Below are 871,370 nucleotides of genomic sequence, written 5' to 3'. Positions count from 1 at the left end.
CGGCATCAACGTCGGCGCCCGCCCCGGCGGCGGCGACCCGGGGGGCACGGTCTTCGAGAACACCGCTGACGTCTCCATCCCGGACAACGGCGCGGCGGTCACCTCCTCGGTCACCGTCACCGGCCGCACCGGCAACGCCCCGAGCACCCTCAAGGTCGGCGTGGACATCATCCACACCTGGCGCGGCGACCTCGTCGTCGACCTGGTCGCCCCGGACGGATCGGTCTACAACCTGAAGCCGTTCAGCGGCTCCGACTCCGCCGACAACGTCCAGGCCACCTACACCGTCAACGCCTCGTCCGAGGTCGCCAACGGCACCTGGAAGCTCCGCGTCCAGGACAAGGCCGCCTGGGACACCGGCTACATCAACAGCTTCAAGCTCACCTTCTGAGCCTGGAGGCGAAGTGACACAAGGAACGTGACTCAAGGAAGCTGCCCGGGGGCCGAGCCCCCGGGCAGCTTTCGCGTTCAGCGGGCGACGGAAAGGGCGAACGGCCTCGGTCCGTGCCGGCGGAACAGGTGCGGGACGAGCAGGACCAGTGCCTCGGTCGCGCGGGCCGTGGTGATGTCACCCAGGTCCTCGATTCCACTCCGGCCGCCGGCCGAGGTCGGCGAGCAGGCGGCCCACGGCCGCCTTGGCATCCTCGTCGTCGCCCGAGAGGAACGCCGTCGGCGGGGTGGACAGGCTGCCCGGGTCGGTCATGACCGTGAACAGCATGGTGTTGAGCGTCTTGACGACGCACGTACGGGGCAGTGCCTGCTGGAGCAGCTCGGCGAGGCTGCTCTCCGGGTAGCACAGTCCCCCCGGCAGTCCGTCCGCGCCGCGCTTGGTGGCGTTGGAGACGTCGACGAGGATCGTGCCGTCCAACTCCTCCCGCAGGGCGGTGAGCCGCTGCAGTGTGGTGTTCGCCGCCCAACTCGCCTCCGTCGGCCACGAGGTGACCGTCGGATCCCGCAACCCCACCGCCACAGCGGCCCGGCGGTGTCGCTGGAGTATCTGCGCGACACTCTGCTGGCCGCCCGTGCCTGCCACCCTGGGCAGCTGGTCCATGTCGCAGCCGGGCGGACGGATGCCTTCTGGCAGTACAGCCGGGTCCGCTCCGGGCTGGTGCCGGGCGCCCTGCTGGTCTCGGAGGCGGGCGGGAGGGTGAGCGACACCCGCGGACGCCCGTGGACCCCCACCGGGTCGCAGATCCACCACTCGCCCTTGGGCAGGACACCGGTGTCCAGCTCGTCCTCGACGGGCGGCACGGTGCCGGGCACCGTGCCGCCCCAGAAGCCGCCTCAGCGCATCAGCACGCCCGCGCCCTCCCCCGTCGCCTCCGTGGGCAGCGCCACCAGCCCCAGGTCGGCGCTGGCCGCGAGCAGCGGATGGGCCGGCAGGATGCGCACCGTATAGCCGAACGGGCCAGTGCGGTCCAGCGAGAGCGGGCCCTCGTAGACCCAGCGGCCCTCCAGGTCGGGGCCGCCCGCGGGCTTGAGCGGGAAGGTCTGGGCGTCGGCGATCGCGTCGTCGGAGTCGACGCGGCCGGACACCGCCTGCACCTCCACATCGTCCGGCTGGAGTTCGCCGAGTGCGACCCGCACCCGCAGCGCCAGCGTGGAGCCCAGCTCCGCCGTTCCCCCGGCCGCCGACTGCTCCAGCGCCTCCACATGGTCGACGGCCACGTGCGGCCAGCTCACCCGCACCCGGCCCTTCCAGGACGCCAACTCCCGTGCCGTGTCGGCGTTCAGGGACCGGTGGGCCCGGGCGGCCGGGGCGTAAAGACGCTCCACGTACTCCCGGACCATGCGGCCCGCGAGCACCTTCGGGCCGAGGGTGGTCAGCGTGCGCCGAACCATCTCGATCCAGCGCTGCGGCAGCCCGCTCGCGCCCCGGTCGTAGAAGCGGGGCGCCACCCGGTTCTCGATCAGCTCGTACAGCGCGCCCGCCTCCAGCTCGTCACGCCGGTCGTCGTCCGTCGCCGAGCCGTCGGCCGTCGGGATCGCCCAGCCGAAGTCCGGCTCGAACCACTCGTCCCACCAGCCGTCCAGGACGGACAGATTGAGGCAGCCGTTGAGCGCGGCCTTCATTCCGCTCGTGCCGCACGCCTCCAGCGGCCGCAGCGGATTGTTCAGCCAGACGTCGCAGCCCGGGTAGAGCTTCTGCGCCATCGCCATCCCGTAGTCGGGCAGGAAGACGATCCGGTGGCGCACCCGCGGATCGTCGGCGAACCGCACCAGCTCCTGCACCAGCCGCTTGCCGCCGTCGTCCGCCGGATGCGCCTTGCCCGCGACGACGATCTGCACCGGCCTGGTCGGATGCAGCAGCAGCTCCATCAGCCGATCGCGGTCGCGCAGCATGAGCGTGAGCCGTTTGTACGAGGGGACCCGGCGGGCGAAGCCGATGGTGAGGACGTCGGGGTCGAGCACTCCGTCGACCCAGCCCAGTTCGGCCGCTCCGGCGCCCCGCTGGCGCCAGGAGGCCCGCAGCCTCTCCCGTACCTCCAGGACCAGCTGTTCACGAAGCTCACGGCGCAGCTCCCAGATGTCGGCGTCCGGGATGTCCGCGACGGCGTCCCAGCGCTGGGAGCCGCCGACGGACAGGGCGTCCTCCGCGCGGCTGGTGCCGATCTGGCGCACGCCGAGCCGGAACACCTCGGGCGCCACCCAGGTAGGCGCGTGCACGCCGTTGGTGACGGACGTGATGGGCACCTCCTCGGCGTCGAAGCCGGGCCACAGCCCGGCGAACATGCCGCGGCTGACTGCCCCGTGCAGTGTGGAGACGCCGTTGGCGCGCTGGGCGAGCCGCAGGCCCATCACTGCCATGTTGAAGAGGTTGGGCTCGCCGCCCGGATAGGTCTCCATGCCGAGCTGGAGCACCTTCTCGACCGGGACTCCGGGCAGCTCTCCGCGCTCCCCGAAGTGGCGGGCGACGAGCTCGCGGTCGAAGCGGTCGATCCCGGCGGGCACGGGTGTGTGGGTGGTGAACACGGTCCCGGCGCGCACGGCTTCGAGCGCGGCGTCGAAGTCGAGGTCCTGGCCGCCGCGCTCTTGTAGTCGCCCAGTTCGCGATGCGCTCCAGGATCGAGGAGTTGCGCGGTCTCGTTGCGGGAACACCGGCGCGGGATGTCGGCGAGGCGTTGCATCGGCACGGCCTGCACGTCTCGATGCCCAGCAGCATCTCCTGGAGAAGCCGGTGCTCGCTGCCGCCGCCGTAGAGCCGGTCGGTGACATCGCGCTCGCCGTGGCCGTTCTCCTCGACGTCCGAGTCGAGCATCAGCAGCGGTACGCGGCCGACCCGCGCCATCCAGATGTGCGCGCGCAGCGAGCGCCCGCCGGGCAGCGCGAGGGACACCAGGCAGGGTGTCCCGTCGGGCTCCCGCAGCAGGCTGACGGGCAGTTCGTTGGGGTCGAGCAGCGGATAGTGCTCCTGCTGCCAGCCGTCCCGGGACAGCGACTGGCGGAAGTAGCCGTGGCGGTAGAGCAGCCCGACGCCGATCAGCGGCACGCCGAGGTCGCTCGCGGCCTTGAGATGGTCGCCGGCCAGGATGCCCAGGCCGCCGGAGTACTGGGGCAGTGCGGCGGTGACACCGAACTCGGGCGAGAAGTAGGCGACCGCTGCGGGGAATCCGGCGCCCTCGGGGTCATGGTCCCCCAGGGCGCCACTGTGTGCCTGGTACCACCTGCGACCGTGCAGGTAGTCGTCCAGGTCGTCGGCGACGGCGGCGAGTCTGCGCAGAAAGCGCCGGTCCCCGGCCAGCTCCGCCAGCCGGGTGGCGGACACCGATCCGAGGAGTCGTACGGGATCGCCACCCGCTGCCTGCCAGCCGTCGGGGTCGACGGCCTGGAAGAGGTCACGGGTCTCGGTGTGCCAGGACCAGCGCAGATTGCGCGCCAGTTCACTGAGCGGAAGAAGTGGTTCGGGCAGGACGGGGCGGACGGTGAATCGACGAATGGCCTTCACGGGTTCCACCTTCGCAGGGGAGGTACGCATCCGAGGGGACGCACGACGGTGTGCGTCCTTTTCCGTCCCGACAGACGGTAGTGGTACCCCGCCCTCCTCAACCACGGCGCGCGCCGGGCCCACGGGCGGGCGCCGGTGCATTCAGCACGTCGAAGGGGCGTTCAGCGCGGCTAGGCCGTCTCTGACAAATAGCGCCGTCCGCCCGCAGGGCGGGGTGCGCGGCGTCCGATGCGTGCAATCGCAAGGCGGAGGACCATCCTTGTACTGGACGTACTTGGATGACTCCGACAACGCAGCGAGTGGGCGTGCCGGACGCCGCGCGCCAGGCGAGATTTGTCAGAGACGGCCTAGCGCACCGCCGGGTCGTAGGGAGAGCCCTGGTTGACGGTCCCCGGGTCGAAGGCCCCGGTGGCCGCGTACCGGGCGGCGATCTCGGCGAGTTCCCGCTTCGGGATCACCTCGTCGATGTCGGTGAAGCCGCCGGGGGCGCGCTCGTGGGCGAGGTTGATGACGACCTCGGGTCCGAGGCGGCGGTTCGCCTGCTGGAGTTCGGTCATCGCAGGCCTGCGTTCGGCCTCGTACGCGGCCAGCGCGCGGGCCGGGTCGGGGTGCAGGGCCATGGCGTGGCCGAGCGCGCGGGCGTCGACGATGGACTGGGTCGCGCCGTTGGAGCCGATCGGGTACATGGCGTGGGCCGCGTCGCCGGTCAGCGTCGTACGGCCGACGGACCAGCGCTCCAGCGGATCGCGGTCCACCATCGGGTACTCGAAGGCGCCTTCGGCGGCCCGGAGCACCTGGGGGACGCTGACGCCGTCGAAGTCCCAGCCCTCGTAGTGGTGCAGGAACTTCTCGACCGGGACCTCCCGGTTCCAGTCTCCGCGCGTAGCGTCGCCGGTGGAGTCGGCGGGCATCGCGAGCGCCCAGTTGACCAGCACCTCGCCGCTGTCCCTGTCGGGCTCGGTCATCGGGTAGACCACGGCCTTCTGGCGGTCGTCTCCCGCGATGAACATGAAGGTGCCGATCTGGTGGGCGGGCATCCACGAGACCCCGCGCCAGACGAGCACGCCGTTCCACGGCGGCTCGCCCTCGCCCGGGTTGAGCGCGGCGCGCACCGTGGAGCGGATGCCGTCGGCGCCGATGAGGACGTCGGGTTCGAGGGACGCCCTGCCGCGCCGGGCGCCGTCGCGGTGTTCGAGCTGGACCCGGGGGCGGCCGTCGGCGAGCGGTTCGAGGCCGGTTACCTTGACGCCGCCGACGAGCGCGCCGGGCCCGAGCCGGGCGCGAACCGCGTCGGCGAGCGCGCGCTGGAGTTCGCCGCGCTGGATGGAGAGCTGGGGCCAGTGGTAGCCGGCGCCGAGGCCGCGCGGCTCGCGGGAGATGAGGCCGCCGCTTCGGTGGTAGTAACGCAGCTCACGGGTGCGTACGGAGCACTCCTCCAGCCGGTCGAGCAGCCCGAGCGCGTCGAGTTCGCGCACCGCGTTGGGCATGATGTTCAGCCCGGCGCCGACCGGGCGCAGCTCGCGGACCGTCTCGACGACGGTGATCCGCTCGAATCCGGCGGTGTGCAGGGCGAGTGCCGCGGTGAGCCCGGCGATTCCTCCGCCGGCGATCATGATGTGGGTCATGGGGACCTCCAGGGACGGTCAGACGACGGGGGTGCGCGGCCGCTCGATCGAACGGCGTACGAGGGTCTCGTTGTCCCGGGTCAGATCGAGCACGGAGCGGAGCAGCTCGATGGGGGCGCCGCCGCTGCCCACCTCGTACAGCCGCACCTCCTCGCCGTACGCCTTGCGGGCGATGGTCATGTGGCGGGCCCGGAAGGTCTTGAGGATGCGCAGCACGCGGGCGAGGGAGACCGCGGACGCGGCGAGCTGCGGCGGCAGCCGGTGGGCCGCCTCCCAGCTGATGGCGGCCGAGAGCTTGGAGACGGCGGAGGTACCGCCCTTGTGTTCGGCGTAGTGGTCGCGCCAGGAGGGGAGGCTGTAGCGCACCGAGTCGTCGAGGAAGGCGTCGTAGGCGGGGTTGCTGCGGTCGGACTGCCACAGGGTCAGATCGACCAGCCAGAGCGGCACCTGGGCGGCGGCCGGGCCGAGGTAGTCGGTGCCCGCGACGTCGATCTCCTCGAAGTAGGAGCGCATCCGGGTCGCGAAGAAGACGGGCGAGACATTGGCGACGGTGAAGTCGATGGAGTCGACCATGGACTGCACATGCTGGGCGGTGCGGTCGAGCGCGAGGGCGAAGCCCGGTTCGTAGGGCTCCCTGCGGGCGAGTTCCGCGCAGGTGTCGAGCGCCGCCACCAGGCTGGGGAAGACCATCCGGACCGCGTCCTGGAGATTGCTCTCCATGATGTCGCCGGTGTACATCCGCTGCCGCGCGCCGAGCGGGTTCCAGGTCGTGTAGTGGTGCACGGTGTCGCGCGGCACCATGTCGGTGCGCCGGCCCAGCTCTTCGAGCACCGGAAGGACGTCGGGCACCGCCGCGACGGGCTCGACGCCGTGCCGTTTGAGCGATCCGAGCAGGATGCCGAGGTCGCGCATGGCCGCGAGCGCGTCGGTGACGCCGAGCGCGGCAACCCGTTCGGGCTCGGGCACCAGGGTGCGCAGGGCGACGGTGAGCGCGGGCACATCGGCGTCGGCGTTCATCGCGGGCAGCGCCGCGAGCAGCGCGTCGGCGCCGAGCGGGTCGGCCGCGCGTATCTCGGCTATCCGGTAGCGCGGATCGCAGCGCGACTGGAGACCGGGCGCGACAAGGTCGTACAGGGTCAACGGAATGCCCCCCTCGGGCAACGTCGGTTCAGTGGGTGGGATGCGGCGCAGTTGCTCGCGTCACGCGCTCACCGGACGCTTTCGCCGCCTGCGTACGCCTGCGCGGTACGCACTCGCCGCATACGGTCACTCCACGGCACCGCCCACAGGGTCCCGGCGCGGTGGCGCCGGGGCGGGCCGGGGCAGCCGCAGTCGTACGCAGAGCAGGGCGGCCAGTGCGGCGAAGGCGGCGCCGGCCAGCAGCGCGGAGCGGAAGCCGGAGGTCTGGGCGGCGGCCGAAGGGCCGCCCCCGGCGGTGGCCACGGCCACCAGGACGGCGAGCCCGAGCACCGAGCCGAACTGCTGGCTGGTGTTGACGAGTCCGGAGGCGAGGCCGGTCTCCTCGGGCGCGGCCTCGGCGGTGGCGGCCACATTAGTGGTGACCATGACCAGCGGCAGGGCGACGCCGAGGACCAGGCTGGGTGCCAGGACCGTCGTTGCGAAGGTTCCGTCGGCGGACAGGGCGAGCGCCAGCCACACCATGCCCGCGACGAGGAGCCCGAAGCCGGCGGTCATGGTGGCCCTGAGCCCGATCCGGACGATGAGACGGCCGGTCCCCGGGGCGACGGCGACCACCACCAGTGACAGCGGCAGCAGTCCGAGTCCGCCGGTCAGCGGGGACTGTTCGAGAACGCTCTGCAGATACAGGCTGACCAGGAAGAACATGGGGAACAGCGCCATCTGGGCCAGTGCGCTGAGGATGTTGGCGTCCCGCAGCGCGGGCCGTCGCAGCACGGCGGGCGGCACCAGCGGGCTCGGGAGCCTCGACTCCAGTACGGCGAAGGCCGCGAGCAGCGCGAGGCCCGCACCGCCGGCGGAGAGGGTCCGGGTGCTGGTCCACCCGGACTCGCCCGCGCCGACGAGTGCGTACGCCACCAGCCCGAGGCCGCCGGTGGCCGTGAGTGCTCCGCCCAGGTCGAAGCCGGGCTGTGCGCTGCGCGTCCCCCCGTTGAGAACGCGCAGTGCGAGCAGTCCCATGACCAGAGCGAGGAGCACATTGAGCCAGAACGTGGAGCGCCAGCCGAGCAGATCGGTGAGCACTCCTCCGAGCACGGTGCCGAGCACCCCGCCCAGTCCGCCCATCGCGGCGAAGGCCCCGAGCGCCTTGTGCCGTCCGGGCCCGTCCGGGAACAGGTTGAGCAGCAGTGCGAACGCCGCGGCGGCGGCGAAGGCGGCGCCCACGCCCTGCACGGACCGCGCGGCGATCAGGGCGCCCGGCGTCCCGGCGAGCCCGCCCGCCGCGGATGCGGCGGCCAGCAGTCCCAGACCGCCGAGGTAGAGCAGCCGGTGGCCGAGGAGATCGGCCAGGCGCCCGCCGAGCAGCAGCAGTCCGCCGAAGGCGATGAGGTAGGCGTTGGCCACCCAGGACAGTCCGGCCGAGCCGGAGCCGAGGTCGTCGCCGACCGACGGCAGCGCGACATTGATGATGGCCGTGTCCATGATCAGCAGCAGCTGGGTGGAGGCGAGCAGCGCGAGCGCGGCGCCCGGACGGGCCGAGGTCACTGGCCCGTCCTCGGGTCCTGTCCGGCCGATCCTGCCGGGCTCGCGTGCCCTGGCACGCACGCTCGCTGATCCGGCCTGATCGACCGGAAAGGACCCAGGTCCTCGCCCAGGCCGTATCCCTCGAGACAGGCCTGGGCCAGCTCCTCGCAGCTCTCCGCGCCGCCCGCCCACGTCTGCATGGTCAGATAGACGTGCGGGGCGCCGTGGTAGAAGCGCTCGTACTGCTCATGGCGTCCGGCGAACTCCGAACCGAGCGCGTCCCACACCAGCTTGAGCAGCTTGACCCGGTCCTCGGCCGGGGTGCCGGGCACGCGCAGATACTTCCTCACGACCGGCCCGAGCCGCGGGTGCAGCAGATCCCCGCCGGAGGCCGGGAGCTGGATGATGCCGCCGCCGGCGAGCAGTTTGATCTCCTGGACGGCGCGCGGGTAGATCTCCCCGGCCATGATGCGCTGGGCGTAGGAGATCTCCCGGCCGGGCATGACGCCGCCGCGGCCGCCGTCGACCTGCTCATGGCCGGCCTCGGCCGCCAGTACGAACGCCTTGGCCTGGGCGACCATGCCGAGCAGCCGCCCGACCGACTGGGTGACGGCCGGGAGTTGGGAGGTGTTGTTGGCACGAGTCAGCAGGATGGCGAGGCCGGTGAGGAATTCGAGCTTGGTCCAGAAGCGGGTGGCCGCCTGGTGGCTGAAGTTGAGGTAGGCGGGCGTCCCCCACCACATCGCCGCGGTGGCCTCGGCATTGCGGTAGGTCAGCACCCGCTCCCACGGTACGAAGACCTCGTCGCAGACCAGCAGCGCGTCGTTCTCGTCGAAGCGCGACGAGAGCGGGTTGTCGAAGACGCTGCGGGCCCCCGCCTCGTACGACGTACGCGAGACGAGGGTCAGGCCCGGTGTGCCGACGGGCACCGAGAAGCACAGCGCGTGCTCCACGTCCTCGGGCGCCAGTGGCTCGATCGTGCCGACGAGCACCTCGTCGGCGAAGACGGCCCCGGTGCCGATCATCTTGGCGCCGCTCACCACGATCCCGTCGTCCTTCTCGGCGACGACCCGCACGACCAGGTCGTCCTCCCCCTCGCCGGACTGCGGGTTGGTGATGGTGAAGGCCGCGTACAGATCGCCTTCGGCGAGCCTGCGGTGGTAGGCGAGGGCGTTGTCGGCGCCGTCGAAGGAGTCGGTGGTGAAGACCTCGGGCAGAGCGGCGAAACCCGCTGCTCCGCCTGCCATGTAGTCGGGCGTACGCCCGAGGAAGCCGAAGCTCGACTCGGTCCACACCTTGTAGGCGTGCCGCCGCGCGACCAGGTCCTCGTAGGAGCGCGGCACGGCGAAGGCGCGGTGGACGCCGCCGGAGGTGAGGACCGGGCTGTGCTCGGAGTCGTGCGCCAGGTCGTACAGGTGCGCGACCGATGCCGCGGTATTGCGGAAGGCGGCATGGCGGGTGACGTCCCTGACCCGTTCGCCGTCGAGCCACACCTCACGCCCGTCACACAGCGATGCGAGGTATTCCTGGCCGGACCTGGTCAACGTCTCTCCTCGAACGGAACGTCCCCCGACACAGCCGAGCCTCGCTCCAGCCAGGGACACTGGGCAATGAACGACCGTCCAGCGGTGATTAAGAACCGGCCAGTCATGCAGCTGAGGGGCTTTTCGATCGGTACTCTCCCGGCGTCATTCCGTACCACTTGCGGAAGGCCAGGTGAAAACCGACCGAGCTCTGGTAGCCGACCCGCTCCGGTACGGCCGACTGGGGCAGCGAGGTCTCGCCGAGCAGCCGGGCCGCCTCCTGCATCCGCCGCCCCGTCAGATGCCGGGCGGGCGCCTCGCCGACCAGCTCGCGGAAGGCCGCCGTGAACGCCGATCGGGACATGCCGACCTCGCGGGCGAGCGACTCGATGGTCCAGGGCTCGGCGAACCGGGTCGCGATGATGACCATGGCCCGGCTGATACCGGGATGGCGCAGAACCGGCAGCGCGGAGGGATTGCGGGCCAGTTCGCGCAGCAGCGGCCGCAGTGCGAGCACCAGCGCCATCTCGAAGGCCCGCAGCGTGATCAGCCGGTCGCCGGGGCCGACCGGGCGGTCGGTGGCGGCGAGCAGCCGCAGCGTGTCGCGCAGCAGCGGCTCCCTGTCCACCTGGGAGTGGTCCAGCACCAGCGCCCAGGGCAGCGCCGTGTAGAGGTGGGTGGCCACGGAGGCGTCGTAGTGCAGCCCGGCGCAGAGCAGTCGGCTCTCGGGCCCGTCGCCCTCGATCCTGATCTCACCGGAGGTACCCGGCGCACGCTCGGGCAGTACGGTGCCGAGCGCGACGCCCCGCCGCTCCGGCCGGTCGGAGAGCCGGTGCGCGGTGCCGGTGGGAAAGACGGCGAGGTCGCCCTCGTGCAGTTCGAGCGGGGTCTGGCCCTCGGCCGTGATCCAGCAGCCCCCCTCGGTGATGAAGTGCAGTACGGCGCAGCTCTGTTCCGCGTCGCCCTCGATGGCCCAGGGGGCGCTGACATGCCAGCGGCTGTCGAAGACCCCCGTCAGACGTAAGGGTTTGAGCAGCTCGCTGAGGAGGTCGTCCCCTCCGCGCTTCGTCGGTTCCGTCTCCGTCGGTTCCATTGGACGATCCTTCAACCCCCGCCCCGGTTTGTTAATTGATCGGCCGAAGCCGCCGAAGCGAGCCTGGAAGAGCCGTTCACGGCAGCAGCCACACCCTATCGAAGGGCTCTTCAGACTTATGTCCGATCACATTCCGATGCGCGTAGCGGTCGTGGGGGCGACCGGGTTCCAGGGAGGTGCGACCGCCCGTCTGCTGGCCGAGCGGAAGCACCGCGTGCGCACACTGAGCCGCAAGCCCGAGGCCGATCGTCCGGAGCTGACCGGCGTTTCCGTCGCGAGCGGCGACCTCGGGCGGTACGAGGACGTACGCCAGCTCTTCGAAGGGGCCACGCACGCGGCGGTGGTGATGCCGCTGGTGTACCAGGCCGAGAAGGTCATGCGGTACGCCCAGCACATAGCGAAGGCGGCCCGCGAGGCCAGGGTGGGGCGGCTGGTCTACAACGCCAACACCCGTGTCCCCGACCGGAGCACGAATGTGGTGGCCTTCGAGACGCGCAGGCTCGCCGAGACGGTCTTCCGCGAGGGCCTCGCCCACAGCGGTGTGGAGCTGGTGGTCGTACGCCCGCCGGTCTATCTGGACAACCTCTTCAGCCCGTGGAACGGCCCGGCCCTGGTGAACGAGGGTGTGCTCGCCTACCCGCTGCCCCCCGACGTCCCAACGGCGTGGATCTCGCACCGGGACCTGGCGGAGGCGGTCTACGCGGCGCTCACGGTGGACGGTGTGGCGGGCCGTACCTTCGACATCGGCGGCGCGCAGACGCTCACGGGCGCCGAGCTCGCGACGGCCTTCGGGCAGGGCCTCGGGCGCTCGGTCCGCTATGTGCCCCTGGAGCCGGGCGTCTTCGAGCAGGGGCTCGCCCAGATCCTGGGCGAGGAGTCGGCCGCCGGAGTGTCGGGGATCTACCACTACATGGCTACGGGCCTGGAGCCCGGCCTGATGGCGGGCGACGCGGGCGAGTCGGCACAGGCGCTGTCGCTGAAGCCGGCGCCGGTGGACGAGTGGGTGGCACGGCAGCCGTGGCAGATGTGGTCGGGGGAGCAGTCATGAGCGCGCGGAGGCGAGAGCCGAGCTGGGGAGCGTAGCCGAGCGGAGGCTCGGTGCTGTGAGGTGGTGCAGGGCGCGGGCCCCGACGCGAGTGGCGTCGGGGCCCGCGCCCGATTACGTACGCCACGTCTTGTGCAGTCACCCACGTCCTAGCAGTGCTGCACACCCCGGGGGCAACCCCCGGACCCCCGGCACGAACCCCACGGCCGCAACCCGGACCCGGCCGCGTGCCCGATTACGTACGCCACGTCTTGTGCAGTCACCTACGTCCTAGTAGTTAACACTCCACCGGATTGCCCACCCGAAGACCGTGGGAAGGCTCACCCGGTACGCATGCCACCGCACCCCTTCTCGACATTCTTTCCGCCCACCCGAGTGAACGCGGACAGGAGCGGCCATGCCCGCAGCCCGCCAGTCGTCGACTGAGCAGCTACAAAGAACCAGCAAACCTCGCATAAATGCCCAACGTGCTCAATCCGCCCTGCCCGCACCACCCTCAGGTGATCCCATGATCGGTCGTATCCCCGTCCTGGACGTCCGTCCCCAAGTCGACTGCGGGAGGAGGCCCGCAAAAGCGGTGACGGGTGAGACCTTCCAGGTCACCGCCACCGTCTTCCGGGAAGGGCATGACGCGGTCGCCGCCAATGTCGTCCTTCGCGATCCGACCGGACGCCCCGGCCCCTGGACTCCCATGCGCGAACTGGCCCCCGGCAGCGACCGCTGGGGCGCCGACGTCACCCCGGACGCCGAGGGGCGCTGGACCTACGCCGTCGAGGCGTGGAGCGACCCCGTCGCCACCTGGCGGCACACCGCCCGGATCAAGATCCCCGCCGGTATCGACACCGCGCTGGTGCTGGCCGAGGGCGCCGAGCTGTACGAGCGCGCCGCCGCCGGGGTCCCCAAGCGCGACGGCCGCGAGGCCGTGCTCGGCGCCGTCGACGCCCTGCGCGACGAGGAGCGCCCGGCCGCCACCCGGCTCGCCGCGGCGCTCGCCCCCGATGCCACCGCCGCGCTCGACCGTCACCCACTGCGCGAACTGGTCACCGCTTCCCGCCCGTTGGCCCTGATCGTCGAGCGCAGGCGCGCCCTGTTCGGCTCCTGGTACGAGCTCTTCCCGCGCTCCGAGGGCGCGATCGTCAAGGAGGGTGCGCCGCCCGTCTCCGGCACCTTCCGCACCGCCGCCGAGCGGCTGCCCGCCGTCGCCGCGATGGGCTTCGACGTCGTCTATCTGCCGCCCGTCCACCCCATCGGCACCACCTACCGCAAGGGCCCGAACAACACCCTCTCCCCCGGCGCCCACGATGTCGGCGTCCCCTGGGCCATCGGCTCCCCCGACGGCGGCCATGACGCGCTCCACCCCGACCTCGGCACGTTCGAGGACTTCGACCACTTCGTCGAGGCGGCCCGCGAGCTGCGCATGGAGGTCGCGCTGGACTTCGCGCTCCAGTGCTCGCCCGACCACCCCTGGGTGGAGAAGCACCCCGAGTGGTTCCATCACCGCGCCGACGGCACGATCGCGTACGCCGAGAATCCGCCGAAGAAGTACCAGGACATCTACCCGATCGCCTTCGAGGCGGACATGCGCGGTCTGGTCAACGAGACCGTGCGCGTGCTGCGCTTCTGGATGGACCACGGTGTACGGATCTTCCGCGTGGACAACCCGCACACCAAGCCCGTCGTCTTCTGGGAGAAGGTGATCGCGGACATCAACCGCGGCGACCCGGACGTGATGTTCCTGGCCGAGGCGTTCACCCGGCCGGCGATGATGCACACCCTCGCCGCGATCGGCTTTCAGCAGTCGTACACGTACTTCACCTGGCGCAACACCAAGCAAGAGCTCACCGAGTACCTCACCGAGCTCTCCGGCGAAACCGCCTCGTACATGCGTCCCAATTTCTTCGTGAACACCCCCGACATCCTGCACGCCTATCTCCAGCACGGCGGGCGCCCGGCCTTCGAGGTGCGGGCGGTGCTGGCCGCGACGATGTCGCCGTCCTGGGGCGTGTACGCGGGATACGAACTGTGCGAGAACGTTCCCCTGAGGGATGGCAGCGAGGAGTATCTGGACTCCGAGAAGTACCAACTGCGGCCGCGAGACTGGGAGTCGGCGGAGCGCGAGGGCCGCACCATCACACCCCTGATCACCGCTCTCAACCGGATCAGGCGCCGGCACCCCGCCCTGCAGCAGCTGCGGGACATCCACTTCCACCCGACCGACAACGAGGCGGTGATCGCGTACTCGAAAACCGCCGAGGGCGCTTCGGGTTCGAACACCGTGCTCGTGGTCGCCAACCTCGACCCCCACCACACCCAGGAGGCCACGGTCTCGTTGGACATGCCGCACCTCGGCCTCGACTGGCACGAGAGCGCACCGGTGCGCGACGAGCTCACCGGCGAGACCTATCACTGGGGCAGAGCCACCTATGTGCGCCTAGAGCCGGGCGTCACGCCCGCGCACATCGTTGCTCTGCGACCGTCCCCGCCGATCGGAGGGTCACCCACATCATGATCGTCAATGAGCCCGTCCACGACCTGTTCGAGGACACGCCCGCCAAGGACCGCGACCCCGACTGGTTCAAGCGGGCCGTCTTCTACGAAGTCCTGGTGCGATCGTTCCAGGACAGCAACGGCGACGGCATCGGCGACCTCAAGGGCATCACCGCCAAACTGGACTATCTGCAGTGGCTGGGGGTCGACTGCCTCTGGCTCCCGCCTTTCTTCAAGTCCCCTCTGCGGGACGGCGGTTACGACGTCTCCGACTACACCGCGGTACTCCCCGACTTCGGCGACCTCGCCGACTTCGTGGAGTTCGTCGACGCCGCGCACCAGCGCGGCATGCGCGTCATCATCGACTTCGTCATGAACCACACCAGCGACCAGCACCCGTGGTTCCAGGAGTCCCGCAGCGATCCCGACGGGCCCTACGGCGACTACTACGTCTGGGCGGATGACGACAAGCAGTTCCAGGACGCCCGGATCATCTTCGTCGACACCGAGACGTCCAACTGGACCTTCGACCCGGTGCGCAAGAAGTACTACTGGCACCGCTTCTTCTCCCACCAGCCCGATCTCAATTACGAGAACCCTGCGGTGCAGGAGGAGATCATCTCGGCCCTGCGCTTCTGGCTGGACCTGGGCATCGACGGATTCCGTCTCGACGCCGTGCCGTATCTGTACCAGCAGGAGGGCACCAACTGCGAGAACCTCCCCGCCACCCACTCCTTCCTCAAGCGGGTGCGCAAGGAGATCGACGCCCATTACCCGGACACCGTGCTGCTGGCGGAGGCCAACCAGTGGCCCGAGGACGTCGTCGACTACTTCGGCGACTTCCCGGCCGGCGGCGACGAGTGCCACATGGCCTTCCATTTCCCGGTGATGCCCCGGATCTTCATGGCGGTACGGCGCGAGTCCCGCTACCCCGTCTCGGAAATCCTGTCCAAGACCCCGGCGATCCCGAAGAACTGCCAGTGGGGCATCTTCCTGCGCAACCACGACGAGCTGACCCTCGAAATGGTCACGGACGAAGAGCGCGACTACATGTACGCGGAGTACGCCAAGGATCCGCGGATGCGCGCCAACATCGGCATCCGGCGCAGGCTCGCCCCCCTGCTCGACAACGACCGCAATCAGATCGAGCTGTTCACGGCACTGCTGCTCTCGCTGCCCGGATCGCCGATCCTGTACTACGGCGACGAGATCGGGATGGGCGACAACATCTGGCTGGGCGACCGCGACGCCGTACGGACGCCGATGCAGTGGACCCCCGACCGGAACGCGGGCTTCTCCTCCTGCGACCCCGGCCGGCTCTATCTGCCCACCATCATGGATCCGGTCTACGGCTACCAGGTCACCAATGTCGAGGCGGCGATGGCCTCACCGTCCTCGCTGCTGCACTGGACCCGCCGGATGATCGAGATCCGCAAGCAGAACCGCGCCTTCGGCCTCGGCTCATACACCGAACTGCCCTCGTCGAACCCGGCCGTGCTCGCCTTCACCCGCGAGTACAAGGACGATCTCGTGCTCTGCGTGCACAACTTCTCCCGGTTCGCGCAGCCCACCGAGCTCGATCTGCGGGCGTTCGGCGGACGGCACCCGGTGGAGCTGATCGGCGGCGTGCGCTTCCCGGCCATCGGCCAGTGGCCCTATCTGCTGACTCTCGCAGGCCACGGCTTCTACTGGTTCCGGCTGCGCAAAGAAGCAGCCACCGCCTGACGCACAGGTAACGAGAGGTGCCTCCCGCGGGGCGGTTTCCCCCGCCCCGCACTGGGCACTCTCCCCCTCATCCCCGCGCGCCGCCGGACAGCCACTGCTGTAATCCGGGACACTCTGCGCATACAGCGCCATTGGAGTGCATCTCGGGGAAAGGACGCGATGCCATGTCGGAGGCTGCATCCACCCGGACTCCCGTCGCTCTTCTCCCGTCCCTCGCGCCCCTGCTGCTCGCCTGGCTGCCAAGACAGCGCTGGTTCGCCGGCAAGGGCCATCCGCTCACCGGCTTCTCGCTCGTCTCCGCGACCGAGCTGCTGCCACTGGACTCAAAGACCGGTCCGGGGCTGCTGCATCTGCTCGTACGCGTCCAGCAGACCGGCCTTCCCGCCCTCTCCTCGCAGGACTGCTACCAACTCCTCCTCGGTGTGCGCCGGACGCTGCCACCGCAACTCGCGCCCGCGCTGATCGGCCATCTGACCGAGGGTCCGCTCGCCGGGCGGACGCTCTACGAGGGCCTGCACGACCCACGCCTGGCCGAGCTGATCCTGGAGCGGCTGCGCACGCCCGGCGCGCTCGGGCCGCTGCGCTTCGACCGCTTCGAGGCGGCCGGGGTGATCCCCGGCGGGCTCACCGCGCGCCCCCTGGAGGCCGAGCAGTCCAACTCCTCGCTGGTGTACGGCGACGCGTACATCCTCAAGCTCTTCCGCCGGGTCCACCCCGGCTCCAACCCCGATCTGGAGCTGCCGCTCGCGCTCGCCCGCGCCGGCTGCGGCCGGGTGCCCGCGCCCGTCGCCTGGTACGAAGCCACCGCGCCCGAGCCGTACACCCTGGGCGTGCTGCAGCCGTTCCTGCACGGCTCGCGCGACGGCTGGCTGCTCGCGCTCGAATCGCTGGCCGACGGAGGGGCCTTCACGAAGGAGGCCCGCGCGCTCGGCCGGGTCACCGCCGAGGTGCACACGGCCCTGGCGAAGGAGCTGCCCACCGTGATGCTGCGCCGGCCGCAGGCCGAGCATCTGGCGCAGGCGATGACGGCACGTCTGGACGCGGCCGCGCAGGCCGTGCCCGCGCTGCTGCCGTACGTTCCGCGGCTGCGTGCCGCCTTCGACGCGATCGCCGCGCTGGGCAGGCGCGGTTGCGCCTGGCGGGCCCAGCGCGTCCACGGCGACCTCCATCTCGGGCAGACCCTGCGGGGCGGCGGCTCCCACGGCGACGGCCACTGGTCGGTCATCGACTTCGAGGGCGAGCCCGCACGCCCGCTCGGCGAGCGCCGCAGGCCGCAGCCCACGGTGATAGATGTCGCGGGCATGCTGCGCTCGTTCGACTACGCGGCCCGCACCCACCGCCCGTGGAACCCGAACTGGGCGGATGGCTGCCGTGCCGCCTACTGCGAGGGCTACGCCGAGACGGCGGGCGCCGATCCCCGTACCGAACCCGAGCTGCTGCGCGCCTACGAGACGGACAAGGCCGTGTACGAGGTCGTCTACGAGGCCCGCCACCGCCCCGACTGGCTTCCGGTGCCGATGGCGGCGATCGACCGCCTGGCCGCCACCAACTGAATTTCCGCCAAGGAGGCAGACCCCGTGACCGCCCGACCCCCGTCCCGCAATTCCTCCGACTCCCACAGCCCCCGGCAGGCGGCCGACGCCGGGCCCCGCAAGAACACGGACGCGCCACGGCCGCGGGCGGGCGGCAGCCACGGCGTCCGGCCCGCGCAGCCGCTCATGGACGGGGACCGGGAGCGGCTGCTGACCGGCTCCCACCACGATCCGCACTCCCTGCTGGGGGCGCACTTGATGCGGGGCGGTGTCGAGCTGCGGGTGCTGCGTCCCTTCGCTCAGTCGGTGACCGTGCTCGCCAAGGGGCTGCGGGCGGAACTGCACGAGGACGGTGACGGCTTCTTCTCGGGTCTGCTGCCATTGCGCACCGTCCCGGAGTACCAGCTGCTCGTCGTATACGACGGGACCGCGATGGAGGTGCAGGACCCGTACCGCTTCCTGCCCGCGCTCGGCGATCTCGACCTGCATCTGATCGGCGAGGGGCGGCACGAGGAGCTGTGGAAGGCGCTCGGGGCGCACCCCATGGCGCACCAGCAGGTGACGGGCACCCGGTTCACGGTGTGGGCGCCCAATGCCCGCGGGGTGCGGGTCGTCGGCGACTTCAACTACTGGGACGGCACCGGGTATCCGATGCGCTCGCTGGGCTCCTCGGGCGTGTGGGAGCTGTTCCTGCCCGGCGTCGGCGAGGGCGCGCTCTACAAGTTCGACATCACCCGCCCGGACGGCTCGCACACCCTGCGGGCCGACCCGATGGCGCGGCGCACCGAGGTGCCGCCCGCCACCGCGTCGATCGTGACCGAGTCCCACCATGTGTGGCACGACGAGGAGTGGATGGCGCACCGCGCCGACCGGCCGGTGCACGAGGCGCCGTTCTCCGCCTACGAGGTGCATCTCGCCTCCTGGCGGCCCGGCCTCACCTACCGCCAGCTCGCCGTCCAACTCCCCGCGTACGTCAAGGACTTGGGCTTCACCCATGTGGAGCTGATGCCGGTCGCCGAGCATCCCTTCGGCGGCTCCTGGGGCTATCAGGTCACCGGCTTCTACGCCCCGACCGCCCGAATGGGCACCCCCGACGACTTCCGCCATCTGGTGGACGCCCTGCACCGGGCCGGGATCGGCGTGCTGGTCGACTGGGTGCCCGCGCACTTCCCCAAGGACGACTGGGCGCTGGCGGAATTCGACGGCCGATCGCTGTACGAGCACGACGACCCGGCCCGTGCCGCGCACCCCGACTGGGGCACCCTCGAATTCGACTACGGCCGCAAGGAGGTACGCAACTTCCTGGTCGCCAACGCCACGTACTGGTGCGAGGAGTTCCACATCGACGGGCTGCGGGTCGACGCGGTCGCCTCGATGCTCTACCTCGACTACTCGCGCGAGCACGGCGAATGGTCGCCGAATGAGCACGGCGGCCGGGAGAACCTGGACGCGGTCGCCTTCCTGCAGGAGATGAACGCCACGGTCTACCGGCGCTGCCCCGGTGTCGTCACCATCGCCGAGGAGTCCACGGCCTGGGACGGCGTCACCCGCTCCACCCACCATGTGGGCCCGGGCGGTTTCGGCGGCCTCGGCTTCGGCCTGAAGTGGAACATGGGCTGGATGCACGATTCGCTGGGCTATGTCTCGCACGAGCCGGTGCACCGCAAGTTCCACCACAACGAGATGACGTTCTCGATGGTGTACGCGTACAGCGAGAACTATGTCCTGCCGATCTCGCACGACGAGGTGGTCCACGGCAAACAGGCGCTGGTCAGCAAGATGCCCGGCGACTGGTGGCAGCAGCGCGCCAACCACCGCGCGTATCTGGGCTTCATGTGGGCGCATCCCGGCAAGCAACTCCTCTTCATGGGCCAGGAGTTCGCCCAGGGTGCGGAGTGGTCGGAGGGCCACGGCCCCGACTGGTGGCTGCTGGATCCCTCCTACGCCGCGGAGGCGGACCACCGCGGCGTACGGGACCTCGTGCGCGACCTGAACACGGTCTACGCCGCCACCCCCGCGCTGTGGCAGCAGGACACGGACCCCGTCGGCTTCGCCTGGGTGGACGGCGACGCCGCCGAGGACAATGTCTTCGCCTTTCTGCGCTTCGACGCCACGGGCGCGCCGCTGCTCGCCGTGAGCCACTTCTCCCCGGTGGTACGCCACGAGTACCGCCTCGGTGTGCCGGAGGCGGTCCAGGCGTGGACCGAGGTACTCAACACGGACGCGGTCCGCTACGGCGGCGGCGATGTGCTCAACCCGGACCCGCTGAAGCCGGAGTCGGTCCCCTCGCACGGCCGGCCGACGAGCATCCAGCTGACGCTGCCGCCGCTGGCTACGGTGTGGCTGCGGCCGGTCTGATGATCCCGAGCCGCTGGGTGGCCCGGGTGAGCGCCACATAGAGGTCGTTGGCGCTCATCCGGTCGGGGTCGACGACGAGGACCGTGTCGAATTCGAGGCCCTTCGCCTGGCGCGGGTCGATGAGAACCACGGGCAGGGACAGATCCAGCGGTCCGTCGTTCTCTTCCAGTCCCGCGAGTTCGGCGTGCAGCTCGCGCGGGGCGATCACCGCGAGCCGGCCCTCCTCCGGGGCTTCCTCGGCGGCGATCCAGGCCACCTCGCCGAGCGGCACGGTCCGCTCCCAGGGCCCCATACCCGTCGAGCGGATGGAACGGGGCGGCTCGAAACCGGGGTCGGTGGCCCGCCGCCGCTGCGACGCGTACTCCATGATCTCGGCGGGCGTACGGTAGTTGACGCCGAGCCGGGCCAGCTGCCAGCGGTCCTGGACGTAAGGGGCGAGGATCTCCTGCCAGGATTCGCATCCGGCCGGGTCACCGGTCTGTGCCGGGTCGCCGACCAGTGTCATCGAGCGGGTCGGACTGCGCCGCATCAACAGCCGCCAGGCCATTGCCGACAGCTCCTGCGCCTCGTCGACGATGATGTGTCCGAAGGCCCAGGTCCGGTCGGCGGCGGCACGCTCGGCGGCGCTGCGGTGGTCGGCCTCCTCCTGCCGCTCGGCCATGCGCTCGGCGTCGATGATGTCGTGTGCGGCAAGGACCTCGGACGCGTCCTCGTCGATCTCCTGCTTGTCCTCGAACTCGTAGGTACGGGAGGCGTACGAGACGTCGAGAACGCCCTGCGCGTAGGCGATCTGCCGGGCCCGCTCGGCCTCGGCGGCGGCCAGGGCCGCCGAGTTGTCCTCACCGAGCAGCTCTGCGGCCTCGTCGAGGAGCGGCACGTCGGCCGCGGTCCATCCGCCGCCGGTGCGCCGGATCAACTCGGCGTCGTCTTCCGGCAGATGCGTGGGATGCGCGAGGTAGTCCGCGAGGAACTGCTGCGGGGTGAGCGGGGGCCACAGCGACGCGATGGCGGCATGCACCTCGGCGCTGGCGGCGATGGCCTTGCCGAGCTGGGCGATGTCGTCGGGGCCGAGGAAGTTCGGACCGCCGTACGGGTCGGCGCCGATCCGGTCGGCGAGCTGGGTGGTCAGGTCGTCGATGATCCGGAAGACGAAGTGCGGGCGGGCCAGATTGTGCGGCAGGCCACTCTCGCGGGCCTTGTGCCGGGCCTCGACGGCGATGTCCCAGGCGAGCAGCAGATCCCCGTCGTCGTGCCGGATGACCACGGGGGCGTCCTTCTCGGGCACCTCCTGCCGGTCCCGTACGGCCTCGGCCAGGGCGCCGGCCATGTCCGCGCGGCCCTTGACGGCCGCCGCGGCGGGGCTGTCCGTGCCCGTGACGGAGACGCCCGGAAACAGCTCGCCGACCGTCGCCAGCAGCACGCCCGTCTCACCGAGCGAGGGCAGCACCTCGCCGATATAGCCCAGGAAGGCCGGGTTGGGCCCGACGATCAGCACGGCACGCTTGGCCAGCTGCTCCCGGTTCGCGTACAGCAGATACGCGGCCCGGTGCAGCGCGACCGCGGTCTTCCCGGTGCCGGGCCCGCCCTCGACGACGAGAACTCCGCGGTGCGGGGCGCGGATGATGTGGTCCTGCTCGGCCTGGATCGTCGACACGATGTCGCCCATCCGACCGGTACGGGCACTGTTCAGCGCGGCGAGCAACACCTCGTCGGCGTCGTGCGACTCGTATCCGGTGCGGGTGGTGTCGGCGAGATCCATGATCTCGTCGTGCAGCGCGGTGACGGTTCGGCCCTGGGTGGTGATGTGCCTGCGGCGGCGCAGCCCCATCGGCTCATATCCGGTCGCGAGATAAAACGGCCGCGCGACGCGAGCCCTCCAGTCGATGAGCAACGGAGTGCGCTCCGCGTCGTCGCGCCGGATTCCCGTACGCCCGATGTGGTACGTCACTCCGTCGCGCCGGTCGATGCGCCCGAAACAGAGCCCGGTGTCGGCGGCATTCAGCGCGGAGAGCGTGGCGGAGTACTCGGCCACGCCGACATCGCGCTCCACCAGCGCCTGCCGATCGGTGCTGACCTGCGCGATCGTGGCGTTCATGGCGGCTTCGGCCTCGGCCCTGAGCTGGGCGAGCCGCTCGTGGGCGAGGGAGACGAATTGTTGTTCCTGCCGCAATTCCTCGCTTGACAATTCAGCTCCTGACGCGATACAGTGCCTTTATTGAGCTTCTCCGTGCTATTCAAAGTACGCGAACACGGAAACACTTAATATACGCAGAGAATGACCCCGGTCGTCAATTCGGTTCCGGGGTATTTTTCTGCCCATGGACATACCGGGTAGCACGAGGGAAGCGGTCGCCCTGCTGCGTGAGCACGGCGCCGAGGGGATGGAACATCCGGGCGGGACACTGCTCGCCCACCTGGACCGGGTCCGGCAGCGCCTGTCGGAGTGGGGTGCGCGGCCTGAACTGCAGCTGGCCGGCCTGTGCCACGCGTTCTACGGCACGAACGGCTTCGCGAACGCCCTGCTGCCGCTGGACCGGCGTTCGGAGCTCGCGGCGGTGATCGGCACGGAGGCGGAGGAGCTCGTGTACTTCTACGCGAGCTGCGACCGCGAGGTGTCGTACGGGACGCTCGCGGACGAGGACGCGGCCTTCCGGGACCGCTTCGCGGGCGGGACGTATACGCCGCCGCTGGGCCGACGGCAGGACTTCGCCGAACTGACGGCGGCCAACGAACTCGACCTGGCGCGGGTGAACGACACGTTCCGGGCGGAGTGGAGCGGGGAGCTGCTGGGGCTGTTCACCAGGTGGCGCCCGCTGCTGAGCGGGGCGGCGTGGCAGGACGTGCGCGATCTGCTGGTGTTGCGGGACGAGGAGGGCACCGTCGCTGAAGGACCGCCAACTTCCGGTGCACGCAGGGGTATTGACGGGAGTCGACCGCCGGTTTGAGAATGACATGTCATTCCGCCGAGGGAGGGTGCGACCGTGCCCAGGGGTGTTGTCGACAAGCGCGACGCGATACTGCGCGCGGCGGGAAAGGTGTTCGCCGAGCGCGGCTACCACGCGACCGGCATCTCCGACATCGCCCAGGAGCTCGGGGCCGGACACGGCACGTTCTACCGGTACTTCAAGAACAAGGAGGACATCGCGCGCAGCGTTGTGTCGCGCGCACTGGGCCAGGTGATGGACGCCCTCTCCGACGAGGATCCCGGCTCCTGCGAGACACTGCCGCAGTACAGACAACAGGTCAGGCGCATCGGCCACAAGCTGTTCGACCTCGTCGCCGCGGAACCCGCGCTGTGCCACATCCTGTTCTACGACGCCATCACCATCGACCGGGCCGAGCCGGATCTGGCCGGCCGGGCCATGGAAGCGGCGGCGGAGTACACCGCCGCCTTCATCCGTAACGGACAGGACCGCGGCTTCCTGCGCCGAGACGTGGACGCGCAGGTGGTCGGGCTCGCGGTCAACGGAATGATCGTGACCGGGGCGGTGCGGCTCCTGCACGCACAGGACCCCGATGCCATGCGGGAGCCGTGGATTGGCACGGTGGAGACACTCATGTTTGACGGCCTCGGCTCCCCCTGAGACGCAGGACCGCAGGACCGCTCAACTTCTTCTGCCTACTTCTGCACTGCTTCTGCCTTCAGAACGGAATGACGTGTCATTCCGGAGAGGAGAGCACGATGGTTCAGGTCGATGTCTTCTGGTCCTACGGAATCGGCGCGAGCTTCGCGACCGCCGCCACGCATCAACTCAGGAGCAGGACCGGCTCCGCGCGTCACGCCGGCCCGTGGTCGGACCCGTACTTGATGGCGACCGTCCTGTACTGCGCGGTGCTGTTCGCGCCCAGCGGTGCGTGGCTGCTGTGGGGCTTCCCGGACTGGGAGACGATGCAGGCCGCGGACGGGCACGGTTCGCTGCCCGCCTGGCTGGTCGCCCTGTTCGCCGCGACGAACGTCAGCCAGGGCGTGCTCGGTTACTGGGTCGCGGCGCGCCTCATCGCCTCCGGCCGGGCATACGCGGCCTTCCTCCAGGCCGGGGTCGGATACACCGGCATGTTCTTCATCCTCGTCCACGGGTGGGACGGCCGCGGGTACCAGCGATTCTTCTCCGCCGACCGGGAGACGTTCGCAACCTGGCCGACGCAACCAGGCCCTGGGGAAGCTCTGTCGCGCATGGGCGACTGGCTGACCTCGCCGGTCGCGCTGACGCTCTACGGGATGGGAATCGTGCTGGTTCCGGTGATGCTGTCCCTGATGGTCCACTGGCTCCGGTCCGGCCAGCGCCAGGCCACCGCACCGGTGACGGGCCGGCTCCGCATCCTCGGCACCGTACTGGGAGCGGTCTTCGGCCTGGCACTCGGCACAGCGGTGGGCGCCTCCGTCCTTGTCCACCTGCTGGGTTGGTGGCTCGGCGTCCCGGTCGCCGTCGCCCTCGCCGCACTGCTGGTGGTACGCCGGGGCGCCGCGGCCGACCGCCTCTTCACGCTGCTCGCGCTCCCGCCGAGCGGAAGGGCGGGCCTGGAGCCTGTCCGGTGAGGAGCCCCAGCGGCAGAACTGGTCGGATGTCAGCCGGCTTTCTGCCGTGCCACCACCCGGACGCGCTCGTCGAGTTGCCGCACGACCCGGCTGTTCGGCTGGGCCCGAACAGCCTTTCGTAGCGTGGCGAAATGCTCGTCCCCCCGCGCCGTGGACAGCGCCGTGTAGTCGTCGAGGAACCTGTCCCACGTTGCGCATGCGGCTTCGATGTGCCCGAATTCCCACTGCTGGGAAGCGAGAACGCCGTTCGCGTGAACTCGACCCTGACGCTCGTTCGCGGGCCGGGCCCGATTGGACTGATGCATGGCTTGGATCGATCCGGGAAGGTCTCCCAACTCGTACAGGACATGGGAGACGTGGAACTGATAGGCAGCCTGGTCGTAGCCGCCCACCGCGTCGTTGCGGCCGTCCGCCTTGGCCAAGGCCGTCTCGGTTTCGCGCAGGCGACTGAACGCTTGGCGCCGGTCCTTCACCATCGCCGCACCGTGGGCCTGCTGACCCCGGAGAAATGCAGTCAGCCTCGGGCCGGCGGCAGGTGCCGCTTCCGCCGCGGAATCCGCGTACTCCAGCGCCTTCGGCCCGTACCCGAGATTCGAGGCTTGGAGAGCCATGCCCCTCAGGGTGCGGCAGTAAGTGACGTGATCCCGTGCGTCTTTCGCAAGGTCGAGGGCCTGAACGAAATACTTCTGCCCAAGGCCGTGCGCCCGCTCGTACATGGCCATCCACCCCGTGAGATACACGAAGTCGGCGGCAGCGGCGAGCATGTCGTCACGCACTTTCAGCGTGGCATCGGCGTCCATCCACGACAGGACGGTGTTCGCGAGGAACGCAGCCGCCATCGGCCGCGCATGGCCACCGCCGAGGTCGTCGAGAATCGCCGCGATGTGGTCGGTCATCTTCTGGACCGTCGCGACTTCACCAGGTCCGATCCGGACCGTACGCCCGGCCTTGATGTCTTCGTCGGAGGCATCGAGCCGGTCACCCACGTCGGAGAACCGCGGCACCATCATCGCCGCCGAATACAGCCCGGCCGAGAGCACGCCGCGTCGTGATGGGTCCATATCGCCCCTTACGAGATCGGCCAGATTGGCGACGTTGTCCGTGGTGTGGCCAGGGAATCCGGCTTCTGCGCAGGTGATCGGCCGCCGGATCCGGCGGGAGAGCGCTTCGACGACGACCGGCCGGGCGGCCTCCTTCGGGAGCGCGCCCTTGAGCCAGTACGTCACAGTGCTGGCCCCGTAGTTCAGGGTGAGGCCCGCCTCCGCACCGGCACGGTTCACTGCTCGCGCGAGCTGCCCATTTCCCCAGTCGGCCTCAGCCATCAAGGCGGCGAGGGCCGTGTTCGGCGTGCGTCCCATTCCAGCTCCCCTGGCATTCAACGCATTCAACGGACTTACCAGCATGGACCGTTCTCTCGTTCGGTGTACCCCCGTTGAATGACTACCAGCCACCCAGAGTCATCGGTCAACCACACCACGCTCCCCCACCCCTGCGAGGAGTCCTCCTTGACCCGCCGCGCCCGCATCGTCGTACCCGGTGATCCATCCGCCGTCGCCTTCGCCCGCGCCCGCGTCATCACCCACGTCCGTACGTGGGGAGTACCGCTGGACGAAGAGCTGCGGGAGAGCGTGAAGTTGGTCGCCTCGGAGCTGATCACGAATGCCGTCGTGCACGGCGGCGGGTTCGCCACGGTCGGGCTGTACTACGCCGACGGCCGTCTCCTCCTTGTCGTTCACGACGGCAACGCGGACGAGCCCAGACGCGAGTGCGCGACCGGTGACGACGAGGCCGGCCGGGGTCTGGCCCTGGTGGAGTTACTCGCCGCACGCAACGGCTGGGAGCCCACCGCCAACGGCAAAAAGGTGTGGGCCGAGTTCGACGTGCCCACCGAAGCGCTCCGCCCCCTCCCCACCCAGTTTCCAGCGTCACCACCACGGAAGGTGAACAACGATGACGACTACCGCCGTAGCACCCTGGGGGCTCACCCGTATGAAGCCCTTCCCGGCCTCCACCGTTCTCCCGTGCGCCGCGATCGTCCTTGACCCGGACGCGCAGACAGGCCAGTGGATCACCGAGGACGGAGACAGCGTGCCGATGCTGGACCGGCACAAGCGGTCGGAGACCTCGAAGGAGACCTCGACGAGGACGAGCCTTGACGGCAACTCCGACCAGGGCAGTGACCAGTCCGGAGACTCCGACTGATGCCGGGCGGCAACTCGCCTGTGCTCGTCGTGACCCGTCTGGACGACGTCACCGCCGACACAGTTATCAGCGAACTGAACCGGCGCAAGCAGCCCGTGGTCCGTCTCGACCCCGGCAACTTTCCAGACAGCGTCACCATGACCACAGCAATCGACTCCTGCGGGCTGTCGGGCCTTCTACGCACGGCCACCCGGGCCATGGAGATCGGCGGCGTGCGGTCGGTGTACTGGCGTCGCCCCGGCATGTACGCCGCCCCCTACGGCATCGAAGGGCAGGATGGCCGCTGGTGCGCTGAAGAGGCCCGGTACGGGCTCGGCGGGATTCTGGGCGCTCTGCCGGGTGCGCACTATGTGAATCACCCCTGGCGCAACCGGGATGCCGAGTACAAGCCCGCACAGCTCGCGGCGGCCGCACGCTGCGGGCTGAGCGTGCCGCCGACCCTCATCACCAACGACCCTGACCGGGCACGCCGGTTCGCCGACGCGCATGGTCCCGTGATCTACAAGCCGTTAAGGGAAACCGACTACCTCGATGAGACCGGCCACGCGCTCACCGTTTGGATCGACGAGGTGAGCGCCGAGAGCATCGGCGACGGCGTAGCGCACACAGCGCATCTGTTCCAGCAGCGCGTGAACAAGGTCGCCGACATCCGGATGACGGTCGTCGGCCGGCGCCTGTTCCCCGTTCGCATCGACGGCTCGCCCGGCGTGGACTGGCGACGTCACTACGAAGCTCTCACGTACAAGCTGGATGATGCTCCCCCGGACGTGGCCAAGGGCGTACGCGCCTACCTCGACGCCTTCGGTCTGACATTCGGCGCTTTCGATTTCGGGCTGGACGCGGAAGGCCGATGGTGGTTCTACGAGTGCAACCCCAACGGCCAATGGGCATGGTTCCCCGACTCCATCACCCATCGGATCACCGCTGCCATCGCCGACCAGCTCCACAACCCCCCAGGTGCCGAAACATGACAACGACCGCCGCCGCCCTTCGCCGCGAACTCGCAGCCACCCTCGCCGAACGCGGCCACCTCACCGACCCCGCATGGCGTGCCGCCGTCGAGAGCACGCCCCGGGAACTCTTCCTGGGCCCCTCGTTCTACCGGCCCTCCGGCGCCCAGTGGGAGCCCGTACACCGCGACCCGCTCGGCGTCGACGATTGGCTGCGCCTGGTCTACTCCGACACCACATGGGTCACGCAGGTCGACGGCATCGACGCCGCTGACGCGCCCGGCCCGCTGGCGGGGCGGCCGACCTCGTCCAGCACGCTGCCGTCCCTCGTCGTGCGGATGCTCGAACTCGCGGGCCTGCGCGACGGCGACAAGGTCCTGGAGATCGGCACCGGTACCGGCTACTCCACCGTGATCCTTTGCCACCGGATGGGGGAACGGCTGGTGTTCTCCGTCGAATACGATCCCGGACTCGCGGCGCTGGCCGCCCACCGCATCCACGACGCCGGTTTCTCTCCCACCCTCGTCAACGGCGATGGCCTCCAAGGGCACAAGGACGGCGCGGACTACGACGCCATCGTGGCCACATGCTCGGTGCGCAGCATCCCCCGCTCGTGGCTGTGGCAACTCCGCGACGGCGGCACCATCACCACCACCATCAGCGGATGGATGCTCGCGTCCGGCCTGATCCGACTCACCATGGACGATGACGGCGCCGCGACGGGACGCTTCACCGGCGAAACCATCGGCTATATGCTCGCCCGCCCGCACGAGCGGCCGCCCAGGCCGCAACTCGTCCTGCACCCCGGCACCACCCGTGCCACCCTCGTCGACCCGGCCCTCATCGAGAACTGGACCGGACACTTCCTCGCCCAGCTCGCCGCCCCGTCCGCTGAACTCGTCTCCATCGGAGACAGCGTGATCCTCGTGGACGTGGCCACTGGTTCCCAGTCATGGACGGAACCGGCGGGAGACGGCTGGACCGTGCACCAACACGGGCCGCTGCGCCTGTGGGACCAGGTGGAAGACGTGCTGACGACATGGCAGGAGGCAGGTGCACCCGATCAGTCCGCCTTCGGCATGACCGTCACGGACGACACACAAACCGTTTGGCTGGGCGAGCCCTCCGGATTGTCGTGGCAACTCCCCATCTGACACCTGGGGGAATGGCGCTGATCACCGCGTCTGGCACGACCGGCACCACCCTCCGGCAGTCGCCCGGGCCTCGTCGATCAGGCGCGCGATCCGCGGATCGGCTCTGCGCCGCGCGCTGTGCCCCCGGCCGAGGGTGGCGTAAGGGCCGTCGCGGTCCTACGCGCGGCTTCCGGCGCCCTGGTCCGTGGCGCGTTGCGCGATCCTCGGCTCCCACCCAGCCTCCGTCTTCTCGATCACCGCGGGGACCAGTCCGTAGGGCTCGGGAGTGACCCGCGCGGTGAAGTCCACCAGCTCGATGCGGTGCGGAACCAGCTCCAGCAGGGCGAAGTCGCCGCCGGTCGGCCCGTCCGGGAAGAACCGGAGGCCGAGTTCGTCGTCCCACAGTTCGAGGCACCTCGCCCGGTCGTCGACCAGCCGCGCCCGCCCGTAGAGCGTGACGTACGAGAGCGCGGCACGGTCCTCGATCGCGTAGCCGACCTCGGGTGCGCCTGCGATATCGGCGACCTTGCGTGAGCGCGGGCTGGTGCCGATCCACACCGTCGCGTCGTCGTCGACGGCGAGGTGCTGCGTCAGGCGCACGTGCGGGCGCCCCGCGTCGTCGGCGCTGGCGAGAAAGCCGTAGGGGTTCCTCCTGGCCGTGGCCACCGCGAGCGCGAGCAGATCGGTGGGCTGCTGAGTCTCGGGCTGCTGCGCTGTGGTCATCGAAGCGGTCCTCTCCGTTGCCGGCGTTGCCGTCTTATCCATGAGGCCATTCTAGAACCAGCGCTCTAGAACGCGTCAACCCATAGAATGCCCACATGGGACGAAAGCCGAAGTTCGCCGACGAGGACTTCCTCGACGCCGCGATGCGGATCGCCGCTGAGCGGGGTGCCGCGTCGGTGACCATGTCGGCGGTGGCCGAGAGTGCCGGTGCGCCAGTCGGCTCCGTGTACCACCGTTTCGCCTCCCGGGACCTGCTCCTGGCGCGGCTGTGGCTGCGCGCCGTCCGACGATTCCAGGCCGTCTTCCTCGACGCGATGTCCGCCGACGACATCGACGAGGCGGCCGAGGGGGCGGTGCTCCAGGCACTGGCCTGGGTCCGGGAGCGCCCGGACGAAGCCCGCGTTCTACTGCTCCACCGCCGCGAGGACCTGGTCGCGCGGTGGCCCGACGAACTGGGGCCGGAGCTGTCGACTCTCAACGACGGCGCGGCGCGGGCCCTTCGCGCCCACGCCCGGAAGCGGTACGGACACGAGTCCGGTGAGGCGCTCGAGCGGGTGACGTTCGCGCTGGTCGACGTCGTTTACGCCGCTGTGCACCGGCATCTGCTGGCGGGCGCGGCACCCCCGCCGTCGATCGACCCGCTGGCGATCGCGGCCTGCCGTTCAGTGTTCGCCGTTCCCGGCAAGCCCGCGCCCTGAGCAGCCGGGGCCGGATGACTGAGTCCTGGAGTTCGCCGAACTAGTGAGGCTGGATCACGTCCTCCAGCTCCTGGAGCAGCCGGCGCTTGGGACGGGCGCCCACCATCGACTTCACCGTTTCGCCCTCGCGGAACACCATCAGCGTCGGCATCGACAGCACGGCGTACCGCGTCGTGATCTCCGGGTTGGTGTCCACATCGAGCTGGACCACCTTGAGCCTGTCGGCCTCCTCGCTCGCCAAGGCGCTGAGCACCGGAGCGAGTTGGCGGCACGGGCCGCACCAGTCGGCCGTGAACTCCACCAGGACCGGGCGGTCGGCCCTGAGGACCTCGTCGTCGAAATCGGCGTCCGTCACTTCGGCGACGCCTGCTGCGTGGATCATTCGTGTTCCCCTCCGTCGGTCACATGGGTCAGCTCGCACAGCGGCTCGGGCCCGCCCGGCAGCTCCGCCTCGGCGCGGGCAAGCTGGGCGCCGACCTGGGCGCGTACCGACCTGAGTTGCTCGATGAGCGTGTCCAGCTCGCCGAGCTTGGCGCGGTAGACGGCGATCGAGGCGGGACAGGAGTCCCCGGCCGGGTGCCCGGCGCGCAGGCACTCGACGAACGGCCGCGTCTCCTCCAGGTCGAACCCGAAGTCCTGCAGGGTCCGGATCTGCTGGAGCAGTCGCAGGTCGTCCTCGTCGTACGTCCGGTAGCCGTTCACCGCGCGCCGGGCGGGCAGGAGCCCGCGGGACTCGTAGTAGCGCAGGGTGCGGGTGGTGGTTCCGGCCCGTTCCGCGAGCTCGCCGATTCGCATGTCCCCGACGGTATTCCTTGACCTCGGCGTCAAGGCAAGGTGGTGAGACGGATCTTGGACTGCTTGTGCTTGAGTTGCTCCCAGTCGTCCATGAAGCGGGCGGCGAAACCATGGCTCTCGGCCAGCTCGATCAGCGTTCCGGTGCGGTAGTAGAAGTCCTCGCGCAGGACATGGTGTTCCTTGCCTTCGGTTCGGTTGAAGGTGAAGTCGAAGAACGCGTCCGGTGCCATCACACGGCCCACATGCGCCAGACACTCGTCGATGACCTCGATCGGGGAGTGCGAGAACACGCTGTGCGCGTGCACCACCGTGAAGTGCCCCGAGGGCAGGGTGGCCATCCGCAGATCGCGGACGAGGCTCAGGTGGGGGAGCTTGTCCTGGAGACCGCGCTGCGCCAGCGTGTCTCCGGCGGCCAGCAGGATGTCGGGGGAGATGTCGATGCCGTGATAGTGGCCGGTGTCCAGGTGGTCGATGAAGCGCCAGCCGGCGCGCAGGTTGCCGCAGCCGATTTCCAGCATCCGGTCGCTGGGCGTGAGACCGTGCCGTACCAGGTAGTCGAACTGCATCTGGCCGAGCGCGAGCCATCTCTCGTACGAGGCGCTGCCGACCGCGGCCGCCGGACTTCTGGCGGCGTCGGCCTTCATCACGGCTCTGTAGTAGGCCACATGGTCGCGACTGGTCAGCCGCAGCTTCCAGTCGCGGCCCAGTCGGCGCAGGTAGGGCCAGATGCGGTCGGGACGGCGCGCGGCATAACGGATCTTATGGGCAAGGCGGGCGCGATTGGTGCGAGTGCGCTCGGGGCCGCCGCTTGCCTGGGTCATCGTGATGCCTCCTTCTCCGGCTGCGGGCCGACGAGGGTGGGCGGCAGGTGGACACGGTAGGTTTCCCGGCCGCGTACATGAGGCAGGGCCGTGGCCCGCCAGGTGCGCGCGTACGGCGGTGGAGCGTTGCCGCCCGCCACGACGACGGCCACCGGCATGTGGTGTGCGGCGGCCTCGATGCCGCCGGGCGTGATGCTGGCGTCATGGCCGCCGGGCTGGCGGGAGGTGCATCCCGCGTAATAGGCGATGGGGACGGCATCCTGGCCGCTGACCATGCAGGGCGGGCGCACGCCCAGCCGGTGCAGCCCGGCGGCGATCGCCGAGTAGTGCGCACGCAGGGAGTGGTTGACCTCCAGCATGTGGCGGAGCACTCCGTACTGGACCGCGAGGTGGCCGGTCAGGGCCAGGGCGAGGACTCCGGCGCCGACCGGCCGCAGTGATGGCCGGACGCCGGTGACCAGGAAGACGGCCAGGAAGACGAGGCATTCCGCCACCGGCAGCGATAGGAGCGCGTAGGCGGGAAGGAGAAAGCGCGGCGCGGCGTAGTCGATGAGGAAGAGGTACGGCACCGCGAGCGATGCGGCAGTGCAGGTCGCCAGCAGAGCGGCTGCGCCTCGGTGTGTGCGGGAGCCCGCCCACGAGCCCGAACTCCAGGGTGCGCGGGAGACCCGGTCCGCGCGGAACGCCGATGCGATGCCCGCGACCGTGAGCACCGGCAGCGCGAACCACCATGCCGCCGCCGCCGGATGCTTCCAGGGCACGTCGCACGGGCGGCACAGCGAACGCCCGTCCAGCGCCCGCACCTGGTCGTCCACAGCCATGTGCCAGCCCAGGCCGCCCTGGATCTCGCTCGCCCGGTGGAGCCGTGCGCCCAGACCGCCGTAGTGCGCGTACGCCTCGACGACCCAGGGCACTGCCCCGACCAGGAGCCCGATCGTGACCGCGGCGAACACCGCCGGACGGCGCCACCCCGGAACGAGCAGGGCCGCAGCGCCCAGCGGGAGCGTCAGCCACAGCCCGTCGGAAGGGCGCATGAGCACCACGACGGCTACGGCGGACCCGACACCGATCACCGCCCTGCGTTCCCCGGGACGGGCCACGGCTCGAAGGAACCAGCCGACGGCGGCCAGGGCCCCGAGCGCGCACCACAGATTGGGCATGGCCTGGGGGCCGTAGAACAGGGTGATCCACAGGAAGGAGAACACCGCGCCCGCGCAGCCGAGCACAGCGACGGGCACCAGCCTGCGCCAGATCCACAGGCAGGCGAACAGTCCGCAGCCGGACAGTAGGGCCAGATAGACCCGGATCGCGGTGGTGGAGGCGGTCAGGGAAGCCACCGGAGCGACGAGGTAGGAGATCCCCCTCGCTCGGGGCGCGCTGAAGTACGCGGGCGGGGCATTGCCTCCGACCTGGCTGACGTAGACGGTCTCGTCCCAGCCGAGCCCGGAGCCGGGTACCACCAGGATCAGCTGAGCGACGGTGAAAGCCACCGCGACGGTCAGCAGCCACGGGAGCGGACGGCCCCCTGTCGTCCATCGAGGGCGCCCCCGTACGGGGGCAGACACCGGGTGCAGCGCCAGGCGTTCTTGCATGATGAGTCCTCGCCGAGAGCCCCCGGGCGGGGAGGGGACTGGTACGCCGGTAACACTGCGGCGGGGGTGGGGAGCGGGCAACCGGGGAGGCCATTCGGCCTAGGGGCGAGTCTGTGAACTTGTCAGCCCGACGTGGTCCGTGCAGGCTCGGCCGACGGCGCCACCCTGCCGCGATGAGTTCAGGCCGGGTCGCGGGTCTGTCCTGGTGAGCGTCGTAGGACGTCGTACGACGCTGCCCAGCGCGAGACACCACGGAGGACACCATGACGACCACGCCCGGCAACGCGAGCGGCGACCTCCCCGGCAAGCCGCCGGTCGTCGACCTGTCCACCTGGCAGGCGGCGCGCGAGGAGCTGCTGGTCCGCGAGAAGGCGCACACCCACGAGGGCGACGCGATCGCCGCGGCCCGGCGGCGGCTGCCGATGGTCGAGTTCGACGGCACGGTCGAGGTCACCGGCGTTGACGGGCCGGTCCCGTTCCTCGACCTGTTCCAGGGTCGCGACGAGCTCGTGGTCTACAAGCACATGTGGTACGACGGCGCGCCGCACCAGGGGCAGTGCGAGGGCTGCACCACCACGGCCTGGCACGCGAAGGACGCCGTCTACCTCAACGCCCGGGGCGTCTCGTTCGCCGTCCTGACCACGGGCCCGTGGGACGAGGTGGCCTCCTACGTCGAGTTCATGGGCTACACCCAGCCCTGGTACTCGGTGCGCGGTGTGGACGAGCCGGTCGGCGGCAGCATGGGCTACCTCACCTGCTTCCTTCGCGACGGCGATCGCGTGTTCCTCACCTACTCCACGACGGGCCGTGGCAACGAGCCGGTCAACGGGTCCTTCGGCCTGCTCGACATGACGCCCTACGGCCGCGGCGAGGCGTGGGAGGACAACCCCGAGGGCTGGCCCGTGATCGGCGATGTCCGCGAGGGGTACCCGTCCGAGGGCCGCCAGGCCTGCTGGTACTGGCGCTCGGACGCGGACGGGAACGCCACCTGGGGCCCGACCAGCCGGCCCGTGCCGCAGTGGACCCGCCCCGGCGCGACCCCCGTGGAGACCCTCGGCCGGCACGGCGACCACCACTGACGCGCCTTCGCCGACGGCGTCGGCAAAGGTGTTAGGTGCCGGGCGGAACCTCCGGACGATGCGAACGGCCCCCGCGCGCTCGATCGGTCGGCGGTTCGCCCGGACATCCCGGGTTCGGGCGGCCCGCAGAGCATCCGCGACTCGGCGGCGACCGCGGACCTGCCCCTGAGCGAGCCGGACCGCGCGGCCCTGGACGCCGCGGGCGGCGGTTCCCGTAACTCACCGGATGGACAGCTTCCGGTCGGGGACCGGGCCCGGCCCCTCCCACCAGGCAGGCGTTCCAACTGGCCTCTACATTCAGGAAGTTAAGGATGCGCAGCCATTGACGGCCGCAGTGTCTACATCTACAAAACTCTCTGAGAGCGCTCTCACCGACCCGTGGCACCACCCTCCCGGAGGTGTTCCTTGAGCACGAGCCGCATCAGACGCACCCCCCTGCTCACCGTCGTCGTCGCCCTGGCCGTCGCCCTCGCCGGCTTCATCGCCGTCACCGGCGCCGGGCAGGCGCGCGGCGACGTACCCCCCACGCCCGGCTGGAACCTCCAGTGGAGCGACGACTTCAACGGCGCCAACCGCACCCTGCCCTCGGCCGCCAACTGGCAGATCGACCTCGGCCACGCCTACCCCGGCGGGCCCGGCAACTGGGGCACCGGAGAGATCCAGAACTACACCGACAACCCCGACAACCTTTCCCTCGACGGCAGCGGCAACCTGCGCATCACGCCACTGCGCGACGGCGCGGGCAACTGGACCTCCGGCCGTATCGAGACCAAGCGCGCCGACTTCAAGGCACCCGCCGGCGGCACCCTGCGCATCGAGAGCCGTATCCAGATGCCCAATGTCACCGGGCAGGCCGCACTCGGCTACTGGCCCGCGTTCTGGGCGCTGGGCTCCCCCTACCGCGGCAACTACTGGAACTGGCCCTCCATCGGCGAGTTCGACATCATGGAGAACGTCAACGGCATCAACTCCGTCTGGGGCGTGCTCCACTGCGGCGTCAACCCCGGCGGCCCCTGCAACGAGACCAGCGGCATCGCCAACAACCGCGCCTGCCCCGGGGCCAGTTGCCAGTCCGCCTTCCACACCTACCGCTTCGAGTGGGACCGCGCCGTCTCCCCCAATGAGCTGCGCTGGTACGTGGACGACCAGCTCTTCCACAGCGTCGCCGAGAACCGCGTGGACGCCGGGACCTGGGCGAACATGACCAGCCACGCGGGCTACTTCATCCTGCTGAACCTCGCGATCGGCGGCGCCTTCCCGGACGCGCTCGCGGGCAAGACCCCCACCGCCGCGACCGTCCCCGGCCGCCCGATGCTCGTCGACTACGTCGCCGTGTGGACCAAGGGCGCCTCGGACCCGAGCACCCCGCCCACCACCCCGCCACCCACCACCCCGCCGCCGTCCGGCTCCTCGCAGCTGTATCTGCGTACGGGAGGCGGCGCGGGCGATCCGGCGGCATCGGCCGCGACGGTGAGCCTGGCATCGGCGGGCGGCGCCAACTACGACGGCACCCCGCACAATCCGCAGGTCTTCACCTCGACCGGGATCACCCGCAGACACAACGGCGGCGCGACCCAGTTCGACCTCTTCGTCGACGCGAGCTCCACGGTCGCCAACGGCCAGCAGGTCAGGGTGAGTTACGACCGTACGAGCGACGGCACCTGGGACCGGACGGAGACGTACAACTACTTCGCCACGGATCCCCTCCCGGGCTATGAGCACTACACCCAGGCCAGAGGCCTCAAGTCGGCCACCGGAGCGCTCGGCGACCTGGCGGGCGGAACGGTGCGGATCGAGGTCTGGAGCGCGATCGGCAACGGCGCCAGCACGCTCGGTGTCGGCAACCAGTCCGTCGTACGCATCCCCTTCGACTGACCGATAAGGAGGACCCGACCATGCTCCGCCGACTGCTCGCGAGCACCGCCGCCGTGATCTTCCTGGTCACGGCGGGATGGGTGACCGCGAGAGGTACCGAAGCAGCGGCCCCTGATGCCGCCCCGAGCCACACAGGGCACGCAGTTCAGTCAGCACACACCGGTCACTCAGGGCACGCGTACACCTTCACCGCCGAGCAGTCAGCCGCGATCGTCGCCCAGGCGGCGGCCCCGGTGCGCGGCAGCGAATTCCGCGCGGACTGCTTCTCCAGCCACCGGCAGGGCGACGACCCGATCGTCTTCCCCGGCCAGGCGGGCCGCTCGCACATCCACGAGTTCTACGGGAACCACACGGCAGGCGCGTCCTCGACGCTCCAGTCGCTGGCCGCCGGCACCACCAACTGCACCCCCGCCGTGGACCTCTCCTCGTACTGGACCCCCACCCTCTACAAGAACGGAGCCCCCGTGGCCCCCGAGCGGGTCACCGTCTACTACCAGGGCATCACCGACCACACCCGGGCCGTGTCCCATCCGCGCGGTCTGCGGTACGTCGTCGGCAACGCCCTGGCCACGTCCCCCGACCAGAACCCGGCCGCGCGCTGGAGTTGCGTGGGCCGCCCGGAATCCAGCCGAGAGTTCATCAACTGCCCGCCCGGCACCAAGCTGGAGAACTATCTGGACTTCCCCACCTGCTGGGACGGGAAGAACCTGGACAGCGCCAACCACCGGGACCATATGGCGTACGCGGTGGGGCAGACCTGTCCCGCCTCGCACCCCGTGGTCGTACCGCGCCTCGAGCTGCTGATCACCTGGCCGGTCAACGGCGGCGGTCTGACGCTCGCCGGCACGAGGAACGGCGTCAATGTCACCGATCAGCCCGGCTACACCTTCCACGGCGACTTCTTCAACGCCTGGGACGACGGTGAGCTGAAGCGCCGGGTGGCCAACTGCATTGTCGCGGGGTACATCTGCGGGACGGACGGCAATCCGATCCAGCAATGACCGCACCCTGGCCGCGCCGCTCACGTCAGCCGGAAAAGCGGCGGACGTAGCGGCGCTGCCAGGGGGTTTCCACGGCGCGGGGATCGTAGTTCCGTCGTACGAAGTCCACCGCCGCCTCGGCCGGAACCCCGTCGAGAACGGCGATACATGCGAGCGCGGTACCGGTGCGCCCCCGACCGCCACCGCAGGCGATCTCGACGCGTTCGTCCGCGGCACGCTCCCACGCCTCGGCGAGGACCGCACGGGCATCGGCCCGGCTGCTGGGCAGCCGGAAGTCCGGCCAGCGCAACCACCGGGCTTCCCAGGGGACTTGGGGAGGCGGCTTCCCGAGCAGATAGACGCCGTACGCGGGCAGCGGCCCGTCAGGCAGGGGATGGCGAAGGCCGCGCCCCCGGACGAGCCGCCCGGAGGGAAGCCGCAGAACACCGGGGCCGGCCGGGTGCCAGGTCTGGGGCGCGGGATCGGGCACGTGCGCCTGCTCGGGATCAGTCACCTGCTCACCGTATGCGCTGCCGCCCGGGGCCGGCCGGGGCTGCCAAAAAGCCGGGACCGGGCGCCCCATGCGCGCCGGTCCCGGCTCGTGTCAGGCCCTCAACGACCTCAGACCTTCACCGGCACCCCGTCCTCCTCGCGCGGCTCCGGCACCTCCGCTTCGCCGGCCTGACCGTGGGTGTCGTCGTCGAGCAGGGTCTTCTCGTCGAACGGGATCCGCCCGGCCAGCACCTCGTCGACCCGCGACGTGTCGATCTCCTTCGTCCAGGTCCCGACCAGCACCGTCGCCACCGCATTGCCCGCGAAGTTGGTCAGGGCGCGTGCCTCGCTCATGAAGCGGTCGATGCCGACGATCAGGCCGACGCCGTCGACCAGTTCGGGACGGTGCGACTGCAGGCCGCCGGCCAGCGTCGCCAGGCCCGCGCCGGTGACACCCGCCGCACCCTTGGAGGCGACGAAGAGGAAGAGCAGCAGCGCGATCTGCTCCCCGATCGACATGGGGTTGCCCATCGCGTCGGCGATGAAGAGCGAGGCCATGGTCATGTAGATCATGGTGCCGTCGAGGTTGAAGGAGTAGCCGGTCGGAACGGTGATGCCGACCACCGGCTTGCTGACGCCCAGGTGCTCCATCTTCGCGATGAGCCGCGGGAGGGCGGACTCGGACGAGGAGGTGGACAGGATCAGCAGGAACTCACGGCCCAGGTACCTGAAGAGCGTGAAGATATTGAGGCCCGCGACGATGCGCAGCAGCGTGCCGAGCACGATGAAGACGAACAGGAAGCAGGTCACATAGAAGCCGAGCATCAGCACGGCGAGGCTCTTGAGCGCGTCCAGACCGGCCGACCCGGTGACCGCGGCGATCGCGCCGAACGCGCCGATCGGCGCGGCCCACATCACCATGGCGAGGATGCGGAAGACGAGGCGCTGGATGTGCTCGACACCGCGCAGCACCGGCTGACCGGCCGAGCCCATCGCCTGCAGGGCGAAGCCGGCGAGCAGCGCGACGAGCAGGGTCTGCAGCACCTCGCCCTCGGTGAAGGCGGAGACGATCGTGGTCGGGATGATCCCGAGCAGGAATTCCGTCGTGTCCTTGGCCTCCGCCGAGACCTGGCCCTGGCCCGCGTCCTTGACCGCGTCGGTCAGGGCGAGGCCCTCACCGGGCTGAAGGATGTTGCCGACGACCAGTCCGATGCCGAGCGCGACCATCGACATGGCGAGGAAGTAGCCGAGCGCGATGCCACCGACGGCGCCGACCTTGGCGGCCTTGCGTACCGAGCCGATGCCCAGCACGATCGTGCAGAAGATGATCGGCGAGATCATCATCTTGATCAGGTTCACGAAGCCGGTGCCGAGCGGCTTGAGCTCGACTGCGAACTCAGGGGCTGCCAGGCCCACGGCGATGCCCAGCACCACCGCGATGATCACGGCGATATAGAGATAGTGCGTACGGTCCCGCCTGACGGCTCCTGTAGCCACGGGGTCCTCCTTGTTCGAAATTCATCCATGTCCCTATGGATGCCGTGACTATCGCCCACCCTGTGACCCCGGTCACCCTTACGTTCGTTTCGTTCACGCGATTTCGGCCAGGCAGACTTGGTCCATGCGCATACCCCGTCCTCGCAGCCTCGCCGGCCAGCTCTTCGCCATGCAGGTCGTGCTGGTGGCCGCGATCGTGGCGGGCTGCGCGCTCTTCACGTACATCACCGACCGCTCCCAGGCGGAGGAGACCGCACGCCGGCAGTCCAGGGCCACCGCGACCGCCGTCGCGCGCTCGCCCTCGGTGGTCGCCGCGGCGCGCTCCGCGCATCCCACGGAGCAGCTCCAGCCGTACGCCGAACGGCTGCGCCGTGACGCGGGCGTCAACTTCGTGGTGATCATGGCTCCGGACGGCACCCGCTGGACGCACCCGGAGCCGGGCCAGATCGGGAAGACGTATCTGGGGAGCATCGACGAGGCACTGAAGGGCAAGATCTACAGCGAGAAGCACCTGGGCACGCTCGGTCCTTCCGTACGGACGGTCGCGCCCGTCTACGACAACGGGAAGATCACGGGCCTCGTCAGTGCGGGCATCACCATCGAGAAGATCAGCGAGCAGGTGAGCAAGCAGGTCGCCGCGCTGCTCGGGGTAGCGGGCGCGGCGCTCGCGCTGGGCGGCCTCGGTACGTACGTGATCAACGCGAGGCTGCGGCGGCATACTCACGGCATGAACGCGGCCGAACTGAGCCGGATGCACGACTACCACGAGGCCGCGCTGCACGCCGTGCGCGAGGGCCTGGTGATGCTCGACGGCCGGAGGCGGATCGCCCTGGTGAACGACGGGGCCCGGGAACTCCTCGGGCTCGACGAGGACGTGGTCGGCCGGCCGGTGGACAGCCTCGGCCTGCCCGCCCCGCTCACCGGCGCGCTGCTGTCGGCCGAGCCGCGGGTCGACGAGGTCCATCTGACCGCGGACCGGGTCATCGTCGTGAACACCAGCCCGGTCGTCGGGGGCGAGCAGCGCGGGACGGTGGTCACGCTGCGGGACCACACCGAACTCCAGGCGCTCTCGGGCGAGTTGGACTCCGAGCGGGGCTTCACACAGGCGCTGCGCTCGCAGGCGCACGAGGCGGCCAACCGCCTGCATACGGTCGTCTCGCTCATCGAACTCGGCCGCGCGGACGAGGCGGTCGAGTTCGCCACGGCGGAACTCGAGCTCGCGCAGGCCCTGACCGACCGCGTCGTCGGCTCGGTCGGCGAACCGGTGCTGGCCGCGCTGCTGCTGGGCAAGGCGGCGCAGGCCAACGAGCGGGGCGTGGAGCTGGTGCTCGCGGAGGACAGCCGTATCGACGACGGCCTACTGCCGCCGTCGCTCCCGGCGCGCGACCTGGTGACGATCCTGGGCAATCTGATCGACAACGCGGTGGACGCGGCGTCGGAGGCGGCGGGTACGCGGTCGCTGCGTGCCCGGGTCACGGTCACGGCCCGCGCGGAGTGCGACGAACTGCTGCTGCGGGTCGCCGACACGGGCGCGGGAGTCGACCCGGCGGACGCGGACGAGGTCTTCCGCCGCGGCTGGTCCACGCACGGCGCGGGCCGCGGTCTGGGCCTCGCCCTGGTCAAGCAGGCGGCACACCGCAGCCGCGGTGCGGTGCGGCTGGCGGAGGGACCGGACGGCGGCGCGGAGTTCACCGTACGCCTGCCGCTGAGACCTGCGGAGGTACGCGCATGAGCGAGGGTGCGCCTGCGGCGGGCCTTGTCCCCACCCCGCCCTCCCCCAGAGCTTGGCCTGGGAGGTACCCCCATCCCGAACTGGGGGCAAGCCCCCAGACCCCGGCGCCCGCTTCGCGGCGCGAACTGGGGGGCTCCGCCCCCGGGCCCCTGTATGCGACCTTCGGCCGCATGTCCTCAAACGCCGGACGGGCTGGATTCCCGCCGGTCGGCCCGAGTCCTCGTGCCGACCGGCGGGAAATTTCAGCCCCGCCGGCGTTTGAGGCGCGGGGTCTGGGGCGGGGCCCCAGTTCGGGATGGGGGTACCTCCCAGGCGAAGCTCTGGGGGAGGGCGGGGTGGGGAACAAGCCCCGCGCAGCGGCACCCGCACCGCCGACGCCCGCGCCGCTCCGCCCCGGCGCGCCTCGCCCCCTGGGGGTCGTCGCATGACCACCGCCCCCATCCGCGTCCTCGTCGTCGAAGACGACCCCGTCGCCGCCGACGCGCACGCCCTCTACGTCGGCCGCGTCACCGGGTTCGCCGTCGCCGGGGTCGCGCACTCCCGGTCCGAGGCCGTTCGCGTCCTGGAGCGGACCGCCGTCGATCTGCTGCTGCTCGACCTGTATCTGCCCGACGGGCACGGGCTCCATCTCGTACGGTCCCTGCGCGCCGCCGGCCACTCCGCCGACGTCATAGCCGTCACCTCCGCCCGTGACCTCACGATCGTGCGCGAAGGAGTGTCCCTCGGGGTCGTCCAGTACGTCCTGAAGCCCTTCACCTTCGCCACCCTCCGCGACAGGCTCACCCGGTACGCCGAGTTCCGTGCCGCGGCCGGGGAGGCCAGCGGCCAGGACGAGGTGGACCGGGCGCTCGGCGCGCTGCGCGCGCCCCAGGCCGGCGGGCTCCCCAAGGGCCTCAGCGCGCCCACGCTCGCCGCGGTCACCCGTACGCTGCGCGATTCCGCCGCAGGACTCACCGCCACCGAAGCGGGCACGGCGGTCGGCATCTCACGGATCACCGCGCGCCGCTATCTGGAGCATCTGGTCACCGAGGGCCGGGCCGCGCGCAGCCCGCAGTACGGACAGATCGGGCGTCCCGAGCTGCAGTACCGATGGATCACTTCCGGCCGCTGAACCGGTGTGCCCTGCACGGGGATTGACCCTGCTGACGGGCCGGACCTACGGTCACCGGGCAGCCCCCGTGGCTTCGAGGAGGTCGTGCCCGTGCGCCCCACCGCCCCACTCGCCCTCGTCCCGTTAGCCGCTGTCGTCGCAGCCTCACTCACGGCCTGCGGCGGCAGTTCCGGCAGCGACCCGGACACCATCAAGGTCGCCTACAATCGTTCCACCGACAACAAGGTCCGCTTCAAGGACACCTTCCTCGAGTCGGTGAAGAAGCAGTTCGAGAAGGACCACCCGGGCAAGAAGGTCAAGCTCGTCCCGATCCAGGCCCCGGACAACGACTACGCCACCAAGGCGCAGCAGATGATGCGCTCCCCCAAGACCGCGCCGGATCTGGTCTACGAGGACACCTTCCGCATCAACTCCGACATCAAGGCCGGGTACTTGAAGCCGCTGGACGACTACCTCCCGAAATGGAACCAGTGGAGCCAGTTCGTCGAGACGGCGAAGTCCGCGGCCAAGGCGGAGGACGGCAGGACGTACGGCATCCCGGACGGCACCGACACCCGCGGCCTCTGGTTCAACAAGGAGATCTTCGCGAAGGCCGGTCTGCCCGCCGACTGGCAGCCGAAGAACTGGGCGGAGATCCTGACCGCCGCCCGCACGGTCAAGCAGAAGGTCCCGGGCGTCATCCCGCTCAACGTCTACACCGGCAAGGGCCCCGGCGAGGCCGCGGTGATGCAGGGCTTCGAGATGCTGCTGTACGGCACCGGCGCCGACCCGCTGTACGACCCGTCCGCCAAGAAGTGGGTCGCGGGCGGCAAGGGTTTCCGCGACGCACTCGGCTTCGTACGCACGGTGTACGGGGAGAAGCTCGGCCCGGACGTCTCCGACGCCCTCGACCCCAACATCGGCACGCGGGTGGCGACGGAACTGCTCCCGGAGGGCAGGCTGGCGATCGACCTCGACGGTTCCTGGATGGGCCAGCACTGGCTCGCATCGGGCGCCAAGCCGTGGCCCCAGTGGGACAAGAAGCTGGGCCAGGCGCCGATGCCGACGCAGAACGGGCAGGCGCCGGGCCAGGTGTCCATGTCGGGCGGCTGGAGCTGGGCGATCCCGCAGAAGGCCAAGAACCCCGATCTGGCCTGGGAGTTCATCACGGCCATGCAGACCCCGGCGAACGCGGTCCAGTGGACGATCGTCGACGCGCAGATCGCCGTACGCAAGGATGTCGCCGCCGACGCCCGCTATCTGAAGTCCATGCCGGGCATCGACTTCTTCACCTCTCTCGTGCAGTACACCCACTACCGTCCGGCGCTGCCCGTCTATCCGCAGGTCTCGACGGCGATCGGCGAGGCGATGGAGAAGGTGACGACGGGTGACGCATCGGCGGCGGACGCGGCGAAGGAGTACGACGAGCAGCTGAAGACCATCGTCGACGGCGCGGTCACCACCAAGTGAGCAGCGTGCGAAGGGGGTTGTGGCGGTGGGTGCCGATCGCCCCCGCCACAATCCTGCTGCTGCTCTTCCTGGCGGGACCGATCGGCTACTGCGTCTGGATCGCGTTCACCGACACCCAGCTGACGGGCGCGTCGGGCTCCGACTTCGTCGGCATGGACAACTTCCGCCGGGCCTTTTCCGACGCCGGTTTCCGCAATGCCGTCTGGCTCACCCTCGTCTTCACCTTCGTCTCGGCGATCGTCGGCCAGAACACCCTGGGGCTGGCCCTCGCGGGTCTCATGCGTACGGCCTCCCGTCCCGTCCGTACCCTCACGGGCACCTTGGTGATCACCGCCTGGGTGCTGCCGGAGATCGTCGCGGCATTCTTGCTGTACACCTTCTTCCGCCGCGAGGGGACCCTGAACGCCCTGCTCGACTGGCTCCATCTGCCGTCCCAGAACTGGCTGTTCACGCTGCCGATCCTGGCGGTGTCGTTCGCGAACGTCTGGCGCGGCACCGCGTTCTCGATGCTGATCTACTCCGCCGCGCTGGCCGAGATCCCCCGCGACATCACGGAGGCTGCGGAGGTCGACGGAGCGAGCGGCCCGCGCCGCGTCTGGCACATCACGCTGCCGATGATCCGCCGTTCGATCGGCACCAATCTGATGCTGAACACGCTCTCCACGCTGTCGGTGTTCGGGCTGATCTGGGCGATGACGCGCGGCGGCCCGGGCAATCGCAGCCAGACACTGCCGGTGTTCATGTACGACCAGGCGTTCCAGAAGAGCCTGATCGGCTACGGCACGGCGGTGGCACTGCTGCTTCTGCTGGTGGGCTCGCTCTTCTCGGTCGTCTATCTGCGGCTGATGCGGGTGGAGGTCTGATGCGCCGGGCCACGCGCGCCCGGCTCGCCGCGGACGGCGCGCTGCTGGGGACGGCCGCGGCCTTCGCGCTGCCGCTGGTGTGGCTGGTGCTCTCCTCGGTGGACGCGGAGGCGGACCTGCGGGTGCGGGCGCCCTCGTCGTTCACCGCGGACAACTTCGACGCGGTGCTCACCGACGAGATCACCTTCACGCCGATGCTCAACAGCCTGCTGCTGTGCGGGGGTGCGACGCTGCTGACGGTGGTGTGCGCCGCGCTCGCCGCGTATCCGCTCTCGCGACACCGCTCGCGCTTCAGCCGCCCGTATCTGCTGACGATCCTGTTCACGACGTGTCTGCCGATCACGGCGGTCATGGTCCCGGTCTACGGCCTGTTCGTACAGGTCAATCTGATCGACACGATGTACGGCACCGGTCTCTTCCTCGCCACCTCCCAACTGCCCTTCTCCATCTGGCTGATGAAGAACTTCATGGACGCCGTCCCGGTGGCCCTGGAGGAGGCGGCGTGGACGGACGGCGCGTCGTACCTGCAGACTCTGACCCGGGTCGTACTGCCCCTGATGGGCCCGGGCCTGACCGTGGTGACGATCTACACCTTCATCCAGCTCTGGGGAAACTTCTTCGTACCGTTCATGCTGATCCTGTCCCCCGAGCAGATGCCCGCGTCCGTCTCGATCTTCACATTCTTCGGCAACTACGGTTCAGTGATCTACGGCCAGCTCGCGGCCTTCTCGATCCTGTACTCGGCGCCGGTGCTGGTGCTGTACGTACTGATCGCCCGCAGGCTGGGCGGCGGGTTCGCACTGGGCGGGGCGGTCAAGGGGTGAGTGGCCGCCCCGTATCGTCACGTGACGTTACCAAGTGGTAACGATCAGCTCGGACGTTCCTACGACAAGTGGCTCTGGGTGAACGCACCGTAGTCGCCGCCCCCTCCGGCCCCCTAGCGTGTCGGCGTGCACCACAACCCGTCCCCGCCCTTCGACGCCCCCGCCGCGCGCCGGCTGCGCGAAGCCCTCGGCATGGCCCCCGGCCATGTCGCCTACGGCCTTCGCGCCCAGTACGGGATCCATGTCTCGCCCGACGTCGTGGTCCAGTGGGAGCGGGGGCTCGCCAGCCCCGGCACGCGCGAACTGACCGCGCTCGCGGGGGTGTTGTGGTGCGCGCCGCACGATCTGCTCACCGAGGCGACCACCCTGCGCGAGCACCGGATGGCGCGCAGCCTCGCCCCGGAGGAACTCGCGCGTCTCGTCGGCATGGATGTGGGCTCGTATCTGCGGATGGAGGACTCGGGCCGCTGGCGCGGCAACGAGCGCCAGACCGCGGCGCTCTCCGAGGTACTCGACCTCGGCCCCCGCGAACTCCTCACGGCGACCGGCCGGGACGTGGACCTCGCGGAACTGCTGCGGGACGCGGTGAAGGCGCGCTGGCAGGCGTACGTACGCCCGGTGGGCAAGATGCTGCCGATGCGGCGGGAGCAGCTTGAGGGCGTGCTCGAGGAACTGCACTCCGCATACCAGTCCCGGATGGTGGCGACGCTCGCGTGGGGCGCGACGACGGTGGACACGGGGGAGCCGGGACGGGACTTCCTGGACCGGATAGTGGACCACTTCTGGGACTTGGCGCGGGTGTAGTCGCCTGCGGCGGGCTTTGCCCCCACCCGCCCCTTCCCGAACTGGGCAAGCCCCCAGACCCCGGACGGGGCTTCGCCCCGGACCCCGTATGCGACCTTCGGCCGCATGTCCTCAAACGCCGGACGGGCTGAATGTGCGGCCCTGCCGCACATTTCAGCCCCTTGGGGGTCCCCCCGGACGAAGTCTGGGGGAGTTTGAGGCGCGGGGGTCCGGGGGCAGCGCCCCCGGTTACGGGAAGGGGCGGGGTGGGGGCAAAGCCCGCCGCAGGCGCACCCCCCGCCCGGCAGCGTGGGAAGGCTGACGGCCCGTCGCATCACGGAACGAGCCCAAGCGCCAGGGATGCGACATCCGTTCTTCGGACTCCAGCAGTGGAGGATTCCCTCATTACCCGCGAGTCCCGTCGTGATGACGATATCGGGGGCGCGCACCGGATGTTACGCGCGTCGACCCAGACACCATGCCCTGGGAAACGCCCAAGGCAGTCCGTCATCACAGGAGGCCTCATCCTCATGAGCACGCGAAGAACTCACCGAGCCCTCGCGGGCCTGGCCTGTGCCACCCTCGCATTAGTCGCCCTGCCGGTCACCACCGCTCAGGCGTCGGCCGCGAGCAGCGTCGCAGCGCCGTCCCCCTCCACCTCCCTCTCCACTGCCGAGAAGATCCAGGACGCCCTGGCCCGGAAGACCGCGGCCTCGCTGGGCGACGCGCCCTGGAGTGCGCAGCTGCGTACCGCCTCTCTTCGCTCCACGACAGTCGACCTGCTCGAACTGAGCCGACGGGCCGGCGCACCCGCCGGCCGGCGCATGGAGAGCGCCGTCGCCGAAGCCAACAAGGATCTTGCCGCGGCCAAGGGCCTGGGCGCGGGCACCGGCTCGCTGCTCCGTATCAGGCTCGCCGACCCCTCGATGCGCGCCGGCCTCACGAAGGGCGTGAAGCCGCTGGTGGCGGCCGCCGCACAGGACGACGACCGCGCGTCGGTCACCGCCTACGACGGCGCCGGCCGCCGGCACAGGCTCGATGCGAACAGGACGCCGGACCGGCCCGTGTATCTCATCGACATCGATACGTCCAAGGCTCTCGCGGCCGGCCTGGACATCCTCGACCGGGAACTGGCGAAGGCGGGCCTGGCCGTCCCGGCCCTGCAGAAGCCCATCGCGCAGGGCACGTCCGGGGCAGCCGCGAGCGGTGTCTGGACGACGAAGATCACGTCCATCGGCGTGGCCGACGACCAGGAGCCGTGGTTCAAGGGCGGGGCCGAGACGTACGCCATCGTCACCGGCTGGGGACAGGACGGCGTCCCGCGCGTCGACACGGTGCAGATGCCGTATCTCGACGACGACGGGAAGACGTACTACCCGAACCAGGTCCTCGTGAAGTGGTTCAACTACAAGTACAACCTCGCCGACGTGGTCCTGATGGAGGACGACGGCGACACGAACTACAAGGCTCTGGCCCAGGCCATCGCGACCGCGCTGCTGACCCTCACCGACCAGGGCGTCTACGCGCCCCTGGTGGACGCGGTACTCGCGGCCATTCCGGACTCCTGGTACACGGACGACCCGGACTATGTGGACTCCTGGTACTCCCTGGCCAGGCAGGACCAGGGCCGCCGCAACGGCGCCTCCGGCAATGGCTGGATGACCGTCGAGCCGTATTTCGTCGAACAGTTCTGACGGCGTATCCCCTTCCGTCACGCCGAAGCTACTAGCCGGTAGCTGGAACGCATCATTCCGTCCACCGTCAGCCGCGATCATGCCGAGGCCCTGGCGCTTCCGCGCCCGGATCCGGACCCCTCAGGAGTGAACCCCCCATGCACGCACGCAGATGGACCACCCGGGCGGCGGTGACGGTCGCCGCGCTTGCCCTCACCTCGTCCGTGACCGCCACAGCGAACGCCGCGACCCCCACCCTCACCTCGCAGCAGACGAGCACCAGCCGTCCGTTCCTCGCCGACGTCGACTACGCGACCTGGCAGCGCGACGTCTCCGCAGTCGTCGCCACGGCCCGCCCCTACATCGAGCAGCGCACTGCCGGTGCCTCGGGACAGCGCCTCGCGATGGTCCTGGACATCGACAACTCCTCGCTGGAGACCGACTTCCACTACTTCTGGGAGTACCCGACCCCCGCGATCAAGCCGGTGCTCGACCTGGTCCGTTACGCCGACTCCCGCGGCGTGGACATCTTCTTCGTCACGGCCCGCCCCGGCATCATCTACTCGCTCACCTCGTACAACCTCAAGAAGGTCGGCTACCCGGTCGACGGCCTGTACGTACGCGATCTGCCCGACCTGTTCGGCGAGGTCAGCGCGTACAAGACCGAGAAGCGGGCGGAGATCGAGGCCAAGGGCTACACGATCATCGCCAATGTCGGCAACAAGCCCGGCGACCTGGTCGGCGGTCACGCCGAGCGGACCTTCAAGCTGCCGGACTACGACGGCAAGCTGTCCTGACCCACAAGACCGTCAGACACGTCCGCCGACCGTGCTCCAACCGCGGTCGGCGGACGGCCCGTTCACCGGTTCAGAAGACCGACTCCGCCTCGTACATACGGTTCTGTGGCACGGTCTTCAGCTGGGTGACCGCCTCCGCCAGCGGCACCGTCACCACGTCCGTGCCGCGAAGCGCCGTCATCATGCCGAACTCACCGCTGTGCACGGCCTCCACCGCGTGCCAGCCGAAGCGCGTCGCGAGCACCCTGTCGTACGCGGTGGGCGTGCCGCCGCGCTGCACATGCCCGAGGATGACCGGCTTGGCCTCCTTGCCGAGCCGGCGCTCCAGCTCCGCCGCGAGACGGTTGCCGATGCCCTGGAAGCGCTCATGGCCGTACTGGTCGATCGCGCCCTTCTCGTACGCCATCGAGCCCTCGGCCGGGTGCGCGCCCTCCGCGACGCAGATCACCGCGAACTTCTTGCCGCGCGAGAAACGCTCCTCGACCATCTTCACAATGTCCTCGACCTGGAAGTGCCGCTCCGGCAGACAGATGCCGTGCGCGCCGCCCGCCATGCCGGACTCCAGCGCGATCCAGCCCGCGTGCCGTCCCATCACCTCGACGACCATCACGCGCTGGTGCGACTCGGCGGTGGTCTTCAGCCGGTCGATGGCCTCGGTGGCGACCGTGACGGCGGTGTCGAAGCCGAAGGTGCGGTCGGTGGAGGAGATGTCGTTGTCGATGGTCTTGGGCACTCCGACGACGGGCATGCCCGCCTCGGCGAGCATCCGGGACGCGGTGAGCGTGCCCTCGCCGCCGATCGCGATGAGCGCGTCGATGCCGTACTGCTTCGCCAACTCCGCGGCGTTCTCGGCGGCTTCACGCAGCCGGCCGCGCTCCAGGCGGGCGGAGCCGAGGATCGTGCCGCCGCGGGCGAGGATGCCGCTGACGGCGTTGAGGTCGAGCGGGCGGTAGTGACCGTCGAGGAGACCCTTGAACCCGTCCTCGAAACCGATGACTTCATCGCCGTGGCCGGTCAGAGCACGGTGCACAACCGACCGGATCACTGCGTTCAGGCCCGGGCAGTCGCCGCCTGCGGTGAGCACTCCGATACGCATTGTGCTGTGTCTCCTGCTCGTCAGTGATGCATGTGAGCCCAGGTTCGATTGTTCCACGCGCGCCGGGAACCCCGCGCTCCCAGGGCCTGTCGTTCGGATCTTGCCGGGTTCGGCCTGATCCAAACGACAGGCCCTAGCCACTGAGCCGCATGGCACTCGGACCCCGCTCGCGAGCCCGTCGACCGACCCTTGCCCGGCGGGCGCCCTACCTACCGCCGGAGGTATTGTCAAGAGGGCAAGGCCGCCCTGTGCGGCTTTTTTGTAGGTACCACCTTTCGTACGTCTCATACGCGACAGCATGGACGGGAGAGCACGCGTGACGCGCAGCGTGTACGTGACCGGGATCGACCGCTCGGACGGCCGGCAGGTCGTGGAGCTGGGAGTCATGGAGCTCCTGACCCGCCAGGTGGACCGGGTGGGCGTCTTCCGCCCCTTGCTGCACGACCGCCCGGACCGCCTCTTCGACCTCCTGCGCGCCCGTTACCGGCTCTCGCAGGACCCCGCGTCCGTCTACGGAATGGACTACCACGAGGCCTCCGCGCTGCAGGCCGAGAAGGGCACCGACGAGCTGGTCTCCCGGCTCGTCGAGCGCTTCCACCAGGTGGCACGCGCCTACGAGGTCGTGCTCGTCCTCGGCACGGACTACGCGGGCACCCAGCTCCCCGACGAGCTGGCGCTCAATGCCCGGCTCGCGAACGAGTTCGGCGCCTCGGTGATCCCGGTCGTCGGCGGCAAGGGCCAGACCGCCGAGTTGGTACGGGCCGAGACCCGCAATGCCTACCGCGCGTACGAGGCCCTGGGCTGCGATGTCCTCGCCATGGTCGTCAACAGGGTCCGGCCCGATGAGCGCGAGTCCATAGCCGAGCGGCTGGCGGCCCGCCTCCCCGTTCCCTGTTACGCCCTTCCCGACGAGCCGGCGCTCGCGGCCCCCACGGTCGCCCAGATCACCCACGCGCTCGGCGCCACCGTCCTCCTCGGCGACGACTCCGGTCTGGCCAGGGACGCACTCGACTTCGTCTTCGGCGGTGCGATGCTGCCGAACTTCCTGAGGGCCCTGACCCCCGGCTGCATGGTGGTCACGCCCGGCGACCGCGCCGATCTGGTGGTGGGCGCGCTGGCCGCGCACTCGGCGGGCACCCCGCCCATCGCGGGCATACTGCTGACGCTGAACGAGCGGCCGAGCGAGGAGATCCTCACGCTGGCCAACCGGCTCGCGCCCGGCACCCCCGTCGTCCTGGTGCCCGGCATGAGCTTCCCGACCGCGGCCGAACTGTTCGGCCTCGAAGGCAAGTTGAACGCCTCCACGCCCCGCAAGACCGAAACCGCGCTCGGCCTCTTCGAGCGACATGTCGACACCGGCGATCTCCTGGCCCGTATATCGGTGGCCCGCAGTGGCCGCGTCACCCCGATGATGTTCGAGCACGACCTCCTGGAGCAGGCCCGCGCCGACCGCCGCCGTGTCGTCCTGCCCGAGGGCACCGAGGACCGGGTCCTGCGCGCCGCCGATGTCCTCGTGCGCAGGGACGTCTGCGACCTGACTCTCCTCGGCGACACCGAGGTCATCCGCAAGAAGGCCGCCGACCTGGGCATCGACCTGAGCACCACCCAGCTGATCGACCCGGCCACCTCCGAGCTGCGCCAGAGCTTCGCCGAGCGGTACGCGCAGCTGAGGGCCCACAAGGGCATGACGGTGGACCTGGCGTACGACGCGGTGGCGGACGTGAACTACTTCGGCACGCTGATGGTCGAGGAGGGTCTGGCCGACGGCATGGTGTCGGGTTCCGTGCACTCCACGGCAGCGACGATCCGCCCCGCCTTCGAGATCATCAAGACAAAGCCGGACGCCTCGATCGTCTCGTCCGTCTTCTTCATGTGCCTGGCCGACAGGGTTCTGGTCTACGGCGACTGCGCGGTCAACCCGGACCCGGACGCCGAGCAGCTCGCGGACATCGCGATCCAGTCGGCGGTGACGGCGGCCCGCTTCGGCGTGGAGCCGCGGATCGCGATGCTCTCGTACTCCACGGGCACCTCCGGGTCGGGCGCGGACGTCGACAAGGTGCGCGAGGCGACCAAGCTGGTGCGCGAGTCGCGTCCGGATCTGCGGATCGAGGGACCGATCCAGTACGACGCGGCCGTCGAGCCGTCCGTCGCGGCGACGAAGCTGCCGGAGTCCGAGGTGGCGGGCCGGGCGACGGTGCTGATCTTCCCTGACCTCAACACGGGCAACAACACCTACAAGGCCGTGCAGCGCTCGGCCGGCGCCGTGGCCGTCGGCCCTGTGCTGCAGGGCCTGCGCAAGCCGGTGAACGATCTGTCGCGCGGCGCGCTCGTCAGCGACATCGTGAACACGGTCGCCATCACCGCCATCCAGTCCCAGGGTCAGGAGCTCCCGGCATGACCGCCACCCGCATTCTCGTCCTCAACTCCGGCTCCTCGTCGGTGAAGTACCAGCTGCTCGACATGCGGGACAGCTCGCGCCTGGCGGTCGGGCTCGTCGAGCGGATCGGCGAGGAGACCTCGCGACTGGTGCACACCCCGCTCGGCGGCGGCGCCGGGAGGCGCGAGCGCAGCGGCCCGATCGCCGACCACGACACGGCGCTGAAGGCGGTCGCCGACGAGCTGGCACAGGACGGGCTCGGCCTGGACTCCCCCGAGCTGGCGGCGATCGGTCACCGGGTCGTCCACGGCGGACTGAAGTTCACCGCGCCGACCGTGATCACCGACGAGGTGATGGCGGAGATCGAGCGGCTGGTCCCGGTGGCACCGCTGCACAACCCAGCCAACATCACGGGAATCCGTACCGCCCAGGCGCTGCGACCGGACCTGCCGCAGGTCGCGGTCTTCGACACCGCCTTCCACACGACGATGCCGGAGTCGGCGGCCCGCTACGCGATCGACGTGGAGACGGCGGACGCCCACCGGATCCGCCGCTACGGCTTCCACGGCACCTCGCACGCGTATGTCTCGCGCAGGACGGCGGCGCTGCTGGGCAAGGACCCCTCCGAGGTGAACGTCATCGTGCTGCACCTGGGCAACGGCGCGTCCGCCTCGGCGGTGGCGGGCGGGCGGTGCGTGGACACCTCGATGGGGCTGACACCGCTGGAGGGCCTGGTGATGGGCACCCGCTCCGGTGACATTGACCCCGCGGTTACGTTCCACCTCAAGCGGGTCGCGGGAATGTCGATGGACGACATCGACGAACTGCTCAACAAGAGAAGCGGTTTGGTGGGTCTGTGCGGCGACAACGACATGCGGGAGATCCGCCGCCGGATCGAGGAGGGCGACGAGCGCGCTCGGCTCGCCTTCGACATCTACATTCACCGACTGAAGAAGTACATAGGCGCCTATTACGCGGTACTCGGCCGGGTGGACGCGATCGCGTTCACGGCCGGGGTCGGCGAGAACGCGGCGCCGGTGCGCGAGGCTGCCGTCGCGGGTCTGGAGGAGCTGGGACTCGTACTGGACGCCGAGCTGAACGCCGCCCGCTCGGACGAGGCACGAATTATTTCGGCGCCGTATGCCCGAGTTGTGGTGGCTGTGGTCCCGACCGATGAGGAGCTGGAGATCGCCCGGCAGACATTTGCACTGGTCACAGGCGTTTCCGCCGAGGGCAACGCCTGAGCGGAACACCGCCCATTTGTACATTCCACCAGACGGAATATTCCGCATCGAAACAAACCGATAGGATCCGCCTTATGCGCCGTTCCAAAATCGTTTGCACACTGGGCCCCGCCGTCGACTCCTACGAGCAGCTGAAAGCGCTCATCGAGGCCGGCATGAACGTGGCCCGTTTCAACATGAGCCACGGGACCCACGCTGAGCACGAGGAGCGGTACCACCGCGTGCGCAAGGCGTCCGAGGACACCGGCCGGGCGGTGGGCGTGCTCGCCGACCTCCAGGGCCCCAAGATCCGTCTGGAAACCTTCGCCGAGGGGCCGGTCGAACTGGTCCGCGGCGACGAATTCACCATCACCACCGAGGATGTCGCCGGCGACAAGTCGATCTGCGGCACCACGTACAAGGGCCTGCCGGGCGATGTGTCCAAGGGCGACCAGATCCTGATCAACGACGGCAACGTCGAGCTGCGGGTCGTCGAGGTCGCGGCCCCCCAGGTCAAGACGATCGTCGTCGAGGGCGGCGTCATCTCCGACCACAAGGGCATCAACCTGCCCGGCGCGGCGGTCAACGTCCCCGCGCTCTCGGAGAAGGACGTCGAGGACCTGCGCTTCGCGCTCCGTATGGGCTGCGACCTGGTGGCGCTGTCCTTCGTACGGGACGCGAGCGACGTCAAGGACGTCCACAAGGTGATGGACGAGGAGGGCCGCCGGGTCCCGGTCATCGCCAAGGTGGAGAAGCCGCAGGCCGTCGAGAACATGGCGGACGTCGTGATGGCGTTCGACGGCGTGATGGTGGCGCGCGGCGACCTGGCCGTCGAGTACCCGCTCGAGCGGGTCCCGATGGTGCAGAAGCGCCTCATCGAACTGTGCCGCCGCAACGCCAAGCCGGTGATCGTGGCGACCCAGATGATGGAGTCGATGATCACCAACTCCCGCCCGACGCGCGCCGAGGCGTCCGACGTCGCGAACGCGATCCTGGACGGGGCGGACGCGGTCATGCTGTCGGCCGAGTCCTCGGTCGGCGCGTACCCGATCGAGACGGTCAAGACGATGTCGAAGATCGTCGTCGCGGCGGAGGAAGAGCTCCTGTCGAAGGGCCTCCAGCCCCTGGTCCCGGGCAAGAAGCCCCGTACCCAGGGCGGTTCGGTGGCCCGTGCGGCCTGCGAGATCGCGGACTTCCTGGGCGCCAAGTCCCTGGTGGCCTTCACCCAGTCCGGCGACACGGCCCGCCGGCTGTCCCGCTACCGCGCGGAGCAGCAGATCCTGGCCTTCACAACGGACGCCTCGACGCGCAACCAGCTGACGCTGAGCTGGGGCGTGGAGTCCTTCCTGGCACCGTTCGTGGAGACGACGGACGCGATGGTCGACCTGGTGGACGCGGAACTGCTGAAGCTCCAGCGGTACAACGAGGGCGACATCATGATCATCACGGCGGGGTCGCCGCCGGGGGTACCGGGGACGACGAACATGGTGCGGGTGCACCACTTGGGCGGGGTGGACGCGAAGTAGTCGCACGCGCCTGCAGAGTTGGCGAGGGCGGTACCCCGGATTGGCCGGGGTACCGCCCTCGGGCTTTGCCAACGGGCGGGGCTGGTCGGCCTCACCCGAGCAGGGGGTACTCGACTCTCCGGCCCTCAGGCGACGACCACCCGGGTGCCGTCGAAGTTCGCGACGATCTCCAGCCGGCCCCCGAGTGCAGCGACGTAGGCGGCGATCGTTCCGACTTCCGCCGCCTTTGTGTTCCCTCGTTCGATCGCCGACACCCGCTCCTGTCGCACGTGCATCCGAGCCGCTACCTCGCTCTGCGTGAGGCCGAGTTGCTTCCGCATCTCGGCCAGCCGGTGCGCGCGAGCTTCAGCCACCATGCGCTGAGCTCCGGCAGCGATCGCATCGAGGTCCTCGGCGTCGAAGACCTCACGCTTGACGTCGTCCCAGGAGTGGAAGGTGGTCATTCCTGTGCCTCCTTCTGCCGCCGGCGAGCTCGTCGGCAAGCAGGCCGTACTCCCTCTCGGATTACGGCTCACAATGGTTCAGGCGCCCTGCCGCTCACGCCTTGGCGTCGTCCCCGTCGTCGGGCACCACCGAGACGATCACAGCGGTGGGCGGCGGCGGCTCCGGCGTGTACACGTACGTGACGCTCAGGCCGGGCAGAGATTCACGCGGTTCGGTCCGCGTCACCCAGATCTCGGTGCCGCCTTTCACGACACCGACCATACGTCCGAGGCGCGGAGTCACTTCCAGCTCCGCCCGCAACTCATGCACCACGTCGGCGGCACGCCCACCCATCTGCTCGACGCGTTTGCGGGCCGTGCCGGTGAACTCGGCGATGACGTGCTGCTCTTCCTCCCCGGTCAACGCTCCCCCTGTCCCCTGCTCTCCTTGAGACCGAGCGCGAGCTCAATTCCTTCGGCGAGCGCTTCGTCGAATCCGGGGGAGCAACGTGTCAGGACGTGCCCTCGGTAGGAGGCGATGATCTCCGACACCTCATGCAGATCGGTGTACTCCACACGCTCCAAGGTGGCCGCCAGCTCGGCCTCCATGCGCGCAAGATCACCCGGAAACCCCAGCCCGGCGGCGAGAGCCGCTCGGACCTCGCCGAGGGTCCGCATGGGGGGAGGCTCGACCGGCGCGGTGGGCAGTATGGGCTGCGTGGTCATACGGCTTCCTCCTGTACCAGACCGGCGGTGGCTGGTGCCCGCCCGTGCGCGGGGTAATCGGCCGCCCAGTACCCGCAAAATACACCGAATCCAAGCAGGCATGGGGGCGCTGCGCGCATAGGGCACCCGGAAGTGATCGCCACCGTCGGCTCGGCACTCCGCCCCACCCACTCAGTGTGGGTGTGATTACGGATCTCCACGCTCGCGCCGGTCGCGCCCGAAAAGTCGCCCCGGCCCCTGGCCTCCTGCCGCTGCCTGGCGAGCGCCGTGCTCGGCCGCGACCTCGGCCCGCAGCCCGGCCGGCCGGCCGGCCGGCCGCCGCAGGATGCGTGGCATGTGCCGGGCCGAGTCCTCACCGCCGGTGAAGCCCGCGCGGTAGCTCTCGCTCATTGCCGCTGGTGGGCACTCCGTTGCGCGATTCATGTCACCAGCGTGCAGCGTCGCGGTTACTGTCGGCTACGTACGGAAACGAACGCCGCGAGGCGTGAGCTTGGGGGTGACCGCCGCGTGGTCAACATCCGCGACCTGGATCCCAGCGCATCACCGCTGGACTACTACGGCTCCGAACTGCGCCGCCTGAGAGAGGACGCCGGGCTGAAGCAGGGCGAGCTGGGCGTCAGCGTCTTCTGTACGGCGTCACTCATCGGCCAGATCGAGACGGCGAGGAAGGTGCCGACGCGGGACTTCTCGGAGCGCGTTGACGCGGCGCTGGGGACGGGCGGGGTGTTCTCACGGCTGGTGGGGTTGGTGTTGCGGAGCCAGTTGCCGAGCTGGTTCCAGGCGTATGCGGAAATGGAGGCGCGGGCGGCGTACATCTCCACGTTCCAGGCGCAGTTGGTGTACGGGCTGCTGCAGACGCCCGACTATGCGCGTGCGGTGCTTCAGGCTGGATGGTCGGACCGGCTCGATGAGGCGGTCGCCGCGAGGATGGAGCGCCAGCGCATCTTGAGCCGGGAGCGCCCGCCGCTGGTCTGGGTGGTGCTGGACGAAGCGGTGCTGCACCGGCCGTTCGGCGGCCGCGACATCATGCGGAATCAACTCCTCCATCTGTTGAGTTTCCGGGACCGGCGTGAGGTCCGTATCCAGGTGCTCCCCTTCCATGCGGGTCAACACCCGGCGACGGTTGGGTCGTTCACCGTCCTGAGGTTCGAAGGGGACCCGGATATCGTCTACGCAGAGAGCTATGGCTCGGCTCATGTGACCGCCAACCCGGAGACAGTCAGGGACTGTGCGCACCGTTACGATCACTTGCAGGCTGCGGCCCTCTCGGTGGAGGACTCGGCGACGCTGATCGCCTGCGTACGGGAGGAACGTTATGGGGACCAACCAGAACCTGACAGGCGTGCTGTGGCGCAAGTCCAGCTATAGCGGAGGCACCGGCGGCGACTGCGTGGAGTGCACCCCGCTCGGCGCCGCCGCCTGGCGCAAGTCGTCGTACAGCGGAGGGACCGGCGGCGAGTGCATCGAGGTCGCCGCACAGCCCTGCCGTATCGCCGTCCGCGACTCCAAGAACCCCGACGGCCCCGCCTTCACCGTCACCCCCGCCGCCTTCGCAGCCTTCGTCACGGCGGCCGCCGAGGGCGACCCGCGCGCCCCCGGTCGACCGGCGAACGACGGCGACCCGCACCCTTGGCACTAGGGTGCGGGCCGCAAAGCCGGGCGTAGCCATCACCCGTTCCGCTCGACCGTGAGGCACGAAGAAACCCCGCCAGGGATTACCTGGCGGGGTTTCGACTTCATCGATCTGTCGAGATCACTGTTCGTTCAAGGCAGCTCGCAGGTAGGCGATCAGATCACCGGTCGGCACCTCGACCCAGTCGGCCCCGGGCACCCCGACGCGAACGACCTCATAGCGCTCCCCGTCCAGCTCGTGCACCAGGACCTGACGGCTCGCCCCGTCGAACAGATCCACCCGCAAGCGGACGGCACCGTGCGAGATCGTCGGGAAAATGTGCCGCAGTACCTCGTCCGCATGGAGGCGACGCAGAAGGCTCCGTTGTCTCCGGTGGAAGTCGGACGACAGGAGATCGGACCACTGCGAGGAGGTAGGCTCGCCGCTTTCGAGCGCCCTGGCGAATTCGTCGAGCTCCAGGAACGTGAATCTCGCCGCCAACTCGTCGAACGGCACACCTTCCCGCCATGCGGCAACCGCCTCCACCAGCAGCCCGAAATCGTCCGTCGAGCCGATCTCCCAGGTGAATCCGGGAATGTCCCAGGTGAACCCGGGAATATGGACACGCACCCGGAACAGGCGCTCCTCGGTTGCGGGATCGACCGACACGAGACCCCTTGCCGTCTCGACAATGATGGCGTCGGCGGTCGAGGGCGCCGGCCAGATTTCACCTCCCCGCAGCGTCGCCGCCTCTTTCATCGCCGATACAAGGCCGCCCGAAGCGGCCACGTCCGGATACGGGTCTTTCCGATGGGTGTTCATATTCGACTTCCTCAGCAGTGGCAGGATCCGAGGATCGAAGGCTTCAAGGGGTCAAGATCTCCCTTCAGTACCGATAGATCCGGCATATCTGTCGAGGGATTCAGCCGCATAGCTCCATCCGGCCCCGAAGGAGAGTAGAACTTGATCGAACTCCACGGGCGCTGACCGTTGACAAGAGCCCTCGCGATCATGGCCATCTCGTAGTCCGTGGCGTGTCCAGCCTCGCCGGCCCTCAGGCCGCGCTGGGCTGCCGCCATGAAGCCTCCAAGCTCGTTCAGTCCCGTCATGTTGACGTGGAGCGTCACCTTCGGGTCGGCGATGGCCATTTCCGCCATCCGTGCGAAGTTTTTCGCGGACGCCTCGGACAGGGTGGTGAACTTGTTCTCGGGAAGCTTTGCCCACTCGTCGAGTTTGCCCTTGTTCTGCCACCCCAGGGCCAGCTTGCAGTTGTGCACGAGGACCGGAGTGGCGCCCGCCAGCACGAAGAACGTGTGCAAGTCGTCGACCGTGAGGTCGTAGACCGTGCGCGGAGCCAGGCCGGAGCGGTCGTGGAGGGCGGTCACCGCGCGGACGGAGCCTTCCGGAGTGCGCAGGCGGTCGCCGACGCGCAGGTCGGAGACCAGCGTCCATCCGCGGTCCATCACGTAGAACTTGTGGCCGACGGTACTGGAGAGCTTCCCCCCGCCGGCGACGGTGATGTCCACCAGCCGCTGGGTGTCGTGCTTGAAGGTGTCGGTGACCTGCCGGACCCGCATCTGGCCGGAAGCCGGATCCGTGGCCTTGACGAGGTCCCCCACGCCCACCTGGCTGATGGGCCGGTGTGAGCCGTCCGCCATCAGGACCCGGGTGGTGCCGGGGAAACTGTTCACCTTGCAGGCGGTATACAGGTCTTCATAGGCGTTGACGGTGGCGTTGAGTTTGGCGAGGGTCCCGGGATCCAGGTCGAGGACCTGGAGGGCCTTGAACGCATCGCGTACCCCGACGCCGGTCTTCATGGCAGCGTCCAGGGCCCGGAGGCCTTCGAAGACCTTGCCGAGCGCCTTGCCGGGGATGAAGTTGCTCGCGGCCCAGGCGCAGCCGCTGACGCTGCCGTGCCAGCAGTCGACGAAGTCCTGGACCAGGACCGCCTTGATTACCTGGTAGGCGAGGGTCTGCTGGATGAGTTCCAGCTTGGAGAAGTAGCGGGTGACGTCCTTCTTCAGGCCGGGGATGCGCTTGCTCTCGATGAGCAGCGTGTCCCGCTTGGGGCAGACGCCGCCGCTGGCCGTCGTATCGGGGTTGGCGCAGAGGAAGAAGTCGACCACCGCGCTGAAGGTGACCGTGAACGTGGTGGTGCAGCCTTCGAAGCCGATCGTGATCAAGCAGGGGTCGTGCTGCTTGGCGTCGGTGATCTCGATGCTGTCCTCGTCGACGACGTACCACGTGCCGCCGACTCCGGTTCCCGCACCGGTCGAGACCTGCTTGTTCGCGGCGTTGCGTGCGGCTTCCTCGGCTGCCTTCTGTGCCTCCTCGGCGTACTTCAGCGCGTCCTTGGCCGCCTGTTCGGCCTCTGTGGCGGCTGCGTCGGCACGTGTCGCGGCTGCGCGTGCGTCCTTGGCGGACTGCTCCGCCGCGGCTGCGGCGTCACGGGCGGCCTGAGCGTCGAGGGCGGCCTGGTCGGCGGAGGTGCGTGCGTCCTTGGCGTAGCCTTCGGCGCGACCTGCCGACTTGTCGGCGGCGTCGGCGTCTTCGGTGGCCTTGCGGTCGTATTCGATGGTGCGGGCCAGTGACGCCGAGGCCTTTGAGGCGGCTGCGGCGGCGTCGGCCGCGTAGCCGAGGGCCTCCTTGGAGTAGCCGCGGGCGGTGGCCGCATGGCCAGCGGCGTTGGCCGCGTACTGGTAGGCGATCTTCGCGTCGCCCGTTGCCTGGTCGGCGAGGTTCTTGGCCGCGGCGGCCTCGGCCTGCGCGTTCTTGGCGTGGGCGTCGGCGACGGCCTTCTGCTGGTCGGCGATGGACTTGGATGCCTGCCCGGTCAGCACGACCAGGCTCGCGGCCGAGTCCGTGGTGACGTACGGGGAGCCGAGCTGGATCGCGTCGTTCGCCGGCTTGGCGACCTGCGCGGCGGCGTTGCCCGCGTCGACCGCGGCCTGCGCGGTGACGTAGGCAAAGCCCGCGGCCTTCGCCGAGGCGGCCAGGGCCTTGCCGGCCTCCTTGAATGCCTCGTCCGCCTGGGACTTGGCGGTCTTGGCCAGCTTCTCTGCTTCGTCGGCCAGCTTGACGGCCGCCTTGGCCTCTTCGGAGGCGTGCTCGGACGCCTCGATGGCGTCGGCAGCGGCACTGGTCGCGGTCCGCACCGCGGCATCGGCCTTCAGCTTGGCGGCCTGAGCGGCGTCCGCGTTCGCCCGGGACCGCTTGGCGGCCGCCTCGGCACGGGTGGCTGCGGCGTCCGCGTCCGCGGCTGCCTGGGTGGCGGCGTTGGCCTCGGACCGGGCCCGGCCAGCCGCTGCTTCGGCGTCGTCCGCATGCGCGGCAGCCGCGTTCGCGGCCGCCCTGGACTCCTGGGCGTTGCTGTCGGACTCATGGGCCTCGGCGTACGCCTCCTTGGCGTCCGCCTTGGCGCGGGCTGCGTCCGCCTTCTGCGCGGCGTCCCACGCGTCGGCGTTGAGATCACGGGCGTTGTCGCGTGCCTTGACCGCGCCGTTCTTCTTCTCAACCGCGGTCGCTTCGGCGGCTTCGGCCTTTTCCTTGGCGTCCTTGGCGTTCGTCGCCTCGGCCTGGGCGTTCTGCTTGTGCTGGGCCGCCTCGGCCTGCTTGGCGGCGGCGGTCTCCTTCTCCGCCTTCGCCGTGGCCTCTTCGGCCTCGGCGGCGAGCCGCTTGGCGTGCGCGTCGGCGGCAGCCGCCTTGGCGTCTGCCTCAGCCTTCACCGTTTCGGCGAGCTTGGCCTCCGCGGTTTCCTTGTCCTTCTTCGCGTTGTCGCGGTGGATCTTCGCCGCATCGGCCGCGGCCTTCGCCTGCAACTCGGCGGTGTGCGCGGCTTCCTTGCGGAACTCCGCGTTGACCTGCGCGGCCTGAGCCAGCGCACGCTGCGCGATCGTGTCGCTGTCACCGGCGGACGCCCGCGTCGCGGCCTCCGCCGTCTCACCCGCCTTCACCATCGCCGTCAGCGCCGCCACGATGCCCTTGGTGACCTGCGCCTTCTGCTGACCCACCAGCAGACCACGGCCCCGCGGCGCACCAGCCGCGTCCGCGGTGGCGTACGCGGCCTTCTCGGCGGCATCCGATGTGGCGCCCGACTTCTTGGCGTTCTCCAACTGCGCCTTGATCGCAGCGAGCTGCTTCTTCGCCGCGGCCTGGGTGTCGGCTATGCCCTTCTTCGCCTTGTCGAACTGGGCCTTGTCCGGGTACGACAGGGTGTCCGTGCCCTTGTGGCCGGACGGCTTGATCAGGAACTTCTGCCCACTGGCGTCCTTGCAGTCCCACAGCCGCGCGTCCGTGCTCTTGGTGAACGCACTCAGGTCCAGGCACTTTCCCGTGGACAGGCTCTTCAGGGGCGAGGCGGCACGGACGTCGCCCTTCCACGACTGCCCGTTGGACTTGTAGCAGTCCGAGATCTGGATCTTCGTGCCATTGGCCGACGCGTTCCCGGCCACATCCAGGCACTTGAACGAGCCGACGTTGCGGAGGTGGAGGTCGTCCTCGCTGCCCTCGATCGTCCACTGCTGGGCGGCGCCGCCGTTGCAGGTATAGATCTGGACCGGCGTGCCGTTGGTCTTGGCACCGCCCGCGACGTCCAGGCAGTTGCCCTTGGCGCCCGGCACCTCGATCGTCACATAGCTGTCACCGATCCAGCCCACACCGCCCGCTGCCCAGTGGTCCTGCCAGCGGGCGAGGTGGTCGGCGACCCAGGAGTGCCCCAGCAGGTCGCCCAGCGACTTCGCACCTGTGGCGAGGGACTTCGTGGCGTCCTTGTTGGCGTTCAGGATCTGGTTGCGCTGCACCTGCTGGGAGGCGACCTCCCGCTGCCACTCCCCGGCGGCAGTGTCGGCAATCCCACCCAGCGCCTTGTTCGGGTCGATCGGGTCACGCCATGCGCACGATGCGAACCTGGTCTTCAGGTCCTCGACCGCGATGCGGTACTCCGCCGTGCCCGGTTGCGGGGCGGTGCGGGGGAAGCCGCCGGAGGCGAGGAAGATACGGGCGTTGTCCGCACCCATCGGCTCCAGGGACGAACCCGACAGATACCCGAACGCGTTCCGCTCATCGAGTGCACGGTCCCACCCGGGCAGGTTCGGGTCGGGGTCCTTGCCGTACAGCGGTGCGCCGAGATCCTTGACGGCCTTGACCGTCTGCTCGTCGGCCTTGGGGGTGGGGTCCTCGTAGAAGTCGAAGTCGCTCTTCCAGTACCGGTCGGCGACCCACTTCGTCAGACCGGTCTGGTGATAGAAGGTGCCCCTGTCATCCCCCGTTCCGCCCGGAGGTTCGTGGAAGTCCGCTATGGGAGGCCTCTCCAGCCCCTCAAGCGGCTTCTTCCAGGTGTTCCAGAGGGCGTTGAGGCTGTCCATTTCCTTGGACGCCGCGTCCCGGTCCTTGTCGTACGCCTCGGCGAGCGGGGTCTTCTCCCAGTGCTCCCGGTTGGCCAGCGCGTGCAGCTTGTCCTGCGGTTGGTTGAGGCCGTCCTGCGCGATGGCCGCCATGGACGGCCCGCCCAGGCGCAGCACATCGGCCATCAGGCACTGGTCCTGCCGCAACTGCTCGGCGGCCGTGTCCTCGAACCAGTCGTCGGAGTCGCCCGCCGGCTCAGTGCGTTGTCCGGTGTCACGGGCGAGCAGGTCGGGCTGGACGGCCAGGCCACCGAGGACGGCCAGGGTGGCGACGGACGTGATGACGGGGGTGAATATTGCGGATCTTCGTGATCTGGATTTGAACAACCCTGGTCTGGGGCGCAAGACGGCATTCCTTCACAGCGAAATGAGGGCAGGCGGGGGTACCCGTCCGAAGAGTGGGCGGCAATGCGCGCGGATCAGCCCGCGGTCACGGCGCGGGGACCGGGGCAGCAGAAGGCGCCGATACTGAGGCGGCGTGCGCAGTGAGCCGATATGGCGGCATGACGGTCCATCCCTCCCCGTGGCGGCACTGTCCCCCCGGCCGCCGATGACGTGCGCGCGTCATGGCAGAGCGGTCAAGGTCCACCACGCGCGCGGCGATCACCATAGGCACAGGTCAACGCCTTTGAGCAAGAGGTGACTTCAGCGTCCGGAGCTCATGACGCGAGGCACTTCCAGGAGTCCTCTCGATCCGGCATGCGTAAATTCCGTGGTCACGACGGGGGTTACCTGTGTGGCTGCTGTGAAGATAGAGTGGAGGTAACGATGCTTATCGGCCTGAAAGTTGACCGATAAGCAACCCATCCACGGCAGAGGGACGCGTGGCCCAGGCTGCACGCCGGGGTCGCCGGTCTGCGTGCCGCGGGGATGCCTCCGCATACGCGTATCCGGCCCAAAGCCTCGACCTCGGACCGGAAGGGATGTCGGGCAGCGAAGATCCCCGACCATCGCGACTTCGAGACCAAGAGCGAGTCGGGAGGGCGATGGTGACCCGGTGCCTTGCGCCAGCCTGGGTGGCCGACCAGGTTCACGACGCATCGCCGGCGGACCTGAACGAAGACATCGCCGAGCTGCTCGTCGACTCGGCTCACCCCAAGGCGCAAGCATGCTATGAGAGTTGGGGAGTCAACGGACCTCAACGCCTGGCAGCGTCACGGGGTACGTAGCAGTGGGTTGACGCCGGGGGCGCTGGACAGGACCTGGCGCAGCGCAAGCACACTCAGGCCGAACATGAGGACGCCCAGGGGGACATGGAGCGCCGGCTTGTGCGCGATGCCGAGGACCACCTGCACCGAGGCGAGGGCGAGGAAGCCGGACGCGTACAGGATGGGGCGGGGCGAGCCGCCACCCGGCCGCCACGCCAGGATCGCGGCGAGCACGTACAGCATCGACGCGCCGTACATCACGCGCGCTCCGACGCTGTGCAGCACCTCCCCGTGGGACGAGGACAGCAGTAGTCCGGCGGTGACCGCCTGGAGGAGGAGGGCCAAGGTCTGCAAGGCGATCGCGACGTGCAGGAACGTGAATCTGCCCGGTGCTGTCGTCGTCTGTACGGCCATGATGTGGTCCCCCTCTTCTGCCTCGCGGCGGTGGATCGGCGGTGTCTCGGCGGTCCGACGACGCAGGCCCGCGAAATGTCAGGCGAGGCGCCGGCCTCACAATCCGGTGCCGTGTTTCGTCGAAGGGGCGAGAGCGGAAGCGGACGAGAAGTACCAGGAGCGGTCGTGACCATGAGCACCCCATCCGAGCCAGAGCACGACCAGCCCGAGTCAGGGCACGACCGGTCCGAGTCAGGGCACGACCGGTCCGAGTCAGGGCACGACCGGTCCGAGCCGGACCTGCGCGCGATCGTCGGCGAGCGGCGCCAGCTGATCAATCTCGCCTACCGGCTGCTCGGTTCGCTGACCGAGGCCGAGGACGCCGTGCAGGAGACCTACACCCGCTGGTACGCGATGTCGTCGCAGCAGCAGGAGGCCATCGCATCGCCCGGCGCCTGGCTGACGACGGTGGCCAGCCGCGTATGCCTGGACGTGCTCGGCTCGGCGCGGGCCCGGCGCGAGCGCTACGTCGGCACATGGATACCCGAGCCGCTGCCCGACCGTACGGAGTGGATCAGCGGTCGGGCGGTCGGCGGCAGGGCCGAGCCGGCCGACCCCGCCGACCGGATCACCCTGGACGAGTCGGTAAACATGGCCTTCCTCGTCGTACTGGAGTCGATGACTCCGGCCGAACGCGTGGCGTTCATCCTGCACGACGTCTTCCGCTACCCCTTCGCCGAGGTCGCCGAGATGATCGGCCGGACGCCTGCGGCCTGCCGCCAGCTGGCGTCCTCCGGCCGTCGGCGCATCCGCGCCGCGCCGACCCCGGCGGCTCCGGCAGCCGGGCAGGCCGGTCTGGTACGGCATTTCAAGGAGGCCTGGGAGTCCAGGGACATCGAGGCCCTCATTGGTCTCCTCGACCCCGACGCCACGATGACCGCCGATGGCGGCGGCTTGGTCGGCACCGTCCTGCGCCCGGTCGAGGGCGGCAAGACCATCGCCCAGTACCTGATCCACATCGCCGACATAGCCCCTGGACTGACGCTCTTGGAGCGGACGGTCAATGGCCGGCCCGGCCTGGTTGCCCAGCACACCGGCGTCCCCGTGACCGTGGCCGCGTTCGACATCACCCGCGGCCGCATCAGCCGTATCTGGGCGGTCCGCAACCCGGAGAAGCTCCGTGCGTGGACCGCGAGCGGACAGATCTGATCCGGTCCACACCCGGAACGATGCCGCCGGGCGGTTCGACAGCCCTCCGCTCTGGCATCCGGCCGCAGGCCGGCGCGGTGCGGACCGCTTCCGATGACACGGACATTCTGCGGCTGCTGTCCGGAGCGGAGTTCCTTGCCGATCTGTTCGAGCTCGTGAGGTCGGGACGGTTCAAGTACAAGGGCATGGGAACCCTCCCTCACCCGGACGCCGACGGAACCTACCCCGCCAAGCTCATCTTCCGTGGCGAAGGCCTGACGATGGTGCTGAAGCCGGGTGGCGAGTGGCAGACGCTGCTCGAAGCAGGCGCGGGCATGGACCTGAGAATCCGCATGCTGTGAGCGACAGGAGCACGGAGAAATGGAAGAGATCGAGGCTCTGTTTGCCTCGCTGGCAGAGGCACCGGTCTGTGACATCCAGGTTCCTGGCTTCATTGACCGGGATGGCACCTATCCGCGCTTTGTTCCCATGGCCGACACGGCGTACCTCGTGCGGGAAAGCGACTTCGTGCGGATGGAGGTACTCCACTCCGACGATCAACTGAACGTCCAGCTGGTCGAGGCCCCGGGAGCCCCGAAGGCACTGGAAGGGGAGGACGAAGAGTTCGCCATGAGTTCCTACGGGGAGCTCTTCCTCGGCGACGACTACTCGTCATTCCGCATCACGAAGATCCGCTATGCGCTCAGCAACGGGTCCGATCCGTCCGCGGGAAGGATCAGGTGCGCCGAGTTGGAGTTCGAGAATTCGCTGCGTCTCTTCGCTGATCCCGGATATTTCTTCGGGATCCGCCTCCAGGGTGCCGGCGCATACGAACGCTGGCTGAACTTCAGCCGCACTGCCGAAAGCCCATTCGGTCCGATCCAGGAGTTCATCTGGTCACCGCGATCGACAGAGTAGAGCTCGGTCTGTATCCCTAACGGGGTACCAAACCAGCCTGTGGTCCGCACCGTTCAGTCGGTGCGGACCATAGCTCGTACCGATCCGAGCGGCTTTGGTTACGACTGTGGGCCGCACCCCTCGCAAGAGGTGCGGCCCACAGTCTTTTCCGCGGCTCCCGGAAAGTCAGTTGGCGTTGCCACCGGTGAAGTAGCTGTGCAGGCCCGGCACCGTCAGCGTCCCGCCGAACTGGCCCGCCTGCGTCACCTTCACGTTGGTGAAAAAGGCGAACGGCACATTCAGCGGAGGAGGCGTCTGCGGGCTGAACGTGATCGGGATGAGGCCGAAGAGGTTGCCCTTCAGCTCCTCCGTGTACATCGTCACCGTGCCGTCGCTGATCGTCGACGTGGAGCCCTTGCCCGCCTCGACATGCCCGGTCGTGCCGTTCGGGCCGACCACCAGCTGGTGGAGGTCCTTGATGTCGACGCCCGAAGCCGTGAACTTCAGCACCTTCTTGACCTTGCCGCTGCCCGTCTTGACCTCGACGATGCCCTTGTAGTCCAGGCCTTTCAGGGTGAGCAGCGAGCTCTCGAGAATCCAGGGGTCGTCCGGGAGCAGCGGGATGCCCTGCTCCAAATCCGCGGCGGCGAGTGCCTTCGGGTCGGCGGTCGGACACGGGAAGCGCGGCTTGGCGCCGTCCGGGATGTCCTCGTCCTTCTTGGGGTCGAGGCCCTTGACCGCGTCGTCCAGCTCCTCGGTCGTCGCTCCGGCCTTGTCCGCCGCTTCCTTGATGGCGTCCTTGGCCGTGTCCGCCGCGTCGTCCACCTTCTCGACGGGGTTGGTGGACGGCTTCTCGGACGGCTCGGTGGTCGGATTCGTCGAAGACGTCGGCTCGTCGGCGGGCGCGGCTGTCGCCGGGGCGCTCGGCGTCGCGGTGGCCGTGGGCTCCGGGTCGGGGCCGTCGAGCAGGTCCTTGATCGCGTCGCCGACACCCAGCGGGTCCAGCGGGTTCGTCGTCTTGGTCTCGCTCGGCGTAGGCGTGGGAGTCGGAGTCGGAGCTGTCGCGCCCGTCTTCGCGTCCGGGGACTCAGAAGCGGAGGGGGTCGTCTCCGGCGTCGGCTCGTCGGCGGGCTTGTCGCCCGTCGGCTCACTGGCGCTCGGGGCGGGCTTCTCCGACGGCGACTCGGAAGGCTCCGCCGACTCCGACGGCTTGGGCGACTCGGACTCCGCCGGCTCGTCCGAGCGAGTCACGCACGGACCCGGAGCGAAGGGGATGTCCTTGTCGTCGGCGAGTGCCAGCTTGGGGGTGAGGCCCATGCCGAGAAAGACGGCGGTGGGCATCGCTGCCAGGGCTATCGCCTTACCGGCCGGCATCTGGAGCTTGGTCAGCAGGGGCTTACGGGGAGCCGCGTGCCGCGGCCCCTTTCTGGCCTGCGTCCCATCGCTCCCAGCCGTGCTCAGCGGTGTGACATCACCCGGCACTGTTCCTCCCGCCGTTGACTTCGATGTTGGTCTCGTGCGCGCCCACGCCGTAGTCGTCCAACTGCTGCTCCGCTACGGGTGCTTCGGCGGGGTCGGGCGCGGGCGTCGACGCCTTCTCGACCGGAGCCGACTCCGCGACGGGCTTCCCCGGTACCCACGAGAGCGAGAGGGCGCCGCCGATGAGGGAGAACAGGAAGCCGACGAAGAAGCCACCCATGTTGGCGATCGGGATGGAGACCAGCGCCAGCAGAATCGTTGCGACGCCCGCGAAGACCCGGACGATGGAGTGAAACCACATCGTGAGGCCCAGCGTCATCAGCAGTACGCCGATGATCAGTGCGCCGGCGCCCGCGGTGGTCTGCATCGCGAGCGTCATGTGACCGAGCTTGAAGGTCGCGTACGGGAAGTAGGCGATGGGGATTCCGCCGAACAGGGTGAACAGACCCGCCCAGAAGGGCCGCTGGCCCCGCCAGGTACGAAAACCCCGCCGGATGGCGCGGATGCGGTGCTCGTCCCGCCCCGGTGACACTGCAGACTCGGCGCTCATGGAAAACAGCTCCCTGGAACTGGCATTGCTGTGTGAAGAGTTGGGCGGGCGGGCGAAGCTGTGAAGGCTTTGCTCGCCCGCCCGGACGGGATGACCGTCAGTAGCACTCGACTCCGGCGCCGGAGCCCCGCTTCAGACCCATGTGCAGACCGCTCAGCTCGAACGTGCCGGCAGTGGTCGCCCAGGCCGTCTGCTCGACTTTGGTCAGCTCAGCCCGTTCGGCTTGCTGGGCGAAGCCGTTCGGCAGGACGGTCTTGTCCTTGACTGCGGGGCCCTTGCCACCACGGCCCCCGTCGGTGTCCTTGGCCGCGACGCCGATGTCGATGTTGGTGAACTTGGCCTTGCCCGCGCCCAGATCGGACACATCCAGGTAGAGCTTGTCGGCCTTGACCGGCGTGCCCTTGTCACCGGCCGTGAGCCTCATCGTGATCTTGCCGAGGAACGGCACATCGGTGACGACCGACTGGCACATGTCGGTGATCTCGGCGTTCTGGAAGGACGAGACCGCGACGGGGTGCGCGACCTTCTCGTCGCCCTTCAGGTCCTTGTACCCCATGTCAACGCCGCCGTACTGGGCGAATCCATGGCCGTCAAGGTATCCGGCGGTGACCTTGAACTCCTGGCCGGACACAGCGAACGACGCGGCGAGCGCCCCCTGTGCCAAGCTGACGCCTATCGCGGCCGTTGCGGCCACGCTGGGCACCATGACGAGGGCGAACCGCTTCCATCTGGTTCCGCCCCGAGTCATTGACTCCATGACTTTCCTCCTTCTCGGACGTACATCTCCGGTCCGGACCGTCAGGCCCGTTTGGGAGTGGGAGAAGTGCTACGTCCTCGGTAAGGAGAGCGCCTGTACTTTCAGGCGCGAGCTGCGTCCGAAACACCGGCGATCACCCCCGAGCGACAACCACTGGTCGCGCCTGACTGATCACGCACAACCTGCTGGACAGGCCCTGCCGTTCGGCAGGAACCCCCCTGTCCACGACAGGCGCCACTGCCGCCTGTCGACCCGGTGGGGACCCAAAGTTCCGCGGCGCGACTGGGGGCCGGGCTGGTGCGGTATTGGACCGAGCGTGGCCGATCGTTGTCCATTCCCGGCCGCGACACAAGGGGGTTCGTTACCCGCTAGTAACGGCCCGATAACCACGCAACGACCGGCTGATGCCGTCCGGCCACACAGGGTGCAGCCAGGGGGTGAGCCAGAGGGGGAGATAGCCGCCAATAAGCGGACAGAACAAGTGGGTTGATTTACTGGGAGTAACAGCTCGTCCATTTACCAAGTTTTGGTAAAGCGCAGCCGTGTTTTGTCACTGTGTCGCCAAAACGGCGACGGCGCCTCGTCAGCGCCGTCGCCGCAAAAACCGTCAGACCTGGCGGAACAGCGCGTACCGCGCAGGCGTTTCAAACATGGCTCAGAACAGCACTCGCGCGAGCGCCGAACGCGCCGCCGTCACCCGCGGATCATCCGGCCCGACGACCTCAAAGAGCTCAAGAAGCCGGACCCGCACCGCGTCCCGGTCCTCGCCCGCCGTGCGGCGCACCGTCTCGACCAGCCTGCCGAACGCGTCCTCGACATGGCCGCCGACCAGATCCAGGTCGGCCGCGGCGATCTGCGCGGTCACGTCGGCCGGGTTCTCGGCCGCGTCCTGGCGGACCTTCTGCTGGTCCATGTCCTGCACGCGGCGGAGCAGTTCGGCCTGGGCGAGGCCCAGCTTGGCCTCGGTGTTGCCGGGGTCGTCGGTCAGCACGTTCTTGTACGCCTGGACCGCGCCGCCGAAGTCGCCCGCGTCCAGCGCCTGGACGGCCGCTTCCAGCACGGCGTCGTACGGACCCTGCGGCACCGCGGCGGGGGCGGCCGACTCGTCCGGGGAGGCGTCGGTGTCGACCGTGATGCCCGTCAGGCCGAAGCGCTCCTCGGCGACCTGGATGAGCTGGTCCAGCGTCTGGCGGATCTGCGTCTCGGGGGCCGCGCCCTGGAAGAGCGGCAGCGCCTGGCCGGCCACCACCGCGAAGACCGCGGGGATGCCCTGGATCCCGAACTGCTGCATCAGCATCTGGTTGGCGTCGACGTCGATCTTGGCGAGGACGAACCGGCCGCTGTACTCCTGGGCCAGCCGCTCCAGCAGCGGGCTGAGCTGCTTGCACGGCTCGCACCACTCGGCCCAGAAGTCGATGACGACCGGGACTTCGGTGGAACGCTGGAGGACGTCGCGCTCGAAGCCCGCCTCATCGACGTCGATCACCAGGCTGGAGGGGGATTCGGCACCGCCGCCGCCCTGACGGGCGGACTCGGCACGGGCCTGCTCCGCCTTCGCCTTGGCCTCACCGGCCGCCTTCACCGCGGCGAGGTCGACGACGCCGCTCATGGACATGTTCCTAGGCTGCATGAGTACATCCTCCCCCTCCGCGCGCGCATGTGAAAAACGTTCCTGAAGATCGGCGCGGGTCCCCACTCGCGCCCGTGGTTGTCGCTCGAGCCGGTCAAGGCTTTCGCTACGAGCCGTAGCGTATCTGCACCAGCCCTCCGGCGTGTGAGAAACCTCCGGTGAACTGCCTCACAGCAGATTGCTTACTCGCCGGTATGGTCGCCGTCATGTGCAGCCACACCCGCCCCAAAACCGTACGTACAGGTCGTACGGGACGCCCCCGCAGTGCCGAGGCCGACGCCGCGATCCTCGACGCGACCCGCGCGGCGCTGGTCGAACTGGGCTGGTCGAAACTGACGATGGGCGATGTGGCCAACCGCGCGGGGGTCGCGAAGACAACGCTCTACCGCCGCTGGACCAACAAGAACGAACTCGTCGTCGATGCCGTCGCAGAACTCTTCGACGAGCTCGAACTCCCCGATCTCGGCAGCCTGATGGCCGATGTGGAGGGCGTGGTGCTGCAGTTCGCCGCGCTGCTCGCGCGGCCCGAGGCCAAGACCGCGCTGATGGCGGTGGTCGCGGAGTCGACGCGGGACGACGCGCTGCGCGGCCGTATCCGCTCGGCGATCGTCGACCGCCAGAAGCGGCTGGTGCTGGAGGGCAGAGCGCGCGCCCAGGCCCGTGGCGAGCTGCCGTACGAGGAGGACGCACAGGCGGCGTCCCGCAGCGCCGACCTGATCTTCGATGTGATCGCGGGCGCGGTGGTGCACCGGGCGCTGGTCAGCGCAGAGCCGGTGGACGAGGAGTGGGCACGCAGCTTCGCGCTGCTGCTGGTGTCGGGACTGGCCTCGCTCCAGAGCTGAGGCCGGGGGGCGGGACGTCCCGCCCCCCGTCTACGTGCGGTCAGAAGCCGGGCGGCTCCGTGTTCAGAAGCCGGGCGGCTCCGTGTACGTCCCCCACTCGTCCCGCAGCGCGTCGCAGATCTCGCCGAGCGTGGCTTCCGCGCGGACCGCGTCCAGCATCGGCGCGATCATGTTGGAGCCGTCCCGGGCGGCGGTCAGCATCGCCTGAAGCGCGGACTGTACGCGTGCGTCGTCACGGCCGGCCTTGCGGCCCGCCAGTACCCGTACCTGCTCGCGCTCGACCTCGTGGCTGACCCGCAGGATCTCCAGGTCGCCGGTGACCGAGCCGTGGTGGACATTGACGCCCACGACCCGCTTGTCGCCCTTCTCCAGGGCCTGCTGGTACTGGAAGGCCGACTCGGCGATCTCGCCGGTGAACCAGCCGTCCTCGATGCCGCGCAGGATGCCGGAGGTGATGGGACCGATGGGGTGCTGACCGTCCGGGTGTGCCCGGCGGCCGCGCTCCTTGATCTGGTCGAAGATCTTCTCGGCGTCCGCCTCGATGCGGTCGGTCAGCTGCTCGACGTACCAGGAACCGCCCAGCGGGTCCGCCACATTGGCGACGCCGGTCTCCTCCATCAGCACCTGCTGCGTACGCAGGGCGATCTCCGCGGCCTGCTCGCTGGGCAGGGCGAGGGTCTCGTCCAGGGCGTTGGTGTGCAGGGAGTTGGTCCCGCCGAGGACCGCGGACAGAGCCTCGACCGCCGTCCGTACGACGTTGTTGTACGGCTGCTGGGCGGTCAGCGAGACGCCCGCGGTCTGGGTGTGGAAGCGCAGCCACTGCGCCTTGTCGGTCGTGGCGCCGTACACGTCCTTCATCCAGCGCGCCCAGATCCTGCGCGCCGCGCGGAACTTGGCGATCTCCTCGAAGAAGTCGAGGTGTGCGTCGAAGAAGAAGGAGAGCCCGGGCGCGAAGGTGTCGACGTCCAGGCCGCGGCTCAGGCCCAGTTCGACGTAGCCGAAGCCGTCGGCGAGCGTGTACGCGAGCTCCTGCGCGGCCGTCGCGCCCGCCTCGCGGATGTGGTAGCCGGAGACCGAGAGCGGCTTGTACGCGGGGATGCCCTGCGCGCAGTGCTCCATCAGGTCGCCGATGAGGCGCAGATGCGGCTCGGGCTGGAAGAGCCACTCCTTCTGCGCGATGTACTCCTTGAAGATGTCCGTCTGGAGCGTGCCGTTGAGGACGCCCGGGTCGATGCCCTGTCGCTCCGCCGCGACCAGGTACATGCAGAAGACGGGGACGGCGGGTCCCGAGATCGTCATCGAGGTGGTGACGTCGCCGAGCGGGATGTCCTTGAACAGGACCTCCATGTCGGCGGCGGAGTCGATGGCCACGCCGCAGTGGCCGACCTCGCCGAGCGAGCGCGGGTCGTCGGAGTCGCGGCCCATCAGGGTCGGCATGTCGAAGGCGACGGAGAGCCCGCCGCCGCCGTTGGCCAGGATCATCTTGTAGCGCTCGTTCGTCTGCGCGGCATTGCCGAAGCCGGCGAACTGGCGGATGGTCCACGTGCGGCCGCGGTAGCCGGTCGGGTACAGGCCCCGGGTGAAGGGGTACTCCCCCGGCCAGCCGATCCGCTCGAAGCCTTCGTAGGTGTCTCCGGGCCGGGGCCCGTAGACCGGCTCGACCGGGTCGCCGGAGAGCGTGGTGAAATCGGCGTCCCGCGTGCGGGCCTTGTCGTAACGGGCCTGCCAGCGTCGGCGGCCTTCCTCGATGGCGTCAGCGTCCATGCTTTCAATTTACTAGGACGTCCTAGTAAATGTCGATGCAAGACCGCCGCGAGCCTCGCTCGGGGCGGTCCGGGGGTCTTACGCCTTCGCGATCGCGGGGGCGTCCGCCAGCAGCGGACGGACCTCGCGGGTGATCTTCGGCTCGACAAAGAAGGAGGCCACAGGGATGCAGCCTGCAGCCAGCACCCACCCCAGCTTGCCGAGCGGCCACTTCGCCTTGGAGCCGAGATCGAAGGCGAAGATGACGTAGATGATGAACAGCACACCGTGGATCTGGGAGATCAACATGGTGTCGCCGACTTCGAACCCGTACTTCAGGATGATCGCCACGGTGAAGACCAGCAGCCAGACGGCGGTGACATACGCCATCACCCGGTAACGGGAGAGCACATTCGACTTCATGGCAATGAGCGTAACCGGACGCAACGGGCGATCTTCGCCGGGGGTTGGGACCCTACTTCTCGTCGAAGTCGTGCGCCGAGACCCGCAGCGGGCGCAGCATCGCGAAGATCTCCCCGCACTCCTCGTCGTCGTACACACCGAGCCCGAAGTCCATCGCCATCAGATCGCGGGTGGCCGCTTCGACGACCTCGCGGCCCTTGTCGGTGATGGAGGCGAGGGTGCCGCGGCCGTCGTTCGGGTTCGGCCGCTTGTCGACCAGACCTGATCTGACCAACCGGTCCACCGTGTTCGTGACCGAGGTCGGGTGGACCATCAGGCGCTCGCCGATCTTGGACATCGGCAGCTCACCGGCCTTGGAGAAGGTGAGCAGCACGAGTGCCTCGTAGCGCGCGAAGGTCAATTCGTAGGGCTTGACGACGGCGTCGACCTCGGCGAGCAGGATCTGGTGCGCGCGCATGATCGAGGTGATCGCGCCCATCGAGGGTACGGGGCCCCATCGCTGCTGCCAGAGCTCGTCGGCTCGCGCGATGGGGTCGAAGGGAAGGCTGAGCGGCTTGGGCACGGCACCGACCCTACCGACTGGTCATATGGCGGTCAGCCCCGTCTCGCTCCTCGGTCCTGCGGGCCTCGGCGACCAGGAGGAGACAGCACAGCGTGCCGATCACCCCGGCGCCCGTGACGACGGCGCTCACGGAGAAGAACTCCGCGGCGAGCCCGGCCAGGGCCATGCCCACGCCCTGGATCGTCATCAGCCCGGCGGTGAGCAGCGTCATGGCCCGGCCGCGCAGTTCCTCGGGGATCTCCTCGACGATCCACCGGTCGAGACCGAGGGTGTACGCGGATCCGGCGCCGCAGAGCGTCAGGGCGAGCAGGGCCCAGCCGAGGCCGGGGGTGAGGGCGTAGACGGTCAGCGGCAGGAGGGTGGTGGCGGCGAGCGGCAGGACGATACGGGAACGGGCGCGGGGGCCGAGGGCGGAACCGGCGTACAGCTCACCCGTGATCGTGCCCACGGGCAGCGCGCACATGAGAAGGCCGAGGCCGGCCGAGCCGATGCCGATCTCGTCGGCGTACGGGGCGGCGAGGGCTTCGGGGGCGACGCTGAACATCGGCGGTGCCCAGAAGAGCAGCATCAGCACGCGCAGCCGGCGGTCGGCGAAGACCTGCCGCGCGCCGGACAGCGACGAGCGCAGGAGGGCACCGCTGTCGCCGTCGCGGGCGGGGCGCCGCACGGTGCCGAAGCGGAGCAGCAGCGCGGAACCGAGGAATGTCGCGACGGTGACGGCGAGGGCGCCACGGGGCGACACGACGGCGAGCAGCAGCCCGCCGAGGCCGAAGCCGGTGAGCACGGCGCTCTGCGACACGATGCGCAGCACGGAACGGCCGAGTACGAAGAGATCGCCGTCACCCAGGATGTCGGCGAGGGTCGCCATACGGGTGCCGTTGAACACGGGTGAGACGGCGGCGATGAGGCAGCGCAGCGCGAGCAGTACGGCGACGGGCGTCACGGGCAGCACCATGGCGGCGGCGCAAGCGGCACAGAGGAGATCGCACACGACGAGGACGCGTCGTGCGGGGTACTTGTCGGCGACCCCCGCGAGCAGGGTCCCGCCGAGGAGGTAGGGCAGAAACCCGAGCGCAAAGGTGAGCGCGCTGAGGAGGGGCGAGGCGGTGAGCCGGTAGACGAGGACAGTCAGCGCGATCTCGCAGACGACGACGCCGAGGAGCGACATGAGATGCGCGGCGAAGACGGCCCGGAACTCGCGCACCTGGAAGACGGCGCGGTAGTTGGGGGCGCCTGGGACGCGGGTTCGCCCCGAACTCCCGCTGCGCGGGGCCTGCTTGGCCCGCGCGACAGCGCCGCGGACGCCCGAACTCCCGATAGGCGGTGGGCTCCCGGCCTCCGGCCCGGCGGGTTCGGTGACCGTCCCGGCCTGCGGCGGGACAGCGCCGCGGGCGCCCGGGCGGCCGCGAGATCCGGGTATCCCGCCGTCCTGCGCGGCTGCGCGTCCCGGTGCGGGCGCACCAGCCGCAGAGGGGCCGCCGCCATCGCCGGGCAACCCGGCACCACAACCCGCCGACTCGGGTGCCCCAACCTCGGGCGCGGCAGAGCGTCCTGCTCCGGACGCCCCGACCCCCGGCGCGGCAGAGCCGCCGCCGACGGGTGCCGCAGCGCGGCCCGGTCCGGGCATCCTGGTCTCGGTGAGGCCACATCCCCCCGGGACGCCGGCACCACCCGGTCCGGGCGAGCCGGGTTCACCGCCGGGCAACCCGGCGGCACCGCCCGTCGGCGCGGCAGAGCGGCCGCCGCTGGGCGCAGCAGCGGGTCCCGGCGCGGGCGCCGTCACCCCCGGCGCGGCGGAGCCGCCGCCAGTTGGTGTGGCAGCGGGTCCCGGCGCGGTGGCGTCGACGCCAGTTGGTATGGCAGCGCGTCCCGGCTTGGTGGAGTCGACGCCGCTGGGGGACGGGGACTCGGCCCCGGGTTCGGGAAGGGGCGGGGCAGGGGAAAGAGACCGGCTCGTGGCACCGGTGCCCAGTTCTTCTGGCATGGGGCACAGCCTGCCGACGCACTCCGCCCCCGCCCTAGACTTTCGGCTGCAGCCGAATCTTCCGGCAGGGAGGGGAGAGAACCATGCCGTCCTACATGCACTTCGGCGAAGCCGACCTGCTGCGGATCCGGTTCGCCATATCTCCCCTGTGGGAGACCCAGGACGCCGTCCGCACCCTCAAGCGGCCCGCGCGGCACGGGTATCACCTTCCCTGGCTGCGCCGGATCCGGCAGGCCGCCGAAGGGCTCGATCTCACCCCACTGTGGTTGCTGATGCCCTGGCGCGGGCACAGTCCGGACTTTCTCGGGCCGCCCCCGATCGGGCCCGCCGCGTCCTTCGAGGAGGAGATCGCCGCCGTACGCGGCGCGGATCCCGAGGCCGCGAGAGAGGACCTGGCGCGGTCCCTCTCCTGCACGCCGGGCGCCACGGAGAGTCCGCAGGCGCGGGCACTGCTCGACGATCCCGGGCGGGCGATCCACACGCTCGCCGACACCATGGAGCAGGCCTGGCACGCGCTCGTCGAGCCGGAGTGGCCGCGCCTGCGGGCGCTGCTGGAAGCCGATGTGGCCTTCCATACGCGGCGGCTGGCGCAGGGCGGCATCGAGGGACTGTTCGCCGATCTCCACCCGCGGCTGCGGTGGGCCGACGGGACGCTGACCCTCGCCACGCCCTTCGACCATGTACGCGTCCTCGACGGCCAGGGCCTCATGCTGATGCCCAGCGTTTTCTGCTGGCCCGACGTCGTGACCGGCTTCGAGCCGCCCTGGCAGCCGACGCTCGCCTATCCGGCCCGTGGCATCGGCGCCCTGTGGGCCGGACCTGCGGGTCCGGCCCCTCAGGCGCTGGCGCATCTGCTCGGCGACAGGCGCGCGGCCGTACTCCTCGCGCTCGACGAGCCCGCCGGGACGAGTACGCTCGCGCAGCTCCTCGGCCTCGCGCCGTCTTCCGTGTCGGCGCATCTGTCCGTACTGCGTGACGCGGGTCTGCTGACCTCACGCCGCGCCGGACATCAGGTGCTGTACGAGCGGACACCGCTGGGCATCGCGCTGGCGGTGTCGCAGCCGGGCGCGCCCTGACGGCGGGGCTCGGCCGGAGCGAGGCCTCAGGAGGTCTCAGGCGGACAGGTGGCGCTCCACCGTCTCGACCTTGGAGGTGAGGCCGTCGGTGACGCCCTGTCTGATGTCCGCCTTGAGGACGACGGAGACGCGCGGGGCCCGGGCTTCGACCGCGGCGACGGCCCGTTTGACGACGTCCATCACCTCGTCCCACTCGCCCTCGATCGAGGTGAACATCGCGTCCGTGCGGTTGGGCAGACCCGACTCGCGGACGACCCGGACGGCGTCGGCGACGTACTCGCCGACGTCCTCACCGACGCCGAGCGGAGTGACGGAGAAGGCGACGATCACGCGTTCACCTTGCCCTCGCGGCGGGCGCGGGCGGCGATGACCTCGTCGTCGGCCGCGCGCTTGAGCCTGCGCTCGGCGACGAAGCCGCCGAAGGGCAGGACGGAGAGTACGAAGTAGAGGGCCGCGGTCCCCAGGTTCCACTTGGTGCGGTTCCAGGCGTCCAGCCAGAAGAGCACGTACAGGATGAAGAGCACGCCGTGGATCGCGCCCATGACCGGGACCGCGTTGAACTCCGTGGTGCGCTTGAGCACCGAGCAGACGAGCAGGAGGAGGAAGGACACGGCTTCCGGAGCGGAGACCAGACGGAGGCGGTGGAGGGAGGAGGCGGTCTTGATGTCCACGGGGGCACCTTCGGTGGGAGAGGGTCCCTGACGGGCAGGGCTCTTGTGAACGCGTGCACAAGCTTCGGTCCATTGTTGCAGCTCCGTTCTGCCGTCCTTTGTCAGGGTGCATATCCTCCTCAAGGACCCTGTTCGCGCCGGGTAGCGCCCGATAACGTCACCCCGTGGCAACGTTCCGACTCCAAGGCAGCAAGGTGCTCGCCGTCGACATGACAGGCGACGCCGTCAAAGCGAAGAACGGCTCGATGGTCGCCTACGACGGCCAGATGGCGTTCAAAAAGATGTCCGGCGGCGGTGAGGGCATCCGCGGGATGGTCACCCGCCGCCTCACCGGCGAGCAGATGGTGATGATGGAAGTGAAGGGGCAGGGCACCTGCTTCTTCGCCGACCGCGCCTCCGAGATCAACCTGGTGAACCTGCACGGCGACAAGCTCTATGTCGAGGCGAGCAATCTGCTCTGCACCGACGCCGGGCTGCGCACCGGGACCACCTTCACCGGGCTGCGCGGCGGCGCCACGGGCAACGGCCTGTTCACTACCACCGTCGAGGGCAACGGCCAGGCGGCGATCATGTCGGACGGCCCGGCCGTGGTGCTGCGGGTGACGCCCCAGTACCCGCTCTCCGTCGACCCCGGCGCGTACATCGCGCACCAGGGCAACCTGCGGCAGGACTTCCAGTCCGGCGTGACCTTCCGGACCCTCCTGGGCGAGGGCGGCGGCGAGGCCTTCCAGATCCGCTTCGAGGGCGACGGTCTGGTGTACGTGCAGCCGAGCGAGCGGAACACCATCGGAGGGGACGTCTGATGCCGTTCCGCGAAGTCAATTCGAAAATGGTCGAGGCGACACTCGTCCCGGGCCAGAAGATGTTCAGCCAGCGCGGCGCGATGCTCGCCTACCGGGGCGAGGTCTCCTTCACGCCGAACATGCAGGGCGGCCAGGGCGGCCTGGCCTCGATGATCGGACGGCGGGTCGCCAACGAGGCGACGCCGCTGATGACCGTCGAGGGCAACGGCACCGTGATGTTCGGTCACGGCGGCCATCACATCCAGGTGATCCAGCTGACCGGCGACACCCTGTACGTCGAGGCGGACCGGCTGCTCGCGTTCGACGGGACACTGCAGCAGGGCACGATGTTCATGGGCTCGCAGGGCGGGGTCATGGGCATGGTGCGCGGGCAGGTCACCGGGCAGGGCCTTTTCACCACGACCCTCAAGGGGCACGGCGCGGTCGCCGTCATGGCCCACGGCGGGGTGATCGAGCTGCCGATCACGCCGGGCCGGGCGGTGCATGTGGACCCGCAGGCGTATGTCGCGCACCACGGCGACGTACGCAACAAACTCTCCACCGCGCTGGGCTGGCGCGACATGGTGGGGCGCGGCTCGGGCGAGGCCTTCCAGCTGGAGCTGAGCGGCAGTGGCGCGGTGTATGTACAGGCCTCGGAGGAGAAGCTGTGACCGGTCCCGTGGTCTTCGACCCCATGACGCTGCCGAGCGACGACAACGTCAACGCGTACACCTTCTGCGTGGAGCTCAAGGGCAGTCAGTGGTTCCTGCAGAAGGGGAAGATGATCGCCTATTACGGGCGCATCGACTTCAACGGCATCGGCCACGGCCGGCTCGACCGGCTGCTGCGGACCTCCTTCCACTCGCCGCTGCACGCCGCCGACTGGGTGGTGGCGGAGGGCAGCGGCAAGATGCTGCTCGCCGACCGTGCCTTCGACGTCAATTCCTTCGACCTGGACAACGGGAACCTGACGATCCGCTCCGGGAATCTGCTCGCCTACCAGCCGACGCTGGCGCTGAAGCAGTCGATCGTGCCGGGCTTCCTCACCCTGATCGGTACGGGGAAGTTCGTGGCCGCGTCGAACGGTCCCGTGGTCTTCATGGAGCCGCCGATCCGGGTGGATCCGCAGGCGCTGGTGGGCTGGGCGGACTGTCCGTCCCCCTGCCACCACTACGACCACGGCTATATGACCGGCCTGATGGGCGGTCTGCGGGCGATGACGGGGATCGGCGGGGCGTCCGGTGAGGAGCACCAGTTCGAGTTCGTCGGCGCCGGGACGGTGCTGCTGCAGTCGACCGAGGTGCTGATGGCCGAGACGGCGACCGGGGCGGTGCCCGCGCAGGCGGGAGTTCCCGGCGGCCACGCCGGAGCCGGAGCCCCAGGTCAACAAGGGGCCACCCCGCGTCTCCCCGGTCAGTTGGGGGACCTCCAGCGGCGCTTCGGCCTGTGAGCGGTAGTCTGCGGAGTGTGACGTCGAACGCCTGCACCCTTCTACGTGCGTGCCATGTGCCTGCCGGGTGCCGGGCGTCACACCCCCCGACTTCGTCCGCATTTCAACTTCTTAGGTAGAATCCATATATGGAGACCGAGACGGCCACCCGCTGGCTGACCGATGACGAGCAGTGCACCTGGCGCACTCACCTGGACGTCAGCAGGCTGCTGATGCACCAGCTCGAGAAGGACCTCCAGCCGTTCGGCCTGACCAACAACGACTACGAGATCCTGGTCAACCTCTCCGAGTCGGCCGACCGGCGCATGCGCATGAGCGACCTGGCCGCGGCCACGCTGCAGTCCAAGAGCCGGCTCTCGCACCAGATCACCCGCATGGAGAACGCCGGTCTCGTCCGCAGGGAGAACTGCGAGTCGGACCGGCGCGGGCTGTACGCGGTGCTGACCGAGCAGGGCACCCAGACCATGGAGAAGGTCGCGCCGCACCATGTCGCGTCCGTACGCAAGCACTTCATCGATCTGCTGAGCCCGCAGGCCCTCGCGGAGCTTCGGGATTCGCTGTCACCGGTGGCCGAGCACCTGCGCGGGCGCCGGGGCAAGCCGTAACCGCCTGACGGACGTCAGACGGCGGGGCGGGGGGCCGTGTCCGAAGTACGGCTCCGCCCGCCCCCGGCCCCGTTCCCCTACTCCGTCAGGCTCGCCACCAGCTCGTCGGCCGCCCGGTACGGGTCCAGTTCACCCGCCACGATCCGCTGGGCCAGCGCCCCAAGCCGACGGTCGCCGTGCAGATCGGCGATGCGTGTCCGCAGCGCCGTCACCGCGATCGCCTCCACCTCGCCCGCCGCCCGGCGCGCCCGGCGCTCGGTGAGGACGCCGTGTTCCTCCATCCACGCGCGGTGCTTCTCCAGCGCCTCGACCACCTCGTCGATGCCCTCGCCCCGCGCCGCGACCGTCTTCACGATCGGCGGCCGCCAGTCGCCGGGACCCCGCGCCTCGCCGAGGCCCAGCATGTGGTTCAGCTCGCGGGCCGTCGCGTCCGCGCCGTCCCGGTCGGCCTTGTTGACGACGTACACATCGCCGATCTCGAGGATGCCCGCCTTCGCGGCCTGGATGCCGTCGCCCATCCCGGGGGCGAGCAGGACCACCGAGGTGTCGGCCTGGGAGGCGATCTCCACCTCCGACTGGCCGACGCCGACCGTCTCGACGAGGATCACGTCGCAGCCCGCCGCGTCCAGGACACGGATCGCCTGCGGGGCGGCCCAGGCGAGGCCGCCCAGGTGCCCGCGCGTGGCCATCGAGCGGATGTAGACGCCCGGGTCGGACGCGTGCTCCGACATCCGGACCCGGTCGCCGAGCAGCGCCCCGCCCGAGAAGGGCGAGGACGGGTCGACGGCCAGGACTCCGACCCGCTTCCCGGCCCGCCGGTACGCAGACACCAGCCCCGAGGTCGAGGTGGATTTGCCGACGCCGGGCGAGCCCGTCAGGCCCACCACGTACGCACTCCCGGCAAGCGGGGCCAGCGCCGCCATCACCTCTCGCAGTTGCGGGGACGCCCCCTCGACGAGTGAGATCAGCCGGGCCACGGCCCGCGGCCGGCCCTCCCTCGCCTGGGCAACCAGTTGGGGGACGTCCACCATGTGATCGCTCCTTGCTTACGTGGCTTACTTGCCGTTGCCCGGGACGCGGACGATCAGCGCGTCACCCTGTCCGCCGCCACCGCACAGCGCGGCCGCACCCACGCCGCCGCCCCGGCGCTTGAGCTCCAGCGCCAGGTGGAGGACCACCCGCGCGCCGGACATGCCGATGGGGTGGCCGAGTGCGATCGCACCGCCGTTGACATTCACCTTTTCCGGGGATACCCCGAGGTCCTTCATTGACTGCACGGCGACCGCGGCGAATGCCTCGTTGATCTCGATGAGGTCGAGGTCCTCGACGCCGATGCCCTCCTTGCGCAGCGCGTGCTGAATGGCGTTGGACGGCTGCGACTGGAGGGAGTTGTCGGGCCCGGCGACGTTGCCGTGGGCGCCGATCTCCGCGATCCACTCCAGGCCCAGCTCCTCTGCCTTGGCCTTGCTCATCACCACGACCGCCGCGGCGCCGTCGGAGATCTGCGAGGACGTACCGGCGGTGATGGTGCCGTCCTTGGCGAAGGCGGGACGCAGCTTGCCCAGCGACTCGGCCGTGGTGTCGGCGCGGATGCCCTCGTCCTTGCTGAAGACGACGGGCTCGCCCTTGCGCTGCGGGATCTCGACGGGCGTGATCTCCGCCTCGAAGATGCCGTTCTTCTGCGCGGCCGCCGCCCGCTGGTGGGAGAGCGCCGCGATCTCGTCCTGCTCGGGGCGGGCGATGCCGAGCCGGGTGTTGTGCTTCTCCGTGGACTCGCCCATGGCGACGTTCTCGAAGGCGTCGGTGAGGCCGTCGTACGCCATCGAGTCGAGCATCTCGATCGCGCCGTACTTGAAGCCCTCGCGGGACTTCGGCAGCAGATGCGGCGCGTTGGTCATGGACTCCTGGCCGCCGGCGACGACGATGTCGAACTCGCCGGCGCGGATCAGCTGGTCGGCCAGCGCGATGGCGTCGAGGCCGGACAGACAGACCTTGTTGACGGTGAGCGCGGGCACGTTCATCGGGATGCCCGCCTTGACGGCGGCCTGGCGGGCGGGGATCTGCCCGGCCCCTGCCTGCAGGACCTGGCCCATGATCACGTACTGCACCTGATCACCGCCGATGCCGGCCCGGTCCAGCGCCGCCTTGATGGCGAAGCCACCGAGATCGGCGCCGGAGAAGGACTTGAGCGAGCCGAGCAGGCGTCCCATGGGCGTACGGGCGCCCGCGACGATCACTGAGGTGGTACCGGTCGTTCCTGACATGAGGCACGATCCCCTTCCAGCGCGAAGCTGAGGAGTGAACGAGGGTTTACTTCAAATGTACTGAGCGGTACTGCCCAGGTCACCGGGCGGCGAGTGTGATCGCGCGCACGTTGCGTAACCACGTCCGGGGCGCTGCACTGGGGGAATGCTGACGCGAATCGACCACATCGGGATCGCCTGTTTCGACCTCGACAAGACTGTCGAGTTCTACCGGGCCACTTACGGCTTCGAGGTGTTCCACACCGAGGTCAACGAAGAGCAGGGCGTGCGCGAGGCCATGCTCAAGATCAACGAGACGTCCGACGGCGGCGCCTCCTACCTCCAGCTCCTGGAGCCCACCCGCGAGGACTCCGCTGTCGGAAAGTGGCTGGCCAAGAACGGTGAGGGGGTCCATCACATCGCCTTCGGCACCGCCGACGTCGACGGCGACGCGCAGTCCGTCCGCGACAAGGGCGTGCGAGTTCTCTACGACGAGCCGCGTATCGGCTCCATGGGCTCTCGTATCACTTTTCTCCACCCCAAGGACTGCCACGGCGTTCTCACCGAACTCGTCACCTCTGCAACGGAGCACTGACCTGAGGATTCCCGGCCCGGTAGAGTGGGCGATTCCGGGCCGGGCCGGGTCGGGGCCGCGCCGCGTCCCCACCGTTGATCTGTCACCATTCCCCGGGGGGCCGTTCGCCGGCGAACGGTGCTCGTACGGAGACAGTTGCGACCAGGGGACGGATGGGACCGCGCAGTGCGGGGCTACGAACGCCAGGAGAGCCACCGAGCTGACGACGACCACCTTTCGCGGTTCGAAGCCGAGATGGACCGGCTGAAGACCGAGCGGGAGAAGGCCGTCCAGCACGCCGAGGACCTCGGCTACCAGGTCGAGGTGTTGCGCGCCAAGCTCCATGAGGCTCGGCGCTCTCTCGCGTCCCGTCCTGCCTACGACAGCGCCGACATCGGCTACCAGGCGGAGCAGCTGCTCCGTAACGCCCAGATCCAGGCCGACCAGCTGCGCACCGACGCCGAGCGCGAACTGCGCGAGGCCCGCGCCCAGACCCAGCGCATCCTCCAGGAGCACGCCGAGCACCAGGCCCGTCTCCAGGCCGAGCTGCACTCCGAGGCGAACCAGCGCCGCCAGCGCCTGGACCAGGAGCTGGCCGAGCGCCGCCAGACCGTCGAGGCGCACGTCAACGAGAACGTCGCCTGGGCCGAGCAGCTGCGCGCCCGTACCGAGTCCCAGGCCCGCCGGCTGCTCGAGGAGTCCCGCGCCGAGGCCGAGCAGGCGCTTGCCGCGGCCCGCGGCGAGGCCACCCGGGTCGCCGAGGAGGCCCGCCGGCGGCTCGGCTCCGAGGCCGAGGCGGCCAGGTCCGAAGCGGAAGCGATCCTTCTGCGCGCCCGCAAGGACGCCGAGCGGCTGCTGAACGCCGCGTCGAACCAGGCTCACGAAGCCACCAGCCACGCCGAACAGCTGCGCTCCTCCACCACCGCCGAGTCCGACCAGGCCCGCCAGCAGGCCGCCGAGCTGAGCCGCACCGCCGAACAGCGGATCCAGGAGGCCGAGGACAAGCTGCGCGAGGCCCGCGCGGAGTCCGAGAAGCTGCTGGCCGAGGCCAAGGAGTCGGCGGCCAAGCAGCTGACGTCCGCCGAGTCCGTCAACGAGCAGCGCACCCGTACCGCCAAGGCGGAGATCGCCCGGCTGGTCGGCGAGGCCACCACGGACGCGGAGGCGCTCAAGGCGGAGGCCGAGCAGGCACTCGCGGACGCCCGCGCCGAGGCCGAGAAGCTGGTCGCCGCCGCGGCGGAGAGTGCCAAGACGGTCGCGGCCGAGGACTCGGCCGCCCAGCTCGCCAAGGCGGCCCGTACCGCCGAGGAGGTCTTGACCAAGGCCTCCGAGGAGGCGAAAGCCACCACGCGCGCGGCGGGCGAAGAGGCCGAGCGGATCCGCCGCGAGGCCGAGGCCGAGGCGGACCGGCTGCGTGGCGAGGCGGCCGAGCAGGCCGATCAGCTCAAGGGCGCGGCCAAGGACGACACCAAGGAGTACCGGGCCAAGACCGTTGAGCTGCAGGAGGAGGCGCGCAGGCTGCGCGGCGAGGCCGAGCAGCTGCGCGCCGAGGCGATCGCCGAGGGCGAGCGGATCCGCGGCGAGGCCCGCCGCAAGGCCGTCCAGCAGATCGAGGAGGCGGCCAGCACCGCCGAGGAGCTGCTGACCAAGGCACGGGCCGACGCCGACGAGATGCGTTCGGCCGCGACCAACGACAGCCAGCGGGTGCGTACCGAGGCGATCGAGCGCGCCACCACCCTGCGCAAGCAGGCCGAGGAGACGCTGGAGCGCACCCGCGCCGAGGCCGAGCGGATCCGCGGCGAGGCCGAGGAGCAGGCGGAGAGCGTCAAGTCCGCGGCCGAGCAGGCCGGGGCGGAGCTGCGTGAGGAGGCGGAGCGCGCGGTCGTGGCCCGCCAGGCCGAGGCCGCGCAGGAGCTGACCCGGCTGCACGCCGAGGCGGAGTCCCGCCTCGCCGCTGCCGAGGAGGGCCTGGCCGAGTCCCGCGGCGAGAGCGAGCGGATCCGGCGCGAGGCCGCCGAGGAGACCGAGCGGCTGCGTACGGAAGCGGCCGAGCGGATCCGTACGCTCCAGGCGCAGGCCGAGCAGGAGGCCGAACGACTGCGCACGGAGGCCGCTTCGGATGCTTCGGCCACCCGCGCCGAGGCCGAGAACATCGCAGTACGGCTGCGCAGCGAGGCCGCCAACGAGGCCGAGCGGCTCAAGAACGAGGCGCAGGAGAGCGCCGACCGGCTGCGCGCCGAGGCCGCGGCCGCCGCGGACCGGATCGGTGTCGAGGCCGCCGAAGCGCTGGCCGCGGCCCAGGAGGAGGCGAACCGCCGCCGCCGGGAGGCCGAGGAGACCCTCGACTCCGCGCGCGGCGAGGCGAATCAGGAGCGCGAACTCGCCCGCGAGCAGAGCGAGGAGCTCCTCGCCTCGGCCCGTAAGCGGGTCGAGGAGGCCCAGACCGAGGCGCACCGCCTCGTCGAGGAGGCCGACCGCCGCGCCACCGAGATGGTCGGCGCGGCCGAGCAGACCGCCCAGCAGGTACGTGACTCCGTCAACGGCCTCCACGAGCAGGCCGAGCAGGAGATCGCCGGGCTGCGTTCGGCGGCCGAGCACGCGGCCGACCGCACCAGGACCGAGGCGCAGGAGGAGGCGGACCGGGTCCGCGCCGACGCGTACGCCGAGCGGGAGCGGGCCACCGAGGACGCGGGCCGGCTGCGGGCGAGGGCCCAGGAGGAGACCGAGGCTGCCAACGCGCTCGCCGAGCGGACCGTTTCGGACGCGATCACCGAGTCGGACCGGCTGCGTGCCGACACCGCCGAGTACGCGCAGCGGATGCGTACGGAGGCGTCGGACGCCGTGGCATCGGCCGAGCAGGACGCCTCGCGCTCCCGCGCCGAGGCCCGCGAGGACGCCAACCGCATCCGCTCCGACGCCGCCGCCCAGGCCGACCTGCTCATCGGCGAGGCGACGAGCGAGAGCGAGCGGCTGCGTACGGAAGCGGCCGAGGCGCTGTCCGGCGCACAGGCGGCCGCGGCCCGGCTGCGCAGTGAGGCCGAGCAGGTCAGGACGCAGTCCGAGGCCGAGGCCGAGCGGCTGCACGCCGGCATCCGGGCCGACGGCGAGCAGATCCTGGACGAGGCCCGCGAGGCGGCCGACAAGCGCCGCTCCGACGCAGCGGCCCAGGCGGACCAGCTGATCGGCGAGGCGACCGGGGAGGCGGAGCGGCTGCGTGCCGAGGCCGCCGACACGGTGGGCTCCGCGCAGCAGGCCGCCGAGCGCATCAAGTCCGAGGCCCAGAAGGTCAAGGCGGAGGCCGAGGCGGCGGCGGAGCAGATGCGCGCCGAGGCCCGCGAGGAGGCCGACCGTACGCTCGACGAGGCTCGGGTGGCCGCGGCCAAGCGCCGCGCGGACGCCGCCGAGCAGGCCGACCAGCTCATCAACAAGGCCCAGGAGGAGGCGCTGCGCGCGGCCACCGAGGCCGAGGAGCAGGCCGACACGATGGTGGGCGCGGCACGCAAGGAGGCCGATCGGCTGGTCGCCGAGGCGACCGTCGAGGGCAACACCCTGGTGGAGCGGGCCCGTACGGACGCGGACGAGCTGCTCGTCGGCGCGCGCCGGGACGCAACCGCCATAAGGGAGCGCGGCGAGGAGCTGCGGACCCGGGTCGAGGCCGAGATCGAGGAGCTGCACGAGCGCGCCCGCCGGGAGACCTCCGAGCAGACGAAGACGGCCGCCGAGCGCGTCGACCAGCTGGTGAAGGCGGCGACCAAGCAGCAGGCGGAGGCCGAGGCGAAGGCCAAGGAGCTGGTGGCCGACGCCAATTCGGAGGCGAGCAAGGTCCGCATCGCCGCGGTCAAGAAGGCCGAGGGCCTGCTCAAGGAGGCGGGCCTGAAGAAGGCCGAGCTGATCCGCGAGGCGGAGCGGGTCAAGGCGGAGGCCGACGCCGAGGCCGACCGTCTGGTGGGCGACGGCAAGCGGGAGCTCGATGTGCTGGTCCGCCGGCGCGAGGACATTCAGGCAGAGATTTCCCGTGTTCAGGACGTTCTTGAGGCGCTGGAGTCTTTCGAGGCGCCGTCCGGGGGTAGCAAGGAGGGCGGCGGCGTGAAGGCGGGTGCGACAGCGGGGGTCACACGTTCGAGTGGCAAGCCTTCCGAGACCTAGCCACTCAAAAGGCTGGACATTCTCCAGATCAAACGGGCATCCGCTCGATGACACGCCGCTTTGACCCCTAGGATTCCCCCTAACACCTCACCGGTCTCATTCGACAGGAACCCCATGAGCGACACTTCCTCCCCCTTCGGCTTCGAGCTCGTGCGGCGTGGTTACGACCGCGGTCAGGTGGATGACCGCATTACCAAGCTCGTCGCCGACCGTGATAGTGCTCTCGCCCGAATCACCTCTCTGGAAAAGCGCATCGAGGAACTCCACCTCGAGACGCAGAACGCCCAGGCCCAGGTCAGCGACGCGGAGCCGTCGTACGCCGGTCTCGGTGCGCGCGTCGAGAAGATCCTCCGCCTCGCCGAGGAGGAGGCGAAGGACCTGCGCGAGGAGGCCCGTCGCGCGGCCGAGCAGCACCGCGAGCTCGCCGAGTCCGCCGCCCAGCAGGTGCGCAACGACGCCGAGTCGTTCGCCGCCGAGCGCAAGGCCAAGGCGGAGGACGAGGGCGTCCGTATCGTCGAGAAGGCGAAGAGCGACGCCTCTACGCTGCGTGGTGAAGCGCAGAAGGACGCGCAGTCCAAGCGCGAAGAGGCGGACGCGCTGTTCGAGGAGACCCGCGCCAAGGCCGCCCAGGCCGCCGCGGACTTCGAGACGAACCTCGCCAAGCGCCGCGAGCAGTCCGAGCGCGACCTGGCGTCGCGTCAGGCCAAGGCCGAGAAGCGCCTGGCGGAGATCGAGCACCGCGCCGAGCAGCTGCGTCTGGAGGCCGAGAAGCTGCGTACGGACGCGGAGCGCCGGGCCCGTCAGACGGTGGAGACCGCGCAGCGCCAGGCCGAGGACATCGTGGCCGACGCGAACGCCAAGGCCGACCGGATCCGCAGCGAATCGGAGCGCGAGCTGGCGGCGCTCACCAACCGCCGCGACTCGATCAACGCGCAGCTGACCAACGTCCGCGAGATGCTGGCCACGCTGACCGGTGCGGCCGTCGCGGCGACCACCGCTCCCGCCGACGACGAGCCGATCTCCCGCGGCGTCCCGGCGCAGCAGTCCCGCTGAGTCCGGCACAGCCTCTCCGCGGTACGTCTCCGAGTGCCCGGCGCCGATGCGGCGCCGGGCACTCGCGCGTACCCGCAATTGGGGTGGCGCGGGCCACCCCGCACCCTTAGCGTGGCCGCATGATTGAGCTCGAGGGCCTCACCAAGCGCTTCGGCAGTCTGACCGCGGTCGATCATCTCTCCTTCACGGTCCGGCCGGGCATGGTGACCGGCTTCCTCGGCCCGAACGGCGCGGGCAAGTCGACGACGATGCGGATGATGCTCGACCTCGACAACCCGACCAGTGGCACGGTCAGGATCGACGGCAAGCACTACCGCGATCTCCAGGAGCCGCTCAAGTACATCGGCGCCCTGCTGGACGCCAAGGCGATGCACGGCGGCCGCAGCGCGTACAACAACCTGCTCTGTCTTGCCCAGTCGAACCGCATCCCCGCCTCCCGTGTCTCCGAGGTCCTGGACACGGTCGGGCTGACGCCGGTGGCGAAGAAGAAGTCCAAGGGCTTCTCGCTCGGTATGGGCCAGCGGCTGGGAATCGCCTCCGCGCTGCTCGGCGATCCGGAGATCTTGATGTTCGACGAGCCGGTCAATGGCCTGGATCCCGAAGGAATTCACTGGATCCGCAATCTGATGAAGACTCTTGCATCAGAAGGACGCACAATCTTCGTCTCCTCGCATCTGATGAGCGAAATGGCACTGACCGCGGACCACTTGATCGTGATCGGGCAGGGGCGACTTCTGGCCGACACCTCGATGGCCGATTTCATCCACCAGAACTCCCGGAGTTATGTACGGCTTCGCTCCCCGCAGCAGGAGCGGCTGCGCGATCTGCTGCACACGTCGGGATTCGTCGCCGTCGAATCGGGCCACGGCGTGCTGGAGGTCGACGGCGCCACCACCGAGCAGCTGGGTGAGCTGGCCGCCCGGCACCAGGTGGTGCTGCATGAGCTGAGCGCTCAACGTGCCTCGCTGGAGGAGGCGTTCATGCAGATGACGGCGGGTTCGGTGGAGTACCACGCGCATTCGACGCACGAGGCGCCGCCACCGGCCGAGCCACCGGGTCCCCAGTGGGGCCAGAGCTACCAGAGCAGCAAGGGAGCATGACCCATGGCCTCGGTACCCGCGGTCCTCCAGTCCGAGTGGACCAAGATCCGTACGGTCTCCTCGACCACCTGGACCCTGGTGAGCGCGCTCGTCGTCACGGTCGCGATGGGCGCGGCGCTCAGCGCGCTGCTCAGGTCGACCTTCGACGACCTCTCCCGCGAGGAGCAACTCACCTTCGACCCGACGTTCATCAGCTTCTCCGGGATGATCCTGGGGCAGCTGGCGATGGTGGTCTTCGGGGTGCTCGTGGTCGGCACGGAGTACAGCTCCGGAATGATCCGCACCTCGCTGGCCGCCGTGCCGCAGCGCGCCAGCTTCCTCTTCAGCAAGATCACGGTGGCGACGGCGCTGGCGCTGGTGGTCGGTCTGGCGACGAGCTTTCTCTCGTTCTTCCTGGGGCAGGCGCTGCTGGGCGATCACCGTACGACGATCGGCGCGGAGCATGTCCTGCGCGCGGTCGTCGGCGGCGGGCTGTACATGGGTCTGATCGCGCTGTTCTCGATGGGCGTGGCGACGATGCTGCGCAGCTCGATGCTCTCGCTGGGCATCCTGATGCCGTTCTTCTTCCTGGTCTCGCAGATCCTCGCGTCCGTACCGAAGGCGAAGACGGTGGCCCAGTACTTCCCCGACCAGGCCGGCTCCAAGATCATGCAGGTGGTCCCGGACGCGCTGGACAGCGACAAGGCGCCGTACGGGCCGTGGGGCGGACTGGGGATCATGGTTCTGTGGGTGATCGCCGCGCTGCTCGGCGGTTATCTGGTGCTCAAGAAGCGGGATGCGTAGAGGGCGCCCCGCCCCGGTGCCGCTCGTCGAGCCCCTGAGCTATCCGGGCCGACCGGCCACCGCACCCTCGCTGCTCATCGGCGGCGAGCTGCTGCCGCTGCATGTCCGCCGGATGCGGCTCGGCGACTGGTACGTCGAGCGGCAGGCGCGGCAAGAGAGCCTGGACGAGGCGCTCTTGGGCCTCGGCCGGGCGGTGACGGGTCACCGTCACCCCGTCATCGCGGTCGGCTCCAACGCATCGCCGGAACAGGTCCGGCACAAGCTCACCCGCCTCGGCGTCCCGGCGACCCTGCCGATGGTGCCCGTGCGCGTGCGCGGCCTCGTTGTCGGATGCTCGGGACACATCAGCTCGCCCGGCTATGTCGCGAGGGCGCCGTACGCGGACCCGGACGGGGACACGGTCCTCGTCGTCTCTTGGCTGGATTCCGCTCAACTGGAGGCCATCGACAGCACGGAACTCGCCAACTACCGGCGGGCGATACTGCCGGGTGACGTCTTCGAGATGACGATGCCCTCCGGCGAGCGGCTGGGCGGCGCGTACATCTACTTCAGTGCGCACGGCGTCCTCGCGGACCCGGACGGCATGCCCCGCCCGGGCGGTGGTGATCAGTCCGAGCTGCTCGCGGCCCTGCTCGCGGCCTCGCCCCGGCTGCGTGAGCTGCTGGGACCCGATCCTGCGGCCTGGGTGAGGAAGGCGGGCGCGGACCGGGCGCTGCGGGAAGAAGGTACGCGGATCTTCGGCGACGAGGGCTGGGTGCTGCCGCAGACGGACTTTCTGCCGTACCTCGACGACGGCGCCGAGCTCCGGCTCTACGACGATCTGCCGCCGCTCGGCGACTCCCTCCCGCCGAGACCGTAGCGTTACGGCTTGGCCGGAACCGTCAAGGCCCGGATATCCTCCTAACTCTTACGGGGGCGTACGGCCGGACGGCCTCTGCCCCGACGACCCGAAAGTCGATGGGGCTGCAGAATGATCGAGGCAGTCGGCCTGACCAAGCGCTACGGCGCCAAGACGGCCGTGTACAACCTTTCCTTCCAGGTGCGGCCCGGTGCCGTCACCGGGTTCCTCGGCCCCAACGGCGCGGGCAAGTCGACCACCATGCGGATGATCCTCGGGCTCGACCAGCCCACCGAGGGCAAGGTGACCATCGGCGGCCGCCCCTTCAGACAGCTGCCGAACGCGCCGCGCCAGGTCGGCGCCCTGCTCGACGCCAAGGCCGTCCACGGCGGCCGCAGCGCGCGCAACCACCTGCTCTCGCTGGCGCAGCTCTCCGGCATCCCGGCCCGCCGGGTCGACGAGGTGCTCGGGGTCGTCGGTCTCCAGGAGGTCGCCAAGAAGCGCTCCAAGGGCTTCTCGCTCGGCATGGGCCAGCGGCTCGGCATCGCGGCCGCGCTGCTGGGCGACCCGCAGGTCCTGCTCTTCGACGAGCCGGTCAACGGCCTGGACCCGGAGGGCATCCTCTGGGTCCGCAATCTCATGAAGCAGCTCGCCTCCGAAGGCCGTACGGTCTTCGTCTCCTCGCACCTGATGAGCGAAATGGCGCTCACCGCCGACCACTTGATCGTGATCGGGCGCGGACAGCTGCTCTCCGACATGAGCGTCAAGGACTTCATCTCGCACAACTCCGCCGACTTCGCCCGGGTGCGTACGCCGCAGACCGAGCCGCAGCAGCGCGAGAAGCTCTCGGCCGCGCTCACCGAGGCGGGCGGACAGGTCATGCCGGAGCCGGACGGCGCGCTGCGCGTGACCGGACTGCCGCTGCCGCAGATCAGCGATCTCGCGCACTCCGCGGACGTGCGGCTGTGGGAGCTGTCGCCGCACCAGGCCTCGCTGGAAGAGGCGTACATGCGGATGACGCAGGGCGCGGTCGACTACCGCTCGACGGCCGACCAGAAGTCCGGCCTGATGCAGCAGCAGCCGGTCGGGTACGCCCCGCCGATGCCGCAGATCCCCGAGGTGCCTCAGCAGGGCTGGTACGCCCCGCCGCCGCCCCAGCCGGGACAGAACCCCTACGCCGCCGCGCCCGTGGCTCCCGGCGGTGCGCCCGCGCCTGCCGCCCCGCCCGTGATGCCCCCGGCCGCCGCCCCCGCCCCCGCCGACCTGACCAAGCCCGAGGACGCCCGATGAGCACCCCGTACCAGCAGCAGGCGACGTACCAGCAGCACGGCGCGCCCGCCGGGACATACTCCTCGCCGATCCCCGTGCGCAGTGCCCACCTCGGCGACGCCCTCGCCTCCGAGTGGACCAAGATCCGTTCCGTACGCTCCACGATGTGGACGCTCGGCGTCATGATCGTGCTGATGATCGGGCTCGGCGTGCTGGCCGCGGTGGCCGCCTCCGCCTCGGAGGCCGATCTCGGCGACCAGTCGCCCCTCTTCCTCGGCTTCTACGGTGTCCTGCTCGGCTCCATCTGCGTGGTCACGCTGGGCGTGCTGACCATCGCGTCCGAGTTCGGCACCGGCATGATCCGTACGACGCTGACGGCGTGCCCGGGTCGCGCGCGGGTGCTCGCCGCCAAGGCGCTCGTCTTCTTCGTGCTCGTCTTCACCCTGACCACGGTGCTCGCCGGGCTCGTCGGCGCGCTGCAGAACAGCATCGTGACCACCGGCCGTGAGTCGACCGGCGAGGAGTGGTTCCGCGCGACGGTGGGCGTGGGCCTGTTCGTCGCCGTCCTCGGGCTGCTGGCCCTCGCCATCGGCACGATCATCCGGCACTCGGCCGGCGCGATCACGATCATGATCGGCGTGATGCTGCTGCCGCTGGTGGCCGCCATGTTCATGTTCTCGGAAGCGCTCAAGGACGTACAGCGGGCTCTGCTGGACTACGCGATCCCGAGCCTGCTCATCGCGTTCTACAGCGAGGCCGCGCTCACCGACACGGGCCCCACCGGCTGGACCCCGCTGTGGATCCTGATCGGGGTGACGGCGGTGGCGATGGCCGGCGCCTTCTTCTCGCTCCAGAAGCGCGACGTCTGACCGCTCGGGCCGCTCGGGCGTCCGCCTGCTCCGGCGCCCGACCACTCCGGCGTCCGACTGCTCTTCAGTATCTGGGCGCGTTACGGGACCGCTGCACCCGCGTGGTGCGGCGGTCCTTCGCGTTCCAGCACGCCTTGTGCCAGTGCCGCCGGTCCTCCACGCCGCCGCCGTGTTCCGGCCAGGCGACCACATGCGGCACCCCCGAGGGGATCTCCTGGTCGCAGCCCGGGCAGCGATACCTCTTGCCCGCGGCACTTGCGCCCGCGACATGGCGGACCGCCCAGTCCTCGCCCTGCCAGGACTCGCTCCGGCCGAAGCCGCCGTACCTCTCGCCCGGCTCGCTGGCATGCTCGGTCGGCTTCTCGCCGCCTCGGGGGCGGTTGCGGCGCGGGGACACGTGACACCTCACGGGGCAAGTCCGGACAGTTCCCCTCCAGCCTACGGGCCGCTGTCAGGGGTACACGTAACGCACGGCGTGAGACCGGGACACCCACAGGGGGCAGTTACCGGAAAATCGCAACAACTTCACGATTGGCCGTGCCTTTGGCACGTGTCAGACGTTGTTGCCGGTAGGGGGAGTGACGCGTCGGCCGCAAGGAGGCAATAGGCGATGCGCGTGGGAACTTTTGTACTGGCTGCCCAATTCCCGGGCCAGGGGCAGGGGGAGGCTCTGCACCGAGCGGTGCGGTCCGCCGAGGTCGCGGAGGAGTCCGGGCTCGATTCGGTCTGGCTCGCCGAGCACCATTTCGTGCCGTACGGCGTCTGTCCGTCGGCTGTGACGCTCGCCGCCCTGCTGCTCGGCCGTACCAGGCGGATCCGCGTCGGCACGGCCGTGAGCGTGCTGCCGAACGCCCATCCCGTGGCGCTGGGCGAGCAGGCGGCGCTGCTGCATCTCACCAGCGGAGGCAGGTTCTCGCTCGGCGTGGGCCGCGGCGGCCCCTGGGTCGATCTGGAGGTCTTCGGCACGGGTCTCGCCGCGTACGAGAGGGACTTTCCCGAATCCCTGGACCTGCTGCTGCGCTGGCTGCGCGAACCCCGCGTCGCGGCGCGCGGGGAACGATTCACCTTCCGTGAAGTCCCGGTCGTACCAAGGCCGGACGAGCTGATCGGCGGCCCCGCCCAGGGCCCCGAGGTGATCGTCGCCTGCACGTCCCCGAAGAGCGTGAAGCTCGCCGCCGAGCACGGACTGCCGATGCTGCTCGGGATGCACTGCGACGACGGGGAGAAGGCGGACATGGTGGCACTCTGGCGTACGCACGCGCTCGCCGCAGGACATCCGCCCGAGGAGGTCCGCAACGCCGGACATGTGTCGGCCGGAGTGGTCCAGATCGACGACCGCACGGCCGAGGCCACGGAGACTCTGGTCAAGACGATGCCCGGCTGGCTCAAGCAGGGCCTGGACGCCCATGTGACGGTCGACGGGCGCCCCCGCGCCATGCGGGACCCCGTGGCATACACGGAACTGCTGTGCGGGCTGCACCCGGTGGGCCCGCCCCGGCTCGCCGCGGACCGGATCGCGGCCACCGCGGAACGCACCGGGATCACCCGCTTCGCCCTGCTCGCCGAGGGCTCCGGCGACCTCGCCGCCACCGAGGAGAACGTGCGGCGGCTCGGCACGGAAGTGCTGCCTCTGCTCGGCTGACCGGCGCTTCGCCACCGCACGGGAGGTGCTGCCGCTCCGACATCTGTAGCACCTCCCGCGATGCGGAGCGGCAGCAAAAGACGTCAGCAGTCGCGCAGTTCGGGCGACTGGTTGAGCAACTGGCCCCGTATGGAAGTGAAGCGGGCAAGCCGCTCGTCGACCGAGGAGTCCAGCGGGAACACCGCGACGCGGTGGCAGTTCTGGAATGCGAGGCGCACCCCGAAGTGCCGTTGGAGCGCACCGCGAATGGCGTCACTCGCGAGCGCACGCAGCAGCTGACCACGTGCCTGCTCGTCCGGCGGCGGCGTCTGGTTGTCGGCGAAGTCGCCGCCGTCCACCTTCAGCTGAGCCACCAGAGAACTGATCATCTCCCATGCGAAGGGCAGGGAGGTCCGGACGCAGTCGACGAATGCAGCTTCGTCGACCTCGCCTCGCTCGGCCTGTTCCAACAGCGCCGGTGAGACGTCGAGCGACATGGGTTCTCCTCTCGCGACCCCGGTGAACGGGGTCTTACGGGCAGGGAAGGAGGACGACGGACAACGACGTCGTACGAACGACGCACGACGACGCAGAGTGCATGACCGACAACCTCCCGCTTACACGGTAAGTGCGCCGTCCGGAGGGCACCAGGAGATTGGGAGCACAACCGGCCAATACCGAACAGGGCGAAAAGGGGCAGGCAGCGCGAACGGCCTCGCACGAGGGTGGCGGTGGGCTACGGGTGGGAGAATCGCGCGCACCGGTCCGCGTCGAGTAGCGTTGCCGACCATGCGTCTTGTCATCGCCCGCTGCTCCGTGGATTACGCGGGCCGGCTCACCGCCCACCTGCCCTCCGCTCCCCGTCTGATCCTGGTCAAGGCCGACGGCAGCGTCTCGATCCACGCGGACGACAGGGCGTACAAACCCCTGAACTGGATGTCCCCTCCCTGCACACTCAAGGAGGGTGACGACAGCGTCTGGACCGTCATCAACAAAGCGGGCGAGAAACTGATCATCACGATGGAGGAAATCCTCCATGACTCCTCGCACGAACTGGGCGTGGACCCCGGCCTGATCAAGGACGGCGTGGAAGCGCATCTGCAGGAACTGCTCGCGGACCGGATCGAAACACTGGGCGAGGGCTACAGCCTGATCCGGCGCGAATACCCCACAGCCATCGGCCCGGTGGACATCCTGTGCCGCGACTCGGACGGCGGGACAGTGGCCGTCGAGATCAAGCGGCGCGGCGAGATCGACGGGGTCGAACAGCTCACGCGCTATCTGGAACTGCTGAACCGGGACCCGCATCTGGCGCCGGTGAAAGGCCTGTTCGCGGCGCAGGAGATCAAGCCGCAGGCGCGGGTGCTGGCGACGGACCGCGGAATCGGGTGCGTGGTGCTGGACTACAACGCGCTGCGGGGCATCGAGGACGACAAGCTGCGGCTGTTCTGAGGCCGCCTGAGCCTGTGGCACGAGTACGGCCCCGGACGGCGAGGCGGTCCGGGGCCGTGGTGTGTGGTGACGCGGTCAGATGACGGGTGCGCTGCCGGAGTCCGAGGGGGCGGCGCTGCTGGTCATCGGGGTGCTGGCCGAGCTTCCCTCTCCGCCGCCCGCCGGGGGCGGGGACGAGGACGGCGGCGGTGAGCTGGCAGGCGGCGTGGTCGTCGGAGTCGGGGTCGGCGAAGACGACGAGGGGGGCGAAGTCGGCTTGGTCGTCGAGGACTTCGTCGGCGTCGGCGGCTTGCCCGATGTCGAAGGTCTCCCGCCCGGCGTCGACGCGTTCGACGACGGCCGCCCTTCCGGCGTCGCCGCGTCGCCCGTCGACGAACTCGCCCCCGGCGTCACCGGGTCCGGGTTCTTCGGGTCGTCCGCGGGCCCGCCGCCCGGGCTGTTGGTCGAGCCGTCCGCGGGCACGTCCGCGTCCAGGCCGTCGCTGCCGTCGTCCTCGTTCGCGGACTGGCCGTTCCTGACCTTGTTGCTCGGCGGGTCCTGCTGGTCAGAGGTCGCCCCGAGCGTCACCACCGTGCCGAGCACCGCGGCGAGCAGTGCGCCCGCGCCCGCGGCGACCAGGTTGCGCCGTGCGCCGCCGAAGACGGCACGGCGGCGGCTCGGCTTCACGCCGCCCCCGGCCGGCGTCTGCCGTGCCAGCAGCGTCGCGGGCTCCTCGTCCTCCTTCGGCGCTCCCACGGCTCCCGGGCCGGGTCCGATGCCGCGGCCCAGCGGCAGCACGGGCGCCAGTACGCCTCCGGGCGGCGACGCCGACTGCTCGGAACGCGCGGCCGGTACCTCCTCGCCCGCCGGGGTACGTGCCGCGACGACGGGCCCGCCCGAGCGGTCCTCGACGAGCGCGAGCGCCCTGCGTCCCGCGACGGTTCCGCGCTTGTCGGAGAGCGCGCCGCGCATGCCGATGGAGGTCTCCAGCTCGGCACGCGCCCGGTCCAGGTTTCCGGTGCACAGCGCGAGAACGCCCAGCTCGTGGTGGAAGTACGCCTCTTCGGCCACCTCCCCCGCGATACGGGCCGCTTCGGAGCCGGCCCGCAGGGCCCGCTCCCAGGCGCTCCAGTGCAGGCCCGCCGCGAAGGCCGGCGCCGCGCTGCGGGCGAGCAGGACGGCCGCGCTGGGATGTCCGGCCTCAAGGCCCGGCACCAGCATGCCGAGCGCGGCGAGAACGGCGTCCGCCTCGGCCACAGCCCGCTCGGGGGTGACGGACGGGTGCCCGGCCCACCAGGCGTAGTGCTGGGCGGCGGTGTGGGCATGGGCGGTCGCCTCGTCGGCGTAGCCCTTCTCCGTCAGCTGCGCCATCACACCGGCCGCGAGCCGGTAGCGCGTACCGACCGGGGAGAGCAGGCCGCAGCTCATCAGCTCGCCGAGCGCGGCGTCCGCGTGGGTGTCGCCCACGAGCGCCGGCAGATGCGCCTGGTGCGGTACCTCGCCGCCGAGCGCGACCGCGAAGCGCAGGGTCTCGCGGGCGGACTCGCTCAGCCGGGAGGCGAGCAGGGCAGCCGGCGCGGCCCCCTCCCCCAGCGTCGGCAGCGGTACCTCGACTTCCTGGACGCCGTCGAAGGGCGTGTAGTCGTCGAGGGTCTCCGGGTCGGTGCGCAGGCTGTCGCACTGCCGCAGCAGCGCGCCCGCCTGGACGAAGCGCAGCGGCAGGCCCTCGGACTCGAACCAGAGGTCGCCCGCCCAGTTCGACTCGTCCTCGGTGAGCGGCCGCTCCACGGTGCGCTGAAGCAGCTCCAGCGAGGCGCTTCGGCCCAGTCCGGCGAGGAAGACCTCTTCGAGGTGCGAGTCGGCCGCGGGTGCGGCGACATCGGGTGTGGCCGCGACCAGGAAGGCGCACTCGGGCGCGGCGTCGAGCAGCTCGCCGAGGGCGGCGCCGCCGAACTCCAGGTCGTCGAGGACGACGATCGCGCCGATGTCCTTGACGTGTTCGAGCAGCGCGGCGCGGTCGGGCCGGTACAGCGGAGCGCTGTGGACGGCGGCGAAGAGCTCGTGGAGCAGTTCGGTGGGGGTGCGGTGGTGGCCGCTGAGGCGTACGACTCCGTCGGGCGCGAGGTTCGCGCAGTCCTCGGCGACGATGTCGAGCAGGGCGCTGCGCCCGGAGCCCGCGGGTCCGGTGAGCCGGACCGAGCGGCCGTGGCCGAGCAGCCGTACCAGCCGCTCGCGCTCCTCGCCGCGCTCGAGCAGCGGCAGCCGCGGTGCGGGAGGCCCGGCCGGTACGGGCGGCTGCGCCGCGCGCTGCCGCTCGGTGCGCTCGGCCTCGCTGTGCCGGCCCGGCCGGGTGGGCAGCTGCCCCGGCGGGCAGGGCTCTATCTCGCTGCCGTCGACGGGGTTGACGGTGAGCAGGAAGTCGCCCGCCACGAGCTGGAAGGTGCGCGCGGGCGCCGACGCCGACTTCTTGAAGTCCGGGGCGCCGGTGTCGCGCGGGGGCCGGGCCTGGCCCGCGCCATCGCCGAAACTGTCGTTGTCCATGGTCCAAGCCCCCCAGATGCGCTTCGCTGAGCTTCGTCCCCGCCGATGTTGTTCGAGTTCCGGTGGCGGAGTCGCGTGCGGATTGTCCCTCCGGCCTTTCTGCACGCCCCGCTGTCGCTTCGGTCCGGTGCCCGCCGCTGGGTCTTTCAATTCGCCGGGCGACCGAACCTTAGACCTTCGCTCAGTATCTACAAAGGGGCGGGGTACTGCCCCGTCCGCGACGTCACAGTCTCATGAGGATTGCGAGCGTCGCACGGTTCACACCCGGGGGAGCGATTCGGCCGCGATGCCGCCTTCGATGGCAAGAATCCGGTGCAGCCGGGTGGCGACCAGCAGTCGCTGCATCTGAGGCGGTACGCCGCGCAGCACCAGCCGGCGACCGCACCGGCCGGCTCTGCGGTGCGCGCCCATGATGACTCCCAGTCCGGTGGCGTCCCAGGAGTCGAGGTCGGTCAGGTCGAGCACCAGGTCGCCGTCTCCGTCGTCGACGGCCGAGTGCAGGACCGTACGGGCGTCCGCCGCGCTGCGGACGTCGAGGCGGCCCCCGACGACCAGCTCGGCGTGGTCGCCCCTGATGTGCATATGCGCTCCCCGTGAGTGCGTCAGTGCCCTGTGATCTCTTCTGGTTTGCTCTGCTGGTTCGCTCTTCAAGTTCTGCAACAACTGACTCCCGCATGGGCGCAGCAGTTGCGCTTTGTAAGCGAACCGATACCGAATTCACCCCTCGGGGTGATACCAAACCGGTCGATGAGGGTCAGTGCTTGTAGAAGCCCTGCCCGCTCTTGCGTCCGATGTCACCGGCGTCCACCATCCGGCGCATCAGCTCCGGCGGGGCGAACTTCTCGTCCTGGGACTCGGTGTAGATGTTGCTCGTGGCGTGCAGCAGGATGTCCACGCCCGTCAGGTCGGCGGTGGCGAGCGGCCCCATGGCGTGGCCGAAGCCCAGCTTGCAGGCGATGTCGATGTCCTCGGCGGACGCGACGCCCGATTCGTACAGCTTCGCGGCCTCGACGATCAGCGCCGAGATGAGGCGGGTGGTGACAAACCCGGCGACGTCGCGGTTGACGACGATGCAGGTCTTGCCGACGGACTCGGCGAACTCCCGCGTGGTGGCGAGGGTTTCGTCGCTCGTCTTGTAGCCGCGCACCAGCTCGCACAGCTGCATCATGGGGACGGGCGAGAAGAAGTGCGCGCCGACTACACGGTCCGGACGCTCCGTCACCGCGGCGATCTTCGTGATCGGGATGGCGGAGGTGTTGGAGGCGAGGACGGTGTCCTCCCGTACGAGCTTGTCGAGCGTACGGAAGATCTCGTGCTTGACCTCGAGCTTCTCGAAGACCGCCTCGACGACGATGTCCGCGTCGGCGGCGCCGTCCAGATCGGTGGTCGTGGTGATGCGCGCCAAGGCCGCTTCGGCGTCGGCCGCTTCGAGCTTGCCCTTGGAGACGAACTTGTCGTACGAGGCCTTGATGCCGTCCGTGCCACGGGTCAGAGCCGCGTCGGTGACATCACGCAGCACGACCTCCCAGCCCGCCTGGGCCGAGACCTGCGCGATGCCGGACCCCATGAGTCCGGCCCCGATGACGGCGAGCTTCCTGGCCACTGCGGCACCCCTTAACACCCGTTTACATTTCTGCTCTCCGGCGGAGGTTAGCGCTCGTGAGGTGCCCTGTGGCGGTGAAGAGATGCGCGTCACGTCTCGGATGACGGACATCACACCGGTACGGCCCATCAGGCGGCCCGTACCGCGTAATTGAGCGCTTCATGAGCCACTTCGCCCGGCTTGCGGCCGCGGCGTAGGCTCGGCCTCATGGTCAATCTCACGCGCATCTACACCCGCACCGGCGACCAGGGCACGACCGCCCTGGGCGATATGAGCCGCACCGCCAAGACCGATCTGCGGATCGCCGCGTACGCCGACGCCAATGAGGCCAATGCCGTCCTCGGCACGGCCGTCGCGCTGGGGCAGCTGCCGGAAGAGCTTGTGAAGGTCCTCGTCCGCGTGCAGAACGACTTGTTCGACGTGGGTGCGGATCTGTCGACACCGGTGGTCGAGGAGCCGGAGTACCCGCCGCTGCGGGTCGAGCAGTTCTACATCGACCGTCTCGAGGCGGACTGCGACCGCTTCAACGAGCAGCTGGAGAAGCTGCGCAGTTTCATCCTGCCGGGCGGTACGCCGGGGGCGGCCCTGCTGCACCAGGCCTGCACGGTCGTACGGCGCGCGGAGCGCTCGACATGGGCGGCGCTGGAGGTGCACGGCGACATCATGAACCCGCTGACGGCCACCTATCTCAACCGGCTTTCCGACCTCCTGTTCATCCTCGCGAGGACCGCGAACAAGGAGGTCGGGGACGTGCTCTGGGTGCCGGGCGGCGAGCGCTAGCGGTCGACCCGGACCGGTTCGCGCTCGGGCTCGGAGTCCGCCGGGGCCTTCTTCGGCCAGATCGTGTACGCGAGAGCGATCAGGCCGTGGATCCCGGCGGCCCGCAGGGCCGCGAACTGCGAGGAGCTGAGCGAACCGGTCCGGCTCGCGTCGCCGACGTACCAGATCGCGATCTGCAGCAGAGCGACGGCGACCGCGGCGGCCAGCACGGTCCGCAGCCACAGCTTCCCCTCGTGCTTGGCCCGGGCCACTCCGTAGCGCGGCGGCTTCGGCGGCAGCGGGGCGCCCGCGAAGCGGTGGGCGACGTGCCCGTCGATCCACTTGATCGTGTAGTGGCCGTACGCGACGGTGTAGCCGATGTACAGCGCGGCGAGCCCGTGCTTGAAGTCCGGCTCGGCGCCGTTCTTCAGGTCGATCGCCGTCACGACGAGCAGGACGACCTCCAGCAGCGGCTCCAGGAGCAGCAGGCCCGCGCCCAGCCGCGGCATCTTCAGCAGATAGCGCGTGGCGAGTCCCGCTGCCAGCAGGACCCAGAAGCCGACCTCACAGATCACGATCAGCGTGACGATCACGGCACTCTCCTTTCGGTTCCCCTAGGGGGTGTCCGGCGGATCCAGCCTGATCCGCCGGACACCCCCTAAGCCTCCCGCCCGCCGGGCCGTCGATCGTCGTCGCCAGTGACGAGGTGGCACTGCATCCTTCGATGTACCGGGCCATCACCCCGGACGTGGAGGCCCGCGGGCAGTCCGCCGTGTTTGATGGGTGCGTGACCGCTCCGACCCGCCCGCACCGCGACGACGTGCTCATCGCCGTGGCCGGATTCCTCGGCGGCCTGGTGCTCTACGCGCTGGGACTGGACACCCGCAGTGGACACGGCGTCGATCCGCGGTGGCTCCTGCTGCTGCCGCTGGCGGTGATGAGCGGGGCGGAGCTGCTGCGCCGGACCATGCCGAACACCGCGCTGGCCATCGGCTGCGCGGCGATGCTCGCCGACCAGTTCACCGACGGGAATGTCGCGACCATCGCGATGTTCACGGATCTGGTCTACGCGGCCGTGCTGTACGGCAAGCCCGCAGCCGCACGCCGTATCCCCGCCGTGTCCATGGTGGCCACGGCCGCCGTGACGGTCACCGCGCTCGTCGTCTTCCAGGACGCGCAGGCCGTTCTGCTGGGCCTGGTCTTCGCGGTGATCACTGTGGCCCCGGCCTGGACGGGCGTGAGCGTACGCACCCATCGCGACGCCGCAGAGGCCGCGCAGCTGCGCGCCGAGCAGACGGCCCTGCTCGCCGAGATCGACCGCACCCAGGCGGTGACCGCCGAGCGCGCCCGGATGGCCCGCGAGCTGCACGACATGGTCGCCAACCATCTCTCGGCGATCGCGATCCACTCCACCGCCGCGCTCTCCCTCGACGATCCGAAGACCTCGCGAGAGGCACTGGGGGTGATTCGCGAGAACAGCGTCGACGGGCTCGCGGAGATGCGCCGGCTGATCGGACTGCTGCGGGACAGCGGGGGCGGTACGGCTACGGCGGCCGCCCCGACACTGGCCGGTGTGGACGCGCTGCTCGGCCAGGCGGGCACCAACGGGGCCGCCAGCGGTCTGGAGTTCGGGCTCGACGACGCCCGCGAGGCGGGCCTCGCGCTTCCGGCGCCGGTCGAGCTTGCGGCGTACCGCATCATCCAGGAGTCGCTGACGAACGCCCTCAAGCACGCGTCGCCGGGCCGGGTCAGGGTCGCTCTGGCCCAGCACGAGGGGACGCTGACGGTGCAGGTGACCAGCCCGTTCGGCGACCGGCCCGGGCCACGGGCGCCCGGCTCGGGGGCCGGTCTGGTCGGGATGAAGGAGCGAGTGGCGCTGCTGGGCGGACAGTTCGAGTCGGGACCGGTGACCGACGGGGACGGCAACGGCAAGATCTGGCGGGTGCGGGCCGAACTGCCCGTCGACGAAGGGAACGGCAGGGCATGACGATCCGGGTACTGGTCGCGGAGGACCAGAGCGCCGTACGCGCCGGTCTGGTCCTCATCCTGCGCAGCGCACCGGACATCGAGGTCGTGGGCGAGGCGGCGGACGGCGAGGAAGCGGTGCGGCTGGCCCGCGAACTGTGTCCGGATCTGGTGCTGATGGACATTCAGATGCCGCGTCTGGACGGGGTGTCGGCCACCCGGCAGGTGGTCTCGGAGCAGCTCGCCGACGTACTCGTACTGACCACCTTCGATCTGGACGAGTACGTCTTCGGGGCGCTGCGAGCGGGCGCCGCGGGCTTTCTGCTGAAGAACACCGACGCGGCGGATCTGCTGCAGGCGGTACGCACGGTGGCGCGCGGCGAGGGTCTGATCGCGCCCGCCGTCACGCGCCGTCTGATCGCGGAGTTCGCCGCACCGACGCCCGTACGCAGACCGGACGCGCCCGACCCCGCGGTGCTCAACGCGCTCACCCGGCGCGAGCGCGAGGTGCTGTCGTGCGTCGGCCAGGGCTTGTCGAACGCCGAGATCGCCGTATGTCTCGACATGGCGGAGGCGACGGTGAAGACCCATATGAGCAGGCTGCTGGGCAAGCTGGAGCTGCGCAGCAGGGTCCAAGCGGCAGTCCTGGCACAGGAGTTGGGTATCTGACTTTCCCTTCTCCCCCCCTCACACCTATGGTCTGGACCTATTGACGATTGGTCCAGACCTTCCTAGTCTCACCGCACACACACTGCGTTGAGCCACGCAGGGTGCGCAGTGCACGGACCATCCCCCGAACGTCCCGGACCTCCTCGAGGAGCACCCGTGAACACGCAACCCCCACTGCACAGAACCAGATTCAGAGTCAGATCCAGAGCCGTCGCGGCACTGACCGCGCTGCTCCTCCCCCTGGCCGCCATGGTCGGCCTCGCAGCGCCCGCCGAAGCCGCCACATCCGCCACGGCCACCTACACCAAGGTCCAGGACTGGGGCACGGGCTTCGAGGGCAAGTGGACGGTGAAGAACACCGGCACCACCTCCCTCAGCTCCTGGACCGTCGAGTGGGACTACCCCTCGGGGACCGTCGTCACCTCCGCCTGGGACGCCGACGTCACCAGCTCCGGCACCCACTGGACCGGCAAGAACAAGAGCTGGAACGGCACGCTGGCCCCCGGCGCCTCGGTCTCCTTCGGCTTCAACGGCAGCGGCTCCGGCGCCCCCTCGGGCTGCAAGCTCAACGGCGCGTCGTGCGACGGCGGCAGCGTCCCCGGCGACAACCCGCCCTCCGCCCCCGGCACCCCGTCCGCGAGCAACATCACCGACACCTCGGTGGCGCTGAGCTGGACCGCCGCCACCGACGACAACGGCATCAAGAACTACGACGTACTGCGCGACGGCGCCCGGATCGCGACGGTGACCGGCACGACGTACACGAACACCGGCCTCAGCGCCGGCACCGACTACTCGTACACCGTCCAGGCACGTGACACCGCCGACCAGACAGGACCGGTCAGCGGAGCCCGCGCGGTGCGCACCACCGGCGGTGGCGGCGACCCGGGGCCCGGCTCCACGGTCAAGCTGGGCTACTTCACCGAGTGGGGCGTCTACGGGCGCAACTACCACGTGAAGAACCTGGACACCTCCGGCTCCGCGTCGAAGATCACCCACATCAACTACGCCTTCGGCAATGTGACCGGCGGCCGCTGCGCCATCGGTGACTCCTACGCCGACTACGACAAGGCGTACACCGCCGACCAGTCCGTCGACGGCGTCGCCGACACCTGGGACCAGCCCCTGCGCGGCAACTTCAACCAGCTGCGCAAGCTCAAGGCGAAGTACCCGCACATCAAGGTGCTCTGGTCGTTCGGCGGCTGGACCTGGTCCGGCGGCTTCGGCCAGGCCGCGGCAAACCCGGCGGCCTTCGCGCAGTCCTGCTACGACCTGGTGGAGGACCCGCGCTGGGCCGATGTCTTCGACGGCATCGACCTGGACTGGGAGTACCCGAACGCCTGCGGCCTGTCCTGCGACACCAGCGGCGCCGCCGCCTTCAAGAACCTGATGCAGGCGATGCGCGCCAAGTTCGGTGCGAACAACCTGGTCACCGCGGCCGTCACCGCCGACGCCTCGTCCGGCGGCAAGATCGACGCGGCCGACTACGGCGGCGCGGCGCAGTACGTCGACTGGTACAACGTGATGACGTACGACTTCTTCGGCGCATGGGCCGCTCAGGGCCCGACCGCCCCGCACTCCCCGCTCACCTCGTACCCCGGCATCCCGCAGGCGGGATTCAACTCCGCCGAGGCGATCGCCAAGTTCAAGGCGAAGGGCGTGCCGTCCGCCAAGCTGCTGCTGGGCATCGGCTTCTACGGACGCGGCTGGACCGGAGTCACCCAGGCGACGCCTGGCGGCACCGCGACAGGGCCCGCTCCCGGCACGTACGAGCAGGGCATCGAGGACTACAAGGTCCTCAAGAACACCTGCCCGTCGACCGGCACCATCGCGGGTACGGCGTACGCCAAGTGCGGCAGCAACTGGTGGAGTTACGACACCCCCGCCACGGTCACCTCGAAGATGAGCTGGGCGAAGGGGCAGGGCCTGGGAGGCGCGTTCTTCTGGGAGTTCAGCGGTGACACGACGAACGGGGAGCTCGTCGGCGCGATCAACAGCGGTCTGAACTGACGCTGCGCACAGCGAAGCCCGGGAGACTCGATCTCCCGGGCTTCGTCACACTCTCAGGCGACATTCACCCTCCCCCAGACTTCGTCCGGGGGGACCCCCAACCAACGAGACAGCCTATTTAAGCCACATTGACTCTCCCCCAGACTTCGTCCGGGGGGACCCCCAACCAACGAGACAGCCTATTTAAGCCACATTGACTCGTTGGCCGGGCGGGGCCGCCTCCAGCCAGGCGAGGAAACCGGTCAGCGCGTCCTCGCTCATCGCCAGCTCCAGCCGCGTCCCGCGGTGGACACAGCCCAGCACGGTCGCGTCGGAGAGCAGCGCCAGCTCCTCCTCGCCCTCGGGCGTACGCCGGGTCACGACCTCGATGGCGGAGCGCTCGAGGACACGGCGGGGACGGGGAGCGTACGAGAAGACCCGGAACCACATGATCCGGTCACCGCTGTAGCGGGCGACGCCGTACACCCACCCCTTGCCGGAGAGGTCCGTCTCCTCCGGGACGTTCCAGCGCAGACTGCAGTCGAAGGTGCCGCCGGAACGCTGGATCAGCCGTCGGCGCAGTCCGAAGACGAACAGCCCGATCCCCACCAGTGTGACGACGACCAGGGCGCTCACAAGCAGAGCGAGGAACATGTCCACCGACCTCCTCGCATCGTCCCGTAACGGATTCCCACGTGCACCTGCACCTGCATCGCCTCAGCCGCGGCCCGGTCTGGAGGAATCCAGCCCGGGCCGCGGCTGAGGGCTACGACTGTCGGCGGGGTGCTCAGCGCACCGCCACCGCACGCAGCCGGACATCGGCGCGCCGCTCGGCGGCGTCGTCCTCGTCCGACTTGGCGCGCTCCAGCGCACGCTCGGCGCGCCGGGCGTCGATCTCGTCCGCCAGCTCGGCGATCTCCGCCAGCAGCGACAGCTTGTTGTCGGCGAACGAGATGAAACCGCCGTGCACAGCGGCGACGACAGTTCCGCCCTCGCTCGTACGGATGGTCACCGGGCCCGACTCCAGCACACCGAGAAGCGGCTGGTGACCGGGCATGACGCCGATGTCGCCGGACGTGGTGCGCGCGACGACCAGGGTGGCCTCGCCGGACCAGACCTGCCGGTCCGCGGCGACCAGCTCGACGTGCAGCTCAGCAGCCAAGGTTGGCTCCTCGGGTCACCACCCGGCGGTTCTGCCGGGTGTTGGGTCATAAGTCTAATAGCGCTCCGGGCGCCAGAACGACGGCGCCCGCCCCGGGCCCTTCGGCCAGGGGTCCGGGGGTTGTCCCCCGGGAGATGCAGCATGGGCGAGAAGAGGGGGGCGGGACGCACCCGCCCCCCTCCACGAGTCAGCAGACTCAGGAGACGCCGAGCTCCTTGGCGTTGGCCTTGAGGTCCTCAATGCCACCGCACATGAAGAACGCCTGCTCGGGGAAGTGGTCGTACTCACCGTCGCAGATCGAGTTGAACGCGGCGATCGACTCCTCGAGCGGAACGTCCGAACCGTCCACGCCGGTGAACTGCTTCGCCACGTGGGTGTTCTGCGACAGGAAGCGCTCGACGCGACGGGCACGGTGGACAACGAGCTTGTCCTCCTCGCCCAGCTCGTCGATACCGAGGATCGCGATGATGTCCTGGAGGTCCTTGTACTTCTGCAGGATTCCCTTGACGCGCGTGGCGGCGTCGTAGTGGTCCTGCGCGATGTAGCGCGGGTCCAGGATCCGGGAGGTGGAGTCCAGCGGGTCCACGGCCGGGTAGATGCCCTTCTCGGAGATCGGACGGGAGAGAACCGTCGTCGCGTCGAGGTGGGCGAAGGTGGTGGCCGGGGCCGGGTCGGTCAGGTCGTCCGCGGGGACGTAGATCGCCTGCATCGAGGTGATCGAGTGACCACGCGTCGAGGTGATGCGCTCCTGCAGCAGACCCATCTCGTCGGCCAGGTTCGGCTGGTAACCCACCGCGGACGGCATACGGCCGAGCAGGGTGGACACCTCGGAGCCGGCCTGGGTGTACCGGAAGATGTTGTCGATGAAGAAGAGCACGTCCTGCTTCTGCACATCGCGGAAGTACTCCGCCATGGTCAGACCGGCAAGCGCGACGCGAAGACGGGTGCCCGGGGGCTCGTCCATCTGACCGAAGACAAGCGCCGTCTTGTCGATGACGCCGGACTCGGTCATCTCCTCGATGAGGTCGTTGCCCTCACGGGTACGCTCACCGACCCCCGCGAACACCGACACACCGTCGTGGTTGTTGGCGACGCGGTAGATCATTTCCTGGATCAGAACGGTCTTGCCGACACCGGCACCACCGAACAGACCGATCTTTCCACCCTTGACGTACGGGGTGAGAAGGTCGATGACCTTGACGCCCGTCTCGAACATCTCGGTCTTCGACTCGAGCTGGTCGAAGTTCGGGGCCTTGCGGTGGATCGGCCAGCGCTCGGTGATCTCGACCGTGGACGGGTCCACGTTCAGGACCTCACCGAGGGTGTTGAACACCTTGCCCTTGGTGATGTCACCGACCGGGACGGAGATGCCCGCGCCGGTGTTGGTCACCGCGGCCTGGCGGACCAGACCGTCGGTGGGCTGCATCGAGATCGCGCGGACCACGCCCTCGCCGAGGTGCTGGGCAACCTCGAGCGTCAGCGTCTTCAGGGCGCCGTCGAGCGCCGGGTCGGCCACCTCGACGGTGAGCGCGTTGTAGATCTCCGGCATCGCGTCGACGGGGAACTCCACGTCGACGACCGGGCCGATGACCCGGGCGACGCGGCCCGTGGCGGCGGCCGTCTCAACAGTGGTCGTCATTACTTGTCACTCCCCGCGGTCGCGTCGGCCAGGGCGTTGGCGCCACCGACGATCTCGCTGATTTCCTGGGTGATTTCGGCCTGGCGGGCCGCGTTGGCAAGCCGGGAGAGGCTCTTGATGAGCTCCCCGGCGTTGTCGGTCGCCGACTTCATCGCGCGGCGGGTGGCAGCGTGCTTGGAAGCAGCGGCCTGGAGCAGCGCGTTGTAGATCCGGCTCTCGACGTACCGCGGCAGCAGGGCGTCGAGGACGTCCTCCGCCGACGGCTCGAAGTCGAACAGGGGCAGGATCTCGCCCTTGGTACCCGCCTCCTCGGCCGCCTTCTCGAGGCTGAGGGGCAGCAGCCGGTTCTGCACCGGCGTCTGCGTCAGCATCGAGATGAACTCGGTGAAGACGATGTGGAGCTCGTCCACGCCGCCCTCGGCCGTGTCCAGCTGGACGGCCTCGATCAGCGGCCCCGCGACGTTCTTGGCGTCCGCGTAGGTCGGGTTGTCCGTGAAGCCGGTCCACGACTCCGTGACCTTGCGCTCACGGAAGCCGTAGTACGAGACACCCTTGCGGCCGACGATGTACGTGTCGACCTCCTTGCCCTCGCCGCGGAGCCGCTCGGTGAGCTGCTCCGCCGCCTTGATGGCGTTGGCGGAGTAGCCGCCGGCCAGACCGCGGTCGCTCGTGACGAGCAGGATCGCGGCGCGGACCGGAGCCTCCGCCTCGGTGGTGAGGGGGTGCTTCGTGTTCGACCCGGTCGCCACCGCGGTCACCGCGCGGGTGAGCTCGGTCGCGTACGGCGTGGAGGCCGCCACGTGGCGCTGCGCCTTGACGATGCGCGAGGCGGCGATCATCTCCATCGCCTTGGTGATCTTCTTGGTCGCGGTGACGGATTTGATGCGACGCTTGTAGACCCGGAGCTGGGCTCCCATGAGTCAGGTCCCTTCCGTCGTCACTTGGCCGTGCTGACCGGCGCGTCTTCGCCGAGAAGCTTGCCGTCCGAGGTCTCGAACTGACGCTTGAAGGCGGCGATCGCGTCACCGATGGACTGCAGGGTGTCGTCCGACATCTTGGCGCCCTCGGCGATGCTGGTCAGCAGCTCCTTGCGCTCACGGCGCAGGTGCTCGAGCAGCTCGCTCTCGAAGCGGCGGATGTCCTGGACCGGGACGTCGTCCATCTTGCCGGTGGTACCGGCCCAGACGGAGACAACCTGCTCCTCGATCGGCATGGGCTGGTACTGAGGCTGCTTGAGCAGCTCGACCATGCGCTTGCCGCGCTCCATCTGCGCCTTGGAGGCCGCGTCCAGGTCGGAACCGAAGGCGGCGAACGCCTCCAGCTCGCGGTACTGGGCGAGGTCCACACGCAGACGGCCGGAAACCTGGCGCATCGCCTTGTGCTGGGCGGAGCCACCGACACGGGAGACCGAGATACCGACGTTCAGGGCCGGACGCTGGCCGGCGTTGAACAGGTCGGACTCCAGGAAGCACTGGCCGTCGGTGATGGAGATGACGTTGGTCGGGATGAACGCCGACACGTCGTTCGCCTTGGTCTCGACGATCGGCAGACCCGTCATCGAACCGGCGCCCATGTCGTCGGAGAGCTTGGCGCAGCGCTCCAGCAGACGCGAGTGCAGGTAGAAGACGTCGCCCGGGTAGGCCTCGCGGCCCGGCGGGCGGCGCAGCAGCAGCGACACGGCGCGGTAGGCGTCGGCCTGCTTCGACAGGTCGTCGAAGATGATCAGGACGTGCTTGCCCTGGTACATCCAGTGCTGGCCGATGGCCGAGCCGGTGTACGGCGCGAGGTACTTGAAGCCGGCCGGGTCGGACGCCGGAGCCGCGACGATCGTCGTGTACTCGAGGGCGCCTGCCTCCTCCAGCGCACCGCGCACGGACGCGATGGTGGAGCCCTTCTGGCCGATGGCGACGTAGATGCAGCGGACCTGCTTCTTCGGGTCGCCCGAGCGCCAGTTGTCGCGCTGGTTGATGATCGTGTCGACGGCCAGAGCGGTCTTGCCGGTCTGACGGTCACCAATGATCAGCTGACGCTGGCCGCGGCCGATCGGCACCATGGCGTCGACAGCCTTGTAGCCGGTCTGCATCGGCTCGTGCACCGACTTACGGACCATGACGCCAGGGGCCTGCAGCTCGAGGGCGCGGCGTCCGTCGGTCTCGATCTCGCCGAGGCCGTCGATCGGGGTGCCGAGCGGGTCGACGACGCGACCCAGGTAGCCCTCGCCTACTGCGACGGACAGGACCTCGCCGGTGCGGGTGACCGGCTGGCCTTCCTCGATACCGCTGAACTCGCCGAGAACGACGCAGCCGATCTCGCGCTCCTCGAGGTTGAGGGCGAGACCGAGGGTGCCGTCCTCGAACTTCAGCAGCTCGTTCGCCATGGCCGAGGGAAGACCCTCGACCTTCGCGATGCCGTCGCCGGCAAGGCTGACTGTGCCGACCTCCTCGCGCGAGGCCGCGTCCGGCTTGTACGCCTGGACAAAGTTCTCCAGCGCGTCCCGGATCTCCTCCGGCCGGATCGTGAGCTCCGCCATCTGGGTTCCCTGCTCTCCTTGTTGGGCCCGAAGTTTCTTAGGGGGTCTGGGGGCGACCCCCAGGAATCTTCTGCAATCTCTGCACGGCCCAACCGGGCCGCTCGTACTGCTTGTTCAGTTACTGGCTTGGTCAGCCGGCCATACGGCGGGCTGCCTCGTCGAGACGCTCCGCGATGCTGCCGTTGATGATCTCGCCACCGACACGCACCGAGATCCCGCCGAGGACCTCGGGGTCCACGTCGAGGTTCAGGTGCATCTGGCGGCCGTAGATCCGCGCAAGACCGGCGCCGAGGCGCTGCTTCTGCTCGTCGGTCAGCGGCACCGCCGAGGTGACTACGGCGACCATCCGGTCCCGGCGCGCCGCGGCGAGCTTGGACAGGGACTCGAGTCCCGCTTCCAGGCTACGTCCCCGGGGCTGGGTGACAAGACGGACGACCAGACGCTCGGTGACCGGGTTGGCCTTGCCGCCGAGCAGGCTGCGCAGCAGCTCACCCTTGGCGGAGGCCGGTGCCGACTTGTCGGTCAGCGCGGACCGCAGGTCCTTGGCGGAGTCGATGATCCGGCCGAACCGGAACAGCTCGTCCTCGACATCGTCGAGCGCGTCGGCCCGCTGGGCCACGGTGAGCTCGGCGGAGGCCGCCAGCTCCTCGACCGAGTCGACCAGGTCACGCGACCGCGACCAGCGGGAACGCACCATGCCGGAGATCAGGTCGACGGTCTCGCCGCCCACCTGACCGCGCAGCAGGCGTCCCGCCAGCTCGGCCTTGGCCTCGCCGGCCTGCGCCGGGTCGGTCAGGACCCGACGCAGCGACACCTCACGGTTGAGCAGCGCGGTGACGGCGGCCAGCTCCTCGGCGAGCTTTGCCACGTCGACCGACGTGTTGTCGGTCAGCGCGTCAAGGGACTCGCGTGCGGTAGCCAGTGCCTCGCGGCTCGCTCCGTTCATCGCCCGGCCTCTGCCTTCGAAGCGCTGTCCTCGAGTGCGTCGAGGAAGCGGTCGATGGTGCGGCTCTGCCGGGCGTGGTCCTCGAGGGACTCACCGACGAGCTTGCCGGCCAGTTCGGTGGCGAGCTTGCCTACGTCCTGGCGCAGCGCCGCGGCAGCGGCCTTGCGGTCGGCCTCGATCTGGGTGTGACCGGCAGCGATGATCTCCTCACGCTGCCGCTGGCCTTCCGCCTTCATCTCCTGGATGATCGCGGCACCCTGCTCGGTGGCCTCCTGGCGCATCCGGGCTGCCTCGTGGCGGGCCTCGGCGAGCTGAGCCTTGTACTGCTCGAGCACGCTTTCGGCTTCGACCTTGGCCGCAGCGGCCTGCTCGATGCCACCTTCGATGGCTTCTCGGCGCTGCTCCAGAACCTTGTTGATGTTCGGGAGGAGCTTCTTGGCGAGGAAACCGAAGACGATGACGAAGGCGATCAGGCCGATGACGAGCTCGGGCCACGGCGGAATGAGGGGATTCTCCTTCTCACCCTCTTGCGCCAGGAAAACCAGAGCGGTGTTCACATCAGTGCCTTTCGTCGAAAGGGACGGTCGTCTTGTCGTTCGTCTTAGTAGACGAACGGCATGACGAGGCCGATGAGGGCCAGCGCCTCACAGAAGGCGAAGCCGAGGATCTGGTTGGCGCGGATCAGGCCGGCGGCCTCGGGCTGACGGGCCAGGGCCTGGGTGCCGTTACCGAAGATGATGCCGATACCGACGCCGGGGCCGATGGCCGCAAGACCGTAACCGACGGAGCCGAGGTCACCAGTAACAGCAGCGAGGGTCTGGGACATGCCAGTTCTTCCTTCTCTTTACGGACCGGTGGGGGTTGGCCACCGGACGAATATGGGGTCGATGAGCGGGACTCAGTGGTGCTCTGCGAGCGCGCCCTGGATGTAGCTGCAGGTCAGGAGCACGAACACGTAGGCCTGGACGGCCTGGATGAAGAGCTCGAAGGCCGTCATGATGATGACCATCACGAACGAGACACCTGAGTACGCGATGCCGATGCCGTTCAGCATGTACCAGCTGGCGATCGTGAAGAGCAGCAGCAGCGTGTGACCCGCGAACATGTTCGCGAAGAGTCGTACGGCGTGAGTGAACGGGCGGACCAGCAGGTTCGAGAAGAACTCGATGGTCATGGAAAGCGGCAGCACCGGGCCGAGCGTCTTGTCGTAGCCCGTCACGTTCTTGAAGAAGCCGACAAAGCCGTGCCGCTTGAACGTCAGCGAGACCCAGGTGACGTAGACGATCAGCGCCAGGACCATCGGGTACGCGATGATCGACGTCACCGGGAACGAGGCGATCGGGATGATCGACCAGAGGTTCATCATCCAGATGAAGAAGAACAGCGAGACCGCGAGCGGGACGTACTTCTCGCCGTCCTTCTTGCCGATCGTCTCGTAGACGATGCCGCGCCGTACGAAGTCGTAACCGGCCTCGGCGACCATCTGCAGCTTGTCCGGGACCATCTTCGGCTTGCGGAAAGCGACCCAGAAGAAGCCCACCACGATGATGGAACCGAGCAGGGCGAGCAGCATCGGCTTGTTGAAGTAGAAGCCGTTGCCGTCGGCGTCGCCCAAGAGCGGCTCGAAGAGGAATGAATGCAGGCCCGGAGCATCGAAGCCACACCCGTCAAAAAGGTGGCAGTCGGTCTCGAAGGCGAGCACCGTCGTCGGGTCAGCACTCACCGCGGGCTCCTTCAGCGTGGCGCATAGGTACGGCAACCTCGTTGTGTCGGCGCGGCGCGCAGCCGCTGATCGGCACTGGACAGGTGTTACGGATGTGGGGGCGGCTGGCAGGCATGGAGCCTCGCGCTTGTGCAGGCGTCAGCTCAGATGCCCGCGCCCGCAGTGCCGCAGTTGGCACCGGACGATAGCAGGATCGCGAACGCGCACTTATACCGGCCCTACCCCTCACGACTTCGACCCCTTGTTCTCGGGCTTCTCGCTCGAGGAGGGGTCGGGTTCGACGTAAAGCAGCTTGGCCTTCATGTGCGCACGGGTCTGAGCGGCGATCCATACCAGGGTCGCCGCGACCAGCGTGATGGCGAAGGCCTTGGGGTTGAACAGCGTGGTGTTCTTGAACGCGGCGACAAAGATGAACAGCAGCAGAATCTGCGCCGCATAGAGCATGAGACCCATGCCCTGGAACAGGTGCGGAAGAGACTTGGCTGTCCGTTCGAGGACCACCAGTCCGATCCCCATGAAGAGGATCACAATCACCGTCGCGACAACGGCGCCCACAGCTCCCTTGCCGCCCGCCACCACACCGCTGATCACGGCGGCGAGAACGCCGGCGCCGGCGGTGGGCAGGGCAACTTGAAGGAGTGTTCGGGCGTCATTGGACCGCATGGCGGCAGCTCCGCTGGTGGTGGGGGCATGAGTGTCGTCATGGACGAGCGTAGGCCCGGAGCGAGAGTGAACCTCGCGCCAATGGGCCGTCGCACTACGGCCCTTCGGCTCTGTCGCCGGGTTTCGTGAACGGTATCACAAACTATTTGATGAGGTCTTTACCTAGAGGTGTGCCGACCATCACACATGAGAGGGACCCCGCGCGTGTGTGCAAGACAAGGCGCCTTTATGTCTGGTATTGGGCGCCCATGTGGTGACTCGCGTCAGCCGCGCGTCCCGGCCTTCCTCCGGTCCGGGAGGCGCGAACGGGCGCCGATGGCAGTCGCTCCATTGACGCCGTTGACGCCCGCCGCGACGGGCGCGCATTCCTCGGGCTCTTCCTGCGGAGCCTCCGCCGCGAGCGCGGGCAGCGCGGCCTGCTCGGGCCGCACCGCACGGCGCCGGTAGCGGGGCGGCACGAAGGCCTCCGCCCAGCGCGGGGCGCGCGGGGTGAAGCGCGGCAGCAGCAGAAGCACCAGCCCCACCGCGCTGAGCGCGACGATGAGCAGGACGATCCACATCGACGCCGAGTGCACGGAGTACGCGACCACGCCGAAGGCGATCAGCGCCGACCAGAAGTACATGATCAGGACAGCGCGGCTGTGCGAATGTCCGATCTCCAGGAGCCGGTGGTGAAGATGGCCACGGTCGGCGGCGAAGGGCGACTGCCCGTTCCATGTACGCCGCACGATCGCGAGCAGCAGGTCGGCGACCGGGATCGCGATGATGGTCAGCGGCAGCAGCAGCGGGATGAAGACCGGCAGTGCGGCGTGCGTGGCCTGGCGGGTGCTGCCCTCGAAGATCTTCAGGGCGTCGGGGTCCACCTGGCCGGTCACCGAGATCGCGGCCGCGGCGAGCACCAGCCCGATCAGCATCGAGCCCGAGTCGCCCATGAAGATCCGCGCGGGGTGCATGTTGTGCGGCAGGAAGCCGAGGCACATGCCCATCAGGATCGCGGTGAACAGGGTCGCGGGGGCGGCGGCCTCGATGCCGTAGCTGAACCAGATCCGGTACGCGTACAGGAAGAAGGCCGCGGCGGCGATGCAGACCATGCCGGCGGCGAGACCGTCGAGGCCGTCCACGAAGTTCACCGCGTTGATGGTGATCACGACGAGGGCGACGGTCAGCAGCGTGCCCTGCCAACTGGTCAGCGCGACGACGCCGACGCCGGGCACGGGGATCCACAGGATCGTCAGACCCTGGATCACCATCACACCCGCGGCGATCATCTGGCCGCCGAGCTTGATCAGGGCGTCGATCTCGAACTTGTCGTCCAGAACGCCGATGATCCAGATCAGGGCCGCGCCGGACAGCAGCGCACGCGGTTCGTTGGACAGCTCGAAGACGCTGTTCAGATTCTGCAGATGGTCGGCGACCAGCAGTCCCGCGCACAGACCGAAGAACATGGCGATACCGCCGAGTCGCGGTGTCGGCTCTCGGTGTACGTCTCGGGCACGGATCTGCGGCATCGCGCCGGACGCGATGGCGAACTTCCGCACCGGACCGGTCAGCAGATAGGTCACCGCAGCCGTGACACAGAGCGTCAGCAGGTAATCACGCACGGGCTGCCCCACAGGAATCGCTGGCCATCTCAGCCACACACCCTAGCTCTGGTAGCCACATGCTTGAGGACATACGGGCGACGGCGACGGTTCCACGGCTCGCGGCTACCACTGATAAGGCGGAAATCCACCGGCCAGCGCACGTACTTCCGCACGGACCGATCGCGCCCCTTCTCCCTCTTCACTCATCGCTGCCGTGAACAGCGCGGCAATGTGGGCCATCTCGGCCTCGCCCATGCCCTGCGTCGTGACCGCCGCGGTGCCCAGACGGATGCCGCGTCCGTCGCCGTACGGCAGTGCGCAGGTGTCCAGGACCAGTCCGGCCGCGGCGAGACGGCCGCGGGCCGTCTTGCCGTCCACGCCCAGTGGGGCCGGATCCGCGCTGATCAGATGGGTGTCGGTGCCACCGGTCAGGACCGCGAAGCCCTCAGCGGCGAGCCCGTCGGCGAGCACGCGCGCGTTGGCGACCACCTGGTGGGCGTACGCGCTGAACGCGGGGGTCGACGCCTCGCCGAAGGCGACGGCCTTGGCGGCGATCGTGTGCATCTGGGCGCCGCCCTGCGTGAAGGGGAACACCGCGCGGTCGATGCGCTCGGCCAGCTCGGCCCCGCACAGGATCATTCCGCCGCGCGGCCCGCGCAGCACCTTGTGCGTGGTGGCGCACACCACATCGGCGTACGGGACGGGGCTGGGGGCCGCGCCGCCCGCGATGAGGCCCATCGGATGGGCGGCGTCGGCGATCAGATACGCGCCCACCTCGTCGGCGATCTCGCGGAAGGCGGCGTAGTCGGGGTGCCGGGGATACGAGATCGAGCCGCAGACGATGGCCTTGGGCCTGTGGTGCCGCGCCAGGGTGCGGACCTGCTCGTAGTCGATGAGCCCGGTGTCGGCGTCGATGCCGTATCCGACGAAGTCGAACCAGCGGCCGGAGAAGTTGGCGGGCGAGCCGTGGGTGAGATGGCCGCCGTACGAAAGGCCCATGGCCAGGACCGTGTCGCCGGGCTTGAGCAGCGCCGCGTATGCGGCGAGGACGGCGGAAGAGCCGGAGTGCGACTGGACGTTGGCGTGCTGTGCGCCGAACAGGGCCATGGCGCGCTCGACGGCGATCCGCTCGGCGGCGTCGACGAGTTCACAGCCGCCGTGGTGGCGGGCGCCCGGGTAGCCCTCGGCGTACTTGTTGGCGAGCGGGGAGCCGAGGGCGGCGAGGACCGCGGGTGAGGTGAAGTTCTCCGCGGCGATGAGCTGAAGGCTGTCGCTCTGCCTGCCCAGTTCCCCCAGGATCACCTCGGCGATCTGGGGATCCTGACGGCGCAGGGCCTCGAAGTCCGCGCCGTGGTGGGTGAGGTGGGCGGCGTCTGGTGCAGCGGTGACCGACATCTTGGGCTCCGGGCCTCGCGTGGTGTGGCGGCCCCTCCAATGTAGGCCGGGCCCCGCTGCCGCGCCCGCCTAGGTCCTGTCCGGTCGATCAGGCCGGATCAGTGAGCGGGGTCTGGTGCGTGCAGCTGCAAGGCGGAAGAAGGAGCCGACGCGGAGCGTCGGCGACTGACGACAACGCGGCAGATGTGCGTGCCAGGGCACGCGAGCCCGGCAAGATCGGCCGGACAGGACCTAAAGGAGGCCCGGGCTCAGCGGCGCGCCGGAACCCCCGTCAGCGCCGTCACCACCGGATCCAGCGCCTGCTGGATCTCGTCGCCGATCGACCGGAAGAAGGTGATCGGCGCACCGTACGGGTCGTACACCTCGTCCGCGTCCGGGCTCGGCGCCAGCAGCCAGCCGCGCAGCGCCGCCGCTGCCCTGACCAGGGCACGGGCGCGCTCGACGACGCCCTCGTGCGGGTCCGGCAGCGTTGTCGGATCTATCGCGCGCACGAGTCGCGTGAACTCCTTGAGCGTGAAGGTGCGCAGGCCCGCCGAGTGGCCCATCGAGATCACCTGGGCCCGGTGGTCCCTGGTCGCCGTGAGGACCAGGTCCGCGCGGATCACATGCTCGTCGAGCAGCTCGCGGCCCACGAACCCGGTCGCGTCCGCGCCGAAGTCGGCGAGGACGATCTCCGCGTTGGCCTCCATCGGGGCGCCCTCGTGGCCCCAGGTGCCCGCGCTCTCCACGATCAGGCCGCCCGTGAGCGGGTCGCCGAGGCGGACGCTCAGGGCATGGCGGGTCAGCCGCTCGGTGATCGGCGAGCGGCAGACGTTGCCGGTGCTGACGTGGAGGATGCGGAAAGTTGAGTTGGTGCCGAAGGATTCCGCTATGCCACGCCCCTCAGGGGCGGTCAACTGGCCACCTCGAGGTCGGGTACGACTTTGCGCAGCTCGTCCGGCGAGAGCGCTCCCTCACGCAGCAGCAACGGGAACTTGCCCGTGACATCGACGATGGAGGACGGAACGATGCCCGGGGTCGGGCCGCCGTCCAGGTAGACCGAGACCGAGTCGCCGAGCATCTCCTGCGCGGCGTCACAGTCCTCCGGCGCCGGGTGCCCGGTCAGGTTGGCGCTGGAGACGGCCATCGGGCCGACCTCGGTGAGCAGTTCGATGGCGACGGGGTGCAGCGGCATACGGATCGCGACGGTGCCGCGGGTGTCGCCCAGGTCCCACTGGAGCGAGGGCTGGTGCTTGGCGACAAGGGTCAGCGCGCCCGGCCAGAACGCGTCGACGAGCTCCCAGGCCTGCTCGGAGAAGTCGGTGACAAGGCCGTGCAGGGTGTTCGGCGAGCCGATGAGGACAGGGGTGGGCATATTGCGGCCGCGCCCCTTGGCCTCCAGCAGGTCGGCGACGGCCTCGGAGCTGAAGGCGTCCGCACCGATCCCGTACACGGTGTCGGTGGGCAGCACGACCAGCTCACCGCGGCGGACGGCCGATGCGGCTTCACGCAGACCGGTGATGCGATCCGTCGCGTCGTTGCAGTCGTATCGCCGAGCCATCAGCGGGCCTCCTCGTACACATGCGTGGTCACGTGCTTCGTCATGGCGTTGCCTTGCGCGCGGTCGCGAAGCGCGGCCGCTTGTTCAGATCAGGGTGGTCGGCGGCATCCGCCCAGCCGGCCTCTTCACTGAAGATCCACGGCACCTGGCCGCCCTGCGTGTCCGCGTGCTCGACGACGACGAGGCCGCCGGGACGCAGCAGCCGGTGCGCGGTGCGCTCGATGCCGCGAATGGTGTCGAGGCCGTCCTCGCCGGAGAACAGGGCCATGTCCGGGTCGTGATCGCGGGCCTCGGGGGCGACATACTCCCACTCCGTGAGCGGGATGTACGGCGGATTGGAGATGACCAGGTCCACCTGCCCGTCCAGCTCCGGCAGGGCGCTCAGCGCGTCGCCCTGGTGGATGGTGACGCGCGTGCCCTCGGCGTTCTTGCGCGTCCACTGCAGCGCGTCCTCGGACAGCTCCACGCCGTGCACGCGCGAGCGCGGCACCTCCTGCGCCATGGCCAGCGCGATCGCGCCCGATCCCGTACACAGGTCGACGATGAGCGGCTCGACGACGTCCATGGCCCGTACGGCGTCTATGGCCCAGCCGACGACCGATTCGGTCTCCGGGCGCGGCACGAAGACGCCGGGTCCGACCTGCAGCTCCAGATAGCGGAAGAAGGCGCGTCCGGTGATGTGCTGAAGCGGCTCGCGGGCCTCGCGGCGGGCGACGGCCTCCCAGTAGCGGGCGTCGAAGTCACCGTCCGGGACGTTGTGCAGCTCTCCCCGCTTCACACTGTGGACGAAGGCGGCGAGCTCCTCCGCGTCGAAGCGCGGTGAGGGCACGCCGGCGTCGGCCAGCCGCTGGGTGGCCTGGGCCACCTCGGCAAGCAGCAGACTTCGGGGGCTTGGGGGTCGCCCCCCAAAATGTTGCTGCACGCTGGTCCTCCGGGCTGGTGCTGTCTGCTGGACTTACTGGGCGGCGGCGAGCTTGGCGGCGGAGTCGGCGTCGACGCAGGCCTGGATCACCGCGTCGAGATCCCCGTCGAGGACCTGGTCCAAGTTGTACGCCTTGAAGCCGACCCGGTGGTCCGAGATGCGGTTTTCCGGGAAGTTGTACGTACGGATCTTCTCGGAGCGGTCAACTGTGCGGACCTGGCTGCGGCGGACGTTCGACGCTTCCTGCTCGGCCGCCTCCTGGGCCGCGGCCAGCAGCCGCGAACGCAGGATACGCATGGCCTGCTCCTTGTTCTGGAGCTGGCTCTTCTCGTTCTGGCAGGAGGCGACGACGCCGGTGGGCAGGTGCGTGATGCGCACCGCGGAGTCGGTGGTGTTGACGGACTGGCCGCCCGGCCCGGAGGAGCGGTACACATCGATACGGAGATCATTGGCGTGGATCTCGACGTCGATCTCCTCCGCCTCGGGCGTGACCAGCACACCGGCCGCGGAGGTGTGGATACGGCCCTGGGACTCGGTGGAGGGCACCCGCTGCACGCGGTGCACCCCGCCCTCGTACTTCAGCCGCGCCCAGACGCCCTGCCCGGGCTCGGTGGCGCCGTTTCCGCCCTTGGTCTTCACCGCGACCTGGACGTCCTTGTAGCCGCCCAGCTCGGACTCGGTCGCGTCGATGATCTCGGTCTTCCAACCGACGCGCTCCGCGTAGCGCAGATACATCCGCAGCAGATCACCGGCGAACAGGGCGGACTCGTCGCCGCCCGCGCCCGCCTTGACCTCGAGGATGACGTCCTTGTCGTCGCTGGGGTCGCGCGGTACGAGCAGCAGCCGCAGCTTCTCGGTGAGTTCCTCGCGCTGCTTCTCCAGCACCTTGACCTCGGCGGCGAACTCCGGGTCGTCGGCGGCGAGTTCACGCGCGGTCCCGATGTCGTCCCCGGTCTGCTTCCAGGAGCGGTACGTGCCCACGATGGGGGTCAGCTCGGCGTAGCGCTTGTTGAGCTTGCGCGCGTTCGCCTGGTCCGCGTGGACCGAGGGATCGGCGAGCTTCTTCTCGAGATCGGCGTGTTCGCCGATCAGTTCCTCGACCGCCTCGAACATCGGGGGCTCCTGGTCTTTCGTACGCGAAGGGGGCTGCTCAGAACGGACAAAGCGCCGGCCTCGGCCACCCCGGTCAGGGGCGGCCGAGGGCCGGCGCAGTGGCTCGCTACTTCTTGGCGGAGCCGGCAGCCTTGCCGAAGCGGGCCTCGAAGCGGGCCACACGGCCACCGGTGTCGAGGATCTTCTGCTTGCCCGTGTAGAACGGGTGGCACTCGGAGCAGACCTCGGCACGAATGCTGCCGCTGCCGATGGTGCTGCGAGTGGTGAACGACGCGCCACAGGTACAGCTGACCTGGGTCTCGACGTACTCGGGGTGGATGTCGCGCTTCAAGGTGTCTCCTAGTTTCGGGAGGGCACCGGGTCGCACGCGCGGATTGCTCGTACGTGAACCGGGGCCGACGTACCAGTCTGCCAGGACCGGCCGTAACTCCCAAAACCGGGGTCCGGCCGGAACTATTCCCCCTGGGGGTGACCCCCGGGTAGCGGCCGGGCTACCGGTTCTTGACGACGGTGCCCGCGTCGCCCTTGTCTCCCGCCGAATCCTTGACCGCGGAGGCCGGAATCGGCCTGTCCTGCTTGATCGCCGTCCAGACCTGCTGGGCGGCGGCCTTGATCGGCACCACACGGTTGGGGTCGGCCGGGTCGTACTCCACCGGCATCGTGATCATGTGTACGTCCTTGGCGCCGAGGCCGCTGAGCCCCCGGGCGAAGTCCATCAGCTCATTGACCGAGTCGAGCTCGGAGTCGGGAGTGATCGCCTTGGTGGCGGTGTCGGCGACATCGAAAAGCCTCTTGGGGTTGCTGAAGACACCGACGTGCTTGACCTGGTCGATGAACGCCTTCATGAAGGCCTGCTGCAGCTGTATTCGGCCAAGGTCGCTGCCGTCGCCGACGCTCTTGCGGGTGCGTACGAGACCGAGCGACTGCTCCCCGTTGAGCTTGTGCGTGCCGGGCTCGAGGTCGAGGTGGCTCTTGGAGTCGTCGATCGCCTTGGTGGTGGTGATCTCCACACCGCCCAGTTTGTCGATGAGCTTCTTGAAACCGGTGAAGTCGACCTCGATGTAGTGGTCCATGCGGATGCCGGACATCTTCTCGACGGTCTTGACCGCACACGCGGGGCCACCGACCTCGTACGCGGTGTTGAACATCGCCCGTTTCTCAGCGGCGGCGGGCTTGCCCTTCTCGTCCGTGCACTGAGGCCGGTCGACGAGGGTGTCACGCGGGACGGAGACGACGCTGGCCTTCTTGTGACCCTGGTAGACGTGCACGACCATCGCGGTGTCCGAGCGCGCGGCGCCTTCGTCCACGCCGTACTCGGCGTTGGCACCGGAGCGCGAGTCGGAGCCCAGGACCAGGATGTCCATGGAGCCGTTGTCGATGTTCTTGGGGCGGTCGGTGCCGAGAGCGGCGTTGATGTCGACGCCCTGGAGATTGCCGTTGAGCTTGAAGTAGAGGTAACCGAGGCCCGACCCGCCGACCAGCACCAGTCCCGCGACGGACCACCCCGCGACGGTCAGTGCCCGGTGGCGTGCGGTGGGCTGTTTACGGCGCTTGCCGCGGCTGCGTATTCGGCTGCCGCTGCTGCTCTGGTCGGCCATGTTCCCCTCGGCTCTCGATGGTCCCGCTACCCCCTGCCGTGGTGTTTCAGGCGCGGTGTCGGCACTGGTTCAGACGGTGAAGCACCAAGAAGGGTTGCACAGGGGTCTGAGAAGCCCCTGAGAAACGCCTGGTGCCCACCGCGACTGCGCGGTGGGCACCATTCGGCGTGTGCGCTGGGCTTTAGCCGAAGAGGTTGTACGCCTGCCAGCCGGTGCCGAAGGCGACACGTGTGGCGAAGATCCCACCGGTGGGCTTGCCGTTGCCCGGGTAGAGCCACAGCTTGCCCGCGGTGTCACGGACGAACAGGTCGGCGTTTCCGTCGCTGTTCACGTCGCCGGTGGTGACCAGCGCGTTGAAGGAGCTGCCGAAGGTACCGACGAGACGGCGGGCCGCGAACGTGCCGGTGGCCTTGCCGGTACCCGTGTACAGGTAGGTGGCGCCGCCGGCGCCGCGGGCCAGGATGTCGGCCCTGCCGTCGCCGGTGAAGTCACCGTGGCCGCGGACGATGCCGTACTGCCCCCAGCCGGCGCCGATCAGGACCGGCGCGGCGAAGGCGCCGGTGCCCTTGCCCGGGTAGAGGTAGGCGTTGCCGGAGGAGTTGACCGTCATCATGTCCGGCAGATCGTCGCCGGTCAGGTCGCCGGGGACCAGGATCTGCTTGTGCGCTCCCCAGCCCTTGGCGATGAGCTTCGGCGCCAGGTCCGGGTCGTAGGCCCAGTAGACGTCACCGTTCGACAGCCGGTAGAGCAGGTCCTGGTAGTCGTCGCGGTTGAGGTCGGCCTGGACCATCAGGGTCACGCCGCCGAAGTAGCCGTGGTTGTACTGGCGGGTGAGCGAGGTGACCTTCGAGGTCCAGCCGAAGAGCGTGCTGTCGGAGGCGCGACGGGCCAGCAGGTCGGCCGTGTGGTCGCCGCTCCAGTTGGCGTCGTTGACGCGGGCCCGGATCGGGGCCGAGTACGTGCTGACCTTGGCGTAGACGCCGTACTTGCCGACGGCCGAGCAGTTCTGGTCGCCCCAGGAGACCAGGCCGACGAGCTTGCCGCCGGCCACCAGCGGGCCGCCGGAGTCACCGTTGCAGGTGGTCTCGCTGGTGCTGTCGTCGCCGGTCGGCGCGGCTCCGGCGCAGATCATGTGGCCGACGATGTAGGACGAGCCGTAGGCGGTCTGGCAGGCGGAGTTGGAGTTGATGTCCGCGTCGGCGACCTTCAGCGTCTGCGAGGCGCTGTTGGTCACGGTGGAGCTGGTACGGCCCCAGCCGTACACCTTGGCGTCCGTGCCCGGCGTGTACAGCGCGGTGTCCGTGTTCTGCATGATCGGCAGCGGCTTCACGGAGACCGGCGAGGTCAGCGTGAGCACGGCAACGTCGTTGTCAATGGTGGCCGCGCTGTACGCCGGGTGGTTCCACTGGCGGTAGGCGCCCCGCAGGACACCGCCGTGGAAGTCCCAGGTGCCGTCGGACAGCTCGGTGGGCAGCTGGTCGGTACCGGTGATGACCGTGCCGGTCTCGTACCACTTGATGCCCTTGACGCAGTGCGCGGCGGTGGCGACCTTCGTCGGGGCGACGACGACGCCGCCGCAGAAGTAGCCGTTGCCCAGGCTGTCCGCGAAGTGGAGCTGAGCCATCCACGGCGCCGCCGAGATGGTCGTCGTCGAACCACCGATGATGCGGGCGCTCGGAGCCGACGTCGTCTCGGACGTCGACGAGGAGGAGGGCTGCTGCACGAGAGTGCGCTTGCTGGCCTTGTCGGCCTTCATCGCCTCGATCGTGCGGCTGCGCAGTTCCTGCTGCGACAGCGGGTCGATCTGCTGCCGGGAGCCCAGCTGGGGGCCCTCGGTCTCGGCGGCCTGGGAGCCGGACATGGCCAGGCCCGTACCGACGAGTGCCGCCACGACTGCGGCGACGGCCGGTACCGCGATTCTGATGCGGCGCTTGTGACGACCACCACGGGTGCGTATCTGCACTCGGTAACCCCTCGGGTTGAACCGGCAGAGCGCACACGGCCCCACCGGTAGACAAACGGGCGCGGTGGGGCAAACGAACAACAGGGCAGCCCGGACCCGAGGCCCCCCGGCCTCTCTCGGTGCTGCGGCGGATTCCCCCCCACCGGTAACCAGCGCATGATACGCACGTCAACTGAGCGTTGACCAGCGGCTGATGGGGCTCGGGAGAAAACGAGACCGCCCCGTCACCTGGGTGACGGGGCGGTCTGTTGAACGAAGGACGACGTCAGTCGCTGCCGTTGCCGGCGGACGGGGTCGTCTTCTGGATCTGCAGCAGGAACTCGGCGTTCGACTTCGTCTGCTTCATCTTGTCGAGCAGCAGCTCGATCGCCTGCTGCTGGTCGAGCGCGTGCAGCACGCGGCGCAGCTTCCAGGTGATGGCGAGCTCGTCGCTGCCGAGCAGGATCTCTTCCTTACGGGTGCTGGACGCGTCCACGTCCACCGCCGGGAAGATGCGCTTGTCCGAGAGCTTCCGGTCGAGCTTGAGCTCCATGTTGCCGGTGCCCTTGAACTCCTCGAAGATCACCTCGTCCATACGCGAGCCGGTGTCGACCAGCGCGGTGGCCAGGATGGTCAGCGAGCCGCCGTCCTCGATGTTGCGCGCGGCACCGAAGAAGCGCTTCGGCGGGTAGAGCGCGGTCGAGTCGACACCACCGGACAGGATGCGTCCGGAGGCGGGGGCCGCGAGGTTGTACGCACGGCCCAGGCGGGTGATCGAGTCCAGCAGGACGACCACGTCGTGGCCCAGCTCGACGAGACGCTTGGCGCGCTCGATGGCCAGCTCGGCGACGGTGGTGTGGTCCTCGGCCGGGCGGTCGAAGGTCGAGGAGATGACCTCGCCCTTCACCGACCGCTGCATGTCGGTGACCTCTTCCGGACGCTCGTCGACGAGGACGACCATCAGGTGGCACTCGGGGCTGTTGACCGTGATCGCGTTGGCGATCGCCTGCAGGATCATGGTCTTGCCGGTCTTCGGCGGGGCCACGATCAGGCCTCGCTGGCCCTTTCCGATCGGCGCGACGAGGTCGATGATCCGGGTCGTCAGCACACCCGGGTCGGTCTCGAGGCGCAGCCGGTCCTGCGGGTAGAGAGGGGTCAGCTTCTGGAACTCCGGGCGGCCGCGGCCGGATTCGGGCGCCATGCCGTTGACGGAGTCGAGGCGGACCAGCGCGTTGAACTTCTCGCGGCGCTCGCCTTCCTTGGGCTGACGGACGGCACCGGTGACGTGGTCACCCTTGCGCAGACCGTTCTTGCGGACCTGGGCGAGCGAGACGTACACGTCGTTCGGTCCGGGCAGGTAGCCCGACGTACGAATGAACGCGTAGTTGTCGAGGATGTCCAGGATGCCCGCGACAGGGATCAGGACGTCATCCTCGGAGACCGGCACCTCGCTCGCGAAGTCTTCGCGGCCACGACGGCCACGACGGTCGCGGTAGCGGCCACGGCGTCCGCGCCGGCCGCCCTCGAAGTCGTCGTCCTCGTCGACACGCGGGCCTGCGCCCTGGCCGCCCTGCTGGCCGCCCTGGCGCTGCTGGCGCTGGCCGCCCTGCTGCTCGTCGCCCTTGCCGCGCTGGCGGTCGCGCTGACGGTCACGCCCGCGCTCGCCCCCGCGCTCACCACGCTCGCCGCGCTGGCGGTCCTGGCGGTCGCGGCGGCCCTCGGCGCCGTCCTGCGCGGACACGGCGGTGGCAGCCTCGGCCTTGGCCTCGGGCTCCGCCTCGGTCCGTACGTCCTTGACGTCGACAGCCGTCTCGGTCTTGGCCTCGGCCTTGGTCTCCGGGCTGCCCGCCTGCGCGGTGGCCCGACGACGGCGGCGCTCACCGGCCGGCTGGTCGTCGCTGGCCGGCTGGCCCGGAATGTCGATCTGCTGCTGGGCGACGGCCTTCTCGGCCTTCTCGGCCTTCTCAGCGGCGGCGGCATCGCCGGTGCGGGCCTTGGAGGTGGCACGGCGCTTCGGCTTGGTCTCGGCCTCGCCGGTACCCGCCTCGGCGCTCTTCGGCGCGGAGCTGCCGGCCTGCGCCTCCTTGATGACCTCGATCAGCTGGCTCTTACGCATGCGCGCGGTGCCCCTGATGCCGAGGCCGGACGCGACCTGCTGCAGCTCGGCCAGGACCATGCCCTCGAGGCCGGTGCCGGAGCGGCGGCGCCGTGAGGTGGTGCCAGAGGCAGCACCTGCGGCGGGCGCGGTGGTGTCGACGTTGTTGTCGGCAGTCACGCCCATCAGATCGGTGGTGTCGCTCACGAAGGGTCCTTCCCTGGAGCGGACGTCGGCCTTCTGGCTCGGCGACCGGTTGTGCTGTCCGACAGCGGTTGCGTATCGCGAACCGATGCCGGGGCGGTGGTCCCGCCGGATAGAACGGCGGAAAGAGATTCAGTGCAAGGTCCGGCCCGAGGTCCCCCTGCTCGGCCCACTCCTGGAAAAGCGAGGGTTTCGTGCCGGTTCCGGAGCGTGCTCGAAACTGCTCAGGCAGGCTGCTCAGGCAGTTGGGGAGGCTCCCGGAAGAATGTTGGTCCCGAAGGGGGACACGAAGCTCCGCGCCACAAAGACGTCAGGTGCAGACTTGAGGTTAACACTACCGGCTCCAACAAACATTCCCCCTCTCCCTCACCGGCAATCTCGTGTCACTGCGGGGCGAGCGGCAGAACACTCGCGCCCGCGGCGTCGAAGGTGAGCCGGTTGGCCGCCCACCCCTCGCCCGCCAGCCGTGCGACCTTGTCGGCCACACCGTCCTCGGTCAGCGCAAGGACCGTGGGGCCCGCGCCGGAGATGACTGCAGGGACGCCGTCGGCCCGCAGTCGGTTGACAAGGTCGACGCTCTGCGGCATCGCCGGGGCCCGGTATTCCTGGTGGAGCCGGTCCTCCGTGGCGGGCAGCAGCAGCTCAGGACGCCTGGTCAGCGCCTCCACCAGCAGGGCGGCTCGGCCCGCGTTGGCGGCGGCGTCCACATGGGGGACGGTACGCGGCAGCAGCCCGCGTGCGGTCTCCGTCAGCACGGGCTTGCTGGGCACGAAAACCACCGGAACGACGGAATCGGACGGGTCCATCCTGATGGCGCGCGCCGCTCCCCCGTCGGTCCATGCAAGCGTGAATCCGCCGAGCAGACACGCGGCGACATTGTCGGGGTGTCCCTCGATCTCGGTGGCGAGCTCGAGCAGTGCCGCGTCGTCGAGCTTGGCGTCGCCCCCTATGGTCACCGCGCGGGCGGCGACGATGCCGGCGCAGATGGCCGCCGACGACGAGCCCAGACCGCGCCCGTGCGGGATGCGGTTGGCACAGACGACCTCGAGGCCGCGCGGCTGCCCGCCGAGCAGGTCGAAGGCCGTACGCAGGGAGCGTACGAGCAGATGACTCTCATCGCGGGGCAGCGTCGATGCGCCTTCGCCCGCGATGTCGATGTGCAGACCGGAGTCCGCGACCCGTACGACGACGTCGTCGTACAGCCCCAGGGACAGGCCGAGGGCGTCGAAGCCCGGGCCGAGATTGGCGCTGGTGGCGGGGACGCGCACTCGGACGGCGGCGGCGCGGAACGCTGGACCGGCCATCGCTCGATGACACTCCTTGGTTCTGGCTACGAGATTTTTTCGAGATCTGCGAACAATGCGAACAAGACGTACGAACACCCGTGGGCCTCAATGGCAACAACACCGCGGCATATGCGGCGGGGCGGGTTCGGTACAGCGTATCGAAGGAAGGTTCAGTGGCGACATAGGGCGCACAGGAGGCGCACGATGCGTGTCGCAGGCCTCCTGTGCCCCTACGTACGCCGATGTCCGGCTTGCCTTGCTTTCCCCCGGGGCTTTCGCGCACCTCCGGGAGGGCGGGTTTACGCCATCCCGTCGGAGTGCGGGTTTACGCCAGTCCCAGCCGCTGGGCGGCGGCAGCCGCGTCGACCGGCACGGTGACCGGCTGGGGCGCTCCGGCGACGGCCCAGTCGGGGTCCTTGAGGCCATTGCCGGTGACGGTGCAGACGATTTTCTGGCCCGGGTCGACCTTGCCCTGCTCGGCCGCCTTGAGCAGACCGGCAACGGACGCGGCGGACGCGGGCTCGACGAAGACGCCCTCCTGCGAGGCCAACAGCCGGTAGGCACGCAGGATCTCACGGTCCGTCACCTCGTCGATGAAACCGCCCGACTCATCGCGCGCGGCGAGCGCCTGCTGCCACGAGGCGGGGTTGCCGATCCGGATCGCTGTGGCGATCGTCGAGGGGTCCTTGACCACTTCGCCGCGCACGATCGGGGCCGAGCCGGAGGCCTGGAAGCCCCACATTCGGGGAGTGTGCGTGGACATCTTGTCCGCGGCGTACTCCTTGTACCCCTTCCAGTACGCCGTGATGTTGCCGGCGTTGCCGACGGGCAGCACATGAATGTCGGGGGCGTCACCGAGCGCGTCGACGATTTCGAACGAGGCGGTCTTCTGGCCCTCGATACGGAACGGATTGACCGAATTGACCAGCGCCACCGGGTAGTTGTCGGACAGAGCGCGAGCGAGATTCAGGCAGTCGTCGAAGTTTCCGTCGACCTGAAGGATGCGCGAGCCGTACACCAGCGCCTGGCCCATCTTGCCCAGCGCGATCTTGCCCTGCGGCACGAGGACCGCGCAGACCATTCCCGCCCGTACGGCATAGGCGGCGGCCGAGGCCGACGTGTTGCCGGTGGAGGCGCAGATGACCGCCTGCGCGCCCTCCTCCTTGGCCTTGGTGATGGCCATGGTCATGCCGCGGTCCTTGAAGGACCCGGTGGGGTTGGCGCCCTCGACCTTGAGATGCACCTCGCAGCCCGTGCGCTCGGAGAGGACATTCGCCGGGACGAGCGGCGTACCACCCTCGCCGAGCGTGACGACCGGCGTCGTGTCCGTCACCGGGAGTCGGTCCCGGTACTCCTCGATGATGCCGCGCCACTGGTGGGTGCCGTTGGTCGTCATGGGTCCCTTACTCCCCTTCAACACGCATGATGCTGGCGACACCGCGCACGGTGTCGAGCTTGCGCAGCGCCTCGACGGTCCCGGAAAGGGCGGCGTCGGGCGCGCGGTGGGTGACGACGACGAGGGATGCCTCGCCGTCCTTGCCCTGCTGACGGACCGTGTCGATGGACACGCCGTGCTCGGCGAAGACCGTCGCCACCTGGGCGAGCACGCCCGGCTTGTCGGCCACGTCGAGACTGATGTGGTACCGCGTCACCACGTCGCCCATGGGGCTCACGGGCAGCTGGGTGTACGCGGACTCGCCCGGCCCGGTGGACTCGGCGAGCCTGTTGCGGCATACGGCGACGAGGTCGCCGAGTACCGCGGACGCGGTGGGCGAGCCGCCCGCGCCGGGACCGTAGAACATCAGCTGCCCGGCGGCTTCGGCCTCGACGAAGACGGCGTTGTACGCCTCGCGGACGGAGGCGAGCGGGTGGCTGAGCGGGATCATCGCGGGGTGCACGCGGGCCGTGACGGACTGCCCGTCGGCCGCGCGCTCGCAGATGGCGAGGAGCTTGACGGTGCAGCCCATGCGCTTGGCGGAGGCGATGTCGGCGGCGCTGACGTCGGTCAGGCCCTCGCGGTAGACGTCGTCGAGGCGTACGCGGGTGTGGAAGGCGATCCCGGCGAGGATGGCGGCCTTGGCGGCGGCGTCGAAGCCCTCGACGTCGGCGGTCGGGTCGGCTTCGGCGTATCCGAGGGCGGTGGCCTCGTCCAGGGCCTCGGAGTACCCGGCCCCGGAGCTGTCCATCTTGTCGAGGATGAAGTTCGTCGTGCCGTTGACGATTCCGAGCACCCGGTTGACCTTGTCGCCGGCCAGGGACTCGCGCAGCGGCCTGATCAGCGGAATCGCACCGGCGACCGCGGCCTCGAAGTAGAGGTCCTTGCCGTGCTCCTCGGCGGCGGCGTAGAGCGTCGTGCCGTCCTCGGCGAGCAGCGCCTTGTTGGCGGAGACGACGGAAGCGCCGTGCTCGAAGGCGGTGGTGATGAGCGTGCGGGCGGGCTCGATACCGCCGATGACCTCGATGACGACGTCGATGTCGCCGCGTTTGACGAGGGCGGTCGCATCCGTGGTGATGAGGCCCGGGTCGATGCCTTCCCGCACCTTGGAGGGGCGGCGGACGGCGACACCGGCGAGCTCGACGGGGGCGCCGATACGGGCCGCGAGGTCTTCGGCGTGCGTCGTCATGATGCGCGCCACCTCTGAGCCGACCACTCCACAGCCCAGCAGCGCCACCTTCAGCGGACGCGTACGCATCATCCGACCTCGCTTCTCATTACTTCTACGGTGTGGACCAGTCTCACTCACCGGACGGAAGTTTCTATCCTCCGTCCGGCATGCGAGACATCTATCTCAACTATCCGACGTCAAGACGCAGGAGATCTTCCTCCGTCTCACGCCGTACGATCACCCGCGCCTCGCCGTCCGTGACGGCGACGACGGGCGGGCGCAGCGCGTGGTTGTAGTTGCTGGCCATCGAGCGGCAGTACGCGCCGGTCGCGGGCACGGCGATCAGATCACCCGGGGCGAGGTCGGCGGGCAGGAACGCGTCCTTGACCACGATGTCGCCGCTCTCGCAGTGCTTGCCGACCACACGGGCGAGCATCGGCCCGGCGGTGGATGTCCGCGACACCAGGGCCACGCTGTACTCGGCGTCGTACAGCGCGGTGCGGATGTTGTCGGACATGCCGCCGTCGACGCTGACGTAGGTACGCAGACCCTCGAGCGGCTTGATGGTGCCGACCTCGTACAGGGTGAAGGCGGTGGGCCCGACGATCGCGCGGCCCGGCTCGACGGAGATCCGGGGCGTACGCAGCCTGGCGGCCTCACACTCACGAGTGACGATCTCGTTGAGCGCCTTGGCGATGTCGTGCGGCTCGCGCGGGTCGTCGTCGGAGGTGTACGCGATGCCGAGACCGCCGCCGAGGTCGATCTCGGGCAGCTCGATGCCGTGCTCGTCGCGGATCTCGGCGAGGAGGCGGACGACGCGGTGGGCGGCGACCTCGAAGCCGGAGGTGTCGAAGATCTGCGAGCCGATGTGGGAGTGGATGCCGATGAGCTCGATGCCGTCGAGCCTGAGGGCGCGGCGAACGGCCTCGGCGGCCTGGCCGCCCGCGAGCGGGATGCCGAACTTCTGGTCCTCGTGCGCGGTGGCGATGAATTCGTGGGTGTGCGCTTCCACTCCCACCGTCACCCGGATCTGCACGCGCTGGCGGGTGCCGAGCCGCTGGGCGGTGTGGGCGACGCGGACGATCTCCTGGAAGGAGTCGACGACGATGCGCCCGACGCCGGCCTCGACGGCCCGGTCGATCTCTTCCTGGGACTTGTTGTTGCCGTGGAAGGCGATGCGGTCGGCGGGCATGCCGGCGTCGAGAGCGGTGGTGAGCTCGCCCCCGGAACACACGTCCAGGTTGAGCCCCTCCTCCTTGAGCCACCGCACAACCGCCCGTGACAGGAAGGCCTTCCCCGCGTAGAAGACGTCGGCGTCCTTGCCGAAGGCGTCGGCCCAGGCGCGGCAGCGGGCGCGGAAGTCGGCCTCGTCGAGGAAGTAGGCGGGGGTCCCGAACTCCTCGGCGAGCCGCGTCACTTCCATGCCGCCGACGGTGACGACGCCGTCGTCGTTGCGGCCGACCGTGCGGGCCCAGACCTTCTCGTCGAGGACATTGAGGTCGGTGGGCGGGGCGGTGTAGTGACCTTCGGGCAGGACGTCTGCGTGGCGGGGCCCGGCGGGGTGTGCGGAACGGCTCATTCTTCTCTCACAGGTAGTCAGGGGCGCTGATGCCGAGCAGGGACAGGCCACCGGCGAGCACCGTCCCGGCGGCTTCGGCGAGCGCGAGCCGGGAACGGTGGGCGGCCATGGGTTTCTCGTCGCCGAACGGCAGGACGTTGTGCTGGAAGGCGAGAAAGGCGTCGGCGGTGCTCTCCAGATGCCGGGCGAGCCGATCGGGCGCGCGGAGGCGTGCGGCGGAGGCGAGGACGGCGGGGTGGTCGCCGATGGCGGTGGTGAGGGCGGGGGCGTCGACGTGCTGCTGCGGGTCGCCGGCGAACCCGAGCTCTTCGGCGTTGCGGGTGAGGGCCCTCGTACGGGAGTGGGCGTACCGGACCCGGAAGAGCGGATTGCGCTCGTGCTGCACGAGGAGGTCGGTACCCGCCTGCGGCCGGTCGTGCGCGGCGCCCGAGAGCAGGGCCCAACGGGCGGCATCGGGACCGAGCCGCTCGAGAAGGTCCTGCGCGGGGGCGGGCACGACATGCAGGGCTTCGGGGTCGCCGTGCGTGACGTCGGCGCCCTGGGTGCGCAGGAGCTCCAGGACGGTCTCGGCCCAGACGCGGGCGCGGAGCTCGTCGGCGGTCTGGAGGCGTACGGAGAGGTCGGCGGCCCAGTCCCCGTGCCCGTAGGTGAGGCCCCGCTCCAGCACCTGCCGTACGAGGGCCTGCTGGACGCCCGCGTCGAGGGTGAAGTTCAGGAACCCCGGGCCGGTGATCTCAACGCGGGCGATCCCCGGGCTGTGGGCGATCCGCCTCCGCAGCTCCTCGGCAATGGCGCGCGGTTGCTGCCGGGCAGGCCCGGCGAGCCGCAGGGCGACATTGGTGGCGTAGTCCCCGCATCCACCGGGCCGGGGCCGCTCGACACTGACGCTCTCGGGCACGGGCGCATGCAGCACACCGTCCTCCACCGCGCGGCACACGGCGTGCAGCACGGTACGAGAGAGCTCGGCGGGGGTCACGGGACAAGCGTATGGGAGGGAGGGGGGGCCTTCGCGAACCGGTTTCGCGATGCGGTCAGCCCCGTGCGCTTTCCGCCCGCCCGGCGCCATGCCTGCCGTCGACGGACGGCGGGCCCTCCCGATGCATCAACTGCCGTACGAGCCGGACCAGCTCGGCAGGCTCGAAGGGCTTGGCGAGAAAGGCGTCGACACCGGCGGCGAGGCCGCTCTCCACCTCGTACTGCGTGCACGCACTGATGATCGCGACGGGCAGATGACGGGTCCGCGGATCATCCCGCAGCCGCGCGGCGGTCCGCAGCCCGTCGAGGCGGGGCATGACCACATCGAGGGTGACGACATCGGGACGGACGCGATGCACGACCTCCAGGCACTCGGCACCATCGGCCGCGGTCACGACCTCGAAGCCCTCCAGCTCGAGATTGACCCTGATCAACTGCCGGATGACCCGGTTGTCGTCGACAACGAGCACACGGCCGGACGCCCCTGACACAACTCGAGAGTAGGTCTGTGGGCAGGGCCGCGTCCGGGTTTTGCCGACTTCTACCCCGCGAGGGCGACCTTTCGGACTCCGGGAGGTCGGCCCGGGGGGCCCGAAATACCTGTCCACGGGGACCGTGTGGGAGCTGGTAGGGTTCTACCCGTCGCCGCCGAAACGCGGCGGAACGCCCCCGTAGCTCAGGGGATAGAGCAACGGCCTCCGGAGCCGTGTGCGCAGGTTCGAATCCTGCCGGGGGCACTCGCCAAGCAGCCAGCAAGAATCGCGCGCTGAGCTGGGCGGATGCCGTTGAGGGAGGGCGGGAGTCAGTCTTACTGACTCCCGCCCTCCCTCGTTGTGTCTCACTGTTCGCGACACATCCACGACACGCTCCCGATTGCAGCTGCCGCCAATCCACGAGCGCAAGCACCACCTCTCAGCCCGCACGCACTCGATAGATCATCAACGGCGTTGCGGTGGGCGAACCGCTGGACCGGCGCGTGACACGAGCACCGCACCGCGCAGATGTCAGGAGCGAGCGCCAGCTGTCCCGACGCTGTGACGTGGGATCAAGCTGACTCTGTGGGCGGGCCCCAGTGCAGAAGGTCTGGTCACCTTAGCCGCCCCATTAGGCCAAACGGGTGACACGCGAGGTGCCAAAGTCGCCATTCGGGACCACTATCGGATTGAGGGGTGAGAGTGATTTAAGAATTGATGGATCGGAAGTCGGCGAGGGAGGGCTCCTAATGACTCTGTGGGCAAGCTTCTTGATCAAGATCATGCCGTGGAAAATACCGTTGCAGCAAGGTGAAATATTAGAGTTCCCGGAGACGGATCAATCCGATATGGCAGGCCTTGAGCCCCTCGCATGCTGCCTGCTTCGCACTTATACTTCGTGGCGCGTAAGGTCAGTCCAACACATAGAACTTACGAGTGCGCAGTGGTCGGAACGCAGCCGCACTATTGATGTCCAAGCGCTTACCGACATAGCGAGAATGCAACATGACCCTGCCACTGCCGACTTGCGCAGAGAACTTAATAGTCAGTTCGGATCAGATGTGGATCAGTGGCCTGATTCGAAAACGCTAATTCTACCCATCGCTTCATTCCCCAAGGAGCCCCTGCTTGATTTTCAGATTACAGTTGACGATCAACCAGCCTACCGGATTTCCCGCAAAGAAACCGCGAGACTTAAAGCCAAGTATATGGCCTATCTCGCCAAGCAAGCCCACCTCTTGGACGACAAAGAAAGGATCCTGGAGGAGGACTCTGATCTCAGTTTCTTGCTGTCTGCGATTTTCGCCTTCAGGCCGACCACCTGGCACGGAATGCGCAAATGGAACTTTTTCAAAGCCCCACTCTGGACATATCTCAAGAGAGCCATTCCCGGCAAAGTGCTAAATCGCGATAGATACGCGACATGGAAGGAAATCCAAAAGGACATAAAGGAAATCGTCAAGAGGCAAGTAGTTAGCACCCATAAGAGCGCCACACAAAACCCCATACTGGCACTGCCCGACCTTCTTGCTGCTCAACCACAGTTGCCCACGAATCGAATACACAGAATCCTTAGCGATCTCAAGAATCTGCTGGATGCAGCAGAGCGAGTCGCTGGTGCAGATCCGGAGAGCGAGGAGACCAGAGCAGCACGAAAGTTGCTGTCGACCTATTCCTCTTATGGCTGGCGATGGGAAGCGATTACCGTTTGTCGCGTACCACTGAACAAGCCCTTCATAATCAAAGTGAAGGAAAAGCGGAGCATCTATTTCGACGCACCGAAGCGCGATGACATTCGGGCTCTCTATAGGTGGCCACGTGATCTATTTTTCCCGAGAGCCCGACACCACCTCTCTTTTCACGATGCTGGCTCGAATTATGTACATATCAGCGCACCCGACAATAGCGTACGGCCAGTCAAGCTAAGGTGCCGCGCGTTCAATGACACATGGAAGAAGCTCCCGACCGCACGGAAGGTGAACGGCTCAGCCGACGATGAGCTGAAGAGTGCCGAGTACTACTCACGTTACGACTCCTCAGAGAGCCGAGACGAAAGGATTTGGGTTGAGTGTCGCCTATCGCAGACGGTTTTCCGATCCATGCTCCATTGGGGAATAATCGCGATCACCATTTCTGCAATATGGCTCCTTCTCTATTTGGTGTACGCGAAAAACTATTCGCTTGGCAGTAAGGACGTGGCCACAATTCTCATACCAGCGACTTTCGCCGCTACCCTGCTGCTCGCAGCAGATGCAAGCACACTGGGTAGGCGCGTTAAGCGTCTCAAGCAGCTTTTGCTGCTTGCCGCACTTGTTACCCTGTGGTGCGTGACTCTCACTCTCTACATAAAAGGTCACATTTCAATAGATGAAGCGCAAGTAATCTGGCGTTTCTAGGGGATCCTGTCCGTGCACTGAGCCGAGCCTGATTGAACTCCACTCGGCTATCTGATTCCAGATCCCACTCCGCTGGAAGGGGTGAAGGGCGGTCCAGGCCTTCCCGGACCGCCCTTGACTCACGTGCGGCCCTTCATTACACCCCGTCGCCATCTTCCACTAGCGACTTCGCGATCTTCTCGTTGGCGGCTTTCTCGTGTCCATCGATGCAGCCGTGGTAGCGCCGGTGGATCACTTCCGGCGAATTACCAACTCGACGAGCCACCTCGGCGATCGGGACCCCCGCGTTCAGCCATCGCGTGATGCACGCGTGTCGCAAGATCGTATGGGCGCCCTGCCAATGGCGACTCGGCTCGCTCCGGAGGCAGGGCGTACCTCCGTGCCTCCTCCCACGCGCGCCAGTACGTGGACGAGCCGACCACTCCCCCGCGCTCGTTCCCGAACACCCGCCCCTCCTTGGCGGTCCCGAACTCCTTCAGATGCACCTGAAGGATGGTGACCAACACGGGAGGGATGGGGACTGGCCGGTCCGTGGCTGCCTCACGTGCCTTCAGTCCCCTGCGGTCGTGTCGCTCCCCGGAGTCCGTCCATTGCTTGCCAGAGACGGGGCGCGTCTCCCGCAGCGTCAGTGTTCCCCAACCCGTCTCCGGCAGGTGACAGTCAGACAGCCGCAGTCCGACCGCCTCGGCGGGCCTGAGCCCTGCGTAGTAGAGCACCGCGTAGAACGCCACTAGTCGCCGCCCACGGTTGCGGTCCCATGACCCGACGTACGAGACCGCGGTGAGCAACTGCCGCCCCTGTACGGCGTTCACGAGGACACGCCGGTCCACTACGTCGACGGAGCCCACACGCTTCTTGCGGGTACGCTGAAGCGGGTTCTCCGGGAGCTCCCCGACGTCCACGGCGTGTTCGAGCGCGGTGTTCAGGGCACGGCGCCGCCGCTTGCACGTCTCGCCTGCCGCGCGGATGCCATCGAGCCGGTAGCTGAGGCGATACTGGACATCTTCGAACACCTCCGTGTCGGTCAGGTCGACGACCGGCCGGTCCGATGTCGTCAGCCAGTCGTAGGCGGCCTTCAACTCCGCCGGCGCTTCCTTCCCCGCATTCGCAGGCACGATGCCCCACCGGAAGGCGAGCCGGAGATCCGTGTCCTCGGGGACGCCCGCTCCTCGCTGCACCATGGCGAGCGCTACGGCAGCAAGCCCGTCCGCCATGCTCTCGCGCGACTTCGCTGCGCTGGTGCGCCACCGCCCGGCGACGTACTTCCGGCAGAACTCGAACCACCGCAACGGCGGCTTGGCCTGAGCAGCTTCGGCCGCCGCACGGACTTCGGACTCAGGAAGGCCCGAGGCGACCTCGAACGCGTCGCCGCGCCTCATGGCTTGCCACAGCTCCGAGCGTCGACTCTCGGCGAGCGCGGACGTGGCGAAGGTGTCGCCGTGTACGCGCCCGGCAACCACCCAACGCAGGCGGTAGGGGCGGGACTTCCGGCCTGTCTTCGAGACCTTCCATAGACGGAGGTCGAGGGAGTACCCCGGCCGGGCCGACCCTCGAGGGCGCCCGGTCGGAGTCTCGTCTTTCGTGCTCACGCAGCGTCCTCCCGCTCCGTCAGCCATCGCTCGTATTCGGATCGGCGGATCCGCACGTCACCGTTCGGCAGCTTGATCGAGCGGGGCGCCTTACCAAGTTGGCGCCACCTGTAGAAGGTCGAAGGGGCAACCTTGAGATTGGCTATGACCTCGGCAATGGTCAGCTTCTCGTCCATCGCGCGGACGCTCATAGCGCCCCCCTCTCAGCTTCGTTCGAGCCGGACAGCCCGGACAGTCCCGGTTCTGACTGTCCGGTTCGTTTTCCCAGGTCAGGTGAGTCAACCGGACAGTCGGACAGCTGGGACACCTCCTGGATGGCCTGTGTCCGGGTGTCGGTGTCCGGGTAGTACCGGCCGCCCGCGTCTTTGGCGAGCTGTCCGTCTGCGGCCATGCGCGAGCAGGTGCGGCGCACGGTGTCCGCGTCGGCGTCCGGCAGGGCTTCGGCGATGTCCTTGGGCTTGGCTCCGGGGTTGGAGCGGACGTGGCGCAGGATGGCTGCGCGGGTGTCGCTCACGGTGTGGTCCGAGACGGGCCCGTCGAGCAAGTGCCAGGCGCCGGAGGCGTCTTGGAACTGGAGCGCGTATTCGGCTTCGTTCACGTCGCGTCCGGTGACGTGGAGGATGCCGTCGGCCTGCCCGCGGGCCCGCTTGAGTACGAGCGTCGCGTCGGCCGCACCTGCGATGCCGTTGGTGCCAGAGACCTCGGTGAGGAAGTCCTCGGAGGCCATCTTGCGGACGTGGTGGACCAGGACGACGGCGATGCCGTAGTGGTCCGCGAGCCGCTTGGCGTAGCCGACGGCGACGTAGTCCGCGTCGTAGGCGGACACGCCTTGCGGTGCTTGTCCGCGCATTTTGGCGAACACGTCGATGACGACCATGCGTGCGTCCGGGTTGCGCTCCAGCCATGCGGCGATGGCCTCGCTTCCGCCCTGGGGGAAGGGCGGGCACTCGGTCACCAGGGTCAGACCGGCCGGTGCTTTCTGTCCGCCCAGCAGCTTGCCCATGCGGGTCTGAAGACGGCGCGGAGTGTCCTCCAGCGCGAGGTAGAGAACCGGGCCGCCCTGGACGGGTACCGAGTCGAACGCCATGCCCCCGGCGGCGACCGCGAGGCCAAGTCCCAGGGAGAGCCAGGACTTGCCAACCTTGGGCGGTCCGGCGAGCAGGCTGACGCCTTCGGCGAGGATGCCGGGGACGGCCCATTTCGGCTCCGGGAAGTGCGCGGCCATGAGCTGGTCCGCAGTCCACGAGGTCCGGGGCCGCTCCCGCTTCACGGGTGCTGCGGCGGGGGTCTGCAGGTCGCTGGGAACGGAGTAGAGGTGCAGCGGGGGAATCGGGTTGGTACTCATGCCGCGACCGTCCGGGGGCGCTTGGCTCCGGCCCGCAGGCCGGAGGCGATGGTGCGCCGGGCTTCACGCTCGCTCTGCCCGGTCTGGAGCGCGGCGGCGGTGAGCCACTCGGTGACCTCGGCCTCCCCGAGTGCTCCCCCGGCGACCAACTGCCCGAGGGCGACCGCGGCGATGTAGAGCGCGGTGTTGCGCTCGCCTTCCTGGGCGCGGGTGACCCGCTCCAACTCCCCGTTGATCGCTGCCCGCAGCCACTTGCCGCACCGGTCGGAAGCGAGCGTGACCATAACGGGCTTTTGCGGCGGCAGCGGCGCCGGGCGCAGCAACTCCAGCAGCCAGCCCGGCAACGGCTGCACCGGAGCCTCGTCAACAACCGTGTAGGGACGGCCGCCGAAGCTGCTGCCCGCGGCGACGACGAGTCCGCCGACGGCTCGGGTGTCCACCTTCCAGCCGAGCCCTGTGCTGCTGTCGCCGGTGGTGTTGCGCAGTTCCTCACCCTCAGGGGCGGCGAAGTACAGGTGCGTCCCGCCACTCCACGTCCGGACGGTGTAGGTGGTGCTGGGGTAAGGCTGTCCGTGCTGGTCGCACAGCACCTTCAGTACGTCGGCGCCGTTGGCGACGCCGTGGGCAGCCCAATCGGCCGGCGGGGTGTCGTCGGGGGTCTTGGGCATGTCCAGGTCGACGACGACCAGCCGGGACGGGCCGGTGGCGATGCCGATGTTGTACGGCGCATGAGCCCAGCACCGGGCGATGCGCTCGGGGTCGGTCGTGGCGCGCTCGGCCCAATCACGGATTGCCGGGCGCTTGTCGCCCGGGATGAGGGGGAAGACGTGCCAGCCGCGGGCGGCGACATCCTGCGCGGCCTGGTGCAGCGCGGAGCGTTCGGGTTGAGGCATCCTGGGGATCTCCTGTTCTGTCTTTGGACGGAGCGGGGAGAACCGCGGCGGCGGGCGACCTTGCTGGGGAGTCCCGCCGCCGCGGCGTTGCTACTGGTTCTCAGCCCATTGGGCGTACTGCTGGCGCACGTAGCCGCGCGGGTCGGCGATGCCCTCGGCGCGGTCGATGTCGAGCAGGTGGCGGGCCGCTTCGGTGGCGGCCTCGCATGCGTCGCCGAACCCCTCTCCGGCCTGGTCCCCGAGGGCGATGCGGTCCAGTACCGCGGCCTTGCGAAGCCAGAACTCCCGCCCGAGCAGGGCACCGGTCGGACGCCCGACGGCGTGGTACGCGGTCCACCCGATCTCGATGGAGATGCACGGCGCGGTGGCGTATGCGGTTTCCGGGCTCGGCCACGGGCTCAGCTTCGGGTCGGCGTCGACGTACGGGCGGGCGGCTTTGCCGTTGCGGCGGATGAGACCGGCCGCGAGCATGTCTTCATACGGGATGCCGGTGCAGGGACGCGTTTCCTCAGTCCCCTCGGGCGTGAACCAGAGGCTCGTTCCTTCACCGCCGCAGACGGTGCAGTCTTCATGGCTGGCGCGGTGGTCGGCGGTGACGTACAGCCGGTCCATGTCCGTGTGCCGGGACGGCAGGCGACGCACGGAACCGGTGTCGAAGAGGCCGTTCAGCGCGGTCGTGATGCGGTCGGTGTCGGCGGGGTCGCAGATGATGCGGAGTTCGAACACGTTTCTCTCCAGTTCGGTGAACGGGTTACGCGGCGTCGAGGGTGGGTTGCTGCCAGGGCGGCAGGGCGTTGATGACGCGCTCGCGCCAGGCGAGGGCGTAGGGAAGGCAGTTGGCGCAGTTCTTGTGTGGGTGGCCAGGCAGCGGGGGCCGGTAGCGGGCGTGGGAGCTCCAGGCCGCAGAGTCGGCGGAGGCGAGCAGGTGGCCGACTCTGGCCAGACCGAGGGTCTTGAAACCGAACCCGTGCAGCTTGAGGCCGTGGGCGGCCATGGCGGTGACGATGGCCGCGCCCTCGCGGGTGGACTGCAGGCGGCAGACCGAGCCCAGGCCCACGGTCGGCTCGCGCTTCAGGTCGACCCCGGCCTTCTCATACAGCTCCAGGCAGTGCTCATACTCCGGGACCTTGCGGCCTTGTAGAACGGGGATTATTCGCAACTCTGGGGCCAGGGAGCGCAGTTCGAGGAAGTTGGCGACGGTTCGGCGCTGGTGCTCGTCGACATTCAGATGCGTGCCGACGAAGCGCTGCCCTTTGACGGTGCCGCCGTGGATGATGAGGTCCTCACACATCCAGTCCTGCGGGGCGGCCCAGTCGAACGGGCCGACGTGCTCCCATATGCGGCGCAGGTCGCCGATGTACTGGCGCGGGGTACGCGTCCAGCGGCCATGGCGCTGGAGCTCCGAGAAGCCGCCGGAGTCCACCGCGTAGGGGCCGAGCGCTTCGGGCAGGGTGCGCGCTACCGCGAAGTGCTCCGACTTCAAGAACAGCGGCCTGTGGGTGAGGCGGACCCAGTGTCGTTTGTGGGTGGTCAGGTAGAACCTCACCGCGCCTCCTGCTCTTCGCAGCCACTCGGGAGCTGCGGGAGCCCAGCTTTGGTGAGCGCGGCAGGGTCGAAGCCGGGCAGCGCTGCGCGGGTGATGAGCGCGGTGGCGAGGGCTTCGGCGTAGGCGGCACCGGAGCGGGCCACCTCGATCTGCGCTCCGGCGCGCAGCGCTTCCACCCGCTCGAGGTGCGCGTGCTCCTCACGCCGCTCGATGGTGCGCCGCTCGTACGCGACGCTCTCGCGGCGGTCGGTGCGCCAGTAGCGGGCCGCGAGCCCGTAGGCGATGGCGGTGGCGAGGACCCAGAGCAGCAGCGGCAGGGAGATGCCGTCGGCGTATCCGGCGACCCCGGCGAGGGCGAGCCCTCCGGAGGCGGCGAACGCGGTTCCGGCGATGGTGCTGTCTCCGGCGCGGCCGACTGAGGCGCAGGCGCCCGCGGCCGCCGCGCCGGTGGCCAGCACGGTCATCAACGCGGCGTTGCCGACGGAGTGTTCGGCCCCATTCGCGTTCCAAATCCGGGCCAGGATCAGCACGGTGGAGGTGGCGAGCGCAGGGCCAGCTTTGGGCGCGATGACCGCGAGCCAGTGGCGGGCGACGATGGGTTCGTTCACGGTCGCTCCTCTACAGGTCGCCGACGGCACTGATGAACGCCGTGGCCAGTTGGTTGATGGGTCCGGCGGCGCCGGTGGAGGCGAGGAAGAAGCCGAACATCGCGGCGACGAACGCGGCTCCGTAGCCGAGGGTCTTGGAGCGGAGCAGGAAGAACAGGACCAGTCCGAACAGGGCCACGAGCGAGACGGTGACGGCCATGCGCGGAACCTCCTTTCGGGATGTTGGGCGGGGTGGTCAGCGGGTGCCTTCGCGGTAGATCCGCTGGGCGCGGTTGAAGAGCCAGCGGCCGATGCGTATGCGGCGGCCGGTGGCCTTGCAGCGGCGGCAGTCCTTGCCGCGCTTGAGCTGTCCCTTGCGGTCGGTCTTCATCTGGAAGCCCCAGCCGTTGCACTTGCGGCAGCGGCCGAAGGGGCTGCCCGCGCACATCGCCGCATAACAGAGCGTGACGACGAGTAGGCAGGCGATAGCAGCAGCGATGGGGGTCATCAGGGCCCTCCCAGGCCGGTTTTGAGGGTTTGTGCTGGTGGGGTGCTATGCGCTAGATCGCTGGTGGGGTGCGGTTTGGGGTGCTAGCGGGGGTGCTACCGGTAGCAGGTCACCTTGCTACCGGTAGCGGCCCTGTGGGGTTAGGCGGCGCCCCGGTTTTCGTCACGCTCCGCGATTGCCTTGGTGAGGTCGGCGCGGACGATGCCGCGCCTCGTGGTGCGGTCCCCGTCGTCCGTCATTCCGGCGACACCGGTGGTCTTGATGCCGTGCGGCTTGAGCGCGGAGGTGACGTTCTCGCCCTTCCAGCCGCCGTAGACCTCCGGCCGCAGCTCCGCGAGGCGGGCTGCGATCCGCTCGTTCCACACCCGCTCCTCGCTCACCGGGACGACCGCGGCGACGTCGGCGAGCAGGTCATACGACGGGCCCTTGACCGCATCGGTGTCCTGTCCGAGCGCGATGCCGGACAGGGTGCCTGCCGCCTTGCGCAGCGCCAGGGCGCGCTGGGCAATCCTCTCGGTGTCGGAGGTGTCCAGGTAGGCGGCGCGGACCACAACCGGCAGGGTGGTCGCGCCTGCGAGGTAGCCGTTACCGGCGTCGATCTCGGGCCGGAACTGGGTGGCGCGCACCCCGTTCTTGTAGGAGCTGGTGCCGAGGATCATGTCGTTCTCGATCTGGCCTGCGACTTTGAGGCAGTACCGGATGGACACGTTGCCGCTGATCCCGGTCGGCAGCGAGTCCTTGTCCGGCCGCTGGGTGGCCAGGATCAGCATCACACCGAGCGCGCGGCCGAGCTTGATGATGAACTCGGCATCCTCGCCTGACTGCTTGCCGTACTTGGCGTGGGCGAACAGGTTCTGGCACTCGTCGAACACGGCCAGCAGCGGCCACAGCTTCAGCGAGCGCTTGTCGGCGATCTGCCGGGTGATGCGCTTGTCCGGGCAAAGGTCCCGCGGCAGCATCTTGATCGCCTTGGCGCGGCGCATGACTTCCTCGCGCAGCACCTTGAGGGAGTCGGCCGCGTACTTGATCGACTCGTCGTCGATGCCGGAGACGAACCTGTGCGAGACGCATTCGAGGGCGTCCAGGTCACCGGTGCCCTTGTTCTCGTGCAGCCACAGTTCAACCGACGGGTCAAGGGCCGCCCCGCAGGCCAGCACCCGCACGGCGCTGGTCTTGCCCTGGCCGGGCAGCGAGCCGACCAGCACGTTGTGCTGGATCATCGGCACCGACTGGTCACGTCCGCGCGGGTCGATGCCGAACGGGTTGCGCTTGAAGATGTCGTGCCGCTTGGCCTCGGCGAGCTGCCACTTGACCTTGCCGGTCTTGGACAGGTCCCGGTCCCCGACCCACAGGATGAGTCGTCCCTCGTGCTCGTTCGGGTCAGCATCCACCCACACGCAGCCCAGCGGGCGACGCAGCCCGGAAGCGAGTCGGGCGCGCCGGTCGGCGACGTCCGCGACGGTGACCCCGAGCGGCAGGTCGATGTCGGCGCGCCAGCCCGGCCCTTCGCGGGTGATCGGAGCGGCGAACTTGATCCCGTCCAGTCCCTTGGCGACCGCGGAAGCGATCTGCCCGATGCCGATGGATGCCATCGCCTTGACCACAATGTCGCTGGTCAGCTTCTGCACCTCGGTCTTGATGACCGCCCGCATCGCCAGCGGCGCATCGGCCGGCGCACCCAGCACGCCCAAACCGAGCACGCCCACCGCAGTGGCAATGACCTGCGTCAACGGCTCCGCGCCGAAGACCAGGAACAGGCCCATCCCCAGGCCGAACAGGGCCCCCAGGATGGTGAGGAGCATGCGCAGGCGCACTCGGCGATCCCGCTGCTTGGACAGCTTGAGATACAGCTCGGAGTTCTCGCGCCGTGCCTCGGCCTGGCGCAGCGGCTCGCCCTCGGCATCCACGGCCCAACGACCCACCCGTCCGAGCCCGTTGGCCAGGCCGCGCGGGGAGCGCCAGATCAGCTTCGGCACGTACAAGACCGGCACCCGCACCGCATGGAACGCGACCGTGTGCCAGGCATGCCCGGCCAGCCACTTCACTCCGTCCTTGAACTCCGCAACCGACTTCATCCACACCGGGATAACGTCGAGGCGCTTCGAGCCTTTGATCCGGTCGAGCAGACCCGGACCCGACACAGTCGGCTCGGCGCGGTCCACCAGGGTCGGGCGGGAGTCGTCCGACTGCTCGGGGTCCCAGTCGGCCGACTCGGTCGGCTGCGAGTTGGCACCCGGGTCGGGCGACCGGCCGGACTCGGAGTCGGCCGACTCCGTACGGGCCGACCGCGCCTTGTCCAGGTCGACTACCTCGCCCGGGGAATCGACGTCCATCTCGGCTTCCAGCCGGTTGAACAGTTCGTTCTCGTCATCGGGGTGATTCACTGAACTTCCTTCCAGAGGTGAGGGATGACGGGCCCAGCCGACGCTGTGAGAGGTGAGCGGTCGGGCCCTGTCGTGCACTTACGGCGGTGCGCTGTTCCTCGGGATAAGCGCAGGTGACGCACATGCCGAGCGAGGTCGGAATGCAGTACCCGGCATCGGTCCGGCAGGCGGGGCACCAGCGGCGCGCGGCCATAGCTCGGTCGAGCGCAGCCAGCTTGGCGGGCGTCATCGGCCGGACCGGTTTGGCCCGGTCGATGCGGTACAGGTAGGCGACCAGCGCGCCCGACTTGCGGCCCCGACAGCGGCGCATCACCTGCGCGGCGACCGGCTGCCCGCCCGGCCGTAACCCGCGGGCCCGGAGCTGGCGCCGGGTGGCGTAGCCGTCGGGGGCAAAGCGCCATGGGTAGGTCGGTATCCCGTAGGTGGTGCCGTTCGGGTCGTAGCACTTGCCGAACGTCGGCGACATCAGGCAACCGCCTCATCCGACTCGTCACCCTCGACGGGGTGCAGGCGCCTGCCGTTGGCCCGCTCGCTCAGCAACGCGTCCCGCAGGATGCGGGAGTTGGCTGCCGAGCAGTGCAGCGTCGTGCGGATCGCCTCGGCATTGATCGCGTCGTCGGCCCAATCGGCGGTGGCTTCGCGTGCCTCGGCCAGCAGCTCTGCCGGGGTCCGCTGCGGCTTGGCCGTCGGGGGCTTCCGGGTGCGCCTGCGAGGCTCGGGCGTCTCGTCATTCGGCGGTACGGGCGGCTTGGGTACTTTGGGGCCGACAGGCGGTTGTTCCTCGCTCGCCGGGCTCAGCTCCCCGAGCTTGAGCAGCACCCGCTCCGGACGCGGGGTCTTGGAGCGCCAGCGCCGTCCGTGGCGCTCGCGCAGCTCGGCACGAGCGAGCTGCCGCTCACGCTCCCGCCCGAGCGCGTCGGAGTAGGAGGTGACTTCCCACAGCGTCATCCGGCGCCACAGCGCGAACGTGGACAACGGCGCGAGCAGCCAGCGGGCGCGGCGGATCTTCTCCATCCGCCGTCCGGTAACCGCGCCGATCCGTGCGGCATAGACGTGCGCGGCGACCTCAGAGAGGACCACCCACAGCAGCGGCATCGTGCCGTGGGCCAGCTTCGCCGACAGCGAGTGCCCGGCCGCGACGTTCAGCCAGCACGTCACCCCGGTCAGCGCCCACGGCACGAACCGCACCCAGCCCAACGGCATGTCCGTGCGGATCAGCAGCAGGAACGCAGCGGTGAACACCGGGATCGCCACGTCGATGCCGACCGGCAGCATCCACGGGGAAGCGAACCCCCAGCGGGCCCCGGCAGTCGAGACAGCTTCGAAGGAGGAAGCCAGCCCCAGACCACCGACTCCGGCGGCGAGCACGGCGACCGCGCCCAGCAGCCACAGCTCCGGCTGGGTCAGCGGCGGCACCGCGGGCCGCGTCTCGGTTGCGGTGCTCATGCCGCCACCCCGGTCCGGCGCGACTGCCGACGGCGGACCCTGGCCCCGGCGAGCGGGGTGACGTTGAACAGCTCCGGGGCGAACGCCTCGATCGCCTCGGCGGCGACCTGGCTCACCCGGTCGGGAAGATCAGGGTTGTCGGCGAGGATGTCGCGGGCCGCGTCCAGACGGGCCGCCCGCTCCATCTCGCTCTCGCCCTCAACCCCGAGCCACAGCTCAACCGGGGTGCCAAGGGCCAGTTCGACGAAATCCGTTTCGCTGACGACCTCATGGCCGCCGATGTACATACGCATAGGGCTCTCCTGAGTCGGAGGAACAGGGAGAACCGGGGCGGCAGGCGACCTTGCTGGGGAGTCCTGCCGCCGCGGCAGGGTCTTGCGTGAGGGTTCGTGCATCCGGCAGCGGCACGTTCGGCCGCTGAGCCGTTGGTTTCGAGCAGTGCACGGCCCAGTGATCCGTGCGGGCCGCCTTTTCAGTGGAGGCGGTGGCCATATGGAGTTCTCAAAGATCAGTCGCTTCCGTCGAGTCCGTTTCACGGGACCCTCCAGGCGATGCAGTACCTGTATTACAGGTACTGCATGAGCGTGGCGTCAAGTAGAACGGCGGAACTTCTCGGGCCTGCGCCGGAACTTCTTGGCGCACCATCAGAATCGGTGCAGGTGGGGGGCGTTGGTCACCCCACCCGTGGACAGCTCAGGTTGATCTGGCTACCGTCAAGAGCTCCCAAGACGTCCCATCGGGGGTGGAGATGTCCAACGAGCGTTTGCGATCAGCTCTCTTGGCCCAGGGCATGACCGTGCAGGATCTGGCTGACGCCATCGAGGTCAACCCGAAGACGGTCGAACGCTGGATCACGCAAGGCAAGGTCCCGTACCGACGGCACCAGTACGCCACTGCCTCACTGCTCAAGGTCGACGTGACGACCCTGTGGGACGACTCCCGAGCCGTCGACAGCGCAACGGACCTGAGCAAAGCCGAGATCGTCACCGTCTACCCACATCGGCACACGGTGCCGCCCGGCCTCTGGCGCGGCATCTACGGGCGGGCCGAAAGGCACATCGACGTTCTCGTGTATGCCGGTCTGTGGCTGTCCGAAGACCCGCAGTTCATCGACCTCTTGAAGTCGAAGGTTCAGGGAAACGCGCAAGTTCGCATCCTTCTTGGCGATCCGGGCTGTGCCGCGGTTCAACAACGTGGCATAGACGAGGGGCACAAGATCATGGATGGCAAGATTCGCAACGCGCTCATGAACTACCGGCCGCTCTTCACGAGCCACCCGGACATCGGCTTTCGGCTGCATGATGCGACCCTCTACAACTCGTTGTTCCGGGCGGACGACGAGATGCTGGTGAATACCCACGTCTACGGCATCGGCGCGTTCATGGCTCCCGTGCTCCACCTGCGGCGGCTCCCTGGGGGAGGGCTCTTCGACACGTACGCGAATAGCATCGAGCAGACCTGGGGAGGCGCGCGCCAGGTCAGTGACCACGACATCACGGGAGTCTGAGCATGGGACGCATCGATTACCTCCACGACCCCGACGCCCCGCCGGCCAACTCCGTTGTGCCGTCCGTCGTGGCGTTCGTGCAGAACGATGCGGGGCAGGTCCTGATGATCCAGCGGTCAGACAACGGCCGGTGGGCGCTTCCCGGTGGCGGCCACGATGTGGGCGAGTCAATCAGCGACACCGTGGTGCGCGAGGTCTGGGAAGAGACCGGCATCAAGGCCGAGGTCATTGACATGTCCGGGATCTACACCGACCCCGGCCACGTGATGCTGTACGACGATGGCGAGGCCCGGCAGCAGTTCAGCATCTGTTTCCGCGCCCGGCCGATCGGCGGCGAGGTCCGAACGAGCAATGAGACGACACGGGTCCGCTGGGTCGACCCAGCGGACCTGTCGGAGTATGACGTTCACCCGACCATGCGACTCCGGATCGAGCACGCCATGGATCGGACGCGGACGGCGCCCTACATCGGTTGACGGTCAGCGTTTGGTGAGTCGTTCGAGTACACGTGCTGTGCTCGCCAGGATCTCCGGCTCGGCGCGGCGGATGAACGTGCCAATCAGGCTGTCTGGCCCGTAGCGCCCGGCGATCTCGTTTACGCGATCCACTGGATTTGTCGGGGTGCCATCTGGCGTGGTGTTCATGTCGCAGTAGCAGAGCGCGTCGTTGAGGTGAGGATGCTCGCGAGGGAACTCGCTTTCCAACTCCTCGCGCAGACCGCGCGCTTCCGCTTCCATCCACGCGCATGAGTGATGCGCCACCAGGCGTACGACCCGCTCGTCTGCTCCAGCGACGTCGCGCAGGTAGCGGGCTCCGTCGAGCGGGTGAAAACCGGTTTTGGCGAGGTCTGGCGAATAGCCGATGTCATGCAGCACCGCGGCCGCCTCCATCAATTCGGCGTCCGCGCCCAGGATCGGGGCAATCGTTCGCGCCCGCTCCGCGACACCCACCGAGTGCTTCCACCTGCGCGGCAGCGATTCAGCGAGCAGCGATTCAGCGAGAGGGTAAGCCCACTCAATCAGTCCGGTGGTGCTCAAAGTTCGGAACGCTCCTCTCCGCTCGGCAGGGTCCGCACCTTCCGAACTTTGCCCTGCCCGCCCTCTGACAGCAGCCCGGCCGCTTCCAGCTTGTCCAGAGCCTTGCTCACGGTCGGGCGCGACACTCCAAACCTCGCGCTCAACACAGACGCACTCGGGAACTCCGCCCCCACCTCCAAGCCGTCAGCTCTGATCAAGTCGGCAATCCTCTCGTCCAGAGGTCGGCGGTCCCGGCCTTCCCTCACCACTTGCCACCTGCCGCCGGGCCGCGACTCTGCGAACCCGTCCTTCTGAAGGGCTGCGAAGGTCCGGAGAGCGACGCCACGAGACACGCCATGCTCGCGCATTAGCTCCGCTGCTGACGGGAGTTCCGTCATCCCCGGATCAGCCTCAATCTGTGCCTTCACTGCGTCAGCGATCTTCAAGAAGGTCCCCCGAGGGCTGGCCTCCTGCGACACGCGCTCTCCCTCCCGTAGTGCCATCGACCCGTTAAGGCTCCCACGCTCACCGTTCACGTAGTGGTGTCCCAGCTGTCCGACTGTCCGGTTAAGCCTATGACCTGCGAAAATGAACGGGACAGTACAAAGTGCGCCTGTCCGGGCTGTCCGGCTACAGACGGCTGCGACGCGCAGATAGGACCATGCCTCGACCCGGATGGTTGCGCACCAGTTCACTCGGCAGTCGGTGCGTGCCACCATGGCCACATGGCAGACGAAGCCCCCGGACAGATCGAGAAGCCCCTCCTGTGGGTAGGGGTCGACGAGCAGCCTGTACTGGCAGCGAACCAGTTCGTCGGCCAGATCGATCGCGATGGCATCTTCCTCACCTTCGGCTCCGTTACTCCGCCGTTCCTCTTCGCGGAGAATGCGGACCAGCTGCGCACACAGGCAGAGGCCATCAGCTACGTCCCCGTGCGGCCACTCGTTCGCCTCGCGGTCTCCCGTAAGTATCTGGATGAGCTGATCATGACACTCAAGCAGACTGCAGAAAACTACGACCGTCAGCAGGGAGCCCAGGCGTGAACAGCACCACTATTGACTTGGTACCACAGACCACTGTGTCCACTGCCTATCGGTCAATCAAGGTTGCCACGGGCGCGGTGGCGACCAACGCCGGTAACCGTTTGGTCATCGGAATCCCTGAGTCGCAGCTCTACTACTGGACTAGCGCCTGGCAGGCGAACGAGCAGGCTGCTGCTGGTGAACTGGAGCGGGGAGAAGGCAGGCACTTCACCGACGCCGAGGAAGCGATCCGCTGGCTGCTGTCCGAAGAGGACTAGATGCCTGAGCTAGATATCCCACCCAGATTCAAGAAGGTCTTGAGTAAGAAACCACGAGCGATGCAGGACGCCGTCGCCAAGTGCCTTGACCGCCTCGCACAAGACCCATCGCACCCTGGCTTGCAGGTCCACCCCATACACGGGAGCGACGGTGTATGGGAAGCGTACGTAGACAAGGCGAATCGCATCACCTTCAAGCGACTCGGCCCTGTCATCCAGCTGCGGAACAACTGCAACCACGAAATCATCAAGCGCTCACCGTAGTGGCGGAATATCCAGAGCCCAGTGTGACGGCGTTCGAAGGTGTCCCAGCTGTCCGAGTGTCCGGTTAAGCCCGTGACCTGCGAAAATGAACCGGATAGTACAAAGTGTACGTGTCCGGGCTGTCCGGGCTGTCCGGCTACAGACGGCTGCAACACCCGCGGGTGTTGCAGCCCGTCGGCGAAGCCGACCCTGGAAGTCGTAGGAGCCGGAGGCGACTTCCTTCTCAAAGTGCCGCACCACTCCGCACCACTTAAGCACCACTCACTGCGGTCAACGACGGTCAACGTCGGTGAGTCCGAGCGCCGGAATTCACCATCATCTGAGGACGTCTGTGCAGGTCAGGCCCACTTGATCGCAACATCATTCTCAGGATTCCCAAGCTCAGGGTCCTCGCGTCGTCAGTACGGCCTAGGGATCTCGTGTGCGTCCAGCGCAGCGAGTAGCACGTCAGCAGCGCGTCGAGGTCGGCCAAGAGGAGGCCGGCGATTTCGCGTGCCGCGTCCACGTCGCCCTGGTCGAAGGCTTCCACCACCTCAGCGAATCGCCGCGAAGGATGGAGAGCCAGTCGCCCTGGATCACGTGGTGCGCCTGCCCGGCCGCCGAGGTCAGTCGGCTTCCTGCACGGCGTCCCGGCAGCGCTGCACCGCTTCTTTCAGGAGGGCCTCGGTCCGTTCCCGCCGTCCCGCCGCTGAGCAAGCATGCCCGGCAGACTCGCGAACGCCGAGGAGCTTCACGCCCCGGCTGGCCACCCGCCTCGTGCACCTTGATCGGCTGGTTCCCAGACGAGTACGCTGACGGGCCGTTACTGTGTGTTGTGCAGCAGAGACGGTCGGCTAAACGCCGATGGCTGGGGCTGCACTCCGGGACGTGGGGGTGGCCGGGTTGGATAGCTCCATAGCCGTGGCGGCTGGTGTTCCGCCCATCCATTTCGGAGTGCACGAACTCCGCACCGGAAGCGCGGACGGGGCGCGAGCAGACTTCGAGAAGATGCTCGCTCAGCTCGCCAGCGCCACCAACCCGAACGTTCGCATGATCGCGGCCAACCCAGGCGACTGGGGAATCGACGCCTTCGCTGGCGATCTCGGGGGTGCCATCACGGTCTGGCAGTCCAAGTACTTCATGCCTATTACCACGACTAACCAGTCGCAGCAGATCCGAGAGTCACTAGCCAACGGGCTGAAGGCAGCGGCGGCCAACGATCACACCATCGCGATCTGGATCCTGTGTATCCCCTCCAGCATGGACGGCCCGGCAGCGAACTGGTGGGACGGTTGGAAGAAGAAGCAGGAGAAGGCGCACAACATCATCATCGAGCTGTGGGACGAGACCACGCTCGTGAAGAAGCTCCAAAGTCCCGAGGGCGACCAGGTGCGCCGCTCCTACTACGAGCCCTTCACACCGGCTCCCGCCGCACCCGCCCAGGAGCCGCTTCGGCTGGTCTTGGACGTGGAGGATGACAAGGCGTCAGCGCTCAACTCGGCTCTGTTCGTGCGGCAGATGACGGAGGCCGGCCACGTCGAGCTGGACTCCGCCAAACGGCAGTTCTTCAACGCCGATCTGGTGGCACGAGAGATCGCGCACAAGGCGGTACCTGCCGAGGTTGCGGCGCTCAGCTCCGCTGATGCCACCTTGCATGGCGTGTGGGAGATGCAGTTCAACGAGTGCTCTGCCGAGGATGCCATCAGGGCTCTTCACGGGCGGGTCTGGCGTGAGGTGCGCAGCGAGCACGACAAGCTGCCGAAGCTGCTGCGCCTGGAGTTGGTGCACAGCTGGGGGTTGGTCCACAGGCTGGTCGACAACCGTCGGGCCGGCTGGGTCAGGCATTGGCGGCAGATCGCAAGCGGTCATCCTGACGGCTGAGATCTCACGACTGCCGGTCCCGCTAGACAACTGAGGAGGAGCATGCCGTGGAAGCACACCGGCCGGTGGTGATGCCGGAGGATGAGATGCCTTTCCGGCTCGCTCAACTGCTTCTGCTCCTCGATGCGGTTGCCGGGCAGGACGCGAACGGTGCGAGCTTGGAGCGCATCGGCTATTACGACTTCCTGTCCGCGAACCCTTTCCTCGTGGTCCCGTCCGAGGGCCGGGAGGCGAGTCTCCTTCGGCTTGCCGGGTTCGACCCGCAGGTCTTGGCCTACGCCTCTTCGTCGCAGCGGTTCACCAGCCGTCGGGAGCGCATCCAGCACGACCTCGCGCTCCTGGTCGCCTATGGGTGCTGCCAGGTACACAACCACAAGGGCTCCCTCGCCTACTCGATCACGGTGGCTGGGCATGAACTCGGCGGACAGTTCACAGCCACCTACGCCACCTCGTTCAGTACTGCGGCCGGCATCGTCGTGCGACGGCTCCGAAGGCTGAGCGACAGGGGCCTGCGGGAGCAGACCGCGCGGTGGCTTCGGCCGGACGGGCACGGCGGTCCTGCAGCCGCCCTCATGAGCGTCCTGGGCCCGGGCCCCCGTGTGTCGGCAACGTCTTGGGAAGGATGACCACCATGGAGCCGCTTCCCGGCATTCGGATCCGGCGTCTACGGCTGACCGGGATCGACCGGTCGTATGACGTCGACTTCACGATCGAGCAGCAGGTACGGAACCTGTCTGTGATCGCCGGGGCGTTCAGCTCGGGCAAGACTGCGGTGCTGGAGTTCATCTCGTACGGGCTCGGCGCCAAGCGGCACCCCCGTCATCATGAGGTACTGCGAAAGGTCCGCTCCTGCCTCTTGGAGGTCGAGCTTTCCGGCGAACCCCATGTGATCGAGCGGTCCGTCGGCGAGCCCTCGAAGGTCGCCTTCGTACGTCGCGGAACTCTTGACAGTAAGCCGGTGTCCCGGGCCGAGAGCAGGCCGGTCGATCCGCCCGGAGCTCAGGAGAGCCTGTCGACCCTCCTGCTGAGCCACTGCAAGCTCGAAGGCGTCCAGCTTCGGGAAGCCCCCACCAGCCGCGAATCCCGCACGGACCCGCTCAGCTTCCGTGACCTGATGTGGCTGGCGTTCCTGCCCAACGAACGCGTCGCGGACAAGAATTTCCTCTTCGAGAACGACTACATGCGCAAGCACAAGCTGCGGCAGGTGGTCGACGTTGTCTTCGGCGTCCACGACGACCGTGCCGTCGAGCTCGGCCAACGCATCCGGGAACTCGGCGGCCGGCTCAACCATGCCAAGGCCGAACTCGCAGCCGCGCGTGCCTTCCTCCAGGAACAAGCCCCCACCACACTGAGCGATGCCCTCTCCCCCCTCGTCTACGAGCGGGAACTGGCCGACATCGCAACTCAGCTCCAGGACCTGGACGAAGCGGCTCACGCGGGAACGGACTTCGCGGCCCGGCTGCGCCGTGAACATCAGCGGGCGGCCCAGATCTCCCGCCGGGCGGCAGCCGTGCTGCGGGACTGCGAGACGCAGCTCGCGCGGCTGATGCCGCTGCGCGCTCAGTACGCGGACGACCTCCTCAAGCTCGGCATGCTGGGGGAGGCCCAGCAGCTCTTCGACCCCCTAAGCGTCACCGCATGCCCGGCCTGCCTGAACCGCCTGCCAGCTCCCCCGACCGCCGCCGACGGGCGCTGTAGCCTGTGCAGCCACGACCTGACCGACGCAGACGAGGTGCTGACTTTGGGTGCCGCCGACGCCGGCAGCCATGCGGAGGGCAACCGAGTGGACGTCGCGGCCGAGATCCGGTCCACCAAGGCCCGCCTCAAAGAGATCACCACCTACATCGATGACTTGGACGTCTCACTGGCCGCGCTCAAGCTCCAGGCCGAAGACGCGGCGATTCTTGAGGAGCAGGCCGCTGCCGCGGTGGATGAGGCCACCTCGCCCGCAGTATCGCCGTTCCTCGCCGCGCGCGACGACCTCCACCGCAGGCGCGAGCAGGTACTGCGCCTCCTCGACCAGGCCGAAAACACCGTGAAACTCCAGGAAGGACTCGACAGACGAGCCGCCACGGTGGAACGCCACGAAGCCCAGATCGCCCGTCTGAAAGACGAACTCGGGCAGCTCGGGGACGCCACCGACGACCGCGACCGGATCATCGCCCAGGTCAGCAGCCGCTACGGTGACCTCCTCCGGAAGTGGCGCTACCCAAAGGTCAGTCAGCCTTTCATCAAGCCTGACCTCACGCCATTCGTACGCGGTGAGCCCTACCAGGAAGCGTCCTCTGGCGCCCGCACGCTGCTGACCCTGGCCTGGCAACTGGCCGTCTTCGAAATCGCCGTCGAAAGCGGCGCCGCACACCCTGGCTTCCTCATGATCGACAGTCCGCAGAAGAACCTCGGCCACGGTGGCACCCTTGATGCGGTGATCGCTGATGCCGTCGCCATCGACGACTTCTACCACCACCTCTCTGTCTGGCTCTCAGACCGAGGTGCCAAAGCGCAGCTCATCGTCGTCGACAACAGCCCACCGCTCCTCACGGAAGGCAACGTGGTGGCCCGCTACAGCCGAAACGAGGATCAGCCTCCCTACGGGCTGATCGAGGACGAGACAAGCGCAGAAGGGGAAGAGGCCAGTCAGTAGAACTTCACGGAACTGCATCGGGACAGTGGGCGGTAGGGCCTGACCTGAGACATGTCCCTCATGGTTCGCGCCATGCGATCTGCTTGACCTCAGGCACCGATGATCGGAGTCCTTTCGGTACTGCCGCACAATTCTCACGCGATCTCGACGGTCGCTTCGTCCCACCTCGCATAGCTGTCGGCCGCTCTTCCGAGTGAGTGACGAGTGAGATTTCAGCCCTCCACGGCGACGAGAACGAAAAGCGCAGGTCAAAGTACCCCCTCGCATGTCGACCACGCGTGCCCTCCGGAGCCGCGTACACACAAAGCCCGTGAGTGTCCCAGCTGTCCGACTGTCCGGTTATGCCTGTGACCTGCGGAAATGAACCGGACAGCTCCATGTGCAGCTGTCCGGGCTGTCCGGTCACAGACGGCTGTAACACCCCGGGGTGTTACAGCCGTCGGCGAAGCCGACCTCTCAATGGGCGTTGGAGTCGGAGGCGACTTCCGATGCCTTTGCCTCCCCCGGCGCTCCTTGCGACACGGCTCCACGACACCTGTGCCTCCGGGCACTTGTGTCTGGCTCCGCCGCAGGTCAGAGGGACCGACCACACTGACCGCTGTAAATCACCCACTGGATCCGTTGCGCTTGCTTCGAATATTGCGGATACTTCGATAAGTAAGGCAGCGTCTAACGCGACCAAGAGACCACTACGACAGCACCAACCGCCACCATGACAGCGGGCCCCGTCGCCGCGCCAACGACCACGGGGCTTATCGCCGTCTCGCCAGCCCGCCACCGCGCCAACGGCGGCGGACTATCCCTGGCGCCCGTCCACCGCATTTAGGGGCGCGCACATGACCAAGACTGACATTCGCCCGGTGAAACTCCCGGACGACAAGCAGAAGACTGCAAACCATGCCCTCACCAGGGTCCGGGCCTACCTGGCAGAGCACCAGGAGGCCTCCCAGATCCATGTCACCGTTCAAGACGGAGGCGATCGTGAGCCCCTGGCCCTCCCTCGCGAGGCTGTAGAGCTCCTCGCATCGCTCCTAGCGCACCTTGGCGCCGGCCGGGCCGTGTCCATCGTTCCGTCCGACGCCGAGCTCACCACTCAGCAAGCCGCCGACATGCTCAACGTGTCCCGCCCCTTCCTCATCGGTCTCTTGGACGCCGGAGAGATCGAGTACCGGACCGTTGGCTCACACCGCCGAATCACCGCGTCGTCCCTGCTGGAGTACCAGCGCAAGGACGACCACCGTCGCCGACAGGTAGCTGATGAGCTCACCAGGCTCGGCCAGGAGATGGGAATGATCTAGGTCATGGCTTTCGTCGCCGTCTACGACGCCAATGTCTTGTATCCGAGCACCTTGCGTGACGTTCTCATTCGCGTGGCGCTAGCCAGGATGGTGCAGGCGAAGTGGACGGACCAGATCCTCGATGAGACCTTCCGCAATCTGAAGAAGAACCGGCCTGACCTGGATCCGAAGAACTTAGACCGGACGCGGGAGCTCATGTCTGGCGCGATCCCAGACGTGCTGGTCAAGGGATACGAACCGCTGATCGACATACTCGATCTACCGGATCCCGACGACCGGCACGTCCTGGCCGCTGCCATCAGAGCAAAGGCACAGGTGATCGTCACGTCCAACCTGAAGGACTTCCCCGCCGACAAGTTGTCTACGTGGGATGTACAGGCCGTCCATCCAGACGCCTTCATCGAGGCGCAGGTCGACCTCTCTCCCAGGCGGGTGTATGGAGTGCTCACGCAGATAGCGGACACATGGGATCACCCGCCAAACGCGGTGGTCGCCGATGTGATCGACTCCTTGGAGCAGGAAGGTCTAGTGGCGTCAGTAGCGGCACTGAGAGCCTTGACCTAACGCCTTCTGACGCCGCGCCCCAGCCGGATCACGCTGGGGCGCGGCGCATCCGGGTATCCGCAAGCCTTCCAGTCTCGGCGCAGCGCGACACACTTCCGACACACTCTGTGTCGCCGCGCGCCCCGTATCTGGCTCCGCCTCAGGTCAGAGGGGGCACGGGGATGCAAGCAGACACCCACTCCGGAGCCGTGTGCGCAGGTTCGAATCCTGCCGGGGGCACTTCATCCGGGCCAGCGTGATCAGACCGCTGACCTGCGGAAGTGCCAGACTTCAAGAGCCGGACCCAGTCCCACTGGGTCCGGCTCTTTGTCATTGCAGAGCACTGATCGGGATAGAGCTGGTCGTCAACCCGAGCGGCGCCCTAACAATCGCCGCCGCGGGACACCAGGAAGGTGTCCTGGCTGTTGCGCGGAGAGCCCCTGGTCGACAACGATCAGCTGGACGAGGCCGAGACGACGTCGCCCACGGCGGCCAGCCACACCACAGAACGAGCCCGCCGAGGACTCCTACAACCCGCCTTTCCGATCGAGCCTGTCGGTTGAGCATCGCGACCGAGCGACGTCGCTTCGGATCGAGCTGAATAGAGAACCGCTTGTTCGACATGGAACTTCCATCGGGGTGGGCTGCAGCCGAGCTGGGTGAGTTACTCCGAGAGCCCCTGCGCAATGGGCACTCGGCAAGCCGTGCGAAGGGATGCGACGGAATTCGCACCTTAAAACTGACTGCTGTCACTCTCGACTACTTCACTGAAGAAAACACGAAGGTCACCTCGGCAGATCCCTTACGCGTGAAGGATCTCTGGCTGGAACCCGGTGACATCCTTGTCCAGCGATCGAACACACCCGAACTCATTGGAACGTCGGCCCTGTACAACGGCCCCAGAAACTGGGCAATCTACCCAGACCTCTTAGTTCGTGTGAGGGTCAATTCCTGCCTCACGCCCAATTTCGCAGCTCTCATGCTGCGCAGCAGGAAGGTACGCGACTACCTGAAGGCAAACGCGAAGGGGCTGGTGGGCTCGATGCCAAAAATTGACCATTCAGCCATTGCGGGCATCAGGCTACCGGTGCCTCCCAAAGCTGAGCAGCATCGCATCGTCGCGGCCCTCGAAGGCCACCTGTCTCACCTAGACATGGCCGCGCTGGCGCTGGAATCCGCGCGGTTGAAGGTAATCGCGTTCCGCAAGTCCACACTTCTGTCGTTCGTACCCGAGCGCGTGCCCGAGTCATGGGAAATGAGCACCGTCGGCGAGGCCGGCACCGTCGAGCTCGGTCGGCAACGCCACCCTGACCGGCACCACGGCACGGACATGCACCCATACCTGCGCGTCGCCAACGTCTTCGAGGACCGCATCGACACCTCGGACGTCATGGAGATGGACTTCTCTGGGATTTTCGAGAGATATCGACTGCAACCTGGTGACGTTCTCCTCAACGAAGGGCAGAGCCCGCACCTGGTGGGTCGGCCCGCCCTCTACAGGGGAACTCCACCGAATGTTGCATTTACCAATAGCCTTCTGCGTTTCCGGTCGCGTCCCGACGTGCTGCCGGAATGGGCACTCATAGTGTTTCGCCACCACCTGCACGCTCGGCGATTTATGCGCGAGGCACACAGCAGTACCAGCATCGCCCATCTCTCGGCACAGCGCTTAAGGTCTGTCGAGTTTCCCATCCCGCCAGTGGAGGACCAGAAGCGGCTAATAGCGGCATTCCGGAAGCTGGTGCGCGACGCCGATGCCATGGACCGCACGCTGGAACGCACCATCGCGCAGGCAAAGCGTCTCCGGAGTCTGGTACTGGACCAGGCCTTCAGCGCCCAGCTCGTTCCCCAGGACCCGGCTGAGGAACCCGCATCCGTTCTCCTGGACCGTATTCGCGCCGCGCGGGAATCACAGGGCCGTAGCAAAGCCAGGCCTATACAACGCCCCCGTCTGCAGGCATCTGCGCCACCACCCCTATCGGCCGCAACATCCCTCCCCGTCAACGCCGTTCAGCTGGAGTTCGAGCTGTGATCCCCGCGACCTCGTACCAGACGGGCTCCAAGAGCGACGCAGTAGTCGCCAAGCTCTGGAGCTACTGCAATGTCCTCACCGACCACGGCCTGTCCACCATCGAGTACGTCGAACAGCTCACGTATCTACTCTTCCTCAAGATGGCCGACGAGATCGCCAGGAACAAGCCCCACCTCGTCGTACCCGCCGCATACAGCTGGCAGTCCCTCGCCGCTAAGACGGGCCCGGAACTCGAAGCCCATTACCGCAAGATCCTGACCGAGCTTGGCAAGGACCCCAGCACCACCCTTGGAACGATCTTCGCCAACTCCCGGCTCCGCATCACAGAGCCAACCCTCCTCGAAAGACTTATTGTCAACCTGATCGGCAAGGAGGATTGGACGGTCCACAGCATGAAGGAGGTCTACGAAGGTCTACTCGCCAATGCCGCCGAGGACACCAGGACAAGCGCCGGTCAATACTTCACCCCACGGGCCCTCATTGGCGCCATCGTCGACGTGATGCAGCCACAGCCGGGCGACACCATCACTGACCCTATTTGCGGCACCGGCGGTTTTCTCGTCGCCTCGCACGGTTACCTCCGGAAGCACCATATGCTGGACCTATTCCATGATCGGCGCAACGCCCTTGGGTCGGGCCAGATCTGGGGCACCGCGCCGACCGTCGGCACGGCCCGCTTCGCTGCCATGAACATGTTGTTGCACGGCATGGGTAGTCTCCACGGCCTCCCTCTCGTCGCCGCGGGCGACGCACTCGCCACGAAGCCCGGCCGGCAGGCGTCACTCGTCCTCACCAACCCGCCCTTCGGCCGGAAGTCCGCGATGACCATCGCTGGTTCGGACGGCAAAGCCGAGCGAGAGCGCATCTCCTACGCGCGGGGCGACTTCTGTGCCGCCACAGCAAACAGGCACCTCAACTTTCTTCAACACACCATGTCGCTTTTGGAGGTGAACGGTCGTGCCGCAGTCGTTCTCCCGGACAGCGCACTGTTCGAGGGCGGGGCGGGCGAGAAGGTACGCCGTCGCCTCCTTGACGAGTTCAGCCTTCACACAATCCTCCGTCTACCTGCCGGGATCTTCCATGCGGGTGGGGTCAGGGCAAACGTCTTGTTCTTCGAGAGGAAGCCCGCTCGCGCAGGGGACGAGCCCAGCACCTCAATGCTCTGGGTCTACGACTTCCGCACGGGCAAGCACTTCACGCCCAAACAGCGTCGCCCGCTGCACCGCGGAGACCTGAGGGAGTTCGTAGAGGCGTATTTGCCGGGCAAGTCCCGTACAGAGCGGGTGGAGACCGAGCGCTTCAAGTGCTTCGGCTACGACGATCTCATCGCTCGCGATCGGGTAAACCTCGACATCACCTGGACGACGGACCCGGCGCTCGACGGCCCCGCCGGCCTCCTGCCGCCAGAGATGATCGCCCGAGAGATCGTCGAAGACCTCCAGGCAGCGCTGAACAGGTTTACTGCTGTCGCCGAGGCTCTCGGTAGCGGGATCTCGCCCTACACCGATGCATTCAAGCCACCGGACATTGGCTGAGTCGCCGCAACTCCCCTGCGGGTTCGGGATGTTGCCCAGTGGAAAGCAGTCGCCTAGGCTGCTCAGCAGAACGAACACCACGCTGCGACCGGGCTCTGTCCGGCGTGGCACTTCCTATGGCCGTCCCCCAGGGATCTGGGGTCGGCCATAGCTGTTTCAGTAGCAGGGGGCGGCTCTTGTACGTGTGTTACTTAGACGAATCCGGCACCGGTCAGGTCCTCAACCCCGCTGTTGCCGACTCGGTTCCTGTCATGGCGATCGGCGGATTCACCGTCCCAGAGGCCCAGATCAAGGCCCTCGCGTGGGACTTCATCGCGCTCAAGAAGCGGTTCAGGCCGGAGCTGCGCAAGCTGCCCACACTGAGCCAGGTCGTCCATCACGAGATCAAGGGCGAGACGATCCGCAAGTGCTTTCGTCGGCCGGGCCGCAACCAGCGTCGCATGGCGCATGGATTCCTCGACCATCTCCTGAACATCCTTGAGCAACGGGACTGCACAGTCATGGCGCGCCTCTGGGTGAAGCAGGACGGTGTCGTCAATGACGCCGTGGCCATGTACGCATCCTCGGTCACCGCGCTCTGTGCGAACTTCGAGCACTATCTCGCCGAGCGTTCCGGCAGCGGCATCGCTGTCCTCGACAGCCGCAACCCGTCCGACAACATGGGCAATGTGCACTGTGTGACTACCCAGAAGTTCGGGAGGGGTGGGGATCGCATGCCCCACCTGCCCGAGTCCCCGGTCTTCGGCCACAGCAACACCCACCTGGGCCTGCAGATTGCCGACCTTCTGGTGTCCGCGATTCTGGCTCCCGCCGCAGCAGTGACGTACGCCGGCGACTTGACCGCGAATGTCCACTGCCACCCAGGCTTTCACGACGTTCGCGATCGGCACTGCCCGCGGCTGGGCAAGCTCCAGCACCGCTATCTGTCCCCCGCGGGCAAGTGGACCGGTGGAATCGTCGTGTCGGACGCCCGAGGACATCAGTCGGCAGGCAAGCTGCTCGCCCCCGCGGTACCAGTGAGCGTGACGCCTCTCGGTTTCCCCCAGCAGACATCGGCGCGGGATCTGGCCGCTGTCGCCTCGTCGCCCGACTCACAGCCGCTCGCCCCGTAGCTGCATTGGTACGTCAGTCAACCTGCCCCACGAATCGGACAGGTTCTCCCAGGACCGCGGCCGCGCCCTCCAGGTCGGCCAGGCGCGCTGCGAGAGTGGCTTCCGCCAGCCGAGGAGGCAGCGCGGTGCTGAACTTCAAACCTTTCAGAGCGTGTTCGTGTACGGCGGGCAGGCACAGCCGTTCCGCTGCGTCATGCACGATCTGCTTCCACAGTTGGGGCGTCAGGTCTTCGCGCAGCCGGATCCAGCAGTCGTTGATGCGCTGCCCCGGGTCGACCGCGCTCGCCAGTGTCGCTGCAAGGGTGGCGTTGGCGCGGTGACCGGCCCACGTCCACCAGCGCAGGTCGTTGTCAGGGCGGCGCAGAATGACAGTGCCCCCGGGGTGCACGCCCTCCATGAACCGCTCACGGGCTTCCGCCAGGCAGCCGACCGCCCGCCCCGTGAGCTTGACCTGCGGGTCTGTACCCAGCAGCACCTCACGTGCTGCCCGTGTCAGCTCGTAGGACGTGGCGCGGACGAATCCCAGGCCGCCCCACTTCGCCTTGCCTCCCCCGTCAACCGGCTCAACGAAGCACCGTCGCCGACGCCAGTCGATGTAAGTGACCTGCCAGCTGCGGCCCGCGAGCAGCAGCCGACGCGGCCCATCCACTTCCTCCGTCAGCAGGCTGGGGTCCGTCTTGCCGATCTCGGTCAGCCCGTGGAGCACGGTGAATTCGGGTGCGACCGTGAACACCGCGGTGAGGTTCATGAAATGCCGGTGCCCAAAGCGCCGTTCGGCCTCGGGGCCGATGAACAGCATTCCGCCGTCATGGTCGAGATACCCCTCCTCCACCAAGTACCGCACGATGGGTTCGGCGGGCTGTGCGAAGGGACCGAGGCCGGCCCACCACTCCTGCCAAAGGTGGTCACCGACCTGGTTCTCCTGCAGACACAGTGCGAGCACCTGCTGAGCGACGATGTGTCGCGGCTCGGGAGGCGCCACCACCGGCTCGACCCAGCCACGGGACCACTGCAGCAGCAATGCGGCCGCGGCCAGCAGCCCATCCTCACTAAGCGCCAGGAAGAGGCAGTTACGGGCGGCTCCGGCGCGGCGTCCGGTGCGTCCGAGCCGCTGGAGGAAGGAGGCAACGGTGGCAGGAGCATCGAGCTGGATGACCCTGTCCAGGTCTCCCACGTCGATTCCGAGTTCCAGCGTGCTGGTCGAGACGATGACACAATCGCGTGCCTCTGCGAACGCCTCTTCCGCCCTCCTGCGCTCGTCGACGGCAAGAGAGGCATGCGACAGAAAGGTCGTCACACCCTTGGCACGCAGCTTCTCACCCAACTCCTCGACGAGCCGACGCGATTCACAGAAGACGAGCCGCTTTTCTCCACGGTGAAGAGCGGCGATCACATGTGCCGCATTGTCGACCGAGCCCACATAGTCGAGCTGGATGTCTCCGGGCGGAGTGGCCCCTTGTTCGAGCTGCGGCTGCGCAAGGTGCGGGGCGACAACCCGCGCAGGCCGCTTCCCTGCGCCCGAGCCCTGCAGCCATTGGAGCAGATGCTCCGGATTCCCCACCGTCGCCGACAGCCCCACCCGCTGTACGGGATGTCCCACGACCTTCTGCACCCTCTCGAGTACGGCCAGCAGATGCCAGCCGCGGTCATCGCCGGCGAAGGCATGTACCTCGTCCACAACGATGGCCTGCACCCCGCCGAAGAAGGCACGATGGTCGACATTCGAGCTGACCAGCATTGCTTCCAGCGACTCAGGCGTGGTCAGGAGTACGTCGGGCCGCCCTATAAGGATCTTCTTGCGCCCCGAAGCATTGACGTCGCCGTGCCACAGGGCAGCGCTGCGCCCGAGCCACGCCGTGTACGTCTCCAGCCTGGGAAGCAAGTTGTTGAGCAGCGCCTTGAGCGGGCACACGTACAGCACCGAGGTACCGCTCCAGCGCTCCGCCGCCATTTTCGACAGCAGCGGGAACGAAGCCGCCTCTGTCTTTCCGCCGGCCGTCGGCGCCAGCAGTACCGCGTCCTCACCCGCGAGCAGTGGGGCGATCGCTTCTTCCTGCAGCGGCCGCAGCCCTGGCCAGCCCAGCGTGTTGACGATGTGGTGGAGAAGCACCGGGTCTAGGTCGTCGATACCGCTCACGGCAGGTCCAGCTCGATCTCGTCGGCGCTCGCCGCCGCATTGCGCTCGACTTCGTTCAGTTCCGCGCTGGAGACAGTGAGTGCATAGTGCTGCCGCGGATCGAAGTCGTCGAACTCGTCGACACGGTCGAGGACGTCAGCAACGAGCTTGCGCAGGAACAGCCGGGGCGCGATGCCCACCTTCCCGCCCAGCCCGCCGGTGACCGCGGTGGCGAGTTCTCCGATGTATGCGTCGTCCGCCCGCCCTGTGATCCGGTCCGGGTGCTTGGCCGCGCCGGCGTACAGGTCGCGCACACTGCGTCCAAGTTCGCCGAGTAGCTGCAAGTCGAAGCCTGCAAGCCTCAGTTGCACTGCTCTCGGCGAGTCGAAACGTGGATCGGTCGTGAAGTCGGTCGACAACCGCTGAGCAAGTGGTGGCAGCCGTTGTACGCCCTGCTGCCCGTCGTAGAAAGCGGGCGTACCCGTGATGACGAGGAAGAGCCCAGGAAAGCGTCCGGCATCGATCTCATCGAGGAGCTGCCGCAGCGCGTTGAGCCCTTTCTCCCGCACGTCGCCGCGCACCCGCTGCAGAGTCTCGGTCTCATCCAGTACGAGCAACAGTCCGGGATGGCCGCAGTCCCGCAGCACGGTCAGCAGCCCTTGCAGGAAGCCGAGTGCGGCGAAGTGATCCAGGTCGCCGCGTACGCCGGCGGAGCGCCTTGCGGAGGCAGCGACCGACTTCTGTCCTCCCAGCCAGGCAATCAGAGCCTCGGCGGTGGCACCGTCTCCTGCGGCGAGCGCCTGTCGGTAGCCGCGCAGGGCTGCCGAGAAGGCAGGTGTCGTCCGGGCGACATCTGCAAGCCTGCGTTCCATCAGTTCGTCGACGGCTTTCGCCAGCTCTTCGGTGTCGTCCTCGTCCACGTCTCCCGCGTCGAGGACTTCCTCCTCCAGGGTGTAGAACCAGGAATCGACGATGGCGCGCAGGGCACTCGGCTGATGAGTGGCGGTCGTCAGCTGCTCGATGAGCCGTCGGTAGACCGTTTCCAGGCGGTGCAGCGGTGTCTGGGTCTCGGAGATCTGCACTTCTGCGGAAGCAAGGCCCGCCCGCTTGGCCCGCTCGGCCAGCCAGCGGGCGAAGAAGGTCTTGCCTGAGCCGTACTCACCTCGGATCGCGTGAAAGGCGGCCCCGCCGCGTGCGACGGTTACGAGGTCGTCGTCGAGGGCCTCCGTGAACTTGTCCAGTCCGACCGCGAAGAGGTCGAGTCCGGACTGTGGCACCGTGCCGCGCCGCAGCGCGTCGACGACTTCTCGGCGGCGTACGGCACTGACCTCGGAGGACATGGTCATGCGGACTTCTCCAGTTGGAACTGTGCACGCAGGAGTCGCACATCGAGCTTGACGGTATGCCCGGAGTCGATGAAACCGAGCACGGGATAGCCCTCGACATTCAGCAGTCGCTGCAGCGTGGCAATGAAGCCGTCGATGTTGCGCTTGACTCGTCCGGTCGCCGAGATGGCAGCTGCGAGGGCCGCGGGCGACATGGTCTCGCCCGCTTCGGCAAGCGCATCGATGACGGAGGCAACGACCTTCGCCTCGGGCGCCCTGCGTACGTACTCCTTCTGCGCGAGGTACACATTGCTGGCGACCACCTTGGAGCCGAGCGTGGCAGGTTCCTGCGCGACTTCGGTCTCGGCGAAGAGCCCTTCGCCTACCGGCTGGGGTCGCTTTCGGGAGGGCTTGGCCTTGATTGCGGGCTCAGAGATTCCCGTCTCGGTCGCCCCTGCTTCCATGGCCCGGGGCTCTGCCCACCACGAAGGCGTAGCAAGCTCCCGCGGGAGCACCTGCCACTCCTTCGGCAGCGAGTCCAGTTCAGGGAGCAGCACCAGTAGGGGCACCGTCACTTCGGCCAGTGACGCACCGCCGTGGTAGCCGGCCTTGCGGGGCGTGTAACGGATGTCTTCCCGCCATGGAGCGGTGATCATCCCGCCTCCTTCGAGCACACGGGGCCCGGACAGCTCGATCTCCCCATCGCTCGCGGCGCCCGTGCGCCAGCGGGAGGACTCCGCCCCGGTGGCCCGGGTCGGCCCGCTGTTCACACCGCGTTCCAGAACATGCCCGTGATCGGCAACCAACAGCACCGGGCGTCCGTATCCCTTGGCCGCAGCGAGGAGTTCACGCAGGAAGGAGACGTCCTTGATCCGCCACTGGGTACGTTCGCCCTGCTGCCCGTGGTCCAGCGCGTCGTCGATGGTATTGAGCACGACTCCGACCACGGCATGCGAAGCGAGTGCCGTGACCAGCTCCTCCGTGAGCCTGTGTCCGGAGGGTCCGCCGATCGATGCCTTGTGGAACAGCACTCCCTCGCCTCTGCGCTGCTTCCAGTACTCGGCGAAGCCCGCAGCTTCGGTGGACTGCCCCCCCATGACCGCCCCACCGGTGAGCAGCGAGGCTCGACTGATCCTGGTCACCGAGGGCAGCATGGATACGGCGGCCAGCCGCTGTGCTTGCATCCCGCCAGGCGGCTTGCGTACAGCCTCGATCCAGCCTTCGCGTTCGGCCTCTTCGCCGATCTGTACGGCCGCCGCACTGCTCATGCCATCGAGGAGCAGAATCAGGGGGGCCGCCGCGTCGCTGTCCAACTCAACCGCGACCTCGGTCAGCACGTTCTCCACCAGCAGACAGCCGCCCGGGTTCTGCGCTGCCGCTGAACGGGTCCACGCCGCCAGCCGTACCGCGAACTGCTCGTCGAGAAGGTCCCTGCGCGCTCGCGCGGCTTCGTGCAGCGCCCGGTAGGCCTGGTCGGCCACAGGATCGCCGACCGGATCGCCCGACCACAGCACATTCAGCGCCCGGTCCACCCAGCCCCACTCGGCCAGATGAGCACGGACCCCGGACGCCACCGATTCCACCTGAGGCTGCGGTGTCGCCAACCAGCGCGCGACGCGAACGGCCATCGCGGCGACAGCGATCCGGTCACCATGCAGTGCGGCCAGAGCGTGGCCGCGCAATTCGGCCAGCGCCACCTCGGCCTTGTCGGGCGAGCACCCCACCTCGGCTGTCACATCACGCAGTTGAGCAGTAAAGCTCGACAACAGGAAACGGCTCGTACGAAGCGCGTCTGTCAGCCCCGCTTGGGCAGCTAGCCGATCCGCCCGGTCTATGACGGAGAACACCCGCTGCCTGGCGGTGTCGTTCTGCTGCGCCTCGCCGATCCAGCGGGTGAGCGTGCCGGCCACGACGTCACTGAATGCCAGCACGTCGGCTCGGCGTACCTGGCCGAAGAGTCCGCCAACGGCGAGCACCGTGTCCGGACCAGTCGCCGGATCGGCCATAGCCGAGCCGAGCAGTCCGCGCGCCATGGCGTCGTTTCCGCGTCCGGCCTCGACCAGCGACATCAGTACGGGCACGGCCGCGCCCGCCGTCTCACCCAGCCAGTGCTTGAGTTCGTCACGCTCCTGGGCAGCCAGCTCGATGAAGCGGGCTGGTCCGGCCGGCGAACGCGACCAGGCGAGCAGGGTGTCAGCGTCGATGGCGACGTCCGCCGACCTCTCGCGCGTCCCGGTCCGTGCGAGGCCCAGCCGCGCGACAAGGAGTGCTCGCATGGCCGAGTCCCGGGTGAGTACGGAGCCGGTGCGCTGCCAGCCGCCGTCGTGCGGCTCGGCGTCCAGGAGCGCCTCGAGCAGCCAGGTCTCCCGGTACATCCGTGGGTCGAGTTCCTTGGCCCCGAAGCGCTGCTTCACGATCTCGGCGTTCTCGACCGTGAGCATGCGCCGTTTCACGGCATGCCCACGCACATCCCAGCCGAGCTGCTCGTCGCCGATGCCGGTGGTCACGACCAGGACATCGCCCTCGCGTGCCTCGTCGGCGAGGTGCTGCTGCCAGGCGTCCACGATGCCGAGCACGGACGTCTGGTCGGTGACGTGGACGCGCCGCGGCTCCCCGCCGATCTTCGCGGTGAACACTTCGGCAGCGGTGGCCGGGTACCGGCCGTGGACCAGCATCAGCCGCCGGTCGCGCAGCCCCGCAGCGTACGTGTCGAGCAGCGCCTCGATGGTGAGACGGTTGACCTGCGGCACGGCAGTGGTCATCAGTGGCCGGCCTCCTCGTCCTTCACCACGTTGTCGTCCGCGGTCACCGGTCGCCAGGCGATCTCGATCCGTACTCCGGGATGCGCAGCAACGTACGAGCGGATTTCGTCCTGGACATCGGCGATGGCCGATGCCAGGGCGGACTCGACGCGAGTGGGCTGCTGCGTGTCCAGGACATGCGGGGCGGTCGGCCCCGGAGATGGCGTGACCGTGCGCCGGGCCGGCTCGTCCTGCTCGAGGTCCAGCTGCGGCGGCACCCCGGACTGCACGACGGGACGGCCGTGCCGGGTCAGGCTGATGTCGTCCGGTCCTGGCGCGGGCGGCTCCGGGGTCGGGTGGGCGATGTTCGCGAGCCGGGCTGCCTCCGTGACCAGGGCGACCGATTGGTCCTGCAGTCGGCTGAGCACCGGTACGAGCGACCTGGCCTGCTCGTGGTCGTTGACGGTGTCGCGCAGTGTGGCGACCAAACGCTCGGCTCTGTCCCCCACCCCGTCGCCGCGCTCGGCAAAGCTGCGCACGCTCTTCAGAAGCGACCAGTTGGTGTTGTCGAGCGCGTCCAGCACCTCGGGCGCCTGCTTGATCGCCGCCCCCAGCTCCTGGTCGGTCACGTCGTAGGAGGCAGCTGCCAGCTCCTTCACGAGCGAGGTCGCGTCCTTGGTGCTGGAAAGCCTGGCCAGCAGGTCGGCGGCGGCCCGCATCGACCGCATCCGGTCCGCTTCCGCCCCGGCGAGCCCCAGATCGGCGGCGTGCTTCTCCAGAGAGCGCCGTACCCCGCCCACAGCCTGCTGGTGCGCGTCCACGACTCGACGACATTGGGACTCGAGCGCCGCGACGTTCCGGGCGAAAAGCACCGGCTGCGCAGACACACCGAAAACCGCCCCGGCACGCACTCGAGCGGCCGTGAACTCCTCCTCGCTGGGCAGCTCCACCGCCCGCAGCCCGTATCCACTGCCGATCCGCTCCAGCTCGGGGGCAGGTACTGGCGAGGTCTGGTAGACCCACGTCCGGTCGTCCAGCAGCGCATAGGTCGCAATGATCAGGCTGGTGATGTTCTTCTCCAGCCCGGTGAAGCCCAGATCTGCGATCCAGCGCCTGATGTCCTCGACAGAGAGTTCCGTGCCAGCCTTGGCGTCAGCAGCCTTCTGATTGATCTTCAAGCGCCAGTCGCTGAGGAGGTTGAGCGGGCCGTCGTGCACCTCCCCGAGCCCGAGCGGATGCACAATCTTCTTGACGACGGCCAGGTGATGCCCGTCGACGACAACCCGTCGCGACCCGTCCACCATCGCCTTCCCGATCCACTCCAGCGCCGTCTTCAACTCCCGTGCGGTGACGGCCTTCCGCGTCAGACCGGGGTCGAAGTCGGGGTGCTTGGGATGCAGAGCCGCGAACATCCCGTCCGCCAGAGCGTAGAGGTTCTGCTCGAAGCTCAGCCCTGCCTGCGGCTTGGGCCTGGAGTAGGCAGGCTCAAGCGACCACACATGCTGATTGTCCGGCACCTCCGCGCCGACACTGCCCGGATCTGGCTTGCTGATTCCGTACAACTGCTGCAGCACGGCTGCCAATTGGGAGGTGAGATTCTCGCTCTGCGCCTTGAGCTGATGCCGAATCTGCACCCGTTCGTCCGCCGACTTGGTGGCGGTGTGGTCGTCGAGCCGGTCCCGCTCCAGCAAGTAGTTGATCTTCAGCAGTCGTCCAAGCTGATTCGCCTTCTGCTCGGAGAAGAAGTCGGGCAACCAGATCACGGTGCGCGCATACTTCCCCTCCTGCTTCATCCTCTCGATGCGGCGTACGTCATCGCTCGGGAAGTGCTTGTCGTCAAAGGGGTAGTCGAGGACGAACCTGATGTTCCCGCCCATCTGCGGCTTGAACTGCTCGTCGGGCAGATGAGGGTCACAGACGTTGCCGAAGACGAACTCGGCCGTGCGCTTCGTCCCCCGCCATACGACGTCCCGCTCGCTCACGAACGCCTGGGCATCGCCGATCCCGAACTCCGACCACAGCTGGTCCTTGACCCACTGCCGGCGCTTGCCGAGGTTGTCCTCGCTGCTCACCTCGTCAAGGAGCGGCTCGATGTCAAGATCGGACAAGTGCAGATGGAAGACGGGGTCCGCGCTGCCTTCGCTGCGCAACTCACCGAATTCGCCCTGCAGTTCCTTCAGCCGCTTGACCGCCACCGATCCGGCCGACCCCAGCCGTACCTTGATGGACCCGTGGTTCAAGGCGGCCAGCCGCTCACCGGTGAGCCGGGCCAGGGCGGGCACGTTCGGTGCGAGCGCGGAGAGCAGCAGCGTCTTGATCAGCCGCTCGTCGCCCTTGAAGAGCGGACTGTCCGCGGACCCGTACTTCTCGATGAGATGGGCCACCACCCGGTCGTGGAAGCGCTTGGCGGTCTCGGCCTCTTTGCGCAGCCGGGCGGTGAACGCCTCACCCGTGCCATCCAGGATGACGTCCCACAGATCGCCTAGCGGGATCAGCTCACCGAGCTTCAGATCGTCCCGGCGCCGCCGCAGTGTCTCTTCCACCAGCTTGAGACCGGTGCGCTCACGCTGCAGCGCACCCGACAGCTCCACCAGCACATTCAGGAAGGCGGGCGAGAGCGGATAGAGGTCCCGGAAGTCGTCCCAGCTGGCTTCGGTACGCCCGTGGGCGTCCAGGAGCACCTGCCGTACCTCGTCCTTGGACGACTCGACCGCGGCGAACGCCGTCTCCCGCGCGGCTTCCATGCCCGGCTTCGGTGCAAGCACACGATGCTTGATGATCTCGATGAGGTTGCTGTCCTCGAGATCGACGACATCGATACGGCCCGCGAGGTACTCGACCTGCTGCTCCAGGTTCTGCACCTCTGCGCCGGCGACATCGGAGCCGATCAGCTGGGACAGATCCCGCTGCCGCGAGATGAAGGAAATAATCGGCACCGGCCGGTCGCTGTCCCCGGACTCGATCAGCTTGACCAGCTTCTGCACCTGGTCGCGTACGAAATCCTGCTCACCCATGTGCGCCTGCAGCCACAGGATCAGCTCGTCGAGGAAGAGCACGATGCCGTCGTAGCCGAGCGACTTGGCGTGCCGGGAGACGACGGAGAGCCCGTTCTCCAGCGGCACGAAGGCGTCCTTGTCACCGCGCGCTCCGGTGGCGTACGAGGCCATGGGCCCGGAGAGCAGCGCAGAGACCAGCGCATCACGATGCGGGTCGCCAGCGGGCGCTGCAAAGGCACGGTCGAGATCGGCGGGAGTCCAGGCGCCCGGGGCGGGCGCGTTCTCCGCGCCATCGAGCCCACTGGTGTCGAGGTCCTCGTCGTCGTCGATCGCGACCACCGCACCGCTCGGCGCGACGGCGACACCCCCGGCCCCCAGCCACTGGACGAACTTCCCGTCGTCGGCCAGGAATTCCCGCTGGTTGCGCGCGTCCGCGATGGCGGCGTCCGCCCGGTACACGGCGGGCGTCGGCTGGTCCGGGTGCAACTTCCGTACAGTCGCGACGTACCCGCCGAGCAGCGCCGAGTCCAGGTCTGCCGCGCCGACGAGGTGGTACGGCACCATCAGGAACTTCTTCTGCCGCAGCCAGTCGTCGTGCTGGGCGATGACCTCCTGAAGGCGCGGCTTGCGGCGGGCCGCAGGGTGATTGTTGAGCACCGCGTGCAGGACGGTGAGGAAGTGGCTCTTACCGGCGCCGAACGATCCGTGGAGATACGCAGCGTGCGAGCTACCGGTCCTGACAGCCGCACCGACCAGCCCGAGCGACCGCTTGAACGCCTCCTGGAGCTGATCCGTGACGACGTACTCTCCCACGCGGGCGTCAGTCTCGGTGAAGCCCCCGGAGAGCTCCACCTTGAAATCGCCGGCATGGACGTCTTCCTTGATGTCGATGACATCCCGCAGGAAGAGCTCGCTGGTGGGCATCGGGGCTCTCGTTCCCTCAGTCGGCTGCATTCGGAGTACGCGGCAAGTGCGCGATGTCCAATCTTGCCAGCCCAGACGGGGCTCCGACCCGGCCTAACGGTTATCCATGTAACCCTGCCATCACACTCGGCCACCATCCCAGACTTGATCGTCGCAGAGCGCGACGATGACTGTCGCCCGCTGACTGTTCGCACTCGGCGGCGCCTGCTCAGGGAGCGGTCGCCTCACTGAGAACGGCTCCACCTCCACCCGGCCCTCTTGTCCGCCCGCGTCCCCGCACCTGACACTCACGGTGCGCGGGGCGCACCGGAAGACCTCAAGGGGGATGGTCGCATGGTTGCCAGGGACGCATTCGAACCCGTCGGGACTCTGCTCCACGATCGATTACTGACCATGGTCAACAGCCAGTCGGTGTTGGACACTCTGCCCCACATCGACCGCCAATACGGCGGGCTGGTCCTGACCGGAGTCGACGCCCCGGTCCGCTGCCGGGAAATCAGAAACGCCTTCCCAGATCTCGTCGTCGCCATGGACCACGAAAGCCACGTGTACGCGGCCGCCACCGCGGACGCCCCCTTCGGTATCCGCACGCGTAACGGTTTCCAAAGCGTGAGCGGCTCCGAGCTCAGCGAAGTCCTCGAAGGCCAACTGCTCAACAAGACGTCTTTCGCGGTAACGCCGACCTGTTTTATCCACCACGACGACGAAGGGGACCAGGTAATCCGGGCAGTCGTGTCCCGCGCCAACGCGCTGGACCGGACTGACACCGTCGTCCTCCTACCTGTCAGCTACAAGTGGCTGCAGTCGGCATCCCTGCCTCGTCTCGCAGCCCAGATCTGGACGAGCCGCCACCCGGTGGCCCTCATCATGCAGTCCGACCGCGACCCGCTCATTCATCGAGGAGTTGTCGAGGGTCTACGGCAGTTGTGCCGCTCTTGCCCCGGCCTCCTGGTCTGGCGCACCGACCTGGCCGCCTTCGACGCCATGGTCCACGGCGCGCTCGGCGCCGCGGTGGGGGCGACAGCGGGCCTCCGTCATGGCGTGGACCCCCTTCGTACCGGCGGCGGGGGCAGCTGGAAGCCGTTCACCAGTGTGCTCGCCGGGCGACTTCTGAGGTACGTCCGTGTCGCGACCCTCCAGGACTGGTTCGCCCACAGTGAGCCCTGGACGTGCAACTGCCCCGTCTGCCAGGGAGCGACGCTGACCCGCTTCACCGACAAGCCGTCTGACACGATCGCGGCCGCACAGCACAGCGCCCGCGAACTCTACGCACTTCACCAGGAGCTGACCGCCACGGTCCCCGGCGGGGATCGCCTCGAGTGGTGGCGTCAGCTGCTGGACGACGCTTTCGCCTACCACCGCGACCTTGCCCTGCAGGCGGAGATGGAGATCGCGGTTCCTTCTGTGCTGCGAGCCTGGAGGCAGGCAAGCCCGCTACCGCTGCCCCGCAGTCACGAGCGGCCCGGGCCCAGCTGACGCCAGGCCTGCTCGTGCAGGAGCCACTGCGCCGCCGAATGTCTCTGCGGACGAAAGCGGGCAGGCTTCATGAGCCATCGAAGTCCCTGTCTCCCGTCCAGCGCTACACCGACCCCGTAGAAGCGGGCTTTGAGCAACAGCAGATCGAAATCGGCATCCTCCCCGGGCACCGCTTCCGGAATCACGGCGCCCCGAGCACAGAAGGGCCCGAACTGTGAGGCGAGGCCGACCACTTCATCCCCCACATGCCCGTGTAGGAGCACCAATTCCACCCGTGCCACTGGCGCCACCCGCCTGACAACCACGTCGCGCGCCTCGTCCAGATCCACCACGCCCCGGGGCGCCTCGCGCAAGGCACGCAGGTCGTACGTGTCGAACGCGCGTAGCGGCACCGGAATACCCACTGGAAGCTCATACAGCAGCCTCAGGAGGGACCGGCTGTCGACGGCGCCGAGCCCCACCTCCGACCGACGACGGGCCTCGTCCTCCATTACGGTCACGCTCGCCATCACCTGCCGCCGCCGCAGCCGCAAGCCCACCAGCGCATCCTCGGCGAGCAGCAATCCCATGTCCTCACAGTCCCCGGCCGGTGCACAGGCTCTGTGGTCTATCAGGGATACCGCCGCGCCGCCCCTCGCATGCCTGGATACACCCCTCGCGTCACTGGCATCGGTACCATGTCGGCCCTCTCAGACGGCCATGACCTGGACGTCGTACTGCGGAATCCACTTGTCACGCGTGATGAGGGTCATACCTTCGGTCTGGGCCTGGGCAACCAGTATCCGGTCGAACGGATCCCGGTGATGGGCAGGCAGCCTGCCCGCCCGCACTCCGTGCCCCGCGGTGATCGGCAGCGAGGTGAACTGGCTGTCCCGCACCCGTTCTGCCAGATCTGCCGGCCCCTCGAGCTTTCCGAGGGACTGCTTGATCGCGATCTCCCACGGAGTGACCGCGCTGACGTACACCCCGGGCTCGGTGTCCAGCAGGTCCTTGATCTCCCCGGAGAGCTCTGGGGAGTCGTCGAGCCACCAGAGGACCACGTGGGTATCGAGCAGAAGTCGCATCAGCGCATCCCAAAAGCATCGGCGATGTCGTCGGGCAGCTCATCGAAGTCCTCGGGGATATGGATCTGCCCCTTGAGCGAGCCACGCCCCGTCCGCTTCACCTTGGGCCGCAGCGGCACGACCTTGGCGACCGGCTCCCCCGCCTTGCTGATCACCACCTCCTCGCCGGTGGCCACCTGTTCCAGGATGCGGGAGAAGTGGGTCTTGGCCTCGTGCACGTTGTACTGCCGAGCTTCTTCCACGGCTGCCTCACAGGGCGGATCGACGGGTGGACTAAGTACTGGACTAACCCTACTCCTGGCAGTGCATCCGTGCATCAGACCTGCTCCGCCCCGGCCACGAGCACCTCGGCCCAGACTGTCTTGCCGACCGGCCGCCCGGCCACACCCCACGCGAGCGTGAGCGCCTCGACGAGCATCAGCCCGCGGCCCGCTTCGGCGTCGCCGGGCGGGGCCGCGACCTCGCCCCGGGAGGGCGGCTGCTTCTCTGTCCGGGTGTCGGTGACTTCGATCCGGATGACCTGCGCGCCGCCGAGCATGAGCCGCAGCTCGAAGTCCCGGCCGGGCACGCGGCCGTGCGTGGCCGCGTTGGCGGCGAGTTCGGCCACGACCGTGGCGACGGCGTCGGAGGGCTCACAGCCGTAGGGGATTCCCCAGGCATCGAGCTGCTGGACAGCGAGGCGACGGGCGAGCCTCGCGCCTCGTCGGGTGGCGGAGAGTCGCTGGGTGAACTCACGGGTGGGGGTGGCGATTTCAGCATTCACGTAACAGAGCGTGGTCGAGCGACTCTACTCTGAACAGGAGCGACGTCGGTACGGAGCGTGATCTGTCCGGGCACGGTGACAGCCTGTCCGGGTCGCCGGGCGTGTCACAGAGCACGCGGACGCCGTTGGGTACGGAGCACGTCGGAGGTGGCAGGGCAATGACGACCGGGGCAGGGCAGTCGGGGAGCGGAACGGAAGAGCAGGACTGGGAGGAGGGCTCCTCGGACGTCCTCAAGACCGTCGGCAAACAGCTCAAGCTGTGGCGGGAGCGTGCCGGGCTGAAACAGGCCGAGTTGGGCCAGGCGATCGGGTACGGGGAGGAGCAGGTCTCGTCGGTCGAGCGGGGGCGGCGGGCTCCGAAGCCGGAGTTTCTGGACACGGCGGACGAGGTGTTGGGGGCGGGCGGGATTCTGGCGGCGTTCAAGGAGGACGTGGAGCGGGCTCGGTACCCGAAGAAGGTCCGGGATCTGGCGAGGTTGGAGGCGGACGCCGTGGAGTTGGGCGCGTACGCAAGCACCGTCGCCCACGGGCTCTTGCAGACCGAGGACTACGCCAGGGCCCTGTACCGAATGCACCGGCCAACGCTGGACGAGGACACCATCGAGCGGAACGTGGCCGCGCGCATGGCCAGGCAAGTGATCTTCGATCGTCGGCTAGTGCTGTGACCGGGAAGGTTTGCCGGGTTCACGACCCCAGAGGGCTTGCGTCGCGGGTCGGCGCCAAAATGCGGTGTCCTCGGGACGTGGTGTCCGTTACCGTCCGCCGGATGACTCTTTCTCACGACGTGTCAGGGGACGGTCCTGCCCTGGTGCTGCTGCATTCCTCGGTGTGTGACCGGCGCATGTGGGACCCGCAATGGCCGGTGCTGGTCGACGCCGGGTACCGGGTGGTCCGGTGCGACTTCCGGGGGTTCGGCGACTCCCCGGTGGCGGACCGCCCGTACGGCGACGCCGGAGACGTCACGGACCTCCTGGAGCACCTGGGCATCGAGCAAGCCGCACTGGTCGGGGCCTCGTACGGCGGACAGGTAGCCCTGGAGGTGGCTGCTACCCGTCCGCACGCGGTCACGGCCCTGGTGCTGCTCGGCTCCGCGATGCCCGGGCATGTGCCCGGTCCAGCGCTGCGGTCCTTCGCCGAACGGGAGGACGCGCTGTTCGAGGCCGGCGACCTCGCGGGGGCCGTCGAGCTGAACGTGGAGACGTGGCTGGGTCCGGAGGCCGGTGACGAGACCCGGGAGCGGGTCCGCCGGATGCAGCGGCACGCGTTCGAGGTGCAGTCAGCGGCAAAGGAGGAGTTCACTCCGGCCGAGGCGCAGGTCGACCTCTCGCAGATCAAGGCACCCTGTTTGGCCGTGTCGGGCGCGCACGACCTGGCGGACTTCCGCGAGATCGCCGCCCGTCTGCCGGAGCGGATCCCCGGCGCCCGCCACCTGGAACTGCCGTGGGCCGGCCACCTGCCGGGCCTGGAACGGCCCGGCGCAGTCGCCGACCTGCTGACGCAGTTCCTCCGCGAGACAGTCCCCGGCACCTGAAGGCGCCACGGCCAAGCAAGCCGTCAGGCGGCAGCGAACAGGGGCCCGCCGCCCCAGCGGATGGCCTTCTTTTTGTGGATCACATCACGGACGGTGTCCTGGTCGGCCTGGACCAGCTGAGCGATCACCAGCACGCGGTCCGCCGGCCGAGGCCAGCAGCATCATCGCCCGCCGGTGGCGGACCGGGCTCGTGCTGTCCCGGCGCACGATGCGTTGTAACTGCCGGCCCTCCTGGTCGGTCCTCTCCGGACCTTGACCGGCTCTGCCATCGCAGCTTCCGAGCAACCCGGTGAACCTGTGCGGTCACAGCACTAGCGCCGTTTTTGAGCTTTGTGCAGGAAGAGGCGGCGCTGCGACGCTCGGTCGGTGGCACAGTGGTGCTGCGCGGACAGCTCGAACGACTATTGGAGGTCGGGCAGTTGTGAAATGTCGAGATCCAGGTGATGCCAACTAGGCGCGAGGACCATGCTGGCCTGGGTGGCTCGTTCCGACTGATCGATCCCCAGAACGGAACGAAAGTGGGTCACGTGGAGATCCAGCAGTTCAGCCGCGTGATCGCCGACCGGAATGATGTCCGCCGCTTGGAAGCCCTTTATGGGATCATCCGGGCGCAGGCTCTCACGCCACGGGAGTCACTGGCGTTCCTCGAGAAAGTGTGGGGAGAGACATGACCACCGAGCCCTCTGCCGACAGTGCCGCCGAACTGGAGTGGTTCAAAAGCAGTTACAGCACCAGCGAAGGCCCTGATTGCCTCGAGGTCGCTTCCTCCCCAGGCACGGTGCGCGTACGGGACTCGAAGGACCGACAGGGTCCGCAGCTCGCCTTCGGCTCGACGGAATGGACCGCCTTCATCGCATACGCAGCCGAGCGCGCCTGAGGCAAGGTGGCGGCTCCGATCCGGTCGGGGCCGCAACCACCTCCGTTACTCCGCGTCGAGCGCCGCCTGCTCAGCCGCTCCCTTCTTCGGCGCGGCCGCCTTCCGGCCCCGCGTCTTCTTCTCCGGCCGCCAAGCCCGCAAGTCCGCCTCGCTCACCTGGTGCTTGGCGCACAGCTCCTCGAAGTACGCCTGGTACTCGTCGGCTGGCACGCCTTCCCACTCCTCGTCGTACTCACCATGCCACTGCCGCACCCACGGCATGATCTCCAGCAGCCCGGCCAGCAGCGGCTTGATACGGTCCGTGCCCCAACCAGCCTGCTTCGTACGGTCGTCGACCAGGTTGAACAGGGCCTGCGCCTGATCCTTGTGGTCCCAGCCAGCCCAGCCGAGAAGGATGGTCGAGTCCGCATCGGGGCTCGCCTCCAGGTAGGAGATAAACCGCTCCTTGGGCACGTCAAGCTTCCCGCGATGCGACCAGTAAGAAGCCTTCTGAAAGTCCGTCGATTTATACTTTGGGGGCACACCAATGTTCAGATGCCTCCCACTACGATCCTCTTCCCGCTGCTTTTCCCAAACTTCCTCCCACTGCTCACGGTTGCGCAGACCCATGTCCTTGTACCGCATAGCTCCTAGGTATGGGACGTGCTCGTCAGCGACGATCTCGACCAGCACATCAGCAAGTGGCAGATCAGGCTTTCCCATGTGGTCGGCTGCATAGAGCTGCGCAACGGAATTGAAGTCGGCGTCACCGCGCAGGGCGTCGGCAAGCTGGCTGGCAGTCAGTGCCTGTGGCTGCTTGACGCCATCTCGGAGTCCGTACCAAATACTAGGGTCCTCGATCCGATTAAGCAGCCAGATCCGCAGCGCCGTCTTCTCCTTCTTCTCCCACGACTCGGACGCCCAGCGCCGCTTGTATTCGGGGCGCTCGACGAGAGCGATGTCCTTGCGGCGCTCGATGGCATCGATTCGGGCCTGAACGACCGACTTGTAGCCATCCGGCCAGCCACTGGGGACTGCGGTTACGGGCGTATGTCCATGGTGACTGAACCACCGAGTGCGCACCCCACGAGCGGCAACAGAACGAGCTAGGAGGATTTCAAATGCCCGCTCTCCAGGATTAATTTCCGGAAGTGAACTGAGATCGAAATTCACAAGCGTCTCAGCCTCATCCGCACCGAAAAAGCCGTAGGAGGCGTAAACTTGCCAATCCAGCTCCTCCTGCAGGGCAATCATTTTCCCAGCTGTCCGCAAGTAGACTTCCCGTGCAGCATCAATTTCGCGACGTGTTGGCACGGAACTGTGCACGCAGACAGCATGCGGATCGCACTGACTAAGCTCCTGAGCGAGAGCATCAATAGCGCGGCCGAGTGCGGGAATTTCACTCGGGAGTGGAAGCTCCCGGAGCTTCGTTCCTGTAAATTCCCAATTCCACGACCAAGGTTGATCCGGCATTCCACTAGCCGCCGTCACATTCCCCTTACTGTGACTCACTTGCTTGAGCCAAAAGCACGTCACGGAGGAATTTAGCAGCCCAAGGAGCTCAAGGTGCGAGTCCTCGCTCGCCCCTTCCGGAAGTTTAATTACAGGCGCGGACTGTTTAAAGACCTTTCCCCCTCGATCCAACACGAAGTGATTATGTGTCGCAACGAAGGAGAAGGCAATTCCGAGCGGGATGGAGTACCTCTCAGGATGCCAGCGACTCCACTCGAACCACGTAAGGCCAATCTCCTCATGGGTTCCACCAGGCTCACGGCGTTCACGCAAGAGAGAGCGATGCCGCCAGAGCGAACGAGCAACGGCGATGTCTCCGTCGTCTGCGACCAGCCGGTCACTGTACGGGAAGAGGGCCTCAGTGGACGCTCTCAGTTTCCAGTCTCGGATCACCTGGCCTTCCACCAGAGGCACAACGTGGTGGCGAGGTACGCCAGACCGCTTCCAGTCCCCGACGCCTGCAAAGTATGAATCGTCACTTCCGGTATGGGCTGTTCGCCCAATCAAACGGACTCTGTCCCCGAGCTTCGATGAAGATGCCTCCGAAAGGAAGGAAAATACCTCACTAACACCCCCACCACTGAGCGACCACGGATGACTCCCGAAGCTCGAACGCTCCAAGTCATGGACACTAACCCAGTCAGATTCAATACCTGGCCGACTAATACCAGCCTCAATATCCACCCACGCCAAGCCACCCGCCGGATCGCCGTCTTGAGCGGGAACTCCGCGAATACCAAGTACAGCCCTCACGGGTGCATCGGGCCGACTGAATCGATTCCTCCCGATCAGAATCACTGTCGGCGTACTATGCCCAGGAATATCCGCTACCGACGAATCGATAACAGAGGTGACGTCAAGCGCTGGAAGATATTCTTCGATAAGCTTCTTGCCGAATTCACGCTTCATGAAGGAGTTGGCGGTAATTTGTCCAGTGAAACCACCCCTCTGCGCATCCCCTGCCCCCCTAATGGCTAGCTCAAAAATCCGCTGAGCGAAAGGAACCGAGAGAGCATACTGGCTAGCGCAGGCAGAATACGCGGCTCGATAGTTATCGCTCTCCCGCTTATCCTTCACCGTAATATAGGGCGGATTCCCAACAACCACGTGATACGATCCCCGCCCGAGCAAATTCACCCGTGCCGCGAACTCCCCTACATCCTCTGTCGCGTACTGGAAAGTCTCCCCGTCCCTGTCCCCCTCCTCCGCGAACAGCGTGTCCAGGTCGGTCTGGATTCCCGCTGCGCCTCGTCCGTGCAACAGCGAGTCCCCCACCGCCACATTGATCGGGAACGACGGCGCCTCCGCCAGCCGCCCCGCCCCCGCAGACCGCATCGCTGCAACAAGCAGCCGGAAGCGCGCAATTGACGCCGCGAATGGGTTCTTATCGCACCCGTGCACCGCGTCCAGCGCCCGCCGGACGATCACCCAGTCATCCGTCCCCGGCTCAGCCACCCGCCACTTCTCCACCAGCCTCGCGAAGATCCCCAGCAAGAAGTGCCCAGATCCGCACGCCGGGTCGATCGTCCGCAACCCGCCCTCCGGGTGCAACCCGAACTCCTCGATCGCTGGCTCCAGCGTCAAATCAAGGATGAACTCCTCCACGAACTCTGGCGTCTGCAGCAGCGCATACGTCTTCCGCGCGTGCTCGCTCAGGTCCTGGTACAGGTCGCCGAGGAACCTGGTGTCCCACTCCGCGTCCGTGAAGTCGTAGAGGATCTCGCCGTCCGCACCCCGCCGCCGCCAGAACGCCAACAGCTCACTCGCCGCCTCGTAGCTGGGCGTCAGCTCCCACAGCGGATTGTGGGCACGGGCGAAGAGCCCCGCAGCCGTTTCATTCGCGTCCGCCAGGTGCTGGAAGGCCTCGACCAGCCAGTCCCGGTTGTTGAGGTGCGGCTTCTCTCGGAAGAACGCCTCGTGCCGCTCCTCCGCATCCCGCAGCCGCTCCCCCGGCCCCGCCAGGAACGGCCACTCGATGAGCCCGTTGTCCTCGCAGAACCGCACGAAGACGCACCCCAGCACCCACGCCGCCGCGGCCTGGATAACGCGCTCGTCGCGCCACGCCCCGTACGTCGCCGCGGTCCGCTTGCTCTCCCGGGCTCGGGCGTACTCGACCTCCAGTCGAGTGCGAAACTCCTCGACGGACTCGCTGCGCTCCCGCAGGTCATTCTCCAGGGCGGTGACCTGCTTCTTCAGATCCTTGAGCAGCCCAGCCCTGTCCACGCCCGCACCCGCGACTGTCGTCACTCTTCGTATCCCTCCGCACCGCAGCGCCATCCGCCACGAACCCGACGGCTCGACCCTCAATCCTGCCAGCCCGGCCGGGCCTTCACCCCTCACGGGCACAAATAGGTCCGCCCGGCCCTGAGCCAAGTCTCAGATCATGCTCAATCCGCTTGCTGGGGCACCGTCCTGGACGAGAGCATCCAGGGTCCTTTGGACGCGACGGGGAGACGACGTGGGGCTCATCTTCACTCCGATCTACGACCTGATCGAAAGCGGCGTCAGCACAAAGTGGTTGAGCGCCGGCCTGCAGCTTGGGGCATCGATCGTCATCATTTCTTTGATGCTCGGACTCATGCGAGCAGCTGCAGTCAAAGCCTGGGGGTATGCCTCACAACTACCCGCGCGAAGCCACACAGTCGACCGTGATCGCAAGCATGCCGAGCAGCTCGGCCTCGACACGAGCGACGTCAACTGGCGCAAGACCTTTCCTCTCAACCTGTTTGCACCGGAAAGCAGGACGCCGCGCAATGCCTTCCATTATCTGCGAGCCCGGCGTCTAATTGCCTTCACGAAGGTGGAATCCCTGCGGCGCCTTGCAGGTGCTGAACATCTGATAGACGTCTCCTTTGAACGGCTACTGAGTACCCTGTTGACCTTGGCTCGTCCGCGCTACTCGGCAACGCTCTCACTGCTGCCGCTGTACGCCTACGCATGGGATCGTTCGCCTCGCGCCGATTGGGACAAGTTCATCACTTTCGTGTCTGGACTGGTCGAACAGAAGGCCTTCCTCCCTCTGAGTCTTGCGCTGGTCGGCCTCGTCGTCGTAGCCAGCCCCTCGCCCCTCCTGGATCGCATTCGCGCCCGCGATGAGGCAGCGAAGGAGACAAATAAGCTGCTCACGGAGCTCAACGGACTCCTCGGAGAGTTCCGCATGGCCTATGCGGATTGGGTGGACATCATGGAATCCAGCCGCCATGAATATTTCAGGCGCCTTGCATCCGACTCAACGCAGTCGACATGGACCTGGACTCCACACGACGGCCCGAACCAGAAGCATTTCTGGCCGAATCAGATAAATGACAGGCTCGGCGGCGCTGCAGCCAGACGACTTGAAGCAGCTGGAACACGAGTGACCGAACACATGGAAACTATTCGAGACAAGGGACTCTCTCCTGTCGCCCACAGAATCCTCAGCCCTGTCTGGTCATCTTTCAGAATGTCCACGCTGGACAACCCAATGTCTCACTGGACCCGCGAAATCGGGATGCACTACCCACTCCAGCCCGATAACATATCGCGCGAACTCAAGGAAAAGGTCATCCGCCTATCCCGGCAAGTGGAGTTGACAGAGACGGAGAGTTCAGTAGCAACGGCCCTGAAGCTCGACTGGGAGCTCACGCGCACCATGTACCACTTCGATGATCGGCTGCGTGACGCGTATCTGCTCCAGAAGCGCCTCGATCGCGTCGCTACATTTCTCAACAAGCGCCTCTACGGCACAACGTGGAGTCGTCTGCTCTCCGTCGCCAAGAGTTGACCGAGGAACCGACCGCAGCCTACTGCGATGCCCCAGCCTCGCCACCGCGGAGCACGTCCAGGAACAAGGTATCCAGGTGCGTGCGCTCGCCGTCACCCCCGATGCACTCAACAGTCCTCCCATCCAGGTGCGGGAGCTGACTCCGGGTCTCCACCGGGCTCAGTAGCCACAGGCCGTGCGGGGCATCTGCAGGGCGGCGAGCAGCACCCTGGAGTTTCACCAGAAGGTCCCTCCCGCCCTCGTCCCAGTAGCGGGCGACCAGGCCCGCGTCATAAAGGAAGAGGACCGTACGCGGAGCAGAAGCGCGCGCCAGGAGGCGGGACTCGACGCGGCCCCAGACGGTTCGTACGTACGTGGCGAGCCCCTTGGAAATCTGGCCGCTCGCGGAGTAGCGCGCGTCGACGCCGAGCACCTTGTCCCACGGCTGGTTCTTCTCTTCGGCCAACGCCCGGAATTCGGCAAGGAATTCGCTGTTCAAGTCCACGCGGGTGACCGGATACGCCGCGGCGACCGTCTCTGCCACGCCCGGCAGTCGCGTGCCGCGAACGGTCAGGGCCAGGAAGCCGCCGCGCCGGACGGAGGCGTCGAGCCTTGCCTTGATGGTGGAGTGCGGGTCCTGGGCAGCGGGGCGAGTACCCGGGGGCGGCGCCATGAAGCTGGTGCCGTCGCCGGTCGAGGTCCAGGAGGCCGCGGCTTCCACCGCGGGTGGGAGGAACTTACCCTGCTTCTCGTCGAATTCGAGCGTGAAGCGGGCCTCTCGCAGCGCCTCCTCCAGCTCGACATGCGTAGGCTCCGCGCCTCCCGCCAGCAAGGCGAGATCCGGGAAGCGTGCGCGGAGGCGATTGTTCAGTTCCCGGGGGGTGATGCCGTGCTCCCGGCGCACCCCGGCGCCTGCCTGCGAGATACGCAGCGCCCGGTCCAGGGTCAGGTCACTGGGATACAGCTCCAGTCGCGGGCTCGCCTCGGCTGTCGGCGCGACCGAGGCCGCGAGCGCGACCAGGCGGGTGTCGGCCAAAGGGGCAAGGCCGTCCGGGGCCGGGACGGTGCGCAGTTCGCGTACGACAGCGGCCCTGCCCGGAAGAGGCTCCTCATAGGCCAGACGCTCCGCCTGCTTGCCCAAAGCCGCGGCGTAGTCGGCCAGTTCACGCGGGGTGGGATCGGCGGTGCCGGGCAGCGACTCCGCGGCAATCAGGACGGCATCTTCCCGGCGGTGCCAGGCGAGGCGCGGTTCGTGCTGTTCCTCGCCCTCGGTCTCGCTCGCCCAGGTCTCCGCCTCGATCGCGGCCCGTACTACGGCGAGTGCCTTGGCGAGGACACGCTCCTCGGAGTCGTTGCCGGCGCCGTGCCGTATCCGCAGCTCAACGGCGAGTTCCCGGGCGGTCATCACACGGCCCGCGGCTTCGACGATGTCGACGAGGGTCTGCCGTACGGTCGTGAGCCAGTCGGTCTCGTGCCATTCCTTGATGGCGGTGCGGTGGTGGCGGGAGACCGGTGGCTGCTGGATGCCGATCCGCTGGGCGACACGCTTCTGCACCGGCCAGGGGCCGAGCGGTGAGAGCCCTCCGTCCTCCGGCGGCAGGCCCAGGGTCAACCGGACCACATCGGTACGGTGTGATCCCTTGCGTCCGGAGGCAGGGTCCAGCAGCGCGGCCATTTCGTCGATCGCTAGGACCCCGCCCGAGTCCGCCGTCGGCGTCTCCGAATCGGGCTGCACTCGCTGGGGGGCCGGTGCGGCGGGACGCTTGAGCGCCGCGGCCCACTGCTTGCGGCGCCGGTTGAGCTCCTTGCGCACGAGGGCGCCCGCGCCCCTCGCCTTGGAGATGATGTACGGCTGGATCTCGAGCAGGCCACCGACTGTGGTGGCGCCGAGGCCGTTGGCGACCGAGATGGCACGCGGAGAGAGGCCGGCGGCGTCGAGCGAGGTGTCCAGGTCGGCGACTTCGGCGGCCGCGTCGCGGGTGTCGTCCACCGACTCGGAAACGGTGTCGACCGTGGCGGGGGTGGTGGCGGGCTTGCCGGCGTCAGCGGCCCGGAAGATCTCGTACCAGGCATCGCGCATCTGGCGCAGAGTGTCGAAGCGGCGCTCGGTGTCCTCGTGAAGTGCGCGCTCGAAGAAGGCTGTCAGTCCATCGCTCAGTGCGGGTTCGAACAGCTCCGTGGCAACGGACAGCTTGGCCTGCTCGCTGGCGACCGGATCGGACTGGCCGCCACCCCACAGAGGGCGCTCGCCGCTGGCCATCTCGTGCAGGGTGACGGCGGCGGCATAGCGTTCGGCGTGGTCGTCGTAGTGCGCGCGGCGGACCGAGCCCAGGAAGGGATCGAGGTAGCCGCGGGTGCCGGCCTTGATGTCCCGGTCGGAGGCGTCGGCGAGCGAAAAGTCGAAGAGCATCAGCTGCCAGATACGGTCGCTGCGCTTGTACAGGCCGAGGTTGTCCGGCTTGAGGTCGCGATGGCGCACGCCCTTGGCCGCAAGCTGGTCGAGCGCGTTGAACAGATCGCTACCGTACCGCTCCAGCTCGTGGTAGGAGAGCTTGCCCTCGCCGCGCAGCCGGGCGCCAAGGGTGCGCTCGCCCGCGTACTCCAGCTCGAGCAGGGTGCGTCCCGCCACCTCGCGAGGGCCGCCCTTGAGCTGCACGACAGTGCCGCCGCCGACCTGTTCCAGAGCTTGGGCCTCGGCGCGCAGCCGCTCCGCCTTCTCCTGGTCGAGGGCGACCTTGAAGACCCGTTCCTCGGTGTGCGAATCGCCGTCCTCGTCCTCGACCATGCGCTCGACCAGCAGAGCGCGGGCAGTGGCGCCGGTACCCAGGACCCGTCGTACGGACCATTCGCCGTCGAGGGACTGACCGGGGAGGGCGGACAGCGGATCGAGCTCGCTGACGGATGCCGGCTCGGGGGCCGCGTTCTCCTCCTCGGCCCGGTCCAGGAGGTCGATGAACCGGTCGACGGTGCCGAGGCGGTCGTCGGGTTCGGGACGGGTGGCCTGGTGGATCAGCTTGTCGAGTTCCTCGGAAACCCCGTCGACGACCGCGAATAGGCGCAGGCCGGAATCGGTGCGGAGGCGCTCGCGCAGGGCGCTGCGCTGGGCGGCCGGGGGCTGCCCGGTGAGGATCAGATAGGAGACCGCGCCCAGGCCGAAGACGTCGAGGTCGACCGGATCCGCGTAGGGCTGCTCTGTCTCGGGGGCGAGGTAGACCTGAGCGGCGTCCTCGATGAGGCCGGTGTCGAGAGTCGCGTTGCCGAGGGAGCGCAGCAAAGTCGCGTTCGTGTCGAAGTCGCGGGCCGCCGTCTGCCAGTCGGTGATGCGCAGTTCCGGACGGGAGCCGTCCGGGCGGGCCGACACGTAGACGGAACGGGCGGCGAGGGCGCGATGGAAGAGCGAGCGATTGTGGGCGTATCGGACGGCTTCGGCGAGCTGGCGCACCAGATCGAGGCGCATCTCGGGAGTGAGACGGCCACCGTGGGTGGCCAGGTACTGGTCGAGCCGCAGATCCGTTTCGCGGTGGCGGAACAGGATTGCCGGGCCCGCTTCGTGTTCGCGGATCTCGACAGCGGCGGCGATTCCGCGGTGGGTAATGCCTTGCAGTACCTGGTACTCGCGCTGGGCTGCGCGCCCGGTCTGCTTCTTTGCGGCGTCGGTGGCCTGCTGACCGACCAGGTAGATGCGTACCCGGCCCTCCTCGTGGACCAGTCCATCGACCCGCTTGGCCAGCCGGTCCTCCCAGGACTGACCGGCGTCCAGTGGATGTGCCTGCATCCGCCAGGCGTCGCCGAACTTCAGATGGGCCGTCGACTGTCCGATACCTATGGCCTTGAGTAGCTTCGGCAGCTGGTTACGGGAGAACTCGGGGGTAATCCGGCGCTCCGGCCGGTCCGGAGGGAGCCCCAGGAAGTCCTGCCAGATACGCGCCAGTCCGCTCGCACCGTCGTCCCGGCCGAAGACACGGACCCGCTGAATGTCGTCGAGGTGACTCTCCAGGTCCGTCGCCGAGAGGAAGACGGCCGGTTCGATGCGGGGCAGTGCGCGGTCGTTCAGGCGCAGCTTGCGGGCAGCCCACTGGAGCTGGCTCTTGAGATCCTTCGCCTTGGCGTCGTTGAAGTGCAGCGGGTTGCTGATGGTTCGCGTCCGGTCGGGGCCGTGGAAATTCCAGGTCGATCCGGAGTTCTCCAGCCTGCCCGGGTGGCTCTTGATCTCGACGAGGTAGAGCCCTGCGGGTACCGCGATCAGGAGGTCGCACTCGTTGATTCGGCCGGACTGCGCGGTGAAGGAGAAGGTCGCCCAGGCACGGTAGGGCTCGGCGGGCGGCATCAGACGGCGGATGTGGTCGAGGGCGTCTTGCTCCCAGGCGTATGGGGAGGGGCGCTCCTGGTTCCACTGGTTCTCGGGCCTGGGCGGCGGTCCGGGCTTGGGGGCCGAGGACGTTCCTGCTGCCGTCACGGTCCGACCTCCGCGGTGTCCATCGCCTGCTCCGAGTGCAAAATCCCTGGTCGACCTTACCGTGCAGAGAATCCTCCATGTCCTGGAATGCCTGCGCGGATTCCTTGGCGCATTCCCACTCCCTCGCCTCGAGTTCGCGCTAGCGTTCGCTTGTTGTCGCGGCCCGCCAGGCTTCCGCTTCCCGGACATGCCTCCACCCGCACGAGATTTCGCGTGCCATGGGGGAAGTTCTTGCCGTCGTATCTGCTCCGGGAGTCTGTGTCCGCGCTGGTCGAAGAGATCAGGCGGCAACCGGGGATGGTTCATCGCCCGCTGACCGAACGCCTGATCCAGGCGTACAAGCAAGGCCACAAGCAGAAGAAGGAACCTGCGGCTTCCTGGGTCGAGGCGTGGGAGAACAGCCTGCCCGTCGTGATCACCGCACTCGGCGACCGTGGGCTCGGCCAGGTCGAGGTAATCATCGAGTTCGGCCTGCCGCACACCGATGCGGATGTGGATGTGCTGCTGGCCGGCGTGCATCCCGGAAGCGGCGAGCCCTCGTACGTACTGGTCGAACTGAAGCAGCAGCGCACCGCCTCGGTACACCCGGAACGCTCGGTGGCCGTCGACCTCGGGTACGAGAAGTGGAAACTGCATCCGGTCCGGCAGGTTCAGAAGTACTGCCAGTACTTGATGGAGAGCAAGGCTGTCCTGCGCGGAAGGCCGGAGCGGGTCGTCGGGGCTGTCCTCATGCACAACGCGCACGACGAGGACGTACACGAACTCTTCGAGCTTCCAGCGAGCGACCACGGCAGGCTGTACACCATGGACCGGCTCGAGCCCTTCCGGAAGCTGCTTGGTGCCCGTCTGGCGCCGAAGCCCGGCGGAGAAGCGGCACAGGCGCTCATCGATTCCGCAGAGTACGAGCCACCCAAGATCACGGATGTGAACCTGACGGCGCGGATGGGGAAGCCCGAGCGTTTCCACCTTCTCGATGAGCAGGAGATGGCGCACCAGGACGTCCACGAGGCGGTGCAGCGTGTCCGGGACGGCGGTTCCAAGGAAGTCATCATCGTCCGTGGCGGGCCGGGCAGCGGCAAGAGTGCCATCGCTCTGGAGCTGCGACGCACGCTCGAGCTGGCCGGCTGGGACGTCATTCATGCTTCAGGGGCGAAAGCGCTCACTCTGACCCTGCGCGAGACTTACGCGCGCGACGCGCCACGTGGCCAGAAGGGCAAGCTCGACAAGGAAGCAACCAGGCTGTTCACGTATTTCAACCAGCTGAAGAAGCTGCCACCGGACAGTTGCGACGTGGTGATCTGCGACGAAGCGCACCGCATTCGCCGCCACTCCATCGACCGGTACACACCGAAGGAGGAACGGGAGAATCCGCGTCCGCAGGCTGACGAGATCATCGAGGCCGCGCGGGTTCCCGTCTTTCTGCTCGACGACTGGCAGTCGCTGCGGCCTGAAGAAGTCGGAACTGCCGAGCACCTCGCGAAGCGGGCGGAGGCGCTCGGCCACAAGTACACCGTCATCGACCTCGGCGGAATGTTCCGTGCTCAGGGAAGCGCCTACTTCCGTGACTGGGTGCTCAAGCTGCTGAGCGTCGATACGCACACGCCTCAGGCTTGGGTGCCCGATGGGCGCATGCAGGTCCAGCTGGCGGAGTCGCCGCAAGAGATGGAGTCCTTCCTCGAGGAGCGCAGGCTGGAGGGCGCCAGCACGCGCATGGTGGCAGGCTTCTGCTGGCCCTGGAGCGCTCCGGACGATGAGGGCAATCTGGTCCAGGACGTGGACATTGAAGGCTGGCAACGCCCGTGGAACGTCAAGGCCGGATACGCGGTACCCGACGCACCGGACGCCGACTTCTGGGCCACGGATCCCCGGGGCACCGGCCAGATCGGTTGCGTTTACACAGCCCAGACCTTCGAGTTCGACTGGGTAGGTGTGATCATCGGCCCTGATCTGGTCTGGGAGGACGACAGGTTCACCGTGCAGCGGCCCGCAACCTGTGATCCGGAGCTTCGCAAGAAGAGCATCGATCAGGCCGACATCGTGCGATGCATTCGCAATGCGTATCACGTGCTGCTGACCCGCGGCATCATGGGCGTCGTTCTCTACGCGACGGACAAGGACACGCGAGACGCCCTGCGCGGGTATGTCATCAACTCGGTAACCCATCCGCTGCCGAGGCCGATGCGGAAGATCCTCAAACAGTGATGTCGTGATCCCGCCAGAGGGCGACGGTTCCCCTTCGATAGCATCTGAGGAATCGTCAATGCGGCCCGCCGGGCTTCCGTTTCAGGACATGCCCCCACCCGCACGCGCTGCTTCGTGCTGCCTGGGGGCATTCCTTGCTGTTCCGCGACTCCGCCGCTGCGGTTGCCGCCCGCCACCTCGAGGGATCGCTGGCTCTGCATCTGACCGAACAGTTCGTCCGCGCTCATGGGTACAGGCCAGGCCCCTCCGAGGTGCGTTCGTGGGAGCGCAGCATCCCGGCACTGACCGACGCGTTGCTCGATGCCGGGCTCGATCAGGTCGAAGTACTCCTTGAGTACGGGCTGCCGCTAACCAGCAAGCGTGCTGATGCGGTACTGGCCGGCGTCCATCCCCGGACGCAGAAACCGTCGTACGTGGTTGTGGAGCTCAAGCAGTGGAGTGAGGCGCACCCCGACGAGGATGAGCCTCTTCTGTGCCGCATCGATGGGTACCCCAGACTGAACCCCGTTGAGCAGGTACGCGGCTACTGCGACTATCTGGTCGCGTTCAACGGAGCTCTGGCACGGAACCCGAGGCAGATCTCAGGTGTTGCGTATCTGCATAACGCGACAGAGTTCGGCGTCGTCGGACTGAACGAGGTCGAGCAGACCGAGCGCGGGCGGATGTTCACCGCTGACCGGCGGGGAGCGTTCCTTGCGTATCTACAAGCGAAACTGGCCCCCGTACCCGGTGCTGACGCGGCCGACGAGTTGCTCACCGCAAAGGTTCAGCCCTCGAAGCAGTTGATGAGTGTTGCGGCTCAGGAGATTCGAGAGCGCGAACAGTTCACACTTCTCGATGAGCAGCGGGTCGCGTACGAGATTGTCCTGAAGGCCGTCCAGCGGGCTCACGAGTCGAACCACAAGGAAGTCGTGGTTGTCAGCGGCGGCCCTGGAACGGGCAAGAGCGTCATTGCACTGTCCCTGCTGGGCGACCTGTACCGGCGTGGTATCCCAGCTCTGCACGCTACCGGCTCACAGTCGTTCACCAAGACCATGCGCAAGGTCACGGGCGTCCGAAAGCCCGAGGTGCGGGAGCTCTTCAAGTACTTCAACAGCTTCGTTACAGCGAAGCGCAACAGTCTGGATGTACTGGTCTGCGATGAGGCTCACCGCATCCGCGAAACCTCCGCAAGTCGCTTCACGCCGGCCACACAGCGCACCGGGAAGCGGCAGATCGAGGAACTGATCGATGTCGCTCGGGTGCCGGTGTTCCTTCTGGACCAGCACCAGGTTGTACGCCCGGGTGAGATGGGCACCGTGGAGGACATCAAGGCTGCGGCGGCGGACAAGGGCCTGGGCTGCCGTGTGGTGGAGCTGGACAGCCAGTTCCGGTGCGGTGGCAGCGACGCCTACCTTCGGTGGGTCTTGCGCCTGCTGGGGCTTGAGGACGGCGGCCCGGTGGAGTGGGAGCCGGATGGCCGGATGCAACTGGAGATCGTCGAATCACCTCAGGAGTTGGAGGCGGTTCTGCAGGAACGCCAGTCAATGGGGTATCGGGCCCGGATATCTGCGGGCTTCTGCTGGAAGTGGTCGGAAGCGAAGCAGGGAAAGCCGCTGCCGACGGACGTACGGATCGGCGACTGGGCCCGACCGTGGAACATCAAGGGCGAGCGATCCGTGATGGGTGCTCCACCTTCGGCCCTTTGGGCTACCGACCCGGCCGGATTCGGCCAGATTGGTTGCGTCTACACGGCACAGGGCTTCGAGTACGACTGGAGCGGAGTGATCCTCGGCCCCGACCTGGTGTGGCGGGACTGCCGATGGGTCATAGACCGCACGGCTTCCAAAGATCCGGCACTGACCAAGAAGATCCCGTCACATCTCGATGTGGCACGTCTGATCCGCAACACATACAAAGTGCTGTTGACACGCGGCATGGTGGGCACAGTCATCTACTCGACCGACCCGGAGACACGAGCCAAACTACGCACCCTCGTGCGGGTAGCGGGGCGATCAGTCGCCCATGCTGAGATTCATTGAGCCCTAGGTCAGAAAACGCTGGTCGGCTCCTGTCCGCCTCGCCGTAACCACGCGCGAAGGTGGAGGATGGGGGTGAGCGAGTGAAGGAGGCCCGTCATGAAAACCGGAGCCTCGGAATCGGATTACGACACCTGGCTGTACTCGCACACCCCCTCGCAGGCCGAGGGCGAGCGTGACGAACCAGGCGAGCGCAGTGCCGTGGAAGTGCACCCGGACGTGCCAAGGACCGAGCCGTCGCAGGCCGAGGGTGAGCGGGTGGAGGACGTTCCGACCGCGTGACCGCCGCGCCGGGAGTGGCCACTGGGTCGCTCCCGGCTGCCCGGGGGTCTGCCGGTGACTGTCGGCTCAGGCGTTGGGGCGCTTGCCGTGGTTGGCCTTCTTCTTCTTGCGGGCGCGGCGCTTATTGCCTCGTTTTGCCATGGCGCGTATCTCCCTCATCCAGGACTTTCCCTGCCTTCGCCAGCATATTTCGGGGTGCTGCGACCGGCCACGCGACGCACGCTGGACTCATGGCCCCGCACGTGTGGAGGTGAGTCCATGAAGCTCCGCAAGGTGTCACCCGGGTGGGGGGAGCCCCTCCAGCCGCCGCCCGGCTACTTCGGGTCCGAAGGCGGCGTGCCCGATGAGGCGCGGCGGCGTCTGATCCTCGACTGGGCGGTGAATCAGCGGATCGCGAGCGGATGGCGGGTGGAGTCCCGCTCCGAGACTCAGGCGGTTCTGGTCCGCGGTGAGCCGGTGAACCATGTGCTGCACGCCATCCTCACCCTCGTCACCTGTTTTCTGTGGGGCATTGTGTGGGTCGTTCTCGTCGCGACGAACAGGGTCGAGCGGGTCGCGCTCACGGTGGATGCGCAAGGGAACGTCGTCGCCGTGCATGCTCCTCTCTCCTAGGGCGGACGGTCCTCCCGCTGGACCCCGAGCGGGGTCGACCCCCGGACGTGATACTGGAAGCAACCCTCGCCGTGCTCCCCAAGAGCCCGACGGAAGGTGCTGCCAATGACCGCATCGGCGATTCCCCGCGGGCCGGGCGCCACGGCCTGGGCACCCGAGACGGTGACGGCTGACCCGTACAACGCGCAGACGCCCTCGGCCGCGCTGGCCGAGCCGGTCACACCCGTCGGTGCCTTCTTCGTACGCGATCACTTCGGCGTGCCGCGCACGACACCCGGGCGGTGGCGGCTGCGGCTCGGCGGCACCGTGGCCGCGCCCTTCGACATCGGCTACGACGAGCTGCTGGCGATGCCGCGCCGGGAGCTCGACGTCGTACTGGAATGCGCGGGCAATGGCCGCAGCCTGATGATGCCCCGCCCGCCCGGTCTGCCCTGGGGCCAACGGGCGGTCGGCTGCGCGCGTTTCGCGGGCGTGCCGTTCCGTCTCATCGCCGCCCGGGCGCGCATCCAGCCGACGGCCCTCGAAGTCGTCTTCGCCGGAGCCGACTCCGGCACCGTGCACGGCCGCCGGACCGCCTTCGAGCGCAGCCTCCCGCTCGCCGTGGCCCTCCACCCGGACACGCTCCTCGCCACGCACATGAACGGCGAGCCGCTGGCGCCCGAGCACGGGGCGCCGGTGCGCCTGGTGGTCCCCGGCCGGTACGCGGTCGCCGATGTGAAGTGGCTGGTCGGGGCGCGGGCCGTCACGGAGCCCTTCACCGGCGTCTTCCAGGCCGAGGAGTACGTCTACGTGGCGTCGCGAGGCACCCCCGACGGGCCCGTGACCACCCTGAGGGTCAAGTCGCTGATCACCTCGCCCGAGCCCGACTCGGCCGTACGCCGCGGTCATGAGACAGCCGTACGGGGCCGCGCCTGGTCCGGCGGCGGGGTGCCGGTGCGGCGGGTCCAGGTGCGAGCCGCGTACGAGGACGAAGAGGGATACACCGACGGGGGCTGGCGGGACGCCGTGCTCGGAGCGCCGGCCGGGGCGTACGCCTGGAGGGAATGGTCCTGCCCGTGGACGCCCGCGCGGCCCGGGCGGTACCGGCTGCTCGCCCGCGCAACAGACGAGCACGGCCACGTCCAGCCGTCCCGGGCGCCGTGGAACGCCCACGGGTACGGCTGCAACCCCGTCGCATCCGTCGAGCTGGTCGTCGTATGAGCGCCCCCGGGCAGTGAGCAGAGGTGACGGTATGAGCGCTATCGAGATCATGACCACCGCGTCGCTCGGTGACAGCAGCTATCTCCTCGTCAGCGGCGACGAGGCGGCGCTGGTCGACCCCCAGCGGGACAGCTGGGGACTGATGGAGTCCTGTACGTCCAGGGGGGTGCGCATCCGGTACGTCCTGGAGACGCACGTGCACAACGACTACGTCTCCGGTGCGCTGGAGGTCCGCGCGGCGACCGGCGCCACTGTGGCGGGGCCCGCCCGTGCGCCGTACGCGTTTGATCATCTGCCGCTGGCCGAGGACGACGAGATCGTCGTCGGTGGCGCGACCGTGCGGGCGATGGAGACGCCCGGGCACACGGCGGAGCACACCTCGTACCTCGTGTTCGACGACCCTCGCCTGGCGCCGACGGCCGTCTTCACCGGAGGCAGCCTGCTCGTCGGCAGCGCGGGCCGTACCGACCTCTCCGGTGACGACCGTACGGAGGAGCTGGCCAGGGCGCAGTTCCGTTCGCTGAGGCGGCTTTCGCTGCTGCCGGACGCCACCCGCGTGCTGCCGACGCACGGAGCGGGCAGCTCCTGCGCGGCCGGACCGGTGTCCGGGAGCCGGACGACCACCGTGGGCGCCGAGCGGCGCAGCAACCCGACGCTGGCCATCCAGAACGAGCAGAAGTTCGTCGTCGAGCGGCTGTCGGGGCTGCCGCCGTATCCCGCGTACTACCGCTATATGGCCCCGATCAACCGGGCCGGTCCCGAGGTGCTCGGTGGGCGGCCCGAGCTACGGCCGCTCACGCCGGGCATGGTGGAGGGGCTGGTCGGGGGCGGTGTGCAGCTCGTCGACGGCCGCGACCGCAGAAGCTTCGCCGCGGCCCATCTGCCCGGGTCCCTCTGCGACGAGCTCGACGACCGCTTCGCGAGCCTGGTCGGCGAGGTCGTTCCGTTCGGCGCACGCCTGGCGCTGGTGCTGCCGGAGCCGGAGGAGGAGGCGGCCGACGAGGCGATGATGCAGCTGCTGCGGATCGGATACGAGAACGTCGCGGGATATCTGGCGGGTGGCGTGGACGCCTGGCAGGCCGCCGGCCGCCCGGTGCGCTCCTTCCGTACCGCGGATGTGGCCGAACTGGCGGGACACATCGCCGAACGGCGGGTGCTCGACGTACGGCCGGACCGCCCCGAGGGCGGAATCCCGGGCACGCTCGCCGTGCCCCTCGCCGAACTGCCGCGGCGGCTCGGTGAGATGCCGAGGGACGGCGAGATCTGGACGGTCTGCGGGAGCGGCCGCCGGGCGACCATCGCGGCGAGTCTGCTCGACCGGGTCGGCATCCCCGTGACGGCGGTGATCAGCGGCGGGGTGGGGGACCTGACGCCACAGGCCTGAGAGCAGGGAGAGCACGGAGAGAAGGGAGAAGACCATGGGCAGCAGCGGCTACGCCCACCCCGAGACACTGGTGGACACCGAGTGGCTGGCCGCCCACCTCGACGACGGGACGGTGCGCGTCATCGAGGTGGACGAGGACACTTCGGCATACGAGCAGGGCCATATTCCCGGCGCCGTCGGCTGGAACTGGGCCAGGGACCTGCACGCCGCCGTCGGCCGCGACTATGTGGACCGCGAAGCGCTCGGGCAGCTCCTTGGCAGGGCCGGGGTGGAGGACGACACCACCGTGGTGCTGTACGGGGGCAACAACAACTGGTTCGCGGCGTACGCCTACTGGATCCTGCGGCTGCGCGGCTTCAACAGAGTGAAGCTGCTCGACGGCGGCCGCAAGAAGTGGGAGCTGGAGGCCCGCGAGCTGACCCAGGAGGTCATGGACCGCCCGCGCACCGGCTTCGCGGTAACGGGGCAGGAGAACCCGCAGTTCCGCGCCCTTCGCGCCGAAGTGCTGGACAGCCTGGGGAGTTCCGCCCGCATGGTCGACGTACGCTCCCCGGAGGAGTACCGGGGCGAGAAGCTGGCGCCTGTGCATCTGCCGCAGGAGCAGGCGCAGGTCCCCGGCCACATACCCGGCGCGGCCAACGTTCCCTGGGCGCAGGCGGCCAACGACGACGGGACGTTCAAGTCGGCCGACGAGCTGAAGGAGCTGTACGCGCGCCAGGGCATCACGTCCGACCGCGAGATCATCGCCTACTGCCGTATCGGAGAGCGCTCCTCGCACACGTGGTTCGCGCTCCACGAACTGCTCGGCTACCCGGACGTCAAGAACTACGACGGCTCCTGGACCGAGTACGGCTCGCTGGTGCGCGCTCCCGTCGAGATGGGATGACGCCTCTGGCGCGTACGCGGGGTTAGGTCCTGTCCGGTCGATCAGGCCGGATCAGTGAGCGGGGTCTGGTGCGTGCAGCTGCAGGCCGGAGGATGGGGGTCCCCCCGCCGAAGGCAGGGGGAGAGCCCACGCGGAGCGTTGGCGACTGACGCAACGCGGCGTGGGGGCACCTCCCGTGCCCGAAGGGCTACGGGGGAGTGCGTGCCAGGGCACGCGAGCCCGGCAAGATCGGCCGGACAGGACCTTAACCGAAGCGGCCCTCCACATAGTCCGCCGTCCGCGGGTCCGAGGGTGCGGAGAACATCGCGGGCGTGGGGCCGTGTTCGACGATCACGCCCGGGGTGCCCTGTTCGGCGAGGAAGAAGGCGCACTGGTCGGAGACGCGCGCCGCCTGCTGCATGTTGTGGGTGACGATCACGATGGTGACCTCGTGGACCAGCTCGCGGATGGTCTCCTCGATGCGGCGGGTGGAGGTGGGGTCGAGCGCCGAGCAGGGCTCGTCCATCAGGAGCACCTTGGGGCGGATCGCCAACGAGCGGGCGATGCACAGGCGTTGCTGCTGGCCGCCGGAGAGTGCGCCGCCGGGCTGGCGCAGCCGGGTGCGGACCTCCTTCCACAGGCCTGCCTTGGTCAGGCACTCCTCGACGAGGTCGTCCTTGGCGCCGCCGCCGAGGCGGACGCCGGTGAGTTTCAGCCCCGCGGTGACGTTGTCGTAGATCGACATAGCCGGGAAGGGATTCGGCTTCTGGAACACCATGCCGACCCGGCGGCGCGCCTCGGTCAGGCGTTGGCCGGCCGCGTAGATGTCCTGGCCGTCGACCAGCACCTCGCCCGCCAGTGAGGCGGACGGGACGAGTTCGTGCATGCGGTTGAGGATGCGCAGGAAGGTCGACTTGCCGCACCCGGAGGGGCCGATGAGGGCCGTGACCAGGCTCGTCGGCATGGTCAGCGACACGCGGTCGAGGACTTTGTGGTCGCTGAACCAGGCCGAGATCCGGCGGGCCTCAAGGGTCGCCCCCGTCGCGCTGGTCGCTCCGGTCGTTCCGGTGCTTCCGGCGCTTCCGGCGCTTCCGGCGCTCCCGAAGCCGTCGACCGGCGCCGGAAGCGGGAGGGTGGTCTCGGTCTGGGTGGTCTGGTCGCTCACGGCACGTCCTTGTTCGGCGGAGACTCGATCACGGAAGCTCGATCACAGAGGGTTCGATCGCAGAAGGCGCGATCACAGCAGGTTGGGGAGGAGCAGCGCGGCCTGGTCGGCGACGGCCAGGCCGAGGGCGCCGAGCAGTGGCACGCCCACCACCCAGGTGTGCCGCCGGCCCCAGCGGGCGTGCGCCCAGGCGACGGCCGCGGCCGCCAGCACCAGCCCCTGGCCCCACAGCACGAGCGGCAGCCAGGCCGTCTGCTGCACAGCCATCGGCTTCTCGTCCTCCGGCAGAGCGCCGGACGGAACGGCGGGCGCCGGCGCGGGCTGTACGTCCGAGACCAGGTCCGCGTCCACCCGCAGAATGCCGCGGGGCATGAACCGCGTGCCGTCGGCGGTGATGAGAGTGAGGCGGCCCCGGCCCCCGGTGACGGCCGGTGGCTGGGGGTCGCCCTCCCGGCGCGGGCCGATCACCCTGTACGTGTGCTTCCCCTGGCCCGTCGTCACGGTGAACCTGTCCCCGGCTGTCAGGTCCTCCAGGCGCCGGAAGGGCCCCCCGTAGGTCGCCTGGCGGCCCATGATGACGCTGACTCCGGCCTGGCCGGGCAGGGTGGTGTCCCGGCGGTGGCCCGCCCCGCGGGCCAGGTCCTGCGCCGTGGTTCCCTCGCGGACGACTTCGCGCAGCTGGAGTACGGGGACGTCGAGGAGAGCGACCGCAGCGCCGTGTCCCGGCGCCAGGCCGCCGCCCGAGGACCGGCCGATGGGCGCGACGCCATTGGCCAGTTCGGAGCGGAAGCCGGCGTAGTCGACCTGTCGGTCGCGGGCGTGCCGGAGGTCGCCTACGAGAGTGACGTCGACGACGAATCCGAGCAGCAGCGCGGCGAGGATGCTCAACGCCGCGCTGACGACGCGCAGCCGGGGCCCGGCGGCCGGACGGCCGGACGGCGCGGGGCCGCCGGGTGATGTGCCGCGGACGGGAGCGCCGTCCGCGGTCACGGCGTCGGCCGGCGCAACCGGTGCCGTCATCCGATCCTCCGTGACACTGAGGTGGCGTAACCCCAGGCGTATCCGGGGCGCTTGGCCGTGATGGTGACGGTGAGCAGGTGGCCGCGGTCGGCCCTGGTCGGGTAGTACGTCACGCGGGTCGCACCGGTGATCGTCCGCCCGTCGCGCTTCCAGGTGTAGCTGTACGTGGTGGCCGCGGGGGTCCAGGTCCCCGGCCTGGCGGTCTGCCGGTAGCCCACCCTGGCGGTGCCGGTGATCGAGGGCCTCGTCACGTTCTTCAGCGCCGGGCCCGCAGCCACGGTCACGGCCGGGCTGGTCGAGGTGGTGCTGCCGGTGCTGTTGGCCGCGATCGCCCGGCAGGCGGTCTTGTGGTTGTAGTCGGCGGCGACCAGGGGGCGGGTGCGCGCGATGGCACCACTGATCACTGCGCCGTCGCGGAGCCAGAGGTACTTGATCGACGTCGCGCCGCTGAAGGCCACGGTGCAGGTGGCCGTATAGCCGACCTTGAGGGTGCCGGTCACCTTCGCCGGTGTGACGACTGCCGGGGGCTTGATCTTGACCGTGTACGACAGAGCCGCGGAGGCCGAAGAGCCGTACACCGCCGGGTCGGACGGTGTGAACTCCGCCTTCAGCGCGTGGGTGCCGACCGCCAGAGCGGTGGTGGACAGGGTGGCCACTCCCGCGGACACCGCGACGGGGGTGCCGAGTTGGGCCGCCCCGTCCAGGAAACGTACCGAACCGGCCACCTCGGCCGGGGCCACCGTCGCCGTCAGCTTCACGGCTGTGCCCTGGACGACCGGGCTCACCGGAGCCGTCGCGAGGGTGGTCGTGGTCGCGGCGGCGGGAGCGGTGCTCTGGTAGGCGGTGTTGGACGTGAACCACATGGGGGCGGTGAAATCGCCGTACGTCGTCGAACCGAAGGCGGCCCGGCAGGTCAGCGTGAAGTCGTAGCGCCCCTGCAGCGTGGTGAAGCCCGCCGTACTGGCGTAGTCCCGCATCGTCTGCGTCAGCGGCACCACGATGCCGCCGCCCGCGGTGGTCGTGTAGGCACTGAGCGGCGAGTTGCTCACCACGATCTGGCCCTCGGCCGGGAATCCCGAACCGGCCACGGAGACAATGAGGTTGGTGGCCTCGGCGGGGCAAGGCCCGGCGGTGGTCAGCGTGACCCCGCTGGTGTCCGTACCGGTGGCAGGGGTCACCTCCATCGAGCCGAGGACATCGGCCCTGGCTCCGGTCGTGCCGAGCGCGAGCGCTCCGGCGGCGAGGAGGGATGCGAGAGCTACCGACAGCGGTCGGCGTGCGGTGGAGAACTTCATGGTCGGCCTCCGCCTCAGACGTTCGGGGTGTCGGTGACGGGGAACTCCTCGCGCCGGCGGCTGCGCCGCACGACCGTGATGCCCGTCGCCACGAGGAGGGCCGAAGCCACGCCGGCCATCGCGATGTCGGTGCCGGTGGCCGCCAGGGATCCCTTGCCGCCGCCCGAACCGCCGCCGCTGACATCGGTGGAGATGCCCTGGGAGCCGCCGCCCGGGGTCGCGGTGTCCGTCGGGGCGGCGGGGTCGGTCGGCAGCGTCGTGTCGGTGGGCGACGCGGTGTCGGTCGGCAGCGTCGTGTCGGTGGGCGACGCGGTGTCCGTCGGAGACGCGGTGTCGGTCGGCGAGGCGGTCCCCGTGGGCGACGGGGAGGCGGTGCCGGTGGGCGCCGAGGAGGACGGCGTGGCCGTCGGCCCGGCGGGGTCGGTGTTGCGGTACGCGGTGTTGGAGGTGAACCAGATCGGCGCGGTGAAGTCGCCGAGGCTGGTGCCGTTGAAGGCGGTGCGGCAGGTCACCGTGAAGTCGTAGCGGCCCTGCAGCGTGGTGAACCCCGCCGTACTGGCGTAGTCACGCATCGTCTGCGTCAGCGGCACCACGATGCCGCCGCCCGAGGTGGTCGTGTAGGCACTGAGCGGCGAGTTGCTCACCACGTTCTGGCCCTCGGCCGGGAAGCCCGAGCCCTTCACCGCGACGATGAGGTTCGTGGCCGCGTCCGGGCACGCCTTCGACGTGGTCAGCGAAATCCCGCTGGTGTCCGTGCCGGTGGCCGGGGACACCTCCGCCGAACCGACGACCTCGGCGTGCGCGGCGGTCGCGGTGAGCACCCCGGCCGCGCCGGACGCCGCGATCAGCGATCCGAGCAGGACGGCGGCCGGCCGGGATATCAAGGTGCGGGACTTGGTTGTGATGGACACGGTGTTCTCTCCCTGTGACTGATGGTTCAAGAGGTATGGATGGTGGTGATGTTCAGTCGCCCGGCTCGGGCTCGGCGGCGCGCGCCCGGCGTCCCCGCACCCAGTGAGCCGCACCCATGAGGAGTGCCAGCAGGGCGGCGGCGAAACCGGTCACCGACCAGGCGACGAGCGAGGTGTCGGAGTCCTGGGCGGCGGCTTCCGTCGCGGCGGGCGCACCCGCGGGTGCGGCGGACCCGTTCGCGGGCACGGAAGGCGCCCCCGCCCCCGCCCCGGCGCCCGCCGCGCTCCCTGTTTCAGCGCCCGTACCGCCCCCCGACACGGTCGGCGGTACGGGCTGCTCTGATTGCCCCGGCGCCTTGGCGTCCGGAGCCTTGACCGCGACCCGCGTACCGTCCCGGTACGCGTCTTTCGCGGTGAACCGCAGGGACCCCGTGAAGTCCCGCAGACTCGTCAGGTCGAATGCGCCCTTGAGGCAGCTGACCGTGAAGGTGTAGGTGCCGCGCAGTGCGGTGAAGCCGGCCGTACTGGCGTAGTCCCGCATCGTGTACGTGAGCGGGATCGACAGGCCGCCGCCGGGCACCTTCGGATAGGTCGCGAGCGGGGCGTTGCCGACGACGATCTGGCCTTCGCGGGGGAATCCCGCTCCGGTGACGCGGGCGATGACGTTGGCGGTCTTCGCGGGGCAGGGCGCGGCGGAACTGAGCGTGATGGGCTGGGCGTCGCTCCCCCGCGCAGGGCTGACCGCGAGTCCTCCGGACTCCGCCGCCCGGGCGTCGGCAGGTGCGCCCGCGACAACCGCTCCGGCGGTGAGCAGGATCGCCGCGAGGCCGACGGCCTGCTTCGACCTGGCCGCGGCAGGGCGCGGCTCCGGTGCGCTCGTGCCCGCGCCGCGCCGCCGACGCCTGCGTACGAGCAGGAGCGTCAAGGCTCCGGCGGCGACCAGCAGCAGAGCCAGCAGCGCCCACGGCAAGGCCCAGAAGTCCTCGACCCGCGTGACCCGTGGCAGCACACGGTGCTTGATGTCGCCGCGTACGGGCCTGGGGTCGACGGTGACCGTGGTGGTGTCGCGCATGGCCGGGAGGACGCCCGTGGCCGAAGCCGTGATCTTCACGGCGGCGCCGGGCAGCAGCTCGGGGATGTCACGAGGGGCAGCCACCTTCGTACCGCCGCCGAACAGATCGCGTACGCGCACCGCTTGACGGGCTGCCAGCCGGACATTGCCGGTGTTGCGCACGGTGTACGTGACGGTCGCGGATCCGGTGCCGAAGGGGTTGGCCGTGCCGTGGTAGGCCGTGTGCAGGCCCTCGACGGTGAGACGGGGCTTGAGCTCCCCTGCAACCCGCAGGTAGATCCGCGCGCCGACCCGCTGGTCGACCGCGACCTTGCTGCCCTTCTTGTCGGTGCGTACCGCCGAGAGCGAGGCAACGATGCCGCCGGTGTGGTCCCCGGGGGTCACCTTCTGCGGGACGGTCAGGGTGAAGGGCACGATGACGTGGGACCGGCCGGGCACGCTCAGCACGTTCTTGCCGAGCTTCACCCAGGAGCCCACGTCGGTGGGCTTGTGGTTCGCCGCGAACAGGTCGAAGCCGCCGTCGGCGGTGGTGAAGGCGTCGCCGGCGTACACGCGCAGGGTGAGCGGCTTCTTGCCGTAGTTGTGGACGGCGATGTGGTCCTTGACGACGGCGCCGGGGGTCGCCCCGTACGAGAAGTGGGGCCGCGCGTCGGGCTTCTTCGCGGCCGACGGCTGGACACCGAAGGTCGTACGCCCCTGTCCGCCGTCGCCGGGCCGGGTGGCCGGAACCGGGGCGGCGGCCGACGCGGCTCCGGCTGCGGCCGGGAGGACGGCGAGAAGGCATGCGGCCAGGACGGCGGCGATGCGGCGGGCTGAGGTCGTGATCATGTCGGGTCGTCCGTTCGGGCGCGGGACGGGTGGAGCGGGGTGGGTGGGCGGCCGGGGCGGGCATCGCTGCCCGCCCCGGCCCGGGGCGGCTTACCTGGGGGGCAGTGCCGCCGCCCCGTGACCATCCGGGTGGGTCAGATGGCCGTCAGGGTGAGCGTGGCGGTGTAGGTGCCGGCCACGGTCGAGGTGGGCGCGTTGAGAGCCAGGTCCGCCCCGACGTGGGCGGTGCCCAGGCCGGTTCCGTTGGCGAGGGAACGGGAGGACTTGAGTCCGGCCGTGCCCGCGTCCGCGGGGGCGACACCGTTGGCGGCCGCGACGGCAGCACCCGGCGTGACGGTCTGGGACGCGCCCTTGTCGATCAGCTTCGGCGTCCAGCCGAGGTTCTGACCGTTGATCAGGTGCGTACCGCCGTCCGAGAAGTCGGTCAGCTGGCCGCTGACGGACCAGCCCGGGTTACCGGCACGGGTGTCGGTGAGCGTGACCGGGTTGATCGCGCCCGTGGTGGACAGCAGGTCACCGTTGGCGTTGAGCACCGGGGAAGGCAGGGTGACATGCGGGTTGTCGACGCTGATGACGAGCGCACCGGCTTCGACGGTGGTGGTGATGTCCTGCGAGGCGGTGACACCGGCGAAGGCGCCGATCACGTACGGAACGGCACCGGAGTCGGAGCCGAGGTACGCGGCCGGGTTCGTCGGGACGAAGACCGCCGAGAAGGTGTGGTCACCCGCGCCCAGGCTGCTGGTGGTGTAGGCGGCCTGACCGGCGGCGACCGGCACCGTGGCCAGCGTGGTGGTGGTGCCGCCCACGGTGTCCTGGAACTTCACGGAACCGGCGGCCGAGGCGGGCGCCACCGTGGCCGACATGCTGACCGGGCTGTACTGGGCCGCGGTGCCGGCCGGCGAGACGGCCAGCGCGGTCGTGGTCGCGGTCGCCGGAGCGGTGTTGACCGTGTAAGCGACTGCGGCGGACGCGGACGCGTTGTAGGCGGTGCTGCTCGGCGTGAAGGCGGCCGTCAGCGAGTGGCTGCCCGCGCCCAGGCTGCTCGTGGTGAGCGCGGCCTGGCCGCCGGAGACGTTCACCGGGTTGCCCAGCGCGGCGCCGTTGTCCTTGAACTGCACGGTGCCCGCGGCGCCGGCCGGGCCGACGGTCGCGGTCAGCGTCACGGGAGTACCTGCGGTGACCGGGCTGGCCGGGGACACCGCGAGGGAGGTGGTGGTGTCGGTCTTCACGGCCGGGTCGGTGTTCTGGTACGCCGTGTTGGACGTGAACCAGACCGCCGCCGGGAAGTCACCGAGGCTGGTGCCGTTGAAGGCTGTCCGGCAGGTGACCTGGAAGCTGTACTTGCCGGTCAGGTTGGTGAAGCCCGCCGTGTTGGCGTAGTCACGCATCGTCTGGGAGAGCGGGATGATGAGCCCGCCGTCCGCCGTCGATCCGTAGGTGCTGATCGGCGAGTTGCCGACCACGTTCTGGCCGCCGGCCGGGAAGCCCGAACCGGTCACCGAGACAATGACGTTGGTGGCGTTGGCCGGGCAGGGGCCGGACGTGGTCAGCGTCATGCTGGAGACGTCGGAGCCGGTCGCCGGGGTGATCACTGCGGTGCCGATGTCGGCGGCGTGCGCCGACGGAGCCAGGATCAGGCCGCCTGCAAGCACGGCGACCAGGCTCGCGAGACCGCCCGCCAGGGTTCGCGAGAGGGTGTTCTTCCACACAGTCGTGCTCTCCTTCTTTGAAGGATTCGAAAGTGGCGAAAGCGATGAATCAGGCATGGGGGGTTGAGTAACTACGCAGGTGCTGCGGCTGCGTCAGGGGGTCTGCTTGCTGGTGTCGCCGCAGTTCGCGTTGGTCGCGAAGCCGTAGGTGTTGATCACGGTCGGCTGCTGGCAGATCAGAGCGTTCGAGCCGACGAAGACGGTGCTCCACGGCGCCGTCCCGATCTTGCTGGTCGGGATGACGTTGTAGACGTCGCGCTTCACACCGAAGTTGCTGTTGAGGGTGTTCGGCGCGAGGTTGTCGATGGTGCCGAGGATCGCGCGGCCGCGGAGGTCGGCGATGGTCTGCGTCGCCTGCGAGTTGTACTGCGCGATGGAGAACGGGACGATCGACTTGTCGTCGAGGACACGGCCGTCGTGCTCCTGGACGGGGGCGCCGGCCTTGGTGTCCTTGATGCAGGGGTAGACGCCGGCGACCACGTCGGCGTCGGTGATCCCCATCGTGGACTCCCAGAAGCTACGGGTGCCCGAGCCCGCCTGCGGCAGGTACACCGTGAGGCTGAAGTTGGGAGCGGTGCCCACGTAGTTGGGGTCGCAGTGGTAGATGGCCTTGAGGTCGGCCAGGGAGAGCTTGCGCGGCACCGTGCTGGTGGGCGTGATCGAGTAGCTCACCGCGTCCACGGCGAACGGGACATAGGTCAGTCCCGGGTTCGCGGCGCCCAGGTTCAGGCTGGACGAGCGGGAGAAGTCCAGACAGCCGTTGGCCGCCTGCAGGGAGTTCAGCAGGGCGGTGCGTCCGGCGCTCGACCCGTTCGGGCGGTTGACGGTGCAGCCCGGGGTGGTGGCGGGGTCCTTGGTGGTGATCTGGGCCGAGCCGGTGGCGTCGTACGAGCCGATGACCTTCTGGCCGCCGACGGTGATGGCGTTGGCCAGGCCGTTCATCACGTCCTGCGTGGTGTCGGAGCCGACACCGGAGAGCTGGCGGTAGGGCGGCGGCCCGGAGGGGTCGGCGACGGCCTGGCTGGCGCAGACGGTGCCGGTGAGGAGACCGGTGATGCCGACAGCGGCGAGGGCTATCTTCCTCTTGTTCACGTGCGTTACCTCTCGGATAGGCTTGCGCCGGGTGGTGCCCGGCGCGGCGTTCAGACAGTTCGTTGGCGCGGACCTGTCGATGATTCGAGTCCGGGCATCACCTCCCTTCGCTGCCGGGCTTGTTGGCCCCGGCGCGCCAGGCCGACAGACCTGCCGACAGCCGCGGCAGCACCCTCGGCAGGAGGGGGCCGCTGACCGCGGCGGCGAGCCCGACGATGAGCGCGATCAGGAGGGCGTAGCGCACAGCGCCGAGCGCCCAGGCCGGAGTGCGGATGATCGGTTCGTCGGAGGCGGCGGCTGCCGCGGCGGACGGCGATCCGGTCGGCTTCGTGGTCGCGTTCGGGGACGCCTTGGTACCGGCCGGACTCGGCCGGCCGGCGGCCTGGCCGCCGCCACCGCCGCTCGCGTCACCCCCGCCACCGCCTGCGGTGCCGCCCCCGGACGAGCCCGTGCCGGCGCCGCCGGTGTCACCTCCGGGGCCGGAAGTCGACGGCGAGGTGCCGGCCCGGGACGCGATGGCGTCGGCGGCGGCACGCGCCACGGCACGCACGCTCCCCGGCAGCGGGGCGTACCCCTCCGGGAGGGTTCCGGCCGACACTCCTGGCCGCTGCCCGTTGCCCACCGCGTACTTCAGGAAGGCCGCGTAGTCCTGGCCCTCCTTCTTGGTCAGCTGTTCGGGCACGGTCGCGGCGTAGGTGAGCAGGGTGAGCGGGTAGGCGTTCGCAGCCTTCGTGGTCGGGTTCGGGCTCACAACTCCCGTGACCCCGCTGGGCTTCATCGCCGCCTGGCCCGCGAGCAGACCGGCGGTGTCGGGGCCCACGAACCGGCCCGCGGCGTTCTGGAGCTTCGCGGTCACCAGCCCGTAGCGGGCGGCCGTCGCGGTGTCGGTCAGGGCGAGGACGGCGCGCTTGCCGGCGGTCTGCGGCGGGGTCTTCTTGTAGCCGGGCGGCGTACTGGTGTTGTCCCAGCTCGCGCGGGCCAGGGTGTCGCCGCGGGCGGCGGCGCGGGCGGCGGTGTGCATGTCGGAGGCGTACGGATGCTTGTCCTGGATGCACAGCGGCGGCTGGCCCGGGTTGTTCGGGAACTCCTGGCAGAACGGGTCGCTCTTCGGGAACTCGTTCCTCGGCAGTTCGACGTTCCGGTAGCGCGGGTTGACCTTCATCCCGGAGAAGTCCCGACTGCCGTACCGCCCCTGATTGTCGGCGGTGCCGCTCAGGAACTCCCGGGCGGCCGGGTCCTTGTCCAACCAGCTCCACAGCTCCCACGCCGCGTCCGAGATCGCCTCGGGTACGAGCACGTCGCCGAGGCTGCCGCGGAATTCGAGGTCCTTGTAATCCGGGTTGTACTTGATGAACTCCGGGTCGCGGGCCAGGTTGAACGGATTCTCGGCGGTGCTCGGCGCGAGGCGCGAATTGCCGTCCTGGTACGACTCGGTGAGCAGCTTGGCGACCAGCCTTGGGGTGAGATTGAGTCCGGTCAGCCGTGTTCCGTTGCGCGCCGTGACCGCACCCGGTGCGTTGAAACCGGCCTGGCTCTCGACGAAGAAGCCGATGGTCAGCCCGGACAGCGTCATGGGCGCATAGACGGGACGCCGGCCGGACGGCACCTGGCCGGCGGTGGCAGGGCGACCGAGGAAGACCAGTCCGGGCTTGCCGGAGACCAGCTTGGCCCGGGCGGTGTCGTCGGTCACCTGGGCGAAGCCGTAGATCGTCTTGCTCGCCGACTGGCACAGGGCGGGCTGCCAGCGGGCGATGGCCTCGGCGGCGATCTCGTGGCCGAGGGTGCTGCGCTCGTCGGCGCCGATCGGGCAGAAACTGCCCATCGGCTCGAACCCGAGCGGCACGACGAGCCGGTGCTTCCAGTTGCTCGCGGTGAGCGGCGAGGACTGCAGGAGCCCGCTCGGCTGGGAGTGGTACGAGCTGCCGTCCACCTCGCTCTCGCCGCGCGGCACGATGACCAGCCAGCAGGGCCGGCCGGCCGTCGCGTTCGAGGCACCGGCCGCCACCTCGCCGCAGCCCAGACCGGGCGCCTCCAGGGCCGTCTGGGCCTCGAAGTACACCTCGCCCTTGCCGTCGGGGCCGCTGCGGGCGTAAGGGGTCTCGTTCGTGGTGCTCACGTCGTAGAACTCGTTCCAGTTCCCCTTCGTGATCACATCGCCGGTCGCCGACTTGAACGGGACGTACGAGATACCGGTGCTGGTGGGCGGCGGGAGCGTCTGGTCCGGGTCCTTCAGTCCGCCGTAGGTCAGCTGCCGGGTGTTGGTGTACGCACCGGCGGTGCCGGCCGTGTCCTGCGCGGACGAGCCGCCGAACTGGCACTTGTCGGGGCTGTCCCCCCAGCACTGCATGATCTGGAGGTAGTTGGCCGCGTACGTGGTGTCCGAGACCGTGGGTGCGCCGCCCTTCCAGGAGACCTTCACCACCTGGTTGACCAGGTTCCGGGTCTGGCTGACGGTCACCTTCAGGTTCGCGTACGGACCCCGTCCGGAGACGGTCACCGCGGACCTCTGGTCGGCGGCGTCGGCCGGCCGGGAAGGCATGGTCACGGCGACGGCACAGATCACCGCGGTGAGCAGGACGAGCGCGACGACGGACGTCGTCCGCAGGAAGCGGCGGAGCGCTGCGATCATGACGTACTCCGCTTCAGGCGCCTGTTCAGCAGCGGAGGTCCGACCGTCACCACGACCAGCAGCACGCCCGCCACCACCATCAGCGCGGTCCGCATGCCGCCCCCGATGCTCGTGGCCGTCGTGACGGGGACGGCGAACGCATCACCGCTGCCGCCGCCGGCCGCGCCGCCGTTGGCCCCGACGACCTGCCCCGTGTCCGGGTCGATCGTGGCCCCGGGGCCCGCGGATGTGCCGCCTGCGCCGGTTGCCGTGCCGGCCGACGACCCGGCCGTTCCCTTGCCGCCCGCGCCCGATGCCGACCCGCCGGGGCCGCCTCCGCCGGAGCCCGTGGTGCCCTGGGCGGACCCGGACGAACCGCCGGTGGATCCCGAGCCGTTGCCGTTGCCGTTGCCGTTGCCGTTGACGGTGGTCGGGGTCTTGGCGCCGCCCGTGCCCGTCGCGCACTGGGCCGCGCCCTTCTTGTCACAGGCGGGCGGATAAGGGGCCGTCTTGGCCAGGGTGTTGCTGCCGTCGCTGGAGAAGGTGGGGTTGTGGCAGTCCTTGATGTTGATCTTCTCGACGTCGACGCCGGGGATCCTGCGGACCTGCTTCAGCCCGGCCTGCACGAGGTTGATCGGCAGCGGCGAGTAGCCGAGGTTGTCCACGTGCTGCTGCCCCTGGCAGAGGAAGTAGTACGCGAAGGCGCCGAGGGTCTTGCCCTTCTGGGTGTTGAAGTTCGACTCCAGTGCGGTCGGGACGACCATGTAGCTGTAGCTGGAGAGCGGATAGGCGCGCGCGTCCCGGTCGTTGTAGACGTCGTCGAGGATCTGCGTCAGATAGCCCGGCGATGAGCTGTTCTCGTTGATCCGGGCCTTGGTGAGGGCGACCGCGACGTTCTTCGCGGTCGGCTCTGTGTAGTACCCGGCCGCGTTGAGCACCTTCGCCACCGGGAACCCGGTCGTGTACACCGCGTACGAGTACTCGACATAGGTGATCGTGCCGACGTTGCCGCCCTGGGCGACATAGCCGGACACACCGTTCGAGCCGGACTGGCCGACGAAGCCGCTGCCCGGTACGAGCGGGTAGTTGGACGTCGCGCCGCAGGGCGCGGGTCGGCCCGCCCGGCGGCAGTAGGCGTCCCACAGCGAGGTGTACTGCTTGCTCATCCAGGTGGTGAACTGCGCGGTGGTGCCCGAGCCGTCGGAGCGCACCACCGGGACGACCCTGCGGGCGGGCAGTGCCCCGGCCAGCGCGGGGTTGTCGGCCTTGATCGCCGGGTCGTTCCAGGTCTTGATCTGCCCGGTGAAGATCTTGGCGATGACCTCTCCGGACAGCCGGAGGTTGGTCACCCGCTTGTTGCCGATCGTGAGGTTGTACATGAACGAGGTGCCGCCGGCGACGATCGGCATGTAGGCGTACTTGCGGGAGGGCGGCGGGTCGACGACGCCCGAGTCCTTGATGCCGTACGGGATCTCCGAGACGCCGTAGTCGACGGTGCCGTTGCGGAACTGGTTGCGGCCGTCGGAGGACCCGGTGCCGTTGTAGTTCACCGTCATGCCGTACTGCTTGACGTTGGCCCGCCACTGGTCGAGCGCGTTCTGGCTCCAGGTGGATCCGGCACCCGAGATCGGGACGTACGACGCCGCGGCGGCGGGCTCGGCACCCGGCAGCGCGACGCCGAACAGGAGGACGGCCAAGCAGGCGAGGGCGGTCACGGCTCTGAGGCGGAGGCGTGCGGACTTTGCCGGAGGCGATCCGGGCATGGCAGGTGACTCCTGGTCGGTGTCGTCGGTACAGGGCGGTGCGGAATCCGCGGGGCGGGGTGGGAGCCGTGCGGGGCTCGACGGGTCTCAGCCGGAGGGGCTGCCTGGGCCACCGGGCCGGGCGTCCGGCTCGGGGTTCGGCAAACCCCCGGCCACCGCGGCCGCTTGCGGCACGAGCCGGGCGCGCTTGCCCATGCGCTCGGCGTCGCGGCGGGACGCGACCACGCGCCGGTGCTGCTGGCTACGGGTCAGCGCACCGGGACCGCGTCCGCCGACCACCCGGGCCACGATGAACAGCAGCAGCACGAGAGCCATCAGCAGGGCTGCGGAGCCGAACCCGCGGGCGATCATGCTGGGCTGGGGCGATCTCACCAACTCGAAGGTCGCGAGCGGCAGTGAGACCTGCGGACGGGTCAGCGGATTGAGGTTCAGGTCGGCTGCGAAGCCGGAGGTGAGCAGCACCGGCGAGGTTTCGCCGATCCCGCGCGCGGTGCCCAGGATCACCGCGGTGGTGAGCCCGGAGCGTGCCGTGGGCAGCACCACGGTCCAGACCGTGCGCCACTGGCTCGCACCCAGGGCGTAGGACGCCTCGCGCAGCGAGCCCGGCACCAGCCGGATGACCACGTCGGAGGCGCGGATGATGATGGGCAGCATCATCACGCTGAGCGCCAGCGCGGCGGCGGACCCGGATTTGTCGACGCCGAGGATGAGGATCACCGTGGCGTAGATGAACAGGCCCGCCACGATGGACGGCAGCGCGGTCATCGCCTCGACGATCGTGCGTACGAACCGGGCGTACCGGCCCGGCACTTCGTTGAGGAACACCGCGCACGCAAGCCCGAGCGGCACGGTGATCGCCAGCGAGATGGCGATCTGCTCCAGCGTGCCGACGATCGCGTGCAGGACGCCGCCGTCGGTGAGCGGCTGCAGCGGGCCGGTGCGCGACATGTCCTCGGTGAAGAAGTTGAGGTGCACCAGAGCGGACTTGCCGCGCCACAGGGTGTACGCGACCACCAGGACCAGCGACGCGAGCAGCAGCGTGGCGAGGCTCTGCCACAGCACCGCCGCGACCTTGTCCCGTACTGCCACGCTGTTCTCGTCGAAGGAGACGAGCACGGCGTAGACGCCGAGGAAGAGCACATAGGCGACGACCACGAAGCCCAGGATCGAGTCGAACGGCGCGATCCAGGTGAACAGGAGTGCCGTCAGCGCGAGGGCGCCCACCGCGGCGCCCGCGAGCGCGAGCAGATCCGTGGCATGCACCGACGAGGTGTTGCGGCGCACTTCCGGGGATTCGTCCGGCCCTTCGGCGCCGGGCCGCACCGTCTGCGCCGGCCGTTCCTTGAGGAGTTCGGTCATCTCAGGCCTCCGTCCCGCTGCCCGAGCGGCTGCGGGCCGCGATCGAGGACGCTATGAAGTTCACGACAAGGGTCATCAGGAACAGGGCGAGTCCCGCGGCCATCAGCGCCGACATGCCGAAGGCGCTCGCGGATCCGTAGCGCAGTGCGATCAGCGACGAGACCGAGTTGGAGCCGTTCTGAAGGATGTGCGGCTGTACGACGAAGACCGGCGAGATGATCATGTAGATGGCGATCGTCTCGCCCAGGGCGCGGCCCAGGCCGAGCATGGTGCCGCCGATCACGCCGCCCCAGCCGAACGGCAGCACGACCGAGCGGATCATCCCCCACCGGGTCGCCCCGAGCGCGAAGGCGCCCTCGCGCTCTCCCGGAGGCGCCTGCGAGAAGGTCTCTCGCATCACCGAGCAGGCGATCGGCGTGACCATGAGCGCCACGACGATGCCCGCGATGAAGGTGGAGGACGTGTAGACGGTCATCGTCTCCAGCGGGTCGCGCGGATCGCTCCCGTCGACCTTGAAGAGAGGTATCCAGGAGAAGTACGTGGCGAGCCAGCGGGAGAGCCCCACCACATGCGCCTGCAGGAAGAAGGCGCCCCACAGCCCGTACACCACACTCGGCACGGCGGCCATGAGGTCCACGAGAGAGATGAACGTCCGCTTCAGACGCCGCGGTGCGTACTCCGAGATGTACAGCGCGGTGCCGAGCGCCAGCGGCACCGCGAAGCTGATCGCCACCAGGCCGATGAGCACGGTGCCGGTGATCACCGCCGCGATCCCGAAGCGGTGGGCATCCGGCTCCCACGCGGAGGTGGTGAGGAACGAGCCCTTGGCGACATCGAGCGCCTGCAGGGCGCGATAGCTGAGAAAGACGCCGACCAGCAGCATGATGGCCAGCACGATGGCCCCGCTGCCGCGAGCCGCACCGCGGAAGAGCCGGTCCGCCGGCTCACCCCTGCCCCGCACGACACGCGGCGCGTCCACGGGATCCGGTTCGGCCTCCGGGCGTCCGAGCATCGCTACGGTCATCGCGCACCCGCCCCGGCCCGGACGCCGGTGTGCGGCCGGGCGTGGCCTTCGTCTTCCTGCTCTGCTCGCGTAGATCTGGACCGCTGAGGTCCGCGCGGAGGCAGAGCGCGCGGCCGGGGCCGGTTCGTGACCCCGACGGCCAGTTGGGCCACGGGGACAGCGACCAGGAACTGGCTGAGGTTGTACTGACACTCCCGCTGGCGCAGATAACGCCGGCCGGACACCGCCACGGCCCGCCCCTCGATCTCCAGGCGCCAGGTCCAGCTGCCCGCCGCATCCGGCATGGTCAGCAGCACACGGGCCGCCGCCACCTTCTCCCGGAGGAGAGCGACCGCTGCCTGGCACTCCGCGAGGCCGCCGAACGCCTGGGCGCTGCGTCCGAGTTCACGGTTGTTCGCGCCGACCAGGCGCCACCCGACCGGCTTCTCCTCCCCGTCCGGTCTCTGCTGTGATGCGCGCACTACGTACAAGAACCGCGGCCGAACCATCAAAACCACCCCCAGCCATCCATGCGTTTCCGCCACAGGCCGAAACCCCCACCCCCAGCGCACTGACAGTCGCTGGTTTGTGTGCGGCTTGTGCGCACCACGAGGTGAAGGCCGAACGGAGGGAAAATGAATGGGAAGCTCAGGGGAACTCAAGGTAATCGTGATCAAGTCCGTGGTGACGCTGCGCGGCCCCGCCGAAGCTGTGCGGCACCCGTCCCCGGGACATGACGAAGGCCCCCGGACGTGTCGTGTCCAGGGGCCCGCGGTCCGCCTCTCGGTCAGTCCTCGCCCTCCAGGTCGCCCTCCGTCTCCAGGAAGGCCTGGCGCAGCGCGGCGAGCACCGACGGATCGGGCTTGGCCCACATGCCGCGCGACTCGGCCTCCAGGAGGCGTTCCGCGATGCCGTGCAGGGCCCAGGGGTTGGCCTGCTGGAGGAACTCCCGGTTCACCGGGTCGAGGACGTAGGTCTCCGTGAGCTTGTCGTACATCCAGTCGGCGATCACGCCCGTCGTCGCGTCGTAGCCGAACAGGTAGTCCACCGTCGCGGCGAGTTCGAAGGCGCCCTTGTAGCCGTGGCGGCGCATCGCCTCGATCCACTTGGGGTTGACGACGCGGGAGCGGAAGACGCGGGAGGTCTCCTCGACCAGGGTGCGGGTGCGGACCGTCTCGGGGCGGGTGGAGTCGCCGATGTACGCCTCGGGGGCCGTGCCGCGCAGGGCACGCACGGTGGCGACCATGCCGCCGTGGTACTGGAAGTAGTCGTCGGAGTCCGCGATGTCGTGCTCACGGGTGTCCGTGTTCTTCGCCGCGACGGTGATGCGTTTGTACGCGGTCTCCATCTCGGCGCGGGCCGGGCGGCCGTCGAGTTCGCGGCCGTAGGCGTAGCCGCCCCAGACCGTGTAGACCTCGGCGAGGTCGGCGTCGGTGCGCCAGTCGCGGGAGTCGATCAGCTGGAGGAGACCCGCGCCGTAGGTGCCCGGGCGGGAGCCGAAGATACGGGTCGTGGCGCGGCGTTCGTCGCCGTGGTCCGCCAGGTCGGCCTGGGTGTGGGCGCGGACGAAGTTCTGGTCGGCGGGCTCGTCGAGGGACGCGGCCAGGCGGACCGCGTCGTCGAGCAGGCCGATCGTGTGCGGGAAGGCGTCGCGGAAGAAGCCGGATATGCGCAGCGTGACGTCGATGCGGGGGCGGCCGAGCTCGGCGAGCGGGATGGGCTCCAGACCCGTGACGCGGCGCGAGGCGTCGTCCCAGACCGGGCGGATACCGAGCAGGGCGAGCGCCTCCGCGACATCGTCGCCGCTGGTGCGCATCGCGCTCGTGCCCCACAGGGACAGGCCGACCGACGGCGGCCAGTCGCCGTTGTCGGTGCGGTAGCGCTCCAGCAGCGAGTCCGCGAGGGCTTGGCCCGTCTCCCACGCGAGGCGGGAGGGGACCGCCTTCGGGTCCACCGAGTAGAAGTTGCGCCCCGTCGGCAGGACGTTGACCAGGCCGCGCAGCGGGGAGCCGGAGGGGCCCGCCGGGACGAAGCCGCCGTTCAACGCGTGGACGGCATGATCGAGTTCGGCGGTGGTGCCGGCGAGGCGGGGGACGACCTCGCGGGAGGCGAAGTCCAGGATGGCCGCGACCTCGGGGCCGTGCCCGGCGGGGACCGCATCGGGGTCCCACCCGGCGTCCTCCATCGCCTGCACCAGCTCGCGCGCCTTCTCCTCGGCCGCGTCCGCCGTCGTGCGGGTGGCCGCCGACTCGTCCAGGCCCAGCGCCTCCCGCAGGCCCGGCAGCGACGACGTCCCGCCCCAGATCTGGCGCGCCCGGAGGATCGCGAGAACCAGGTTGACGCGGTCGGCGCCCGCGGGCGGGGAGCCCAGGACATGGAGGCCGTCGCGGATCTGGGCGTCCTTGACCTCGCACAGCCAGCCGTCGACATGGAGCAGGAAGTCGTCGAAGCCGTCGTCGTCCGGGCGGTCTTCGAGGCCGAGGTCGTGGTCGAGCCTGGCCGCCTGGATGAGGGTCCAGATCTGGGCGCGGATGGCGGGGAGTTTGGCCGGGTCCATGGAGGAGATCGCGGCGTATTCGTCGAGGAGCTGTTCCAGACGCGCGATGTCGCCGTAGGAGTCGGCGCGTGCCATCGGCGGGACGAGGTGGTCGACGAGTGTGGCGTGGACGCGGCGCTTGGCCTGCGTGCCCTCGCCCGGGTCGTTGACCAGGAAGGGATAGATCAGCGGGAGGTCGCCGAGCGCGGCGTCGGGTCCGCAGGCGGCGGACAGGCCGGCGTTCTTGCCGGGCAGCCACTCCAGGTTGCCGTGCTTGCCGAGGTGGATCATCGCGTCGGCGCCGAAGCCGCCGTCGTCGGCGGACGCGGCGATCCAGCGGTACGCGGCCAGGTAGTGGTGCGAGGGCGGCAGATCGGGGTCGTGGTAGATCGCGATCGGGTTCTCGCCGAAGCCCCGCGGGGGCTGGATGAGGATGAGGAGGTTCTGGTGGCGCAGGGCCGCGAGGACGATGTCGCCCTCGGGATTACGGCTGCGGTCGAGGAACATCTCCCCGGGCGGCGGGCCCCAGTGCTGCTCGACGGCCGAGCGCAGTACCTGCGGCAGCGTCGCGTACCAGCGCTTGTAGTCGGCCGCCGGGATACGGACCGGATTGCGCGCCAACTGCTCCTCGGTCAGCCAGTCCTGGTCGTGGCCGCCCGCCTCGATCAGGGCGTAGATCAGCTCGTCGCCGTCGCCGGAGGCGAGGCCGGAGGCGAGGCCGGGTACGGGCTCCGTACCGAAGTCGTAGCCCTCCGCCCGCAGTCGGCGCAGGAGGGCCACCGCGGACGCGGGGGTGTCCAGGCCGACCGCGTTGCCGATCCGCGAGTGCTTCGTCGGGTACGCGGAGAGCACGAGCGCGAGGCGCTTGTCGGCGGCGGGGATGTGCCGCAGGCGCGCATGGCGTACGGCGATTCCGGCGACCCGTGCGGCCCGCTCGGGGTCGGCCTCGTAGGCCGGAAGGCCGTCCGCGTCGATCTCCTTGAAGGAGAACGGCACGGTGATCAGGCGGCCGTCGAACTCGGGGACCGCGATCTGGCTGGCCGCGTCCAGGGGCGAGACGCCCTCGTCGCTCTCCTCCCACGTGCTGCGCGAACCGGTCAGGCACAGCGCCTGGAGGATCGGCACGTCCAGGCCGCTCAGGGCGCCCGCGTCCCACGACTCGTCGTCGCCGCCCGCCGATGCCTCGGCGGGCCGGGTGCCGCCCGCCGCGAGGACGGTGGTGACGATGGCGTCGGCCGCGCCGAGCGCGTCGATCAGCTCGGCTTCCGGGGCGCGCAGGGAGGCGACGTACAGCGGGAGGGGACGGCCGCCCGCGTCCTCGATCGCCGTGCACAGGGCGTCGACGAAGGCGGTGTTGCCGCTCATGTGGTGGGCGCGGTAGTAGAGCACGGCCACGGTCGGGCCGTCGGTCTCCCGCGCGGTGCGCTCCAGCGGGCCCCATGTCGGTGCGGGGGCAGGTGACTCGAAGCCGTGGCCGGTGAGGAGCACCGTGTCGCAGAGGAAGCGGGCCAGCTGCTCCAGGTTGGCGGGGCCGCCGTGGGCCAGGTAGGCGTGGGCCTCGGCGGCGATGCCGACGGGGACGGTGGACGCCTCCATCAGCTGGGCGTCGGGGGCCTGTTCACCGGTGAGGACGACGACCGGGAGCCCCGCCTCGTGCAGCAGGTCGAGCCCGTCCTGCCAGGCGCGTACGCCACCGAGGAGCCGTACGACGACCAGGTCCACGCCGTCCAGCAGGGCGGGCAGCTCGCTGAGGTCGAGCCGCGCGGGGTTGGCGAACCGGTACGCGACCGGGCCTCCGGCCGCGCGGGCACTGAGCAGATCGGTGTCGGAGGTCGACAGCAGCAGAAGCATGCGTGCGCAGGCCTTCCTCGGGGTGTCCGCGCCCCGGGCGGTGTGGACGGCAGGAGTTCCTGGCTCACCCGGTGTGGACCGGGCTCACAGTGGCGGGACCGCGCCGGATTCGCACCGGGCTTCCTCCATGTCGCCGTCGCAGGCGATGACGGGCCGGCCGGCCCGTCGCCTGAGCATAGTAGGGCTCGGGAGGCGGCCGGGCGGCGTGCGGAGGATGTGATGATCGGCGCAGGTGGGCGGGAGTGAGGTGGCAAGGTCGGTGGGTATGCTCGCCGCCATGCCGACCGCCCCAGGCCCCCGCGACGCCGGGGCGATACCCCCGAGCCGTGACCGTGGTGACGCCTGCCCCGGCACGCTGCGCCTCCACGCGGCGGACGACGGTGCGCTGGCCCGGGTACGGATTCCGGCGGGCACGCTGACCACCGGCCAGGCGCTGGCGCTGTGGGATGCGGCACAGCGGCTCGGCGACGGTTCGCTGCACCTCACCTCGCGCGGCAATGTACAGCTGCGCGGCCTCGGCGACGACTGCGGCGGGGAGCTGGCCGATGTGCTCGGCGCGGCGGGTCTGCTGCCCTCGCCCCGGCACGAGCGGGTGCGCAATGTCGTCGCCTCCCCGCTCTCCGGGCTCGACGGGCGAGGCGAGGCCGATGTGCGGCCCTGGGCACGGGAGTTGGACCGGCTGCTGTGCGGGAGCGAGGCGGCGACCGGGCTGTCGGGGCGTTTTCTGTTCGCGCTCGACGACGGCCGCGGGGATGTGGCGGCGCTGGGTGCGGACGTGACCGTGCAGGCGGCCGGCAGCACGGATGCGGTGCTCCGGCTGGGTTCCGACGACGCAGGTGTGTCGGTACGCGGTGAAGACGCGCCGCGTGCCGCGCTGCTGGCCGCCGAGGCTTTCCTGGATGCCGCGCGGGACAGCGGCACCCGCTGCTGGCGGGTGAGTGAACTGTCCGGCAGCACCGCCGAGTTGACGACTTCGGTGGCCTCGCGCCTGGCGGCGGACGGGATCAGCGGCACGCTTGTCGCGGTGCCTCTCACGACGGTCGGCGACCCGCCCCCGCCGGGCGCGGTCGCGGGTCCCGACGGGCGTACCACCGCACTGTCCGTCGTCGCGCCGCTCGGCGTGCTCACCGCCGCCCAGTGGCACGAACTGGCCACCGTGGCCGAGCACGACGGCAACGGCGAGCTGCGGCTGACCCCTTGGCGCGGCGTGATCCTCCCCGGGGTGGAGGCCGCCGCCGCCCTCGAATCGGCCGGGCTCATCACCTCCCCCGCCTCCCCCTGGCTCGGAGTCGGCGCGTGCGTCGGCCGGCCCGGCTGCGCCAAGTCCCTCGCCGACGTGCGGGCGGACGCGGCGAAGGCGCTCGGCGCAGGTCCTTCGAGCCTGCCCGTGTACTGGTCGGGCTGCGAACGCCGTTGCGGCCATCCGCACGGCGACTGGGTGGACGTCGTCGCGACCGCCGACGGCTACGACGTCCGCGTACACGGGGACGAGCCGTGCACCGGCATGCCCCCTTCCGAACTCGCCGCCATCGTGGCGGCTGCGCGCACGAGCGCCGTGACGCGTTGACGAAATGAGCGAGAGCACAGTGTTCGACTACGAGAAGGACGGCGCGGCGATCTACCGCCAGTCCTTTGCCACCATCCGCGCGGAAGCGGATCTCGCGGGGCTGCCCGCCGATGTCAGCCAGGTCGCGGTCCGGATGATCCACGCCTGCGGCATGGTCGACCTGGTACGCGATCTCTCGTTCACCGCGGACGTGGTGGCCCGCGCCCGCGAGGCCCTGCGCGGCGGGGCGCCGATTCTGTGCGATGTCGCCATGGTCGCCAGCGGGGTGACCCGTAAGCGGCTGCCCGCCGGAAACGACGTGGTGTGCACCCTGTCCGACCCGTCGGTCCCCGGCCTCGCGGCGAAGCTCGGAACCACCCGTAGCGCCGCGGCACTTGAGTTGTGGCGCGAGCGGATGGAGGGCGCGGTGGTGGCCGTCGGCAATGCGCCGACCGCGCTCTTCCGGCTGCTGGAGATGATCGAGGAAGGCGCCCCGCGCCCGGCCGCGGTCATCGGGGTGCCGGTCGGTTTCATCGGCGCGGCCGAGTCCAAGGACGCGCTCGCCGAACACCCCTCGGGTCTTGAGCACTTGGTGGTACGGGGACGCCGCGGCGGCAGCGCCATGGCCGCGGCAGCGCTCAACGCGATCGCGAGCGAGGAAGAGTGAGCAACGTCAACGCCACAGGCCGGCTGTACGGAGTGGGGCTCGGGCCCGGCGATCCGTCCCTGATGACCGTGCGTGCCGTCGAAGTAATCGCCGAGGCCGATGTGGTCGCGTACCACAGCGCCCGGCACGGCCGGTCCATCGCGCGTTCCATCGCGGCGAAGCATCTGCGCGCCGACCACATCGAGGAGGCGCTGGTCTACCCCGTCACCACGGAGACAACCGACCATCCCGGCGGCTACCGGGGCGCGATGGAGGAGTTCTACACCGAGGCCGCCGCCCGGCTGGCCGCGCATCTCGACGCGGGCCGCACGGTCGCCGTGCTCGCGGAGGGCGATCCGCTCTTCTACGGCTCGTACATGCACATGCACAAGCGCCTCGCGGACCGCTATCCCACCGAGGTGATACCCGGGGTGACCTCGGTGAGCGCCGCGGCCGCACGGCTCGGAACACCGCTGGCCGAGGGCGAGGAGGTGCTGACGATCCTGCCCGGCACGCTGCCCGAGGAGGAGCTGACCGCGCGTCTCGCCTCCACGGACTGCGCGGTCGTGATGAAGCTCGGCCGCACCTTCCCCACCGTACGGCGGGCGATCGAGCGCTCCGGGCGGCTGGACGAGGCCCGCTATGTCGAGCGCGCCACCATGGCCGGTGAGCGCACGGGCCACCTGGCGGACGTGGAGGCCGAGTCGGTGCCGTACTTCTCGGTCGCCGTGCTGCCGAGCCGTATCGACGCGCCCGCGGTGGTACGGGAGCTGGGCGAGGTCGTCGTGGTCGGCACCGGTCCCGCGGGGCCGCTGTGGCTCACGCCCGAGACGCGTGGGGCGCTGGCCGCCGCGGACGATCTGGTCGGCTACACCACCTATCTGGACCGGGTGCCGGTGCGCCCGGGCCAGCTGCGGCACGGCTCCGACAACAAGGTGGAGGCCGAGCGCGCCGAGTTCGCCCTCGATCTGGCCCGGCGCGGCAGGCGGGTGGCTGTCGTGTCCGGCGGCGACCCGGGTGTCTTCGCGATGGCCACCGCCGTGCTGGAGGCGGCGTCGCAGGACGCCTACAAGGACGTGCCGGTGCGGGTGCTGCCGGGGCTGACCGCCGCCAACGCGGCCGCGGCCCGCGCGGGCGCCCCCCTCGGCCACGACTACGCGACCCTCTCGCTCTCCGACCGGCTCAAGCCCTGGGAGGTCATCGCGGAACGGCTGCGCGCCGCCGCGGCGGCCGATCTGGTGCTCGCGCTCTACAACCCCGGCTCGCGCAGCCGGACCTGGCAGGTCGGCAAGGCCCGTGACCTGCTGCTCGAACACCGCTCCGCGGACACTCCGGTGGTGCTCGGCCGCGATGTCGGCGGGGCGCAGGAGAGCGTACGGATCGTGCGTCTCGGCGATCTCGATCCGGCCGAGGTGGACATGCGGACGATCCTGATCGTCGGCTCCTCGCAGACGCGGGTCGTACGGCGCGGAGACGGCGAGGAGATCGTCTGGACGCCGCGCCGCTATCCCGAGAGCCCCCAGGCGGAGAGCTGAGCCAGCCACGCGGCGGCCTCGTCCGGTGAGGCCGCCACTGGGACGCCCTCGGGGGCCGGGGGCCGCCGGACCACCACGACCGGCAGCCCCACCTCACGGGCGGCGGTGAGCTTGGGTGCGGTGGCGGCCCCTCCGCTGTCCTTGGTGACCAGGACGTCGATGCGGTGCCGGCGCAGCAGATCGCGCTCACCGTCGAGGGTGAAGGGGCCGCGGTCGAGCAGCACCTCCATGCGCGGCGGGTACGGAGGCTCCGGGGCGTCCACGGAACGCATGAGGAACCACAGGTTGTCCAGGTGGGCGAAGGCGGCGAGACCCATCCGGCCCGTCGTCAGGAACACCCTGCGGCCGAGCGCCGGGAGCGCCGCCGCGGCCTGCTCCAGGGAGTCGGCCGGGTGCCAGTCGTCGCCGTCGGCCGCGACCCAGCCGGGCCTGCGCAGGGCCAGCAGGGGAACATGGGCCTCTGCGGCGGCGGACGCCGCGTTGAAACTGATCGTCCCGGCGAAAGGATGGGTGGCGTCGATGAGCGCGTCCACCTCGTGCTCGCGCAGCCACTGGGCCAGGCCCCCGGCTCCGCCGAACCCGCCGATACGGACGTCGCCCGCGGGAAGCCTCGGCGTGGCGACGCGGCCGGCCAGCGAGGTGGTGGTCCGGACGGTGGTGTGGAGCTGTTCCGCGAGCTGCCGTGCCTCGGTCGTCCCGCCGAGGATCAGTACGTGCATCGGGTCGTGGTCCGTTCATGAGTGAGGCGAAGGGCGGGCGCAGCGCCCAACTGAAGCACACCGGGCTGCGGCACGGCTGGACCACCGGCGCGTGTGCGACCGCGGCCACCACGGCCGCGTACACGTCGCTGCTGACCGGCGACTTTCCCGATCCTGTGACGATCACGCTGCCCAAGGGGCAGACGCCGTCCTTCGCGCTCGCGGCGGAGTCGCTGGCGGACGGGCGGGCCATGGCGGGCATCGTCAAGGACGCGGGCGACGACCCGGACGTCACACACGGCGCGCTGATCCGCGCGACGGTACGGGTGCTGCCACGCGGTTCCGGGGTGGTCTTCGCGGCCGGGCCGGGCGTCGGGACGGTCACCCGGCCCGGGCTGCCGCTCGACGTCGGCGAGCCCGCGATCAACCCCGTGCCGCGGCAGATGATGCGCGAGCATGTGGCGCTCGTCGCCGGACGCTACGGCGGGACCGGCGACGTCGAGATCACGGTCTCCGTCGACAACGGCGAGGAGATCGCCCGCTCGACCTGGAACCCCCGGCTCGGGATTCTCGGCGGTCTGTCCATCCTCGGAACGACCGGCATCGTCGTGCCGTACTCCTGCTCGGCGTGGATCGACTCGATCCGGCGCGGGGTGGACGTGGCCCGGGCGGCGGGGCGCACGCATGTCGCGGGCTGCACGGGGTCGACGTCCGAGAAGACGGTCGTCGCGGAGTACGGCCTGCCGGAGGACGCGCTGCTGGACATGGGGGACTTCGCGGGCGCGGTACTGAAGTACGTGCGGCGGCACCCGGTCGACCGGCTGACCATCTGCGGCGGATTCGCCAAACTGTCGAAGCTGGCGGCGGGTCATCTGGACCTGCACTCGGCGCGCTCGCAGGTCGACAAGGGCTTCCTGGCGGACCTGGCCCGGGCGGGCGGCGCGGACGAGTCCCTGGCGGCAGCCGTCTCCACGGCGAACACGGGCCTGGCGGCACTCCAGTTGTGCACGGCGGCGGGCGTCCCACTGGGCGACCTGGTGGCGGTGGCGGCGCGGGACGAGGCGTGGGGGGTGCTGCGGGGGGCGCCGGTGGTGGTGGACGTGATCTGCATCGACCGCGCGGGGGTGGTGGTCGGCCGCAGCGGCCCGCGCTAGCCGGTCCCTGCGGGGCTCTTTCCCGAACCGGGGCTCCGCCCCCGTGCGCTGCACTAGGTGTGGTTAGCGTCTGACCTGCGGAAACGGGCAGTTTTCGAGGTAGCGCGGGGTCCCCCTGGGCGCCTGATATCGAGACCGGACCGTTACCGTTCCAGGGTCGGGTGTGGCTCAGTGCTCGCGCTCACGCGCGCGCCCCCGACTGCGGCCCTTGCTGCCACGGTCGGGGGCGCCTAAACGGGGTGCCTAGCGGCGTAGGTCCCGGTCCTCTTCCAGCTTCCGCAGAGCCGCGCCCAGCGTCGGCCGGAAGCCCGGACAGGGCCGCTCCAGGGGCAGCGTCCAGGCATGCCAGCACGACAGACACCGCCGCACCGTGGGGTGCTCCGGGTCGCGCTCTACGCTGCCGCCGCACTGCGGACACTGCCCCATGACGACTCCCTACGCCGTGACGTCGAACTCGCCCAGCCTGGCACCGCTCAGGAAGTCGGTCCACTCAACCGCCGTGAACTCGACGGTGTCACCTGTCGCGGAATTCCGGACCGCCACCCTGCCGGGAACGTTCGTCGCGACCTCCACACAGCGGGGGTCGCTGTTGTTGTATTTGCACGCCGTGGACGTTCGGAATGCAAACTCTGCGTCCATGGTGAATTCCTTCCCTCTGAGTGCGGGGAATCGGTCCCCGCGCCGGGTTGCGCCCCCACCTGCCGTTGGTCGGCAGGCAGTTGGGGGCACTGACCCGTACCGGACGGGGGCGACCGGTACGGGGGTATTCGTTGCGGCCCTTACGCGGATTCGGCCGCCATCGCGTTTGGTGCCTTCTTGCTGGGGGGCGCCTGGGCGCCTACTGGTCGCGCGAATCCCGGTAGGTGCGCCATAGGCGTCGACCGGCGTCACAGCCGTTATCGGCCTTATGGGCAGTAGTGCAGCCCTGCGCAGCTCTGGGCGTGCTCCAGCCATGCCCTGTACGCCTGTTGCGTGGCGCTCTCTGCTGACATGAGCGCGGTCGCGATTCGCCCAGTCCGGGTCACAGCGTCACCTCCGCGGCCTGTCGCTGCGCCTTGCAGGGCGGACATGAGCAGGGCGGGAAACCGAATCCCGCATCGGACGGATTGCCGGGGGGACACAGGTGCTTTGTCTTGCCCTGAACTTCCGTCCGGGCGCCTGTCTCGCTATTGACCCGATACACAGTGATCGTGATGGTGGCCACCGATCACGCGCCCTTTCCAGATGCCGCATGTCGCCAGTCCTCGCCCAGCGAGGCGAGCACGTACGGCCGGACCAGGACGAGCGGCCGTTCCCAGGGGGCAGGCGGGAACCACTGGGCGCGAGGCTCCGGCAGGATCGGCACGTCTGGGGCGCGCCTCGCTCGATGCCTGCGGGCTGCGACCAGTCGGGCACCGCATACGTCAGGGGACGGCTGGGCGGCAGCCTGGGGCACGTGGGCCCTGTGCCTGCCGGACGGTCCGATCAGTACCGCTGTCACCCAATCGAGTAGGCGGCGGATATTCTCTGTCACGTCGTCGCTCCTTCGAAGCGTCGGCCACGCCCCAGGACCGTTAGCGCGGTCGCTGGGGTACTTGCGTCGGACCACGCTGCCGCCCCTTGGAGAACTGCACCACGGCAGAACTGCCGCATTGATGCGGCATGTTGGCGGCACGCGGTAGCCTGACCAGGGCAGATAGCATCCCGGACGGGAGAGCGGCATGGCGGGCAAGCGGCAGCGTCTAGCACAGCGCCGGAAGGCGTGCGGCCACACGCAAGAGCAATTCGCGGATGCCCTGAAAGTGGATCGCACCACGGTGCAACGCTGGGAGCGTGGGGAGGTTGACCCCCAACCGCATCAGCGCCCGAGAATGGCAAGGGTCCTGCAACTCACGTCCAGAGAATTGGACGAATTGCTAGCCTCCGATGTACCCCCGCCGGTACTGGATGATTCCTGGATTTCGCATGGCTCCCCTGTCGAAGATGACGAAATGGACGCCTGGGAGTTGGCGCGACGAGTACAGGCGAGCGACGTCGGGTCAGAAACCCTCGCTCGCCTAGAGCGCGCCTTTGATGAGTTGGCCACGGCCTACCCGGCTTCTCCGCCACAGGAACTCTTGAAGCGCGTAAGGCGCCACTCAGCCTATGTCGTGCGCCTACTCGATGCGAAAAAGACGCTAGCTGAACATCGGCGTTTGCTGGTCGTTGGTGGTTGGCTGTCGCTGCTAGGCGCGACGCTCCATATCGACTTGAAACAATCCGATGCCGCAACGGCCAGGCTACGAGCGGCCGCAACTCTCGCCCAGCAGGCGGAACATAGAGAGATTGAGGCGTGGTGCTTTGAAACCGACGCGTGGCGCGTGCTGACAGATGGTGACTACGTGCGCGCACTCGAACTCTCGGAAATTGCCCAGGACGTTGCGCCTGCCGGAACCTCCGCTCTGATTCAAGCAACTGCCCAGGAGGGACGCGCGCGGGCGAGGCTTGGCCACGGCAAAGAAACGTATGCAGCAATCGAGCGGGTAAAGAAAATGGCTGCCTCGCTCGGTACGTCGGAGCGCCCCACCGAACACCATTACCAGTACGACCCTGCAAAGGCACTCGCCTACACAGCAACTACCCTCGCGTGGCTGGGCGATGCTGCGGCAGAACCCTACGCACGCGAGATTATCGCGCGCCTCAGTCCATCCAATGACATCACCAAATGGCCGCGCCGAGTAGCGTCGGCCAATATCGATCTGTCGCTAGTTCTCCTGGCGGACAACCGCCTAGACGAAGCTTGCGCCTCCGTACAGAAAGCCATACTCAGCGGCCGCGTGGTTCCGTCGAACCACTGGCGAGCATTGGAAGTCGTCAAGGCCGTAGAGGCGAAACAACTACCGGAAGCGTCCGACCTGCGCGAGGCATACGAAGATTTACCCCACAAGATCAGCACGTCTTCCGCGAACGCGCCGGACTGAAGATCAGCCACGAGCCGCGCCCAGTCGCCACGCGCCTTGTTCGCGTACCGGGAAGCGGACCGGTCATTGTCCATGTAGGGCGCGCCCGTGATCACGATGCTGTGGCGCGCGGTAGTTCTCTCATTGTCGGCGTGCTGCTCCGAAGCACCCCCTCCGCGGCGCGAAGCTGCCGCGCCCGGGGGTGTGGGGGCGTCGGCCCCCGCGAGCCCTCCCCTCCTGAGGGGGGCTGGGGCCTCGCCCCCAGTTTCGGGACGGGGGTACCTCCCACGGCCGCCAGACCGTAGGGGGAGGGCAAGGGCTGGGGAGAAACCCCCCTCACGCCACCGGCGCACCCGGCACCGGCGCGCACGGCTCATGCCTCTCCCGGTCACGCGAGTACAAATGGCTGTCGCGGAACTGCGACGCCCCCAGCGTCCGGCCCACCATGATCACCGCCGTCCGCAGGACCCCCGCCGACTTCACCTGGTCCGCGATGTCCGCGAGCGTGCCGCGCAGGATCAGTTCGTCGGGGCGGCTCGCCATCGCGACCACCGCCGCGGGGCAGTCGGAGCCGTAGTGCGGCTCCAGTTCCTCGACCACCCGGTCCACGTACCGCGCGGCCAGGTGCAGCACGATCAGCGCGCCGCTGCGGCCGAGCGTCGCCAGGTCCTCGCCCTCGGGCATGGCCGTCGCGCGGTTGGCGATCCGGGTGAGGATGACGGTCTGGCCGACGGTCGGGACGGTCAGCTCCCGCTTCAGCGCGGCCGCGGCAGCGGCGAAGGCCGGAACGCCCGGCACGACCTCGTACGGCACCCCCGCCGCGTCCAGGCGGCGCATCTGTTCGGCGACCGCGCTGAAGACGGACGGGTCGCCGGAGTGCAGCCGGGCCACGTCGAGACCCGCCTCGTGGGAGCGGATCAACTCGGCCGTGATCTCGTCCAGGTTGAGCTGGGCCGTGTCCACCAGGCGTGCGTCCGGCGGGCATTCGTCGAGCAGTTCGCGCGGGACGAGGCTGCCCGCGTACAGGCAGACCTGGCAGGAGGCGAGCCTACGGGCGCCGCGCACCGTGATCAGGTCGGCGGCGCCGGGGCCGGCGCCGATGAAGTACACGGTCATCGTTGTTCTCCTGATTTGGTGACGGACCACTGGGTGACCGGCATCGCCTGCCGCCAGCCGGTGAAGCCGCCCACGGGGACGGCGTGCGCCACCGCGAGGCGTACCAGCTCGCCGCCGTGGCGGCGGTGCCGGTCGGCGAGCAGCGCCTCGGACTCCAGGGTGACCGTGTTGGCGACGAGGCGCCCGCCCGCGGGCAGCGCCTCCCAGCAGGCTTCGAGCAGCCCGGGCACGGTCAGCCCGCCGCCCACGAACACCGCGTCCGGTGTGGGGAGTTGGGCGAGCGCCTCGGGCGCGGCTCCGGTGACGACGCGCAGCCCGGGCACACCGAGCCGCTCGGCGTTGAGGGCGATGCGGGCGGCGCGTACCGGGTCGCGTTCGACGGTGACGGCCCGGCACGAGCGGTGCGTACGCATCCACTCGACCGCGATGGAGCCGGAGCCGCCGCCGATGTCCCACAGCAGCTCGCCCGGCGCGGGCGCGAGCGCGCCGAGCGTCGCGGCGCGCACATGGCGTTTGGTGAGCTGGCCGTCGTGTTCGTACGCGGCGTCCGGCAGTCCCGGTACGGCGCCGAGCCGCAGACTGCCGGGCGCGCGGCGGCAGTCGACGGCGATGACGTTCAGCGGGTCGCCGGGCGGGCGGTCCCATGTCTCCGCCGTGCCCTCGGTCTGCTCTTCGCGCTCCCCGCCGAGCTGTTCGAGGACCCGCATCCGGCTCGGCCCGAAGCCCCGCTCGCGCAGGAAGTCAGCGACCTCGCCCGGCGTCGCGGCCCCGGCGCTGAGGACGAGCAGCCGCCGCCCGTCGTACAGGGCCGCGCCGAGCCGCGCGGTGGGCCTGCCGACGAGCGTGACGACCTCCGTGTCCTCCAGCAGCCAGCCGAGGCGTGCGCAGGCGTACGACACGGACGAGGGGTGCGGCAGGACGCGCGGGACGCCGGGGCCGAGCGCTTCGGTCAGTGCCCGGCCGATGCCGTAGAACATGGGGTCGCCGCTCGCGAGCACCGCGACGCGACGTCCGGCGTGGGCCGCGAGCAGCCCGGGCACGGCGGGCCGCAGCGGCGACGGCCAGGCCACCCGCTCGCCCGCACAGGCGGGTGGCAGGAGTTCCAGCTGCCGCGGTCCCCCGATGACGACCTCGGCGTCCAGCAGGGCACGCTGCGAGGCGGCGGGGAGTCCGTCCCAGCCGTCGGCTCCGATCCCGACGACGGTGACGGCCGGTGCGGTGGGGGAAACGGGACTCACGGACGGACACCTCGGGTACGGGGAGAGCTCGAAGGCGCACTCTACTGGGCGGGCGTTTGCGCACGTAGCGGGGCCGGAGGGGCCGCGAAGGCCAGGCGGCGGTGGGCGCGGCGGAGCATCCTGCGGGCCATGGGCGGGTGGAGGCGGCGGATCACCGCGAAGTAGAGCCTGCCGCGCCAGTTGTGGGTCTTGACGACGGTGGTGAGCGTGACCTTGTCGTCGGCTATCAGGACCGAGGCGCGGAAGTCGAGGTGGCCGGCGTCCTCGCCGAGCAGCAGCTCGTTCGGGGCGCTCGCCCTGATCTCGAACGGGAGGACATCGCGCCAGGCGTGCGGGTCGCGGGGCATGCCCGGGTCCAGGGGGATCGCGCACGCGTCCGCGAAGTCCGGGACGGGAAGGGCCTGATGGGCCAGTTCGGCCCCGGCCGGGACGGCCGTCGCCTTCGGCCGGTCCCGGACGAGGCTGTGCAGGAAACGAGCCCGACGGGACCAGCGGTGGGGCCGGGTCAGGGTCCCGGGCGTGGCGGCGCGCTCGATGTTGTCGAGGAGCTCTTCGATCATGGTGTCGTGCAGGGGGCGGATCACCAGGGTCCACAGCAGCCGGGACTTGAGGCCCTGTTGCTGTACGAGGACATGGCGGACCCGGCAGCTGCCCGAGTCCACGGGCTCTGTCGTGAGGGCGTGGAAGCCGTTGGAGGGCGGGGTGAAGTCGAAGCGGATACTGCGGCCGGGTTCGTACGCGCCGACCGAGTAGCGGACGAAACCGTGACCGCCGTCCGCGCCGACGCCCAGGGGGCGATCGAAACGGATGGGCGGCCAGACGGGGCTGGGACTGAGCGGGTCGTCCGGGGACGAGATGCGGTCGAGCAGGGCGCCGACCACCTCCGCCGGGGCTGCGACCTGTCGTTCGTGAACGTTCCGCACTGTGCGCATCACGACCTCCATACGGTGGCGTATGTTTCACCATACGGTAGCGTATGGACATGGCGCAGGCACGCAAGAAACTCACGGCACACGACTGGGCCGACGCGGCGCTCGCCGCCATCGGAGAACGCGGGCTCGCCGCCGTCGCCGTGGAGCCGCTCGCCGCGCGGCTCGGCACGACCAAGGGCAGCTTCTACTGGCACTTCGCCAACCGGGACGCGCTGATCGCGGCGGCGCTGGGGCGGTGGGAGGAGATCCACACCGAGCAGATCATCACCGAGATGGAGACCGAGCCGGACCCGGAGCGGCGGCTGCGCAGGCTCCTCACGAAGGCGATCGCGACGGCGGCGGAGGATCCCCTGGAGGTGTCGCTGCTCGCCACGGCCGATCATCCGCAGGTGGCGGCCGCGATCGAGCGGGTGACGAAGCGGCGCGTGGGGTATGTGGCGCACCTCTTCGAGGAGTTGGGCTTCGAGCCTGAGAAAGCGCGGCGGCGGGGGCTGCTCGCGTACTCGAGCTATCTGGGCCACACGCAGCTGAGCCACGCGGTGCCGCAGGCGCTGCCGGCGGGGGTGGAGCGGGCTGTGTACCTGGAGTCGGTGATGGACACGCTGCTCCGACGCGGGTAGCCCGGGCATTTCAAGCCCGTCCGGCGATTGAGGACATGCGGCCGAAGGCCGCACACGGGGTCCGGGGCGGAGCCCCGGTTCGGGATGGGGGTACCTCCCACGGCCGCCAGGCCGTAGGGGGAGGGCGGGGTGGGGAGCAAGCCCGCCGCAGGCGCACCGTCAGGCCGAGGCGTGCTTCCTCGGGGTCGTCTTCTTCGGCGTGGACTTCTTCGCCGCCGCCGCCGTCTTCTTCGTGGCCGCCGCTGACTTCGTCGACTTCGCGCTCGTCGTCTTCTTCGCGGCCGTCTTCTTCGCCGCCTCCGTCGTCGACTTCTTCGCACCCGCCGCCTTTGGCGCGCCCGCCGCCCGCTTGCGCCCCTTGATCGGCGTAACCTCGGCGCCCTCCCCGTCGGCTTCGCCGCCCTCCCCGCCCGCCCCGCGCGCCTCCTGCGCCGCCCGTACGCTGCTCTCCAGCGCCGCCATCAGGTCGATGACCTGGCCGCCGCCCTCCGCCGGGGCCGCCTCGGGGAGCACCCCGCCCTCCACCTTCGCGGTGATCAGCTGTTCCATCGCCGCCCGGTAGTCGTCGTGCAGGGACGACAGCTCGACCTCGCCGAGCGTGTTCATCAGCGCGTCGGCCAGGTCGAGTTCGGCCTCCCGGACCTTCACGTCGGTCTCCGGGGCCACGCCCTCCGGCGTGCGGATCTCGTCCGGCCAGAGCAGCCCGTGCATGGCGATCACGTCGTCGACGACCCGCAGCATGCCGAGCCGCTCACGTCCGCGCAGGGCGAACTTGGCGAGAGCGACCTTCTGGCTGCGCCTGAGCGCCTCCCGCAGCAGTGTGTACGGCTTGGTGGCGGGGACGCCGTTCGCCGACAGGTAGTACGCCGCGTCCATCTGGAGCGGATCGATCGACGAAGCGGGCACGAACGCGACGATCTCGATCGTCTTCGCCGTGTGCAGCGGGAGCACCGCCAGGTCCTCGTCCGTGATCGGGATGAGCGATCCGTCCGCGTCCTCGTATCCCTTGCCGATCTCCGAGGGCGGCACTTCCTTCTCCTCCAGCTCGCAGACCTTGCGGTAGCGGATCCGGCCGCCGTCGGCGGTGTGGATCTGGCGGAAGGAGATGGAGTGGTTCTCGGTGGCGTTCATCAGCTTGATCGGGATGCTGACCAGACCGAAGGAGATCGCACCGTTCCATATGGATCGCACGTTTGATCCCTTTCATCCGAAATTTCGGGATTCGTGGGATTCTCATCGTATGACGCCGATCACGGAGGTGGAGGGGCGGCGCCTCGCGCTCACCAACCTGGAGAAGGTCCTCCACCCCGCCACCGGGACCACCAAGGGCGAGATCCTGCACTACTACGCCACCACGGCCGGTGCGATCCTGACCCATCTGCACAACCGGCCGCTGTCCTTCCTCCGGTATCCCGACGGCCCGGACGGCCAGCTGTTCTTCACCAAGAACCCGCCGCCCGGTACACCGTCCTGGGTACGGACGGTCGCGGTGCCGCGTTCCGAGGACAAGCACGCGCACCAGGTCGTCGTCGACGATCTGGCGTCGCTGATCTGGGCGGCGAACCTGGTGGTGGAGTTCCATACGCCCCAGTGGCAGGCGGACGAGCCGGGGATCGCCGACCGCATGGTCTTCGACCTGGACCCGGGCACCCCGGCGACGATCGTCGAGTGCTGCGCCGTGGCCCTCTGGCTGCGGGAGCGGCTGGCGGCGGACGGCCTGCTCGCGTACGCAAAGACCTCGGGCTCCAAGGGGCTGCATGTCCTCGTACCCCTGGAGCCGACCCCCTCGGAGAAGGTCTCGGCGTACGCGAAGAGCCTGGCCGTCGAGGGCGAGGCCGAGCTGCCGGGGCTGATCCTGCACCGGATGACGCGTTCCCTGCGGCCCGGCAAGGTCTTCGTGGACCACAGCCAGAACTCCGCCAAGAAGACCACCGCAACCCCGTACACGCTGCGCGCCCGCACCGAGCCGACCGTGTCCGCGCCCGTCACCTGGGAGGAGGTCGAGGCGCACGAGAACCTCGTCTTCCGGATCGGCGACATCGGGCCACGGCTGGAGCGGTACGGGGATCTGCTCGGCCCGCTCATCAATCTCAACCGCGCCAGGCCCCTGCCATGAGCGTGCCGCGCCCGCCGCTGAGGGTCGCGCTCGCCGAATCGGTGAGCGCACTGCCGCGCGGGCAGGGCCTCGCGTACGAGCCGAAGTTCGACGGCCACCGGATGGTGATCTTCCGGGTCGGCGGCACGGTGCTGCTGCAGGCCCGGTCGGGGCGGATCGTCACGGCCGCGTTCCCCGATCTCGCGGACGCGGCGCAGCAGTTGCCGGAGGGCACGGTGCTGGACGGCGAGGTGGTCGTGTGGAAGGACGGCCGTACCGACTTCGCCTCCGTACAGAAGCGCGCCGCCGCCACACCGGGGCGGGCTCCCGCTCTCGCAGGCAGGCTGCCCGCCTCGTACGCCGCCTTCGATCTGCTGGCCGAGGGCGGCGAGGACCTGCGGCTGTCGGCGTACGAGAAGAGGCGCGCGCGGCTGGTCGCGCTGCTCGGCCCGCTCGGGCCGCCGCTCCAGCCCGTACCGATGACGCTGGACGCCGACGAGGCGGCGACCTGGTTCGAGACGCTGCCCGAGATCGGCGTCGAGGGACTGGTGGTCAAACGGCTGGACCAGACGTACAAGAGCGGCACGCGCGCGTGGCGCAAGCTTCGGCACACCTCCGCGCGCGATGCGGCGGTCGTCGGCTTCACCGGGCCTCGGACGCGGCCCGCCGCGCTGATCCTCGTACTGCCGGACGACGACACCCCCGTCGTCTCCAGCCCGCTGAGCCCGGCGCTGCGGGCGCGGGCCGCGGCCGCGCTCACCTCGCTGACCAGTGCGAACACAGGCACCGCGACAGCGCTCGGCGTGGGCGAGGTCGAGTACCGGCGGGTCGAGTCAGGCCTGACGGCGGAGGTGGAGCAGGGCACGACGCGGCACACGGTCACCACAGTGCTGCGACTGCGGCTGCCCGAGGATCATGATTAATCAAGTTTGACTAGCGCAGAGGCAGGGGATATCCCTTCACGTAGTCAAGTTTGAGGAGACAGCGTGACCCTTGTGCCCGACACCGGATACACCCCCACCGCCGAAGAGCTCGCGAGCATCCAGGACTGGTTCGCGGCGTACGACGCGCACAGCGCCAAGCGCGAGGTCGAGCGCATGGCGGACCTCGCCGTCTTCCCGCTCAACCTGGTCAGCGACGACTCGGCGGGCAACGGCGCCTCGGCCCAGTGGGACCGGCGGCAGTTCATCGAGACGATGAGCCAGGTGATGGGCGACGGCAGCGACGACATCGCCTTCGAGTCGACGCGTACGCCCGTCTTCCTCTCCCCCGCCATGGCCGTCGTCTTCACCGACTCGACGATGACCATCGACGGCCGCACCCAGCAGCTGCGCTACGCCGACGTGCTGATCAGGCGCGACGGACAGTGGGCGTTCCAGACCATGCTGCAGAGCGGCTGGGGGGACAACCTCCGCTGACACCCCCTGGCTATGCCCGGAGCCAGGTGCGGCGGTCCCGTGCCGTCGCGTACAGCGCCTCGATGTCCGCCGGCTTGAGGACGCCGCCGAGCCTGGCCAGTGCGGGCACTTCGTCGTCGCGGATGATCCGTATGTCGGGCGGCACGGGCAGCACGTCGAGCCGCGCCGCCCCGACCACGGCGAGCACCGGGCGCACCGCCGCCGCCAGCGCGAGGGTGGCGCGCTCGGCCCGGCGGCGGGTCAGCCGCAGCAGCGGCGCCGGCCCGCCGCGGCCGGCCCGCACCATCGGGTCGGCGATCCGCACCTTCAGCCGGCGGGCCGCCAGGGTGTGCACGGCCAGCAGTCCGCCCGGGCCGACGGCCAGATGGTCGATACGGTCGGCGCCCGGCAGCGGCACCGAGTGCAGGATCCGCCAGCCCGCGCCCTCCAGCCGGTCGAGCGCTTCGCCGAGCAGCTGCTCGGCGGCGATCTGGACGCGCCGCGGGTCCTGCCGGAAGCGGCGGGCGGCTCCCGCGGGCAGCGAGTCGAGCTCGACCAGGAGCCCTTCGCCGGGCCGGTTGGGGGCCAGGTCGTCGTCCGGGTGGAGGGACAGCCGGGCAAGGTCGGCGGAGGTGGGAACGGGCGGCGGTCCGATGCTGACGTCGCCGGTCAGATAGGGGGCGAGCGCAGACAGCACATCCGCGCGGTGGCGCTCTGAGACCAGACTGACCCGGCCGCTGTCCCTGTCGTACCAGGCGACGTTGCGGCCGTCCGGGAGGCTGACGTACAGCCGGTCCCGGCCCTGCCTGCGTGCGGGTGTCACGCGAAGTCTCGTCATGCCACCACCCCTCGACCATGGGAACAGCCCGGGGGCCTTCGGGGCAATATCCACGCGATGCCGAGCGGTGGTGCACACTCTCCCCAAGCGCAAGGTTCTTGGGAGGGGGCAAGCGTGTTCGGGGGGATCCACGAGGTCGACTGGGCAGCACTGGGGCACGCCTACGGTCCGGCGGACGATGTTCCGCAGATGCTGTACGCACTGGCGTCGGCGGACCCGGACGACCGCGAGACGGCGCTCGACAGCATGTACGGAGCGGTGCACCACCAGGGCGATGTGTACGACTCGACGCTCGCCTGCATTCCCTTCCTCCTCGAACTCGTGGCGAATCCGGCGGTGCAGGACCGCGGCGGCATCGTCGAGTTGCTGACCAGCATCGGCGGCATCGATCTGGACGACGACGAACTGGATCCGGAGGACGAGGAGTTCGAGTACGCCGCCAACTACGCGATGGCCGCATCCGCCGTGACCGCCGGCGCGGACGTCTTCCTCGCGCTGCTCGACGCCGAGGACCGCGGGCTGCGGCTCGCCGCTCCGCTCGCCCTCGCGACCCTGCACAGCGATCCCGGGCTGGTGCTCACCCTGCTGCGGGAGCGGCTCGGCGCGGAGCCCGACGAGGAGGTGCGCTTCGCCTGCGCCGAGGCCGGGGGCCGGATAGCGCTGCGGCACGGCCGGCTCGCCCCCGAAGTGGTGGAGTGGCTTCTGGGGCTGACCCGGGTGCCGTCCGCCCCGGGGCTGCGGCTGGCCGCGCTCGCGCAGCTCGCCCGCTGCGCGCCGGACGCTCTGCCCGCCGATGTGGTGCCGGGGGTGACGGCGCTGCTGCGTGAGCTGCGTGCCGAGCCGGTGACCGCGTCCCCCCTCGCCGAGCCCGTGCCCGAACGGCCGCCCGCGCCGACCCTGCTGGGGCGGCTGCGCGAGGCCCACGACGCGGACACCGTGGGCCGTGGCACACCCTGGACTGCGGATCTGCTGCGGACGCTGCACTCCGGTCTCGGCGATCGCGTGGACGACCGGATCGCCCTGCTCGTCGACCAGTTGTGCAGCCCCGACTGGGGGCAGCGGATCGATGCCGTACGGATGAGCAGCGGGCTGCTGGGGACCTGGCGCGGTGCCTACGGAGAGCTGGTCGGCCTGATCGGTGAGCAGCTCGCCGACCCGGAGAAACGTCTCGCCGACGCGGCCGCCGACACCCTCGGGGAGCTGTTCTGCCTGGCCGCGCCCGCCGCCGACGCGCTGGCCGACCGGGTGGCCGCCGACCCCGAGGCCTGGGTGCGTCACTGGCAGGGCGGGCCACCCTCGCTCGGCGCCGCGGTCTCGGCGCTGGCGCGGGCGGGCGACCGGCGGGCCGTGCCGGTGCTGGCGCGGACGCTGGACCTTCCCGAGCCGCCGCACGACCTGGGCCATGCGCTGGACCATCTGGGCGCGGCGGCGGCGCCGCTGGCACCTGCGCTGCGGCGCAGGCTCGGCGAGATCGACCTGGACGAGCGGCTCTTCGACCGGGCCGGGCCACTGTTGTACGGGCTGACGGCGCTGCGGGCCGCCGAGGCGGCGCCCGAGGTGCTGCGGGTGCTGCGGGGCGCGCCCGACTACCGCAGGGAGTGGGTCGCCGAGTCGGCGCTGCGGGCGCTGACCGCCTTCGGTCCCGCCGCGGCGGACGCGATACCGGACCTGCGGGCGCTGCTGCGCTCGGTCGGCGTCGGCTCCGGCTTCTCGGCGTCGCTCGCGGCGAGGACGGCGGGCGCGCTGTGGGCGGTCGAGGGTGATGCCGGCGCCGTACTGCCCGTGCTGTGTGCCGCGCTGTCCGAGGCGGACTCCGGAGGACGGCGCTCGGCGGCAACGGCGCTCGGCGCGCTGGGCCCGGCGGGCGAGAAGGCCGCGCCGGCGCTGCGTGAACTGCTGGGGGCGGCCGAGCCGTGGACCCGGGTGGACGCGGCGATCGCGCTGTGGCGGGTGACGGGCGACTCCGGGCGGGCATGGCCGGTGCTGCTCACGTCCTGGGAGCAACTGCCCACCACCCGGGCCGCGATCGCCCAGTGCCTGACCGAAATGTCAGTCGAGGGGGCCGAGCGCATTCTGCGCGAGGAGCTCCATTCCGTACGACGTCACAATGCGATCGACGGCTGCTACGGCAGTCATGACATCTTTACCGACGAGAAGCTGCTGGCCCTGTGCCGGCGGGCGTTGACGAGGGAGAGACCAAGAGCATGATCATCTTTGGCAGCAGGGGCTACCTCTACCAGCTGGCGATACTCACGCTGGTGTGCGGGCACTGCGGCAATCCGTCCGCGCACACGCTGAGGAAGTACGTCACCAAGTTCACGCTGTTCTTCATCCCGCTGTTCCCGTTCTCGACGAAGTTCTCGACGCAGTGCACCTTCTGCGGCATGGAGCAGCGGATCACCAAGGAGCAGGCGGAGCAGCTTCAGGCGCAGGCCGCGGGCATTCAGCCGCAGGCGCAGGGGTACGGGCAGCCGCAGCAGCAGCCCGGTCAGCAGCCGTACCAGCACTGACGGGCCCCGGGGGGAGGCCGGCCGGGCGCCGGCCCTCTCGGTGAAGCATCATCTGAAGACCCGTACCTCGGGCCACGCCCGGCAAGGAGAATCTTGAGCCCGAGCTCGAACCGCCTGTTGTACGCCGTGCTGCTCACGGCGTCCGCAGCCGTACTCCTTGCCGGCTGCGGCGACGAGGGACGGATGAAGAGCGCGGGCCCGACTCCCACGGCGGTCGGTCCCGTACGGCTGTGGCCGGATCTGCCGCCCGTCACCGCGCCGCCCAACGACTACGGCGAGACGGACACCGAGCGCGTCCCCGGCATCAAGGTGCCGGGTGACGACGTCCGCGCACTCGACGCCGTCACCGTCGTGCGGGCCGAGGCCGGCGCCCACCCCGATGAGGTCACCGGCGCCGACGGCCTCTACCAGGAGACCGTCCGGCAGCTCGGCACGTGCGAGGAGAAGCCGAAGTCCTGCCCGGTGCTCGCGCCGTACTACCGCGATCTGACCGGCGACGGCCACGAGGAGCTGATCGTCGGCATCAAGATGCCCGAGCAGCAGACGGCGGTGCGTGTCTACATGCCCGACAAGGGCGGTCTGACCCGCGTCATGTCCACCTCCGACCAGGTCGTCAGCGTGGATCTGGCGGGCCGGGACCTGATCATGCGGTCCGTCTCGGCGGGCATCCCCGGATACGAGTACCGCACCGCCTGGTCCTGGGACGAACCGCAGCACGCCATGCTGCCCACCCGTGACGAGATCGTCCGCGTCAAGTCCTCACGCTCCCACGCGCCCGAGCGCTCGGTGGCCCCGCAGTGACACGGCCACGGCTGCCCCGGCTCCCCCGCTGGACCGCGACCCTCACCTGGAAGGCCGCGGTCTTCATCACCGTGATGTGCTGCGCGCTGGCCGCGATGCTCGGCGCGCTGGTGCACGCATCGGTGACCCGGCAGATGGTGGACCAGGCCCGGGAGAAGGCGCTGGCCCGGCTGGTCGAGGTCACCCGTGCATACGAGTCGGGCGAGCCCGTGCCCCGGTTCGGGGGCGTGGACCCGCCGGGGCTGCCGCACTCGCTGCGCGCCCTCGCCGTCGGCGGGAAGCGCGGCACGATGGTCGAGAGCTACCGGGGCCGCCCCACCATGTGGGCGGCCGGCCCGGCCGACGGGCGGGCGATCGCCGTCCGCGTCGACTACACCACCAGCGCGAACACGATCACCGGCCTGGACCGGGCGATCGTCGGCTCCTCGGTGCTGGCCATCGGGGCGACGCTGCTGGTGGGCGCGTTCGCCGTCACCAGGATCACGCGCCGCCTCCATCTGACGGCGCAGGTCGCGCGGAAGATCAGCGCGGGCGACCTGGACGCGCGCGTCAACGACCCGCGCACCAAGGACCCTTCGCGCCCCCAGGACGAGGTCGCGACCGTCTCCGGCGCGCTGGACACCATGGCCTCGTCCCTGCAGGGCAAGCTGCTGAGCGAGCAGCGGTTCACGGCCGACGTGGCGCACGAGTTGCGTACGCCGCTGACCGGACTGACCGCCGCGGCCGAGCTGTTGCCCGAGGGCCGTCCGACAGAGCTGGTGCGGGACCGGGTGCGGGCGATGCGCTCGCTGACCGAGGATCTGCTGGAGATCTCCCGTCTCGACGCGGGCAGCGAGACGATGGACCTGGACGTGCACGAGCTCGCGTATCTGGCCGAGCGGGTGGTGCGGGCCTCGGCCACGGACACCGAGATACGGGTCCTGCGCGACGCGACCGTGGAGACCGACAAGCGCCGGCTGGAACGGGTGCTCGGCAATCTGGTCGCCAACGCCCACAAGCACGGGAAGCCGCCGGTTGTACTGACCGTGGACGGCACTGTCGTGACGGTCGCCGACGACGGCACGGGCTATCCGGAATATCTCCTCGATCACGGGCCGCAGCGCTTCCGTACGGACGGCGGCAGCAAGGGCCACGGGCTCGGACTGACCATCGCGGCCGGCCAGTCGGCGGTGATCGGCGCCGAGCTGCGCTTCTGGAACGCCCCCGGAGGCGGCGCGGTGGCCCGGCTGACGCTGCCGGAGTACGCAGGGCTCGTGGACGGTACGGACGACGGGGCCGACAACGCGGCGGAGCACGGCCGGACGGGCTGACTTCGGCCCGCCCGGCACCTGAGGAACCGGGTCCGGGACCGAGCCCCGGCTACGTTGCGAGGCATGACCGCAACGACGACGAGGCCGGCGGACGCTCCCCCGCCCGACCTGCGCCTCCCCAAGCGGCGGGGCGTCGAGCTCTCGCTCCTCGTCTGCGCCGTCCTCATCTCCGTCTACGGCTACATCGACGTGGGCCTGACGAAGAACAACGCCGTCCCGCCCGATGCCGCGGGCTACGGAGCGGGCCTCGGCGTCCTGGCCCTGCTCGCCCATCTCGCCGTACGCCTGTGCGCCCCCTACGCCGATCCGCTGCTGCTGCCCATCGCGGTCCTGCTCAACGGCATCGGCCTGGTGCTCATCTACCGCCTCGACCTGGACACTCCCGGCGAGGTCGCCGCGCCCGCCCAGCTGATCTGGTCCACCGTCGGCGTCGGCCTGTTCATCGCCGCCGTCGTCCTGCTGCGCGACCACCGGGTGCTGCAGCGGTACGCCTATCTCTCGGTCGCCGCGGCCCTGGTCCTGATGATCGTGCCGATCCTCTTCCCCGCCGTGAACGGCGCCAAGATCTGGATCCGGATCGGCGGACTGTCCTTCCAGCCGGGCGAGTTCGCCAAGATCCTCCTCGCCGTCTTCTTCGCCGCGTATCTCGCCGCCAACCGCAACGCCCTGGCCTACACCGGCCGCCGGATCTGGCGGCTCCAGCTCCCCACCGGCCGCGTGCTCGGCCCGATCGTCGCGATCTGGCTGCTCAGCGTCGTCGTCCTGGTCCTCGAACGGGACCTCGGCACCTCGCTGCTCTTCTTCGGACTCTTTGTGATCATGCTGTACGTGGCGACGGGACGGACCGGCTGGATCGCCGTGGGCCTACTGCTCGCCGGGGCGGGCGCGTTCGCCGTCGGCTCGCTCGAACCGCACGTCAACAGCCGGGTCACGGACTGGCTCGACCCCTTCGCCTCCATCCAGGCCGGCCAGGGCCCAGGCCAGCTCGCCCAGTCGCTCTTCGCCTTCGCCGCGGGCGGGATGCTCGGCGAAGGCCTCGGACTCGGGCACTCCGTCCTCATCGGCTTCGCCGCCAAGTCGGACTTCATCCTGGCCACCGCGGGCGAGGAGCTCGGCCTGGTCGGCCTGACCGCGATCTTCCTGCTGTACGGGCTTCTGGTGGCCCGCGGCTACCGCGCCGGACTGGCCCTGCGCGACCCCTTCGGCCGGCTGCTCGCCGTCGGCCTCGCCTCGATCATCGCCCTCCAGGTCTTCGTGATCGCGGGCGGAGTGATGGGCCTGATCCCGCTCACCGGTATGGCGATGCCCTTTCTGGCCCAGGGCGGTTCGTCCGTCGTCACCAACTGGATCATCGTGGCGCTGCTCATCACCGTCAGCGACTCGGCCCGCGCACCGCACCCCGAAGCGCCCGAGCCGGGCGCACTCGCCCCGCTCCCGAAGCGGGACCCGGCCCTGGACCTGGAGGACGAACGGTGATCCGCTACATCCGGCGGGCCGCCGTCCTGTGCCTGCTGCTTCTGGCCGCGCTGCTCGTCAACGCCGCCCGGGTGCAGATCCTCGAGGCCACCTCGCTCGACAAGAACCCGGCCAACCGGCGTGTGGCGATCGCCCGTTACGACGATCCTCGCGGGGACATCCTGGTCGGCGGCCGGCCCGTCACCGGCTCCAGGGACTCCGGCCAGCAGCTGCGCTTCGAGCGCACCTACACCCAAGGCCCGCTGTACGCGCCCGTGACGGGCTACTCCTCGCAGACCTACGGCACCAGCCTGCTGGAGAACGCCGAGGACGGCATCCTCTCCGGCTCGGCCCCGATGCTCGCGCCACTGCCCTTCTGGAACGACATCAGCCGCGGCGAATCGCCCGGCGGCAGGGTCGTCACCACCATCAAGCCCTCCCTGCAGCGGGCCGCGTTCGACGGCCTGGGCGGACGGCGGGGCGCGGTCGCCGCGATCGAGCCGTCGACCGGGAAGATCCTGGCGCTGGTCAGCAGCCCGTCGTACGACCCCGCAGAGCTCTCGGGCACCGGGCCCCCGGTCAAGTCCGCGTGGGCGAGGCTCAATGCGTCGGGCCATCAGCCGATGCTCAACCGGGCCATCCGGCAGACCTATCCGCCCGGCTCCGCCTTCAAGATCGTGACGGCGGCGGCGGCGCTGGACTCGGGCGTGGTCGGCGATGTCGACGAGCCGAGCGGCGCACCCGATCCGTATGTCCTGCCCGGGACCCGCACCACGCTCCCCAACGCGGCGAGGGGCTGCGGCGATGCCTCCCTCGCGTATGCCATCCAGTGGTCCTGCAACACCGTGATGGCGCATATCGGGGTCCAGGTCGGGCTGGCCGGAATGCTGGACACGGCAGGCAGGTTCGGCTTCAACGACGCGTCGCTGAGGATTCCCTCGGCCGTCGCCACATCCAATTTCGACCGCCGGATGAGCGTCGACCAGGTGGCGCTCTCCTCGATCGGGCAGTTCGACACCACGGCCACTCCGCTTCAGATGGCGATGGTCTCGGCGGCGGTCGCCAACGGCGGGGATCTCAAACGCCCCTATCTCGTGGACCGGGTGACCCGCTCGAACGGCCACACGCTCGCGCAGAACACCCCGGTCTCGTACCGCCAGGCGATGAGCCCGGCGACGGCCCAGCAGCTCCAGGAGCTGATGATCAGGGCGGTCGAGGAGGGCACCGGCGAGAACGCCGCGATCGAAGGGGCGAGGGTGGGCGGCAAGACGGGCACGGCACAGCACGGGCTCGACAACTCCGCCACGCCGTACGCCTGGTTCATCTCCTGGGCCCAGGCGCAGGACGCGATCCGCCCGGCGGTCGCTGTGGCGGTGGTGGTCGAGGACGCGTCCGAAGTACGCGGCGAGATCAGCGGCGGGGGCAGCGCGGCGCCGATCGCCCGGGCGGTGATGGAGGCGGCGCTGAGAGACTGACCGGATGGTGGTGGAACAGGCGCTGGAGCGGATCGGGCGGCTCGATCCCGGGCTGAGCGCGTTTGTCGAGGTCTGGCCCGAGCGGGCGCTCGCGCACCGTGCGGATCACCGACTCCCCCTGTCCGGTGTGCCGTTCGCGGTGAAAGGGCTCTTTGGGATCCGCTCGTACGCGGCCCGGCGGCTGATGGCGGCGGGCGCGGTCCCGGTCGGCTCGACGTCGGTGCCGGGCCCCGGCACGTACTGGCAGACGTGGGGTCTCGGCGCCCACGGCCCCACACGCAACCCGTGGCGCGCGGACCGTACGCCGGGCGGTTCGTCTGCGGGTTCGGCGGTGGCCGTCGCGGCGGGGATGGTGCCGCTGGCCACGGGAAGCGACGGGGCGGGTTCGGTACGGATCCCGGCGGCGTGGTGCGGGGTGTTCGGCCTGAAGACGACGAACGGGCTGCTGCCGTCCCCAGACCGGACGGGCCTGGCGTCGGCGGGTGTGCTGACCCGCTCGGCGGCGGACGCGCGGGCCTATCTGAGGTGTGTCCTGGACGGCTATGAGACGGTCCGGGTGCCCCTGCCGCTCCGGGCGCGCTGGTCACCTGACCTGGGGTACGCCGAGACCGACCCGGAGGTGGAGTCGGTCGCCCGGTCGGCGGTGGACCGGCTGGCGTCGGCAGGTGTCGTACGCGTCGACAGGCGGCCCTTCACCCTGCTCGACCCGAAGGACGCATGGCAGTCGACCCGGCGCGGGGAGCCCGCGACCGCCGCTGACGTGCGGGCGGAGAACGACCGCCGCCTGGCCGGACTGTTCGCGGACACGGAGCTGCTCCTCACCCCGGCGACCCCGAACCGCCCACACGGCCACGACGGCCCGGGCGAGCTCTACTCCACAGCCCTGACCTGGGCGTTCAACTTGAGCGGCCATCCGGCGGCCAGCATCCCGGCAGGCTTCACGAGCGACGGCTGTCCGGTGGGCCTGCAACTGGTGACGGCCCGCGGCACGGACATCTCGCTCCTCGAAATGGCGGTCGCGGCGGAGAGACACACAATTTCGTCGACGGCCACTGCCCGGTGAACGGGGTCGCGGGCGCGGCGGACGGCTTCGTGTGCCGTAGGCAGCCTGGCCGTGCAGGTTGGGGCAGCGGCCGCACTACCCCGTGCAGGCGCAGCGCCATTGCGCGGCTTGCTTCGCAGCAGGGACCGGGCCGTGGTCGTCCTGACCACCCATTATTCGAAGTTGCGGACGCTTCTGCGCACGAGGGGGTGGGAGGAGGCGGCCAGGCGGCGCATGGCGTCGGGGTCATCGTGCAGCGCCATGACCCAGTCGAGCTGGGAGCAGTGGCCGCGCAGGTCGAAGTCGACGTAGATGCCTGCCCGCTGTTCCTCGGTGAGGTCGGGGCGCGTGGCGACCACGAAGCGGACGTTCTCGTCGGGGTCCTGGGCGAGGAGGGGTCCGGAGTGGATGTTTGGCGGCGGCCTGAGGTCGCGCGAAGACAACACCCAAGTCAATGCCTGCTTAGACACATCCAAGATCGCTGGTCAGCGGCTCCGGTGAAGGCTTGAACATGCTCACCGGTAGGCCGGGTGCTCCCGGTGGTTCGTATCGTGAGGGCCGAGTCCCCTGATGGATGGACTCGGGAAAGCGGGATCGCATGTACAGACTGCGGAAGGGCAAACCGCCTGGCTCGACTCGCCGGAACAACCGATAGCGGCCCTGGCCTGACGCCGCTTCAAGACGCCCTGCTCGCGCCCCCGCCAGCAGGGAAGGGGGCCCCGTGCCCCCGTAGTAGTCCCGGTCGTCCGTTGCCCCCGCGGCGGATGGCCGGGGCTCTGCCGCGACTGCGCGGCTCACTCAGACAACTGAGACCGGACCGGCCTTGAGCCTGGACAGTATGAGGGGCGGTCCGGTCGGAGAGCCCGACCAACCCGCAACATCAATTCCAGGCTCACGCCGCCAGGACCGAGCCGACGCAAGCTCCACGACCAGTGCTACCGCAGGACCCACGAGCCGTCGCCCCCTACGACTCCACGAGTTCAACCTCAGTAACCCCAGTATTGGCTGCTACGCATTGCTATGATCGCAGAGGGATTTTCCCCTCAACTGGTGCACTTGAGTCGCATAAAGCGCAGCGGACCACCAGTACAACGCCGCCCCCCAGATAGCTAGCGCCCATCCGAATATTCGAGCATAGTCGGCGAGAAAATCTTCGCCGTCCGCGAAGAGGAGCAAAGGGAAGGCGTACATTAGATTAAATGTAGCCGCCTTCCCAATGAAATTCACCCGGAGCGGACCGTATCCAATTCTCCGCAGGGTGGCAATATTGAATGCCATAAATATGTCTCGCGCAAGAAGCAGCAGCAAGAACCACCAAGGGATGATGTCCCGCAGCAGCAGTGCCAGAAGCGTTGATACCGTATAGAGCCTATCTGCGGCCGGGTCCAAGATTTGCCCGAGGCGAGTTACCTGATTCCACCTGCGGGCCAGCTTGCCATCAAGGTAATCGGTTCCGCCGCTTACCACCAGAAGGGAAATGGCCCAACCATCAAGGCTTGGATTTCCAAAGTACGGCTGAAGCGCGAGCCAGAGGAATATGGGAACTCCAGCGACGCGTAGGGCACTCAGCGCATTAGGTATCGTCAGCACCTTATTAAAACCATCGCGCTTCACTGCTTCACTACCCTTGCCTCCAATGTTCGCACATAGACCGGCGATCTTACCAGGGGCGTTACAGGCCACCTCGCTTGGATCTTTTATAAATAATTCGAGTGCCAATCCGACGGTCATGGCGGCGCGCGGTGGGATCAAAGTGGCACATGTCGTGCAATTTTGCATATTGGCTATTAATCTATACGATACTTTAAACGCTTGCGAAGTGTGATCACCCCTTGTTAGCGTGACGCCGCGTTGCTTGACCAGCAATGCTTCGACTCTTTCAGGAGAGTGCGCTACATGGAATTTGCTAGAGGGGGGACTTCATGAAGATGAAGCGAATAACGTTGGCTCTATCGGCAACCGCACTGGCCTCTGTTGCGCTATTTTCGACCTCAGGCAGTGCATTTGCTGCACAGGCTGAGGTCACGTCGGCTGCAAGCGCAGCGCAGACCAAGGTGACGTGGAAGAACGCGGCAACGGGCCTCTGGCTCGGCATGGACACCGGCCTCTTCGGCACCGGAACCAAGGTGGTTACGGACAATCGGAACGTTGGCGGTTGGTACGAGACCAAGAACTCTGACGGCTCCTTCACTCTCAGGTGGGCCGGGTACAGCCAGGGAGACAAGTGCCTGGACAGCGATAGCGATGGCAACGTGTATGGCATCGGCTGCAACGGTGGCAAAAACCAGAAGTGGCACGAAGTCAAGTATTCCTCTGGCTGGCGCCTGACGAACAAGGCCACCGGCCGGGTCCTGGATAGCAACTCCAGCGGTTCCGTCTACACAAGTACCGACCAGGGCAACTTTTACCAGCGGTGGGTTTAACCGCTAGGGGCTCAAGTTATTTCGTGAATGGCCGTCGGCTTTGCTGGCGGCCATTCACGAGGGCTGTTACTGAGGTTGAACTCGTGGAGTCGTAGGGGGCGACGGCTCGTGACGCCGGAGCACCTCATCCGACGCATCCGCCGAGGCTTACGGCACATCCAGTCCCACGGCGACCTCATAGACGGCTGCCTCGCCGAAACCGCCTTGACCACCAACCCTGACGGCAGACGACACCACGAGTTCAACCTCAGTAGCTGTTCCAAGCCTCCTGCGCGCCCTGTGCGATCGCCTCTTCGACCTCCGAGACCCGGGCCTGCTCCTCCACGGCGAAGCGTTCGCGGTCGAGCTGTTCGGCGATCTCCTCGTCCTGGGACATCAGAAGGTCGAGGTTGGCGTCACCCAGCTCGAAGACGCCCATGTCCAGATAGGCCTGCTGCAGCCGCTCGCCCCACAGCCCGATGTCCTTGACGCACGGAACGATCCGGCTGAACAGCAGCTTGCGGAACAGCTGCAGGTATTCCGACTGCTCGGAGAGCTCGGCAGCCTCCTGCTTGGGGATGCCGAAGTTCTCCAGCACCTCCACCCCGCTGAGCCGGTCGCGCATCAGATAGCAGCCCTCGATCACGAACTCCTCGCGCTCGCGCAGCTCCGCGTCACTGAGCTCCTTGTAGTAGTCCCGCAGCGCCATCCGCCCGAACGCGACATGGCGGGCCTCGTCCTGCATGACGTACGCGAGGATCTGCTTGGGCAGCGGCTTGTCGGTGGTGTCCCGCAGCAGGCCGAACGCCGCCAGCGCGAGGCCTTCGATGAGGACCTGCATGCCCAGATACGGCATGTCCCAGCGGGAGTCGCGCAGGGTGTCGCCGAGCAGTCCCTGGAGGTTGTCGTTGACCGGGTAGAGCATCCCGATCTTCTCGTGCAGGAACCGGCCGTAGATCTCGGCGTGCCGGGCCTCGTCCATGGTCTGGGTGGCCGAGTAGAACTTCGCGTCCAGATCGGGGACCGACTCGACGATCCGCGCGGCGCACACCATCGCGCCCTGCTCGCCGTGCAGGAACTGGCTGAACTGCCAGGACGTGTAGTGCTTGCGCAGCTCACCCTTGTCCTTCTCGGTCATCTTCGCCCAGTGGCGTGAGCCGTAGAGGGTGAGGGCCTCGTCGGGGGTGCCGAGCGGGTCGCAGGGATCGACCTCCAGGTCCCAGTCGATGCGCTTGGCGCCGTCCCACTGCTTGTCCTTGCCCTTCTGATAGAGCGCGAGGAGCCGGTCGCGGCCGTCCTCGTACTCCCAGCTGAAGCGGGCGGCGCCGGAGGCCGGGACCTGCCAGTGGAGGGTTTCGGGGGCGTTTGTGTAGCGGTCGTACGTCGACACCGGCGACTCCTTCGCCTCATATCCCGTATACCGAAGGCCACTTGGCAGGCTCACACGTTGGTAGACGAAGAGTCAACAAGTCGTACGCAAGGGATTGACGGGCTTACTGACAGGGAGTCTCATAATGGCCATGACGACAGTGCCCGAACAGGACATCCGGCTGCTCCGCGACGCACTCGGCCCGCTCCGCGACCGCGAACAGGTCGCCGAGCGCCTGCTCGAGTCCTCCGCCAAGCACTCCTTCGACCCCGACAAGGAACTCGACTGGGACGCCCCGGTCGAGGAGGGCAAGTGGTTCTGGCCACCGGAGCTGCTCTCCCTCTACGACACCCCGCTGTGGCACAAGATGTCCGAGAAGCAGCGCTTCGACCTGGCCCGGCACGAGTCCGCGGCACTCGCCTCGCTCGGCATCTGGTTCGAGATCATCCTGATGCAGCTGCTGGTGCGGCACATCTACGACAAGCCCGTGACCAGCAACCACGTGCGCTACGCGCTCACCGAGATCGCCGACGAGTGCCGGCACTCGATGATGTTCGCCAGGATGATCCAGAAGGGCGGGACACCGGCGTATCCCCCACCGCGGATCTACCACAATCTGGGGCGCGTCCTGAAGACGATCTCGACCACGCCCGGTTCCTTCGCGGCGACACTGCTCGGCGAGGAGATCCTCGACTGGATGCAGCGGCTGACCTTCCCCGACGAGCGCGTCCAGACCCTGACGCGCGGGGTGACCCGAATCCACGTGGTGGAGGAGGCGCGCCATGTCCGGTACGCCCGCGAGGAGTTGCGCCGCCAGATGGTGACCGCGCCGCGCTGGGAGCAGGAGTTCACCCGGCTCAGCTGCGGGGAGGCGGCGCGGGTCTTCTCCATCTGCTTCGTGAATCCGCAGGTGTACACGAACATCGGCCTCGACCGGCGCGAGGCGGTCGCCCAGGTCCGCGCGAGCGGACACCGGCGAGAGGTGATGCAGTCGGGCGCGAAGCGGCTGACGGACTTCCTCGACGACATCGGCGTCCTGCGGGGGCCGGGGCGGCGGCTGTGGAAGCGCTCAGGACTCCTCGCCTGATCCCGCACAGGGCATACGCTGCGAGCATGACCAGTCCCGCTCCAGCGACCCGTGCCTACCGGCGGCTCAGCGTCGAGGAGCGCCGCAGACAGCTCCTCGCGGCCGCGCTCACCCTCTTCGCGCACCAGCCGCCGGACGAGATATCCCTCGACGACGTGGCCGAGGCGGCGGGGGTCTCGCGGCCCCTCGTCTACCGCTACTTCCCCGGCGGCAAGCAGCAGTTGTACGAAACGGCGCTGCGGTCCGCCGCGGACCAGCTGGAACTGTGCTTCACGGAGCCGCCCACGGGCCCGCCGACCGAGCGGGTCGCCCGGGTGCTTGACCGCTATCTCGTCTTCGTCGACGAGCACGACGCCGGATTCAGCGCGCTGCTGCGCGGCGGAAGCGTCGCCGAGACGTCCCGTACGAGCGCGATCGTCGACGAGGTGCGGCGGGCCGCGGCCGAACAGATCCTCGTCCACATCGGCGCGGACCGGCCGGGACCACGGCTGCGGATGATGGTGCGCACCTGGATCGCGGCGGTCGAGGCGGCGTCCCTGATCTGGCTGGACGAGGGGAAGCAGCCGTCGACGGCCGAGCTGCGGGACTGGCTGCTGGACCACCTCATCGCGCTGCTCGCGGCGACGGCGGCGACGGATCCGCAGACGGCGGAGGCGCTCGCGGAACTCGTGGCACTGGAGACGCCGTCGGGGGCGGTGGGGAAGCTGGCGGGGCGGGTGGGGGTGGTCATGGGCGAGGCGGGGGGTTCGCGGTAGGGGGTGCGGGTGCCGCTGCGCGGGGTTTGTTCCCCACCCCGCCCCTTCCCGTAACTGGGGGCAAGCCCCCAGACCCCCCACGGGGCTTCGCCCCGGACCCCGTATGCGACCTTCGGCCGCATGTCCTCAAACGCCGGACGGGCTGAAGTTCAGCCCCTCCGGCGTTTGAGGCGCGGGGAGGTTGGGGGTCCCCCCGGACGGAGTCTGGGGGAGGGCGGGTAGGGGAACAGGCCCGCCGCAGGCGCAACCCCTGCCCCGCGAAACGTCACAGCTCGTGGCCCAGCCCCGGGCCCCCCGGAACCTCCACCCACCCCGTGTCCACCACCCCCGCAAACGCCCCCGGCGCCAGCGGCTCCGCATCCACCAGCAGTGGACCCACCAGATCCGCCGGCACCGTCGCATGCGGAAGCGCCGCGGCCAGATGCGCCGCAGCCAGCGACGCGACGCCCAGTTCCGGCATCGTGCCGATCTTCACCGCGAGGCCCGCGGACTCCGCCACCGCCGCGACCTGACGCGCCCGGTGGAGCCCGCCGACCTTGAGGATCTTGATGTTGAGGACATCCGCGGCGCCACGGCGGACGATCTCCAGCGCGTCGTGCGGCGACTGCATGCTCTCGTCGGCCATCACCCGCACCCCGCCACCGCCACGCAGCGCCGCCATACCGGTCAAGTCCCAGCGTGGCAGGGGCTGTTCGACCAGATCGAGGCCCGCGTCGGCGAGCCGGGCCACGGTCCTGGCGGCCGTGCCGGGGTCGTAGCCCTCGTTGGCGTCGAGGGACAGTTCGACGGAGTCGGGCACGGACTCGCGTACGGACCGGACCAGTCCCACATCCAGATCCGGGTCCTCGCCGCCCTTGACCTTGATGTGGGTGAAGCCCTTCGCCGCGTACGCGGTCGCCTCCTCCACCATCTCCTCGACGGTGCCGAGTCCGACGACCCAGGTGGTGGGGACGCGCGGGCGCACGCAGCCACCCAGCAGCAGATGGACGGGCCAGCCCGCCGCCCGCGCCGCGAGGTCGTGCAGCGCGATGTCCAGGGCCGCCTTGGCGAGATGCTGGCCGCGGATCGCGGCGTCCATCGCGGTGTGCGCTCCGGCCAGATCGCGCGGGTCGCGGCCGATGAGTGCGGGGGCGGCGTGTTCGGTGAGGGCGGCCTCGAGACCGGCGAGGGTCTCTCCGGTGTAGGCGGTCATGGGGGACGCCTCGCCGAAGCCGGACTCGCCGTCGGCGGTGCGTACTTCGACGACCAGGCTGATCAGTTCGGGGCTGGTTCCGCTGCTGATGACGAAGGGGCGCCGGTACGGTGCCCTGACGACGCGCGTGTGGACCGAGGCGATCTTCAAGCACGGCTCCTTCGAGTTACGGCCCGGACCGTAAGGGAGCGGGCGCGTGTGGGGGGGGGTGGCCAGGGGTGTCGTTTGGATCAGGCCGGGTCAGTGAGCGGCCCGCCGCGGAGCGGCTGATGTCACTGTGGTGCGTGCGATCGCAGGCCGGAGGATGGGGGTCCCCCCGCCGAAGGCAGGGGGAGAGCCGACGCGGAGCGTCGGCGACTGACGACAACGCAGTGAGCGTGCGTGCCAGGGCACGCGAGCCCGGCAAGATCCGAACGACACCCCCTAAAGGCGTACCCGGTAGACGATCGGCGGGCGGCCGGTCTGGCCTTCCTGGCGGCTGCCCGTCGGCACGGCGACCCCCGCCCGCTCCAGGCGCTTGAGGATGCGGCGGGCCGTGCGCTGCTGGACGTCGAGGTGTTCGGCGACGCGGAGGGCGGTGATGCCCTCGTCAGCGTCCTGCGCGGCCAGTTCGCGCAGCCGGTCGAGTGTTGTGGCGTTCAGTCCGACACGGCGGGCGAGCATGACCGTGCTCTCCGGGCCGGGGACCGCCGTCCCGGAGGACCGTTCCGCGTCGATCACGATGTCGACGTCGTCGGTCATCGAGACGACCCCGGCGACCGGGCCCACCGAGCGGGCCCGGTTGACCGCGCGCCTGGCGAGCGATTCGGCCTCCGCGGCGGTGCGGCCGAGTCCGAAGCCGACGTGCGCGGCGCCGTGCCGGGCGGCGAGATCGCTGAGGAAGGGCAGGCGGGTGAACTTCTCGCTGACCTCCTCCAGCACGCCCCGGGTGGTGACGACCAGCCGCTCCCCGTGGGGCAGATCGGCGAGGCTGCCGCCCAGTACCCGCAGGTCGGCGGCGAGTTCGCTGTCGGCGGCCGGGAGGTCGACGATGCCGAGCGCGACCTGGGCGTCTCCGCTGTGCGCGCCCGCGGTGGCGAGGACGAGGGCCTGGAGCGTGGAACGTATGGAGTGCCGGGAGGGTGCCAGCCGTACGGCGTGCATCTCGTGGTCGAGCAGGTGGAAGGCCGAGCCGAGGCAGGTCAGGGCGACCCTGGTCTGTTTCTTGTCGCGGGCGGTGAGATGGAACTCCGCCAGGTCCTGCGAAGTCAGCCCGGGCCGGTAGGGCAGTACATGCACATGCTCGGTGGGCAGCTTGGCCTCGGTGAGCGTCTCCATGACCTCGCTGCGGCGCAGCGTGTCGATGGAGATCCGGGAGACGTCGTGGCCCAGCCGGAGCAGTTCGACGAGCGCCCGCAGCAGGGTCGCGCCGTTGTACGGGACATACATGGCGGGCCGGTCCAGCAGACCGGCGGCCGTCGCGAGGGTGTGCGGCACGACGCCGGTGAACAGCAGCGCGTCCACGTCGGCCTGCGCCCGCGCGACCACGTCGAGGGTCTCGTCCTCGTGGCGGTACGGGAGCGGCACAAGACGGTCGGCCCCGGACGAGCCGCCGACCGCGACCACCTTGGGCACAAGGTCCTCGGGACCGATCACGCCGACCGTGAGAGCCATCGGCCGGTCTCCGTTCTTCTGGAGTGGTTCTGCGGTACTTCTGGACGGGGTTGACGCCCGGCAACCGCGGTTCTAATTTCGGCCCAGGCCATAACCGCATGCTTGCGGAGAGGATAGTGCCCCGATGCCCGAACGGGAAATGCCACTGCCCACAGTTCTCGACGCCCGCGGCCGCACCTTCGGCGAGGAGGAACGGGCAGCGGTTCTGCGCGTGCTGGACTCCACCGTCCTGTGCAGCGCCTTCGGCAGTGAAGCACGCTCCCTCGAAGCCGAGATGAGCGGGATGTACTCCCGCGCGCACACGGTTGCCTGCAGTTCGGGGACGGCCGCGCTGCATCTGGCGGTCGCCGCGGCCGGGGTCGGCCCGGGCGACGAGGTCGTCACCACCCCGATCTCGGACTTCGGCACGGTCGCGCCCGTACTGGCGCAGGGGGCACAGGTGGTGTTCGCCGACGTACGCGCCGAGGACGGCAACCTCGACCCCGCAGCGGTCGAAGCCGCCGTCACGCCGCGCACCAAGGCCGTCATCGCCGTGCATCTCTTCGGCAGCGCGGCGGACATCGACACGCTGCGCGCGGTGTGCGACCGGCACGGACTCGTACTGATCGAGGACTGCGCCCAGGCCTGGCTCGGCGAGGACGCCGACGGCCGGCTGCTCGGCACCGTGGGAGACATCGCCTGCTTCAGCCTTCAGCAGTACAAGCACATCACCGCGGGCGACGGCGGCCTCGCGCTCACCGACGACCCGGCACTCGCCCGCCATATGCGGCTGTTCATGGACAAGGGCTGGGACCGCGCCGAGGGCCGCATCCACCGGGAGCCCGGCCTCAACTACCGGATGCCCGAGCTCGTCGCGGCGGTCGCCCGCGCCCAGCTCACAAAGGTCGCGGACGTCGTACGCGTACGGCGGGAGCGCGCGGAACAGCTGGCCGCGGCGATCGCCGGGATCCCGGGCGTCGAAATGCCCACGCGCCGCGCGGGGCACGCCTGGTGGGTGGTGCCGCTGCTGGTCGACGACAACGCCCGCTGGGCCAAGAACCTCCAGGCCGCGGGCATTCCCGCACTGCCCGGCTATCTGGAGCGCCCGCTGTACGCCAACCCGGCACTGCCCGGATATCCACCGGGCCTTTGTCCCCGTGCGGAGCGGCTGATCGACCGTACGCTGCTGGTGCTCCAGTGGAACGAGGGGTACTCGGAGGACGACGTGGACCGGATCGCCCGTGCCCTGGCCGACGGGGAAGACCGATGAGCGCGTACGAGTGGCTGCGTCCGTCCGCCGAGGAGTTCATCGGCTGGGACGTGGACGTGCTGTACGGGCCGTGGCTTCGGCACCACCGCGACATCGGGCTCCCGGAGGTCCGCGAGCGATTGGGCCGTTCGCCCGTAGCCTGTGCGCTGGCCCTGTCGACGCGCGGCCCGCTCTTCGACGACGGCGAAGGCAACGCCGAGACGGTGCGCGACCTCGCCGACTGCCCGGAGCTGCTTCCGGTCGGCACTATCGACGTACGGGACGCGCTGACCGCGGAGGACCGGCTGGACGAACTGGCCGCGGCCGGAGTGCGGTTCCTGCGGCTGTTCACGATCGAGCAGATGGCCGAGCCCGGCTTCCCCGGCTACCGCCGGGTCGTCTCGCTCGCCCTGGAACGCGGCCTGACACTCCTCCACGACGGCGACCCCCGCCGCTTCGGCCCGCCACTCATGGGCCTCGGCGCCGATGTCCTTTTCCTCGACCTGCACGCCTATCTGCTGGCCGACTTCCTGCTGATGGCCCGCGAGGAGCCCGGATTCCGGGCCACCACCCGGATGCTGTCGGGACCCGACTCCATCGAGCGCGTGGTGGAGACGGTGGGCCCCCGCCATCTCGTCTTCGGCTCGCGCACCCCGTTCATGGACATCTCGCCGCAGACGCTGCGGCTGCGGTACGCGGACATCACGGACGACGACCGCGCCGCGATCTCTACGAAGAACGTCGAGGAGCTGCTGGCCTGATGCCGATCATCGATGTGCACGCCCATGTGGGCCGCTGGCAGTTCCACCTCACCGCCGGTGACGCGGAGAACAATCTGCGGCAGATGGACCGCTACGGCATCGACCTGCAACTGGTCTCCGCGTCGGAGGCGGTCGTGTACGACGCGGTCGGCGGCAACGCGGCACTGAGCAAGGTGCTCGCGCAGCAGCCCCGGCTGTACGGATACGCCGTGGTGAACCCCAACCGGCCCGAGGAGAGCGCGGCGGATCTGCGGCGCTGCCTGGACTCGGGGCGGTTCGTCGGGGCGAAGATCCACACGCACTATCCGGGGCAGCTGCCCGGGGCGCGGGCGATGACGGAGGCGTTCGACGTGGTCGCGGAGGCGGGCGTACCGCTGCTGCTGCACACCTGGGGCGACGAGGTCACCCTCCTGCCGGAACTCCTGGCGTCCCGCCCGGGCCTGCGCGTGATCATGGGCCACGCGGGCGGCGACGCGTGGCGCGAGGCGGCGCATGCGGCCGCGTCCTGCGACCGCCTCTACCTGGAGCACTGCCGCACGGCGACGGACGCGGGCCGCATCGCCTACGCAAGGGAGGCGGGGGTCCCGGTCGAACGCCTGCTCTTCGGCACGGACGCGACGCTGATCGATCCGTGCGTGGCGTTGGGGGTGGTGCGGGATGCGGGGTTTACTCCGGAGGAGTTGGAGAGGGTGCTGTGGGGGAACGCGGTGCGGTTGTTCGGGTTGCCTGCGGCGCTTTCCCCTACCCGCCCCTTCCCGTAACTGGGGCTCCGCCCCAGACCCCTGCCAGCTTCGCGGCGCGAACTGGGGGCTTCGCCCCCTGGACCCCCGTACGCCCTTCGGGCGTGTCCTCAAGCGCCGGACGGGCTGGATGTGCGGCCCTGCCGCACATCTCAGTCTCGCCGGCGATTGAGGCGCGGGGTCTGGGGCGGAGCCCCAGTTCGGGAAGGGGCGGGTAGGGGAACAGGCCCGCCGCAGGCGCACCGCCCACCCCGGACGCCCGCGCCTAGTCGGGCTCCTTCGCCAGCCCCTCCAGGCACCGCACCACCGCATCCCGCTCCCCCACCGGGAGTTCGGGTCCGTACGGATCGTGAGCGGCATGCTCAGGGATCAACCCCTCCCACACCCCCGCCCACAGCATCCGCTGCACATACCCCTCGATCGGATCCCGGAACGTCGCCTCCGCGAAGCGGTCCAGCCGACCCGACGCCCGCACAAACGCCCCGTAGTCCCCCGCGTTCCATGCGTCCAGCACCGCCCCCGTCAGCGACACCCTCGCCGCCGCGATGCCCACCAGTGCCGCGTCCGCGCCCCACATCAGGGACGGGCCGAACATCCGGTCCTCGCCGGTGATGGCGAGCTTCCCGCTCGACCGCGCCGCGCGGATCGCGTCCTGGCAGGCCATCGCGCGGTCCAGCGTGGCGAGTTTGACCCCGGCGGCCGACGGCAGGGCAAGCAGCCGGCGGATGAGGTCGGGCGGGTATGGGTAGCCGCCCGCCTCGCCGTGGAGGAAGAAGCCGAGCACCGGCAGCCCGCTCGCCTCGGCGACCCGCTCGTGGAGACGTACCGCCTCCCCCTCCCCGGCCGGCCGGGAGGCGAACTGCGCCAGCGGGTAGACCATGACCGCGTCCGCGCCGAGGTCGGCCGCCTGGACCGCCATCGCGACGGTGGCGTCCCAGGCTTCCCGCAAGTTGCTCGCGCGGGCCGATCGTGGCACCCCCGCACCTGCCACGATCGGCCCTTGGACCGCCTCCCGCCAGGTGCGCAGCACCTGAAGGCGGTCGGACTCGGAGAGGTGGAGGCCGCGGCCGGTGTGCGCCCAGACGGCCACACCGCCGATCCGCTCGGCCGCGATCCGCTCCGCGTACCCGCGCAGTGCGCCGAAGTCCACCACCCCGCCGGGGTCCATGGGCGTGGCCACCGCGGGCAGTACGGTGCCGCGCAGCCGCCGCACCAGGTCCTCCGTCGCGGAGGTGGGCGTCGCGGTCATGGGCGATCTCTCCCGTCTGTTGCGGTCGTTGGCGACACGCTAGCCTTTACGGTCCGGACCGTAAAGGAGCGTCCCATGCGTCTCGGCCTGTACGTCAATCTCTACGCGGACGCGGCAGACCGGCCGCGTCTGGCCGATGCCGTGGAGCAGGTGCGGCTGGCCGAGGAGGCCGGATTCGACTGGGTGGTGCTCGGCGAGCGGCATCTGCACCGGCCCGGCTATCACGAGGCGCTCACCTCATTGGCGTATCTCGCCGCGCACACCGAGCGGATCGGCCTCGCCACGGCCGGGCTGATCGCGCCGGTCTACCAGCCGGTATGGCTCGCCGAGACCCTCGCGCACATCGACGTGCTGTCGGGCGGGCGGCTGACGGCCGGTTTCGTACTGGGCTACCGGCCGGAGGAGTTCACGCTGTTCGGCACCCTGCCGCGCGAGCGCGTGTCCCGTTTCGAGGAGTGCCTGGAGCTGGTCACCCGGCTGTGGACCGAGGACAAGGTCACCCATCACGGCCGCTGGACCTCGGTGGAGGATGCCTTTCTCTCGCCGCGCCCGGTGCAGTCCCCACGGCCCCGGATCTGGAACGGCGGCCGGGTCTCCGCGGCCCTGGAGCGCACGGCCCGGACGTGCGACGGCTGGACGACCTCCTTCAACGAGCTCGACTCCGAACTGCCCCGAAAGATCGAGGAGTACCGCTCCTTCCCGCGCGGCGCCGCGAGTCTGGGCGCCGAGGTCATCGTCTGCCGCGAGGGCTGTGCCGCCGCCACCTCGCAGCAGGCCCGGGCCGCGCTGGAGGCCCCGCTGCGCGGTCTGTACGACGCATACGGCGACTGGAAGCGCACCTCGGCCGACGCGGCCCGCTACGCCCAGCAGTGGGACGACATCGAGGCGCGCTCGGTGATCGGTTCGGTCGACGGGTGCGTCGAGCGGCTGGAGGCGTACGGCGAGATGGGCGCCGACGGGGTGGTGCTGCGCATCCAGCCGCCCGGCATGCCGCAGGCGGACGCCCTGAGCGCCATCGAGACGTTCGGCACAAAGGTGCTGCCCCGGCTGGGCGGCTGAACCTCAGGACTTGAGGCCGCTGGTGGCGATGGAGTCGGTCAGATAGCGCTGCAGCAGCCCGAAGACGAGCAGGCAGGGAACCACCGTGATGGTCGCCCCCGCCATGATCTGGTTGATCGCGACGTCCTCGCCCGCGAGCGTGGCAAGGCCGACGGTGAGCGTGCGCATCTGTGTGGACTGGCCGATGACGAGCGGCCACAGGAAGTCGTTCCAGTGCCAGAGAAAGACGAAGACGCCCAGCGTGGCGAGGATCGGCCGGATCAGCGGGATGACGATGGTGGTGTAGATACGCCATTCGGAGGCACCGTCGATCTTCGCGGCCTCGAAGAGCTCGTCGGGCAGCTGGTACATGAACTGCCGCATCAGGAACACGGCCTGGGAGTTGGCCAGGGTCGGGACGATCAGGCCCCAGTAGGTGTCCACACCGCCCATCTTCGAGACGAGGATGTAGTACGGGATGAGGGTCGCCTGGAAGGGCACCATCAAGGTCGCCAGGAACGCCCAGAAGAGCACCTCGCGCCCGGGAAACCGCTTCTTGGCGAAGGCGTATCCGGCCATCGAGGAGAACAGCAGGATGAGCACGACCGAAACGAGCGAGTAGATCAGTGAGTTGAGCGCCCAGCGCGTGATGTCCGCGCCCACCAGGACGTCGGAGAAGTTCTGCCAGGTCGCCCGGGTGATGTCGAAGGCCCCGGGCAGCGTCTGGCCACCGGGCGGGGCGAAGGCGACCAGCACCATGACCGCGAAGGGTGTGACGGTCACGAAAGCGACCAGGATCAGCAGTACGGGCAGTCTCAGCCGGCCTCCCATCAGTCCACCTCTCTGCCGATGAGCCGGCGCTGGATGAGCGAGAAGACCAGGACGACGAGGAAGAGCATCAGGCCGACCGCGCTGGCGTAGCCGAAGTCGAAGTACTTGAAGCCGGAGTCGTAGAGGAAGTAGACGAGCGAATAGCTGGCCCTGACGGGTCCGCCGGCCGTCATCACGTACATCGCGTCGAAGACCTGGAAGGCCTGGATCGCCTCGATGACGAGGACGAAGAAGAGCACGGGCCGCAGCATCGGCAGGGTGACGAAGCGGAAGCGCTGCCAGGCGCTCGCGCCGTCGACGGTGGCGGCCTCGGTGACCTCGCGCGGGATGGACTGGAGTCCGGCGAGAAGGATCAGCATGGTGTAGCCGAAGCCCTTCCAGGCGGAGGTGGCCGCGATGGAGGGCAGGACGAGCGACTCGTCGCCGAGGAAGTCGACCGGGCCGAGGGAGAGCGCGCCGAGTGCGGCGTTCAGCAGCCCGTCGTCGACCTCGTAGATCCACTTCCAGATGACGGCGGCCAGCACGATGCTGGTGACGTACGGCAGGAAGAAGACGCCGCGGAAGAAGCCCCGCAGCCAGATGGTGCGATGCAGCAGGACGGCCGTGCCGAGGGCGAGCAGCACCGTCATGGGGACGTAGACGGCGGTGTAGAAGGCGGTGACGCCCAGGCTCTCCCAGAACAGGTTGTCGCCGAACAGCCGCGTGTAGTTCTCGGCCCCGATGAACTGCCATTCGCCGCTCAGCCGGTAGTCGGTGAGCGAGAGGAAGCCCGCGCCCAGGGTCGGTCCGAAACGGAAGACGATGAACAGCACCAGCATCGGGGCGACGAACGCGAGGCCCACCAGGGCCTCGCGCCGCCGCCCCTGACGCCGGCCAGGCCGGCGCGCGGCGGCCTCGTGCGTCGCCGTCTTGCGCGTGGCCGACCCGTCCGGGGCTGTCCCGTCCGGGTCTGTCTCGTCCGGGACCGCCTCGTCTGTGACTGCCTCGCTCAACGCTGTCGCGCCAGCAGGTCGTCGGCGGCCTTGGCCGCGTCGTCCAGCGCGTCCTTGGGACTCTTCTTGCCCAGCAGCGCCGCCTGGATCTCCGGTGCGAGCAGGCCCATCAGCTGGCGTGCGGCGGGATTGGGCTCACCGGGACAGACGTCGGACAGTGCGGCCTGGTACTGCTTCGCGTACGGAGAGGCGTTCGGCACGCTGACGTCCGTACGGGGCGAGAAGTAACCGCTGGCCTTTCCGAGGGACTTGATCTGCTCCGGCGCTGTCATGAAGGCGAGGAACTTCTCCGCGCCCTCCGTGTTCTTGGACTTGGCGTTGACGCTGAGCGCGCCGGGGATGCCGAAGGCGACCTCCCGGGCGGGGCCCTTGAGCGGTGCGCCGACGACGACGTTCTCGTTGCCCCAGGTCTTGGCGGCCAGTTCCGCGTCGGCGAGGACGACGGAGAAGCCCATGGCGGCCTGCTGCTTGCCCAGTGCCTGGTCGGCCAGCAGGTTGGTGTTCGTCATCGACGACTTGGGGACCGAGCCCGCCTTGTAGAGGTCGGTGAGGAAGGTGAGCGCCTCGACGCCCTCGGGGCTGTTGAAGGCGACCTTCTTGCCGTCCTTGGCGAAGACGGTGCCGCCCGCCTGCCACAGCAGCGGATAGAAGTTGAGGTTCAGCGAGGCCTCGTTGCTGGCGGAGTAGTCGAGGAGGGCCACGCCCTTCTGCTTGAGCTTGGGGGCCGCGGCTTTGATCTCCTCCCAGGTGGCGGGCGGTGCAGTGATACCGGCCTGGGTCAGCAGCTTCTTGTTGTAGATGGTGGTCGTGATGGTCTGGTAGATCGGCGCGCCGTAGATCTTGCCGTCCTGCTTCATCGCGTCCATCGTCGCGGGCAGGAACTTTCCGGCGCTGTCCTTGAGCGCCCCGTCCACCGGCCTGATGGCGCCGTTGGCGGAGAACTGGGGAATCTGGTCCGGTGTCAGCAGGACGACGTCCGGGCCCTTTCCGCCGCCGAACGCGGTGGCGATCTTCTGGTCGCGGTTGTCCCACGGCTGCTGCTCGATGGTGAGCGAGGTGCCCGGTGCCGCCTTCTCGAAGGCCTTCTCGATGCCGTCCCAATAGGCCGCACTGGCCTTCGGGTCGGCGATCACCGGATACATCCAGACGGTGACCTTCTTCGAGTCCGAGCCCGTGTCGCCGTCCCCGCATGCGGAGAGCGAGGCGGCGAGCATGAACAGTGCGAGAGGTGCGGTGGCGCGCTTGAAGCCTGTCTTCATGGGGGCCTCCGGAAGGCCTGATGAGAAGGGAGCACGGAGCCCGGCTGTTTCGGCCTGGGCCGAAACTAGTCGCGGGGGATTTGACCTGTCAATGAGTCAGTAACGGGGAACCACCCGGAACAGCTCGGGTCCACGGTTCAAAGAGAAGCTGCCGTCACTGTGGACACACAGCCGCCTGTGCACGAAGCCCACCACGAGCGCCGGTTCATCGTCCTCCGCGTAGGGATCGACCCGGTAGATCAATGCGTTGTCCACGCTCACGTACAGCCTTTCCCGGGAGATCACGATGGACCCCGCCGCGCTTCTGCTGCCCAACCTGTACTGACGCACCACCTGTTGACTGCCGAGATCGACCGCGAAGAGCGTGTGACCGGCGAGGCCCCACAGCCTGTTGTCGGGGCCGATCGCCACGGCGCTGACCGACCGCTCCGTGGGGACGGGCTCCAACTCCCAGAGTTTTTCGCCCGCTTGCATGTCCCAGGCGAACACCGCGCCCGACTCCCGGGTGTACTCGGTGGTGCTGAGCCCTCCGGTGATCGACGCCCCTCCGTAGACCACACCCTCGTGCGCGGTCAGACAGAACACGGACTGGTCCTCGACCACATGCCGGACGAACCGGTAGGTCCCGGCCGCCGGATCGTGGATCGCGAGTCCGCCGCCGAGCCGGTCGCCCTCGGGGACCGTGCCCACGACGATCTTCCCGTCGGCCTCCACCAGGCATTTGGCACGCATCTGCAGATGCGGCGCGAGGTTGAGGACCGGTTCGGGGTTGACGGGCGTGCCGGGCGGGCCGCCCGGCGAGTATTCGGGGCTGTTCCAGGGCCGGTCGGGCCAGTAGCGGTAGAGCCTGGCCTCGGGATAGAGACCGAGCCATACGGAACCGTCGGAGGCGGGCAGGATGCACTCCGTCTGTCCGAAACGGTGGAATTCCGTGGCGCCGGTAGCCGTGTTCACCGAGGCCAGACCGCCGTTGAGGAAGCCCCCCGCATAAAGGGTCTCGCCGTCGCCCGCGGCGAGCGCGAGGATCTCGATCGGGCTCTTGGTGATCCCCGTGTCCGTGATCGCGTACGCGCCGGTGGCCGGGTTGTAGCGGAACATCTCGCCGCGCGAGAGCGTGCCCACGACGCTGGGGCCCGGCCAGTCGTCGAGCAGCAGCTCGGCCCAGCCGAAGGAGCGGACGCTCTGCATCTTGCCGGTGAAGGTGAGACCGGTGCTGCTGAGCTGCCGGGTGGCCGGGTCGTAGCGGTGCAGTTCGCCGTACTGGACGAGATGGATACCGCCGCCGGGGTCGGGCGGGGCGACCGTCAGGCCGTGTGCGCCGGGGATCTCGTCGGTCCAGGCGCGGGCCTGCAGGTCGTAGACGAAGAGCGGTCCCGGCAGGTCGGAGCCGATGCGGGCGTACAGCCGTCCGTCGTGGGCGTCCAGGTCGTAGACGGCTCTTCCCTCGGCGGAGTCCAGGCTCGGGGGCATAGGGAGTTCGGTGACGGACCCGGTCGCCGGGTCCAGTTCGGCGATGTGGGCGGCCGCGTACGAACCGGAGTAGACCTTGCCGCCGGCACAGGCGATGCTCCGTACGTACGTCTGGCCCGCGACGACCTGCCCGAAGTCGGTGTACTCCTTGGCCGCCGGGTCGAAGCGGAACACCTTTCCCCCGGGGAAGGTGCCGCCCCAGATCGCGCCGTCCTCGTCGCAGGCCAGCGACCAGACGAAGGACTCCCCGTCGAGCGGCTGTCCGAGATCCTCGGCCTCGTCTCCCGCGCCGGGCCGCCAGCGGTACAGATGGGCGTTGCTGTACGTCCCCGCGTAGACGCCGTCGGGCGCGGCGGTGAGGGCCCAGGCGCCGTCCGCGTCGGCGAGCGGCGCGCTGACCAGCTGTTCGCCGGTGGCCGGGGCGACGGCGGTGAGACAGGCGGGCCTGCCCGTGGACACATTCCACAGGGCCGGTCTGCCGCCGGGTCCCGGTGCGACCGTGCCGCCCAGAAGCAGGACGTCGGCGAGCGGTACACCCAGCGGTTCGGGTTCACGCATCAGCGTCTCCCGGGCCGGCGCGGTCTCACAGGAGTAACACCTCCGGCCCAAAGGGGGGTTATGGCAGTAGCCGAAAGTGATACGCCACTGCTCCTGAGGCGTCAACGGTGCCTGCCGGGCGGGCCCCGTGCTGCACTCCAACGGGTGCATGCCACGCCGCGGCGCGCCCGGTGACGGCGGCGGACGGGCCCTGCGTGAGACTGGCCCGTGTGAGAAGCGAGAACACCCCCTTCGAGGGCGGGCCGCTGGACGGGCGCGTCCTGCCGGTGCTGGTCGGGCCGACCGGCCATCCCCCGAAGTGGTACAAGGTCCCTGTCCCGAACGACGACGGCACGCCGCCGACCGTGTACGCCTACCGGCGCGTCCCCTCCGGCTACACCAAGCGGCTCGGCCTGCAGCGCGGCTGGAAGTACGAGTACGCACCGGGGGGCGTCGAGCGGCGCACACTCAAGTGGCCCTGGTCGAAGCCGAACGGCGCGCCATAAGATCACTGGACTGTCCGTCAGGGGGGATGCTCGCCATGGAGCCGCTTCAGCAGGACGATCCGCGCCAGATCGGCCCCTACACCGCGCTGGCGCGCTTCGGGGAGTCGGCGGTCTGCGTCCGCTATGTCGCGTACGGGCCGGACGGCGCGGTCTCGGTCGTCTCCGTGGCCAGGCCCGAACTCGCCGCGCTTACCGCCTTCCGAACCCGCTTCCGCTCGGAGACACGCAGGACGGAACGGCTCGCCGGCGGCTGGGTGGCGCCCATCGAGTCCCGTACGGACGGGGATCCGCTGTGGACGGCGAGCCCCTACGTCCCGGCGCTGAGCCTGCGTGAGGCGATCGCCCTCGGCGGTCCGCTGCCGGAGCGGGCGCTGCGGACCCTGGGCGCGGGGCTGGCGGAAACCCTGTCGCGGGTGCACGCGGGCGGGGCGGTGCTGCACGGCCTCGCGCCCGACACCGTGCTGCTCGCGGCGGACGGGCCGCGGCTGACAGCCTTCGGCGCGCTGGGCGCGGCGGTCGTCGCCGAGGCGCATCCGGACGGGCAACTGACCGTCCGGCTCGGCTATCTGACCCCGGAACAGGCGGCCGGTTCGAAGCCCGGACCGGCCTCCGACATCTTCGTACTCGGACTGCTGCTGGCATACGCGGCGACGGGCACGACCCCGCTGGGCGACGCGGACCTGATCGCACACGCCGAGCCGGAACTGGACGGCGTGCCCGCTGAGCTGCGTCCACTGGTGGCGAGCTGCCTGGAAAAGCTCCCGGAGGACCGCCCGTCGGCGGGCACGGTGGCGGCGGAACTGGCCCTGGAGGGCGCGGCGGCTCTGGCCCGGGACGGCTGGCTTCCGCCGGGCCTGGTCCAAGCGGTGGAGTCGCAGGCGGCGGAGGTCGAGTCCCTGCGGTCGGGGGGTGAGCCGGCGCAGGCGGGCCCCGGTCCGACGGATGCGATCCCCCAGCAGCATGCGGGCGGGAGCCAGGGCCCGGTGGGCGCACCCGAGGGCGGACAGCTCGTCACCGGCGGCGACACCCTTGTCGTCCGTGGGCGGGGGGTCGACCGGGCGACGGCTGCCCTGGGGGTGCCCAGTGCCCGGACCACTCCGGTCGCGCCAGTCGCTCCGGTTGCTCCGGTCGCGCCTCCGGCCGCCCGGGCCCTGACCGCCGTACCCCTGCCGGTGCCCGCACCGGCACTGCCACTCGTGTCCCCGCCACCGCCCGCCGCGCCCGATCGGCGTGCGCTGCTCTTCGGGATCGCCGCCGGGGTCGCCGGTATCGCGCTCGGCGGCGCCAGTGTCTACGCCCTCGGTGACGATGCGTCAAAGTCCGTCCCCAAACCGGCCCCCACACCCCCGCGCACCCGCGTTGCCGGAGTGCCGCCCGAGCCCGTATGGCGTTACGAGCACCCCGGCAAGGAGGACGACGCGCCGCCGAACGCCACCGTCGCGGGCGACCGGGTGCTGGTCCTGACCGGCGGTGACCAGGCCGTCGGCGTGGATGTGCGCACCGGACGCCGGCTCTGGCAGATCGCGGAGGCCGCCTCGCCCTCCCGTGCCGTAGCCGTGGACGCCGAGCTCTGCTTCGTCGACGGCGAGTCGGAGTTCCTCTGGATCTCCGTACGGGACGGCCGGATCAAGCACCGGGTCGCCAAGACCACCCTCCTGGGCCCCGGCGAGACCCTGACCGTCGGGAGCGTCACGGGCTGGGACGGCAGCACGCTCTGGATGACCGGGCACATCAAGAAAGGCGCCGCGACCACCGCGCACTTCCTCGCGTACGACCTGGTCGCACGCACCTGGCAGTGGCGCACGCAGATCACCAAGGGGCAGCCGCCCGCGATCCCGCGGTACGACCTGATCGCCGTCCGCCCCGCCGACATCGTCGTACGTCAGGACGCGGCGTCGCTGACCCCCGTACAACGCAAGGCGTCCAAGGGCGCGTCCGTGCTTCTCACGTTCGACCGCAAGACGGGCAGGCAGCGGCAGACGCTCGCGCTCCCGGGCATCGGGCCCACCGCGGCCCTGACCGGCGATGCGGCGGAGAAGGTCTTCGCCGCGTCGGCGGGCGAGCTGCACGCGTACTCCAGCAGCGGCGGGAAGCGGCTGTGGCGGCTGGCCGCGGCCGCCCTCGCGCCGGGTGAGACCGGGGTCTTCCCCTTCGGGAAGGGGGTCCTGCGGGGCTCGGCGCTCTATGTCGCCAACCGCCACCAGGAGGTGTGCGCCGTCGACACGGCGACGGGCCGCGCCCTGTGGCGGCGCTCCACCGAGGCGCCGGTCTGGGGCAGCGTCCCGGCGACCGCGCTCAGCGCTGGCGGCGGCACGGTGCTCGCGGGCGACGGCGTGCAACTCACCGCGTTCGCCGGGCGCGACGGCAGGCGGCTGTGGAAGTTTCAGGAGGCGGGTGCGGGCGACGTCCCGGGCGGCCCGCGCTATGTGCCGCTGCAGGGCGGCGGCCGGATGCTCGTCGTCCAGCGGGAGCGGACCTTCTACGCGCTGCCGGTGGACTGACACGCCGGAGGTAGGCCGCACTCCCTCTCGACGAGTGACCGCGTTGCGCTGAATCGACCACCCGCCGGGCGCTCCCGGTTGCGCGCTCGCACGATGGGGCGCACGGCCCACCCCACAGCCGGAGGTGACGAGATGTCAGGCAGCGTGCTCCGATCCGTCTGTACTGCGGCGCTGGCAGCCGCGACCGCTCTCGCGGCGGTGCCCGCTGCGGCCGAGCCCGCCGCCGATCCGACGGCGAACCTCACCCGGGTGCTGACACAGCTTCAGACCCTGTACCGGCAGGCGGAGGCGGCCGGTGAGAGGTACAACGCGACGGAGGAGGAGCTCACCGGGCAGCGGGCCGAGACGGGGCGGCTCGGCCGCGAGCTCGCCAAGGCCCGCAGTGCCCTCAGCGCGAGCAGGGGCGAGGCGGGACGGCTGGCACGCCTGCAGTACCAGGGCCAGTCCGAGCTCTCCTCGTATCTCCAGCTCCTCCTCGCCCGGAACCCGCGCGAGGCTCTCGACCAGGACCATCTCATCGAGCGCGCGGCCCTTGGACGGCTGGCGACAACCGCCAGGCTGGAGACGGGAGCACGGCGGGCCGCGGGACTTGAGGCCGCGTCCCGCAAGGCCCTCGGCAAGGAGCAGACCCTCGCGGCGCGGCAGAAGAAGGCGAGCGACGCTGCGACGGCGAGGCTGAAAGCCGTCGAGGCGATGCTGGCCGCGCTCTCGCCCGAGCAGATCGCCGGGCTGGCCGCGCTCGAACAGTCCGGCACCGACAAGGCACAGGAGGAGCTGATCGCCTCGGGCGCGCTCGCGGGCGACCGCACGCCCACCGAGGAGGGCGAGGAAGCCCTGCGGTACGCGCTCGAGCAGATCGGCAAGCCGTACCTCTGGGGTACCGAGGGACCGGAGTCGTACGACTGCTCGGGGCTGACCTCCCAAGCCTGGGCGACGGCGGGCCGCGAGATCCCGCGGACGAGCCAGGAGCAGTGGGAGGAGCTTCCCAAGATCCCGCTGCGCTCACTGCGCCCCGGCGATCTGGTGGTCTACTTCCCCGAGGCCACCCATGTGGCGATCTATCTGGGCGGCGGCATGGTGGTCCACGCCCCGCGCCCCGGAGCCACCGTCAAGGTCTCCCCCCTCGCGGCGAATCCGCTGCTCGGTGCCGTGCGCCCGGACCCGGACGGCAGCCCGCTCAGTTCGTACACCCCGCCGCGGCTCCCGGACGGAGCCACGGCGGGACCGGACACCGGCTACTCGGGGGCGGAGCCGCCGGACGAGGCCGCGGAGACTTCGGCGAGGTAGGCGTTCGCCTTCTCCAGCTCGTAGAAGAAGTTCTCGAAGTCGGCCGGGTCGTTGAAGCCGTTCGCGAACCGGTTGGCGACCGGCTGCAGCTGACCGCCCGCGCCGATCAGGTTGAGTACATGCTCGGGCGGGACGCCGAGCATCGCGTTCGTCCACTTGGTGACGTGCTGAGCCGTGTCCCAGTAGCGGTCGAACGTGGACTGCATCCACTCCTCGTCGAACGGCCTGTCGCCGTGCCCGGTGATCGAGGCGAGATACGAAGCGGCACACTTGGACGCCGAGTTGGAGCCCTGTCCGGTGATCGGGTCGTTGGCGACGACGACGTCCGCGACACCCAGGACCAGGCCGCCGCCGGGGAGCCGGCCGATCGGCAGGCGGACGGTGGGGGCGTAGCGCCCGGCGAGGGTGGCGCCCGGGTCGGTCAGCTCGACCTTGGTGGCACGCGCGTACTCCCAGGGCGTGAACTTCTCCATCAGCTCAAGCGTCAGGGAGAGGTGCTCGGCGGGGTCCTTGACGCCCTGGAACACGTCGAGCGGGCCGCCCGGGATGCCTTCCCAGAAGAGGATGTCGGCGCGGCCGGTGGTGGTGAAGGTCGGCATCACGAAGAGCTCGCCGACACCGGGGACGAGGTTGCAGCGGACCGCGTCGTAGTCGGGGTGCTCGGGGCGCGGGCCCAGGCCGTGGACGTAGGAGACGGCGAGCGCGCGCTGCGGGGTGTCGAACGGGGAGCGCGAGGCGTCGCGGCCGAACATCGAGACCAGTTCGCCCTTGCCCGCCGAGACCAGCACCAGGTCGTACGTACGGGAGAAGTAGTCCAGGTCGGAGACGGCGGCGCCGTGGATGACCAGCTGGCCGCCGCGCTGGGCGAAGGTCTCCATCCAGCCGGCCATCTTCACGCGCTGGTCGACGGACTGGGCGTAGCCGTCGAGCGTGCCGACCCAGTCGACGGCGCGCGAGGCGTCGGGGGCGGCGACGGAGACGCCGAGTCCCTCGATGCGCGGGGCCTGGGACTCCCAGAAGTTGATGCCGAGATCCCGCTCGTGCTGGAGCGCGGTGTCGAACATGCACTGCGTGGACATGACCCGGCCGGACCGGATCTCGTCCGCCGTGCGGTTGGACATCACGGTGACGTCGTAGCCCTGGGACTGGAGCCCGAGCGCGAGCTGGAGACCGGACTGGCCGGCTCCGACGATGAGTATCTTCCGCATGGCGGGGGTTCTCCGTTGTGTAGCTAGTCGGGGACGGCTTCGAGGGCGTGGGCGACCAGCGTCAGCAGCGACTCGACCACCGTGATCCGGCTGCGCGCGTCCATGATCACTACGGGTACGTGGGGCGGCACCGTCAGCGCCTCCCGCACGTCCTCGGCCTCGAACCGCTCCGTGCCCTCGAAGTGGTTGACGGCGACGACGTACGGCAGAGCGCTGCTCTCGAAGTAGTCGAGCGCCGGGAAGCAGTCCGGCAGCCTGCGGGTGTCGGCCAGCACGACCGCGCCGATCGCGCCGCGCACCAGGTCGTCCCACATGAACCAGAAGCGCTGCTGTCCCGGTGTGCCGAAGACGTACAGCACCAGATCGTCGTCGAGCGTGATCCGGCCGAAGTCCATGGCGACGGTGGTGGTGAGCTTGTCGGGCGTCGCGGTGAGGTCGTCGCTCTCCTCGCTCGCCTGCGTCATCAGCGCCTCGGTCTTGAGCGGCGTGATCTCGGAGACGGCTCCGACGAAGGTCGTCTTGCCCACCCCGAAACCGCCCGCGACGACGATCTTGGTCGCGGTGGGGGCACGGGTGGGGTCCAACTGCCAGGCCTGCACCTCCTCTTCGGGCTGCCGCTCGGGCGGGGCCGGCACAGTGCCAGGGGCGTGCGCGCCGGATGCGAGCGTGTCAGAGGCGGCGGAGTCCACTCAGCACCCTTTCCAGCAGCGCGCGGTCGGGCTGGCCGGAGCCGTGCCCGGTCCCGAACACGCGGATCCTTCCCTGATCGGCCAGATCACTGAGCAGCACCCGGACCACACCCAGCGGCATTTTCAGCAGCGCCGATATCTCGGCGACGGTACGCATACGACGGCACAGCTCGACGATGGCCCGCAGCTCGGGCATGACGCGCGAGGAGCCCTTGGGGAGCTCCCGGCGCTCGGCCGGTGCTTCGAGCGCAGCCACGAAGGTCTCCACGAGCAGCACATGACCGAAGCGGGTGCGGCCGCCGGTGAGTGAGTAGGGGCGGACCCGGGCGGGGCGGCGGCCTTCGCCGCGCACGGGGAGCCTGCGGGCCGGTTCGGCGGCGGACGTCACTGGGCGCTCTCCTCCATCGATGTGCGCAGCTCGCTGCGGAGTTCGGGGGTGAGGACGTGTCCGGCGCGGCCGACGAAGAGCGCCATGTGGTACGCGACGACGGACATGTCGCAGTCGGGCGTGGCGTGCACGCCGAGCAGTGAGCCGTCACTGATCGACATCACGAAGACGCTGCCCTCCTCCATCGCGACCATCGTCTGCTTGACGGCGCCGCCTTCCATCAGCCGTGCCGCGCCGATGGTGAGGCTGCCTATGCCGGAGACGATCGTGGCGAGGTCGGCGCTGGAGCCCTTGGGTCCTTCCGGGCGCTCGGTGGTGGCCGCCGCGGCGTTGCGGGCGGGGTCGGAGGAGAGCAGCAGCAGCCCGTCGGACGAGACGACGGCTACCGAGCGCACCCCTGGCACCTCCTCCACGAGATTGCTCAGCAACCAGTGCAGATTGCGGGCTTCACTGCTCAGGCCGAATGTCCCGGTCGCAGTCAACTGCGTGCCTCCTCGACTGTGTCCCCCGCTTCTTCTGTTGTTGTACGTGCGCCAGTTGCAGGTGTGCCCTCTGTCTGCTGTGTGATCTCCGCCTCGGCGTCGCGGCGGCCTGAGTCGGCGCCCTGCTGGAAGCCGCCGAGGCGGCGGCGCAGGGCATCGGCGTCGATACCGCCGGTGCGCCCGGTGGGTGCGGCGGCGGGCTTGACGATCTTGGGGGTGCGCTTGGGGAGGCCCTTGTCGGTGACGCGTTCCCGGGCGGGATGCGTGGGCTCGGACTCCACGGCCTCGGGGTCGGCGGCCTCGGGCTCTGGTGCGACCTCCGGCTCCGACTGCGGGTCCGGCAGGCGCATCGAGAATGTCGCTTCATCGATGCCGTCGGCCTCGTCCACCCCGTCGGCCTTGTCGCCGTCCGAGTCGCCGTCCGCCGTTCGCTCGTGCGCGTCCGGCTCCGCCTCGCGGATCGCCTGCTCGGCGGCTGCCACCAGGGGGTCGATACGCCGCGAACTGCCGGGCAGAGCATTGGAGTTGGCCTCCGCAACCGATCCGGGCAGCTTCAGTGCGGGCGCGGATCCGGCCATGGTCACCGTGGGCGACGCGGGCGCCGGCGGACCCGCCGGAAGCAGCCCCTGCGACAGCACGACAACAGCGGCGATCCCGCCGCCCTTCTGCTCGCGCAGCTGGACCCGTACGCCATGACGCGCCGCCAGGAGCGCGGCCACCCGCAGCCCGAGCCCCTCGCCGTCCCGGCCCGTCGGCGCCTGGTACGCCTGCGGGTCCGCAAGGCGGGCATTGAGCTCGGCGATCCGCCCGGCGGTCATCCCTATGCCGCTGTCCTGTACGGAGAGCATCACCTCGCCGCTCTCCAGCAGCCAGCCCGACAGCTCGACCTGGGCGTCCGGCGGCGAGAAGGAGGTGGCGTTCTCCAGGAGTTCGGCGACCAGATGGCTGAGGTCGTCGGCGGCGAATCCGGCGACCTGGGCGTGCGGCGGCAGCGACTGGATGACAACCCGCTCGTACCGCTCGATCTCGCTGACGGCCGCGCGCAGTACGTCGACGAGCGGGACGGGTCCGGGATGCCCGTGGCTGTGCTCGGAGCCCGCGAGGACCAGCAGGTTCTCGCTGTGGCGGCGCATGACGGTCGCCATGTGGTCGAGCTTGAAGAGGGTCGCGAGCCGCTCGGGGTCCTGCTCGCGCTCCTCCAGCTTCTCGATGACGCCGAGCTGACGCTCGACGAGGCCGAGGGTGCGCAGGGAGAGGTTGACGAAGGTGTGCTGGACGGTGTGCCGCAGGCGTTCGAGCTCGGCGGTCAGCAGGTCGGTCTGCTCCTTGAGCTCGGCGCGGCCCGTGGCGAGCTCGGCGGCGAGCGTGTCGCGGGCCCCGGCCAGGTCGCCGCGGTCGCTGTCGAGGCGTTCGGCGCGTACCCCGAGGTCCCACACCTTGCCGTGCAGGGTGTTCAGGGAACGTACGACCTGCGCGAACTCGTCGTTGCGCCCGGTGAAGCGGACCGGCTTCTCGACCTCGGGGGCGGCGGCGAGGCGGGCCGCGCCGATCCGCAGGACGGCGAGCGGGCGGGTGAGCGTACGGGCCACGGCTGCCGAGACTCCGATGGCGACGATCACCAGGCCGCCGAGGAGCGCGACCCGGATCTCCAATGCGGTGACATCGTCGTCGCGCAGCTGCTCGAAGCGCTCGATCCGCTCGGCGGCGAGCGTCGACTCGACGCCGCGCATCTGCTCGATACGGGCGGTGAGCGAGGTTTCGAGCTTCTCGCGGTTGGACTTGCGGTCGGCCTTCGAGAGCTCGGGCTGGTCGGTCAGCCGGGCGAGGTAGATCTCGGCGGTCTTGACCTCGGCCCCGGTGACGGTGGCGGCCAGCGAGTCGCGGGCGTCCTTTCCGGCGGCCCGGTCGAAGTCGGCGAGCGCGGCGAGTTCACGCATCCGGGACTGCTGGGCGGCGGCGCTCAGGGCGTTGCGCGCGGGGGCCGCGGCGTCGTCGTCGTCGCCCTCCACGGGCAGTCCCGTGACCGGGTCGAAGCTCGGGCTGCTCTGCTTGCCGGGCAGCGCCAGCGCGGCCAGCAGCAGCCCGCGGGTCGCGGAGGCCTGCTCGACGGCGAGAGCCAGCTCGGCGGGGGCCCGGGTGCCGTGGGCCGCGCGCGGCGGGGTCTTCTCGGCAAGCTCGTCGCCCAGAGCGTGCAGACTCGCGACGACGGCCGTGTACGCCCTGTGGGCATCCATCGCCGTGCCCTTGCCGGTCAGCGCGGTGCGGCGGACGGAGGGGACGACGGACAGATCGCGGCCCAGGTCGGCGTGGTCGTCGGGGATGCTGGCGCGGATCTCGTCGATCTGCCGGTCGACGCGGGCGCTCAGACCTGCGGAGACCGCGCGCCGGGCGGCCTTGTCGCCCTTCTGGTCCGCGCGGCCCGCGGCGATGTACGCGGTGACCTCGTCGCGTTCGTCGGCGAGCGAGTGGGCGAGGGTGACGGCCTGGCGGTCGAGTCCGGCGAGGGTGACCAGGCGCTGGGACTCGGTCAGTTCGGCGGAGGTGGCGAGGATGCCGGGGGTGCCCGCGGCGACCACCACGATCGTGACGGCGGCGACGCCGGCGACGAGGCGGTTGCGCACGCGCTTGGCGCGACCGCGCTCGGCGGGCTCGGGCGAGGGGTCCTGCGTCCGGGACGGCCGCTTGTTCTGCACCGGTGCTCGCAATCTTGCTTGACTCGTCCACCCATGAAGCAGAGATGACGACCGGTCACACGTGAGAGCCCCCACCCCTGGTACGGCCTACGACCATTCCAGCGCCTTTGGGAGGGAGGCGCGCATCGGCCGCTCCGCCACCCGAAGGAGTGAACATCACCGAGGAGTTGACGAACAACTCGCCCCGGCCACGGATACGGCGGCGCGCGGGGCCGGGCTGGATCTTCCGGCCGGGCTTTGGCAGGATGCGCGCCCGCAGCTTCCCCAGGCCGCGCCGCCGCGTGTCCGGGACCCTTCTGACCTGCTGATACGAGCCATTTGCGGTGTCGTGCGGGCATCGTGAAGGAGTCATGCAGACTGGGGTCATGCGTATCGAACTGGCTAGCGCACCCGGCACCCCCGAGCGGCTCAACGAGGACTGGGCGTCAGTGGCCCTGCCTGCCTCGGGCCAGGGCGGAACGATCGTGGTGCTGGACGGTGTGACGCCTCCGGCGGGCGACGACGGATGTGTGCACGGTGTGCCGTGGTTCACCGCCAGGCTCGGCGGCGCGCTGATCGAACTGTCCGGTTCACGGCGGGATATGACCCTGGCCGAAATCCTCTCCGAGGCAATCCGGCGCACCGCCGACTCCCACAGCGACACCTGTGACCTTTCTCACGTGCGTACGCCTCAGGCGACGGTGGTCCTGGTGCGCTGGGGCGGCCCGGCGGACGCCGTGGAGCATCTGGTCCTCTCCGACTCGACGCTGCTGCTGGAGTCGCCGAACGGGGAGGTCCGCCCGGTGCTGGACGACCGCATCGACCGCCTGCCCCGCGAACTGCTGCGCGCACACGCCACGGCGGACGCACTGCGCAACGCGGAGGGCGGCTTCTTCACGGCGGCGGCGGACCCGGCGGTGTCGGCGCGCGCGGTGACGGGCGCGACGCCCCGGTCCGAGGTCCGCGCCGTGGCGGCGCTCACCGATGGGGCCTCACGGTGGGTCGACATGTTCGGCGAGGGCGACTGGGCCGGCTGCATGGCCCTGCTCCGCAAGGAGGGCCCGCAGGGCCTGATCGACCGGGTCAGGTCGATGGAGACGTCGGCACAGGAGCGGGGTGAGGTGATCCGCTGGAAGCTCCGCGACGACGCGACGGCGGTCTTCGCGGAGCTCTGACGTGTGCGGGATTTCAGCCCGTCCGGCGTTTGAGGACATGCGACCGAAGGTCGCATTCGGGGTCTGGGGCGGAGCCCCAGTGCGGCACGGGACGGGTCGGGGCTGTATCGATGTGCGGCTCCGCCGCGTGGGCCCGCCGCAGGCGGACCGCTCAGCTCCCCGCGCGCGCATTCAGCTGATGCAGCAGCCGCGCCAGCTCCGCGACCTCCCCCCGGTCCCACCCCGCCAGCTTGCTCATGTACCGGTCCCGCCTCGCGTCCCTCACCCGGCGGAATCGGAACAGACCTTCTTCGGTGAGCCGGACGAGTGAGGCCCGACCGTCCGCCGGATCCGGTTCGCGGGTCACCAGGCCGAGCTCGTCCAGCGCCCGCAGCTGACGGCTCATCGTCGCCTTGCCGACGCCGAAGTACGCCGCGAGTTCGGTCGCCCTCTCCTGCCCGGCCTCCTCCAGCCGTACCAGCAGTCCATACGCGGCGGGCTCCAGCTCGGGGTGGACCTCGCGGGCCATCTCGCCCGAGGACGCCCGGGCCCGGCGCAGAAAGACCGCCAACTCCCTTTCCAGAGCAAGGAATTCGCGGTCCACGCCATTCCCGCCCTTCGCGTCCGTTTCACTCCCCGTACCGCTTTCGTGCACGTCAGCACCCCTCGCGCGCTTTCCGGATTCTGAAAGTTTCTTCCGGCGCTTCCCATCGCCGCAGCTCGGCCAGTATTTCGCAGGCGTAGACCAACGGCGTCCCCCTGCCCCCCTTCCACTAGGGGTTCTACGTGCCTAGCTTCATTGCTGACATGTCCACACCACATGGTCCCCGCCATGGATTTCCGCCACGGCATGTCGACAGATCGCCAGATCCCCCACCGAGGTCTTCGGAGGCACGCTATGCCCGTGCACAGATCCCGAACGACCGGCCGGTCGCATCTCGCGGCAGCCGGCACCCTCCTCGCAGTACTGTCCCTGCTCCTCACACTCCCCGGCGCGGCCAATGCCGCCGACCTACCCCCGCGCGGCTCCGCCCACCTGGGCATGGGCGTCATCGCCCACGACGGCCAGGGAGGACTCCCCCGTGACACCCGGGTGGTGCAGACGGAAGGCGTCGACGTCTCCAGTCACCAGGGCAACGTCGACTGGCCCCGCCTGTGGAACAGCGGTGTGAAGTGGGCCTACGTCAAGGCCACCGAGGGCACGTACTACAAGAACCCGTACTTCGGACAGCAGTACACCGGCTCGTACAACGTCGGGATGATCCGCGGCGCGTACCACTTCGCCACCCCCGACACCGCCACCGGCGCCGCGCAGGCCGACTACTTCGTGAACAACGGCGGCGGCTGGTCCCGCGACGGCAGGACCCTGCCGGGCGCGCTCGACATCGAATGGAACCCGTACGGCGCCGCCTGCTTCGGCAAGACGCAGTCCGGGATGGTCACCTGGATCCGCGACTTCCTGAGCCGGTACAAGGCCCGCACCGGGCGCGACGCGGTGATCTACACCGCGACCAGCTGGTGGACCCAGTGCACCGGCAACTACAGCGGCTTCGGCGCGAGCAACCCGCTGTGGATCGCGCGCTACAACACCACGCCCGGCACGCTCCCGGCCGGCTGGGTCTACCAGACGATGTGGCAGTACACCTCGTCAGGACCAATCGTCGGCGACCACGACAAGTTCAACGGAGCGCTGGACCGCGTGGTGGCTCTCGCGAACGGCTGAGCAGAGCGTGACAGCCCGTCCCGCGCACTTGCGCGACCCGTGGGTCACGACCAGTGCGCAGGGCGGGTCAGCCCGGGCGGCAGCCTGGTCGCCGCGTCGCCCTTCGCCGCGTTGAGCTGCGGCTGGGTGACAAAGAAGCTCCCCGTCAGATCCGCGCCCGCCAGGTCCGCGTCCCGCAGATCCGCCCCGATGAGGTCCGCGAGACGCAGATCGGCACCCGTGAGGTCGGCCGCGATGAGATACGCGCCCCGCAGATTCGCGCCCCTGAGGTCGGCGCCACGGAGCTTCGCCCCGATCAGGTCGGCCCCTCGGCGGTCCTTCTTCCTGCGTCCGGCTTCGGCCCGCACCAGTTCGCTCGTACGGAGCAGCAGCACGTTCACGTCCTGCCGGTGCGCCGCCACATCGAGCTTTTCCAGCGCCTCGGGGGCAAGACCGGTCAGGCGCTCGGTCTCCTCCAGCAGCCGGCGGATCTCGCCGTGCAGCGCGCGGGCCGGCCGCAGCTTCAGCGCCTCGGTCAGGTACCAGAGCAGTTCGTGCAGCTGCCGTACAACGGGGAACACCGCGAACATCTGCCGCGCGGTGTCCGGCGCCTGCCGCCAGTCCGTGCCGCCGAAGGTGACCTGGGAGACCTGCTGCCCGGCGCCGAAGCAGTCGTAGACCGTGCAGCCGGGAAAGCCGCTCTGCCGCAGCCGGGTGTGGATGCCGCAGCGGAAGTCCGTGCGCAGATTTGGGCAGGGCTTTCCGGCGTCCTTGTTGATCGCGAAGTCCGCCGACCTGGCGAACGGCAGCGCGGCACAGCACAGCCCGAAGCAGCTCCCGCAGTCGGCCTGCAGGGGGTTTTCCATGCGGTCCATTGTGAACGACCGCGAAGGACCCCCGGCGCACGGGCGCCGGGGGTCCGTCGCTCATCGGGGCCGGGGCCTGAGCCTCAGCCGCACAGACCCGCGGGGCGTTCGCGGGTGACCAGGTCGGTCCAGCCCGTCGTGCCGTCGATCCAGATCACCTGGCGGCCGGTGACCGCGGCCGGGGAGATCTGTTCGCCGCGGTTGCAGGAGACCCGCTCCTGGCGCGATCCGTCGGTGGCCAGCTGCCAGAGTTTCGGCAGTGACTCGTTGCGCAGCGCCGTGTCGGGCAGTGCGCTGTTCACGGTGACCGCGTCGTCCGAGGCTGTGAGGTCGAACGGCATCAGCGCGGACGGCTTGTACTCGGAGCTGATGTCCACCGTGTCCTTGCCGTCCAGGCCCGAGCGGCGGATCCCCATCTGGCCCTGGTCGTTCAGGTTCTCGTCCACCAGCCAGAAGGCGTGCGTCGCATTGATGCCGGTCTGGCCGAGGATCTGCGGTTCGCCGAGCTGCTCCGCGAGGGCGGCCTTGCCGGTCTTGAGGTCGAAGACCTCGACGCCCAGCTTGTAGTCCTCGGGGGTCGGATACAGCTTGGCGTAGGCGAGCCTGCCGTTCTTGATCGCCGGGAGGGCGGTCAGGATCTCGAAGCCGCCGCCGTCGACGAAGGCGGGCTCACGGTCGCCGGGGCGCAGAAAGCCGACGTGCCGGTCGCCGAAGATGCCGAAGCTCTCGAAGACGACGACGCCGTTCTCGACGCGCAGGCCACCGATGTCGGTGGACGAGGTGTACAGCTTCTTGATCGGTCCGCCCGTCAGGGGGCGGGAGAGGATGTCGAGGCTGGTCGTCCCGTACGCCGCCCAGACGACCGTCTTGCCGTCGGTCGCCGGATAGACGTGGTAGCGGCCGTCGTTGGGGCTGATCAGCTTCGGGGCGCCCTTGCCGTCCGTACGGCCCGCGTACACGGAGTACGGCTCCGAGCCGTCGTCGTTGGACTGCGAGGCGGTCCACCAGCCGCCGCCCGCCTGGGCTCCGGTGCCCGCGGTGTTGACCTTGCCGAGCAGCTGGTCGGAGTCGACGCCGAGCGCATCCTCCCAGCCCGGGACGATGCCGTGGGCGTTGAACGAGCGCTTCACGGCGGTGAGCTGCTTCGCGGTGACGCCGAGGTCCTTGGCGGCGGCGAGCACCGCGTTGCGGCCGTCGGTGAAGCCGTCGAGCGGCGTCATGTACTCGGACAGCGCCTTGTACACGATGCTGTCGGCGAGCTGTCCGCCCACGTCCTGACGCAGGTCCCACAGCGCGCCGGAGAAGACGGTGGAGTTGAGGTGCACCCCGCCGCTGTCGGTGCCGTAGGTGACGCCGAGGAAGTTCTTCGAGGTGGTCGCGCCGTCGTTGAGGTCGCGGAAGGCACAGGCCCGCGGCTTCGTCGTACGGCACAGGTCCTCGCCGACGAGTCCGGCGTCCGGGTCGTCCATGGAGACTCCGGACGCTGCGGTGTCGATCGCGTTGCCGAAGTAGTCGGCGAGCGCCTCGTTCATCGCGCCGGACTGTCCGGCGTAGACGAGGTTGGCGGTGTTCTCGACGACGCCGTGCGTCATCTCGTGGCCCACCACGTCGAGGTCGGCGGAGAGCGGCTTGTAGTCCTCGTCGCCGCTGCCGTAGACCATCTTCTGGCCGTCCCAGAAGGCATTGACGTACGGCGTGCCGAACTCGGTCACGCCGACCAGGGAGTTGATCGTCATGCCCCGGCCGTCGAGGCTGTCGCGGCCGTGGTTCTGCTTGTAGTAGTCGTAGACCTTCCCGGCCGCCCAGTGCGCGTCGACCGCGCCGGACTCAGTGGCGTCCTTGCCGAATTCCCTCTCCGCGTGGCTGAATTCCTTCAGCCCGCCGGGCCAGGTTCCCGCCACCTCGCTGACATCGCGGTCGCGGGCGTCCCAGGTGGTGAGGGTGTTCTTGGTGGAGCCCGCCATCCGCGTGGAGTCGATCATCAGGTACTTGTTCGCGGCGGTGTCGAGCTGGAGGTCGAGGTCGACCTTGGCCTTGTCGAGCTTGACGCCGCTGCCCTTGATGGCGGCGGCCGGGTCGGCCTCGGCCGCGCGGACGCCCGCCGGGGCCGCCTTCGCGGTGGCGCCGGACGCGGCGGTCCCCTTTGCGGTCAGCGTCTTGATGCCGCTGAACTGCAGCACCGGGTAGCCGGCGCGGGCGTCGATGTAGACCTGCTGGAGCACCGGTTCGCCGGTGGTGGGGTTCGTGCCGCGTACGGTCACGTGGTGGGCGAGGATGCCCTCGCCGCGCGGGATCACCACGAGGCCGCCCGCGCTGCCGGTGAGGGCCGCCGCCTTCGCGGACTTGGCGCCCTTGCCGCGTATCGCGTCGGCCTTGCTGAGCGTCTTGCCGCCGAGGCGTGCGGCGGTCGCGGCGACCGCGCGGCGTACCGCGGTGTCCTTGGTGACGCTCGCCTTGGTGCCGGTCTTCAGACCGGTGAAGTACTTGCCGGAGGTGCCGGTGACGACGCGCTTGCCGCCCTTGGACTCCATCCGTACGACGTACTGGCCGCCGAACACCGGTATGCCGTGGTGCTTCTGCTGAAGCCGCACGGTCTCTTCCGCGCCATTTTTGACGGTCCCCATCGGCGCGAGGTCGCGCCGCGCGTCGGCGATCTTGTAGCGGCTCTCCTTGGCGGCGAGATGGCCGCGGGCCGCGTCCGCCGGGCTTGCCTTGGCGTCCGCCGTCTCCCTGATTCCGTCGACGAGCGACGGGGTGGCCGTCTCCGCCCCCGGAAGGACATCGGCGGGCGGTGCGGTGGCCGGCGGGGCGGCCGCCTGGGCCGGTACCGCCGTCAGCAGCAGCCCGGCCGCGCCGAGCAGTGCCGCGAGACCGGTCCCCCTGGAAATACCCGATCTCTGTGTGCTTGTCCTGGCCTTGCGCACAGTACGTACCCCTCCCACGTGCTGGTCAAGCCGTAAAGGTGGTCATGGCCATGCAACCTGCGGGACGCCAACCGATCAATGTGGCCAGCATGTTGACAAGTGGACACGCACACTTGTGTGGCCCGTGAAGAGGGAGTGAGAATCCGACGCATGAGCGAGGGGGAACTGCACACCCTCGGCCTGGGGGAGGCCGAGGAACGCATCTACGAGGCACTGCTCAAGGAACGGGCCACCGGGGCCGAGGAGTTGGCACGCCTGCTGGGCCTGCCACGCGACCGCCTCGACCGGGCGCTCGGCCATCTGGTCGAGCACGGCCTCGCGCTGCCGGCGGACGGCGACGCGCTGCCGCATCCGGCGGCGCCGGACGCCGCGATCCGTACGCTCATCCATCGCCGCCAGGCCGAACTGCACTTACGGTCGGCCGAGCTGGAACGATTACGGATGACCGCGGACCGGCTGGCGGGCCGCCTGATGTCGGGGGCGACCGGCGCACCCGAGCGTGGCATCGAGGTGGTGACGGGTCCGCGGGCGATCGGCGAACGGGCGGAGTATCTGCTCGCCACGGCAGAGCGGGAGGTCGCCATCCTGGACCGCTCGCCGTACGGGAAGGGGTCACGCGGGGACGGCAGTTCACGCGCACCGGCACTGGACATCGAGGGGCTACTGGACCGCGGGGTGGAGGTGCGGACCGTCCTGGACCGGGACGGGCTCGCCCGTCCCGGCCGGATGGGCTCGGTGACCGGCCTCGTCGAACAGGGCCTGCGGGCACGGGTCGCGGCGGCGGTGCCCACCGAACTGATCACCGTGGACCGGCGGATCACCCTGCTTCCGCCGGCCGACCGGGCCGACCCGAGGGCATCCGCGCTGGTGATCGGCGACGCGTTGCTGCGCAATGCGCTGATGCCGCTGTTCGAGACGGTGTGGGACCGGGCCACGCCGCTCGGCGGTTCGGGCGGGGCATGCGACGACGGGGCCCTCGCGAAGGCCCAGAAGGAGCTGCTGGGCCTGCTCGCCTCGGGCCTCAAGGACGAGGCGATCGCCCGCCGCATGGGCGTCCATGTGCACACGGCGCGCAGAAGGATCAGCCGTCTGCTGGAGACGCTCGGCGCCGAGACCCGCTTCCAGGCCGGGGCGCAGGCGACCTTGCGGGGCTGGCTGGACTGACGGCCGCAAACAGGCAAGATGGCCGGATGAAGTGGATCGCTCCGGGGCTTCGCCCGAAGAGGCTGCTGAGGTGGCCCGCTATAGCCCTGCTCGCCGCCACGACGGCGTGCGGCGGTCCGGTTTCGGCCGCGCCCGACGCGGGGGACGAGTCCCCCTTGCCGCCACCGCCCGCGCCACAGTCCTCGGCGACTGCTTTCGCGGGCCTGTCGTCGGCCGGCGTACTGCTCGACAAGGACGGCCAGCATTTCTGTTCCGCGAGCGTCGTCGACAGCCCCAAGGGCAATGTCATCGCCACCGCCGCGCACTGTGTCTTCGAGTACGGCAGCTATATGGAGAACGTCACCTTCGCCCCCAGCTTCAGCGGCCCGGGTGCGGGCAAGGCGCCGTACGGACGGTGGAAGGTCCGCGCCATCCAGGTGGACGCCCGCTGGCGCGCCGACGCCGAGGACTCCGACACCGTGGACTACGCCTTCCTGACGCTGGAGCCGGACGCCAAGGGCCGCAATGTCCAGAACGTCGTGGGCGGGACGCCCGTCGACTGGACGGCGGTGCCGGCCCGCCGGGTCACGGTCGTCGGCTACCCCAACCCCGACCACAATCCGGACAACCGCCCGATCGCCTGCACCACCGACACCGAGCCGGATCCCGAACTGGCCGGATCCGTACGGATGGACTGCTCCGGTTTCTGGGACGGCACGAGCGGCGGTCCCTGGCTCGCGGGCTACCGGGACCCGAAGCATCCGGGCCGCCTCATCGGGGTGACCAGCGGCGGCGACACGGACAGTGTGTCGACGGCGGTGCGCTTCAACGCGAACGCTCGCAAGCTGTACGACAAGGCCGCGAAGCAGTAGCGCAGAGCCCCGGGTGGAGGCCGTCAGCCTTCCATCCGGGGCTCGTCGATCGTGCTCAGGCCGCGGCCTCCACCGGCACATCCGCCGGTGAGAGCGCGATCTCCAGCACCTGGAGCACATCCGTGACCGGGTGCACATCCAGCTTCTCGAGGACCTCCGCCGGGACGTCGTCCAGGTCCGCCTCGTTCCGCTTGGGGATCACGACCGTCGTGATGCCGGCCCGATGGGCGGCGAGCAGCTTCTGCTTCAGACCGCCGATCGGCAGGACCCGCCCGGTCAGCGACACCTCACCCGTCATCGCCACATCCGTACGCACCAGGCGGCCGGACAGCAGCGACGCGAGCGCCGTCGTCATCGTGATGCCCGCGCTCGGGCCGTCCTTGGGGACCGCGCCCGCCGGGAAGTGGATGTGCATGCCCCGGTCCTTGAGGTCGGCGACCGGAAGCTCCAGCTCCGCGCCGTGCGAGCGCAGGAAGCTCAGCGCAATCTGCGCGGACTCCTTCATCACGTCGCCGAGCTGTCCGGTCAGCGTCAGCCCCGCCGCGCCCGTCTCCGGGTCGGCGAGAGAGGCCTCGACGAACAGGACGTCGCCGCCCGCGCCGGTGACGGCGAGGCCGGTGGCCACGCCCGGCACGGCCGTACGGCGCTCGGCCGGGTCCTGCGCGGACTCGGGCACATGGTGCGGCCGCCCGATCAGGCCGCGCAGCTGCTCGGCGCCGATCGTGAACGGCAGCTCCTGGTCGCCCAGTTCGTGCTGGGCCGCCACCTTGCGCAGCAGCCGGGCAACCGAACGCTCCAGGTTCCGTACGCCCGCCTCACGGGTGTACTCGCCCGCGAGCTTGCGCAGCGCCGACTCCTCGATGATCACCTCGCCGGGCTCCAGGCCCGCCCGCTCCAGCTGGCGCGGCAGCAGGTGGTCCCGGGCGATGACGACCTTCTCGTCCTCGGTGTAGCCGTCGAGCCTGACCAGCTCCATCCGGTCGAGCAGGGCCTCGGGGATCGCCTCCCGCACATTGGCCGTGGCCAGGAAGACGACATCGCTCAGGTCGAGTTCGACCTCCAGGTAGTGGTCGCGGAAGGTGTGGTTCTGCGCCGGGTCCAGGACTTCGAGCAGGGCGGCCGCGGGGTCGCCGCGGAAGTCCGAGCCGACCTTGTCGATCTCGTCGAGGAGGACGACCGGGTTCATCGAACCGGCCTCCTTGATCGCCCGGACGATCCGGCCGGGCAGGGCGCCGACGTAGGTGCGCCGGTGGCCGCGGATCTCCGCCTCGTCCCGTACGCCGCCGAGCGCGACCCGTACGAACTTGCGTCCCATGGCATGCGCCACGGACTCGCCGAGGGAGGTCTTTCCCACGCCGGGCGGGCCGACGAGCGCCAGAACCGCGCCCCCGCGCCGCCCGCCGACCACGCCCAGCCCCCGGTCGGCGCGCCGCTTGCGCACCGCCAGGTACTCGGTGATCCGTTCCTTCACGTCCTGCAGACCCGAGTGCTCGGCGTCCAGGATCGTCTTGGCGCCCTGGATGTCGTACTCGTCCTCGGTTCTTTCGTTCCAGGGCAGTTCGAGGACGGTGTCGAGCCAGGTGCGGATCCAGGAACCCTCGGGGCTCTGGTCACTGGAACGCTCCAGCTTCTCGACCTCCTTGAGGGCGGCATCGCGCACCTTCTCGGGGAGGTCGGCGGCCTCGACACGGGCCCGGTAGTCGTCGGACTCGTCCTCGCCGTCCTCACCGTTGAGCTCGCGCAACTCCTTGCGTACGGCTTCGAGCTGGCGGCGGAGCAGGAACTCGCGCTGCTGCTTGTCGACGCCTTCCTGGACGTCCTTGGCGATCGACTCGGCGACGTCCTGCTCGGCGAGGTGCTCGCGCAGCTGCTGGGTGGCGAGCTTGAGGCGGGCCACCGGCTCGGCGGTCTCCAGGAGTTCGATCTTCTGGGCGGTGGTCAGGAAGGGTGAGTAGCCGGAGTTGTCGGCGAGCTGCGAGACGTCGTCGATCTGCTGGACGCGGTCGACGACCTGCCAGGCGCCGCGCTTCTTCAGCCAGTCGGTGGCAAGTGCCTTGTACTCCTTGACCAGCTCGGTGACCGAGCCGGGCAGCGGGTCGGGCAGGGTCTCCTCGACGCGCGAGCCCTCGACCCAGAGCGCGGCGCCCGGTCCCGTGGTCCCCGCGCCGATCTTCACCCGGCCGCGGCCGCGGATGAGCGCGCCGGGGTCGCCGTCCGAGAGCCGGCCGACCTGCTCGACGGTCCCGAGCACGCCGGTCGCTGTGTACGTCCCGTCGACGCGTGGAACAAGCAACACGGTCGGCTTGCTTGCACCACTGGAACGCGCGGCGGCCTGAGCGGCCTCCACCGCGGCTCGTACATCGTTGTCGGACAGGTCGAGCGGCACCACCATTCCGGGCAGCACGACCTCGTCGTCGAGCGGCAGCACGGGCAGGGTGAGCGGTGTGGACGTCGAAGCCATGATCTCCCCTTAGGCAGTCAAGTTGAGCTGTATGGACTCAATGCATGAAGCCGCGGAGTTGTTCCCCCGGGGGCGTTCGCTCTGAGCGATCAGGCATGGCGCAATTTCCCAGGGGCCAGCCGACTGATCGGCCACACTGCAGCGACAGGCCGATGACATGTGCTCGTGCGATACGGACGGCAGGTGGGCGCGTGCGAGGAACGAGGCAGGGCCGGTGCGGGGCGGCGGGAATGCTGCTGGGTGTCCTGCTGGCGGCGGGGTGCGCGTCGGGCGAGGGCGGGGACGGGGGCGCTGATTCAACCCGCGCGGAGCCCTCTGCTCCCACGACGCCCGCCCCCACGACACCCGCCGCCGCGCGGCCGCTCGTCCACGTGACCGTCACCGGTGGCATCGCCGGCGTACGCAATGACCTTCTCGTCCGGGACGACGGCACCTACACCACGTCCACGAAGACCGGCCCCAAGGGCTCCGGCAGGATGACGCCCGCCGAGCTGGCAGAACTGCGGCGGGCTCTGGACAAGGCGGACTTCGCGCGGCTTCCCAGCGAGGCCACCGGCAGTCCCGTCGCGGACGGGTTCACCTACCGGATCACGTACGCCGGCCATACCGTCACCACGGACGAGACGACGCGGCTACCCGCCCTGCGGGACGTATTCGCCGCGCTCCCCGACGACTGACCGGCGCACCCGCGCACTCCCCCGCGACCATCGGCGTACGGCGGGCCAGCAGGCGATACCGGCCAGCAGCGCGAGCGGGTGGCCCCAGTTGGTGAGCGGGTCCGCGAAGGCCAGCAGGTCCTGGACCTGCATCAGGACGACGAAGCCGAGCAGCGTCCCGCGCTGGATGGGGCCGAGCAGTCCGGCGAGGGCGCCGATGCTCGCCATCAGGCCGAAGCTGATGCCGTAGTCGAGGCGGTGCAGCGACGTGGCGGGCAGATGCCCGGCCATGACGGAGACCGCCACGGGTATCTCGGTGGCCAGGGTCGCCCCGACATGGCCCAGCAGGAACACCCCCGCGGTGCGCCGGCCGCCGATGCGGCGCTCCAGCGCGGTGAGGGTGAAAAGGAAAGCGACGGCGTACGGGGACGCCAGGCCCCCCGCGACCCAGAGGGCGCTCGCTCCCAGAACAAGGAGCGGAGTGTGGGCCAAATGGGCGACATCGGTACTGGATCCATGGAGCAGCAGGGAGACGGTTGCCGGGTCGCCGTACTCCACGAAGAGCGAGGTGGCGATCAGGACGAGCGCGTAGCCGAAGGTGAACGGCGTGCCGGTCGGCGTGGGCAGCAGCCGCAGCGCGCGGCGCCACAGGGGCCGTGGCAGACCGGGGGCGGGCGCGGGCGTCGGGGCCGGCGGGGGCGCGAGTGCGGGTGCCGCCGCCCGCATCACCGTGCGCTGGGCCGGGATGCCGCCCAGCAGCTCCTGGCCCGTCGCCGGGTCGCGCGTTGAAAGCTGGTCCACGCGTGAGGCCCCTCTCGTTCAAGCCCGAACGAACCCCCACCCAACGCGATCACCATGACCCCCGTCTATGACCTGCGCCACACGAGGCAACCTTCACGCCACCTCGGACGTCGTGTGCACGCCACACTGCGCCAACCAGCTGTGAGTCCACTGTGGATCAGCTGTGAACCGACCGGGAAGCGACTATGGCACCGCCGGAGCCGCACCGGCCGAAACCATTTGTCCCGCTCGCCCCATCCCTGCACCATGGCCACCTGTACGCGTCCGCACCGTCGCCAGGAGGTCACCGCCATGCCGCTTCATGCCGACGCACCCGTCACCCTCGACCGCCGTGAGGGGCCCCACGGGGAGGTCGTCCTGAGGCAGCGCGGCGGGCACCACGAGATCATCGCCAACGGGTGCTTCCTCATGGACACCTCCGACGGCCGCTCCGAGCGTCTTCTCGTCGACGCCGCCTACGACGCGCTGGCCACAGGCCGTACCGCTCCCACCCTCCTCATCGGCGGACTCGGCGTCGGCTTCTCCCTGGCGCGCGCCGCGGCCAACCCCCACTGGCGGCGTATCGCCGTCGTCGAGCGCGAGCAGGCGATCATCGACTGGCACCGTTCGGGACCGCTCGCACGGATCTCCGGCGACGCGCTCGCCGACCCCCGCAGCGTGATCCTTCACACGGACCTCGTCACCCATTTGGGCACGACCACGGACCGCTACGACGCACTTTGTCTGGACATCGACAATGGGCCGGACTGGACCGTCACGGACGACAACGGAAGTCTCTACTCACCGGCCGGACTCGCCGCCTGCCAGGGGCGGTTGGAGCCCGGCGGCGTGCTCGCCGTCTGGTCCGCCAAGCCCTCCCCCGCATTTGAGGACGCGTTGCGGAATGCCGGATTCACCGGGGTAAGAACCGAAGAGATCCGGGTTGCCCGGGGAGTACCCGACGTGGTCCATCTCGCTGTTCGCCCTGCGTAGCCGGGATGCCTTCAATGCCCTTACGCTGCTGACCTACACACGGGGATCTACACCGGCATGCAGCTCGCGAGAACGCGTACAGGGGCGGGGCCATGGAGCAGACACACACCACGCACAACGGCGTCGCGGCCACACCCGGCGCCCAGCGCCGCGTGCTGGTCGTCGAGGACGACTCGACGATCGTCGATGCCATCGCCGCCCGTCTGCGGGCCGAGGGCTTCCTCGTCCAGACGGCCGTGGACGGGCCGGCCGCCGTCGACGCGGCCGAGGCCTGGCAGCCCGACCTGATGGTGCTCGACGTGATGCTGCCGGGCTTCGACGGCCTGGAGGTCTGCCGCCGGGTCCAGGCCCAGCGCCCGGTCCCCGTGCTGATGCTCACGGCGCGCGACGACGAGACGGACATGCTCGTCGGCCTCGGTGTCGGCGCCGACGACTACATGACCAAGCCGTTCTCGATGCGGGAGCTCGCGGCACGCGTGCATGTGCTGCTGCGCCGCGTCGAGCGCGCCGCACTCGCCGCCGTGACTCCGCGCAGCGGCATCCTGCGCCTCGGCGAGCTGGAGATCGACCACGCCCAGCGCCGGGTCCGGGTGCGCAGCGAGGACGTGCATCTCACGCCGACCGAGTTCGACCTGCTGGTCTGCCTGGCGAACACCCCCCGCGCCGTCCTCTCCCGCGAGCAGCTGCTCGCCGAGGTGTGGGACTGGGCCGACGCGTCCGGCACCCGGACCGTCGACAGCCACATCAAGGCCCTGCGCCGCAAGATCGGCGCCGAGCGCATCCGCACGGTCCACGGCGTCGGCTACGCGCTGGAGACGCCGGCGCCATGAGCGCCATGAGACGGCGGCGGCCCTGGGACGGGCTGCCCGCTCGCCAGGGCTGGCGGAACTGGCTGCGTTCGGTCTCCATCTCGATCTCGATCAAGACCAAGCTGGGCACGCTCGTCGTCGTCTCGGTCTTCATCACCACCGGCCTGCTGCTGGTCGCCCTGCGCACCGAGACCGAGCTGCGCTTCATCACCGTCTTCTCGGTGATCGCCACGCTGCTGATCACCCAGTTCGTGGCGCACGGCCTGACCGCCCCGCTGGACGAGATGAACACCGTGGCCAAGGGCATATCGCACGGTGACTACACCCGCCGCGTGCGCGGCGCGGACCGCCGCGACGAGCTCGGCGACCTCGCGTCCACGATCAATCGCATGGCGGACGACCTGGAGGCCGTGGACCAGCACCGCAAGGAGCTGGTGGCCAACGTCTCGCACGAGCTGCGCACCCCGATCGCCGCGCTGCGCGCCGTGCTGGAGAACGTCGTCGACGGGGTCTCGGCCGCCGACCCGGAGACGATGCGCACGGCACTGAAGCAGACGGAGCGCCTGGGCCGTCTGGTCGAGACGCTGCTGGATCTGTCCCGGCTCGACAACGGCGTCGTACCGCTGCGGGCCCGCCGTTTCGAGGTGTGGCCCTACCTGTCCGGGGTGCTGAAGGAGGCCAATCTGGCCGCTGCCCAGCGCGGTCTGACCTCGGGGTCCGGCCACCACACCCGTACCGACGTCCATCTGCACCTGGATGTGTCGCCGCCGGAGCTGACCGCGCACGCGGACGCGGAGCGGCTCCACCAGGTGGTGGCCAATCTGATCGACAACGCGGTCAAGCACTCGCCGCCGCACGGCCGTGTGACCGTACGGGCCCGGCGCGGCCCGCTGCCGGAGTCCCTCGACCTGGAAGTGGTCGACGAGGGTCCCGGCATCCCGGAGCAGGAGCGCCACCGGGTCTTCGAGCGGTTCAACCGGGGCACTGTCACCGCCCCGCACGGCAAGGGCAGCGACGGCGGTACGGGCCTGGGCCTCGCGATCGCGCGCTGGGCCGTCGATCTGCACGGCGGACGCATCGGGGTGGCCGAATCGTCCCGTGGCTGCCGCATTCTCGTGACCCTTCCGGGGATCCCCTCGGCACGCGGTTGACGTAGGGTTCGAACCGGAAGCGCGCATTCTGCGTGTACGTGGTGAGAGCGCGGCCGAAATGCGGCCAGTACGCCCTCCTGGGTGCGAGGCAGTGGGTCGCAGCCGCGGTGAGTCGTACCCGCGAAAAACGGAACCGAGCTTGTTTCCCGCCATTCCTTGCCCCGAAACCCGCCGATCGGTGTGACTTGCGCGACGATGACCCGCCCGGCCTGCACCTCTCGGCCAGGGAGGCGTAGCCTTTATTTCCGCTGTCCATCACCTTGTGAAGCGGAAGAGGGCGGTTGCCGCCGTGTCGTCTCAGTCCCCCAGTAACTCGAGCATCTCGACCGACCAAGGCGGGCAGGGTAAGAACCCTGCCGCCGCGTTCGGCCCCAATGAGTGGCTCGTCGACGAGATCTACCAGCAGTACCTCCAGGACCCGAATTCGGTCGACCGTGCCTGGTGGGACTTCTTCGCCGACTACAAGCCGGGCGGCGCGGGTGCTGCCGCCGCAGGGGCGAAGCCGGTCGACGGGGCTCCTGCCGCGGATGCCCCGGCCGCCGCGCAGTCCGGCGCCGTAGCCGCGGGGGCTACGGGTGCCACCGCAGCGGTCCCGGCTGCGGCCCCCGCCCCGGAGGCCCCGAAGCCCGTAGCCGCACCGGCGCAGGCCGCGCCCGCCGCACCGGCGCAGCCCGCGGCTCAGGCCCCTGCCGCCCCCGCTGCGGCGAAGCCCGCCGCGGCTCCCGCCGCCCCCAAGCCGGCGGCCGCTGCCGACAAGGCGGCCGAGCCCGCTCCGGCAGGCCCCGACTACGTGCCCCTGCGCGGCCCCGCCGCCGCCGTCGCGAAGAACATGAACGCCTCGCTGGAAGTGCCCACGGCCACGTCCGTGCGCGCCGTTCCGGTGAAGCTGCTCTTCGACAACCGCATCGTCATCAACAACCACCTCAAGCGCGCCCGCGGCGGGAAGGTCTCCTTCACGCACCTCATCGGGTACGCCATGGTGCAGGCCATCAAGGCCATGCCGTCGATGAACTGGTCGTTCGCGGAGAAGGACGGCAAGCCGACCCTCGTCAAGCCGGAGCACGTCAACTTCGGCCTGGCCATCGACCTGGTGAAGCCCAACGGCGACCGCCAGCTGGTCGTCGCGGGCATCAAGCAGGCCGAGACGCTGAACTTCTTCGAGTTCTGGCAGGCCTACGAGGACATCGTCCGGCGCGCCCGCAACAACAAGCTGACGATGGACGACTTCACCGGCGTCACCGTCTCGCTGACCAACCCCGGCGGGCTCGGCACCGTCCACTCCGTGCCGCGTCTGATGCCCGGACAGTCGGTCATCATGGGCGTCGGCTCGATGGACTACCCGGCGGAGTTCCAGGGCACCTCCCAGGACACCCTGAACAAGCTGGGCATCGCCAAGGTGATGACCCTCACCAGCACGTACGACCACCGGGTCATCCAGGGCGCCGCCTCCGGCGAGTTCCTGCGGATCGTCGCCAATCTCCTCCTCGGCGAGGACGGCTTCTACGACGACATCTTCGAGGCGCTGCGCATCCCCTACGAGCCGGTCCGCTGGCTCAAGGACATCGACGCCAGCCACGACGACGACGTCACCAAGGCGGCGCGCGTCTTCGAGCTGATCCACTCCTACCGGGTCCGCGGCCATGTCATGGCCGACACCGACCCGCTGGAGTACCGCCAGCGCAAGCACCCCGACCTGGACATCACCGAGCACGGCCTCACGCTGTGGGACCTGGAGCGCGAGTTCGCCGTCGGCGGCTTCTCCGGAAAGTCCCTGATGAAGCTGCGCGACGTGCTGGGCGTGCTGCGCGACTCGTACTGCCGCACCACCGGCATCGAGTTCATGCACATCCAGGACCCGAAGCAGCGCAAGTGGATCCAGGACCGGGTCGAGCGCGGGCACACCAAGCCCGAGCGCGAGGAGCAGCTGCGGATCCTGCGCCGTCTGAACGCCGCCGAGGCCTTCGAGACCTTCCTGCAGACCAAGTACGTCGGCCAGAAGCGGTTCTCGCTGGAGGGCGGCGAGTCCGTCATTCCGCTGCTCGACGCGGTCATCGACTCGGCCGCCGAGTCGCGGCTGGACGAGGTCGTCATCGGCATGGCCCACCGCGGCCGCCTGAACGTCCTCGCGAACATCGTCGGCAAGTCGTACGCGCAGATCTTCCGGGAGTTCGAGGGCAACCTCGACCCGAAGTCGATGCACGGCTCCGGCGACGTGAAGTACCACCTGGGCGCCGAGGGCACCTTCACCGGTCTCGACGGCGAGCAGATCAAGGTCTCGCTGGTCGCCAACCCCTCGCACCTGGAGGCGGTCGACCCGGTTCTCGAGGGTGTCGCCCGCGCCAAGCAGGACGTCATCAACAAGGGCGGCACGGACTTCACGGTCCTGCCCGTCGCCCTGCACGGTGACGCGGCCTTCGCCGGCCAGGGTGTCGTCGCCGAGACCCTGAACATGTCGCAGCTGCGCGGCTACCGCACCGGCGGCACGGTCCACATCGTCATCAACAACCAGGTCGGCTTCACCGCCGCCCCGGAGTCCTCGCGTTCGTCCATGTACGCGACCGACGTGGCCCGCATGATCGAGGCGCCGATCTTCCATGTGAACGGCGACGACCCGGAGGCCGTGGTCCGCGTGGCGCGGCTCGCCTTCGAGTTCCGCCAGACGTTCAACAAGGACGTCGTGATCGACCTCATCTGCTACCGCCGCCGCGGTCACAACGAGGGCGACAACCCGCAGTTCACCAACCCGCAGATGTACAACCTGATCGACAAGAAGCGCTCGGTGCGCAAGCTCTACACCGAGTCGCTCATCGGTCGCGGCGACATCACGCTCGAAGAGGCAGAGCAGGCGCTCCAGGACTTCCAGGGCCAGCTGGAGAAGGTCTTCGCGGAGGTCCGCGAGGCCACCAGCCAGCCGACCCCGGCGCATGTCCCGGACGCGCAGGCCGAGTTCCCGGTGGCTGTCACCACCGCGGTCTCCCAGGAGATCGTGAAGCGGATCGCCGAGTCCCAGGTCAACATCCCCGACCGGATCACCGTCCACCCGCGTCTGATGCCGCAGATGCAGCGCCGTGCGGCCTCGGTCGAGGACGGCACGATCGACTGGGGCATGGGCGAGACGCTCGCCATCGGCTCGCTGCTGATGGAGGGCACCACGGTCCGGCTGTCCGGCCAGGACACCCGCCGTGGCACGTTCGGCCAGCGCCACGCGGTGCTGGTGGACCAGGAGACCGGCGAGGACTACACCCCGCTGCTGTACCTCTCCGAGGACCAGGCCCGCTACAACGTCTACGACTCGCTGCTCAGCGAGTACGCGGCGATGGGCTTCGAGTACGGCTACTCGCTGGCCCGCCCGGACGCACTGGTCATGTGGGAGGCCCAGTTCGGTGACTTCGTCAACGGCGCGCAGACCGTCGTGGACGAGTTCATCTCCTCGGCCGAGCAGAAGTGGGGCCAGACCTCCGGCGTCACGCTGCTGCTGCCGCACGGCTACGAGGGCCAGGGCCCGGACCACAGCTCCGCCCGTCCTGAGCGCTTCCTGCAGATGTGCGCGCAGAACAACATGACGGTCGCCATGCCGACCCTGCCGTCGAACTACTTCCACCTGCTGCGCTGGCAGGTCCACAACCCGCACCACAAGCCGCTGATCGTCTTCACCCCGAAGTCGATGCTGCGTCTGAAGGCCGCGGCGTCGAAGGCGGAGGAGTTCATCAACGGCGGCTTCCGCCCGGTGATCGGCGATGACACGGTGGACCCGAACGCGGTCCGCAAGGTCGTCTTCTGCACCGGCAAGGTCTACTACGACCTGGAGGCCGAGCGGGTCAAGCGCGGCAACACGGACACCGCGATCATCCGTCTCGAGCGGCTTTACCCGCTGCCGGGTGCCGAGCTCCAGGCGGAGATCGCCAAGTTCCCGAACGCCGAGAAGTACCTGTGGGCCCAGGAGGAGCCGGCGAACCAGGGTGCGTGGCCGTTCATCGCGCTGAACCTGATCGACCACCTCGACCTGGCGGTCGGCGCGGACATTCCGCACGGCGAACGCCTGCGCCGTATCTCGCGTCCGCACGGCTCGTCCCCGGCGGTCGGTTCGGCCAAGCGTCACCAGGCCGAGCAGCAGCAGCTGCTCAACGAGGTCTTCGAGGCCTGACCGGCCGCCCGACCGACTGCCGACCCGTACGAACCGGAGGGCCCTGTCCCGCGCACACCGCGCGGGACAGGGCCCTCCGGGCTGTCAGGGGCCGGCTTCCAGCCGGTCGATCTCCTGCCGGACGAGACTCGCGGTCTGCGTGCGCGAGGCGCCCGCGGCCGACAGCAGGGACAGCACTGCCCGGTGTTCCTCCAGGGCTCGCCCGGGACCCGCCGTCCGTTCCAGGCGGGTCGCCCGCATCCACTGGGCGGCCGTCGCCCGCTCCAGCAGCTCGCCCGCGCCCGGCTGCGCCGCGGCGCGGCGGTAGTGGGCAGCGGCGTCCAGGAGCTTGGGGTGCGAGGCGGTGCGCTGGGCGAGCAGGGCCGAGGCGAGGGCGCGGTACCACCAGGCGTACGCGGCCAGTTCGGGATCGCCTGCCGCCCGGGCCGTGGCTCCCAGAGCCCAGTCCGCCTCGTGCAGGTCGGCGACGGTCTCGTCGGCACGGAAGCGTTCGATGTAGGCGTGGCCCAGCAGGGCACGGCGGCGCGGGAGTTCCGGATCGGCCGCCGGCGTCTGCTCGATCGCGCCGCGCAGTGCCCGTACGGCCGCGTGGATGTCGGCCGACGCGTCCTTGTCCACACCGCGCTCGGTCAGCTGCCTGCCGAGCGAGGTCAGGACCACGGCACGGCCCGGGTCGTTCCACGGCAGCAGCGGCACCGCCTCGGTCCAGGCCGCGATCGCCGAGTCGCGGTGCGCCCAGCCTCCCGTCGACGCGTACCGCTGCTCCAGGACGCGGGCCATCCGCAGCAGGATGTCGGCCAGGGCGTCCTCGTCCTTGCCGACATGCTGGCGTGCCTGGTCCAGGGCCTGAAGGATGCGCAGCCTGTCGTCGTCGTCCGGGGTCTCGTGGGCGAATTCGATGGCGTCGGCGTAGTCCAGCCAGGCGCGGCAGAGCTGCGTCTCGGGGACCGCTTCCCAGTCGAGTCCGTCGATGCCCGCGTGCAGGTCCTCGTCGGCGCGCTCGGCGTAGGCACGGGAGGCGATCCGGTCCTGCTCGTCGGCGGCCCTGGCGATGGGGCCCTCGCCTCGGTAGTGCCGGGCCAGCTCCAGCAGCAGCCCGCCCTCGACGAGCAGCGCGGACTCGGGGCGCTCGTCGTCCAGCAGCAGTTGTACGACGTCCAGCGCGGTCTGTGTGGTCTGGGTGAACCAGTCCTCGGGCCGGACCGGGCCGCGCAGTCCGTACGGGGCGCCGGTCACGGCGAGCCGCCGCAGTACCCGGATCCTGGCGGCCGCCGCTGCCTCCCTGAGTCCGGGGACGTCGTCGAACCGGGGTCGGCTGTCGGTCAGTTCGGCAAGCCCGGCATCCGCGGTCGACAGCAGGACCGATGCCACCAGCCGCACATCGTCGGCTCCGGCCGCCGCCTGCAGCCGTACCCACTCCGGCATCAGCAGGGTGCTCAGCCGGCCCGACTCCACCTCGTCGGCCATCGCTTCGAGCACCTGCGCCAGCGTCAGATACGCCTGCGGCGTGCCGGTGAGCGCGTTCTGGGCGGCGTCCAGGGCCTCGCGCAGGTCCTCGGGCAGCGGCCGCACCAGCCAGCGCCGCAGCAGGGCATCGGCCAGCTCCCCGTAGAGCACGGCCCGTTCGGCGGTGCGCCGTTCGGCCTGGGTGGCCGAGCCGAGCAGCCTGATCGCCTCGTCGAGGTCGCGTACGGTGCCGTACTCGCCGAAGTGCGCGAGACAGGCGCGGGCCTGCGCCCGCAGACCCGCCGGGCCGTCCTTGGGCAGGCCGCCGGGGGGCGCGGCGGGTTCGGGGACGCCGAGCCGCCGCAGCACCTGCGCGGACACCTGGGCGAAGGCCCACTGGCTGCGGCTGCCGGGGCCGCCGGGCGCGGCCGGGCGCGGGTCCACCGAACCGGCGAGGAAGGCGGCGGCCATGGCCGGGAAGTTGCGCACCGTGCGCCCGTAGCGGTTCTCGACGTACTCGGAGCAGTGCTTGAGCACCAACGCCGCGCTGCTCGCACCCAGTTGGCCGAGCAGCTCCTCGCGGACCCCGTCCAGAAAGACGTACGCGGGCCCGCCCTCCTGCTCGGCCGGCCCGTCCTCGTCCCGCCGCAGCAGGCCGCTGAGCAGCACTTCCGCGAGCACATCGGGGCCGCCGCGGACGAGCATGGCGCGCTGGACGAGCTGCATCACGGGCAGCACCAGCGGGACCGCCGACAGATAGACGGCGAGCTGGGCGGCCGCGGGCGAGGCGTTCCTGCGGAAGGCCCGGACGCGCTGGGCGGGTTCGATGTGCCGGGCGGTGCGGGACCGGATCGCGGCGGGTCCGTGGCGGGCGCGCACCAGCGCGGCGGCGGCGTCGAGCGACTGACCGGTCGCGCCCGCCACCAGCCTGGACCAGGCGTCGAACGAGGAGCGGCGCAGTGCGAGCACCGGCACCGGTATGCCCCGGTCGAGGTCCGCCGGTCCGGGCTGTTTCGGGGTGAACTCCAGCCGTCCCGCAGGTCCTTCGCGCCGTCGCAGCAGCCCTGGCCGCGCGGGCAGGTGCGTACGCCCCCACATCCGCTGCGGCAGCGGCTGTACCACCGCGACCGGCGCGGTCGACGCCCAGGTGTACAGCAGCCGCTGCATCCGGCCGCTGCGCCACATGGGACCGGCGCAGTCGCTGAGGACCAGGGTCAGCTGGCGGCCGGTCGGGTCGCCGAGCTGGGCGGGCGTGGGCGCGTCCTCGCGCAGGCGGTGGACGGCGACTTCGCGGAACGCCCCGGCGCGTTCGCAGACCTGCCGCAGTTCCTCGAGTGCCCTCTCCCACACGACGTTCGACGAGGAGACGTCCATCACGAGGGCGAGGCGCGCCTCCCGCCGCCGGGCCGTGCGCAGCACCGGCACCACGAGGCCGGTGTCGGCGGCGCGGTCGGCCGTTGCGACCTCGTCGAGATCGCGGCGGACCGGGCGCATGGGCGGGCGGTAGCGCTGCAGGGGCCGCAGCGCGCGCTGGAGTGCCGGGGCGTCGGGCAGCGCGGCGGCGGCCGGCACCGGAACCCTGCGCATACCGGCGGGCGATACGCCTGTTGGTACGCCCTCCGTCTGCGCCGGGCCGTACAGGTCGATGCGGGGGCCCGGCGGCGGTCCCGCCCGGAACGGGGAGGGTGCGGGCGGCTGCGCCGCCTCCACCGGCGGACGGTCCACCGGCCGTGTCCCGGACTCGCCCTCGGATATCGCGCCCCGCGGCCTGGACGGGGCGGGCGGCACATGCCGGGACAGCCACAGCGCGTCCGCCAACTCCTCGGCCGTCGGCTTCAGTTCCGCCTCGCGCAGCCGGGCGACCAGCGCGGTCAGCGCCGCGGGAGGCGGAAGGGCAGGCGGAACGGGAGCGGGAGGCGGAACAGCCGCGTTCATTCGGTCACCGCTGCCGGGTGTCGAGGGGACGGATCAGCAGCTCGGCGATCTCCTCACGCCGCCCCGATTCCGCCCGTACCGCCTGCTGTGTGAGGTAGATGGCGTTGAGCAGCTGGTCGGTGGGCCGCAGCTCACCGTCGCCGTCCTCCCGGGTGAACTGCCCGATCAGGTCGAGGTTCAGCTCGTCCGCCCCGGCACCGAAGTGGGCCTGCACCATCGCGGCGAGCCGCTCGTCGCGCGGCGGGTCCAGGTGCAGATGGATACAGCGGCGCAACAGCGGCGCGGGGAAGTCGCGCTCGCCGTTGCTGGTCATCACGACGAAGGGGAAGGCGTGACAGCGCACCCTGCCGTCCCTGACGGGCACCCGGCGGCCGTCGTCGGTGAGCACCCGCACCTCGTCTTGCCCCGGCCGGTCGGCCATCCGCTCCAGCTCCGGAAGGGCGAACTCCCCTTCCTCCACCACATTCAGCAGGTCGTTGGGCAGATCGATGTCGCTCTTGTCGAGCTCGTCGATGAGCAGCACCCGGGGCCGCTCGGCGGGCAGCAGCGCGGTGCCCAGCGGCCCGAGCCTGATGTACCGGCCGATGTCGTCGGATCCCCGCTCGGCCCCGCGCCCGGCGAGCTGTGCGTCCTGGAGCCTGCCGATGGCGTCGTAGGTGTACAGGCCGTCCTTCAGCTCGGTGCGGCTGACGATGGGCCACTGGAGGACCCGGCCGAGCCCGAGTTCGTACGCGACCGAGTGCGCGAGCGTGGACTTGCCGGAGCCGGGCTCACCCGTGACCAGCAGCGGACGCCTCAAGTACAGGGCGGCGTTGATGAGTTCGAGCGCCTCGGCGTCCTGGGCGGGCGGGGCTCCCACGCGCGCGCCGAGCCGCCGGGTCGACGAACTGTCGATCGGCGGCGCCGGGTCGGGCAGCGGCACCCCGGAAAAGGCACGCCACGGGGGCGGCGGTGGTAGGTGGCGGATCCGGCCGGGATCCGGTGCGCCGACGCCTCGGTAGATCAGCCAGTCGTCCATCGCTCGCTCCTCATAGGCGGCCGGTGGGACCCGTGGCGGACCACGGGGGGTATGTACCCACCCCCCGGACTGCTGATACTGGAATTTCCGGGGGACGCCCCCCGGACCCCCGGCAGGAAATGCAGGTCAGCCACGCCGCCCGGCGAGGACACTGCGCGGCGAACCCGTGGCGCCCCGACGCGGCTCCTCATGGCGAGTCCACCGGTCCGGAGTCGTCGGCGGGCAGAGGGCGGCTCGGGTCGTCGTAGAGCATGGCCACGCCTTCCGCCCAGTGCCTGCTGTTCCTCGATCCGCTGATGTCGTCCCTGATACGGCGAAGCCGGTCGGGAAGCTCAATCGCCCCCGCGCTCTGGGCGAGCAGCTGGGCCGCACCCTGCTGCATCTCCTCGCAGAACTCCGTACAACTGAGGTCGGGATGGCCGTCCGTGTGCCACAGCGCGATGCCGTGCCCGGCCTGCAGCGCCATCCCGATGGCCCGCCGTCCGACGCCGCTGCCTGCGGGTCGGCACAGGACGGGCACCGTGGACGCCGGCATCTCCTCGAAGTGCCGCGGGCGCGGGACCTGCCGCTGCGGCGGCGTACGGGCTGCCGTGAGCACTTCGGCCGTCAGCGTCCCCTCCCAGCGGCGCTGCCAGACGGCGTCCGGTTTCCCTCGTCTCGTGAGATCGCGCAGCACCACCATCCGCCGTACTCCCACATACGCCGGATGGTGCAGCCGGGCCATCTCGGTGAGCTGCCAGCGGTGCACGGCGGTGTCGAAATGATCGACGGGCAGGGCGACTTCGAGGGGAGCCGGGGCACCGGGCGAGTCCACGGAGGCGAAGACCTCCTCCAGCGGACCGCGCAGCCGCTGCACGATCTGCTCGGGCGGGACGCCGTCGCCGGTCTGCTCCTCGTGCAGCGGCTCGTTCACGTCCTGGCCGTCGTCGACACGGATCCGCCAGTAGAAGCGCGCGGGGCGGGCGTCGCAGACCGGTTCCAGCTCGACGATGACGACGGCGGCCCCGTCGCCGGGCCGCGGATAGCGGACGACGATCCGGTCCTGCCCGTCGGCCGTGCGCTGATGGACGAGTCCGGGCGGCAGCGTCGCCTGGGTGACCACGGTGTGCACGATGCGGGGCACGTCCTGCAGCCGCCGGGCCACCCAGTCGGCGAGCGCGACGGGATCACCGCCGCGGCTGCGCTCGTACTCGACGACCAGCTGGAGGTAGTGGAGCGCGGCGATGGCGGCGACGGGCTGCCCCGCCTCGTACAGCAGGCCGTGTCCGTCGCGCCAGATGCGCGGCAGCAGCTGGCCGGGCGGCGCGGCGACGCCGCCGCGGGCCTTCTTGGCGAGCTCGACGACGGGACGGATGGCGGCCGGCGGGTGCACGCCCGAGAGCAGAGCCAGCGCCTCGCGCCGGTCGCGGGGGCTCCACTGGTCGCCGCTGGTGTGCACACCGGCGCCCGGGAGCTGGTGCTGGCGCTCGATCCAATTGTGGCCGGTGACCTTCGGGGACTGGCCGTGCCAGCGGTCGTGGGCAGCCATGAGGGTCTGGTACGCGGGGCCGAAGCGGCGCAGTGCGGTGGCGGCGATGGCCATGCCGCCGTCCCGGCCACTGCGCCGGGACTTGAGGATGCCGACGACGGCGCCGGTGTGGGCGTCGAGCACCGGTGATCCGGAACCGCCCTTGGGGAACTCGGCCTCCGGCCGGAAGCGCATCCCGTAGTCGTCGTCGAAACCGTTGATCCTGGCACCGGCCTTCCAGCGCACGGCCCGCCGGACCTGGCGCACGGGGTCGTCCTCGGGCCGGTAGCCCTGCACGATCCCGCGGCCGCCCGGGTAGTCGGTGCGGTCGGTGAGCCAGACGCACTCGTGCTCGACGCACTCGTCGACGAGGCGTACGAGGGCGAGGTCCTGCTCCACGGGCACGCGCTGCTCTGCGCGCGGTTCACCGTCGAGCAGCCACGAGGCGAGCCGGGCATCCAGCGGCTCGCCGTCGTTCACCTCGCTGCCGCAGAGGCGGAAGGTCATGGCCGGGTCGCCCTTGAGGTGGGGCGCGAGTACGTGGGCGCAGGTCAGGACCCAGCCGGGAGCGACGAAGAAGCCGCTGCCCCACATGGGGGAGTCGTCCTGACGGTGCGAGAAGTGGACGGTGGCCGCGCGGGTCAGAGCGTCTATGACGGAGTCGGAGTCGGGATCGCTCATGCCGGGTCTGCGGGGGCCTGAGCCGAGGGCCGGTCGGTCTCCTGGTCGGTCGGCTGGTCCTTGAGCTGCCAGGTGAGGGTGACCTGGACAGACGCCTTGGCCTCCCCCGCCGCCAGTACGGCGAGGGCGACGCCGGACTTGGCGGTGAGCTCGACGCCGAAGGTGACGCTCGCCTCGTCCGGCTGGGCGGCGGCCGCCGCATCGAGGACGGAGGCGCCGACCTGGGTGATCAGCTGCTGGAGCTGCTGGACCTTGGCGGTGGCGTTCTCGACGAAGCCGACGTCCTCGTCGTCCTCGCCGTATCCGCCGCCGGGAGTGGACAGCCGGGCGAGCACGACGGCTCCCCCGGGAAGTTCGATCTGCTGGACGCGTCCGGTCACGGTTCCCCCCGTCGTTGCACGGCCAACTCATCCCAGTGTCACCGCACTTGGGTGCTGTGCGAATGGCGACGACGTTACTGGCCCGGGCGGTTGCAGGGGAGAGACGGAAGTCGCCGTAATCTGAGGAGGTAGACCCCGTCCGTACCAGGAGCATGTCTTGTACTTCACCGATCGCGGCATCGAGGAGCTGGAGAAGCGGCGCGGCGAGGAGGAGATCACTTTCGAGTGGCTCGCCGAGCAGCTGCGCACGTTCGTCGACCTCAACCCGGACTTCGAGGTCCCGGTGGAACGGCTGGCCACGTGGCTGGCGCGGCTGGACGACGAGGACGAGGACGAGGACGAGTAAGGGGCTGCGGCGCGGGCCGCGGTTTCGGGATGGGGGTACCTCCCACGGCCGCCAGGCCGTGGGGGGAGGACGGGACTGGGCCCCTATCCCCGACGCCCCCGCACCCGGTCGTACACCAGCCCCAGCGCCCCGTGCACGATCAGCACCGCCCCCGCCACCGCCCAGCCTCCGCTCCGCCGCCGTACCCCCCGCGCCACCATCGGCACTCCCGCCGCCAGCTGCGCCGCGCTCAGCAGCCGGGCCGCCGGGCCGCGCAGCCACGGTCCGAGCGGACCCTCCTCGACCGCGTCGAGCTCCGCCCGTACCGCATCGCGCCAGCCCGACCACTCCACCGGCTCCGCGCCCAGCGCGCGGGCGGCCGACCGCAGCCGGTCGGCCGGTTCCCCGGGGGCCAGGCCCGCGGGCAGGGCCAGTCCGGACCGCGCCAGGACCGCGATCAGGCCGAGCAGCCTGGCTGGCCCGTCCGACTCCGGGTCGGGCAGCGTGAGCGGTTCCATCGCCTGCAGATCCAGTACGGGATCGAGCCCGAGGCGAGCCGCGAAGGTCCGCATCGCCTCGTCCTCGCCGACCGGCGTACCGTCCGCGAGCCAGACGTATCCGACGGGCCTGCGGAAACCGGACGCGAGGGTGAATCCGCTCCGGTCGCCGTCCCACCACAGTGCGAGCACCGGCCAGTTCGTGCCGACGGCGACGGCCGAGGCCCAGGGCGCCGAGCACCCGGTCGACCGGTTCGCCGCCGTCCAGCCAGGGCTTTCCCTCGGGGACGAGCACGCTCCACTTCTCACCGGCCGGTGCGAGCAGTTGCTGTTCGCGCAGCAGATGGGCGGGGTGCCGTACGGCAGCCGGCTCGGCCCGGCAGAGGAGCAGCGCGCCCACGGATGTCGCGTTCATGGCTCATACGCTAGGCCAATTTGCCCCCGTACAACCGTTATGCGCTCCCCCACGTGCCCGCCACCACGCTTGACATCCCCCATTCGCGATATATCGTATCTACCAAGAGACGCGATATGTTGCGTCAAGCCCGCCCCAGGGAGGTCAGCACCATGGCAGAGTCGACGTGGGAAGTCGCTGAGCCGAAGAAGCTCACCTTCGACGACCCCGTGACGGCACTCAACGTGCGCATAGTCAACGGAACGGTCAACGTCGTGGGCGCGGACGAAGGTTCCGCCCGCCTCGAGGTCTCCGAGATCGAGGGCCCCCCGCTGATCGTGACCCAACAGGGCTCCACGCTGACCGTGGCGTACGAGGACCTGCCCTGGAAGGGCTTCCTCAAGTGGCTCGACCGCAAGGGCTGGCACCGCAGCGCGGTCGTCTCCCTCGCCGTGCCGACCGGTTCGGCGGTCGAGGTCGGCGTGGTCGGCGCGGCGGCCTTCGTATCCGGCATCCAGGGCACGACGGCAGTACGCGGCGTCAGCGGCGACACCACACTCGTCGGCCTCTCCGGCGCGGTCCGCGCCGACACCGTCTCCGGGAATCTGGAGGCCCAGTCCGTCACCGGCGATCTGCGCTACAACTCCGTGTCCGGCGATCTGACCGTGATCGAGGGCGCCGGAACCTCCGTACGGGCCGAATCGGTCAGCGGCGACATGGTCATCGACCTCGACCCCGTGGGCAGGCCCACCGACATCCGGCTGACCACCGTCTCCGGCGAGGTCGCGATCCGGCTCCCGCACCCCGCGGACGCGCGCGTCGAGGCGAACACCGCGAGCGGAGCGGTCTCCAACGCCTTCGACGATCTGCGGGTCAGCGGCCAGTGGGGCGCGAAGAAGATCACCGGGAGACTGGGCGCGGGCACGGGGACGCTCAAGGCGACGACCGTGTCCGGCTCGATCGCCCTGCTGCGCCGGCCGTCCGCGGAGGACGAACCGCACGACGCAGCCCCCACCGGAAAGGTGCTCTGACATGGCGCCCGTCTTCGCTCATGGCCGTCTGCGCCTGTATCTGCTGAAGCTCCTGGACGAGGCCCCCCGCCACGGCTACGAGGTGATCCGGCTGCTGGAGGAGCGCTTCCAGGGCCTGTACGCGCCTTCGGCGGGAACGGTGTACCCGCGCCTGGCCAAGCTGGAGGCCGAGGGCCTGGTCACCCATGCCACCGAGGGCGGACGCAAGGTCTACTCGATCACCGAGGCGGGCCGGGAGGAACTGGCCGGACGCAGCGGCGAGTTGGCCGACCTCGAACTGGAGATCCGCGAGTCGGTCTCCGAGCTGGCAGCGGAGATCCGCGACGACGTGCGCGGCGCGGCGGGCAAGCTGCGCAGCGAGATGCGCGCGGCGGCGTCCGAGACACGGACGACGTCCGGCGGGGCGGAGACGGACTGGGGCGACAAGGAGTCGTGGCGCGCGGCGAAGGAAGAGCTGCGCAAGGCGAAGCAGGAGTGGAAGGAGCAGGCGCGGCGGGCGAAGGACGAGTCGCGCCGGGCGCGCGAGGACGCCCAGCAGGCACGCCGCCAGGCGAAGGAGGCGCAGGAAACGGCCCGCCGGGAGATGCAGCGCATCGCCAAGCAGGTCCAGGACCAGGTGCAGGACCACTTCGCCCGGGGCGACTGGCCGACGGGTGTACGGGAGGGCCTTTCGGAGCTGAGCACGCAGCTGGGCGGCCTGGCGCGGGGCACGGCGTGGCCCCCCTACGTCAAGCCGGACCCGGCGGAAGAGCCCCCGGAATGGGCGAAGGACCCGGCCGACTCGGACAACCCGGCCCGGGACCTTGACCGCCTTCTGGACCGCTTCCGCGACGACATCCGCGACGCGGCGAGGGACCAGGGAGTCACACCCACCCAACTGGCGGAGGCCCGCCGCCACTTGTCCACGGCGGCGTCCCACATCGGCGCACTGCTGCGGAACCCGGAGGCGTAGCCGCGGCGCGGGGGTCCGGGGCGCGGGTCCTCGCCGGGCCGCGGGGTCCGGCGTGCGGCCGGGCCCGGGGGCCACGAACGCGGTTCCGCCACGGCGCGAAGCTGCCGCCGGGGGTGTGGGGGCGTCAGCCCCCACGTCAACACCCCCCGGGGGCCTGGGGGCGAAGCCCCCGGTTTCGGGAAGGGGCGGGGTGGGGGAAACATCCCGACCCGCACCGCGAACGCCCGCACCTGCAGGCTGCGCCGCGAAGCTGCCGCCCGGGGGCTGGCGGGCGAAGCCCCCCACCGTTCCCGTCAGGGTTTCGGGAAGGGGCGGGGTGGGGGAGAGAGGCTGTCGCACGGCTCCGGCCCGGTGAAGGTCAAGAGTGCTTCTTGGGCGTGTGATTGATGAGCTTGTTGAGGTTGTGTACCGTGCCGAGGAGCTTGATCTCGGCGTCCACCGCCTGGCGGCCGCGGTAGTTGAGGTGTCGTCCGAAGCGTTGGAAGATCTGGGCGAATCCCGGCTCGACCAGGGCACTGCGTTGACGGTACTGGGCCCGTCCTGTTGGGGTGGCGAGGCGGGCCGCCATGTCCTGCTGGCCGGCAGGGGCCTGCTGACGTTTCGCGGGAAAGCCTGCCTGGTCGGCATCGCTGGTGACCGAGACCAGTAGCGGGAGGTCGGCGAGGGCCTCGAAGGACGCGGCGGAAGCGTACCCACTGTCGGCGAGCCAGAGTTGGATGTCGCCGGGGAGCCGTGCGGCCTGGTGATTGTGCTGGGTCTTCTTCACCATCAAAACGAGGGCCGTCCTGTCCGAGGGATTGTCGTGCGCTTCGATAGCCAGCAAGAATTGACGGCGGGCGCACACGATCTGGATGTTGTATCCCTGTAGGTAGCCGCCGCGTTTGCCGGGAATCAGCCGGGAGTCGGGATCGCTCAGGCAGGCACGGGACTCCGGGGAGGGGGCCGGTCGGGGTGTGCGGGCCCGCTCCAGCCAGGCCCGCATCTTCACCAGTCGCGTTCGCTGGCGAACGAGGACGGTCTTTTGCTCCATCGGGACCGGCGGCCGTCCGTTCGCTCCACGACGTCCTGCCGCCCGGTCCTCTCGGACGCGGAGCTCGTACTTCTTCAGCTTCTCCTGGTGAGCCTCGGTTTCGGCAGCCAGGCGCTTCTCCGCGCGGGCCACCATCCGCTCGGCGGCTTCGACCTTGATCCGGATCTCGGTGGGTGAAGGCATAGCCCGTTCATGCAGTCTGTCCCTGGCCAAGTGGGCCCGGGTGAGCCGGTCGCACAGCCGGGACAGGCGAGGCCAGTTGTCGCACGCGTCCTCGCCATCGCCCTGTGCTGCCGAGCCATCGGCCTCGACGCTCAGCGCGTGGTCGACTACATCCTCCATCAGCGCGTGGATCTCTTTCTCGCACTGGGAGATGGTCTCCTCCAGGCGCTGGAGCCGCTGGTTGGCGTCGCGTGAGGCGTTCGCCTCCATCGGTGAGCCGTCCACGGCCACTGCCGAAAGATCGACCAGGCCACGTCGGCCGCACAGCGACAACACCTGCACGAACAGCGAGTTCAAGGCGGCACGGTGGCGTCGTACGAACCGCGCGACGGTGGAGTGGTCCACTCGGCGGTTCGCGGTGATGATTCGGCAGCCCACGTCGTCCCAGCAAGCCTGCTCGATGCGACGGGAGGAACGCACTCCCTTGCTGTAGCAGTACAGGAGCAACGCAATCAGGCTCGCGGGAGGGTAGGCCACCCCGCCCCGCCCGTCGTCACGGTAGCTGTTCTCGAACGCCGATAGGTCAAGTAGCTCGACGACGTCGAGAACCTTCCAGCACAGGTGCTCGGGCGGCAGCCACTCCCGGACATCCCGCGGCATCTCAAGATCACATTCACGGTCGCACGACAAGAAGTTCCGCCCCACCAGCCAAGATTCCGACGCTTCCCTAATCCTCGGAACCGAACAACGAATCGCTCTTGACCTTCACCGGGCCGGAGCCGTGCGACAGCCTCGAGACAACCCCGCCCGCGGCGCGAAACTGCCGCTCCAGGTGTGGGGCGCCAGCCCCACATGTACCTGCCCAGGGGGCCTGGGGGGGTGTCCCCCCAGTTCGGGAAAGGGCGGAGTGGGGGACAAACCCCCCGTTGACAACCTCCCGCCGTACCGTGGTCCCGTGATCGATTTCCGTACGTCCGCACCCGTGACCGGCAGCCTCGATGTCCAGTGGCACGCCGGCTGGCCCTCTCCGAAGCACGACCCGGCTTCCGAGATACAGGTGCATGCCTACTCCGAACACACCGTGATCCTTCGGCAGAACAAGTCCGTGCACTTCGAAGCCCCGTTCCTCTTCCTGCTGTTCGGGAACGAACGGGCGCTGCTGCTGGACACCGGCGCGACCCCGGACCCCGTCTACTTCCCCCTGCGCGCCACTGTCGACGCGCTGATCGAGCAGTGGCTGACCCGCCATCCCCGCGCGCGGTACGGACTGGTGGTCGCCCACACACACGGCCACAGCGACCACATCGCGGGCGACCCCCAGTTCGCGGACCGGCCGCACACCGAAGTCGTCGGGCCGTCGCTCGGCGAGGTACGGGAGTTCTTCGGGCTGACGGACTGGCCGGACGGCCGTGCCGAGCTGGACCTCGGCGGGCGGGTGCTCGATCTGGTGCCCGGGCCCGGGCACCAGGAGGCCGCCGTCGTCTTCCACGACCGGCACACCGGGCTGCTGCTCACCGGCGACTCGCTCTACCCCGGCCGACTGTATGTCCAGGACACGGAGGTGTTCGCCGCCACCGTCGACCGGCTGCTCGCCTTCTGCGAGACCACCCCGGTCACCCATGTCCTGGGCTGCCACATAGAGATGACGACAACCCCGGACAAGGACTACCCCCGCGGCACCACGCACCAGCCGGACGAGCCTCCGCTCCAGCTGACGACCGCGCATCTGCGACGGCTGCGCGACGCCCTCGCCGAACGCAGGACCCACAGCGGGGACTTCATCGTGGTGTACCGGGACTGACGGTGACCGTGATCCGCGCGCCGGGCAGCGCCCGCACCCGCACCGTGCACGCCCTGCCCGCCGGCACCGTCGGGTCGTCCGTCCAGGCCGGGCCGTCCAGGGCGATACGCCAGCCCGACGCGCTCGGCGGCAGCGAGATCTCCGTCGCGCCCCGCCGCCAGTGCGCCCGGTACTCCAGGCGGTACGTCCCGGACCCCTGGTCGTACGTATCGGCCGCGACCCGCCCCGCGACGGCCGCCGCGTAGGGCGCCGCGGTCTGCTCCTTGTTCGTGCGGAAGAGACCGCGCTCGTCGACGGCGCAGTAGCCGCCGCCGTAGCACCAGACATAGCCCGCCCAGCCTGAGCTGTAGCGGCTCAGGGATGCCAGCGCCTCACGGTAGAAACGGCCCATGTTCGGAAGGGAGTTGTTGAGGGGACCCCACTCTCCCACCACGACCGGGATCCGCTGCTCCTTCGGGTAGGCGGTCACGGCCGCCTCGTACGACTCGATCCAGCCTGCCGAGGGGTCATAGTCCGCGCCCGCCTCCATCGCGGTGTTGTAGAAGTGCGGTGCGTAGACGACCTTGGGGTCCTTGATCCTGCCGAGGCCGGTCGGGAGGCCCTCGCCCACGATCGGGGTCGGTTCGACGAAGACCCAGTTGCCGTCGTCGGCCGAACGGACGGCGTCGGCAAGGCGGTTGTACATCGGCGTGAGCTGATCGCGCTCGATGCGGCGGGCCGCGGCGGGGAGGTCCTCGCCCGCGCGCAGCTCACCCATCGGCTCGTTGATCAGGTCGTAGCCGAGAACGGCCGGGTGGTGCTCGAAGCGGTCGGCGATGACCCGCCACATCCGTGCCTGGGCACGGCGCAGGTCCTCGTCCTCGTAAAGGTGGGTGAAGGCGCGCTGCACGGCCGGTTCGAAGTACTCGGAGAACCAGTCGTCCGGATGCGGGGTGAAGGGCAGACCGTCGGTCCGGGTGGCCCATTCCGGGATTCCGCGATGCCCGAAGGCCGGGCCGAACACGTCCTGGTGGGAATCGATCAGCACTTGGATGTCGTATGTCTCGGCCCAGTCCAGAATCCGCTCGATCTTGCGGAGATACGCGGCGCTGTACTGGCCGCGCCGGGGCTCCAGGTCGTCCCAGAAGACCAGCAGACGGGCGAAGTTGAAGCCCTGGGCGCGCATGTCGCGGAAGTGCTTCTCGGTGATGGCGGACAGCGCCCGGTCGCCGCGGTTCGTCTTGTCCTCGACGTTCCAGCCGCGCAGGGTGAGGGTCCGGCCGCGGTCGTCGGTCAGACGGGGGATGCCGGCCGGGTCAGAGGGGGTGGCGGCGGAGGCCGGAGCCACCGCCGCCAGAACCAGAAGGAGACAGCAGCCGATCAGTACCGGGATCGTTCGGCGCGTAGGCATGGGACGGATCCCATCAGCGCACCTGACGGTCCATCAAGAGGGCCTCAGCACGATCTTTCCGAAGAGGTCGCCCGCGGCCATCTTCTCGAAGCCCTCCCGGGCCCGGTCCAGCGGCAGGACCTCGTCGATCACGGGACGTACGCCCGTTGCCCCGCAGAAGGAGAGGAGATCCTCCAGCTCGTCCTTGGTTCCCATCGTCGAGCCGACGACCTTGAGCTCCAGGAAGAAGATCCGGGTCAGTTCGGCGTGCGAGGGGCGGTCGCCGCTGGTCGCGCCGGAGATCACCAGCGTGCCGCCGGGCCGCAGCGACTTGACCGAGTGCGACCAGGTGGCGGCGCCGACGGTCTCGATGACGGCGTCCACGCGCCGCGGCAGCCGTGCGCCGGGCTCATAGGCCTCCTCCGCGCCGAGCTCGACGGCCCGCTTGCGCTTGGCCTCGTCGCGGCTGGTCGCGTACACCCGCAGTCCGGCGGCCTTGCCGAGGACGATCGCGGCGGTGGCGACGCCACCGCCCGCGCCCTGGACGAGGACCGAGTCACCGGGGCGCACCCCGGCGTTGGTGAAGAGCATGCGGTACGCGGTGAGCCAGGCGGTCGGCAGACAGGCGGCCTGTTCGAAACTGAGCTCCTTGGGCTTGGGCAGCAGGTTCCAGGTGGGGACGGAGACCTGTTCCGCGAAGGTGCCCTGGTAACGCTCGGTGAGGATGGAGCGCGGCTCGTCGGGCCCGACGCCGTGGCCGCTCTGGCCGATGACGGAGTGGAGGACCACCTCGTTGCCGTTCTCGTCGATGCCCGCGGCGTCGCAGCCGAGGATCATCGGGAGCTTGTCCTCGGCGAGGCCCACTCCCCGCAGCGACCAGAGGTCGTGGTGGTTGAGCGAGGCGGCCTTGACGGTGACGGTGCTCCAGCCCGGCCGGATCTCGGGGGCCGGGCGTTCACCCAGCTCCAGGCCGTTGAGCGGGGCGTCACGGTCGATGCGGGCTGCGTAGGCGGCGAACATGACCATGACGATAGGACGGCGGCCGGACGCGACGGAACCACGCAGAGGTGTGACACGCGCCGCGTCCCGCGCGCCGACGGCGGGCGATCCACCTGTTCGGCGCAAACTCGCACAGATTTTTCCGCTACACGGCCGTACGGGCCGTGCCGCACCCCCTCAGGAGTGCCGCACGGCCCGTACGGATGCATCGGCGGCGCGCTGTCGCGCCCCGCAACAGTGCCCGGGTCAGCGCCTCGCGACGCCCTCCGCGCGCGCAGCCGCCGCCACCGCCGCGGTGACCGCCGGGGCCACCCGCTCGTCGAAGGGGGACGGGATCACATAGTCGGCCGCCAGTGCGTCGCCCACCACGTCCGCCAGCGCGTTCGCCGCGGCGATCTTCATGCCCTCGGTGATCCGGGAGGCCCGGACCTGGAGCGCGCCCGCGAAGATCCCGGGGAAGGCCAGGACGTTGTTGATCTGGTTCGGGTAGTCGCTGCGGCCCGTCGCCACGACGGCCGCGTACTTGTGCGCGACGTCGGGGTGGACCTCGGGGTTCGGGTTGGCCATCGCGAAGACGAAGGCACCCGGCGCCATCGACGCGACCGCCTCCTCCGGGACCGTACCGCCGGAGACGCCGATGAAGACGTCCGCCCCGGCCAGCGCTGTCTCCAGGGAGCCCGAGAGACCGGCCTTGTTCGTGATCTCCGCGAGCTCGCGCTTCACGGACGTCAGGTCGTCGCGGTCCTGGCTCACGATGCCCTTGCGGTCGGCCACGGCCACGTCGCCGATGCCCGCCTCCAGCAGGAACTTCGCGATGGCCACACCCGCGGCGCCTGCGCCGGAGATGACCGCGCGCAGGTCACCCAGACCGCGTCCGGTCAGTTTCGCGGCGTTGCGCAGCGCGGCGAGGGTCACCACGGCCGTGCCGTGCTGGTCGTCGTGGAAGACCGGGATGTCGACCCGCTCCTGCAGCCTGCGCTCGATCTCGAAGCAGCGCGGCGCCGAGATGTCCTCGAGGTTCACTCCGCCGAACGAGGGCGCGAGCCGGACCACGGTCTCGATGATCTCGTCCGTGTCGGTCGTGGCGAGCGCGATCGGAACCGCGTCGACCCCGCCGAACTGCTTGAAGAGGATGGCTTTCCCCTCCATCACCGGAAGCGACGCCTCCGGCCCGATGTCGCCGAGACCGAGCACCGCTGTGCCGTCCGTCACAACTGCGACGACCTGCGACTTCCAGGTGTAGTCGTGGACGAGCTCCGGATGCTCGGCAATCGCGCTGCACACCTTGGCGACCCCGGGTGTGTACGCGAGGGACAGGTCGTCCTTGTCTCGCACCGGCACCGTGGCCTGGATGGCCATCTTGCCGCCGCGGTGCAGCGCGAAGGCCGGATCGAAGGGCTCCTCGGGAGCACCCTCCGCACCGTCTTCGCTGTCGCTGCGAGGATTGACGATCTCCGCTGCCATTTTGTTGACCCCTTAAGTCTTCATCAGTTGAGGGTGGCCACTCCTGGTTGAGGAGGGGTGGGCGGGCACCGCGTAAGTGCCCCGCCTCGGCGGTTGGCCCGCCCGGCGGGGGAGGTACGTACGCGCGGGCGCGCCGCACACGCGCCCTGAGCCCCGGATGAGGGGTGTAAGCGTCCTTCTTACCCGACCGACGGCCCCGGCGACGAGTCGATATCAGCTTGCTGACAGGACTCATTGCCGCATGTCAGGACACGTCAGCTACGCACCCGGAGACCGGTGCGAAGCACCGGTCGGGCCGCAGATTTTCCGGCCGGAAGAAGGTATCTCAGTGAAAGGTCCGGCCTTGATGTACCGGCCTCGTGAGCTTCGGGGGTGTCCCGTTACCCGATTTTGACATGCCTGGCCCCCTGGTTGGGCTAGTCCGAATGGCAAGATGCCGAAAACACTCAAGGTCGCGACACTCGAAGATGAGTGGAACGACTCAAAATGTCCTAAATGGCAGCACCTCATCCGCCGGAGGATCACGACCATGACCGCAAGCAACACCTGTCGTACGACCGCTACCAGGGCCCGGATCGCCGCGGTCGGCGCGATCGCGGTCGCCGGGTCACTGATGCTCACCGCCTGTGGTGACCAGACGGCCGAGGGCTCCAAGGAGACCAAGGGCACAACGGCGAGCAGTGCAGCGCTCTTCGACAAGCTGCCCCAGAAGTACCAGGACTCGAAGGTGATCAAGGTCGGCACCGACGCCGCCTACGCGCCCATGGAGTTCGAGGAGGGCGGCAAGATCGTCGGTATCGACCCCGACATCGCCGCCGCTCTCGGCAAGGAGCTGGGCGTCTCGTTCCAGTTCACCAACGGCACCTTCGACGGCCTGATCTCGTCGCTGAACACCGGTCGCCAGGACCTCGTCATGTCCGCCATGAGCGACACCAAGGCCCGCCAGCAGGGTCTGGACGACACGGGCAAGAAGGTCGGCGAGGGCGTCGACTTCGTCGACTACTTCACCTCCGGTGTCTCGCTCCTGGTCAAGAAGGGCAACCCGGAGAACATCCAGTCGCTCGTCGACCTGTGCGGCAAGAAGGTGGCCGTCCAGCGCGGCACGACGTACGAGAACACCTTCAAGACCCAGGCCGCCAAGTGCACCAAGGACGGCAAGGGCAAGCTCACCATCGAGGCGTTCGACACCGACGCCGAGGCCCAGACCCGCGTGAAGTCCGGCGGCGCGGTCGCCGACCTCAACGACTACCCGGTCTCCGCGTACATCGCGAAGACCGCGGGCGGCGGCAACGACTTCGAGGTCGCGGGCAACCAGACCGAGGCCGGCCCGTTCGGCATCGCCGTCGACAAGGACAACGCCCAGCTGCGCGACGCGCTCAAGGAAGCCCTGAACGCGATCATCAAGAACGGCGAGTACACCAAGATCCTGGAAAAGTGGGACGTCAAGAACAGCGCCGTCACCGAGGCGACCATCAACGCCGGCAAGTAATCCTGGCGTCCGTCTCAAAGCGTTCCACTGAAGGGCAGTCACTGTGACTGACAAGTTCGACAAGACGCCCGCCGACGAGCCACCCAAGGACTCGGCGGTCGTCAAGGTTGCATCCCACCCTGAGCAGATCAAGGCCATCCCGGTACGGCACTGGGGCCGCTGGATCAGCGGCGTCGTCGTCCTGGCGCTGCTGGCCCTGCTGGTCTATTCGTTCTCGCAGGGTGACGTCAACTGGGACACCGTCGGGGACTTCATCTTCGACGACCGGATCGTCACCGGCATGTGGCACACGCTGCTGATCAGCGTGCTGTCGATGCTCATCGGCCTGGTGCTGGGTGTCGTCTTCGCCGTCATGCGGCTTTCGAAGAACCCGGTGACCGGTGCGGTGGCCTGGCTGTACATCTGGTTCTTCCGCGGCACTCCGGTGTTCGTGCAGCTGCTGCTGTGGTTCAACCTCGCGCTGATCTTCCCCGTCCTGAACCTCGGGTTCTACAAGGACGAGATGGTCGACGTGATGACCCCGTTCGTCGTGGCCCTGCTGGGCCTGGGGCTGAACGAGGGCGCGTACATGGCCGAGATCGTCCGGGCCGGCATCCAGTCGGTCGACGAGGGCCAGACCGAGGCCTCGCACGCCCTGGGCATGTCCAGCAGCAAGACCATGCGGCGGATCGTTCTTCCGCAGGCGATGCGGGTGATCGTGCCGCCGACCGGCAACGAGTTCATCAACCTGCTCAAGACCTCCTCGCTGGTGTCCGCTGTGCAGTACACCGAGCTGCTGCGCGCGGCGCAGAACATCGGCTCCACGTCCTTCGCGGTCATGGAGATGCTGCTCGTGGCTTCGGTCTGGTACCTGGCTCTGACCAGCGTGTTCAGCGTCGGCCAGTACTATGTGGAGCGGTATTACGCACGTGGTTCGCTGCGCCAGCTGCCGCTCACGCCGTGGCAGAAGGCCAAGAAGAACCTGTTCCTCCGCAGCAGCCCCAGGGGGGTGTGACATGACCGCCATGGTGAAGGCCGAGGGCGTACACAAGTCGTACGGTCTGGCCCACGTCCTCAAGGGCATCGATCTGGAGGTCGCTCCGCAGGAGGTGTTCTGCCTGGTCGGCCCGTCCGGCTCCGGCAAGTCCACGTTCCTGCGGTGCATCAACCACCTGGAGCAGATCAACGCCGGCCGGCTCTCGGTCGACGGCCAGCTGGTGGGGTACCGGCAGAAGGGCGAAAAGCTCTACGAGCTCAAGGACAGCGAGGTCGCGTCCCAGCGCCGGGACATCGGCATGGTCTTCCAGCGCTTCAACCTCTTCCCGCACATGACCGCGCTCGCCAACGTCATGGAGGCGCCGATACAGGTCAAGGGCGAGTCCAAGGCCGTGGCCCGTGCGCGTGCCGAGCGTCTGCTCGACCGCGTGGGCCTGGGCGACAAGGGCAAGCACTACCCGACCCAGCTCTCAGGCGGTCAGCAGCAGCGTGTCGCCATCGCTCGTGCGCTGGCGATGGAGCCGAAGCTGATGCTCTTCGACGAGCCCACCTCGGCGCTCGACCCTGAGCTGGTGGGCGAGGTCCTCGACGTGATGCGCGGCCTCGCCGAGGAAGGCATGACGATGATCGTCGTCACGCACGAGATGGGCTTCGCGCGTGAGGTCGGCGATGCGCTGGTGTTCATGGACGACGGCGTCGTGGTCGAGTCCGGCCACCCCCGCGACGTCCTGAACAACCCTCAGCACGACCGCACCAAGGCCTTCCTCTCGAAGGTCCTTTGAGCAGCCACTTAAGCAGCACGGAAAGGGCGGTACGGACCTGGTGTCCGTACCGCCCTTTCCGCTGTGCCGTGTCGCTGACAGCCGGGCTACTTCACGGCCAGCAGCAGCGTGTCGGAGGGCGAGGCCCAAACGGCCCGGGCCTCCCCGAATCCGGCGTTCCGCAGCGTCTCGGCGTGCCAGCGTATGGAGGGCATCTCCCCGTCGGCGTGCTCGCCGTAGATCTCGTAGCGCTCGGCGGTCGGTCCGGCGAGCACGGGGTCCTTGGCGGCCAGTGCCCACCACTCGGACCAGTCGAGCGCGCCCGCGTCCCTGGCCCGGTCCATCTGGGCGTGGCGCTGGGCGCGTTCGGCGGCGTTGATGCGGGGGGTGTCGCGGTCGATCATGTGGTCGGCGTTCATGAGGACTCCGCCTTCGCGCACGAGCCCGGCGATCTGTCCGTAGAGCGTGGCCAGCGGTCCGCTGCGCAGCCAGTGCAGGGCGGTGGCGGTGAGGACCGCGTCGTACGAGTCGTACGGCAGCTCGGTCACCCAGTCGGGGTCCTTGAGATCGGCCGTCACGAAGGCGACCCGCTCGTCGCCCTCGAAGTAGCCCCGGGCGATGGTCAACAGAGCGGGGTCCAGATCGACCCCGGTACTTGTGGCCTTCGGGAACCGGCGCAAGAGCCGGTCCGTGATACTTCCCGTACCGCACGCGAGGTCCAGCACCCGGGGCTCGGGTCCCACCAGCGCCTCGACCATGTCGAGCATCACCCGGAACCGCTCCTCGCGATCGGGCATGTACCACTCCTGCTGCCGGTCCCAGCTCTGCTGCCAGGCCCGCCAGTCTGCTCCCGTCATCGTCTCCGACACCGGAACCCCCCCCCCGTCCGTAATACCCTCGAAGCTATAGCAGCTGTTACGCCGACCCTAGACCGCCACGGTAAGGACTACAAGTGGAACTGGCCCATTACTCGGACTATGCCGTGCGCCTGGTCAACACCGAGGAGCCGGCCCGCAACAAGGACTCCCTCACCTCGGTCGAGGCCGTCCGGGATCTCTTCGGCGTTTCCGCCCAGGCCGCGCGGCGCGCCACCGACGCGGACGTCACCCGTTTCCGGTCCGTACGGGCAAGGCTGCGCGCGGTCTTCACCGCGGCCGACGCGGGCGACGAGACCCAGGCGGTCGACCTGCTCAACTCATTGCTGCTCGAGTTCCCGGTCAACCCGCAGATCTCCGGCCACGACTACCGGGACGAGGACGGCCGGCCCAAGTGGCACATGCACCTGGCCGAGCATCCGTCCAACGCGACAGCGGGGTACGCCGCGATCGCCGCGATGGGGCTCGCGTTCCATCTGACCGAGTACGGAGTCGACCGGCTCGGCCTGTGCCAGGCAGCGCCGTGCCGCAACGCCTATCTGGACACCTCGACCAACCGCTCCCGACGCTACTGCTCGGACCGCTGCGCGACGCGCGCCAACGTGGCCGCCTACCGCGCCCGCAAGCGCCTCGAGACGGAACGGTCGGACAGCACCGGCCTCACCGCCGAGAACGCCCACGCGGCGACCCCGCGCACGGATCGCTGATCCCGCGCGAGCGGCCGGTACCTGCCGCGTACCCGCCCCAGGAGGAGCTCATGGGGCACCGTGCCGAACAGCCGGCTGTCCCCCTCCGCCCCCGGATTGTCACCGAGCACCCACCAGCCGTCCTCGCGCCGCTCGACGAGCCGCTTGACGATGAGCAGGTCCTGCTGGAGCGGATGACGCAGCACGGCAACGTCGCCGGACCGCACCTCCGCGCCGTAGTGCACCAGCAGTTGATCCCCGTGCTTGAGCGTCGGGTACATGGAAGGACCTGTCACCTCGGCGACCCCGAACGGCACTTTCGGCTCCCGCCCCTGATCGGTCATCCGCCACCTCCGAGTCCCACGGTATGTTCGCCCACCAGTCCCATACTGACCCTGGACTTTTGTCCTAAGCCCTAGGGGGCACTCGCGAAAACACGTCTCTCACGGAGTAATGTCCCACCTGAGAAGACGATCACGAGGAAGGACAGCTCAATGCTCTCCCGCCTGTTTGCCCCGAAGGTGAAGGTCAGCGCCCACTGCGACCTGCCTTGCGGTGTCTACGACCCGGCCCAGGCCCGTATCGAGGCCGAGTCGGTCAAGGCCGTCCAGGAGAAGTTCCAGGCCAACGAGGACCCGCACTTCCGGGCCCGCGCCACGGTCATCAAGGAGCAGCGCGCGGAGCTCGCCAAGCACCACGTCTCGGTGCTGTGGAGCGACTACTTCAAGCCGCCGCACTTCGAGAAGTACCCCGAGCTGCACCAGCTGGTCAACGACGCCCTCAAGGCGCTGTCGGCCGCGAAGGCATCGACGGACCCGGCGACCGGCCAGAAGGCGCTGGACTACATCGCCCAGATCGACAAGATCTTCTGGGAGACCAAGAAGGCCTGATCTTTGCCTAGGCCGCCTGACCTGCGCTTTCGTGGGTCGAATCGCCTACCGGTCCGCACCCGGTCCGCAGGCCGCCGATAACGGCGTCCATGACGGATCGGGTGCGGTCTTCTTCCCCCGGCCACAGGTGCGCGTAGATAGGCAGGGTGATGACCGCGGACGCATGGCCGAGGACCATCTGGACCTGCTTGACGCTCGCCCCGCCCGCGATGAGGGCGGAGGCGTAGACGTGCCCCAGATCGTGGGTCACCATGTGCGGCAGCGCGACGGGCTTGCGGCCCTCACGCTCGGCCGCCTCGTTCTCCGCCGCCTGGAGCGCGCGACGGGCGCAGTTCCATTCGGTCTTCCAGCGACGGTAGTTGAGGGGTTTGCCCTCCTCCATGGTGAACAGCCACTCTTTCGAGGGCCGTGCAGCGAGATGCGCGAGGAGCGCGTCCGTGACAACCTCTCCGACCGGAACCGTGCGCCGGGACTTGCCGGTCTTCGGCGGACCGATCAGGCCCGATTGGAGACGCTGGCGCTCGACGCGGATGGTGCCGTTCTTGAAGTCGACGTCCGAGACCTGCAGGCCGAGCAACTCGCCTATACACAAGCCTGATCCGGCCAGTACGACGATCGCGGCGCGGATGTACGGCGGCATGACACCGGCCATCGCATTGACCTGCGCGACGGTCGGCGGAGTGATCTCCTCGTCCGGCATGGACGGGAGCGTGATCCGCTTGCAGGGGCTTGCGGCCATGACCTGGTCCTCGACCGCGGCCATCATGACGCGGACGAGGACGTCGTAAACGTTGCGCACGCTGCCGGGCCCGAGCTGCTCGGACAACTTCTTGAAGGGCGGCTGGATATGGGTCCGCCGCAGGGACGCCATCGCGTAGGAGCCGAGCGCGGGTATCAGGTGCACCCGCAGAGCGTTGTCGGTGATCCGGGTGCCCGCCTCACCGGCGATCTGCTCACCCTCCCACTTCGTCGCGTACTTCTCGAAGGAGATCCTTCCGGCGCGCGGATCGACATACAGGCCGGTGACCATGCTGGTCGTGACCTGGTCGAGCCACCGCTGGGCGTCGACCTTACGGTCGAAGTGACGGGCATGCTCCTTGCCGTCGAGGTCGCGGTAGCGGGCCCGCCATTTGCCATTGAGGCGCTTTTACGTGTGCTACGCGGACCCGCTACCTGCTTTTTCGCAGGTCAGCAGATATTTTGGGTTCCGCTGGTGTCCGTGGTCGTGCGGGGGATTCCATGGGTGTTGCCATCGATACTGCCGTCAGGCTCGGCCGCGGGCGACGCCTGGCCGTCGGCCTCGATGGACGCGGTCAGCCTGACGAGGTACTTCAGGCCCACGGCGGTGACAGGCGGCGGTGCGGCGCGGCGGAAATGGTTCCGCCCGTCCCGTTACTAGCGGGACGGGCGGGAACTCCTAGCTCAGGGAGTTGAGAGCCTCTCTCACTTCCTCCTCCCGATAACCGCTCCGCAGGAACAGTTCCTCAGGGCCCAGTGACACACACACAGCCTCGAGCATGCGGCGCCACTTCGCCATGTCCTCAGAAGCGGCCACAATTTCGATCATTGACGACGCGAAGACCGGCTCCTCGCCGCTTCCGGAAGCCAGGCGGAACCGGACACCAACCGTGGTCTCCCCGATTTCTCCACGGGCCCGACGGAGGTTGCGCAGCAGGTCGCTCGCATCCGTGCGCGTGCAATCCTGGGACTCGATGACCTGGTCCGAAACGTTAGGCAACTCCTTGGCCACTTGGAAGACCACTCCGAACCGCTCCGGGCTCATTTCCACAAGCACACTGGAATCGTTGGCACTGGGATTCGTGGAATCACTCGAGTTCATTGTCGAAGTACTGCTTTCCGTTCTTAGGCGTGAACACCGTACCTCCCGTCGTGCCCGGGTTCTCGATGACCACGGCCCCCTTGTCCGGGTCCCAGTACCCCACACGTCCTCTCTTGAGGTACCTGACCTGTACATTGGGAACCTCACCTGTTATCACCCCGTCCACGTACTCGGGCATGGCCTTGGGGGCGACCCCTCGCACGTAGTGTGATCCGTCACCGGCCGCCGCCCGCTGCGCCGCGTGGTTGGCGATATTCACCGCTTCCGGTTCGCACGGTGTCGAATTGTGAACGAGGACCGGCGTCTCGCCCGCCAGCACATAGTACGTGTGTGTGCCGGAAGGGCGTCACCTGCATTTCGCTGGTCAACAAATTCCGGCCCGTCCGTGGATGTGCGTGGAAGTGCCCTGTCGTACGCCCGTGTTGCCGTCGGCGTTGCCGTCAGACGACCCAGGAGCCCCGCCGGAATGTCCTTCCGACGGGGCTCCTCAGTGTTCTTGGGTCTCGCGCCCTGGATAGGTTACGGACTTATCGCTCCCCGCCCTTATACCTCATCTCCGCCGACCGAGAGCAATGCACTCTCAATTGCATCACGAAGATACGACCGCGCGTTTCCTGCGTCAGCCTTCCCAAGCAGGATCGAGAGGAATTCAGAATCCGGGTAGCCATTCACCCCTTCATCTTTCATGGCCCCCACTTGCGACCAAATAGCGATCATCATCTCGTTGCAGGCTCGGGCTTGCCGTAGTCCGTCCGAACTCTCCTCGGAGAAAATAAAGCGTGCCGAGATCCCCAGCCGATGCCCAAAGAGCAGCAGGAATGCCTCTTTGGACTCCGATTCCAGGATCGCAAGGACTTGCTCTCGAATGTTCATTGATCCATGTCCCAGAAATCCTCGTCCGTCATCCGCCGACCGCCACCATAGGACTCACGGGGCAATGAATCGACATCGTATCCACGTGACCGCAGAACCGCGACCCTGGTGTTTCCATTCATGATCGTTCCGTCCGGCTTGACGATCAGTGGTTCATGCGCTCCCGGCCGCAAGGAGAAGGCGATGTCGTCTGTATCTTGCTTGTGCCAGAAGTCCAATGAACTCTTATCCAGCGAACTGTCTGGGTGCAGTGACTTCAGCGGGGGATCACACGGACCTGAATTGTGAACGAGTACCGGAGTCTTACCCGCCAGCACATAGTACGTGTGCTACGCGACCCCTCTCTATCTGCGTATTCCCAGATCAGCAGCCGTTTCGGGTTCCGCTGGTGTCCGTGGTTGTGCGGGGGAATCCGTGGGTGTTGCCGTCGCTACTGCCGTCAGGAGCGACGGGGCTCATGGTGGCGCTGCCGCTGGTGTGGGGTGTCGGCGCAGGGGACTTTACTGCCAGGCCCCGGGCTCGGCACGGAGTATGGCTCGGGCGGTCTGCTCGTAGTGCTGGTGGCCGGTCTGGGCGCAGTGTTCGGCGATCCAGCGCGTCAGCTCATCCGGAGTGTGCAGGGTGCCGGATGTGGCACCGCAGTTGCTTTCCTCGCCGGTGACGCAGACCGCCGTGAAGGCCGGCAGAGCCATGGGGTCGGGGATGGTGGTCACGTGGTACTCGCGGAAGCGGTAGCGCCCCCGTGCGGAGTCGCGGACCGGTGCGTCGGTGTCCGCAGAGTCAGGCACCCTCGTCCGCCTCTTCCTCTTCCGGGTCCGGGAGGCACTGCCCGCGCGAGTCGGCAACCCGGAGCGCGTCCGCCAGTGCCTCGGTCAACCGGCAAGCCAGCCAGCGGTATTCGGTGGCCGACAGGCTCTTCGCGCCGGGGGCCGTGGCGTCGCGGGCGTACTCCAGCAGCTCCTTGCCCATGCCCAGCTGTACCGACTCGATGTTGTCGGCGAGGGTGGAGAGGTAGCCGTGGCCGTCGGTGCTGAGGTAGCAGGGCCTTCCCTCGGGGGTGGTCCACGGCAGCAGGCGCGGGCCTGTCAGTCCTGCTGCCGCGTCGTGGAGATCCCTGCGGCGCATGCGGTCCGCGTCGCTCCTGGGCTGGTTCACCGTGTACCCCCGGGCCTGGTCGCTGATTGGGACACGAAGACCGTAGGTACTGATGAGCCGTCACTCCACGTATGCGTCACGACAGTTAGTGGCACACGGTGCGGAAAGTGTTGCGTTGCGTGACAGTTAGCCGACGACGCCCAGGTGGTCGGCCATCTCGCGCATGTCGGCGGTGAGGGTGCGCTTGCGCTTCTTGAGGATCTCCTGCATCGTCTCGGCGGCCATCCGCTGGTGCCGCAGCCATTCCGGGGAGGCATGGCGGACGCCTGCCAGTTCATCCATGGCCGTTGTCAGGTCGCCGGTGCGGGCGTGGGCTCGGGCCACATCGAGGCGGTGGCGGTTCCAGTTGTCGTCACTGGGCCTGCCGGTGTGCTTCCACGCCTTGGGGGACATGGCGTCCTCGCTGGACTTGCGGACGACGGTGCGGGCGTCCCCCAGGACCATGGCGTCCTCGACGCCTTTCATGCCGACGGTGAGCGGTCCGAAGGTGGTCCAGTGGCGGAAGAACGATCCGGTGTGTTCCCGGCCCACGGCGGCTGCGGCGGTGGTGGCCACCCGGTGATAGTGGCGGGCTTCCTGGGGGCGGTTGTTGCGGCCGGCGGCTGCGGCGGCGCGCAGGGCGAGCCATCCCCACGCCGCACACTCGTCCGGGGTGGCGCGCGAAAGCCGGGGTTCGATCACGTCGGCGGTCCGGGCGGCGAGTTGTTCGGCCTCGTCCAGGCGGCCCTGGCGCAGCAGCAGCCAGCACATGCCGATGACGCCGGAGGCCGCGGTGAGAGTGTCCCTGGTGCGGCGGGCGTCGGTGATCGCGTGGGACAGGGCGGTGTAGGCGAGGTCGTACTGCCGTACCTGGGTCAGGTAGCGGCCGGCCAACTGCATCGCCTCGGCGCGGGCCAAGAGGGCCTGGTGGTGTTCTTCGCCGTGGTCGAAGTGGGCCACCGCCGTGTCGGCGTCGCGCAGGAGCGCGGGCAGCTGGGAGGCGACGCTCTTGTAGCTGTCGGAGTGGTAGAGCACCGCTCCGTCGTGGACGGTGCGGCGGAAGCGCCGCAGGTTCGGCTCTTCCTCGGCCCTCTCGCCGTCCGGCTCGGCAAGGCCCACGGGTGGGGTGAGGGCGGCACGGAGCTGGATCAGGTTGACCCGGTTCGGGTCTTCTCCTCGTCCCACGGGTTGTGGGGCGTCCGGGGCCAGCAGGGTCGCCGTGGTCACGCCCAGTGCGCGGGCGAGGCTGAAGCAGAGTCTGCAGCGGCTGCGGGACTGGTGGTGCCCGCGGCGGACGGCGGGCCAGTGGAGTTCGACCGCGTGGTGCCGCCGAGTGGCAACCTGCAGGTCGCGGGCAAGCAGTTCTGGCTGGGCCCGGCCCGGTCGGGACTGACGGTGACGTTCTGGGCCGACACGCAGGTGATCCATCTGCTGATCGCGGGGGCTCGGGTGAAGACGGTGCGCTCGCACCTGTCCGTGGCCGATCTGGCGGTGCTGGCAGCCCGCGGTGGGCGTGCGGCTGGGCCGTCGCCGCTGCCGGCCGATGACGCAGCTGCGTTCGAGGTGGACCGGGTGGTCAACAACAGCGGGCTGGTGTCCCTGGGCGGCACCAGGTGCTGGCGGCCGAGGTCCTGGGCGGGCGCCCGGTCGGCATCCGGATCGACGAGGGGACGCTGTCGTTCTTCGACCCGCAGTCCCGGGAGCTGCTGCGGGTGCGGCCCAACCCGTTGGGCGTCGAGGAGGTCCGGCGCCTGCGAGGAATCCGGCCGGCAGGTCCGCCGCCACGACCACGCGTCGAGCCGGTCCGGGTCCAGCGACGGATCAGCACCCACGGAACGATCATGGTCTGTCGGCAGGTCGTCTCGCTCGGCCGGACATACGCGGGGCAGACCGTGACCGTGCACGTGGCGGAGTCGACGATCACGGTCGAGCTGGAGGGAGGGGTCCGGGTCATCCAGCGGACCACCAGCGTCCCGGTCCGCAACGTGAAAGCGAACAAGCCCCGCGAAGTGTCCGATGTTGTCTAGGCCCACCGTCAAGCATCACCTGGGATCAAAACGTCGGGCATCAAGTGGGACTAGACACAGAGTGGCCACTGATCGAGTGATGGCTGAGCCGAAGCACGCTAGTTGTCACATAGGCAGGCTTGCTGTCGCTGTGGCCGAGGCTGCATGCGTTGGACTTGACCAGCTGAACACCGATGCCACCGAAGCTGGTTGAGGCAGCCAGGGGTTGTCAGTGGCTGGTGACAGGATCACCGGCATGGTTTCCGTACGTACTACTCCGCCGCGGCCCGTGGACGTGACCGCGGTCTTTCCCGAGCTGGCGCCGTTGGCACGTCCTGCGATTCGGCTGCACCCTCGTCCCGGGTCGCCTTCGGTCGGGGAGAGCTCGGTCGGGGGGCCGTTGCTGTGGCCGGCTGAGGAGCCATGGCCGCACTGCGAAGCCTCGCACCTGCACCGTGACAGTGGGTTCCGCCAGTCGCCGGCCGAAGTGCGGCTCATAAGGCGCATGCGGGCCCGGTGGCACGGTGATCACGATGGTCCTGGGATAACGCCCGAGGAGGAGGCGATCAAGGAACGGAACGCCGCGAGGCTCGCGGAGCGCCTCGACGCCGGCCCTCCGTTGCCCGCGGACTGCCCGGTCCCCATGCTGCCCGTGGTCCAGCTGTATCTGCGCGACATACCCCTGTTGCGGCCGCCCGGACAGGACGATCTGCTCCAGGTTCTGTGGTGTCCCTACGACCACGATCCGAATTGGAAGCCGTCGACCGCGCTGTTCTGGCGGTCCGCCGCCGAGGTCGTCGACATCCTCGCCACACCGCCCGAGCCGTACGAGGTGAACTATGAGGGCTATGTGCCGGAACCGTGCGTGCTGGCACCGGAAGCGATCACCGAGTACCCCGCCAGCCTCGATCTGAGCCCGCAGATGCTGCTGATGGTGGAGGACTGGAGCAGATGGCAGGCAGCCGGTGCCGACGTGGACAGCTCCTACGCGGACTGTCCGCGGGACTTCTATGACGTCCATCTGGCTGACGCGCCCGGCTGGAAGGTCGGTGGCTGGCCTCCGTGGGGCCGCACCGATCCCAACCCCCGATACTGCACTGTCTGTGATGTACAGATGGTCCCGCTGCTGACCATCGCCTCCTTCGAATGGGACGGCGGTGAGGGACACAGCTGGGCGCCTTGCGAAGAACAGGCCGCCGCCTACGCCGCCAACACCGTCGGTCATTGCTGTGGCCAGGACCCCTCGCAGCCGACCAAGGTCGAAGTCGGCAGCACCGACAACATGCAGATCTATGTCTGCCCGACCTCTCCCGAGCATCCGCACACCGACCTGATCCAATGAGCTGTCGAGCCTGTCACACACCCTCCGTAGTCGGTGGAAGAAGTGCCGCCGCGTCAGGGTGTGCGACAAGCCGTTTGCCTCACGGCGGCGGGACCCGCAACGCACGAGGCTCCTGTGCCGTTGGGGGAGGTGTTCGAAGTCTCAACCCGTCGGCACAGGAGCCTCGTTGGTTTCCCATCCTGCCGCACTCGACCTGCCGCACGCGCTGGTTGAGTGGGTCACCATGCTCATCGTCACCCGTGAGGGTGACCGCCGCTGCAAGCTCCCACCGCACCAGCGCGCGCTGGTCGCCTTGGTGTACCTGCGCAAGCACGACACCCTCGCGCAGATCGCCGCCGGCTTCGGCATCTCGGTGGGCACCGCCCACGCCTACACCCACACCGTGGTCGACCTGCTCGCGGTGCGGGCACCTGGCCTGCTCAAAGTCCTGCGTGAAGCCGACCCGGACTTCGTCCTGCTCGACGGCACCCTCGCCGCATGCGACCGCCTCGGCGACGGCCGGGCGGACTACTCCGCCAAGCACCGCCGCCACGGCGTGAACGTCCAGGTGGTCACCGATCTGACCGGACGCCTGCTATGGATCTCGCCCGCTCTGCCGGGCCGGACCCATGACCTGACCGCGGCCCGCACCCACCGGATCATCCGGTTCTGCGAACGCCAAGGCGTCCCGATCCTTGCCGACCGCGCCTACATCGGCGCCGGACCGTGGGTCACCACACCGGTCAGACGCCCACCCGGTCGCGACCTGTCACCAACCCAGCGCACCGTCAACCGCGCGCTCTCGGCAGTACGGGCACCGGTCGAACGGGGCGTGGCCCGCCTGAAGTCCTGGCGGATCTTCCACCACGCGCGCTGTAGCCCGAATCGAATGTCGTCAATCGCCGCTGCCGTCCTCACCCTAGAGCGGCAACGCTGAAATAGCTCTCTGAACAGCTCACCCGCTGACCGAGCACGGACAGCCCCCGCCACCCCGGAACGTGCGTTTCAGTGTCGATGCCTTCGCTTTGGGCCGGCGTCGGGCATGGCGCAGACGCTCGGTGCCATCGCGCGTGGGCGCCGCACCATGCTCGGCGAACAGTCCACTGACGTTGCCGTCACCCGTTGCCGTCAACGGCCTGCCAGGCACAAGAAAATCAATCTCTCTCCACCCGCTCAAGAATGAGGTCGATTTCAGATTCGATCTCTTGATCCGCCGTTAGGTGAATATGAGAACCTTCATGAACACCTTGCTGAGCAAGGGTCAATAGGTGACGTGCCAGTGAAGTCAATCCGGCGCGATTCGCCTTGATGACCACCTCCGTCGATCCGACCGTCAATTCGATCTCAAAATCATCGTCCCAGACGAAGCGCAGACCTTCCCCTGCCCGGCACTCTGGAACATCGATCACATGATCCATCGCTACTATCACTTTCTGTGGAGACACAGCGGGAGGCCGTTGAGGTCTCGTTCGACGGCCCCCCACCTGCCGGTTCTATTCGAGATAGATGTGTCGATTTTCGACAACCATCGACTTGCCGGGCTTTCTTGGATTCGGCGCCATTCGCTCAAAGTTCATGTGAGGACCACCGCCGTGCTGTCCTGTGATATCCGATTCACCCATCCTGGCAATGCGCGTGCCATCCTTTGACACATACCTTCCACTGCCCTTCACGGGCTCGGAATAGCCGGGCCCAACCCACCTCTCCGCCGCGTCGAGAGCTTCATTCGTTGGCACTCGGGTTCCATCCACCGGATGACCGTCGTCATCGAATTTCCGGTAAGAGGTCCAGGGCCCGCAGTTTGCATTGTGTACCAGGACCGGCGTAGCCCCCGCCAGCACATAGTACGTGTGAAGGTCTTCAACTGTGAGGTTGTACGTGCGCGCGTGCTTGGCGAACGGGCGGTTGTTTGTCACGGTGACGGTGGTGCCATCGTCCGTCAGGAGTGTGGCGCTCGGGTGGAGTTGACCGGCTTCGACCCACCGCTTCTCGGAGGGGGACCAGAAGGGGTGCTCATGCGTGGCGATGAGCTTCTGGGGCCCGTCCTCGGTCGCGATCGTCAGTTCATTGAAGTGCTTGTCGTCTTCGGTGCGAATCAGGCGTGAGACCTTGCGACTGCCGGACTTTCCCGTCCCAGGATCGGTCGCGAGGACTTCGTCTCCGACCTCAATGTCTTCAATGTCCTTCGTGGAACCATCAGCCATGAGGACGTCAGTGCCGGCGAGGAAACACTTGTTACAGCCGAGTCGTCCCGTCCTGAGACCTTCGACCGCGAGGACGATATCTGTCACAAGGTGATAGGCGGCTTCGACGGCACCACGAATTTTGGCGTCCCTATTGCACTCACTCGCGTGCTCAACGCAGTACAAGGCCGCGACGCGTTTGGCGCCTGCTACATCCCCCGTCTCCTCCAGATAGTCGGCAGCCTTCTCGCAGCCGAGGCGGCCGTAGCAGAGCACGCCTCCGCTGCCGTCCTCGGCGCCGTTGACCGTGGGTTGCCAGTACTCGCCGGATTGATTCGGCTGCCTACCAGTGGTGTCCCAGCGCTTGAGCAGCTTCTTCGGTTCGTTGGTGTCTGGGGTGTTCTGGTCGACCCATTCATCAACTACTTTCTGCTGACGCTCCGCATCGTGGTCGACTCCGCCGTTCTGCGGGGATGCCGGATCGTCCTCCGCGTTGTAGTCGCCGTATGTGCCATTGCTTCCGGCGCAGTAGTTGGGATAGCAACTCTCCAGACCGCTGGGGTCAGAGGCGGTTGTGGGGTTGTTGTTGGCGTAGCTGTAGCCGTTCAGGCTTTGGGGCTGCTCAAGACTGAGGAGGGGATCGACGGAAATGAATTGCCCGATCGAGGGGTCGTATTCTCGGGCGCCTATATGCGTGAAGCCGGTGGTGGGGTCGATGTCGCCGCCGACGAAGCCCTTCTGACCTGGCCAGAACGCCGGAGCTGTGCCACGGGCGCCGCCGTAGGGCATCGACTTGCGGCGGTTTGCAGCAAGCGTCGTGGCGCTGATCGACAGCTGGTTGGTGTTGTGGTGGTCGGCTACCAGCAGCCGGACCTTGCCATCGCTGCTGGTGCGCACCGCGGAACCCCCGGGCACGCTGTAGTAGCGGGTGCCGGCCACGGTCTGGGTGGACTTGTTCAGGACCAGTTCCTGGCCGCCCGGCAGGTACAGGGTGGTCGCGTTCGGGTCGCGGCGGAGGAGGCGGGTGCCTTCGGCGTCGTAGAGGAACTTGGTGGTGGCGCCGGAGAGGGTGGAGGTGGCCAGTTTGCCTTCGTCGTTCCAGGTGAGGGTCTGGGCGGCGCCGGTGGAGGGGGTTTTGGTGAGCTGGTTGCCGGTGTTGTCGTAGGTGTAGTTGGTGGTGCCGGTGGTCCCGCCCGTGGCGGTGACGGAGCGCACGCCGTGGGCCTGGGCGGCGCCTGTGGTGGTGGGGTAGGTGTGGGTGCGGGTGGTGTCCGCGGTAATGGGCCCGGCCTTGTGCTGGGTTTCGCTCGCGCGCTGCCCGGTGTCGGTGAAGGTCCAGCTGGTCCAGTACGGATCGACGGAGCCCAGCGCGGGGGTTCCGGTGCCGTCGACGGGCTTGGTGGTGCAGCCGTCGCCGGTGGTCCAGGCTTCGGACAACCGTCGTGCCCAGTCGTAGCTGAAGCACTGGTCGTCGAGGATGGTGCCGTCGTTCTGGGCGTCGCGGATGCGAGTGATGTTCCCCGCCGGGTCGTAGCTGTACTGGATGTTCGACAGGGTCGCCGGGCCGGTGCTCTCCCGGTCCACGATGGAGCGATCCGGTCGGCGGGTCACCGCGTCGTAGGTGTTGGTCTGGATGACCTGGGCGCCGCTGTTGCCCAAAGATGCCTGGGCCAGCTCCCCGAACGGGGTGTAGCCGGCGCCGCGCAAGTACACCTGAGACAGCGTGCCGTCGACGATCGCCAGCTGGTCCTGTGCCCCGTAGTGAGCGGTGACGGTCTCGGCGGGCAGTGCGGTGGTGCCGTTGCTGTTGCCGGTGCTGTAGGTCGTGGTCAGCGGCAGGCCGTTCACCGCCGTCGAGGTGCCGGCCAGCGTGTAGGTGCCGGCGAGCTTCTCCTCCCCGACCACCGATGGCACGCTCACCCTCGTGCCGGTGACCTCCCCGGCACTGTCGTAGCCGGTGGCCTCGGTGGTGTAGGCGGGGTTGGGGGAGACGGTGGTGTCGTAGCGCACCGAGGTGGCGGGCAGGCCCTTACCGCCGGGTGCGGTGTCGTAAGTCCATTCGGCGAGCTTGGTGCCGGTGACCGAGTCCTTGCGCAGGCTGGTGGTGCGGCCGAGCACATCGTAGGTGGTGGCCAGCGTGACACCCCTGGCGTCGGTGCTGGTCTGCACGCGCCCGTCAGTGCCATAGCCGGTGATGGTGGTGCCCGCGTCCGGGTCAGTGCTCTGGATCTTCCGGCCGCGCAGGTCGTACGTGTAGGTCCAGGCGTTGCGCCCGGAGGTGTCTGTGACCTTGTTCAGATTCCCGGCCGCATCATAGGACCGGGTGGTCTTCTCGTACTCGGTGGCCGCATCGCCGATCAGGGGCGTGCGGTCCTTGTAATCCCGCTGCTCGACCAGTCGGCCGCGCACATCGCTCACGCCCAGGGTGGCGGTACCGCCGATGGGCGGCACGCTGGCACTCCAGGTGGCGCCGTAGGTGTTGGTGGTGCGCCACTTCTCGACGTTGAGGGACAGGGTGATCGCAGCGGTAGGGCGGCTGCGGCCGTCGTACTCGGTGAGCGAAGCGCTGGGGACCTGGTTGTCGGTCACCACCAGCGCGGTGGTCGAGGCGGCGCTCGCGTTGTAGAAGGGAGCGTTGGTGCGGTACGCGCGGCCGTGATCGTCGTAGAAGGTGTCAATGACGACACGACCAACCGTGCCGATGGCGTCGCTCTGCGACTGGCGCGCGCGCAGCAACGAGTCATAGAGAGCGATCCCGGTGCCCCAGGTGCCGTTCTCGTACAGGGTCTTGGTAGTGACAGCGGTCGGAGCGGTCGACGAGAGGGTGTAGGTGATCTCAACATTGGGGCTCAGCGTGGTGGCCCGCCCGGCCCGCCAACCCTTGACCAGGCGGCCGGCCGCGTCATACGCGGTGGTGGTGGTGCGGCCGTTGGCCTCGTCAGTGGCCTTCAGGATCAGACCGCGCAGACCGTCGAACTCGCTGCTCGTCGCGTAGCCCTTGGGGTTGGTGACGGTGACCTTGGTGGGCTGTGCGCCGCTGGTGGGAACGTAGTCGGTGGTGGTGGTCTGGCCGTCCTGGCCCTTGACGGTCTTGACCCGGCCGAGGGTGTCGTAAGTCCTCTGGGCGGTGGTCTCCCACACCAGGGCCCCGCCGGTATCCGTCTTGGCAGCCTGCTCGGTCTTGGTCTCGTTCGCCTGCCCGACCTTCGGCGCGGTTCCGACGGCCTGCAGATCGTAGGAGGTGCGGGCGGAGCCGGTGACAGCGGTGGTGGCATACGCGCCAGAGCACGGCTCGTGGTTGGTCGTGGTGACCTGGGAGGGATAGCCGATCAGCCAGTTGGCGGTGTCGGGGGTGACATATGAGGTGCGGGCGCACTTCGCTTCGACCGTGCCGGCGCCGTCGTCGCCTTCGGAAGTGAGTAGCCCGTAGGTGGCGTCGTATCCGCGGGTGGTGGTCAGGGTCCGCCAGGTGGTGCCGTCATCCTGCAACGTGGCGGCGGCCTCGGTGGCAGTGCCGGAGTAGTGGGCCGTCCTGGCCGGCAGTGCCGGGCCGGGATCGTTGGGCTTGTCGGGGTCGGTTATGCCGGTCACCGTCTGGGTGGCGGTGGCGCCGGACTGCCAGGGAGTGAAAGTCGCCTTCGCGACGACCTTGCCGCCGGTGCCGTCCTTGTCGAAGGTGCGCGACTGTGCCGCGCGCCCGGAGAAGTCGTCTCGGTCGGGGATCCCGTTAATGGTAGGGACGGGGCGGGCAGAGCCATCGGCCATCGTGTCGCCGGCCATGCCCGTGAAGTACGCCGTCTCAGACTTGGTGCGGTTCGTGGCCCCGACAAAGGTGCGCACGGTGCCATAGCCCCGGAACTCGGACCAGGTGCGGTGCTTGTCCAGCGTGAACTCGCCGGTGTCGCGCCGCCACTTCGGGCCGTCGGCGTACTCATACGAGGTGATCTTGGAAGCGGAGCCGGTGCCGAACGTGGTGTCGTCCTCCACGACCTGCGTCACCAGGTACTTGTGGAAGAAGTCCTTGACCGGGTCCACCGCGCCCTCGGGTGTCCACCAGGATGGATAGCACCGCTTGGCGTTGGTGTCCGGGGCGGGCAGGTTGCTGGTGGTGCACTCGGCGGCGCTGTAGGTGACCAGCGTCTGGCCGCCGGTCTCATTGGTGATCTCGGTGAGGCGCTTCTTGTTCAGCGGCGGTCGGCCCTCCGCCGCATCCACCCGATTCGCCCGCAGCTCACCGGTGAACGTCGTCTTGGGGAGTGCGATGTCGGCGAGTGCCCCGGCCTTCGCTGTGCGCTGGATTGACTCAAGCCACATCGACGGCGAGGAGGTGTCCCCGGTGGCCGGGAAGGACTGGACCAGATTCCACGTGTCGACAGGCTGCATCGTGGTGCCGACCAGCGAGTACGTGTTGATCGAGCTCAGCCGCTTGCGGGACCAGAACACCGGCCCCGTCTGCAGGCACTGGGTGCTGCTGGTGCAGTTCAGGTCGACGGGGGTGTCGGGCCAACTGGTGGCGTGGGCCTCGTCGAAGGTGCAGTCGGACAGGCAACGGTCGATGGAGGTAAAAGCGACCCGGCCGGCCGGGTTCGCCGTGCTGTAGACGGCGCCTGCTCGCAGCCCGTAGTCGATCTTGGTGAGGTAGCCGCCGCGATCGTAGGGTTGCGAGGCGTCGATCTTGTTGTTCTGCGCGTAGTAGCCGCCCTCCTTCGCGTAGTACAGCGCCATCGCGTTGCCGTGCGGATCAACGACGTAGTCGAGGTTCCACCGCCAGCCCTGGATCTCGGCCGAGGAGGCGAAGTCTGCGGCGTGGCCCTGCTCGCCGGCGTGGTTGCCGTAGACCGGAACGGTGAACACCGAGTTCGTCTCGGCGTTGCCACTGGCCCAGCCGGGCAGCCGGTTCTTGCCGAAGAAGTACTGGGTGCCGGTCTGCGTGGTGACCTTGAAGTACTCGCGGTCCGCATCCCCTGAGTTGTTGGCCGCCGTGTCGTAGAGGCGCTCCACCCGCGAGCCGTCATCGCCGGACAGCCTGCCGGTGTTGCCATTGGCGTCCCAGACGACCTGGTTGGAGGAGCCGTTGAGCGACAGGGTGGCGTTGTCCGACTTCCAGCACAGGTCACCGACCTTCTCGGTGTTGTTGCCACCCTGCTTGTCGTTCTCACACGAGGCGTACGTCCGTTCGACGTAGCCGGTGGAGAACTCCCAGCCCTCACCTACCCATGTCGACTGGTTGTTGGTGGACGCGGTACGACCATCCACGGTGGAGGAGTTGTAGTTCAGCGCCACCTTCGGCGCCAGACCACCCGGGGCAGAAGGGACACTGAGCGGCACATTCCAGGCGAAGCCGCCGGAGTTGCCGCCCGCCGACCACGACCCGGACGGCGCCAGCGAGGTCGCTGCGAACGAACCCTCGCCGCCGCTCGCCCCGGCGGTCGCCGCGAGCAGCACCGGCGCACCGGCGGAGGCTGTGCGGGTGGACGTCCCGGCCGCCGCGGGCAGCGGAGCAGTACCGCTCAGGGTGTGGCGCTTGATGTCGTTGGTGGTGGCCAGCGCAGTCGCTGTGCGGCAGGCCGGCTTGTCGGGGGTGGTCAGGGCGCAGCCGGGCAGGGTGGCCAAGTGCAGGCGGGAGGACCAGCCGGCGCCGTAGGCGTCGCGAATGCTGGAGTAGTCGACCTCGATGCGGGCACCGCTCGCACCGCGCTCGCCGTCGGTGCGCTGGACCTGCAGGAGCAGCCCCTCAACCCCGGCGCGCTGCGCGGCCGTGCGGTCGAGTAGTTTCACTCCGAGTTTTGTTGGGGCGGTGCCCGCGAGGGTCTTACCGACCGAAGCGCCGACCTTGACGGGCAGGCTCCCGGCGCGCTGCTTGCCTCCGGCGGTGGCGGCGGCTGTCGTCAGGTCCACTTCGGTGCGGCCGGGCTGGGGCCAGGTCACCGGGGCCGGCTTCCAGGGTTTGGACGACGGCGTCACCGGCCGCTTGCGCGGGGCGAGGTCGGTGCCCTCGACCGAGGTGGTCTTGGGTATGGCCCGTACCTGGTAGTCGCCTACGGCCGCCCAGACCGGCGCGGTTAGCAGAGACACCATCAGCGCGGCGGAGGTCGCCCCCACCACCGACGTCCGCGCACTGCCCCGCTGAGAACGGCGTGTTCTTCGACGAGAAAACGGCACGGCGAACGCCCGGCGCAACGACATGTATCCCCACCCCAACAAGATCAATCGCGAATAGCTTGCACATCTAAGCGAGGCGGGAGAGATCCCCGCAAGGGTTTGAGGCAACAGATTCATCTGGCCGAGCCCGTCGGCGGCCAAACGCTTCGAAATGCACGTCAGACGTCACCAGTTGAGCTGATGACCCTTGTCTGGCTCCACTCTGAATTGGGAGCCTTCGATTCCGCATATCCAGTTTCGGTGCGCCGTACGGAATCCAAGAGGTGTCGCATAATCTGCGCAGTTCAAGCTCGCCTTCAGGGCGACCCACGAGAGGTCCCGATGGAACACCGCAGATTCTGGGCCAGTGGCCTCAGACGCCCAATAGCCACCGCGATGGCTCTGGGCATTCCCCTGGCCGCGGCCACCGCGCTCGCCCTCCCCACCGCCGCCGCGAGCGATGGCACATCGAACTCGACTCCGCCCATTGCAAGTTCGGAGCTGAAGGCGTTCAAGCTGGCCGCCGAGTCGGGGCAGCGCGTGGAGATTATGGAGCAGCGAGAGGAGAGCCGGGAGGTCTTCGCCAACCCGGACGGCACCACAACGCGCCGCCAGTACGCCACCCCCGTCTGGACCCGGTACGAGCGCCACTGGCAGGAGGCTGACGACACGCTGGTCCGCCACCCCGATGGCACGGTGGGCCCGGCCGCGCCGGTCTTCGGCATCACCTTCTCCGGAGGCGGCAGCGCCCCCATGGCCGCCATGGCCAAGAACGACATCAAATTTGCGCTGAGTTGGCCCACCGCGCTGCCGGAGCCGACCCTGGCGGGCAACACCGCGACCTACAAGTCGGTGCTACCAGACGTTGACTTGAAGCTGATCGCAGAAGTAGACGGCTTCGCCCAGCACCTGATCATCCACACCCCACAGGCGGCCGCCAACCCCGCGCTGAAGAGAATCCAACTCGGCGTCACCGCACAGGGGGTGAGCCTGGACGACGACGCCGGGGACAACCTCCTCGCCAAGGACGCGGCGGGCAACGTCATCTTCAGCGCGCCGAAGCCCAAGATGTGGGAACAGCCCCCAACCCAGGCTGACGGCACCGGTGCCAGCGCTGCGTCGTCCCCGGCCGGGGCGCGGTTCGCCGACGCCGTGGACGGGGAGGCCCCGGCGTCGGCAACGGTGGCCGCCGACGTCACCGGGAACACTCTCACCCTGACGCCCGATGCCGAACTGCTGGCCGGCGCCGACCAGTTCCCGCTCATCGTCGACCCGATCTTCTCCGGCGGCTCTCGGGAGAAGTGGGCGGTGGTCTACTCCGCCGAACCATCCGGGACCTTCCCGAACGGCTCGGGCTGGAACTCCTCCAACCCCGCCGATGAGCCGCGGGTCGGCAACAACGGCGACGGCCGCACCCGGTCGTTCTTCCAGATGAACACCGGCGGCCTGGGTGGTGCTGACATCCTCGACGCCACCTTCGCGGTGCGCGAGACCCACTCCTGGGGCTGCAGCGCCTCCGACGCCGGACCCACCGAACTGTGGAGCACCAACTCCCTGACCACCACGCCCTCCTGGAACACCAACAACAGCTGGTGGACCACGAAACTCGACGCCGACTCCTTCGCCGGCGGCAACGCGACCTACTGTCCGGGTGTGCTGGGCCACGACTTCAAGAGCGCCGCGCTGACCAGCGCCGTCCAGCAGGCCGCCGATGGCGGCTGGAGCAACCTGACGCTGGGACTGCGTGCCGCCGACACCCACGAGGGCAGCGTCAACAGCTTCAAGCGCTTCGAGAACGACCCCGTCCTGGAGGTCACCTACAACTTCCTTCCCACTGTGGCCAACCAGGCCGCCTATGAGGGAAGTTGGGTGCCCAGTGCCGAGGAGAACAAGCTGGTGCCCTGCGGCGGCATCATCGGCAACAGCGGCATGGCGCTGACCGCCAAGCTCACGGACAAGGACGGCGGCACCATCACCCCGCAGTTCTCGGTCACCAACACCACCACCGGCGCCGCCGTACCCGTCACCAACGGCGCCGCCGTCTCCAGCGGCAAGACCGCCACCGCCAGCGTCTCCGCCGCGAACCTCGTGTCCGGCAGCTACAAGTGGAAGGTACGCGCCAAGGACGGCGAGACCACCTACAGCCCCTACACCGCAGATTGCGCCTTCAACGTCGACCGCCAAGGCCCTACCGCCAAGGTCACCATCACTCACACCGACGGCACTCCCGTCGGCGATCCCACCGTGAAGTACCCGGCCCGCAAGACGGTCCGCTTCAAGGTCTCCAACCCCGCCACCGACCTGGCCGGGTTCTGCTGGGCCGCCGACCACCCCATTTCCGTCTCCAGTGAGCGCTGCCACGCGGCCAACTGGGTCCCAGTCGCCTCCGGCGCCACCACTGCCACCATCGATGTCATCCCCACCGGCTACCCCAACACCGCGCTGCACGTCCTGGCCTACGACAAAGCCGGCAACCACTCCCCGCTTGACAACGGCGTTGAGACCACGATTCTGGCCACCACCAAGGCGGACTTCGTCTACGCAGCCGGGCAGAACCCCGCCACCGGCCTCGCCCGAAAGGACCTGCACGGCGACCTCACCGGCGACGGCTACCCTGACCTGTTCGCCACCGACAGCAACAAGCAACTCCTGCTATACGCCGGCGACGGTACCGGCGCCATCGCAGCCGCGCAGATGGTCGGGACCGGCGGTTGGGACTACGCCCTGGTCGCCCATGGCGGCGACCTCGCCGGCTTCGCCAGCACTACCGCCGCACCGGACGGCTACGAGGACACCATCGCCCGGCTGCGCGACGGCAAACTCTATCTTTACCCCGGCAATGGCCTGGGCACCCCTTGGAGCTGGTCCCGCACCGAACTCGTCCACGCCGACCTCAACAGCGGCACCGACTGGCGCCGCACCCGCCAGATCCTCACTCCCGGTGACATCGACAAGAACAACACCGCAGGTCACGCTGGCGGCAACGACCTGATCACCATCGAATGCACCACCGACATCGGCGCCAACAGCTACTGCGCCAACGCCGAACTGTGGCTCTACACCGGCAATACCCTCGCCGACGGCACCACCGACCAGACCGAACCCTTCGACCTCACCAACCGCACCAAGATCGGCAGCGCGGGCTGGCAGAACCTCAACGTCCTCGCCGTCGGCGACCAGAACGACGACGGCATCATGGACATCGTCACCCGAGACCCCGCCGCCTCAACCCTGTACCTCTACCCCGGGAAGATCACCAGCGGTGTCTACGCCCTCACCACCCGCACCAGCTACGCAGGCCAGGGCTGGAACCTCACCAACCGCCCCCGGCTGGCCTCCGCGGGCAACGCCCAAGGCGCCGTGACCATCAACACCTACACCGACCCCGACGATCCCACCAACCCGGTCACTTACCGCCAGTTCCAGCCCAAGACCGGCGAACACTACGGCGACATCTGGGCCACCACCGACGCCGACCCCAACCTCGTAGTCAACTACGTCACCGCCAGCGGAACCGCCGCGACCACCACCTGCCCCACCGGCTGCCTCCTCTTCTACCCCGGAGGACCCACCACCCACCGCAGCCCCACCCTCGTAGGCGCCGCAAGCTGGAGCACCAACATCACCGCAATCCACTGACCCACCCCGAGACCAACACGCCACGCTGCCCCGATCAGGGCAGCGTGGCGAGCGCGGGTCACGACGGCGTTGCCCATGTGTCGTGCTTCGGAAGTCGACCATTCCGCACGCAGTCCGCAGGACACCCGCTCGTGACCGTCGCAGCCCGTCGCCAGCAGTCGCTAAAAAGCCAGGTCAGCGCCCCACAGCAATGATCGCTGCAGGTCGCCGACCCGCCCCGTTACTTGGAGACCAAGAAGGCCTGATCTCCCGGTCACGTCTTTCGCGTAGGCATATCGCGTACGTACGACAGCACCCGTCATCCGCGCGGAGCCGGGTGCTGTCGGCGTTATGCCGCACCCTCTTCCGCGGACCCGGTCCGCCGGCTGTGCAGGACCACCATGCCGAGCACCACCGCGGCCAGCAACGCCAGGGCGAGCAGGGCGGGAAGCAGGACGACGAGCGCGCCCGCGGCCAGGCAGGCGAGGCCGCCGATGATGAAGACGAGGGACCGTCGGCCGCCGACGCGCAGCAGGATCGCCGCCGCCGCCAGCAGGAAGACGCCGACGCCGCCGGTCAGCGCCCACGCCACTACGCCGTGCAGCGGCTCGGACAGGTCGTAGTGCTCACTGTCGGCGACCTGGTGGAGCACCTTCTTCATGCCGAGCGCGGTGAGCACGATGCCCCCGACGAGCGGCAGGTGCAGGAAGGTGTACGCATCCCGTGCCAGGCGGGTGCGGTCGTCACCCTCCAAAGCGGTCAGGCGCTCTTCGGCCGGCTCGCTGATCTGGCGGAAGTACAGGCGCCACAGCCCGGCGACGACCAGCAGGCCCGCTGCGGCCCCGGCCAGCACCGGTGTGGAGATGGGGAGGCCTGACACCCCCACCCCGATCGCGACGATCGACTCGCCCAGCGCGATGATGACGATCAGCCCGTGCCGTTCGGCGAAGTGGCCCGGCGAGGCGACCCGCCAGCCCGAGGAGCCGGTGATGTAGATGCCGCCGTAGTCGATGACGACCGCACCGAGCCAGATGAGCACCTGTGTCAGGCCGGTGAAGGCGCTGCCGACCAGGAGCAGGACGAACGGCGGTGCCACCGACAGCAGCGCGGTACGGCGCAGCGTGGCATGGAGCGCCTCGTCGCCGGGGCTGGAGATCCAGTACGTGACGAGGTGCAGGACGCGGACCGCGCCGTAGCAGAGGACGAACACGAGCGGTGCGTACAGGCCGCCGGGCAGGTCGTCGTAGACCTCCGGCACGGTGACCGAGACGACCAGCACCACCGCCATCACGGCGACCAGCACGGCGAACATCGCCCCGGAGTCTGCGCGGACGACATTGCCCAGCCAGGCGAAACAGCACCAGCACCACCACAGCAGGGCGAGCACAACTCCCCCGCCGAGCAGCCGAAGCAGGGAGGGGTCCGCCGCCATCAGTGCCGTGACCTGCGTGATCGCGTACACGAACACCAAGTCGAAGAACAGCTCGGCAGGCGTCACCCGGTGACCGCCCTCCGTGGCGATCAACCCGGAACGCTCTCTACCTGTCGGCACGGCCTCTCCCCCTACGGCGCCCATCCCTGGGTCGGCTGATTCCGCGCGGAACAATACAGACGATGCGGGGTCCGCAACCGTTCATTACTCGTCCAGTGCCTGCCGGATGTTGGCCCTCACCGCGTCCAGATCCCGGCGCACCGCCTCGTACTTCGCCTTGTTCCGCTCGACATCGGCACGCTGTATCTCCGCGCGAGCCTCCCACCACACCCGCACCGTGTCGTGCTTCCGCTTGCACTCGACATCGGCCGTCGCCGTCGCCAGCTCCCGCTCCGTCCGGGTCGTATTGCCACCGCTGCCCCGCTGCCAGGCCTTGTCCTCGTACGCCTTGTCCGGGTTCTGGTACCGACCGAGCCCCCTGTCCACGACGCACTGGGACCAGGTGTCCCAGGCCTGGCGTATCCGTCCGTTCCTGGGTTCCGTCCCGGTCAGGCTGTGTTCGCGTCCGGAGACGTAGGACCACATGCGCATGGAGTCCTTGACGCCGCCGATCAGTTGCTTGTCCGCCTCGCCGGAGCAGCCGTTCTCCGGGACCTTGCGGCCGTGGATCGTGGCCGCGCCGCCGCTGCCCGGGCCGTGGACGACTCCGTACTCCTCCTCTGTCATCACACGGCCCTTGGGCTTCCACTCCCTGCTCTTCTTCGGATCCCAGCCGTATCCCCAGCGGCGGGCGTCATCGAGGTCGAGCATTCCGAAAGGACCCGAGGAGACCAACACCGACATGACCGCCGGCCCGCGCTGCGGGTCTTTCGGGTCCAGCGGGAAGCCGGCGTGCCCGAAACCCACCATGCAGCGCTGCACCAAGCGGTGCCGTGCCTGGGTGAAGCGCTCGTACTCCTTGCTGCTCAACTGATAGCGGTCCAGGGGCAGTGGGGGTATGTCCGCCTCAGTTGCCGAGAAGGGCACCTTGGCTTCCCGCCCGGAGACGAGCCCGCAGCCGGTCAGCAAGAAGGCCAGCGAGAAGGTCGGCAAGACGAGCCAGACACGTGCGAGCGCACGCCGTAAGAGCAGCGAATGCAGCGACTCAAAATCGGTCATGAGGCAATGATGCAGGCCGCCACCGACACGCGCTCGGGCCTGTGGAAAACCTCAGCGGGCTCTGACGCCGCCCCATGATTGCGGCCACCGGCGAGCAGGTGTCAGGCCGCGGGCGCGTGCGGCAGAGGGCGCTTGTGCCGCAGCAGCCACTGCCGGTATGCGGCCGCGCGCAGCGCCGCCTCCCGGTAGGCGGCCGCCAGTTCCGCGTACACCGCCTCGTGCAGCTCCTCGCAGGCTCCGGGTCTTCGGAACAGCAGCAGCCGGACGGCGAGCGGGTCGCCCCGCAGCGGACGGATCGCCATGTCCTCGCGCGGGCCCGAGGTCGGCTGGCAGGGTGCCACCGCCTCGCCGATCGCGATCAGGGACGCCGCCGTGTGGTAATCGCCGTGCAGAACGGGCGGGTTGAGCCCCGCCGCTCGCAGGACGCGGCGCAGGCCGTCCCACTCGCCGTCCACCGTCGGGTCGACCATCCAGCGGTCCTCGGCCAGATCGGCGAGTTCCACGACGGGCGCGGCGGCGGCCGGATGGTCGCGGGACATGGAGATGAACTGCGGCTCGCGCTCGACCAGTACGCGTGAGGTCAGGGCGTCCGGGACCAGGAGGGGGCATCCCTCCACCTCGTGCACGAAGGCGACGTCGAGCTGGCCCGCCGCGACCATCCTGAGCAGGGCGTTCGCGGAAACATCCACATGCAGCGAGATGTCGGTGGCGGGCAGCCGCTGCCGCAGTCGGCGCAGCCAGTCGGCAAGCACCCGGCTGGCGGTGGAGCCGATGCGCAGCCTGGGGCCGCCTGCCCGGGCGGCCGACGCCTTGGCCTCGACGACGAGTGCGGCCATTTCGGCCAGCAGCGGGCGGGCACGGCTCAGGACGGACCGGCCGAGCGGGGTCGGTCGGCAGCCGGTGCGTTCACGCGAGAAGAGCTCCGCGCCCAGGGAGTTCTCGATCCGCCGCAGCTGGGTGGTCAAGGACGGCTGGCTGACGCCCAGTTGCCGGGCGGCTTTGTGCAGGCTGCCGGTGTCCGCTATGGCGCACAGCGCACGGAGGTGCCTCACCTCGAGCTCCATGACCAGAGGGTAAAGCCAGCCCCAACAGTCACACCAGACACCGTAGTTGGGGCACAAGGGACTGACCGGAACATGGTGATGCGCTCGTGTTATCGGCCATTGGCATCATCCGCGAGAGGGACGGGCTCCCCGAAACTCTGCCGTACCGAACCCCATCCGCCGGGGTTCACCGGACACGTAGGAGCCCCCCACATGCGTCACCAGAGAACGTTACTCTCCGCCGCACTCGGCCTCGGTCTCGCCGCCGCGCTGAGCGCGGTGCCCGCCACCGCCGCCACGAACACAGGCACGTCGGCCAACTCCCCTGAGGCCGCCGCCGCCCAGCCCTACGCCGCCTACGAAGGGTCCGCCGAGGACGCCAAGGCGACCAAGGCCTTCTTCGACGCCGTCGTGAAGTCGGTCGCCGAGAAGCGCGCCGCGAACCCCGGCGCGCAGGCCGTGACCGTCATCTACAGCGCAGGCAACGCCCCGAGCTTCCGCAGCCAGATATCCCGGAGCACCCAGATCTGGAACAGCTCGGTCAGCAATGTGAAGCTCCAGGAAGGCAGCAATCCCGACTTCCGGTACTACGAGGGCAACGACTCCCGCGGCTCGTACGCGAGCACCGACGGCCACGGCAGCGGCTACATCTTCCTCGACTACCGGCAGAACCAGCAGTACAACTCCACCCGCGTCACGGCCCACGAGACCGGGCACGTGCTGGGCCTGCCGGACCACTACTCGGGCCCGTGCAGCGAGCTGATGTCGGGCGGCGGCCCCGGCACCTCCTGCCAGAACGCCTACCCGAACGCGCAGGAGCGCTCCCGCGTGAACCAGCTGTGGGCGAACGGCCTGGCAGCGGCGCTCGCCCGCGTCTCCTGACCGGATCTCCACGAACGCCGGGGGCGCCCCTCCACGAAAGTGAGGGGCGCCCCTCCGCCGCTTCGCGCTTAGGGTGGTTGCATGACGAGCCCGAGTGAGCGTCCCGAGACGCTGTACGAGGCCGTGGGCGGCATGGACGCCCTCCGACGGCTGAGCAACACCTTCTACGAGGCGGTTCTCGCCGATCCGCTGCTCGCCCCCGTCTTCGCCGACTTCACGCCCACCCATATCGAGCATGTCGCCGTCTGGCTCGCCGAGATCTTCGACGGCCCGGCCCGCTTCACCGCCGAACTGGGCGGACACCAGACTCTGCTCCGGGCCCACCTCGGGCTTTCGATCACCGAGGAGCAGCGACTGCGCTGGATGGAGCTGATGACCGCGGCGGTGGAGAAGGAGCTCCCGGACGACGAGCTGCTGCGCCGCCGGGTGATGGAGTACTTCGACTGGGGTACGAAGATCGCCCGGTCGGTCTCGGCCGACCCGGCGGGCACGGACCTCGGCGATCCGGGCCCGACCCCGCGCTGGGGCTGGACCGGCCTGCGCTGAGGCCGCAACCGTACGGCTGTCGCCGTACGGCCATCACCGTGTGGTCGTCACCGATGGCCGTCCCGCATGACCGTCACCGTATGGCGTCAGGCACCCACCGGCGTTCGCACCACGAACTCCGCGCCGGGCGGCAGCTGCCTGCGTATCCGGCTGAGCGCATCACCGAAGTCGCCCCCGGCGACACCGGATTCGTACGCCGCCCCGCCGTAGTGCAGGGTCAGATTGAGGTCCGCACGGTCGAGCGGCCCGCCGCCGTGCGATGGCTCGCCGAGCGTCAGCAGACAGCTGAGCGTGGCTTGTTCGACCCTCCCGTCCGACTGCACGGGCAGCGGCATGTCCCACTCCAGTACGCAGGAGGACAGCACCCCGTCCGCGCCCACCGGCTCCAGAGCGGCGAAGGTCTCCCCTGCGTACTCAACACCCTTGATACGCGTGCGCAGTTGGCGCCCGCTCGCGGCGATCGTGACCGCTTCCGCGCCCGTGCGGTCGCGGTACCAGCCCGCCCACACTTCCGTCGACTCCGATGACATGGCGCGGACTGTAGCGGTACGCACCCCTCCGCTGAACAGGCGGGATGCCTCAAGCGGTCCCGACCGGGGCGCCGGGCTCGTCGCCCGCCTCACCGCCGGGCTCGTCGGTGTGCTCCGTGTCCCGCTGTCCGCCTCGCTGCTCACCCCGCTGCCCGCCCGGATGCTCTCCCTCGGTGTCGACGGACTGAGGGCATTCGGGATTGTGGCAGGGGCCCGGCCCCCAGAGGGGGACGAAGGTCCCGAGAGTCTTGTGCCGCTTCACGACCGTGACGACAGGCTGTCCGCACGCCGGGCACACATGCTCGGCCCCCGGGTCATGAAGGATCTCACGTCCTTTGCTGCCCATGCCTCCAGGATATGGCGGTTTGGGCTGCCCCGACAGCTCAGCGCGTACGCCGGGTGACGAACTCCGCCAGGGCCAGGAGATCGCCCGCCGCCGCCAGATCCGGGACCGCGCGGGCGAGCTCGTGGACGGCCCGAGCCATCCGGTCCGCCGCCCGCAGCTGTGCCCAGTCACGGCCGCCCGCCCTGTCCACGGCGTCCGCGGCCCGGCGCACCGCCGCGGCGTTCATGGGGCGGCGGTAGAGCTCGGCAAGTTCCGCCCCGGCCGGGGTGCCCGAGGTAAGGGCGGCGACCACCGGCAGGGACTTCTTGTGGGCGGCCAGATCGGCGCCGACGGGTTTGCCCGTACGCTCCGGGTCGCCCCAGATCCCGATCAGATCGTCGATGAGCTGGAAGGCGAGCCCGGCCTCCCGGCCGAAGGCGTCCAGGGCAGTGGTCTCCTCCTCGCCCGCTCCCGCGTACAGGGCGCCGACCGCGCAGGCGCAGCCCAGCAGCGCACCGGTCTTGGCCGTCGCCATGGCGAGGCACTCGTCGAGCGAGACCTCCTGCGGGGCACGTTCCTCGAAGGCGCGGTCCGCCTGCTGCCCCGCGCACAGCTCGATCACACAGGCCGCGAGCCGCTCCGACGCGGCGCCGGCCGCGGGATGCCGGTCCTCGGCGAGCAGTCGCAGCGCGAGGGCGAGCATGGCGTCGCCCGCGATGATCGCGTCCGGAATGCCGAAGACGGTCCAGGCGGTGGGGCGGTGCCTACGGGTGGGGTCCTCGTCGATGACGTCGTCGTGGAGCAGCGTGAAGTTGTGCGCCAGCTCGACGGCGGCCGCCGCCCGCACCGCGTGCTGCGGGTCCCCGCCCAGTGCCCGGGCCGCAGCCAGCACGAGCGCGGGCCTGATGGCCCTGCCCGCCGAGCCTGCGGCCGGGGTGCCGTCCGCGTGCTCCCAGCCGAAGTGGTACATCGCGACACGGCGCATGGATCCGGGCAGCGACTCCACAGTGGTGCGCAGTTGGGGATCGACGGCTGCACGGGTGCGTTCGAGGAGGGCGACGGCCTCACCGGCCTCGACGGTGTCGGACATGGTCAACCGGGCAGTCCTTTCCAGGCGTTGGACCAAGTGCTCAGGGAACGGGGGCCGGGGGGGCGCGGGTGCGGTACCGCGCCCCCGGCCGGCCCGGTCACCGCCAGCGGCTCACCTCGACGTTCTCCAGGACACCGAGCGCGTCCGGCACCAGCACGGCCGCCGAGTAGTAGGCCGTCACGAGGTACGAGATGATCGCCTGCTCGTCGATGCCCATGAAGCGGACGGAGAGGCTGGGCTCGATCTCGTCGGGGATCCCGCTCTGCTGGAGGCCGATGACGCCCTGGTCGGCCTCGCCCGTACGCATGCAGATGATCGAGGTGGTCCTGGCCTCGGTGACCGGGATCTTGTTGCAGGGGAAGATCGGAACACCGCGCCAGGCGGGCACATGCTGCCCCGCGACCTCCACGCTGTCGGGGACCAGTCCACGCCTGTTGCACTCGCGCCCGAAGGCGGCGATGGCCCGCGGATGGGCGAGGAACAGCTTCGAACCGCGCCGCCTCGAAAGCAGTTCGTCCATGTCGTCGGGGCTGGGCACCCCGTCGTGCGGCTGCAGCCGCTGGCCGTAGTCGCAGTTGTTCAGCAGGCCGAACTCGCGATTGTTGACCAGCTCGTGCTCCTGGCGCTCGCGCAGCGCCTCGACCGTGAGCCGCAACTGCTGCTCGGTCTGGTTCATCGGCTGGTTGTAGAGGTCGGCGACCCGGCTGTGGACCTTCAGCACGGTCTGGGCGACGCTCAGTTCGTACTCGCGCGGCGCCGCGTCGTAGTCGACATAGGTGTGCGGGACGACGGCTTCGCCGACATGGCCCGCGGACAGGTCGATCGCCGCCTCGCCGTACTTGTTGGTGCGCTGGTGCGGAAGGGACGCCTGCCCGTCCAGATGCGCACGCAGCGAACCCGCGCGCTCCGCGAGGTTCAGCACATCGGCCCGGGTGAGCACCAGCGCCGTGCACGCGGTGGCGGCTCGTGCGGTGTACTCCCAGGGGGCGTCCCCGTCGAGCAGCGCGTGGTCGCCGAAGTACGAGCCGTCGGCGAGGACTCCGAGCACCGTCTCGTCGCCGTACGGACCGGTGCCGATCTGCTCCACCCGGCCGTGGGCCAGCAGAAAGATCCGGTCCGCGGCCGAACCGGAGGCGGCGAGCACCTCACCGGCCGCGAACTCCCGCTGCTCGCAGCGGTTCGCCAGCTCGGTGAAGACCGCCTCGTCGTCGAACTCCCGCAGGGCGGGCAATTCGGCAAGTTCGGCGGGGATGACCGCCACCCGGTCGCCCGTCTGCACGAACGTCACACGCCCGTCGCCGACCGAGTAGCTCAGGCGGCGGTTCACGCGGTAGGTGCCGCCCTGTACCTGCACCCACGGCAGCATGCGCAGCAGCCACCGGGAGGTGATCTCCTGCATCTGCGGAGCGGACTTCGTGGTTGTCGCAAGGTTCCGCGCAGCGGCCGTACCAAGACTCTGCTGCTTCGGCGTCTGCTGTTCGCGGACTTCGTCGCCGACAGAACCAACCGAGCCAACCGACATGGGACTCCCTCTCGATCACGGGTCTGACCTGCGTCCGCAAGCCTTCCAGCACGGAGAGTCCTCGCACCATTACACAAATGGATGGGACTAGTTCGACCTCGGCGGGGCAGGTAGGCCGACCGCCCGCTGGCCTGATCTGTTCGCACCCCCGTACCAACATATGGTCATTCCAAGGGAGTTGGTAGTAAAAGCGCGGTACGGCACATTTGACGCGCACCCCCTCACCTCCCCAAGGAGCCAGCCATGTCCCCACCCATGCCCGCGAGCAGTTTCCTCGACGCACTGCGCGGCGAGGGGCTGACAGTCGTCGAGGTCGGCGAATGGCGCACACACAACCGCAACCACAAGGGCCCTTGGGGCCCGGTGCACGGCGTGATGATCCACCACACCGTCACCCAAGGCACCGCGAACACCGTCCGTATCTGCAAAGACGGCTTCGAGGCGCTGCCGGGGCCGCTGTGCCACGGAGTCATCACCAAGGACGGCACGGTCCATCTCGTCGGCTACGGCCGCGCCAACCACGCCGGGCTCGGTGACGACGATGTCCTGAACGCCGTCATCGCGGAGAAGGCGCTGCCCCCCGACAACGAGGCGAACACGGACGGAAACCGCCATTTCTACGGATTCGAGTGCGAGAACCTCGGCGACGGCAAGGATCCCTGGCCCGAGGTCCAGCTGGAGGCGATCGAGCGGGCGGCCGCGGCGGTCTGCCGCCACCACGGCTGGACAGCCCGCTCGGTGATCGGCCACCTCGAATGGCAGCCGGGAAAGGTCGACCCCCGGGGCTTCACGATGGACGCCATGCGCGCACGCATCCATGACCGTCTGAAGTGACAATGGGTGCGTGACCAGGGAAGCGCTCGATCTCACCACCGCCCTGCAGCCGCGACTGCCGTCGCCGCTGCAGCCGGTCGAGGACGAGCGCTTCACCCGGCACGGGATACGTCTGCTGCTCAAACGGGACGATCTGATCCACCCGGACCTCCCGGGCAACAAGTGGCGCAAACTCTCCCGCAACCTTCAGGCGGCAGCGGGCCGCCCGCTGCTGACCTTCGGGGGCGCCTACTCCAACCATCTGCGGGCGACCGCGGCCGCGGGCCGCCTGCTGGGCTTCGGGACGACCGGCATCGTCCGCGGCGACGAACTGGCCTCGCGCCCCCTGAACCCTTCCCTGGCCCGGTGCGCGGCTGACGGCATGCGGCTGGTGTTCGTCTCGCGCTCGCTGTACCGCCGTAAGTCCGAGCCGGACGGGCTGGCGGCGATCCTGGACCTGGCCCGGGCATCGAGCGCCGACGGGGCCGGGATACCGCGGGACGTCTACGTCGTACCCGAAGGCGGGAGCAACGCACTGGCCGCCCGTGGCTGCGCCGACCTCGGCCGGGAGCTGGACTGCGTCGCGGATGTCGTCACCGTCGCCTGCGGCACGGGCGGGACCCTGGCGGGGCTCGCCGCCGGTCTCGCACCCGGCCGGCGTGCCATCGGCTTTCCCGTCCTGGAGGGCGGCTTCCTCACCGACGCGATATCCCGCCTCCAGCACGAAGCCTTCGGCGACCGCGCGGGCGACTGGTCCCTCGACGAGCGCTTCACCTTCGGCGGGTACGCCCGCACCACGCCCGAACTCATGGCGTTCGCGGACGACTTCGAAGCCCGTCACGACCTTCCTGTGGAGCGCGTCTACGTCGCCAAGATGCTCTACGGCCTCACCACGCTGGCCGCCGAGGGCGCCTTCCCGCCCGGCACCACGATCGCCGCGGTGATCACCGGTCAGGACTCCTCGCGATAGGCCGCCGCCTCCTCCAGGTCCAGTCGGCGCAGCAGCGTACGCATCATCTCGTCGTCGATCCGCCGCTGGTCGCGCAGCTGTACGAAGACCTCGCGCTCGGCGTCGATCATCTCCCTCGACAGACGCCGGTAGGTGTCGTCCGCGGACTCGCCGGTCAGCTCGTTCACGGCGCCCAGCCGCTCCCAGACGGCGTTCCGGCGCCGCTCCAGCACGGTGAGCAGCCGGTCCGCGAGCGGCTGCGGCAGCGCGTTGCGCTCGTCCGCCAGCAGCTCTTCCAGCCGCCGCTCTGCCGCCTGCGAGGCCTCGCTCTGGGCCTGCGCCTCGGCCAGCGTCTCGGCGTACGCGTCGCGCCCCGGCAGCTTCAGTGCCCTGATCAGCGGCGGCAGCGTGAGCCCCTGGATCACGAGCGTGCCGATGACGGTCGTGAAGGTGAGGAACAGCACCAGGTTCCGCGCCGGGAACGGTTCGTCGTCCGCCGTCGCCAGCGGGATCGAGAAGGCGATCGCGAGCGAGACGACGCCGCGCATCCCGGCCCAGCCCACGATCACCGGCGCGGTCCAGTTGGTGTCCGGTTCGCGCTCCCTGATGCGTTTCGACAGGCCGCGCGGCAGGAAGGTCGCCGGGAAGACCCAGACGAACCGCACCACCACCACGGCCGCGAAGACGCCGGCCGCGTACCAGAGGGTTTCGCCGACGCCGTACCCGCCCAGGCCCTCGATCACGTACGGCAACTGCAGCCCGATCAGCGCGAAGACGGACGACTCCAGGATGAACGCGACCATCTTCCAGACAGCCTCCTCCTGCAGCCGGGTCGCGAAGTCGACCTGCCAGGCGCGGTGCCCGAGATACAGCGCGACGACGACCACGGCGAGCACTCCGGACGCCCCGACCCACTCGGCCGCCGCGTAGGCGACGAACGGGATGAGCAGCGAGAGCGTATTCTGCAGGAGCGCTTCCTTCAGATGCGTACGCAGCCAGTGGATCGGCACCATCAGCACCAGGCCGACGGCGACCCCGCCGAGTGACGCCAGCGCGAACTCCGCGATGCCGCCTCCCCAGCTCGCGCCCTCGCCGACGGCCGCGGCGAGCGCCACCTTGTACGCGGTGATCGCGGTCGCGTCGTTCACCAGGGATTCGCCCTGCAGGATCGTCGTGATCCGGTTCGGCAGGCCCAGCCGCCGGGCGATCGCGGTCGCGGCGACGGCGTCCGGCGGCGCGACGACCGCGCCCAGCACCAGGGCTGCCGTGAGTGGCAGATCCGGCACCAGAAGGTAGGCGAGGTAACCGACAGCGACGGTCGCGAAGAGGACATAACCGACGGAGAGCATCGCGACGGGCCGCGCGTTCGCCCGCAGATCGAGATACGAGCTGTCGACCGCCGCCGTGTACAGCAGCGGCGGCAGGATCAGCGGGAGCACGATGTGCGGGTCGAGCGTGTAGTCGGGCACCCCGGGCACATAGGCGGCCAGCAGCCCGGCCGTCACCAGCAGCAGGGGCGCGGGAACCGGTGTCCTTCGGGCCGCCCCGGCGATCGCGGCACTCACCGCGATCAGCGCGATCAGTGGCAATGCGTCCATCTCGCCGATCCCCTGTCCGTACGTATGTCCGTAACCCGCGTCGTAATCTGGCAATCATGAGCGAGTGTCCGCACGTAGCCGAACTGCCCCGTCCCCAGCCGGCCCCGCAGAGCGAGACCTGTGTGGAGTGTCAGGCGACCGGCAGCCATCCCGTGCAGCTGCGCATCTGCCTGGTGTGCGGGCATGTGGGGTGCTGCGACTCGTCGCCCCACCGGCATGCGAGCGGGCACTTCAGACAGACGGGGCATCCGATTATGCAGAGCCTGGAGGCGGGTGCTCCCTGGCGATGGTGTTCTGTCGACGGTTCGATCGTCTGACGCGTGGGTACGTCAACCCTCCGCCGGTTCCTCGCAATTGGACCGCGCAGACCTCTAGCCACTGTGCGTACTCATGTGCTTACCATGAGTGACAGCTATCGACTGGGGGTCCCGGCGACAGGGCACCATGGATCGCGATAGCGTCGCCGGGCCACTACCGGCTACGTACGAAACGTAGCGACGGCTTCGGGATCTCCCCTCCCGTAGCCCCGTTTGAGCTTGTGCCACCTTGGAGGTGAGGGTGTCCCAGATCGCAGGCGAGCCCGGGACTCAGGACTTCGTGGAAGTCCGGCTGCCCGCTGCGGGTGCCTACCTGTCCGTGCTGCGTACGGCCACGGCCGGTCTCGCGGCGCGCTTGGACTTCACCCTCGACGAGATCGAGGATCTTCGGATCGCGGTCGACGAGGCGTGCGCGATCCTGCTCCAGCAGGCCGTTCCCGGTTCCGTCCTCAGCTGCGTGTTCCGGCTCGTCGACGACTCGCTCGAGGTCACGGTCTCGGCACCGACGACCGACGGGCGCGCGCCGGAGCGTGACACCTTCGCCTGGACGGTGCTCTCCGCACTGGCGGGCAAGGTCGACTCATCGGTCGCCGACGACCGTACGGTCACCATCAGCCTGTACAAACAGCGCGGCGCGGGACCCGGTCCGGCGTGAGGGACGGGGACGGTCCGGTGCGGAAGGAGCCACCCGCGGTGACGGGCTTCCCGGAGCAGCAGGCGCGGCCGCACCCGGAGGACGGGCTGGACGGCCAGACGGCCGCGGCGGAGCAGGCGCAGGCGCAGGCAGGGCAGGCGGACCGTATGAGCGAGCACGTGAACGAGCAGCAGCACCACGATCCACATGACCGCAGCGGGGCGCGGGCGATGTTCATCGAGCTGCGCAAGCTGCCCGACGGCTCACCGGAGCGGGCGGAGCTGCGCAACCAGCTGGTGCGGATGCATCTGCCGCTGGTCGAGCACCTGGCCCGGCGCTTCCGCAATCGTGGCGAGCCGCTGGACGATCTGACGCAGGTCGCGACGATCGGCCTGATCAAGTCGGTGGACCGGTTCGACCCGGAGCGCGGTGTCGAGTTCTCGACGTACGCGACCCCGACGGTGGTCGGCGAGATCAAGCGCCACTTCCGCGACAAGGGGTGGGCGGTGCGGGTGCCGCGTCGCCTCCAGGAACTGCGGCTCGCCCTGACGACGGCGACGGCGGAACTGTCCCAGCAGCACGGCCGCTCCCCCACGGTCCACGAACTGGCCGAACGCCTGGGCATCTCGGAGGAGGAGGTCCTGGAGGGCCTGGAGTCCGCGAACGCGTACTCCACGCTGTCCCTGGACGTCCCCGACACGGACGACGAGTCCCCGGCGGTGGCGGACACGCTCGGCGCGGAGGACGAGGCGCTGGAGGGCGTGGAGTACCGGGAGTCGCTCAAGCCGCTGCTGGAGGACCTCCCGCCGCGGGAAAAGCGGATCCTGCTGCTGCGGTTCTTCGGCAACATGACCCAGTCGCAGATCGCGCAGGAGGTGGGCATCTCCCAGATGCACGTCTCGCGCCTCCTGGCCAGAACGCTGGCCCAGCTCCGGGAGAAGCTCCTGGTGGAGGAGTAAGGCCCCGCGGTAGCGGGCCCGGGCCCGCTACCGCTGCGCGTCCCCCGCACTGCCGCGGATTCCCAGGGCCTGGGCCGTCGTCGGGTTCACCAGCAGGACCAGGCCCGTCACCGCCATCGCCGCCAGCACCATGCCCACCGGGATCAGCGCGCCCGACGAGCGCAGCAGCGTCCAGGCCGGGATCAGGGCCATCAGGTGCGTGATGATCGCCGGGCCCCGGCTCCAGCTGCGTGCGCGCAGCAGCCCCCTCGTCGCGATCAGTGGAATCGCGCCGAGTGCGACAAGCGTCACCCCGCCCATCTCCGCCTGCGAGGGACTGTCCGGCCGGCCGAGCAGCCCCAGTACGAGCATGTAGACGCCGCCGGCGACCAGTACCAGCCCTTCCAGGCCGGACACCGCGGCCGCGGCGGTCAGACGGGCGGGGCGGGGGGTCTGCTCAGTGCTCATTCCAGCAGGGTAGCGGCCGTGCGCAGCCCTGGGCTGGGCCAGGTGCACACCACTGGGTACGCTGCTGCGCATGCGCGCACTTCTCGTGGTCAATCCGGCAGCAACCACCACCAGTGCCCGCACTCGTGACGTACTCATCCATGCCCTCGCCAGCGAGATGAAGCTGGAAGCGGTCACCACGGAGTACCGCGGACACGCCCGCGACCTCGGCCGCCGGGCCGCCGACTCCGACGACATAGAGCTCGTCGTCGCCCTCGGCGGCGACGGCACCGTCAACGAGGTCGTCAACGGCCTGCTGCACAACGGCCCCGATCCCGACCACCTCCCCCGTCTCGCCGTCGTCCCGGGAGGCTCGACGAATGTCTTCGCGCGCGCCCTCGGGCTGCCGAACGACGCCGTGGAGGCGACCGGCGCGATTCTGGACGCTCTCCGTGATCAGACGGAGCGCACCGTCGGCCTCGGGCTCGCGGCCGGCACCCCGGGCACGGAGGACGAGGGCGTCCCGGCCCGCTGGTTCACCTTCTGCGCCGGACTCGGTTTCGACGCGAGCGTCATCGGCAGGGTCGAACAGCAGCGGGAGCGCGGCAAGCGGTCCACGCACGCCCTCTATATGCGCCAGGTGGTACGCCAGTTTCTGGACGAGCCCCACCGCCGCCAGGGCCCGATCACTCTCGAGCGCCCCGGCGAGGACCCGGTCAGCAATCTCGTGCTGTCCATAATCTGCAACACCACCCCCTGGACCTACCTGGGCAATCGCCCGGTGTACGCCTCGCCGGAGGCCTCCTTCGACACGGCCCTGGACGTCGTCGCGCTGACCAAGCTGTCGACTCCCGCCGTGGCTCGTTATGCGACCCAGCTGCTCACATCCACCCCCGAGCGCGGACCACGCGGTAAGCACGCGGTCACTCTTCACGACCTGACGGACTTCACCTTGCATTCAAAGGTCCCGCTCCCGTTCCAGATGGACGGTGACCACCTGGGACTGCGCACCAGCGTGACGTTCACAGGCGTACGCCGTGCACTGCGTGTGATTGTGTGAGCGGAAGGGCCGGAAGTCCTTTATCTCGAACGTACGGACTGGGCTCCACCCCATAGAAGTACGGCTGTGACCTAGTCGACACCGAGGAATCAAAAAAAAGTTTCCGGAAGGGGTTGTATCCGCCGCCGAGGTTTGCGAATCTCTACATGGCGATCGGGACGGCCCGCAACATCGGCCCCACAGACCGCCAGAACCCCTCCTCAGAACTTCAGGACCACGCCAGTGCAACTGGCAGTCGGCCCTTCCCTTGCGGGGGGATTCGTGAAAGCGTTCACATTCACAAGCAACCTGCATGTAATACCAAGGAGAGGTAGCAGCCATGGACTGGCGTCACAACGCCGTTTGCCGCGAGGAAGACCCCGAGCTCTTCTTCCCCATCGGCAACACTGGTCCTGCGCTGCTGCAGATCGAGGAAGCCAAGGCCGTCTGCCGTCGCTGCCCCGTCATGGAGCAGTGCCTGCAGTGGGCGCTCGAGTCCGGCCAGGACTCCGGCGTCTGGGGTGGCCTCAGCGAGGACGAGCGCCGCGCTATGAAGCGCCGTGCCGCTCGCAACCGGGCGCGTAACGCCAGCGCCTGAAGCCCCTGATACGAGCCTGAGCTCTGGCGGCGCGTACAGAGAGTACGCACTCACCGCCCCCGAGCCGCAGCGCGCAGTGCCCCCGATGCGCATCGCAATCGCAGCGTGAGCAAACACAAGCTTCGAGCCCCGGACCGTTCCACGGTCCGGGGCTCATCGCTTATTTGTCGCCCTGGACCGGGATGTCGAGCACGACCCGCGTGCCCCGCCCCGGCTCCGGCACCCGCACCATGTCGAAGCCGCCGCCCAACTCCCCTTCCACCAGGGTCCGTACGATCTGCAGGCCGAGATTCCCGGCCCGCTGGGCGTCGAAGCCCTCGGGCAGTCCGCAGCCGTCGTCCTGCACAGTGATCAGCAGCCGACCCTCGGTGCGCTGGTCACTGCGTACGGCCGCGACCTCGACCGAGCCGTGTTCCCCCTGCGCGAAGGCGTGTTCCAGGGCGTTCTGCAGCACCTCTGTCAGGACCATCGACAGCGGGGTCGCGACCTCGGCGTCCAGAATGCCGAAGCGGCCCGTACGGCGGCAGGCGACCTTGCCCGGGGAGATCTCGGCGACCATCGCGATGACCCGGTCGGCGATCTCGTCGAACTCGACGCGCTCGTCCAGGTTCTGGGAGAGCGTCTCGTGCACGATCGCGATCGAACCGACGCGCCGCACCGCCTCGTTGAGCGCTTCGCGGCCACGGACGGAATCCATCCGCCGAGCCTGGAGCCGCAGCAGCGCGGCCACCGTCTGAAGGTTGTTCTTCACCCGGTGGTGGATTTCCCGGATGGTGGCGTCCTTGGTGATCAACTCGCGCTCGCGGCGGCGCAGTTCGGTGACGTCACGCAGCAGTACGAGCGAACCGATGTGGGTGCCCTTGGGCTTGAGCGGGATGGTACGCAGCTGGATGACGCCGTCGTTGCCCTCGACCTCGGTCTCGCGGGGCGCGTAACCGCTGACGAGTTTGACCAGGGCCTCGTCGACCGGGCCGCGGGAGGGGGCGAGTTCGGCGGTGGTCTGGCCGAGGTGGTGTCCGACGAGGTCGGAGGCGAGGCCGAGGCGGTGGTACGCGGAGAGGCCGTTGGGGCTCGCGTACTGGACGACGCCGTCGGCGTCGAGGCGGATCAGCCCGTCGCCGACGCGCGGGGACGCGTCCATGTCGACCTGCTGGCCGGGGAAGGGGAAGGAGCCCGCGGCGATCATCTGGGCGAGGTCGGACGCGGACTGGAGGTAGGTGAGCTCCAGCCGGGACGGGGTCCGCACCGTCAGCAGATTCGTGTTGCGGGCGATGACTCCGAGGACGCGGCCCTCTCGGCGTACGGGGATGGACTCGACCCGTACCGGAACCTCCTCGCGCCACTCCGGGTCGCCCTCGCGCACGATCCGCCCCTCGTCGAGCGCGGCGTCGAGCAGCGGGCGCCGGCCGCGGGGAACGAGATGGCCGACCATGTCGTCCTGATAGGAGGTGGGGCCGGTGTTCGGCCGCATCTGGGCCACGGAGACATAGCGGGTGCCGTCGAGGGTGGGGACCCACAGGACGAGGTCGGCGAAGGAGAGGTCGGAGAGCAGCTGCCACTCCGAGACCAGCAGATGGAGCCACTCGAGGTCGGATTCACTCAGGGCTGTGTGCTGGCGTACGAGGTCGTTCATGGAGGGCACAACTGCGAGCGTACCTGCGGGGTGAACCGGTCGGGCTGCCCGCCCGTGCCGCAGGATGGGACGAGAACTATGCTCTGCAAATGGATGGACAGTGAAGAATGGTCTAGTCCACAATGAATCAAGCTGTACGACTCCGGAGGGCGACCCCCGGATCCTGATACCTCCGCCCTCCCCGCACAGGAGGGTGGACCGAGGTCCACGGCGCTCTCTGCCCTGACTGCGCCGAGACCTCCACCCGGCCGCGCGGGACCGCACACCTGCCGGCCGGAGCGACTCCGGGCTGCGGTGCCGGACGGGTTGAGGGTCCCGTCAGGCGCCGCGGCCCGCGGGTTTCAGTGCGTCTCCGTCACCTTGGCCAGCGCCCTCGGCGCGTCCGGATCCTGGCCCCGGGCGATCGTCACCTCGTACGCCAGCAGTTGCAGCGGCAGGATCTCCAGAATCGGCTGGAGCTCCTCCGGGACGCCCTCCGTCGGCAGGACGAAGCCCGCAGAGGCCGCCTCAGCCTGGGGAGCCGGGCCCACCACCACGAGGTCCGCGCCGCGGCCGCGGAGGCGGTCCAGGACCGGCTGGAGCGCCTCGCCGCCCTTGCCGTCGGTGACCACCGCGATGACCGGGGAGATGTTGTCCACCATCGCCAGCGGACCGTGCAGCAGGTCCGCGCCGGAGTACGAGAGCGCCGGGATGTAGCTCGTCTCCATCAGCTTCAGCGCGGCCTCCTTCGCCGTGGGGTAGCCGTAACCCCGCGACGTGATCACCATCCGCTCGGCGAAGCGGTAGCGGGAGGCCAGGTGCCGTACCTCGTCCTGGCGGGCAAGGACCTGCGAGGCCAGGTCGGGAAGGACCTTCGCCGCCGCGCCGTCACCGCCCCGCAGACCCTCCACGAACAGATAGAGCGCGAGCAGCGACGCCGTGTACGTCTTCGTGGCCGGAAGCGCCTTCTCGGGACCGGCCAGGATGTCGATGTGGAACTCGGAGACCGCCACCAGCGGGGAGTTGGGGTTGTTCGTGACCGCGAGCGTGATCGCGCCCCCCTCGCGCGCCGCCTTCGTCGAGGCGACCAGGTCCGGCGAGCCTCCGGACTGGCTGACCGTGATGACCAGAACGTCCGTCAGGTCGGGCCGCGCGCCGTACGCCGTCGTCGTGGACATGGAGGTCAGCCCGCACGGCAGACCGAGCCGGATCTCGAGCAGATACTTCGCGTACAGCGCGGCGTTGTCGGACGTGCCGCGCGCGGTGAGCAGCACGAAGCGCGGGCCCCGCGCCGCGATCGCCGCCGCCACCTCGCGGATCCTCGGCGCGCCCTGCTCCAGGATGCGGCGCAGCACCATCGGCTGCTCCGCCATCTCACCGGCCATGATCCCGCCCGGCTTTCCGGACATGCGAGGTGCCTCCATGTGGCATTCCCTGTGCCGGGACGGACAGGCCGGCCCGGTACCGCGCGGTTCGCGTCGGTCAGGCTCCGGCGCCCTTGCCGGTGATGACCTCCGCGGCGGCCCGTCCGCAGACGCGGGCGGCGCCATGGGTCGCGATGTGCAGGGCCCCCCTCGGCTCGGCCCGGTCCAGCCCCATCTCGACCACGACCGTGTCGGGACGGGCCGCGATTAGGGCGTCCAGGGCGTCCGCCATCCAGGGGTGGCGGTGAACGTCGCGCACTACAGCGACGATCCTACGGTCACCCGCGGCACCCAGCACCTGTGCCACCAGGGGCGACACATCGGTCGCGGCGGCATAGGTGTCGGTCGTCGTGCCCGGCAGGATCGCGGCCAGCTCGGCCGCCACGCCCCAGGGAGTCTCGTCCCCCACGGCGATGTTCGCGACGGGGGTGAGAGCCACGACGTACGGGGCGCTCGTGAGGGGTGTGAACGGCTCCGCCGCCCTCACCCGCAGGGCCCGCCGCGCGGCGACCAGACCGATGTCCGTCAGTCCGGTGTCGGCCAGTCCGGTGTCGGTGCCGGGCGCGGTCCCTCCCCCTGGCTTCGCCGGGGGGACCCCCACCTCCGAAGCCGCGCCCGGCTCCGCTGCGGCCCCCCTGGCCCGTCGCGTCCAGTCGGCGAGCGCGCGCACCCGCGCGGCCGCGTCGGCCAGTCGCTCCTCGGGCAGTTCGCCGTCCCGTACCGCCGTGACCAGCGCGTCGCGCAGTCGCAGTACGGTCTCCTCGTCGGACAGGCCGCCGCCGACGCAGATCGCGTCGGCACCCGCGGCGATCGCGAGGACGGAGCCGCGCTCGATGCCGTACACCGCCGAGATGGCCTGCATCTCCATGCCGTCGGTGACGATCAGGCCCTGGTAGCCCAGCTCTTCGCGCAGCAGACCGGTGAGGATCTGCGGGCTCAGTGTCGCCGGGCGATCAGGGTCGAGCGCGGGAAGCAGGATATGCGCGCTCATCACCGCTTTGGAACCCGCCGCGATCGCCGCGCGGAAAGGCACCAGCTCACGGGCGTGCAGCGTGTCGAGATCGACATCGATCCGGGGCAGCGCGTGGTGGGAGTCCACGTTGGTGTCGCCGTGTCCGGGGAAGTGCTTGGTGCAGGCGGCGACTCCGGCGGCCTGGAGACCTTCGATGTACGCGACGGTGTGGCGGGCGGCGAGCGCGGTGTCGGCGCCGAAGGACCGTACACCGATGACCGGATTGTCCGGGTTCGAGTTGATGTCCGCGGACGGCGCCCAGTTGAGGTCGACCCCGCATTCGGCCAGCCTGCGGCCCAGTTCGCGGGCGACGGCCCGGGTGAGGTCCGTGTCGTCCACCGTGCCCAGCGCGTAGTTGCCGGGGAAGGAGGAGCCGGTGCGTACCTCCAGGCGGGTGACGTCTCCGCCCTCCTCGTCGATCGCGACGAGCACGTCGTCCCGCTCGGCCCTCAACTGTGCGGTGAGGCGGGCCAGTTGATCCGGGAAGAGGATATTACGGCCGAACAGGCCGACGGCCGAGAGGCCTTCGCCGATCCGGCGCAGCAGCCAGTCGGGGGCGGTGGTTCCGACGAAACCCGGCTGGAGGACGGCGAGGGCGTCGCGCGTCAGGGTGTCTGTGCGTACGAGAGTTGTCATGGGGACGGCGTCATCCCTTCACTGCGCCGGCCGTCAGACCCGCGGCCATTTTGCGCTGGACGAGGAGGAAGAGGATCACGATGGGGATGGCCATCATCGTGGCGCCCGCCATCATCGGGGCGTACTCGGTGCCGTTCTTGGTGGTGAAGTTGCCCAGCCACACGGTGGCGGTCTGGTTCTGCTGGCTCATCAGCATCAGTGCGTACAGGTACTCGTTCCACGCCTGGATGAAGCCGTACACCGAGGTGGCCACCATGCCCGGGGCGAGCAGCGGGAAGACCACGCGGACGAAGGCGCCGGTGCGGGTGCAGCCGTCGACCATCGCCGCCTCCTCGAGCTCCTTGGGGATGTTGACGATGAATCCGCGCAGCGTCCACACGGTGAAGGGCAGGATGAAGGTCAGGTACGTGATGATCAGGCCCGTGAGCCTGTCGTACTGACCGAGGTCGTTCAGCAGCAGGAAGACCGGGATGATCATGGCGACCAGCGGGATCATCTGAACCGCGAGGATGCCGACGATCACGATCTTGCGGCCGCGGAAGGCGAAGCGGGATATCGCGAGCGCGGCGAGCATGCCGACCGCGATGCCGATGACGACCACGACGAGCGAGACGGTCAGGCTGCGTCCGACCGGTCCCCAGAAGTCGGCGATGTCCAGGGCGCGACGGAAGTTGTCCGTCGTGAAGACGTTGGGGAAGAAGTGCGGATCGGGGTCGATCGCGTCCTTGGCGGGCTTGAACGCCGTGTTCAGCATCCAGTAGACCGGAAAGCCCGCGGTGACGAAGACGAGGAGGCCGAGCAGATTCCAGCCGAGCCGGCTCTTCCTGGGACGGCGGGTGGCGGCAGGGGCCGCGGCGGTCGAAGTCACTCCACCTCTCCGATCTTGAGCATCTGGCGCATGTAGACCGCGACCACACCGAGCAGCAGGATCACCGTGACGAGCGCGATCGCCGAGCCGGTTCCGTAGTCGTTGACGACGAACGCCTTGTCGTACGAGTACGTGGTGAGCAGCTGGAACTCCGCCTCGGGATGGCCGTTGCGCATCACGAAGACCTGCGGGAACACGCCCATGTCCCAGATCACCGAGAGCGTCGTCAGCATCACGATGATGGGCTTGAGGATCGGCAGGGTGACGAAGCGGAAGACGCCCCAGGCACCCGCGCCGTCGAGCCGGGCGGCCTCTTCGAGCTCCTTGGGCACCTGCGTGAGGCCGGCGCTGAGCGTGATCACGACGAAGGGCACGGCGCCCCAGACCACCAGCAGGATGATCACGGCGAGGCCCTGGGGGCCGCTGGCGAACCAGTTGTGGCCGATCATGTCGACCCCAGGCAGCCGGGAGAGCAGCCAGTTGAGGACGCCGTAGTCGGCGTCGAAAAGCCATTTGAAGATCGCGGTGGCGACGATGATGGGCATGCCCCAGCTCGCCACCAGCGCGATGTTGATCAGGGTCTTCACCCAGCCGGAGACACGCTGCAGCAGCAGGGCGACCAGCATGCCGATGACCATGGTCAGGACCACGGCGCTGAAGGCGAAGACGGCGGTCCGTACGACGACCGTCCAGAACTCGCTGTCCCCGAGGATCTTGGTGAAGTTGCCGAAGCCGACCGACTCCGGGTCCTTGAAGCCCCACAGCTGGGGCTGGCCGAACTTCTGGAAGGAGAGGGTGACCAGCCGTACCAGCGGATAGCCGAGGACGAGCAGCAGGATGAGCAGGCAGGGCGCGAGCAGCAGCCAGGGCACTCCCGTCCCGCCTCTGGTCCGCTTTCTGCCGGGCTTCGCGGGGGTGGCTGCGCCGGTCCCCGGTGGTGGCGACGGCCGCGTCGGCGGCGCCGTGGCGGTGGTTGTCTCTGCGGCACTCATCCCGTGCTCCTCAGCAGTCCCTCTCCCGGTACGAAAGGCAGGGCCCCGTCGCGGTGACGGGGCCCTGCCCACAGGTCACTTGGTGTTGATGACCTTGTCGATCGCGGCGTCCGCGGCCTTCGCGGCGTCAGCGACAGACTTCTTGCCGGTGCCGATCTCCTGCAGCATGGTCTTGAGGGTCTGGGCCTTCTCGACCTGACCCCAGCCCGGTGCCATGGGGACGAACCAGTTGGACTCGGCGGCGGTGGCCGGGACCACCGTCTTCGGGTCGTTCTTCAGGGTCGCGAGGTCCGTCTTGTTGTTGGGCAGGTTGCCCTTGGCGAGCAGACCCTTCTGGCCCTGGGCGCCGGTGAAGGCGTTGATCCACTCGGCCGCGACGTCCTGCGCCTTGGACTTGACCGGGACGGCCAGGTCGGAGCCGCCGAGGAAGACCGGGAGGGCCTTGCCGTTCGGGCCGGGCATCACGAAGTTCTCGATCTTGTCGGCGAGCTTGCCAACCTTGTCGTTCTCCGGGGCGGCGGCGGTGCCACCCTCCCAGGCCGCGCTGAAGATGGTCGCGGACTTGCCCTGGCCGAAGACGACCGGACGGTCGGCCTCGTCCTTCGTCTTGTCGCCGTGCATGTACTTGTCGAGGATCGACTTGTACTCATTGAGGCCCTTGAGGGACTCGGGCGAGGAGAGGTTGGCCTTCCACTTGTCGCCGTCCTTCTTGGCGATGGAGCCACCGGCGTCGTACACGAAGGACATCGCGGCGTACCAGTCGGGCGACGGCTGGTACCAGGCGCTGAACTTGTCGCCCTTCTTCTCCTGGATCTTGTCCAGGGCGGCGGTGAGCTCCGCGTACGTCTTGGGGGCGGCCTTCACGCCGGCCTCGGCGGCGATGTCCTTGCGCCAGGTGCCGACTCGGCCACCGGCGTAGTACGGCACGCCGTAGGTCTTGCCCTCGTACGTGACGGACTCCTTCAGGCCGTCCAGCCACGCGTCCGACTGCTCGAACTTCTTCGGGTCGACCTCGGCGAAGGCGCCCTTGGTCATGTAGCCGAGCATCTCGGTGTTGCCCATCTCGACCACGTCCGGAGCCTTGTCCGTGGCGAGTACGGCGTCGAGCTTGGCGTTCTTGTCCGGCCAGCCGTAGTACTCGTGCTTGATCTTGATGCCCGGGTGCTTCTTGACGACCGCCGCGTCGGCGGCCTTCACCAGATCGGGCCAGTTGTTCTGCGCGTCGACCGTGAGCCAGACGGTCAGTTCCTTGGCGTCGCCGCCGCCGGCCTTGTCCCCGCCCTTGTCCGAATCGCCACAGGCCGCCAGACCGATCATCATGCCCGCGACGCCTACCGCCGCGATGAGCTTGCGCTTCACGTCACCCTCCTCAGGGATGCCTGCAACCCCCCGCCCACCGCGAAGACATACGACGAGTACTGCTCGTGGGGCTGGGACCTGGTCTTTAATGGTTTAGACCAGTACCCGGAGCTTGGCCTAGACCTTTAGGGGTGTCAAGGGTGTATAAGAAGGGCTGTCGCGTCCGTTATCGGACCGACACCTGAGGGCAGGCGAGGACCCGTGACCGTGCCCGTGCCACCATGTGAGCCGCAACAGACGGAGGAGCCGGTGACGGCAGCAGCACAGGAGTCGGGAAGGCGGGCCATGGCCACGGACGGGGGCGGCACCGAAGCCGAGGGCGGGGCAGTGGCCCGTACCGCGCGCGTGCCCAAGTACTACCGGCTCAAGCGCCACTTGCTCGACATGACCGAAACGCTTCCGCCCGGCACGCCCGTGCCGCCGGAGCGCACACTCGCGGCCGAGTTCGACACCTCGCGCACCACGGTGCGCCAGGCGCTTCAGGAACTGGTCGTCGAGGGCCGACTGGAGCGCATCCAGGGCAAGGGCACCTTCGTGGCCAAGCCCAAGGTCTCGCAGGCCCTCCAGCTCACCTCGTACACCGAGGACATGCGGGCCCAGGGCCTCGAGCCCACCTCGCAGCTGCTGGACATCGGCTATGTCACGGCCGACGACACGCTGGCCGGACTGCTGGACATCTCGACCGGCGGGCGGGTGCTGAGGATCGAGCGGCTGAGGCTCGCGAGCGGCGAGCCGATGGCGATCGAGACGACGCACCTTTCGGCCAAGCGCTTCCCGGCACTGCGCCGCAGCCTGGTGAAGTACACCTCGCTCTACACGGCGCTGGCGGAGGTGTACGACGTCCGTCTGGCCGAGGCCGAGGAGACGATCGAGACCTCGCTCGCCACGCCGCGCGAGGCGGGGCTTCTCGGCACGGACGTGGGCCTGCCGATGCTGATGCTCTCGCGCCACTCGCTGGACGCGCAGGGCGAGCCGGTGGAGTGGGTGCGCTCGGTGTACCGGGGGGACCGGTACAAGTTCGTGGCGAGGCTCCAGCGGCCACAGGACTGACACTCGGCCAGCCGGGTTTGCCGGGGGTCCGGGGGTTGTCCCCCGGGAGACTGCAGCGTGGCGAGGCTCCAGCGGCCACTGGACTGACACTCGGCCAGCCGGGTTTGCCGGGGGTCCGGGGGTTGTCCCCCGGGAGACTGCAGCGTGGCGAGGCTCCAGCGGCCACAGGACTGACACGGCGGCCACCCGGGTTTGCCGGGTGCGCTCGGATCGGACGGACCGTCAGCAGGCCGGACCTCACCACGGGGTTCGGCCTGCTGACGAGACGTTGGCGCCAAGTCGTTGCCGTACCGATATGCGGACGGGGGGTGACGCTGGTCAGAACCCTCCCCTAGATTTCCTGCGCATTACAACTGGTGATACGTGAGGGGACGGAACCGCCGTATGTCAGATGTGACGGAAGTGACGGACGAGAAACAACCAGTGATCACGCCGGTGCGCGTGATCGTCGCCCTCTGCCTCTTCGCGCCGTTCGTCGCGATGCTCTGGGTCGGCTCGTACGCGAAGACCGAGCCGACGTTCATCGGCATCCCGTTCTTCTACTGGTACCAGATGCTCTGGGTGCTCATCTCCACCGCGCTCACCGTGGTCGCCTACAAGCTGTGGCAGCGCGACCAGCGCGCCCGCAAGGGGGGTGCGTCGAAGTGAACGACGGCGTGAACGGCGTCGCACTCGGCGTCTTCATCTTCTTCTTCCTGGCCGTCACGGTCATGGGCTTCCTGGCCTCGCGCTGGCGCAGGGCCGAGAGCGACAGCCTCGACGAATGGGGCCTGGGCGGCCGGTCGTTCGGCACCTGGGTCACCTGGTTCCTGCTCGGCGGCGACCTCTACACGGCGTACACATTCGTCGCCGTCCCCGCGGCGATCTACGCGGCCGGCGCGGCGGGCTTCTTCGCCGTCCCGTACACGATTCTGGTCTACCCGCTGATCTTCACCTTCCTGCCCCGGCTGTGGTCGGTCTCGCACAAGCACGGATACGTCACCACCTCGGACTTCGTCCGCGGACGCTGGGGCTCGAAGGGCCTGTCGCTGGCGGTCGCCGTCACCGGCATCCTGGCGACGATGCCGTACATCGCGCTCCAGCTGGTCGGCATCCAGGCCGTACTGGACGTGATGGGCGTCGGCGGCGGCGAGACGACGAACTGGTTCGTCAAGGACCTGCCGCTGCTGATCGCCTTCGGTGTGCTCGCGGCATACACGTACTCCTCCGGGCTGCGGGCCCCCGCGCTGATCGCCTTCGTCAAGGACACGCTGATCTACATCGTCATCGCGGTGGCGATCATCTACATCCCGATCAAGCTCGGCGGCTTCGACGAGATCTTCGCCAAGGCGGGCGACGCGCTGGCGCAGATCAACCCGGCGACGGACAAGCCACGGGGCGCGCTGGCACCGGCGGAGGCGGGCCAGTGGGGTTACGCCACGCTGGCACTCGGGTCCGCCCTGGCGCTGTTCATGTATCCGCACTCGATCACGGCGACGCTCTCCTCGCGCAGCCGTGACGTGATCCGGCGCAACACCACGATTCTGCCGCTGTATTCACTGATGCTGGGTCTGCTGGCGCTGCTCGGCTTCATGGCGATCGCGGCGGGCGTGAAGGTGAAGAACGGTCAGCTGGCCATCCCGCAGCTGTTCGAGAATATGTTCCCCGACTGGTTCGCCGGTGTCGCCTTCGCGGCGATCGGCATCGGGGCGCTGGTGCCGGCGGCGATCATGTCGATCGCGGCGGCGAATCTGTTCACGCGGAACATCTACAAGGACTTCATCAAGCCGGACGCGACCCCCGCGCAGGAGACCCAGGTCTCCAAGCTGGTGTCCCTCCTGGTGAAGGTCGGCGCGCTGGCCTTCGTCCTGACGATGGACAAGACGGTGGCCATCAACTTCCAGCTTCTGGGCGGCATCTGGATCCTCCAGACCTTCCCCTCGCTGGTCGGTGGCCTGTTCACCCGCTGGTTCCACCGCTGGGCACTGCTGGCGGGCTGGGCGGCCGGCATGATCTACGGCACGGCGGCGGCGTACGGAGTGGCCAGCCCGACGCAGAAGCACTTCGGAGGCTCGTCGGCGGAGATTCCCGGCTTCGGCGAGATCGGGTACATCGGTCTGACGGCGTTCGTGCTGAATGTGGTGGTGACGGTGGTGCTGACGTTCGTACTGCGGGCGTTGAAGGCGCCGGAGGGCGTCGACGAGACGTCGCCGTCGGACTACACGGCGGACGCGGGGGATCCGGACGTGAAGGCGGAACTGCCGTCGGCGACGGCGGGCGCGGGTCACTGACGGTCTGACGTGGCGCGAGGGCCGCCGTGTCCCCTGGCGGGGGGGGCGTGGCGGCCCTTTGGCTGTGCGGGACCGCGCCTCAAACGCCGGCGGGGCTGATTTCCGCCGGTCGGCCCGAACATTCAGGCCGACCGGCGGAACTTCAGCCCGTCCGGCGTTTGAGGACATGCGGCCGAAGGTCGCATACGGGTCCGGGGCGGAGCCCCGTCGGGGTCTGGGGGCTTGCCCCCAGTTCGGGATGGGGGTACCTCCCACGGCCGCCAGGCCGTAGGGGGAGGGCGGGGTGGGGAACAAGCCCGCCGCAGGCGCACCCCGCACCCCGTAGCCGCCCCGACACAACATGTGGTGGGTGCGGCAACTCCCCGCCCCCACATGTATGCTCATGCTCGCTGTCGCCGCAGGGGAATCCGGTGCGAATCCGGAACTGTCCCGCAACGGTGTGATGTGGTGCGCTTTGTTGCACCCCACTAGTCCGAAGACCTGCCGACGGTGCATCCGGCTCGACCGAACCGGGTGCCGACACGTCCGGGCCTCGCGGTTGGGCCGGTGGACGCGGTGAGCCGTCCCCTGACGCGCGCCCGTGACCCCTCCCCCCGCCGGCCCAGAGCCGAGCGAGGGAGAGCACCACGTGACCATCGCGCCAGCCGATCCGGCTTCAGGCATCTCCGAGCAGGTGGCCGACGGCCCCGGGACCGCGCTTCTGCGGACCCTGACGGGTCTCACCGCCGATCTGCCCGACACCGACCCCGGTCGTGTCGCCGCCGCCGCGCTGCGCGGCCGGCACGCCGGTTCGGACGCGGCGGAACTCCGGAGCCTGGCCACCGACGCGGCCGCGGGGCTGATCTCCGAGGACCCTGCCTACTCCCGGCTCGCTGCCCGCCTGCTGACCCGTCATATCGCCGACGAGGCAGCCGGACAGGGCGCGGTCTCCTTCTCCGCCTCGGTCGCGGTCGGCCACCGCGAGGGCCTGATCGCCGACCGCACGGCCGAGTTCGTGGCGCTGCACGCCGCCCGGCTGGACGCGCTGATCGACCGGGACGCGGACGACCGCTTCGGCTATTTCGGTCTGCGCACCCTCTACAGCCGCTATCTGCTGCGGCATCCGATCACCCGTCAGGTGATCGAGACCCCGCAGTACTTCATGCTGCGCGTCGCCTCGGGCCTCGCGGAGGACAACAGCACCCGCGCCCTGGACGAGGTCGCCGCCCTCTACCGGCTGATGAGCAGGCTCGACTACCTCCCCTCCTCGCCCACGCTCTTCAACTCCGGGACCCGTCACCCGCAGATGTCGTCCTGCTATCTGCTGGACTCCCCGCTGGACGAGCTGGACTCGATCTACGACCGCTACCACCAGGTCGCCCGCCTGTCCAAGCACGCGGGCGGCATCGGTCTCTCGTACTCCCGTATCCGCGCCCGCGGTTCGCTGATCCGCGGCACCAACGGGCACTCCAACGGCATCGTGCCGTTCCTGAAGACCCTCGACGCCTCGGTCGCCGCCGTGAACCAGGGCGGCCGGCGCAAGGGCGCGGCCGCGATCTATCTGGAGACCTGGCACGCGGACATCGAGGAGTTCCTGGAGCTGCGCGACAACACCGGTGAGGACGCGCGGCGTACACACAACCTCAACCTCGCGCACTGGATCCCGGACGAGTTCATGCGCCGCGTCGAGGCCGACGCCGACTGGTCGCTGTTCTCGCCCGCCGATGTGCCCGAGCTGGTCGACCTGTGGGGCGAGGAGTTCGACGCCGCGTACCGCAAGGCGGAGGCCGAGGGCCTGGCCCGCAAGGCAATCCCGGCGCGCGAGCTGTACGGCCGGATGATGCGTACGCTCGCCCAGACCGGCAACGGCTGGATGACCTTCAAGGACGCCTCCAACCGCACCGCCAACCAGACCGCCGAGCCCGGCCGGGTCGTGCACAGCTCCAACCTGTGCACCGAGATCCTCGAAGTCACGGACGACGGCGAGACGGCCGTGTGCAACCTCGGCTCGGTCAACCTGGGTTCGTTCGTCGCGGGCGACGGCATCGACTGGGAGCGCCTGGACGAGACCGTCCGTACCGCCGTGACCTTCCTCGACCGGGTCGTCGACATCAACTTCTACCCGACCGAGCAGGCAGGCCGTTCCAACGCCAGGTGGCGTCCGGTCGGCCTGGGCGCGATGGGGCTTCAGGACGTCTTCTTCAAGCTGCGCCTGCCCTTCGACTCCCCCGAGGCGAAGGCGCTCTCCACGAAGATCGCCGAGCGGATCATGCTCGCCGCGTACGAGGCGTCCTGCTCGCTCGCCGAGCGCAACGGCCCACTGCCCGCCTGGTCCGAGACCCGCGCGGCCCGTGGCGTGCTGCACCCCGACCACTACGACGTCGAGCTCAACTGGCCCGAGCGCTGGGACGCCCTGCGCGCACGGGTGGCGAAGAGCGGCATGCGCAATTCGCTCCTCCTCGCGATCGCGCCGACCGCCACCATCGCCTCGATCGCGGGCGTGTACGAGTGCATCGAGCCCCAGGTCTCCAACCTGTTCAAGCGCGAGACGCTCAGCGGTGAGTTCCTCCAGGTCAACGCCTATCTCGTGGAGGAGCTGAAGCAGCTGGGCGTATGGGACGCGCAGACCCGCGAGGCGCTGCGCGAGTCCAGCGGCTCGGTGCAGGGCTTCAACTGGATCCCCGCCGACGTCCGCGCGTTGTACCGCACGGCGTGGGAGATCCCGCAGCGCGGCCTGATCGACATGGCCGCCGCCCGCACTCCGTTCCTGGACCAGTCGCAGTCGCTGAACCTGTTCCTGGAGACGCCGACCATCGGGAAGCTCAGCTCGATGTACGCGTACGCCTGGAAGCAGGGCCTGAAGACGACGTACTACCTGCGCTCACGCCCGGCGACCCGGATCGCCCGCGCCGCCCAGTCGCAGGCGACCATTCCCGTGCAGCAGGCAGCCGCGCCCGACGACGACGCGATCGCCTGCTCCCTCGAAAACCCCGAGTCCTGCGAGGCCTGCCAGTAATGAGTACAACCGAGAACAAGAACCTCCTCGACCCGGGCTTCGAGCTGACCCTGCGTCCGATGCGCTACCCGGACTTCTACGAGCGCTACCGCGACGCGATCAAGAACACCTGGACCGTCGAGGAGGTCGACCTCCACTCCGACGTCGCCGACCTCGCCAAGCTCACGCCGGGCGAACAGCACATGATCGGCCGGCTGGTCGCGTTCTTCGCGACCGGCGACTCGATCGTCTCCAACAACCTGGTGCTGACGCTCTACAAGCACATCAACTCCCCCGAGGCACGGCTCTACTTGAGCCGTCAGCTTTTCGAGGAGGCCGTGCACGTCCAGTTCTATCTGACGCTGCTCGACACCTACCTCCCCGATCCGGATGACCGCGCGGCCGCGTTCGACGCGGTGGAGGAGATCCCGTCCATCCGCGAGAAGGCCCAGTTCTGCTTCAAGTGGATGGACTCGGTCGAGAAGATCGACCGGCTGGAGACGAAGGCCGACCGGCGGCGCTTCCTGCTGAATCTGATCTGCTTCGCGGCCTGCATCGAGGGGCTGTTCTTCTACGGCGCGTTCGCGTACGTCTACTGGTTCCGCTCCCGCGGCCTGCTGCACGGCCTGGCCACCGGCACCAACTGGGTCTTCCGCGACGAGACCATGCACATGAACTTCGCCTTCGAGGTCGTGGACACGGTCCGCAAGGAGGAGCCCGAGCTCTTCGACGACGAACTCCAGCAGCAGGTCACCGACATGCTGAGGGAGGCCGTCGAGGCGGAGCTGCAGTTCGGCCGCGATCTGTGCGGCGACGGTCTGCCCGGCATGAACACCGAGTCGATGCGTGAATACCTGCAGTGCGTCGCCGACCAGCGGCTCACCCGGCTCGGCTTCGCCCCGGTGTACGGCTCGGAGAATCCGTTCTCCTTCATGGAGCTGCAGGGCGTCCAGGAGCTGACGAACTTCTTTGAGCGCCGTCCGTCCGCGTACCAGGTGGCGGTGGAGGGCTCGGTCGGCTTCGACGACGACTTCTAGGCCTCACTCGAGACCTCACAGATCTCTCCCGTCACGGGGGGACGGGAGAACCGGCCGGGCGGATGCAGGGGTGCATCCGCCCGGCCTCGTCGTTGTTCGTACCGACAAAAGTAAAGGCAAGGAGGTTGCCCACTCCTTGCCACTTTCAACATATAGCGCACAGGGGGCCTTGCGGCAAGACCCGGGTCGTGGCGCAGAATCGTCAGCCGAAGCCAGGACCTGCGGAAATCAGGGATTCGCGAAGTACGTGTGCTTTGTCGAATCGAATGGGGGATTTTCATGATTGACGTGATCATTGCCGGCGGTGGACCGACCGGCTTGATGCTGGCCTGCGAGTTGCGGCTGCACGGTGTGCACGCGCTCGTGCTGGAGAAGGAGACGGAGCCGACCAGGTTTGTCCGTGCGCTCGGTCTGCACGCGCGCAGCGTCGAGGTGATGGACCAGCGCGGTCTGCTGGAGCGGTTCCTCGCGGTCGGCCAGCAGTACCCGGTCGGTGGTTTCTACGCCGGTATCCCGAAGCCGTCGCCGGAGCGGCTGGACACCGCACATCCGTACGTCCTCGGCATCCCGCAGACCATCACCGACCGCCTGCTGACCGAGCACGCCACCGAAGTCGGCGTCGATATCCGGCGCGGCTGCGAGCTGGTCGGGCTGAGCCAGGACGACGACGGGGTGACCGCTGAGCTGGCCGACGGCACCCAGCTGCGCTCGCGCTACCTCGTCGGCTGCGACGGCGGCCGCAGTACGGTTCGCAAGCTGCTCGGCGTCGGCTTCCCCGGTGAGCCCACCAGGGTCGAGACGCTGCTGGGCGAGATGGAGGTGGCCGTACCGCCGGAGACGGTGGCCGCCGTGGTGGCCGAAGTCCGCAAGACCCAGCTCCGGTTCGGCGTCGGACCCTTCGGGGGCGGGGTGTACCGCGTCGTCGTACCGGCCGAAGGGCTGGCCGAGGACCGCTCGGTCCCGCCGACCCTCGAGGAGGTGAAGAAGCAGCTGCGGGTGTTCGCGGGTACCGACTTCGGCGTGCACTCGCCGCGCTGGCTCTCCCGCTTCGGCGACGCCACCCGGCAGGCCGAGCGCTACCGGGTCGGCCGGGTGCTGCTGGCGGGCGACGCGGCGCACATCCACCCGCCGGCCGGCGGGCAGGGGCTCAACCTCGGCATCCAGGACGCGTTCAACCTCGGCTGGAAACTGGCCGCCGAGGTGGGCGGCTGGGCGCCGGAGGGGCTGCTGGACAGCTACCAGACCGAACGGCATCCGGTGGCCGCCGACGTGCTGGACAACACCCGCGCGATGATGCTGCTGATGTCCCCGGAGCCGGGTCCCCGGTCAGTGCGCCGGCTGGTGTCGGAACTGATGGACTTCGAGGACGTGAACCGGTACCTGACCGAGAAGATCACCGCGATCGGGGTCCGCTACGACTTCGGTGAGGGCCATGAACTGCTCGGCCGGCGCCTGCGGGACGTGAAGCTGAAGCAGGGTCGCCTCTACGAGCTGATGCACGGCGGCCGCGGGTTGCTGCTCGACCAGACCGGCCGGCTCTCGGTGGAGGGCTGGGCGGACCGGGTCGACCACGTCGTCGACCTCAGCGAGGAACTGGACGTGCCCGCTGTGCTGTTGCGGCCGGACGGCCACGTGGCGTGGGTCGGTGACGATCAGCAGGATCTGCTCGGCCGGCTGCCCAAGTGGTTCGGCGCACCATCGGCTTGACGGCCCACGGACCGCTACTCCGCATTGCAGGGGGCCTTCACCGCTGCCGCGTCCCGGCGGGAGACGGGTGTGGACTTCGGGCTCACGATCGTCCTCGACGGGACCGGCGTGCGCACCGGCGTACGGACCGGAGCACTGGTCGAGGAACGACGCCGGGACTCTCGCAGCTCGGCCTGAAGCAACCTGGCCCGGCGTACGTCCTCCCGGCCCAGTTCCGCCTCGCGCAGCTGGCGGTCGACGATCCGCTCCCTGACGTTTCCCATCAGTGCGGGAAGGAGGACGAGCCCGAGGAGGGCGATGATGAAGAGGTACTCGAGGAATGTGTTCATGCCGTCCACTGTCGTCCTCGTGCGCCAAGAAAGTCAGTGGCAGGACTGTCATGAATCATCGAATTACTGCCACAATGGTCCCATGCTGAAAAACGTGGCCGCCGTCCTCCTGGAGGACGTGCATCCCTTCGAGCTCGGGGTCGTCAGCGAGATCTTCGGCCTCGACCGCAGCGACGACGGACTGCCCGTGTACGACTTCGCGGCGGTCTCCGCCGCGGGCCCCGTCCTGCACACGCATGCCGGATTCACCATCAGCACTCCCTACGGCCTCGAACGGCTGGAGGACGCTGATCTCATCGCCGTGCCCACCGGCGGTTCCTACCCGACCCGCGAGTATCCCCAGGAGTTGCTCGACGCGCTGCGCCGCGCCGTCGACCGCGGTGCGCGCGTGCTGAGCGTGTGCACGGGCGCTTTCGTCCTCGGTGCCGCCGGGCTGCTCGACGGCCGCCGCTGCACCACCCACTGGCGGCACGCCCGTGCCCTGGCCGAGCGCTATCCGCGGGCCCTCGTCGACCCCGATGTGCTGTACGTCGACGAGGGGCCGGTGATCACCTCGGCCGGCACCGCGGCGGCGATCGACGCCTGCCTCCATGTCGTACGCCAGGAGCACGGCCCCGAGACCGCCAACAGCATCGCCCGCCGCATGGTGGTGCCGCCGCACCGCGACGGCGGCCAGGCGCAGTACATCGACCGCCCGCTGCCCCGCACTTCGTGCGACACGGTCGGCGAGGTGCTGGCGTGGATGGAGCGGCATCTGGACGTCGAGCTGACCGTCGAGCAGCTCGCCGCCCGGGCCCATATGTCGCCGCGTACCTTCGCCCGCCGCTTCCAGCAGGAGACGGGCACCACTCCCTACCGCTGGCTGCTGCGCCAACGGGTGCTGCTGTCACAGGAGTTGCTGGAGACGACGGACGAGACGGTGGACGCGATCGCCGGCAGCGCCGGCTTCGGCAATGCGGCCGCCCTGCGCCACCACTTCCTGCGTACGCTCGGCACCACGCCGCACGCCTACCGCCGCACCTTCCGGGGCCCGCTGCACGGCGTCGCGTGACGCACCGCCCCGGCAGGCGCCCCCCGGAAGGGGATCAGTTGTTGGGGACGGTCTCGTAGCGCGGCGTGCCCTCTTCCATCTGGCGCAGCGCGTCCTTGCGGTCCCGCTTGGAGAGCCGGTCGATGTACAGGTAGCCGTACAGATGGTCCGTCTCGTGCTGGAGGCAGCGGGCGAAGTAGCCCGTGCCGCGCACCTTGATCGGGTTGCCTTCGGCGTCCTGGCCGCGCACCACCGCGTAGTCGGGGCGGGCCAGCGAGGCGTAGGCCGTCGGGACGGAGAGGCAGCCCTCGTTGGAATCGTCGAGAACGCGCAGCTCCGGCGGCAGCTCCTCCAGCACCGGGTTGCAGACAACACCGGTGTGACGTGCGCCGTCGTCGTCGGGGCAGTCGTACACGAAGACCTTGAGGTCGACGCCGATCTGGTTGGCGGCAAGGCCCACGCCCTCCGCCGCCTTCTGGCTGGCGAACATGTCGTCGATCAGAGCCGCGAGCTTGTCGTCGAACTCGGTGACGTCCTTGCACTCCTTGTGGAGCACGGGGTTGCCGACGACCGTGATCGGGCGGGCCGTGCCGCGCTCGCGGTACGCCAGCTCGCGCTCCTCGCAGTTCTCCGTGTCGACGACGAAGCCGTCGTTCACCTGCTCGTCCGTCTGCTGCTGCGCCATGGCCGCTTCTGCGCCTTCCTGGGAACCCGAATCGATCCCGTACAGCCTACGGCCCGCGGTCAGCAGACTTCTTCGAGATCCCGCCACTCACGAGTGCCCGGGCTGTCGGCGACCCAGCCGTCCAGCAGGCCCCGGACCAGTCCGGCGGGGGCGGCGATCCCGCACTCGCGCTCCGGCGACCACAGATCGCCCGCGGTGCGGTGGCCCAGCGGTCCCGGGTGGCCCGGCTCGCTGTGGTCGTGCGGGTCCAGGTGCTCGCCCTCGCCCTCGGCGCTGGGCATCCGGCTCTCGGAGCAGGCCCGGCACAGCAGCCGCACGGAGGAGGACCAGTCCTCGGCGGCGAAGCCCGCGTCGGAGGCGAGCTGCTCCAGGGCGTCCCGGTCGGCCTCGGTCGCGGCTTCCAGCAGCACCACCCAGGTGGGGACGGGAGAGGGCGCCCAGAGCTCGATCTCGTCGAACACGGGGTACGAAGGCCCGGCGGTGGTGGTCCGCTCGCCGTGCGGCACGCCGTCGTGCAGGACGACCTCGCCCCAGCGCCGCCCGGAGGACGGCAGCGGGATCGAGAGCACTTCTATCCGTGCCGGATCGAGCCTGCGGCCCCACACCACCTCGGCCTCGCCCTCGGGCGACAGCCGTACGGCGGCGCTGCCGAGCTCCATGCCGACCGGCTCGCCGTTCGCCGCGGCAGCGCCGGGCACCTTGAGTCCGTAGGCCTGCCAGGCGCGGCGGGCCAGCGGCCAGTCCTGCAGGGCGGTGGCGGCGATGCCGACGTTCCACCAGTCGGGGGCGCCGGTCTCCTTGTCCAGCAGCGCGACGGCCCGCAGGCCGGCGGCGCGGGCCTGCTCCCAGTCGTGCCGGAACTTGTGCAGAAGTGCAAGGTTGAACCAGGACTCCGAGAGCCAGGGCTCCAGGTCCGCCGCCCTTGTGAGCAGCGCGCCCGCGTCCTCGTACCGGCCGTCGCCGATCAGCGTGAACGCGCGGTCGGTGGCCTGCCGCCACGAGGCGGAGGGCCGATGCCGTACCTTCCCGAAGATCCTCACGATTCCCGCCTGCCGGTCGCTCGGGTCACTGCCCCCGGACACGTGTTTTGTGCCTTCCTTCGCATCCAACCATGCCGAGCTGGAGGCTCGCTCATTACCCATGGGTTACCCAGGCGGCACCGGGGCCAGACCGCCTCGGGCGAGGACTCTGGCGAGCGATTCGACGACCTCTGGCTGGTAGTCCCGCCCTGTGCCCAGACGCAGCTGTTCGAGTGCGCCGAGCACTCCGCCCGCTGTTCGTCCGCTTCCCCCGGTCAGATCGTCGTATGCGTTGACGGCGCGGACAATCCGGGCGGGCAGCGGCTGTTCGCGGTACGGATCGGCCTGCAGCTCCACGACGACGGCGACGGCGGGCGGGACCCCGGTCTGGCGCACGACCGCACCCCCCAGCAGGGCTATCCGCCGCTGCTCGGCGACAGGCAGCAGGGCGGTGGCCCCCTCCGGAACGGGGTCCACGAGCGAGAGCTGCCCGATGTCGTGCATCAGGGCCGCGTACTCCAGAACGGTCAGCTCGGAGCCCGAGAGCCCCAGCTCGCGCCCGACGGCGGTGGAGAGCGCCGCCACCCTGCGGGCATGGCCCGGCCGGGTGTATCCGGCGATCTCGGTCGACCGGGCGAGGGAGGCGATGGTCTGCCGGTAGGTGGTGCGCACGGCCGCGTACCGGCGGAAGGACAGCTGCGTCAGCAGCAGCGGCACACAGAACACGGGCAGCGCCCAGAGCCCTGCGACGGCCACGGAGAGCGCCATCACGGCTCCGGTCGCGCAGACGGCCGAACCGATGCCGAGGAGAGCTCTGAGCTCCTCACGCAGCAGCGGTGTGTACGGGATGGGGGCACCGGCACCTCCCATGCGCTTGGCACTATGGGGGAGGGTGCGCGCGTGCAGCATCGCGGCGGCCAGTACGGCGTCGCACAGGGCGGTCAGCAGGAGCAGGACGACAAGGAACAGCGGGTAGTACGCCCCGTGTCCGACCCAGCGCTCCAACTCGCCGGAGTTGTACAGCGGCTGGAAGCAGGCGGCGGCGAAGGAGACGGTCAGCACCCGCCGCGCCACATGATCGAGTGCGGGCCCGCTCCCCCGCGCCACATGAGGCACGGCACCGGCGAGCGCGGCCGCGACGACGACGCAGACGACTTGCAGTACGCCGTGCGTCGTGGGCTGCCCTGCGCACTCTCCCAGGAGCGCGTACGCGAGGGCTCCGGCGGCGCCGAGGGGCGCTGGTTCGCGCTCCCCGGGCAGGGCTCCCCAGCGGGCCAGCTCCCCGACGGCGATGAACGCCCCGAAGGCCAGGGCGTTTGCGGGCTGCTCGAGCCCCTTCCACAGGGTCAGGGCGAGTGCCCCACCGGTGAGCAGGGCGGCGGCGACGTACACCCCGCGAACGGCGACCCCGGCCGTGGGGCTCACCCCGGTCCGCCCGGCGCACCGTCGCGGCCCGCGAGCGGCCCACGGACCGGCAACCGGACAGGCTGCGGCTGCGGCTCAGGCTGTGGCGGGACGTTTCCGCACGCCGCCTGCGCGACCGGCTCGTCCGCCGTCACCGAGGTCTCCCAGCCGTGCCGCGCGAGCGCCCGCACCAGCGCCTGCACCATCTGCGGGTCGAACTGCGTCCCCGCGCACCGCTTCAGCTCCTCGAGCGCCGCGTCCACCGGCCGCGCCCGGCTGTACGAACGCGTCGAGGTCATCGCGTCGAAGGCGTCCGCGACCGCAACCACCCGGGCGAACTCAGGGATCTGCCGCCCCACCAGACCGTACGGATATCCGCTGCCGTCCAGCCGCTCGTGGTGGTGCAGGATCGCCGCCCGCGCCTCCCCCAGGAATCCGATCCCGCGCACCATCTCGTGCCCGTACTCCGGATGCAGCTCGATCACCCGCCGCTCCTGCGGCGTCAACGGACCGTCCTTGCGCAGCACCCGCGTCGGCACCCCGAGCTTGCCCACGTCGTGCAGGATCCCGGCGAACCTGAGCACCTCCAGGCGCCCTTCGTCCATGCTCAGTTCGCGCGCGATCAGCACGGACGCGCGCCCCACCCGCTCGCTGTGCCCGCGGGTGTACCTGTCCTTGATGTCGACGGCCTGCACCAGCGCCCGGATCGTCGCCTGATGCGCGGCCAGCTCGTGGTGGTACTGCACGAAGATCCAGCAGGAGATGTACATCGGCAGCAGGACGAGGAGCGCGGACAGCGGCCCGTACGGACTGCGCCACAGCACCGCCATCATCAGCCCGGCCAGCCCGTGCACGAGGTGCGGCGCCAGTGAGCGCAGCAGCGGCCCGCGCCAGGCGCTGCGTACGGGCAGCCGTTCCGCGGTGGCGAGGATGCCGCCGTCGAGCGCGGTCAGCACCAGACAGAAGGCGAGGGCTCCGGCCGCGGCCGGCAGCAGCGCATACGGAAAGTCCGGTACGCGCGGCGTCCGCCCGCCGCCGAGCAGCAGATACGCCTGCGCCGCGCCCCAGGTCGCGAGCGAGAGCCGGGCGGCACGCCAGATCCGCCGTACACCCGCGGGCCGCTGGTCCACCCGCCCCAGCAGCGCGCCGGGCACGGCGACGAGCGCGGCCGCGGGGGGCGTCAGCACAAAGGCCGCGGCGAGCAGCACGGGGAAGAAGGACCCTGCGCCGACCGGCACCCGGTCGCCGGGGCAGCGGCAGCGGGCGGGCATCTCGCACACCGCGTACAGACCGGCCAGCAGCAGCGCGCTCCAGGGCACCGAGGCGCCGGGCCGCACGGCGGGCAGCAGCGGCAGCGCGCATGCCGCAGCGCAGAGCACGACGCCGAGAATGTACGCACGTGCCGCCGTCGGTATGGCCGTCACCGCCCAGCCCCCTCCTCAAATCGAGCGCCAGGCTAGCGAGTTGAGGGGTGAGCGGCGGGCGGATGCGCTCTGTTCGCACCCACGGGTGACACGTGGGTGAACATACGAGCAGGGTGCGCCGCGAGAATCGCGGCGCACCCTGCACACATGTACGAGTTTGTTTGTCGGCTACTCCTGGGCGAGACCCGGGAGGTCCGCGCCGGCGACCGTCACATCGTGGTCGGGCACGGCCTGCCCCGAGCGGATGAGATCGATGCGCCCCATGACCTTGGCCCGCAGATCGCTGGGCACGTCGTCATGTCCGCAGCAACGCTTGACCAGCTTCTTCACGGCCTGCTCGAGACCGTACTTCTCCAGGCACGGCGAGCACTCCTCGAAGTGCACCTCGAACTTCGTGCAGTCGCTCTCGGACATCTCACGGTCGAGAAACTCGTAGAGATGGTCCAGGACCTCTGAGCAGTCCGTCTCGTGCGGCTCTCCGCAGCTCATGAGCCCGAGCCTTTCGCGTTGTTCGACTCCCCCGCACCGGCGGGTACGAGTCCGCGCTCGCGCGCGTAATCCTCAAGCATGCCGCGCAGTTGACGGCGGCCCCGGTGCAGGCGGGACATCACCGTCCCGATCGGTGTTCCCATGATGTCCGCGATCTCCTTGTACGCAAAGCCCTCTACGTCGGCGAGATAGACCGCGATACGGAACTCCTCGGGAATGGCCTGCAGCGCTGCCTTGACGTCCGAGTCCGGCAGGTGGTCGAGAGCCTGCGACTCGGCGGAGCGCAGCCCGGTCGACATGTGCGACTCGGCGCGCGCGAGCTGCCAGTCCTCGATCTCCTCGGCGCCACTGCGCTGGGGCTCGCGCTGCTTCTTGCGGTACGAGTTGATAAAGGTGTTCGTGAGGATCCGGTACATCCACGCCTTGAGGTTCGTGCCCTCGCGGAACTGGTGGAAGGATCCGTACGCCTTGGCATACGTCTCCTGCACGAGATCCTCGGCATCAGCCGGATTCCGCGTCATACGCAGCGCGGCAGAGTACATCTGGTCCAGGAAGCCGAGAGCGTCCCGCTCGAAACGGGCATTGCGCTCGGCAGTCGTCTCCTCGGACTGCCCCGCCTGGCCGTCGTCGGTCCCTGCGTCGGTCCCAGTGACCGGACCCACCTCCTCCAACGCTGTGGCGAGACCGAATGCGGACCCGCTCGACTCGGAGGATAGACGACGATCCGCTCCGCCCGCCGCCCGACGAGGGGCGGTCTTGGCCGCGGAAAGCACCGTCCACTCCAGGTCAGCGGTGTTCGAGCGGCTCGGGCAGATGGTCGAACCCATGCTGTGGACTCCCTACTCCGTGCGCTGTGACTGACGTCCCGACAACCGCCTCAACAGTGTGTGCGCGCGCATCATTCCCGGAGCCCGCGGACCCAGTCCCGCACCGCCTCCGTGATCACCCGCAGCGTCTCACTCTCGGTGATCCCGGCCCGCTTGGGGACGGCGAAGCCGTGATCTCCGAAGGGGACTTCCACGAGCTCGTACGTCCCCTCGGGGAACTCCGCGGGCTTCCCGAAGGGATCGTTGCCGCCCTGTACGACGAGGGTGGGCACGCCTGCGCCGAGCAGCTCGTCGGCGCGGGACTTCTCGGGACGGCCCGGCGGATGCAACGGAAGCTCAGCGCGAGCACGCCGACGGCCCCGAGCTCGACCGCGGTCCGGCAGGCGACACGGGCCCCGGCACTGCGCCCTCCGGCGACGACGGGCAGCCCGGACTTCGCCAGTACGGGCCAGATGCCGCGCCATCCGGCGTCGAGCGTCTTCGGCGCGGGGGCGACCTTCTTCCCGGCCACCCGCCAGGGCTGCTCCACCAGCGCGACGGTGACCCCGTCCGCGGTCAGGCCCCGGGCGACGGCCTGCAGATCCCGCGCCTCGATCCCGCCCCCGGCACCGTGCCCGAGCCCCAGCACCAGCCGGGCCCGCCCGGCGGCATGCCAGGTGACACGCGCCTCACCGGCGTCCGTCTCCACGCTCTCGATCCGACTCACGCTTCCATCCTGCCGCGCGAAGGGTGCGACGCGGCTGCGCCGCGACGGGGTGCCGTCAGAACAGCGTCTCCACCTCGGGCGCCGCCAGCTCCTCCAGCAGCTCCGGCCCGTTGTTGCGCACATTGCTCACCGCGGTCGTCACCGCGTATGCCCGCATCAGCCCCTCCGGCGGCGGTTCCAGCATCCCGCGCAGTTCGTCCAGGTCCGTCCGTGAGGGGTCCAGCCACGCGTCCCACCGGTCCGCTGTCAGCATCAGCGGCATCCGCGGGTGGATGTCGGAGAGCGACCGGGGGCCCTGTGCCGGGGCCACCCCCAGCGGGCCCTTCTCCGCCTCCGTCGTGATCACCGAGCACGTCACCCACCACGCAAGCGGATGTTCGTCCGGCAGCGTCCGGTCCCGCCAGAACTCATACAGCCCCGCCATCGCGAACACCGAGCCGTCCGCCGGCGTCACGAAGTACGGCTGCTTGCGCGCGCGCTTCTTCTTGCCCTCGACCTCGAGCTCCCGCTCGCCCGCCCCGGTCACCCACTCGAAATAGCCGTCCGCGGGCAGGATGCAGCGCCGCGAGACGAAGGGCTTGCGGAAGGACGGCTTCTCGTGGATCGTCTCGGCCCGCGCGTTGATCATCCGTGCCGCGCCCTCGGGTGACTTGGCCCACGACGGCACGAGCCCCCACTTCAGCGCCCGCAGCTGGCGAACCGGACGCCGGTCCGGGGCGTCTTTCACAGGGCGCTCGAGAATCGCGTAGACGTCCTTCGTGGGGGCCACATTCCAGTCGGGCGCCAGCGTCTCCTCGGGATCCCACTTCTCGACCTCGAAGAGTCCTGAGAGATCCTCGGGCCTACGACTCGCTGCATACCGTCCGCACATGAGTGCCAGACTGCCACTCCTGCCCGCCGCCCGAGGAGCCGCCCGAGAAATGGCCATCACACAGTCCGCCACCGATCTCTGGGACCGCATCTTCGGCTCTCAGCCCGCCCCCGACGAATGGCTCGTCCTCGTCGCGGGCGTCATCGCTCTCGGCGCCGTCGCACCCCACCCGATATGGCGGATCTCGCGCAACGCCATCACCATCGCCCACGAGGGCGGCCACGGCCTCGTCGCGCTGCTCACCGGCCGCCGGCTCGACGGCATCCGGCTGCACTCCGACACCAGCGGCCTCACGGTCAGCCGCGGCAAGCCCAGTGGTCTCGGCATGATCCTTACGGCGGCCGCGGGCTACACCGCGCCGCCGCTCCTGGGCCTCGGCGGCGCCTGGCTGCTCGCCGCGCACCACATCACGCTGCTTCTCTGGCTGGCCACCGCCCTGCTCATCGCGATGCTCGTGATGATCCGCAACGCGTACGGCGCGCTCACCGTGATCCTCACAGGCGCCGCCTTCCTCCTTGTCTCCTGGCTGACAGAACCCGAGGTACAGGCCGCCTTCGCCTACACCGCCGTCTGGTTCCTGCTGCTCGGAGGCGTACGACCGGCCTTCGAGCTCCAGTCCAAGCGGCGCCACGGCGGGGCCCCGGACTCGGACGCCGATCAGCTGTCCCGGCTGACCCATGTACCGGCCGCGATGTGGCTGTTCCTGTTCCATGCCGTGTCACTGTGTTCACTGATCGGCGGCGGCCGCTGGCTGCTGGGCCTTTGAATACCCGCGGTCCGGTGGGCGGACGCGCCGGGAAACCTGACCGGCCGAGCCCTCTATCACTCCCCGGTTACGCCCCGATTTCGCCACTTTTGATCAAGATCCTGGTCTTCGCGGAACCACTAAAGTGATGGCCATGACCGAAAGCTCCGTGCACCCCGCCCTGTGGCCCGCCCCCTACGCGACCGGAGCCGTCGAAGCGACGGTGACCGTGCCCGGGTCCAAGTCGGTCACCAACCGGGCCCTGGTGCTGGCGGCCCTGGCCGCCGAACCCGGCTGGCTGCGCCGCCCGCTGCGCTCCCGCGACAGCCTCCTGATGGCGGAGGCCCTGCGCGCGCTGGGCGTCGGCATCGAGGAGACGGTGTCCTCCAGCTCCACCGTCGCGGGCAGTCACGACGGCGAGGGCGAGGCCTGGCGCGTCATTCCCGCCGGTCTGCACGGCCCCGCCACGATCGACGTCGGCAACGCCGGTACGGTGATGCGCTTCCTGCCCCCCGTCGCCGCGCTGGCCGACGGCGCGGTCCGCTTCGACGGCGACCCCCGTTCCTACGAGCGCCCGCTGAACGGCGTGATCGACGCGCTGCGCGTCCTCGGCGCCCGGATCGACGACGACGGCCGCGGCTCGCTCCCGATGACCGTGTTCGGCAGCGGCGCGCTGGACGGCGGCCCGGTGGAGATCGACGCCTCCTCGTCCTCGCAGTTCGTCAGCGCCCTTCTGCTGTCCGCACCGCGCTTCAACCAGGGCGTGGAGGTACGCCACATCGGCGGCACCCTCCCCTCCATGCCGCACATCCGGATGACCGTCGACATGCTCCGCGCGGTCGGCGCCCAGGTCGACGAGCCCGAGACCGGCGGCGAGCCCAATGTCTGGCGGGTCTCCCCCTCCGCCCTGCTCGGCCGCGATCTGACGGTCGAGCCGGATCTGTCCAACGCCCAGCCGTTCCTCGCCGCCGCGCTGATCACCGGCGGCCGGGTCACCATCCCCGACTGGCCCGAGCGCACCACCCAGCCCGGTGACGCACTGCGCCGGATCTTCACCGAGATGGGCGGTTCCTGCGAACTGACCGAGTCCGGTCTGACGTTCACCGGCACGGGCCGTATTCACGGCATCGACGTCGATCTCGGCGAGGTCGGCGAACTGACCCCGGGCATCGCGGCGGTCGCGGCGCTCGCCGACTCCCCCTCCACGCTGCGCGGCGTGGCACATCTGCGCCTCCACGAGACGGACCGCCTCGCGGCCCTGACCAAGGAGATCAACGAGCTCGGCGGCGATGTCACCGAGACCGAGGACGGGCTGCACATCCGCCCGCGCCCGCTGCACGGCGGCGTTTTCCATACGTACCACGACCACCGCATGGCCACGGCGGGCTCGATCATCGGCCTTGCCGTCGAGGGCGTACAGATCGAGAACGTGGCGACAACCGCCAAGACCCTGCCCGACTTCCCGCGGATGTGGGCCGGAATGCTCGGGGCCTGACGACAGATGCGCCGCTACGGCAAGCACACCGACGAGGACGACATCCGCTCCCGCCCCAACCGCAAGGGCAACCGGCCACGTTCCAACATCCGCCCCAAGCACGAGGACGCAGTCGAGGGCATGGTCCTGACCGTCGACCGTGGCCGGCTCACCTGTCTCGTCGAGGACCGCGTGGTGATGGCCATGAAGGCCCGCGAACTGGGCCGCAAGGCCGCGGTGGTGGGCGACCGTGTCGGCATCGTCGGCGATCTGTCCGGCGAGAAGGACACCCTCGCGCGCATCGTGCGCATCGAGGAGCGCAAGTCGGTGCTGCGCAGGACCGCCGACGACGACGATCCGTACGAGCGCGTGGTCGTCGCCAACGCCGACCAACTGGCAATCGTGACGGCGCTGGCCGACCCGGAACCGCGCCCGCGGCTGATCGACCGCTGCATCGTCGCGGCGTACGACGGCGGGCTCACCCCGCTCCTCGTCCTGACCAAGTCGGATCTGGCCTCGCCCGACGAACTGCTGGAGAAGTACGGCGCGCTGGGCGTCCCCCATATCGTCACCACGCGCGACGAGTTCGTGGACGGCGCCGCGGCCGACCGGGTCTACGAGCACCTTCGGGGCAGGACCACGGTGTTCGTCGGCCACTCCGGCGTCGGCAAGACGACCCTGGTCAACGCCCTTGTCCCGAAGGACCGTCGACGAAGCACGGGCGTTGTCAACGCGGTCACGGGCCGCGGCCGGCACACCACCACATCGGCGCTGGCCCTGCCGCTCTCGGGCAAGGAGGGCGGCTGGGTGATCGACACCCCCGGCGTGCGCTCCTTCGGTCTGCACCATGTCGATCCGTCCCGCGTGATCCTCGCCTTCCCCGATCTCGTACCGGGTACGGAGGGCTGTCCGCGGGCATGCAGTCATGACGAGCCGGACTGCGCGCTGGACGAGTGGGTCGCCGAGGGGCACGCGGATCCGGCGCGGCTCTATTCACTGCGGCGTCTGCTGGCCACCAGGGAACGACGCGAGGGGGACTGACTCCCGCACGTTTGCGGCCCGCGGCAGTTGGTAAGTGCATAATCGCACCAAGTCCGACGAAGCAGTCACCGACTGATGCGGGAGGCACAGACCATGGCGTGGCTGCTGGTGGTGGTCGCCGGAATCCTGGAGACGGGGTTCGCGGTCTGCCTCAAACTCTCGCACGGCTTCACCAGGCTGTGGCCGACCATCGCGTTCGCCGCCTTCGCGCTGGGAAGCTTCGGTCTGCTGACGCTCGCCCTGAGGAAACTCGACGTCGGTCCCGCGTACGCGGTGTGGACGGGCATCGGCGCGGCGGGCACCGCGATCTACGGAATGGTCTTCCTCGGCGACCTGGTGTCCACCCTCAAGATCGTCTCGATCTCGCTGGTGATCGTCGGCGTCATCGGTCTCCAGCTGTCGGGCTCGTCGCACTGACGGGCCCACTGACCCACTCGCCGACGGCCCCGCCCACGGCCGTGCGCACCAGCTGCCCGACCCCTTCGCCGACGGGCGCGACCACATGGGCGAGCGCGAGCCGCGCCGCCAGCTCGCAGCGGCGCGCCACATCGGCCGACTCCTCCTTCGTACGCCCCTCGGACAGCCCTTGTTCCAGAGCGGCCACCGAGCGGTCCCGTACCGCCGCGACCAGCTCCGCCGGGGACGGCGGCCCCGCGTCGGCGCGGCGCTGGGCGGGCACCCCGGACAGCACCGCACCGCGCCGGGCCGGCCTCGGCGCGGGCAGCCGCTCACCCCAGCAGGCGGTGAGCAGGGCCCGCAGCAGTGGCCTCGCGCGCGCCTCGGCGACGGTCCACTCGGCGACCGAGACCAGCCGGTCCGCGGCCCCGGTCCGCTCGGCCAGCAGCCGCTCCACGCCATGGAGATATGCGTCGGCCTCGCGCCGCACCATGGCGCGGGCGAGACCGTCCTTGCTGCCGAACTCGTTGTAGAGGGTCTGCCGCGAGACCCCGGCGGCGGAGGCGACATCGACCATCCGCACCCCTGACCAGGGCAGATCGGCGAGCGCCGCGAGAGCGGCGTTCAGCAAGGACTCGCGCGCTGTAGGCATCGTCGCCTCCCCGGCCGTACGGCTCTGCGGCCGTGCGCCTCTGAGGCCGTGCGGCACTGCGCTCAGAGTTGACGCGCGGCCATCCACTGTCAAGAGCCATGCCGGACAGGGGCCCGGAAGCCGGGCGGGACAGGGCCCAGGACCGCCCTCTTGCGCCCGGATAGAGTGACGACCATGCCCGACTACCACGACGATCTGCGTCTTGCCCATGTCCTCGCGGACGCCGCCGACGCCGCCACGATGGACCGGTTCAAGGCTCTGGACCTGAAGGTCGAGACCAAGCCGGACATGACGCCGGTGAGCGAGGCCGACAAGGCGGCGGAGGAGCTGATCCGCGGACAGCTCCAGCGGGCGCGGCCGCGTGACGCGATCCTCGGCGAGGAGTACGGCATCGAGGGCACGGGCCCGCGGCGCTGGGTGATCGACCCGATCGACGGCACCAAGAACTATGTGCGCGGAGTGCCGGTCTGGGCGACGCTGATCTCGCTTATGGTGCAGGGCGAGGGCGGCTACCAGCCCGTCGTGGGCGTGGTGTCGGCCCCGGCGCTCGGCCGCCGCTGGTGGGCGGCGCAGGGCGGCGGCGCGTACACCGGGCGCAGTCTGAGCTCGGCGAGCCGGCTGCGGGTCTCCAACGTCGGCCGGATCCGGGACGCCTCGTTCGCGTACTCCTCGCTGAGCGGCTGGGAGGAGCAGGGGCGGCTCGACGGCTTCCTCGATCTGACCCGGGCCTGCTGGCGCACACGCGGGTATGGCGACTTCTGGCCGTACATGATGGTCGCCGAGGGTTCGGTGGACATTTGTGCCGAGCCGGAGCTGTCACTCTGGGACATGGCGGCCACAGCTATCGTCGTCCAGGAGGCGGGCGGATCCTTCAGCGGTCTGGACGGACGCCCTGGTCCGCACAGTGGCAACGCCGCCGCGTCCAACGGTCTGCTCCACGAAGAGCTGCTGGGATATCTCAACCAGCGCTACTGACAGTCAACAGACAGCCACTGGCGGGCGTCTACACCCTTTTCCGCCCGTGCGCGCCCCCTTGCTGCCCCGCCCCAGGGCTGCGACTCTGAGAGTCCCCCCACTTGTGAACTTGTGAATCGGTTCCCGAACGACCGATCCACCAAGGAGGTGGCTCCATTCATGCTCGTCCGTGACGCCATGAGCACGGTGGTCCTCACCATCGGCCCCGCACACACACTCCGCCAGGCGGCCCGCCTGATGGCCGCGCGCCGCGTCGGCGCCTCCGTCGTCCTCGACAGCGACGCGGGCGGCCTCGGCATTCTGACCGAGCGCGACATCCTGAACTCGGTGGGTGCGGGGCAGGACCCCGACCTGGAGCTCGCCGGCACCCACACCACCACCGACGTCGTCTTCGCCGCGCCGTCATGGACCCTGGAGGAGGCCGCGGAGGCCATGACACACGGCGGCTTCCGGCATCTGATCGTGCTCGACAACGACGGACCTGTCGGCATCGTCTCCGTACGCGACATCATCCGCTGCTGGGCACCGGCACGGCGCCACCCGGCAACGCTCGCCGGATAGACCGGGGGGCCGGATCCCCGGGCTGGGATCCGGTCCTCGTCAGGTGGTTCGGGCGCGTGGTTCAGGCCCACTCGTTTGGACTTTGTCCAGATCAAGCAAGTGTCCAAAGTCACACCCGTTCGGGAACTGGGTCGTGCCGCTGTTAGGCTGGTCCTTATGAGTGACCTGTTGGAACGACTTCGCGGACGTGGCTGGCGCATGACGGCGCAGCGGCGTGTCGTGGCTGAGGTCCTCGACGGCGAACATGTCCACCTGACGGCCGACGAGGTACATGCGCGCGCCGTGACGAGGCTGCCCGAGATCTCCCGGGCGACGGTGTACAACACCCTGGGCGAGCTGGTCAGCCTCGGCGAGATCCTCGAGGTCTCGACGGACCGCCGCGCCAAGCGGTACGACCCGAACGCGCACCGCCCGCACCAGCACCTGGTCTGTGCCCAGTGCGGCGCGATCCGTGACGTCCACCCCGCGGGCAACCCGCTGGCGGACCTCCCGGACTCGGAGCGCTTCGGCTTCACGGTCTCGGACGTCGAGGTGACGTACCGGGGCACGTGCCCGAACTGCGCGTCGGCCTGACGCCGAGGTTTCCCGATAGCCCGGCACCACCCGATAGCCCGGCACCAAGAGGTGCCGGGCTTTCGCTTGCCCTTCCGGCACAAGACGAAGGCCCGGATCCTGATGGATCCGGGCCTTCGTCTTCAGTAGCGGGGACAGGATTTGAACCTGCGACCTCTGGGTTATGAGCCCAGCGAGCTACCGAGCTGCTCCACCCCGCGTCGATGAATGCAACACTACGTCACCCCGCCGACCAGCGCAAATCGATATTCGTCTCTACATCCGTCGCTACGCCGTGAGCTCTTGGTGGAGCGCGTCGCGCAGCCGTGCCGCACGCTCCGCCACCTCGGCGGGACCCAGTTCGACGGCACGTGCGCACCATCGCTGCCCCTCGGTCAGCTCGCCCCTGCGGGCCGCAAGGAGGGCCAGGCGCAGCGCTGCCCGGCCGTGCCCCGCGCGGGCCGCACGGGCCCACCACAGGGCCGCCTCGCGCTCATTGCCCTCGCGGGCCAGGAGCAGCCCGAGGTTGAAAGCGCCGTTGCGGCTGCCCGCCTCGGCGGCTTCCCGGTACCAGCGTGCGGCATCCGCCATGTCTCCGCGAGTCGCGGCGAGCATTCCCACCCGTACCTGGGCACGACGGTGCCCCTGCTCGGCGGCACGCTCGTACCACTCCTCGCACTCGCTCTTCTCCGCCATCGGCTCGCCCAGCGCGGGCGGGCCCGGCGGCGGCTGGCGGGAGTCGAGCACAGTGGCGAGCCGGAACGCGGCCTCGGCGCTGCCGCCACCCGCCGCGCAGCGCAGATGCCGCTCGGCGGCCTGCTCGTCGCCGTCTCTGAGCAGCGCGATACCGACCTGGAGGGCTGCCTCGGTGTGCCCGGCGGCCGCTGCCCGCTCGTACCAGGACAGGGCCGTACGGTCGTCGTCCCGGCCGACGTAGAGGATGCCCAGGTTGAAGGCGGCGTCGACGCTTCCCGCCTCGGCGGCCTTGGAGAACCAGGGCTCGGCGCCGGTCGCGTCCCCGGCCTGCAGCAGCAGTACGGCGAGTGCGTTGGCGGCCTCGCGGTGACCCGCGTAGGCGGCGCGGCGGTACCACTGCTCGGCCTGCGACGTACGGTCCTGGGCAGCGCAGAGCAGCCCCAGGTTGTACGCGCCGTTGACGTCACCCGCGTCCATGGCGGCGCGGTACCAGCGCTCGGCGGTCTGCTGCTCACCGCGGGCGGCGTGCAGCGCGCCGAGGGCGTTGGCGGCATTGCCGTCACCGTCCTGCGCGGCGCGCAGCCACCAGACGGCGGCACTCTCCTCGTCACCGGCGTCGCGCAGCAGGAATCCGAGCGCGCAGGCGGCGCGGGCCTCACCGTCCTTGGCGGAGGTGAGGTACCAGCGACCGGCCTCCTTGAGTTCGCCGCGCTTCTCCAGGATCGCGCCGAGGTGCAGCGCGGCCCGCCGGTGCCCACGCGCGGCGGCCTGCTGGTACCACTGAGCGGCCTCGTCGAGTACGGAGAGCTCGCCGCCCTCGCCCCCGGCGACGGGCGCGGGGACAGCGGATGCCGGGGCACCCGCAGCGGGACCGCCTGCGCCGCCGCCGGCTCCCGACGTGGCCGACGTACCCGATACCGCGCCGGCAGCCGGGGCCGCGTCCCCGCCGCCCGCACGACCCTGCGCCTGCACACGCGCCGCGTTCTCCGTGCGCCCCAGAACCAGGCCCACGTCCCCGCCCGCGCGTGCCTCTTCCGCCGCCCGGCGCTCCAGCGCGCGGGCAAGCCGGTAGGCCGCCTCACGGTGTCCCTGCTCAGCCGCAGCACGCAGCCAGCGCTCCGCGCCCACGTCGCTGCGGTGCTCCAGCAGGTCGGCGAGGGCGTACGCCCCCAGCGCATGCCCCTGCTCGGCGGACTGGCGCAGCCAGTACTCCGCGGCCGGCTCGTCGCCTCGCTCGCGGAAGTGGCGCCCCAGTGCATGCGCCGCGGCCGCGGAACCGGCGACGGCGGCGATACGCCACCATCCGGCCGCCTCGTCGGCGTACCCGCGCTGGTGGAGCAGGACACCCAGGTTGTTGGCGGCGGCGCGGTCGCCCTCGGCGGTCGCGGCACGCAGGTACGGCTCGGCGCCGTCGAGGTCGCCACGGCGCAGCAGCAGCGCGCCGAGCACACTCATCGACGCGGTGTCGCCGCTTTCGGCCGCGCGCCGGTGCCGTGCCTCGGCCCCGGCGGTCTCCACCGAGTCGGCACTTCCACCACCGCCGGCACCTTCAACGTTGTCAGCGGCTACGGCAGAACTGGTCGCATCCGCCACGTCTCCGGCATGCCGCTGCACAAACCGCCCTGTCTCCAACAGAGTTGCCCTGTCCCCCATAAATTCCATCGTCGCACCACCTGCAACCCGCGTACACCTGGTATACCGCAGCCAGTGAGGTCACTTCAGCGTTTTGTCGACATGCCCACAGAGAGATAAGTCAAACACGCCGAACCTCAACTCGCGCCACGCGGCACACAGTTCTCACCGGCAGCACATACGCACGAAGAGGGCCCGGATCCTCAAAGGATCCGGGCCCTCTTCATTTTCAGTAGCGGGGACAGGATTTGAACCTGCGACCTCTGGGTTATGAGCCCAGCGAGCTACCGAGCTGCTCCACCCCGCGCCGTTGTGTTGCAACCGTACCACGGCGCGGGATGGTGCCTGCTCAGCCGCCTTCAGCCACGGTCAGCCACCCTTGGACGGGGTGGCCGTCGGGCTGGGCTTGGACTGCGCCTCGGAGAGCCTGCGCAGCGCGTCGTCAAGAGCCTCCTGGGCCTTGCCGTACGCCTCCCAGTCCTTCGGGTCCTTCGACAGCGCCGCCTCGGCGTCCTGATGCGCCTTCAGGGCATCCGCGATGGCAGCCTTCGTCGCCGCGTCACCGGTCGCCGGTGGCTTGGTGCCCGGTGGCGGTGTCGTCGTCGGCGGCGGCTGCTCGGTGCCGACCTGTCCGAAGGCCGCGTCAAGCGCTTCGGAGAGGCTGTCCTTGAAGACCGGCTTGCCTCCGCCGTAGGCGGCGGCCACCTTCTTCAGCAGCGGGTAGTTCGCGCTGCCGCCGCGTGCGTACACCGGCTCGATGTAGAGGAACCCGCCGTCGAGCGGCACCGTGAGCAGGTTGCCGTACTCGATGTCCGAGTCGGTGCCTCTGAGGTTTCTCACGAACTCGGCGACGTCGTCATTGCCGTTGAGCTCACTCTGCACCTGTTGTGGACCTTGCACGGTCTCGGTGACTCTCAACAGCCTTATCGTGCCGTACTTGTCGCTGTTGGCATCGGCGTCGACCGCCATGAACGCGCCCAGGTTGGGGCGCCCGGCCGGCGTGAACGTCGTCGTCAGCGAGAACTTCTGCGTCTGGTCGCCGGGCATCTTCAGGCTCAGGTAGTACGGCGGGACGGCGCTGGTGTCCTTGTTCGTCGGGTCGTCCGGCACCTGCCAGGCGTCCGAGCCACTGTAGAACTGCTCGGGCTCGGTGACGTGGTACCGGGTGAGCAGCTCGCGCTGCACCTTGAACATGTCCTGCGGGTACCGCAGATGGGCCTTGAGCGAGGGCGAGATCTCGTCCTTCGCCTTCACCGTGCCAGGGAACGCCTTCATCCAGGTCTTGAGCACCGGGTCCTGGGTGTCCCACTGGTACAGGTTGACCGTGCCGTCGTACGCGTCGACGGTCGCCTTCACCGAGTTGCGGATGTAGTTGACCTGGTTCTGCTGGGCGACGACCGCGCGCTGATTGGTGGTCAGCGAGTCGGCGGTGGTCTCGCCCAGCGTCGTACGCGAGGCGTAGGGGTAGCCGTTGGTCGTGGTGTACGCGTCGACGATCCACTGGATCCGGCCGTCGACGACCGCCGGATAGGCGTCGCCGTCGATGGTCAGCCAGGGGGCGACCGCCTCGACGCGCTCCTTGGGCGTGCGGTTGTACAGAATCCGCGAGCCCTCGCCGACGGCTCCCGAGTACAGGATCTGCGGCTCGCTGAAGGCGACGGCGTACGCCGCGCGGTTGAGCGGGTTGGAGAGGTTGACCCCGCTCTTGCCCTTGTAGCTCGTGTACTTGGTGGGCCCGACGCTCGCCTCGTAGTCGAGCTCCTTCTGCGGGCCGCCGACGATGGAGTACTGCTCCGTCTTCTCGCCGTAGTAGATCCGCTGCTCGTACTTGCCGAGCTGACCGCCGGTGGGCATTCCGGCCTCGGTGAAGTCGGGCGAGCCGACGGTGCCCTTGTCCGGGTCCGTGATGGTGTTCGTGCCCTTGGCCGCGATCGCGCCGTAGCCATGGGTGTAGGTGAAGTGGTCGTTGATCCAGTTGCGCTTCTGGATGCCCTTGATGTTGAGCTCGCGCAGACCGATGACCGTGTCCTGCGGCTTGCCGTCGGGGCCGGTATAGCGGTCCACGTCGAGGGTCGCGGGGAACTGGTAGTACTTGCGCTCCTGTTGGAGCTGCTGGAAGGCGGGTGAGACCACGTTCGAGTCGACAAGTCGGTAACTCGCCGCCGAAGGTGCGGCAGCGCGCTGCTGGGCCTTCCGCTTGGGGTCACCCTTGCCGGAGTAGTCCTCGGGGTTGGCCTTGTCGATGCCGTACGCGTGACGCGTGGCCTCGATGTTCTTCTTGATGTACGGGCTTTCCTTGGCCTGCTCGTTCGGCTGGACCTGGAACTTCTGCACGATCGCCGGGTAGAGGCCGCCGATGAGGATCGCGGACAGGACCATCAGCCCGAAGCCGATCACCGGGAGCTGCCAGGTGCGGCGCCACAGCGTCGCGAAGAACAGCAGAGCGCAGATGACGGCGATGCAGAACAGGATCGTCTTCGCCGGGAGGTAGGCGTTGGCGTCGACGTACCGCAGGCCCGTCCAGTTGCCGGTGGCCTTGAAGTCGCTGGACTTCACCGCGAGGCCGTACCGGTCGAGCCAGTAAGCCACGGCCTTGAGTGAGACGAAGACGCCGAGCAGCACCGAGAGATGCCCGGTCGCCGCGCCGGTCGCCCGCGCGCCGGGGCTGGTGATGCGCAGCCCGCCGTACAGGTAGTGCGTCAGGGCGGCGGCGATCAGCGAGAGCACGGCGGCCGCGAAGCCGAAGCCGAGCAGGAACCGGTACCAGGGCAGATCGAACGCGTAGAACGACACGTCCATGTGGAACTGCGGGTCCTTCTGGCCGAAGGGCACGCCATTGACCCACATCAGCCAGGTGCGCCACTGACCGGTGGCGGAGGCTCCGGAGATCAGCCCGACGAGAGCGGTGATCCCGAGGAGCACCCACTTCTTGTACGGCGCGATGCCCATCCGGTAGCGGTCGAGGCTCTGCTGCTCCAGCGACATCGCGCTCAGCGGCGGGCGCAGCCGGTGAGCGAGCCAGATGTTGACGCCGACGGCCGCGGCCATCAGCAGCCCGAAGACGGCGAACAGTCCGACCTTGGTCCACAGGGTGGTGGTGAAGACGGAGGAGTAGTGCACCGATCGGTACCAGAGCCAGTCGGTCCAGAACCCGGCGAACATGACGAACGCCATGGCCAGAACGGCCAGGACGCCCAGCGTCATGAGCAGGGTGCGGACCCGCCGGGACGGCCGGCCCACTCTGATCCGTGGCCCTGTCGGGCCTCCGCCGCGGTCCGGCATCTGGAAAGCCAACGTGCGCACCTCGAAGTTCGCGGTCGTGTGAAACGGGCCCCGCGATCGTAGAGCCCACTACTGCAACTTACTGAGGCTTTACCTAGTTCCCGTCTTGGGGCCGGAAGGAGGCAGGATATTGGCCATGCCCAACGTTTCCCCCTCCGGCCCCCCGATGGCCGCCAGCCCGCTGACCCACGCCGTGCTCGAAATCGACGAGTACGCGTCCGGCCTCGGCTGGGACCAGCCGGCCAGGCTCTTCGCGCTCGTCGACACCGCACATCTGCGCTCCCACGAACCGGGCCTCGCGGCCCAGCTCGGTCTCGACGCCGACGAAGCGGCCGCGCCGCTCACCCCGATCGAGCAGGACGAGATCCCGGCCGGCACCCCGCTGGACGAGTTCCTCGCAACGATCGCCTGGCCGGACGCGGTGGCGGGCTGCGCGCTGACGGTGGAGCGCCAGATGCTCCCGCCCTCGGCCGAGTCCTCGGTCCCGGCCGGCCTCGACGACAAGGCCCTCACCAAGTGGGTCTCGTCCCACCCCGACCGCCAGGAGGTCCGCATGACGGTCGGGGTCCTACGCGACGGCACCCGCGAATCAGCGCTGCGCCTGCGCGAAAAGGACTCCTCTAAGGAGGTCCTGACGGGCTCCGCCCTGGTCCCGGGCCTGGCGGAGGCACTCGCGGCGACGTTCGAGGCGTAATCAGCTCTGCGACACCGCCGTACCGGGTCCCGTGGCCCGAATACGGCGGTGTCTCCAGTTGCGCCGCGGGTCGGCGGCGGCACAAGCAAGCGGGCGCAGGCCGGGCGCGGACGCATACGACCGAGGCGCAGTCCGGGAAGCCCGGCATCAGCCTCCCGGGGGCCTGGGGGCACCCCCCAGTTTCGGGAAGGGGCGGGCCTGGGGAACAATCCCCCGCTCAGCCCGTCAGGGGCCACAAACCCAGCCATCGCGCGAAGCGACCGAGCGCAGTCCGAGCGCGGGCTCATGCACCGTGGCGCAGTCCGGTGGCAGCCCCAGCATCAGCTGGCACAGACGCGGCGCGAAGCCGCCGCGATCAGGATCCGGGGCGCAGCCCCCTGGCGGCACCACCCCGGGGGCCTGGGGGCACCCCCCAGTTTCGGGAAGGGGCGGGCCTGGGGAACAAACCCCCGCTCAGCCCGCCGCGCAGCCCACCAACCCCGCCGTGTCCCCCGACCGAATCTTCTCCAGCGACTTCGTCGCATCGGCGATCGTGTTGACCTTCACCAGCGTCAGCCCGTCCGGAATGTCCGACACCGCCGCCGCGCAGTTGTCGCTCGGCGTCAGGAAATACTGCGCCCCCGCGTTCCGCGCCCCCACCAGCTTCATCTCGATCCCCCCGATCGGACCGACCTTCCCCTTGTCGTCGATCGTCCCGGTGCCCGCCACGAACTTCCCGCCCGTCAGGTCCGCCGGTGTCAGCTTGTCGACGATCCCGAGGGCGAACATCAGCCCCGCACTGGGCCCCCCGACATCCGCCAGGTTGATGTCGATGCTGAACGGAAACGTGTGGTCGGTACCCGCCTGGATGCCGACGATCGCCCGGTCGTCCTTGTCCGCCTTGACCGTGGTGATCGTGACCTTCTCCGTGGCGTCCGGCTCCTTGCCCGCCTTCTCCGCCGCGGCCGCCTCCTTCGCGGGCACGATCGTGAAGACCACGTCCTGGCCGGGCTTGTGCTTCACGACCAGCTTCGCGACGTCGCCCGGCTCCTTCACCGCCGTACCGTCCACCGCGCGGATCACATCCCCCGCGTGCAGCCGGTTCTCCGAAGGCGTGTTCTTGAGGACCGTGGAGACCACGACCCGTGACTTCACCGGGATCTTCAGCTGCTGGAGCGCCGCGACCTTGGCGCTCTCCTGCGACTGGGAGAACTCCTCGGCGTTCTCCTGTGTCGACTGCTCCTCGGTCTTCCCGTCCGGGTAGAGCGTGTCGTGCGGCACCACCACGTTGTCGTGGGCCAGCCAGCCGTACACCGCCTCGACGAGGTTCATCTTGTAGTCCGCGCCGGTGACCCTGACCGTCGTCATATTGAGATGGCCACTCGTCGAGTACGTCTTGCGGCCGGAGATCTGCAGGACCGGCTCGCCACCGGCCGCGCCGAGCGTGTTGACCGTCGGCCCGGGCGACATCTCCGAATACGGCACTGTAATGAACACCCCGGCGCAGAGCAGCGCGATGAAAATCAGGGTGGAAGCGAGCATCGTCGCGGTGCGGCGTGGCATGGAACGACAGTACGGGACGGGCCTGTCAGTGCACCGCCGGGGCCAGTCCGTACGTGGCAACTTGGCAACTGCGTACGGTCAGCGGCCGGGTCCCCCAGGTCACGCGGCGTCAGGCGGCGTCTGTACCGGAGCCCGCTCTCTCCATCGCATCGCGGAACCGCGCATATCCGGCAAGCTCGGCAACATCCCCCGACGTCCGGTTACGTGAAGCCCAGCTTCCCCATATCGCAGCACCCACGGCAGCGAAAAACGGAATCAGCAGCCAAGCGAGTGCCGCCATCGCGACCCCCTTACCCCATGAACGTACGCAACTGAGTGATCAGCAGATTAGTGTCTGCGAGTTCAACACTCGTGGCAGGGGGGTGGTTACGCAAATCAGGCGCTTGGTAACTCTCCGGGGTTCAGCCGATCGCACCTCAGCAGGCGCCGACCCACTCCTCCGTGCCGTCGGAGAACTTCTGGTGCTTCCAGATCGGCACCTCGTGCTTGAGGTCGTCGATCAGCTTCCGGCACGCCTCGAAGGCCTCTCCCCGATGCGGGCACGACACGGCGACGACGACCGCCAGATCGCCGACCGCCAGTTCACCCACACGATGGACCGCGGCAAGCGCCCGTACGGGAAACTCCGCCGTCACCTTCTCGGCGATACGGCGCATCTCGGCCTCCGCCGTGGGATGACAGGAGTACCCCAGAGTGTCCACATCCGCGCCGCCGTCGTGATTGCGCACGGTGCCGACGAAGAGCGCGATGCCACCGGCCGCGTCGTCGCCGACGGCCGCGAAGACCTCGTCGACGGAGAGCGGGGTGTCGCGAATCTCGAGCAGGCGGATGGGGTCCTGGGCCGCCTGTTCACCGGGGTGGTCGTACCTGCTTGCCATGCCGTCCATCGTGCCGTACGCCACTGACATCGCGAAATAGCCCATTCGACCGGCCGGGGAGGCACTGCCTTGGAGCCTCCTACATACGGCGCCTGGCCTTGCGCGCACGCCGCACCAGCGCGGCCGTACCGAGCAGCGCCACCGTCGCACCCGCGGCGCCGGCCGCGGTCGCGTCCTTGCGGCCGAGGCGGCGGCCCGCGACCGTGTGGCGGCCCTCCACCTCCTCCAGCAGCGCAGCCAGGACCTCCTCGTTGGTCCACTGAGGACGCCAGCCCGCATCGTGGAGCCGGCTCACACTGACCACCCAGGGGTGCATCGTGTACGCCAGATCCCCGGCCGGAGACGGGGTGAGGCCGATCCGGTGGAGCCGAGCCGCAGCGCCCAGGGCGACCGCCGAGGGCAGCTCCATCCGGCGGATGCCGCTGAGCTCCTCGACCTCCTCCTGTTCGAGCCAGCCGTCGCAGCCGACCGCGAGCTCGCCGTCGACCTTCTCCAACGCGGCGTACTCCAGGGCGGTCACCAGGTCCTCGACATGGCAGAACTGCCAGGTGGGACGGGATCCGGCGACCACAAGGAGGCGCGGCGACTCGAAGTAGCGGGTCAGCGCGGTGTCAGTACCGCCCACCAGGACGGCGGGTCTTACCACCGTGACGTTCAGACCGGGGTGGGCGCGCGGCGCACGGCGGCCCAGGCGTTCGATCTCCAGCAGGTCACCGACGCCCGTGGCTTCGGCGGTGGCGCGCAGCTCCGCATCCTCCGAGAGGGGGATGTCGTTCTCGGGCAGCGCCCCGTAGACCATTGCTGAGGTACACAGGACGACCCGGTGGACGCCCGCCGCCGCGGCGGCGGTCAGCACCGTCTGTGTACCGCGCACGTTGTATGCCGAGCGGGCGGCCGGGTCGGTCTCCAGGTCGAGGTCGAGCGCCAGGTGCACGACCACGTCCGCGCCCCGCAGCTTCTCGGCGATGGCCGGGTCACGTACGTCGAGAATGTGCCACTGCGCCTCGGAGACCTCGCCCCGGCGCTCGTCGATCGCGATGACCTGTTTGATCTCGTCGGACCCCACAAGGCGCCGGGTGAGCAGGTCACCGACGCCCGTGGCGGCACCGGTGATCGCGACCACGGGGCCACGGCCGGCCGACCCGCGGCCCGGGGCCGAGGTCTGGGTTGAGTGGTTTCGCGCTGCGCGAACCTGCGGATCTGGGGAACTCACCAGGCGTCTCCAGCGGTTGTCTTCAGTACGTGAGCGAATGAACGCGTACGTACCAGGTGGCGTCCATCCTGCCGCAGGCCAAAGGTCGGCGGAGCACTGAGCCCATATGCGACCCGCATGTCTACGCTGGGTGTGTAGTCGGGCAGCCGCCGCCGGCAGGAAGCCGGCGGCCCTACGAGCCGAGGAAACCCGTGAGTGACACCCCATTCGGATTCGGCCTTCCGCCGGAGGAGCCGGAGAACGGCGACGAGGGCAAGAAGAAGGATCCCGCCGGAGGTGGCCAGGGCTCCGGCGGGCCTTCGCCTGCCAATCCTTTCGGTTTCGGCTTTGGCGACGGCGCGGACAATCCGTTCGCCGCGATGTTCGGCTCCCTGAACCCGAACGACCTGGGTGCGGCCTTCCAGCAGCTCGGCCAGATGCTGAGCTACGAGGGCGGTCCCGTGAACTGGGACATGGCCAAGCAGATCGCGCGCCAGACGGTCTCCCAGGGCACGCCGGACGGCACCAAGGACCAGAGCATCGGCCCGGCCGAGCGCACCGCGGTCGAGGAGGCCGTGCGCCTCGCCGACCTGTGGCTGGACGGAGCGACCTCGCTTCCCTCCGGCGCCAGCTCGGCCGTGGCATGGAGCCGCGCCGAGTGGGTCGAGGCGACCCTCCCTGCGTGGCAGCAGCTCGTCGACCCGGTCGCCGAGCGCGTCGGCCTGGCCATGGGCGATGTGCTGCCTGAGGAGATGCAGGCCATGGCAGGCCCGCTGATCGGCATGATGCGCTCCATGGGCGGCGCGATGTTCGGCCAGCAGATCGGGCAGGCCGTGGGCGTGCTGGCGGGCGAAGTGGTCGGCTCGACCGACATCGGTCTGCCGCTCGGCCCGGCCGGCAAGGCCGCGCTCCTGCCGCTGAACGTCGAGGCGCTCGGCAAGGACCTCGGGGTGCCCAAGGAGGAGGTGCGGCTGTATCTCGCGCTGCGCGAGGCCGCCCACCAGCGGCTCTTCGCGCATGTGCCGTGGCTGCGCTCGCATCTGTTCGGCGCGGTCGAGGCGTACGCGCGCGGGATCAAGGTCGACACGTCCAAGCTGGAGGACGTGGTCGGCCAGTTCGACCCGCAGAATCCCGAGCAGCTCCAGGAAGCTCTCCAGCAGGGCATGTTCCAGCCGGAGGACACCCCCGAGCAGAAGGCGTCGCTGGCCCGTCTGGAGACCGCGCTCGCGCTCGTCGAGGGCTGGGTGGACGCGGTGGTCCACGAGGCCGCATCGACGCGTCTGACCTCCGCGGACGCCCTGCGCGAGACGCTGCGCAGGCGACGGGCATCAGGCGGTCCCGCCGAGCAGACGTTCGCGACGCTGATCGGCCTTCAGCTGCGTCCGCGGCGGCTGCGCGACGCCTCGCGGCTATGGGCATCGCTCACCGACGCCCGGGGCGTGGACGGGCGTGACGGCCTGTGGGCGCACCCGGACATGCTGCCGACGGCAAGCGATCTCGACGACCCCGACGGCTTCGTCCACCGTGAGCAGCTCGACTTCTCCGAGCTGGACAAGATGCTCGGCGAAGCCGCGGGCGGCAGCAAGCCGAGTCTCGACAAGGACCTCGGCAAGGACGACGACGAGGGCGACAAGGACAAGTGAGCCTGCACGACGACGCGGTCCTCGTACTGAAGAGCTACGAGGAGCAGGAGGAGCTGCGCCGGCTCTATCTGGACCATCTGGCGGCGCATCCCGACGGAATGTGGAAGGCCTGCGGCGCGGGGCATGTCACGGCGAGCGCTCTGGTCGTCGACCCCGAGCGCGGGCGGGTGCTGCTGACCCTGCACAAGAAGCTGGGCATGTGGCTCCAGATGGGCGGCCACTGCGAGCCGGACGACACGACGCTGGCGGCCGCCGCGCTGCGCGAGGCCACGGAGGAGTCGGGGATCAGCGGCCTGACGCTGCTGCCCGGCGGCCCCGTACGGCTTGACCGGCATCCGATTCCGGCCCCCTGCCACTGGCATCTCGATGTGCAGTACGCGGCGCTGGCTCCGTCCGGAGCGGTCGAGGAGATCAGCGAAGAGTCTCTGGATCTGCGCTGGTTCGCGTACGACGAGGTGGCGGAAGTGGCCGACAAGTCGGTCGTACGACTGCTTGAGATGACGCGCGCGGCTCTGTAGCGAGCCACGGGTGCGCAGCGACGCGTAAGGGGCGGCCTCCCCGGAGGCCGCCCCTTACCTGTGCCCTGTGCGTCAGCTCCAGGCGTTGTTCTGGTTCTGGGCGTGGGCGCCTTGCTGGCCCACGCCGTACTGCGCACGCAGGCCCTGTCCGATCTCCGCGCTCTGCGGCGGCATGACCTCACTGGGCTGCACCAGCGCGAAGCCCTGGCCCAGGAAGCTCAGTTCCCAGCCCTCGCCGGTGTTGCCACGCCTGCGCCGTACACCGGAGGAGTGCGTCTGCGCCTGCATCTGCACCCGCAGCGCGGACGACCAGGCGACGATCGCATCGGCGTCGACATTGACGTACTTGTCGGGCGTCACCTGCATCATCAGCGGCTGGCCGGAGGTCATCAGCGCGACCTTGCCCCGGCCGGAGATATTGAGCTGGTACTTCCCGGAGCCGGAAATCCCGTACTGGCTGTCCACCGCGATGACTTCGGTGTGCAGCGTGGAGTCGAGCGCCAGGACATAGGCACTGTCGACCGTCATGCCCTCCTGGTCGACGTCCACGACATGGACGTACTGCGCGAGGTTGGCGAAGTAGACGGTGCCCTGCCCGGAACAGCGCATCAGATCCAGGCCCTCGCCGGTGTTGGCGCGGGCACGGCGCTGATTGCTCGTCTGGTACTCGCCGTCGAAGTCGACAAGGCCCTGGTACGCGACCATGGCGCCCTTGCGGGCGAGGACGTCGTCGTGGCCGGTGAGCGCGACCCGCAGGAGCTGCGGGTTCTGCACGACGTACCGGTCCTGGGACTGCTGTTCCGTGTTGCTGAAAAGCGGACTCTGCATGGTGTGTTCTCGCTCCCCCTCAGTTCCGGATCCGCAGGCGGTCGGTACTGTCCTCGCTCGGCTGTACGACGACGATGCCCTGGCCCGAGAAGGCCATCTGGTACGCCTCTCCGCTGCCCCGCCCGATCAGCGAGGAAGCCTTGAAGCTGCGCTTGCCCTTCACCTTCAGGTTCGGGGACCAGGCGACAAGGGCGTCCGGGTCGACATAGGTCTCGTCCTCGCCGCGGCCGCAGTCGACGACGATCGGCGTGCCGCGCGACGTGAGGGCCACCCAGCCGGTGCCCGCCACCTCGACGTTCCACAGGCCCTGGCCGGCGAACTTGGCCAGGCCCTTGACCCGCTCGACGCCCCACTGGAGATGCGCGTCGAATGCAAGCAGGTTGGTGCCGTTGACCGAGAGCGAGTCGTTGTTGAGGTTGATGACGACGACATCCGCGCCGTAGTCGGCGAGGTAGAGCAGTCCGTCGCCGGAGCACTTCATGATGGGCGCGCCCTCGCCGGTCACCCACTGGGAGGCGATCTGGCGGACGGCGGGCGGGTTCGGCTCGTACTGCACGAAGCCTTCGTAGGCGACCATCGAGCCGGTGCGCGCGTACAGGTCCTGGCCGCTGGACATGGCGACCTTGAGCATGGCGCGGCCGTGGTTCTCCATCCGGGCCGCCATCGGTGTCGGGGCGAAGCCCGCGAGTTGCTGGTTCATTTCTTCGGGCTCCCTCAGACCTCGTACGGCTGGACGACGATGAAGTTGCCGGGGGCGCCCCGGAACTGGAGGTTGACGGTCTCTCCGCTGTGTCCCGGGTACGCGTTGCGGCGAAGCCGGACCTGGCTGGAGAGGATCACCTGGGACGCTGCCGACCAGGCGACGACCGCGTTGCAGTCGGCGAAAGTCGTCGGCGTGACCGGGAGGACCACGGGGACACCCTGGGTCTTCACGACGACCGTGCCGGTGCCCTGGAACATCATCGTGAACAGCGCGCCGCCGGGTATGCCATGGCCCTCGATCCTGCGGACTTCGTGCTGCAGGGACTCGTCGAAGGCGAGGACGTTCTCGGCGGAGACGCAAATGCCGTCGCCCTGCAGCTCGATGGAGTGCAGATGCGCGCCGTCCTCGGCGAGGAAGACCTGGCCGCGGCCGCTGCAACGCATCAGCTGCATCTCCTGGCCGGTGGCGTTGCCGACGATGCGGCCGGCGAAACCGGCGCCCTTGTAGCTGAAGTCGACCTTGCCCTGGTACATCACCATGCTGCCCTGACGGGCCAGCACGGGCATGCCCCCCATGGTCAGATCGACCCGCATGAGCTGCTGGTTCTGCGGAGTCCAGCGCTGGCCGGTGGCGGTCTCGCGGTACGGCTGGAGGGCGGCCTGGAGACCGGCCCCTGGCTGCGGGACGCCCTGGGGAACGCCCTGCGGAACCCCTTGCGGGATGCCCGGAGGCTGCTGCCCGTACGGGGACGGCGCCTGCTGTCCGTACGGCGAGGGCGCGCCAGGCGGGACCTGGCCGGGCACCTGTCCCGGCATCTGTCCCGGGACCTGGCCGTACTGCGGCTGCTGGGGCGGCTGTCCGTACGGAGCCGGCGCGGGCGGCGGCACAGTGCCCGCGGGCGGGCTCATCGGGGCCGCAATGGTGGGCGCGGCGTGCATCTGCGGGTTCGGCTGAGGGGCCGGGGCAGGTGCCGGGGCCGCAGGGGCGCCGAACGAGGGCGCGGGCTGCGGGGCCTGAGGCGCCTGCGGTGCGGCCGGTGCGCCGAACGCCGGAGGCGCGGTGGCCTGCGGGGGCGGCGCGAACGACGGCGCGGCGCCCTGGGGCTGCTGCGCGGCCGGCTGCTCCTCGGCGACCTCGCCGCCGAAGTTCTTGAGCAGTGCGTCGAGTCCGCCGTCGAAACCCTGGCCGATGGCGGCGAAGCGCCAGACGTCCTTCAGATAGAAGTCGCCCAGCATCACCGCGCGCTCGGTGGTGAACTCCGAGCCGGTGAAGGCGTACCTGACGACCTCCTCGCCACCCGCGACGATACGGATGTACCCGGGGCCCACCTGCGACATCTGTCCGGCGCCGTCGATCGTCGCGGTGAAGGAGAGCCGGTGGATGTTCGCCGGAATGCGGTCCAGAGTGACCCGGAATGACTCGGTGTCACCGGACTGCGCGCCAAGCAGCTGGATGGACTCCTCGGGTGACTTCGGCTGGTTGAAGAAGATGAAGTACTGGTCGTCCGAAAGCTGCTCGTTGGCGTCGAGTCCGAAGCAGCTGATGTCGAAGGTCAGCCCAGGAGCGGCGATCTGCACACCTACGTACAGATCCGTTCCCGGCGTGAGATCACTGATCTTGGCCTTGTGGCCGCGTTGGAATTCCCTGGCCATGCGTAACGACCGTCCCCCATCCCGAAATGTGAATCCGTCGCGCCAGGCTAACGGCTCAGTACGACATTGAGCCAAGCCGGTACAGATTCGGTACAGGACGGCCGACGGTCACTCTCCGCGTGCGGCCGGCAGGTGCGGCAGACGGTCGGCCGCGACGACGCCCTCGAGATAGCCTCGCGCGCGCTCGGTGCGCGGATACGCCTCAAGGAGTCGCCAGAAGCGCGGCCCATGTCCGGGCACGAGGAGATGAGCCAGTTCATGGACGAGCACATAGTCGACGACGTACTCGGGCATCCCCTGCAGGCGGTGCGACAGGCGGATACTGCCCTCCGCCGGGGTGCAGGAGCCCCAGCGGGTGTTCTGGTTCGTCACCCATCGCACGGATGTCGGTCTTGCGCGTCCGTCGAAGTACTGGGCGGACAAACGCTCGGCGCGCTCGGCCAGTTCACTGTCGCCGAGGATGCGCTTGCTCTCCTGAGCGGCGAGCTTGTCCAGCATCACGGTGACCCAGCGCCGCTCCTCCGCCTCGGACATCCGGGCAGGAATGAGGACAATGGTGCGGTCACCCTCGCGGTAGGCCGAGACCGTTCTGCTGCGCCGGGTGCTCCTTCGGACCTCGACCGCACTCGTCCCCGATCCGCGGAGCGGTCGGCTTTTCGTGCTGCGCTGTGGGGTCTCCCCAGCGAAGCGAGGGGACGGGTCGACGGACACGCCCCGACGTTACCCGCTGTCAGTGGGGGAAGTCCCGCCTCCGGGACGGTTCGAGCTTGATCCACTCCATGGCTGCACCATTTGAACGACTAATACCCCATGCCTGTGGATAACTTTTCACAGCCCTGGACGCGGCCGTGCATTCTGACAACAGATCAGCGGAGAGATCCGACAAGACTTCAACGGGGAAGTGGGAACGGGGGACGTGGAAATGCATCCGATGGTGAAGCCTGCCCTGAAGAGGGCATGGCGGGAGCGGCAAACGGTGCAGTTCGGGACAATGCCCGCGCATGCGGTGATGGTCGGCCCCGTGGACACGGCGACGGGAGCCCTGCTCGAGCTCTTCGACGGGACGCGGGGGCTGCCGCTGCTGCGTCAGGAGGCCCGGGAGATGGGGCTGCCGGAAGGACAAGTGGACGCGCTGGTGAAGCGGTTGACATCGGCCGGACTGCTCGACGATCCGTCGGCCGGCGGGCCCGCGGCCGACGCGTTACGGAAACGGACGGGCGCGTTCGACCGGCTGCGCCCCGATCTGGCATCGCTGTCCGTGGTCGATCCGGAACCGGGCGGCGGGATACGGCGCCTGGCGGCCCGGCGCGCGATGCGCGTCCAGGTCCGGGGCGCGGGCCGAGTGGGTGCGACGGTCGCCGCGGTGCTGTCGGCCTCGGGGGTGGGCCGGGTCGAAGTGCTCGACGGCGGGTGCACGGAGCCATGGGACGTGGCGCCCGGCGGGCTGCCGGCGGAGGCGATCGGTGAGCGGCGGGAGGCAGCGGCCCGGCAGCTGGTGCGGCGGACCGCGCCCGACCGCCCGCCACGCCCGGCCGAGTACACGACGGCTCCGGGCTGCGGTGAGCCAGGTCTCTCTCTGGTCGTGGTGGCCCCACGGGACGGTCTGGCGGCCTACGCACCCGACCCGGCCGGCGCCGCGGACTGGATCGTCGGCGGAACACCCCATATGTATGCGGGAGTTGTCGAAGCAACCGGCGTGGTCGGCCCGCTGGTGCTGCCCGGTGGCACGGCGTGCGCGAGCTGCCTGGAGCTGGACGGCGTGGAGCGGGATCCGGGCAGGGCGAGGCTGCTCGCGCAGTGGCGGTCGGGCCGCCGCCGCGCGCTACCGGCCTGCGATGTCGCCCTGGCCACGGCCGTTGCGGGGACGACGGCGGCGCACGCGCTGTCCTTTCTCGACGGGGAGCTGCCCGCGAGCACGGGAGCGCGCTGGGAGGTTTCGCTGCCGCTGCTGGAGTGGCGCTCGGAGGCAATCACGCCGCATCTTCACTGTGCCTGCGGAGCGAGAGGGAAGAGTGAGGGGGGACACACCTCAGAGTTCGGGTCGCCGCACGAGACAATGGCCGGGTAACGGCCGTCAACGGAGCAATGCCGTAAGGCACACGCGGCACGGCTGTCTGGGATTTGGAGGGGCACATGTCTGATCTTCCCCGGAAAGCGGTCACCCGGACCGCCAAGCTGGCCGCGCTGCCACTGGGCTTCGCCGGGCGGGCCACTTGGGGGCTGGGAAAGCGGATCGGCGGGAAGTCCGCGGAGATCGTGGCCAGGGAACTGCAACAGCGCACGGCGGAGCAGCTGTTCAAGGTGCTCGGCGAGCTGAAAGGCGGTGCGATGAAGTTCGGGCAGGCCATGTCCGTCTTCGAGTCCGCCCTTCCCGAGGAGGTCGCGGGTCCCTACCGCGCGGCCCTCACCAAGCTCCAGGACGCCGCGCCCCCGATGCCGACGCGTACGGTCCACGCGGTCCTCGCCGAGCGGCTGGGCGAGGACTGGCGGGAGCTGTTCCTGAACTTCGAGGACAAGCCGTCGGCCGCCGCGTCCATCGGCCAGGTGCACCGGGCGGTGTGGCACGACGGGCGTGAGGTCGCGGTGAAGGTGCAGTACCCGGGGGCGGGGGACGCGTTGCTGTCCGATCTGACGCAGCTCAGCCGCTTCGCCCGGCTGCTCGGGCCGCTGATCCCGGGCATGGACATCAAGCCTCTGATCTCAGAACTCCGCGACCGGGTCTCGGAGGAGCTGGACTACGAGCTGGAGGCGCAGGCGCAGCGGGAGCACGCCGCCGAGTTCGCCGACGATCCCGATGTGGTGGTGCCGGATGTGGTGCACCAGAGCGATCAGGTGCTGGTGACGGAGTGGATCGACGGGATCCCGCTGGCGGAGGTGATCGCCGACGGCACCGAGGAGCAGCGGAACCGCGCGGGGCAGCTGCTGGCCCGCTTCCTCTTCTCCGGCCCGGCGCGCACGGGACTGCTGCACGCCGATCCGCACCCCGGGAACTTCCGGCTTCTTCCGGAGAAGGACGGCAAGGGCTGGCGCCTCGGCGTGCTGGACTTCGGCACGGTGGACCGGCTGCCCGGCGGGCTGCCGCAGACCATCGGCGACTGTCTGCGGATGACGCTGGAGGGCGAGGCCGAGGCGGTCTACGAGCTGCTGCGCGAGGCGGGCTTCGTCAAGGAGTCGATAGAGCTGGACCCGGACGCGGTGCTCGAGTATCTGCTGCCGATCATCGAGCCCGCCGAGGTCGGGGAGTTCACGTTCAGCCGCAGCTGGATGCGCAACCAGGCGGCCCGCATCGCCGATATCCGTTCCCCCGCGCATCAGCTGGGCAAGCAGCTCAATCTGCCGCCCTCGTATCTGCTGATACACCGGGTGACGCTGAGCACGATCGGGGTGCTGTGCCAGCTGAACGCGGCGGTGCGGCTGCGGGACGAACTCGAGTCGTGGCTGCCCGGCTTCCTGCCGGAGGACGAGGAGGACGGCGCGGCTGTCGAGGCGCGGGCGTGAACGATCGCCGCCGGGCGCACCGCCATCGTTGCTCCGGCGGCACCGCGTCAGGCGGCGTTCACCACCAGGCGGAGTCGAGTCTGCCCTCGATCGCCCTGATGTTGGCGCGTGCGCAGTCGTCGCAGAAGTAGTGACGGGTGCCGTTCTCCACGGAGCAGGTCCAGGTCGGCGGTGGTCCCTCGGCGACGGTGCCGCAGTGGGAACACACGATGCTCTCGGCACCCGCCTGCGCAGGGTGAGGAGTCTGCTGCTGGTCCACCTCGTGACGATAACCCCGTAACGGACGTGCCGCAGGGACAACGCACCGCGGGGCCCGGTCCGTTCGGACCGGGCCCCGCGGGTTCAGTGCCTACGTGGCGGAGCGCTTGCGCGATCAGTGCATGACGGCCATGGCCAGCGCGCGGCGGGCACGCAGCGAGGCGCGCTCGGCGCGGCGCTGCATCCGCCGGGCGGCGACCAGGCGCACGGCCTGGCTTTCGGCCTCGGCCTCGCGCAGGCGCTCGTGCATATGCGCACGGGCCATGGCTTCTGGGATGAGTTGCATCTCACGGGTCCTGTTCTGACGCGAGGCGTTCGCGCCGGTGGTGGTGACGTCTGGGGTGGCCGAGCCGGACGGCTCGCTCGTGGAAGGGGTCATGGGGGCCAGCTTCTGGGGATCGTGCGTGATGGGGCGGTCGATGGTTCCGATGACGGTCATGCCGCGACCGGGTTCTTGCGCGGGCGGCCACGCGGCCGCTTGCGGGCCACGACCACGCCCTGGACGAAGAGCTCTCCGCCCCAGACGCCCCACGGCTCACGCCGCTCCTTGGCGCCGGCGAGGCAGGCCTCCATCAGCGGGCAGGTGCGGCAGAGGGACTTGGCGTACTCGACGTCGGCCGGGGACTCGGCGAAGAAGACCTCCGGGTCGTAAGCACGGCAGGGGACGGGTACGCCGAGGTTCTCGATGGCGTCGTCGAGCGCGGAGAGCGCGGTGAGCGGAGTCAAGGTGGAGTCCTCCGTGAGGGCGGGCGGGGGGATCGTCTCGGAAGGCGGTACGGACGGGGCGTGCGCTTCGAGTTGCACGGTGGTGTCTTCCTCGTCTGGTCGGTTCCGGCCTGTTGGCCGGGTGTCGGCTGGTACCGGGTGCTGCTTGTCCCGAGGCCCCTTCGCTCTGTGCTCCCCGTTCGGGGAAAACAGAAGGGCCGCGGATCCCGGGTGGGGTTCCGCGGCCCTGAAGGCGCCGGCCTGATCTGGATCAGGCTGGATCACTCCAGGGTTCGAGCCCACGGAAGGCCCACATCGTGTGGTGCTGCGTCGTCTGCTTCTGGGTTTCGGCACTGGCCGCCGCAATGGCATAGGCCTTGGCCTCTGCCGCTGCTACTCCTGCTTCCAGTGCCTTGGTCGGTCGCTCATTGCGCTCCAGGACGGGGAGGCCGCCCAGGCCGGACACCGGAAGCACGGCGGAGAAGCCGGACAGACCGGTGCCGTTGAACGCCGCGGAGAAGCCGAGCGTGCAGGCGGAGACGACCGAGCGATCGGTCACTTTGGTGCTGGTGAAGCGGGTCTTGGTGCTGATCACTGGAATCGCCTCCTCTCGGCGTCTAGAGGACCGGCCGGGGCCGATCGCGCGTATTCGGATAAGTACAGCACGAGGACAGGGCTTCAGAGAAGTCGCTGTTCCCGTGGTTAAGAACCTATGGGGCTGGCTGGGGCCTGCGCAAACTATTTTCTCGACGAGTTTGTATCAGTCCTCCTCGTCGCCCTCTCCAACTTCCTGACCTGCGCAGATGACCAGCACATCGGCTCCAAAGCGCTCAAGTTTGCGTCCACCGACGCCGGAGATCTGGGCCAACTCCCCCTCGCTGCCCGGCACGGCCTCGGCGATCGCCATCAGCGTCTTGTCGGTGAACACGCAGTACGCGGGCTGGCCCAGCTCCTTCGCCTGCTCCGAGCGCCACTCCCGAAGTCGCTCGTACAGCGCCTCGTCCATGTCGGAGGGGCAGTCCTCACAGCGCATCAGCTTCATCTCGCCGGCGTCGGTGAGCGTCTTGCCGCAGACACGGCACAACACGGGTCCGCGCCGCTTGCGCCGGCCCGCGCCGCGCTCGATGCCGCCTCCACCGCCCGCGCCACGGGCGCCCGGGGCGACCGACCCCGGACGCATCCCGTTGAGGAAGCGCGTGGGGCGGCGGGAGGCGCGGCCGCCGGGGGAACGCGACAGCGCCCAGGACAGCGAGAGATGGAGCCGGGCCCGGGTCACGCCGACATAGAGGAGCCGGCGCTCCTCCTCGACCTGTTCGTCGGTCTTGGCGTAGGTGATCGGCATCATGCCCTCGGTGAGGCCGACCAGGAACACGGCGTCCCACTCCAGGCCCTTCGCCGAGTGGAGCGAGGCGAGGGTGACGCCCTGGACGGTGGGGGCGTGCTGGGCGGCGGCGCGTTCGTCGAGCTCGGCCACCAGATCGGAGAGGGTCGCCTCCGGTTTGACCCGCACATAGTCCTCGGCGAGGCGGACCAGCGCGGCCAGGGACTCCCAGCGGTCGCGCACGGCGCCCGATCCGGCGGGCGGCTCGGTGGTCCAGCCCTTCGTGGAGAGCACGGCCCGGACCTGGGACGGCAGGTCCCCGGCATCGTCGAGCAGGGCGTCGTTGCCTCCGGCGCGGGCGGCTCCGCGCAGGGCGATGCCCGCCTCCCTGACTTCCTGGCGTTCGAAGAAGCGCTCGGCGCCACGCAGCTGGTAGGGGACCCCGGCATCCGCCAGGGCCTGTTCGTAGACCTCCGACTGGGCGTTGACGCGGTAGAGCACGGCGATCTCTCCGGCCGGGACGCCCGCGGCGATCAGGTCGCGGATACGGCGGGCGGTGCCCTCGGCCTCGGCCGGTTCGTCCGCGTACTCGGAGTAGGCGGGTTCGGGGCCTGCCTCGCGCTGGGAGATCAGTTCGAGGCGGTGCTCGGCGGCGCGGCCGTGGGCCTGGCTCAGCAGACCATTGGCGAGATGGACGACCTGTGGCGTGGAGCGGTAGTCGCGGACGAGCTTGACGACGGTCGCGCCGGGGTGGCGGGTGCGGAAGTTCAGCAGATGGTCCGGGGTCGCGCCGGTGAAGGAGTAGATCGTCTGGCTGGCGTCGCCGACGACGCAGAGGCTGTCCCGGTCGCCCAGCCACAGATCGAGCAGTCGCTGCTGGAGCGGGCTGACGTCCTGGTACTCGTCCACCACGAAGTGCTGGTACTGGCTGCGGATCTGGTCGGCGATGTCGTGCCGGTCCTGGAGGATGCCGACCGCGAGGAGCAGGACATCCTCGAAGTCGATCACCGAGCGGTCGCGCTTGAGCTGCTCGTACATCGCGTAGATCTGACTGATCTCAGCAGTGTCGCGAGGGGCGTCGCGATGCGATTTGGCGACCTCGGCCGGGTAGTCGGCGGGGACGGTCTGGGTGACCTTGGCCCACTCGATCTCGCTCGTCACATCCCGCAGCTCATTGCGGTCGAGCCGGATACGGCAGCGCGCGGCGGACTCGGCGACCAGTTGGATCTTGCGCTCGAGCAGCCGGGGCAGCTCACCGCCGACCGCCTTCGGCCAGAAGTACTGGAGCTGGCGCAGCGCGGCGGAGTGGAAGGTGCGCGCCTGCACACCGCCCGCGCCGAGCTGGCGCAACCGCCCGCGCATCTCGCCCGCGGCGCGGTTGGTGAAGGTGACGGCCAGCACACTGGCGGGCTGGAGTATGCCGGCGCGCACGCCGTACGCGATGCGGTGCGTGATCGCGCGTGTCTTGCCCGTGCCGGCGCCTGCCAGCACACACACCGGACCGTGCAGGGCCGTCGCCACTTCGCGCTGCTCGGGGTCGAGCCCGTCGAGCACCGCGTCCGCCGACTCGGGGACCTGCGGGAAAAGGGAGGAGTGCGTTGCTGCTGTCACACCGCCATGCTGCCAGGTCGTACGAGGCTGCCGTGGCCGTTGTCCACAGGGGGCCCTGGGCAGTCGTACTAATGCGGGAATGGTGGACAGATCGCGTACGTTCAAGTACCCGGTGCGAAGACGCATCGAGCCAAAGGGACCGGACTGCGAGACAGAGGAGCGCGAGAGACGATGCAGGGCACTGTGACGATGTACAGCACCACGTGGTGCGGCTACTGCCGTCGGCTGAAGAGCCAGATGGACCGCGAGGGCATCGCGTACACCGAGATCAACATCGAGCAGGACCCGCAGTCCGCGGCCTTTGTCGAGAAGGCCAACGGGGGCAATCAGACCGTCCCGACCGTGCTCTTCTCGGACGGTTCGACGCTGACCAACCCCTCGCTGGCGCAGGTCAAGCAGAAGATCGGCGTCTGAGCCGCACGGTCTCTCAGCCGACATCACCGGGCTTGGGCAACGGCTTTCCGTACCAGAGCTCGATCAGGCGGGCCGCAATCGAGATCCCGTAGGGAGGCAGCACTTCCCCGGACTCGAAGGCGGCCCGCAGGTCGTCCCGGGAGAACCAGCGCGCCTCGTGGATCTCCTCGCCGTCCACGTTGATCTCCGCGGACGTGGCCCGCGCCACGAAGCCGAGCATCAGGCTGGAGGGGAAGGGCCAGGGCTGGCTGGCGATGTACTCGACGTCGCCGACCGTGACACCTGCCTCCTCGAAGACCTCCCGGCGCACCGACTGCTCGATCGACTCGCCCGGTTCGACGAAGCCCGCGAGCGTGGAGAAGCGTCCCTCCGGCCAGTGGACCTGGCGGCCCAGCAGCGCGCGGTCCTGCTCGTCGGTGACGAGCATGATCACGGCAGGGTCGGTACGGGGGTAGTGCTCGGCGCCGCAGGCTTGGCAGCGGCGGATGTGGCCCGCGGCCGCGATGACCGTGCGCTCGCCGCAGCGTGAGCAGAAGCGGTGCAGCCGCTGCCAGTTCTCCAGCGCGACGGCGTGCACCAGCAGCCCCGCGTCGCGCGGAGACAGCAGCAGTCCGGCCTCGCGCAGTCCCGCGGGACGGGCCGACTGGTCCATACGCCCGGGAAGGGCGTCCTTCTGGAGCGCGAAGTAGCGCACGCCCTCCTCGTCCGTACCCAGGAAGTAGCGGTGGGTCTCGGTGACCGGGGCCTCGAAGGCCGGGGTCATCACCAATTCCGTACGGCCGTCGGGGGTGTCGTCGATCAGCGCCTGGCCGCCACAGACCACGAAGACCCGGGTCGTGGGGTGGCTCCAGGCCGCCGCGAGCCATGCCTCGTCGAGGCGGTGGTGCGCCTCGCGGTCGATGCCGGTCGGCGCGGTGAGAACGATCGGGCGGTCCGCGGTGGCGTAGCTGTTGGTGCTCACGGTATTTCCAACTCCCCCGGGTGGATTGGGTGTCGTGTCAGCAGAGTTCAGCGCAGGGCTTGGGCGAGGTCGCCCCACAGATGGGCGGTCGTCTCGACGCCCTTGACGAGCAGGTCCAGTTCGACCTTCTCGTTGGGGGCGTGCCAGCCGTCGGACGGTACGGAGATGCCGAGGAACAACACCGGGGCCGCGAGGACGTCCTGCAGGTCCGCGGCGGGTCCCGAGCCGCCCTCGCGCGTGAAGCGGATCTTCTGCCCGTCGAAGGCGCGGCTCATGGCCCGTACAACCGACTGCAGGGCGGGGTGGTCCAGCGGGGTCAGACAGGGGCGGGTCGAGGCGCCGAAGCGGATCTCGTGGCGGATCCCGGCCGGGACGCGATCCGCGACCCATGCGTCGACGGTCTTCTCGATGATGTCCGGATCCTGTCCCGCGACAAGCCGGAACGTGAGCTTCAGTTGCGCCGACGACGGGATGATCGTCTTGCCGCCGGGGCCCTGGTAGCCGCCGCCGATGCCGTTGAGCTCGGCGGTCGGGCGGGCCCAGACGCGTTCCAGGGTCGTGTATCCGGCCTCGCCCAGCGTGCCGTGCGACTTGGCGCTTTTCAGCCAGGACGCCTCGTCGAAGGGCAGCTCGGCGAGCAGTTCGCGCTCGGCGCCGGTGAGCGGCGCGATGCCGTCGTAGAAGCCGGGGATCGTCACCTGCTCGTCGGCGTCGTGCAGCGCCGCGACGAGGCGGGCGGCGACGGTGGCCGGGTTCGGGACCGCGCCGCCGAAGGAGCCGGAGTGGATGTCCTGGTCCGGTCCGTACAAATCGATCTCGCAGTCCACGAGCCCGCGCATGCCGGTGCAGACGGTGGGGGTCGTCTCGGACCACATACCGGTGTCCGAGACGATCACGGCGTCGGAGGCGAGGCGGTCGGCGTTGGCCTCGACGAGTGCGCGGAAGTTGGGCGAACCCGACTCCTCCTCGCCCTCGATGAGCAGCTTGAGGTTGACCGCGGGGGCGGTACGGCCGGTGGCGGCGAGATGGGCCCGTACACCCAGGGTGTGGAAGAACACCTGGCCCTTGTCGTCGGCCGCGCCCCGCCCGTACATCCGGCCGTCGGCGATCAGCGGCTCGAACGGGTCGGTGTGCCAGCCGTCCTCGCGGGCGGCGGGCTGGACGTCGTGGTGGCCGTAGACGAGCACGGTCGGCGCGTCCGCGTCGCCGGAGGGCCACTCGGCGAAGACCGCGGGTGCGCCGGGCGTGGGCCAGACCTCGCTGACCGGGAAGCCGGTCTCCTTGAGCTTGCCCGCGAGCCAGTCGGCGCTGCGCCGTACGTCCGCGGCGTGATCGGGCTGGGCCGACACGGACGGGATACGCAGCCAGTCGGCGAGATCGTCGAGGAAGGCGGCGCGGTGCTGCTCGATGTACGTACGGACGGCACTGTCCGGGGTGTCGCTCATGCAGGTGAGCCTAACGGGCCTCCGCTGCTGTCTCGTCGGCCGTCTCGCCCAGCAGGATGCGCTCAAGATCGGCCCGGCCGGGGAGGGCGGTGGGGCGCGCGATGTCGCCGCTGCGGACGTAGACGAAGGCTGCTTTGACGGCTTCCGGGGGGAGGTCGTGCTGCTCGGCCCAGGCGAGGCGGTAGATGGCGAGCTGCAGCGGGTCCGCGGTGCGCGTGCGGCTGGTCTTCCAGTCGACGATCTCGTACGTGCCGTCCTCGTCGTCGCGGTAGACGGCGTCGATACGGCCCCGGATCACGCGGCCCGCGAGCGTGATCTGGAACGGAGACTCCACGCGGTAGGGGGTGCGGCGGGCGTACGGGGTGCGCTCGAAGGCCTCCTTCAGCGCGGTCAGGTCGCGCTCGTCCACGATCTCGGGGTCGTCGGCCTCGCCCCCGGGGAGCTCGTCCGGGCCGAGCATCGGCAGCGGCAGCTCCTCGAACCGGGACTCCACCCAGGCGTGGAACCGGGTGCCCCGGCGGGCGGCAGGCTGCGGGGGGCGGGGCATGGGGCGGGCCAGCTCATGGGCGAAGCCGTCGGGGTCTGCGGCGAGGCGCATGAGCTGGGAGGCGGACAGGGAGGGCGGCAGGGGTACGTCGCGGACGGTGGCGCGGGTGCGGCGGAGCTCCCCGGTGAGGGCGGTGAGGTCGCGGTCCCAGGAGGCGATGGTGCGGATGTCCTCGGGGGTTGCCCCCACACCCCCGGGAACGCCGGTCTCGCGACGCAAGGACGGCTCGCTGCGCTGGTGCGGCAGGTCCGCCGACGGGGCGGCCTGTTCCCACTCCGGCTCCGGGGCGTCCTCGTCCCAGGGCGGTTCGTCGTCCCACAGCGGCTCGTCGTCGCGGGGCTCCGGCTCCTGTGGCTTCGGCTCCTGTGGCTCGGCCGGGAGCAGCGTCAGCGCGTCCAGATGCGACAGCACCGTGTCCGCCGCCTCACGGCGGCGGGACAGCGACGTCGGGTCCAGAGGAAGCGGCCAGGCATGGTCGTTCGCCGACTCCCGCAGGGACGGGTTCTCCGCGCCCTGTTCCGGTTCGTCCGCCCAGATCTCGATCTCGCCGAAGCCTGCCGCGCAGTGGTCGTACAGCGCCTGAAGGAACGCCGACGGGCCCCGTCGGCGTTTCTGGGTCGGCCCCCACCAGTGGCCCGAGCCCAGGAGCAGGGAGCGGGGGCGCGTGAAGGTGACGTAGCCCAGGCGTAGTTCCTCCGTGTGCTGGTGGTCCTTCATGGCGTCCTTGAATGCCTTGAGGCCCCTCGCGTCCCAGGACGGCACGTCGGGAAGCGTGCCCGCGTCGCCGCGCAGTGCGTGCGGCAGGACCTTGGACTGGGAGGTCCAGGCCTCGCGCGCCTGGTCGTTCGGGAAGTGTTTGGCGACCAGGCCGGGGACCGCCACGATGTCCCACTCCAGACCCTTGGACTTGTGGGCCGTCAGGACCTTGACGGTGTTCTCGCCGCCCGGCAGGGCGTTGTCGAGGCCCTTCTCGTACTGCGCGGCCGTGCGCAGGAAAGCGAGGAAGGCCAGCAGCGAAGCCTCCCCGTCCAGCGCCGCGAAACCGGCGGCCGTGTCCAGGAAGTTGGCGAGCGTCTCGCGGCGGCGAGCGGCCAGGGCGTGCGGGGACGCCGAGAGTTCGACCTCCAGGCCGGTGGTGCCAAGGACGCGGTGCAGGACGTCCATCAGTGGGTCGGCCAGCGAGCGGCGCAGATCGCGCAGTTCCGCGGCGAGGCGGGCGAAACGGACCCGGGCCTGAGCCGAGAAGGGAAGGTCGTCGTCCGCCCCGCCGGCCGACTCCAGGAAGGTGTCCAGCGCGTCGGCGAGCGAGATGACCTCGGCCGGATCCGTGCCCTCGACGGCCGCGGCCAGCCGTTCGTCCGGGTCCGTGCCGTCGGCCCGGGTGCGGTGGACGAGCAGCCGGGCCCGGCGGCCAAGGAGGGCCAGGTCGCGCGGGCCGATCCGCCAGCGCGGACCGGTGAGCAGTCGTACGAGTGAGGCATTGGCCCCCGGGTCCTGGAGGACTTCGCACACCGCGACCAGGTCGGCGACCTCGGGGAGGTGCAGCAGTCCGGACAGGCCGACGACCTCCACCGGGATGTCCCTGGCGACCAGCGCTCCCTGGATCTGCGGAAAGTCACCCGCCGTTCGGCACAGGACCGCGATCTCGCCGGGCTCCTTGCCCGTACGCACCAGGTGGGCGATCGAGTCGGCCAGCCATTCGATCTCCTGCGCGTGGGTGTCGAGGAGGGCGATGTGTACGGATCCGTCGCGCTCGGCGCCGGGCGCGGGGCGCAGCGCCTCCACGCCCGCGTGCATGGCGCGCAGGGGCTCCGCCAGGCCGTTGGCGAGGTGCAGCAGCCGGCCACCGCTGCGGCGGTTCTCGCTGAGCGAGAACCGCGTGGCCGGGCTGCCGTCGGCGTGAGCGAAGTGCGCGGGGAAGTCGTCGAGGTTGGCCACGGAGGCTCCGCGCCAGCCGTAGATGGCCTGGCAGGGATCGCCGACCGCGGTCACGGCATGACCGGTGCCCTGGCCGAACAGGCCGGACAGCAGCAGCCGTTGAGCCACCGAAGTGTCCTGATACTCGTCGAGCAGAACGACCCGGAACTCGTCCCGCAGGATCGTCCCGACCTCGGGCCTGGTCAGCGCGAGCTCGGCGGAGAGCGCGATCTGGTCGCCGAAGTCGAGGAGGTCGCGGGCGCGTTTGGCCTCGCGGTAACGGACGGTCAGATCGAGCAGCTCACGGCGGGCCGCCGCGGCCTCCGGGACCTTGCGCAGTTCGGCGTTGCTGAGCCGGGCGCTCTGAAGGGTGCGCAGCAGTTCCACGTCGTACGCGGCGAGCATCCCGGGGCGTACTAGATGCTCCGCCAGCTCCCCGTCGAGCGCCAGCAGGTCGCTGACCAGGGACGGAAAGGACTTGGTCAGCGAGGGGTAGGGCCCGGGCGCTTCGCGCAGCACGCGCGCGGCGAGCTGATAGCGGGTCGCGTCGGCGAGCAGCCGGGCACTCGGCTCCAGACCTATCCGCAGCCCGTGGTCGGTCAGGAGCTGCCCGGCGAAAGCGTGGTACGTGGAGATGCGCGGCTCGCCCGGCGGGTTGTCCGGGTCGATGACGTCGGGGTCCGTCACTCCGGCTCGTACGAGCGCGGTGCGGACACGCTCGGCGAGTTCGCCCGCCGCCTTGTTGGTGAAGGTGAGACCGAGCACCTGCTCCGGGGCGACCTGGCCGGTCCCCACGAGCCACACCACCCGCGCGGCCATGACCGTCGTCTTCCCCGACCCGGCTCCGGCCACGATGACCTGCGGGGCAGGCGGCGCGGTGATGCAGGCCGTCTGCTCCGGGGTGAAGGGGATGCCAAGGAGCTCCTTGAGCTGCTCGGGGTCGTTGATGCGTGCGGTCACCTCAGTGAGGCTAATGGGGACCACTGACAGCGACGGCCCCCATCGGCCTCGACCGCGTCAGACTCCCGCGGCGGTACCGGAGCGGAAGCCTGCCGCGGTTGAGGCGGAGAGCGCGCCGGCGGCGGCCGAGCCCAGGTTGTCCACGTCCACCACCTGGTCCGGTGGCGGGGCCACCGCCTTGACCGGCTTGTTGTAGTCCGAAAACGTCAGCGCCCCGGGCTCGGCGCCGCCCGTCCTGACGACCTTGAGCAGATACGGAGCGCCCTCCTTGGCGACGTACATGGTGAGCGTTTCGCCGCCCGGCTTCTTCTTCACCAGGGTCGCCACCGGCTTGCCGCCGACCACCGCGTCGGGCCCTTTGGTCATGCCTCGGAGCTCCGATGTGTCCTTGCCCAAGTCGGCGATCATCGCCTTGAGGTCGCAGACGCCTGCCACGCTGGTGGAGGCGCCCTGCGGCACCTTCATCCAGCGGCCCTTCAGCAGGTCGGTGATGCCGTCGGCCTGCGCACCGACCGAAGCCGTCCAGAACTTCTCGTCGCCCTTGATGTACATGACCTTGCCGACCTGGCGAAGCTCGGCGTTGCCGCCCTTCATCCCGATCTTGCCGGTGCAGGAACCCTTGCTGTCCACCGCGAAGTCGACGGTCAGCAGCTCGCCGTCGCCCGTGACCTTGCCCGCGATCCGCATGGACCGCGCGGACTTGGTGGCCGCGACCGTCTTGGCGGCGATCTGGTCGGCGCTGAGGCCGCCGAACGGGTTGTCCGAAGCCTTCGTGGCCGCGGCGTCCGCGGCCTCGATCTTCTCGGTGCCGCTTTGAGCCTTGAGCTCGTCGCCGGTGGAGCAGCCCGCCAATCCGGCGGCCGCGGCCGCCCAGACCACCGCGATGACCAGGAACTTCCGCTTGGCCGCCATGTACTTCTCCTCGCAGTTCACGTGGTCCGCCGCAGCGGCCTTCGTGACCCGCGTCACAGCGCCGCTCACTCCACTATCTGGCGACCCTCCGGCTGTGCGCTGCATGACGCGCGGAAGGCGCAGTGGGTGCAGTGCTGCCCGGCGGTCGGCGTGAAGCGCTCGTCGAGGACGCGGCCCGCGGCGGTGGCGAGCAGCTCACCGACCCACTCCCCCGCCAGCGGCTCCTGCGCCTGGATCTTGGGCAGGTCCTCACCGCCCTCCTTCTTCGCGGCGGCCTGTCGCAGCTGTACGAGCTCGGCGCCGCCCGGCTCGGGGCGGCGGCCGCCGAAGGCTTCGTCGAGCGCGCCCTCACGCACGGCGAGCTGGTAGACGGCGAGTTGGGGGTGGCGGGCGACCTCGTCGCGGGTGGGGGTCTGCTTGCCGGTCTTGAAGTCGACGACGTACGCGCGTCCTTCGGCATCCTGCTCGACGCGGTCCATGGAGCCCCGGATGCGTACCTCGTACGCTCCGGCCTCCAGGGTGACGTCGAAGCCGTGCTCGGTGGCGGCGGGAGTGCGGCCACCACGGTCCATGACGTGCCACCGCAGGAAGCGTTCGAGCGCCACGCGCGCGTGCTCCTTCTCCTGCTGCGACTTCCATGGGGCGTCGAAAACGAGCGCGTTCCAGACCGAGTCGAGGCGTTCCATGAGGACGGCGAGGTCGGCGGGGGTCTGTCCGGAGGCGACCTCGTCGGCCAGTACGTGCACGACATTGCCGAAGCCCTGGGCCGCTGTGGCCGGGGTGTCCGCCTTCACCTCGCGGCCCAGGAACCATTGCAGGGCACAGGTGTTGGCGAGCTGGTCCAGTGCGCTGCCGGAGAGGGTGAGGGGCTCGTTCCGGTCGCGCAGGGGCAGCCGGCTGTGGGTCGGCTCGTACAGGCCCCACCAGCGGAAGGGGTGGGCTGCGGGCACGAGCGGCTGACCCTCGTCGTCGGTGAGCGCGGCGAGGCGGGCGAGGCGGCGGGCGGCGGCGTCGCGCAGCGCAGGACTCGCCTGCGGGTCCACAGTGGTGGCGCGCAGTTCGGCGACGAGCGCGGCGACGGCAAGGGGGCGGCGGGGGCGGCCGGTGATGTCCTTCGGCTCGACACCGAGTTCGGTGAGGAAACGGGAGGGCTGATCGCCGTCGTCGGCCGGTGCCTTGACGGCGGTGACGACGAGGCGTTCGCGGGCGCGGGTGGCCGCTACGTAGAAGAGCCTTCTCTCCTCGGCGAGCAGGGCGCCGGGGGTGAGCGGCTCGGCGAGCCCGTCGCGGCCGATGCGGTCGGCCTCCAGGAGCGAGCCGCGGCGGCGGAGGTCGGGCCACAGGCCCTCCTGTACGCCCGCCACGACGACAAGGCTCCATTCGAGGCCCTTGGAACGGTGGGCGGTCATCAGGCGTACGGCGTCGGAACGCACCTCTCTCTTGGAGAGGGTGTCGGCGGCGATGTCCTGGGCGTCGATCTCCTCGAGGAAGTTCAGGGCGCCGCGGCCGCCGGTGCGCTCTTCGGCGCGGGCGGCAGTGTCGAAGAGCGCGCAGACGGCGTCCAGGTCGCGGTCGGCATTGCGGCCGACCGCGCCGCCGCGGAGGGCCGCGCGTTCCAGACGCTGCGGCCAGGGGGTGCCGGCCCACAGCTCCCACAGCGCCTCCTCGGCGGTGCCGCCACCTTCGAGGAGCTCGCGCGCCTTGCGCAGGAGCGCGCCGAGCCGCTGGGCGCCGCGGGCGTACGCGGGGTCGTGGGCGACGAGACGCTCGGGCTCGGCAAGGGCGCGGGCGAGGAGTTCGTCGGAGGGCGGGGGGATTTTGTTGCCGCCGGCGCGCTCTTCGTCACGCAGCGCGCGGCCGAGGCGGCGGAGGTCGGCGGTGTCCATGCCGCCGAGGGGCGAGGCGAGGAGGTCGAGGGCGGTCTCGGTACGGAGCCAGGAGGTGGCGGGGGCGGTCCCCTGGGCGGGGCCACCGGGGTCGCCCGGCTCCGCGCCGGCTTCGCGGGGCGCCTCGGGTTCGGTCTCGCGCTGCTCGGCGCCTTCCGCGTCCGTGCGGGTCGCATTCGGCCCGTCCACCGCCACCGCCGCCGCGCCCGTGCCCGCCACTGCGAGCCCCTCTGCGTCCGCAACGCCGTGCGCCTGCCGGGCCGCAGTCGGCCCGTCCGCAGCGGCCGACGCACCCCGGCCCGGGTCCGTCTCGGCCGAAGGGCCCGCCGCCGCGACCGCCTCGATCGGCGAACCCGCAGTCGGCGCAGTCGGCGCGCCGTCCGCGCCGCCCCGTCCCATCGCCGCCTCCGCCACCGCGCGCAACGCCGTCAGCAGTGGCGCGACCGCCGGTTCGTGGCGGAGAGGGACGTCGTCGCCGTCTATGTCCAGGGGGACGCCCGCCGACGTCAGGGCGCGTCGGACCGAGGGGATCGTGCGGCCGCCCGCGCGGACCAGGACCGCCATGTCACCCCATGGGACGCCCTCCTCCAGGTGGGCCCGGCGCAGGATGTCCGCGATGTTGTCGAGTTCCGTGGAGGCTGTCGGGTAGGTGTACGTCTCGATGCGGCCGCCCTCGCGGACGGCGCCCAGTTCCCGGTGCGCCCGGACCTTCTCCGACGGGAGGCGGGGCAGCGGCATCCTGCGCGTCAGCAGGCGGGTCGCGTCCAGCAGTTTCGATCCGCTGCGGCGGGACGTCGTCAGCACCGCCGCGCCCGCCGGGCTGCCGTCCGCGTGCGGGAAAGCGTCCGGGAAGTCGAGGATGCCGTTCACGTCCGCGCCGCGGAAGGCGTAGATCGACTGGTCCGGGTCGCCGAAGGCGACCAGCGTGCGGCCCCTGCCGGCCAGCGCCTGGAGCAGCCGGACCTGGGCCGGGTCGGTGTCCTGGTACTCGTCCACGAACACCGCGTCGTAGGGGAACCCGTACGGCAGGCGCTCCGCCAGCAGGACCGCCCGGTGCACCAGTTCCGCGTAGTCGAGGACCCCCTGCATGTCCAGAACGTCCAGATACTCGGCGAGGAACGACGCGGCCGCCCCCCAGTCGGGGCGGCCGGTGCGGGCCGCGAAGCGGGCCAGGGAATCGGGTCCGAGGCCCAGTTCACGGCTCCGGGCGAGCACCGCGCGTACCTCGTCGGCGAAGCCGCGCGTGGTCAGACATGCGCGCAGCTCGTCGGGCCACTCGTTGCGCGCCAGCCCGTCCGCCTCCAGGTCGATCTGGCCCGCCAGGAGTTCGCGTACGGCGACGTCCTGCTCGGGACCGGACAGCAGCCGCAGCGGTTCGGAGAAAAGATCGGCGTCCTGGTGCGCGCGGACCAGTGCGTAACAGAAAGAGTGGAAGGTCGTCGCCTGCGGCCCCTTCGTGCCGCCGAGTCGCAGCGCCATCCGGTCGCGCAGTTCCACTGCCGCCTTGCGGCTGAAGGTGAGCACCAGGATCCGTTCCGGATCCGCGCCCTTGGCCACGCGCGCGGCGACCGCCTCGACCAGCGTCGTGGTCTTGCCGGTACCGGGACCTGCCAGAACCAGCAACGGACCGTGATCGTGGTCAACCACAGCGCGTTGCGTTGCGTCCAGGAGAGGGGGATCCACCGGGCCCGGCGGGGTACGCACCAGTCGGTACGCGCCGGGGGTCCCACGCCGTACCTGGTGCTGGTACGGCGTACGCCCGGTGGTGGAGGAGGAGCTCACGTGGATCGCCGGTCCTGGTGGGTGTGCTGGTGGTGATGGAGCGGTTCGCGCCGCGCGCTGACGACGCTACGCCAGCGCTTGGCGGGAACGCAGTGAGTCCGTCGCGTACCGCCTGTAGTCCCGGTACTCCGTACGGTCCTCCGATTCCCCGTGCCGCCCCCGATTGGCGGAAGCTGTCATATGTGAGCGCTGTCGCCGGCACCCTCGTCGCCGTCCCATCGCGCGCGCTTCATGTCGAGGCGCGGCACATGGCTGTCGGCGCTTCGTGCGGCCTCGCGCAGGGGCGTCCCCTCGCTGCGGTAGTGCGCCAGGGCGCTGAGCTCATGGCCGGGCAGCAGCGTGCCGTCCGAGCGCACGACGCGCCACCAGGGCGCCCCGCCCCCGTACAGCGCCATGACCCGGCCGACCTGCCTCGGGCCGCCCTCTTCGAGCCATTCGGCGATGTCGCCGTAGGTCATCACGCGGCCGGGCGGGATGAGCTCGGCGACCTCGATCACCCGCTCCGCGTACTCCGGCAGCTCTTCCATCCGGCCCATCCTGCCGCACGCCACCGACAACGCCCCGCGCCGCGGGCACCGCGCGGGCGGTCGGCTCCGGGAGGCAAAGGGGCGTATCTCGCGCACCTCCCGTCCCCGCGATGCACCCTGATGCCCCCCTCTGTCGTCCGGTCGTGCCACCATCATGCGGGCGGTGACTGGTGATACGAGATCAAGAAGAGACCGAGACGGCGAGGGAGCAGGGCGTGCAGCCTCCGAAGGTGGCAAGCACCCCTGAGGCCGAGTCGTACCCGGACGCGCCCGTTCCGCAGCCGGATACGAGCGACGAGGCGGCGGCTGGTGCCAGTGCCGGGAAAGCGTCCGACGCCGCCGCGGACCAGACAGCCACAGAGAAGGCAGCCGCAGAGGCGGAAGCCGACGGGAGGGCCGAGCAGTCGCCGGACGCGGCCGAGGTGACCGACGTCGCCGGCGTCGACCGCGTCTCCGGGGACGAGCCGCTGCTGGCCGCCCGCGTCCACCGGCCCTCCGATCTGATGCGCCTGCTCATCGGCATCCTCGCCATCGCGATCGTCCTCGCCGTGGCCGCCTTCGCCCAGGGCACCACGACAGGCCTCGCACAGGACATCGACAAAGGCACCGACCAGGCCCCCGACCTGTTCGTCAAGATCGCCGGTCTGGTGTCCAGCATCGCCGTACTGCTCGTCCCGGTCGCCTTCGCCATCGAACGGCTGATCAAACGCGACGGTCTGCGGATCGCCGACGGCGTACTGGCCGCCGTGCTCGCGCACGGAGCCACTCTCGCCACCGATCTCTGGGTCGCCAGGGCCGCGCCCGGCACCCTCCAGGAAGCCCTCACACAGGCACAGACCGGCGGCGGGCTGACCGATCCCGTTCACGGATATCTCGCGCCGGTCATCGCCTACATGACGGCCGTCGGAATGTCCCGAAGACCGCGATGGCGGGTGGTCCTGTGGGTGGTGCTGCTGCTCGACGCCTTCGCGATGCTGGTCGCCGGGTACACCACACCGTTCTCGATCATCCTCACAATCCTGCTCGGCTGGACCGTGGCGTACGGAACGCTCTACGCCGTCGGCTCGCCGAACGTACGCCCCACCGGCCAGACCCTGCTGGCCGGTCTGCGCCATGTCGGTTTCCGCCCGGTCACCGCCATGCGGGCCGAGGACATCCCGGACAGCGCCGACCAGGGCGACCGCGGCCGCCGCTACCTGGTCACGCTGGAGGAGGGCTCGCCGCTCGATGTCACCGTCGTCGACCGCGAGCAGCAGGCCCAGGGCTTCTTCTACCGCGTGTGGCGGCGCCTCACGCTGCGCTCCATCACCACCCGCCGCTCCATCCAGTCGCTGCGCCAGGCGCTGGAGCAGGAGGCACTGCTCGCGTACGCGGCGATCGCGGCCGGAGCCAACGCCCCGAAGCTGATCGCCACCTCCGAGCTCGGCCCGGACGCCGTGATGCTGGTCTACGAGCACCTGGGCGGCCGTTCCCTCGACTCCATGGACGACGACGAGGTCACCGACGACGTGGTGCGCGGGGCCTGGCGACAGGTGAAGGCGCTCCAGTCGAGGCGTATCGCGCACCGGCGGCTGACCGGCGACGCGATTCTGGTGGATCGTTCCGGCAAGGTGATTCTCACGGATCTGCGCGGCGGCGAGATCGCGGCGAGCGACGTGGTGCTGCGCATGGACATCGCGCAGCTGCTCACCACCATCGGCCTGCGCGTCGGTGCCGAGCGTGCGGTGGCCACCGCGGTCGAAGTGCTCGGCCCGGACCAGGTCGCCGACTGCCTGCCGCTGCTCCAGCCCATCGCGCTCAGCCGCTCGACCCGGGCGACGCTGCGCAGGCTCGCGCGTGAGCGGTCCCAGCGGGAGCGGGAGGCCGTCCTCGATGCGTCGGCCGCCGCCAAGCGGGCCCGTACGGAAGAGGCGCACGCCGACCCCAAGGTCGTACGCAAGACGGAACGCGCCGAGAAGCAGGCCGACAAGAGGGCCATGGACGTGGCCATGGACGAGGCGCGCGAGGAGGATCTGCTCTCCCAGATCCGCGCCCAGATGCTGCTGATCAGGCCGCAGGCGCCGGTCGAACCGGTCCGTCTGGAACGGATCAGGCCGCGCACGCTCGTCAGCTTCATCGCGGGCGCAGTCGCCGCGTACTTCCTGCTCTCGCAGCTCGCGGGCATCGACTTCGGCACGGTCTTCGGCCAGGCCCACTGGGGCTGGGTGGCGGCCGCTGTCGCGTTCTCCGCGCTCAGCTACTTCGCCGCGGCGATGAGCCTGCTGGGCTTCGTTCCCGAGCGGGTGGGATTCCTGCGGACCGTCGTCGCCCAGGTCGCCGGGTCCTTCGTCAAGATCGTCGCCCCGGCGGCGGTCGGCGGTGTCGCGCTGAACACCCGCTTCCTGCAGCGCTCTGGAGTACGCCCCGGGCTCGCTGTGGCCAGTGTCGGCGCCTCCCAGCTCTTCGGGCTCGGCGCGCACGTCATGCTGCTGCTCGCTTTCGGCTATCTGACCGGTACGGAGCGGACCGCATCGTTCACCCCGTCCAGGACCGTGATCGCGGGGCTGCTGACGGTCGCGGTGCTGGTGCTGGTGGTGACCGCGATCCCGTTCCTGCGGAAGTTCGTCTCGACGCGGCTGCGTTCGCTGTTCGCCGGGGTCGTGCCGCGCATGCTCGACGTACTGCAGCGGCCCATGAAGCTGATCACCGGCATCGGCGGGATGCTGCTGCTGACCGGTCTTTTCGTGATGTGTCTGGACGCGTCGATCCGTGCCTTCGACAACGGCAACCAGCCGCTGAGCTACGCCAGCATCGCCGTGGTGTTCCTCGCGGGCAACGCGCTGGGGTCGGCGGCGCCGACGCCGGGCGGTGTGGGTGCGGTGGAGGGTGCGCTGACCTTCGGTCTGATCGTGGCGGGGGTGCCGAAGGAGGTGGCAGCGCCGGCGGTGCTGCTGTACCGGATGATGACGCTGTGGCTGCCGGTGCTGCCGGGGTGGTTCGCGTTCAACCACCTGACGCGCAAGGGCGCGCTGTAGGCGGTGCCGGGGGGATTGTTCCCCGCGCCGCCCATCCCGAACTGGGGGCTCCGCCCGCAAGCCCCCGTACGGCCTTCGGCCGCATGTCCTCAATCGCCGGACAGGCTCCCATGGAGCCTGTCCGGCGATTGAGGACAAAACGCCAACCACCCGCATGGACCGTCGTCGCGGGCGCAGCCCGCACCCGCGGAGCACGATGGGAGCATGCCCCGTTCCTCCGTCGTCCGCGCCGCCGCCACCAGCGCCTGTGCCGCCGTGCTGCTGGCCTCCGCCGGGTGTTCCGACGACGGCGGCAAGGGCAAGGAGACGGACCAGGACCGGGCGAAGGAGCTCGCCTCCCAGGAGCTGGACTGGCAGGCGTGCCCGGCCCCCTCGGACGCGGAGGGCGGCGGCACCGCGCCGTCGCCGCTGCCCGGCGGCACGGTCTGGGAGTGCGCCTTCATGGACGCCCCGCTCGACTACGCCAAGCCGGGCGGCGACACCGTCGAGCTCGCTCTCATACGCGCCAGGGCCCGCGACCAGTCCAAGCGCATCGGCTCCCTGATATTCAACTTCGGCGGACCCGGAGGCTCCGGGGTCGCCGGTCTGCCGCCCGCCGCGGCGGACTACGCAGCCCTGCACACCCGTTACGACCTGGTGAGCTTCGACCCACGCGGGGTCGGCCGCAGCGCCGCGGTGGAGTGCAAGGACGACAAGCAGCTCGACGCGTACTACCAGCAGGATTCGACGCCCGACGACAGCGCCGAGGAGAAGACCTTCACCGAGGGTCTGAAGTCCTTCGCAGCGGCCTGCGAGAAGAACTCCGGGGACCAACTGCCCTACGTCGGAACCGTCAACGCCGCCCGCGACCTGGACCTGATGCGCCAAGTCCTCGGCGACGACAAGCTCTACTACTTCGGCATTTCGTACGGCACCGAACTGGGCGGCGTCTACGCCCACTTGTATCCCACCAAGGTCGGCCGGGCGGTCTTCGACGCCGTCGTGGACCCCACCAAGAACTCCGAAGAGGGCTCCCTGGGCCAGGCGAAGGGCTTCCAGCTGGCCCTCGACAACTTCGCCCAGGACTGCGTGAACCGCGGCGACAAGTGCCTGCTGCCCGGCTCCACCGCGAAGGAGGTCGAGGCCTGGATCATCGCCCTCCTCGACGAGCTCGAGAAGAAGCCGATCCCCGCCAGCGGCGACCGGATGCTGACCCAGAGCCAGGCCACCAGCGGCATCGCGCAGGCCCTGTACTCCAAGGAGTACTGGCAGTACCTGGAGCAGGGTCTCGACGAGGCCGACGGCGGCAACGGCGGGCTGCTGCTCGCACTCGCCGACTCGCTGAACGGGCGTGGCGAGAACGGCCACTACAGCAATATCCAGGCGGCGAACGCGGCCATCAACTGCGTCGACTTCAAGGACCGCTGGACCCTGGAGCAGACGAAGGCGAAGCTCCCCGAGTTCCGCCAGGCGTCCCCCGTCTTCGGCGACTACCTCGGCTGGGGTCTGATGGGCTGCACCGCGTGGCCGCTGCCGGGCACCTGGGACACACCCGATGTGTCGGCCCCCGGCGCACCGCCCATCCTCGTCATCGGCAACACCGGGGATCCGGCGACCCCTTACGAGGGGGCGAAGGCGATGGCCGACGCCCTCGGCAAGGGGGTCGGCATCGAGCTCACCTACCGGGGTCAGGGACACGGCGCGTACAACGGCGGCAGTGCGTGCGTGCAGCGGGCGGTGAACTCGTACCTCCTGGAGGGCAAGGTGCCTGCCGCGGGCACGGTGTGTCAGTAGCCCGACCTAGGATGTCGAAATAATCTTCGAAGCGCGGGGGCACGTATGACGATTCGGGTACGGGCGGGGGCCCTGGCCGTGAGCGCGCTGCTGGTGGCCGGTCTGGCCGTCGGCTGTGACAGCGGTCAGGACAAGGCGGGTGACGACGGCAAGAACACGGCCGCGCCCTCCGCCTCGCAGAACTCCCCTGGCAAGGCGGCTCCGAGCGAGCCGGTTCTGCCCGCCGCGCTCACCGGTCAGAAGCTCGACTGGAAGCGCTGCGAGGCACCAGTGAAGGCCTCGGGCAGCAATGCGAAGAGACCGGGCGGACAGTGGCAGTGTGCCCGGCTCAAAGCCCCCCTCGACTACAGCAAGCCCACGGGCGAGACGATAGGGATCGCCCTGATCCGCTCGAAGGCCGAGGACGGGTCCAAGCGGATCGGTTCACTCCTGTTCAACTTCGGCGGTCCCGGCGGCTCGGGTGTCGGCGCGCTGCCCGGCGCGGCCGGTCAGTTCAAGAAGCTGCACAGCCGCTACGACCTGGTCAGCTTCGATCCGCGCGGTGTCGCCGAGAGCGCCGAGGTGACCTGCCGGGGTGACAGGGAGATCGAGGCCGCGCACCGGCTGGACTTCACCCCCGACACCCCCGCGGAGGAGAAGGCGTACATCGACGACTCCGTGGCCTTCGGCGCCGGCTGCGCCAAGAAGTCCGGCCGGGTGCTGCCGCATGTCGGCACCACCAACGCCGCCCGCGACATGGATCTGATACGCCAGGTCCTCGGCGACGCCAAGCTGCACTACCTCGGCTTCTCCTACGGCACCGAACTGGGCGGCGTCTACGCCCACTTGTTCCCCAGGAACGTCGGACGCCTCGTGCTGGACGCCGTGGTCGATCCCACCGCCGGCTACGCCGGGCACTCGCGCGGCCAGGCGCTGGGCTTCCAACGCGCCCTGGAGAACTACTTCAAGAGCCGGGACATCAGCGCAAAGGACGGCACCGAGCGGGTCGTGAAGCTCCTCGACAGGCTGGACCGCAAGCCACTGCCCACCGACGAGGGGCGCACGCTCACCCAGAGCCTGGCGCTCACGGGGATCGTCCTTCCGCTGTACTCGAAGGACAGCTGGCCCTACCTCACCCAGGCGCTGGACGAGGCCGAGAACGGCGACGGCACGCGTCTGCTGATCATGGCGGAGGCGTACTACAGCCGTGACCGGACGGGCCACTACAGCACCCAGGACCACTCCCAGCGCGCCATATCGTGCGCGGACACCAAGGGCCGGGTAACGGCCGCCGAAGTCAGGTCCCGTCATCTCGCCGAGTTCACGAAGGTGTCGCCGGTCTTCGGCCCCTATCTGGCCTGGGACCTTGCGGGCTGGTGCGCCAACTGGCCGGTCCCCGGGGAGTCCGACACGCCCGACGTGGCCGCCCTCGGCGCGGCGCCGATCCTGGTCGTCGGCACCACCGGCGATCCGGCGACTCCGTACGAGGGCGCGAAGAAGATGGCGGACGAGCTCGGTACGGGCGTCGGAGTGCTGCTCACCAATAAGGGCGAGGGCCATGGCGCCTACGGAAACGGGGCCTGCGTGACGGAGACGGTGGACGCGTATCTGCTGGACGGCAAGGTCCCGGCGAACGGCAAGACCTGCTCGTAGTGGCGCAGCGAAAAGGCCCCGGACCAGCGCTGCGGTCCGGGGCCCTGCACACATCCGCGTCAGTAGATCGGCGAGTCAGGCCACTTGCAGCCCGACGGGTATCGCCGGGTGTGGGCGGCGATGACGGCCCGATGGCCGGCTGGAATGGTGGCCGATCCGTCGGCTGCTGCCCTGCGGCAGGCACGGCAGCGGTTGGGGGTGAAGCCGCTGGTTTTGCTGTTCGACCGGTTGCGCGGGCCGGTCGGCACCGTCGCAACGCCGGGGGTGTTCTGGCGGGGGCTGCGGCTGGTGGCCTGGGACGGCACCTGCATGGAGGTTGCCGACAGCCCGCAGAACGTGGCGTGGTTCCGTCGGCATGCGGCCCGCACCACGCGTCCGGCGGGCTTTCCGCAGGTGCGGTTGACCGCGTTGGTCGAGTGCGGCACCCGCGCGCTGATCGACGCGGTCTTCGGGGCGCAGCAGTACACCGAGCTGCCGCAGGCCTGGTGTCTGCTGGCGTCCTTGCGGCCCGGGATGCTGCTGCTGGCCGACCGCGGCTATGACGGCTTCGAAGCGCTGAGGGAGGCCGCCGCCACCGGAGCCGACCTGTTGTGGCGGGTGCCGGCCGGACGCCTGCTGCCGGTGATCCACCCGCTGCCCGACGGCACCCACCTCACCTGGATCACCGACCGCCGCTCCGCTGACCGGCTGGCGAAAGTGTGCGGATGCGTCCAGCGTGTACGGACTGGCCCTCCTGCGACCGCGGGCACCGCATGGAGCATCTGCTCAGCGAGGACCCGGGCGGCGCTGCGAGCGACGAGGGTGCCGAGCAGGGTTGCGCTGGACGTTGCAGAGGAGTGAACGGACCGGCCACTCAGCTCGTAAGTGAGGGGGAGACACGCGTCATGACGAGAAATGGGCTCCTCCGGTTTGCGGCTGGGCGGCCAACTGGTGCCCTGTACAGCGAAGTTGTTCGCGCACTTGCTCCCGGCAGCCCTTGCAGGGTGACCACCGGAATGCCGGTTTCCCCCAGGCGAATGGACAGGAATTGAATACGCCTGATCAGGCGCGCACATTCTCAGGTGAAATCCCCATAGCGAGAGCAACACTCTCCGCATTCCCTGCCCCGGCCCCCACTTCTCAACGTGCGAGTTCTTGCGCTGTGGAGCTCGGGGCGTGAGAGGGGGCGCAGAAGGGGGCGCACACAAAACTTCGCCCGTCGATGTTTCTCGTATTTTGCTCATGCAGATTGAAGGCCTCTGCTAGCATGCCCGCCCTTGACTGGAGAGGTCGGCAGGACAGCTCCGGCCGTCGGTCACGCCTTGGCCCGCAAGGGGAGCTCCTCGCGAGACATCGGTGCCGGTGATGGAGTTCGAGGCCGAACGCGCGACCGGGATCGTCACTCTCCAGCTCGGGTGCGCTGCAGATTGGACCCCAACTTCCCCTACTGGTGGCGATTTGATGCCATCCGAACAGTGCCACTCGACTCTTTCCCGCCAGCATGGTGTTAACTGGTCCTCGGTCTGAACCTTGGCGGGTCCAGGCCCATTCACCAGGGACCCAGAGGCTCCGCCTCTGGGTCCCTGGCCATTTATTTAGATACTGGCAAGTACGAGTTACCGGCCGTTCATGCGGGCGATTTCCAGTCGCCACAAACCTCGATACATGAACATTTCCTTATGCAATTGAACGCACTTACCTTCAGCTGTCGAAATCCCGATCACTGCGGCGTGTGATCCACGTCACTCCCTGCTTCCTGGAAGGATTTTTCCCTCACGGAAGGGAATTCCGATGCTCGGTCAATGATGACTGGGATTAACGCCACCAACGGGGTACCGTGCTGCGCATCGAGCCGTCCCATCAGCCTCACGGCCTCAACGCCTGGAGTGTGGATCGGGAGGGCGCTGGACCCGCCACTCATTGTTGTCTATACCAATAGGAGGTTCGGACCGAATGGCAACCGCCGTCTCTAACGGCGTTGTCGAGCCGGCCCGCCACACGGCGGTGCAGGCTGACTATGCCCAACCGGGGCTGATGCACCGTCATATCAAGTGCACTGGAGTCGCAGTCGCACCTGTGCCGCTGCTGTCGGCCGTCACCAGGAGCCCCAAGCCGCTGCTCCCATCTGTCGGCATCAGCGAACCACGAGCTTTCCCCATACCTGCCGCCCCTGCGGTCTTCGTACCTTCAGACATCGCGCCCGATGCCCCACAAGTCGCCCCTGGCTGCTGCGGCATGAGGAGTCACGCCAGTATTCGGAGGCAAGACTGATGGCGCCCCCCAAGATCGACGCGCCCAGCCCGGCGCAAGTCCTCAATGGCGAACAGCAGATGCCCCGGGAAAGTTTCCTCGAGCTCCTCCCACCCGCGCTGTTGTCCACCCTCTACGTCGTCGGCCGCGGTCCCGAGGCCCGCATCACCCCGACGCGTCTCTTCCCCAAGCAGGCCCTCCTGCCATTAGGGCCCAATGACACGACGGTCTTCATCATCCTCGGCGGGTGCGTCGTCCAGGAACGGTTTCCGTTCACGGCGAAGATCGCTCGCTTTCGCGGAGCCGGACAATTCGTAGGGGAAGGCAAGCTCCTCGACCCTCGATCTTCCGTCACCACAAGGTGCCTGAGCGACACATGGGTCCTGCCCTGCGCCGCCCGGCGAATGAACGCCCTCTTCGGCCAGTACCCCGAGGCGCGCCATGCCCTGCTGTGCAGCCTCGAAGCACGCAACCGCAGCGACGAAGAGATTTACAGCACCGTCAGCCGTACACCTCTGGAACGCGTGAGTGCACTCTTGCTCCACCTGGCTCGCGTCACCGGCACTACCGACGGAGACGGCCACACCATCATCACCGGGCCACGACAGAAGGATCTTGCCGAGGCTCTGGTGCTCGGTCAGTCCACTGTCGAGAACGCCGTCGCCAAGCTACGCCGGCGCGGCGTCATCGACAGCAGGTACCGGACCCTCGTGGTGATCGACATGGATCGCCTCGAACACCTCGTCAGAATGCCTCCAGCCAGCCGGCCGACGGCACAGCCGTGACTCATGCTCCGGGGCGCCATCACGTGTCCCTCGCGCCTGCGCACCCGAAGACTTCCCTGCCCCTTTGCACAGCACGGCACGGCCCGCAGCAGTGCACGTTCCCCCTGGATGGAACAACCACCATGTCCCTCAACCCGACGACGACTGCTCTGACCACCCTCGCGGACGGACCCAGCGTCCTTCCCGTCCTCATCCCCGCACTCGTCGGCGCTGCCATCGTCACGATGGCCATACTCACCTACCGTCGGCACCAAAAGGAGCGAAGCATCGACAAGGCCAGCGAAGACCTGGACGCCACCGAGATCTACCTGAAGGAGATGCTGGAGAAGCTGTGCGAGAACGCACAGCAGCCGTGCAGCTCCGAAGATGTCTCCTACTTGCGAAAAAGGCGCCATCTGATCGACGAATCTGCCAGCCAGTGGGACGTGATCCGCTCTCAACTCGCAGAAGTCGTCCGCCGCATCGACGTCTACCTCGGCAAGGCAATCCCAGAGGCAGCTGCCGTCGCCGACAAGTACCTCCGCAGCACCAAGAGAGCATCAATTCCGGCCGAATACGACATCGGCACGCTGCTCAAGCGGGCGATGGAGCAAGAGTCGGCTCGCGTTGACCTCAAGACAGCAATCGCCACAGCGCAACAGACAATCCGGGCCCGCCGCAAAGGCTAGCCACAGTGAGGGGCTGTAGGGGGCTCTGTGCAGCCCCCCGGGCGCCCCGGCATGAGTGTCTAGCTGAGTGACAACGCCGACGAACAGGGGCGGACAACCGCGCACGTCTGCTGACCATCGCAGCGAGCAGCGGCGGAGCTGACCTGTAGGGCTGCCCAGGCACTGGGGAAACCGACGCCAGCCCTGCGCGAAGTCCGGGCCGTCTCTGGGCCGTGCGAAGGTGCCGGTCGACCAACAACGACAGAAGCCCACAGCATCTGAACTGGTCAGAGCCGTGGGCTTCTTCTGTCCCGCGAGTCAACGGGAGGGCTGGTCAGTAGATCGGCTTGTCCGGCTCGATCTGGTTGACCCAGCCGATCACGCCGCCGCCGACGTGCACCGCGTCCGCGAAGCCCGCGGACTTGAGCACGGCGAGGACTTCCGCACTGCGGACACCCGTCTTGCAGTGCAGGACGATGCGCCTGTCCTGAGGCAGATCCTGCAGAGCGGTGCCCATCAGGAACTCGTTCTTCGGGATCAGCCTGGCGCCGGGGATCGAGACGATCTCGTACTCGTTGATCTCACGGACATCGATGATGTCGATGCTCTCGCCTTCGTCGATCCACTCCTTGAGCTGCTTGGGAGTGATCGTCGAACCGGCCGCCGCCTCCTGGGCCTCTTCGGACACGACGCCGCAGAAGGCCTCGTAGTCGATGAGCTCGGTGACGGTGGGGTTCTCGCCGCAGACCGCGCAGTCCGGGTCCTTGCGGACCTTGACCTGGCGGTACTGCATCTCCAGGGCGTCGTAGATCATCAGTCGGCCGACCAGCGGCTCACCGATGCCCGCGAGCAGCTTGATGGCCTCGTTGACCTGGATGGAGCCGATGGACGCGCAGAGCACGCCCAGCACGCCGCCCTCGGCGCAGCTGGGGACCATGCCCGGCGGCGGGGGCTCGGGGTAGAGGCAGCGGTAGCAGGGACCGTGCTCGGACCAGAAGACGGAGGCCTGTCCGTCGAAGCGGTAGATCGAGCCCCAGACGTACGGCTTGTTCAGGAGCACGCACGCGTCGTTGACCAGGTAGCGCGTCGCGAAATTGTCCGTGCCGTCGACGATCAGGTCGTACTGGCTGAAGATGTCCATCACGTTCTCGGCCTCGAGCCGCTCTTCGTGCAGGACCACGTTCACGTACGGGTTGATGCCGAGCACCGAGTCCTTGGCGGACTGGGCCTTGGAGCGGCCGATGTCGGCCTGGCTGTGGATGATCTGGCGCTGCAGGTTCGACTCGTCGACCTCGTCGAACTCCACGATGCCGAGCGTGCCGACACCGGCCGCGGCGAGGTACATCAGGGCCGGCGAACCCAGGCCGCCTGCGCCCACACACAGCACCTTGGCGTTCTTCAGCCGCTTCTGCCCGTCCATCCCGACATCGGGGATGATCAGGTGGCGGGAGTACCTGCGGACCTCGTCGACGGTGAGCTCAGCAGCTGGCTCGACCAGGGGTGGCAGCGACACGGGGACTCCGTTGCGTCGATAAGTCAGTACGGTTGTTCTCCCCGTAACACTGCCACGGCCCTCCTCATTCCGAGACACCCGGTCCGATCCGCGAGACGATTTCGTCCCAGTAGCCGGGCAGTGCCTCGAATGGACTGTTTTGCCCCCACTGGTCCGTGCGGTCGGTGAAGAAGATCGTCCCGGCACCCTGCCAGCGGGCGATTCGGGTGGCCTCCTCCAAGTGGGTGCGCGGCACCCCGTGCACGAAGTGCACAAAGCGCTCCGGCGGATGGTCCGCCGTCCACTCCGCCACCTGTGACCAGCGGTAATCCGTCCATGGCCCGGAGAAGGTGACCAGTTGGTCGGCGGCCTCCGCGTAGCCCGGGTACGGATGCGAGCCGTGCCCGAGGACGAGATGGCCGCCGTCGAGAACGGCCTCCAGCGTCGCCGTCGTGCGCCGCACCTCCTGCAGATCGGCGCGGTCCGTGGGGCAGCGGTCCAGCAGGAAGCCGTCGACCCGGTACCACTCGAGATAGAGGTGCGCCTCGGAGACGAGATGGCCGAAGGAGCGCGAGCCGTGGGCCATGTCGAGATGGCCCAGAACTCGCACGCCCGCATTGCGCAGCTTGCCCACGGCCTCCAGGCAGTGCGGATCGGGGCGGGCCCCGGGACCGCCGTCGACATTGAGGACGACCCAGTGCAGGGGCGTTCCCGGGCGGGTCAGTTCGGCCCATTCGACCGGGGCGAGCAGCGGGTGGGCATAGCCGGGGATGCCGAAGCCGAGTCTCTCCGCGCCGGTCGCGGAGAGCTTGGTGCCCGTGGTGGTCAGATGCGGCATGCCGCCTCCATCCAGATGTCGGCGAGGGACTCTTCGAGGTTGATGCGGGGGCGCCAGCCGAGGCGGTCGCGGGCGGTGCGCACATCCGCCTGCTGCCAGCTGCCGCAGCCGTCGGGGTAGGGGGCCGGGTTCGCGGAGAGCTGCTCCAGCACGGATTCGGAGCGGGGGGCTCCGATGGAGGGGCGGCCGGGGCTCGCGTCGAGTTCGTGCAGCGCGCCCGCGTAGCCCGCGACCCGGGCCAGGACGGCGGCCGCGTCGCGCAGTCGCACAGCACGTCCCGTACCGATGTTGACCACGCCCTGCGCGGCGGAGAGCGAGGCGGCGTGCACGGCGCGCGCCACGTCCCGCACGTCGACGAAGTCGCGCTGCACGCCGAGGCCGCTGAGCTTCAGCTCACCGTCCCCGGACTGCATCGCGCGGCGCATCGCCTCGGCGAGACGGCCGAGCGGTGAGCCGGCCGGGGTGCCGGGGCCGACGGGCGAGAAGACCCGCAGCACGACGGCGTCCAGGCCCGCGCCGAGTACCAGCTCGGTGGCGGCGAGCTTGCTGACGCCGTACGGACCGCCCGGGCGCGGAATCGCATCCTCCGCGGTCGACGAACCCTGCTGGGACGGACCGTACTCGGAGGCGCAGCCGAGCTGAACAAGCCGGGCGCCACAGCCGCTGCGGCGCAGGGCCTCGCAGACGGTGGCGACGGCGACGGTGTTGTGCCGGGTCAGCTCGCGGGCGCCGCCGCGGGTGGCGCCGGCACAGTTGATGACGACGCCCGGGTGGACGGCGCCCAGGAAACGGGTGAGCGCGCCCGGGCTGCCTCCGGCCAGGTCGAAGCGTACGTCGGCGTCATCACCCCGCCCGAGCGCGGTCAGGTGCACGGCGGGGTCGGCGAGCAGCCGGTCGGCGACGAAGCGGCCGAGGAATCCATTGGCACCGAGCAGGAGCACCCTCATCGCGCGGCCCCTGTGTGCCGACGGGCCTCTGTTGGGGGTTGGGGCGTCATGTCGCTTTCTCCTTAGGGGTGTTGCTGTCGGTGCGGAAGGGGTGCCGGATCCCGTGGCGACACGGGTGCCGGATGCGCCCGCGATGTCGGCTCCGCGGGGTGTCAGACGGTGTGCGCCGAGGCTCGGGACAGGGCAGCGGTGGCATGGGCCAGCAGGCCGAGCGCCGCGGCCGAGCAGGCGATGGCCGGTAAGGCACCGGCGCCCCAGGCGCCGACGGCCGCCTCGACGGGACTCGCCAGGACCTCGAAGCCGGGCAGGCGTCCGGCCAGCAGGAGGGCGGGGGCGAGGGCCTCGGCACCGCAGGCGACGGCGAGTCCCGCGGACGCGGACGCCGGGTAGCCGTGGACGATCAGCAGCCTGGCCAGGAAGAGCAGGGCGCCGAGGGCGACGGCGGGGACGAGGGCCTGATGGGGAAATAACAGGCCGGCCAGGACGAGGAGCGTGCCGAGGGCAGCGACGTACAGGGCGACGATTCCCAGCAGCAGCGGACGCATCCCTGACGCGAACTCCTCCAGGCCCCGGCTGCCGTCCAGCCTGCGCCGTGCCTGTACGGAGAAGAGGCGGGCACACCCGGCCGCGGGGGCGACGGCGAGGGCGAGCCCGACGAGTGGGGCGGCGCTCATGGGCAGCGGGCCGTCCGGGCCCCCGGCGACGATCTCGTCGAGGAGGCCTTCTCCGTACGCCGCGTATGCCAGCAGCCAGAACGTCCACAGGCGTACGGCAGGGACCGTGCGCCCCTCGGCGCGCAGGGGTCCTCGCCGCAGACACAGCGTGAGTGCGACGGCGACGCCGATCGCACCCGCGGCCGCGGCGGCGATTGGGGCACCGCCGTCCATCGCCTCCGTAACGGCGACGGCGAGGGCGCAGACGGCGCCTGGCAGGAGTGTGAGGAGTGCGCGCCCGGCGGCTCGGGGGCGGCGTCCGGCGCGCGCCTGGGCCGCGCGCGCCGGACGGCCGACGGAATCCGCCGACTCCGCTCCCCGCGGCACGCGGGCGTACAACTCCTCGGCGAGCGAGAAGACGTCCCGGTGGCGGAAGCGGGCGGCGGTCCGGTCGGTGATGCCGTGGGCTTCGAGACCCGCGGCGATCTCCAAGGGGTCGACGGCGCGCTCGCACAGCTCCCGGTGGCGGTGCATCAGCGCCTTGACGGGGTCGGCGGGGCCGCGGCGGGGGGCAGGGGGCTTGCGGGTTTTCGCCGGCTCGTCATCCCGGACGTCGGCGAGGTGGGCGTCGCCACGGCTGTCCCGCGCGTCGTCGCCGACGGGCGGCCATGCCCCGTCGAGAGCGGAGGGCTTCTTGGAGAGCCGGTCGGAGGGCCCGCTGCCGGTGCCTTCGATGGTCCCGATCGTCCGTGAGCTGCCGGACCTTCCGGCGCTCGGATCGGCGCCGGGGGCGCCCACGTGTTCTCCTGTGCCCCGAGCGCCCCCCGCGCTCTCAGTGATCCGCGACGTACTCATGCGCGCGCCTCCTTCGGGGTCACGGCCGCGCCGACCAGGCCGCCGCCCCGGTCCTGGTTGTCCGCCCAGCGCGGGGTGCGGCCGCTGGACGCGGCGCCGCCGCCCGTCCAGTGGCCCGGGACATGCGCCTCGGCGGGGTGGGCGAAGGGCAGCGGCTCGCCGTCCTCGTCGACGGCTTCTCGCTTCACCGGGGAGTGCGAGATCAGCTCCAGGTAAATGCCGCGAAATGCCGTCAGGTTCTGCTCGATCGTGAACAGTTCGAGTGCGCGGGCGCGTGCGGCGGCGCCCAGCCGTTCCCGGCGCTCCGTGTCGCGCAGCAGCGCGAGGCACGCGTCCGCGAGCGCCCGCGGGTTGCGCGGGGGCACGACCAGACCCGTACCGCCGATGACTTCGACGACCGCGCCGACGTCCGTCGACACCGTCGCACGGGCGCAGAACATCGCCTCGACAAGGCTGATCGGGAAGCCCTCGACGACGCTGGACAGGATGACCACGCCGCCGGACGCGTAGGCGTCGGCGAGTTCGGGGGCCTCGGGCCCGCCGATCTCCTCGAACGAGACGGGGTTGTCGCCCACGGCGTGCGCGTCGGCGGCCTCGTCGGGGAAGAGCTGGGCGGCCAGCGCCTTGCAGTGGGCGAGATACGTCGCGGCCTCGGGCCCGTGCACCGGCGCCCCGAACATCCGCAGCCGCGCCTGCGGCTCCTCCTTGCGCACCTCGGCGAAGGCGTGGAGCAGCGCGATGAGGTCCTTGGCGGGCTCGAACCTGCCGACCCACACCAGGGTGTGCCCGTCACCGCTGTCGTCGCCGTCGCCGACCGCGGCGAACCGATCCGCCTCCATGCCCGGGTAGACGGTCCGCAGCTTGGCGCGATCGGCGCCGCACTTCTCCTGCCAGCGCCTGGCGTGCGTGTTGCCGGGGGTGATGACGGAGGCCTGGGCGTACACCTCGGCCGCCAGTCGGCCCTGGAAGGCGGCGAGCAGGGCGCGTACGGGTGCGGTCAGCTCGCCCTCGCTCGCGGCCAGATAGTGCGCGCGCAGCTGAACGCCGTACTCCGTGACCAGCAGCGGAACCCCGAAGAAGCGTTTGGCCAGCAGGCCGGACAGCGCTGCGGATCCGCCGGACGCGGCATGGCAGAGATCGACGGCTCCGAGCCCGTCGTCGCCGTACCAGTCAAGAGAGAGCGGGCGCAGGGCGCGCTCCAGCTGGTCGGCGAAGGCGAGGTAGTCCGGGACGGTGGCGGCGTGCACGGTGCGGCGCGCGCCCGGGGCGCGGCAGGCGGATTCGAGGGCGCGAACGGCCAGTTCGGAGCGGAGCGCGGCGTAGAGGCCGCCGCGTTCGCGGGCGAGTTCGGCGAGGCCGTAGAGGCCGTCCGCGAAGCCTTCGCCCGGTCCGCAGACGGCCGCGGCGAGCTCCGCGAAGTGGCCGACGAAGCGCCGTCGTTCGCGTCTGCCGTATGTGTGCCCGTCGTCCTCGGGCGCCCAGAGCGGGGCGGTGCGCACGCGCTGCACCTGCGCCGGGAGCTGGATCCAGCCGTGGTCTTCCTGCTGTGCGCTGCGGCTCAGCGCGTAGATGTCGAACTCGTGCTGCGCCAGCCCGCGCACAAGCCTGTCGCACCACAGCCTGGATTCACCCGTCGCATACGGATAACCACCGTCCGTAAGCAGTCCGATCCGCACGAGCACACCCCCGATCTCCCTTGTGGGCGGCCGCCGTTGGTCCGGCGACTCGCAGCGTGACGACGTTAAGCCGGTACGACGGTGGCGCGACGGACGGTTGTCCATCGCGCCACCGGAAGGGGTGAATGCACGTAACTTTCGCGTGCCGGTTGCGTTCTGTCGCGCTACGGTGCGGTTTCAGTGATCAACCCAGCCGCCTCTGCCGACGCGCCGGGTGCGGGGGGTTGAGACACCCGTCCCACACGGCGGACTCAACTGCCGGGGTACACCCAGGGGTTGGGCCTGCACTTGATGCCGTTGATGTCGAGGGACTTGGTCTGCTGCTGCATCACCGGCGCGAGCGCTCCCGGCGTACGGCAGTTCACATGGTCGTGTCCGAGCCGGTGCCCGACCTCGTGATTGATGAGCATCTGACGGTACGTGAGCATCGCCTGGGGGCCGTACGTCTCGGATCCCTGGGCCCAGCGGTACGCGTTGATCATCACGCGTTGGGTCTGCGCGGAATCGCAGGAGACATTGCCCTCGGCCGTATCCAGCCCGGATTTGTCGCACCACTCGTGCGTGGTGCCGGGACTGGCGAGCGTGATGACGAATTCGGGATCGCCGGAGGATATCCGCTCGAAGGTCATCGCCCCGCCGTGCGCCCAGCTGCGGTCGTCGTTCAGGGTTTCCTGGACCGCCTTGGCGAAGAGCGCTCCGTCGAGTCCGAGGCCTTGTTCGACATCCACCCGGTAGCGGATCTTGCGGCCCTTGCCGGGCGCCTTGTCGAAGCCGGGGACGGCCTCGAACTTTCCGCTCGCCTTCAGCTTGGGGGCGAGCGCGAACCGTGAGGCCATCAGTTGCCGGTACGAGGGCGGGGCCGCGGGAGCGGCGGCACCGCCCTTCTGCGGGGCCTGCCGGTTCTCGGAACGGGAGGCCGGGCTCTCGGCGCCGCCGCGGTCCTGGTCCGCGGACTGGGCGCTGGAGTGGCCGTGATTGTCGGCCGCCACCTGGCCGGCCACGACGACGGCGAGCACCGTGGTCACCGCGGCGGCGGCGATCCCGGTGAAGGTGCGCCCCTTGCCGCCCTTGGCGGGCCGCTCCTGGGGCGCGCCGTCATCGTCCGCGCCGTCCATGTACGCATCGAAGGCCGGGTCGGGCTCGACGTCCCATGTGGTTGTGGATACGTACGGATCGTCCTGCGGCCCCCTGCCCTGGGGCTGGTCGAAGGCCTCGACGAACTCCCGTCGCGGGCCCGGTATTCGCGCCCCGCCGGCCACCGTACGAGGCGGCGGTTGCGGCGTCTGCACCCGCTGCCCGCCCGGGGCACCCTGCCAGTTCTGGTACTGCTGCGGTACGCCCCAGCCACCGCCCGGCTCGTGCTGCTCGGGGTGTCCGCCCCTGGCCTGCGCTATGCCGTAACCGGAAGGCGTGTGCTGCTCGGCACCCGGCGCGGCGGGGCGGCCGCGCCGCCCGCCTGCTCGATCGGTCCCTATACCGGATGTGCTGTCCGAATCGGAGCCCTTGGGTGCGGGGCCCTTGCGACTATGTCGTCCCACGCCCCGAATCAGCTCCCACCGCAGTCGTCGAGCAGCTCCCGGATGGCCAGGGCGACCGTTTCCGGGTACTCCATCATGGCGACGTGCCCCGCGTCCGGGAGTGTCAGCAGCCGGGAGTCCCGGAAAGCCGCCGCCGCTTTGCGCGCCATACGGTACGCCACGAGCTGGTCGCGTCCTCCGTACACCAGGAGCGTCGGCGCGAGCACCCGCTCCGCCTGCCGCCACAGTCCGTGCTGACCGCCCAGGGTGTACGCGTCGACGATCCCGCGCGCCGAGCGGGCCATGGCGTCCCAGAAGTACGGGAGCTGTATGCGCCGCTCCATCTCTTCCACAGCATTGCGCAGCGCCTCGTCGGTGACCCGCGTGGGGTCGCCGTAACACAGTTCGAGCACGCCTCTTGTGCGCTGTTCGGCCGACCAGTCCTTGGTGATCTTGGTGAAGAGCGAGACCACACCGGGCAGTGCCAGCAGCGCGGTGGGCACGGCCGAGCGCTGGACGCGCAGCTCGGGAAGGGCGGGCGAGATCAAGGTGAGCGTGCGCACCAGATCGGGTCTGACGGCAGCGACTCTGGTGGAGACCGCGCCGCCCAGCGAGTTGCCGATCAGATGCACGGGCCCGTGCCCCGCGGCGTCCAGAAAACGGATCACGGCCCGGGCGTGTCCCGTGAGCGAGTAGTTGCCGTCGTCCGGCGGCGGGGAGTCCCCGAAACCGGGCAGATCCAGCGCCTCTCCGTCCACGACATCCTCGAGCAGGGGCATCATCGCGGACCAGTTGAGCGAGGAACCGCCCAGGCCGTGCACGTACAGCGCGTGCGGCAGCCCGGAGCGCGCCGGGGGACGCGATCTGACGTTGAGCGTCAGACCGGGCAGCGTTACGCAGCGAAGCTCCTCCCCCTCGGCGACCCGTACGGCCGCGACCTTGGGGGCCACGGCAGCGGTCGCGGCGCGGACTCCCGGCAGCTCGGTCGAAGACATGCGGCAATGTTACGAGACGATCACACCGTGGTTCGTGTGTTCGGCATCACACATCGCATAGCGCCGCGAATCAGTAGCTCCTACGCTCGTAGGAAAGGCGCTCTCCATGGAAAGCGGTGCCGCATGCCTGTCGATCCCACCGACCCGGAAACTTTCGAAGAAGACGACCAGGCCGCCGCACTCGACGAGGAGGTCCCCGAGGCCGATGCGGCGGAACAGCTCAAAGACCTGCAATCCGAGCAGGACGACCAGGTCAGCCCCAATGGGCTGGACTCGGCGAACGTGGCCGACGCCGTGGAACAGGCCCGGGTGGTGGCTCTCGACGAGGACGACTACCGGTGACCTGCCCCTGATTGCCCCCGAGTAGGGAGCTACCGCGACTGTCCGGTCCGTGAAATTCTGCGCTCGCAGCACGCACAGCCGGGTTACCCAAAAGTACGATGGCGGCGCTGCGCACAGCGCGCACGGAACGATTTTGGGAGGCGGCGTGACAGCCATCGAGCAGACAGAGGCAGCGCGCCCACGGGGCACACGCCTGCCACGCCGAGCCCGCAGGAACCAGCTTCTGGGCGCTGCCCAGGAGGTTTTCGTGGCCCAGGGATACCACTCGGCCGCCATGGACGACATCGCCGAACGGGCAGGCGTCAGCAAGCCGGTGCTCTACCAGCACTTCCCGGGCAAGCTCGAGCTCTATCTCGCGCTGCTCGACCAGCACTGCGAGTCGCTACTGCTCGCGGTCCGTACGGCGCTCGCGTCGACGACCGACAACAAGCTGCGCGTCGCCGCCACCATGGACGCCTATTTCGCGTACGTAGAGGACGAGGGTGGTGCCTTCCGGCTGGTCTTCGAGTCCGACCTGACCAACGAGCCCGCCGTGCGCGAGCGCGTGGACCGGGTCTCGCTCCAGTGCGCCGAGGCGATCTCGGACGTGATCGCCGAGGACACGGGCCTGTCCAAGGAGGAGTCCATGCTGCTGGCCGTGGGCCTCGGCGGGGTCTCGCAGGTGGTGGCCAGGTACTGGCTCTCCAGCGCCTCCGCCATTCCGCGCGATACGGCCGTACAGCTGCTGACCTCGCTTGCGTGGCGGGGCATCGCCGGCTTCCCGCTGCACGGCACCGACCAGCACACAGGGCACGGCACCGACCAGCAGGGAGACTGACCGGCCGGTGTTCGCTCCTGGCGTTCACCGGGGACGTCTGCCGGGTCCGTTCGCCGGGCTAGTGTGTGCTGCGTACAGCGCGGCTGACCGCGCAACGCACTGACCGTTCGGAGGGACATAGCCGTGGAGGTCAAGATCGGCGTGCAGCACGCGCCCCGGGAGATCGTTCTGGAGAGCGGGCAGTCCGCCGAGGAGGTCGAGCGCGCGGTGGGCGACGCTCTGGCCGGCAAGGCGCAGCTGCTCAGCCTCTCGGACGACAAGGGCCGCAAGGTCCTGGTGCCGGCCGACCGGATCGCGTACGTCGAGATCGGCGAGCCGGCGGTACGGCGCGTTGGCTTCGGCGCGCTGTAGGGCGCCGAGACGTCACTGAAGCAGTACTACTGAAGCAGCACGAAGAGGGCCCGGCGGGAATTCCCGGCCGGGCCCTCTTCCGCTGCTCAGCGAGGGTTGTAGTCCACGAGGGCCGGGTAGTACGGGCTACGACCGATTTGCCCGCACCGGCATCCGTGAGGTGATCAGCAGTGCTGCTGGAAGCGCTCGGTTCAGTCCTGCTCGGACTCGCCCTCGCCTGGGCCGCTGTCCGGCAGCTGCCGGACCGTCTCCCGTCGCGCCGCGTGGTGCTCACCTCAGGTCCGCTCGGAGCCCTGTTCGGCGCGTATGTGACGCATGCGGCGCTCGGTCCGGGACACACCCTGGCGGTGCTGGCGGGCGCGGTGGCCGTCGGAGCCGTACTGCTCTCGCTGCTGATCAGGCCGTCGACGGGCCGGCTGCGCCGGGCGTTCCCTTTCTGAGGCCGCCCGAAGCGGCTTCCGCGAAGCCCGAGGAGCCGCGGAAGCCGCCGAAAGCTCCGGAGTCGACCGAGTCGCCCAAATCCCCGGAGTCCTCCGAGCCGAGCGAGGCGCGCAAGCCGCCCGAGTCGACCGAGAGTTAGGTCCTGTCCGGTCGATCAGGCCGGATCAGCGAGCGGGGTCTGGCGTGGTGCATCGCAAGGCGGAGGAAGGAGCCCACGCGGAGCGTAGGCGACTGACGACAACGCAGCGAGGTGCCCTGCCAGGGCACGCGAGCCCGGCAAGATCGGCCGGACAGGGCCTAAGCCGCCAGCCCCAGGGCCGCCATGCGCTTGGTGTGCGCCTCGGTGATCCGGGAGAACATCCGGCCCACCTCCGCGAGGTCGAAGCCGCCCGCCACACCGCCCACGAGCATCGTGGAGAGCGCGTCGCGGTCCGCCACCACCCGCTGCGCCTGCGAGAGCGCCTCGCCCATCAGCCTGCGCGCCCACAGCGCGAGGCGTCCGCCGACGCGCGGCTCGGCCTCGATCGCGGCGCGCACCTTCTCGACCGCGAAGTTGCCGTGGCCCGTGTCGTCGAGCACGGCGAGCACCAGCCCGCGGGTGTCGGTGTCCAGGCGGGCCGCGACCTCGCGGTAGAAGTCGCTGGCGATCGAGTCGCCGACGTACGCCTTGACCAGGCCCTCGAGCCAGTCGGACGGCGCGGTCTGGCGGTGGAAGTCGTCCAGGGCCTGGGCGAAGGGCTCCATCGCGGCGGTCGGCTCGGCGTCGATGGCGGTGAGCCGGTCGCGCAGCTGCTCGAAGTGGTGGAACTCCGCGGAGGCCATCTTCGCCAGCTCCGCCTTGTCGCCGAGCGTAGGTGCGAGCTTGGCGTCCTCGGCGAGCCGCTCGAAGGCCGCCAGCTCGCCGTACGCGAGCGCGCCCAGCAGATCCACGACGGCGGCGCGGTACTGGGGGTCGGCGGACGCCGTTGCCCAGTCCTGGGCGGCGATTCCGGTGGGTTCAGTGGCGTTGTCAGGCGTCTCCATGAAGCGCACAATAGCCCGCTCACCGCAGGGCGGAAGGGCCTGGTCAGCCTCGCCCGTAGTGAGGTTCCTACGAATTCGCCCAACACACATGCGCGATTCCGGGGTACAGTGGTAATGCGCCTGTCGAGCGTTCTAGCTACTCGACGGGCGATCGCATGTATGACTGGGGGACTTGTTCCCCAGAGTCCCTTGAGGATGCCCGGTCGGTGGCACGATCGGCTCCGAACCGACCGCCCTCCGCGCGGACCGTGCGCACAGTTGCGTACGACCGCAGATGAGGGGCCCCCTCAGCGGCATGACGCTCGAGCGACGGCAGTGGTCCCGCGCCATCCGGCCAACCCACGGCCGGCCCAGTACCCAGGTGCGGTACGACCCCCATCGTTCGCCTCGTGCCGCGTCTCACAGAAGAGGCAGCACCCTGACTACGACTTTCCGGGATCTTGGGATCCTCCCCGAGACCGCCGAGGCCCTTGAGGCCGTCGGCATCATGTCCCCCTTCCCCATCCAGGAGATGACGCTCCCCGTTGCCCTCACAGGCACCGATGTCATCGGCCAGGCCAAGACCGGCACGGGCAAGACCCTCGGTTTCGGTCTGCCGCTGCTTGAGCGCGTCACCGTCCCCGCGGACGTCGAGGCCGGCCGGGCGAAGCCCGAGCAGCTGACCGACGCCCCGCAGGCTCTGGTGGTCGTCCCGACCCGCGAGCTGTGCACGCAGGTCACCAATGACCTGCTGACCGCCGGCAAGGTGCGTAACGTCCGCGTGCTCGCCATCTACGGCGGCCGTGCGTACGAACCCCAGGTCGAGGCGCTCAGGAAGGGCGTCGACGTGATCGTCGGCACCCCGGGCCGGCTGCTCGACCTGGCCGGCCAGAAGAAGCTCGACCTCTCGCATGTGCGCGCACTCGTCCTCGACGAGGCCGACGAGATGCTCGATCTGGGCTTCCTGCCCGACGTCGAGAAGATCATCCAGCTGCTGCCGCCCAAGCGCCAGACGATGCTGTTCTCGGCGACCATGCCGGGTGCGGTCATCGGCCTCGCCCGCCGCTACATGACGCAGCCCACACACATCCGCGCGACCTCGCCGGACGACGAGGGCGCGACCGTCGCGAACACCGCGCAGTACGTGTACCGCGCGCACTCCATGGACAAGCCGGAGATGGTCTCCCGCATACTGCAGGCCGACGGCCGCGGGCTCGCGATGATCTTCTGCCGCACCAAGCGCACGGCGGCCGACATCGCCGAGCAGCTGCAGACCCGTGGCTTCGCCTCCGGCGCGGTCCACGGCGACCTCGGCCAGGGCGCGCGCGAGCAGGCGCTGCGTGCCTTCCGCAACGGCAAGGTGGACGTCCTCGTCTGCACCGATGTCGCCGCTCGTGGCATCGACGTCGAGGGTGTGACGCATGTCATCAACTACCAGTCGCCCGAGGACGAGAAGACCTACCTCCACCGCATCGGCCGCACCGGCCGCGCGGGGGCCAAGGGCATCGCGATCACGCTGGTCGACTGGGACGACATCCCGCGCTGGCAGCTGATCAACAAGGCGCTGGACCTCGGCCTCAGCGACCCGGTCGAGACGTACTCCACGTCGCCGCACCTGTTCGAGGAGCTGAGCATCCCGGCGGGCACGAAGGGCGTCCTGCCGCGCGCAGAGCGCACCCGCGCCGGTCTTGGGGCGGAAGAGGTCGAGGACCTGGGCGAGACGGGCGGCCGCGGCCGCAAGTCCGCGCATGCCACCGAGGAGCGTGCACCGCGCGCGCCGCGCACTCCGCGACAGCGCCGCCGTACGCGCGGCGGCTCCACGCCGGAGACGGCGGAGCCGACGACCGAGGTGACGACCGAAACCACGGACGCCCCCGCGGAGCCCCGCACTCCGCGGCGCCGCCGCCGCACCCGGGTGGGAGCGGCGACGACGGCCGTGGACACGGTCGAGGCGACCGACACGGTGGTCGAGGTCGAGGCCAAGCCGCGTCGCCGCACCCGCGCCGCCAAGCCGGTCGAGGTCGAGATCACGCCCGAGGTCGAAGCCGAGGCCGAGCCGAAGCCCCGCCGCCGGACGCGTGCCGCCAAGGCCGTCGAGGTCGAGATCACGCCCGAGGTCGAGGTGGAGACCAAGCCCCGCCGCCGCGTCCGCGCCGTCAAGCCGGTCGAGGCCGAGGTCGACTTCCAGATCGCACCCCCCACCGAGCCGGAAACCAAGCCCCGCCGCCGCGTCCGCGCCGTCAAGCCGGTCGAGGCCGTCGCGACGGCCGAGGCTCCGGACGCCCCCGAGGCGGTCGCGAAGCCCCGCCGCCGTACGCGCACGGTGAAGGCAGCCCAGCCCGAGAGCTGATGCACCAACCCGACGGCCCGGTCCCCTGTGCGGGGGCCGGGCCGTCGGCGTATGAGAGCGCGGTCCGGGGCGGAGCCCCTGTCGAGGGCGGGGCCCCGTTAGCCTCGTCGCATGAGCCGGCCGCCCACCTTCACCCCGCCCCCCTGTGCCCTTCGCCGCGACCTCCCCACCGCGCGCGGCACGTTCGCCGTGCTCGACGCGCGTCCGAGCGGTCAGCCCCACAAGGGCACCGCCCTCCTCCTGCCCGGGTACACCGGGAGCAAGGAGGACTTCATCGCGTTGCTCGAGCCCCTCACCATGGCCGGTTACCGCGCTGTCGCCGTCGACGGGCGCGGGCAGTACGAGACCGATGGCCCCGAGGACCAACAGGCCTACGCCCAGGCCGAGTTGGCCCGCGACGTGCTTGCCCAGGCCGAGGCGGTCCAGGACGGCCCGGTCCATCTCCTCGGGCACTCGCTCGGCGGACAGATCGCCCGCGCCGCCGTCCTGATCGCCCCCGCCCCCTTCCGCACCCTGACCCTCGTCTCCTCCGGGCCCGCACAGATCTCGCCGGCCCAGCAGCAGAAGGTGAAGATGCTCAGCGACGCGCTCGCGGTGCTGAGCATGGACGAGGTGTGGCAGGCGATGAAGGCGCTCGACCCGCCCGAGGACGCGGACACCGACCCCACCAACGGCGAGGACCTGCGCCGACGCTGGCTGCGGCACAACCCGTCCCAGTTGATCGCCACCGGCCGCGCCCTGACCGTGGAGCCCGACCGGGTCGACGCGCTCGCCGCCGTACAGATGCCCAAGCATGTGGTGTCGGGCGAGCGCGACGACACCTGGCCGGTACCGCTGCTGGACGAGATGGCACGGCGCCTGGACGCCCGCCGGACGGTCATCGCCGGGGCCGAGCACTCACCGAACACCGGCCGTCCCGCCGAGACGGCAGCGGCCCTGGTGTCGTTCTGGGATCAGTACTGAGCCTGCAGGTGCTGCCAGAACCCGTCCCGCAGTGCCCGTCTCAGCACCGCATGCCCCCGGAGCGAGCGCTGCAGGACCCGCTCCGCCTCGATGAGCAGGTCCTGGTCCACCGGCCCGGGCAGATAGGGATGGCCGGGCAGCAGCTCCGCCATCGGCTCCCGCCCCCGCTCCGCCAGCCATGTCGCCGCGATCTGCGCCCCCACGAAGCGCACCTCGTCGCGTGACGGCGGCGGAGCGCCCTCGTTCTCGTACGTCGTGACTGGGCGGCGGGTGATGTAGGGACGGCAGAAGTCGAGGTCGAACGTCCGCTGGCTGTCGACCTCCCACAGCAGCGGTTCGGCCTGATTGCGTCCGTCCCCCGCCTCGATGCCCCACAGATGGACCCGTGCCCCGTACCCCTGCGCCGCCTCGACCGCCGAGACCAGGTCCTCGTCGCCACCCACGAGGGCCGCGTCGCTGATCGCGCGGTGCCGGGCGAGTGACTCCAGGTCCGTACGGATGAGTGAGTCGACGCCCTTCTGCTGGTTGTTCGCGTTGAGATTGCCCAGGCGCACCTTGACGTCCGGCAGCTCGGCGATGGACTGCTGCTCGGAGGTGTGGATACGGCGGCGTGCGCCGTCGTACCAGTACACCCGCAGCAGTCTGCTGTCCGCGAAGATCGTGCGGGCCTTGTCGATGAAGGCCTCGATCAGCCCCTCGGCGTCCAGATCGAAGGAGCGCCGGTCCTCGGTGCCCGCCACAAGCAACCCGGCCGCAGCATAGACGTAACCGGCGTCCACGAAGATGGCATGGGTCGAAGGCGTCTTGGCGACCTCGGCGAGCATGCGATGGAGCAGCTCGTTGGTGCGCTCCAGGCGGGCGCTGATCTCGTTGATCTCTGCATCGTTCATACGAGGCTCATTCTCCGTGGCCCCGCCTCTACCTGCCAGTAGTTAGGCATCCAAAAAATTTCCTTAGCGTAGGGAATGTTTGCAGGGTGCATACCGTTGAACCACTACAGAACACCGACGGGGAACCGTCGCCATCAGTTCTCCAGCAGGAGGATCAGACGAAGGGAGAAGCCTTGCGCTTCGAAATCATGCGACTCAACGACGTCGACGGCACCGCCGTGGACACCACCGTTGTAGACGCCGCCTCCGTCAACCGGATCGTGCAGCAGGCCGCTTCGATCGGCCAGCGCATCTACATCCGACCCGCCGAAACCACGGCCTCGTAACGCTTCATGACGTTGTGATGTGACGCACCGCGCCCCCGTACGGATCTCCGTACGGGGGCGCACTGTGTTGTTGCGGCAGCTCAGGAGCTCTGGATCACCTGGGTGATGCCGTTGATGATCTGCTGCACGGCGATCGCGGACAGCATCATGCCCGCGAGCCGGGTCACCAGCACCACGCCGCCGTCCTTGATCAGCCGGATGATCAGCAGCGAGTAGCGCATGGTCAGCCAGAGCACCACATGCATCGCGACGATCGCGGCCCACACGGACACCTGCTGGGCGGCGCCGTCGGCGTGCTGCACGGCCAGAATCACCGAGACGATCGCGCCGGGCCCGGCGAGCAGCGGCATGCCCAGCGGTACGAGGGCGACATTGACGTCCTTCGTCTGCTGGGGCTCGTCCGTCTTGCCGGTCAGCAGGTCGAGCGCGATGAGCAGCAGGAGCAGACCGCCCGCGATCATCAGCGCGGGCACTGAGACATGCAGATAGTCCAGGATCTGCTGGCCCAGGATGCCGAAGACGGTGATCACACCGAAGGCGACCGCGACGGCCTGCCAGGCCATGCGGCGCTGCACCTTGGCGGGCCGGCCGGAGGTCAGCGCGAGGAAGATCGGAGTGATCCCGGGGGGATCCATGATGACAAATAGAGTCAGGAAGAGAGAGCCGAAAATGGCAGCGTCGAACACAGTGAGGGCCTAGCGAGAAGAGGAACGGAGGGAGGGCGAAGAGGCTACGCGGGACGTCCGCCCGTGCCCGGCACCGGGAACGCGCCCGTCGCGCGGCGCGTGATCTCGCCGTAGATCTCCGGGTCGGTGGTGAACTCCCCGAGCCGGCACGTCTTGCGGCTGCCGTGGTAGTCGCTGGATCCGGTGCCCAGGAGGCCGAGGTCGGCGGCCAGTGAGCGCAGCCGGGCGCGCGCCGCCTCGTCATGGTCGATGTGATCGATCTCAATGCCGTCGAGACCAGCCGCTGCCAGTTCCGCTATGGCGCTCTCGGGCACGGTGCGGCCGCGCTTGACGGCGAGCGGGTGCGCGAACACGGTGACGCCGCCGGCGGCCTTGACCAGCCGGATCGCGGTGAAGGGGTCCAGCTCGTGCTTGGTGATGTGCGCACGGCCGCCGTCGGCGATCCACTCCGTGGTGAACGCGTCGGAGACGGTGGGCACGACGCCGAGCTCGACCAGCGCGGACGCGATGTGCGGGCGGCCGACCGAGCCTTCTCCGGCGATACGGGCGACCTGCGACCACTCGACGGGGACACCCAGCTCCTGGAGCTTGGCCACCATCGCCTGGGCGCGCGGCACCCGGTCGTCCCGTACGAGCTCACGCTCGCGCAGCAGGTCCGGCTCGTCGGCGTCGAAGAGATACGCCAGCAGATGCAGGCTCACCCCGTCGATGCGGCAGGAGAGTTCGGCGCCGGTGACCAGGGTCATGCCCTCGGGGAGCGCGGCGATCGCCTCGGCGTGGCCGCGGGTGGTGTCGTGGTCGGTGAGCGCGACGACGTCCAGTCCGGCAGCTGCGGCGTTGCGTACCAGTTCGGCCGGGGTGTCCGTGCCGTCCGATGCCGTGGAGTGGGTGTGCAGATCGATGCGCACGACGCGTGACTCCAGGGACGGGAGGCGGACAAGGGACGGTCAAGTGTATCGGGGATTCGAACAACCCCCCTCAGCCCCGGTTCACGACAGCAGGCGGGGCGACAGCGCCCCGCAGGGCAGTAGTTCCACCTCCGCGCCCGCGTCCCGCAGATCCGTCAGCACCAGCTCGTCGTACATGAGCAGCCCGGACTGCTCGGGCCAGACGATCGCCCACAGCCACAGCCCGCGCGCCTCGCCGGCGAACACCGCGCGATCGTCGGGCGCATCGGCGACATGCCACAGCGGGGTGGGGCGGCCGGCGGCGAGGACCTTGGCCTGTGACGGCTTGTCGACGCAGATGTGCGGGCCGGGGTCGGGGCCGTCCATCCCCGCGTAGCGCGCTCCGAGGCCGACGCCCAGTTCCTCGGCGACCAGCAGGAGTTCACCTATGCCGCCGAGTGGGCCGGGGCCCGAACAGGCCACCGCGGTCGCGCGGCCTCCGCTGCGGTCGTCGCCCGCGTAGGCGACACCGGTGAACAGCCAGCCGACGGGCAGCGGCCAGGGCATCCAGACAGGGACTTTCGCGCGGTGCACGACGACACCGAGGGCCTCGACGCTGGGCGGGATCACCGGCTGCAGCGGATGCACGGCGCCGTGCACGTCGCACTGCCAGGAGTCGGCAAAGAGACCGGGCGCCCTGACCCGGCCACCGCACTTCGGGCAACTGGGTTCGCCCCTCATAGCGCCCCACGGTCCTCCCCGGCCGTCGTCGCGTCAAGGACGATCACCCGTCCGGCGTGTGCCCTCGTCAGCTTTCGGCAGTCCGGAGTTCAGTCCAGAGTGACGGACCTGCGCAGCGGATCGCGCAGGTCCGTGCCGTGGGTCAGCCAGCGCTCCTGGAGCTCCTGCGCGCCGTGCACCCGCTTCCAGGCCGCCTCGTTCGACGTCATCGGCAGCAGCGGAAGAAAGCGCACCGGGTCCATCGGTGCATCCAGTTCCAGATCCTCGACAAGACCGCCCGGCTCCGCGACGAGCACCGAGCTGAACGGCGCGGACGGCCACAGCGGATCGCCGACGTCCAGCGAGGCGCCGGGCGCCACCACCACGCCCTCGACCTGCGGTGACGCGGCGAGCACGGCGAGAGGGCGCAGCACCTTGCCGGTGTCGGCGAGCCCGCCCCGTACGGAAAGGACCAGCTCCGCGCGCGGCCCCTTCACCGGGTCGGCAAGGGCTGCCGTGGGGTCCGTCATCGGGTGCGCGGACATGCCAAGAGTGGCGTAGCGAACGATGTCCCCGTCGCCGTCGTGGTCCAGGAACCGCAGCACCTCGATACGGTCCGTACCGAGGAAGGTCACCGCGGCGCGCGCGTCCGGTTCGCCAAGTGCCGTGCGCAGCCTGGCTTCGACCAGAGCAAGAACATCTTCCATGTCGCGAGCATAAAGCGCGTATGGAACGGGCAAAGCAAGGGATTGACCCTCTGTCGGCTGATAGTCTTGGCCGCTGGTCGGGACGGCACGCTGATGGGGGCACCCCCAGGCGGAGCTCTGGGGGAGTTGCTCTTCAGTCCCGACGACACGTCATCCCCTACGGGGGACCGGCCGGAGGAGGTGGGGTCTGCGGTGGATCGAAGTCGACCGTGCAGTACCAACCGCTCTTCCGCTCGACACCTCTCCTAGGTGATCTGAGGCCTTCCCGCACGGGGCCCGCGGCTTTTCGCACGACGGAAGAGCACTTCGTTTTTGCCTGTCTGTAGCGAACGCCGTCACCGCGAATCCCGCGGTGCCGCCCGCTTTGCGGACGTATGCATCACGTCCCCATTCCGGGCTGTGCCACGCCACTCGCCGACGGCCTCTCCGTGAAGGAGCCCGCCATGTCGATGATCCGTGACCTGCGCGCAGCGGTGCGCCCGGCCCTGCGCAAGAGCAGCACCCCGTACAACACGTACGACACCACCCGCGACCCGTCCGCCTCCAGCGCCGTCGTCGACTGCGCGGTCTACCGCGACGGGAAGCGGCTGGACACCGACGTCTGCCAGACGCCGCACGAGGCGATGCTGCGGGTGCGCGAGGCCGGCGGCTTCGCGTGGATCGGGCTGCATGAGCCGACGGAAGCCGAATTCGCGGGTATCGCGGCGGAGTTCGGGCTGCACCCGCTGGCCGTCGAGGACGCGGTTCACGCCCATCAGCGGCCCAAGCTGGAGCGCTACGACGACACGCTGTTCACCGTCTTCAAGACGATCCACTACGTCGACCACGCCGAGCTCACGGCGACGAGCGAGGTCGTCGAGACCGGTGAGGTGATGTGCTTCACCGGCCGGGACTTCGTCATCACGGTGCGGCACGGCGGCAAGGGCTCGCTGCGGGCGCTGCGGCACGGGCTGCAGAAGGACACCGAACTGCTCGCCAAAGGGCCTTCGGCGGTGCTGCACGCCATCGCGGACCATGTCGTCGACGGCTACATCGCGGTGGCCGCGGCGGTGCAGGACGACATCGACGAGGTCGAGATCGATGTCTTCTCGGCGCCCGCGAAAGGCAGCCCGCGGGGCAGCGACGCGGGCCGGATCTACCAGCTCAAGCGTGAGGTGCTGGAGTTCAAGCGGGCCGTGTCCCCGCTGCTGCGGCCGATGCAGCTGCTGAGCGAGCGGCCGATGCGGCTGGTCGACCCCGACATCCAGAAGTACTTCCGCGATGTCGCCGACCACCTCGCCCGGGTACAGGAAGAGGTCATCGGCTTCGACGAGCTGCTCAACTCCATCCTCCAGGCCAATCTGGCGCAGGCGACGGTCGCGCAGAACGAGGACATGCGCAAGATCACCTCCTGGGCGGCGATCATCGCCGTGCCGACGGCCGTCTGCGGCGTGTACGGCATGAACTTCGACCACATGCCGGAGCTGCACTGGAAGTACGGCTACCCCATGGTGCTCACCGGCATCATCGGGCTCTGCCTCGCGATCCACCGCACCCTCAAGCGCAACGGCTGGCTGTAGATAGGCTGCCCGCATGACAGAAAAGCTGCTCGGCCAGGCGCTCGTCGAGGAGGCCACGAAGAAGTCCGGCCTCATCTGGGTGCGCGGCGGGGGTCCCACGAGGGCCCTGTGGCACGTCTGGCACGAGGGCGCCGCGCATGTCGTGGGCGACGGGCCCGGCGAGCAGCCCCTGCCGCAGCTGGCGAACGGCGCGACGGCCGAGGTCACGGTCCGCAGCAAGGACAAGGGCGGCCGGCTGATCGCCTGGACGGCGACGGTGAACGAACTGGAGCCGCACTCCGAGGCCTGGGAGTCGGCCGTCGCCGAACTGAAGGGCAAGCGGCTGAACGCGCCGGACGCCGAGCAGATGACGGAGCGCTGGGCACGTGAGTGCCGGGTGCTGCGCCTGGAGCCGCAGGACGCGAACACCGACTTCCCGCCCGACTCGGGAGCGGCGGCCCCGCTGCCGACGACGGCGACGACGCGCCTTCCTGTGCCTGCGGGGCTGCCGCGGCTGCTCATGAAGCGCAAGCGGAAGAGCGGCTAGCCAGTCACCGCGCCCTGGGGGGTGTCCGGCGGATCAGGCTGGGCTCGCGACGCCTTGCGACTCCGTCTCCGGCGTTGTCGTCGGTCGGCATGGCTCCGCCATGCCTCCCTCCTCCGTCTTGGATCCGAAGCCGCATGACGCCGCTCCCTGATCCAGCCTGATCCGCCGGACAACCCCTAGTCGCTCGTCTTCGGGAGCTTCTGGCCGTAGTCGACCGTCTCGTCCTTCGACGGCGCCGCCAGCGCGAAGTCCTTGTCCCAGTCCCCCAGCGTCAGCACACCCGCCCCGCCCGCCCGCGCGAACTGCAGCGGATACGGCTTGCCCTCCAGCGAGACGTCGAGCGTGCCGCCCGTGCCCTCGCCCGCCATGACCTTGATCGTGCGGACGCCGCCCACCTGCGTACGGTCGCCCTTGCTGAGATCGCCCTGCATCCCGAGCAGGCCCTCCAGCAGCACATCCATGTCCGTGAAGCCGCGGAACTGCTTGTACGCCGGGTCCCCCTTCGGGACCTTCACGTACTTGTCGTTGAGCTTGCCCGCCGCCTGGGAGTCCGACGTACCCGGCTTCTCGTCGCCCTCGCCGTCCACGTGGGTCCAGAAGCCCGCGTCGGCCTTGAGGTAGAGCGCGTCCCCGATCCGCAGCAGCTCGAAGGTGTTGTCCTTCGAGGTGACCGAGCCGGTGCCGCCGTCGTGCTTGAGGCGCATGTTGAGCTTGTACGTGCCGCCCTTGCTGACCAGCGTCCCGGAGAGCCGTACCGACGTGGCCGCGTCCGCCGTCGCGCGTGCCTTCGTCTCGATCTCGGCCGCGGACAGCTTGGCGATGCCGTTGGTCCCTGCGTCCGGGTCCTCGCCGCACGCCGTGAGTACCGCGGTCAGCACGGCGCAGAGCGCCACGGAGAGCGCGGCCCGGCGGGCCCGGAGAACCGGAGGGAGGGGAGTCACAAGCGCACTGCCTCTCATCTGCTTGTCGTGGTGGCAGGTCGCAGCGTACCCGTGCCGGGGGCATCGATCGGAAGGGTCCCGTCCGGACGTCCAGCCAGGGCGGCGCGGAACGGTACGGGCTAGCCTGAAGCCCTCAAACAGCGGTATTCGCGGGCAAAAAAGGAGGTGCGGAGCATGGCAGCGGGCGCCCCTCGGATCTTTGTCTCCCACCTCGCCGGTGTGCCTGTGTTCGACCCCCACGGAGACCAGGTGGGACGTGTGCGCGACCTGGTCGCGATGCTGCGCGTGGGCCGCCGCCCGCCGCGCCTGCTCGGCATGGTCGTCGAAGTGCTCAGCCGCCGCCGGATCTTCCTCCCGATGACCCGGGTAACCGGCGTGGAGTCGGGCCAGGTCATCACCACCGGCGTACTGAACATGCGCCGTTTCGAGCAGCGCCCCACCGAGCGGCTGGTGCTCGGCGAACTGCTGGACCGGCGCGTACGGATCGTGGACACCGGCGAGGAGGTGGCCGTCCTCGACGTCTCGATCCAGCAGTTGCCCGCCCGCCGCGACTGGGAGATCGACAAGGTCTTCGTGCGCAAGGGAAAGCCCGGGGCGCTGCGCCGCAAGGGCGAGACGCTGACCGTCGAGTGGTCGGCCGTGACCGGCTTCTCGCTGGAGGAGAACGGGCAGGGCGCCGAGAGCCTGCTGGCGACCTTTGAGCAGTTGCGCCCCGCCGACCTCGCCAATGTGCTGCACCACCTGTCGCCGAAGCGCCGTGCCGAGGTCGCCGCCGCGCTCGACGACGATCGGCTCGCGGACGTCCTGGAGGAACTGCCCGACGACGACCAGGTGGAGATCCTCGGAAAGCTCAAGGAGGAGCGCGCCGCGGACGTCCTGGAGGCGATGGACCCCGACGATGCGGCCGACCTGCTCTCGGAGCTCCCCGAGGAGGACAAGGAGCGGCTGCTCGCGCTGATGCGGCCGGACGACGCCGCCGATGTGCGGCGCCTGCTGTCGTACGAGGAGCGGACGGCGGGCGGTCTGATGACCACCGAGCCGATCGTGCTGCGGCCGGACGCGACGGTCGCGGACGCGCTGGCGCGCGTACGCCAGCAGGACCTCTCCCCCGCGCTCGCCGCGCAGGTGTACGTGTGCAGGCCGCCCGACGAGACGCCGACCGGCAAGTACCTGGGCACGGTGCATTTCCAGCGGCTGCTCAGGGACCCGCCGTTCACACTGGTCAGCTCGATCGTGGACAGCGATCTGCCACCGCTCGCGCCGGACACCCCGCTGCCCGAGGTGACCAGCTATCTCGCGGCGTACAACATGGTGGCGGCGCCCGTCGTCGACGAGGGCGGATCGCTGCTGGGGGCCGTGACCGTCGACGACGTACTCGACCATCTGCTGCCGGAGGACTGGCGGGAGACAGACTTCGAGGAGTCCGCCCACGAGGAGTCCGCCCGGGACGAGTCCGCCCGCGAGGAGTCCGCACATGGGTAGCGGCAGCGAGCACGGGACGGGTGAGCGCGGCGAGCAGAAGGAGCGGACGCTCGCCGGGGCGAGTGCCCTGCCCCGTCACCGCATACGGCTCGACCAGCCGCGCGCGCCGCGGCGCAGGCTGCTGCCGCAGTACGACCCCGAGGCCTTCGGCAGGTTCTCCGAGCGGTTCGCCCGCTTCCTGGGGACGGGGCGGTTCATCGTCTGGATGACGGTGATCATCATCGTGTGGCTCCTCTGGAACGTCTTCGCGCCCAAGGGTCTGCGCTTCGACGAGTTCCCGTTCATCTTTCTGACGCTGATGCTGTCGCTTCAGGCGTCCTACGCGGCCCCGCTGATCCTGCTGGCGCAGAACCGGCAGGACGACCGGGACCGGGTCACGTACGAGCAGGACCGCAAGCAGGGCGAGCGCTCCATCGCGGACACGGAGTATCTGACGCGGGAGATCGCCGCGCTCCGGATGGGTCTCGGCGAGGTCGCGACCCGGGACTGGATCCGCTCCGAATTCCAGGATCTGATGAAGGAGATGGACGAGCGGCGGCTATTCCCGTACGAGCGCCAAGACCGGAGTGACGAAGGCGACCGCTAGGGCTTACCGGGGGTGGCACCCCGCGCCGTACCATCGTCCGTATGGCTACACAAGACGCGGTGCTTGAAGCACTGGCGACGGTGAACGACCCCGAGATCCACCGCCCGATCACCGACCTCGGCATGGTCAAATCGGTCGAGATCGGGGCGGACGGCGCGGTCGCCGTCACGGTGTATCTCACCGTCTCCGGCTGCCCGATGCGCGAGACGATCACCCAGAATGTGACCGACGCCGTCGCGCGCGTCGAGGGCGTCACGCGCGTCGACGTGACGCTGGACGTGATGGGCGACGAGCAGCGGCGCGAGCTGGCGGCCTCGCTGCGCGGCGGCACCGCCGAGCGCGAGGTGCCGTTCGCCAAGCCGGGCTCGCTGACCAGGGTGTACGCGGTGGCCTCGGGCAAGGGCGGCGTCGGCAAGTCCTCCGTGACCGTGAACCTGGCGGCGGCCATGGCGGCCGACGGGCTGAAGGTCGGCGTCGTGGACGCGGACATCTACGGGCACAGCGTGCCGCGCATGCTCGGCGTGGACGGCCGTCCCACCCAGGTCGAGAACATGATCATGCCGCCGTCCGCGAACGGCGTGAAGGTCATCTCGATCGGGATGTTCACCCCGGGCAACGCCCCGGTGGTCTGGCGCGGCCCGATGCTGCACCGCGCGCTCCAGCAGTTCCTCGCGGACGTGTACTGGGGCGACCTGGACGTGCTGCTTCTCGACCTGCCGCCGGGCACCGGCGACATCGCGATCTCCGTGGCGCAGCTGGTGCCGAACGCCGAGATCCTGGTGGTCACGACCCCGCAGCAGGCCGCGGCCGAGGTGGCCGAGCGGGCCGGCTCGATCGCCGTACAGACCCACCAGAAGATCGTCGGCGTCGTCGAGAACATGTCGGGCATGCCGTGCCCGCACTGCGACGAGATCGTCGACGTCTTCGGCTCGGGCGGCGGCCGTCGGGTCGCCGAGGGGCTCACGAAGACGACCGGCGCGAATGTGCCGGTGCTGGGCTCGATCCCGATCGACGTCCGGCTGCGCGAGGGCGGCGACGAGGGCAAGCCGGTCGTCCTGACCGACCCGGGCTCCCCTGCGGGCGCGGCACTGCGGGCGATCGCGGACAAGCTGGGCGGCCGGGCGCGCGGGCTGTCGGGCATGTCGCTGGGCATCACGCCGCGCAACAAGTTCTGAGGCGACTTTCCGGCCTTCCGGGTCCGGGGGACAGCGCCCCCGGACCCCCGACTCCGGTCAGGCGTACGCGCCCAGGTCCTTGACCACGGAGAAGGCCAGCCCGTACGCGCTCATCCCCCGCCCGTACGCACCGATGTGCACGCCCGCCCGCGTCGATCCCGCCAGCACCCAGCCGAACTCCGACTCGCGGTAGTGGAAGGACGTCGGCACACCGTCCACCGGCAGCGAGAGCACCGACCAGGCCGGTCCGTGCAGATCGTCGGCCAGCTCGAACGCGGTTTCCGTCTGCTGCTCCAGCCAGTCGTCGCGCAGCGAGTGGTCCATCTGGGCGGGCCAGGTGTGGGCCAGCAGTCCCGAGCCGGCCAGCCAGGCCGCCGAGGAGACCGAGGTGGCGTCCAGGACACCCGTGCCGTCACCGCTGCCGCGCACCGGGCTCGCTACGACGGTGATGACCGCCGCGAACCGCTCCCTCTCCGCGCCGCCGGCCTCCGACCGTATCGACGGCTCGTCGCCGTGGCCGATCGCGCCGTGCTGGACCGTGCCGTCCGCCGCGGCGCCGACCTGCATCAGCCAGCGCGGACCGGTGAAGGCCTCGTCGAGGCCGTACCAGGGGAACAACGCCCGCAGGTATCCGTCGACCGCGCGCCGGGCCGGCGTCCCCGCGGGTGCCGCCGCGAGCGGGCGCTGCCCGCCGGGGGCAGGGGAATCGCTGACTGTGCCTTGCGCCGCCAGCCGACTTGTCGTCTCCATCTACCCGGCCGCCTCCTCTGTGTCCGAGGCCCGGAGCGGACCCGCCCCCCTCGGGCGTCCTCACTGCCGGACAGATGGAGAATAGCCACCCTGTCCCGGCTCGCAGGGATTGACGGTACTCAGGTGGCGTCTGCGTCGAAGGGCGGGCGCTCGTCCTGATCGAGCTTTTCGCGCTTCTTGAGCAGGTCGGGGGTGCCGGGCGAGCCGTTGACGGCGGCAGGGACCGAGGTGCTGGATTCGTTGCTGTTCACCGCGTCCGCGACCTCGTTCATCTCCTTCTTGAGGTCGAAGCTGCTGCGGAGGTCCTTGAGTTCCTTCAGGTCCTCGTTCTCGTTCAGCTGCTTGCGGATGTACGCCTTCGGGTTGAGGTCCTCGAACTCGAAGTCCTTGAACTCCGGCCCCAGTTCGCTGCGGATGTCCTGCTTCGCGCTCTCGGAGAACTCGCGGATCTTCCGGATGAAGCGGGTGACGTCCTGGATGACTTTCGGCAGCTTGTCCGGGCCGAAGATGAGCACGGCGAGCACCACGAGCGCCGCCAGCTCCAGTGCGCCTATGTCATTGAACACCCTGCTGCTCCTCGTGTTCTGTGCGGCCCGCAGGTCGGATGGGGTCCGGGCCCGATCCACGGTACCCGCCCGAACTGTCCGCGCGGTACCTTCCCGCGGCCCGTGCCAGGCCCTGTGCCGCGGGCGTTTCGCTGTACGTCATGTGCCGGACGCAGAGCCGAGTGTGAGGGTCAGCGTCCGTTCACGCCCACCGCGGACCAGGGTCAGTTCGAGGCGGTCGCCGGGGCGGTGGGAGCGGATCTTCACTATCAGTTCCTCGCCGCTGTGGACGCGCTGGCCGTCGACCTTGGTGATGACGTCGCCCGGCTTGATACCGGCCTTGGCGCTGGGGCCCTTGGGGGAGACGGACGGGGTGCCGTCCTTGCTCTTCTCGCCGACCCGCGCGCCGTCGCCGGTGTACTTCATGTCGAGGCTGACGCCGATCACCGGATGGGTCGCCCTGCCGGTGTTGATCAGTTCCTCGGCGACGCGCTTGCCCTGATTGATGGGGATGGCGAAGCCGAGTCCGATGGAGCCCGCCTGGCCGCCCTCGGGGCCCGAGCCGGTGTCGGCGGCACGGATGGCGCTGTTGATGCCGATGACACGGGCCTTGGTGTCCACCAGCGGTCCGCCCGAATTGCCGGGGTTTATCGGGGCGTCGGTCTGGAGCGCGTCGACATAGCTGACATCGCTGCCGTCGCCCTTCTCGCCGCCCGCCGTGATGGGGCGCTCCTTGGCGCTGATGATGCCGGAGGTCACGGTGTTCTGGAGGTCGAAGGGCGCGCCGATGGCCACGACCGGGTCGCCGACCTGGACGCTGTCGGAGTTGCCGAGGGGCAGCGGCTTGAGGTGGGAGACACCGGTGACCTTGACGACTGCGAGGTCGTAGCCGCTGTCCTTGCCGACGAGGGTCGCCTTGGCGGTCTCGCCGCCGCTGAACGTGACGGAGATCTCTCCGGCGGAGCCTGCCGGGTCCACGACATGGTTGTTGGTCAGGATGTGGCCCTGCTGGTCGAGTACGAAGCCGGTGCCGGTGCCCTGTGCGCCGCTGCCGCTGACATGGAGGGTGACGACGCTCGGCAGCGCGCTGGCGGCGATGCCCGCGACGCTGTCGGGCGCGCGGTGGCCGTTGTCCTTGGACGCCTGCGGGAGTTCGATGTCGGTGATGCCGCCGTTGCGTTCGATGTACGCGCCGATGCCGCCGCCGATCCCGCCGGCGACCAGCGCCAGCAGGACGGCTCCGACGAGCAGCGATCCACGGCGCTTCTTCCTGGCGGGCTCGCCGACGTGGGTCAGCGGCCGGCCGGGGGTGCTCCACGGGTCGTACTGCAGCCAGAGCGAGGGCCCCGGCTGAGCCGGGACCAGGGGCTGCGGGTGCGCATGCGGCTGGGGCTGCGGCGGCGGGGCGTATCCGCCGCCCGACGCCGGTGCCGGGCCGTTCGGCGCGCTGTACTGCGGCGGAATGGCCGTGCCGTGTGCCGGCGTCGGCACCGGCCGCTGTACGGGCGGTGCGGGGGCCCAGGGGCCCGGCCCGCCGTACGGCGGGGTGCTGTACTCGTCGGGCTCGTGCAGCGGCTTGGGCCTGGACGGCGGAGCACTGGACGGCGGAGAAGTCGGCGACGGAGAAGTGGGCGGAAGCTCCGCTGTGACCTCGGTGTCCGGTACCTCCTCGGGCGCGGCCACCAGAGCTGGTTCAGGAACCGTCACCGGCTCCTGAATCTGCGCCTCGGGGTGGTTCGCACGTCCCGCGCTGGGCCGACTCCACCACTTCGCCTTGGGTCCGGTGGGCTTCCCGTCGTCCATGCTCTCCCCGCAAACTGCCGACCACTGCGCGCCCCAGTGGGGCACCCCTCAGAGGATTCAACCAGGTTTGCGAATCTCCGCGCAGGTCGCGGTCAGTGGCGGGGTGAGCGGGGCGCAGCAGGATGCGCCGGAGCAGCGATATGTGGGGGAACGGGTGTGGCCGTGGGGGTGGGACCGGGCGCGGTGGCGAACTGGAACGCCGAGCCCGTGGGACGTATCAGCGGGGGCCCGGAGAGCGAGGTGTCCGTCAGCATCGGTGCGGAGAAGGCGTGGTTGTGCGGCGCGGCCGGGGCCAGCAGGCTGGGCTGCGCGGCGACGGCCGGCCGACTGTCGGGTCTGCCAAGGCTGTTGCCGCCCCCGCTGCGGCGCTCGGTCTCCGTGGTCCTGATGCCGGTCACCCCGGAACCCGAACCGGTGGCCGTACGCAGTGGCGTGACGTTGTTCCCCGAGCCCTCGCCTCGGGGGCCTGCCTGGAGTGGAGCGTCCAGCGGCACGGCCCCGCCGAGGGCGATCGCCGCGAACGAGACGGCGCTCGCGGCCGCGAAAGCGAACCTGCGTCCGCGCCAGGGCGAGCGCTCCGCTTCCGAACGCCTGACGTCATGGATCCGGAAGCCGCCGGACCTGCCGGGAAGCACGGACGCGTGCGGCCCCTCGGGGACGTACCCGAAGGTCTGGGTGCGGGAGTCGCGGGCTTGTCCCGACGAGGGGTTCAGCGCTCCGAATACGGAGTCGGCGATCCGCCCCCCGTCGAAAGGACCCCCCCGGTCGTCGTCACCTCCGGGGCCGGCGGGCAGCCCTTGGAGCCGCGCGAGCAGCCCCTCGGAGGGCGGCGGCGGCGCGGTGTGCGCGAAGACGTTCTTCAGGCGGCGCTGGGCATCGGCCTCGGCCTTGCACTTGGGACAGGTCGCCAGATGGGCCAGGACCCGGTCCCGTACGTCGTGTTTCAGCTCGCCGTCGACAAGCGCGGCAAGCCGGTCCCCCAGATGCTGCTCCGCGGGGGTGGGGCTTGAGCCAGTCACGCCGGTCCGCCCTCCCCTGCCAGGCTCACCGCGGCCGTCAGCGTGCGCTGCTGCTCCGCACGGGCCTCCGGGGAACGGTGCTGCAGGGCCTTGCGCAGATGGGACCGGCCGCGGTGGATGCGGCTGCGGACGGTGCCGAGCTTGACGCCGAGGGTCGCGGCGATCTCCTCGTACGACAGCCCCTCGATGTCACAGAGGACCACGGCGGCGCGGAACTCCGGGGCGAGGGTGTCCAGCGCCTGCTGCACATCGGCGTCGAAGTGGGTGTCGTTGAAGACCTGCTGCGGGGACGGCTCACGGCTGGGAAGCCGCTCGGCCGCGTCGTCGCCGAGCGCGTCGAAGCGGATGCGCTGCTTGCGGCGGACCATGTCCAGGAACAGGTTCGTGGTGATCCGGTGCAGCCAGCCCTCGAAGGTGCCGGGGGTGTACGTCGACAAGGAGCGGAAGACGCGGACGAAGACTTCCTGAGTGAGGTCCTCGGCGTCGTGCTGGTTGCCCGTCAGTCGGTAAGCGAGACGGTAGACCCGGCCGCTGTGCGTGCTGACGATCTCCTCCCAGGAGGGAGGGGTCCACGCCTGCGATTCCGCATCCGATGCGAACGTCGCGGTTGGTGCGGAGTCGTGGGTGCGGGACTGGTCAGCAATGTCGGTCACGGATCTCGGCTCACCCGACGACCTGAGGAAGCGCCTCAGCACTCCTCTCCGATCCGCAGGTGCAGCCGCACCTCCCCTGTCGGCTCTGGTGGTGTCCAGCGGAGCCCCTACCATAGCCACCTCGCCCGTTAGCTCCGGATAAGAATCTTTACGCGAATTTGGGTGCTGCTTCCGGTCTTGATCCATGCGCTTACCCCCGTCCTTCATAACGCCTGGTCCCATCTGCGGGTTCCCGGGCGCAGCGGATACAGTCAGCGTCGCGCCAACTACGGGGACAGGAGAGGGTCATTACCGCCAACCGGCAGACGAGCTGGGCGTTCGCCGACGCCTTTGTCGCCGAGGACGACGCGCTGCGCTGGGCCCGTGACCGGTCCCGGGAGTCAGGGCTCCCCTCGGTGTCACCAGGCACGGGTGCCGCGCTGCGACTGCTGGCTGCCACGGCTGACGCGAAAGCGGTGGCCGAAATCGGTACGGGGACGGGTGTCTCCGGGATCTATCTGCTGCAGGGCATGCGGCCCGACGGCGTACTGACCACGGTGGACCCCGAGCCGGACCGTCAGCAGTTCGCCAAGCAGGCGTTCCGCGCGGCGGGCTTCGCGGGGAACCGGGCCCGGTTCATCCCGGGCCGGGCGCTGGACGTCCTTCCGCGCCTGGCCGACGGCGGGTACGACCTCGTGTTCTGCGACGGCGACCGGATGGAGTCGCTGGACTATCTCGCTGAATCGTTGCGCCTGCTGCGACCTGGCGGTCTGGTCTGCTTCGAGGGCGTCTTCTCGGAGGGCCGCACGGTCGACTCGGCGGCTCAGCCGGCGGAGGTGCTGCGCGTACGGGAACTGCTGCGGACGGTCCGCGAGAGCCAGGAGCTGCTGCCGTCCCTGCTTCCGGTGGGCGACGGCCTCCTCTGCGCGGTCCGGCGCGGCTGACGCACGGCCGGAGCTCCGCCCCGAAAACCGCATGGCCCCGGGAAACAGCATTGCCCCGGCACCTCAGTGCCGGGGCAATGAAAAGTGTGGGCGCTTCCGCGTCAGCCGACGACCTTCTTCAGGGCGTCGCCGAGGGCATCGGCTTCGTCCGGAGTCAGCTCGACAACAAGCCGACCGCCGCCTTCGAGCGGAACGCGCATGACGATGCCCCGCCCCTCCTTGGTCACCTCGAGCGGGCCGTCGCCCGTCCGCGGCTTCATGGCCGCCATGCTCGTTCCCCTTCCTGAAACCAGCTCATCGCAGCCGACAACCCAGGTGTCACCGGCATCGAACACATTGCTTCCAGGTCATTATCCCGCATGGCGGGACCCGATGACCAACATCGGTCGGCATCGCTTGCGCAACGCGCTCTCTCAAAACCACTCAATTCGGCGATCCGCCTGCGATACTTCGCCGCCGCGCACCGGACCGGGCCCGAAGATTGTTTGACGCAGGTCACATGTTCGGTCCCGGCGATCTCCGCCATGCTGGGCCTGAACACTCGCCGAAGATGCCTGAACAACGCTGTTTGAGCCGCAAAGGGGACCCTGCCATGGCCGACTCCGTGCTGTACGAGGTGAGCGACGGACTCGCGACGATCACGATCAACCGGCCCGAGGCCATGAACGCGATGAACACCGAGGCCAAAGTCGCCCTCCGGGACGCGGCCCAGGAAGCCGCCGCGGACCCCGCCGTACGGGCGGTACTGCTCACCGCGGCCGGGCGCGCCTTCTGTGTGGGCCAGGACCTCAAGGAGCACATCGGGACCCTCGCCGCCGCCCGCGAAGCGGGCAGCGGCGATGTCATGACCACCGTGCGCGAGCACTACAACCCCATCGTGCGAGCCCTGACCGAGATGCCGAAGCCGGTCGTGGCCGGGGTCAACGGCGTCGCCGCGGGCGCGGGCCTCGGCTTCGCACTCGCCGCGGACTACCGGGTCGTCGCCGACACCGCCAAATTCACGACGTCCTTCGCGGGTGTCGCGCTGACTGCGGACTCCGCGGTGTCCTGGACGCTGCCCCGGCTGATCGGCCAGAGCCGCGCCGCCGACCTGCTGCTCTTCCCGCGGTCGTTCTCCGCGCGCGAGGCGTACGAGTGGGGCATCGCGAACAAGCTGGTCCCCGCCGACGACCTGGCCGCCGAGGCGGCCGCCGTGGCCCGTGCCCTCGCCGAGGGGCCGACCGTGGCGTACGCGGCGCTCAAGGAGTCCCTGGCCTTCGGCGCGGGCCACACGCTCGGCGAAACGCTCGAGAAGGAGGACGAGCTCCAGACGCGGGCGGGCGCCTCGGAGGACCACGCGATCGCGGTCCAGGCGTTCATCGGCAAGGAGAAGCCGAAGTACCTCGGCCGCTAGCAAGCTAGGACGCCAGGGAGGCGGCTCCGCGGGCGACGCAGTCGCTCAGATGGTCGTCGACGAGGCCGCATGCCTGCATCAGGGCGTACGCGGTGGTCGGCCCGATGAAGCGCAGACCACGTTTCTTCAGGGCCTTCGCCAGCGCCGTGGACTCGTCGGTGACCGCGGGCACGTCGGCGATCGTGCGCGGAGCCGGCCGCTTCGCCGCATCCGGGGCGTGCGACCAGATCAGCGTGTCCAGCTCGCCGGCCGGCCAGTCGGCGAGCACACGCGCGTTGGCGAGGGTCGCCTCGACCTTGGCGCGATTGCGGATGATCCCGGGGTCGGCGAGCAGTCGCTCCTTGTCGGCATCGGTGAACGCCGCAACGGATGCGATCTTGAAGTCGTCGAAGGCGGTACGGAAGCTGTCGCGGCGGCGCAGAATGGTGATCCAGGACAGGCCCGACTGGAACGCCTCCAGGCAGAGCCGTTCGAACAGCGCGTCGTCACCGTGGACCGGGCGGCCCCACTCCTCGTCGTGGTACGTGACGTACTCGTCGGCGGACAGGCCCCAGGGGCAGCGCAGCTTCCCGTCGGGCCCGGGGACGGCGCCGCCCGTCACTGCTCGGGCTCCTCGCCGGGCTTGGTGAACAGGTCGCGCCTGCCCCCCGCGGTGGCCTGCGCACCGGCCAGCGCGGACTCCAGTTCGGCGATGCGCGCGTCCCGCTCGGCGAGCTCCGCGCCGAGGCGGCCCAGCACATCGTCCACATCGGCCATCCGGTAGCCACGGGGGGCGACCGGCAGCCGCAGCGCGTCGACGTCGGCCCGGCCGACGGGGCGGGAGACCGGCAGCGGATCCACGAGCTGCTCGGGCGCCACCTCCGGCAGAGCCGCCCTGTCGCCGCCGCCGACCACGGCGAGTGTGACCGCGGCGACGACCACGACCATCGCGATCAGCAAGAACAAGAACACGAGCGACCCTCTCCCCGGAGCGGAAACTGTCCGGTGCTGATCGTGCCACGACCCTCTGACAGTTAGGGTCGCAGGCGGACGACCTGAGGAGGAAACCGCTGATGCTGCGGCTGGGACGGCGCGAATTCGACGTGCACGAGCCGGTGATCATGGCGATCGTGAACCGTACGCCTGACTCCTTCTACGACCAGGGCGCGACGTTCCGCGACGAGCCCGCGCTCGCCCGCGTCGAGCAGGCCGTGGCGGAGGGCGCCGCCATCATCGACATCGGTGGTGTGAAGGCCGGTCCCGGCGAGGAGGTCACCGCCGAGGAGGAGGCGCGGCGGACGGTCGGCTTCGTGGCCGAGGTCCGCAGGCGGCACCCGGACATCGTGATCAGCGTCGACACCTGGCGGCACGAGGTGGGCGAGGCGGTCTGCGAGGCCGGCGCGGATCTGCTCAACGACGCGTGGGGCGGCGTCGACCCGAAGCTGGCGGAGGTGGCCGCACGGTACGGCGTCGGCCTGGTGTGCACCCACGCGGGCGGCGCGGAGCCGCGGACGCGGCCGCACCGGATCGCGTACGACGACGTGGTCGCCGACATTCTGCGGGTGACGCTGTCGCTGGCCGAGCGGGCCGTGGGGCTGGGGGTGCGCCGGGACGGGATCATGATCGATCCAGGGCACGACTTCGGGAAGAACACACGCCATTCGCTGGAGGCGACACGGCGGCTCGGGGAGCTCGTCGAGACGGGATGGCCAGTGCTGGTCTCGCTCTCGAACAAGGACTTCGTCGGCGAGACGCTCGACAAGCCGGTGAAGGAGCGCGTAATCGGGACGCTGGCGACGACGGCGGTGTCGGCATGGCTGGGGGCGCAGGTGTACCGGGTGCACGAGGTGGCGGAGACGCGGCAGGTGCTGGACATGGTGTCGACGATCGCGGGGCACAGGGGGCCGGCGGTGGCGAGGCGGGGGCTGGCGTAAGGGGGGCGGTGCGGGTGCGGGGCGCCTGCGGCGGGCTTGTTCCCCACCCCGCCCTCCCCCTACGGCCTGGCGGCCGTGGGAGGTACCCCCATCCCGAACTGGGGGCAAGCCCCCAGACCCCCGTACGCGCTTCGCGCGTGTCCTCAAACGCCGGACGGGCTGACATGTGCGGCCCAGCCGCACATGTCAGCCCCGTGGGGGTCCCCCCGGACGAAGTCTGGGGGAGTTTGAGGCGCGGGGTCCGGGGCAGCGCCCCCGCCTAGCGGCCCGTCTCCTTCGTCACCATCGAGACCGCCTCCTCCACGTCGTCCGTGACATGGAACAGCAGCAGATCGTGCTCCGACGCCTTCCCCTGCGCCACCACCGTGTTCCGCAGCCAGTCCACCAGGCCGCTCCAGTACTCCGTGCCGAACAGCACGATCGGGAAGCGCGTCACCTTCCGCGTCTGGACCAGGGTGAGCGCCTCGAACAGTTCGTCCAGCGTGCCGAGGCCGCCCGGCAGGACCACGAAGCCCTGCGCGTACTTCACGAACATCGTCTTGCGGACGAAGAAGTAGCGGAAGTTCACGCCGATGTCGACGTGCTGGTTGAGCCCCTGCTCGAAGGGGAGCTCGATGCCCAGGCCGACCGAGATGCCCTCCGCCTCCCGCGCGCCCTTGTTCGCCGCCTCCATCGCGCCCGGGCCGCCGCCCGTGATCACCGCGAAGCCGGCGTCGACGAGGGCCTTGCCGATGCGGACACCCGTCTCGTACTCGGGGGTTCCCGGCGCCGTGCGGGCCGAGCCGAAGACGCTGATCGCGCTGGGCAGTTCGGCGAGCGCGCCGAAGCCCTCAACGAACTCCGACTGGATGCGCATGACCCGCCAGGGGTCGGTGTGCACCCACTCGGAGTCGCCCTCGGTGTCCAGCAGCCGCTGGTCGGTGGTGCCGGGCTGGACCTGCTGCCTGCGGCGCAGCACCGGTCCCAGTCGCTGTTCCGCCAGCGCCCGCAAACCCTCGGGTCCCTCGGGGTTGCCCATGACCTGCTCCCTCCGCCGAACATCAATGCTTTGGCTCAGGGTAGGTCGGCGAACGTTACGACATGTGAAATCAGGGCTGTCCGGCAGTGAGCCAGTCACGGAGCCGGGTCTCGCAGTGCGTGATCTTCTCGACGGCGACATGCTCGTCCCGCTTGTGGGCGAAGAGCGCGTCGCCCGGCCCGTAGTTGACCGCGGGCACCCCCAGCCCGCTGAAACGTGAGACGTCCGTCCAGCCGAACTTGGGCTGCGCGCTGCCGCCGACGGCCTCCATGAACGCGGCCGCGGCCGGGTGCGAGAGCCCCGGCAGCGCTCCGCCCGAGTGGTCGTCCACCACGAACTCCTCGACGCCGCAGTCCGCGAAGACCTCGTGGACGTGCGCCAGGGCCTGCTCCTCGGTGAGGTCGGGCGCGTAGCGGTAGTTGACCACGACGGTGCACTCGTCGGGGATGACGTTGCTGGCGACGCCGCCCTCGATCCGTACGGCGTTGAGCCCCTCGCGGTACTCGAGGCCGTCGATCACCGGCCGCCTCGGCTCGTACGCGGCGAGGCGGGCCAGGATCGGGGCCGCGGCGTGAATGGCATTGGACCCCATCCAGCTGCGCGCGGAGTGTGCCCGCTCCCCCGTCGTACGGAGAAAGACCCGCAGCGTGCCCTGGCAGCCGCCCTCGACCTGGGCGTCGGAGGGCTCCAGGAGGACCGCGAAGTCACCCTCCAGCCAGTCGGGGTGGGCTTCGGCCACATGACCCAGCCCGTTGAGGTGTGCGGCGACCTCTTCGTTGTCGTAGAAGACGAAGGTGAGATCGCGGTTGGGCTCGGGGACGGTCGCGGCGATACGCAGCTGGAGCGCGACGCCCGACTTCATGTCGCTCGTGCCGCAGCCCCAGAGCACGCCGTTCTCGTCCAGCCGGGAGGGCACGTTGTCCGCGATCGGGACGGTGTCGATGTGGCCGGCGAGGATGACCCGCTCGGTGTGCCCGAGGTAGGTGCGGGCGACGACGTTGTTCCCGTGCCGGTCGACGGTGAGGTGCGGCAGTTCGCGCAATGCCTCCTCGATCGCGTCGGCCAGGGGCTTCTCGGTGCCGCTGACCGACGGGAAGTCGACGAGTGCGGCGGTGAGCGCCGGGGCATCAAGAGTGAGGTCAAGCACGGTGTCGGGCATGGCTCCGACCTTAACGCGGGCTCCAGTACGGTGGGCAGGTGTCCGAGACCGCCTCCCCAGTCCGGCGCGGCCGCCTCCTGCGTATCGCGGCCGCGTTCGTCGTGCTGCTGGCCCTGATCGGCTACGTCGTCGTGCAGTACGTCACCGGCGGCGGCGCTCCGCGCTGCACGGTCCGGGCGCCCCAGGGCGAGGACGGCGGCCCCCGGTACGAACTCAGCGCCGAGCAGGCCGCGAACGCCGCGACGATCTCCGCGGTCGGCACCACCCGCGGCATGCCGGAGCGTGCGGTCACCATCGCGCTCGCGACGGCTCTCCAGGAGTCGGGTCTGCGCAACCTCGGGCACGGCGACCGGGACTCGCTGGGCCTCTTCCAGCAGCGCCCCTCGAAGGGCTGGGGCACGGCCGCCCAGATCCTCGACCCCGTCTACTCCGCCGGGAAGTTCTACGAGCATCTCGCCGAGGTCCCCGGCTATTCGCGGCTCCCGCTGACGGTCGCCGCGCAGCGCGTCCAGCGCAGTGGTTTCCCGCAGGCGTACGCGAAGCACGAGCCCGATGCGACGCTGCTGGCCGCGGCCCTGACCGGTCGCGCGGGCGGGGCGCTGACCTGCGAGTCGCGTGAGCGCGACACCGCGGGCGACCCGGGGAAGGTCCGGGCCGAGCTGGTGCGGGCGTTCGGTCCCGAGGTGCTGCCGAAGGCACGGGCCTCCGGCCGGACGGGAGCGCCCGGCCCGCGCGAGGTGTCCGTACCGGTGCCGTCGACGGCCGGGACGTACGGCGGCGGGGCCACCCAGCGGGGCTGGGAGCTGGCGCACTGGGCGGTGGCGCGGGCGAACGGGCTGCGCATCGAGGAGGTCTCGTACCGGGGCCGGGTGTGGAGCGCGCGGAATTCCGAGAAGGGCTGGCATTCCGCCGGCAAGAACACGCCGTCGGAGAAGTCCGCGGCGGATTCCGGTACCGCCGACGTACGAATTCGCCTCGCACGCTGATCCGGACACTCCCCCGAACGAGGCACTCCACTCAACTCGGGACGAGAACACTCGCGGCTGTTCGGCTCGCATACGACCGATCCCCCAATTCCCCTGCAAACAACGGGAAGTGACGGTTCGGCAGACGGTTGCGCAATGGAATGTTTGCCCGTCTTTATCCGAAGCCGATAATGCGACGCATTGCAAACTCTTTACCTCGGGGCACCGCAACTTCTCCCGCCCTTCCGGCGGTTGTCACTGCGTCCGAACCACAGTCCTTCTCGCCTCTAGGAGCATCATGTCCCTCCCCCTGACCCGTCGGATCGCCCGTGCCGCGCTGATCGTCGCGGCGGGAGCTGCCCCCGTGGTCGGTGCGGCCGGCTCCGCAGGCGCCGTGGAACTTCCGCAGGCCCCGGTGGGCGGCCTGACCGCGCTCGACACGGACGGCGTCGGCGACACGGTCGACGGTGCGTCGCAGAAGACCACCGACCTGGCGGGCAAGACCGGCGGCAGTGCGGTCAAGAAGGCCGTTCCGACCGCGGGCAAGGCCGTCGACAAGGCCGGCAAGACCGTCGGAACGACCGGCGAGTCGGCGCCCGCCGCCGCCCAGGAGGTGGCCGGTGACACCGCGGGCAGCGCCGGCGAGGTCGTGGGCGGCACCGCCGGCACCGCGACGCAGTCGCTCGGCGGCCTCCCCGTCGGCAGCGGCCTGCCCGTCGGCGGCGACCTCCCCGTCGGCGGCGATCTTCCCGTCGGCGACGGCCTGCCCACCGAGCAGCTGCCCGTGCAGTCCCCGCTCGGCTAGTCCGTACACACCGAAGGGGCCTCGGGATCTGTGCTCCCGGGGCCCCTTCGCGCGTTCTCTGCCGGACTCAGCCCAGGCGCTTGACCGCGGCCTCGACACGCTCGTCGGTCGCCGTGAAGGCCACCCGTACGAAATGCTCACCGGCCGTCCCGTAGAAGTCGCCCGGCGCCACCAGAATGCCGAGCTCCGCCAGGTGCGCCACCGTGTCCCAGCACGGCTCGTCGCGCGTCGCCCACAGATAGAGGCTGGCCTCGCTGTGCTCGATCCGGAAGCCGTGCCCCTCCAGCGCGGTGCGCAGAGCGGTACGCCGGGCCGCGTACCGCGCCCGCTGCTCGCTGACATGGACGTCGTCGCCGAGCGCCACGACCGTGGCGGCCTGCACCGGCGCGGGCGTCATCATGCCGCCGTGCTTGCGGATCTGCAGCAGCTCGCCCAGCACCCTCTCGTCACCGGCGATGAAGGCCGCGCGATAGCCCGCCAGGTTGGAGCGCTTGGAGAGCGAGTGGACGGCGACGACACCCTCGTACGTACCGCCGCAGACATCCGGGTGCAGCACCGAGACCGGTTCCGCCTCCCAGCCCAGCTCCAGATAGCACTCGTCGCTGAAGACCAGCACGCCGTGCTCGCGCGCCCACGCGACGATGCGGGTCAGCTCGTCCTTGGCCAGCACGCGGCCGGTCGGGTTGGAGGGCGAGTTGAGCCAGAGCAGCTTGAGTCCGGCGGGGTCGAGCTCGGTCGGGTCGTCGTAGACGACGGCCTCCGCGCGGGCCAGCCGCGCGCCGACCTCGTACGTCGGATACGCGAGCCGCGGGTGGGCGATCCTGTCGCCCGGGCCGAGACCCAGCTGGGTCGGCAGCCAGGCCACCAGCTCCTTGGAGCCGACGACGGGCAGGACGTTCGTGTGCGCGACGTCGACCGCGCCGAGGCGCCGCTCGACCCAGCCGGTGAGCGCGTTCCGCAGCTCGACCGTGCCCCACACCGTCGGATAGCCGGGCGAGTCGGCCGCCGCGACCAGGGCCTTTTGGATCAGGTCCGGGACGGAGTCGACCGGCGTGCCGACGGAGAGGTCCACGATGCCGTCGGGGTGGGCGGCGGCCGTCGCCTTGTACGGCTCGAGCTTGTCCCAGGGGAAGACGGGAAGGCGCGAAGAGACTGCGGACACGGGCTTCTCTTTCTGTCTTTCCGGGGTGAACGCTTCGGTCCCGTACGGACGACGAAGCCGTACGGGACCGGGGAGAGCACCTGCCGCGAGTCCTACTGGTTCTGCGGCGGAAGTGCGGCGATGAAGGGGTGGTCGCGCTCGATGAGGCCGAGCTTGGAGGCACCACCGGGCGAACCGAGATCGTCGAAGAACTCGACGTTCGCCTTGTAGTAGTCCTTCCACTCCTCGGGGGTGTCGTCCTCGTAGAAGATCGCCTCGACCGGGCAGACCGGCTCACAAGCACCACAGTCGACGCATTCGTCCGGGTGGATGTACAAGGACCGGGAGCCCTCGTAGATGCAGTCGACGGGGCACTCCTCGATGCACGCCTTGTCCTTGACGTCGACACAAGGCTGCGCGATGACGTAGGTCACGCTGTCGTTCCTCCTCGGTAGGGCTGGCATTGCGCGGGAGCGCGGCGTCGTCGATGCCCGCCCCTAGTATCTCCGTTCCTGGGGACGATCCGAACAGGAGGGGCGCGCAGACCTGTGGAATTCACCGGCGGCGGACGGCTCGAGGTCCGTATTACACCTGCTGACGTGGGCAAACGTGTATCAGTCCGGCGCCTGACCGATACTGACAGCGAGCTGACGAAGTTCACCGACACGGTTGGCGTTCTCACATCCTGGAAGCAGGGTGTGCTGCTGATCACACGAAGGACCGGAGAGACCGTCCGTATCGCGGAATCGTCCCTGGTCGCGGGCAAGGTCGTCCCTGCCGCGCCGGCTCGGCGGCGGGGTCCCGCGTCGGATTTCGAGGAACTCGCGCGGGTCACGGCGCGCGCCTGGCAGCCGGTGGAGAGCGAACGGCTGGGCGAGTGGGAGCTGCGGGCGTCGTCCGGCTTCACCCGGCGGGCCAACTCGGTGCTGCCGCTCGGCGACCCGGGGCTGCCCCTCGACGAGGCACTGGCGCATGTGCGTGCCTGGTACGAGCGCCGGAGACTGCCCGCGTACATACAGACCGCGACCGGCGCGGCGGGCACCCAGGAGGAGCTCTGCGCGCAGCTGGAGGCGCGCGACTGGAGGCGCGAGGTGTCGGCGGAGGTGCGGATCGGGGGCCTGGCGCCCATCGGCGACCTGGACGCGGAGGTGGAGCGGGTGCGGCTCGCGCGCTCCGTCGACGAGGCATGGCTGCAGCGCTACCAGCGGTTCGGTGTGCCCGGGCCACATGTGCTTCACGTCCTGGAAAGCGGCCCTTCTGTGTGGTTCGCAACCGTGCCCGGCGAGGGTGAGGTGCCTGCGGCCATCGGGCGGTGTGTGGTCGACGGACGCTGGGCGGGCTTCATGGCTGTGGAGGTGGATCCGGCGTACCGGCGTCAGCGCCTGGCCACCACGGTGATGACCGCGCTGGCGCGGCGCGCGCTGGAGGAGGGCGCGTCGGCCGCGTGGCTGCAGGTGGAGGCCGACAACGACGGGGCGCGTGCGCTGTACGAGGGGATGGGCTTCGCGACCCATCACCGCTATCACCACTTCCGGCCCGCGTAGGCGGGTACGAAACGCGTATGCACGACGAATCCCCCGACATGCCCGCCGACCGGTCCGCCGACCGGCGGCAGCAGTTCGCCGAGGAGGCCCGCTCCGAGCGGCCCGACCTCGCGGCGCTGTGCCTGCTCGTGGGCGCGGTGGCGGACCCGGCCGTGGACGACTCCGCCCTGGACGCGGCCCAGATCGAACTGGACCGGCTGGCCGGACTGCTCCCCTTCGGTCTCTCCGCTCCCCGCGCCTGGGCGGCGGCGCTGGCCGACCTCCTCGGCGGACGCCTCGGCTTCAAGGGCTCACCCGGTGACTATCAGCGCCTGGAGTCCTCCCTCCTGCACGAGGTCCTGCGGCGCCGCCGGGGCCTGCCCATCCTGCTGTCGGTGGTCTGGATCGAGGTCGCCCGCCGTGCGGGGGCGCCGGTGTACGGGGTGGCCCTGCCCGGCCACTTCGTGGTCGGCTTCGGCGACCCGGCCGCCACGGACGAGCAGGTCCTCGTGGACCCCTTCGCGGGCGGCCGGCCACTGACGGGATCGGACGCGGAACTACTGGTCGCGGGCGCGACGGGCGCGCCGCTCGACCCGTCGATGCTGACGGCGGCGGATCCGCTGGACGTGGTGCTGCGCATCCTCAACAACATCCGCGCCTGGGCGACAACCCGCCCGGAACGCTCGGACGTCGCCCTGTGGGCGGTCGACCTGTCCCTGCTGCTGCCCTCACATCCGGCGCGGCTGCGCTACGAACGGGCGCAACTGCTCGTGGAGCGAGGTGAGTTCGTGACGGGAGCGGCGGAGATGGACGCGTACGCGGAGGTGGTGGCAGCGGTCGATCCGGGGACAGCGGAGGCGATCAGACGAAAGGCGCGGGTGGCGCGGGCGATGCTGAACTGAGTCCCCGCCCCTAACTGACGGCGCCGGCCGCCTTGACCGCGGTGACGAAGGACGTCCAGGCGGCCGGGCCGAAGACGACGGCCGGGCCGTGGGGGTTCTTGCTGTCGCGGACGGGGATGTGGGTGGGGTGGGCGTCGTTCACTTCGAGGCAGCTGCCCTCACTCGCGCCGCTGTAGCTGGACTTGCGCCACAGCGACGGCACCGCAGCATCCGGGATGACGTGCTCACTGTGATTCACGCTCGTACTCCTCTGCAACGGACCTGATCAGGGCCAGCGACTCATGGTGCGACAGCGCGTCGCCCAAAGCGAGATCGTAGGCAGCCATGCCCTGTTGCACCACCGATGGAAGGTCCCAGACCTTGCCTGTATTCCAGCCCTCCACGTACACGATCGGCGGCAGGTCCTCGAACCACATCAGCGAGACCATGCTCTCCATCAGCGCGTGGGCACCCGCTCCGAATGGCAGTACGTGAACACGGACACGGCGTCGCTCGCCCAACTTCACGATATGCCACAACTGTTCAGCCATGGTGCCCGGACCACCGACGGGGCGCCGGAACACCGCCTCGTCCAACAGCGCCCACACAACGGGTGACCTTGGGTTCTCAAGGATGTGGGCGCGACCCAGGCGCGTGACGAGCGCCTTGTCACACTCCTCATCCGTCTTCAGCGGGAAGCCCGACTGGAACACCGCGCGTGCATAGCCCTCGGTCTGCAGGATGCCCGGCACGAGGGCAGTCGCGTATTCCCGAATCAACGACGCCTGCTGCTCCATCTCCTTCGCGGCCTCGAAGTGTTCGGCCACCTTCCGGCCGTCCAGCGTCGGCAGAAACCGTTCGAAGATCCCGCCCGTCCCCAGCACCTGATCAAGCCGCCGCGCGTCGTCCGTCGACGGTCTGCGCCTGCCCGCCTCGATGTGCGCGATGTGGGTGCGGGACATGATCGCCCGCTGGCTCAGCTCCTCCTGGGTGAGCCCAGCCGCTTCGCGCCGGGAGCGCAGCTCCTCGCCGTACCTCTCGCGCGACTGCGGGTTGTCCTCGATCGCCATGCCCAACTCCCCCGCGTGCATTGTCCGGTGTCACGTGCGAACCCCTACCGAGCGTAGCCATCGCGACCTCATTCTGTGAGCAGTTCCGCACACAGAGCGAGAGGCCCGCCCATGCCCGACACCCCCCACGCCCCCGGCGCATTCGTCGCCCACACCGGCACCGACGTCTACGGCCCCGGCAAGGTCCTGGCCGCAGACGGCGAACACCGGCGCGTCAGATTCGTCCACTTCGTCGCGACGATCCGCGCGCACGACCTGCGCGCCGCCTCGCCCGACGAGACCGCGCAGGTGACGCAGTGGCTGCGGCAGAAGCAGAAGCAGCACGGGGGCCAGTGGTGATGACCCTGCGCGTCTCGCGCGACGGCGGGCGTACGTGGGGACCTGCAGTCACCATCCGGCCCAAGCGGGGGACCGTGCCGATCGAGTCCGCGGTGCGCTGTCCGCCGTGCGCCTGCCCGCGGTGCGCTCACTCGAAGTGACGGGTCCCGGCGGCTTACAGCCAGCCCTTCTCCCGCGTCAGCGAGAGGTCGGCGACGGCGCGGACCGTGCCGTAGCTCTTGTTCACATTCTCGAAGCTCACCACCGGAGTTGTGCGGGTGGGAGCGGCTGTCGTCGTCATGTGTTCAGACTGGCCGCCGGACCGGGTCCGCCGTCAGTGTCGTCGGTCGTGACTCCGGGATGACAGATGTCATGGGCACCACCATGATCCGGACCGCGCCCCGGCTCTGATCCCGACCGTGATGCCCACTGTGACAAGAGCCCCCGCCCGGGTCCGGGCAGGGGCTCTTTTCAGCGAAGAAGCGGCCGGCAGCTAGCTCGGGTTGAGCTCGATGACCGTGGTGCGCTCCTCGGGCGTCTTGCCGCGCAGCGCCGTGCCCATGGCCTGCGCGACATCGTCGGCGGAGACCTGGTGCTTCTTGCCGTCGCCCTTGGTGATCATGACGCCGTCGAAGACGCCGTCCAGGAGCTCGTCGATCGCCTTCTTGTCGTAGACCTCGACGAGCTTGCCGTCGATCGCCTTCATGGAAAGGATCTTCGGCAGCGACCTGGCGGGGCCGAACTGGATCTGCTTACCGCCCGCCTTGATCGTGATCAGGCCGGACATCGCGGGCTCCGCGAAGGCCTTCATCGCCCGGTCGAGCTCCGACTGCCTTATCGTCGGCTCGCGGGTGGCGACGGGCAGCTCCACGAGGTTCGGCCTGCCCGTCTCGACCTGGGCGCGGTACGCGTCCTTGACCGAGAGCATGGAGCGTCCGACGTCCAGCGCCTTGCCCGACTTGCCCGGTACGGCCACGGCCTTGCCCGGCTCGAACCTGATCGTGCCCTCGGTGGCCGAGCCCGAGACGCCCGCGAGGTCGGTGAGCGCGACGCTCAGCTTCTCCTCGTCGACCAGGATCACCGGCTCGGCGACGCGCTCGCCGCCGAAGAGGGAGCCGATCACCGAGACCGGGTTGTAGTCGCTGCCCGCGGCGTTGCGCACGGTGGCCTGGCTGTCCAGCGAGAGCCCGGCCTTGTCCGGGGCGAGCTGCTCCTTCTTGCCGCCGACCGAGAGCTGCAGCGGGGTGGCTGCGCGCTTGCCGAGAGCGGCGTCGAGCTTGCCGACGGCGTCCTCCTTGGTGCCGCCGCCGATGTCGACACCCAGGACCGTGGTGCTCTTCGGTACGTCGGAGTGGTTCATCAGCAGGCCCGCGCCGTACGCAATGCCGAGCAGGACAAACACTCCCACGCCGGCGAGCACGAGCTTGGAGCGGCCCTTCTTTGCGGGCGCGGTACGGGGGGCCGGGGCGGGCCGGGCCGCGGCGGGCGCGGGAACGGGCGCCACCGGGCCGGCGGGGGTACCGCTCGTACCGGCCGGGAACTCGGGCGCGGAGAAACCGGCGTCGGGGTCCTGCGGGCCTGGGCCGCCGATGATCGGGGTCGCGAGCGGGTTCGGTCCGGTGCCGGGTCCGGTCGCGGGTCCGACACCGGCGCCGGGGAACGGCGGGAAGGGCGAGCGGTGCTCCGGGGGGACCACAGGGATCCCGCTGGTGAGCGTGTCGCCGGAGACATGCCCAACGGGGGGCTCGGAGGCCGGCCCTGCGGGCTTCTGCGGGGTCAGCACGGCGGTGTCGTCGGACATCAGAGGTGCGCCGGAGCCAGGTCCGCCGGGGCCGGGTGCGCCCGGGCCCTGCCCGGGAATGCCGTGGCCGGGGCCCTGAGGCGCGCCCTGGCCGCCAGTACGCGGACGGATCGGCATGCTGCCCTTGACCGGGCCCCCGGTCGGGCCGCTCGGCGGCCGTACACCCGGCGGAGGCGTGCTGCCTCCAGGAGCCCCGGGAGCTCCAGGGGCGAAGCCGTTCGTACCCGCGGGCGGCGCGTCGGCGTTCGCCGCCAGGTCGCTGAGCGCGCTGCGCGGGCGCGGCGCGGGCGTCTCGGGACCGGGGCCGGAACCGGGAGGGGCCTGACCCGGGCCGGGCGGACGCCCGCCGGACTGCTGCCCGTCGGAGAAGTACGGAAGCCCCGCCCCGGGACCACCGCCGTTCGCAGCCGCGCCGGACCCGCCGGACGCACCGGCCGGACCCGCGGGCGCGGCGGAAGCGGACGACTGGGCGCCCGACACCGAAAGCCCCGCCCCGTTCGTACTCGACGACGAGGACTTCCGTGGCGCGAACCAGTCGCTCGCCGGGGCCTTCTCCTCGGCCCCCGGCTCCGCAACCGCGGCGTCCTGCGCCACGTCCGGCCGGGGCGTGCTGCCCGTGCGCTCGCTGTCCTGGCCACCGGTTGCGGCCGCGTGGGCGTCGGCCTCCGCCTCGCTCATCGGCGTACGCATGACGACCGGCGGGATCGGCCGCGAACCCGGGATGTTGATCCGGATGCGGGTGGTCAGCGTGGTCTCGGTCCTGGGCTCGTCCGGCTGCGGCTCGGCGGGCGCGGCGGCGGTCTCGTCCGGAGCGTCCTGCGTGGGATGCAGCGACGGATACTGGCGGGATCCGTACGGCGGTGTTCCCGAGGGGTACGCGGCTCCACCGCGCCCCTGGGGGCCGGAGGACGAACTGTCAGTTTCACGACTCAAAGCAGGTTCTCCCGGTTGGCTCCACCGCCCGTTTCTTACAAGTGCGTGCTCTGCTGCGGGCGGCTCGGCGGCGCGCACCACCATACTGGCCGCCGCCGACAGACACCCCGGGACTGTGGAAAGCGACATTCCGCCGACCGTACGGGCATGGTCAGTTCAGTGCCTTCCCACCCCCTGGGGGCGACCCACCATAGGGGCCCGTCGCGCGGCGTGTGCGTCGGGGGTCCCGCCCGAGGTGAGAGCGGTGTGCGGCACATTGGCCCCGGACCGGCACACAACCGTGGAAGAGGTACCTCGCGTTGCCGTTACTTGCCAAGTCGGCCGGGGTCGCCGCCCGGTTGCGCGAGCCGCGGCATGGTGGCGCACATCACAGCGATCGCCATTCCGCCGAGCATGAAGACGAGCGGCCCCACGCCGGCGCCGAACATGCCGTCGCCCTCCGGGCGGCCGATGCTCAGCGCCACGATCGCCAGCAGCCAGCCGATGGCGGGGGCCAGCACGCCGAGCTGGGTGCCGGTCAGCAGCAGCGCGCCGTAGAACAGCCCGGTGGTGGCGAGCAGCGCGAGCACCAACCCGGCCGGGAACCAGGCCCCTTGGACCAGTGAGCCCGCGATGCCCACGAGCGCGCCGAACACCGCGAGAGAGAGATAACCGGCGATCCGGCCGCCGCTGACGCTCATGCCGCCACTCCCGCGAAGAGATCGTGCTCACGCTCTCCGGGTGGCGCGCCCGGCTCGCCCTGCACCAACTGGTAGTACTCCGTCACGAAGATCGGTTGCCCCAGATCGTTGGAGAGTGCGAAGAAGGGGCCGTCCACGGCGATTTGGGAGGCATGGGCGCGCATGGCCGCCGCCTTCCTTTTCGCGTACGGAGTGCCGTCGATCTCCGCGGTGATCTCGGAGTCGTCGACCACACCCGGAATGTCGTCGATCTCCGCGATGCCCGGGAAGTCCACTCCGGCGGCGCGTAGTCGCGCGAAGCCTTCCGCTGCCACCGAGCGCGGTACCCGGTTCCAGTAGATCTTGGCGATGGAGTACGCGTCGCCGAGGTCGGGTCGGAAGGCGGGATCGGCGGCCAGCTCGGCGGCGCGCATCGCGACCCGATGGGCCTGGATGTGGTCGGGATGCCCGTAACCGCCGTTGGGGTCGTACGTCACCAGGACCTGGGGCCGCACCGAACGGATGATCTCGACGAGATACGGAGCGGCCTCGTCCACGCCGGTGTTCCAGAACGCTTCCGCGCGATGGTTCTGCGGGAGGCCCATCATCCCTGAGTCCCGGAAACGGCCGGGCCCGCCCAGGAAGCGGTGGTCGGTGACGCCCAGCTCCTTCATCGCGGCGGCCAGTTCGCCGATGCGATGCGGCCCGAGGCGGTCGTCCCGGTCGGGCGCGAGGTGGGCGAGGTCCGGCGGAATGACCTCGCCCTCCTCCCCGAGGGTGCAGGTCACCAGCGTGACCTGGGCGTCGTCGGCCGCGTACTTGGCCATCGTCGCGCCATTGTTGATCGACTCGTCGTCCGGGTGCGCGTGCACCAGCAGCAGACGGCGGGCGGGAAGATCCTTCATACGGGACAGCCTACGAGGCCGGACAGCCCCCGCGACCGGGCCGCGGCTCTAGAACTTGATGCCCCCGATCATCCCGGCCACATTCGTGGTCAGTTCGTTGATGGTGGGGGCGATGGACGAGCTTGCGAGATAGAACCCGAGCAACACGCAGACCGCCGCATGCCCACCCTTCAGCCCGGACTTCCGGACCAGCAGGAAGACGACGATCGCCAGCAGCACCACCGCCGAAATCGAGAGTGCCACGGCGGTTCACCTCCACAGATATTCGGTCGGGACGGGCAGGTTGCATGTGCCAGGGGGTTCTATACCCACCTTGCGCTACGGATCATAACTATCCGTTCCCACGCATCGATCGGTGCACAGCAGCACATGGGGGCGCACGAACGCTAGGTTCGGTCGCATGACGACGAAGCCGCAGCTCTCCTTCCCGCGTCAGTACGCCAGGACCCAGCGCTTCACTCTCGGCGCCCCGCGCTCCTTCAGGGTGTCGCCGGACGGCTCCCGGGTGGTGTTCCTCCGGTCGCCCTCCGGGACCGACCGGACCGGCAGGCTCTGGGTGCTGGATCTCGACGGCGAGGCACGCAGGCCCCAGGAGCGGCTCGCCGCCGATCCGCAGGCGCTGCTCGGCGGGGCGAAGGAGAAGCTCTCGGCCGAGGAGCGGGCCCGGCGGGAGCGCAGCCGCGAGGGTTCGGCGGGCATCGTCGGCTACGCGGTGGACCAGGCGGTCGAGTTGGCGGCATTCACCCTTTCCGGGCGGCTGTACGCGGCGGAGCTGCGGGCCGGGACCGCCCGCGAACTGCCCGTGCCCGGGCCGGTGATCGACCCCCGGCCCTCCCCCGACGGCCGGCACATCGCCTATGTGGCTCATGGCGCGCTGCGGCTGACCGGCGCGGAGGGCGAGGGGGACAGGGCGCTGGCCGAGCCGGAGGACGAGCACACCACGTACGGCCTGGCGGAGTTCATCGCGGCCGAGGAGATGGACCGCTCGCGGGGCTTTTGGTGGGCGCCCGAGTCGGACCGCCTGCTGGTCGCGCGCGTGGACGAACGGGACGTACGGCGCTGGTGGATCTCCGACCCCGCCCATCCGGACCGGGAACCGGAGCAGGTGCGGTATCCGGCGGCGGGCACGCCCAATGCCGAGGTGCGGTTGTTCCTGCTCACGCTGGACGGGGAGCGTACGGAGGTGAGCTGGGACCGGTCGCGCTATCCGTATCTGGCCCGGGTGCACTGGTCGGCGGCGGGCGCTCCGCTGCTGCTCGTCCAGGCGCGCGACCAGCGGACCCAGCTGTATTTGGCGGTGGACCCGGAGACGGGCAAAACCCGCACGGTGCATGTCGACGAGGACGCGGTGTGGCTGGATCTGTTCCCCGGGGTGCCGGCCTGGGCGCCGGACGGGCGCCTGGTGCGGATCGCGGACGAGGGCGGCGCGAGGGTGCTCGCGGTCGGCGACCGGACGCTGACGGGGGCGCAGCTGCAGCTGCGCGCTGTGCTCGACATCGGCGAGAACGATGTTCTGGTGTCCGCGGCCGCGGGCGAGGAGGCCGCGGATCCGGAGATCGGCGAGATCCATGTGTACAGGGTCAACGAGCTGGGGATCGAGCGCGTCTCGGAAGGGGCCGGGGTGCACTCGGCCGTACGGTCCGGCGGGGTGACGGTACTGGCCTCCTCACGCACGGAGGTGAGCGGCACGTCCGTGCAGGTGCTGCGGGACGGCAAACCGGTCGCCACGGTGGCCTCGTACGCAGAGCAGCCCGTGCTGTCCGCGCGGGTGCGGCTGGTGGAGGGCGGGCGGCGGCGGATTCCCTGCGCGGTGCTGCTGCCGACCGGCTACCGGGAGGCGGACGGGCTGCTGCCCGTACTGATGGATCCGTACGGCGGACCCCACGGCCAGCGTGTGTACGCGGCGCACAATCCCTATCTCACCTCCCAGTGGTTCGCCGACCAGGGCTTCGCGGTGATCGTCGCGGACGGCCGGGGGTCTCCCGGGCGCTCGCCCGGCTGGGAGAAGGCGATCAAGGACAACTTCCCGCTGACCCTCGACGACCAGATCGAGGCCTTGCACTCGCTCGCCGGGGCGTTCCCGCTCGACCTGGACCGCGTCTCGATCCGCGGCTGGTCGTACGGCGGCTACCTGGCGGCCCTCGCGGTACTGCGCCGCCCCGACGTCTTCCACGCGGCGGTGGCGGGGGCGCCGGTGACGGACCTCCGGCTGTACGACACGCACTACACCGAGCGCTATCTCGGCGATCCGGCGGAGCAGCCGGAGGTGTACGCGGCGAACTCCCTTGTCACGGACCACGGGTTGACGGCGTCGGAGAACCCGGCGAGGCCGCTGATGATCATTCACGGTCTGGCGGACGACAATGTGGTGGTGGCGCATACGTTGCGGTTGTCGTCGGCGTTGCTGGCGGCGGGGAGGGCGCATGAGGTGCTGCCGCTGAGCGGGGTGACGCATATGACTCCGCAGGAACAGATCGCGGAGAACCGGCTTCTGCTGGAGGTGGAGTTCCTGAAGCGCGCGCTGGGTCTGCGGTAGGCGGTGCCGCTGCGCGCGGCTTGTTCCCCACCCCGACCTCCCCCAGACTCCGTCCGGGGGGACCCCCACGAGGCTGAAATGTGCGGCTGGGCCGCACCTTCAGCCCGTCCGGCGTTTGAGGACACGCGCGGAGCGCGTACGGGGGTCCGGGGGCTTGCCCCCAGTTCGGGATGGGGGTACCTCCCACGGCCGCCAGGCCGTAGGGGGAGGGCGGGGTGGGGGAAACAACCCCCGCTACCACCCCGGCGGTGGCGAGCTCGGCGGCGGCGGCCCGAATACCCCCGCCGACCCAACCTGCCGCGCACCCGCCACCCCCTCCCCCCGCCGCCCCAGCGCAACCAGCAGCGTCAAGCCCGCCGCCACCTCGAACAGCCAGGACAGCACCAGCAGTTGATCCCGCGTCGGCAGGTCGCCGAGCCGGGTGAAGAGGTCGTTCCGTACCGCGATGTCAACACCCCGACCGCCCGTGCCGAGCACGAGCGCCCCCGCCACCAGGCCCAGCGGCCGCGAGTGGACCGCGTGGAAGAGCGCTCCGATCGCCGCGACCAGCGCGAGCGCCACGGTCACCGCCGTCAGCCAGCCCGGTGGTGTCCCGAGCAGCGGCATCAGGACCGTGTCGCTGCCGGTGAAGCGGTCGAGCGAGCGCGATCCGCCGATCTCCCCCGCCGTGTAGACCTCCCAGGCCGCCAGGACCGCCGCCGCCGTGCCGAGGAGCAGAAAGGCGAGCACGGACACCCCCTGCGTGGGCCTGGTCGGCGTCCGTTCGTGGGCCGCCAGGGGGCCATGCGCGGTGTACGGGTCGTACGCAGCGGGCGCCCGCCGTCCCGCCGCGGCGGTGATGATCAGCCCCAGGCCGAGCCCCAGTGCGGCGAAGGCGCAGTACAGCGCCCTGGTGCGCAGCTCGTCGGTAGCCCGCTGCCCCATCCAGGAGGAGCTGAGCACCCACAGCCCGGGGAGCCGGACGGCGAGGGTGACCACTCCGGCCGCCACCAGCGCGGCAGCCGCGACGGGTGAGCGCAGAGCGGCGACGGCCACGGTGACGTACACCGCGAGCAGCACCAGATCCTCGAGGGTGGTCGTCATCGGGGCGGAGGCGCTGACGCCGCCCGCGTTCCCGGTCCAGAAGCGCCACAGGTCGAGCGGGTCATCGACGGTGGTGAGATCGCGGGCGATCCACACACCGACGAGGATCGCGAGGGCGGCGCACAGCACGGTGCCGGTGATCCGGGCCCCCCGCGTAAAAGTCACAGTGCGATGTTGCATCGCTGCACTGCGCTGAACAAGGGCCCGCACGGCGCGGGCGACCGGCCGGAGCTACATGGCGAGCCCCAGCCGGTCTACGGCACCCGCACGGCCGTACGTTGTTCAGCGTGGCGCGTTCGTATATCGGTGTTGCGACAGTCAAGTTGCCTGCATGTTAACGAATTTGATGGGCATTTATTGAGCTATGTCGCCCACCTCGACCGACTGTCAAGCACGTCGCCACCTCGATCTGCACAACGTTCGCTCAAGAACCGCACCGACATCATGCCTTTCGCCTCCTGGCTCTTGACTGGCACTGACAACGATTGCCACAGTCCGCTCAACCAACAGCGTTTTCCGACCTCTTGACGGTACGTCAGTACGTCAGTCATGAACCGCGAGTCATGAATTGCGGGGGCGAGCAGAAACGTGACGATTCCATCCCGTGGCGAGTTAGCCGATCAGGCCACCGATCCGGCCACCGCGGCCGATCCGCTCCCTGCCGCCCTGACCAAGCGGGAGCAGACCCTGGTCGGCCGGTCTCCCGGCCAGCTGGCATGGCGGCGCTTCAGACGTGACCGTACCGGCGTACTCGCCGCGTACATCGTGCTGATCTTCTTCGTCGTCGCGGCTCTCGCGCCGGTGATCGGCTGGCTGTACGGAAAGGATCCGTACACCACCTATGGCCTCGACCGACCCGAACTGCTCGATCCGATCACCAGCTATCCGGTGAAACCGAATGGCGGCATCGACGGTGAATTCTGGTTCGGAATCGAACCGAGGCTGGGCCGCGATGTCCTCATGCAGCTGGTGTACGGAATCCGCACCTCGCTGCTGATCGGTCTTGCCGCGACCCTTCTCTCCACCGTCACCGGAATCCTCGTCGGAGTGACCGCCGGCTATATGGGCGGCCGTACCGACTACTTCCTGGGCCGGTTCATCGATCTGCTGCTCTCCTTCCCGCAGCAGCTCTTCTTCGTGGCCTTCATGCCGGTGGTGACCGCGCTGTTCGTCAGCCCGCAGAAGGAGACCCCGACCTACTTCCGGGTCACCGCGCTGGTCCTCGTGCTCTGGCTGCTGGGCTGGATGACGCTCGCGCGGCTGCTGAGAGCCCAGGTACTGAGCCTGCGCGAACGGGAGTTCATCGAAGCGGCCAAGGTCACCGGGGCCCCGCCCTGGCGCATCATCCGCAAGGAGCTGCTGCCGAATGTGACGACACCGATCCTGGTGCAGTCCACGCTGATGCTGCCCAACTTCGTGACCCTGGAGGCCGGTCTCTCCTTCCTCGGCGTGGGCCTGGTGGAGCCGACGCCCGACTGGGGCCGGATGTTCGCCAAGGGCGCCGACTTCTACGAGGGCGACATCACCTACATGTTCTTCCCCGGCATCGCGATGGTGATCTTCGTGGTCGCCTTCAACCTGCTCGGGGACTCGGTCCGGGACGCCATCGACCCGAAGACCAAGCACTGACGTCCATCCCCGGGCACGTCACAAGGCACAGCGCAAAGCACGTCGTAAGGCACTGAGTGTTCCGTCCGACGAGGCAGGTGCATGGAGACCATGACGTCCACCATTCAGCGAAGAGTGCGGATCTCGGCCCTTTCGGTCGCCGCCGGAGCACTTGTGCTGTCCGCGTGCAGCAGCGGCGGCGGGGGTGACAGCAAGGACAAACAGTCCAAGGAACCCGAGCTCAAGCAGCAGACCATCAGCATCGGCACCGCCCAGGACTCCACCGGGCCCGCCCCGGACCTTCCGGGCGCCAAGCCGGGCGGCACGGTCTCCGTGCTCCAGCGTGACGCCTTCGAGCATCTGGACCCCGGCCAGATCTATGTCAGCGACGAGCTGATCATGCAGACGCTGTTCAATCGCACGCTCACCACCTACAAGATCGACGACAAGACCGGGAAGGTGACACTGGTCGGCGACCTCGCCACGGACACCGGCACGTCGTCCGACGGCGGCAAGACCTGGACATACACCCTCAAGGACGGGCTGAAGTTCGAGGACGGCACGCCGATCACCTCGAAGGACATACGGCACGGCGTGGAGCGGTTGTACGCCAAGTACCAGGTCAGCGGGCCGACTTATCTGCAGCAGTGGCTCTCGGGATCCGGGCAGACCTTCCGGAAGGCGCTGCCGGACGGCCCGTACAAGGGCAAGCATCTGCCCGACAGCGTGCTGGCCACGCCGGACGAGAAGACCGTCGTCTTCCACTTCGGTCAGCCGCGGGCCGAAGTGCCCTTCGCGGTCGCCATGCCGAACATCACCGCGGTGCCTGCTGCCAAGGACACCCAGGAGAAGTACGACAAGGCGCCGGTGGCCTCGGGCCCGTACAAGATCCAGAACTTCAAGCCCGACAAGAGCATCGAGTTCGTCAGGAACACCAACTGGGACCCGAAGACGGACGCCGTACGCCATCAGTACGCGGACAAGTTCTCGGTCACCTTCGGGCACCAGTGGGTGGACTCCACCCGTCGGCTCGTCGCCGGGCAGGGCGCCGACAAGACGGGCATGACCTTCACCAACGCGGTCGACCCGTCGCTGATCTCCACGGTGCTGGGGAACAAGGAGGCGATGGCGAGGTCGTTCACCAAGACCCAGCCCTACGTGGACGTCGTCAGCTTCAACATGGACCGGCTCAAGGACAAGCGGGTACGTCAAGCGCTGGTCTGGGCCTGGCCGTCCGGGCAGGTGCTCCAGCAGTACGGCGGCGTGAAGGCCGGCGAGGTGGCGGGCGGCCTGGTCGGCCCGACCCTCAAGGGCTACCAGCCCTTCGATCCGTACGAGAAGAAGAAGCACCCGGCGGGCAACCCGGAGAAGGCCAAGGCGCTGCTGAAGGAGGCCGGCCAGGAGGGCAGGACGATCGTCTACGCCTACGCCAACACCGGTCCCGCCCAGAACGCCGCGGTGGTCGTGGAGCGGGCGCTGGAGAAGGCCGGATTCCAGGTGGAGAAGAAGGAGATCGACTCCACCACGTACTACACACAGATCGGCAAGGTGAAGAACCAGTTCGACGCCTACCGCTCCTCGTGGGGCGCCGACTGGCCTTCCGCCTCGACGGTCGTGCCGCCGCTGTACGACGGCAAGAACATCTACGACGACTCGGCGAACTACTCGCACCTCAACGCCCCGGCCATCAACGCCGACATCGCCAAGGCAGAGAAGATCGGCGACATCGACCAGGCCGGCAATGAGTGGATCAAGATCAGCCAGAAGATTCTCACCGAGGAGGTGCCGCAGGTGCCGATCTTCTACAACCGGCTGTTCACGCTGTGGGGCTCGGGCCTCGGCGGGGTGAAGTTCCACGAGCCGTACGGGGCCGTGGACCCCACCGCCGTCTTCGTCAAGTAACCCACCGGAAAACCGGATCGGCTCCCCGCCCGCTCCTGGGGCGGGGGCCGGTCCCTCTCACCGGAAGCCCGCGAAGCCATGCTGAGATTCCTCGTCCGCCGCACGCTCGGTGCCCTCGTCATCCTTCTGGTGATCAGCGCGGTCACCTTCTTTCTCTTCTTCGCGCTGCCCGCCGAGCCTGCCCGGCTGGCCTGCGGCAAGAACTGCGACCCCGCCGCGCTCGCGCTGATCAACAGCAACCTCGGCCTCGACAAGCCGGTTCCGGTGCAGTACTGGGACTTCATGGTGGGGATCTTCGCGGGCCGCGACTTCTCCGTCGGGCACTGCGACGCGCCCTGCTTCGGCTACTCGTTCGTCAATCAGGAATCGGTGTGGGGCACGATCCTCGACCGCTTCCCCACCACGCTGTCGCTGGCCTTCGGCGGCGCGGCCGTCTTCCTCACCGTCGGCGTGGGTATCGGTCTGCTGGCCGCCGCGCGCCGCGGCACCTGGGTCGACAAGTTCTTCAGCTCGCTGTCGCTGCTCGGCTCGTCACTGCAGATCTACTTCGTCGGCGTGCTCTGTCTGGCGCTGTTCGTCTCCAACCTGGGCTGGCTGGACCAGCCCGAGTACCGCCCGATCACCGAGGATCCGGCCGGGTGGTTCACCGGGATGATCCTGCCCTGGCTGGTGCTCTCCATGATCTTCGTCGCCAACTACAGCCGGCTGGCACGGTCGTTGATGGTCGAACAGTTGCAGGAGGAGCATGTCCGGGCGGCCCGCGCGAAGGGGCTCGCCGGCCGGACGGTGTTCTTCCGGTACGCCATGCGGGGCGCGGTCGCCCCGGTGCTGACCATCTTCGGGATGGACCTCGGCTCGCTGCTGGGCGGCGCGATGATCACCGAGGTCACCTTCACGCTGCACGGCATCGGCCGGCTGGCCGTGCAGTCCGTCCAGCTCACCGATCTGCCCATGCTGATGGGCGTGATGCTGGTGAGCGCGGCGGCCATCGTCTTCTTCAACATCGTCGTGGACGCCGTCTACGCCCTGCTCGATCCGCGTGTGCGGCTGGCATAGGAGTCTTGAGTGACCACGCTGACCAAGACCGATCAGCCGGCATCCCCGGCGGCCGGCGGTCCTTTTCTCTCCGTACGCGATCTGCACGTCCACTTCTCCACGGAGGACGGCATCGTCAAGGCGGTCGACGGGATCTCGTTCGATCTGGAACGAGGCAAGACGCTCGGCATCGTCGGTGAGTCCGGCTCCGGGAAGTCCGTCACCAATCTCTCCATCCTCGGTCTGCACGACCCCAAGTTCACCGAGACCTGGGGCGAGATCGTGCTGGACGGCGAGGAGTTGACCGGAGCCGGGGAACGGACGCTGGAGCGGCTGCGCGGCAACAAGGCGGCGATGATCTTCCAGGACTCGCTCACCGCGCTCTCGCCGTACTACACGATCGGACGGCAGGTCTCGGAGCCGTTCCGCAAGCACACGGGGGCCTCCAAGCGGGAGGCGTGGGCCCGGGCGGTTCAGATGCTGGAGAAGGTCGGCATTCCGCAGGCAAAACTGCGGGCGCACGACTATCCGCACCAGTTCAGCGGTGGCATGCGGCAGCGGGCGATGATCGCGATGTCGCTGGTGTGCGATCCGGAGCTGCTGATCGCCGACGAACCGACGACGGCGCTGGACGTCACCGTGCAGGCGCAGATTCTGGATCTGCTGCGCGATCTCCAGCAGGAGTTCGGCTCGGCGATCATCCTCATCACGCACGACCTGGGCGTGGTCGCGAATGTCGCCGACGATCTGCTGGTGATGTACGCCGGGCGGGCGGTCGAGCGGGGTTCGGTACGGGAGATTCTGCGCGATCCCCAGCACCCGTACACCTGGGGCCTGCTGGGGTCGATGCCCCGGCTCGGCTCGGACGTCTCGGAGCTGCTGACGCCGATCCCGGGGGCGCCGCCGAGTCTGCTCGCGCCGCCGTCGGGCTGTCCGTTCCATCCGCGCTGCGGCTACCCGTCGATGGTCCGCCGGACACCCCCTAGGTGCGAGGAGGAACGGCCCGAGCTGCCCCCGGGACGAGGCTCCGCCTGCCATCTGACGGACGAGCAGAAGCGAACGGTCTTCATCGAGCAGATCAAGCCCCGGCTGGGATAGGGAGAGACGCGACATGGCGCACGAAGCCACCATCCCGGCCCCGCGTGACCGGGCGCCCGCGGGCGGCGACGTCCTGATGACGGCGCAGGGCCTGACCAAGCACTTCCCGATCCTCGGCGGGTTTCCGTTCAAGCGGCGGATCGGGTCGGTACAGGCGGTCGACGGCATCGACCTGACCCTGTACGAGGGCGAGAGCTTCGGGCTCGTCGGCGAGTCGGGGTGCGGCAAGTCGACGACGGGCCGTCTGCTGACCCGTCTCCTCGAGCCGACCGCCGGGAAGATCACCTACCGGGGCCAGGACATCAGTCACGCGGACCGCAGACAGCTGGCACCGGTCCGCCCCGAGATCCAGATGATCTTCCAGGATCCGTACTCCTCGCTGAACCCCCGCCAGACGGTCGGCAAGATCATCTCCGGCCCCATGGAGATCAACGACATCCGGCCGCGGGGCGGCCGCGAGAACAGGGTGCGCGAGCTGCTGGAGATCGTCGGCCTCAATCCCGAGCACTACAACCGCTTCCCGCACGAATTCTCCGGCGGTCAGCGCCAGCGGATCGGCGTCGCGCGGGCGCTGGCGCTGGAGCCGAAGCTGATCGTGGCGGACGAGCCGGTGTCCGCGCTCGATGTCTCCATCCAGGCGCAGGTGGTCAATCTGCTTCAGGAACTCCAGCGGGAGCTGGGGATCACGTTCCTGTTCATTGCCCACGACCTGGCGGTGGTACGGCACTTCTCGCAGCGGGTCGCGGTGATGTACCTGGGCAAGGTGGTCGAGGTGGGCGACCGCGAGTCGATCTACTACCGCCCCCGCCATCCGTACACCCATGCGCTGCTGTCGGCGGTCCCGGAGGCGGCACTGACGGACGAGGCGGAGGCGCGTGCGCACGAGCGGATCCGGCTGGCGGGTGACGTCCCGTCACCGATCGAACCTCCGTCGGGCTGCCGGTTCCGTACGCGCTGCTGGAAGGCTCAGCCGCAGTGCGCGGCCGAGGAGCCGCCGCTGGTGCGGATCGAGGGGAACCACGACGGCCATCTGACAGCCTGCCACTTCCCGGAGGACCCGACGCGGGAACGGGAGGAGGAGGTCATCCTCGACCCGGCGCTGCGCGCGGCGGAGGACCTGGCCGACGACTGAGCGGCGCCCGCCCGCCGTAGGGCTGCCCGGCATTGCCGTACGGCGGCCGCCGGCCCGCGGCGGTGTGGCCGCGTCGCCTTGCCGTACCGAGGCCGCCGGCCCGCCTCACTCCCCGCCCAGCTCTTCCTCCCCCGGCACGACGCGTTTCTCCTCCGCGAAGTGGCATGCCGACGCATGCTTCGCCGGCCCCTCCTGGAGCCGGAACACCGCGGGTACCTCCAGCAGCGGCACCTCCAGCTCGCATCTCTCCTGCGCCTTCCAGCAGCGCGTACGGAACCGGCAGCCCGAGGGGATGTTGGCCGGTGACGGGACGTCGCCGTACAGGATGATCCGCTCGCGGTGCTCGCGCGCCTCCGGGTCCGGCACCGGGACCGCGGACAGCAGCGCCTGCGTGTAGGGGTGGGTCGGATGGTCGTAGATCTCCTCGTCCCTGCCGATCTCCACCACCCGCCCCAGATACATCACGCCGACCCGGTCCGAGATGTGCCGCACGATCGACAGGTCGTGCGCGATGAAGACATAGCTCAGGCTGAACTCGGTCTGCAGACTGTCCAGCAGGTTGATCACCTGCGCCTGGACGGACACGTCGAGCGCCGAGACGGGCTCGTCGGCCACGATGATCTCCGGCTGGAGGGCCAGGCCGCGTGCGATGCCGATGCGCTGGCGCTGGCCGCCGCTGAACTGGTGCGGATAGCGGTTGATGTACTCGGGGTTGAGTCCGACGACGTCGAGCAGGTCCTGGACCTTGCGCCGCCGGTCGCCCTTCGGCGCCACCTCGGGATGGATCTCGTACGGCTCACCGATGATGTCCCCGACCGTCATCCGCGGATTGAGGGAGGTGTACGGATCCTGGAAGATCATCTGGATGTTCCGCCGGACCGCCTTCAGGGCGCGGCCGGACAGCTTGGTGACGTCCTCGCCCTTGTAGCGGATCGTCCCTGCCGTCGGCTCCTCCAGATGCACCAGCATCTTGGCGAGCGTGGACTTTCCGCAGCCCGACTCACCCACGATGCCGAGCGTTTCGCCCGCCACCAGGTCGAGGTCGACGCCGTCCACCGCCTTGACCGCGCCCACCTGCTTCTTGAAGAGGATGCCCTGGGTGAGCGGATAGTGCTTGACCAGGTCGCGGACCTCGAGGATCGCCTCAGCCATTGAGCTGCTCCTGCCAGAAGTGGCAGGCGCTCCTGCGGGTCTCGGACACCTCGTACAGCGGCGGCTCGTCGGTCCGGCACACGTCGCGGGCCAGCGGACAGCGCGGATTGAAGGCGCAGCCGGGCGGGATCCTCATCAGGTTCGGCGGCAGGCCCTTGATCGCGTACAGCTGCTCGCCCTTCTGGTCCAGGCGCGGGATCGAGTCGAGCAGCCCCCTGGTGTACGGATGGGCGGGGGCCTTGTAGATGTCGTGGACCGGGGCGGTCTCGACGATCCGTCCCGCGTACATCACCGCGATCTTGTCCGCGACGTCCGCGACGACACCGAGGTCGTGGGTGATCAGGATGAGCCCCATGTTGAGCTCGCTCTGGAGCGTGGCCAGCAGATCCATCACCTGTGCCTGGACGGTGACGTCCAGCGCGGTCGTCGGCTCGTCCGCGATGATCAGCGAGGGCTCCAGCGCGAGCGCCATGGCGATCATGATGCGCTGGCGCATACCGCCGCTGAACTGGTGCGGATACTGCCCCACCCGCTCCCTGGCCGCGGGGATGCCCACCCGCTCCATCAGCTCGACCGCCTTGGCGCGCGCGTCCCTCCTCGACATCCCGCGATGGACGGTGAACATCTCGCCGAGCTGGTCACCCACGCTCAGCACCGGGTTCAGGGACGAGAGCGCGTCCTGGAAGATCATGGCCATCCCGGCCCCGCGGATCTTGCGACGCTCGTCCTCCTTGAGCTTCAGCAGATCCTGTCCCTGGAAGAGGACCTCGCCGCCGGTGATCTTCCCCGGGGGCATGTCCAGGATGCCCATGACCGCCTGTGCGGTGACGGATTTTCCGGAGCCCGACTCGCCCAGCACGGCAAGGGTCTCCCCCTCGTCCACCGTGTAGCCGACGCCGTTGACGGCCTTGGCCACCCCGTCCTGAGTACGGAACTCCACGTGTAGATCGCGCACTTCGAGCAACATGGCGGGCTCCTCAGCGCAGCTTGGGATCGAGGGCGTCGCGCACCGCGTCGCCGAGCATGATGAACGCGAGCACGGTGATCGCCAGCGCGCCGGCCGGCCAGAGCAGCATGTGCGGGGCGTTGCGGATGTACGGCGATGCGGAGGAGATGTCGATGCCCCAGGACACGGTCGGCGGCTTGAGGCCGACACCGAGGAACGACAGGGTCGCCTCCAGGGAGATGTAGGTGCCGAGCGCGATGGTCGCCACGACGATCACGGGAGCGACGGCGTTGGGGCCGATGTGCCGCAGCAGCATGCGGGAGTTGGACGCGCCGAGCGCCCGCGCCGCCTGGACGTAGTCGTTCTGCTTCGCGGTGATGACCGAGCCGCGCGCGATACGGGAGAGCTGGGGCCAGCCGAGCAGCACTATGAAGCCGACGACCGGCCAGATGGTGGAGCTGGAGACGACGGACAGGAAGACCAGACCGCCCAGGATCACCGGGATGCCGAAGAAGATGTCGGTGAGCCGCGACACGACCCCGTCCCGTGCCCCGCCGTAGAAGCCGGCGATACCGCCCAGGACGGAACCGATCATCGCGACACCGACGGTGGCGCAGACGCCGACCGTGACCGAAGCCCGGGCGCCGTAGACCGTACGCGTGTACACGTCACAGCCCTGCCCGTTGAAGCCGAAGGGATGACCTGGCTGGGAACCCTGCTGGGCCTTGGCGAGGTCGCAGTGGAGTGGACTCTGCGTCGTGATCAGCGAAGGCCAGATGGAGATGATCACCAGGAAGACGATGATCAGGCTGGAGATGATGAAGATCGGGTTGGTCCGCAGATCGCGCCAGGCGTCGGACCACAGACTGCGGGGCTTCTCGGCGGGCCCGGTGCCCATCGGGCCGCCGGGAGTCTTCTCCAGCGTCTCACCCTCGGTGGTCGCGAGGTCCATCGTGCCACCCGCGCCGGTGCCTGCCATGGCCCCGCCGTTGGAGTACGGCTGCTTCGGCTCAGGCATACCGGATCCTCGGGTCGAGTACGGCGTACAGGAGGTCGACCAGCAGATTCGCCACCAGGAAGATGATGACGAGCACGGTCACAAAGCCGACGACGGTCTGGGTGTTCTGGCGCACGATGCCCTGGTAGAGCTGGTAGCCGACGCCGTGGATGTTGAAGATGCGCTCGGTGACGATCGCGCCGCCCATCAGGGCGCCCACATCGGCGCCGATGAAGGTGACCACCGGGATCAGCGAGTTGCGCAGCAGATGGCGGCGGACGACCCGCCCTCTGGGGAGCCCCTTGGCTTTCGCGGTTCGGACGTAGTCGGAGCGGGCGTTCTCGGCGATCGAGGTCCGGGTCAGCCGGGTGACGTAGGCGAGCGAGACCGAGGCGAGCACAAGTCCGGGGATCAGCAGCTCGTTGAGCGGCGCCTCCGGTGAGACGGCGGGCTTGATGACGCCCCACTCGACGCCCAGCAGCAGTTGGAGGACAAGACCCATGACAAAGGTCGGGATCGAGATGACCACCAGAGTCAGCAGCAGCACGCCGGTGTCGACGGGACGGCCGCGCTTCAGACCGGTGATCACACCCAGGGTGATACCGATGACGATCTCGAAGAAGATCGCGACGAGGGTGAGCCGGATGGTGACCGGGAAGGCCTCGGCCATCAGCTCGGTGACCTCCTGGCCGTTGAACGCGGTGCCGAAGTCGCCGGTGAAGACATTGCCCATGTACGTCAGGTACTGCTGCCACACCGGCTTATCGAGGCCGAACTCCTTGCGCAGCTGTGCGGCCGTCGCCGGGTCGCACTGCCGGTCGCCGCAGAGGCCCGCGATGGGGTCGCCCATGACGTTCACCATGAGGAAGATCAGCAGCGTGGTGCCGAAGAAGACCGGAATCATCTGCAGCAGACGCCGGATCACATAACGTCCCATGAGGGCTCCGGGGGTCGTGGGAAGGGGGACGGCCCGGCGCGCAGGGGACGCCGGGCCGGTTTCCTTCCGCCGTCAGCTGACCTTGATCTCGTTGTAGACGGGCAGGCTGAAGGGGGTCAGCGCGACATTGGAGACACGTTCCGAGTAGCCGGCGCTGCCGTTCTGGTACCAGAGCGGGATGGCGGCCATCTGGTCGCGTACGACCTCCTCGGCCTGCTGGAAGGTCTCGACAGCCTTGGCCGTGTCGGTCTCGGCGTTGGCCTGGTCGACGAGCTTGTCGAACTCCGCGTTGGTCCACAGGCCGTCGTTGGACGAGGCGTTGGTGTAGTAGAGCGGCTGCAGGAAGTTCTGGATCAGCGGGTAGTCCATCTGCCAGCCGGCCCGGAACGGACCGGGCATCTTGTGCTGCCCGATCTGGTTGCGGAAGTCGGCGAAGGTGCCGATGGGGTTGCCGACGCAGGCCTGGTCGTTGCCCAGTGCGTTGTTGATGCTGTTGCAGAGGGCGTCGACCCACTCCTTGTGCGAGCCGGTGTCCGCGTTGTACGAGACCTTCAGCTGGCCGCCCGGGATGCCGCCTCCCTCCGTGACCAGCTTCTTGGCCTCGGTGGGGTTGTACTCACAGGCCGTACCGCACAGGGTCTCGCTGAAGCCGCCGTCCGCGCCGAGCACGGGCGAGGTCCAGTCCTTCGCGGGCGTACGCGTCTTCTGGAAGATCGTGTCGGTGATCTGCTGACGGTTGATCGCCATGGACAGGCCCGTGCGGACCTTGGCGGCGTTCGGGGTGTCCCAGGCCTTGTCGTAATACGGGAAGGCGATGGTCTGGATGATGCCGGCGGGGGTGTTGATGTACCGGTCTCCGAGGTCCGCCTGAACATTCTTGAGCTGCGAGGCCGGCACATCGTCGACGAGGTCGAGGTTGCCGGCGGTCAGGTCAGTGTAGGCGGTGTTGTTGTCGGTGTAGACGATCAGGTCGATGCCGCCGTTCTGCGCCTTGTCGGTGCCCGGGTAGTCGTCCCACTTGCGCATGGACAGCTGCGAGCCCTTGGCGTACGACGCGACGGTGTACGGGCCGTTGCCGATGGGCTTGGAAAGCCAGGCGTCGTGGTTGTCGAAGAACGCCTGGGGCAGTGGCGAGAAGGCGGAGTAGCCGAGGGTGTCGGGGAACGTGGAGAACTTCTGGTTCAGCTTGACCGTGAAGGTCTGGTCGTTGACGACCTTGAGCCCGGAGAGCGTCTGGGCGGTGGCCTGCCCCGTATCCGGGTGGACCTGGGCATAGCCGTCGATGTAGCCGAAGAAGTAGGCGTTCTTCTGGTTGTTCTTGAGCTGGGCGCCGTAGTTCCAGGCGTCCACGAAGGACTTGGCCGTGACCTTCTCGCCGTTGCTGAAGGTCCAGCCGTCCTTGACGGTGATCGTGAAGTTGACGGAGTCCGTGGTGACGATCTTCTCGGCGAGCATGTCCTCGGCCGCGCCGGTCTTCGCGTTGTACCGCTTGAGTCCGCGGAAGAGCATGTCGAGGACCTTGCCGCCCTGCACCTCGTTGGTGTTCGCGGGCTCCAGCGGGTTCTGCGGATCACCCCAGGAGGACTTCACGATCCCGTCGGCGCCACCGCCGCCGCTGTCGCTGCCGCCGCCGCAGGCCGTCGCCGCGAGGGCGACAGCCACCGCGCATACGGCGAATCTGGCGTGCGTGGCTCCACGCATGGAGTGCCTCCCGAGTCCTGAGCCTTACTTAGGACCGAATATCACTCCAGATACGACTTAACGCACTTTCAGGGCATCCAGGTGGATGGTGACGCTGCCGGGCGAGTGACCTCCCGCGTGTCGACGGCGTACGCATGACTTCTCGGCCCGTACGCAACGAAGGGCGCCCGGACCGCATGGTCCGGGCGCCCTTCGTTCATGCACAGCGCACTACGCCGCGTGGACGACGTCCTTCTCCTCGGCGAAGTGGCACGCGGACTCGTGTGCCGCCGGGGTGTCGGCGCCCTTGAAGCGCTCGGGGATCGCCAGCAGCGGGACGTCCGTGGAGCACTTCTCCTCGGCCTTCCAGCAACGGGTGCGGAAGCGGCAGCCGGACGGCGGGTTCGCGGGCGAGGGCACATCACCGACGAGGATGATCCGCTCGCGGCCCTCACGGGCGGCCGGGTCGGGAACCGGGACCGCCGACAGCAGCGCCTGGGTGTAGGGGTGCGTCGGGTGGTCGTAGATCTGCGTGTCCGTACCGATCTCGGCCATCTTGCCGAGGTACATCACGCCGACCCGGTCCGAGATGTGCCGGACGATCGACAGGTCGTGGGCGATGAAGAGGTAGGAGAGGTTGAACTCGTCCTGCAGCTTCTCCATCAGGTTGATGACCTGCGCCTGGACCGAGACGTCCAGGGCCGAGACCGGCTCGTCGCAGATGATGATCTCCGGGTTGAGCGCGAGGCCGCGGGCGATGCCGATGCGCTGGCGCTGGCCGCCGGAGAACTGGTGCGGGTACCGGTTGATGTACTCCGGGTTGAGACCCACGACGTCCAGGAGCTCCTGGACCTTGCGGCGGCGGTCACCCTTGGGCGCCACCTCCGGGTGGATGTCGAAGGGCTCCCCGATGATGTCGCCGACCGTCATGCGCGGGTTCAGCGAGGTGTACGGGTCCTGGAACACCATCTGGATATTGCGGCGTACGGCCTTCAGCGCGCGGCCGGACAGCCTGGTGATGTCCTGGCCCTTGTAGAAGACCTCGCCGGCGGTCGCCCGCTCCAGCGTCATCAGCAGCTTGGCGACCGTGGACTTGCCACAGCCGGACTCGCCGACGATGCCGAGCGTCTCACCCTGGTAGAGATCGAAGGAGATCCCGTCCACGGCCTTGACCGCACCCACGTTCTTCTTGAACAGGATGCCCTGGGTCAGCGGGAAGTGCTTGACCAGGTTACGGACCTGAAGGATCGGCTCACCCTGCGAAACGGGCGCCTCGATGGCGGCGACCGCCTCGGCCTCGGTGGCGGCATCGACCGTCTCGACGTCGGTGACGTTCGGGGTGGCGTCCATGGGCTCGTCGGACTTGTTGAGCTCAGCCATGGATCGTCTCCTTCCAGAAGTGGCACGCGCTGCCGCGGCCGACCAGTTCCGTGCCGTCCTGCTCGGAGACCGGAAGCAGTGCCGGGATCTCGGAGCGGCAGATGTCCTCCGCCATGGTGCAGCGCGGGTTGAACGCACAACCGGACGGTACGCGCAGCAGGTTGGGCGGCAGACCCTTGATGGCGAAGAGCTCCTTGCCCTTCTGGTCCAGGCGCGGGATGGAGTCGAGAAGGCCGCGGGTGTACGGGTGCGCGGGGCGCTTGTAGAGCTCGTGCACCGGGGCGGTCTCGACGATCCGGCCCGCGTACATGACCGCGATCTTGTCCGCGACGTCGGCGACCACGCCGAGGTCGTGGGTGATCAGGATCAGACCCATGTTGTACTCGCGCTGGAGTTCCGCGAGCAGGTCCATGACCTGAGCCTGGACCGTCACGTCGAGAGCCGTGGTGGGCTCGTCGGCGATGATCAGGTCCGGCTCCAGGGCCAGCGCCATGGCGATCATGATGCGCTGGCGCATACCGCCGGAGAACTGGTGGGCATAGTCGTTGACCCGGGCCGCGGCGGCCGGGATCTTGACCCTGTCCATCAGCTCGATGGCCTTGGCCTTGGCCTCCTTCTTGGACAGGCCCTCGTGGACCCGGAACATCTCGGCGAGCTGATAGCCCACGGTGAGGACCGGGTTCAGCGAGGAGAGCGCGTCCTGGAAGATCATGGCGATCTTGCGGCCACGGATCTGCCGACGCTCCTCGTAGGACATCTTGAGCATGTCCTGGCCGCGGAAGAAGATCTCTCCCTGCGGGATCCTGCCGGGCGGCATGTCGAGGATGCCCATGATCGCCTGCGCGGTCACGGACTTGCCGGAGCCGGACTCGCCGAGCACGGCGAGCGTCTCACCGGCGTTCACGCTGTAGTTGACGCCGTTGACCGCCTTGGCCACACCGTCACGGGTGTGGAACTCCACATGCAGGTCACGGACTTCGAGGAGCGAGCCCTCGTAGTCGTTGCCGTCGCGCGGGGCGGGGACAGACGCGGTCTTGTCAATGATGGTCATGTCGTACGCCCTCCTCAGCGCAGCTTGGGGTCGAGGGCGTTGCGGACGGCTTCGCCGAGCATGATGAACGCCAGAACGGTGATGCTCAGCATGATCGAGGGGTACAGCAGAATGTGCTGCGCCGTCCGGATCTGCTGGACACCGGTGGAAACGTCTACGCCCCAGGAAACGATGGGCGAGGAGAGGCCAAGACCCAGGTACGACAGGGTCGCCTCGGCCGAGATGTAGCCGCCGAGGGAGATGGTCGCGACGACGATCACCGGGGCCATGGCGTTCGGCAGGATGTGCCGGAACATGATCCGCGTGGTGCCGGCGCCGAGGGCCTTTGCGGCCTGGACGTAGTCGGCCTGCTTGATGGTGATCACCGCGCCGCGCATGACGCGGGTGATCTGGGTCCAGCCGAGGAACGCCAGGGCGAAGACGACCACCCAGATGGTGCGTTCGGTGAAGGACTGCAGCACGACCATGGCACCGAGCAGGAACGGAATACCGAAGAAGATGTCGGTGACCCGGGAGAGGATCGCGTCGACGATGCCGCCGAAGTAGCCGGCGATCATGCCCATGATGCCGCCGACGATCGTAACGATGAGGGTGACGGAGATGCCGACGATGACCGAGGCACGGGTGCCGTGGATCAGGCGGGCGTACACGGAGCGGCCCTGGCCGTCATAGCCGAGCCACCCCTCCGAGCCGACGCTGCCCAGTTCCGGCTTGCCGAGGTAGTGGTGCACCAGGTCGCCGACTGTGGGCGAGGCGCTGGTGAACCAGCTCGGGAAGGCCGTGATGACCAGCAGGAAGAAGATCAGAACTGCCGCGACCAGGAAGTAGGGGTTACGGCGCAGATCCGCCCAGGCGTCCCCCCACAGGCTGCGTGCCTTCTCGGGCTTCTGGGGCGCGGGGGCGGCGGCGGAGGGCGGCGCGATGGCGTCTTCGTTCGCGACAGCCGCGGTCTTGGTCACGTCAGGCATAACGGATCCTCGGGTCCAGGACCGCGTACAGCAGGTCGATGAGCAGGCTGGTGACGAGGTAGACGAGCACCAGGATGGTGACGAGGCCGACCAGGGTGGTGCCCTCACGTCGGCTGATCGACTCGTAGATGACGCCGCCGATGCCCTTGACGTTGAAGATGCCTTCGGTGACGACCGCACCGCCCATCAGGGCGCCGATGTCGGTGCCGAGGAAGGTGACGACGGGGATCATCGAGTTGCGCATCAGGTGGACACCGATGATCCGCCTCTTGGGCAGACCCTTGGCCACGGCAGTGCGCATGTAGTCGGCGCGCAGGTTCTCCGCCATCGAGGTGCGGGTGAGCCGGGCGACGTAGGCGAGCGAGAGGCCGCCGAGCACGATGGCCGGCGCGATCAGCTCGGACCACTTCTGCTCGTTGCTCACGTTCGGCGATATCCAGCCCAGCTCGAAGGCGAAGACCAACTTGATGATGAAGCCGAGGACGAAGACCGGAATCGAGATGATCAGCAGCGTGAAGATCAGGATCCCGTTGTCGGCGAGGCGGCCGGCACGCAGACCGGCGATGACGCCGAGGCCGATGCCGAAGATGAGCTCGAAGGCGAAAGCCAGCGCCGCGAGTTGCAGGGTGATGGGGAACGCGTCGCCCAGCACCTCGGTGACCGGCCGCCCGTTGCGGATCTGGTTACCGAAGTCGAAGTGCAGGACGATATTGGTCATGTAGTTCCAGTACTGCTCCCAGATTGGGAGATCCAGCCCCAGTTCGTGTCTCTTCGCGGCGAGAGTCGCCGGGTCGACGCCCTTGTCGCCGAACAGCCCCGCCACGGGGTCGCCCGGGAGGCTGTAGACCATGAAGAAAATGAGAAAGGTTGTCCCGAGAAAGACCGGGATCATCTGGAGCAGTCGTCGTGCGACATAGCGCCCCATCATGCCTCCGTTGAGATGTGACAGCAGCAGCCGACGAGCCCTCCCACGGCATTCGCACCCCAGTGGGTAAACGAATGCCGTGGAAGGGCCCCCCAGCCGCTGCGTAAGAGCCAGGTGTGGGACTGAGCTGTCGTCAGCCCTGCACCGGCCTGCGGACTACGCTTGGGCGATTACTTCTTGACCTCGACGCCGGTCAGGATCGGGTCACCGTCCTGGCCGTACTTCACGCCGGAGACCTTCTCCGAGTAGCCCGCGTTGACCTTGTAGTACCAGAGCGGGATCGACGGCATGTAGTTGACCAGGTCCTTCTCGATGGCCTGGAACTGCTTCACCGAGTCGTCGAGCGTCGCGGCGCCGTCAGCGGCCGCGATCTTGGCGTCGAGCGCCTTGTTCGAGAAGTCGCCCTGGTTGCCCGCCGCGCCCGTACGGAACAGGTCGCTGATGAAGTTGGAGTTGACGGGGTAGTCAAGCACCCAGCCGGAGCGGTAGATCGACTTGACCTGCTTGCTCTTACGAGCGGTCAGGTCGGCCTGGAAGTCCGGCTTGCTGTCACCGGTGCACTTGACGCCGGTCGCCTGGGTGATGCTGTTGCAGACCGCGTCGACCCACTCCTTGTGGCCGCCGTCCGCGTTGAACTGGATGAAGATCTCGTTCTTCGGGACGCCGCCGCCGGCCTTGATGAGCTCCTTGGCCTTGGCGGGGTCGAACTTGGTGACGTCGCCCGCGGCGTTGTCCTGGTAGCCCACGACGCCCTTGGCGACCCAGCCGGTGGCCGGCTCGCGGGTACCCTGCAGCACCGTCTTGGTGATGGTGTTGCGGTCGATGGCCATGGACAGACCCTGAACGACCTTCGGGTCGACCGCCTTCGGCTTCTTCCACTGGTCCGCGTAGAACGCGATGGCCAGCGTCTGGATCGCCGAGTACGCCTGGTCGACGGCGCGGTCGCCGAGGTCCTGGCGGTAGACCGGGAGGTCCTTCGGGCCGATCTGACGCAGGACGTCCACGTTGCCGGACTTCAGGTCCTCGTAGGCGGCCTCGAGGGTGGTGTAGTTCTTGAAGACCACACCGCCGTTCTTCGCCTTGTTCGGACCCTTGTAGGCGTCGTAGCGGACGATCTTGATCTGCTTCTTGTGGTCCCAGCTCTCGAACTTGTAGGGACCGTTGCCGACCGGCTTCTCGCCCGCGGCCTTGGGGTCCTTGAAGAAGGACGCCGGCAGCGGCGCGAAGACGATGTAGGCAAGCTTGTGACCGAACGCCGGGACCGCGGTCTTGAGCTCGATGGTGAAGGTGCTGTCGTCGACGACCTTCAGGCCTTCCATGGCCTGGGCGGTCGGCTTGGCGCCTTCCTTCTCCGGGTGCAGGGCGTCGAAGCCCTTGATGTCCGCGAACCAGGAAGACAGGCCCTGGGCGTTGGTGATGTTGGCGTTCCAGTTCCACGCGTCCACGTAGGACTTGGCGGTCACCGGGGTGCCGTCGTGGAAGGTCCAGCCCTTCTTGAGCTTGACGGTCCACGTCTTGGAGTCGGTGGTCTCCACCGACTCGGCGTTGATCATCTCCAGCGAGCCGTCATCCTTGTAGTCGACCAGAGTCGAGAACAGGCCGGCCATGACCGCGGAGCCGTTGGACTCCATCGTGTCACCGGTGTGCAGGAGCTTCTCCGGCTCACCCAGCTCGATCGAGAAGATCCCGTTCGGGTCAACTCCACCCTTGGCGCTGGAACCACTGTCCTTGTCTCCGCCACCACAGGCGGTTACTGCCAGGGCGACGACTATTGCACCCGCTACCCACTTGGCGCTGTTGGCACCGCGCATGGGTTCCTCCTCATGAGTCCACTTGTCACTACAAGAGGGGCACGTTCTACGCGCGCTGACACCCCTGACAGCGTGAACGTCAAGTGCCCCGAGTGTGCTCGTGAGTCGGCACTCCCCACAGCGCCTGACCCGTTGACCCGAGCTCAATGGAGCCAACTATTGAGTACGCCCCGGCCATTAACCACACTTTATGGGTCTCGTTTTGACAACATCGCCGAACCCCGAGTGCCCGAAATCCGGACAAACTGAGCACAGACAGACACACGCGAAACGGACCCTTAACACACGTTCCGGTGATCAGCGTCCGATATCCGGACGATCGAGCCGGAAAATGGAGTTGACGAACGACTCGGCCCCCTCTCTGTTGCCGAGGGGGCCGAGTCGTTTGTGACGAAGCGTCAGTTGCGCTTGGCGCGCGAGGCCGTGCGGCCGCGCTCCTTCTGGTCCAGGACGACCTTGCGAATGCGTACGGTCTCCGGGGTCACCTCGATGCACTCGTCCTCGCGGCAGAACTCCAGGGACTGCTCCAGCGACAGCTTCCGGGCCGGCACCACGTTCTCGGTGGTGTCCGCGGAGGCGGCACGCATGTTGGTGAGCTTCTTCTCCTTGGTGATGTTCACGTCCATGTCGTCGGCACGGGAGTTCTCGCCGACGATCATGCCCTCGTAGACCTCGGTACCGGCCTCGGTGAAGATGACACCGCGCTCCTGGAGGTTGACCATGGCGAACGGCGTCACCGAACCGGAGCGGTCCGCCACCAGCGAACCGTTGTGACGGGTGCGCAGCTCGCCGAACCACGCCTCGTGGCCCTCGAAGATGGAGTGCGCGATGCCGGTGCCGCGGGTCTGGGTCAGGAACTCCGTACGGAAGCCGATCAGGCCGCGCGAGGGGACGATCCACTCCATGCGGATCCAGCCCGAGCCGTGGTTGGTCATCGTCTCCATACGGCCCTTGCGGGTCGCCATCAGCTGCGTGATGGCACCGAGGTGCTCCTCCGGAGAGTCGATGGTCATGCGCTCGATCGGCTCGTGAATCTTGCCGTTGATCTCCTTGGTGACCACCTCGGGCTTGCCGACGGTCAGCTCGAAGCCCTCACGGCGCATCTGCTCGACCAGGATGGCGAGCGCGAGCTCACCACGGCCCTGGACCTCCCAGGCGTCGGGGCGCTCGGTGTCCAGGACGCGGAGCGAGACGTTACCGATGAGCTCCCTGTCCAGGCGGTCCTTCACCTGGCGGGCGGTGACCTTGTGGCCCTTGCCGCCCTTGCCGACCAGCGGCGAGGTGTTCGTACCGATGGTCATGGAAATGGCGGGCTCGTCGACCGTGATCAGCGGGAGCGCGATCGGGTTCTCGGGGTCGGCCAGAGTCTCGCCGATCATGATGTCCGGGAATCCGGCGACCGCGCAGATGTCGCCCGGGCCCGCCTTCTCGGCCGGCTTACGGGTGAGCGCCTCGGTCATCATCAGCTCGGTGATGCGGACATTGGACTTCGTGCCGTCACGCTTGATCCACGTGACGGTCTGGCCCTTGCGCAGTTCGCCCTGCTCGACGCGGCACAGCGCGATACGGCCGAGGAAGTTGTCGGCGTCCAGGTTGGTGACATGGGCCTGGAGCGGCGCGGCCTCGTCGTACTCGGGAGCCGGGACGTGCTCCAGGATGGCGTTGAAGAACGGCTGCAGGCTGTCACTGTCGGCCGGGACGGTGCCGTCCTCCGGCTTGGTCAGCGAGGCGACGCCGTCACGGGCGCAGGCGTAGACGATCGGGAACTCGATCTGCTCCTCGTCGGCGTCCAGGTCCAGGAACAGGTCGTAGGTCTCGTTGACGACCTCGTCGATCCGCGAGTCCGGGCGGTCCGTCTTGTTGATGCAGAGGATGACGGGCATCCGTGCCTGCAGCGCCTTGCGGAGCACGAAGCGGGTCTGCGGAAGCGGGCCCTCGGAGGCGTCGACGAGCAGGACGACCGCGTCGACCATCGACAGACCGCGCTCCACCTCGCCGCCGAAGTCGGCGTGGCCAGGGGTGTCGATGATGTTGATCGTGATCGGGGCCCCGCCGGCCTTGGGGTGGTACTTCACGGCGGTGTTCTTCGCCAGGATCGTGATGCCCTTCTCACGCTCCAGGTCGTTCGAGTCCATCATGCGGTCGTCGAGGTGCTCGGCATCGTGCGCGGCGAAGGCGCCGGCCTGCTTCAGCATGGCGTCGACCAGGGTGGTCTTGCCGTGGTCGACGTGGGCGACGATGGCAACGTTACGGATGTCGTGGCGCGTGGGCATGCTGGCTGGGGCTTCTCTCGATCGTGGGATCAGGCGTTTGATGGTCGTAGCCTCGTCCGCCCGCCGGGCGGACACGCCTCGGCTGGTCCCATGGTACGGGGCCGCCGCGCCGGGGGCTTCCCGGGCCGATCGGGAGAAGGTTCCTGCGTCAGTCGGAGCTCTGTGGGGAGCGGTGAAACCGGGATCTGAAAGCCTGGGTCAAGGGTGAGACGATCCTGCCCGCCGGCGGCGCCGGCGGGCAAGGAAATTGAGCCAGTTCTGAGGTTGTGGGCCGCTGCTTCCCGCTACGTCTTGATGTTCTTCACTTCTTGTTCTTGGGGGCCCCGGCCGTCGGCATCTTGAATCCGATGTCCTGGTAGCGGGGAGCGGCGAAGCCGAAGGCCCCGGCGTTGGCCACCAGGGGCCTGGCCGCGACCAGCTCGGGCCGCTGATAGAGCGGAATGGATCCGGCCGCCGCCCAGATCCGGGCGTCGGCCCTGCGCATCAGGTCACGGGCCGTGACCTCGTCCAGCTCGGCGGCCGCCTGGTCGAAGAGCTGGTCGACGTAGTCGGAGCCGACCCGGGTGTAGTTCTGCTCCACCAGCAGCGAGCCGTCGGTGGCGGGCTCGGGCTTGGCGTAGATCGGGCGGGCGTCGGTCGCCGGGTAGGCGGTGGCGGGCCAGGAGTACAGCGCCATGTCGTAGTCGCCCGAGGCGATGTGGTCCTTGAAGTAGCTGTCGTCGGAGACCTTGGTGATCTCGGTGTGCACGCCGATGCGGTCCAGCATCCGCGCGATCTTGTCTCCGACCGTGCGCAGCGCCTCGGAGCCGGGGCCGGAGGGGAGGACGAAGCGCAGGTTGAGCGGCTTGCCGTTCTTGCCGACGGTGGTGCCTGCGCGGGCGGGGGCTGCGGTACCGCGCGGGGCGTACGCCCCGGCTACCGCGCCCTTCCCCTCCTGGGCGCCCGTCCTTGCCCCGGCGGCGTCGTCGTCCCGTGGCTCGGCCTGGCGCTGCACCGCCATGCCCCGGTCGGCAGCGGCGGGGGCGAGGATGTGCGTACCGGTCGAGCCGCTCTCGGCGCCGTGACCGGCGCCGGCGGGCTTGTCGTCGCCGATGATGTACAGCCCCTCGTTCGACGCGACGTCCTCTTCCTTCTTCTTCGCGGCCGCTTCGTTGGCGGCTTCCTTGGGCGCCTGGTTGGGCCCGGCCTTGGGTGAGGCCTTGAGTGAGGCCTCACCGGGGGCCGCGCTGGCTGGGGGCTTCTTCCGGTCGGTTTCGTCCTCGCCGCCCGCCTTGGCCGGGGCGGGCTTCATACGAGCCCCCGCGGGCGTCCAGCCGGCGTCGGCCAGCAGTGCCTGCGCCTCCGCGGTGTTCTGGTCACCGAGGGCGCCGCTGTTGTCGCTGTACGCCCGCTGCCCGGCCAGCGCCAGATGGCTCCCGGGCGGGGTGGCGGGCAGGCCGAGCGGGGTCAGCACGGCCTCGGCCAGCTCCTCGCGGTCCAGAGCGCGGGCCACGGCCCGGCGTACCCGGTCGTCGGCGAGCGGTCCGGACTCGCCGTTCAGCGCGAGCTGGGTGTAGGCGGGCTCCAGCGACTTGCGTACGACATAGCCGCGCAGGGCCTTCTGTTCTGTGGCGTACTCACTGATCGCCTCGGCGGTCTGCTCGCGGGCCAGCCGGGCGGCCTCGGCCTGCTGCTTGTTCGAGCCGTTGGCCTGTGCCCAGGACTTGAGCGCAGCGGACGGGGTGACGGCGGCGCCGGGCCCCTGGCTGAGCTGCTGGCCGGCCGCGCCCTTGCTCTTCCGGGCCTGGGCGATGCGGTCCGCCGTGGCGCGGTCGATCTCGGCGAGATCGATGCTGCCGGCGGCGAGCGCCGCGGCGCGCTTGTCGCGCGGCACTGCGGTCAGCACCAGCTGCTCCAGCTTGGCCCGAGACCCCCACCAGCGCGGGTTGCGCACGAGCGTGGCCGTGCCCGCCTTGGGGTCGAGGCCCTTCAGCCGGAAGGGGCCGGCCGTCGTCTCGAGTGCCGCGCGTGCGCCGTCGTTGAAGGAGGCCGGGGTCCCGGTCACTTCCTTGGGGTAGAGCGGTGTGAAGAGGGACTTCCAGTCCGCGTACGGCTTCTTGAAGGTGATCTTGACTTCGAGGTCGTCAGCGCCTCGTTCGATCTTCTCGATCCGCTCGTAGCCCGCGTTGCGGGCCGTCCAGAACGCCGAGTTCTTGCCGCTCAGCGCGCGCCACTGCGAGACGAAGTCGGCCGCGCCGATCTCCCGGCCGTCGCTCCACACCGCCTGCTGGTTGAGCTTGTAGAGGACGACCTGCTTGGGCTCGCGCTTGACGATTTTCGCGGACTCGACGAAGTCGGGATTGCGCTGCGGCCGTCCGCGCCGGTCGAGGGTGAACAGGGCGGGGAGCACGGCACCGGCGATACGGGTCGTGGCGGCGTCCGCGTCGGCCTGGAAGGTGTTGAGCGTGGTGGGCATCGCGTCGATGGCCCAGCGCAGCGTGCCGCCCTCGGCGATCAGGTCACGCCCGGCGGGCGCGATGTCCTGGGCCGCGGCCCTGGCCTCGTCCGTATCGCCGGAGCCGCAGCCCGACAGGACGGGCAGAGCGAGCACCCCACTGGTGAGAAGCGCGACGGAACGGAGCGTCCGGGAGCATGTCCTCCCGCGTGGCGCGTCGACCTCGGGCATGGCTTGTACCTCATCGTCCTGTTTTGCGGAATTTAGGGATGATCACACCGATTCCCGTCCACTGAAGTGGACGAAGCCGGGCAGTCGGTGGCGACACGACGCGGGTCGGCTCAAGGTCACCCGTGCGGCCCAAAGGAGAATCGGACACGGCGCCACCAAAGGGGACAAAATGAGGGGAGTGAGGTTCGAACCACATGGGGCGCGCTGACAGCGCATGCGCCGGGAATCCCTGTACGTCCCCTTCACAAGCGGGGATGTGACGCGCGACACTCGCAGGCGCATGAACGAAGCCACCGCACCCTGCGGAAGTGAGGGCGAGTCATGTCCCAGCAGGAAGATCTGACGGCGATCCGGCAGCGCCTCGACGAGCTCGTCCAGCGTGTGGGCGATCTGGAACGGACCGTCGATCAGCTGCGTGGCGCCGGCCCGGCCGCGCCCGCCGAGTCGAAGACACCGGAGCGCCCCGAGCTGGTCACCATCCCCGACGTGCCGTACAACCACGCCCTGTGGACGGACTCGGACGACGAGGGCCTGGGCGTCCAGGACCGGCACGCCCCCTAGGAGATCTCGTTGGCCACAGGCACTGAACCACCACAAGTCAATACAGGCGTGCACGGCGCGACGCGCGCCGCCATCAGCCCGCGACATCTGCGGAGCGACCGCTGGTGGCTGGCGCCCGCGCTGACCGCCGGCGGGCTGCTCGCCTTCATCGTCTACTCGACCTGGCGCGCGTTCGCCAACGCCGACTACTACGCGGCGCCGTACGTCTCGCCGTTCTACTCCCCCTGTCTGGCGGAGAACTGCGAGACGATGCGGGGCGGCCCCAACTGGGAGATCTTCGGCAGCTGGTGGGGCCTGTCCCCCGCGCTGCTGATCCTGATCTTCCCGCTGGGCTTCCGGCTGACCTGCTACTACTACCGCAAGGCCTACTACCGGGGCTTCTGGGCCTCACCACCGGCCTGCGCGGTCGCCGAACCGCACAAGAAGTACACCGGCGAGACCCGCTTCCCGCTCATCCTGCAGAACATCCACCGGTACTTCTTCTACGCGGCGGTGCCGGTCGCCGGAATCCTCACGTACGACACCGTGCTCGCCTTCCGCGACGAGCACTACGCGTGGGGACACATGGGTCTGGGCACGGTCGTCCTCCTGATCAACATCGTGCTGATCTGGGCGTACACCGTCTCGTGCCACTCCTGTCGGCACATCATCGGCGGCCGGCTGAAGCACTTCTCAAAACACCCGGTGCGCTATCGCCTCTGGGGCTGGGTCGGCAGGCTCAACGAACGGCACGCGCTCCTCGCGTGGGCATCGCTGATCAGCGTCGCGCTTGCCGACTTCTACGTCTATCTCGTCGCGTCCGGTGCCTTCGACGATCCGAGGTTCTTCTGATGGGTGGGGCGTTCTGACATGACGCAACTCGAACGGCAGCAGTGGGACGTCGTGGTGGTGGGCGCGGGCGGCGCGGGCCTGCGCGCCGCCATCGAGGCACGCGAGCGGGGCGCCCGCACGGCGGTGATCTGCAAGTCCCTCTTCGGCAAGGCCCACACCGTGATGGCCGAGGGCGGTATCGCCGCCTCCATGGGCAATGTGAACGCCGGGGACAACTGGCAGGTGCACTTCCGCGACACCATGCGCGGCGGCAAGTTCCTCAACCAGTGGCGGATGGCGGAGCTGCACGCGAGCGAGGCGCCCGACCGGGTGTGGGAGCTGGAGACCTGGGGCGCGCTCTTCGACCGCACGGCCGACGGAAAGATCTCCCAGCGCAACTTCGGCGGGCACGAGTACCCGCGCCTCGCGCACGTCGGCGACCGGACGGGCCTTGAGCTGATCCGTACCCTCCAGCAGAAGATCGTCTCGCTGCAGCAGGAGGACAAGGCCGAATTCGGGGACTACGAAGCCCGGTTGAAGGTCTTCCAGGAGTGCACGGTCACCCGCGTCCTCAAGGACGGCGACCGCGTGAGCGGCACCTTCTGCTACGAGCGGGAGTCCGGGCGCTTCTTCGTCCTCGAGGCCCCTGCGGTGGTGCTCGCCACCGGCGGGATCGGCAAGTCCTTCAAGGTGACGTCGAACTCCTGGGAGTACACCGGCGACGGGCACGCGCTGGCGCTGCTCGCGGGCGCTCCGCTGCTCAACATGGAGTTCGTGCAGTTCCATCCGACCGGGATGGTCTGGCCGCCGTCGGTGAAGGGCATCCTCGTCACCGAGTCGGTGCGCGGCGACGGCGGGGTGCTGCGCAACTCCGAGGGCAAGCGGTTCATGTTCGACTACGTGCCCGACGTCTTCAAGGAGAAGTACGCGCAGTCGGAGGAGGAGGGCGACCGCTGGTACGAGGACCCGGACAACAACCGCCGTCCTCCTGAGCTGCTGCCGCGCGACGAGGTGGCCCGTGCCATCAACTCCGAGGTGAAGGCGGGCCGCGGCTCCCCGCACGGCGGCGTGTTCCTGGATGTCTCCACCCGGATGCCGGCCGAGGTCATCAGGCGCCGACTGCCGTCGATGTACCACCAGTTCAAGGAGCTGGCGGATGTCGACATCACGGCGGAGGCCATGGAGGTCGGGCCGACCTGCCACTACGTGATGGGCGGCATCGCCGTCGAGTCCGACACCGCTGCGGCGGTCGGGGTGCCCGGCCTGTTCGCGGCGGGCGAGGTCGCGGGCGGGATGCACGGCTCCAACCGGCTCGGCGGCAATTCGCTGTCCGACCTGCTGGTCTTCGGCCGGCGGGCGGGGCTCCACGCGGCAGGGTACGCCGAGGGGCTCGGCGTCCGCCCGGCCGTCGACGAGGCCCAGATCGACGCCGCGGCGGCGGAGGCGCTGCGTCCGTTCAGCGCCGAAGGCCCCGACGAGGGCGCACAGCCGGAGAATCCGTACACCCTCCACCAGGAACTCCAGCAGACGATGAACGACCTGGTCGGCATCATCCGGCGCGAGGCGGAGATGGCGCAGGCGCTGGACAAGCTGGCGGATCTGCGCGTACGGGCGCGGCGCGCCGGGGTCGAGGGCCACCGGCAGTTCAACCCCGGCTGGCACCTCTCGCTCGACCTGCGGAACATGCTGCTGGTCAGCGAGTGCATCGCGCGGGCTGCACTGGAGAGAACCGAGAGCCGCGGCGGGCACACCCGCGAGGACTGCCCGGCCATGGAGCGCGAGTGGCGGCGGATCAATCTGCTGTGCCAACTCGTCGACCCCACCGGCGGGCTCGCGGCCACCGATCCGGTGAGCGGCCAGATCGCGCTCGTACACAAGACGACCGAGCCCATCCGTCCCGACCTGCTTGCCCTCTTCGAGAAGGAGGAGCTGGTCAAGTACCTCGCCGAAGAGGAGCTCTACGAGTGAGCAGCTACACAGCGGCCTTCAAGGTCTGGCGGGGCGACCAGGACGGCGGGGGTCTTGAGGACTTCGCCGTCGAGGTGAACGACGGCGAGGTCGTCCTCGACATCATCCACCGCCTCCAGGCCACCCAGGCCTCCGATCTCGCCGTCCGCTGGAACTGCAAGGCGGGCAAGTGCGGTTCGTGCAGCGCGGAGATCAACGGGCGGCCACGGCTGATGTGCATGACGCGCATGTCGGTCTTCTCGCGCGAGGAGACGATCACGGTGACGCCGCTGCGGGCGTTCCCGGTGGTGCGGGACCTGGTGACGGATGTGTCCTTCAACTACGCGAAGGCACGGGAGATCCCCTCCTTCGTGCCGCCGGCGGGGGTGAAGGCCGGTGAGTACCGCATGCAGCAGATGGACGTGGACCGCTCGCAGGAGTTCCGCAAGTGCATCGAGTGCTTCCTGTGCCAGGACACCTGCCATGTGGTGCGCGACCACGAGGAGAACAAGACGGCGTTCGCCGGTCCGCGCTTTCTGATGCGGGTGGCGGAGCTGGACATGCACCCGCTGGACGGGGCGGCCGAGACGGGCCTGGACCGCAAGAAGACTGCCCAGGACGAGCACGGGCTGGGCTACTGCAACATCACGAAGTGCTGTACGGAGGTGTGCCCCGAGGGCATCAAGATCACCGACAACGCGCTGATCCCGCTGAAGGAGCGGGCGGTGGACCGGAAGTACGACCCGCTGGTGTGGCTGGGCAACAAGATCACGCGGCGCGGGGCGGCTGACTAGCCCGTCTCCGGTCGCGGAGGCCCATCGGGCGACATAGCCTCCCAAATGTGACGCGAATAGCCGCCCGGGCGCTCCTGGCCGTGCTGGTGGCGGCGTGGTGGCTGCTGGTGCCCGCCGCTCGCTGCGCGCTCGCCGACCATCCGGTCGGCCTGTCCGGCGAGGGCCGGAGCACCGGGGCCGGGACGTGGACAGCGGATCTGGTGCTGCCCATCGCGCTCGGCGCCGCGGCCGGTGCGATCGCCGTGTACAGCTCCGCCAAGCGCCGGAGACGCACCGCGACGCGCACCACACCCCAGGGCGGCCAGGAGGGCTGGGGCCCGCCTCGGCAGGCACGCGAGAAGCCGCCGGCCGAAGTCGACGCCGAGACCAGCCGGACGCGCTGGTGGCCCTGGCCACGTCGGCGCAGGCGCAGGACCGGATGACGGTGAGGCTCTGTCAGAACATGCTCAGCAGCTGTTCGACCGTGGGCTCCGCCGTCGAGTCTCCGTCGGGCAGGGCGAGTTCGAACCAGACCGTCTTGCCGCGCGGCGTCCGGCGCGAGCCCCAGGCCGCGCTCAGCAGCCCGACCAACTGCAGTCCGCGGCCGCCCTCGTCGGTGTCGCGTGCCCGGCGCCGTCGCGGCTGCACGAGGCCCGCGTCCCACACCTCGCAGACAAGGGTGCGGTCACGCAGCAGCCGCAGCCGTATCTCGTCCTCGCCGTACCGCAGCGCGTTGGTGACCAGTTCGCTCACCAGCAGCTCGACCGTGTCCACGAGCGCCTCGAGGCCCCAGGTGACCAGCTGGGCGCGGGCCAGCTCCCGGGCCCGGCCGACCGAGCGGGGCTCGCGAGGCAGCCGCCAGTCGCCGACGGCGTCGACGGGCAGGCCCTGGATCCGGGCCATCAGCAGCGCGATGTCGTCCTCGCCGTGCCGGGTGTCGAGCGTGTTCAGCACATGGTCACAGACGTCTTCGAGGGGGCGTACCGGATCGGTGAGCGCGGCGCGGAAGGCGCGCAGCCCCTCGTCGAGGGGGTGGTCGCGGGATTCGACGAGCCCGTCGGTGTAGAGGGCGAGGAGCGCGTCCTCAGCGAGCTCGACCTCGACCTCCTCGAAGGGCTCGCCGCCCACGCCGAGCGGCATCCCCGGCGGCACGTCGAGCAGAAGCGCCTCCTCGCCCGGTTCGACGAGGACGGGCGGCAGATGGCCGGCGTTGGCGAAGGTGCAGCGCCGGGTGACCGGGTCGTAGACGGCGTAGACGCAGGTCGCGAGATAGACCTCGGAGAGGTCGGCGTCGCGGGACTTGTGGGCCACGCGCGAGGCCTGCTGGGCGCCGCTGGGGGTGCCGAGCCCGCGGGCGATCTCGTCGAGCGCGGACAGCACCTCGGCCGGCTCCAGGTCGAGCAGCGCCAAGGTCCGTACGGCCGTGCGCAGTTCACCCATGGCGACCGCGGCCCGCAGTCCGCGGCCCATCACGTCGCCCACGACCAGGGCGGTGCGGTGGCCGGGCAGTTCGATGACGTCGAACCAGTCGCCGCCGACCTCGGTGGCCGTGTTGCCCGGGAGATAGCGGCACGCGATGTCCAGGCCCGCGGCCTCGGGGTCGCCGGGCGGCAGGAGGCTGCGCTGGAGGATCAGTGCCCGCTCGTGCTCCCTGCGATAGAGCCGTGCGTTGTCCATACAGACCGCGGCCCGGGCGGCGAGTTCGACGGCGAGCGCCATGTCCCGTTCCCCGAAAGGCTCGCTCCCCTTCGTACGGGAGAACTGCACCAGGCCTACGACGGTGTCGTGCGCGACCATCGGAACGGCGAGGGTGGACTGCACGAGGCTGCCGTCCTCGCCCGGGATCGACTGGACGCGGGCGGCGCGCAGGGCCCTGGCGCAGGGCGAGTTGAAGGCATAGCGGTGGACCGCGCCGACGGCGATGGGGACGCTGCCCTCCGGGCTGCAGCCCGGGGTGGCCAACAGCGGCGCGTCGGACACGGCGCTGGCGAAGGCGACCCGGCGCAACTCGGCGCTCCCGCCGCCGTATCCCTCGGAGTGCGGGGACCCCCATGTGCCGGGAGGAGCCTCGTCCCCGCTCAGGAGTCCTTGGCACAGGTCGACGGAGGCGAGGTCGCAGAAGCCGGGGACGGCAACGTCGAGCAGTTCGCGGGCCGTGGTCTCCAGGTCGAGGGAGTTGCCGATGCGGGCGCTCGCCTCGTTGAGGAGGGCGAGATTGCGGCGGGCGTTCGCGGCCTCGCGGGCGGCGATATGACGGCGCGTGACATCGGTGCCGATCCCGGCGACTCCGATCGGGCGCCCCGATCCGCTGTGCACTCGGTAGAGGTTGATCGACCAGTGCCTGCGGTCCGAACTGCCGGGCGCCGCGCCGACGATCTGGAGGTCGATGGCGGATTCGCCGGTCTCCAGCACCCGGCGCAGCGAGGCGGTCATCCGGTCGGCCTCGGCGCGGGAGAGATAGTCGTGGACGGTGCGTCCGCGGTGATCGTCGGAGGTGCCTCCGAAGACGGTCGCGAAGCGCTGGTTGGTGCGCTGCACGGTGAGATCCGTACCGAACAGGAGGAACCCAAACGGAGATTGGCCGAAAATCGCCTGCGAAGCCGCAAGATCGGTCTCGATCCGGCGCAGTGCGCGGACGTCGACGACGATACAGAGCGCAGCCCTGTCGCCGCTCTCCGTCTCACTCGGCATCACATAGACCTCGGCGATGCCGTGCGCGCCCCCCGCCCCCGGCATCCGGAACGGGACGAGGCCCGTCCACTCCTTGCCGTCGAGTATCTCGGCCACGTGCCGGTGGCCGCGCGGGCGCAGCTCGGCGGGCATGAAGACCTCGACCGGGTCCTTTCCCCTGACCTCGTCCGCGGTGATGCCGAAGAGATCAATCGCACGCCGACTCCACTGGTCGACCAGCCCGTCGGGGCCGATCGAGAAAGAAGCGACCTTGATGTAGTCATAGATCGAGCCAGGCGGGCTGCTCTGCCACATGACAGTGCTCGCCGTCTCAGGTATCTCGCTCACGCGACCGTCCCCTCCAGCTCACCGCACCGGACCGGCCATGACCGCAGTATTCAGCACTACGGGCCAGACCGGCACGGCGTTCACGATCACAGCACGGTCTCGTTCATTTTCGGCCTACTCCCGGCCAGGTCGGAACCGTGCGTGGCGTGATCGTCGTCCCCCCACTCTTCTAACCAGTCAGCGGGAGCTCGAACCACACCGTCTTGCCCGTTCTCCCGCGCCTGGTGCCCCACCTACGAGCGGAACAAGCCACCAGCTGAAGTCCGCGTCCGCCCTCGTCGTCGGGCAGTGCGCTGCGCTCGGTGGGCGGATCCGGAAGGGGATCGGAGACTTCGACCAGCAGCGACGGGGAGGAGTCGCCCGGTTCGGGCCCGACCATGCGGACCCCGATGGGGCCCGATGCGTACCGCAGGGAATTGGTCACCAGCTCGCTGACCAGCAGGACGGTCACATCGCCGACGACCGAATCAAGTTCCCAGGCCCGCAGGGTGTCGCGCACGGCGTGCCGGGCGGCGCGCACGGAGTCGGGCTCCGCAGGGAAGGTCCATTCGACGCACTGACCCTCGGTGTCGATCACGCCGCTCACTTCCCCAGACCGGCAGCAGCCCAACAGACCCACGTCCTATTTCGGGGGGTTAATCAGCACATACCCGATATTTGGTGGGAGGTATCCCGGTCGGTACGGCAAGCGGCGGACCGTGGTACGAACGGCGTAGGCCTCAGTCGCGGGCGCCGTCCCGCTCGCTTCCGCGCGGCTCGCTTCCACTCAGCTCGCCCGCGCGCAGGCGCCGTGCAGCCTCGGCCACGGCGGGCCGGTCCGGGTCGAGCCAGTCGACGGCATCGGTCTCATGGGGGGCGAGCCAGCGCAGCTCGTCATGGTCCTCCAGCGGCCGGGGCTCCCCGGAGAGCAGCCGGGCGGTCCAGACCTGGAGGACATAGCCGGGCTTGAGCGGCCACTCGCCGGGGATCCGCTCCACCGGCTGGGTCTCGACGCCCAGCTCCTCACGCAGCTCGCGCACCAGCGCCTGCTGGGGGCTCTCCCCCGGCTCCAGTTTGCCGCCGGGCAGTTCCCAGCGACCGGCGAGCTCCTCGGGTGCGCTGCGGCGTGCGGCCAGCAGCCGCCCCTTGTCGCACACGGCGCCGGCCACCACAACACGATCCTTCATGCGCCGGAGCGTACTGGGCTCCGGCGGTTACCGGGCTAGTGCGTCGTCTGGCCTATGCGCTCGACCCAGTAGAGCTGCTTGTGTCCGCGGCCGTCGAGGGTGTCCGCGATCTCCTGGGCCTCGTCCCGGGTCGCGTACTGTCCCACGCGGTAGCGATTGCCGTTGTCGTCCTGCCGAATGACGAGCCAGGGGAGCACAGCGGGGCTGTCGTTCATCGCGCCCCTCCCCGGGCCGGCCTGCAGGTCTGTAAGGATCGCCAGGAAACCGCAATACGCATATGCCCGAGCCTACGCCTGACCTTTACTCAGCGGATACGGATTTACACAAAGAGACATGAAAGAGGGCGCACCCGGCTGGATACGCCCCCTGCTGGCCGATTCCGGGCCCTCACTGAGCCCCGGCCATGCCCCGCATCATGCCCCGCGACCGGCATCGTCGGCACCGGCACCGGCATCAGCACCGGACCGGCCGCCGAGCCACGGACCCCTCAGTCACTTCACCGGAAGGTGGTACGCGATCCGGTAGCGGTCCGCCGGGACGACGAGGTCCGCCGTCTCGACCGCACGCCCCGACGCGTAGTACGTCCGCTCGACGACCATCACCACATGGCCCGGTACGCCGCCGAGTGCCAGGAGCTCCTCCGCAAGCCCCGGCCGGGCGCCGACCTCCTCGGCCACGTTGTCCACGACGACATCGATGGCGGCCATGCGCTCGACGACTCCGCAGCCGCCGAGCGGGCCCTCCTCGGGCAGCATCACCGGTGTGCGGCCGGTGACTTCGAGCGGCTCCCAGGAGGTGGAGAGCATCATCGCCTCGCCCGCGTCGCGGAACACATAGCGTGTACGCATCACCCGGTCGCCGAGCGGGATGCCGAGGCGGGCGGCGATCTCCGGGCTCGCACCCTCCTGTTCGCTGCTGGACTCCCAGGTGCCCCGGATCCCCTCCTCGGCCTGTTCCTGACGAAAGGGGTTGGCTCCGGACGGCGGGCGGTAGCCGGAGCGGGCGATCCGGCGAGGGACCGGCCGTTCGCGGACATAGGTGCCGGAGCCCGAGCGGCCCTCGACCAGCCCCTCCGCCATCAGGACCTTGCGCGCCTCCAGGGCGACGGTGTCCGAGACTCCGTACTCCTCGCGGATACGGGCCTGCGAGGGAAGCCGGGTGTGCGGCGGCAGCGAGCCGTTGACGATCTTCTGGCGAAGGTCGCTCGCAACGCGCAGATAGGCGGGCTGCTCACCGAATGTCACTGGCCACTCCCAACGGGTTGACAGACAGCAACAGCCTGGCAACCGTCAGTTGATGCCGCAAGCATGGGCCAAAGTTTCACTCGAAGTGATGAGTTGGGTTTAGGCGGGCGCTTGCCGCAGGCGTGAACGTCAATTCTGCGCCCACCCTTGACCTCAATGGTCCAGACCAATACGTTCCTGACCATGCGTCGAAACTGCCGAAGATCCCTTGCCAGGGCGGCCGTTGCCGCCTGCTCCCTCTCCCTGCTCGCCGCCCTCGCGCCCAGCGCCTGGGCCCACGGGAACCACCACGAGCCGTACAAGCGCGTCGGCTACTTCACCCAATGGGGCGTCTATGGCCGGGACTTCCAGGTCAAGGACATGGACACCAGCGGCCAGGCCGCCAAGCTCACCCACATCAACTACGCCTTCGGCAATGTGAGTTCCAACGGCACATGCTTCACCGGCAACGTCCCCGGCGAGGCGGACGCCTGGGCCGACTACGCCCGCCCGCTGGACGCCGCCCACTCGGTGGACGGTGTCGCCGACAGCGCGGAGCAGCCGCTCGCGGGCAACTTCAACCAGCTGCGCGAGCTCAAGGCCAAGCATCCCGGCCTCAAAGTGCTGATCTCGTTGGGCGGCTGGAGCTGGTCCACCCACTTCTCCGACGCGGCCCGCACTCCCGCCTCCCGCAAGGCGTTCGTCTCCTCCTGCATCGACCTCTACATCAAGGGCAATCTGCCCGTCGATGGAGCACGCGGCGGAGCCGGCGCCGCGGCCGGGCTCTTCGACGGCGTCGACCTCGACTGGGAGTGGCCCGGCTCGGCGGGCGATACGGACACCGTCTACCGGCCGGAGGACAAGCAGAACTTCACGGCCCTCGTGCACGAATTCCGTACCCAGCTCGACGCGTACGCGACCTCGCGGCGCGGCAAGCGCAAGCACTACGAGCTGTCCGCCTTCGTGCCGACCGCGCCCGCCAAGATCGACGCCGGGTTCGAAGTACGCAAGATCATGTGCGACCTGGACTTCGTGAACCTCCAGGGTTACGACTTCCATGTCTCGGGCGAGAAGACGACCGCTCAGCAGTCCGCGCTGTACGCACGCGGCGACTTCAGCGTCGACCAGACCGTCCGCGAGTGGCTGCGCCGGGGCGCGCCCGCCCGCAAGCTGGTGATGGGCATGCCCTTCTACGGTCAGGGCTGGACGGGGGTGACCGGCGGCGGCGACGGCCTCGGCCAGCCGGCGACGGCGCCCGCGCCGGCGACCTGGGCGGCGGGCTACGAGGACTACAAGGCTCTCAAGAAGCTCGCCGAATCGGGCACGTACACCCTCCACCGGGACCGGCGGAACGGGCACGCGTGGCTCTTCGACGGCACCACCCTGTGGACGTACGACGATCCGCAGGTGCTGCGCGCCAAGACCTCGTACATCCGTGAACGGGGCCTGGGCGGGGCGATGTTCTGGTCGCTGGACGGAGACACCGCGGACGGCGAGCTGATGACCGCCGTCGACCGCGGGCTCTCACGCCGCTAGGCCGTGTTTTAGAACTAGCGCCGTCCGCCCGCAGGGCGGGGCTCACGGCGGCTGGTGCGTGCAATCGCAAGGCGGAGGATCGTCCTCGTACTGGACGTACTTGGATGACTCCGACAACGCAGCGAGTGTGCGTGCCAGGCGTCGCGGGCCAGGCGGGAGTTCTAAAACACGGCCTAGTCCGGACGAGTCCGGTGCCTGGGCGGCCGTCGGCGGCTCAGGCGCCGGACTACTGCGCCGACGGCGTGCTCGCGGACCCGGCCCGCAGCGAGCCGGTGAGCTTACCGTCGACCGCGGCGTAGGAGCAGGTCACCGTGTGGTCGCCCAGGCGCCAGCTCTGCTTGCTCGGCATGTAGTAGTACATCGACGCGTTGTCGGGCACGGCCGAAGGGTCCGACACGTAGGCATCGTTCAGCTCGGTACAGCGCTTCTCGGCGATCGGCTCGACCGCGTCCTCCCCGGGCCAGGCCCCGGACTGCTCCAGCCTGAACGAGCCGGTCACCTCGCCGTCGTGCGGCTTGGCGCAGTCGACGACCCTGACGCTCGCGGTCTCCTGCTCCAGCTCGGTGCCGGGGACGTTGAAGCAGTCCCCCTTGCGCAGATCGAGCGTGCTGCGGGACCGGGCGGCCTCGTTGACGCCGTCCTTGAAACCGTCGAGGGCGTCGCTGATCCCCCCGGTGAGGAGACCTGCCAGCACCAGCGCGGTACTGATCCCGGAGAGGATGCTGCCCGCGATGGCCATGCCCTTGCCGCGGTGGCCGTTCCGCTTGATCTGGGAGAGGGCGATCAGGCCCAAGATCAGGCCGAGCGGAGGTATGCAGCACACGATCCCGACGACGAGGGATGTGATGGCGAGCCCGTTCACGGGGGGATTCGGGGGTCTGGCGGGGGCGTAGGGGGGCGGGGGGTACATGGCCACGGGTGGGGCTCCTCATCCGGGTCTCACGGTGTGGTGCGAATGGGCGCGGATCTTATGCGACGGGCGCGGGTCGGGGGGCGGGGGGTTGGGGTGCGCACGGGTGGGCCGCTGCGCGGGGCCTGTTCCCCACCCCGCCCCTTCCCGAACTGGGGGCTGCGCCCCCAGACCCCGGGCTCCAGCGGCTCCGCCGCGGAGACGAGACCCCGGTCCGGGGCGCCCTGGACCCCAGGGGAGGGCGACGTGGGTGCTGACGCCCCCACACCCCTGGTGCTCCGGCGGCTTCGCCGCGGAGCGAAAGACGGGGGCCCGCACCCCTTCGGTGGCTTCGCGCCGCCGCTGGGCGCTGGTGGCTGCTCCCCGGTGGGTGGTCTCGCGGGCGAACCCCCGCACACCGCAGCCCGTCCGGCGGGGAGGGGCGGTGCAGGGTCGTCCCCACAGGCGATTGGCGGCCAACACCGGGTGACCAATCCAACGGCCCGTTTGCCGCCGACGCCGAGGAGTCGAGCCCGGAGGCGACCCGGAACCCGCACCCCGCGGCCGCCCGCGCAACGAACCCCAAGGCCCGCACCCCGCACCCCAAGGCCCGGGCCACGGACCCCCGCGCCAACCCCCGCAACGCGAAAGGGGCGGTCGCCCTCGCGGCCGCCCCTCCCGGCTATCCGGTGATCAGAACTGCAGCGCCCACACGTCGATCTTGCCGACGTCGTACGCCGCGTTGTCGCTCACCCGCAGCTTCCACGTACCGTTCGCGACCTCCGACGACGCGTTCACCGTGTACGTCGTGATCACGTTGTCCGAGCTGCCGCCCGCACCGTACGCCTTGAGGTTGTAGACCGAACCGTCCGGCGCGATCAGGTCGATGCGCAGGTCGCCGATGTACGTGTGCTTGATGTCCACCGGCACGCTCAGGCTCGCCGGCGCGTTGCCGGTGACTCCGCTGACCGTGACCGGCGACTCCACCGTGGAGAAGTCGCTGATCGTGTAGTCCGCGGTGTTCTCGAACTTCGGCCCCGGCGGCTGCGTCGAGCCGCCGCCCACGTACAGCAGGCGGTTCGGCGAGCCCGTGCCCGGGTTGCCCACAACTCCGGTCGTCGCGGCCGTGGTCAGCGCCGAGGAGACCTGCGCCGGGGTCGCCGTCTTGTTCGCCGCGAGGTACAGCGCGGCCGCGCCGGTGACGTGCGGGGTCGCCATCGACGTGCCGGAGATCGTGTTCGTCGCCGTGTCGCTGGAGTTCCAGGCCGACGTGATCGACGAGCCCGGAGCGAAGATGTCCAGGATGCTGCCGTAGTTGGAGAAGCTGGAGCGCGCGTCCGAGCTGGTCGTGGAGCCGACCGTGATGGCCTCGGCCACGCGCGCGGGCGAGTAGTTGGACGCGTTGGCACCGTCGTTGCCCGCGGCGACCGCGTACGTGATGCCGGAGGCGATGGAGTTGCGTACCGCCGTGTCGAGCGCGGGGTCGACCCCGCCGCCGAGGCTCATGTTGGCGACGGCCGGCTTGACGGCGTTCTGCGTCACCCAGTCGATGCCCGCGACGACCTGCTCGGTCGTGCCCGAGCCGGAGTTGTCGAGCACTCGGACGCCGACGATCTTGGCCTTCTTGGCCACGCCGTAGGTCGAGCCGGCGACGGTCCCGGCCACATGAGTGCCGTGGCCGTGGCCGTCCTGCGCGGTGTTGTCGTTGTCGATGGCGTCATAGCCGTACGACGCCCGGCCGCCGAAGTTGCTGTGGGTGATCCGTACACCGGTGTCGATGATGTACGCGGTCACCCCCTCGCCCGCGGTGTCCGGGTAGGTGTAGCTCTGGTTGAGGGGAAGGGCCTTCTGGTCGATCCGGTCCAGGCCCCAGGAAGGCGGGTTCGGCTGTGTGCCGGTCGCCTTGAAGACGCGGTTCTGCACGACGGAGGCGACGGCCGGGTCGGCGGCGAACTTCTTGGCCTGCGCCTCGGAGAGCTGGACGGAGTACCCGTTCAGCGCCGCTTCGTACGTCTTCCTGATCTTCGCGCCGTACTCCGCCGCGAGCGCCTTGCCGGCCTTGGAGCCGGCGTCGGGCGCCGATTCGTCGAGCGTGACGATGTAGCTGCCCGCGATCACTCCGGGCGCGCCGGCGTTCTGGATGACGCCTACGGGAGCCGACTCGGCCGCGGTGGCCGTGAGGGCTGATGCCACGCCCAACGAGAGCGCGGCGGCGGCTATGACGCCGCCCGTGGCGAGTCTTCGACGCGAATTACGCATCACAGACATGTGAGGGGTCCTCCTCATTGGTGGTGCGCTACTGTGGGGGAAATCGACAGGTGCATGACAAGGTGTGACGACTGAATTTCCCCTGCCCTTGTCTCGCCTGCCGAGCCAAAGGTTGACCGATCCATAGGAATCACACAAGGGTCCGGGACGGTGCGTAACACTGCGCCACACAACTGCCATGCTGGCGACCCATGAGCTCGTACATCTGCCCCGGCTGCGGCACCCGCTCCCCCGTCGAGACGGCCAACTGGCGCTGCCCGAACTGCCACAGCCCCTGGGACCTCGACTTCACCTCATCGGCGATCAGCCTCAAGTCCCTGCCCACCAGGGTGAATTCACTGTGGCGCTACGAGGAGGCACTGCCGCTCGCCGCACCGGCCGTTTCGCTCGGCGAGGGCCGCACCCCGCTGGTCGCACTCACCGACGCGGTCTCCGCCAAGCTCGACTTCCTGATGCCCACGCTCTCCTTCAAGGACCGGGGCGCGGTGATGCTGGCCGAGCTGGCCCGCCGTCTCGCACCCCGCCGGGTCATCGCCGACAGCAGCGGCAACGCGGGCACCGCGATCGCCGCGTACTGCGCACGCGCCGGTCTGGACTGCACGGTGTACGTCCCCGAGGACACCTCCGCCAAGAAGGTCGAGCAGATCCGGGCGCACGGCGCGCACCTCGAACTCGTCCCCGGTGACCGCGAGTCCACGGCGGAGGCGGCCCGCGCGGCAGCGGATGAACCCGGCACCTTCTACGCGAGCCACGTCTACAACCCGTACTTCCTGCACGGCACGAAGACGTACGTCTACGAGCTGTGGGAGGACCTCGGCGGCACGCTCCCGGACGCGATCGTCGTCCCCGTCGGCAACGGCACACTGCTGCTGGGCGCCGACCTCGCCATCGGCGAACTCCACGCACACGGCCTGATCACCGAGCGTCCCGCCCTCATCGCCGTCCAGGCCGAGGCCGTCTCCCCCCTGGCCGCCGCCTTCCAGGCCGGAGCCGACACGCTGCTCGACGAGCCCGCGCCGCTCGCGCCGACGCTCGCCGAAGGCATCGCGATCCCCCGCCCGCCGCGGGCGAGGCAGATCCTGCGGGCCGTCCGCGCGTCCGGCGGCACGTTCCTCACGGTCACGGAGGACCAGATCCGGGCTGCGCAGCTGGACCTCGCCGCCCGCGGACTGTTCGTCGAGTCCACGGGCGTCGCGTGCTGGGCGGCCGCGGGCGCCTGGAGCGAGGGCACGGCCGTCGTCCCTCTCTGCGGCGCGGGCCTGAAGACGGGACTCGCGCCTCAGTCGGTCCAGTAGGTGTCGTGCTTGATGAAGAACTCCGCCTGCCGCTCGGGCGACCACTCGGTCGCGACCTCGGCGACCTTCTCGAAGTACTCCTCGCGCGGAGCGCCCGGCGTGAAGAGCAGCAGCATCGAGGCGAGCGCGTCGGAGTCGTTGCGGAAGGCGTGCAGTCCGCCCTGGGGCACGTAGAGGAAGTCGCCCGCGGTGGCGTCGATCCAGCTCTCGCCGTTGTAGAGCCGTACCGTCCCCTCAATGATGAAGAACGACTCCGAGATCGACTTGTGGAAGTGCGTCTTCGGGCCGCCCGCCCGGGGCGCCATGTCCATCCGGTAGAGCCCGAACTCCCCGCCCGTGGAGGCGGCGGTGGCCAGGTAGTGCGTCGTGCTCCCGGTGCGCGAGCGCAGATCCGGTTCGGTGGCGACGGGCCGGAACTGCGCACTGATCTCGCCCTTGCCCTCGGTGTATTTCGGGTCGGGGTACGACATGTCCCTCTCCTCCTCCTCAAGCCCCCGCCTGGGGACCGGATCAGCTTAGGGAGCCATGGGGTTGGATGAGGGCGTGAGTGTTCTCGATGTCGCCCGACAGCTGCCCGCCGTCCCCGTCCTGCGTGACCTGTGCCGCTCGATCGCCATGCTGGACGCGATCCTCAGCCCCGAGTGGGAGGACCGGTTCTACTCCTTCAACGCGCAATGGTCCTCGTCCGAGGAGATGGCCTCGATGCGGAACGGCTCGGGCGACGAGTACGCCATCGTCTTCTCGCCCGCCGGCGCGTTCGTCCGGGGCTTCGCCCATGAGTCCCAGATGAGCCCGTACGCCTCCGACGGACCATGGCCCGGAGTGCTGGACGATGTCCCGGAGGTCTTCCGCGCCTGCGTCCAGGAACCCGCGTTCACCGACGAGGACGGAATGCCCGTCGCGACGGCCTGCCTGTGGCGCGAGCCCGCCGACGACGTCTGGCGGACGGGGACGATCGACTTCCCGGAGGACTACGAATATGGGGACGGCGCCGGGGAGTTGTTCGCGATACTGACGGCCGGGACCCCTTCGGCCTACCAGGAGTTCGCCGAGGACTACTACGGGGTGCCGGTCGACCTGGCTGCCGTACGCCATGTGTACGCGCTGCGCCCGCTGACCCCCGAGGTGGTCGCGGCACTCAATCCCCAACTCACGACGGCCGAACCCGGCAAGGACATCGTCTCGATCGGCTACCCGCGGCAGTCCTGACGAGCGCGCCTGTCAAAGCCGTTCGATGATGGTCGCGTTGGCCATTCCTCCGGCCTCGCACATCGTCTGCAGTCCGTACCGCCCGCCCCGGTCCTCCAGGTTGTGCAGCAGCGTCGTCATGACGCGCGCCCCACTGCCGCCGAGCGGATGCCCGATCGCGATCGCGCCGCCGCGCACATTCAGCCTGTCCGCCGCCACACCGGTCTCCCGCTGCCAGGCCAGCACGACCGAGGCGAAGGCCTCGTTCACCTCGAACACGTCGATGTCACCGATCCCCAGCCCGGCCCTGGCAAGCACCTTCCCGGTCGCCGGCATGATCGCCGTCAGCATCAGCAGCGGATCGTCACCGACCACGGCGAAGGAGTGGAAGCGGGCCCGCGGGCGCAGCCCCAGCCGCTCCGCCACATCCGCGCCCATGATCAGCAGCGCCGCCGCACCGTCGTTGACGGGTGAGCTGTTGCCCGCGGTGATCTGCCAGCCGATCTCGGGGAACCGCCGCTCCATGGCCGGGTCGTAGTACGCCGGCTTGAGCCCGCCCAGCACCTGGGCCGAGGTTTCCGGCCGTACGGACTCGTCCCGCTGCCCGGTCCAGGCGACCTCGCGGTCGAACTCCCCGCGCTCCCACGCGCCCGCGGCCCTGCGGTGCGACTGAAGCGCGAAGGCGTCCAGTTCCTCCCGGGAGATCTTCCAGCGGGCAGCGATCAGTTCCGCGCTGATCCCCTGCCCGACCAGACCTCCGGGATACCTCTCGCTCAGCCTCGGCCCGAAGGGGTCGCTGCCGGGGAGCAGGTTGGACGCCATCGGCACCCGGGACATCGACTCCACGCCGCACGCGATCGCGATGTCGTACGCCCCGCTGATCACCCCCTGCGCCGCGATGTGCGCGGCCTGCTGGGACGAACCGCACTGCCGGTCCACGGTCACGCCCGGCACGCTCTCGGGGAACCCGGCGGCCAGCACGGCATTGCGGGTGATGTTGAACGACTGGTCCCCGACCTGTGTGACGCAGCCGCCGATGACGTCGTCGACGAGTGCGGGATCGATCCCGGCCCGCTCCATCAGCGCCACGAGACTGCGGGCCAGCAGGTCCACGGGGAGCTCGTCGTGCAGCGCCCCTCCCGCCTTGCCCTTGCCGACCGGCGTACGAACCGCCTCGACGATCACCGCGTCCCGCACCACGACAGCCTCCCCAAGCGCTACGAGTTTGAAATTCAAACCCTGCTGACCCCAAGCCTGCTCCGGCAGAGGTCGGTTGTCAATTCCAACCGAGGAGGCCCGGTGCGGGCATCAGCGGCCGCGCAGGGCGCCCGCCGTACTGCCCGTGCGCTCGCGCAGCAGGATCCGCAGCGTGTTCGCGTGCTCGTAGCCGACCTTGCCGGCGATGGACTCCAGGGAGAGGTCGGTGGTCCGCAGCAGGTGCGAGGCCTGCTCGACGCGCAGGTCCTGGACGAATCGCACGGGAGAGGTGCCCAGTACGCGGCGCACGGTCCGCTGAAGAGTGCGCTCACTGACGCCGAGCGAGCGCGCCGCGTCGACGACGCTGACCGGCTCGTCCAGATGCTGCCTGGCCCAGCGCTCGAAGGCGGCGACAAGCGGATCACTCTGGGCCAGCGCGCTCGGAATGGTGTACGCGGACTGCGAGGGGCGCTTGTCGACGACAAGGTAGCGGGCGACGAGGTCGGCCAGGGCCGGACTGCTCATCCGTACGATCGCCAGCGCCAGGTCGACGTGCCCGAAGGCCGCTCCCGCCGTCGTCACCCCGTCCGACGTGGTCACCATCCTGGTCTCGTCGATCGTCACAGCCGGGTAGCGCTGACGGAAGACCGGCGCCAGCCACCAGCTCGTCGTCGCCTTCCGGCCGTCGAGCACGCCCGACTCGGCCAGCAGGAAGGTTCCCGTACAGGCCGAGGCGAGGGGGGTGCCGCGCTCACGGGTCTCGGCGACCAGGTCCCGTAGCGCCGCCGACGCGGGGCCGGAGACATGCGCGAGCAGGTCGTCCGGCCGCCGCTCGGCGAGCGCCGGCACCAGGAGGAGGTCGGCGCGCTTGGCCTCGACGGCGGGTTGGGTGGTGACGATGTGCCCCGCGCCGGTGCGCACACGGCGGCGGAAACCGATGGTCGTGACCTGCCAGGCGGGCGGCGGGTGGGGAATCTCGCCGCGCATGGCGTTCGCACCTGCGAGCACGTCGAGGATCGCCGAGAGTCCGGAGTCGAAGACGCCGTCGTACACCAGCACCGATACATCCATGACGGAAACCGTATCCGATGCGTCGCTTACGACACTGGGAAGGCGGGAGTGACCGACCTACGTTTGATGGTGTCCCCGACGACGAGGACACCGAAGCCGACCTACGGAGTGACTCACGATGAACATCGGCCTGCTGGCCCGCATCGAGGCCAAGCCCGAGTACGCCGACAAGGTGGAGGCGCTGCTGCGGGACGCGCTCCAGCTCGCCCGCGAGGAGGAGCACACGGTCACCTGGTTCGCCTTCCGGGAGAGCGCCACGACCTTCGGCGTCTTCGACACCTTCGAGAACGAGGAGGGACGGAACGGTCATTTGCAGGGCCGGATCGCGGCGGCACTGATGGAGGCGGCGGGGACGATGCTGAGTTCCGCCCCCGACATCCGTCCTGTGGACCTGCTCGCGGTCAAGCTTCCCTGAACAGCCCGTACACCCGGTCCGGAGGGCCACCATCCGCCTGTCCGCCGTGCGTCGGCGCCGGGGCGAGACCGCCCCGGCGCCAAACACGTTCCATCCCCCGAGACCCCCCGAGACCCCCCGAGATTCCCTGAGGAGACGTCATCATGACGCGGCTCACGAGCAGGCCCGCCACGGGCGACACCAGCGCGACTCGCTCGCGCACCCACACCTGGGAGCCGCCGAGGAACCTCGCGGAGGCCGGCAACCGCTCCGGCCTGGAGCTCCTCCGTCTCATCCTGGACGGCGAGGTCCCGCAGGCCCCGTTCAGCAGCACAGCGGGATTCCGGCTCGTGGAGGCCACCGAGGGCCGCGCGGTCTTCGAGGGCGAGCCCGGACATCATCTGCTGAACCCGATGGGCACCGTTCACGGCGGTTTCCTTGCCACACTGCTCGACTCGGCGCTCGGCAGCGCGGTGATGGCAACCCTCCCGGCGGGGCGCGGCTACTCCACCATCCAGCTGGGAGTGAACCTGGTCCGCCCGGTGTACGCGGACACCCAGCCGCTGCGCTGCGAAGGCACCGTCATCCACACCGGCCGCACGACCGCGACGGGTGACCGGCAGAGACGACGGCAAGCTGTACGCCCACGGCACGACGACCTGCGCGGTCTTCGCGTTGCACGGCGGCGCCTGAGGCCGGAGGATCCAGCCCATGGACCGGACGACAGTCGTCAACCTCAAGGGCCACCGGAACGACCCCGAGTACGCGGACGTGGTCTACGTGGGCCGCGCGATGCACCGCGGCGGCTGGCACCTCGACGCCTCTCCCCTGGCCAGCCCCTTCCGCCCGGGCCCGGACGGCACCCGCGAGGAGGTCGTCGAGAAGTACCGCGCGTATCTGCTCTCGCACCCCGACCTGCTGGCCCGGCTCCCCGCCCTGCGCGGCCACCGCCTGGGCTGCTGGTGCGTCCCGGAACGCTGCCACGCGGAGGTGCTGGCGGAACTGGCCGATGCGACGGAGCCGGGCGGCTGTCACTGACTGAGCGGGGCCCGGGTTCGCGTTCTGGTGCGGGGGTCACCGGGGTGGGATATTTAGGGCAGAAGCTCACACAGGAGGCGAAATGTCCACCATCAAGGAGAGCGTAGACATCGCCCGCCCACCCGAGGATGTCTACTCCTACGTGACTGACCCCTCCCACCTCACCGAGTGGCAGGAAAGCGCCGTATCCGTCCAGCCACTCGGCGACGCCCCGATGGGCGTGGGGTCCCGGATGGTCGTGACCCGGCGCCTCGGGCGCCGGACGTTCCCGATGACCATGGAGGTGACCGAGTTCGACCCTCCCCGAAGCTGGCACATGCACGGTGTTGACGGGCCCGTCAGGGGCGACGTCCACGGCACGATCGAGCCCCTCGGCGACGGCGACCGGTCACGCCTCACACTCGACCTCGACTTCGAGGCCCACGGGATGGGCAGGCTGCTGGTGCCGCTGGTCGTGCGTCCGCAGGCACGGAAGGAGGTGCCGAAGAACGAGCAGACGCTCAAGGGCCTGCTCGAAAGCGGAGCCGCGTAGGGCCTCAGTGGCCTCCACGGACCCACGGACATGACAAAGGGGGCGGGGCGCCACGGCCCCGCCCCCTTCGCGCCGCATCCCAACAGAACGCAGCCTCACGCGGCACCCGCACCGGCGTCCGCCGAGTCGGGATCGATCAGCTCGCGCTCCGACAAGTAGGCCCAAAAAGTGACACCTCGTCAGAATTCCCAGCACCATCCCAGCCCGGGAAACAGCAAGGGGCCCACTCCCGGAGGAGCAGACCCCTTCTGACCTGCACGTTTGCCACGTCAGCAACGTGGTGTTGTTTCATCCGCTCAGACGTTGAAGCGGAACTCCACCACGTCGCCGTCCTGCATCACGTAGTCCTTGCCTTCCATCCGCGCCTTGCCCTTCGCGCGGGCCTCCGCCACCGAGCCCGTCTCCACCAAGTCGGCGAAGGAGATCACCTCGGCCTTGATGAAGCCCTTCTGGAAGTCGGTGTGGATCACACCGGCCGCCTCGGGAGCCGTCGCGCCCTTCTTGATCGTCCAGGCGCGGGTCTCCTTCGGGCCCGCCGTCAGATACGTCTGGAGGCCCAGGGTGTCGAAGCCGACACGGCCCAGCGTCGCCAGGCCCGGCTCTTCCTGGCCCATCGACTGGAGCAGTTCCAGCGCCTCGTCGTCATCGAGCTCGATCAGCTCGGACTCGATCTTGGCGTTCAGGAAGATCGCCTCGGCCGGGGCGACCAGTGCGCGCTGCTCGTTCTTGAAGTCCTCGTCGACCAGCTCGTCCTCGTCGACGTTGAAGACGTAGAGGAAGGGCTTGGTGGTCAGCAGGTGCAGCTCGTGCAGCAGGCGGCCCCTCTCCGTGCCGGCGGTGATGCCCGCGGCGAAGAGCGTGGTGCCGGCCTCGAGGATCTTCTGCGCCTCCTCGACCGCGGCCAGGACCGCAACCTTGTCCTTCTGGAGGCGGGACTCCTTCGTCAGGCGCGGCAGCGCCTTCTCGACCGACTGGAGGTCCGCCAGGATCAGCTCGGTGTTGATCGTCTCGATGTCGTCCTTGGGCGAGACCTTGCCGTCGACGTGGACGACGTTCTCGTCCTTGAAGGCGCGGATGACCTGGCAGATCGCGTCGGACTCACGGATGTTCGCGAGGAACTTGTTGCCCAGGCCCTCGCCCTCGCTCGCGCCGCGCACGATGCCTGCGATGTCGACGAAGTCCACCGTCGCCGGGAGGATCCGCTGGGAGCCGAAGATCTCGGCCAGCGTGGCGAGGCGGGCGTCCGGGACGCCGACGACGCCGACGTTCGGCTCGATCGTGGCGAACGGGTAGTTGGCCGCCAGCACGTCGTTCTTGGTCAGGGCGTTGAACAGGGTCGACTTGCCGACATTCGGCAGGCCGACGATTCCGATCGAGAGCGACACGTTGGCGACTTCCTGGAGTGAGGACTGGCTGTTGGCCTAGGGAGTGTCCGCACAGTATCGCCGTCCGCCCCAAGGGCGGGGACCGCGGCGTCCGGTGCGTGCGATCGCAAGGCGCCGGTGCGCCCTCGTAGCGGAGCTACTTGGGCGTATCGGCAACGCAGCGAGCGTGCGTGCGGCGTCGCGGTCCAGGCGAGACTTTGCGGACACGACCGACCCGGAGGTGGGCCGATCCCCCAGTTTACGGGCGGGTGGGGCCGGGCAGCGACGGTGGCCGGGAGTCGAACTCAACGCCAAGGTCACCCAAAGGGCGTGTCTCATGCCTGATTCCTCCCTGGATGCGACCTACGTTGTTCGGGTGGAGCAGCACAGGACAAGTCACCCTCGGGGCCGACAGCGACCGCAGCCCCCTCTTTCCCCCCAGAGCCCCCTCGCCCCGCAGGGCGCGCTGGCCGATGGCCCCGCCGTGTACCGGGTCGCCGCCCGGCCCGCGCGGACCGCGCCCCCCGTCGTGCTCGCCCTGCGCAGACTGCCCAATCCCCGGCTGACCGGCATCGGCGGCGGGCTCTTCGGGGCCGCGGTGATGTTTGTGCTCGGCTGCCTGGACGAGCTGCTGTTCGGCGGCGCCGCGGTGGTGTACGGGCTGCTGTTCCTGCCGGTCAGCGCGCTGACCGCGCTGTGGGTGCGGGACGCCGACCTGGTCACCGCGCCGATCAGCGTCCCGATCGCCTTCGCGGTCGGGGTCGTGCCGATCTCCGGCGGGACCGGGGGCATCGGCGGGCAGACGATGGCGGTGATCACCTCGCTCGCCGTGCACGCCGGATGGCTGTACGGCGGGACGCTGGTCGCCGGCCTCATCACGTGCGTACGGAAGGTACGGATGATGAGCCGCCGCCGGCGCAACAACCGCCCCGGGGGCCCGCCCCGCCGCCGCTGATTTACACCTTGGCCGGCGGAGGGCGGCCCGTGCAGCCCCGGGCTCCGCCGCTACCCTCCGGCCGCCGCCATCGCCGCGCCCACGATGCCCGCGTTGTTCTGCAGTTCCGCCGGGACGATCTCCGCCCTGATCCCCTTGATCAGCGGCACGAACTTGTCCGCCTTGCGGCTCACCCCGCCGCCGATGATGAACAGCTCCGGCGAGAACAGCATCTCCACATGCTCCAGATACTTCTGCACCCGGTGCGCCCAGTGGTGCCAGCTCAGGCCCTCGTCGTCCTTGGCCTTCGTCGACGCGTGCTTCTCCGCGTCGTGGCCGTGCAGCTCCAGGTGGCCCAGCTCGGTGTTGGGGACCAGCCGGCCGTCGATGAAGACCGCGCTGCCGATGCCCGTACCGAACGTCAGCAGCATCACCGTGCCCTTGCGGCCGCGTCCCGCGCCGAAGGTCATCTCCGCGATGCCCGCCGCGTCGGCGTCATTGAGGATCGTCACCGGAAGGCCGCCGAGTCGGTCGCCCAGCAGCTTGGCGGCGTCGACGTCGACCCAGCCCTTGTCGACGTTGGCCGCGGTGCGGGTGACTCCGCTCGTGACGACGCCGGGGAAAGTGATGCCGACCGGGCCCGACCAGCCGAATTGGCTCACCACCTCGGCGACGCCGCCCGCCACCGCGTCGGGTGTCGACGGGTGTGGGGTCAGAACTTTGTGGCGCTCCTGCGCCAGGTTGCCGCGCTCAAGGTCCACAGGTGCGCCCTTGATGCCGGATCCGCCGATGTCCACTCCGAACACGTTCATGGACACAACGTTACGGGCAGCCGCTGACAGTCACTCCCCGGACGCCTGCCCGGACGGCCGGCCCGACAGTTCCGCCGCCTCCGCGCGCAGGTCCCTGCGCAGCTCCTTCGGCAGCGAGAAGGTGATCGACTCCTCCGCCGCCTTGACGATCTCTACATCCTCGAAGCCGCGCTGCGACAGCCACTCCAGGACTCCCTCGACCAGCACCTCGGGCACCGAGGCACCGGAGGTGAGGCCGACCGTGGAGACGCCCTCCAGCCAGGCCTCGTCGATCTCGTCGGCGAAGTCCACCAGATGGGCGGCGCGCGCGCCCGCGCCCAGCGCCACCTCGACCAGCCGGACGGAGTTCGAGGAGTTCTTGGAGCCGACCACGATGACCAGGTCCGCCTCCGCGCCCATCTGCTTGACGGCGATCTGGCGGTTCTGCGTGGCGTAGCAGATGTCGTCGCTCGGCGGCGAGATCAGCTGCGGGAACTTCGTCTTGAGGGCGTCCACCGTCTCCATCGTCTCGTCGACCGAGAGCGTGGTCTGGGAGAGCCAGACGACCTTCGACTCGTCCCGTACGGAGACGTTCGCGACGTCCTCGGGGCCGTCCACGAGCGTGATGTGCTCGGGCGCCTCGCCGGAGGTGCCGATGACTTCCTCGTGGCCGTCGTGGCCGATCAGCAGGATGTCGTAGTCCTCGTTGGCGAAGCGGACGGCTTCCTTGTGGACCTTGGTCACCAGCGGGCAGGTCGCGTCGATGGTCGCGAGCCCGCGCTGCGCCGCCTCGTCGTGGACGACCGGCGCCACACCGTGCGCGGAGAACATGACGATCGACCCCTCGGGGACCTCCGCCGTCTCCTCGACGAAGATCGCGCCCTTCTTCTCCAGGGTCTGTACGACGTACTTGTTGTGGACGATCTCGTGGCGGACGTAGATCGGCGACCCGTACTGCTCAAGGGCCTTCTCGACGGCGATCACGGCACGGTCCACGCCCGCGCAGTAGCCACGGGGAGCGGCGAGCAGGACGCGTCGGGCGGGAGTCGTAGCAGTCATGCCCACCATCGTAAGGCCGCGTCGACGAGGCAAGAGATCACCCTCCGCGGGAAGACCGGGCCTGGGGCGGCGGCGTTGTCGTACGCGGCCGATACGCTCGCCCGTATGGCTCTCAACACGTCCGCGGAAGCTCCTCTGCCGGTCGGCGAGGTGTCACGGCTCATCGGCGGGTGGATCGACCGGCTCGGCGCGGTCTGGGTGGAAGGGCAGATCACCCAGCTGTCGCGGCGGCCGGGCGCCGGCGTCGTCTTCATGACGCTGCGCGATCCCTCGTACGACATCTCGGTGGGCGTCACCTGCTTCCGGCAGGTCTTCGACGCGGTCGCCGACGTGGTGTCGGAGGGTGCGCGCGTCGTGGTGTACGCCAAGCCGGAGTGGTACGCGCCGCGGGGGCAGCTGTCGCTGCGTGCCGTGGAGATAAGGCCGGTCGGGATCGGTGAACTGCTGGCGCGCCTTGAGCAGTTGAAGCGGACCCTGGGCGCGGAGGGGCTGTTCGCCCTCGATCGCAAGAAGGCACTGCCGTTCCTGCCGCACCGGGTGGGTCTGGTGTGCGGTCGGGCGTCCGCGGCCGAGCGCGACGTACTGGAGGTGGCGCGGCGCAGATGGCCCGCCGTCCGTTTCGAGGTGCGCAATGTCGCGGTGCAGGGTGTGCACGCGGTGGCCCAGGTCGTCCAGGCGGTCAAGGAGCTGGACGAGCTCCGGGACGTGGACGTGATCATCGTGGCGCGGGGCGGCGGCAGCGTGGAGGATCTGCTGCCGTTCTCGGACGAGCAGCTGGTGCGGGCGGTGTCCGAGTGCCGCACACCGGTGGTGTCGGCGATCGGGCACGAGCCGGACTCGCCGCTGCTGGACCTGGTGGCGGACCTGCGTGCGTCCACGCCGACGGACGCGGCGAAGAAGGTCGTCCCGGACGTGGGCGAGGAGATGGACCGGGTGCGGCAGCTCCGCGACCGCGCGCTGCGCACGGTGCGGGGGCTGATCGACCGCGAGGAGCGCGGTCTCGCCCATGCGCTGGCCCGTCCGTCGATGGAGCATCCGCACCGGATGGTGGACCAGCGCGAGGACGAGGTCGACGCCCTGGTCGCGCGCAGCCGCCGGGTGCTGGGGCATCTCCTGGACCGCGCGGACTCGGAGCTGGCGCACACCCGGGCGCGGGTGCTCTCGCTGTCCCCCGCGGCGACGCTGGAGCGGGGGTACGCGGTGCTGCAGCGCGCGGACGGCGCGGTGGTCCGCTCGCCGGAGGAGGTCACGGCGGGCGACGAGCTGAGGGCGCGGGTCGCCGAGGGCGAGTTCGCGGTACGGGTGTCCGAGTGAGTACGAACGGGGCGAATAGGGTGGGCGGCATGGCAGCCAAGACGGAAGAGAGCACGCTCGGCTACGAGCAGGCGCGGGACGAGCTGATCGAGGTCGTACGCCGCCTGGAGGCGGGTGGCACGACGCTCGAGGAGTCGCTGGCGCTGTGGGAGCGCGGCGAGGAGCTGGCGAAGGTCTGCCGCCACTGGCTGGAGGGCGCCCGCGCGCGCCTCGACGCGGCACTGTCCGAGGGCGAGGACCAGAGCGCGGCGGCCGGCGACACCGAGGACTGAGCAGGCGGCGGCGATCTCGGCGCCGGAGGCACGCTGCCGTCGACGGGGGGCCGCCCGGACCGGTCTGCGCTGTGAGTCGGGTCACTGTCGGGCTGTAGTTGAAATTTAATCTACTGGGGCGCGGTTACACCCGCCGTAAACATCTGCACGCCCCGGAAGGCTCACCCCCATGACGCTCGCCCTTGACTTCGCCGCCCAGGACCTCCTGTTCCGCGATGCCCGCACCGCCAACACGTTCACCGACGAGCCGGTGACCGAGGAGCAGGTCCAGGCGATCTACGACCTCGTGAAGTACGGCCCGACCGCGTTCAACCAGAGCCCGCTGCGCGTCGTCCTCGTCCGCTCCGAGGAGGCCCGCGAGCGTCTGGTGCAGCACATGGCCGAGGGCAACCGGGCGAAGACCGCGTCCGCCCCGCTGGTCGCGATCCTGGCCGCCGACAACGAGTTCCACGAGGAGCTTCCGGCCCTGTTCCCGCACTTCCCGCAGGCCAAGGACATGTTCTACGCGGAGCGCCCGGTCCGCGAGCAGGCCGCCGGCTTCAACGCCGCACTGCAGGCCGCGTACTTCATCGTCGGCGTCCGCGCTGCGGGTCTGGCCGCAGGCCCGATGACCGGCTTCGACTTCGCGGGCGTCCAGAAGGAGTTCCTGGACGGTGACCACACCCCGCTGATGATCGTCAACATCGGCAGGCCGGGGGAGGACGCCTCGCACCCGCGCTCGCCGCGCCTGGCGTACGACGAGGTCGTCACCACCGTCTGAGCCGCCGCACGAAAGGGCCGCGGCACCCGGTTCCGGGTGCGGCGGCCTTTGCCGTATGTCGTCAGGTCTTCTTGGACTCCAGCGCGGCGGCGAAGTGTGCCAGCTGCTCGTAGGACGCCGTGCCCGTCACCACCGTCGTCGAGCCCTTGTCCTCGCGCACCAGCGCGTCGTACTTCGGGCCCTCCCAGCGCTGCCACGTCACGCCCGCGATCTGCTGGGTGCGGCCCGTCTTGGTGGCCTGCTGGCTGACCTGCGGGATGTACTTCCCGGCGGGGGCAGTGGACTGCTCCACGGCGACGTACTGGCCGTCCGGGTCCAGGAAGCCGAGGTGCCAGGCATTGCCGTCGGCCCCCTTGTACGAGACCGAGGTCGGCTTCCACTCCTTGGCCAGGCCCTCCGGGGCCGCCACCGGATACGGCGCCGCGCGCCGTGCCGTCAGCAGCTCGACGCGGTAGTCGACCGCCTTGACCGGGTCCGCCTTCTCGTCGTGCGGAATGAATACATAGATCACTGCGACGACGGCGCCGATCACCGCCATCGACAGCACCATGTCGCGCACCGTCTGTCTGCCTCGCATACCTGCCACGCCCCCATCGTCGCATCAAGGGTGCGTGCTCAAACGTGGCCCCCTCTGCTCAATTTGTCGACGTACAGATAGAGTCGCATCACCCTCTTTTCCGGCCGTCGTCGTACAGAAAGGTGCGCTCCGATGACCGAGCATTCTCTCCCGTCCCAGCTCGAGGTCTCCCCCGAGGCCCCCGACCGCAACCTCGCCCTTGAGCTCGTCCGGGTCACCGAGGCCGCCGCCATGGCCGCGGGCCGGTGGGTCGGCCGCGGCGACAAGAACGGCGCGGACGGCGCGGCAGTCCGTGCGATGCGGACCCTTGTCGCCACCGTTTCGATGAACGGCGTCGTCGTCATCGGCGAGGGCGAGAAGGACGAAGCCCCGATGCTGTACAACGGCGAGCGGGTCGGCGACGGGACCGGCGCCGAGGTCGACATCGCCGTTGACCCGATCGACGGCACCACGCTCAACGCCAAGGGCATGCCGAACGCCATCGCCGTCCTGGCCGCCGCCGACCGCGGCACCATGTTCGACCCGTCCGCGGTCTTCTACATGGACAAGCTGGTCACCGGCCCCGAGGCCGCCGACTTCGTCGACATCAACGCCCCCGTCTCGGTCAACATCCGCCGGGTCGCCAAGGCCAAGAACTCCTCGCCCGAGGACGTCACCGTCGTCATCCTGGACCGCCCCCGCCACGAGGGCATCGTCAAGGAGATCCGCGAGACCGGCGCGCGCATCAAGTTCATCTCGGACGGCGATGTCGCGGGCTCGGTCATGGCCGTACGCGAAGGCACGGGCGTCGACATGCTGATGGGCATCGGCGGTACGCCCGAGGGCATCATCTCCGCCTGCGCCATAAAGTGTCTCGGCGGCACGATCCAGGGCAAGCTCTGGCCCAAGGACGACGCCGAGCGGCAGCGCGCGCTCGACGCCGGTCATGACCTGGACCGGGTGCTGCACACGAACGACCTGGTCAGCGGCGAGAACGTGTTCTTCGTCGCCACCGGCATCACGGACGGCGAGTTGCTGCGCGGCGTGCACTACCGCGCGGAGACCGCCACGACGTCCTCGCTCGTGATGCGCTCCAAGTCCGGCACGATCCGGCAGATCGACTCGACGCACCGGCTGTCCAAGCTGCGCGCGTACAGCGCGATCGACTTCGACCGCGCGAAGTAGTACGCGCGGCAGCGGGAAGGGGCGCCCCATGTGCGGTGGGGCGCCCCTTCCCGTAGGTGCGCGTCTCCGGCGGTGTCGCCCGGATCAGGCCGCCGACGCGGGCTTCTTGACCTCGGCCTCGCGCCGCCTGCGCCGGGCCAGCACCACACGGCGCTCGGCGGCCGTCAGCCCGCCCCACACTCCGTACGGCTCGGGCTGGAGCAGCGCGTGCTCCCGGCACTCGACCATCACCGGACAGCGGGCGCAGACCCGCTTCGCAGCCTCCTCGCGCGACAGCCGCGCGGCCGTCGGCTCCTTCGACGGGGCGAAGAACAGTCCGGCCTCGTCCCGGCGGCACACCGCCTCCGCGTGCCAGGGTCCGGCCTGATCTTCCCGAGCGGGAATCCGCTGGGGCGGAAGGGCGGCCACCTGCAAGGACTGATGCGGCAGTTGCAGCACGGTCTACTCCTGACGACGGCTTCGCGAGCGAGAGACGATGCAGCACTCCCTACCCGCTGTGCGCACTCCTATTCACTGAGTGGCACTGAGGTCCGGGGTACGGAATTGCGGGACGGGCGCTCGCGGCCAAAAAGCGCTCCGGGGCGGAGCCGTCAGCCGAGGTGTTTGCGCAGGCGGTCATGGAGATCGGCGATGAACCGGCCCCGCTTGGGCTTGGCTTCGACATTGCCGAAAACCGAATACCCGTTGACGACGACGACCGGGGCCTCGGGGTCGGCGGCCTCCAGGGTGAGGACGTCGAAGTTGCCGAAGAATCCGGTGCCGCTGCCGCGCAGCGAGATGTTCTCGGGGACGCGGATCTCGACATTGCCGAAAATGGCGGTCGCGTTGATCACGGTCAGCCGCTGCCCGAACAGCGCCTCGGTGAGATCGATTTCGATACTGCCGAAGAGCGAGAAGGCGTTGGTCCGGCGGCCGACGCGCCAGCGGCCCTTGCGGGTGGAGCTGGAGAAGACGGCGACCAGATTCTCGGCCGGTCCGGCGGGCTCGTCGGGCCCGTAGGCGTACGCGGGCGAATCGGGGCGCTTACGGGTCGCGGGCAAGTCCCGGACGAGCGGCTCCAGTTCGCCGAGAGTCTTGGCGCGGTAGACGGCGTCGATCCGCTCGGAGTGCTCCTCGGCGTCCAGCCGGCCCTCGGCCAGGGCATCCCTGAGGATGTCCGCGATCCGGTCGCGGTCGGCATCGGAGGCACGGATGGCGTCGCCGGGATCGGCGGGGGCGACGGGCTTCTGGGAGTGCTTGTCGAGGTCCACGGATTCAGCGTAGCGAAACGCGATAGATCGCGACTAGGGGATGTCTTTTGGATCAGGCCGGATCAGGGAGCGGGGTCTGGTGCGTGCAGCTGCGAGGCGGAGGAGGGAGCCGACGCGGAGCGTCGGCGACTGACGCAACGCGGCATGGGGGCACCTCCCGTGCCCGAAGGGCTACGGGGGAGTGCGTGCCAGGGCACGCGAGCCCGGCAAGATCCGAAAGACATCCCCTCAGGCCTGTCCGGGGTCGGGCGCTCCGACTGCCACCGGGGCTCCGGCCCGGACCACGGACAGGCCCGTTGCGGTTCGGAGGGCGCGGCAGGGCCCCGGGTGAGCCTTACCTCACAGACCGCGGCAGCGAACCGCGTTCTACGCTGGAGGGCGCGCTGCCAATGGAGGCCGCGTCGCTGTCTGCCGAGTGAGGAATGGCCGTAATGCCAGAGTTTGCGTACTCCGATCTGCTCCCGCTGGGAGAGGACGCCACGCCGTACCGGCTCGTGACCGCCGAGGGAGTCTCCACCTTCGAGGCCGACGGCCGTACGTTCCTCAAGGTCGAGCCTGAGGCGCTGCGCAAGCTCGCCGCCGAGGCCATGCACGACATCTCGCACTACCTGCGGCCCGCCCACCTCGCGCAGCTGCGCCGCATCGTCGACGACCCGGAGGCCTCCTCCAACGACAAGTTCGTCGCGCTCGACCTGCTCAAGAACGCCAACATCGCCGCCGCGGGCGTGCTCCCGATGTGCCAGGACACCGGCACGGCGATCGTGATGGGCAAGCGCGGGCAGAACGTCCTGACGCAGGGCGGCGACGAGGGAGCCCTCTCCCACGGCATCTACGACGCGTACACCAAGCTCAACCTGCGCTACTCGCAGATGGCTCCGCTCACCATGTGGGAGGAGAAGAACACCGGCTCCAACCTCCCCGCCCAGATCGAGCTGTACGCCACCGACGGCGGCGCGTACAAGTTCCTCTTCATGGCAAAGGGTGGCGGTTCCGCCAACAAGTCCTTCCTCTACCAGGAGACCAAGGCGGTCCTGAACGAGGCCTCCATGATGAAGTTCCTGGAGGAGAAGATCCGCTCGCTCGGCACCGCCGCGTGCCCGCCGTACCACCTGGCCGTCGTCGTCGGCGGTACGAGCGCCGAGTTCGCCCTGAAGACCGCGAAGTACGCCTCCGCGCACTACCTCGACGAGCTGCCCGCCGAGGGCTCCCCCACCGGCCACGGCTTCCGCGACAAGGAGCTGGAGGAGAAGGTCTTCGAGCTCACCCAGAAGATCGGCATCGGCGCGCAGTTCGGCGGCAAGTACTTCTGTCACGACGTGCGCGTGGTCCGGCTGCCGCGGCACGGTGCCTCGCTGCCCGTCGCGATCGCCGTCTCCTGTTCGGCCGACCGCCAGGCCACCGCGAAGATCACCGCGGAGGGCGTGTTCCTGGAGCAGCTGGAGACCGACCCGGCGCGCTTCCTCCCCGACACGACGGACGAGCACCTCGACGAGGCGGGGGACGTCGTGAAGATCGACCTCAACCGGCCGATGGACGAGGTGCTCGCCGAGCTCACCAAGTACCCGGTCAAGACCCGGCTCTCGCTGACCGGCCCGCTGGTCGTGGCGCGCGACATCGCGCACGCCAAGATCAAGGAACGCCTCGACGCGGGCGAGGAGATGCCGCAGTACCTGAAGGACCACCCCGTCTACTACGCCGGTCCCGCGAAGACGCCCGAGGGCTACGCGTCCGGCTCCTTCGGGCCGACGACGGCGGGTCGTATGGACTCCTACGTCGAGCAGTTCCAGGCGGCGGGCGGCTCGAAGGTCATGCTCGCCAAGGGCAACCGCTCGCAGCAGGTCACGGACGCGTGCGGGGCGCACGGCGGCTTCTACCTCGGCTCGATCGGCGGGCCCGCGGCGCGGCTGGCGCAGGACTGCATCAAAAAGGTCGAGGTCGTGGAGTACGAGGAGCTGGGTATGGAGGCGGTGTGGAGGATCGAGGTGGAGGACTTCCCGGCGTTCATCGTGGTGGACGACAAGGGGAACGACTTCTTCACTGAGCCCGCGCCGGCGCCGACGTTCACGTCGATCCCGGTACGGGGTCCGGGGCTGCGGTAACGCCTGCGGCGGGCCTCGTCCCCTACCCCGCCCTTTCCCGAACTGGGGGCAAGCCCCCAGACCCCTGCGCCCGCTTCGCGGCGCGAACTGGGGGGCTCCGCCCCCGGACCCCCGAATGCGACCTTCGGCCGCATGTCCTCAAACGCCGGACGGGCTGAAATGTGCGGCCCTGCCGCACATCCAGCCCGCCGGCGTTTGAGGCGTGGTCCCGGACACGAAATTCAGCCCCGCGGGGTCCCCCCGGACGAAGTCTGGGGGCGATTGAGGCGCGGGGGTCCGGGGGCAGCGACCCCGGTTAGCCGAAGCGCTGGTTCGGGCCGCCCGTGCACGGCTGCAACCGCACCGCATCCCACGCCGCCGCCACCGTCAGGCACAGGCCCGTCGCCGACGCCGGACGGACCGTCCCGCCCGTGCGGACGAACTGCTGGTTCGCGCCGCCGTGGCAGTTCCACACGATCGCCGCCGTACCGGCCGTATAGCTGCCGCCCGGCACGTCCAGGCACCGGTCCTGCGTCAGCTCCGTGTGCAGCGACCTGCGCGCCTCGTCGTACCACCACCCCTGGTTGCGCCCGCCGTGGCAGTCCCAGCCCGCGACGCCGGTCCCGTTGCGGCTCACCGCACCCGCGACGTCCACGCACGAGCCCGTCGCCTCGTTCCTCAGGGGCCTGTACGCGTCGTCCCACGCCCCCGCGTACAGCGCGGGCTTTCCGCTGGATGCGGCGTCCGCGCAACTCGCCTCGCGCAGACCCGAGTTGTAGAGCTGGGTCAGGCAGGACGCGAAGGCCGCGTGCCCGCGCACATTGGGGTGGAAGGACTGACGGACCGAATTGGAGTCCGGCGGGAAGGGGTTGGACAGGTCGATGTACAGTCCGCGCGCCCAGGTGTCCTCCATGCACACCTCATGGCCGTGGAAGAGCCGGGAGTTGTCCAGGTAGACCGCCCCGGTGGACTGCGCCACCCTGCGCATGCCGCGTTCGAAGGCGGGGACGGCCGTGTTGCGGCCCCAGACGGTGTCGGAGTCGTAGCCCATGCCGCCACAGATCAGCTTGCCGGGGAAGCCGGGGTTGTCGCGGAAGTCCGGGCCGATGGGGCTCGGGTAGCCCATGACGACCAGTTTGTAATCGCCGTCGGCGTAGCCGGCGTCGTGCATCACGGTGCGCAGGTCGCGCACCGTCTGCTCGACCTTGGGGACGAGGCCGTCGACCCGGGCCTGCCAGCCGGGGGCGTACTTCGGCTCGCAGGGGCCCTGGATCAGCACATAGCGCGTGACGCAGTCGGTCATCACGGGGCCGAACTGCAGGTCGTCGTTGGCCCCGGCCACCAACAGCACCATCTTGATGCGGGTGTTGCGCGCCTTGATCGCGAGGTTGTCACTCTGGACCAGTTCGTCGGCGTACTGCTTCGAGCCGCCGATCCTGATGTTGCCCGTGTACGCACCGGAGCAGGAGACGTTGTACGTGACGTCCGCCGCGATGCCCGTACGGTGGATGGCCGCGTCGGGGGAACGGTGGCACCAGTTGTCGGGGCCGTTGGTGCCGGGTTCGTACGTGCCGACGCCCTCGCCGGAGATCTCGCTGTCGCCGAGCGAGATCAGGCCGGTCTTGCGCTCGGCGGGCGGGCGTTCGGCGGGGCTGCCGTAGAGCTTGACGGCCTCGGCCGCGCGGATGGACTCGAGCTCGGGCGGGAGCGGTAAGGACGAGGCCACGCGCGTCTCGTCGGCAGCGGCCTGGGCGGTGGTGGTCATTCCGCCAAGTCCGGCCGCCAGTGCGGCCGCGGCCGCGACCATACAGCGAAGTCTTCGTCTCGTGCGCCTCATTGCGCCTCCCCGGTTTGTCGTTGACTGGGGTATTTACTGGCCGGTAGCGCAGATGGGAATAGGCGGAACAAGACAAGTGCTCATCTTTTCGGGAGGTACGAGAGAGATGCCTGACGCGAACCAGTACCGGATCGAGCACGACTCCATGGGTGAGGTGCGGGTCCCCGCGCACGCCAAGTGGCGGGCCCAGACCCAGCGGGCCGTGGAGAACTTCCCCGTCTCCGGCCAGCGCCTGGAGCGGGCCCATATCGAGGCCCTGGCCCGGATCAAGGCGGCCGCCGCCCTGGTCAACGCCGAACTGGGCGTGCTCGACAAGGACATCGCGGGCGCCGTCGCCGACGCCGCCGCCGAGGTCGCGGACGGCCGCTGGGACGAGCACTTCCCGGTGGACGTCTTCCAGACCGGATCCGGCACGTCCTCGAACATGAACGCCAACGAGGTCATCGCGACGCTCGCCACCGAGCGTCTCGGCCGCGAGGTCCACCCCAACGACCACGTGAACGCCTCCCAGTCGTCCAACGACGTCTTCCCCTCCTCCATCCACATCGCCGCGACGGCGGCCGTGACGCGGGATCTCATCCCGGCGCTGGATCATCTGGCGGCCTCCCTGGAGCGCAAGTCCGCCGAGTTCTCGGACGTCGTCAAGTCGGGCCGTACGCATCTGATGGACGCCACTCCGGTCACGCTGGGCCAGGAGTTCGGCGGCTACGCCGCGCAGATCCGCTACGGCGTGGAACGGCTCGAGTCCGCGCTGCCCCGCCTCGCCGAACTCCCCCTGGGCGGTACGGCGGTGGGCACCGGGATCAACACCCCGCCCGGCTTCTCGGCCGAGGTCATCGCCGAGGTCGCCCGCGCCACCGGGCTGCCGCTGACCGAGGCCCGCAACCACTTCGAGGCGCAGGGCGCGCGTGACGCGCTCGTCGAGACCTCGGGCCAGCTGCGTACCGTCGCCGTCTCGCTCACCAAGATCTCCAACGATCTGCGCTGGATGGCGAGCGGCCCGCGCACCGGACTGGCCGAGATCAACCTCCCCGACCTGCAGCCCGGGTCGTCGATCATGCCCGGCAAGGTCAACCCGGTGATCCCCGAGGCCGTGCTGATGGTCGCGGCCCAGGTCACGGGCAATGACACGACCGTCGCCACCGCCGGCGCCGCCGGGAACTTCGAGCTGAACGTGATGCTCCCGGTGATCGCCAAGAATCTGCTGGAGTCGGTCAGGCTGCTTGCCAACGCTTCCCGGCTGCTGGCGGACCGTACCGTCGACGGCATCACGGCCAATGTCGAGCGGGCCAAGGAGTACGCCGAGTCCTCGCCGTCGGTCGTCACCCCGCTCAACAAGTACATCGGATACGAGGAGGCGGCCAAGGTCGCCAAGAAGTCACTGGCCGAACGCAAGACGATCCGCGAGGTCGTCCTGGAGTCCGGCTATGTGGAGCGTGGAGCGCTGACCGTCGAGCAGCTCGACGAGGCCCTCGACGTGCTGCGTATGACGTATCCGTGACATGACAGCCGTGACCTGGGTCGCAGCAGAACCCCGGCCGTCCTCCTAGGATCTGCTCATGACAGGCATTGAACGCATCGCACGCTGGACGCCCGGGGACCACATCCTCTGGCGCTATCGCGGCCATGCCCCGGACCTGTCGGGCGCCGCCGTCCACATCTGCCGCCCCGTGACCGTCGTGGAGGACACCGAGGAGCTGCTGGCCGTGTGGATGGCGCCCGGCACGGAGTGCGTGAAGCCGGTGCTCGCCGACGGCACGCCGGTCCACCAGGAGCCCCTCGCCACCCGCTACACCGCTCCGCGCACCGTCACCCGCGCCCGCTGGTCCGGCGCGGGCGTGCTGAAGCTGGCGCGGCCCGGGGAGCCGTGGTCGGTGTGGCTCTTCTGGGACCGCGGCTGGCGCTTTCGCAACTGGTACGTCAACCTCGAAGAGCGACGCACGCGTTGGGCGGGCGGTGTCGACTCCGAGGACCACTTCCTGGACATCTCGGTCCACCCGGACCGCAGCTGGCGCTGGCACGACGAGGACGAGTTCGGCCAGGCCCAGCTCGTCGGCCTGATGGACGCGGAGAAGGCGGCGCGGGTGCGGGAGGCGGGCGAGGCGGCCGTGGAGGTCATCAGGGCCTGGGGAGCGCCGTTCCCGGACGGCTGGGAGCACTGGCGGCCCGATCCTTCCTGGCGGGTTCCCGAGCTGCCCGCGGACTGGGACCGGACCCCGGCCAGGCTCGCCTCCGGAGGCCTCACAACACGCCCGTCGGGATGAGAAAGAGGAAACCTGCCTGAAACACTGCGTTGCTAGCTTTTTGATCATCCAGCCGACGGGGGTTCTGCTGTGGCATGGGACGAGTGGGAGCAGCTGAAGGCCAGGGCGGCCGAGCAGGGCACCGCACAGATGCAGCTCAACCAGCTCGACGACGGCAGCGGCGGCAGAGGCGGGCCCGGCACCGGTCAACAGGACGCCACTCTCCAGGTCAACCAGAAGTCGCTCGCGGCCATCGGGGACGAGGCGTTCAAACTCTTCGGCCGACTGGAGAAGGACGCCAAGCACGCCGACGCCGCCAGTGCGTCGGCGGCCGGTTCCATGCGGGAGGACTTCTCCATAGGCGCCGCGCTGGCACATGTGGTCGAGAAGTGGGGCTCCCAGTCTCGCAGCGTCCTGGACGCGTGCGCGCACATCTCGAACCACCTCGAGTACTCGCAGAAGGCCCATCGCAACGATGACGAGCGCGTCCTGAGCGCCATCAGCAGCATCGCCAAGCTGGACGACGGCTTCGACGACAGGGACCGGCGACGATGAGACTCGACGCGCTGCGCTTCGGCAGCTTCGCCAAACTCGGTGAGGCCGTCACGCACTGGACCGGATGATCGCCAAGCTCGAGAGCCTCAAGAGCGATGCCGACAAGCAGCTCCGGGGGCGGGCCGAGAAGGCCGACTGGTCCGGCTACAACGCCACAGTCACCCGCGAGTTCATCGGCAAGACGGCGCTGGAGTTCGCCGACGCCGTCACGCAGGCAACCTCCATCCGCAACGTGCTTCGGGACACCCGCGATGAGTTGGTCGGCCATCAGAAGCAGCTCAACGAGGCCATCGAGCGCGGCCTGAAGAAGAACCTCACAGTGACGTCCACCGACAGCGGCTTCACGGTCACGATGAACATCCATCCCGACCGCGCGGCCAGGGGCACCACGGTGCCCGAGCACACGCCCGAAGACGCGGAGAAGCTCTGCTCGGAGGTCGAGCGCATCCTGAAGGCGGCGAGCGAGAGCGACGACACCGCGGCCGACGTTCTGATCGCGCTCGTCGACCAGACGGACGAGGGTTTCGCCAAGGGGAAGCCGTACGGGGACCGGGACCAGGCGGCCGAGGCGATGAAGGACGCGAAGGACGCGGCCGCCATCTACGCCAAGGGCTCGGATGCGACGAACACCGAGCTGGCCCGGCTGAACACCTACCTGAAGAACGGAAAGAACGATCCACTGTTCGCGGAGACGTTCGCGACAAAGGTCGGCGCGGAAAAGGGGATGAACCTGTATGCCGCGCTCGCGAACGACAGCCAGTTCTATGTGCACCCGCGTTCCCGCCAGGGCTTGTCGGACGAGCAGAAGGAGCGAATGAAGCTTCTGGGCGCGCTGGAGACCGAACTGGGGAACACGTTCGCAACGGCGACCCAGTCGGACAGCAAGGGCATGGACACCTGGAAGAAGGAAATGATCGCGGCCGGCGGCAAGGACGTCGGCACCCCGGGTCAGCACCCCGTGTACGGCTTCCAGGTCATGAGCAACCTGATGCGCCACGGCACGTACGAGCAGGACTTCCTGACCGACTACGGCCGGGAGCTCATTGCCTACGAGAAGGAGAACACGAAGGACGAATACGGCGGCCTGCAGCGCAGAGTGAGCCGCGAGGACGTCCTGCCGTGGGACCGCTCGGGCGGCTATGAGCACCTGCACTTCGGCGCCGACAACGACGGCGGCCGGGACCCGATGACGGGCTTCATGGAGGCCCTCGGCCACAACGCCGAAGCATCCACCGAGTTCCTCGGCTCGGACAGCAACTTCGACTACCTCACCGAGGGCCGCGCATGGCCGGAGGACCACGCCACCCAGAAGGCGAACGGGATCGCGGGCTACGACTCGCTGGGCCACGCACTGGAATCGGCGACGAAGGGAGCGGCCTACGACGCCCACCCTCCGCAGCTGCACCGCGACGCCGACACGGCGGCGGTCGCCGAGAAGGTCGTGGAGCGCTACGGACAGGACCCCGAGTACAAGGGCGACAAGCAGACGGGGCTGAGCGGGGCGGAGCTGCTGGCGAAGCAGGAGGGGATAGGCGACAGTCTCGGGCGGATCGGGGCGGCGTACATCGACGACATCAACTGGGGGCTCAACGGGGGCGCCGACAAATCGCTGTACGCGCTCGACAACGGAGGGCGCGCCAACCTCGATGAACGAGCGCACTTCGACCGGGATGCGCTGACGCCGTTCCTGAGCACGCTCGGACAGGACCCCGACGCCTACGCGGACCTGGGCACGGCCGAGCAGGCGTATACGACGTCGATGATTGAGAAGTACCCGCCGACAATGAAAGACGGGGTTCTGGACTCCGTCGACACGGAAACCGCGCTCAGGACCGGGGCAGAGGTGCAGGGGATCCTCGACACCTCACGTGCCGAGGAGATCAAGGCGGACGGTGCGGCGGCCGACGAGAAGTACAACAAGGCCATCGACGCGCGCATCGAACGGGACAAGATGATCGCGGGGCTGGCCACCGGTGGGATGTTCTCGCTCGTGCCCACCCCCGGGGCCGGCGCCGCAGCGACAGTCATCCCGATCGTGGCCGACGGTGCCGAGGGGATCACCGGCGGCCTGATTGAGGCCAACCTGGACAAGTACGCGGAGTCGCAGCACCGGGACAACGCCGGCAAGTACCACGGCGAGGCGAAGGGAGTGTTCGAGCGGGGCTACGAGGCATCCTGGCAGCCTGCCTACTCCCTGCTGGAGCGCGCCGACGCCTCGTCCGACTGGCCTGATAAGGACTACCGCGTTCTGCAGGAGACTCTGATGCGTGCACAAGACGTCGGCTACGGCGCGGGTAGCGGCAACGAAGAGAAGCTCGGCCAACTGCCGACGCCGGGGTGAGGAAGTCCGAATGACAGCAGCAATCCGCAGGCACCGAGGCGTCCACACCTCGGCCCTGTTGGCTCTCTCGCTGACGCTGGGCGGCTGCTCCGGCTCGGAGACGGAGCGAGCGACGCCTTCCCCTTCGCCCCAGGCGCTGCCGCCTTCGAAGGTCTGCGGTGGGCTCCTCAGCGGTACTGGCGGCAAGGCACTCGTCGAGCTCAGGGGCGCCGAGCAATTTGTCGACGTCGAGCAGTCCAACATGGCTGAGTTGACGCCTTCCGCAGCGGCGCGGCAGCTGAGGACGGCGGGGGCGTCGGCGCCCGGGGGCAAGCGCAGGTATCTGTGCCTAGCCAGGACCGATGATCAGTTCAAGGATGGTAACTTCAACATCTCCGTCGCCTGGGAGCGGCTGAAGCCCGGCGACGACAAGCGCGGGAGCAGCAAGCCCGGGAGCAGCAACCGACGGCTCGGATTCGACCTCGCCCCAAGGACCGGTAAGCCCGGTTACGTCCCGTACGCAAACGCCTCCGCGGCATCGGCCTTCGCCTTCTTCGCCTGCCCAACCGGGGACGGCAAAAAGGGCGGCGTCGTCCTCGCGATCGATCTGATGAGCCTCTGGTTGGCGCCCCTCGGCAGGGAGGACCGGGCTCCCGAGCGGCTCGTCCGCGTCATCCATCCCGTCGCGGTGAAACTGGCGCAGGAGATGGGCTGCCTCGCCGAGAGCAGGCTCCCCGTGAATCTGGGCGAGCTGACCCCCCTCCCGGCGGACAACTGACCGCCGCTTCCGGCGCGCGACGTCAATGTGCGCATGTGAAGTGGCTGGTTCCGGTACGGGAACACCCCCCGGCACATGCGACCTCGTGAGACTCTTGATGCGCCCCCTGGGGGCAAACGTAGGATCGTCGTCCGCAAGGCTGCGCCGTTTCGGCAACCGTTGAGCGCAGCACACGACCTGACCGTAAGTCATCACGAGGCAGTGCCGAGGGGGTGGAGCTGTGCCGGATGCCCGCCATCTTGTCGACGCCGCCCGCAGAGCGGTTGTTTCGCCCGGGGGCTCGGGGGTTATCCCCCGAGGTAGCACAGCACCGCCCCACGAGGTGATCGCATCGCACAACCGGCCCGGACGGACGGAACCCCACGAGTGACGGAGCAGCCCACCTCCCACGAAGGCCGGCAGCCCCTGGCTGCCCGGCCGCACGAACGCACCCGGCCGCGGTCGGAGGCGCCCGGCCCATCGGCCGTGCCCTCGCCCGCCGGTCCCCCGCAGGACCTGGCGGGGACGGCACGCCGCGAAGGCGACCGGCTGCGTTTCGTGGGGGCGGCGACGCGCCGCATCGCACGCGGGATAGATCTGGACGAGATCGTCCTCGGGCTGTGCAGGGCGACCGTGCCGACCTTCTCCGACGCGATCCTCGTCTATCTCCGCGACCCGCTGCCGGTGGGCGACGAGCGGCCCGTTTCGCCGTTCGTGCTGCGCCTGCGCCGTACCGACAGGCTGCGTTTAGCCGGTGAGGACGCCGATCTCGGTGCCGCTGTGCCGATCCCGGTCCTGGACCCGCAGACCGACCTCTCGCCGACCGCAGAGCTGTGCGAGGTGCGGTCCGGCGGTGCGCTCTCCGAGGTGCTGCGCGGGGTGCGGCCGGTCTTCGGCGACTCCGCGGCGGCCCGGGCCGCGCTGCCCGAGCTGCTGGGCGACGGCCGTACGGTGCCCAGCGGTCATCGCGCGATACTGGCCCCGCTCCGCGGCAGGCGCCGGGTGATCGGCGCCGCCGTCTTCCTGCGCCGTCCCGACCGGCCCGCCTTCGAGCCCAACGACCTTCTGGTCGCGGCCCAGTTGGCGACCCACACCGCACTCGGCATCGACAAGGCGGTGCTGTACGGACGGGAGGCGTACATCGCCGACGAGCTGCAGCGCACGATGCTGCCGGACTCGCTGCCCCAGCCGACCGGTGTCCGGCTCGCCTCGCGCTATCTGCCGGCCGCAGAGACGGCCCGCGTCGGCGGCGACTGGTACGACGCGATCCCGCTGCCCGGCAGCCGGGTGGCGCTGGTCGTCGGCGATGTCATGGGCCACTCCATGACCTCGGCCGCGATCATGGGCCAGCTGCGGACCACCGCACAGACCCTCGCCGGGCTCGACCTGCCGCCGCAGGAGGTTCTGCACCACCTCGACGAGCAGGCCCAGCGGCTGGGCACCGACCGGATGGCGACCTGCCTGTACGCCGTCTACGACCCCGTCGCACACCGCATCACCATTGCCAACGCCGGCCACCCGCCGCCCATCCTGCTGCACCTGGGCGGGCGGGCCGAGGTGCTGCGCGTACCGCCGGGAGCGCCCATCGGCGTGGGCGGGGTGGACTTCGAGGCCGTGGAGCTGGACGCCCCGGCCGGCGCGACCCTGCTGCTGTACACCGACGGTCTGGTCGAGTCCCGGCTGCGCGACGTGTGGACGGGGATCGAGCAGCTGCGGGAGCGTCTTGCCGCCACCGCCCAGCTGACCGGGCCCGACCACTCGCCGCCGCTGGAGGCCCTGTGCGACGACGTGCTCGACATGCTCGGCCCGGGTGACCGCGACGACGACATCGCGCTGCTCGCGGCCCGCTTCGACGGGATCGCGCCAAGTGATGTCGCGTACTGGTTCCTGGAGCCGGAGGACGCCGCCCCGGGCCGCGCCCGCCGCCTCGCCCGCAGGGCGCTGGCCCGCTGGGGCCTGGAGGAGCTGAGCGATTCGGTGGAGCTGCTGGTCAGCGAGGTGGTGACCAATGCCGTGCGGTATGCGGAGCGACCGGTGACGCTGCGGCTGTTGCGTACGGACGTACTGCGCTGCGAGGTCGGCGACGACTCCCCGCAGCTGCCCAGACAGCGGCGGGCACGCGACACCGACGAGGGCGGTCGCGGACTGTTTCTGGTGAACCGGCTGGCCAGACGGTGGGGGGCCACCCGCCTGTCGACCGGCAAGGTCGTCTGGTTCGAGCTGCCTACCCGTACGTAGCCAATTTCTGGACCCTGTCCAAGGTTGCCCCCGTCGCAGCTGCGGAGTTGACTGGAGCACACGGCCGAAGCGACCACAGTCCCTTTTATGGATGGGAGGACGCTCGTGACCGAGACAACCCCCAAGACTCCGTACACGACGAGCAACTCCGGCATCCCGGTGGAGAGCGACGAGCACTCGCTCACCATCACCGCCGACGGCCCGATCCTGCTCCAGGACCACTACCTCATCGAGAAGATGGCCCAGTTCAACCGGGAACGGGTCCCCGAGCGGGTGGTCCACGCCAAGGGCGCGGGAGCGTACGGGATCTTCGAAGTAACCAATGACGTGAGCCAGTTCACCAAGGCCGACCTGTTCCAGCCGGGCAGGCGCACCGAGATGCTGGCCCGATTCTCGACGGTCGCGGGTGAGCAGGGCTCCCCGGACACCTGGCGCGACCCCCGCGGCTTCGCCCTCAAGTTCTACACGGAGCACGGCAATTACGATCTGGTCGGCAACAACACGCCGATCTTCTTCGTACGCGACCCGCAGAAGTTCCAGGACTTCATCCGCTCGCAGAAACGCCGCCCGGACAGCGGGCTGCGCGACAACGACATGCAGTGGGACTTCTGGACGCTGTCCCCCGAGTCCGCGCACATGGTGACGTGGCTGATGGGTGACCGCGGCATCCCCAAGAACTACCGCCACATGAACGGCTACAGCTCGCACACCTATCTGTGGGTCAACGGCGGCGGCGAGAAGTTCTGGGTGAAGTACCACGTGAAGACCGACCAGGGCGTCGACTTCCTCACCCAGGCGGAGGCCGACGATCTGGCCGGCCGTGACGGGGACGTCCACCGCCGCGATCTGTACGACGCGATCGCGTCCGGCAACGCCCCGAGCTGGACCATGAACGTCCAGGTCATGCCCTTCGAGGATGCCCCGGACTACCGCTTCAACCCCTTCGACCTGACCAAGGTGTGGCCGCACGGCGACTACCCCCTGATCGAGGTCGGCCGGATGACGCTCAACAAGAACCCGGAGAACTATTTCGTCCATATCGAGCAGGCCGCCTTCGAGCCCTCGAACCTGGTGCCCGGCATCGGCCCGTCGCCGGACAAGATGCTGCTCGGCCGTCTCTTCTCGTACCCGGACACCCACCGGTACCGCATCGGCCCGAACTACAACCAGCTGCCGCCCAACAGGGCACGCTCGCAGGTGAATTCGTACGCCAAGGACGGCCCCATGCGGTACGACGCCGCGAACACCGCGCGGCCGTACGCCCCGAACTCCTACGGCGGCCCGACGGCCGACGTGGGGAACTTCGGCGAGCCGGCCGGCTGGGCGACGAAGGCCGGCGAGATGGTGCGCGAGGCGTACACGCTGCACCGCGAGGACGACGACTGGGGCCAGCCGGGCACCATGGTCCGCCAGGTGCTCGACGACGCGGCCCGTGACCGGCTGGTGTCGAACGTCAGCGGGCATCTGCTCGCCGGCGTCTCCAGGCCGGTTGTGGACCGGGCGCTGCAGTACTGGCGCACCATCGACAAGGAGCTGGGCGACCGTATCGCCAGCAAGGTGAACGGCGGCTGAGCCCGCACCGCACATGACAGTGCCCGCGGATCGGACGATCCGCGGGCACTGTCGGGCGCCAACAGCTACGGCCTGATGACGGGATTGGCGTTCGGCCCGCCGGAGTCGCCGTCACCGGGATCGGTGGGCGTAATGATGGTCGGCGTGTCCGTCGGTGTCTGGGTCGGCTCGTCCGTCGGTGTCTTGGTGGGCTTTTCCGTCGGTGTCTTGGTCGGCTTCTTCGTCGGAGTCTTGGTCGGCCCCTTGGACGGAGTCTGCGAAGGCGTCTGGGACGGGGTGTCGGTCGGCGTCGGGTCCGGGTCCGCCGTCGCGCCCTCCTCGACCTCCAGGTCGAACTCGGCGGCAGCGGCCTCGTCGTCGAGCGCGCCCGTCGTGTACTGCTGCCAGATCTTCGCCGGGACACCGCCACCGTTGGCGCGGCCCTCGTTGACGGTGTCGGTCAGCGTGACCTGCCCGCCCTTGGGGTCCTCGCCGAACAGGGCGACAGCGGTGACCAGTTCGGGGGTGTAGCCCACGAACCAGGCCGAGCGGTTGTTCTCCGAGGTACCGGTCTTGCCCGCCGCCTGGTAGTCGCCGGCCGCGTTGGTGCCCGAGCCGGACTTCACGACGCCCGTCATGGCTGCGGTCGTGGTGTCCGCCGCCTCGCGGCTGATGGCCTGGTCGCCGTGGCCTTCCGGCTTGTCCAGAGTGCCGTCGCGGACCTGATGCTCGGCGGACTTCACAATGGCCGGCGCCACCTTCTTGCCATGGTTGTCGAAGGTCGCGTACACCCCGGCCATGTCCCAGGTGGATGCGCCCATCGTGCCGAGCGACATCGCCGGCTGCTCCGGCCAGCCCTTGCCTTCCTTCATGCCCATGGCGAGCGCGGTCTTCTTCGCCTTGGCCGGGGTGACGTCCACGATCATCTGCGCGAATACGGAGTTGATCGAGCTGTTCGTCGCCCGCTGGACGCTGACCATGCCGTAGTCCCGGTCGTCCTCGTTCTCCGGGGCGAAGGGGACGTCACTGCCCTCGACGGGCCGCTTGCTCGTGCCGTCGTACTTGGTGTTGAGGCCGATCTTCAGGCCGTCCTGGGTCTCGGCACCGTTCTCCAGGGCGGAGGCGAGGACGACGGGCTTGAAGGTCGATGCGGGCTGGTAGTCGCGGCGGGTGGCGTTGGACAGCCAGTGCTCGGTGGCGCCTTTGCCGCCGTAGAGCGCGACGACATGACCGGTCTTCGGGTCGACCGAGGTCGCGCCCGCCTGGACGGTCGCGTCACGCTCGTCCTTCTCGCGTTCGAGCCTGGTTTCGAGCTGCTTGTCGACCGCCTTGACCAGGGCCTTCTGGCGCTTCTCGTCGATGTTGAGGGTGATCGTCCAGCCGCCGGCCTTGATCTCCTCCTCGCTGATGCCCCGCCGCTCCAGCTCGGCGTTGGCCGCATCGACGAGGTAGCCGAGCTGGCCCCCCATGCCGGGGGCGGCTCTGGGGACCTTGGGCACGGGGAACTTCAGGCCCGTGCGCTTGCCGGAGTCGAGCCAGTCCTCCTCGACCATGTTGTCGAGTACGTAGTTCCAGCGCTCTTTGACCAGGTTCTTGCCGGTGTCCGAGGCGACGGCCCAGTCGTACTGGCTGGGAGCCTGGAGGAGAGCCGCGAGATAGGCGCCCTCGGCGACGTTCAGGTCCTTGGCGTCCTTGCGGTAGTACGCCTGGGCCGCGGCCTGGATTCCGTACGCGTTGCGGCCGTAGTAGCTGGTGTTGATGTACCCGGCCAGGATCTCCTTCTTGCCCTTCTTCTGGTCCACCTTGAGGGAGATGACCAGTTCCTTGAGCTTGCGGGTGACCGTCTGATCCTGGTTCAGGTAGTAGTTCTTGACGTACTGCTGGGTGATGGTCGAGCCACCCTGCTTGCCCTTGCCCGTGAGGGTGTTCATCAGGCCGCGTGCGGTGCCCTTGAAGTCGACTCCGGAGTCGTTGTAGAAGCTCTTGTTCTCGGCCGCGACGAAAGCGTCCTGAACGTCCTTGGGGATCTTGTCGAGCTCGACGATCTCGCGGTTGATCTTGCCGGTGCGGGTGAGGATCTTGCCGTTGCTGAACTTGTAGACGTTGCTCTGCATCTCGGCCTGGGCGTTGGCCGAGGGCACGGGAACCATCAGATAGATCACGAAGAACGCGCCCATCACCAGCAGGCAGAGGCCGAAGAAGGTGCCCAGCAGCTTCCTCCAGGTGAAGAAGCGCCGTATGCCGGTGGGCTTGGCTTTCTTCGCCCGGCGCGCGCCGCGCTGCCGGGCCTGCCGCTCTTCCGCTCGGCCCATCGCTTCGTTGCTCCAGTCGTCGTTTTCTGTGGTCTCGTGGCCGGAACCGGCCCGGAATCAGCTCAGAAAGCTAACACCGCTCGTACAGACAAAGGGCAACCGATCCGGTCTTTTCCGGACGTGAGAATCAGCACCCCGTCTCATGGAACCGACTCATGAGAGGTGCGCAGGGTTGCGATGCCTGTTAAAGTGATATCACTATGCTAAGGCGTCGACGGAGGTCGCCGACGTCACAAACGGGGAGCGAACATGCCTGCCACCAGCACTTCGACCGTGGACGACCTGCCGCAGATGCCGACGCCACAGGTTCGTGAAATTCCGGCGCACAGCATCGGCGGGGGACTCGCCCTGCTGCTGGGGCTGCTCGGCCTCGGCGGCGGAGTGGCACTCATCGTGATAGGCGCCTCCGCCGACGCGGCCGGCACGAAGGCGGCCCTGATAGTCCTCGGGATCGTGATCGCGCTCGCCGCGTTCTTCGCGATGTGCGGACTGAACACGGTCGCGCCGGGCGAGGCGCGGGTGGTCCAGCTCTTCGGGCGCTACCGGGGCACGATCCGTACGGACGGACTGCGCTGGGTCAACCCGCTCACCTCGCGGACCAAGATCTCGACGCGGGTGCGGAACCACGAGACCGCCGTCCTGAAGGTCAACGACGCGTACGGCAACCCGATCGAACTCGCCGCGGTCGTGGTGTGGAAGGTCGAGGACACCGCGCAGGCGCTGTTCGAGGTCGACGACTTCCTGGAGTTCGTCTCGACGCAGACCGAGGCGGCCGTACGGCACATCGCCATCGAGTACCCCTACGACGCGCACGACGAGGACGGCCTGTCGCTGCGCGGCAACGCGGAAGAGATCACGGAGAAGCTGGCCATCGAGCTGCACGCGCGCGTGGAGGCGGCGGGCGTCCACATCATCGAGTCCCGCTTCACGCACCTCGCGTACGCGCCGGAGATCGCGTCCGCGATGCTGCAGCGCCAGCAGGCGGGCGCGGTGGTCGCGGCACGGCGGCAGATCGTGGACGGCGCGGTCGGCATGGTCGAGGCGGCGCTGGCCAGGCTCCAGGAGCGGGACATCGTGGAACTCGACGCGGAACGGAAGGCGGCGATGGTGTCGAATCTGATGGTGGTGCTGTGCGGTGACCGTGCGCCCCAGCCGGTCCTCAATACGGGCACGCTCTACCAGTGACGCCGCCGCCCGAACGCAAGCAGGTGCTGCTGCGGCTCGACCCGGCGGTGTACGAGGCGCTGGCGCGGTGGGCCTCGGACGAGCTGCGCAGCGCGAACGCGCAGATCGAGTTCGTGCTGCGCCGCGCCCTGTCGGACGCGGGCCGCCTGCCGGGCGGCGTCGGGCCACTCCCGCGACGGGGCCGCCCGCCGGCGGCGGGGCCGCGGGACGACGCGGAGTAGCTCCCGCCCGCCGGGCGGCGCAGGTCCGCTTTCTTCGCCCCACCCAGCCCCTTCCCATGACCGGGGGCAAGCCAGACCCCCCGTACGCCTTCGGTCGTGTCCTCGAAATGCCGGACGGGCTGGATGTGCGGCCGCGCCGCACATCCAGCACCAAGGGACCGGCGGGATCAGATCCCGCCGAACTCCTTCATCACCCGCCTGGCCTGGGCGAAGAGCATGCCCACGTTCACCGACTTGCGGCACACCGCGACCACGACGACGTCCTGGCTCTCGTTCATGCGGATGAACAGATGGGTCAAGTTGTCGCTGTTCACGAGGATTTCCTGGAAGTAGTGCTGATCGGTATTGACGCCCCTGCGTTCCTTGAAGACGTCCTCGATCATCACCACCGTGCGCCCCTGGAACAGGTCCAGCGTCGCTCCGGCGAGCAGGTCAAGCACCTCCGGCGGATGACTGTCGACGGTCTCGTACGACAGGAGCATGCCGGTCGCCAGGTCGACGACACCGGCCGCCAGACAGTCGGGCGTCTCGGACCTCATGGCCTTCACCAGGGCCATGACTTGGTCCGAGAACCCCTGGGCCATGCGCTTCGTCGCCATGCGCGTTACTTCCCTCCGGACAGGATGGCTCCGATGCGGTTCAGCATCGGCTGGGATTCGAGGTGGAGCCGTTCGACGTCGAGGCCTTCGTCACCGAGCACCACCATCAGGGCGGTGTCACCCACCGCGTAGACGGCCGCACAGCCCCGGTTTCCGTAGGCGACCGTGCGCCGCAGGGATCCGCGGCCGGTCGCCGCTGCCGTACGCCGGGCAAGACCGAGGCCGGCCGCGGCGAGCGCGGCGAGGCCGTTCGGTTCGATGGCGTCCTCTGTGTCGGCCGCGATGAGCAGCCCGTCGACGGCCACCACCGCCGTATCGGTAATTCCTGGTATCTGGTCGCGGAGTCCCTTCATTTCCCCGGCCAGAGCATTATGATCCATTCACTGAACCCTCTCGCACATGTGCTTGATTTCCCCGGCCCTTCAGGAGTCCGCGACCCCGGAATTCGCTGTCCGGGTACGACTTCGAAATCGGAAGAGCCCTTTCCAGCTCGTCGCGGAAACGTCCGCGGCGAGAGTCTTCTCCGTGATCCCGCTGGCCCCGGGGGTGCGGCGGGGCAGCTCCCCGGCCGTGTCCCCAACATCCGGGGCGACGGCCGGACGCCGCGGCACCGGAGCCTGCGTCGCCCACACGCGCGGAACGCCGGTCCCCGCACTGCGCGTGACCCGCTCCAGCAGCCCCTCGGCGAGCATCCGGGAGATCTCCACGGTCACGTGGTAGACGCCTCGGCCGATCATGAAGGCGATGTCCCGCGGGGTGCGCCTGCCGTCGGCGAGATAGAGGATCTCCTTCCTGTGGGGCGCCAGGTCCTCGGCCGGGCCGTCGACGCCGCGGCGGACGACGACCCGCTCCCGGTCGGGCAGGACCGCGTGGGGCATCGCGGCGAGAGCGGCGAGTTTCCTGCCCGCATCGTCGAGCAGCCGCAGCGGGTCCTCACCCGGGCCGACCGGGACCAGCGGGCCGCTCTCGGGATCGGCGAGGCAGTCGCCCATGTCTCCCGCGAGGACGGCGAAGACCGCGTCCTGCAGGGCCATCGCGGATACGACCTGGAGTTCGGCGGCGCCGATGTGCCCGCGCGCCACCAGTTCGGCGACGGGCCTGCGCGAGTCCCTGCCCACCGGGACCAACGCGGCCCAGTCCGCCTCGCTGACCCGGCCGGAGCGCAGCAGCAGCGTCTCGATTCCGGGGGCTCCGGGGCTCTCGACCGCGACCACGCCGCCCTGCCGGAGATGGAACACGCCGCCCGGCCGGCCGCACACCCGCAGGACCATGGTCGATCCGGCCGCGCGGCACTGGGCCAGCGCGAGAGAGAGCATGCCCTGTCCGGCGCGGTGAAGGGATTCGCGAATGTCCGGCATCACTCCCCCTTGGCAGCCGCGCCCATCGATTCAGCGCCCATGAATTTCAGGGCACACGAATTTCAGGACACATGAATTTCGCACTGGTGCCTGACATATGACACCGAGGGGGTATGTGTATCAGCCGCGGAGGCGCATCTTCCGCCAGTCATGCAATATGACCGAAGCTGCAATGTCCCCGCCGGTCAAAGACCGTCGTCGATCAGAAAACCGACCGCCTACTTAAGAGTCAGCTCCGCCTCGGGCCCCGGCGGAGAGCACCCGGACCGGAAGCACCGCCATCGCCTCCCGCAGTGCCTGCGCGAACTCCACGAACTCTCCTTGGCGTGCCGCACCCGCGCGCATCGCCAGGGCGATCCGTCGCGCGGGAGCCGGCTCCGCGAAGTACCCCGTCTGCAGCCGCCCGCCCCGGCCGGTCTCGACGTCGACCGCCGTACGCGGCAGCAGCGTCACGCCGAGCCCGCCCGCGACCAGCTGCACGAGGGTCGACAGGCCCGCGGCGGTCGTGGTCACCGGAGCACCCTCGGTGCGTCCGGCCTCACGGCAGATGTCGAGGGCCTGGTCGCGCAGGCAGTGCCCCTCGTCGAGCAGCAGCAGATGCAGCTCGCGCAGTGCCTCGCGCGGGATGTCCTGCCGCCCGCCCAGCCAGTGGTCATCGGGAGTGACCAGCACAAAGTCCTCGTCGAACAGCGGCAGTTCGGTCACTCCGGGCACCCCGAGCGGCACGGCGAGCAGCAGCAGATCGAGCCGCCCGGCCCCGAGCCCCTCCAGCAGCGAGGAGGTCTGTTCCTCGTGGACCTGGAGATCGAGGTCGGGGTAGCGGTCGTGCACGAGCCGCAGCACATTCGGCAGAAGATAGGGAGCGACGGTCGGGATCACACCGAGCCTGAGGACTCCGGTGAAGGGGGCGCGTACCGCCTCGGCCTCCTCCATCAGCTCACCGACCGCCTCCAGCACCGCCTTGGCGCGCACCGCGAGCCGCTCCCCGGCCGGGGACAGCAGCACCCTGCGGGTCGTACGCTCCAGCAGCTGGACACCCAGTGCCACCTCCAGGGCGGACACGGCCCCCGAGAGTGCGGGCTGACTCATCCCGATTGCTGCCGCGGCGTCCCGGAAGTGCAGATGCTCCGCCACGGCCGCGAAGGCGCGCAGCTGCGCGAGACTCGGCTGTTTGAGCCTTTTCGCCGTACGCACTGACACCCACTGATAACTAGCCCCGATCGCGATGACCGAGTCTAGCGACTTCCGCGAATAAGTGGAGGGTCGCCTTCGAGTGATAGATCACCACTTATCAGTACACGTAATTTACAATGACCGCCATGGCGAGAATCACGGCGTGACCTGCACCGATACCGCTCACGCGGGCGATCGGGCAGGCCGGGGGAGGGGGTACGACGTGATACCTGTCGGCTCGTACGGTCGGCTGTCAGAGGACAAGGCCCTGAAATCACGCACCACCAGCCGGAAGGAAGGGGAGCAGGTAGCCGACCAGCTCAAGAGGAACGAGCAGTTCGCGACCAAGTCGGGTTGGACCATCGTCCGCGAGTACAACGACAACAACACCCCAGCCTCCGACCCGCTGATAGTCCGGCCAGAGTTCGAACAGATGCTGAAGGACCTGGCGAGCGGTGCCATTCGTGGCATCGTTTTCACACACGCCGACCGCCTCGCGCGTCTTGAGTTCGACGCGGCGCGTATCAATCGCCTCTACCTCATCAACCCGAAGCTCGTCGGCCGCGCCGTCGACGGCGGTACCGATCTGTCCACGATCGAGGGCCGCAGCATGTTCATGGTGCAGGCCACTATGGGCGGTGTGGAGGTCGCGAACACCAAGCGCCGAGTCAGCGGGACGAACAAGGCCAACGCCGAGCGAGGCCGGATGCACGGAGCCCCCCGACCCTTCGGGTGGGCAAGTGACCGCAAGACCCTGCATGACAAAGAGGCGGCGGTCCTGCGCGCAGGCATCCTGGCGGTACCCGGGGGCAAGACAGTTGGCCAGATCCGCAAGGAGTGGATCGCCCTCGGCTACAAACCGAAGGTGACGAAGCGACGCAGGAATGACGGCAGTAACGAGTACAGCCTCCAGCACTCCACTGTTGAGGCGCGATTGGTCAACCCTCGAGTCTGCGGCTTTCAAACCTACTTGCCACAGGCGGAGCGTCGCGGGAGCAAGAAGCCGTGGATGCCCGACCACGTCGTCTACAAGAGCGGCAAGCCCGTACCTGGTGACTGGGAAATCATCTTCTCGCCCGAAGAGTGGGCGGCCTGCGCCGAAGAGATTGAAAGGCGCAAGAACGCTCGCAAGGGAGGGGGCGACAAGCCGCACGACACCAGCCAGAAGTACCTCCTGAGCGGGATCGCCCGGTGCGGCTTGTGCTCGTTCCCCATGAACTCCAACTGGTATCCCAGGGGTACCAGTTCATACGTGAAGTATGGCTACAGGTACGCCTGCCTCACCAACCTCGGCGGTTGCGGAGGCATCACCCGCGTCGGTCCGCCCATCGAAGACCTCGTAACTGCCGTCTACCTCGACGAGGTACGACGCAGCCTCGGCGTCGGCAATGCGCCCGAAAAGATCGACGAGACGCAGAACGATGAGCGACTCGCAGAGATCGCTCAGGAGATGAACGAGGTCAACGAACGCCGCAGAGCGAAGCGCATCTCCATGACCCAGACCCTCGACCTGATCGAGGAGCTGGAGGAGGAACGCGACAAGCTCACTCGTGAGCGCCGCAAGCTCCTGGCATCCAGAGTGCAGCGCCAGGACGCCTCGCAAGACCTTCTGCGGGACTGGTCGGATTACAGCATTCCGGAGAAGAAGCACTGGCTGAGGCAAAGCATCCGGGCTGTCCTCATCCATCCGGCTGGGCGAGGAAAGAGGTTCGACCCCGAGCTCATCGAAATCGTTTGGGCAGGGTGACTAAAGCCCCTCCCGGGGAGCGAGGAGGTCTTCCTATTCGCCACGCCACACCGGGCAATGCGCCGAACTTCGGGGGTCGAACCGGATGGAACCTCCTCGATCTTGCCCGAGGCACACGATAAGCAACATCGATCAATCAGAGCCGCTTGGCCTATTTCCGTGATCAATAGCCTCCGTGACAGGGTGGGCCCCAGTCCAACCCCCCACGTAAGTCCCTTTTGAGGCTTACGTCGCTTCAAGGAGTTCAATGCTCACCGTCGGTGACCAGTTTCCCGAGTTCGACCTCATGGCCTGCGTGTCCCTGGAGACGGGCAAGGAGTTTGAGCGCATCGATCGCGATTGGCTGAAGCGCAATCGCGACGAAAAAGGTTGGTTGGTGGCCTTCGCGTGGCCCAAGGACTTCACCTTCGTCTGCCCCACCGAGATCGCGGCCTTCGGCAAGCTGAACGACGAGTTCGCCGACCGTGACGCCCAGATCCTCGGCTTCTCCGGCGACTCCGAGTTCGTCCACCACGCCTGGCGCAAGGACCACGCCGACCTGCGTGACCTGCCCTTCCCGATGATGGCCGACTCCAGGCACGAGCTGATGCGCGACCTCGGCATCGAGGGCGAGGACGGCTTCGCGCAGCGCGCCGTCTTCATCGTCGACCCGAACAACGAGATCCAGTTCACGATGGTGACCGCCGGCTCCGTCGGCCGTAACCCCAAGGAGGTCCTGCGGGTGCTGGACGCCCTGCAGACCGACGAGCTGTGCCCGTGCAACTGGACCAAGGGCGAGAACACCCTCGACCCGGTCGCGCTCCTGTCGGGCGAGTGATTGAGATGTCCCTCGACACCCTCAAGTCCGCGGTCCCGGACTACGCCAAGGACCTGAAGCTGAACCTCGGTTCGGTCATCGGCAACAGTGAGCTGCCTCAGCAGCAGCTCTGGGGCACCGTCCTGGCCTGCGCGATCGCCTCGCGCTCCTCGAAGGTGCTGCGCGAGCTGGAGCCCGAGGCCATGGCCAACCTCTCCCCCGAGGCGTACACCGCCGCCAAGTCGGCCGCCGCCGTCATGGCGATGAACAACGTCTTCTACCGGACCCGGCATCTGCTGTCGGACCCGGAGTACGGGACGCTTCGCGCGGGTCTGCGGATGAACGTCATCGGCAACCCGGGTGTGGAGAAGGTCGACTTCGAGCTGTGGTCGCTCGCCGTCTCCGCGATCAACGGCTGCGGTCAGTGCCTCGACTCGCACGAGCAGGTGCTCCGTAAGGCCGGTGTGGACCGCGAGACGATCCAGGAGGCCTTCAAGATCGCCGCGGTGATCCAGGCGGTCGGTACGACCCTGGACGCGGAAGCCGTCCTGGCCGAATAAGGCCGATGTACGAAGGCACCTGCGCCCGGCTTCGAGCCGGGCGCAGGCGCCTTTGTCGTAACGACCGCTATGGCACGAGGAGTTGGCCCGCCGCCAGCGCCGAGGCCACCGTGCCTCCGGCCACCACGGCCGAGGCCGCGAACAGCGGAACCCTCCGCGTCCAGGTGCGCAGGGCCGGGGATCGGGAGACGCGGTCCAGCAGCGCGTCACGGCCGCGCAGCACGATCAGGCCGACGCCGGTGAGCGTCAGGGCCATACCGGCGCCGAAGGCGGCGACCATCGCCAGGGCGATGCCGACCTTGCCGGTGAGCAGCCCGGTCAGCAGCACCAGGAAGGCGGACGGCGAGGGCAGCAGTCCGCCGGATGCACCGAGGAGGACGAGACCTCGCCAGGTGAGCAGGGAGGCCGCGTCCGGGATCTCATGGCTGTGACCGTGGTCGTGACCGTGCCCGTGCCCGTGGTGGTGGTCGTGCCCGTGGTGGTGGTCGTGCCCGTGGTCGTGATGGTGCTTGCGTCGGCGCACATGCTTCCGCAGCAGGCTCACCCCCACCCCCGCCACCACCAGCGCCGCGATCAGCTGCAGCCACCCCGTCACGGCCGCCATGTCCGGCGTGCCCTTCGCCGCCAGCCACCAGCCGACGGCCAGGACCGCGACCGAGAGCGTGTGCATCACGGCGACGATGCCGCCCAGCCACACCGCGTCGCGCGGTCTGCCACCGGCGCCCACCAGGTACCCGGCGGCCAGCGACTTTCCGTGCCCGGGCGCGCAGGCGTGCAGCGCGCCCACGGCCGCCGAGAGGAGCAGCGCCACCGGGAGGGCCGGTCCGCGGTCCAGGAGCGACGCCAGGTCGGTGGTCCAACCGCCGTCGGACGCGGATGAGTTGCTCCCTCCTCCCGCCGATGTGAGGGAGAGTTCCCGCGTGGGCTCCTTCGCCGTGTGCAGTCCCCCGCCGCCCAGATCCGTCACGGAGAGCGTGCGGTACGCGGGGTCGATGTCCGTCAGCGCCGTGACCGTCAGGGTGATCCTGTCCACCGGCCGCGGACAGGCGAAGTGGAGCTTCGTCCCCTCCGCACTCTCGACACGGCATGGGCTGCCGTCCTGGCGTACGACGATGTGCGAGCGCAGATAGCCCGTCACATCGCCGCCGGAGTCCTTCGTCAGGACGGCGACATCGTCCTTCTGCGCGGACCAGGCCGCGTCCACGGCCGAGCCCTTCGCCTCGACCCGGACGACGGGCGGTGTGCCGAAGGGGTGCGCCTGGGCCGTCCCCGCGCTGCCGAAGAGCAGCGCGGGGACGGCGGCCAGGACGAGCAGCACCCCGGTGCGGAGTGATCGCACAGTGGTGCTTCCCCTCAGTCCCTGCGTGCGGCCAGCGCGTGGACCGTGCCGTCGTCCGTCAGGGCGACGATCCAGTCACCGCTCACGGCCAGGGCGGAGGCCACACCCGCACCGAGGTTGTACGACGCGATCTGCTTGCCGTCGGCCCGGTCCAGGACGAGCAGTCGCCCGTCCCACGTCCCCACGTACACAAGGGACTCCGTCACCAGCGGGTGTATCGTCGGAGAGCCGTCGCCCACCGAACAGCCCATGGCCAGGCGCCACTTGTCGTCCAGCGGGCTCTCCCCCGGCAGATAGCCGGACTTGGACTCCCACACCGGGTTCGACGGGTCGGCCGCGCTCGTGTCATAGGCGCGTACGACACCGTCGCGGCCCGCGACATAGGCGGTCGCGCCCCACACGGCCGGGCTGGTGATCGCGGCGGGACCCGGCTCGCAGACGCTGCGGCCGCCCAGCTTGGACTCCCAGGTCACCGCGCCCGTCTTCGGGTCGTGGCCACGGGTGCCGGAAGCCGTGTTCGTCACCAGCTTCGCCGCGCCGCCCGAGGCCGTCGGGTCGGTCAGGACGGGCGACGAGTGGCTGTCGATGCCGCCCGCGGTGTCCTTCGCCCACAGCTGCTTGCAGCTCGCGAGGTCCATGGCGATGACGCTGTTGCTCGACATGGAGTGCAGATAGGCGGTGTTGGAGCCGGGCTCGCGGATTGCCGTGCTGTGAGCCTGGCCCCAGGAGAACGCTGCCCCGAACCCGCCGGGCAGCAGCCCGCCGGTCTCGGCGTCCCGGCAGCGGATCATGCTCGCGTCCTGGTAGACGGCGACCGTACGGTCGTCCCCGCCCGTGAGTCCGAAGACGCTGACCGGTCCGCCCGCGCGGCCGTAACGGCGCACGGTGTCGCCGTGAGCCTCCTCGCGGTCGATCGACTGCCAGGCGATACCGCCGTCCTCGGTGTCGAGCGCGTAGACGCGTCCGACACCGGTCGTCAGATACACCTTGCCGTCGTGGAGAGTCGGCGCCGACTCGGCGTCGCCGTCCAGGTACGTACGCCAGACCTCACGCCCGGAGGCGATGTCGTAGGCGAGCATCATGCTGTGCGGCGAGTCGAAGGCGCGGGACGAGACGATCAGCTTGCCGTCCGCGATCACCGAGCCGTTGAGGTTGAACTGCTCTCCGGTGTGCCGGGCCCACTTGAGGTCGAGCCTCGCGCCCGGCTCGTCGCCGCTCGCGGACCGCCCGGCCTCGTTGCCGCCCTGCCGCAGCCAGTCCTGCCCGGTCTTCGGCTTCGCGAGCTCAACGTCGCGTACGACCTCGAAGGTGTTCCTCACCTCCGGGAACTTCTTGCCCTGCGTGTCGTAGGCGACCGTCTCGGCGGTGTACGTGCCCGGCCGCAGCCCGGTCACCTTGCCGCTCGCCCGGGTCCAGGCGCCGCGTGCGTCGGGGCAGAGCTCGGGCTCGCCACCGGGAGGGGTGTAGCAGTTCTCGATGCCGGGCCGCGCCGCTCCCTTTCCGAAGCGCACAGTCGTGTACGTCACCACATTGCCGCGGCTGTTGCGTACGGTCAGCGACGCCTTCGCGGGCGTGCGGCCGTCGTCCTCCGCGTACACCTCGACGGGGACACCGGCCCTCGCCCCGTGCACGCTGTTCTGCGCCGGGCTGACCAGCGCGGAGTCGTCGTCGATGTCGAACTGCCGGTGGATTCCGGTCACATGGCCGGTGTCCTCGTTACGATATGTGCGCGGATTGTCCGTGATGCCGCTGAAGTCGAGGACTTTGTAGTCGGGGTGGGCGCCGTCGATGCCGTACGTGCCCTGGTTGTTGATCTCGACGGACCGCTTGAAGGCGCCGCGCCGGAACTCGGCCTGCTGGTTGTGGCCTGCCGCGACCATCCGTACGTCGTACTTGGCCAGCTCGTCGATGGTCGGCTGCATGCCCGCGCCGGGGCCCCACTGGGTGAACAGCGAGCGGTGCGCGAAGACGAACACCTGCTTGCCGACCGCGTGCCGGGCGAGGTCCCTGCGCAGCCACTCCAGCTGCGGCTTCAGCCCGCTCGCGTCGTAGTTGTCCTCGAGTACGACGATGTGGCGGCCGTTGCGGTCGAAGCTGTACCACTCGGGGGCGAGGTTGCGGCGGTAGTACTCGAGGCTGCCTGCGTAGCCCTTGGAGGTGGCTGTGCCGCCGAAGTCGTGGTTGCCCATCACGGGGTAGAAGGGGTGGCCGAGCCGCCCCTGTTCCAGTCCCTTGCTGAACATGTCGTAGCCGCCCTGCCGTCGCGGCTCTTCCGCATAGTCCGTGACGGTCAGGTCTCCGGTCGCGATCTGCATCGTCGCGCCGTCGACCTCGGACATCGCCTGCACCTGGCCGGTCCACTGCGGCAGTGCCGTGCGGGCCTCGGCGTCGGTGCGGTTGCCGACCTCGGGGTCGGAGTTCATGACCCACTTCTCGGTGGGGTTCGACGCATTGCGGTCGGGTACGAGCGCGAAGTCGATGCCCGTACCGCCGGTCTCGGAGACCTTGTGGAAGAACTGCGGGATGTAGTCCTTGCGCAGGGCCGGAGTGTAACCGTCGGGCGAGACGATGCTGACGAGGTCGGTCTCGCGCCGGGCCGGGTCGGTCTGAAGGGTGTACGAGCCGTCCGCGCGGGTCGTTGCCCAGGCAGCTCCGTCCGTGACATCGACGCCGGGCATGGGCCGCTCGCCCCTGTCCCGCACGCCGTTGCCGTTGCCGTCCTTGAAAACGGTGCCCTCGACGGTGACGGGGGCCGGTGCCGTGTCGTCGGCGAAGGCCGCCTGGGGCGCGAGGAAGGACAGGGCGACGGCGCCCGCGGTCGCCAGCTTGAACCGGCGCCGGGTGCGACCCAGCGCGCGTACCAGGGACGGCAGCCGCCAGGCGGCGAGCAGCAGCACGACACCGGCGGCCGTGACGAGCGCGACGGTGAGCCAGGGGAACGTCGGCAGCGCGTGCGCGCCCCTGGCGTCGACGAGCGGCGTGGCGGCGGAGGCGTCGACCGCTGTGCCGTCGAACTCGACGACAACCTGCGTCAGTCCGCCCTTCTCGATCAGCGCGCTCAGGTCGAGTGCGTCGACGTGGCAGCTCCAGGCCAGCTCGATCACCACACCGCCGGGCACACCACCGTCGTCGCCGGGAACGCCCGCGCCGGTGGCGGGGCAGCCGGCCGGCAGCATCGTGGATGCCCAGGCGCCGGCCCCCGCGGGGGACACCAGGTCGCGGTGCACGATGAGGCGGCCGCTGGTGACGTTGTCGCCGGTGGCGACGACGAGTTCGGCATGCTCGCGGGAGACATGCGCAAGCGCGGGCTGGGCGCCGATGCCCAGCACGAGGAACAGCAGCGCGAGACAGAGCCCCGCTGCTGTGCGTATGTGTTTCATGGCAGCGGACGCTAGCCACCGCTGTTCGGTTTCCGGTCAGTAATGAACGACTTTCACCAGGCTGTTCGGAAGAGTTCAGCGCACGGTTCACCGTTTGTGCGGTCAGTTGCGCATTACGCACCAGACACGGAGCCGACACCGGCTCGCGATGATGCTCTCGACACCGGACCACCAGGAGTTGCACCATGTCCGCCGCGGCAGTCGAGCACCACTGCTAGGTCCTGTCCGGTCGATCAGGCCGGATCAGTGAGCGGCCCGCCGCGGAGCGGCTGATGTCACTGTGGTGCGTGCGATCGCAGGCCGGAGGATGGGGGCCCCCGCCGAAGGCAGGGGGAGAGCCGACGCGGAGCGTCGGCGACTGACGCAACGCGGCATGGGGGCACCTCCCGTGCCCGAAGGGCTACGGGGGAGTGCGTGCCAGGGCACGCGAACCCTGCAAGATCCGAACGACAGGCCCTAGGCCTCCTGCGCCCCCGGAGTGACCGGCACCGGAGTAGGCGCGGCCTCGATCGCCGTCCCGTCGTGCGGCGGCTGCGCGGCCCGCAGCGCCTGCTCCTTGCTGTACGCGCGCAGGTAGCCGACGACCGTGTTGGTCACCGCCACCAGCGGCACCGCCACCACAGCGCCGCCGATGCCCGCGGTCAGGCCGCCCGCCGCGACCGCGAGGACGACGGCGAGAGGATGAACCCGCACCGCGCGGCCCAGGATGAACGGCTGCAGCACATGGCCTTCGATCTGCTGCACGGCCAGGACGACGATCAGCACCATCAGCGCGGTGAACACGCCCTGGGTGACGAGCGCGACGACGACCGCCAGCGCGCCCGAGACGACCGCGCCGACGAGCGGGATGAAGGCGAACAGGAAGATGAACACGGCCAGCGGGACGGCCATCGGGACATCGAGGAAGTAGATGCCGAGACCGATGAAGATCGCGTCGATCAGCGCCACCAGCACCGTGCCGCGCACATAGGCGGTCAGTGTGCGCCAGGCCCGCGGACCGGCTCCGGCGACACCCTCGCGGGCCTGTGCCGGGACCAGCTTGAGCACCCACTGCCAGATGCGCTTGCCGTCGTACAGCAGGAAGAGCGTGGAGAACATCGCCAGCAGCATTCCGGTGAGGATCTCCACCATCACCGTCACACCCTGCAGACCGGCCGAGGTGATCTCCTCGGTGTTGGTCCCGATCGTGTCGCTGAGGTTCTTGGCTATGTCGTTGATCTGCTGCTCGGTGACATGGAAGGGGCTGTCGAGCAGCCAGCGCTTGAGCTCCTCGATACCGTCCCTGACCCGGTCGGAGAGATCGTCGAGGTTGTCCATGACCTGCCAGACCACGAACCAGCCGACCAGGCCCATGACGACGAAGCCGGCGATCGCGGTGACGGCGGTGGCCAGGCCGCTCGGCAGGCCCAGTCTCTTCAGCCGGGCCACGGTGGGCTGGAGCAGCGCGGTGACGAGCAGCGCGGCGACGAAGGCGAGGACGACCAGTTGCACGGCGCTGATGACGCGGATCAACACCCAGAGCGTGCCTGCCAGTACGAGCAGCCGCCAGCCGGCCTCGGCGGCGACGCGGATGCCCCAGGGGATGGCCGCGACGGGATCGGGCCTCGCGGCTATGGCGGGGGCGTACGAGGGCGGTGGCGGGACGCTTCCCGCAGCCGACGGCACGGCGTCGGGCACGACAACGTCAGGCACGACGACATCGGGCACGTCGTCCTTGGCCGCCTCGGTGCGCCGCTCCTCCAGGTGCTCGCCGATCCGGGTCAGAGAGGCGCCCATACCGGCAAGCCATCCTGGCAGTCTTGACATGATCTTCCCTCTTCCCCCCACCACTCCCCCCGGAGCTTTTCGAACCCGACGGTACACGCACGAAGCCCCCCACCGTATGACGGTGAGGGGCTCCGCGAAGTTGAGCGGCGGCCGGATCTAGTACCAGTGGTTGGCCTGCCAGAACGACCACGCGCCACAGGGGCTGTCGTAGCGTTCGTTCATGTAGTTCAGGCCCCACTTGATCTGGGTGGCCGGGTTGGTCTGCCAGTCGTCGCCGGCCGAGGACATCTTCGAGCCGGGCAGTGCCTGGACGAGACCGTAGGCGCCGGAAGAGGGGTTCTGCGCCTGGTAGTTCCAGGTGGATTCGTGGTCCACGATATTGCTGAAGCACTGGAACTGGTCACTGGGGACCATCTGCCGTGCGATTGCCTGGACCTCGGCGACGGAGTAGGAGCTCTTCGCGGAGAAGCTCGACGCGTCGCGCACGGAGTCGCGGCTGGCGCGCGCGGCCTTCTCCTCGGCCTCGCGCTCCGCCTGCTCCTCGGCGGCTTCCTTCTTCGCCTTGGCGGTCTTGGCGGCCTGGATGCGGGCGGCTTCCTCGGCAGACTTCTTCGCGGCCGCGTCGGCGGCAGCGGCCTGTGCGTCGGCCTGCTGCGTCAGGGACGAGACCTGAATCTGTGCCTGCTGACCCACAGGTATGTCTGCGAGGAGAGTCGCGTCGGCTGCCGTTGCCTCGAGGTTGTCGCCCGAGGGCTGGGCATTGCCCGACGCAACGCCCACGACGGCGCCGACGGTGGTGACCGCAGTGGCAGATGCCACGGCGAATCCCCGGACCGAGATCCGGCTCACACGGTGTCCTTCCAGCAACGCCCGCATAGGTGACCTCGCGAGCGCAATCGTGCCCCTGGCGCTGGCCTCCCCTTGCTTGGGTCACGGGAGGCGCGGGCCCGGTGGGCAACCCCCTTCCGGGAGAAGCCGCATGATGCTCGCGGGCGGCATACGACGGCAGATCTTGAGTTGTGTGGTGCGGTGCACCTGGTGGTGCTGGTGTGCCGTATGCGGGGCCTGACGGAAGCAAGACTCTGCCGGAAGCCGACACCGCAAGGCAATTCTTCGTTGCGTGTGAAAGGTCACACGCCGTTTGGGTCAGGGGTTTTACGGAAACCGGCGGACAGCACGACGCCGCCCGGCTACGCTCTTGCGCTTTGCGGGGCGGCGCCAACTGCCGTACTGCCCTAACCACTTGCATTCCGTACTAGATGTGGCCTTCCTCCAGCATTTCGGTCACAAGCGCGGCAATCTGGGAGCGCTCTGAGCGGGTGAGAGTGACATGCGCGAAGAGCGGATGGCCCTTCAACTTCTCGACGACGGCGACTACTCCGTCATATCGGCCTACGCGCAGATTGTCCCGTTGTGCCACGTCATGCGTGAGAACAACCCGGGAATTGGCCCCGATACGGGACAGAACAGTCAGCAGGACGTTCCGTTCCAGGGACTGGGCCTCGTCGACGATGACGAACGCGTCGTGCAGCGAGCGGCCCCGGATGTGGGTGAGCGGCAGGACCTCGAGCATGCCGCGCCCCAGCACCTCCTCGATGACCTCTCGGCCCGCCACGGCCGAGAGCGTGTCGAAGACGGCCTGCGCCCAGGGGCTCATCTTCTCGGCCTCGGAGCCCGGCAGATAGCCGAGCTCCTGCCCGCCCACGGCGTACAACGGCCGGAAGACCATCACCTTCTGATGCTGCCTGCGCTCCAGGACCGCCTCGAGACCGGCGCACAGGGCCAGCGCCGACTTTCCGGTGCCGGCCCGGCCGCCCAGCGAGACGATACCGACGTCCGGGTCGAGGAGCAGATCGAGTGCGATGCGCTGCTCGGCGCTGCGGCCGTGGATGCCGAAGGCCTCCCGGTCGCCGCGCACCAGCCGCACATTGCCCTCGGCCGAGACCCGGCCCAGCGCCTTGCCCCGCTCGGACTGCAGGACGAGACCCGTGTGGACGGGCAGTTCGGCCGCCTCGGGGACGTACAGCGTCTCCTCTCCGTACAGCAGGTCCACCTGTTCGGCGGAGAGCGGCAGTTCCGACATACCGGTCCAGCCGGAGTCGGTGATGGCGAGCTCGGCGCGGTACTCCTCGGCGAGCAGGCCGACGGACGAGGCCTTGATACGCAGGGGCAGATCCTTGGAGACGACCGTGACGTCGTACCCCTCGGCCTGGAGGTTGCGTGCCACCGCCAGGATCCGTGAGTCGTTGTCCCCCAATCGGAAGCCGGCCGGAAGGACGCCGGGATCGGAGTGGTTGAGCTCGACACGGAGCGTGCCTCCGAGGTCGCCCATGGGGATGGGGGCGTCGAGACGTCCGTACCGGATCCGGTAGTCGTCCAGCAGGCGCAGCGCCTGGCGGGCGAAGTAACCGAGTTCCGGATGGTGCCTCTTGGCCTCCAGCTCTGTGATGACCACGATCGGGAGCACCACTTCATGCTCGTCGAAGCGGGTCAGAGCATTCGGGTCGGCCAGCAGGACGCTGGTGTCGAGAACATAGGTGCGCCTGTCGGGCATGCGGCGCTTTGTGCTGGTCACCACGGAAGGACGTACCCCCTCGGATCAGGTCGGGGTGCGACTGCGACGGCGTCGCGGGGGGATGGGGCCGGGCTCGGGCGCCGATGCGCGGGCCGAGCACCGGCCCTCCCCGTCGTCCGTACAGGTGCTGCACGGTCGTCCTGGTGCAAAGGGCCTCCCGGGTGAGCGGACTCCATGCCACTCACTCTGGAAGGGATATTCCCTCGAACATGCGCAGCCATGCCATGGCATATGACGGCGCAAGGATGAACAGGGGGTAACAGCACTCACCCGGGTGTACGTGAGCCGCGGGAATCCCGTCAGGATCCGTAGCGGCGGTGACGCGCCGCGTAGTCGCGCAGCGCGCGCAGGAAGTCGACCTTGCGGAAGGCCGGCCAGAAGACTTCGCAGAAGTAGTACTCGGAGTGGGCGCTCTGCCAGAGCATGAATCCGGACAGACGCTGCTCGCCGCTGGTGCGGATGACCAGGTCGGGGTCGGGCTGGCCGCGGGTGTAGAGGTGCTCGGAGATGTGCTCGACGTCGACGATCTCGGCGAGCTCCTCGAAGCTCGTGCCCTTGCTGGCGTGCTCCAGCAGGAGGGAGCGGACGGCGTCCGCGATCTCCTGGCGGCCTCCGTAGCCGACGGCGACGTTCACGAGTATGCCGTCGATGCCTACGGTCGCCTGCTCGGCTTCCTTCAGTACGGACTGGGTGCGGGCGGGCAGCAGGTCGAGCGTGCCCACGTGGTGGACACGCCAGCGGCCGTCGGCGGCCAGGCCGCGGACCGTGTCCTCGATGATGCCGAGCAGCGGGATCAGCTCGTCCTCGGGCCGGTCGAAGTTGTCCGTGGACAGCATCCACAGCGTGACGACCTCGACATCGGTCTCGTGGCACCAGCCGAGGAACTCGGAGATCTTGTCGGCCCCGGCCTTGTGGCCCTGCGCGGCGGTGCCGCCGGACGCCTTGGCCCAGCGACGGTTGCCGTCGAGGATGACGCCGATGTGCTTGGGCACCTGGGCGTGGTCGAGGCGGCCTTCCACCCGGCGTGCGTAGAGCCCGTACACCAGGTCGCGCAAGTTCACTGAGTTCACCTCTCGGTTCTGTCGGGCGCACCGGCCCTTTGTCGGGTCCGGGGGCTCCGCGGCGCCGGCCGCTGATGTCTCAGTCCCCGGGAGATGCAGCACAGTCCCTGACCCCCGTGTGCGGCAGTCCCCGAAGCCGCCACAGTACTGCGCACGGGCCACGGCGGCCCAGCCCGGTCTGTCACAAGTCCGTGATAAGGAGGGATGCGTGACTGATTCCCCTTTCTACCGAGCCGCCGCGGACCGCTACGAGTCGATGGAGTACCGGCGCAGTGGCCGCTCCGGGCTCAAGCTCCCCGCGATCTCCCTCGGTCTTTGGCACAACTTCGGCGACGACCGTTCCCTGGACTCGCAGCGTGCGATTCTGCGCCGCGCCTTCGACCTGGGTGTGACGCATTTCGACCTGGCGAACAACTACGGACCGCCGCCCGGTTCGGCCGAGCTGAACTTCGGCAAGATCTTCGCACAGGATTTCTCTGCATATCGCGATGAACTAGTCATTTCGACCAAAGCGGGCTATCTGATGCACCCCGGACCCTACGGCGAGTGGGGTTCGCGGAAGTACCTGCTGTCCTCCCTCGACGCCTCCCTGAAGCGAATGGGTCTGGACTACGTCGACATCTTCTACTCCCACCGCTTCGACCCGGACACTCCGCTCGAGGAGACGATGGGCGCGCTGGCCTCCGCCGTGCAGCAGGGCAAGGCGCTGTACGCGGGCGTGTCCTCGTACAACGCGGAGCAGACCGCCGATGCCGCCGGCCTGCTGAAGGAGATGGGCGTCCCGGCCCTCATCCACCAGCCCTCGTACTCCATGATCAACCGCTGGATCGAGGACGACGGCCTGCTCGACACGCTGGAGAACGCGGGCATGGGCTGCATCTCCTTCGTGCCGCTCGCACAGGGGCTGCTCACCGGCAAGTACCTGGGGGGCATCCCGGAGGGCTCGCGGGCCACGCAGGGCAAGTCCCTGGACCCGAACCTGCTCTCCGACGAGGTCACCCGGCGGCTGCGCGGCCTGAACGACATCGCCGCGTCGCGCGGTCAGTCACTCGCCCAGCTGGCGCTGTCCTGGGTGCTGCGGGACCCGCGGATGACGTCGGCGCTGATCGGCGCCTCCAGCGTGCAGCAGCTGGAGGAGAATGTCGCGGCACTGGCCGGACAGCCGCTGAGCGCCGAGGAGTTGAAGGAGATCGACACCTTCGCCGTGGACACCGCGGGCACCAACATCTGGGCCGGACGGAGCTGAGGGAGCGCCGGGAAGGCGGAGGGGAACATAAAACGGGCCGGTCCGTGGGGGGGATACGGACCGGCCCGAGGGGGGGTTTCCACCATAACCCTTCGTAAGCGGTGCCGAGTGCCACGCCATGCCGTAATCACGCTCCGGATATCCGGGCGCGGTGGGGGATCCTAGGCCCGGGCCCGGAAGCGGCGGCCTGCGGGCCCCGCGCCCGCCCCGGGGCCGTACCCCCCAAGAGGGACCCGGCCGCGGGCGCGCCGTTGACGCCGCAGGTCCTACGTCCCGTCAGACAGCCTGCTCCTTGGCCTTCCCGGCGAGGATCTGTCCCATGAAGGCGTCGCCCCACTCCCCCAGAGGCAGCAGTGCGGTGTTGAGCGCCTTGCCCAGTTCGGTGAGGGAGTACTCCACCCGTGGCGGAACCTCGCGGTACACCTCGCGATGCACCACACCGTCCGCCTCCAGCTCGCGCAGCTGCTGGATCAGCATCTTCTCGCTGACACCGCTCACCTGGCGCTTGAGCTCCCCGAAGCGGTACGTCCCGTCGTGCAGCGCCCACAGGATGAGTGCTTTCCACTTTCCGCCGACGACGTCCACGGCGGCATCGAGCCCGCAGCTGTAGGACGTCTTCACCCTGCCCACGCCAACTCCTCGGATCCGTCCAATACTTACCGATTCGCCGGTACAGCACTTCACGGGAGTCAGGGGCCCGCCTTTTTCCTCGTCGCACGGGGCAAGGCGGACAGGTAGTGGCCTATATGGCTCCTAGAGTCGTCCGCATGACGACACACAGAGTGACGTGGACCGAGGCCTGTGCCCGTCGCCTGGAGCGACAGGGACTGGCCGCACCTGCCCGAAGCTCTCCCGCGGGGATCGCCGCCGCCATGCTCGGGGCGCATGCCCAGGTGCTGTCCGCCGCCGAGCTGTCGCTCGCGCTGCGGCTGGACGGCGGCGCGACCCTGGCCGATGTGCGCGAGGCGCTGTGGGGCGAGGGCAGCCTGGTGAAGACGTACGGGCCGCGCGGCACCGTTCATCTGCTGGCCGCGGCCGATCTTCCGCTGTGGACCGGGGCGCTGTCCGCGATTCCGGCCGGTCCGAATCCGATGCCCGCGGATGTACGGATGACGGCCGAGCAGACCGAGCAGGTCGTCGCGGCCATCGGGGACGCACTCGCCGGCGCCGAGCTGACGATCGACGAACTGACCGAGGCGATCGTCGCGCGCACCGGCTCCTGGGCCGGCGACCGGGTGATGGACGCCTTCCAGGACAAGTGGCCGCGCTGGCGTCAGGTCATGCACAAGGCCGGGCAGCGCGGGGTGCTCCGCTTCGCGCCCAACCGCGGCCGCAAGGCGACCTACACCAGTCCCGGCGTCGTCCCCATGGACGGGCCTGCCGCCTCGGCCGCCCTCGTGGACCGCTATCTGCGCGCCTACGGGCCCGCGACGCCGGCGCACTTCGCGAAGTGGCTGGCCGCGCCGAAGGCCTGGGCCGACGGCCTGTTCACCTCCCTCGCGGACAAGGGACGGATCGAGGAGGTCGTGTTCGAGGGCAGCCCGGCGTGGGTGGCCTCGGGCGACACCGGGTTCCCCGACGAGCGTCCCCGGGGCGTGCGGCTGCTGCCGTACTTCGACGCGTACACCATCGCCTCGCAGCCTCGCGAGCTGCTCTTCCCCGGTGTCGCGTACGAGCGGGCACTGGCGGGCGGACAGGCTGGGAACTTCCCGGTGGTGCTCGTCGACGGGACCGTCGCCTGCGTCTGGCACCAGCGCAGATCCGGGCGGCGGATCGCCGTGACGGTGGAACCGGTCGGGAACGCGCTCAAGACCGCCGCGCGCCGCCGGGAGCTGGAGCAGCAGGCCGAGCGGGTCGGCGAAATCCTTCAGGGGCGGGCCGAGTTGACGGTGGGCAGGGTCACGGTCGGCCCTCATGCCTGAGGCGCCGGTGCCGGGCTTGGCGACGCCGTCACGACAGGGCGTGTCCGGTGGTGCTGTCGACATGCCCGGGGATCTCGCCCTCGTGCCGGTCGCCCGTCGTGCTCGTACCGGAGGGCTCGAACATCAGGATCGAGCCGCCGGGCGACGAGGGTTTGTGCTCGGTGCCCTTCGGGACGACGAAGGTGTCGCCCTTGCGGAGTTCGACGGTTGACTCGGTGCCGTCGGCGGCACGCAGGGCGACGTCGAAGCGCCCGTCCAGTACGAGGAAGAACTCGTCGGTGTCCTCATGGACGTGCCAGACGTGCTCTCCGGCGGTGTGGGCGATCCGTACGTCGTAGTCGTTCATCCGGGCGACGATGCGAGGGCTGTAGACCTCGTCGAAGGAGGCCAGGGCTTCGGTGAGATTGACCGGCTTGTAGTCCATACGGTCGATACTGCGCGGCGAATGCCCCGTTGTCTTGCACATATACGCCGGGCCGGTTCTACGGCATCGCCGCCAGGGCTCCTAGCAGTACCCCCGCCAGCGCGCCCACGATCATGAACGGCCCGAAGGGGATCGCGGTCTTACGGCTCGCGCGGCGCAGGGCCATCAGCCCGAGCCCGTACAACGAACCCAGCAGAAAGCCCGCGAAGGCTCCGGCGAAGAGGATCGCCCAGCCGTACCAGCCGAGAACGACGCCGAGTGAGAGGGAGAGCTTGACGTCGCCGAAGCCCATGCCGTTCGGGTGGATCAGGAAGAGCACGAAGTAGGCGGCACCGAGGACGAGCCCGCCGAGCAGCGCCGTGGGCCAGGAGCCGCCGTCGCCGGGGAGCAGTGCGGCGAGCCCGAGGAGGGCCGCGGCCGCGGCGGCGAGCGGGAGGGTCAGCTGGTCGGGCAGGCGGTGGACGGCGCGGTCGACGAGGGCAAGCAGTACGGCACAGGGCGTGAGCAGCAGCCAGACGGCCAGCTCGGGGCGGGGCCCGGTGGCGGCTGCGAGGGCGGCGCACACGAAAGCGGTGATGAGCGGGACGAGCGGCTGGGGGCGGGGGGCGGGCGCGCCTTCGGCTTTCGCTGTGCCTGGTGCCGTACGAGCCGGAACGGCCGTGGCGCAGGCCACGCATCGCGCCCCGCCGATCCATCCCCGCGCGGGCCCGGTGAACGGGTGCCCCTCGGCGCAGGCGTCGCGCCACGCCTCCTCCGGCTCGACGGAGAGCCGGTACACGGCGCGCGGCAGGAGCAGCCCGGCGCCCGCGCCCCACAGGGCGGCGACGGCGATCAGCGTGGCGTACACGGCAGCGAGCATAGGCCGGGATCCGCAGCCGGTCATGGGCCCTGGGGCCCCACTCCTGCCGATCCGGGGCCCACAGGGGTGTGCCGGGCGCTACGGTCTCGGACTATGAGTGGACGGCGTCAATGGCGGGGCGGCACAGGGACGTTGACCGTGGCCGGGCACAACAGCGGTGTCCCGGTGGAGATCGCGGCGACGTACGGGCCGCGGCGGCGCGGGTTGCTGGGGCGGGACGGGATCGCGGGCGCGATCCTGCTGACACCGTGCAACAGCGTGCACACCTTCCGGATGCGCTTCACCATCGATGTGGCCTACCTGGACAAGGAGTTGAGGGTCGTCGAGGTCCACACCATGAAGCCGGGACGGCTCGGCCTGCCGCGCCTTCGGGCACGTCATGTGCTGGAAGCGGAGGCCGGGGCGATGGCGGGATGGGGCCTGGTCCCGGGTGTGCTGGTGACGGTCAACTGAGCTTCGCCACCTGGGCGGTGAGCAGGACGCGCGGGATCTGCGGTGTCGCCGGGCCCTCCAGGTTCGCGGTGTAGTACGTCGCGAGCGTGCCGCCGCACCGTACGACCTGGAAGACCAGGGGCACGGGATCGCCCTCGAAATCACCGGTGACCTGATAGGCGAACGCGTCGTCGCCGACCTCGGCGACGGGCAGCGCCTTCACACTCCTGTACGTGGAAGGACCCTCGCCGCCGCTCGCCGTGAAGCCGCCCTTGCAGGCCTCGACGGCGGTACGCAGTCGGCTGAGCACTGTCGCGGCGCCCTGCGCCCCGTGGGCGCTGAGGAACTCGGAGACCGCGGGCCGGTCGTCCTTGGCGCCGGTGAGCTGACGATAGGCCGAGGCCTGGGCGAGGGGTTCCGGCTTGCCGTTGATGACGGCGGTGAGGGGGGCGCACTCGGGCTTGTCGGCGCTTTCACCCTGGGACGGCGGGGCGCCCAGGGGGCCGACGTTGAAGCCGGGAGCGTCCCCCTTGGCGAGGATGGCCTGCTCCAACTCGGCCTTGGAGAGGTCCTTTGGGGAAGTGGCGGGGGTCGGCGAGCCGGGTGCTTCCGGAGTGGGGTCCTGGGTGGCGGGCGTCGCGGCGGCGGTCTCCCTCTTCGGCTGCGGCGGCTTTCCGGCAGTGTCGTCGCCGCCGCCGCAGCCGGCCGTGAGCCCCACGGCGAGGGCAAGCGCCGCTGCCGCAACTGCCGTGCGCCGCTGCGTCATCCGTGCCCACCTCGTCCGTTGTCGGGGTCCGGTCGCCGCACGCTAACAGCGGTGTCCGCGACCCCGCATGGGCCCACGGACCCAAAGGCCCCTGCTAGGGCCTGCGGCTCGGCGCGCCTCGGAGTCCGGGCCAGCGATCGAGCATGGCGCGCCGCATGTCCGCGCCGAGCCGCCCGAGGCCGCCCAGTCGTTCTGTGCCGCCGTCCATCCCGGCCACCACCCCCAGCCGGTGCACCAGCCGCTCCCGCGCGCTCACCGTCCCCCACTCCCAGTCCTCGTCCATGACCCGGGCCAACTGGTCGACGGTCCCGCGCTCCGCGCGCTGAACCAGCGCGTCGCCCCGGATCAGCCACCCGGCACAGGCGTCGACGAGCTCACCCTCGACATCCGTACCTGTCGCCTCCCGCCAGGTCGTGCGGTAGGCCGCCTCGGCCTGCGCGAGCAGCGGTTCGGGGGCGGCGGTCACGCACCAGCAGGTGGGGAAGCCGATCCGCAGATAGGCCAGTTCCATCAGCGCATTGCCGAGGCAGGCCTGCTCGAAGTCGATGAAGCGAACGCCGTCCTCGGTGTGCAGGTCATTGCCCGGGCACGGGTCGCCGTGCAGCAGGGCGGGCGGCCCGTCCCATTCGGCGAGCCTGCCCAGGAGTCGGCCCAGCTCGTCCTCGACACCGTCCGGGATGGGGACCCCGAGCGCGTCGGCGAATCCCAGAAACGACACGATGTCCTTCGCGTCCGGCCCGGCCCACGACGGCAGCTCCGCGCCGCCCCCGCCCACGCCCGCCGCATGCAGCCGGGCGAGCGCTGTCGCGTACTGGACCTCCCAGCCCGCGCGCGGGGGCCTGTGCTCCACGTCCTCCAGCACCAGTACGCGCCCGTCGGCGTCCACGCCCAACAGCCGTGGCACAACGGGTGGTTGGACCGCTGTAGCAAGCCGCAGCGCGGCAACCTCGCGCGCGTAGCGCTCATCTGCCCCCGCGCCCGCGACGAGCTGCTTGACGACGACGGTGCCCGCGTCGACGTCGACGCGCCACACCGCGGACCGCGGGCTGCTCTCCAGCAGCCGGGCGCGTCGCGGCACGCCCAGTTCGTCCCGAAGCCGTGCGCCGAGAGGCACGCTCATGTCTGCTCCCCCGTCTCCGCGTCCGTTTCCGCGTCCGATTCCGCGTCCGTTTCCCCGTCCGCCTCGCTGCCCGCAGAACCGTCCGGGACGGCGGCCGTGAAGGCATCGGTCACCGGGAACTCGATGCGCTCCTCGCGCAGGATCTCCGGCAGCACGGTCACCCGGGCTTCCGGCAGATCCGGCACCGGCTCCTCGACGGCGTCGACGACGTACGGGTCCTCGTGCTCGTCCGGTTCGTACAGCCTGGCCCGCGTCCTCAGCCCGTCGGCGGTCACCGCCCAGTACGCGCTCGGCGGGAACGCCTCGGCCGGGTACAGCACCGTCGTCCCCGCCCGCGCCGCCAACCGGCGCGCCAGCTCCGCCTCATGGAGGATCCCGCCCGTGCCCTCGGCGACGTACACATCGAGCAGGAGGCCGAGCCCTCCGGCGGGCAGCCGGGTGTAGGCGCACAGCACGGGGGCGTCCCAGTTCCGCGCCTCCGGGTCCGCGTCCGCGTCGGCCACATCGACCTCCCCGGGTGCGACGCCCACGGCTCCGGCGAGCGCGGCGACAAGCACGTCGGGCTCCAGCAGGCCCACGCTGAACAGGTCACCCGCCACGGGTGCGTCACGTCGCAGATCTTCTTCGGTCATACGGGCGTCTCGGCCCGGAACGGATCAATCACCACGGCTGCTTCCCCCGAGGGACACGTCGACGCTCTCGACGCCGGCCTCCTCGCCGGCGTACAGCTCCCGCCAGCGCCGCTCGTCGGCCACATTCCCGATCCTGATGCCGAACGTCCAGGTCGGGTCGAAGAAGAGCGTGTGGTGTCCCTCGAAGTCGAGGGCGAGACACTTGAGGTGGTCCGCGACCTGATACGCCCGCAGCTGCACGCAGCGCAGAGTGTCTCTGCCGTCGCCGAAGAGCTGTTCGCCGTACGAGGCGACGACGACCTCGTCCTCGGCCTCCGCGAGCAAGTCGACATCGTCCCAGCCGACCTGAGGCACGCGCGCGACGGCCAGGTGGTCGTACTGCCCTGCCGATCGGAACCTCAGCAGTCCGCTGTCCAGCCTCAGCCAGACGACCAGGGGCTGCGGCCGGAACTCGGGGACGTCCCCGTCCCTGTCGATCCAGCCCGGGACGAGGACGTCATACACCTGGTGGTCCCTGAGCGCCTCATCGACCGTGCCCCAGCCACCCATTGCCCACACGCCTTTCGTTCCGCCGAAGCCCGCTCGCCCCAGGCCGCCGAGGACCCGACCGCCAGATCCCGACCGCACGGGATCGCCCTAACCTGCCTTCGGCGGCACCTTCTTGGTGATCTGGATCGCCGTGTCGAGCCCGGTTCCGCTCTCGAGCGCCGTCCAGAAGTCGCCGTTCTCCCGGAGGACGATGGTCACGCCCTTGCCACGGTAGATCATTCCCTCGGGCTCGCCCTTCTTCAACGTGCCCTTTCCGACCAGTTCGAAGGTGCCGTCCTTGATGGCCTTCTGAATGTCCTGGCGGAACCGCGGACCGTCCTCCTTCAGCTTCTTGTACGTAGTGCCCAGGGCGTCCTCGATGAGCTTCTTGTGGCGCTGGAAGTGGCTCCTGAACTTGCTCGGATCGCCTTCGCCCACCGTGGGATTCCTGGCGGCGGCGACCTCGTCCGCCGACAGGCAGTCGCCGTCGTTGTTGTGCACGAGGGCGCTCTCGGCGCCGATGCCGACGTAGTAGGTGTGGATACCGTCGACCGTCAGGTCGTGGGTGGTCTGCCGCTGGGTGTAGCGGGAAACCGCGGCGACCTTCAGAGTCCGGCCGGACGGCATTCGCAGCCCGTCGCCCGGCACGATCTCTCCGGCGTCCGCCCAGCGGCCCCGGCCGGTCAGCCAGAAGGGGTGGGTGTCCGTCGCGGTCAGCACGGCGGGACCGCCGCTCGTCGTCACCTTGAGGCGGGTGAAGTCCTTGTCGTCGTACGTCGTGATGGTGTCGGTCACCCGGCGTACCGTGGTCCGCCCGCCGACCGGGTCGGTGACGGTGACCTTCGTGCCGACGGACACGGTCTCGATCGGGATCCGCCGGCCGTCGGCAAGAAGGACGGGAGTGCCGGGCGGGAAACTGTGGACGGGACACGAGGTCGGCTTGTCCTTGTCCTTGTCCTTCGGTTTGTCCTTCTTCTCCGCGTCGAGCTTCCTCTTGGCGTCGGCGAGCTTCTTCTCCGCCTCGCTCACCCGCTTGCGGTTCTTGATGAGCCCCGTGAGCCCGTCGTACAGATCCCCACCGTGCTTCTTGAGCTTCCTGACGAGCTCGACGGCCTTCTTCCACTTCCAGGGCGCCCCGTACTTCGCGGCCAGCTTCCCGACGGCGCCGCCGATCAGGCTGAGCAGCACATTGACGAGCGTCTCGGTGCAGGCGCCCATGTCGCCCTTGGTGATGCAGTCGAGCGCATCGGTGATCCCGAGCTCATCGGCAAGAATCTTCGCGAGCTCCTTGGCGGCCTCGATGGCCTTGTCCTGATCGGACTTCTCGGCGGCCTGCGCGTCCTGGAGCTCTTTGAGGGCCTTTTCGTAGTCGATCTGGGACTGCGGCTTCTGGCCGGCGCCGGGATCGTCGTCAGAGCCGTCGGAGCCGTCGGTTCCGTCCTCGGCTGCGGGCTGGTCGTCGGCGGCCTGCGGGTCTCCCCCGCCATTACCGCCACAACTGCCGCCGACCGCCTGGCAGATCTTGTTCCCGATGGCCTTGCCCGCCTCGGGCACACCACCGGTTGCCACCAGCGCGCCAACGATGGCGATCACCACCACGACCAGACCGATGTACTCCACCGCGGTCTGCCCCGACTGCGACTTCCGCAGCCCGAGTGCCCTGGCATCGGTGCGCGGCAACAGCGCACGCATCCGCCGGCGAAGCTGACGCACTACCCCCATACGCGACATGCACACGACGCTATGGCGCGGTGCATCCGCAGTCGTGGGTCCCAGGACCCAAAGTCGGGCTCACCTCGGCCCGACACATGAAGTAGGCCCCGCTGCAAGGTGATTGCGGCGGAGCCCACTGAGCTTGTACGGAGGAACAGCCCCGGATTCTAGGAGGCCGTGCCTCGCGGGAAGGAGACCTCCACACGCCGGTTCTTCCGTCGGTTCTCCTCGGAGTTGTTCTCGGCGATCGGGAACTGTTCGCCATATCCCCGGATCTCGTAGCTGATGCCTACAGCGGCGAGTTCCTGCGAGAGCACACCGTGCACCGCGGCGGCGCGCTGCTTGGACAGCGCATCACCGTGCTCGGCCGAGCCCAGGTCGTCCGTGAAGCCGAACACCCGTACCTTCTTGGCGTTCTGCTTCTTGATCTCCTCGGCAATCTCCTTGATACGGGCATTGGCATCGCTGCTCAGCTTTGCGCTGTCCTTACCGAAGAGGACCTCGGCCTGCAGGCTGAACCTGACCTCGGAATTCGAGTCCTCGCGCTGTTCATTGCCCGCCTCATCGCCGACGACCTGCTTGATCTCCAGAACCTTGGCAGCGGCGAGCGTGGCACCGTCGACCATCTTGAGGTCGGGGTCGCTGACGTCGATCTTCCCCTCGTACACGGAAGTCGCTTTGGGGCGCGGTCCGTCGTCGGCTCCCGCCGACGGAACGGCAACAACGGTCAGAGCAAGGACAATGGAGCCGATGAACACGGCCCGGCCACGCAGGAATCCAGTACTGACTCGCATGCGTCACTCGCTTCCGAGCCGGAGCGTCACGGACTGGAAGGTCGGCAGCGAAAACGTCATCTGGTTCACGGTCTCAGGGGGCGCCGGGAACTGCATGAAGACCGGAGTCGACGACTTGGCCTTGACGCTGCTGACTGTGGTGACCAGCGGCCGGTTTTCCGTGTCACGCAGGACGTAGTAGCGCTTCTTCTCCTTGGCATCCACCAGGGTGGCTCCGGCCAATGAGCCACCGCCGACCGCCGAATTGACCTCGAGTTCGGAACCGGACCAGTCGGATGTGTGGTTGAAGTTGTTGTCCGTGGTGTTCCGCATGTTCCCCTGGACCGTCACAAACCCGCCTGCGTCTCGGACGGCGGCGGTGATGTCCAGCTCCATCCCGTCTTCCCCCTTGAGCGTCGTCAGGACCTTGCCCGGTCCTGGGTTCGCGCTTCCGGGATTCCCCTTGTCACCCTGATCGACCGCGCCCCCGTTGTCAGGAGTAGACGACTGGCCGGCATTGGAGGTCTTGTCAGGTTTGTCACCGTCGCTGCCGCACGCGGCCAGCGTGAAGGCCAGCGCCACCGCCGCGGTGACGGCCGCCGCCGCCCTGCGCGCCCCTGAGATCTGCCGCATGCTCATGACTGCAATTCCTCTGATTAGTTGTCACTCGGTCAGTTCGGGTCGATCAGACGGACGGTGAAGAGATCAGCCAGGTCCGGCACGCTACCGAGGTCGTCCGGATCGATCAACGAGCCCAGGCCGTCGCAATCCAGCTTCGCTCCGCTGAGCGAACATTTCGGCACGACAACGCCCCTGGCCTTTGCCTCGCCCTTCTCGTCCGCCGTACCCGGGATCACCGAATCACCGATGGTTTTCTTTGTTTCGACTCCGACCGTGAAACCCCAGTACTCCCCGTAGTACGGCCGGCAACTGGTCCTGTCCGAGTCATTCTTCTGCGCGTACTCATCGGCGGCTTGACACGCCGCGCCGGGACCGAACCCGCGTCCGAGAATGAGGTCCGCCCAGTCGTCGGGCAGCTTCGGCCCGAGCAGTTCTTCGACGATCTGATCCCGCGCATCCCGGGCTGCGGCCAGCGCGGCGGCGTCGGCAGCACCCTGGGCGCCATTTCGCTGGTCGGCGGACTCCCCGACCACGAAATACGCAAACGCGAGGAAGAGCAGGCCCGCCACCACCGTGATGTAGATGGGGAAGGCCTGCCCTGCCTCGCGCTGTCTGCTGTGCAATCCGACGATCAGCCCGACTTGCCGGACGTGCCGATCACGTCCTTGATCTTGTTGCCGATCTCCTTGCCGATGTCCCCCTTCATGGTCACCACGATCGCGATGATCGCGATGACCGCCACCAGCATGCCGATGTATTCGACCGAGGTCTGACCCTTGTCGGCCCTGCGGTTCATCCGCTCGATCGCCGTGTTCTTCCAACCGCTCACACGCAGCTGCGTCGCAACTGCCGCCTTGAGCGCGATGTCCTTCGACATGATGTTCCCCTCCGGGTCCGGCCGGCCGCAGACCGGCCGGTTCGCACGTCTCTTGTGTGCCTTCCGCGTAACCGGCTTCCTCCTGGCCGGTGCCGCTTTCGACGCGAGAAACGTACGACGGACGGATGGTTCCCGCAGAGGGTCCCAGGGCCCAATCCGAGGCCCAAAGAGAGGGATGGGCCTGTCCGTTCCGACTGTGGGCCCGGCGGCCCGCATCGCACATCGCCGTACCGTCAGCCATGGCCGGCCGCCCCCCTCGGCATGCCGCCACCGCTGTGACCATGTGCTGTGCCGAGCCATACCGCGATGGCTTCGCTCCGGCTGGTGCTGTGCAACTTGGCGAAGATGCGGTTGATGTGGTTCTTGACCGTCTTCTCGCTGATGAAGCAGGTGGCGGCGATCTGCTGATTGGTCATGCCCGACGCGATCAGATCCATCACCTCCACCTCCCGCGAGCTAAGGCCAAACTCCGTCCTGGACCCCACGCGTTGAGTCGGCCCCTGTGGGGCTGCCGCCTGTCGCGCCTCCAAGGACTGTCCCACATCTAGTTGCATACGCGAAGCGTCGTGCCGCGGCTGCAATGAGTTTGATACATAGGAGCCCATCTGGTACCCGAAGTTGGACGTCTGGCGTGGATCGGTTTGCGATGCGGAACCATGTGCAGTCGCACCCTGATGCCCCAGCCCTCCCGCAAGCTGCTGAGGCCCGGCCGGCGCGCGCTCGCCCCGCACATGGGCGAGCAGCGCGTTGGCGGCGGTGACTGTGAAGTGGGCCCGGCCCTGCCTGATGTCCCGTACCGCGTCGACGAGTTGGTCCGCTGTGAACTCTCCGTGGACCAGGTAGCCGCCCGCGCCCAGGCGCAGCGCCTCGTGCACGATCTCGCTCTCCCGGCTGTACGTCAGCATCATCACCGGGGCGATCCGCACCAGATGCGGAAGCGCGGAGATGCCGTCGACGCCCGGCATCCTGACATCGAGCAGAACGACGTCAGGACGGTGTTGCTGGGCGGCCTCACAGGCCTCGCGTCCGTCTGCTGCCTCGGCGACGACCGCGATGTCCTCGCGGCCGGAGAGCAGCGCATGGAGCCCGGCCCGTACGACGGGGTTGTCGTCGGCGACCACGACCCGGAGCGGTGTCGGCGTCACCGGAGCGGGGAGGGCGGGGAGCCCTCCGGATGCCGCGGCCGGCGGGGGAAGCGGTACCTGGGCAGGTGTGTGCTCGGAGCGGATGGGTGTGCTGTGCGACGACGTGTGCTGGGACACGTGCGACGACGGCAGTTGCTGTCCTGGTGTGTACGACGAATCGTCCGGCATGATGCGGCCTCCTTTCAGTGGGTGGGGGGAATGGCATCGGTGGGGACTGGCTCGTGCGTCAGCGGCGGGTGTGCGTCGGCGGGCAAGCCACTGCGCAGCAGGGCGTTGACGGGGATTTCGAGGCGGACTTCGGTTCCCTTGGTCGCCCGTCCGCGTCCGATGCGGATCCGGGCGCCGATTCCGGCAGCGCGCTCGACCATGCCGACGAGTCCGAAGTGGCCCGCCTTTCTGAGGTCGTCGAGCGACGTGCCCGGCGGCAGACCGCGCCCGTCGTCGTAGACGCTGATGCGCAGCGCTCCGTCGACGACACCCACGGACACGTCGATGTAGGTGGGGCGGGCATGGCGGTGGGCGTTCTCCATCGCCTCGGACGCGATGGTCAGTAGGTGCCGCGCGACGGCGTGCGGTACTGCGGGTACGGGCAGTTCGCCGAGGGTGTGCCAGGTGGCCCCCATCCCGGTCCGCCGGGCGAAGTCCTCGGTACGGGCGGCGAGTTCCGCGGCCACGTCGACGCCCGCGGCTTCGATATCGGTCTGGCGGCGCAGGTCAGAGAGCAGTTCACGGGATTCGGCGGCCGCGCGGCGAGCGGATCTGGCTACCACTTCCGCCTGGTGCCTGACGGTGAGTGGGTCCATGCGGTCGGCGGAGGAGGCCAGACCGTCCGCGGCCATCGCCACACCGTGCAGGGTCTTGGCGACGGAGTCGTGCATCTCACGTGCCAGACGCGCACGTTCACCCTGGACGGCCTCGGTCACCGCGAGCCGCGAGCGTACCTCGCTGAGTGCCTGCGTCGCCGTACCGAAGCGGAGCATCAGCTGGCGCAGGCTGACCCCGACGGCACCCAGCACGGCACACAGGCCGGGCAGAAGTGTGGACCCGGCGATGGAGACCTGGAGCTCGGTATTGGCGGCGTAGGCGGCGAAGATGATCAGGATGGTCAGTGAGGCGAAGACGCCTGCGCCTCGCCATCCGTAGACCAGGCCGGCCAGTAGCGGCGTACAGATGGTGACGTAGCTCAGGGGGCTGGCAGGGGTGGCGGTGATCAGCAGCAGAGCGCCGAAGAAGGCGTCGATGCCTAACAGCCAGGGATGCCGCAGCAGCAGCGGGCCGAAGCGCTCCCAGTCGCGGAAGAGTACGTACGAGCCCATGAAGGTGGCCAGGATCGCGATGCCGATGAGAATGGTCGGCCAGCCGGATGCCGCGCCCACGACGGCGAAGGGGGTGGCCAGTGCGATCATCGCCAGCCGGAATCCGAAGACCTGGCGGCACATGGCCTGGAGCGCGCTCAGCTGAATCCTGAGCGCGGGCTCGGCGGGAAGGTCATCGCCGGAGGCGACGCCGAGCAGGCCGTGCGCCGTCATGGCGCCGGCCGGTCCGGTCGACATCTGGTGCAGTGCCATGGAACTCTCCCCCTTCCCCGGTATCCCCTGCTCATCCGCCGAGGCTCATGCCCGAACCGAGGAACATGCCTGCCCCGATGAGCAGGATGGTGGCCGGGACCATGAGCATGGTCACGATGCCCGTTGCCTGAGGTACAGCTTTGGATGCCCGGCGGCGGGCATTCTGAGCATCCGTACGGCGCATGTCGTTGGCGATGGCTATCAGGGTGTCGACGATGGGCGCACCGAGTTCCTCGCCCTGCTGCAGGGCGGTGACGAACTGGGCGACCTGCTCGGACGCGTTGCGCTTGCGCAGCTGCTCGAAGGCGTCGCGGCGGCTCATCCCCATGTCCATCTGGCGGAGCGTGATCTTGAGCTCGTCGGCCCAGGGGCCCCGGTAGCGCTCAGCCACCCGGTCGAGGGCCTGGCGGAAGCCGAGACCCGCGGAGACGACGACCGCCAGCACGTCGAGGAAGTCCGGCAGCGTTCGTTCGATGGCGGCCTTGCGCGCGCGGGTGGCCGCCCAGATCCCCACCTCCGCCCACCAGATGCCGAACGCCACGAACAGCAGGGCGAGGAAGGGGTGCGCGTTGATGAGCAGGGCGAACGCCCCGAGGGCGCCGATGAAGCCGTAGACCGCGCGGCGGGCGGCGTAGCGGTCCACGGTCAGGCCACCGGGGTTGCCCGCCATGTCGAGCCGCGTGCGCAGCTTGTTGACTCGCTTGGGGCCCATCATGCGCAGCACCGCGGGCGCGTAGCGCATGCCGAGGCGGTCGATGCCGCTGCCCACGGCGCTGGTGCGGGTGGAGCCCACTTCGAGGGCGAGTGCCAGGTCCGAGGGCAGTTTGGCGTCGGCTCGGTAGAGCCTGATCCCGTACAACATGCCGGTGACGGACAGTCCGGCGGCGAGTGCGAGCAGCAGTTCCATGACGTCCCTCAGACTTCGATCTTGGCCAGTCGGCGGACGAGGGCGAAGCCGACGAGGTAGAGCCCGAGGGCGATCAGGACGACCGCCTGCCCCAGGGTATTTCCGGTGATCTTGTCCAGTGCGCCGTCCCACACGCTGTCCATGAGCATCAGCATCGCCAGGCCCATCCCGGGGACGATGTACGCGGTCAGCGTCACCTGCGACAGCTGGGTTCTGACCTCGCGGCGGGTCTCCTTGCGCTCTTCGAGCGTCTCCGTGAGGTTGCGCAGGGAGCTGACGATGGCGCCGCCGGAGCGGTTCGACAGGACGAGGGTGGTGACGAGGACGACCAGTTCGCGGGAGGGCAGCCGGTCCGCCAGCTCGCCGAGAGCGTCGTCGATGGAGTGCCCGAGGGCGAGGGCGTTGGCGACCTTGGCCAGCTCGTCTCCCGCCGGCTCTTCCAGCTCCTCGGCGGCCAGACTGATCGCCATCCGCAGGGCGAGTCCGGCCTGAGTGGCGTTCGCGATGATGCGGGAGAGTTCGGGCAGCTGGTTGATGAATTTCTCGATGCGCTTCTGGCGCTGCCAGTTGAGGAACGCGAACGCGGACCAGAGCGCGATCACTCCCGCGATAGGGCCGAAGAAGGAGGCCAGTACCGAGCTGGCGAGGAGCCAGAAGCCGGCAACGGCGGCGACCATGTAGACGAAGAACTCACCAGCAGTGAGATCAAGACCGGTGGCGGCGAGACGTAGCTCGATCTTCTTGCCGAAGCGGGTCTGTTTGAGTCTGCGGTCGACGCCCCTGAAGCGCCGTCGCCGCCCCGGAGTGGTGATCTGCTGCGTCGATGACAGGCGATGCTCGAGCGCCGCGCGCTGGGCCTTGCCCGAGGCGTAGGTATGGACGCCCGCGATCAGGAGCGCGCTGAAGAGCAGGGTGGCGCCGATCGTCAGCTGATCCAGTCGATTCATTTCCTGGCACCTACTCGCTACTTGGCTTCTCTGGAGGCGAGTTGTTCGTCGGACCGTGCGATACCGAAGGCTTGCGGGACGGGCTGGCCGGTCATGTAGAAGCGGTCGGCGACCCGGCGGGGCAGCGGGTAGTACTCGAACTGCCCGTAGATCTTGCCGTCGGCTCCCATCGGCCGGGACAGGAAGCGGCACACAGAGACGATCTTGAACGGCTCCCGCCCGTGCGAGTCGAGGACGGCGATCTCGGTGATCTTCCTGGAACCGTCGGCATGGCGGGTGAGCTGCACGATGACATCGACGGCGGAGTTGATCTGGTCCTGCAGGGCCGCGAAGGGGACCTCCACCTCGGACATCGAGGCAAGGGTCTGCAGTCGCATCAGCGCGTCCTCGGCGCTGTTGGCGTGGACGGTGGCGAGTGAACCGTCGTGACCGGTAGACATTGCCTGGAGCATGTCAAGCGTTTCACCGCCACGGACCTCACCGACGATGATGCGGTCCGGCCGCATGCGCAGCGAGTTGCGTACCAGGTCGCGAATGGTGATCCGTCCCTTGCCCTCGACGTTCGGAGGACGGGACTCCAGCCGGATCACATGCGACTGCTGCAGTTGCAGCTCGGCCGAGTCCTCGATGGTGATCACGCGCTCGCCTTCCGGGATCAGTCCGGAGAGGGCGTTGAGCAGGGTCGTCTTTCCGGTGCCGGTGGCGCCGGACACGATGATGTTCATCTTGGACCGCACCAGCGCCGAGAGCAGATAGAGCATGGGCTCGTCGAGCGATTCCAGGCCGATCAGCTCGCGCAGCGTGAACGCCCGGGGAAAGCGGCGGATGGTGAGAATGGCGCCCGTCAGCGACAGCGGAGGAATGATCACGTTGACGCGCTCGCCGCTGGGGAGCCGGGCGTCGACCATCGGATTCGACTCGTCCACCCGGCGGTTGACCGTGGAGACGATGCGCTCGATGGTCTGCATCAACTGGTCGTTCGAGGCAAAGCGCATCGGCAGTTGCTCGACCCGGCCGCCGCGCTCCACGAAGATCTGGTCCGGGCCGTTGACCATGATCTCGGAGACGGACGCATCCTCCAGCAGAGGTTCGAGGATGCCGAGCCCGAGCGCTTCGTCGACGACGCGCCGGATCAGCTGGGCGCGCTCAACGGTGGAGAGGACGGGGCCTTCCCGGCTGATGATGTGGCCCAGTACGCGCTCCAGGCGGACGCGGCGCTCCACCGCGGCCAGCGCCGACATCTCCGCGAGGTCGATCTCCTGAAGCAGCTTCGCCCGGTAGGTCGCGACGAGATGACCGTCTTCACGGTTCCCGCCGTTCTCCTCGGGGGCGCCTCGGCGCTCCAGAAGGCTCATCGGTTCTCCAACTCTTTCGCTCGGCCGGCCTATTCGTCGGTGCGCGGCATGGTGGACGTACGCTTCACCGGGTCGAAGCTGAACCCGGGGATGACCGAGGGGATGCCGACGGTGGCCGTCGCCTTGGCGTCATCGGCAGAACCGCTCATGTCGACCCGCGTGCCCGGCTTGATGAGATCGCTGACGGCTGCCTCACCGGCCGCCTTGCCGGCGGCATCGTCGTTGCTCTGCGAACTGATACGGGCCGCTGTGCGAGCGGCCGTGCCCGCCTGCTGCATTGCGTAGGCGGCCAGGCCGAACTGGACCAGGCAGATCCCGATGAGAATCAGGATCGGCAGGAATCCGATGTACTCGACCGCTGTCGCGCCCTTGTCGTCTCTGCGCCTGGTCATCGGTTCAGTCCTCCTCCAGCGGCGAACTGGCCTTGCCGGTCACCGTGCCGAACGAGTAGTCGGTCAGGCCGGGTATGAGGACGGGCACCTTCACACCGACGCTCGCCCGCATCGACCTGTGCCCAAGGTCCACGATGCAGCCGGCGCTGAAGTCGTAGTCCGGATCGGCCACTCCCAGGCGTGCGCCCTCCTGGCACCGCACGTCCTGATCCGGCCGCAGGTAGGACACGGCCGCGTCGTGTGCGGCCCGGTCGGCACCGTTGCCCGCAAGGGTGTAGGCGTAACCGAAGAGCACGGCCTGCCAGAGCAACACACAGGTCAGGAGAATGATCGGCAGCATGCCGACGAACTCGACCGCGATCTGGCCCCTGTCCCGCTCGCCGTCCCGACGGCAGAAGAGCTTCCGTCTCTGTCTCATCCCCCTGCCCCCCACGTCCCGTCCTTCGGAGTTTCGCCCCGTGTGCGGCGTCCGAAGGCGAATGACCCCCGGTCGTTCGCGGTGCGTCCGCCCTTGCTCCTGGTCCTGCCCTCGTTCTCCGCGGTTGTCACCAGGCCGAGCTCTCCGGCCAGGCCCCACAGCGCCTGCTTGACGGTGCTCTTGGCCTCCAGGTCCTGCATGCGCCCGGCGTCGACAGCGCCCTGGAGCTCCTTGAAGTTCGACGGGACGGCGATCCGCGCCACCCGGGTGCCGGTGATCCGCTCGATCAGAGGTGGCTGGATTTCCGTATTGCGCATGTGGCGGTTGACCACGGTGACCGTCTCCTCGGCCTTGCGGATCTGCAGCCGGTCCCAGAGCCGGACCATTCGTTTGGCCCCGCGCACTGCCACCACATCCGGGGTGGTCACCAGAACTGCCCTTTCCGCCATTTCGATGGCGGTGGCGTTGGCGCTGCTCATCTGCGAACCACAGTCGATAACCACGACCTGGTAGCGCTGGCGCAGTGCGCTGACGACCTGCCGCGCCACCCGGTCCGTGACCTCCTCACCGCGCTCTCCCTCGCCCGGAGCGAGCAGCAGACCGAGGCCGCTTTCATGATGGAAGACCACGTCCTGGAGCACCCGGGGCGAGATGTCCTGGATACCCGCGAGATCCACGATCGAGCGTCGGAACTGCACGTCCAGATACGAGGCGATGTCACCCGCCTGCAGATCCATGTCCACCAGCGCCGTGTGCCGGCCGGAGGCCTGTGCGGCCAGGGCCAGTTGGACCGCGGTCAGCGTGGTGCCCACGCCGCCTTTGCCACCCGCGACAGCCACGACCGTGCCGCCGGGACCGGAGAAGACCTCCGTGCCCTGGCCGAGGTGGCGACGCACTCCGACGGACCAGCCGGCCGCCGCCTGGACCCGGGTGACCAGCTCCTCGTAACTCAGTGGCAGTCCGATCAGACCCCGCGCACCCGAGTCCATGGCGGCCGAGAACAGCCCGGGGCTGGCGTCGGAGGTGATGAGTACGACGCCGACCGCCGGGAAGCGCAGGGCCACTTCCCGGATGACCTCGAGCGCCGGTACCGGTCCGATCCGCTCGTGGACCAGGACGACTTCAGGCAGCTCATCGATCGACTCTCCGGCCAGCCGGGCCAGGGTGTCGAGGAGCGTGGTCGAGTCGCCCACCGGGCTGGCCGGCTCCGCGTCGGGGAGCTGGCTGAGCAGGGTGGTGATGGACCGTGCCGCGTCGGCGTCGCCGACCGCCGGGATGATTCGCGTGGTCATGCAACCCTCACTTGTTCTTGTCTTCGTCGAGGGTGTAGGTGCTGTCCCCCGGGCGCAGCGTGGTGGGGCTGGAGTTGCCGAGGAGGGCCAGCCGGACGTGCTCGGCGAAGGACTCCGCGTAGGCGAGGCGCTGGGCGTCCGTGGTGTTGAGGGCGAAGGTGATGGGCACGGCCTGACTGAGTCCGCTGCCCCGGTCGTTCTTGTCCGGTTGCAGCGCGGTGATCCGGCCGACGTCGATGACCTTGGCGTTGGGCACGATGATGCGCGACTGGTCCGTCTCGCCCTCTTTCTTGCCGGCGAAGGTGGCGAAGATATTGACCAGAGAGCCAGGTGTGATCTTTCCTGCCACACCCGTGGCCGCGTCGATCATGATGGCGATCTCCTGCTCGCCATTGCCGACCGCGGGCTTCTTCACCATCATGTCGTCCTGCAGCAGCGAGCCTTTCTTGAGCTGCGTGACGGCGATCTTTCCCCTGACCACGGACAGATCGGTGACGGCATTCTGAGACAGCCAGCGCTTGGGCATCGAAATCTTCTCGAACTGCGCCGGATCCAGGGCCGTGTAAGGCGCCACATCGGTCTTGATCCGGTACGCCGCTACCTCGGGCCCCACCTTGGAATTCACGTCACTGATGACGGACAGAACACCGGCGAACACACCGAAGGCGCAGAGAACCGACAGGAGCAGAAGTATGACGCCACGGCGCTGACGTGAATTCATGGGCGGGACAACCTCGTTCAGGAGCGTTGAGGAGCGGACAGAGTCGGAACTGTGCACGTACCTGAGCTGCTGCGGCTGGGCCGGTGAGGTGGAACCTCCGGGGAGCGGCCCGAAGGCCGGTTACGAACCCTGACGCATCGGGGCCCCGTGGTTCAGGACACCGGTCGTGTGCGTTTGGTTCTCGGGCGGGGCGAGCGGTGCGGAGCAGAAGCCGCAGCGATCACCGATGAGTTCTCTTCCGCACCAGGTGCACACCTCTCTCCGTACGGACGAAACCAGCTGGTAGAGCACGGAGATATCAGGCAGATAGGCACCGAATTCGACCAGTCTGGACGTGCCCCACCAGCGGGGGGAATCGACAGGAAGCGCAGTTTCCTCCAGGCCCTGCACCTGCCAGGCGGGAGCGAGTGTCGAGCTCACCCACTCGCTCGCCAACTGCCCTTTCGCAACCAGCAGTTGCGTGCGGAACTCGGGACCGGCGAGCTCACCGGAGCCAATTTTGATCAGTTGAGGATTCGGGTTCGCCAGCACACCGAACTGGGAACCGGGGACCCAGGACTTGGCGTGGGACTTCAGGCTCACCGGAACGCGGTCCAGCCTGGTCACGGAGTTCAGCAGCGCGCCCGCGTAGATGTAATGGGAGAGCAGCCGGGCGGCGGAGGCCACCACGCCCGCGCTGAAGTCGCAGATCGACAACTGCCGTAACTGGCGCACGAGTACAGCCACACCCAGCGGTGGCAGATCCAGCTTCAGACAGGCGATCCGGTCGCTCTCCAGGACCGACCGGACTGTGTGCAGTCGACGCTCGTGGGCCAAGGGGATGGTCGAGGGATACAACGCGATCACATAGCCGTGCTGCTCCAGCAGGACGCTCATGTCGGCGAGCGCGGCGTCCAGGGGCTGGGCGTCGGGCGAGTGGAGCAGTGCCGCGGTGGGGGTCTGGTGGTCGGTGGGCGGCAGCACCAGATCGGCGCTGGTGACAGCTATCGCGGTGGGCACGCTGGTTCCCCGTTCAGCCCCGGACGCCGGGGGCCCGGCGACCGCAGATACCTACTGCTCCGTGCTTCTGCCCCAGCACTTTATCCACGTCCTACGAGGCAGAGAACACCTTTGAGATCTCTGGGCCACAACTCGCACACGCTCCGCACAGGCGAAACCGGGCGAAGGCGTCAGAGGTTAACTCTCGTTTCAGGGCAGTGAATTCGCCAGGGCCCTGGTCCGCTTTGGGTCCGCGATGGGTCTCCGGGCCCAAGCCAGCCCGGTGCCCCCCTTCGTACGCTCCACTTCCGATTCCTTGTACGAGAGGCACGGCCACCGAGGGGGACGGCGGATGAGCCGGACAAGAGGACGCAGGGCGCGGAACCCGGCACGCGACAGGGGCACCACAGCCGTTGAGTACATCGGAGTGCTGGTTGTGCTCATCGCCGTCATCGCCGCGGTGACGACGCTGGGCGTGGGCCGGATGATCGGCGAGAAGATCATCTGCGTGATCTCCGGCGGCCCGTGCGGCACAGGCGAATACCCCCGCGCCACCCCCAAAACCGACGCCGACTACGAACCCCCTCTCTGCCAGATCTCCTCCCTCACCGACAAGGCCGGCGCCAAGGCCAAAGTCCTCTTCATCGAATGGGGCGAGGAATACGGCTTCCAGCAGCAGACCTTCAAGGCCAACTCCGACGTCAACGGCGACGGTGCCGTCGACGACCGTGACCAGCGGGTCATGATGACCTTCACCGATGCCGCGTCCGTCGCCCTCAAGAAGGACTGGAAGCCCGGGGCCAAGGTCGGCAGGTTCGGCTCCGACAAGGTCGAGCTCGGGGCCGGGATCAAGGTCACCAATGGGGACACCTGGGTCTTCGACAGTGAGGCGGACGCCGCGGCCTTCCGGGACGATCTGGAGTCGCTCAAGACGTACGAGCTCGCCAACCGGCAGGCCAACTCCCAGGGCGGCGGGCTCGGCAGCGGCATCCTCTACCTCTTCGGCAAGGGGCCCCTGGCCGAGGAGGAGAAGCTGCGCAAGCGCATCGAGGAGAAGCTCGGCAACCGCCACATCAGTTACGGCAAGGTCGCCCTCGAAACCTCCGCCGCGGGCGGGCTGAAGATTTCCGCCGGGGACGAGAAGAAGCTGAGCGCCGCCCTCGGCGGCTCGTTCAAGTTCACGCCCGAGGCGACGTGGACCGACAACGACTTCAACGGCACCAAGTCGTACACATACAGCGCGTCGATCGAGTACGGGACCAAGGTCGGGTACGAGGCCGGGCCGCTGAGCGGAGAGGCGTCCGCGTCGACCACGCAGACCGGGACCATCACCGTCACCCATGACAAGAAGACCGGCAAGCTGGTGCGTATCGACATGACCCGGACCGTCGAGAAGGGTTCGACCAAGGACGGGGTCAAGGTGGGGGGCGACAACGGCAAGTCCGGCAAGGACAAGCGCGGCGGCAACGCCGGAGCGAAGGGCGGCGATGCGGACACCGGGATCGAGGTCGTCACCAACTCGCTCGCCTTCCCGCCGGAGCCCGAGGGCGATGCCGGGCGGAAGATCGCGCAGGACTGGCTGGACGGAAGCGGGCAGTACGGCGCGCCCTTCGCCTACATGTTCAACGACCACGCTCCGACCCGGCGGCCGGGTGCCGACGACCCCTTCGGGCAGCTGCTCTTCGACGAGGGGCTGTCCAGCAGGACGACCTACACCGGAAAGACCGAGGCGGCCGAGTACGGCTTCGAGCTGAACCTGGGGCTGAGCCTCGGTTTCTCGGTGTCCACCGAGAAGAAGGAGGAGACCCTCAATGCCGCCGAGTTCCTGGGCGCACCCCATGGGAATGGCCGCAACTATGTGCCGTACAGCTACTGCGCGAACTGACCGGCCGAGGGGCGAGGGAGGACACACGGTGAAGAGGAAGACCAGGGGGTGTCCGGTGGATCAGGCTGGATCAGGGAGCGGCGTCATGCGGCTTCGGATCCAAGGCGGAGGAGGGAGGCATGGCGGAGCCATGCCGACCGACGACAACGCAGGAGACGGAGTCGCAGGGCGTCGCGAGCCCAGCCAGATCCGCAGGACACCCCCCAGGGCCGGCGCGTGGGTGACAGCGGCGGCCCTGCTGGCCGCCGGATGCGGTACGGACACGGTCGGCCAGGCACCCGAAGGGTGGGGCACCCTGCGCACGCCCGCCGTCACCGTCGCCCATCCGCCCGCCTTCGTACCGCAGAGCGACGCACAGCGCAGCAAGCACAACGCGGCCGCGGCGACCCTCACCGCGGGCGGCAGGGCCGTCGGCATGATCACCGTTCAGCTGGACTTCACCGAGGCCGACTCCGCCGAGGAGGCCGCGATCGCCGCGGAGGCGGGCATCGCGCTCGGTTCGAAGCTCCAGGGGCAGCGGGAGATCCGGGTCAAAGGGCCGAAGGGCGAGGAGGAGGCCCGCCGCGTCGACTTCGAGTTCACGCAGCAGGGGGCACGGATCAGGGGTGTGATCGTGGCCGGTCTGGACGCGCGGGACACGGCGTACGCGGTACGGATCGACGCGGCCGAAGGGCGGCTCGCGGACGGCGATCTGAAGCGGATCATCGACTCGATCACGGTCATGAAGCGATGACGCGGTACGGCTACCAGGGGGCGCACCCCGAGCGGCGGGGTGCGGCGCTGCTCGCGCTCGTACGAGCCTGGGCGATCGGTGTCGTCGTCCTCCTGTTCAGCGAGTATCTGCAGGCCACACTCGTCTACGAGCATCTGGCGACGGGACCGCGCATGGAGAGTTTCGGCGGTCGGCTGCTGCTGATCCATCTGCCGAACGCGGTGTGCATCGCGCTGGCCGCCTGGGCTGCGGCGCGGATCCACCGTGAGCCGTTCCGGGAGTCGCTGCCCGGGCATCTGACGGCGGCTTTCGCGGTGCCGGTCGTGGCGCAGGCGCTCAACATGGCTGTGCAGTGGCGGGAGTTGGCGGCGGAGGGGGTGCTGCTGTCCAACGCGGTGCTGGTGGTGGGGTGCGTTGCGGGGTATGCCGCGGACCGGCTGCAGGACGAGACCTGAGCGCGTGGCCGTGCGGCACGGGCGTGTGTATACGAATCGCTGCCACAGGTCTTGACAACCCGATTGGTCTGGACCAGCTTGGACGCCCAGCGGTGGCCACCGTTCCGTAACCCCCTCCACACCCCCAACTCCCCCACCGGAGGCAGCAAGTGGACCGCACCTCACGCTCTCGGAGACGCCCCTCCCGAAGATGGCTCGGCACAGTGCTCGCACTCGCTGTCGGGACCGGTCTCACCCTCATGGGCATCACGGGAACCGCGCAGGCCGCCGACGTCAATGTCGCCAAGAACGCCGGCTTCGAGTCCGGGCTCGCCAACTGGACCTGTTCCGCGGGCAGCGGGAGCAATGTCTCCTCGCCCGTCCACGGTGGCGCCTCCGCGCTCAAGGGGACTCCGGCCGGGCAGGACAACGCCAGGTGCACCCAGACCGTGGCGGTGAAGCCCAGCTCGACGTACACGCTCAGCGCGTGGGTGCAAGGCGGCTACACCTACCTCGGCGCGAGCGGGACCGGCACCACGGACGTCTCCACCTGGACGCCGGACTCGGCCGGCTGGAAGCAGTTGTCCACCACCTTCACCACCGGCGCGAACACGACCTCCGTGACGGTCTACACGCACGGCTGGTACGGGCAGGCCCCCTACTACGCCGACGATGTGAGCGTCTTCGGCCCGGACGGCGGCGGTGGCGGCGACCCCGATCCCGTCGTGCCCGCACCCCCGGCCGGCCTCGCGGCGGGCTCCGTGACCTCGTCCTCCGTGGCCCTGTCCTGGAACACGGTGACGGGCGCGACGGGTTACAACCTCTACCAGAACGGCGCCAAGGTGCAGTCGGTCAGCGGCGCCTCGGCGACAGCGACGGGGCTGACTGCCTCCACCTCGTACCAGTTCCAGGTGACCGCGACCAACGCGGCCGGTGAGTCCACGAAGTCCGCAGCGGTGACCGGCACCACCTCCGCATCGGGCGGCGGCGGGGGCGGCACGGTGCCCAAGCACGCGGTGACCGGCTACTGGCAGAACTTCAACAACGGCGCCACCGTCCAGAAGATCAGCGATGTGCCCGCCAACTACGACATCATCGCGGTCTCCTTCGCCGACGCGACCGGCACACCCGGCGGTGTCACCTTCAACCTCGACTCGGCCGGGCTCGGCGGCTACACCGTCGACCAGTTCAAGGCCGACATCAAGGCCAAGCAGGCGGCCGGCAAGTCCGTGATCATCTCCATCGGCGGCCAGAACGGCACCGTCACCATCAACGACTCCGCCTCGGCGACGAACTTCGCCAACTCCGTCTACTCGATGATGCAGACGTACGGCTTCGACGGCGTCGACATCGACCTGGAGAACGGCCTCAACTCCACCTATATGACCCAGGCGCTCAGGTCCCTCTCCTCGAAGGCGGGCTCCAAGCTCGTCATCACGATGGCGCCCCAGACCATCGACATGCAGTCGACGTCGAACGAGTACTTCAAGACGGCGCTCAACATCAAGGACATCCTGACCGTCGTCAACATGCAGTACTACAACAGCGGTTCGATGCTGGGCTGCGACGGCAAGGTCTACTCGCAGGGCTCGGTCGACTTCCTCACCGCGCTCGCCTGCATCCAGCTGGAGGGCGGCCTCACCCCGGCCCAGGTCGGGCTCGGTCTGCCCGCTTCGACCAGCGGCGCGGGCAGCGGCTACGTGTCGCCGACGATCGTGAACAACGCGCTGGACTGCCTCGCCCGGGGCACGAACTGCGGATCGTTCAAGCCGTCGAAGACCTATCCGTCGCTGCGCGGTGCGATGACCTGGTCCACCAACTGGGACGCGAAGTCCGGCAACGCCTGGTCGAACGCGGTCGGCCCGCACGTGCACGGCCTCCCGTAACTCACACCCCATCGGACAGCAGCGCCGCCGCTCCCCCGGTGGCGCTGCTGTGCGTTGTTGTACGTTGCGTCCGTGAACGCGACGGGGGACGTATCGGGTATCAGCCGCCGCACCGTGCTGCGCGGCTCGCTGGGAGTGCTGGGCCTGGCGGGCGCGGCCGGCCTCGCGGGCGCGTGCACCGCCGAGGAGGAGGACGGGCCGAAGAAGCGGGACGCGGCCTGGACCTTCGACGGCAGCGTCTACGGCGGGCTCACGGTCGACGGCGGCACGGTCTATGTCCCCACCGTCGGACCCGATCTGCTGTACGCCCTGGACGCCAGGACGGGCGACACCCGCTGGAGCGCGAAGGGCGGCACCTCGACCGGCACCGAACCCGACATGGTCGCGGTGGCGGCCGGCACGGTCTTCCGGGTCAGTCAGGACGGGCTTGTCCACGCCTACCGCGCCTCCGACGGCAAGCGGCTGTGGCGAGCCGGGCCGCTGGTGGAGGAGGGCGAGCCCGACCGCCCGTTCGTGCTTGGAAGTGTGCTCTGCGTACAGCTGCGCGCGCGGACCGACGACGGCCGGGTGCTGGAGCCGGGAGTGCTGTGCGGCATCGACACGGCAAGCGGCCGGGTCCTGTGGCGTACGGACATGTCCTGGCTCTTCACGCCCGACCCGAAGCGCGGCGTTCTCTTCCGGAGCACACCGGACGGCGTGGCGGCCTGCGATCCCGCGGCCGGCTGCACGCGCACGCCGCCGCCGACGGCCGCCGGACATGGACGGCGACGACGGCCCCGTACGCGCGGGACGAGGTCGTTCCGTACGGCGGCACGATCCTGCTCTCGTCCGGCGACAGCTACCGCGGCGAAGACGGCAGGCGGGAGTGGGACAACCGCCCCGGCTATGTCCTCGCCCACTCCGCTCGGACGGGCAGGGCACTGTGGCGCCAGAACCGCGAACAGCCGTCGTGGACACCGCCAGTCCCGGCCGGGCGCCTCGCCCTCGTCGGCCATGACACCGCCTGGTGGGCGTACGACATCGCCACCGGTGAGCCGCGGTGGCGGCTCGCGTGCGACGGGGCGCTGGCGGACGATCCGGTGATGCGGGACGGAATGCTGTACGGCCCGAACACCGAGGGCGTCCGGGCCGTACGCCTCTAGGTCCTGCCTCAGAAGAACTCCGCCCACGGCTGGTCGGCGATCTGCTTGATACACAGCACCAGAAAGAGCAGTCCGGCGACGACCAGCATGGCATTGCTCAGGATGCCGTTGCGCCATTGACTGGGCGTGCGGCCGGAGTTGAGCAGCCAGACCAGGGTCAGCGCCAGGAACGGCATGAAGGCCGCGCCCAGCACTCCGTAGATGATCACGAGCCGGAACGGCTGGCCCTGGAAGAGCAGGATCATCGGCGGGAACGTCAGCCACAGCAGATACGCCCGGAACGGGACCGACCTCTCGCGCTTGCCCGCGGCCACGGCCTCGCCGCTGAGCTCGGTGTCCTCGGCGCCCACCGCCCTGTCCCTGCGGTAGCGCTCGACGAAGTCCGCGAACATCAGGCTGACGCCGTGCCAGACCCCGATCAGCGAGGTGAAGGACGTGGCGAAGAAGCCGACCAGGAAGAGCTTGGCGGTGGCGCCGCCGTACTCCGCCTCCAGGATGTCGCTGAGCTGGATGAGCCCCTTGTCGCCGCTCGCGATGGCGACGTCCGCCGAGTGCAGCATCTCGGCTCCGACGAACAGCATCGCGACGACGAAGATGCCGGTGGTGAGGTACGCGACACGGTTGTCGAGCCGCATCACCTTCATCCAGCCGGTGTTGGTCCAGCCCTTGGCGTTGACCCAGTAGCCGTACGCCGCGAGGGTGATGGTGCCGCCGACACCGCCGATCAGGCCGAGGGTGTTGAGGATCGAGTCCTTCTCGTCGGGCAGGACGGGCAGGAGTCCCGCGAAGGCGTCGCCGAGGTTCGGGGTGACCCGGATCGCCAGATAGACGGTTACCACGAACATCACGCCGACGAGGACGGTCATGACCTTCTCGAAGACGTCGTACTTGTTGAACCAGACGAAGACCAGACCGATCACCCCGGTCAGCATCGCCCACCACTTGAGGCCCATGACGTCGGGGAAGAGCGCCTGGAGCGGGAGGCCGCTGGACGACATCGCGGCAGCTCCGTAGACGAAGCCCCAGACGACGACATAGACGACGAAGAACCAGGTGGTCCAGCGGCCGAGGCTGGCCCAGCCGTCGAAGAGCGTGCGGCCGGTGGACAGATGCCAGCGGCCGGCCGCCTCGGCGAGGGAGATCTTGACGACGCAGCCGATCACGGCGGCCCACAGGAGGGTGTAGCCGAAGTTGCTGCCCGCGATGAGCGTCGCGACGAGGTCGCCCGCGCCGACTCCGGTGGCAGCGACCACGATTCCGGGACCGATGTACTTCCAACTCGACTTGCGCGGAAGGGAGATGGACTCGTCGGTCGTATTGCGCTCGGTGGTGCCCGCCATGTGCGTGGCCGCCTTCCCACTCGTCCCAGGATTGTGACTGAGGTCACCAAAGCGGGGTGCGGGAGATCGCGCAAGAGGGTCTTTGCGCCTGCCGCGGGTGCAACGAACGTCCCCCTGCTGCCCCGTGCCGCTACCGCGAACCCGCCGCACGGGTGTGCAAGATGAACGGTGCCCACGCGCCCTGGCCGAGCTCGCCACCCCACTCGTTTGGCCGAAGTTCACCCCTTGACCGGGTCATGCCAGGGCCTCACCATGTGCGCACACACCCGCACGACATGCGTCGCAACTGATCAACCCCCCACCTCCACACCCAGGAGACAGCATGCGACTTCGCATCCGCGGCAAGAGGGCCGCGGCCCTCGCCGCCCTGCTGGCAGTGGCACTTGCCGCGCCACTCACCGCGAACGGCACCGCCACCGCATCGGCGCCGCCCCCCGTCTCGACGGACGAGGACATCCGCCAGTACGAAATCGACATCCACGCCGACAAGGTCACCCGCACAGCGCTCGCCAGGACGGGCGTGACCATCGACGACTCCGACGGCCATGTGGTCATCGTCTCCGCCGACCCGACGGAGGCCGCGAAGCTCAAGTCCCTCGGCTACAAGCTGCGGGACGTGGGCAAGGTCCCCGACCGCCGCGACGGGACGGCCGTCCGTCCGATGGACTTCCCCGGGGCCGACTCCAAGTACCACAACTACGCCGAGATGAGCACCGAGCTCAACCAGCGCGTCGCGCAGTATCCGTCGATCATGAGCAGGCGCGTCATCGGCAAGTCGTACCAGGGCAGGGACATCGTCGCCATCAAGATCAGCGACAATGTCGGCACCGACGAAGCCGAGCCCGAAGTGCTCTTCACGCACCATCAGCACGCGCGCGAGCACCTCACCGTCGAGATGGCGCTGTATCTGGTACGCGAACTCGGCGCGGGCTACGGCAGCGACTCGCGGATCACCAACGCCGTCAACGGCCGCGAGATCTGGATCGTGCCCGACCTCAACCCGGACGGCGGCGAGTACGACATCGCCACCGGCTCGTACCGCAGCTGGCGCAAGAACCGCCAGCCCAACTCCGGTTCCTCGTACGTCGGTACGGACCTCAACCGCAACTGGGCCTACAAGTGGGGCTGCTGCGGCGGTTCCTCCGGCAGCAAGTCGTCCGACACCTACCGTGGCTCGGCCGCCGAGTCGGCGCCCGAGGTCAAGGTCGTCTCCGATTTCGTACGCAGCCGGATCGTCGGCGGCAAGCAGCAGATCAAGGCCGGCATCGACTTCCACACGTACAGCGAGCTGGTGCTCTGGCCGTACGGCTACACCTACAGCGACACCGGCCCCGGGCTCACCCAGGACGACCGGGACGCGCACGCCGCCGTCGGCAAGAAGATGGCCGCGAGCAACGGCTACACGCCCGAGCAGTCCAGCGATCTGTACATCACGGACGGCACGATCGACGACTGGCTGTGGGGCAGCCAGAAGATCTTCAGCTACACGTTCGAGATGTATCCGTCCTCGGGCGGCGGCGGCTTCTACCCGCCCGACGAGGTGATCGAACGCGAGACGAGCCGCAACCGGGACGCGGTGCTCCAGCTGCTGGAGAACTCCGACTGCATGTACCGCTCGATCGGCAAGGAGCAGCAGTACTGCACGAGTTGATACGCGACTAGGGCGTGTTTGAGAAGTAGCGCCGTCCGCCCGCAGGGCGGGCCCCGCGGCGTCTGGTGCGTGCAATCGCAAGGCGGAGGATCGCCCTCGTACTGGACGTACTTGGGCGACTCCGACAACACCGCGAGTGCGCGTGCCAGGCGTCGCGGGGCAGGCGGGACTTCTCAAACGCGCCCTAGGGGCGCCCCGGGGAGTCCGGGGCGCCCTTTCGTGCACGACCTAAAGCGCCAGACTGAGCGCGGCCGCGACCGCGAAGCCCGTGACCGACAGGACCGACTCCAGGACGGTCCAGGACTTCAGCGTGTCCCGCTCCGAGATCCCGAAGTACTTCGCCACGATCCAGAAGCCCCCGTCGTTGACGTGCGAGGCGAAGATCGAACCAGCCGAGATCGCCATGATGACCAGCGCCAGGAAGGCCTGCGAGTGGTGGCCGTTCTCGACCAGGGGCAGCACGATGCCTGCCGTGGTGACGATCGCGACCGTCGCCGAACCCTGCGCGACGCGCAGCACCAGTGCGATGAGATAGGCGAGCACGATGACGGGCAGGCCGATGTCGTTGAAGGTGTCGGAGAGCGCCTGGGCGACGCCGCTGGCCTTCAGTACGGCTCCGAAGACGCCGCCCGCGCCGACGACGAGCAGGATGTTGCCGACGGGCTTGAGCGAGGAGGTCGACACGGTCCCCAGGGACTTGCGGGACCAGCCGCGGCGCAGGCCCAGCAGGTAGTACGCCATCAGCAGCGCGATCGTCAGGGCGACGAAGGGGCTGCCGAAGAACTCGACGACCGAGCGCGCGGTCGACGGATCCAGCGCGATGGACGAGAAGGTGGCGGCGAGGATCAGGACCAGCGGCGTACCGATGATGGTGAGGACCGTGCCGAAAGAGACCGGGCGCTCCTGCGGAGTTCGGCCCGCGGCCCTCTGCTCGGCGGCGACGGCGGCCTTCGCTTCCTCCCCGGCCTCGACCATGTCCTGCGGGACCTCGACGAAGAGGCGGTTGCCGATCCAGGCGGCGTACCCCCAGGCGGCGAGGACCGCCGGGAGGCCGACGACTGTGCCCATCAGGATGACCCAGCCGAGCGAGACATGGAGCAGACCGGCGGCGGCGACCGGGCCGGGGTGCGGCGGCAGGAAGGCGTGGGCCATCGACAGACCGGCCAGCAGGGGCATCGCGTACAACAGGATGGACCTGCCGGAGCGCTTGGCTGCCGCGTAGACGATCGGCGCGAGAACGAAGACGCCGACGTCGAAGAAGACGGGTATACCGAAGATCAGGCCCGTGAGGCCCATGGCGAGCGGGGCGCGCTTCTCGCCGAAGAGATGCAGCAGACGGGAGCTCAGCACCTCGGCGCCGCCGGACACTTCGAGTATCGCGCCGAGCATGGTGCCGAGACCGATGATGATCGCGACGTGTCCGAGGATGCCGCCCATGCCGGACTCGATGACCGAGACGGCGGCGGACTTCTGGACGGTGCCGAAGAGTTCGGTGACGGAGAGTCCCGCGGCGAGGCCGACGGCTATGGAGACGGCGAGCAGCGCGACGAACGGCTGCAGCCTGACCTTGATGATGAGGAAGAGGAGCAGCGCGATACCGAGGGCGGCGACGGTCAGCAGACCGGCGGTGCCGTCGATGAGGAGGAGGAGTCCTCCGGTGTGGGGCGGGGGTGGTGGGGGTGCGTCAGCCGCGATGAGCATGGGGAGTTCTCCTGTTTTCGGCAAGGGAGGACCGCGGGACGGCGCTTCGGGGAAGTGCGCCGCCCCGTGCTGTGCGGTGTGCTTCAAGGTCAGCCGAGGACGGCCAGGGCGTCGATCTCGATGAGGAGGCCTGCGGGCAGGCCGACGTACACCGTCGTACGGGCGGAGGCGGGGGCCTTGAGGCCCTGCTCCTCGAAGTACGCGTTGTAGATCTCGTTCATCTCGGCGAAGTGGGCCGTGTCCGTGAGGTAGACGCGCATCATCATCACGTCGTCCCAGCTCGCGCCGCCCTCTTCGAGGACCGCCTTGACGTTGGCGAGGGTCTGGAGGGTCTGCTCACGCAGGGTGGGGCCCGCGGGGGTGGGGGCCTGCCCGTCGACGGCGGGCAGGAAGCCGACCTGCCCGGCGACCTGGAGGATGTTGCCCTTCTTGACGCCGTGGGAGAACTTCGCGGGCGGGGCGGTGTGGGTGGCGGGGGTGATCGCGGTCTTCTCGTTCATGGAGCCTCCTTGGGTGGGACGGTATGTGAGTCGGGCACAGCACCTGAGTACTCCCGGCTGATGGCGTCGGCGGTGCGGCGCACCAGCGGGAGAAGGGTGAGCAGTTCCTCGGCGGTGACGACGACATTCGGCGCCGAGACCGACATGGCAGCGACAACACGCCCGTCCGCGCCTCGAATGGGGGCCCCGATGCAGTTGATGGACTCCTCGTGGCCGCCGAGGTCGCAGGCCCATCCCTGTTCGCGTACGGCGGCGAGCTCCTTGAGGAACGCGGCGGCGTTCGGGATCGAACGGGACGTGTACATGGGGTAGTCGAGCTTGTCCGCGAGGGAGCGCCGCTCGGGCTCGGGAAGGTCGGCGAGGAGGAGTTTCGCCACCGCGGCGACGGTGATCGCGACGGGCTTGCCGATCCGCGAGTACATCCGGACGGGATAGCGGCTCTCGACCTTGTCGATGTAGAGGACCTCGCTCTCCTCGTACACGGCGAGGTGGACGGTGTGCCCGATCTGCTCGTTGAGGGAGACGAGATGGGGGTGGGCGATCTCGCGTACGTCGAGGTTCTCGACGGCTTCCTGGGCGAGGGCGAAGAGGCGGGCGCCAAGGCGGTAGCGCTGGTCCTGCTGGCGGTAGACGAGTCCGTGCTCGTGGAGCGTACGCAGCAGCCGCAGGGCGGTGGACTTGTGCACGCCGAGGCGTTCGGCGACCTGTCCGAGGTCGGCGGGTCCCTGGGCGAGCAAGGGGAGGATGCTCAGCGCGCGGTCGACGGTCTGGCTCATGGGATACGTACCTCCTGCGGGTCCTGCGGTCCCTGCTCCGCGGCCGCGGTCCAGCCGGGGCCGAGTCGCAGTCTCCCCCAGTCACGGTCGTCGAGTGCGACAAGCCGGTCGGCGTACGCCCGCGAGGGCGGGGTGGCGAGGTCCCCGGCGACGGTGAGGGTGGCGGCGGCCATGAGATGCCCGTGCCGCAGCCGGTCGCGAACGGGGAGCCCGCGGAGGGTGGCGGAGAGAAAGCCGGCGGCGAAGGCGTCGCCGGCGCCGACGTGCGCGACGACGTCGACGCGGGGCGCGGGCGATTTTTCAGCCCGTCCGGCGTTTGAGGACATGCGGCCGAAGGTCGCATGCGGGGTCTGGGGGCATGCCCCCAGTTCGGGGAGGGGCGGGGCGGGGAAAGGCTCAGCGCAGCGGCCATACGCCACCGCGCCCTCCCCGCCCCGCTTCACCACGACCACCTCCGGCTCCGGCAGCGCCTCCCGGATCGCGTCCGCGCCCCGCACCCCCCAGGCCGCCTCCGCCTCGTCCTCGCCGACGAAGACGATGTCCGCGCCCCGCGCCATTTCGAGCAGCACGCACGCACCAGCGTGCGTGTCCCACAGGCCGGGACGGTAGTTGACGTCGAACGAGACCATCGGACGCCCCGCGCGCCGCGCCGTCAGGTCACGCATCAGCGCCAGGCAGTCCGCCGACAGCGCCGCCGTGATCCCGGACAGATGCAGGATCCGCCCCGCCCTCACGTCCTCGTACCGCACGGTCGACGGCGACATCGCGGACGCCGCGGACCCCGCCCGGTAGTAGAGGACTTCGTGCGCGTGGGACGCGCGGTCGCCCGCCGTACGGAAGTAGACCCCCGTCGGCCGCAGCGGATCCCGCTGCACCGCCGACGTGTCGACGCCGTACGACGCCATCGCAGCGACCAGGTACTCGCCGAAGCCGTCCGCGCCCACCCGGCCGACCCACTTCGCGCTGTGGCCCGACGCCGCGAGACCGCACGCCACATTGGACTCGGCCCCGCCGATGCCCCGTACGAAGGACGGCACATCGGCGAGGCGGCCCGGCGCCGTGGGCAGAAACGTGACCATGGACTCGCCGAGGCAGACGATGTCCACGGGGCCGGGGGCCACCGAGCCGGGGGCCGCGGGTCCGGGCACGTCGGGGGTCACGATCCCTCAGACTCCTCATGAGTTGGTCGCCGGGCACACCATTGACCGCCCGTTGGCTCGGATGTTAGACAGCCGTAAGCGAGACGCGCAATGACCGTTGCATATACTGCAACCATCTCCCAGGGAGGGCCCATGGCAGACGGCACCACAGTGGGACGACTCGCCGACGAACCCGTCGACCACCGCTTCAAGGCACTCCCCCCGGACGCGGAAACCGCCCACCTCACCGTCGGCGCCCTCGCCGCCGAGCGCCGCAACCTCTTCACCGGCGGCTTCACCACCCCCGTCCTCGCCCTCTCCGCCGAGTCCGTCGAGCACAACCTCGCTCTCCTGGAGACCTACTCCGAGCGCCACGGTCTCGCCTTCGCCCCGCACGGCAAGACCTCCATGTCCCCCCAGCTCTTCGACCGCCAGCTCGCTTACGGCGCCTGGGGCATCACCGCCGCCGTCCCCCACCAGGCCCGCGTCTACCGCGCCTACGGCATCCAGCGGATCTTCCTCGCCAATGAGGTCGTCGACCCGGCCGGCCTGCGCTGGCTCGCCCACGAGCTGGACGCCGACCCCGGTTTCCGCTTCATCTGTTACGTCGACTCCGTACGCGGCGTGGAGCTGATGGACGAGGCGCTCCAGGGCATCTCCCGCCCCCTGGACGTCGTCGTCGAACTCGGCGCCGGCGAGGGCGCCCGCACCGGAGCGCGTACGGAAGCGGACTGCGCCGCCGTCGCCGATGCCGTGGCCGCCGCGCGGACCCTGCGCCTCGTCGGAGTCGCGGGCTACGAGGGCGAGGTCCCCCAGGCCGATGACGACCGCGTACACGCCTGGCTGCGCCGTCTCACCGCCCTCGCCGCCGACTTCGACAAGGCCGGCCGCTTCGACGGAGCCGACGAGATCGTCGTCAGCGCGGGCGGCAGCGCCTGGTTCGACGCGGTCGCCGACGTCTTCGCGCAGATCCCCGAACTCTCGCTTCCTGTACTGAAGTTGCTCCGCTCGGGTGCGTACGTCTCGCACGACGACGGCCACTACCGCCATCTCACCCCCTTCAACCGCGTCCCCGAGGAGGGCGCCCTCCAGCCCGCCTTCCGCCTCTGGGCCCAGGTCGTCTCCCGCCCGACACCCGAGCAGGCCTTCGTCAACGCGGGCAAGCGGGACGCCGCGTACGACCTCGACCTCCCCGAGGCCCAGGTCGTCCGTGACTCCCGCACCGGCGAGATCCGCCCGGCAGCCGGTATCACCGTGAGCGGCCTGTCCGACCAGCACGGCTGGCTGCGCACCACCCCGGAGGCGGACCTGGAGGTCGGCGACTGGGTCGGCATGGGCCTGTCCCACCCGTGCACGAGCTTCGACAAGTGGCAGCTCATCCCGCTGGTCGAGGCCGACGGCACGGTCACCGACTACATCCGCACCTTCTTCTGAGAGGCCGGTCCATGGACCTCGCCATCCGCGGCGTCCGGGTCATCGACGGCTCCGGCGGACCCTCGTACCGCGCCGATGTGGGCCTGGACGGCGGACGTATCGGTGCCATACGCCGCGAGGGCGACCGGGCCCTGTCCGCCGCGCGCACCTTCGACGCGCACGGACTCGCCCTGTCCCCCGGCTTCATCGACATGCACGCGCACAGCGATCTCGCCCTGCTGCGCGACCCGGCGCACGAGGCGAAGGCCGCGCAGGGCGTCACCCTCGAAGTCCTCGGCCAGGACGGACTCTCGTACGCCCCCGTCGACAACGCGACGCTCACCGAGGTCCGCAAGGCCATCACCGGCTGGAACGGCGGTGCGCCCGGGGACACCTCCGTCGACTTCGACTGGCGTACGGTCGGCGAGTATCTGGACCGCCTGGACCGGGGCGTCGCGGTCAACGCCGCGTATCTCGTCCCGCAGGGCACGGTCCGGATGTACGCGGTGGGCTGGGACGACCGCCCGGCGACCCCCACCGAGCTGGCCCGTATGAAGCAGCTCGTCGCCGAGGGCCTCGAACAGGGCGCGGTCGGCATGTCCTCCGGCCTGACCTACACGCCCGGCATGTACGCGGGCGGGGCCGAACTGACCGAGCTGTGCCGGGTGGTGGCGCGCTACGACGGCTACTACTGCCCGCACCACCGCTCGTACGGCGCCGGGGCGCTTCAGGCCTACGAGGAGATGGTCGACCTCGCCCGCGAGGCCGGCTGCGCCCTCCATCTCGCGCACGCCACCATGAACTTCCGGGTGAACAAGGGCAAGGCGCCCGATCTGCTCGCCCTGCTCGACAAGGCCCTGGACGCCGGAGCCGACATCAGCCTCGACACCTACCCCTACACCCCCGGCAGCACCACGCTCGCCGCGATGCTGCCGAGCTGGGCGGGCGAGGGCGGCCCCGAGGCGGTCCTGGCCCGCCTCCAGGACGACGAGAGCGCCGAGAGGATCCGCCACGACCTGGAGGAGACCGGCTCGGACGGCTGCCACGGTGTGCCCATCGAGTGGGACACCATAGAGATCTCCGGCGTGAGCGACCCGGGGCTCGCGAGCCGTGTCGGCAAGACCGTCCAGGAGTCGGCCGAGGCCCGAGACGAGGCCCCCTGGGCCACCGCCCGCCGTCTCCTGATCGACGACCGTCTCGGGTCGACGATCCTCCAGCACGTCGGCCACGAGGAGAACGTCCGGCAGATCATGCGCCACCGCGTCCACACCGGCGGCAGCGACGGCATCCTGCAGGGCCACAAGCCGCACCCGCGGGCGTACGGCACCTTCCCGCAGTATCTCGGCCGGTACGCACGGGAGTTGGGCATCCTCTCCCTGGAGGAGACCGTCGCCCACCTCACCTCCCGCCCGGCCGCCCGCCTGCGCCTGCCGGACCGCGGCCTGGTCCGCGAGGGCTACCGGGCCGACCTGGTGCTTTTCGACCCGGACACGGTCGCCGCGGGCTCGACCTTCGAAGCCCCTCGTACGCTGCCGGTCGGCATCCCGTATGTGCTGATCGACGGCCGGTTCGTGATCGAGGACGGCTCGCGCACGGACGTACTGGCGGGCCGGTCGGTGCGCAGGACGCCCGCCTGAGCCTCAGGGCCTGTCGTTCGGATCTTGCCGGGTTCGCGTGCCCTGGCACGCACGCTCGCTGATCCGGCCTGATCCAAACGACAGGGCCTAGTGCTGGATTCCTCAAAGGAAGTACACATAGCGGCGGCGTAAACGCCTGGTGGGCGGTGCGGGTCTGCCCCAGATCCAGGGTCGGGCGCGGGCGTTGAGCTGGGCCGTGGCCACTTCGGTGGCGTGGGTGATGTGGTCGCGGTCGCCGAAGGAGCGTCCGGCCAGGGCGGTCTTGCGGAAGATGCGCCACCAGCCCTCTTGAAGGTTGAGCCAGCAGGCGCCGACTGGGATGAACACATGCCTGATGCGGGGATGTTCCTCGAGCCAGGTTCGGGTGGACACGCTGTTGTGGGAGGACAGATTGTCGGTGATCACGTAGATGTCCCCGACGGGGTTGGCGTCCTCGACCAACTGAAGGAACTGCTGGTAGAAGGCACTGTTACGGGAGGTGGCCGTCATCGTGACCTCGTGGCCGTCCCGGACGCGTAAGGCGCCGTAGACCCAGGTTTTCTCCGGTCCGCGGGAGTAGTCGAGCTCGTTTTTGATGCGGTGTCCGTCCGGCGACCAGCCCGGTGCCGGCGGGAAGGTGCGTGGGATCACCGGGCCGAGTTCGTCGGCGCAGACCACCGTCGCGCCGTCGGGAGGGCTGGTGTAGAGCTCGACGATCCGCGTCCTTTTCCCTCGAAGTCCACATCTCTCGAGCGGGTCCACGAGCGCGTGCGCCGCCAGCGCACCCCCTCGGCCAGCAGGATCCGACGTACCTGGGAGCGGCTGACCTCGATGCCCAGGTCCCGGGCCGTGGCGGCCAGCGCGTCCAAAGTCCACTCCGAGGGCCCCAACTCGTCCGCGGCCCACATCTCGTTCGACGGCTGCACCTCCAGCCGACCCGGCGGCGTCAGCCTGACCAGGCCGATGATCCTCGAGCGCTCGGCCTCGGTGATCCTTCGCTTGCGTCCCTGCCCGCCCAGATCCTCCAGTCCCTCCAGCCCGCAGCGGTTGAAGCGGTGCAGCCAGCGGCGCACCGTCTTCTGACCGCACCGCAGCTCGTCGGCTATCTGCGGGACCAGCCAGCCGCCCCAGCTCAGCTCCACCATCCGGCAGCGCTCCACCACAACCTTCGGCGCCTTTCTGGCCGACGCCAGGCGGTGGACCACCGCTTTCTCACCCTCGTCACGGCCCGGCCGTGCCCTCAGCACCACTACCCAGCACCCGCCCCCGAGCACCTGCAACTGCCCCGCTACCAGCAGCTATACCCACCGAAAGAGGAATCCAGCACTAGCTGACGCCGTGCGGGCGGAACTGGATGCTGATGCGCGGCCCCACCGAGCGCGCCGTCTTCGGCACGGCATGCTCCCAGGTCCGCTGGCAGGACCCGCCCATCACGATCAGATCGCCGTGCCCGAGCGGCCTGCGCAGGGGGAGCCGGTCGCCGCTGCGCGGCCGGAGCACCAGATCGCGCGGGGCGCCGACGGACACAATGGCGACCATGGTGTCCTCGCGGGAGCCGCGTCCATGGGTGTCCCCGTGCCAGGCGACGCTGTCACGGCCGTCGCGGTAGTAGCAGAGCCCGGCAGTAGCGAACGGTTCGCCGAGCTCCGGTCCGTAGTGCGCGCCGAGCGCCACGCGGGCCTCGTCCAGCACGGGGTGCGGGAGCCGGTCGCCTTCGGCGTAGTGGGCGAGCAGCCGCGGCACGTCCACCACATGCTCGTACATCTGCCGCCGCTCGGCCCGCCACGGCACCGAGGAGACGAGCTCCTCGAAGAGGGCGTCCGCCCCGCCGAGCCAGCCGGGCAGCAGATCGATCCATGCCCCGTCACCGAGCACGGTCCGCCGGACGTCCTTCAGCGGACCGAGACGTATCTCGTCGGTCTGGTCGAAGAGCGAACCCTGGAGATGTGCTGCCATACCTCCAGGGTAGCCCTCCATTCGAACATACGAACGGATTATGTGGGCAGACGTCGAGGACGGGGCCTATGGCTTGGGCAGCACGCAGCCCGCCCGGCCCAGGTCGATCTTGTTGTCGAGCCCGACGCAGGGGACTATCCCGTACGTCTCCTGGCCGTAGTTGATCCCCTCACGCACCGTGACCTGGCCGTTCTCGTCGACCTCACACGGGTTGTTGTCGGTGCAGCGCTGGCCGTCCTCGTTGCCGGTGTTGTTGACGGCGACGACCTTGCCGGTGGCGTTGTCGACGACCGGCGAGCCCGAGGTGCCGCCGATGGTGTTGCAGCTGGAGGTGTAGCGGACCGAGTCCTTCCAGGTCCACTCACCCTCTTTGAGGCGGTAGGCGAAGCCGTCGATGTTGCAGCTGTAGATCCGCTTCCAGTAGCCGGAGACGACCTTGATGGCCGTGCCCTGCACCGGGTGCGCGGCGTTCAGTTCGAGCGCCTTGATGCCGTACCGGCTCTCTATCTGCTGGTACGTGCTGGTGAGTTGGTACAGCGAGATGTCGGTGTCCGTCATCGTCGCGTACGCGATCTTGCTCGCCCGCAGCGTGCCGACTCTGCTGCCCGCGGAGTTGAGCAGTCCGAAGCTGCGGTTGGACCGCTGATCGACGATGACCTCGCCCGCGGCCGGGAAGCCGCTCTCTATGCAGTGCCCGTTGGAGAGCACGAGGGCGGGGTCGTCGGGCTCCGACGCCGGCATCCGCACCACCGATCCGGAGCAGTTGCTCAGCGCCACCGTCCCGGCGAAGTCGACCGCTTTGGCGGTGACATGGGCCGCGGGCCGGGCTGATGCGACGGTCGTGCCGGCCGGTGCCGTGTCCGCGGTGGTGACCGCGATCGCGGGCGCCGCGCCCGCCCCGAGGAGTGCCAGGGCCAGGAACGTGCCGACGAGAGGCTTCTTCATGTGGGGGTCCCCTCTTGCGACTTCTGTGACCGAAGTGGGTCTTCGGTTTGTCATGCGCATTGTTAGGGGATCCGGGTCGGCCGACAAGGGACGGTTTCCGGTCAGGTGCCGTCCATGGCGATGACTTTGACATTTCATCCGTTACCGGCCATGCGTTACGGCGTTGAAACCGTGACGGCCGCAGGCCCTGCGGCCGAGCTCTCATCTTGCAAGGAGAACTGATGTCGCGTATCGCGAAGGCAGCCGCTGTTGTCGCCGGCACGGGTGCGATCCTGGCCGGCGGTGCCGGTATGGCCGCCGCTGACGCCGGAGCACTCGGCGCCGCCACCAACTCCCCCGGTATCGCTTCGGGCAACGCCGTCCAGGCGCCCGTCCACGTCCCGGTCAACGTGTGCAGCAACACGGTGGACGTCGTCGGGCTGCTCAACCCGGCCTTCGGCGGCCTGTGCGCGATCGGCTGAACACCGCCCCACAGCACTGCGGCCTCCCCCTTGTCGAAAGGGGGAGGCCGCGGTCGTACGCCGTCGCCCGGCCGGTCCCGTCAGCGGCGCAGCCGGCTCACCGGCAGCAGGATGTGCGCCGCGCTGGTGAGGGTGTCCTCGTCGCCGAGGAAGGCCTGAAGCATCTCCTCGGTGACGGGCCGGCCCGGGACCGCCTCGGGCCAGGGGCGGCTGGCCACCATGAAGTGCGCGTGGCCGCGCTGCTCGGCGGCGGCGAGCCACTCCTGCGGGGCGCGGCACTGGGCCGACAGATAGGGCATGTTGAGAACGGCGTACCCGCCCTGGACAAGCAGCCGGATGGGGGAGTTGTTCGCCTGCGTGGCGTCGTGCACGCTCCCGCCAGGTGTGAGCCCGAGCTCGTCGATCACGGCGAGGAGCGCCGACTCGCCCGCCTCGGCACCTTCTTTGCCGTCGCCGAGGGAGTAGGCGATCAGATAGGGCATGTCGTGGCCCTCTTCGGGATTCCCGGTCCACGCAAGCAGGGAAAGGGTGCCCAAATGGCCGCGCTGGACGGTGTTCTGGGAAGGGGAAGCAGTGGTCATGGACCGGCACCCTAATGCCCTGCCGACCAGGGGAAGTCAGCCGTTCACCTGGATGGCGGAGCCGGAGCTCCAGGTGCCGCATCGTGCGGCGGGAGCGAAACTCACCGGTACGTGCGACGGGGTCGAAAGACCGTTCCCCCTGTCCCCCCATGCCCTGCTCCGGCAGTGACTTCGCCCGCGGGCGCGCGTTGGCGGTCGTATGGCAAGGACCAACACCTCTGCCCGATGGCAGCGCGTCCAGACGCTCTCAGCCCCGAGCCCGGCGAGTCCGCCCGCCGGGACCAGCCCCATCTACGAACAGCTCGCCCGGGAGTGGGCCGCGGCCGGCCGCACCCTGCCGGGCAGGCCCGACGTGGAGTGGACCCGCCTCTCCCGCTATCCCCCGCCGGGGGGCGAAGCCGACCTTCTCCCCGGCCCCCCGCCGCGCCGGGGCTGGCTCCACGAGCCGCACCCGGCTTCCAACAGCTTTGCCACACAAGGCAGTTCGGCCCACTAGCGGGTGATCCCCGGAGCCAGGGTTTCTCCTCCGGACGGGACTCGTTACCCATATCGACGACGGCGAGAAACGCCGTCGGAGAAAGGGATGCGAAGAGATGAAGTACTTGAGGGTTGCTGCGATCGTTGCCGGCTCCGTAGCGGCGATGGGGGCCGCGTCTCCCGCGATGGCCGCGACGACGCCGTCCATGCCTCCCATGAGCCTCAACGGTGGTCTTGCCCAGGCCCTCAGCCAGACGCCGCTGCTGGACGGAGGCGGGTCCGTGGTGAGCGATGTCGCCGACACCGCAGCGGGTGTGAACGGGGTCAAGGGCGACGCCCCGCAGCAGGCCATGAAGACGGCCGGCGAGCTCACTCCCATGCTGGGCGGCGTCGAACTGGGCGGCTGAACCGCCCGTCTGTGGCTGTGTGTTCAGGTGGGGGTGCGACCGTCGGCGGCCGCACCCCCTCCCGCCGTTCTCACTGTTCCCGGCCGGAACCGCACAAGGGTGGCGCCACCGGTTCGGACCGATGGCGCCACCCTTGTGCGTGGAGCGAGGTCAGCCGTTCGCGCAGATGTTGCCGAAGGCCGGGTTAAGCAGGCCGATCGCGTCGATCGTGTTCCCGCAGACGGTGGCCGGCACGTGCACCGGGGCCTGGAGCGCGTTGCCCGACAGCACGCCCGGCGAGCCCGAGGTGACACCCTCCGCACCGGCGTCGGCGAACGCGGCGCCGGCCGCGGAACCAGCGGCGAGACCTGCGGTGGCCAGGATCAGGGCGGCCTTCTTGGCAGTCTTCATGGGAAATAGCACCTTCTGTTCGATGTTCTGCCCAACATTAGGGCTCACTCAAATCGAAACGGATTACCCATAGAGATGACACGGCCGACACCAGCGATGCCCCTGTTCGGCCCAATATCCCTACGAGCACGCAACATGGGGCCAATGGAGTGAACCGGAAGAACCAATTCTCAAAGGTGCTAGTTGTCCAGGGAGCTCCACTGGCGGGCATCCACGAGACTTAAGGACAGAACATGCTCAAGAAGGTTATGGCGACCGCGGCGGTCACCCTCTCCGTGGCGGCCGCGGGCGCGGCGATGGCTCCGCAGGCTATGGCCATCGGGAACGACACCGGCACGACGTCGGAAAGCGGCACCAACTCCTCGCAGGTCTACGGCAACGCGGAGACCTGGGGGGACATGAGCCCGCAGATGGGCCTCGTCCAGGGCTCGCTCAACAAGCCCTGCGTCGGCCTGCCGGCCAAGGCCGACGTCGGCTCGCTCGTCGGCGTCGTCCCGGTCTCCGTGCAGGACATCCCGATCCTGTCGAGCCCGCAGACCCAGCAGTGCACCGAGAACTCGACCCAGGCCAAGGGCGACGAGTCGCTCTCCCACATCCTCGACGACATCTCGGCCCTGTCCGGCAACGGCTCCGCCGACAGCTGACACTCGCCCCTCGGGGCATGAGCCAGCAAGCAAGACCCCGGCACCTCTTGCAGGTTGCCGGGGTCTTCGCTGTCTGTACCGGTCCTGTCGGTACGGGTCCTGCTCAGCTGGTCCAGAAGTCCCACCAGCGGGTCAGGACGAGCATCCCGATGATGCCGATCCAGAGCACCGGCGGCAGCCAGTGGAACTCCAGCAGTCCCTTGCGCAGCCCCTCCGGCACCTTGATGATCCGGTGCTCGATGTTGTGCAGCGTGACGTAGCAGAACATCACGATGGTGGCGATCCAGGCCAGCGAGCACCACAGGCACAGCGCGTTGATCTCGTACAGCGACTGATACTGCAGCCAGGCACAAAAGCCCACCCCGAACAGACACCCGGCATTGAGACCCAGCCAGTACCAGCGCCGGTAACGCGCCCCCGCCAGCAGCGCCACACCGATCGCGATCACCATCGAATACGCCACAAGCCCCAACATCGGATTCGGGAACCCGAACGCCGACGCCTGCTCGCTCTTCATGATGTTCCCGCAGGACACCACCGGATTCAGACTGCACCCCGGCGTGAAACCCGGATCCTCCAGCAGCTTGAACTTGTCGATCGTGATCACCCACGACGCCAGCAGACCCGCCGCACCCGTGATCACCAGAAGCCAGGAGAAGGCACGACTGCCGCCGATCGTGCCCTCGTGAGTCCTTCGCCTTCTCCGCCGCCCGACGAACACCGGTCCGTCCTCTGTCATTGTCATGTAGTTTTCACCGCTTCGATTGCGTGCTGGACGCCCTCATTGTGCCCCAATTCGAGATTGCTCCGATCGCCGAGAATTCATTCGGCAAACGGGTGAATACGGGTCCGGACGGCTCTCCTGAGGTGATGGAATGGCCGTGCAGACCGTGCATGGGATCTGCTCCGGTTGCAGGCCTCCAGCCGGCGACGCATTGCGTCGTGGGGCAGTCGTGTCTCCTGTTGGCATGGCGCAGCCGGGTGCCCGCGACGATCTGCTCCCGTCGGCGGAGGGCCTTCTGACAGGCCCTCCGCCGATATTGCATTCCGGACCGCATATCAAATCGTTGCGACATTCGGGTGAATGCACGGAACCAAACCCGTCGGGCGCAGTTGATCAGTCTGCTCCACGATCGATCGATCAAAGCGAAAAGGGACGAAAAGTGATCAAGAAGATTCTGGCGACTGCGGCCGTCACCGCTTCGATGGTGGGCGTCGGTGCCTCGATGGCTCCTCAGGCCATGGCCATCGGCAACGACGGGGGCACCACGTCGACCAGCGGCGAAGGCGCCTCGCAGGAGTTCGGCAACTCCGTCACCAACGGCGACATGAGCCCGCAGATGGGCCTCGCCCAGGGCTCGCTCAACAAGCCCTGCGTCGGCCTGCCGGCCAAGGCCGACGTCGGCTCGCTCGTCGGCGTCGTCCCGATCTCCGCACAGGACATCCCGATCCTGTCGAGCCCGCAGACCCAGCAGTGCACCGAGAACGCCACCCAGGCCAAGGGCGACGAGGCCCTGTCCCACATCCTCGACGACATCTCGGCCCTGTCCGGCAACGGCTCCACCGGCGTCTGACACTCGCTGCGACACGTGCACCCCCCGGGCATCGAGCGTTCGGGGGGTGCGCCTCTTTCAGGGCGTCAAATGTTCCGGTGAATGAGAAAATGACGCCCCGCGAAGCGGCAAGAGCCTTATCGCAAAGAAACTACTCGGCAGTTTAATAAACTGCCCGCGAGGCATCCGAGTGACTTCTCGAACTGGCGGCCATATTGAGGTTTCTTTGCGGGAATCCAATCGTTACCAGTCCATGCGGCGGTGCCCATGAACAGGAAACTGGCAGCGCAACGCGCGAAGGTCGCGCCTGCGTACGGGCACCACTGCTGAAAGGATCACACAGATGAAGCACAAGAAGGCTGCAGCCGTCGTGGCGGGCGTCATCATGGCCATGGGCGGCGCCGCCCCCGCCATGGCGGACGCGGGTGCGGAGGGCGCCGCCGTCGGTTCCCCCGGCGTCCTGTCCGGCAACGTGATTCAGGTTCCGATTCACGTCCCCCTGATCGCCTGCGGCAACACGGCCACGCTGATCGGCCTGCTCAACCCGGCCATGGCCAACACCTGCGCCATCGACTGACATTCAGCACCGAGCGGCCCCGAGGAGCGCGAGAGCTCACCTCGGGGCCGCCTTTGCGTGCGGGCCGGCCGTGAGTGCGGCTGGCCGATTACGGCCCTAGCCAGCCGTTCCGCCGGTACCTACCATTCAGGTCGATCCGGCTCTTCGAGAAGTGCCAAGAAATGTTTGAAGAGTTGACATGTCCATGGTTAGCCATGGCCTGTTCCGGGATGAACCCCTCACATTTCCCCGATGGGAGAATCATGTCCCGTGCACTTTTCGCGGGCGGCGCGACAGCGGCAATTCTTGCTTCGCTGCTGGCTGCTCAGAACGCTTCCGCGGTCAACCACACGCCCCCTGACAAAATCACGATCGACATCGCAACGGTCAATGGATCGGGCTGTCGCCCGGGGTCCGCCGCGGTGGCCGTGTCCGAGGACAACACCGCCTTCACCGTGACATACAGCGAGTACCTCGCGAAAGTGGGCGTGGGCGCGAACCCGACCGACTTCCGCAAGAACTGCCAGCTCAACCTGGTCGTCCATGTCCCGCAGGGCTTCACGTACGCGGTGGCAAGCGCCGACTACCGGGGCTTCGCGAGCCTCCAGTCCGGTGCCACGGCAATGCAGAAAGCCTCGTACTACTTCCAGGGCTCGCCGGATACGGCGGCCAGAAATCACCCCTTCAAGGGGCCACTTGACGACAACTGGCAGGCATCGGACTCCACGGAATGGGGTCAGTTGGTGTGGGCACCGTGCGGAGTGAAGCGCAACTTCAACATCAACACCGAAGTGCGTGTGAACGCCGGGACATCGGACCCCAAGAAAACGACCAGTTTCATGACGATGGACTCGACGGACGGTGACATCAACACCGTCTACCGGCTCGCCTGGAAGGAATGCGAGGAGTCCTGAGCAGGCTCTCTGCCCCGGCCGCTGTCTTTGCGGTGGCCGGGGCCGCGGGGGTCGCTCGGTGTCCCGGACGACTGGTTGCGTGCAATCTGGCGTGCAATCTCCTTGCGACAACACCGAGATGGGCGTGAGAACTGGGCGTTGGGGCGCACGTGACGCTCTATGGTGGATGCCATGTCCGCCCCTGAGCTGATCCGCATCGTCTCCCGTGACTCGCCGATGGCGCTCGCCCAAGTGGAGCGTGTGCGGACCGAACTGGCCGCGCTCCACCCCTGCATCGTCACCGAGGTCGTCCCGGTCAAGACCACCGGGGACAAATGGATGGGCGATCTGGCTCTGGTCGAGGGGAAGGGCGCTTTCACCAAGGAGGTCGACGCCGCGTTGCTCGCCGGCGAGGCCGACCTCGCAGTGCATTGCGTCAAGGACGTCCCCGCCGACCGGCCGCTGCCCGCAGGCACGACGTTCGCCGCCTTTCTCAAGCGTGACGACATCCGCGACGCCCTCATTCACCCGGCGGGGCTCACGCTCGATCAGCTTCCGGCCGGGACCCGGATCGGCACCTCCTCCGTACGCCGCATCGCGCAACTCGCCGCCTCCCACCCGCAGCTCGAGTGCGTACCGATGCGCGGCAACGCCAACCGCCGCCTGGACAAACTCGCCGCGGGCGAAGCCGACGCGCTGCTCCTGGCGGTCTCCGGCCTGGAGCGCATCGGCCGCACCGATGTCATCACCGAGACTCTGTCGACCGAGGCCATGTGCCCCCCGATCGGTGCGGGCGTCCTGGCCCTCCAGTGTCGCGAAGGCGACCAGGACCTGATCCACACGGTCAGCGGCCTCGGCGACCCGGACACGCACCGAGAAGTGACAGCGGAGCGCATGCTGCTCCACGTGCTGCAGGGCCACTGCAACAGCCCGATCGCCGGATTCGCCACCGCTGAGGGCAGTGGCGACCTTTCGCTGCGGGCGTGTGTGTTCGCCCCCGACGGGAAGAGGGTCCTGAACGCCCACGAGTGGGCGGGCCCGCTCGACCCCGCGACCCTGGGAACGTCGGTCGCCGTTGCACTGCTCCGTCAAGGGGCACGCGAACTGATCGACTCCATCGCTCACTGACCGGCTCGCGCAGAGCGCCCTCTTGCAGAGTCTCGCCGAGCTCAAGACCGTCGCCGGGCACGGCCAGTGGACGCCGACCTCTTCGTTGTCGTAGCGGAGAGGAAGACGGCAGCGCTGGGGTCGAGTACGGCAACTCTCGCCGCCTGAAGGGGGGATTCGCATCCCTACGCCGTAGGGGGTGCCGCTAAGAGAGTTGAGCCGAGATCGCGGAAGTGATCGTCCGGGGCGGGCTCCGGCGACCGGGGCCGCGCAGGGCGGAGCCGGTGTCGTCGGCAAGGTGACGAGGACAACACCGGCCCGTCCGCTCGCCGCTCTCGTAACGCAATCCGCAGGTGCAGGCACCGTGCCGGTGGCCCTTTCGAAGGGAAGCGGGCGCTCCCACCGGCCGATGCAACAAAAGCGGACATTCGTGCCACGCCCCGGTGGCCGTAAACACCAAGCGATCAGCTTTACGCGCCCGTAAGCTCACGGGCATGCAGGTGATCCAGTCGACGAAGCTCGCAAACGTCTGTTACGAAATCCGGGGTCCGGTCCTCGAGGAGGCGATGCGGCTTGAGGCAGCAGGTCATCGCATCCTCAAGCTCAACACCGGCAACCCCGCAGCCTTCGGTTTCGAGTGCCCGCCCGAGATCCTGGAGGACATCCTCCGCAATCTCGGCGACGCGCACGGCTACGGCGACGCGAAGGGCCTGCTGTCCGCACGCCGCGCGGTGATGCAGCACTACCAGACCAAGGGCATCGACCTCGACGTCGAGGACATCTACCTCGGCAACGGCGCCTCCGAGCTGATCCAGATGTCGATGCAGGCGCTGCTCGACGACGGCGACGAGGTGCTCGTACCTGCCCCGGACTATCCGCTGTGGACCGCGTGCGTGTCGCTCGCGGGCGGCACCGCCGTGCACTACCGCTGCGACGAGCAGGCCGACTGGATGCCCGATCTCGCGGACATCGAGCGGAAGATCACCGACCGCACCAAGGCGATCGTGATCATCAACCCGAACAACCCCACGGGCGCGGTGTACAGCGAGGAGATGCTCCGCGGCCTCACCGAGATCGCCCGCCGGCACAACCTGATCGTCTGCTCCGACGAGATCTACGACAAGATCCTCTACGACGGCGCCACGCACACGCCGACCGCCGCGATCGCGCCGGACCTGATGGTCCTGACCTTCAACGGGCTGTCGAAGAACTACCGGGTCGCCGGGTACCGCTCCGGCTGGATGGCCGTCTGCGGCCCGAAGGCGCATGCCGCCTCGTACATCGAGGGCCTGACCATCCTCGCCAATATGCGCCTGTGCGCGAACATGCCCTCGCAGCACGCGGTCGCCACCGCGCTGGGCGGCCGGCAGTCGATCGAGGACCTCGTCCTGCCGGGCGGGCGGATCCTGGAGCAGCGGGACGTCGCGTACGACCTGCTCACCCAGATCCCGGGCGTGACCTGCGTCAAGCCGAAGGGTGCGCTGTATCTGTTCCCGCGGCTCGACCCCAAGGTCTACAAAGTCAAGGACGACCGCCAGATGGTGCTCGACCTGCTGCGCGCCGAAAAGATCATGGTCGTGCACGGTACGGGCTTCAACTGGCCGGAGCCCGATCACTTCCGGATCGTGACGCTGCCCGCGGCGAAGGAGCTGGCGGACGCGGTGACGCGGATCGGGACGTTCCTGGACGGATACAGCCAGCCCTGAGGTATCTCGCCCGATTGCCGGATCCAGCTCAACTTTAGACGGAATCCAAGCTAGGATGGTCTCCTGACGACCCACGCAGGAGGCCATCCCATGTACGAGCCGATCCGCACCAAGTCGGTCCATCGCATGCAGGCCGACGCGCAGGCCGACTACCCGCACCGCAGTCGCGAGGAAGAGCTGGACATCCAGCTCGCGGGCCACCTGTCCGCGCTCCTCGCCGTGACCGACGAACTGGGCCTCGACGAGGCCGCCGAGCGCATCGCCGAGCAGGTCGCCCGGCTGCGCGGCGCGCCGCCCGCCCGCCACGCCGGCCTCAGCGCCGCCGACACCGGCGTCCTCCACCGCCGCGCCCACGACATCGCGGGCCGCGCCCTCGTCGTCGCGGCATCCCGCGCCGACACCGCCGCCGCGATCCTCGCGGCCGAGCGGATGGACGTGCACTCCGCCGCCCTCGCACCGGCAGGCGCCCACTGACGGCCCCGGTCCGCGTGCCGAGGAGGCGCACGGACCGGGTGCCACCTATGTCACCGCCACCTGCGTCACCGCGATCCACGCCACGAATCCCGGCGCGGCGGCTGTGACCGCGTGCCGCTGACCTCTGGTCGCCGCAACCATCAATTGAGGAACCCGGACGGCGACCAGCCAGGTCCGCGAGAGCGGCGCCGGTTTAGGGCCTGTCGTTCGGATCTTGCCGGGTTCGCGTGGCCTGGCACGCACTCCCCCGTAGCCCTTCGGGCACGGGAGGTGCCCCCATGCCGCGTTGCGTCAGTCGCCGACGCTCCGCGTCGGCTCTCCCCCTGCCTTCGGCGGGGGGACCCCATCCTCCGGCCTGCGATCGCACGCACCACAGTGACATCAGCCGCTCCGCGGCGGGCCGCTCACTGATCCGGCCTGATCCAAACGACAGGCCCTAGGCGCAAAAAAACAGGTCCGGCCCCCGGAGCCGTGAGGGGGCTCCGGGGGCCGGGGACGCGGCGGGTCGTTTGACCCCACAGGTCAGGGCGGATGTCAGGCAGGCCCGCCGCGACGTTTCCTCAGGTGGACGCCGAGCACTCAGCCGAGACGCGAGACCAGCGCGCGGTACTCGTCCCACAGCTCCTTCGGCGCGTGGTCACCGAAGGTGTTGAGGTGCTCGGGGATCAGCGCCGCCTCCTCGCGCCAGACGTCCTTGTCGACCTTGAGCAGGAAGTCCAGGTCCGCCTCGGGCAGATCAAGGCCGTCCGTGTCGAGCGCCTCACGCGTCGGCAGGATGCCGATAGGCGTCTCGACGCCCTCGGCCTTGCCCGCCAGGCGCTCCACGATCCACTTCAGGACGCGGCCGTTCTCGCCGAAGCCGGGCCAGACGAACTTGCCCTCGTCGTTCTTGCGGAACCAGTTCACGTAGTAGATCTTCGGCAGCTTGGACGCGTCCGCGTTCTTGCCGACCTTGAGCCAGTGGCCCATGTAGTCGCCCATGTTGTAGCCGCAGAACGGCAGCATCGCGAACGGGTCGCGGCGCAGCTCGCCGACCTTGCCCTCGGCGGCGGCGGTCTTCTCGGAGGCGACGTTCGCACCGAGGAAGACACCGTGCTGCCAGTCGAAGGACTCGGTCACCAGCGGGACAGCGCTGGCGCGGCGGCCGCCGAAGAGGATCGCCGAGATCGGCACACCCTTCGGGTCCTCCCACTCCGGCGCGATGATCGGGCACTGCCCGGCCGGGACGGTGAAGCGGGCGTTGGGGTGGGCGGCCGGGGTCTCGGACTGGGGCGTCCAGTCGTTGCCCTTCCAGTCGGTGAGGTGCGCGGGCAGCTCTTCAGTCATGCCCTCCCACCACACGTCGCCGTCGTCGGTCAGTGCGACGTTGGTGAAGACGGAGTTGCCCCACATGGTCTTCATGGCGTTGGCGTTGGTGTGCTCACCGGTGCCGGGCGCGACGCCGAAGAAGCCCGCCTCGGGGTTGATCGCGTACAGCCGGCCGTCCTCGCCGAAGCGCATCCAGGCGATGTCGTCGCCGATGGTCTCCACGGTCCAGCCGGAGATCGTGGGCTCCAGCATGGCGAGGTTGGTCTTGCCGCAGGCGCTCGGGAAGGCCGCGGTGACGTACTTGGGCTCACCCTGCGGCGGGGTGAGCTTGAGGATCAGCATGTGCTCGGCGAGCCAGCCCTCGTCGCGCGCCATGACGGAGGCGATGCGCAGCGCGTAGCACTTCTTGCCGAGCAGGGCGTTGCCGCCGTAGCCCGAGCCGTACGACCAGATCTCGCGCGTCTCGGGGAAGTGCGAGATGTACTTGGTGGAGTTGCAGGGCCAGGGGACGTCCTGCTCGCCCTCGGCGAGGGGCGCGCCCAGCGTGTGCACGGCCTTGACGAAGAAGCCGTCGGAGCCGAGCTCGTCGAGGACGGGCTGTCCCATGCGGGTCATCGTGCGCATGGAGACGGCGACGTACGCGGAGTCGGTGATCTCGACGCCTATCGCGGAGAGGTCGGAGCCGAGCGGGCCCATGCAGAACGGCACCACGTACATCGTCCGGCCGCGCATCGAGCCGCGGAAGATGCCCTTCTCACCGGCGAAGATCTCCTTCATCTCCGCGGGAGCCTTCCAGTGGTTCGTCGGGCCCGCGTCCTCCTCCTTCTCGGAGCAGATGAAGGTGCGGTCCTCGACGCGCGCGACGTCGGTCGGGTCGGACGCGGCGTAGTAGGAGTTCGGGCGCTTGATCGGGTCCAGCTTCTTGAAGGTGCCCTTGGCGACGAGCTCCTCGCACAGGCGCTCGTACTCGGCCTCGGATCCGTCACACCAGACGACGCTGTCCGGCTGCGTGATTGCTGCGATCTCGTCGACCCAGGAGATGAGCTCCTGGTGGTTGCTGGGGACGGTGCTGGGAGCCGCGATGTCGCGCGCCACGATCGCTCCTAAGTGAGGGATATGAAGGTTGATGCCCCGTGGGGGCTGCGACCCGGATGCTTCGGTCCCTTGCTCTTCTGGCGCTCATCCGGTGCCGACCGCACTCATCTGATCATCGGTGCCCTGTGCGCATATGTCCAGAGGACCTCTCACGTGAGCATCGCCACTCGCAATCCCGCCACCCCCCGCCGAGCGTTTAGGCCATGGCGGTGTGAGGCTTGTAACGAGGCCCGCAGACGGCCTCGTTACCTACGGTTGCGTAGGTAACATCCACGCCATGACCTCTGCCGTGCCGGAAGCGACCGACATAGAGCCCACACCGCACAAACCGCGGCTGCGCGGCTGGCTGCACGCCGGGATGTTTCCCGCCGTCCTGGTCGCCGGGCTCGTGCTCACGGCGCTGGCCGACACCACCAAGGCCCGGGTCGCCTGCGCGATCTACGTCTTCACCGCGTGCCTGCTCTTCGGGGTGAGCGCGCTCTACCACCGCGGCAACTGGGGCCCGCGCGGCGAGGCCGTACTGCGCCGCCTCGACCACGCCAATATCTTCCTGATCATCGCGGGCACGTACACGCCGCTGACGATGCTCCTGCTCCCCGCTTCCACCGGCCGGACGCTGCTGTGGGCGGTCTGGGCGGCGGCCGTGGCGGGCATCACCTTCCGGGTCTTCTGGGTGGGTGCCCCGCGCTGGCTCTACACCCCCTGCTACATCGCGATGGGCTGGGCGGCCGTCTTCTTCCTGCCCGACTTCATGCGCGCCGGCGGGATCGCGGTGCTTGTCCTGGTGATCGTCGGCGGGCTGCTCTACAGCGCGGGCGGCGTGATCTACGGAATGAAGCGGCCGAACCCCTCCCCCCGGTGGTTCGGCTTCCACGAGGTCTTCCACTCCTTCACGCTCGCGGCTTTCGTCGTGCACTACGTGGGGATCTCGCTGGTGGCGTACCAGCACTCCTGACGCGCTCGGCACCTCCTTCGCCGAACGGCCCGTGGCACCCGCCACGGGCCGTTCGGCGTTTCCGCACCCGACGCCGCGTTGACATCATGATCGCGCTGCTGGACCGGGCGCTGACGACGATCCAGGGCGGGCTGCGGCTCTGACCGGGGGTGTTCCCCTACCCCGCCCCTTCCCTGAACTGGGGCTCCGCCCCAGACCCGTTCGGGGGCTCCGCCCCAGACCCCCGCGCCTCAAACGCCGGCGAGGCTGGATGTGCGGCGTTTGAGGACATGCGGCCGAAGGTCGCACACGGGGAGGTTGGGGGTCCCCCCGGACGGAGTCTGGGGGGAGGGCGGGTAGGGGACAAGGCCCGCCGCAGGCGCCTACCGCACCGCGCCCCCGTCGGCCTCAGCGGCCGCCGAGCTGCCCGGCAAGCTCAGCCGGGTCCGTCGTGGGCATCCGGCACGCGAAATTCCGGCAGACGTACGCCGCCGGGCCGCCGTCCACCAGGTGGCGCTCCCGCAGCAACGGGAACTCCTCACTGTCCTGTTCGCCCACCGCGACCACCGCGCCGGGAGCCTGCGCCAGCAGCGCCGTACGGTGCAACTCCCGCGTCGCCGCGTCGCCTTGGGGCCCGACCACGGCCACCTCACGCGGCCCGTCGAGCAGCGCCTCCGCGACCGCCAGCCCCCAGCCGATGAAGCGCGGCGCCCGCGGGCCGAGCGCCTTCACCACACCCAACGCGCCCTCCGCAGCCGTGCGATGAGCCTCCGAGCCGGTGTGCGCCGCATACGAAAGCAGGGCACCGGCCGCCGCCGTCCAGCCCGACGGGGTCGCGTTGTCCGTCGGATCCTGCGGACGGCGGATCAACGGCTCGGCATCATGAGCCGTGTCGTACAACGCCCCGCCCTCCGCCACGAACTGGTCGATGACGATGTCCAGCAGGAAGCCCGCGAACTCCAGCCACACCCCCTCCCCGGTCACACCCGCGAGCGCCAGGAAGCCCTCGGCGACATCCGCGTAGTCCTCAAGCACCCCGGCGTGCGCGCCGGGCCGGCCGTCCTTGGACGTACGGGCCAGCCGCGCGCCGTTGTCCATGTGCAGCCGCACCAACAGATCGGCGGCCTCGGTGGCCCGCTCGACGAGATCCGGACGCTCGAAGTACGCACCCACCTCGGCGAGCGCCGCGATCGCCAGACCGTTCCACGCGGCGACCACCTTGTCGTCCCGCCCCGGACGCGCCCGCAGCGCCCGCGCTGCGAGCAGCCGCTCCTTGACCGACGGATCCACCTCGCCGTCCGGGAGTTGCAGGACCGACGCGCCCTCCTCGAAGGTCCCCTCCTCCGTCACCCCGAACAGCTCGACGGCCCGCTGCCCGTCATTCTCGCCCAGCACCTCACGCAGCTGCTGGGGCGTCCACACATAGAACGCGCCCTCGACATGCCTGCCCGTGCCGTCATCGCTGTCCGCGTCCAGCGCCGAGGCGAACCCGCCCTCGGCCGTACGCAGCTCCCGCACCATGAAGTCCGCGGTCTCCAGCGCCACCCGCCGGGCCAGCTCCGAACCGGTCGCCCGCCACAGATGCGCGTACACCCGGCACAGCAGGGCGTTGTCGTAGAGCATCTTCTCGAAGTGCGGCACCACCCACTCACGGTCCACCGAATACCGCGCAAAACCCCCGCCGAGCTGGTCGTAGATCCCACCGCGGGCCATCGCCGCACAGGTCTCGGCGGCCATCTGCAGCGCCCCGTCGGACCCGGTCCGGGCGTAGTGGCGCAGCAGGAACTCCACAGCCATGGACGGCGGGAACTTGGGCGCGCCGCCGAAGCCGCCGCTCCGCTCGTCGTACTCACGGGTAAGCCCGAGCAGCGCCTGCGCCAGCTCCTCCTCACCGGGCACACCCTCCCCGCCGTACGCGAGCGAACGCCCGGCCAGATCCCGGACGATCTTCCCGGCGACCTCACCGACCTCGTCGCGCCGCTCGGCCCAGGCGGCGGCGACGCCTTCGAGGATCTGCCGGAAGGAGGCCATGCCGTGCCGCGGCTCGGGCGGGAAGTACGTACCGAAGTAGAAGGGCTCACCGTCCGCGGTGAGGAAGACGGTCATGGGCCAGCCGCCCTGCCCGGTGGCGGCCTGCACGGCCTCCATGTAGACGGCGTCGACGTCGGGGCGCTCCTCGCGGTCGACCTTGACCGGGACGAAGTGCTCGTTCACATACGCCGCGGTCTCGTCGTCCTCGAAGGACTCGTGAGCCATGACATGACACCAGTGGCAGCTCGAGTAGCCGACGCTCAGCAGCACCGGCACCCCGCGCTTGCGCGCCTCCTCGAAGGCCTCGCCCGACCACGGCCACCAGTCGACCGGGTTGTCGGCGTGTTGCAAGAGGTAGGGGGAAGTCTCATGGGCGAGGCGGTTCGGCATGTACTCATCCTCTCTCAGGTGAGGATGATCGTCAGAGTCTCTCGCGCTGACGCGCCGTACGCAGGACACTTGTCGCCGGAACGGAACCGGAACCCGAGACGGGCCGGAACCGGTACCGGAACGGAACCGGAGCTTCGGAGGGGGACGCATATGCGGGACAGCCATCGGGCGGAAGCCGAGCGGCTGTTGGTACGCGCCGTCGAGGAAGAGGTACGGCGTTCGGGAGGGCGGGCGGACTCCTCCGTGCTGCTGGCACGCGCGCGGGCCGCCCTGGACGGTATGGCGGCGAACGCGGACGAGGAGTACGCCGCGTACCAGCAGGCGCTGGCCGAGGCGGAGGCCGGGCAGCAGCCGCTGGCCGAGCGGTTCAGTCGGCGCAATGTGTCGACTCCCTTGCTGGTGACGGCCGTTGCGGCGATCGCGGCGATCGGCGCGGATGTCGCGCTGGGCACGGCCACGGGTACCGCTCTCGGGGCCGGGGCAGTCGTCGCCGTCGCCGGGGCGGCGACGACCGTCGCCAAGGTGACCGCGTCGCACTGGCCGGCCGCGCACCGCAGGGCCGGTGCGCTCGGGCAGCCGGGCGGGGCCGAGCAGCTGCGGCTGCAGTGGCTGACGGCCCTGGAGGTACGGGGCATCCGCCCTTTCCTGGACCAGCAGCGGATGCTGGCCTCCTCCACCCGTACCGCGACGAAGAAGCCCGCCGTGGCGCCCCAGCTGCGGGGCGCGGACCGCAGCGCGGCGGCACGCAGGCGGTCCGTGCTGGAGCAGTCCTTCGGGCATCTGCCGGAGCTCGGTGGGGGTACCTCCCAGGCCGGAGGCTCTGGGGGAGGGCCGTTCGCGGGCCGCCGGGAGGCGATGACTCAGATCACGCAGTGGGTGCACGCGGCCCGCGCCTCGACGGAGACGAAGCCGACGGTCGTGGTGCTCTACGGCGATGCGGGTTCGGGGCGTACGACTCTGGCCGTGCGGGCCGCGCACCATCTCAAGGACCAGTTCCGGGGCGCGTGCGTCGTCGATCTGCGGGGCGACAGCGCCGATCCGCTGTCCACGCGGGACGCGCTGCTGCATCTGCTGAACCGGCTGGGCGCGCCGCGCGAGCAGTTGCTGTTCCGTGAGCGGTCCTCGGCGGAGCAGCAGGTGCGGCGGCTGAGCGAGTTGTATCACCAGCACCTGACGGGCCTGCCGGTGACGGTGGTGCTGGACGACGCGAGCGATGCGGCGCAGGTGCGCACGCTGGTGCCGGAGCGTTCGGACAGTCTGGTGCTGGTGACCGCGCGCAGGCCGCTCGACCTGGCGGACGACATTCCGGCGTGGGTGCACCAGCTGCCGGTCGATGCGCTGGATCCGGCGGGCGCGGAGGAGCTGCTGCGGGCGTCGGCCGAGGAGGCTTCGTCCGGTCCGTACGACGCTCAATCGGCGGACGCAGTACGGGAGTTGTGCGGCGGTCTGCCGCTGGCGCTGCGTATCGCGGGCTCCTCGCTCGGCCCCCGGACCGCGCATCAGCTCGCGGCGGACCTGGGCGCCTACGGTCCCGTGGATCCGGTCGAGCGTGCGCTGTGGCTGCGCTACACCGATCAGTCCGAGCAGGCGCGGCGGCTGCTGCGCCGGCTCGCGCTGGCCGGACGGGCCTCGCTGGGCGCGGCAGCGGCGGCCGCGCTGCTGGCCACGGACGAGCAGGAGGCGCAGCGGCTGCTGTCGGACCTCGCGAGGACGGGCCTGATCGACCATGTGCGGGCCAGCCGTTACCGGCTGCACGATGCCGTACGGTCCTTCGCCCAGGCCAGGCTTCTCGACGAGGAGGAGGCCAAGGAGCGGGCGGCCGCACAGGAGCGGCTGATCCAGAACTACGCGGACCTGGCCGGGGCCGTGATCCGCATGGTGGACGGCAAGATGTCCACGCGGGCGGGCCAGTTCGGGGCGCACGGCTTCGCCTCGCTGGACGCGGCGCTGCGCTGGCTGGACGACGAGTCGAGCTTCATCACCTCGGCGCTGCGGCACGCGGAGGGCGTGAACCAGCAGACGGTGCTGGGTCTGCTGGGCGCGCTGTGCGACTACTGCCTGCTGCGCGGCGACCTGTACCGCCTCGGCGAGATCAGTGAGCTCTCGCAGGCGGTGGACCAGGGGCTGCTGGAGCGCTCCGTACGCTGGCGTACCGGCATCGCGGCCCGTCAGCTCGGCGAGCTCGACAAGGCCCGTACGACCCTCTCGTCCGTCGTGGGCCTCTACCGGGAGGCGCAGAACGACTCGGGTACGGCCCTCGCGCTCTGCTCGCTCGGCATCACCCTGCACCACCAGGGCAATCTCACCGAGGCCGCGGCGAAGCTGCACGAGGCGATCGAGCTGCAGTCGTCCGACGAGCAGGCCGAGGACCGGGCGTGGTCGCTGCACGCGCTGGCCGCAGTCGAGCGCGACCGGGCCAATCTCGCGGAGGCGCTGACCCTGCTGGCGACGGCGCTGACCCTGCACCGGGAGGGCGAGTCGCTCCACGGCGAGGCCTGGACGCATTTCCAGCTGGGACAGGTGTGCCTGCGCATGGGCGACGTCCCGCGCGCCGAGTCGGAGCTGCGTACGGCGCTGGATCTGTACGGCCGCACCCGTGACGGCCGCGGTGAGGCGTGGGCGCTGACCCAGCTGGCCAGGGCGCGTCTGGTGGACGGCGACCCGGCCCCCGCGGTGGATCAGCTGCGCCAGGCGCTCTCCCGGCACCGGGACAACGAGGACGCGCGCGGTGAGGCGTGGACGCTGTACTACCTCGGCCAGGCGCTGGAGGAGGGCGGCGACCGCGACCAGGCGGTACGGGAGCTGGAGCGGGCCCGGACGATGTTCTCGCGGATGCGTGACGTCTACGGTCTGGCCTGCGCCCGCCACCACTCGGGCCGCGTCACCCGCGACCAGCGCGCGGCCCAGACCGGCAACCTCCGTAACTCCGGCTTCGCCCGCCAGCTCCTGGTCGACGCCCGCGCCGACTTCCACCGCATCGGGGTGGCTCACGGCGAGGCGTGGACCTGCCTGGAACTGGCGCTGATCGACGCGGGCAACAACCGCGCGGCGCAGGCGCTGGCGCTGTGCGACGAGGCGACGGAGCTGTTCGCCTCGTACCAGGACGACCGCGGCTCGGACTGGGCACGCTTCCTGCGCTGCACGCTGCTGCCGTTCGCGTCGCCGGGCGGCATAGAGGTCGGCACGGTGGTGGCCCAGGAGGAGCTGGCTCAGCTGATGGGTACGTCGCATTCCTCGCGCGACGGCAAGCTGGAGGACTGCGCGGAGGCGCTGGCGGTGATGCTGGAGCGCGGCGTCCACCTGGAGGACGGCTGGCAGGCCTGGCACCTGGGAATGGTTCCGAACCGCCACGCGCGCGAGGTGATGGGCGTCCCGGTCACGGCGTCGACGTAGCCGTCAAACGCCGGGCAGGCTGAGTTTTCAGCCTGCCCGGCGTTTGAGGACATGCGGCCGAAGGTCGCATACGGGGTCTGGGGGCTTGCCCCCAGTTCGGGAAGAGGCGGGTCGGGGACAAGGCCCGCCGCAGGCGTCACGTCACCCCCGCCCCCTCACGGCCTCACGCCGCCGCAGGGCCCGACGTCCCCCGGGATTCCTTGGACGCCCCGTCCCCCTTCGGATCCGGCGCCTCCTCGAAGTTGACCTTCCCCATGTGCCGGTTCATCGACTTCATCAGCAGCCACACCCCCACGGCCAGCGCCGCGAAGACAAGAAAGCCCAGGACACCGGGCGTGACCTTGTTGTCGTCGACCTCCTTGGCCAGAGGGACGAGATGCGTCAGTGCGAGGTTTGCGCTTGCGCTCATATCAGTCATTCTCGCGGATGCCCGCGAAGAGGTCGTCCTCGGGGAGGGAGGTATCGACCAGAGACTTCGCCAGCTCGTACTCCTCGGTCGGCCAGACCTTCTTCTGGATGTCCATCGGAACCCGGAACCAGCCGCCGTCGGGGTCGATCTGCGTCGCGTGCGCGATCAGCGCCTTGTCGCGGATCTCGAAGAAGTCCGCGCACGGTACGTACGTGGTCAGCGTGCGCTCGGCGCGCTGGAACTCCTTCCAGCGCTCCAGCCACTCCCCGTACGGCGACTCCATGCCGCGCTCCAGCAGCGCCTCGTGCAGCGCGACCGTGCGCGGCCGGTTGAAGCCCTGGTTGTAGTAGAGCTTCTGCGGCTGCCAGACGGGCCCGAACTCGGACTCGGGGAACTTCTCCGCGTCCCCCGCGCCGTCGAAGGCGACCATCGAGATCTTGTGGGTCATGATGTGGTCGGGGTGGGGGTACCCGCCGTTCTCGTCGTAGGTCGTGATGACCTGCGGGCGGTAGGAACGGATGGACCTCACCAGTCGCCCGGCGGCCACGTCGACGTCCTCGAGGGCGAAACAGCCCTCGGGAAGCGGCGGCAGCGGGTCGCCCTCGGGCAGGCCGGAGTCGACGAAGCCGAGCCATTCCTGGCTCACCCCGAGGATCTCGCGCGCCTCGTCCATCTCCTTCTTGCGCACTTCGTGGATGTGCTCCTCGATGTACGCGTCCCCCTGGAGCTTGGGATTGAGGATGGAGCCACGCTCGCCTCCCGTGCAGGTCACGACCAGCACGTCCACCCCCTCGGACACATACTTGGCCATCGTGGCCGCGCCCTTGCTCGACTCGTCGTCGGGGTGGGCGTGAACGGCCATCAGTCGCAGCTGCTCAGTCAAGACTCGATCCTCAATGATTCGTCGCGTACGGCGGCTTCTATAGTGACCGAATCGGGGGACGGAAAATTCCGGCAGCCCCATCCCGAGCCCAGCCCGAGAGGAATTGTCATGGCCGCGGTGCGCGAGCAGCTTCCGGAGGGCCGCTACGGCCGCTCGGCTGACGACCGTGCCGACCGCAAGCTCAAGATCGTGGGCGCGGGCCTTGGCGTCGCACTGCTCGGGATCATCGGCTGGTTCGGATACGACTACATCGCCGGACAGAAGATCAGCGCCGAAGTGATCAAGTTCAGCGTCACGTCCGACACCGAGGTGCAGGTGCACCTGGAAGTACGCAAGAACGCGGACGCCACCGGCACCTGCACGCTGCGTTCCCGCTCCGAGGACGGCAGCGAGGTGGGACGCCTGGATGTCGCTGTTGGCCAGGGCAGGACGCGTATCGACGAGGTCGTCAAGGTGCGCACGACGGCGCGCGGGACCAGCGCCGAGCTGGTGCAGTGCACCGCCCGCTGACAGCGGATCCCCTGCCTGATCGCCTGGCGGGTCTCGCTCGCTGACCTGCGGTGATGTAATTCTGATGGCTTTCGTCCTCCCCCTTGGGCCTCGGAATTGTTAGGCTCGTGGTTTCGCCCATCCATGGAGGCACATCCTTCTGGGTAGGGCGATGCTTTGTATTCCCAGTACCTACGAGGAGCACCTGTGACCCAGACCAGCGAGAACGTCACCTGGCTCACCCAGGAGGCGTACAACCAGCTCAGGGCCGAGCTGGAGTACCTGTCTGGTCCCGCGCGCACGGAGATCGCCGCCAAGATCGCGGCTGCGCGTGAGGAGGGCGACCTGCGGGAGAACGGCGGGTACCACGCGGCCAAGGAGGAGCAGGGCAAGCAGGAGCTCCGTGTGCGCCAGCTGACCCAGCTCCTGGAGAACGCGAAGGTCGGCGAGGCGCCGACCGCCGAGGGCGTCGTTGCGCCCGGCATGGTCGTGACGATCGCCTTCGACGGTGACGAGGACGACACCGAGACCTTCCTGCTCGCTTCGCGCGAGTACGCCTCCGACGCCATCGCGACGTACTCCCCGCAGTCGCCGCTGGGCAGCGGCGTGAACGGCAAGAAGGTCGGCGAGTTCGCCGAGTACGAGCTGCCGAACGGCAAGGCGGCCTCGGTCAAGGTCCTGGCAGCCAGGCCGTACAGCGCCTGAGCCCGCCACTGGACAGCACGGCAAAAGGGCCGGACCGCACATCGCGGTCCGGCCCTCCGCTGTATGCATGATCAGGCAGTCGCCGAGCGGTACTTGCGGACCGCCAAAGTCCGGAAGACCACAATGATCAGGATCGACCAGATGAGCGAGGCCCAGACCGCGTGCTGCATGGGCCAGGCATCCGATACCGGATAGTTGGGCGGCAGGTTGCCGAAGAGCGCCCGACATGCCTGGACGGTGGCGCTGAACGGGTTCCAGTTGGCGAGGGTCTGCAGGAACGCCGGCATGTTCTCGGACGGCACAAAGGCGTTCGAGATGAACGTCAGCGGGAACAGCCAGATCAGACCGCCGGAGGTGGCCGCCTCGGGAGTTCGTACGGAAAGGCCGATCAGCGCGCCGATCCAGGAGAATGCATACCCGAGGAGCAGCAACAGGCCGAAGCCGGCGAGCACTTTGCCGAAGTTCTCGTGGGTGCGCCAGCCGACGAGGACAGCGACGATCGCAAGCACCACAAGCGTCAATGCCGTCTGGACCAGGTCGGCCAGCGTGCGCCCGGTGAGAACCGCGCCGCGGGCCATCGGGAGCGACCGGAAGCGATCGATGAGGCCCTTGTGCATGTCGTCGGCGATGCCGGCACCGGCGCCCGCCGTCGCGAATGTGACGGTTTGGGCAAAGATGCCGGCCATCAAGAACTCGCGGTAGCCGGCGGCGCTGAGTCCGGAACCGGGCACGCTGATCGATCCGCCGAAGACGTAGCTGAACAGCACCACGAACATGATCGGCTGGATCATTCCGAAGATGATCATCTCCGGGATCCGGGTCATCCGGATCAGATTGCGCTTGGCGACGACGAGCGAGTCGTTGATCGACTGGACGACGCCGCCGCGCGGCTTGGGTGCCGCGAGCCTCACGGCGTCCGTTGCGGTGGTCACTTCACGGACTCCTTCCGGGACTTCCTGGCCTTCGCGTCCTTGGGATCCTTGGCGTCCTTGGCGTCCTTGGCGCCCTGCGACTGCCCGTTCTCCTCGTCCTGGAGCTCGGCGGCATGGCCGGTCAGGGATATGAAGACGTCGTCGAGGGTGGGGCGGCGCAGACCGATGTCGTCGATCTCGACGCCCCGGGTGTCCAGTTCACGGATGACCTCGGCGAGCAGCTTGGCGCCGCCGGTGACCGGGACGGTGAGCTTGCGGGTGTGCTCGGCGATGGCGACCTCGCCCTTGCCGAAGCCCAGCAGCACCTCGCGGGCCGGGGTGATCTGGTCCGGGTGCTGCACGACGACCTCGACGCGCTCGCCGCCCGTCTGGGCCTTGAGCTGGTCGGCAGTGCCGCGGGCGATGACCTTGCCGTGGTCGATGACGCAGATGTCGTGGGCGAGGTGGTCGGCTTCTTCGAGGTACTGGGTGGTGAGCAGCAGTGTCGTACCGCCGCCGACCAGTTCTTCGATGACCTCCCACAGCTGCATCCGGTTGCGCGGGTCGAGTCCGGTGGTCGGCTCGTCCATGAACATCACGGGCGGGGAGACGACCAGCGCGGCGGCGAGGTCGAGCCGCCGGCGCATGCCGCCGGAGTACGTCTTGGCGGGACGGTCGGCGGCGTCCGCGAGGTTGAAGCGGTCGAGCAGTTCGCCCGCCCGCACCTTCGCGTCACGTGCGCTCATCTGGTAGAGCTGGCCGACCATCTGGAGGTTCTCGCGGCCGGTCAAGTACTCGTCGACCGCGGCGAACTGGCCGGAGAGGCCGATGCAGCGGCGGACTTCGTTCGGGTGCTTCAGGACGTCCATACCGGCGACGACCGCCTTGCCGCTGTCGGGCTGCAGCAGGGTGGTCAGTACGCGCACGGCTGTGGTCTTGCCGGCTCCGTTGGGGCCGAGAAGACCCAGAACCGTGCCCTCCGGGACGTCGAGGTCGACGCCGTCCAGAGCCCTTACATCGCCGAAGGTCTTCACCAGGCCTTCGGCGTAGATGGCGCCTGGCATGTGGGTTCTCCCAAGGTGGCAGGTGGGTGGGTCACTTCTTGTGAAGAGGTGCGTAGAAAGAAGGGGCGCGTAGCGATACGACGAGATGTGGGCGTGTGTGGGATGTCCCGCACCTGGCGGGAGCATGGCAAGACCTTCACCGTAACGCGATACATCGCGACACTCAAGACTGTCGCGAGTGCGCGTGCAGAGAAAGTCCAAAGGGCCTGTCAGCGCCGCGTCAGGCTGTGTCAGCTTGCGCCGACCGCCGGCGCCGGAGGCCACGAGAGCGCCCTCACGGGCTCAGCTCATGACCGTGTAACCCGCGTCGCGCAGCGTCGCCGCCACCAGTTCGCAGTGCTCAGGACCCTTCGTCTCCAGCTGCAACTCCACCTCCGCCTCCGTGAGTCCGAGCCGCGGATCGGTCCTTACGTGACTCACATCAAGGACGTTAGCGTCGACCACTGACAACGAGCCCAGCAGTGCGGCGAGCGCACCAGGCCGGTCCGTCAGCCGCAGCCTCAGCGACAGATAGCGGCCGGCTGCCGCCATTCCGTGCCGCAGGATGCGCTGCATCAGCAGCGGGTCCACATTGCCGCCCGACAGCAGGGCGACGACCGGACCCTTGAACGACCGCGGGTCGCTCAGCAGCGCCGCCACCGGACTCGCCCCGGCGGGCTCGACCACCAGCTTCGCCCGCTCGAGGCAGAGCAGCAGGGCACTGGAGAGCTCGTCCTCGGAGACCGTACGGACCTCGTCGATGAGATCGCCAATGATTTTGAACGGAACATCTCCGGGGCAGCCCACCTTGATCCCGTCCGCCATCGTCGACGGTGCGTCGATCGACACGGGATGCCCGGCGGCGAGCGAGGGCGGATACGCGGCCGCGCCCTCCGCCTGCACGCCGATCAGCTTCACATCGGGCCGCACCGCCTTCACCGCGACCGCGATACCGGCTGCGAGCCCGCCGCCGCCGATGCCGACGACGATCGACCGCACCTCGGGGCACTGCTCCAGGATTTCGAGGCCGACGGTGCCCTGCCCGGCGATGATGTCCGGGTGGTCGAAGGGGTGGATGAACACAGCGCCCGTCTCGTGCGCGTACTCCTGCGCGGCGGCCAGGGTCTCGTCGATGACCTGACCGTGCAGCCGCACCTCGGCGCCGTACTCCCGCGTCGCCGCGACCTTCGGCAGCGGCGCCCCCATCGGCATGAACACGGTGGAGCGCACTCCGAGCAGCGAGGATGCCAGTGCCACCCCCTGCGCGTGATTGCCGGCGGAGGCCGCGACGACTCCCGCGGCCCGCTCCACCGGCGAGAGCCCGGAGATCCGTACGTACGCGCCGCGCAGCTTGAAGGACCCCGTCCGCTGGAGGTTCTCGCACTTGAGATGAACGGGCGCGCCCACCAGCTGCGACAGATGCCTGCTGCCCTCCATCGCGGTCATCCTGGCGACCCCGGCGAGCATCTTCTGAGCCCCCCGGATGTCGTCGAGGATGACGGGGCGAAAGGTGCCAGACGTACTGAAGCTCATGACGTCAAGCATCGCAGCTCACCGGGCCGACGGCTGTCCCGATACCGGGCTTCCCCACTGGTTTGCGCAGCCCTGGTACACACCGGGTTTTTGCCGCGTACTCTGTCCCCCACCAACCGACCGCCGCACGAGAGAGCCCCCCTAGCCATGCCCACTTCTCAGGACATGACGACCCATCTCGACCCCGGCCTCCTCGATGCCCTCCAGCACCAGGTCGCCGTCTTCGCACGCCGCGCGGAACAGACCCGGCTCGGCGGAGTCGGCCAGGTCCGCAACTCCATGGACCGTGCCGCGTATCTGCTGCTCAACCGGCTCGACAAGGAAGGCCCGATGGGCGTCAAGGCGCTGGCCGCGGGGATGGGCATCGACTCCTCGACCGTCACCCGCCAGGTCGCGCCGCTCGTCGACACCGGGCTGGTCAAGCGCACCTCGCACCCCGAGGACGGCCGCGCCGTCGTGCTCCAGCTGTCCCCGCGGGGCCAGGCCAGGCTCGAAGAGGTCCGCTCCTCGCGGCGCGAGCTGATGGCACAGGTGACGGACGGCTGGACGGAGACGGAGCGCGAATCGTTCTGCACTCTGCTCACTCGATTCAACACCGCTCTCTCCGCCCGCCAGGCCGGTCTGCCGCCCGTGGACACGGAGACGTCGCCGACCTCTTGACCCCGGCGCCTGATCTGCTCCTATATGAGGACGTGAGCGAGCGGCAGACGGGACAAGGGCGTCGCCGTGCCCGGGAGTTCGAGGCGTTCGTCGCGGGCGCGGCGCCACGGCTGCTGCATGCCGCGACCCTGCTCACCGCCGAGCCCCCGGGCGCCAATCCGCACGCCGAGCAGCTGCTGACCGCCGCGCTCGCCCATACGTACGCGCAATGGGACCGGCTGCGCGGCGAGGATCCGTACGACCGCACCCGCCAGGAACTCGCCGCCCGCTTCGCCCGCAGCGCCTGGCGCCACCACCGGGTGCGCGGCGGGGTGCTGGAACGTCTCACCCCGCAGGAGCGCCTGATTCTGGTGCTGCGTCTTTACGAGGGTGTGGCGGAGGAACAGACTGCAGCGCTGATCGGGCTCCCGGTGGAACGCGTCCGCGCGATCTTCACGCGCGCGGTGCGGAGGATGTGCGCGAGTCCTCCCACGCCGCCGCCGCACACCCAGGTCCAGGCGGCGTCATGAGCGGCCGGGAGCGCAAGGAGACCGAGGTCCGACGGATGCTGGAGACCCCTCATCCGCCGGTCCCGGCCGATCTCGCCGCCCGCGCCGCGGAGCACGGCACCCGGCTGCTGCGCCGCCATCGGGCACTGCGCCGTGCGCTGTGGCTGCTGCTGGTGGCCGCGGCGATCGCGTTCGCCCTCTGGGCGACGGTGGCGCAGCCGTGGGTGGTGGCGCCGTCGGACACGACGCCCCCGCTGGAGGGCTGGTAGGCCGCCCCTTCTCTGCCCTGACCTGCCGGAGCGGCTCGGATCTATCCTGGAAAAAGCGGCGTACAGACCGATCCCAGGAGGTCGTCATGACCAGGAAAGTCGCCGATTGCCGCAGGTTCCCGAGCGTGATGGACTGCTCGCTCACCATCTCCGGTGAGGAAGAGGAAGTCGTACGGGCAGCAGCCGAGCACGCGGTCTCCGTCCATGGACACGTGGACAGCCTGGAGCTGCGCTCGGAGATCCGTGAATCGCTCGAGGACGAGAAGGTCACCGCGTGACGCCCGGCGCCCGGCGCCTGATACATGACGTCCTCTGACGTGCTCGCCGGGCGGGCCGATGCTCAGCCCGCCCGGCGATGGTGACCGTTGGGGTCAGCCCAGCGCCTGCTGAAGATCCGCCAGCAGATCGTCGGCCGACTCGATGCCCACCGAAACCCGCACCAGGTCCGCCGGGACCTCCAGTGCGGAGCCCGCCACCGAGGCGTGCGTCATCCGTCCTGGGTGCTCGATCAGCGACTCGACGCCGCCCAGCGACTCGCCGAGCGTGAACAGCTTGGCGCGGTTGCAGACCTCGACCGCCGCCTCCTCGCCGCCCTGGACCCGGAAGGAGACCATGCCGCCGAAGTGCTTCATCTGCTTGGCGGCGGTCTCGTGGCCCGGGTGTTCCGGCAGGCCCGGGTAGAGGACCTGGGTGACCTTGGGGTGGCTGGTGAGCATCTCGGCGACCCGGGTGGCGTTCTCGCTGTGCCGGTCCATCCGGACGGGCAGCGTCTTGATGCCGCGCAGCACCAGCCATGCGTCGAACGGGCCCGCGACGGCGCCCATCGCGTTCTGGTGGTACGCCAGTTCCTCGCCCACGGCCGCGTCCGCCGCGATCAGCGCGCCGCCGACGACGTCCGAGTGCCCGCCCATGTACTTGGTCAGCGAGTGCACGACGATGTCCGCGCCGAGCGAGATCGGCTGCTGGAGATAGGGGCTCGCGAAGGTGTTGTCCACGACGAGCCGCGCGCCCGCGCCCCGCGCGATCTCGGCGACCGCCTCGATGTCGGTGATGCCGAGGAGCGGGTTGGACGGGGTCTCGACCCAGATCACCTTGGTCTTGGGGGTGACTGCCGCCCGTACCGCCGCCGGGTCGGAGGTGTTGGCCACCGACCACTCGACGCCCCACCGGGAGACGACCTTGGCGAAGAGCCGGAAGGTGCCCCCGTACGCGTCGTTCGGGATCACCACATGGTCGCCCGGTTCCAGCAGCGTACGCAGCAGGCAGTCCTCCGCCGCGAGTCCGGACGCGAAGGCGAGCCCGCGCCGGCCGCCCTCCAGCGCCGCGAGGTTCTCCTCCAGCGCGGTACGCGTCGGGTTGGCGCTGCGGCTGTACTCGTAGCCGCCGCGCAGTCCTCCCACACCGTCCTGCTTGTAGGTGGACACCTGGTAGATGGGCGGGACGACCGCGCCCGTCAGCGGGTCTGCCGTGTTGCCCGCGTGGATGGCGAGAGTCTCGAAGCTGTGCAAACTGTGCTGGTCGCTCATGAGCCCCGAGCGTAGTCGCGCCGGAGCGACTGCGCGGCCCGGCCCCGAACGCTGTCCGGTACCCACCGCCCCGATGACGGCGCGGCGCCGTCCGGGACAATGGGCTCATGGAGATTCTCTGGTTCCTGATCGCGCTGTGCATGCTGACCGCGGTCATCGGTCCCCTCGTGCTGCGCCGGCGCTCCGGCATCCGGCAGGTCGCCCCCGGCTCGCCCGACGCCGCCGACCCGGACACGTACGGATTCGTACGCCAGGAGGAGCTGGACATCCGTCTCCCGGGACCGGACCAGGACCTCCTCGACGTACTCGAAGTCGTCCAGCGCACCCAGGACTGGCGGGCGGCATCCCAGCTGCTCGCCGGCACCCCGAAGGAGGGCGAGGTCCGCTGGCAGCGCGTGCAGGCCTTCGCCGGGGCCGCCTCCGTGGAGCTCCAGCAGCAGCCCGGCGTCGGCGGCGCGTGGCTGCGCGCCTGGCGCCTCGACTCCCCCAAGGACGCGGGCGGAGCGCAGGTGCACGCCGAGTTCCTGGTGCAGCAGGCGTGGCGTTCGTCGACCGCGGGCACGGACGACTTCCGGATCATCCTGGAGGAAGCCCGTACGGTCTGCGGCGAGGCGGCCCTGCTCTCACCGGGCGACCCCGTTCCGTACATCGTCGAACTCGCCGTCGGCCGCGGACTCGGCTACTCCCACGAGCAGTTCGACCAGGTGTGGGCGAAGGTCATCGACCGCGCGCCCGAGCACATGGGAGCGCATCTGGCCGCGCTGCACTACTGGTGCGAGAAGTGGCACGGCTCCCGCGAGGACGCGGACCACTTCGCGACGACGGCCGCGGCCCGCGCCCCGCAGGGGTCGCTGCTGGCGGCGCTGCCGCTGTTCGCGGTGTACGAGCACCTGCCCGAGGTCAATCTGGTGCAGAGCTTCTACCGGAGCGAGGTCGTCAACAAGGCGATGGAGGGCGCGCTCTTCGCGGTGCACGCTGCCCGTCCCGACGACCCGATGCTCGCGCACGTACGGCACCTGCTCGTCCTCTTCCTCGTACGGTCGGAGAGGTGGGCGGAGGCGATGAACCAGCTGGTGCACGTCGACGGCCACATCGGCGCACTGCCGTGGACGCTGAGCGGGGACCCGGCGGCGGACTACACGGTGTACCGGAACCTGGCGGTGGCGGGTTACGAGGCCAACGGCGGGAGCCCGGCAACGCTGCCGCACTGACCGGGTGGGTGTGCCCGTGGGGTGCGCAGCGCCGGGAATTCCGGCGCCGCACCAATCGTTCTCACCGGTGTCGCCACCTCAAGGAGAGCCCGCATGTTCCTGTCACGCCGCACCCCCGAGCTCCCCACCCCCGACCAGGCCCTCCGCGGCCGCCCGGAGCCCGAATTCTCCGTCCCCGCCCGCCACACGGTCCTGGGCAACCCGCTACTCGGGCCGTACCCCGAGGGCCTTGAGACCGCGGACTTCGGCCTGGGCTGTTTCTGGGGCGCGGAGCGCAAGTTCTGGCAGACGGAGGGCGTCTGGACGACGCTGGTCGGCTACCAGGGCGGCCACACCCCGAACCCCACCTACGACGAGGCCTGCTCGGGCATGACGGGCCACACCGAGGCGGTGCGCGTCGTCTTCGACCCGAAGGTCGTCTCGTACGAGTCGCTGCTGAAGCTGTTCTGGGAGTCCCACGACCCGACGCAGGGCTTCCGCCAGGGCAATGACGTGGGCACGCAGTACCGCTCGGCGATCTACACTCACTCGGCCGCCCATGCCGAGACGGCGGCGTCGTCGCGCGAGGCGTACCAGCGAGTCCTGACGGGCTCGGGGTACGGCACGATCACGACGGAACTGCTGCCGGCGGAGGGCCGCCCGTTCTACCCGGCCGAGGCATATCACCAGCAGTACTTGGACAAGAACCCGGCGGGCTACTGCGGGATCGGCGGGACTGGGGTTTCTTGCCCGATCGGCGTCGCAAAGGCTGATGGGTGAGCTCCGACTTCACCCCCGAGCTGTTGGCGGGGCTGTGGCAGGAACGGCGGCCGTCGGGTCCGCTCATCGCCCACACGTTCCGCAGTACGTACTGCGACCGGTGGGTGCGCTTCCACAGCCTCCCCGAATCGAAGCGCTACCCGGAGTCCGAGGACGAGTACGCGATCGTGCTCGACCGGTACAACACGATCCTCGACGAACTGTTCGCGGGCACGGACGTGTTCGTGGTGACCATGGACTGGTCGTACACGCCGACCGGGCCCGCCGGCCACCCGTCACCACGAAAGAGCCCGGCTGCACAGCCAGCACACCGACTGGCTCTCCAGCCACCCAGCGGGGCTCTGACACCAGCAGCAGGAAGGCCGACGCCACCACAGCGCATCCGGCAAGGTGGGCGGTCCGCAGGCTCGGACAGGTCATGACGCTCGGACGCCGGGACCGACCAGGGCCGCTCAACGCACCGGGAAGCCGCAGGAGTAGCCCTGCTCCTTGAGCCAGGGGAGGATCCGGCGCAGGGCCTCGACGGTCTGGGAACGGTCGCCGCCCGCGTCGTGGAAGAGGAGCGTCGGCCCATGGGGCAGCTCCCGCTCGACGGTGGCGACGATGGCGTCCGTGCCCGGTCGTTCGAAGTCCTTGGTGTCCACGTTCCAGCCCAGCGGGCGCATCCCCCGGGAAGCCGCGAGCTTACGGCTGTGAGGGGTGAAGGCCCCGCCGGGCGCCCGGTAGTACATCGGCCGTACACCTCCGGACGCCTCGGTGATCATGCGTTCGGCGTCGCGTATCTGCTGCGACTGGTAGGCCTGGGACTTCTTGTCCATGGTGGTGTCGTGCGACACCGAGTGGTTGCACAGCCGGTGCCCGGCCGCGACCACCTTCTTCACGAGGTCCGGGTGGGCCTGCGCCTGCCTCCCCACCATGCAGAACGTGGCCTTCACCCCGTACTCCCGCAGCACGTCCAGCACTTGAGGGGTCCACACCGGGTCGGGGCCGTCGTCGATGGTGATGTTGACGCCACGCGTCCCCTTGTCCGAGGCGTGCGCGATGGTCACCGCGACCTGCTTGACGTCACTTCCCGGAGTCGCCGACGCGGCCGCCTTGGGCGACGAGCCGCCCACGGTACCGGCCTGCGCCGTCCACACCGAGGCACCGGTGGTGAGCACCGTCACCCCGAGCGCCGCCCCGATCAGCTTGCCGTACCAGCCCCGCCCGCCACCGTGCCGTGCCATGTCCGTCCCGCTTTCGCCCAGTCCCTCGCCGATCCCCGGTCACTTTGCGACCACCTGGCAGGACGAGGGGCGGCGGCCACGGGATGCGTCCGTTACCGATCACGGACAATCTCGGGGGAGTTCACGGACAACTCGGCCGGCAGCGGCCAGAACCGGTCCGGTTGGCCCGATCCCAGGGCGGCGGCCACGGTGCGGGCTGTCGTTCCACTGACCAGCAGTACTTGGCCAAGAACCCTGCGGGCTACTGCGGGACCGGCTGGACGGGCGTCAAGCCAAGTACCCCGTTCGACACGAGCGGGGGGCGTCCTGTCCGACCGGCATCGCCCCTGCGCCGGAAGCCACTGAGGGATGGTCGCCGACAGCGGGCCGGGAATTCAGTTGCCTCGCGTCACCCCAAGCTGGCTAGATTCTCCGCATGGCGGACATTCAGGGCTCATACGATGATCTGTTCACTGCCGTGCCCGGCGCGCTGGCGGCATTGCTGGACGAGGGAGACACCGGTGGCTCGGTGGCCGTCTTCGTGGACGGCCGGCCGGTGGTGGACGTCTGGGGCGGATTCACCGACACAGACCGTACGATCCCGTGGCAGCGCGACACGATCGTCAACGTCTGGTCCGTCACCAAGACGATGACCGCGCTGTGCGCGCTGGTTCTCGCCGACCGTGGCGAACTCGACCTGGCCGCGCCGGTCGCCCGGTACTGGCCGGAGTTCGCCGCGGCGGGCAAAGAGAAGGTGCTGGTACGCCACCTGCTCGCGCACACAGCTGGCTTGCCCGACTGGGACGGGCCGGTGGCGGAGCTGTACGACTGGACGTCCGCCACGGCACGACTGGCTGCGCAAGCCCCGCAATGGGAGCCGGGCAGCGAGGCCGGATACCACTCGCTCACCCAGGGATTCCTCGTGGGCGAGGTCGTACGCCGCATCACCGGCCGGACTCTGGGCGCGTTCTTCGCCGACGAGGTTGCCGGCCCGCTGGGCGCGGACTTCCACATCGGCCTGCCCGCCGAGCACGACCACCGGGTGGCGCTCACGATCCCGCCACAGTCCCGGGACGACGGCTACGCCGCGAGTGCCCCCGCCGGCGGCGCGACTCCCGCCGGGACCCCGATACGGGTCCACGACGGGAACAGCGTGGCCTGGCGCCGTGCGCAAATCCCTGCGGCGAACGGTCTCGGCAACGCCCGCTCGGTCGCCCTCGTCCAGTCCGTGATGGCCTGTGGAGGAACGGTGCGGGGGGCGCGGCTGCTGTCGCAGGCGGGTTGTGACCGTGCCCGGGAGGAGCAGTTCCACGGCGATGACCGCGTCCTGGGCATGCCGATGCGCTGGGGTATGGGCTACGGACTGTTCGGCAACACCTATGGGTGGGGCGGTTGGGGCGGCTCACTGGTCATGATCGATCCTGACGCCCGTATGGCAGTGGCGTATGTGACACATCAGATGCGCGAACCCGCGGACGACAATCGGGGACTGGCGATCGTCACGGCCGCGTATGACGGGCTCAGTGGTCTGCGCGCCTGATCCAACGGTCACATGGCAGCACAGGCTCGGCGGGACGGGGGTCTCCTGCCCGATCGGCGTGGCGAAGGCGGACAGCTGACTCGACAGATGAGAACGACGTCGTACCGGTTGCGGCGAGCCCCATGGGGTATCGCCATCGACCTGACCGCCGAGGTGAGCCTGACCCCGGAACCACCGGTAGGTGGCGAACTGGTCGGCGACCGGGTGTGGCTCGACCTCGCCCCCGTCCTCAATCATCCGCCCTCCGACCGCTCGGGCTTGCGGATCACCGGGGATGAAGCGGCTTGGTTGCGGCGTGGCGTGGCCTTGGCCGCAGGCTCCATCGCGGCCCAGAACCCGTCATTGCACACCACGGTCACAGTCCAACGAGTCCTGTTTCCCCTCACGGACTTTCAGCCTGAGGGCCTCGCCGCAGCGGTACTTGAGTGGACCGAGAAGGAGTTCGGCCTGACTTCCTACCCTGTGGAAGCAGAGTTCGATCAGCGCGCCAATCGGTACGTCTACACCTGGTAGTCGAGGGCCATCAGCCCAGGTAGGACCGGTCCCCGTCTTCCAGGAAGTGCTGGATGCGCAGTCGCTGCGTGTGGTGCATGGGGAGACCGGCGAGTTCCTGGTTCCCCGCACGATCTCGCACCGGTCTGCCACCGACCTCTTCGTCCCGTACCACCGGGGGACAGTCGTTGAGGTCACAGGGGCTGATCCCCCGGCAGGCAGGCGTGTATCCCGAGCCGCTACGCGCCAGGAGCCCGGTACTGGACTTGCTCGGCTTTGCGCAGGGCATCCATTGTTTCATCAACGGTCAGGAGCACTGTCGTCTCAAACGACCTAAGCGCGCCGCCTCCCCCGATCGCCAGCGCAACCGCGGCCATGGACACGTTGTCGGGGGCCTCCCACAGGTTGTAGCCGTCGTGCGTACCGAAGGCATACCAGAAGCCATGGAGCTTCCCGCCGACGGACTCGATGTACGACTGAGCGGCCTGCGCGCGGTCCTCGGGACGGACGATCAGCCTCGCCCAAGTCTCCGGCGTGTAGCTGAACCTCGATAGATAGAGCGGCATCATGTCTCCCTTTAGCTCCATCAAGGGATGCCCCCGCGGGAGGGAAACGCGCCCGATGCGGCCCGCGTATCCCCCGAACGGCCGCGGACGAAGACCGGTACGGCCACCAGCCGTCGCGTGAGCGACCCACCCGGGCGGTGTGGAGAGCGCCGTGCTCACGACCGCTGCTTCGACGTGCGCAGCGACGGCAGCTGGCCGCTGATCGCTTTGGCTTGCGGCGCCTCGCCTGCGCCGGCTGACCCCCTGGTGCGCTCTTGCGCCACCTGACGGTCAGTCACCGTCAAAGGCTGGACGTTGCTCCACTGCGAAAGGCATGCGCGGGAGGTGGCCGGATGTTGGGCTCACCAAACCCGTCGTGCTTGTTCGCACCGGACACGGCGACGGCGAGCGGGATGCCCTGGGCATCGGACACCACGTGCAGCTTGCTGCCCTTCTTGCCGCGATCGACCGGGTTCGGCCCGGTCAGCGATCCCCCCTTTTGGCGCGAACGGAGGCCGCGTCGACGATCTCCGAGGTCCAGTCCACCTCGCCCAGGGCCCCGAGTTCGTCCAGCACCGCCCGGTGCAGCCGACGCCACAGGCCGGCCTCGGTCCGTACCGTGAAGCGGCGATGCGCGGTGGCGGGCGACGTGCCGAACGTCGGCGGCAACGGGGCGGCCAGCTCCCAGAGTTCATCAGGAACCAGACGCTTCGATAGATCAGCACCCACGACCGGCATCATGCCGCACGAACATCAAGTCACGTGAGACAACCTCTAAGCCTTGATTGGTGCGGCCGACCTGGCGGCCTGCTCGATCTTCGCGCAGTAGGCTGCACGGGCTTCCTCGTCGATCTGCTTCTCGAGTTCGGCGCGCAACCCGGTCCGGCCGTCGAGGCCCTCGCGCAGGATATCGGCGTGCCCGGCATGCCGGATGGACTCGCCGAGGACATGGACCATGATGGCGAACAGGTTCGTGTCGGCATAAGGCTCCGGCCACCACGGCACGTGGCCGGGGGCGTCGAGGGGAAGCTCGTTGATCGTCGCGTCCGAGTGTTCCCACGTGCGCCGGTAGAACCCGATGATCTGATCGCGGGTCTCGTCCTCGGTCGCCCACAGATCGCTGCCGTTGGAGTCCTGCCACCGGGGCAGCGGTTCCGGGGAAGGGCGGTCGAAGACCTCGCCGAAGTACCTGGCCTCGACGGTGGCCACGTGTTTGACCAGGCCGAGGAGGTTGGTCCCGGTCGCTGTCAAAGGTCGGCGGGCGTCGTATTCGGACAAGCCGTCGAGTTTCCAGAGCAGCGCCTTGCGGTCCCGCCGCAGTCTCCCGTGCAGGTTGTCTTTCGCGAATTCATCGATCATGCGGCACGAGCCTGCCATGGGCTGCTCGCGGTCTCAAGATCCCGTACGTGGTCCGCAACGACTGGCAGAGCCGAGGCCTGGCCATGGCCGCCGCCCTGACCTGCTACAAGAAGCTCGCGAAACTTGCCACGTGAGACACCCTCCAAGCCTCGACCTCTCGGGCAGCGGGCCGATCTTCGAGGCCGAATGCACGTCGTGCGGGGACTCGTCGGGGGGGCGGACGAGAAGGATATTCCGGAGATCTGGTGTCTGCGGCACGCGGGCCGGACCGGGCACACAGGATTCCGCGGGATCACTACTGCGTTCTTCCGGGCGGCTCTCCTCTCTCCGGAGAGGGTGAGCCAGCCACTCTCTCGAACGCCCCAAACGCTTAGTCCTGGGTCAGGCGGGGCCGACTGTCCCGCCGATCCTGCCAGGCACGGCTAGCGTGGGACGGGACAGACCGCGCGATCGGGAGGACGGGATGGCGGCACCACCGAAGCACGCCCTGGCGAAGTGGGAGAAATTGCGGGCTTTTGCCCTGGGGCTGCCCGGTGCCGGCGAGGAATTCCCGTGGGGCGACACCGTCGTCAAGGTCAACAAGAAGATCTTCGTCTTTCTGGGAGTGAACGACGGCAGCTATCCGCTGGGTGTCGGTGTCAAGCTCAAGGACGAGGCGATGCACGCCCATGCCCTGTCCTGCCCGGGTGCGGAGCCGTCAGGCTATGGGCTGGGGAAGGCGGGCTGGGTGCAGATCCCGCTCGCCGTGAAGGGTGCACCGTCGGCGGAGGTGCTCTTCGACTGGGTCGAGGAGAGCTACCGCACCATCGCCACGAAGAAGCTGATCGCCGAACTCGACGCCCGCTGATCGTGGCTCCCCCGGGCCCTGACCTGTCGCTTTGCGTGAACGGCGTACTCCCGACGGCACCCGACCGGCCACGCGGTTCTACTGGGACCGGAGTTCACCGTCGACCGAGGAGCGGATCAGCATGGCTGTTGTGTTGTCGTTGCGCTGGGCCGGTGTCACGCCCGAGCAGTACAACGCGGTTCGTGACGAGGTGCGCTGGGAAGAGAATGCGCCGGACGGGGCCGTCCTGCACGTGGCCTGGTTCGAAGGGGGCGGGTTGCACGTGACCGACGTATGGAACAGCCAAGGGGAATTCGAGCGCTTCTTCGCCGAGCAGCTCGCACCCGCTGTCCAGAAAGCCGGCATCGCAGGGCAGCCCGACACCCGGTTCACGCCGCTCCACCGGCGCTTCGTGGCGCCCGGCGTCAGCGGTTCGGCCTGAGGGCTTCCCTTAACGAATGGTCTGGATTCGCGCGGTCGCGGTCGCCACAGCCACCGGTCTGTCGTCAGGGCCGATGAGCTCACCGGCGAGAAAGCACACGTCCTTGCCGCGCTGCACAATCCGTCCCCGCCCCGTCAGCCGTCCGGGGCGGGCGGGGCGGAGGAACTGAACATGCAGATCGAGCGTCGGCGCGAACTGGTTCTCCGGCAACGTCGCGACCAGCGCCGGACCCAGAGTGTCATCGAGCATCGCGGCCAAGAACCCGCCCTGGATCACGCCGACGGGGTTCGCGAACTGATCGCCCGCCTGGAATGCCACCTCGATAGTCCCCTGTTCCGGATCCACCCCCACCAGCTCCCAGCCGAGAAGCACCGCCGCAGGGGGCGGTGGGACCCGGCCTGCCTGCACGTCCCAGAACAACCCACGCCTTTGCGTATCCATCTCCATGCGCCACATTGAACAGGCCGCCACTGACAGCCTCGTGAGGCGACTCTTGCGCGCCTGCACGACGCCTCGCGCCTGGGCCGGATCGACGGCACCTCGGTCGACGGCTGGGCTCGCAGCCGGAACCCGCGCCCCGCGCCTTCGTACGGCTCGGCGACGGGCGGACGCCGGCTCCTCGCCGTTAGGGTTTGCGCCGTGGGGATCAGTGAACAGGCGGAGAGCGTCCGGAGTGACGCAGGCGAGCGGGACGCATCACCCTGGTGGCGCGTCCCGCTCGTCGCGCGCGTGCCGGTCGTCGCACGGGTTCCGGCTGTCGCGATCGCAGTCGTCGTGCCGCTCTACGCCCTGTGGGCGTTCTGGCTCGCCACCGGCGGTGGCGATCTGGCCGCGCAGCTCGCCTGGGCCAGCTTCATGGAACGGCATCCCGCCTCCGCGTACAACCTCTCCTGGTACGGCGGCACCCACACCGCCAACTACAGCCTCCTCGCTCCCCCGCTGATGGCCGTCTTCGGCGTACGCGCCGTGTCCGTGGCCGCCGGGCTTGCCGGGACCTGGGTGCTGGCCCGTCTGTTCGTACGCAGCGGAGTGCCGCGGCCGGTCTGGCCCGCCGTTCTCGGGGCGGTGGCGCTCTGGTCCAACGTCGCCTCCGGTCGTACGACCTTCGCGCTGGGCGTCGCGATCGGGCTGCTCGCGCTGCTGTACGTACACAGGACCGCCGTTGCAGCGCTGTGCACGGCGCTGGCGGCCATGGCCAGTCCCGTCGCGGGGCTGTTCCTGGTGGTGGCGGGGGCGGCGTATCTGCTGGACCGGCAGTGGCGCAGGGCCGCCGCGCTCGTGCTGCCGCCGTTCGTCGTGGTGGGTGTGGTGACGCTGCTCTTCCCCTTCCAGGGCGAGCAGCCCATGGCGACCGGCAAGTTGTGGATGCCGCTGGCCGCGTCGGCCGCGGTCGCCGTCGCCGCGCCGCGCGGGCGCGAGTGGCGGGTGGTGAGGTACGGGGCCGCCGTGTACGGCCTCGGCGTCGTCCTGACCTATCTCATCGCCTCGCCGATCGGCACGAACGTCGAGCGTCTCGTCGGTCTCGTCGGACCGCCGGTGCTCCTCGCGGCGGTACTCGCGGGCGGGCTCCTCAGGTTCCTGCGCGCCGTTCTCGCGGCCGCCCTCGCCCTCAACACGTACTGGCTGATCGACAAGACCAACGACGACCTGGTGGTCTCCAACGACGTGCCCGCGTGGGCGGCGCACACCGACGGTGTCGTACGCGAATTGCAGAGGCTGGGCGCCGGCCGCACCCGAGTGGAGGTCGTCCCCGCCCGCAATCACCGCGAGGCGTCCCTCCTCGCCCCGCACATCAATATGGCGCGCGGCTGGAACCGCCAGCTCGATGTGGAGCGCGGGCGGCTGTTCTACGACGGGTCGCTGACCCCGGCGACGTACCGCCAGTGGCTCGACCGGTGGGCGGTCGGCCTGGTCGTGCTGCACCACGGGCGTCCCGACGGGCCCGCGGAGGCCGAGGCGGCGATCGTCAGGAGCGGGCCGGGCTGGCTGGAGCGGGTGTGGCAGGACGAGGGCTGGTCGGTCTACCGGGTGCGGGACGCGGTTCCGCTCGTGTCCTCCCCGGCGACGGTGGTGCGCGGCGACGACGCGGAGCTGGTGGTACGGATGCCGGCGGCCGGGTCGGTGAGGGTGCGGGTGGCGTACTCCCCGTGGCTGCGGGCGCGGGGGGCGTGCCTGCGGCAGGAGGGCGAGTGGACGCGGCTTACGGTGCCACGGGCCGGTGAGTACCGGCTTGACTCGCCCTACCGCGTGTCGCGCTCGGCCGACTCGGACTGCTGAACGCGGTGGTCAGCCCACCGCAGCCTGTTCCCTCCTGAGCCGGTCCGCGGTGACCGACGCGTCGTACCCCGGAGCCACGCCCTCGACCAGGACCACGTCGCCCGCCATGTGCCGGGTGCGCAGCGGCACAAGCTCCTGATACGCCTCGGATTCGTACCAGCCGCGCGCCTCGTCCATCCCCGGGAAGCCGATGATGACGAGAGCGCCCGGCCACTCACCCTCGCGGACTTCGACGCTCGCGCCGTGGACGAGGAAACGGCCGCCGAAGGGGTCGAGCGTGGACTGGATCCGCTCCATGTAGACGAAGATCTCGTCGTCGAGGTCGGCGGAAGGAAGCAGATGACCGATGGCGTAGGCGTTCATGATGTCCTCCTGGTGCGTGCTGATTTCGGCTGTCCTCGATCCTGCCGGGGACACGGAACAGTGTCGATTACGCCTGAGGTAATCAGCGGGAGCCCGCCGGCCCGCGGTCAGAGTTTGGCCTGGAAGACCGCGGCCGTCCGCTCGCGCCGGTAGCCGAGCTGCTCGTTGACCGCCAGCATCGGCCCGTTGTCGTCGGCGACGCTCGTCGCGATCTCCCGTACGCCGGGCTGCGCGAGGCTCACCGCCCCCAGCATGTGCCGCTTGACCGCACGGCCGAGTCCGCGGCCCCGGTGATCCGGGGTGACCACCGTGTCGTACTGGACGGCGCGTTCGTCCGACGGGTCGCGCAGGACCAGTTCGGTGTACGCGGCGACACTGTCACCGCTCGCCGCGTGGAGCACCGCCGAGGAAAGGATCACCCCGCCCCGGTCCAGGATCACCTGCGCCGCCGCCCGCACGCTGTCGGCGTCCCACGTGGGCACCTGCTCGTCCATGTCGCCGCTCGGGGCGTCCTCCATGGCGTTGTGCGCCGCGGCGAACGCTTCCGCGTGGGTGTCGGGCACGACGCCCGGCCACTGGGCGTACGCATAGCCCTCGGGGAGCTCCGCCGGCCGCGGGTGTGCTTCGAGCGCGTCGCGCACATTCTGTACGTACCACCCCAGCGGCAGCACGTTCTCGAAGCCGAGCCCCGTCGCGAACTTCTCGCCCGCGCCGCCGAGTTCGAGCATCGTGGAGACCGAGGTCCGCCCATCGGCGGTGAGTTCGGCGCGCACGGCCTGCCAGAGCGCGGCGCCGACGCCGCGGCGTCTGGCACGCGGGTGGACGGCGAGCACGTCGAGGAAGGCAGTGTGCCGGTTGCCCTCGTCGGTGAACAGCAGCAGCGAGGCCACACCGTCGTACGCGCCGTCCGGCGCCGTGGCCGCGAGACGGACGGTACGCCCGTGCACCGATGACCGGCTGAGCTTCCCCTCGGTCTCGACCCGCCCGGGCGCGGGAACCGCGGCCGGTAGGTCGTGGCGGTGGGCAGCGGTGACCACGTCGTGCCAGGCGTCGACGGCGGTCGCGCGCGGCGGGACGGCGAGAGGGGTGATCGTCATAGCCGGGACGGTACGGGCCGGCCGGAGTGCGCGCAGGCCAATTTCGACGTCCTTGGCGGCGTACGAAGGCGGCGGCACCCCCGGAGGTGCCGCCGCCTTCGTACGCGTCAATGGGTCAGACGGCGGAGCCGGCCTTCCACGCGCTCCAGCTCATGTTCCAGCCGTTGAGGCCGTTGTCGGGCGAGATGGTCTTGTCCTGGGAGTTCTTCACGACGACGACATCGCCGACGATCGAGTTGTTGAACAGCCAGGCGGCGGGCTGGTTGGGGTCGCCCGCGCCCTTGACGTCGTTCAGGCCGACACAGCCGTGGCTGGTGTTGGCGCTGCCGAAGATCGAGTCGGCGCCCCAGTAGTTGCCGTGGATGAAGGTGCCCGACGTGGACAGCCGCATCGCGTGCGGCACGTCCTTGATGTCGTACTCGCCCTTGCCGTCCTTCTTCTTGAAGCCGACCGTCGAGCCGTCCATCCGGGTCTCCTTGAACTTCTCGGAGATCACCATCTGACCGTTGTAGGTCGGGTTGTCGGGGGCACCGGCGGAGATCGGGATCGTCTTGATCGTCTTGCCGTCCTGAGTCACCGTCATCGTCTTCGACGAGGCGTCGACGGTCGAGACCTGGTTCCGGCCGATCTTGAAGGTGACGGTCTTCTGCTGGACGCCGAAGACGCCGTTCGCGCCCTCGACGCCGTCCAGGTTCAGCTTGAGGGTGACGGTCGAGCCCTCCTGCCAGTACTGGTCGGGGCGGAAGTCGAGACGCTGCCCGTTGAACCAGTGGCCGACGACCTCCTGGCCGCTGCTCGACGTCACCTTGATCCCGGACTGGACGGCCTTCTTGTTGGTGATCGCCTTGTTGAAGTTGACGGACACCGGCATACCGACGCCGACGGTGGAACCGTCCTCGGGCGTGAAGTTGCCGATGAAGCTGTTGTCGGGCGAGACCGTGGTGAAGGAGGAGTTCTCGTGTGCCTCCAGGCCGGCTGCATCCTTGGCCGAGGCGGTGATCTTGTACGTGGTGGAGCGGTCGAGCTGCTCGTCCGGCTTCCAGCTCTTGCCGTCGGCGGCCAGCGTGCCCTTGACGCTCTTGCCGTCGGCGGTGGTCATCGTGACCTGGGTGAGGGTGCCCTCGCTGACGGTGACCTTGGCGGCGTTGTTGATGCTCGCGTTGGTCGCGCCGTTCTTGGGCGAGATGACTATTCGGGCCTTAGAAGCGTCCTTCGCAGCGGCCTCGTCGACCTGAGCCTGCGATTTCTTCGAGCCGTCGGCGCCGCCCTTGTCCCCGTCGCCGCTGCAGCCGGATATCACCAGCACGCCGCCGAGCACCGCGGACGCGGCCATGAGGGCCCTGCGCCGCTTGCTGTCCGTCATCACACGCTTCTCCATCGTCGCCGATTCCCCTGACCAACTGCTGAAACACTCATTCCGGGCCACCCGGTTCCACATCCGGCGGGGATGTGGCATACACCACTCGCCGACTCTCACCGACGCGGCGGTTGCCCCGCCGCTCGCAGTACGGCACGAAAACGGCCGGGCTCGGGTTCACCTACCCGGCGGTCCAGGACGTGATTCGCCGGCCGCGGAGGTTACGGCCGCGCGCCGTCAGGGCTCTCGTCGCTCTCGTCCTCGTCGTAGTCCCCATCTTCCTCGTCGAGGTCCCACTCCTTTGCATCGGGGTCGTACTCGATCTGCTCACTGCTCCAGGATGCCTGCGCGAGATCGACCCCCGGAACCTCGCTGACCAGGTCGAAGGGATCCACGAGATACGCGATGGCCTCGGCCTCGTCCTCGCGCACCGCCGAGCGTGCGTGCGCACGCTCCTCGTCCGGCATGAACTCGTCGGCCGCGATGCGCTCGAGCGCCGCGCCGGTCAGCGCCTCGGCCTCGGCGATCTCCAGCACCAATTCCACCCGCAGCCGCACATAACGTGATGTCTCAGAAGAGGTCATACGACGGAGGGTAGAGCGCCCGGTCACCCGGCTTTCCCACGACCCGCTGCTTTCACTAGCATCAGCGCACCGGCCAATTCTTGGATGCCTCAAGGGGGATCGAGTCCGTGTCCGTCGCGCGTCGACCGCTTCTTACCGCCACTGCCGCAGGGACTCTGCTGTGCGCGCTGTGGTTCGTCCCCTCGGCGAATGCCACGGCCGAGACGGAAGCGGTGCCCAGACAGCAGACCGGCGCGCAGGCCTCGTCACAGGGGCTGGCTCTCGCCGACACGGGCACGGTGGACACCACGCCGTATCTGATCGGCGGCACGGCGTTCCTGGGCATCGGCGTGGGCTTCGTGACGTACTCGGTGCGCCGCCCTCAGTCGTCGACGGGGCTGCGATGAGCCACGCCGACGACTGATTTACCGGTGCCAGGGCGTCCTGCTGCGGTTCGCCCGCGAAACCACCCACCGGACAGCAACCACCAACGCCCCCTGGCCCACGTTCACGACGAACCCGGTGACTTAGGCCAGCGGGCCCGTCACGGGCTCGACGGCCGCGATGAGCTTTCCGTCCCGTACGAACGCGTCCGCCGCCTCCAGGTCGGGCGCGAGGAAACGGTCCGGGCCCGGGCCCTCGACGCCCGCGGCGCGCAGGGCTCCGATCGCGGCCTGCGAGGCGGGCGCGGGGGTCAGATGGCGCCGCAGCTCGATGGCGCGGGTCGCGGCATAGAGCTCCACCGCGAGGATCCGGTTCAGGTTGCCGACGGCCGTACGGAGCTTGCGCGCGGCGGACCAGCCCATCGAGACGTGGTCCTCCTGCATCGCCGACGAGGGGATCGAGTCGGCGGAGGCCGGTACGGCGAGCCGCTTCATCTCGCTGACCAGGGCGGCCTGGGTGTACTGGGCGATCATCAGGCCCGAGTCCACCCCGGCGTCGTCGGCGAGGAACGGCGGCAGGCCGTGCGAGCGGTTCTTGTCGAGCAGCCGGTCCGTACGCCGCTCCGCGATCGATCCGAGATCCGCGGCGGCGATGGCCAGGAAGTCCAGGACGTACGCCACGGGGGCGCCGTGGAAGTTTCCGTTGGACTCCACGCGGCCGTCGGGCAGGACGACCGGGTTGTCGACGGCCGAGGCGAGCTCGCGGTCGGCGACCAGGCGGGCGTGGGCAAGGGTGTCGCGTCCGGCGCCCGCGACCTGCGGGGCGCAGCGCACCGAGTACGCGTCCTGGACGCGGGGGGCCTCTTCCTCCTGGAAGTGGCCGACGAGCCCGGAGCCCTTGAGTACGGCGCTCATGTTCGCCGCGGCGACGCCCTGGCCCGGGTGCGGGCGGATGGCGTGCAGCTCGGGGGCGAGGACCTTGTCGGTGCCGAGCAGCGCCTCCAGCGACAGCGCGGCGGTGATGTCGGCGGTGACATAGAGGCGCTGGAGGTCGGCGAGGGCCATGACCAGCATGCCGAGCATGCCGTCGGTGCCGTTCAGGAGGGCCAGGCCCTCCTTCTCGCGGAGCACGACGGGCGCGATGCCGTGCTCGGCGAGCAGCTCGCCCGCGGGCCTGACGGTGCCGTCGGGGCCCTCGGCGTCGCCCTCGCCCATGAGGGTCAGCGCGCAGTGGGACAGCGGCGCGAGGTCGCCGGAGCAGCCGAGGGAGCCGTACTCGTGGACGACGGGCGTGATCCCGGCGTTCAGTACGTCGGCCATGGTCTGGGCGACCTCGGGGCGTACGCCGGTGTGGCCGGAGGCCACGGTCTTCAGGCGCAGGAACATCAGCGCGCGGACGACCTCGCGCTCGACGCGCGGGCCCATGCCCGCGGCGTGCGAGCGGACGATGTTGCGCTGGAGCTGGGCGCGGAGCTCGGGGCTGATGTGCCGGCTGGCGAGTGCGCCGAATCCGGTGGACACCCCGTAGACGGGCTCGGGCTTGGCGGCGAGGGCGTCCACGATTCCGCGGGCGGCGGCGAGGGCGGTGACGGCCTCCTCGGAGAGCTCGATACGGGCGCCCTCGCGGGCCACGGCGATGACGTCTTCGGCGGTGGTACCGGACGTCCCCACCACGACTGTGTGCATATCCATATTCAGCAGCGTACGGATTGAATCGGAACCTGTCACTAGTGGCGGCAGGGTTGACCCCTTACGCGCTGACGGGTGCCCGCCAGTCGGGCTCAGGGGTGTGCGGCGGGTCAGCCTGGCCCGCCGCACACCCCCTAGGTGTATTGATCACGAGCGTTGTTAACAGTGGTGGGTCTTGATCATGGCGAAGACCTCCGGTGTGGTGGAGGTGTCTAGGCTCCACACCACGCACGGAGGTCTTCGTGTCCCACCGTAATGCCCGGCTGACTGTCTTCGGGAGGCGGCTGCTGGTCGAACGTGTCCTGGCTGGCAGTCCGGTTGCTCATGTGGCGGCCGAGATGGGTGTCTCGCGGCCGACCGCTCACAAGTGGATGCGTCGGTGGCGGACGGAGGGCGAGGCGGGTCTGCACGACCGCTCCAGCCGGCCGCATACGACCCCGCACCGCACAGCGCCCGAGGTGGAGGCCCGTGTCTGTGAGCTGCGGCAGGCCCGCAAGCTGGGCCCGGCCCGCATCGGCCCCATCATCGGGCTACCCGCCTCTACCGTGCACCGCATCCTGACCCGGCACGGCTTGCACCGGCTGGCCTGGCTGGACCGGCCGACCGGCGAGCCGATCCGCCGCTACGAGCGGGCCCGGCCGGGTGAGCTGGTCCATGTCGACATCAAGAAGCTCGGCAACATCCCCGACGGCGGAGGGTGGCGCACGGTCGGCAGGGCAGCCGGCGACCGCAACCGGCAGGCCGCCACCGACCAGCGCAAGAGCTGCAAGCCGGTGATCGGCTACAGCTACATCCACTCCGCCGTCGACGACCACTCCCGCCTCGCCTACAGCGAGGTCCTGGCCGACGAGCGCAAGGAGACCGCCGTGGCCTTCTGGCAGCGGGCCCACGCCTTCTTCACCGGCCACGGCATCACCGTCGAACGGGTGCTGACCGACAACGGCTCCTGCTACAAGTCGTTTCTCTGGCGGGACACCCTGTCCGCAGCAGGGATCGCGCACAAGCGCATCCGGCCCTACCGGCCGCAGACCAATGGCAAGGTCGAACGCTTCAACCGCACCCTGCTCGACGAATGGGCCTACCTGCGGCCCTACACCAGCAACACCGAACGGACCGCAGCCCTGGCAGACTTCCTCCACACCTACAACCACCACCGCTGCCACACCGCACTCGAAGGCAAGCCACCCATCAGCCGCGTAAACAACCCTGCAGGCCAATACACCTAGGGCTCGCTCCAGGGTTCCTGGGCGTCCTCGGGCCTGGCGGCCCGGAACGTGCGGCGCTCATGCTTGGAGCGGGGCGGGGAGTCCGCGAGGCGCAGCACCGTGCCGTCGCGGCCCGCGACCACGGGTTTCGGGGAACGGGCCGCCTTCGCGCGGTACTGGGCCGCGTCCGCGAGCCGGAACAGACGGCGGGCCGAGCGCACCTGCCCGATCGGGTCGCCGGTGGACGCGACCCCGCAGGCGACGCCCTCACCCATCTCCAACTCGCCCGCCCGTACGCAGAGTTCGTCGGCGGCATGGACCACCTCGTCCGCCGTCGGGCCGACCGAGAGCAGACAGAACTCGTCCCCGCCGAGACGGGCCGCCAGCGCGCCGGGGAGCATCGCCCCGCACAGCGAGAGAACCGAGCCGAAGCGTTCGAGCAGCCGGTCGCCGACGGCGTGGCCGTGGGTGTCATTCACCTGCTTGAGGCCGTTGAGGTCGCACACCACCAGGCTGACGACCGAGCCGTCCACCCGGTGGCGCTCCAGCGCCTCGTCAAGCCTTATGTCGACGGCGCGGCGGTTGGCGAGACCGGTCAGGGGGTCCGTGAAGGCCAGCGTGCGGACCTCTTCCAGCCGCTCCGTCTGGGCGATCCCGGCCGCCACCACGGAGGCGATCACGGTCGCGAAGTCCGCGTCGTCCCGGTCGAAGACGGGCCGGCCGGCCGCGCGTGCCACATACAGCTCCCCCCATGCCCGCCCGTGCAGCACGATGGGCGCGACCACACAGCAGCCGCGCCCCCGCCTGCGAAGCGCGGCCACGCGCTGATGGGAGTAGCCGATCTCGCCGGCAACCGGGCCGTCGACGGTCTCCACCCAGGCGTCGGGCTCGCCACCGCCGGCCCACTGCTCGTGCAGAAACTCCGTGATCTCCGGGAAGCGGTTGACCGGATACGTCTCGGACTCGGGGAACTCCTCCTCCCCGGCGGCGCGTTCGCCGGCGTTCACGAGCACCTTGAGACGTCCGAGCTCGCGCTCCCACACGGACAGCGCCGCGAAGGAGCCGGAGAGCGCGTCGCACGCGCCGAGCGCCGCTGCACGCCAGGACTCGCGCGGGGTGCGCGCGGATGCCATTGCCTGCGCCAGCGCCACTACGGCTCGCAGCCGCCGATCCTCAGCCATTATCCCAGCTTAGGGCTGGTCTGCCAGATGTGATCAGTTGACGTTACCCGGGTCCCTGCGAGCCCTGCCGCGGGTCACTCGCCGGGCCACTGCGGCTTCCGCTTCTCGTTGAAGGCGGCAACGCCCTCGGCCCGGTCCCCGGAGAAGGCCACCGAGCGCCAGGCCGCGTCCTCGACCTCGAGACCGGCCCGCAGATCGAGACCCTGCCCGAGCCTCATCGCGCGCTTGGCGGCGCGCAGCCCGACGGGAGAGTTCGCGGCGATCTGGGCGGCGAGCTCCAGCGCGCCGGTCCTGGCATCGTCCACGAGCTGGTCGACGAGCCCCAACTGGCGGGCCTCCGCGGCCTCCACGCGGCGTGCCGTATAGACCAGCTCGGCGGCCCGCGCGGCCCCGACGCGGCGCGGGAGCAGCTGCGTCCCGCCGCCGCCGGGGATGACACCGACGGACACCTCGGGCAGCCCCACGACGGCGGTGCTGTCGGCGACGATCAGATCGCAGGCCAGCGCCAGCTCGAACCCGCCGCCGAGCGCGAATCCGTGCACGGCGGCGACGGTGGGCATGGGCAGCTCGAGCACCCCGGTGTAGGCGGCCCGCGCGGTCGGCCGCTGCCGCACCAACTCGGCGTCGGAGAAGGAGTTCCGCTCCTTCAGATCGGCGCCGACGCAGAAGGCGCGCTCATGGGTGGAGCTGAGCACGGTGACCCGTACGTCCCGGTCGGCACCGAGGGCGTCGCAGGCGGCGGCGATGGAACGGGCCATCTCGGTGGAGACGGCGTTCATGGCCTTGGGCCGGTCGAGTACGAGCTCGGCGACGTGCTCGTACCTGCGGACGACGACGAATTCCCCGAAGCGCTGCTCGGACTCGGACATGAGGGCACCCTCCCGGTGAACGATGGTTAACCGGATCATAGGGGGGAGGGGGCGCCTGCGGCGGGCCTGTCCCCTACCCGCCCTCCCCCAGACTCCGTCCGGGGGGACCCCCACGGGGCTGGATATGCGGCTCGGCCGCACATCCAGCCCGTCCGGCGTTTGAGGACACGCCCGAAGGGCGTACGGGGCTTGGGGGCGAAGCCCCCAGTTCGGGAAGGGGCGGGGTGGGGGAACACACACCCCCCCGCTCAGACCTCAGCCGCCGCGACGCGACATGAGCCACGGCTCCACCACGCCAAGCCCCCGCACCGGCCGCTGCCACATCGGCTGCAGTGCGAAGCGGTACGAGGGGGGCTCCTCGCCCTCCTTCTCCGCCGCGGCCGCTTCCTCCGCCGCCTCCGCCTCGGACACCGGCGCGTCCCCCGTGCGCACGAGCTCCTCCGCGAACGCGCCGTCCACCAGCACCGCGTCCTTCGGCGCTATCGAGGTCAGGCGGCTCGCCAGGTTCACGGTCGTACCGAAGACGTCGCCCATCCGCGTCGTCACCGTCCCGAAGGCGATGCCGACCCGCAGCGCGGGCATCGACTCGTCGTCCGTCATCGTCTCTATCAACCGCAGCGCGATCTCCGCCGCCGTGCCCGCGTCGTCCGCCGCGTACAGGACCTCGTCGCCGAGCGTCTTGATCAGGCGGCCGCCGTGGGCGGCGACCAGATCGGCGCAGGTGGTCTCGAACGCCTCGACGAGTTCCCCGAGTTCCTCCTCCTCGAGGCGCCGGGTGAGGCGGGTGAAGCCCACCAGGTCCGCGAAGCCGACCGCGAGACGGCGGTCCACCATCTCCTCGTCGTCCGCCGCCTGGACCACGCGCCCGGTCGCCGCGGCGAGCTGGCGGCGCCAGACGTAGACGAGGAACTCCTCCAGCTCGGGCAGAAGCAGTTCGACCAGGGGGTACGTGACTTCCGTACGGGTCATTCCGGGCTCGGGCGGCTCGGTCAGGCCCTCCAGGAAGGAATCGATCTGCCATTCCGCCAACCGGGCGGTGGTCTGGCCGGTCGAGCGGGCCACCTGGACCGCCATCGGCTCGCTGAGCAGGCCCGCCTCGACGAGACCGGCGAGCCGTCGCAGGGCCAGTACGTCCGCCTCGGTCAGGGCCTTGGCCTGGCCGATGTCGGCGAAGCCCATGGCCCGCCAGAAGCGGGAGGCAAGCTCCATGGAGACTCCGGCCGTGCGGGCGGCCTGAAACGGCGTGTAGCGCCGGTCCGCGCCAAGGATCAGCTGTTCCAGCCGGATCGCGAGGGGGTCGTCGGTCGGCTCCACGGTGTGATCGACCTCGTGGTGCGGCGGATGCACCGCGGCCGACCCGGATGCCGTGCCCGGAGGCGAGGACGCGCCGGAGGGCGACGATGACGAATTCGAGGACGCGCCGGAAGAGGAGCCCTCCGGCGGCTGCGCGCCCGCGCCGGAAGTGGTGTCGTCGACGGTCACCAGCCGCCTCCTGCCCGTTCCCTGCGCACTGCCCTGCCGATCTGTCGCTCGATCGCCTCAACGATACGGCAGGTGTGCCCTAGCTCACGTCCCGGCCGCCCAGCCGGTTCATCCGGCCGGCCGCAGGTGCACGATGTCGCCCGCACTGATCGCCTGCCGCCCCCCGCCCTCCGTGGACAGCACCAGCCGCCCGTCGCCGTCGATCGCGACCGCCTCGCCGATCACCGAGCGTTCGCCGGGCAGCTCGGCCCGTACGCTCCGTCCCAGCGTCGCGCAGCCCGCCGCGTACGCCTCCTGGAGCCCCGAGAGGCCCGGGTCGCCGCCCGCCGCGCGCCAGTCGCCGTACCACTGCTCCAGCGAGCGCAGCACGGCCCGCAGCAGCGGGTCACGGTCGGTGGAGATCGCGTTCGCGAGGGCCAGGGAGCCCGCCTCCGGGACCGGCAGCTCCTCGGCACGCAGGGTGACATTGAGGCCGATACCGATGACGACAGCGTCGTCGCCCGACCGCTCGGCGAGGATCCCGCCGGTCTTGCGCTCCTCACCGTCGATCTTTACCAGCAGGTCATTGGGCCATTTGAGGTACATGTCCACCCCGGCGGCGCGGGCGAGACCCGCCGCGGACGCCACCCCGGCGAGCAGCGGCAGCCAGCCCCAGCGCTCGACCGGGATGTCCGCTCCGGGCTTCAGCAGTACGGAGACGAACAGCCCGGACCGCGGGGGCGCCGACCAGGTGCGGTCCAGGCGTCCCCGCCCGGCCGTCTGCACCTCGGCGACGAGCACGGCCCCCTCCTCCAGGGACGCGGCTCTGGCCGCCAGGTCGGAGTTGGTGGACCCGGTCTCGGGCACGATGTCGAAAGAGGTCCACAGCCCGCCCGGCTGCAGCAGCGAGTGGCGCAGCGCGGCTTCGTTCAGCGGCGGCCGGTCGAGGTCGGACCAGCGGCTCCGGGGCGCATTCTCAGGCGTCATGCAAGCCAGGTTAGGTGTGGTAAACGACGCACTGCCGAACGGTATGCGCGCCGATACGCTACGAGTCAGTAGCCACCGACCCCGTGACCAGCCAGGGAGCCGCATCCCGATGTCCGAGCCGGAACAGATCGACATTCACACCACCGCAGGAAAGCTGGCGGATCTGCAGCGCCGTGTTGACGAGGCGACGCATGCCGGTTCCGCGCGCGCGGTGGAGAAGCAGCACGCCAAGGGCAAGTTGACCGCCCGTGAGCGCGTCGATCTGCTGTTGGACGAGGGTTCGTTCGTCGAGCTGGACGAGTTCGCCCGGCACCGTTCCACGGACTTCGGCATGGAGCAGAACCGCCCCTACGGCGACGGTGTGGTCACCGGCTACGGCACGGTCGACGGCCGCCCGGTGGCGGTCTTCTCGCAGGACTTCACGGTCCTCGGCGGGTCCCTGGGCGAGGTCTTCGGCCAGAAGATCATGAAGGTGATGGACTTCGCGCTGAAGACGGGCTGCCCCGTCGTCGGCATCAACGACTCCGGCGGCGCCCGTATCCAGGAGGGCGTCATGGCCCTCGGCATGTACGGCGAGATCTTCCGCCGCAACACCCATGCCTCCGGCGTGATCCCGCAGATCTCGCTGATCGTCGGACCGTGCGCGGGCGGCGCCGTCTACTCCCCCGCGATCACCGACTTCACGGTGATGGTCGACCAGACCTCGCACATGTTCATCACCGGCCCCGATGTCATCAAGACAGTCACCGGTGAGGACGTCGGCTTCGAGGAGCTGGGCGGAGCCCGTACGCACAACACCACCTCCGGTGTCGCGCACCACATGGCGGGCGACGAGAAGGACGCCGTCGAGTACGTCAAGTCGCTGCTGTCGTACCTGCCGTCGAACAACCTCTCCGAGGCACCGGCCTTCCCCGAGGAGGCCGACCTGGAGACGACCGACGAGGACCGCGAGCTCGACACCCTCATCCCCGACTCCGCGAACCAGCCGTACGACATGCACACGGCCATCGAGCATGTGCTGGACGACGGCGAATTCCTGGAGACGCAGGCGCTGTTCGCGCCGAACATCGTCACCGGCTTCGGCCGCGTCGAGGGCTACCCGGTCGGCATCGTCGCCAACCAGCCGATGCAGTACGCGGGCTGCCTGGACATCAACGCCTCCGAGAAGGCCGCGCGCTTCGTGCGCACCTGCGACGCCTTCAACGTCCCCGTGCTGACCTTCGTCGACGTGCCCGGCTTCCTGCCCGGCGTCGACCAGGAGTACGGCGGCATCATCCGCCGCGGCGCGAAGCTGATCTACGCCTACGCGGAGGCGACGGTCCCGCTGATCACGGTGATCACGCGCAAGGCCTTCGGCGGCGCGTACGACGTCATGGGCTCCAAGCACCTGGGCGCCGACCTCAACCTGGCCTGGCCGACCGCGCAGATCGCGGTCATGGGCGCACAGGGCGCGGTGAACATCCTGCACCGCCGCACCATCGCGGGCGCGGAGGACGTCGAGGCGACCCGCGCGGCGCTGATCCAGGACTACGAGGACACGCTCCTCAACCCGTACACCGCGGCGGAGCGCGGCTACGTGGACGCGGTGATCATGCCGTCGGACACGCGCTCGCAGATCGTGAAGGGCCTGCGTCAGCTGCGTACGAAGCGGGAAAGCCTGCCGCCGAAGAAGCACGGCAACATCCCCCTCTAGGAAGGGACCTGACGATGATCAAGGTCGTACGAGGAAATCCCACCCCGGAGGAACTGGCCGCCGCACTTGCGGTGGTTCAGGCACGCGCCGCGGCGACGGCCGCGGCGGTGGAGGGCGCGCCACTCCTGCCGGAACAGTGGTCGGACCCGGCGCGGATCGCCCGCACGCGAAGGCCGCTGCCGGGCCCGCGGGCGTGGGCCCGCAGCCACTGGCCGGTCTGAGCCCGCGTCCCGGTCGCCGGACGGGCTGACATGTCAGCCCGTCCGGCGACCGAGAGCATGAGCCCCTGACGGAACAGCAGCCACGTAGTCCTCGCGACACCGGAAATTGGCCCGTTGGCGGCCCGCCGGTTGAGTACCCGTACTCAGGCGCCGCCCGGCTCCCCGCAGCAGGATCGAAGACATGCTGTGGTCCGACCCGGAGAACGAGCCTCCGAAAGAGCTGCGCGAGACGCAGGCGATGATGCGCCGCGCGGGCCTCCTGCTGGCCCTCGCGATGGTGGTGGCGATGTTCGTGGTCGGGCTGCACTGACCGCCGCCTACGATGACCCCATGACCGCTCAGCGCCCCCGTCTCGTCCTCGGCTCCGCCTCGCCCGCGCGCCTCAATCTGCTGCGCCAGGCCGGACTCGCCCCCGAAGTGATCGTCAGCGGCGTCGACGAGGACGCGCTGAGCGCACCGACCCCGGCCGAGATGGCCCTGGTACTCGCCGAGGCGAAGGCGGCCGCCGTGGCCGCGCGCCCGGAGGCCTCCGGCGCGCTCGTCATCGGCTGCGACTCGGTCCTCGAACTCGACGGCGAGGCCCTGGGCAAGCCGGCCGACGCGGAGGACGCGACCGCCCGCTGGAAGCGCATGCGCGGCCGCTCCGGCATCCTGCAGACCGGCCACTGCGTGACGGACACGGCGACCGGCCGCAGCGCGTCGGCGACCGCCTCGACGACCGTGCGCTTCGGCGAGCCGACGGACGCCGAGATCGCCGCGTACGTCGCGAGCGGCGAACCGCTGCACGTGGCGGGCGCGTTCACGCTGGACGGCCGCTCGGCGCCGTTCATCGACTCCATCGACGGCGACCACGGCAACGTGATCGGGCTCTCGCTGCCGCTGCTGCGCACACTGCTGGCCGAGCTCGGCTTCTCGATCACGGATCTGTGGACGGACTGAAGCACCCCAGCCCCGGGGCGGGTTGACGTCAGTCGAGCGTCAGAATCACGTCAGACTCGACACCGGCTCGGGGCCCGGTGAGGGCGGGCTCGGGCCCGCCTCACGACCGGCTCGGATCCCGCTCAGGCAGGTGCGGCGCCGTTCGTCGGAGCGGGTTCGTTGCGGGTCTCTTCCTTCTGTGGCTTCCCGCCATTTCCATACGCCAGCAGCACCAGGACGATCAGTGCGAGCACGACCATCATGAACGCGAACGCGTCCCAGCCGACGAGACCCACCGTGAGCGCGCCCAGCACGCCGTGCGTGATCGCGCACGAGATCAGCAGGATCCGGGCCCCGCGCCCCGGGGCCCGGTCGCGCAGGCCGGTCAGCAGCAGGACCACACCGCAGGCGGCGAGGTAGAGGCCGAAGACGGCGCCCATCACCCACGTGCCCGTGACCATCGCGTCCGGGTCCAGGTCGGCGAGCGACATGCTCTGCTTCTCGAGGAACGTGGCGAGGATCCCGTTGATCACCACGATGCCGATGGCCTCCACCAGCAGAACAAGCGCGGCCACCACGGCCACCGGTCTGCGCGCCACGGCGCCCCCAACCCTCTGTTACCGGAAGTACGTACGACATCGCGAACGCTACTAACGGGTAAAGGGCAGGACAAGGGGCGCGGCACGCTCGGTCTCACAGCAAAGAATCATTGGGCCATTCGTAGGGACTCGACAAAGAAACGCGCCCGGCCGCTGGCGCCCAGAACAGAGACCTGTGCCACACCACGGGGTTACTGTGCGAGGAAGGAACCCGTCGTACCTTGGTGCGACAAGGGATTTCGCGACTTGCGCGAGCCTCGAATCACGCTCCGTGTGGCATAGCTCACCATTGGGGACGGGTCGAAGGACGGTGTGCGGCTTCCCTAAACTCAGCTTGTTTCAAGGAGGGAGCCATCGTGCGCAAGGTGCTCATCGCCAACCGTGGCGAAATCGCTGTCCGCGTTGCCCGTGCCTGCCGGGACGCCGGGATCGCGAGCGTAGCCGTCTACGCCGATCCGGACCGGGACGCATTGCATGTCCGCGCGGCCGACGAGGCGTTCGCCCTGGGCGGTGACACCCCGGCCGCCAGCTACCTGGACATGGCAAAGGTGCTCCAGGCCGCGAAGGACTCGGGAGCGGACGCCATCCACCCCGGATACGGCTTCCTCTCGGAGAACGCGGACTTCGCGCAGGCCGTGCTGGACGCCGGTCTGACCTGGATCGGTCCGCCGCCGCAGGCGATCCGCGATCTGGGTGACAAGGTCGCCGCTCGTCATATCGCCCAGCGCGCCGGCGCGCCGCTGGTCGCCGGTACGCCCGACCCGGTCTCCGGCGCCGACGAGGTCGTCGCCTTCGCCCGGGAGAACGGGCTGCCGATCGCGATCAAGGCGGCGTTCGGCGGTGGCGGCCGCGGTCTGAAGGTCGCCCGCACCCTCGAAGAGGTGCCGGAGCTGTACGACTCCGCGGTACGCGAGGCCGTCGCCGCCTTCGGGCGCGGCGAGTGCTTCGTCGAGCGCTACCTGGACAAGCCGCGGCACGTCGAGACCCAGTGCCTGGCCGACAGCCACGGCAATGTCGTCGTCGTCTCCACGCGTGACTGCTCGCTCCAGCGCCGCCACCAGAAGCTGGTCGAGGAGGCGCCCGCGCCCTTCCTCTCCGAGGCGCAGAACGCCGAGCTGTACGCCGCGTCCAAGGCCATCCTCAAGGAGGCCGGTTACGTCGGCGCGGGCACCGTCGAGTTCCTCGTCGGTGTCGACGGCACGATCTCCTTCCTGGAGGTCAACACCCGTCTCCAGGTGGAACACCCGGTCACCGAAGAGGTCACCGGCATCGACCTGGTCCGCGAGATGTTCCGTATCGCCGACGGCGAGGAGCTCGGCTACGGCGACCCGGCGGTGCGCGGTCACTCCTTCGAGTTCCGCATCAACGGCGAGGACCCGGGCCGGGGCTTCCTCCCGGCCCCCGGCACGGTGACCACCTTCGCGCCGCCGTCCGGTCCGGGTGTGCGCCTCGACGCGGGCGTCGAGACCGGTTCGGTGATCGGCCCCGCCTGGGACTCGCTGCTGGCCAAGCTGATCGTCACCGGCGCGACGCGCGAGCAGGCGCTGCAGCGTGCGGCGCGGGCGCTGGAGGAGTTCAACGTCGAGGGCATGGCCACCGCCATCCCCTTCCACCGCGCGGTCGTCACCGACCCGGCGTTCACCGCGGACCCCTTCCGGGTCCACACCCGGTGGATCGAGACGGAGTTCGTCAACGAGATCAAGCCCTTCGCGGCGCCCAGCGACGCGGACACCGAGGACGAGCCGGGCCGCGAGACGGTCATCGTCGAGGTCGGCGGCAAGCGCCTGGAGGTCTCGCTGCCGTCCTCGCTGGGCATGACACTGGCCCGCACCGGCCTGGCAGCGGGCGCCAAGCCCAAGCGCCGCGCCGCGAAGAAGTCAGCCTCGGCGGCTTCGGGTGACACCCTTGCCTCTCCGATGCAGGGCACGATCGTCAAGATCGCGGTCGAGGAGGGCCAGGAGGTCAACGAGGGCGACCTCGTCGTCGTCCTGGAGGCGATGAAGATGGAGCAGCCGCTGAACGCGCACCGCTCCGGCACGATCAAGGGCCTGTCGGCCGAGGTCGGCGCGTCGATCTCGTCGGGTGCGATGATCTGCGAGATCAAGGACTGACGTCCGGTCGATTGTCTACGAGTGTGGGGCCTGCCCGGTACGACGACGGGCAGGCCCCACGCGTATGCATCCTGGACACTGAACGCCGGGGGCGGACTCAGGGAGGACGACGCGATGGCGACCAGTACGGCAGTCGGCTCGCCGCGGCCGATGCGGGCGGACGCGCGCCGCAACTACGAACGGCTGCTGACCGAAGCGCGCGCCGTCTTCGCCGAGTACGGCACCGACGCCTCGCTCGAAGAGATCGCGCGGCGGTCGGGCGTGGGCATCGGCACGCTGTACCGGCACTTCCCCAGCCGCCACGCGATGATGAGCGCGGTCTTCCAGGAGGCGCTGGCCGCACTGCTGGAGCGCTCGGGCGAACTGGCCTCGGCGGAGCAGCCCTGCGGGGCGCTGGTGGAGTGGCTGCGCGCCCTCATCACCCATGCGGGTGAGTACCGCGGGCTGGCCCGAGCGCTCATGTCGGCCTCGCACGACGAGACTTCGGCACTGTCGGCATGCAGCGTGCCGCTCCGCGAGGCGGGCGAACGGCTGCTGATCCGGGCGCAGGAGAGCGGGGCGGTGCGGGCGGATGTCTCGATCGGCGACCTGATGCAGCTGACGAACGCGATCGCACTGGCGGCGGAAGAGGAGCCGGGGGACGCGGAGTTGGCGGACAGACTGCTGATGCTGACGCTGCGGGGGTTGAAGGGGGAGGGCGGGGCGTAGGGGCCGCTGCGCGGGGCCTTTCCCCTCCCCGCCCCTTCCCTCAACCGGGGCAAGCCCCGGACCCCGGGATCGGCAGCTTCGCGCCGAAGGAACCACACCGGTCACGGACCTCCGCGGTGCGCGGCGGTGCCGCAGCGGGCGGGCCTGAGCGGTCCGGGGCGCCGTGATCCGGGCTTGCGGTGCGGTGTGCCCGGCGCCGTGGCATGCGGGGTCCGGTGGCTCGGGCTCAGGCGGTCCGTGGCGCGGGGCCCGCCATGGGGTGCGGGTCCGGCGGTCCGGCGTGCGCCGGTGACGTGTGGTGCGGGTTCCCACCGACGGGCTGCGGTGCGCGGCGGTTCGCCCGCGAGACCACCCACCGGGCACCCACCACCAACGCCCCCTGGCCCACGGCACCCACGGACCCGGTACAAGCGCCGTCGGGCTCGACTCCTCGGCGTCGGTGGCGATGACGGGTTCGTAAGGGCACCCGGTGTTGGCCGCCAATCGGGGGTTCGCCCGCGAAACCACCCACGGGACAGCAACCACCAACGCCCGCTGGGGCCCACGCCCACCACGACCGCTGGAAACGCGGGGACGACCCTGGACCGCCCCTCCCCATCGGGAAGGTAGGGGCACGCGGGCCCACCGGTGTTGGTACCGCAGCGCGAAGCTGCCGCAGGCGCGGGTGCGAGGGGCGCCAGCCCCTGCGGTCTTTCTCCGCGGCCAAGCCGCCGAGGCGACGCTACCTCTCCGCGGCGAAGCCGCTGGAGTCTCGGGGCGTGGGGGCGTCAGCCCCCACCAACCCTCCCCCCAGGGGTCTGGGGCGAAGCCCCAGTTACGGGATGGGGGTACCTCCCACGGCCGCCAGGCCGTAGGGGGAGGGCGGGGTGGGGGAACAAGCCCCCGCGCAAACTACCGCCGGCGCAGATCCGCCACCCTCGCCGCCCTCTCCCCCGGAGGTTCCGACGTCAGGGCGTTGCGCAGCTGAGGGCCCGGGCCCGCCCCGCCGCGGGTGCGGCGTTGGGACGGGAGCGGGACGTCGCGGCGGGACTGGCGGCCCGGCGCGGCCGTGTCCGACGGCGCGCCCGAGCCCGCCACCGCGATCTGGACGCCCTGGTCCGCCAGCGCCTGGAGTTCCGTCGCCGCCCGGTCGTCGTGCGTCGGCGGCTCGTCCGTGACCAGCCGCGTGATCACATCCGTCGGCACCGTCTGGAACATCGTGTCGGTGCCCAGCTTGGTGTGGTCCGCGAGGACCACGACCTCCGCCGCGGCCTGGACGAGCGCCCGGTCGACGCTCGCCGAGAGCATGTTGGACGTGGACAGCCCGCGCTCGGCCGTCAGCCCGCTCCCCGAGAGGAACGCCCGGGACACCCGCAGGCCCTGCAGGGACTGCTCCGCCCCGCTGCCCACCAGCGCGTAGTTGGAGCCACGCAGCGTCCCGCCGGTCATGACGACTTCGACCCGGTTGGCATGGGCCAGCGCCTGGGCGACGAGCAGGGAGTTGGTGACGACGGTCAGTCCGGGGACGCGCGCGAGCCGGCGGGCCAGCTCCTGCGTCGTCGTCCCCGCTCCGACCACGATCGCCTCGCCTTCTTCGACGAGGCCCGCGGCGAGATCGGCGATGGCCGTCTTCTCCGCGGTCGCGGACAGGGATTTCTGCGGAAAGCCGGACTCCCGCGTAAAACCGCCCGGCAGTACCGCACCGCCGTGACGGCGGTCGAGGAGTCCTTCTGCCTCCAGAGCCCGCACGTCCCGCCGTACGGTCACTTCGGAGGTCTGGACGACGCGGGCGAGCTCACGGAGCGACACGGCTCCGTTGGCGCGCACCATTTCGAGGATCAATTGGCGACGTTCTGCAGCGAACACGAAACTGACAGTAACCTGACCGACCGATACTTTTCAGCACTATGCGCCGAATAACAGAAGTTGCGCACAGACGGGACCGCCAAGTGGTATGGGTGGCCCGGGAGTTGATCGGTTGCCGCGCGGAGTGCCCGGGGTTCGTCGGGTTTGCGCCCGCATCACCCTTCGCCGGTCGCCTTACGGGTGTGCAACTGCCGTGCCACCTCGGCGATCGACCCCGACAGAGAGGGGTACACGGTGAAAGCGTTTGCGATCTGTTCCACCGTCAGATTGTTGTCGACCGCGATCGAGATGGGATGGATCAGTTCGCTGGCGCGCGGTGAGACGACCACGCCGCCGACCACGATGCCCGTGCCCGGGCGGCAGAAGATCTTGACGAAGCCGTCCCGGATGCCCTGCATCTTCGCGCGCGGGTTGCGCAGCAGCGGCAGCTTGACGACGCGCGCGTCGATGATGCCGCCGTCGACGTCCGCCTGGCTGTAGCCGACGGTCGCGATCTCCGGGTCGGTGAAGACGTTGGACGAGACGGTCTTGAGGTTCAGCGGCTGCACCGCGTCGCCCAGGAAGTGGTACATCGCGATACGGCCCTGCATGGCCGCCACGGAGGCGAGTGCGAAGACCCCGGTGACGTCACCGGCCGCATACACGCCGGGAGCGCTCGTACGGGAGACCTTGTCGGTCCAGATGTGGCCCGAGTCCCTGAGCCGGACGCCGGCCTCCTCCAGGCCCATTCCCGCGGAGTTGGGGATCGCGCCGACCGCCATCAGGCAGTGCGAGCCGGAGATGACGCGGCCGTCGGAGAGCGTGACCTCGACCCGGTCGCCGACGCGCTTGGCGGACTCGGCGCGGGAGCGGGCCATGACGTTCATGCCGCGGCGGCGGAAGACGTCCTCCAGGACCGCGGCGGCGTCCGGGTCCTCGCCCGGCAGCACGCGGTCGCGGGAGGAGACGAGGGTGACCCGGGAGCCGAGCGCCTGGTACGCGCCGGCGAACTCGGCGCCGGTGACGCCGGAGCCGACCACGATGAGCTCGTCGGGGAGCTCGGTGAGGTCGTACACCTGGGTCCAGTTCAGAATGCGCTCCCCGTCGGGGAGCGCATCGGGGATCTCGCGCGGGTGGCCGCCGGTCGCGAGCAGCACGGCGTCGGCGGTCAGCGTCTCCTCGGTGCCGTCCGCGGCGGTCACGACCACCGTGCGGGAGCCGTCCATCGCCTGCCGGCCCACCAGCCGGCCGCGGCCGCGCATCACCCGGGCGCCTGCCCGGGTGACGGAGGCGGTGATGTCGTGGGACTGGGCGAGCGCGAGCCGCTTCACCCGTCGGTTGACCTTGCCGAGGTCGACGCCGACGATCCGGGCGGACTGCTCCATCGGCGGGGTGTCGTCGGCCACGATGATGCCCAGCTCCTCGTGCGAGGAGTCGAAGGTCGTCATCACCTCGGCCGTGGCGATCAGGGTCTTGGAAGGTACGCAGTCGGTCAGCACAGAAGCCCCGCCGAGGCCGTCGCAGTCGACGACGGTCACCTCCGCGCCGAGCTGGGCGCCCACCAGGGCCGCCTCGTATCCGCCGGGTCCGCCGCCGATGATCACGATCCGGGTCACTGGGGTTACGCCTCGCGCTCTCGTTCGTTCTGCCGGGGTTCGGGGGGTGGCCCCTTTGGACTGCAGTACGTCCTCCATTGTCCCGCACGGTTCAAGTGCCCTCGCCCCGGGTCCCTTCATCGGGGAACCGCAACCACCCGCGCCCCTCCCGTACCCTCGATCCCATGTCGCTCTACGCCGCGTACGCCGGCAACCTCGACGCGCGGCTGATGTCCCGCCGCGCCCCGCACTCCCCGCTGCGCGGCACCGGCTGGCTCAACGGCTGGCGGCTGACCTTCGGCGGGGAGCAGATGGGCTGGGAGGGGGCACTGGCCACGATCGTGGAGGCGCCGCGCTCCCAGGTCTTCGTCGCGTTGTACGACATCGCCCCGATGGACGAGGACTCGATGGACCGCTGGGAGGGTGTCGGCCTGGACATCTACCGGCGCATGCGGGTCCGGGTGGACACCCTGGACGGCGAGGAGCCGGCCTGGGTGTACGTGCTGAACGGATACGAGGGCGGGCTGCCGTCAGCGCGGTACCTGGGCGAACTGGCCGACGCGGCGGACTCGGCGGGCGCTCCGCACGACTATGTGATGGAGCTGCGGAAGCGGCCTTGCTGATGCGTTTACCGTCGCGTTCGTGGGAAACGACAAGGCAACGATCCGAAGACCGTGCGCTGCGTCATCTACGCGCGTAGGAAATGAGCGGCTACCCTCGTCGGCGTGAACGCATCTGTGAATCCGGACCTCAACGGCGTTAGCGCCGACCCCCACGCCGCAGCCGACGCCGCCGCCGCGCGCCTGCGCGAGCTGACCGGCGCCGAGACGCATGACGTAGCCCTGGTGATGGGCTCCGGCTGGGCACCGGCCGCCGACGCGCTCGGTACGCCCGAGGCCGAGTTCCCGGTCACCGAACTGCCAGGCTTCCCGCCGCCGGCGGTCGAGGGCCACGGCGGCACGGTCCGCTCGTACCGCATCGGCGTGAAGCGCGTGCTGGTCTTCCTGGGCCGTACGCACTTCTACGAGGGCCGTGGCGTGGCCGCGGTCTCGCACGGGGTGCGCACCGCGGTGGCCGCGGGCTGCAAGACCGTCGTGCTGACGAACGGCTGCGGCGGTCTGCGCGAGGGCATGCGCCCCGGGCAGCCGGTGCTGATCAGCGACCACATCAACCTGACGGCGGCGTCGCCGATCATCGGCGCGAACTTCGTGGACCTGACGGACCTGTACTCGCCGCGGCTGCGGGCGCTGTGCAAGGAGATCGACGCGTCGCTGGAGGAGGGCGTGTACGTCCAGTTCCCCGGCCCGCACTACGAGACGCCGGCCGAGATCAACATGGTCCGCGTCATGGGCGGCGACCTGGTCGGCATGTCAACGGTCCTCGAGGCGATCGCGGCGCGCGAGGCGGGCGCGGAGGTGCTCGGCATCTCCCTGGTCACGAACCTGGCGGCGGGGCTTACGGGCGAGCCGCTGAACCACGAGGAAGTGCTGCAGGCGGGCCGGGATTCGGCGGCGCGGATGGGCGAGCTGCTGACGCGGGTGCTGGACCGGATCTGACGGTCCGGCTCCAGCGGGGGCTTTGGGGTGCGGGGTCGGGGGTGCGCCGGTGCCGCGCGGTGCGGGTCTTGGCGTCCGTTGCGCGGGCCCGCCGCACGGCGCGGGTTCCGGGTCGCGTGTTGGCCGCCAATCGGGGGTTCGCCCGCGAAACCACCCACCGGAGAGCAACCACCAACGCCCCCTGGCCACGCTCACCACGGACGCTGGAAACGCGGGGACGACCCTGCACCGCCCCTCCCCACCGGACGGGCTGTGGTGCGCGGCAGTTCGCCCGCGAAGCCACCCGCCGGGCAGCAACCACCAACACCCGCTGGCCCACGCTCACCACGACCGCTGGAAACGCGGGAACGGCCGGAGGCTCCGCGGCGGAGCCGCCGGAGCATCGGGGGTGTGGGGGCGCAGCCCCCGCGAAACCCCCTCCTCCCAGGGGTCCGGGGCGCAGCCCCGGTTCGGGAAGGGGGTACCTCCCACGGCCGCCAGGCCGTAGGGGGAGGGCGGGGTGGGGGAACAAGCCCCCCGCCGCGCCACGGCACCCCGAAACGCCCAACGCTCCGAGGCGAAGCCACCGGAGCGCCAGGTATCCGGGCGCGGGCCCCACGCCGGGGCAGATCGGCCGGGGCCCCGGGGCGCAGCCCCCACGCCGCGGAGCCGCACATCGATACAGCCGGGCACGGGCGGGGCGGGGAACTAGCCATGCATCCGCCCCACCTCGCCCCGCACACGCGGACGTCCGTCCAGAATGGCCGGGCGACCAAACCACACGAGAGGCGGACCAACCGTGCAGCAGGACCTCATCGCGCGGGCCAGCGCGTGGCTGGCGGAGGACCCGGACAGTGAGACCCGGGACGAGCTCCGCAAGCTCATCGAGGCGAAGGATGTCGACGAGCTCGCCGCGCGGTTCGGCGGCACGCTGGAGTTCGGGACGGCCGGGCTGCGCGGCGAGCTCGGGGCCGGGCCCATGCGGATGAACCGGGCCGTGGTGATCCGGGCGGCCGCCGGGCTCGCCGCGTATCTCAGGGCGAAGGGCCAGGGCGACGGCCTTGTCGTCATCGGGTACGACGCCCGGTACAAGTCCGTCGACTTCGCGCGCGACACCGCCGCGGTGATGGTCGGCGCCGGGCTCCGCGCCGCCGTGCTGCCGCGCCCGCTGCCGACCCCCGTGCTCGCGTTCGCCATAAGGAAGCTCGGCGCGGTGGCCGGGGTCGAGGTCACCGCCAGCCACAATCCGCCGCGCGACAACGGCTACAAGGTCTACCTCGGCGACGGCTCGCAGATCGTGCCGCCCGCCGACGCCGAGATCGCCGCGGAGATCGCCGCGGTGGCGAGTCTGGACGACGTGCCGCGCGCCGAGAGCGGCTGGGAAACCCTCGGTGACGAGGTCCTGGACGCCTATCTGGAGCGTACGGACGCGGTCCTTACCACCGGCTCCCCCCGCACCGCCCGCGTCGTCTACACGGCCATGCACGGCGTCGGCAAGGACGTGCTGACCGCCGCCTTCGCCCGTGCCGGATTCGCCGAGCCCGTCCTCGTACAGGAGCAGGCCGAGCCCGATCCGGCGTTCCCGACGGTCTCGTTCCCCAACCCGGAGGAGCCGGGGGCGATGGATCTCGCCTTCGAGACCGCCCGCCGGGTCCGGCCCGACATCGTCATCGCCAACGACCCCGACGCGGACCGGTGCGCCGTCGCCGTCCCGGACGGTGGGGACTGGAAGATGCTCCGCGGCGACGAGGTCGGCGCGCTGCTGGCGGAACACCTCGTCCACAAGGGCGCACGGGGCACGTTCGCCGAGTCGATCGTTTCCTCGTCCCTGCTGGGCCGGATCGCCGACGCGGCGGGGCTGCCGTACGAGGAGACGCTGACCGGCTTCAAGTGGATCGCCCGTGTCGAGGGTCTGCGTTATGGCTACGAGGAGGCGCTCGGCTACTGCGTCGACCCCGAGGGCGTACGCGACAAGGACGGCATCACCGCCGCGCTGCTCGTCGCCGAGCTGGCCTCCGAGCTGAAGGAGCAGGGCCGCACGCTCACCGATCTGCTCGACGACCTCGCCGTCGCGCACGGGCTGCACGGCACCGACCAGTTGTCCGTGCGGGTCGAGGATCTGAGCATCATCGCGAACGCCATGCGCAGGCTGCGCGAGCAGCCGCCGACGGTGCTCGCCGGGCTGCGGATCGTCTCGGCCGAGGACCTGAACCGGGGAACGGCCACGCTGCCGCCGACGGACGGCCTGCGCTACTACCTGGACGGCGAGTTCAAGGCGCGGGTCATCGTCCGCCCGAGCGGCACGGAGCCCAAGCTCAAGTGCTACCTGGAGGTCGTGGTCCCGGTCGCGGAGGCGAGCGAGCTCCGGAGCGCGCGCGAGCGGGCCGCCGAGGTCCTGGACGCGATCAAGCGGGATCTGGCGGAGGCCGCCGGCATCTGACCCCGGGACGCTGACCCGTGGGCATCAGTGCCACGGTCCCGTCAGGGTTTCGGAAAGGGACGGGGCGGGGGCCCAACAGCCCGCGCCCCGGACCGGCACAGCCGGCGCGTCAGCCCGTCGCCAGCAGGATGACCAGCAGCACCGCACCCGCCACCGCGGGCGCCGCGATCTCGTACGCCCAGCGGACCTGCGGCTCGCCCTTGGCACCCGGCTTGCCCGCATTGCGCTCCATGAGCTCCCGCAGATCCGCCATCGCCCGGTCCGCCGCGGGCATCAGCGGCGAGGAGTGGGTGGAGTCGGCGCCTGTGGGCATCCGGCCGCGCGTGGCGCCGTTCGCGGGCGAGAGCGGGCGTCGCGCGGCCCTCTTGCGCGCCCGCAACGAGACGGGGATGGCCCAGAGCTGGTACTTCGCACCCTGCTGGGTGACGACCTCGCTGGAGTACGCGGCCCGCACATCCGCGACGGCCGCCCACGGAATCGTGATCGTCCGGAAGGGGTTCCTGACCCGCATCCGGTCGTCGTTCGCGAAGACCGCGGGCCGCAGCGTGAAGGCGACCACCAGGGGGACGGCGAACAGCGCCCCGGCGAGGGCCGCCCACGGCGTGCGCCCCTCGCCCCGTACGACCGCGTCTCCGGCGAGCCAGCCGATGAGCGCGAGCAGCAGCACTCCCCCGGCCATCCCGGCGGGCGACCGGAAGACCCGGTCGGCGTAGGTGGGCTCGGTGGGCTGCTGGGGACTCGTCATGGCTCCGATTCTGCCGTACGTCCCCGCCCGGCCGATCAGGTCCACCCCACGCCAGGTCCAGTCCGGTCGATCAGGCCGGATCAGTAAGCGGGGTCTGGTGCGTGCAGCTGCAAGGCGGAGGATGGAGCCCACGCGGAGCGTCGGCGACTGACGCAACGCAGCGTGGGGGCACCTCCCGTGCCCGAAGGGCTACGGGGGAGTGCGTGCCAGGGCACGCGAGCCCGGCAAGATCGGCCGGACAGGGCCTGGGGGACAAGCCCTCGACCCCTCCCCCTGTACAGGCCGCTACGCGCGTAGATATGCTCATCTGGTGACCATGCCCACCATCCCCACCGCATTCGCTGACGTGACCGCGTCCGACAGCACACTGCGGCGCTTCCTCCACGGTCTGCCCGGCGTCGACGCCGTCGGCCTGGAGGCCCGCGCCGCAGGGCTCGGTACGCGTTCGATCAAGACCACGGCCAAGGCGTACGCCATCGATCTGGCCATCTCGATGATCGACCTGACGACGCTCGAAGGCGCGGACACCCCGGGCAAGGTCCGGGCGCTCGCCGCCAAGGCCGTCCACCCCGACCCGACCGACCGCACCACTCCCTCGACCGCCGCGGTCTGTGTCTACCCCGACATGGCCGCGATCGCCGCCGAGGCCCTCAAGGGCTCCGGCGTCAAGGTCGCCTCCGTCGCCACCGCCTTCCCGGCCGGCCGCGCCGCGCTCGACGTGAAGCTCGCGGACACCCGCGATGCCGTCGCCGCCGGGGCCGACGAGATCGACATGGTGATCGACCGCGGCGCCTTCCTCTCGGGCCGCTATCTCAAGGTCTTCGAGGAGATCCGCGCCGTGAAGGAGGCCGCGGGCCCGGCCCGGCTGAAGGTCATCTTCGAGAACGGCGAGCTCTCCACGTACGACAACATCCGCCGCGCCTCCTGGCTCGGCATGATCGCCGGCGCGGACTTCATCAAGACCTCGACCGGCAAGGTCGCGGTCAACGCCACCCCCGCCAACACGCTGCTCATGCTGGAGGCGGTGCGCGACTACCGCGCGCAGACCGGCATCCAGGTCGGCGTGAAGCCCGCGGGCGGCATCCGCACCAGCAAGGACGCGATCAAGTTCCTGGTCCTGGTCAACGAGACCGTGGGTGCAGACTGGCTGCATAACCACTGGTTCCGCTTCGGCGCGTCGAGCCTGCTCAACGACCTGCTCCTGCAGCGTCAGAAGCTCGCCACCGGCCGTTACTCCGGCCCCGACTACGTGACGGTGGACTGATCACCATGGCAACTGCACCCGCATCCGTTTTTGAATACGCGCCCGCACCCGAGTCGCGGTCGATCGTCGACATCGCACCGTCGTACGGCCTGTTCATCGACGGCGAATTCACCGAATCCGCCGACGGCAAGGTCTTCAAGACCGTCTCCCCCTCCACCGAGGAGGTCCTCGCCGAGGTCGCCCAGGCCGGCGCCGAGGACGTGGACCGTGCCGTGAAGGCGGCCCGCAAGGCGTTCGAGAAGTGGTCGGCGCTGCCCGGCCAGGAGCGTGCCAAGTACCTCTTCCGTATCGCGCGGATCATCCAGGAGCGCTCGCGCGAGCTCGCCGTCCTGGAGACCCTCGACAACGGCAAGCCGATCAAGGAGACCCGCGACGCGGACCTCCCCCTGGTCGCGGCGCACTTCTTCTACTACGCGGGCTGGGCCGACAAGCTCGACCACGCCGGCTACGGCGCGAACCCGAGGCCCCTCGGCGTCGCGGGCCAGGTCATCCCCTGGAACTTCCCGCTGCTGATGCTCGCCTGGAAGATCGCCCCGGCGCTCGCCACCGGCAACACCGTGGTGCTGAAGCCCGCCGAGACGACCCCCCTCTCCGCCCTCTTCTTCGCGGACATCTGCCGCCAGGCGGGCCTGCCCAAGGGCGTCGTCAACATCCTTCCGGGATATGGCGAGACCGGCGCCTCGCTCGTCGAGCACCCCGACGTCAACAAGGTCGCCTTCACCGGCTCGACCGCCGTCGGCAAGGAGATCGCGCGTTCCATCGCCGGTACGGACAAGAAGGTCACCCTCGAACTGGGCGGCAAGGGCGCGAACATCGTCTTCGACGACGCACCCATCGACCAGGCCGTCGAGGGCATCGTCTCCGGCATCTTCTTCAACCAGGGCCAGGTCTGCTGCGCGGGCTCCCGCCTGCTGGTCCAGGAGTCGATCGAGGACGAGGTGCTCGACTCCCTCAAGCGCCGGCTCTCGACGCTGCGCCTGGGCGACCCGATGGACAAGAACACCGACATCGGTGCGATCAACTCCGCGGAGCAGCTGGCCCGTATCAAGGCCCTGACCGAGACGGGCGAGGCGGAGGGCGCCGAGCGCTGGTCCGCCCCGTGCGAGCTGCCGAGCTCCGGCTACTGGTTCGCGCCGACCCTGTTCACGAACGTCACGCAGGCGCACCGGATCGCGCGCGACGAGATCTTCGGCCCGGTCCTGTCCGTGCTGACGTTCCGTACGCCCGACGAGGCGGTCGCCAAGGCCAACAACAGCCAGTACGGCCTGTCGGCGGGCATCTGGACGGAGAAGGGCTCCCGCATCCTCGCGGTCGCGAGCAAGCTCCGGGCCGGTGTCGTGTGGGCCAACACGTTCAACAAGTTCGACCCGACCTCGCCCTTCGGCGGCTACAAGGAGTCGGGCTTCGGCCGCGAGGGCGGCCGTCATGGTCTGGAGGCCTACCTCGATGTCTGAAGCGACTCGTCTTGGCGTCTTCAAGACCTACAAGCTGTACGTCGGGGGCAAGTTCCCCCGCTCCGAGAGCGGCCGGGTGTACGAGGTGACCGACTCCAAAGGCAAGTGGCTGGCCAACGCCCCCCTCTCCTCCCGCAAGGACGCGCGTGACGCGGTCGTCGCGGCCCGCAAGGCCTTCGGCGGCTGGTCGGGCGCGACCGCGTACAACCGCGGCCAGATCCTCTACCGCATCGCCGAGATGCTGGAGGGCCGCAGGGACCAGTTCGTACGCGAAGTGGCGGACGCGGAGGGCCTGTCCAAGTCGAAGGCCGCGGCCGTCGTGGACGCGGCGATCGACCGCTGGGTCTGGTACGCGGGCTGGACCGACAAGATCGGCCAGATCGTGGGCGGGGCGAACCCGGTCGCGGGCCCGTACTTCAACCTCTCCAGCCCCGAGCCGACCGGCGTCGTGACGATCCTCGCGCCGCAGGAGTCGTCGTTCCTGGGGCTGGTCTCGGTGCTCGCCCCGGTGATCGCGACGGGCAACACGGCGATCGTGATCGCTTCGGAGAAGTCCCCGCTCCCGGCGCTCTCGCTCGGCGAGGTGCTGGCCACGTCCGACCTCCCCGGAGGCGTGGTCAACGTCCTCTCGGGGCGGACCGCGGAGATCGCGACGCCGCTGGCCTCGCACCAGGACGTCAACGCCATCGACCTCACCGGTGCCGATGACGTACTGGCGAAGGAGCTGGAGATCGCGGCGGCGGACAACCTCAAGCGCGTCCTTCGTCCACAGCCTGTGGATTTCTCGGCCGACCCCGGCACGCACCGCCTGACCGCCTTCCTGGAGACGAAGACGGTCTGGCATCCGACGGGCTCCCTCGGCGCGTCCGGCTCGGCGTACTGACCGGTCCGGCCCCATGGCCGAGCCCCCTGCCGTCCCGTCCGGCGGCAGGGGGCTCTTTCATGCCCGGCTCAGGCCGCTCAGGCCCGGCTCAGGCCCCGCTCAAAAGGGCAGCATCGCGGAGGCGCCGCCCACCACCGGCAGGTCCTCCAGAGCCTGGCCCTCGGTCAAATGGCCCGTCGCCGTCGTAGTGCCGACCGGCTTGAAGTCGGCGACCTGGGTGGCGACGCCGTTGTTCAACGGGTCGACGCCGGTCTTGGCCAGCGGGTTGAGCGGAAGGCTCTTGAGCTGCCCGACACCGGCCACCGAGTTGGTGACCACGCCGGCCGGACCCTGTCCCGCGTCGAGCATGTCGAGGCCCACGGGTGCCGTCGGCGCGGCATGCGCGGCGGCCTCACCCGCACCGAGGGCCGCGGCCACCGCCGCGGCGGTCAGACCCGCACGCAGCAAGGTGCGCCGCCGGGACTGGGGAGCTGTGTGACGTGCCATGGGATTCCTGACTGAGTGGGTAATCGGACGAGCACGCAGCGTAGTTGAGGTGTGATGCTCAATACCAACGCCCGCCCCGAGGGGTCCCCTTCACGGGTCAATGCCTCACACTGGTGTCCCGTGACCTCTTCCCCCATGCCCACTCGTGTCGTGCTGCTCTCGGGTCCCTCCGGGTCCGGAAAGTCCTCCCTCGCCGCCCGTACCGGCCTGCCGGTCCTGCGCCTGGACGACTTCTACAAGGAGGGCGACGACCCGACGCTCCCGCTGGTCGCGGGCAGTTCGGACATCGACTGGGACTCCCCGGCGTCGTGGGACGCGGACGCGGCGGTGGCGGCGGTCGCGGAGCTGTGCCGTACGGGACGTACGACAGTGCCCGTGTACGACATCGCCACCAGCTCGCGCGTCGATGTGGAGGCGTTCGCGATCGACCGCACGCCGTTGTTCGTGGCGGAGGGGATCTTCGCGGCGGACATCGTCGGGCACTGCCAGGAACTGGGCGTACTGGCGGACGCGCTGTGCCTGCGCGGCCGCCCGTCGACGACGTTCCGCCGGCGGCTGGCACGGGATCTGCGAGAGGGCCGCAAGTCGGTGGGCTTCCTGCTGCGCCGCGGCTGGCGCCTGATGCGTGCGGAACGGGGCATCGTGGCCCGCCAGACGGAACTGGGCGCGTACCCCTGCGGCAAGGCCGAGGCCCTCGGCCGCCTCGCGGCCGCGGCGGCGGGCCGCCACCGCCGGACGCCTGCGGCGCGCACGATGGCGTGACGGCTTCCCCACCCGCCCGCCCGTGAATGTGGGGGTGCGGGGTACCCCCACACCCCTGCGGTTCGCGGCAGCTTCGCGCCGCGCCCGGCGCCGGTACGGAAGTCCCGCGCCGCGCGCCTGCGGGGACGTACGGAAGCCCGGGCCCCCGCGCTGGGCGGGAGCTCAGCGCGCTCCCCGAACCAGCAGGAAAGAGGCCCTGCCCGTCGCGGCCAACGGCATCTGCGCGCAGCGCCGGCCGCAGCGGGCGTCCACCGTGAACCGCCCGTATTGACCGCAAGCGGCCATTGAGCAACCCCCACCCCGAGCAACCACCTCCGCGAAAGCGGCGCCGGTTTAGGCGCAAGGCACAGCGCAAAACGCGGCGGGGCCGGACAAGACCCCCCGGCCTGTCCGGTCCCGCTCTGTATCCCCCGTGGCCCCCGTTGGTCCCCCGTGACCCCCGTGGTCCCCCGTTCCCGCCGTCTCCCCCGAAACGGCGGCCCCGTTCCCCCCGTTGCCCTCAGGCCACCAGCTCGCCGAAGGACTCTTCCTCGTCACGGCCGAAGCTGAGGACCTCGTCCTCGCGCAGCCGGCGGAGCGACCGCCAGATGCTCGACTTCACCGTGCCGACACTGATGTCCAGGATTTCCGCGATCTCCGGGTCGGTGCGGCCCTCGTAGTAGCGAAGGACCAGCATCGTCCGCTGGAGTTCGGGCAGCCTGGCCAGCGCCTGCCAGAGCACCGCGCGCAGTTCCGTACCCCGCATCGCGTCGGTGTCGCTAGCCGTCTCCGGCAGCTCCTCCGTCGGGTACTCGTTGAGCTTGCGCCGGCGCCACGCGCTGATGTGCAGGTTGGTCATCGTGCGGCGCAGATATCCCCCGACCGCCGCCTTGTCGCTGATCCTGTCCCAGGCCCGGTACGTCGAGAAGAGGGCGCTCTGCAGCAGATCCTCCGCCTCGAACCGGTCCCCGGTCAGGTGGTACGCGGTCGCGTACAGAGAGGCGCGGCGTTCCTGCACGTAGGCGGTGAACTCCGCCTCCGACAGGCTCGTCCGCTCCCCCGCGGCCTCTCCGTACGCCGTACCGCTTGCCCCCACGTTCGCGTCAACGACCGTCATGTACGACGGCTTGTGCTGACGCCCGGCGCTGCGAACGCACCCCCGTCCGTTCACCGCGCCGGACTTCTCGGTACTCCTCACGACGTCGTGGAGACGCGTGACAACTGCGCTTGAGTTGGTGCTGTGCAGTGCGTTCATCTCGCGCCCCCCGTCGAGTGGCTGTTTCCGTCCGTGTGCCAAAAAGACTGCCCGGGCAGTTTCATGGCGCTGTCCGTCGACTGTCACAGGCCTGTCACAGGGCCCGGCGGAGCCTCGTTGATCAGCGGTCCGGGTCCGGTCGGGACCCCCTCGCGAACCGCGGAACAAAGCGCTCGAAACGCCTCTCACAAGGGGAGGAGTCGTGTGAGAGCGCTCCAGCAGTCGAACTCCGGCTCCCCCATGGGACAGAATGACCTCCGTGCCTTTCCTGTTGCTGATCGAGGACGACGACGCCATCCGCACGGCCCTCGAACTCTCGCTGTCACGCCAGGGCCACCGAGTGGCCACCGCGGCGACGGGCGAGGACGGCCTGAAACTGCTGCGCGAGCAGCGGCCGGACCTGATCGTGCTGGATGTGATGCTGCCCGGGATCGACGGTTTCGAGGTGTGCCGGCGCATCCGGCGCACCGACCAGCTGCCGATCATTCTGCTGACCGCACGCAGCGACGACATCGATGTGGTCGTGGGTCTTGAGTCGGGCGCGGACGACTATGTCGTCAAGCCCGTGCAGGGCCGTGTGCTGGACGCCCGGATCCGTGCCGTACTGCGGCGCGGTGAGCGGGAGTCCACCGATTCGGCGAGCTTCGGCTCGCTGGTGATCGACCGATCCGCGATGACGGTCACCAAGAACGGCGAGGATCTGCAGCTCACGCCGACCGAGCTGCGGCTGCTCCTCGAACTGAGCCGCAGGCCCGGGCAGGCGCTGTCGCGGCAGCAGCTGCTGCGGCTGGTGTGGGAGCACGACTACCTCGGCGACTCACGACTGGTGGACGCGTGTGTGCAGCGGCTGCGGGCGAAGGTGGAGGACGTACCGTCCTCGCCGACCCTGATCCGTACGGTGCGCGGTGTGGGTTACCGGCTGGACGTTCCCCAGTGAGAGACGCGCACGTCATGACCCCCGTGAACGGAAGCACTCGGTGAGCGGTGCCGCAAAGCGCGCGATACTCGCCGGACTTCGCTGGACGAGCCTTCGGCTCCGTCTCGTCGTCGTCTTCGCCCTGGTCGCGCTGACCGCCGCCGTGTCCGCCTCGGGCATCGCGTACTGGCTCAACCGGGAAGCCGTGCTGACCCGTACGCAGGACTCGGCGCTCGGCGACTTCCGCCAGGGGATGCAGAACCGGGCCGCCGCGCTGCCGCTGCGGCCCACCCAGAGCGAACTGCAGAAGACCGCCGAGCAGATGGCCGGAGGCAACTCCGGCTACAACGTGCTGCTCATCGGCGAGCGCGACAAGGGCAAGCCGATCGTCGGCGCCTCCAACCCGGACAACTTCACGCTCGACGACGTCCCGGCCAAGCTGCAGGAGGCCGTCAACGAGCGGCAGGGCGTCGGCGCGGGCAACTCCGTCCCGTACCACCTCTACTGGCAGCGCACCCAGCGCCGCGGCAAGCCCTATCTGGTCGGCGGCACGCGGATCATCGGCGGCGGCCCGACCGGCTACGTGTTCAAGTCGCTGGACCAGGAGCGCCAGGACCTCAACTCCCTCGCCTGGTCGCTGGGGATCGCCACCGCGCTGGCCCTGGTCGGCTCGGCGCTGCTGGCGCAGGCAGCCGCGACCACCGTCCTCAAGCCGGTGCACCGGCTGGGCGAGGCGGCCCGCAGGCTCGGCGAGGGCAAGCTCGACACCCGGCTGCGGGTCTCGGGCACCGACGAACTCGCCGAGCTGGCAAGGACGTTCAACAAGACGGCCGAGTCGCTGGAGAAGAAGGTCGCGGACATGAGCGCGCGGGAGGAGTCCAGCCGCCGCTTCGTCGCCGACATGTCGCACGAACTGCGCACCCCGCTGACCGCGCTCACGGCCGTCACCGAGGTGCTGGAGGACGAGGCCGACAGCCTCGACCCGATGATCGCGCCCGCCGTGAACCTGGTGGTCAGCGAGACCCGGCGGCTCGGTGACCTCGTCGAGAACCTGATGGAGGTCACCCGCTTCGACGCGGGCACGGCCAGGCTCGTCCTGGACACGGTCGACGTCGCCGACCAGGTGACCGCCTGCATCGACGCGCGCGCCTGGCTGGACGCGGTTGACCTGGACGCCGAGCGCGGGATCATGGCGCGGCTCGATCCGCGCAGGCTCGATGTGATCCTGGCGAATCTGATCGGCAACGCACTCAAGCACGGCGGTTCGCCGGTACGGGTGTCGGTGCGGCCGGTCGACCACGAGTTGCTGATCGAGGTACGGGACCACGGGCCGGGCATTCCCGAGGACGTACTGCCGCATGTCTTCGACCGCTTCTACAAGGCGAGCGCTTCGCGGCCGCGCTCCGAGGGCAGTGGGCTCGGCCTGTCGATCGCGATGGAGAACGCCCACATCCACGGCGGCGACATCACCGCGGCCAATTCGGCGGACGGCGACGGCGCGGTGTTCGTGCTGCGGCTGCCGCGCGACGCCTCGTCGCTGACCGACGGCGACGAGCACGGCGACACGGACGCGGACCTGGACCCCGCGGACGACCGGGGAGAGGAAGGCGCGCAGTGACACCCGTGAAGGGCCGTACCCGGCGCACGGCAGCGGCACTCGCCGTACTCATGGGCGTGGCCGTCCTCGGCGGCTGCGGGATCCGGCCCACCCAGGTGCCCGTCGACGCCGGTCCCGCGCCCTCGCGGGTGCCCTGCGAGGTGACCGGGGAGAACATCACGCCCCAGGCGCAGCCGCAGGGCGTCCCTGTCCGCGTCTACCTGGTCTGCGCCTCCCAGTTGGCGTCCGTGGACCGTACGGCTCCGATGTCCGACGCGAAGGCGGGCGACAGCCGTCTTCGGGCCGCCCAGGCGCTCCTCGACGAGCTCGAGAAGGAGCCTTCGGCGCCGGAGCACGAGGCGGGCTTCGCCACGTACGTACGAGGACCCCTCACTCTGAGCGGCGCGCGCAAGGGAGATCCGGCGGGGACGCTGCGGCTGAGCCGCCAGCCGGAGGATCTGCCGACGGCGGCGCTCGCTCAGATCGTGTGCACCTTCGCGGAGAGCCGGGCGGCGGCGACGGACGGTTCGGTGCTGCTGGGCGGGCCCGGGGATTACGCGCCCCGCGGGTACCAGTGCTCGGCCGGAACCAAGGAGCGGCCGGAGGAGGCCGTACCGACGCTCGGCGCGCTGCCCTCGGCGTCGTAGCCAGGTCCTGTCCGGTCGATCAGGCCGGATCAGGGAGCGGGGTCTGGCGTGGTGCTTCGCAGGCCGGAGGATGGGGGTCCCCCCGCCGAAGGCAGGGGGAGAGCCCACGCGGAGCGTCGGCGACTACGACAACGGTGGGGGTACCTCCCGTGCCCGAAGGGCTACGGGGGAGAGGTGCCGTGCCAGGGCACGCGAGCCCGGCAAGATCGACCGGACAGGACCTGGTCCTCCCGGGCGTCCCCCCGGCGTCCCGCGGAGCTTCCTCTTCGAGGCGGGCGGAACCGATTCGCGGGAAGCGTGCGTCTTGGGGGGCGTGCAGCGTCAAGGTTCGGCAGGCAGTGCCGCCATCCACTTCCGCGCGGCGGGGGTCATCCTCCTCCTCGCGCATCTGCTGCTCGTTTCCTGGCTGATGCTGCGCCCCCTCGATGTGGTGTGGGTGACGGCCGCGAATCTCGAGCCGCTCGCCGGTATAAAGGCGGATCTCGCGCTGGGCCCGGTGGAGGCCGCGCGCAGGATCGGCGAAGGTCTGCTGCTGCTCGCGCCCCTCGGCGTGCTGCTGCCCATGGCGGGCGGCAAGCTCGCCGTCTCCCCGCTGGCCTCGCTGACCCGTACGGTCGCGGCCGGGGCCCTGCTGTCGCTCGGCATCGAGCTGCTGCAGACCGGGGTCCCCGGTCGGGTGCTCGACGTGGACTCGCTGCTGCTGAACACGGCCGGGGTGGCCCTGGCCCATCTGGCCGTCGTGCCCGCGGGCCGGGCCCGGCTGCGCCGCAGGCACGGGCGGACGTCCGCGGCGGGGTCCTCCCGGCGGCAGCGCGGGGCCATGCTGCGGGATGACGCGTCTCAGGGGGCGACCCCGACGATTCCCAGGGTCGGGATCGCCCCGTAGAGCGACGCTTTGACCCCCCTCGCGGAGCCACCATGGATGCATCGGGAGCACGACAGAGATGCTCCCCGGAAGGTTCTCGAAGGAGCCCACCATGGCCGCACTTGTCCGCCCCCGAGACGGACGCATGATCGGCGGAGTGTGCGCAGCGCTGGCACGGCGCTTCGGCACCTCTGCGACGACGATGCGTGTGATCTTTGTTGTCTCGTGTCTGCTGCCCGGACCGCAGTTTCTGATCTACCTGGCGCTCTGGGCGCTGCTGCCCTCGGAGAAGACCGCCAGTACGGCCTGGTAGTACGCATCCGGCCGGACCGGCCGTCTCAGCCGGCGAGCACCTGGGCGACCTTCGCCAGCTGCTTGTCGGCGACCTCCTGAGGGACCCGCGGCTCAGTACGCCGCGCCAGGTCGAGCGCCATGAAACGCGCCACGGTCGCGCCCTTGCGCACAACGACCAGATGGATCGGGACCCGGGCGCCGTCGCCCGACCCCACAGTGGTCCAGCTGACGGTCTCGTCGGCGCCACTGACGGTGAAGGCCGCGGTCTTCACCTCGCGGTAGTCGCCACTGCGGCCGTCGAGGGTCGCGCTGAAACCCTCGCCGCAGCCCGCGACCGCCGACGTGAGCGACCGCATCAGTTCTCCTGCCGCCGCCTCGCTGTACGAACTGAGCGAGGCGGACACCGCGAGGCCGAGGCTCTTCAGGGAGCCGAGCCCCCGGTTGACGGTGTCCCGCGCCTGCGGGCTCGGCCTGTCGCCCATGGCGTCGGCGAGCGGCTGGCACGTGTGCTTGTCGGCGGCGGGCTGTCCGGAGGGCGCGAGCGCGCTCTTCCCCGGGGACACCTGGAAGCCGGCCAGATCGCCGGTGGCCAGCGCGGCCCGCTCCAACTGGGGCCCGCTGAGCGGCTCGGACGTGTCGGCACCGCCCTTGGCGGTATCGGGGCTGCGGCCCTTCTGCGTACCGGCAGGGCTGCTCGTGTCCTTGGCGGGCTGCTTGCCGTCGTCACTCGTACAGGCCGTGGCCAGCAGGAGCGCGGGGACGGTGACAAGTGCGGTCAGTCCTGCGGTCTTCACGCGCATGGCGGCGATCCTGGCACACGGAAGTGGGGCGCACACCCGGTTCGGGTGTGCGCCCCACTTCCGTGTACGGAGCCGTACGGAGTCTGCGGAGCGCGTCAGCCGCCGAGACCGGGCAGAGCGCCGGTCGGCAGGCCGCTGGTCGGCAGAGCGCCGGTGGGCAGACCGCCGGTGGCCGTGCCGACCGGCAGGCCGCCGAGCAGGCCGCCGACCGGGTCGGCCGCGTCGGCGTTGGGCAGCACCTTGGTGGCCGCCCCCTGGACGGTGCCCGGCAGCGTGCTCGCGCCGCCCGCCAGCGACTCCGGAGCACCGGCCGGAAGCTGCGTCAGAGCCTCCTGGACGGGCGCGACGCTGGTGACGGTGTCCAGCGGGAGGGCGGAGTCGGGGAGCGCGGGCGCGGCGGTTGCGGTGCCGGCGGCGGCAGCGGCGAAGGCGGCGCCGAGAGCGGCGACACCGAGAGTCTTGGCAGCAGACTGCTTCATCAGGGATGAGTCCTTGGGACGGGGATATCGAGCGGCTCTGCAAGCTAGCCAGCCGTACTCTGCGCCCGCAAACACCACGAAGCGGCCGGGTGTTGACGGTCCCGGCCGCTTCGGAGTACTCGCGCTCAGTCCTCGACGGGGAAAGAGTCGCTGGTCGTGGCGGTTTGCCGGAACAGCCATTCGGATTTCAACTCGGCGTAACCCGGCTTGATGACGTCGTTGATCATCGCCAGTCGTTCATCGAAAGGAATGAACGCCGACTTCATCGCATTGACGGTGAACCACTGCATGTCGTCGAGCGAGTATCCGAAAGTGTCGGTCAGCAGCTCGAATTCCCGGCTCATGCTGGTGCCGCTCATCAGCCGGTTGTCGGTATTGACCGTGGCCCTGAAGTGGAGTTTGCGCAGCAGTCCGATGGGGTGCTCGGCATATGAAGTGGCCGCGCCGGTCTGCAGATTGGAGGTCGGGCAGAGCTCCAGCGGGATGCGCTTGTCCCGTACGTATGCGGCGAGCCGGCCCAGCTTCACGGCGCCGTCGTCGGACACCTCGATGTCGTCGATGATCCGCACACCGTGCCCGAGCCGGTCGGCGCCGCACCACTGGAGCGCCTGCCAGATGGACGGCAGTCCGAAGGCCTCGCCGGCATGGATCGTGAAGTGGTTGTTCTCCCGCTTCAGGTACTCGAAGGCGTCGAGGTGACGGGTGGGCGGGAAACCCGCCTCGGCGCCCGCGATGTCGAAGCCGACGACGCCCATGTCACGGTAACTGTTGGCGAGTTCGGCGATCTCCAGGGCGCGGGCGGCGTGCCGCATCGCGGTCAGCAGGGCGCCGACGCGGATACGGTGACCGCTCGCGCGGGCGCGCCGCTCCCCCTCGCGGAAGCCCTCGTTGACGGCCTCGACGACCTCTTCGAGGGCGAGCCCGGCTTCCAGGTGCTGCTCGGGGGCGTAGCGCACCTCGGCATAGACGACGCCGTCCTCAGCGAGATCCTCCGCGCATTCGGCGGCGACGCGGAACAGGGCGTCACGGGTCTGCATGACGGCGCAGGTGTGCGCGAACGTCTCCAGATAGCGCTCCAGGGAGCCGGAGTCGGCGGCCTCGTGGAACCAGATGCCGAGCTTGTCGGGCTCGGTCTCGGGAAGCGCTTCATAGCCCGTCTCGCGGGCGAGTTCGATGATCGTGCCCGGACGAAGCCCGCCGTCGAGGTGATCGTGGAGGAGCACCTTCGGAGCGCGGCGGATCTGGTCCGCGTTGGGCGTGTTGAGGGTCTGGCTCGTCATCTGCGCACTCTAGCCCCTACGCGCGTAGAGAGCGCCGCGTCGATACGTAACAGTGACCGTGCGTACGGGTGGAGTACACCTGTCCTTCTGAGACTGTTCTGCCATGGCAGACCACGCACTGCCCCTGTGGTGGGGGCGTCCGGAAGGCGCGGCGGCAGCGACGGTGGCAAGGGGAGCGCGAGTGAGCCGGACGCCGCCGAGTGCGCGGCTGGGCAGGCCGGCGGGCGGGCGCGCGTTCGGCACGGACTCGGCGGTGGGCGGGGTGGTGCTGCTCCTCCCCGACGGCGAACCGGAGTCGGTACGCCGGCCCTCACCGCTGTCGTACGCGGCGGCGCTGCCGCTGGGCCGCACGCTGGCCCGCGCGGGCCGCACGGACGGCCTGGCGGTGCACGCGGTCCACTACCGCTGCCGCGGCTGGAACGGCCCGGAGGCGCGCCTGGCGGCGGACGCGACATGGGCGGTGGACGAGGTGGTACGGCGCTACGGCGACGTCCCCGTCTGCCTCGCGGGCCACGGCATGGGCGGCCGGGCGGCCCTCCGGGCGGCGGACCACCCGGCGGTCAACTCGGTGCTGGCAATGGCACCGTGGCTGCCGGAGGACGATGTGGCGGCCACGCCGGAGCCGGTGAAACAGCTGGTGGGCCGCCAGGTGATGATCGTGCACGGCACGAACGACGCGCGTACGGACCCGGAGCTCTCCTACCGCCTGGCGGAACGCGCGAAGAAGACGAACCGCGACACGTGCCGCTTCGAGGTCCACTCGGACGGCCATGCGCTGCGCCAGCACCATGAGGAAGTCCTGGCGCTGGCGGCGGATTTCGTCCTCGGCGCCCTGTTCACCCGCACCTTCGCCCGCCCAGTGGCCGACGCCCTCGCGGCCCCGCCGCCCCTGGGCCTCCGCATGCCGCTGGCGGCAGGCTTCGGCCGCTCACTGCGCAGCTGATCCGGACTCCTGCCGCCCGCGCGGGCGGGCTCGCGCCCGGGGCGTTTCGGGCCGGGGGTGCCCCCGTACCGCCGTATTCCAAGGGGAGGGTGGGTGGGGGGAAACAACCACCCGGACGTCAGTCCGGCAGCAGATGGCCCCGGCGGGACAGCAGGAACCTCTTGAACGCCGCCACCGGTGCCGTGTCCACGTGGCCGTCCAGCCAGGCCACGCCGATTTCACGGGCCGCCCGCGGGGACGTCACCGTCAGTTCGACCACTCCCGGGCGGGCCACCGCCGGAGGTGGGAGCAGGGCCACGCCCAGGCCCGCCGCGACCAGGCCGCGCAGGGTTTCGGCCTCTTCGCCCTCGAAGGCGACGCGCGGGGTGAAGCCCGCCTCCGCGCACAGGTCGTCGGTGATGCGCCGCAGGCCGTAGCCCGGCTCCAGGGTGACGAAGGTTTCGTCGGCCGCTTCGGCCAGGCGGATCCGCTTGCGGGCGGCCAGGCGGTGGTCGTCCGGGACCACCAGCCGCAGGCGCTGCTCGTCGAGGCGGCGGGACACCAGGTCCGGTGCGTCCGGGACCGGTGAGGTCAGGCACAGGTCGAGCTCCCCGGCCCGCAGGCGCTCGATCATCGCCTCGCCGTAGTTCTGGACGAGGGTGAAGCGGATACGCGGGTGGTCGGCCCTGAAGGCCCGGATCAGGCCGGGCACGGTCTCGGAACCCATCGTGTGGAGGAAGCCGAAGGCCACCTTCCCGGACGCCGGATCCGCGTCCGCCTGGACCGACTCCGCCGCCCGTTCCACCTCCGCGAGCGCGCGCTCCACGGACGTGAGGAAGGTCCGGCCCGCCGGCGTCAGCGAGACGGTGCGGCCCTTGCGGGCGAACAGCACGACCCCCAGGTCCTGTTCGAGGCGCACGATCGCCCGCGAGAGCGTCGACTGCGGCACCCCCATCTCCTGCGCGGCACGCGTCACATGCTCGTGCCGGGCCACCCCGGCGAAGTACGCCAGCCGGGGAGCGAGCAGCAACGCGATGTCTTCTTCGTAACTACTCGGTGACAGCCGCGCCTGTGAGCTGGGTTGATGCGCCATGGGAACGATTATCGCCATTCCGTGCATTGGACGCATGAAATATCGCGGCTTACGTTCGATGCATGTCTCCCGCAAGTACCAAGGCGTCCACCATCACCGTGGACGCCCGCACCGACGACCGCCTGACGCCCTCCTCCCCCGGCTACCGCCGCATGAGCTTCGCGCTCTTCGCCGCCGGAGTGGCCACGTTCGCCCTCCTCTACTCCACGCAGGCGCTGCTGCCCGCCGTCTCCGCCTCCTTCGGCGTGAGCGCGAGCGCAGCCAGCTGGACGGTCTCCGCCGCGACGGGCGCGCTGGCCCTGTGCGTACTGCCGATGAGCGCACTCTCCGAGCGCTTCGGGCGGCGCTGCGTGATGACCGCCTCGCTCGCGGTCGCCGTCGTGGTCGGGCTGCTCGTGCCGTTCGCGCCGAGCCTGGAGTGGCTGGTGGCGCTGCGCGCCGTGCAGGGCGCGGCGCTCGCGGGTCTGCCGGCCTCGGCGATGGCGTATCTGGCGGAGGAGGTACGCCCCAAGGCACTGGTCGCCGCGATCGGCCTGTTCGTCGCGGGCAACAGCATCGGCGGCATGAGCGGCCGGATCGTCACCGGCTGGGTGGCTCAGGTCTGGGGCTGGCGCGCGGCGCTCGCCGCGGTCGGCCTGATGGCGGTGGTGTGCGCGCTGGTCTTCCGCGCGCTGCTCCCCAAGGCCCGTCATTTCACGCCCGGTTCGCTCAACCCGAAGGCGCTCGCGAAGACCGTCCGCGGCCATCTCGCCGACCCGCTGCTGCTGCGGCTGTACGCGATCGGCGCGCTGTTCATGACCGTCTTCGGCGCGGTCTACACGGTGATCGGCTACCGGCTGGTCGAGGCGCCGTTCGGTCTCCCGCAGGGCGTCATCGGCTCGATCTTCCTGGTCTACCTCGTCGGTACGGTGTCGTCCGCCGCCGCGGGCACGCTGGTCGGCCGCATGGGCCGCCGCGGCGCGCTGTATCTCGCGGTCACCACCACCGCCGCGGGCCTGCTGCTGTCGCTGGCGGACTCGCTGCCCGCCGTACTGCTGGGCCTGGTCCTGATCACCGCGGGCTTCTTCGCGGGCCACGCGGTCGCCTCGTCCGAGGTGAGCCGTACGGCGAAGACGGGCCGTGCCCAGGCCTCCGCGCTCTACCAGTCCGCGTACTACCTGGGCAGCAGCGCGGGCGGCACGCTCGGCGCGATCGCCTTCCACTCCGGCGGCTGGGCGGGCACGGTCCTGCTCGGTCTGCTCGCGGTGCTCGGCGTCGTGTCGATCACGCTGTACGGGACCCGGGTGGCCCGCGCCGAGCACCGGCTGGTCCTCGCCACGTCCCGCCGCTGAGCCCGGTGCTCCCCCGGCACGCCCCCGGCGCCGACATGCACTGAGATTCCATAGAGAATCCGTACAACTCCAACTCCCCGACGCGTGTCAAACCGACAGACGGCGAAGGGGAGTTGGTGGCTGTGACGAACACTAACGGGAGACGCGCGGGGATAGCGCTCGGACTGACCGGGCTCGTGGTCCCGCTGACGATGGCACTCGGCAGCGCGCCCGCGCACGCGGCCTCGTGCACGACGTCCACGGGCCCGTACCAGAGGCAGGTGGAGAAGTTCCTGGGCCGCCCGGTGGACGGAAAGCAGTCCGCGGCCGACTGCAAGGCGATCCAGACCTTCCAGGGCTGGCACGGCATCAAGCCGGCCATCGGCTACGCGGGCGTGATCACCTGGCGCACCATGAACACGATCCTCCAGCAGCGGGCGGCCGGAAAGACGCCCAACAAGGCGGGCAAGTGCCCCGTCAACAAGGGCCGTATCGCGTGCGTGGACCTCACGCGCCAGCTGACCTGGATCCAGGACGGCGCCAAGCTGAAGTACGGCCCGGTGCCGGTGCGTACGGGCAAGGACGGCACCGAGACGCGGACCGGCGCCAAGAAGATCTACTGGCGGAGCATCAACCACTGGTCGACGCTCTACAACGTACGGATGCCGTATTCGCAGTTCTTCGACCGCGGACAGGCATTCCACTCCACCACGAAGTCCATGTACAACCCGCCGGGCTCGGGCGGTTGTGTGAACATGCGGCCCGCGGACGCGAAGGCATACTGGAACCTGCTGAGAAACGGCGACGACGTCTACGTCTACGGGCGCAAGCCCGGAACCTGACCCCCACTGTCAGTCCCCTCCTGTAGGTTCCGAAGGGCTGGTGCCGATGGGCGACAGGGGTGGACCCGATGAGTGATCTGGCAACGACGAAGGATCTCGATTCCCGGCTTGAGCAGTACCGGCGCGAGCTGACGGGCTACTGCTATCGCATGCTGGGCTCCGCCTTCGAGGCGGAGGACGCCGTCCAGGACACGATGGTCCGGGCCTGGCGCAATTTCGAGAAGTTCGAGGGGCGCTCGTCCCTGCGCTCCTGGCTCTACCGCATCGCGACGAACGTCTGTCTGGACATGCTCAACGCCGGCAACCGCCGGGCCCGCCCGATGGATCTCACGGCCCCCACCCCGGTGGCCCAGGCACAGCTCACCTCCCGCCCGGAGATCACCTGGCTGGAGCCGGTGCCCGACGGGCGGGTGCTGCCGTCGGTCGCCGACCCGGCCGAGACGGCGGTGGAGCGGGAGACGATCCGGCTGGCGTTCGTCGCGGCGTTGCAGCATCTGCCGCCCAAGCAGCGGGCGGTGCTGATCCTGCGCGAGGTGCTGGCCTGGAAGGCGAGCGAGGTGGCGGAGCTGCTGTCCACCTCGGTCGCCTCCGTCAACAGCGCACTGCAGCGGGCGCGGGCCACGCTCGCCGAGTCGGAGCCCGCCACGACGGACGCTGCCGACCCGCTCGACGAGGAGCAGCAGAAGCTCCTCGACCGCTATGTCGCGGCCTTCGAGGGGTACGACATGAAGGCGCTGACGGCGCTGCTCCACGAAGACGCGACCATGTCCATGCCGCCCTACGACCTGTGGCTGCGCGGTCACGACGACATCGTGGGCTGGATGCTCGGTGTCGGCGAGGTCTGCCGGGGCTCGAAGCTGGTCCCGACCGTGGCCAACGGCTCCCCGGCTTTCGCGCACTACCACCCGAGCCAGAGCGGCGAGGGGTACGAGCCGTGGGCGCTCATCGTCCTGGAGATCAGGAACGGCATGATCGGCGGGATGGACTTCTTCCTGGACACCAAGCGCTGGTTCCCGCTGTTCGAGCTGCCGCCTCTGCTGGACAAGGAGGGCGCGCCCACGGGCGGGGCGACGGGCGGGGCGACAGGTTAGCCCGCGGTCAGGCGACGGCCTCGCCGAAGCCCACCAGATCAAGGAGCGCCCGCAGCTCGGGCCGGGCGTCGCGCAGCCGGATCCGGCACCCCTGGCGCCGGGCGGTGAGCTGCAGCCGGGCGAGAGCGTTCACGGCGGCAAGGTCGGCGTGGGTGAGTTCGCCGACGTCACAGATCACCTCGGTGGCATCGCCGTGGATGAGCCGCACGGCCAACTCCTCGCACAGGCGCGGCACATCGGCCGGTGACACTCTCCCGGCGATGCGCACGACGACGGGCTGCGTGGCGTCCACACCGAAGGGACTGTCCCTGCGGCCGGAACTCATCGCGATACCCGGTCTGCGCCCATGACCCACCTTCCCGTCCCTGGCAGGGGCGGATATGCCCTGCTCTGTGGACCGCCCGGCGGTGCGAATCTCATCGGCTCGTCGCCTTCCGGCGCGAAAACGGGACCGGTGGCTCGCGCCGCCGGTCCCGTTCCCGTACTCGTTCCCGTACTGACAATGCGTCAGGCGATACGGTCCAGCACGATCGGGTTCGCGGTGAACTCCGTGCCCGCCGGGGCGATGTCGTACGCCGACTTCAGCGAGTCCAGCGCGTAGTCGAACTTCGCAGGGGTGTCCGTGTGCAGGGTCATCAGCGGCTGCCCCGCCGTCACCTGCTCGCCCGGCTTGGCGTGCAGCTCCACGCCCGCGCCCGCCTGCACCGGGTCCTCCTTGCGCGCGCGGCCCGCGCCCAGGCGCCAGGCGGCGATGCCGACGCCGTACGCGTCGAGGCGGGTGAGCACACCGGAGGCGGGTGCGGTCACCACATGCTGCTCGCGGGCGACCGGGAGCGTGGCGTCGGGGTCGCCGCCCTGGGCCGCGATCATGCGGCGCCAGACGTCCATCGCGGAGCCGTCGGCGAGGGCCTCGGCCGGGTCCGCGTCCTTGATGCCGGCCGCTTCCAGCATTTCGCGGGCCAGCGCCAGCGTCAGCTCGACGACATCGGCGGGGCCGCCGCCCGCCAGGACCTCGACGGACTCGCGCACCTCCAGGGCGTTGCCCGCGGTGAGGCCGAGCGGGGTGGACATGTCGGTGAGCAGAGCGACGGTCCTGACTCCGCTGTCGGTGCCCAGCGCGACCATGGTGGAGGCCAGTTCGCGGGCGTCCTCGATGGTCTTCATGAAGGCGCCGGTGCCGACCTTGACGTCCAGGACCAGGGAGCCGGTGCCCTCGGCGATCTTCTTGGACATGATCGAGGAGGCGATCAGCGGGATGGCCTCGACGGTGCCGGTGACATCGCGCAGCGCGTAGAGCTTCTTGTCCGCGGGGGCCAGGCCGTCGCCCGCCGCGCAGATCACCGCGCCGGTGGTGTCCAGGACGTGCAGCATCTCCTCGTTGGAGAGCAGTGCGCGCCAGCCGGGGATGGACTCCAGCTTGTCGAGGGTGCCGCCGGTGTGGCCGAGGCCGCGGCCGGACAGCTGCGGTACGGCGGCGCCGCACGCGGCGACGAGGGGCGCGAGCGGCAGCGTGATCTTGTCGCCGACGCCGCCGGTGGAGTGCTTGTCGGCGGTGGGGCGGGAGAGCGCGTCGAAGTTCATGCGCTCGCCGGAGGCGATCATTGCGGCGGTCCAGCGGGCGATCTCCGTACGGTTCATGCCGTTCAGGAGGATCGCCATCGCCAGCGCCGACATCTGCTCGTCGGCGACCTCACCGCGCGTGTAGGCGTCGATGACCCAGTCGATCTGCTCGGGGCTCAGCTCGCCCCGGTCCCGCTTGGTGCGGATGACGGAGATGACGTCCATGGAATTCCTCCAGAGTGGCTCAGAGTCGCTCTACGCGCATAGAGAAAGCGTAGGGGAACGGCCCTTCCGCTGGAGCGGAAGGGCCGTCGTGTACTAGCCGAGATGCCCGGGGCCGAAGGCCTGCGGAAGCATCTCGGAGAGCGGGAGTACCCCTGCCGGGGTCTCCACCAGCAGCTCGGGGCCGCCGAATTCGTACAGCAGCTGACGGCACCTGCCGCACGGCACCAGGATCTCGCCCCGGCCGTCCACGCAGGTGAAGTGGGTCAGCCGGCCGCCGCCGGTGGCCTGGAGCTGGGAGACCAGGCCGCACTCCGCGCACAGGCTGAGCCCGTACGAGGCGTTCTCGACGTTGCAGCCGATCACCGTGCGGCCGTCGTCGACGCGCGCGGCCACGCCGACCGGGAAGGTCGAATAGGGGGCGTACGCATGCAACATCGCCTCGCGCGCCAGCTCGCGCAGCGCGTCCCAGTCGAACTCCCGGTCGGCGTCTTTCACTTGCCCTGACCCCTCTTGTACGGCAGGCCGTCGGCCTTGGGCATTCGCAGCCGCTGCGCGGACAGCGCCAGGACCAGCAGCGTGGTGACATACGGCGCGGCGTCCACGAACTGGCTGGGCAGCGCGTCGGTCAGTGCGTACCAGGCGTACAGGCCCGCGGCGACGAAGAGGCAGATCGCGGCCTGCCAGTGCTTGCTCTTGTACAGCTGCCAGGCGAAGGCCAGCACGAGCAGGATCGCCAGCAGCAGAAGCATGGCGTGGACGTTCTCGGCGCCGCCGCGCAGCTTGAGGCTGTCGGTGAAGCCGAAGAGTCCGGCGCCCAGCGCCGTGCCACCGGGCATCCAGTTGCCGAAGATCATCGCGGCGAGACCGATGTAACCGCGGCCGCCGGTCTGGCCCTCCTGGTAGATGCCGGTGGAGACGATGGCGAGGAAGGCGCCGCCGAGTCCGGCCAGGCCACCGGAGACGAGGACGGCGATGTACTTGTACTTGTAGACGTTGACGCCGAGGGACTCGGCGGCGACGGGGTTCTCACCGCAGGACCGCAGCCGCAGGCCGAAGGCCGTGCGCCACAGCACCCACCAGGTCCCGGGGACCAGCAGCAGCGCCACGACGGTCAGCAGCGACAGGTTGGTCACCAGACCGCCGAGCGCACCGGCCAGGTCGGAGATGAAGAACCAGTGCCTGGCCTGCAGGTCCGCCAGCCAGTCCGAGAGTCCCGGAATGGTGATGTCGTAGATCTGGTCGATGCGGGGGGACTGCTTGGAGGAGCCGCCCTCGGCCTCGCCGAAGGTGAAGTTCGACAGATAGCGGGTGACGCCGACGGCCAGGATGTTCACGGCCACACCGGAGACGATGTGGTTGACGTTGAACGTGACCGTCATGACCGCGTGCAGCAGACCGCCGAGCGCGCCGCCGACGATGCCCAGCAGGACACCGGTCCAGGGGCCCCACTGGTAGCCCGCCCAGGCGCCGAACCAGGTGCCGAGGATCATCATGCCCTCGAGGCCGATGTTGACCACACCCGCGCGCTCGGCCCACAGACCGCCGAGTCCGGCGAGGCCGATCGGCACGGCCAGTTGGAGGGCTCCGGCCACCTGGCCGACGGAGGTGAGGTCGTTGGCACCACTGATCACCCGGACCAGCGAGAACAGCGCGAGGCCGCCCGCGATGATCAGAAGGATCACGGGCAGGGACAGCTTGCGGCGTCCGCCGCCCTTCTTGGGCGCGGTGGACACCATCGAGACGCTGCTCGTGGACTCGCTCATGCCGCGACCTCCTCACTCTTCTTGGCCTGCGCGGCAAGCTCCTCGCCGACCTTCTGCTGCTGTCGGCGAAGCCCGTACTGGCGCACGATCTCGTAGGACACGACGACCGCGATCACGATCAGGCCCTGCATGATCGTGGCGATCTCCTTCTCGTAGCCGTGCTGGTCCAGCTCGGCCGAGGCCTTGTCCAGGAACGAGAGGAGCAGTGCGGCGAAGAAGATGCCGATCGGGTTGTTGCGCCCGAGCAGGGCGATGGTGATGCCCGTGAAGCCGACACCGACCGGGAAGCTCAGGCTGTAGGTGTGGGTGTCGCCCAGCAGCAGCGGCAGACCGGCAAGTCCGGCGACCGCGCCGGAGATCAGCATGGCGGTGAGGATCATCTTCTTGGCGTCGACGCCGCTCGCCTGGGCGGCGGACTCGCTGGCGCCGGTGGCGCGCAGGTCGAAGCCGAAGCGGGTGCGGTTGAGCACGAACCAGTAGACGATGCCCAGCGCGAAGGCGACGAAGGTGAAGCCGTAGATGGTTCCGCCGTCGACGTCCACGCCCGGGAACCAGCCGGACTCGGGAATCTCGCCCGTGGTCAGGTCGTTGGAACCGGGCAGCTGCACACCGAGGTTGGCGGGCAGGATCATCCAGGCGATCAGGCTGGTGGCGATCGCGTTCAGCATGATCGTGGAGACGACCTCGCTGACCCCGCGGGTGGTCTTCAGGACACCCGCGATACCGGCCCAGATGGCTCCGACGCCCATGGCGACGAGCACGATCAGCAGGATGTGGATCGGGCCCGGCAGATCGACGTTGGCACCGACGACGGCGGCGAGCATCACCGCGAGGCGGTACTGGCCGTCCACACCGATGTTGAACAGGTTCATCCGGAAGCCGATGGCGACGGCGAGTGCGGCCAGGTAGTACGTACCGGTCGTATTGACGATGTTGACCTGTACGTCGGTGAACTGGGCCGTGTCGTACATGATTTGGTACGGCTCGATCGGATCACGGTCCGAGACGAGCAGCACCACCGAGGTCAGCGCGAAGGCCACGACCAGCGCGAGCGCCGGGCCGGCGATGCCCAGCAGCAGCCGGTCCTTGTCGAACTTCTTCATCGGCCCTCACCGTTCTCAGGCTGCTCGGGTGCTTCGAGGTGGCCGGTGGCAGCTCCGGTCATGGCCGAGCCCAGCTCCTCCGGGGTGATCGTGGCGGGGTCGGCGTCCGCGACCAGCCGGCCCCGGTACATCACCCGCAGGGTGTCGGAGAGCCCGATGAGCTCGTCCAGGTCGGCGGAGATCAGCAGCACCGCGAGGCCCTCGCGGCGCGCCTCGCGGATCTGGTCCCAGATCGCCGCCTGCGCGCCGACGTCCACGCCACGGGTGGGGTGCGCGGCGATCAGCAGCTTGGGGTTGTGGCTCATCTCGCGGCCGACGATCAGCTTCTGCTGGTTGCCGCCGGAGAGGGAGGCAGCGGTGACCTCGATGCCGGGGGTGCGCACGTCGTACTCGCGCACGATCCGCTCGGTGTCCTTGCGGGCCCCCTTGAGGTCGAGCAGGCCCCGCTTGCTGTTGGGCTCCTCGGTGACATGGCCGAGGATGCGGTTCTCCCAGAGCGAGGACTCCAGGAGCAGACCGTGCCGGTGGCGGTCCTCGGGGATGTAGCCGATGCCGCCCTCGCGGCGCTTGCGGGTCGGCGCGTGCGAGATGTCGTCGGTGTCGAGCGTGATGACACCGCCGTCGGGGATGCGCATCCCGATCAGGGTCTCGATGAGCTCGGTCTGACCGTTGCCCTCGACACCGGCGACACCCAGCACCTCGCCCTTGTGAATGGTGAAGTTGATGCCCGCGAGGACCTCGCGGACGACACCGTCGGGGTCGGTCACAGTCAGCTTCAGGTCGGAGACCTGCAGCATCGGCACGTCCGTCACCGTCGACTCACGGGTCTCCGGCGAGGGCAGCTCACTGCCGACCATCAGCTCGGCGAGCTGCTTCGTGGTGGTGGTGTGCGGGTCGGCAGTGCCGACCGTCGTACCGCGGCGGATGACCGTGATCTCGTCGGCGACCCGCAGGACCTCGCCGAGCTTGTGCGAGATGAAGATGACCGTGAGGCCCTCGGCCTTGAGGTCGCGCAGGTTGTCGAAGAGCGCGTCGACCTCCTGAGGGACGAGCACGGCGGTGGGCTCGTCGAGGATCAGGGTGTGGACGCCGCGGTAGAGGACCTTGAGGATCTCCACGCGCTGGCGGTCGGCGACACCGAGGTTCTCGACCAGGGCGTCGGGGCGCACGTTCAGGCCGTACGCCTCCGAGATCTCCTGGATCTTCTTACGGGCACGGGCACCGATGCCGTAGAGCTTCTCGCCGCCGAGAACCACGTTCTCCAGGACGGTGAGGTTGTCGGCCAGCATGAAGTGCTGGTGGACCATGCCGATGCCGCGCGCGATGGCGTCGGCCGGGCTGTGGAATGTGACCTGGTCGCCGTCGATGGTGATGGTGCCCTCGTCCGGCTTCTGCATGCCGTAGAGGATCTTCATCAGGGTCGACTTGCCGGCACCGTTCTCACCGACGAGGGCGTGCACAGTGCCCTTGCGGACGGTGATGTCGATGTCGTGGTTGGCGACGACGCCGGGGAAGCGCTTGGTGATGCCGCGCAGTTCTACGACGGCAGGAGGGCTGGACGCGTTGATGACGCACTCTCCTTGGCGGGAAAGGAGCCTGGAGGGCAGGCGGGACAGGCTGCGGAAATACGGGCAGGGGGCGGGGCGAAGTTATCGCGTCCCAGCAAGCTCTACGCGCGTAGCACAGCCGAATAACAAAAACCGATGGCCAGAACCCGGGCCGGGGCCCGGAGGGGCGGCTGTGTGCCGCCGTCTCCGGACCCGTATGCCTTCTGTCCTGGCGCGCCCGACTACGGAGCGGTCTTGACCGTGATCGTGCCGTCGGTGATGGCGGCCTTGGCCTTGTCCACCGCTGCGGTCACGTCGGTCATCTTGGTGTAGGCCGGGTTGGAGGCGGCCAGGCCGACACCGTTCTTGGCGAGGCCGTAGCGGATCTCACCGGTCTGCGGCTTGCCGTCCTCGACCGACTTGATCAGGTTGAAGACCGCGCCCGAGACATCCTTGGTCACCGAGGTGAGGATGGATGCCTTGTAGGCCGCGAGGCCCTTCTGGTTGTACTGGTCGGAGTCGACACCGATGGCCCACTTCCCGGCCTTCGACGCGGCCTCGATCGAGCCCGAGCCCGCCAGACCGGCGGCGGCGTAGATCACGTCGGCGCCCGCGTCGATCTGGCCCTGCGCGGCGGCCTTGCCCAGGTCGGGCTTGGAGAAGCCACCGAAGTCCGGCGGCTGCGTCAGGTACTGGACCTTGACGGTGACGTTCTTCTTGGTGTCCTTGACGCCCTGGACGTAGCCCGCCTCGAACTTCTTGATCAGCGGGGTCTCGACGCCGCCGATGAAGCCGACGATGTTCGACTTGGTCACCTTGGCGGCGGCGACGCCGGCCAGGTAGGACCCCTGCTCCTCGTTGAAGACCAGGTTGGCGATGTTCTTGCCGGTCTTGGAGGTGTCGTCGATGAGGCCGAAGGTGGTGTTCGGGAACTTCGGCGCGACCTGGGCGATGGCGGGGGCGTACGCGAAGCCGACACCGATCACCGGGTTGTTGCCGGCGCGAGCCAGCGACGTGAGGCGCGAGACCTTGTCCGGGTCACCCTCACCCTCGGTGGGCTCCGCCTCGGTGCCGTCGACCTTGAGGTCCTTCTCGGCCTTCGCCAGGCCGGCGTAGGCGGCGTCGTTGAACGACTGGTCGCCGCGGCCGCCGATGTCGTATGCGATGGCGACCTTGCCGCCGTTGTCCGAGCTGGAGTCGGAAGACGAATTGCCGCCACATGCGGTGGCGGACAGCGCGAGAGCCGCGGACGCGATGCCCACGGTGGCGATCCTGGTGATCCGGCGCACTGAGGGGCTCCTTAAAACCTGACCGAAAGCGCCAGTTCCGGCGCTGGTTTCGCGGCGATCGTAACGCGCGTAGATGTCAGTTAAAGCCCTGTTCATGAGTCGTTATCGTATCGTCGCGAACAGGCCATCAGCTTTGCGCGCAGTAGCGGCTCGAGAACGCAAGGTACACCCGCCGGGCCCGCCGCTCGGCCCTGTTACACGGCAGGGTGGCTTATTTCCAGGAAACCACTCGTGTGGGCGGCGGACCAGAGGAGCAGGCACACGAGATGCCGACGCGGAGCGTCGGCGACTGACGACAACGCAGCGAGCGTGCGTGCCAGGGCACGCGAACCCGGCAAGATCCGAACGACAGGCCCTAGACGCGCTCGGCGTCCAGCAGCGCGGCCGCGGTGAAGAGCTCGACACCGACCTGGATCGCGTGCTCGTCGGCGTCGAAGTCACCCCGGTGCAGATCACGGCGCGTCGTGTCGCCGGGCGTGCGCACGCCCAGCCGTGCCATCGCGCCCGGGACGTGCTCCAGGTACCAGGAGAAGTCCTCGCCGCCCAGGCTCTGTTCCGTGTCCTCGATCGCGCCTGATCCACGGCGCGCGGTCTGTGCGTCGCGCAGCAGCTCGGTCACGGCCGGGTCGTTGACCACCGGCGGGACTCCGCGGATGTAGTTGATCTGCGACTTGGCCCGGTGCAGCGTGGCGATCTCGTCGATGGCGGCGTGCACCAGGTCGGGGGCGGCGCGCCAGCCCGGCAGATCCAGGCAGCGCACCGTTCCGGACAGTTCGGCGTGCTGCGGGATGACGTTGCAGGCGTGGCCCGACTCGATACGGCCCCAGGTGAGGGCGAGCCCGGAGCGGGCGTCGACGCGGCGGGCGAGCAGGGCGGGGACGTCGGTGACGATCCTGGCCGCGGCCGTGACCAGGTCGGTGGTCAGATGCGGGCGGGCGGTGTGGCCGCCGGGGCCGTCGAGTGTGACCTCCAGACGGTCGCAGGCGGAGGTGATGGGTCCGGGCCGCAGCCCGATGACGCCCGCGTCGACCCGGGGGTCGCAGTGAACCGCGATGATCTTGCCGACGCCGTCCAGCACACCGGACTCCATGGCGTCGGGCGCGCCGCCCGGCAGGACTTCCTCGGCGGGCTGGAAGATCAGCCGGACGGGCTGGGGCAGCAGCCCCAGCCGGTCGAGCTCGGCCAGCACGAGCCCGGCGCCGAGGACCGTGGCGGTGTGCACGTCGTGCCCGCAGGCGTGCGCCCGGCCGGGGACGGTGGAACGGTAGGGCACCTCTGTCTTGGTGTCCGGGATGGGAAGCGCGTCGATGTCCGCACGGATGGCGAAGAGGGGACGTACCCCGTCCCAGCTGCCGATGTCACAGATGAGCCCGGTTCCGATGGAGAGCACGCGCGGCTTCAGCCCCGCCTGCTCCAGGCGCGCCTTGAGCGCCGCCGTGGTGCGGAACTCCTGGTTGCCAAGCTCCGGGTGCATGTGCAGGTCGCGGCGGAAGGCGATGAGCTCGTCGCGCAGCCGCTCGGAGAGCGTGCCTGGCAGTGCGGCTTCCCCGGGCTGGTCGGCCTCGGACTCGCGGGACATCAGTTGGTTCACCTGTTGAAGAGTAGGCCCAGACAGGGGTCAACTGACCACTGATCAACAAAAGTTCAACCCGATAGGGGAAGGAAAGATGGCCGCGAGGTGCATAGTTGCACGCTCGTGTGGGTAAGCTCACTCCTCTTCTCTACCGTAGCGCGAGTGGGCGAGCGCGCCTCTTATGCAGGGGCCGGCAGCCGCTGGACGTCGCGGGCCGTCCCCGTGACTCCAGCCAGAAATCCCTGGGCCCGCGGGGATGCGCTGTCTCTGAGCCACTCCGGGGCGATGTCGCAGACGGCCACCTGGACGCCCGTACCCACCAGGGCGAGCGGCAGGGTGTGCACGACCGTGGACGGAAAGCTGAGGACCGTACGGCCGATCGGGCCACGGCGGGCGATCAGCTCCAGCGGCAGGTCCGGGCGGACGATCTCCAGGCCGGTCTCGACGGCGAGGCGGTGGAGCTTGTCCGAGCTCTCCCGGCGGTGGGCGAAATAGCGGGTGGCGCCGTGCGTACGGGCCAGGGCGGCAACCGCCTCGACATACTGGTCAAGGTCCACGACCCCCGTCTCCACCAGGGACGTGCCCACCAGGTCCGCGCCCCGGGTGATCTTGGGCGGGCCGAAGCGGGAGCGGGTCCACGCGAAGCGGTTCGCAGTGACGGTGATCCCGGGCGGCGGCTCGACCGGCATCGAGGTGAAGACCTCGACCTGGCGGCTGCGGGAGGGCGTGAGCCTGCGGCGGGCCAGAAAGGTGACGGGCGCGAGGACGAGTTCGCGCGGGCCCCGCCTGCCGCGCCGGTGCCAGCGCACCAGCTTCTCGCCGCGCGCGAGCTGCGCGACGAACTCCATCGTTGCTGTGCCGTCGTCGACGATGGTCAGATCCCTGCTGCCGGTCATGGTCAACAGGAGCTGTACGTAGCGCGAGAACGGGTCACCTATGACGATGCGCTCGGCCCGGTGGAGCATCGGGGCCAGCTCCCGCACCGTCTTCAGCGGGGCCTTCGTCCCGCCGCGCGCCTCCTGCCAGCGCACCGTGAAGCCCTCGTCGCGGGCCAGCTCCGCCATCCGGCGCAGCTGGCCCCGCGACATGGGGTCGGTGGGCGACAGGACGACCACCGTGAGTTCGGCAACCGGCAGGCGTGCCGCCGCTGCCGGTCCGGCCGGCTGTGACGGGACCCGGTCCAGCGTCGCACCGGGCCTGGAGTGGGCCCACTCCAGGACGTTCAGGAGCTGGACCGGACTCTCGACGAAAGCGAGATTCACTGAAGTTCACCTCGTGATGCCGGGACGGCCCGAGCGCCACTGCGACCGGGGGTCCGGGGGTTGCCCCCCGGGGAGACACAGCACTGAAATTCACCGCGTGATGCCGGGACTGCCCGAGCGCCGCTGCGACCGGGGGTCCGGGGGATACTCCCCGGGGAGACGGAGCACTGACATTCACCGCGTGATGCCGGCTGGGCCGGCCCGGCCTGCCTGTGCGGCCGGGGGTCCGGGAAGGGCTTCCCGGGGTGAGACAGCACGGCGGCCGGGCCCGTCAGACCGCGGCCGGCTCGCGGTCGTCGGCCTCGGCGACGACGCCCGCGACGCGGCGCAGCTTCTTCATCGGGGCGAGCTCGGAGTCGTAGACCTTCTTGACGCCGTCGCCGAGCGCTGTCTCGATGGTGCGGATGTCGCGGACCAGGCGCTGCAGGCCGCCCGGCTCGACGGAGGCCGCCTGGTCGGAGCCCCACATGGCGCGGTCGAGGGTGATGTGGCGCTCGACGAACGCGGCGCCGAGCGCGACCGCGGCGAGCGTGGTCTGCAGGCCCGTCTCGTGGCCGGAGTAGCCGATCGGGACGTTCGGGTACTCGCCCTGGAGGGTGTTGATGACGCGGAGGTTGAGCTCCTCGGCCTTGGCCGGGTACGTCGAAGTGGCGTGGCAGAGCAGGATGTTGTCGCTGCCGAGCACCTCCACGGCGTGACGGATCTGCTTCGGCGTCGACATGCCGGTGGAGAGGATGACCGTCTTGCCGGTGGCGCGCAGGGCGCGCAGCAGCTCGTCGTCGGTGAGCGAGGCGGAGGCCACCTTGTGCGCGGGGACGTCGAACTTCTCCAGGAAGGCGACTGCCTCGGTGTCCCACGGGGAGGCGAACCAGTCGATGCCGCGCTTCTTGCAGTGCGCGTCGATCTGCCGGTACTCGTCCTCGCCGAACTCGACACGGTGGCGGTAGTCGATGTACGTCATCCGGCCCCACGGGGTGTCGCGCTCGATGTCCCACTGGTCGCGCGGGGTGCAGATCTCCGGGGTGCGCTTCTGGAACTTGACCGCGTCGCAGCCGGCGTCGGCGGCGGCATCGATGAGCGCAAAGGCGTTGTTCAGGTCGCCGTTGTGGTTGATGCCGATCTCACCGGTGACATAGACGGGGTGGCCGGGACCGGCGGTCTTGGTGCCGAGGGTGCGCAGGCGGGACGGGCTCATGGGGGTCGTTCCTTACTTCTCGGGGGAGTTGTGGGACGTGGCAGGGGTTGCGGGGGTGTTCTCAGGGGTGTTGAGCGTCGGGCCGAGGAGCCAGGAGGCGATCTCGCGGATCGCCCCCTCGCCGCCACGCGTGGAAGTGACGGCGCGCGCCGCGGCACGTACGGAGCCGTGCGCACTCGCGACGGCCACGGGCCAGCCGACGAGGTGGAAGCACGGAAGATCGTTGACGTCGTTGCCGACGTAGAGCACCCGGTCGGGGGCGATGCCCCGCTCCTCGCACCACTGCTTCAGCGCGAGGTCCTTGCGGTCGATGCCGTGCAGGACCGGGATGTCGAGCTTGCGGCCGCGTGCGGCGACGACCGGGTTCTGCTCGGTCGACAGGATCAGCAGTTCCAGGCCAGCCCTGCGCAGATGCGCGATGCCGAGGCCGTCGCCGCGGTGCACGGCGACCGTCTCGTGGCCGTCCGCGTCGATCCAGACGCGGTCGTCGGTCTGGGTGCCGTCGAAGTCCAGGACGACGGCGTCGACGTCCTCGCGCGTGGGCTGCGCGGGCGTGTCGAGGAGCGGCGCGAGCGCGCGGGCCCGGGACAGGTCGTGCGGGTCGTCGACTTCGAGGACCCGCGCGGGGTCGGTGCGCACGAGCGCGGTGCGGCCGAAGAAGCGGTGCCCGGCCTCCCGGAAGCCGGTGGCGGACATCGCGTACGCGGCCCCGGTCTCCAGGAAGTCCTGCGGCCGGTCCTGGCGGCGGGGCCGGAAGGACGCGTCGTGGTTGACGCCGTATCCGCGGGCCGCGGCGGTGTCGACGAGCACCGCGGTGGAGCCGCCGACGCGCTGGGCGCCGATGACCGCCGGGCCGCCGTCGCTTTCGTCCTCGCGCCAGACGAAGCCGTGGAAGGGGGCCACGGTGACCGCGCTGTCCGCGCCGCCTTCGATGACCGCGGACGCGACGCCCTCGACGTCCTCGCGGGTGAGGAAGGGGCTGGTGCACTGGACGAGCAGGACCACGTCCACGGGCGCGCCGTGCATCGCCTCGTGGGCGTCCATCGCGTGCAGCACCGCGGCCTCGCTGGTGGCGGTGTCCCCGGCGATCGCGGCGGGACGCAGCACCACTTCGGCTCCCGCGGCGCGTGCCGCTGCCGCGATGTCCGCGTCGTCCGTGGAGACCACCACATCGGTGACCAGGCGGGCGGCGAGGCTCTCGCGCACGGCTCGTGCGACGAGCGGTACACCGGCCACGGGGGCCAGGTTCTTGGCCGGTACGCCCTTGGAGCCGCCCCGGGCGGGAATCACGGCGAGAACGGTCATCGGTGCTCCTGAGTACGGAAGTGGAGAGGTGGCGCCGGCGCGGGCGGGCGTCACAGTTCGCCCATCCGGCGGATGACAGGGGCGACGCGCTGCACGCCGTGGCGGTACGCGCCGCGCGCCGCGTTGCGTACGGCCTCGCGCACCACGCGCCTCAGTCCGCTGGTCTGCGCCTTCGGGGCCGCGCCCGGCAGGGGGGTGCCGTCGGGGGCCAGGTGGTGGCGGGCGAGGATGCCGGGCAGATAGCCGGGCGCGGTGGCGGGGGTGTAGTACGGCGCGATCGGCGCGAGCTCCGGCCCCTCAAGGAGTTCGGCGACGCGCTTGCGGGCCGCGTCGAAGGCGGTGTCGTACGCACCGTCGGCGGCGACGCCCTGCCGCGCCAGCCAGTCCTGGTCGGGGACCGGACGGTGGCCGCCGTCCAGCTCGTCCCAGGAGGCCAGCAGCCCGGAGCCGAGGAAGTGGTGGTTGCCGAGCGCCTCGCGCACGCCCAGGTCGCTGAGGACCGCGGTGGGCACGCCCCGGTGCAGGGACTCCAGCGCGGCCGTCGAGGAGACCGTCACCAGCAGGTCGGTACGGTCGAGCACCTCGCCCATGTGCCCGTACACGAGCCGGAAGTTGGGCGGCAGTCCGCCGGGCAGCTTGTCGGCGAGCTTCTGGTAGGGCAGCTCTTCGAGGTGTGTGGTGTGCTCGCCCGGCTTGGAGCGCAGCTTCAGCAGCACCTCGCGGTGCGGGTGGAGCCTGGCGTGCTCGACGAGCCGGCGCAGCAGATAGGTGCGGTCGGCGCGGGACTCGGGCACGGAGGGCTGGGCCGCGAAGACGACGGTGTCGCGGCCGTCCTCGGGCTCGTAGGGCGCGCCGCCGAGGAAGGGCAGCGCGGCCTCGGTGACGGACGAGGCATCGGCGCCCACGCCCTCGTACACCGCGCGGAATCGGTCCGCGTCGTGCCGGGAGTTGGCGAGGACGACATCCGCGCCGTGCCGCAGCAGCAGGCCGTCGGCGAGCTTTTCGTATACGACTCCGACGTAGCCGGTGACGACGACGGGCCGCTCGGTCAGACGCAGTGCGGCCATTCCGTGGAGCATCGCCTGCACGGCACCGCCGACGAGGGCGAGCACGACCACGTCGTACCCCTCGTCACGTATCGCCCGCAGGAACTCGTTCCTGGTGACCTCGCGCAGCTCGTCGGCGCTCACGTTGACCTCGGCGAGCTGGCGGGCCGTGGGAGTGGCCCGGCCGCGCAGCAGAAAGCCGCTCAGCTCGATGGGGTTCGTCGCGTCGTCCGGGGCGATACGGCGCGCGGTGAGCGCGCCCCATTTCCACCGGGTGTCGGAGTCGGCGAGCACGGCGACCCGTACGGCCTCGCTGGTACTTGATGGCACGTCGAGGACGTTAGAAAGGCATTCCGTTTGACGGCCCAACTGGACCGCAACAGATGGTTAACAGCGTGTCGACGGTTGGCGAAAATGCCAGGGAATCAGGCTGGTTAACCATTCCGCCATTCTTCGTTCACCCATCATCTCTCCCAGGGACAGGGCGAATGCCGGGTGGCGACCTAACCTCACGCGGGTGGTTAAGCTCTCCGTCATCGTGCCGTTCTACAACGTGCAGACATACGCGCCCGACACACTCAGAAGTCTCCAGGCGAACGCCCGCGAGGACTTCGAATTCCTGCTGGTCGACGACTGTTCGACGGACGGGACACCGGAGATCCTCGAGCGCGCGGAGCGTGAGGTTCCGGGCGCTCGGCTGATCAGACATGAACAGAACGGCGGGCTCGCCACCGCGCGCAACACCGGCCTCGACGCCGCGAGCGGGGAGTACCTCACCTTCCTGGACGGCGACGACTGGCTGGCGCCCGGCCACTACGAGACGCTGCTCACGGCCATCGAGGAGCTGGGCTGCGACTTCGTCCGCACCGACCACGTGCAGTGCACGGCAAGGGCTCGCACGGTCCATCGTGTCCCGGTCGGCCGGCGCGGCGAGGTGTTGCGGCCGCGTGACGTGATCCTGCCCGCGGACCGCTCCACCGGCGTCGACTATCCGATGGCATGGGCGGGGATGTACCACCGGCGGCTCGCCGAGCGCGGGCTGCTGCACTTCACCGACGGACTGCGCACCGCCGAGGACCGGCCGTGGATCTGGCGGCTGCACCGCGAGGCGGAAACTTTCGCCGCGATCAGCCACTTGGGGATCTTCTACCGACGCGGCGTTGCATCATCCCTGACACAAATCGGTGACATTCGGCAGCTCGATTTCATCCGCGCATTCGACCAGGTGCTCGAAGAAACGGCGAAGGATCACGATTCCGCTCGCCTTCTTCCAAAAGCCGTGCGAACGTACTGTGCCGTTATTTCCCACCACCTGGGATCAGTTGAGAGGTTCGAACCCGCAGTGGCGCGGAAATTGCGTGCGATGAGCGCGGCGGCACTGAAACGGATGCCGCAGGACATTTTGAAGGAAGCGCTCGACTCGATGGACTCCGAGCGCGCGTCCAGGCTGCGCAGGCTGCGCCGCCGCCCCTCTCTCTCGGCGGAGGCCGCGGCCTGATGCGTACGACCCAGATCTTCTACGCGTCCTCCCTGTACGGGGCCGCAACGCTCGCCGCGGCGATCGACAGCGGCGCCTTCGCCACCGCCGACCGGCGCCTGCTCCTGGTCGCCAACAACGCCACGACGCCCGAGACTTCGCCCCCGCTCGACGCGATGCCCGGCTTCGAGCAGCTGCGGGGCCGCTTCGACGGGGTGCTGTCCTGGAACGAGGCCATCGCCCCCTTCCATCCGGGAGGCTGGTCCCCGCGCCTGGACGACATCCCGATGTGGGAGCGGTATCTGCGGATGCTGTGGGACCTCGGCGACGACAGCATCGAGCTGGCGGTCGAGTCCATCCAGGTCACCCCGGCGCTCGCGATCGCGCAGCTCTTCCCGGACGCCAAGCTGGACGTGTACGCGGACGGGCTCATGAGCTACGGCCCCACCCGCAACAAGATCGACCCGCTGGTCGGCGAGCGGGTGCGCACGCTGTTCCACCTGGACCTCGTACCGGGTCTGAAGCCGCTGCTGCTCGCGGAGTTCGGCGCCGAGCCGAAGGTCGTGCCGACCGAGGCCTTCGTCAAGGTCGTCGCCGAACTCGCCGACACCGTGACCGACCTGGCACCCGTCGATGGCGACGGTCCGGCACTGCTGCTCGGCCAGTACCTCGCCGCGCTCGGCATCATCACGCACGAGGAGGAAGAGGCCCTCCATGTGCGGATGGTGCGGGGCGCGGTCGCGCTCGGCCACCGGCGGATCGTATTCAAACCGCACCCCACAGCGCCGGCGTCCTGGACGCGCGCGCTGGAGCGCGAGGCCGAGGCACTGGAGGCGGAACTGACCGTCCTGGACCGGCCGATCATCGCGGAAGCGCTCTACCGTCAGCTGCGGCCCGCCCTGGTGGCGGGCTGCTTCTCGACCGCGCTCTTCACGGCGAGCACCTTCTACGGCATCCCCGTCGCCCGGATCGGCACGGAGCCGCTGCTCGACCGGCTCACGCCGTACCAGAACAGCAACCGGATCCCGGTGACGCTCGTCGACGCACTGGTCCCGGACCTGGCGCTCGGCGAGTCCGGCACGCCCAAGGAGGCGGACGACACGCTGAAGGGCCTGGTCACCTCGGTCGGCTACGCGATGCAGCCGCAGCTGCGGCCGGATCTGCGGGAGGCGGCGGTGGCGCATCTCGGCCGCCACCTGGACTCGCGCACGATGCGCTACTTCAAGCGGCGCAGGCTGACGGTGCTGGGCCTGCCGGGCGGGATCCCGGTCCCGCGTCACGCGGCGGTCCGGCGTGTGGTGCGCAGGGCGCGCCGCCTGAAGCGGGTGGCGCTGGGCTGAGTTTTCAGCCCGTCCGGCGTTTGAGGACTGGGGGTCTGGGGGCGAAGCCCCCAGTTCCCGCAGGCGTCACCTCCGCAGCACCGCTCCCACCCCCCCCACCACCGCCGCCAGCCCCACCTCGAACCCCTCCGCGTGGCCGCGGAAAATCTCCTCCCCCGCCGCCGCCGCGAGCGGATACTCCGCGAGCCGCTCGGCGCGCGCCGCAAGGTCGTACCCCTCCGCGCCCGTCGCCGGGTCCGGCCCCATCGACTGTTCCTCGATGACGTAGCCGATCGTGTAGCTGTACGCGGTGAGCCACGCCCGCGCCGCCGCGCCCGGCGTGAAGCCCGCCTCCGTGAGCAGGCGCAGATGCGCCTCCATCGGCGCGGCGTAGCTCGTGTCCGTGAAGTGCGTACCGCTGTAGACCTTCGCGCCGTCCCGGTAGCGCAGCAGATGCTCCCGCAGCCCCCGCATCGCCGCGGCGAGGACCTCCGGCCAGTCGCCCCGCGGCTCCGACGGCGCGAGGTCCGCCGCCATCCGCCGCACCATCTCCGTGGCCATCTCGTCGAGCAGCGCCTGCTTGTCCTTGAAGTGCCAGTACAGCGCGGGCGCCTTGACGTCGAGCTCCTTGGCGATCGCGCGCAGCGTCAGTCCTTCGAGGCCCACTTCGTTGAGCAGGCGAAGGGCGGCCCGCGCCACCCGGGTCCGGTCGAGTCGTTCAGCAGCCACCTTGACAACTTAACAGCGTTAAGCTCATCCTTCCAATCATGGAACTTAACAGCGTTAAGGAAACGGACGTACTGGTCGTGGGGGCCGGACCCACCGGGCTCGCCCTCGCCTGCGATCTGACCCGCCGCGGCGTGCGCGCCCTCGTCGTCGAGCAGTCGGACGCCCTCTTCCCCGGCTCCCGCGGCAAGGGCATCCAGCCCCGCACCATGGAGGTCCTCGACGACCTGGGCGTGGTGGACGCGGTCCTCGTGTCGGGCGGGGCGGCCCCGGTCGGGATGGTCTGGCAGAACGGCACCCGGCAGGGCGAGCACGACATGTTCGAGCGCCCCGGGCCCACGGATTCCGCGCCGTACGGAGAGCCCTGGCTGCTCCCGCAGTGGCGCACCCAGCAGATCCTGCACGCCCGGCTGACCGAGCTCGGCGGCAGCGTCGCCTTCGGCACCACGCTGACGCGGATCACCCAGGACGAGCACGGCGTGAGCGCGCAGCTGTCGACCGGGACGGTGCGCGCCGCCTACGCGGTCGCGGCCGACGGCGGCCGCTCCACGGTGCGCCGGGCGCTGGGCATCGCGATGACCGGCGAGGACGTCGACCCGGCGCCGATGCTGGTCGCCGATGTCCGCATCCCCACCCTGGACCGGCTCAACTGGCACGTCTTCCCCGGCGACGGCGCGGGCTATCTCGCCCTCTGCCCGCTGCCGGGGACGGACGACTTCCAGCTGGTGGGCCAGTGCACCGACGGCGAGCCGGACATCTCGCCCGCGGGCGTACGGGCCCTGGTCGCCGGCCGCACCCATCTGACCGCCGACGAGGTCACCGAGATCCTGTGGGCATCGGACTTCCGGCCGCGCGCGGCGATGGCCGAGCGCTTTTGTGAAGGGCGGGTGTTCCTGGCGGGCGATGCGGCCCACGTCCACTCCCCCGCCGGCGGGCAGGGCCTCAACACCAGCGTCCAGGACGCGTACAACCTAGGCTGGAAGCTCGGCCAGGTACTGCGCCACGGCGCGCCCGGGTCACTGCTCGACACCTACGAGCAGGAACGGCTCCCCGTCGCCGCGCAGATGCTCGGCCTGTCGACCCGTATCCACCGGGGCGAGGAGCAGCGCGGCGCGGCCACGATGCAGCTGGGCCTCGGCTACCGCGGCGGCCCGCTCGCCTCCGGCTCGGCGGGCGCACTGGAGGCGGGAGACCGCGCCCCGGACGGCCCGCTGCCCGGCGGGCAGCGGCTCTTCGACCTCTTCCGCGGCCCGCACTTCACCCTGCTCGCGGTCGGCACGGACGCCGAACTGCCCCTGCTGGAGGGCGAGTTGGTGCATATACACCGCATCGAGGCGTACGAGCCGTACGGCAAGGGCCTCTTCCTCGTACGCCCGGACGGCCATGTCGGCTGGGCGGGCGAGGACACGACCGGCCTGAACGACTACCTCGCGAAGGTCAAGCGCTGCTGAGCGAGAGCTTCACCGCGAAGCCCAGGAAGAGCGCGCCGGCTGCCGACGTCGCCCCCGCCGACAGCCGCTTGCGGCGGCGGAAGGCGGGCGCAAGATGGGTGCCGGTGAAGATCAGCAGGGTCAGATAGAGGAAGCTGGCCAGCTGCGCGAACGCGCCGAGCACGACGAAGGACAGCGCCGGATAGGCGTATCCGGGATCGACGAACTGCACGAAGAAGGCGATGAAGAAGAGGATCGCCTTGGGATTGAACAGGCTGATCACCAGCGCCTTGCGGAACGGCCGCTCAGCGGCGGGCGCATCGGCGGGTGCCGACTGCTCGGCCGTCAGCTCCCGGCGGCTGCGCCACATCGACCACGCGGCGCGCAGCATCCCGAACGCCAGCCAGGTCAGATAGCCGGCGCCCGCGAACTTCACGATCCCGAAGAGCAGAGCATTGCCCTGAAGCAGCGAGGCGACGCCCGCCGCGGACAGCACCATCAGCACGGTGTCGCCGCACCACACACCGGCGGCGGCCTTGTAGCCCGTACGCACGCCACGGCGCGCGGCGACCGAGAGCACGTACAGCGAGTTCGGCCCCGGCAGCAGAACGAGCAGGACGAGGCCTGCGAGATAGGTCGGCAGGTCGGTAACACCCAACATGAGGCGGAGTGTCGCACATGGGTACGACACTCCGCCTCTGTGTTCCGTATCGCGGAATGGATCAGCAGCAGATGCGTGCACCGAACATGGCGGCTCCTGTCGCGAGGAGAACCACGACCAGGCGGGCAGTCCAGTTGTCCTTCTCGATGGCCTTCCGGATCGTCCGCCAGAACTCCCCTGCCATAACGCCTCCTTGGCATCGTGCGGGCTTCGACGCCCGATGACCAGTCGGCTCACTTTCCGCTGCGCCACGGCGGCCGGAAACGTCACACTCCCGGGGAAGCTCAGAACGCGTCGGTCGGGACGTACGTCCCCCACACCGCGCGCAGTGCGTCGCACACCTCGCCCACCGTCGCCCGCGCCTTCAGCGCGTCCTTCATCGGGTACAGCACGTTGTCCGTGCCCTCGGCGGCCTTGCTCAGCTCCGCGAGCGCCGCGTCGACGGCTGCCTGATCGCGCTCGGCCCGCAGCCTCGACAGGCGCTCCGCCTGCTGTGCCTCGATCGCCGGGTCGACCCGCAGCGGCTCGTACGGCTCCTCCGCGTCCAGCGTGTAGCGGTTGACGCCGACCACGACCCGCTCGCCGCTGTCGGTCTGCTGCGCGATGCGGTACGCGCTGCGCTCGATCTCGTTCTTCTGGAAGCCGTGCTCGATCGCGCTGACCGCGCCGCCCAGGTCCTCGACCCGCCGCATCAGCGCCAGCGCCGCCTCCTCGACGTCGTCCGTCATCTTCTCGACGACGTACGAACCCGCGAAGGGGTCCACGGTCGCGGTCACATCGGTCTCGTACGCAAGGACCTGCTGCGTCCGCAGGGCGAGCCTGGCCGACTTGTCCGTCGGCAGGGCGATCGCCTCGTCGAAGGAGTTGGTGTGCAGCGACTGGGTGCCGCCCAGCACCGCGGCGAGACCCTGGACGGCGACCCGCACCAGGTTCACCTCGGGCTGCTGCGCGGTCAGCTGCACCCCGGCCGTCTGGGTGTGGAAGCGCAGCATCAGCGACTTGGGGTCCTTCGCGCCGAACTCCTCACGCATCACCCGGGCCCAAATGCGGCGCGCGGCACGGAACTTGGCGACCTCCTCCAGGATCGTCGTACGGGCGACGAAGAAGAAGGACAGGCGCGGCGCGAAGTCGTCGACGTCCATGCCGGCCGCGACCGCCGTACGCACGTACTCGATGCCGTCCGCGAGCGTGAAGGCGATCTCCTGCGCGGGCGAGGCCCCGGCCTCCGCCATGTGGTAGCCGGAGATGGAGATGGTGTTCCACTTCGGGATCTCGGCCCTGCAGTACTTGAAGATGTCGGCGATCAGCCGCAGCGAGGGCTTGGGCGGGAAGATGTAGGTGCCGCGGGCGATGTACTCCTTGAGCACATCGTTCTGGATCGTGCCGGTGAGCCTGTCCGCGGGCACGCCCTGCTCCTCGCCGACGAGCTGGTAGAGCAGCAGGAGCAGCGCCGCGGGGGCGTTGATCGTCATCGACGTGGAGACCTTGTCGAGCGGGATCCCGCCGAACAGGACGCGCATGTCGTCGATCGAGTCGATGGCGACGCCGACCTTGCCGACCTCGCCGTGGGCGAGCGGCGCATCGCTGTCGTGCCCCATCTGGGTCGGCAGGTCGAAGGCGACCGAGAGGCCCATGGTGCCGTGGGCGATGAGCTCCTTGTAGCGGGCGTTGGACTCGACGGCGGTGCCGAAGCCCGCGTACTGGCGCATCGTCCACGGACGGCCGGTGTACATCGACGGATACACACCGCGGGTGAAGGGGTACGAGCCGGGCTCGCCCAGTTTCTCGGCCGGGTCCCACCCCTGAAGAGCCTCCGGCCCGTAGACCGGTTCGATGGGCAGTCCCGACTCGGACTCGCGCGCCATGTCTGTGCCTCCGCTGAAGCTACTCGCTGGTAATCAACCTCGCGACGGACTGTAGCGGCGGCTCCCCGACGGATGGAGAGCCCTGCGCTGGGACCTAGGGCCTGTCGTTCGGATCTTGCCGGGCTCGCGTGCCCTGGTGCGCACGCACCAGACCCCGCTCACTGATCCGGCCTGATCCGAACGACAGGCCCTGGCTCACAACCCTCCGCACGGCTTTCTCCCCATCATGCGCGGGATTGCGCAACCGAGCAGGCCGGGAATCTGTCTCATGAGGCACAGCAGATACAGGGGGGCGACATGCTTCGGAACATCGTCATACGCAGATCACTCGCCGCGGCCGCGGTGCTCGCCGTGACCGCGGGCTGCACGGCCCAGGCAGCGACCGGCCGCCCGGCCGACTCGAAGGCGGGGAGCACGGCGTCCGCGCAGCCGCCGTCTTCTTCGGATCCGGCCACGCCGTCGGCGAAGCCGAGTGAGAAGCCCGGAGAGAATCCGAGTGAGAATCCGAGTGAGTCCGCTGCCCCGAAGCCCAAGGTGCTGATGGCGAGCGGCACCAAGAGCGAGCAGGTGCGTGAACTGCAGGCCCGGCTGGCACAGATCGGCTGGTTCGACGACACCCCGACCGGCACCTACGGTCCGGTTACGGTCGCCTCGGTCAAGGGCTTCCAGGGCAAGCGGGGGCTGCCGACGACAGGTGACACGGACACCGTGACCTGGCAGCGGCTGCTCGGTATGACGAAGGAGCCGACGCGCGACGAGCTGGCGGGCAGGACGGTCAACAAGCCGTCGGCGAAGCTGGATCCGCGCTGTATGACGGGCCGGGTGATCTGCGTCAGCAAGACCACCCGCACTCTCTCCTGGGTGGTCAACGGCAAGGTGCGGTCGACGATGGACGTGCGCTTCGGCTCGCAGTACACGCCGACCCGCGAGGGCGTCTTCAGCGTGTTCCACAAGTCGCGGGATCACGTCTCGACGATCTACCACACGTCCATGCCGTACGCGATGTTCTTCAGCGGCGGTCAAGCGGTGCACTACTCCGCGGACTTCGCGGCCCGTGGCTACAACGGCGCGTCGCACGGATGCGTCAATGTCCGGGACAAGGGAGCGATCGCCTCGCTCTTCAACCAGGTCAACAACGGCGACAAGGTCGTCATCTACTGGTGAGTCGAGAAGGTCGGCCGTTAGGGGCGCGGGCGGGACCGGGGGAACGTGTCCCGCCCGCGCCATTTGCGCCGAGTCGTAGGTACGGGGGGAACCCCGGCTCTGGCGCAGCCGATGACCAGTCGGCTCACTTTCTACTGCGTCACAGGCTCGAAAAACGTCACACCTGGTGGGTCCGAAACTCGATCCCGGCAATGAAGCGCAGGTCAGAGCGCGAACAGCGTGGTGCTGGGCGAAGGCGAGGGAACACTTTCGGACGGCAGGGGCGTCCAGGCGACGGGCGGCACGGACGCGCTGCCCGACTGGCTGCCGCCGGAGAACTTCCCGGCGCCACCGTCACTGTCTTGGCTGTCACCGCTGCCGCTGTCACTGCCGCTCTCGCCGCTGCCGTCCCCGCTGCCCTGGGTGTCGCCAGCCAGCAGTTGGTCGCAGAAGCGCTCGATACGACCCGCGCCCTTGGCCGCGGCCTCCAGCCGCCGCTTGATGTCCGGAGCGATATGGCCGCTGCGGTAGTCGCGGCAGGCGTCCGCCGTCTTGCGGTACCACTCCTCGCGCTGCTGACGGGACTTGTCCTCGTCCCCGCGCTGCTGGCCCGAGTTGCCGTCGGTGCCGCCGACAGCGGGGTCCGGAGTTCCGGTCCCGTCGCTCGGCGAGGGCGAGAGGGGCGCGCTCGGCGATCCCGAGGTGTACGGAGGAGCCACTGCTCCCCCGCCGGTGGGCGAGTCGGAGACCAGCGGCTCGGGGGTCGCGGCCGCCGAGACGGAGGAGGCGGGCAGCGGATCGCCACTGAAGGGGCTGGGCAGGAGGCCGGTCGTCGCGGCGACGGCGGCGCCGCCGAGCGCGCAGCCGGCGACAGCGGCGACCAGTCCGAAGCGCACCGGGCGGCCGAAGCGCGGGCGGCGCGCAGGGCGCCGATGCGAAGGAGCCAGCCGTACGGCGCCGACGGCTTCCCCGGCGGGCGCCGCGGCGTCCGCCCTGGCCTTGCGGAAGGCGGCCAAGGCGGCGGCCTCACCGGGCATTTCGCCGTCACCGGCGTAGTCGACAGACTCGTTCCGGCCCGCCTCGTACAGCGCGCGGGAGAGTCGTGCGGCCTGGATGCGGGCGTGCTCGTCCGAGGCCTCGACCGGCTCGCCGCGCAGCATCCGCTCCGCCGCTTCCCTGTCAAGCCACTCGAACTGCTCGTCGGCCATCACATGTCCTTCTGCGTCCGCAGGCGTGAATGCGTCACACCGGCGGGCGCCGACGCGCCCGGCCGGGGCCCGCGCTGCGGCGGTACTCCGTTCAGATCCGCGCCACGCTCTTCGGGAGCCGAACCGTTCGAGCCGTTCGAATTATTCGGAGCATCCCGACTGTCCGTATCATCCTGACTGTCCATGAAGTCCGCATAGTCCGCGGCATCCGCGCCCAGCAGTTCGGCGAGGCGCTTCAGCCCGCGGTGCGCTGCCGTCCGTACGGCTCCGGGCCGCTTGCCCAGCGTCTTGGCCGCGCTCTTCGCGTCAAGACCGACGACGACGCGCAGTACGACGGCTTCGGCCTGATCCTGCGGCAGCTGGGCGATGAGCGCCATGGTGCTGCCGGTTGCGAGCGCCTCCATGGCCTCGTCCGCGGTGTCCGACTCGGCGGGCTTGCCCGTCAGTTCGGTCTCGTCACCGCCCACGGCGGGGCGGCGGCCTCGCATGCGTATGTGGTCGAGGGCCCGGTTACGGGCGATCCGTGCGGCCCAGCCGCGAAAACGGTCGGCGTCGCCGCTGAACCGGTCGAGGTCGCGAGCTATCTGGAGCCATGCCTCGGAGGCGACGTCCTCGGCGTCGGGATCGCCGACCAAGGTGCGTACATACCCGAGCAGCCGCGGATGCACAGCGCGGTACACAGTCCGGAAGGCGTCTTCGTTCCCGGCCTGCGCCGCGAGCACCGCGGCGGTCAACTCCGCGTCGTCCCCCAGCACTACCCCATACCCTGTCCTGAATCGCAGCTGGTCACCACTGCCGCGCCACCCTGCGCGAATCAGCACGCTACGTGCTTGCACCCGGCCGCGTCCACATTTTGTACAACCAGCAACATCATGCTGCCACAGCGGGGTGTGACAGAAAACGCACGCTCGGCGCTGAGAGAAGTACGGGGCCGCTCTGCGGCCCCGGCGAACGACGACCGGGGCCTCTCCTGTGGGGGGTGGCGGCCCCGGTCGTCCTTGCATCTACCCGGTCAGCGGGGTCGGGCCGCCGTTATGTCCCGGCCGTCGAGACCAGCCGCTCGCCTGTTGCCCTGCTTCCCCGGCTTCTCCGGCTTCTTGGACGGCTTCGTCTCCGCGGACTTCCCTTTCGCGGGCTTTCCGTCCGGGCGGCCGTCCGCAGGGTTCGGCCGGATGTCGGACATCTCACCCTGCAACAGCCGCTCGCAGTAGGCCCGTACGAACTCCGGCCCGCCCGCGGCCGCTTCCAGCCGGGCCATGGCCGCGCCCCGGGGCGAAACGGCCGCCAGATACACACGGCAGTGCGCGGCTGTGTCCCGCGCCGAGCCCGGACGTGCAGGGGGAGTCGCGTCCGGGGACGGCCGCGTGGGTCGCGCCGGGCTCTCCGGTGCTCCTGTCCCGCGCCGTTCGCGGGCCCGTTCTTCCTCGGGCCCCGGTTCCGCGGGCGCGCTCCGTACCGGCTTCGGCCCCGCGCCGCCCCCGAACGGCGACGGGATCGCACCCTTCCCGGCCGCGACCGCAACTCCGCCCACCGCGGCCGCCGCGGCAATGCCCGCCACCAGCGCCCTGAAGACCCGCACCCGGTGCCGCTCACCGGCCGTCCGCCAGTCGTCCCGGCTCCGCCGCCACCGCACCCGCGCCGTGAACAGGCCCGCCTCGCGCGCCTCCCGGAAGGCCTGGAGCGCCCGCTCCTCGGCACCGGTATCGAGCATGCCGGGTCTGCGCGCCGCCCCGAGCAGCCTTTCGAGCTCAGGTGTGCGCGGGTCCTGCGGTTCGGGTTTCATCTCTCATCCTTCGGCGTACGCCCTGGCCAGTAGCTCCGCCAGTCCCTTCAGTCCCCGGTGCGCCGCAGTGCGTACGGCGCCGGGGCGCTTGCCCAGTACCCGTGCCGCCGCCGGCCCGTCGAGTCCGACGACCACACGCAGCAGTACGGCTTCCGCCTGCTCGCGCGGCAGCCGGCCGATCAGCGCGAGAGCACGCTCGGTGGAAAGCGTTTCGAGCGCCGCGGCGGCCGTGTCCTGTCCGCCCGGAAGGTCCAGCACGTCCCGGTCGAGTAAAGAGGTACGCGGACGCCGCTTCTGCCTGCGCAGATGATCCAGGGCGCGGTGCCGGGCAATCGTCGCAGTCCAGCCCCGGAACCCCGCACCGTCCCCCCGGAAACGACCGAGGTCGCGGGCGATCTCCAGCCACGCCTCGGCCGCCACGTCCTCGGCATCGTCGCCGACAAGCCCTCGGACGTACCCGATCAGCCCCGGCTGCACCAGCCGGTACGCAACGGCGAAGGCGTCCTCGTCCCCCTGCTGCGCCCGCTCGACGGCAGCTCCGAGTTCCGCGTCGTACGCCCCCACACTTCCCTCTCCGCACCGGCGCCTCTTGGCACATGCCCCTACTTCTCTGCGTACGGAGACCGAGAAACGTCACCGTCCACAGGCGGCCCTCGAGTCGACGGTCCTGCGCGCCCGCCCGTGCAGCAAAAGATAGAGGCGCTGAACGGATTCTTCAGGGCCGCCCAGTTCGAAGCGGTTGACGACCTTGCCGAGCGGATTCCACACCCGTCCGTCGGGCATCCGGACGCCCGCCGGCTGCCCGAACAACTCCCGCTGCGCGGCGCCGAGGTCGACCCACTCCGCCCCGGCCCGCCGGACGATCACCTCTCCCGTGTACGCCCCGAGTCCCTGGAGCAGCCCGGCGACCTGCCCGATGTCCGGTCGGCCGCGGCGTACCCCGTCCACCATGAAGTCGACGAGCCGCAGGCTGGCGACGGAGTAGTCGAGCGGCAGCCTGCTGCGCTGCGTGAGGCGGTCGACGACCCCGGCGACGTACGCGCGCATGTCGGCAGCGCTGGGCAGCACTCCAAAGTCCGTATCCATGTATGACCAAGCGCCAGGTCGGCGCAGAACATCACGGTGTACGGAAGTGACGGTTCTCACACACGAGTTCGAGCCGCGCGTACAGCCGTCGTCACGCTTCGGCCGCCGTCGACGCGCTCGGCCTCAGCCGATGCTTGCGGGAAGCTCGATATCCCCGTCGAAGACGCCCCGGATCTCCTCCGTCACGTCCTGGCTGTAGGTGATGTCCTGCCCCCCGTAAGGAATCAGGAACCCGAACCGGAACCGGTGGGATTCGACTCGGTACGTCGCCGGGTCGAGGATCAGCGTCTCCTCCACCCGGGACAGGGTGAGTTGGTCCTCGGTCGCCGCAACCCCGGCCTTCTGGAGTTGCTTCAGGGTCGGCTTCAGCTCGCGCATCGCCTTCTGCGACAACTTCCGCGACCCGGAGCGGACTTGGAGCTTGACCTTGCCTCCGGCCTTGGCCAGCGTGACGTCGTCGCCCGATTCCTGAACGTATGTCCTGAACTCCGCCAGGGCTGCGACGGGGTCTTCCACCTTGTTCTGCATGTCGGGATCGGAGGCGGGCCCGCGCTTCCACGCGTCGGCGCCTTCCTTGACGTACGCCGTCCCGTCGATCACGAAGATCTCTTCAGGCTTACGTTTCCCCTTGCTGAGGACGGACCCTGAGGAATGCAGGCTTGAGGGAGCTGAGGGGTCCTGGGTCCGCTCTGCCGTGGCCTTGTACGAAGCGGAGCTCGCCTGCCCCTGAAAGACAAGATCCTCGCTTCCCTTCACGGCGAACGTCCAGCCGCCCTCGGCCGCCATCGCCTGTTCCGCCCGGTCGAGGAACTCCTCTGGAGTGACGGGCTTCGCAGGCTCCGTCTTCTTCACTTCGGGGCTCTGTGACGCGGCGGAGTCGACGGACGCCGTCGGTTGCTCTTCAGCAGAGCAACCGATCAACGCGACGGAAAGCGGGAAGACCAGGGCGGCAAATCTGCGGTTCACCCTCATCAGCCGATGGCGATGCGCGGGTGCGCGCCGGGCTGGATCCAGCCCATGATCCGGTCCATGGTCGAGCGCGGCACCGATACGCAGCCCGCGGTCGCCCCCTTGCCGTTGACATGCAGGAAGATCCCGGCACCGCGGCCGGGCGTGGCGGGCCAGCGGTTGAAGTTGATGACCAGGGCCTTGGCGTACTGGGTCGGGTAGTTGATGAGGTGCTCACTGCCGCGGTCACCGGTCTCGGTGAGCGGGAAGTCGGCTCCGGCCGCGGTGTGCATCTGGTTGTAGAACTTCGACTCGGGGTCCTGCACCCACCAGTGGCTGTCGTTGACCCGGGTGTACGGCATGCTCGTGCCGCTGGACTCGACCCCGAAGCCCTCGGTGATGGTGTACGTGCCCGAGGGCGTGGTGTACGTGCTCTGCCTGCGTGTTGCGCCGTCGACGACGCCGTTCGAGCCGACCCGGCCGCTGTCGGAGATGACGGACTTCCAGCCGGACGACCCCTTGGCCCATGCGGTCACGGTGGCGTACGACCCGCTGGCCTTCACGGTGATGACCTGGGTGGCATTGCCCACGTCGACACGCACGGGAAAGTTCGGCGCGTGGGCCGTCGGGGCCGCCTGAGCAGTCCCCGTACCGCCGTTCCCGGTGGCGCTGGAGCCGCTGGCCGCCGGCTTCGCGCTGTCGGACGGCTTCGCGGAGGCGGAGGCGGAGTTCGAGGGGGAAGCAGACGCCGAAGCGGAGGCGGAACCGCTCGGCGAGGCGGACGAGGCGGGCGCGTCCGACGTCACGCTGGTGGAGGTGGCCGCGGCGGCGTCGGCGGCCGGGGCGTCCTGGCCCTGGTGCCCGCAAGCCGTGGCCAGGAATATCGCGCCGGTGGCAGCCAGAGCGGCGGAGAAGTTACGGGACGAGGGCAGCACGAAGTAACCCTTCAGGGTGATGGGCAGGACGCGACGGCCGGATCGGCACGGCGAAGTATGGCCGGTTTATATCAGGTCGACGCCGGAACGCGAACTGGCGGACCATTCCGACGAATCGCCCTGGAGGCCTCGTCGTCCGGGGCGGCCGGGCACGTCACGGCGGCCCCGTGCCCCCCTCCGTGCCGGTGACCCCGGGTCGTTCGTGATCAACCCTGCCAAGTCACCCATGATCACTGCGCGTCGCTTCGGTCCTCGTAACTCTGGAACCAGTGCGTATCGAAGTACCGAGCGGTCGAAAAGGGATGCGAGCGTTCGGTGAGCATGCGGAAGACGACCTCGGCGGTCGAGCCGCCCAACCGGCGCCAGGAGTCCGGGATGTCCGCCGTCGCGAAGATCGGCCAGTGGTCCGGGTCGTCACCCTCGGTGAGCAGGAAGAACTGGTCCGCCTGCTCGGACGAACCCCCGTACGGATCACTCAGCGTGTAGCCCGGTTCAGATACGTACGGGAATGATCGGCGTCGCACCCGGCAGCTGATCCAGATACGCCTGGATGTCCCCGGGGTCGGATGTCGCGACCATCGCCGCGCCGATCTGCAGTGCGGTGAGCGCGACCAGCCCGTCGACAGGATCGGGCCGCTTCTTGGCAGGCAAGTCCGCCCGCCCGATCAGCTCGCCCACCCGCCGCCATTCCGTATCCGTGTAGCAGCACACCACCGCACAATCCTTGAGCGCTCTGGCGAGATGAGCCCGCGCAGCCCCGCCCCGCCAAGCTTGCGCAACCACAGGGGCCGGCACCACCGGGAGCCCGTTCCGGCTGAACGCCCGGTGCCTGGCGAGAGCGGGCCCGGGCCTTTTGTCGGCGAGAGCGATGAGCATCCCGGCGTCGTAGACGACGTCACCGAGAGCGTCAAGGTCAGGACAGGTAGGACAGCCCAGGTTCACGCCGCGGCCCCGCGTCGGCGCGCGGCGGACGCGGCACGGGCCGCAGCGATCTCGGCCTCGATACGGGCCAGCTCCTCCGCATCGACATCACCGTCGAGCGGCCAGGGCAGGGTCTCCGCCTCCGCCTCCGCCTCCGCGATCGCGGCATCGATGTCGGCGAATGACTCCGCTATCCGCGCCAGCCGGGCAGCCTCCTTGCGACCCGCCATGACCAGGAACGCAGAGACGTCGAGGCCATTCTCGGCGGCGACCGCCCTGATGCGCTCGGCATCCTCGGGGTCGAGGCTGATCGAAATCCGAGTCTTCGCCATACGGTGACAGTATCACGACGTATTACGCCGACGCACCCGGGCGCGCTGACAGCGATCAGCTTCCCATCGCGCCGACGACCATTCCTCGCGAACCGTCATGAATGCTCTGCATCTCGCACCACACGGTCTTGCTGCCGGTCCCCTGCTCCACGCCCCACCGCAGGGTCACGGCATCGAGCAGAGCGATGCCGCGGCCGGTCTCGTCGTCGGCGGCGGCGGCCTTGCGCAGGAGAGGCAGGACCCGGGGGTCGGGGTCGGTGACCTCCAGCCGCGTACGGCCCTGCTCACAGACCACACGGACGGTCACGGGGACGCCCTCCCCGAGATGGCGGACGACGTTCGTGATCAGTTCGCTGGCGCACAGCTGGAGGTCGGCGCACGGCCCGCCCATGTACGCACGCAGGGCCCGGCGGACCTCGGGCACGTCCTTCGGTGTGGCGAGCAGTTCCAGGGTGAGCGGTGGTCGCATCACGCAACTCCCTTGCGCAGGGCGGCGACCAGGGCGCGCGCGGTGGCCAGGTTGCAGTTGCCCAGCGCGATGAGGGGCGGGGTGCGGTAGCTGGCCGCGACGGTCGGCAGATCGACGCCGAGGGACGGCAGCGTGATGCCGTGGGCGGCGAGGGCGGCCCGCAACTCCTCGGCGCAGTCCTGAACGTCAGGGTGGTCGTGCATGGGGGTCACACCTTCCAGTGCGCTCTGTGACGAACTGCTCACACCCTGACGCGGTGCCGCGTACCGTGAAAGAGGTTCGGGCTCCCCGCCCTGAACTGCGCGTTTGCTTATGCCGGTTGGCATCGGCGCGGGAATGACCGGGACTCGGGCGGACACGCGGGGAAACGGGCGGTAACGGCACCAAGGGCGGTGAACGATGGGGCAGCGCAAGGACATCGACGGCTCGGCGAGCGTCCCCACCTTCTACGGCAAGGAGTTGCGCTGGAAACGGGAGGAGGCGGGGCTCACCCTCACGCAGCTGGTCGAGGGCAGCTTCTACGGCCCCAGCCACCTCAGCGAGATCGAGCGGGGCGAACGCCGCATGCCGGCGGAACTGGCCGAGCACGTGGACAAGGTGCTCGGCACGGACGGCTTCTTCAGGCGCTGCTGCGAGGACGTACGCAAGGCGAAGAGGCGAGGTCACGCCAGCTACTTCGAGCGCGTGCTGGAGGCGGAGAAGCACGCGGAAACGATCGAGGAGTGGTGCCCGACGCTGATTCCGGGCCTGCTGCAGACGGACGCGTACGCACGGGCGGTGGTGCGGTCGGCGCACCCGCTGGCTCCGGACGACGAGGTGGAGGAGAAGGTCAGTGCCCGCATGGCCCGGGCCCGGCTCTTCGAGGGCGACCACAGGACCCCGGAGTACTGGGCGATCCTTCCCGAGTCGCTGTTGCGTCAGCCGATCCTCCCGCCGGTGCAGGCGGCCGAACAGCTGGAGCGGATCGCGGCATTGGCGAAGGGCCGCCGGATCGTTCCACAGATCCTTCCGTGGAACCGTGCACCGCATCCCCTCATGCTCGGCACCGCCATGATCATGACCTTCCCGGATGCCCCGCCCCTGGTCTACACAGAGGCTCAGTACAGCGGGGACACCCTCGACGATCCGGCTCTCGTGAAGCAGTACCGCAAGGCATACGATCGGCTCAGGGCCGCCGCGCTGCCACCTGAGGCGTCCCTCGCCCGGATCGAGCAAGCGGCTGAGGATGACCGAAATGGCAAGCAACGGGATTGACTTGAGCACCGCTGTCTGGCGCAAGAGCAGTTACAGCAACGGCGACGGCGGAAACTGCGTGGAGGTCGCCGAGGCGTTCCCCGGCGCGGCCGCCTGGCGCAAGAGCAGCCACAGCAACGGCAGCGGTGGAGACTGCGTCGAGGTGTGCGACGCCCACACAGGCGTCGTCCCCGTCCGCGACTCCAAGCTCCCCCACGGCCCGGTCCTCACGATCACCGCCCCGGCCTGGACGTCGTTCGTCGCCTCCCTCAAGTCGGCCGCCACCGCGTGACACAGCCTTGCGGCGTCGAACTCTTCGACGCCGACCGGCTCCGCCTGGTCGAGGCCCCGCCGACCCGGCTGTCGCCGGAGGACCGTCGGGCCATGGACGACGCCTGGGACGCGGCGGTCCGGGCCAACCCGGCCCTGTTCGACGGGCCGGTGGCGGCGTGCACGGACTTGGAACGGGAGGGGCCACAGGGCCTCGCCCTGACCTGGGTACGGGCGACCTACCGGCTCTACGCCCTGCGCAGGGTGCCCGGCGCGAGTGTGCGCCTGCCGTCCTTGTTCGTGGCCGTCGCGCAGCCGGCGGACGACGGGCGTCTGCTGGTGGGGCGGATGGCGCCCTGGACGACCTCGCCCGGCCGCTGGCAGCTCCCGGGCGGCTCGGTGGAACCCCCGCCGGACGGTGAACCTCTCGACGTGGCCGCGCTCCGCAGCCACGCCGCCCGGGAGTTGACCGAGGAGACCGGCATCGGCATCTCCGCCGACGACCTCACCCGGTGGCAGGTCACCCGGGGCGCGAACGGCAGCGTCGGCGTCCTGTTCCAGGCCCCGCCCCGCCCGGTGTCATGGCTGCACGAGCGGTACGCGGCCCTCACGTCCTCCGAACGTGCCCTCGGCCGCGACCCGGAACTTGACCGGATCGCCCTCGTCCGCTCCCCCGCCGACCTGGCCGGCCTCACCGGCCCGCACGTGGACTACTTGGAGCCGGTCCTCCTGCGCCACGATCAGTTCTGGTTCACCGGCCAGACTGCCGCCGGATCGCAGCGTGCCGGGCAGGCCAGGAGATAGACCTCGTTGGCGAGGAACAGTACATAGCTGTCGCTGCCGAGGGTGTCGGGCTGCTCCGGCAGGCCGGGGCTGACGTCGAACTCCCAGCCTTCCGGCACCTGGCAGACGAACAACAGCTCGGCGCCGCACGCGCACCTGTAGTGCTCGGGGAACTGTGCCCAGGACGGCGGGGGTCGTCCGGGCGCCCACGGCCGGAAGGGTCAGTACCAGCATGAGCAGCGCAACGGCGTACAGACCTGCTGCGCACACTCCGCGCAGCCATAACCGAACATGACCGGTCGCAGACGCCGGCGTCTGACGGCGCATTCGCAATGACATACCAGGTCGGACTCTCCCCCGGACTCAAGTCAAGTAGTCAACCAGCGCCGCACGGGCCCCGGAGGACAGCCGCTCCGTGTCCAGTTCGCTCAAGGTGAGCCGCAGGGTCTCTTCGCGCATCACCGGGACTGCCGCAACCAGGAGGTCTTCGCTGCCGAACAGCGGCTCCACGACCTGGAAGTACCCTGCGCCGCTCACTGATTCGTTGGAGCTCCGCAGGACCGTCTCCACGAAGTCGAAACTCCTGGCCAGGAGGTCGTCGTCACGATTCTTCTCCGTGAGCGCCGGGCTCAGCAGACCCCGGAAGACAGCCGACAGGAAGTCATAGAGGTCAAACCATTCCATACTGCCCGATACAGCCTGGCCAGCGGGCGCCCCGGCTGCGGCCTCGATGATGCGCCGAGACTCCGGAACCATACGCAGCAGCAGACCTGGAATCTCTCGCCTGCCCAATTCCGGCATTCCACACCTCTCAATGTGAACGAAAGTAACTGAGACTAGTGGATGCACTCAGGCAGGGGCTCTCGCGCGGCCTGCGCCACGCGAGAGCCCAAATCGAGACCAGAGGAGCCTAGACTACCTGCGCACTCCGCAAAACACTGTCCGCCAATTCTTGCGCCCTCAGGTCAGAATCATGCGAGAGGGAGGCGCGCAGCCTCTCCGCCACGCGATCACCGAGCGCGCGAGACTGGCTAGCGAGATCGCGGGCTGCCGCGGGCCGACTTTGCCATCCACCGACAGCATCGCTCAATTACTGCGCATGCCATAATGGCAGGGTGATCGATCCAGCAAGCATTAACTTGCCTCAGTTCCTTGCCAATTGGCACGGCCCTGCCAATGTGCCACCTGGCACTCTGCCCGCTGAGTGCGACTGGCTGCCCGAATCTCTCAAGGAGTGGCACAGCCTCTCGGCTCAATGGTCAACGCCTCTCATGGGCATGAAGAGAATGCTCGCACCCGAGGAGGTGAAAGCAGAGGACGGCAAAGCCGTCTTCATGGAGGATGCAACAGGCGATTGGCGATGGGCCTTCGACACAGAGAATCCGAACATCACGTACGACGCGGAGGTCTACGAGGAATGGGAGCGGACCACAGAAAGCCTCCCCCAGCTCATCGTGCACAGCGCCGTGCAGGAGGCCGTGTTCCGCGCAAGAGCACAGTACTGGTGCACCCAACTCGAAGAGCAACTGTTGGGCGATGTCCTGGCGCCTCTCGAAGAAGTCGCGTTCGGCGATTGGAGATGGCCTGCTCCAGGCTATCGCATATTCATGAGTGAAAACGTAGTGGCAGATGTCGTGCCGACTCGCGGACGCACGACTCAAGAAGACCGCGCAGGTTTTGTACAGGTACAAGCGGCAAGCCCAGATCCCCGGCACCTCTCCTACCTCGACGAGATTCCCGGCGCCCAATGGAGAAAGTCAACCTCCTAAGGGCCATTAAAATGAGTTGGCCCCGGCGACACCAGTCGCCGGGGCCAACACGGGTCACACTAGAAGGCGTTGCCCTCGAATTCTCTGGTCACGAATTCTCCGGCTCGCTGGAAGGTGACTTTGAGCTTTGAACCTTCTGGCAGCATGTCGGGAAGACTACGTGCGCATACATCGCAAATGTAGTCCCCGCTGATGAACAAGTGCGCGTCGTCGACACCCCAGTTGCGCATCAAGCCAGCTGTCTGCGCCTCCAGGTGATGCTCGAAGCCCTTCGTCACGCCCGGCGGGAGATTGTTCGCCATATCCGGGTGCATGTTCCGGAACCCCGTTGACAGGGGGTACGGAGCATTCTGACCCTGCGCATAGAGAGCACCGTTCATGTTGCCCGGTCGCTCGAACTTCTCCTTCGCGCGGTGGGCCATCGCAACGCCGTCGCAGTCGCTCGGAACCCCAGCGTTGTGGACAAGGACCGGAGCCCCGCCCACCAGCACGAAGTACGTGTGCTGGCCGTCGACAGTGAGGTTGTAGACCCGCTGGGTGCGGTGGGTGTCGTCGATCGCGGTGATCTGGACCCAGGTGCCGGCCGCGGTCTGCAGCCACATGCCCGGTTCGAGGTCACCGGCCTCGGCCCAGCGGCCGTAGTCGGGCAGCCAGTACGGGTGCCCGGCCGTGGAGGTGATCTTGCTGGGCTTGGCCTTGCCGTTCTTGCCGTCGGGGTCGACGGTCAGGGTGACCAGGTGCTTGTCACCCTTGTGGTTGCGGGTGTTAGTGATCTGGCGGGCCTGGAGGTTGCCGGTCTCCGGGTCGGAGGCCAGAACGTACTCGCCCTCCTTGAGGTCCTCGATGTTCTTCGCGGACCCGTCGGCCATCACCACCTTGGTGCCGGGGACGAAGCTGTTCTTCTTCGCACCCTTCTTACAGGCCTTCTTGCCGCCCGCCCCCTTCTTGCCCTTGGCGTGCTTCGGCTTCGCCTTCGACGCCTTCGACGCCTTCGACGCCTTGGCCGCCTTGGCGCCGCTGGCCGCCTTCTTGCCGCTCTTGACCGCGTCCGCGGCCTTCGCGCCCTTCTTCGCCCACTTCGCCGCGGTGACCGCGGCTCCCGCACCCGGAATCGCCGCCGCCATCGACAGCGCCGCGTCCGTGTAATTGCCCTCGGCCGCGTACCAGATGCCGTTCGCGACGTCCGCCGCCTCGCCGATGACCGGCACCATGCCCGCCACATCGAGCGCGGCGTGGCCGACGTCCGAGAGCGAGATGTCGATGCCGAACAGGTGGCCGTCCAGCTCCACGAAGGAGATGGGGTTGCCGCCGGCGAAGGCGTAGCGGTTGCCGGTGTACGGGTCGGTCGCCAGGGACATGTCGTCCAGGGCGCCGCCGTACATGTCGCGCGTCAGGAACCGGTTCAGACCCGGGCTGTAGTTGCGGAAGCCCATGTCGTACGTACCGGAGCCGTCGTCGTACCGGTGCGCGTTGTACCGGTAGTCGTTGTACTGCTCCTTGTCCGGGTTCGCCGCATCGGGCTTGTCCGCACCTGTGAACTGCGCGTCGTCGTCCGAGCCGTAGGCCGTGTAGCCGTAGGTGGCCCGTGTGTTGCCGTCCTCCTTCGTGATCGCCTCGACATCACCCTTGGGGTGGTAGAGGAACTGCGAGTACTCGTGCGGACCGGTGTCCTTGTGCTTGATCTGGGTCAGCTTCTGACCCCACGGCGAGTACTGGTAGGACTTGGTCGCCTTGCCGGCGACCTCCTCCCGCAGCACCTTGGACTCCATGCCCAGGTAGGTGAAGGCCGTGGTCTTCCCGTTGGTCCCGGACGTGGTCTCCTGCGCCGTGCGGTCGAAGGCGTCGTACACGTACGACGTCGTCTTGGCCGACGCACCCGTACCCGCCGTGTGCTTGGCGATCCGGTCGAAACCGTCGTACGAGTACTTCTCCTGCACGGACCCGTTCGACGAGACCGTGTCCAGACGACCAAGCGGGTCGTAGTTGTACGTCGACGCGACACCGCCCGCGGCCGTCTTCAGCAGACGGTTGCGGTCGTACGTCGACGTCGACGTGGTCCCGCCCGACTTCTGCTCGACGATGTTGGAGTTGCCGTCGTAGACGTACTCCTCCGTGCCCGCACCACTACCGGTCTTGGTGACCTTCGAGATGCGGTCCTGCGGGTCATAGTCGAACGTCGAGACGGTGTCCAGATACGCCGCCGTGTTGTCGGCGTTCATCAGCTTCGCCGTGTCCTTGGAGCGGTTCCCGTTCGGGTCGTACTCCAGGTCGTGCGAGGCGACGACGGTGCCGCTGCTCTTCTTCTCCACCTGCGACTTGACCGCACCGTTGAGCCAGTACGCGTAGTCGACGGCGTTCCCGTTCGGCTTCGTCTGCTTGAGCGGCTGGCCGCGGTCGGTGTAGCTGAGGGTGGTGATCTGCTGGTTGCCCGCCGTCGGCGTGTCCGCGTTCGTGATCTTGTTGATCATGTCGCGGACGTCGTACTCCGCCTTCGACCACGTCACGTCGTGCGTGGTCTCCAGCGGGTTGCCGTTGACGTCATAGGTCAGCGAGGTCGTGTTCTTGACCGTGCTGCCCAGCTTCTCCTCGACCTTCGACAGCTGGTTCAGCTCGTCGTAGGCCATCGCGTACGCGTCCGCCTTCGCGCCCGGCGAGAGGTCCTTGACCTCCGACAGCAGCCCGTTGGCGTCGTACTTGTAGGTGAAGTCCTTCTTCTCGTTGTCGGTCTCGCCCGTGTTGGCGCGCACCAGCTTGATGCCGTCAGCGACAACTGTGCCGTTGGCGGCGTCGGTGAGGGTGACCTTCTGGCTGCCCGACTCGGTGAAGGAGTACGAACCCAGCGAGACCCACGTGCCGGAGCCCGTGGACTGGTTGACGGTCCGGGTGGTCTCCCCGGTCGAGTGGGTGATCTTGAACGGGGCGTCCGTGGCCGCGCCGGTCACGTCACCGTGCCGGGCGAAGACCTCGTACGTACCGTCCTGCGGGATGTTCAGCTGCCAGGTGAAGGACTCCGTGCCGGTGCCCTTGGCGTTGGTGCGGACGTCGTAGCCCCACTGGCCGAGCGCCTGGGAAGCGTCCCAGTTGCCCTGCGTGGCCGTGTTGTGGATGTCCGTCGAGTCGACGACCACGACCTGCTTGCCGACCGGAACACCGTCGTCCGAGCGGGCCTTCTGGTTGCCGGACGGGTAGAAGTCCCACGTCATCGTCCGCTGCGACGAGCCACCGGCCGAGGTCAGCGTGTTCTTTGTCTGCTGACCCAGCGTGTTGTAGTCGTACGCCGTGGTGATGTCGAAGGCGTCCTTGGCCGACTTGGTCCAGCCGTTGTCGTAGTACTCGTAGTCGGTGTCGTTACGGACCGTCTGGCCCTGCGACGGCGGCGCGGAGACCTTGGACAGCTGGCCGACCGTGTCGTAGAAGTAGTGCGTCCGGTCCGGGCTGGCGTAGTTGGCGTCGCCCTGCTTGAACGGAGACAGCGTCTCCTTGACCCGGTTCAGCTCGTCATACACGGTCTCCGAGGTGAAGTCCGTGGCATCCGAGGTCGTCTCGACACCGCGCGGGCTGATCGTCTTGGTCTTGTTGCCGACCTCGTCGTACTCGAACTTGGTCGTCCGGTACGTGATGACGCCCGAGCCGTCCTTCGAGTACGGGACCTTGACCTCCTTGGTCAGGCCACGCCGGTCGAAGCTGGTCTCGGAGGTGTTGCCCTCGGCGTCCGTCGCCTTGTCGGTGCGGCCGTCGAGGTCGTAGTGGACGGTGGTGAACTTGTCCGCCGCGTCCGTCGTCTTCACGACCCGGTTGTTCAGGTCGTAGTCGTACTTCGACGTGAAGTCGGACGAGTCGGGGGTGGCGTTCTTCTTCGGGTCGACGACCGTGATCAGGTTGCCGACGCTGTCGTAGGTGCTGGAGACCTTGTCGCCCCTGGCGTTGACCACCGAGACGGGCCGGTAGATCTCGTCCAAGGTGTACGTGGTCGTGTAGTCGCCGACCGTCGGCGTCAGGTTGCCCTTCGGCTCGGTGACGGTCTTGACGTTGCCGACCTTGTCGTACGTGGTGGTCGTGCGCCGCTCCGGGTCGGTCGCCTCGTCCTTCGGGGCGAGGGAGTCGGTGACCTGGTCCGCCGCGTCGTACACGGAGGAGGTCTCGGCGCCGTTCGGCCCGAACGCCTTCAGCGTGTTGTTGTTGGCGTCGTAGACCGGAGCCGGCGTGGTGATGTAGACACCGGCGGCCTGGTCCTTGGGCTGCTTCTGATCCAGCGGACGGCCGAAGTAGTCGTAGTTCTGGGTGACCTTGGCGCCCTTGGCGTTGACGACCTCCTTGGTGTTGCCGCGGTCGTCGTAGACGAAGGTCGTGGGGTTGTTCAGCGCGTCCTTGATCGTCGCCGGGTACCCGTGCGGGCCGTAGTCCGCGTAGGTGGTGGCGTGGCCGTTCGCGTCGGTGTCCGTCAGGGGCTGGCCGTAGGCGTCGTACGTGGTGATCGACTGGTAGTCGCCCGCCGTCGCCGAGGCGACACCCTCCGGGTCCGTGACCGAGGTCTGGTTACCGAAGGAGTCGTAGCCGAACTCCCAGACGTTGCCCAGCGGGCTGGTCTTCCGCCACAGGTCGGCGGAGTAGCCGTCGAGACGGGTCTGGTACTCGAACTTGGTCGCGCCGGCCGGGTACTTGGCCGGGTCGCAGTAGTCGGTCTGGTTGAACGTCGACCACGACTTGGTGGTCTCCGGGTCCCACTGGCGCAGCGGGTAGCCGGTCTTGGAGTCGTAGCAGGACGCGGCCTTGGCCCCGTTCGCCGCCTCCATGTAGGTGACGTTGTTGTCCGCGTCCCAGGACATCTTGGTGGTCTGGGACTTGGCGTCGGTGATCTGGACCGGACGGAAGAAGTCGTCCGTCACATGGTCGGTGGCGCGGCTCTCGGCGTCCGTCACCTTGGTGTCGGTGAAGTTGGTGTTCGCCGTGTTCGCCTTGTACGCGAAGCCGGTGGTGAAGGCCAGACGGTCGGTGATCGTCTTGGTCCACCAGTGGTACTTCGGGTCGTCGCCGGTCTGCGGGGCGTAGTACGCGAACTGCGTGTTGTTGCCGCGCGGGTCGGTGGCCTTGACCAGCTTGACGTTCTTGTTCCCCTGCGTGGCGTCGTAGGTGAACTTGAACACCTTGGGCTGGGAGGACGTCTCGCCGTCCCCGATCTGCCCGAGCAGGCCCTTGTCGGTGTAGTAGAAGGAGATCTTGCGGCCCGAGATGTCCGACATGGACTTCACGTGGTCGTAGATCTTGGAGTTGGTCAGGTTGGTGCCGGAGACCTTGGCGCCCGAGTCGTTGATGTACTCGTAGGTCGCGTCACCCTTGCCGTAGTAGTCGATCGTGAGCGACTGACGGCCGGCCGGGTCGGTGATGTACTTGAGGAACTTGGTCGGCTTGTTGTTGGACTTGCGCTCCTCGTACGTGTACGTCTGCGTGTTGCCGTCGTTGTCGACGGCAGACGTCATGTAGCCGTCGCAGCCGAACAGGAACCGGGTGCCGTCCGGGCGCGTGAGCGTCCAGGCGTCCGGGACCGGGTCCTTGGTCGGCTTGCAGTCCAGGCCGGCCTTCATCGTCAGCTTGTAGTGGACACCGGCCGGTGCCTTCCACACGCTGTTCGTGGCGTCCCAGCGGAAGACGTGCGTGGTGCCGTCGCCGTCCGGGAGACGGATCTCGGTGGGGTTCGGCTTGGGGTGGAACTCCAGAGGCGCGCCCAGGCGCGTCGGTCCGGAGATCTGAGCCGACCAGCCGTGGCCGAGGACCGTGTCCGAGGTGTCGAGCGAGTTGTACGCGACGCGGGCGAAGGTGTTGACTCCGCGGCCCGGGTTGTTGACGGCGTTGTACGACCACACGCTGTTGCCGGACGCCAGATTGTTCATGACCGTCGAGCCGGCGCCGGTGTTCTTGCCGGTGTAGTCGTAGAACTTCTCCAGACCCAGCGTGTTGGACGTGGGGTCCTCGACCGTGACGTTCTGCTTCAGCGGCGGGATGGCGCCGGTCCCGGCGGACAGCCAGGTCCCGTCGGCGACCTTCTTGACGTCCCAGCCGAGCACGTAGTCCAGGCGCTTGTTGCCCTCATCGGAGTTGATGGGGGTCTTGACCTGCGCCTGAATCGTCGCCGACTTGCCCGGCAGCAGCGCCGGGATGGCCGTCGACAGCTGGTTGCCGCCGGTGGTCACGTCCGTGCCGTCGGGGAGCTTCCAGGTGTACGACAGCTGCCGCTCTCCGGCGGCCCACGCCGTGGCCGTGGTGTTGGTGACGGTGAACTCGACCGTGTACTGCGAGTTCGGCGTCATCCGGGCCGGAGTGGTCGGCGCGTAGTACGTGTCCTCCGTGGTGGAGTCGACGTAGATGACCTGCATGTACGGGCGCAGCTGGGGGTCGGAGGCCTCCGACGACAGGAACAGGGTGCGTTCCTGCGGGCCGGTGGTGGTCTCGTCCTTCAGCTTGACGGCTACGCCCTTGTTGTTGGCGGGTGTCTTGACCCAGGACTGCATCAGTCCGGTGGCGTCCCACCAGTGGCGGCCGACCTCGTCGGTGATCTGCGGGACGGTGTCGGCGACGGTGGCGGACATGTCGCCGCCCGGCGTGGTCCACGGCGTGGTGGCGTTGGCGTTGTTCCAGGTGGCCTGGGTCTCGGTGAAGTCCCGGGTCAGCGAGTGGAGTTCGTAGATCGCACCGTTGGTGGTGCTGGTGGTCTCCGCTCCCCACATGTACATCTTGTTCTCCAGCACCGTGGCGGTGGTGGGGATCGAGCTGGTGGGGAACTTCACCACGGCGCGGGTCTTGCCGTACGTGGGCGAGTTGTTGCCGACGCTCAGCCAGGTCTGGCCCACGCCGAGGGACTGGATCGCGTCCTGGTTGGTGGTGGGCTGCTGCGAGGAGAGCGTGGTGTCCGTCTGACCGCTCTGGATGATCTTCATCGTCCGGCCGGCCTTGGGGATACCCACCACCCGGGTCGGAGAGCCGAGCAGCTCGCCGCCCTGGGTCTTGACCGCGAGCTGGTAGAAGTACGACTTGCCGATCTCACTGGAGCTGGAGTCCGGGGTCGGCACCGCGGTGGTGTCCGTGTAGCTCGTGGCCGTGGATGCGATCGGGGCGATCAGCGTGGCCGCGGACGGAGTGAAGACCTGCTGCGTGGAGCGGTGCAGCTGGTACTCGACGATCGCGTCGTTCGCCGCGCCGCTGGTGTTCACATAGGCGGGCCAGGACAGCTCGGGTCCGGTGGAGTGCACCACGGTCGGCGAGTTCAGCGCGGTGCCGACCTTGCCGTAGGTCACCGTCAGGCGCGGAATGGACGAGGTCTCGCCGCCGTAGTCGCCGTCCCCCGCCTCGTAGCGCGGACCACCGGTCAGCGTCCCGGCCAGTGTGTCGTCCTTGGCCTGCAGCACAAACCCGTGGTTGGGATTGACCCCGGACACCCAGCGCTGGACCGTGTCGGTGACCGGGAAGTCATGCCACTGGTTGTACTTGCCGACCGGCTTGATGATCTGCGCCGGGTTCACCAGCCGGACCGAGTCCGCCAGCGTCCGCGTCGTCGCACTGCCGGTGTCGCCCAGGACGACCTTGCCGGTGTTGCCCTTGACGAAGCTGTACTCAGCGGCATCCAGGGTCTTCCAGACCCCGCCCGTCCCGGTCTGGTTGACCGTGTAATTCTTCGTGCCACCGTTGTAGTTCACGGTGTACGGGGCGGCCGTGGCCGCGTCCGAGGCCGCCGGGTAGTGCACGTCCACCCGGTAGGTATCGGTCTCCGCGACCTGCGGCTGCCAGGAGTACGTCTCACCGGTCAGCGCGTTCTTGTTGTACGCGAAGTCGTCGTACGTCGCGGCGCCACCGGTCGTGGTGCCACCGGGCCACTCGCCGACCGCCGCCGTACCCACCGCCCCGTCGTCGATCATGACGGTCGTCGCGGACAGCTCACCCACCAGCGCACTGGTGTTGGACCAGGTCGCCGTCGACTCGTCCCACGCACCCGTCGCCCGGTGCGCCTCCAGCGTCACCGCGTTGCCGTTCGTGGTGTGCGCCTGGTCGTAGTACATGCTCAGCCGCGCCGCATCGACCTTCACACCCGCCGGGACCTCACTCAGCGGGAACTTGATCAGCGAGCGGGCGATACCGGTGTCCGTCTTGCCGGCCGACAGCTTCCAGGTGGTGTTGAAGTTCACCGACGGCTGATCCGAGAGGACCATCGTGTCCTGCGAGGTGGCCGCGTTCGGCGCGACGGTGATCGTCGGGTCGATCACCACCGGGTACTGACGCTCCTTCGCCGCCAGCCACTTCGCGTCCGGCGCGAGGGTCAGCTTCCAGTTCTTCCCGTCCCGGGTGAGCTTCTGGGAGACCTTCGTGGAGTACGTACCGCCCGTCGGCGACAGCGCGTCCTTCTTGGCGTCCGTCATGTACGGAGCCGGGATCACCAGGACCGGAGTGCCCGGCGCCTCGCCGTAGAAGGCGACCGAGCCGTCCTTGCGCGCCTTCGGCGTCAGTCCCTCGGTGTTCAGGGTGAACGTGAACGACACCGGACCGGCCGGGCGCTTAGCCAGGACGATGTTCTCCTTCACCTGTCCCCGGCCGACCTTGTACTGCAGATCGGCGCCCGAAACAGCGCCCTTGTACGTGACCGTGTCACCGTCGGCCTGCGGCTTGAGGGTGTTCCCGGCCGCGCCCGTGAGGCCCAGGCTGATGGCCCCGCCGCCCGCGGACTCGAAACGCAGCAGCTTGCCCGGATCAGAACCGAACCAGCTCCGGCCGGTGTTGGCCGTGTTTGCGAAGTCGAAGCCCTTCGCCGTCGTCGACCGCACCGCGGTGTCGATCGGCTTCCACGACTTCCCGGACTTGTACGAGACCGGAACGGCCGACAGCTCCGCCTCCACCCGGCCGTCCGACAGCTCGAAGAACCGCGCCTGCGATGTGCGCCGCTCGGTCAGCTCCTTGACCCGCTTGGCCTTCGGAAGCTTCTTGCCCTTCGGCAGCTTCTGGCGGCTGGGTATCTCCAGCTTCCCCCCGACCGGCGGCTCGTCCGCCTCCTCGTCGTCGTCGGAGAACCAGCCCTTGACGGTGTCGACGATCCCCTTGCCGCCGTCATCCGACGACGACACAGGGGCCGCATAAGCGACCTGCGGCAGCAGCGTTCCCGCCACCGCCGACACCACCAGACAGGAGATATATCTCCCGTACGGAACTTTCACCTTCTATGCCCTTTCGCCTCGGCGAGCCAATTCGCCGCATGCGAAATGGGCACGCCGAATGAGCCGACCCGGAGGTTTCCGGTCGGCGTGACTCATTTGCTCCACGAACCGCGAATTGCCAGTTCACGGACGTGGCGGCGTGATTTCTAGTCACTGGAGTGACGCCCAGTCAACCCCCTGGACAATCGGGACAGTTGCCCCCCGAAAAGAGCGTCGATTCGCCCGTTTCTTCCGTTCGCTCGCGCCGGGCGGGCCGCGTCGTGTATAAACGCCCGGTTCCGAAGAGAATCAATTCATGGAAAGCCGGTGCCTCATGCCATCCACGGAATCGCCTGAATCCGCCGAGTCCACTGAGTCCACTGAATCAACTGAAGCCGCGAGCCTGGCGGAAGCCGGAAAGGGCGGCGGCCCGGACCGGCGCGGACTGGCCATCGCCGCCGTGGCGCTGCTCGCATGCGGCGGGCTCATCGGGTACGGCTTCCTCAACACCGACGAGAAGCCCAAGCCGCGCGCCGTCCCGACCGCGGAGGTGACTTACGAGGTGACCGGACGGGGCACGGCCGAGCTCTCGTACCTCGCGCGCAGCGAGTCGGGCAAGGCGACCGTGGAGAAGCGCGTTGCGCTGCCCTGGAAGAAGACGGTCCAGGTACCGCTCGGCAAGGCGCCGACCATCGGCCTCGTTCTGGACGAGAAGGGCGGCCAGGCCAGCTGCACCCTCGCCATCCGCGGCAAGCACGTACAACTCGCCACCGCGTCGGGCAGCTACGGACGGGCAACCTGCACCGGTCAACTGCCGGCCGGGCAGAACTGACCCCCGGGCTCGCCCTCGATCCGGCGCCTCAGCGCTTGACGCGCGCCCGTCGCGAGACGACCGCGCGCAGCACACGCTGGCCCTCGATCGAGACATCCAGCGCCTGGCGCAGCCCGACGCCGCCTTGTGCGTCGGCCAGGATCTCCAGGATCTGGATCTGGCGGCGCAGTTCGCCGGCGACGAGCGGCCCCGCTCCGTCCGGCTCGCCCTCGCGGCAGCGCGTGAGTACGTCGACGACATCGGCAGCGGCGGGTTCGTCGGCGCCCGAGCCCGCGTCGAAGCGGTTGTGGAGTTCGAGCGCGGCGACGGAGCAGTCGTCCGCCCATTCCCGCAGGGGGTCCGCCTCCCACTCCGAGGGAGCGGCGCCCAGCATCTGACGTACGAGGGCTGCGGCTTCGTCCTCGACGGTGGCGCTCTCCATGGTCGCTCTGGCCTCGGCGAGCCGTCCCGACCAGTCCTCCTCGCCTTCCACCAGACCGGCCCAGAGCGGACGCAGCGCGTCGGCCTCGGATGCGAGCACGGGCAGACAGCGGTCCAGGCAGGCGAGTCCGCTCGCGGCCAGGCCTCGCTCATCCGCCTGTGCGATCAGTTCCCTCAGGCTCTTGGACGCCACGGACGCCTCCCATCGCGGACGCAGTACTTCCTCTTACTGCGCCCCGTGGCTCGAATGCGTCACTGCGTCGGCCGGGAATACCCATTCCTTCCAGGAATCGGAAGAAAGGTCCCCCGGTTCAGCCGCGGGCCGCTTGGCGAAAAGTACTCCCTCGGGCACCCCGGCCGCCACCGTCTCGGCGACCCGATCCGGAACACTTTCGCGTGCCGAGCACCCACATATGCGCCACAACTCTGTTACATTCTGGCCACCTGGAACTCGGCCTGCAGAGGGCCCTGTTGGGACCGCGGCGACCCAAGACTGGTGTGAGCCCGCACACCCCCGGGCGGGCTCACACCGCGGCCTCCTTCGAGACCTGCTCCGCCCTGAGCGCCGCCTTGACGTACTGCATGCGAGTCAGCCTGCGGACGACGACGATCGCCAGCACGGCGGCCGCGATGTCGAGGATTCCCGCCAGGATCAAGGCGTCCGCGCCCGCGCTGAAGGCGTCCGGAGTGTCAGCCGAGTCAATTTGGCTGTCCGCGACCGGATTGATCAGATTCGTGGCGAGCCACGCGGTCCACCAGACGTTGACGACGGTGTGCGGCTCCTGCTTCCCCGTTCCGTACGGGTCGCGCCGGCTCGCCGCCCAGATGTCGACGGTGATCGCGCGCGGGATGTAGAGATTCCCGAACGGGACGAACCAGCCGCCGGTCGCCCACCCCGCGCCGCGCCGCTGGAGATCCGGCGCGAAGACACCTGCGCTGTTCCGGGCCCGCTGGAACCAGACGAGGAAGACGAACAGGGTGGCGAGCTGCGCGATCCCCTGAGTGACTCCCGCGGTGTCCATCAGCGACGTGGCCCGCTCCAGGTCCGCGTCGGAGTAGGCCGTGGCCGTCAGGTTCCCCAGACCGAACGCGGCCACGACGGAGAAGAGGTCGGTCGCGATGACGAGGCAGAGCAGCGCCACGACGGCGTACGAGATGCCCACCGGAGAACGCAGAAGACCCCCGGCCCGCGGCCCGGGCGGTGTGATGTCGACCGTACCGACCGAGCAGGCCTGGCAGAGTCCTTCGGCGGTCGCCGCCGCGCCGGTCCGGCATTTCGAGCACAGCATGGCCGAGCGGCCCCCCACGGGTGAGAAGACGCCCCTCCCCAGAGACGTCACGGAGACCGGGCCGTACGGCGCGCGGTCGCCCGCGGACGATATGCCTCAGCGGCTGATGCCGTCCACCACGAATCCCCAGTTCAGCCCAGCTTCCGCGCCGGCTCCTGCACCGCTGCCATTGCATGGCCCGGACGCCGAGACCCGGCGGGCGCCCGGCCGCCCCTCAGCCCAGCTTCCGCGCCAGTTCCTGGAACTGCTGCCAGCTCCGCCCCGGCTTCCGCGGGTCCCACAGTTTCTGGGACGTCGCCCGCAGCGGCATCGCGATGCCGCGGGCCACCTGTTCCTGGGTCTGGGAGTTGGCGAGGTCGCACCAGACCGCGAAGCGGCCGCCCAGGATCTGGGACGAGTACTTACGGGGCACCGGCTGGGTGCCGCGGATCACGAACGGGGTCCACTGCTCGTAGATCCGGCGGCCCGTCGGATAGACGAAGGTCTGCGGCTGGCCGAGCACGTAGTACAGGTACTCGTCGTTGACGTTGACCAGCCGCCGGCCTTCGCGCAGGTACTCCAGCGGCGGCCGGGCCCCGATCTCCTTGCCCGTCCAGTACTCGACCTCGAGGTCCTTGTCCGCCCTGACCACGCCGCCGCGGAAGAAGCCGTCGTTCCACGCCTTGGGCTTCTTGCCCAGGGGGCGCACCACCGCCGCGCGGTCGTTCACCCAGGCCGTCGCCAGGTCCTGAACCCGTGCCTGCGGGCCGTACTGCTGGCGGGCGAGTGCCGCCAGCTGCGGGAAGGACGCCTCCGGGTTCCGCCGGACCAGCGCCTGGTACTCGTCTCCGCCGAGATGCCAGTACGCGCCGGGAAACAGCTCCGCGTACTCCTTCAGCAGCTCGTCCACGATCTCGGCCGACGCGGGCTGTCCGATGTCGATCGCCCCGCGCACCGGCCTGCCCGCGGCGTCCCGCAGCTGGAGCTGGGGATGGGCGGCGAGCACTGCGCCGAGGTGTCCCGGGGAGTCGATCTCCGGGATGACCGTGATGTGCAGCCGCGCGGCCAGGTCGATGATCCGGCGGACCTCGGCCTTGGTCAGGTGCCGGCTCGAGACGATCTCGGGGTGCGAGTCCGACTCGATGCGGAAGCCCTGGTCGTCGGAGAAGTGCAGGCCGAGCTGGTTGAGCTTGAGGTCGGCCATCTCGCGCAGCCGGGCCTCGATCCAGGCGGCGGAGAAGTGCTTGCGCGCGATGTCGACCATCAGGCCGCGCTGCGGCCGGTCGGGCCGGTCGCGTACGACGCCCTCCGGCATCGCGCCGCCCGATTTCACCGCCTGCTTGAGGGTCCGGGTCCCGTAGAAGACACCCGCCTCGTCGGGTCCGGTGATTCTGACCCGGCCGCCGCTGGTGAGGGCCGTGTACGACTCTCGCGCGCCCCCGGCCCCGAGCGCCAGCTCGACATCGCCGGCGCGGGCGGCGACCGCGCCGCGGTAGCCGAGCTTCAGCTCGCCGGCGAGCAGCCGCGCCTCGTCGGCGAGCGCCTCGCTGCCCTTGGCGACGACGACCCCGCCGCCGGGCCCCGGCCGCCAGCCCGGCCCGCGCGCCGCCTCGTGCGTGCGTACGGCGGGGATGGTGGCGGGCGCCCGGGAGAGGGGGTAGGTCCTGGAGGGTGTCGGTGTCGGTTTAGGTGACGGGCTCACGGCGGCGGGGGCCTTGGTTCCGCCCCGCGTCTGGCCGGCCGTCGTGGGCGGCTCGTCGCTCGAGCAGCCGGTCAGCGTCATCGAGAAGGCCGCTGCCGCGGCGAGGAAGGCGCCCGTGAACCTGGCACACCCAGAGTGCCGTACCACCCGGATACCTCCAATATCTGGCGCAACTACCGCGAACCACCCCCACCATCGTCCATCACACGAGTCGAAACTCTCCCGTCCGGGTGAAAATCGCGCATCCGTCGGACAGCTTCCGGCAGCCACGGATAGCGTTACGACTCATCCACCCCACACTTCCCAGCCGTCCTGCTGTCCCCTTCGAGGAGCCCACGCTGTCCAGCGAATCCCACGCCGGCCTCCCGAAGCGACCGCCGACACTCCACCACACCCAGCATGCGCTCGCCTCTTCGGCCATACCGGCCACGCTCTCGCCCCGGCTTCCCGGCCAGCGCGGCGGCGAACCCGGTCTCGAGCGCTTCAACACCGCAGCCGCCGACGCGGCCGAAGCGGCCCTTCTCGCCTGCTGCGGCAGCCACCGCTGGGCCCAGCGGCTGGTCGCCCACCGCCCCTACCCCGATGTCGACGCCCTCCTCGCCGCCGCCGACGAGGCCAGCTACGACCTCTCGCAGGCCGACCTCTCCGAGGCCCTCGCCGTCGAGTCCTCCGCCGGTCTCCACCCGGGCGCGCCCCAGGCGGCGCACACCGCGCTGGCCGCCGGCCACGCCGCGTACGAGAGCCGCTTCGGCCACGCCTTCGTGATCAGCCTCGACGGATACCGCCCCGATGAGTACCTCGACCAGGTGCTCGCCGGAATCCGCGCCCGGCTCGGCCACGAACCGGACGAGGAGCGGGCCGTCTCCGCCGAGCAGCTGCGCGGCCTCGCCCGCTCCCGACTGGCGCATGTAGTGGCCAACCATCCGGAATCAGACGTCGCGGGGGCTTCCCGATAGCCCGTCCGAGGCTGTTTGTTGCCTGTTTGATCACACCTATGGACCCCGGGCGAGCGAACCGACAAGTCGTCGCTACGATGGCCGGGGCCGGTGGACCGTACCCGGCCGGGCCAGACCGACAGAGAAGCCGGCATGGCCCCAATCCCCGCTTTCGGAGGGTTCTTCCGTGCCGGCTGGAACGCTGTACCGCGGCCGGGAAGGAATGTGGTCCTGGGTGGCTCATCGAGTCACCGGCGTCCTCATCTTCTTCTTCCTGTTCGTACACGTGCTGGACACCGCTCTCGTCCGCGTCTCCCCCGAGGCGTATGACGACGTCGTTGCCACGTACAAGACGCCGATCGTCGCGCTGCTCGAATACGGCCTCGTGGCCGCGATTCTCTTCCACGCGCTCAACGGCCTGCGTGTCATCGCCGTGGACTTCTGGTCCAAGGGCGCGCGCTACCAGAAGCGGATGTTCTGGATCGTGATGGTCATCTGGTTCGTGCTGATGGTGGGCGCCCTGTACCCGGTGCTCGGCCACGCCGTTCGTGAACTGTTCGGGAGCTGAGCCAGACAATGTCTTCGAACAACACAGTCGCCGACACCACCTCCGCCGTCGGCCCCGTCGAGGGTACGAGCCCCTACGACGTCGACCACCCGGCCCCGTACATCGAGGCCCCGCGCAGGCGCACCGGCAAGACCCCGAAGGCGACCCGCGGCAACTTCGAGATGGCCGCATGGCTCTTCATGCGCCTGTCCGGTGTCGTCCTGGTCGTCCTGGTCATCGGCCACCTGCTGATCCAGCTGGTGCTGGACGGCGGCGTCTCCAAGATCGGCTTCGCCTTCGTGGCCGGCCGCTGGGCGTCCCCGTTCTGGCAGGTCTGGGATCTGCTGATGCTGTGGCTCGCGATGCTGCACGGCGCCAATGGCCTGCGTACCGTCATCAATGACTACGCCGAGCGCGCCAACACGCGCCTGTGGCTCAAGGGCCTGCTGTACACCGCCACGGTGTTCACCATCCTTCTGGGCACGCTGGTGATCTTCACCTTCGACCCGAACATCCGCTAAAGCCGGGGCTGACGAGACCAATGAAGATCCACAAGTACGACACCGTCATCGTCGGCGCCGGTGGCGCGGGCATGCGCGCGGCCATCGAGTCGACCAAGCGCAGCCGTACCGCCGTGCTGACGAAGCTCTACCCCACCCGCTCCCACACGGGCGCCGCGCAGGGCGGCATGGCCGCCGCGCTCGCCAACGTGGAGGAGGACAACTGGGAGTGGCACACCTTCGACACGGTCAAGGGCGGTGACTACCTGGTCGACCAGGACGCCGCCGAGATCCTGGCGAAGGAGGCCATCGACGCGGTCCTGGACCTCGAGAAGATGGGCCTGCCGTTCAACCGCACCCCGAACGGCACCATCGACCAGCGCCGCTTCGGCGGCCACTCGCGCAACCACGGCGAGGCCCCGGTCCGCCGGTCCTGCTACGCCGCGGACCGCACCGGCCACATGATCCTCCAGACGCTGTACCAGAACTGCGTCAAGGAGGGCGTGGAGTTCTTCAACGAGTTCTACGTCCTGGACCAGCTGATCACCGAGGTCGACGGCGTCAAGAAGTCGGCGGGCGTGGTCGCGTTCGAGCTGGCCACCGGCGAGATCCACATCTTCCAGGCGAAGGCCGTCATCTACGCCTCGGGCGGCACCGGCAAGTTCTTCAAGGTGACCTCCAACGCGCACACGCTGACCGGTGACGGGCAGGCCGCCTGCTACCGGCGCGGACTGCCGCTGGAGGACATGGAGTTCTTCCAGTTCCACCCGACGGGCATCTGGCGCATGGGCATCCTGCTCACCGAGGGCGCCCGCGGCGAGGGCGGCATCCTGCGCAACAAGGACGGTGAGCGCTTCATGGAGAAGTACGCGCCCGTCATGAAGGACCTCGCCTCGCGCGACGTCGTCTCGCGCTCCATCTACACGGAGATCCGTGAGGGCCGCGGCTGCGGTCCCGAGGGCGACCACGTCTACCTGGACCTCACCCACCTGCCGCCGGAGCAGCTGGACGCGAAGCTCCCGGACATCACCGAGTTCGCGCGTACGTACCTCGGTATCGAGCCGTACACGGACCCGATCCCGATCCAGCCGACCGCGCACTACGCCATGGGTGGCATCCCGACCAACGTCCAGGGTGAGGTCCTTCGCGACAACACCACCGTCGTGCCGGGTCTGTACGCCGCCGGTGAGGTCGCCTGCGTGTCGGTGCACGGCGCCAACCGCCTGGGCACCAACTCGCTGCTCGACATCAACGTGTTCGGCAAGCGCGCCGGTATCGCCGCCGCCGAGTACTCGGCGAAGCACGACTACGTCGACCTGCCGGAGAACCCGGCCTCCCTGGTCGAGGCGCAGGTCGAGCGGCTGCGCAACTCCACCGGCAAGGAGCGGGTCGCGGACATCCGCCGCGAGCTGCAGGAGACCATGGACGCCAATGTCATGGTGTTCCGCACCGAGCAGACGATCAAGACCGCGGTCGAGAAGATCGGCGAGCTGCGCGAGCGGTACCTGAACGTGTCCATCCAGGACAAGGGCAAGCGCTTCAACACGGACCTGCTGGAGGCCGTCGAGCTGGGCAACCTGCTCGACCTGGCCGAGGTCATGGCCGTTTCGGCACTGGCCCGCAAGGAGTCCCGCGGCGGTCACTACCGCGAGGACTTCCCCAACCGCGACGACGTCAACTTCATGCGCCACACCATGGCGTACCGCGAGGTGGGCGACGACGGCGTCGAGTCGATCCGTCTCGACTACAAGCCGGTCGTCCAGACCCGCTACCAGCCGATGGAGCGTAAGTACTGATGGCTACCCCGACTCTGGACAAGGTGGAGGCGGAAGCCGCCGCTTCGCCCTACATCACGGTCACCTTCCGGATCCGCCGCTTCAACCCCGAGGTCTCCGACGAGGCCCAGTGGCAGGACTTCCAGATCGAGATCGACCCGAAGGAGCGTGTGCTCGACGGTCTCCACAAGATCAAGTGGGACGTCGACGGTTCGCTGACCTTCCGGCGCTCCTGCGCGCACGGCATCTGCGGCTCCGACGCGATGCGGATCAACGGCAAGAACAGGCTCGCCTGCAAGACGCTGATCAAGGACATCAACCCGGAGAAGCCGATCACGGTCGAGGCCATCAAGGGCCTGACGGTCCTCAAGGACCTCGTCGTGGACATGGAGCCGTTCTTCCAGGCGTACCGCGATGTGATGCCCTTCCTGATCACGTCCGGCAACGAGCCGACGCGCGAGCGTCTGCAGTCCGCGGAGGACCGCGAGCGCTTCGACGACACCACCAAGTGCATCCTGTGCGCCGCGTGCACGTCCTCGTGCCCGGTGTTCTGGAACGACGGCCAGTACTTCGGCCCGGCGGCGATCGTGAACGCGCACCGCTTCATCTTCGACTCGCGTGACGAGGGCGGGGAGCAGCGGCTGGAGATCCTCAACGACAAGGACGGCGTGTGGCGTTGCCGCACGACGTTCAACTGCACGGACGCCTGCCCGCGCGGTATCGAGGTCACCAAGGCGATCCAGGAAGTCAAGCGCGCGCTGATCACGCGTCGCTTGTGACCGAACGGTACCGGGGCCCCGTCTCAACTTTGTGTGAGGCGGGGCCCTTTGGTGCCCGGGGTTCACCGGGCGAGGCGATACCTGGCAGGATCGGGGAACGTCTGACATGAGCAGCAGGAAAGCGGGGACGAGACCATGAGCGAGCCCAATCCGTACGCGGCTGACGGAGAGCCCGAGTACAAGTGGGGGCCGACGCAGCCTCCGGGGACGCCGGCCTACGGCTACCCGAACCAGGCGCCGGGGTACGGGTATCCGAACCAGGCTCCCGACTACAGCCAGACGCAGCCCGCTCTTCCCGTACCGGCCGGGGCCCCGGCCGCGATGGGCGGGGCGCCTCTGGTGTCGATCGGTGACATCAGTGTCATGGGCGACTCGATCGTGACTCCCGCGGGCACGCTGCCGTTGCGGGGCTCGGTGTGGAACGCCACCGACATGTCGCACACCGAGGAGAAGATGCCGACCCACGCCATCGTGCTCGCGGTCATCTTTTTCATCTTCTGCCTGCTGGGGCTGCTGTTCCTGCTGATGAAGGAGAAGAAGACCACGGGCTTCATCCAGGTCACTGTGACGAGCGGCGGCAAGCACCACTCGACGATGATCCCGGCACGTGGCCCGGAAACGTTCCAGCAGGTCATGGGGCAGATCAACTACGCGCGTTCGCTCGCCAGCATGTAGCGGTCACGCGTCCGCCGAGCCGGCTGTCAGTGGCGGCCCGTACCGTCAGGAGGAGTTGAGCTCGGGGAGGGGACCGGCACGATGACGGTGACGACGGACGGCCTGGAGACCAGACTGTACGAGGCGGGGGTGCGTCAGCGCACCCAAGGGGGTACGCCGGTGCGGGAGCTGCTGGCGTCCCTGACCCTCGACCAGCGACGGCGGGCCGCGCTGTGGATACACCGCAACCTGTGCCACGGCGGTGCCGACCGCGCCGACGACTGGGCGGTGCCCTGGCTCTCGGAGCAACGCCTCGGCTGGACCGCCGCGGAGGCCGACACGCTGCTGCGGCGCCTGGTGGGACCGGACGCGCTGGTCGATCCGGCGCAGCTGCTGCGGCAGTTCGGGGCGCTCGCCCGACTGCCGCTGGCCGCGGCGAAGGAGGCGGGCGGCTACGACCGGCGGCTGCTGCGGGCCGCGCGTCAGGTGTCCCTGTCGGCCTGGGGAGGGCAGGACGAGGGATCCGAGAACTTCGCGATGCGGGCGCGGCTGGACGCCCTCATCGGGCCGGAGGCTTCCGACGACACGGGGCTGCCGCCGGTCCTGCTCGACGACGAGGACGAGTTCGGGCCGCGGATGCGCACGGAGCATCCGAAGCTGCTCGCCGGGCCGGGGGTCGCGGCGTTCCTGGAGCACTGCGTGGCGCAGGGCCAGGTGCGCGCCACCAAGCGGTGGCGGAGGCAGGCCCGGGCCCTCCTGGCGGGCACGGAGCGGGGCAAGGAGACGGTGCGGGCGCTGCTGGAAGGGATGGGCGACCAGCGTGAGCACCGGGTCGCGGCGACCGCCTGGGTGAGTGGCAGCACCTGGCCGGGGATCGCGTCGGAGGGCAACACCCGGCTGGTGCGCGGGCTGCTGTGGGCCGCGGCGGACATCGGGGCGGACTGGGTGGTGCCCGCGGTCGGCGCGGTCGCTCTCAACTCCGGTACGGGGACCGGCGGTTCCGGCGGCTACTGCCGCAACGGCAAGATGGCCACGACCGCGGTCGCGGTCCTCGGCGACTTCGGCGGCATCCAGGGCGAGCAGGCCGTCGACTGGCTCGGCCGCCTGCAGCGCACCATCCGCAACCGCACCGTGCTCAAGGGCATCACCGCAGCACTGCAGGCCGTGGCCGAGCGGGGCGGGATCACCCCGTCAATGCTCAGGGAGCGGGCCGTGCCGTCCGTGGGCCTCGATGCGCGCGGTATCCGCGAACAGACGCTGGGCGACTACACGGCGGTCCTGTCGGTCACCGCCTCTGGGACACCCGCGCTGTCCTTCAGGGGGCCGCAGGGCCAGGTGCTGAAGTCCGCGCCGAAAGCGGTCCGCGAGGAGTACGGCGAGCAACTGACCGACATCCGGGCCGCGTTGAAGCAGCTGCGCACACTGATGCCGGTCGAGCGCGCGCGGCTGGAAGAGCATCTGATGGCGGGCACCCGGTGGGCGGCGGCCGACTGGGAGCGGCACTACATCGACCATCCGGTGACCGGCACCCTGGCCCGCACGCTGATCTGGGAGGCGAGCGCGGACGACGGCGGGCAGTGGGTGGCCGGACTGCCGGAGCGTACGGCGGGCGGCTGGGCACTGGCGGGGGCGGACGGCACGGCCGTCCCCGTGACGGACAGGGCCGTGCTGCGGCTGTGGCATCCGGTCCGGGCGGACCCCGAGGAGATACGGACCTGGCACGAGGAGCTCACCGAGCGCGAGCTGCGCCAGCCCTTCAAGCAGGGCTTCCGGGAGGTCTATCCGCTCACCCCCGCCGAGGAGGAGACCCGCACCTACTCCCACCGCTTCGCCGGCCACATCCTGCGCTACAACCAGGCGAAGGCGCTGCTGGTGGAGCGCGGCTGGGCCGGAAACCACCTGGGGTACTTCAGCGACGGATACGCCGCCGAGATGGTGCGGGAGCTGCCGCGCCCCGGTGAACTGACCTTGGGCGAGGGCGAGTTCTGGCGCGCCCGGTTCCATGTCGAACTGGTCCAACAGCAGTCGGACGGCGGACTGGCGTCGCTGTGCTCCACGGACCGGCTGCGCTTCGAGCGGCGACGCGGGGCGCGCGGACCGTGGGAGCTCGCCGAGCTCGCCGCCGTACCGCCGCTGGTGCTGACCGAGGCGATGCGGGACGCCGACCTGTTCGTGACGGTCGCGTCGATCGGGGCGGATCCGCAGTGGCGCGACCGCGGCGAGGAGCGGGCGCACGACGGGTACTGGGAGCGATGGGCGTTCGGCGAGCTCACCGAGTCGGCGCGGATACGCCGCCAGTGGCTGGCCCGGCTGCTGCCGCGGACCCGGATCGCCGAACGCGTGGAGCTCACCGACCGGTTCCTGAGGGTGCGCGGCGAGCTGCACACGTACAAGATCCATTTGGGTTCGGGAAGCATCCTGAGGGAGCCCGATGACGCGTATCTCCGCATCGCGGTGGACCGTTCGGCGGCGGGCGCGGGCGGGGAGCGGCTCTTTCTGCCCTTCGAGGAGGACGGCGGACTGCTGTCGCTGATCCTGTCGACGGCGTTTGTGCTGGCGGACGACGCCAGGATCACCGACCGCACGATCACGGCCCAACTGCGGCGCGACGCGTAGGCGAAGCCGACCAGGCCGACCGACTCCGGGCCCCGCCACGCCCATCGCTTGAACATGTTCAAAAGGAGGTCTACAGTCATGACTGCCAGCTTTTGAACACGTTCAAGGGAGGGTGGGGGATGGACCTCACTGTTGTTGCGTATGTCGTCTACCTGCTGATCAGCGTCGCGCTCACCATCTGGGTCGCGCGGACCCTGAGCCGCAACGGGCGCATCTTCATCGCCAGCGTCCTCAAGGGGGACGAGAAGCTGGCCGACGCCGTCAACCACCTCCTGGTGGTCGGCTTCTACCTCGTGAACCTCGGCTTCGTCGCCCTCTACCTCAAGGCGGCCGATGCCGTCGAGGACGCCCGCGGGCTCTTCGAGGCGCTCTCGGTCAAGCTCGGCGTCGTACTCCTCGTCCTCGGCGTCATGCACCTCGGCAATGTCTGGGTCCTCAACAAGATCCGCCGGCGCGGACTGATGGAGCGCGAGCAGACTCCGCCGGTCGGGCCCCAGGGCTGGACGACCCAGGCGGGACCCGGCCCGTGGGCCGCGCCGGCCACCGGTCCCACCGGAGCGTGAGCGCGATGGGCACCCCGGTCCGGGGACTGACCGTCCTGTACGACGCCCAGTGCTCCCTCTGCGTCCACCTGCGCAGCTGGCTGATGCGGCAGAGGCAGCTCGTACCGCTGGACCTGGTGCCCGCGGGGTCGGCCGAGGCGCGGCGCAGATACCCGCGCCTCGACCACACCGCGACCCTGCGGGAGATCACCGTCATCGGCGACAGGGGCCAGATCTACACCGGCCCCGCCGCCTGGATCGTCTGCCTCTGGGCGCTGGCCGAGCACCGGCCAAGGGCCCACTGGCTCGCCACCCCGGCAGGCCTGCCGTTCGTACGGGTCACGATGCTCGCGGCGTCCAAGTACCGCGAGGCGACCGCGGCGGGAGGAGCCGGCGGTACGCCCTGCGACGACCGGTGCTCCGTTCCCGGTTAGGCTCGGACACCGTGACAGAAGTGAAGGCGGCCCCCAAGAGCGAGCAGACCCGCACGCTCATCCTCGAAACCGCGCTCCGTCTCTTCCAGGAGCGCGGTTACGACAGGACGACGATGCGGGCCATCGCCAAAGAGGCCGGTGTCTCGGTGGGGAACGCGTACTACTACTTCGCCTCCAAGGAACATCTCGTCCAGGGCTTCTACGACCGGATCGGCGCCGAGCACCAGGCGGCGGTCCGGCCCATCCTGGACCGGGAGACGGACCTGGAGACCCGGCTCGCCGGTGTGCTGACCTCCTGGCTGGAGATCGCCGAGCCGTACCACGAGTTCGCGGCGCAGTTCTTCAAGAACGCCGCCGACCCTGAGAGCCCGCTCAGCCCGTTTTCCCCCGAGTCGGAGCACGCCCGCGAGGCGGCCCTGTCCATCCACCGCGAGGTGCTGGCCGGTTCCAAGGCCAAGGTCGCCGACGAACTCGTGGACGCCCTGCCCGAGTTGATGTGGCTGTCCCAGATGGGACTCGTCCTGTACTGGGTCTTCGACCGCTCGGAGGGCCGCGAGCGCACCAGGCGGCTGGCCGAACGCGGCGCCCGGCTGACCACCCGCGGTGTCGCGCTCTCCCGCTTCCGGGTGCTGCGACCGCTCGTACACGAAGTGCACGATCTGTTCACGGACTTCATGCCCGGGATGGCGGAGACTGTCGCCGCCCGCAAGAAGTAGCCGGCCGGGCCCGGAGCTCCTGCCCAGAGCCCCGGGCCCGGAACGCTCAGCGGCTCACGCCCAGGTCCGACAGGACCACGTCGTGGACCAGCGGATCGCCGCCGATCATGATGTGGCGGACCCACGGCTCATGGACGCCCGCCGTCACGGCCAGCATGTACGCGCCACCGGCCCGAGCGGACAGGATGTACGAGCCGTCGGCCAGCGACTCCACGCGGTCCACCTGGCTGCCGCCCGGCGAGACGAGGGTGAGGATCGCTTCCCCGACCGGCTCGCCCGACTCCGTACGGACGAAGCCGTGCACGACGGACCCGCCCGCCCCGTCTCCCGGCTGGGCGCGCGGACCGAGCACGGACAGCGCGGGCTCCGGCGCGTCCTCCCGCGGCTCCACCGCCAGATGCGGCAGCCGCTTCTCCAGACCCGCCGGAAGCCACCAGTTGGACTTCCCGAGCAGATGCATCGCCGCAGGCACCAGCGCCGTACGCAGGATGAACGCGTCCAGCGCCACGGCCGCCGCGAGCCCGATGCCCGCCATCGCACCCTCCATGTCACCGCTCAGCACAAAGGCGCTGAAGACACAGATCATGATCAGGGCGGCGCAGTTGATGACCCGGCTCGTCTCGGCGAGACCGACCCGTACCGCCCGCGCGTTGTCCTTCGTATGCACCCACTCCTCGTGCATCCGGCTGACCAGGAAGACCTGGTAGTCCATCGAGAGGCCGAACAGCAGCGACAGCATGATGACCGGCAGGAAGGCGGTGATCGGGCCCTCCTTGCCGAGGCCGAGCGCCTCCGCTCCCCAGCCCCACTGGAAGATCGCGACCAGCACGCCGAAGGAGGCCGCGGCCGCGATCAGGTTCATCAGGGCGGCGGTCAGCGGGACGACGAGCGAGCGGAACGCGATCAGGAGCAGCAGGAAGCCGAGCGCGATGATCGTCCCGACGAAATAGGGCAGCCGGTCACCGGTCACCGCGGCGAAGTCCTTGAAGATCGCGGTGACTCCGCCGACATGGACTTCCTCGCCCGACTGCGGGATGACCTCCTCGCGCAGGGTGTCGATCAGCTGGTCCGTCTGCTCGGACTGCGGCGATGTCGTGGGGACGACCTGGATCACGGTGACGCCGGAGCCCGGCTGCGAGGGCAGCGCGACGACCTGTGCCACACCTTCCGTGGCACGCACCTTGCCCACCAGGCTCTGGACGGCGGCCGGTTCGGCGTCCTTCGCGACCAGTTGCAGTGGCCCGTTGAAGCCGGGGCCGAAGCCCTCGGCGAGCAGGTCGTACGCCTGCCGGGTCGTGGTGTCGTTCCGGTGGTTGCCCTGGTCGGTCGCGCCGAGCCGCAGGGACAGCACGGGAATCGCGAGCGCGGCCATCACCACGAGCGCGACCAGCGCGATGGATCTGGGCCGCTTCTGTACGGTCACGGACCAGCGGGCGGCGGCGCCGCCGGGCTCGACGGACTCGGGGCCGTTCGCGGCGAGCCTGCGCCGCTGGCGCCTGCTCAGTACGCGCATGCCCAGGACGCCGAGGAGCGCGGGCAGCAGCGTGATCGCGGCCAGCACGCTCAGGACGACCGTCAGCGAGGTGGCGATCACCACGCCGTCGAGGAACCGCATGTTCATCACGAGCATTCCGGCGAGTGCGATGCACACCGTGCCGCCCGCGAACAGCACCGCGCGCCCGGAGGTGTTCAGCGCCGTGACCGCCGAGTCCTCGGGCGCCATGCCCCGCAGAATGCCCTTGCGGTGGCGTGTGACGATGAACAGCGCGTAGTCGATGCCGACGCCGAGACCGATCAGCGAACCGAGCAGCGGGGCCACTTCGGGCACATCCGTCGCGTGGCTGAGCAGCATCGTCGACAGCATTCCGGTGCCGACCCCGAAGATGGCGATCACCAGCGGAAGCACCATCGCGAAGAACGAGCCGAAGGCCAGGAACAGCACGACCGCCGCGGCGGCGATGCCGACCAGCTCGGCCGTGCCGGTCGGCGGCTCCTGGATACGTGCGATCGCCTGCCCGCCCAGCTCGACCTGGAGGCCCGCCCGCCCGGCGTCCTGCGCGGTGTCGACGACATCCTCGACCAGCTTCTTCGGCACGCCGTTGGCCTGCTCGGCGAAGGTGACCTGGGCGTAGGCGATACGCCCGTCCTTGCTGATCTGCGTCGCGCCCGCCGGGACGTAGGGACTCGCGACGTCGCCCACGCCCTTCATGCCCGCGATCTCCTTGAGCGCGGGCTCGATCCGCTCCCGTACCGCCGTGTCGCGCACGGAGCCCTCGGAGACCCGCCACACCACCGTGTCGGTGTCGCCCGAGCTCTCCGGGAATGCCGTGACCATCAGGTCGTACGCGTGTGTGGAGTCGGTGTCCGGAAGGCTGAAGCTGTTGGAGTAGTTGGTGCCCGCCGAACTGCCCGCGGCCCCCAGGCCGAACAGCGCCCCCACCCACAGCACCAGGACCACCAGCCGGTGCCGATAGCACCAGCGTGCCAATGCCGCCACGATTCCTGCCCCTTCGTCGATCCGTCTCCCCCGGGCCGGTCTTCAGGATCGGCCGTGGAGACGGCCCGTGGCGTGGCGCGGCCATGACTCTCAAGGAACTCCCAGACAGTGACCGGTTCCGCGCGCGGGGATCACACCGATACTGAGGACATGGACCACGAGGGAGCGACCGTGCTGGTCGTCGAGGACGAGCCGAGCATCGCCGACGTCCTCGCCATCGCGCTGCGGTATCACCGTTTTGAGGTGATTACGGCGGGTAGCGTACGGCAGGCGCGACAGCTGGCAGTGCAGACGCGTCCCGATGTCGCGCTGCTGGACGTGATGCTCCCGGACGGCGACGGGCGCGCCCTGGGGCGTGAACTGCGCGACGCGCGGCCCGAGACGGCCCTCGTCTTCCTCACCGCGCGCGACGCGCCCGCCGAGATCGTCGGCGCCCTCGGCTTCGGCGACGACTACATCACCAAGCCTTTCAATGTCGACGAGGTGGTGGCCCGTATCAGGGCGGTGCTGCGCCGCACCCGGCCCGCCGATGTACTGCCCGCACGACCGCCGCTGCGCTACGGCGATCTCGAACTGGACGACGCGACCTACGCGGCACGCCGCGCGGGCCGCTCGGTGCAGCTCACCCCCACCGAGTACGCGCTGCTGCGCTTCCTCGTACGCAACGGCGGGCGCATCGTCCCCAAGGAGCAGCTGCTGCGCCATGTCTGGCAGTACGAGCACCAGATCGAGTCGACCGTCGTCGAGACCTACATCAGCTATCTGCGACGCAAGCTGGATCCCCTGGGACCGCCGCTGATCACCACCCGGCGGGGCTTCGGATACGGGCTGGCATGAGGTGCTGGAGGGGCGCCAGGCGCTGGATACGGGCCCGCGCGAGGCACCACCACCGAGCGATCCACTCCCTGCGCGCCAAACTCACCCTGGTGAACGTGTGCGTGCTGACCCTCGGCATCGTCGCGGCCACCGCGGTGAGCCTGATGGGCATGCGGCACTATCTGCTGGACCGCGTGGACTCCGAGCTGATGGGCAGCCGCACCGCGCTGCAGCGGACGGGGTTCACGCAGAAGGAGATCGAGACGATCAGCGCCATCGGTGAGCTGGCCGCCCAGTTCGGCAAGACGGGGGCGGGCGGCCTGCCGCGCTCCGACACGATCATGGTGGCCGTCGATGCGAACCATGAGCCGATCTCCCTCGCCGGCGTCGCGCCCACCGAGCGCCAGCGTGAACTCGCCGCCGCGGTCGGCGATCCGGCCGCGCTCGCACACTCCCCCGGGCCGCGGGACGTGAGCGTGGCCGGAGATCCCTACCGCACGGTCGCGACCGGCCTCGGCGACGGAACGGTGGTCGTCCTGGCGACCGACACCGGGTCCGTGCACTCCTCGATGAAGAAGGCGCTCAGACTCGATCTCGCCTTCGGTACCGTCCTGTTGGCGCTGCTCGCGCTGCTCACCATGCTCGGCGCCAAGCACCGGCTGCGGCCGCTGGAGGACATGGTGGAGACGGCATCTGCCATCGCGGAGGGCGATCTGACCCGGCGCGTGCCCGCAGGGCGGGATCCGGTCACCGAGATCGAGCAGCTGCGGACCGCCCTCAACTCCATGCTCCACCAGGTCGAGTCGGCCTTCGAGACCCGCGAGCGCAGCGCGGCCCAGCTGCGCAGGTTCGTCGCGGACGCCTCGCACGAGCTGCGTACCCCGCTGTCCGCGATACGCGGCTATCTCCAGCTGTACGACAAGGGGATGCTGCGCGAGCCCGCCGAACGGGCCCGCGCGCTGGCCCGGATGACGGCGGAGGCCGACCGGATGGGACGGCTCGTCGAGGAGCTGCTGACCCTGGCCCGCCTCGACCAGCAGCCCCAACTGGGGGTGTGCGCGGTCGATCTGAGCCGTCTGGTGCGGGACGCGGTGGACGATCTGCGGGCCCAGCAGCCGCAGCGCCCGCTCGCCGTCGCCGCCGACGGCGCCATGATCGTGCAGGGCGACGAGTCGGGGCTGCGGCAGGTGGTCGGCAATCTGCTGGCCAACGTCCGCGCCCACACCCCGGCGGACGCGCCGCTGCGGGTGGAGCTGGAACGCGAGGACGGCGAGGGTCGCGGTTCCGGCGCGGTCCGGCTGCGGGTCGCGGACGAGGGGCCCGGCATGACCGCCGAGGACGCCGACCGCATTTTCGACCGCTTCTTCCGCGCGGGCGGGGAAGGCAGCGGGCCCGCGGGCAGCGGCCTCGGGATGGCGATCGTGCAGGCCGTGGTCGCCTCGCACGCCGGCGAGGTGACCGTCAGGACGGCGCCGGGCGACGGCCTCGCGGTGACGGTCACGCTCCCGGCCGCCGCCCGTACGGTCAAGATGTAGAGGCCGGTCGGGCCCTCAGATCCAGCCGAGTTCCCACAGCCGCCAGACGCCAGTGCCGTCCGACAGGTACTGCGCGCCGCTGATGTCCTCGCTGCTCAGTACGTAGTCCTTCTTCTGCCACAGCGGCACCAGTGGCACATCCGTGGCGATCTGCCGCTGGATCGACTTGAAGTCCTCGGTGGCGCGGGGGCGTTCGCCGTACTGCTGGGTGGAGGCGATCAGCTTGTCGACGGTCTTGCTCTCGTAGCCGCTGCGCAGAGTGGAGTCCTTGCCGACGAGCGGCTGGGTGAAGTTGTCGGGGTCCGGGAAGTCCGGGATCCAGCCGAGCGTGTACGCGTCGTACTTGCCGGCCCCGTATCCCTTCTGGAAGACCTTCCAGTCCTCGGCGACGACCTTCACCTTGAACAGCCCGGTCGCCTCCAGCTGGCGGCGCAGCTCGGCCGCCTCCTGCGCCGGGCCGCTGTCGGCGCGGTGCACCAGGGTGAAGGTCACAGGTGTCCGGATCCCGGCGTCGTCGAGCAGCTCGCGGGCCTCCTTCGCGCTGGGCTCCGGATACGCGTCGAAGAAGGGGTTGGTGTGCCCGAGGGTCCCCTGCGGGATCAGCGAGTACAGCGGCTGCACGGTGGCGCGGTAGACCGAAGTGACCACCTTGGGGCGGTCGATGACCCACGCGACCGCCTGCCGCACGGCCTTCTTCGCCATCGGGGAGCCGGGCCGTACGTTGAAGACGAGATTGCGGATCTCAGCGGTGTCCGCCACGCTGACGCGCATGCCCGAATCGGCCGGGTCGAGACCGGCGATCAGCTTCGCCGGGAGCTGACGGTGGGTCACATCGACCTGTCCCGCCTTCCATGCCTCCGCGAGCTGGTCGGACCCCTCGAAGTAGCGGATCAGTACCGGCCCGCCGGTCTTCGTCAGCGCGCCCTTGTACCTGGGATTCGGCACGAGCCGCGCCCTGACTCCGGGCTCGTACTGCTTCAGTAGGTACGGTCCCGAACCGTCCACGCTCTCGCCCTCGCGCAGGCTCTGGTCCGGGTACTGGCTGCGGTCGACGATCGAACCCGCGCCGGTGGCGACCTTCTGGGGGAAGGTCGCGTCGCGCGTACGGAGGTTGAAGGTGACCGTCTGGCCCCTGGCCGTGACGTTCTTGAGCGTGGAGAAGAGAGGCTGCGGGCCGACGTCCGACTTGATGCGCAGCATCCGCTCGAAGGAGTACTTGACGTCCTCGCCGGTGATTTTGCGGCCGTTGGCGAAGGTGAGGTCGTCGCGCAGCTCGCACTGGAACGTCTGGAGCGTCACCCCGACGAAGTCGCAGTCGCGGGCGGCGTCGGGGACCGGCGTGACGCCGTTTGGCTTGAAGGTCAGCAGCGACTGGTAGACGTTGCTGTAAATGGCCCACGAGCCCGCGTCGTACGCCCCCGCGGGATCGAGCGATGTCACCACATCAGTGGTGCCGACAGTGATCGTTGCCCTGCTTTCCTCCTCGGACGGCAATAACTGCCAGCCTCCGACGGCCGCGGCCAGGACCACCGCACAAGTGACGAGTATCCGCAGACGGATCGACTGCATCGCCAAGCTCCTCTTCACGCCCACCCCTGTTCGTGATAAGGCGTTCAGCCAGCCACAGCGGCCTTCACAAGAGGAAGGGTGGTTTTATGGCTCACGGACAACTGTGACAACAGCTATGCCTGGGCTATGCCAAAGCCATTCCTGCGCCATGTGGAGGACATGCGGCGGTTATGCGTGGCGGGAGGCGAGTTGTACGACGGTGATGTCCGAGGGAGCCCCGACGCGCACGGGCGGGCCCCATGCGCCCGCTCCCCGCGACACGAACAACTGGGTGTCTCCGTACCGTTCGAGCCCCGCGACGGTCGGATTGGCGAGGGCGGCGAGGTAGTTGCCCGGCCAGAGCTGGCCGCCGTGGGTGTGGCCGGAAAGCTGGAGGTCGACGCCGTGCTCGACTACGTCATGGATGACGACGGGCTGATGCGCGAGAAGCACGGACGCGCGGGAACGGTCCCGGTCGCCGAGCGCCCTGCCAAAATCGGGGCCGTCGCCCTCGATCTCGCCCGCGACGTCGTTGACCCCGGCGAGATCGAAGGCGCCGATCTCGACGCGCTCGTTCTGGAGCGGCCTGAGCCCGAGCTCACGGACGTGGTCGACCCATGCCTCGGCGCCGGAGAAGTACTCGTGGTTTCCGGTCACGAAGAAGGACCCGTAGCGCGAGGTGAGCCGCGCGAGCGGCTCGGCGGCGGGCCCGAGGTCCGCCACACTGCCGTCGACAAGGTCCCCGACGACGGCGACGAGGTCGGGGGAGGTGGCGTTGATGGTGTCGACGATCCGCTGGGTGTGCCCGCGCCCGAGGATCGGCCCGAGGTGAATATCGCTGACCACGGCGATCCGGAATCCGTGGGCGGCACGCGGAAGCCGGGCGAGCGGTACGGTGACGCGCTTCACTCGGGGCCCGCGGAGGACGCCGTAGGTCCCGTGGGCGACGGTCCCCAGGGCGACGGAGGCGGCGGCGCCGCCGACGACACGCGAGACGAACAGTCGCCGCGAGAGGGTACGTTGCCCGCCGGCACCGGGGCCTGCGGCCGCGTCGGTACGGGTCGCCCCGGCGGACGCCACGGTCGCGTCGGTACGGACGGTCCCGGCGGACGCCTCGGCGGACGCCGTTGCGGTCGTACCCGCGTCGCGGGCTTCGGCGGGAGCCGTCCCCACGGACGCCTCGGTCGCGTCGGTACGGGTCGCACCGGCGGAGCCAGCGGGCAGCGACGGCTCAAGGGTCCGGGGGCCCTGGCCACCGGTTTCGAGGAGGGGCGGGGCGGAGGAACTCACCCTGCCCCGGCGCAGCAGCAGCGGCCGCACAAGCTCCCCCACCACCAGCCCCAGCACCAGATACAGCAGCACCGCCAGCCACAGATACCCCGGCCATGCCACCACCCGCTCCAGCCAGAACGGCGCCCCCGCCCGCCCCGAGACCAGCGCCGCCACCGACAGCAGCGGCAGCACCCACATCGCCGCCGTGCCCACCCGGCGCGCCACGCCCCCGCGCGCGGTCGTGTCGCGGACGAGCCGTCGCCAGACGTACCAGTGCACGCCCGCCAACACGGCGACGACCGCGACCACCACAAGCAGGACGACCACCAGCACGGACAGCTCCCCTATTCCTGAGGCGTTTCTCGGCGCAACGCCCGAACGCCACGCAACCCGATCACCCCGACGACCGTCCCCAGAACAAAGGACGTAATGGCGAGCACGAGATGGACCCAGAAGTACCCGGTCGGGTCACCCGCGTCGTCGAAGGCGAGCCCGCTGCCGTCCTTCCACAGGTTCTTGACGAAAGTGATCCAGATGAACCAGCTCCACACCCCGAACGCGAGCAGGAACCAGGAGACGGGGCGGCTGAGCTTCATGGACTCAGTATCGCGCCCGTCCTCCGACCGGGTTCTTCGGGGTGGGCTGTCCCGGCGGTCCCCCCGGCGGGTCATCGAGCTGATGAGAATATTTTCTTCACTGCCCTGTACGTTCTCGTCCGTGTCTGCTCTGAAGAAGACCGCGCTGACGGTCACCGCCGCCACGTTGCTGCCCGCACTCGCCGTCGCGCCCGCGTCGGCCGCCGGCCCTGACAACAAGGCAGGCAAACAACACCCGAACCCACCGGCTTCCATGTCCACCGTCGGCGGGACCCAGCTCGGCAGGGCGGGCACCCAGGTCAGCCTCGGCCCGGGCGCGCCTGTGCTGCCGAAGGATCTGAGCGGCCGGTCCTGGATCGTCGCGGACGCCGAGAGCGGGGAAGTGCTGGCCTCCCACAACGCGCACTGGCGGCTGCCGCCCGCGTCCACGCTCAAAATGCTGTTCGCGGACACCGTGCTGCCCCGGCTGCCCAAGACCGAGATCCACAAGGTGGCCCCGAAGGAGCTCGCGAGCGTCGGCGAGGGCAGCAGCCTGGTCGGGGTCAAGGAGAACCACTCGTACTCCGTCCACGATCTGTGGCTCGGCGTCTTCCTGCGTTCCGGCAACGACGCGGTGCATGTGCTGTCCGAGATGAACGGCGGCGTTCCCAAGACCGTCCAGGACATGCAGGCGCACGCCGACGAGCTCCAGGCGCTCGACACGCATGTCGTTTCTCCCGACGGGTACGACGCCGCCGGCCAGGTCTCCTCCGCGTACGACCTGACCCTCATCGCCCGCAGCGGCATGCAGAAGAAGGACTTCCGCGAGTACTGCGCGACGGCGAGCGCCAAGTTCCCGGGCGAGCAGAAGCCGGGCAAGGCGCGCGAGACCTTCGAGATCCAGAACACCAACCGCCTGCTCACCGGCGACTACGGCATCTCCCCGTACAAGGGCATCGCGGGCGTCAAGAACGGCAACACCACCAACGCCGGCGCGACCTTCACCGGTGTCGCCGAGCGGAACGGCAAGGTGCTGCTCGTCACCGTCATGAACCCGGACTCCGGCGAGGGCCAGGCCGTCTACAAGGAGGCGGGACGGCTGCTCGACTGGGGCTTCGCGGCGGCCGGGAAGGTGACTCCGGTCGGCGAGCTGGTCGCGCCGAGGTCCGCGACAACGCCTGCCAACGGCAACGAACCGGCCAACAACGGCGCACCGGCCAAGACGGCCGCCGCGAAGGAGAGCTCAGGAGGCATCGGTATCGCGCTCGCCGTCGCGGGCGGGGCGCTGGTGGTGCTGGCGGCCGGGGTCTTCCTCGTCAACCGCCGCTGGCCGCTGCGCCGTCGCTAGCTCGTCGACGGCGTCGTCGCTCGCCTCGTCGAGAGCTTCCTTGCTCTGCGTCGCCGTCCAGGCGGCGCAGAACAGCAGTAGTTTCGCCGAGAGGTTGATCCACAGCAGCAGGGCGACCGGGACGCCGAAGGCGCCGTACATGCTCTTCGAGGCGACATCCCGCATATAGCCGCCGAGCAGCAGCTTGAGCATCTCGAAGCCGACCGCGCCGAGCAGTCCCGCCACCATCAGGCGGCGGCGCGGCGGCTGCACACCCGGCAGCAGTGTCAGCAGATACAGCAGCAGCAGGAAGTCGGCGACGACGGCGATCCCGATGCCCGCGACCTGGAGCAGTACGCCACCGGCACCGCCCTTGTCGATGCCGAGCCGGTCGGCGCTCCAGCCGACGGCGGTCGAGCCGAGGCCGGACGCGGCGATCGAGGCCAGCGCGGTCGCGCCGAGACCGAGCAGGACGATCCCGTCCTTGAGCTTGCGCAGTACGGGGTTGCCCTCCTCCTCGTCGTCCAGCCCCCAGACGACCCGCAGGCAGTCCCTCATCGAGCCGACCCAGCCGATGCCGGTGACGAGCAGCAGCGCGCCCGCGACCAGTCCGATCGTGCCCGCGTTGTCGACCAGGGAGTTGATGTCGAGCTGGTCGGAGATGCCCGGCACCTGCTCGGAGATCTTGTTCTCGAGCTTGGTCAGCTGCTGCTGGTCGAGCAGCGCCGCACCGACCGCCGCGGCCACGGTGATCAGCGGGAAGAGCGCGAGAAAGCTGATGAAGGTGATCGCGGCAGCCAGCCGCGTCCAGTGCACCCGGTCGAGCGTCTCGTACGAACGCCAGGCGTGGGTGCGCATCAGCCGGACGGCGAGCGGTCCGATGACGGGAAGCTTGATCAGCCAGTCCATGTCGTACGCGTACCCTCCACGCGGCAACACCAGCGCCCGGGTCCCCCAGAATCGTTTAATCACCCCTTCCGGCGGGCCCGTGAGGCATGGCCGAATTGCGGCATACGCGGCGATACGGTCAGCGCCATGGCGCCGCCGACACCCGCCACAGGACCGACGCCTACGCCACCCCGGCTCCCCGGCTCCCCGGCTCCCCGGCTCCCCGCGCGACGCTCCCCTGAGCCGCCCCTCCCTCCAAGGAGACACCAGCCATGAAGGACGCCTTCGGCCCCCCTCAGTCCCTGCTCGTCCTCGGCGGCACGTCGGAGATCGGGCTGGCCACCGCCCGGCGCCTCATCGCCCGCCGCACCCGCACCGTCCGGCTGGCGGGCCGCCACGCGCCCTCCCTGGAGGACGCGGCGGCCGCGCTCCGCGCCCTCGGGCCCGATGTCCGCACCGTCGCCTTCGACGCCCTGGACCCCCACTCCCACGAGGAGGTACTGGGCAAGGTCTTCGCAGAGGGCGACATCGACATGGTGCTGCTCGCCTTCGGCGTACTCGGCTACCAGGCGAACGACGAGTCCGATCCCCCGGCGGCCGTCCGCGTCGCCCAGACCAACTACACCGGGGCCCTCTCGGCCTCTCTGGTGTGCGCGGCGGCACTGCAGCAGCAGGGGCACGGCTCGCTGGTGGTGCTCTCCTCGGCCGCCGGTGAGCGCGCCCGCCGCGCGAACTTCATCTACGGATCGAGCAAGGCCGGCCTGGACGCCTTCGCGCAGGGCCTGGGCGACGCGATGCACGGGACGGGTGTGCACGTGATGGTCGTACGCCCCGGATTCGTGCGGACGAAGATGACGGCCGGGCTGCCGGCCGCGCCGCTCACCACCACCCCCGAGGCGGTCGCCGCGGCTATCGAGCTCGGGCTGCGGCGCAGGTCGGAGACGGTGTGGGTGCCGGGGGCGATGCGCGTGGTGATGTCGGGGCTGCGGCATCTGCCGCGTCCGCTGTTCCGCAGACTGCCGCTCTGATCAGGGCAGCAGGAGTCAGGGGGTGGCGGCGGGCTCGTCCACCGGGGCGCCCTGGGAGGGGACGGCCGCGATGCCGCCCCCGAAGGCGTACTCGTGCAGCTGGCGCCACACGCCGTCCGCGCCCTGCTCGTACAGCGCGAAGGAGGCGCACGTCCAGGCCGCCTCGTACTCCGACAGCTCCTCGTACGCCCGGTCCATCGCCTCCTCGGCGATGCCGTGCGCCACGGTCACATGCGGGTGGTACGGAAAGTGCAGCTCCCGCACCAGCGGCCCGGAGGCGTCCCGCACCCGCTTCTGCAGCCAGGAACAGGCCGCCGCGCCCTCGACGACCTGGACGAAGACGACGGGCGAGAGCGGCCGGAAGGTTCCGGTGCCGGACAGCCGCATCGGGAACGAGCGGCCGGTCGTCGCGACCGCGGCGAGATGCGCCTCGATGGCGGGCAGCGCCTCGGCGTCGACCTCGGTGGGCGGGAGGAGGGTGACGTGCGTGGGGATGCCGTGCGCGGCGGGATCACCGAAGCCCGCGCGCCGCTCCTGGAGCAGGCTGCCATAGGGCTCCGGGACCGCGATCGAAACGCCGAGCGTTACGGTCCCCACGTCGTTCTCCTCAGTCGTCGGTAGCTAGGTGTGCAGCCGCCAGTGTGGCGGCTGCACCGCCGGTGTGGCCAGAGGCCTTGGACACAGTGCTGATTCGGTGATGAATCGGTACGCAACTGTGCGTGCTCAGTGCTTCGCCGGCAGGAACCCCACCTTGTCGAAAGCCGAGGCCAGGGTCTCGGCGGCCACGGCGCGAGCCTTCTCCGCACCCTTGGCCAGGATCGAGTCCAGCGTCTCGGGGTCGTCCAGATATTCCTGCGTACGGGTACGGAACGGAGTGACGAAGTCCACCATGATCTCGGCGAGGTCCGTCTTCAGTGCCCCGTACATCTTGCCCTCGTACTCCGCCTCCAGCTCGGCGATGGTCTTGCCGGTGAGGGTGGACTGGATGGTCAGGAGATTGGAGATGCCCGGCTTCCCGGCGGGGTCGAAGCGGATGACCGTGTCAGTGTCGGTGACCGCGCTCTTGACCTTCTTGGCGGTCGCCTTCGGCTCGTCGAGCAGGTTGATCAGGCCCTTGGGCGTGGACGCCGACTTGCTCATCTTGATCGTCGGGTCCTGGAGGTCGTAGATCTTCGCGACCTCCTTGACGATGTGCGGCGCCGGGATGGTGAAGGTCTCGCCGAAGCGGGCGTTGAAGCGCTCGGCGAGGTCACGGGTGAGCTCGATGTGCTGGCGCTGGTCCTCGCCGACCGGGACGGCGTTGGCCTGGTAGAGCAGGATGTCCGCGACCTGCAGGATCGGGTACGTGAACAGGCCGACGGTGGCGCGGTCGGTGCCCTGCTTGGCGGACTTGTCCTTGAACTGCGTCATCCGGGAGGCCTCGCCGAAGCCGGTGAGGCAGTTCATGATCCAGCCGAGCTGGGCGTGCTCGGGGACATGACTCTGAATGAACAGCGTGCAGCGCTCGGGGTCGAGACCTGCGGCCAGCAGCTGGGCGGCGGCGAGCCGGGTGTTGGCGCGCAGCTCGGCCGGGTCCTGCGGCACGGTGATCGCATGCAGGTCCACGACCATGTAGAACGCGTCGTGGGTCTCTTGCAGCGCCACGTACTGGCGGATGGCACCGAGGTAGTTCCCGAGGTGGAACGAGCCTGCGGTGGGCTGGATACCGGAGAGCGCGCGGGGTCGGTCTGAGGCCATGTTCATCATTCTCTCAGGTGCGGAACCGATCTCCGGCCGCCGGTGGTGGCCATGCGGGGCGGTCGCGGTCAATGAGACGAGGAACACAGCGCGCCCGGGCGGCCGCCCCGCGGTTCGGGCGGGGCGGCCGCCCAGGGAGTGTCTTCAAAGTAGCGTCGTCCGCCCGAAGGGCGGGCCTGGCGGCGTCTGGTGCGTGCGATCGCAGGCCGGAGGATGGGGGTCCCCCCGCCGAAGGCAGGGGGAGAGCCCACGCGGAGCGTCGGCGACTGACGACAACGCAGCATGGGGGCACCTCCCGTGCCCGAAAGGCTACGGGGGAGTGCGTGCCAGACGCCGCCAGGCAGACGGGACTTTGAAGACACGACCCAGGGGAGAACAATCAGGCGCTCAGCCCCGGCGCCGGGAACGCCGCCATCAGCTCGGCCACCTCCGCGCGGATCGCGGCCAGCGCGTCCTCGTCGCCGGCACCGGCCGCGGTCACGCCCCGGTCGATCCACTCGGCGACCGCGGCCATGTGCTGCGTACCGAGCCCGCGGGAGGTGAGGGAGGGAGTGCCGATGCGGACGCCGGAGGGGTCGAAGGGCTTCCTCGGGTCGTACGGGACGGTGTTGTAGTTGACGACGATCCCGGCCCGGTCGAGCGCCTTGGCCGCCACCTTGCCGGGGACGTCCTTGGGGGTGAGGTCCATCAGGATCAGGTGGTTGTCGGTGCCGCCGGAGACCAGGTCGAAGCCGCGGGCGAGCAGCTCGTCGGCGAGGGCCCGGGCGTTGGCGACGACCGCGTGGGCGTAGTCGCGGAACGAGGGCTGGGCCGCCTCGTGGAGGGCGACCGCGATGGCGGCGGTGGTCTGGTTGTGCGGGCCGCCCTGGAGGCCGGGGAAGACCGCCTTGTCGAGGGCCTTGGCGTGCTCCTCGCGGGACATCAGCATCGCGCCGCGGGGCCCGCGCAGGGTCTTGTGGGTGGTCGTGGAGATCACGTCCGCGTGCGGGACCGGCGAGGGGTGGGCGCCGCCCGCGATCAGGCCGGCAATGTGGGCGACGTCGGCGACCAGGACGGCGCCGGACTCGCGGGCGATCTCGGCGAAGGCCGCGAAGTCGATGGTGCGGGGCAGTGCGGTACCGCCGCAGAAAATGATCTTCGGGCGTTCCTTGAGGGCGAGCTCGCGCACCTCGTCGAAGTCGATGAGGCCGGTGTCGTGGCGTACGCCGTACTGGACGCCGCGGAACCACCGGCCGGTGGCGGAGACGCCCCAGCCGTGGGTGAGGTGGCCGCCCATGGGCAGGGCCATGCCCATCACGGTGTCGCCGGGATCGGCGAAGGCGAGATAGACGGCGAGGTTGGCCGGGGAGCCGGAGTAGGGCTGGACATTGGCGTGCTCGACACCGAAGAGGGCCTTGGCGCGGTCGATGGCGAGCCGCTCGACCTTGTCGATGTTCTGCTGGCCCTCGTAGTAGCGGCGGCCCGGGTAGCCCTCGCTGTACTTGTTCTGCAGGACCGTGCCGGAGGCTTCGAGGACGGCGCGGGAGACATAGTTCTCGCTGGGGATCAGGCGCAGGGTGTCGGCCTGAAGTTGTTCCTCGGCACCGACGAGTGCCGCCAGTTCGGGGTCCGTGGCGGCAAGGGCGGGGTGCGGCAGGGGAAGAGTCATCGTGTCCTCCGGGGCGATCCGTCTCGGTCGTGGTCCCGGGGTGCGCTCGGGGGTCCCTGGCCAGAGGCGGGTCACCCATGGCAGGGGGCGTGCGGCACCACACGGGACGTGTCCCGGGGTACCCAGGCGGGCGGCACCTCGTGTGATCTTCCGCGCGCGGTTCCCTCGGGGTCACTTCCCCGTACGCCAGTCGCCGTGCGTACTCTCCAGCCTAAGGGGTCGGCCTGACAGCAAGGTTTCTTCGTCCACCATTCGAGCGACGATAGAAACAGGGGCACACCCCGCCCCACGCCGGATGCCTTGTCACTACGTGAACGGAGATCCCGTGTCTGCAACGGAGAGCGCCATCGCCTCTGCGGAGGCCCACAGCGCGCACAATTACCACCCGCTCCCCGTGGTCGTCGCCTCGGCGGACGGCGCGTGGATGACCGATGTCGAGGGGCGCCGCTACCTCGACATGCTTGCCGGGTACTCGGCGCTCAACTTCGGCCACGGAAACCGCCGGCTGATCGACGCCGCCAAGGCGCAGCTGGAGAGGGTCACGCTCACCTCCCGCGCGTTCCACCACGACCGGTTCGCGGACTTCTGTACGCAGCTCGCCGAGTTGTGCGGCATGGAGATGGTGCTGCCGATGAACACCGGGGCGGAGGCGGTGGAAACGGCCGTGAAGACCGCCCGGAAGTGGGGTTACCAGGTCAAGGGCGTCCCGCAGAACCAGGCGAAGATCGTCGTCGCCGCCAACAACTTCCACGGCCGTACGACCACCATCATCAGCTTCTCCACGGACCACGAGGCGCGCGCGGACTTCGGTCCCTACACGCCGGGCTTCGAGATCGTTCCGTACGGGGACCTGACCGCGCTCGAGACCGCGATGAGCGCGAACACCGTGGCCGTGCTGCTGGAGCCGATCCAGGGCGAGGCCGGCGTGCTGGTGCCGCCGGCCGGGTATCTGCCGGGGGTCCGTGAGCTGACCCGCGAGCGGAACGTGCTCTTCATCGCGGACGAGATCCAGTCGGGCCTCGGGCGGACCGGCAAGACCTTCGCCTGCGAGCACGAAGGCGTCATGCCCGACATGTATGTGCTGGGCAAGGCGCTCGGCGGAGGTGTCGTCCCCGTTTCGGCGGTCGTCTCCTCCAGCGAGGTGCTCGGCATCTACCGTCCCGGCGAGCACGGCTCGACCTTCGGCGGCAATCCACTGGCCTGCGCGGTGGCCCTCGAGGTGATCGCGATGCTGCGCACCGGCGAGTTCCAGCAGCGCGCCACCGAGCTGGGCGAGCATCTCCACCACGAGCTGGGCCTGTTGACCGGCGGCGGCGCGGTGGAGGCCGTCCGCGGCCGCGGGCTGTGGGCGGGCGTCGACATCGTGCCGAGTCATGGCACCGGCCGGGAGATCTCCGAGAAGCTGATGGACCGCGGGGTCCTGGTCAAGGACACCCACGGCTCGACGATCCGGATCGCGCCGCCGCTGGTGATCAGCAAGGAGGACCTGGACTGGGGTCTGGACCAGCTGAGGGCGGTCCTGGGCGCGTAGGCCGAGGTCAGAGGATGACGTGGGGCAGGAAGCGGGCGTACTCGTCCGTGACCAGCCCCGCCGATTCCCTGATGCCGAGCCCCGCCGCCTCGTCCTCGACGACCCATGCGCCGAGCACCACGCGGTTGCCGTCGAAGTCCGGCAGCGGGGCCAGCTCCTGGTAGCAGCACGGCTCGTCGCGCAGTACGGGAGCGGCGCCCGGCTCGTGGATCGTGACCCCCGCGCCCTCGCGGCCGAGCAGCGGTTTGGCGACATAGCCCCGCTCGGCGGCGAGTTCGCGCGGGCCGTCGAGATAGGCGGGCAGCAGGTTCGGGTGGCCCGGGTTCAGCTCCCACAGGATGGCCAGCAGCGCCTTGTTGGACAGCAGCATCTTCCAGGCGGGCTCGATCCAGCAGGTGCTGCCGGTGCCGCCGCCGTTGTCCAGGGTGTCCAGGACGTACGGCCCGAAGCGGTCGGTGGCCAGCCACTCCCACGGATAGAGCTTGAAGCAGCTGCGGATGAACCGCAGCCGGTCGTCGACGAAGCGTCCGGACAGCCGGTCCCAGCCGATCTGTTCGACGGACAGCGCCTCGGTGGCGAGCCCCGCCTGCTCGGCCGTCTCGCGCAGATACGCCACGGTCATCAGGTCCTCGCCGAGCTCGTCACCGTCGGAGTGGACGAAGTGCAGCGGCCCGGGAGGCAGCAGGGGCGCCTGCCGTTTCCAGGCGTCGACGAGGCGTTCGTGGAGGGAGTTCCACTGGTCGGCGCCGGGGAAGCGGTCCTCCATCCAGAACCACTGCGGACTGGCGGCCTCGACCAGGGAGGTGGGGGTGTCGGCGTTGTACTCCAGCATCTTGGCCGGGCCCGTGCCGTCGTAGCGCAGATCGAACCGGCCGTAGACGGAAGGGAGTTCGGCCCGGCGCCGCCAGGAATCGGCGATCAGCGAGGCGAGCCTGGGGTCGGTGATACCGAGGTCGGCGAAGCGGTCGTGCTCGACGATGTACGCGGCCGCGGCAAGGCACAGGGCGTGCAGTTCCTCCACGATCTCTTCCAGCGCCTCCACCTCGGGCAGCGTGAACGCGTAGTAGGCGCTCTCGTCCCAGTAGGGGCGGAGCGAGTCGTCCGGGTGGCGGGTGAGCGGATAGACGAGGCCCTGCTCCTCGACGGTCTCCTGCCAGCCGGGGCGGGGGGCGATGGTGTGACGCTTCATGCGGGCGGGTTCCGGCTCAGCCGCCGGATCCGGAGCAGCCGAAGCCGCCGCGGTCGACCGCGGTCTTGTCGAAGCTGCCGCCCTCGACCTTGCCGTCGCTGACTTGGCCGCCGTAGTAGTACGAGCCGCGGGTGCCGCTGCTGCCGTCGCACTCGTAACTGGGCAGCTTCTCCCGGGTCACCGGGTCGACGCAGCGCTTGTCCGGGTCGGAGCCGCAGGAAGTGATCGTCGCCGCGAGCACCCCCATACCGCCGAGCACCACCGTGCTCGACCTCAGCCTGCGTCGCGCCATCAGCCGGTCGCCCCCGTTCGATTTATGCCAGTAGATCGTCGAACAGACTAGATGGCCGCCTCGCGCCCCCGTAGACCCGGTCCGCCAACCGTCCTCATCTACAGTCGCTTTGTGCTCTTCGGGATGATCTGCGCGCTCGGTTCAGCGGTCTGCTACGGCACGGCCTCGGTCCTCCAGGCCATGGCCGCCCGCGCCGCGGAGCCGGGCACCGGCTCGGGGGTCGATCCGGGGCTGCTGCTGCGTTCGCTGCGCCAGTGGCGTTATGTCGCCGGACTCGGCCTGGACGGTCTGGGCTTCGTCCTCCAGATCGTCGCCCTGCTCTCCATCCCCATCTACGCGGTCGGCGCGGCGCTCGCGGCAAGCCTCGCGGTCACCGCCGTCGTGGCCGCGCCGCTGCTCCATGTCCGCCTCAGCGGAATCGAATGGGGGGCGGTGGCGGTGGTCTGCGCCGGTCTGGCGATGCTGGGCCTCGCCTCCGGCGAAGAGGGCGACCGCGCGGGAACGGACGCGCTGCGCTGGTCGATGCTCGGCGTCGCGCTCGCCGTGCTCCTCCTCGGCGCGGCGGCGGGCCGCCTGCCCGACAAGTCGCGCGCCCTGGTACTCGGCCTCGGCGCGGGCTTCGGCTTCGGCGTGGTCGAGGTCGCGGTCCGCCTGATCGACTCGCTCGCGCTGCCGGGCGTACTGGCCAATCCGGCGCTGTACGCGCTGCTGCTGGGCGGCGGTGCGGCGTTTCTGCTGCTCACCTCGGCGCTGCAGCGCGGCTCCGTGACGACTGCCACGGCGGGCATGGTGCTCGGCGAGACGATCGGCCCGGCGCTGGTGGGGGTGGTGTGGCTGGGCGACCGGACCCGGGAGGGGCTTGAGTGGCTGGGGATCACGGGGTTCGCGGTGGCGGTGGCGGGCGCGCTGGCGCTGGCGCGCTTCGGTGAGCCTCCGGCGCCGGCGCGGGTGGAGGAGCCGGTGGCGCGGGGGGCATGAATCCCCGTTCCCTCCAGGGCTCCACCGTTGACGTACCGCACGCAGCACAGCGCCCCCAACCGCCCAGGACAGCAGGGAAGTTGAGGGGCGCTGGTGTCAGTGCTCCCGCGGCCGGACGGGCGCGCGGGTGGCAGCGTTGCGCCACCACCACAGGCCCCGGCAGGCAGGCTCAGAGAGTGCGAAATCGCACGAGGGACTAGAGGCGCGTTTCTCGGCCCCCGGCGACGCGGTAAACCACGTATCCCTGTCAGTGGTCCGATTCGAGATGAGGCGCTGGTGACTCCGCATCTCGCTCGTCTGGTCGACCACGACTCCCCGCTATTGCACCTGCGGAAGTACGCGGCTGACGGCATGTTCGCCCGATTCTCTGAGCATGCCGAGGAACTATGGTCAAGAGGCGTGCCGATAGAGCGTGCGCCCGCGGTGCAGTAAAGGTAAGTACATCTTGATACCTCAAGAGGACACCGCGGTTAAGCGCCTGCCGTGAACGTAGAAAGGGCCCCGGTTTCGTCCCGCAAATGCGAGGCGATACCGGGCCCATTCGTCGAGCCGACGTACCCCTCCCACCCGATATGCCCAGCCGCCTCCGCCGTGACGTTCAACCTCTTCAAGGTGCGGGCCCAGGCGCCGTCGATTGGGGCGCCCTTGGAATCAGGCAATGCCTGGCCGACGCTGGGCGTCGCGGCGACCGATGAGGAACCAGAGCAGGCTCCCGAGGAAGGGGGCCATGAAGGAGAAAACGATCCAGACCAGCTTCATCCCTGTGGTGAGGTCAGACCTGACGATGCTGAGCAGAGCGCCGAAGAACAACGCGAGAGCACCGACGACCACAGCAGCTCCTGCGCAGGCGATCACGATATCGCCCGTAGGGGCAAGGGCCATCTGGTGTGCGAGCTGTGCCTGCATCATTCATTCCTCCTGCTGGTGGGGATTCTCAGAGCGCCCGGTCGGGCAGCCTCGGTTGATGGCAGTCCGGCTGTTCCAGGTTGCCGACTGCGTCATAGGTAAGCCCCTGTCATTACGGGCGCCCTGCGGACCTCAGCAGGTAGACGCCGGCGGCGGCGGGGAGCGCCAGGACAGCCAGGAGGACCGGGATGAATGCTCCGAGGCCGAAGTTCAGCGTGCCCGCGGCGAACACGAACTGCGCCACCACGAACAGCAGCGGCACGAGGGCGGCCGCCGTCCCGATCACCTTGTCCCGGTTGCGCCACTGCGGCGCGGACCACAGCCACCAGATCGCGCCGATCAGCACCGGGACGCCCAGCAGGGGTGCGAGGACCGTCAGGGGGCCGGTCACCGCCAGCAGTCCCAGCAGGGCGAGGGTGCGTCCTCGGCTCACTTGCGGCGCGGGGAGCTCGTCGCCGAGTGCGGTTGCCGCGATGGTGCGCGGGTCGCCGAGGCGTGTGAGCACGGTGCGGATCTCGTCGTCGCCGGATGCGGACTCTTCCGCGAGTGCCACGACGATGTGCTCCTCCAGGTCGGCCAGCAGCTCGTTGCGGCGTTCCGGGCTGAGTCCGGCCGTTTCACGCGCCATGGTGGCCAGGTAACTCTTCACCAGCGGGTGCTCGGTGATCGTCACGGTGGTCTCCTGTCAGTCGGTGATGAAGTGGTCGACCGCGTCACGGAAGTGCGGCCAGATGGCGGTGAACTCCTTCAGCGCCGCATGCCCCGCAGGCGTCAGCTCGTAATAGCGCCGCGGAGGCCCGCTGGGGGACTCCTGCCAGCGGGTCTCCACCAGTCCGTCACGGCGCAGCCGCGACAGCAACGGGTAGATCGTCCCTTGGCTTGTGACCATGACGTTCACCGCGCCGAGGGTTTCGAGCAGCTCCACGCCGTAGCGCGGGCCGTCCCGCAAGATCGCAAGCACGCAGTACTCCAGCACCCCCTTGCGGAGCTGGCTCTCAGCCTTGCCTGCGACAGGCTTACCTGCGATGTCAGGTTCCATGCATTGCACAGTACCTGGTTATCTCTAGAAGTCCAAAGGTGATGCCCTTGCACCCGGGCTTACGTCCCCGCGCTCAAGTCCCGCCGCTTTGGACGCCCACGGGGACGACGCCGACCCCCAGTTACCGCCCTTCTGCACCTGGCCGAACCCGCGGGAGAACGTGGATGGGGGTACCTCCCACGGCTGCAAGGCCGTAGGGGGGAGGGCGGGGTGGGGTGAAAGCACGCCGCAGGCGCTCGGGGCGGACGCCGACGGGCACGGTCAAGGCAGCGCGCGGCACAGCGCGTCCAGCGTGCCCGCCCACGCGCTGTCCGGCGGCGTGCCGTACCCCACCACCAGCGCATCCCGCCCCCGCGCCGCCTCCCCGTGGCGGAAGCGCGAGACGCCCTCCACCGCCAGGTTCTGCCATGCCGCCGCCTGGATCACGGAGTGTTCCGTGCCCGGCGGGAGTTCGAGTACCGCGTGGAGCCCCGCCGCGATCCCGCTGACCCGGATGTGCGGCGCCCGCTCCGCCAGTGCGGCGACGAGCTGGTCGCGCCGTCTGCGGTAGCGCAGCCGCATCCCCCGTACATGACGGTCGTACGCGCCGGACGCGATGAACTCCGCGAGCGTCAGCTGGTCCAGCGCGCTGGACACCCAGTCGACGGAGCCCTTCGCCTCCAGCACGTCCCCCACCAGTTCCTCGGGCAGCACCATCCAGGCGAGCCGCAGCCCCGGGGCGAGCGATTTGCTCGCCGTCCCCATGTAGACCACACGGTCCGGGTCGAGTCCCTGGAGCGCGCCCACCGGCTGGCGGTCGTAGCGGAACTCCCCGTCGTAGTCGTCCTCCAGGATCAGTCCGCCCGTCCCGCGCGCCCAGTCGACCGCTGCCGCGCGCCGGTCGGGGTGCAGTGCGACGCCCATCGGGAACTGGTGCGCCGGTGTCAGCAGCACCGCACCGGCTCCGCACCGGGCGCACAACTCGTCCGTGCGGGTACCCAGTTCGTCGTACGGGAGCGCGGACGTGCGCAGCCCCGCCTCGGTCAGCAGATTCCAGTGCACGTCGAGTCCGTACGACTCGACGGCCACCTCACGCACGCGGCGCCGCCTGAGCACCTTTCCCATCAGCATCAGTCCGTGGACGAAACCGGAGCAGATGACGATCCGCTCGGGGTCCGCGTACACGCCGCGCGCCCGCGCCAGATAGTCGGCCAGTACGGTCCGCAGCTCGATGCGTCCGCGCGCGTCCCCGTATCCGAAGGCGTCGTGCGGCGCTGCGGTCAGCGCGCGGCGGGCCGCCTTCAGCCATTCGGCGCGGGGGAACGAGGCGAGGTCGGGGCTGCCGGCCATCAGGCTGTACTGGGGTCCGCCGCGGGCCGGCCGGGTCCGCAGCGCCCCCGACGGCGGCTTCCTCGGCGCGGCCCGCCGGGCGACCCGCGTGCCGGAGCCCTGCTGCGCGGTGAGCCACCCCTCGGCGACGAGCTCGGCGTACGCGTCGGCCACCGTATTGCGGGCGATCCCCAGGTCGACGGCGAGCGAACGCGAGGACGGCAGCCGTGTCCCGGGCGTCAGCCGTCCGGTGCGCACGGCCTCTCTCAAGGCGTCCATGAGTCCCGCGCGCAGCCCGGAACCACTCAGGTCGAGATGCAGGTCGGCGCCGAAAGTGGCCCAGGAATCCGTCATGGAGATGGACCATACTCCTGCGCCGCATACGCACTAGATTCCTCCGCATGACTCCGAACGAGAGCCAGTCCCACGCCCCCGAGCACACCCCCCGACTGCCATGGGCGGAGCTCGCCCCCGAGGTCTACAAGGCCATGGCCAAGCTGGACGCGGCCGCCCGGCAGGGCCTCGACCCGGTCCTTCTCGAACTGGTCAAGATCCGCGCCTCGCAGATCAACCACTGCGCGTTCTGCCTGGACATGCACACCAAGGACGCGTTCGCGGCGGGCGAGTCGGTGGAGCGGATCATCCAGCTCAGCGCGTGGGAGGAGTCGCGGCACTTCTACACCGAGAAGGAGATCGCGGCGATCGAGCTGACGGAGGCCGTCACGGTGCTGACCGACGGCTTTGTGCCGGACGAGGTGTACGAGAGGGCCACCAAACACTTCGACGAGGCGGAGCTCGCGCAGCTGATCTCGGCGATCACCGTCATCAACGCATGGAACCGCCTCGCCGTGAGCACGCGCATGGTCCCCGGGCACTACACGCCCGGCCAGTTCAAGCACTGAACCGCGTACGAGCAACGACCAGACCGGGGTATCCGAAATGACCGTTGAAACCTTCCGTTCCCTCCACCACGACCGCGCGCCCGGCGATCCCCTCGTCCTGCCGGGACCGTGGGACGCGGCCAGCGCGCTCGCCTTCGCGGAGGCGGGCTTCCCGGCGCTCGCGACACCGAGCGCGGGAGTCGCGGCGTCCCTCGGTTACGAGGACGGGCAGACCCCGGCCGACGAGATGTTCGCGGCCGTCGCCCGTATCACCCGCGTGGTGAACATCCCCGTCTCCGCGGACATCGAGGACGGCTACGGCCTGGCCCCGAAGGAGCTGGTCGCCCGCCTTCTCGACTCCGGCGCCGTCGGCTGCAACCTGGAGGACTCCGACTCCCGGACCAAGACGCTCAAGGACCCCCGGCGCCACGCCGACTGGCTCGCCGAGGTCCGCGCGGCAGCGGGCGACCGCCTGTTCGTCAACGCCCGGGTCGACTCGATCCTGCGCGGAGTGAGCGACCCGGCTGAGGCGATCACGCGGGCGCGGCTGTACGCGGCGGCGGGGGCGGACTGCGTCTACCCCTTCGCGGCACCGCCGGAGCAACTCCCCCTGCTGCGCGGGGAGATCGACGTCCCGATCAACGTCGCGCCGCTGCCGGGCAGCCCGGGGATCGCGGAACTGGGGCGGTTGGGGGCGACGCGGGTGACTTTCGGGCCGTATCTGCAGCAGCAGGCGATGGTGGCGGTGCGGAAGCTGGCGGAGGAGCTGCGCGGGGGCCGCGCGGACTAGGTGTATTGGCCTGCAGGGTTGTTTACGCGGCTGATGGGTGGCTTGCCTTCGAGTGCGGTGTGGCAGCGGTGGTGGTTGTAGGTGTGGAGGAAGTCTGCCAGGGCTGCGGTCCGTTCGGTGTTGCTGGTGTAGGGCCGCAGGTAGGCCCATTCGTCGAGCAGGGTGCGGTTGAAGCGTTCGACCTTGCCATTGGTCTGCGGCCGGTAGGGCCGGATGCGCTTGTGCGCGATCCCTGCTGCGGACAGGGTGTCCCGCCAGAGAAACGACTTGTAGCAGGAGCCGTTGTCGGTCAGCACCCGTTCGACGGTGATGCCGTGGCCGGTGAAGAAGGCGTGGGCCCGCTGCCAGAAGGCCACGGCGGTCTCCTTGCGCTCGTCGGCCAGGACCTCGCTGTAGGCGAGGCGGGAGTGGTCGTCGACGGCGGAGTGGATGTAGCTGTAGCCGATCACCGGCTTGCAGCTCTTGCGCTGGTCGGTGGTGGCCTGCCGGTTGCGGTCGCCGGCTGCCCTGCCGACCGTGCGCCACCCTCCGCCGTCGGGGATGTTGCCGAGCTTCTTGATGTCGACATGGACCAGCTCACCCGGCCGGGCCCGCTCGTAGCGGCGGATCGGCTCGCCGGTCGGCCGGTCCAGCCAGGCCAGCCGGTGCAAGCCGTGCCGGGTCAGGATGCGGTGCACGGTAGAGGCGGGTAGCCCGATGATGGGGCCGATGCGGGCCGGGCCCAGCTTGCGGGCCTGCCGCAGCTCACAGACACGGGCCTCCACCTCGGGCGCTGTGCGGTGCGGGGTCGTATGCGGCCGGCTGGAGCGGTCGTGCAGACCCGCCTCGCCCTCCGTCCGCCACCGACGCATCCACTTGTGAGCGGTCGGCCGCGAGACACCCATCTCGGCCGCCACATGAGCAACCGGACTGCCAGCCAGGACACGTTCGACCAGCAGCCGCCTCCCGAAGACAGTCAGCCGGGCATTACGGTGGGACACGAAGACCTCCGTGCGTGGTGTGGAGCCTAGACACCTCCACCACACCGGAGGTCTTCGCCATGATCAAGACCCACCACTGTTAACAACGCTCGTGATCAATACAACTAGGGCGTGGGGCGCCTGCGGCGGGCCTGTTCCCCTACCCGCCCCTTCCCGAACCGGGGGCAAGCCCCCAGACCCCCTGCGCCCGCTTCGCGGCGCGGATCGGGGGCTCCGCCCCCGGTTACCCCGGATGCGACCTTCGGCCGCATGTCCTCAAACGCCGGACGGGCTGAATGTGCGGCAGAGCCGCACACCCAGCCCCGCCGGCGATTGAGGCGCGGGGGTCCGGGGGCGGAGCCCCCGGTCACCCCGCGTCCGCCTCCTTCGCGAACTCCACCGCCGCCAGCAGGCTCAGCCCCGGCTGCGCCTGGCGCAGGGCCTTGAGCGCGGGGATCGAGTAGGCCGGGCCCTTGATGCCCGCCGCGTCGAGCTGCTGGCGCACCCACCGGCCGCGCAGTTCGGCGGCGGAGGCTTCCGACGCCTCGGCGATGATCGCGGCGGCGCGCTCCAGGCCGGGGCGTTCCTCCGGGGTGGCCGTGGACAGCGCGGCGCGGACGGCATCGAGAATGCCGTCCGCGTCACGCACAACGAGTACGGTGAGTTCGCGCTTGCCGGATCCGAAGAACATGTATGGATCTTCATCCGCGAACCCCCGTTCACTCAAGCGAGTTGAGCAGACTCAGAGCTCGGGTCACTTCTTCGGGAGCCACGCCTTCCACGTCGCCTCGTTCGCCTTGACCCACTTCTCGGCCGCCGCCTCCGGCGACATCTTCTCGCCCGCGATCATCAGGGCGACCTCGTTCTGCTGCTCGGTCGTCCACTTGAACTTCTTCAGGAACTCGGCCGCCTCGCCGCCGTTCTTGGCGAAGTCCGCGTTGAGGTACTTCTGCAGCGGGGTGTTCGGGTACGCGCACGCGATCTTCTTCGGGTCCGCGTCACAGCCCGCCTTGTACTCCGGCAGCTTGACCTCGACCATGTCGACCTGCGCGTTCAGCCACTGCGGGGTCCACCAGTACGTCAGGAAGGGCTTCTGCTCCTTCGCGTACTTCTTGATCGCGGTGATCTGTGCGGCCTCGGAACCCGAGTAGTTGGTCTTCAGATCCAGCTTCAGGTTCTTGATGAGCGCATCGTCGTTGGTGACGTAGTCCGGGGAGCCCTCCAGGATCTCGCCCTTGTCACCACTCTCGCCGGTCTTGAAGTCCTTGGCGTACTTGTTGAGGTTCTTGTAGTCCGTGACGTCGGGGTGCTTGTCCGCGAAGTACTTCGGCACGTACCAGCCGATGTGCCCGGTCACGCCGAGGTCGCCGCCCTTGACGACGGTCTTCTTCGTCGTCAGGTACTGCTTCTCCTCCTTGGGGTGACCCCAGTCCTCCATGATCGCGTCTATGTCGCCCTTGGAGAGCGCGTCCCAGGCGAGAACCTCGCCCATCTGCTGGGTCTTGACGGTGTAGCCCAGCTCCTTCTTCAGGATGTACCCGGCGACGGCGGTGTTGGCCTGGGCGCCGACCCAGGAGGGGACGGTCAGCTTCACGGTCTTGTCGCCGCCGACCGCGTCCTTCTTTCCGGTCTCCGCGGCGCCGCACGCGCTGAGGGTGAGGACGCCGAGGGCGCCGATGACAGCAGTGGTGGTTCGAAGAATGCGCATGGTGCTTCTCTTGCTCCTGTTACTGAGGGACGGGGTTCAGTCGGTCTTGCGGGCTGCGGGCTGCGTGATCCGGTCCAGTACGAGACCCAGGCAGACGATCGCGACTCCGGCGGTCATGCCGATGCCCATATCGCCGCGGGACAGGCCCTTGACGACGTCGTAGCCGAGGGCTCCGCCGCCGACCAGGCCGCCGACGACGACCACCGCCAGCACCAGCACGACGCCCTGGTTGACGGCCAGTTGCAGTGCCGGGCGGGCCAGGGGCAGCTGGACTTGGAGGAGTTGCTGGCGGGTCGAGGCACCCAGCGAGCGGGAGGCCTCCAGCGCGGCCGGGTCGACCTCGCGCAGGCCCTGGGTCGTGATGCGCACGACGGCGGGCAGCGCGTACACGACGGCCGCGATGATCGCCGAGGCGCGGGTGACACCGAACAGCGCGACCACCGGGATGAGATACACGAACTGCGGCATCGTCTGCATCGCGTCGAGTACCGGCCGCAGCCAGCGTTCGAGCCGCCCGGCCCGCGCGCAGAAGATGCCCGCGAGCACACCGAGCGCCAGCGTGAGCACGAGCGCCGCGAGCACCTGCGAGAGCGTGTCCAGGGACTTCCCCCACACCCCGAGGACGCCGATCGCGCCCATCGACAGCGTGGCGGTGAGCGCGGTCGCCCAGGTGCCGACCAGCCAGGCGACGGCCGCGACCAGCAGCAGGAGCGACCACCAGGGGAGCCAGACCAGGGCGTCGCGCAGGGGGTTGAGGATCCAGAGGGTGAACTCGCTCGACCAGACCTCGGTGAAGGTGAGGTTCTCGGTGATCCACTCCTGCGCCTTGTTGACGGGCGAGGAGATGTCGTACGTCCAGCCCTCCGGCCAGGCCCTGCCGATGGCGAGGCCGCCCAGCGCGGCGGCAATGACGCCCCCGAGCACCAGGGCCCAGGCCGAGCGGCCGTGCAGCAGCCCGCCGCCGGGAGTGCCTTCGCCGATACGGTCGCCCGCGGCCGCCGTCGTACGGTCCAGCCAGATCGCGATCAGCACGATCGGGATACCCGCGGCGAGCGCCTTGCCGACGTCGACCGTGGACAGCGCCGAGTACACCGCTTCGCCCAGGCCGCCGGCCCCGACGAGCGCCGCGATGACGACCATCGAGAGCGCCATCATGATCGTCTGGTTGAGACCAAGCAGCATCTGCTTGCGGGCGAGCGGGAGCCGCGCGGTCCGCAGTCGCTGCCAGCCGCTCGCGCCGAGCGACGCCGAGGCCTCCAGTACGGCCGGATCGGCGCCGCGCAGCCCGAGCGCCGTGAGGCGGGCCATGGGCGGGGCGGCGTAGATGACCGTGCAGAACAGCGCGGCGGGCGTGCCGGTCCCGAAGACCAGCACGAACGGCAGCAGATACGCGAACGCGGGCAGCACCTGCATGGTGTCGAGCACCGGCCGCAGCACCCGGTCGACGCGCGCGGACAGCCCGGCCGCGAGCCCGATCAGAACGCCCAGCAGGGCGGCGCACGCCACGGAGACCACCATCAGCGCGATGGTGATCAGCGTGGCGTCCCACATCCCGAGCAGCCCGCAGACGGCGAACGCCCCGAACGCGGTGGCCGCCACCTTGATCCCCCGCCGCCCGAGCCCGGCGGCCCGCCAGGCGAACAGCACCCCGGCGACCATGACGCCCAGCCAGCCCATGGAGTCCAGGAAGCCGTAGACGGCGTCGACCGCTTCGGTGGCGGTGTTGGAGAAGTGGAGCAGGAAGTAGAGGAAGAGGGGGTGGGTGTCACGGTTGTCGATGACCCACTTGTTGGCGTCGTCGAGGGGACCCGAGACATCGACGGTCAGCCCGGCGGGCCAGCTCCCGCTGCCCCACAGGGCGATGCCGACGGGTACGAGTACCAGCGCGGCGAGGCCCAGCGCCAGCAGCTTGCGCTGGAAGGGGTTCTTCAGAAGGGAGCGCAGTGCGGGCGTTTCCTTGGCGGGGGCGGTGGCGACGGCCGTCATGCGACCACCGCCTTGTCGGTATGCGCGCCGCGGTCCAGACCCGCCACCACGTTCAGCAGACCCGCGTGGTCCACGACGCCCACGCAGCGGCCCGCCTCCATGACCCGGACGGGGGACCCCGTGCGGGCCACGGCCTCGATCGCCTCGAAGACCGTCGCGTCGGGAGCGATCGCCGGTCCCGCGTCCGCCTCGCCGCCGTCCGCCGGGCGCATGGCGGTGCGCACGGTCATCACCTGCTCGCGCGGCACATCGCGGACGAAGTCCCGTACGTAGTCGTCGGCGGGCGAGCCGACGATCTCCTCCGGCGTGCCCAGTTGCACGATCCGCCCGTCCCGCATCAGCGCGATACGGTCGCCCAGCTTCAGCGCCTCGCTCAGATCGTGCGTGATGAAGATCATCGTCCGGCCCTCCTCGCGGTGCAGCCGGATGACCTCCTCCTGCATGTCGCGCCGGATCAGCGGGTCGAGCGCGCTGAACGGCTCGTCGAAGAGCAGCACTTCGGGGTCGACGGCGAGCGCGCGGGCGAGCCCGACACGCTGCTGCTGACCGCCGGACAGCTGGCCCGGCCTGCGGTGCTCGAGTCCTTCGAGCCCGACCTTGGCGACGACCTCGGCCGCCTTGGCCCGGCGCGCGGCCTTGCCGAGGCCCTGGATCTCCAGGCCGTAGGCGACGTTGTCGAGCACGGAGCGGTGCGGCAGCAGGCCGAAGTGCTGGAAGACCATGGACGCGCGGCGGCGGCGCAGTTCGCGCAGCCGGGCCGTGTCCATGGAGAGCACGTCCTCGCCGTCGATGGCGATCCCCCCGGACGTCGGCTCGATCAGCCGGGTCAGACAGCGTACGAGGGTCGACTTGCCGGAGCCGGAGAGGCCCATGACGACGAAGACCTCGCCCTTGTGCACATCGAAGGAGACGTCGCGCACGGCGGCGGTGCAGCCGGTACGGGCGCGCAGCTCGGCCGGACTGAGCGCGCCGAGTTCGGCGTCGCCGGGGATGCGCCCCGCCTTCGGGCCGAAGACCTTCCACAAGTCGCGTACGGAGAAGACGGGCGGCGCACTGTCGTCGGCGGCCTTCTTCGTCACGTCCACGTCCACCGCCTCGTCCACCGTCTCGTTCACGGTCACGTTCGCGGTCTTGTCCACTGCTTCGGACTTCATCGGAGTTCACCCCTCTCGTCGGACGCCGCCGCAAGCAGCTCGGCGCATTTCTCTCCCACCATCAGGACCCCGATCATCGGGTTCACGGCGGGCATGGTCGGGAAGACGGACGCGTCGGCGATACGGATGCCGTCGAGTCCCCGGATCCTCAAGTCCGGTTCCACTACCGCGAGTTCATCGGTCGTCGCACCCATCCGGCAGGTGCCGGCCGGGTGGTAGACGGTGTGCGCGACCTTGCGCGCGTACTCGCTGATCGCCTCGTCGGAGGTGACCTCGGGCCCCGGGCAGACCTCCCGCTTCAGCCAGCCCGCCAGCGGCTGGGCCCGGGCGATCTCGCGGGCGAGCTTGATCCCGTCGACGAGGGTCCGGCCGTCGTAGTCGTCCTCGTCCGTGAAGTAACGGAAGTCCAGCGCGGGCTTCACATCAGGATCAGCGCTGGTCAGATACAACCGGCCGCGGCTGCGCGGCTTGGGGATGTTCGGCGTCATCGACACCCCGTGCGCCAGCCGCTCATAGCCCAGCCGCTCCGGGTTGTCGGTGAACGGTATTTGGTAGAAGTGGAACATCAGGTCGGGCCCCAGCGCGTCCGGATCGCGCTGTACGAACAAACCCGCGTCGCTGTCCATCGCCGAGTTCTCGGGGATCGGTCCGTGCGTCTCCCAGACGATCACCGACTCCGGATGGTCGAGCAGGTTCTCGCCGACGCCCGGCAGATCGTGCACGACCGGAATGCCGAGAGCTTCCAGGTCGGCGCGCGGTCCGATGCCGGAGTGCAGCAGCAGCCGCGGGGTGTCCACCGCGCCCGCGCAGACGAGCACTTCGCGCCGGGCACGGACGACCCGCTCCTCACCTTCCTTGGTCCGCACGTGCACGCCGGTCGCCCGGGTGCCCTCGAGCTCCAGCTTGTACGCCCAGGTCTCCAGGGCGATGTGGAGGTTCGGGCGGTCGAGGAAGGGGTGCAGATACGCGACCGAGGCGGAGGACCGCTTGTTGTTCTCCGGGTGGTACGCGAGGTCGAAGAAACCGACGCCTTCGTGGAAGGGCTTGTTGTTGAAGCCCTCGACGCGCGGGACGGAGAGCGCGCTGTGGGCCGCGTCGACGAAGTCGCGTGCGATGGCGTTGCGGTCCTTCTCGTCGACCGTGACGATGTTGTTCCGCAGCCGGTCGAAGTACGGGTCCATGGCGGCCGCGTCCCAGCCGTCGGCCCCGGCCGCCGCCCACTCGTCCCAGTCGGACGGCAGTGGCCGGAAGGCGATGAGGGTGTTGTGGGACGAGCAGCCGCCCAGCACACGGGCACGGCTGTGCCGGATGTGGGAGTTGCCGCGCGGCTGCTCGGTGGTGGGGTAGTCGTAGTCGAGTTCGCCGCCGAGCAGCCCCATCCAGCGCCGCAGGGTCAGGACGTCGTCGCGACCGACATCGCTCGGGCCGCCCTCGATGACGGCGACGGTGACGTCCGGGTTCTCGGTGAGCCGGGATGCGATCACCGATCCGGCTGTGCCGCCTCCGACGACGACATAGTCGTACGTGGTCATGTGTTCGTTCTCCAACTCAGCCCTGGCTCAGCCCTTGAACCAGCGCACGGGGCGCGGGGCGAGGTTCTGGTAGACGTGCTTGGCCTCGCGGTACTCGGCGAGACCGGCGGGACCGAGCTCTCGCCCGATGCCGCTCTTTCCGAAGCCGCCCCACTCCGCCTGCGGGAGGTAGGGGTGGAAGTCGTTGATCCAGACGGTCCCGTGCCGCAGCCGCCCGGCGACGCGCCGCGCCCGCCCCTGGTCGGCGGTCCACACCGCGCCGGCGAGCCCGTACTCGGTGTCGTTGGCGAGGGCGACGGCCTCGTCCTCGGTGCGGAAGGTCTCCACGGTCAGGACGGGCCCGAAGATCTCTTCGCGCACGACGCGCATGCCGCGGTGGCACTGGTCGAGGACGGTGGGCCGGTAGAAGTACCCCTCGGCGTACTCGTCCCCTTCGGGCCGCTGCCCGCCGGAGCGCAGCACCGCGCCCTCGGCGAGGGCGGAGGCGACGTAGTCCTCGGTCCTGGCGAGCTGCTGCGCGGATACGAGGGGACCGCACTCGACACCCTCGTCGGTGCCGCGTCCGAGGCGGATCCGCTCGGCCCGGCGGGCGAGCTCGCCGACGAAGCGCTCGCGCAGGGATTCCTCGATGATGAGCCGGGACCCGGCGGAGCAGACCTGCCCGCTGTGGATGAAGGCGGCGTTCAAGGCCTGGTCAACGGCGGTGTCGAACCCTTCGTCGCTCTCGCAGGCATCCGCGAAGACGACGTTGGGGTTCTTGCCGCCGAGTTCGAGAGCGACCTTCTTGACGCTGTCGGCGGCGGCGCGCATCACCTTCGTACCGCTGGCGAGCCCGCCGGTGAAGGACACCAGGTCCACATCGGGATGCTCGGCGAGCCGGGCCCCGACGGTGTGGCCCGGGCCGGTCACGATGTTCGCCACACCGGCGGGCAGCCCCGCCTCCTCGAGCAGCTGGATCAGCTCGACGGTCGACAGCGGCGTGATCTCGCTCGGCTTGATCACAAAAGTGTTGCCCGCGGCCAGCGCCGGGGCAATCTTCCAACTCGCTTGAAGGAGTGGGTAGTTCCACGGCGTGATGAGGGCACAGACCCCGACTGGTTCGTGCACCACGAAGCTGTGAATGTCCGGCGAACCGGCATCCACCACTCTCCCGCCGCTCTCGTTCACGACGAGGTCGGCGAAGTAGCGGAAGGCGTCGCTGACGCAGTCGACGTCGATGCGGCCTTCTTCGACGGTCTTCCCGGCGTCCCGGCTCTCCAGCTGCCCGAGCGCCTCCCGGTTCCGCTGCAGCAGATCCGCGACGCGCCTGAGCACGGCGGCCCGCTCGGCCACCGGAGTCCGGGGCCATTCGCCCTGGTCAAACGCGGTACGCGCGGCGGCGACCGCGGCGTCCGCGTCCTCGGCCCCGCCCTCCGCGACGGAGGCGAACACGGTCGCGTCAGCGGGGTCGAGTATGTCGCGCGCGGAGCCGGAGGCGGCTGCACGCCACTCTCCGCCCACGTGGATGGTCTGTTGTGCCGACACGTCGCGTTTTGCCTTCCCGTTCCCGATTTATTCCTCGCCGGTGTGGACCGGCGGACGGGGCGCCTGCCCCTGGGCGTGGGAAGCATGCGAATGGCGGGTCGAAAGTGTCGCGTGTCACTTATCCGGTGCCTACGCCACGCATCGGGCCTTGCCCGGGTCGGTCACGCGGCTCGGCGGAAATCGAGCGCGCGGGGCGTACGGCGTGCCCAGCTGTGGCGGGCGGACATCGCGGCGGGCCCCTCGGGAGCCGCGGGTGTCGTAGAGGTCCCCGTCCCGGTGCACGATTCGGTCCTCGGCCTCCATCTGCTTCCACAGCCGAGATACCCGGCGAGCGTCGCGAGCCGCAGCGGTCAGGTGCGCCACGCCGCCAGGAGTTCCGCCGGACCATACGCGGCGTCAAGTCCGGTGTGCCTGAGGAGACCCCCAGAGACGAACGTCAAAGTCAGCGACATCAATGTTCGTAAGCCGCAAAGCATCCACATGCGAGAAAGCTCCCGGCAGCCATACGGCCGCCGGGAGCTTTCAGCGTGCGGATCAGATGAGGCCGAGCTCGCGGACCGCCGCGCGCTCCTCCTCCAGCTCCTTCACCGACGCGTCGATGCGCGCACGCGAGAACTCGTTGATGTCCAGGCCCTGGACGATCTCGTACGTGCCGTCCTTCGTGGTGACCGGGAACGACGAGATCAGGCCCTCCGGCACGCCGTACGAGCCGTCCGACGGGATGCCCATCGAGGTCCAGTCCCCGTCCGCGGTGCCGTTGACCCAGGTGTGAACGTGGTCGATGGCGGCGTTCGCGGCCGAGGCGGCCGAGGACGCGCCGCGGGCCTCGATGATCGCGGCGCCGCGCTTGGCGACGGTCGGGATGAACTCCTCGGCCAGCCACTTCTCGTCGTTGACGACCTCGGCGGCGTTCTTGCCGGCCACCGACGCGTGGAAGATGTCCGGGTACTGGGTCGCCGAGTGGTTGCCCCAGATGGTGAGGCGCTTGATGTCGGAGACGGCGGCGCCGGTCCTGGCGGCGAGCTGCGAGATCGCGCGGTTGTGGTCCAGGCGGGTCATCGCGGTGAAGCGGTCGGCCGGTACGTCCGGGGCAGCGGCCTGCGCGATGAGCGCGTTGGTGTTGGCCGGGTTGCCGACGACGAGGACCTTGATGTCGTCCGCGGCGTTGTCGTTGATGGCCTTGCCCTGCGGCTTGAAGATGCCACCGTTGGCGGAGAGCAGGTCACCGCGCTCCATGCCCTTGGTGCGCGGGCGGGCGCCGACGAGCAGGGCCACGTTGGCGCCCTCGAAGGCGACGTTCGGGTCGTCGGTGATGTCGATCCCGCGCAGCAGCGGGAAGGCGCAGTCGTCGAGCTCCATCGCGGTACCCTCGGCGGCCTTCAGGCCCTGCGGGATTTCGAGCAGACGCAGCTTCACCGGCACATCCGCGCCGAGCAGGTGGCCGGAGGCGATGCGGAAGAGCAGCGCGTAGCCGATCTGGCCGGCCGCGCCGGTCACGGTGACGTTGACGGGAGTGCGGGTCATGGCGATCTCCGTAAGACAGCTGGCGGTAGGGGTCCCTGCCCCTGATGCTGGACATCTCCCATGATCGATCGGTGTCTCGACATGAAGAGATATCCAGCGGTCAGGCTATCCGACCCCGGACACCGCCAACCTACGCCCCCTAGTGGCACGGATCACTGCGGCGTGGTGCAGCCGTTGACGCCCGTCGTGAGCGTGGCGCACGCCTTCGCGTCGGCCGGCCCGGTCACCGCGGTCATCGGGGTGTACGCGTCCTTGTCGGCGTTCACCAGGCCGTTCTGGGCGCCCTTGCCTCCCACGCTGATCTGCACCGTGTCGCCCGGTGCCGCGCGGGTGATACGGGCCCAGGACGCCTGGCAGGTCTTGCTGTAGCGGACCTCGACGAAGGCCTTGCCGACGGTCGCGGACGAGACGGTCTTGGCGAACTCGCCGCCGCAGCCCATCGCTTCCGGGTCCTGCCCGGTGCAGTCCTTGCCGCTGCACTTCACTCCATCGGGCAACGGCGGGCTGCTGGTCGTCGGGGCGGTGGAGGGGGGCTTGGCCACGGGCTTGTCGTCGCCGTCCCCGCCCAGGTCGGTCAGCAGAACGGCCGCGGCGATCACCAGCAGGGCGCCGACGAGACCGGCCACGAACATGGTGACCTTGCGCTTGCCGCCGCCCCCATGTCCGGGGGACGGTGCGGAGGGCAGGGACCCCGGCGGGGACGAGGAGTCCGGGTGGCCCGGCCCGCCGAGTCCGCCCGGCTCGTTGTGCGTCGGTACGTACGACGGACTCTGCGGCTGGTGATCCCGGCTGCCCGGATCCCGGCGGCGCCTGCCCGGTTCGTGGCCGGTTTCCGGGTCCGCGGGCGCGGCCGTGCGGCCGCCCGCGCGGCCGTTCGCGGTGCCCGCCGGGGCAGGCCCGAACTCCCCGAGTGCGGCCCGCGCCTGGGATATCCGTATCGCTTCCATCGTCATGTCGTGACGCATCTCGGCCCGGCTCCAGGCCCGCTCGGCGAGCTCCCACATGGTGGTCAGGTGCGTCTGGTTCGTGCCGGTCACCTCGGCGAGCGCGACGATCGCGCCCTTGGGCGCGAGCAGCCGCCCGTTGAGATACCGCTCCCAGGACGTCTTGCTGTACCCGGTGCGGTCCGCCACCGCGGCAATGCCGAGCCCACTGCGGTCCACCAGTCGGCGCAGCTGACTGGTGAACTCCCTGACCTGCGGGTCCAGCTCCTCCGGCAGTGCCTTCCAACGAGGCATGTGCTTCCCCCCTTGTCCCCCGAACGTGCCTGATGTGCCCCGCGCTCCTGACCCCCTGCGGTGTACCTCGGGAGTCCGTGTACCGGACTACCCACTGGGATGCGCAGGGCAAGGATGTCAGTTCCTGTTAACGGCGTGCACGGGAGCACCCGGGACGGTCGGCGCGCCCCGTTGTGCGCCCCGCCCCGGCTGCCGGACCCAGTCTCCCATCCGTTGCGGAACGATCACACCATGGCGGAACTGTCACTTCCGTGCCACAGGCCCCTGGCGTCCCTTGTCCGAGATTGGCGCGTCCATGACTCTTGAAACACGACGGCGCCCGTCCTCCCTCGGGGGAGAGGACGGGCGCCGTCGGTGTTTGCCGGCGCGATACGTGTGGTCCGCGCGTGCCCGTTCGGGCTCTGTGTCCACGGCAGTTGCCCTGGCCGTCAGGCGGAGGCCATCTTCTTCCGCAGATTCGCGTCAAGCACGTCCAGGAACTGCTCCGTGGTCAGCCACGGCGTGTCCTTGGAGATCAGCAGGGCCAGGTCCTTCGTCATCCGGCCACTCTCGACGGTGTCGATGCAGACCTGCTCCAGGGTTTGGGCGAACCTGGTGACCTCGGGTGTGCCGTCCAGCTCGCCCCGGTGGGCGAGACCACGGGTCCAGGCGAAGATCGAGGCGATGGGGTTGGTCGAAGTCGCCCTGCCCTGCTGGTGCTGGCGGTAATGGCGGGTGACCGTGCCGTGCGCGGCCTCGGCCTCGACGGTCCTGCCGTCGGGCGACATGAGGACCGAGGTCATCAGGCCGAGCGAGCCGAAGCCCTGCGCGACGATGTCGGACTGGACGTCGCCGTCGTAGTTCTTGCACGCCCAGACGTAGCCGCCCTCCCACTTGAGCGCCGCGGCGACCATGTCGTCGATGAGGCGGTGCTCGTAGGTCAGACCGGCCTTGTCGAAGTCGGCCTTGAACTCGGCGTCGAAGGTCTCCTGGAAGATGTCCTTGAAGCGGCCGTCGTACTTCTTGAGGATCGTGTTCTTCGTCGACAGGTAGACCGGGAAGTCACGCGCCAGGCCGTAGCGGAACGAGGCGCGCGCGAAGTCGCGGATCGAGTCGTCGTGGTTGTACATGCCGAGCGCGACACCGGCGCCCGGGAACTCGTGGACCTCCACCTCGATCGGCTCGGAGCCGTCCTTGGGGGTGAAGGTCATGGTGAGCGTGCCGGGGCCCGGGATCTTCAGGTCGGTGGCGCGGTACTGGTCGCCGAAGGCGTGACGGCCGACGACGATCGGCCTGGTCCACCCCGGTACGAGCCGCGGCACGTTCTCCATGATGATCGGCTCGCGGAAGATCACGCCGCCGAGGATGTTGCGGATGGTGCCGTTCGGCGAGCGGTACATCGCCTTGAGGTTGAACTCCTCGACCCGCGCCTCGTCCGGCGTGATGGTCGCGCACTTCACGCCGACGCCGTACTCCTTGATGGCGTTGGCCGCGTCGACGGTCACCTGGTCGTTGGTGGCGTCGCGGTGGTCCATGCCCAGGTCGAAGTACTTCAGCTCGACGTCGAGGTACGGAAGGATCAGCTTGTCCTTGATGAAGGACCAGATGATGCGGGTCATCTCGTCGCCGTCGAGCTCGACGACGGGGTTGGCTACGGTGATCTTGGCCATGAGGTGGAACGTCCCTCTCACGCGTCGATGTGTCCCGCCATCAAGGTACTCGACGTGAGCGCGCGCTAACGCACGGTGAAGTGGACCGCGTCCTCCAGGAACGGGACGTCCAGCCAGGGGTTCGGCTGGGTCACGAGCGCGATCAGCACGATCACCGTGCCGAGCAGTCCGTACGTGACCATGTCGGTGAAGCGGGAGCGCACCGCGAGCATTCCGACGGAGGGCAGGATCCGGCGCAGGACGGCGCCGGTGATGAGCGCGACCCCGATGAGGATCGTGCCCACCCGGAACGCGTCGGCGAAGGCGTCCGTGCCGACGACGACGAGCCCGAGACCGGCCAGGGCGAGAACGGTGAGCAGGGGCCACTGCCGCGCGGGCGCGGAAGCGTCGCCGGGGGCGGCGCGCCCGCCGCCTTCGGGCCGGGCGGTGTCCCGGGTGAGGGAGGGCGGCCGCCGGGAGGGGGCTTTGGGGGCGGGCGGGGTCTCGGCCTCCGGCGCGTGCAGCCCGTCGGCGGTGTGGACCTCCGGCCTCCTGTCCGAGTCGCCGGAGCCGGTACCCGTACCGCTGGAGCCCTCGGAGTCGGCGTCCGCAGCCGCGGTCCGCGGGTGGACCGCCTCTGCCATGACGGCCGCGGCCGCCACGTCCGGGGCAGGCGATGCGGCCGCCACGTCCGGGGCAGGCTCGCCCGCGCGGCCGGGCCCGGCCCCGGGGGCCGCGCCCGCCGCGCCGCCCGCCGGCTCGGATTCGTCGTTCGTGCGTACGCCCATGGGCTCAGCCTCTCCCGATCCGCTCAGCCCTCGGCAGCGACAGTCGCGCGCTCGGCCGCCTCGACGACATTGACCAGCAACTGCGCGCGAGTCATCGGGCCCACGCCTCCCGGGTTCGGCGAGATCCAGCCCGCGACCTCCGCGACGCCCGGGTGAACGTCTCCGGCGATCTTGCCTTCCGCGTCACGGCTGACGCCGACGTCGAGGACCGCGGCCCCCGGCTTGACGTCCTCGGGCTTGATGATGTGCTGCACACCGGCCGCCGACACGATGATGTCGGCCTGCCGCAGATGCATCGGCAGATCGCGCGTGCCGGTGTGGCACTGCGTCACCGTCGCGTTCTCGGACTTGCGGGTGAGCATCAGCGGCAGGGAGCGGCCCACGGTGATACCGCGGCCGAGGACCACGATGTGCGCGCCCTTGATCTCGACGCCGTGGTGGCGGAGCAGCTGGATGATGCCGTTCGGAGTGCACGGCAGCGGCCCCTCGATGCCCAGCACGAGGCGCCCGAGGCTCATCGGGTGCAGCCCGTCCGCGTCCTTGGCCGGGTCCATCAGCTCGAGCACCTTGTTGGTGTCGATGTGCTTGGGCAGCGGGAGTTGGACGATGTAGCCGGTGCAATCGGGGTCGTCGTTGAGCTCGCGGACGACCGCCTCGATCTCTTCCTGCGAGGCGGTGTCCGGCAGTTCGCGCTGGATGGAGGCGATGCCGACCTGCGCGCAGTCGCGGTGCTTGCCGTTGACGTACCACCGGCTGCCGGGGTCGTCCCCGACGAGCAGCGTCCCGAGGCCGGGGGTGATGCCCCGCTCCTTGAGGGCCGCCACGCGGGCGGTCAGGTCGGACTTGATCGCGGCTGCGGTGGCCTTGCCATCGAGAATCTGGGCAGTCATGGACCCATCCTCGCGGATGGACCCGCCCGGGTTCCAATTCGGCCCTCGTTCCGGTGGCCGCACGCTCCCCTCCTGCCCCGGCAAACAGCAGGGGAGGTTGCACTTGCACAACACATAGGGATACCGACTGGACAAAAAGTCGACGTTAATACCACGATGATCCGCGCAGTACCGCGGCAGTGTTGGGGGGCAAACCGCTGATCTTGTGAAGTTCCTCCGCTCGGACCGCATCGTCCCCGCACTTTCAACGGAGGAATCCCCCCATGAGCTTCGGCGACCCGAACAACCCGTACGGCCAGCCTCAGGGCGGTCAGCCGGGCTACGGCCAGCCCCAGGGCGGCCAGCCGGGCTACGGCCAGCCCCAGCCGCAGGGTCAGCCCGGTTACGGCTACCCGCAGGCCCCGCCGGTCACGCCGTACGGCGGCGGTTTCGTGGGCGGCCCCACGGAGATGCCGGGCGGGGTGAAGGCGGCTCGCGTGATGCTCTTCATCATCGCGGGCTTCCAGGTGATCGGCGCGATCTTCGGCGCGCTGGGTGCCATCGGCGTCGCCAAGGCCAAGGACGACCCGGCCCTCAAGGACGACGTCCAGTTCCAGCAGCTCGCCGACTTTTCGGTCGGCGCGGTGTGGGCCATCGCCTTCCTGATCCTGGCCTGGGGCATCCTCGCGATCGTGCTCGGCGTCAAGTTCAGCAGCGGCGGCAACGGCATCCGCGTCACCGCGATGGTCTTCGGCATCATCACGGCGGTCCTGGGCATCTACCCGTTCGTCGTCGTGGGCCTGGTACACACCGTTCTCGCGATCCTCATCACCGTGTTCGTCGGCAAGTCCGACGGCGGCGAGTGGTTCAATCGCGCGCAGCGCTGAGCTGAGCCTTTCGACAGCACGAAGGCCGTAAACCCCGTCGGCGGGCGGGGTTTACGGCCTTCTGCCGTTCAGGTCAGATCCAGTCGGGTCAGTGGAAGAAGTGGCGCGTGCCCGTGAAGTACATCGTCACGCCCGCCTTCTTCGCCGCCTCGACCACCAGCTCGTCCCGTACCGAACCGCCCGGCTGCACCACGGCCTTGACGCCCGCCGCGGTCAGGATCTCCAGGCCGTCCGGGAACGGGAAGAACGCGTCCGAGGCCGCGTACGAGCCCTGCGCCCGCTCCTCGCCGGCGCGCTCGACCGCGAGCTTCGCCGAGTCGACGCGGTTGACCTGGCCCATGCCGACGCCGACCGACGCACCGCCCTTCGCGAGCAGGATCGCGTTGGACTTCACCGCGCGGCAGGCCCGCCACGCGAAGGCGAGCTCGGCCAGATCGCCGGCGGTCAGCGCCTCGCCGGTTGCGAGCGTCCAGTTCGCCGGGTCGTCGCCGTCGGCCTGGAGGCGGTCGGTGACCTGGAGCAGCGCGCCGCCGTCGATCGGCTTGAGCTCGACCGGGTTGGCCGGGGCGCCCTCGGCGCGCAGCACGCGGATGTTCTTCTTGCGGGCGAGGATCTCGACCGCGCCGTCCTCGTAGCCGGGGGCGACGATGACCTCGGTGAAGATCTCCGCGACCTGCTCCGCCATCTCCTTGGAGACCGGCCGGTTGACCGCGATCACTCCGCCGAACGCGGAGAGCGGGTCGCAGGCGTGCGCCTTGCGGTGCGCCTCGGCGACGTCCGCGCCGACCGCGATACCGCACGGGTTGGCGTGCTTGATGATCGCGACGCACGGCTCTGTGTGGTCGTACGCGGCACGGCGGGCGGCGTCCGTGTCCGTGTAGTTGTTGTACGACATCTCCTTGCCGTGCAGCTGCTCTGCCTCGGCGAGGCCGCCGTTGCCGTTGACGTACAGCGCGGCGCCCTGGTGCGGGTTCTCGCCGTAGCGCAGGACGTTCTCGCGCTCCCAGGTGCTACCGAGGAAGTCGGGGAAGCCCGACTCGTCGGCCGGGGCGTAGGAGCTCGCGAACCAGGAGGCGACGGCCACGTCGTACGCGGCGGTGTGCTGAAAGGCCTCGGCGGCCAGACGCTTGCGGGCGGCGAGGTCGAAGCCGCCCTCCTTGACCGCGGCGAGAACGTCCTTGTACCGCGCGGGGCTGGTGACGACCGCGACGGACGGGTGGTTCTTGGCAGCGGCGCGGACCATCGACGGGCCGCCGATGTCGATCTGCTCGACGCACTCGTCCGGGGTGGCGCCCGAAGCGACGGTCTCCCGGAAGGGGTACAGGTTCACGACCACCAGGTCGAAGGGCTCGACGCCGAGCTCCGCGAGCTGCTCGCGGTGCGACTCGAGGCGCAGATCGGCGAGAATCCCGGCGTGCACGCGCGGGTGCAGCGTCTTGACCCGGCCGTCCAGGCACTCGGGGAAGCCGGTGAGCTCCTCGACCCTGGTGACCGGCACTCCGGCCGCGGCGATCTTCGCGGCGGTGGAACCGGTGGATACCAGCTCGACGCCGGCCTCGTGGAGCCCGTGGGCGAGCTCCTCCAGCCCTGTCTTGTCGTAGACACTCACCAGCGCGCGACGGATGGGCTTATTCACCGACATGAACCTTTCGTCCCTCAATGCGGTAGCCGTTGCGGGCCAGACGCCCCACGACCTCGACGAGCAGCTGACGCTCGACTTCCTTGATGCGCTCGTGAAGAGCGGCTTCGTCGTCCATGTCCCGGACCTCGACCACGCCCTGCGCGATGATCGGTCCGGTGTCGACGCCGTCGTCGACGAAGTGGACGGTGCACCCGGTGACCTTCGCGCCGTACGCGAGCGCGTCACGCACGCCGTGGGCTCCGGGGAAGCTGGGCAGCAGGGCGGGATGCGTGTTCACGAACCGTCCGCCGAAACGGGCGAGGAATTCCTTGCCCACGATCTTCATGAAACCGGCCGAGACGACCAGGTCCGGTTCGTACGCAGCGGTGGCCTCGGCGAGCGCGAGATCCCACGCCTCGCGGGTCTCGTAGTCCTTCACCTTGCACACGAAAGTGGGCAGCCCGGCGCGCTCGGCACGCTCGAGACCGGCGATCGTGTCCCGGTCTGCCCCGACGGCGACGATACGGGCGCCGAAGCCCTGCGGATCGTCGTCGATGGCGTCGAGCAGAGCCTGCAGATTCGTACCGGATCCGGAGACCAGGACCACGAGGCGGGCCGGGCGGGCGGAGTGGGGCGGGGAGGCCACGGCGGGTCTCTTTCTCGCGTGCTTGCTGTTCGCTGGCTGTTCGGCGTTTGTGCGGTCCTACGAATCATTCGCGCCCCGCGATACGGGGAACTCTACGAAGGGGCCGACCGTCAGCAACGATACCGGCACACAGAACGGCCCCCACGGGACGGGGGCGTGGCCGGGAGGTAGCGTCTGGGGACAGGCCCGTCCCCCGACGGGCACGACGACACGAGACCCCATGCGCGCTGGGTCTGAGGGGAAGACGTTCACCAGATGCCGGACCGACGCCGCCGTACGGACCTCCTGTTGCCGCGGGAGCGCCAGTCCACGGATGACAACAATCCCTTCGCGCCGCCGCCGGAGGGCCGGCCGGACCAGCCCTGGCAGCCGCGCCACCCTGCGAACGACGGCAACTCCGACGATCCCTCGTCCGGCTCGTCGGACCCCTCGGGCGACCAGGGCGAGCGCCCGGCCTGGGGCAGCCAGTGGAGCAGCCGCCAGCCGGGCCGCTCGTCGGGCGGCGGCTTCGGCGGCCGCCCCGGCGGCCAGAACGGCGAGAACGGCCAGAACGGCGGAGGCCGAGAGGGCAAGGACGGCGGCTCGCCCGGCGGCCTGAAGTGGGACCCGACGGACCCGGCCCAGCGGCGGGCTCGGTATGCGCTGCTGTCGGGCATGTGGGCGTTCTTCTTCGCCCTGTTCGACCTCCCGGAGATCGCGCTGCTGCTGGGTGCGCTGGCGCTGTACTGGAGCATCAGCTCCCTGCGCGCCAAGCCCCAGCGCCGCCGGGTGGACCCGACGTCCCCTCCCCCGCCCCCGACGCCGCCGACGCCCCCGAACAAGCCCCAGCTGACGGCGGCGGTGAGCGGCCTGGTGATGGCGAGCATCGCGCTGGTGATCGTGGCGGCGTCGTTCACGGCGCAGCTGGTGTACCGCGACTACTACACGTGCGTGAACGACGCCCTGACGAAGTCGGGCCAGCTGGCCTGCAACGACTTGCTGCCGGATCCGCTGCGCGGAGTGATCGGCGTCAAGGAGTAGCCCCCGGCCCACTGAGCGCGGGCGGCGATGCCTCCGCTCCCGCCCCATCGTGGCGGCTGGGGCTTGCCCGGGTGCCCATCCGGGTGGGGCAAGTCTGGCCGACGCCCCCTGCGGCGCGAAGCTGCCGCACACCCGGGGCCAGGGGCCTGCCCCATGCCCGCCTGCGGCCCACTACTGCCCCACCCCAGACAGGTCTGCGGACCCCGCCGACACCCCTTGCGGCGCGAAGCTGCCGGGCACCCGGGGCCGGGGGCCTGCCCGGCCTGCGGCCCACAACTGCCCCGCCCCAGACAGGTCTGCGGACCCCGCCCACGCCCCCTTGCGGCGCGAAGCTGCCGCACGCCCGGGGCCGGGGGCCTGCCCCCCTGCCCGGCCTGCGGCCCACAACTGCCCCACCCCAGACAGGTCTGCGGACCCCGCCCACGCCCCCTGCGGCGCGAAGCTGCCGCACGCCCGGGCCGGGGGCCTGCCCCCCTGCCCGGCCTGCGGCGCGAAGCTGCCGCCTCCCAGGGGTCTGGGGGCCGTGCCCCCAGTTTCGGGAAGGGGTGGGGCTGGGGATAAACCCTTACGGTGCCGCCGACGGCCCGGGCTCTTCCGGTGCCGGAGGCTCACCCTCCGGCTTCGCCGCAACCAGCGGCACCGACGGCCCGGGCTCCTCTGGTGCCGGTGGCTCACCCTCCGGCTCCGCCGCAACCGGCACCGGCGGGAACTCCGCCATCAGGCCCCCCGACGCCTCCTCCAGCGCCACCACCGGCAGGAAGTCGTACCCTTCCGCCTCCTCCGACGACGACGCCGCCGCCGACAAAGCAGGCTCGGCCACAACCCCCGCCCCCCGCATCCGCCACGCCCGTACCCCCAGCGCCCCCGGCACCCCCACCGCCGCCGTCCAGGCCGTCGCCGCCGCGCCCGTCAGCCACCACACCGGGCCGAACGCCGCCAGCCTGCCCGTGCCCATCGGGCCGCCCGCCGCCGCCGCGAGCCCTGTGGTGAGGAGCCCGCAGCCCACCGCGCCCAGCAGCGCCGCGAGCGCGGTCTCGCGGACGCCCGACACCGCGTCTCTCCGTACCGTGAACCAGGCGATCACCATCCCCGCCACCACCGGCACGACCACCACCGCCCAGTTCAGCGGGGTCCCGCGACCCTCCGCCGGGACCGCGGACAGCAGCGGGAAGTGGGGCAGTGCCGGGTCGCCGGTGAGCGCGAGCGGCGTCGCCATGGCGCCCGTACCGAGCGAGAAACCCGGGCCGAGACCGTACGCCGCGCCCCACGCTGCCGCGTTCGGCACCAGCGCAAGCCCCAGCAGCAGCAGCGCGAGCCGTCCCGACCACTCATCCGCGAGGTGCAGGAACGATTCCTGCGTCGCGTCCGCGTGCCACACCAGTGACACCGCGACCAGCAGCGCCCCACCCCCCAGCAGCGCCAGCGCCCCCGCCGCCGCGGACCGCGCGGCGACGGTGTTCCGGGTACGGGCGAGCTCGACCCGTACCCGCTCGGGCAGCCACGCGGGCAGCGGCCCGATCGGCCGCCCGCTCGCGGTCCACACCCCGGCCGCCGCGGAGGCCCCGGCCACCAGCGGCACATGGAGGAGCGCGCTCAGCGCGTCGGCGGCCAGCGGACCGCGCGTCGCATAGACCACCACGGCCCCGCCGACCAGCAGATATCCCGCGGTCACCGCGCACAGCACCCCCCGCGCCGACGCCCGCGGCCGCCCCTCGTCCGGTTCGAGCGCATCGCGCGCGGCCCGGTACGTGAGCAGCGCGGGCAGGGCGACGAGCAGCAGCGGTACGACGCCGACCGGCGCCGGGTTCCCGGAGAGCGTGTCGGCGCGTACGAGCTCCGTGCCGTGCGCCAGCAGCCACAGCCCCGCGGCGACGTGCAGTGCCCCGCCAGGACCCCTGTCCGGGTAGGGGGAGCTGATCCACAGCACCATCACGAGGGCGGCAAGCGCGCCGAGCCCGAGCCCCGCGGCGGTCACCCCGCATACGACGGCCGCGGCCAGCGCGGGCGCCCGGCCCCCCTGGACGACGGCCGGGGCCTGCGACAGCAACGGGCTGGGCTCAGTCATCTGCGTCACGCGGCCATGCTGCCAACGACACGCGGTTTATCCATGTAACAGGCGAATGCCCGCTGTGTCGCTCAAGATACGTTTATGTACTTTTCGCCTGGTGCGGCGCTGCGCGGAGCCTCTCATGACTGAGAGCACCCGACACTCTGCGTCCGACTCCCTGCCCTCCCCCAAGGAACGGCGCAGGCTGCGCGAGGCGATGTCCCTGAGCGAGGAGCAGGTGGCAACAACGGTAGGCGTCACACGGGCGACGGTCAGAAACTGGGAGACCGGGCGGAGCAGCCCCCGGGGACGCAAGCTCAGGCTGTACGCGCAGCTCCTCGCGGATGCGGGACCCGAGGAGTCGTCCCGTATGCCGGACCCTGCCCCGGACCATGAACCGGCACCCAAGCCCGAGCCCAAGCCCAAGCAGTCCCACGCCACCACCCGGCCGAAGCCCGCCGCCAAGCGCGCGGCCAAGCCCCCCACGCTCCCCGCCCACCCGGCCCCGCCGCCCTCCGCCGCACCGCAGTCCAGCCCGCCCCTGACACCGCCCGTACCCCCGGCCCCCACCCCGGCCGAGGCCTTCGACGCCCTCTACGCGTACGCCGCCCCCGCGCTCGTGCGCCAGGCCTACCTGCTCACCGGCCGTCGCAGGCTCTCCCACGAGGCCGTCGAGCGCGCCTTCCACCTCGCCTGGCAGCGCTGGCCCGAGGTCGCGGTCGACGGGGACCCGCCCGGCTGGGTGCGGGCCGCCGCGTACGAGCACGCCATGTCTCCCTGGCAGCGAATGCGGCGCGTCCACCGCCACCCCGACCCCCCGCCCGCCGAGCAGGACCGCCGCGAACTGCTGGACGCACTCCTCGAACTGCCCCCGCACTACCGCCGGACGCTGCTGCTCTACGACGGCGTGGGCCTCGACCTGCCCGACACGGCCGCCGAGACGGAGGCGAGCACGCCCGCCGCGGCGAGCCGGGTGCTGCACGCGCGCGCAGCCCTGGCCGAGCGGGTGCCCGGACTCGACGCGCCGGACTCACTCCACGACCGGCTCACCGCACTCGCCAACTCCTGTCCGGCGCCCCGGCTGATGCCCGCGCAGGCGGTACGGACGGGCAGCGAGCGCCAAGCCCGGTTCTGGACGCGGGTCGCTGTCACCGTCACCACCCTGATCGTCGGTGTCACCACTCTGACCATGCTCAACGCGCCGACCCGGTACGAGCCGCCGGTCTCCCCCGGCCGACAGGTCGAGGGCGTACCGCCGCACAAAGGACCGCAGAAGCTGACCCCGAAGGACAAGAAGCTGCGCGCGAGACTGCTCTCCGAGCCGGTGCACGGCCCGGAACGGCTTGTACCGCAAGATCGCTGAGCCACGGCGCCGAGCAGGAGCGCCCAGCAACGCGTGTGGGCCCGCACCTCGTTGAGAGGTACGGGCCCACACGTGAGTACTGCGAAGGTCAGCCGGCCAGAATGGCGCGCGCCAGCTTGGCCGTCTCGGTCGGCGTCTTGCCGACCTTGACGCCCGCGGCCTCGAGGGCCTCCTGCTTCGCCGCGGCCGTGCCGGAGGAGCCGGAGACGATGGCGCCGGCGTGGCCCATGGTCTTGCCCTCGGGCGCGGTGAAGCCCGCGACGTAGCCGACGACCGGCTTGGAGACGTTCTTCGCGATGAAGTCCGCCGCACGCTCCTCGGCGTCGCCGCCGATCTCGCCGATCATCACGATCAGCTCGGTCTCCGGGTCAGCCTCGAACGCCGCCAGGGCGTCGATGTGCGTCGTACCGATGACCGGGTCGCCACCGATGCCGACGGCGGAGGAGAAGCCGATGTCACGGAGCTCGTACATCATCTGGTAGGTCAGCGTGCCGGACTTGGACACGAGACCGATGCGGCCGGGCTTGGTGATGTCGCCCGGGATGATGCCGGCGTTGGACTGGCCGGGGGTGATCAGGCCGGGGCAGTTCGGACCGATGATCCGGGTCTTGTTGCCCTTGCTGACCGCGTACGACCAGAACGCGGCGGAGTCGTGCACCGCGATGCCCTCGGTGATGACGACGGCCAGCGGGATCTCGGCGTCGATCGCCTCGACGACGGCGGCCTTGGCGAACGCCGGCGGCACGAAGAGGACGGAGACGTCGGCCCCGGTCTTCTCCATCGCCTCGGCTACGGAGCCGAAGACCGGCACCTCGGTGCCGTCGAAGTCGACGCTGGTGCCCGCCTTGCGGGGGTTCACGCCACCGACGATGTTGGTGCCGTCGGCCAGCATGAGCTTGGTGTGCTTCATGCCGGTGGAGCCGGTCATCCCCTGGACGATGACCTTGCTGTCCTTGGTGAGGAAGATAGCCATGGTGGTCTGAATTCCCTTACTTCGCGGCCGCGAGCTCGGCGGCCTTGTCGGCCGCGCCGTCCATGGTGTCCACGCGCTGCACGAGCGGGTGGTTGGCGTCGGACAGGATCTGGCGACCCAGCTCCGCGTTGTTGCCGTCGAGGCGCACGACCAGCGGCTTGGTGACTGCCTCGCCCTTGGTCTTGAGCAGCTCCAGAGCCTGGACGATGCCCTTGGCGACCTCGTCACAGGCGGTGATGCCGCCGAAGACGTTGACGAACACGGACCGGACGTCCGGGTCGCCGAGGATGATCTCGAGGCCGTTCGCCATGACCTCGGCAGAGGCGCCGCCGCCGATGTCGAGGAAGTTCGCGGGCTTCACGCCGCCGTGGTTCTCACCGGCGTACGCGACGACGTCGAGGGTCGACATGACCAGACCCGCGCCGTTGCCGATGATGCCGACCTCGCCGTCGAGCTTGACGTAGTTGAGGTTCTTGGCCTTGGCGGCAGCCTCGAGCGGGTTGGCTGCGTCCTTGTCCTCGAACGCAGCGTGTTCCGGCTGGCGGAAGTCGGCGTTCTCGTCGAGCGAGACCTTGCCGTCCAGAGCGATGACGCGGCCGTCGGCGACCTTGGCCAGCGGGTTGACCTCGACGAGGAGGGCGTCCTCTTCGATGAAGGTCTTCCACAGGGTCACGAGGATGTCGGCGACCTGGTCGGCGACATCGGCCGGGAACTTCGCGGCCGCGACGATCTCGCGGGCCTTCTCCAGGTCGACGCCTTCGTTGGCGTTGACCGGGATCTTCGCGAGGGCCTCGGGGTTCTCCTCCGCGACGACCTCGATCTCCACGCCGCCCTGGACGGAGGCCATGGCGAGGAACGTGCGGTTGGTGCGGTCGAGGAGGTACGAAACGTAGTACTCCTCGGCGATCTCCGGCGCCGTCTCCGCGAGCATGACCTTGTGGACCGTGTGGCCCTTGATGTCCATGCCGAGGATCTGACCGGCCTTCTCGACGGCGTCGTCCGGGTCGGAGGCCAGCTTCACGCCGCCGGCCTTGCCGCGGCCGCCGACCTTCACCTGCGCCTTGACGACCGACCGGCCGCCCAGACGCTCGGTCACCTCGCGCGCCGCCTCAGGCGTGTCGATGACTTCACCGGCCAGCACCGGTACACCGTGCTTGGCGAAGAGGTCCCTCGCCTGGTACTCGAACAGGTCCACGCGCGTCCGTCCCTTTTCTACTGATCGCGGTTCGTTGTCTGCGTGGGCGTGCCGCGAAGGGCAACGTGACTGCGCTGTCACAAGGGAGGCGTACACGGTGGCCGAGTACGCGGCATGTCCGTCTCGCAGGTTATCCCCGCCGGACCGGGGTCCCTAAATCGCAGATCACACCTGAGCGGTGATTACGGTCACAGATCGCACGGGTGGGCGCGCCGAACAGGGGCTACACCGAAGGAAACGGGCGGTCCCCACCCCAATGAGGACCGCCCGTGGAAAATCCGGCCCGCCAGCCGGACAGTGCTGCCGCCTCAGATGCCCTGGGTCAGGTGCGAGGCGTAACCCGGGGTGACCGTCGTGGCCAGACCCTGAGCGCCGGAGACGGCGTTGCCGGTGAGCTGCGTCGAGTCGGCCGTGCCGTAGACGTCCTGCGCGAACGGCCGGACCTCGGAGACCACACCGCCCGCGAACGGAGCGACGTCACCGACGACGCCCTGCGCGAGGGTGCCCACGCTGCCGCCGACGCCGTACGCGACGGGCTGGACCTGGCCGACGACGGTGTCGACGAGCGGCGTGACCGCGCCGACGACGCCGCCCGCGAAGGGCTGGACCTCCGAGACCACGCCACCGGCGAACGGCTGGACCTCGGAGACGACACCGCCCGCGAACGGCGTCACGTCACCGACCACGCCCTGGGCGAGCCCGCCGACGTCGCCGACCGCCTGACCGGCGACCGGGAGGACGCCGTCGACGGCCCGGGAGGCGATGGGCGGCAGGGTGTCCTGCGCGGCCGCGCCGACGATCGGGGTGGCGGCGGCGAGGGTGCTCTGCGCCGTGTACTGGGCCTGGGCCGGGGCCTGCTCGGCGAGCTGCGGCGCGAAGGCGGCCAGCGGACCGAAGAGGTAGTCGATCTCGGCCTGGACGTCGGCGACGTCGGGGGTGGCCGGGACCTCGTACGCGGGGACCTCGTACGTCGGCAGCTCGGCCTCGGCGTACTGACGGGCCTGCTCGGCGATGCCCTGGGCCGAACCCTGAGCGTCGGCGGCCGTGGCGGTGGCGCGCGCGTCGGAGGCGGCCCGGGCGGCGTCGATGCCCTGAACGCGGGACTGAACGCCGGACGGGATCTCCGAGCGGACCTCCGACGGGACGTCCGTGACGTCGTCGACGACGTCGGCCGCCGAGTCGGGCGTGGAGAGCGGCACGGAGACGGGCAGCTCGTCGGCGCTCGCCGCGGCGGTGCCGAGCGCCCACATACCGGTGGCCGTGGCGGCGACGGCTATGGAACGGCGAATGTTCTTGTGCATGCTGGTGTCAAATCCTTCGAATTGGTTCGGCTGTCCGGAACTATCCGGTTGGCGGGCAGACCTGTCCCGCCCCCGCGCGGCAGGTCTTGTGCGGGGGAAAGGACTGCCCTAGCCGGGGAATTCGAGGATGTCGCGGGTTCGTTCGCGGGTCGGCGCATCCGCCGCCGACCCGCCCGCGCCGGGTACGAGCGCGAACGGCCTGTCGTACGCACTCGTCGCCGCATGCTGGTCGCCCGTGCGCGGCGTGTGGGTCTCGGCGGACTGCTGCAGCGCGCCGGGGGTGGAGTCGCAGGGCCCGCCCGGGACTTGGGCGGGCGCGGAAACGGGCTTCGCGGAGCGCGCTTCGACCCGAGGACGGTCAGGGCCGATGTCGTAACTGCCGAGCTGTCCCGTGGTGGTGACGGTCGCCGCCTCGGACGACCCGCCCGCCTCGACGGCCGCGGACCGGGCGAGAAGAAGCTGCGGCGTACCCACCTTGCCCGCGTCGCTGCCCGGAGGTGTCAGCGGTACGGGAGGGGGCTCCGGCAGCGACTGGGCGGGCAGCCCGCCTAGCGGCTCGGTGAGCTGATGCACCACGGGCCGTACGACATGCCGCACCGTGTCCACGACCGGCTGCGCGACTTCACGCACCGGCTCGACGGACCGCACCACACGCCGCAGTTCCCGTACCGGGGTCTGCTGCACCGATGTTGCGACGTTCGCCTCGGCGTCGGCCGCCATCGCCGACGCCCCGGTGGCCGTCATCGGCTGCGGCAGTTCGGCCGCGTGCGCCTGACCGCCGTGGAGAAGACCGATCGTCAGCAGGCCCCCGAGGAACAGCATTACGCGCAGCGCACGCCGCCCGCCCGCCGCCCGGCGCAGTACGCGCAGGACAGCAGCAGGACGAGCAGCTGCGGCAGTCACGGTGAGGGAGCCTTCCCTGTCGGCGGAAGCGGACCTTCCGCGGGGATCGGGACGATGCTCGCACGAGACTCCCGGGGGCACGCAAGTCCCCTGTTACTGATGGGTCACTTGTCCGGTATGGGAAGCGGCCGCTTCTCGATCGCCGCCGCCATCACCTCCGGGAACAGATCCGGCGTACACGCGAATGCCGGTGCGCCCAGCGCAGCGAGGGCCGCCGCGTGCTCGCGGTCGTACGCGGGCGTCCCCTCGTCGGAGAGCGCCAGCAGCGCGACGAACTGCACGCCCGACGCCTTCATCGCCGCGACCCGCTTCAGCATCTCGTCCCGTATGCCGCCCTCGTAGAGGTCGCTGATCAGTACGACGACGGTGTCGGCGGGGCGCGTTATCTGCGACTGGCAGTACGCGAGCGCCCGGTTGATGTCAGTGCCTCCGCCGAGCTGGGTGCCGAACAGGACGTCGACCGGATCGTCGAGCTGGTCGGTGAGATCGACGACCGCGGTGTCGAAGACGACAAGGCGGGTGGCAATGGAGCGCATGGAGGCCAGGACCGCGCCGAACACCGAGGCGTAGACGACGGAGGCCGCCATCGAACCCGACTGGTCGATGCAGAGGACGACGTCCTTCTTCACGGACTGCGACGCCCGTCCGTATCCGATGAGCCGCTCGGGCACGACCGTGTTGAACTCAGGAAGGTAGTTCTTGAGGTTGGCCCGGATGGTGCGGTCCCAGTCGATGTCCCGGTGGCGCGGGCGGTTGATCCTCGCCGAGCGGTCGAGCGCCCCGGTGAGCGTGGAGCGGGTGCGGGTGGCCAGCCGCTTCTCCAGATCGTCGACGACCTTGCGCACGACGGCCCGGGCCGTCTCCTTGGTCGTCTCGGGCATCGCCTTGTTGAGCGAGAGCAGGGTGCCGACGAGATGGACGTCCGCCTCCACGGCCTCCAGCATCTCCGGCTCGAGCAGCAGCGCGGACAGACCGAGCCGGTCGATCGCGTCGCGCTGCATGACCTGGACGACGGAGCTCGGGAAGTACGTACGGATGTCGCCGAGCCAGCGGGCGACCGAGGGCGCGGAAGCCCCCAGGCCTGCCGATCGGTTGCCGGCACGGCCGTCGTTCCTGGCGCCCTCGTTGCCGTAGAGGGCGGTCAGCGCGCCGTCCATCGCCGCGTCCGTACCGGCGAGGGCGCAGCCGGTGCCGTCCGCGGACTCGCCGCCGAGCACCAGCCGCCAGCGGCGCAGCCGCTCGTCGTCGTGGCTCATCGGCGCACCCCCACAAGGTCGTTGTCCACACGGTCGTTGTCGTCGGCGTCCTGGGTGCCGAGCAGCAGTCGCAGGAGCGGCAGCACCGCGTCGGCCCGCTCTTCGTCGAGGCCCGGGCCGAAGCCGGGGCTCGTGGACTCGGCGCGCGTCTCACCGGGGGCCGCCGATGGCCCGCGCCTGACCAGCTCGCCCAGGGTGCGGCGCACGCCTGATTCGTACGCGGAGAACGTGCGGCGGAGCAGCGGCAGGACGTCGGTGAACGCGTCCGCCGGAACTCCCGTCAGCCAGGCGTCGACGAGCCCGAGCAGGCGCTCGTCGTGAACCAGGAGCATCCCTCCTCCCGAGGCACCGCCGACGAAGCCCTCGATCCAGGCGGCCGCTTCGGTGGGCGCTGTGCCGGGCGAGAGCGCGAGGCCCATGAGCCGCGCGGCCTCGGCCTCCTCGAGCCGGCCGTCGTCCAGCAGCAGACGGGCGGCCCGGCCCCGTATGACCCCCGGTACGGTGTCCCGCCCAACGAGCCGGTGCAGGACAGAACCCCAGCGCCCGCTCAACTCCTGTGCTGCGGGCAGCAGTCCGATCGCGGTGTGCACCCCGTCCAGGTGCCCGCGCATCTCGGCCGCGCCGTCCGCGTCGAGCCCGGTGCACGCGGGCGGCAGGCCGACGCAGATGCGCTCGGCGAGCCCGGCCGCGACCTCGCCGAGTGCTGCCGTGTCGGTTGACCGCACGTCTCCGTACCGCAGGGAGCGGGCCAGGGCGGGGAGCGCCTGCGCCAGATGGCCGACATCGGCGTCGAGCGCGGCACGGTCGGCGAGCTCCGTCATCACGACGGGGAGTGCGCCCGGCAGTTCGGCCAGCAGGCACTGCTCGGCGAGCTCGGTGACCTCGGCGAGGGCGGTCGCCGCCACCGCCTGGTTCTCCGCCTTCGCGGTGGCCGCGGAGAGCACGGTGGTCCCCCACACCCCGGCCTCCGCGACCTTGACGAAGAGCTCGGGCTCCCAGCGCAGCCGCCAGCTCTCCCGGAAGGTGCCGGTGCTCCCCCGGCCCGTTGCGGGCTCGCCCCAGCCGACGCCGAGCAGCTTCAGCCGGTGCAGCAGGCGGCTCTTCGCCGCGTCGGTCTCCTTGCGCAGATCGAGCTCCAGCTCGCGCTCCAGTGCCTCCGGTTTGAGCCGGAGGCTGCGCTGGAGGCGGCTCAGGTCGCGCTGCAGCGGCACGGCCGGTGCGGCGTCCGGCACCTCGCCGAGGACGTCCCCGACGATCAGCCGGTCCCTGATGAGGTCGATCGGAACGTCGGAGCCGTCGCACATCACCGCCCGTACGGCATCGGTCGTCTCGGTGAGACCGGCCAGCGGCCGGCCGCGCATCGCGGCAAGGGTGTCGGCGAGGCGGACGGCCTCGATGACATGGGCCGGGGAGACCATCCGGTCCTCGTCCCTCAACAGCCGGGCGACCTTGGTCATCCAGCGCTCCACGGGCCGGTCGGGGGCGCCGAAGAGGTGCCCGTACCAGCCGGGTGAGTCGATCCCCGCGCCGTAGCCGCTGTGCCGGGCGAGCCTGCGGTGTGTCCAGGGCACCCAGGTCATCTCGGTCCTGACCTTGGGCAGCCCCTTGAGGAGCGCCTTGTCGGCGGCGAGGGTGGTCTTTCCGGCGAGCGCGGGCACATGCCAGGCACCGCAGACAACGGCGACGTCGTCCCCGAACTCCTTGCGTGCGGCCCGCAGTTGGATCCGCATATGGGCCTCGCGGGCGAGGTCGCGGTCGTGCCCGCCGTGGCCGTACATCTCGCGCAGCGCGGTCATGGCTTCGCCGAGCGCGGCGAACGGCGCGCGGGGGTCGTCCTCAGCCCGGCCCTTTGGCCCGGCCCTGGACCCGGACCCGCGGTGCTCGACGACGTCCTCCCACCACCGCTCGGGGTCGTCGTATCCGGCGGTCTCGGCGAGGACGGCGATGGGATCGATCCGCACACCCGCATCGGGCACGGCATCCCACTCGGGATCGGCAGACTTGGCGTCGGGCGCAACGACGAACGTCTCCCCGCCCGGAACCGCATCCCATTCGGGGTCGACGGCCACCGCGTCCGGGAGGAGCTTTTGATCCGCGTCCCGGTCCGGATCCGCGTCCGAGGAGTTCTCCTTTTCCTCCTCCGCCGCCAGTGCCAGCGAATGCGCGGCCGGCAGGTCGATGAACCGCACCGGCACCTCTCGCTCCAGCGCCCAGCGGATCGCCACCCACTCCGGCGAAAACGCGGCCAGCGGCCAGAACGCCGCCCGTCCCGGGTCGTCCACGGCATGGGCGAGCAGCGCGACCGGCGGGCGCATCTGCTCGTCCGCGGCCAGCGCCAGCAGCGCGTCGCCCTCGGGCGGTCCCTCGATCAGCACGGCCGGGGGCGAGGCCGCGTCCAGCGCGGCCCGCACCGCCCGTGCCGAACCTGGACCGTGGTGACGTACGCCGAGGAGCAGGGGGCCGGTCATGCGCTCACCTCACGGCAGGCGCGGTAGAAGTCCTTCCAGCCGTCCCGTTCACGCACCACCGTCTCCAGATACTCCTGCCAGATGACGCGGTCCGCCGCCGGGTCGCGGACGACGGCGCCGAGGATCCCCGCCGCCACATCGCCCGGCCGCAGCACGCCGTCGCCGAAGTGCGCGGCGAGCGCGAGGCCGCCCGTGACGACGGAGATCGCCTCGGCCGTGGAGAGCGTGCCCGAGGGCGACTTGAGCTTGGTGCGGCCGTCCGCCGAGACGCCGTCCCGCAGCTCCCGGAAGACGGTGACCACCCGGCGGATCTCCTCAAGACCCTCGGGCACGGCCGGCAGATCGAGGGAGCGCCCGATCTGGTCGACGCGCCGCGACACGATGTCGACCTCGGCCTCGGACGTCGCGGGCAGCGGCAGCACAACGGTGTTGAAGCGGCGGCGCAGCGCGCTGGACAGGTCGTTGACCCCGCGGTCGCGGTCATTGGCGGTGGCGATGAGGTTGAACCCACGCACGGCCTGCACCTCCTGCCCCAACTCCGGGATCGGCAGGGTCTTCTCGGACAGGATCGTGATCAACGTGTCCTGCACGTCGGCGGGGATACGGGTGAGCTCCTCGACCCGCGCGGTCATGCCCTCCGCCATGGCGCGCATGACGGGGCTGGGCACGAGCGCGTCGCGGCTGGGGCCGTGGGCGAGCAACTGGGCGTAGTTCCAGCCGTAGCGGATCGCCTCTTCGGGTGTGCCCGCCGTGCCCTGCACGAGCAGCGTCGAGTCGCCGCTGACGGCGGCGGCCAGATGCTCGGAGACCCAGGTCTTCGCGGTGCCGGGCACGCCGAGGAGCAGCAGCGCCCGGTCGGTGGCGAGTGTGGTGACGGCGACCTCGACGATCCGGCGCGGACCCACGTACTTGGGCGTGATCACCGTCCCGTCGGGAAGCGCGCCGCCGAGCAGATAGGTGGACACGGCCCACGGCGACAGCCGCCAATTGACCGGGCGCGGCCGGTCGTCGGCCGCCGCGAGCGCCTTGAGCTCCTCGGCGAAAGCGTCCTCGGCATGCGCCCGCAGAGCCTCGGCGCCGGTGGCTGCCCCGGTTTCGGACACGGTCATGGATCCCCCTCCAGATCGGTTCCAGATCGTTCGACCCGATGTGGATTCCACGGTGCACCATGCCACTGACAATCGACCTCGCCCGATAAGAATCCGCAGGTCAGAGCCATTGTCAGTGGTGACCCGTAGCGTCGTCACCATGCTGCGATCTAACGGGGGAGAACCCCCGAACCCCCCGGAGCTGGGGGTGCGCTGGACGTCGGAACAGGTGCTGGCACTGGCTCCTGACGACGCGTCACGCAGAGCGGGAAACAAACTCGGTGCGGCCGGGCCGTGGTCCGGTGCGGGCAGCAGCGGCTCGGGGGCCGTGTGGGGTCTGTGCAAGGGCAGCGGCAGCAAGCCGTACCAGACCGTCGTCGACACCACCGGCCCGGCTTACAAGTGCAGTTGTCCCAGCCGGAAGTTCCCGTGCAAGCACGCGCTGGGGCTGCTGCTGCTCTGGGCGGCGGACGAGGACGCCGTCCAGAGCACGAGTACGCCGGACTGGGCCGAGGAGTGGCTGGAGGGGCGCAAAAAGCGCGCCACGGACAAGGAACAGAGCGGAGCGAACGCGGAGCAGGCGGCGAAGACCGCCGATCCCGAGGCGGCCAGGCGCAGGGCCGAGCGCCGGGCGGAGCGGATCACCGCGGGAGCGACCGAGTTGGAGCAGCGGCTGTCCGACCTGCTGCGCGGCGGCCTGGCCGCGGCCGAGCAGGCCGGGTACGGGCTGTGGGAGGAGACAGCGGCACGCATGGTCGACGCGCAGGCCCCCGGACTGGCGGGCCGGGTACGTGAGTTGGGGGCCATACCGGGCTCGGGTCCCGGCTGGCCGGTGCGGCTGCTGGAGGAGTGCGCGCTGATCCATCTGCTGGACGCAGCCTGGCTGGGGATCGAGCGGCTGCCGCAGCCGCTGGCCGCGACGGTCCGCACCCGGGTCGGGCTCACCTCGCCCGCCGAGGGCCCGGCGGTGCGGGACGACTGGCTGATCCTCGCTCAGTACGACTCCTCGGACGGCAAGATCACCACCCGGCGTATCTGGCTGTACGGACGCGAGTCCGGGCGCATGGCACTGCTGCTCTCCTTCGGCGCGGCGGGACGCTCCCCGCAGCAGGCCCTGCCGGTGGGGCTGATGATCGACGCCGAGCTCACTCCGTACGCGGGTGCGGGACAGCTGCGGGCGGACCTGGGCGAGCAGTTCGGCGCGCCCGTTCCGATCACCTCGCCACCGCGGGGCGGCCCGACCGCTGCGGCCCTTGAGGCGTACGGGCAGGCACTGCGGAACGACCCCTGGCTGGACTCCTGGCCGGTGACGCTGAGCCGCGTCATACCCGTTCCGTCGGACGGCGGGTGGCAACTGGCCGACGCCGACGGCAAAACGGCGCTACCCGTCGCGCCCGCGGCGCTCGCCCGCTCCGGGCTGCTGAAGCTCGTGGCCGTCTCCGGCGGCGGCCCGGTCACCGTCTTCGGCGAGTGCGGCCACCAGGGCTTCTCACCCCTCGCCGCCTGGTCCGAGGACGGGTCCGAGACGGTCCCGCTGATCTGAAACGTACGGAGGACCCCATGACTGGCATCACCAGCACATCGGCCTGGGAAGAACTCGTCACCGCGGCCCTGCTCGGCACCGACCGCCGCACGCCGCCGGACGCGGTCCTGACCCCGGGCAAGGACGCCCCGGCCGCACTGCTGGACGCCGCGGCGCTCCATACCGTACGGCGCAGGGCGGGACTGCTGCCCGCACCCGCGGCCGACCGTCCCGAGCCCGCGCCGCACGACGCACGGCCGCGGCTGCCCGTGGCCGCGCGGCGCCGGCTCGCCCAGCTGCTGGCCGACCGGTCCGCCCCCTCCCACGCGGGCGGGCGGCGCGGTACGGCACCCGATCTGACCGAGCTGCTCCCGCAGTGGCTCGCCGCGGCCAACGAGCACGGCTACCAGGCGCCGCCGTCCCTGCTTCCCGCGCTGCTCGACGCGGCCCGGGCGCGGACCGACCTGCGACCGCATGTCCTCACCTTCGCCGGATCGCGCGGGCTGTGGCTGGCCCGCCTCAACCCCGAGTGGAAGTTCGCCTTGCGCGGCGCGTCCGGGAGCGCCGTGCTGCCGGATGTGACCGACGCCGAGGCGGTCCAACGGCTGTGGGACGAAGGGCTGTTCGCGGAGCGCGTCGCCCTGCTGGCCGCGGTGCGGGTGCACGACGCGGGGGCCGCGCTGGCGCTGCTGACCGCGACGTGGGGCACAGAGCGTGCCGAGGACCGGCTGATGTTCCTCGACTCCCTGCGTACGGGGCTGTCCGGCGAGGACGAGCCGTTCCTGGAGCGGGCACTGTCCGACCGCAGCCGCAATGTCCGCGCCACCGCGGCCGAGCTCCTGTCCGCGCTGCCGCACTCCGCGCTCGCCGTACGGATGGCGGCCCGGGCGGCGTCCTGCGTCGGCCTGGACCGCAGCGGGGACGGGGCCGGCGGGGGCGCGGCGACGATCGCGGTCGAGGCACCGCACGAATGCGATGCGGACATGCAACGCGACGGGATGGTGCCCAACCCGCCGACGGGCCGGGGCGAAAGGTCATGGTGGCTGGGCCAGTTGGTCGAGGCCGCCCCCCTGTCCACCTGGCCGGCGCGGCTCGGCGGGCGCACGGCCGAGGAGATCGTCGCCCTGCCCGTCGCCGAGGACTGGGGGCAGGAACTGCACGCGGCGTGGTGCCGGGCGGCGGTGCGGCAGCGCGACGCGGAGTGGTCCCGCGCCCTCCTGGGCGCCCCGGCCGCCCCGCCGGAGACCGGTCCGGGCACCTCGTCCCTCGCCGAGCGGGCGAAGCTGCTCGCGACGCTTCCGGCAGGCGAGCGGGCGGCCTGGGTGGCGGAGTTCATCGCGGCGCACGGCCTGTCGGAGGCCTTCCAGCTCCTCGGCGTCTGCGCGGTGCCATGGGCGGAGCCGCTGGGCCGCTCGGTGGTCGACGCGCTGGACATCGCGCGGGACGCGGGGAGCTACCCGTGGAGCTTCAGCGGCGTGATGGGCCTCGCGGAACGCTGCCTGGACCCGTCGGAGGCAAGCCGCCTGGACCTGCTGACGGCGACCCCGGACGAGACGGAGGGGGCGTCGCCGGGGGCGGGGGGCTACTGGTCGGAGGCGTTCCAGCGACTCGTGTCGACACTGAGATTGCGCGCGACGATGAGGACGGAGCTTGCGGGTACACCGCTCTGACCCGGGGCTCCGCCCCGGCCCCTTTCGCGGGGGCTCCGCCCCCGGACCCCCGCGCCTCAAACTCCCCCAGACTTCGTCCGGGGGGACCCCCACGGGGCTGGATTGCCCGGGAGGCCTCAAATTCTGGGCGGACAGGCGGAAATTCCAGCCCGTCCGGCGTTTGAGGACATGCGGCCGAAGGTCGCATACGGGGAGGTTGGGGGTCCCCCCGGACGGAGTCTGGGGGAGGGCGGGTAGGGGAACAGCCCCGCCGCAGGCGACCCGCACCGCCCCGCCCGCAAACCGCTACGCGCCCGCCGGCTCCCGCACATTCGCGTTGACCCACTCGACGATCGACGCCGTCGTCGCCCCCGGCGTGAAGATCGCCGCGACGCCCAGTTCCTTCAGCGGAGCGATATCCGCCTCGGGAATGATGCCGCCGCCGAAGACCTTGATGTCCTCCGCCTCGCGCTCCTTCAGCAGCGCGATCACCTTCGCGAAGAGCGTGTTGTGCGCGCCGGACAGGATGGACAGGCCGATCGCGTCCGCGTCCTCCTGGATCGCCGTGTCGACGATCTGCTCCGGGGTCTGGTGGAGGCCGGTGTAGATGACCTCCATACCCGCGTCGCGCAGCGCCCGCGCGATCACCTTGGCACCCCGGTCGTGGCCGTCGAGACCCGGCTTGGCCACCACCACACGGATCGGACCGGTCACACCCATCACTGCCTCCACATACCGACTGCGCCGCATTGGGCACGGGGTCCCGCGCCGACTCAGGCCCGGGGAAGTGAACGAACGTTATCTCCAGCATCCCGCACCCGGCCGTTTCGCGGTCGACAGGGAGGGGGAAATCACACGTGGGACAAGTTCGCTATGCGTCGTACCCGCATCAGGCGGAACACAAGCCGCACCACCGCCGCGGGAACGATCGCTACGGGAGCCGCAACAGGGTCGTTCCCCGTGCCGTCAGCCGCGCGGCACGGCGGACGACGCCGTCCGGCCCCTGGCCCGGTTCGGGCCAGGGGCCGCACAGTACCTGCGACAGCTCCCATGAGGGCACACGGGGGACGGAGCCGTCCTCAGGCGTGCCGTACGGGAGGTCGGCCATGAGGGTGCTCCCCTTCTTTCCGCTGTGTCTGCGCCCCGTCCGACACCTGCGAATATCCGCCGCGATGCTGCGCGCCACCGCCCTCGAGCTGGCGATCCTCGCCGGGCATCTGCTGCTCTACCCCACCGGCCTGACCCCTGAGCGCCCCGCGCCCACCCCGGCACCGGATCCGGAGCCCCACCCCTCCGACGCCGCACTGCTCCCGACCGGCGGCCCGGTCCACCCGCCCGTCGTGCTCCTCCACGGCTTCGTGGACAACCGCTCCGTCTTCGTCCTGTTGCGCCGCGCCCTCGCCCGGCACGGCCGACAGCACGTCGAGTGCCTCAATTACTCACCTCTGACCTGCGACATCCGCACGGCCGCCGAGCTGCTGGGCCGCCATATCGAGCAGATCTGCGCACGTACCGGCCGGTGCGAGGTCGACATCGTCGGGCACAGCCTGGGCGGCCTGATCGCCCGCTATTACGTGCAGTGCCTCGGCGGCGACCTGCGCGTACGCACCCTGGTCACGCTCGGAACGCCGCATTCGGGCACCGCCGTCGCCCCGCTCGCCAGTGCGCACCCCATCGTGCGCCAGATGCGTCCCGGCTCGGCCGTGATCGAGGAGCTGACCAGGCCCGCTCCCGGGTGCCGCACCCGGTTTGTGAGTTTCTGGAGCGATCTCGACCAGATCATGGTCCCGGTCGAGACGGCCTGCATCGATCACCCCGACCTCATCGCGCAGAACGTACGTGTCAGCGGAATCGGACATCTCGCCCTGCCGGTCCACCCCGCCGTCGCGGCCGCGATCCGGGAGGCCCTCGAGTCGAGCGACTCGGCGGCAGCCGCCTCGGGAGCCGTCTCCGTCGCGTGAATCGGCGTAGCGCTGGGCAACGATTGGTCGAACGTATTTCGAACGTAGGATCAAAGCTGTGCCCGCAGTCCGCCGAAAGACGGCCGAATGCCCGTTTCCTGATTGCCTAAAACCTGCCGAAGATTGTCGCCGTCGCGTACCGCCGGGTACAGTCGCGCCACTGCTTTCCCCTCTGGGTCCTCCGCTCCCCGTGGCCCCAGAACCCAGGTCCTGCTGCCGAGGCGAGAGAGAAGTTGGTGAACGACCAGCACGCCCACGCCGGGTACGTCGGATACGACGGGTATTCGACCACTGGCAGCTTCGACGCCGACCCGCTCTTCGGTGCGCTCCCCGGGAGTTACGACGCGGGCTACAGCGGCCAGTACGACAGCACCCAGTGGGACACCGGGTCGCAGCAGACCGCCGGTTACGACGTCTACGGCGCGCAGCAGGCACAACAGCCCCAGTACACCGATCAATTCCCGCAGTACGACACTTCCGCGGTCCAGTACGACACGACCGGGCAGTGGGACGCCAACGCGTGGAACCAGACCGCGCAGACGGGTCAGTACGAAACGGCCGCGGCGACGTTCGCGTACGACACCACCGGGCAGTGGGCGACGCCCGCCTTCGACACCGGGACCTACGACGCCACCGCGTGGAACGCGGGTGCGCAGCCCGTCGTACCGCAGCAGTTCACGCCGGAGCACGAGTACCTACAGCCGGAGTCCCACGGCGAGGCGACCTACGACGGCCTCACCACCGAGTTCCAGCAGGACTTCCAGCCGGACTTCCAGCAGGAGTTCACGACCGAGTTCGCGGCGGCCGACTACGAAACGGCTCACTTCGCGGCCGAGCCCGAGCCCGAGGCCTATTTCGACGCCGAGGCCCAGTTCGACGAGGCTCACTTCGACGCGGAGGCCCATGCCGAGACCGGCTCCGAGGCCGACGACGAATCGGACGCCGACCACGAGCACGACCCCGAGTCCGAGTTCTCATCCGACTTCGCGCCGGAACCCGAACCCGCCTCCGCCGCCGTCACCCCCCGCCCCGTCCGCCGCTCCGGCGGCTCCCGCGGCCGTCGCCGTACCCCCGCCAAGCGCTCCGCCCTCCTCACCGTCGCCGTACCCTCGGCCTGCGTGATGGGCGTCGCGGGCATCGCCGCCGCCTCCGTCGGCAATCTCGGTACCGACACCAAGGACGACTCCAAGAGCCTCGCGGCCGCCGATCCGTCTTCCGTGAAGCCCGTCGCGGCGAACAACAAGATGGACACGCAGCTCGCCGCTCTCAGCGCCGACGCCCGCGACTTCGGCGACCGCGCCTCCCGCACCCAGGAACGCCTCGATCTCAAGGCGCGCCAGGAAGCGGAGAAGAAGAAACGCGAGGAGGAGGCCAGGCGCCGCGAAGCCCTGCGCCCCAAGTTCGTGCTGCCGGTGAAGCAGCAGGGTCTGAGCGCGTACTACGGACAGGCCGGCGTCAACTGGATGTCCGTGCACACCGGCATCGACTTCCCGGTGTCGTACGGCACCGAGGTGAGGGCCGCGACCGACGGCACCGTCCGTACGCAGTGGAACAGCGCCTACGGCAATATGGCCATCGTGACCGCGGCCGACGGCACGGAGACCTGGTACTGCCACCTCAGCAGCACCAAGATCCGCTCCGGTTCGGTCAAGGCCGGTGACGTCATCGCGTACTCCGGCAATTCCGGCAACTCCACCGGACCGCACCTCCACTTCGAGGTCCGGCCCGGCGGCGGCTCGGCCATAGACCCGCTGCCGTGGCTTCGCAGCCACGGCCTCGACCCCACCTAGAGCCTGTCGTTCGGATCAGGCCCTAGGGCATAAAGCACGCTCTAGGCCACAGGCCTCACAACTTCTCGACCGGCGCGTACCGCAGCAGCAGCCGCTTCGGCTTGGTGTCCCCGAAGTCGACCGTCGCCTGCGCGTCCGAGCCCGACCCCGTCACCTCCACCACGGTCCCCAGACCGAACTGGTCGTGCGTGACCCGGTCACCGACCGACAGCGAGATCACCGGCTTGTCGCTCGCACGTCGCGTGGCGAAGCCCGACGCACCGCCGCCCGAGCGGGAGCGCGAGGACGAGAGCGACGAAGTGATGCCGGAGGTCGGCCCCGCGGGCGCGGCCATCGGGCCGGTCCGCTTCCACTCCAGGTGCTGCCCCGGGATCTCCTCCAGGAAGCGCGAGGGCGGGTTGTACGAGGGCTGACCCCAGGCGCTGCGCATCGACGACCTTGTCAGATACAGACGCTCGCGGGCGCGCGTGATGCCGACGTAGGCGAGCCGCCGCTCCTCCTCCAGTTCCTTCGCCTGGCCGAGGGCGCGCATGTGCGGGAAGACGCCGTCCTCCATGCCCGTCAGGAACACCACGGGGAACTCAAGGCCCTTGGCGGTGTGCAGCGTCATCAGCGTGATGACGCCGGAGCCGTCCTCGTCCTCGTCGGGGATCTGGTCGGAGTCGGCGACGAGCGCGACCTTCTCGAGGAATTCGGCGAGCGTGCCCGCACCCTCTTCCTCTGCGCGGTCCTGCTCGAACTCCAGGGCCACGGCGGCCAGTTCCTGGAGGTTCTCGATACGCGTCTCGTCCTGCGGGTCGGTCGAGGCCTGCAGCTCGGCGAGATAGCCGGTGCGCTCCAGGACGGCCTCCAGCACCACGGCCGGGCCGGCGCCCGAGTCGACGACCGTACGAAGTTCCTCCATCAGCACGTTGAAGCGCTTGACCGCATTCGCGGAGCGGGACGCCATGCCGTACGCCTCGTCGACGCGGCGCAGCGCCTGCGGGAAGGTGATCTTCTCGCGCAGCGCGAGTGCGTCGATCATCGCCTCGGCGCGCTCGCCGATGCCGCGCTTGGGGACGTTCAGGATCCGGCGCAGCGGGACATTGTCCTCCGGATTGGCGAGGACCCGCAGATACGCGAGCACATCCCGGACCTCCTTGCGCTCGTAGAAGCGCACTCCGCCGACGACCTTGTACGGCAGTCCGACGCGGATGAAGATCTCTTCGAAGACACGGGACTGGGCGTTCGTACGGTAGAAGACGGCGACGTCGCCCGCCTTCGCGTCGCCCGCGTCCGTCAGCCGGTCGATCTCGTCGGCGACGAACTGCGCCTCGTCGTGCTCGGTGTCGGCGACATAGCCGGTGATCTGCGCGCCCGCGCCCGCGTTCGTCCACAGGTTCTTCGGGCGGCGGCTTTCGTTCCGCTCGATGACCGCGTTGGCGGCGGAGAGGATCGTCTGCGTCGAGCGGTAGTTCTGCTCCAGCAGGATCGTCTTCGCGTCCGGGTAGTCCTCCTCGAACTGGAGGATGTTGCGGATGGTCGCGCCGCGGAAGGCGTAGATCGACTGGTCGGCGTCGCCGACGACACAGAGCTCGGCCGGCGGCAGGTCCTCGTACCCCGTCCCCACCAGCTCGCGTACGAGTGTGTACTGAGCGTGGTTGGTGTCCTGGTACTCGTCCACCAGGACATGGCGGAAACGTCGCCGGTAGTGCTCGGCGACGTCCGGGAACGCCTGGAGCAGATGCACCGTCGTCATGATGATGTCGTCGAAGTCCAGGGCGTTGGCCTCGCGCAGCCTGCCCTGGTACATGCGGTACGCCTCGGCGAGCGTCTTCTCGAAGCCGTCGGCAGCCTGGTCGGCGAAGGTCTCCTCGTCGATCAGCTCGTTCTTCAGGTTCGAGATCTTGGCGCTGAAGGCCTTCGGCGGGAACTTCTTGGGGTCGAGATCGAGGTCCCGGCAGACCAGCGCCATCAGCCGCTTCGAGTCCGCCGCGTCGTAGATCGAGAACGACGACGTGAAGCCGAGCCTCTTGGACTCCCGGCGCAGGATGCGGACGCACGCACTGTGGAAGGTGGACACCCACATGGCGTTGGCGCGCGGCCCGACGAGCTGCTCGACGCGCTCCTTCATCTCGCCGGCGGCCTTGTTGGTGAAGGTGATCGCCAGTATCTGGCCGGGGTGGACGCTGCGGGTCCCCAGCAGATACGCGATCCGGTGGGTCAGCACCCGGGTCTTGCCGGATCCGGCCCCGGCGACGATGAGCAGCGGCGAGCCGGTGTGCACGACGGCGGCGCGCTGCTGTTCGTTCAGCCCTTCGAGGAGGGCGGCGGGGTCCACGACGGTGCGCGGGGCGCCGTCGCGGTGGTACGGATCCCGGGCCGGGGGCACGTCGAACGCACCCTGGAAGAGATCGTCGGGCATCTCCTCCGGGGCCGGGTCCTCGGGCGGCGGCGGAGGGTGCTCCGAGCTGGGCTGGAGGTCCGCCAGGAAGCTGTCGTCAAAGAGGCTGCTCATCGCTCTACGAGTCTAGGCCGCCGCACTGACAGCTTGCCGCCGCATCCGGCCACCACCCTGCGTGACCTTCGCAACTCTGCGTGATCCGGCCATGTCGCCGGGTCACCTTCCGGAACGTACGGGTCCGTCGAACGGCAAGGTCACGAAAATGTATCGGGCATATCGAACATCAACCTTCACAGCGGCCACACGAGTTGGCTACGGTGCTCGACCAGGCGGCCCGTATCCCCCTGGCGATCCGCGCCACATCGGGCAGCCTGCGCCGAATTCGGGCTTTCCGCAAGGAAGTTCGGAACCGGGGACCCACTATGCACAACCGGGGTGAATCGGACCGCACCCATCCGGTCCGTAGGGCGATCTTCCGTTCCGCCCGAACCCGACAGCTAACCCGGTAGGCGGTCCACGGAAGAAGGAGATGCCGGCCTTGGCGTCGCATCGCAAGGAACGCAGCCGTACCACGACCTCACCCGCCGTCGGGCTCACGACGGCAGCCATCGCCGGCGTCACGCTGCTGTCGACGCAAAGCGCCAACGCCGCGCCGACCGAGCCGAAGCCCTCCATCGAGGAGGTGCAGAAGAAGGTCGACGACCTGTACCGGCAGGCCGGCACCGCGACCGAGAAGTACAACAAGGCCAAGGAATCCACCGACACGAAGCGGGCCGAGGTCGACGAGCTGCTCGACGATGCCGCCACGCGTACCGAGAAGCTGAACGAGTCGCGCAGAGTCCTGGGCAACTACGCGGCCACGCAGTACCGCACGGGAGCCGTCACTCCTACCGCCGCGCTGCTCTTCGCGGACAGCCCGCAGGCGTACTTCGACCAGACGCAGCTGATGGACCGGATGACCGACCGTCAGCGCACGGTGATCGACGACTACGAGACCCAGCGGGCCGCGGACGCCAAGCAGCGCGCCGCGGCGACCGAGAAGCTCGAGTCGCTCACGCTCTCGCAGAAGGCCCTGCGCAGCAGCAAGCAGGAGGTCCAGGCGAAGCTCGCCGAGGCACGGGCGCTGCTGTCGAAGCTGACCGCCGAGGAGAAGGCGCGGCTCGCCGCGCTCGAGCGCCAGAAGCAGGAGGAGGCCCGCCTCAAGGCCGAGGCACAGGCCAAGGCGGAGGCGGAGGCCCGCGCCAAGGAGGCAGCGGCGGCGGAGGCGCGGCAGCAGCAGGAGGCGGCGCAGAGCCAGGACACCGGCACCGGGACGGGCACGGACACCGGCACCAGCACTGGCACCGGTACAAGCACCGGAACCACCGACAGCACCTACGCGGCCAAGGCCGACAAGGTCCTCGCCTTCGCCCGCGCACAGATCGGCAAGCCGTACGTCTGGGGAGCGAGCGGCCCGAGTTCGTACGACTGCTCGGGGCTGACCCAGGCCGCCTGGAAGGCGGCCGGCGTGGACCTGCCGCGCACCACCTGGGACCAGGTGAACGTGGGCACGCGGGTCGCGACGAAGGATTTGCTCCCGGGTGACCTGGTCTTCTTCTACGACGACATCAGCCACGTCGGCATCTACATCGGCGACGGCATGATGATCCACGCACCGAAGCCCGGTACGAACGTCCGCGAGGAGTCGATCTACTACATGCCGATCTACGGCAGCGTGCGCCCCGCCTGACGCGGCAGAAGCCGAACGCCCGGGCCTCCGAAGCGCGCCCGGGCGTTCTTCGACTCACTGGGGCATCCCGCGCATCAGGTCCAGAGCGTCGCGATGAAGATGTTCGCGATCGTCAGCCCGCCCACCGCGCCGAACAGCGCCTTGTCGACCTTCTCCTCGTCCCGCTTGACGTAGACGAGGCCCAGGACGACCACCAGCACGGCCAGCTTGATCCCGATCTTCAGGCTGTTCACCGGCTGGTCGTCCGCCTGGTTCAGGCCCACCAGCACCACGCCGGTGACCAGCATCGTCAGCGCGCCGTGCAGCATCGCAGGGCTGAAGCGGGCCGTCCCCGCGCCCATGGCCTTCATCTGGGTGAGGAAGCCGCCGAGCAGCGACGCGATACCGATGATGTGCAGGGCGACGAAGACATTGATGAGTACGTCCATGAGGCGGAGCCTAACGATCCCCATACCACCGCCCTTTGGGCAGGTGTGCCTCATTCGCCGCATCGGTCACAGCGGTAGCGGGGTCGGGCCGGTGCCATCAGGTCCGCTCCCAGAAACCGGTCCAGGGTGTCCAGCTTCGGGCAAAACCGGTCCTTGCGCCCCTGCCCCGTGACCCCCAGGTTTAGCGTCCTTCCTCAGGTGACCGACTCCCCACCGCCGCCGAGCTCCCGGGCGGCCGTCGGCCACCACCGCCGAGAGATCCGGCGGCGGACCGCTCCCCCTGTGCGGACCGCCGTCGGACTCGGGCTCGTACCGCAGGCACGACAGAAGGACGTGGACGCCCTCGTGGCAGCGCACCGGAAACCGAAGCAGCATCCGCTCACCGGGCCCGCGGCCCGGACCGCCGCCACCCTCGCGCTCGCCGGCGCCGCAACGACCACCGCATTCGGCGGCACCGCACTTGCCGAGCCCGCCCTCACCCCCGCACAGGTCAAGGCCAAGGTCGACAAGCTCTACGAGGAGGCCGAGGCCGCCACCGAGAAGTACAACGGGGCCAAGGAGGAGACCGCAGGCGCCCGCAGATCGCTGGACGAGCTGCGCGACGAGGCCGCCCGCAGGACCGAGGTCCTCAACACCTCACGCAACGCGCTCGGTTCGATCGCCGCCGCCCAGTACCGCGCAGGCAGCATCGACCCGGCGCTGCAGCTCGCGCTGACCTCCGACCCGGACGAGTATCTGGAGCGGGCCGCGCTCGCCGAGCGGGTCGGCACCCGTCAGGCCGACGCCATCGCCGGAGTGCACCAACAGCTCGTGGACATCGCCCGGTTGCGGGCCGAGGCGGGCGAGCGGATGGGCGCGCTCACGGCCCGGCAGACCGAACTGGCCAGGCACAAGGCAACCGTCCAGAAGAAGCTCTCGGCCGCCGAACGCCTGCTGGACCAGCTCACTGCCACGCAGCGCGCCTCCTACGACAACTCGCAGGGGACGTCCAACGGGGGCTACGGGGACGCCGCGACCGACACCCGCGCCGACCGCTCCGCGGCCCCCCGCGGCTCCCTCCAGGCCCCCAACCCCCGTGCCGCGCAGGCCGTCGCCTTCGCCTACGGGGCGCTCGGCAAACCGTACGTCTGGGGCGCGACCGGGCCCGACTCCTTCGACTGTTCCGGGCTCACCCAGGCCGCCTGGCGCTCCGCGGGAGTCTCGCTGCCCCGCACCACGTACACCCAGATCAACGCGGGCCGGCGTGTATCCAGCTCCGAACTCGCCCCCGGTGACCTGGTGTTCTTCTATTCCGGCATCAGCCATGTCGGCCTCTACATCGGCGGCGGCCAGATGATCCACGCACCCCGCCCCGGCGCCCCGGTCCGGGTCGCGCCGATCGACGAAATGCCTTTCGCCGGAGCCACCCGGCCCGCATAGGATCCCCGGCGTCCCGAGATCCCGAACGCGGCAGGAGCCCGACGTGGACGTCGACGTCCAGAACTACGTACGCACCCTCGCGCTCCGCTCGCCCGATCATGTGCGAGTCGGCCCCTTCACGGTGCGCTACGACCCCAACTGGGCCATCCCGCAAGCGAATTACGCCATACCGGACCACGGCGCGGAGCCGACCACCGAAGAGATCGGCGCTCTGATCGCAGTCTTCCGCGAGCGCGACCGGATGCCGCGTCTTGAGTTCCTGCCGTCCTGCGCGCCCGAAGTCGAACCCGCGCTGCTCGCCGCGGGCTTCGCGGTCGTCAACCGCGCCCCGCTGCTGGCCTGCGCGCCCGGCTCCCTCGTCCCGCCCGCGCCGGTGGCCGGGACAGCGATCAGCGAGCCCCGCGACCCGGCCGGATTCACCGCCGCGGCCGCGGTGCAGCATCTCGCGTACGGCGACACGGGCGAGCCGACCGAGGGCGAGATCGCCTGGCTCCGCGGGGCTCACGAGGGCGGCGGGGTCGCGGCCGTCGCCACGGACGAGACGGACGGGACCACAGTCGCCGCGGGCGGCTGCTCCATTCCGGTCGACGGGATGAGCGAGCTGTGCGGTCTCGCTGTCGCCGCGTCACACCGCCGCCGCGGCATCGGCGCCGCCCTCTCCGCGTATCTGACCGCCACCGCATTCGACCGCGGCTGCAAGGTCGTCTGGCTGGAGCCGGGAGACGCGGACGTCGAGCGGATCTACGCGGGGATCGGCTACCGACGGGTCGGCGACAAGACCGACATGGCGCTGGACGTGTCGCCCCGGTAGGCCATGGCCGCAGCGGGCTACTCCAGCGGTCCGGCGGCGCTGTCGGTCAGCTCCGCCTCCTGCTTCCGGTCCTCGCCCCGGCCCTTGGCCTGTCCCACGGTCCCTCCCTGGTCCTTTCCGTGGGGCTGGGTCATGCCCTGCAGATGCATCTGCCGCGTGAGCCACTCGAACGCGTACGGCAGTTCCCTGCTCCACACCTTGGTGAGGTGACCGCCGGTCGTCCTGCGCACCTCTACCTTCGTGGGCGCCTTGGCCGCACGCAGGAGTGCGAGACCGGGCTGGTACCCGTCCGCGCCCTCGCCCGTCGCCAGCAGCGAGACGCGCGGCGGCTTCGTGGCCGACTTCAGGATGTTCAGTACGTCGTGCTCGCGGCGCAGGTCCGGGTCCGAGCCGGTGATCGAGTCCTTCTCCGCTGCCGGGTCGTTGTAGCCCGAGAGGCTGATGGCCGCGCGGTAGCGGTCGGGGTGTGCGAAGGCAAGTTTGGCCGCGCCGTGCCCGCCCGCGGAGTAGCCCGCGACGGCCCAGCTGTCGGGGCTGAGGGAGACCCGGAAGTTGTCGGCCATCATCTTGCGTACGTCGACGGTCAGCCAGCTGTCCGCGTTGACCGTGCCCGGGATGTTCGCGTATCCGGCGTCGGAGGCACCGAGCAGCATCGTGCGGGGCGAGACGAGTATGAAGGGCGCGACCTTGCCCGACTCGATCAGCGGCTGGATCCTGGACTGCGCCTTCATGGCCTTGAACCAGCTCTTGGAGGAGCCGGGGAATCCGGCGAGCAGTTCGACGACCGGGAACTTCTTGTTGCGGTAGGCGGGGTCGTCGTACTGCGGCGGCAGCCAGACGTAGACCTCGCCCTCCACACCCGAGATCCCGCCCTTGAGATGGGTGCGGCGCAGTCCCTTGCCGAGCTGGGGGTCGTCGACCTTGTCGAACTTCTGACGCAGCTTCGGCAGCGAGGATATCTGCCTGCCGCCGGTGCCGCTGGGGCCGAGATCGACCGCCGTGTTCACATGGTTCGACGTACCGAGCAGGTCGTCCCAGCTGTCGTAGAGGCCATTGGAGTTGTTGACCGCCACGAACACCACCAGGACCGCCGTCGCCTGCGCGAAGAGCACCATCAGCAGCCGGCCGGCGCCCCGCACCACTGCGGGTCCGCGCAGCCGGCTCCAGAACAGGAGCGGCAGGAGTACGGCGATCACGACCAGGACGATCGTGATCACGAAGAAGGTGTTCCCCGTCAAATTCATCACGCAAAACAAGAGGTGATCACGGCACAGTCGGTTGCCCGGCTATGTACCAGTTACCTCACAACGGAGCCTAGACCAGACGACGAGCCGTCGCCCATCGCGTCAATTCGTGACGATTCGAGAGCTGCAACTTGCGCAGCACCGCCGACACATGGGACTCCACCGTCTTCACCGAGATGAACAGCTGCTTCGCGATTTCCTTGTACGCGTACCCCCGCGCGATCAGCCGCAGGACCTCCCGTTCGCGCTGAGTGAGCCGATCGAGGTCCTCGTCCACCGGCGGCGCGTCCGTCGAGGCGAACGCGTCGAGCACGAAGCCCGCGAGCCGCGGCGAGAACACCGCGTCCCCGTCCTGCACCCGGAAGATCGAGTCGACCAGGTCCGTACCGGTGATGGTCTTGGTGACATAGCCGCGCGCACCGCCCCGGATCACCCCGATGACGTCCTCGGCCGCGTCCGAGACGGACAGCGCCAGGAACCGTACGGGGTTCTCGGCGGCCCCCATGAGGGGGGCGCAGCGCCGCAGCACCTCCACCCCGCCGCCGCCCGGCAGATGCACGTCGAGCAGGACGACCTCGGGCCGGGTAGCCGTGATCACGGTGACCGCCTGGTCCACGTCGGCGGCCTCGCCGACCACCTCGACGCCGGTGGTGGCAGTCTGGCCGATTTCCGCCTGCACGCCCGTGCGGAACATCCGGTGGTCGTCGACGAGCACGACCCGTACGCGCCGCTGTGCGGTCTCTCCCGCAGCCTCGGTCTCGGTCATTCGCCCGCCCTCTCCATCTCCAGCTCGACCTCGGTGCCCCCGCCGGGCACCGAGCGAAGCCGTGCCGTGCCGCCGTTGCGCTGCATCCGGCCGATGATCGATTCTCTTACGCCCATCCGGTCCTGGGGCACCGAATCCGGATCGAATCCGGGCCCGCGGTCCCGTACGGAGACGAAGACCGTGCGGCCCTCGACCTCCGCGTAGACCTGCACCGCCCCGCCTTCGCCACCGTACTTGGCCGCATTGACCATCGCCTCGCGTGCGGCCTGCATCTGGGCGACCAGTTTCTCGTCCAGCGGGCAGTCGCCGACGACCACGACCTCCAGCGGGACGCCGTGCTTGTCCTCGACCTCGGCCGCCGCCTTCTTCACCGCGTCGGCGAGGGTGTCGGGTTCCTCGTCCTCGTCCTTGCCGGTTCCCTCGGGCTTGTAGAGCCAGTTCCGCAGCTCGCGCTCCTGGGCGCGGGCGAGCCTGCGCACTTCGCCCCCGTCGTCGGCGTTGCGCTGGATCAGGGTGAGGGTGTGCAGGACCGAGTCATGGACGTGCGCGGCGACTTCGGCACGTTCCTGGGCCCGGATGCGCATCGTCCGCTCCTCCGAGAGGTCCTGGGTCATCCGCACGAGCCAGGGCCCGGCGAGCAGCGCGACACCGGCGATCACGGCGATCGCCGCGGTCAGTACGTTGCCGAGCTGGGCGGCCGAGCCGCGGACCACGATGAAGACGGTCAGGCCCATGCCGACCAGGGCCACGCCCGCCAGCGCTCGGCCGAGCTGCAGCAGCCTGCGGCGGCGGCCGACCTCGGTCCAGCGGGCGCGCCGCGCGTTGTCCGCCTGCCGCCACACCAACACCACACCGGCGCCGATCAGCAGGATCGGCCAGACATACCGGCCGGCGCTGCTGCCCATCTGCACATTGCCCGCGAAGATCGCGGCGCCGACGAGGAGCGCGACCATCGCGAAGAGCTGGCCCTTGTCGGGTTTGCGCAGCCTGCGTCTGCCGTCGGCCGTGGTCTCGAACACGGAGCGCGGCTCGGCGGTCCTGCCCCCGACGCCGAGCGGCACGACGATCCAGAAGACCGCGTACAGCAGGACGCCGAGTCCGTCTGCCATGAACAGGCCGAGGAAGACCAGCCGTACCCAGATGACGGGCAGCCCGAGATGGCCCGCCAGGCCCCGTGCCACACCGCCGAGCATCCGGCCGTCCGCGCTGCGGTACAGCTTGCGCAGCGGCTGCTCCTCGGGCACGGGGGCGCGGGAGGGTCCGGCGGGTCGGGGCGCGGCGACTGGCATGTTCCGATCGTCACACGCGGGGACAGGCCGCGGTATCAGGGTCGTCCCTTAAACCGACCCTGATCCGCGCCCGGGGGCGCGCGTCCGATATCAGGGAACGGCCAGGGTCGGGGTGGGTGCCGCCGGTACCCGCGGCCCGTCACCATGGACGTATGACTCAGCCGACCACTTCGCCTCAGGCGCAGCCGGATGTGGCGCCCGAAGCGCAGCAGCTGCGCCGCGCCTCCCACCAGAAGGTCGTGGCCGGTGTCTGCGGCGGGCTCGGGCGTTACTGCGACGTGGATCCGGTGATCTTCCGGATCGTGATCGGCGTGCTCTCCGTGACCGGCGGTCTCGGCCTGATCTTCTACGGCTTCGCCTGGCTGCTGATCCCCTTGGAGGGCGAGGAGGAGAACGAGGTCCGCAGAATGCTGTCGGGCCGGGTCGAGGGCGCCTCGCTGGCGGCCGTGCTGCTCGCGCTGATCGGCTGCGGAGTGTTCCTGTCGATGCTGAGCAACGGCGGGACGCTCGCCTTCGCCGCGATGCTCTCGATCGCGGTCGCGGGCTCGGCCGTGTGGTCGCAGCGCCGCCGTGTCACCGCGCCCGGCGGGGCGCCGCTGGATGCGGCGACGGCGCACGCGGTGGCCGAGGCCCCACCGGAGACCAAGGCGCCGCCCGCTCCCGACAGCCCCTCGTGGTGGCGGGATCCGATCGTCAAGGACGGCACGACGGGCCCGGTGCCTTCCGGCTATCTGTGGGGTCCGGAGGATGCCGTTGTGGAGGCGGCGCAGGCCGGTGCACCGCCCCCGCGGCGCACGTCCTCGGCGCCCCCGCAGTCGCGCGGCCCACGCGGAATCGGCGGCACCGTCTTCCTGTTCGCCCTGCTCGCGGGCGGTCTCGGCACCGGTCTCAGCTGGGACGGCAATCCGCTGGGCACCAGCCTTCAGATCGGACTGGTCTGCGCGCTGGCGGTGTTCGGGCTGGGGCTGCTGGTCAGCTCGCTGCTGGGCCGTACCGGCTTCGGCACGATCATGACGACGATGATCACGGCAGTACTGCTGGCGGGCGCGGCCGTGCTGCCCAAGGACATCAGCACCCAGTGGGTGCGTACGGGCTGGAAGCCCGCCACCGTCGCAGCCGTGCAGGAGCACTACGAACTGGGTTCGGGCGTGGCGACCCTCGATCTGTCGTCCCTCGCCGTGCCCGCGGGTCGGACGGTGTCGACGAGTGCCGAGGTCGGGGCCGGCCGGCTCAAGGTCGTCGTGCCGAAGAACGCGCCGGTGAAGGTACGGGCCGAGGCGGGCATCGGCGACATCCGTCTCCCCGACGACGCGCCGAACGACATCGACGTCTCGGCCGGCAAGGAACGGCAGGAGACGCTGCCCGCCCCCGCGGGGGCGAAGCCGTCGGGCACTGTGGAGCTGAACCTCGAAGTGGGCATCGGACAGGTGGAGGTGACCCGTGCCGCGTCGTGAACTCCGGCATGGTTTTAGGCCGGGCAAGCTGGTCGCGGGTCTCGCCGTGCTGGCCACAGCGCTGCTGTACGCGGGCGATGCGGCCGGCGCTTGGCAGACACCCTGGTTCGTGGTCTTCCCGGTCGTCTTCGGCGGTCTGTTCCTGGCCGGGGCGGTGACCTGGATTCACTACGGAATCCGGCGCCGCCGCTCGGCCAGAAGGGCGTCGAGAGAGAACACCGCGGCGCCGCCGAGCACCAGCGGCAGCCAAGCCATGAGATAGGCGAGATCGTTGCCGTAGTAGTACGGCTCGGTCTGCCAGCTCACGGTCAGCCACAGGCTCAGCGAGATGAGCGCACCGCCGAGCGCGGCGAGCCGGGCCAGCAGCCCGACCAGGGTGCCGATGCCGACGGCCAGCTCACCGAAGGCGATCGCATGGCCGAAGCCCTCGGGGCTCTTGAGCGCAAGATCGACCAGGGCGGGCACGGCGGAGGTGTCGCGCACGCTGCGCATCAGCTCTCCGATGGAGCCGCTGCCGCTGGCCGCCATGAACTGGCTGTCGGTGAGTTTGTCGATGCCCGCGTAAATGAAGGTCACGCCGAGGAAGATCCGCAGCGGCAGAAGGGCGTAGCGGCTCGCCCTCTCTCTCCAGCTGCCACGCCCGCCGTCGGCCGGTCCGTAGCCGGCCGTCGTCCGATATGTGTGTGTCATTACTGGTCCCGCCTTCGGTTGACCCGTCAACTGACCATACGTACGACGAAGCCGGGCCGCTCACCAGCCGTGCGGCTCACTCTGTGACAGACGAGTGTGGTGAGTCGGGCCTTCACATGTCTCAGTCCTGCACCTGGATCGGACAGCGGTTGCTCTCCACGCCCGCCGCCGTCACCACCTGGACGTCCACCTGCCCGGGCTCGACCTCGGCCGGGACCTGCACCGTGAGACCCGTGTCCGTCGGGTTGGCGAAGCCGCCCGGGACCGGGATCAGCGGGACATGGACATGCACCGCGCCAATACGGACGACCATCCGGGCCAGGCGGTCGGGCGCACCCGCACCCGGCGGCACGAAGCCCGCGCCGCGGATCTCGATGTCGTCGCCCGTACGGATGGGGGCGTCCAGATCCCCGGCCTCACGGGCCCGTACGACCGAAAGGACGACCGGAGGGCCGCCCTCCGCGTACTTCCCGGCGAAGTACGTCGCCGCCGAGACCGCGACCAGGAGCGCGAGCCCCCACGGCAGATCGGGCAGTTGCTCGGGCCGCCGCGCCAGCCGTACCAGCGCGAAGGTCACGGCAACGGCGCTGACCAGCGCGTACTGCACATCCGCGAAGCTGCCGCGCCCGCCGTCGTCGCAGAGCAGATCCGCGAGGCGCGGGCGGTCGGCCCGGATCTTCTGCAGCCGCCGGTTCGTGACGCGCACGGCCACCACACTGCGTACGACTACGGCGATCCCGCACACCAGGGCGAGGACGGACAGGATGCCCGCGCCCCGGGCCAGATCCAGCCCTTCGATCAGCGCGTCCCGGTCGGTGGCCGAGGAGGCCCCGGCCAGCTGGACGGCGAGCACCAGGACCGCGAAGACGACGAGCAGCACCCAGGCGGTGGCGACGGCGCGGGAGGTGGAGAGGCGGTTGTCCTCGCCGATCAGCGGCGCGAGGAGACCGCCGCGCGAACGGTGCAGCCGCGCGGCCGCGGTCAGCAGCCCGCCGACGGCGACCGCAGCGATCAGCCCTGCCGTCCGGGCGCCGGTCCAGCCGGCGCCGATCGCGGTGGCCGCCGCACCGAGCACCAGCGCCCCGACGCTCACCCAGACGATCAACAGCGAGCGGCACCAGACCAGTTGGAGCCAGGCCTCGCCCTCTTCACGGCTGCGGTCGGCGACCGCGCGGGCCGACTGGTACAGCTCGTCCGACACCCACTGGCGCGAGGCGCTCGGCGAGTGCGAGAGCGCGACCGGCAGCCCCTGTCCGGCGGCGAGCTCGTCCCGCTTGGCGATGAAGGCCGCCACGGCACGCCGATGCTCTTCGCGCGCGCCGTGCGTGCATTCGTCGCACTGTCCCGCTTCCTGCACCGCCACGACCGACGCCGCCCTTTCCGCGTACCGACTGAACTTCCGTGCAATTCCTGGGAATTGTGCCGTACGGAAGGGGTCCACGCTCCGGCGCCGAAGGCCAGGGCGGGTGAATGTGCCGTGCCGAGATTGACTTCGGCCACCGCGTGACCGGGTTGTGGGGCTATTGAAGCAGCCCCGGCTCCTCCTGGCTGATCTGCCGCCACAAGGGCTGGTAGTTGATCCACGCGACAAGATCACTGCCGAGCTGATCGCGCGTGGCCACCGCGTCCCGGTGCTCGATCAGCACGGGCTTGCCCGCCGCCCGGGCCGCGAGCTGCACCTGCGCGCAGCGCTCCATCGAGATGAACCACCAGGCCGCCGCGTCGACCGAGTCGCCGACGGTCAGCAGCCCGTGATTGCGCAGGACGACGGCCTTGTAGGCACCGAGGGCGGCCGCGATCCGTCGGCCCTCCTCCTCGTCCACGATCACTCCGGTGTACGAGTCGACCAGCGCGTGGTCCTCGTAGAAACCGCAGGCCTCCTGCGTGATCGGCTCGATCAGCTCACCGAGGGCGGACAGCGCCCTGCCGTGGACGGAGTGGGTGTGCGCGACGGCGACGACATCCGGCCGGGCGCGGTGCACCTGCGCATGCACGGCGAACGCGGCCTGGTTGACGTGGTGGCGCCCGACGACGACCTGGCCCCCGTCGTTCACCAGGATCAGATCACCTGCCGTGACCTGCGCGAACGGCACACCGAAGGGATTGACCCAGAAGCAGTCGGTGAACTCCGGGTCGCGCGCAGTGATATGGCCGGACACCCCGTCCTCGTAACCGAACCGCCCGAAGAGCCGCAGCGCCCCGGCGAGCCGCTCCTTGCGGTAGGCCCGCTCGTCCACCACGGACTCGTGCACGGGCGGCATGGCGAAGCGCAGCTGCTCGACGGGGATGGGAGGGGGCGTCTCAGTCATGGCTGGAAGCTACCTTCGGGTACCCGAAGTGACCAGAGACTTGGCACGCCTTGTACGAGAATGCGCTCATGACCGACACGACATCTCCGCTGGTCCCGCTCCTCGGCCTCGAACCGCACATCGAGGGCGGCTGGTTCAGGGAAACCTGGAGGACGGCGGGCTCGACGACCCCGCCCGGCTACCCCGGCCCGCGCGCGTACGCCACCGGGATCTACTTCCTGCTGCACCCCGGTGAGAGCTCGCGCTGGCACCGCGTACGCTCCGACGAACTCTGGCTCTGGCACCGCGGCGGCCCGCTCCGCCTCCGCTTCGGCGGCACGGACGAGAAGCCGTCCGAGACGCAGAGCCTGACCCTGGGCCCCGCGGTGGAGTCCGGCGAACAGCCCCAGCTGCTGATCCCGGCCGGGACCTGGCAGGCGGCGGAGCCCGCGGGCGACGAGCCGGTCCTGGTGACCTGCATCGTCGCCCCGGGCTTCCACTACGAGGACTTCGAGCTGGAGCAGTCCTAGGTCCTGTCCGGCCGATCTTGCCGGGCTCGCGTGCCCTGGCACGCACGCTCGCCGCGTTGTCGTCAGTCGCCGACGCTCCGCGTCGGCTCTCCCCCTGCCTTCGGCGGGGGGACCCCCATCCTCCGGCCTGCGATCGCACGCACCAGACCCCGCTCACTGATCCGGCCTGATCGACCGGACAGAACCTAGCGGGCCTTGGAGCTGGTTACTCCCACTCGATGGTGCCCGGCGGCTTGCTCGTCACATCGAGGACGACACGGTTCACGTCCGCGACCTCGTTGGTGATCCGCGTCGAGATCTTCGCCAGGACGTCGTACGGCATCCGGGTCCAGTCCGCCGTCATGGCGTCCTCGGACGAGACCGGCCGGAGCACGATCGGGTGGCCGTAGCCAAGCGTCACCCTGCACGCCGACGCGCTGCGCACGTCCGCGAGCAGCACGACCGGGCACTGCCAGATGTCACGGTCCAGGCCGGCCGCGGTCAGCTCCTCGCGGGCGATCGCGTCCGCCTCGCGCAGCAGGTCCAGGCGGTCCTTGGTGACCTCGCCGACGATACGGATACCGAGGCCCGGGCCCGGGAAGGGCTGGCGCTGGACGATCTCGTCGGGCAGGCCGAGCTCCTGGCCGACCATCCGGACCTCGTCCTTGAACAGCTTGCGCAGCGGCTCGACGAGCTCGAACTCGAGGTCCTCGGGAAGGCCGCCGACGTTGTGGTGCGACTTGATGTTGGCGGTGCCGCTGCCTCCGCCGGACTCGACGACGTCAGGGTAGAGCGTGCCCTGCACGAGGAACGCGACGTCCTCGCCGTGCTCGGCCTCGGCGATGATCTCGGCCTGGGCCTGCTCGAAGACCCGGATGAACTCGCGGCCGATGATCTTCCGCTTCTCCTCGGGGTCGGAGACCCCGGCCAGCGCGCCGAGGAACCGCTCCTGCGCGTCGACGACCTTCAGCTGGACGCCGGTTGCCGCGACGAAGTCCTTCTCGACCTGCTCGGTCTCGCCCTTGCGCATCAGACCGTGGTCGACGTACACGCAGGTGAGCTGGGAGCCGATGGCCTTCTGCACGAGAGCTGCGGCAACAGCGGAGTCGACTCCTCCGGACAGACCGCAGATGGCCCGCTTGCCGCCGACCTGCTCGCGGATGGCCTCGACCTGCTCGTCGATGACATTGCCGGTGGTCCACGTCGGCTCGATGCCGGCGCCGCGGTAGAGGAAGTGCTCAAGAACCTGCTGGCCGTACGTCGAGTGCATCACCTCGGGGTGGTGCTGGACTCCGTACAGCTTCTTCTGGTCGTTCTCGAAGGCCGCGACCGGCACGACGTCGGTGGACGCGGTGACGGTGAAGCCCTCGGGCGCGGCCGAGCAGGCGTCGCCGTGGGACATCCACACGGGCTGCTCGGCAGGGGTGCCCTCGAAGAGGGTCGAGCCGGTCTTGGAGACATGCAGCGGTGTACGGCCGTACTCACGCGCACCGGTGTTGTCGACGGTCCCGCCGAGCGTCGTCGCCATCAGCTGGAAGCCGTAACACATGCCGAAGACTGGGACCCCGGCCTCGAAGATCGCGCGGTCGAGACGGGGAGCGCCTTCCGCGTACACGGAGGACGGGCCGCCGGAGAGAATGATCGCCTTGGGGTTCTTGGCCAGCATCTCGGCCACGGGCATCGTCGACGGGACGATCTCGCTGTAGACCCGGGCCTCGCGGACACGGCGGGCGATGAGCTGGGCGTACTGCGCGCCGAAGTCGACGACGAGTACGACGTCTGGCGCGGCAGCGGGGGACGCTGAGGACACTGGCGGCCTTCCGGCGGTGGGAGGGGGTCGGTTTTGTCGATTCTACCGGCGCGCCGGTACCGCTTTTCGTCTCACCATCCGAACCGGGTTTTCGCCGCGGACGGCCGGCGGTCCATACTTCCGCCATGCACAAGCAGATGACCTTCGTCTTTACCTATGGCACCGGCCCGTCCGGCTGCCATGGTCGTGCTGCTTGAGCCACTGACAAGCAACTTCCCAGGCGCCCCGGGCCGACAAGGCCCGGGGCGTTCTGTCATTTCCGGGCCGTGCCGATCCGGGGCCTCCCGCAAAGGAGCCCACCATGACCGTCACCGAGCAGACCGTGACCGAGCAGACCGGCGCCCGCACCGAAGAGGCCGCGGATCTCATCACCGGCGCCCGCGAGCGCATCGACGCGCTCGACGACCGGATCATCGGCCTCGTACAGGAACGGATGGCGGTGTCGGCCGTCATCCAGGAGGCCCGGATCTCCTCCGGCGGCCGCCGTGTGAATCTGTCGCGGGAAATGGAGGTTCTCAGCCATTTCCGCGACGCGCTCGGAAAGCCCGGAACGGCGCTCGCGATGACGCTCCTGGAGCTGTGCCGGGGGCGCATCTGAGGCCGCGCGGAGGCGTGCGGAGCCGCATCTGAGTTCGGGCCCATCCTCACCCGTACGGCGCGTGACCGCGCCCGGCGGGGCTTCGTTGGTACCGATGTCCGTGCCAGCCAGGGGCGGACTTCGTAAGAAACCACGCGTGGCTTCGCTGGGGCGTGTGACGTACCGCAGGTACGTCGTGGGACCTCGCCCCAGCGCGCGTGACCGGTCGGCAGGGGACAGCAGCCCGGTCACCCCAAGGGCGGTCGGCTCCGGGGACGCCCGGGGCCGACCGCATCCGGTCCAAACGGTTGCGCACGCCGCAGCCCGTCCAGCACGATGCAAGAGAAGCGCGTCCCCCTCTGCGCGAAACAACTGCCAAAGGTCGATACCACCCGAGCGCCCTCTGCGCGCCGGGGCGGCGACCTTCCCCACGCGGCGCTACCCCCCGGCGCCGCGCCTCGGCACCGGCGCTGCCCTGACGTCGGTGCTGACCCCCAAGGGCCCTGCGGTGGTGCATCCGCGGGGCCCTTGGCCGTCTCCGCACCCTCAAGTGGCATGTGACGGGGGCCACATAAAGTTTCTGTGAGTCCGAGGGCAACCTTTTCAGCCACTGGCCGGTCAAGCATGCGAAACAACGGCCTCACCTGTGCACCCCCACCTCGGTAGGCCCTCAAACTCCGTGCCGTGTCACAGCGGTACGCCTGGACTTCACTGAGGTCTTAATGAAGCTTCGCCGCGCTATGGCCGTCGCTGCAGCGACCGCTGTCATAGCACCCGCCGCGTTCCTGTCGGCTCCGGCCGCGTTCGCGACGGAAACCCCGGTTGCCACCGAGTCGCCGTCGGCCGAGGCGCCGAGCAGCTCCCCGTCCGAGACGGCCAGCGCCTCCCCTTCGGAGACGGCCAGCAGCACCCCCTCGGCCACGGCGACCACGCCGGCCGCGGACCAGAGCAGCACCCCGCCGGCCACCCCGAGCACGCCGGCCACCTCGTCGGCCGCGACGCCGAGTGCCACGGCGAGCGAGCCGGGCGAGGACGACGAGTTCGAGTGCGAAAAGGGCTCCATCCAGGTCTCCCTCGGTGGCTTCCCGAACAAGATTGTCGCGGGCAGTGGCTGGAAGAACTTCACGTACAACGTGAAGAACACGGGCAAGACCGACATCGAGAGCCTGCTCGTCTACACCGTCGCCACGTACGCGGACGGTCTCGAGAACCCCGACGACAAGCTCGTCAGGAAGTACGCGCACTTCGAGTACAAGGACCCCGAGTCCGGCGAGTGGGTCAATGACCTCGCCGGCTCCGGTTTCAACAACGGCATCTTCTTCGGCGAGTTCCCGCTCGACGCCGGCCAGAAGGTGACGATCGACCTCCGCGTCAAGATCGACAAGGCCGCCCCTGCGGGCGATGGCCTCGCGATCGCGGCCGGCACCTACGACAACGGTGCCGACGACGAGTCGTTCAAGTGCTACGACAACGGCGACATCTACCCGTTCGCGATCGTCAAGGCCGGTAGCAACCCCGGTGACGTCGACGACTCGAAGCCGAACGGGCAGAAGCCGGACAGCGACGTCAAGCCGCAGGGTGGGGCCAAGGAGCTCCCGGTGACCGGCAACCTCGCGTCGACCGGTTCCAGCTCCATGCTGCCGACCGTCGGGATCGCCGGTGGCATCGCCGTCGTCGCCGGTGCCGGTGTCGTCTTCGCGATGAAGCGCCGTCGCAGCGGTGACGCCACCGCGTAACACCCGGCCCCAGAGCCAGAAGGCCGCTGCACTCGGAGGGGGGTGCAGCGGCCTTCGTATGTCCGAAAGTGTCAGGACTGCTTCGGCGGGACCGCCGGCATTCCCAGGAACGGCAGCCTCAGCGCGCCGAACGCCGAGTCCGGCACCGCCGGTGACTTCGGAGCCACCGCCGGGAGGCGTTCGTACGCCGTGCCCTGCTGCGGGCGGGTGTCCTCCTCGCCGTTGTTGGGCCAGAGCGACATCGCCCGCTCCGCCTGTGCCGTGATCGTCAGCGACGGGTTCACGCCGAGGTTCGCCGAGACCGCCGCGCCGTCCACGACCGAGATGCCCGGGTGGCCCCACAGCCGGTGGTACGGGTCGATGACCCCGTCCTCGCCGGAGGCGCCGATCGGGCAGCCGCCCAGGAAGTGAGCCGTCAGCGGGGTGCCCATCAGTTCGCCGATGTTGGAGCCCGGGAAGCCGTTGATCTCCTCGGCCAGGAGCGACGCGGCGCGGGTGGCCTCCGGGATCTGGTTCGGGTTGGGCGCGCCGTGGCCCTGTCGGGCGGTGAGCAGGCCCTTGCCGATGCCTTTCGGCTTGCGGTACGTCGTCAGGGAGTTGTCCAGCGACTGCATGACCAGACCGATGATGGCCCGCTCCGACCAGCGGCGGCTGGAGAGCGAACGGGCCGCGAGCCAGGGGTGCCTGGCCATGTTGCCGAACCAGGCCGCGACCCGGGACCGGGCGCTGTAGGGGACCTGGAGGATCGTGAGGCTGCCCATGGCGTTCGAGCCCCTGCCGTAGCGCACCGGCTCGATGTGGGTGTTCTCGTCGGGGTGGATCGAGGACGTGATGGCGACTCCGCGCGTGAAGTCGACCTTCTCGGCTCCGTGCTTCTTGCGGTAGCGGCGGTTGTCCGTCAGGGCGCCGACCAGGGCCTCGGAGTTGGTACGGGTCAGCTCGCCCAGCCGCGGCGAGATCCGCGGCAGCAGGCCGCCGTCCTTCATCCGGTGCAGGAGGGTCTGGGTGCCGTACGTGCCGGCGGCGATGACGACCCGGCGCGCCGTGAACGTACGCCCCTGGCCCTTGCGCTTGTTGTCGCTGGGCAGGGTGCTGATCGCGAAGCCGCCGCGCGAGTCCTCGGTGACGGTGACGACCGACGTCATCGGGTGGACGACGGCGCCGGCCTTTTCCGCCAGGTAGAGGTAGTTCTCGTTGAGGGTGTTCTTCGCGCCGTGGCGGCAGCCCGTCATGCATTCCCCGCACTCGGTGCACGCCTTGCGGGAGGGACCCACTCCGCCGAAGTACGGGTCGTCGACCTCCTGCCCCGGTTTGGCCGTCGATGTGCCGTCGGCGTCCTCGCCGTCGCCGAAGTAGACGCCGACCGGGGCCATGTGGAAGCTGTCGCCGACGCCCATCGCCTGGGCGGTTGCCTTGAGGTGGACGTCCGAGGGGGTCATCGTCGGGTTGAGCCGCACGCCCAGCATCCGCTTGGCCTGGTCGTAGTACGGAGCGAGCTCCTCCTGCCAGTTCGTGATGTCCCTCCATTGCGGGTCCTCGAAGAAGGCCGCGGGCGGGACGTAGAGAGTGTTGGCGTAGTTGAGCGAGCCGCCGCCCACCCCCGCGCCCGCCAGCACCATCACATTGCCGAGCAGATGGATGCGCTGGATGCCGAAGAGGCCGAGCGCCGGGGCCCACAGATAGTTGCGCAGATCCCAAGAGTTCCTGGGCAGCGTCTCGCGGGTGAAGCGGCGGCCCGCCTCCAGGACGCCGACCCGGTAGCCCTTCTCGGTCAGCCGCAGCGCGGAGACCGAGCCACCGAAGCCCGAGCCGACGACGATGACGTCGTAGTCGTACTCGGATTCGTCCTGATTCCCGGCAGGTTGGGGGGCAGGGGCTAGCTCGGGCATGGCTCTCCTCGGTGCGTAAAAGGTGAACTATCGAAGGCGCAGGGCCTTCATCGCTTTCAGGCTGCGGCTCATGAACGCGGCGTACTTCTCGTCGTCCATGCCGAAGGACGGCGCCAGCGGCATCAGCCTCTGCTGGGCGACGGTCTGTGCCTCGGTGTACTTGAGGATGCCCTCCGAGCCGTGCCGCCGGCTGAGGCCGGAGTCCTTCATGCCGCCCATCGGGGACTGCACGCTGCCGTACGCGGGGGCGTAGCCCTCATTGATGTTGACGGTGCCCGTGCGTAGCTTCGCGGCGACGGCGTGGCCGCGCTTGCCGTCCTTGGTCCAGACGCTCGAATTCAGGCCGTACGGAGTGGCGTTGGCCTGCTTGACGACCTCGTCCTCGTCCTTGAAGCGGTAGATGGAGACGACAGGGCCGAAGGTCTCCTCGGTGCACACGGCCATCGGCGACTCGACGCCGTCCAGGATGGTCGGCTCGTAGAACAGCGGGCCGATGTCGGGGCGCGCGACGCCGCCCGCGACGAGTGTGGCGCCCTTGGCGACGGCCTCCTCGACATGACGGGTGACGGTCTCCAGCTGGCGCTCGCCGACCAGGGAGCCCATGTCGGCTCCGTACGCGAGGGAGTTGCCAAGGCGCATGGCCTTCGTACGGGCGGCGAACCGCTCCAGGAAAGCGTCGGCGATCGACTCGTGGACGTACAGCCGCTCGATGGAGATGCACAGCTGGCCCGCGGAGGAGAAGCAGGCGCGGATCGCTCCGGCCGCGGCCTTCTCGATGTCGGCGTCGTGCAGCACCAGCATGGCGTTCTTGCCGCCGAGTTCGAGGGAGACGCCGATCAGGCGGGCGGCCGCACCCTGGGCGACCTCGCGGCCGGTGCGGGTGGAGCCGGTGAAGGAGACGTAGTCCGCGTGCTTGACGACCTCCGGGCCGACGACCGGGCCCTCGCCGATGACGATCTGGAAGACCTCGGCGGGCAGTCCGGCTTCGATCAGCAGATCGCGGGCCCACAGCGCGGTGAGCGCGGTCTCGGTGTCGGGCTTCATCACGACGGCGTTGCCGGAGACGAACGCGGGCAGCGCGTCACCGACGGAGAGCTCGAACGGGTAGTTCCAGGGCGCGATCTGGCCGACGACGCCGCGCGGCTGGCGCAGTTCCGTGGTCTTGGTGAGGACGGGGACCACGCCCGTGTGCCGCTTGGGCTTGAGATAGGCGGGCGCCTTGCGGCCGTAGTGACGGGCGGCGACGGCGACGGCCTGGACCTCTTCGTGCGCGTGGAGGCGGGCCTTGCCGGTCTCCAGCTGGATGAGGTCGAGGACCTCGGCCTGGCGCTCGAGGACGAGGTCGTGGAAGCGGAGCAGGACGGCGGCGCGGGCGCGGGCGGGAGTCGCGGCCCACGCGGGCTGGGCGGCGCGGGCGCGCTCGAAGGCCTCGGCGACGTCGTCGGGGGTGGACTCGGGCAGGTCCGCCAGCTTCTCCCCGGTGAAGGGGGCGTGGTTCGCGGTTCGGCCGGAGCCGATCACGCCACGGGTGAGCTGGGCGACCACCTCGGGAGTGACCACGTCGGCGGCGGTGCGCGCACCGGCCGGGGCGGCGGCTGTCGGATTGGTGCCGGGGGCGGCGGCGGGGGCCTGCGAGTCCGTCATGGGGGCGAGAGTATGCCGCATCCGGAACTTTGGGTACCCGTCGGTAACGGCTTTTCACCAGGCCCTCACCATCGCGCCAGCGATCACTGGCAGATAAGCCCTGATCAGGGGCTTGTCCCGGGTATTCCGGGCTTCGGCCGCTCTCGTACCGGCCCTTGGAGAGCCTCGATCTTCACGTGCTCGACCACCTGGTCGAAGAGCCCTCGACCACTCGTCGAAGAGCCGGGCGCCCTCCGCGGCCGCCCTGACGTCAGCCTGCGGGCGTGAAGGAGTCCAATGCGGTGTCGAAGTGCCGCCGCGCCTCGTCCGTCCTGTCGACGGGGGCCGAGACCCACACGTCGTACATCGTGCCGTTCTCGTCCCAGCAGATGTCGAACGTGTGCCGGTCACCCTCGGCCTCGGAGAAGCCGTTCCAGGTGAACTCCCAGAGCGCGGCGGTCAGTCCGTTGTGCGTGGTCGGGGTGACCTTGGCGTCGCGGTAGCCGGGGTTGGTGTTCGGGCCGTCCGCGTCCGAGCGGCGCATCGTTCCGAGCGGCCCGTCGGCGGCCGGGCTCTGCACCCGGATGCCGATCCTGATGTCCTGGTCCGGCGCCATGTAGTAGACCCGCTTGTCGTCCTGGGAGCGGGAGAAGCCCTCGGGGACGACGAGCGCGAAGCCGCCTGGGTCGGAGACCGCGAGATACCCCTCGGGCGCGACGGGTTTCTTGGCCGGGGGCGGTGTGGGCGACGTGGTCACGGTCACCGTCGGGTTCGGCCTGGCCTTCGCGGCGGGTGACTGCTCCGTACGCACCGGAGGCCAACTGCTCTCGGCCGTAGAGCCCGGACCCGCTTCTGCGCTGCTCCCTCCGTCGCCGTGGAGCAGGACCGCTGCCGCCCCTCCCGCCCCGGCCAGCGCGGCGACGAGCGCCGCCGCGACCAGCAGCGGCGCACGCCGGCGTCCGGCACGCGCGGTCCCGGGGGCCTCGGGCTGCCGCGGCGCAGCCGCAAGCGGCGTCGGCGCACTGTCCCGGAGGCCGTTCCGGCGGGGATCGACGCGGGTGTCGGGGCGGGTGTCCCGTCGGGTGGCGGCGTCGCGCCCGGCAGGCACCGGTACGGCCCCCGTCGTGACGTACGTACGCAGCAGCTCCTCCGCCTCCGTCGCGCCGAGCCGGCGCTCAGGGTCCCGATCGAGAAGCCCCAGCACGACCGGCAACAGCGGCGCCGCCTGGGCGGGCGGGCGGATCTCGTCCTCGACGACGGCGTGCAGGATGCCGCCCAACGAGTCGCGACGGAACGGCGATTCACCGCTCAGCGCCGCGCAGAGCAGTACACCCAGCGACCACAGATCCGACTCGGGCCCGGCCGTCTCGCCCTGCATCCGCTCCGGCGAGGTGTACTCGGGCGATCCGACGAACGACCCCGAGTCGGTGATCGTCGTGGACCCGGCGAGCTGCGCGATCCCGAAGTCGGTGAGGACGACCCGCCCGGTGGACTCCTCGATGAGCACATTGGCGGGCTTCAGGTCGCGGTGCAGCACCCCCAGTTCGTGCGCGGCCCGCAGCGCAGCCAGCAGGGCGAGCCCGATCCGCGCCGCCTCCGCCACATCGACCGGTCCGCCGCGGCTGATCCGCTCGGCGAGCGAGCCGCCGTCGACCAGTTCCATGACGATGTACGGGAGTCCGTCGTCGACGACCACGTCATGGACGACGATCACATGCGGATGCTTGACCCTGGCAACGGCGCGGGCCTCACGCAGCGGCGCGGCCGTGGACGTGTACGGGGACGCCGAACGGCCGCCCCTCGCATCCTCCGGATGGAGCTCCTTGACGGCGACGCGACGGCCGAGCAGCTCGTCGTCCGCACGCCACACGGTGCCCATGCCTCCGCGTCCCAGCCGGTCCAGAAGCCGGTAGCGGCCCGCGATCAGCCGCGTTTCCTCGGACACGCAACTCCCCCTCGATCAGCCTGCGTCCATCATGCCGGAGGCCGCCAGCCCCGGAGCATGATGTCGAACTGCTGACGCGTCGTCGCCCAGTCGTCCGCCGGGCCCGACATGTAGAGCGCGTACTCCGTGCCGTCCTCCTCGATGTATATCTGGTCGATGGCACGGCGCGGACCGGGGAAGGTCGTCTTCTCGTGCCAGGTGAACTCCCAGCAGGCGGAGTTCACCTGGTCACGGTAGGTGTTCTGGCCGAGCTTCAGCCGCTTGTACTGGGGAAGCCGCTTCGCGAGACCCCGCTCCATGTCCAGCACGTGCGTATACGGATTCTCGAAGTCGGGCGAATCGTTACTGCTGATCCGGATGCGGTGCTTGCCGTTGTCGGGCGTGTAGTCGACCTGGTCGCCGTCCGTCTGGCGCGTCCAGCCTTTCGGTACGAGCAGGCTGAAGCCTTCCGGATCGTTCACGCGGTGCCAGCCGGCCGGCTCGGCCGAGGAAGGGCCCGGCTTGGTCGAGGAAGAGCCGGGCTTAGTGGTCGCCTGGTCGCCCGTACGCTGTCCGCCATCGTTGTCGCGGCCCGCGTACTCCATGGCGGCAAGTCCCGCGCCGACGCCGACAACCGCCGCGAGTACGACGACGATCGCGGCCCTGCGCAGCCTGCCGCCGCGGCGCGGGGGCGGCGCGGCCTGGGCCGTCGTGCCCGCTCCGGAGCCGGAGCCGGAGCCGGAGTCGGTGTCCGGACCCGGAACAGGCACCGGAGCGGGGGGCGTCGGCGTCGGAAGGTGCGTGGTCACGGGCCGGGTGTGCCGCTCCGTCGCCCGCTGGGCGGGCACCTGCGGCGTACGCGGGGCCGCCCGGCGCTCTCCCATCGCTTCCGCCAGCATCCGCTCGGCCTCGGCGGCCGACGGGCGTTCAGCGGGATCCTTGCGCAGCAGCGCCATGATGACGGGCCCCAGGGGGCCCGCCCACTCGGGATGACGCGGCTCCTCGCCCACCACGGCCTGCATGCTGGCGAGCGGCGACGAGCGCCGGAAGGGCGACTCGCCCTCCACCGCCGTGTACAGCGTCGCGCCGAGCGACCAGAGGTCGGAGGCGGGTCCGGGGTCCGCGCCACGTACCCGCTCGGGGGCCAAGTAGTCGATGGACCCCACGATTTCCCCGGTCCGGGTGATCGTCGAGTCGCCCTCGATCGCGGCGATCCCGAAGTCGGTGATCAGCACCCTGCCGTCGCGGTTGAGCAGGACGTTGGCGGGTTTGACATCCCGGTGGAGCACTCCGGCGGCGTGCGCGGCGCCCAGCGCGCGCAGCACGTGCAGCCCGATGCGGGCGGCCTCGGCGGCCGGGATGCGTCCGGACTCCTTGGCCGCGTCGGCGAGCGAGGGCCCGTCGACGTACTGCATCACGATCCAGGGACGGGCGTCGTGTTCGAGAACGTCGTGGACGGTGACCACACCAGGGTGGCTTATCCGGGCAGCGGCCCGGGCCTCCTTCTGGGTGCGGGCGTGCAGAACGATGCGGTCCGCCTCGGAGACATAGCGCCCGGCGGTCAGCTCCTTGACCGCGACGACCCGGTGCAGCACCTCGTCGTGCGCGCGCCACACCTTGCCCATGCCGCCGCTGCCGATGGTCTCGCTCAGCCGGTACCGTCCGGCGAGCAGCAGACCCGCACCCGTGCTTTGACTGTGTTCCACGTCCCCCGCCCAGTTTCCTTGGGATGACAGGTTACGGAAGTGAAGTACGGGCGCGGAACCCCGGATGCCTCAAGTGACCAGGCCGTGATGCTAGCGGGTGGTCCGATAGGCCTTTGTGGCCTCCTGGTAGACCTCGGTCACCTTGTCGCGCTGGTCCTCCGGTCCGATCACCTGGATGACGTGGTAGCCGCCGCCGATGACGAGGGCGAGATTGCGTACGTACACCTCACGGCCGTTGCTGTCCTGCCAGGTGAACTGCCCTTCGGCCATGACCTGTTGCCCGACCTCGATACGGCGCAGCCCGGACGCCCCGGCCCAGGACGAGTCTCGCCACGGCTGGAGTTCACGCTCCTTGTCTCGCTGATAGGTCAGCGGATCGTCGCCGTTCGCTTTCACGGTGTCACGGCCGGGGACGACGATCAGAGTGAAATTTCCGTCGGTGTAGCGGACTTGGCCGACATCGTTGATCGGGCGGCGCTGCCACGACTTGTCGACGGCTATCTGGAAACCTTCCGGATCCTTGCGCAGCGCGTAGCCGTACGGGAGGTTCCCGGCGGGTGCGGAGGTCTGCGGCTGCTGGGCACCGGGGCTGGTCGCCGGAGTCGACGGCCGGTTGTCGGGGGTGGCGGGGTCCGGGCTCGGACTGGTCGCCGGCGGGCGCCCGCCGTTCGCGCCCTGGGAACGGTCCTGCTGCGAGTCCGCCTTCGGCATGAACACCACGGCATACGCGACGGCCGCGACCAGCAGGAGCAGTATCAGCAGCAGGAGGGTGCGGCCGAGGGAACGCGGGCCGCGCCGCTCACGTTTGGCCTTCTTGTGGCGATGGCGGCCGTGCACCACTTCGGCCGAGCCGCGGCGTTTGCGCACCAGCTCGCCCCGGCGGCGTACGACAGGCAGCCGGGAGCCGTCGACCGCCGTCGACGGGACCGGCACGACGTCCATCCCCGCCTCGGGCTCGGGCGCGGACCGTACGAGCGAACGCAGCCAGCCACGCAGCTCCTCGAAGTCCGGGCGCTCCGTGGGGTCCTGGCGCAGCAGCGACTCGACGACAGGGCGCAGCGGGCCGCACTCCTCGGCGAAGGCGGGCGGCTCGGAGCAGACGAGCTGGACCAGCTCGACGGCGCTCTCCTCGGGGTACGGGGCGTGGCCCTGGACGGCCCGGTAGAGCAGGGCGCCCAGCGCCCAGAGGTCGGTGGCTGGGCCGACGGGGGCGGCCAACTGCCAGTTCTCATGGACGGGTCCGGCCTGCTCGGGGGCCCATCGCTCGGTGACAGCGCCGACGACGGCGATCCGCGCCTGCCGGGCGCGCTCTGCGGCCAGGGGTGTGGCGGGGCCGAGGTAGGCGGGTGTGCTGCCGCCCGCGACTATCTCGTCCCAGCGCCCGGTGGGCGCCTGGACCTCGGCGACGACGGGCCTGCGCTGGACGTCGGCACGCTGGGCATCGGCACGCAGCGCGTCCTGGGCGGTCCCGCCATGACGGGCGGGTGCGGGCACGTTGTCGGTACGGGGGCCGGGGAGTGTGGGGCGGGTGCCGTACGGGTCGTTGTGGCCCTGTGCCGCGGGACGGCCTGCGCTGGGGCTGCCGGAGCTGGGGCTGCCTGGGCCGGGGCTGCCGCCTGCCGGGAGGGGGCGCGGGCCGTCCTGGGCCGGGAAGGCGCCGTCGTGCCACGTACCGGCCAGCCTGACGCGGCCGGGGGTGCCGGACCAGCCGCCGTCCTCTTCCTCGTCGTCGATGTCGTCGTCCATGCCGAGATCCGGGCTCGGCTCGCCCGGACGCCGGGCCCACCAGTCCGGGTCGAAGCCCGCCTGGACCGGACGGTCGCCATCACGCTCGTCCTCGCCGGCGCGCGCCGCGGCCCGTGCGCCCGCGCGGTACGCCGCGATCGCACCCGCCCTCGCGGCCCGGGCGTCCACCGCGCCGGTTCCGGGCCCCGGCAGGGCGACCCGGGCGCCGGACGAAGCCCCGTACAGCCCGTCGTCCTCTCCGTCGTCCTCGCCCTCGGCTGCGTCCCTGTACCCGTCTTCCCCGTCCTCCGGATCCGCGTACGTATCCGCCTCCAGGAACGCCGGTTCCCCCGACGGCGCGGGCGCCGCGGACGGCACCGAAACCCCTGCCAACTCGTCCGGAGGACCGGGCACCGGGGCATAGCCGCACAGCGCCTCCTCCGCCGCTCCCGACGCCAGTCCGGTCAGGACCACGCGCCCGTCGTCGCAGACGAGGACCGTTCGGGAAGTGATGTTGCGATGGGTCCAGCCGTGCGCGTGCAGCACGCGCAGCGCGGTCAGTACGTCGGAGGCGATCTCGGCCGCCCGGTAGGGGCTGAGCGGCTTCTCCGCCAGGAGCGCAGCCAGCGGCCGCGCGGCGACCCGTTCGCTCACTATCCAGAGCGAACCGCCCTCCGCGAAGACGTCGAAGACCTGGTCAAGGCGCGGATGGTCGGGGATCTGGGCGGCAGCCTGCGCGGCCTCGATGGCCCGCCGCACCGCCGGGTCCGTGGGCCGCCGTGTCGTACGCCCCTGGGCTCTGCGCGGTACCGCCGCCCCGGCCAGGCCGTCCGTCTCGACGACCTCGGCGTCCACGACCTCCGGCAACGGCACCTGCCGCACCAGGACTTCCTGCCCGCTGTATGTGTCGAACGCGCGGGTCTCCACCAGTTCGTACTCGTCGGAGGGTGGCAGCGGCAGGCGGTAGCGGTCGGCGAGCACCCTTCCCGCATAGTCGTCCACGTCGCCTCCCCACGCCCGCGCTTGTCCCCCGGACGGCCTCAAGGGTCACACCAAACCGTCAATTCCGGTCGTTTGACGGCTACTTACGACCCCTTGCGGCTGCGTACCGTCCGCGAGCTCTCACGATACGTGTCCTGACTCAGTCCTTGGGCTTGAATGTGGCGAACGCCGTCTTGCGCAAGGTCTCGCACTGCGTGCTGTGCCACTCGCTCGCCTTGCACGTGATCATGATCGAGTAGCCGTGCCCGGCATCCACCTTGAAGCCCCTGTTGAGGACTCGTACCCGCTGGCCGCCCTGATCGCGCTCGAACTGCCAGTCGGCGACGGTCGGATAGCCCTTGTACTGGACCGGCTTGATCCCGAGGTGCTTGTAGCCGTCGCTGCTGGCGGCGGTCGCCAGCCTCAGCCCCTCCCAGGCAGCGGCGGCGTCGTCCGTGGGACTGCCGTTGAAGTCGACCTGAACGCGCGGGAAGCCACCCTTCTGCAGGTTGAATATCCCGCCGGAGTTCTCGCCCGCGATGCCGGTCATCGTGAAGCCCTTGGGCATCGCCATGGTGAAGTGGAACTGCTCGTTCGAGACCATCACGTACCCGGCCGGGATGCCGCCCCGGCCTGCGGGGGCGTCGGTCCTGGGCCCGCCGGAAGGCTGCCCGCTCTGACCGTCCCCGGTGCCGGAGCCGTCCTTGGCGGCGCCCTTGCCCTTGCCCCCGTCCGCGGTGCCACCCGCGTCCGTGCCCTTGCCGCCGGTCACCCCGGCCGAAGTGGACTTGTCTTTGCCCGACTTGTTCTTGCCGTCCTTGTCGCCACCGCCGAGCGTCAGATAGAGCACGGTCGCCAGCACGGCGAGCGCGACAACAGCCGCGATGACCATCAAGGTGCGGCGGGGAACCACATCGGTGAGCGGCGCCCGCACCGGCTCGGGCCGCGCGGCCGGCGCCTGCGGCGCGGGCTGCGGCTTCGGTTCCGGCTTGGCGGCCGCGGCGGCGTTGCGCACGGAACGCAGCGCACCGCGCACCCGGTCGGCCGCCGGGTCCTTCGGCCTGGCCTCCGGCGGGGGCGGGGGAAGCGGCGGCAACGCGACGACGCGGGTGGCCTCCGGCGAGGGCTCGGGCTCGGCGGGCGGCTCCGGCGCCTCGGGGGCGTGCAGCACCCTGGTGAGCAACGCCCGTGCGCCCGCGTCGTCGAGACGCTGATCCGGGTCCTTGGCGAGCAGGCCGTAGATGACCTCCTCCAGCGGGCCCGCGTTCTTCGGCGGGTCCAGCGGCTCGGTCATCACGGCGGTCAGCGTCGCGATCGCGGAGCCCTTGTCGTACGGCGGGCAGCCCTCGACGCTCGCGTACAACAGCCCGCCCAGCGACCACAGGTCGGCGGCCGGCCCGGGCTTGTGACCGCGGGCACGCTCCGGCGAGATGTACGAGGGCGCGCCGACGAGCATGCCGGTCGACGTGATCGACGGGTCGCCCTCGACCTGCGCGATACCGAAGTCGGTGAGCACGACGCGCCCGTCCTCGGCGATCAGCACATTGGACGGCTTCACATCGCGGTGCAGGATGCCCTCGCGGTGCGCGGAACGCAGTACGTCGAGGATCGCGAGCCCGACCTCGGCAGCCCGCCGGGGCGTCAGCGTGCCGTCCTCGCGCACGGCTTCGGCCAGGGACTTGCCCTCGACGAGCTCCATGACGATCCACGGGCGGTCGTCCTCGTCCACGACGTCGTAGACCGTCACCGCGCTGTTGTTGCGGATACGGGCGATCGCCTTGGCCTCGCGCATGGTGCGCGTGATGAGGCGGCGCTTCTCTTCCTCGTCGATGCTGCTGGGGAATCGCAGTTCCTTCACGGCGACGGTACGGCCGAGGGTCTCGTCGACGGCCCGCCACACGGTGCCCATCCCGCCGCGCCCGAGGACGCCGCCCAGCCGGTACCGCCCGGAGAGCAGCCGCCCCTGGGCCTCCCGCCCGGAACTCCGCCCGGCCGCACCCGCCTTGACGGGCGCGGTTGCCCCGGACTCGGGTGCCTTGGGCTCAGGTGCTTTGGTCTCAGGCACCTTGAGCTCAGGTGCCTTGGTCTCGGGGGACGTGGACTTGGGTGCCTTGGTCTCGGGCACCCTGAGCTCAGGCGCCTTGGTCTCGGGGGACGTGGACTTGGGTGCCTTGGGGGACGTTGCCCGGGGAGCCTTTGACGCACCGGCCCCGGACACGGCCCCGTCACCGCGGCCCGAGTCGGACTCCGGCCCTGAGTCCTGCCCAACGGCGCCCCGCCCGGAAGCCTTCACAGGCTTCTCCGGCTTCTCCGGCTCGGCACCGGACGCCGGTTCGGCCTCCGATGCGGGCACCGCCTTGGACTCCGGCTCCGCGTCGAGCTTCTTCTCGGGATCCTGGGACTCCGGCCCGGTGTCCTGAGACTCCGTCTTGAGCTCCGTGCCGGAATCCTGCCCGGCGTCCCGCTGGGGCTCCTCGGCCGTTTCCCGCTGGGGCTCCCGCGCCTGCTCCGCCTCCGACATGCGTCCCCTCTGCGATCCCTGATCTTCGCCCGCGCCTGCCGCTTCCCGCGCGATGCGGTAACCCGCCCTGGCAGAGCCCCCATTGTCCCTCACTCCGGGACCGGCGCTTCTCCCGGGTCCGCAGTCCGCCAGGACAGGTCCAGAAGCGTGGGAGCACCCACCATGCCATTACTCGCGGTGAAGCTCACCGCTTGGCTGGTCGGGGCCCTGCCCAGCCAAGCGGAACACCCCCCTCCGGCCACACTCGCCACCCCGAACCGACCCTCCGGACGGCCGATTTCCAACGGGTCGGGGGCCGAAAACAGGGTTCCGGCAGAAAGCCAGCGGGACAGGCCGCGCGGACGGGCCGGGCAACGGGATCAGATCGGCACGATGTCCGGCGCCCCCAGCCGCGCCGCGTCCGCCGTCAGGTCGTCCGGCTGCCGCTGCGACTCGCGCTCCGCCTCCACCCGCTTCTCGTAGTGCTCGATCTCCTTCTCGATGTGCTCCTTGGCCCAGCCCAGCACCGGTGCCATCAGCTCCGCGCACTCGCGCGCACAGCGTGTCCCCCGGTCGAAGGTCTCGATCGAGATCCTGGTCCGCCGTGTCAGTACGTCATCGAGGTGCCGCGCCCCTTCGTGCGATGCGGCATAGACGACCTCGGCCCGCAGATAGTCCTCCGCGCCCCCCAGCGGCTCCCCGAGCTTCGGGTCGTCGGCGATCAGTGTCAGCAGTTCCTCGATGAGCGAGCCGTACCGGTTCAACAGATGCTCCACGCGGACCACATGAAGCCCTGTCCGCGCCGCAGTCCTCGCCCGCGCGTTCCACAGCGCGCCATAGCCCTCGGCCCCGACGAGCGGGACGTTCTCCGTGACGCACGCGGCCACCCGCTGGTCGAGCGCGTGCACCGCCTCGTCCACCGCGTCCTTCGCCATCACCCGGTACGTCGTGTACTTGCCGCCCGCCACCACCACCAGGCCGGGCACCGGATGCGCCACCGTGTGCTCGCGCGACAGCTTGCTGGTCGCGTCCGACTCCCCCGCGAGCAACGGCCGCAGGCCCGCGTACACCCCCTGGACGTCATCGCGCGTCAAAGGCACCGCCAACACGGAGTTGACGTGCTCGAGGAGATAGTCGATGTCCGCGCTGGACGCGGCCGGATGGGCCTTGTCGAGATCCCAGTCGGTGTCCGTGGTCCCCACGATCCAGTGCCGTCCCCAGGGGATGACGAACAGCACGGACTTCTCGGTCCGCAGGATCAGCCCGGTCGTCGAGTGAATCCGGTCCTTGGGCACCACCAGGTGAATGCCCTTGGAGGCCCGCACATGGAACTGCCCGCGCTCCCCGATCAGCGCCTGGGTGTCGTCCGTCCACACCCCGGTCGCGTTGACGACCTGCTTGGCCCGGATCTCGTACTCCCCGCCGGACTCGACGTCCTGCACCCGCGCTCCGACAACCCGCTCACCCTCCCTCAGAAAGCCGATCACCCGCGCCCGGCTGGCGACATGGGCCCCATAGCTCGCGGCCGTGCGTACCAAGGTCGCCACATAGCGGGCGTCGTCCATCTGTGCGTCGTAGTACTGCAACGCCCCGACCAGGGCGTCCTTCTTCAGGCAGGGCGCGACCCGCAGCGCCTGCCGCCGCGACAGATGCCGGTGGACGGGCAGTCCGCGGCCATGACCCGACGACACCGACATCGCGTCGTACAGCGCGACACCCGATCCGGCGTAGAGCCGCTCCCAGCCCTTGTGCTGGAGCGGATAGAGGAACGGCACCGGTTTCACCAGATGCGGCGCCAGCCTCTCCAGCAGCAGCCCGCGCTCCTTCAGCGCTTCCCGGACGAGCGCGAAGTCCAGCATCTCCAGATAGCGCAGCCCGCCGTGGATCAGCTTGCTCGACCTGCTCGATGTGCCCGACGCCCAGTCCCGCGCCTCGACCAGACCGGTGGAGAGTCCTCTCGTCGCGGCGTCCAGCGCGGTCCCTGCTCCGACCACACCCGCGCCGACCACCAGCATGTCCAGTTCACGCTCGGCCATCTTGGCGAGCGCCTCGGCACGCTCCACCGGTCCCAGTGTCGCTGTCCTCACTGCTGCCTCCCGTCGCCCCCGTACGGCCCCTGCGATCGGGCTCACAACGTCGATTCTGTCCGCAGTCGACGACTTCAGCCACCGCCTGTGGATAACACTCGGACAGCCACGAGCGCACAATGCGGCATATCGGTCATATTTACGCCTAGTGTGACATTGCGCCTGCCCGTTCTGCCCAGAGGGCTTGCGCTCAATGTCCCCGCGGCTTATAGGGAAGGACGGCCCACGCCATGCCCGCAGATCTCGCCGTCATCGGACTCGGTCATCTCGGCCTGCCCCTCGCCCAGGCCGCCGTAGCCGTCGGCATCGAGACCATCGGCTATGACACCGACCCACGCCGACTGCCCGAACCGGCGGCGGGATGCACTCCGGCCGACATCCGCCGCATGTTCGCCGGTGGCTTCCGGACCGTCACGGACCCGGCCGAGCTCGGACGCGTACGCACCGCCGTCATCTGTGCCCCCACCCCTCCCGGAGCCGACGGGGCCCTCGATCTCACCGCCCTCGCCGAGTCCGCCCGGGCACTCGCCGCGCGGCTGCGCCCGCACACCACCGTGCTGCTCGAATCGGCCGTCCAGCCCGGCACCACGGAGACCTTCCTCCGCCCGATCCTCGAAGAGGGCTCCGGGCTGCGCGCCGGCCGCGACTTCCATCTCGCGTACTCCCCCAGCCGGGTCGACCCCGGCAGCCGCACCCATGGCTACGCCAACACCCCCAAGGTCATCGGCGGCCTCACCCCCGCATGCACCGAATCGGCCGCCGCCTTCTACGGACGCCTCACCGACAAGGTCGTCCGCGCGCGCGGGCCGCGCGAGGCCGAGACCGTCAAGGTCCTCGAAACGAACTTCCGCCACGTCAACATCGCCCTGGTCAACGAGATGGCCGTGCTCTGCCACGACCTGGGCGTCGACCTCTGGGACGTCATCCGCTGCGCCGAGACCAAGCCCTTCGGCTTCCAGGCCTTCCGCCCGGGCCCTGGCGTCGGCGGCCACGGCGCCCCGCTGGACCCGGGCCTCGTCCCGCCCGCCGGCCGCGGCTCGGGCCACCCCCTGCGGATGGTCGGCCTCGCCCAGGAAATCAACACCCGTATGCCGCAGTACGTCATCCAGCGCTGCGCCACGCTCCTCAACGAACACGGCAAATCGGCCCGCGGCGCGCGCGTGCTGCTCCTCGGCGTCACCTACAAGCCTGACCTCCCCGACCTGGAGGCCTCCCCTGCCACCGAGATCGCCCGCCGTCTGATGGACCTGGGCGCGGCCGTCAGCTACCACGACCCGTACGTCCCCGACTGGCGCGTTCGCGAACTCCCGGTCCCCCGCGCGGACTCGCTCTACGAGGCCGCCGCCAGCGCGGATCTGACGGTGCTGCTCCAGCACCACCGCACGTACGACCTGCAGGGCCTGGCCGTCAAGGCCCAACTCCTCCTGGACACAAGGGGAGCCACCCCGGCCGGGGCCGCACACCGCCTCTGAGCCCCCAACAGCCGCATTCCAACAGCTCGATAACGCAGTGCCGAACTGTCCTGCCCGGCTGCTAGTCTCCGGGATCTCCGCCCGCACACTCGTGCGAGGCATCCGTCCCTGGGGGGAAATTCCAGATGAGCCAGCCTGTTCCACCGTCGTCCGGCAACCCGTTCGCCGGCGGCGACGCCGCCCCGTACGCCCCAACTCCGCCTGCCGCGCCCGTCCGTGACAACGTCGGCATCGGCATCGTCGTCGCCGTCGTCGCCGCACTGGTCGGCGCGGGTGCGTACGGCGCCCTCAGCGGTGCCATCGAGCGCGAGATCGGCTACGCGGCCATCGGCGTCGGCTTCCTCATCGGCTTCGCCGCCGCCAAGGTCGGCGGCCGCAACCCCGCGCTGCCCGTCGTCAGCGCGCTGCTCGCGCTCCCCGCCGTGTACGTGGGTCAGTTGATAGGGGGCGCTGTCGTCCTCGCCAAGCTGACGGACGCCGCCTTCCTGGACGTCTTCATCGACAGGTTCGATCTGCTGACCGACGCCTGGAGCAAGTCGGCGGACGGCATGACGTACGTCTTCCTCGCCATCGGCGCCGTCGCCGCGTTCGGTGGCGCCAAGAAGGCCAACGGCTAAGGGCCGACGGCTGATCCGGACAAACGGAAAGGAGCCCCGCACCACCCGGTGCGGGGCCCCTTTCGTACGCGGCGGATTCAGCGGCGGTGCTGCGAGTCGGCCACCGTCACCTCGACGCGCTGGAACTCCTTGAGCTCGCTGTAGCCCGTCGTCGCCATCGCCCGGCGCAGCGCGCCGAAGAAGTTCATCGATCCGTCGGGGCTGTGCGAGGGACCGGTGAGTACCTCCTCGGTCGTGCCCACGATGCCTAGGTCCACCAGCTTGCCGCGCGGCACGTCCTCGTGGACAGCCTCCATGCCCCAGTGGTGCCCGCGGCCCGGCGCGTCCGTCGCGCGGGCGAGCGGGGAGCCGATCATCACGGCGTCCGCGCCGCACGCGATCGCCTTCGGCAGGTCGCCGGACCAGCCCACGCCACCGTCCGCGATGACATGCACATACCGGCCGCCGGACTCGTCCATGTAGTCCCGGCGGGCCGCGGCCACATCGGCCACCGCCGTCGCCATCGGGACCTGGATGCCCAGGACATTGCGCGTGGTGTGCGCGGCGCCGCCGCCGAAGCCGACCAGGACGCCCGCGGCGCCCGTACGCATCAGATGCAGCGCGGCCGTGTAAGTGGCGCAGCCGCCCACGATGACCGGCACGTCGAGCTCGTAGATGAACTGCTTCAGGTTCAGCGGCTCGGCCGCGCCCGAGACGTGCTCGGCCGAGACCGTCGTACCGCGGATGACGAAGATGTCCACACCGGCGTCGACAACGGCCTTGGAGAACTGCGCGGTGCGCTGCGGCGAGAGCGCGGCGGCGGTCACCACACCCGAGTCGCGCACCTCCTTGATCCGCTGCCCGATCAGCTCCTCCTTGATCGGGGCGTCGTAGATCTCCTGCAGACGACGCGTCGCGGCGGCCTCGTCCAGCTCGGAGATCTCGTCGAGCAGCGGCTGCGGGTCCTCGTAGCGGGTCCACAGGCCTTCGAGGTTCAGTACGCCCAGACCGCCCAGCTCACCGATGCGGATCGCGGTCTGCGGGGAGACCACCGAGTCCATCGGAGCGGCCAGGAAGGGCAGCTCGAAGCGGTAGGCGTCGATCTGCCAGGCGATCGAGACCTCCTTCGGGTCCCGGGTGCGCCGGCTCGGTACGACGGCGATGTCATCGAACGCGTACGCCCGGCGGCCGCGCTTGCCGCGCCCGATCTCGATCTCAGTCACGATGTGTGGCCTCTCCCTCTACGTCTGCGCCTACCAGTATCCCCGACGCACACGTCAGGGGCGGTCCCGGGAATCCCCGGGACCGCCCCTGAGCACGTGTGGACTACTTCCTGCTGTAGTTCGGCGCCTCGACCGTCATCTGGATGTCGTGCGGGTGGCTCTCCTTGAGCCCCGCCGAAGTGATCCGCACGAAGCGGCCCTTGCTCTCCATCTCGTCGATGGCGGCTGCCCCGACATAGCCCATGGTCTGGCGCAGACCGCCGACCAGCTGGTGGAGCACCGCCGACAGCGGGCCGCGGTAGGGCACCTGGCCCTCGATGCCCTCGGGGACGAGCTTGTCGTCGGAGGCCACCTCGGCCTGGAAGTAGCGGTCCTTGGAGTACGAGCGGCCCTGGCCGCGCGACTGCATGGCGCCGAGCGAACCCATGCCCCGGTAGGACTTGAACTGCTTGCCGTTGATGAAGAGCAGCTCGCCCGGGGACTCCTCGCAGCCCGCGAGAAGACTGCCCAGCATGACCGTGTCGGCGCCGGCGGCGAGCGCCTTGCCGATGTCGCCGGAGTACTGCAGGCCGCCGTCACCGATGACCGGAACGCCCGCCGCACGCGCGGCCAGCGCCGCCTCGTAGATCGCCGTGACCTGCGGGACGCCGATACCGGCGACCACTCGGGTCGTACAGATGGAGCCGGGGCCGACACCGACCTTGACGCCGTCCACACCGGCGTCGATCAGGGCCTGGGCACCGTCACGGGTCGCCACATTGCCGCCGATGACGTCGACGCCCACGCTCGACTTGATCTTCGCCATCCAGTTGAGGGCGTTGCTGTTGTGCCCGTGCGAGGTGTCGACGATGAGGAAGTCGACGCCCGCCCCGGCCAGCGCCTGGGCCCGCTCCAGAGCCTCCGGGCTGGCACCCACAGCCGCGCCGACGAGCAGACGGCCCTCGGAGTCCTTCGCCGCATGGGGGTACTGCTCGGCCTTGACGAAGTCCTTGACCGTGATCAGGCCCTTGAGGATGCCCGCGTCGTCGACCAGCGGAAGCTTCTCGATCTTGTGGCGGCGCAGCAGCTCCATGGCGTCCACGCCGGAGATGCCGACCTTGCCGGTGACCAGCGGCATCGGGGTCATGACCTCGCGCACCTGGCGCGTACGGACGGTCTCGAAAGCCATGTCGCGGTTGGTGACGATGCCGAGCAGCTTGCCCGCGGCGTCGGTGACCGGCACGCCGCTGATACGGAACTTGGCGCACAGGGCGTCCGCCTCGGCGAGCGTGGCATCGGGATGCACCGTGATCGGGTCGGTGACCATTCCGGACTCGGAACGCTTGACCAGGTCGACCTGGTTCACCTGGTCCTCGATGGACAGATTGCGGTGCAGCACGCCCACGCCGCCCTGGCGCGCCATGGCGATCGCCATCCGCGATTCGGTGACCTTGTCCATCGCCGCTGAGAGCAGCGGGATATTCACCCGGACGTTCCTGGAGACACGGGACGAGGTGTCGACCGCGTTCGGAAGTACTTCCGAAGCACCCGGCAACAGCAGCACATCGTCGTAGGTCAGCCCGAGTGTCGCGAATTTATCGGGCACTCCGTCGACGTTGGTCATGACACCTTCCCCAAATGGCCTTGATCGGTGCGGATGTCCATGCTAACGGGCCCGGAAGCAGTCTCATTCCACGATCAAGATCGTCGAACAGCTTTGTGTGTTCATACGTGCGCGAGATGCCGTACGACTCACCGCTCGGCTCACTGTTCGGCCAGGGCGCGCAACCGGCTGAGAGCGCGGTGCTGCGCGACCCGTACCGCGCCGGGTGACATGCCCAGCATCTGCCCCGTCTCCTCGGCGGTCAGCCCGACCGCGACCCGCAGGACCAGCAGCTCGCGCTGGTTCTCCGGAAGGTTGGCGAGGAGCCTCTTGGCCCATTCGGCGTCGTCGCTGAGCAGCGCGCGCTCCTCAGGACCGAGGGAGTCGTCGGGCCGCTCGGGCATCTCGTCGGAGGGCACCGCCGTCGATCCCGGATGCCGCATGGCGGCCCGCTGCAGATCGGCGACCTTGTGCGACGCGATGGCGAAGACGAAGGCCTCGAAGGGCCTTCCGGTGTCCTTGTAGCGCGGCAGCGCCATCAGAACCGCGACGCAGACCTCTTGGGCGAGGTCCTCCACGAAATGACGCGCATCGCCGGGCAGCCGGCTGAGCCGGGTGCGGCAATAGCGAAGTGCGAGCGGATGGACGCACGCCAGAAGATCGTGCGTAGCCTGCTCGTCGCCATCGACGGCACGGTGAACGAGTGCACCGATCACCGTGGTCTCGTCGTCGCGCATCGGTCCATGGTGCCTTGGCGGCTGAGCATCCGTGGCACTGCGTCCAATGTTGTGCACCGAAGCGTTATGAGCAGGTGCGCCGGAACTCATCTCCTGCGCCCTCCCCTCCCGCTCGACCGACTCGTCCCCGAGGAACTCCACCCCTCAAGGATGCGGCATCGCGAGGGAAACGGATGCCCGCGGTCATCCGTCGCCCCGCCCACCCGGCGGCGGGCGGGGTTCATCGTGCCCCCGCGACAGCCCACCCGTCCGCCTAGCGGACCAGGCCCCAGCGGAATCCGAGCGCGACGGCGTGCGCCCGGTCCGAGGCGCCGAGCTTCTTGAAAAGCCGCCTGGCGTGGGTCTTCACGGTGTCCTCGGAGAGGAAGAGCTCCCGGCCGATCTCGGCGTTCGACCGGCCGTGGCTCATGCCTTCGAGCACCTGGATCTCACGCGCGGTGAGGGTGGGTGCCGCGCCCATTTCGGCCGAGCGCAGCCGCCGCGGGGCGAGCCGCCAGGTCGGGTCGGCGAGCGCCTGGGTGACCGTGGCCCTCAGTTCGGCCCGCGATGCGTCCTTGTGCAGATAACCGCGGGCACCGGCGGCGACCGCGAGCGCGACACCGTCCAGGTCCTCGGCGACGGTGAGCATGATGATCCGGGCGCCCGGGTCGGCGGACAGCAGCCGGCGGACGGTCTCGACACCGCCGAGTCCGGGCATGCGTACGTCCATCAGAATCAGGTCCGAGCGGTCGGCGCCCCAGCGGCGGAGCACTTCCTCGCCGTTGGCCGCGGTCGTCACGCGCTCGACGCCGGGTACGGTCGCAACCGCCCGGCGGAGCGCCTCTCGGGCAAGCGGGGAGTCGTCGCAGACGAGGACGGATGTCATGGCCGCCCTCCGCAGCTGATGCGCGTCACCTTGAGCCTCCAGGCTGGGTACGTTTCGTCACCTGTGCGGTTGAACGCTCTCGGACATGTGCCCTAGCGCTTGTTCTTTCAACCGCCTCCGCACTCTCAACGACGGTCACTCGAAAGAGTTACGGGTCGGACTTCCGCCTTCAGCACTCTATGTGAGGGGCCGTGCGCGGAGGAGAGCACTGCAGGTGATGGAGCGTTTCACCTGGAACCTATGCCCCATTTAGCTGCTTTTCTTCCCTTTTTGCGGTGTCTGTAGCTAGATTCGCAATGAGTCATATTTACATCTACTTAGACAGTAGATGTACGGTCGTGAGGCACACGCGGGTGCCGGACGGGTGCCGGATACGGCTCGGATCCCGCTCCGGATCCTGCCCGCATCCCGCTCGTGCGCTACCTGACCTGTATCCACTCAGTACGGTTTCAAGGGGACATGCGCTATGGCAGATTTCTCCCGCCTTCCCGGACCCAACGCCGATTTGTGGGACTGGCAGCTCCTCGCCGCCTGCCGCGGGGTGGACAGTTCGCTCTTCTTCCACCCCGAGGGCGAGCGGGGAGCCGCACGAAGTGCGCGCGAGAACTCGGCGAAAGAGGTCTGCATGAGGTGCCCGGTACGAGCGGAGTGCGCGGCGCACGCGCTGGCGGTGCGGGAGCCGTACGGCGTGTGGGGTGGACTGACGGAGGACGAGCGGGAGGAGCTGATGGGGCGTGCGCGACATCGCCTGATCCCGGCGACCAGCGTGGGAGGACCGGCGCGGAGCTGACGCCCGCACTGGGGAAAAGTTCGAAGAAACGTTCCTGCACCACCCCCGTCCGGCTCTTCGGCGGGGGTGGTCCGGTCAGCGGGGCGCGGCCAGGGCCAGCTGATCGAGCGTGGCGGCGACCGCAGGGACCTGGGCCAGATCCGGCAGCGTGAGCGCGACGATCTCGCGCTGGACGGACGGCTCCACGGTGACGGTCCGTGCACCCTTCAGCCGTACGGACTCCATCGCGAGTCCGGGCAGCACCGCCACGCCGAGACCCGCGGCAACCAGGCCGATCACGGCCGGATGGTCGTCCGTGGCGAAGTCGATCCGGGGCGTGAACCCGGCCTTCTCGCAGACCTCGACGAGCTGGCGGCGACAGCGCGGACAGCCCGCGATCCAGGACTCGTCCGCGAGGTCCGCGATGGCCACGGACTCGGCGCCGGCCAGCCGGTGGCCCTCGGGGACAAGGCCGACGAGGCGGTCGGCGAGCAGGGGGCGGACGACCAGGTCGTCCCATTCCGCGGCCGCAGAGCCGTACCGGAAGGCGAGCGCCACATCGCAGTCGCCCTCGCGCAGCATCTCCACCGAACGCGGCGGCTCTGCCTCGACGAGCGAGACCCGGGTGCCCGGATGGGCCGCGCGCAGCGCGGCGAGCGCGGTCGGTACGAGCGTGGAGCTGCCGCTGGGGAAGGACACGAGCCGCACCCGGCCCGCCCGCAGACCCGCGATGGCGGCGATCTCCTCCTCGGCGGCGGTCAGCCCGGCGAGGATGCCGGAGGCGTGGCGTACGAGAACTTCACCCGCCTGGGTCAGCCGCGTCTCACGACCCGTACGGACCAGCAGCGGGGTGCCCGCGGATGCTTCGAGTGCCTTCATCTGCTGGCTGACGGCCGGCTGGGTGCAGCCGAGCCGGCGCGCGGCCGCGGAGAACGAACCGGTGGCGGCCACGGCGCGCAGAACTCTCAGATGACGGGCTTCGATCACCCTTCGAATATAAGGGAGGCTTGGAGGGGAACCTTCCTTCTGATTTGTTCCTTTGGGAGCGGGGGTTAGCGTGTTGTCCATGAAGCTTCTGACCGTGAATGTGGGCCGGCCGAAGATCGTCGAGTACACCGACACACCGGGCGGCGCGACCGGCATCGACAAACAGCCGGTGGAGGGAGCCGTGCGGGTGAGCGACCCCGGTCCCAAGGGCGAAGGGGCCGGCGGTGTCGCGGGGGACGCGGTCTGCGATCTGCGCCACCACGGCGGCACCGACCAGGCGGTGTACGCGTTCGCGCGTGAGGATCTCGACTTCTGGGAGCGGGAGTTGGGGCGGCCCCTCGGCAACGGCGCGTTCGGCGAGAACCTCACCACGAGCGGGCTCGATGTGAGCGGGGCGAAGATCGGCGAGCGCTGGCGGATCGGCGACGGCCTGGTGCTCGAAGTGACGAGCGCTCGCATTCCGTGTCGTACGTTCGCGAGCTGGCTGGGCGAGAAGGGCTGGGTCAAGCGCTTCACCCAGCAGGGCGCGCCCGGCGCGTATCTGCGGGTCGTCGAGCCCGGCGAGATCCGCGCGGGCGACCCGATCGAGATCGTGCACCGGCCGGACCACGAGGTGACGGTCGGCATGGCGTTCAGGGCCGAGACCACCGAGCGGACCCTGCTGCCCAAGGTGCTCGCGGCGGGCGACGCGCTCCACCCCGAGCTGCTCAGGGCCGCACGGGAGTACGTCGCCAAGCAGAGCGCGTAGCGCCGGTTTCCGGGCGCGGCGGGCACGGTGGACGCGTACGCCGCGCCCGAACACGGGGCACTAACGTGCCGCCTATGACGACTGCACTGATTACGGGAGCGACCGCGGGGATCGGCGCCGCGTTCGCGCGGCGGCTCGCGGCCGAGGGACACAACCTGGTGCTGGTGGCCCGCGACACCGCGCGGCTGCAGGAGCAGGCCACCGAACTGCACGACCGGCACGGCATCGAGGCGGAGGTGCTGACCGCCGACCTGTCGCAGGACGAGGGCATCGCGGCGGTCGAGAAGCGGCTGGCCCACCGCACGGATCCGGTGGATCTGCTGGTCAACAACGCCGGGTTCGGGAACAAGGGGCGCTTTCTGGAAGTGTCCATGGCCGATGAGTTGACGATGCTGAAGGTGCACTGCGAGGCGGTGCTGCGGCTCACGTCGGCGGCGACCGGGGCGATGCGGGAGCGCGGGCGTGGCGGCGTGGTGAATGTGGCATCGGTGGCCGCGTTCGTGCCGCGCGGGACCTATGGCGCGTCGAAGGCGTGGGTCGTGCAGTTCACACAGGGTGCCGCACGGGATCTGGCGGGGTCGGGGGTGCGGCTGATGGCGCTCTGCCCCGGTTTCGTACGCACCGAATTCCATGAGCGGGCCGGAATGGGCACCGACAACATCCCCCGGTGGATGTGGCTCGACGCGGACAAGCTGGTGGCGGCCGCGCTGGCGGATCTGGCACGCGGCAAGTCGCTGTCGATTCCGGACCCTCGCTACAAGGCGCTGATGGGTGTGGTGAAGCTGGCGCCGCGGGGGCTGATCGGCGGGGTCACGTCCAGGACAGGCCGGAAGTACGGTCCGCAGTAGGGCCCCGGTAGGGGTGTGACGGCTGCCGTCGGGCCGGCGGCTGCGGACGGCAGCCTCGGGAGTCGCGACGAAAGCGAGCCGTGTGCTCCTTCTCGCCGGTGATGCGGCCGTCCGCCCAAGTCGGCCTCGTCGTTCGCCCAGTGACCTCAAGCGGCATACGAGGAGCTCGAGTTCCACCATGGGCCACGCCACCGACCATCGCCCGGCGGACAACCCCGGCGAGCGCCGCGTCCCCGTCGAACGCGCCACGGAACGCCTCACGATGCGCGCCGCGCAGCGCCCCGCCGTCCTGCTCGCCATGGGCCCCGGCATCGCCGAGCGCCTGTTCGCCGACCGCCATCGCGACCGCCTCGCCACGCTCGCCCGCAGCGATCCGCGGCTGATCGCCCACGACCTCGCCGCCCCCACGCCCGCCGTCGCCGCCGCCCTCGCCGAGGCCGATGTCCTGTTCACCTGCTGGGGCGCCACCCCGCTGACGCGCGAAGTCCTCGAGCGGGCACCTCGCCTGCGCGCGGTCGTGCACGCGGCGGGCTCCGTCAAGCACCACATCACCGACGCCTGCTGGGAGCGCGGCATCGCGGTCACCTCTGCCGCCGCGGCCAATGCCCTGCCCGTCGCCGAGTACACCCTTGCCGCGATCCTCTTCGCCGGCAAGCACGTCCTGCGCTCCGCCAAGCGCTACGAGGAACTGCGCGCCGGCTACGACTGGCGGCGTGAACTCGACAGCGCGGGCAACTACCGCCGCACGGTGGGTATCGTCGGAGCATCCAGGATCGGCCGTCGCGTCATCGAGCTCCTGCGCCCCTTCGATCTGCAGGTCCTGCTCCACGACCCGTACGTCACCGCAGCCGAGGCCGCCGCACTGGGCGTCGTCCCCACCGGCCTCGACGAGCTCTGCGGCCGCAGTGACATCGTCACCATCCACGCCCCTCAGCTCCCGGCCACCCACCACATGCTCGACGCGCGCCGCCTCGCGCTGCTGCCGGACGGGGCGACCCTGATCAACACCGCGCGCGGCTCGCTGATCGACGAGCAGGCGCTGCTCGCGGAGCTGGTGTCGGGCCGACTGCATGCCGTACTCGACGTCACCGACCCCGAAGTCCCGCCCGCCGACTCGCCGTTGTACACCCTGCCGAATGTGCTGCTGACCCCGCACATCGCGGGCTCACTGGGCAATGAACTCCACCGTTTGACGGACCGGGCCCTCGACGAACTGGAGAGGTTCGCGGCCGGACTGCCCTTCGCGGACCCGGTGCATCCGGGGACCCTGAATCACTCCGCCTGAACCGGCACTATCCCCAAATCTCACTAAACTGGACGTATCCCACCCAACCCGTGGAACCGGGAGACGCGATGAAATTCGTACAGATAATCGACTGCAAGACCGAGCGGTTCGACGAGATGGACCGGCTCATGGACAAATGGGTCGAACAGACCAAGGGCAAGCGGACCGCGACGCACAGCCTCATCGGCAAAGACCGCACCGATGGCTCCCACCTCGTCGAGATCGTCGAATTCCCTTCGTACGAAGAGGCGATGGCGAACTCAAAGCTTCCGGAGACCGACCGGATCTTCCAGGAGATGGTGGCGCTCTGCGACGGCATGCCCACCTTCACGGACCTCGATGTGGTCCGCGACGAGCAGTTGAACCAGGCAACTTCCCGGCGGTTCTTCCACGAGGTCGCCGTGGGGGGCAACCTCGACGCCATTGACGAGCTGTTCGCGGCCGACTACGCCGACCACGACGTCGCCAAGGAAGAGGAAACCGTGGTCGGGTCCGACGGAATCCGCCGCGATGTCAGCCAGTGGCGGGCCGCCTTCGACTTCACCTTCGATCTCGACCGGCAGATCTGCGAGGGCGACGACGTCGTGACCCTGTGGACCTGGACCGGCACCCACAAGGGCGAATTCATGGGGATCGCGCCCACGGGCAGGCAGTGCACGATGACCGGCACCACGATCTTCCGGTTCAAGAACGACAAGATCCAGGAAGGCTGGTGGCACGAGGACCTCATGGGCCTGATGCGCCAGCTCGGCGCCATCGGCTGAGGCCGCACACGCTCGGCCGGACACCGGTACGACGCAGACCGGAACGGTGAAGGCCCCGGTTCCCGCCAGTGGCGGGAACCGGGGCCTTCGCACCTCGTACGACGTCACACGTCAGTGGCTGTGGCCGTGGCCGTGCCCGTGACCTGCGTCGGACTCGTCCTCGGCCGGCTTCTCGACGACCAGGGTCTCGGTCGTGAGCAGCAGCGAGGCGATGGACGCGGCGTTCTCCAGAGCGGAGCGCGTGACCTTGACCGGGTCGATGACGCCGGCCTTCACCAGGTCGCCGTACTCGCCGGTCGCGGCGTTGAAGCCCTGGCCGGCCTCCAGCTCCGCCACCTTGGCGGTGATGACGTAGCCCTCGAGACCGGCGTTCTCGGCGATCCAGCGCAGCGGCTCGACGACGGCGCGGCGGACGACCGCGACACCGGTGGCCTCGTCGCCCTCCTTGCCCAGGCCGCCCTCGAGCACCTTGGCGGCGTGGACGAGCGCGGAGCCACCACCGGAGACGATGCCCTCCTCGACCGCGGCGCGGGTCGCGGAGATGGCGTCCTCCAGACGGTGCTTCTTCTCCTTCAGCTCCACCTCGGTGGCGGCGCCGACCTTGATCACGCACACGCCGCCGGCCAGCTTCGCGAGGCGCTCCTGGAGCTTCTCGCGGTCCCAGTCGGAGTCCGTGGACTCGATCTCGGCCTTGATCTGGTTGATGCGGCCGACGACGTCCTCGTGCTTGCCGCCACCGTCGACGACGGTGGTGTCGTCCTTGGAGATCGTCACGCGGCGGGCGCTGCCCAGCACGTCCAGACCGGCCTGGTCGAGCTTGAGGCCGACCTCCTCGGCGATGACGGTGGCACCGGTGAGGGTGGCCATGTCCTGGAGCATCGCCTTGCGGCGGTCACCGAAGCCGGGAGCCTTGACGGCCACGGCGTTGAAGGTGCCACGGATCTTGTTCACGACCAGGGTCGAGAGGGCCTCGCCCTCGACGTCCTCGGCGATGATCAGGAGCGGCTTGGAGCCACCGGCCTGGATGACCTTCTCGAGGAGGGGCAGCATGTCCTGGATGGAGGAGATCTTGCCCTGGTTGATCAGGATGTACGGGTCGTCGAGGACGGCCTCCATACGCTCCTGGTCGGTCACCATGTACGGAGACAGGTAACCCTTGTCGAAGGCCATGCCCTCGGTGAAGTCGAGCTCCAGACCGAAGGTGTTGGACTCCTCGACGGTGATGACACCGTCCTTGCCGACCTTGTCCATGGCCTCGGCGATGAGCTCGCCGACCTGCTGGTCCTGCGCCGAGAGCGCGGCGACAGCGGCGATGTCCGCCTTGTCGTCGATCGGGCGGGCGGTCGCGAGCAGCTCGTCGCAGACGGCCTTGACCGCGGCGTCGATGCCCTTCTTCAGGGCGGCCGGGGAGGCGCCGGCGGCGACATTGCGCAGGCCCTCGCGGACCAGCGCCTGGGCCAGCACGGTGGCGGTGGTGGTGCCGTCACCCGCGATGTCGTTGGTCTTGGTCGCCACCTCCTTCACCAGCTGGGCACCGAGGTTCTCGTACGGGTCCTCGATCTCGACCTCGCGGGCGATCGTGACACCGTCGTTGGTGATGGTGGGGGCGCCGAACTTCTTGTCGATGACGACGTTGCGGCCACGGGGGCCGATCGTCACCTTGACCGTGTCGGCAAGCTTGTTGACGCCGCGCTCGAGGGCGCGACGGGCGTCCTCGTCGAACTTCAGGATCTTCGCCATGGGAGCTTCTCTGTCCTCTCAAACGAACTGCGCCCCTGGGCACCCGGCTACTTCAGTGCGGGGGCCAGGGGCGCAGATCAAAAACGTGGGTGAATTACTTCTCGACGATCGCGAGCACGTCGCGAGCCGAGAGGACGAGGTATTCCTCGCCGTTGTACTTCACCTCGGTGCCGCCGTACTTGCTGTACAGCACGACGTCGCCGGTCTTGACGTCGAGCGGAAGACGCTCGCCGTTCTCGAAGCGGCCCGGGCCCACGGCAAGGACGACGCCCTCCTGGGGCTTCTCCTTCGCGGTGTCCGGGATGACCAGGCCAGAGGCCGTGGTCTGCTCGGCGTCGAGCGGCTGGACCACAATGCGGTCCTCGAGCGGCTTGATGGCAACCTTGGAGCTGGCGGTCGTCACGATCCGACCTCCCCCTTCGGAGATCTCACGGGGTTAACTGTCTGGGTGGCGACCAGGTGGATCCGTCGTCGCGGGTGCCGGACCTGCCCGTCGCTGCGTTGGCACTCTCCAGTGGGGAGTGCCAGACCCGAGACTATGACTGCGATTAGCACTCGGTCAAGCGGAGTGCCAATTCACCGGTGCGCCGCGGTGCGGTCCCGGTACGGACAACGCCGCCGCCGATGCCAGGGTTCCGCCGCCCGGGCGGCGCCAGGTCAAACGCAGTCCTCCAGTCGCCCCACCGCATACCCCTGCTCCTGGATACGGCGCAGCAGCGCCCTCGCCGCGCCGGCATCCGCCCTGAGGATGTCGCCGGGCCGCAGCCGTTCGCCCAGCGCGTACTCACCGAACTCCCGGCCGAGCACCAACGCACTGACCCCGCAGTCGGCTGCGGCCCGCAGCGTGTCCGCGTTGTACGCACCGTGGGGCGGGTGGAACAGGCGGCTGCGGCGCTGCCCGCAGATCTCGGCGCGCTGTCCCTCGTACGGGAGCGTGGACAGATCGGGCCGCCCCTCGGCGCGGAACAGGCTGACCGGCAGCCTCAGTTCGCCCGTCATCCGCACAAACCGCGGATCGGGCGCCCCACCCGCGTCGACGGCGAGGAAGACAACCTTGTCGCGGGTCGGCACATGGTCCACGACATACGCCGCCGAGAACTTGCGTGCGGGCGGCTGGGGCGCGCGGGCGAGCGGTCCGGCCAGCCCCCACCGCCTGTGCGCCGCGGACCGTGGCGCACCCGTACCTGGAGTGACCTGCCGCGCGGCCTTGCGCCCGAGGCGCTCGATCGGGTCGACCGACTGGGCGCACCCCGCGGTGAGGAGCGCACCGGCCGCCAGCAGCCCGGCCAGCAGCCGGTGCGACTGCCTCATACGTAGTCCTCCAGCTTGGCCACGGCGTAGCCCTTGTCGGTGACCGTCTTCATCACCCGCCGAATCATGTCCGGCATGCTGCCCTTCCAGTCTTTGCGGCCACGGAAGTGGGTGAGGATGATGTCGCCGGGGTGCAGGTCCCGGTCCAGCTCGCGCCACTCCATGCGATCGGGAAACGCCTCGGCCGCCCACAGGGGAATGGCTTTGATGCCGCACGACCGGGCGATGCGCAGCGTGTCCTCGTTGTAGCTGCCGTACGGCGGGCGGAAGAGCGGGGGCCTGATTCCGTACCGCTTCTCGAGCTTGGTCTGCTGGTCGCAGATCTCGTGCTTCTGCTGGGCGTACGAAAGTCCGCGCAGATAGCGGTGGTTGAGGGTGTGGTTGTGCAGCGAGACGCCTCGGTCCTGCATCTGCTTGAAGTAGCCGTAGTTGCTGCTGATCAGGTAGTCGCTGAGGAAGGCGCTGTACGGGATCTGAAGATCGCTCATCATCCGGAGAAGAGCGGGGTCCTTCTCCGCACCGTCGTCGATCGTCAGGAAGACAATCTTCTCCTTCACCGGCACGGTCGTGAAGACCGGTGGCAAGGACTCGCCGCCGTCGACCTCGAAGCCCTTGCGGGTGGTGATCTTCGGCTTGGCGCCGGGCGGCGGGGGCGCGGCGAGCGGCGTCTTGGCCAGGCCCCATTTCTTGGCGGCGACGGCCCGTACGGCCTGGGCACGCTTCACCTTCTCCACGTACGCGGAGAGCGCGCCTGCCGGTCCGGCCTGCCGACCGGGGGCGGCGGGCGAGCCGCCGGGGTCGTCCCACGACTCGGCGGCACATCCGGAGCCGATGGCGGCGACCATGAGCACGGTGAGGACCATTCGGGCCCACTTTCCATGCTTATTTTCCTTTTGTCGTACTAGTTGCATGGCGCTGGATCCTGTCAGCACGAATCCGTACGGCCCGGCCGACACCGCCACCGCGGGCGCACCATCCCCCGCCTGGCCCACAATGGGCCGGGTGAACGACCTCGATCCCCTCGCCTCCTTCGCCGCACTGCTCACCGAGGAGGGACGGGCGCTGCTCGACTCCCTGGTCGACTACGACCCGGCGAAGGAGCTGGCCACAGCCACCCGACTGCGCCGCGAGCACCCGGCGGAACTGGTCTCGGCTGCCCTCGGGCAGGCGCGCCTGCGGCAGCGCGCGGTCGCGAAGTTCGGGCCCGAGGACGCACGGCGGATGTTCTTCACGCCGAACGGCGTCGAGCAGGCGACCCGCCGCTCCGTGGCCTCGTACCGCGCCGGACGCTTCGCCTCCCTCGGCGTGCGCAGCGTGGCGGACCTGTGCAGCGGCATCGGAGGCGACGCCATCGCGCTCGCCCGCAGGGGCATCTCCGTACTGGCAGTGGACCGGGACCCGCTGACGGCCCAGGTCGCACGGGCGAACGCACAGGCGCTGGGGCTGGCCGAGCTGATCGAGGTCCGGTGCGCCGATGTCACGGAGACCGACACGGCGCCGTACGACGCGGTGTTCGTGGACCCGGCGCGGCGGGGCGGCAGGGGCAGGATCTTCGACCCCGAGGCCTACTCCCCGCCCCTGTCCTGGGCGATCGCCGCGGCTCGCACCCGCCCGCACGCGGCCCTCAAGATCGCCCCCGGCATCCCGCACGAGGCGATCCCCGAGGACGCCGAGGCGGAGTGGATCTCGGACGGCGGCGACGTGAAGGAGGCGGTGCTGTGGTTCGGCACCCGCCCCTCCACCCTCGGCGCGACCCTGCTTCCGGGCCCGCACTCCCTCACCGGCCGCGGCCTGCCCGACCCCGGCGTCAGGAAGGTCGGCCGCTATCTGTACGAGCCGGACGGCGCCGTCATCCGTGCGCATCTGGTCGCCGAGGCCGCCGAGCAGCTGGACGGCGGACTGATCGACGAGACGATCGCGTACATCACGGCGGACGAACTCCTCCCGACGCCGTACGCGACCGCGTACGAGATCACTGATGAACTCCACTTCAATCTGAAGAAGTTGAAGGCACTGCTGCGGGACCGCGGCGTCGGCGTACTCACGGTGAAAAAGCGCGGCTCGGCCGTGGAACCGGAGGAGCTGCGCCGCAAGGTGAAGCCGCACGGACCGAACGCGGCGACGGTGTTCCTGACGCGGGTGGCGGGGGCGCCAACGATGCTGATCGGGCGGCCTGCGTAGGCTTCGCCGCCGCCCTGCGCTCGCACGCGTCCGGCGCGACACAGGACTCTCTGGCCGTCTACGCCGAATTGGGCCACGCCCACATGCGGGCCCACCACCGCCCCTGAGCGCGGATCAGCGGTGCGCGCCGCCCGCTGCGGCCGTCGGTGCACCCGCGGGCAGCCGCACCGCCCACCGGTAGTGGCGCACCGCCTTCGCGACACCGAGCAGGCCCGTCAGCCACAGGATCATGCCCAGGCCCATCATCACCCCGACCTGCGCATACGTCTGTCGGCCGGGCTCTGCCTCCGCGGGGGTCACGATCGACAGCCACAGGCCCAGTGCGCACAGCAGGAACGACGGTACGAACCAGCACAGGCTCAGGCCCGGTGAGCGGAAGCGGGCGTCGGTCGTCGGGTCGCGGTCCAGGGACGACCACTTCAGGAGCCGTTCGCGTACGACCTTGTCGCGGCGGACACCCAGACCGATCACGATCCCCGTCGGCAGCAGGAACCCGGCACCCATGCACGCCAGGATCACTCCGAACATGGCGCTGAGCACATCGGGGCTTTCTTCGAAGATCTTCAGCGCCCCGCCGACCAGACCCCACCCCGCCGCGAAGCCCGCCGCCATCAGCCACAGCAGCATCAGTTGCGACGCCCCCATGCTGAGGCGGCTCAACTCGCCGATCGCCCTGGCGCGGTCCGCGAGCAGCGACGCACGGTCGGGCCAGGCCCGTACGGACTCGGGCGGCGGAGGCGGCGGGAGCGGGCGGCTGGGCATGCAGTTCCTTCACGGGGTGCGGGGAGACGTCAACTCCCCGACCGTACCGGAGCGGTGATCGCCCAGGTCAGCAGCCCGGGTCAGCCGGATTCCCGGGCCCGCTTCAGCAGGAGTTCCCGCTCCCGTGCGTTACGGGTCAAGGACGCCGCCCGCTCGAACTCCGCCCGCGCCTCGTCCGTACGCCCCACTCGCTCCAGCAGGTCGCCTCGTACGGTCGGCAGCAAGTGGTAGTCCTTCAGCGCCGGTTCGTCGGCAAGGGCGTCGACCAGCTCCAGGCCGGCCTCGGGGCCCTCGGCCATCGAGACGGCCACCGCCCGGTTCAGTTCCACGACCGGCGAGGGCATCAGAACCACCAACTGCCCGTACAGCGTGGCGATCGTCGCCCAGTCGGTGTCCTCGTATGTCACGGCCTGCGTGTGGCACGCGGCGATCGCGGCCTGGAGGGCGTACGGTCCACGGCCAGCCCGGTGCAGTGCCTCGACGCCGCGGCGGATCAGCAGGCGGTTCCACCGGGAGCGATTCTGGTCGGCGAGCAGGACGGGCTCGCCGTCCGGGCCTGTCCGGGTCGGGATACGCGAGGCCTGGAACTCCAACAGCGCGGCCAGGCCGTGCACTTCGGGCTCCTTCGGCATCAGACCCTGCAGCACCCGGGCCAGCCGCAGCGCGTCCTCGCAGAGCGCCGGCCGTACGAGGTCGTCGCCGGCCGTGGCCGAGTACCCCTCGTTGAAGACGAGATAGATGACCTCGAGCACCGAACCGAGGCGCTCGGCGCGGTCGGAGCCGTACGGGACCTCGAAGGGGACGCCCGCCTTCGCCAGGGACCGCTTCGCGCGGACGATGCGCTGGGCGACCGCGGGCTCGCCGGCCAGGAACGCGCGAGCGATCTCCTCGGTGGTCAGGCCTCCGAGGAGCTTGAGCGTGAGTGCGATCCGGGCGTCCGTCGACAGCACCGGGTGGCACGCGGTGAAGATCAGCCGCAGCAGGTCGTCGTCGATGTCGTCGGGACCCGACGGCTCGGGCGGCGCCGCTACGTCCTCCAGGTCCCGTCCGACCTCGGCAAGCTTGCGGGCGTACGTCTCCTTGCGGCGGACGAGATCGATCGCCCGGTGTTTGGCGGTGGCCATGAGCCAGGCGCCCGGCCTGTCCGGGACACCCGACTCCGGCCACTGCTCCAGCGCGGCGACCAGAGCGTCCTGCGCGAGCTCCTCGGCGATGCCCACGTCCCGCACGATGCGGGTGACACCGGCGATGATCCGCGCCGACTCGATCCTGAATACCGCTTCGACCGTTTCGGTCGCGCTTGCTGCCGTCACGGCCACCCATCAGAGCAGCCGTACCGGGGCGCGGCAAGCGCGGCCCGATCAGCCCTCGGCGATCTCGCGGACCTCGCAGGTCACCGACCACTGCTTCGGGTGGATCTCCAGGAAGCGCTTGGCCCATTCGAGGGCCTCCGCCTTGTCCTTGCACTGCATGATGGCGTAGCCGCCGATCACTTCCTTGCTCTCGGTGAAGGGCCCGTCCGTGTACGACAGCTTGCCGCCGGTCCAGGTCACGCGGGTGCCGTCGGAGGTCGGGGCGAGGCCGGCCGTGTCCAGCATGACCCCGGCCTTGGTGATCTCCTCCAGCAGCTTGCCCATGCGCTCGTTGAAGTCCTCGGGGAAGTCCTCCCCGGCGAGCTCGTTCTCGTTGACACGGACCATCGACAGGAAGCGCGGCATGGTGACTCCTCGGTTCGGGAGAGCGGGGCCGTTCCCCGCCTCTCACTCATGCGTCGAACAGGAGACGGCCGGATCGACAGCCTCCCCGGAATTCTTCCGGGATTTTTGCCGGCGGGCACCGGTACGGCCACCGGTGCGGGCACTGGTGCGGCCACCGGTACGGTCCGATCCGGGCCTGGCTACGGCCGCGTCTCCACCGACTCGAAACGCCAGCGGTGGACCGGCCGTGTGATCAACTGAGCGTCGGGTTCCGGGAGTTCGGGCAGTTCGGCGCCCATGTCATCCGCGTCCCACCAGGTCATGACCAGGACCCGGTCCTGCGGTGCGCGGAAGGTCTCCCGGCGCAGCGGCTCGCTCGCCAGTTCCTGGGCCCGCGCCCACTCCAGCAGCTCGGCGGCCAGGCCCTGTACCGCCCGGGCCTCCCACATCAGCGTGACGGTCACTTGTACAAGTTCTCCTTGCTGACCTCGTGCACATGGTCGTGGCCCCGACCGGGAACATGCGGCTCGGTCACCGGAAGCGACGAGTCCGCCGACAGCTCCAGGTCGGACGCCGGCCTGCCCCGCGCCACCATCTCCGCGCCCAGAGCCGCCACCATCGCGCCGTTGTCCGTGCACAGCTTCGGCCGCGGCACCCGCAGCCGGATACCGGCCCGCTCGCAGCGTTCCTGGGCCAGCGCCCGCAGCCGCGAGTTGGCGGCCACTCCCCCGCCGATCATCAGGTGGTCCACGCCCTCGTCCTGACAGGCGCGTACGGCCTTGCGGGTCAGCACATCGACGACCGCCTCCTGGAAGGACGCCGCCACATCCCGTACGGGCACCTCCTCGCCCGCGGCCCGCTTGGCCTCGATCCAGCGGGCAACCGAGGTCTTGAGCCCCGAGAAGGAGAAGTCGTACGCCGCGTCGCGCGAGCCGGTCAGTCCGCGCGGGAACGCGATCGCGGCCGGGTCTCCCTCCTTCGCAAGACGGTCGATCACCGGACCGCCGGGGAAGCCGAGGTCGAGCACCCGGGCGATCTTGTCGAAGGCCTCGCCCGCCGCGTCGTCGATCGTCGCGCCGAGCGGCCGTACGTCCGAGGTGATGTCGGGCGCGAGGAGCAGGGACGAGTGGCCGCCGCTGACCAGCAGCGCCATCGTCGGCTCGGGCAGCGGCCCGTGCTCCAGCTGGTCGACGCAGATGTGCGAGGCCAGGTGGTTCACGCCGTACAGCGGCTTGTTCAGCGCGTAGGCGTACGCCTTCGCCGCCGAGACGCCGACCAGCAGCGCGCCCGCGAGCCCCGGCCCCGCCGTCACCGCGATGCCGTCGAGGTCGCGCGCCGAGACGCCCGCCTCCTTCAGGGCGCGCTCGATGGTCGGCACCATCGCCTCCAGATGCGCGCGCGAGGCGATCTCGGGCACCACGCCGCCGAAGCGGGCGTGCGTGTCCACGCTGGAGGCGACGGCGTCCGCGAGCAGGGTCGTGCCGCGGACGATGCCGACGCCGGTCTCGTCGCAGGAGGTCTCGATGCCCAGTACGAGCGGTTCGTCAGCCATCTGTTAAGTCTCTGTTCCTTGTACGTGGAGGCGCATGACGAGGGCGTCGACATTGCCCGGCTGGTAGTAGCCGCGGCGGAATCCGATGGGCTCGAAGCCGAAGCGTTCGTACAGCTTCTGGGCCCTGGTGTTGTCCACGCGCACTTCGAGGAGCACCTCGTCGCACTCGAAGGCGGTGGCGTGCTGCAGCAGATCGGTCAGGAGCCGGGACCCGAGTCCGGTGCCCCACTGCTCGCGGGCGACAGCGATGGTCTGTACGTCACCGAGGCCTCCGGCCGCCGCGAGGCCCGCGTAGCCGACGATCTTCCCCTCGGTCTCGGCCACCACGTAGCGGCGGGTGGCCTGCGGCCCGCGCGCATGGGCGAGCTCGGACCAGAACATCCCGGCCGACCAGGCGTCCTCGGGGAAGAGCGCGTGCTCCAGCGCGAGCACGGACTCCAGGTCCCACCAGCGCATCTCACGCAGCACGACGGTGGCGGCGTCCGTCACTTGGGGGTGACCACCTTGTAGTTCTTCGGCACCTGGGCGTCGGGCCTGCGCAGATACAGCGGCAGCGGCGGCAGGAACGCCTCACCCGCTGCCAGCTTCTCGGCCGCCAGCGAGGCGAGCGCCCCGGCCGAGACATGCTCGGGCCCACGGGCGTCCGGGAAGGCCTCGGGGTAGAGCAGCGCACCGGCTCCGACGGCGGGCAGGCCCGCGAGCTGCTCGGCGATGTCGGCGGGCCGGTCGACAGACGGCTCCCCAACGCGGGCGCGCGCGGACTCGTACCGCGCCCAGTACACCTCCTTGCGGCGCGCGTCCGTCGCCACCACGAACGGCTCCTCCAGACCGGAGGCGTACGCGAGGCCGTCCAGCGTGCACAGCCCGTACACCGGCACCCCCAGCGCCGAGCCGAAGGTCGCGGCCGTCACCAGGCCGACCCGCAGTCCGGTGTACGGACCGGGCCCGACCCCGGCCACCACCGCGGTGACGGCGTCGAGTTTCAGCCCTGCCTCGGCAAGGACGCGGTCGACGGCGGGCAGCAGCAGTTCCCCATGGCGGCGCGCGTCGACGGACGAGGACTCGGCGACGACGGAGCTGCCGTCGTGGAGAGCGGCGGTGACGGCGGGCGTGGCGGTATCAACGGCGAGCAGGAGCACGCAAACAGCCTACGGCTCCGGCGGCCTGGCCACGGTGCCCCGTCCGCGCGTGCGGCTGCTGCTAACGTCACCAACGGATACGTACATCAGAAAGGTGGGCACGGTGGCACGGAGCAGCTCGGGTCTCGTGGCCGGGCTCACGGCGGCAGCGCTGGCCGTCGTCGGATTCCTCGCCTACCAGGCGTCGGCGAGCGCCCCCGACCAGTTCGGCAGTCCCGCGACACCCAGTGCGGTCCCCTCGGCGCAGGCCTCCGGCGGCACCGTGCAGAAGCCCAAGAACCCGCTGGCGGTGCCCGCGAAGTCGGGCAAGGGCGTGCGCGTGGTGTACGCGCTCGGCGAGCGGCGCGTGTGGCTGGTGGGCCGCAACGGCAAGCTGGAACGGACCTTCGCGGTCATGCCGTCGACGATCAGCCCGGTGCCCGGTGTGTACACCGTCACCTCGCGCTCGGGGAGCGTGCCCGGCTCGGACGGGGTGCGCATCGAGCATGTGGTGCGCTTCGCGAGCGTCGACAGTGTGGCGATCGGCTTCAGCGCCGCGGTGAACGGGGCGATGGCGAGCCCCGACCCGGACAAGAAGACCGGCGGCGTACGGATGAAGCGGGCGGACGGCGACGCGATGTGGAAGTTCGCGGCGATCGGCTCGAAGGTCGTCGTCGTCCCGTAGCACGGCGCCTCAAGCGTCGCCGCTGCACCCGAACGGACTACGCCGCGTCGCGGCGCGGTTCACGCTCCCCGGCGTGTTGCTCGTCGCGGGGCGGGGTGGAGACCGCGCTGGCCGCCGCACACGACGCCAGCAGATCACGCATCGACAGGGCCGACGGTGACATCGGCACCGGCGGCGCCGGCTGCTGCCGCGGCTCTGATTCGCGCTCGGATGCCGACATGGACGCCTCCTGGGGCTCCGGGGGCAGGCGTGGTTAGGTAGACCTAACCAGGTCTCAGTACCATGTGACCACGCCTGGTACGGCCCGCGCAACATTTTGCCGACGTCTTGTCGGAACGACCAACCCTTTCTGCGGGCGTCGCGCGCTCGGACCGGCCCGGTCGCGGCTCAGCCCCCCAAGGCCGCCAGATCCACCTGCGCCCAGCGGGCTCCGAAGGCGGTCAGGGTGACCTCGCGGTGCTCGTCGAGCTCCGGAGGTCCGGGGGTTGTCCCCCGGGAGGGCACAGTTCCGACCATGCGGTGGATCAGCACATGCAGCCGGTCGTCCGACAGGTCCTCGACCTTGCCGACCCCCCACTCCACGACCACCACCGACTCGGGCAGCGAGACATCGAGATCGAGGTCCTCCATCTCGTCCAGCCCGCCGCCCAGGCGGTACGCGTCCACATGGACCAGGGCAGGCCCCCCGGTCAGTGAAGGGTGGACGCGCGCGATGACAAAGGTCGGGGAAGTAACGGCGCCGCGGACCCCGAGGCCCTCGCCCAGGCCCCGGGTCAGCGTCGTCTTGCCCGCGCCGAGCTCGCCGGTGAGCATCACCAGGTCGCCGGGGCGCAGCAGCTTCGCGAGGCTGCGCCCCAGCTCCTGCATCTGCTCGGGGGACTCGACAAGGAGACGGGCGGCGGCAGACTCAGCCGCCGGGCTGTGCGGTGCTTCCATACGGGCCAACGTTAGCCGGTGCCGGGACCGCGCCGACCCGGGCCAGCAGGTCCGCCAGCCGGTCGGTGACGACCTCCGGGTGCTCCAGCATCACCAGATGCCCGGCGTCCGGCACGATCACCAGCTCCGAGTCCGGCAGCAGGTCCGCGATCGCCTCGCTGTGCGAGCTCGGCGTCACCAGATCCTTGTCACCGGCCAGTACGAGCACCGGGACCTCCAGGAAGATCTCCAGCGCCCCGGCCTTGTCGTGCTCGACGAAGGCCGGATAGAACTCCGCGACCACATCGATCGGGGTCGACTCGATGAGCCGCTCCGCGAACCGCGCGACCGCCGGGTCCACGTCCTTGGACGAGAACGAATACCGCTTGATCAGGCCCGCGAACAGATCCGCGGTGGCCCGGCGGCCCCGCTCGACCAGTTCGGCCTGGGAGCCGAGCGCCTTGAGGACGCCGGGCAGCACGCGCCGTACGGCATTCACTCCCGCCACCGGCAGCCCGTAGTTGACCTCGCCGAGCTGCCCGGACGAGGTGCCGACAAAGGCGACGCCGACGACCCGTTCCCGTACGAGCTCGGGGAACTGGTCGGCGAGCGCCATCACCGTCATCCCGCCCATGGAGTGCCCGACCAGCACCAGCGGGCCGTCGGGCGCGGCCGTGTCGATGACCGCCTTGAGGTCGCGGCCCAGCTGGTCGATGGTGACCGGAACAGCCTCCGGTCCCGACTGGGACGCGCCCCGGTCCGAGCGGCCGTGGCTGCGCTGGTCCCAGTACACCGTGCGTACGAGGCCGCGCAGGGCGGCGCGCTGGAAGTGCCAGGAGTCCTGGCTCAGGCAGTAGCCGTGACTGAAGACGACGGTGACCGGCGCGGGCATCTTGCGGCCGAAGAGCCGGCGGCGGCGCGGGGCGCCCGCCTCCGGGTCCACCTCGTCCGCCTCGTAGTAGAGCTGCGTGCCGTCGTCGGCGGTCGCCGTGCCCGGCAGGCCGCGCAGAGAGCCGTACGGCCCGGAGGCGTCCAGCGCGAGCCGGGCCTTCTTGCGCATGCCGCGGCCGACCGTGAGGCGCTCGAGTGCGACGCCTGCGGCCGCGCCCGCGGCGATCACACCTATCGCGGCGCCGGCGATGCCCGCCTTGCGCCAGTTGCCCGTCGTGGCGGCCGTCGCCGCGGCCGCCACGACGTCCCCCGTGCTGGTCTCGCTCACCGTGCCGCTCCTACTCGTCGGAGTCCTCGTTCAGGTAGACGCGCGGAACCCTCGTCCCGATGCGGGTGACGATCTCGTACGCGATGGTGCCCGCCGCCTGGGCCCAGTCCTCGGCGGTCGGCTCGCCCCGGTCGCCCGGGCCGAACAGCAGCGCTTCGGTGCCCTCGGCAACCGCCCCGCCGTCCGGTCCGAGGTCGACCACGAACTGGTCCATGGCGACCCGGCCCGCGACCCGGCGCCATTTGCCGCCCACCAGAACCGGTCCCCGGCCCGAGGCATGGCGCGGAATGCCGTCCGCGTAGCCGAGCGGGACAAGGCCGAGCGTCGTCTCCTCCGCCGTGACGTAGTGATGTCCGTAGCTGACGCCGTGACCGGCCGGGACCTGCTTGACCAGGGCCACGGACGCGGCGAGCGTCATCACGGGCCGCAGCCCGAAGTCCGCGGGCGTGCCCAGCTCGGGGCTGGGCGAGACGCCGTATATGGCGATGCCGGTCCGGACGAGGTCGAAGTGGGTCTCCGGAAGGGTCAGCGTCGCCGGGGAGTTGGCGATGTGCCGGACCTCGGGGGTGATGCCCGCCTTCTCGGCGTACGCCACCAGGTCGCGGAACAGGTCCAGCTGGGCGGTGATCGAGGGGTGCCCGGGCTCGTCGGCACAGGCGAGGTGCGACCACAGGCCGGTGACCTCGACCGTGCCCTCGGCCTCGGCGGCGAGCGCGGCGGCGACCAGCTCGGGCCAGTCGGCCGGCTGGCAGCCGTTGCGCCCGAGGCCGGTGTCGCACTTGAGATGGATCCTGGCCGGTCGCCCCGCCTCGCGGGCGGCCGCGGTGACCTCCCGAAGGGCCCACAGACCGCTCACCGACATGTCGAGATCGGCCTCGATGGCCTCGCGCCAGGGCCCGCCCGGTGTCCACAGCCAGCACATCACGCGCGCCTGGATGCCCGCCGCGCGCAGGGTGAGGGCCTCGTGGGGTGTGGCGGTGCCCAGCCAGGTGGCACCCGCTTCGAGCGCGGCCTTCGCGCAGGGCACGATGCCGTGTCCGTACGCGTCCGACTTCACCACGGCCATCAGGGCAGCACGGGGTGCGCGGGCACGGAGCGCGCGGACGTTGGCGCGCAGGGCCGCGAGGTCGATCTCGGCACGGGCTCTCAGGGGTGGTGTCTGGCTCATCGCGCCCAGTGTCTCAGAGCCGTACGACAGCGCTCGTGCAACGGTTGTGCGGTTCCTCACGACGCGGCCGCCTGCGGCGCTTTCCCTACCCGCCCTCCCCCTACGGCCTGGCGGCCGTGGGAGGTACCCCCATCCCGAACTGGGGGCAAGCCCCCAGACCCCGGACGCCCTTCTGGGGGTCCCCCCACGCCCGCAGGGCGTAGGGGGAGTGTCCTCAAACGCCGGACGGGCTAAACTTCAGCGCCGGCGTTTGAGGCGCGGGGGTCCGGGGGCAGCGCCCCCGGTCAGGCTCGTACGTCCCGCCACGCGTGCGGCAGCGCGTCCGCCACCTCGTACGACGTGATCGGCGTGCCCTCCGCCGCCGCGTGTCGCGCCGCCAGGCCGTGCAGATACGCCGCCACCGAGCCCGCGTCCCGCGCGTCCAGGCCCGTGGCCAGCAGCGAGCCCGCCAAGCCGGAGAGGACGTCGCCGCTTCCGGCCGTGGCCAGCCAGGGCGTGCCCATCGGATTCACCCGGACCGGGGTCCGGCCCCCGTCCGGCGCGGCGACCAGGGTGGTCGAGCCCTTGAGCAGCACCGTCGCCCCGTAGCGCGCGGCCAGTTCCCGTGCGGAAGCGAGCCGCGCGGACTCGACGTCCTCGCGCGGTACGCCCAGCAGCGCGGCCGCCTCGCCCGCGTGCGGGGTCAGGAGCGTGGGCGCGCTCCTGGCGCGTACCGTCACCGCGTCCAGCAGCCGCAGCCCGTCCGCGTCGACCAGCACCGGTACGTCGGAGTCCAGTACGTCCCGTACGGCATCCACCGCATCGCCCCCGTCGCCGAGACCCGGGCCGACCACCCACGCCTGCACGCGGCCCGCCTTCGACGGCGGCCCGGCGTGCACCAGGGCCTCGGGGAAGCGGGCGATCACGGCGTCGGCCGCGGGACCGACGTACCGCACGGCGCCCGCACCGCCGCGCAGTGCGCCCGCGACGGCGAGCACGGCAGCGCCCGGGTAGCGCGCGGACCCGGCGACGACGCCGACGACACCCCGTCGGTACTTGTCGCTCTCGGCGGCCGGGACCGGCAACAGCTGCGCCACATCCGCGTGTTGGAGCGCCTCGACATCGGGCACGGACGGCAGGTGGTCCTCGAGACCGATGCCGACGAGCCGCACCGTCCCCGCGTACTCCCGTGCCGGATCGATCAGCAGCGCCGGCTTGTACGTGCCGAACGTCACCGTCGCGTCCGCGCGCAGCGCCTCGCCGTGCACCTCGCCACTGTCCGCCTCGACCCCGCTCGGCAGATCGACCGCGACGACCGCCGCGTTGGACCCGCGCGCGGCCCGGATCACCGGCACAGCGTCCGGACGCAGCCCGCCGTGGCCGCCGATCCCGGTCACTCCGTCCAGCACCAGATCGGTGAAGGCCAGCACCTCGAACGGGTCGTCCGCGACCCGTCCGCCCGCACCGAGCAGCGCCGCGAGGCCGCCCTCGTGGGCGCGCGAGCCGAGCAGTACGGCCGCGACGCCCGCCCCGCGCCGTGCGAGCCGCGCCCCCGCGTACAGCGCGTCGCCGCCGTTGTCCCCGCTGCCGACGAGCAGCACGACCCTGGCTCCGTACACCCGGCCCAGCAGACCGGTGCAGGCGGCGGCCAGTCCGGCGGCCGCGCGTTGCATCAGCGCGCCCTCGGGGAGGCGGGCCATCAACTCGGCCTCGGCGGCCCGTACGGTCTCCACGCGGTAAGCGGTACGCATACGCTCAACCCTCCGCGATCACCACCGCCGACGCCACCCCCGCGTCGTGACTGAGCGACACATGCCACGAGCGCACACCGAGCTCGGCCGCCCGCGCCGCGACCGTCCCGCGCACCCGCAGCCGCGGCTGCCCGCTGTCCTCGACGTACACCTCGGCGTCGGTCCAGTGCAGTCCGCCGGGCGCGCCGAGCGCCTTGGCGACGGCCTCCTTCGCGGCGAACCGGGCCGCGAGGGAGGCGTATCCGCGCTGCTCACCGCTCGGCAGCAGCAACTCCCGCTCCAGGAAGACCCGTTCGGCCATTCCGGGCGTACGCCGCAGCGATGCGGCGAACCTGTCGATCTCGGCGACGTCGATCCCCACCCCGATGATCATTCGACGGTGACAGACTTCGCGAGGTTGCGCGGCTGGTCGACCTCGTTGCCACGCGCGGTCGCCAGCTCGCAGGCGAAGACCTGCAGCGGCACGGTGGCCACCAGCGGCTGCAGCAGCGTCGGCGTCGCCGGGATCCGGATGAGATGGTCCGCGTACGGCACGACCGTCTCGTCCCCCTCCTCCGCGATCACGATCGTCCGCGCCCCGCGCGCCCGGATCTCCTGGATATTCGAGACGATCTTGTCGTGGAGCACGGAGCGCCCGCGCGGCGACGGCACCACGACCACCACCGGCAGATCCTCCTCGATCAGCGCGATGGGCCCGTGCTTGAGCTCACCGGCCGCGAAGCCCTCCGCGTGCATGTAAGCGAGCTCCTTGAGCTTGAGCGCACCCTCCAGCGCCACCGGGTAGCCCACATGCCGTCCCAGGAACAGCACCGTGTTCTTGTCGGCGAGCGAGCGTGCCAGCTCCCGCACCGGCTCCATCGTCTCCAGGACCCTCTCGACCTCGCCGGAGATCTTTGCCAGGTCGCGGATGACGGCCTGGATCTCGTCGCCCCACTTGGTGCCGCGCAGCTGGCACAGATACAGCGCCACCAGATAACAGGCCACCAGCTGCGTCAGAAACGCCTTCGTGGAGGCGACCGCGACCTCGGGACCGGCGTGCGTGTACAGCACCGCGTCCGACTCCCGCGGGATCGTGGAGCCGTTCGTATTGCAGATGGCCAGCACGTTCGCGCCCTGCTCGCGCGCGTGCCGCACGGCCATCAGGGTGTCCATCGTCTCGCCCGACTGCGAGATCGCGATCACCAGCGTGCGCTGGTCCAGGATCGGGTCCCGGTAGCGGAACTCGCTCGCCAGCTCCACCTCGCACGGGATGCGGGTCCAGTGCTCGATGGCGTACTTGGCGATCATCCCCGCGTGGAAGGCGGTACCGCAGGCCACGATGACGACCTTGGTCGCGTCCCGCAGCACCGACACCGGGATCCGCACCTCGTCGAGGCTGAGGGAGCCCTCCACGTCGATCCGGCCCAGCAGGGTGTCGGCGACCGCCTTCGGCTGCTCGGCGATCTCCTTGAGCATGAAGTAGTCGTAACCGCCCTTCTCGGCGGCCGACGCGTCCCAGTCCACGTGGTACGTGCGCACCTGCCCGGGCGCTCCGTCGAAGTCCGTGACGGTCACACCGTCCCGGCGCAGCTCCACCACCTGGTCCTGCCCCAGCTCGATGGCCGAGCGCGTGTGCGCGATGAAGGCGGCCACGTCGGAGGCGAGGAAGGACTCGCCCTCGCCGACTCCGACGACCAGCGGGGAGTTCCGCCGGGCACCGACCACGACGTCCGGCTCGTCCGCGTGCACGGCGACCAGCGTGAACGCGCCCTGAAGCTGCCGGCACACCTGGCGCATCGATTCGGCCAGGTCGCCGCACGACGAGAAGGACTCGGCAAGCAGATGGGCCACGACCTCGGTGTCGGTCTCCGACGCCAGTTCGTGCCCTCGGTCGGTCAACTCGGCCCGCAGGGCGGCGAAGTTCTCGATGATCCCGTTGTGTACGACCGCGACGCGTCCCGCGTTGTCCAGATGAGGGTGGGCATTGGCGTCGGTGGGCCCGCCATGGGTGGCCCACCTGGTGTGCCCGATGCCGGTGGAGCCGCTCGGCAGCGGCCGGCCCACCAACTCCTTCTCCAGATTGACGAGCTTGCCCGCCTTCTTCGCCGCGGCAAGCCCGCCGTCGGCGAGTACCGCCACACCGGCCGAGTCGTAGCCCCGGTACTCGAGCCGCTTGAGGCCCGCGATGACCACATCAAGCGCCGACTGTCCGCCGACGTAACCCACGATTCCGCACATGTCGGCAGCCTACGGCCCGCGCCTGTCCCGTCCCAGACGGCAGGCGCGCACTGGCCGGGTCACGCTTTCGCCCGGTACGCCCGCATCGCCAACGGGTAGAAGACCGCGGCTATCCCGGCCGCCCACAGCAGCGACCACAGCACCGGCTCCGCGACCGGCCCGCCGAGCAGCAGACCGCGGTACGCGTCCGACAGATGCGTGACCGGGTTGACGTCGCTCCACGCCTGGAGCCAGCCGGGCATCGTCTCGACCACCACGAACGCGCTGCTGGTGAAGGTGATCGGGAAGATGATCGTGAAGGCGATTGCCTGGACCTTCTCCGCGTCGCCCGCCAGCATCCCGATCAGCACCGCGCTCCACGACACCGCCGCCGCGAAGACCACCAACAGCAGTGCGCCGAGCAGGAATCCGTCCCATCCGCCGGTGATCCTGAAACCCAGCAGCAGGCCAAGGCCGATCATCAGCAGCATCGCCCACACATGCTTGGCGAGGTCCGCGACGATCCGGCCGATGAGCGGGGCGGAGCGGGCTATCGGCAGGCTGCGCAGCCGGTCGAAAACGCCTTTGGTCAGGTCGGTGTTGAGCGCCATCGCCGTGTACATCGTCATGAACAGCGTGTTCTGGACGATGATCCCGGGCAGCGCGTACTTCAGGTACTCCTGCGGCGATCCGGCCATCTGGCCGCCCAGCACGAACGTGAAGAGGAACACGAACATGATCGGCGTGATGCTGTAGTCCACCAGCTCCAGCGGGTTGTGCTTGACCGCCACCAGGCTCCGCCAGGCCATGGTGAAGGTCTGCTGGAGCCCGGCAAGTGGCCGCACCCGGCCCGACTTGCCGATCGGAGCAGTGATCGTCGTCGCGGTCACAGCGAACTCACCGCCTTCTCGAATTCGCTCTCCTCCGCATCGGTCCCGTCCGGCTGCGCGGGCTCCGCACGGTGCCCGGTCAGCGCCAGGAAGACCTCGTCCAGCGAGGAGCGCCGCAGCGTCAGCTCGCCCACCGCTATCCCCTCGCGGTCGAGCGTGCGCACCACCGAGGGCATCAGCTGAGGGTCCTTCACCGGCGCGGTGATCGACTGTCCCTCGATCTGGGTGTGCGGACCGGCTTCCCGGGCCACCAGCGCATGTGCACGCGCCAGGTCCTGCGCCAGCACCGGCCGCACCTCGAGCACCTGGCCGCCGATCTGCGACTTGAGCTCGTCCGGGGTGCCCTCGGCGATGACCCGCCCCTTGTCGATCACCACGATGTCGTCGGCGAGCACATCCGCCTCGTTCAGATACTGCGTGGTCAGCAGGGCGGTGGCACCGTCCGCGACCAGGGCGCGCAGCATGTCCCACAGCTCGCCACGGCTCTGCGGGTCCAGGCCGGTGGTCGGCTCGTCCAGGAACAGGATGCTCGGCCGTCCGACCAGGCTGGCCGCCAGGTCCAGGCGTCGCCGCATACCGCCCGAGTACGTCTTCACCGCGCGCCCCGCCGCGTCGCTGAGCTGAAAGCGGCCCAGCAGCTCCGCCGCCCGCCCCTTTGCCTCGCCCCTCGGCAGACCGAGCAGGCGACCGATCAGCAGCAGATTCTCGGTACCGGTGAGGTTCTCGTCCACGGCGGCGTACTGCCCGGTCAGGCCGACGAGGGAGCGCACCACACCGGCCTCCCGCACGACGTCGTGTCCGGCTACGAGGGCTCTGCCGCGGTCGGGCTGCAGCAGCGTGGCGAAGATCCGCACCGCCGTCGTCTTCCCCGCGCCATTGGGCCCGAGCAGACCCAGCACCGTGCCCGTACGGGCCGCCAGGTCCACTCCCGCCAGTGCCTCGGTCTCCTTGAACCGCTTGGCCAGGCCTTCCGCCTGAATCGCATACTTCATGGGGCCACCCCTCGGGCTTCGCGGACGTCGGCAGGCGCCCACCTTTCCCATAACTGTGACGTACGCCACTGACATTCCGGCCGGGGCCGCCAGCCCTTCGCGTGATGGATCCCACCCGCCACGCAGGCCCGGCACACCCGACAATGGCGGTGTGATCTCTTCGCCGCCACGAAGCGCCCACCGCCGGGCCGAGCCTGCGTCGACGCCGTATGTCGACCTCACCCGCGCGGAGTGGAGCGCCCTGCGCGACAAAACCCCGCTCCCCCTCACCGCCGATGAGGTCGAGCGGCTGCGCGGTCTGGGCGATGTCATCGACCTGGACGAGGTACGGGACGTCTACCTGCCCCTGTCCCGGCTGCTGAATCTGTACGTACAGGCCACAGCCGGTCTGCGGGGTGCGCTCAACACCTTCCTGGGCGACGCCGGCAACGGCCACGGCGAGCAGCGCGGCACCCCCTTCGTCATAGGCGTCGCCGGGTCCGTCGCGGTCGGCAAGTCCACCGTCGCGCGTGTCCTCCAGGCGATGCTGGCCCGCTGGCCGGAGCACCCGCGGGTCGAGCTGGTCACCACCGACGGCTTTCTGCTGCCGATGAAGGAGCTGGAGTCCCGCGGCCTGATGTCGCGCAAGGGCTTCCCCGAGTCGTACGACCGCCGTGCGCTGACCCGTTTCGTCGCCGACATCAAGGCGGGCAAGGACGAGGTCACCGCCCCCGTCTACTCCCACCTGATCTACGACATCGTTCCGGACGAGCGCCTCACGGTCCGCCGCCCCGACATCCTGATCGTCGAGGGCCTCAACGTCCTCCAGCCGGCCCTGCCCGGCAAGGACGGCCGCACCCGCGTCGGTCTCGCCGACTACTTCGACTTCAGTGTACG

Annotated in this window: 772 protein-coding genes, 3 tRNA genes, 13 pseudogenes and 3 riboswitches; of the genes and pseudogenes, 335 read left to right on the top strand and 453 right to left on the bottom strand. The window is 69.6% G+C overall.

Translation table 11 applies throughout. The annotated features are described in order from the left end of the window. On the top strand, positions 1–391 hold a 391-nt coding region (locus OOK40_RS29995), incomplete at its 5' end, for a proprotein convertase P-domain-containing protein (RefSeq protein ID WP_266487636.1). 77 nt (positions 392–468) lie between these two features. On the opposite strand, the pseudogene OOK40_RS29990 reads toward OOK40_RS29995, so the two are convergent. Further along, a pseudogene (locus OOK40_RS29990) lies at positions 469–901 on the bottom strand (NADPH-dependent F420 reductase); the annotation flags it as partial. A gap of 138 nt (positions 902–1,039) precedes the next feature. Here OOK40_RS29990 and OOK40_RS29985 point away from each other — a divergent pair. Continuing rightward, positions 1,040–1,180, top strand: a pseudogene (locus tag OOK40_RS29985) (3'(2'),5'-bisphosphate nucleotidase CysQ); the annotation flags it as partial. 104 nt (positions 1,181–1,284) lie between these two features. On the opposite strand, the pseudogene glgP reads toward OOK40_RS29985, so the two are convergent. The 6 genes and pseudogenes from glgP to OOK40_RS29950 form a co-directional block, all read right to left on the bottom strand. After that, positions 1,285–3,946, bottom strand: a pseudogene (gene glgP, locus OOK40_RS35370) (alpha-glucan family phosphorylase). Between the two features lie 347 nt (positions 3,947–4,293). Next, positions 4,294–5,571 carry a flavin-dependent oxidoreductase gene (locus tag OOK40_RS29970; RefSeq protein ID WP_266487631.1) on the bottom strand — a complete coding sequence of 426 codons (1,278 nt, stop codon included), beginning with the start codon at positions 5,569–5,571 and terminating at the stop codon, positions 4,294–4,296. A gap of 18 nt (positions 5,572–5,589) precedes the next feature. Then, positions 5,590–6,711: a monodechloroaminopyrrolnitrin synthase PrnB family protein gene (locus OOK40_RS29965; RefSeq protein ID WP_266487629.1), complete on the bottom strand. Its 1,122-nt coding sequence runs from the start codon at positions 6,709–6,711 to the stop codon at positions 5,590–5,592. A gap of 126 nt (positions 6,712–6,837) precedes the next feature. Then, positions 6,838–8,253 (bottom strand): MFS transporter, encoded by a 1,416-nt coding sequence (locus tag OOK40_RS29960; protein WP_266487626.1) that lies wholly within the window; start codon positions 8,251–8,253, stop codon positions 6,838–6,840. Next, positions 8,250–9,776, bottom strand: coding sequence for a 4-hydroxyphenylacetate 3-hydroxylase family protein (locus OOK40_RS29955; protein ID WP_266487624.1), 1,527 nt, complete (start codon positions 9,774–9,776; stop codon positions 8,250–8,252). The genes OOK40_RS29960 and OOK40_RS29955 overlap by 4 nt, the downstream gene beginning before the upstream one ends. A gap of 103 nt (positions 9,777–9,879) precedes the next feature. Next, positions 9,880–10,848 carry an AraC family transcriptional regulator gene (locus OOK40_RS29950; RefSeq protein ID WP_266487623.1) on the bottom strand — a complete coding sequence of 323 codons (969 nt, stop codon included), beginning with the start codon at positions 10,846–10,848 and terminating at the stop codon, positions 9,880–9,882. Positions 10,849–10,966: 118 nt separating this feature from the next. On the opposite strand from OOK40_RS29950, the gene OOK40_RS29945 reads away from it, so the two are divergent. From OOK40_RS29945 to glgB, 5 genes are all read left to right on the top strand, one after another. Beyond that, positions 10,967–11,896 (top strand): SDR family oxidoreductase, encoded by a 930-nt coding sequence (locus OOK40_RS29945; RefSeq protein ID WP_266487621.1) that lies wholly within the window; start codon positions 10,967–10,969, stop codon positions 11,894–11,896. A gap of 505 nt (positions 11,897–12,401) precedes the next feature. After that, entirely contained in the window at positions 12,402–14,402 is a 2,001-nt protein-coding gene (locus OOK40_RS29940) for an alpha-1,4-glucan--maltose-1-phosphate maltosyltransferase (RefSeq protein WP_266487619.1), read from the top strand. Continuing rightward, a complete protein-coding gene (treS, locus tag OOK40_RS29935; RefSeq protein ID WP_266487617.1) occupies positions 14,399–16,105 on the top strand; it encodes a maltose alpha-D-glucosyltransferase in 1,707 nt (568 codons plus the stop codon). Before OOK40_RS29940 ends, treS begins: the two co-directional genes overlap by 4 nt. Before the next feature lie 164 nt (positions 16,106–16,269). Beyond that, positions 16,270–17,658 carry a maltokinase gene (locus OOK40_RS29930; protein ID WP_266487616.1) on the top strand — a complete coding sequence of 463 codons (1,389 nt, stop codon included), beginning with the start codon at positions 16,270–16,272 and terminating at the stop codon, positions 17,656–17,658. 165 nt (positions 17,659–17,823) lie between these two features. Further along, on the top strand, positions 17,824–19,995 hold the full coding sequence (gene glgB / locus OOK40_RS29925; protein ID WP_266487746.1) for a 1,4-alpha-glucan branching enzyme: 2,172 nt from the start codon (positions 17,824–17,826) through the stop codon (positions 19,993–19,995). Here the strand turns inward: glgB and OOK40_RS29920 are convergent. Further along, on the bottom strand, positions 19,970–22,180 hold the full coding sequence (locus tag OOK40_RS29920; RefSeq protein WP_266487615.1) for a UvrD-helicase domain-containing protein: 2,211 nt from the start codon (positions 22,178–22,180) through the stop codon (positions 19,970–19,972). The two genes, glgB and OOK40_RS29920, sit on opposite strands and share 26 nt — an antisense overlap. Before the next feature lie 133 nt (positions 22,181–22,313). Between OOK40_RS29920 and OOK40_RS29915 the strand changes: the two genes are divergently transcribed. From OOK40_RS29915 to OOK40_RS29905, 3 genes are all read left to right on the top strand, one after another. Next, positions 22,314–22,940 carry a DUF6817 domain-containing protein gene (locus tag OOK40_RS29915; protein WP_266487614.1) on the top strand — a complete coding sequence of 209 codons (627 nt, stop codon included), beginning with the start codon at positions 22,314–22,316 and terminating at the stop codon, positions 22,938–22,940. A 36-nt stretch (positions 22,941–22,976) separates the two neighbouring features. Continuing rightward, the gene (locus OOK40_RS29910; protein ID WP_266487613.1) at positions 22,977–23,579 is read left to right on the top strand and encodes a TetR/AcrR family transcriptional regulator; all 603 of its coding nucleotides are present in this window, start codon (positions 22,977–22,979) and stop codon (positions 23,577–23,579) included. A gap of 98 nt (positions 23,580–23,677) precedes the next feature. Beyond that, the gene (locus tag OOK40_RS29905; RefSeq protein ID WP_266487612.1) at positions 23,678–24,532 is read left to right on the top strand and encodes a hypothetical protein; all 855 of its coding nucleotides are present in this window, start codon (positions 23,678–23,680) and stop codon (positions 24,530–24,532) included. 29 nt (positions 24,533–24,561) lie between these two features. On the opposite strand, the gene OOK40_RS29900 is transcribed toward OOK40_RS29905, so the two are convergent. Further along, complete coding sequence (locus tag OOK40_RS29900) at positions 24,562–25,890, bottom strand: hypothetical protein (protein ID WP_266487610.1); 1,329 nt, start codon at positions 25,888–25,890, stop codon at positions 24,562–24,564. A 147-nt stretch (positions 25,891–26,037) separates the two neighbouring features. On the opposite strand from OOK40_RS29900, the gene OOK40_RS29895 reads away from it, so the two are divergent. The 4 genes from OOK40_RS29895 to tgmC are packed head-to-tail and all read left to right on the top strand — an operon-like array spanning position 26,038 to position 28,838. Beyond that, complete coding sequence (locus OOK40_RS29895) at positions 26,038–26,574, top strand: ATP-binding protein (RefSeq protein ID WP_266487744.1); 537 nt, start codon at positions 26,038–26,040, stop codon at positions 26,572–26,574. Further along, entirely contained in the window at positions 26,483–26,734 is a 252-nt protein-coding gene (gene tgmA, locus OOK40_RS29890) for a putative ATP-grasp-modified RiPP (RefSeq protein ID WP_266487608.1), read from the top strand. Before OOK40_RS29895 ends, tgmA begins: the two co-directional genes overlap by 92 nt. Then, a complete protein-coding gene (tgmB, locus tag OOK40_RS29885) occupies positions 26,734–27,705 on the top strand; it encodes an ATP-grasp ribosomal peptide maturase (protein WP_266487602.1) in 972 nt (323 codons plus the stop codon). Before tgmA ends, tgmB begins: the two co-directional genes overlap by 1 nt. After that, entirely contained in the window at positions 27,702–28,838 is a 1,137-nt protein-coding gene (gene tgmC, locus OOK40_RS29880) for an ATP-grasp peptide maturase system methyltransferase (RefSeq protein ID WP_266487600.1), read from the top strand. Before tgmB ends, tgmC begins: the two co-directional genes overlap by 4 nt. Positions 28,839–28,994: 156 nt before the next feature. Here the strand turns inward: tgmC and OOK40_RS29875 are convergent, their stop codons facing one another. Then, positions 28,995–29,540, bottom strand: coding sequence for a pyridoxamine 5'-phosphate oxidase family protein (locus OOK40_RS29875; RefSeq protein ID WP_266487598.1), 546 nt, complete (start codon positions 29,538–29,540; stop codon positions 28,995–28,997). 95 nt (positions 29,541–29,635) lie between these two features. On the opposite strand from OOK40_RS29875, the gene OOK40_RS29870 reads away from it, so the two are divergent. After that, entirely contained in the window at positions 29,636–30,238 is a 603-nt protein-coding gene (locus tag OOK40_RS29870) for a TetR/AcrR family transcriptional regulator (RefSeq protein ID WP_266487596.1), read from the top strand. 40 nt (positions 30,239–30,278) lie between these two features. Here OOK40_RS29870 and trxA read toward each other — a convergent pair whose 3' ends face one another. Genes trxA through OOK40_RS29850 form a run of 4 tightly spaced genes read right to left on the bottom strand, consistent with a single transcriptional unit; the run spans position 30,279 to position 33,446 of the window. Further along, positions 30,279–30,620 (bottom strand): thioredoxin, encoded by a 342-nt coding sequence (trxA, locus tag OOK40_RS29865; protein WP_266487594.1) that lies wholly within the window; start codon positions 30,618–30,620, stop codon positions 30,279–30,281. Continuing rightward, positions 30,617–31,033, bottom strand: coding sequence for a MerR family transcriptional regulator (locus OOK40_RS29860; protein ID WP_266487592.1), 417 nt, complete (start codon positions 31,031–31,033; stop codon positions 30,617–30,619). The genes trxA and OOK40_RS29860 overlap by 4 nt, the downstream gene beginning before the upstream one ends. 29 nt (positions 31,034–31,062) lie before the next feature. Beyond that, on the bottom strand, positions 31,063–31,854 hold the full coding sequence (locus tag OOK40_RS29855) for a class I SAM-dependent methyltransferase (protein ID WP_266487590.1): 792 nt from the start codon (positions 31,852–31,854) through the stop codon (positions 31,063–31,065). Next, positions 31,851–33,446: a hypothetical protein gene (locus OOK40_RS29850; protein WP_266487569.1), complete on the bottom strand. Its 1,596-nt coding sequence runs from the start codon at positions 33,444–33,446 to the stop codon at positions 31,851–31,853. Before OOK40_RS29850 ends, OOK40_RS29855 begins: the two co-directional genes overlap by 4 nt. A gap of 263 nt (positions 33,447–33,709) precedes the next feature. Between OOK40_RS29850 and OOK40_RS29845 the strand changes: the two genes are divergently transcribed. From OOK40_RS29845 to OOK40_RS29835, 3 genes are all read left to right on the top strand, one after another. Next, positions 33,710–34,525 carry a DUF899 domain-containing protein gene (locus tag OOK40_RS29845; protein ID WP_266487567.1) on the top strand — a complete coding sequence of 272 codons (816 nt, stop codon included), beginning with the start codon at positions 33,710–33,712 and terminating at the stop codon, positions 34,523–34,525. A gap of 405 nt (positions 34,526–34,930) precedes the next feature. After that, entirely contained in the window at positions 34,931–36,400 is a 1,470-nt protein-coding gene (locus OOK40_RS29840; protein WP_266487565.1) for a glycoside hydrolase family 16 protein, read from the top strand. Positions 36,401–36,420: 20 nt separating this feature from the next. Beyond that, positions 36,421–37,401 carry a DUF1996 domain-containing protein gene (locus tag OOK40_RS29835; protein ID WP_266487563.1) on the top strand — a complete coding sequence of 327 codons (981 nt, stop codon included), beginning with the start codon at positions 36,421–36,423 and terminating at the stop codon, positions 37,399–37,401. A gap of 25 nt (positions 37,402–37,426) precedes the next feature. On the opposite strand, the gene OOK40_RS29830 is transcribed toward OOK40_RS29835, so the two are convergent. Next, positions 37,427–37,870 (bottom strand): protein-tyrosine phosphatase family protein, encoded by a 444-nt coding sequence (locus tag OOK40_RS29830; protein ID WP_266487742.1) that lies wholly within the window; start codon positions 37,868–37,870, stop codon positions 37,427–37,429. A gap of 131 nt (positions 37,871–38,001) precedes the next feature. Continuing rightward, positions 38,002–39,369, bottom strand: a complete 1,368-nt coding sequence (locus tag OOK40_RS29825; protein WP_266487562.1) for a cation:dicarboxylase symporter family transporter — start codon at positions 39,367–39,369, stop codon at positions 38,002–38,004. Positions 39,370–39,493: 124 nt separating this feature from the next. Between OOK40_RS29825 and OOK40_RS29820 the strand changes: the two genes are divergently transcribed. The 8 genes from OOK40_RS29820 (at position 39,494) to OOK40_RS29785 (ending at position 48,601) form a co-directional block, all read left to right on the top strand. Then, positions 39,494–41,101 (top strand): sensor histidine kinase, encoded by a 1,608-nt coding sequence (locus OOK40_RS29820; protein ID WP_266487560.1) that lies wholly within the window; start codon positions 39,494–39,496, stop codon positions 41,099–41,101. Positions 41,102–41,525: 424 nt separating this feature from the next. Further along, the gene (locus tag OOK40_RS29815) at positions 41,526–42,212 is read left to right on the top strand and encodes a response regulator (RefSeq protein WP_266487559.1); all 687 of its coding nucleotides are present in this window, start codon (positions 41,526–41,528) and stop codon (positions 42,210–42,212) included. Between the two features lie 90 nt (positions 42,213–42,302). Next, positions 42,303–43,661 carry an ABC transporter substrate-binding protein gene (locus OOK40_RS29810; RefSeq protein WP_266487558.1) on the top strand — a complete coding sequence of 453 codons (1,359 nt, stop codon included), beginning with the start codon at positions 42,303–42,305 and terminating at the stop codon, positions 43,659–43,661. After that, on the top strand, positions 43,658–44,524 hold the full coding sequence (locus OOK40_RS29805; RefSeq protein ID WP_266487556.1) for a carbohydrate ABC transporter permease: 867 nt from the start codon (positions 43,658–43,660) through the stop codon (positions 44,522–44,524). The genes OOK40_RS29810 and OOK40_RS29805 overlap by 4 nt, the downstream gene beginning before the upstream one ends. After that, a complete protein-coding gene (locus OOK40_RS29800) occupies positions 44,524–45,348 on the top strand; it encodes a carbohydrate ABC transporter permease (protein ID WP_266487555.1) in 825 nt (274 codons plus the stop codon). The genes OOK40_RS29805 and OOK40_RS29800 overlap by 1 nt, the downstream gene beginning before the upstream one ends. 192 nt (positions 45,349–45,540) lie before the next feature. Further along, positions 45,541–46,152 carry a helix-turn-helix transcriptional regulator gene (locus OOK40_RS29795; RefSeq protein WP_266487740.1) on the top strand — a complete coding sequence of 204 codons (612 nt, stop codon included), beginning with the start codon at positions 45,541–45,543 and terminating at the stop codon, positions 46,150–46,152. 509 nt (positions 46,153–46,661) lie between these two features. Further along, positions 46,662–47,825 carry a DUF3103 family protein gene (locus OOK40_RS29790; protein WP_266487554.1) on the top strand — a complete coding sequence of 388 codons (1,164 nt, stop codon included), beginning with the start codon at positions 46,662–46,664 and terminating at the stop codon, positions 47,823–47,825. A 137-nt stretch (positions 47,826–47,962) separates the two neighbouring features. After that, entirely contained in the window at positions 47,963–48,601 is a 639-nt protein-coding gene (locus tag OOK40_RS29785; RefSeq protein WP_266487552.1) for an HAD family acid phosphatase, read from the top strand. Between the two features lie 70 nt (positions 48,602–48,671). Here the strand turns inward: OOK40_RS29785 and OOK40_RS29780 are convergent, their stop codons facing one another. Further along, the gene (locus OOK40_RS29780) at positions 48,672–49,697 is read right to left on the bottom strand and encodes an ATP-dependent 6-phosphofructokinase (protein WP_266487550.1); all 1,026 of its coding nucleotides are present in this window, start codon (positions 49,695–49,697) and stop codon (positions 48,672–48,674) included. A 316-nt stretch (positions 49,698–50,013) separates the two neighbouring features. Here OOK40_RS29780 and pta point away from each other — a divergent pair, with 316 nt between their 5' ends. The 3 genes from pta to pyk all read left to right on the top strand — a co-directional run bounded on the left by pta (position 50,014) and on the right by pyk (position 54,823). Continuing rightward, positions 50,014–52,095 (top strand): phosphate acetyltransferase, encoded by a 2,082-nt coding sequence (gene pta, locus OOK40_RS29775; RefSeq protein ID WP_266487549.1) that lies wholly within the window; start codon positions 50,014–50,016, stop codon positions 52,093–52,095. Then, the gene (locus OOK40_RS29770; protein ID WP_266487548.1) at positions 52,092–53,318 is read left to right on the top strand and encodes an acetate kinase; all 1,227 of its coding nucleotides are present in this window, start codon (positions 52,092–52,094) and stop codon (positions 53,316–53,318) included. Before pta ends, OOK40_RS29770 begins: the two co-directional genes overlap by 4 nt. Positions 53,319–53,392: 74 nt before the next feature. Then, positions 53,393–54,823: a pyruvate kinase gene (gene pyk, locus OOK40_RS29765; RefSeq protein WP_266487547.1), complete on the top strand. Its 1,431-nt coding sequence runs from the start codon at positions 53,393–53,395 to the stop codon at positions 54,821–54,823. A gap of 125 nt (positions 54,824–54,948) precedes the next feature. Here pyk and OOK40_RS29760 read toward each other — a convergent pair whose 3' ends face one another. The 4 genes from OOK40_RS29760 to OOK40_RS29745 all read right to left on the bottom strand — a co-directional run bounded on the left by OOK40_RS29760 (position 54,949) and on the right by OOK40_RS29745 (position 56,394). Further along, positions 54,949–55,266 carry a helix-turn-helix transcriptional regulator gene (locus tag OOK40_RS29760; RefSeq protein WP_266487546.1) on the bottom strand — a complete coding sequence of 106 codons (318 nt, stop codon included), beginning with the start codon at positions 55,264–55,266 and terminating at the stop codon, positions 54,949–54,951. Between the two features lie 94 nt (positions 55,267–55,360). Further along, a complete protein-coding gene (locus OOK40_RS29755; protein ID WP_266487545.1) occupies positions 55,361–55,669 on the bottom strand; it encodes a hypothetical protein in 309 nt (102 codons plus the stop codon). Beyond that, positions 55,666–55,971 (bottom strand): hypothetical protein, encoded by a 306-nt coding sequence (locus OOK40_RS29750; protein WP_266487543.1) that lies wholly within the window; start codon positions 55,969–55,971, stop codon positions 55,666–55,668. The genes OOK40_RS29755 and OOK40_RS29750 overlap by 4 nt, the downstream gene beginning before the upstream one ends. 186 nt (positions 55,972–56,157) lie before the next feature. Beyond that, positions 56,158–56,394 (bottom strand): hypothetical protein, encoded by a 237-nt coding sequence (locus OOK40_RS29745; RefSeq protein ID WP_266487541.1) that lies wholly within the window; start codon positions 56,392–56,394, stop codon positions 56,158–56,160. Positions 56,395–56,478: 84 nt separating this feature from the next. On the opposite strand from OOK40_RS29745, the gene OOK40_RS29740 reads away from it, so the two are divergent. Beyond that, positions 56,479–57,339, top strand: a complete 861-nt coding sequence (locus tag OOK40_RS29740) for a helix-turn-helix transcriptional regulator (RefSeq protein ID WP_266487539.1) — start codon at positions 56,479–56,481, stop codon at positions 57,337–57,339. Next, positions 57,287–57,610, top strand: a complete 324-nt coding sequence (locus tag OOK40_RS29735; RefSeq protein ID WP_266487537.1) for a DUF397 domain-containing protein — start codon at positions 57,287–57,289, stop codon at positions 57,608–57,610. The genes OOK40_RS29740 and OOK40_RS29735 overlap by 53 nt, the downstream gene beginning before the upstream one ends. A 114-nt stretch (positions 57,611–57,724) precedes the next feature. Here the strand turns inward: OOK40_RS29735 and OOK40_RS29730 are convergent, their stop codons facing one another. From OOK40_RS29730 to OOK40_RS29720, 3 genes are all read right to left on the bottom strand, one after another. Beyond that, the gene (locus tag OOK40_RS29730; RefSeq protein ID WP_266487536.1) at positions 57,725–58,405 is read right to left on the bottom strand and encodes a hypothetical protein; all 681 of its coding nucleotides are present in this window, start codon (positions 58,403–58,405) and stop codon (positions 57,725–57,727) included. 11 nt (positions 58,406–58,416) lie between these two features. Then, on the bottom strand, positions 58,417–63,330 hold the full coding sequence (locus OOK40_RS29725; RefSeq protein ID WP_266487534.1) for a ricin-type beta-trefoil lectin domain protein: 4,914 nt from the start codon (positions 63,328–63,330) through the stop codon (positions 58,417–58,419). A gap of 809 nt (positions 63,331–64,139) precedes the next feature. Continuing rightward, positions 64,140–64,547 (bottom strand): hypothetical protein, encoded by a 408-nt coding sequence (locus OOK40_RS29720; RefSeq protein ID WP_266487531.1) that lies wholly within the window; start codon positions 64,545–64,547, stop codon positions 64,140–64,142. Between the two features lie 171 nt (positions 64,548–64,718). Between OOK40_RS29720 and sigJ the strand changes: the two genes are divergently transcribed. Genes sigJ through OOK40_RS29705 form a run of 3 tightly spaced genes read left to right on the top strand, consistent with a single transcriptional unit; the run spans position 64,719 to position 66,632 of the window. Next, positions 64,719–65,735 carry an RNA polymerase sigma factor SigJ gene (gene sigJ, locus OOK40_RS29715; protein WP_266487530.1) on the top strand — a complete coding sequence of 339 codons (1,017 nt, stop codon included), beginning with the start codon at positions 64,719–64,721 and terminating at the stop codon, positions 65,733–65,735. Further along, a complete protein-coding gene (locus OOK40_RS29710) occupies positions 65,711–66,076 on the top strand; it encodes a hypothetical protein (protein ID WP_266487524.1) in 366 nt (121 codons plus the stop codon). Before sigJ ends, OOK40_RS29710 begins: the two co-directional genes overlap by 25 nt. 19 nt (positions 66,077–66,095) lie before the next feature. Next, the gene (locus tag OOK40_RS29705; RefSeq protein WP_266487523.1) at positions 66,096–66,632 is read left to right on the top strand and encodes a hypothetical protein; all 537 of its coding nucleotides are present in this window, start codon (positions 66,096–66,098) and stop codon (positions 66,630–66,632) included. Positions 66,633–66,797: 165 nt separating this feature from the next. Here the strand turns inward: OOK40_RS29705 and OOK40_RS29700 are convergent, their stop codons facing one another. From OOK40_RS29700 to OOK40_RS29685, 4 genes are all read right to left on the bottom strand, one after another. Continuing rightward, entirely contained in the window at positions 66,798–67,985 is a 1,188-nt protein-coding gene (locus OOK40_RS29700; RefSeq protein WP_266487522.1) for a hypothetical protein, read from the bottom strand. Between the two features lie 97 nt (positions 67,986–68,082). Continuing rightward, the gene (locus OOK40_RS29695) at positions 68,083–68,640 is read right to left on the bottom strand and encodes a DUF6114 domain-containing protein (RefSeq protein WP_266487521.1); all 558 of its coding nucleotides are present in this window, start codon (positions 68,638–68,640) and stop codon (positions 68,083–68,085) included. Positions 68,641–68,737: 97 nt separating this feature from the next. After that, entirely contained in the window at positions 68,738–69,397 is a 660-nt protein-coding gene (locus OOK40_RS29690; RefSeq protein WP_266487520.1) for a DUF6230 family protein, read from the bottom strand. Between the two features lie 655 nt (positions 69,398–70,052). Then, entirely contained in the window at positions 70,053–71,027 is a 975-nt protein-coding gene (locus OOK40_RS29685) for a tetratricopeptide repeat protein (RefSeq protein WP_266487519.1), read from the bottom strand. Between the two features lie 206 nt (positions 71,028–71,233). On the opposite strand from OOK40_RS29685, the gene OOK40_RS29680 reads away from it, so the two are divergent. Next, complete coding sequence (locus OOK40_RS29680; protein ID WP_266487518.1) at positions 71,234–71,869, top strand: TetR/AcrR family transcriptional regulator; 636 nt, start codon at positions 71,234–71,236, stop codon at positions 71,867–71,869. Between the two features lie 63 nt (positions 71,870–71,932). Here the strand turns inward: OOK40_RS29680 and OOK40_RS29675 are convergent, their stop codons facing one another. The 4 genes from OOK40_RS29675 to OOK40_RS29660 form a co-directional block, all read right to left on the bottom strand. After that, positions 71,933–73,633, bottom strand: a complete 1,701-nt coding sequence (locus OOK40_RS29675; RefSeq protein ID WP_266487517.1) for a methylmalonyl-CoA mutase — start codon at positions 73,631–73,633, stop codon at positions 71,933–71,935. Between the two features lie 78 nt (positions 73,634–73,711). Further along, a complete protein-coding gene (locus OOK40_RS29670; protein WP_266487516.1) occupies positions 73,712–74,035 on the bottom strand; it encodes a DUF3817 domain-containing protein in 324 nt (107 codons plus the stop codon). Positions 74,036–74,087: 52 nt separating this feature from the next. Beyond that, a complete protein-coding gene (locus OOK40_RS29665; protein WP_266487515.1) occupies positions 74,088–74,597 on the bottom strand; it encodes a MarR family winged helix-turn-helix transcriptional regulator in 510 nt (169 codons plus the stop codon). A gap of 10 nt (positions 74,598–74,607) precedes the next feature. Beyond that, positions 74,608–75,801, bottom strand: coding sequence for an MFS transporter (locus OOK40_RS29660; protein ID WP_266487514.1), 1,194 nt, complete (start codon positions 75,799–75,801; stop codon positions 74,608–74,610). Positions 75,802–76,664: 863 nt separating this feature from the next. Here OOK40_RS29660 and OOK40_RS29655 point away from each other — a divergent pair. After that, positions 76,665–77,657 (top strand): DUF5937 family protein, encoded by a 993-nt coding sequence (locus OOK40_RS29655; RefSeq protein WP_266487513.1) that lies wholly within the window; start codon positions 76,665–76,667, stop codon positions 77,655–77,657. 36 nt (positions 77,658–77,693) lie between these two features. Here OOK40_RS29655 and OOK40_RS29650 read toward each other — a convergent pair whose 3' ends face one another. Beyond that, positions 77,694–77,987 (bottom strand): MTH1187 family thiamine-binding protein, encoded by a 294-nt coding sequence (locus OOK40_RS29650; RefSeq protein WP_266487512.1) that lies wholly within the window; start codon positions 77,985–77,987, stop codon positions 77,694–77,696. After that, complete coding sequence (locus tag OOK40_RS29645) at positions 77,984–78,328, bottom strand: DUF3817 domain-containing protein (protein WP_266487511.1); 345 nt, start codon at positions 78,326–78,328, stop codon at positions 77,984–77,986. Before OOK40_RS29645 ends, OOK40_RS29650 begins: the two co-directional genes overlap by 4 nt. A gap of 164 nt (positions 78,329–78,492) precedes the next feature. Between OOK40_RS29645 and OOK40_RS29640 the strand changes: the two genes are divergently transcribed. The 4 genes from OOK40_RS29640 to OOK40_RS29625 all read left to right on the top strand — a co-directional run bounded on the left by OOK40_RS29640 (position 78,493) and on the right by OOK40_RS29625 (position 81,165). Then, entirely contained in the window at positions 78,493–79,131 is a 639-nt protein-coding gene (locus OOK40_RS29640; RefSeq protein WP_266487510.1) for an AIM24 family protein, read from the top strand. Then, positions 79,131–79,781, top strand: coding sequence for an AIM24 family protein (locus OOK40_RS29635; protein WP_266487509.1), 651 nt, complete (start codon positions 79,131–79,133; stop codon positions 79,779–79,781). Before OOK40_RS29640 ends, OOK40_RS29635 begins: the two co-directional genes overlap by 1 nt. Beyond that, positions 79,778–80,560 carry an AIM24 family protein gene (locus OOK40_RS29630; protein WP_266487508.1) on the top strand — a complete coding sequence of 261 codons (783 nt, stop codon included), beginning with the start codon at positions 79,778–79,780 and terminating at the stop codon, positions 80,558–80,560. Before OOK40_RS29635 ends, OOK40_RS29630 begins: the two co-directional genes overlap by 4 nt. Before the next feature lie 128 nt (positions 80,561–80,688). After that, positions 80,689–81,165, top strand: a complete 477-nt coding sequence (locus tag OOK40_RS29625) for a MarR family winged helix-turn-helix transcriptional regulator (RefSeq protein ID WP_266487507.1) — start codon at positions 80,689–80,691, stop codon at positions 81,163–81,165. Positions 81,166–81,242: 77 nt separating this feature from the next. On the opposite strand, the gene meaB is transcribed toward OOK40_RS29625, so the two are convergent. Then, positions 81,243–82,196 carry a methylmalonyl Co-A mutase-associated GTPase MeaB gene (gene meaB / locus OOK40_RS29620; protein WP_266487506.1) on the bottom strand — a complete coding sequence of 318 codons (954 nt, stop codon included), beginning with the start codon at positions 82,194–82,196 and terminating at the stop codon, positions 81,243–81,245. A gap of 24 nt (positions 82,197–82,220) precedes the next feature. Next, entirely contained in the window at positions 82,221–83,429 is a 1,209-nt protein-coding gene (locus OOK40_RS29615) for an acetyl-CoA C-acetyltransferase (protein ID WP_266487505.1), read from the bottom strand. Between the two features lie 145 nt (positions 83,430–83,574). Here OOK40_RS29615 and mce point away from each other — a divergent pair, with 145 nt between their 5' ends. From mce to OOK40_RS29575, 8 genes are all read left to right on the top strand, one after another. After that, a complete protein-coding gene (gene mce, locus OOK40_RS29610; RefSeq protein WP_142213633.1) occupies positions 83,575–84,003 on the top strand; it encodes a methylmalonyl-CoA epimerase in 429 nt (142 codons plus the stop codon). A 165-nt stretch (positions 84,004–84,168) separates the two neighbouring features. Continuing rightward, positions 84,169–88,128: a polarized growth protein Scy gene (gene scy, locus OOK40_RS29605; protein WP_266487503.1), complete on the top strand. Its 3,960-nt coding sequence runs from the start codon at positions 84,169–84,171 to the stop codon at positions 88,126–88,128. A 114-nt stretch (positions 88,129–88,242) separates the two neighbouring features. Beyond that, complete coding sequence (locus OOK40_RS29600) at positions 88,243–89,181, top strand: cellulose-binding protein (protein WP_266487502.1); 939 nt, start codon at positions 88,243–88,245, stop codon at positions 89,179–89,181. A 119-nt stretch (positions 89,182–89,300) separates the two neighbouring features. Then, on the top strand, positions 89,301–90,281 hold the full coding sequence (locus tag OOK40_RS29595) for an ABC transporter ATP-binding protein (protein ID WP_266487501.1): 981 nt from the start codon (positions 89,301–89,303) through the stop codon (positions 90,279–90,281). A 3-nt stretch (positions 90,282–90,284) separates the two neighbouring features. Next, positions 90,285–91,064, top strand: a complete 780-nt coding sequence (locus tag OOK40_RS29590; protein WP_266487499.1) for an ABC transporter permease — start codon at positions 90,285–90,287, stop codon at positions 91,062–91,064. Next, positions 91,057–91,923, top strand: a complete 867-nt coding sequence (locus tag OOK40_RS29585; RefSeq protein ID WP_266487498.1) for a hypothetical protein — start codon at positions 91,057–91,059, stop codon at positions 91,921–91,923. Before OOK40_RS29590 ends, OOK40_RS29585 begins: the two co-directional genes overlap by 8 nt. Positions 91,924–92,034: 111 nt before the next feature. After that, complete coding sequence (locus tag OOK40_RS29580; protein WP_266487497.1) at positions 92,035–93,192, top strand: ABC transporter ATP-binding protein; 1,158 nt, start codon at positions 92,035–92,037, stop codon at positions 93,190–93,192. Then, positions 93,189–94,040, top strand: a complete 852-nt coding sequence (locus OOK40_RS29575; protein WP_266487496.1) for an ABC transporter permease subunit — start codon at positions 93,189–93,191, stop codon at positions 94,038–94,040. The genes OOK40_RS29580 and OOK40_RS29575 overlap by 4 nt, the downstream gene beginning before the upstream one ends. Positions 94,041–94,104: 64 nt before the next feature. On the opposite strand, the gene OOK40_RS29570 is transcribed toward OOK40_RS29575, so the two are convergent. Continuing rightward, positions 94,105–94,437 (bottom strand): ATP/GTP-binding protein, encoded by a 333-nt coding sequence (locus tag OOK40_RS29570; RefSeq protein WP_266487495.1) that lies wholly within the window; start codon positions 94,435–94,437, stop codon positions 94,105–94,107. A 213-nt stretch (positions 94,438–94,650) separates the two neighbouring features. Here OOK40_RS29570 and OOK40_RS29565 point away from each other — a divergent pair, with 213 nt between their 5' ends. After that, positions 94,651–95,682, top strand: coding sequence for an LLM class flavin-dependent oxidoreductase (locus tag OOK40_RS29565; RefSeq protein WP_266487493.1), 1,032 nt, complete (start codon positions 94,651–94,653; stop codon positions 95,680–95,682). An 83-nt stretch (positions 95,683–95,765) separates the two neighbouring features. On the opposite strand, the gene OOK40_RS29560 is transcribed toward OOK40_RS29565, so the two are convergent. Beyond that, positions 95,766–96,158, bottom strand: a complete 393-nt coding sequence (locus tag OOK40_RS29560) for an SCO5389 family protein (RefSeq protein ID WP_266487491.1) — start codon at positions 96,156–96,158, stop codon at positions 95,766–95,768. 292 nt (positions 96,159–96,450) lie between these two features. Between OOK40_RS29560 and nucS the strand changes: the two genes are divergently transcribed. Beyond that, complete coding sequence (nucS, locus tag OOK40_RS29555) at positions 96,451–97,113, top strand: endonuclease NucS (protein ID WP_266487490.1); 663 nt, start codon at positions 96,451–96,453, stop codon at positions 97,111–97,113. A 75-nt stretch (positions 97,114–97,188) separates the two neighbouring features. Here the strand turns inward: nucS and OOK40_RS29550 are convergent, their stop codons facing one another. From OOK40_RS29550 to OOK40_RS29540, 3 genes are all read right to left on the bottom strand, one after another. Further along, positions 97,189–99,633 (bottom strand): ATP-binding protein, encoded by a 2,445-nt coding sequence (locus tag OOK40_RS29550; RefSeq protein ID WP_266487489.1) that lies wholly within the window; start codon positions 99,631–99,633, stop codon positions 97,189–97,191. Positions 99,634–99,891: 258 nt separating this feature from the next. Then, entirely contained in the window at positions 99,892–100,215 is a 324-nt protein-coding gene (locus tag OOK40_RS29545; protein WP_266487487.1) for an STAS domain-containing protein, read from the bottom strand. A gap of 172 nt (positions 100,216–100,387) precedes the next feature. Then, positions 100,388–101,236 (bottom strand): 3-hydroxyacyl-CoA dehydrogenase family protein, encoded by an 849-nt coding sequence (locus OOK40_RS29540; protein ID WP_266487486.1) that lies wholly within the window; start codon positions 101,234–101,236, stop codon positions 100,388–100,390. Positions 101,237–101,443: 207 nt separating this feature from the next. On the opposite strand from OOK40_RS29540, the gene OOK40_RS29535 reads away from it, so the two are divergent. Next, positions 101,444–102,016, top strand: coding sequence for a cob(I)yrinic acid a,c-diamide adenosyltransferase (locus OOK40_RS29535; RefSeq protein ID WP_266487485.1), 573 nt, complete (start codon positions 101,444–101,446; stop codon positions 102,014–102,016). Here OOK40_RS29535 and OOK40_RS29530 read toward each other — a convergent pair. Further along, entirely contained in the window at positions 102,013–102,588 is a 576-nt protein-coding gene (locus tag OOK40_RS29530; RefSeq protein ID WP_266487483.1) for a hypothetical protein, read from the bottom strand. The genes OOK40_RS29535 and OOK40_RS29530 overlap by 4 nt on opposite strands. A gap of 194 nt (positions 102,589–102,782) precedes the next feature. Between OOK40_RS29530 and OOK40_RS29525 the strand changes: the two genes are divergently transcribed. The 3 genes from OOK40_RS29525 to OOK40_RS29515 all read left to right on the top strand — a co-directional run bounded on the left by OOK40_RS29525 (position 102,783) and on the right by OOK40_RS29515 (position 106,639). Next, positions 102,783–103,982 carry a sensor histidine kinase gene (locus OOK40_RS29525; protein WP_266487482.1) on the top strand — a complete coding sequence of 400 codons (1,200 nt, stop codon included), beginning with the start codon at positions 102,783–102,785 and terminating at the stop codon, positions 103,980–103,982. Next, complete coding sequence (locus OOK40_RS29520) at positions 103,979–104,629, top strand: response regulator transcription factor (protein ID WP_266487481.1); 651 nt, start codon at positions 103,979–103,981, stop codon at positions 104,627–104,629. The genes OOK40_RS29525 and OOK40_RS29520 overlap by 4 nt, the downstream gene beginning before the upstream one ends. A 249-nt stretch (positions 104,630–104,878) precedes the next feature. Further along, complete coding sequence (locus OOK40_RS29515) at positions 104,879–106,639, top strand: glycoside hydrolase family 18 chitinase (RefSeq protein WP_266487738.1); 1,761 nt, start codon at positions 104,879–104,881, stop codon at positions 106,637–106,639. A 183-nt stretch (positions 106,640–106,822) separates the two neighbouring features. Here the strand turns inward: OOK40_RS29515 and OOK40_RS29510 are convergent, their stop codons facing one another. The 26 genes from OOK40_RS29510 to OOK40_RS29385 all read right to left on the bottom strand — a co-directional run bounded on the left by OOK40_RS29510 (position 106,823) and on the right by OOK40_RS29385 (position 134,610). Then, positions 106,823–107,272 (bottom strand): DUF2550 domain-containing protein, encoded by a 450-nt coding sequence (locus tag OOK40_RS29510; protein WP_266487480.1) that lies wholly within the window; start codon positions 107,270–107,272, stop codon positions 106,823–106,825. A gap of 133 nt (positions 107,273–107,405) precedes the next feature. Further along, positions 107,406–107,780: a F0F1 ATP synthase subunit epsilon gene (locus tag OOK40_RS29505; RefSeq protein ID WP_266487479.1), complete on the bottom strand. Its 375-nt coding sequence runs from the start codon at positions 107,778–107,780 to the stop codon at positions 107,406–107,408. 196 nt (positions 107,781–107,976) lie between these two features. After that, positions 107,977–109,419 (bottom strand): F0F1 ATP synthase subunit beta, encoded by a 1,443-nt coding sequence (gene atpD, locus OOK40_RS29500; protein WP_266487478.1) that lies wholly within the window; start codon positions 109,417–109,419, stop codon positions 107,977–107,979. Then, the gene (locus OOK40_RS29495; protein ID WP_266487477.1) at positions 109,419–110,336 is read right to left on the bottom strand and encodes a F0F1 ATP synthase subunit gamma; all 918 of its coding nucleotides are present in this window, start codon (positions 110,334–110,336) and stop codon (positions 109,419–109,421) included. The genes atpD and OOK40_RS29495 overlap by 1 nt, the downstream gene beginning before the upstream one ends. Before the next feature lie 20 nt (positions 110,337–110,356). Next, positions 110,357–111,949, bottom strand: a complete 1,593-nt coding sequence (gene atpA, locus OOK40_RS29490) for a F0F1 ATP synthase subunit alpha (protein ID WP_266487476.1) — start codon at positions 111,947–111,949, stop codon at positions 110,357–110,359. 130 nt (positions 111,950–112,079) lie between these two features. After that, positions 112,080–112,895: a F0F1 ATP synthase subunit delta gene (locus OOK40_RS29485; protein WP_266487475.1), complete on the bottom strand. Its 816-nt coding sequence runs from the start codon at positions 112,893–112,895 to the stop codon at positions 112,080–112,082. Beyond that, on the bottom strand, positions 112,892–113,452 hold the full coding sequence (locus tag OOK40_RS29480; RefSeq protein WP_266487474.1) for a F0F1 ATP synthase subunit B: 561 nt from the start codon (positions 113,450–113,452) through the stop codon (positions 112,892–112,894). The genes OOK40_RS29485 and OOK40_RS29480 overlap by 4 nt, the downstream gene beginning before the upstream one ends. A 44-nt stretch (positions 113,453–113,496) precedes the next feature. Further along, entirely contained in the window at positions 113,497–113,721 is a 225-nt protein-coding gene (gene atpE, locus OOK40_RS29475) for an ATP synthase F0 subunit C (RefSeq protein ID WP_142213658.1), read from the bottom strand. Between the two features lie 72 nt (positions 113,722–113,793). Continuing rightward, positions 113,794–114,618 (bottom strand): F0F1 ATP synthase subunit A, encoded by an 825-nt coding sequence (gene atpB, locus OOK40_RS29470; RefSeq protein WP_266487468.1) that lies wholly within the window; start codon positions 114,616–114,618, stop codon positions 113,794–113,796. A 225-nt stretch (positions 114,619–114,843) separates the two neighbouring features. Then, on the bottom strand, positions 114,844–115,281 hold the full coding sequence (locus OOK40_RS29465) for a hypothetical protein (protein WP_266487467.1): 438 nt from the start codon (positions 115,279–115,281) through the stop codon (positions 114,844–114,846). Between the two features lie 263 nt (positions 115,282–115,544). After that, on the bottom strand, positions 115,545–116,882 hold the full coding sequence (locus OOK40_RS29460; RefSeq protein ID WP_266487466.1) for an MraY family glycosyltransferase: 1,338 nt from the start codon (positions 116,880–116,882) through the stop codon (positions 115,545–115,547). 105 nt (positions 116,883–116,987) lie between these two features. Beyond that, complete coding sequence (glyA, locus tag OOK40_RS29455; RefSeq protein ID WP_266487465.1) at positions 116,988–118,259, bottom strand: serine hydroxymethyltransferase; 1,272 nt, start codon at positions 118,257–118,259, stop codon at positions 116,988–116,990. Positions 118,260–118,507: 248 nt separating this feature from the next. Then, complete coding sequence (locus tag OOK40_RS29450; protein ID WP_266487464.1) at positions 118,508–119,155, bottom strand: protein-tyrosine-phosphatase; 648 nt, start codon at positions 119,153–119,155, stop codon at positions 118,508–118,510. Beyond that, the gene (locus OOK40_RS29445) at positions 119,152–119,799 is read right to left on the bottom strand and encodes an L-threonylcarbamoyladenylate synthase (protein WP_266487462.1); all 648 of its coding nucleotides are present in this window, start codon (positions 119,797–119,799) and stop codon (positions 119,152–119,154) included. Before OOK40_RS29445 ends, OOK40_RS29450 begins: the two co-directional genes overlap by 4 nt. A gap of 40 nt (positions 119,800–119,839) precedes the next feature. After that, positions 119,840–120,721: a peptide chain release factor N(5)-glutamine methyltransferase gene (gene prmC / locus OOK40_RS29440; protein ID WP_266487461.1), complete on the bottom strand. Its 882-nt coding sequence runs from the start codon at positions 120,719–120,721 to the stop codon at positions 119,840–119,842. 33 nt (positions 120,722–120,754) lie between these two features. Further along, positions 120,755–121,834 carry a peptide chain release factor 1 gene (gene prfA, locus OOK40_RS29435; protein WP_266487459.1) on the bottom strand — a complete coding sequence of 360 codons (1,080 nt, stop codon included), beginning with the start codon at positions 121,832–121,834 and terminating at the stop codon, positions 120,755–120,757. A gap of 106 nt (positions 121,835–121,940) precedes the next feature. Further along, positions 121,941–122,165: a 50S ribosomal protein L31 gene (gene rpmE, locus OOK40_RS29430; RefSeq protein WP_266487458.1), complete on the bottom strand. Its 225-nt coding sequence runs from the start codon at positions 122,163–122,165 to the stop codon at positions 121,941–121,943. Positions 122,166–122,325: 160 nt separating this feature from the next. Then, positions 122,326–123,432, bottom strand: coding sequence for an LCP family protein (locus tag OOK40_RS29425; RefSeq protein WP_266487457.1), 1,107 nt, complete (start codon positions 123,430–123,432; stop codon positions 122,326–122,328). 181 nt (positions 123,433–123,613) lie between these two features. Further along, positions 123,614–125,395: a trypsin-like serine protease gene (locus OOK40_RS29420; RefSeq protein ID WP_266487456.1), complete on the bottom strand. Its 1,782-nt coding sequence runs from the start codon at positions 125,393–125,395 to the stop codon at positions 123,614–123,616. Between the two features lie 265 nt (positions 125,396–125,660). Beyond that, positions 125,661–127,676, bottom strand: coding sequence for a transcription termination factor Rho (rho, locus tag OOK40_RS29415; RefSeq protein WP_266487455.1), 2,016 nt, complete (start codon positions 127,674–127,676; stop codon positions 125,661–125,663). Between the two features lie 380 nt (positions 127,677–128,056). Continuing rightward, positions 128,057–128,977, bottom strand: a complete 921-nt coding sequence (gene thrB, locus OOK40_RS29410; protein WP_266487454.1) for a homoserine kinase — start codon at positions 128,975–128,977, stop codon at positions 128,057–128,059. Between the two features lie 307 nt (positions 128,978–129,284). Next, a complete protein-coding gene (gene thrC, locus OOK40_RS29405; protein WP_266487452.1) occupies positions 129,285–130,355 on the bottom strand; it encodes a threonine synthase in 1,071 nt (356 codons plus the stop codon). 7 nt (positions 130,356–130,362) lie between these two features. Next, positions 130,363–131,652, bottom strand: a complete 1,290-nt coding sequence (locus OOK40_RS29400) for a homoserine dehydrogenase (RefSeq protein ID WP_266487735.1) — start codon at positions 131,650–131,652, stop codon at positions 130,363–130,365. Between the two features lie 100 nt (positions 131,653–131,752). Next, a complete protein-coding gene (gene lysA / locus OOK40_RS29395; RefSeq protein ID WP_266487451.1) occupies positions 131,753–133,144 on the bottom strand; it encodes a diaminopimelate decarboxylase in 1,392 nt (463 codons plus the stop codon). 7 nt (positions 133,145–133,151) lie between these two features. Continuing rightward, positions 133,152–134,120 (bottom strand): ArgS-related anticodon-binding protein NrtL, encoded by a 969-nt coding sequence (nrtL, locus tag OOK40_RS29390; RefSeq protein WP_266487450.1) that lies wholly within the window; start codon positions 134,118–134,120, stop codon positions 133,152–133,154. A 55-nt stretch (positions 134,121–134,175) separates the two neighbouring features. Beyond that, on the bottom strand, positions 134,176–134,610 hold the full coding sequence (locus OOK40_RS29385) for a response regulator (RefSeq protein WP_266487449.1): 435 nt from the start codon (positions 134,608–134,610) through the stop codon (positions 134,176–134,178). A 174-nt stretch (positions 134,611–134,784) separates the two neighbouring features. On the opposite strand from OOK40_RS29385, the gene OOK40_RS29380 reads away from it, so the two are divergent. Both OOK40_RS29380 and OOK40_RS29375 read left to right on the top strand, forming a co-directional pair. Next, positions 134,785–134,856: transfer RNA gene (locus OOK40_RS29380), tRNA-Arg, on the top strand. Positions 134,857–135,341: 485 nt separating this feature from the next. Further along, a complete protein-coding gene (locus tag OOK40_RS29375) occupies positions 135,342–136,988 on the top strand; it encodes a hypothetical protein (protein WP_266487448.1) in 1,647 nt (548 codons plus the stop codon). Positions 136,989–137,233: 245 nt separating this feature from the next. Here the strand turns inward: OOK40_RS29375 and OOK40_RS29370 are convergent, their stop codons facing one another. From OOK40_RS29370 to OOK40_RS29310, 13 genes and pseudogenes are all read right to left on the bottom strand, one after another. Then, a complete protein-coding gene (locus tag OOK40_RS29370; RefSeq protein WP_323136130.1) occupies positions 137,234–138,577 on the bottom strand; it encodes a site-specific integrase in 1,344 nt (447 codons plus the stop codon). Further along, complete coding sequence (locus OOK40_RS29365; protein ID WP_266487447.1) at positions 138,574–138,768, bottom strand: AlpA family transcriptional regulator; 195 nt, start codon at positions 138,766–138,768, stop codon at positions 138,574–138,576. The genes OOK40_RS29370 and OOK40_RS29365 overlap by 4 nt, the downstream gene beginning before the upstream one ends. Continuing rightward, positions 138,765–139,922, bottom strand: coding sequence for an AAA family ATPase (locus OOK40_RS29360; protein ID WP_266487446.1), 1,158 nt, complete (start codon positions 139,920–139,922; stop codon positions 138,765–138,767). Before OOK40_RS29360 ends, OOK40_RS29365 begins: the two co-directional genes overlap by 4 nt. After that, positions 139,919–140,815 carry a bifunctional DNA primase/polymerase gene (locus OOK40_RS29355; RefSeq protein ID WP_266487445.1) on the bottom strand — a complete coding sequence of 299 codons (897 nt, stop codon included), beginning with the start codon at positions 140,813–140,815 and terminating at the stop codon, positions 139,919–139,921. The genes OOK40_RS29360 and OOK40_RS29355 overlap by 4 nt, the downstream gene beginning before the upstream one ends. Before the next feature lie 90 nt (positions 140,816–140,905). Next, positions 140,906–141,541, bottom strand: coding sequence for a hypothetical protein (locus tag OOK40_RS29350; RefSeq protein ID WP_266487443.1), 636 nt, complete (start codon positions 141,539–141,541; stop codon positions 140,906–140,908). Between the two features lie 25 nt (positions 141,542–141,566). Beyond that, positions 141,567–142,361, bottom strand: a complete 795-nt coding sequence (locus OOK40_RS29345) for a hypothetical protein (RefSeq protein WP_266487441.1) — start codon at positions 142,359–142,361, stop codon at positions 141,567–141,569. Beyond that, complete coding sequence (locus OOK40_RS29340) at positions 142,358–142,969, bottom strand: hypothetical protein (RefSeq protein WP_266487440.1); 612 nt, start codon at positions 142,967–142,969, stop codon at positions 142,358–142,360. Before OOK40_RS29340 ends, OOK40_RS29345 begins: the two co-directional genes overlap by 4 nt. Before the next feature lie 10 nt (positions 142,970–142,979). Then, on the bottom strand, positions 142,980–143,168 hold the full coding sequence (locus OOK40_RS29335) for a hypothetical protein (protein WP_266487439.1): 189 nt from the start codon (positions 143,166–143,168) through the stop codon (positions 142,980–142,982). A 36-nt stretch (positions 143,169–143,204) separates the two neighbouring features. After that, positions 143,205–143,456, bottom strand: a complete 252-nt coding sequence (locus OOK40_RS29330) for a hypothetical protein (protein ID WP_266487437.1) — start codon at positions 143,454–143,456, stop codon at positions 143,205–143,207. 140 nt (positions 143,457–143,596) lie between these two features. After that, positions 143,597–145,840 carry an FtsK/SpoIIIE domain-containing protein gene (locus OOK40_RS29325; protein WP_266487436.1) on the bottom strand — a complete coding sequence of 748 codons (2,244 nt, stop codon included), beginning with the start codon at positions 145,838–145,840 and terminating at the stop codon, positions 143,597–143,599. A gap of 82 nt (positions 145,841–145,922) precedes the next feature. Continuing rightward, a pseudogene (locus OOK40_RS29320) lies at positions 145,923–146,306 on the bottom strand (RRQRL motif-containing zinc-binding protein); the annotation flags it as partial. Next, positions 146,306–147,286: a DUF2637 domain-containing protein gene (locus OOK40_RS29315; RefSeq protein ID WP_266487434.1), complete on the bottom strand. Its 981-nt coding sequence runs from the start codon at positions 147,284–147,286 to the stop codon at positions 146,306–146,308. The pseudogene OOK40_RS29320 and the gene OOK40_RS29315, both read right to left, overlap by 1 nt. Further along, positions 147,283–147,579, bottom strand: coding sequence for a hypothetical protein (locus OOK40_RS29310; protein WP_266487433.1), 297 nt, complete (start codon positions 147,577–147,579; stop codon positions 147,283–147,285). Before OOK40_RS29310 ends, OOK40_RS29315 begins: the two co-directional genes overlap by 4 nt. Positions 147,580–148,076: 497 nt before the next feature. On the opposite strand from OOK40_RS29310, the gene OOK40_RS29305 reads away from it, so the two are divergent. Beyond that, a complete protein-coding gene (locus tag OOK40_RS29305; RefSeq protein WP_266487432.1) occupies positions 148,077–148,793 on the top strand; it encodes an XRE family transcriptional regulator in 717 nt (238 codons plus the stop codon). A gap of 2 nt (positions 148,794–148,795) precedes the next feature. Next, positions 148,796–149,269: an NUDIX hydrolase gene (locus OOK40_RS29300; RefSeq protein WP_266487431.1), complete on the top strand. Its 474-nt coding sequence runs from the start codon at positions 148,796–148,798 to the stop codon at positions 149,267–149,269. 3 nt (positions 149,270–149,272) lie between these two features. Here OOK40_RS29300 and OOK40_RS29295 read toward each other — a convergent pair whose 3' ends face one another. Next, positions 149,273–149,830, bottom strand: coding sequence for an HD domain-containing protein (locus OOK40_RS29295; protein ID WP_266487430.1), 558 nt, complete (start codon positions 149,828–149,830; stop codon positions 149,273–149,275). Further along, a complete protein-coding gene (locus OOK40_RS29290; protein ID WP_266487428.1) occupies positions 149,827–150,288 on the bottom strand; it encodes a GntR family transcriptional regulator in 462 nt (153 codons plus the stop codon). Before OOK40_RS29290 ends, OOK40_RS29295 begins: the two co-directional genes overlap by 4 nt. Positions 150,289–150,534: 246 nt before the next feature. On the opposite strand from OOK40_RS29290, the gene OOK40_RS29285 reads away from it, so the two are divergent. From OOK40_RS29285 to OOK40_RS29240, 10 genes are all read left to right on the top strand, one after another. After that, entirely contained in the window at positions 150,535–150,852 is a 318-nt protein-coding gene (locus OOK40_RS29285) for a hypothetical protein (RefSeq protein ID WP_266487427.1), read from the top strand. After that, complete coding sequence (locus OOK40_RS29280; protein WP_266487426.1) at positions 150,849–151,109, top strand: hypothetical protein; 261 nt, start codon at positions 150,849–150,851, stop codon at positions 151,107–151,109. The genes OOK40_RS29285 and OOK40_RS29280 overlap by 4 nt, the downstream gene beginning before the upstream one ends. Before the next feature lie 1,251 nt (positions 151,110–152,360). Further along, complete coding sequence (locus tag OOK40_RS29275; protein WP_266487425.1) at positions 152,361–153,233, top strand: serine/threonine protein kinase; 873 nt, start codon at positions 152,361–152,363, stop codon at positions 153,231–153,233. A gap of 47 nt (positions 153,234–153,280) precedes the next feature. Then, positions 153,281–153,859 (top strand): ABC-three component system middle component 2, encoded by a 579-nt coding sequence (locus OOK40_RS29270; protein ID WP_266487423.1) that lies wholly within the window; start codon positions 153,281–153,283, stop codon positions 153,857–153,859. 5 nt (positions 153,860–153,864) lie between these two features. After that, a complete protein-coding gene (locus OOK40_RS29265; protein WP_266487421.1) occupies positions 153,865–155,877 on the top strand; it encodes a DNA recombination protein RecN in 2,013 nt (670 codons plus the stop codon). 836 nt (positions 155,878–156,713) lie between these two features. Continuing rightward, positions 156,714–157,175, top strand: a complete 462-nt coding sequence (locus OOK40_RS29260) for a helix-turn-helix domain-containing protein (RefSeq protein ID WP_266487419.1) — start codon at positions 156,714–156,716, stop codon at positions 157,173–157,175. 3 nt (positions 157,176–157,178) lie between these two features. Further along, a complete protein-coding gene (locus OOK40_RS29255; RefSeq protein WP_266487417.1) occupies positions 157,179–157,739 on the top strand; it encodes a PIN domain-containing protein in 561 nt (186 codons plus the stop codon). A 592-nt stretch (positions 157,740–158,331) separates the two neighbouring features. After that, positions 158,332–159,750 (top strand): restriction endonuclease subunit S, encoded by a 1,419-nt coding sequence (locus OOK40_RS29250; RefSeq protein WP_323136129.1) that lies wholly within the window; start codon positions 158,332–158,334, stop codon positions 159,748–159,750. After that, on the top strand, positions 159,747–161,285 hold the full coding sequence (locus OOK40_RS29245; protein WP_266487416.1) for a class I SAM-dependent DNA methyltransferase: 1,539 nt from the start codon (positions 159,747–159,749) through the stop codon (positions 161,283–161,285). Before OOK40_RS29250 ends, OOK40_RS29245 begins: the two co-directional genes overlap by 4 nt. 116 nt (positions 161,286–161,401) lie before the next feature. Next, positions 161,402–162,397, top strand: a complete 996-nt coding sequence (locus tag OOK40_RS29240; protein WP_266487414.1) for a DUF3800 domain-containing protein — start codon at positions 161,402–161,404, stop codon at positions 162,395–162,397. A gap of 13 nt (positions 162,398–162,410) precedes the next feature. On the opposite strand, the gene OOK40_RS29235 is transcribed toward OOK40_RS29240, so the two are convergent. Genes OOK40_RS29235 through OOK40_RS29220 form a run of 4 tightly spaced genes read right to left on the bottom strand, consistent with a single transcriptional unit; the run spans position 162,411 to position 172,499 of the window. Next, a complete protein-coding gene (locus OOK40_RS29235) occupies positions 162,411–164,534 on the bottom strand; it encodes a DEAD/DEAH box helicase (RefSeq protein ID WP_266487413.1) in 2,124 nt (707 codons plus the stop codon). Next, positions 164,531–165,859, bottom strand: coding sequence for a BREX system ATP-binding protein BrxD (gene brxD / locus OOK40_RS29230; protein WP_266487412.1), 1,329 nt, complete (start codon positions 165,857–165,859; stop codon positions 164,531–164,533). Before brxD ends, OOK40_RS29235 begins: the two co-directional genes overlap by 4 nt. Further along, entirely contained in the window at positions 165,856–168,600 is a 2,745-nt protein-coding gene (gene pglZ / locus OOK40_RS29225) for a BREX-2 system phosphatase PglZ (protein ID WP_266487411.1), read from the bottom strand. The genes brxD and pglZ overlap by 4 nt, the downstream gene beginning before the upstream one ends. After that, positions 168,600–172,499 (bottom strand): PglY protein, encoded by a 3,900-nt coding sequence (locus OOK40_RS29220; protein WP_266487410.1) that lies wholly within the window; start codon positions 172,497–172,499, stop codon positions 168,600–168,602. The genes pglZ and OOK40_RS29220 overlap by 1 nt, the downstream gene beginning before the upstream one ends. Positions 172,500–172,832: 333 nt before the next feature. Here OOK40_RS29220 and OOK40_RS29215 point away from each other — a divergent pair, with 333 nt between their 5' ends. After that, positions 172,833–173,975: a hypothetical protein gene (locus OOK40_RS29215; RefSeq protein ID WP_266487409.1), complete on the top strand. Its 1,143-nt coding sequence runs from the start codon at positions 172,833–172,835 to the stop codon at positions 173,973–173,975. Here OOK40_RS29215 and OOK40_RS29210 read toward each other — a convergent pair. From OOK40_RS29210 to OOK40_RS29195, 4 genes are all read right to left on the bottom strand, one after another. Continuing rightward, positions 173,951–174,544: a hypothetical protein gene (locus OOK40_RS29210; protein ID WP_266487408.1), complete on the bottom strand. Its 594-nt coding sequence runs from the start codon at positions 174,542–174,544 to the stop codon at positions 173,951–173,953. The genes OOK40_RS29215 and OOK40_RS29210 overlap by 25 nt on opposite strands. Positions 174,545–174,664: 120 nt before the next feature. After that, positions 174,665–175,039, bottom strand: coding sequence for a type II toxin-antitoxin system VapC family toxin (locus OOK40_RS29205; protein WP_266487407.1), 375 nt, complete (start codon positions 175,037–175,039; stop codon positions 174,665–174,667). Continuing rightward, complete coding sequence (locus OOK40_RS29200) at positions 175,039–175,281, bottom strand: type II toxin-antitoxin system Phd/YefM family antitoxin (protein ID WP_266487406.1); 243 nt, start codon at positions 175,279–175,281, stop codon at positions 175,039–175,041. The genes OOK40_RS29205 and OOK40_RS29200 overlap by 1 nt, the downstream gene beginning before the upstream one ends. A 74-nt stretch (positions 175,282–175,355) precedes the next feature. Beyond that, the gene (locus OOK40_RS29195) at positions 175,356–175,802 is read right to left on the bottom strand and encodes an ATP-binding protein (protein ID WP_266487405.1); all 447 of its coding nucleotides are present in this window, start codon (positions 175,800–175,802) and stop codon (positions 175,356–175,358) included. A gap of 158 nt (positions 175,803–175,960) precedes the next feature. Here OOK40_RS29195 and OOK40_RS29190 point away from each other — a divergent pair. Beyond that, positions 175,961–176,452 (top strand): annotated as a pseudogene (locus tag OOK40_RS29190) (Scr1 family TA system antitoxin-like transcriptional regulator); the annotation flags it as partial. A 116-nt stretch (positions 176,453–176,568) separates the two neighbouring features. Beyond that, complete coding sequence (locus OOK40_RS29185) at positions 176,569–177,333, top strand: alpha/beta fold hydrolase (RefSeq protein WP_266477192.1); 765 nt, start codon at positions 176,569–176,571, stop codon at positions 177,331–177,333. Positions 177,334–177,404: 71 nt separating this feature from the next. Here OOK40_RS29185 and OOK40_RS29180 read toward each other — a convergent pair. Then, positions 177,405–177,602, bottom strand: a pseudogene (locus OOK40_RS29180) (IS630 family transposase); the annotation flags it as partial. Positions 177,603–177,656: 54 nt separating this feature from the next. Between OOK40_RS29180 and OOK40_RS29175 the strand changes: the two are divergent. Beyond that, positions 177,657–178,004 (top strand): annotated as a pseudogene (locus OOK40_RS29175) (DUF5753 domain-containing protein). Beyond that, positions 178,001–178,210 carry a DUF397 domain-containing protein gene (locus OOK40_RS29170; protein ID WP_266487404.1) on the top strand — a complete coding sequence of 70 codons (210 nt, stop codon included), beginning with the start codon at positions 178,001–178,003 and terminating at the stop codon, positions 178,208–178,210. The pseudogene OOK40_RS29175 and the gene OOK40_RS29170 overlap by 4 nt, the downstream one beginning before the upstream one ends. 45 nt (positions 178,211–178,255) lie before the next feature. Here the strand turns inward: OOK40_RS29170 and pglX are convergent, their stop codons facing one another. Then, positions 178,256–181,948 (bottom strand): BREX-2 system adenine-specific DNA-methyltransferase PglX, encoded by a 3,693-nt coding sequence (gene pglX / locus OOK40_RS29165; RefSeq protein ID WP_266487403.1) that lies wholly within the window; start codon positions 181,946–181,948, stop codon positions 178,256–178,258. Positions 181,949–182,159: 211 nt separating this feature from the next. On the opposite strand from pglX, the gene OOK40_RS29160 reads away from it, so the two are divergent. Then, positions 182,160–183,464 carry a hypothetical protein gene (locus tag OOK40_RS29160; protein ID WP_266487402.1) on the top strand — a complete coding sequence of 435 codons (1,305 nt, stop codon included), beginning with the start codon at positions 182,160–182,162 and terminating at the stop codon, positions 183,462–183,464. A gap of 19 nt (positions 183,465–183,483) precedes the next feature. Here OOK40_RS29160 and pglW read toward each other — a convergent pair whose 3' ends face one another. Then, the gene (gene pglW, locus OOK40_RS29155) at positions 183,484–187,899 is read right to left on the bottom strand and encodes a BREX system serine/threonine kinase PglW (RefSeq protein ID WP_266487400.1); all 4,416 of its coding nucleotides are present in this window, start codon (positions 187,897–187,899) and stop codon (positions 183,484–183,486) included. A gap of 258 nt (positions 187,900–188,157) precedes the next feature. On the opposite strand from pglW, the gene OOK40_RS29150 reads away from it, so the two are divergent. The 7 genes from OOK40_RS29150 (at position 188,158) to OOK40_RS29120 (ending at position 196,483) form a co-directional block, all read left to right on the top strand. Continuing rightward, entirely contained in the window at positions 188,158–190,101 is a 1,944-nt protein-coding gene (locus OOK40_RS29150) for a DUF2075 domain-containing protein (RefSeq protein WP_266487399.1), read from the top strand. A gap of 134 nt (positions 190,102–190,235) precedes the next feature. After that, positions 190,236–192,122, top strand: coding sequence for a DUF2075 domain-containing protein (locus OOK40_RS29145; protein ID WP_266487397.1), 1,887 nt, complete (start codon positions 190,236–190,238; stop codon positions 192,120–192,122). 96 nt (positions 192,123–192,218) lie between these two features. Next, positions 192,219–192,401, top strand: a complete 183-nt coding sequence (locus tag OOK40_RS29140) for a hypothetical protein (RefSeq protein WP_266487395.1) — start codon at positions 192,219–192,221, stop codon at positions 192,399–192,401. A 258-nt stretch (positions 192,402–192,659) separates the two neighbouring features. Then, positions 192,660–193,013: a hypothetical protein gene (locus OOK40_RS29135; protein ID WP_266487394.1), complete on the top strand. Its 354-nt coding sequence runs from the start codon at positions 192,660–192,662 to the stop codon at positions 193,011–193,013. A 105-nt stretch (positions 193,014–193,118) separates the two neighbouring features. After that, entirely contained in the window at positions 193,119–194,213 is a 1,095-nt protein-coding gene (locus OOK40_RS29130; RefSeq protein WP_266487393.1) for a sulfite oxidase, read from the top strand. Positions 194,214–194,244: 31 nt separating this feature from the next. Then, on the top strand, positions 194,245–195,597 hold the full coding sequence (locus OOK40_RS29125; RefSeq protein WP_266487392.1) for a rhodanese-like domain-containing protein: 1,353 nt from the start codon (positions 194,245–194,247) through the stop codon (positions 195,595–195,597). 34 nt (positions 195,598–195,631) lie between these two features. Beyond that, entirely contained in the window at positions 195,632–196,483 is an 852-nt protein-coding gene (locus OOK40_RS29120; RefSeq protein ID WP_266487391.1) for a sulfurtransferase, read from the top strand. A 244-nt stretch (positions 196,484–196,727) separates the two neighbouring features. Here OOK40_RS29120 and OOK40_RS29115 read toward each other — a convergent pair whose 3' ends face one another. From OOK40_RS29115 to cobN, 13 genes are all read right to left on the bottom strand, one after another. Continuing rightward, the gene (locus OOK40_RS29115; protein WP_266487730.1) at positions 196,728–197,477 is read right to left on the bottom strand and encodes a phosphate ABC transporter ATP-binding protein; all 750 of its coding nucleotides are present in this window, start codon (positions 197,475–197,477) and stop codon (positions 196,728–196,730) included. 222 nt (positions 197,478–197,699) lie between these two features. Beyond that, positions 197,700–198,647 (bottom strand): sortase, encoded by a 948-nt coding sequence (locus OOK40_RS29110; RefSeq protein WP_266487390.1) that lies wholly within the window; start codon positions 198,645–198,647, stop codon positions 197,700–197,702. Next, a complete protein-coding gene (locus OOK40_RS29105) occupies positions 198,644–199,942 on the bottom strand; it encodes an Ig-like domain-containing protein (RefSeq protein WP_266487389.1) in 1,299 nt (432 codons plus the stop codon). The genes OOK40_RS29110 and OOK40_RS29105 overlap by 4 nt, the downstream gene beginning before the upstream one ends. A gap of 14 nt (positions 199,943–199,956) precedes the next feature. Then, positions 199,957–200,853, bottom strand: coding sequence for a hypothetical protein (locus OOK40_RS29100; protein WP_266487388.1), 897 nt, complete (start codon positions 200,851–200,853; stop codon positions 199,957–199,959). Positions 200,854–200,905: 52 nt separating this feature from the next. Beyond that, positions 200,906–202,753 carry a DUF916 domain-containing protein gene (locus OOK40_RS29095; protein WP_266487387.1) on the bottom strand — a complete coding sequence of 616 codons (1,848 nt, stop codon included), beginning with the start codon at positions 202,751–202,753 and terminating at the stop codon, positions 200,906–200,908. 134 nt (positions 202,754–202,887) lie between these two features. Continuing rightward, the gene (locus OOK40_RS29090; RefSeq protein WP_266487386.1) at positions 202,888–204,462 is read right to left on the bottom strand and encodes an Ig-like domain-containing protein; all 1,575 of its coding nucleotides are present in this window, start codon (positions 204,460–204,462) and stop codon (positions 202,888–202,890) included. A gap of 93 nt (positions 204,463–204,555) precedes the next feature. Further along, positions 204,556–205,554 (bottom strand): substrate-binding domain-containing protein, encoded by a 999-nt coding sequence (locus OOK40_RS29085; RefSeq protein WP_266487384.1) that lies wholly within the window; start codon positions 205,552–205,554, stop codon positions 204,556–204,558. Between the two features lie 97 nt (positions 205,555–205,651). Next, a complete protein-coding gene (locus tag OOK40_RS29080; RefSeq protein WP_266487382.1) occupies positions 205,652–208,183 on the bottom strand; it encodes a hypothetical protein in 2,532 nt (843 codons plus the stop codon). Next, positions 208,180–209,925: a phosphate ABC transporter substrate-binding protein PstS gene (gene pstS / locus OOK40_RS29075; RefSeq protein ID WP_266487381.1), complete on the bottom strand. Its 1,746-nt coding sequence runs from the start codon at positions 209,923–209,925 to the stop codon at positions 208,180–208,182. Before pstS ends, OOK40_RS29080 begins: the two co-directional genes overlap by 4 nt. Positions 209,926–210,012: 87 nt before the next feature. Then, complete coding sequence (pstA, locus tag OOK40_RS29070) at positions 210,013–211,284, bottom strand: phosphate ABC transporter permease PstA (RefSeq protein WP_266487380.1); 1,272 nt, start codon at positions 211,282–211,284, stop codon at positions 210,013–210,015. Position 211,285: 1 nt separating this feature from the next. Next, positions 211,286–212,296 (bottom strand): phosphate ABC transporter permease subunit PstC, encoded by a 1,011-nt coding sequence (pstC, locus tag OOK40_RS29065; RefSeq protein WP_266487378.1) that lies wholly within the window; start codon positions 212,294–212,296, stop codon positions 211,286–211,288. Between the two features lie 8 nt (positions 212,297–212,304). Next, on the bottom strand, positions 212,305–212,769 hold the full coding sequence (locus OOK40_RS29060) for a hypothetical protein (RefSeq protein ID WP_266487374.1): 465 nt from the start codon (positions 212,767–212,769) through the stop codon (positions 212,305–212,307). Positions 212,770–213,074: 305 nt separating this feature from the next. Then, positions 213,075–216,674, bottom strand: coding sequence for a cobaltochelatase subunit CobN (gene cobN, locus OOK40_RS29055; RefSeq protein ID WP_266487372.1), 3,600 nt, complete (start codon positions 216,672–216,674; stop codon positions 213,075–213,077). A gap of 53 nt (positions 216,675–216,727) precedes the next feature. Then, a riboswitch (cobalamin riboswitch) is annotated at positions 216,728–216,820 on the bottom strand. 119 nt (positions 216,821–216,939) lie between these two features. Between cobN and cobG the strand changes: the two genes are divergently transcribed. The 3 genes from cobG to cobJ all read left to right on the top strand — a co-directional run bounded on the left by cobG (position 216,940) and on the right by cobJ (position 220,401). After that, positions 216,940–218,241, top strand: a complete 1,302-nt coding sequence (cobG, locus tag OOK40_RS29050) for a precorrin-3B synthase (protein ID WP_266487727.1) — start codon at positions 216,940–216,942, stop codon at positions 218,239–218,241. A 19-nt stretch (positions 218,242–218,260) separates the two neighbouring features. Then, positions 218,261–218,887, top strand: coding sequence for a precorrin-8X methylmutase (locus OOK40_RS29045; protein WP_266487724.1), 627 nt, complete (start codon positions 218,261–218,263; stop codon positions 218,885–218,887). Between the two features lie 62 nt (positions 218,888–218,949). Then, positions 218,950–220,401, top strand: coding sequence for a precorrin-3B C(17)-methyltransferase (gene cobJ, locus OOK40_RS29040; RefSeq protein WP_266487721.1), 1,452 nt, complete (start codon positions 218,950–218,952; stop codon positions 220,399–220,401). Here cobJ and OOK40_RS29035 read toward each other — a convergent pair. Next, entirely contained in the window at positions 220,371–221,120 is a 750-nt protein-coding gene (locus tag OOK40_RS29035; RefSeq protein ID WP_266487371.1) for a cobalt-precorrin-6A reductase, read from the bottom strand. The two genes, cobJ and OOK40_RS29035, sit on opposite strands and share 31 nt — an antisense overlap. Positions 221,121–221,137: 17 nt before the next feature. Between OOK40_RS29035 and OOK40_RS29030 the strand changes: the two genes are divergently transcribed. Continuing rightward, positions 221,138–222,253: a cobalt-precorrin-5B (C(1))-methyltransferase gene (locus OOK40_RS29030; RefSeq protein ID WP_266487369.1), complete on the top strand. Its 1,116-nt coding sequence runs from the start codon at positions 221,138–221,140 to the stop codon at positions 222,251–222,253. Between the two features lie 435 nt (positions 222,254–222,688). On the opposite strand, the gene OOK40_RS29025 is transcribed toward OOK40_RS29030, so the two are convergent. Further along, positions 222,689–222,892: a DUF397 domain-containing protein gene (locus OOK40_RS29025; RefSeq protein ID WP_266487368.1), complete on the bottom strand. Its 204-nt coding sequence runs from the start codon at positions 222,890–222,892 to the stop codon at positions 222,689–222,691. 1,061 nt (positions 222,893–223,953) lie between these two features. Here OOK40_RS29025 and OOK40_RS29020 point away from each other — a divergent pair. Next, complete coding sequence (locus OOK40_RS29020) at positions 223,954–225,192, top strand: helix-turn-helix transcriptional regulator (protein ID WP_266487367.1); 1,239 nt, start codon at positions 223,954–223,956, stop codon at positions 225,190–225,192. A gap of 315 nt (positions 225,193–225,507) precedes the next feature. Here OOK40_RS29020 and cobM read toward each other — a convergent pair whose 3' ends face one another. Genes cobM through OOK40_RS29005 form a run of 3 tightly spaced genes read right to left on the bottom strand, consistent with a single transcriptional unit; the run spans position 225,508 to position 228,457 of the window. Then, a complete protein-coding gene (gene cobM, locus OOK40_RS29015; protein ID WP_266487365.1) occupies positions 225,508–226,287 on the bottom strand; it encodes a precorrin-4 C(11)-methyltransferase in 780 nt (259 codons plus the stop codon). Beyond that, positions 226,284–227,525: a precorrin-6y C5,15-methyltransferase (decarboxylating) subunit CbiE gene (gene cbiE / locus OOK40_RS29010; RefSeq protein ID WP_266487363.1), complete on the bottom strand. Its 1,242-nt coding sequence runs from the start codon at positions 227,523–227,525 to the stop codon at positions 226,284–226,286. Before cbiE ends, cobM begins: the two co-directional genes overlap by 4 nt. 41 nt (positions 227,526–227,566) lie before the next feature. Further along, positions 227,567–228,457, bottom strand: a complete 891-nt coding sequence (locus tag OOK40_RS29005; protein ID WP_266487362.1) for a DUF2867 domain-containing protein — start codon at positions 228,455–228,457, stop codon at positions 227,567–227,569. A 50-nt stretch (positions 228,458–228,507) separates the two neighbouring features. Between OOK40_RS29005 and OOK40_RS29000 the strand changes: the two genes are divergently transcribed. Beyond that, on the top strand, positions 228,508–229,077 hold the full coding sequence (locus OOK40_RS29000; RefSeq protein ID WP_266487361.1) for a TetR/AcrR family transcriptional regulator: 570 nt from the start codon (positions 228,508–228,510) through the stop codon (positions 229,075–229,077). A 159-nt stretch (positions 229,078–229,236) separates the two neighbouring features. Here OOK40_RS29000 and OOK40_RS28995 read toward each other — a convergent pair whose 3' ends face one another. Next, entirely contained in the window at positions 229,237–230,268 is a 1,032-nt protein-coding gene (locus tag OOK40_RS28995) for a Ku protein (protein WP_266487360.1), read from the bottom strand. 49 nt (positions 230,269–230,317) lie between these two features. Here OOK40_RS28995 and ligD point away from each other — a divergent pair, with 49 nt between their 5' ends. The 3 genes from ligD (at position 230,318) to OOK40_RS28980 (ending at position 232,590) form a co-directional block, all read left to right on the top strand. After that, positions 230,318–231,193, top strand: coding sequence for a non-homologous end-joining DNA ligase (ligD, locus tag OOK40_RS28990; protein ID WP_266487359.1), 876 nt, complete (start codon positions 230,318–230,320; stop codon positions 231,191–231,193). After that, the gene (locus OOK40_RS28985) at positions 231,190–232,095 is read left to right on the top strand and encodes an ATP-dependent DNA ligase (protein WP_266487358.1); all 906 of its coding nucleotides are present in this window, start codon (positions 231,190–231,192) and stop codon (positions 232,093–232,095) included. Before ligD ends, OOK40_RS28985 begins: the two co-directional genes overlap by 4 nt. 63 nt (positions 232,096–232,158) lie before the next feature. Further along, positions 232,159–232,590: a DUF4440 domain-containing protein gene (locus tag OOK40_RS28980; protein WP_266487357.1), complete on the top strand. Its 432-nt coding sequence runs from the start codon at positions 232,159–232,161 to the stop codon at positions 232,588–232,590. Between the two features lie 10 nt (positions 232,591–232,600). On the opposite strand, the gene OOK40_RS28975 is transcribed toward OOK40_RS28980, so the two are convergent. Then, the gene (locus OOK40_RS28975; RefSeq protein ID WP_266487356.1) at positions 232,601–233,407 is read right to left on the bottom strand and encodes a nuclease-related domain-containing protein; all 807 of its coding nucleotides are present in this window, start codon (positions 233,405–233,407) and stop codon (positions 232,601–232,603) included. Between the two features lie 114 nt (positions 233,408–233,521). On the opposite strand from OOK40_RS28975, the gene OOK40_RS28970 reads away from it, so the two are divergent. The 7 genes from OOK40_RS28970 to OOK40_RS28940 all read left to right on the top strand — a co-directional run bounded on the left by OOK40_RS28970 (position 233,522) and on the right by OOK40_RS28940 (position 242,021). Beyond that, complete coding sequence (locus OOK40_RS28970; RefSeq protein ID WP_266487354.1) at positions 233,522–235,615, top strand: PBS lyase; 2,094 nt, start codon at positions 233,522–233,524, stop codon at positions 235,613–235,615. Continuing rightward, positions 235,612–235,917: a zinc-ribbon domain-containing protein gene (locus OOK40_RS28965; protein WP_266487353.1), complete on the top strand. Its 306-nt coding sequence runs from the start codon at positions 235,612–235,614 to the stop codon at positions 235,915–235,917. Before OOK40_RS28970 ends, OOK40_RS28965 begins: the two co-directional genes overlap by 4 nt. Before the next feature lie 93 nt (positions 235,918–236,010). After that, a complete protein-coding gene (locus OOK40_RS28960; protein ID WP_266487351.1) occupies positions 236,011–236,718 on the top strand; it encodes a hypothetical protein in 708 nt (235 codons plus the stop codon). Beyond that, on the top strand, positions 236,715–238,028 hold the full coding sequence (locus tag OOK40_RS28955) for a HAMP domain-containing sensor histidine kinase (protein WP_266487350.1): 1,314 nt from the start codon (positions 236,715–236,717) through the stop codon (positions 238,026–238,028). Before OOK40_RS28960 ends, OOK40_RS28955 begins: the two co-directional genes overlap by 4 nt. 63 nt (positions 238,029–238,091) lie before the next feature. Next, positions 238,092–239,504: an FtsW/RodA/SpoVE family cell cycle protein gene (locus tag OOK40_RS28950; protein ID WP_266487349.1), complete on the top strand. Its 1,413-nt coding sequence runs from the start codon at positions 238,092–238,094 to the stop codon at positions 239,502–239,504. Beyond that, positions 239,501–240,958, top strand: coding sequence for a penicillin-binding transpeptidase domain-containing protein (locus OOK40_RS28945; protein WP_266487348.1), 1,458 nt, complete (start codon positions 239,501–239,503; stop codon positions 240,956–240,958). The genes OOK40_RS28950 and OOK40_RS28945 overlap by 4 nt, the downstream gene beginning before the upstream one ends. Positions 240,959–240,962: 4 nt before the next feature. Further along, positions 240,963–242,021: an amidase gene (locus OOK40_RS28940; RefSeq protein ID WP_266487347.1), complete on the top strand. Its 1,059-nt coding sequence runs from the start codon at positions 240,963–240,965 to the stop codon at positions 242,019–242,021. Between the two features lie 152 nt (positions 242,022–242,173). Here OOK40_RS28940 and OOK40_RS28935 read toward each other — a convergent pair whose 3' ends face one another. Then, the gene (locus OOK40_RS28935; protein ID WP_323136128.1) at positions 242,174–242,443 is read right to left on the bottom strand and encodes a hypothetical protein; all 270 of its coding nucleotides are present in this window, start codon (positions 242,441–242,443) and stop codon (positions 242,174–242,176) included. A gap of 565 nt (positions 242,444–243,008) precedes the next feature. Then, on the bottom strand, positions 243,009–243,731 hold the full coding sequence (locus OOK40_RS28930) for a CDP-alcohol phosphatidyltransferase family protein (protein WP_266487346.1): 723 nt from the start codon (positions 243,729–243,731) through the stop codon (positions 243,009–243,011). 191 nt (positions 243,732–243,922) lie between these two features. Here OOK40_RS28930 and OOK40_RS28925 point away from each other — a divergent pair, with 191 nt between their 5' ends. Further along, positions 243,923–244,423, top strand: coding sequence for an RICIN domain-containing protein (locus OOK40_RS28925; protein WP_266487345.1), 501 nt, complete (start codon positions 243,923–243,925; stop codon positions 244,421–244,423). A gap of 247 nt (positions 244,424–244,670) precedes the next feature. On the opposite strand, the gene OOK40_RS28920 is transcribed toward OOK40_RS28925, so the two are convergent. Then, entirely contained in the window at positions 244,671–245,792 is a 1,122-nt protein-coding gene (locus OOK40_RS28920; protein ID WP_266487344.1) for a ferritin-like domain-containing protein, read from the bottom strand. A 130-nt stretch (positions 245,793–245,922) separates the two neighbouring features. Here OOK40_RS28920 and OOK40_RS28915 point away from each other — a divergent pair, with 130 nt between their 5' ends. Both OOK40_RS28915 and OOK40_RS28910 read left to right on the top strand, forming a co-directional pair. Beyond that, positions 245,923–246,858 (top strand): diiron oxygenase, encoded by a 936-nt coding sequence (locus tag OOK40_RS28915; RefSeq protein ID WP_266487719.1) that lies wholly within the window; start codon positions 245,923–245,925, stop codon positions 246,856–246,858. Positions 246,859–246,884: 26 nt separating this feature from the next. Next, positions 246,885–247,613, top strand: a complete 729-nt coding sequence (locus OOK40_RS28910) for a TetR/AcrR family transcriptional regulator (RefSeq protein ID WP_266487343.1) — start codon at positions 246,885–246,887, stop codon at positions 247,611–247,613. 265 nt (positions 247,614–247,878) lie between these two features. Here the strand turns inward: OOK40_RS28910 and OOK40_RS28905 are convergent, their stop codons facing one another. Together OOK40_RS28905 and OOK40_RS28900 are read right to left on the bottom strand one after the other, a co-directional pair. Continuing rightward, positions 247,879–248,955 (bottom strand): mandelate racemase/muconate lactonizing enzyme family protein, encoded by a 1,077-nt coding sequence (locus tag OOK40_RS28905; protein WP_266487342.1) that lies wholly within the window; start codon positions 248,953–248,955, stop codon positions 247,879–247,881. Positions 248,956–249,228: 273 nt separating this feature from the next. Then, positions 249,229–250,458 (bottom strand): helix-turn-helix domain-containing protein, encoded by a 1,230-nt coding sequence (locus OOK40_RS28900; RefSeq protein ID WP_266487341.1) that lies wholly within the window; start codon positions 250,456–250,458, stop codon positions 249,229–249,231. Positions 250,459–250,582: 124 nt separating this feature from the next. Here OOK40_RS28900 and OOK40_RS28895 point away from each other — a divergent pair, with 124 nt between their 5' ends. Genes OOK40_RS28895 through OOK40_RS28885 form a run of 3 tightly spaced genes read left to right on the top strand, consistent with a single transcriptional unit; the run spans position 250,583 to position 253,208 of the window. Next, positions 250,583–251,707: a DegT/DnrJ/EryC1/StrS aminotransferase family protein gene (locus OOK40_RS28895; protein ID WP_266487340.1), complete on the top strand. Its 1,125-nt coding sequence runs from the start codon at positions 250,583–250,585 to the stop codon at positions 251,705–251,707. Next, complete coding sequence (locus OOK40_RS28890; protein ID WP_266487339.1) at positions 251,704–252,447, top strand: hypothetical protein; 744 nt, start codon at positions 251,704–251,706, stop codon at positions 252,445–252,447. Before OOK40_RS28895 ends, OOK40_RS28890 begins: the two co-directional genes overlap by 4 nt. Next, positions 252,447–253,208 carry an amidohydrolase family protein gene (locus OOK40_RS28885; RefSeq protein ID WP_266487338.1) on the top strand — a complete coding sequence of 254 codons (762 nt, stop codon included), beginning with the start codon at positions 252,447–252,449 and terminating at the stop codon, positions 253,206–253,208. The genes OOK40_RS28890 and OOK40_RS28885 overlap by 1 nt, the downstream gene beginning before the upstream one ends. Positions 253,209–253,452: 244 nt before the next feature. On the opposite strand, the gene OOK40_RS28880 is transcribed toward OOK40_RS28885, so the two are convergent. Continuing rightward, complete coding sequence (locus tag OOK40_RS28880; protein WP_266487337.1) at positions 253,453–254,436, bottom strand: dihydrodipicolinate synthase family protein; 984 nt, start codon at positions 254,434–254,436, stop codon at positions 253,453–253,455. Between the two features lie 75 nt (positions 254,437–254,511). On the opposite strand from OOK40_RS28880, the gene OOK40_RS28875 reads away from it, so the two are divergent. After that, positions 254,512–255,495 carry an LLM class flavin-dependent oxidoreductase gene (locus tag OOK40_RS28875; protein WP_266487335.1) on the top strand — a complete coding sequence of 328 codons (984 nt, stop codon included), beginning with the start codon at positions 254,512–254,514 and terminating at the stop codon, positions 255,493–255,495. 3 nt (positions 255,496–255,498) lie between these two features. Here the strand turns inward: OOK40_RS28875 and OOK40_RS28870 are convergent, their stop codons facing one another. The 4 genes from OOK40_RS28870 to OOK40_RS28855 all read right to left on the bottom strand — a co-directional run bounded on the left by OOK40_RS28870 (position 255,499) and on the right by OOK40_RS28855 (position 260,584). Continuing rightward, positions 255,499–256,305: a carbohydrate ABC transporter permease gene (locus OOK40_RS28870; RefSeq protein ID WP_266487333.1), complete on the bottom strand. Its 807-nt coding sequence runs from the start codon at positions 256,303–256,305 to the stop codon at positions 255,499–255,501. Then, a complete protein-coding gene (locus OOK40_RS28865; protein ID WP_266487331.1) occupies positions 256,305–257,297 on the bottom strand; it encodes a carbohydrate ABC transporter permease in 993 nt (330 codons plus the stop codon). The genes OOK40_RS28870 and OOK40_RS28865 overlap by 1 nt, the downstream gene beginning before the upstream one ends. Then, positions 257,294–258,556 carry an ABC transporter substrate-binding protein gene (locus tag OOK40_RS28860; protein ID WP_266487329.1) on the bottom strand — a complete coding sequence of 421 codons (1,263 nt, stop codon included), beginning with the start codon at positions 258,554–258,556 and terminating at the stop codon, positions 257,294–257,296. Before OOK40_RS28860 ends, OOK40_RS28865 begins: the two co-directional genes overlap by 4 nt. Before the next feature lie 96 nt (positions 258,557–258,652). Continuing rightward, positions 258,653–260,584: a hypothetical protein gene (locus OOK40_RS28855; protein ID WP_266487327.1), complete on the bottom strand. Its 1,932-nt coding sequence runs from the start codon at positions 260,582–260,584 to the stop codon at positions 258,653–258,655. Between the two features lie 209 nt (positions 260,585–260,793). Between OOK40_RS28855 and OOK40_RS28850 the strand changes: the two genes are divergently transcribed. From OOK40_RS28850 to OOK40_RS28840, 3 genes are all read left to right on the top strand, one after another. Further along, on the top strand, positions 260,794–261,069 hold the full coding sequence (locus OOK40_RS28850) for a hypothetical protein (RefSeq protein ID WP_266487325.1): 276 nt from the start codon (positions 260,794–260,796) through the stop codon (positions 261,067–261,069). 35 nt (positions 261,070–261,104) lie between these two features. Continuing rightward, positions 261,105–263,570, top strand: coding sequence for a PQQ-binding-like beta-propeller repeat protein (locus tag OOK40_RS28845; RefSeq protein ID WP_266487324.1), 2,466 nt, complete (start codon positions 261,105–261,107; stop codon positions 263,568–263,570). A gap of 132 nt (positions 263,571–263,702) precedes the next feature. Continuing rightward, entirely contained in the window at positions 263,703–264,857 is a 1,155-nt protein-coding gene (locus OOK40_RS28840) for a C40 family peptidase (RefSeq protein ID WP_266487323.1), read from the top strand. On the opposite strand, the gene OOK40_RS28835 is transcribed toward OOK40_RS28840, so the two are convergent. Genes OOK40_RS28835 through OOK40_RS28815 form a run of 5 tightly spaced genes read right to left on the bottom strand, consistent with a single transcriptional unit; the run spans position 264,806 to position 270,317 of the window. Further along, positions 264,806–266,065, bottom strand: coding sequence for a styrene monooxygenase/indole monooxygenase family protein (locus OOK40_RS28835; protein ID WP_266487322.1), 1,260 nt, complete (start codon positions 266,063–266,065; stop codon positions 264,806–264,808). The genes OOK40_RS28840 and OOK40_RS28835 overlap by 52 nt on opposite strands. A gap of 23 nt (positions 266,066–266,088) precedes the next feature. Beyond that, the gene (locus OOK40_RS28830; RefSeq protein WP_266487321.1) at positions 266,089–266,700 is read right to left on the bottom strand and encodes an ATP/GTP-binding protein; all 612 of its coding nucleotides are present in this window, start codon (positions 266,698–266,700) and stop codon (positions 266,089–266,091) included. Between the two features lie 34 nt (positions 266,701–266,734). Beyond that, on the bottom strand, positions 266,735–267,142 hold the full coding sequence (locus OOK40_RS28825) for a DUF742 domain-containing protein (protein WP_266487319.1): 408 nt from the start codon (positions 267,140–267,142) through the stop codon (positions 266,735–266,737). Continuing rightward, positions 267,139–267,624: a roadblock/LC7 domain-containing protein gene (locus OOK40_RS28820; RefSeq protein ID WP_266487317.1), complete on the bottom strand. Its 486-nt coding sequence runs from the start codon at positions 267,622–267,624 to the stop codon at positions 267,139–267,141. The genes OOK40_RS28825 and OOK40_RS28820 overlap by 4 nt, the downstream gene beginning before the upstream one ends. After that, positions 267,621–270,317 carry a nitrate- and nitrite sensing domain-containing protein gene (locus tag OOK40_RS28815; RefSeq protein WP_266487316.1) on the bottom strand — a complete coding sequence of 899 codons (2,697 nt, stop codon included), beginning with the start codon at positions 270,315–270,317 and terminating at the stop codon, positions 267,621–267,623. Before OOK40_RS28815 ends, OOK40_RS28820 begins: the two co-directional genes overlap by 4 nt. A gap of 365 nt (positions 270,318–270,682) precedes the next feature. On the opposite strand from OOK40_RS28815, the gene OOK40_RS28810 reads away from it, so the two are divergent. Next, a complete protein-coding gene (locus tag OOK40_RS28810; protein WP_266487717.1) occupies positions 270,683–271,471 on the top strand; it encodes a hypothetical protein in 789 nt (262 codons plus the stop codon). 151 nt (positions 271,472–271,622) lie between these two features. On the opposite strand, the gene OOK40_RS28805 is transcribed toward OOK40_RS28810, so the two are convergent. Beyond that, positions 271,623–272,105: a MarR family winged helix-turn-helix transcriptional regulator gene (locus OOK40_RS28805; RefSeq protein ID WP_266487314.1), complete on the bottom strand. Its 483-nt coding sequence runs from the start codon at positions 272,103–272,105 to the stop codon at positions 271,623–271,625. A gap of 243 nt (positions 272,106–272,348) precedes the next feature. Between OOK40_RS28805 and OOK40_RS28800 the strand changes: the two genes are divergently transcribed. Continuing rightward, a complete protein-coding gene (locus OOK40_RS28800; RefSeq protein ID WP_266487313.1) occupies positions 272,349–273,173 on the top strand; it encodes a lysozyme in 825 nt (274 codons plus the stop codon). Between the two features lie 44 nt (positions 273,174–273,217). Here OOK40_RS28800 and OOK40_RS28795 read toward each other — a convergent pair whose 3' ends face one another. After that, positions 273,218–274,018, bottom strand: coding sequence for a pentapeptide repeat-containing protein (locus tag OOK40_RS28795; protein ID WP_266487312.1), 801 nt, complete (start codon positions 274,016–274,018; stop codon positions 273,218–273,220). 83 nt (positions 274,019–274,101) lie between these two features. Next, positions 274,102–276,942 (bottom strand): M4 family metallopeptidase, encoded by a 2,841-nt coding sequence (locus OOK40_RS28790; RefSeq protein ID WP_266487311.1) that lies wholly within the window; start codon positions 276,940–276,942, stop codon positions 274,102–274,104. Positions 276,943–277,092: 150 nt separating this feature from the next. Between OOK40_RS28790 and OOK40_RS28785 the strand changes: the two genes are divergently transcribed. Next, a complete protein-coding gene (locus OOK40_RS28785; protein WP_266487310.1) occupies positions 277,093–278,106 on the top strand; it encodes a LuxR family transcriptional regulator in 1,014 nt (337 codons plus the stop codon). Between the two features lie 155 nt (positions 278,107–278,261). Beyond that, positions 278,262–278,957: a serine protease gene (locus OOK40_RS28780; RefSeq protein ID WP_266487309.1), complete on the top strand. Its 696-nt coding sequence runs from the start codon at positions 278,262–278,264 to the stop codon at positions 278,955–278,957. A 55-nt stretch (positions 278,958–279,012) separates the two neighbouring features. Here the strand turns inward: OOK40_RS28780 and lon are convergent, their stop codons facing one another. Beyond that, positions 279,013–281,418 (bottom strand): endopeptidase La, encoded by a 2,406-nt coding sequence (lon, locus tag OOK40_RS28775; protein WP_266487308.1) that lies wholly within the window; start codon positions 281,416–281,418, stop codon positions 279,013–279,015. A gap of 191 nt (positions 281,419–281,609) precedes the next feature. Between lon and OOK40_RS28770 the strand changes: the two genes are divergently transcribed. Further along, entirely contained in the window at positions 281,610–282,095 is a 486-nt protein-coding gene (locus OOK40_RS28770) for a protealysin inhibitor emfourin (RefSeq protein ID WP_266487307.1), read from the top strand. Here OOK40_RS28770 and OOK40_RS28765 read toward each other — a convergent pair. Next, entirely contained in the window at positions 282,051–282,875 is an 825-nt protein-coding gene (locus OOK40_RS28765) for a rhomboid-like protein (protein ID WP_266487306.1), read from the bottom strand. The genes OOK40_RS28770 and OOK40_RS28765 overlap by 45 nt on opposite strands. Before the next feature lie 291 nt (positions 282,876–283,166). Between OOK40_RS28765 and OOK40_RS28760 the strand changes: the two genes are divergently transcribed. From OOK40_RS28760 to OOK40_RS28745, 4 genes are all read left to right on the top strand, one after another. After that, positions 283,167–283,847 (top strand): spermidine synthase, encoded by a 681-nt coding sequence (locus OOK40_RS28760; RefSeq protein WP_266487305.1) that lies wholly within the window; start codon positions 283,167–283,169, stop codon positions 283,845–283,847. Positions 283,848–283,939: 92 nt separating this feature from the next. Beyond that, on the top strand, positions 283,940–284,677 hold the full coding sequence (locus OOK40_RS28755; protein WP_266487303.1) for a response regulator transcription factor: 738 nt from the start codon (positions 283,940–283,942) through the stop codon (positions 284,675–284,677). A 5-nt stretch (positions 284,678–284,682) separates the two neighbouring features. Next, entirely contained in the window at positions 284,683–285,807 is a 1,125-nt protein-coding gene (locus OOK40_RS28750) for a HAMP domain-containing sensor histidine kinase (RefSeq protein ID WP_266487716.1), read from the top strand. 289 nt (positions 285,808–286,096) lie between these two features. Next, positions 286,097–289,951 (top strand): multifunctional oxoglutarate decarboxylase/oxoglutarate dehydrogenase thiamine pyrophosphate-binding subunit/dihydrolipoyllysine-residue succinyltransferase subunit, encoded by a 3,855-nt coding sequence (locus tag OOK40_RS28745; protein ID WP_266487302.1) that lies wholly within the window; start codon positions 286,097–286,099, stop codon positions 289,949–289,951. An 84-nt stretch (positions 289,952–290,035) separates the two neighbouring features. Here the strand turns inward: OOK40_RS28745 and OOK40_RS28740 are convergent, their stop codons facing one another. The 4 genes from OOK40_RS28740 to OOK40_RS28725 form a co-directional block, all read right to left on the bottom strand. Continuing rightward, entirely contained in the window at positions 290,036–293,332 is a 3,297-nt protein-coding gene (locus OOK40_RS28740) for an SAV_2336 N-terminal domain-related protein (RefSeq protein ID WP_266487301.1), read from the bottom strand. A 4-nt stretch (positions 293,333–293,336) separates the two neighbouring features. Further along, on the bottom strand, positions 293,337–294,350 hold the full coding sequence (locus tag OOK40_RS28735; RefSeq protein ID WP_266487299.1) for a MoxR family ATPase: 1,014 nt from the start codon (positions 294,348–294,350) through the stop codon (positions 293,337–293,339). A gap of 187 nt (positions 294,351–294,537) precedes the next feature. Then, a complete protein-coding gene (locus tag OOK40_RS28730; protein ID WP_266487298.1) occupies positions 294,538–296,538 on the bottom strand; it encodes a trypsin-like peptidase domain-containing protein in 2,001 nt (666 codons plus the stop codon). Further along, the gene (locus OOK40_RS28725) at positions 296,535–296,918 is read right to left on the bottom strand and encodes a CU044_2847 family protein (protein WP_266487297.1); all 384 of its coding nucleotides are present in this window, start codon (positions 296,916–296,918) and stop codon (positions 296,535–296,537) included. The genes OOK40_RS28730 and OOK40_RS28725 overlap by 4 nt, the downstream gene beginning before the upstream one ends. A gap of 157 nt (positions 296,919–297,075) precedes the next feature. Here OOK40_RS28725 and OOK40_RS28720 point away from each other — a divergent pair, with 157 nt between their 5' ends. Then, complete coding sequence (locus OOK40_RS28720; RefSeq protein WP_266487295.1) at positions 297,076–297,264, top strand: DUF6104 family protein; 189 nt, start codon at positions 297,076–297,078, stop codon at positions 297,262–297,264. 83 nt (positions 297,265–297,347) lie between these two features. Here OOK40_RS28720 and OOK40_RS28715 read toward each other — a convergent pair. Continuing rightward, positions 297,348–298,155: pseudogene (locus tag OOK40_RS28715) on the bottom strand (hypothetical protein). Between the two features lie 152 nt (positions 298,156–298,307). Here OOK40_RS28715 and OOK40_RS28710 point away from each other — a divergent pair. Both OOK40_RS28710 and OOK40_RS28705 read left to right on the top strand, forming a co-directional pair. Continuing rightward, positions 298,308–299,165, top strand: coding sequence for a DUF4097 family beta strand repeat-containing protein (locus tag OOK40_RS28710; RefSeq protein ID WP_266487293.1), 858 nt, complete (start codon positions 298,308–298,310; stop codon positions 299,163–299,165). Between the two features lies 1 nt (position 299,166). After that, positions 299,167–300,117, top strand: coding sequence for a PadR family transcriptional regulator (locus OOK40_RS28705; protein ID WP_266487291.1), 951 nt, complete (start codon positions 299,167–299,169; stop codon positions 300,115–300,117). Positions 300,118–300,475: 358 nt separating this feature from the next. Here OOK40_RS28705 and OOK40_RS28700 read toward each other — a convergent pair whose 3' ends face one another. Then, positions 300,476–301,969, bottom strand: a complete 1,494-nt coding sequence (locus OOK40_RS28700) for a transposase (protein ID WP_266484976.1) — start codon at positions 301,967–301,969, stop codon at positions 300,476–300,478. Positions 301,970–302,264: 295 nt separating this feature from the next. On the opposite strand from OOK40_RS28700, the gene OOK40_RS28695 reads away from it, so the two are divergent. Next, complete coding sequence (locus OOK40_RS28695) at positions 302,265–303,110, top strand: MBL fold metallo-hydrolase (protein ID WP_266487289.1); 846 nt, start codon at positions 302,265–302,267, stop codon at positions 303,108–303,110. On the opposite strand, the gene OOK40_RS28690 is transcribed toward OOK40_RS28695, so the two are convergent. The 3 genes from OOK40_RS28690 to OOK40_RS28680 all read right to left on the bottom strand — a co-directional run bounded on the left by OOK40_RS28690 (position 303,088) and on the right by OOK40_RS28680 (position 306,942). Continuing rightward, complete coding sequence (locus tag OOK40_RS28690; RefSeq protein ID WP_266487287.1) at positions 303,088–304,500, bottom strand: glycoside hydrolase family 5 protein; 1,413 nt, start codon at positions 304,498–304,500, stop codon at positions 303,088–303,090. The genes OOK40_RS28695 and OOK40_RS28690 overlap by 23 nt on opposite strands. 33 nt (positions 304,501–304,533) lie before the next feature. Continuing rightward, a complete protein-coding gene (locus OOK40_RS28685) occupies positions 304,534–305,499 on the bottom strand; it encodes a zinc-binding dehydrogenase (RefSeq protein ID WP_266487286.1) in 966 nt (321 codons plus the stop codon). A gap of 225 nt (positions 305,500–305,724) precedes the next feature. Further along, positions 305,725–306,942 carry an NADP-dependent malic enzyme gene (locus OOK40_RS28680; protein ID WP_266487285.1) on the bottom strand — a complete coding sequence of 406 codons (1,218 nt, stop codon included), beginning with the start codon at positions 306,940–306,942 and terminating at the stop codon, positions 305,725–305,727. 529 nt (positions 306,943–307,471) lie between these two features. Between OOK40_RS28680 and OOK40_RS28675 the strand changes: the two genes are divergently transcribed. From OOK40_RS28675 to OOK40_RS28665, 3 genes are read left to right on the top strand one after another with little or no spacing between them, the layout of a single operon-like run. Beyond that, the gene (locus OOK40_RS28675; RefSeq protein WP_266487283.1) at positions 307,472–308,431 is read left to right on the top strand and encodes an ABC transporter substrate-binding protein; all 960 of its coding nucleotides are present in this window, start codon (positions 307,472–307,474) and stop codon (positions 308,429–308,431) included. 43 nt (positions 308,432–308,474) lie between these two features. Continuing rightward, entirely contained in the window at positions 308,475–309,425 is a 951-nt protein-coding gene (locus tag OOK40_RS28670) for an amino acid ABC transporter permease (RefSeq protein WP_266487282.1), read from the top strand. Position 309,426: 1 nt separating this feature from the next. Further along, on the top strand, positions 309,427–310,188 hold the full coding sequence (locus OOK40_RS28665; protein WP_323136127.1) for an amino acid ABC transporter ATP-binding protein: 762 nt from the start codon (positions 309,427–309,429) through the stop codon (positions 310,186–310,188). An 86-nt stretch (positions 310,189–310,274) separates the two neighbouring features. Here the strand turns inward: OOK40_RS28665 and OOK40_RS28660 are convergent, their stop codons facing one another. Beyond that, positions 310,275–311,024: a trans-aconitate 2-methyltransferase gene (locus tag OOK40_RS28660; protein ID WP_266487281.1), complete on the bottom strand. Its 750-nt coding sequence runs from the start codon at positions 311,022–311,024 to the stop codon at positions 310,275–310,277. A 95-nt stretch (positions 311,025–311,119) separates the two neighbouring features. On the opposite strand from OOK40_RS28660, the gene OOK40_RS28655 reads away from it, so the two are divergent. Further along, a complete protein-coding gene (locus OOK40_RS28655; RefSeq protein ID WP_266487280.1) occupies positions 311,120–311,749 on the top strand; it encodes a CGNR zinc finger domain-containing protein in 630 nt (209 codons plus the stop codon). Here the strand turns inward: OOK40_RS28655 and sodX are convergent. Next, positions 311,653–312,072: a nickel-type superoxide dismutase maturation protease gene (gene sodX / locus OOK40_RS28650; protein ID WP_266487279.1), complete on the bottom strand. Its 420-nt coding sequence runs from the start codon at positions 312,070–312,072 to the stop codon at positions 311,653–311,655. The genes OOK40_RS28655 and sodX overlap by 97 nt on opposite strands. Positions 312,073–312,222: 150 nt before the next feature. Between sodX and sodN the strand changes: the two genes are divergently transcribed. Continuing rightward, positions 312,223–312,618, top strand: coding sequence for a superoxide dismutase, Ni (gene sodN, locus OOK40_RS28645; RefSeq protein ID WP_215095254.1), 396 nt, complete (start codon positions 312,223–312,225; stop codon positions 312,616–312,618). 7 nt (positions 312,619–312,625) lie between these two features. Here sodN and OOK40_RS28640 read toward each other — a convergent pair whose 3' ends face one another. The 7 genes from OOK40_RS28640 to OOK40_RS28610 all read right to left on the bottom strand — a co-directional run bounded on the left by OOK40_RS28640 (position 312,626) and on the right by OOK40_RS28610 (position 317,692). Next, positions 312,626–313,648 (bottom strand): tyrosine recombinase XerC, encoded by a 1,023-nt coding sequence (locus OOK40_RS28640; RefSeq protein WP_266487278.1) that lies wholly within the window; start codon positions 313,646–313,648, stop codon positions 312,626–312,628. A 387-nt stretch (positions 313,649–314,035) separates the two neighbouring features. Next, positions 314,036–314,413 (bottom strand): hypothetical protein, encoded by a 378-nt coding sequence (locus OOK40_RS28635; RefSeq protein WP_266487277.1) that lies wholly within the window; start codon positions 314,411–314,413, stop codon positions 314,036–314,038. Between the two features lie 31 nt (positions 314,414–314,444). After that, a complete protein-coding gene (locus OOK40_RS28630; protein WP_266487276.1) occupies positions 314,445–314,777 on the bottom strand; it encodes a hypothetical protein in 333 nt (110 codons plus the stop codon). A gap of 224 nt (positions 314,778–315,001) precedes the next feature. Then, on the bottom strand, positions 315,002–315,331 hold the full coding sequence (locus OOK40_RS28625; RefSeq protein WP_266487274.1) for a hypothetical protein: 330 nt from the start codon (positions 315,329–315,331) through the stop codon (positions 315,002–315,004). A 500-nt stretch (positions 315,332–315,831) separates the two neighbouring features. Further along, positions 315,832–316,119, bottom strand: coding sequence for a hypothetical protein (locus tag OOK40_RS28620; RefSeq protein WP_266487273.1), 288 nt, complete (start codon positions 316,117–316,119; stop codon positions 315,832–315,834). Beyond that, positions 316,112–316,456 carry a hypothetical protein gene (locus OOK40_RS28615; protein ID WP_266487712.1) on the bottom strand — a complete coding sequence of 115 codons (345 nt, stop codon included), beginning with the start codon at positions 316,454–316,456 and terminating at the stop codon, positions 316,112–316,114. Before OOK40_RS28615 ends, OOK40_RS28620 begins: the two co-directional genes overlap by 8 nt. A gap of 156 nt (positions 316,457–316,612) precedes the next feature. Continuing rightward, the gene (locus OOK40_RS28610; RefSeq protein ID WP_266487272.1) at positions 316,613–317,692 is read right to left on the bottom strand and encodes a transcriptional regulator; all 1,080 of its coding nucleotides are present in this window, start codon (positions 317,690–317,692) and stop codon (positions 316,613–316,615) included. Between the two features lie 386 nt (positions 317,693–318,078). Between OOK40_RS28610 and OOK40_RS28605 the strand changes: the two genes are divergently transcribed. The 3 genes from OOK40_RS28605 (at position 318,079) to OOK40_RS28595 (ending at position 320,729) form a co-directional block, all read left to right on the top strand. Further along, the gene (locus OOK40_RS28605) at positions 318,079–318,492 is read left to right on the top strand and encodes a hypothetical protein (protein WP_266487270.1); all 414 of its coding nucleotides are present in this window, start codon (positions 318,079–318,081) and stop codon (positions 318,490–318,492) included. A 235-nt stretch (positions 318,493–318,727) separates the two neighbouring features. Beyond that, positions 318,728–319,813, top strand: coding sequence for a hypothetical protein (locus OOK40_RS28600; RefSeq protein ID WP_266487268.1), 1,086 nt, complete (start codon positions 318,728–318,730; stop codon positions 319,811–319,813). Positions 319,814–319,979: 166 nt separating this feature from the next. Beyond that, positions 319,980–320,729 carry a transposase gene (locus tag OOK40_RS28595; protein WP_266487266.1) on the top strand — a complete coding sequence of 250 codons (750 nt, stop codon included), beginning with the start codon at positions 319,980–319,982 and terminating at the stop codon, positions 320,727–320,729. A 217-nt stretch (positions 320,730–320,946) separates the two neighbouring features. On the opposite strand, the gene OOK40_RS28590 is transcribed toward OOK40_RS28595, so the two are convergent. Continuing rightward, the gene (locus OOK40_RS28590; protein ID WP_266487265.1) at positions 320,947–321,210 is read right to left on the bottom strand and encodes a hypothetical protein; all 264 of its coding nucleotides are present in this window, start codon (positions 321,208–321,210) and stop codon (positions 320,947–320,949) included. A 75-nt stretch (positions 321,211–321,285) separates the two neighbouring features. Beyond that, positions 321,286–328,278 carry a polymorphic toxin-type HINT domain-containing protein gene (locus OOK40_RS28585; RefSeq protein ID WP_266487263.1) on the bottom strand — a complete coding sequence of 2,331 codons (6,993 nt, stop codon included), beginning with the start codon at positions 328,276–328,278 and terminating at the stop codon, positions 321,286–321,288. Positions 328,279–328,512: 234 nt separating this feature from the next. Between OOK40_RS28585 and OOK40_RS28580 the strand changes: the two genes are divergently transcribed. Further along, positions 328,513–331,755 carry a VCBS repeat-containing protein gene (locus OOK40_RS28580; protein WP_266487262.1) on the top strand — a complete coding sequence of 1,081 codons (3,243 nt, stop codon included), beginning with the start codon at positions 328,513–328,515 and terminating at the stop codon, positions 331,753–331,755. A 328-nt stretch (positions 331,756–332,083) separates the two neighbouring features. Here the strand turns inward: OOK40_RS28580 and OOK40_RS28575 are convergent, their stop codons facing one another. The 3 genes from OOK40_RS28575 to OOK40_RS28565 all read right to left on the bottom strand — a co-directional run bounded on the left by OOK40_RS28575 (position 332,084) and on the right by OOK40_RS28565 (position 335,388). After that, positions 332,084–333,286, bottom strand: a complete 1,203-nt coding sequence (locus OOK40_RS28575) for a low temperature requirement protein A (RefSeq protein ID WP_266487261.1) — start codon at positions 333,284–333,286, stop codon at positions 332,084–332,086. Between the two features lie 84 nt (positions 333,287–333,370). After that, positions 333,371–334,324: a hypothetical protein gene (locus OOK40_RS28570; RefSeq protein ID WP_266487260.1), complete on the bottom strand. Its 954-nt coding sequence runs from the start codon at positions 334,322–334,324 to the stop codon at positions 333,371–333,373. A gap of 101 nt (positions 334,325–334,425) precedes the next feature. Then, on the bottom strand, positions 334,426–335,388 hold the full coding sequence (locus OOK40_RS28565; protein ID WP_266487259.1) for a LysR family transcriptional regulator: 963 nt from the start codon (positions 335,386–335,388) through the stop codon (positions 334,426–334,428). Between the two features lie 192 nt (positions 335,389–335,580). Here OOK40_RS28565 and snpA point away from each other — a divergent pair, with 192 nt between their 5' ends. Both snpA and OOK40_RS28555 read left to right on the top strand, forming a co-directional pair. Beyond that, positions 335,581–336,249, top strand: coding sequence for a snapalysin (gene snpA / locus OOK40_RS28560; protein WP_266487258.1), 669 nt, complete (start codon positions 335,581–335,583; stop codon positions 336,247–336,249). Positions 336,250–336,330: 81 nt separating this feature from the next. Beyond that, positions 336,331–336,795: a group II truncated hemoglobin gene (locus OOK40_RS28555; protein WP_266487257.1), complete on the top strand. Its 465-nt coding sequence runs from the start codon at positions 336,331–336,333 to the stop codon at positions 336,793–336,795. Between the two features lie 86 nt (positions 336,796–336,881). Here the strand turns inward: OOK40_RS28555 and OOK40_RS28550 are convergent, their stop codons facing one another. From OOK40_RS28550 to OOK40_RS28535, 4 genes are all read right to left on the bottom strand, one after another. After that, complete coding sequence (locus OOK40_RS28550; protein ID WP_266487256.1) at positions 336,882–337,325, bottom strand: DUF6304 family protein; 444 nt, start codon at positions 337,323–337,325, stop codon at positions 336,882–336,884. A gap of 49 nt (positions 337,326–337,374) precedes the next feature. Next, positions 337,375–337,671: a hypothetical protein gene (locus OOK40_RS28545; RefSeq protein ID WP_266487255.1), complete on the bottom strand. Its 297-nt coding sequence runs from the start codon at positions 337,669–337,671 to the stop codon at positions 337,375–337,377. A gap of 37 nt (positions 337,672–337,708) precedes the next feature. Next, complete coding sequence (locus OOK40_RS28540) at positions 337,709–338,740, bottom strand: family 2 encapsulin nanocompartment cargo protein polyprenyl transferase (protein WP_266487254.1); 1,032 nt, start codon at positions 338,738–338,740, stop codon at positions 337,709–337,711. 97 nt (positions 338,741–338,837) lie between these two features. Further along, on the bottom strand, positions 338,838–340,262 hold the full coding sequence (locus OOK40_RS28535; RefSeq protein WP_266487253.1) for a family 2B encapsulin nanocompartment shell protein: 1,425 nt from the start codon (positions 340,260–340,262) through the stop codon (positions 338,838–338,840). Positions 340,263–340,505: 243 nt separating this feature from the next. On the opposite strand from OOK40_RS28535, the gene OOK40_RS28530 reads away from it, so the two are divergent. After that, a complete protein-coding gene (locus OOK40_RS28530) occupies positions 340,506–341,096 on the top strand; it encodes an N-acetylmuramoyl-L-alanine amidase (protein ID WP_266487252.1) in 591 nt (196 codons plus the stop codon). 10 nt (positions 341,097–341,106) lie between these two features. Beyond that, positions 341,107–342,045, top strand: coding sequence for a 1-aminocyclopropane-1-carboxylate deaminase/D-cysteine desulfhydrase (locus OOK40_RS28525; RefSeq protein ID WP_266487251.1), 939 nt, complete (start codon positions 341,107–341,109; stop codon positions 342,043–342,045). Here the strand turns inward: OOK40_RS28525 and OOK40_RS28520 are convergent. Beyond that, positions 342,027–343,622, bottom strand: coding sequence for a Na+/H+ antiporter (locus OOK40_RS28520; RefSeq protein ID WP_266487250.1), 1,596 nt, complete (start codon positions 343,620–343,622; stop codon positions 342,027–342,029). The genes OOK40_RS28525 and OOK40_RS28520 overlap by 19 nt on opposite strands. Before the next feature lie 56 nt (positions 343,623–343,678). Between OOK40_RS28520 and OOK40_RS28515 the strand changes: the two genes are divergently transcribed. The 3 genes from OOK40_RS28515 (at position 343,679) to OOK40_RS28505 (ending at position 345,532) form a co-directional block, all read left to right on the top strand. Next, positions 343,679–343,939 (top strand): UBP-type zinc finger domain-containing protein, encoded by a 261-nt coding sequence (locus OOK40_RS28515; protein ID WP_266487249.1) that lies wholly within the window; start codon positions 343,679–343,681, stop codon positions 343,937–343,939. A gap of 241 nt (positions 343,940–344,180) precedes the next feature. Continuing rightward, positions 344,181–344,594: an anti-sigma regulatory factor gene (locus tag OOK40_RS28510; protein WP_266487247.1), complete on the top strand. Its 414-nt coding sequence runs from the start codon at positions 344,181–344,183 to the stop codon at positions 344,592–344,594. Positions 344,595–344,611: 17 nt separating this feature from the next. After that, entirely contained in the window at positions 344,612–345,532 is a 921-nt protein-coding gene (locus OOK40_RS28505) for an RNA polymerase sigma factor SigF (protein ID WP_266487245.1), read from the top strand. 27 nt (positions 345,533–345,559) lie between these two features. On the opposite strand, the gene OOK40_RS28500 is transcribed toward OOK40_RS28505, so the two are convergent. Continuing rightward, positions 345,560–345,979 (bottom strand): hypothetical protein, encoded by a 420-nt coding sequence (locus tag OOK40_RS28500; protein ID WP_266487243.1) that lies wholly within the window; start codon positions 345,977–345,979, stop codon positions 345,560–345,562. Between the two features lie 70 nt (positions 345,980–346,049). Here OOK40_RS28500 and OOK40_RS28495 point away from each other — a divergent pair, with 70 nt between their 5' ends. Continuing rightward, positions 346,050–347,018, top strand: coding sequence for a diacylglycerol kinase family protein (locus tag OOK40_RS28495; protein ID WP_266487242.1), 969 nt, complete (start codon positions 346,050–346,052; stop codon positions 347,016–347,018). 319 nt (positions 347,019–347,337) lie between these two features. After that, positions 347,338–347,595, top strand: coding sequence for a WhiB family transcriptional regulator (locus OOK40_RS28490; RefSeq protein WP_003953983.1), 258 nt, complete (start codon positions 347,338–347,340; stop codon positions 347,593–347,595). 160 nt (positions 347,596–347,755) lie between these two features. Here OOK40_RS28490 and OOK40_RS28485 read toward each other — a convergent pair whose 3' ends face one another. From OOK40_RS28485 to OOK40_RS28460, 6 genes are all read right to left on the bottom strand, one after another. After that, positions 347,756–349,228: a PAS domain-containing sensor histidine kinase gene (locus OOK40_RS28485; RefSeq protein ID WP_266487711.1), complete on the bottom strand. Its 1,473-nt coding sequence runs from the start codon at positions 349,226–349,228 to the stop codon at positions 347,756–347,758. 341 nt (positions 349,229–349,569) lie between these two features. Continuing rightward, positions 349,570–350,631 carry an SIS domain-containing protein gene (locus OOK40_RS28480; RefSeq protein WP_266487240.1) on the bottom strand — a complete coding sequence of 354 codons (1,062 nt, stop codon included), beginning with the start codon at positions 350,629–350,631 and terminating at the stop codon, positions 349,570–349,572. A gap of 58 nt (positions 350,632–350,689) precedes the next feature. Further along, on the bottom strand, positions 350,690–352,279 hold the full coding sequence (locus OOK40_RS28475) for a glycoside hydrolase family 3 protein (RefSeq protein WP_266487239.1): 1,590 nt from the start codon (positions 352,277–352,279) through the stop codon (positions 350,690–350,692). 10 nt (positions 352,280–352,289) lie between these two features. Continuing rightward, complete coding sequence (locus OOK40_RS28470; protein WP_142213760.1) at positions 352,290–353,147, bottom strand: carbohydrate ABC transporter permease; 858 nt, start codon at positions 353,145–353,147, stop codon at positions 352,290–352,292. After that, positions 353,144–354,139: a carbohydrate ABC transporter permease gene (locus tag OOK40_RS28465; protein WP_266487238.1), complete on the bottom strand. Its 996-nt coding sequence runs from the start codon at positions 354,137–354,139 to the stop codon at positions 353,144–353,146. The genes OOK40_RS28470 and OOK40_RS28465 overlap by 4 nt, the downstream gene beginning before the upstream one ends. A gap of 75 nt (positions 354,140–354,214) precedes the next feature. Continuing rightward, a complete protein-coding gene (locus tag OOK40_RS28460) occupies positions 354,215–355,498 on the bottom strand; it encodes an extracellular solute-binding protein (RefSeq protein ID WP_266487237.1) in 1,284 nt (427 codons plus the stop codon). Between the two features lie 285 nt (positions 355,499–355,783). Here OOK40_RS28460 and OOK40_RS28455 point away from each other — a divergent pair, with 285 nt between their 5' ends. The 6 genes from OOK40_RS28455 to rox all read left to right on the top strand — a co-directional run bounded on the left by OOK40_RS28455 (position 355,784) and on the right by rox (position 364,536). Beyond that, a complete protein-coding gene (locus OOK40_RS28455; protein WP_266487709.1) occupies positions 355,784–356,548 on the top strand; it encodes a GntR family transcriptional regulator in 765 nt (254 codons plus the stop codon). A 384-nt stretch (positions 356,549–356,932) separates the two neighbouring features. Then, positions 356,933–357,196 carry a DUF3311 domain-containing protein gene (locus OOK40_RS28450; protein ID WP_266487236.1) on the top strand — a complete coding sequence of 88 codons (264 nt, stop codon included), beginning with the start codon at positions 356,933–356,935 and terminating at the stop codon, positions 357,194–357,196. Then, complete coding sequence (mctP, locus tag OOK40_RS28445; protein ID WP_266487234.1) at positions 357,193–358,818, top strand: monocarboxylate uptake permease MctP; 1,626 nt, start codon at positions 357,193–357,195, stop codon at positions 358,816–358,818. The genes OOK40_RS28450 and mctP overlap by 4 nt, the downstream gene beginning before the upstream one ends. 335 nt (positions 358,819–359,153) lie before the next feature. Next, positions 359,154–359,321: riboswitch (cobalamin riboswitch) on the top strand. A gap of 125 nt (positions 359,322–359,446) precedes the next feature. Then, positions 359,447–361,813, top strand: coding sequence for a ribonucleoside-diphosphate reductase subunit alpha (locus tag OOK40_RS28440; protein ID WP_266487230.1), 2,367 nt, complete (start codon positions 359,447–359,449; stop codon positions 361,811–361,813). Further along, positions 361,813–362,829, top strand: a complete 1,017-nt coding sequence (locus tag OOK40_RS28435; RefSeq protein WP_266487229.1) for a ribonucleotide-diphosphate reductase subunit beta — start codon at positions 361,813–361,815, stop codon at positions 362,827–362,829. The genes OOK40_RS28440 and OOK40_RS28435 overlap by 1 nt, the downstream gene beginning before the upstream one ends. 279 nt (positions 362,830–363,108) lie before the next feature. After that, positions 363,109–364,536: a rifampin monooxygenase gene (rox, locus tag OOK40_RS28430; RefSeq protein WP_266487228.1), complete on the top strand. Its 1,428-nt coding sequence runs from the start codon at positions 363,109–363,111 to the stop codon at positions 364,534–364,536. Positions 364,537–364,550: 14 nt separating this feature from the next. Here the strand turns inward: rox and OOK40_RS28425 are convergent, their stop codons facing one another. Then, positions 364,551–364,865, bottom strand: a complete 315-nt coding sequence (locus OOK40_RS28425) for a hypothetical protein (RefSeq protein WP_266487227.1) — start codon at positions 364,863–364,865, stop codon at positions 364,551–364,553. Positions 364,866–364,947: 82 nt separating this feature from the next. Here OOK40_RS28425 and OOK40_RS28420 point away from each other — a divergent pair, with 82 nt between their 5' ends. After that, a complete protein-coding gene (locus OOK40_RS28420) occupies positions 364,948–365,916 on the top strand; it encodes a GlxA family transcriptional regulator (RefSeq protein WP_266487226.1) in 969 nt (322 codons plus the stop codon). Between the two features lie 34 nt (positions 365,917–365,950). On the opposite strand, the gene def is transcribed toward OOK40_RS28420, so the two are convergent. The 8 genes and pseudogenes from def to OOK40_RS28380 form a co-directional block, all read right to left on the bottom strand. Beyond that, positions 365,951–366,580 (bottom strand): peptide deformylase, encoded by a 630-nt coding sequence (gene def, locus OOK40_RS28415; protein ID WP_266487224.1) that lies wholly within the window; start codon positions 366,578–366,580, stop codon positions 365,951–365,953. Positions 366,581–366,639: 59 nt separating this feature from the next. Continuing rightward, positions 366,640–367,620, bottom strand: a complete 981-nt coding sequence (locus OOK40_RS28410) for a hypothetical protein (protein ID WP_266487706.1) — start codon at positions 367,618–367,620, stop codon at positions 366,640–366,642. Positions 367,621–367,725: 105 nt separating this feature from the next. Continuing rightward, complete coding sequence (locus OOK40_RS28405) at positions 367,726–368,973, bottom strand: HD-GYP domain-containing protein (RefSeq protein WP_266487703.1); 1,248 nt, start codon at positions 368,971–368,973, stop codon at positions 367,726–367,728. Between the two features lie 47 nt (positions 368,974–369,020). After that, entirely contained in the window at positions 369,021–370,427 is a 1,407-nt protein-coding gene (locus tag OOK40_RS28400; protein WP_266487223.1) for an HD-GYP domain-containing protein, read from the bottom strand. Positions 370,428–370,595: 168 nt separating this feature from the next. After that, complete coding sequence (gene rsrA, locus OOK40_RS28395) at positions 370,596–370,916, bottom strand: mycothiol system anti-sigma-R factor (RefSeq protein WP_266487220.1); 321 nt, start codon at positions 370,914–370,916, stop codon at positions 370,596–370,598. After that, a complete protein-coding gene (locus tag OOK40_RS28390; protein WP_266487700.1) occupies positions 370,913–371,578 on the bottom strand; it encodes a sigma-70 family RNA polymerase sigma factor in 666 nt (221 codons plus the stop codon). The genes rsrA and OOK40_RS28390 overlap by 4 nt, the downstream gene beginning before the upstream one ends. A 236-nt stretch (positions 371,579–371,814) precedes the next feature. Next, positions 371,815–372,449 (bottom strand): annotated as a pseudogene (locus OOK40_RS28385) (alpha/beta family hydrolase). Between the two features lie 55 nt (positions 372,450–372,504). Next, positions 372,505–373,320, bottom strand: coding sequence for an SOS response-associated peptidase (locus OOK40_RS28380; RefSeq protein WP_266487218.1), 816 nt, complete (start codon positions 373,318–373,320; stop codon positions 372,505–372,507). 49 nt (positions 373,321–373,369) lie between these two features. Here OOK40_RS28380 and OOK40_RS28375 point away from each other — a divergent pair, with 49 nt between their 5' ends. From OOK40_RS28375 to OOK40_RS28360, 4 genes are all read left to right on the top strand, one after another. After that, the gene (locus tag OOK40_RS28375) at positions 373,370–374,086 is read left to right on the top strand and encodes a M50 family metallopeptidase (RefSeq protein ID WP_266487217.1); all 717 of its coding nucleotides are present in this window, start codon (positions 373,370–373,372) and stop codon (positions 374,084–374,086) included. A gap of 133 nt (positions 374,087–374,219) precedes the next feature. Next, on the top strand, positions 374,220–375,560 hold the full coding sequence (aroA, locus tag OOK40_RS28370; RefSeq protein ID WP_266487216.1) for a 3-phosphoshikimate 1-carboxyvinyltransferase: 1,341 nt from the start codon (positions 374,220–374,222) through the stop codon (positions 375,558–375,560). Positions 375,561–375,566: 6 nt separating this feature from the next. Then, positions 375,567–376,580, top strand: coding sequence for a ribosome small subunit-dependent GTPase A (gene rsgA, locus OOK40_RS28365; protein WP_266487215.1), 1,014 nt, complete (start codon positions 375,567–375,569; stop codon positions 376,578–376,580). A gap of 93 nt (positions 376,581–376,673) precedes the next feature. Beyond that, a complete protein-coding gene (locus OOK40_RS28360; RefSeq protein WP_266487698.1) occupies positions 376,674–376,997 on the top strand; it encodes a multidrug efflux SMR transporter in 324 nt (107 codons plus the stop codon). Here the strand turns inward: OOK40_RS28360 and OOK40_RS28355 are convergent. Then, positions 376,963–377,628 (bottom strand): TetR/AcrR family transcriptional regulator, encoded by a 666-nt coding sequence (locus OOK40_RS28355; RefSeq protein WP_266487214.1) that lies wholly within the window; start codon positions 377,626–377,628, stop codon positions 376,963–376,965. The two genes, OOK40_RS28360 and OOK40_RS28355, sit on opposite strands and share 35 nt — an antisense overlap. Before the next feature lie 174 nt (positions 377,629–377,802). Between OOK40_RS28355 and hisN the strand changes: the two genes are divergently transcribed. The 3 genes from hisN (at position 377,803) to OOK40_RS28340 (ending at position 379,737) form a co-directional block, all read left to right on the top strand. After that, entirely contained in the window at positions 377,803–378,603 is an 801-nt protein-coding gene (gene hisN, locus OOK40_RS28350) for a histidinol-phosphatase (RefSeq protein ID WP_266487213.1), read from the top strand. 159 nt (positions 378,604–378,762) lie between these two features. Next, positions 378,763–379,164 (top strand): cyclic nucleotide-binding/CBS domain-containing protein, encoded by a 402-nt coding sequence (locus OOK40_RS28345; protein ID WP_266487211.1) that lies wholly within the window; start codon positions 378,763–378,765, stop codon positions 379,162–379,164. A gap of 156 nt (positions 379,165–379,320) precedes the next feature. Next, the gene (locus tag OOK40_RS28340) at positions 379,321–379,737 is read left to right on the top strand and encodes a Fur family transcriptional regulator (RefSeq protein WP_266487209.1); all 417 of its coding nucleotides are present in this window, start codon (positions 379,321–379,323) and stop codon (positions 379,735–379,737) included. A gap of 126 nt (positions 379,738–379,863) precedes the next feature. Here OOK40_RS28340 and OOK40_RS28335 read toward each other — a convergent pair. From OOK40_RS28335 to OOK40_RS28320, 4 genes are all read right to left on the bottom strand, one after another. After that, positions 379,864–379,937 (bottom strand) — tRNA-Met (locus OOK40_RS28335). A 67-nt stretch (positions 379,938–380,004) separates the two neighbouring features. Next, the gene (locus OOK40_RS28330; RefSeq protein ID WP_266487207.1) at positions 380,005–382,074 is read right to left on the bottom strand and encodes a sel1 repeat family protein; all 2,070 of its coding nucleotides are present in this window, start codon (positions 382,072–382,074) and stop codon (positions 380,005–380,007) included. A 203-nt stretch (positions 382,075–382,277) separates the two neighbouring features. After that, positions 382,278–382,351: transfer RNA gene (locus OOK40_RS28325), tRNA-Met, on the bottom strand. A gap of 62 nt (positions 382,352–382,413) precedes the next feature. Then, a complete protein-coding gene (locus tag OOK40_RS28320; RefSeq protein WP_266487696.1) occupies positions 382,414–385,326 on the bottom strand; it encodes a UPF0182 family protein in 2,913 nt (970 codons plus the stop codon). A 136-nt stretch (positions 385,327–385,462) separates the two neighbouring features. On the opposite strand from OOK40_RS28320, the gene OOK40_RS28315 reads away from it, so the two are divergent. After that, on the top strand, positions 385,463–386,020 hold the full coding sequence (locus OOK40_RS28315; protein ID WP_266487205.1) for a PPA1309 family protein: 558 nt from the start codon (positions 385,463–385,465) through the stop codon (positions 386,018–386,020). 453 nt (positions 386,021–386,473) lie between these two features. Here OOK40_RS28315 and OOK40_RS28310 read toward each other — a convergent pair whose 3' ends face one another. The 3 genes from OOK40_RS28310 to OOK40_RS28300 all read right to left on the bottom strand — a co-directional run bounded on the left by OOK40_RS28310 (position 386,474) and on the right by OOK40_RS28300 (position 389,653). Then, the gene (locus tag OOK40_RS28310) at positions 386,474–387,562 is read right to left on the bottom strand and encodes a PDZ domain-containing protein (protein ID WP_266487204.1); all 1,089 of its coding nucleotides are present in this window, start codon (positions 387,560–387,562) and stop codon (positions 386,474–386,476) included. A gap of 416 nt (positions 387,563–387,978) precedes the next feature. Beyond that, on the bottom strand, positions 387,979–388,440 hold the full coding sequence (locus tag OOK40_RS28305) for a molybdenum cofactor biosynthesis protein MoaE (RefSeq protein ID WP_266487203.1): 462 nt from the start codon (positions 388,438–388,440) through the stop codon (positions 387,979–387,981). A gap of 79 nt (positions 388,441–388,519) precedes the next feature. Then, positions 388,520–389,653 carry an SDR family oxidoreductase gene (locus OOK40_RS28300; RefSeq protein ID WP_266487202.1) on the bottom strand — a complete coding sequence of 378 codons (1,134 nt, stop codon included), beginning with the start codon at positions 389,651–389,653 and terminating at the stop codon, positions 388,520–388,522. 191 nt (positions 389,654–389,844) lie between these two features. On the opposite strand from OOK40_RS28300, the gene OOK40_RS28295 reads away from it, so the two are divergent. Both OOK40_RS28295 and OOK40_RS28290 read left to right on the top strand, forming a co-directional pair. Then, the gene (locus OOK40_RS28295; protein ID WP_266487201.1) at positions 389,845–391,275 is read left to right on the top strand and encodes a zinc-dependent metalloprotease; all 1,431 of its coding nucleotides are present in this window, start codon (positions 389,845–389,847) and stop codon (positions 391,273–391,275) included. Further along, positions 391,272–391,793, top strand: a complete 522-nt coding sequence (locus OOK40_RS28290) for an NUDIX hydrolase (protein WP_266487200.1) — start codon at positions 391,272–391,274, stop codon at positions 391,791–391,793. Before OOK40_RS28295 ends, OOK40_RS28290 begins: the two co-directional genes overlap by 4 nt. A gap of 72 nt (positions 391,794–391,865) precedes the next feature. Here OOK40_RS28290 and OOK40_RS28285 read toward each other — a convergent pair whose 3' ends face one another. The 4 genes from OOK40_RS28285 to OOK40_RS28270 all read right to left on the bottom strand — a co-directional run bounded on the left by OOK40_RS28285 (position 391,866) and on the right by OOK40_RS28270 (position 395,687). Beyond that, entirely contained in the window at positions 391,866–392,621 is a 756-nt protein-coding gene (locus OOK40_RS28285) for an AIM24 family protein (RefSeq protein WP_266487199.1), read from the bottom strand. A gap of 19 nt (positions 392,622–392,640) precedes the next feature. Next, positions 392,641–393,321: an AIM24 family protein gene (locus OOK40_RS28280; RefSeq protein ID WP_266487198.1), complete on the bottom strand. Its 681-nt coding sequence runs from the start codon at positions 393,319–393,321 to the stop codon at positions 392,641–392,643. Between the two features lie 14 nt (positions 393,322–393,335). Next, complete coding sequence (locus OOK40_RS28275) at positions 393,336–394,976, bottom strand: TerD family protein (RefSeq protein ID WP_266487197.1); 1,641 nt, start codon at positions 394,974–394,976, stop codon at positions 393,336–393,338. A 108-nt stretch (positions 394,977–395,084) separates the two neighbouring features. Further along, entirely contained in the window at positions 395,085–395,687 is a 603-nt protein-coding gene (locus tag OOK40_RS28270; RefSeq protein ID WP_266487195.1) for a M48 family metallopeptidase, read from the bottom strand. Positions 395,688–395,898: 211 nt separating this feature from the next. Here OOK40_RS28270 and OOK40_RS28265 point away from each other — a divergent pair, with 211 nt between their 5' ends. After that, the gene (locus tag OOK40_RS28265) at positions 395,899–397,044 is read left to right on the top strand and encodes a ThiF family adenylyltransferase (RefSeq protein ID WP_266487194.1); all 1,146 of its coding nucleotides are present in this window, start codon (positions 395,899–395,901) and stop codon (positions 397,042–397,044) included. Between the two features lie 65 nt (positions 397,045–397,109). Continuing rightward, the gene (locus tag OOK40_RS28260; protein WP_266487193.1) at positions 397,110–398,474 is read left to right on the top strand and encodes an AarF/ABC1/UbiB kinase family protein; all 1,365 of its coding nucleotides are present in this window, start codon (positions 397,110–397,112) and stop codon (positions 398,472–398,474) included. Positions 398,475–398,532: 58 nt separating this feature from the next. On the opposite strand, the gene OOK40_RS28255 is transcribed toward OOK40_RS28260, so the two are convergent. The 5 genes from OOK40_RS28255 to OOK40_RS28235 form a co-directional block, all read right to left on the bottom strand. After that, positions 398,533–398,733 (bottom strand): hypothetical protein, encoded by a 201-nt coding sequence (locus OOK40_RS28255; RefSeq protein ID WP_266487192.1) that lies wholly within the window; start codon positions 398,731–398,733, stop codon positions 398,533–398,535. A gap of 114 nt (positions 398,734–398,847) precedes the next feature. Then, entirely contained in the window at positions 398,848–399,171 is a 324-nt protein-coding gene (locus OOK40_RS28250; RefSeq protein WP_266487191.1) for a hypothetical protein, read from the bottom strand. Continuing rightward, on the bottom strand, positions 399,168–399,536 hold the full coding sequence (locus OOK40_RS28245) for a WhiB family transcriptional regulator (protein ID WP_142213804.1): 369 nt from the start codon (positions 399,534–399,536) through the stop codon (positions 399,168–399,170). Before OOK40_RS28245 ends, OOK40_RS28250 begins: the two co-directional genes overlap by 4 nt. Before the next feature lie 172 nt (positions 399,537–399,708). After that, on the bottom strand, positions 399,709–400,032 hold the full coding sequence (locus OOK40_RS28240) for a hypothetical protein (RefSeq protein WP_266487190.1): 324 nt from the start codon (positions 400,030–400,032) through the stop codon (positions 399,709–399,711). 165 nt (positions 400,033–400,197) lie between these two features. Continuing rightward, positions 400,198–402,312 carry an ATP-dependent DNA helicase UvrD2 gene (locus OOK40_RS28235; protein ID WP_266487694.1) on the bottom strand — a complete coding sequence of 705 codons (2,115 nt, stop codon included), beginning with the start codon at positions 402,310–402,312 and terminating at the stop codon, positions 400,198–400,200. Between the two features lie 228 nt (positions 402,313–402,540). On the opposite strand from OOK40_RS28235, the gene OOK40_RS28230 reads away from it, so the two are divergent. Continuing rightward, a complete protein-coding gene (locus OOK40_RS28230) occupies positions 402,541–402,783 on the top strand; it encodes a mycoredoxin (protein WP_142213806.1) in 243 nt (80 codons plus the stop codon). 13 nt (positions 402,784–402,796) lie between these two features. Here the strand turns inward: OOK40_RS28230 and nudC are convergent, their stop codons facing one another. The 6 genes from nudC to OOK40_RS28200 all read right to left on the bottom strand — a co-directional run bounded on the left by nudC (position 402,797) and on the right by OOK40_RS28200 (position 413,720). Then, positions 402,797–403,744 carry an NAD(+) diphosphatase gene (nudC, locus tag OOK40_RS28225; RefSeq protein WP_266487188.1) on the bottom strand — a complete coding sequence of 316 codons (948 nt, stop codon included), beginning with the start codon at positions 403,742–403,744 and terminating at the stop codon, positions 402,797–402,799. A gap of 47 nt (positions 403,745–403,791) precedes the next feature. After that, a complete protein-coding gene (locus OOK40_RS28220; RefSeq protein ID WP_266487187.1) occupies positions 403,792–405,189 on the bottom strand; it encodes a dipeptidase in 1,398 nt (465 codons plus the stop codon). Positions 405,190–405,199: 10 nt separating this feature from the next. Beyond that, positions 405,200–408,613: an ATP-dependent DNA helicase gene (locus tag OOK40_RS28215; protein WP_266487186.1), complete on the bottom strand. Its 3,414-nt coding sequence runs from the start codon at positions 408,611–408,613 to the stop codon at positions 405,200–405,202. Positions 408,614–408,670: 57 nt separating this feature from the next. Beyond that, on the bottom strand, positions 408,671–409,582 hold the full coding sequence (locus OOK40_RS28210) for a hypothetical protein (protein ID WP_266487184.1): 912 nt from the start codon (positions 409,580–409,582) through the stop codon (positions 408,671–408,673). 8 nt (positions 409,583–409,590) lie between these two features. Further along, positions 409,591–413,193, bottom strand: a complete 3,603-nt coding sequence (locus OOK40_RS28205; protein ID WP_266487182.1) for an ATP-dependent DNA helicase — start codon at positions 413,191–413,193, stop codon at positions 409,591–409,593. A 176-nt stretch (positions 413,194–413,369) separates the two neighbouring features. Beyond that, positions 413,370–413,720, bottom strand: a complete 351-nt coding sequence (locus OOK40_RS28200) for an MGMT family protein (RefSeq protein ID WP_323136126.1) — start codon at positions 413,718–413,720, stop codon at positions 413,370–413,372. Between the two features lie 215 nt (positions 413,721–413,935). Between OOK40_RS28200 and OOK40_RS28195 the strand changes: the two genes are divergently transcribed. The 6 genes from OOK40_RS28195 (at position 413,936) to OOK40_RS28170 (ending at position 423,821) form a co-directional block, all read left to right on the top strand. After that, positions 413,936–416,734, top strand: coding sequence for a lysylphosphatidylglycerol synthase domain-containing protein (locus OOK40_RS28195; protein ID WP_266487181.1), 2,799 nt, complete (start codon positions 413,936–413,938; stop codon positions 416,732–416,734). Positions 416,735–416,938: 204 nt separating this feature from the next. Then, complete coding sequence (locus OOK40_RS28190) at positions 416,939–418,507, top strand: alpha/beta hydrolase (protein ID WP_266487180.1); 1,569 nt, start codon at positions 416,939–416,941, stop codon at positions 418,505–418,507. Positions 418,508–418,552: 45 nt separating this feature from the next. After that, complete coding sequence (locus OOK40_RS28185; protein ID WP_266487179.1) at positions 418,553–420,139, top strand: alpha/beta hydrolase; 1,587 nt, start codon at positions 418,553–418,555, stop codon at positions 420,137–420,139. A gap of 84 nt (positions 420,140–420,223) precedes the next feature. Beyond that, complete coding sequence (locus tag OOK40_RS28180; RefSeq protein ID WP_266487178.1) at positions 420,224–420,979, top strand: transposase; 756 nt, start codon at positions 420,224–420,226, stop codon at positions 420,977–420,979. A 1,409-nt stretch (positions 420,980–422,388) separates the two neighbouring features. After that, positions 422,389–423,153 carry a Crp/Fnr family transcriptional regulator gene (locus tag OOK40_RS28175; protein ID WP_266487177.1) on the top strand — a complete coding sequence of 255 codons (765 nt, stop codon included), beginning with the start codon at positions 422,389–422,391 and terminating at the stop codon, positions 423,151–423,153. A 122-nt stretch (positions 423,154–423,275) separates the two neighbouring features. Beyond that, positions 423,276–423,821 carry a hypothetical protein gene (locus OOK40_RS28170; protein ID WP_266487176.1) on the top strand — a complete coding sequence of 182 codons (546 nt, stop codon included), beginning with the start codon at positions 423,276–423,278 and terminating at the stop codon, positions 423,819–423,821. Between the two features lie 313 nt (positions 423,822–424,134). Here OOK40_RS28170 and moeZ read toward each other — a convergent pair whose 3' ends face one another. The 7 genes from moeZ to OOK40_RS28135 form a co-directional block, all read right to left on the bottom strand. Further along, positions 424,135–425,313, bottom strand: a complete 1,179-nt coding sequence (moeZ, locus tag OOK40_RS28165) for an adenylyltransferase/sulfurtransferase MoeZ (protein WP_266487175.1) — start codon at positions 425,311–425,313, stop codon at positions 424,135–424,137. Positions 425,314–425,377: 64 nt separating this feature from the next. Next, positions 425,378–426,130, bottom strand: a complete 753-nt coding sequence (locus tag OOK40_RS28160; RefSeq protein WP_266487173.1) for a spherulation-specific family 4 protein — start codon at positions 426,128–426,130, stop codon at positions 425,378–425,380. After that, a complete protein-coding gene (locus OOK40_RS28155; protein ID WP_266487171.1) occupies positions 426,118–427,077 on the bottom strand; it encodes an NAD(P)-dependent oxidoreductase in 960 nt (319 codons plus the stop codon). Before OOK40_RS28155 ends, OOK40_RS28160 begins: the two co-directional genes overlap by 13 nt. 152 nt (positions 427,078–427,229) lie before the next feature. Next, positions 427,230–428,528, bottom strand: coding sequence for a hypothetical protein (locus OOK40_RS28150; RefSeq protein ID WP_266487169.1), 1,299 nt, complete (start codon positions 428,526–428,528; stop codon positions 427,230–427,232). A gap of 53 nt (positions 428,529–428,581) precedes the next feature. Next, positions 428,582–430,261 (bottom strand): DUF3492 domain-containing protein, encoded by a 1,680-nt coding sequence (locus OOK40_RS28145; RefSeq protein WP_266487690.1) that lies wholly within the window; start codon positions 430,259–430,261, stop codon positions 428,582–428,584. A gap of 251 nt (positions 430,262–430,512) precedes the next feature. Beyond that, positions 430,513–431,799 (bottom strand): DUF3152 domain-containing protein, encoded by a 1,287-nt coding sequence (locus OOK40_RS28140; protein ID WP_266487167.1) that lies wholly within the window; start codon positions 431,797–431,799, stop codon positions 430,513–430,515. Positions 431,800–431,807: 8 nt separating this feature from the next. Further along, complete coding sequence (locus OOK40_RS28135) at positions 431,808–432,773, bottom strand: alpha/beta fold hydrolase (protein ID WP_266487165.1); 966 nt, start codon at positions 432,771–432,773, stop codon at positions 431,808–431,810. A 123-nt stretch (positions 432,774–432,896) separates the two neighbouring features. On the opposite strand from OOK40_RS28135, the gene OOK40_RS28130 reads away from it, so the two are divergent. From OOK40_RS28130 to OOK40_RS28115, 4 genes are all read left to right on the top strand, one after another. After that, complete coding sequence (locus OOK40_RS28130; protein WP_266487163.1) at positions 432,897–433,115, top strand: hypothetical protein; 219 nt, start codon at positions 432,897–432,899, stop codon at positions 433,113–433,115. A 145-nt stretch (positions 433,116–433,260) separates the two neighbouring features. Continuing rightward, positions 433,261–433,932 carry a TetR/AcrR family transcriptional regulator gene (locus OOK40_RS28125; protein ID WP_266487162.1) on the top strand — a complete coding sequence of 224 codons (672 nt, stop codon included), beginning with the start codon at positions 433,261–433,263 and terminating at the stop codon, positions 433,930–433,932. Between the two features lie 123 nt (positions 433,933–434,055). Beyond that, the gene (locus tag OOK40_RS28120; RefSeq protein WP_142213842.1) at positions 434,056–434,283 is read left to right on the top strand and encodes a DUF3107 domain-containing protein; all 228 of its coding nucleotides are present in this window, start codon (positions 434,056–434,058) and stop codon (positions 434,281–434,283) included. 170 nt (positions 434,284–434,453) lie between these two features. Next, positions 434,454–434,723 carry a hypothetical protein gene (locus tag OOK40_RS28115; protein WP_266487160.1) on the top strand — a complete coding sequence of 90 codons (270 nt, stop codon included), beginning with the start codon at positions 434,454–434,456 and terminating at the stop codon, positions 434,721–434,723. A gap of 298 nt (positions 434,724–435,021) precedes the next feature. On the opposite strand, the gene OOK40_RS28110 is transcribed toward OOK40_RS28115, so the two are convergent. Beyond that, positions 435,022–435,747, bottom strand: coding sequence for a ferritin-like fold-containing protein (locus tag OOK40_RS28110; RefSeq protein WP_266487158.1), 726 nt, complete (start codon positions 435,745–435,747; stop codon positions 435,022–435,024). Between the two features lie 487 nt (positions 435,748–436,234). Between OOK40_RS28110 and OOK40_RS28105 the strand changes: the two genes are divergently transcribed. After that, complete coding sequence (locus OOK40_RS28105) at positions 436,235–438,076, top strand: DEAD/DEAH box helicase (protein WP_266487156.1); 1,842 nt, start codon at positions 436,235–436,237, stop codon at positions 438,074–438,076. A gap of 111 nt (positions 438,077–438,187) precedes the next feature. After that, positions 438,188–439,039, top strand: coding sequence for an alpha/beta fold hydrolase (locus OOK40_RS28100; protein ID WP_266487155.1), 852 nt, complete (start codon positions 438,188–438,190; stop codon positions 439,037–439,039). Here the strand turns inward: OOK40_RS28100 and OOK40_RS28095 are convergent. Beyond that, positions 439,030–439,929 (bottom strand): NYN domain-containing protein, encoded by a 900-nt coding sequence (locus OOK40_RS28095; protein WP_266487154.1) that lies wholly within the window; start codon positions 439,927–439,929, stop codon positions 439,030–439,032. The two genes, OOK40_RS28100 and OOK40_RS28095, sit on opposite strands and share 10 nt — an antisense overlap. 173 nt (positions 439,930–440,102) lie before the next feature. Here OOK40_RS28095 and OOK40_RS28090 point away from each other — a divergent pair, with 173 nt between their 5' ends. After that, a complete protein-coding gene (locus OOK40_RS28090; RefSeq protein WP_266487153.1) occupies positions 440,103–440,255 on the top strand; it encodes a hypothetical protein in 153 nt (50 codons plus the stop codon). 80 nt (positions 440,256–440,335) lie between these two features. Here OOK40_RS28090 and OOK40_RS28085 read toward each other — a convergent pair whose 3' ends face one another. The 4 genes from OOK40_RS28085 to OOK40_RS28070 all read right to left on the bottom strand — a co-directional run bounded on the left by OOK40_RS28085 (position 440,336) and on the right by OOK40_RS28070 (position 443,255). Continuing rightward, positions 440,336–440,941 (bottom strand): MarC family protein, encoded by a 606-nt coding sequence (locus OOK40_RS28085; RefSeq protein ID WP_266487152.1) that lies wholly within the window; start codon positions 440,939–440,941, stop codon positions 440,336–440,338. 44 nt (positions 440,942–440,985) lie between these two features. Beyond that, positions 440,986–441,849, bottom strand: a complete 864-nt coding sequence (locus OOK40_RS28080) for a PHP domain-containing protein (protein ID WP_266487150.1) — start codon at positions 441,847–441,849, stop codon at positions 440,986–440,988. A gap of 81 nt (positions 441,850–441,930) precedes the next feature. Continuing rightward, complete coding sequence (locus tag OOK40_RS28075; protein ID WP_266487148.1) at positions 441,931–442,569, bottom strand: DUF6758 family protein; 639 nt, start codon at positions 442,567–442,569, stop codon at positions 441,931–441,933. Between the two features lie 89 nt (positions 442,570–442,658). Continuing rightward, complete coding sequence (locus OOK40_RS28070) at positions 442,659–443,255, bottom strand: suppressor of fused domain protein (RefSeq protein WP_266487147.1); 597 nt, start codon at positions 443,253–443,255, stop codon at positions 442,659–442,661. Positions 443,256–443,698: 443 nt separating this feature from the next. Here OOK40_RS28070 and OOK40_RS28065 point away from each other — a divergent pair, with 443 nt between their 5' ends. After that, complete coding sequence (locus OOK40_RS28065; protein ID WP_266487146.1) at positions 443,699–444,814, top strand: magnesium and cobalt transport protein CorA; 1,116 nt, start codon at positions 443,699–443,701, stop codon at positions 444,812–444,814. Positions 444,815–444,827: 13 nt separating this feature from the next. Next, complete coding sequence (locus OOK40_RS28060; protein WP_266487145.1) at positions 444,828–445,340, top strand: hypothetical protein; 513 nt, start codon at positions 444,828–444,830, stop codon at positions 445,338–445,340. 176 nt (positions 445,341–445,516) lie between these two features. Here the strand turns inward: OOK40_RS28060 and OOK40_RS28055 are convergent, their stop codons facing one another. Then, positions 445,517–446,281 carry a hypothetical protein gene (locus tag OOK40_RS28055; protein ID WP_266487143.1) on the bottom strand — a complete coding sequence of 255 codons (765 nt, stop codon included), beginning with the start codon at positions 446,279–446,281 and terminating at the stop codon, positions 445,517–445,519. 174 nt (positions 446,282–446,455) lie between these two features. Here OOK40_RS28055 and OOK40_RS28050 point away from each other — a divergent pair, with 174 nt between their 5' ends. The 3 genes from OOK40_RS28050 to OOK40_RS28040 are packed head-to-tail and all read left to right on the top strand — an operon-like array spanning position 446,456 to position 449,524. Continuing rightward, complete coding sequence (locus OOK40_RS28050; protein WP_266487142.1) at positions 446,456–447,763, top strand: CBS domain-containing protein; 1,308 nt, start codon at positions 446,456–446,458, stop codon at positions 447,761–447,763. Next, the gene (locus tag OOK40_RS28045; protein ID WP_266487141.1) at positions 447,756–448,349 is read left to right on the top strand and encodes a DUF1003 domain-containing protein; all 594 of its coding nucleotides are present in this window, start codon (positions 447,756–447,758) and stop codon (positions 448,347–448,349) included. Before OOK40_RS28050 ends, OOK40_RS28045 begins: the two co-directional genes overlap by 8 nt. Positions 448,350–448,390: 41 nt before the next feature. Continuing rightward, complete coding sequence (locus tag OOK40_RS28040) at positions 448,391–449,524, top strand: Mrp/NBP35 family ATP-binding protein (protein ID WP_266487139.1); 1,134 nt, start codon at positions 448,391–448,393, stop codon at positions 449,522–449,524. A gap of 57 nt (positions 449,525–449,581) precedes the next feature. Here the strand turns inward: OOK40_RS28040 and OOK40_RS28035 are convergent, their stop codons facing one another. From OOK40_RS28035 to sigE, 5 genes are all read right to left on the bottom strand, one after another. After that, positions 449,582–450,274, bottom strand: a complete 693-nt coding sequence (locus OOK40_RS28035; protein WP_266487138.1) for a hypothetical protein — start codon at positions 450,272–450,274, stop codon at positions 449,582–449,584. Between the two features lie 119 nt (positions 450,275–450,393). Next, a complete protein-coding gene (locus OOK40_RS28030) occupies positions 450,394–450,840 on the bottom strand; it encodes a sec-independent translocase (protein WP_266487136.1) in 447 nt (148 codons plus the stop codon). 138 nt (positions 450,841–450,978) lie between these two features. After that, positions 450,979–452,622: a S1C family serine protease gene (locus OOK40_RS28025; protein WP_266487134.1), complete on the bottom strand. Its 1,644-nt coding sequence runs from the start codon at positions 452,620–452,622 to the stop codon at positions 450,979–450,981. Between the two features lie 92 nt (positions 452,623–452,714). After that, a complete protein-coding gene (locus OOK40_RS28020; protein ID WP_266487133.1) occupies positions 452,715–453,641 on the bottom strand; it encodes an anti-sigma factor in 927 nt (308 codons plus the stop codon). Then, positions 453,638–454,408 carry an RNA polymerase sigma factor SigE gene (gene sigE, locus OOK40_RS28015; protein ID WP_266487131.1) on the bottom strand — a complete coding sequence of 257 codons (771 nt, stop codon included), beginning with the start codon at positions 454,406–454,408 and terminating at the stop codon, positions 453,638–453,640. Before sigE ends, OOK40_RS28020 begins: the two co-directional genes overlap by 4 nt. A 131-nt stretch (positions 454,409–454,539) precedes the next feature. Here sigE and OOK40_RS28010 point away from each other — a divergent pair, with 131 nt between their 5' ends. Continuing rightward, the gene (locus OOK40_RS28010; protein WP_266487688.1) at positions 454,540–455,217 is read left to right on the top strand and encodes an O-methyltransferase; all 678 of its coding nucleotides are present in this window, start codon (positions 454,540–454,542) and stop codon (positions 455,215–455,217) included. 101 nt (positions 455,218–455,318) lie between these two features. On the opposite strand, the gene OOK40_RS28005 is transcribed toward OOK40_RS28010, so the two are convergent. After that, positions 455,319–455,486, bottom strand: a complete 168-nt coding sequence (locus OOK40_RS28005) for a DUF3117 domain-containing protein (RefSeq protein WP_003966491.1) — start codon at positions 455,484–455,486, stop codon at positions 455,319–455,321. Positions 455,487–455,809: 323 nt separating this feature from the next. Between OOK40_RS28005 and OOK40_RS28000 the strand changes: the two genes are divergently transcribed. Continuing rightward, positions 455,810–456,610 (top strand): enoyl-CoA hydratase-related protein, encoded by an 801-nt coding sequence (locus OOK40_RS28000; RefSeq protein ID WP_266487130.1) that lies wholly within the window; start codon positions 455,810–455,812, stop codon positions 456,608–456,610. Between the two features lie 4 nt (positions 456,611–456,614). Here the strand turns inward: OOK40_RS28000 and OOK40_RS27995 are convergent, their stop codons facing one another. Together OOK40_RS27995 and OOK40_RS27990 are read right to left on the bottom strand one after the other, a co-directional pair. Then, positions 456,615–457,211 (bottom strand): DNA-3-methyladenine glycosylase I, encoded by a 597-nt coding sequence (locus OOK40_RS27995; protein ID WP_323136125.1) that lies wholly within the window; start codon positions 457,209–457,211, stop codon positions 456,615–456,617. Then, the gene (locus OOK40_RS27990; RefSeq protein WP_266487129.1) at positions 457,208–457,561 is read right to left on the bottom strand and encodes a DivIVA domain-containing protein; all 354 of its coding nucleotides are present in this window, start codon (positions 457,559–457,561) and stop codon (positions 457,208–457,210) included. The genes OOK40_RS27995 and OOK40_RS27990 overlap by 4 nt, the downstream gene beginning before the upstream one ends. A 101-nt stretch (positions 457,562–457,662) precedes the next feature. Here OOK40_RS27990 and folP point away from each other — a divergent pair, with 101 nt between their 5' ends. Beyond that, positions 457,663–458,523 carry a dihydropteroate synthase gene (gene folP, locus OOK40_RS27985; RefSeq protein ID WP_266487128.1) on the top strand — a complete coding sequence of 287 codons (861 nt, stop codon included), beginning with the start codon at positions 457,663–457,665 and terminating at the stop codon, positions 458,521–458,523. Between the two features lie 259 nt (positions 458,524–458,782). On the opposite strand, the gene OOK40_RS27980 is transcribed toward folP, so the two are convergent. Together OOK40_RS27980 and dapE are read right to left on the bottom strand one after the other, a co-directional pair. Further along, the gene (locus OOK40_RS27980) at positions 458,783–459,541 is read right to left on the bottom strand and encodes a TIGR00730 family Rossman fold protein (RefSeq protein ID WP_266487127.1); all 759 of its coding nucleotides are present in this window, start codon (positions 459,539–459,541) and stop codon (positions 458,783–458,785) included. Positions 459,542–459,611: 70 nt separating this feature from the next. Then, positions 459,612–460,700, bottom strand: a complete 1,089-nt coding sequence (gene dapE / locus OOK40_RS27975) for a succinyl-diaminopimelate desuccinylase (RefSeq protein ID WP_266487126.1) — start codon at positions 460,698–460,700, stop codon at positions 459,612–459,614. A gap of 38 nt (positions 460,701–460,738) precedes the next feature. Between dapE and OOK40_RS27970 the strand changes: the two genes are divergently transcribed. Both OOK40_RS27970 and OOK40_RS27965 read left to right on the top strand, forming a co-directional pair. Further along, the gene (locus OOK40_RS27970) at positions 460,739–461,686 is read left to right on the top strand and encodes a hypothetical protein (RefSeq protein WP_266487124.1); all 948 of its coding nucleotides are present in this window, start codon (positions 460,739–460,741) and stop codon (positions 461,684–461,686) included. A 277-nt stretch (positions 461,687–461,963) separates the two neighbouring features. Beyond that, a complete protein-coding gene (locus OOK40_RS27965) occupies positions 461,964–462,470 on the top strand; it encodes an ATP-binding protein (RefSeq protein WP_266487123.1) in 507 nt (168 codons plus the stop codon). Between the two features lie 67 nt (positions 462,471–462,537). On the opposite strand, the gene OOK40_RS27960 is transcribed toward OOK40_RS27965, so the two are convergent. After that, complete coding sequence (locus OOK40_RS27960) at positions 462,538–463,632, bottom strand: bifunctional succinyldiaminopimelate transaminase/glutamate-prephenate aminotransferase (protein ID WP_266487122.1); 1,095 nt, start codon at positions 463,630–463,632, stop codon at positions 462,538–462,540. 92 nt (positions 463,633–463,724) lie between these two features. Then, on the bottom strand, positions 463,725–464,045 hold the full coding sequence (gene fdxA / locus OOK40_RS27955; RefSeq protein WP_266487120.1) for a ferredoxin: 321 nt from the start codon (positions 464,043–464,045) through the stop codon (positions 463,725–463,727). Positions 464,046–464,159: 114 nt separating this feature from the next. Between fdxA and OOK40_RS27950 the strand changes: the two genes are divergently transcribed. Together OOK40_RS27950 and OOK40_RS27945 are read left to right on the top strand one after the other, a co-directional pair. Further along, the gene (locus OOK40_RS27950; protein WP_266487118.1) at positions 464,160–465,155 is read left to right on the top strand and encodes a GNAT family N-acetyltransferase; all 996 of its coding nucleotides are present in this window, start codon (positions 464,160–464,162) and stop codon (positions 465,153–465,155) included. 17 nt (positions 465,156–465,172) lie between these two features. Further along, the gene (locus OOK40_RS27945) at positions 465,173–466,036 is read left to right on the top strand and encodes a transglutaminase-like domain-containing protein (RefSeq protein WP_266487116.1); all 864 of its coding nucleotides are present in this window, start codon (positions 465,173–465,175) and stop codon (positions 466,034–466,036) included. A gap of 10 nt (positions 466,037–466,046) precedes the next feature. Here OOK40_RS27945 and OOK40_RS27940 read toward each other — a convergent pair whose 3' ends face one another. Beyond that, complete coding sequence (locus tag OOK40_RS27940; protein WP_266487114.1) at positions 466,047–466,274, bottom strand: DUF397 domain-containing protein; 228 nt, start codon at positions 466,272–466,274, stop codon at positions 466,047–466,049. After that, positions 466,261–467,085, bottom strand: a complete 825-nt coding sequence (locus OOK40_RS27935; RefSeq protein WP_266487112.1) for a helix-turn-helix transcriptional regulator — start codon at positions 467,083–467,085, stop codon at positions 466,261–466,263. The genes OOK40_RS27940 and OOK40_RS27935 overlap by 14 nt, the downstream gene beginning before the upstream one ends. A 111-nt stretch (positions 467,086–467,196) precedes the next feature. Between OOK40_RS27935 and OOK40_RS27930 the strand changes: the two genes are divergently transcribed. Next, complete coding sequence (locus tag OOK40_RS27930) at positions 467,197–467,424, top strand: hypothetical protein (protein ID WP_266487110.1); 228 nt, start codon at positions 467,197–467,199, stop codon at positions 467,422–467,424. Between the two features lie 154 nt (positions 467,425–467,578). Here OOK40_RS27930 and OOK40_RS27925 read toward each other — a convergent pair whose 3' ends face one another. From OOK40_RS27925 to OOK40_RS27905, 5 genes are all read right to left on the bottom strand, one after another. Beyond that, on the bottom strand, positions 467,579–467,704 hold the full coding sequence (locus OOK40_RS27925; protein ID WP_266487109.1) for a hypothetical protein: 126 nt from the start codon (positions 467,702–467,704) through the stop codon (positions 467,579–467,581). A gap of 192 nt (positions 467,705–467,896) precedes the next feature. Beyond that, positions 467,897–470,137, bottom strand: coding sequence for a hypothetical protein (locus tag OOK40_RS27920; RefSeq protein ID WP_266487108.1), 2,241 nt, complete (start codon positions 470,135–470,137; stop codon positions 467,897–467,899). Between the two features lie 305 nt (positions 470,138–470,442). Continuing rightward, on the bottom strand, positions 470,443–470,817 hold the full coding sequence (locus tag OOK40_RS27915; RefSeq protein WP_266487106.1) for a DUF6113 family protein: 375 nt from the start codon (positions 470,815–470,817) through the stop codon (positions 470,443–470,445). After that, positions 470,814–471,701 (bottom strand): N-acetyl-1-D-myo-inositol-2-amino-2-deoxy-alpha-D-glucopyranoside deacetylase, encoded by an 888-nt coding sequence (gene mshB, locus OOK40_RS27910; protein ID WP_266487104.1) that lies wholly within the window; start codon positions 471,699–471,701, stop codon positions 470,814–470,816. The genes OOK40_RS27915 and mshB overlap by 4 nt, the downstream gene beginning before the upstream one ends. Positions 471,702–471,749: 48 nt before the next feature. Beyond that, the gene (locus OOK40_RS27905; RefSeq protein WP_142213873.1) at positions 471,750–471,944 is read right to left on the bottom strand and encodes a hypothetical protein; all 195 of its coding nucleotides are present in this window, start codon (positions 471,942–471,944) and stop codon (positions 471,750–471,752) included. 157 nt (positions 471,945–472,101) lie between these two features. Here OOK40_RS27905 and OOK40_RS27900 point away from each other — a divergent pair, with 157 nt between their 5' ends. Beyond that, entirely contained in the window at positions 472,102–474,237 is a 2,136-nt protein-coding gene (locus OOK40_RS27900; RefSeq protein WP_266487101.1) for a S9 family peptidase, read from the top strand. A gap of 234 nt (positions 474,238–474,471) precedes the next feature. Here OOK40_RS27900 and OOK40_RS27895 read toward each other — a convergent pair whose 3' ends face one another. Continuing rightward, positions 474,472–475,485 (bottom strand): hypothetical protein, encoded by a 1,014-nt coding sequence (locus OOK40_RS27895; RefSeq protein WP_266487100.1) that lies wholly within the window; start codon positions 475,483–475,485, stop codon positions 474,472–474,474. 501 nt (positions 475,486–475,986) lie between these two features. On the opposite strand from OOK40_RS27895, the gene OOK40_RS27890 reads away from it, so the two are divergent. The 5 genes from OOK40_RS27890 to OOK40_RS27870 all read left to right on the top strand — a co-directional run bounded on the left by OOK40_RS27890 (position 475,987) and on the right by OOK40_RS27870 (position 482,095). Beyond that, on the top strand, positions 475,987–476,949 hold the full coding sequence (locus tag OOK40_RS27890) for an ABC transporter permease (RefSeq protein ID WP_266487684.1): 963 nt from the start codon (positions 475,987–475,989) through the stop codon (positions 476,947–476,949). A 90-nt stretch (positions 476,950–477,039) separates the two neighbouring features. Then, complete coding sequence (locus tag OOK40_RS27885; RefSeq protein ID WP_266487099.1) at positions 477,040–478,830, top strand: ABC transporter substrate-binding protein; 1,791 nt, start codon at positions 477,040–477,042, stop codon at positions 478,828–478,830. A 78-nt stretch (positions 478,831–478,908) separates the two neighbouring features. Continuing rightward, positions 478,909–479,886, top strand: a complete 978-nt coding sequence (locus tag OOK40_RS27880) for an ABC transporter permease (RefSeq protein ID WP_266487097.1) — start codon at positions 478,909–478,911, stop codon at positions 479,884–479,886. Between the two features lie 9 nt (positions 479,887–479,895). Further along, positions 479,896–480,963 carry an ABC transporter ATP-binding protein gene (locus OOK40_RS27875; protein ID WP_266487096.1) on the top strand — a complete coding sequence of 356 codons (1,068 nt, stop codon included), beginning with the start codon at positions 479,896–479,898 and terminating at the stop codon, positions 480,961–480,963. 13 nt (positions 480,964–480,976) lie between these two features. Next, positions 480,977–482,095, top strand: a complete 1,119-nt coding sequence (locus tag OOK40_RS27870) for an ABC transporter ATP-binding protein (RefSeq protein ID WP_266487095.1) — start codon at positions 480,977–480,979, stop codon at positions 482,093–482,095. A gap of 105 nt (positions 482,096–482,200) precedes the next feature. Here OOK40_RS27870 and OOK40_RS27865 read toward each other — a convergent pair whose 3' ends face one another. The 12 genes from OOK40_RS27865 to OOK40_RS27810 all read right to left on the bottom strand — a co-directional run bounded on the left by OOK40_RS27865 (position 482,201) and on the right by OOK40_RS27810 (position 498,880). After that, complete coding sequence (locus tag OOK40_RS27865; protein WP_266487093.1) at positions 482,201–483,247, bottom strand: ABC transporter ATP-binding protein; 1,047 nt, start codon at positions 483,245–483,247, stop codon at positions 482,201–482,203. Then, on the bottom strand, positions 483,240–484,214 hold the full coding sequence (locus tag OOK40_RS27860) for an ABC transporter ATP-binding protein (protein WP_266487091.1): 975 nt from the start codon (positions 484,212–484,214) through the stop codon (positions 483,240–483,242). The genes OOK40_RS27865 and OOK40_RS27860 overlap by 8 nt, the downstream gene beginning before the upstream one ends. A gap of 10 nt (positions 484,215–484,224) precedes the next feature. Then, a complete protein-coding gene (locus tag OOK40_RS27855) occupies positions 484,225–485,211 on the bottom strand; it encodes an ABC transporter permease (RefSeq protein ID WP_266487089.1) in 987 nt (328 codons plus the stop codon). Then, positions 485,204–486,127 carry an ABC transporter permease gene (locus OOK40_RS27850; protein WP_266487088.1) on the bottom strand — a complete coding sequence of 308 codons (924 nt, stop codon included), beginning with the start codon at positions 486,125–486,127 and terminating at the stop codon, positions 485,204–485,206. Before OOK40_RS27850 ends, OOK40_RS27855 begins: the two co-directional genes overlap by 8 nt. 72 nt (positions 486,128–486,199) lie before the next feature. Continuing rightward, entirely contained in the window at positions 486,200–487,828 is a 1,629-nt protein-coding gene (locus OOK40_RS27845) for an ABC transporter substrate-binding protein (RefSeq protein ID WP_266487087.1), read from the bottom strand. Between the two features lie 210 nt (positions 487,829–488,038). Continuing rightward, the gene (locus tag OOK40_RS27840) at positions 488,039–489,187 is read right to left on the bottom strand and encodes an ABC transporter ATP-binding protein (RefSeq protein ID WP_266487086.1); all 1,149 of its coding nucleotides are present in this window, start codon (positions 489,185–489,187) and stop codon (positions 488,039–488,041) included. Beyond that, positions 489,180–490,238 carry an ABC transporter ATP-binding protein gene (locus tag OOK40_RS27835; RefSeq protein ID WP_266487085.1) on the bottom strand — a complete coding sequence of 353 codons (1,059 nt, stop codon included), beginning with the start codon at positions 490,236–490,238 and terminating at the stop codon, positions 489,180–489,182. Before OOK40_RS27835 ends, OOK40_RS27840 begins: the two co-directional genes overlap by 8 nt. Positions 490,239–490,252: 14 nt before the next feature. Further along, the gene (locus OOK40_RS27830) at positions 490,253–491,206 is read right to left on the bottom strand and encodes an ABC transporter permease (protein WP_266487083.1); all 954 of its coding nucleotides are present in this window, start codon (positions 491,204–491,206) and stop codon (positions 490,253–490,255) included. Then, complete coding sequence (locus OOK40_RS27825; protein WP_266487082.1) at positions 491,199–492,131, bottom strand: ABC transporter permease; 933 nt, start codon at positions 492,129–492,131, stop codon at positions 491,199–491,201. The genes OOK40_RS27830 and OOK40_RS27825 overlap by 8 nt, the downstream gene beginning before the upstream one ends. Positions 492,132–492,301: 170 nt before the next feature. After that, positions 492,302–493,942 carry an ABC transporter substrate-binding protein gene (locus tag OOK40_RS27820; RefSeq protein WP_266487080.1) on the bottom strand — a complete coding sequence of 547 codons (1,641 nt, stop codon included), beginning with the start codon at positions 493,940–493,942 and terminating at the stop codon, positions 492,302–492,304. A gap of 398 nt (positions 493,943–494,340) precedes the next feature. Further along, entirely contained in the window at positions 494,341–496,215 is a 1,875-nt protein-coding gene (typA, locus tag OOK40_RS27815) for a translational GTPase TypA (protein WP_266487078.1), read from the bottom strand. A gap of 301 nt (positions 496,216–496,516) precedes the next feature. Further along, positions 496,517–498,880, bottom strand: a complete 2,364-nt coding sequence (locus OOK40_RS27810; RefSeq protein ID WP_266487077.1) for an ABC transporter substrate-binding protein — start codon at positions 498,878–498,880, stop codon at positions 496,517–496,519. Positions 498,881–499,201: 321 nt separating this feature from the next. Here OOK40_RS27810 and OOK40_RS27805 point away from each other — a divergent pair, with 321 nt between their 5' ends. The 5 genes from OOK40_RS27805 to OOK40_RS27785 are packed head-to-tail and all read left to right on the top strand — an operon-like array spanning position 499,202 to position 503,414. Further along, on the top strand, positions 499,202–499,441 hold the full coding sequence (locus tag OOK40_RS27805; protein WP_266487076.1) for a hypothetical protein: 240 nt from the start codon (positions 499,202–499,204) through the stop codon (positions 499,439–499,441). 9 nt (positions 499,442–499,450) lie between these two features. Then, complete coding sequence (locus OOK40_RS27800; RefSeq protein WP_266487075.1) at positions 499,451–500,272, top strand: hypothetical protein; 822 nt, start codon at positions 499,451–499,453, stop codon at positions 500,270–500,272. 18 nt (positions 500,273–500,290) lie between these two features. Further along, positions 500,291–502,219, top strand: a complete 1,929-nt coding sequence (locus OOK40_RS27795) for a fumarate reductase/succinate dehydrogenase flavoprotein subunit (protein ID WP_266487074.1) — start codon at positions 500,291–500,293, stop codon at positions 502,217–502,219. Next, the gene (locus OOK40_RS27790) at positions 502,216–502,992 is read left to right on the top strand and encodes a succinate dehydrogenase/fumarate reductase iron-sulfur subunit (RefSeq protein ID WP_266487072.1); all 777 of its coding nucleotides are present in this window, start codon (positions 502,216–502,218) and stop codon (positions 502,990–502,992) included. The genes OOK40_RS27795 and OOK40_RS27790 overlap by 4 nt, the downstream gene beginning before the upstream one ends. A gap of 47 nt (positions 502,993–503,039) precedes the next feature. Continuing rightward, positions 503,040–503,414, top strand: a complete 375-nt coding sequence (locus OOK40_RS27785; RefSeq protein WP_266487070.1) for a hypothetical protein — start codon at positions 503,040–503,042, stop codon at positions 503,412–503,414. Positions 503,415–503,427: 13 nt separating this feature from the next. Here the strand turns inward: OOK40_RS27785 and OOK40_RS27780 are convergent, their stop codons facing one another. From OOK40_RS27780 to OOK40_RS27760, 5 genes are all read right to left on the bottom strand, one after another. After that, positions 503,428–505,989 (bottom strand): SpoIIE family protein phosphatase, encoded by a 2,562-nt coding sequence (locus OOK40_RS27780; RefSeq protein WP_266487069.1) that lies wholly within the window; start codon positions 505,987–505,989, stop codon positions 503,428–503,430. Positions 505,990–506,158: 169 nt separating this feature from the next. Beyond that, positions 506,159–506,575 carry an ATP-binding protein gene (locus OOK40_RS27775; protein WP_266487067.1) on the bottom strand — a complete coding sequence of 139 codons (417 nt, stop codon included), beginning with the start codon at positions 506,573–506,575 and terminating at the stop codon, positions 506,159–506,161. A 133-nt stretch (positions 506,576–506,708) separates the two neighbouring features. After that, on the bottom strand, positions 506,709–507,155 hold the full coding sequence (locus OOK40_RS27770; RefSeq protein ID WP_266487065.1) for a (deoxy)nucleoside triphosphate pyrophosphohydrolase: 447 nt from the start codon (positions 507,153–507,155) through the stop codon (positions 506,709–506,711). A 35-nt stretch (positions 507,156–507,190) separates the two neighbouring features. Then, entirely contained in the window at positions 507,191–507,370 is a 180-nt protein-coding gene (locus OOK40_RS27765) for an SPOR domain-containing protein (RefSeq protein WP_266487064.1), read from the bottom strand. 276 nt (positions 507,371–507,646) lie between these two features. After that, complete coding sequence (locus OOK40_RS27760) at positions 507,647–508,399, bottom strand: GntR family transcriptional regulator (RefSeq protein WP_266487062.1); 753 nt, start codon at positions 508,397–508,399, stop codon at positions 507,647–507,649. 183 nt (positions 508,400–508,582) lie between these two features. Between OOK40_RS27760 and OOK40_RS27755 the strand changes: the two genes are divergently transcribed. After that, the gene (locus tag OOK40_RS27755; RefSeq protein ID WP_266487683.1) at positions 508,583–509,914 is read left to right on the top strand and encodes a glycoside hydrolase family 18 protein; all 1,332 of its coding nucleotides are present in this window, start codon (positions 508,583–508,585) and stop codon (positions 509,912–509,914) included. Positions 509,915–510,140: 226 nt separating this feature from the next. Here OOK40_RS27755 and OOK40_RS27750 read toward each other — a convergent pair whose 3' ends face one another. After that, complete coding sequence (locus OOK40_RS27750) at positions 510,141–510,776, bottom strand: DUF4190 domain-containing protein (RefSeq protein ID WP_266487061.1); 636 nt, start codon at positions 510,774–510,776, stop codon at positions 510,141–510,143. A gap of 720 nt (positions 510,777–511,496) precedes the next feature. Beyond that, positions 511,497–513,071 carry a S8 family peptidase gene (locus OOK40_RS27745; protein ID WP_266487060.1) on the bottom strand — a complete coding sequence of 525 codons (1,575 nt, stop codon included), beginning with the start codon at positions 513,069–513,071 and terminating at the stop codon, positions 511,497–511,499. Positions 513,072–513,262: 191 nt separating this feature from the next. Here OOK40_RS27745 and OOK40_RS27740 point away from each other — a divergent pair, with 191 nt between their 5' ends. After that, complete coding sequence (locus OOK40_RS27740) at positions 513,263–514,366, top strand: pyridoxal-phosphate dependent enzyme (protein WP_266487059.1); 1,104 nt, start codon at positions 513,263–513,265, stop codon at positions 514,364–514,366. On the opposite strand, the gene OOK40_RS27735 is transcribed toward OOK40_RS27740, so the two are convergent. Then, positions 514,351–514,836 (bottom strand): cupin domain-containing protein, encoded by a 486-nt coding sequence (locus OOK40_RS27735; protein WP_266487058.1) that lies wholly within the window; start codon positions 514,834–514,836, stop codon positions 514,351–514,353. The genes OOK40_RS27740 and OOK40_RS27735 overlap by 16 nt on opposite strands. 55 nt (positions 514,837–514,891) lie before the next feature. Between OOK40_RS27735 and OOK40_RS27730 the strand changes: the two genes are divergently transcribed. Further along, the gene (locus OOK40_RS27730; protein ID WP_266487057.1) at positions 514,892–515,575 is read left to right on the top strand and encodes a hypothetical protein; all 684 of its coding nucleotides are present in this window, start codon (positions 514,892–514,894) and stop codon (positions 515,573–515,575) included. 12 nt (positions 515,576–515,587) lie between these two features. Here the strand turns inward: OOK40_RS27730 and OOK40_RS27725 are convergent, their stop codons facing one another. Continuing rightward, on the bottom strand, positions 515,588–516,751 hold the full coding sequence (locus OOK40_RS27725) for a thiolase family protein (protein ID WP_266487682.1): 1,164 nt from the start codon (positions 516,749–516,751) through the stop codon (positions 515,588–515,590). 111 nt (positions 516,752–516,862) lie between these two features. Beyond that, positions 516,863–517,822: a GlxA family transcriptional regulator gene (locus tag OOK40_RS27720; protein ID WP_266487055.1), complete on the bottom strand. Its 960-nt coding sequence runs from the start codon at positions 517,820–517,822 to the stop codon at positions 516,863–516,865. Between the two features lie 118 nt (positions 517,823–517,940). Between OOK40_RS27720 and OOK40_RS27715 the strand changes: the two genes are divergently transcribed. The 4 genes and pseudogenes from OOK40_RS27715 to OOK40_RS27705 all read left to right on the top strand — a co-directional run bounded on the left by OOK40_RS27715 (position 517,941) and on the right by OOK40_RS27705 (position 519,786). Beyond that, entirely contained in the window at positions 517,941–518,237 is a 297-nt protein-coding gene (locus tag OOK40_RS27715; protein WP_266487054.1) for a putative quinol monooxygenase, read from the top strand. A gap of 143 nt (positions 518,238–518,380) precedes the next feature. Next, positions 518,381–518,767: pseudogene (locus OOK40_RS35500) on the top strand (PaaI family thioesterase); the annotation flags it as partial. 160 nt (positions 518,768–518,927) lie between these two features. Then, positions 518,928–519,254 (top strand): DUF4326 domain-containing protein, encoded by a 327-nt coding sequence (locus OOK40_RS27710; protein WP_266487053.1) that lies wholly within the window; start codon positions 518,928–518,930, stop codon positions 519,252–519,254. 82 nt (positions 519,255–519,336) lie between these two features. Then, on the top strand, positions 519,337–519,786 hold the full coding sequence (locus OOK40_RS27705; RefSeq protein WP_266487052.1) for an SRPBCC family protein: 450 nt from the start codon (positions 519,337–519,339) through the stop codon (positions 519,784–519,786). Between the two features lie 296 nt (positions 519,787–520,082). On the opposite strand, the gene ychF is transcribed toward OOK40_RS27705, so the two are convergent. Further along, entirely contained in the window at positions 520,083–521,171 is a 1,089-nt protein-coding gene (gene ychF / locus OOK40_RS27700) for a redox-regulated ATPase YchF (protein ID WP_266487051.1), read from the bottom strand. Between the two features lie 355 nt (positions 521,172–521,526). On the opposite strand from ychF, the gene OOK40_RS27695 reads away from it, so the two are divergent. After that, positions 521,527–522,105 carry a DUF6542 domain-containing protein gene (locus tag OOK40_RS27695; RefSeq protein ID WP_266487049.1) on the top strand — a complete coding sequence of 193 codons (579 nt, stop codon included), beginning with the start codon at positions 521,527–521,529 and terminating at the stop codon, positions 522,103–522,105. Positions 522,106–522,155: 50 nt separating this feature from the next. Here the strand turns inward: OOK40_RS27695 and ppgK are convergent, their stop codons facing one another. Both ppgK and OOK40_RS27685 read right to left on the bottom strand, forming a co-directional pair. Next, on the bottom strand, positions 522,156–522,896 hold the full coding sequence (gene ppgK, locus OOK40_RS27690; protein WP_323136124.1) for a polyphosphate--glucose phosphotransferase: 741 nt from the start codon (positions 522,894–522,896) through the stop codon (positions 522,156–522,158). Positions 522,897–522,926: 30 nt separating this feature from the next. Beyond that, positions 522,927–523,934 carry a 4-hydroxy-3-methylbut-2-enyl diphosphate reductase gene (locus OOK40_RS27685; protein WP_266487047.1) on the bottom strand — a complete coding sequence of 336 codons (1,008 nt, stop codon included), beginning with the start codon at positions 523,932–523,934 and terminating at the stop codon, positions 522,927–522,929. A 105-nt stretch (positions 523,935–524,039) separates the two neighbouring features. On the opposite strand from OOK40_RS27685, the gene xseA reads away from it, so the two are divergent. The 3 genes from xseA to OOK40_RS27670 all read left to right on the top strand — a co-directional run bounded on the left by xseA (position 524,040) and on the right by OOK40_RS27670 (position 526,280). Continuing rightward, a complete protein-coding gene (xseA, locus tag OOK40_RS27680; RefSeq protein WP_266487046.1) occupies positions 524,040–525,248 on the top strand; it encodes an exodeoxyribonuclease VII large subunit in 1,209 nt (402 codons plus the stop codon). A 29-nt stretch (positions 525,249–525,277) separates the two neighbouring features. After that, positions 525,278–525,520 carry an exodeoxyribonuclease VII small subunit gene (locus tag OOK40_RS27675; protein ID WP_266487045.1) on the top strand — a complete coding sequence of 81 codons (243 nt, stop codon included), beginning with the start codon at positions 525,278–525,280 and terminating at the stop codon, positions 525,518–525,520. Between the two features lie 169 nt (positions 525,521–525,689). Then, positions 525,690–526,280, top strand: coding sequence for a malonic semialdehyde reductase (locus OOK40_RS27670; protein ID WP_266487043.1), 591 nt, complete (start codon positions 525,690–525,692; stop codon positions 526,278–526,280). A gap of 61 nt (positions 526,281–526,341) precedes the next feature. Here OOK40_RS27670 and OOK40_RS27665 read toward each other — a convergent pair whose 3' ends face one another. Further along, a complete protein-coding gene (locus tag OOK40_RS27665) occupies positions 526,342–526,866 on the bottom strand; it encodes a DUF4245 domain-containing protein (protein WP_266487042.1) in 525 nt (174 codons plus the stop codon). Between the two features lie 123 nt (positions 526,867–526,989). Here OOK40_RS27665 and glpX point away from each other — a divergent pair, with 123 nt between their 5' ends. Further along, complete coding sequence (gene glpX, locus OOK40_RS27660; RefSeq protein ID WP_266487041.1) at positions 526,990–528,021, top strand: class II fructose-bisphosphatase; 1,032 nt, start codon at positions 526,990–526,992, stop codon at positions 528,019–528,021. 84 nt (positions 528,022–528,105) lie between these two features. Here the strand turns inward: glpX and OOK40_RS27655 are convergent, their stop codons facing one another. Then, positions 528,106–528,459, bottom strand: a complete 354-nt coding sequence (locus OOK40_RS27655) for a WhiB family transcriptional regulator (RefSeq protein WP_266487039.1) — start codon at positions 528,457–528,459, stop codon at positions 528,106–528,108. Positions 528,460–528,611: 152 nt separating this feature from the next. Beyond that, the gene (locus tag OOK40_RS27650; RefSeq protein ID WP_266487038.1) at positions 528,612–529,271 is read right to left on the bottom strand and encodes a DUF1707 domain-containing protein; all 660 of its coding nucleotides are present in this window, start codon (positions 529,269–529,271) and stop codon (positions 528,612–528,614) included. Positions 529,272–529,693: 422 nt separating this feature from the next. On the opposite strand from OOK40_RS27650, the gene OOK40_RS27645 reads away from it, so the two are divergent. After that, positions 529,694–531,370, top strand: coding sequence for a fumarate hydratase (locus OOK40_RS27645; protein WP_266487037.1), 1,677 nt, complete (start codon positions 529,694–529,696; stop codon positions 531,368–531,370). 295 nt (positions 531,371–531,665) lie between these two features. Here OOK40_RS27645 and OOK40_RS27640 read toward each other — a convergent pair whose 3' ends face one another. Continuing rightward, positions 531,666–533,186: a ricin-type beta-trefoil lectin domain protein gene (locus tag OOK40_RS27640; protein WP_266487036.1), complete on the bottom strand. Its 1,521-nt coding sequence runs from the start codon at positions 533,184–533,186 to the stop codon at positions 531,666–531,668. Between the two features lie 106 nt (positions 533,187–533,292). Here OOK40_RS27640 and OOK40_RS27635 point away from each other — a divergent pair, with 106 nt between their 5' ends. The 7 genes from OOK40_RS27635 to OOK40_RS27605 all read left to right on the top strand — a co-directional run bounded on the left by OOK40_RS27635 (position 533,293) and on the right by OOK40_RS27605 (position 542,871). Then, complete coding sequence (locus tag OOK40_RS27635) at positions 533,293–534,687, top strand: aspartate ammonia-lyase (RefSeq protein ID WP_266487034.1); 1,395 nt, start codon at positions 533,293–533,295, stop codon at positions 534,685–534,687. Between the two features lie 58 nt (positions 534,688–534,745). Next, a complete protein-coding gene (locus tag OOK40_RS27630) occupies positions 534,746–535,450 on the top strand; it encodes a DUF402 domain-containing protein (protein WP_266487032.1) in 705 nt (234 codons plus the stop codon). 69 nt (positions 535,451–535,519) lie between these two features. Continuing rightward, complete coding sequence (locus OOK40_RS27625; RefSeq protein WP_266487030.1) at positions 535,520–535,984, top strand: hypothetical protein; 465 nt, start codon at positions 535,520–535,522, stop codon at positions 535,982–535,984. Positions 535,985–536,048: 64 nt separating this feature from the next. Further along, positions 536,049–538,325, top strand: a complete 2,277-nt coding sequence (locus OOK40_RS27620; RefSeq protein ID WP_266487028.1) for a DUF6571 family protein — start codon at positions 536,049–536,051, stop codon at positions 538,323–538,325. Between the two features lie 10 nt (positions 538,326–538,335). After that, the gene (locus OOK40_RS27615) at positions 538,336–539,082 is read left to right on the top strand and encodes a hypothetical protein (RefSeq protein WP_266487027.1); all 747 of its coding nucleotides are present in this window, start codon (positions 538,336–538,338) and stop codon (positions 539,080–539,082) included. 366 nt (positions 539,083–539,448) lie between these two features. Further along, positions 539,449–541,299, top strand: a complete 1,851-nt coding sequence (locus OOK40_RS27610; protein WP_266487026.1) for a SpoIIE family protein phosphatase — start codon at positions 539,449–539,451, stop codon at positions 541,297–541,299. A 105-nt stretch (positions 541,300–541,404) separates the two neighbouring features. Then, positions 541,405–542,871, top strand: a complete 1,467-nt coding sequence (locus OOK40_RS27605) for a catalase (protein WP_323136123.1) — start codon at positions 541,405–541,407, stop codon at positions 542,869–542,871. A gap of 65 nt (positions 542,872–542,936) precedes the next feature. On the opposite strand, the gene OOK40_RS27600 is transcribed toward OOK40_RS27605, so the two are convergent. Then, positions 542,937–545,162: a transglycosylase domain-containing protein gene (locus OOK40_RS27600; RefSeq protein WP_266487022.1), complete on the bottom strand. Its 2,226-nt coding sequence runs from the start codon at positions 545,160–545,162 to the stop codon at positions 542,937–542,939. A gap of 249 nt (positions 545,163–545,411) precedes the next feature. Between OOK40_RS27600 and OOK40_RS27595 the strand changes: the two genes are divergently transcribed. After that, positions 545,412–546,347 (top strand): SPFH domain-containing protein, encoded by a 936-nt coding sequence (locus OOK40_RS27595; protein ID WP_266487021.1) that lies wholly within the window; start codon positions 545,412–545,414, stop codon positions 546,345–546,347. Further along, complete coding sequence (locus tag OOK40_RS27590) at positions 546,344–546,568, top strand: hypothetical protein (RefSeq protein WP_266487020.1); 225 nt, start codon at positions 546,344–546,346, stop codon at positions 546,566–546,568. The genes OOK40_RS27595 and OOK40_RS27590 overlap by 4 nt, the downstream gene beginning before the upstream one ends. A 167-nt stretch (positions 546,569–546,735) precedes the next feature. On the opposite strand, the gene OOK40_RS27585 is transcribed toward OOK40_RS27590, so the two are convergent. From OOK40_RS27585 to OOK40_RS27570, 4 genes are all read right to left on the bottom strand, one after another. Continuing rightward, positions 546,736–547,167 carry a hypothetical protein gene (locus tag OOK40_RS27585; RefSeq protein ID WP_266487019.1) on the bottom strand — a complete coding sequence of 144 codons (432 nt, stop codon included), beginning with the start codon at positions 547,165–547,167 and terminating at the stop codon, positions 546,736–546,738. A gap of 5 nt (positions 547,168–547,172) precedes the next feature. Further along, positions 547,173–547,547 carry a roadblock/LC7 domain-containing protein gene (locus tag OOK40_RS27580; RefSeq protein WP_266487018.1) on the bottom strand — a complete coding sequence of 125 codons (375 nt, stop codon included), beginning with the start codon at positions 547,545–547,547 and terminating at the stop codon, positions 547,173–547,175. Positions 547,548–547,589: 42 nt separating this feature from the next. Then, on the bottom strand, positions 547,590–548,525 hold the full coding sequence (locus OOK40_RS27575) for a MarR family transcriptional regulator (RefSeq protein ID WP_266487017.1): 936 nt from the start codon (positions 548,523–548,525) through the stop codon (positions 547,590–547,592). 222 nt (positions 548,526–548,747) lie between these two features. Next, entirely contained in the window at positions 548,748–549,719 is a 972-nt protein-coding gene (locus OOK40_RS27570; protein ID WP_266487016.1) for a hydrogen peroxide-inducible genes activator, read from the bottom strand. A 142-nt stretch (positions 549,720–549,861) separates the two neighbouring features. Between OOK40_RS27570 and OOK40_RS27565 the strand changes: the two genes are divergently transcribed. From OOK40_RS27565 to OOK40_RS27555, 3 genes are all read left to right on the top strand, one after another. Beyond that, complete coding sequence (locus tag OOK40_RS27565) at positions 549,862–551,445, top strand: recombinase family protein (RefSeq protein ID WP_266487014.1); 1,584 nt, start codon at positions 549,862–549,864, stop codon at positions 551,443–551,445. Between the two features lie 247 nt (positions 551,446–551,692). Continuing rightward, complete coding sequence (locus tag OOK40_RS27560; RefSeq protein WP_266487013.1) at positions 551,693–552,262, top strand: peroxiredoxin; 570 nt, start codon at positions 551,693–551,695, stop codon at positions 552,260–552,262. A gap of 5 nt (positions 552,263–552,267) precedes the next feature. Beyond that, a complete protein-coding gene (locus OOK40_RS27555) occupies positions 552,268–552,801 on the top strand; it encodes an alkyl hydroperoxide reductase (RefSeq protein WP_266487681.1) in 534 nt (177 codons plus the stop codon). Positions 552,802–552,868: 67 nt separating this feature from the next. Here the strand turns inward: OOK40_RS27555 and OOK40_RS27550 are convergent, their stop codons facing one another. The 6 genes from OOK40_RS27550 to OOK40_RS27525 form a co-directional block, all read right to left on the bottom strand. Next, positions 552,869–554,140: a hypothetical protein gene (locus tag OOK40_RS27550; RefSeq protein ID WP_266487012.1), complete on the bottom strand. Its 1,272-nt coding sequence runs from the start codon at positions 554,138–554,140 to the stop codon at positions 552,869–552,871. A 14-nt stretch (positions 554,141–554,154) separates the two neighbouring features. Further along, positions 554,155–557,520 (bottom strand): PQQ-binding-like beta-propeller repeat protein, encoded by a 3,366-nt coding sequence (locus OOK40_RS27545; protein ID WP_266487011.1) that lies wholly within the window; start codon positions 557,518–557,520, stop codon positions 554,155–554,157. A gap of 456 nt (positions 557,521–557,976) precedes the next feature. Then, positions 557,977–559,326 carry an AI-2E family transporter gene (locus tag OOK40_RS27540; RefSeq protein ID WP_266487009.1) on the bottom strand — a complete coding sequence of 450 codons (1,350 nt, stop codon included), beginning with the start codon at positions 559,324–559,326 and terminating at the stop codon, positions 557,977–557,979. Between the two features lie 117 nt (positions 559,327–559,443). Further along, on the bottom strand, positions 559,444–560,136 hold the full coding sequence (locus OOK40_RS27535; protein WP_266487008.1) for a transglycosylase SLT domain-containing protein: 693 nt from the start codon (positions 560,134–560,136) through the stop codon (positions 559,444–559,446). Between the two features lie 406 nt (positions 560,137–560,542). Then, positions 560,543–561,865: a PhoH family protein gene (locus OOK40_RS27530; RefSeq protein WP_266487007.1), complete on the bottom strand. Its 1,323-nt coding sequence runs from the start codon at positions 561,863–561,865 to the stop codon at positions 560,543–560,545. Positions 561,866–562,161: 296 nt separating this feature from the next. Continuing rightward, positions 562,162–562,923 (bottom strand): isoprenyl transferase, encoded by a 762-nt coding sequence (locus tag OOK40_RS27525; protein ID WP_266487006.1) that lies wholly within the window; start codon positions 562,921–562,923, stop codon positions 562,162–562,164. Positions 562,924–563,131: 208 nt separating this feature from the next. Here OOK40_RS27525 and mgrA point away from each other — a divergent pair, with 208 nt between their 5' ends. Beyond that, entirely contained in the window at positions 563,132–564,169 is a 1,038-nt protein-coding gene (gene mgrA, locus OOK40_RS27520) for an L-glyceraldehyde 3-phosphate reductase (protein ID WP_266487005.1), read from the top strand. Between the two features lie 276 nt (positions 564,170–564,445). On the opposite strand, the gene OOK40_RS27515 is transcribed toward mgrA, so the two are convergent. Then, entirely contained in the window at positions 564,446–564,799 is a 354-nt protein-coding gene (locus OOK40_RS27515) for a helix-turn-helix domain-containing protein (RefSeq protein WP_266487004.1), read from the bottom strand. A gap of 137 nt (positions 564,800–564,936) precedes the next feature. On the opposite strand from OOK40_RS27515, the gene OOK40_RS27510 reads away from it, so the two are divergent. Further along, on the top strand, positions 564,937–566,091 hold the full coding sequence (locus tag OOK40_RS27510; protein ID WP_266487003.1) for a winged helix DNA-binding domain-containing protein: 1,155 nt from the start codon (positions 564,937–564,939) through the stop codon (positions 566,089–566,091). 28 nt (positions 566,092–566,119) lie between these two features. Here OOK40_RS27510 and OOK40_RS27505 read toward each other — a convergent pair whose 3' ends face one another. Beyond that, the gene (locus OOK40_RS27505) at positions 566,120–566,515 is read right to left on the bottom strand and encodes a cupin domain-containing protein (protein ID WP_266487002.1); all 396 of its coding nucleotides are present in this window, start codon (positions 566,513–566,515) and stop codon (positions 566,120–566,122) included. Positions 566,516–566,573: 58 nt separating this feature from the next. Further along, positions 566,574–567,362, bottom strand: coding sequence for an A24 family peptidase (locus OOK40_RS27500; RefSeq protein ID WP_266487001.1), 789 nt, complete (start codon positions 567,360–567,362; stop codon positions 566,574–566,576). Between the two features lie 105 nt (positions 567,363–567,467). Between OOK40_RS27500 and OOK40_RS27495 the strand changes: the two genes are divergently transcribed. Next, entirely contained in the window at positions 567,468–567,827 is a 360-nt protein-coding gene (locus OOK40_RS27495; protein ID WP_266487000.1) for a DUF192 domain-containing protein, read from the top strand. On the opposite strand, the gene OOK40_RS27490 is transcribed toward OOK40_RS27495, so the two are convergent. The 19 genes from OOK40_RS27490 to OOK40_RS27400 all read right to left on the bottom strand — a co-directional run bounded on the left by OOK40_RS27490 (position 567,820) and on the right by OOK40_RS27400 (position 584,580). Then, positions 567,820–568,572, bottom strand: coding sequence for a hypothetical protein (locus OOK40_RS27490; RefSeq protein WP_266486999.1), 753 nt, complete (start codon positions 568,570–568,572; stop codon positions 567,820–567,822). The genes OOK40_RS27495 and OOK40_RS27490 overlap by 8 nt on opposite strands. A 94-nt stretch (positions 568,573–568,666) precedes the next feature. Continuing rightward, positions 568,667–569,692 carry a phosphotransferase family protein gene (locus tag OOK40_RS27485; RefSeq protein WP_266486998.1) on the bottom strand — a complete coding sequence of 342 codons (1,026 nt, stop codon included), beginning with the start codon at positions 569,690–569,692 and terminating at the stop codon, positions 568,667–568,669. Then, positions 569,689–570,324 carry a hypothetical protein gene (locus OOK40_RS27480; protein WP_266486997.1) on the bottom strand — a complete coding sequence of 212 codons (636 nt, stop codon included), beginning with the start codon at positions 570,322–570,324 and terminating at the stop codon, positions 569,689–569,691. Before OOK40_RS27480 ends, OOK40_RS27485 begins: the two co-directional genes overlap by 4 nt. A gap of 24 nt (positions 570,325–570,348) precedes the next feature. After that, on the bottom strand, positions 570,349–570,873 hold the full coding sequence (locus OOK40_RS27475) for a hypothetical protein (RefSeq protein WP_266486996.1): 525 nt from the start codon (positions 570,871–570,873) through the stop codon (positions 570,349–570,351). An 87-nt stretch (positions 570,874–570,960) separates the two neighbouring features. After that, on the bottom strand, positions 570,961–572,583 hold the full coding sequence (locus OOK40_RS27470) for a Hint domain-containing protein (RefSeq protein WP_266486995.1): 1,623 nt from the start codon (positions 572,581–572,583) through the stop codon (positions 570,961–570,963). Positions 572,584–572,732: 149 nt separating this feature from the next. Beyond that, positions 572,733–573,359 carry an OmpA family protein gene (locus OOK40_RS27465; RefSeq protein WP_266486994.1) on the bottom strand — a complete coding sequence of 209 codons (627 nt, stop codon included), beginning with the start codon at positions 573,357–573,359 and terminating at the stop codon, positions 572,733–572,735. A 3-nt stretch (positions 573,360–573,362) separates the two neighbouring features. Beyond that, complete coding sequence (locus OOK40_RS27460; protein ID WP_266486993.1) at positions 573,363–573,977, bottom strand: hypothetical protein; 615 nt, start codon at positions 573,975–573,977, stop codon at positions 573,363–573,365. A gap of 32 nt (positions 573,978–574,009) precedes the next feature. After that, the gene (locus OOK40_RS27455) at positions 574,010–574,582 is read right to left on the bottom strand and encodes a pilus assembly protein TadG-related protein (protein ID WP_266486992.1); all 573 of its coding nucleotides are present in this window, start codon (positions 574,580–574,582) and stop codon (positions 574,010–574,012) included. A gap of 8 nt (positions 574,583–574,590) precedes the next feature. After that, a complete protein-coding gene (locus tag OOK40_RS27450) occupies positions 574,591–574,836 on the bottom strand; it encodes a hypothetical protein (RefSeq protein WP_266486991.1) in 246 nt (81 codons plus the stop codon). Positions 574,837–575,069: 233 nt separating this feature from the next. Next, a complete protein-coding gene (locus OOK40_RS27445) occupies positions 575,070–576,149 on the bottom strand; it encodes a response regulator transcription factor (protein ID WP_266486990.1) in 1,080 nt (359 codons plus the stop codon). A 14-nt stretch (positions 576,150–576,163) separates the two neighbouring features. Further along, entirely contained in the window at positions 576,164–577,510 is a 1,347-nt protein-coding gene (locus tag OOK40_RS27440) for a sensor histidine kinase (RefSeq protein WP_266487679.1), read from the bottom strand. A 70-nt stretch (positions 577,511–577,580) separates the two neighbouring features. After that, positions 577,581–578,456: a DUF5936 domain-containing protein gene (locus OOK40_RS27435; protein WP_266486989.1), complete on the bottom strand. Its 876-nt coding sequence runs from the start codon at positions 578,454–578,456 to the stop codon at positions 577,581–577,583. Positions 578,457–578,464: 8 nt separating this feature from the next. Further along, positions 578,465–579,403, bottom strand: a complete 939-nt coding sequence (locus OOK40_RS27430) for a type II secretion system F family protein (protein WP_266486988.1) — start codon at positions 579,401–579,403, stop codon at positions 578,465–578,467. Positions 579,404–579,420: 17 nt separating this feature from the next. Beyond that, positions 579,421–580,758, bottom strand: coding sequence for a CpaF family protein (locus tag OOK40_RS27425; protein ID WP_266486987.1), 1,338 nt, complete (start codon positions 580,756–580,758; stop codon positions 579,421–579,423). 29 nt (positions 580,759–580,787) lie between these two features. Next, positions 580,788–581,150, bottom strand: coding sequence for a TadE/TadG family type IV pilus assembly protein (locus OOK40_RS27420; RefSeq protein WP_266486985.1), 363 nt, complete (start codon positions 581,148–581,150; stop codon positions 580,788–580,790). Between the two features lie 4 nt (positions 581,151–581,154). Beyond that, positions 581,155–581,568 carry a TadE/TadG family type IV pilus assembly protein gene (locus OOK40_RS27415; protein ID WP_266486984.1) on the bottom strand — a complete coding sequence of 138 codons (414 nt, stop codon included), beginning with the start codon at positions 581,566–581,568 and terminating at the stop codon, positions 581,155–581,157. Next, entirely contained in the window at positions 581,565–582,860 is a 1,296-nt protein-coding gene (locus OOK40_RS27410; protein WP_266486983.1) for an AAA family ATPase, read from the bottom strand. The genes OOK40_RS27415 and OOK40_RS27410 overlap by 4 nt, the downstream gene beginning before the upstream one ends. Positions 582,861–582,867: 7 nt before the next feature. Then, positions 582,868–583,581, bottom strand: a complete 714-nt coding sequence (cpaB, locus tag OOK40_RS27405) for a Flp pilus assembly protein CpaB (RefSeq protein WP_266486981.1) — start codon at positions 583,579–583,581, stop codon at positions 582,868–582,870. A 120-nt stretch (positions 583,582–583,701) separates the two neighbouring features. Then, complete coding sequence (locus tag OOK40_RS27400; protein ID WP_266486980.1) at positions 583,702–584,580, bottom strand: hypothetical protein; 879 nt, start codon at positions 584,578–584,580, stop codon at positions 583,702–583,704. Between the two features lie 331 nt (positions 584,581–584,911). Between OOK40_RS27400 and OOK40_RS27395 the strand changes: the two genes are divergently transcribed. The 6 genes and pseudogenes from OOK40_RS27395 (at position 584,912) to OOK40_RS35490 (ending at position 590,618) form a co-directional block, all read left to right on the top strand. Further along, positions 584,912–586,444, top strand: a complete 1,533-nt coding sequence (locus tag OOK40_RS27395) for a Flp family type IVb pilin (RefSeq protein WP_266486979.1) — start codon at positions 584,912–584,914, stop codon at positions 586,442–586,444. Positions 586,445–586,574: 130 nt separating this feature from the next. After that, positions 586,575–587,177 carry a hypothetical protein gene (locus OOK40_RS27390; protein ID WP_266486978.1) on the top strand — a complete coding sequence of 201 codons (603 nt, stop codon included), beginning with the start codon at positions 586,575–586,577 and terminating at the stop codon, positions 587,175–587,177. Further along, the gene (locus tag OOK40_RS27385) at positions 587,174–587,611 is read left to right on the top strand and encodes a hypothetical protein (RefSeq protein WP_266486977.1); all 438 of its coding nucleotides are present in this window, start codon (positions 587,174–587,176) and stop codon (positions 587,609–587,611) included. Before OOK40_RS27390 ends, OOK40_RS27385 begins: the two co-directional genes overlap by 4 nt. A 239-nt stretch (positions 587,612–587,850) precedes the next feature. After that, positions 587,851–589,476, top strand: coding sequence for a chitinase (locus tag OOK40_RS27380; protein WP_266487677.1), 1,626 nt, complete (start codon positions 587,851–587,853; stop codon positions 589,474–589,476). 72 nt (positions 589,477–589,548) lie between these two features. Beyond that, positions 589,549–590,094: pseudogene (locus tag OOK40_RS35495) on the top strand (PQQ-binding-like beta-propeller repeat protein); the annotation flags it as partial. Beyond that, positions 590,064–590,618, top strand: a complete 555-nt coding sequence (locus OOK40_RS35490; protein WP_353961861.1) for a PQQ-binding-like beta-propeller repeat protein — start codon at positions 590,064–590,066, stop codon at positions 590,616–590,618. The pseudogene OOK40_RS35495 and the gene OOK40_RS35490, both read left to right, overlap by 31 nt. A gap of 8 nt (positions 590,619–590,626) precedes the next feature. Here OOK40_RS35490 and OOK40_RS27370 read toward each other — a convergent pair whose 3' ends face one another. Beyond that, positions 590,627–591,958 (bottom strand): Nramp family divalent metal transporter, encoded by a 1,332-nt coding sequence (locus OOK40_RS27370; RefSeq protein ID WP_266486972.1) that lies wholly within the window; start codon positions 591,956–591,958, stop codon positions 590,627–590,629. Between the two features lie 322 nt (positions 591,959–592,280). On the opposite strand from OOK40_RS27370, the gene OOK40_RS27365 reads away from it, so the two are divergent. Further along, positions 592,281–593,609, top strand: coding sequence for a M14 family metallopeptidase (locus tag OOK40_RS27365; protein WP_266486970.1), 1,329 nt, complete (start codon positions 592,281–592,283; stop codon positions 593,607–593,609). Positions 593,610–593,837: 228 nt separating this feature from the next. On the opposite strand, the gene OOK40_RS27360 is transcribed toward OOK40_RS27365, so the two are convergent. The 4 genes from OOK40_RS27360 to OOK40_RS27345 form a co-directional block, all read right to left on the bottom strand. After that, entirely contained in the window at positions 593,838–595,310 is a 1,473-nt protein-coding gene (locus OOK40_RS27360) for a GntP family permease (protein ID WP_266486968.1), read from the bottom strand. 89 nt (positions 595,311–595,399) lie between these two features. After that, positions 595,400–595,810, bottom strand: a complete 411-nt coding sequence (locus tag OOK40_RS27355) for a RidA family protein (RefSeq protein ID WP_266486967.1) — start codon at positions 595,808–595,810, stop codon at positions 595,400–595,402. After that, positions 595,807–596,586, bottom strand: coding sequence for an IclR family transcriptional regulator (locus OOK40_RS27350; RefSeq protein WP_266486966.1), 780 nt, complete (start codon positions 596,584–596,586; stop codon positions 595,807–595,809). The genes OOK40_RS27355 and OOK40_RS27350 overlap by 4 nt, the downstream gene beginning before the upstream one ends. Beyond that, entirely contained in the window at positions 596,583–597,665 is a 1,083-nt protein-coding gene (locus tag OOK40_RS27345) for a sugar kinase (protein ID WP_266487675.1), read from the bottom strand. Before OOK40_RS27345 ends, OOK40_RS27350 begins: the two co-directional genes overlap by 4 nt. A 213-nt stretch (positions 597,666–597,878) precedes the next feature. Here OOK40_RS27345 and OOK40_RS27340 point away from each other — a divergent pair, with 213 nt between their 5' ends. Both OOK40_RS27340 and OOK40_RS27335 read left to right on the top strand, forming a co-directional pair. Further along, positions 597,879–599,159 (top strand): amino acid deaminase, encoded by a 1,281-nt coding sequence (locus OOK40_RS27340; protein WP_266486965.1) that lies wholly within the window; start codon positions 597,879–597,881, stop codon positions 599,157–599,159. Between the two features lie 11 nt (positions 599,160–599,170). Further along, entirely contained in the window at positions 599,171–600,775 is a 1,605-nt protein-coding gene (locus OOK40_RS27335) for an amidohydrolase family protein (protein WP_266486964.1), read from the top strand. Positions 600,776–600,877: 102 nt separating this feature from the next. Here the strand turns inward: OOK40_RS27335 and OOK40_RS27330 are convergent, their stop codons facing one another. From OOK40_RS27330 to OOK40_RS27315, 4 genes are all read right to left on the bottom strand, one after another. Continuing rightward, positions 600,878–601,432, bottom strand: a complete 555-nt coding sequence (locus OOK40_RS27330) for a transposase (protein WP_266478175.1) — start codon at positions 601,430–601,432, stop codon at positions 600,878–600,880. Further along, positions 601,402–602,004: a helix-turn-helix domain-containing protein gene (locus tag OOK40_RS27325; RefSeq protein WP_266478181.1), complete on the bottom strand. Its 603-nt coding sequence runs from the start codon at positions 602,002–602,004 to the stop codon at positions 601,402–601,404. The genes OOK40_RS27330 and OOK40_RS27325 overlap by 31 nt, the downstream gene beginning before the upstream one ends. Positions 602,005–602,080: 76 nt before the next feature. Further along, complete coding sequence (locus OOK40_RS27320; RefSeq protein WP_266486963.1) at positions 602,081–602,710, bottom strand: alpha-ketoglutarate-dependent dioxygenase AlkB; 630 nt, start codon at positions 602,708–602,710, stop codon at positions 602,081–602,083. Between the two features lie 66 nt (positions 602,711–602,776). Beyond that, on the bottom strand, positions 602,777–603,655 hold the full coding sequence (locus tag OOK40_RS27315) for a serine protease (RefSeq protein WP_266486962.1): 879 nt from the start codon (positions 603,653–603,655) through the stop codon (positions 602,777–602,779). 221 nt (positions 603,656–603,876) lie between these two features. On the opposite strand from OOK40_RS27315, the gene OOK40_RS27310 reads away from it, so the two are divergent. Then, positions 603,877–604,116, top strand: coding sequence for a chaplin (locus OOK40_RS27310; RefSeq protein ID WP_266486961.1), 240 nt, complete (start codon positions 603,877–603,879; stop codon positions 604,114–604,116). Positions 604,117–604,196: 80 nt separating this feature from the next. On the opposite strand, the gene OOK40_RS27305 is transcribed toward OOK40_RS27310, so the two are convergent. Continuing rightward, entirely contained in the window at positions 604,197–604,697 is a 501-nt protein-coding gene (locus OOK40_RS27305; protein WP_266486960.1) for a DUF5949 family protein, read from the bottom strand. 692 nt (positions 604,698–605,389) lie between these two features. Between OOK40_RS27305 and OOK40_RS27300 the strand changes: the two genes are divergently transcribed. Further along, entirely contained in the window at positions 605,390–605,581 is a 192-nt protein-coding gene (locus tag OOK40_RS27300; protein WP_266486959.1) for a hypothetical protein, read from the top strand. Between the two features lie 150 nt (positions 605,582–605,731). Here OOK40_RS27300 and OOK40_RS27295 read toward each other — a convergent pair whose 3' ends face one another. After that, positions 605,732–605,971 (bottom strand): chaplin, encoded by a 240-nt coding sequence (locus OOK40_RS27295; RefSeq protein WP_266486957.1) that lies wholly within the window; start codon positions 605,969–605,971, stop codon positions 605,732–605,734. 233 nt (positions 605,972–606,204) lie between these two features. Here OOK40_RS27295 and OOK40_RS27290 point away from each other — a divergent pair, with 233 nt between their 5' ends. Continuing rightward, positions 606,205–606,615 (top strand): rodlin, encoded by a 411-nt coding sequence (locus OOK40_RS27290; protein WP_266486955.1) that lies wholly within the window; start codon positions 606,205–606,207, stop codon positions 606,613–606,615. Positions 606,616–606,718: 103 nt separating this feature from the next. Here the strand turns inward: OOK40_RS27290 and OOK40_RS27285 are convergent, their stop codons facing one another. Continuing rightward, positions 606,719–607,354 (bottom strand): vitamin K epoxide reductase family protein, encoded by a 636-nt coding sequence (locus OOK40_RS27285; RefSeq protein WP_266487673.1) that lies wholly within the window; start codon positions 607,352–607,354, stop codon positions 606,719–606,721. 424 nt (positions 607,355–607,778) lie between these two features. Here OOK40_RS27285 and OOK40_RS27280 point away from each other — a divergent pair, with 424 nt between their 5' ends. The 6 genes from OOK40_RS27280 (at position 607,779) to OOK40_RS27255 (ending at position 612,904) form a co-directional block, all read left to right on the top strand. Beyond that, complete coding sequence (locus OOK40_RS27280) at positions 607,779–608,189, top strand: rodlin (protein ID WP_266486953.1); 411 nt, start codon at positions 607,779–607,781, stop codon at positions 608,187–608,189. Between the two features lie 322 nt (positions 608,190–608,511). Further along, on the top strand, positions 608,512–608,745 hold the full coding sequence (locus OOK40_RS27275) for a chaplin (RefSeq protein ID WP_323136122.1): 234 nt from the start codon (positions 608,512–608,514) through the stop codon (positions 608,743–608,745). A 242-nt stretch (positions 608,746–608,987) separates the two neighbouring features. Further along, complete coding sequence (locus OOK40_RS27270; protein ID WP_266486952.1) at positions 608,988–609,638, top strand: DUF4360 domain-containing protein; 651 nt, start codon at positions 608,988–608,990, stop codon at positions 609,636–609,638. Between the two features lie 171 nt (positions 609,639–609,809). Beyond that, positions 609,810–610,745, top strand: a complete 936-nt coding sequence (gene hemC / locus OOK40_RS27265; RefSeq protein WP_266486951.1) for a hydroxymethylbilane synthase — start codon at positions 609,810–609,812, stop codon at positions 610,743–610,745. A gap of 473 nt (positions 610,746–611,218) precedes the next feature. Then, positions 611,219–612,430 carry a pyridoxal phosphate-dependent aminotransferase gene (locus OOK40_RS27260; protein ID WP_266486949.1) on the top strand — a complete coding sequence of 404 codons (1,212 nt, stop codon included), beginning with the start codon at positions 611,219–611,221 and terminating at the stop codon, positions 612,428–612,430. A gap of 90 nt (positions 612,431–612,520) precedes the next feature. Continuing rightward, positions 612,521–612,904, top strand: a complete 384-nt coding sequence (locus OOK40_RS27255; protein ID WP_266486948.1) for a hypothetical protein — start codon at positions 612,521–612,523, stop codon at positions 612,902–612,904. Between the two features lie 579 nt (positions 612,905–613,483). On the opposite strand, the gene OOK40_RS27250 is transcribed toward OOK40_RS27255, so the two are convergent. Beyond that, entirely contained in the window at positions 613,484–615,307 is a 1,824-nt protein-coding gene (locus tag OOK40_RS27250; RefSeq protein WP_266486946.1) for a phosphoenolpyruvate carboxykinase (GTP), read from the bottom strand. Positions 615,308–615,584: 277 nt separating this feature from the next. Between OOK40_RS27250 and OOK40_RS27245 the strand changes: the two genes are divergently transcribed. Then, positions 615,585–616,262, top strand: coding sequence for a hemolysin III family protein (locus OOK40_RS27245; protein WP_266486944.1), 678 nt, complete (start codon positions 615,585–615,587; stop codon positions 616,260–616,262). Positions 616,263–616,649: 387 nt separating this feature from the next. Here OOK40_RS27245 and OOK40_RS27240 read toward each other — a convergent pair whose 3' ends face one another. Then, complete coding sequence (locus OOK40_RS27240; protein WP_266486943.1) at positions 616,650–618,662, bottom strand: thioredoxin domain-containing protein; 2,013 nt, start codon at positions 618,660–618,662, stop codon at positions 616,650–616,652. 150 nt (positions 618,663–618,812) lie between these two features. On the opposite strand from OOK40_RS27240, the gene OOK40_RS27235 reads away from it, so the two are divergent. Further along, on the top strand, positions 618,813–622,055 hold the full coding sequence (locus OOK40_RS27235; protein ID WP_266486941.1) for a tetratricopeptide repeat protein: 3,243 nt from the start codon (positions 618,813–618,815) through the stop codon (positions 622,053–622,055). Positions 622,056–622,218: 163 nt separating this feature from the next. Here OOK40_RS27235 and OOK40_RS27230 read toward each other — a convergent pair whose 3' ends face one another. Further along, a complete protein-coding gene (locus OOK40_RS27230) occupies positions 622,219–622,473 on the bottom strand; it encodes a hypothetical protein (protein WP_266486940.1) in 255 nt (84 codons plus the stop codon). After that, positions 622,466–623,347 (bottom strand): mycothiol conjugate amidase Mca, encoded by an 882-nt coding sequence (gene mca / locus OOK40_RS27225; protein ID WP_266486938.1) that lies wholly within the window; start codon positions 623,345–623,347, stop codon positions 622,466–622,468. Before mca ends, OOK40_RS27230 begins: the two co-directional genes overlap by 8 nt. A 108-nt stretch (positions 623,348–623,455) precedes the next feature. Here mca and OOK40_RS27220 point away from each other — a divergent pair, with 108 nt between their 5' ends. Beyond that, positions 623,456–623,857 (top strand): DUF4307 domain-containing protein, encoded by a 402-nt coding sequence (locus OOK40_RS27220; protein ID WP_266486936.1) that lies wholly within the window; start codon positions 623,456–623,458, stop codon positions 623,855–623,857. Between the two features lie 186 nt (positions 623,858–624,043). After that, positions 624,044–624,541 carry a transcription elongation factor GreA gene (gene greA, locus OOK40_RS27215; RefSeq protein ID WP_266486935.1) on the top strand — a complete coding sequence of 166 codons (498 nt, stop codon included), beginning with the start codon at positions 624,044–624,046 and terminating at the stop codon, positions 624,539–624,541. Positions 624,542–624,612: 71 nt separating this feature from the next. On the opposite strand, the gene OOK40_RS27210 is transcribed toward greA, so the two are convergent. From OOK40_RS27210 to ilvA, 3 genes are all read right to left on the bottom strand, one after another. Next, positions 624,613–625,473, bottom strand: coding sequence for an ABC transporter permease (locus tag OOK40_RS27210; protein WP_266486934.1), 861 nt, complete (start codon positions 625,471–625,473; stop codon positions 624,613–624,615). Further along, positions 625,470–626,516 carry an ATP-binding cassette domain-containing protein gene (locus tag OOK40_RS27205; RefSeq protein ID WP_266486932.1) on the bottom strand — a complete coding sequence of 349 codons (1,047 nt, stop codon included), beginning with the start codon at positions 626,514–626,516 and terminating at the stop codon, positions 625,470–625,472. The genes OOK40_RS27210 and OOK40_RS27205 overlap by 4 nt, the downstream gene beginning before the upstream one ends. A 282-nt stretch (positions 626,517–626,798) precedes the next feature. Further along, on the bottom strand, positions 626,799–628,028 hold the full coding sequence (gene ilvA, locus OOK40_RS27200; RefSeq protein ID WP_266486930.1) for a threonine ammonia-lyase: 1,230 nt from the start codon (positions 628,026–628,028) through the stop codon (positions 626,799–626,801). Between the two features lie 147 nt (positions 628,029–628,175). On the opposite strand from ilvA, the gene OOK40_RS27195 reads away from it, so the two are divergent. From OOK40_RS27195 to OOK40_RS27180, 4 genes are all read left to right on the top strand, one after another. Beyond that, complete coding sequence (locus OOK40_RS27195; protein WP_266486929.1) at positions 628,176–628,688, top strand: MarR family winged helix-turn-helix transcriptional regulator; 513 nt, start codon at positions 628,176–628,178, stop codon at positions 628,686–628,688. A 32-nt stretch (positions 628,689–628,720) separates the two neighbouring features. Further along, entirely contained in the window at positions 628,721–629,197 is a 477-nt protein-coding gene (locus tag OOK40_RS27190) for a sigma factor-like helix-turn-helix DNA-binding protein (protein WP_266486928.1), read from the top strand. Next, positions 629,194–629,445, top strand: a complete 252-nt coding sequence (locus OOK40_RS27185; RefSeq protein ID WP_266486927.1) for a hypothetical protein — start codon at positions 629,194–629,196, stop codon at positions 629,443–629,445. Before OOK40_RS27190 ends, OOK40_RS27185 begins: the two co-directional genes overlap by 4 nt. Positions 629,446–629,531: 86 nt before the next feature. Further along, a complete protein-coding gene (locus tag OOK40_RS27180; protein WP_266486926.1) occupies positions 629,532–629,723 on the top strand; it encodes a DUF1059 domain-containing protein in 192 nt (63 codons plus the stop codon). Between the two features lie 93 nt (positions 629,724–629,816). Here OOK40_RS27180 and OOK40_RS27175 read toward each other — a convergent pair whose 3' ends face one another. Continuing rightward, a complete protein-coding gene (locus OOK40_RS27175) occupies positions 629,817–630,971 on the bottom strand; it encodes a cystathionine gamma-synthase (RefSeq protein WP_266486925.1) in 1,155 nt (384 codons plus the stop codon). A 107-nt stretch (positions 630,972–631,078) separates the two neighbouring features. Here OOK40_RS27175 and OOK40_RS27170 point away from each other — a divergent pair, with 107 nt between their 5' ends. The 3 genes from OOK40_RS27170 to OOK40_RS27160 all read left to right on the top strand — a co-directional run bounded on the left by OOK40_RS27170 (position 631,079) and on the right by OOK40_RS27160 (position 633,363). Then, positions 631,079–632,182, top strand: coding sequence for a hypothetical protein (locus tag OOK40_RS27170; protein ID WP_266486924.1), 1,104 nt, complete (start codon positions 631,079–631,081; stop codon positions 632,180–632,182). Between the two features lie 93 nt (positions 632,183–632,275). Beyond that, the gene (msrA, locus tag OOK40_RS27165; protein ID WP_266486923.1) at positions 632,276–632,941 is read left to right on the top strand and encodes a peptide-methionine (S)-S-oxide reductase MsrA; all 666 of its coding nucleotides are present in this window, start codon (positions 632,276–632,278) and stop codon (positions 632,939–632,941) included. Then, on the top strand, positions 632,938–633,363 hold the full coding sequence (locus tag OOK40_RS27160) for a hypothetical protein (RefSeq protein ID WP_266486922.1): 426 nt from the start codon (positions 632,938–632,940) through the stop codon (positions 633,361–633,363). Before msrA ends, OOK40_RS27160 begins: the two co-directional genes overlap by 4 nt. Before the next feature lie 30 nt (positions 633,364–633,393). Here OOK40_RS27160 and OOK40_RS27155 read toward each other — a convergent pair whose 3' ends face one another. Further along, positions 633,394–634,167 carry a polysaccharide deacetylase family protein gene (locus tag OOK40_RS27155; protein WP_266486921.1) on the bottom strand — a complete coding sequence of 258 codons (774 nt, stop codon included), beginning with the start codon at positions 634,165–634,167 and terminating at the stop codon, positions 633,394–633,396. 212 nt (positions 634,168–634,379) lie between these two features. On the opposite strand from OOK40_RS27155, the pseudogene OOK40_RS27150 reads away from it, so the two are divergent. The 3 genes and pseudogenes from OOK40_RS27150 to OOK40_RS27140 all read left to right on the top strand — a co-directional run. After that, positions 634,380–634,573: pseudogene (locus OOK40_RS27150) on the top strand (hypothetical protein); the annotation flags it as partial. A gap of 9 nt (positions 634,574–634,582) precedes the next feature. After that, the gene (locus OOK40_RS27145) at positions 634,583–635,686 is read left to right on the top strand and encodes a serine hydrolase (protein ID WP_266486920.1); all 1,104 of its coding nucleotides are present in this window, start codon (positions 634,583–634,585) and stop codon (positions 635,684–635,686) included. A gap of 87 nt (positions 635,687–635,773) precedes the next feature. Beyond that, entirely contained in the window at positions 635,774–636,199 is a 426-nt protein-coding gene (locus OOK40_RS27140; RefSeq protein WP_266486919.1) for a hypothetical protein, read from the top strand. Between the two features lie 218 nt (positions 636,200–636,417). Here OOK40_RS27140 and OOK40_RS27135 read toward each other — a convergent pair whose 3' ends face one another. The 3 genes from OOK40_RS27135 to OOK40_RS27125 form a co-directional block, all read right to left on the bottom strand. Continuing rightward, entirely contained in the window at positions 636,418–636,744 is a 327-nt protein-coding gene (locus OOK40_RS27135; RefSeq protein WP_266486918.1) for a GYD domain-containing protein, read from the bottom strand. A 462-nt stretch (positions 636,745–637,206) separates the two neighbouring features. Then, on the bottom strand, positions 637,207–637,452 hold the full coding sequence (locus OOK40_RS27130) for a hypothetical protein (RefSeq protein WP_266486917.1): 246 nt from the start codon (positions 637,450–637,452) through the stop codon (positions 637,207–637,209). A gap of 45 nt (positions 637,453–637,497) precedes the next feature. Continuing rightward, positions 637,498–638,082, bottom strand: a complete 585-nt coding sequence (locus tag OOK40_RS27125; RefSeq protein ID WP_266486916.1) for a DinB family protein — start codon at positions 638,080–638,082, stop codon at positions 637,498–637,500. A gap of 463 nt (positions 638,083–638,545) precedes the next feature. Between OOK40_RS27125 and OOK40_RS27120 the strand changes: the two genes are divergently transcribed. Continuing rightward, positions 638,546–638,929, top strand: a complete 384-nt coding sequence (locus OOK40_RS27120; protein ID WP_266486915.1) for an MmcQ/YjbR family DNA-binding protein — start codon at positions 638,546–638,548, stop codon at positions 638,927–638,929. Positions 638,930–638,960: 31 nt separating this feature from the next. Then, complete coding sequence (locus OOK40_RS27115; protein ID WP_266486914.1) at positions 638,961–639,350, top strand: hypothetical protein; 390 nt, start codon at positions 638,961–638,963, stop codon at positions 639,348–639,350. A 9-nt stretch (positions 639,351–639,359) separates the two neighbouring features. Here OOK40_RS27115 and OOK40_RS27110 read toward each other — a convergent pair whose 3' ends face one another. Continuing rightward, the gene (locus tag OOK40_RS27110; protein ID WP_266486913.1) at positions 639,360–639,797 is read right to left on the bottom strand and encodes a PaaI family thioesterase; all 438 of its coding nucleotides are present in this window, start codon (positions 639,795–639,797) and stop codon (positions 639,360–639,362) included. A 282-nt stretch (positions 639,798–640,079) separates the two neighbouring features. Between OOK40_RS27110 and OOK40_RS27105 the strand changes: the two genes are divergently transcribed. Continuing rightward, positions 640,080–641,627: a glycosyltransferase family 87 protein gene (locus tag OOK40_RS27105; RefSeq protein WP_266487669.1), complete on the top strand. Its 1,548-nt coding sequence runs from the start codon at positions 640,080–640,082 to the stop codon at positions 641,625–641,627. A 9-nt stretch (positions 641,628–641,636) separates the two neighbouring features. Here OOK40_RS27105 and OOK40_RS27100 read toward each other — a convergent pair whose 3' ends face one another. From OOK40_RS27100 to OOK40_RS27085, 4 genes are all read right to left on the bottom strand, one after another. Then, a complete protein-coding gene (locus OOK40_RS27100; RefSeq protein ID WP_266486912.1) occupies positions 641,637–641,990 on the bottom strand; it encodes a DUF1330 domain-containing protein in 354 nt (117 codons plus the stop codon). A 107-nt stretch (positions 641,991–642,097) separates the two neighbouring features. Further along, positions 642,098–643,087, bottom strand: a complete 990-nt coding sequence (locus OOK40_RS27095; RefSeq protein WP_266486911.1) for a GNAT family N-acetyltransferase — start codon at positions 643,085–643,087, stop codon at positions 642,098–642,100. A gap of 115 nt (positions 643,088–643,202) precedes the next feature. Next, positions 643,203–644,465, bottom strand: a complete 1,263-nt coding sequence (locus tag OOK40_RS27090) for an Ig-like domain-containing protein (protein ID WP_266486910.1) — start codon at positions 644,463–644,465, stop codon at positions 643,203–643,205. Positions 644,466–644,665: 200 nt separating this feature from the next. Then, on the bottom strand, positions 644,666–645,028 hold the full coding sequence (locus tag OOK40_RS27085) for a hypothetical protein (protein ID WP_266486909.1): 363 nt from the start codon (positions 645,026–645,028) through the stop codon (positions 644,666–644,668). Between the two features lie 107 nt (positions 645,029–645,135). Between OOK40_RS27085 and OOK40_RS27080 the strand changes: the two genes are divergently transcribed. After that, entirely contained in the window at positions 645,136–645,414 is a 279-nt protein-coding gene (locus OOK40_RS27080; RefSeq protein WP_266486908.1) for a hypothetical protein, read from the top strand. Between the two features lie 120 nt (positions 645,415–645,534). Here the strand turns inward: OOK40_RS27080 and hutH are convergent, their stop codons facing one another. Continuing rightward, a complete protein-coding gene (hutH, locus tag OOK40_RS27075; RefSeq protein ID WP_266487666.1) occupies positions 645,535–647,076 on the bottom strand; it encodes a histidine ammonia-lyase in 1,542 nt (513 codons plus the stop codon). 245 nt (positions 647,077–647,321) lie between these two features. Here hutH and OOK40_RS27070 point away from each other — a divergent pair, with 245 nt between their 5' ends. Beyond that, on the top strand, positions 647,322–648,305 hold the full coding sequence (locus tag OOK40_RS27070) for an IS481 family transposase (RefSeq protein WP_266486907.1): 984 nt from the start codon (positions 647,322–647,324) through the stop codon (positions 648,303–648,305). Here OOK40_RS27070 and OOK40_RS27065 read toward each other — a convergent pair. The 4 genes from OOK40_RS27065 to OOK40_RS27050 form a co-directional block, all read right to left on the bottom strand. Further along, positions 648,302–649,468 (bottom strand): sensor domain-containing diguanylate cyclase, encoded by a 1,167-nt coding sequence (locus OOK40_RS27065; RefSeq protein WP_266487665.1) that lies wholly within the window; start codon positions 649,466–649,468, stop codon positions 648,302–648,304. The two genes, OOK40_RS27070 and OOK40_RS27065, sit on opposite strands and share 4 nt — an antisense overlap. Positions 649,469–649,539: 71 nt before the next feature. Next, positions 649,540–650,334, bottom strand: coding sequence for an enoyl-CoA hydratase/isomerase family protein (locus OOK40_RS27060; protein WP_266486906.1), 795 nt, complete (start codon positions 650,332–650,334; stop codon positions 649,540–649,542). 255 nt (positions 650,335–650,589) lie between these two features. Then, the gene (locus OOK40_RS27055; RefSeq protein ID WP_266486905.1) at positions 650,590–651,816 is read right to left on the bottom strand and encodes an adenylate/guanylate cyclase domain-containing protein; all 1,227 of its coding nucleotides are present in this window, start codon (positions 651,814–651,816) and stop codon (positions 650,590–650,592) included. Between the two features lie 108 nt (positions 651,817–651,924). Further along, a complete protein-coding gene (locus tag OOK40_RS27050; RefSeq protein ID WP_266486904.1) occupies positions 651,925–652,782 on the bottom strand; it encodes a biotin--[acetyl-CoA-carboxylase] ligase in 858 nt (285 codons plus the stop codon). Positions 652,783–652,891: 109 nt separating this feature from the next. Here OOK40_RS27050 and OOK40_RS27045 point away from each other — a divergent pair, with 109 nt between their 5' ends. The 4 genes from OOK40_RS27045 to OOK40_RS27030 all read left to right on the top strand — a co-directional run bounded on the left by OOK40_RS27045 (position 652,892) and on the right by OOK40_RS27030 (position 655,635). Then, positions 652,892–654,475: an acyl-CoA carboxylase subunit beta gene (locus tag OOK40_RS27045; RefSeq protein WP_266486902.1), complete on the top strand. Its 1,584-nt coding sequence runs from the start codon at positions 652,892–652,894 to the stop codon at positions 654,473–654,475. Between the two features lie 14 nt (positions 654,476–654,489). After that, positions 654,490–654,696 carry an acyl-CoA carboxylase epsilon subunit gene (locus tag OOK40_RS27040; RefSeq protein WP_266486900.1) on the top strand — a complete coding sequence of 69 codons (207 nt, stop codon included), beginning with the start codon at positions 654,490–654,492 and terminating at the stop codon, positions 654,694–654,696. 181 nt (positions 654,697–654,877) lie between these two features. Next, the gene (gene mmpB, locus OOK40_RS27035) at positions 654,878–655,006 is read left to right on the top strand and encodes a morphogenic membrane protein MmpB (protein WP_266486898.1); all 129 of its coding nucleotides are present in this window, start codon (positions 654,878–654,880) and stop codon (positions 655,004–655,006) included. A gap of 20 nt (positions 655,007–655,026) precedes the next feature. After that, positions 655,027–655,635, top strand: coding sequence for a nucleoside triphosphate pyrophosphatase (locus OOK40_RS27030; RefSeq protein WP_266486896.1), 609 nt, complete (start codon positions 655,027–655,029; stop codon positions 655,633–655,635). Positions 655,636–655,757: 122 nt separating this feature from the next. On the opposite strand, the gene OOK40_RS27025 is transcribed toward OOK40_RS27030, so the two are convergent. Then, positions 655,758–656,213: a hypothetical protein gene (locus OOK40_RS27025; RefSeq protein WP_266486895.1), complete on the bottom strand. Its 456-nt coding sequence runs from the start codon at positions 656,211–656,213 to the stop codon at positions 655,758–655,760. 356 nt (positions 656,214–656,569) lie between these two features. Between OOK40_RS27025 and OOK40_RS27020 the strand changes: the two genes are divergently transcribed. Then, positions 656,570–658,324, top strand: coding sequence for a biotin carboxylase N-terminal domain-containing protein (locus tag OOK40_RS27020; protein ID WP_266486894.1), 1,755 nt, complete (start codon positions 656,570–656,572; stop codon positions 658,322–658,324). A 114-nt stretch (positions 658,325–658,438) separates the two neighbouring features. Continuing rightward, positions 658,439–659,032 (top strand): TetR/AcrR family transcriptional regulator, encoded by a 594-nt coding sequence (locus OOK40_RS27015; protein ID WP_266486893.1) that lies wholly within the window; start codon positions 658,439–658,441, stop codon positions 659,030–659,032. Positions 659,033–659,923: 891 nt separating this feature from the next. Here OOK40_RS27015 and OOK40_RS27010 read toward each other — a convergent pair. Then, positions 659,924–660,877, bottom strand: a complete 954-nt coding sequence (locus tag OOK40_RS27010) for a DeoR/GlpR family DNA-binding transcription regulator (RefSeq protein ID WP_266486892.1) — start codon at positions 660,875–660,877, stop codon at positions 659,924–659,926. Positions 660,878–661,032: 155 nt separating this feature from the next. Further along, positions 661,033–662,472, bottom strand: a complete 1,440-nt coding sequence (locus OOK40_RS27005) for an NAD(P)H-quinone dehydrogenase (protein WP_266486890.1) — start codon at positions 662,470–662,472, stop codon at positions 661,033–661,035. A 164-nt stretch (positions 662,473–662,636) separates the two neighbouring features. Here OOK40_RS27005 and OOK40_RS27000 point away from each other — a divergent pair, with 164 nt between their 5' ends. The 3 genes from OOK40_RS27000 (at position 662,637) to OOK40_RS26990 (ending at position 666,426) form a co-directional block, all read left to right on the top strand. After that, complete coding sequence (locus OOK40_RS27000; protein WP_142214025.1) at positions 662,637–663,074, top strand: gamma-glutamylcyclotransferase; 438 nt, start codon at positions 662,637–662,639, stop codon at positions 663,072–663,074. Positions 663,075–663,176: 102 nt separating this feature from the next. Continuing rightward, a complete protein-coding gene (locus tag OOK40_RS26995; protein WP_266486887.1) occupies positions 663,177–664,007 on the top strand; it encodes a purine-nucleoside phosphorylase in 831 nt (276 codons plus the stop codon). A 778-nt stretch (positions 664,008–664,785) separates the two neighbouring features. After that, complete coding sequence (locus OOK40_RS26990; RefSeq protein ID WP_266486886.1) at positions 664,786–666,426, top strand: phospho-sugar mutase; 1,641 nt, start codon at positions 664,786–664,788, stop codon at positions 666,424–666,426. Between the two features lie 109 nt (positions 666,427–666,535). Here the strand turns inward: OOK40_RS26990 and OOK40_RS26985 are convergent, their stop codons facing one another. Further along, positions 666,536–667,171, bottom strand: a complete 636-nt coding sequence (locus OOK40_RS26985; protein WP_266486885.1) for a PH domain-containing protein — start codon at positions 667,169–667,171, stop codon at positions 666,536–666,538. Between the two features lie 316 nt (positions 667,172–667,487). Here OOK40_RS26985 and deoC point away from each other — a divergent pair, with 316 nt between their 5' ends. From deoC to OOK40_RS26970, 3 genes are read left to right on the top strand one after another with little or no spacing between them, the layout of a single operon-like run. Continuing rightward, positions 667,488–668,435 (top strand): deoxyribose-phosphate aldolase, encoded by a 948-nt coding sequence (deoC, locus tag OOK40_RS26980; RefSeq protein WP_266487662.1) that lies wholly within the window; start codon positions 667,488–667,490, stop codon positions 668,433–668,435. 5 nt (positions 668,436–668,440) lie between these two features. Then, a complete protein-coding gene (locus OOK40_RS26975) occupies positions 668,441–669,889 on the top strand; it encodes an aldehyde dehydrogenase family protein (RefSeq protein ID WP_266486884.1) in 1,449 nt (482 codons plus the stop codon). Beyond that, entirely contained in the window at positions 669,882–670,772 is an 891-nt protein-coding gene (locus OOK40_RS26970; protein WP_266486883.1) for an aldehyde dehydrogenase family protein, read from the top strand. Before OOK40_RS26975 ends, OOK40_RS26970 begins: the two co-directional genes overlap by 8 nt. Positions 670,773–670,871: 99 nt before the next feature. On the opposite strand, the gene OOK40_RS26965 is transcribed toward OOK40_RS26970, so the two are convergent. Then, the gene (locus tag OOK40_RS26965) at positions 670,872–671,258 is read right to left on the bottom strand and encodes a hypothetical protein (RefSeq protein ID WP_266486882.1); all 387 of its coding nucleotides are present in this window, start codon (positions 671,256–671,258) and stop codon (positions 670,872–670,874) included. 54 nt (positions 671,259–671,312) lie between these two features. On the opposite strand from OOK40_RS26965, the gene OOK40_RS26960 reads away from it, so the two are divergent. After that, on the top strand, positions 671,313–672,020 hold the full coding sequence (locus OOK40_RS26960; protein WP_266486881.1) for a uridine kinase: 708 nt from the start codon (positions 671,313–671,315) through the stop codon (positions 672,018–672,020). Positions 672,021–672,519: 499 nt separating this feature from the next. On the opposite strand, the gene OOK40_RS26955 is transcribed toward OOK40_RS26960, so the two are convergent. Continuing rightward, positions 672,520–673,254 carry a SigE family RNA polymerase sigma factor gene (locus OOK40_RS26955; protein ID WP_266486880.1) on the bottom strand — a complete coding sequence of 245 codons (735 nt, stop codon included), beginning with the start codon at positions 673,252–673,254 and terminating at the stop codon, positions 672,520–672,522. A 259-nt stretch (positions 673,255–673,513) separates the two neighbouring features. Here OOK40_RS26955 and afsQ1 point away from each other — a divergent pair, with 259 nt between their 5' ends. The 5 genes from afsQ1 (at position 673,514) to OOK40_RS26930 (ending at position 677,592) form a co-directional block, all read left to right on the top strand. After that, entirely contained in the window at positions 673,514–674,191 is a 678-nt protein-coding gene (gene afsQ1 / locus OOK40_RS26950; RefSeq protein ID WP_266486879.1) for a two-component system response regulator AfsQ1, read from the top strand. Between the two features lie 40 nt (positions 674,192–674,231). Beyond that, on the top strand, positions 674,232–675,788 hold the full coding sequence (locus tag OOK40_RS26945; RefSeq protein WP_266486878.1) for a HAMP domain-containing sensor histidine kinase: 1,557 nt from the start codon (positions 674,232–674,234) through the stop codon (positions 675,786–675,788). Positions 675,789–675,838: 50 nt separating this feature from the next. Then, on the top strand, positions 675,839–676,414 hold the full coding sequence (locus OOK40_RS26940) for a hypothetical protein (protein WP_266487660.1): 576 nt from the start codon (positions 675,839–675,841) through the stop codon (positions 676,412–676,414). 313 nt (positions 676,415–676,727) lie between these two features. Further along, positions 676,728–677,300, top strand: a complete 573-nt coding sequence (locus OOK40_RS26935; protein WP_266486877.1) for a VanZ family protein — start codon at positions 676,728–676,730, stop codon at positions 677,298–677,300. Between the two features lie 91 nt (positions 677,301–677,391). Then, positions 677,392–677,592 (top strand): PspC domain-containing protein, encoded by a 201-nt coding sequence (locus OOK40_RS26930; RefSeq protein WP_266486876.1) that lies wholly within the window; start codon positions 677,392–677,394, stop codon positions 677,590–677,592. Between the two features lie 25 nt (positions 677,593–677,617). Here the strand turns inward: OOK40_RS26930 and OOK40_RS26925 are convergent, their stop codons facing one another. The 3 genes from OOK40_RS26925 to OOK40_RS26915 form a co-directional block, all read right to left on the bottom strand. Next, positions 677,618–678,373 (bottom strand): hypothetical protein, encoded by a 756-nt coding sequence (locus OOK40_RS26925; protein ID WP_266486875.1) that lies wholly within the window; start codon positions 678,371–678,373, stop codon positions 677,618–677,620. A gap of 95 nt (positions 678,374–678,468) precedes the next feature. Beyond that, positions 678,469–678,852 (bottom strand): ATP-binding protein, encoded by a 384-nt coding sequence (locus tag OOK40_RS26920; protein ID WP_266486874.1) that lies wholly within the window; start codon positions 678,850–678,852, stop codon positions 678,469–678,471. 125 nt (positions 678,853–678,977) lie between these two features. After that, positions 678,978–680,132, bottom strand: a complete 1,155-nt coding sequence (locus tag OOK40_RS26915; protein ID WP_266486873.1) for an adenosine deaminase — start codon at positions 680,130–680,132, stop codon at positions 678,978–678,980. A 262-nt stretch (positions 680,133–680,394) separates the two neighbouring features. Here OOK40_RS26915 and OOK40_RS26910 point away from each other — a divergent pair, with 262 nt between their 5' ends. Next, complete coding sequence (locus OOK40_RS26910) at positions 680,395–681,075, top strand: alpha/beta hydrolase (protein ID WP_323136131.1); 681 nt, start codon at positions 680,395–680,397, stop codon at positions 681,073–681,075. Between the two features lie 118 nt (positions 681,076–681,193). On the opposite strand, the gene OOK40_RS26905 is transcribed toward OOK40_RS26910, so the two are convergent. Then, positions 681,194–682,147, bottom strand: coding sequence for a LysR family transcriptional regulator (locus OOK40_RS26905; protein WP_266486870.1), 954 nt, complete (start codon positions 682,145–682,147; stop codon positions 681,194–681,196). 62 nt (positions 682,148–682,209) lie between these two features. Here OOK40_RS26905 and OOK40_RS26900 point away from each other — a divergent pair, with 62 nt between their 5' ends. The 3 genes from OOK40_RS26900 to OOK40_RS26890 all read left to right on the top strand — a co-directional run bounded on the left by OOK40_RS26900 (position 682,210) and on the right by OOK40_RS26890 (position 685,390). After that, a complete protein-coding gene (locus OOK40_RS26900; protein ID WP_266486868.1) occupies positions 682,210–683,478 on the top strand; it encodes an MFS transporter in 1,269 nt (422 codons plus the stop codon). Positions 683,479–683,669: 191 nt separating this feature from the next. Then, entirely contained in the window at positions 683,670–684,299 is a 630-nt protein-coding gene (locus tag OOK40_RS26895) for a L,D-transpeptidase (RefSeq protein WP_266487659.1), read from the top strand. 68 nt (positions 684,300–684,367) lie between these two features. Continuing rightward, positions 684,368–685,390, top strand: coding sequence for a sigma-70 family RNA polymerase sigma factor (locus tag OOK40_RS26890; protein WP_266486866.1), 1,023 nt, complete (start codon positions 684,368–684,370; stop codon positions 685,388–685,390). 7 nt (positions 685,391–685,397) lie between these two features. Here OOK40_RS26890 and OOK40_RS26885 read toward each other — a convergent pair whose 3' ends face one another. The 12 genes from OOK40_RS26885 to OOK40_RS26830 all read right to left on the bottom strand — a co-directional run bounded on the left by OOK40_RS26885 (position 685,398) and on the right by OOK40_RS26830 (position 699,588). Then, entirely contained in the window at positions 685,398–685,715 is a 318-nt protein-coding gene (locus tag OOK40_RS26885) for an STAS domain-containing protein (protein ID WP_266486865.1), read from the bottom strand. Between the two features lie 182 nt (positions 685,716–685,897). Continuing rightward, the gene (locus OOK40_RS26880) at positions 685,898–687,175 is read right to left on the bottom strand and encodes a thymidine phosphorylase (protein ID WP_266486863.1); all 1,278 of its coding nucleotides are present in this window, start codon (positions 687,173–687,175) and stop codon (positions 685,898–685,900) included. 93 nt (positions 687,176–687,268) lie between these two features. Then, positions 687,269–687,670, bottom strand: coding sequence for a cytidine deaminase (locus OOK40_RS26875; RefSeq protein ID WP_266486862.1), 402 nt, complete (start codon positions 687,668–687,670; stop codon positions 687,269–687,271). Continuing rightward, complete coding sequence (locus OOK40_RS26870; RefSeq protein WP_266486861.1) at positions 687,667–688,938, bottom strand: ABC transporter permease; 1,272 nt, start codon at positions 688,936–688,938, stop codon at positions 687,667–687,669. Before OOK40_RS26870 ends, OOK40_RS26875 begins: the two co-directional genes overlap by 4 nt. Further along, entirely contained in the window at positions 688,935–690,041 is a 1,107-nt protein-coding gene (locus OOK40_RS26865) for an ABC transporter permease (RefSeq protein WP_266486859.1), read from the bottom strand. Before OOK40_RS26865 ends, OOK40_RS26870 begins: the two co-directional genes overlap by 4 nt. Then, entirely contained in the window at positions 690,038–691,576 is a 1,539-nt protein-coding gene (locus OOK40_RS26860; RefSeq protein ID WP_266487658.1) for an ABC transporter ATP-binding protein, read from the bottom strand. The genes OOK40_RS26865 and OOK40_RS26860 overlap by 4 nt, the downstream gene beginning before the upstream one ends. 254 nt (positions 691,577–691,830) lie before the next feature. After that, the gene (locus tag OOK40_RS26855; protein ID WP_266486858.1) at positions 691,831–692,877 is read right to left on the bottom strand and encodes a BMP family protein; all 1,047 of its coding nucleotides are present in this window, start codon (positions 692,875–692,877) and stop codon (positions 691,831–691,833) included. Positions 692,878–693,232: 355 nt separating this feature from the next. Then, entirely contained in the window at positions 693,233–694,456 is a 1,224-nt protein-coding gene (locus tag OOK40_RS26850; RefSeq protein WP_266487657.1) for an amidohydrolase, read from the bottom strand. Positions 694,457–694,629: 173 nt separating this feature from the next. Beyond that, positions 694,630–695,712, bottom strand: a complete 1,083-nt coding sequence (locus tag OOK40_RS26845; protein WP_266486856.1) for a hypothetical protein — start codon at positions 695,710–695,712, stop codon at positions 694,630–694,632. Positions 695,713–695,983: 271 nt separating this feature from the next. Then, positions 695,984–696,907: an N-acetylneuraminate synthase family protein gene (locus OOK40_RS26840; protein WP_266486854.1), complete on the bottom strand. Its 924-nt coding sequence runs from the start codon at positions 696,905–696,907 to the stop codon at positions 695,984–695,986. A gap of 12 nt (positions 696,908–696,919) precedes the next feature. Beyond that, entirely contained in the window at positions 696,920–698,212 is a 1,293-nt protein-coding gene (locus OOK40_RS26835) for an acylneuraminate cytidylyltransferase (protein WP_266486853.1), read from the bottom strand. Positions 698,213–698,262: 50 nt separating this feature from the next. Next, a complete protein-coding gene (locus OOK40_RS26830) occupies positions 698,263–699,588 on the bottom strand; it encodes a DUF6716 putative glycosyltransferase (RefSeq protein WP_266486851.1) in 1,326 nt (441 codons plus the stop codon). A 187-nt stretch (positions 699,589–699,775) separates the two neighbouring features. Here OOK40_RS26830 and OOK40_RS26825 point away from each other — a divergent pair, with 187 nt between their 5' ends. Both OOK40_RS26825 and OOK40_RS26820 read left to right on the top strand, forming a co-directional pair. Then, complete coding sequence (locus OOK40_RS26825; RefSeq protein ID WP_266486850.1) at positions 699,776–700,756, top strand: glycosyltransferase family 2 protein; 981 nt, start codon at positions 699,776–699,778, stop codon at positions 700,754–700,756. Further along, complete coding sequence (locus tag OOK40_RS26820) at positions 700,756–702,075, top strand: polysialyltransferase family glycosyltransferase (protein ID WP_266486849.1); 1,320 nt, start codon at positions 700,756–700,758, stop codon at positions 702,073–702,075. The genes OOK40_RS26825 and OOK40_RS26820 overlap by 1 nt, the downstream gene beginning before the upstream one ends. Before the next feature lie 66 nt (positions 702,076–702,141). Here OOK40_RS26820 and OOK40_RS26815 read toward each other — a convergent pair whose 3' ends face one another. After that, positions 702,142–702,783, bottom strand: a complete 642-nt coding sequence (locus tag OOK40_RS26815) for a TetR/AcrR family transcriptional regulator C-terminal domain-containing protein (RefSeq protein ID WP_266486848.1) — start codon at positions 702,781–702,783, stop codon at positions 702,142–702,144. Between the two features lie 38 nt (positions 702,784–702,821). On the opposite strand from OOK40_RS26815, the gene OOK40_RS26810 reads away from it, so the two are divergent. After that, the gene (locus tag OOK40_RS26810) at positions 702,822–704,231 is read left to right on the top strand and encodes an FAD-dependent monooxygenase (RefSeq protein ID WP_266486846.1); all 1,410 of its coding nucleotides are present in this window, start codon (positions 702,822–702,824) and stop codon (positions 704,229–704,231) included. Here OOK40_RS26810 and leuE read toward each other — a convergent pair. The 3 genes from leuE to OOK40_RS26795 form a co-directional block, all read right to left on the bottom strand. Then, on the bottom strand, positions 704,218–704,871 hold the full coding sequence (gene leuE / locus OOK40_RS26805) for a leucine efflux protein LeuE (RefSeq protein WP_266486845.1): 654 nt from the start codon (positions 704,869–704,871) through the stop codon (positions 704,218–704,220). The genes OOK40_RS26810 and leuE overlap by 14 nt on opposite strands. Before the next feature lie 61 nt (positions 704,872–704,932). Then, complete coding sequence (locus OOK40_RS26800; RefSeq protein ID WP_266486843.1) at positions 704,933–705,055, bottom strand: hypothetical protein; 123 nt, start codon at positions 705,053–705,055, stop codon at positions 704,933–704,935. A gap of 100 nt (positions 705,056–705,155) precedes the next feature. Further along, positions 705,156–706,736 carry a methylmalonyl-CoA mutase gene (locus tag OOK40_RS26795; protein WP_266486837.1) on the bottom strand — a complete coding sequence of 527 codons (1,581 nt, stop codon included), beginning with the start codon at positions 706,734–706,736 and terminating at the stop codon, positions 705,156–705,158. A 297-nt stretch (positions 706,737–707,033) separates the two neighbouring features. Between OOK40_RS26795 and OOK40_RS26790 the strand changes: the two genes are divergently transcribed. After that, entirely contained in the window at positions 707,034–707,900 is an 867-nt protein-coding gene (locus OOK40_RS26790) for a L,D-transpeptidase family protein (protein ID WP_266486835.1), read from the top strand. Positions 707,901–708,103: 203 nt separating this feature from the next. On the opposite strand, the gene OOK40_RS26785 is transcribed toward OOK40_RS26790, so the two are convergent. The 7 genes from OOK40_RS26785 to OOK40_RS26755 all read right to left on the bottom strand — a co-directional run bounded on the left by OOK40_RS26785 (position 708,104) and on the right by OOK40_RS26755 (position 713,506). Continuing rightward, entirely contained in the window at positions 708,104–709,087 is a 984-nt protein-coding gene (locus tag OOK40_RS26785) for a hypothetical protein (RefSeq protein WP_266486834.1), read from the bottom strand. Beyond that, a complete protein-coding gene (locus OOK40_RS26780; RefSeq protein ID WP_266486833.1) occupies positions 709,087–709,842 on the bottom strand; it encodes an RNA polymerase sigma factor in 756 nt (251 codons plus the stop codon). Before OOK40_RS26780 ends, OOK40_RS26785 begins: the two co-directional genes overlap by 1 nt. 257 nt (positions 709,843–710,099) lie before the next feature. Then, positions 710,100–710,870: a hypothetical protein gene (locus tag OOK40_RS26775; protein ID WP_266486832.1), complete on the bottom strand. Its 771-nt coding sequence runs from the start codon at positions 710,868–710,870 to the stop codon at positions 710,100–710,102. 3 nt (positions 710,871–710,873) lie between these two features. Further along, positions 710,874–711,434: an RNA polymerase sigma factor gene (locus tag OOK40_RS26770; RefSeq protein ID WP_266486831.1), complete on the bottom strand. Its 561-nt coding sequence runs from the start codon at positions 711,432–711,434 to the stop codon at positions 710,874–710,876. 69 nt (positions 711,435–711,503) lie between these two features. Next, on the bottom strand, positions 711,504–711,956 hold the full coding sequence (locus OOK40_RS26765) for a hypothetical protein (RefSeq protein ID WP_266486830.1): 453 nt from the start codon (positions 711,954–711,956) through the stop codon (positions 711,504–711,506). Between the two features lie 123 nt (positions 711,957–712,079). After that, on the bottom strand, positions 712,080–712,808 hold the full coding sequence (locus OOK40_RS26760; RefSeq protein WP_266486829.1) for a hypothetical protein: 729 nt from the start codon (positions 712,806–712,808) through the stop codon (positions 712,080–712,082). Between the two features lie 119 nt (positions 712,809–712,927). Continuing rightward, a complete protein-coding gene (locus tag OOK40_RS26755) occupies positions 712,928–713,506 on the bottom strand; it encodes a L,D-transpeptidase (protein ID WP_266486828.1) in 579 nt (192 codons plus the stop codon). 61 nt (positions 713,507–713,567) lie between these two features. Here OOK40_RS26755 and OOK40_RS26750 point away from each other — a divergent pair, with 61 nt between their 5' ends. After that, positions 713,568–713,846: a hypothetical protein gene (locus OOK40_RS26750; protein WP_266486826.1), complete on the top strand. Its 279-nt coding sequence runs from the start codon at positions 713,568–713,570 to the stop codon at positions 713,844–713,846. A gap of 223 nt (positions 713,847–714,069) precedes the next feature. Here OOK40_RS26750 and OOK40_RS26745 read toward each other — a convergent pair whose 3' ends face one another. The 5 genes from OOK40_RS26745 to OOK40_RS26725 form a co-directional block, all read right to left on the bottom strand. Further along, complete coding sequence (locus OOK40_RS26745; protein ID WP_266486824.1) at positions 714,070–714,363, bottom strand: hypothetical protein; 294 nt, start codon at positions 714,361–714,363, stop codon at positions 714,070–714,072. Continuing rightward, positions 714,332–714,553, bottom strand: coding sequence for a hypothetical protein (locus OOK40_RS26740; RefSeq protein ID WP_266486822.1), 222 nt, complete (start codon positions 714,551–714,553; stop codon positions 714,332–714,334). The genes OOK40_RS26745 and OOK40_RS26740 overlap by 32 nt, the downstream gene beginning before the upstream one ends. Before the next feature lie 224 nt (positions 714,554–714,777). Next, positions 714,778–715,092, bottom strand: coding sequence for a hypothetical protein (locus OOK40_RS26735; protein WP_266486820.1), 315 nt, complete (start codon positions 715,090–715,092; stop codon positions 714,778–714,780). 55 nt (positions 715,093–715,147) lie between these two features. Next, entirely contained in the window at positions 715,148–715,561 is a 414-nt protein-coding gene (locus OOK40_RS26730) for an ATP-binding protein (RefSeq protein ID WP_266486818.1), read from the bottom strand. Further along, positions 715,561–715,764, bottom strand: coding sequence for a hypothetical protein (locus OOK40_RS26725; RefSeq protein ID WP_266486817.1), 204 nt, complete (start codon positions 715,762–715,764; stop codon positions 715,561–715,563). The genes OOK40_RS26730 and OOK40_RS26725 overlap by 1 nt, the downstream gene beginning before the upstream one ends. Positions 715,765–715,960: 196 nt before the next feature. Between OOK40_RS26725 and OOK40_RS26720 the strand changes: the two genes are divergently transcribed. The 3 genes from OOK40_RS26720 to OOK40_RS26710 are packed head-to-tail and all read left to right on the top strand — an operon-like array spanning position 715,961 to position 717,868. Then, positions 715,961–716,815, top strand: a complete 855-nt coding sequence (locus tag OOK40_RS26720) for a helix-turn-helix transcriptional regulator (protein ID WP_266486816.1) — start codon at positions 715,961–715,963, stop codon at positions 716,813–716,815. A 1-nt stretch (position 716,816) separates the two neighbouring features. Then, on the top strand, positions 716,817–717,086 hold the full coding sequence (locus tag OOK40_RS26715) for a DUF397 domain-containing protein (RefSeq protein WP_266486815.1): 270 nt from the start codon (positions 716,817–716,819) through the stop codon (positions 717,084–717,086). Next, entirely contained in the window at positions 717,083–717,868 is a 786-nt protein-coding gene (locus tag OOK40_RS26710) for an NUDIX domain-containing protein (RefSeq protein WP_266486814.1), read from the top strand. The genes OOK40_RS26715 and OOK40_RS26710 overlap by 4 nt, the downstream gene beginning before the upstream one ends. 342 nt (positions 717,869–718,210) lie before the next feature. Here the strand turns inward: OOK40_RS26710 and OOK40_RS26705 are convergent, their stop codons facing one another. Beyond that, positions 718,211–718,648, bottom strand: coding sequence for a hypothetical protein (locus OOK40_RS26705; protein WP_266486813.1), 438 nt, complete (start codon positions 718,646–718,648; stop codon positions 718,211–718,213). Positions 718,649–718,962: 314 nt separating this feature from the next. Here OOK40_RS26705 and OOK40_RS26700 point away from each other — a divergent pair, with 314 nt between their 5' ends. After that, the gene (locus OOK40_RS26700; protein WP_266486812.1) at positions 718,963–719,616 is read left to right on the top strand and encodes a hypothetical protein; all 654 of its coding nucleotides are present in this window, start codon (positions 718,963–718,965) and stop codon (positions 719,614–719,616) included. A 59-nt stretch (positions 719,617–719,675) separates the two neighbouring features. Here the strand turns inward: OOK40_RS26700 and OOK40_RS26695 are convergent, their stop codons facing one another. After that, positions 719,676–728,762 (bottom strand): DNRLRE domain-containing protein, encoded by a 9,087-nt coding sequence (locus OOK40_RS26695; RefSeq protein ID WP_323136121.1) that lies wholly within the window; start codon positions 728,760–728,762, stop codon positions 719,676–719,678. 361 nt (positions 728,763–729,123) lie between these two features. Between OOK40_RS26695 and OOK40_RS26690 the strand changes: the two genes are divergently transcribed. Beyond that, positions 729,124–729,621, top strand: a complete 498-nt coding sequence (locus tag OOK40_RS26690; protein WP_266486811.1) for a hypothetical protein — start codon at positions 729,124–729,126, stop codon at positions 729,619–729,621. A 28-nt stretch (positions 729,622–729,649) separates the two neighbouring features. Here the strand turns inward: OOK40_RS26690 and OOK40_RS26685 are convergent, their stop codons facing one another. The 3 genes from OOK40_RS26685 to OOK40_RS26675 form a co-directional block, all read right to left on the bottom strand. Beyond that, a complete protein-coding gene (locus OOK40_RS26685; protein ID WP_266486810.1) occupies positions 729,650–730,234 on the bottom strand; it encodes a hypothetical protein in 585 nt (194 codons plus the stop codon). A gap of 331 nt (positions 730,235–730,565) precedes the next feature. Next, on the bottom strand, positions 730,566–731,330 hold the full coding sequence (locus OOK40_RS26680; RefSeq protein WP_266486809.1) for a DUF4328 domain-containing protein: 765 nt from the start codon (positions 731,328–731,330) through the stop codon (positions 730,566–730,568). 214 nt (positions 731,331–731,544) lie between these two features. After that, entirely contained in the window at positions 731,545–733,092 is a 1,548-nt protein-coding gene (locus OOK40_RS26675; RefSeq protein WP_266487655.1) for a glycoside hydrolase family 20 protein, read from the bottom strand. A gap of 338 nt (positions 733,093–733,430) precedes the next feature. On the opposite strand from OOK40_RS26675, the gene OOK40_RS26670 reads away from it, so the two are divergent. From OOK40_RS26670 to OOK40_RS26625, 10 genes are all read left to right on the top strand, one after another. Continuing rightward, the gene (locus tag OOK40_RS26670) at positions 733,431–733,967 is read left to right on the top strand and encodes a 2-oxo-4-hydroxy-4-carboxy-5-ureidoimidazoline decarboxylase (protein WP_266487653.1); all 537 of its coding nucleotides are present in this window, start codon (positions 733,431–733,433) and stop codon (positions 733,965–733,967) included. Positions 733,968–734,133: 166 nt separating this feature from the next. Further along, positions 734,134–734,514 carry a succinate dehydrogenase, cytochrome b556 subunit gene (gene sdhC, locus OOK40_RS26665; protein WP_266486808.1) on the top strand — a complete coding sequence of 127 codons (381 nt, stop codon included), beginning with the start codon at positions 734,134–734,136 and terminating at the stop codon, positions 734,512–734,514. Between the two features lie 8 nt (positions 734,515–734,522). Further along, positions 734,523–735,014, top strand: a complete 492-nt coding sequence (locus tag OOK40_RS26660; RefSeq protein WP_266486806.1) for a succinate dehydrogenase hydrophobic membrane anchor subunit — start codon at positions 734,523–734,525, stop codon at positions 735,012–735,014. A gap of 20 nt (positions 735,015–735,034) precedes the next feature. Next, positions 735,035–736,789, top strand: coding sequence for a succinate dehydrogenase flavoprotein subunit (gene sdhA, locus OOK40_RS26655; RefSeq protein WP_266486805.1), 1,755 nt, complete (start codon positions 735,035–735,037; stop codon positions 736,787–736,789). Then, a complete protein-coding gene (locus tag OOK40_RS26650; RefSeq protein WP_266486804.1) occupies positions 736,789–737,547 on the top strand; it encodes a succinate dehydrogenase iron-sulfur subunit in 759 nt (252 codons plus the stop codon). Before sdhA ends, OOK40_RS26650 begins: the two co-directional genes overlap by 1 nt. 135 nt (positions 737,548–737,682) lie before the next feature. Further along, positions 737,683–738,222, top strand: a complete 540-nt coding sequence (locus OOK40_RS26645; protein ID WP_266486803.1) for a hypothetical protein — start codon at positions 737,683–737,685, stop codon at positions 738,220–738,222. Between the two features lie 81 nt (positions 738,223–738,303). Then, positions 738,304–740,817: a DUF4132 domain-containing protein gene (locus tag OOK40_RS26640; RefSeq protein ID WP_266486801.1), complete on the top strand. Its 2,514-nt coding sequence runs from the start codon at positions 738,304–738,306 to the stop codon at positions 740,815–740,817. Between the two features lie 119 nt (positions 740,818–740,936). After that, a complete protein-coding gene (locus OOK40_RS26635; RefSeq protein WP_266486800.1) occupies positions 740,937–741,380 on the top strand; it encodes a hypothetical protein in 444 nt (147 codons plus the stop codon). Positions 741,381–741,385: 5 nt separating this feature from the next. Further along, positions 741,386–741,793 carry a thiol-disulfide oxidoreductase DCC family protein gene (locus OOK40_RS26630; protein WP_266486799.1) on the top strand — a complete coding sequence of 136 codons (408 nt, stop codon included), beginning with the start codon at positions 741,386–741,388 and terminating at the stop codon, positions 741,791–741,793. Between the two features lie 11 nt (positions 741,794–741,804). Further along, positions 741,805–742,509 (top strand): TetR/AcrR family transcriptional regulator, encoded by a 705-nt coding sequence (locus OOK40_RS26625; RefSeq protein WP_266486797.1) that lies wholly within the window; start codon positions 741,805–741,807, stop codon positions 742,507–742,509. A 46-nt stretch (positions 742,510–742,555) separates the two neighbouring features. Here OOK40_RS26625 and OOK40_RS26620 read toward each other — a convergent pair whose 3' ends face one another. Beyond that, positions 742,556–744,997 (bottom strand): MMPL family transporter, encoded by a 2,442-nt coding sequence (locus OOK40_RS26620; RefSeq protein WP_266487651.1) that lies wholly within the window; start codon positions 744,995–744,997, stop codon positions 742,556–742,558. A 159-nt stretch (positions 744,998–745,156) separates the two neighbouring features. On the opposite strand from OOK40_RS26620, the gene OOK40_RS26615 reads away from it, so the two are divergent. Together OOK40_RS26615 and OOK40_RS26610 are read left to right on the top strand one after the other, a co-directional pair. Beyond that, positions 745,157–745,843: a response regulator transcription factor gene (locus tag OOK40_RS26615; RefSeq protein ID WP_266486795.1), complete on the top strand. Its 687-nt coding sequence runs from the start codon at positions 745,157–745,159 to the stop codon at positions 745,841–745,843. After that, complete coding sequence (locus OOK40_RS26610; RefSeq protein WP_266486794.1) at positions 745,840–747,357, top strand: HAMP domain-containing sensor histidine kinase; 1,518 nt, start codon at positions 745,840–745,842, stop codon at positions 747,355–747,357. The genes OOK40_RS26615 and OOK40_RS26610 overlap by 4 nt, the downstream gene beginning before the upstream one ends. A gap of 15 nt (positions 747,358–747,372) precedes the next feature. Here OOK40_RS26610 and OOK40_RS26605 read toward each other — a convergent pair whose 3' ends face one another. The 3 genes from OOK40_RS26605 to OOK40_RS26595 form a co-directional block, all read right to left on the bottom strand. Then, the gene (locus tag OOK40_RS26605; protein WP_266486793.1) at positions 747,373–748,926 is read right to left on the bottom strand and encodes an ABC transporter substrate-binding protein; all 1,554 of its coding nucleotides are present in this window, start codon (positions 748,924–748,926) and stop codon (positions 747,373–747,375) included. A 168-nt stretch (positions 748,927–749,094) separates the two neighbouring features. Then, a complete protein-coding gene (locus tag OOK40_RS26600) occupies positions 749,095–750,510 on the bottom strand; it encodes a metallophosphoesterase (protein WP_266486792.1) in 1,416 nt (471 codons plus the stop codon). 11 nt (positions 750,511–750,521) lie between these two features. Next, the gene (locus tag OOK40_RS26595; protein WP_266486791.1) at positions 750,522–750,773 is read right to left on the bottom strand and encodes an SCO4848 family membrane protein; all 252 of its coding nucleotides are present in this window, start codon (positions 750,771–750,773) and stop codon (positions 750,522–750,524) included. Positions 750,774–750,894: 121 nt separating this feature from the next. On the opposite strand from OOK40_RS26595, the gene OOK40_RS26590 reads away from it, so the two are divergent. Next, complete coding sequence (locus tag OOK40_RS26590) at positions 750,895–752,100, top strand: D-alanyl-D-alanine carboxypeptidase family protein (RefSeq protein ID WP_266486789.1); 1,206 nt, start codon at positions 750,895–750,897, stop codon at positions 752,098–752,100. Here the strand turns inward: OOK40_RS26590 and OOK40_RS26585 are convergent. Then, entirely contained in the window at positions 751,996–752,988 is a 993-nt protein-coding gene (locus OOK40_RS26585; protein WP_266486788.1) for a YihY/virulence factor BrkB family protein, read from the bottom strand. The genes OOK40_RS26590 and OOK40_RS26585 overlap by 105 nt on opposite strands. A gap of 251 nt (positions 752,989–753,239) precedes the next feature. Here OOK40_RS26585 and OOK40_RS26580 point away from each other — a divergent pair, with 251 nt between their 5' ends. Then, complete coding sequence (locus OOK40_RS26580; RefSeq protein WP_266486786.1) at positions 753,240–753,995, top strand: decaprenylphospho-beta-D-erythro-pentofuranosid-2-ulose 2-reductase; 756 nt, start codon at positions 753,240–753,242, stop codon at positions 753,993–753,995. A gap of 15 nt (positions 753,996–754,010) precedes the next feature. Here OOK40_RS26580 and OOK40_RS26575 read toward each other — a convergent pair whose 3' ends face one another. The 3 genes from OOK40_RS26575 to glyA (OOK40_RS26565) form a co-directional block, all read right to left on the bottom strand. Further along, a complete protein-coding gene (locus OOK40_RS26575; RefSeq protein ID WP_266486784.1) occupies positions 754,011–754,592 on the bottom strand; it encodes a 2'-5' RNA ligase family protein in 582 nt (193 codons plus the stop codon). Positions 754,593–754,718: 126 nt separating this feature from the next. Then, positions 754,719–755,732, bottom strand: coding sequence for a tryptophan--tRNA ligase (gene trpS / locus OOK40_RS26570; protein WP_266486781.1), 1,014 nt, complete (start codon positions 755,730–755,732; stop codon positions 754,719–754,721). Between the two features lie 379 nt (positions 755,733–756,111). Then, a complete protein-coding gene (gene glyA, locus OOK40_RS26565; RefSeq protein ID WP_266486779.1) occupies positions 756,112–757,380 on the bottom strand; it encodes a serine hydroxymethyltransferase in 1,269 nt (422 codons plus the stop codon). Between the two features lie 325 nt (positions 757,381–757,705). On the opposite strand from glyA (OOK40_RS26565), the gene rocD reads away from it, so the two are divergent. Beyond that, a complete protein-coding gene (gene rocD, locus OOK40_RS26560; protein ID WP_266486776.1) occupies positions 757,706–758,911 on the top strand; it encodes an ornithine--oxo-acid transaminase in 1,206 nt (401 codons plus the stop codon). Positions 758,912–758,918: 7 nt separating this feature from the next. On the opposite strand, the gene OOK40_RS26555 is transcribed toward rocD, so the two are convergent. Together OOK40_RS26555 and OOK40_RS26550 are read right to left on the bottom strand one after the other, a co-directional pair. After that, complete coding sequence (locus OOK40_RS26555) at positions 758,919–760,100, bottom strand: glutathionylspermidine synthase family protein (protein ID WP_266486774.1); 1,182 nt, start codon at positions 760,098–760,100, stop codon at positions 758,919–758,921. 16 nt (positions 760,101–760,116) lie between these two features. After that, complete coding sequence (locus tag OOK40_RS26550; protein ID WP_266486772.1) at positions 760,117–760,392, bottom strand: hypothetical protein; 276 nt, start codon at positions 760,390–760,392, stop codon at positions 760,117–760,119. 123 nt (positions 760,393–760,515) lie between these two features. Here OOK40_RS26550 and OOK40_RS26545 point away from each other — a divergent pair, with 123 nt between their 5' ends. Further along, a complete protein-coding gene (locus tag OOK40_RS26545) occupies positions 760,516–761,370 on the top strand; it encodes a hypothetical protein (RefSeq protein WP_266487649.1) in 855 nt (284 codons plus the stop codon). Positions 761,371–761,560: 190 nt separating this feature from the next. Next, a pseudogene (locus tag OOK40_RS26540) lies at positions 761,561–761,802 on the top strand (XRE family transcriptional regulator); the annotation flags it as partial. Positions 761,803–762,021: 219 nt separating this feature from the next. On the opposite strand, the gene OOK40_RS26535 reads toward OOK40_RS26540, so the two are convergent. From OOK40_RS26535 to OOK40_RS26520, 4 genes are all read right to left on the bottom strand, one after another. Then, complete coding sequence (locus tag OOK40_RS26535) at positions 762,022–762,279, bottom strand: PLD nuclease N-terminal domain-containing protein (protein ID WP_266486770.1); 258 nt, start codon at positions 762,277–762,279, stop codon at positions 762,022–762,024. A gap of 109 nt (positions 762,280–762,388) precedes the next feature. Further along, positions 762,389–762,949, bottom strand: a complete 561-nt coding sequence (locus OOK40_RS26530; protein WP_266486767.1) for a hypothetical protein — start codon at positions 762,947–762,949, stop codon at positions 762,389–762,391. Positions 762,950–762,961: 12 nt separating this feature from the next. Continuing rightward, positions 762,962–763,315, bottom strand: a complete 354-nt coding sequence (locus OOK40_RS26525; RefSeq protein WP_266486764.1) for a PadR family transcriptional regulator — start codon at positions 763,313–763,315, stop codon at positions 762,962–762,964. A gap of 261 nt (positions 763,316–763,576) precedes the next feature. Then, positions 763,577–764,977, bottom strand: a complete 1,401-nt coding sequence (locus tag OOK40_RS26520) for a PLP-dependent aminotransferase family protein (protein WP_266486761.1) — start codon at positions 764,975–764,977, stop codon at positions 763,577–763,579. Between the two features lie 47 nt (positions 764,978–765,024). On the opposite strand from OOK40_RS26520, the gene OOK40_RS26515 reads away from it, so the two are divergent. Further along, positions 765,025–765,525: a carboxymuconolactone decarboxylase family protein gene (locus OOK40_RS26515; protein WP_266486758.1), complete on the top strand. Its 501-nt coding sequence runs from the start codon at positions 765,025–765,027 to the stop codon at positions 765,523–765,525. Between the two features lie 37 nt (positions 765,526–765,562). After that, on the top strand, positions 765,563–766,294 hold the full coding sequence (locus OOK40_RS26510) for an isocitrate lyase/phosphoenolpyruvate mutase family protein (protein ID WP_266486755.1): 732 nt from the start codon (positions 765,563–765,565) through the stop codon (positions 766,292–766,294). On the opposite strand, the gene OOK40_RS26505 is transcribed toward OOK40_RS26510, so the two are convergent. The 12 genes from OOK40_RS26505 to OOK40_RS26450 all read right to left on the bottom strand — a co-directional run bounded on the left by OOK40_RS26505 (position 766,291) and on the right by OOK40_RS26450 (position 781,225). Then, entirely contained in the window at positions 766,291–767,274 is a 984-nt protein-coding gene (locus OOK40_RS26505) for an IS481 family transposase (RefSeq protein WP_266478359.1), read from the bottom strand. The two genes, OOK40_RS26510 and OOK40_RS26505, sit on opposite strands and share 4 nt — an antisense overlap. A 346-nt stretch (positions 767,275–767,620) precedes the next feature. Beyond that, positions 767,621–767,944 (bottom strand): hypothetical protein, encoded by a 324-nt coding sequence (locus tag OOK40_RS26500; protein ID WP_266486753.1) that lies wholly within the window; start codon positions 767,942–767,944, stop codon positions 767,621–767,623. A 63-nt stretch (positions 767,945–768,007) separates the two neighbouring features. After that, positions 768,008–768,961, bottom strand: a complete 954-nt coding sequence (locus tag OOK40_RS26495; protein WP_266486750.1) for an ABC transporter substrate-binding protein — start codon at positions 768,959–768,961, stop codon at positions 768,008–768,010. A 36-nt stretch (positions 768,962–768,997) separates the two neighbouring features. Continuing rightward, a complete protein-coding gene (locus tag OOK40_RS26490) occupies positions 768,998–770,947 on the bottom strand; it encodes an ABC transporter permease subunit (RefSeq protein ID WP_266486747.1) in 1,950 nt (649 codons plus the stop codon). Next, positions 770,944–772,101, bottom strand: a complete 1,158-nt coding sequence (locus OOK40_RS26485) for a glycine betaine/L-proline ABC transporter ATP-binding protein (RefSeq protein WP_266486744.1) — start codon at positions 772,099–772,101, stop codon at positions 770,944–770,946. Before OOK40_RS26485 ends, OOK40_RS26490 begins: the two co-directional genes overlap by 4 nt. Then, entirely contained in the window at positions 772,098–773,633 is a 1,536-nt protein-coding gene (locus OOK40_RS26480) for a GMC family oxidoreductase (protein WP_266486741.1), read from the bottom strand. Before OOK40_RS26480 ends, OOK40_RS26485 begins: the two co-directional genes overlap by 4 nt. Positions 773,634–773,660: 27 nt before the next feature. Continuing rightward, complete coding sequence (locus OOK40_RS26475; protein ID WP_266486738.1) at positions 773,661–775,157, bottom strand: aldehyde dehydrogenase family protein; 1,497 nt, start codon at positions 775,155–775,157, stop codon at positions 773,661–773,663. A 534-nt stretch (positions 775,158–775,691) separates the two neighbouring features. Further along, positions 775,692–776,681, bottom strand: coding sequence for a malate dehydrogenase (locus tag OOK40_RS26470; RefSeq protein WP_266486735.1), 990 nt, complete (start codon positions 776,679–776,681; stop codon positions 775,692–775,694). A 152-nt stretch (positions 776,682–776,833) separates the two neighbouring features. Beyond that, positions 776,834–777,919 (bottom strand): XRE family transcriptional regulator, encoded by a 1,086-nt coding sequence (locus OOK40_RS26465; RefSeq protein ID WP_266486733.1) that lies wholly within the window; start codon positions 777,917–777,919, stop codon positions 776,834–776,836. 428 nt (positions 777,920–778,347) lie between these two features. Beyond that, entirely contained in the window at positions 778,348–779,568 is a 1,221-nt protein-coding gene (locus OOK40_RS26460) for an NADP-dependent isocitrate dehydrogenase (RefSeq protein WP_266486731.1), read from the bottom strand. Positions 779,569–779,633: 65 nt separating this feature from the next. Further along, positions 779,634–780,335: a DUF3017 domain-containing protein gene (locus OOK40_RS26455; protein WP_266486729.1), complete on the bottom strand. Its 702-nt coding sequence runs from the start codon at positions 780,333–780,335 to the stop codon at positions 779,634–779,636. A gap of 23 nt (positions 780,336–780,358) precedes the next feature. After that, the gene (locus OOK40_RS26450; protein WP_266486727.1) at positions 780,359–781,225 is read right to left on the bottom strand and encodes a bifunctional methylenetetrahydrofolate dehydrogenase/methenyltetrahydrofolate cyclohydrolase; all 867 of its coding nucleotides are present in this window, start codon (positions 781,223–781,225) and stop codon (positions 780,359–780,361) included. 263 nt (positions 781,226–781,488) lie between these two features. Here OOK40_RS26450 and OOK40_RS26445 point away from each other — a divergent pair, with 263 nt between their 5' ends. Continuing rightward, positions 781,489–782,091 carry a hypothetical protein gene (locus OOK40_RS26445; protein ID WP_266486725.1) on the top strand — a complete coding sequence of 201 codons (603 nt, stop codon included), beginning with the start codon at positions 781,489–781,491 and terminating at the stop codon, positions 782,089–782,091. Between the two features lie 88 nt (positions 782,092–782,179). Here the strand turns inward: OOK40_RS26445 and purH are convergent, their stop codons facing one another. Both purH and purN read right to left on the bottom strand, forming a co-directional pair. After that, complete coding sequence (gene purH, locus OOK40_RS26440) at positions 782,180–783,733, bottom strand: bifunctional phosphoribosylaminoimidazolecarboxamide formyltransferase/IMP cyclohydrolase (protein WP_266486723.1); 1,554 nt, start codon at positions 783,731–783,733, stop codon at positions 782,180–782,182. Then, positions 783,720–784,358 (bottom strand): phosphoribosylglycinamide formyltransferase, encoded by a 639-nt coding sequence (gene purN / locus OOK40_RS26435; protein ID WP_266486722.1) that lies wholly within the window; start codon positions 784,356–784,358, stop codon positions 783,720–783,722. Before purN ends, purH begins: the two co-directional genes overlap by 14 nt. Before the next feature lie 255 nt (positions 784,359–784,613). On the opposite strand from purN, the gene OOK40_RS26430 reads away from it, so the two are divergent. Beyond that, positions 784,614–785,378: a hypothetical protein gene (locus tag OOK40_RS26430; RefSeq protein WP_266486718.1), complete on the top strand. Its 765-nt coding sequence runs from the start codon at positions 784,614–784,616 to the stop codon at positions 785,376–785,378. A 565-nt stretch (positions 785,379–785,943) separates the two neighbouring features. On the opposite strand, the gene OOK40_RS26425 is transcribed toward OOK40_RS26430, so the two are convergent. Then, positions 785,944–787,443, bottom strand: coding sequence for a DUF6350 family protein (locus OOK40_RS26425; protein ID WP_266487646.1), 1,500 nt, complete (start codon positions 787,441–787,443; stop codon positions 785,944–785,946). 124 nt (positions 787,444–787,567) lie between these two features. Between OOK40_RS26425 and OOK40_RS26420 the strand changes: the two genes are divergently transcribed. Further along, a complete protein-coding gene (locus OOK40_RS26420) occupies positions 787,568–788,788 on the top strand; it encodes a helix-turn-helix domain-containing protein (RefSeq protein ID WP_266486716.1) in 1,221 nt (406 codons plus the stop codon). Positions 788,789–788,876: 88 nt separating this feature from the next. Here OOK40_RS26420 and sucD read toward each other — a convergent pair whose 3' ends face one another. From sucD to OOK40_RS26385, 7 genes are all read right to left on the bottom strand, one after another. After that, complete coding sequence (gene sucD / locus OOK40_RS26415; RefSeq protein ID WP_266486715.1) at positions 788,877–789,761, bottom strand: succinate--CoA ligase subunit alpha; 885 nt, start codon at positions 789,759–789,761, stop codon at positions 788,877–788,879. A gap of 16 nt (positions 789,762–789,777) precedes the next feature. Next, the gene (gene sucC, locus OOK40_RS26410) at positions 789,778–790,956 is read right to left on the bottom strand and encodes an ADP-forming succinate--CoA ligase subunit beta (protein ID WP_266486713.1); all 1,179 of its coding nucleotides are present in this window, start codon (positions 790,954–790,956) and stop codon (positions 789,778–789,780) included. Positions 790,957–791,264: 308 nt separating this feature from the next. Next, entirely contained in the window at positions 791,265–792,257 is a 993-nt protein-coding gene (locus tag OOK40_RS26405; RefSeq protein ID WP_266486712.1) for a hypothetical protein, read from the bottom strand. A 108-nt stretch (positions 792,258–792,365) separates the two neighbouring features. Continuing rightward, positions 792,366–793,160 carry a hypothetical protein gene (locus tag OOK40_RS26400; RefSeq protein ID WP_266486711.1) on the bottom strand — a complete coding sequence of 265 codons (795 nt, stop codon included), beginning with the start codon at positions 793,158–793,160 and terminating at the stop codon, positions 792,366–792,368. Positions 793,161–793,264: 104 nt separating this feature from the next. Then, a complete protein-coding gene (locus tag OOK40_RS26395) occupies positions 793,265–794,416 on the bottom strand; it encodes a VWA domain-containing protein (RefSeq protein WP_266486709.1) in 1,152 nt (383 codons plus the stop codon). Beyond that, the gene (locus tag OOK40_RS26390) at positions 794,413–796,884 is read right to left on the bottom strand and encodes a DUF5682 family protein (protein WP_266486707.1); all 2,472 of its coding nucleotides are present in this window, start codon (positions 796,882–796,884) and stop codon (positions 794,413–794,415) included. Before OOK40_RS26390 ends, OOK40_RS26395 begins: the two co-directional genes overlap by 4 nt. Continuing rightward, the gene (locus OOK40_RS26385; protein WP_266486705.1) at positions 796,881–797,993 is read right to left on the bottom strand and encodes an AAA family ATPase; all 1,113 of its coding nucleotides are present in this window, start codon (positions 797,991–797,993) and stop codon (positions 796,881–796,883) included. Before OOK40_RS26385 ends, OOK40_RS26390 begins: the two co-directional genes overlap by 4 nt. 139 nt (positions 797,994–798,132) lie before the next feature. Between OOK40_RS26385 and OOK40_RS26380 the strand changes: the two genes are divergently transcribed. Both OOK40_RS26380 and OOK40_RS26375 read left to right on the top strand, forming a co-directional pair. After that, positions 798,133–799,515, top strand: a complete 1,383-nt coding sequence (locus tag OOK40_RS26380) for an SWIM zinc finger family protein (protein WP_266486703.1) — start codon at positions 798,133–798,135, stop codon at positions 799,513–799,515. 17 nt (positions 799,516–799,532) lie between these two features. Next, positions 799,533–801,164 carry a DUF5691 domain-containing protein gene (locus tag OOK40_RS26375; protein WP_266486701.1) on the top strand — a complete coding sequence of 544 codons (1,632 nt, stop codon included), beginning with the start codon at positions 799,533–799,535 and terminating at the stop codon, positions 801,162–801,164. 285 nt (positions 801,165–801,449) lie between these two features. On the opposite strand, the gene OOK40_RS26370 is transcribed toward OOK40_RS26375, so the two are convergent. Beyond that, positions 801,450–801,863, bottom strand: coding sequence for a cobalamin B12-binding domain-containing protein (locus tag OOK40_RS26370; RefSeq protein ID WP_266486700.1), 414 nt, complete (start codon positions 801,861–801,863; stop codon positions 801,450–801,452). A 211-nt stretch (positions 801,864–802,074) separates the two neighbouring features. Further along, positions 802,075–802,251, bottom strand: coding sequence for a hypothetical protein (locus OOK40_RS26365; RefSeq protein WP_266486699.1), 177 nt, complete (start codon positions 802,249–802,251; stop codon positions 802,075–802,077). Between OOK40_RS26365 and OOK40_RS26360 the strand changes: the two genes are divergently transcribed. Both OOK40_RS26360 and OOK40_RS26355 read left to right on the top strand, forming a co-directional pair. After that, entirely contained in the window at positions 802,250–803,104 is an 855-nt protein-coding gene (locus OOK40_RS26360; protein ID WP_266486698.1) for a triacylglycerol lipase, read from the top strand. The genes OOK40_RS26365 and OOK40_RS26360 overlap by 2 nt on opposite strands. A 236-nt stretch (positions 803,105–803,340) precedes the next feature. Then, positions 803,341–804,894 (top strand): M23 family metallopeptidase, encoded by a 1,554-nt coding sequence (locus OOK40_RS26355; protein ID WP_266486697.1) that lies wholly within the window; start codon positions 803,341–803,343, stop codon positions 804,892–804,894. Positions 804,895–804,949: 55 nt separating this feature from the next. Here the strand turns inward: OOK40_RS26355 and pcrA are convergent, their stop codons facing one another. Next, positions 804,950–807,391 carry a DNA helicase PcrA gene (gene pcrA / locus OOK40_RS26350; protein WP_266486696.1) on the bottom strand — a complete coding sequence of 814 codons (2,442 nt, stop codon included), beginning with the start codon at positions 807,389–807,391 and terminating at the stop codon, positions 804,950–804,952. Positions 807,392–807,641: 250 nt separating this feature from the next. After that, positions 807,642–807,804, top strand: a riboswitch (cyclic di-AMP (ydaO/yuaA leader). Positions 807,805–807,806: 2 nt separating this feature from the next. Here pcrA and OOK40_RS26345 point away from each other — a divergent pair. Then, the gene (locus OOK40_RS26345) at positions 807,807–809,006 is read left to right on the top strand and encodes a C40 family peptidase (protein WP_266486695.1); all 1,200 of its coding nucleotides are present in this window, start codon (positions 807,807–807,809) and stop codon (positions 809,004–809,006) included. 74 nt (positions 809,007–809,080) lie between these two features. On the opposite strand, the gene OOK40_RS26340 is transcribed toward OOK40_RS26345, so the two are convergent. After that, the gene (locus OOK40_RS26340; RefSeq protein ID WP_266486693.1) at positions 809,081–809,434 is read right to left on the bottom strand and encodes a hypothetical protein; all 354 of its coding nucleotides are present in this window, start codon (positions 809,432–809,434) and stop codon (positions 809,081–809,083) included. Between the two features lie 345 nt (positions 809,435–809,779). Between OOK40_RS26340 and OOK40_RS26335 the strand changes: the two genes are divergently transcribed. Beyond that, positions 809,780–810,853 (top strand): C40 family peptidase, encoded by a 1,074-nt coding sequence (locus tag OOK40_RS26335; protein ID WP_266487644.1) that lies wholly within the window; start codon positions 809,780–809,782, stop codon positions 810,851–810,853. A 43-nt stretch (positions 810,854–810,896) separates the two neighbouring features. Continuing rightward, complete coding sequence (locus OOK40_RS26330) at positions 810,897–811,664, top strand: GNAT family N-acetyltransferase (protein WP_266486692.1); 768 nt, start codon at positions 810,897–810,899, stop codon at positions 811,662–811,664. A gap of 17 nt (positions 811,665–811,681) precedes the next feature. Here the strand turns inward: OOK40_RS26330 and OOK40_RS26325 are convergent, their stop codons facing one another. The 3 genes from OOK40_RS26325 to OOK40_RS26315 all read right to left on the bottom strand — a co-directional run bounded on the left by OOK40_RS26325 (position 811,682) and on the right by OOK40_RS26315 (position 814,963). After that, a complete protein-coding gene (locus OOK40_RS26325) occupies positions 811,682–812,908 on the bottom strand; it encodes an esterase family protein (protein WP_266486691.1) in 1,227 nt (408 codons plus the stop codon). A 70-nt stretch (positions 812,909–812,978) separates the two neighbouring features. After that, positions 812,979–813,674, bottom strand: coding sequence for a response regulator transcription factor (locus tag OOK40_RS26320; protein ID WP_266486690.1), 696 nt, complete (start codon positions 813,672–813,674; stop codon positions 812,979–812,981). Next, entirely contained in the window at positions 813,671–814,963 is a 1,293-nt protein-coding gene (locus OOK40_RS26315; RefSeq protein ID WP_266486689.1) for an ATP-binding protein, read from the bottom strand. The genes OOK40_RS26320 and OOK40_RS26315 overlap by 4 nt, the downstream gene beginning before the upstream one ends. 152 nt (positions 814,964–815,115) lie before the next feature. Here OOK40_RS26315 and OOK40_RS26310 point away from each other — a divergent pair, with 152 nt between their 5' ends. Further along, positions 815,116–816,417 carry a PspC domain-containing protein gene (locus OOK40_RS26310; protein WP_266486687.1) on the top strand — a complete coding sequence of 434 codons (1,302 nt, stop codon included), beginning with the start codon at positions 815,116–815,118 and terminating at the stop codon, positions 816,415–816,417. Positions 816,418–816,585: 168 nt separating this feature from the next. Here the strand turns inward: OOK40_RS26310 and OOK40_RS26305 are convergent, their stop codons facing one another. The 3 genes from OOK40_RS26305 to OOK40_RS26295 form a co-directional block, all read right to left on the bottom strand. Further along, complete coding sequence (locus OOK40_RS26305; RefSeq protein WP_266486685.1) at positions 816,586–817,107, bottom strand: DoxX family protein; 522 nt, start codon at positions 817,105–817,107, stop codon at positions 816,586–816,588. A 121-nt stretch (positions 817,108–817,228) separates the two neighbouring features. Then, a complete protein-coding gene (locus tag OOK40_RS26300) occupies positions 817,229–818,470 on the bottom strand; it encodes a hypothetical protein (protein ID WP_266486684.1) in 1,242 nt (413 codons plus the stop codon). Positions 818,471–818,627: 157 nt separating this feature from the next. Further along, on the bottom strand, positions 818,628–819,416 hold the full coding sequence (locus tag OOK40_RS26295; protein ID WP_266486683.1) for a class II aldolase/adducin family protein: 789 nt from the start codon (positions 819,414–819,416) through the stop codon (positions 818,628–818,630). A gap of 68 nt (positions 819,417–819,484) precedes the next feature. On the opposite strand from OOK40_RS26295, the gene OOK40_RS26290 reads away from it, so the two are divergent. Continuing rightward, a complete protein-coding gene (locus tag OOK40_RS26290; RefSeq protein WP_266486682.1) occupies positions 819,485–819,925 on the top strand; it encodes a cupin domain-containing protein in 441 nt (146 codons plus the stop codon). A gap of 205 nt (positions 819,926–820,130) precedes the next feature. On the opposite strand, the gene guaA is transcribed toward OOK40_RS26290, so the two are convergent. Further along, positions 820,131–821,714: a glutamine-hydrolyzing GMP synthase gene (gene guaA / locus OOK40_RS26285; RefSeq protein WP_266486681.1), complete on the bottom strand. Its 1,584-nt coding sequence runs from the start codon at positions 821,712–821,714 to the stop codon at positions 820,131–820,133. Positions 821,715–822,015: 301 nt separating this feature from the next. Here guaA and OOK40_RS26280 point away from each other — a divergent pair, with 301 nt between their 5' ends. Next, positions 822,016–822,312, top strand: coding sequence for a chorismate mutase (locus OOK40_RS26280; RefSeq protein WP_266486679.1), 297 nt, complete (start codon positions 822,016–822,018; stop codon positions 822,310–822,312). 719 nt (positions 822,313–823,031) lie between these two features. Beyond that, positions 823,032–824,027, top strand: coding sequence for an LPXTG cell wall anchor domain-containing protein (locus OOK40_RS26275; RefSeq protein ID WP_266486677.1), 996 nt, complete (start codon positions 823,032–823,034; stop codon positions 824,025–824,027). A gap of 71 nt (positions 824,028–824,098) precedes the next feature. On the opposite strand, the gene OOK40_RS26270 is transcribed toward OOK40_RS26275, so the two are convergent. The 7 genes from OOK40_RS26270 to OOK40_RS26240 form a co-directional block, all read right to left on the bottom strand. Continuing rightward, positions 824,099–825,916 (bottom strand): GMC family oxidoreductase, encoded by a 1,818-nt coding sequence (locus OOK40_RS26270; RefSeq protein WP_266486676.1) that lies wholly within the window; start codon positions 825,914–825,916, stop codon positions 824,099–824,101. A 27-nt stretch (positions 825,917–825,943) separates the two neighbouring features. Beyond that, positions 825,944–827,560 (bottom strand): succinic semialdehyde dehydrogenase, encoded by a 1,617-nt coding sequence (locus OOK40_RS26265; RefSeq protein WP_266486675.1) that lies wholly within the window; start codon positions 827,558–827,560, stop codon positions 825,944–825,946. Between the two features lie 250 nt (positions 827,561–827,810). Then, entirely contained in the window at positions 827,811–829,484 is a 1,674-nt protein-coding gene (locus OOK40_RS26260) for a serine/threonine-protein kinase (protein WP_266486673.1), read from the bottom strand. A 29-nt stretch (positions 829,485–829,513) separates the two neighbouring features. Beyond that, positions 829,514–831,169 (bottom strand): serine/threonine-protein kinase, encoded by a 1,656-nt coding sequence (locus OOK40_RS26255; protein WP_266486672.1) that lies wholly within the window; start codon positions 831,167–831,169, stop codon positions 829,514–829,516. 90 nt (positions 831,170–831,259) lie between these two features. Beyond that, entirely contained in the window at positions 831,260–833,896 is a 2,637-nt protein-coding gene (locus OOK40_RS26250; RefSeq protein WP_266486670.1) for a protein kinase, read from the bottom strand. A gap of 139 nt (positions 833,897–834,035) precedes the next feature. Beyond that, a complete protein-coding gene (locus OOK40_RS26245; protein ID WP_266486669.1) occupies positions 834,036–836,396 on the bottom strand; it encodes a serine/threonine-protein kinase in 2,361 nt (786 codons plus the stop codon). Positions 836,397–836,755: 359 nt separating this feature from the next. Then, entirely contained in the window at positions 836,756–838,462 is a 1,707-nt protein-coding gene (locus OOK40_RS26240) for a glycerol-3-phosphate dehydrogenase/oxidase (protein WP_266486668.1), read from the bottom strand. A gap of 230 nt (positions 838,463–838,692) precedes the next feature. Here OOK40_RS26240 and OOK40_RS26235 point away from each other — a divergent pair, with 230 nt between their 5' ends. Both OOK40_RS26235 and OOK40_RS26230 read left to right on the top strand, forming a co-directional pair. Beyond that, positions 838,693–839,934, top strand: coding sequence for a nucleotide sugar dehydrogenase (locus OOK40_RS26235; protein WP_266486666.1), 1,242 nt, complete (start codon positions 838,693–838,695; stop codon positions 839,932–839,934). A 125-nt stretch (positions 839,935–840,059) separates the two neighbouring features. Further along, on the top strand, positions 840,060–840,551 hold the full coding sequence (locus tag OOK40_RS26230; RefSeq protein WP_266486665.1) for a hypothetical protein: 492 nt from the start codon (positions 840,060–840,062) through the stop codon (positions 840,549–840,551). A 77-nt stretch (positions 840,552–840,628) separates the two neighbouring features. On the opposite strand, the gene OOK40_RS26225 is transcribed toward OOK40_RS26230, so the two are convergent. The 4 genes from OOK40_RS26225 to OOK40_RS26210 form a co-directional block, all read right to left on the bottom strand. After that, on the bottom strand, positions 840,629–841,753 hold the full coding sequence (locus OOK40_RS26225) for a GuaB3 family IMP dehydrogenase-related protein (RefSeq protein ID WP_266486663.1): 1,125 nt from the start codon (positions 841,751–841,753) through the stop codon (positions 840,629–840,631). A 103-nt stretch (positions 841,754–841,856) separates the two neighbouring features. Further along, positions 841,857–843,356: an IMP dehydrogenase gene (guaB, locus tag OOK40_RS26220; RefSeq protein ID WP_266486662.1), complete on the bottom strand. Its 1,500-nt coding sequence runs from the start codon at positions 843,354–843,356 to the stop codon at positions 841,857–841,859. Between the two features lie 140 nt (positions 843,357–843,496). Next, the gene (locus OOK40_RS26215; protein ID WP_266486661.1) at positions 843,497–844,072 is read right to left on the bottom strand and encodes a sigma-70 family RNA polymerase sigma factor; all 576 of its coding nucleotides are present in this window, start codon (positions 844,070–844,072) and stop codon (positions 843,497–843,499) included. A gap of 253 nt (positions 844,073–844,325) precedes the next feature. Next, positions 844,326–844,937: a response regulator transcription factor gene (locus OOK40_RS26210; protein ID WP_003948568.1), complete on the bottom strand. Its 612-nt coding sequence runs from the start codon at positions 844,935–844,937 to the stop codon at positions 844,326–844,328. Positions 844,938–845,403: 466 nt separating this feature from the next. On the opposite strand from OOK40_RS26210, the gene OOK40_RS26205 reads away from it, so the two are divergent. Continuing rightward, on the top strand, positions 845,404–845,727 hold the full coding sequence (locus OOK40_RS26205; protein ID WP_266486659.1) for a WhiB family transcriptional regulator: 324 nt from the start codon (positions 845,404–845,406) through the stop codon (positions 845,725–845,727). A gap of 75 nt (positions 845,728–845,802) precedes the next feature. Here OOK40_RS26205 and OOK40_RS26200 read toward each other — a convergent pair whose 3' ends face one another. Then, the gene (locus OOK40_RS26200; protein ID WP_266486658.1) at positions 845,803–846,693 is read right to left on the bottom strand and encodes a LysR family transcriptional regulator; all 891 of its coding nucleotides are present in this window, start codon (positions 846,691–846,693) and stop codon (positions 845,803–845,805) included. A 79-nt stretch (positions 846,694–846,772) separates the two neighbouring features. Here OOK40_RS26200 and OOK40_RS26195 point away from each other — a divergent pair, with 79 nt between their 5' ends. From OOK40_RS26195 to OOK40_RS26180, 4 genes are all read left to right on the top strand, one after another. Beyond that, the gene (locus OOK40_RS26195) at positions 846,773–847,441 is read left to right on the top strand and encodes an MOSC domain-containing protein (RefSeq protein ID WP_266486657.1); all 669 of its coding nucleotides are present in this window, start codon (positions 846,773–846,775) and stop codon (positions 847,439–847,441) included. 74 nt (positions 847,442–847,515) lie between these two features. After that, entirely contained in the window at positions 847,516–848,289 is a 774-nt protein-coding gene (locus OOK40_RS26190) for an SDR family oxidoreductase (RefSeq protein ID WP_266486656.1), read from the top strand. A 262-nt stretch (positions 848,290–848,551) separates the two neighbouring features. Continuing rightward, entirely contained in the window at positions 848,552–849,574 is a 1,023-nt protein-coding gene (locus tag OOK40_RS26185; protein ID WP_266487642.1) for a hydroxyacid dehydrogenase, read from the top strand. Between the two features lie 68 nt (positions 849,575–849,642). Beyond that, positions 849,643–850,338 carry an ester cyclase gene (locus OOK40_RS26180; RefSeq protein WP_266486655.1) on the top strand — a complete coding sequence of 232 codons (696 nt, stop codon included), beginning with the start codon at positions 849,643–849,645 and terminating at the stop codon, positions 850,336–850,338. A 111-nt stretch (positions 850,339–850,449) separates the two neighbouring features. Here OOK40_RS26180 and groL read toward each other — a convergent pair whose 3' ends face one another. The 4 genes from groL to OOK40_RS26160 all read right to left on the bottom strand — a co-directional run bounded on the left by groL (position 850,450) and on the right by OOK40_RS26160 (position 854,252). Continuing rightward, on the bottom strand, positions 850,450–852,078 hold the full coding sequence (gene groL, locus OOK40_RS26175; RefSeq protein WP_266486654.1) for a chaperonin GroEL: 1,629 nt from the start codon (positions 852,076–852,078) through the stop codon (positions 850,450–850,452). 94 nt (positions 852,079–852,172) lie between these two features. Beyond that, positions 852,173–852,481, bottom strand: coding sequence for a co-chaperone GroES (gene groES / locus OOK40_RS26170; protein WP_266486653.1), 309 nt, complete (start codon positions 852,479–852,481; stop codon positions 852,173–852,175). Positions 852,482–852,735: 254 nt separating this feature from the next. Beyond that, positions 852,736–853,389, bottom strand: coding sequence for a hypothetical protein (locus OOK40_RS26165; protein ID WP_266486651.1), 654 nt, complete (start codon positions 853,387–853,389; stop codon positions 852,736–852,738). Beyond that, positions 853,386–854,252: a polysaccharide deacetylase family protein gene (locus OOK40_RS26160; protein WP_266486650.1), complete on the bottom strand. Its 867-nt coding sequence runs from the start codon at positions 854,250–854,252 to the stop codon at positions 853,386–853,388. The genes OOK40_RS26165 and OOK40_RS26160 overlap by 4 nt, the downstream gene beginning before the upstream one ends. A 130-nt stretch (positions 854,253–854,382) precedes the next feature. Between OOK40_RS26160 and OOK40_RS26155 the strand changes: the two genes are divergently transcribed. Then, the gene (locus OOK40_RS26155) at positions 854,383–855,570 is read left to right on the top strand and encodes a methyltransferase domain-containing protein (protein WP_266487639.1); all 1,188 of its coding nucleotides are present in this window, start codon (positions 854,383–854,385) and stop codon (positions 855,568–855,570) included. 114 nt (positions 855,571–855,684) lie between these two features. Here OOK40_RS26155 and OOK40_RS26150 read toward each other — a convergent pair whose 3' ends face one another. From OOK40_RS26150 to tsaB, 7 genes are all read right to left on the bottom strand, one after another. Further along, on the bottom strand, positions 855,685–856,332 hold the full coding sequence (locus tag OOK40_RS26150; protein WP_266486649.1) for a hypothetical protein: 648 nt from the start codon (positions 856,330–856,332) through the stop codon (positions 855,685–855,687). Positions 856,333–856,412: 80 nt separating this feature from the next. Further along, the gene (locus OOK40_RS26145; protein ID WP_266486648.1) at positions 856,413–857,645 is read right to left on the bottom strand and encodes an RNA polymerase sigma factor; all 1,233 of its coding nucleotides are present in this window, start codon (positions 857,643–857,645) and stop codon (positions 856,413–856,415) included. 48 nt (positions 857,646–857,693) lie between these two features. Next, positions 857,694–858,050, bottom strand: coding sequence for a YciI family protein (locus OOK40_RS26140; RefSeq protein ID WP_266486646.1), 357 nt, complete (start codon positions 858,048–858,050; stop codon positions 857,694–857,696). A 179-nt stretch (positions 858,051–858,229) separates the two neighbouring features. Further along, positions 858,230–858,493 carry a hypothetical protein gene (locus tag OOK40_RS26135; protein WP_266486645.1) on the bottom strand — a complete coding sequence of 88 codons (264 nt, stop codon included), beginning with the start codon at positions 858,491–858,493 and terminating at the stop codon, positions 858,230–858,232. Continuing rightward, positions 858,490–859,581: a tRNA (adenosine(37)-N6)-threonylcarbamoyltransferase complex transferase subunit TsaD gene (gene tsaD, locus OOK40_RS26130; RefSeq protein WP_266486644.1), complete on the bottom strand. Its 1,092-nt coding sequence runs from the start codon at positions 859,579–859,581 to the stop codon at positions 858,490–858,492. Before tsaD ends, OOK40_RS26135 begins: the two co-directional genes overlap by 4 nt. 3 nt (positions 859,582–859,584) lie before the next feature. Further along, positions 859,585–860,037, bottom strand: a complete 453-nt coding sequence (rimI, locus tag OOK40_RS26125; protein WP_266487637.1) for a ribosomal protein S18-alanine N-acetyltransferase — start codon at positions 860,035–860,037, stop codon at positions 859,585–859,587. A 29-nt stretch (positions 860,038–860,066) separates the two neighbouring features. Then, a complete protein-coding gene (tsaB, locus tag OOK40_RS26120; RefSeq protein WP_266486642.1) occupies positions 860,067–860,720 on the bottom strand; it encodes a tRNA (adenosine(37)-N6)-threonylcarbamoyltransferase complex dimerization subunit type 1 TsaB in 654 nt (217 codons plus the stop codon). A 103-nt stretch (positions 860,721–860,823) separates the two neighbouring features. Here tsaB and OOK40_RS26115 point away from each other — a divergent pair, with 103 nt between their 5' ends. Then, the gene (locus OOK40_RS26115; RefSeq protein WP_266486640.1) at positions 860,824–861,384 is read left to right on the top strand and encodes a L,D-transpeptidase; all 561 of its coding nucleotides are present in this window, start codon (positions 860,824–860,826) and stop codon (positions 861,382–861,384) included. Positions 861,385–861,421: 37 nt separating this feature from the next. Here the strand turns inward: OOK40_RS26115 and OOK40_RS26110 are convergent, their stop codons facing one another. From OOK40_RS26110 to OOK40_RS26070, 9 genes are all read right to left on the bottom strand, one after another. Further along, positions 861,422–861,604 carry a hypothetical protein gene (locus OOK40_RS26110; protein WP_266486638.1) on the bottom strand — a complete coding sequence of 61 codons (183 nt, stop codon included), beginning with the start codon at positions 861,602–861,604 and terminating at the stop codon, positions 861,422–861,424. A gap of 167 nt (positions 861,605–861,771) precedes the next feature. Further along, positions 861,772–862,320 (bottom strand): tRNA (adenosine(37)-N6)-threonylcarbamoyltransferase complex ATPase subunit type 1 TsaE, encoded by a 549-nt coding sequence (tsaE, locus tag OOK40_RS26105; RefSeq protein ID WP_266486636.1) that lies wholly within the window; start codon positions 862,318–862,320, stop codon positions 861,772–861,774. Next, positions 862,292–863,518 carry an alpha/beta fold hydrolase gene (locus OOK40_RS26100; protein ID WP_266486634.1) on the bottom strand — a complete coding sequence of 409 codons (1,227 nt, stop codon included), beginning with the start codon at positions 863,516–863,518 and terminating at the stop codon, positions 862,292–862,294. Before OOK40_RS26100 ends, tsaE begins: the two co-directional genes overlap by 29 nt. A 10-nt stretch (positions 863,519–863,528) precedes the next feature. Next, complete coding sequence (gene alr, locus OOK40_RS26095; RefSeq protein WP_266486632.1) at positions 863,529–864,686, bottom strand: alanine racemase; 1,158 nt, start codon at positions 864,684–864,686, stop codon at positions 863,529–863,531. 284 nt (positions 864,687–864,970) lie between these two features. Further along, positions 864,971–866,416, bottom strand: a complete 1,446-nt coding sequence (locus OOK40_RS26090) for an NAD(P)H-hydrate dehydratase (RefSeq protein ID WP_266486631.1) — start codon at positions 866,414–866,416, stop codon at positions 864,971–864,973. Between the two features lie 4 nt (positions 866,417–866,420). After that, positions 866,421–866,789: a holo-ACP synthase gene (locus OOK40_RS26085; protein WP_266486630.1), complete on the bottom strand. Its 369-nt coding sequence runs from the start codon at positions 866,787–866,789 to the stop codon at positions 866,421–866,423. Continuing rightward, positions 866,786–868,633 (bottom strand): glutamine--fructose-6-phosphate transaminase (isomerizing), encoded by a 1,848-nt coding sequence (gene glmS / locus OOK40_RS26080; protein WP_266486629.1) that lies wholly within the window; start codon positions 868,631–868,633, stop codon positions 866,786–866,788. Before glmS ends, OOK40_RS26085 begins: the two co-directional genes overlap by 4 nt. Before the next feature lie 59 nt (positions 868,634–868,692). Beyond that, the gene (locus tag OOK40_RS26075) at positions 868,693–869,502 is read right to left on the bottom strand and encodes an ABC transporter permease (protein ID WP_266486628.1); all 810 of its coding nucleotides are present in this window, start codon (positions 869,500–869,502) and stop codon (positions 868,693–868,695) included. Then, on the bottom strand, positions 869,499–870,494 hold the full coding sequence (locus OOK40_RS26070; RefSeq protein ID WP_266486626.1) for an ATP-binding cassette domain-containing protein: 996 nt from the start codon (positions 870,492–870,494) through the stop codon (positions 869,499–869,501). The genes OOK40_RS26075 and OOK40_RS26070 overlap by 4 nt, the downstream gene beginning before the upstream one ends. Before the next feature lie 151 nt (positions 870,495–870,645). On the opposite strand from OOK40_RS26070, the gene coaA reads away from it, so the two are divergent. Next, positions 870,646–871,370 (top strand): type I pantothenate kinase (gene coaA, locus OOK40_RS26065; RefSeq protein ID WP_266486621.1); only part of this gene is annotated, 725 nt, incomplete at its 3' end.

The organism is Streptomyces sp. NBC_01481, from assembly GCF_026339995.1.
Taxonomy (GTDB): domain Bacteria; phylum Actinomycetota; class Actinomycetes; order Streptomycetales; family Streptomycetaceae; genus Streptomyces.
This window is presented reverse-complemented; position numbering and strand designations above follow the sequence as displayed.

What these genes read in the sequence shown, in the direction of transcription:
- OOK40_RS27125 (WP_266486916.1), bottom strand. Translation starts at nt 638,082, where the DNA reads ATGATCGATGAATTCGCGAAAGACAACCTGCACGGGAGACTGCGGCGG.
- OOK40_RS26510 (WP_266486755.1), top strand. Translation starts at nt 765,563, where the DNA reads ATGACCGTTGAAACCTTCCGTTCCCTCCACCACGACCGCGCGCCCGGC.
- OOK40_RS29185 (WP_266477192.1), top strand. Translation starts at nt 176,569, where the DNA reads ATGACTCTTTCTCACGACGTGTCAGGGGACGGTCCTGCCCTGGTGCTG.
- OOK40_RS27100 (WP_266486912.1), bottom strand. Translation starts at nt 641,990, where the DNA reads ATGAACGCCTACGCCATCGGTCATCTGCTTCCTTCCGCCGACCTCGAC.
- OOK40_RS26140 (WP_266486646.1), bottom strand. Translation starts at nt 858,050, where the DNA reads ATGCCGCGCTTCCTGTCGATGGTCCGTGTCAACGAGAACGAGCTCGCC.
- OOK40_RS29615 (WP_266487505.1), bottom strand. Translation starts at nt 83,429, where the DNA reads ATGTCAGGAACGACCGGTACCACCTCAGTGATCGTCGCGGGCGCCCGT.
- trxA (WP_266487594.1), bottom strand. Translation starts at nt 30,620, where the DNA reads ATGATCCACGCAGCAGGCGTCGCCGAAGTGACGGACGCCGATTTCGAC.
- OOK40_RS27745 (WP_266487060.1), bottom strand. Translation starts at nt 513,071, where the DNA reads ATGTCTGTGATGCGTAATTCGCGTCGAAGACTCGCCACGGGCGGCGTC.
- OOK40_RS27865 (WP_266487093.1), bottom strand. Translation starts at nt 483,247, where the DNA reads ATGGCTGAGGCGATCCTCGAGGTCCGCGACCTGGTCAAGCACTATCCG.
- OOK40_RS29795 (WP_266487740.1), top strand. Translation starts at nt 45,541, where the DNA reads ATGGCCCCCGGCCATGTCGCCTACGGCCTTCGCGCCCAGTACGGGATC.
- OOK40_RS29860 (WP_266487592.1), bottom strand. Translation starts at nt 31,033, where the DNA reads ATGCGAATCGGCGAGCTCGCGGAACGGGCCGGAACCACCACCCGCACC.
- OOK40_RS28275 (WP_266487197.1), bottom strand. Translation starts at nt 394,976, where the DNA reads ATGGCCAGGGAATTCCAACGCGGCCACAAGGCCAAGATCAGTGATCTC.
- OOK40_RS27465 (WP_266486994.1), bottom strand. Translation starts at nt 573,359, where the DNA reads ATGCGAGTCAGTACTGGATTCCTGCGTGGCCGGGCCGTGTTCATCGGC.
- mce (WP_142213633.1), top strand. Translation starts at nt 83,575, where the DNA reads ATGCTGACGCGAATCGACCACATCGGGATCGCCTGTTTCGACCTCGAC.
- OOK40_RS27735 (WP_266487058.1), bottom strand. Translation starts at nt 514,836, where the DNA reads ATGTCGTACCCCGACCCGAAATACACCGAGGGCAAGGGCGAGATCAGT.
- cobJ (WP_266487721.1), top strand. Translation starts at nt 218,950, where the DNA reads ATGACCGTGCGTGCCGTCGAAGTAATCGCCGAGGCCGATGTGGTCGCG.
- OOK40_RS27445 (WP_266486990.1), bottom strand. Translation starts at nt 576,149, where the DNA reads ATGCCGGACGATTCGTCGTACACACCAGGACAGCAACTGCCGTCGTCG.
- OOK40_RS29300 (WP_266487431.1), top strand. Translation starts at nt 148,796, where the DNA reads ATGGGACGCATCGATTACCTCCACGACCCCGACGCCCCGCCGGCCAAC.
- OOK40_RS26840 (WP_266486854.1), bottom strand. Translation starts at nt 696,907, where the DNA reads ATGAGCCCGTCCCGCCTGCGCACCCTCGGCACCAAGACCGCCGGTCCC.
- OOK40_RS26680 (WP_266486809.1), bottom strand. Translation starts at nt 731,330, where the DNA reads ATGCTGTGCTCGAAATGCCGGACCGGCGCGGCGGCGACCGCCGAAGGA.
- OOK40_RS29220 (WP_266487410.1), bottom strand. Translation starts at nt 172,499, where the DNA reads ATGCCCACCAGCGAGCTCTTCCTGCGGGATGTCATCGACATCAAGGAA.
- tsaD (WP_266486644.1), bottom strand. Translation starts at nt 859,581, where the DNA reads ATGGCTGACGAACCGCTCGTACTGGGCATCGAGACCTCCTGCGACGAG.
- OOK40_RS29035 (WP_266487371.1), bottom strand. Translation starts at nt 221,120, where the DNA reads ATGCACGTACTGATCCTCGGCGGGACGACCGAGGCACGGCAGCTCGCG.
- OOK40_RS27095 (WP_266486911.1), bottom strand. Translation starts at nt 643,087, where the DNA reads ATGACGATCACCCCTCTCGCCGTCCCGCCGCGCGCGACCGCCGTCGAC.
- OOK40_RS27850 (WP_266487088.1), bottom strand. Translation starts at nt 486,127, where the DNA reads ATGGGACGTTATGTGATCCGGCGTCTGCTGCAGATGATTCCGGTCTTC.
- OOK40_RS29465 (WP_266487467.1), bottom strand. Translation starts at nt 115,281, where the DNA reads ATGCGGTCCAATGACGCCCGAACACTCCTTCAAGTTGCCCTGCCCACC.
- OOK40_RS26215 (WP_266486661.1), bottom strand. Translation starts at nt 844,072, where the DNA reads ATGCGCGACGACGAGACCACGGTGATCGGTGCACTCGTTCACCGTGCC.
- OOK40_RS26345 (WP_266486695.1), top strand. Translation starts at nt 807,807, where the DNA reads ATGCCGGCCTTGGCGTCGCATCGCAAGGAACGCAGCCGTACCACGACC.
- OOK40_RS27740 (WP_266487059.1), top strand. Translation starts at nt 513,263, where the DNA reads ATGAGCTCGTACATCTGCCCCGGCTGCGGCACCCGCTCCCCCGTCGAG.
- OOK40_RS27245 (WP_266486944.1), top strand. Translation starts at nt 615,585, where the DNA reads ATGACCTCTGCCGTGCCGGAAGCGACCGACATAGAGCCCACACCGCAC.
- OOK40_RS29000 (WP_266487361.1), top strand. Translation starts at nt 228,508, where the DNA reads ATGGCGCAGGCACGCAAGAAACTCACGGCACACGACTGGGCCGACGCG.
- OOK40_RS28855 (WP_266487327.1), bottom strand. Translation starts at nt 260,584, where the DNA reads ATGCGTGAACCCGAACCGCTGGGTGTACCGCTCGCCGACGTCCTGCTT.
- OOK40_RS28950 (WP_266487349.1), top strand. Translation starts at nt 238,092, where the DNA reads ATGACCGCAACGACGACGAGGCCGGCGGACGCTCCCCCGCCCGACCTG.
- OOK40_RS26150 (WP_266486649.1), bottom strand. Translation starts at nt 856,332, where the DNA reads ATGCCCAGCCGCCCGCTCCCGCCGCCTCCGCCGCCCGAGTCCGTACGG.
- OOK40_RS29330 (WP_266487437.1), bottom strand. Translation starts at nt 143,456, where the DNA reads ATGACCCCCATCGCTGCTGCTATCGCCTGCCTACTCGTCGTCACGCTC.
- OOK40_RS27595 (WP_266487021.1), top strand. Translation starts at nt 545,412, where the DNA reads ATGCCTGCCACCAGCACTTCGACCGTGGACGACCTGCCGCAGATGCCG.
- rimI (WP_266487637.1), bottom strand. Translation starts at nt 860,037, where the DNA reads ATGCGCTGGTGGGACCTGGAGTCCGTGCTCGCGCTGGAGCACGCGCTC.
- OOK40_RS29445 (WP_266487462.1), bottom strand. Translation starts at nt 119,799, where the DNA reads ATGGCTCGGCGATACGACTGCAACGACGCGACGGATCGCATCACCGGT.
- OOK40_RS28175 (WP_266487177.1), top strand. Translation starts at nt 422,389, where the DNA reads ATGGCGCCCCCCAAGATCGACGCGCCCAGCCCGGCGCAAGTCCTCAAT.
- OOK40_RS29915 (WP_266487614.1), top strand. Translation starts at nt 22,314, where the DNA reads ATGGACATACCGGGTAGCACGAGGGAAGCGGTCGCCCTGCTGCGTGAG.
- OOK40_RS26305 (WP_266486685.1), bottom strand. Translation starts at nt 817,107, where the DNA reads ATGACACACACATATCGGACGACGGCCGGCTACGGACCGGCCGACGGC.
- OOK40_RS28380 (WP_266487218.1), bottom strand. Translation starts at nt 373,320, where the DNA reads ATGTGCGGACGGTATGCAGCGAGTCGTAGGCCCGAGGATCTCTCAGGA.
- OOK40_RS29780 (WP_266487550.1), bottom strand. Translation starts at nt 49,697, where the DNA reads ATGCGTATCGGAGTGCTCACCGCAGGCGGCGACTGCCCGGGCCTGAAC.
- OOK40_RS28060 (WP_266487145.1), top strand. Translation starts at nt 444,828, where the DNA reads ATGACAGAAAAGCTGCTCGGCCAGGCGCTCGTCGAGGAGGCCACGAAG.
- OOK40_RS29545 (WP_266487487.1), bottom strand. Translation starts at nt 100,215, where the DNA reads ATGCACATCAGGGGCGACCACGCCGAGCTGGTCGTCGGGGGCCGCCTC.
- OOK40_RS27945 (WP_266487116.1), top strand. Translation starts at nt 465,173, where the DNA reads ATGCACGACGAATCCCCCGACATGCCCGCCGACCGGTCCGCCGACCGG.
- OOK40_RS27230 (WP_266486940.1), bottom strand. Translation starts at nt 622,473, where the DNA reads ATGACTGATATGAGCGCAAGCGCAAACCTCGCACTGACGCATCTCGTC.
- glgB (WP_266487746.1), top strand. Translation starts at nt 17,824, where the DNA reads ATGGACGGGGACCGGGAGCGGCTGCTGACCGGCTCCCACCACGATCCG.
- glpX (WP_266487041.1), top strand. Translation starts at nt 526,990, where the DNA reads ATGACCGAGCATTCTCTCCCGTCCCAGCTCGAGGTCTCCCCCGAGGCC.
- OOK40_RS27015 (WP_266486893.1), top strand. Translation starts at nt 658,439, where the DNA reads ATGGCGACCAGTACGGCAGTCGGCTCGCCGCGGCCGATGCGGGCGGAC.
- OOK40_RS27345 (WP_266487675.1), bottom strand. Translation starts at nt 597,665, where the DNA reads ATGGTCACGTTTCTGCCCACGGCGCCGGGCCGCCTCGCCGATGTGCCG.
- OOK40_RS27640 (WP_266487036.1), bottom strand. Translation starts at nt 533,186, where the DNA reads ATGAGGCGCACGAGACGAAGACTTCGCTGTATGGTCGCGGCCGCGGCC.
- ilvA (WP_266486930.1), bottom strand. Translation starts at nt 628,028, where the DNA reads ATGAGCTTCAGTACGTCTGGCACCTTTCGCCCCGTCATCCTCGACGAC.
- OOK40_RS28355 (WP_266487214.1), bottom strand. Translation starts at nt 377,628, where the DNA reads ATGCCTACAGCGCGCGAGTCCTTGCTGAACGCCGCTCTCGCGGCGCTC.
- OOK40_RS26490 (WP_266486747.1), bottom strand. Translation starts at nt 770,947, where the DNA reads ATGACGGCCGTCGCCACCGCCCCCGCCAAGGAAACGCCCGCACTGCGC.
- typA (WP_266487078.1), bottom strand. Translation starts at nt 496,215, where the DNA reads ATGCCCACGCGCCACGACATCCGTAACGTTGCCATCGTCGCCCACGTC.
- OOK40_RS27270 (WP_266486952.1), top strand. Translation starts at nt 608,988, where the DNA reads ATGTCCCGTGCACTTTTCGCGGGCGGCGCGACAGCGGCAATTCTTGCT.
- OOK40_RS26070 (WP_266486626.1), bottom strand. Translation starts at nt 870,494, where the DNA reads ATGAAGTATGCGATTCAGGCGGAAGGCCTGGCCAAGCGGTTCAAGGAG.
- guaB (WP_266486662.1), bottom strand. Translation starts at nt 843,356, where the DNA reads ATGACCAACGTCGACGGAGTGCCCGATAAATTCGCGACACTCGGGCTG.
- OOK40_RS28570 (WP_266487260.1), bottom strand. Translation starts at nt 334,324, where the DNA reads ATGACCGATTTTGAGTCGCTGCATTCGCTGCTCTTACGGCGTGCGCTC.
- nucS (WP_266487490.1), top strand. Translation starts at nt 96,451, where the DNA reads ATGCGTCTTGTCATCGCCCGCTGCTCCGTGGATTACGCGGGCCGGCTC.
- OOK40_RS27365 (WP_266486970.1), top strand. Translation starts at nt 592,281, where the DNA reads ATGCGACTTCGCATCCGCGGCAAGAGGGCCGCGGCCCTCGCCGCCCTG.
- OOK40_RS28285 (WP_266487199.1), bottom strand. Translation starts at nt 392,621, where the DNA reads ATGCAGAGTCCGCTTTTCAGCAACACGGAACAGCAGTCCCAGGACCGG.
- OOK40_RS28675 (WP_266487283.1), top strand. Translation starts at nt 307,472, where the DNA reads ATGACCGCAAGCAACACCTGTCGTACGACCGCTACCAGGGCCCGGATC.
- OOK40_RS26425 (WP_266487646.1), bottom strand. Translation starts at nt 787,443, where the DNA reads ATGACTGAGCCCAGCCCGTTGCTGTCGCAGGCCCCGGCCGTCGTCCAG.
- OOK40_RS29515 (WP_266487738.1), top strand. Translation starts at nt 104,879, where the DNA reads ATGGTCGGCCTCGCAGCGCCCGCCGAAGCCGCCACATCCGCCACGGCC.
- OOK40_RS26585 (WP_266486788.1), bottom strand. Translation starts at nt 752,988, where the DNA reads ATGGACTGGCTGATCAAGCTTCCCGTCATCGGACCGCTCGCCGTCCGG.
- OOK40_RS28065 (WP_266487146.1), top strand. Translation starts at nt 443,699, where the DNA reads ATGTCGATGATCCGTGACCTGCGCGCAGCGGTGCGCCCGGCCCTGCGC.
- tgmC (WP_266487600.1), top strand. Translation starts at nt 27,702, where the DNA reads ATGACAACGACCGCCGCCGCCCTTCGCCGCGAACTCGCAGCCACCCTC.
- OOK40_RS26340 (WP_266486693.1), bottom strand. Translation starts at nt 809,434, where the DNA reads ATGGACGTACTCATCAATGTCTTCGTCGCCCTGCACATCATCGGTATC.
- pyk (WP_266487547.1), top strand. Translation starts at nt 53,393, where the DNA reads ATGCGCCGTTCCAAAATCGTTTGCACACTGGGCCCCGCCGTCGACTCC.
- OOK40_RS29820 (WP_266487560.1), top strand. Translation starts at nt 39,494, where the DNA reads ATGCGCATACCCCGTCCTCGCAGCCTCGCCGGCCAGCTCTTCGCCATG.
- OOK40_RS29355 (WP_266487445.1), bottom strand. Translation starts at nt 140,815, where the DNA reads ATGCCTCAACCCGAACGCTCCGCGCTGCACCAGGCCGCGCAGGATGTC.
- OOK40_RS27380 (WP_266487677.1), top strand. Translation starts at nt 587,851, where the DNA reads ATGGGCATCACGGGAACCGCGCAGGCCGCCGACGTCAATGTCGCCAAG.
- treS (WP_266487617.1), top strand. Translation starts at nt 14,399, where the DNA reads ATGATCGTCAATGAGCCCGTCCACGACCTGTTCGAGGACACGCCCGCC.
- OOK40_RS29855 (WP_266487590.1), bottom strand. Translation starts at nt 31,854, where the DNA reads ATGACCCAGGCAAGCGGCGGCCCCGAGCGCACTCGCACCAATCGCGCC.
- OOK40_RS28660 (WP_266487281.1), bottom strand. Translation starts at nt 311,024, where the DNA reads ATGACGGGAGCAGACTGGCGGGCCTGGCAGCAGAGCTGGGACCGGCAG.
- OOK40_RS28880 (WP_266487337.1), bottom strand. Translation starts at nt 254,436, where the DNA reads ATGACCGCGACGCCCACCTCCGCGACGGAGGACCTGGTGCGGCGGCTG.
- OOK40_RS28455 (WP_266487709.1), top strand. Translation starts at nt 355,784, where the DNA reads ATGGCCACGGACGGGGGCGGCACCGAAGCCGAGGGCGGGGCAGTGGCC.
- OOK40_RS26920 (WP_266486874.1), bottom strand. Translation starts at nt 678,852, where the DNA reads ATGAAGCAGTCTGCTGCCAAGACTCTCGGTGTCGCCGCTCTCGGCGCC.
- OOK40_RS26900 (WP_266486868.1), top strand. Translation starts at nt 682,210, where the DNA reads ATGTCTCCCGCAAGTACCAAGGCGTCCACCATCACCGTGGACGCCCGC.
- OOK40_RS26870 (WP_266486861.1), bottom strand. Translation starts at nt 688,938, where the DNA reads ATGAGCGAGTCCACGAGCAGCGTCTCGATGGTGTCCACCGCGCCCAAG.
- prfA (WP_266487459.1), bottom strand. Translation starts at nt 121,834, where the DNA reads ATGTTCGAGGCGGTCGAGGAACTGATCGGCGAACACGCCGATCTCGAG.
- glmS (WP_266486629.1), bottom strand. Translation starts at nt 868,633, where the DNA reads ATGTGCGGAATCGTGGGTTACGTCGGCGGACAGTCGGCGCTTGATGTG.
- rsrA (WP_266487220.1), bottom strand. Translation starts at nt 370,916, where the DNA reads ATGAGCTGCGGAGAGCCGCACGAGACGGACTGCTCAGAGGTCCTGGAC.
- thrC (WP_266487452.1), bottom strand. Translation starts at nt 130,355, where the DNA reads ATGACGACCAACGGCACCCACCAGTGGCGCGGCATCATCGAGGAGTAC.
- OOK40_RS27885 (WP_266487099.1), top strand. Translation starts at nt 477,040, where the DNA reads ATGACGTCCACCATTCAGCGAAGAGTGCGGATCTCGGCCCTTTCGGTC.
- ligD (WP_266487359.1), top strand. Translation starts at nt 230,318, where the DNA reads ATGACGCCGATCACGGAGGTGGAGGGGCGGCGCCTCGCGCTCACCAAC.
- OOK40_RS27490 (WP_266486999.1), bottom strand. Translation starts at nt 568,572, where the DNA reads ATGACGCAGCGGCGCACGGCAGTTGCGGCAGCGGCGCTTGCCCTCGCC.
- OOK40_RS28785 (WP_266487310.1), top strand. Translation starts at nt 277,093, where the DNA reads ATGAGCGAGGGGGAACTGCACACCCTCGGCCTGGGGGAGGCCGAGGAA.
- OOK40_RS26675 (WP_266487655.1), bottom strand. Translation starts at nt 733,092, where the DNA reads ATGACGCTGACCGGCTGCTCGAGCGACGAGCCGCCCACGACGGCCGGC.
- OOK40_RS28110 (WP_266487158.1), bottom strand. Translation starts at nt 435,747, where the DNA reads ATGGAGACGCCTGACAACGCCACTGAACCCACCGGAATCGCCGCCCAG.
- OOK40_RS27430 (WP_266486988.1), bottom strand. Translation starts at nt 579,403, where the DNA reads ATGAATCGACTGGATCAGCTGACGATCGGCGCCACCCTGCTCTTCAGC.
- OOK40_RS28895 (WP_266487340.1), top strand. Translation starts at nt 250,583, where the DNA reads ATGCCCGAACGGGAAATGCCACTGCCCACAGTTCTCGACGCCCGCGGC.
- OOK40_RS29240 (WP_266487414.1), top strand. Translation starts at nt 161,402, where the DNA reads ATGGCCGTCCCCCAGGGATCTGGGGTCGGCCATAGCTGTTTCAGTAGC.
- OOK40_RS29265 (WP_266487421.1), top strand. Translation starts at nt 153,865, where the DNA reads ATGGAGCCGCTTCCCGGCATTCGGATCCGGCGTCTACGGCTGACCGGG.
- OOK40_RS27965 (WP_266487123.1), top strand. Translation starts at nt 461,964, where the DNA reads ATGTCCCTCCCCCTGACCCGTCGGATCGCCCGTGCCGCGCTGATCGTC.
- OOK40_RS29580 (WP_266487497.1), top strand. Translation starts at nt 92,035, where the DNA reads ATGATCGAGGCAGTCGGCCTGACCAAGCGCTACGGCGCCAAGACGGCC.
- OOK40_RS28200 (WP_323136126.1), bottom strand. Translation starts at nt 413,720, where the DNA reads ATGGAAGAGCTGCCGGAGTACGCGGAGCGGGTGATCGAGGTCGCCGAG.
- OOK40_RS27275 (WP_323136122.1), top strand. Translation starts at nt 608,512, where the DNA reads ATGAAGCACAAGAAGGCTGCAGCCGTCGTGGCGGGCGTCATCATGGCC.
- OOK40_RS26925 (WP_266486875.1), bottom strand. Translation starts at nt 678,373, where the DNA reads ATGCGCGTGAAGACCGCAGGACTGACCGCACTTGTCACCGTCCCCGCG.
- OOK40_RS27870 (WP_266487095.1), top strand. Translation starts at nt 480,977, where the DNA reads ATGGCGCACGAAGCCACCATCCCGGCCCCGCGTGACCGGGCGCCCGCG.
- OOK40_RS28890 (WP_266487339.1), top strand. Translation starts at nt 251,704, where the DNA reads ATGAGCGCGTACGAGTGGCTGCGTCCGTCCGCCGAGGAGTTCATCGGC.
- OOK40_RS26280 (WP_266486679.1), top strand. Translation starts at nt 822,016, where the DNA reads ATGACCGTCACCGAGCAGACCGTGACCGAGCAGACCGGCGCCCGCACC.
- OOK40_RS26765 (WP_266486830.1), bottom strand. Translation starts at nt 711,956, where the DNA reads ATGGATACGGACTTTGGAGTGCTGCCCAGCGCTGCCGACATGCGCGCG.
- OOK40_RS28220 (WP_266487187.1), bottom strand. Translation starts at nt 405,189, where the DNA reads ATGAGCGACACCCCGGACAGTGCCGTCCGTACGTACATCGAGCAGCAC.
- OOK40_RS28565 (WP_266487259.1), bottom strand. Translation starts at nt 335,388, where the DNA reads ATGGAGCTCGAGGTGAGGCACCTCCGTGCGCTGTGCGCCATAGCGGAC.
- OOK40_RS29590 (WP_266487499.1), top strand. Translation starts at nt 90,285, where the DNA reads ATGGCCTCGGTACCCGCGGTCCTCCAGTCCGAGTGGACCAAGATCCGT.
- OOK40_RS29520 (WP_266487481.1), top strand. Translation starts at nt 103,979, where the DNA reads ATGACGATCCGGGTACTGGTCGCGGAGGACCAGAGCGCCGTACGCGCC.
- OOK40_RS27450 (WP_266486991.1), bottom strand. Translation starts at nt 574,836, where the DNA reads ATGTCGAAGGACATCGCGCTCAAGGCGGCAGTTGCGACGCAGCTGCGT.
- OOK40_RS29400 (WP_266487735.1), bottom strand. Translation starts at nt 131,652, where the DNA reads ATGCGTACGCGTCCGCTGAAGGTGGCGCTGCTGGGCTGTGGAGTGGTC.
- OOK40_RS26190 (WP_266486656.1), top strand. Translation starts at nt 847,516, where the DNA reads ATGACGACTGCACTGATTACGGGAGCGACCGCGGGGATCGGCGCCGCG.
- leuE (WP_266486845.1), bottom strand. Translation starts at nt 704,871, where the DNA reads ATGTTGGGTGTTACCGACCTGCCGACCTATCTCGCAGGCCTCGTCCTG.
- OOK40_RS28580 (WP_266487262.1), top strand. Translation starts at nt 328,513, where the DNA reads ATGGCTCTGGGCATTCCCCTGGCCGCGGCCACCGCGCTCGCCCTCCCC.
- OOK40_RS29560 (WP_266487491.1), bottom strand. Translation starts at nt 96,158, where the DNA reads ATGTCGCTCGACGTCTCACCGGCGCTGTTGGAACAGGCCGAGCGAGGC.
- OOK40_RS27360 (WP_266486968.1), bottom strand. Translation starts at nt 595,310, where the DNA reads ATGCTCATCGCGGCTGACGCACCCCCACCACCCCCGCCCCACACCGGA.
- OOK40_RS27855 (WP_266487089.1), bottom strand. Translation starts at nt 485,211, where the DNA reads ATGCCTGAGCCGAAGCAGCCGTACTCCAACGGCGGGGCCATGGCAGGC.
- OOK40_RS26615 (WP_266486795.1), top strand. Translation starts at nt 745,157, where the DNA reads ATGGACCACGAGGGAGCGACCGTGCTGGTCGTCGAGGACGAGCCGAGC.
- OOK40_RS27155 (WP_266486921.1), bottom strand. Translation starts at nt 634,167, where the DNA reads ATGGCACGGCACGGTGGCGGGCGGGGCTGGTACGGCAAGCTGATCGGG.
- OOK40_RS27135 (WP_266486918.1), bottom strand. Translation starts at nt 636,744, where the DNA reads ATGCCGCTCTATCTATCGAGGTTCAGCTACACGCCGGAGACTTGGGCG.
- OOK40_RS26775 (WP_266486832.1), bottom strand. Translation starts at nt 710,870, where the DNA reads ATGAAACCCGAACCGCAGGACCCGCGCACACCTGAGCTCGAAAGGCTG.
- OOK40_RS27820 (WP_266487080.1), bottom strand. Translation starts at nt 493,942, where the DNA reads ATGCGCGGTGCCAACAGCGCCAAGTGGGTAGCGGGTGCAATAGTCGTC.
- OOK40_RS28420 (WP_266487226.1), top strand. Translation starts at nt 364,948, where the DNA reads ATGCTGAAAAACGTGGCCGCCGTCCTCCTGGAGGACGTGCATCCCTTC.
- OOK40_RS26110 (WP_266486638.1), bottom strand. Translation starts at nt 861,604, where the DNA reads ATGTCGGCATCCGAGCGCGAATCAGAGCCGCGGCAGCAGCCGGCGCCG.
- OOK40_RS26970 (WP_266486883.1), top strand. Translation starts at nt 669,882, where the DNA reads ATGTCTGAAGCGACTCGTCTTGGCGTCTTCAAGACCTACAAGCTGTAC.
- OOK40_RS27540 (WP_266487009.1), bottom strand. Translation starts at nt 559,326, where the DNA reads ATGTCAAGACTGCCAGGATGGCTTGCCGGTATGGGCGCCTCTCTGACC.
- OOK40_RS27295 (WP_266486957.1), bottom strand. Translation starts at nt 605,971, where the DNA reads ATGAAGACTGCCAAGAAGGCCGCCCTGATCCTGGCCACCGCAGGTCTC.
- OOK40_RS29835 (WP_266487563.1), top strand. Translation starts at nt 36,421, where the DNA reads ATGCTCCGCCGACTGCTCGCGAGCACCGCCGCCGTGATCTTCCTGGTC.
- OOK40_RS29310 (WP_266487433.1), bottom strand. Translation starts at nt 147,579, where the DNA reads ATGCGTATGTACATCGGCGGCCATGAGGTCGTCAGCGAAACGGATTTC.
- OOK40_RS27545 (WP_266487011.1), bottom strand. Translation starts at nt 557,520, where the DNA reads ATGAAACACATACGCACAGCAGCGGGGCTCTGTCTCGCGCTGCTGTTC.
- OOK40_RS27425 (WP_266486987.1), bottom strand. Translation starts at nt 580,758, where the DNA reads ATGAGCCTTCTGGAGCGCCGAGGCGCCCCCGAGGAGAACGGCGGGAAC.
- OOK40_RS29735 (WP_266487537.1), top strand. Translation starts at nt 57,287, where the DNA reads ATGGGGACCAACCAGAACCTGACAGGCGTGCTGTGGCGCAAGTCCAGC.
- OOK40_RS28540 (WP_266487254.1), bottom strand. Translation starts at nt 338,740, where the DNA reads ATGTCCGACACCGTCGAGGCCGGTGAGGCCGTCGCCCTCCTCGAACGC.
- OOK40_RS26810 (WP_266486846.1), top strand. Translation starts at nt 702,822, where the DNA reads ATGGAACTTAACAGCGTTAAGGAAACGGACGTACTGGTCGTGGGGGCC.
- OOK40_RS27170 (WP_266486924.1), top strand. Translation starts at nt 631,079, where the DNA reads ATGGAGATTCTCTGGTTCCTGATCGCGCTGTGCATGCTGACCGCGGTC.
- OOK40_RS27710 (WP_266487053.1), top strand. Translation starts at nt 518,928, where the DNA reads ATGGACCGGACGACAGTCGTCAACCTCAAGGGCCACCGGAACGACCCC.
- OOK40_RS28320 (WP_266487696.1), bottom strand. Translation starts at nt 385,326, where the DNA reads ATGCCGGACCGCGGCGGAGGCCCGACAGGGCCACGGATCAGAGTGGGC.
- OOK40_RS26835 (WP_266486853.1), bottom strand. Translation starts at nt 698,212, where the DNA reads ATGACCGTTCTCGCCGTGATTCCCGCCCGGGGCGGCTCCAAGGGCGTA.
- OOK40_RS27335 (WP_266486964.1), top strand. Translation starts at nt 599,171, where the DNA reads ATGGACCTCGCCATCCGCGGCGTCCGGGTCATCGACGGCTCCGGCGGA.
- OOK40_RS27645 (WP_266487037.1), top strand. Translation starts at nt 529,694, where the DNA reads ATGGCCGTAATGCCAGAGTTTGCGTACTCCGATCTGCTCCCGCTGGGA.
- OOK40_RS29970 (WP_266487631.1), bottom strand. Translation starts at nt 5,571, where the DNA reads ATGACCCACATCATGATCGCCGGCGGAGGAATCGCCGGGCTCACCGCG.
- OOK40_RS27720 (WP_266487055.1), bottom strand. Translation starts at nt 517,822, where the DNA reads ATGGATGTATCGGTGCTGGTGTACGACGGCGTCTTCGACTCCGGACTC.
- OOK40_RS28600 (WP_266487268.1), top strand. Translation starts at nt 318,728, where the DNA reads ATGGTTTCCGTACGTACTACTCCGCCGCGGCCCGTGGACGTGACCGCG.
- meaB (WP_266487506.1), bottom strand. Translation starts at nt 82,196, where the DNA reads ATGGTGGACGTCCCCCAACTGGTTGCCCAGGCGAGGGAGGGCCGGCCG.
- OOK40_RS27560 (WP_266487013.1), top strand. Translation starts at nt 551,693, where the DNA reads ATGCTCACCGTCGGTGACCAGTTTCCCGAGTTCGACCTCATGGCCTGC.
- OOK40_RS26165 (WP_266486651.1), bottom strand. Translation starts at nt 853,389, where the DNA reads ATGAGGCAGTCGCACCGGCTGCTGGCCGGGCTGCTGGCGGCCGGTGCG.
- OOK40_RS27670 (WP_266487043.1), top strand. Translation starts at nt 525,690, where the DNA reads ATGACGCTCGCCCTTGACTTCGCCGCCCAGGACCTCCTGTTCCGCGAT.
- dapE (WP_266487126.1), bottom strand. Translation starts at nt 460,700, where the DNA reads ATGCCCGACACCGTGCTTGACCTCACTCTTGATGCCCCGGCGCTCACC.
- OOK40_RS28755 (WP_266487303.1), top strand. Translation starts at nt 283,940, where the DNA reads ATGGAGCAGACACACACCACGCACAACGGCGTCGCGGCCACACCCGGC.
- OOK40_RS26965 (WP_266486882.1), bottom strand. Translation starts at nt 671,258, where the DNA reads ATGGCACGTCACACAGCTCCCCAGTCCCGGCGGCGCACCTTGCTGCGT.
- OOK40_RS29005 (WP_266487362.1), bottom strand. Translation starts at nt 228,457, where the DNA reads ATGCGCACAGTGCGGAACGTTCACGAACGACAGGTCGCAGCCCCGGCG.
- hutH (WP_266487666.1), bottom strand. Translation starts at nt 647,076, where the DNA reads ATGCACACAGTCGTGGTGGGGACGTCCGGTACCACCGCCGAAGACGTC.
- OOK40_RS29785 (WP_266487552.1), top strand. Translation starts at nt 47,963, where the DNA reads ATGCACGCACGCAGATGGACCACCCGGGCGGCGGTGACGGTCGCCGCG.
- OOK40_RS29670 (WP_266487516.1), bottom strand. Translation starts at nt 74,035, where the DNA reads ATGAAGTCGAATGTGCTCTCCCGTTACCGGGTGATGGCGTATGTCACC.
- OOK40_RS26610 (WP_266486794.1), top strand. Translation starts at nt 745,840, where the DNA reads ATGAGGTGCTGGAGGGGCGCCAGGCGCTGGATACGGGCCCGCGCGAGG.
- OOK40_RS28795 (WP_266487312.1), bottom strand. Translation starts at nt 274,018, where the DNA reads ATGGAAAACCCCCTGCAGGCCGACTGCGGGAGCTGCTTCGGGCTGTGC.
- sucD (WP_266486715.1), bottom strand. Translation starts at nt 789,761, where the DNA reads ATGGCTATCTTCCTCACCAAGGACAGCAAGGTCATCGTCCAGGGGATG.
- OOK40_RS26605 (WP_266486793.1), bottom strand. Translation starts at nt 748,926, where the DNA reads ATGCAGTCGATCCGTCTGCGGATACTCGTCACTTGTGCGGTGGTCCTG.
- OOK40_RS28550 (WP_266487256.1), bottom strand. Translation starts at nt 337,325, where the DNA reads ATGTCATCGGAGTCGACGGAAGTGTGGGCGGGCTGGTACCGCGACCGC.
- OOK40_RS28875 (WP_266487335.1), top strand. Translation starts at nt 254,512, where the DNA reads ATGCGTCTCGGCCTGTACGTCAATCTCTACGCGGACGCGGCAGACCGG.
- OOK40_RS27300 (WP_266486959.1), top strand. Translation starts at nt 605,390, where the DNA reads ATGAGCCTCAACGGTGGTCTTGCCCAGGCCCTCAGCCAGACGCCGCTG.
- OOK40_RS26450 (WP_266486727.1), bottom strand. Translation starts at nt 781,225, where the DNA reads ATGACTGCCCAGATTCTCGATGGCAAGGCCACCGCAGCCGCGATCAAG.
- OOK40_RS27635 (WP_266487034.1), top strand. Translation starts at nt 533,293, where the DNA reads ATGCCTGACGCGAACCAGTACCGGATCGAGCACGACTCCATGGGTGAG.
- OOK40_RS28690 (WP_266487287.1), bottom strand. Translation starts at nt 304,500, where the DNA reads ATGCCTACGCGCCGAACGATCCCGGTACTGATCGGCTGCTGTCTCCTT.
- sodN (WP_215095254.1), top strand. Translation starts at nt 312,223, where the DNA reads ATGCTCTCCCGCCTGTTTGCCCCGAAGGTGAAGGTCAGCGCCCACTGC.
- OOK40_RS26640 (WP_266486801.1), top strand. Translation starts at nt 738,304, where the DNA reads ATGACGGTGACGACGGACGGCCTGGAGACCAGACTGTACGAGGCGGGG.
- pstA (WP_266487380.1), bottom strand. Translation starts at nt 211,284, where the DNA reads ATGACCGAACTCCTCAAGGAACGGCCGGCGCAGACGGTGCGGCCCGGC.
- OOK40_RS28885 (WP_266487338.1), top strand. Translation starts at nt 252,447, where the DNA reads ATGCCGATCATCGATGTGCACGCCCATGTGGGCCGCTGGCAGTTCCAC.
- OOK40_RS28330 (WP_266487207.1), bottom strand. Translation starts at nt 382,074, where the DNA reads ATGGAATTTATGGGGGACAGGGCAACTCTGTTGGAGACAGGGCGGTTT.
- OOK40_RS27900 (WP_266487101.1), top strand. Translation starts at nt 472,102, where the DNA reads ATGACGACGAAGCCGCAGCTCTCCTTCCCGCGTCAGTACGCCAGGACC.
- OOK40_RS29125 (WP_266487392.1), top strand. Translation starts at nt 194,245, where the DNA reads ATGAGCGCTATCGAGATCATGACCACCGCGTCGCTCGGTGACAGCAGC.
- lysA (WP_266487451.1), bottom strand. Translation starts at nt 133,144, where the DNA reads ATGAGCCGTTCCGCACACCCCGCCGGGCCCCGCCACGCAGACGTCCTG.
- OOK40_RS27600 (WP_266487022.1), bottom strand. Translation starts at nt 545,162, where the DNA reads ATGGGCCGAGCGGAAGAGCGGCAGGCCCGGCAGCGCGGCGCGCGCCGG.
- OOK40_RS28860 (WP_266487329.1), bottom strand. Translation starts at nt 258,556, where the DNA reads ATGAAGACAGGCTTCAAGCGCGCCACCGCACCTCTCGCACTGTTCATG.
- OOK40_RS29905 (WP_266487612.1), top strand. Translation starts at nt 23,678, where the DNA reads ATGGTTCAGGTCGATGTCTTCTGGTCCTACGGAATCGGCGCGAGCTTC.
- cobN (WP_266487372.1), bottom strand. Translation starts at nt 216,674, where the DNA reads ATGCTTCTGCTGCTGTCGACCTCCGACACCGATCTGCTCAGTGCCCGC.
- OOK40_RS26390 (WP_266486707.1), bottom strand. Translation starts at nt 796,884, where the DNA reads ATGACCGGCCCCCTGCTCCTCGGCGTACGTCACCACGGTCCAGGTTCG.
- OOK40_RS28705 (WP_266487291.1), top strand. Translation starts at nt 299,167, where the DNA reads ATGGCGCCCGTCTTCGCTCATGGCCGTCTGCGCCTGTATCTGCTGAAG.
- OOK40_RS26185 (WP_266487642.1), top strand. Translation starts at nt 848,552, where the DNA reads ATGCGCGCCGCGCAGCGCCCCGCCGTCCTGCTCGCCATGGGCCCCGGC.
- OOK40_RS27575 (WP_266487017.1), bottom strand. Translation starts at nt 548,525, where the DNA reads ATGCCGGACATTCGCGAATCCCTTCACCGCGCCGGACAGGGCATGCTC.
- OOK40_RS29900 (WP_266487610.1), bottom strand. Translation starts at nt 25,890, where the DNA reads ATGGGACGCACGCCGAACACGGCCCTCGCCGCCTTGATGGCTGAGGCC.
- OOK40_RS26155 (WP_266487639.1), top strand. Translation starts at nt 854,383, where the DNA reads ATGGGCCGGGTGAACGACCTCGATCCCCTCGCCTCCTTCGCCGCACTG.
- rsgA (WP_266487215.1), top strand. Translation starts at nt 375,567, where the DNA reads ATGCGCCGCTACGGCAAGCACACCGACGAGGACGACATCCGCTCCCGC.
- OOK40_RS27480 (WP_266486997.1), bottom strand. Translation starts at nt 570,324, where the DNA reads ATGACCGAAGAAGATCTGCGACGTGACGCACCCGTGGCGGGTGACCTG.
- OOK40_RS28485 (WP_266487711.1), bottom strand. Translation starts at nt 349,228, where the DNA reads ATGAACGACCTCGTACGCCAGCACACAGCCCTGAGTGAATCCGACCTC.
- brxD (WP_266487412.1), bottom strand. Translation starts at nt 165,859, where the DNA reads ATGACCATGTCCTCCGAGGTCAGTGCCGTACGCCGCCGAGAAGTCGTC.
- OOK40_RS28425 (WP_266487227.1), bottom strand. Translation starts at nt 364,865, where the DNA reads ATGAACACATTCCTCGAGTACCTCTTCATCATCGCCCTCCTCGGGCTC.
- OOK40_RS27495 (WP_266487000.1), top strand. Translation starts at nt 567,468, where the DNA reads ATGAGTGGACGGCGTCAATGGCGGGGCGGCACAGGGACGTTGACCGTG.
- OOK40_RS28005 (WP_003966491.1), bottom strand. Translation starts at nt 455,486, where the DNA reads ATGGCGGCCATGAAGCCGCGGACGGGCGACGGCCCGCTCGAGGTGACC.
- OOK40_RS26580 (WP_266486786.1), top strand. Translation starts at nt 753,240, where the DNA reads ATGAAGGACGCCTTCGGCCCCCCTCAGTCCCTGCTCGTCCTCGGCGGC.
- OOK40_RS29800 (WP_266487555.1), top strand. Translation starts at nt 44,524, where the DNA reads ATGCGCCGGGCCACGCGCGCCCGGCTCGCCGCGGACGGCGCGCTGCTG.
- OOK40_RS29335 (WP_266487439.1), bottom strand. Translation starts at nt 143,168, where the DNA reads ATGGCCGTCACCGTCTCGCTCGTGGCCCTGTTCGGACTGGTCCTGTTC.
- OOK40_RS26730 (WP_266486818.1), bottom strand. Translation starts at nt 715,561, where the DNA reads ATGCGACCACCGCTCACCCTGGAACTGCTCGCCACACCGAAGGACGTG.
- OOK40_RS27120 (WP_266486915.1), top strand. Translation starts at nt 638,546, where the DNA reads ATGGCGGCACCACCGAAGCACGCCCTGGCGAAGTGGGAGAAATTGCGG.
- OOK40_RS26785 (WP_266486834.1), bottom strand. Translation starts at nt 709,087, where the DNA reads ATGGCCGACGAGCAGTTCGAGTGGCTTGACAGGGAAGCGGCGGAGCGG.
- OOK40_RS26725 (WP_266486817.1), bottom strand. Translation starts at nt 715,764, where the DNA reads ATGCACGACCACCCTGACGTTCAGGACTGCGCCGAGGAGTTGCGGGCC.
- OOK40_RS29020 (WP_266487367.1), top strand. Translation starts at nt 223,954, where the DNA reads ATGGCGGGCAAGCGGCAGCGTCTAGCACAGCGCCGGAAGGCGTGCGGC.
- OOK40_RS26485 (WP_266486744.1), bottom strand. Translation starts at nt 772,101, where the DNA reads ATGAAGTCCGAAGCAGTGGACAAGACCGCGAACGTGACCGTGAACGAG.
- OOK40_RS29720 (WP_266487531.1), bottom strand. Translation starts at nt 64,547, where the DNA reads ATGGCCGTACAGACGACGACAGCACCGGGCAGATTCACGTTCCTGCAC.
- OOK40_RS27260 (WP_266486949.1), top strand. Translation starts at nt 611,219, where the DNA reads ATGCAGGTGATCCAGTCGACGAAGCTCGCAAACGTCTGTTACGAAATC.
- OOK40_RS27355 (WP_266486967.1), bottom strand. Translation starts at nt 595,810, where the DNA reads ATGAACGAGAAGACCGCGATCACCCCCGCCACCCACACCGCCCCGCCC.
- OOK40_RS26420 (WP_266486716.1), top strand. Translation starts at nt 787,568, where the DNA reads ATGACTGAGAGCACCCGACACTCTGCGTCCGACTCCCTGCCCTCCCCC.
- OOK40_RS27935 (WP_266487112.1), bottom strand. Translation starts at nt 467,085, where the DNA reads ATGGCGATCGAGGACAACCCGCAGTCGCGCGAGAGGTACGGCGAGGAG.
- OOK40_RS28965 (WP_266487353.1), top strand. Translation starts at nt 235,612, where the DNA reads ATGATCATCTTTGGCAGCAGGGGCTACCTCTACCAGCTGGCGATACTC.
- OOK40_RS28985 (WP_266487358.1), top strand. Translation starts at nt 231,190, where the DNA reads ATGAGCGTGCCGCGCCCGCCGCTGAGGGTCGCGCTCGCCGAATCGGTG.
- OOK40_RS27085 (WP_266486909.1), bottom strand. Translation starts at nt 645,028, where the DNA reads ATGACCTCTTCTGAGACATCACGTTATGTGCGGCTGCGGGTGGAATTG.
- OOK40_RS26500 (WP_266486753.1), bottom strand. Translation starts at nt 767,944, where the DNA reads ATGTTCTTCGGATCCGGCAAGCGCGAACTCACCGTACTCGTTGTGCGT.
- OOK40_RS27795 (WP_266487074.1), top strand. Translation starts at nt 500,291, where the DNA reads ATGACGCAACTCGAACGGCAGCAGTGGGACGTCGTGGTGGTGGGCGCG.
- OOK40_RS28375 (WP_266487217.1), top strand. Translation starts at nt 373,370, where the DNA reads ATGGCCATCACACAGTCCGCCACCGATCTCTGGGACCGCATCTTCGGC.
- OOK40_RS27715 (WP_266487054.1), top strand. Translation starts at nt 517,941, where the DNA reads ATGAACATCGGCCTGCTGGCCCGCATCGAGGCCAAGCCCGAGTACGCC.
- OOK40_RS27220 (WP_266486936.1), top strand. Translation starts at nt 623,456, where the DNA reads ATGGCCGCGGTGCGCGAGCAGCTTCCGGAGGGCCGCTACGGCCGCTCG.
- OOK40_RS27000 (WP_142214025.1), top strand. Translation starts at nt 662,637, where the DNA reads ATGTCGCTCTACGCCGCGTACGCCGGCAACCTCGACGCGCGGCTGATG.
- OOK40_RS28040 (WP_266487139.1), top strand. Translation starts at nt 448,391, where the DNA reads ATGGCTACACAAGACGCGGTGCTTGAAGCACTGGCGACGGTGAACGAC.
- OOK40_RS27320 (WP_266486963.1), bottom strand. Translation starts at nt 602,710, where the DNA reads ATGGCAGCACATCTCCAGGGTTCGCTCTTCGACCAGACCGACGAGATA.
- OOK40_RS28095 (WP_266487154.1), bottom strand. Translation starts at nt 439,929, where the DNA reads ATGAACGATGCAGAGATCAACGAGATCAGCGCCCGCCTGGAGCGCACC.
- OOK40_RS28435 (WP_266487229.1), top strand. Translation starts at nt 361,813, where the DNA reads ATGAGTACAACCGAGAACAAGAACCTCCTCGACCCGGGCTTCGAGCTG.
- OOK40_RS27620 (WP_266487028.1), top strand. Translation starts at nt 536,049, where the DNA reads ATGATCGCCAAGCTCGAGAGCCTCAAGAGCGATGCCGACAAGCAGCTC.
- OOK40_RS29215 (WP_266487409.1), top strand. Translation starts at nt 172,833, where the DNA reads ATGGTTGCCAGGGACGCATTCGAACCCGTCGGGACTCTGCTCCACGAT.
- OOK40_RS29365 (WP_266487447.1), bottom strand. Translation starts at nt 138,768, where the DNA reads ATGAGCGTCCGCGCGATGGACGAGAAGCTGACCATTGCCGAGGTCATA.
- hemC (WP_266486951.1), top strand. Translation starts at nt 609,810, where the DNA reads ATGTCCGCCCCTGAGCTGATCCGCATCGTCTCCCGTGACTCGCCGATG.
- OOK40_RS28450 (WP_266487236.1), top strand. Translation starts at nt 356,933, where the DNA reads ATGTCAGATGTGACGGAAGTGACGGACGAGAAACAACCAGTGATCACG.
- cpaB (WP_266486981.1), bottom strand. Translation starts at nt 583,581, where the DNA reads ATGAATTCACGTCAGCGCCGTGGCGTCATACTTCTGCTCCTGTCGGTT.
- OOK40_RS27435 (WP_266486989.1), bottom strand. Translation starts at nt 578,456, where the DNA reads ATGGAACTGCTGCTCGCACTCGCCGCCGGACTGTCCGTCACCGGCATG.
- OOK40_RS27340 (WP_266486965.1), top strand. Translation starts at nt 597,879, where the DNA reads ATGGCAGACGGCACCACAGTGGGACGACTCGCCGACGAACCCGTCGAC.
- OOK40_RS26455 (WP_266486729.1), bottom strand. Translation starts at nt 780,335, where the DNA reads ATGGGCGTACGCACGAACGACGAATCCGAGCCGGCGGGCGGCGCGGCG.
- OOK40_RS29095 (WP_266487387.1), bottom strand. Translation starts at nt 202,753, where the DNA reads ATGATCACGACCTCAGCCCGCCGCATCGCCGCCGTCCTGGCCGCATGC.
- OOK40_RS27040 (WP_266486900.1), top strand. Translation starts at nt 654,490, where the DNA reads ATGATCAAGGTCGTACGAGGAAATCCCACCCCGGAGGAACTGGCCGCC.
- OOK40_RS27555 (WP_266487681.1), top strand. Translation starts at nt 552,268, where the DNA reads ATGTCCCTCGACACCCTCAAGTCCGCGGTCCCGGACTACGCCAAGGAC.
- OOK40_RS29135 (WP_266487394.1), top strand. Translation starts at nt 192,660, where the DNA reads ATGAAGCTCCGCAAGGTGTCACCCGGGTGGGGGGAGCCCCTCCAGCCG.
- OOK40_RS28615 (WP_266487712.1), bottom strand. Translation starts at nt 316,456, where the DNA reads ATGCGCCGCAGGGATCTCCACGACGCGGCAGCAGGACTGACAGGCCCG.
- OOK40_RS26290 (WP_266486682.1), top strand. Translation starts at nt 819,485, where the DNA reads ATGACCGACACGACATCTCCGCTGGTCCCGCTCCTCGGCCTCGAACCG.
- mmpB (WP_266486898.1), top strand. Translation starts at nt 654,878, where the DNA reads ATGCTGTGGTCCGACCCGGAGAACGAGCCTCCGAAAGAGCTGCGCGAG.
- alr (WP_266486632.1), bottom strand. Translation starts at nt 864,686, where the DNA reads ATGAGCCAGACACCACCCCTGAGAGCCCGTGCCGAGATCGACCTCGCG.
- OOK40_RS29510 (WP_266487480.1), bottom strand. Translation starts at nt 107,272, where the DNA reads ATGTTCCTCGCTCTGCTTGTGAGCGCCCTGGTCGTCGTCACACTGGTG.
- OOK40_RS26495 (WP_266486750.1), bottom strand. Translation starts at nt 768,961, where the DNA reads ATGCGCATTCTTCGAACCACCACTGCTGTCATCGGCGCCCTCGGCGTC.
- OOK40_RS29140 (WP_266487395.1), top strand. Translation starts at nt 192,219, where the DNA reads ATGAAAACCGGAGCCTCGGAATCGGATTACGACACCTGGCTGTACTCG.
- OOK40_RS27930 (WP_266487110.1), top strand. Translation starts at nt 467,197, where the DNA reads ATGCCCGACACCCCCCACGCCCCCGGCGCATTCGTCGCCCACACCGGC.
- OOK40_RS26890 (WP_266486866.1), top strand. Translation starts at nt 684,368, where the DNA reads ATGAGTGATCTGGCAACGACGAAGGATCTCGATTCCCGGCTTGAGCAG.
- OOK40_RS28100 (WP_266487155.1), top strand. Translation starts at nt 438,188, where the DNA reads ATGAGCCGGCCGCCCACCTTCACCCCGCCCCCCTGTGCCCTTCGCCGC.
- OOK40_RS26230 (WP_266486665.1), top strand. Translation starts at nt 840,060, where the DNA reads ATGAGCCAGCCTGTTCCACCGTCGTCCGGCAACCCGTTCGCCGGCGGC.
- OOK40_RS28260 (WP_266487193.1), top strand. Translation starts at nt 397,110, where the DNA reads ATGTCTGATCTTCCCCGGAAAGCGGTCACCCGGACCGCCAAGCTGGCC.
- OOK40_RS26790 (WP_266486835.1), top strand. Translation starts at nt 707,034, where the DNA reads ATGCTTCGGAACATCGTCATACGCAGATCACTCGCCGCGGCCGCGGTG.
- OOK40_RS27630 (WP_266487032.1), top strand. Translation starts at nt 534,746, where the DNA reads ATGACAGGCATTGAACGCATCGCACGCTGGACGCCCGGGGACCACATC.
- OOK40_RS27580 (WP_266487018.1), bottom strand. Translation starts at nt 547,547, where the DNA reads ATGGATCATAATGCTCTGGCCGGGGAAATGAAGGGACTCCGCGACCAG.
- OOK40_RS28700 (WP_266484976.1), bottom strand. Translation starts at nt 301,969, where the DNA reads ATGCCGCGGGATGTCCGGGAGTGGCTGCCGCCCGAGCACCTGTGCTGG.
- OOK40_RS28490 (WP_003953983.1), top strand. Translation starts at nt 347,338, where the DNA reads ATGGACTGGCGTCACAACGCCGTTTGCCGCGAGGAAGACCCCGAGCTC.
- OOK40_RS27285 (WP_266487673.1), bottom strand. Translation starts at nt 607,354, where the DNA reads ATGACAGAGGACGGACCGGTGTTCGTCGGGCGGCGGAGAAGGCGAAGG.
- OOK40_RS26480 (WP_266486741.1), bottom strand. Translation starts at nt 773,633, where the DNA reads ATGACCACGTACGACTATGTCGTCGTCGGAGGCGGCACAGCCGGATCG.
- deoC (WP_266487662.1), top strand. Translation starts at nt 667,488, where the DNA reads ATGCCCACCATCCCCACCGCATTCGCTGACGTGACCGCGTCCGACAGC.
- msrA (WP_266486923.1), top strand. Translation starts at nt 632,276, where the DNA reads ATGTTCCTGTCACGCCGCACCCCCGAGCTCCCCACCCCCGACCAGGCC.
- sigJ (WP_266487530.1), top strand. Translation starts at nt 64,719, where the DNA reads ATGAGCACCCCATCCGAGCCAGAGCACGACCAGCCCGAGTCAGGGCAC.
- OOK40_RS27240 (WP_266486943.1), bottom strand. Translation starts at nt 618,662, where the DNA reads ATGCCGAACCGCCTCGCCCATGAGACTTCCCCCTACCTCTTGCAACAC.
- OOK40_RS29685 (WP_266487519.1), bottom strand. Translation starts at nt 71,027, where the DNA reads ATGCAGCCTAGGAACATGTCCATGAGCGGCGTCGTCGACCTCGCCGCG.
- OOK40_RS26445 (WP_266486725.1), top strand. Translation starts at nt 781,489, where the DNA reads ATGAGCTTCGGCGACCCGAACAACCCGTACGGCCAGCCTCAGGGCGGT.
- OOK40_RS27755 (WP_266487683.1), top strand. Translation starts at nt 508,583, where the DNA reads ATGCGTCGAAACTGCCGAAGATCCCTTGCCAGGGCGGCCGTTGCCGCC.
- OOK40_RS27730 (WP_266487057.1), top strand. Translation starts at nt 514,892, where the DNA reads ATGGGGTTGGATGAGGGCGTGAGTGTTCTCGATGTCGCCCGACAGCTG.
- rox (WP_266487228.1), top strand. Translation starts at nt 363,109, where the DNA reads ATGATTGACGTGATCATTGCCGGCGGTGGACCGACCGGCTTGATGCTG.
- pstS (WP_266487381.1), bottom strand. Translation starts at nt 209,925, where the DNA reads ATGCCCGGATCGCCTCCGGCAAAGTCCGCACGCCTCCGCCTCAGAGCC.
- OOK40_RS28930 (WP_266487346.1), bottom strand. Translation starts at nt 243,731, where the DNA reads ATGACCGTCGGATTGGCACTCGAATTATTTATAAAAGATCCAAGCGAG.
- OOK40_RS28760 (WP_266487305.1), top strand. Translation starts at nt 283,167, where the DNA reads ATGCCGCTTCATGCCGACGCACCCGTCACCCTCGACCGCCGTGAGGGG.
- OOK40_RS27385 (WP_266486977.1), top strand. Translation starts at nt 587,174, where the DNA reads ATGACGCGGTACGGCTACCAGGGGGCGCACCCCGAGCGGCGGGGTGCG.
- OOK40_RS26375 (WP_266486701.1), top strand. Translation starts at nt 799,533, where the DNA reads ATGACTGGCATCACCAGCACATCGGCCTGGGAAGAACTCGTCACCGCG.
- trpS (WP_266486781.1), bottom strand. Translation starts at nt 755,732, where the DNA reads ATGGCCTCAGACCGACCCCGCGCGCTCTCCGGTATCCAGCCCACCGCA.
- OOK40_RS29120 (WP_266487391.1), top strand. Translation starts at nt 195,632, where the DNA reads ATGGGCAGCAGCGGCTACGCCCACCCCGAGACACTGGTGGACACCGAG.
- OOK40_RS28925 (WP_266487345.1), top strand. Translation starts at nt 243,923, where the DNA reads ATGAAGATGAAGCGAATAACGTTGGCTCTATCGGCAACCGCACTGGCC.
- OOK40_RS27305 (WP_266486960.1), bottom strand. Translation starts at nt 604,697, where the DNA reads ATGACCACTGCTTCCCCTTCCCAGAACACCGTCCAGCGCGGCCATTTG.
- OOK40_RS26630 (WP_266486799.1), top strand. Translation starts at nt 741,386, where the DNA reads ATGGGCACCCCGGTCCGGGGACTGACCGTCCTGTACGACGCCCAGTGC.
- OOK40_RS26310 (WP_266486687.1), top strand. Translation starts at nt 815,116, where the DNA reads ATGACTCAGCCGACCACTTCGCCTCAGGCGCAGCCGGATGTGGCGCCC.
- OOK40_RS29635 (WP_266487509.1), top strand. Translation starts at nt 79,131, where the DNA reads ATGCCGTTCCGCGAAGTCAATTCGAAAATGGTCGAGGCGACACTCGTC.
- pcrA (WP_266486696.1), bottom strand. Translation starts at nt 807,391, where the DNA reads ATGAGCAGCCTCTTTGACGACAGCTTCCTGGCGGACCTCCAGCCCAGC.
- OOK40_RS29760 (WP_266487546.1), bottom strand. Translation starts at nt 55,266, where the DNA reads ATGACCACCTTCCACTCCTGGGACGACGTCAAGCGTGAGGTCTTCGAC.
- OOK40_RS26955 (WP_266486880.1), bottom strand. Translation starts at nt 673,254, where the DNA reads ATGAACGCACTGCACAGCACCAACTCAAGCGCAGTTGTCACGCGTCTC.
- OOK40_RS26895 (WP_266487659.1), top strand. Translation starts at nt 683,670, where the DNA reads ATGGCACTCGGCAGCGCGCCCGCGCACGCGGCCTCGTGCACGACGTCC.
- groL (WP_266486654.1), bottom strand. Translation starts at nt 852,078, where the DNA reads ATGGCGAAGATCCTGAAGTTCGACGAGGACGCCCGTCGCGCCCTCGAG.
- OOK40_RS26460 (WP_266486731.1), bottom strand. Translation starts at nt 779,568, where the DNA reads ATGGCCAAGATCACCGTAGCCAACCCCGTCGTCGAGCTCGACGGCGAC.
- OOK40_RS29745 (WP_266487541.1), bottom strand. Translation starts at nt 56,394, where the DNA reads ATGAATCGCGCAACGGAGTGCCCACCAGCGGCAATGAGCGAGAGCTAC.
- OOK40_RS28900 (WP_266487341.1), bottom strand. Translation starts at nt 250,458, where the DNA reads ATGGCTCTCACGGTCGGCGTGATCGGTCCCGAGGACCTTGTGCCCAAG.
- OOK40_RS28160 (WP_266487173.1), bottom strand. Translation starts at nt 426,130, where the DNA reads ATGCCGCATCTGACCACCACGGGCACCAAGCTCTCCGCGACCGGCGCG.
- OOK40_RS29730 (WP_266487536.1), bottom strand. Translation starts at nt 58,405, where the DNA reads ATGAACACCCATCGGAAAGACCCGTATCCGGACGTGGCCGCTTCGGGC.
- OOK40_RS28915 (WP_266487719.1), top strand. Translation starts at nt 245,923, where the DNA reads ATGACGACAGTGCCCGAACAGGACATCCGGCTGCTCCGCGACGCACTC.
- OOK40_RS26660 (WP_266486806.1), top strand. Translation starts at nt 734,523, where the DNA reads ATGTCTTCGAACAACACAGTCGCCGACACCACCTCCGCCGTCGGCCCC.
- OOK40_RS28155 (WP_266487171.1), bottom strand. Translation starts at nt 427,077, where the DNA reads ATGAGGGTGCTCCTGCTCGGTGCCAATGGATTCCTCGGCCGCTTCGTC.
- OOK40_RS26470 (WP_266486735.1), bottom strand. Translation starts at nt 776,681, where the DNA reads ATGACCCGCACTCCCGTCAACGTCACCGTGACCGGCGCGGCCGGCCAG.
- OOK40_RS27175 (WP_266486925.1), bottom strand. Translation starts at nt 630,971, where the DNA reads ATGAGCGACCAGCACAGTTTGCACAGCTTCGAGACTCTCGCCATCCAC.
- OOK40_RS27180 (WP_266486926.1), top strand. Translation starts at nt 629,532, where the DNA reads ATGACCAGGAAAGTCGCCGATTGCCGCAGGTTCCCGAGCGTGATGGAC.
- OOK40_RS28105 (WP_266487156.1), top strand. Translation starts at nt 436,235, where the DNA reads ATGTCCCCCTTCCCCATCCAGGAGATGACGCTCCCCGTTGCCCTCACA.
- OOK40_RS27860 (WP_266487091.1), bottom strand. Translation starts at nt 484,214, where the DNA reads ATGTTGCTCGAAGTGCGCGATCTACACGTGGAGTTCCGTACTCAGGAC.
- OOK40_RS29210 (WP_266487408.1), bottom strand. Translation starts at nt 174,544, where the DNA reads ATGGGATTGCTGCTCGCCGAGGATGCGCTGGTGGGCTTGCGGCTGCGG.
- OOK40_RS28535 (WP_266487253.1), bottom strand. Translation starts at nt 340,262, where the DNA reads ATGTCGGTTGGCTCGGTTGGTTCTGTCGGCGACGAAGTCCGCGAACAG.
- OOK40_RS29275 (WP_266487425.1), top strand. Translation starts at nt 152,361, where the DNA reads ATGCTCGCTCAGCTCGCCAGCGCCACCAACCCGAACGTTCGCATGATC.
- OOK40_RS28190 (WP_266487180.1), top strand. Translation starts at nt 416,939, where the DNA reads ATGCCCCGTTCCTCCGTCGTCCGCGCCGCCGCCACCAGCGCCTGTGCC.
- OOK40_RS26880 (WP_266486863.1), bottom strand. Translation starts at nt 687,175, where the DNA reads ATGGACGTCATCTCCGTCATCCGCACCAAGCGGGACCGGGGCGAGCTG.
- OOK40_RS26820 (WP_266486849.1), top strand. Translation starts at nt 700,756, where the DNA reads ATGCGTACGACCCAGATCTTCTACGCGTCCTCCCTGTACGGGGCCGCA.
- OOK40_RS27805 (WP_266487076.1), top strand. Translation starts at nt 499,202, where the DNA reads ATGTCCCAGCAGGAAGATCTGACGGCGATCCGGCAGCGCCTCGACGAG.
- OOK40_RS27460 (WP_266486993.1), bottom strand. Translation starts at nt 573,977, where the DNA reads ATGAGCATGCGGCAGATCTCAGGGGCGCGCAGGGCGGCGGCGGCCGTC.
- OOK40_RS26380 (WP_266486703.1), top strand. Translation starts at nt 798,133, where the DNA reads ATGCTGCGATCTAACGGGGGAGAACCCCCGAACCCCCCGGAGCTGGGG.
- OOK40_RS28870 (WP_266487333.1), bottom strand. Translation starts at nt 256,305, where the DNA reads ATGGGAGGCCGGCTGAGACTGCCCGTACTGCTGATCCTGGTCGCTTTC.
- OOK40_RS28495 (WP_266487242.1), top strand. Translation starts at nt 346,050, where the DNA reads ATGCGCGCACTTCTCGTGGTCAATCCGGCAGCAACCACCACCAGTGCC.
- OOK40_RS29790 (WP_266487554.1), top strand. Translation starts at nt 46,662, where the DNA reads ATGAGCACGCGAAGAACTCACCGAGCCCTCGCGGGCCTGGCCTGTGCC.
- OOK40_RS28250 (WP_266487191.1), bottom strand. Translation starts at nt 399,171, where the DNA reads ATGACCGTCATCGGAACCATCGACCGCCCCATCACGCACGATCCCCAG.
- OOK40_RS28500 (WP_266487243.1), bottom strand. Translation starts at nt 345,979, where the DNA reads ATGAGCACTGAGCAGACCCCCCGCCCCGCCCGTCTGACCGCCGCGGCC.
- OOK40_RS27390 (WP_266486978.1), top strand. Translation starts at nt 586,575, where the DNA reads ATGCCGACCGACGACAACGCAGGAGACGGAGTCGCAGGGCGTCGCGAG.
- OOK40_RS28135 (WP_266487165.1), bottom strand. Translation starts at nt 432,773, where the DNA reads ATGTCTTCGACCGAGCTGCCGGGAGTCCGCGCCGCGACCGCTGCCGTG.
- OOK40_RS27830 (WP_266487083.1), bottom strand. Translation starts at nt 491,206, where the DNA reads ATGCCTGACGTGACCAAGACCGCGGCTGTCGCGAACGAAGACGCCATC.
- OOK40_RS26885 (WP_266486865.1), bottom strand. Translation starts at nt 685,715, where the DNA reads ATGAGTTCCGGCCGCAGGGACAGTCCCTTCGGTGTGGACGCCACGCAG.
- OOK40_RS26360 (WP_266486698.1), top strand. Translation starts at nt 802,250, where the DNA reads ATGAGGGTGCTCCCCTTCTTTCCGCTGTGTCTGCGCCCCGTCCGACAC.
- OOK40_RS28315 (WP_266487205.1), top strand. Translation starts at nt 385,463, where the DNA reads ATGCCCAACGTTTCCCCCTCCGGCCCCCCGATGGCCGCCAGCCCGCTG.
- OOK40_RS29575 (WP_266487496.1), top strand. Translation starts at nt 93,189, where the DNA reads ATGAGCACCCCGTACCAGCAGCAGGCGACGTACCAGCAGCACGGCGCG.
- OOK40_RS28845 (WP_266487324.1), top strand. Translation starts at nt 261,105, where the DNA reads ATGGAGCCGCTTCAGCAGGACGATCCGCGCCAGATCGGCCCCTACACC.
- tsaE (WP_266486636.1), bottom strand. Translation starts at nt 862,320, where the DNA reads ATGGAAGCACCGCACAGCCCGGCGGCTGAGTCTGCCGCCGCCCGTCTC.
- OOK40_RS26940 (WP_266487660.1), top strand. Translation starts at nt 675,839, where the DNA reads ATGGGCGTGGCCGTCCTCGGCGGCTGCGGGATCCGGCCCACCCAGGTG.
- OOK40_RS28185 (WP_266487179.1), top strand. Translation starts at nt 418,553, where the DNA reads ATGACGATTCGGGTACGGGCGGGGGCCCTGGCCGTGAGCGCGCTGCTG.
- OOK40_RS29700 (WP_266487522.1), bottom strand. Translation starts at nt 67,985, where the DNA reads ATGCCGGCCGGTAAGGCGATAGCCCTGGCAGCGATGCCCACCGCCGTC.
- OOK40_RS26915 (WP_266486873.1), bottom strand. Translation starts at nt 680,132, where the DNA reads ATGACGAGCCAGACCCTCAACACGCCCAACGCGGACCAGATCCGCCGC.
- OOK40_RS29425 (WP_266487457.1), bottom strand. Translation starts at nt 123,432, where the DNA reads ATGGCCGACCAGAGCAGCAGCGGCAGCCGAATACGCAGCCGCGGCAAG.
- OOK40_RS27840 (WP_266487086.1), bottom strand. Translation starts at nt 489,187, where the DNA reads ATGGCTGAGCTCAACAAGTCCGACGAGCCCATGGACGCCACCCCGAAC.
- OOK40_RS27770 (WP_266487065.1), bottom strand. Translation starts at nt 507,155, where the DNA reads ATGAAGGATCGTGTTGTGGTGGCCGGCGCCGTGTGCGACAAGGGGCGG.
- OOK40_RS27880 (WP_266487097.1), top strand. Translation starts at nt 478,909, where the DNA reads ATGCTGAGATTCCTCGTCCGCCGCACGCTCGGTGCCCTCGTCATCCTT.
- OOK40_RS28840 (WP_266487323.1), top strand. Translation starts at nt 263,703, where the DNA reads ATGTCAGGCAGCGTGCTCCGATCCGTCTGTACTGCGGCGCTGGCAGCC.
- OOK40_RS29495 (WP_266487477.1), bottom strand. Translation starts at nt 110,336, where the DNA reads ATGGGAGCCCAGCTCCGGGTCTACAAGCGTCGCATCAAATCCGTCACC.
- atpA (WP_266487476.1), bottom strand. Translation starts at nt 111,949, where the DNA reads ATGGCGGAGCTCACGATCCGGCCGGAGGAGATCCGGGACGCGCTGGAG.
- OOK40_RS29595 (WP_266487501.1), top strand. Translation starts at nt 89,301, where the DNA reads ATGATTGAGCTCGAGGGCCTCACCAAGCGCTTCGGCAGTCTGACCGCG.
- OOK40_RS27810 (WP_266487077.1), bottom strand. Translation starts at nt 498,880, where the DNA reads ATGCCCGAGGTCGACGCGCCACGCGGGAGGACATGCTCCCGGACGCTC.
- OOK40_RS29030 (WP_266487369.1), top strand. Translation starts at nt 221,138, where the DNA reads ATGAGTGAGGCGAAGGGCGGGCGCAGCGCCCAACTGAAGCACACCGGG.
- OOK40_RS27205 (WP_266486932.1), bottom strand. Translation starts at nt 626,516, where the DNA reads ATGCCAGGCGCCATCTACGCCGAAGGCCTGGTGAAGACCTTCGGCGAT.
- sdhA (WP_266486805.1), top strand. Translation starts at nt 735,035, where the DNA reads ATGAAGATCCACAAGTACGACACCGTCATCGTCGGCGCCGGTGGCGCG.
- OOK40_RS29305 (WP_266487432.1), top strand. Translation starts at nt 148,077, where the DNA reads ATGACCGTGCAGGATCTGGCTGACGCCATCGAGGTCAACCCGAAGACG.
- OOK40_RS27185 (WP_266486927.1), top strand. Translation starts at nt 629,194, where the DNA reads ATGAGCGGCCGGGAGCGCAAGGAGACCGAGGTCCGACGGATGCTGGAG.
- OOK40_RS28730 (WP_266487298.1), bottom strand. Translation starts at nt 296,538, where the DNA reads ATGAGCGATCCCGACTCCGACTCCGTCATAGACGCTCTGACCCGCGCG.
- OOK40_RS28230 (WP_142213806.1), top strand. Translation starts at nt 402,541, where the DNA reads ATGCAGGGCACTGTGACGATGTACAGCACCACGTGGTGCGGCTACTGC.
- OOK40_RS26315 (WP_266486689.1), bottom strand. Translation starts at nt 814,963, where the DNA reads ATGCCAGTCGCCGCGCCCCGACCCGCCGGACCCTCCCGCGCCCCCGTG.
- OOK40_RS29850 (WP_266487569.1), bottom strand. Translation starts at nt 33,446, where the DNA reads ATGCAAGAACGCCTGGCGCTGCACCCGGTGTCTGCCCCCGTACGGGGG.
- OOK40_RS29930 (WP_266487616.1), top strand. Translation starts at nt 16,270, where the DNA reads ATGTCGGAGGCTGCATCCACCCGGACTCCCGTCGCTCTTCTCCCGTCC.
- OOK40_RS26525 (WP_266486764.1), bottom strand. Translation starts at nt 763,315, where the DNA reads ATGGAACCTGACATCGCAGGTAAGCCTGTCGCAGGCAAGGCTGAGAGC.
- OOK40_RS27310 (WP_266486961.1), top strand. Translation starts at nt 603,877, where the DNA reads ATGTCGCGTATCGCGAAGGCAGCCGCTGTTGTCGCCGGCACGGGTGCG.
- OOK40_RS28465 (WP_266487238.1), bottom strand. Translation starts at nt 354,139, where the DNA reads ATGAGTGCCGCAGAGACAACCACCGCCACGGCGCCGCCGACGCGGCCG.
- xseA (WP_266487046.1), top strand. Translation starts at nt 524,040, where the DNA reads ATGGCTCTCAACACGTCCGCGGAAGCTCCTCTGCCGGTCGGCGAGGTG.
- OOK40_RS29550 (WP_266487489.1), bottom strand. Translation starts at nt 99,633, where the DNA reads ATGGACAACGACAGTTTCGGCGATGGCGCGGGCCAGGCCCGGCCCCCG.
- OOK40_RS28625 (WP_266487274.1), bottom strand. Translation starts at nt 315,331, where the DNA reads ATGAACATTCGAGAGCAAGTCCTTGCGATCCTGGAATCGGAGTCCAAA.
- OOK40_RS29260 (WP_266487419.1), top strand. Translation starts at nt 156,714, where the DNA reads ATGACCAAGACTGACATTCGCCCGGTGAAACTCCCGGACGACAAGCAG.
- OOK40_RS29750 (WP_266487543.1), bottom strand. Translation starts at nt 55,971, where the DNA reads ATGACCACGCAGCCCATACTGCCCACCGCGCCGGTCGAGCCTCCCCCC.
- OOK40_RS27915 (WP_266487106.1), bottom strand. Translation starts at nt 470,817, where the DNA reads ATGAGCGTCAGCGGCGGCCGGATCGCCGGTTATCTCTCTCTCGCGGTG.
- OOK40_RS28590 (WP_266487265.1), bottom strand. Translation starts at nt 321,210, where the DNA reads ATGGATCATGTGATCGATGTTCCAGAGTGCCGGGCAGGGGAAGGTCTG.
- OOK40_RS26905 (WP_266486870.1), bottom strand. Translation starts at nt 682,147, where the DNA reads ATGGCGCATCAACCCAGCTCACAGGCGCGGCTGTCACCGAGTAGTTAC.
- OOK40_RS28025 (WP_266487134.1), bottom strand. Translation starts at nt 452,622, where the DNA reads ATGGACGACGGGAAGCCCACCGGACCCAAGGCGAAGTGGTGGAGTCGG.
- OOK40_RS28530 (WP_266487252.1), top strand. Translation starts at nt 340,506, where the DNA reads ATGTCCCCACCCATGCCCGCGAGCAGTTTCCTCGACGCACTGCGCGGC.
- OOK40_RS28340 (WP_266487209.1), top strand. Translation starts at nt 379,321, where the DNA reads ATGAGTGACCTGTTGGAACGACTTCGCGGACGTGGCTGGCGCATGACG.
- OOK40_RS28345 (WP_266487211.1), top strand. Translation starts at nt 378,763, where the DNA reads ATGCTCGTCCGTGACGCCATGAGCACGGTGGTCCTCACCATCGGCCCC.
- OOK40_RS26930 (WP_266486876.1), top strand. Translation starts at nt 677,392, where the DNA reads ATGGCCGCACTTGTCCGCCCCCGAGACGGACGCATGATCGGCGGAGTG.
- cobG (WP_266487727.1), top strand. Translation starts at nt 216,940, where the DNA reads ATGCTCGCCGCCATGCCGACCGCCCCAGGCCCCCGCGACGCCGGGGCG.
- OOK40_RS28975 (WP_266487356.1), bottom strand. Translation starts at nt 233,407, where the DNA reads ATGACGAGACTTCGCGTGACACCCGCACGCAGGCAGGGCCGGGACCGG.
- OOK40_RS29815 (WP_266487559.1), top strand. Translation starts at nt 41,526, where the DNA reads ATGACCACCGCCCCCATCCGCGTCCTCGTCGTCGAAGACGACCCCGTC.
- OOK40_RS27145 (WP_266486920.1), top strand. Translation starts at nt 634,583, where the DNA reads ATGGCGGACATTCAGGGCTCATACGATGATCTGTTCACTGCCGTGCCC.
- OOK40_RS27030 (WP_266486896.1), top strand. Translation starts at nt 655,027, where the DNA reads ATGACCGCTCAGCGCCCCCGTCTCGTCCTCGGCTCCGCCTCGCCCGCG.
- OOK40_RS27705 (WP_266487052.1), top strand. Translation starts at nt 519,337, where the DNA reads ATGTCCACCATCAAGGAGAGCGTAGACATCGCCCGCCCACCCGAGGAT.
- OOK40_RS26515 (WP_266486758.1), top strand. Translation starts at nt 765,025, where the DNA reads ATGACTCCGAACGAGAGCCAGTCCCACGCCCCCGAGCACACCCCCCGA.
- pglZ (WP_266487411.1), bottom strand. Translation starts at nt 168,600, where the DNA reads ATGACCACTGCCGTGCCGCAGGTCAACCGTCTCACCATCGAGGCGCTG.
- OOK40_RS27765 (WP_266487064.1), bottom strand. Translation starts at nt 507,370, where the DNA reads ATGAACGACAGCCCCGCTGTGCTCCCCTGGCTCGTCATTCGGCAGGAC.
- OOK40_RS29585 (WP_266487498.1), top strand. Translation starts at nt 91,057, where the DNA reads ATGCGTAGAGGGCGCCCCGCCCCGGTGCCGCTCGTCGAGCCCCTGAGC.
- OOK40_RS28265 (WP_266487194.1), top strand. Translation starts at nt 395,899, where the DNA reads ATGCATCCGATGGTGAAGCCTGCCCTGAAGAGGGCATGGCGGGAGCGG.
- OOK40_RS27045 (WP_266486902.1), top strand. Translation starts at nt 652,892, where the DNA reads ATGTCCGAGCCGGAACAGATCGACATTCACACCACCGCAGGAAAGCTG.
- OOK40_RS26265 (WP_266486675.1), bottom strand. Translation starts at nt 827,560, where the DNA reads ATGACGGACTCGCAGGCCCCCGCCGCCGCCCCCGGCACCAATCCGACA.
- OOK40_RS28910 (WP_266487343.1), top strand. Translation starts at nt 246,885, where the DNA reads ATGACCAGTCCCGCTCCAGCGACCCGTGCCTACCGGCGGCTCAGCGTC.
- OOK40_RS28000 (WP_266487130.1), top strand. Translation starts at nt 455,810, where the DNA reads ATGGCCGACTCCGTGCTGTACGAGGTGAGCGACGGACTCGCGACGATC.
- OOK40_RS29940 (WP_266487619.1), top strand. Translation starts at nt 12,402, where the DNA reads ATGATCGGTCGTATCCCCGTCCTGGACGTCCGTCCCCAAGTCGACTGC.
- OOK40_RS26275 (WP_266486677.1), top strand. Translation starts at nt 823,032, where the DNA reads ATGGCCGTCGCTGCAGCGACCGCTGTCATAGCACCCGCCGCGTTCCTG.
- OOK40_RS26180 (WP_266486655.1), top strand. Translation starts at nt 849,643, where the DNA reads ATGAAATTCGTACAGATAATCGACTGCAAGACCGAGCGGTTCGACGAG.
- OOK40_RS29690 (WP_266487520.1), bottom strand. Translation starts at nt 69,397, where the DNA reads ATGGAGTCAATGACTCGGGGCGGAACCAGATGGAAGCGGTTCGCCCTC.
- snpA (WP_266487258.1), top strand. Translation starts at nt 335,581, where the DNA reads ATGCGTCACCAGAGAACGTTACTCTCCGCCGCACTCGGCCTCGGTCTC.
- OOK40_RS29695 (WP_266487521.1), bottom strand. Translation starts at nt 68,640, where the DNA reads ATGAGCGCCGAGTCTGCAGTGTCACCGGGGCGGGACGAGCACCGCATC.
- purH (WP_266486723.1), bottom strand. Translation starts at nt 783,733, where the DNA reads ATGTCGGTGAATAAGCCCATCCGTCGCGCGCTGGTGAGTGTCTACGAC.
- OOK40_RS28515 (WP_266487249.1), top strand. Translation starts at nt 343,679, where the DNA reads ATGAGCGAGTGTCCGCACGTAGCCGAACTGCCCCGTCCCCAGCCGGCC.
- OOK40_RS29945 (WP_266487621.1), top strand. Translation starts at nt 10,967, where the DNA reads ATGTCCGATCACATTCCGATGCGCGTAGCGGTCGTGGGGGCGACCGGG.
- OOK40_RS26195 (WP_266486657.1), top strand. Translation starts at nt 846,773, where the DNA reads ATGAAGCTTCTGACCGTGAATGTGGGCCGGCCGAAGATCGTCGAGTAC.
- OOK40_RS26645 (WP_266486803.1), top strand. Translation starts at nt 737,683, where the DNA reads ATGAGCGAGCCCAATCCGTACGCGGCTGACGGAGAGCCCGAGTACAAG.
- def (WP_266487224.1), bottom strand. Translation starts at nt 366,580, where the DNA reads ATGGCGCAGCAGCAGACGGACGAGCAGGTGAACGACGGCTTCGTCGTC.
- OOK40_RS27825 (WP_266487082.1), bottom strand. Translation starts at nt 492,131, where the DNA reads ATGGGGCGCTATGTCGCACGACGACTGCTCCAGATGATCCCGGTCTTT.
- OOK40_RS29675 (WP_266487517.1), bottom strand. Translation starts at nt 73,633, where the DNA reads ATGGACGCTGACGCCATCGAGGAAGGCCGCCGACGCTGGCAGGCCCGT.
- OOK40_RS27845 (WP_266487087.1), bottom strand. Translation starts at nt 487,828, where the DNA reads ATGCGTGGAGCCACGCACGCCAGATTCGCCGTATGCGCGGTGGCTGTC.
- OOK40_RS26085 (WP_266486630.1), bottom strand. Translation starts at nt 866,789, where the DNA reads ATGATCATCGGGGTGGGGATCGACGTCGCCGAGATCGACAGGTTCGCC.
- hisN (WP_266487213.1), top strand. Translation starts at nt 377,803, where the DNA reads ATGCCCGACTACCACGACGATCTGCGTCTTGCCCATGTCCTCGCGGAC.
- OOK40_RS26270 (WP_266486676.1), bottom strand. Translation starts at nt 825,916, where the DNA reads ATGCCCGAGCTAGCCCCTGCCCCCCAACCTGCCGGGAATCAGGACGAA.
- cobM (WP_266487365.1), bottom strand. Translation starts at nt 226,287, where the DNA reads ATGACCGTGTACTTCATCGGCGCCGGCCCCGGCGCCGCCGACCTGATC.
- OOK40_RS28750 (WP_266487716.1), top strand. Translation starts at nt 284,683, where the DNA reads ATGAGACGGCGGCGGCCCTGGGACGGGCTGCCCGCTCGCCAGGGCTGG.
- OOK40_RS29285 (WP_266487427.1), top strand. Translation starts at nt 150,535, where the DNA reads ATGGCAGACGAAGCCCCCGGACAGATCGAGAAGCCCCTCCTGTGGGTA.
- ppgK (WP_323136124.1), bottom strand. Translation starts at nt 522,896, where the DNA reads ATGAACGTGTTCGGAGTGGACATCGGCGGATCCGGCATCAAGGGCGCA.
- OOK40_RS28800 (WP_266487313.1), top strand. Translation starts at nt 272,349, where the DNA reads ATGCCCGTGCACAGATCCCGAACGACCGGCCGGTCGCATCTCGCGGCA.
- OOK40_RS28035 (WP_266487138.1), bottom strand. Translation starts at nt 450,274, where the DNA reads ATGGAGACGACAAGTCGGCTGGCGGCGCAAGGCACAGTCAGCGATTCC.
- tgmB (WP_266487602.1), top strand. Translation starts at nt 26,734, where the DNA reads ATGCCGGGCGGCAACTCGCCTGTGCTCGTCGTGACCCGTCTGGACGAC.
- glyA (WP_266486779.1), bottom strand. Translation starts at nt 757,380, where the DNA reads ATGACTCTTCCCCTGCCGCACCCCGCCCTTGCCGCCACGGACCCCGAA.
- OOK40_RS27290 (WP_266486955.1), top strand. Translation starts at nt 606,205, where the DNA reads ATGCTCAAGAAGGTTATGGCGACCGCGGCGGTCACCCTCTCCGTGGCG.
- OOK40_RS26205 (WP_266486659.1), top strand. Translation starts at nt 845,404, where the DNA reads ATGGCAGATTTCTCCCGCCTTCCCGGACCCAACGCCGATTTGTGGGAC.
- OOK40_RS28555 (WP_266487257.1), top strand. Translation starts at nt 336,331, where the DNA reads ATGACGAGCCCGAGTGAGCGTCCCGAGACGCTGTACGAGGCCGTGGGC.
- OOK40_RS26320 (WP_266486690.1), bottom strand. Translation starts at nt 813,674, where the DNA reads ATGACCGAGACCGAGGCTGCGGGAGAGACCGCACAGCGGCGCGTACGG.
- glyA (WP_266487465.1), bottom strand. Translation starts at nt 118,259, where the DNA reads ATGTCGGTCACCGCTGCACCAGACGCCGCCCACCTCACCCACCACGGC.
- OOK40_RS28305 (WP_266487203.1), bottom strand. Translation starts at nt 388,440, where the DNA reads ATGGCAAGCAGGTACGACCACCCCGGTGAACAGGCGGCCCAGGACCCC.
- OOK40_RS26795 (WP_266486837.1), bottom strand. Translation starts at nt 706,736, where the DNA reads ATGGCGCGCGAGTCCGAGTCGGGACTGCCCATCGAACCGGTCTACGGG.
- OOK40_RS28520 (WP_266487250.1), bottom strand. Translation starts at nt 343,622, where the DNA reads ATGGACGCATTGCCACTGATCGCGCTGATCGCGGTGAGTGCCGCGATC.
- OOK40_RS29875 (WP_266487598.1), bottom strand. Translation starts at nt 29,540, where the DNA reads ATGACCACAGCGCAGCAGCCCGAGACTCAGCAGCCCACCGATCTGCTC.
- OOK40_RS28070 (WP_266487147.1), bottom strand. Translation starts at nt 443,255, where the DNA reads ATGGAAGATGTTCTTGCTCTGGTCGAAGCCAGGCTGCGCACGGCACTT.
- OOK40_RS26535 (WP_266486770.1), bottom strand. Translation starts at nt 762,279, where the DNA reads ATGATGCAGGCACAGCTCGCACACCAGATGGCCCTTGCCCCTACGGGC.
- OOK40_RS29080 (WP_266487382.1), bottom strand. Translation starts at nt 208,183, where the DNA reads ATGATCGCAGCGCTCCGCCGCTTCCTGCGGACGACGTCCGTCGTCGCG.
- OOK40_RS26430 (WP_266486718.1), top strand. Translation starts at nt 784,614, where the DNA reads ATGCCGGACCGACGCCGCCGTACGGACCTCCTGTTGCCGCGGGAGCGC.
- OOK40_RS27685 (WP_266487047.1), bottom strand. Translation starts at nt 523,934, where the DNA reads ATGACTGCTACGACTCCCGCCCGACGCGTCCTGCTCGCCGCTCCCCGT.
- OOK40_RS29565 (WP_266487493.1), top strand. Translation starts at nt 94,651, where the DNA reads ATGCGCGTGGGAACTTTTGTACTGGCTGCCCAATTCCCGGGCCAGGGG.
- OOK40_RS29255 (WP_266487417.1), top strand. Translation starts at nt 157,179, where the DNA reads ATGGCTTTCGTCGCCGTCTACGACGCCAATGTCTTGTATCCGAGCACC.
- OOK40_RS29845 (WP_266487567.1), top strand. Translation starts at nt 33,710, where the DNA reads ATGACGACCACGCCCGGCAACGCGAGCGGCGACCTCCCCGGCAAGCCG.
- OOK40_RS26555 (WP_266486774.1), bottom strand. Translation starts at nt 760,100, where the DNA reads ATGAAGCGTCACACCATCGCCCCCCGCCCCGGCTGGCAGGAGACCGTC.
- OOK40_RS26245 (WP_266486669.1), bottom strand. Translation starts at nt 836,396, where the DNA reads ATGTCGGAGGCGGAGCAGGCGCGGGAGCCCCAGCGGGAAACGGCCGAG.
- OOK40_RS29600 (WP_266487502.1), top strand. Translation starts at nt 88,243, where the DNA reads ATGAGCGACACTTCCTCCCCCTTCGGCTTCGAGCTCGTGCGGCGTGGT.
- OOK40_RS26235 (WP_266486666.1), top strand. Translation starts at nt 838,693, where the DNA reads ATGCCCGCAGATCTCGCCGTCATCGGACTCGGTCATCTCGGCCTGCCC.
- OOK40_RS27050 (WP_266486904.1), bottom strand. Translation starts at nt 652,782, where the DNA reads ATGACGCCTGAGAATGCGCCCCGGAGCCGCTGGTCCGACCTCGACCGG.
- OOK40_RS26160 (WP_266486650.1), bottom strand. Translation starts at nt 854,252, where the DNA reads ATGGTCCTCACCGTGCTCATGGTCGCCGCCATCGGCTCCGGATGTGCC.
- OOK40_RS27410 (WP_266486983.1), bottom strand. Translation starts at nt 582,860, where the DNA reads ATGACCACGCGAATCATCCCGGCGGTCGGCGACGCCGACGCGGCACGG.
- OOK40_RS28940 (WP_266487347.1), top strand. Translation starts at nt 240,963, where the DNA reads ATGGTGGTGGAACAGGCGCTGGAGCGGATCGGGCGGCTCGATCCCGGG.
- OOK40_RS26385 (WP_266486705.1), bottom strand. Translation starts at nt 797,993, where the DNA reads ATGACCGTGTCCGAAACCGGGGCAGCCACCGGCGCCGAGGCTCTGCGG.
- OOK40_RS29950 (WP_266487623.1), bottom strand. Translation starts at nt 10,848, where the DNA reads ATGGAACCGACGGAGACGGAACCGACGAAGCGCGGAGGGGACGACCTC.
- OOK40_RS27315 (WP_266486962.1), bottom strand. Translation starts at nt 603,655, where the DNA reads ATGAAGAAGCCTCTCGTCGGCACGTTCCTGGCCCTGGCACTCCTCGGG.
- OOK40_RS29205 (WP_266487407.1), bottom strand. Translation starts at nt 175,039, where the DNA reads ATGCGACTTCTGCTCGATACCCACGTGGTCCTCTGGTGGCTCGACGAC.
- aroA (WP_266487216.1), top strand. Translation starts at nt 374,220, where the DNA reads ATGACCGAAAGCTCCGTGCACCCCGCCCTGTGGCCCGCCCCCTACGCG.
- atpE (WP_142213658.1), bottom strand. Translation starts at nt 113,721, where the DNA reads ATGTCCCAGACCCTCGCTGCTGTTACTGGTGACCTCGGCTCCGTCGGT.
- OOK40_RS26690 (WP_266486811.1), top strand. Translation starts at nt 729,124, where the DNA reads ATGCCATCCACGGAATCGCCTGAATCCGCCGAGTCCACTGAGTCCACT.
- OOK40_RS29680 (WP_266487518.1), top strand. Translation starts at nt 71,234, where the DNA reads ATGTGCAGCCACACCCGCCCCAAAACCGTACGTACAGGTCGTACGGGA.
- OOK40_RS26985 (WP_266486885.1), bottom strand. Translation starts at nt 667,171, where the DNA reads ATGACGAGTCCCCAGCAGCCCACCGAGCCCACCTACGCCGACCGGGTC.
- OOK40_RS26295 (WP_266486683.1), bottom strand. Translation starts at nt 819,416, where the DNA reads ATGACTGAGACGCCCCCTCCCATCCCCGTCGAGCAGCTGCGCTTCGCC.
- pstC (WP_266487378.1), bottom strand. Translation starts at nt 212,296, where the DNA reads ATGCTCGGACGCCCGGAGGCCGAACCGGATCCCGTGGACGCGCCGCGT.
- OOK40_RS29705 (WP_266487523.1), top strand. Translation starts at nt 66,096, where the DNA reads ATGGAAGAGATCGAGGCTCTGTTTGCCTCGCTGGCAGAGGCACCGGTC.
- OOK40_RS28360 (WP_266487698.1), top strand. Translation starts at nt 376,674, where the DNA reads ATGGCGTGGCTGCTGGTGGTGGTCGCCGGAATCCTGGAGACGGGGTTC.
- OOK40_RS26635 (WP_266486800.1), top strand. Translation starts at nt 740,937, where the DNA reads ATGGACCTCACTGTTGTTGCGTATGTCGTCTACCTGCTGATCAGCGTC.
- atpD (WP_266487478.1), bottom strand. Translation starts at nt 109,419, where the DNA reads ATGACGACCACTGTTGAGACGGCCGCCGCCACGGGCCGCGTCGCCCGG.
- OOK40_RS26090 (WP_266486631.1), bottom strand. Translation starts at nt 866,416, where the DNA reads ATGCGTACCGCTTACCGCGTGGAGACCGTACGGGCCGCCGAGGCCGAG.
- OOK40_RS28685 (WP_266487286.1), bottom strand. Translation starts at nt 305,499, where the DNA reads ATGTTCGCCGCCTACGCAGCCCGCATCGACCGTGACGCCCCGCTCAAC.
- OOK40_RS26595 (WP_266486791.1), bottom strand. Translation starts at nt 750,773, where the DNA reads ATGAAGCTCAGCCGCCCCGTCTCCTGGTTCCTGCTCGCGTTCGGGGTG.
- tgmA (WP_266487608.1), top strand. Translation starts at nt 26,483, where the DNA reads ATGACGACTACCGCCGTAGCACCCTGGGGGCTCACCCGTATGAAGCCC.
- folP (WP_266487128.1), top strand. Translation starts at nt 457,663, where the DNA reads ATGCTGCGGCTGGGACGGCGCGAATTCGACGTGCACGAGCCGGTGATC.
- OOK40_RS26705 (WP_266486813.1), bottom strand. Translation starts at nt 718,648, where the DNA reads ATGCCGGAATTGGGCAGGCGAGAGATTCCAGGTCTGCTGCTGCGTATG.
- OOK40_RS27415 (WP_266486984.1), bottom strand. Translation starts at nt 581,568, where the DNA reads ATGAGACAGAGACGGAAGCTCTTCTGCCGTCGGGACGGCGAGCGGGAC.
- OOK40_RS26975 (WP_266486884.1), top strand. Translation starts at nt 668,441, where the DNA reads ATGGCAACTGCACCCGCATCCGTTTTTGAATACGCGCCCGCACCCGAG.
- OOK40_RS27195 (WP_266486929.1), top strand. Translation starts at nt 628,176, where the DNA reads ATGCCCACTTCTCAGGACATGACGACCCATCTCGACCCCGGCCTCCTC.
- OOK40_RS26395 (WP_266486709.1), bottom strand. Translation starts at nt 794,416, where the DNA reads ATGAGCCACGACGACGAGCGGCTGCGCCGCTGGCGGCTGGTGCTCGGC.
- OOK40_RS27440 (WP_266487679.1), bottom strand. Translation starts at nt 577,510, where the DNA reads ATGACGGCGCACGGCCTGCTCGGCGTCGCCTCCGGCGATGACCTTCCC.
- OOK40_RS27350 (WP_266486966.1), bottom strand. Translation starts at nt 596,586, where the DNA reads ATGAGCCAGACCGTCGACCGCGCGCTGAGCATCCTCCCCTTGCTCGCC.
- OOK40_RS27475 (WP_266486996.1), bottom strand. Translation starts at nt 570,873, where the DNA reads ATGGGTGGCTGGGGCACGGTCGATGAGGCGCTCAGGGACCACCAGGTG.
- OOK40_RS28170 (WP_266487176.1), top strand. Translation starts at nt 423,276, where the DNA reads ATGTCCCTCAACCCGACGACGACTGCTCTGACCACCCTCGCGGACGGA.
- lon (WP_266487308.1), bottom strand. Translation starts at nt 281,418, where the DNA reads ATGGCTTCGACGTCCACACCGCTCACCCTGCCCGTGCTGCCGCTCGAC.
- OOK40_RS27485 (WP_266486998.1), bottom strand. Translation starts at nt 569,692, where the DNA reads ATGAGCGTGCCTCTCGGCGCACGGCTTCGGGACGAACTGGGCGTGCCG.
- OOK40_RS28665 (WP_323136127.1), top strand. Translation starts at nt 309,427, where the DNA reads ATGACCGCCATGGTGAAGGCCGAGGGCGTACACAAGTCGTACGGTCTG.
- OOK40_RS28075 (WP_266487148.1), bottom strand. Translation starts at nt 442,569, where the DNA reads ATGAGGGGCGAACCCAGTTGCCCGAAGTGCGGTGGCCGGGTCAGGGCG.
- OOK40_RS26465 (WP_266486733.1), bottom strand. Translation starts at nt 777,919, where the DNA reads ATGCCTCGTTGGAAGGCACTGCCGGAGGAGCTGGACCCGCAGGTCAGG.
- OOK40_RS27925 (WP_266487109.1), bottom strand. Translation starts at nt 467,704, where the DNA reads ATGACGACGACAGCCGCTCCCACCCGCACAACTCCGGTGGTGAGCTTC.
- OOK40_RS26800 (WP_266486843.1), bottom strand. Translation starts at nt 705,055, where the DNA reads ATGGCAGGGGAGTTCTGGCGGACGATCCGGAAGGCCATCGAGAAGGAC.
- OOK40_RS28835 (WP_266487322.1), bottom strand. Translation starts at nt 266,065, where the DNA reads ATGCGGAAGATACTCATCGTCGGAGCCGGCCAGTCCGGTCTCCAGCTC.
- OOK40_RS27470 (WP_266486995.1), bottom strand. Translation starts at nt 572,583, where the DNA reads ATGTCGCGTATGGGGGTAGTGCGTCAGCTTCGCCGGCGGATGCGTGCG.
- OOK40_RS29375 (WP_266487448.1), top strand. Translation starts at nt 135,342, where the DNA reads ATGACTCTGTGGGCAAGCTTCTTGATCAAGATCATGCCGTGGAAAATA.
- OOK40_RS26545 (WP_266487649.1), top strand. Translation starts at nt 760,516, where the DNA reads ATGATCTGCGCGCTCGGTTCAGCGGTCTGCTACGGCACGGCCTCGGTC.
- OOK40_RS28475 (WP_266487239.1), bottom strand. Translation starts at nt 352,279, where the DNA reads ATGACAACTCTCGTACGCACAGACACCCTGACGCGCGACGCCCTCGCC.
- sodX (WP_266487279.1), bottom strand. Translation starts at nt 312,072, where the DNA reads ATGACCGATCAGGGGCGGGAGCCGAAAGTGCCGTTCGGGGTCGCCGAG.
- OOK40_RS27615 (WP_266487027.1), top strand. Translation starts at nt 538,336, where the DNA reads ATGACAGCAGCAATCCGCAGGCACCGAGGCGTCCACACCTCGGCCCTG.
- OOK40_RS28640 (WP_266487278.1), bottom strand. Translation starts at nt 313,648, where the DNA reads ATGGTCACCGGCCTGTATGTCGATCCGCGCGCCGGAAGGATCTCCTTC.
- OOK40_RS29315 (WP_266487434.1), bottom strand. Translation starts at nt 147,286, where the DNA reads ATGAGCACCGCAACCGAGACGCGGCCCGCGGTGCCGCCGCTGACCCAG.
- OOK40_RS29625 (WP_266487507.1), top strand. Translation starts at nt 80,689, where the DNA reads ATGGAGACCGAGACGGCCACCCGCTGGCTGACCGATGACGAGCAGTGC.
- OOK40_RS27420 (WP_266486985.1), bottom strand. Translation starts at nt 581,150, where the DNA reads ATGACCAGGCGCAGAGACGACAAGGGCGCGACAGCGGTCGAGTACATC.
- OOK40_RS27585 (WP_266487019.1), bottom strand. Translation starts at nt 547,167, where the DNA reads ATGGCGACGAAGCGCATGGCCCAGGGGTTCTCGGACCAAGTCATGGCC.
- OOK40_RS26960 (WP_266486881.1), top strand. Translation starts at nt 671,313, where the DNA reads ATGCTCAATACCAACGCCCGCCCCGAGGGGTCCCCTTCACGGGTCAAT.
- OOK40_RS26650 (WP_266486804.1), top strand. Translation starts at nt 736,789, where the DNA reads ATGGCTACCCCGACTCTGGACAAGGTGGAGGCGGAAGCCGCCGCTTCG.
- OOK40_RS27110 (WP_266486913.1), bottom strand. Translation starts at nt 639,797, where the DNA reads ATGGAGATGGATACGCAAAGGCGTGGGTTGTTCTGGGACGTGCAGGCA.
- OOK40_RS28735 (WP_266487299.1), bottom strand. Translation starts at nt 294,350, where the DNA reads ATGGACGACTGGCTGATCTACCGAGGCGTCGGCGCACCGGATCCCGGC.
- OOK40_RS27980 (WP_266487127.1), bottom strand. Translation starts at nt 459,541, where the DNA reads ATGGGCAACCCCGAGGGACCCGAGGGTTTGCGGGCGCTGGCGGAACAG.
- sigE (WP_266487131.1), bottom strand. Translation starts at nt 454,408, where the DNA reads ATGGTAGGGGCTCCGCTGGACACCACCAGAGCCGACAGGGGAGGTGCG.
- OOK40_RS28050 (WP_266487142.1), top strand. Translation starts at nt 446,456, where the DNA reads ATGGCAGCGGGCGCCCCTCGGATCTTTGTCTCCCACCTCGCCGGTGTG.
- OOK40_RS26735 (WP_266486820.1), bottom strand. Translation starts at nt 715,092, where the DNA reads ATGGCGAAGACTCGGATTTCGATCAGCCTCGACCCCGAGGATGCCGAG.
- OOK40_RS26550 (WP_266486772.1), bottom strand. Translation starts at nt 760,392, where the DNA reads ATGGCGCGACGCAGGCTGAGGTCGAGCACGGTGGTGCTCGGCGGTATG.
- OOK40_RS27835 (WP_266487085.1), bottom strand. Translation starts at nt 490,238, where the DNA reads ATGACCATCATTGACAAGACCGCGTCTGTCCCCGCCCCGCGCGACGGC.
- OOK40_RS26520 (WP_266486761.1), bottom strand. Translation starts at nt 764,977, where the DNA reads ATGACGGATTCCTGGGCCACTTTCGGCGCCGACCTGCATCTCGACCTG.
- OOK40_RS29105 (WP_266487389.1), bottom strand. Translation starts at nt 199,942, where the DNA reads ATGAAGTTCTCCACCGCACGCCGACCGCTGTCGGTAGCTCTCGCATCC.
- OOK40_RS28280 (WP_266487198.1), bottom strand. Translation starts at nt 393,321, where the DNA reads ATGAACCAGCAACTCGCGGGCTTCGCCCCGACACCGATGGCGGCCCGG.
- OOK40_RS28680 (WP_266487285.1), bottom strand. Translation starts at nt 306,942, where the DNA reads ATGGCAGCGGAGATCGTCAATCCTCGCAGCGACAGCGAAGACGGTGCG.
- OOK40_RS26405 (WP_266486712.1), bottom strand. Translation starts at nt 792,257, where the DNA reads ATGCACAAGAACATTCGCCGTTCCATAGCCGTCGCCGCCACGGCCACC.
- OOK40_RS29130 (WP_266487393.1), top strand. Translation starts at nt 193,119, where the DNA reads ATGACCGCATCGGCGATTCCCCGCGGGCCGGGCGCCACGGCCTGGGCA.
- OOK40_RS29025 (WP_266487368.1), bottom strand. Translation starts at nt 222,892, where the DNA reads ATGGACGCAGAGTTTGCATTCCGAACGTCCACGGCGTGCAAATACAAC.
- OOK40_RS27090 (WP_266486910.1), bottom strand. Translation starts at nt 644,465, where the DNA reads ATGGAGAAGCGTGTGATGACGGACAGCAAGCGGCGCAGGGCCCTCATG.
- OOK40_RS26325 (WP_266486691.1), bottom strand. Translation starts at nt 812,908, where the DNA reads ATGAATTTGACGGGGAACACCTTCTTCGTGATCACGATCGTCCTGGTC.
- OOK40_RS27235 (WP_266486941.1), top strand. Translation starts at nt 618,813, where the DNA reads ATGCGGGACAGCCATCGGGCGGAAGCCGAGCGGCTGTTGGTACGCGCC.
- OOK40_RS28545 (WP_266487255.1), bottom strand. Translation starts at nt 337,671, where the DNA reads ATGGGCAGCAAAGGACGTGAGATCCTTCATGACCCGGGGGCCGAGCAT.
- OOK40_RS29870 (WP_266487596.1), top strand. Translation starts at nt 29,636, where the DNA reads ATGGGACGAAAGCCGAAGTTCGCCGACGAGGACTTCCTCGACGCCGCG.
- OOK40_RS26850 (WP_266487657.1), bottom strand. Translation starts at nt 694,456, where the DNA reads ATGTCCCGCGAGTCCGAGGCCGACCAGCCCGGGGAAGCCGCACTGCCA.
- OOK40_RS29485 (WP_266487475.1), bottom strand. Translation starts at nt 112,895, where the DNA reads ATGAACGGAGCGAGCCGCGAGGCACTGGCTACCGCACGCGAGTCCCTT.
- OOK40_RS29360 (WP_266487446.1), bottom strand. Translation starts at nt 139,922, where the DNA reads ATGAGTACCAACCCGATTCCCCCGCTGCACCTCTACTCCGTTCCCAGC.
- OOK40_RS27395 (WP_266486979.1), top strand. Translation starts at nt 584,912, where the DNA reads ATGAGCCGGACAAGAGGACGCAGGGCGCGGAACCCGGCACGCGACAGG.
- OOK40_RS29170 (WP_266487404.1), top strand. Translation starts at nt 178,001, where the DNA reads ATGACCACCGAGCCCTCTGCCGACAGTGCCGCCGAACTGGAGTGGTTC.
- OOK40_RS26365 (WP_266486699.1), bottom strand. Translation starts at nt 802,251, where the DNA reads ATGGCCGACCTCCCGTACGGCACGCCTGAGGACGGCTCCGTCCCCCGT.
- OOK40_RS26210 (WP_003948568.1), bottom strand. Translation starts at nt 844,937, where the DNA reads ATGACATCCGTCCTCGTCTGCGACGACTCCCCGCTTGCCCGAGAGGCG.
- OOK40_RS29535 (WP_266487485.1), top strand. Translation starts at nt 101,444, where the DNA reads ATGGTCAATCTCACGCGCATCTACACCCGCACCGGCGACCAGGGCACG.
- OOK40_RS28810 (WP_266487717.1), top strand. Translation starts at nt 270,683, where the DNA reads ATGCGTATCGAACTGGCTAGCGCACCCGGCACCCCCGAGCGGCTCAAC.
- thrB (WP_266487454.1), bottom strand. Translation starts at nt 128,977, where the DNA reads ATGGCCGGTCCAGCGTTCCGCGCCGCCGCCGTCCGAGTGCGCGTCCCC.
- OOK40_RS28740 (WP_266487301.1), bottom strand. Translation starts at nt 293,332, where the DNA reads ATGAACGCGGCTGTTCCGCCTCCCGCTCCCGTTCCGCCTGCCCTTCCG.
- OOK40_RS29770 (WP_266487548.1), top strand. Translation starts at nt 52,092, where the DNA reads ATGACCGCCACCCGCATTCTCGTCCTCAACTCCGGCTCCTCGTCGGTG.
- OOK40_RS28480 (WP_266487240.1), bottom strand. Translation starts at nt 350,631, where the DNA reads ATGGAGGCACCTCGCATGTCCGGAAAGCCGGGCGGGATCATGGCCGGT.
- OOK40_RS28130 (WP_266487163.1), top strand. Translation starts at nt 432,897, where the DNA reads ATGCCTGTCGATCCCACCGACCCGGAAACTTTCGAAGAAGACGACCAG.
- OOK40_RS27140 (WP_266486919.1), top strand. Translation starts at nt 635,774, where the DNA reads ATGAGAACGACGTCGTACCGGTTGCGGCGAGCCCCATGGGGTATCGCC.
- OOK40_RS27675 (WP_266487045.1), top strand. Translation starts at nt 525,278, where the DNA reads ATGGCAGCCAAGACGGAAGAGAGCACGCTCGGCTACGAGCAGGCGCGG.
- OOK40_RS27510 (WP_266487003.1), top strand. Translation starts at nt 564,937, where the DNA reads ATGACGACACACAGAGTGACGTGGACCGAGGCCTGTGCCCGTCGCCTG.
- OOK40_RS28045 (WP_266487141.1), top strand. Translation starts at nt 447,756, where the DNA reads ATGGGTAGCGGCAGCGAGCACGGGACGGGTGAGCGCGGCGAGCAGAAG.
- OOK40_RS26720 (WP_266486816.1), top strand. Translation starts at nt 715,961, where the DNA reads ATGGGGCAGCGCAAGGACATCGACGGCTCGGCGAGCGTCCCCACCTTC.
- OOK40_RS28710 (WP_266487293.1), top strand. Translation starts at nt 298,308, where the DNA reads ATGGCAGAGTCGACGTGGGAAGTCGCTGAGCCGAAGAAGCTCACCTTC.
- OOK40_RS27370 (WP_266486972.1), bottom strand. Translation starts at nt 591,958, where the DNA reads ATGGCGGGCACCACCGAGCGCAATACGACCGACGAGTCCATCTCCCTT.
- OOK40_RS27255 (WP_266486948.1), top strand. Translation starts at nt 612,521, where the DNA reads ATGTACGAGCCGATCCGCACCAAGTCGGTCCATCGCATGCAGGCCGAC.
- OOK40_RS26370 (WP_266486700.1), bottom strand. Translation starts at nt 801,863, where the DNA reads ATGGGTGTGACCGGTCCGATCCGTGTGGTGGTGGCCAAGCCGGGTCTC.
- mshB (WP_266487104.1), bottom strand. Translation starts at nt 471,701, where the DNA reads ATGAAGGATCTTCCCGCCCGCCGTCTGCTGCTGGTGCACGCGCACCCG.
- OOK40_RS27505 (WP_266487002.1), bottom strand. Translation starts at nt 566,515, where the DNA reads ATGGACTACAAGCCGGTCAATCTCACCGAAGCCCTGGCCTCCTTCGAC.
- OOK40_RS27060 (WP_266486906.1), bottom strand. Translation starts at nt 650,334, where the DNA reads ATGTCCGAGTCCGAGCAGCGCTTCGGGGAATTCGTCGTCGTCCGCAGG.
- OOK40_RS26865 (WP_266486859.1), bottom strand. Translation starts at nt 690,041, where the DNA reads ATGAAGAAGTTCGACAAGGACCGGCTGCTGCTGGGCATCGCCGGCCCG.
- OOK40_RS28310 (WP_266487204.1), bottom strand. Translation starts at nt 387,562, where the DNA reads ATGCCACGCCGCACCGCGACGATGCTCGCTTCCACCCTGATTTTCATC.
- OOK40_RS29655 (WP_266487513.1), top strand. Translation starts at nt 76,665, where the DNA reads ATGCCGTCCTACATGCACTTCGGCGAAGCCGACCTGCTGCGGATCCGG.
- OOK40_RS29110 (WP_266487390.1), bottom strand. Translation starts at nt 198,647, where the DNA reads ATGACGGCACCGGTTGCGCCGGCCGACGCCGTGACCGCGGACGGCGCT.